Source organism: Lacticaseibacillus paracasei subsp. paracasei (assembly GCF_000829035.1).
Taxonomy (GTDB): Bacteria; Bacillota; Bacilli; order Lactobacillales; family Lactobacillaceae; genus Lacticaseibacillus; species Lacticaseibacillus paracasei.
The window spans coordinates 346,029-1,268,774 of sequence record NZ_AP012541.1 but is presented as its reverse complement, the minus strand read 5'-3'; the positions used below and the strand labels follow the sequence as shown (position 1 = coordinate 1,268,774).

The following is a 922,746-nucleotide window of genomic DNA, read 5'->3' as shown; positions in this document are numbered from 1 at the left end:
TCTGGTAAAGAATCTTGAACACGTTGAGCGATCGCTTTTTTATGCAATATAACGCTTAACATCAAATCATCATCCGACAATTTTGTGGCATTAATCACCTGCTGATCAGGCACGGTCCGCACACCCTGCACACTCACAAGCCCAACCTTGGATAGCGGACTAGCAAAATAGCCAAAAACCCCCAGCAATATCAGCAGGGGGAGCAAAATCAACGTGAGGTTTCTAACCAGCTTACGCCGCCGTAAGTTCTGTACTTTCGGCAGATCGACATTCAATTTTGGCTTCTGGCGCCGATCATGTCGCGGCGTCTGCTGCTGGCGCGCCTGGTATTGCTGCCACGGTGTCAGCGGGTCAGGTTGCGGTTTCTTTTTTCGGGGCCAAGCCAAAGTTATCACCTACGTTTCGAAAGTAGCGTCGTCATCACTGCGATCAATTGATCACTTGCATCTGGGACACCTAATTTTTTTGATGCCTTAGCCATTGCGGCACGTTTTTCGTCATCTTCCATCAAGGTCACAACCCGACGTGGAAAATGATTGTCTAATTCATCTTCTGTAATTGTGATCGCTGCCCCTTGTTTCGTTAGACTTTGGGCATTTAAAAATTGATGATGATGAGTCACATTGGGACTGGGAATCAGAACTGCCGGAATCCCAAGCGCCGTGATTTCTGCCAAAGTCGTCGCCCCTGCCCGACTGATCAATAAACCGATATCGGGTAAAATGGATGGCATATCATCGATGTACGGGACCACCTTGATTGTCGCCGGCAAATCAGGCAATTTAGCCTTAATTTGATCGTAATGCGTCCGGCCAGTAGCAAACAGCACTTGAAAATCTGCTTTCGCCCAAATTGGCAAGGCCGCCACAACCGCATCATTAATCCGTGGCGCCCCACGAGAACCACCAAAGGCTAACAAAGTACGAATATGCGGATCAAGGCCGAAATCACGGAGCCGATCGTTCGGCTTCAAACCAGCAACTTGTTGGGCCCGCGGATTCCCTGTCACCACCACTTTATTGGCTGGAAAGGCCTTAGCAACTTCAGGAAAAACGATGGCCACGCGATCAACGAAATGACTCAGAAACTTGTTCGTCACCCCAGCCACCGAATTGGATTCATGAATCACGGTTGGGATATGCAATCGTGTCGCGGCAAATAAGATGGCACCGGAAACATAGCCACCGGTACCAACCACAATATCAGGTTGAAAATCCTGTAGCAATTTTTTTGCTTCACCCAAGCTACCAAGAAATTTCCGGACTGTTGTGAAATTACTTAACGATAGACTTCGCTTGAAGCCTTGCAAATCGAGCGTCGCAAACTTAAGTCCGGTCGCTGGTACAATCCGACTTTCCAAGCCCCTTTTCGTGCCAACGTAAAGCACATCGTCAAGTTTTCCTTCCGCTTTTAAGGCTTCAATCAACGCCAGTGCCGGATAAATGTGGCCACCAGTGCCGCCTCCAGAGATCACCAGCCGCATTTACTTATCCCCACTTTCGACTGTTGCTTTTAATTGATTGACAACTTTAATGAAATTATCGCCGCGAACTTCAAAATTAGGATATTGGTCCCAACTTGCGGCCGCTGGCGAAAGTAAGATGACATCACCAGGGCGACTGACTTCATAGGCAAGTGGCACCGCAGTCATCACATTCTCAGTCGTTTGAACTGGTACCCCGGCATCTTTAGCAATCTTGCCCATCAAGGGTGCTGTTTGACCAAAAACAACCATGCTTTTAACGTGTTTCTTAACCAGTGGTGTCAGTGCATCCATTGGCAATCCGCGATCCAAACCACCTGCCAGCCAGACAATCGGTTGGTCGAATGCATTCAAGGCAACGGTGGCTGCCTCAACGTTAGTCGCTTTTGAATCGTTGTAGACCCGGCGGCCATCAATGGTTTCTAGATATTGAATCCGATGTTTAACCCCGGAGAATGTTCGCAGCACTTCGCGAATAGCATCGTCGCCGACCCCTTCGAGTTTCACGGCAGCGATGGCAGCTAACGCATTTTCGATATTATGTAAGCCGGGGATCTGCATCTCGCTGGCCTTCATAATCCGATCGCCATCAAACGTCAGCCAACCATCGATTAACTGAGCTCGAGCGCCTTCCGCGTTCTTTCTTGAGAACGGGACGATTTGTGCCTTGCTCTGTTTCGCCAACTCATGCATTTCTGGCAAATCCCAGTTCATGATGAAATAGTCGTCTGGCGTTTGATTCATGGTAATTCGCATTTTGGCCGCAACATAATTTGCCCGGTTACCATGCCAATCCAGATGAGCTTCATAAATATTCGTTAGAACGGCAATATGTGGATGCAATGTTTTGATGCCGCACAGTTGAAAACTCGACAACTCAGCCACAATCGTATCGTCTTTGCCGACTTTTTGAGCGACTTGACTAACGGGAATGCCAATATTGCCCGCATCAAATGCATGATGTGGCCGCTGCTGATTCAACATCAAGCCAATCAGCGTGGTTGTGGTCGTTTTACCGTTTGTCCCAGTAATCCCGATCCATTGAGCTTCCGAAACCTGATAAGCCAACTCGGGTTCAGTGATAATTGGCATATGTAACGCCTCAGCCCGCTTAACCATCGGATTACTGTATGGAATGCCAGGATTTTTGACCATCAACTCGAAATGCTCGTCTAAGAGCTCAACCGGATGCCTGCCGGTAATGACCCGCATACCGTCTGCAAGCAGTTCCTGAGCGTCTTTGTTGTCGTCAAATTGTTGTTTGTCATTGACTGTCACTAAAGCGCCCAACTTATGTAATAGGCGTGCCGCATTCACGCCACTTTTCGCTAATCCCAAAACAAGCACTTTTTTATTGCGATAATCCGAAATATTCTTCACGATTTATCCTTCTTGCTTATGCCTTAATTTTAAAGAAAAAATGCTAAATAGATACCACTGCCAATTAGCCCGACCAACCAGAACATCAGATCAATTTGCCACTCAGACCAGCCCTTCATTTCAAAATGATGATGAATAGGTGACATGAGAAAGATTCTTTTGCCGGTTAACTTAAAAGAACCCACCTGCAAAATCACGCTGGCTGTTTCGGTGACATAAATAATCCCAATCAACAACAATGACCATTCGCGGTGCAGCAAGATAGCAACCACTGCCAACATGCCACCCAGCGCTAATGATCCAAGATCACCCATAAAAATCTGAGCAGGTTTGTGATTGAACATCAAGAAACCAAGCATGGCACCGATCGTCACCAAACAAACGATCAAAACATCAGTCCGACCGTCATGTGCCGCGATAATCGCGTAAGTGCCAAATGAAATTGTTGTTTGACCGGCAACCAAGCCATCCAAGCCGTCCGTCAAATTAACAGCATTACTGAAGCCTACCAACCAAACAATGACAAAAAGAACGTAGAACCAAGTGGCACTGACATTGCCGATAATTGGCACCCATAGCGTGTGATCAAAGCCTTCATGGAAATAAGCGATTAGGAAAATAATCGCACCCAGAATCTGACCGGCTAGCTTTTGCCATGCCTTAAGTCCTTCATTGCGATGATGAACCAGTTTCTCAAAATCGTCATAGAAGCCAAGCAGTCCATAGAGCACCAAAATAAACAAGGAGACCCAGACACTGAGCGTCAGTTGATGCTGCCAAATACCGACCCAAATGGCCGACACAATGATAGCAGCAATAAAAATCAAACCACCCATAGTCGGTGTTCCTGACTTTTTCTCGTGCCAGCTTGGACCCTCTTCGCGAATCACCTGACCTTCTTTTTTGTAACGCATGTAGCCGATGAACAATGGCATGAACATAATGGTAATTGCAAATGCCGAAACCATCGGGATGAGCATCTGAGCAAGTTGCATGACTATCCCCAATTCTATTGTTGTTTAAATTTAATGGTCCCGCTAGTATCGCCTAACAATGTGCCTGCAGCGATACTTTGCTGGGTCACAAAACCATCACCGACAAGTTTGAATTTCTTACCGGTCAGTTGTACAAATTTTAACACATCAGATTTTGACCAACCAGTTAAGTCAGGCATGGTCATGGCCCCGTTCGTCAAAAGTAAAACTCGGGAACCGTGCAGTGCCTTGGTACCGCTTGTTGGTAATTGTTGCACAACTTTATTACCTGTACCCACAGTTGCCACGTCGAAATTGGCTTGCTTCAAGCTATCTTGAGCCGTTGTCAATGCCGCGTTAGTGACCGCTGGAATGGTGGCCGTATTAGTATCATCAGTAACCGCACCATTAGCAGTTGTATCCAGTGCCCGCTGCATCATCGGTTTAAAAATGCTAGCCAAAATGGATTCGGCCGGTTCCGTCATTTTTTGCGGTTGTTTCATGGCCAGATAAAGGACGTACTGTGGATCAGAAGCCGGCGCAACCCCGGCAACACTGAAGGTATAGTTTGAATCACCTGTCAGATAGCCACCTTGTGGACTGGCAATTTGCCCCGTCCCGGTTTTCACAGCCAGATCAACACCGGGCATCTTGTATGCGACACCGGTGCCGTCTTCATCGTTAACAACATGCCGCATTGCATCGATGACTTGGGCCGCAGTTTCCTTTGAAATGGGTTGCCCAACGACTTCCGGTTTATAAACTTTGGTTTTGCCGTTCTGAGAGATGACTTTAGAAACAATCTGCGGTTTCAACATTTTGCCGCCATTGGAAACGGCACTGATCGCCTGCAGCATCTGCATCACATTGACCTCAATGCCTTGACCAAATGAGGTGATTGCTTGGTCAAGGGGCCGTTCAAAACTAATGTGCCCGCTAGTTTCACCCGGCAAGGTGATGCCAGTTTTCTGGCCGAAACGGAATTTATCCAAATACTGCTTCCAGATGCCAGCCCCCATTGCCTGTTCAATCTTAACCATCCCCACGTTACTCGACAGAGGGAAGGCTTTGCTTAAAGGAATGGATCCCCAGCCGCCGGTTCGCCAGTCATTAACAGTACCACCATCCAATTTGATAGATCCGGATTGATAATAATCATTTGGGTGATACTTGCCACTTTGAATCGCAGCAGCCAGCGTCACAATTTTCATGACCGAGCCTGGTTCATAATTATCTTCAACAAGCGAGTCACGCCACATGTCGCCTAAGCCTTCACCCGTTGAGGCATCAAACGTTGGTCGTTGAGTCGCTGCCAAAATCTGTCCAGTTTTGGCACTCATCAACACGGCCGTCATGCCTTTTGGTTCGTATTTATTTTGCACGTCGGTCATCAGCGTCTCTAAATAGGCCTGCAAACCACTATCGAGCGTTGTGTAGACGGTACCGCCATTAACAGGCGTTTTCAGATTCGTCTTTGCGTTAGGCAGCTTATAGCCATATGCATCGGTCTGGCTGCGACGATAACCATTCGTACCGGCTAAAACCGTATTGAATTGCTTTTCAAGCCCCATGACGCCTGTCAAGCTGGTACTTTTGCCTTGTGCCTGAGCCAGACCAATCACGTGACTCGCAAAGACGCCATTTGGATACAGTCGCGACGGTGTTTCACGAAAATGGATGCCCGGCAGTTTTTCAGCATCAATTTGTTTCTTGATCGCCAAACTCAATTTGGTGCCAGATGTGCCAAATTCAACCTGATACATATTTTTGCCTGGCGTTAGTCGCGCCAAAATTTTTGCTTCTGACATCGCCAAATAACGGCTCAGAATCTTCGCCGTTTTTGCTTTATCAACCACATAATCAGGTTTATTGTTGCTGTCTTTGCTTTGCTTGTCCAAAATCGCAAAAATGGTATAAGTATTGGAATCTTCTGCGATCACATTGCCAGTTTTATCGAGAATGGCGCCGCGCTTAGCCTGCAAGACAGTATCAGTCTGATATTGTTTTTGTCGCTGCTTCGCCAGATTGTTAGAATCAACCTCGCCAACAGTCGCCACAAAAGAAAAACGAAGAACGAACCCACCAAGGATCAGGAGTGTGACCCCGATCATCCAGATGCCGAAAATTTTACGGTTTCGGGCAGGATGTGCATTCGTTGATCGTTTTGATTTGAAAATTTTCATTTATTATCAACACGCTTTATGTTGCCGTTGATAACCTTAAAACCGTGTGCTTTGGCAAAGGCATCAAGGCGTTCTGAATTTGAAAGTTCACCAATCTCCTGCTTGAGATTCGCAGTCGTCTGGGACTGTTTGGCAATCTGCGTCTGCAAATCTTCATACTGACGCTGTGTATTGCTCAACCGATTTTGCATAAACAAACAGACTACACAAACCACGGTCGCTAAAACACCACATGCAAACATCAATGTCCTTTCAAACCCGCTAAATGCAATATGTGTGTTGGGCGCAGGTGTGGTGACAGGTTTATGTATTGGCGGTGTTTCCGGCTGCTGCACTAATGGTCTTGCTGTACTCTCAAGCATAGATTGTACCCCCTAATCGTGAATTTTTTCAATGACTCTCAATTTGGCACTATGAGCGCGGTGATTCACCGTAAGCTCCTCTTCACTTGGTAAAATCGGTTTTCGATTTACTAGGCGATAATTCGGTTGTGCAGAGGCCGGAATGACCGGCAAACCACGCGGCACATCCTGAACTGAAGAAACTTCTTTAAACATCGTTTTGACGAGTCGATCTTCTAAAGATTGGAACGTGATAACGCTGATGCGTCCCCCGACGTTGATCAACTTCAACGCTTGTTCTAAGGACGACTCAAGCGCTGATAGCTCATCATTAACCGCGATCCGAATTGCCTGAAAAACTTTTTTAGCTGGATGACCGCCTGTTCGCCGAGCCTTTGCTGGAATGCCTGCTTTAATCAACTCAACCAATTGGAAGGTCGTTGTAATCGGCTGGACTGTTCGTGCTTGCTCAATGCGCCGAGCGATTTGTTTAGAAAAATGTTCCTCGCCATATCGGGAAAAGATGCGAACCAAATCGGCATAAGGCCATTCATTGACAATTGTTTTTGCATCGAGCGTTTGACGCTGGTCCATGCGCATATCGAGTGGCGCGTCAAAGCGATAGGAAAAGCCGCGCTTTGAATCATCAAATTGTGGTGACGAAACGCCGAGATCGTATAAAATGCCATCAACTTCAGTTATTCCCAGCGTCGTTAATGCATCGGTCAAATCTCGAAAATTTCTATGTACCAAAGTGAGTTGTTTTGGCAATGTTCCAAAATCGGCTGTGACCGTTGCAATGGCCGCCTCATCTTGATCAAACGCAATTAATCGACCAGTTGTCAGCTGATTGAGAATCTGTCGAGTATGGCCGCCGCGGCCTAACGTTGCATCAACGTAAGTACCAGCAGGTTTAACCGCCAATGCCGCCGTCGCTTCTTTTAATAGAACTGTTTCATGTTTAAATTCTGTCATCGCTATAACCCAAAGTCCGTTAGATTTTCAGAAATATCATCAAAGTTTTCTTCAGCGGTTTCAGCAAACTGTTCCCACCGTTCGGCATCCCAAACTTCGATACGCGTGTTCACGCCGACTAGTACGCAATCTTTCTGCAAACCAGCATGTTTGAACAACGGTTTTGGGATGTTGATTCGTCCCTGCTTGTCGATATCACATTCCGTTGCGGCAGAAAAAAGAAATCGGGTAAAGGTTCGAGCATCTTTTTTTGTTAATGGTAAAGTTGCAAGTTTGGTCTGGAGTTTGTCCCATTCAGCAATCGGATAACCGAAAAGGCAGCCATCCATCCCACGGGTGAGCACAAAAGAGGCGCCCAGCTGATCGCGAAACTTAGCTGGAATAATTAAACGCCCTTTTGCATCAATACTGCGTTCAAATTCACCCATGAGCATGGTTGACACCTCCCTACTTTTTTCAGTCTACCACAATGACCCACTCTTCTCCACATGTAACCACTTATGAATGAAAATTGGGTTATTTAATAAGCTAATCATTTTGAAGAGCACAAAAAAGCCCGTGATCACAAGGATCACGGGCGATAATGAGTTGTGGGAGAAAAGTGGGGAATTAACCCAGAAAAAAGATTAAAACACCCGCCATCCACCAACATGTGGTGGCTAAGGCTAAAACACGGGTCAACATGCGCCAATATCGACGAACGATTAGGTCATATTCACGTACCACCTGCCAAATGACCAAAATCAAGGCAATCACCATCGTGGTAAACAAAATGACCCAAATAAAATTTGGTGTCTTGGTAAAGGTAAGTTTAAAAATAGCCCAAAAATTAACGATTGCGAGTAAACAAAACCACGAACCGCCATGAAAATCGAATTGAACGACAGCCGCAACGACGACCAGCCATACCAGAATGGGCAAACCCATCGCAAGCAACACCATGATGATTCCCTCCAAAAGCAGCAACCGTCTTCGGTGCCGCGTATTGATACATCTCTCAATTAACCCTAACCAAAGCTCCGTGGAGCGTCAAGCTTTGCAAAATAATTGCGTGGTAAAGTTGCCTGCTTTTTTGAAAAAATTTAACAAAAAATTGAATAACACCCTGTTGCTCGTCTATTAGGCTTTTAAAGAATGAAGCCCCCGATATTGCCGCAGTACTTGACCACAACTAATACTGCCTCGCCGACCTAGTCGCTAGAAAAGACCACAAAAAGCAGCGATTATCTTGCCGATACCGGCAAAAACCAGTACAATGATAGCCAGCAGAACAACAAAGGTGGTGTTTTCGGTGCAGAAAAAGAAAAAAAGCAAGTTCCAGAAGATGACCATCATCAGCGCCTGGGTCATGATCATCATTACCGTTTTAGGCGTTGTTCTGGGTGCCCTAGCAAGTTTACAATTGATCTAAACCGATCTCACCTTATACTTAAAGCCGCTGTGTGCCAGCGGCTTTTTATCTGCTCTTTTTCAACTCAGCTTCATGGCGCGGCGATTACAGAATTGGTGCTAGTAAGCGGGAGAGTTCTTCACTGAGTTGCTTAGGCCGCGTTTTTGCTTTGATCACTTTTTGCGTGTAAGGCATTGCCCGTTCCATGTCCGCTAAGAACAGCTTTTGGAAAGTCTTCCCAATCCGATGGTCGTAAATAAACGCCGCAATTTCAAAGTTCAGTTTAAACGAACGGATATCGAAGTTGGCAGTGCCAGTTGAAACGTATTTGCCGTCAACCACAATCGTTTTAGCATGTAAAAAACCTTCTTCATATAAAAATGCCTGTCCACCATTTGCCACAACCTGATTAAGATAAAATAGCGAAGCCTTGGCCATCAAGATCTGATTGGCTTTTTTGGGAATCATCACTCGAACATCCACGCCGGCATTCGCCGCAATGGTTAGCGCATCCAGCAAACTGTCATCTGGGACGAAATATGGCGATTCGATCCAAATACTTCTTTTTGCCTGATTAATGAGGCCAAGATAGCCTAGTTTGATTGCTTCAACCTGCTGCTCTGGTCCGCCAGAGACAATTTGCATCGTCGTGTTCCCAGTGACAACCGGTTCTCTAAACAGGACATCAACATTTTTTACTTTTTGTTGCTTGCTCGTTCCGTTCCAGTCCATCAAAAAGCGCGCCTGAGCCACGGCGACCGCCTTGCCCTGAATTCGTAACTGAGTATCGCGCAACATTGGCAATCCGTGGTGTTCCTTGCCGAGGTTAAAACCGCCCAGATAGGCAAGCTGTCCGTCAATAATGATCAGCTTACGATGATTACGGAAGTTGATTCGCGGATTCCAACGCCCCAGTTTCGTAGCGACAAACCGCTCAACCTGACCGCCAGCTGCCGTTAATTTTTTCCAAAAATTGTTTGGTAGGTCGTGGGAGCCAAATGTATCGTAAAGCACGCGTACGGTGACACCGGCGTGGGCTTTTTCAATTAACAAATCGCGCAACTGGTGGCCAATTGCATCAGGCCGAATAGTATAAGCTTCGATGTGAATATGTTCCGTTGCCACAGCAATATCTTCGAACAATTGCTTAAAAAAGGCTTCACGCAATGCTAAGACTTGCACATCATTGTGGGTGGTTACTAGCGCGTCATCAGCACGCAATAAGGTGCGGACCAGTTCGGATACACCGCCACTGCCAGGCGTTCCAATCAACGGTTGGCCAGCTGCCAAGGCTTGCTGCTGCTGATCAACTAAATCGTCGATGCCCAGCAAACGCTGCGTCATCAGATCTTGCATGCGATTAGCCCGTAACTTGCGGCCAAAAACAAAATAGATCAAGAAGCCGACCACCGGCAACAGTAAAAGCACCAGTAGCCATGCCCAAACTGCAGAAATATCACGATGCGAACGAAAGACCGTGATGATCGCTGTCAGTGCGTTGATGATGTAAAGAAACCCAAGGACCAACCAGATCCACATAACATTTCCTCCCCGTAACTGCCAGCAAATTTTGAGCCTACAAGTGGTTTCATTGGCGAAGGTTACTTAAGTATCATAACCTAATTAGCCCAGCTATGCCTTTAAAAAATACATTTCCATACTCACCCAAGTGGTCCCGAAGTTCCCTTTTTAGGTGCCTCTTGACGAAAAAAGGTCATGCCCTGACAATTGCCAGCGGCACAACCTCATTTTTTCTTCGCAAATACGCTGATTATTCCTCGACTTTGCCAAACCATTTTTTCTGCAACTTTGCTACGGTGCCGTCAGCTTTAAGTGCTTTCAAACCGGCATTAATCTTGCTGCGTAAGACATTGTCTGACTTGCGCATGCCAACCGCAAAGTTTTCAGGTGGAAAGTCGTCGCTGGCAATGCGATAGCTGGACGGGTCCGGTTTGTGGGCAATGTAATAGCGAGCGTAGACTTCATCCATTAAAATTCCTTGAATGCGTCCTGCATCGAGATCAATGAAAGCATCGTTAAAGGTGTCATACAGAATTGGTGTTTTGTTTGCAATGAAATTCTTCAGCAATTTTGGCTGGGCATCGAGATCAAAGGCGCCACTTGACCCAGTTTGGACACCCAAGGTTTTCCCAGCCATATCTTTGATCGTTTTGATATTACTTTTGGTCTTGGTGACTAAAATTTGGTGATTAATCAAATAATTATCAGAGAAAGCCACCTTCTCTTTTCGTTCCGGTGTCACCGAATAACCATTCCAGATCAAATCAATTGTTTGATTTTTCAGTTCGGTTTCCTTCATTGACCAATCAATCGTTTGAAAATCGACATTGATCCCATAGCGTTTGAATAACGCTTTTGCCAGATCAATGTCATAGCCAGCCAGTTGACCGTTCTTTTGACGGAATCCCATTGGAACAAAGGTGTCATCCAAACCGATGACGACTTTTTTGGTTCGTTCGATCCGTGGCCAGGAATTGCCGACGGTTTCGCGCGCACATCCACTAATGACGGTGCCTAGCAATGTGACGAGTAACATGAGTGCCAGTACGATTCGGCGTTTCATTGACCGTCACCGCCTTTGCCAACGTGATAAGTCGTGTCAGCCACGCTTTCGGCAAAGTCCATGTCATGCGTGACGACAACCTGCGTCATGCCAGAAGCTTTGAATTGGTTAACCAAGGCAGCCACATTTTCCCGCAAAAGTGGATCAAGCGCACTGGTGGGTTCATCGTAAAGCAAGATCTGCGGATTCAGTGCCAACGCCCGAGCAATAGCTACCCGCTGCTTTTGACCGCCTGACAATGAATACGGATAGGCATTTTCCTGAGCGACTAATTCAAGCCGATCTAGCAACTTCTTGGCCGTTTCATCAGCTTTCTTCTGATCAACGCCTTGCAAGGTTGGTGCAAGCGTGATGTTGCGCATAACGGATAAGTTCGGAAAAAGTTCGAAGTTTTGGAATACAACGCCAATGACGCCTTCTTTGCGTAATGCTTGCGCTGTCGTTGGCTGACCGTTCCAGATCATCGTCCCGGAATCTGCAGTTTCTAGTCCACTAATGATTCGCAACAATGTTGTCTTCCCAGCACCGCTTGGCCCAACAATGGCTAACGTTTTGCCATCTTCAATCGTCACATTGATATCCACCAGGACTGGCTGGCCATTAAATGATTTATTAATTTGTTTGAGTTCTAACATAGGTTGCCCCTCCTAGCGATAATATGAAAATGCACTTTCGATCCGTTTTTGTAAAAATGTCAGGATCAGTGTCAACAACAGATAAATGATCCCCACAAGTACCAGTGGCACCAAGGTAACATCACGAGCACTGGCGATATTACCTGCTCGCAGCAAGTCGCCCAAGCCAATGACGTACACTAGGCTGGAATCCTTCACCAAGTTGATGACTTCATTACCAATTGACGGTAAAACAATTTTGACCACTTGAGGAATCACAACGTACCGCAGCGCCTGCCAACGCGTCATGTTCAAGACGGTGCTGGCTTCGAATTGGCCTTCATCAATTGCCCCGAAGCCGCCACGGAAAATTTCGGCAAAATAGGCGGCATAATTTAAAATGAAGGCAACCAGTGCGGCGGAGAATCGATCAAATACCAATCCAATAATCGGGAGTCCGTAAAAGATAAACATTAACTGCAGCAGTAATGGCGTGCCGCGGAAAACCCACACATAACCTTCAAGCAGTCCTTTCCCTGCTTTACCCAGTATCGATTTTGGCTTTGGAATCAACCCAACCGATAGAATCAAGCCTAACGGAATGGACCCAATCAGTGTGATAGCAAAAATACCCAACGTCATTTTCACACCAGATAATAATGCCGGTAAAATCTGAAAAATATAGCTCATGGTGTTTCCTCCTCTAAATGCGTTCACTGGTGCAAAACCCCTGCTGATAAGGACCTTGGTCGCTTACGCTCGGGTTTCTAATCACACCAGTTCACGCCCTTTTCGTATTCAAGCCTAATGATATTCGTTTCAGCGCTGTGTCAGTGTGACTGATGGCGTTCGCATAGCTGGGACTGTTCGCGCCAACTCGTCAAAAAAGCGCCCCCTTGCATGCTGCTGCAAGAGGACGCTTTTGCGTGGTACCACCTCAGTTTGCTGATTGTTCACACAATCAGCCTCACGTGGTTGAAAAATCATGTCCAGGAAAGATGTCCGGTAAACAAAAAGCCGTCCTCCTACAGCAAATTGCTGTAAGAGGACGGCTTTTACCGCGGTTCCACCTCAGATTTGTTAACTGCTCACACAGCTAACCTCATGTAGTTATCTCAACCACGGCGATAACGAGCCCAACCGAGACGACCTACTTCGTTCAATCGTCCACTCGTGGATGTGTGATCAATGGATGTCTATCCGGTTCCCATCATCCCGGACTCGCTTCAAGACACGACCATTCATCGATTCCACTCAACGCTTTAATGAATTGTCACTAAATTACACCGAATCTTAATCAATGTCAACTAGTTTCTGAAAAGTTTCACCGATTTGCTGTCACGCCAGCACGTATTTCAGTCGTGACGATGGAACAGTTTTGACCAAAAGCCCTGCTTTTTTATCCGAATATCCATCAATGGAACGCTGTCGCCTAACAGCCGGCGAGCAATGTTACGATAACCCTTGCTGGCAAGATCGTCTGGATTCATCACAATCGCCTCACCCTTATTCGAGCTTGCGATCACACCATCATCGTCCACGATAATCCCGAGCAGATCGAGTCCCAGATGACTCGTAATTTCATCAATATCCATGGAACGCCCATCGGCTAACATGTTTTGGCGAATGCGATTAATGACCAAGCGCGGTTTTATTGGCATTTCACGTTGTTCAAGCAGACCAACAACACGATCTGCATCACTGACGGCAGAAATTTCTGGTGTCGTCACCACAATCGCACCATCAGCAGCCCCAGTTGCATTTCTAAACCCTTGTTCAATACCGGCTGGTGAATCAAGAATGATAAAGTCAAAATCAGGCCGTAATTGCTCAACGATTTCAACAACCTGTTCTGGCTCCAAAGCATCTTTTTCCGCGTTTTGCGCAGCCGGCAGTAAGTACAACAAGTCATCAAACCGTTTGTCCTTGATCAAAGCCTGATGTAGTTTAGCGCGACCGGTTGCCACATCGACAATGTCATAGATGATTCGGTTTGACAAACCCATCACGACGTCCAGATTTCGCAAACCAATATCAAGGTCCAACAAAACGACCCTTTTCCCTTGCAGAGCCAAAGCTGTCCCGATATTAGCAGACGATGTCGTTTTGCCGACGCCGCCTTTTCCTGATGTGACAACTAACGCAGTACCCATCTACATTGCCTCCATTTGCTTGAATAATCGCGGTCGAATGCTGGCCAGATCCGCTAATCCCGCATGTGTCATCGTATGTAACTCATTCAGATAAGCCACTGGTCGGTCAGGATCGTAATGATCTGCCACAATCTCCACGACATCAGCAATTCGAATCTGCCCCGCACCTTTCAAATCACCGACAACAACGGCACGAGCGTCGCCTTGACTGCCGGCTTGAACCACGCCGCCAACCTGACCCATCACAAAGATATTACCAGAAGCACACAAGGTAGCACCAGAATGAAGGTCGCCGAGAAAAAGCACGTCGCCCATCAAATCGATGGTTTGACCAGAACGAATAACGCCGCCGATGCGATGGGTTGTTTTGGCTGCAATCATTTCGTTAACAACCGTTTTGTCGATCACCGCACTGACAACCCCATTAATTGAAAAACGCGGAAAATCAGCAAAAATCTTTTGAATATCGGCTAATTGCTCCTCGGTCAGCAAACGGTTTCCGGTTTCAAGTCGGTAACTGACATCACCAGTTGGCGTTTCTTCGTAAAGTTTGCCTAGTAATGTTTTCAGTGTGCGCATGATCTGCTCAAAATCTGCTGTATCTTGAAGCTGCAGCGCCAGACCATCGTTACGACCTTTTAAGACGACACTGTCCACATCATCACCCCAACTATTCTTCAGCTAAATTGTCTAACAAACGGTGCAACGGCCCATATACAATGACAAACAACGCCAAGTTGACTGTCAGACCAGGGCCGAGGTGGTTTGCAATAAGCATCACGACATTTCCAGTACCGAAACCGATGAACCGATTCATGATGTAGTTCGCAATGCCATACAGTAATAACCCAATAATATAAACCATACCGACAAACACCGGTGTTCGCGGAATATACGGCCGAATCTGTCGAATGGTATAAATAACTAATGGAAACAGCAGTGCATTGACCCCTAAAATGCCAGTATAAAACGTATCAAACAAGAGTCCAATGATCGCAGCAATCCAAGTAATATACTTTTCCTCAGGGACAAATAACGTGATCATGATGAGTCCAAGTAATGTCAGCTGCGGCGTGCCCATAAAATTTGGGCGCATGATCCATTGGGCTAATACCGATGCCAGACTGCCATCAATCAACATCAGCAACAACAACAGGAGAACAACCCACCAATGACCAGTAAAGTGTTTTTCATTCAGCATCTTAGTCACCTGCAATCGTGCGCAAAATGACGGTCACCACAGTAACATCATTCAGACTGGCGGCAGGCGTTAGGTAAACACTGTTGGCCAAACCATAGTCATCTTTTTTGACGCTGGCAACTTTCCCGATGAGTAAGCCTTTCGGGGTCATACCGCCTAACCCGCTGGTGACAACATCGTCGCCTTTTTTAATATCAGTATCAGTATTCAGCTCACCCAAAATGAGATCGCCGGACTTCTCGTCGTAACCAGTAATGATCCCGTTCACTTCTTTATCGCCTTTAGTTTCAACAGCGGCAGCGATGCGATCACTAGACTTGTTAGCCGTCGACAACATCTCAACCTTGGCGTTCGTCCGATTGACTTCAACAACTCGACCAATCAGTCCCGAACCGGCCATAACCGGCATACCTTTCTTGACACCAGCAGCGCTGCCTTGATTAATCACAACCATGTTGCGCCAGTCACTTGGTGTCCGTAAAATCACCGCGGCACTAATTTGAGAATAATCGGTCAAGGTGCCGTTTAACTTCAACTGAGTTTTCAGCTGCTTGTTTTCCCGCTTAAGTGTCTGCACCTGAACCTTCGTCTGAGCTAAATTATCCAGCTGACTTTTTAGCCGTTGATTCTCCTGAAAGGTATCCAAAAGATTGTTGATGTCATCCAAGCCATTCCGAGCAAAGTCCCCAGGAATGGCAACCAAGCGGCCGCCAATGCCCACGACATCGTTGGCAATCCGTTGAATAAATGGCGGGGTGTTACGATTATTACTCGCATACATCGACCCTGCGATCAAACCAAGACTGACCAGCAACGCGATCATGAGGGCGATCAATTTTTTATTGGAAAAGAATTTCTGCATTGGTTCCTCCGTCATACTCGCGAAAAAAGGCCAGGATCAAATCATCCCAGCCTCTTGCCACACACGAACCATCTTCATTTATGGGCTGTTAACGCTTCTTTAGGACATCAATATTCTTCAATGACTCGCCAGTACCGATGGCAACACAATCCAATGGATCTTGGGCAATGAAGACCGGTACCTTGGTTTCATCCGAAATGACATCCGGCAAGTGCTTCAATAAGGCACCGCCACCTGTTAAAACAATCCCATGATCAATGACATCGGCAGCAATTTCTGGAGAAGTTTCTTCAAGCGTCTCTTTAATTGCTGTAATGATATCAAGAACATTTTCATGAATGGCACTGGCAATGTCAGTCGCTGAAATTTCGATTGTCTTCGGTAAACCACTCAACAAATCACGACCGCGAACCGTCATGCCGTCAATATCTTTTGCTTTTTCAACAGATGCTGAGCCAATCTGAATCTTCATGGCTTCAGCTGTTCGCTCACCGATTAACAGGTTGAAATTCTGCCGTAAGTGATTGATGATCGCTTCATCAAACTTGTCACCGGCCACTCGAATAGAACGACTGGACACGATACCGCCAAGTGAGATGGTCGCCACGTCAGTCGTGCCGCCGCCAATATCAACAACCATGCTGCCGGTAGGATCCATAACTGGCAAGCCAGCACCGATCGCAGCAGCATAAGGTTCCTCAATGACGAATGCATCGCGTGCACCAGCAACTTTAGCCGCATCAATCACGGCGCGTTTTTCAACTTCGGTCACACCGCTAGGCACACAAATCATGACCTGCGGATGGCTACCGTTGCCGAGCGCCTTTTGCATGAAGTATTTCAACATGGCTGCCGTTGTATCGTAGTCAGCGATGACCCCATCTTTCATTGGGCGGATCGCCACGATATTGGTCGGGGTACGACCGATCATGTCGCGAGCTTCTTCACCAACCGCAATGACTTCTTCCGTTTGGGTATTCTTCGCGACAACGGAAGGTTCGTTTAAAACGATGCCTTTACCGTCAACGTAAACCAAGGTATTTGCAGTGCCAAGATCGATCCCGATATTTTTTGATCCAAATCCAAACAAGACGTTCTCCCCTTATGCTGACTCATTTCGTATAACTCCATGCATTATAGCATATTTATTTCTGTGACAAAATGTGAAACTACCCGATTTTCATGCCAGATGGGCAATTTGAGAAAAGCTTACAACTTTGTTCCCCTGCCTAATTGAACTCCGGATCATCGCGCGCGAATGAATAATAGCGTTCCCCACCAACAATGAGATGGTCAATCAAATGCATGCCAAGCAACGCGGCGGCCAACTGAAACCGAGTCGTGGTGTCCCGATCCGCCTGACTTGGTGAGGGATCACCACTGGGATGATTGTGTACCATAATCAGGTTTGTGGCGCTCAACTTTAACGCTTCTCTAAAAACAATACGCGGATCTGCCATAGCTGAATCTACTGTACCAATTGCAGCAATCTGTTCAGTAATAATCTGATTCTTAACATCTAAAAATAAAATCAACATGGATTCCTGATTCACACCAGCAAACCGAGAAATCATCGTTTTGCCTAACTGTTCGCTATTTTTGATTTGCCCGTAGCGAACCGTCTGCCGTTGCATAGCCCGCCGCCCCAACTCCACCCCAGCTAAAATACTAGCTCGTTTGGCAGCGCCCAGTCCCCGAATATGCTCAAGCAAGCCTTGATCCCCTTCTGCCAAGCCCTGAAGTTTCGGATAAGTCGCCAAAACTTCACTCACGATCTGCTTAACCGGATAATGTTGATTCCCTGCTCGCACCACCAGCTGCAAAAGCTCAGCATCCGTCAAAGCCTGCGGACCATGCGCTAATAACCGTTCACGTGGCAATTCTGCTGCATCTGCCATGAAAATTCCCCCTGTTGGCATTTTCTCACTTCACCGATCAGTTATCGGTGTCATTAGAAAATTACGCAAACGCAGGCTGATTTTTCAACCAAGCTGGTAATTCGCTGATTGATGACAGAATCGCGGTCGCTTTTGAATCGGGTTTTTGCGCAATACCAGGAATCATGACCACTGGCAGGCCAGCCCCAACAGCCGCTTCAACACCAACATGGGTATCTTCAACGACAACAGCTGGCACATTTCCCAGCTTGACTTTCATTGCTTCGTACATCTCAGGATCAGGCTTATGCGCCTGTACATCGCTGCCAGTCAAAATCGGGTGAAACTGCCGCTGCCAGCCGGTTGCTGCCAAGACAACATCCACATAATGCCGCGGACTACTCGTCGCCAGCGCCAATGGATAACCTGTCGTTGTCAATGCCGCTAAAGTTGGCTGTACATTTGGCAAAACAAAATCTGCGCCGCCTTGAATTTGATCAAGAACATCCGCCGTCGAAAACTTTTGAAACCAAGCAGCATGTTCGGCGCCAATCATGTCGGCAATCACTTTGGCCTCGCTGGGGCCGGCTGCACCCACTAACGGCCGAAAATCAGCCTCAGTGCGATGCAATCCCAGTTGAGCGGCAGCTTTGACATTGCTTTTGAGATAAAGTGCCTCGGTGTTCACCAAGGTGCCATCAAGATCAAAAATAATGGTAGTCGTCATGGTCTCCTCCTTAAAGTCGCTCGTGACACAAAAAAACTGCTCACGCGCTGTTCTAATTGAGCTGGTCTCGGCTCTTCTGAAACGCGTTTGCAGGCGCAGAAACCTGCACATAAGGACCTTGAAGTCTAAATGGCCAAGGATCAGCCATTTAGACTTCAAGGCCGCTTATGCTCCGGTTTCTAACCGCGCCTACTCACGCTCTAAACGCGTTCGCCAGCCCCAAAACCTGCGTGTAAGGACCCTGAACGCAATGGCCAAAGCCCTGCCATCACGTTCAGGTCCGCTTACACTCCGGTTTCTACCCGGGTTGGCTCACGCTCTTAAAGTTTGTCGAACATCAGCGGCCAGATAAAGCGAGCCGGTTAAGATGATTGGCTGATCCGGATCGTCAGCAAGGCTCGCGGCCATTGCTTCTTGCCAGGAATCCTTTAATTGGCCTTCATGCAAGGCTGCATACCCAGCCTCAGGCAAAGCCCGGGCATTGCCTGGTACCGGTACGAGATACACGGTATGAAATGCCTTCGTTAGTGCATCGGCCATGGTGTGATAATCCTTGTCAGCCAAAATGCCAGCAATCACTGTCACCGGTTGCTTAAAGAGCTGGTGCAATGCGGCAATTAATCCCTTGATGCCGTCCGGATTATGGGCGCCGTCAATCACAATCAGTGGTTCGTCACTTAACTTCTCTAATCGCGCCGGCCATCGACTGGCCGCTAGCCCTTGGCGAATTTCCTGCGACTTCAACGGCCAATTCGTTGCAGAGGCATAGACTTTTGCCGTCTGAATCGCAATTGCCATATTTCGCTGTTGGTAATCACCAACCAGCGGTATATCCATGTATGTCAGCTCGCCATCCTTGTCGGCATAAGTCAATCGCTGACCCCAGCCATGCAAGCGCGCTTTGGGAACGGAAAAGTCGCGGTCAAATCGCAACCACGTGCTAGCTGTTGCTGCAACCTTTGCCGCCACAACAGCATCAGCATCTGGTACCAAATTGCCAGTCACAACCGGGACGTGCGGTTTAATGATGCCAGCTTTATGCGTGGCAATCGCAGTAATCGTATCGCCAAGCAGTTTTTGATGGTCTAAAGCTACCTCAGTCAGCACACTTACAACCGGCGTGATCACATTGGTGGAATCTGTGTCGCCACCAATTCCCACCTCAATCACTGCCAAATCCACCTGTTTTTGATCAAAATACCAAAAGGCCAGAGCCGTGATAAATTCGAATTCCGTGACCCCGAAATCTGGTGTCGCTTGCCGCAGCTGGGTCAAGGCCTGTTGTCCGACAGCGACCGCTTTAACAAGCTCAGCATCAGGAATGGGCTGATGATCAATCATCATGCGCTCATTAAACCGCATAATGAACGGTGATGTATACAAACCGACGCTCAAACCGCTTGCTTCAAGGATATGGGCAATGGCATTGGCGGCTGAGCCTTTACCATTTGTCCCAGTGACATGAATATAATGGCCTCGTTTTTGCGGGTCACCCAAGGCATGCAACAAGGTGAGAATGCGCTGATGGTCGCCAGTTTTGGCCAAGCGCGGAAACGAATGAATATACGCGACACTTTCGGTGTAGTCCATGGTTAACTTCTTTCCTCAGGGCATGAACGCGCCCGGTTTCTATGCCAGCGTGCAAGTGCTAGCTTCATAAGTTTCATGATACCAGAAATTCTGGAGAAGTTATGATGTTTACCCAGTGATTTTTGAATGATAACTAGACGCAACCTTGTGCCAAAAGCGTTTAAACGGTCAGCCGTCTATAGGCAAACAAAAAGGACTGGCCATGTTACCATGGTCAGTCCCCTTTTCAATCAATCTATTAACCAAAAGCAAACCAACGTCAATCTGATCGTTACTTTAAAGCGAAACTTGATTAAGCCTGCTGCAACTGTGCCAACCGCTGCTGTGTGCTGTTCAGCTGATCGGCAAAATTGCTGCGCTTGGTCCGTTGTTCTTCAACAACTGCCTCAGGTGCCTTGGCGAGGAAGCCTTGATTGTTCAGCTTTTTATCGATGCGATCGATTTCTTGCTGAAGCTTCTTAGCGTCCTTTGTCAACTTAGCCCGCTCTTCATCAAGATCCACCAGTTCATTTAACGGTACGAAGATTGTTGCTCCCGTGATCACGGTGCTGCCAGCCATTTTAGGCTCGGCAACATCGGTTCCTACTGTGAAAGCTTTGCTGTTAACAAACCGATCAATAAAGTCAAAGTTGTCCTCAAAAATTGGCTTCAAAGCCGGGTCAGTTAATTTGACAATAATGTCAACTTTCGTCTTGAGTGGCGCACCTGCATCCTTACGAATGCTACGGACGCCGCGAATCAAAGCGATGATTGAATCCATGGCATCAACAGCGGCCGAATTTTCAAAAGCATCATTAGCAACTGGATAACTGGCTGTTACAATTGACTGTCCTGCGTGTGGCAAAGCAAGCCATAACTTTTCAGTCACAAATGGCATGACTGGGTGCAACAGGCGCAGAATCTGGTCAAGCGCATAAGCAAGATTAACTCGCTTAGCTGCCTTCGCTTTTTCGTCATCGCCATAAAGCACTTCTTTACTCATTTCAACATACCAGTCAGCAAAAACGTTCCAAGTAAAGTTATAAAGAGTCCGACCCATTTCGCCGAATTCGAAGCGTTCAGATAGATCAGTGACCTGCTTAATCGTTTCGTTCAATTGGGCAAATAACCACTTATCAGATAAATCGAAGGTGCTTGGATCTGGTTGTTGCGGCTTCTCCAAGTCCCCGAGATTCATCATCACGAATCGGGAGATGTTCCAGATTTTGTTAATGAAGTTCCAAGCGGCTTCAACTTGTTTGTAACTAAAGCGAGTATCCTGACCAGGCTTATTCCCTGTAATCAAGAACCAGCGCAAAGCATCGGCCCCGTATTTTTCGATCACATCCATCGGGTCAATCCCATTGCCCAAGGATTTACTCATCTTGCGGCCTTGTTCGTCTCGCATCAGGCCATGGATCAAGGTGTACTTGAACGGACGCTCGCCAGTGAAATGCAACCCTTGGAAAATCATTCGAGCCACCCAAAATGGAATAATATCGTAGCCGGTAACCAATGTGTCCGTTGGATAGTAGCGTTTGTAATCCGGTGAATCGGTATCCGGCCAGCCCATCGTTGAAAATGGCCACAGAGCACTTGAGAACCAAGTATCCAAAACATCTGGATCTTGCTGCCAATTTTCAATGTCTTTTGGTGCTTCCATGCCCACATAGGTCTCGCCAGTCTGCTTGTTGTACCAAGCCGGAATTTGATGACCCCACCAAAGTTGCCGAGAAATAACCCAATCGTGAATATTTTCCATCCATTGCAAATAGGTGTGCTCAAACCGATCTGGCACGAAGGTCACCTTTTTATCAGCTTCCTGTTGTGCTTTGATGGCAGCGTCCGCTAACGGCTTCATTTTCACAAACCATTGAGTTGACAGCCGAGCTTCGACCTGAACACCGGTGCGTTCACTATGACCAACACTATGCACAATTGGCTCAACTTTCAGTAGCAGACCTTCCTTATCCAGATCCGCCACCATGGCCTTCCGAGCTTCAAAGCGATCCATGCCATTGTACTTGCCAGCATTTTCGTTCATCGTGCCATCTTCATTCATCGTGTTGATCCGCTTCAAGTCATGGCGATTTCCTACCTGAAAGTCATTAGGGTCATGTGCCGGCGTGATTTTAACCGCCCCTGTCCCAAATGCTGGATCAACATACGCATCCTCGATGATTGGAATCTTGCGATTAGCCAGCGGCAAAATCAGCTCTTTGCCAACTAAGTCCTGATAGCGTTTGTCACCAGGATGGACAGCAACGGCGGTATCGCCCATCATCGTTTCGGGACGGGTTGTGGCGATCTCAATATAACCGCTCCCGTCTGCGAACGGATATTTCACATGGTAGAAGGCGCCTTTATCATCTTCATGAATGACTTCGATATCCGACAACGCCGTACGGGCCTGTGGATCCCAGTTGACGATATATTCGCCCCGATAAATCAGGCCTTGCTTATACAACTCAACGAAGACCTTACGAACAGCCTCGTTAAGTCCCGTATCCAAGGTGAAACGCTCGCGGCTGTAATCAAGTGACAACCCCATCTTCGCCCACTGACTGTGAATCGTCTTGGCAAATTCGTCTTTCCATTCCCAAACTTTTTGAACAAATTTATCGCGCCCTAGGTCATAGCGGCTGATGCCCTCTTTACGCAACTTAGCTTCAACTTTGGCTTGGGTCGCGATTCCGGCATGATCCATTCCGGGCAGCCACAACGTATCAAAACCTTGCATCCGCTTTTCGCGAATCACAATATCCTGCAGCGTTGTGTCCCAGGCATGGCCCATGTGCAACTTACCCGTCACATTTGGCGGCGGGATGACAATCGAGTATGGCTTGGCTTTTTGATCACCGCTCGGTTTGAAAACATCCTCATCTAGCCATTCTTGATACCGGCCAGCTTCAACGGCCTTATGATCGTACTTAGGTGCTAATTCTTGCTCTTTCATTGGCTCCACCTCACATTTTTTTCTGTTCCTGCAGTAACGCGGCCCGCAAGCTGACTTACGAGAATAAAAAAAACCGCCCTAATTAAAAAAATTAGGACGAGTCAGCTCGCGGTACCACCTAAATTGGGAAACAATCCCCCACTTGGTTCAGGATAACGGCTGTCACCGGCCGCTCCCTACTCACTTCAGGACGGCAGCTCACAAGCTACAACCATAGCCTTTTTCAAGGTTTGCACCAACCACCTTGTCGCTGGAAAAAAAGACCATGGCCCTCTTGATCATTGCATTAGCTGAATTATAACTCGTTGATTTTGACGGGTCAATCGCTAGCGCTATCCTTTTCGGAAACATAGCCTGCTACGGCTCAGTTGTGCTACCCTTGCGACACTCGTTTAACCTGCTTTTGATGATCGACAAACAATAAGGCTTGCAGTTCACTGGTGAGATCAATGTAGCGAATCGTGGTTGTCGGTTTGGCAGGAACCGGTTTGGGAGCAAAGGTCAAAATGGCAGTGACGTTTTGCGCTTCTAATTGGCGCACCACTGCAGCTTGGGCCGAGCTTGGGACGCAGACAATAGCGGTGTGCATACTCGGACGCAATTTTTCAGATAAAGCGGCCAAATCATAAATCGGCACGCCGGCAATCGTTGTCCCGATTAATTGCGGATCGGTGTCAAAGCCCATCGTGATAGAAAGATCAGGGTTGCGGCGAAAATTATTCGTCAGCAAGGCACGGCCCAAATTACCACAACCCACCAACGCCATCTGTTCTTCTGAGTGGACTTCAAGCAACTCGCCAAAAACCTGTGCAAGCAAGTCAACCGAATAGCCATAGCCACTTCGGCCTAAATCGCCAAAATTAGAAAAATCACGTCGAATCGTTGCTGGGGCAATGTGCACCAATTTACTTAATCGATCAGACCGCACCCGTTTCTCGCCGGTCTGCTGCAAGTCTTTAACCGTTCGATAATACACGGGAATCCGTTTAATTGTTGCCTGTGATAACGCCTGCTTGCTGACTACCACTTTGAACACCTCCGCACGCTTTTGTTACTCTTTTCACATATTAGCTTACCAGAATTCGGCTTGCTTGGCTATCTTTTTTCAAAAGTAATGACTGGCATGAATCGTTAGGATTGTACTGATGTTATCATATCATCTGTCAGCGACCGGGCAGTTTGGTCTGTGCTTCTGACTTTATCACCACAGATAACCATAAGATGAAAACCGTCAAAAGTCTCAGCTTTTGTGAAATGTTTCCTTTATTAAATAAAAACGCCCGTTGTTTGCCATGACCACTATCATCAATAGGCAAACAACAGGCATTCTTTTTAAAGCAATTCAGCAATAACATCTTGATCTTGATTCATAAATTGATCCGATGACTTGATCTCCTGAATCTTCACGCCAGCCAGTGCGCGATCCATCAAGCCGGCGACATCAATTTTGCTTTCATAGTAACGCGCGCGATCCGTCTTTGGCTTAGTTTTCGGTGAAGGCGGCGCAAAAATCGTGCAGCAATCTTCAAATGGCATGATCGACAAATCATAAGTGTCAATTTTCTCGGCTTCGGCAATAATTTCATTCTTATCCATCGTTGCCACCGGTCGAATAATCGGCATCGTTGTCACATCATTGATTGCCGCCATCGACTCCAATGTTTGCGAGGCAACTTGACCGACCGATTCGCCATTGAAAATCGCGAGATCGCCACGCTGCTGAGCAATGGCTTCCGTTAGCCGCAACATCAATCGCCGTTGAACGGTCATGAGATAACCTTCTGGCACTTTCGCCTTGATTTCCTCTTGAATTTCCGTAAATGGCACTTCGATAAAGTAAATCCGGCCGACATATGGCGTCAACTTCGCGGTCAGTTGCTTAGCTTTGTTGAGTGCCTGCTGGCTGGTGTACGGCGGACTGAAAAAGTGAACCATCTCAATGTCCACACCCCGCTTTAACGCATAATAGCCAGCCACTGGCGAATCAATGCCGCCACTTAGCATCAAAGCTGCTTTGCCGGCAGTCCCGACTGGCAACCCACCTGCCCCTTGAATGGTCTTCGTGGACAAATAAATCGCCTCGCGCCGGACTTCAACCCGCAGAATCATGTCGGGCTGATGCATTTTAACAACCAAATCAGACCGCTTATCTGTCAGATAGTCACCCAGATCCAAATTCATGGCGTTTGTATCTAAGGCAAAATCGTGGTCACTGCGGCGCGTGTTGACCTTGTAGCTAATGCCCTTTGGCGCGGTTTCGTTCATTAATTGCAAGGCAACTGCATGTACCTTATCCATATCTTTTTCAACCGCAATACTTGGTGAAAAATTTTGAATGCCAAAAACTTGTGATAACCGAGCCATCACCTGATCACTCGGCTCCCCATTCAATTCGATATGCATCCGATCACGCTTAGGACGAATCGTAAGATTGGGAAATTCGTGCAAGGCACGGGTGACATTGCCGTTTAACCGGCCGATAAAGGCTTGACGGTTCTTGCCTTTTGTCGAAAGTTCGCCATAACGAACCATAATTTCTGAATATTGCATACTATAATCCTTTCAGTTAAACGGTCGCCTTATCAAGTTTAGCAAACTTCGCATAAATCGTATCAAATGCCTTGTTAAAAGCATCTGCCTCAGCCAAAGTATTCGCTTCATCTAAGCTAACACGAATCGCTGACGTTGCAATCCGGGAATCGGTATGCATTGCCGCGAGTGTACTGCTTTCCGTTCCTTTTTTACTGGAGCAGGCACTAGTTGTCGAAATGTAAATAGCTTGCGCCTCGAAAGCGTGGACGATTGTTTCGCCACGGACACCGGCAATCGCGAAACACAACACATGCGGGGCAAAATCAGGGGTCAATTGGCTGAACATCGTCACCTTTGGCTTTTGACTGACATGATCGTAAATTCGTTTGCGAACAGCTTGCTGACGAGCCACGTTATCCGCTTCATTGGCCAAAAGGAGCCGTAGTGACTTCGCCATTGCGGCAATCGCTGGCACATTTTCCGTGCCTGAGCGCCAGTCATTTTCCTGGCCACCGCCTGTCAGCAATGGCGCGATCATCCGGCCTTCCTTGGCATAGATGAACCCTGTGCCACGCGGAGCATGGAACTTATGCCCCGAAAAGCTCATAAAATCAATCCGTGGATCTTGCAAGGCAGCATCCAGCCCCTTGCCGACTGCCTGCACAGCATCAACGTGAAAGTGAATATTGGGATAGGCATCCAGCACGCGTGCTGCTTCAACAATCGGCTGCATACTGCCAATTTCATTGTTGACCGCCATAATCGAGACCAAAATCGTATCTTTGCGAATCGCTGCTTTGAGATCATCAATGTTGATAAACCCGCGATGATCGACCGGCAGATAGGTCACGTCAAAGCCCAATTTTTCTAGTTGCTTCATCGTATTAATGACCGCAGGATGCTCAATGCTGGTTGTAATCAGGTGCCGGCCGAATTCACGCTTCGCCATCGCCGTTCCCTTGATCACCCAATTATCGCTTTCGGTACCACCACTGGTGAAGTAAATTTCGTTTGGTTTCGCACCGATCAGCTGAGCAATCTGCGCCCGTGAACTTTGCAGAACCTCATTCGCCCGCGTACCTAATGCATGCAAGCTACTCGGATTACCAAAAAAATCCGTGCTGACTTTATTATAAGTAGCCAATGCCTCCGGCGAAATCTTCGTCGTCGCACTATTATCAAAATAAATCATCTGCCGGCCCCTTCCGTTATTGTGACTGCGTTGAATTATAGACAAAAAGTTAGTAAGTTTCAAGAGTACGAGCCAGTCCGGCAGAAACCGGAGTGTAAGTGGCCTTGGGCGTGATGGTCGCACTTTGACCATTGCGACCAAGGTCCTTACACGCAGGTTTCTGGACTGGCGAGCGCGTTTATCGGAGCCTAGATCACATCAGAAAGTTCGTACAACAAGTCCTACGAAAATTACCCACAAATTCGCACAACAACAACCTCCAAACAAAAAACCAGCCACCACCGGCTGGTTTTCCCAAATCCGAATCACTAATATAATGAAGCTTTCTTCCGCGCAAGGTACGCATCCTCAACCTTCTTATAGCTTCCGGCTTCGGTTTGCTCCAATGCCGTCGCTAAGGTATCCGCGGCTTGCTTATAATCAAATTGCATATACGACTCAGTAGCCTGATGCACTGCTTCGGCGACTGGCTTCACTGTTGTTTTATAGCGGTTGGCATACTGCATCAATTCTTCTGTCAAACCCGCAGCGTCAATCAAAGCGCTGGTAGCTTTTTTCAACGCATCAATATCACTGGCAATTTTAATCAGAAACTTCGCAATCGCATCCATGTTAATTTTCACTTGATCAAGATCATGGTTTAATTGCTCGATCTCGGCAGTGACGTGCTTGACCTGGCTCACATAATCTTGTGGCAAACCAGGTAGGTGATGCCGTAAAATTTCGTGTTTGATGTTACGCATATCCAGTTCAAAATTCTCTGCCTGCTTGTTGGCGACAATCTCGCCTTTCTTTAAGCCTGCGACCGCTTGATTAATTTGAACCTGCTGCTTCTCAATCGCTGTCAACTCATCTTTGGTGGCATCAAACCGCTCAATCACATCAGAATACACGGCCTTACCAGCTTCAATCGCATCCGTATCCTTAATATAGTTGGCATCGATCGAATCAAGCTGCGTCTTTAAATCCTTGGCAATTTTGATTTCATTGTGATTCAACGTGTAGCTCTGATTCAAATGATCCAGTTCTGTCTGCAACTCGCGATTTTGACGCAAGGCGTGATCAATAAATTGGCGCAGGTCTGGCGCAGCAGCATCGACGCGCTTTCTAGCCTGCATTTCCTTTTCCATAATTGCGTACATCTTATCAATCTCAGCTTCAATTTCGCTGTTAGCCGCTTCTGTGGCGTCCACATCAAGCGACTTAAGCGCGGTGTTAGCGTCAGCCATCTTTTCGTTAACATCCTCGACCATGCCCGGAATATCATCAGTGAAAACATAATGAGCCGTTGTCAACTGCCGATAGCCATGCTCGATTTCATTAATCTGCGCCGGGAATTCGTTCACCTGTTCATTGACAAGCGGTGGCAATTCTTTAACTTGACGCCGCAATGCCGCCATCTCTTCACTTAACTGCTTTATCTCGCTCTTGGCAGCTTGATGATCGCCATCATTATTAATCTGGTCAATTTTTTGAAAAAGTTCAGCAAGTTGTTGCAACTGTTGCTCCAAAGCCGGCTGGGCATCCCCGAAGACAAAACTTTTGGCGAGGATCGTTTTACGCGACACTTGATAATCATCACGTAACTGCAACATCTTGCTGCGATTATCCGCCTCATCATGCCGAATGTCTTGTAAGGCTTGGCTGATCAAGTCATATTGTTGGCGGGCTGTGTCAATTTTTGCTTCCAGCACCTTAGCAATTTTCTGGGCATGATCAAAGCGAAAACGCTTGGCCTGGTCCTCCAGATCAAGCAGAATCTTCTGTAGGTCAGCCAAGTCGTCATCATTCAACTGATCAAAGGCCCGTTCCCACTTGCTGAACGTTGCCAGACTATCGCCAGTTAACTTTAACTGCTCGATGCTGCGAATCTGACTCGACAGCGCACCAACGTCGATCGCTTCGACTTGCGCGTCCAAGTTCTTGATTCGAGTCTGAAAATAATGCTGCAGCCACCAGACACCGCCGGCAGCGACAACTATGATCACTACGATAACAAAGAACCAGATCATCCCTACACCCTCTGCTTTACCTATTATCATTTCAATTGCATTTTGACAGCTTCGCGGCTAAAATGCCGTTAAGCATCAAAATGTGAGAATATCCTAAGTACAAGTATCGCAAAAAAAGGCTTCAGTTAAAAGGCCTACACATCGCTTTTCATAAATTCTCTAAAAGGACTGATTAAATGACGACCCTTGATCCCATCATTGTTGACCAATTAGACGGCTTGCTAACCGGCGAAACTAACCCAATTACAGTACTTGCCAATGCCAGCGCTTTGTTAAACGACTTGATGACTGACCTCAACTGGGCAGGTTTCTACCTTTATAATGATAAAACTGGCCAGCTTGACCTCGGGCCATTCCAAGGTAAAGTCGCCTGCATGCACATTCAGCCAGGCAACGGTGTCGTTGGCACCAGCTACGCCCAAAACGCTGTGCTGCGTGTGCCAAACGTTCACGAATTTGCTGGCCACATCGCTTGCGACTCTGCCAGCAACGCTGAGATCGTTGTTCCCATCACAGTTGACAATCGGGTGGTCGCCATCATGGACATCGACTCGCCAACACTGGATCGGTTTAGTGAAAATGACGAAGCCATCCTCACTAAGTTTGGTGAGACGTTGGCGGCGCACCTTGACACTGCTGCGCTAAACACGGTATACTAGCACGCGTGTAAAATAATGCAGCAGTGGCCGGCATGGTCGGCTCCAGTCCTGCCTCGGCGTTAAGCCGGTGACAGTAGTAACCGCGGCTGCAAAGGTGAACCTTTGCAGGACTGCCCGTGTGCTAAAGCCGCAATTCGTTATTTTACTCCAAATAAAATCTTGGAGGAATATCTATATGTCTCGTTATACTGGTCCTCGCTGGAAGCAGAGCCGTCGTCTTGGCCTCTCCCTTTCCGGCACTGGTAAAGAATTAGCTCGTCGTCCTTATGCACCTGGTGATCATGGTGCCAACAACCGTCGTAAGATCTCTGAATACGGCCAACAATTGCGTGAAAAGCAAAAGTTACGTTGGATGTACGGCTTAAACGAACGCCAATTCCAGAACTTGTTCCTGCGCGCCGGCAAGATCAAAGAAGGTACCCATGGTGATAACTTCATGATCCTGCTCGAAACCCGTTTGGACAATCTGGTTTTCCGATTGGGTCTGGCTTCCAGCCGTCCGCAAGCACGCCAACTTGTTAACCACGGTCACATCACCGTTGATGGCAAGCGCGTCGATATCCCTTCTTATGAAGTAGAGCCTGGCCAAGTGATCGCTCTTCGCGAACGTTCACAAAACCTTGCTATCGTCAATGAAGCCATCGAGAACACCGTTTCCCGTCCGGCCTACGTTACCTTTGACGACACTAAGAAGACCGGTTCCCTCGTTCGTTTACCAGAACGTGGCGAACTCGAACCAGAAGTTGACGAATCACTGGTTGTTGAATACTATAACCAGAAACTTTAATACTTTTGGGCACAAATGCTGTTACACCGGCGTTTGCAGCGATCTATCTCGTGCAGTTTCGTGCACTCAGTTCAATAGGTCAAACAATTGTCGAACACGTCCATCTTGGGCGTGTTTTTTTCGATCATCAGCAAGATGTAATAGTCTTGTGAGATAATCAAACCCGAAATCTGTGTTCGCAGGCCTTGCTGTTAGAACTTCTTTCAACGTCTTCACTCCTTGTTCACCCCAGTCGTCAAAAGCTAACCGGTCCCGCCGCACCCTGAGAGCTGCGGTTGCCGAATTTTTAGCCTTGTGCTTTACTCTCACTCTTTCATTATTATCCCCTATTAAGTATCGGGGGCGTTGGCGGCGAATGAGATATCCCCAGACGAATCGGTATTTTAGTGTTCTTTGATGAATACTAAAATGCTTGTTCTCACTATAGCTAGCCAGAAACAGAATCAGGCCTATTATGCTGGACGACAAACACTAAAAATGTTTCAATGGGTTTCAACCAGACTAGTGGCTTTACGCAAAGAGTTGCTGAGGTTGTTACAAGTTTAAGACCAATTGAAATGAGGGCCAATATGAACAAAGAAAAAATAGTTGAGAGCAAAATTGGCTTGCATATCAAACAGTTGAGAAAAGCTCAGAGAATAACTCAAAAAGACCTTGCTGCTGAGATCGGTACGATCGAACAGACCATCTCTAAGATAGAACGCGGAGTGTTTACACTATCCGTAGAAACGATTATGCAATTTTGCAACGCACTTAACGTGACTCCCAATGAGTTAAGGATTGACAACCCGAGATGCAAAAATGGCATTCTAATAGACTCGAGCATCAAGAATATTCACTCAATGGTCTGGTTGACCGGATTACACTTGTACAGAACATCTTTGCAAAGGCGGAACTCGTTCATGATGACGGTGATGATCAGAAAGAACGCGCTTATCTGGATGATATTATTCAAATGTATGCTTGGCAGACAAATGATACATTGGCCATTGCTCAATAGCTCCACCGACGATACATCAACCTCTATTTGGATGAGATGCAGAGAGAAGTTCAAATGTCGATAATCCATAACTCGAAGACACCTGGATAACAGAACTAGCTAAAGGATAGAAAAATGAAAAGAGAAAAATTGCGTCCTCTTCGTATATTTATTAGCTCTGCAATGAAAAATCCCGGCAACCCAGAGAGGCGAAGAATTCTTGAATTGAGAACTTCTCTAAACGAACGATTAGCTAAATACTCGTTCATCGAGCCGTTTATTCTAGAACATGATAGTTCCTCAATTTTGGACTTAAAGACTGAATATCTAACTCAACTTGCGGACTCCAACCTTGTGATTGTACTCTTAGATTCTGAGTACCCGATACCCACTGGTGTGCAGATAGAGATTACGGCAGCTAGAAATCGCCAAATTCCAAGACTCTTTTGTATTCTACCAGCCAAGAATGACAAAGGATCAGAAATGAAACAACAGCCACTGGCTCAGGGCGAGAGCAGTTGGGTGCAGGAGCTCCCAAAAAGCGATGATTACCTAGACGAGATTGAGAACATCCTCTTCAATCAAATGGTTACCATTTATAAGGCCTTTTTCGACAAGAACTCTCCCGTCCTTGACAATGATCAATCCACTACAACTACTTTTGACGAACCGCTTGCTCTGGACTCTTCATCTCTTTTTGAAAAAGCAATGTTCAACCAGATAGGCCTTTCTAAAGAAATGATTCGAACTCTAGTTTTTCACGATAGTCGTGAAAAGAAACGAGATGCTCCAGCCTCCGCTATTGATGAAAGTGTTAGCAATCTAATCTTACGAATTTTCTTTAACAAGCGATTACCTTTTGATTGGGACAAATTAATGCTTTCTGGAATCCAGTCTGCAAACTCTAAAGTAATTTTGACTGAGGCCTTGAAGAAGGTGCTTACTGCCAGATTAAAAGCAGTTTACTTATTCTTCTCATCCAAACCAGAGGAAGCTTTAAAGACGCTCAAGGAATTGCAAAGACTGTAGAGATCAATGAAGTTCCCACATGGATGTTTCAAGACACCCTTATCGACCTCCGCAACTTACTAAATATCGAAGGCGAAGCAAAAAATCAATGGCACAGTGAAAATCCATATCAAAAACAACTTGACGAATTCCCTCAACCTTTCTATTACCCTGGAATTGACCACTCACTTGAGCGTGTCTATTCTTGGGTAAGGAAAGAAGAGAACAAGACTTTGACTGCTTCTTCTACGCAGGAAAGTTCATATGGTCCGGGGATTGCATTATATCCCGATTCACTCACTGACGCATTTGTATTAGCTGCATGCAACGGATCAATTGCACAGATCCGGCAACTGCCAAAGAATCTTAATATTATTTCTGAAATGTTATTGAAGAAATACCAAAATGTAGAGTATCTACGAGACGTGTTACAAAATCAGCTGCTTATGGGAGATTCCCATGAGAGAATGGCCCTATGGATCAAGCACTACAACTACTTAGTGGGACAGTTTTCTGAAGAGGACGCGCTTTCCCTTCTCCAATCATCCCAGTCATACCCTGTAGACACCGAAAAATTAGGTGTAGAAGCAAGTACGCTTCGCCTCGTCGGTGACTATCTGTCAGACAAAAGCTTTGATGATACATGGACAGTTCTTTACGCAAAAATAAAAGCATGGGCAACCACACCAGTCCTCATTGTGCAACCTACCATTGATATTCTGGGTCTCTTCCGAAACAGCTTTAGAATTCCACAAAATGATATTATTGCTATTTTGGAGGTTCTAACTCCTTCATCAAAGCGCTACTATGAGGAGTTAGCGGACATCATAGTTGGCGCGATAGATTATACAGCTGTTCAAATTGATCAACGCCATCGTGTCATCGCCGTTCTCTTCGCTATTGTGAAAAACTCGGATCAAACACGCTTCATGGGCAAAATCCGACTCGCAATCCTATCTGTTTTGTCTGCTTGGCCAACCGAATCAACGGAGCTAAAAAGATGCCTCATAAAAAACTATGGGACATTTTTCAACAGAGACATATTTCCTTTCATTTGGAACAACCAGAAGGAGATCGGCTGTAATGATTTTTTGAAAGAACAACTTTCCGAAATGAAATCACAAAACGAAAAGCAACATGGTAAAGTAATTGTCGGGTTCGCAAATGACCCCTTTGCCACATTAAATATATCAATAAAAAAACACGCGGGATTGAACTCCCAAATTACTGGACAGGTCTTCGAACAAATTGTCGACACACTTAACAATCCTCACCAGATTATTAGTACAAAACAGTCTGCGACTGAGCTGCTTATGACTTTGCTCTCACAGTCGAATGGTAGTCATGAAGACTTTGAGATGATAATTAAAAAAATTCAAACCAGTAAAATTACCGCCGAGCCTTCAGGTTTCTTTGAGATCAGCACGCCCACTTCTTTAATTGATGCCATCCGCTCATTTACCGATATAGCAGTTTCAGGCCTCGACACAGGAAAATTACACTTGACACTTACCCTTGACACCAGCCCGCGATACCTTCGCTTTGTTTCTGAGCTGTTGGTCGATTTTATTCCTTTGGCCCTTTACAGATCAAAACTCAGCAGCACATTACCCCCAATTTTGCAATTTCTGATTACCCATAACTCAAGGGAGAGCGAAAATGAGTTACTGATGAACATTTTTCAGTCATTAGTGTGCCTATCCAGTGATTCACAATACTCCGAAATTGCTCTTGGCCAACTCCAAAGACTGGTCTCTGACACAAATAACGTGGTAAAAAGAAATCTTGTTGTTCAAATTCATGAATCTTCCACTGTTGCTCAGAAGGCTTTGAGTTCAATCAAAGCTCAATTAATGAGTAGCTCAAATTATTCAGTTAGAGATTTGGCCATGCGTGACTTTTCATAAAGACCGGATAAAGAGGGCTTAAAACCCTCAGTGTTAAAACCAGTCAACATCCAAAATTTTAAATCGCGTCAGAATCTCATTTTCTAGGCATATGAACGCTTCTGAAGTGACTTCAAACAAGTAATCAGTTACACTATCATCAAGAAAACGCATTAAGGAGATGATGACATGAAACGCATCCACGACCTTTGAGTACCCTGAAAGGAGTGCTCATAATGAGTCGAAGCTTTAAAAAGAATCCCGTTGTTAAAGACTGGAACCAAGGCATGAAACAGGTAGCAAATCGCAATCTTCGCGCAAAAATGAAGCGTGGAGAACTTGACGATTTGCTGAGTGGCAAGAGCAATCGTTATCGGCGAGTTTACGAATCTTGGGATATTTCTGATTATGCTTTCAGAAGTGATCTTCAAGATGCCGCTCAGCCTTGGACGTTGGTGTGGGTGTACGAACGTGTTCATCTACTTGACGATTTACTACTGTGGCCGAAGAAACCAGTCAATGCTAAACCAGTTTACGAATGGGTACAGCGCGAAGTACCTGTCCGGAAAACATTTTATGATGTACCACCTCATTCGCCATTACGCCATACAGATGGGCGCGCACCATTCGCAGCGGACTTGTATGACTGGCGAAAAATATTCTTCCAAAAGTAGCGATAGCATAAAACTTTTCCCAACCTTTTGACCTATAACTACCATCGCTCAGACTTTGGGCAAAATTAAACGGACCGCTATTTCTAAGATTGCTTTTTTACCAGCAATAGAAATAGCGGTCCGTTTATTCGAGTATCATTAGCCATTACTATTTAGGATCAAATTGGCTTCTGGTTAACCCATCGCCGGATCCACCATCGTCAACTGAATCCGTTCCCGCGCCAAATCAACCGACTCAATCCAAACCTCGACAATGTCACCAATGGCAACCACGGTCTTTGGATCACGCACAAATTTGCGCGCCATCTTGGAGATATGGACGAGGCCATCGTGTTTCACACCGATGTCAACGAATGCGCCGAAGTCAACGACATTGCGGACGGTGCCTTCTAGCTTCATCCCCACTTTTAAGTCTTCCATTGTCAAGACGTCTTGTCGCAGAATAGGCGCGGCCATGTTGTCACGCAGGTCTCGGCCCGGATTTTGCAGGCTGGTGATGATATCTTTCGCAGTTTCAGCACCAACCCCTTCACTTACCAATGGCGCAATGGGTACCTCGCGAATTTTAGCGACTGCTGCTGCATCGCCTAAATCAGCGGCGGTCACACCTGCTGCCGCCAGAACTTTTTTAGCGACTGGATAACTTTCAGGATGGATGTCGGTGTTGTCTAACGGATTTTTGCCGCCGATAATGCGTAGGAATCCTACTGATTGCTCAAATGCTTTCGGTCCTAAACGTGGCACCTTTTTCAACTCTGCACGGCTGTTGTAGCGGCCGTTTTCATCGCGGTAGTGCACGATATTAGTTGCGATGGTTTTAGATAGGCCGGAAATGTGCGTCAGCAGTTGGTAACTGGCTGTGTTCAAGTTCACGCCGACCTGGTTCACAGCGCGTTCGACCACGACATCGACTTCATTGGACAGATCTTTGCTTGGCAAGTCGTGTTGATACTGACCAACACCGACCGACTCTGGATCAATTTTGACGAGTTCGGCGAGCGGATCTTGTAGGCGGCGCGCAATGCTGATGGCGCTGCGTTGTTCCACATGCAAGTCGGGAAATTCATCACGCGCTTCTTGGCTCGCAGAGTAAACTGACGCCCCTGCTTCATTCACGATCACGTAAAAAACATCACGCTTGATCTGCTTCAACGTTTCGGCGACAAATTGCTCGGATTCCCGACTAGCCGTGCCATTACCGATCGCAATCATCGTCACTTGATACTTTTCAAGCAGCGCAATGAGTTCTGGTGCGGCTTCCTGACGCTTTTTTTCTGGTGCTGGTTTATGCGGATAAATCACAGCCTTGGCCAAGAACTTACCATTTTCATCAACGATGGCCAATTTACAGCCAGTGCGGTATGCCGGGTCAAAACCTAACACAACCTTGCCTTTGATTGGTGCTTGCATCAGCAAGTTGTACAGATTTTGGCCGAAAACCTTGATGGATTTCTCTTCGGCATCAGTTGTTAATGCATTCCGTACTTCCCGCTCAATCGCTGGCCCAACAAATCGCTTGTATGCATCTTCGTAAGCGTCCTCAATAAACGCCGTTGCTTCCGTACTGGGCCGATTGTCGATAATTTTAAAATGGAAGTAATGCAGGACAGCATCAGTGTCGACTTTGACTTTAACCGTCAGAATTTTCTCTTTTTCCCCACGATTGATCGCCAACGTACGCGTTGAGGACATCTTCTTGACGGGTTCCTCGAAGTCGTAGTATTGCTGATAAACGCCTTTTTCGTCTAGTTCTTTGCCCTTCGTTTTGACTGTCGCGCTAATGGTTCCTGTGCGCATGGTAAAATTGCGCACCCAGTTACGAATCGGAGCCATTTCGCTAAAAGTCTCCGCCAAAATTTCGTGGGCACCATCTAAAACATCCTGGACGGTGGCAATTTCTTTGGCTGGATCAACGTACTTCTGGGCTTCCTGCTCAAGAGATCCGTTTGGAAAAGCAAGCAACCATTTGGCGAATGGTTCAAGGCCGCGCGACTTAGCCACCATCGCCTTGGTCTGGCGCTTCTGCTTGTATGGTAGATAGATATCTTCCACATCTTGCAGTTTGGTACTGGCTTGAATCTGCTGTTCCAGCTTGGCAGTCAGTGCTCCTTGCTCAGCGATGCTTTTAATGACGGCCGCTTTACGATCTTGCAAAGCAGTCGCACGTTTATAAGCTTCCTCAATTGCCTGAATCTGTACTTCATCAAGGCTGCCTGTCATTTCTTTACGATAACGCGCGATAAATGGTACCGTGTTGCCTTCTTGCATCAAATTCAAAACGGTATTAATCTGTCGATCGGTGATGTCGGTTAAACTTTGTTGGACTAATTGAACAGTTTGTTCTTCAATCAAGTTGTTGTTCCTCACGATTTCTAGTCAAGATAATTAGTTATTCAGCAGTCACCATTATAACAACCAGTTGCCTGATATAAAACCTCATGCCATCAGTGACCACTCTGGCTCGGTGATTCGATCACGAAAAATTCCAAAAGGCCAGTCGCTTATGACAATGATCGTCAGGTAGCGTTACGCACTCACAATGCGTGGCTAATCGACTATTTTGGCAAGAAGTCGAAAGTAAGCCGCCTCATGAAATTTCGATTCGCCAAACACGAACGACCTGCGAAGTCAGTCGTGTTGTTACCTCGCCTTCCCCCAAAGGTTCTAAAACAAGATAGCCCGATCGATCCGGGATAATTTCCATATAGATGATCTCGATAGCGACGCCGTCCTGACGCATAGCGGCTGTGGCATTTTTTCGGATCAGTTGCCGATTCTTCCCATGAATGGCAACTTGATAACGACTTCCTGAATACGTTTCAAATTCATAATATCCATCTGGAGTGGCCATGTTTAAGCCATCTTCAGGATCAAATTCAGTCCGAGACGCGTCATCGTCAAACTGTGCTGCCTTGGCGCGCAACTCTTCCAGACCTTTTTGACGTTCAAGTTTAGTCGAAAGTCGCTGCTTGATCCAAGCTTCCGGAATATGTTTGACAAGTGTTGGTTTCCCATTCAGCACACTTCTAATGTCATAAGAATGTTGCTCTCCCAACATTTCCAATGAGCCGCCAAAATCAGCAATGATATTTTCGCCTACATGTTTCTCGGTGCCGTCTGACCAGTTAACGATATCGCCAACCTTGTAAAGCATTGGTCCAAGTTTGCCGTTCACTGCAACCACCCCTAGCAATTTTTTTGCAAATTCAAGTGCCGTTTTGAAACTGCTTTGCTCTAGAAAGCCGTCTAGTCCTGTGACTGAAAACTTTCTAATAGTCATCCACGAACATCTTAAGCTTAACCTACGCTCATCTCAAAACTAAAGCCATAAAATCAGCGTTTTACCCAGCAAAATGGTTTTCGTGCGAATTTGATAGACGGCCATCGGCAACCCTTACTATTTTCCAACAGAAGCTTCCTGTTCCAACCAGTGCTCATACTGTTTGACATACCATTCATCAAAGCCGCGGTCATTCGCCAAATAAGTCGCCTTATTTGCCTTCATGATGAACCCAATCAACGCATTTCTTCTGTCAGGCAAAGGTGGCAGCTTCACTCTATTAGTCACCAAAGAATTGATAATCGATATTTTAGTTGGCCGTTGTAACCCATAGTCCACCTTTTTAAGTGATGAACCGTGTCACCATTGGGTTAAATTTTCGTTCCAACCCTGCATGATAAAGATTGGCATCTTATTGATGCTCACTTCCCCAGATCACCCAACCCATCTGGATAACTGAACATTTTTACTGGGCCGACGAGTTCGCGATTTCTAATCGCTGATTGAGGATTGGCGTTAAGTCACGTGTATATTGACGAATGAATCTGCTGGTTGACCACAACACAAAAGCCGCCCTTTTTGGACGGCCTTTCGTAATTCTATTTACCCAGAAGGTTATGATGAGATCCGGTTCTAACTAGGGTTAAAATAAGATCTTGCTGCTTAATTTTATAGATTAGCAACCAGCCGCCACGAGGGCCGTCAACATGTAGTTCACGATATCCTTTCCACTCGCTGCTTGAAGACAAGGCATGATCTGCATACTTTTTGCTTAATAGTTCAGCATTTGTACCAGCAGCTAGGAGATTAACAGCCGTCTTTAGTTCGTCCATCGGCCAATGCTTCTTGGAGAGTCGTTTTAGATCGCGCTTAAATGTAGGCGTCGGAACCAGACTATACATTCAAGTCTCTCCACATGTCATCAGGTGTGCTGTATTTTTTGAGCAGCTCTGGGTGCTTTGCTTCTTTCAGCGCCTGTAAGGTTTCAACTGGTAGACTTGTTGGGGTAAACGGGAGGGCGTGATCCTTCACCATTTTCGTCATGAACATCGTAACAGCTGCGGTCAAGTCGATGCCCATATCATTTGCTACGATTTGAGCAGCACTTTTTAATTCAGGATCAATACGAATATTCAAGCGAGTTTCTTTCTTTGTGGCTGCCATTGCTAACCACTCCTTCCTATCTAACAACTTAATTATATCACGAATTATCCCAATGTAAACACAGTGGGATAACATCATGTGAGATGAATTCAACCGAATTTCTGGCTTTTTCTTCGCACAAAAGGAAGCGTAACTGCCATCATACGTTATGAATTATTCAACAACCACTATTGTGAAACCGGTTCTGCAAGATATTTTGTACCTGGCTAGGTCAACAGCCGCTAAATAAGTAAAATTCAACCGGTCCTCAAAGATCGATCACTACGGATTGGTCATTTTATTGATCAAACTTTTAACGAAAAAACATGAACTTAATTTTTGCAGTAAACAAGGTTTGTTGAATCATTTATCAATTCATAAAGATGGATCTTGCTTAGACTGCCAATGTATACACATGCTCGGTCACAATTTCACTAATACTCGTAAGCTCTTTGAAGTTTCTGACCTTACCGACATAGTATGTTTCCATATCTTGCCCATATGGGACTTCATTACCGTGTTCATCATAAACAGTAACTTCTCCATCTTTTGTCACCTGAAAATCAGTCCATTGCGGCACGTGATTGTGGGGACTGTGGCCATGAACAATTGAGGCTTTATAACAAAGTTTGGCGCCAATTGTCTTGTATAATCCATTTGCCGCCTCATCATCTAGCGTATAAATTAGCAAAACGCCTCCTCGTGACTCTAGCTGCTTCTTTAAATGTGTCAGCAATGCTTTGGCAATCCCGACATGCTGATAATCAGGATGCACCGCCAGCGTATCAAGTGTTGTAAGCACAGTGTTTGGAGGCAAACCATATGACTCAGCCTTTGCCTCACCATGATCTAAAAAAATCGCCTCGGCAATGCCAATTACCTGCTGATCCTTGACGGCAACTAATGAGATGCCATTGTCAGCCGAAACATGCTCTTTTTCAGCCGTGATTTCGTCTTGAAACGAACTTCGCATATAGGCCAAGGCGCGACAACGAAGCCAACTTTCCAGCATTTCTGGATGATAGTTTTTGATTGTGTAAGTAACCATAGTTTCTCCTAATGTGTATAGGGCCTTTATCAAATAGCTTTTCATCAAACTTCTGTCGCTTCAAGCCACTCAGCAATCCGTTCCTCATAAACCCCCATCAACTGTTCCTGCTCAATAAACTTCCCAAAAAGTGCAATCGTCGTCATCTCTGCTTGATAGACCGGCGAGACGACCTTGCGTTGCTTGGTGCGGCGAACGTCTATTTTGCCAAGATCAGCTAACCAAAGTCGAACATCGGTTGGTTGTTGCAACGCCGCCACTTCTTCGGCTGATGTTTGCTTCAACAGCCTTGCAAACTGATCGGCCATTTGAATGCCGGCGCTGTCGAGATCACCGAGGTAGACGTAGCGCATCCCCCGCGCCTCAGGTCGTTGGATGAGTTGGACATAAACCTCGTTAAAGTCGTTGCCAGACTGTAAGATTAACGGCCAGTCGGGATGTTCTTGGTGTAGTAAAGCAAAGACGCCGTTGTTTTCGATGACAACGGCTTGTTTGTTTTTCAGTGGAAAGTCGAGCATAGGTGTGAGCTGCCAGGGATTGAGGGTCAGCGGTTGGGGCAAGTCGGTGTCAAAAATATTAGCCGAGGTAAAGGCCATACCGATGAGTCGGGCAGTCAGTTCGTTGACCTGACCCGATTTAAAGCAGTGGGTCATGACCCAGCGATAATAGGCAAAAAGTGCTGGGTCTTCCCGTGCGTCATTAAGCGTGTGCGCAGTTAATCCCATCGCAACGGCTTGCTGCCCGCGTGGCGGCAACGTTTTCCCTTGTCTGATTTGATTGAAAAGTTGATCGAGTTTGCCAGCTTCCGGCGGTGCCGGCTGCCCGGTGACCTTTTCAAAGGCGTCAATATATGAGCTCACTTCTACTACCCCACGATTCTCTGATTAGTCGTCCTTTTTCCAAATAAAGTTTTGTTGGACGCGATTAAGGTGGAATTTCCCGTCACCTTGTTGCGGGGAACCCATCACATCCCAAACGATGTTATCAACCCCATCTGCCAAGAGTTTGTTTTGCGCGCCGCTTGGCATGGTGGCGATAAAACTGAAGCCAAAATTGACAATCGTTTTCGCAAACGACTTCGCAGTTTCTGGATCCAGTTTGTCCGCAAACTCGTCAAACATCACCAAATGCGGGGCATCAGCGCGATTGGAGCGTTGTAGGACCATTTTTGGCACTATGAGCAATGGCAAGACCATGGCCTGCGCCTTTTCAGCGCCGGACCCACCGGATTGAACGAATTTGTCATCAACCACTTCAAAATCATCGTCAGCACTTTGGCGGCGGCGAATCAAGACCTTGAAGTCAGACCACTCGCGGGTATCAAGTAGTTCCTCCGCCGTCGTAAAAAAGGCTTCGTCGTCATTGGAAATTTCCGTGTTGTTCGCCAATTGATCAAGGCGCTGTTTCACTAAGGCTTCGAGATGGGGGCGTTGTTGCAGTTGGGCGTCGCAGGCTTCTTGAATTGCTTCTGGGGCAATGCCGTTGATCGGCGTCAGTTCAACTTTCAGCTTAATGTGCTGGTGACCGGCGCCTTCTGCCAAAATTTGATTGTAGGTCTCGATAACTTGATACTGCGCACTAATCGCTGCCACGTCTGCCTGAACAAAGGTCGTGTAGGCCATGTCATTGCCGCTTTTTTCTTCAGCAAGCGCCTTTTCGACAGCGGCGTGATCATCATATAGCAATTTCAGCGCTTCATTGATATCAAAAGCAACAATCGTCAAGCCGTTTTCTGAAACAGAACGTTGTTGCCGCATGGCGCTGGCTTCAGCCGGGAAACCGCGGTCAGCAAACAAAACATCCAAGGCATTCAAATCTTCACCGTGCCCATCCGATCTATGAATGAGGCGGCTAATTTGATTGGTAATGTCCGAAAAGTTGCTGCTGCGGATCCGGCTGCGATTGCTGTGGGCAAATGCCAATAGCTCGTCAACTTTCGCTAAATGCACATCGTCAGGAAGATACGGACTTAAAGTTTTCAACTTCGACACAATGTCAGTGGCGAGCAGGTGCAACTGTGCTGAGTCGGTTTCGATTGTGACGGTTAGTGTTTGGATGATCCCTTGCCGCCGATTAATTTCCGATTCAACGGCCTGAAGCTGCTGCGTGAATTTCTTTTGCTTGGCGATTGCCGCTGCCAAACGCTGTGGTAACTCAGGGTCAATTTTCAGAGCGGCGCGATCTGCCTTTAGTTTGGCAATGGTATTAGCAAGTTTAACTGCATCGAAATCAGGATCAATTGTGCCTTTTAGTTCCGCGATTCTGTCTCGCAGCGATGCTTGGGTTCGTTCGTTGCCAGCAATTTCCGTCAGCAAGTTTCTCAAGGTCGCCACTAATGGTTTGAGTTGCTTCCGGATTGCTTCCGGATTGCTTTCAACTGCGGCAAAATTGTCGCATCTTGCAACATAACTTTCAGATCAGGATGTTTGGCCAAAATGGCGGCCTGTTGATCACGTAACGGTTGGTATTGCGTATTCATTTGCGCCGCACCAGCCTCGTGAATGCTGGTGTTATCCTTTTGCAATCCTTCACGAACCCGATTACTGCCGAAACCTTGGACGCGGTCATCAATCGCAGTGCCCATTTTAGTCTGCATCTGTTTAGTAATGCCGACATCGGCGCTCAGGCGATTGATCGTTTCCTCAATACCATCATACTGAACCTTCGCGGCAGTTAACTGATGCATGTAATGACTCAATTGGTCTTCAATCACCGACCAATCGTCATCAGCCATAACGCTGGAAAAGTCATTGAGCACGCTCGTCCGCGCTAAAAGCCGTACTTTAAGCGGCGTCAGATTGTTCTGTACATGGGCATCTCGTTGGTGCGCCAACTTCGCCTGGGCTGCTGTTAAGTCAGTCAGTTGTTTCTCCAAAGTCGTTATTTTGATCTCAGTGCCGCGATATTGATCGAGTTGAGCCTGACTATTCTTAATCTGCTGATCATACTGTTCACGGCGCTTCACCAGTTGGTCCTGTTCAGCTTTGGCCTCGCGCAATACTTCTAAACTTGCCGCAATCTCGTCTGCAGCCTTTTTAAGGTCGGCCAGTTGCGCTGTATATGCAACAACCTCTTGCTTAGTATGGGTCAACTTTTCCTGATTCGTTGCATTACGGGCAAATCGTTGACTGTAAGGATCAAGTTGGATTTCTTGAATATGCCTAGATTGCATAATTAAAGTTACCACCCAGAAAATGTGAAAAAAGACCTGTCCGTTCTTGCTAAAATGGTGTTTGCATAACATACCATCTAGAGAGAAGGACAGGTCCCATGGCCATTATAACCTTAATTGAACGATCTCAGATAGAACTGATGCAACACCACACGATTCAATACATCGCCGCGACCTTAGGCCGCTCTCGTATTTCTATTAGGCATGAGCTTCACCGTTGCCCTGAAGGTGATTACTGCGCCATTATAGCTCAGGATCATGCCGATACTTGTCGGCATCGTTGTGGTCGGCACTCGATTTTAACGCCTAAGTTGAAGCGGATGGTAACTGAGAAGCTAAACCTAGGTTGGTCCCCTGAAATGGTCGGTTATGCCGTTCACTGTGCGCCACACACGATTTACCACTGGATTTATCAAAGACAAGTCGATTTTCAGCCAAGCCAACTCTTTGATCACGGTAAACGTCATAAAAGAAGACAAGACCTTCGGTCGCGCTATAACCAAGCAGTAGGCACCTCAATTGAGATTCGCAGTGAGTCAGCTAATCGGCGAACCGAAAAAGGACATTTAGAGATGGATACAGTTCGCGGTGGTCGCGGGTCAAAGGCTGCTGTTTTGACCATTGTCGATCGGGTGACACGTTTAATGGCGACAACTAAGCTTGAAAACTTATCACAAAATGCTGTTCTCAAGGGATTTGCAAGACTGATGGTGGACTTTCCGGGTCCGGTTCGATCAGTGACGGTTGATCACGGTAAAGAGTTTTCCTGCGATCAGGCGCTTACAAAGCGCTATCGGATACCGGTTTACTTTTGCCACGCCTATCACCCGAATGAACGGGGCACAAATGAACGGTTCAATCGAGAACTTCGCTACTATTTCCCGAAGGGAACACAGTTTGATCAGGTTTCAGAGACCGATATTCAACAAGCCACAGCGCTTATCAATAACAAACCTAGAAAATGTCTCCGTTGGCAAACCCCAGTTCAAGCAGTGAGCAAGCCTCTTTCTAGGTGGTAACTTTATTATTGCAATCTAGGGTGGTCACCGACTTCTAAGATAAACCGGCCGCCTTGGCGCCATTGGTCAGCGATCTCCTCTTTATGAGCAACGAGCAATGGCCAAGTTTGCGGGTTGGTTTTCGGACTCATAAACTGCTCGGCCAGCAGCACTCGACTCACCTGTTGCAGCTCATTCAAGTCGTTTGCGGGCGCGGATTGGCCCAAATGATTCACTAAGTTTTGGGCAAACTCGTTAAAGTCCGGACTGACCTCCCAATAATCGTCAATTTCCGCTGGGGTGTTCTCCTGGTCTTCCTCTAACCGATCCGGCGTGAACAAGCCAAACCGCTTCACAAACAAGCTGTCGATTAACCGCAAGATTTCGCGTTCGTCCAGCTCCGTCACTTCACTGTGCACCTGCCGCACAATTTTTTGCGTTGCAACTGCGCGATCCTCATCTTTGCCTTGCAATTCAGGCTCATTGATCACCGTTTTTACCGTTGCCAAAAGTACGTGCACCTGCGCTGAATTCAGCTTAGCGGTGCCCGCCAACAACAATAAGTTCTCCTGAAAATTGTCCGGTGCAAGACCGAGCAGATTTTTAAAATAATTGCCGATCCGTTGCTGCACAGACGGCTTTTTAAGCTCAGCGATGGCAGCACGGCTTTGTTGGGTCGCGGCTGCCAACGGCGTCGTTGTGAATACCCCGTGATCGAGCAATTCATTGATGATCAATCGATCAAGATTCGTCATGTTAGCCATAAAATCCCCCTAGGCAAACGAAAAACTGAAATCGCACGGCAACATCACGCGTAATCTTCACCGGCGACCCGCAACTGCAATGGTGGTGTGTTCGTTATTGATTGCACTGTCTGAGCATCCCGACCAAACGGGGCAAATCCAGTCAAGTCATCGTGGTAGGTCACGGCAAACAATTTGACGATCTCATCACGGGCGCTAACTGTTTTCAGGGTCAGATCATGATCAACTCGTCCGTGATTGTCATCAATCATCAACTGTTGCCGGAACTCACGCAACCCTGCTAATTGTGCCTGTTCACTCGGCGCGTCATCCGTCACTGTCGGATTGTCCGCTTCGCTCGCCGGCTTTTTAACCGCGGCATTGGCTAAATAACGGACAGGTCCCATGGTCGAGGCATCTAGCAAGTCGCTGGCATCTTCAACCTCGCGATCAACTGGCAAATGACGCGGCACGCGGGCGGGAATCTCCAGCTGCTGGTAATGAGATAACAAGGTATCTAGTTGGCGCGACAACGCCTTGATATCAATTGCTTGGCGCTTTGCATGTTCCAGTTCCTGACTCAATAAATGCACGATGCCTAGCAACGTATTAAACACAAGATAGATTGAATCCAAACTGCTATCAATGGCCGAGGAAGTCGGGCTCATACTCAAGGCAAGTCGGGTTAACTGCGCGGCCGCCCATTTTTTCGTTCGTTGTAATCGGGCAACTAAAACATCCTGCTGACCAACAGCGTGCGCCGCATCGAGATCATCGCTACCTTGCTGAGAATGAGCAATCTGGTCGGGAAAAGTCGGATCATTCGCCAATCCTTGAATCCGCGCTGCCTGTTGCAACATCAGCTGATAAGCAGGAATTGCCTTGTCGCGCAGCATCTTTTGCAAATGTCCTGCTTCCTGACTGCCGTGGTTAAAGGCAATATCATTTGCCAGCTCGTCAAGGTCGTCTTCAAGTTTGTGAATGCCCTTCATCACATCATCGTAGGCATCAAGCATATTTTTAAAATCATTATAGAGTTGCGTATCGGCGCCCGAACGAACTGGCACGCTAAGCTTTTCAACTAAAGCAACGTACTCCTGAATCCGGTTCGTGTTAGCAGAGATAGTACTTTCTGCATCAATCACGGCAAGAATGTCAATGGTCCGGACAAAAATTGTACGGTTCTGCCGAATGCGTATGGTTGTCACTTAAATTCACGCATTATCAGATCTTTTATCAGCGTTTAATCTTGTTTAACGTGCCATAGGTACGACAAACAAGCCCTGACATCTGGTGCTTTCCCCAGGGCTGTGCGCCTATTGAACGGTTACTTATGCAGCTGCTGACTTTCTTTTGCAAGCACCGCGACCGTTGGTCTCGCGATCATGATTGTAGAAGGTGTTGTAACGAGCAATGGATTCAGTGACGTCTAAAATTGATTCATAGTTGATCTGCTCCAACCGGACCCATTCTCGTTTCAATAGCGAATGGTAGGCCTCAATCCGCCCGTTATCAGCCGGTTTGCCTTTGCGCGAATATGAGTGACGCAGGTGCGCATCTGTCAATGTTGTCTCAAACAAACGACTGGTATATTGACTACCCATATCGCTATGAACCATCTTAAAAGTATAACCTTGGTGAATTAACGCTTGAATCGGTGCGACCGCGAGGTCTTGTGTCATCTGTTGACCCACTTGCCAAGCTAAGACTTTTCTCGCTTTTGGATCATACGCTGTTGCAAGGTAAACCCAGTTTTGGTTGATCAGTTGAATATAGGTGATATCGGTGGTCACGACCTCAGACAAGTCAGCTAGGTGTCGCATTAAATTAGGTTTTTGGGGCATGTCAGTGGTTGTGGTAGGCTTTTTAGAGCGTTTACGATACATTGTCGATTGAATCCCCAATTCACGCATGACTTTCCAAATCGTGCGGTCACTTAAGCGGCATTTAAGTAATTTACGAATACGTTTAGCAATCCGCACGTATCCGTAAAACTTTCGACGTTGCCAAAGAACCTGAACCAGCTCTTTAAGCTTAATTCGGCGGCGATTTCGTGACTTAGGATGCCACCTTAACCAGTCATAGTAGGTACTCGAAGGGATCCGTAACGCTCGGAGAATAACTGTGATGCGGTGCCCCCGGCTCAATTGATCTTGAATCATAAAAAGAGCGGCCTTTCGGCCGCTATGAATCAACGCTTTGCCAGCAACACCGCCGCTCGTTTTAAAATATCGAGTTCTTCCCTCAAACGGCGATTTTCTTTTTGAAGTTGCTTGAACTGTTCGTTGGTCACAGCAGTACCTTGATGATCAATGGCAATGACAGTGGCCGCCTGAACCCATTTGCGAATAGTGTCTAAGGAAGGACCGTATTCTTCATGTAGTTCTTTGAATGAGTGTCCTTTTTCATGAAGATCAATCAAGGTTTGCTTAAATTCGGGGGTGTAGCGAATAGCTGTATTGGTCATAAAATATTCCTCATCTGTCAATTATCGCACAAACTATTTTTGTCCGTAATTACAGCATAGGAGCCCACCTTCTGCATCATTTTCAGATATTCGCTACCGCTGCTCGTAATATGATACACGTAGGATTGGCGAATATGATACTGACCGCTGCGCATTCGGGCACGGACCTTACGCGGATTAACCTCGACCAACCCAGCTTGGGCCACAAGGACATCCAACACTTTTTTCAAAACATCGTCAGCGATCGGGTCTTCATCAGTGGCCGCATCCAGATATTCGTTGTTATACGTTCGAGCCAAGTAACTCAAAGTAATTGGCTCACTGCTACTACGAGCATCATGATAAAGAATCGTCAGCACAAACCAGCCGGCCAACGGATGGTGCACGCTTAAGCCGAGCTGACTAGCTAACAATAGATTACGCAAAGGACCAGTTAATGGTGCTGCCATGATGAGTCGTTCCCTTCTTGTTACCTGGTTGACTAACTTGCATTCATTATACAAGAAGAGTGACCTGCACAGTAGCAATACAGGTCGTGAATGATGAAGTCATAAATGGTAAGTTTTGAGCTCTGCAATACAAAGCGTTTCACCCACAGGTATGCACGCGTTAAGACAAAATACTTACTGCCAGTTAAATTAAATCAACTCACGGTATTAGATGCTCAATCAAAGTATCTATCAATGCTATGCCGCCATAAATCAATGCGGCTTTATGTGTTGTTAGCAAATACGTTGCCAACGACGTTCCCCCAAATATGAGTATTTCCGTTATCACCCGGCCAATTGTTGGCAACCTGTGAAGCGACATTGGGGCCATGAACCGACCCCAAAAAAGAATGCCGAGCACCGGCGCTATCACACCCACAGTTAGTTTAACCACAAGATCGTTACTATTGAACCCAGCGATGATCAATAACACAACTGTTGCAATTTCTAACAGAAAACGAATCCCATCTGCAATTGTTTTAATCATTAAGTGCCCCTATCTTTTTAAATAATGTCATCATTGCATCATCCCACGCCTGCATTTTAATGGCAGTGGTCATATCAAACGCTATGTTGCTAAGGGCAAGATCCAGCTTCGCCCGGCGTTTAAAGACTTCGCGATAACTTTGCAAAATGGCCAAGGTATCTTCGCGACAAGCCTTTGTCACTGGCGCATCGTACATTCGCAATATCATGCTGATTTCATTTAAAGACAACCCAACCGCTTTTAAATTTCGCGTGATCTGCAACTTAACCACATCATCTGGGGTATAATCGCGATAATGATTTTCACCCCTTGATGGCACAATCAAGCCAATCTTTTCATAAAACCTCAACGTATCTTTGCTAACACCGGATTGATGCGCACATGTCCTAATATTCATAAGAAAATCCCCTTTTTTCGTGTCATCAGAATAACATTGGAGTATACATCAAGGTCAAGGACTAGAAAATGATCGACAAGCTATTCCTAGATCTAATTATCATGATGTCTGTCAACAACTTTTTTAATCGTTACACCGCATCTGTAAAAACAGTGATCGCCATCTGCTTAAGCCGCTATGCAGCAAAGGAGAACCCCATGATTTTCTATTTTATTCTCAGTCTTTTTATGATTGCCGTCTTAGTAGTGATCGCGTTACAACATCTCAACACCAACCGAATCGTGGATATTCAGCTTGAGCAGCACAAGATGATGTTTCCTAGCCAAGTCCGCGGTGCCCGAATTGTCTATGTGCGCGGTATCTACCGATCTCATCCTAGCAAACGCAACTGGCGACTCGTTGCCATTGTTCTGGATATACTCGCGGCAATTGGCCTCGTAACAGCAATTGTCATGCATTACCAAGACGCATTTTCCGCTGACCTGATGACGTCACCATTCGGACTTCGACTAGCCGAAATGCTCGCGGCCTCAAACAACGAGATTCAAAACATCTTTCTTTTTGGTGGTATGGCCTTAGCGTTGATCAGTCGCATGATCTGGTTTTACCTGACGCAGTGGTTATTTCAGCTACTTGAAAAAGCGGATCAAGACCATGATAGCGATGCAACGGACCTTTATTGGACGCCGAAGCATTTATTGAAACGACAATATCAACTCCGGATCAGTCTCCAGGGAATTTTGATGGTCGGTGCCATTTTTCTGGCTTTAACTGGTGCCTTTAACTGGTTGCCAGTCGCGTCAGAGATGGCTTCACAAACGCGCCTACCAAGGACGGTATCTAGCAGCAGTGCCTCCGCCGCAAGTGCCTCGTCCGAAATCACCAATGAATCGGCCACTTCAAGTTCATGGACGCAAAATATCGACACCACCTACCCGATTGATGCTATGAAAACAGCACCACTTGCACCTGCCAGTGAGCTAGCGGGTCTGACAGACGCTGACCGGGCGGCCTTGTTCTTCACGGCTTACTGGACCCTCAACGGCTTACAACAATCCGAAGTCGCTGACTACGCAAACAGTACTAGTGAAACCTACAGTTATCATCTCGTCCCGGGATCTAGCAGCAAACTCATCGTGTTCTCTGAGTTTATCCCTTCGGTCAATCAGACAGACTATATGTTTTATGCCCTGATTGATGGTGAGCAGGTTGCCTTCTACAATATGTATCAGTCCAAAACGCCTATTACCAGTCTTGCTAGTCAATACAGCCTCACGGTTTCCGGTACCACTTTGCGGCCTAGCATGCCTGAAATACGTGACAGTGACATGAACATGCGGCAGCTCATTGGGGCCTTTAAGTCCGATAAAAGTTTCGATCAGACTAAGAAAGGCTTGCATCAAGGGGCGGATATACCGCTATAGTGCGCTACAACTAAAGCGACTACCTGCGAAGCCTCACTAAGCTTTCAGATAGCCGCTTTTTATTGATCATGCTTGGTTAAATTCAAAGATAGGCTCTTTTTCATAGGGATCATGACATTTGTCACATGCCATTCATGACATTCGCGACTACTGGCTAGCCCACCCACCGCGTAGTATCAATGATGGAGGTGGACGAAATGACCACAGTAATTCAAGCAGAACATTTAAAATTTAGCTACGGTGACAAAACAGTCCTAAAAGACATTAATTTGACGGTTCAGCCAGGTGAAATTGTCGGCTTAATTGGGGCCAATGGTGCTGGTAAAACCACATTTCTGAATATTTTACTCGGTCTTTTAGCAGGTACTGGGGAAGTCAGCGTTTTTGGTCAGCGCCCAGGTGCGCCTGATAGTAAAGTTCGTCTTGGTTCAATGCTCCAAGGTGACATGGTGATTGCAGGCACAACCGTCGGGGACCTGATGCAGCTTGCCGCGGCGCAATCACCTCGTGCACTTGACCCGGATGCTTTGTTGAATGAGTTTCATTTAAGCGATTTGAAACCACAACGGCTAGGCAGTCTTTCCGGCGGTCAGTTGCGGCGAATCACGTTCGCTGTTGCGCTCGTTGGCAATCCTGATTTGCTGTTTTTAGACGAGCCAACCGTTGGCATGGATGCGCAATCTCGCAAAGCTTTTTGGACTCAAATTGAACAACTACGGCAGCAAGGTAAAACGATGGTGATTACCAGTCACTATCTTGAAGAGATTCAGCAAGTTGCTGATCGGCTGTTGATTCTGCAAAACGGTCGCTTTGTCTTTAATGGCTCCCTCCAAGCGCTTCAAAAGCAGCATCTTGGGGCCACCATTACCTGCGAAACCGATTTGCAGCCAGCGATTTTCAATGGATTGCCAGCAGTGGATAGCATCCAACCTGTTACCCCCAAACTAATCATCCATAGCACAGATGGTGATCAAACACTCCGAGCCTTGGCACCCATGTTGGATCGGCTTCATCAAGTCAGCGTGACCCGGGAATCGCTGGAGGATATCTTTTTACAATTGACTGGGAAGGACGACGAAAAATGAAAACTTTTAAAACGCAACTCGCCTTTGATGGCAAACGATTAATTTTACGTAACTTTTCCTATATCTTCTTTTCGCTGTTAATGCCGGCTGGCTTCTATTTGCTCTTCACAAAAGTCATGGCCAGCGGCTCTTCAGCACAAATGAAGCCGTTCTATATAAGTTATATGGATAGCATGATCGTTTATAGTGTTCTGATTAGTGCCCTCTTCGGAATTGCCGCGATTCTGAAACGAGACCGTGACCAAGGGCTTGTTACTTTCTTGAGCTTATCTGCTCACGGTACCTTTCCCTACTATCTTTCAGTCGCTTTCTGGATGTTAATGATGAGTCTGTTCTCAGTTGCTGTGATGGGTAGTTTAGCTGTTGGCATTAACGGTGTTAGTCTTCATTTCGATCAATGGCTCTCGCTATTTGGTGTCGTTTTGATCGGACAATTGCCCATTATGTTGATCGGCATCGGCTTATCGTACATTCGCAGATATGAAACGCTCAGTCTTGCCAGCAACCTCATCACTTTCCCCATGGCGATTGTTAGCGGCTTGTGGTGGCCCATCAACATGTTACCTAAGTGGTTACAATCAATTGGCGAACTCACGCCCACTTATTTTGTGAATCAGCTATTAAATCAACTCACTTCCCGTGCTAAAGTAGACTTAACGAATTTGCTGGGCATTGCTGCTTGGTTTGTGGTGACTGGTTTACTGGTGGTCGTGCTCTCAAAGCATGAACAGCGAAAGGGCGTGGCCTTGGGTGAGGCGTAAGTTAATCACACGCATTAAAAATCTAGAATGGACCAGCTATATTTGGCTGGTCTATTTGCCTGCGATCATGGCTGAGTTCATCCCCGTTAAATCAGAAGCTGATTGGTTTTGGCTGGGCTTGTCTGTCCTATTTCTCATTGTCTACATACTCGTCAATGAAATTGATCGATGGCTCCCTGTCACGATACCGCTTGAATTAGGCATTACAGGGCTATTTTCGATTTTTGCTTTCAACAACTACATGCTGATCTTCCCGGGATGGCAGGTTTCTTTTATGTTGGGCTGGTATCCGCGAAAATATTTTCGGTGGTTTGCTTCAGCATACTATGTCATCATCGGTATTGGCCTGTGGCGTGCTAATTTAGCGCAACCAGGCATCTTTCAGTCATCATTTGGCGAAATCTCAGGACTCATTTTCCCGATTGCGTCGCCAATGCTGGCGTATACTTTTTCCCGATCAGTCATCCATCAGCGGCAACTCCGGCAAACGAACCGCCGGCTGCAAGTGGTCATTCAACGTGGCGAACGAGAACGGATCGCGCGGGATTTGCACGATACGCTCGGTCAGAGTTTTTCGATGATCACCTTAAAAACCGAATTGGCGAAAAAGTTACTTGTCAAAGCTCCGGAGCGAGTGGCACAGGAACTGGATGATATCGCGCAAACAAGTCGTAATGATTTGCAACTCGTACGAGCAATTGTGAATGATCTTCACCAGCAGTCCCTCAGTGAAATGTTGTTGTCCCAAGGAAACAATCTCGCTGAAGCTGATGTCATTTTGCTCACTAGCGGGGAAAACGAGGCGACTGAATGGCCAACTAAGGTTCAAAGTCAGTTTAGTGCCGTCATGACAGAAGCCATCACGAATGTCATTCGCCATGCACAAGCCCATCAAGTTGAAATCACTTTTTTTCAGACAGCCAACACCTATTCCGTAACTGTTCAAGATGACGGCAAAGCCAAAAATTATGTTCGGGCTGGTTCCAATGGTATTAGCGGCATGCGCAGTCACATGCACGAAGCTGATGGCACGTTTAGCATTGACCATAATCGCCAAGGCACCCTCGTTTCATTAACACTACCAAAGGAGGTGCGATTCTAATATGATTACCTTATATCTCGCAGAAGATCAAAGCATGTTAAACTCCGCCCTCACCCAGCTACTAGACTTGGAAGATGATTTACACGTACTAGGCAGTGCTGGTGATGGCGCAAAAGCATGGCAGGACATTCAACAACTCAAACCGGACGTTGCCGTTCTGGATATCGAGATGCCCAAGTTAACCGGACTGGACGTTGCCGATAAGATTCACGGGAGCGAGTTAGAAACAAAAGTCATTATTTTAACGACCTTCGCGCAAAAAGCCTACTTTGAACGCGCCATTGCTGCCCAAGTAAATGGTTATCTACTCAAAGACAGCCCCAGTGATGATTTGATTGACGTTATTCGAAAAGTGATGACGGGCCAAACGGTTTACGCCCCGGAATTAGTCACGAATATGGTGACGGCTGAAAGCAATCCCCTCACCGACCGCGAACTCGCTGTTTTGGCAGCAGTCGCCAGCGGCTTATCGTCAAAACAAATTGCTGCCTCGCTATTTCTCTCAGAAGGAACCGTTCGTAACTATTTGTCCGCTATTTTCAGTAAGCTCGGTGTTCATAATCGAATTGAGGCCGTGCAGATGGCTAAGAAGAATAAGTGGTTGGAATGACTGTTTTATCAAATCAAAATTGCCCGTTTCTCAACAAATTGAGAAACGGGCAATTTTGATCTGCTTTTCGTTTTAGGTAAAGCTTGAGAGGCGTGACTTATTTTTGTAACACCTTAATACGACTGAACTGTCGCCCCAATCAGTCCCGGTCCTGTATGAACCCCCAATGACGGCGAGATCTCACCAATAAAATCAACCGGTCGACCAGTCACTTCGCGCAATTTTTCTGCCAACTTTTTAACCAAAGCTGGATTTTGACCATGGGCAACTCCTAGACGATAATGAGCGCTATTTAAGCAATCTGTTTTGACTTGTTCAACCAATTTCCGAATCGCTTTATCTTCAGATCGCGCCTTAAAAAGAGGGTAGTAGACACCTTCTGGATCACATGAGATCACCGGTTTAATGTGCAAAACCGAACCGACAAGACCTGCCACTCGGCCGATTCGACCGCCGGCACTGAGGTACTTCAAGGTTGGCACGTAGAAATAAATCCGACTTTTGACGATTGAGGCACGAACTTTTGCAATCACGTCCTGAAAGGATTCCCCTGCATTGATCAATGATGCGGCATAGGCTGCTTGGATGCCACTGCCAATGCCGATGCTTTTTGTGTCAAGAATGGTTACGGTGTCAGCGGGAAAATCTTGCGCGGCCAATTGAAAGACGTTGTTCGTCACAGACAACGCGCTCGAAATTGTGATACCGAGGATTTGCTGATAACCAGCCGCGAACAGCCTATCCATCGCCTCTTTGGCAGCTTGCGGTGACGGACTTGAAGTCTGCGGCAATGTTTCTGCCGTTGCTAGCGCCGAATAAAATTCATCCGGTGTGATATCAACTGCATCAAGGTAATTATGCCCATTCATAGTAATATTCAGCGGTACGACTGCAATATTTTTATTTTCATCAAGAACACTTTGAGGGACATCAGAACCCGAATCAACGACAATTGCAATTTTTTTGGTCATGTTCTGCCTCCTTGCGGCTTTAATATCCATATTATATGGTTTCTAAGACTAGATGTAAATAGGTTCACCACATATATCTTTTTTCGTTCATGTGAATATTCAGCCATTTTGCCAACAAAAGTCGCTTCCACAGCAAAAAGAGAGTCAACCAGTCACGGTCAACTCCCTTTTGTCCTATTTCCGACGAAGTTTTGTGGTTACATCGCAATATCCCCATTCTTAGAAACTTTCATGAAGATTAGCAAGGAAATCACTGTCAACGCGGTCAAAATCGTTGATAGTGCAGCGGCAACGCCGTAATTTCCGCGAATAACTTCGGTATAAATGGCTACTGTCATTGTTCGAGTCTTGACGTTGTACAACAGAATGGATGTGGATAATTCTGAGATCATCGTGACCCATGAAAGAATGGCACCAGACACAATGCCTGACATCATCATTGGCACCGTAATCTTGAAGAAGGTATTCAGCCGACTTGATCCCAAACTTTCGGCTGCTTCTTCAATGGAGGGCGAGATCTGCTGCAGACTCGCAACTGAGGAGCGAATCGTATAAGGCAATCGCCGAACGGATAGTGACACTACCATGATGAACGCTGTTCCCGTGATAGCAAGGAAACCACTGCCGCCAACACCCGTATTAAATGATGTGATGAAGGCAATTCCAAGCACAGTGCCTGGCACAATGTAAGGGATCATACTCATACTGTCGATAAGCGATGTGAAGAAATTACGTTTACGAACAACCAGATACGAGATGAAAATGGCAAAAATGATCACAATGATCAGCGCCATCATCGGAATTCGAATCGTGTTGAAAATGGCTGACCCCATTCGATCAAAGGCGTTCGTGTAACTTCCCAGTGAGTACCCTGGTACAAAGACCATCCCCGATGTTTTCAAGAATGAGGTATAAATCAAGTAACCCTGCGGCAAGATAGCTAGTAGCACGATACCATAAACAAGAATGTAGATGAGTACCGTTCGTAACGGCCCGACTTTTTTTGCTTCAACCGGATGCAACGAGTTCATGCTGTAACTAAATCGATGCGAGACAAATTTTTGGATTAGGAAAATCGTCAGTGCAATGATAATCGCAATAATTGCCAACGCAGAAGCAAAGGCCGCATTGCCGCCCACTTCGCTGATGAACTGAGTATAAATCAGAACCGGAAATGTTCGATACCCTTCCCCGATCAACATGGGCGTCCCAAAATCAGAGAACGCCCGCATGAACACAAGTAAGGCAGCGGCCAATAGTGTTGGAATTAACAGTGGCATAATGACTTTTCGAAACCGATTGAACCCCCGACTCCCCATGCTCTCCGCGGCTTCCAAGACAGAATTGTCGATGCTCTTGAATGCGCCATTCGCATATAAGAACACAAGCGGGAACAGCTGCAATGTGAATACTAAAACAATTCCGAAAAAGCCATAGACATCAAAGTTAGGAAAGCCAAGTGTGTTGACCAGAAATTTTGTGATCACGCCATTTCGACCCAGCAGCAAGATCCACGAGTAAGCCCCGATGAATGGTGCCGACATGGAAGCGATGATAATCAATATCTGCAGAAACTTTTTCCCCTTGAATTGAAACATCGCAAAAAAGTAGGCGAGCAATGTGCCTAATAAAACTGCTGATACGGTGGCGGTTAACGACACCTTGAAACTATTGGCTAATGTCGAAAAATAATAGCTTCGTGAAAAGAAGGTCGTGAAGTTGGCTAACGAGAACTTGCCTTGCGTGAACAACGCCTGACCAAGAATCATCACAATCGGATAAACCAGAAAAAGCAGATACGTGATGAAGATGATGAACGATGAGCCTGTCCAAATATTAAACTTTTTCCGATTGGTGTTCATTTAATCCACCCCCAGCAGGTTTTGCGACCCGTCGGCGGTAAAGACGTTGATCTTTTGGGCATTGATCTTGAGCTTAATATGATCGCCTTCACCGAGATCTTCGGTCAGACTGGATTCTTCACTGACATGAATCTTCTTAGCGAACGGCAAGTCAACAAAGTATTCAGTATCCATACCGAGATAAACACTATCTGTTATCTGAGCATCGATGTCGCCATCTGCCGTTCGAATCAGTTCTTCAGGCCGGATGCTGACGTGCACTGGTTGGTCAGCAACGTTATTCAAAATCGGCAGCGGCATCCGATAACCAGTCGAAAATTCTAGTAAAGCAGTGGCCCCATCATGTTTCAAATTCGCCTGAATGATATTGGTTCGCCCAATAAATGACGCCACAAATTCATTTTTAGGCCGATGGTACAATTCTTTCGGCCGACCGACTTGCTGAATCCGGCCTTGATTCATGACGGCAATTGAATCCGAAATCGCCATGGCCTCTTCCTGATCGTGCGTGACATAAACCGTTGTGATGCCGACTTCACGCTGAATTTCTCGAATTGCCTGCCGCATATCGACGCGCAACTTGGCATCCAAGTTACTCAGCGGTTCGTCCATCAGCAGCACATCTGGATTCACTGCCAACGCACGCGCCAAGGCAACCCGTTGCTGCTGACCACCAGACAGTTGATCAGGTTTGCGATCCCGATACTCGTCTATTTGCATTAACTTCAAATATTTATCGGTTTCCGCCACAACTTTTTCTTTGGTTGCTTTCTTCTGTTTTAGGCCAAACGCAACGTTATCCCGAACTGTTAAATGTGGGAAAATTGCATAGTTTTGGAAAACCATCCCAATGTTGCGTTTGCTGGGTTCCATGTTATTAATGCGATTATCACCGAAGTAGAAATCCCCACCTTCGATCGAGTTAAAACCTGCGATCATGCGCAGCAACGTGGTCTTGCCACACCCAGATGGGCCTAACAGTGTGAAAAGTGCCCCGTCCGGCACAGTCAGGCTGAGATTTTCGATGACGGTGACATCACCATAAACCTTCTTAGCACCCTCAATACGAATTTCACTCATCTGGTTTCACCTCTACTTAGATTGAGTTTCAACAAAAATTTCGTTATATTTTTTCACAATGTCATCTTTATGCTTAATCACATAGTCGTAGTCTTCGGTAATTTTCTTGATGTCCTTATATGGCTTCATATTGCTAGACGTTTTTGCTCCAATGCGCACTGGGCGGTTCGTGGTCGTAGTGCCTAACGTATCTTGCACATTCTTGGAAACAAGGAAGTCAATGAACTTCTTGGCATTGTCCATATTCTTTGCTTTTTTGACGATAGCGGCACTTGCTGGCAAGAAGACGGTTCCTTCCTCAGGGTAAACAATCTTGACTTTAGCGCCATCGTTTAATAATTGAACGGTTGGATCTTCGTAAGAAAGTCCGACCGCCATTTCACCATCGGAAACTGTTTTGTAGACGTTGGATGAGCTTGAACTGATCTTGCCGTCTACCAAGGTGAATAAGTCTTTCACGTAATTCCATGACTTCTTACTGGTATAACCACCTTCTGCCGCTAACATATTCGTCAGTTGGGCAAACGCGGATGATGAGTTGGCTGGATCGGCTGTGGCAATCTTACCCTTTAAATCTTTATTCAAAAGATCGCCATAACCTTTAATATTCATGCCTTTGGTCAAAGTCGGATTAACGACAATGACACTGCCATCAAGGGTATATGGAGTTGAATAACCGGTCGTATTTCGATAAGCTTTTTCAACTTTATTGTTGTCCTTGGCCGTATATTTTTGGAATAAATCACCACTGGTTGCATATTGCGTGTATGAGCCGCCAAAAATAACATCAGCAACTGGTGCACCCTTTTCTGATTCAAGCTTTTTGAATAATTCACCAGTGCCCGCCTGAATCAAGTCAACTTTGACGCCATATTTTTCTTCAAATGCTGGAATCGTTGCATTGATCAAGCCTTCTGAGTTGGGTGAATACACAACAAGCTTGTCAGTCTTTTTCGCAGTCTTGCTTGTGGTTGGACTGCTATCACTCGTTTTCTTTGTGCTATTGCTACAAGCCGCCAGTCCCAATGCGGCGATGCCTAAAACCGCTAGCCCTGCCCAAACTTTCTTCATGATCTTTTTCCTCCCGTTCTTGACTAAGCGCGAACCAGCGCGAGTTTCAGCACTGGGAGCGCGTTATCGTTGACTTTCATTGCCAACTATAAGATTAGCCCATTTAAAGCGCTTTCAAAATGGGACAATTCTATCCAAAACGTAGAAAATCCTCCATCACTGGAGGACCTTCGCTTTGAAATCGGTTGTTGTCATACCGAGATACTTTTTGAAGACTTGATTGAAGTACTTATAGTCCGAGAAACCGGAGGCATCGGCGGTTTCATAAATGAGCATGCTGGGATCTTCAATCAGCTGATTGATCGCCATGCGAATACGGTAACGATTGAGATAATCGTTTAAGGTCACGCCAAGGTGATCTTTGATTTTCTTATAAATGTAGCTTTCGCTGTAACCAAGGTCGCTCGCCATCTCGGCAATCGTAAATTTGCAGGCATAGTGTTCACTAATCCACGTCAGCACTTGGGTCACAACATGGTCGCGGGAGTAGCGGACATCTTTTAGCAAATCAATTGCAATGCCATCTGTATCAGCTAATTGACCGCGTTGCAGTTGAATCTGGGTGGTGACATCGACCATACAGTTGCGCAATTCTTCCAGATCAATTGGCTTAACCAGAAAATCTCGAGCACCACTGCGAATCGCCTTTTTTGCATTTGCAAAATCATTGTAGCCAGAGAGAATCACTTTTTGATAATCTTGGGCTTTAGTGGCTTCAAACATCTGGAAAGCATCCATGATTGGCATACTAATATCGGTCAAAACAATGTCAGGCTGCAAATCCTGAATCATGGCGGTACCTTCTTGCCCATTTTCAGCATCGCCCACCACCGTAATATTGAGTTCTTGATAATCTAAAGCATCAGTTAAATATCGGCGAATTAAGTGCTCGTCTTCAACGATCAAAAGTTTGTACATATTTTTCATCTCCTTAACCACAGTCACAACGGCAGAATTGGTTTCTAACCGCTCTAGCTGAAACGCGTACACAGCCGCAGAAACCTACACATAAGGACCTCAAGTACAATGATCAAAGTGCGATCATCGCACTTGAGGCCGCTTATACTCCGGTTTCTGACCGCGGCTGTTCACGCTCTGGCAACATGAAGCGTCACTTTAGCGCCGCCGTCATCTGTGTTACTAAGCTGTATATTCGCTGTCGGATACAACATTTGTAATCGCCGAAAACTATTCGCTAGGCCATGATGCGTCTCACCTTCTACTGGCGGCATATCACTAATTAGCTTTTCTGATGAAAAACCGCCACCATTATCGATCACTGTGAACGTCACTGCGTTCTCTAACTGCTCACAGGTCACCACAATCATCAAATCGGACCGGGTTTTCATGCCGTACTTCAAGGCATTTTCAATAAGGGGCAATAGAAATAACCGCGGAACCGGCATATTTGCTAGCGATGGATCCATAGCGATCTGGTACCGCAATTTATCAAACCGGACTTGGTTAACCATCAAAAAATCTTCAAGGACATCAAGATCTGCCTCTAAAGTTGTTGGCTCACCGCTATGATCAATGCTGTAACGTAACACGCGGTTAAGCGAAAGAATCAGCTTTTCCGCCAAAGCCGGATCAAGTTTGATGGTGATTCGAATATTTTCCAACGTGTTATAGAGAAAATGTGGGTTAAACTGTGCCTCCAACATCTTCAGCTCATATTGATTCGTTTGCTTCTGAAGCTGCAACTGCTGCGTTGTCATTGCTTCTTGGCGTTCAACCATGGCATTGATACTATCTGCTAAATACTGAAACTCATCGTTGGTGGTGATTTGAATGCGCTTTTGTTTACCTTCGCGAATTTCACTCGTTTCATCAACTAATTCTGTAATGGCGGCATTAGTTTTGTCGCCAATCGCATTAGCTGCACGATTAGCCTGCCAGATTAGAAAACCCAATAGTGCTGCCACACTTAACAGACCAAATAAAATGAGCATCATCAAAGGAAACGATCGTAGAAAGGTATACAAAAAAATGTTTTCTCCGAGCTGTTGTCGGCGCATCAAGAAAATATCGTCCTGATTCACATAAAAATGGCGCTCAAACTTTTCACTATCCATTTTGCCAAAACCTGGCAGAATAAAACTCGTCGAATTAGTCGCAAAGACATTGTCATAGTTGTCAGCAATCGTAAAACTGCTACCGTATTTGATGCTCTCACCACTAAAGGCGGCACCATTTAAAACAAGCACACTGTACTGATTTCCTGCGGTTGCTGGTACTCGGGCGAAGAACAACAGAAAATGCTGATCATTTTCGCCTTTTGTCACTTTCATAAAGGCATTCGCTGGTCGATTGCGTTTAATCACTGTCTGAACGTAATTGAGTGAAATACGATTCAGAATTAGATCACTTTGAAAGATTGGCTGGGTTTGCGCATTAAGGATCAATAAAGAAGGCTGCACGCTGAGCCGGGCACTTTGTTCATAGAATTGCTGATACAAAACCCGCTCGTTATCGCGGCTTTCGAGGTAATTCGGAACCGCCCGTTTATTTAAATTACTCAACACTTGCTGTGATCGACTGGCGAGTAAATTAAAATCGCGACTCACGGTGCGCATGTCCGCGGTCACTTGATAACTTTGAATGAAAAAGACTAATCCTGACAAAACGCCCACTAAGAGAAGCGCAAGCAAAACAGCCAACGCCGAAAATCGACGCCGGATCTCTTTCACCAACTCACTCCTGAATGAATGCCCCATACTAATCCCTCGTTTTGAATGCGCTTACGCATATCAAGTTTACACGAGCCGATCTGTTCTGTCAGGCATGGCGATTTTTATTGACTTTGTTCTGGGCGATTTGGCCGCTTATTAAAGCTTCTTGACCAACACCAAACACGGATTCCAAGCATCCCATAATGTCGGGAAAACTTCCAATCGTTCAAATCCCACTGACTCGTAAAAACGGATGGTTTGATCATATTCAGGATAATGACCTTCATCAACCGTTTTTACCTGCAGGTAGTGGGCATGTTGTCTAGCGTCGGCTTCTAATGCCTCTACCAGCTGATGGCCAATCCCTTGATGATGAAAGTGTTTCTTAATGCCCATACAACTGATTTCGCCGCTTGCCTTGCTGGTTTGGCGATAATCGATAAACCCAATCGCCTGACCTTCATAGCAAGCAACCCATAAAGACAGTTTTGCAGCCTCTTCAACATAAGCGTTAGTTGCATCTGGCAAGCCAAACCATTCGGGCAAATCGGCCAAAACAGCCCGCACAATCGCTTGCTTTAGATCTGGATCTTCTTCGCGAGCGACTGTGATACCTTTATTTGTTGGCATTTATTGTCCTTTCTCCAACTGAAACTAAGTGTTTGACGAAAAAAAGCTCTGCTGCGTCAATTTCCGGGTAGGTCAGCTGGCCAAATTGCTCAAAACCAAGTGCCTTATAAAACGCCGCCCCTCGAGACGACATGGTATCGAGGTGAACAATCGGACAGCCAAAATCTTTTAAGGCATTTAATAAAGCATCAACGAGAGCCGTGCCAACACCTGCATGTCTGTTCGTTTCAGCTACCCATAGACTTTCAATATAGCCGATTTTATACATGGTGCTGTAACCGAAAATGCCGCCAATACATTGGCCATTTTCTTCCGCTAAAAAAGTAAAAGTCACACCCATTTTTTCTTGCAGTAGTGGTTTCATTTTCACATTGTAGGCGTGAAGCTTATTCTCAATGGCTTCCATCGCTAGGTCTTCAGCTACTTCAATTGAAAAATCCGGTGGTATGTCGTAGCCGATTGGCAGCGATAACGTTTTGATGAAGAAATATTCAATCACACCGGCATAGTCGTAATTAAGTTTGGCAAATTCGTGATAGCCGTTTTCACGATAAAATGCTGGTGCTTGATAATCAAAAGTTTCTAATCGCACCCGTTTGCGACCAGCAGCTTGCAAGTTTTGTTCGACAGTCGCTAACAAGACACGTCCTAGCCCCTGTCGCCGAAAGGTTTCATCTACCCAGAGCAACTCGATATAACCAATCGCATTGTCATCCGAACTCGCCGCGACACCGCCAACCACTTGGTCACCTTTTTTGATGACGTACGCAAATGACTCGTCGGCACCTGCTCCGTTGAAGGGATGCTGATGCCGATTAAATTCGTCCAGTTTTTCTTCTAAAGCCCATCCTTGATCGGCCGTCCCTGCTTTAATTTGCATTCCTTCCTCCAAAATCCCCCAAATGCCATTCCCTGCAGTAATTTTACCAAGTCGCCAAAAAAATCATAAGAAGATTCGTTTACTTATGGTTACGATTATGATTATACAGAAAACAACTGGCGAATTGAACAAATAATATAAGTCATCATTCTCTTCTAAGACATGGGCTTTGTCAGATTCCGAATAATAATTACCCATAAGAAGCAGGCCAACATTGCCGCTGTATATGGCATTGTTGGCCTGTTTGAGGGCTGTGGATGATTGCTCAATGTTTCATTGATCAATCTCTGAAGAGGTCTGAACGTAACCGGCAATAGCCTCATGATAAGCCTGCAACAAGCTATGGACGTATTGCTTGGGTGCGGTTGATTGCTTGACCTGTTGCCAAAGAATCGCGGCAACCTTTAGGCGCGGTCGAAATTGCCTAGTCGCCGGATCAGCAAAAAAGTCATGAACGAAACGATTCCATTCATATGTTTTTTCTTCGGCATTTTCCGCGAGAAATTGTTGACGAGCTTTTGAATTGCGAGTTGCCTGATAAACGTCAATTAAATCAGCGACCGTTAATGCTAATTGGGGTTGCGCTTCCGCTTGACGTTTGAGAACGGCCATAGGTTTTGTGAATGCGAACTTGCTGACATGAAAGTACGCAGCAAAAAATTGTCGCGCCTCAGCATTGAAGGAAAATCCAGAGTTGGCGAGGGGCGTCGTTACCGATAATTCCTTAACAGGTTTAGCCAGTCGTTTAACCTTGCTCGTTGGTGTGTCAAGCCGCTGCCCTGCCACCAATGCTTGCAAACGCTGATTTAATGCCGCCTTTGTACCACCAGCAGGTAACCGATGCTGTCGGCAAATTGCCATCAACTCTGTTTTGTAATGATAATGTTTGAAAAAGTCTTCATTTAAATCCAACAGTTTACTCCTTATTGTGATCGCAAAATAGGTTACTATCAGCAAAATTGATGGCTCTGTCTCACTCATTTTGAACATCAATGATCTGTAAAAGTACCGACAAGTTTACTTGAAGCATGAGTCTCGTTCAAGCAGACCTTGTCAATAGTGTCGTTCGGACACAAGAAAGACACAAGCGTCACTGCTTCACCCGCATTAACCATCAGTAACGCTGTGCGGCTTCCCTTCCACCCGCAGAACTTCCTGCACACTTGGCCGTTGTCGCATTCGCTCGTCAAAGGCCTTTAATTTTGGCAAATGATCAAATGAAAAATCAAGCCGGTGCATCCAATTTGTCATGACAAACAGATAAGGATCCGTCATTGAAAAATGCTGCCCCATTAGCCATGGTCCCTGAAACCGTGCTTCAACATAAGCTAGTCGCGGGGCAACTCGCTGCCACACCAACCGTTTGCTATCATCCGTATTAGGTAGCCAATTACCCTTCCGAAAAGGCGAAATAAAGTTTTTGTGGAGTTCTGTGGCAATATAGTTGAGCCACACCCGCTCCTGCCAGTATTCATCTGTGGCATAATTGCTACTATCATTTTGTCGGGCTTGAAAGTCAATGTACTCTAAAATCACAGCACATTCTGTTAAGTATTGTTCTGGCGCTATTTGCAAGGTCGGCACATAAGACTTGGCGTTGATTTGATCGTAATCGCCACCGCGCCAAGTTTTTTGATCTAAGTTCACCTTTTCCAACTCAAAATTAAGTCCCGCGTCAGTCAGTAGAATATGCGGCGCCATTGCACTGGTTCCTGAAGCATAAAATAATTTAAGCATGTGGTACATCTCCTTTATTCGATGAATATCGAACAAGCAAGCCAAAAATTACAGGGTCGCTAAAAACCCCGGTAAAAACCGATCAAAAACTGCCGTATTGATAGACAGATACTTGATTTGTGCTACTTGGCGCGTATTCGTCAAGCCCGCTAACCGCATAGCTCGAAAATGATATGACACTGTCGATTTACTCAAATTTAACTGGGCACTGACTTCTGAGCACGTCAATTCTCGACCAGCATGATAAAGGATACGCAAAATCTCAATTCGATGCGGTTCACCTAGAACTTTAAAAATATTCGCCATTGTTTGATCTGCTTGTTCGATATTCATAGAACAAGCGTAATTCTTTTGATCCTGAATGACAACCCCAGTGCTCTAATCAGCTAGCATCAAGGTAGCATCTCAAAAAACCACCGATCAATTCTAATTTGCGAATTGATCGGTGGTTCAGATGAATCATGCAACTTTAATAAAACGATGGTTTGTCCCACTCAGTCCCCGGTTCAACAACGCCAATATTTGCGTATTGGTATAAACTGGGCTGTCTCACGATGGCAGTCACCAACTTCGCTACCGCCTGACGCGTCACCTGAGTTCCGCGCAACGGCTGGCCTTCTGGCACGATTTCATACTTTTCGTTGCCGTTTTCGTCGTATAACCATGTCATGCGAAGATAAGTGGTATTCAAGCCGCTGTCTAAAATCACCTTTGCGGCCTGTTTGTATGGTGTGTAATCTCCCATCATCCGCGCATTCCAGTTGCCAAACTTGCCGGCAACTTCATCGTCAATCCCAAGGCCGCCTGCGACAATCAACCGTTGGACATCGGTATGTTTCATCGCTGTGACAACATTTTAATTACCAACGAGACTGGAACTTGCCAGAAAAACGATGTCTTGATTCGGCATAACCTGTTCAATATCGGCTTCTTGATTCCAGTCGCCGTCAACCAACGTCACACGCGACTCACCTGCATATTGCCCTAACCGTTGCGGTGCTCGGCGGGCAAATAGCGTCAGGTTCACAGTTTTATCTGCCAACAAATCTGGAATTAAAAAGCGTGAAATCTGACTGGCAGCACCAAGTATGAGGACGTTTATCATTCGCCATACACTTCTTTCGCCAGATTAAACGCAGACCACGCCTTTGGCCAGCCGGCGTAAAAAGCGAGATGAGTGATTTCAGCAACGACTTCCTCTTTCGTCAGGCCGTGTTCTTTTCCTAATTGTAAATGGGCTTTGAGTTGTGGAAAATCGCCACTGGTCATAAGGCAAGCAATCGTGATCATGCTGCGATCATGGGCAGACAGTTCATTCTCTTTTGCCCAAACTTCCCCAAACAAAACATCGTCATTCAATGCAGCAAACTGTGGGGCAAATTTTTCCAACTGTTTGCGTCCTGCTGTTTGTTTTGCCATCTTATTGTGCCTCCGTTAGCTGCGAATAAGCTTGATCCGAAACAGGTTCCAACCATTCACTAGTACCTTTGGTGATCGCCACATGACTAAACCAGCTGTCTTTGGTTGCGCCGTGCCAGTGCTTCACGCCTTCATGAATCGTGACCACATCACCGGGATGCAGCAATTGTGCTGGCTTACCGGCTTCCTGGTACCAGCCCTCACCGCTTGTGACCAGTAAAATCTGAAAACCATTGTGATGAATATGCCAATTGTTCCGGCAACCAGGTTCGAATGTCACGTTGGCAACAGTCACATCGATCTCATCTGCCGCGGCGACCAAACCATTCAGATAACTGTTGCCCGTAAAATACTGTTGGTAAGCGGTATTAGCTTCACCTAAGCCGAAAAGTCCGGCGTTTTGATTCTTGTCATTCATGACGAATGCCTTCTTTCAATGTTTAAGGTTATTATCGGTCCGATGACTTAAAATGTATAATGCTTATATAACATATAGTATTATGATATTTCCTTATGTATCGGAGGCCTTTTCATGGAATTACGAACATTGCGCTATCTCGTGGCGATTGCCGACGCCGGTACGATTACGGCCGCTGCCAATGCCATCCATATTTCGCAACCTGCTTTGTCGCGGCAAATGCAGGAGTTGGAAACAGAACTCGGTACAAAGCTGTTTAACCGAAAAAGTCGGGCAATAAGCTTAACCGCTAATGGGACGTATTTGGTGAATCGCGCCAGACAAATTCTCACGTTGACAGACGCTGCGGTTGCAGACATTGTCGATGACCATGCCGTCAGCGGTACGCTGGCAATTGGTCTTGGCGAGTCACGACTTAATCAGATTGTGTTAAAGGCAGCGCAACAATTGATCGCTGCTTTTCCTGATGTGACACTGCAGCTATACAGCGGCAATGCCGATGATATTAAGGAGCGGTTAGACCATGGTTTACTCGACTTTGGCGTCGTGATTGATCCGGCCGACACGTATAAATATGCCTATCGCCGTATCCCAGGTGAAAATCGCTGGGGCCTTCTCATCCCCATTTCCGATCCGCTAGCGGCGCAAACCGCTATTTCACCAGAAACGATTCGGGGTCAGGCGTTGATCGTTTCGGAACGCGAACCAGTTGTCAAAATGCTCACTGATTGGGCCGGCCACGCCTTTAACCCTAATCAAGTCGTGGCTCGCTACAACTTGATTTACAATGCTGGTCTGCTTGCTCAACTCGGTTCCGGGTATATTGTCGGTCTCAGCCATTTAATCGGCCATGATGAAATGCAGCTAGAATTCGTTCCCTTTTCGCCGACACTAACCACCAAGATGGCCTTAATCTGGACGAAAAACGTCCCAATGTCTGGCGCCGCCCAGAAATTTTTGGAAATTTTCAACCAATTAATCGAGACTGTTTAACAGGCAACTAAAAAGCGATCCGCACAAGGCCAACTAGCCAAAATGCGGATCGTTTTTAAATCTTAAAAGGTCAGTTACAGTTCCTTGTTTCGCAACATTAACGCTGATGAGCCAATCATCACAACTAATAGCGCTAAACTGACAGCGATATACGGGGGCAACGCACTAACCTTCATGCCACCGACGCCGATATTTTGGGCGACGCCGAAGAAGTCGATATATTTAATCCAGTCCCACTCACCGAGTACATGGAGCACGCCAATGATGAGGGGAAAGACCACCACCACGATCGCCGGTATCAAAATCGATCCAGTTAACACCAGCAGGAAAACACCTATACTGAAAATCACACTCACAAAGAAGGTCGCAGCCACGAAACTCAGGCTGAAGGTTCCAAACAATGTTCCCCAGCTCCCGCCTAATGGCCGTCCAGCAACAAGTCCGGCCATCAGTACGGTTAGGAAATTGACAGCGAATAGTAGCAGTAAGTCCAGTAACATCACCAAATACTTGGCTAGGACAAACGCTAACCGCGAGATACCCGAGATTAAGGTGTTTTTGTAAACCTTTTGACTGAACTCATACCCGAAAACAATGACAAAAACGCCGATAAAAACGTAAAGCAGCATCGTTTCACCCATATTCGCCACTTTAATGCCAGTCAAAACTGACCACGATTTACCCCCAACTTGGGCAAATTGACCACTGTCGCCACGCACTGTCACGCCGCCAACACTCTGTCCTAAGGTTGTCGTGGCCGCATAGATAATCGTCAGCACAAGCATGATGTACATGCCCGTTGTATGGATTTGACGATAGAAGTCGGCCCGAATTTGATTAATCATGCTTGCCCCTCCTGCTTCTCTGTTTGCCCCAGTAACTGCATGTAAAATTGTTCCAGTGACCCGGCTTGATGACTAATATCCTGAACACCCACGCCACTGGTCACAAGCAATTGGTTCACCGCCGCTGCATTAACTTCCGGTTGTCTCAACAAAAGATGATGATCGTCAATGATGTCAAAATCTTGATACCCATGTTGATCCAAGACCTGTGCTGCCAGTGCCGTATCATCAACGGTAGCCGCTAAGCCTGATTGATTGGCTTTATCCAGCTCAGCCTTGGTCAGTTGTTTGATCATCCGTCCATGATGAATAATGCCAAATCGGGTGGACACTTGATACAACTCACTTAAAATATGGCTGGAGATTAGAATGGTTGTCTGCTGCTCCTCGTTCAAGCGTTTCAATAATTGGCGAAATTCCATAATACCCGAAGGATCAAGGCCGTTAATCGGTTCATCAAGAATCAGAAAATCCGGACGCGGTAAAATCGCTAACGCCAAACCTAGTCGTTGTTTCTGTCCTAAAGAAAGATGTTTGACTTTGGTGGTTTGCTTCGCTTTGAGTCCCACAAAATCAATCGCTTCCGTGATGGCCTGTTTATCTTGAATGCCATGTTGAATTGCGCACAACCGCAAATTTTGGTAAACGGTCAACTTCTCAAACGCTGCTGGGCTTTCAATCACAGCTCCAATTCGATTAAGTGCATGTTGATAGTGACCAGCTTGCTCACCTAGTAATGTGACGGTTCCGTGCTGCATCGGTGACAAGCCGGTAATCAACCGCATTAAAGTAGTCTTACCCGCCCCGTTTTCGCCAATTAAGCCATAAATATCCCCTTTTTCAACTGTGAAACTGACCTGATCTAATGCCTGAAAACGCCCAAACTGTTTGCTAACATGTTCAATCGTTAACACTGATTGTGTCATAGCAATCTCCCTCCACCATTTTGTCACCGCTTTTTGCTTACAAAATCAGCTTAACTGGCCTTTCTTAACTGGCTATATAATGAATCCTTAATTAAACCTAAATTGTGAAAAACTGCTCTTATAGCTTACACTATTAGGAGAGAGCGTGAGCAGCCGCGGTTAGAAACCGGAGCATAAGCGGCCTCAAGTGCGATGGTCGCACTTTGACCATTGTACTTGAGGTCCTTATGTGCAGGTTTCTGCGGCTGCGAACGCGTTTAGGAGGTGTGACAGCATGGCCAAAATCTTAATTGTCGAAGATCATCAAGATATTCAAGCCTTGTTAAGAGATGTATTATCACCCTACTACGCTGTGATCCAAGCTTATGACGGTATCAGTGCCTTAGCACAATTTCATCAGGAAGCACCTGACTTGATTATTCTTGACTTAATGCTGCCAAACGTCACCGGTGAAAGTGTTTTGACGACCATTCGCAAAACGTCTAGCGTGCCAGTTTTGGTCCTTACCGCCATTCAAGACAAGCAAAAAACTGTCGCGCTTCTGCAACAAGGCGCCAATGATTATTTAACCAAACCGTTTGACATTGACGAGTTATTGGCTCGGGTTCAGGTGCAGTTGCGTCAAACGTTGCCTGCACCATCGGCTAAAACACAAGATCACTTACAGGTTGGTGAAATCACGCTGAATCTCAAACGTCATGCGGTTACTGTCAACAATCAACCGCTGACCCTGCCGAAAAAAGAGTATGCGATGCTGGCGTTGATGATGCGCGATCCCCATCAAGTTTTCGACAAACAACAATTATATGAGCAGGTGTGGGGCGAGCCGTTCATGAACGCAGATAATACGCTGAACGTGCACATTAGCAATTTACGCACCAAAATCAATGATCTGGCAAAAGATCCGAAGTATATTGTATCAATCTGGGGCATCGGCGTTCGGTTGATATAGCTAGTTAGCTACGGATCATTTTTAAGGATAACTGCTAGCAATCGAAAAATGTTTTTCAAAGGAGAAGGCTATGCTTGGTATCATCATCGGACTCAGCGTCATTTGTCTTGTATTGGCGATCACTCTTTTGTTGATCATCATCGATATCCGCCGTATCAATCGCGAACTCACCTATATTAATCACATCGAGACTAACGCTGGGGTGACAACCAATACCAATTTTCCTTTGGTTCGTAAACTCGCAGCTGGGATTAATGACAATCTGAATGCCACCCGCCAGTTGCGGCTTGAGCAAATTGCGCAAGAAAAAAAGATTCATCAGATGTTGCTGAATTTGACGCATGATATTAAAACCCCGCTGACCGTCGCAACTGGCTACGTTCAACTTCTAAATCGCGATCCGCACGCCGACGCCAAACAATCGCTGGCCCGCGTGGCACACAATTTGCGATCTGTTAATTACTACTTACATTACCTGATGGACTTCAATCTCATTCAGGAGAAATCCACGGCGTTAAAGCAAAAACCTATCAACTTATCAAAATTACTCGAAACTGAATTATTTGATTATTTTGACCAATTGACGGCCAATGGTATGCAGGTAACCCCAAAAATCGCACCCAATCTTCTTTTAACAACCGATGAGACGATGATGCGCCGAGTTTTCCAAAATCTTATTGGTAACTGGCTAAAATATGCCAAGAATCAGGCTAGTGTCACGCTCGTTCGCCAAGATGAGCAGCACTTGACCATCACCTTCACCAACAACACCGACAAACCGCTTGCGAATGCTGACCAGCTCGTTGACAGGTTCTACACAACCGATTCGGCTCGGACAACCCAAAGCGTTGGCTTGGGTCTGAGCATTGTGCAATCACTCACCACCACGCTTGGCGGGAAAATGACGCTGCAAGCAGACAGGCAACAATTTGCTGTCACGCTCACCTTTCGCGACCACAACGTCTAAGATCACGCCTTTGCCTAGTCCATTCGTGAACTGGGTTTTTAAGCTGTCATTCAAAAAGCATCAGTTCATACAAAACACTTGCTTTTTGTAAGGAGATTGCTATTCTAGTAACAGCTTACAAATTGGAGGGGCATGATTTGAAAACACAACAAAAATGGCTTGTGGTTGCTGCTGCAGCACTCACTTTTGTACTGACTGCATGCGGTACCCAATCGAGCAAGGACAGTTCTAGTTCCAGCAAGCAACAGGTCTGGCACCGAATGGAAGCCGATGTGTTGCAAACGCTTGATCCAAGTAAAGCATCTGAAGGTGTCTCTGGACAGGCTATCATTGATACCATGAACGGGTTATATAAATACTACGGTCACGACCTGCAACCAGCGATGGCGACCAAAATCGTGAAGCCGACAAATAATGGCCTCACCTACACCTTTACGTTACGCAATGCCAAGTGGAGTGACGGCACCCCGGTTACAGCCCAAGATTTCGTTTTTGCTTGGCAGCGAACCGTTGATCCAGCTACCAAGTCCACTCAGGCCAACATGTACTCTGGCATCAAGAATGCGGACGACATTCGTGCAGGCAAAAAGCCGGCAACAGATCTGGGCATCAAGGCTATTAATGATAAAACTATAGAAGTCACGCTTGAACACCCGATTCCTTACTTCAATAGCTTGTTAAATAACGTTGCGTTTTTCCCGCAACCTGCTAAGAAGGTTAAGGCATGGGGCGCCAAGTACGGTACCAAGTCGCAATATACTTTGTCGAACGGCGCTTTTAAATCCAAAGGCTGGACCGGCACTGGCGATAAATGGACAGAAGTTAAAAATACCAACTATTGGAACAAAAAGAATGTTCATTTGACGCAAATTGACGTTCAGGTAGTTAAGGATACCAATACGGCACTTGACCTATATCGCACTGGTAAACTTGACGATGCCAATTTAACCGGCCAGCTCGCTGCCCAACAAAAGGGCAAGACTGGTTATGTTGCCACTAAACGGGCCCGGACTTACTTCCTTGAATTAAATGAAAACAAGGTCCCGGCATTCAAGAATACCAAGATTCGCCAGGCCATCTCCATGGCGATCAATCGCGACTCTTTTGTTAAAAATGTGTTAGCTGACGGTTCTATTGTCGCCCGTGGCATTACCCCGGCTGATCTCAGTCAGTTGCCGGACAGCAGCACCGATTATGCGACAGCGGTCGCCAAGAACACGAAGGCCATCACAACCTACAATAAGAAGAAAGCTCAAACATTGTGGGCAGAAGGCCTGAAAGAAGTTGGCACCAAAACAGTTGATGTTGAGCTGCTAGGTGATGATGTTGATGCAGTCAAGGCAACTCAAGAATATCTTCAAGGTGCTTTGCAAGAGAATTTGCCAGGCCTCAAAATCAGTATCGCCAGTGTGCCAGCTAAGAACCGTCAGCAGCGCGCTGCCACCCACGATTTTGACATGGTCCTCAGTACTTGGGGGGCGGATTATCCAGATCCCAACACCTATCTCGATTTGTTCACGAGTAACAGTGAATACAACCATGGCCAGTGGCAAAATGCTGACTATGATAAGCTCATGGCTAAGAGTAACGGTGCGGATGCTAACAACCCGACTGCCCGCTTCAAGGACATGACTGAAGCTGAACAGTTGCTGGTCAATCAAGCCGGTGCCATCCCGCTGTATCAACTCGTTGCAGCACGCATGGTTAATCCGAAGATCCATGATCTGAAGACGAGCCCGGGCAACAGTTTCAACTTTGTTTACGCCTATCTGAAATAAGCGCTTCTTGGCGTTACGTAGCAAAACAGGCTTTCCTATAATGCGCGACTGACAAATAAAAGCGAACAACCTTCCCAAAATTTTTGGGAAAATTGTTCGCTTTTTATTTCGTCTAAACAAATCACTGCGACTTAAAGACGTCAGTGCCAAGGCGGATCAATCATAGGTCAGATGGGGCTCGGCCGAATTAATAAGCATTATCAGCATCAATCACTGGCGGCTCAATCGGTACCATTGTCCGCTGATGTTGACGATACGTGGCGATTTCTTTTACCCCGTGACGTTTAAGCATCGCTAGCGCATCAGCAAAGTTTGCCTCGTATTGCGGTCCTTCATGCGCATCACTGCCAATAGTAAACAAGTGACCACCCGCTGCTTGATACCAAGCAATCGCCTGATCATACAGTGGTGCATTGCCCCAGCGATACATTGACTTCGTATTCAACTCCAACGCCAAGTCATTTTCGACGGCAATGGTAAAAATTTGATCCAACAACGGCTTGCCCCAAGCTTCTAGCTGGTCCGGTGTGATGTCAAATCGGCGCAAGGCATAGTCAAAGTGTGCCAAGACGTCGGCATCATGAAATCGTTTGAGGCCAGCGAGCATCCGTTCAAAGTAATCTTCAAGCTGCTGTTTAGCTGGCATGGTGATCAATTGCTCATCCAGATAATCGTAATGACCATCATGATGAAAACTCAAAAGTGTCAAATCAAAGTCATGGTTGTCCAAGTACTGTCGGAATCGAGCATCGGCAGGAGCAAAATAGCCAGCTTCGATCCCAAGCAAGAATTCGTTCGGAAATTTTTCGGCCAGAGCCGCCTGCGTTGCCTTCATCCTAGCATAATCAGGCAGATTATCCCGGCCGCCATCATCAGGATTATCAAACTCTAAATGTTCTGTTGTCACGACAGGCGCCTTTGTCTGCGTTAAGTAATCACGGAGTTGGGCTTCGGAATCAAATGAATACAAGGTATGCATGTGCTGATCATAAATTGTCACGAATGAGTTCCTCCTTCTAGTGGGGTCAGTGTCCTTTACCCTACTGACAACCAATGCTAGTTAGGGTTTCGAACCATGACTTCTTATACCATAAGCATATCATAGACTGAACTTGCAATCGAAAACAGATGGCATCGCGTGAATCGACCGAGTTGCTGTGTTTGTGAACATGTTTTATGAAACAAATCAAAAACGACCTGTGTTATCCCCTAAAAATGAGGATGACACAGGTCGTTGTTTCTAACAATTTAACTGGAAATCATGCAAACTTAGAAATCGGCCCATCTGCATGTTGCGCTTGCAACGCATCAAATGCTTGCGGAGATAATTTGCCGAGATCAACAAGCTTGGTTTCAATTTGATCCAACACACTGGCACGGTCAGCTGCTGAGTGCATAAAGTCATAACGATCACGATCAATTGTAATCATAGACGAGCGCGTATAACCCTTTGCCCAATCACGATAAGCTGTGTTGACACGCCGATAGTAATCGACCAACTCCGGCTTTTCGCGAATATCTTCCATATCGCGACCACGACTTTGAATTTCGTCAATTTCGTGATCTGGATCAATTTTCAGATAAACTGCTAGATCAGGAAAACCGTTCCAAGGACTGCCATTGACATTACTTTGCATCTCTTGAGACAGTGTCACATAAACGTTGAAATCAACATCATCAATTTCACCGTGTTTATGCAACTGCGAGGCCATCACGAAGTCTGATTCAAGCGAAGAATCCATGATCGCGTTTTCTTGGGTCACAGCCTTCTTCAATTGCTGGTAACGGAACGTGAGAAATGCAATCTGCAACATCGCGCCGGTTCGCTTACGACTCTCAACGCCTGCACCATAAAATTTTTGCAACATATTGGCGATCATGCCATTACCTTCAACATCTTCATAATATGCCGGTGCCTGCATATCTTCTGACAAAACTTTTGTCAGCGACGTTTTTCCTGCACCAATACTGCCTAAAATGTAGATCACAGATCTCGCTCCTCAATTATGTTTATTATGTTGCGCCAACAACAAACATTACCACAAACACAGCTAAAGCACCACTTAGATCGTTTTTAGACCCAGCTGCTTGCGGCCCCGATTGAACCATGGACTAACCGTGAAGGCCAAAATATCATTAATGACGTAAATGCTGGCATTAATCGCCATCGCTAAACTGGCATCCCCTTGCGCAAAAGTAATGGCCCATAAAACGAGCTGAGCCACGCCACTGAACAACCACCAGAAGTATTGATTGTTGTATCGCAGGAAGCAAACAATCCCACCAGTCAATGAAATCGCAAAAGCCATACCATCAAAAATCGGCCGCGGATCATTGGTAAACTGGCCGATCAAATAGGCGCTTACCGCCCACACAATCAACGTAAAGCCAATTGACAGCATCCATTTCTGGGCATTGAATGTCTTCAAGTTGTTCTTAGTATCATCATTCCAAGTCCGAACGCTAATCAAAACTGGCAAATCAAGTGTCACCACATAGGCTAGCTGTTCAAACATTGATAGATAATTGCGGGCGATAAAGCCGACATAGATAAAACATGCGGCACTCAAAAGACCTAACCACCCATTGACTGCTTTAGTGGCATTAATGGCCAAGACGCAAAGCACACCCAAAGTTGTCCCAATAAAAGTAATGATAGTCACGGGGGTTATCTTAGCATCTACAAGGGTCATCAACTGACACCCAAAAGCAAACCAGAACAAATAATAGTTTTGCTGCGGCCACCCCTTCAACTGATGCATCAACCAACTAAAATAATTCCCAGATGTTTGCACAAACAAGACTCCCTTAAACTTTCGTTTTCGTTGCATTGACAACGACTATGCTCTATTATGCAACAAATTTTTTTAAATGTAAGTCTTGAATATACAATATATTGGTGTTAGCGAGTGTGCTCACCACTATATGTACCATTTTAGGTGAACCGCTTACACAACGCTAATCACAGCAAAAATAGCATGGGATCAGCAGAAATGATGCTTTTGGGGCATTAGCAAAGTCGCTTCTTAGAAAATCTAACGTGCCCAAAATGGCAATCATACGCCAGTTACATTGCGTGAAGCCCGATATAAACGATCAAGCAACTTCTGATCGTGTAATTCGGGCCGCTGATTCCAAGCCCATAATGCCGGGTAACCTCGCAAACCACGCCATGCATGTGGTGCATAAATCACGCCGCCTTGCGCATTGGGATCAGTTGCGGCGTACAGTGCTGGCAATGCCGCCTGATCTGGCGACTGCCGGAGAAACGGCAGCAAGCGAAAACTCAACGCACCCATTCGCATCAACCACGCAGTTTTCCTTGAGCTGATTGTTTTCAAACTTGTTGCGGCTAATCCCGGACTTGAGCCAGTCACGGTCACCGACTGTCCTGCCTCTGTCAATAGCTGATTGAGCTTAACCACCATCATCGCTTGCGCCAGCTTGGTAGTCGTATAAATCGTCCAAGGGCGATAGTCATGGCCATCAAACTGATTAAAGGTCAAATGTGGTCGACCCATGGCGATTGAGGCAACGTTAACCACACGGGCATGATCCGATCGCAATAGTAGCGGCATCAGTTCGATTGTTAAGATAAATCCGGCAAAATAATTCACTGCCCACATCAGCTCGAGACCGTCACGGGTCAAGGTACGCTTAGCGGGCATCATCACACCGGCATTATTGATTAAAATATCCAGCTTCGGAAGCATCCTCAGCAGGCGGTTGGCTAATTGTTTAGTGGCTGCTTGATCCGCCAGATCAGCGCCCATAAACGTGACATTTTGTTGACCGGTTTGCGCCCTTAACTTGGCTGCAGCAGTGACGCCTTTTGATGCCTGTTTGCCAACAATGATCACCGTTGCCCCGTGCCGCAACAAAGCAGCACTCATTGCAAACCCAACTCCGCTGGTACCACCTGTTACGACCGCATAGCTGCCGTGAAGATCAGGCATATTCTTTTGCGTCCAATGTCGTATCGGTTCCCGCATAGGCCACTACCTCCGTTTCAACAACAACTGCCATTTGACTGCAAGAATTTATGCCTTTTTACGCCGTTTCAACATCACCCGCAGGTTGCCTTGTGCACGCTGAAATTGAAGAAACTGGCGGCGCGTCCGTTCAACCATCTGGTAGCGCTTCGGATTCTTTTTATAAAAGTCTTGATGATAGTTCTCGGCTGGCCAAAAAGTCGCAACAGGTTCAATTGCAGTGATGATTGGCCGCAAATAACGCCCAGAAGCAGCCAATTCAGCCTTAGCCGCTTCCGCTATCTGGCGTTGCATATCGTCTTTGGCAAAAATCACAGGACGATATTGACTGCCGCGATCTTGAAATTGCCCCAGTGCATCAGTCGGATCAGTTAACTGAAAATAAAGCGCCACTAATGCCGCGTAGCTCATTTTGCGGGTATCAAAAATAATTTCAACGGCTTCAACATGCCCGGTATAGCCGCCGATCACTTGTTCATAAGTGGGATGTGCGCTATGCCCGCCAGTGTACCCCGAAGTGACTGCGGTGATACCAGGCAAATCGACGAATGGTTCAACCATACACCAGAAACAACCGCCAGCAAAAATGGCCCGCTCCTGAAACGGCATGTCGCGATCAAAATGAGCACTCAAATCTGTCTGCACTGCCCCTGCTGGATCACCGGTCTCTGCCCGATAAAAATCAGACACATCCGGGGTCAGGTTATCACGCATCGCCAATGGCCGCAAAGATGATTCAAGTTGGGCCCAGCCTTCCGCCACTGGTCGCCCGGCCTCTACCAAATGTTTGGCCTGGCGCAATTGTTCGCGCTCAAATGCACGCGTTCCCGGTGCAAGCATCAAGTTAGTCACCTTAGCTAAAAATACATCTTGCTCCATGTCACCAGCTCCTTTTAAATGTGCTTATCAACTTAACGACGATGAATAAGCTTGCCTATTTTTACTAAGTTATCACGGTCACAAAAACTGTGATGGCCCATATCTTAAGGACAAGTATACGCGCGAATGGCGAATTTCGATAGCGCACAACCTTTTTACTCTGATGAACCTAACCGAGCCACCTAAAATATAGACAAGTGCCATCACTAAAAACAATCTAAGATTAATTCTCAGCCAGACAAAAAGGAACAATTTCAATTAGAAAAATTGTTCCTTTTTGGTGCAATATTTATTGCGATTTTAAAGGCAGTAGTGCCAAGGCGAAGCAATCGTAGGCCAGATGGGGCTCAGCCGTGGAAACAACACAGCGACCGGGCTTTGTCGCTGATGTTGTTAGGCGACTTTGAGACCGCGCACTTTGCGAGCTCAAAGCACCGTCTCTGCTCTAGCTTCGCGTCGCAAGCCCCAGCTGGCCGGAGATTGCGGAGTTTGGCACGGCAAGGAAGTTATAGCCTAGCATCTTCCTGTGATTATTCGGAATTTAATGAATCACAAGCCCGATGAGAGCATTATGTCTCACCTACTTTTCCAATATTTTTACGATAATTCTTCTTTTAATCCCTGATCACGAAACTCAGTGTTGTCCATCCAGTCAACTTTAAATCGCCCGTTGTCATAGGTAACCTTGCTAACACTGGCATTCGTGAGTTCGGTCCGATTTGGCAAATCGCCACCATGCGCTCGTAACCACAGGAGACTGGCCGTGCCATGGCTGACGACCAACACATTGGTCTCATTCGCAGCTTCTGCGGCTGTCACAATTCGGCGCATGGCAAAATCATACCGAGAAACCACTTGTTGCGTATTCTCAGCTTGATTAGTTGCATCAGCTGCGTGTATCCCATCAGGAATCGCTTCCAGCGGCATTTTACCGCTGCGCACAAGAATGTGATAATCCGGAACACCAAAAACCTCCTGTGAAACATCTTTTAACGATCGTCCTTCAAAAACGCCATCATTTTCTTCACGCAGTCCTTTGTCGGTTTCAATTGCCAGCTTTACCTGCATGCCCAGTAAAATTTGTTGCGCAGTTTCCTGTGCTCGAAGCAGATCACTGGCAACGACTCGGTCGATCATCAAACCGCTTGCCCGCAACCCGCGGCCCAAAGCCAATGCCTGTTTACGGCCACGCGCATTGAGTTGCGAATTGGTGATACCTTGAATTAACTGGCTGACATTACCGGCTGTTTCCCCATGACGAACAATATAGAAATGAATCACGAGCTCCTCCTGTGTTTCCGTTTAAACTGCAACTGACGCTAACACCCAGCTTGGGGCATCTCCACAAATATCACGTCCTGAAATAGCCAAGACTGACAATGATTATTTACCGAAAATTTCCTCTTTCAAACGCAATCCGGTTGGTGTCGTTGCTAAGCCGCCTTCGCCTGTTTCCCGTAAGGTCGCTGGTAATTGCATCCCGACACGATTCACAGCCTCAATCACTTCATCAGCCGGAATAACACTGATGCAACCAGCCAACGCCATGTCAGCAGAAATCATCGCCTGACTGGCGCCCAGCGCGTTGCGTTTTACACACGGCACCTCAACTAACCCAGCGACTGGATCACAGACTAACCCGAGCATGTTCTGTAAGGTAATGGCAACTGCAGTCGCTGCTTGCTCCACCGTACCGCCATTAGCCGTTACCAACGCAGCTGCCGCCATTGCACTCGCAGAACCGACTTCCTCTTGGCAGCCGCCTTCTGCACCTGCAATTCCCGCATTATTGGCAATCACTAGGCCAAACGCACCAGCGGTAAAAAGAAAATCCAACTGTTGATCATGACTTAGATGCAACCGATCACGCATAGCAAGCAGAACACCAGCTAAAACGCCAGCTGATCCTGCAGTGGGTGTGGCACAAATCAAGCCCATTTTGGCATTAACCTCGTTAACAGCAACCGCATTGCGAACAGCCTCCATGATCGGCTTGCCGCTCATGAACTGACCACTGGTGACATAAGCGTCTAATTTCTTCGCCTCGCCGCCAGTCAAACCGGTAACACTTTTGACGCCAGCGATGCCTTCTTTGACGGATCGTTCCATGACTTCCAGATTGCGGCTCATAAGATGGCGAACTTGTGCCTCCGTCCGTGTCGAGTTTTCAACCTCGGTATGCACCATTAACGCAGCAACAGATGGAAACGCGTGACTTTGCTCAATCAATTCTTTGACGGTATAAAACATAGGCGACTCCTTTATCAAAACATCAGGGACAACAATTAAAAACGACTATCATTCGAAGTAAGTGACATTCACCATATGCGGCAATTGTTTCAACTTAGCCAAAATATCATCTTGATAGTCGTCTGTTTCAATAATCATGATCGCCTGCTCGCCTTTTGATTCGCGAGTCACAGTCATGGTACCGATGTTAATACCAGCATCGGAAAAGATTTTCGTCACCTGCGCGATCATCCCGGGAACGTCTTCATGAATTGTAATATAAGTTGGCTGCCCCATACTCAGAGAAATCTTAAAGCCATTGATTTCAGTAATCTGAATATTACCGCCGCCAATCGATACCCCAGTCACGGCTAGCCGGTGGTCGCCTTTTTGCAGCACGATATGCGCTGTGTTTGGATGATCAACTTTGTCGCTTTTCGGTACAAAGCTAACCTTAATGCCTTGATCATAGGCAAGCTTCATTGATTCAGGTAGATGCGGATCATCCGGCGCCATGCCTAATAATCCTGCGACCAAAGCCACATCTGTCCCGTGGCCGCGGTAAGTCTTGGCAAACGATTCATACAAGTAAATCGTGATCGTTTCTGGTGCTTCACCAAAAATATCGCGAACCACTTTTCCAATTCGGGCGGCACCTGCTGTATGGGAACTACTTGGGCCGACCATCACTGGACCGATAATATCAAACACACTATGAAATCGTACATCTGGCATGGCTTTTCTCCTTTAACATGATGCAGTTTGCTAGCTAATCCAAGTGGTGAACTAGGCAAAATAGGCGTTCGCCAAAACTTTACCAACACGCGCAGGCGAGCAACACCACAGTGTGATTCTACCACCCTAAACATGGCGGCGGACAGGTTTCGCTGAATTCTCATACAAAGCATTCAAAATGATCCATTTGCAGGCGATCACCCCGACATTAGACGTTTTGAACCAACTGATCAAACATTGGTTTAAGGGCGACAACCCGCTGTTGTATGTCCTGCCAAAGCCGCACGGGATCTGCCCAAATCGGATCATCTGCCAAATAAACTTTTCCTAGAAGGAACTCCGCCTTTTTAATCGTCTGAAATCGAGCCCCAACTGTCGCTAAATTGGCTGAAGTCAGTGGTAACATCGCCTTATCTGTATGCTCCCCTGCCACTTGCCATTTTCCCGGTAAGGTTGTTGCCATCGCGGTGATCCCCGTCAATACCCGCGACGCCGGCTTACTTTCACGTAAAACTGACAGCCACAAGAAGAGCCGATCATCCCAAAAGCCCAGCGCCAGATGCGGCACCATTTTGTAACCGCGTGAACTGGTTGAAAACGCGACCCAGGTATTCGGCGGCGGATTGCGATAGCGACGTTGATGCTTCGCAATGTGCGAATAGATCGCCTGCTGATCTGTTTGCAGCAGCGGCACAATCACCGTGGCGGCCTCAGCAAACTTGGGATCCAATTGTTCGCGAATCAAATGCATTCGTGTCGCCAGCGTTGTCGCCTTAAAAACGGCGAAATCTTCAAGTGTAAACAGAACCACAACCTCTTTTCCAAGATAAGAACATGTTACAATGAGGGCATATGAATGCGTTTAAAAGGAGGCACCATTAATGTCAGACGATAATATGCAGGAACATCTGAACAGTGCGATTTACGGTCCCCCGCAGACCAAACCCGATGAACGTCGAGCCTATATGGGCTCTTTGCGAGAACGTGTTGCTCTACAGGTCACCAATCAAGCATTGGCCGACCCCAAACGACAAGCGCAAGTGCAGCCTTTACTCAAAGACTTTCACGCTCATGGTTATAAAGCGTTGCTAAACGGGAAACTCGATAATGCCATCACAGGCCCCTATATGAAAATGCTCACGGATGCGAATGTGCCATTCACGCTGGTGGCTAATGAAACCGCGCAAACAGCCGACAAGGCCGCTGGATTGCTGATTGTTGCCGACACGGCGATTAATCAATCGAATGTTGATCTGCCACCACTTGAGCAAGATCCTGAAAAGCCGAAAAAACGTGGCTTTGATTTTTTTAAAAAGTTATAACCAACATCTGCCGAACATGACGGCAGATGTTTTATTTTTCGCTAAACAGATACGTGAGTAAAGCAGGTGCAATTGAATGCGCCGCGCCCATATCTGGTTGTTGTGGCAACGTTAAGTCGGGAATCGGATCGACACTGATGATGATAGCTTGGCCTTCAGGCTCAGCAGCATAGGCGTCATAAAGATTATCAATCACGATATCAACGGCGGCAATCGGCAATTCAAGCGCATCAGCAGCGGCAACCGCAAGTTGGTTGTAGCTTGGATCGATTTCGGTTGTAACATCATAAATATCGCCACCTGTTTGCGGGTGCGCCGCAGAAGCAAGGAAAATCTGCTGACCGCGCCGCAAGACAGTATTCATCGTAACCGATTGTAACTTCAACTGCCGATTTGCTGTTTCGTCAAGTTTGAGCTGCCGTGCATTCGGCCGCTTACCATTTTTCAACGCAATCAATTCTTTGATTGATTTACGACCATCGCCAACCACATTGGCAGCGGCATTTTCCAACACACTTACCACACGGCGACCTATAACAGTAAAATGATACGTTGTTCCCCGCCCCATCATCTCGACCAATACGCCGTGATCTTGGTTAGCAGCGTGAAAGGCTTGGGCGAATTGTTTGGCAGTCGGCGGCACCGCAAATTGCTCAACAGCAAGCCCATGACTACGCTGTTCAGGTTTCACGACGATACTTTTACGGGCAAAGCTTTGCTCAAAAGCAGCTTTAGCTTCAGGCCAACGTGTGAACTTGGCCCCTCTGGCAACAGGTAACCCAGCCGCCGCTAACACCTTTTTGGCGGCATGGCGATGTTCTGCTACCACCATGGCACTAGCAGGTGTGCGACTAGTCAACGCACCGTCAATCAACACATGGCGCTGAGTATCACTGGCAATCTGCAGAATGTTCTGTTCCCGATCCAGCAAGGTCCACTGATACCCGCCATCAATCACTGCCTGAAGCAAGGCTTGACTGTTGCCTGACAAGTTACTGAAGCCCGGCAAATCTTCTTCCATTGACAAATCTGCGTGGGCTTGCGTTGCTAACGGTGTTTGAGCTGCTGAAATATCATGATAAGCCGCCGCCGCCACCTGACCCGCAATCGTCGTTTCTGGCTTCAGGACTCGGCTTTGCATCAACTCAAAAGCTTGTTTGCGTTGCGGTGTGAGGCCGACCTGATTCAGCCAGACCGCCATGGCATCAATCGGTGCTGTCAAACTCGCGACCGGTGCCGTGGGATCGCCAGCAGCAATCTTCTGTGCTTCTGCCAAACTATGCCGGCGCACCTCAGCCGCCGCGGGCAATGGAATCGCTGGTTGACTCAAAGCAAACCAGCAACTGTCGATTAAAAAGTTCAACATTTGTTCCGTAACACCGCTCGCCGCATAAGGATCAAGTTCCACTGCAACATCCAAAGCCAATGTTCGCGCTAAGTGATCAGGGTCACTGACCTTTTGAACCAGTTGCCGTTCCTGATCCGGCGCAGGCCAAAATGCCCGGCCGTTTTTGGCCGGTGAAGCGGCAAAGAGATAAGTCAGTAACGGCAATTGTGTGATCAACCCATCAGCGACCAAATCATAAATTTGATTCCGGTACGTTACATAATCAGGGCCATTCCCTTGAAAATTTTCCGCCGTATAAAGCCGCTCAAACAACACTTCCGGCAAAACAATGCGAATGCGCTGATTATTTTCCAATCCGGTGGTGAAAACCGGCAGCTTGCCGTTTTCTGGCAGCGCTGCCCAGACGCGGCTGAGTCCCGCACGCAAATACGCCACAACTTCGCTGGGATCGTCTAAAAGCGGTGTCGTCAACTGTAACATTGTAGCCGACACCTGCTGCACCAACGCATGCCGACTCGCATTCGCCCACACTGGCAGCTGCTCGCCTTCCGCCAACACCGGCTTCACCGTCCGAATCACCCCAATCCGAGTGTCGTCCCGTAAGCCAAACAAGTTATTTTTCTGGATCAGTTGCCAATAATGATTCAACATGTGTCATTCCTTTATTTGATGATCTAGAATTAGATTAACACGCAGACAACAAGAGCGCGAGCTGGCGCGATCAGAAACCGGAGCGTAAGCATCCCCGTGCAACAACAACCGCCTATTTTCAAGTCACATCTCTATGCTAAACTAAGTCAATCATCTTAAAAGTACTTCCTATAGTTAATGTCTATTTTTAAACTGCCACACACAAGGAGGGTTCGCCTTGCAACAACCGCTTGCCTACCGCATGCGTCCACAAAATTTAGATGAAGTTGTCGGTCAACAAGACCTTGTTGGCCCAGATCGCATCATTCGTCGCATGGTCAGCGCTCATCGATTAAGCTCGATGATCCTCTATGGCCCGCCCGGTACCGGTAAAACCAGTATTGCCAGTGCCATTGCTGGCAGCACCAAGTATGCCTTCCGTATTTTAAATGCCGCTACCGATACTAAAAAGGATCTTCAAATCGTGGCTGAAGAGGCCAAAATGAGCGGAACCGTTATCTTGCTGCTAGACGAAATTCATCGGCTGGATAAAACCAAGCAAGACTTTTTACTGCCATTGTTGGAAAGTGGCCGCATCGTTTTAATTGGGGCAACCACCGAAAACCCTTATATGAACATTCAGCCAGCCATTCGCAGCCGAACTCAAATCTTTCAGGTTAAGCCACTGACGCCAGATGATATTGCAAGCGCCATCAAACGGGCTTTAGCCGATCACAAACGCGGACTTGGTGACTATCAGGTTGACTTACAGCCTGACGCACTTGATTATCTCACCCATGCAACCAATGGCGATTTACGATCAGCGTTGAACGGGCTTGAATTAGCGGTATTATCAACCCCAGCAAGCGATGACGGCACGATCACAATTGATCTAACTACCATTCAGCAAAGTCTGCAAAAGCCCGCTTTGGCTGGCGATACAAACGGCGACGCGCATTACGACATTATTTCGGCCTTTCAAAAATCCATTCGCGGCTCCGATGCTGATGCAGCTTTACATTACCTCGCTCGGCTAATCGCCATTGGTGACCTCAACAGCATTACCCGCCGACTGCTGGTCATTGCCTATGAAGACATTGGCCTTGCCAATCCAACCACTGCCAGTCGCACCTTGACCGCCATTCAAAGTGCTGAACGTCTCGGATTGCCGGAAGGTCGCATTCCGCTGGCTGATGCTGTCATTGATCTTTGCCTCGCACCTAAAAGCAACTCCGGTATCAAGGCTATTGACGAAGCTCTCGCCGATGTTGAAAACGGCAATGCCGGCCAAATCCCAGATGATTTACGCGATGCCCATTATCGCGGTGCCAAACAACTAGGCCATGGTATCGACTACAAACTGCCGCATAACTATCCCAACGGCTGGGTTGCACAGCAATATCTGCCTGACAACCTTAAAAATAAACACTACTATCAGCCTAAAGCCACCGGCAGATACGAAGCGGCACTGGCTCAGCGACTACAACAACTTAAAGACTGGCAGCGTGATGCGCAAAAGTCTAAGAAAAGGTAACGTAAGCGTTTACGCTTGCAACTACTTGCCTTCCCGTGCTACTATAACTATGAAAGTTCTAAGGTGTTCGCGCTTCCTTAACTATCAGTTGACCGAACAGTATCGAGACCTTGGGACCGGAAGAGTCTTGGACGGTGCTGCTATTTCACTTAGCGGCTAATGTCTCTGGCGTCTGGGCCCACATAGCTAGTAGCGGGTTTCAACGACCCGGGAAGAAAACGGCACCAATTAGCCTTTCACAAAAACCAAACCTGTTTTTGGCCGGCCCAGTGCCGGCTTTTTTTGTGGAAGCGTGAGCTAGCCCGGTTAGAAACCGGAGCATAAGTGGCCTCAGCCATAAATGGCTGGGTTTTGCCATTTATGGCTGAGGTCCTTATGTGCAGGTTTCTGGGCTGGCGAACGCGTTATAGAAAGCTAGCCCAGCGTCAGTTATAGCCTTCCGCAAAAGCAGCCTCAAGCGTGAGCCAGAGCGTTTAGAAGTTGGCATATAAGTGGCCCTAGGCGTGATGGTTGCACTTTGGCCAGCGCGTCCAAGGTCCTTACAGGTAGACCGAACCCGTTAATGTAAAGTGGGAACACGAGCGTCTAAAAGTCACTCAATTTTCAGAAAAATCCCCCCGCCATTCCCTGCCAGCTATGGCATAATAAAGAAAACAGATAGGAGGACTCTCGTGACTCTCTTGTTAATGGGCATTTACGCCGTAGTAACGTTTGCCTTAGCAGCCTATACATGGTCGCATCGTGAACAAAACTTTTTGATTATTAAGAAACCAACACCGGGATTAACCCGTTTTCTTAAACTATTTGCTTGCCTGTTTGTCCTTGTTGGCATTGCTGCTATCATTGGTGGTCTTTTCTTTCCGCTCTGGGCAAATCTCGTGATTTTGGTCGTTGGTGCCTTCTTAGCCATGATTTTCGTGCTAATTAGTCTGACCCAAATGAAGTTGTGAAACGCTTTTCATTTAATTCCATGATTAAATCAAGTACAATGAAGGTAGAGGTGATGAGGAATGTTACAACAATATCAACATATTTTGGTTGCGATCGATGGCTCATACGAAGCTGAGTTGGCATTCAAGAAAGCGGTTGCCGTTGCAAAACGGAATGACGCAGAATTGATTCTCATTCATATTGTCGACACCCGCGCGTTCCAGAACGTTTCCAGTTTTGACTCAGCGATGGTTGAACAAGTCACAGAAAACGCGAAGAGTACCATGGAAGGCTATGTGGATCAAGCCAAGAAGGCAGGATTGGACAAGGTCAGTTTCAGTATTGAGTATGGCGCTCCGAAGACGATCATCGCCCGTGATATCCCAAAGGCTAAGAATATCGACCTTATTATGATCGGCGCCACCGGTTTGAACGCTGTTGAACGCTTACTGATTGGGTCCGTCACTGAATATGTGACACGAAACGCACTTTGCGATGTCTTGGTTGTCCGGACCGATTTGGCCAACAAACCGGCACTGGCAAGCACTAAAAAGCCAACTGACAACAGTGATAAATAATCATTATAATTTTAATATTCAAGTAAGATAGGTCATTAAAACCTGCTTAAAAAATAAAAAAATACCTGAGACATCTGGCTCTTAAATCAGCCGATGTTTTCAGGTATTTTTTTCGTCATAGACGGCAGCATCTATGAGGATTTTTCAAGCTGTCTCAATATTTGGTTTTTGCGAGACCATTTCTGCGACTAAGCTCGTTTCCAAAGGCGTTGAGCCTGTCACTCGGGCAAATGCGATCGCAATTTGATAACTTTTAGAGGCATCGGGGTCACCCAAAAGCTTGAGCGCCCTTGCTTGTAATGCAAACAATTCATCTAGAAGGAAAAGTTTATCGTGCTTGACTGCCTCTCGAACACCCAGATCAGTGTATTTGAGGACGGCCTTAAAGTCACTGAGTTCATAATAAATTCGGGCAATGTGCCAATAAATTGTCAACTCAACATCCAGATATTTACTGTCAGACAGTGGCACGTGTTTCAACATGCGTAACGCTTGATCAATATAGACTCGAGATCGGTCAAACGTATGCTTGGCAGCATAGGCCAATCCTAACCCCAGCGTTGCTAGAATACCAAAAAGGTCACGTTCGGAGTTAACTAACGGGCTCAGGACTCGGCCAAAGAAATAAATCGCCTCATCCGGTGCATTGTTTTTGAATAGTTCGATAATTCCTTGATAATAATAGTAGCGCTTTTGGTCATCATCATTCTTGATCTTATCCAACCGAATCTTACTCAAATTCTCCGCAGCAAGTGCATATTGGTGGTGCTGAATCTGAAAATCAATACCGGTCAACAGTTGCTGAACCCGATCATGATGCTCGACAACAATGTCATCCAGCTGAATTCCTAAACGACCAATTAATCGCATCAAAATATTCATGCTTGGCACTTTATTACGCTTCTCAATCAAGCTAATTGTAGCTTGCGTGCAAATATTTGCCGCCAGCTCGGCCTGCGATAGACCCTTCAACTTGCGATAATAACGGACCTTATCCCCCAAGATCCGCAGTGTTTGCTGCTCCTTTCGCATACTTATCACTCCCCAGTGTTTCAGTTAAGTGCATCAACATAGAATTTTGGCAAGGCTTAACCCTTAACCTAGAGTCAATTATACGGATAAGTGGTTTTAAAAGCTAATAATAACAACTGATATTTATTCAATTTTTAAAAAATATCTTTTTAGATTTTGATCTTTTGTATCTAAAAGCCACGAGATATAAATTTTATAATATAAATGCAAAATAAAAATGCTTATTGATTATAAGCATTTTTATCATCAACTATTCCCATAATATCGGTTAGTTTCTTAATCCGTTGATCTGCTGCTTGCTGATTTTGAGTGAACCGGGGATCACGTAGCGGGACTGCTAAGGTATATAGACCAGCAGCTTTTGCGGCGGCAATACCAAGCGTTGAATCTTCCACCGCGATCGCTTCCTCAGCAGCCACGTCCAGCACCTGCAGCGCTGCCAAGTAGACATCAGGTGCCGGTTTAGTGCGTGTGAAGTCGGCGCCGCTAAGCAATTGATCAAAATACTGACGCAAGCCTGTCTCTGTACACATCTTTTCGATAAAGGTCAGATCTGAGGCTGATGCAATGGCAGTTTTGATATCATGCTGCTTCAACCATTGTAAAGTTGGCCGTGCACCCGGCATTACAATCTTTGCATACGGAATCGGATGGGCCTGTTTGTAGGCCACATAACCTGCTTGAAGTTGCAGAGCATCTTTCGAAGGCGCAATGATGCGCCAAACATCGGCCATATTGCGCCCTAATAACCCAGCCAACTTGCGATCATCGGCTTCAATCCCCACCTGACGTAAATAGGCCAGGCGATTTTCTAAGGCACACGGCTCTGAGTCGACAATCACGCCATCCATATCAAAAATAATAGCCTTAATCAAAGCCGTGCTCCCTTCTATTGACCATCTGAACTAAAAAAGATCCACAATTTGCTGAATATAATCGGCAATTGGCTGTGGCAAATCAGCTCGCAGGGCCAATGCTTGCAACAATCGATTGCGGTTGTACCACCGAACCCAAAAACTGTAGGATTCTTGCGGACGAACATTCACCAAGGCGTGCTGCCAATTCTTGAGACACATCAATAAAGTTTCACTGTAAAACTTATTGACGTTGGTCAGGCTGCTCAGATACAAAGCCATGCGATGATCTTCCCCAAAAACAAGCGGTGTTTCAACGCGCCGCCAAGCTTCCACAACTGCGGCCATGAGCAAAACTTTCTCAGCTCGCGGTAAGACCCCAACTTGACTCAATTCTTCCAGCATGTTGCCAATATGTGTATAGGCATGTGCCCAGCCCTTCTTCTCAACATAACCACGGCCATCTTTTTCTAACAGAATATAAACGGCGATATTCTGAACAGTCGCCAAATAATCGGCTTTAGTCAACACGTGGTAACGATTCTGATCAGCATAGATCATGCCGCTTAGAATCATCAGCGAAAAACTGCGCAAAAAGATACCATTGTTTTGCGGTTCAAAAATATGATTGAACAAAATATCCGGTGCTTGCAGCCGCTTGAAAAGCGTTTTAATTTGCTCATTGGTGAAGGCTTCCGCCTGAAACAAATCATTGAACAGGAAGAAAACGCCTTTATCCCGAACTGCAGGGTTGGTACTTGCCAAATGTGCTACCAAAAAGTCAATCTCATCATCAGTCACGCTGGGATCACTTGTTTGCTTGATCCGCTTCTGGATAGCTCTGATTTTGACAATGGCCGTCTTGTCGTCTCTAGGTATTTTAATCGGGGTAGCAGGTTCAACTGCCACGCTCTCAATCACTTTGCCCAACATATTCGGTAATGCTGTAAAAATTTCGCCTTTATTCAGCAAATCGCGTAGTTGTTGTACTGTTCGCTGAATCGTATCAAGTTGCGTCAAAATGGACCTCCTGTAAATACGTGATTGTCGTCAGAAACTAATCGCACTTTTTGCAATGTTCAACTGGCAAACGGCTTCACAACCGGCGTGCGTCGCCAACTTATAAAAGGATGGGTTGGGCTATTTTCTGAGTCGGGTGCGCCAATACCCAGCCAAAATCGGTTTGCAAAACGCGCTTAGTCACGCGCATCCCCGGTTGATTCATAATGGTGAAAGGATAGTTGTGGGCTAGGGCCTGCATCATGTATTGATTGACCAGATTTTCGCCCATTCGGCCATTAAGAAAAATTCGATAACCAGGATAACGGGTCAACACCGCATCAAGCATGGTGGTGATTCGTGCATCGCGTAACTGCTTAATCGTAATGGCCATCGCAACTCGTTCACGAAAATTACCGAGAAAAGCTCGCTTTTCGTCTGGTTTAATCGTTGGAATCCCCAGCGCCATTGTCTTGATAAAATGTTCAAGATCCTCAGCCATGGTATACCTCCTCGCGATCATGGCACACGCAATAGCATGCAAAAAATTGAGATTCAGTTTGCAAATCAGTAATTTAATTGTAGCACCCATGACGTGTGATCGCTATCAGGCTCACGACTTGTTTTGTGGGCTCATAGCTTTTATCCTGACGCTTCTTGCAATTTGGCCAAATTAACAAGCCCCTTATTCTAGCGATTTCAATACCGCTTATTTCGATACAAACTGGCAATCTTCTTTACATAGGCCTCTGGTGCCTTTTCAATGCCTTCGTGACGATCACGATAATGCCAAATCTGCCCGATACTGATACCGGTCTGCTGAGCTATTTTTGACAATGCCGTTGATTGCAAAACCTTTCTTGCTTTATCATAGTTATCCATTTGCGGCCTCCTAGATTAGTGTGGTTTTGTTGCCGCTTCTATCATAAAACAAAAAGTTAGGCTTGCCTAATATTTTATGTCGAATAAAAAAAGCTGGCTAAACGTCTATCCGCAACCTCCAGATTGCAGATAACAATTTAGCCAGCTTTTCTTCAAAAATCGACATTAGAATAAGAAGTCGATTTCAGCCTACAGACCCATCCATTTCCATACCAATCAGACGATTCAATTCAACCGCATATTCCATCGGCAGTTCTTTAGTAAATGGCTCAACAAAACCCATGATAATCATTTCAGTGGCCTTGGCTTCAGAAATACCGCGGCTCATCAAGTAGTACAACTGTTCTTCGGAAACCTTTGATACCTTCGCTTCATGTTCCATTGACACTGTGGCATTATGGATTTCATTATAAGGAATTGTATCACTTGAACTTTTTTCATCCATCAAGATCGTGTCACATTCTACGTGGCAAAAGGCATTGTCTGCCTTTTTAGTGAAGCGAACTGTGCCGCGATAATCAACCGCGCCGCCATCTTTGGCAATCGACTTGGAGACAATCGAACTGCTGGTATTCGGCGCATTATGAATCATTCGTGCGCCATTATCCTGATCAACGCCTTCACCTGCGACCGCGATACTTAACATCGTACCGTGCGCGCCTTTACCGTCAAGATACACGCTAGGATACTTCATCGTAGTTTTACTGCCAAGGTTGCCATCAACCCACTCCATAGTGGCGTTGTCGAGTGCCTGTGCGCGTTTGGTTTCAAGTGAGAAGACATTCTTGCTCCAGTTCTGAATCGTCGTATAGCGGCAGTAAGCGTCATTTTTGACGAAAACTTCAACAACCGCCGCGTGCAAACTGTCGCTGGAATAGTTAGGAGCCGTACATCCTTCCACGTAGTTAACATGCGCGCCAGGCTCAACGATGATCAGCGTCCGCTCGAATTGACCGGTGTTCTCGGCATTAATTCGGAAGTAACTTTGAATTGGCACATCTGTCTGCACGCCTTTAGGCACATAGATAAAACTGCCGCCAGACCACACAGCACCGTTCAAAGCAGCAAATTTATTGTCGCTAGGTTTAACCAGTTTGCCAAAATAATCATGCACGAGTTCCGGATACTCTTTCAAAGCTGAGTCCATGTCCATGAAAATAATGCCGAGTTTTTCGAATTCATCCCGCATGTTATGGTAAACCACTTCAGACTCGTATTGGGCGCTGGCGCCGGCCAAATATTTACGTTCAGCCTGCGGAACGCCTAACCGATCAAACGTATTTTTAATGGCGTCAGGCACGTCATCCCAGTCGCGATAGGTTCGATCCGTCGCCTTTTGAAAATAAAGCATGTTGTCCAAGTCAAGATCGGAAAGATCCGGGCCAAAATTCGGCATTGCCAGCCTTTTGTACGTTGCATAAGCACGCAACCGATAATCGAGCATCCAGTCAGGCTCATGCTTCTCCGCAGAAATAGCGCGAACCGTTTCCTCGGTTAAGCCCCGACCTGTAGAATACACCGGCTTGATATCATCCTTAAAATCTGCTGGATTGTCTTCTGGCAAAAAGTCGATATATGCCGCGACAGTTTCATTGTTTTTAGTGTTTTTTGTCTCAGTCATGGTCTTCACCTTTCTGCGTCAAAACTTGCGCCGCTGCTTTCCATGCCAAAGTGGCACATTTGATCCGTGCAGGAAATTGGTGGACGCCCTTTAAAACCGCTGCATCGCCTAAAATATCAGCGTTTGGCACATCCCCGTTAATGATCAAATCAGAAAACGTTTCGACCATTTGTTCAATGTCTGCTGGCGTTTTGCCAATGATCTGTTCCGTCATCAGGCTAGCACTGGCTTGAGAAATCGTACAGCCACTGCCAGAGAAGGCCACGTCCGTTACCCGACCGGCATCCTCTTTGATTTGAAGATGCAAGACATCACCGCAACTTGGATTGCGAACCGTAATTTCATGGTCAAAAGCTGGCAAAACCCCGTGATGTCGCGGGTGTTGTGCTTCATCCAAAATGACCGCCCGATACATCTGGTCCAGCTTAGTCAATGCCATGGAAATACCTCCTTGCCGCCTGAACTGCCTGAATCAATCGTTCAACATCGTCAGCATTGTTGTAAACGCCGAAACTAGCACGAACCGTGGCTGGCACCCCTAGTCGCGCCATCAGCGGTTGTGCACAATGATGCCCCGCACGAACCGCAATTTGCTGCTCATCTAAGAAAGTCGCAAGATCATGCGGGTGAATCCCAGTTAAGTTAAACGACACAGTCGCCAAACTTGCTTGATTACCATACACGGTCACATCTGGAATCGCTGCCAGGCCAGCGCGTAACTGATCTGCCAATTGATGTTCGTTGTCAAATGCTGCTGCATTCACAGACTGATCAAACCACGTTAAAGCAGCGCCTAATCCGATCACGCCAGCAATGTGCGGCGTGCCAGCCTCGTACTTAATTGGGCCGTCTGCCCAAGTACTGACATCATCGCGGACTTCTGAAATCATTTCACCGCCAAACTGAATCGGCGGCATGTGCTGCAATAAATCAGCGCGGCCATAGAGGACGCCAATGCCAGTTGGGCCATAAATTTTATGCCCAGAAAATGCATAGAAATCCGCCCCCATAGCTTGAACATCAACTGCCAGATGGGCTACCGCCTGCGCGCCATCAACAACGACAACAGCACCAACTGCATGGGCTTTGGCCGCAATTTTGGCAATCGGTAACGTATCACCTGCAACATTCGTCACTTGCGCCACCGCAACCACCTTCGTCTGAGGCGTGATGGCCGCTATTAAGGCAGCAATATCCACCGTGCCATCCGGCTTTACCGGCGTCACTGTGAACGTAGCCTGCTGGCGCTTGGCTAATTGCTGCCAAGGAATGAAATTACTGTGATGCTCTGCACCTGTCACAACAATTTGTGACCCAGCCGTGACGACTTGCGGCCCATAAGCACTAGCAACCAAGTTCAAGCTATCAGTGGTCCCGCGAGTAAAAATAATCTCGTCAGCACTCGCCGCACCTAAAAAGCCGGCCACTTGTTGGCGTACGTTTTCATAAGCCTCGGTGGTGTCATAAGCCAATTTATACAAGCCACGATGAACATTGGCATTATCATTGACATAGTAATTTTGAATAGCATCTAGTAAAGCTTGCGGTTTCTGAGAAGTCGCCGCCGTATCTAGATAGACCAGCTCGGGATGAGCTTTAAAAAATGGAAATTGTTCACGCATCTTCAGCCACCAGCGTTCGATCAATCGTTGCGAAGAGTTCCTTCTTCAGTCGGACATCATCAATTTCAGCCAAGCCGCCTTCAAGGAAACCGCGAATGACCAACCGTTTCGCCAATGTCGCAGATAAACCACGGCTCATGAGATAGTAAAGCTGATCAGCATTCACACGCGTCACTGAAGCCGCATGTCCTGCGGTGACGTCATTTTCGTCAATTAACAGAATCGGATTGGCATCACCTTCCGCATGTGGCGACAACATCAAGACTCGATTTTCTTGTTGGGCATCACTGCCACGTGCACCTTTGATGATGTGACCAATCCCATTGAATAATAAATGGGCACTGCCAGTAATGACGCCACGTTGGTTAATATGCCCTACTGTGTGTTGCGCTTCATTGGTTACCGAGGTCGTGTAACTGACATGTTGACTTCCTGCCGCAAGCACACCCACGTTGACGGTTGCCTCGGCGTTTTGGCCCAATAAGCGGACATCCACCCGGTTAAGGCCGGAGTTTCGCGAAAACCCTGCCAAGGTCCAATTCAATTTAGCATTGGCACCAAGCGTGGCGGTACGGTTTGCAATCACGGTCTCAGCTGTAAAACTGTCATAACTCAGCCAGCTGACTTCGGCATCGGCATCAATAACCAACACAAGCCAAACGCCTAAAACATTGCCGCCGCTCGCCCATTTTTCCTGAATCGTGACTTTAGCGCCTTTGCCGACATGAACATAAAGCAGTCCACCCGCTTGCTTAGGACCAGTCAAGACAATCGGCTCATCACCGCTTACAAAATGGGCCGGAATATCAATCGTGGTCGCGCCTTGGGGGTGTGCAAGTAACCAAGCATCCAATGACGTGACTGGGGTGAACCGTTGAACCTCACTGGAGCCTGCTGCATAGGCAACCGATTGCGGTGCGTGTAGAATCACACGATCTAGGACGGCATCAGGCTGAAGTTTTAAATACCGAGCTAAAGGAAACTTGGGCAAGTTAGGTGCCGGTAAAGTCACTGCTTCAGCCATTTTGATCACCTACTTTAAGGTGTTCGTAGCCAGTCTTCTCCAATTCTTTAGCAAGTTCTGGGCCGCCACTTTCAATAATTCGGCCACCTTTCATCACATGCACAACATCGGGAATGATGTAATCCAATAGCCGTTGATAATGCGTAATAATCATGCTGCCAAAATCTGGTCCACGCAATAAGTTGACCCCTTTGGCAACAATCCGCAGTGCATCAATATCCAAGCCGGAATCAATTTCATCCAACAAACCAAAGTGCGGGTGAATCATCATCAACTGTAGAATTTCATTGCGTTTCTTTTCACCACCGGAAAAGCCTTGGTTCAAATAACGATCCGCCATGGATTCCGGCATTTCGAGGGTCGCCATTGTGTCGTCCAATTGCTTTAAAAAGTCGGTGATGCGAATCTGATCATCTTCTGGCCGGCGTGCATTGATCGCCGCCCGAATAAACTCGGCATTGGTAACACCTGCAATTTCTTGCGGGTACTGCATCCCTAGAAAAAGCCCGGCTCGCGCGCGTTCATCAACTGCCATGTCTAAAATAGACTGACCATCAATTAAGACATCGCCTTGAGTCACTTCATAAGCAGGATTGCCCATGATCGTCTCGGCTAATGTTGATTTTCCTGTCCCGTTCGGACCCATAATGGCATGAATCTCACCAGTCGCTAACTTTAAATTAACGCCGGTCAAAATCTCCGGATGCTCAGGTTCTGCTTTAATTTTGACATGTAAATCCTTAATCTCAAGTGTGTGCACAATGATACCCCCGACTGGAATTTGACTTTTAGTTATATCGCCATTCTACGTCATAAAAAGAACAGCGGCAAACGCGTTCAAAAAAAAGCAGAACGCTATCACGAGTTCTGCCTACAAAACGAGTTTTAAATTTAATGATGGGTTTTTCGTGCGAAGAAGTCACCGATAAATTGTACCAAGAAAACGATCGCCAGAATAAAGATTAAGGAAACGATGATGACATCGTATTGGTAACGTTGGTAACCGACCGCGATCGCCAGATTCCCAAGGCCGCCGCCCCCAACTGCACCTGCCATAGCGGTTAAGCCGATGACAGAGATGATCGTCAGGACTGAAACTCGGATGAGTTCTGACAAACCTTCGCGCAGGTAAACCCGCAACACAATGCCAAGCGGCGAAACACCCATTGCTTCAGCTGCCTCGATGACGCCAGGATCAACTGTCAATAAGGCATTTTGAACCTGCCGTGCATAAAACGGTGTGGTCCCTGCAATTAAAGGAACCAAGGCTGCAGTTGGGCCGATCCCCGTCCCGACAATGGCTCGCGTCACAGGGGTCATGATTGCCAGCAAGATGATGAATGGCACCGCCCGAAAAATGTTAACCAGTTTATCGAGGATAAAATAAAACGGTTGGTTGGCTAGTAAACCATCTTCATCGGTTAGAACCAGCAGAATCCCAATGACAATCCCGAGAATGCCGGCAACAACTGCTGTCAACACGGTCATATACAACGTTTCGTTGATTGCCTGAGTCACCCCGCCGTCACCCGACCAGATAGGCACCACGTTAGGAAAATATTTTGTAAAGAACTGTCCCATCTGTCTAGGCCTCCTTCTTTAGAATGTCTTCAATCTTGACATCCTGCTGTTTCAAATACGCGATTCCGGCTTCAACTTCATCATGGTCACCGGAAAGAACCACAATTAAGTTGCCAAACGGCGTATCCTGTAAAATCTGAATGTCACCAAACAGAATGTTCGCCGTGACATGATAGCTACTAAACAGCTTAGCCACCAGCGGTTGATCGGCTGAATCACCGACGTAGGTTAATCGTAAAAGACGATCATCCGGCCCCAGATTTTTCACGGTCGGCTGCTGCATGACAGCATCAATCGCCTGATCCAGTTGCAAAGTAGTATCAATGAAGTCTTTGGTTAACTGTTGCTGAGGATTGGAAAAGACCTGCAACAAGTCACCGCGTTCAATGATTGCCCCATCATCCATGACCGCCACACGATTACAGATCTGCTTCACAGCTTCCATCTGGTGGGTAATCAGTACAATGGTCAGGCCCAGTCGTTGATTCAGCGACTGGAGCAACTCCAGAATAGAACTGGTCGTCTTTGGATCAAGTGCACTCGTTGCTTCATCCGAAATGAGAATTTCAGGATCTGACGCTAGCGCGCGGGCAATCCCGACGCGTTGCTTTTGTCCACCTGATAATTGAGCAGGATAGGAATTAGCGCGATCAGTGAGTCCAACCAGATCGAGCAACTCCGCAACTTTCTTTTGGATCGCTTGCTTCGATTTGATTCCTTTTAATGGAAAAGCAACATTGTCAGCAATAGTTCGACTGTTCATCAGATTAAAATGCTGAAAAATCATGCCGATACGTTTGCGTTCCTTGCGCAGCTGCGCCGGCGACAAGGCCAACATATCCTGGCCTAGGACGTTGACGCTGCCGCCAGTTGGGCGCTGCAGCAAGTTGATGGTCCGAACAAGTGTGGATTTGCCGGCACCAGAGTATCCGACAATGCCATAAATATCACCGCGGTTGACCGTTAAGTCCACATGATCAACGGCATGCACCGAGCGGGTTTTGCCGTGGAACTCAACGTCCACATCTTTTAAAGTCACAACTGCTTGATCTGACATGATTGTCCCCGTTTCTAACTAAAACTTATAGTTCCAAGCCGGCAAGGTTGAACCTTTGTAAACTTTCTTCAAAAGATCAGCTGTCCGCTGTGTCTGATAGGCTTTCACGATCTTCTTATAGGTCGCATTGTCCTTGTCCTTGGCTGACTTGGCAGCAATGAAGTTCACCCAAGGCTTGGACGCCTTAGTAATCTTTTCAACTGCGATTGCGTTAGCTGGCTTCAGATTAGCGGCAGCAGCAATATCATTGTTGACAACAGCAACTGCGACATCATTCAAAGAACGGGCTGTTTGAGCGGCATCCAATTCAGTAAACTTCAGATTCAGCTTATTTTCAGTGATATCGCGAATAGTCGGTGAAGCTACACCCTTTTTCAACGTCAGCAAGCCATTTTGTGCCAACAACTGTAAAGCACGGCCTTCATTGGAAGGATCGTTTGGTACCGAGATCTGATCGCCGTTCTTAACGTCCTTCAACGACTTGATCTTGTTGGAGTAAGCGCGCATCGGGCCGATGTAGGTTGCGCCGATATCAACAATCTTGGTGTTGTGTTTCTTGTTCCAGTTATCCAAGAAATTGTGATGCTGGAAGGCGTTGAGTTGAATATCGCCATCTTCCAGTGCTTGGTTAGGCTGATTATAGTCAGTGAACTGAACAAGTTTGATCGTCACACCCTGCTTCTTCAAACGTGATTGAATATCAGTCCAAATTTCTTTATCCGTGCTCATGATGCCAACTTTAACCGTGGTATTCTTCGTTGAACTAGCCGACTTGCCACAAGCTGCTAAAACAAATACTGGTAAAATCAGTGCAAACGTGAAAATTGCCTTTTTCCAAAATTTCATGAACTTTCTCCTCCTCGTTCAGGTAAACAAATGATGTGTGCAAGCGATGAAAGCATTCAAAAAGGCTCGCCTCTAAAAACAAGTTTTAGAAGCGAGCCTAGCTCGCGGTACCATTCTAATTCGACGCCATCGCGTCCTCAATAACAGGCAATCACCTGTGTGCGGATTAAAGGCCGCCAGCCATCATCGCTTAACCACTGCTCAGCGATGCCGATCAATGAGCCATCTTCGATCCAATTAACTACCCTGCTCTCAGCTACCCAGGTTTTCTGTACAGTCTGATTAGATCTACTCACTCACGTCATTCGTTTCCCGAAATGAATTAAATCGATTTTAGACGATGATTAGGTAAAATGTCAAGATAAAGTACTCAGAGCGTGAACCAGCCCGGTTAGAAACCGGAGTATAAGTGGCCACAAGTGTGATGGCCGGGGCTTTGACCATTGCACTTGTGGTCCTTATACGCAGGTTTCTGGGCTGGTGAACGCGTTTAAATCAGAGCGTTAGCAGCCGCGTTCAGAAACCGGAGCATAAGTGGCCTCAAGCCTAAATGGCTGGGCCTTGGCCATTTAGGCTTGAGGTCCTTATGTGCAGGTTTCTGCGGCTGCGAACGCGTTTTCGCAATGCGACTGATACTTTTTCTTCAGTTTTATTCCAGTAAAGCATCTCCCGTAGTCCGAGCTGGCTACGCGGCGAGGAGGGCTGGCGACCGCGAAGCTAGAGCTGTGGGCACAGCTTTGAACTCACGCAAAGCCCGCGCGATTTCAAAGTCTGGCCTTGTTGTAGGCGGTAAACCGCCAACAACAATTTCACGGCTGAGCCCCCTCTCCGCTCCGCCAACTCTCTGCTTTCTATCCTAGAATTCAACTCGGATTACCCTCAACATTGCTTACTTATATACCAACTTTCTCAACTCACCATTAAAATTTCTGCGTCCAAGCTGGAACTTCACTGCCATGATAAAGTTTCTCAATCAAGTCAGCGATGTCTTTTGTTCGGTATGCTTTGACGATCTTCTTGTAAGTAGCATTATTTTTATCTTTCTTGTTTGCAACGAAAACGTTAATCCATGGTTGGCTTTGCTTGTCGACTTTTTCAGTATAAACAGCCTTCTTGGGATCCAGTTTGGCATCGTGTGCAACGCCAGAGTTGACGACGGAAGCGGCCACGTCTGGTAAGGAACTTGCTGTCTGGGCAGCATCAACGGCCTTCAACTGAAGATCCAATTTGTTTTCGGTCACGTCTCGCGTGGTTGGCAAGGCAACCTTTTTGTTCAGTTTGATTAAACCAGCAGTTTCAAGTAACTGTAATGCGCGGCCTTCGTTAGTCGGATCGTTAGGAAGTGCGATGGTGTCACCTTTCTTGATCTGGCTAATTTTAGTGATTTTTTTGGAATAGATCGCTAGTGGTGCAATGATGGTCTGCCCGATGCTGACTAGATCAGCCTTGTGGGTTTTGTTCCAGTTATTCAGGAAATACTGATGCTGAAACAGGTTCAAATCAATATCATGATCGCGCAAGGCGGTGTTAGGCTGATTGTAATCCGAGAACTGTACGATCTTGATCGTAATGCCCTCTTTTTTAACCTTTTTAGCAACTGCTTGCAAGACGCGATTATCCGCACCAACGACCCCGATCTTCACCGTCGTTTGCTTTTGACTACTGGACGAACTGCTGCTACTTTTACCGCACCCAACCAAGACTAATCCTAAAACAAAAATGGTTGTCAAAATTTTCCAAAACCGTTTCATGTCTTCTCCTCCTAAATACGTTCGCCAACCCATCAATCTACGCATAAGTTTCCTAGTGGCCAAAATACGGCTATCACGTCCCCGCCTATTGATGCTTCGGTTTCTTACCGAGCTGACTCGCGCTCTCTAAAATAAGTGCGTCGGCCTGCAGTCCGAGGCGCATAAACTTGCCATTGATACAAGAAGACCGAAAAAAAACTCACTTCTAACAAATTATCAATCTTTGTTAGAAGTGAGCTCTGGCCCACGGTACCATTCTAATTGACCACACAAAACGTGATCCACTCAGCGGACGAATTCATCCGGGTGCAGGATAATGGGTGTCAACCATCACAGCCTCGCAATTTGCTCGGTGTGCCGCGTGTGCCAAGCCATCTTCATTTCCGCTAGCGACCCTGCTCTCAGCTCATCAGGTTTTCTGTACTGCCTCGCGGTAACTACTCACTCAGTCCGTTTACAATCAATTTCAAGTTTGTACAAGTGAGCTTATCACAATTTTTTAACTTGTCAATCATTGAATTTTAAATCAAAAAGAGTGTAAGCTGTGCTCAACAAAACTCGCGCACAAAGTCTGCAACAGCTGACTGTCGCGACAAAGGATGGTGCAATCATGACAGAACCAATTGCCCTGCTCCAAAAGCTGATTCAAATCAATTCTGTAAATGGCAACGAGCTCGCCGTCGCCAAATTGCTGCAAGCCGAACTTGAGGCTGCCGATATTCCTACCAAGCTGATCCCCTACACAGAAGACCGCGTGAATTTAATTGCCGAATTAAACCATGGTGATCGCGTTCTCGGTTTCACTGGCCACGAAGACGTTGTGAGTCCTGGAGACGAGTCAGCCTGGACGTATCCACCTTTTTCCGGCAAAATCGTTAACAATGTCATGTATGGTCGTGGCACCGATGATATGAAAAGCGGTCTGGCCGCCATGGTGCTGGCCCTGATCGCCCTCAAACAATCCGGGTTCACTCATCCGATTCGCTTGATTGCAACGGTAGGCGAAGAATACGGTGCGATGGGCGCACGTTTGCTGACAGAGCAAGGCTATGCCGATGATCTCGCTGGCTTAGTTGTTGGTGAACCCACCACTAAAATCTTAAAATACGCACATGCTGGCACCGTGAATTACGAGATTGACAGTGAAGGCGTCTCTGTCCATAGTTCTAGGCCTGAAAAAGGCGTCAATGCCATCGATGGTCTAACAACTTTTGCCGCACTGGAACACCACACCTTTGACAAGGCGCCTGCTGACCCGGATCTCGGCCCATTTCGACATTCAATCACGGTCATCAATGGCGGCGACCAAGTCAACACCATTCCAGCCCACGCTTTCCTTCGTGGCAATCTTCGCCCGACCCCATCGGCCAATATTGAGCTGGTTGTGAAAATGCTTGAAGACTTAGTGGCACATGTCAACGCCACGACCAATGCGAAACTCACGTTGAAAGTATTGCACCGTTTTCTGCCGGTTCACTCCGATAAAACAGGCCACTTGGTAACTTCGGCAAATGCTGCCATCGCGGCGGTAACTGGTAAACCAGCTGAATTAGCCGTTGCGTTTGGAGGAACCGATGCTTCCGAGTTCATCAAATCAACTAACCATTTTGATGTGATTGTCTATGGCCCCGGTGATAACCACTTCAGTCATCAAGTGAATGAACACATCGACCTGAACAGTTACACAACGGCGATCAAAATTTATCAAGAAATTGCCAAGCGCTTCTTCGAATAAGCCGCGCTAAATCACAATGTGCCATGCAAAAAGGGGTCTACACTTTCTGGTGTTGAGAAATAATCAACACTGAACGTGTAGGCCCTTTTTGGATAACGCAAAAAGACACCTACTCAGTGTCCATGCTATGCTTGTTAGCGTCGAAACCAAAAGCAAGCGAGGTTATGAGTAAATGTCCCAATACGATCCTACACTGTCCGTCCTTGGAATACCAGACCATAATATCAAAGTTGCCTTTGTTCGTCATGAATATCGCGGCAACGGGGTACGTCGCCGCCAGTATCATGTGATTGATGCCGAGCTGACTTACCGGTTAACCCGGTGCCCACTGTGTGGCTTTGAGGCCTTGCACCCTAACGGGTTTTATACGGCCCACGTGCGCGTCCTCAATGGGGTTGAAATGCCGACAGTCATTGACTTGCACAAGCAACGATGGCGCTGTCATAACTGTTACCACACAGTCAGTGCCAAGACGCCACTCGTGCAACCCAACCACACGATCGCCACTCACATGACAGAGCGAATCATGAAGTTAGCGCATGAACGGTTGCCAGTCAAAACCATCGCCCGTATTATCGGAATCTCAGCTTCCTCGGTTCAACGGATCATTGACCAAAATCTCAAACTCCGACCGGCTCGCCGGCTACCCACGCGACTCTGCTTTGATGAGTTCCGTTCCACTCATGGCATGATGTCGTTTATCTGTCTTGATGCCGATTCACATCGTCTAATTGCCTTGCTTGGTGATCGATTCAACCGCACGATTAAAAACTTTTTCATCGCTCATTATTCACTCGCTGAACGCACTCGGGTCCAGACGGTCACCATGGACATGAACGCAGCTTATCAGACGATTATTCATGAGGTTTTCCCCAAGGCCCAAGTCGTCATTGATCGGTTCCATATCATTCAACTTGCGGCTCGTGCCCTTGATCAGGTACGCGTCCAAGCGCTCAAACAGCTTGATGACAAACACAGCCGTCCTTATAAGATCATGAAGACAAACTGGCGGCTTTTTCATCAAACTGCGCCTGACGCTAAACACAAACAGTTCCTGTTTGGTTTGAATGAATACGTCACGCAACAGGAGGCCATCGATATCGCACTTGATACTGAGCCCAAGCTCAAGCAAACCTACGAGACCTACTTAGCGCTTCATGATGCTTTGATGGTGAAGAAACATCCCGCGGAACTGGCAAACCTGTTAGCTACTTACGAGCCAAACGGTACGGCAATGGACATGACGATCGCGACGCTTAAGCGACACAAAGTCGCTGTTCTCGCCGCTGTCACCAGCCCTTATTCCAACGGTCCGATCGAAGGGGTTAACCGCCTCATCAAGTCACTCAAACGATCCTGTTTTGGCTTCAAGAATCAGCTGAACTTCTTCAAACGAATCTACCAAATCACGGCATAACATGACAAAGACGGCTCCCCAAATGGAGAACCGCCTCAAATGATAAATTTATTCTTCAACACCAGTTGACGTAGAGCCGCAAAAAGCCGACCGTCATTTTAAAAATGCGGGTCGGCTTTTTGATTAGCTATTTGGTTGAAACTGTCACAACCCAGTTTTGGTTATGATCGGTTTCGTCTAACAAAGCTGGTTTATCACTCAATTCCTGATGCACGTCCACAATTGTTCCTGCTAACGGTGCCTCAAGATCTAACACGGCTTTTTCGGCTTCAACACTTAAAAAAGGTTTGCCGGTGGTAAGGCTCGCGCCAATTGTTGGCAAATCAACATACTTGATTTTGCCTAACGTTTCTTGAGCCTCTTGGGTCAAGCCGAGACGAATTTGCCCGGAAGCCAGTTCATCTTGCCAAAAATAAGTTGTTGCCATTTTGCTCTCCCCTATTCAAAATCTTCTGTGTCGCGACTGAACATGTAGCTCGTATGATGGTAGCGCATCGACAAGACCATCCCGACTGATAACATATTAGCCAACAAGAATGAACCACCTTGTGAAATAAATGGTAGCGGAATCCCCGTCAATGGTAGTAACCCGATGTTCATGCCGATGTTTTCAAATACATGGAATAGGATCATCATGATGACACCAGTCGAGATGTAAGCATAAAACTCATTTTTTGTGTCAAACGTGACCCTAATCATTTGGTAGATCAACATAAAGTATAACAGAATCAAAACCGCAGCACCTACAAAACCGAAAGCTTCGCCAATCACGGAAAAGATCATATCCGATTCTCGGACTGGGACAGGCACTGCAATGTGCATTGGCCCTTTCCCAGTCAATTGACCAGAACCGATAGCCTTCATCGATTGCCACAGCTGGTAACTGTCGCCAGTTGTACTACCAGAAGGGTTTAACCACGAATCAATTCGGGCAAATTGATATGTTTTAAAGCCGATACTACCAAGAATAGATCGACCCCATGTCTGCGTCACTAACAGAATGCCAACTGTCCCGATAATGCCAGCCACAAGTGCAATCGGCACGAGAATGCGCCAATTAATCCCGGCAACCAAGGTAACACCAGCGAAAATCGCCAGAAAAACAAGTGTCGTCCCAAAGTCATTTTGAAATTTCATGAGGACTGCTATCGGTAATGTCCACAAAACCATCCGGCCAATTAACTGCCAATCGTGTTGAATGGTATGTGAAAAAGCAGCATTGTGTTGGGTCACAACGCGACTCAACATCAAAATATAGGCAGGTTTCATCACTTCTGACGGCTGAAAACTGATCGGGCCAAGGGCAAACCAGCTTTTCGCACCTGTACTGGCTTCTGTGTTGCGGTCATAAAAAATCAATACCGCAATCATCAGAAAAATGCCAATCCCGTATAAATAAGGGGCAATGCGCCAAAGCTGCTCCGCATCAAATCGCATAACGAAGAAGATGCCGATACCGCCAATCACATACCACGCCGCCTGCATAACCGTGGCACGAACAGGATTCTGTAGCGTAGAAGTATCATGAGCGGTGGCCAGATAGATGGACACAAGCCCGATCAAAGCCAGTAACATGACTGACAGGATGATGCCATAATCAATCCGATCACCCTCTGAGTTTGATTTGATTTCGTGTGACTCCACGGGCTGCCCTCCTTTAAACACGTTCACTGACGCAGAAACGTGCACATAACAGCCTTGAAACTAAAGGGTCAAAACCCAACAGGTCGTCTCAAGGTCGCCTATGTCCCGGTTTCTGAACGTGCCAGTTCACGCTCTTGCCTAAGCGCGTTGGTTCACGTTTCGTTCTTAAAATGCCTTCGATTTTCGCAAAAGCATATTCTTTACTAGCTAAACGTTGATGATAAAACCGTTCAAATACCGATTTACCTCTAAAATCACGGAGCACTGGATGTTGCGATGCGCGCTGCCAGAGTTGTTTCAGCCTTGATGTAAATGGTATTCGGCAATCAACGCATTAACTGCGGCATCCAGTGTTTTGAACCGGTTAGGCTTAGTCGAGCCAGCTACAAATGCTGAAAATCGCGTGCCGTCCGGTTCAATAAAGCCAATCTCCCGGTCACCGATTTTTAAAACCGAAACTGTATGACCATTTCGAGTTTCATCTGCCTGTGTGACCTTGATATTTCTTTCCTTAGCCATGACGGCCTCCTAGCTTATGATTGAGATTTTGAATGTCACTAAGATCCAAGTCATTTTCGGGATGCGGATTACGCCGCAAAGTGAAAAAAGCTGGCACTGGATCAAGCCCGCCTTTAACAAAGGGGTTGCACCGTAAAATCCGGGCAATCCCCATTAAGGAACCTTTGATGGCGCCATGTTTCTGCAACGCCTGAATCATGTAGGTTGAGCATGTCGGATAATATCGGCAGCTCGGCGGCAGCAACGGGGAAATGAAGCGCTGGTAGCCCCGCACTAACCATGTCAGAACCTGTTTCATGAAACGCTCCTAACGCAGAAACTTAAAGAAGTGCACCCATGTTGATGGTAGGAACAACTTAAGCGGATTACCTTCCCCAAGAGCAAAGCCAATCAATAAGCCCAATATCAGTGCGATTAAGGCTATCATCAGCCAAATTTTAATGATGTGGAAGATGCGTTTAGGATATTGTGAGTCCATAGCTCGCTCCTAGTACTGGCGATGGTGTTCAATATTATCGAGTAAAACACCGGTCCCAAGTGCAACTGCATCTAAAGGATCGTCCGCCAACAACACTGGCACTTTCAACTCTGCAGCAAAAAGTTGTGAAATACCTTTAAGCAAGGCGCCGCCGCCTGTCAGCATAATCCCACGATCAATGATATCCGCAGACAATTCCGGTGGGGTCTTTTCAAGCACACCTTTTGCGCCTTCAATGATCGCCATCATCGTCTCATGTAAAGCTTCAGCAACTTCAACAGATGTCACCGAAACTTCGCGTGGCAAACCAGTCGCAATATCACGGCCACGGACTTCAATCGTTTCTTTCTCATCGGCTTCGTAAACGGCACCAATCTTGATTTTGATCTGTTCCGCGGTATGCTCACCAATAATTAACTTATGCTTGTTCTTCACGTAGGCAGCAATGGAGGCATCCATTTTGTCACCTGCCAAGCGCAGTGAACGACTCGTGACGATTTCGCCTAAGGATAAGACAGCAATATCACTCGTCCCACCGCCAATATCAATAACCATATTGCCTTGTGGTTGGAAAATATCCAATCCCGCTCCAACAGCCGCTACTTTTGGCTCGAACTCCAAGTAAACATGGCGGCCGCCAGACTTTTCAGCTGCCTGAATAATCGCTTTCTGTTCAATATCCGTAATATTGGTTGGTGCACAAATCAGAATATTAGGCTTTGAAAAAACACCTTTTACATTTAGTTTATTGATAAAATATTCAAGCATTGCTTCGGTAATGTCAAAGTCAGCGATGACGCCATCCTTTAACGGCCGGATCGACCGAATATTACCCGGTGTCCGTCCAACCATTTTATAGGCTTCTGTCCCCACCGCCAGCACTTTGCCGGTATGGGTATCAATGGCGACAACGGAGGGCTCATTTAAGACGATGCCTTTGCCTTTTACATTGATCAGCACATTGGCCGTCCCTAAGTCGATCCCAATATCTTTTGCCATGGGTATATATCTCTCCTCGTAAATTGACTAACTATCGCATTATACCATAGTTAAGACGAGGTTTTTACAGGAAAAGTTTAGGTAAGTTTAAAGCTGCTTGTAAGAGTGATAGAAAGAACGAACTGACTAAGAATCCTAGCGCAACCGCAATGAAGAGTAACAAGACCTGTTCCTCACGAACATGGTTGGCTTTGATGAACTGTTCAAAGCGCAAGGCATTGAGTGCACGGAACGCGAGCATGATGAAAACAAAATGCGACACGATTGTAATCGCGCCGTTTAAACCGATTGTCTGAAACATATGATCACCTCATGACGTATCTTCCCGCAGAACACGATAAGACGCAAGCAGAGCGTGAACAGGCGCGGTTAGAAACCGGAGCATAAGGGCCTTGAATCTAAATGGCTGGGCTCTGGCCATTTAGGTTCAAGGCCCTTATGTGTAGGTTTCTGCGCCTGTGAACGCGTTTCAGCAAGAGCGTGAACCAGCCCGGTTAGAAACCGGAAAATAAGCGGTCTTGATTGCAGGTTTTGCTAGCTTTCATCAAGCAGCAAACAAGCAAAAAGCAGTCCTCTCCAAGTTGGGAGAGAACTGCTTTTCATGTTTAATGACTGGTCTTGACGTTAATTCGGTTGATGGCCCGTCGCAGTGCGACTTGTGCCCGCCGAAGATCGTCTTGATTATGATCATTCTTTGCTTGAGCAATGCGCTTTTGAGCACGATCGCGCGCAGCTTGCGCACGACTGAGATCAATATCACGCTCACGCTCGGCAGAATCGGCGACGATGGAAGCAACATTTTCTGATACTTCCATAAAACCGCCGTTAACCGCAATTGAATCGTTGTGATCACTGGCGTCAACACGTTGCACGTCAACCTCACCGATCTCAAGTGGTGTCACGATTGGTTCGTGATTAGCCATAATACCCAATTCGCCTGCGACAGAATGAACAACTAACATCCTGGCGTGATGATCGTATACTAACCCATCAGGCGTCACGATGTTGACCCGAAGAACGTTGCTCGTTTCAGCCAAAACGCGTCGCCTCCTTAGTTAGCTGCAGCTTGTGCAGCCGGCTTTTCGTCAGCATCCGTATTCTGATCGTCAGGAGCAAAGCCCATCTTCTTAGCCTTTTCGACAACTTCTTCGATGCGACCGACCGAACGGAAGGCATCTTCAGGGTAATCGTCGTATTTGCCATCCAAGATAGCTTTAAAGCCTTTAACCGTTTCTTCAACCGGCACATATGAACCTGGCTGGCCAGTGAACCGTTCCGCAACGTTAAAGTTTTGTGACAAGAAGAACTGAATCCGGCGAGCACGGGCCACAACGACCTTTTCTTCGTCAGACAATTCATCCATCCCCAAAATAGAGATGATATCTTGTAACTCACGATACCGCTGCAAAACTTGTTGCACTTCGGTAGCGACTTTATAATGTTCATCACCGACAATTTCCGGCGTCAATGCACTAGAAGATGATTCCAGCGGATCAACGGCGGGATAAATCCCTTGCTCAGTCAGACGCCGTTCCAAGTTGGTCGTTGCATCCAAATGCGCAAAAGTCGTTGCCGGTGCAGGGTCAGTGTAGTCATCAGCAGGCACATAAATTGCCTGAATCGATGTAACTGAACCTTTTTTAGTCGATGTAATCCGTTCCTGCAACTGACCCATTTCTGTTGCCAGCGTTGGCTGATAACCAACAGCTGATGGAATCCGGCCAAGTAAAGCAGAAACTTCGGAACCGGCCTGAGTGAACCGGAAAATGTTGTCGATAAACAGCAGGACATCCTGACCTTCAACATCACGGAAGTATTCCGCGATCGTCAATCCGGTCAAGGCAACCCGCATCCGGGCACCAGGCGGCTCGTTCATCTGACCAAAGACCATGGCTGTATTCTCCAGAACGCCACTTTCCTTCATTTCGAAGTAAAGGTCGTTCCCTTCACGGGTTCGTTCGCCGACCCCAGTGAAAACGGAGATGCCGCCGTGTTCCTCGGCAATATTATGAATCAGTTCCTGAATCAAAACGGTTTTGCCGACACCAGCACCGCCGAAGAGTCCGACCTTCCCACCACGCAGGTAAGGTTCGAGCAAATCGATGACTTTGATGCCAGTTTCCAAGATTTCTGAACTGGTATTCAAATCTTCGAATTTTGGCGCATCACGATGGATGCTGTCGCGCCGATGATCCGGTCCAAAGGCTTCACCGCCATCGATGGAGTCGCCCAACACATTGAACACCCGACCCAGTGTGTCTTTTCCGACAGGGACTGAGATCGGACCGCCAGTATCTTGAACCGCCATGTTGCGTTGCAGACCATCGGTGGAATCCATCGCAATAGTCCGCATCACGCCATCACCAAGTTCCAATGCAACTTCCAGCACAAGCTGGGAGCCATCCTTCTTGGCAACGGTCAAGGCGTTATTGATTTCTGGCAGATCGCCATTGATTGGGAAGGCTACGTCGACAACAGGACCGATCACTTGCGCGATTTTACCAGTTGAATTTGGCATTTTCGTCCTCCTGTTGTAAATTGAGCGCGAGCTGGTGCGTTTAAGAACCAACACCAGCGGGCGCGTGATTATTCTAGTGCTGCCGCACCACCGACGATCTCAGTGATCTCTGTGGTGATCGCAGCTTGTCGGGCCCGGTTATATTGGGTCGACAGATGTGAGATCAGGTCATTGGCATTATCAGTTGCGCTACGCATAGCAGTGGTCGAAGCGGCATGTTCAGCCGTTTTGGCATCCATAATCGCGCCGAAAATCAGACTTTCCGCATATTGCGGCAAAACTGATTCCAAAACCGAGTCAAGATCTGGTTCAATCAGATACTCAACATTGGTATCGGCCACTTCACTGACATCCAAATCACTGATCGGCAACATTTTCTCTGCACGGAAAGCAGAGGTCAAAGTGTTGACGTGATGGTTGTAACAAACGTAAAGTTCATCAAACACACCATTGTCAAACATCGTCACAGCTGTTTTTACGATTTCCCGAACTTCATTAAAAGTCGGAATGTCAGAAACACCGCGATATTCATAAGCCAGATTCAGGCCGCGTGCTTTGAAGAAATCAGCACCGACACCACCGATGGCCATCATGACGTAATCGTCAGGACTTTCATGGTCATCTTTGATCATCTGCATCATGGCTTTTAAAACCGTGCTGTTGTAACTGCCAACCAGCCCGCGATCACTTGTGATCACGAGATAGCCGGTTTTCTTCACCGGCCGCTTCTGAAGCAGGCTAGCAACGGAGATGACCTGACTCTTGTCGCCCGAATCGGTATCACTTTCTGTAGCGTTGGCTAACTCAAGAAGCTGCCCAGCAGCCAAATGGGTCACAATCTGGCGAACCTTATCAGAATAAATCTGATACTTTTTAGCCCGCTTTTCGATCTGACTTAACTTGGCCCCAGAAACCATCTGCATGGCTTGCGTGATCTGACCGGTTTTCTTGGTCGATGCGATCTTGCGCTTAATGTCCATTAATGATTCAGCCATGCGGCACCTCCTTAGTCTTTCGCTGCAGCAAGTTGTTTACTCGTTTGGAATCCGCCGGCAAAAGCCTTGATTTGTGCATCAAGTTTATCGGTATCCGGTAAATTACCGGTGTCACGAATCTGCTTGAGCAAGTCAGCTGCATTGCTATCGAAGAAATCAAACAGTTCATCTTGGAAGCGAGTAATGTCTTCAATCGGAATTGGATCAAGGAAGCCATGGGTTAATGCGTAAAGAATGATAACCTGCTTTTCAACCGGTAACGGTTTGTGAACAGGCTGCTTCAGCACTTCAACCGTTCGGCGACCACGATTCAACTTAGCTTGCGTTGCTGCATCCAAATCAGAACCAAATTGCGTGAAGGCTTCCAGTTCACGGAAGGATGCCAGATCCAACCGCAATGTCCCGGCAACTTTCTTCATCGCCTTGACCTGCGCATCACCACCAACACGGGAAACAGAAGCACCAGCATCAATGGCTGGACGTGTACCCGCATAGAACAGATCGCTTTGTAAGAAGATCTGACCATCCGTGATAGAAATAACGTTAGTCGGGATGTACGCGGAAATATCGCCTGCCTGAGTTTCAATAACCGGCAACGCCGTCATAGAACCGCCGCCGAGTTTATCACTCAATTTAGCAGCACGTTCCAACAAGCGACTGTGGGTATAGAAAATATCCCCAGGATAGGCTTCACGACCAGGCGGACGACGGAGCAGCAAGGACAGCTCACGATATGAGGTTGCCTGTTTGCTCAAATCATCATACACGATCAAGACGTGCTTGCCGTTATACATGAACTCTTCACCCATCGCTGCACCGGCATAAGGCGCGATATACAGCATTGGTGCAGGTTCAGATGGGCCAGCAGTCAGCACGATGGTATAATCCATCGCACCATATTTTTTCAACGTTTCAACTTGAGCTCGAACCGTACTGTCCTTTTGCCCAATCGCAACGTACACACAGATCATGTTTTGATCTTTTTGGTTCAAAATGGTATCAATCGCAATTGATGTTTTCCCGGTTTTCCGGTCACCAATGATCAACTCACGCTGACCACGGCCAATCGGTACCAGCGCGTCAATCGCTTTCAAACCGGTTTGTAACGGTTCTGATACGGATTTGCGTTGCATAACACCTGGCGCCTTAAACTCGATCGGACGGGTTTTATCCGTCTTAATCGCGCCTAAACCGTCGACCGGCTGACCCAAAGAATTGACAACTCGCCCGATCATGGCATCCCCGACAGGAACTTCCATGATTCGGCCAGTGCGTTTCACTTGGTCGCCTTCGCGAATCTCATCGAAGTCACCTAAGATAATGATCCCGACATCGTTCGTTTCAAGGTTTAACGCCATCCCGTATGAGCCGTTGCTAAATTGGAGCAATTCGTTGGCCATGGCATTTTCCAGCCCAGTCGCACGTGCGATCCCATCACCGATGTAAGTCACAGTGCCGACTTCTTCGGCCGCCAAATCGTCCTGATATCCTTCAAGTTGTTTTTTGATCAGAGAACTGATTTCCTCAGTCTTGATGCTCATCCGGTTCACCTCTTTTACTTACTCATTAGTCTGCCAGCAGTGCAGCTTTCATCTTATCGAAACGGTGCTTGACCGTACCATCGATAACCGAACCGCGTGCTTGAATTCGCACACCGCCGATGACGCTTGGATCAACGACTTGATCCAGTTGGGTCGATTTCATGCCAAAACGCGCAGCAATGGTACTGCGCAAAGCATCAGCTTGATCTGCTGACAAAGCAACTGCAGTCGTCACAGTCGCCGCAATAATCCCGGCTTCCTCATCGTACGCTTGGTTAAACGCGCTGATGATGGCTGGTAATGCTCCGAATCGCCCATATTGCTGGGTTAACTTCAACAAGTTAGCGACCAGCGGGCTAGCATCCTTGGTTAAGGTTGTCATCAAGGCGTCCTTATCAGCTGCCGTGATTCGAGCGTTATCAAAAATAGTCAAGATCGTTGGGTTGTCGTTAAAGACAGACTGTAGCGCTTGTAACTCTTCATGGACCGTCTCCACCTGATTTTGATCTTGTGCCGCTTCCAATAAAGCTTTGGCATAGCGGGGTGCGACCATCTGATTAGTGACTGCCATTTGCATCACCTAACCGTTTAATATAGTCATCGATCAAACCTTTTTGATCGTCTGCATTGAGTTCCTTACCGATCAGTTTTTGCGCGATGGTCAAACTTAGGTCTGCCACATCATTTTTGGCACTGGCCAAAGCATCTTTACGTGCTTGATCAATGTCGGTTTGCGCATTCTTCTTCATCGTGGTGACTTCTGCGTTGGCAGCGTCGACCAATGATTGCCGCTGTTTCTCGCCATTTTCCTTGGCTTGATTCACGATCTTAACGGCATCGGCTTGGGCGTGTTGCAGTTCTTCTTGACGTTTAGCTGCTAAAGCATCTGCGTCTTTGCGTGACTTTTCAGCATAATCCAGATCTCCGGAAATTTTCTGCTGACGATCCGCCATCATTTTCGAAACTGGCTTCCAGGCCACTTTCCCGACGGCTAGCATCAGAACCAGAAATGTGACTAGTGTGAAGAGTGTGTCACCTAAAGTCATTTGTTGCCACTCCCTTCTTTATTGATGAACCAGATTAACGACTCATCAACATGAAGGCAACAACGACAGACAAGATCGGAACGGCTTCAATCAAGCCAACACCGATGAACATAGTCCCACGAAGTGTCCCAGCCATTTCCGGCTGACGAGCCATACCTTCGAGGGTTTTGCTGATAACCATCCCGTTACCGATTGAAGCACCGAAGGCAGCGATGCCGGCGGCGATTGATGCAGCGATGAATTGCATAAGAAATTTCCTCCTAATTTAGTTACTCGAACACAATTTTGTGTGATGTGTAAACCATCCCAAGCGTGACAAAAACGTACGCTTGAATACTACCAATGAAGACTGAGAACCCTTGCCACAGAACCTCAAGCAAGAATCCGGAGACGAAGCTGACGGCCCCGCCTGAGAAAGCAAACTGCCTGATGAGCAGGACTAAGACTTCGCCGGCGAAAATATTCCCATACAGCCGCATGGAGAGTGTAATGAAATTTGTAAACTCTTCAAGCAGGTTGATCGGAAGCAGGATTGCGACCGGTGACGCATACCCCTTGAGATATCCTTTGAAACCCTTGAAGACAACCCCGAAGTAATGCGAGAGGACCAGTACCATCATGGCCAACGTCATCGTGATGACAGGCGACGCGGTCGCAGAACGGAACCAAGTGTCTTTGCCGATATCGACTTCAATGAATAACCCAATTTGGTTACTAATGAAAATAAATAAGAAGAGCGTAAACGCAAATAAATTAAAAGTATAACGCTCCGAACCAGGCATGGTACCTTTGACGATACCGTTCGTAAAGTCCATGATCCATTCCAGCACATTCTGCTTGCCGCCTGGCCGCATCTTAAGGTTGCGAGACAGCCAGAATACCAGTAAGAATACCAGAACTGCCGAAACCAAAACGCCGATGTCATTCGTCAGGTTAAAGCTTAAGCCAAAAAGCTTGATCGAGGGATATTGTTCGTTCACAGAATTCACCTCCTTACTGAAGTGACGTCATATCATTTGTATCATCAAAATGATGATGCACGATTGCGGAGACTTCGATAATCGTTGTTTACTAGGGCAGACCCCTGAAACACAATCATTACTCTAACACCATTTCACCTAAAAGACAAAGCACTGAAAGCAGAAACTTTTGCCGCCATAGCGGCTTTTTCATCAGTGTTTTCATGGCTTTGGGCGGCTTTTGACCACCTATTTTTGCGGCTATGAAAATTCTTTTGAAGAAATATGAAAAAGGCACGTGCTTTTACACATGCCAAAGAATGTCATTTTGTCCCAAAAAGTCTGTCGCCTGCATCTCCAAGACCCGGCACAATATAGCCGTTTTCGTTCAAATGATCATCTAACGCTGCCGCATAGATATCGACATCTGGATTGGCCGCCTGGACGGCTTTAACACCCTCCGGCGCTGCCACCAAGACAACTAGCCGCATTGATGTGGCACCGCGCTTCTTGAGTGCCTCAATGGCCATGTTAGCTGATCCGCCAGTTGCCAGCATTGGATCGACAATGATCAAATCCCGTTGTTCAATATCCGGCGGCATTTTAACAAAGTATTCATGCGGTTTAAGGGTCTTCTCATCGCGATACATGCCAATGTGACCGACTTTTGCGGCTGGAATCAGGCGCAAAACACCATCAACCATCCCTAAACCTGCGCGCAAAATTGGGACAACCGCAAGCTTCTTGCCAGCAAGCTGTTTTTGGATAGTTTTACCCATCGGTGTCTCAATTTCGATACTTTCAAGCGGCAGATCCCGTGTGATTTCATACACCATTAATTCCGCGATTTCATTGGCGATTTCGCGGAACTCCTTGGTTCCAGCATGCTTGTCCCGAATCAGGGTCAGCTTATGCTGAATCAACGGGTGATTCAAAACTGTAAATTTGCCCATTTGGCGCCTCCTAAACGCATTCTTCATCCTAGAAACCGCTATATAAAAGTCTTAGCCGCCATGTGCTACCGTGAACATCACGTCCTAAGCCCTCTGATAGACCGGTTTCAAAAGAAGTCAATCACGTTTTCTTTGATAATCATTTGTTTGCAAACCCTAACTATGATAAAGGATGACGGGCTGTCAGTGCAAGCACTTCTTGATGAATCTGGTCCAAAGCTGGCTGATCATCACGCTGGGCAATCGCGGCACTGATCAATTCGCCAACTCGTTTGCTCTCATCTGCTGTAAAGCCGCGAGTGGTAATGGCAGCCGTACCTACTCGGATACCGCTGGTTTTAAACGGGCCATTCTGCTCTCCTGGAATTTGATTTTTGTTAGTCGTGATACCAACTTCATCCAGCAGATCTTGAACTTGGCGACCATTTACGCCATAACCCGTTACATCAATCAAGACCATGTGGTTATCAGAACCACCAGAAATCAACCGCAAATGCGGATCTTCTTCAAAACCACTCACCATCGCCTGCATGTTATCCAGAATATGCTGAGCATATGTTTTAAAAGATGGCTGCAACGCTTCGCCTAATGCAACGGCTTTTGCTGCAACCACGTGATCAAGCGGCCCGCCTTGAATACCGGGGAAAAGTGCTGAATTAATGGCCTTGCCGTATTGCGCCATAGCAAGGATCAAGCCGCCACGGGGGCCGCGCAGCGTTTTATGCGTCGTTGTTGTGACCACATCGGCGTAAGGTACCGGATTCATATGCAAACCTGCGGCAACCAACCCGGCAATATGCGCCATGTCGACCATCAAAAAGGCCCCAACATGATCGGCAATTTCGCGGAATTTTTTGAAATCAATCTCGCGGCTATAAGCCGAAGCCCCCGCCACAATCATTCGCGGTTGCACCTGTTCAGCCTGCTCACGAATCTTGGCGTAATTTAGCCGTTCTGTCTTCGGATCCAAACCATAATGGTAGAAATGATATTCCTGACCACTAAAACTAACTGGGCTGCCGTGAGTCAGATGGCCGCCATCGGTTAGATCCATTGCCAGCACTTTATCGCCATCTTCTAAAAAGGCGCGATACGTGGCCATATTTGCCTGTGAACCGGAATGCGGCTGTACATTTGCAAATTCGGCCCCAAACAATTTTTTAGCGCGATCAATGGCGAGATTCTCAACCACATCAATGTATTGATTACCACCATAATAACGATGGCCAGGATAACCTTCAGAATACTTATTCGTCAGCACTGACCCTTGTGCCGCCCGAACCGCTGGGGAAACAATGTTTTCTGAAGCGATAAGTTCAATGTTATGTTCTTGTCGTTCCTCTTCGTTATGAATTGCACCGAAAACTTCTGGATCTTGTGCCATGAAATCCATGCAAGTTCCTCCTTTAAAATGCGCCACCAAAACACCCGTTGCATTTGCTTTTATTAAAAAAACCAACTCACAAAGGCTCTGTCAGTTGGTCTCATTATAGCAAATCATCGTGCGTCTGCTAGAATATCTACTTATTTGTAGCTGAATGTTGGCGTTCTGTTTCGTTTAAACAGCTGCCATCATCCAAGATAACGATTCAGCACGACGACTAAACTTGAGTCCTCGATAGTCCAGCACTCATAAACGGTTAGCGCTATGATCCGCCGCGACTATCCTTGAAAATGCATATCGCCAGCCGATTTCAACAGCCGATTCATGTAAGCAGCACTTAATTCAGTTTTTGAAAAGGCTTGTGCTAAGACCAGCGTGACATCGGGATGTAAATCAAACCACCGTAACCCGGCAAATAAAGCGTGGGCAGCGCTTTGAACATCCTTCCCAAGTGAATAGCTTGGTATCGTCGGATACTGAGCCAAAATTGCATCAGTTGCCAACAGGCCAAACACTTGACCAGTTTGTTTAGCCCAAGCGACCGCTGCCGAAAATTGGGCTGGATCATCGACAACAACTACCTGCGCAGCTGGTGCATAATGCTTGTATTTCATTCCTGGAGCCTTAGGTGCTTCGTTTTGGCCAACATGATGTGCTGCCGTATCAACGTGTCCGATTAACGGTTCAAGTTCATCGGGTCCAATGGCTCCCGGCCGCAAAATAGCTGGTGGCGTGACCGTGAGATCAATGATTGCTGATTCAACACCGACTTGAGTTGGCCCGTCATCGAGTACACCGGCAATTTTGCCGTCAAGATCATGCAACACATGGTCAGCGGTTGTTGGACTCGGCTTGCCCGAAGTATTGGCTGATGGACCGACAATGGGTACGCCGGCTGTCGCAATCAATTTGCGCGTTAACGCGTTATCGGGGTTTCGGAAGGCAGCTGTCTGCAAGCCACCAGTCACCTTCATGGACAGCCGACCTGGCAAAATATTCAGAATAATTGTCAGTGGCCCCGGCCAAAAAGCCTCCATTAGCTTTGCTGCAAGCGGGGTAATCGTGGCATATTGTCCGACCATATCGGCGTCGGCAACCGTTACGATTAAGGGATTATCAGACGGTCGCCCTTTAGCAGCATAAACTTTTCCAACGGCCGTCACATTGGTCGCATCCGCCCCGAGACCATAAACAGTCTCGGTGGGAAAGGCCACCAACTCACCACGCTTCAGCGCAGCCGCAGCTTCCGGAATATCAGATTCGTGATAACGTTTTGACAAGATGTTGCCTCCAAATCATGTTCTTTTTAAAATAGCTCAAACTTAGTAGAAAAATTGTAGCAGATCGGTTCAAGGGTCACACCATGCGTTTTAACCTTCAGAATTGCAGCTTGGCCATACGAGGATGATCTGCCATATCGCGTCGAAAAGTCACCTGCGCCTGTGGCAGTTGCTTAGCAAAAAGTTCGCGCAATGCCGGCTCTTGGCGATAACCGAATTCTAAGTATGCCGCCCCGCCAGCTGTTAAGTGCTGAGGCAACGCTGCAACAAACTGCTCAAAAACGGCGAGGCCATGATGCCCTGCAAATAATGCTAACTTAGGTTCATAACGCAGCGTGCTTTGATCCATCACAGGCGTCTCTTCTGGGGCGATATAAGGCAAATTTGTCACAACAAAGTCATACCGTGCTGGTAGGGCTGTAAACAAGTCACTCACCGTAAACTGAACTGCCACCTGCTGTTCCTTAGCATTTTGCTTAGCGACCGCAAGTGCTTCTGGTGAAACATCGCTCAATGTCATCGTTGTTTGCGGCAACTTGCGGGCTAAGGTTAAGCCAATCGCCCCGCTGCCAGTACCAAGATCCAAGCCAGTTTGTGCTGTCCGTTGCTCTTCAGCGACCCAAGCCACAAGCTCCTCAGTTTCAAATCGCGGAATTAAAACTGCTGGCGTGACCTTAAACAACTCACCAAAAAAAGGGGCTACCCCGACAATGTATTGGGCCGGCTCAAACTGACGCAAGCGTTCGACATCCTGTTGAAATTGCTGCCAACGTGTTTCAGGCATTAGATCTTGACGATGCAAAATCAACTGACTTGGGGTGAAGTCCGCACGTGTCATCAAGACATACCGCGCACCGTCAGGATCAATTCCGTCCTTGGTCAACAACAAAGACGCCCACTTGAGCGCCTCGGCATACGTTTTAGACATTGAGCGATTCCATCTTTTGCGCCTGATCATGAACGATCAACGCATCGATAATTTCGTCGAGTTCGCCATTCATGATACGATCCAACTTATTGAGCGTTAACCCAATTCGATGATCAGTAACCCGGTTTTGCGGGTAATTGTAAGTTCTGATTCGTTCCGACCGATCACCAGTCCCAATCGCATTCTTCCGATTCTGATCATATTTTTCCTGATTCTGGGTTTCATAATAATCGTAAACACGCGAACGCAGAATCTGCATTGCGCGAGCCCGGTTTTCCTGCTGACTACGTTCATCTTGCATTGAGACCACAATGCCACTCGGAATATGGGTCATCCGCACGGCCGAACTGGTTTTGTTGACGTGCTGACCACCGGCGCCTGATGACCGATAGACATCTGTCCGAATATCTTTTGGATCAATTTTTAGATCAACTTCATCGTACTCTGGCATCACACCAACCGTTGCAGTGCTGGTATGCACGCGGCCAGCACTTTCAGTCACTGGAACGCGCTGCACACGATGCGCCCCATTTTCATACTTAAGCTTGGAGTAGACGTTGTCCCCAGTAATCATGACCACGACCTCTTTGTACCCGCCGACTTCAGTAGGAGTTGCGTCAATGATCTCGGTCTTCCAGCCTTGGCGCTCAGCGTAATGCATATACATATTCAACAAATCGCCAGCAAAAAGACTGGCTTCGTCGCCACCTGCTGCACCACGAATTTCCATAATGATATTTTTATCGTCGTTAGGATCCTTAGGCAGCATCAGTACCTTGATTTGATCTTCAAGGTCAGCCTTTTGCTTCTGCAAGTCTTCGAGGTCTTCTTTGGCCAAAGCTTCCATGTCGTCGTCTTTGCTTTCCCGCAGAACTTCTTCACTTTCTTTAATATCTGAAAGCACTTGCTTGTATTTCTTGTAAGCGGCGACCACATCCCGCATGCCGCCTTCTTCTTTGGACAAGGCAAGATAACGCTTTGTATCGCTAATCACTTCAGGGTCTGACATCAGCTCCTGAAGTTCTTCATAACGGTCCAGCAGACCATCCAACTGTTCAAAAATCTTATCCATGTTTCCTCCTAAAAATGCATTTACCGGCGTCACAATCGACACGCCTAGTCGCTAAACGCGCCAGTGCGGGCACTTATCGTCAAGCGCCATTTAAAATTTAATCGGTGGGGTCAATCTGCTTCAATGGCGGATGAAAATAATGATGTCGGCAAACTGGATAATACGACTCATTCCCACCAATCAGTACTTGTTTGCCTTCGTAGACTGGCTGGCCATCATGAATTCGTAAATTCATGATCGCTTTTTTGGCACAAAACCAGCAGATCGTTTTCATTTCTTCAATTTTGTCCGCATAGAGTAATAAATATTTTGAACCTTCAAACAGCTCATTGCGGAAATCATTTTTCAAACCGAACGCCATGACTGGAATATGTAATTCATCAACCACACGTGCTGCTTCAAAAATGTGATGTTTCTGCAGGAACTGCGCCTCATCGATCAACACACAGGCTGCCTTAGGATCAGTTGCCTTGATGATGTCGTAAAGGTTGGTTTCGTGTGTAATCGGAATTGCCGTGCGTTCTAAGCCGATTCGACTGGCAATCATACCGACGCCGGCACGATCATCCACGGCACTTGTCATCAAAATTACGCGTTTATTTTGTTCTTCATAGTTATGCGCAACCTTCAGGATTTCAATACTTTTCCCGGAGTTCATCGCACCGTAACGAAAGAAAAGCTGGGCCATATGCCGCCTCCATCTCAAATATCACAGCTCACAGTATAACGGATTTTTTGTGCAAAGAACACCACGCCCGCCGGTTTGCTTGCAACTTATGCTAAAATAGTCCCATTAAGTTGAGAGGAAGAACGCCGTGGCATTTTCTGCAAAAGCTAGCCTGGCAACTGCCATTGGTCGCAGCAGTTACTGGTTCTTACACACATTTCTAAAAGGCGGGTCGAGCCTACCAGGCCAGCTCGCCAACCGAATTGATCCCCAAGTCTTGCGGACGCTCGGTCAAAACTACGATGTTATTGTGGTGACTGGAACAAATGGCAAGACGTTGACCACCAGCCTGATTGTTAAGGTGCTTAAAAAGAAATATAAAGAAGTCTTAACGAACCCCACTGGCTCCAACATGTTGCAAGGTATCACAACGGCTTTTTTGGCCCAGCCGAAGCGCGGTCATGGCCGCGGTATCGCTGTGCTCGAAGTCGATGAGGCCAATGTTGCACCAGTTGCCGCTCAGTTAAAACCCAAGGCCTTTGTTCTCACCAATATTTTCCGCGACCAGATGGACCGTTATGGGGAATTTTATACCACCTATCAGAAAATTTTAGACGGTGTGACACGCGATCCTGAAGCGATGGTCATTGCTAATGGCGACGCTCCGATTTTCAGCTCCCGAAAGCTGCCTAATCCAGTCACCTACTATGGCTTTGAACTCACGGCAAATGGCGATCATAAAGCCCCGCCGAATACGGACGGTGTCTTGTGTCCGGTATGTCAGCACATTCTGCACTACCATGCACAAACTTACGCCAATTTGGGCAATTATTTTTGTCCGCATTGCGGCTTCAAACGCCCCGCTTTAACCCATCAAATCACCGAGGTCACCCAAATTACCCCACAAAGCAGCGACTTCATGATTGATGATCAACCATGCCACATCGACATCGGTGGCATGTATAACATCTACAACGCGCTCGCCGCCTTTGCTGTTGGCCGGGCGTTCGGTGTTACCCCGACTGAAATCAGCCAAGCTTTTGCTTATGACGAGAAGGTCTTCGGTCGTCAAGAAGTCATTCAACTTGGCAAGAAAAAATTAACCTTGATTTTGGTTAAAAACCCAGTCGGCCTCAACCAGGTCCTCAGCATGATCGAAACCGCCAAGCAGCCGTTTGGTTTTGCAATGCTGCTTAATGCCAATTATGCAGATGGCATTGATACTAGTTGGATTTGGGACGGCAATTTTGAAGAACTCGTTGCCAGTCAAAAGGCCGCCAGCTATTTGGTCGGCGGCGAACGCTACAAGGACATCGGTTTACGCCTTACAGTCGCAGGTGTGCCCGAAAAAGCGCTTGTCAGCAAGCCAGCTCTTGATGATGTCATCAGCACCTTAAAACGCTCCCCGCAAGATCAACTTTACGTTCTGGCCACCTATACAGCAATGTTGCAACTACGCAAGAAATTAAGCGATGGCGGGTACATCAAAGCAGGCTTTTAGGCCGCGTATGCTTTCTACGACAGTGTGGGAAGGAATGCTAGGCAAAGAATCCTTTGCCGTGCTAAACGCCGCAATCTCCGGCCAGATGGGGTGGCGACGCGTAGCTAGAGCAGTGACGGCGCTTCGAGCCCAAAAACCGGTTTCGAAGTCGCCTAACTAGATCAGTCGCTGTGTTGTTTGCACAGCTGGGCCCCCTCTGGCCTACGATTGCTCCGCCTTGGCACTGGGATCTTTAAATTCAACAGCAGATTGTCTATAACAAAATGAAAGACGAACGGTTTTCCGTACTCCAAATACTACGGACAATCGCTCGTCTTTTTTTGCAACTATAAATCATGTCCCAAAACTTTATCAGTTATACAGCAGGCATTGTTTTGAAATCACTTAAAAATCGGGCTATCAAAGCATCCCGCTTTGCCAAAAAAGCCGGATTTGGTTGGGGGTGAACCCGATTGGTCAAGACAACCAATGCCAATTGATCATCAGGTTGAATCAGCCAAAAAGTGCCCGTATAGCCAGTATGATAAAGCCATAGTCGGCCTTGACCATCGCGCCGCAAGTCCCATCCGAGACTTCGGCCTAAGTGATGCTTTGTCCAATCCTGTGTGAGATCAGCCGCATGCGCGGGCCAGCTTGCTGATTGGCGGTTGCCAAAAAAGTATTCGGTGAAAGTTACTAGGTCGGCCAACGAAGCAAATAAGCCAGCTGCACCGCTATGCTTACCAAGAATGGCGCTCTTGGGATCATGGACAACGCCTTGCCGCAACCCGACTGCCGGACTATACGTTGTTGGAACGCATTGTTGTGAATTAGGTTGAAAAGTAGCTTGCGGTAAGGCTAGTGGCTGTATCACTTGCCGCGTGATGAGTGTTTGAATTGGCTGATGATATACCTGTTCCAAAGCCCAGCCAACCAGCAACAAATTCACGTCGCGATAAACCACTTGACGATCCACTTCTTCGGTAACAGTCAGTTGCGTCATCAACGCCTGTTTCAGCGCCGGGGCTGGCAAGGCATTACGGTGCGGAATATAGCCTTCCAGTCCTGAAGTATGCGTGAGTGCCTGTCGAAAAGTGGTTGTGTGTGGGAAATCTGGCAAGAATCGGTGTAGCGGCATATCCGGCGAAACCAAGCCTTGGTCCCATGCTTGCAAGAACACCGTGGTAGTTCCTATCACCTTCGTCAAAGATGCCACGTCGTACAGCATATGCGGCTGCAAAGGCGCAGGTTGCGGGAACCACTGTGCTTCGCCACTGACCGCCGTCTGCACCGTTTTACCCGTCAATAATGCCACACTAAAACCCGGCATTACCCGGGCTTTTGTCCATGTCTTCAGTTCATCCGTCACTGCTTGAAAATCCATGCTGGCCTTCTCTCTGATGTACTGACCATTATCACGAATCACGCCACCCGAAACCACAGCGTTAGGCGATTAGGACCAGCAATCATCAAAAATTGATTGTCTTTATTATAATCGTAATCCGTTAAACCTGCCGCATCAAGGTTCATCAAAATGTTTTCCATAGCGTGCTGATCTGGCAAGATAAAACTCACATAATCCAAACCATACATATCCGGCGTCGGCAACGCCAACTTAGCATCCAGTCTTAAGTTAATGCCAATGTGGTGCCGATAATCCCCTGCCGCTAAAAAAACCTCATTTGGATCATGGCTAGTCTTTTCGCGAAAACCCAATCCCTGTTCAAGATAATGACTTGTCGCTGGTAAATCGGACACCCGAAATTGGACATAACCAATCGTCGTACCAGATGGCAATCGATCATATTTCCGAGCGGCATGTTCGCCAATGGTTGCCGGGTCAATCGACTGAAGCGTTTCGTCTTCCCAGTTATATTGTCGTTCTTCTTGATACTGTTCAATCGCGCGATCAATGGTGAAAGCGACCCCGTTGCCTTCAGGATCATGGGCAATGAAGCCTTCCCGATAACCTGTCTGAAAGGCGGTCGTTACAGTTTGATCCTTAGCCACAATGCGATAAGCCGCACCTAAGGCACCTGGATTCGGTAACAAAATGGCAAAATGATCCAAGCCAGTCACCGGTTGTTGTGCCTGCAGCCCTGTAATTTGATGCAATACCACTAAAACCTGTTGATTAAGCCGAGTGCCTAAATAAATCGTTGACCCATTTTGCCGTAGCAGATCTAACCGCGCAACCTGCTGATACCATTGACTCACCAACGTCAAATTCGCCACTTTAAGCGCGACAAAATCCACTCGAGTCTCTTCTGGCAATATGATTCCTGTCATTTTAATCTGCTCCTTCTTGAACACGCAAACAGCGTTAATCTCCCGCTGTTTACATAACTGAGAACAGCATAATGATTCGGTTCAATTTTTGCCAACAAAACGCTTGATTTGGTGATTCAATTCGCAAATCAACTCAAAAAGTGCTGGCCATCGCGAAAGTCGGCTTCTTCAACAAAACTAAGTTGCGAAATTCACAAATGTTTTTTAGAGTTAAGTGTGACGTCATGTAAAAACATGACATAGAAAGGCGCAAGTATTTGATGAAAATTTTGGGGATATACGGTGGTCAGGATGCTAATGGCCTCACCGCCAGCTTAGTCAAAGAAGTGCTGGCCGGCGTTGCAGCGCCCGCCACAACTGAGTTTGTCGATTTGAATCAATATCAAATTCATCCTGACAAACCTGAGACCACAAATCCAACGCTGGATAAACTCGAGGCCAAATTAAAAGCTGCTGATGTTTGGGTATTAGGTACACCAACCTATTTTGGCACTGTCGCTGGTCAATTTAAGCAACTGCTGGACTGTATGCGCCATCGCATGACGCGAATGACTCATAAAGGTGACACCTTGCCTGGGCAATTCAAGGACAAGCATTATGTCAGTGTCACCAGTTGTTTTGCCACGGGCTTGGACAATACATTCACGCACCAAACTGATGCGACCTTGGTTGCGATTGATAAAGCCATGGCAGCAGCAGGTGTCCATAAAATAACCGAACTGGTTTTACCGCATACTTGGGGGATGGCCTCACTGCCACTGGCAAAGGTCAATCAAGCCCACCAACTCGGCGAAAAATTAGGCACATTTAAGAAAAAGGATGATGAAACCGTGAAACGATACTTCTTATTATTCGGCATGATTGCTGTGATGGCGCTGGCGACGATGGGCATTCAGTTACTTTTACCTGGCATCGCCACCAACTTCTGGTGGCGCTATGTCAGCTTCGTGGTAATCTTCTTTGTTCTGTTAGCCTGCCTACTGCACTACGCCACCTTCATGCGCCACAAGCGGCGCTGAAAAGTTAAGATGTTTCAACGTTCACCATTGCCAAACAAAAGACGACTGATTTTCAATTGCGGAAAATCAGTCGTCTTTGTTTTTCATAGATAGTCAGGAAAAATTTAAAAATCCTAGTGCCAAGGCGGAGCAATCGTAGGCCAGATGGGGCTCAGCCGTGGAAACAACACAGCGACGGTCCTTGGAGCTGATGTTGTTAGGCGACTTTGAGATCGCGCTGCTTTTTGCGAGCTCAAAACGCCGTCACTGCTCTAGCTACGCGTCGCCACCCCGTCTGGCCGGAGATTGCGGCGTTTGGCACGGCAAGGAACTTTTAGCCTAGCACCCGCCTACGATTATTCGGAATTTAACGAATCACAAGTCCTACAAGGAAATTATGGCTCACGCTCGTCCCTACAAATCAGCCTTAAATAGCAACATTACCGCTAAATTGACTGTTATACAGATCAGCGTAGAAGCCGTTTTTGGCCATGAGTTCATCATGGTTGCCGGTTTCAACAATCGAACCATGATCCATCACGATGATGTTGTCAGCGTCGCGAATCGTGGAAAGTCGATGTGCAACAACAAAACTGGTGCGATTCGTCAACAGTCGGTTCATGGCATGCTGAATATGAATTTCAGTTCGGGTATCAACTGAACTGGTTGCTTCATCAAGAATCAGAATCTCAGGATCGGCGACAAACGCACGCGCAATCGTCAGCAATTGCCGTTGCCCTTGAGAAATATTTGAAGCCTCTTCATTCAGAATCGTGTTATAGCCATCTGGCAACTGCCGGACAAAGTTATCAACGTGCGCCGCCTTGGCAGCCGCAAGCACTTCATCGTCTGTCGCATCTTCTCGACCATACTTCAAATTATCCCAAATGGTACCGGTAAACAGCCACGTATCCTGAAGCACCATAGCAAAATGCGAGCGAACTGCCTCTCGCTTCATATCACGCGTGTCTGTCCCGTTCAAGCGAATCGAACCGCCACTGATGTCGTAGAAACGTTCCAGCAAGTTGATGATCGTGGTTTTGCCGGCCCCAGTTGGTCCAACAATGGCCACCATTTGCCCTGGTTTCACTTGTAAATTGTAATCCTTCAACAGCAGCATATCCGGTGTATACCCAAATTGTACGTGATCCATCACTAATTTGTTCGGATCATTTGCGACTGCTGGCACACCAGACGGCTCGTCTTGCATGTCCTGTTCGTCCAGAACAGCAAAGATTCGTTCGGCACTGGCAATCGTTGACTGAATCGTGTTAGCCAAGTTGGCCAATTGTGAAATCGGCTGAGAGAACTGTTGCATGTATTGCAGGAAAGCTTGCACATTCCCCAGTGTAATGGCACCGTTGGCAACTTCGATACCACCCATGATTGCTACAAAAACATAACCGATGTTGTTCAGGAAGATCATGAGCGGCATGATGATCCCAGAAACAAACTGGGCCTTCCAAGCCGCATTATAAAATGCTTGGTTCTGACCTTCAAAATCGCGGACTTCATCGTCTTCACGGTTGAAACTCTTGATGATGACTTGGCCGCCATAAGTTTCTTCAACTTGGTTATTCAGCAACCCTAAGGCTTTCTGCTGAGCAGCGAAGAACCTTTGTGACTTAGGCGCAACGATCCCGACCACAATCAGGCCAAGCGGAATCGTCACCAAAGCAATCAGCGTGAGTTTCCAAGAGATCGTCAACATCATCCAGATCGTCCCGACAAACATCACAGCACTTGTCACCATTTGTGTCAGACTTTGCTGCAAAGTTGAGGCGATATTGTCCATATCATTAATCGCCCGCGACATGATATCACCGTTGCTGTGCGTGTCGTAATACTTAATCGGCACAGTTTTCATCTTGTACTTCAAATCTTTTCGCAGTTGATAAACCGTGTTCTGCGAAATTCGGGTCATAATGAACTGCTGCAGGAAACTGAACAGTGCACTGCCCAAATACAAGACTAGGACGATTAAGATAATCTGTTTGATCTTGTCAAAATCAACTGGATAAGTGCCAACTGACATGCCAGCTTTTTGTTCAGCTTGCCCCTTCATGACGCCTTTAAAAATTTCAGTTGTGGCTTCCCCTAAAATTTTCGGCGTGCGAATCTGAAAGACGGTTGAGGCAATCGCCAAAACCAGTACGGCAATGATCCCAATCAGCCGATTGCGCATGTAACCAAACAAACGCGCCGTCGTGCCCCAGAAATTCTTCGGCTTTTCAACGAGACCGGCACGGCCGCCTGGACCCATCCGAGGGCCGGACGGCTGCTTCGTGGTTTCAGACTTTTTTTGATCTGCCATTATTGCTCGTCTCCTTCCCGAATCTGTGACTTGATAATCTCCTGATAAGTCGTGTTGGTGGCCTTCAACTCAGCATGTGTCCCCTTGCCGACCATCTTACCTTCATCCAACACGACAATCGTGTCCGCATCGGCGACGGTTGATACTCGCTGACCAACAATGACAACGACTTTTGTCTGGATTTTAGCATCGGCCTTTAAAGCGGCCCGCAAATTAGCATCGGTTTTAAAGTCTAGCGCAGAGAATGAATCATCAAAGACATAAACAGATGCATCCTTGACCAAAGCACGCGCAATGGCTAACCGTTGACGTTGCCCGCCAGAGAAATTACCGCCGCCTTGTTCAACTTGATAGTCCAGGCCTTCTGGATTGGCCGCGATGAAATCTTTAGCTTGGGCAATTTCAAGGGCATGCCAGATTTGATCATCGGTTGCCTCATCATTCCCATATTTCATGTTATCGCGCACCGTTCCGGTGAAAAGATTGGCTTTCTGCGGTACGAAAGCCACAGCTTCATGCAGCTTCTTCAAATCAACGGCTTTCACGTCCTCGCCGTCAACTCGAACATGCCCTTTTTCTGCATCGTAGAACCGAGGAATCAGATTGACCATCGTCGTTTTCCCACTCCCGGTTCCGCCAATAATCGCCAGCGTCTCACCACCAGTGACCTGCACATCAATATCACTCAAGGCTGGCTCTTCCGCATGGTGATAACGGAATTGGACGTGATCAAACTGCAGTGCAGGATGGGTAGTGTCTAACGACTTTGGTGAGGTTGGCGTCGTAATCCGACTATGTTGATCCAAAACTTCATTCAAACGAACCGCAGAAGCCTGCGCCCGCGGAATGAACACAAAGATCATAGAAAGCATCATGAAACTCATTAAAATCTGCATTGCATACGTCATGAACGCAATCAGATTCCCAGTTTCAAGTGCTTGTTGCGCGATCAAATGGCCGCCCCACCAAGTAATGCCAATGTTCGTGCCACTCATAATCAACGTCATCACTGGGAAAACCGCAGCGATGATTGAAAAGACCTTCACGGCATTGTGCGTGTAATCTTGGTTAACCGTTTCAAACCGATTTTGTTCAAAATCATCTTGACGGAAGGCACGAATGACCCGAACGCCAGTCAAACCTTCCCGGAAAACTAAGTTAATGTTATCGGTCTTCTTCTGCATAGCCTTAAACAACGGCACAGCAAAATACATAATAATCAATAGGAAAAAGGCTAATAATGGCAGACTAATCAAGAAAACCATGGTCAGGGTATGACTCTTTTGATAAGCCAAAAAGCTTGCCCCGATGAGCATGATTGGTGCCATGATCATCATTCGCAAGATCATCATCCAAACGTTTTGAATTTGGGTGACGTCGTTCGTTGTCCGGGTGATCAAAGAGCTTGTGCCGACCTTGTCCATCTCATCGTGAGAATAGTTAATGACCTTGCGATAGACGTCGGAACGTAATTTTTGTCCCAGTTTTTGCGATGTCTGCGACGCAAGAAAAACATTTCCCACGCTCGCAAGAATACTGAGCAAGGCAAACAGGATCATTTTCATCCCGGTTGCCCAAATGTAATCAATATCGCCTTTGGCAACCCCATTGTTAACAATATCGGCTGTCAAGTTTGGTAAGTACAGGTTGCTCATCACCTGAACAATCATGAACAGGACGGCGCCGATGACGGCCCAGCCAGACATGCGTTTTTTTGCAAGCTTAAGCATAATTTCCTCCTAACACGTGCATTAGATCGCAATTGCGGTCGACCGTCTTGCACAATTTAATGACGTTCCCCTTCACTGGCAACGCCGTACTGCAACCAGTCCAGAATTTGATTGGTGCGTTGCTTCAACTCAGCAACGGTCACCTCTTTACCTTTAGTCTGGCGTGAATAAAAATAGCCGATTGTCTGCATGAACATCCCGACAATCTGACGAATGAGCAAACTGACATCATCGTCGCTTTTGATTCGTAACTGACGACGATCAATATTTGCCAGCAAATACTGATGTATCTCATGATGCCCACGGGGCCGCTCAGCTAAAGGTGATCCGGCCATTTTTGAGGCACTGTGGAAATCCATATGCAAAAAGACATTGCGATAAAGTGCTGCATGCGGACCTTGAACCAGCGCATCAATCGTCAGCCCAAAAAATTCTGACATAGCGGCAAAAAGATCCCCGTGATGTTTGGCCATCACCTGTTGCAAAGCAGCAACTGCGCGATGCCGCACTTGTTCCAATAAATAAAAATAAAGATCGGCTTTGTCATCAAAATATTGATAATAACTACCGCGCGGAATCCCTGCATCCTTTATAATATGACTAATACTAGCATCATTAAATGGTGCGCGGGCAAACTCTTTATTAGCGGCATCCATTAGACGTTTTTGCTTTGCTTCCGGTAACCGAAAAAACGTTGGTTTCGGCATGACGGCCTCCTTTCACGGATATGACAATTTGTCATGTGACAAGCTGTCATTATAGTCGCGGTTGTTTTAAAATGCAATCAAAAAACGACAAATTCAGTCGAAGGTCTGAGGTTGTCGTTTTAACAAAATTCTTATTATTGGAACATGACTGGTTGCTGTTAAATAACCATTCAGTCCAAGAAATCACTTTGGCGACTGATCCGAGGCAGCATCGGGTGCCGTTGATGTTGCGGAGCCGCGAAGTGCCAAAATGTCGCGTTCACGAGTTAAATTAACGCCGCGCACCTGCCACTGCTTCTCTGTGATGTCAACCCGCGTCACACTGGTATTCTTCAACAGCATAAACGGCAAGTCCTCTGGCGCCAGCTGATAAATCAACGCACTCAGTAACATACCGTGCGAAACAACTAGAAGGTCACTGTTATCCGGGCTTTGGGCGATCACTTGGGTAAAAGCCTGATGGACACGAGCAATCAAATCCGGTAAGTCCTCTGCCTGATGGGTCGGATCTGCTTCTCGAATTGACCGCACGAGTCCAGCAAAACGCTCCGACCCGCGCCAAGCCCGAAAAGCGGCAGCCACCCCAAATTGACGAATCGTGCGGGTGATGACGGCGTTACCAGAATCACCTTCTAAGCCGCCAAAATAATATTCACGTAAGGCGGACAATTGAATCAGTGGCGGTTGCGGCTGATGACCAGCAATAATCCGATGAGCGGTTTCAATTGTCCTGCCGCGATCACTGGTAAAGACTTTTGCAAAAGGCACTGGCCGTAGCAACTCGCCTAATCGGTCGGCAGCGGCGCGTCCCTTAGCCGTCAACGCCGCATCTGTGATGCCTTGCAATTGTCGTGCCGCGTTCATAGGCGTTTCGCCATGTCTAACCAAATATAGCCTTATCGTCATGTCTATCACTCCTTCAGTCCGTGCACCTATGCCATCTCATCATCATTGTCGCATCGTGACTGTCCAGTGCGCATTCTCGCTTAACGCACACACTTCTCCTTTCCATGGTATCATGAAACCCGTAAGCATTTCTGAATGGAGGCCTTTTTTGTGATCAACGCAGCCATCATGATACTGGCATATGCCCATGCCCATCCGCAAAGTTATCAGGTTCGCACGGTACCTTATCAAAATGTCGCCAGTATTCTTTTAGACGACCGTGTGTTGTTTCCTGAACAATCACTCTTTTTCCCACCAAATCGGTTACGGGTTATCCGTTTGCCAGAACATTTTGCATTCAATAATCCTGAGTTAGGTGCATGGTTATTAAGCCTGCTGCCTGAATTGAGTGAAGACGCTGAGCAGGCTTCAACTAATAATATGTGGTTAACCACGAGCCACCTGACCAAGGCACGGCGCCTGCTCATTGAGGTGTCATTTGAATAATGCTGTCAAAGCCGTCTTCACCCGTGGCCTGCGCGCGGTGCTGATGGCTTTCTTCCTTTTCATCGCACGCGCTTTTTTAACTTGGCCATGGCTGTCCTTCATCATCGGCGCTTTTCTGCTTTATGGCTGTCTTTGTTTTGGCTACGCTGCCTTTTTAGCTTGGACCCAGCGCTCATAACCGGGATTAAAATGATTTAGACGAAAAAAAGATGCTGTGAACAAACAAGTATGTCTGTTCACAGCATCTTTTAATATCGCGCTTGGGTAGATAGGGATCGAACCTATGATTATGGATTCAGAGTCCACTGCGTTACCACTTCGCTACTACCCAATAACTTAACAACGAGTAATATCTTAAAAAATTTTTGCGCACTTGTCAACGTCTTTTTTTATGAAGGTGCAAAATACCTGATTCTGGCGTAAACTATTACCAATACTTAAGAAGTGAGGCGCAAGAATGAAAATTGAATCTGCATGCACCTCGATTCTGGTCGGTAAGAAGGCCAGCATCGATGGTTCAACGATGATCGCACGTAACGACGACACCTTCAGTCCCCTAACACCACAACGTTTCTATATGCACGCGGGCTGGAAAGGCGAGAAATCGCTGCACGTTAAATCACCTTTGAACGGTTTCGAAGCAGACTTGCCGGAGAACGGCTATCGCTATAATGCTGTCCCAAATGTTGAGAACGATAAACTCGGTGATTACGAGGAAAGCGGGATCAACGAACGCAATGTCGCGATGTCAGCCACCGAAAGTACTTACGGCAATGAACGGGCGTTGGGGTTTGATCCGTTGGTTAAAGATGGGCTTGATGAAGACTTGATCGTCAACATGGTGCTGCCATTCATCGAATCTGCTCGTCATGGGGTTGAGTATCTGGGTCAACTCATCAAGCAATACGGCTCTCCTGCTGGCAACTCGGTGTTGTTTTCCGACAAAGATAATGTCTGGTATATGGAAATCGTGACTGGCCATCATTGGGTTGCACAGCGCATTCCTGATGATGCCTACGCGATTGCTGCTAATCAGGTTGCTATCCAGCAAGTTGACTTTGATGATACCGACAATTTTGTCTGGAGTGAAGGTATTCAAGAATTCGTCGATGCGCATCACCTGAACACCGACAAAGAAGGTTGGAACTTCCGCCACATTTTCGGCACGATGAATGAAAAGGATCGTCACTACAACACGCCGCGTGTGTGGTATGGTCACAAAATTCTGAATCCAGAAATCGAAGCTGATCCCGAATCGGCCGAATTGCCATTCATCATGCATACCGATCACCTGATCAACCGTGAAGACATTGCCCAAATCCTCGGCAGCCATTACAACGAGACGCCATTTGATCCTTATGGTCATGGTAGTGATGCCGATCGTTTCCGTTACCGGCCAATCGGCTTGAACCGTACGCAAAATTCACACATTTTGCAGCTACGCCGTGATGTCAATGAAGGACTTGCTGCCATTATGTGGCTAGCGATTGGCATGCCGACTTTCAGCCCGTATGTACCGTTTTATTGCAACGCCAACGATACCGATCCAAGCTACTCTAAAACGCCGAAAACATTCGATATTGATGCCGATTCAGCTTACTGGCTGCATCGCCTCTTGGATGTGTTAGTCGAAGCGCATTACACCCAGTTTATTCAAGCAGATCGCGATTATTTAACTGCCCTGAATCGTGACTATCGTGAAATGATCCAAGCCACCGACGACGGTGCCAAGGATCTTGGAGATAAAGAGTTGACGCAGTATTTAACTGAAGCCAATTACAAGTTAGTTGATCACACCAAGCAAGCTACTAAAGCTTTGATTAACAACTATGTCATGGAAAGTTTAAAACTGTCGAAGTTAACGTTTAATATGGATAAAAATCTTTAAGTTATAAGCGAATGACATCAAGCGGTCCGAATCTTGCGGCCGCTTTTTTGCTGACAACTTCTTACAACCGATCCGGCATACCTCACCCAAATGGCAATCAAAAGGAGGCATTGATCGCTATGTCAAAATCTCGTATCGAAGCGTTTAGCGATGGCGTGTTTGCCATTTTAATCACTATTTTGGTGCTTGAATTTCATCCCGTTGCTGGCCGACCAGGGACGCTGTTGCACCAAGTAACCGGACAAATGCCATTATTAATCACTTACCTCACCTCTTATTTTTACGTCGGTACCTTGTGGCTTTTCCACCACGACTACTTTACTCATGTTAAGAGAACCACCACGGCGCTGAATATTTTGAATCTCATCCTGTTATTCACCGCAACGTTAATCAACTACAGCATGTCACTGGTTGCAATGGCGTTACGAACCTTGAATCATGCTGACATGCAGGTAGCGTTTATTGTCTACGACATTGTCGGTCTCTTAATTTCGCTTTCTTATTGGTTGATTTATCATTACCTAAGCACCCATCCACAACTCACCGATCATGGCATCACCAGTCCTACACAACGTATCGATCCGTTAATCAGTGGCTTAATTTATGGTAGTTCCATTTTGGTCAGTTGGCTGAACGTTTGGATCGCTGGCGTCTTGCTACTACTTGGTATCGTCTTCCATTTCATCGCTTATTTACGCATGCGCCTGCCTGCTATGCATTAAGGTTTTGGGACATGTTGCCAAGTCTCTATTCTTTTCCTTTTCTGACCCACAAAATGTGTCTGCGTTTATTTTCAATCATGAAAGCATCCCCCAAAATAGGTTTGACCGCCCGATCACACTTGACGTAACATGGCATTATTGTCTTAAACACAGGCAGCAAGCGGCTCCGTGCCTTGCAATTATTTTAAAAAGGGGGCGTTACCCTTGGTGCGCGAAATTCAGTTACGCTGGTTACTGACAGGTGCCTTACTTAGTAGCATTGGCATGAGTTTCATCTGGCCTTTAACCAGCATTTATTTGCATAATCGCCTAGACATTTCGCTAACTGTCATCGGTGTCGTTTTACTGCTAAATTCGCTTGGGAGCGTCGTCGGCAGTATCATTGGCGGACGTCTGTACGACCAAGGCGACCCCTACCGCCTTGCTTTGTTTGGGGTGGGGCTCACCGGCTTGGTCTTGATCGGTTTGACCTTGTGGCACGGCTGGCCAGCCTACAGCATTTGGCTGACCTTACTGGGCATTGGCTCAGGGTGGAACATTACGATGGTGAATTCACTCGGCACAAGCATCCGATCAAAAGACGGCCGCTATGTCTTCACGATGCTCTACTTTGCGCAAAATGTCGGTGTTGTGGTTGGCACTGCGTTGGTTGGGTTTGTTTATGATATCAGCATTACCCTACTTTTTTTGATTGCGGTTGTGTTATATGGCATTTTCTTTGGGATCGTCCTAATCAAATTCCGACCGGCGGCAAAAACAGCGCAACCGACACGAAAAGAAACGACGACCGAAACACCAAAGCCGAGTTTGCCTGGTGCAAACAAGCTGATGTTGACCACTTTCTTTTTTGCCTTGCTCATCTTTTGGCTCATGTATCAACAATGGTCATCCAATTTGTCCGTCTACATGACTGGACTAGGCATTCCGTTACGCAATTACAGTTTCCTGTGGACCTTGAATGCCGCTTTAATCGTCGTCATTCAACTCTTTTTAAACTGGTTCAACGAACACGTCAACGGCATTCAGATTATCTATCAAATTCTTTTTGGTCTCGTGATGGTTGCCATCTCATTTCTCATTCTGATCACCGCGCACACATATGCGCTTTTCATGATCGCAATGATTGCTTTGACAACTGGCGAAGCGACCGCATCCCCTGCTATTCCTGCACTCGTTAACGATCTGACTCCGCGTGAAATCAAAGGCCGCTACCAAGGTTTCGTCAATTCTTGGGGTTCCGTTGGTCGCGCACTCGGGCCATTATTCGGCGGTCTAATCATCGACTGGCTCAGCTATCGCAGTTTGTTCATCATTGCCGCAGTCGGTGTGTTTGTGCTAGTCGCTGTGCTTATCGTTGTTTGGATCCGAACTCGGCGGCGATTGGTGCGATATCAGTAATCCGAATCGAACTACTTGGAAACGCAGGCTTAAATCCATTTATCGAAAAGCTACGGCGTTGTCTGACGAATTGAATTGGGAATGCACTAGAAAATGCCTTACCACGAACCTTTTAGGAAAATAAGCGCCACTAAAAAATCAGGTCGTGGGTTCTCGCAAGTGCGAAAGTCCACGACCTGATTTTATGCAGCTTTGTTGTCTGTTGAATCCTTCAAGTTCTTAATAGCCTCTTCAACCGTCCGACCAGTTCCAAAATGGTTCTGATCATGTGCGTCAATTGCTACAAACAACTGGTTTTTAGTGTCTAATTGTAATCGATATTGCATCATGATGATCGCCTCGCTTAATCAAACTTCTGGCCTGCCAAAGCCTTCAAGCAGGCTCTACCCTTATCATAGAACTTATGTCAAGGCAGTTTCTGGATCAGTAACCGCCTTTGACAATCAATGATTGACGCACCTTATCAAATGCGTGATATTAACACAATTAATAATGAGCATGCTAAACTCAAAAAAGGAGGTAATTGCTTATGCAAATAAAAAGAAATATCAACTGGTTTCATCTCATTTTGAGCATCGTCGTCGTTGAACTTATTGGGTCCCTTTCCGGTCTACTCGCAGGTAATATCAAGGGCATCTATACATCCTTAAAGTTGCCGCCACTTTCACCACCAGCCGCTGTCTTTGGACCAGTATGGATCATCCTCTACTTATTAATTGGCGTCGCTGGTTACTTAGTCATCAAAGACACGACATCGCGTACCCAAAAAACCATCAATCTCAGTCTTTTTGGCAGTCAACTGCTTCTAAACTTCATTTGGAGCATCGTGTTTTTCGGCGGCAATAGCTATTGGCTCGGACTGATCATCATTATAGTGCTTGATTTGGTTGTCCTTGCCTGCACACTCGCCTTTCGCAATGTGAATAAACTGGCAGCCTACCTGTTTGTGCCATACTTTGTTTGGATTTTATTTGCAACCTATTTGACGTTAGGAGTGGCGATGATGAATTAGTGGCTTGCTGACCAATATTTTAAAATAACTACGCAACCAAGATACTAAAAGAAGCTAGCCACGAGGGTTAGCTTCTACACCAGTCTTCCAGACCGTGTCGAGGTCATCGGGGTACCCTCCCGATGGCCTCTTTTCAATATTTATAATGTATCAACAGTGACTTTTTTTGTCAACTTTAAGGTTAAATTTGTGTGATCTACGCTGGTTACTCTGACTGGTATATTGCGAAGCGTCTTGGTTACAGCAGTTTAAAGGAACTTCACCGCATGTACGGCCATGTCTTCACGCAAATGCAGGCCGAAGCTGACACCTAGTTGCGGGTGTCAATCGGTCAAGAGTATCTTGGAAAAAAAGGACAAAGTAGTAAAAATGCCTTCAAAAGACTGAAAACATCATCGGTCGCTACATTCCGTGCTGGACGCTAGATTCAGCGATCATTAGGGGACTTCTAAAAACTCAATGCATTTATCACCGCCCAAAACCCTTGAGGCACAATAGTTTCCACGTTTCAGGGGGATTTGCCTTTTTCCACGAATACTTGTTCGTGAAAGTCCCCGATCAATGCCCCCTAAGTTATCCCTTTTAGTCCTTTCTCCCCAAAACAAAAACCCCCGAAACACCATTCTAAAGGCATTTCGAGGATTTCATTTGTTCTTATTTGTTCTATTTCTCACCCGTACGGGATTCGAACCCGTGTTTCCGCGCTGAGAACGCGGCGTCTTAACCCCTTGACCAACGGGCAATGAGTGGCGCTTAATATCGTACCTAAATTATTCTACAGGAAAGTGCGAAAATGTCAAATACATTTTGACAGCACTTGGTGACAACTGATGCGGGTTTTCGCTTTTCCCTGTCAGTCATTTTGGCTAATGATAGATGATGCCACTCGTGTTGCTAATAAAGTTTCTTTTGAGCCGATTGATAGTCTTTGAATGCCCCGATCGTCAACTCGCGATCATGTTGGGTCAGAGCAAGCATGTCGCCTTTCAAGCCGGCATTGATGAAATCATAGATAGCGGCATCGCGAAAGCCAATTGCCGCAGCATCGTCTGCTGTGTTGCCATAGTATACCTGCTTAATGTTGGCCCAGATAATGGCGCTGAGACACATGGGACATGGCATGGCAGATGTGTAGAGTTCACAGCCGGTTAAGTCATGTGTGCCAAGTGCCTGGCCAGCTTTTCGAATCGCCGTGATCTCGCCATGGGCGGTTGGGTCGTGATCGACCAGCACTTGATTATGCGCGCGGCTGACAACTTTACCATCTTTGATGATCACACAACCAAACGGACCGCCATCGCTACCATTGACGTTTGCCTTGGCTTCTTCATTGGCCATTGCCATAAATTCTTTTCGATACATAAGCGATTCCCTCCAAAAAGACAGCACTCACCATGCCAAAAATTCACTAGCGAGCATTTTCTTGATGGCATCCGAATGATTAGATGCCTTATATCCCAAAATCCACGACAACTTAAGCCTTGATCTGATTAACCAAATCCGCAACAACTGCGTGCGCCAATTGACTAGTAGCTGGTGACACCGGGTTTTTCCCTTCTGGATCCGCCACAGCCTGAACAAAGGCCTGAACCATTGGCTGAAAACCGCGCGTTGTTAACATCGGCTGCCAATCAGGCGCGAATGTCTGCGTTGCCCCGCCACGTCCGTAAACGACGAGTTGATCAAGATTCTGCACACGCTGAACGCCACTTGGAGCCGCAACCTGAGCTTCTTCAAGATTGGTACCTGCTTGTAAGTCAATCCCGGCTTCACCGCGGATGCCCGGTGCGGTGAAAATCACACTAGCTTGCTGCAGTTTACCATCATCGCCGGTATGCAATGAATATCGGGTATTTGGTTTTTCTGGATAGCCTGCCAACATTAAGGCCGTATCTACCGGATGAATAAAGAGATCCCAGAGTGCATGTTCTGGATCGTCAGGGGCATCAATCCGATTTTTGTCAACGCGAACGCCGGTTTTATCATCGACTTCAGCCAAGTCCTGAATCATAGGCGCAAATCGTCGATTGAATCCAACCGTTAGCAGCACGTGCTGGGTATCGGCTAAATCATATAATTCATTGATTTGGCCCATATCTGTGGCAAGTGGTTTATCAACAAAAACGTTGACGCCTTTTTCCAGAAAATGTTTCACATACTGATAATGGGTTTCCGTTGGCGTGTGGATCATGACGGCATCGAGCGGTTGCGCATCCAAATCCTCTAAAGTCGTGCCCGCAATCGCGAGTCCGTCTTGTGTTGCCAATTGTTGCAATTTATCGTCGTTGCGGGTGCTCAGTACCCAGTGCACTTGATTCTGCATTTGTGTGTAAACTGGCAGATATGCTTTCTGCGCAATCGTACCAAGTCCCATGACACCAATCGTTAACATCGTTTCACCTGTTCTTTCATGACAAAATAATTTACTTTCACACTAGCACAGGCCCCTGTCAGGGTAAAGATAAGCATTCGTAATGATCCGCCTGCCTAGTCAAATGCCACTATTATTAACACAGTATACCACTGGTCCTGTCCTTCTATTTTACGCCTCTCCGTTCTTAACAACCATTCAGCGACAACTTGAAAACTTTCAAAAAGAAGTTTACGGTTATTATGTAAACTAAAATAAAGTAGCCGCTTTTGTACGCTGCTTGAGCCTACACGGATCGTCACACCAAACGCGAGATGACAATTGGTCCGCTCTTCTTTTTTCTACTCAAATTTAAGCAACGCCTAAAGCGACACAAAGTACCATTAATCATACAAGGAGGACTCGTTGTGAAACCTGCAAAAACTAAGTTTAGTGATGCCCCTGATGGCAGTATTCATCAATATGATCAGATTTTGAAATATTTTAATGATCAACCAGCCGATCAAACGAAACCGCGTGGTAATCGGATCACATTTGTCACAACCGGCATTATCGGTTTTGATGGCGGTCAAACAACGATGCTGCATCTAGGTACGCTGCTGGCCAACGCCGGTTACGATGTCTACTATTTAAGCTATGTCCCACAAAGCCAAGACGAAATGATTCAGAATGCTGAATTTAATTATCCCGGTTACAAAGGAACCTGTCTGCCAATGGGCGAACTTGAGTCCCATCGTTCCGATATTTGGGTCGCCACGTTATGGGAATCCGTTTATGTGATCAAGAACAAACCGGGGTACAAAATGTATTTTGTTCAAGATTACGAACCGTATTTCTATCCATATGGCGATCGCTATCAGATGGCGCGACGAACTTACAGTCTAGGCCTGCACATGGTATCGCTTGGTCCATGGTGTGCCCACATGATCACCATGCATTGCAAGGTTCACAGTCCTATTGATGTGATTAACTTTCCTGTCGATGTCGCACGGTATCCATTCAAGGAACGCGACATGGGACCTTATCAACAAAAGAAGCAAATCAAGCTTGCTGTCTATACCAAGTGGAGCAGCCCGCGGCGCGCACCCATCAACATTCAGATTGTCCTCGAAAATTGCCGCCAGTTACTGAGCGCCAAAGGAATCGATCTCAAAATTCAATACTTCGGTACCGGCCGCAGCAAACGATTCATCAATGGTGAAAGCCTTGGTAAGCTGACTCCCCCGGAATTAAATCGACTTTACCAAAGTGCTGATTTCGGGATCGCGCCATCTATGACCAATTTTTCGCTTGTCCCTTATGAAATGATGAGCACTGGCCTGCCACTCATTGATTTTAAGGAAGGCACAGGAAGCTACTTCTTGAAAGACGGGACCTATTTTGCCAGTCACCTTGATGAACGAGATCTGGCCAAAACGCTTGCAAATGCTTGTGCCAACCCTGACACGATCAGCAACCAAGTCCAAAATGGTCAAGCCTTTCTTAAAACGATCGGCTGGGACCGGACTGAAAAAGACATGCTGGCGATCATTGCAAACTTGTATGCTAATGTCGATGTGGTCAAATCCTAAAAAAACTGACTGTGAAGCTAGCTCGGCGCTTGTCGCCGGGCTTTTTTTCTGGGAAAATAAACCTTGGTAATGATCAACATTATTTTTTTCTACTCAGAATAGTTAATGTTGGTATTAAAAACTTTGGAGGGAACATTATGTCAACACTGGGAAATATTTTTGTGTTGCTCGGATTAGTTGGTTCCGTATGGGGCATCATTCGGCTACTTCGACAGCGCAAACATCCCCTGACCAAACGCTTGAATTTGATCATGCTGATTGGCGGCATCATTTTAGTGATTGTCGGCAGTCCGATGGCAAACACCAAGGCAGCATCCGGATCACCGCATCAATCGTCGTCAGTCAGCAAAACGAAGGCGCTGACTGCCAAACAACAAAGCCGCCTCGACGCGGAAAAGGCGCATGGCAAAATTCTGCTAGCAGTAAAAGCCAAGAAAGTAGCCGAACTAAAGGCACTTAAGAAGGAAGAAGCTAGCTTAGAATCTGAAGCAAGTTCACAGGCAGCGGCTTCCAGTGTTGCTGCCGCATCATCATCCAGAGCAGCTTCTGAGGCGGCTTCCAAGGAGGCATCGGCGAGCCAAGTTGCCGCGTCTGAACAAGCCGCCGCAGCATCATCGCAAGCAGCTGCCGCAACACAAGCAGCCAAACAAGCCGAGGAGGCACAAAAGTCAGCCGCTAACCAACAAGCCACTCAGCCACAACAACAGGCCCCCGCTAAAAGCGGAGATTTGTATACAGGTAACCAAGGCACCATCATCGGAAACAGCCGCAGCAAAATTTACCATGTGCCTGGTCAAGCTGGCTATCACATGAATTCAGCCAACGCGGTTTACTTCAATTCAGAAGCTGATGCACAAGCAGCTGGTTATCGAAAGGCCTTACGATGAGAAAAAATAAATTACTTCAACTTTTCATGCCGCTGGCCGTTGTTGTTCTTCTTCTCGGCGGTTGCAGTACAACTAATAGTCGTTCAGTAAAGTCAGCTGGCGATCCAGTTGCCAGCCAAACCAAGGCTAACAAAAAGACGCAGTCAGCTATCAGCAGCCTTGATTCAGAACTGACGGAAAAACGCAAAGAGATTACCGATCTCAAAGCCAAGTTAGCGAAAACACAACCTGCTGCAAGTGAATCATCAACAAGTGCTGCTGCCACGACAGCGTCCGATCTCGCCAATCTTGACTATACTGGCCAACAAGAAATCATTGTCAACAAAAATAATCCTGCATTCACTGATGCTGATCTATCTACTGCCAAAGGTGCTTGGGCAACTTATTCTGATCTCGATGGTCAAAATCGCGTGACAGATGCAAATGCGCTTTTAAATAAATCACTCATGCCAACAGCCAAGCGTGAACCACTCACATGGAACCCAACTGGCTGGCACAACAAGAAAACCGCGCATGGTTGGCTGTACAATCGCAGCCATCTTATTGGTTATCAATTAACCGGCGAAAACAACAACCCCAAGAACCTTATGACCGGCACGCAAACCCTTAATACACCACTCATGCTGGCTCATGAGATGGATATCGCTTATTACCTCAAACAAAGTACCAGCCATTATGTCCGCTACGAAGTCAAACCAATTTTCCGTGGCAATGAATTAGTGGCTCGTGGTGTTCAGATGCGTGCGCAAAGTATTGGTGACAATCAAGTCTATTTTAATGTTTACATTTTTAATATTGAACCTGGTTATACAATCAACTATGCTGATGGGACAAGCACTAAGAATTAAAATCTATCAGCGTCACTTAAAGCCGTTAGACGTCATAACAGTCGAAACGGCTTTTTTGATTCAGTTTTTGGAGGTCCCTGATGACAAATCAAATCTTTTTTGACGGTATCCTGCTTCTTTTAACAATCGGTGCCATCACAGAAATAACTGGTGTCGTTAAAGTCATAAAAGCAAAACGTCCGACAAAAGGTGCCAATTCTTATCAAGTTGTCATGTTATCGGCAAAAATGTTGAAAACATTTCCTGAAGAAATGAAACGGGCCCAAAAAGTCGCTTTGCTGCTTCGCCTTAACTTATTCAGTCTGAGTGCCTGCATCGGTTTACTGATTGCTGGCATCTACCAACTTAATGTCTACGCTGACCCAACCGTTTGCCGTGTAAGCGCTTGGCTAACGGTAATTGTCACCATCACTTTGATTTATCTAAGCTGTCAGTCATACACAATCTCACGTCACATGATGGAGAAGTATTTCGAAATATCACCGTCGAGCAAAGAAGACATCCTCCCCTTCTCACTTGAACAAGGTCACCGCAGTTTTATCGGTAGGATCACGGCCCTATTTGGCTTGTTAATCATGGACGCAGCATTTGTGCTGATGGTGATTTTTTAGACTTAAACACATCATTGACACCGCCCATGTACGCTGCTTTTTAAAATTGATACAATCTGAATCACTCCGTATAATAGGCACCAAGTACTGATGCAAAAAGAAGCTAGCCATGGATCGAAAACGTTTCTTGGCGACCCAGCTTCCATTATCATATGACATACACAAAAAATGGAGGATTTAAAATGAAAATCATTAATGTCAAACTTGTCGTCAAACCAGATCGTGATGCAGCATATCGGCAATTCATCGCCGCTTTGGTCCAAGGTTCACGTGCGGAACAAGGGAACCTTAGCTACGATCACTATCAAAGTCTCACCACTCCGAATGAATATGAAATTATCGAACATTGGCGAGATGCTGAAGCGGTTGAAAGTCATAATGGGACGGCGCATTTTCAAAAGTTTTTGGCTGGAATCAATGAATTTCTGACTGAGGATTTAGAAATATTGCGCATGAATGACCGTGCTTAATTTTTCAATCAAACACCATAAACGATTGTTTGGACAATGTCATCGTTAAATCCTTAACCGTGCAAAGGCTGTCTTCGTACAGAACAAGAAAGAGGCAAATCATGGACATGCCAACAATTGAAGCCTTAAAAAGGGCTCGCATTAAGTGGTTAGATGTATCGTTTTCTTATAAGGACAAGAACCACTTCATTGAGATTCGCACGCCGTTTCCAGACATGTTTCATGATAATATTTCTCTGGTTTTATACAAAGACGCTGATGGCAATTTGATGCTGAGTGATGATGGTTATACCATGGACGAACTTGGAACCTTAGGATTTGACACGAACACATCAGTTAAAAGAAAGAAGTATTTCAATGACACTCTCCTTTCCTTCGGCGTTCAATATGCCCAACTGGTGAGCTAGCTATCAAAATACCTCTCCTCTCCAAATATGCACAGGCAGAATTACAGCTTATTCAATGCATCACGCAGGTTGGCGATATGCTCGCAACTTCAAGAGATAGAACCAAAGACTTATTTCTAGAAGACGTTGTCAACTTCTTAATTAACAGCGATATTTCGGTCAATACAAATGTTAAATACACAGGTCAAAGTGGCAATAACATCAACTTTGAGATTCTGATTGGTCGAACGAAAACAACCTCCGCTAAGGCATTAAAACTAGTGAATAATCCAACTGGAAATGCCTACAAAGAACCAATCTTTTCAATTACAGATGTACGTTCATTTAATGATGAAATTAAGTTCTACTTGCTCGCAAACGATCTGGAACGTAATATTTCGCCAAGCTTTCAGTCGGCAGCAGAGGGTTACAATATCACGCTGTTGCCATGGTCTCAAAAAGCCAGTTGGATTGGTCAGTTGAGGCTGGCTTGAAGTAGCATTGCCAAAACACTTTTCTAAGACCTAATAGCACTAACGGACACGAACTAGTTCGCAACAAGCGTTCTCAACCGCTGATATTAATATGCCAACTAGATATTGGGTCAATATATGGATATAGGCTTGATTTCGCGATGTCGTTTATCACCCGCTGAAATCACACCGTGTTTTTAGTCTATACACCAAAAGAAAGCCAGTACTGGCAATCCCGCGGACACAAAAAGAGCCTCAAAATTGGTACATAAATGTTTTGACCCTTTTGGCTATTCAGTCAAAATTCAGTCACGAACATTTACAACACAATTTTGAGGCTCTCATTTTTTCCTATCCAAACGACCTCAAACCCACGCTATTAAAGCCGTGCGTTCAATTCCTTGGTCATATCCTCATAACCCGGACGGCCGAGCAATGCGAACATGTTCTTCTTGTAGGCTTCAACACCTGGCTGGTTGAATGGGTTGATCCCGTTCAGGTAGCCGGAGATTGAAACGGCAGCTTCGAAGAAATAGATCAGATAGCCTAAGGTGTAGGCATCCTGCTTTGGAATGGAGACGGTCATAACTGGCACGCCGCCATCGGTGTGGGCGAGAACAACCCCTTCATAGGCCTTGCGGTTAACGAAGGACATCTTCTTGCCAGCCAAGTAGCCAAGGCCGTCAAGGTTGTTAGCATCTTCAGGAATGGTTAGGTCGCGGTTTGGTTCTTCAACCCAGACAACGGTTTCCATCAGGTTGCGCAGACCTTCCTGAATGTATTGGCCAAGACTGTGCAGGTCAGTACTGAAGTTGGCACTTGAAGGATAGATCCCCTTCTGGTCCTTACCTTCAGATTCACCCATCAATTGCTTCCACCATTCACCAAGGTATTGCAACGTTGGTTCGTAGTTTTCCAGCAATTCAGTGGTATAGCCCTTGCGATACAAAATGTTCCGCAATGCGGCGTACTGATAAGCTTCGTTTTCCTTCAAATCAGCTGAAGCGTATGCCTTACGACCATCACCGAGACCACGCATCATTTCGTCAATGTCACCGCCTGCAACAGCGATTGGCAACAGACCAACAGCGGACATCACAGAGAACCGACCGCCGACATCATCAGGAACAACGAATTCTTCGTAGCCTTCTGCGTCTGCTTCTTGCTTCAAAGCACCCTTGGCACGATCAGTTGTCGCATAAATCCGTTCCTTTGCGCCATCTTTGCCATACTTTTCGATCAACTTTGCCTTCAGAACACGGAATGCAATTGAAGGTTCAGTCGTGGTACCAGACTTACTGATCACGTTGATCGAGAAATCACGGTCGCCAATAATGTCAAGCAAGTCCGCCAGATAAGTACCAGAGATTGAGTTACCAGCAAAATAAACTTCTGGGAACTTCAGATCAGGGTCAAGGTTACGGAAAGTCTGGGAAAGAAAATCAACCGCCATCCGTGCGCCTAAATAAGAACCGCCAATCCCAATCGCAACAAAGACTTGAGAATTGCCTTGAACTTTCTTGGCTGCTGCCTTAATCCGGGCAAATTCGTCCTTGTCATAGTTGACTGGCAAATCGATAAAGCCGCGGAAATCCTTACCAGCACCTGTTCCTTCACGCAATTCCTTGTCAGCTGCAGTCACTAACGGCTGCATCTGTTCAAGTTCATTGGCATGAACGAACTTGTCCAGCTTAGATGAATCAAATTTGATGTACGACATCGTGTGCTTCCTCCTCTAAATACATAAGTAACTGTCAAAAGTCGATATGAGAGTGGTTTCATAAAAAACGTCAATTCAATTATTAATTCGAAATAACTCATCAAGTAAACTTTTAAATTCAGTTACCCATGCTTTGTTCAAATTCACACTCTAACAAGTTAACTTTAAAATTGAATTTGTAAAAAAGCAAGCAATCGAGCAACTTCTCATCGATTACTTTGCTTTCATGATGCCAAGGACGACACCACCGAGAATCACCAGTGCCGACCCGCAGCTAACCCAGATCATTTCCTTGCGTGTTTTATGCTCGCCAAGCAGATAAATCGAGCCGAAAGTCGAAATGACAATTCCCATCTGTGACAATGAATAAGAAACCGCTAAACCAACATTGGCCATCGATAACAACATGAACACATTCCCTGTTCCCCAAAGCAGGCCTGTCAAAATATTTTTGGCAGTTGCCTTAGCAAATGGCTGATGGCCAATGCCCATTAATAACGCACCAATAATCATGCCGATGGATTGCGGCATCACAACGGCCAAAGCGCCAAGATGCCCAGCGTTGACGATAATCGTGTAACCTGCATACCCAACTGTCGATATCAGTAAGGTTCGCAGCCCCTTTGCAACGCCACTTTGTGTTGTGAAGTCGTCTGTTTGTTCGCGCCTTGATGTCAACGTTGCACCCACAATCAGCAATACCAGCGCAAGAATGCCCAAGGTCACATCACGACCATTACGCCATTCGTGGAACAACAGCGCACCGGCCAGTGTTGTCGCGACAAGCTGCATCCCTGTCGAAATGGGCATCGTCATTGAGACACCCATATATTTCATGGACTGAAACTGTTGGCCTTGTCCTAATGCCCAGAAAAGCCCAGAAACAATCCCAAGTAACCAAATTTTAGTATCTAAGACCGGACGCATGACAATCAACGTGCCGATCCCGAAAACCAGCGCGCCAAACGTCATCCCCAAAGTTTGCTGATAAGCATTGCCACCTAGTTTGCCACTGACCAAGCCAATGGAGCCCCATGCAATTGCTGGAATCAGCGCAAGTAAAAATCCCATTACGCGCCTCTTTCTATTTCAATGATTGATTTAAAAAAATTGAACACAAAAAAATATTCTAGCGGTTTTCCCACGGCAAGACAAGCACAACCTGATCTAAAGCATTTCCAAGAGACAGCTCACCTTCATGATACACAGAAAACTCATGATGAATACTAAAACGACTCATGCTTATTTACGATGATGAAACAAGCGATATAGGCTATAGCCGAAAATCGCACCGATCACATTGAAAATAACATCATCAATGTCCGCTACCCCACTGATTAGCAGAAATTGTAAGGTTTCAATACTTAACGACGTCAGCAGGCCAAACATAACCGTGCCCGCGAGACGCCGTCGATGTTTGCTCACCCAAGGAATACCAAAGCCAAGCGGCATAAACCAAGCAATATTCCCTAGTGATTGATACCAGAGATCGAAGTGACTGGCAGCATGTTGCAATTTAAGCGTTTCAACAAGTGGTCGGATATTAATCACAGATAATGGCCGATTCCAATGAAAGTGCAGTTGCCACGGATAATACACATCGCGAAAAACTGTCAAAGCAAATGAAAGCATTAAATAACCGACAAAAATGCCTAGTTTTAATTCCCGCCCAAAAGTGGTTCTTCGCTTCGTCACCAACAGCCAAAGGCAGCGCAAGGCTGCAAAGATCAATAGGTATAGAATAGTTTTGTCCAAACTAAAAACAATCAATCGAATCAAAGGAAAATGGTTGACGCGACTGAGCGAGGTTGTATTAATCCAGTTGTAAAATGGCCCCAAAAACAGCATTGTGCTACCTCCAGTTGTCATTGTAGCAAAGTGACTGAAGGATACCCACAATGTGTTACAACTTTTAAAGACTCTGTAAGAATGATGAGCATCACCCTCTGCCATTAGGAAAATGAGGTACGCTAATCATTGCATGATTTGCCATGATACCAGCGACGGAATCACGATTTAATATCATTTCATCAATATGTCGGGAGGCCGGCGCGGGACATCAAAAAGCACTAAAATAGCGTTCTCGCGTCATTGTCCCAAAGCAGCGAAGAAACCAACACATAAGGGTCTAAGCAAAATGGTAATCAGGCCTTTTGCAGTTGCTTCAGAAACACGCTCGCAAGCACAGCTCATTTTTCAGATATTGAGACACGCTTGCCACCCCCAAAACCAGGTTGGTTCAGACCCTGCTTTTGTGCTTCCTCCTTTTTGCGGGTACAATGACAAAGAACAAAGTGGAAAGGAGTTGCCGCTTTGAAACGGTTACGACTAAATCGCCTCGCACAGTGGATAAGATCAACCCGGATTGGCTTTTTAGCCTGTCTGCTTTTTTTGGTATGGGCTAAGACCATCTTTGGTTACTTTGTGGACTTTTCACTTGGCTTAAATGATCCGCTACAATACACCTTGCTATTATTAAATCCCTTAGGAACTGGGATCATTTCCCTATCGCTTGGCTTGTATCCCAAGCATGCGCGCCGCGGTTACCTCATCGGCGTCATTGTTTACATACTCAGCACTTTGCTATTACTCGCAAATGTTCTGTATTATCGTGAGTTTTCAGATTTTCTGACCATCAACACGGTCCTTGGCGTCTCTAAAGTGAGTCAGGGTCTTGGAGCTAGCTCGCTTAGCATGGTTAAACCACACGATATCATTTATGTAATTGATATTGTGCTCGTGGCCTTGGCTTATTTTAGTTACAGTATTTGGAATATCTGGCGCTATATCCACAACGAGCCTTTGCGCTGGCCGCATTTCGGTCTGACGTTGGATACCCGCCAACTTCCCTTTCACTTTCCGCAAGCGGTCACCGTCTTTGGGATCGCGCTGTTTGGGTTGATCATGGCGGTTAGTGAAATGAATCGGCCGCAACTTTTGACGCGGACTTTTGATCGGAATTATATCGTTAAGTATCTCGGCTTGGCGCCATTCACCGTTTACGATGCTGCCAAAACAGCCCAGAACAATCAGGTCCGCGCCCAAGCCGACAGTTCGAATCTTGACCCAGTATTGCAATATACGCGGTCGCATTATGCCGCTCCCAACGCCAGTTATTTTGGGACGGCCAAAGGCAAAAATGTCATTATTATTCATTTGGAAAGCTTCCAACAATTCTTGATTGGCCAAAAAATTGACGGTCAAGAAGTCACGCCTTTCCTGAATTCACTCATTAAAGAAAAAGACACACTCAGCTTTAGCAACTTCTTTCATCAAGTTGGTCTTGGTAAAACCAGTGACGCCGAAAACATGCTAGAAACCAGCACGTTTGGGATTGCCAATGGCTCTTTATTCAGCAGTCTCGGCACTGAAAATACGTTTGAAGGAGCGCCGGCCATTCTCAATCAACGAGCCGGTTATACCAGTGCTGTTTTTCATGGCGGCTCTGCTAGCTTCTGGAACCGCGACAATGTATACAAGAGTCTTGGTTATAACGACTACTTTTCCGGCAACTTTTATAATCATGACGAAAAAGCAGCGACTGAATATGGCATTAAAGATAAGTTGATGATGGCCGAGACACCAAAGTATCTGGAGCATCTGCAACAGCCTTTCTATGCCAAAATCATCACGACGAGCAACCATAATCCTTTTTATATCACCCAAGCTGATTCCGATTTTCCTGACGCCGGTACTGATGACGCCACGATCAACGGTTATTTTCGCACGGCTCATTATCTTGATGAAGCGCTCAAGGAATTCTTCAACTATTTGAAAGCAAGCGGTTTGGAAAAGAATTCGCTAGTGATGCTTTATGGGGATCATTTCGGTATTAGTAATGATCGCAATACCACTCTGGCACCGTTGCTTGGCAAGGATCCTAGCACTTGGAATGCGTTCGATGATGCTCAGTTGCAACGCGTCCCGCTGATTTTCCACATGCCTGGTCTTAAAGGCGGCGTTAATAGCACTCACGGCGGCGAGATCGACGTCTTGCCGACCTTACTTCACTTACTAGGCATTGATAGCTCGCGTTATGTCCAATTTGGCACCGATCTGCTGTCCAGTCAGCACGACAGCGTTGTTGCCTTCCGTAATCACAATTTTGTCACCTCTAAATACACCGTACTTGGCAGTAAAGTCTACGATAATACAACCGGTAAACTGCTGACATTGACGCCTGCGCTTGAAGCAACCATCGCCAAGGATCAGAAGTCAGTGGACACAAGACTCAGCCTTTCAGACGATGTCGCTAACCGCAATCTCTTACGCTTCTACGTGCCACTTGGCTTTAAACCCGTCAACCCTAACCAATATGACTACAATCAGAGTCTCAGCAATGTCTTATCAATCGAACGCAATCTAGGCAGCAAGAGCACCAGTCTCTATAGCGAAAATAATGACCAATCAACAACTGGACTTTACCAAACTGATGCTCCTGAATTAGCCGACGACACTGATCCCATCACCACCTTCCCAGATAAAGTTCAGGATCAAACTGTAGCCTCCAGCAGCAGCGAATCTAGCAGTTCGTCTGATGTGAATGTCACAACCCAACCATCTAAATAAATTCAAATAACATAGTAAATGCTCGGCTTATGTTCACACTTTGTTCAAATTCATTGCTTATACTGCTTGTGAGGTGAACGGGTAGATGCATTTCTTTGAGCGAACGTTTTCAGGATTTCGTTATCATCGCCGTTATTATATTGTGATGATGCTGTTATCAGTGGCGTTCTGCTTGATCAGCATCATGCTGATGACAAGTGAAATGATTGACCAATCTGCTCAGGCAGCTTTTTTGCAACGCTTGAACTCATTTGGGACACAAAATAGGCAGACGATTTTGCTCAGTACGCAGGTCGGACAAGCCCACATTCAAATGGTGCAGGCTGCTCAGTCGATGCTGACCAAAGTTGTTTTTGCTGACGGTCTTTTGTGGCTTGCAGGGACTGCTTGGCTATGGCGGCGTCGACGGTCTGAAACTGATGCTTTGTATTTAGTCGGAAAAAGCAGTATGTCGATCGGCTTACAATACGCCTTTGAAGCAATTTTCAGCTTTTTAATTAGCTTCATTGTTAGTATTTTTCTTGTGGTTTTATTAAATGATCAATTGATTTATTTCTTAACGACCACAAATCGTTCGGTATTTGCCCATCTGCTACAACAAAAGTATGACAGCATCGAAATGAACCACGCATTTGAGCAACTCTTTGCCCGTCACCTGACTGGTTTTACCCGTGAAACCCTCTTTTATTACGGTAGCAAAACTGATGATATGACACAGCCAACCGGTTTCCTGTCAGCACTGGGAAATGGTCTCGCCGTGATTTTCATCACCAACATAGGTTTGGTCACACCACTTTCCATGCTTCGGAAAAGGCGTGCCTTACCGCGTTAGGAGACAGCCATGTTATTTCGATCAAAACTACTTGATATCTATCGCGAAAATTTTGCCAAACTTTTTACCCCAACAACGATTCAGTATCTCTATGCCTCAAACGAGAATGACCTGATTGCCTTGCATGATCAGTACGTGCGCGATTTTATTAATGGTGGCGTCATCAAGCAAGTCGGCTTCATTAATAGCCGGCATACAGGTATCCTTGACTATCTCAGCGTGCGAAACAACCTTTGCATCAATGGGCGCTGCAAGGATTCTGATTTCTTGCCTGAATGGTTATCCACGAATTCACCGATCTTAGACCAGCCAGCTGCGACATTGAACACCATGCAACGCATTTATTTGCAATTTTATCGTGGCTTGATGGGTAAAAAACGTTACCTGCTGCTAACCAGCTCTCCTGCGATCTTTGATCCTTATGTTACCCGTGACTTCCTCACTGAAGCCAATCATGCATTGCAACAAACCAATAGTTGCTTGCTAGTTTTAACAACAGATCAATCCTTGTTAAATGCGAATCCTAACCATGCTTGGCAGGAACCGCCTGTATTGACGCTGAGTGCCCTGACAAAATGAGTCTTGTTCTCGTTGCTATCACAACTTGAACAGGACTTTTTCTATGGTCAACAGGTGGCACAAAATGCGGCCAAACAAAAACGACGAGTCTGCACTCGCCGTTTTTGTTTGATTTATTTGCTTATGCTAAACCAACTCGTTTGAAAATCTCATCAACATGCTTGAGGTGATAGTGGTAGTCGAAAGCATCGTCTAAATCGGCCTGACTTAACCGATCAGTAATTTTCGGATCAGCTTCAAGCAACGGACGGAAGGCGCGATGCTCATCCCATGCCACCGCTGTCTTGGGTTGAACCAAGTCATAGGCTTGTTCTCGGCTCAAGCCAGCTTCGATCAGCTTCAGCATCACCCGCTGGCTGTAAATCAGGCCATGCGTCAGATTCATATTGGCTTTCATTCGGTCTGGAAAAACATCCAAATTGTCCAAAATACTGGTGAATCGATGGAGAATGTAATCAAGCAGCCCGGTAGCATCTGGCAACATGATCCGTTCGGCACTGGAATGCGAGATATCGCGTTCATGCCACAACAGCACATCTTCTAAGGCTGGCGTCTCGTATCCACGAATGACGCGCGCCAAGCCAGAAACATTTTCCGAACCGATTGGATTGCGCTTGTGTGGCATAGCACTCGAGCCCTTTTGACCTTTGTTGAAATGCTCTTCGACTTCATGAACTTCGGTACGCTGCATATGCCGAATCTGCAAAGCAAATCGTTCCACCGAAGTCGCAATCAGGCCAAGTGTCTGAATGTAATGCGCATGCAGATCACGCGGCAGAATCTGAGTCGAGATTTCTTGAGCGCGAATACCCAACTGCTCTGTGACGTACGCCTCAACAGCAGGCGGTGTATTGGCAAAGGTACCGACTGCACCGCTAATCTTGCCTGCTTCAACATCACTAGCCGCGTCTTCAAATCGACGGATGTCTCGCTTCAATTCAGAATACCACGTGGCAACAACCAACCCAAAAGTAGTTGGTTCAGCGTGCACGCCATGCGTCCGCCCCATCATCACGGTATCCTTATGGGCCTTCGCCAACTTTGCTAAACTAGCCTTCAAGGCGGCCAAATCTGCACGCAGAATCTCGTTAGCCTGCTTCAACAGGTAGCCCTGTGCCGTGTCGACAACATCGGTACTGGTTAAGCCAAAATGAACCCATTTCTTCTCAGCGCCGAGGCTTTCAGAAACATCCCGCGTGAATGCCACCACGTCATGATGCGTGACCGCTTCAATCTCATGAATCCGATCAACATCAAACTTAGCATGCGCACGCAATGCTTGGACATCAGCAGCGGGAATTTCCCCTAGTTTGGACCAGGCTTCGGCAGCTAAGATTTCAACTTCCAGCCATGCAGCATAACGGTTCTTCTCTGACCAGATTGCGGCCATTTCGGGACGACTATAACGCGGAATCACAGGCTTTTTCCTCCTTCAAGTGGACAAAACAACAACAGGTATCCTTGGTTTGCGACTGCGAGCACGCGATCATTGAATGACAAAGTGGCCAGTCGCATTCACACTGGCTTTGATTGCTTTCAAATCACCCACGATCTGAATCTCGCCGGTTAGCTCGCCACCAGTCGGATAAAACGTAAATCGCCAATCAGGTTTAATTTGAATCTGAGTCAAAACCGCGTCCATATCTTCTGAACGCAGCGGAATGCCAACGCCGTCTTCGGCCAATTGCAACTCCGGCAATGGCCATCCTAGAATCGCGCGCAGATGCAGCTCATATTCAGAAATATCACTCGTATTCAGCATCAGATGTCCATATAATTTCGGCCCTGGATAAACTCGCTTCACATAAAGCGTCCCATTGCTGGCTAAGAAAAATTCAAGACTAAAGATGCCCGTATAGGCTAACTTCTCTGAAATTTTAGCAGCGATACGCCGGATCTCAACGATCACTGCTGGATCAACATCGGCGCGCACAGATGAAGCCTTCAGTTGATGACGATCAAAATAATTCTGGATGACCGGGCCGATGCGCACTTCTGATCCCGCCTTCGCAACGATCACAGCGACTTCTTTGATGTCTTGTAAGTAAGCCTCAAGAATATATGGTCGCTGTTGCAACAACTGCTGTGCCCGCGCGACGTCATCTGCCGTGGACAGCAGCAACTGCTGGTCAACGCCCATCCCCTTCTGAATCGGTTTCAGCAAGGCTGGATAACCGATTGTGTCAACAGCCTCTTTAATATCATTCGGCGTAATGACTTGGGTATAAGGCAAAATGTTCATATTCAGATCGTCCAAAAAGACTTTTTCCAAATAGCGGTCTTGGGTGACAGTCAAAATGTCGACCCCGGAAGGCAATTGGTTGGCAGTGGCTAATTCCGCCAGCAGCGAACCATCGACATTCTCATCTGTAAAAGTCATCACTGTGCTTAATTGCGTGAGTTCTTTCAGCGCTGTCCGATCAGTGGCATCGCCCACCAACGGAATATCCGCCTTTTCAAAAGCAATATCCGTTTGTGTCGGCGCCAAAACGACCGTGCGCATGCCCATCGAATTGGCCGTATTCGCCATTTGAAAAGCAGTTACACCGCCGCCGATAATGCCAATCGTTGCACCTGGACTAATAAATTGCGTCACATCTGTTCCTCGCTTTGACTTTATTTATCTGAATCGCGTTCGTTCAAGCCTTCATCAACCGACATTTCTTGCGTCCGACGTGGCGAATTGAACAGCCAGTTCAGCAAAACCGCACTCAAGCTGGTCATTAAAATGCCTGACCCAAACAGCAATTGAATTGTTTTTGGCAAAAACTGAACGATATGTGGCTGAACTGTCACGCCAAGTCCCAGACCGATCGAAATGGCAGCGACAAGCAAATTCTTATCATTGTCAAAATCAACCTGTTGCAACATCCGAATGCCTTGCACAGCCACCATGCCGAACATCACCAGCATGGCCCCGCCAAGCACCGGTGCTGGAATAATCGTGGCTAAAGCGCCAATTTTTGGCAGTAAACCAAGAATCACTAAGAAAATCGCGGAAAAAATGACTGGCTTGCGGGTCTTAATCCCTGACAATTGAACCAACCCAACGTTTTGCGAGAAAGTGGTGTATGGGAAGGTATTGAACAACCCGCCAAGCATCACGGCTAACCCTTCGGCGCGATAGCCGCGCTTCAGGTCGTCTGCTTCAATTTTACGGCCGACAATGTCCCCTAACGCGAAGAAAACGCCAGTACTTTCAACCATGGATGTCATCGAAATTAAAATCATCGTGACAATCGAGCTCCACTCAAACTGCGGTACCCCAAAGTAAAATGGCGTCGGTACGTGGAACCAGCTTGCCTCAATCACCGGCTGAAAACTAACCAACCCAAGAAAACCGCCAAGCACCGTACCAGCAATCAAGCCAACCAAAATCGCGATTGAATGCAGGAAACCTTTGCCCCAGACATTGATCGCTAAGATCAGAAGTACCGTGAAGGCCCCGACCATCAGATTGGTCATGTTACCAAAATCCTTGGCCGTTGTTGAGCCACCGCCAAGATTTTGAAAAGCAACCGGAATCAACGACAAGCCAATGACCGTGATCAACGAACCGGTCACCAACGGCGGGAACAAGAAACGCAACTTTGAAAAAGCACCGCCGATTAGGAAAACGAACAACCCAGCAACAATGATGGCCCCGTACATCGTTTGAAAATTAAACTTCTGGCCAATCATGATCAAAGGCGCCACCGCTTGGACGGCACAGCCCAAAACGACTGGCAGCTTAATCCCAAAATACTTGTTGCCAAATACTTGCAAAGCCGTTGCGATACCACACATGAAGATATCAATCGACACCAGATACGTCATCTGCTCAGACGTAAAATGCAACGAAGCACCAATCAGAATTGGTACTAACACCGAACCGGAATACATCGCCAGCAAATGCTGCAGTCCCAATGCGGCTGCTTTAGGATTCGAAATCGCTTTATTCTTCATCGTGGGCTAATCCTCCGGCGCAAAGATGACCTGACCATTTTCAAATGCATTGATGCGCGCCAATGATTCGACGCGAACGTGCTTTTCATCAAGCAACTTGCGGCCTTTTTGGAAAGTCTTCTCGATCACAATCCCCACACCGCTCAGTGTCGCACCAGCCTGTGCAATGATATCCATCAAACCTTCGACCGCCTGACCGTTGGCAAGAAAATCATCAATGATCAAAACATTGTCATCGGCTGAAAGGAACTTGCGAGAGATAGCGATCTCATTGGAGGTCTTTTTAGTGAACGAATAGACCGTAGCTGTGTAAAGATGATCTTTTAAAGTCAAGCTCTTATGCTTACGAGCAAAAACCAACGGCTTGTGAAACTCCATTGCCGTTGCAATCGCCGGCGCAATGCCAGAACTTTCAACCGTCAGAATTTTGGTGATCGGCTCATTGCTGAAGCGCCGGTAGAATTCATGACCGAGATCTGCCATTAAATCAGGATCGACCTGATGATTCAAAAAGTTATCCACCTTCAAGACATCTGTTCCTATTACTTGGCCATCCTTTTTGATCCGGTCTTCCAGTAATTTCACCACAAGCACTCCTTTTAATTGTAAATTTTCAACAAGCTTACCATAAAAATCAGTGTGGAACAACACAATCACGCTAATTCCCGAACAAACACGCGAAGCCGCTTTCATCAAAAGAATAAGTAAAATCCCCGTGATTCGGCTTTAAAAAGTCAAAATAACGAGGATTGCCGCATCACTAAAACACGAACGTTCAACTATCATATTGGGTTAGATTCCAAGTTTCAATCAAATGAATCAATTTTTGTGGATAATCAGGATCAGTAGCATAGCCATCCGTCTTCAAAGCAGCTGCCGCTGTTTTATAGTCCTTAGCGGCACGAACTGTGGCATATTGTTGTGGATTCCAATCAGTCCCATTAACGAATAACAGCGCATGATCGCGGATCGATTCACTGTCGTTGTCATACACCCGAAAACGGCCATCGACCGTGATCCATTTGTCATTGACATATTCCTGCGTGCGCAACACTTTGGTCGTGGCTGGATCGGTACCTTTGATGCCAAACAGGTTATGGTAGTCCTTCGCCAATGCACTGGTACCCCAGTTGGATTCCAAAATGGCCTGCGCTAAGGTGATGCTTGTCAAAACACCATATTGCTTTTGCATGGCCTGTGCTGTCGGCACCAAGCGCTTAATAAAGGCAACTTTTTTTGCGCGTACTGCCGCCTTTTCATCCGCAACTTCTTGTTTTTGCGTCACTTCTGTTTGTTGTTGGGCCCAGTATGAACCAACCACAAGCGTCACACCGATCGCAAAGAAACCGATGACTAGCCAAGCAGCAAGCGGAATTATTTTTAACGTAAAATGTCGGCGCCTTTTGGCCAAAAGCATTACTCCTTTGTTTTATCAGAACTTGTCAATAACAACCGTCGTCGTAACACAACCATGTCCTGCAACTGCATCCCTTCTGCATACAGCGGATGGGCATACTGATCGAAGAAATGCTTACGGATCGCGTCAAACCGGAATCCCTGGCGCATGTAAAAACGCAGATTCTCGAAATCCACATCACCAGTACCAACTAGCATATCCTGATACTCAGGCGCATACACCAGTCCGACGTGCCGTAACAAGCTCGCACCGATACCTTGACGACGGCGGGCAGGCAGTACCGCAAGATTCTTCAGTTCAATGGTGGTAGCATCCACAGGCACTACCATGGCCACGCCAACCGGCACAGTCTCGTCAATCGCTGCAAATAACGTGCCAGCGTCCAAATACCGCCGCAACATATTCGGATCCTCATCCCCAATCAATAAAAGATCCAAATAATGCAACCGAGCTTCCGGCGCAACTTTCACAAATCTTAACATGCAGCCCTTCCCCACCTTCCAAAAAATGTTTCAATTAACATGCTATGAACTAGTTTAACATGCACTTACACGCATTGAGCACCTGCCAAATGAGTTTTAGAAAAAGTCAGACAATCCGCCACTTTTATTTGATGCCGGTACGCAACATCGCTACTCACCCATTTTACCTGTATCTGTCCTCGTGCACACGCGAAAATAAAAAGCCGGTTGCATCTCTGCAACCAGCTCTGAAACTTTCATATTAGTCTTTGTTAACGTTAACCGCTTGTGGACCGCGATCGCTGTCTTCAACTTCAAAAGTGACTGCTTGGCCTTCTTCGAGGGTCTTGTAGCCGTCGCCTTGGATAGCTGAGAAGTGAACGAAAACATCGCTACCATCTTCGCGAGTGATAAAACCGTAACCCTTTTCAGCATTGAACCATTTAACTGTGCCGTGTTCCATGAGAACATTCCTCCTTGCGTCTGCTGACGCATGATAATATCGTGTATTTCTGTTTGGTACAAGTGGAAGAAAGTTCTGAAACCATGCAACCACGACCATTCAAAAAGTACATATTTAGTCTACCATCACGCCAAACGGCAAGCAAGTATAGAGCGTGAGCAGGCGCGATTAGAAACCTGCGAACGCGTTTTTGCAATGCAAACGACGTTTCTCTTCAGTTCTATTCCAGTCAAGTATCTCCCCTAGTCCGAGCTGGCTACGCGGCGAGGAGGGCTGGCGACCGCGAAGCTAGAGCTGTGGGCACAGCTTTGAACTCGCGCAAACCCCGCGCGATTTCAAAGTCTGGCCTTGTTGTAGGCGGTAAACCGCCAACAACAATTTCACGGCTGAGCCCCCTCGCCGCTCCGCCAGCTCTTGCTTTCTATCTTAGAATACCGATGACGCAACTACTCTGTTGTACTCATGATTGCTCAAATGATCAGAGAATGCCATTATTGAATTTTCGTCACTTTGAGAGACAGAATCAACTGGAATATCGTTACCTTGCTTGCGGCGATGGGACATCAGCGAAAATTGTGCTCAATATCAGCCCACTCTTCGGGTTGATAAAGTGAAAGAGATTTAGCCTCAGCATATGGGTTGTTAATTTTTGGCACTAATGAGGTACCGAGTTTTATGACTTTGACATCCATCAGATTAAACGCCCCTTTTTATTTTCCAACTTAAATGACTTAGGACATGTAGGAAACCGCAAATCAATTCTGTGATGAAATAATATTGTTAAAATTCCGCTTTAACTGCAACAAGCGGGAAAAGTCTTCTAGGAAATAGAACAAACGCGCGCGGCTTTCGAAGCTTGCGCGGTCTGTTGGCAGCGCTGATTTAGCAAAATCGCGTTGAATTTTTTTGACCATGGTGACCAATTGTGTGGCGGGGTTGTCTTCGGTCAGAACACTGGCCGTCATCGCCAAGGCATCGCTGATGACGGCTGCTTGTTCCACAGGAGTTTCGATACGGTCAAGGCTGTCTTGCATTTGCCGGAGCAACTCATATTGATTGTCGCGCATTTCAAAATAGGCTTGAAAATAATCATTGTCGGCCAGCAACTGATTGTCACTATGGCGATTAGCCCAAGCAACAGCGGCATCTAAGGTCATTTTCAAATCTGACAGATTCGCCCAATTGTCCGCACTTTTAATGTGATCCGGACCCAATTGCTGGCTCATATGATCGAGAATCTCGCGCATCTCGGCTTCGACTTGTGCCTGAAACTCAGTGATTTTGGCTTCCAGACTTGGCATGAACAAATTGGCAATCAATGCCACACCAGCGCCCACTGCGAGCAATAATAGTTCATTTTTAATCCAGAACCAGCTGCAGCTTTTCGCCATCATAAAATGAGTGACTAGCACCGCGGTCATGACGATACCGCTCTGCACCGCAAACACGTTGGTCAAAGGAATGAAAATGAGTAAGAAAAGCCCGAAAGCCAGTGCATTGTACCCCAGCACCAAAAATGCACCGATCGCAATCACAAAACCTAACACGGTCGCCAATAAGCGATACGCGACTAGCCGAAATGATGCCTTGGTCGTATTCTGGACTGATAAAATCGTAATAATCCCAGCGGCCGTCCAATATTCAAGATGCAACTCGTAAGCAATCAGCATTGCCGCTGCCGTCCCCACTGCCGTTTTAACCGTTCGCATACCTATGTGCATGGCCATCACCCTCCAGAGTCAGTTTAGCATAGAACATTCCATTTAATGAATAGTCAACACATGTACTCGTCACGCCCCGCTAGTATTTAATCGGGCTTTACGCTACCATATAAACAGAGGAGCTGCTATGAAAAAATTACTCATTTTGTTAGCCAGTCTGGCAGTCTTGATTGTTGGATGCTCGGCGACTTTAAATCCTAAAAGCCAGTTAAAAACCACAACCGCCACCGTTCAAACGCAGGTGCAGCAAGAACAAGATGCGTTAAAGACGATTGGATCAACGGTAAACGCCTTTCCTTCTGCTTTTGAAAAGGCTTACCAGGAAAATCCGCAAACTGATTTAAAAAAAGAAAATGGCCCTGTCAAAAAACTTTTGGATAGGCGTGCCGCGGCGTTTAAATCACTAGAAGCCGCCAACAGCGCTTTGGTTGGGGCAAATAATACGTTGACAAAGCTCAACAATCAGCCATCTGAGGATACACCGCAAACACAGTTGAATAACGTTCTCACAAGTCTGAAACTTGCCAAGTTAGATCACAAAACACTGGTCAGTTATTACCGCGAAATGTTAACGGCTGAGGATACCTTCTTCTCCACCACCGCAGATAGTGACACCTCACAAGATGACTTAGAAAGCCAAATTTCTCAGCTGAATCAATATTACAGTTCACTCAATCAACAAATCGATGTCATGACGGCCAATCTCACAACCGTCACCAGTCAAACAACTAAGCTAGCAAAAGCGATTAAGTCTATGCGAGATTAGCTCTGTTATAGCGGCACCGTGCGAGTTGGCACGCCAAAGTATTTTTTCAGCCATCATCAAATTAGCGCAAAACAGGAGGCTTTCCCATGCCGCAAAGTGTGGCAATTATCATTCCATGTCATAACGAGTCAGAAAATGTTCCGCTGATCTATCAGGAACTTGTTAAAACATTCCGCGACGACTTAACCGCGTTACAAGCCCAAATTTGGTTTGTCAACGACGGTTCAAGTGACGATACCCTTCAGCAGATCAAACAGTTACAAGCAAAAGACGATCAGGTTCACTTCATTGATCTTTCTCGCTCGTTTGGTAAGGAGGCGGCCATGTATGCTGGTCTCTCCACCGCAAAAGCAGACTACTATGCCGTTATGGATGCTGATCTGCAAGACCCGCCAGCGATGCTTCCTGATATGTATGCCGCCTTGCAAGACGGCTATGATATGGCTGGTGCTCAACGCATTGACCGCTCAGGCGAAGCTCGGATGCGTTCATTTTTCTCGGATTTATTCTATAAATTCATTAATAAAGTCTCGCAAACTCAAATTGTGCCAGGGGCACGGGATTTCCGCCTGATGACGAGACAGGTTGTCGAAGCTGTCATTCAAATGACCGAGCGCAACCGCTTCTCTAAAGGGCTATTCAGCTGGGTTGGGTTCAAAACAAAGTATCTGCCTTATCGCAACATCGAGCGTCAACATGGGGAGACGAGCTGGTCCTTCATGGGGCTCTTGCGATACGCGCTTGATGGCATCATCGACTTCTCTGAAGCACCGCTAACTTTCGTCTCCATCCTAGGGATTGTCAGTTTCGTTGGCTCGTTTTTAGCCTTAATCTTCATTGTTGTTCGCGCAGCTATTTACGGTGATCCGACCGCTGGCTGGCCGTCAATGGTCTCTATCTTTCTGATGATCGGCGGCCTCCAGTTGTTCGCCCTCGGCATCGTTGGCCGCTACATCGGCCGCATTTACTTAGAAACCAAACGACGCCCGATTTTTATCGCACGTGAGATCAAGTAACTGTATGTCACATAGTCAAAAGTAATTTAAAAATGATTGAGCTGGGACATAGGACATAATCCAGTGCTACTAAAGAAAAGCAAACAACTCCTTATTGCGGAAAATTGTTTGCTTTTTTTCACGGATATTTTTATTAGAATTTAAAGATACTATTGGCAAGGCGGAGCAGTCGTAGGTCAGATGGGGCTCAGCCGGGCAAACAACACAGCGACCGGGCTTTGTCGCTGATGTTGTTAGGCGACTTCGAGACCGCGGGTTTTGCGGGCTCAAAGCGCCGTCACCGCTCTAGCTCCGCGTCGCCAGCCCCATCTGGTCGGAGATTGCGGAGTTTGGCACGGCAAGAATCTCTTTTGTTTCATTATTCAGACCCAGCCGTTATCCGCTCATCCGTTGCCCGTTGCCTACGTGTTTCACGCAACAACCACCAGCCGCCAAAGCCAAACGCAGCCACTAAGGAAAGCCAGCCGGTCACATGTTGCAGCGTCGTGCCTGTATAGACAACTCGAACACGATGCGTGCCTGCTTGTGCCGTTATCGTGATCTGAGCATTTTTGCCACTTGGCCAGTAGTCAACTGTCTTACCGCTGATGGTCACATGATAACCGACGTAGCCAAATTTTGGCAGCTTCAGGGTCACCGGCTTGCTGCTGGTATAGGTAAAACGCATATCATTGTAAGTTTGGGTTGGCATCGTTAGCCGGGTCAATTGATGAGAAGCCGTTACCGAATAAGTTGTCTTTTTAAAAAAAGTCGTTGAATCAAAATCTTCTGGTGCATACTCACTCCCGCCGCCAGTTGCATCTTCATAATAAGCCGTTGCATTCTCATCGGTGATGCGATAAATGTTGGCATTAAGCATCGTCGCATTGATATTCACGGCATAACTGAAACCGACAATGCAGGTTGCCAGCACCAGCCCCCAAGCAACATGTGATGAGGCTGGACGATCCGCCACGATCAACCCAATTGCCAGACTAAGAAATAAAGTCGTCAGCTCCAAGTATCGCCAAGGAAATTGGATGACACCGAAGATCGTTTTGCTAAACAACGACCACGGGAACAAATTGGTGCTTAGAAAGATCGTCAACAGCCCTAGGCCAGCAACTACCTTAACCGCTTGATTCAATTTCCGCCAACGAATCACCAGCACAATGGCTGTCATTAACATGAAAATGCCCATGCCAGGTCGAAAGGCTTGGCCGACATTCTGCATATTACTGGTTGAGGCATACATACTCAGGGAGTTCTCAAAAAGATCACCCAAACTATAGAGGATGAAGTTCGGCCAGATCGTCGCAGACTCGCTTAACTTCAACGCAATATGATTGGACATCTCAATCATCGGCAAGTAGCTGCCCAGTCCCATCAGCAGTGTACTGAGCGCTGCCAGTATCGTGTACTTGACCATTCGCCAAGTCACGCGCCGCATGCCAACCAACACGAGAAAGCCGCCAACCAAAAATTCCAGCACCATAACCAGCGACAACATATGCGCATACATCAGACCGGTCACACCAAACGCCAGTAAAAACCAGTTATCGGTTCGTTTGACGTAAAGCTCATACATGCCCGCGGCGATGATCGGCAGGAAAATGAAGGCCAGATTTTCACCCAAGGCCCCCCGCACAAAGGCGTCTAAGGCCCGGTAGACCGCAGTCGTATACACCATGCTGAAAACAAACGCCGCCAGCGGTTTTCGCCGAATTTTCAAGAAACTAGCGTAGGCAGCCAATACTGTGGCGATGAGAATGAGGGCCTGATAACCATCATACGCACCGACCACCCCCATCCCCATCAGCCGTAGCCACACATATGGCAACAACATTAATGAAGGATAGTACGCGTCAAAAGCATAGCCAAAGTTGCGGACTGCCTCAGGAAAAACCTTGGGAAAATACTGGCCGTGCCGCACACTGGTCACATAGCTTTCCAACCGCCGCAGCTGTGGCATCGTATCGTCTTGATGAAAGATATAGGGTAGATGCAGCTGCGGCCACTGTACGAGCAAAACCAAGACCATCGCCAAAATCGGCAACAGCCAGACAGCATTTTGTGTCATAAATGTCTTCAGCTTTGCTGATGATGTCTGTGAGTGCATAAACCGTCCTCCCAAAATAACTTTCATTCTATTGTACCGTTCCCCGATGCTGTTTGTCTTACCGGAAAAGATTATTTTCATCCCGTTGACCACACCACCCGATGTCACAAGTATCACCAATTGCTACGTTTTTTTTAAAATAGCAGCCACAGCGCTTTCATTGCGCTTCCGGTCACTTTTCAGTTCAAAGACGCGTTATGATTAAGTTAATATTCAAGACTTGCTTATTTTTAAGTCAGTCATTTTTTCTGCTATCATATTGTTTATTAACTTTTGACCCTACCGAATTTTCGAAGGAGTCCCTCTCTATATGTCGCGATTTAAAAAGCATCGAACATGGCCATTATTGCTCATCAGTTTCAGCATGACCTTCACCATCAGTCTGATCGTTTTCGCCGCGTTAAAAATGGCGCCTTTTGGCTCGTCATCTATTTTGGCAAACGATTCAGCCGTTCAATATGTTGATTTCTTTACTTATCTGAAACACGCCTTAATGGGCACAGCTGGCAAAGCTTATTCTTTCTCCAACAGTCTTGGCGGCGGCATGTATGCAAATTGGACCTATTACCTGTTAAGTCCTTTCAACTTGATCTTCGTGCTTGTATCGCGCCAAGCCATTCCCGTGGCCATGTTGTTTGTGACCGCGCTTAAGTACAGCACCGCGGCACTTGCTGCGCAGGTATTGGCCAGCCATCGCTATGGCAAAAACTGGTACACCTTGGTCTTCAGCGTCAGTTACGGCCTTTCCGGCTTCCTGATTGCCAACTTTCTGAATATCATGTGGATGGACGGCGTGATTTTATTGCCGCTCGTGATTTTAGGCATTGACCGCCTCTTTGAAGAACACCGACTCATCCCCTATGTTGTGCCATTAAGCCTAAGCTTCATCACGAACTATTATATTGGTTTCATGGTCGCCATTTTCTCGGCGCTGTATTTCTGCTGGCAATGGGCGAGTCACCATCAGCCTCAACTGCTGCGCAAAATCGCGCTTTTCGTCGGCGGGTCGTTACTGAGCGGTATGATCGGCGCCATCGTCTTGATCCCCACTTATCTGGCCTTAAGTGCCTCACGTCTTTCCAGTGCTGGTGCGGATTTCACCATCAAACCACTTTTCTCGCTGATCGATCTGCCGTCAAAATTGATTCCTGGCAGTTTCAACTTTGCGCAGTTATCAAATGGCCTGCCCAATTTATACATGGGCATGATCGCCCTCTTAGGCGCTGTCTTTTACTTCTTAGCTCCAGCAATCTCGGTTCGCGAGCGTTTGATTTCCGGCGTGATGACTGTGATTCTGATGCTGTCCATTTGGCTCAACCCGCTTGTCATCATGTGGCAAGGTTTTCGCGCGCCGGTTTGGTACCTTTATCGGCATTCTTTTATTGTCATTTTTTGGTTGTTATTGCTCGGTTTACGCGGTCTCGCCAACCTGCCGTCAGTCTCACGTCTACGAATGATTATCGCCAGCGTGGTTGTCGGCGGGGTCGTCTTCATCCCAACGGCTTGGCGCATGGGCAGTCACAAGTATGTCACCTTGACCAACCTCGTCCTCGGCGGCGTCTTACTCTTAGTAGCGGCCATCTTACTGTATAGTTGGGCGCATCACCTGTTCCCACAAAAATGGGTGGTTGGCGGTCTCCTAACCTTGCTGGTGCTAGATATGGGCGCCAATGCATACGCGAGTCTCAAAGCCATCAGTTTCATCTCAAAAGCAGACTTCACCGTTACAAGCAAGGCGCTTAACGCGGCTTACACCGAAGCGAAAACACTGGCGCCAAATACTTTTTACCGGGTAAACAGTGATACCCAGCGGTCCATGGACGATCCTTATCAGTACAATTTTAACGGTATTAGCACCTTCTCATCCGTCCTCAACACTAGCACGATCAATGCGTTAACCAATGTCGGTGCCATTGGCTCAGCCGGCCGCGTGAAAAACAACGATCTGACTTGGCCGCTCGAAAGCCTGCTCGGTGTCCGGCAACTGTTGCTGGTCAATACGCAAAGCACGAAAACGACAACGCCTGAATACCAGCAGATTTCTTCTCGAATCATTGACAACCCCCGTTATGATTTACCGGCATACAAGTTGATCGGTCATAACGATTATTTCAATATTTACCAAAATCCTGATGCGCTCCCTGTGGCCACCCAGATTTATCGAAAAGTACCGACACAGGTGCAAGCTAATCCCGTACTTCAACAAAATGCCTACTTCAGCACCTTCACACCGGAAACCATCGGCGCAATTTTCACAACCACCGATTTCTCCGGCATCACCGTTGACAACGTGAAGCCGTTGACCACTTTGACAAATGCCATTGCCACCAAAAAGGATAAAAAGCTCGGCGCGACGATTACCTTAAACGTCAACCCGAGTACCGAGCAGCGTTACTTGGTCATGGGTGAAAATATGCGCAAAAACATGGCCATCAGCATCAATAATGTGCCGCTCAAAAACGATCCTGACAATGGCAGCAAAACGGTCTCATTACCTATTGACGCGGAAAAACCGACAACTGTCACCTTAACGTTCAACCGCAACATTGATCAGATTGATCTCGATCATTTTGCTTTATATACCCTCAATCGCCAACCATTCGAACAGGCGGTTGCCGCGGCAAAGCAACACGCGCCTAAGCAAGTCGTCAAAAACGGCAGCGTCACTTTAACCACCCGTCAAAACAACAGCGGCTACATCATGTTAACCATCCCCTATGAAAAAGGCTGGCAAGTTGATAACAAGCAAGTGAAAATCCAAAACTATCGCGGCTTCATCGGACTCAAAGTCCCTTCAGCAAGCCTGAAATTCACCTTGAGTTATCACACCCCTGGGATCAAAGCTGGCTGGACCGTGACAAGCCTTGGGTTAATCGGCTTAATTGCCCTCGCTTTCCTTGAATACTGGCCGCGAAACGGGAAACATGCCGTTTTGGTTAACTGGCCCGCTCGCTTTCGGAAAATGTGGCAATAACAAACTGTGCTAATCAATTCAATGCCGTGCCAAACTCCGCCATCTCCGGCCAGCTGGGGTAGCGACGCGTAGCTAGAGCGGAGACGGCGCTTTTAGCTCGCAAAAACCGCGATCTCGAAGTCGCCTAACAACATCAGCGCCAAAGCCCGTCGCTGTGCTGTTTGCACGGCTGAGCCCCATCTGGCCTACGATTGCTCCGCCTTGGCACTGGGATCTTAAATTCCGACTGCTGACAAAAAAGCTCAATTTTTCAAAGGGTAACGATTTTGTTCGAAAGCGTTCTTAAGCGATCATTCAGCCCCAAACGTGCTGAACCAGTCTTTAATATAATCACATTCATATTTATAATCTTTCCTGAATCAAAATATTAATGATTATCAGATAAAATAATAAAAATATGTGCTTTCATTCATCGAAATGGTTGCGTTTTCTATAGTCATCATGCTAAAATACATTGACCAGATAACGCATCACAAGCGCATGTTACTGCTTATGCAGGCAAGACTTGGATTATCGTTTCATCGCAAACGATTTTCTTCAGTCTGCCTGCTTTTTTGTGCCACCAAACACGCGCTTCGCAACAACTGGCACGCGTCCTTTGCAAAACTTGCGGTCAGTGGCGGCCCGCAAGTATCACACGAACGACTTATGAAAGGGGTGTCCGATGTTTCGCATCAAAAAAGTGCTCAATGTCAATGTCGTCCTCGCTGAACAGGACGGCCACGAGTATATCGCGTTTGGCAAGGGCATTGGCTATCGTCAAAAAGTGAACGCCTGTCTTCCCGACAACGCGATCTTCAAAAAATTCATGCCGCTGGATGACAGTCGCAAAAGCGAAATGATCCAATCGCTCAATAACATACCACCTGTTTACATCAGCATTACCTCACAGATTGTGACGTATGCTGAGCAGCAACTGCAGCTGTCCCTTCTTCCCAGTATCTACTACGCCTTAACAGATCATCTGGCTTTTTCAGTTCAGCGCTATCACAGCAAGCAATCACTGGGTAATCGGATTTATTGGGAAATGAAAACCTACTACCCCGAAATGTTTGCCATTGGCGAATATGGGCTGACGGTTGTCGAAGCGACCTTGCAATTGGCACTCCCACGGGAAGAAGCGGCTAACATTGCCTTCCACATCATCAATGCAACACCAGCCGCGGCCGGTAAAGCGAATATTTTGGAAGTGACCCAGCTTGTTGACAACGTCTTGCAGGCGGTGCGTGCGCTGACTGGTGGCACGATTGACACGACGAGTTTGAATTACGAACGCTTTGTCACCCATATGAAATTCTTTGCTGAGCGTTACCTTGGTGATACCATGCTCGCTGATGATGGCCAACTACTCACAAGTGTCTACACTGTGTATCCTGAAGCGGCCAAAATCGCACTTAAAGTTCAAAAAGCCATTATTGCTATCTATGACAAAGAACCGACTAAGGAAGAGTTGGCTTATCTCATTATTCATATCCACCGAGTTTTAACTAACTAGTCATCTCATGCCTTACCCCAACCATAACGCGCCCCAAGCGCAGCAACCGCGCTGGCTCGCGCTCACTATCCGAGGAGGAACACAACATGTCTGACCATCAAAAAATCACCGATCGTATCATGGCAGCGGTGGGTGGTACCAAAAATGTCAAAACACTCAATCATTGTGCGACGCGATTGCGGTTCACGCTGGCTGATAAAACCCAGTTCGATATTCAGCGACTTGAGCAAATGCCTGAAGTGCTGAGTGCCGTGAACTCAGGCGACGAATCACAGGTCGTCATCGGTGCCAATGTGACTAAATATTATGCCGAAATTACCAAAAACTATCACATCCGCGAAGCTGGTGATGGCACCAAACCCAGCGCTGATTATGAAAAGAACATTTTAAAACGGGTCCTGAATGCCATTGTCAGCATCATGGCACCAATTATCACTGTCTTGATCGCAGGCGGCATGTTCAAAGTCGTGATCGCGATTCTCGCCTTGTTCGGCCTTGATCCTAAAGGTGTTCCCTACTTAACCTTGAGCTTCATGGCCGACGCGGCCTTTTACTTTCTGCCATTCATGCTCGCCGTCAGTGCCGCCAAAAAATTCAACACCAATACTTACTTAGCCATGATGATGGCCGGCGTCCTGCTACACCCGAACTTCACCGCGATGGTCGCAGCCGGCAAACCCATCGCCTTGTTTGGCGCACCAATCCGCCTCGCTTCATACGGTGGCAGCGTCATCCCCATCATTCTGATCGTCTGGTTCATGAGCTATGTCGAACGATTCGCCGAAAAAATCGCACCGACCATTATCAAAACCATGCTCAAACCATTATTAGTCGCGCTGATAACGGCCCCCGTCGCCTTAATTGTCATTGGCCCGATCGGTAGCTTGCTAGGAGATGGCCTCTACACTGCTGTCACCTTCATTAACCAACACACCCCATGGCTGGTACCAACCGTTGTCGGTGCCTTCACCCCGCTGCTCGTGATGGTCGGGATGCACGTTTCCTTGTTGCCGCTAGCAACGCTGTCAATCACCAGGTTCGGCAGCGAAACCATCATGGGCCCCGGGATGCTCGCCAGCAATATTGCCCAAGCCGGTGCTGCAGCCGCCATCGCCTTCCGTGAAAAGCAGGCACGTGGCCGCCAGATCGCGCTTTCTGCCAGTGTGACCGCCTTGTCAGGCATCACCGAACCGGCGCTTTATGGGGTCACCTTGAAATACAAACGGGCTTTAACCTGCGTCATGGTCTCAGGCGGCTTGGCTGGCCTTTTCGCTGGACTCACTGGTCTCGTGCGCTACTCGTTTGGCTCACCCGGCATTTTCACCTTGCCAGTTTTCATCGGCAATAATCCCGCCAACTTCCGCAACGCGCTTTTCACTGTTGCCATTGCGTTCGGTCTAACCTTTGTCTCAACCTATCTCTTTGCCATTGTCGAGAAAAAGACCCCTGCCGACACGAACGAGCCAGCCATCAAGTGCCAAAGCCTGAAAAGTGTGGTTACTGGAAAACTGATTCCCCTCAAAGATGTCAATGATGATGTTTTTGCTTCCGGCTCCCTCGGCCATGGCGTTGCAATTGCTCCGGAAGACGACCTCATCGTGGCCCCAGTAGATGCTGTCGTGACCATGACCTATCCCACCGGCCACGCCATCGGCCTCACCACAGCCACCGGTCAAGAAATTTTGATTCATGTTGGGATCAACACCGTTAAAATGAACGGCCGCGGCTTTAAAACGCTGGTCAACACAGATCAACACGTCACTGCTGGCGAACCGCTTATTCAAATTGATCTGAAACTGATCGAACAGGAAGGCTTCGATCCAACGGTTATGGTGTTGTTGCTAAATACGCCAGCTGACCGGATTACCATTCAAGAAAAAGCGACTGTGACGACTGACGACCACTTGTTAAGCGTCACCCAAGCCGTTTCAGAAGCGTAAGACAGAGCGTGAACAGCCGCGGTCAGAAGCCACCTTATGTGCAGGCTTCTGAGCCAGTGAACGCGTTAAGGAGAAAAATTATGACAAACCAACAATTCCCCGAAAATTTCCTCTGGGGCGGCGCTACTGCCGCTAATCAACTTGAAGGCGCCTACCAAACTGACGGCAAAGGGCTCTCAACTAGCGACCTGCTACTAGGCGGCGATGTCAACACCCCGCGTAAAACGACCCGTGAGTTAGTCCCTGATGCCTTTTACCCAAGTCATGAAGCCATTGATCATTTTCACCGCTTCAAAGAAGACATCGCCTTGTTTGCCGAAATGGGCTTCAAGCTCTATCGGTTCTCCATTGCCTGGACGCGTATTTTCCCAACCGGATTAGAAACCGAGCCAAATGAGGCCGGTTTGGCGTTCTACGATCAAATCATTGCGGAACTCAAACGCTACAACATCGAACCTTTGATTACGATTTCCCACTTCGAATCGCCAATCGGCTTAACAAAGGCCTTCAATGGCTGGGCGGCTCGCGATATGATTGCCGCTTACGTCCGGTTTGCCAAAGTCATCATCAACCGCTATCACCAAGACGTCAAATACTGGCTAACCTTCAACGAAATTAACATGCTCACTCGTCCCATGGGTGCCTATCTGGCAGGCGGTATGTATGTGGACGATTCTGATCGCTTCATCAGTCCAGATGTCGACTCCGAACAGCTGCGCCTGCAAGCACTACACCACCAATTCGTCGCCAGTGCCTTAGTGACCAAGTTTGCCCACGAGCTCGATGCAAGCTTGAAAATTGGCTGCATGCTGGCTTATCGCATGTTGTACCCATTAACCAGCAAACCGACTGACATTGCGCTCGTCCAAACCGCGACAGAATTTAATAACTTCTACTGTGGCGACGTACAGGTAAAAGGCCGCTACGCCTACTTTGCCAAGCGCTATTGGCGTGATCACGACATCCAGCTAGATATCAGCGCTGACGATGAGACGATTCTTGCGGCTGGCACCGTTGATTTCTACACCTTCTCCTACTACCAATCCAGCACCATGACCACCACGGGTGAAGGCAAGCAAGCAGGCGGCAACTTCTTCAGCGGCGTCAAAAACCCCTATCTTGATCGTAGCGACTGGGGCTGGGAAATCGATCCACGTGGCCTGCGCACAGCACTCAATCAAATTTATGATCGCTACCATGTACCATTAATGGTCGTCGAAAACGGCTTCGGGACGCGTGACGACCTGATCGAAAAAGACGGCAGTAAAACCGTCGAAGACACCGAACGTATCAACTACTTGCAAGCCCACATAGCCGCCATGGCAGACGCGATTCAAGATGGCGTTGATCTTATCGGCTATACCTCGTGGGCACCCATTGATCTCGTCTCTGCCAGCACAGGTGAAATGGCGAAACGATATGGGTATATCTTCGTTGATAAACATGATGATGGTAGTGGTACTTTGGCGCGCTATCGAAAGCAGTCGTTTTATTGGTATCAGCAGGTTATTCAGCAAAACGGTTTGTAATAGCAACTGTTTTTAATGCAACCTTGCTTATTCTCGATTTTCCGGGACGAACAACAAAATGCAAACAGCCGCTCATTCTCTGACTTGATGCCAGAAGATAAGCGGCTGTTTTTATTGATATCCCATCATCAAAAGTGTCTTTAAAGACAACCGTTTTGTTTCAAACCATTGTGTCACTCAATGGCAACCGGCTTTTATCAAGGTGCTTTGACAAGTGTCCAAGTAGCAGTTGATTGGTAAGTACCGGGTTGAATCGATGCGGTTTGAGGAATCTTCAAAGAAGTGTCGGTTGACGTTGTTGTCGTCACATTCTGAGTTGCGCCATTGTAAAGCGTCACCGGCTGACTATCATCCTTTGCTGCCATCGTGGTTCCATCCGCAAAATGCAAGGAAAACGCAGCAGTCCCACCAGACGATCCACCAAGATTGCGTTGCGTTGTCATATTTTTAAACGGCGAAAATTGAACGTTCAAACGCCATTGACTACCACCACTAGTAATCGCCAGCACACCGGCATTATTGCCATCCCAATTTACGGAATTCACCATCTTGCTTGGCGCATATTGCATCATCACCCCACTTGCCTTGTAAAAATCGGCAATAGTTGGGTTTGTGCCTGAACTTAAAGCAAATTGCAAGTTGGGAACTGCGTGCAGTTCGGGATTTTTAGCTGTGATGGTTAGTGGCGCAATGTTTGTGTACCAAGAAAATGCACTACTTGTCCCTTTATTGAAGGTAACAACCAGCTGGTAATACAATTTTCCCTGTGGTGCCTGAACATTCTGCCATTGTAAGGTATCTGTATTTTGAACTAAATGCTCACTTGTCGATGGCGTGTATTCAGTCGTCCCTGTCTGATCCTTATAAATAAACCATCTAAAATCCGGGTTTGAAGGATATTGAACACCGTTCAATGCATCTGGTTTGACATTAAAGTTTTCTCCCCGTTGCACTGTTATTGGATAAACGCCGCCAAGGGTTGCAGATGCTGTTCCCTCAACTGTAGAGTGATCGGAATTTGTTGCTGTCGCTGTCAAGTTAATCGGTGTGCCAGAATCATTTTGCAGGACTGCATCTCTTTCATTAGCTGGTGCCTTTGTCGTAAAACTGGTTTTCTGGCCGCTTGTACTCGAAAAAACACCAAACTTAGGATCAGATGGATTCGCACGCCAGCCTATAGTTGCCGTGCTATTCGTTGGCATTGGCTGCGCGTTTAAACCAATTTGCTGGCCCCACAAAACACTTTTTTGATTTGCGGTAACCACTAAGCCTGTCGCATCAATCGGTTTAGGCACAACAGTAATCGCGAAAACATCACTATACACTGTTTTGGGACTACCGTTATTATAGGTAAGCTTCAGCTGATAATAGTAAGTCCCAGATGTTGTTGGCACTGATAACTTTGCAGTTGCATTTGTTGACGGTTGATTTGATCCAACACTCAGATTGCCACTACCTACATCTGTAAAACGATTCGGCCACCCGTTGGAATTATTGTACTGTTGGATGTAAGCTGATTCCTGAGACAACTTTTAAGAGAGGGTATAATGAATAAATCGTCTCTCAAAAGGAAGGAATTTTTACATGCCAACTCGTTACGACAAAGAATTCAAACAAAACATTATCAACCTATATAAGCAAGGCGAATCAGCTGCTCAACTGGCCAGAGAATATGGCATTGGCTATTCAACAGTTCATAAGTGGATCCAGGGCCAGGCCAAAACTCAATCCGGTAAATCGCCAGACGAAATCAAAGCGATGGAAAAGCGACTGGCTTCGCTGTCTGAGGAGAACGAAATCCTAAAAAAAGCCCTGGGCTTCCTTGCGCAGAAGTAACCAATATCTTTGATTACATTCACCAAGAAAGCCATCACCACCAGGTAACCAAGATGTGCCGAATCCTCGGTGTTTCCAGAGCTCAGTATTATCGTTATCGATCCCCCAAAACTTCAAAACGCCGGGCCGAAGATGCGGACTTGAAACAACGGATTCTGCGGATCTTTGCGGAATTTAAGCAGCGATACGGTGTTATGAAGATCCACCATGAATTGAATCTGGAACTTCAACCACTGCAGCTTCGGTGCAGTCCACGACGGATTTCCCGGCTCATGAAGGAACTGGATATCCACTCCGTTACCGTCAATAAGTGGAAAGCGGCTTCGGCTTCCAAAACCAAGGTTGAACAGCGTCCCAACTTGCTTAAGCAGGATTTCTCGACCACTGGTTTAAATCAAAAATGGACCGCTGATATGACCTATATTCAAACGAAGCGTAATGGCTGGTGTTACTTATCAACCATCATGGACCTGCACTCACGACGGATTATCGGCTATTCGTTCTCAAAAAAGATGGATACTGATTTAGTCTTAAAGACCCTTGAAAGCGCGGTTAAAAATCGAACCATTACTGGGGACCTGATTATCCATACGGATTTAGGATCACAGTATACCAGCGATAATTACAATCAACGTTTAACTGAACTACATATCCGCCACTCATACAGCCGTAAGGGTTGTCCGTATGATAATGCGCCAATGGAATCCTTTCACGCTTCCCTCAAAAAGGAATGTGTTTATCCAGTGCCGGTCTTTGAAGATTATGAAACTGCCGCTGCCGTCCTTTTTGAATATGTGCATGCTTTCTACAATAGGAAGAGAATTCATAGTTCACTGGGCTACCAGACCCCCTTACAAGTTGAAATTGCAACACTTACGAGCCAAATGGCCGCCTGATTTAATGCTTTCCAGGGTTCAAATAAGTTATTAATCGCGATTAATGATTTATTTGAGCTGTGGAAGGTAAACGCGGTCCTGAATGTCTCTTAAAATCTGTCTCAAATATTGACTTCAATCCAACCTTAGTAAAGTCACTCCAAATGATAAAGTATCTGTCACCAACATGAATTTGATAAGCATGTCCCTCACCAGCATTTGTGATAGTTGTCAGAGCTTGCTGCTTTGGACCAATCAAATCTGTACTTAGGACGTCCGGAGTGTTGACATTATCGCGATACACATCACCAGTAATAATGACGCGACTATCGCCTCAATAATGTAGTACTGATTATCCACTTTGATCTAATAATACCTCGTCAATAAAAAGCAACAGCCCGGCTTAATTTACTACTTTGGTAAAATCACTTGAAATAATCAAGTATCTGTCACCTACATGTATTTGATAAACATGAAAGCCATTTACCTTCACATAAGTGGTTAAGACTTCTTGTTGAGTGCCTGTCAACAAAAGTGCGTTCGTTGTACTGATACGTCCAACACCCACTTGGTAAACATCTTCATTACCTGTAATTTCAATTGTTTTATGAGTAAGATCCCGTGATACTAAACGAGAATCATCCTTGAATAGTTTACTGATTAAGTCGGTATCTAGGACATCCGTCGTGGTGCCGTTATCGCGATACGCATCTCCAGTAATGATGACGCGACTACCGCCGCCAATAATGTAATATTGACTGCCAACTTTGATCTGATAATACCTTTGGGAACCAGCACTCATGTAGCCAGTTACAATTGGCTGCTTCGTTTTAGTCAAATTGAATGAGTTCGTGGTGCCAACTTGGCCTCGCCCGACTTGATAGACATTTTCGTTGCTGAGAATTTCTACGGTGCCACCATTAAAGTTACGTGTCGCCAAGTGATCAACACCTAGTACTAGTTGTGCAACTCGGTCAGTGGGCAATATTTCCTCAGTTGTGCCAGCATCGCGATAAGCACTGCCATCGGTCATGTTCGGAATCGTGATCGGCTTCGATCCTGGGTATAACTGATCCAAGTCTTTCAAGATCGCGCCAACGGCATTCACATTATAGTCAGGAATGGCCGGTAAAATGCCATTTGCCAGTTCAGCCGCACCACTCGTTCCCATCAGTGCGCCCGGATCATGATTGAGACCTAATGCATGTCCCATTTCGTGACTGGTCGTTGAAACAGCTTGAACAAAACCTTTTTGTGAACTAGCAGCATCTAACGTGGTGTTAGCGATTTTGATGATATTCTGCCAAGTTTCATATACATAGCCGTCGTAGCCTGTTACCCCACCAATACCCGCCGGTAAATCTGCAGGTTCAATGACGACATCCGCATCGGCTTTAGCAACATGCGCCTCTTGATAACTCATAATCAAGTTAATCCCGACTGCCTTATTCCAATGCGCAGCAGCAGCCGCGATCACATCTTTTTGCTTCACAGCATCTGCATCATAAATCATGGTGCCATTTTTATTGATTGTCGTAATAGTCGATAGCACACTTGGTTTAGCATTTTCTGGCTCATTCTTGTAAAAATCGGCGTTTCTTGTGAACTTAACCCTTGCATCCACTTGATTGGCTGTACTAAATGCACCAAAACTTATTGCGATAATCAGTGCTGATAACAAAGTCTTCCAGAACTTTTTCATGATCCTCGCCTCCTATATGTTATTTTAACGCTATAGAAAACGGTTTCCAATATTGAACTGTTTATAATATCGATTTAATTGTCATTGCTTTACTAAATACTTGAAACCATTTTATAGCATTATTCCTGTGTCCTAAGCGCAAACAAACAGAGCTGTCTGATCGAACACTCATCTGTGTATCGTCAAACAGCTCTGTTATTGACAGTTGAACTTTTATGTTATGAATTTACTTCTTATTTGCCGGCTTCCCCACAGGCTTATTTGCCTGCAGTTTTGACGCCAAGTCAAGAATATAAGCACGCAGCTCATCCTTCACTTCTGGGTGGGTCAAGCCGTATTCGATGTTGGTCTTCACATAGCCAAACTTATTCCCAACGTCATAACGATCGCCGGTGAATTCATGGGCGAAGACACGCTGGGTTTGGTTCAAGGTGTCGATGGCATCGGTGAGTTGAATTTCGTTACCCTTACCAGGTTTTTGATTTTCGAGAATATCAAAGATCTCTGGTGTCAACAAGTAACGACCAATGATGGCCAAGTCACTTGGTGCATCGGCAACCGCTGGCTTTTCAACAAATTTCTTGACGTTGAAGAGTCCCTTTGAAACTTCTCTTTCAGGGTCAATAACGCCATAAGCTGAAACTTCGTCATGTGGCACTTTTTTAACGGCAAGGATGGATGCGTGGGTCTTATCGTATTCGTTAATCAGCTGCTTGGTCAATGGTACCTTGTCATGCATCAGGTCATCGCCGAGCATGACAACAAATGGTTCGTCGCCAACAAATGACTTCGCCAAACGAACGGCATCCCCAAGACCGCGCGGATATGGCTGGCGAACGAAGAAGAGATTAACGCCGATGTCAGTGGTGGAGTGAACCAACTCCAACAAGGCATCTTTATGTTTTTCTTTCAAATTCTGTTCCAATTCAGGAGCAGAATCGAAATGGTCCTCAATAGAACGTTTTTGTTTACCCTCAACGATCAGAATGTCTTCAATCCCGCTGGCCTTAGCCTCTTCAACGATGAACTGAATGGTTGGTTTATCAACGATTGGTAACATCTCTTTGGCTAAAGCTTTAGTTGCTGGCAGAAAGCGGGTCCCAAGCCCGGCTGCCGGAATGACTGCTTTACGAACTTTCACGTGTACACAAGTCCCTTCTCTTACTAATTTGACTACCTACTACACTATACTAGAAACCGCTTGCGAAAAGTATTGGAAATCCTGAATTCTAACAAAGAATTCACATTTTCATCGCTGAAAATAAAAAACTCGATCACCATTAGCAATCGAGTTGTCTTTAATCATTAATTTCATGCACATTAAATTTCAGAGGCTCGATATGATGGTCGCGCCAAGCCGCAAGTAGCGGTTTGATGGCTTGATGAGAATCAATCAAGACGATCCCGCAATCACCGCCACCGGCACCTGAAGATTTTGCCGCGCCGCCTGCTTGTTCAGCTAGTTCAACAAGTTGACGTAATGCTGGTGTTTGGATCGCAACCCCCGAGAAATGAGCTAATTCATCCAACAACTCACGGTTGCGGCGAATACCAGCTTGAATACTGCTCAACGAACGGTTGCGGAACCCATCAATTAATTTTTCTAAGGTTTCACGGCTAGCAGTCAAGAAGTCACGGTAAAGTTGTGGCTTCTTCGCTTTGGCCAGCGTAATTTTGTCGACCAACTGAGAAGTTGAAGCTGGTGAACCTGTCCAGCCAACCAGCAACTGCATGTCAGCCGGAGCTGTCAGCAATTCAATCGACAACTCTGGCCAATCAGTGTTAATCAGGTCGGCTAGTGACATCTGGTTTCGTGCTGCCGCCAACCACGCTTTATCAAACGAACGGTAGGCAATCCATCCCCCATAGACAGATGCTGCAATGTCACCTAAAGAGCCATTGCCCTGTACGTCTAGATGGGCAATGGCAGCCAGCTTGTAGATCTGATCCTTCGACATTTTCAAGTCGTAAAACTTGGCTAATGCCTTAATCGTGGCAACAGTCACCGCTGCTGAACTGCCTAGGCCATACTTCTTCCCATCCTTGGCGTCCAGCTGCGAATCAATATAGAGCTTATATAACGCGAGCGGTTTGTCTAACTCTCGAGCGTATTGTTCAGTCAATTTGATTGCCGAGAGAATGTAATGAAACGGATTATCCCGATTATCAAAGACCATCTCGTCGCCTTGACGCTGCCAATACAGCGAGTTTTCCTGATACTGCTCGGACACGATACTGCCGAAATGCTTCGTTGCCTCAACCGTGACGGTGACGAATTGATCTAACGCCACAATGATTGCGGGGAAGCCAGTTTCAACCACCGCGTATTCACCGGCAACATAAAGCTTGCCTGGCGCCTGCGCTGTTATCACACAATCAGAACCCTTCAATTTTTCATTTATATAGGACCCCAGAGGGAATCCGACTGTAAGTATAGCTGACCTTACGTCACAGTGACGTAAACCAACAAAAACCTTACTATTTCTAAAGAATCACCTTAATTATTTTAGCAGAGATTCAACTTTGTGCAATGGTTTCCGAATTTTCGATCATTTAGGGTTGTCAAATCGAAGGGTTCACCGATTTGTATAAGTGTAAGGCAAAAAAATGTCTTACGATGCCATGGCACCTTTTGATCCACCTAGTTGTATTTTAAATACCGCGTGACCTGACTTTGGCCAAGTCTAGTCACACAGTTGCAATTGACGATGAAAAGCGCACGCAAGCGCTGAAAACAAGGAGGAAGCAACATGCCACGAACAATCAAAGCACAAGCCATTGTCTATACGATGATCGACCCAGAGAAGGAGGATTACAAACAAGTCCGGCGCATGAACAACGTCGCGCTTGAAGCTGACGATGGTCAATTACTCGCGATCGGCAGTGCCTTCGCTAGTTTGTACCCGGGTACTCAACTGCACAGCACGGTCTTGCAACAGCAAACCGAACTGAACGCCTAAACGGAGGGCTAACTTATGAAAACACTTTCTTTCAGTTTCAAATCTTCACTTGGTAAGACCACCAGTATTCGTTTAAACAAGTACGAAGCTGACGTAACGGCGGACCAGGCCAAACAATTCGCGCAGGTTGTCGCTGATGCTAAGGCCTTCGTCAAGGATGGCGTCAACCTGTACGCGACCCCGACAGGCGCCAAGATGACCGAGACACAGGTTACTGAAATCTACCATGTTGATGAGAAGAAGGAACCACAACCTGCAGAACCACAGGCATAACTGAATAACCGCCACCTGCTGAAACCCCCATCAGCACTTTTTCGATGATCGCTAGGAAGCCGCCACTCGCAAAACACGTGAGTGGCGGCTTTTTTTGTGCGAGTCGCTTAGAAACAAAAGCGTAAGTTGCCTCAGCGCTTAGCGACTGTGTCTTAGTCATTGAACGCTGAGGTCACTCATGCGAAATATTGCTGCGGCTGTGAGTGCGTTTGTCCCTCACTAAGATTCTCTTTTCACATCTTCTGGATCATCATCCGCCTTAGCAAGCTTATTCAAGTCATCGAAGGTCGGCAAGCCCAACAGCTGCGACCATGCGCGCAATCTGCCTGTCAGGCTCGTTTTGTTGGGCTTGTCTGGATTTTCTGTCGCTAAATCGTTGACATCGCCTGCCGAGATGACATCTTGAAACTCGCGGGTATATTGCCCCAGTACCATCCCCAGCTGACGGACATAACCCCAATTTTTAACAAGCTGACGTGGTGACATTTTTGATAACACAAATAGACTCAGGGCCGCATAACGGCGCACTGCCAGCGAGGTCAATTCCGGTTTTTCGCGGGCAAGGGTCAAGAAAACAGCGCCTAGTTGATGGATCGCCTCTAGGTCGCGTTTTTGAAACTTGGCATGCACACTGCTGGTCGCATTGAACCGGTAATAATACCGAGGTTCGTCAATGAAGCCGATTTGATCAATTCGCGGCAAAAGATGGCCGATAAAGTAAGCATCCTCTAACAAATTGAAATTCGCGACAGGCACCGGCTGTTCGAATAACTCGGCACGGAATAATTTATTCCACAAATAACCGCGCAAATCCCGATCCTCTAGCCAATAGCGATACTTGTCATCGCCTTCGATTTTAAATGTCGATTCACGAAACGCGCGTGCCTTCATCTTCGTACTGCCAATGTAGTTGTAATAATTGACGACCACCATATCGACCCGTGGTGCCTTCATCCCGTCTGCCATGGTGGATAGCCACTGCGGATGAACAAGATCATCGCTATCCATAAACGTGATCAAGTCCCCGCTGGCATGATCAATCCCAATTTGCCGAGCCCGTGCTTGACCGCCATTTTGAACCCGCACAACGTGAATTCGGGGATTTTCTCGCATATAAGCCGCCAAGATAACTTTACTGGTATCCATGGACCCATCGTCTACACAAATAATCTCATAATTCGGATAATCCTGTGCCAATAAACTGTCCAAGGCCTCTGCGAGATACTTCTCTGCATTGTAGACTGGCATGATAACCGAGATCAGCGCTTCAGGATCTGCCATATACTCCCTCTTTTCGTCCTTTCCTTTAGTATAACGTGAACTGGTTTGATTAAGTACCATTCGTTTGTAAGTTGCGATAACGCGCGAATCAGCCCAGAAACCTGCGTGTAAGGACCTTGATCGCAATGGTCAAAGCCCGACCATCACGATCAAGGCCACTTACACTCCGGTTTCTAACCGGGCTGATTCGCGCTCACATACAAAACGGGGTGAGCAATCGTCATCGCCACCCCGTTTTTTCGTGCCCTATTGTTTCTGAATGATCGCGTTGGCCGCTCTTATTCAGGAAGTGTTTTAAGATCGGCCTTGGTTAACTTGTACTTCTCGTCAATGGCATCGCCTTGAGAAGTCAAAATCTTCGGGCCGTTATCTGTGATGACCAGCGTGTGCTCGTACTGGGCACACTTGCTGCCGTCAGCAGTGACGTAGTATTCCCAAGTATCGCCTGGGACTTGTTTACCCTTGATCTTCCAAGTACCTTCAGTGATCATCGGCTCGATCGTAATGGTCATGCCGGCTTTTAGTCGTAAACCATGACCTGGCACGCCATAATGCGGCACATTAGGACTTTCGTGCATGGTTGGCTGAATGCCGTGGCCAATAAGCTCACGGACATCGCCGTAGCCGTTATCATCTTCGGTGTAAGTCTGAATAGCAGCGCCAATGTCACCGATCCGATTGCCAACAACTGCTTCATCAATCCCTAAGTACAGGGACTTTTTGGTAACGTCCATCAGCTTCTGGTCAGCTTCTGACACCTTGCCAACGCCGTACGTCCAGCAAGAATCGCTGAAGTAGCCATTCCAGCTGACAACCGTGTCAACACTGACAACATCGCCATCTTTGAGTTTCAGGCCCTTACGCGGAACCGCATGCGCAACTTCATCGTTGATGCTGACACAAGTCACATACTTATAACCTTCAAAACCGACTTGTTCGGCCTTGGCGCCATGAGATTCAAAGAATTCTTTGGCGAACTTTTCAATTTCCCAGCTTGAGATGCCTGGTTTGATAATATCGCGCAGGCCAAGGTGCATACCTGCCAAAATGGCACCGGACTTTGCCATGCCTTTAATTTCTCGTGCTGATTTGATCGTGATCAAGCTTTTCTGCCTCCAATACAAGTTTAGCTCGCAATTAGTGTAGCATTAATCAGGGATAAACAACAGAAGTCTGAGAATGGTTGGTTAAACAGTGTCGGTGTCGGCTATGACATCAGGGATCTTTGGCCTTTTCGATTCACATCCCCAGAGTCGTGTCCCCTATGCTATAATCAGGCAAATGAACAAGAAAAGGCAGCCTCGCCGACGTGTAAGCCCCCGAGCGCTGTGTTTTAGGAGGAATAAGAGAAAAATGGCAAGCGCAAGGATTGTATATGCCAGTTTGACCGGCAACAACGAGGATATCGCTGGTATTATTGAAGAAGCTTTTGAGGACTTAGGGGTGGACGTGACGACAACGGAAGTTTCTCAAGCGCTGGCCAGCGATTTTGAAGATGTCGATATTTGTGTCACCGCGACTTACACCTATTCAGATGTCGGTGATGGCGAGTTGCCTGATGAAGCCGTTGACTTCTATGAAGAGTTGCAAGAACTCGATCTTAAAGGTAAGGTCTACGGTTGCTGCGGCAGCGGTGATCGCTTCTATGATGACTTTGCCACTTCAGTAGACGACTTTGACAAGGCTTTTGCCAAGACCGGAGCCACGAAGGGTGCAGAAGACGTTAAGATCGATCTCGCCCCTGAAGAAGACGATATTAAGCACCTAGAGGCCTTTACCAAACAACTTGTTGAAAAGTATCAGGCATTGCAATAAAACCGTTTAAAGCAAAAGGACTTGCGCTCTCAGATGAACGCAAGTCCTTTTTTGCTGCTCTCAGCCATGGTTGCTCACTCAATGACTAGCTTTTCGCTTCTTTTTCTTCGTGTGGTGTCCGCACGCGACGTTTGACGAAATCATGCACTTTGCCTTTACTGCCATGCAGTCGGCCAATGAAATACTCAGCGGTGAGTGCATTGATGACGGCGCCCCACAACAGCACCAGTGCGGAGAAGTTAAGCCATAACATGATCGCGATGAAGGTGCCTATCGTGCCATAGGACAGATAGCGTGTCCCAAAATATTTCATGTATAAGGAAAACGCCTGGGCAATTAACAGCCAACCGGCGACCGTAAAGGCGGTGCCTGGTAAGACTGTCCACATCCGGATTTTGACGTTCGGCAGAAAATAATTTAAAAACATAATAATGACAAAAAGCGCCGTAATCGTCACTGGCCAACGTAGGGTATTAAATGTTCGCAGCCAGTCATCGTTGAGACGAAGCAGTGGGATCAGCCATTCCAGAAACTGGCGGCCAAATGCGAAAACAATCAGAATGGCGCCCATCACAATGATGAGTGTGAAGGTCATGAGCATCGATAATAAGCGTTGAATAATAAAATTTTGCGATGACTCGACGCCGTAAATTTGATTGAAGCCCATTTTCAAACCATTCACGCCTAAACTGGCCGCCCACAAAGTCGCAACCGCCCCAATTCCCAGCAAACCGCCACTGCTGGAATCCAACAGATTGGCGATCACTGGGTCCAACCAATTCATGACATTGGATGGGATTGCCTGTGTCAAATAGGCAGCAAGGCCTTTGTATGTTAAGCCAAAATAAGGCAATGCATTGGCGACAAACAAAATCAATGGGAATAAGGACAGCAAGGTATAGTACGCCAAGGCAGCAGCACTTTGGCCGATGTTCGATTCGGTGATCCGATTGATGGCAAGTTTAACAAACACCCGCATTTTGGTGCGGCGTGGCAACGCCAAATCTGCCAATGCTGCACGCCCGGATTGAATCGCGACTTCTTGTTCGGCGGAAAGCAGCGGCGGCTTTTTTTGATGTTGTTTGCGAGCCATAATCACTTGCATCCTTTCTGTGACGCCCTGCTCTTCAGGCATGTCATTAAGTTAGGTGATTAGCGTCTTAACTTTATTTTGCCAGAGTGAGCGTCATCAGGACAAGAAAAATCTGATCTGTCAATCAGTTCCAAGATGGCTCAGGCCAGCATGTGCGTCTGAACTGCCCGCATAAAGGCTGAATAATCCGCTTTTACCTGATTCAGATACCATTTGCTCCAACGCTGAACGGCGCTGTCAAAACTTTTATCGAGATAGCCGGTAACCACTGCAGCCTGAGGCGTCTGAGCGTGTGCCATTGCCAATAGATACGTGGTGATCTGGGTGTAGTACTGAAACTCGGGGAAAGTCAGTTCCTCAAGATCCACAGACCCCTTCATATCACGGAACTGGCGGACATAATAGCTTTTATCGCCTACGTTAAACCAGCCGAGGAATGGATCAGAGGCTTTCTGCAAAATCATCTGGGATGCGATGATCCGCTGTCCCTGACTGACTTCTTGTTGTAACGTGATGCGTTCCGTATTTGGAATTAATTCAGGTCGCGGCGGCAAGGCTTCTTTGACTTGCAGCACAAGATGGCTGCCACCTAATCCGCTTAGCAAAACGAGATAGCAATTCGTGCCAAAGCTGCCGATACCCACGCTGTGATGAATGATGTCCGTAATCCGATATTCGCTCAGTAGCACCAAAATATCCGGCCGCGTGGACTTACGATACTGGGTAAAGCCGTCAAAGATCGCCTGATAAGTCGTTTTATCCAACCTGACGGAGCTTGGCGGATCGTCTTTAAACCGCATGTTACCATCGATAGTTGTGGTGTATTTTTTGATTACCGAGTCATTATTACGCTTCGTCGCCTTTTTCACAAATTTCGACAGCAACGCCGAATCTTCAGCGCCGGGGATCGCCTGCACAAGATGGTTGACTTCGGTGGACTGATAAAAACGATCCAATGCACCAACCTTGAAAAGATCCCGTAAGGTTTTACGATAAATCGATGCATCAGTCTGTACCAATTCATCTAATTTATTTGCATCAAAGCCTTGTTGGTCGCCTAACAAATAAACACTTGTCAGCAAACGCTTGATGTCAAACTCAAAGCTGTTGATCTGCGCTTCATCGAAGTCGTTGAGGTCAAAAAGCAGGTTGCGTTCTGGCGATGCGTAGAAACCGAAATTCTGTAAGTGAGCGTCACCATCAATTAACAGATTGATGCCAGACTTCTCCCCTTGCTGCAAGTCATAGGCCATCAACTCAGCAGTGCCGCGAAAAAAAGCTGCCTGCGAAGCGCCCATGCGACTATGACGCATAGGCAACAGTGATTTGGTTAAGTTTTGTTCGACACTATTAATGAACTGGACGGGGTCCCGATCAATCTTACTGACGGCAGCCAGACTTTCAATTGGTGCGGTTTTACGAATCTTTTTCCCGGTATCTTTTAAATCGTCAATGGTATATTTAGCGGCGATTCGTTCGCGTAATAGGTCTTTTAGGTCTGATGAACTTCCCATAATAAGCTCCCTTGTGGTTTTCTGTGTTGTCTTGTGAGACGGTAGACAACATCGTTAGTTTTAAAGTAGCGCATTGTGAGATGGTTTTCCAGTGATTCGGTGAAGTGGAAACTATGTAAAAGGCGGCAGCAGTGTTTGGCCCAAGGTCAGGGTTTGCACTGTTGCCGTCTTTGTTAACCGGTGGGACTCATTGTCGTTGAAAAAGCATTCGCCTTTAAACGCGTTCGCTGGCCCAGAAACCTACACATAAGGACCTCAAGGCTAAATGGCCAAAACCCAGCCATTTAGCCTTGAGGCCACTTATGTTCCGGTTTCTACCCGGGCCAGCTCACGCTCTAAAAAAACCGCTCCACATCGGAACGGTTATCCCCAATTTGCTATTAATGATCGTTAGTATCCCTGAGCGATCTTGGCGTCTTGAAACCAAGAGATGCGCGGGTCGTCTGAGAAGCGGCCGTTAACAATGAAGTCTTGCGTCACAGCCGTTAGAATATCAACCATTTGATCTCGTGTAATATCAATGAAGCCTGGTGCCATTAAATTGGCGATCCCCGTTGCAACGATCCATACCCCGCAGATCGTGTTGCGCAACTGCGCTTCGTTCAAGTGCTGTGCTGGTTCGTAAGAATCGAATACGCGCATTGCGGTGCTCATCGCATATTCGCGCATTTCATCAACACCGAAGTGATCTTCCACAAAAACGGCGCGATACAATGGCCGATTTTCAAGTGCAAAATTGATATAAGCAAGCCCCAAATCAACGACTGGATCGTTGGTAAAATGCTTTGCCATTTTCAGTGAAAGTAGTTCTTTAATTCGATCCATGACAGCCTGTTTCAGCTCAGCCATGTTTTTGAATTCTAAATAAATTGGCTGTGTTGAGCAGTTCATCTTTTTGGCGATATTCCGCGCTGTGAAACTCTTGAAGCCTTGTTCCACAACAAGGTCATACGCCGCATTGAGAATCTGATCATGCGTAATTGTTTTCTTTCGTGCCATAATGTTCCCCTTGCTTTCTTTAGTTATTTAAAACTAGCTTGCACACAACTCATTTACAAACATCTTTGGATACGCCTCCACTCCAAAAGGCAATCTAGATGTTATGCTGTTATTTTACCAGACCTCATACCAGAAAGAAACACTATTTGCAAACAAATTGACGGTTTTCTTAATTTTTTTCGAAGTATTTTTTAAAGAGAACGCCATGCTTTGTGGTGTCATTTATTTGAACATAAAGCCCGGACGTTTTTTAGAACTGTTGAGCACCTGATGATGACTGCTATGGTAGACTATTGCCAACGACGGATTTGGAGGGAACGAAAGATGACATTACCTAACTTTGACAAAAGCCTCAAACAATATGCAGAGCTCGCGGTTGATATTGGCGTCGCCGTGAAACCCGGTGACACGGTTTATTTGCAGATTGCCGTGGATCAGGCCAAACTTGCGCAGTTGATTGTGGCTGCGGCTTATGACCGTGGTGCCGCTGAAGTGCAAGTTCAGTGGCACGATGATCTGATCAAGCGGTTGGACATGGCCCACATGGCAACATCCCGCCTGTACAACATCCCCGATTTCATTAAGGGTCAGTTTGATTACTGGGTCGATCACAATGCCAAACGGATTACTGTGATCTCTGCCGATCCTGACAACCTTGCAGGACTGGATCCACAACGCATCGCTAACTATCAAAATGCCTTCAATCAAGCCTACGCCCGCCTAATGGACGCAATCAGCTCAATGAAGATTAGCTGGACCATCATCGGCGCTGCAAGTCCAAAATGGGCCGAAAAAGTTTTTCCTGATGCCGAGACCCCGGAAGAAGCGACTGATAAACTCTGGACGGCCATTTTCAAAACCACCCGAATTGATCAGCCTGATCCGGAAGCTGCTTGGAAAGCCCATGATCAACAATTGCGAACAAAAGCGGACTGGCTGAATGCTGAGCAGTTCGATCGGCTTCATTATGTCGCGCCGGGTACTGATTTGGTTGTCGGTCTGCCCAAGCACCATATTTGGAAAGGCGCTGGTGCCTATAATCCGCGCGGTGAGGAATTCATGGCCAACATGCCGACTGAGGAAGTCTTCACGGCGCCGGATTTCCGCCGCATTGATGGTACAGTTGCCTCCACTAAACCGCTAAGTTACTCCGGGAATATCCTTGAGGGGATGCATTTTACCTTTAAAAACGGTCAAGTCGTCGATGCCCATGCTGATCGTGGAGATGCGGTATTACAAAACCTGCTAAAGATCCCCGGCGCCCGCTCGCTTGGTGAAGTGTCGCTGGTCCCTGATCCATCCCCGATTTCCCAATCCGGCTTGATTTTCTTCAACACGTTATATGACGAGAACGCCTCTGATCACATGGCGCTCGGACAAGCTTATCCATTCTCCGTCAAAGACGGCGTTGCCAAGACCACCGACCAACGCACCGCGGCTGGCCTCAACCAAAGTAACACGCACGTTGATTTCATGATGGGCTCAGCTGACATGAATATTGACGGCATCAAGGCCGATGGCACCGTCGTTCCGATTTTCCGCAATGGTGACTGGGCTTAGGTATTTTTCTCCGCCGTAAATTGTCTTTTCTCCGCCAAATAAACCAAAGTGGCGGAGAAAACCTGGTAAAAAGCTAAAAAGGCCGTGACCGCATCCCCCCGCTTCAAAACGGGAAAGACGCGATCACGACCTTTTTTGATCGACACTAGCCATTCAAGCCTTGGCCTTAATCGCCTGCAGGACATCCAAAAAGATTTGGCCATACTTATCCAACTTCGCCTGCCCGACGCCTTTGACTGCCATCAACTCATCAAGACTTTGCGGCATGGCGCTGCCAATTGCCTTCAACGTCTTATCAGAGAAAATCATATAAGGCGGTAAATGCTGCTGCTCCGCCAGTTGTCGCCGAGTACTGCGCAGTTCCTGAAAGACAGTGTCGTCGACTTCGAGATGCTGCTCGGCTTTTTGCGCCGTCTTCTGGAATACTTGCGCTTGTCCGCGAAGAACCTCAGCACCTTTGGCCGTTAAGCCCAGAGTTGGGTACTGACCACCGCGGGTTTCTAAATAACCGCCAGCTGTCAGAAAATCTATGAACGTTGTAATGTCGCGTTGACGACGACTGCTCATCAGCCCATAAGTTGACAATTGATCTAAATGAAACGACAATACCCGCTGATTGTGGGCCCCCGCCAGCACTTGTGCCACAACGCCTTTGCCAAAACGTTCATGCAAGCGAACCACACAAGATAAGACCTTCTGCGCATCAACCGTAACATCCACTGATTCCCGGTCATCCAAACAATTCGAACACCGACCACATGGTTTTGTCCCGTTTTGACCGAAATAGTTCAAAATAAACTGTTGTAAACACTGATCTGTGTTCGCATACCGTTCCATCATTTTCAGCTTCTCATATTGCCGCTGTTTGTGCTCGTCATCGCCTTCGGATTGATCGATGAAGAACCGCTGAACCTGGAGATCTTGCGGCTTAAACAGCAAAATTGCCTCACTCGGCAAGCCATCACGACCAGCTCGACCGGCTTCTTGATAATACGATTCGACATCTTTGGGAATCTGGGCGTGAATGACAAACCGCACGTTGCTTTTATCAATACCCATGCCGAACGCATTCGTTGCAATCATAATTGGTTTGCGATCAAACAAAAAATCTTCCTGATTAGCAGCACGCTGCGCTTCACTCATGCCCGCGTGATATTTGGCCACAGGCAACTTCTTATGTGCCAAAAAGGTATACAAACGGTCAACTTCTTTACGGGTGCTGGCATAGATGATGCCTGCCTGATCGACATTCAGTTTCAGGTAATCTAGTAGATACCGATCTTCATCCTGATCGCGTACGACCTTGAAGCTCAGATTACTTCGCTCAAAACCAGTATTAATCATCCCGTCAGCAGGAATCGCCAGTCGCTGGCAAATATCCTGCGCAACTCGCGGTGTAGCCGTTGCGGTCAAGGCAATGACCGGTGGCTGTGAAGGCAATTGAGCCGCCACATTCGCCAGATTCAAATAACTCGGACGAAAATCGTGACCCCATTGAGAAATACAATGGGCTTCATCAATTGCAAATAACGAAATATCGGTGCTGCCAAGCCGTTGCACAAACCAATCCGTGTCAAACCGTTCTGGGGCAACATATAACAATTTAATCCGACCACTTCTTGCTTGGTCAAGGCGATCAGCAATCTCTTGATAATCAAGGGTACTATTAATGAAAGCCGCCGGAATCCCGTTATCGTTCAGCGCATCCACCTGATCCTTCATCAACGCGATGAGCGGCGACACCACGAGCGTCAATCCCGACAACAACATCGCTGGAATCTGATAACACAACGATTTCCCGCCGCCTGTTGGCATCACAACCAGCGTGCTTTCACCAGCCAAAACGCGACTGATGGCCTGATTTTGACCAGCACGAAAATGATCATAGCCAAATTTTTCCTTTAAAATTGTCTCCGCTTGCGGCGCAATCATCGTCTTCCCCCTACTAAAGAACAAAAGGCTTCACTTATAGATTATGACATCGGGCACATTTGCCCTCTCACTTGTCAACATTCATTCACAAAATGCTTGCCAGTAACCAAATCAAGATACTGAAAAGCAGCATAATCGCATCTAACAATAACACATTCAAGTTCAACAGCGACCACCAAGCAAATCCAGCTGGCCAAAACGTCAAAAAAACATAAAAAATCACGATTGTCAGCAAGAACACGATCGGGGCACTCCGCCACATGTTGCGCAGATCCTGAGCTGAAAGCGCAATGCCTGGCGTCAGCACCAAGGCAGTGACGATAAAAGCCACAAACCAAACCCAGTTGATCTGAATCAAGCCGCGCATCGCGAGCCATTTTTCATTCAGACTCGTGGCAGCAGTTAAGACTGGCCAAAGCCGGCCATCTGTCGGAAAAAAGGCCCATCGCCCCATGACCAGCAACACGGTACTGATGCCCCAGACAGGTGCACTGCTGGACAGAAATAATCCCAGTTGTGCCCAAGGCGAGCGCCGATTGTACCGCAGACTGACATGTGCTGCGCTGCCGCTAACCACATCAGCTCGCATGGAAAAGTTAGTCACTTGTAATCCGAAGAGCCGCGCAACAACCGCGTGCAACAGCTCGTGCACAAAAATACCCGGTTTCATATACCAGAGCTGCGTATTCGAACGCCCGGCCCGATTCACCATGGCTTGCACCGTCGCTGCATTCACACTGCTAATGATCAACATACCGCCAATGAAAATCAACCAGCCCGGCAAATAAACGGCTGTGAAGGCTTGCATCGCGTAATCTCCTTTTAGACAAATCCAGCTACCGCAAAAATGCGATTGCACTCATTTTTAATCTTTAAGACTTTTTAGAATGTGCAATGTGATTTCCAAAAAAGCACAGCCATCAAGACTGTGCTTCGTACTGTGCCCTATCGGAATCGAACCGATGACCTACTGCTTAGGAGGCAGTCGCTCTATCCTGCTGAGCTAAGGGCACCAGACAAAGTCAATTATGCCAAAAGCCACAGGGCAATTCAAATTCATTTGCAAATATTGACTATAAAGTGTTCAGCATGCAGCGAACAACGCCTAAGCCGTCATATACGACCGCTCAATCGAATCTAACATCCGGCCGTAATTACGGCGGCGTTTGTTGCCGACCAATAATTCGGTCACCATTTGCTTCAATTGCGCCGCCCAGTTAACCGGCTGCACGGTTTCACTGACGCGGACTTGGCTGGCATTGGCATTTAACGGCGTGATCAGGTACCGGACCTTGAACCGCGAGAAACGGGTGATAGTCAACATCGCAAATTCACGATCAATCACATTCTTAGTAACCTTAACTTTGGCCCACTCGCCATCTGGAAATTGCTTGCGATAAGCATAACCACCGAGTTCTGCCGCCGCAACCTGTTGATTGTTAGCCGCCGCAATATCAGCTTGTACGGGCGCAATAATCTTGCTATATAAAAAAGCTGCTGGTGTCTGTAATGTTTTTTCGATTTTCATGGGGATTACCTCTCTTGATTGCGAGCGCGTTATTGCCGCGGTTGCAGGCACGTCAACCGCGCTGTGCCAGCCGTTATTTACGCGCCTGCACTTGCTGATAAAGATCAATAATCTCATCGGCAAGCCGGCGAATGGTCATCGCACTCATTAGATGATCCTGACTGTGCACCATCAATAATGTCACGTCAACTTTTTCGCCTCGTGCTTCATACGTCAGCATCTGGGTCTGAGCTTGATGAGCTTGCTTCAACTTGGCATCTGCCTGCTTCAACAGCTTACGGCTGCGCTCAGCATGGCCGGCCTTGGCTTCGTCAATCGCCGTCATGGTTGCATTTTCCGCATCACCGGCAGCGCTCATCAATGTCATCATGGCAGCCATTTGTTCTGCCTTCATACTCACCATGACTGCCCCCTTATCTTCATCATACATCTGATGCTGCATTATGCGTTATCCTTGTGCTTGCCTTTATTCCGCTGATCTCGCAGGCGATGTTTCTTATGCTTGCGGCGCGGACGAACAGCTGGTTCTTGCGCCACTTCTGGCTTAACTGGCTGCTGCTTGGCGACTGGCGATGCAGGCTTTTCAACCGTCGTTGGTGCCGACGCCTCGGACACTTTTTTAGCTGGCGGCGTGTCCACAAGCTTGCCCTCAGACATATAGCCGCGATGAATATGATACTGCGGTACCAGCTTGCTGAGGTCGCGGCGATCATGATCATCCCCCAAGGTCACAACCAGACCTGCTTCACCCATCCGGCCAGTCCGCCCAGCCCGATGAATGTAAACTTCCGCGCGCTTCGGTGGTTCAAAGTTTACCACAGCCGGCAACTTAGGAATATCCAATCCGCGCCCTGCCATATCGGTCACCAGCAAGAGCGTGATTCGTCCGCGCCGAAAATCAGTCAATGCCTTCTGTCGAACCGTTTGCCGGCCTTCGCGTGACAAGACTGCAAAGCGAACCGCCTGATGACGCAAGATCCCCGCCACGCGTTCCAAGGACGAATTTTGATTGAAGAAGACCAAGGCTTTGAAGCCATCGGTATGGGCTAAGGTGCGTAACCAATCAACCTGATGCGCCCGATCCGTCTGCAAAAACAGATGCCTGACTTCGCCACGGGTTCGATCAATTGCCCGAACATCAATGATGTCTGGTGTTTTACCAAACCACTTATGCAGCTCCTTAAAATAAGGACTTGGCGTGGCCGAGAAAAAGGCCAATTGTGCTTCCGCGGGTGCTGCTGCCGCAATCTCTCGAACCTGATCAAATCCTGGATCACGCAACATTTCATCAGCTTCATCAACGACCAGCGTTTGCAACCCATCAAGTTTCAACTTACGCGACTGAATCAGTTCCAATAAGCGACCCGCCGTTGCAACAACGACTTCTGGCTTTTCTTTTAGCCTATCAAGCTGACGTTTGACATTCGCCGAGCCAATAACGCCTTGCACGGTGATACCAATATCTTTGGCGTAAGGTGTGAGCACATCACGGGTTTGAATCGCCAACTCTTGTGATGGTGCCAAAATTAAGAGTTGTAAGCCATCGCCTGGTACCATTTTTTCAAGTAGTGGTAAGCCAAAAGCTAATGTTTTCCCTGAGCCTGTTGGAGCAAGCCCAACAACATCTTCATCGGCTTTCAGCGGTTGATACACGGCGGTTTGAATCGGCGTCTGTTCAGTATAGCCGGCTGCTTGCCAGCGTTTTTGGAACGGGGTTGCAATTGTCACAATATTGTCCTCACTAAAAATCCAGATTTGCGGAGGTCCGCAGAATTGACATGACCTGATGAACCTCTTTGGCGAGCTGCCATGCCTTGTCAAAAGCGTTGCGGTCCTTGCCGACAATTGCTTTTGCAAAATAGGCTGCCTCAGCTTCCATCGGATTAGCCAACTTTTCTGTGCTCAGCACTTGATCACCGAGCTTAACGGTCTCCAGCTCAGCAGCGTTGTCCATCATCAATGTTTGCTTGCCAGAATAAATTTCTGACGGCAACTCGCTATTAGTCGTTTTACCCGTGATCAATGTCACCGCAAACTTACCATAGTCGAGACGAGCAACGCCATCGCCGTCAATCCCGCTTTTGAGAAAATGCGGCAAATAAACGGCATTCTCCGGTACACCAAACCATGCAATCGCATCATATACAAGGTAAATACCGAGGTCCATTAAAGCGCCGCCGGCAAATTCAGGATTAAACACATTCGGCAACTTGCCAGCTAAAAAGGCATCGTATTTTGACGAATACTTCATATACGTTAAGGTGGCCCCATCAACCGGTTGACTGTGGGTGAATTCATTGACGACTTCAAAGTTATGTTCATACACGTGACGCGCTGCCTCAAACAGATATAAAGAAGGTTTCTTCCGCAACGCTTCGTCCAACTTTTCAAACTCCATGGTCGTGGCAACCAATGGTTTCTCCACGATCACATGCTTATCGGCGTCTAACGCTGCCAACGCTTGAGACGCATGCAAACTATTTGGACTGGCAATGTAAACAACATCGATATCACTGCCAAGAAAAGCATCCATCGTCGTATAAGCAGTAGCTGGTGCCGTGCTGTCAATAAATGATTGCGCGCTTTCCTGATGTCGCGAATAAACAGCGGTGAGCTTATAAGCTTTCGTCGCCATCGCTGCCGCCACGAATTGCTTGGTGATCCAACCTGTTCCAATCACACCGAGTTTTAACATGGCAAATCCCCCTTTTCAGACACGCCATTCAGCTCAGAAACTGGCTGAATCGTGCTCTGTTTTTTAACGTACTGATGCACATGCCAGACACCGCGAAACCGCCTAAGCCGTGGCCTTCATAAACTGGCGGCCTTCAATTCACACGGTCAATCATCAAGCGTCATCACGCACGCTTATCCCGATTCAGTGCCGTCATTCTTTTCAAAACAAAGTATTTTTGACAAGTCTCTGAACCGCTTACCATTATTGTAACAGCCCAGTAACAGAAAAACAGCATCACTGTAATCACTAAAGGAAAAAGTCATGGTAGACTTAATGTAATGAAAAAATGGGAGGTCGAATAACATGGCGAGTTTTTTACGCGGGCTGAAACATGCACTCGCGCATCGGGGTCATCATCAGGAGTCGCAAACCAAGGCAGCCAATCCTGCATTGGCATTGGCGAAGAATTTTACGGGGAATTTTGCATTTCTCGATGAGCAAACCAACAAGACCCACTCGCTGGCGATCTCGCCACAACTGCAGATCGCAATCGACAACAAAGTGCTTCCCGGTCAAGTCGTCGGCATCACCATCCATGAGCTGACTTTTCTCGACCATTACGGCTATAAGTTGGTCATCACGGCCGACGATAATGGTCCGCAAACGATCTACGACGAGGCTGAAGATGCCACTTATGCGATTATTGTTCCGAGTGTTTAAAGTCATCAGAAGTTGATCAACAGATTTTTGCCGTGCCAAACGCTGTAATCTTTGGCTAGATGTGGCTCAATCTTGGCACTGTCATCTGTAAATTCTGCTGGGTTATCTACGAGCGATCAAAAAACGGCTGATTTTCCAATACGGAAAATCAGCCGTTTTTATTTAGTTGAATTAACCTTCACGTCTATGAAACGTTTTGGCACCTTATTGACTAGTCCAACTTTGCCAGCGCCGCTTTTGGCACCTCTGCTCGCGGGACACGCTGCCAATCAGTGACGCCTTTTTTATCATTGTATATCACTTTCAAATAAGCATTCATTTTAAGTGGTCGGTCTTGATTAGCATTGAACTTCAGCTGCTGCAAACTGCCTTTTTCATCATAGCCAGGCAAGTCGTAGGCGTAGATGGTGTATTTATTACCATCTTGATCATGGTCAGTGGCCTGTTGACCAGCGTTTGTGATCTTCGTGTAATAAGTCGTGCCACCATAATTTGTGATTTCAAAAATTTTCAAGCCGCCAAATACCAGCACAATCAGCACAACAAGGCCGATCAAAACTTTCTTCATCCAGTTTCACCTCGCAACTATTATGCCGCATTGGTGTCAAGGTTGACATGGCTTTTCGCGAACAATCAACGAACACTTTTGTCATATACAGCCACAAAAATTATGATTAGCTGACAATTCCCGTGTTTGACGTTAATTGACTATCTGCTGAGACAGTTTTAAAAAGGCCGCCCGATCCCCCATAAATACGGCAGCGCGGTAATCTGCGTGCGGTCCATTCGGCAACCGGGCGCCAGACGTATATTGCCAGAAACCGCTGCTCGTTGTCGGCTTCTTGTCGCTTACAACCCAGCGTGGTGCTTGCGGGTCGACTTTTTGGACAGCTTTTAAAATACTTGGGCTACCCATCAGCAACACTTGGCGATGATAATGTTGCTGCACCAATGTGACAAAAGTTTGTAACTGAATTGTCAGCCATTGTGTGCTTGGCTTCTTTTCAGTGTAATAGCTTAAGTAAATGCCAATCGGTAAATCACCGATATTTTGGCCGACTTGGCGCGTGAATTGGGCAGCTTGGGCTTGGGGTGTCGTTTCAAAGCTGAACCCATGGTAAATGCCGATGCTCAGTCGACTGCCAGCTGCCTGATTAAAATTCGTATTAAAATTATCATCAAAATAGCTGCTGCCTTCAGTCGCTTTGAGATAGACAAAACTGACTTTGCTGCTGCGCAAACTGTCAAAATCCTGCACCCCATCGGTTTGGTCAAGACGCACGCCCAACACGGGATAGGTCTGCGGATCAGGGCGGGGGTTGCGCTGATGCCACCAAACAAACAGTGCGCCCAAAGCGATGATTAAAACGGCCAGCAAAAATAAGCGTCTTTGATGACGTTTGCGATAGGTATCAGCATAAATGACCCGACTGCGCACAGTGTCCCCTCCTCGTATAAACGCCTTCACTGGCGCATCATCCTCCACATAAGAACCTTGGCAGCAACGACCAAGCCGCTTATGCTCCGGTTGCTACCCGCGCCAGCTCACGCTCTTTTTAAACGCGATCGCGGACCCAGAAATCTACGTGTAAGGACCTCAAGCGCAATGGCCCCAAGTGCGGCCATCATGCTTGACGCCGCTTACACGCCGGTTTCTAATCGGGTCAGCTCACGCTCTTTTTTTCCATTGTAGCAAAGTCGATCATTTTCGCGAAATTTGGTTTTATCAACGTCACAGTCTGTTAAGTAAAGGCCAATAAGAATAGAAGCGAGCAAAAACAAGAGTAATTTTATCCAACATAAGCAAATAACTTGCTTTTTGAAGTCGTCATCGTTGTCTTTCCCTCACCCGTGCTTTAGAATTAGCGTGTGATAGCGATTGCTTTGCAAAGCTGATGAGGCTTCCACCAAACGCAATCGCGGAACTGGGAAGGAGACGGATAAATGCTTGATGAACGGCTCTTAGGAACGATTTTTACGTTGCCAACTTCGGCCGCGAGTGGCGAAATCACCCTTTATGGCATTCATTATCATTATCGAGTCCAAGATGATGCAGCCGCTGGCGACAAGGTCGTTGTCAACGCTATTTCGCCGTTGTATCTCAGCGTGGTAAAACCGGAACATGCTTTGCATTATTAAGCCACGCCAAGTTCCTAATACATGTCACCCGTATCAGTAGAAATTCATAGACATCTGGTTAGATGTTTTGAAGGAGTGATTTTTATGAATAGCATTATTTTGATCTCGTTAATTGTTGTTGTCCTAGTCATTGTCGTTGCCATTCTTTTCTCCAGCGTTGCCATCATCCATACTGGTGAAGTCGGCATTGTGGAACGGTTGGGTAAATATGTGGCGACCCTAGAGCCTGGTTTTCACATGGTGCCACCGCTAATTTATCGGATTACCGAAATTGTCAACATGAAGCAAATTCCGTTGAAGGTTGACGAACAGGAAGTCATTACCAAAGATAATGTTGTCGTCCGCATTTCCGAAACATTGAAATATCATATTACCAACGTTAATGCTTATGTTTACCAAAACAAGGATTCCGTTCTTTCTATGGTGCAAGATACCCGCGCTAACTTGCGTGGTATTATCGGCAATATGGATTTAAACGATGTCTTGAACGGAACCGAAACGATTAACCAAACGCTGTTCCAGCAAATTGCTGAAACGACTGCTGGTTACGGCCTGAATGTTGATCGGGTGAACATCGATTCCATCCAAGTTGACGCCACGATTCAGGATTCCATGAACAAACTGTTGCGTGCTTCTCGTGAAAAGGAAGCCAACATCATGGAAGCTGAAGGCCACAAACAGGCTGCCATTGCCAAAGCTGAAGGTGAAAAACAATCGGCTATTCTTGAAGCCGAAGCCAACAAACAAACTCAGATTTTGCAGGCGCAAGGTCATGCTGAAAGTCAGCGACTCATTGCCGATGCCGTCAAAGATCAGATCAATTCGATTAATGCCGGCCTGATTGATAACGGCAATCTGTACTTGCAATACAAGAATGTCGAAGCACTTGAAGCGCTGGCAAAGGGCACCGCTAACACAGTTGTGCTGCCAAGCACTGCCATTGATTCTCTCGGTAGCATCCCAGCAGTCGGTACCTTATTTAACCAAAAGAAGACTACCGACAATAACTGATCCGGTCACAGCCGAATAGCACGATGACTGCTATTCGGCTTTTTTGGGCAAAAAGTCAGCTTTTTCCTTCTGCTAGACAAAATGCCGTCTTAACAGGCCGTTGTTGGCCAATGATTTGCAACTAGCTCTTGTTTTTAGGCGTTAAAAAACACTCGCTATGTTTGAAAAGCCGTGCGGCACTTTCAGAAATAGATAAAACAGCGTAACATTGATGGAAATACCCCGTGGCTAACCACGGGCAACGAGAGGTGAACCTAATGTACCAGCTTTTAACCGATTCTTGCTGCGACTTACCCTATCAAACATTACACGATCATCATGTGGATTTTGTCTCAATGCATTTTACAATTGATGGTCAGGAATACGAAGACGATCTTGGCGAAGATAAATACGATATCAATGCCTTTTACCAGCAGCTTAAGCAAAATGTGATGCCAACAACGACACAGGTCAACGTTGGCCAATTTGTGGATTTCTTCACACCTTATGTTGAAGCCAAAACACCGATTCTATACATTGGTTTCTCCAGTGGTTTAAGCGGTACGTTTGATTCTGCAACACAGGCTAAAGCGATGTTGTTAGAAAAGCATCCTGATGCCCAAATTTATTTAATCGACACATTAGCCGCTTGCGCGGGGGAAGGCCAATTTGTGTTGGACGCGATTGATAAACGCGATGCTGGCATGCCGATTGCTGAGTTAGCGCAATGGCTGACAGATCATCGGTTGCATTATCGGATGTGGTTCACCGTTGATAAGCTAGATTTTCTGTATCATGGCGGCCGCGTTTCGCGGACATCAGCAGCCCTTGGAACGATGCTGAATATTAAGCCGGTTATGGACGTCGATACTGCTGGGAAACTTCGCGTTGTGCGCAAAGTCCGCGCCCGAAAACGGTCACTGATCGACTTAACTGATGAAACACTGAAGGCTGTTAAAGCCAACCCGACGCACCGGGTCATCATTTCAACGTCAGGCGATTATGACGCCGCCAACTTCGTGAAAGACCGATTGCATGCCGCCTCACCTGAAACACCGCTGCAAGTCGGCAACATCGGCCCCACCATCGCCAGCCACACCGGCTTTGGTTGTGTCGCGGTCTTCTCGATGGCTACTGACGATCGGCAATGACTGTCTCTCAGGCTGAACGATAACTTCTGAAACCTACAATTTGTCAGAGCCCAAATAATCATAGGAAGTGCTAGGCTAAAACTTCCTTGCCATGCCAAATGCTGCAATCTTTAAATTCCAACAGACTATTTATGAGAGCGAAGAATGATTTGCCTATATATGGCAAATCATTCTTTTTTTAGTCTGTCTGGTAGCTATTCAGAATGTCCAAAAGCCAGTCAATCAAGCATGAAAAGGTGCTAATTAGGCGTACTTCAAGGTAAAATAGGACAAGATTATGGCCAAGGAGGTTTTTCCAATGTCCATTCGCCCTGCCATCACCAACGACATCTCGCCTTTATTATCACTCGTTCAAGGTTATTATCATGACAGCCCTGTCCCACTTACGATTGATGAAAGTGCCATGGCTGCTCATCTGAATCAGCTACGGACTGATGCCACATTAGGGGCTTTGCTTGTGGCTGAGTTGGACCAGCAACTGGTCGGCTTTGCGATTCTTTATCGTAGTTTTGACACCCGCACGCTCAAGCCGTTGTTGATCATCAACGATGTTTATGTCGCCCCTAAGTTTCGCCGCCACGGTTTGGCCCGACAATTGATGCAGGCTGCCTTTCAACTGGCTGATGAGCGCGGTTATGCAGGCTGCAGTTGGCAAACACGGATCAGCAATCATGGCGCCCAGCATCTGTATGATCAGCTTGGCGTCCGCGAAACTGGCTGGATTCATTATTATCGTGCTGGCAAAGATTAATCTGAAAAAAGAGACAAGTTTTCGGCTATTTACCATGCGTTTTCGCTTGATAATCGGTCGCAGCACTTGTCTCTTTTTTTAATTTTCAACTTAACGACTGTTTACGCTCGTGCAGCCGATGCAGGTTCAACCAGCCTAACAGCAGCACAGCTAGCAATAAGAGTAGCAGAGCAAAATCATAGCTGCGGTGCATGCCATAGATAAACCACTGGGGATGGCCATGCGGATAATCATGAATGTACCGACCAGCCTGCGTACTCATATTCAGGTACAACAAGCTTGTCACCAAGGCAACACCGATTGTCATCCCCAAATTACGGCCAAGTGCGGCCATGGACCCCGCCAGTCCTTGAAACTTCGGCGCGACATTGTCCATCATCATCGGATTGTTTTGAAAAGCGCCATTGGCCAATCCTGACCACGCGAGGCCAAACACGATCCAACCCAACGGCCAGTTCGGGGTTGCCGCGGCAAACAACCCCATCGGCACACACCAGAGAAACAGCGCGAAGAAAGACACCCGTTCTGCTCCAAAATGATCGCCCAGATTCCCGCCAATTGGCGCACTGATAACATTGGCCGCCGGAATTGCCATCATACAAAAGCCCGCCGTTAACGCACTCAAGCCTAATGTTTCTTCCAGATAAAACGGCATGATCACGCTATTAAAATAGCCGAGCATATAGACGATCATCGCAGTCAGAATACCAATCGTGAAACCCGGATTTTTGAAAATGGCAAACGGAATCAGCGGGTCAGATGCATATCGCTCAATCTGCACAAAAGCCACAAGAGCGACGAACGCAAGCATCCCTGGTAACAGCGTCACCCACGACAGTCCGGCTGTTTGTGCCCAGAACACCGTGATGAAAAAGCCCAAAATGATTACCGAATAACTGCCATATCCCGGCCAATCCATGTGGGCACCCGCCAAGGACGGCCGCTGCCTTGGAAAAACCAGCACGCCAATTAAAAACGCCACCAGCGCAACCGGAACATTAATCAAAAAGATCCAATGCCAGCTTAAAACAGCCAACACCCCGCCGCCAATACCGGGACCAGCGATATTGCCCAGTTGCAACAAGGCACTGTTGACCCCGAGCGCGCGACCATGCTGATTCATCGGAAAAATGGCGGTGATAATGCCAAAATTAGTCGCCATCGTCATCGCGGCACCTGTGGCTTGAATCAATCGGGCCGTTAATAACCATGGTAAGGTCATGGATAGTCCGCAAAAAAGCGAGCCTAGTGCAAACAAAATGGTCCCCAACTGAAACAACCAGATCCGACCCACGCTGTCAGACAACTTCCCCCAGAAAATAAGCAGGACACAAATCGCAATCATATAAACTGATGTGACAAGTTCGACGGTGCTCATCGGCACCTTCAGCTCCCGGGCAATGTAGGGCAAAGCAATATTGACGATGCTGGCATCCAATGTAGCCATAAAGGACACAATTGAAGTTGCAATCAAAATCAACCAACGACGGCTGGCGCTCATGGTGATCATCTCAGTTTCATTTTAGATTTAAAGACAACTAATAACTGACACACAGCGTTATGAGGCGATTTCAGGGACAAGATAGGCCTACTAATATCTGTTTCATTTAAAACAAATGTGTTTAAATGCTACCGACGCCAAATCGTGACGCGCTTTGCGGGCAGTCGATACATACCATCGGTCGGCTGTACATCGAAAGCTTGATACCACGCCTCAAAGTTTTGCACAGGGACATTAACCCGCAAGGTCGCCGGGGCATGGACATCTTGCCGCAACACCGTTTTAGCGCGCTCTGGCCGCATTTTGGTCGCCCAGGAACGAGTATAGGCAATAAAGAAGTCTTGCAGCACTTTCGGGTCAGCCGAATCCCCTAACAAGTCCAACGCCACCGCCATGCCGGCATTATCGGCGATGTTTTCGCTAACCGTCAGTCGGCCATTCACTTTGACGCCTTCATACAATAAACCGTCAAACTGATCCGCAATAGCTGTCACTAACTTGTCGAAGGCTTGTTTGTCCTCAACCGTCCACCAATTATTTAACGTGCCGTACTCATCATACAAGGCGCCATTATTATCGAACGAATGTGAAATCTCGTGACCGATGGTAGCACCGGTACCGCCAAGATTTTGCGCTCGGGTCCAGTTCAGTGAGTAGTATGGCGGCTGTAAAATTCCGGCTGGGAAGGTGATGTCATTTTTCATCGGATCGTAGCAGGCATTCACAAGGTGCCCCGGCATCCCCCAAACATTGCGATCCACTGGCTGACCCACCTGCTGAAGCCAAAAGTCTTGCGTCTGCTGGCTCAATTGCAAAATGGTCGGCAGTAAATCAGCCTCTGGCTCGACATGCAGGGTCGCGTAAAGCGGGAAAAGTTGATCTGGATAACCCATTTTAATTTTCATAGTCGCTAATTTGCGGATAGCCTTCTGCTTGGTCGCTGGGCTTAACCAAGTATTGTGTTCAAGTTGAACCTGATATTGTTGCAAAATTTCCTTGACCATCGCGGTAATATCCGCTTTCGCATCCGCGCCAAAATAAGTCTGGCCATAGTACTGACCAATTGCATCATCAAAATAGTCGTTGGCAACTCCAAAAGCATGCTTTTCCCAAGCTTCGGGCTCAGGCTGTCCAGCCAAAAAACGGTCATATTGACCAGCAAGTTGGCGGCTATCATCGCTTAAATAATCAGCACAAGCCAATAGTTCGCTAATCAGCATCCATGCTTGCCATTCTGGATAGTTTGCTTCGGTGATTAATGTCGACAGATGCGGCAGATAAGCAGGCACCACGGCGTTGACCTTCGTCGGTGTCTGCGGCATTTTAGCAGCCAAAGCTTCGGGAATGCCTAAGAAACCAGCATCTTCTACAAATTCAGTCCAGGTTAGCGGATTGTCAAAGGTGCTATCAACGGCAAAATCGACATTTGCCGGAATGAACGCAGCCAATCGGCGATCAAAGCTTTTAGCCGCCGCCACATAGTGCGCTTGTGCTGTCTGGTCAAAACCGGCCTCACCCAAAAGCGTCGCGACCATTTTCGACCATGCAGCTAAATCTGCCGCATTCTCTGCATCATCGGTTTGATACATGGCAGCGTCAGGTAAAATCGTGGCCGGACCACCAAGATTCAAAATATTGTGAGCCGCATCGTGCATATCAGCATCAACGTACGGGCTTACTGGCAACACATATTGCTCCGCTAGTAGTTTTGGCAGTGCTGCACGAAACTGGGCCAGCGTTTTAAGCCCAGCAATTTTATCCAGCCGTGCACGAACCGGTGTCATGCCGAGTTGGTTGCGTCGAACTTTATCATTAGCCTTAGCAAATAGTCGTGCGGCATTTTGCAGTGGTGAATCGGCGGCTTGTGGTGCCGCGTTTATTTTCTTCAAATCGGCTACCAACTTGATTCGAATGCTATCAGTTAGATCACTGTCAGCACTCACGACGCTTTTGTCAGGCGGGATCACCGTGGTCTGCTGCCAAGTCCCGTTGACCGCCATATATAAATCATCTTGAATACGTGGTAATGACATCAAAATTCCTCCTTTTAAGCGCATTCGTCGAACCAAAATCCGATGCTGCTCCTGCGGTTTTTAAATGCGATAATGCAAGCATAGTTTGACTAAGCAAGCGCGTCAATTGCTTGCACAATGTCCTTGAAACTTCTATCTTAAAAGCAATAAGACAGAGAGGGTGATGAGATGGCATTAGAACAATATCGGTTTGACGGTAAAGGCAAGTTTGATATGAAAGGCTTCACGACCACACCGCCAGATAGTTTTAAAAATAAAAAAGATCAAATTAAAGCAGATATTGAGAATAACATCAAAACATTATCAAAAGTGCAGCAACATTTAGCCGCGCAAAAACAGTACAGTGTTTTGATCATTTTCCAAGGCATGGATGCTGCCGGAAAAGACAGTATGATCGAGCATGTGATGTCTGGGGTTAATCCACAAGGCACTTCTGTTGTCTCGTTCAAAGTGCCGACTGAGCTGGAGCTAGATCATGATTTTTTGTGGCGAATTCACAAGGCCTTCCCCGCTGGCGGCGAATTAACAGTTTTCAACCGCTCGCAATATGAGGAAGTCCTCGTTGACCGCGTCCATCCCGAATTGTTACTCAAGGAAAACCTGCCTAGTATCGACAGTGTTCAGGACGTTTCCGATAGTCTTTGGGCTGAACGGTTCAATGATATTAAAGCTTTGGAAGCTTACGCACGGCGCAACGGGATTTTAATTTTGAAATTTTTCCTGCACCTTTCCAAGGCGGAACAAAAGAATCGATTCCTTAAGCGTATCGAGGTTCCGGAAAAGAATTGGAAGTTTTCACTGGCTGATATTAAGGAACGCCGCTACTGGGATGATTATCAAAAAGCCTATCAAGAGGCTATTCAGAACACGGCAACTAAAGCCAATCCTTGGTTCATCATTCCATCTGACGATAAATGGTATTCACGGCTGATTGTTTCGCAGATTATCAATCAAGAAGTCACCGCTTTGCCGCTAAAATATCCGGAGATTTCCGATGCTCAAAAGCAGCAGCTTGAACATGCTGTTGAGGCTTTGAAAGACTAAATAGATTCGTTTAAAACTATTTTATACAGAATAAAAAGACGCCTCGACAAAATTGAATCCTGTCAAGGCGCCTTTTTGATTATGCTTTGGCCATCGCATATTTTCTGATGGCGACTGCTGCACCATCATGATCGTTGTCAGGGACAACAGTTTTAATTGCATCTAATACCACAGGCAACCCATTGGCCAAGGTCACCCCAAGTGCAGCAGTTTTTAACATTGGCAAATCATTTTCACCATCGCCCAACGCCATCGTCTCAGTCATGGGGATGGCAAACAAGTCACTGAGTTGGCGAAGAGCGGCTTCTTTTGACACGCCTTGCCGCACAATTTCTAGATAGGTTCGTTTCGAACGGCTAGCGACCAATTGCCACTCTGGATGGGCAAGAATGATGGCTTCCGCGCGATCAACCACAGCAGGCTCACCCATGCACAGCATTTTATGCACTGGCAATCCTTCCGCCAGCATTTGTTCCATAGGCGCAGTTTCTGCGCCAAAGCCTGTGATTGCGGCTTCTTGTTGGACCCACGCATCCACCACGTTCACATACCAATGCGCGCCACTGAAAATATTCAGACTGAGTGCCAGTTTAGCTAACGCTTCGTATGCTTGGCTACCAATGCCAGCGGCCCAAGGCGTTGCGGACAGGATTTTTAAATCGCCATGTTGCGGTTTGCAAATGACGGCGCCGTTGAGACTGGCAAGTGGCACGTCGAGACCCATCTGATGTGCCAAAGCGGTCATGGCCAAAGGCGGCCGCGCAGAAGCCAGCACAAAGGTTCCGCCAGCAGCCGCGTATTCCTTGATGGCCGTTTTAACTTCATCGGTCAACTGGTGATTTGAATTCAGCAGCGTCCCGTCAATGTCACTTAAAATCAGTCGATAACGCAAATCAAAAGCCCCTCTCTTTTTCATAATCCCCTCGAACGATTCTTTTCAGCCTTCACGACTGCTGGTGGGTAACTGGGTGCAATGGATCGTTCAGGGCCGGAATACTCTGGCGAACACTGAAGGCAAAACCCAAAGCCGCCAACAAAATTAAGCCTGTGGCACCGACAAACAACAACTGATAGCTGCCGGTGCCCTCAATCACCATTGCTCCTAACAACGGACCCAATGCGCGACCAGCTGAAGCAAATCCTTGAATCAATCCCTGATAACGCCCTTGCTGTGCCAATGGCGTAAACAAGGTGACATAAGTCGAGACTGCTGGTAAGGCCAAGACTTCACCCATGGTTAAAACAATCATCGCCACGATGAACGTTATATACTGTCCTGAACCGTTCAACAAAAGCAAAAATGATCCGGCAAACAAGACAAATCCGCCAATCAAACGCAAGCGTATGTGTTGTAATAACCAGCGATCAAAAGCCGTCAAAATTGGCTGGAATAGCACAATCAGTAAGGCATTAATCGTCCACAAGAAACTATAATCCTTAATCGTCAAACCTTCGCCTAACATGAAAGCAGAAATATTACTCTGCCATTGCTCATACATTAGCCAGGTCACAAATAAGGTCACCATCAACATGACTAACCGCGGCTTGGCTGGGTTGCGCTCGCTGCTAACAGTTTGCGTGGTCGCAGTCGCAATCGCCACTTTATCAATTCGATAATGCAACAAAGCAACCACTAAAAATAAGGCAAATAAGCCAGTTGCCAAAGCGAAAACAACGCCAATACCATAAGGCAGCACAAATCCGACAATTAAAGTGCCGATAACCAACCCTAGATTCGATGTAAAGTAGAGAATATTGAACACGACACTCGGTCGTTTATTCTGAATCCGAGTCGCATAGGAATTAATCGCCGTCGTTGTGATACCGCTGCCAAGACCGGACACAACTAGCAGCAGTGGATAAGCCGGCCATCCATGGAAGAAAATCAGCATACCGGTCGCAAAAAGATTCAGGCCAATACCAGCAAGAACTGTCCCATATGGCTGCCAATGATCAAATAACCACCCACCGAAACTGTTACCGATCACCATAAACATGGAATTAGCAAAAAGAACAATCCCTGCAACCGTTAGTGGTTCACCTAAATATTCATCCTCAATTTTCAAGGCAAGTGCAACGATGATAACGAATTCTTGATAGTGGTCTAGGCTGTTACGCCATGCATCGGTAGTAATCGCATGGGCGAAGATAGTTCAGAATACGTCTGGGACGATGGTTCAGTGCGGATTGGACTGCTTGAATTTCAACCAGGGTAACTGCTCTGAGAGACTTCCCTTTCGGGAAGAATTCCCTAAGCAGTCCATTGGCGTTCTCGTTTGTGCCACGCTCCCAAGGCGAGTACGGATGTGCGAAGTAAATCTGGGTTCCAACAATCTCTGATAACTTGGCAAACTCGGAACCATTGTCAAAAGTGATACTCTCAAATTCCTTGGCCCCGTAGTCGTCGATCGTGTCCTGCAAGGCTTTAAGGCAGGTGCCCGCATGATAGTCAGGAATCTTGACGATGATCTCAGTCCGGCTGTACCGTTCTGTGAGCGTCATTAATGCTGGCTCATCAGCTAAGCGAATACCCTTGACCAAGTCGCCTTCCCAATGTCCCACGCCTGTGCGGTCATTCACGGCCGCAGGACGCAACTCGATTGAGTCGCCGTATATCTTCTTATTCTTGCGCTTGTGGGCGTTCTTATAGCCTTTGATGCGGCGTCGGAGCTTCTTGGGAAGTGTCATGTTGTCTAGCTCAAGCAGCCCGGCGTCGATGTAGCGATACACAGTTGTCGTTGAAGGGCAAGCCTTGCCCTGGTCGCGATAGAAGTGTACGAAGCTATCAACGCTGTGTACGCGCGGCTTACGAGTAAGCTCCCTGGAGAGAGCCTTGAAGAACGCACGGCCGGTCTTAAGAAAGGCGTAGTGACCGGTTCTATCGCGTTTACGGTCGTGCATGGCTTGGGCAGTTTCCGCAAGATAGACTTGACGCGAGTGACGCTTCGAGTCGAGCTGAGTTACAGATCCACGCGTGATTTCTCGTGAGATTGTCGCTTTACTGCGATGAAGCTTCTGTGCAATCACGGTCGCGGTGTCACCAGCAGCCTGAAGGGCCTGAATTGTAGCACGGTCGCTAAAACTGAGTTGTTGGTAATGCTTGTGAGTGTTAGTCTGAGAGTGGGTCATGAAGATTCCTGCTTTCTTGTTTAGCTAGCACTAACAAGAATAGGTCTTCATGGCCTTTATGGTCTAGTCGTCAGGGTGTTGCACTTGAATTGTAAACTGGGGACCTAAATATTCATGCATATAAATCGTTGTTAACGGCCAGATCAGGCTGATCCCGGTATTCGTAATCAACGAACCCAGAAATAACCATTTCATTGCTAAAGTCTTTTGCTGCACCATACTCCCCCATTTCTTGTCACTGCTACTGATCATAAGGGAAATGGCCCTATTATAGCAACTTGAATGAGCAAATATTTAGGGTGTTATCATGATTTGCCCAAAATAAAAGCCTAGTGTAAAAGTTCGAGCTGGTTCCGCGGCAATTCAGGGGTGCCGACTGCGAAGCTTGAGTGGTGGACACAACTGCAAACTCACAAAGAATCAAGATCTTGTCGTTCAGTCAGTGCTTGTGCCAAATACGAGCCTCAATCAACAATAAGATCGACATGCTGATCGTGTTCTAAAATAGAATCATGAGAGCTGGCGGAGCGGCGATGGGCTCAGTGGTGAGATTGGTCTTAGTGGAGTGGTTTTCTCCGCTTAGACCAAGGCCGAGCTTCAAGACCGCGGGCTTTGCGGGCTTGAAGTCGTGCCCACCACGTTCCAGCCCAATCGCCGCGGAGCCAGCTCGGACTAAGGCGAAATCTCAACTGAAATAGAACTGATACTGAATCAACAGATATTCATACCTGCTACAGTCAAAAAGAGGCACCCGCAGCAATCAATTGATGTGCGGGTGCCTCTTTGAGTTGCGCCATGATAGTTGTGCAGTCTTACTTCGCCAACGTCAACGCCGTAATACTCTCAATATGCTGCGTCTGCGGGAACATGTCCACTGGCTGGGTTTCCTTTGCTGTGTAGCCAAAGGCGGCTAGCAGCTGCAAATCCCGCGCCAAAGTCGCGGGGTTGCAGGACACATAGACGATCTTTGGCGGCTTCATATAACCGACAGCGTCGATGAAACTTTTATCCAGTCCTTTGCGCGGCGGATCGACCATGAGCACATCCACTGGCAGTTCGTTGTCTTTCCAGCGTTGGATGACCTCCTCCGCCTTGCCGACTTCAAAGGTGACATTATCGATGTGATTGCGCACCGCGTTTGCCCGTGCATCGCGCACAGCAGGTTCAACCACTTCGACGCCGTAAACATGTTTGGCATGACGTGCCATCGTCAAGGAAATCGTCCCGATACCTGAATAAGCATCGATCACATTTTCCTTACCAGTCAGACCAGCAGCCTCAATGGCCTTTTTGTAAAGCACCTCAGTCTGAACCGGATTAACCTGATAAAAACTGACTGGCGAGATCTGGAATTCACTGCCTAGCAACTTATCCAGCAAATAGTCCTCGCCGTAAATGGTTCGTGACTTGCGGCCTAGAATGACGTTGGTTCGTTTGTCATTCAAGTTCACAACCACACTCGTTACTTCTGGTAATGCTAAGGTGATCTCTTCGACAATATCTTTGAGATGCGGCACTTGCCAAGTTTGTGACACCAAGACAATCATCATCTGCTTCGTATAATGGCCCCGGCGCACCATGATGTTACGAATAACGCCTTTATTAGCGCGTTCATCATAAGCTGGCACATGGTATTTTCGTAAAAGATCACGCACCACCACAATGGCTTGGTCAATTTTCGGATCTTGAATCAGAAAGTCTTCAATTGGTACGAGGTCGTGGCTGTGTTTTTTATAAAAGCCAGTTTGCAGTTCGCCATTCACGGTACGAACCGGTACTTGCGCCTTGTTGCGATAGCCTAAAGGATTCGTCATCCCGATGGTCGGCAGCACCGCAATATCAAGATGCGCTTTTTTATAAAGTTCTTGAATTTGTTTCTGCTTAAATTGCAATTGTGCCGGATATGCCAAGATCGACAGTGGCGCAATCCCCGTACGGATATAAGTGCTATCTGCACCGGGAACACGATCCGGTGAGTCGCTCAATCGTTTGACAACTTTGGCAAAGCCATATTGCTTCTGCGTTTTGAGGACATGCACCTGCATTTTTTCGCCAGGCAGGGCATCTTCAATGAAAAGCGGAAAGCCGTCAACCTTGGCAACGCCCATCCCTTCATAAGTGAGATCTTGAATGGTAACTTCCAGATCTTGGTTCTTGGTTACAGCTGGTTGGGCCAAATTAGTCATCCTTTTCGTCTTGTGAGCCGATCTGTCCATCACCATCAATATCTTGATGAGAAATGGATTCGACTTCGGCCATGTAGTCCTTCTGCTTCTGCGCGTCCGTACCAAGATTCTTGGTCGGGATCTCGTCTAGATTAGCATACATGGCAATATGTTGCTTCAAATTAATAAACGTCATCGGCGCATCGCCGCCGTATTCACCATCAAGGTTAATTTTCAACGGATCGTCTCCGCCGGCCTTCACCCGCAACTTTTTAGTCTTTGTATAGATAATATTGGGATCATCCACGTGGCGACCACCATTGAAGACAAGCGCCATTAGCTTCAGCAAATTCGCCATGTTCGCTGTTTTAACAATAATTAAGGAGAACTTGCCATCACCAAGTGCAGCATCCGGCACGATCTGCTCAAAACCGCCCACAGAATTGGTAAGGCCGAGGAAAAACATGCTGGCGGGTCCATCATAAACCCCGCCATCATATTCCAGCTTCATCGGCACCGTCCGCACCGCTGGTAACATCTCGGCGCCTTTAATCACATAGGCAAAATAGCCAAAAATAGATTTAACTTCAGACGGCACAGAATAAGTGAGTTCGCTCAACAAACCACCAGCCGCGATGTTCATAAAATAATGATGATTGGCTTGGCCAATATCCATCGCAAGGGTTTGGCCTTTGAGAATCACTTGGGCCGCCTCAACCGGATCATCCCGCGAAATCCGCAAAGCACGCGCGTAGTCATTGGTCGTCCCTGCTGGAATAATCGCCATTTTGGGGCGTTTTTTAGCTGGTGCGATCCCATTAACCACTTCATTAATCGTACCATCGCCACCAGCAGCGACAATTAAGTCGAAACCCGCTTCAGTGGCACGCTTTGCTTCTTCACGTGCAGAAAAAGGCTTCGGGGTTGTTTGAAAGGTTGAACTTTCATATCCTGCCTGTTCCATGATATCCAAAATGTCGGGGACGAAGCGCTTTAAACCTTCGTTGCCGGATGTAGGGTTGTATATCAAACGCGCCCGTTTTCTCATCGGTCAATGCTCCTTAAACGTTTTAACAATACTGGACTGCAGGCCCGTTGCTGGCGGAAACAGTCTTTCTCATAATCGTGAATCGTCAATGTCTTGCTCAAAAGCTTCATTCATGAGCAACTTTTGAGCCTATTCTTCTTGGTACTTCCCATCTGCTGCCACAATAGCAAGACTAGCAATTTGCGCAATAGCCTCGGCATGTAAACAACAAAGAACATTGTCTACATGTCGAGGCTATTATCCGAACTGAATTGCTAGATAGTCAGTATCACTTATCGTTGCTTAATCTCAGCCATCAAAATCTGGTTGACCACTTTAGGGTTTGCCTGACCATGTGTTTGTTTCATGATCTGACCAACTAGGAAGCCAATTGCCCGGTCCTTACCAGCTTTGAAGTCATCGATACTTTGCTGGTTATTATCGAGAATTTCGTCAATAATCGGGGTCAATTTAGCCGGATCGGAAAGTTGGATCAGACCTTTTTCATGGACCCACTTATCCGGATCAGTATCATGTTGAATGATTTCCTTAAAGACCTTTTTGGCCATTTTACTGGAAATCGTGCCATCACCAATAAGCTTGATCATGCCTGCCAAATGCGCTGGCGTCAAGGCAACTTGCCCCAGTTCAACGTGTTGGGCATTCAAGAAACCGGAAACCTCACCCATCAGCCAGTTAGACGCTTGCTTGGCATCAGCGCCTTGCGCCACAGTTGCTTCGAAGAAATCTGACATTTCCTTCGTCTGCGTCAAGACACCGGCATCATAAGCTGGGATTCCCCAGTCTTCGATGTAACGCTGCCGCCGCTCTGCTGGCGGTTGCGGTAACGAGGCCTGAATGTCGTCAATCCATTTCTGGGAAACAGCCACTGGTGGCAGGTCTGGTTCAGGGAAGTAACGATAATCATCGGCGCCTTCCTTAACCCGCATCAGAAGCGTTTCTTTAGCATCTGGATCCCAGCGCCGGGTTTCCTGACGCACTTCACCGCCACTCAAAAGTACAGCCTGCTGCCGTTTTTCTTCAAATGCGAGGCCATCGCGAACATGCACGAAGGAGTTCAGGTTCTTGATTTCGGTCTTGGTACCAAAATGTTCCTGTCCAATTGGTCGCACTGACAAATTGGTATCAACCCGCATAGAGCCTTCTTCCATCTTAACGTCCGAAGCCCCTGTGAACTGAACGATTTGGCGCAAGGTTTCCAGATAAGCATAAGCTTCTTCTGGACTGGTGATATCCGGTTTGGAAACAATTTCGACCAGCGGTGTGCCTTGACGGTTCAAATCAACATAGGAATAACCATCGTCTTCGTGCTGGTTCTTCCCGGCATCTTCTTCAACATGCAGTTCTGCGATACCAATCTTCTTCTTCTTACCGTCAACTTCAATTTCCACCCAGCCATTGGTGCCCAAAGGCTTCTCACTTTGGGTGATTTGATAAGCTTTAGGGTTGTCAGGATAGAAATAGTTTTTCCGATCAAAATGAGTCAAACGCGTGATGTCAGCATGCAATGCCAGCCCCACCATGATGCCAAGTTGATAGGCTCCGCGATTGATGCTCGGCAAAACGCCTGGGAATCCCCAGTCAATCACGTTTGTCTGGGTGTTGGGTTCCTGACCATAAGTGACAGGTGATGGTGAGAACATTTTCGATTTGGTTTTCAACTCAACGTGGACTTCAAGCCCGATTGTTGTTTCAAAGTTCATCTTACTTGCCCCCCGGGATCTGTGCTAAGTAGTCGTTTTGTGCTTCAAAAGCCGCAGCAACTTGGAAGATCGTGCTTTCGTCAAAATGTTTGCCGATCAGCTGTAAGCCGACTGGCATGCCATCAACGAAACCAGCTGGCACGGATGCCGCCGGTAAGCCGGCAAGATTGACCGGAATTGTCAAAATGTCGTTCATGTACATGGTAACTGGATCGGTGACTTTTTCGCCAATTTTGAACGCAACGGTTGGGGTTGTCGGTCCAATAATCAGATCATAATCTTTGAAGACATCTTCAAAGTCACGGGTAATCAAAGTTCGAACCTGCCCTGCCTTTTTGAAGTATGCATCATAAAAACCGGCTGACAAACTGAAGGTGCCCAGCATGATACGTCGCTTGACTTCTGGGCCAAAACCTTCGGATCGAGAACGAACATAAACATCCTCAATATTTTTGACATCCTTGGCGCGGAAACCATAACGAATGCCATCAAAGCGCTGCAGATTGGAGCTGGCTTCGGAGCTGGCGATGATGTAGTAAGATGGCACCGCATATTGCGTATGTGGCAGTGACACTTCTGTCACCGTCGCGCCCATGTCTTCGAACTGCTTGGCAGCTGCTTTAATCTTGTCCGCAACCGCTGGGTCAACCCCTTTGCCTAAGTATTCCTTTGGCAAAGCGATCTTCATCCCCTTGATATCCTGACCGATTTTGGCGGTAAAGTCCGGTACGGGTGTGTCCGCTGTGGTGCTATCACGTTCATCATGACCAGCAATCACATTCAGCAACTGCGCAGCGTCTTTAACATGTCGAGTCAGCGTTCCGATCTGATCAAGGCTGGAACTAAAGGCAATCAAACCCCAGCGAGAAACGCGGCCGTATGTCGGTTTGACCCCGACGATGCCGTTAAAAGCAGCAGGCTGACGAATGGAACCGCCTGTATCACTGCCCAGTGCGGCAATCACTTCACCAGCTGCGACAGCTGCCGCGGAGCCGCCTGACGACCCACCGGGAACGCGCGTGTGATCCCAAGCATTTTTAGTCGTTTTAAAAGCGGAGTTTTCTGTTGACGAGCCCATTGCGAATTCGTCCATGTTGGTTTTACCAACATTGATCGCACCGGCTGCATCAAGCTTTTGCATAACGGTCGCATCATAAATCGGATTGAAGTTGGCAAGCATCTTGGACGCTGCCGTCGTGACAACGCCTTTGGTGACAATGTTGTCTTTGATAGCAATTGGCACACCGGCTAGTGGTTGATCGTCAGCAATACCGGCTGCATCTACTGCAGCAGCCTTTTCCTTGGCGCCATCAGCATTCAGCGCTAAGAAGGCATCTACTTCAGCATCCAACTGGTTGATGCCGGCCAATGTCTCGTCAACCAATTGACTGCTGGTCACCTTGCCGGAGCGTAACTGCTCATGCAATTGATCGATACTGGTTTTAAAGTAATCCACGCGCTAGTCCTCCTCTTTATCGATGATCGCTGGAACTTGGATCAAAGTGCCCTTCTTGGTTGGCACATTTTTCAACAAGTCCGCTACCGGTTCGCCTGGCTTAGCGACATCCGCTCGCATCACATTTTCCAGATGAATACTCTGAGTAGTTACCGGCACATCTTGCGTCGGAACACTTTCTAGTTGTTCAACCATATCGAGAATCTCGGAGAGCTGGCTGGTGTATTTCTCCAGTTCCGTTTCAGAAAATTGCAACTTGGCCAATCCTGCCACATGCGCAACACTGTCTTTAGAAATCATGCTATCCCCGCTTTCAGTTTCATTATCATTCGTAGTTTACCATAGATTCGGCTAATAACTCCCGAATACATGGGTATAAAAGCCTTTGTCGCCAGAACTTCGCGATACAAAGGCCTGCATGCCTTGCGTGCTCTGAATCGTGATCTCAATCGGCACGCCAGAAGGTAAATACTTGCTAGCCGCCGTTGAAATATATTGCGTAAAGCTCTGAATTTCGGTCAACCCATAAAACTGTGTGTTAACCGTAATGTTAATGCCGGCTAGATTACCACCTTCATAATGAGCCTGTGCCGTAATCCCAGCTAAAGTCGGGAAGAAGCCCTTCACTTGGTTCGTAAAATTCGAAAAGTCATTGGCCACGGTACTGTTAATCGCCTTATGATCGCTCACCACTGGCAGCACTTCATTCTGTTGATCAAGCTTCTTCCAATCGCCTAAATTGGTGCCGGTTTTACTGGTTGTCTGCTCGGTATAAACACCGCCAACGAGGCTATCTTGTTCAGCATTCTTGTAGATACCGACAATGATCGGAATATTATTCGGCACTTTACTCATGGCGCGTAAACGAGCGACGACCTTGGCAGCGATTGCTTCACCTTGTTTCTTGATCGCCTCATCGGAAATTTCGGTTTGATACTGGGCACCGTATTCCGTCTTTGTATAGTAATCAACCTTATTCATCCCAAGCGCAATTGCGATTCCGCCCAGCTTCATACTATTACCGTCTTGCACCATAAAATCCTGCTCTAAAATCTGCTGCAAATAAATCGGATTGCGGGTATCAGGATCAGTTTTGCCATTATCAACCGGATTAAGTCCGTCTTTGTTGTCCTTGGCTTCACGTTTCAGCCAACTTTTAGCGGTTGCCGTACTTAACAACTGACCTTCTTCAAAACTATATTTGTCAGTTGGAAACTGTGCTTTGGCTAGGTTTTCGAGACCACTTTCCATACTTTTAATATTGAAGTTGTTCTCGCCTTGATCATTCTGCTGCAGCGTCAAACCACGGGCGCTGCTCGTCTGATAACGTCCGTTTTTGATAACGCCTTGATACATACTATTATCAACCGTGCCGGTGGTTTGGTAACTACCGGTTTTTGTGCCACTAGTACTGCTGCTGCCACTGTCAAAATTCAACTTGCCACAGGCTGCTAACAACACCGCAGCCCCAGCCAGCAAAGTTAACGTTAAAAATTTCTTCATTGATGTTCCTCAATCCTTCAAATTCGCCAGCAATTCCGTCTCATTCATGATTGGGACATTCAAGCTTTGTGCCTTTGCCAACTTACTGCCAGCCGCGTCGCCAGCGATCAGGAGGTCCGTTTTCTTTGAAACTGAACCTGTGACCTTGGCTCCTAATCCTTCTAGCTGCTTCGTGAGTGCTGGCCGCGAAAACTCGGCAAACTTACCGGTAATCACAACGGTTTTACCTGCAACAAAACTATCTTTGACCACTGGTTTGGTCGGTCCGGTGTAACGCAGGTTAACATCAGCTTCGCGCAACTGAGTGATCAACTTTTGAACCGTTGCGGCTTTAAAATACGTCACGATCGCTTCCGCAATGGTCGGCCCGATGTTTGGCACATCTGCGATCGCCTCTTGACTGGCGGTCATCAGATGATCCAAATCGCCGAAATGTTCGGCCAGAATTCGGGCGGCTTTACCGCCAACGTGCCGAATGCCCAACCCAAAGATTAAGCGTTCTACCGAGTTTTGCCGACTGTTGTTGATCGCACTTAACAAATTATTAATTGATTTTTCTTTAAACTTATCTAATTTCGCCAGATCCGCAGCTGTGAGGTGATACAAATCAGCGACATCTTTTACCAGATGTTTGGCCTGCAACTGTGCCACAATCTTCGGGCCTAAGCCATCGATATTCATCGCGTTGCGAGACGCAAAATGGGTGAGCTGCTCTTGGACCTGTGCCGGACACATCGGGTTGATGCAACGCAAAGCTACTTCATCGTCGAGATGGACCAGTTTTTGGCCACATGACGGGCAGGCCTCTGGAATCGGCGCCGGTGGCGTATCCGCTGGACGTTTAGCAACCAGTACCCGCGAAACTTCAGGAATAATGTCGCCTGCTTTGTGCAACATGACGGTGTCGCCGATGCGAATATCTTTATCACGAATCATATCCGCGTTGTGCAACGTGGCCCGTGCCACTGTGGTTCCAGCAAGCTGAACCGGGTCCATCACGGCAGTCGGCGTGACCACACCGGTTCGACCAACTGTCCAGACAATGTCATGAATGACGGTCTCTGCTTCTTCAGGTGGGAATTTGTAGGCAATTTCCCAGCGTGGCACTTTAACGGTGTTACCTAGTTGCGCTTGCAGCGCCAAATCGTTCACTTTCAAAACGATCCCATCAATTCCATAAGGCAACGCATCACGGTCGGTGGTGTACTTCTTAATGTAGGTGTCAATCGCCTGCATGTCACCAGCCACTTCTGAACTTGGATTTGTTGTAAATCCAAGTGCCTGCATAAACGCAATCGCCTCATGCTGCGTGGTCACGTTAAACTGCTCTGGTTCAATTAACGTATAAATGAAGGTATCCAGCTCTCGAGCAGCGGTGACTTTGGCATCTAACTGTCGGAGTGATCCAGCTGCCGCGTTACGTGGATTGGCAAAAGGCGTGCCGCCCTCAGTTTCCTGCCGCGCATTCAGCTTGGCAAACGCCGCCTTAGGCATATAACATTCACCCCGTACCTCGAGTGAAAGTGGCTGCTTTAACTGCTTGGGAACTGACGCAATGGTCAACACATTTCTGGTCACATCTTCACCGACATTACCATCACCACGTGTTGAGCCTTGAACGAGTTTGCCGTTTTCATAAATCAGAGATAAAGCCAACCCGTCGATTTTCAACTCAACATTGTAATCCACCGGATGGCCGACATTGCTTTGCATGCGAGCATCCCATTCACTCAGCTCTTCGAACGAAAAAACATCGCCCATCGACAACATCGGAATTGGGTGTTGCACCTTGGCAAAGTCCGAATTAATGACATCGCCGACTTCTTGAGTTGGCGAATCAGGCGTGACTAGCTTGGGATAAGCCGCCTCGAGTGCCTGTAAATCGCGATAATGATCGTCATAGACGTTATCGGTCACAGTTGGCGCATCTTTGGTGTAATACTCAAGACGCCATTGATTCAGTTGCTTCCGAAGCTTTTCGACTTCCGCCTGAGCTTCTTCAAGTGTGAATTGTGCAGCTGGTTTTGCTAACACAGCGAGCCTCCTCTAAAAATATGCATCCCGACATTTCTGAGTCAAACTGCGAACGCTTATGATGCCACTTTGACAATCGGAGCAAAGGCAGCTAGCAGTCGTTTGATGCCGTTGTCTTTAAAAGCAATATCGAGTTCTTGATCATCGCCGGTACCGGTGACTTTCACCACGGTACCAGTCCCCCACTTGCGATGCTTCACCTTGTCGCCAGCTTCCCAACTGGTTTTGCCTGCACCTGTTGTTGGCGCGGCTTGCACAGTAACGGGTGTTGCTGTTTTTTGATCAGCGTGCCGGCTATACGGGGAGCTGAATGCGCGGTCAGTACGATTAATAAATGGAATGTCACTTTTTGGCTGGGTAGTGCCAATGACTTCCAACAAGTCAGGATTAATTTCTTCAATGAAACGGCTAGCAGGATTGTTTTGCCGTTGACCATACAGCATCCGGCCATAGGCATTGGACAGATACAGCTTCTGTTTGGCGCGGGTAATGCCGACATAAGCTAAGCGCCGTTCCTCTTCGAGCTCGCTTTCATCCATGGAAGCCCGACTCAATGGAAAGAGTCCTTCTTCCATCCCCACTAAAAAGACAACCGGAAATTCCAGTCCTTTAGCAGCGTGCAAGGTCATCAAGGTAACTTCTTGTGCATCTTCTTCAACGTCATCCTGATCCGATAACAGCGCCAATTCAGCCAGAAAATCAACGAAAATGTCGCTGTCTTCATTTTCCGGCTGATACCGGGAATCGAATCCTTGGGTCACCGAAAGCAATTCTTCTAAGTTTTCGATGCGGGTATCGGCTTCCAGATTGTGGGCCGCTCGCAGTGTTGATAAATAGCCACTATCCTCAAGAATTGCCTGCATCATCTCGGTCACGTTTAGATCTTTTCGCCGTGTACCCAGCTGCTGGATCATTTTACCGAACTTAGCTAACTGTCCGCGAGCTTTACCAGCAATCGGACTGAGTTCAGCATTCGCCGCTGCTTCCAGCAAGGACCAGTCATGCTCATTGGCAATGGCCTCTAACTTTTCAACGCTTGTGTTGCCAATACCGCGTTTTGGTTCATTGACAATTCGATTAAAACTCATATCGTCTTCCGGATTGACCACTAACCGGAAATACGCTAGCGCATCGCGAATTTCCTTGCGATCATAGAACTTATGCCCGCCAACCATTTTATATGGAATATTGGACTTCACAAACGCTTCTTCAATCGCCCGCGACTGGGCATTGGTTCGGTACAGAATCGCAAAATCACTATATTTGCGATGATTATCAGCGATCTCTGCTTCAATTCGGCGAATGACAAAAATAGCTTCATCAGTTTCGCTTTGAGCGCGGTAATAGGTAATCTTGTCGCCTTCGCGATTTTCCGTCCATAACGTTTTGGCTTGGCGATTCTGGTTGTTCTGAATCACATCATTGGCCGCACTCAAAATAGTTTTAGTTGACCGATAATTCTGCTCAAGCAAAACGACTTGCGCCTTTGGATAGTCTTTTTTGAAATCCAAAATATTCTGCATATTGGCACCACGCCAGCCATAAATACTCTGGTCGGCATCACCAACCACACATAAATTATGGTAGCCTTCTGCCAACATATGCACGAGCTGGTATTGTGCTTCGTTAGTGTCCTGATATTCGTCAACATGAATGTAGCGGAACTTACGCTGGTAGAATGCCAGTGTTTCTTTGTCTTTTTCAAAAAGCACGATGGTCTGCATGATGAGATCATCAAAGTCCAATGCCTGATCACTGCGCAGACGCTTTTGATATTCCGCATAAACCTGCGCCACAACTTTGGTGAAAGGACTGTTAGCCTGCTCATTGGCATAAGTTTGTGGATCCACGAGTTCATTTTTAGCGCTCGAAATAGCACCTAAAATGGATTTAGGATCGTAGCGCTTTGGATCAAGATTGAAATCAGCCAAAATATGCTTCACTAGCGTCAGTTGCTCAGCAGGATCAGCAATCGTAAAGGCACGGTTATAGCCCAGCTTGTCAATGTCGCGTCGTAAAATTCGGACACAGAGCGCATGGAACGTTGATACCCAAATATCGCGCGCAATCTCAGCATCAACCAACTTGCCGACCCGCTCGCGCATCTCACGGGCGGCCTTATTTGTAAACGTGATGGCAAGGATGTTCCATGGATTGACGTGCTTTTCTTCAACTAAATAAGCAATCCGATGAGTCAATACCCGTGTCTTGCCTGAACCGGCACCAGCCATAATCAGCACTGGCCCTTCAGTCGCCAACACCGCCTCAGATTGCTTATCATTCATACCCTTTAATGCGGCATCCATTACCATTTAACGAATCGTCCTTTCAGAAAAACCAAGTGAAAAATTCCTTGACCTATTGTACCAAATTTTGGGAGGGAGCGTGAGCGAGTGGTCAATCATGACCTCTTTAAAATCAGATGTACAAGGTTTCTCGTCCTATCTGACGTGAGTCTTCACCTGTGGTCCGAGCTGGCTCCGCGGCGATTGGGCTGGAACGTGGTGGGCACAGCTTTGAACCCGCAAAGTGCGCGGTTTCAAAGTCTGGCCTTGTTCTAAAACGGGAAGCCCACCCGTTTAAGAACAATGTCACCACTGAGCCCATCGCCGCTCCGCCAGCTCTCTCTTTCTATTCAAATGGCAGTAAAACGCATTGCCACCGGTCTCTGTTGTGGCTGTAGGCAATAAATCAAAGGCTACAATTCAAGCATCCTCCTCCACCCTGCCTATCAGTTCTGCTACACTAGAGAAAACAAGTTGGAGGCAGCAACGATTATGGAGACGAAATATGGGCGGCACTCTTTTTTTGATGGTGGCTTGTTGGCTTATGTCGGCTGGACGATTCTTGGCACTTTGATCACGATTTTTACACTAGGCATTTGTTATCCATGGTCTTTGACCATGCTATATGGTTGGAAAATCAATCATACCGTGATTGAGGGTCATCGGATGCACTTTTTTGGGTCGGCCGTGAGCTTGTTCGGCAATTGGATTAAATGGTTGTTGCTGACAATTATCACGTTGGGGATCTATGGCTTCTGGGTTTTTATTAAATTAGAAGACTGGAAAGCTAAGAACACGCGGTTTGTTAGCTGACGCATCGTGATTGCATTGGAGAAGGCATGTTATGAAAAAGTTTTGGTTGGGTTTTGGTCTTTTATTGCTCATTTTAGCAGCTGGCTGCGGGGTACAACATAAAGTGGCTAAATCGAGCAGTTCAGCGGCTTCGCTTCGCAGCCGCAAGTCGCCTAGTTCGCGATCCTCAGCTGCGATTAAGCAGACAAGCATGCTCGCCCGGCTGAAGGCAAAATCACAAACGACGCTCGTGTATGCACCGTTTGGCGACAGCCTCTCTGTTGGTTTGTTTGCGGATAGTAAAACAAGCCGGTTTACCACCCTTTTTGCTGACCAATTACACCGTTTGACTGACAAGACGGTGACAGAGGAAGGGATTGCAGAGGTGGGAAAAACCGCGACTAATCTTGGTGTCCCTGCTCTGCCAGCGTTGATTGCCCAGCATCCTGATTTGATTACCATCGAGTTTGGGACGAACGATGCGGTTGGCGGCGCCACACCAACGGCGCTGGCTGATTACCGCCAGGCGTTGACAACCATCGTGGCAACCTTGCAGAAGCAAACAACAGCCGAGTTGATCCTTATGACGACCTGGTCGCCAAACCATGGTCCTTATGCCGCCGCCGATTTGCAATTTGATGCTGTGGTCAAACAAATCGGTCAAACTTATCACGTTCCAGTTGCCGATCTGGCGACCATCTGGCAAAACCATGATGACGTCACAGGCCCTGCCGGTACAGCCATCACCGACTTCGCTGGTAACGGTCCGCGCGATACTTTTCACCCCAACCAGCGCGGTCATGATCAGATTGCTGCCTTACTCAAGAAAACTTTGGAGGAATAACTTATGCAAGATGTTTTAAAATTTTGTCCCAACTGCGGTCAACCAATTAAACCAACTGACGACTTTTGTCCTAACTGCGGGTTTGATTTGCGGAAAGCCCGACTTGAAGCCCAATCAACCCAAGAACCAGCATCGACGTCTCCTGCCGAGGCACCAAAAGCAACTCAGTCTGCGACAGTTGCTGCTTCAACCCAGCCAGCGCAGCAACAAGTACATAAACGCCGGCGCTGGCCATGGATCGTTGTTGGTGCGGTTGTCGTTCTTTTAGGTGCGGCTTATCTCGGCGGATCAATGTACTATGGTCAAAATCGACAAGTCGCTGAGTTGGCTGATGAAATGACTAGTGGAGATGCCGATGACATGGCTGAAGTTGCCATTGCAAACGATGGCACACCATTGACTGAAAGTGATCTTAAGCCGCTCGCCCGTTTGACTAAGAATCGGCTTTATCGCAGCACCTTGCGAACCATGATCATGGACAAGCAAACCAATGGCATGGTTCAGGTCGTCAAACAAGGCAGTTACCTGCTACTTTTCCCGAAATACAAGGTTAAGCTTGGTACCGCCAACGTCACAGTCAAAACCAACCTTGACGCCGCTGCTTTCACCATGGATGGCAATCAAATTCAACCTGAAAATCGTTCTGGCAGTTATACCATCGCCAGTCAATTACCTGGTCTGTACGCCCTCAAGCTGAGCGGTACGCACGAAGGAAGTACGAAAGACTTCAATCGTGAAGTCATCGTCCCGCTTAAAGGGCAACCGGAAGCACTGACCTTGGATGCCGCAACCGCTGCTAAGACAGTTACACCAACGCATGACGCCACAAGCGGTTCTTCAACATCTGAATCTCATGATGATGACGACGATGATGATTATGATGACAATGGTGTGACCAAAACGAACCGCCAGTATCCTTCTGATGCTTCAAAGCGCAATGATAATCATTCAACGGATGGCGTCGTCGGTCGCTGGGAATCAGGCGACACTGCCACTTTCAACTTCAACAGTGACGGTACTTATACAGCGACCAGCAATGGCACGCCAACAAATGGTAAGTGGGAAGTTGTTTATCGCGATGGCAACATCTTGAATATCAAGTTCACCAAAGATGATGGCAGCAGTGTCGTCGAACCTTTCGCATTGGACGATGGTGATTTGATTGAAACTAATCTGAAGATTAAGTGGGATCGAGACTAATGCTTGACTGAGGTGAACACCCCTTTGTTCAGAAATAAGACTGGTGCGTGCCGCCTTATTTTCTCCCAATTCCGTTATCTAATGGTGTTATACTACATGCTGTCATGTGTTTTTAATTGTTAGGGGGTCGTTGCTATGTTACATTCTGAAAAATGGCGGCCATTGATGGTCACCTTGATCGTGATCGCGGCAATTTTTGCAGCCTTCTTTGTCCTAGAGGCCTTCAGTGGCATGGGAATGGGCTTCTTCCACAGCAATATGATGTCCAACGTCTCTTCATGGGGCAGTCATATCGGCGGTTGCATGCGCTAACCGAAACAATTGCTTAACGTCGATTCAATCAAACCGTTGCGTTTTTTGACGCAGCGGTTTTTTTCTGGGCTGAAATCACGTTATGCTTGCTTATGCAAACGTATGTTCGTATAATAATTGCAGAGGTGATTTTGATGGCCTACGATTATTCCCACGAACCGCATCGAACGGTTTTCCTGATTGACAATAAATCCTTTTACGCTTCAGTTGAAAGCATTGAACGCGGGCTGAACCCTTTAAGAACCCTTCTCGTGGTCATGTCCGAACAAGAGAATACAAATGGCGGCCTCATCTTGGCAACTTCGCCAATGGCCAAAAAAATATATGGCCTTAAAAGTAACGTTAGCCGTCAACGGGACTTGCCTGTGGATAAGCATCTGATCGTGGTACCGCCACGCATGAATCTTTACATCAAAAAGAATCTAGCCATCAATGATATTTTTCGTGAGTTTGTTGCCAATGAAGACTTGTGGCCTTATTCCATTGATGAATCCATTCTCGATTTAACGCACACATGGCGACTCTTTGGCAAAACACCACGTGCAGTTGCGCAATTAATTCAACATACTATTCGGCATCGACTTGGTCTCTACACAACAGTCGGGATCGGTGACAATCCGCTTCAAGCCAAAATTGCGCTGGATGTTTATGCAAAACATGATCCTAATTTGATTGGTCAAATCTCCTATCAAACTGTACCAGATACCATTTGGCAGATCACCAATATGACAGACGTTTGGAGTATCGGTCAACGAACAGCAGCGCATCTCGCACGTATGGGCATCACGACAATGAAACAACTTGCTCACGCAAATCCGTATGCCTTAAAGCAAGAACTGGGCATCATTGGCACGCAGTTATTTGCGCTAGCATGGGGCATTGACCGCACAAAAATCAGCGAACGCGTCATCACCCGCGAACCAAGCATTGGCAACTCACAGGTTCTGCCGCGCGATTATAGCAATCAAGTTGAAATCGAAATCGTTATTAAAGAAATCGGCGAACAGGTTGCCGCACGGTTGCGGCATCATCACAAACGAGCTGGTGAAATTTCCCTAGGTATCGGCTTTTCCTATGCTGAAAGTGAAAAAGACGGGCGTGGCGGGTTTCACCAAACTAAACGAATTTTACCGACGAATCGGGACGGCGATCTTGTTGCCACACTGCAACTGATTTTTCGGCAAAACTGGCATGGTGAGGTCATTCGTAACGTTGCCGTTTATACCGGCCGCTTAGCCCCAGATACCGGCGAACAACTCAATTTCTTTGAGCCGGTTGATCAACAAATTAAAGCAACTAATTTAGAACGCACGCTAGATACTATTCGCGATCGTTTTGGCTTTAAGGGCTTGATCTACGCTAAAAGTGCAATGCATGGCGGAACGGCGATTCAACGGGCATCACTAGTAGGAGGACATAATGGCGGCAATAGCTATGACTAAAGATTTGAAGCTAATGATGGCGCGATTAACCCCCCTTTTCAAACGACGCCGTCAAACACGTTACTGGCTATCACTGGTCAATCAAACCTATACACCGGGATACAATTTTTTCATGAACGTTCAACCTAAGGATCAGCGCCAACGTTCCATTCCCTTACACAGCCTGATCAACTATGATCTGGCAGACTTAGAAACCTTCATTGGCCTGCTTCGTCAGCACACGCAACTCACGATTGAATATGTCGGCTTTGAAGAGATGCGCTGGCCTGAATCAAATCGGGTGATTCAATGGCGGCCGCGGCGTGATGAATAAACGCGTCAATTTCAAAAAGTAGCCAAGAAAAAAGAGCGCTGGCACAGCACTCTTGCGGATGGTATTTTAAATTCGTTTTGTTAATACGCAATTGAGTAGGAATGCCGCTCATCAACCACAAAGGACTCCGCCATTTCAGGGCCGTGCTGAGCAAGAATCTGATCAGCAAGATACGCCTGCAAGTCTTCGTGGAAGTAAGTCTCAAACCCAAACCCCCAGGCTGATAAAAGATGCCGCCCGCGCCGTCGACCCGCACGGAAATTTTCATAAATCGCGTGGTAAATCGTCCGTCCCGTCAACTTGACCGTCACCGGCAATACCACCCGTTCACCATGATGTTGAAAACGAACATTCACTGTTCGGAAAGTCATAAAGCGAATCACCAGCAATAAGCATGGAATCATGATACTGAGACCCACCAAGGCCACAAAAATGATACCGAGTACCAGCCCAACAGCGCTAATTGCCATGGCACCAGAAACGACCACGCTCAACCCAATGACAAACAAAATCAACAGTAGCGCGGGAAATAAAATCACACCGGTCACTAAGACCCAGAGTAATAGTTTAAATGCTATTTTCATACAGCCTCCAAATAATCATGGCGCTCATTCAACAGAAACCAGATGCACATCACTGACACCGCGAATGTCGCCAAGTTTGGTTACAAGATCATCTAACGTTCCCTGCAGTGCCGAAATATCAAATGACATCACAACACTAGCCCAATTATGGATCGGAATATTTTGGTTGATGGTCACGATACTAGCTTGCGCTTGCGACATGGTTGTCAGAACTTCTGATAAAATGCCGCGATCGTGATGCAACATCAACGAGATGACCGCTTTACGCGATGCCATTTCTGGGTCGGGTAAAAAAACATAATCTTTGTATTTATAATAGGTTCCACGGGAAATGCCGACCTGTTTGACGGCCTCGCTCACCTGCTTAACCTCGCCATTTTGGAGAAGTGCGCGCGCCGCTATGACTTTACCGACGACTTCCGGAAGCATCGAACTGTCAACAATATAAAACTGCTTCACGCTAAAACCTCCAAAACGATTGACTAAAACTAAATGTCCTTGAATAATAGACATTCGTTCAGATATGTTCATATTGTAACAGTGATTGTCATTTCTGCAAACCCACTGTCAACTTGTAAAAGGTTTGCAATAAAAAAAGTCAAGCAAAAAGACCGTTTTTACGGTCTTTTAAAAAAATAGCAGCGTTTTTGACCAGATGGATGATGACATTTTGATGAGCCTGAAAGCGTTTAAGTGAAGTGCCTTTAATCTTGATCGTTTTTGCGGTAGGCTAGGACTGTCATTGCGGGGAGTATTAGTTAATTCATACAAAGCGTGCGCGGACACGTTTAGAAACCTGAACATCCGTGACTTGAAGCTTAAATGAATGGGTCTTTGACCAGTTGGGTTTCAAATGTTTATGGACAGGTTTCTGCGCCTGCGAACGCATTTATAAGGGGGCCTTCACATGAAGGTACAGCATACATATCATCCACATCATTTCTCGTGGCATTTTGTGGTAGTCGCGGTCATCGTTGGCTTTGTCGTCTTCATTGAATGCTGGCCGCATGTTAGCGACAATACACTCATGGGAAGTGCTTTAGTCACTGGCGGTCTGTGTATTGGGTCAATCCGCATGGCTCATCATCACGACAAGGATCAGGAAAAACAAAAATAATTAAAAAAGGAGTCGCGTTTTGAACAACGCGACTCCTTTTTTTAATGTGGTGGTCTCAATGATTAATTCGCTACCTGAGTCAAAAAAGGTGCTGGATAATTGACCTTGCCGCGAACACTTGCCAAAACACCAGGCACAAGTTCCTTAATCAAATGGTCTTCAGTGACGACTGGGAAAGGCGGATCGAGTTTGTACTTGGCTGCTTTTTGAAAGCCAAGTCGGCCAAAGAATTGTCGATCGCCGACAACACTGACAAAATCACGCCGCAAATCAGTTGCTCGCATGTCGAGTTCAGTCACAATCGCGACCCCAATGCCACCGCCTTGATATTCAGGGGCAACTGCTAACGGTGCCAGCGCCACCCCTTGCATATGGGCATCTGGCGTAATGCTGGCCGCGGTCATTAGCCCGTAGCCGACCAAATGACCGTCCATCATCGCCACAACTTCAAGGGCTGAATCATAATTAGGATCACGCCGCAGTCCGGCAACTAGCTCTGCCTCACCGTTATAACCGCGATTGCTGGCATTGAATGCTGCATGTAACAAGGCATCTACATCAGCAAAATCATTTTGTTGTATTCGTCGAATGGTCATATGCGTCTCCTTTTAGTTTATTAATTCTATTATACACGTTTCCATGCAAAGCCGTCGTTGTGAGGATTTGGACGCAACCCAGTAGCTAAATTTGTTATATAATTTTGGCTAAGCAGCTAATGCATTGTAAAAGCCCTGCCAGCCATCACACGCGACAAAACTTTTGCTTAACAAAATCAGGCAATTCACGTGAGCGTGATGATCATTTCGAACGGTCCTAATGGCCTTTTTCTGGTGTATCTTGACGCTGCTTGAACTTGTCTCTTCTTCATGATGAGGTCTGCTGATCGGCTCCTGGCTGCTTTTGCTTAGGCGCTGTCGCTTCATCTGGGAAGGTCAACGTAAAGGTTGTACCTTTGCCTAGGGTCGAGTCAACATGAATGGTGCCACCGTGTTGTCCCATTAACTGATGCACAATCGCCATGCCCAAACCGGACTCACCATATTTGGTGTTTTTACGTGATGGATCGGCCTTGTAATACCGCTCCCAAATATTCTTCATCTGATCCTTGGACATACCAATACCAGTATCGCTAATGGCAAATTCAGTCTGATGATACCCCACTTTTGCTTTTATAGTGATTTGACCATTTTTAGTGAATTGGACCGCATTTTGAACAATGTTGAAAAGAATCTGAACGAACCGATCATGATCAGCATATGTCGGCAGATCTGCTGGGGCATCAATTGTGATCTTATCACCAGCCTCTTCGGATTTCTGCGCCAGCTGTTCCGCGATGTTATCAAGATCCGTGCGCGCGTTAAACGTCTGTTTGCTGAGCAAAATTTGATTTGTCCGAATTTTTTCATAATCAAGGTTCTCGTTGACAAGCCGAATCAAGCGGTTCGTTTCGTTCCGCATTAATTCGATACTCTTTCCCTTACTTTCTTCAGGGATGGCATCATAGGCCAAGCCTTCAAGTAAGCCATTGATTGTTGTCAGCGGGGTCCGCATTTCATGAGCCGCATCAGCCATAAACTGCCGGCGCCGATCTTCCTGCCGTTGAATTTCTTGCTGACTAGCTTTTAGTGAGGTCACCATGTCGCGAAAATCATCGGCCAGTTCCGCAACTTCATCATGACTGCGGCTTTTAATTTTTACTTCAACATCATAATTGCCTTCTGCCACTTGATGCGTTGCGCGCCGTAATTGATTAATCCGCCGCACCTGATAGGACGCAATGAAATAACTGATGATGAACGCCGCAAGCGTTGACAGTACGAACGCGATAAGCAAATTATGCTCAGTTTTGCTAATTGAACTTTGAATTTGCTCAACTGGCGCAAAGGCGGCAATCACAAAGAGTAATTTTTCACTCAGAAAAACCGGTTGATAATAGATCGTCATGCTTTGTGCATGGCCGCTGATTGGATTCGTCATCATCTCCGGGACGGCAACAGCCGCCCCTTGCTTTAGCTTTTTCCAATAGCTTGCCTTGATCGCTGGCATCTGACCTTTTTGGGACACAGGATATTTAGCAACGTTATTGGCATCATAAATAACAAAATGCACGTGTTGATCGCTTAAAATCTCTTCAGCATTTTGAATAAATCTGGCATTGATGACGTAAGTATTTTCATCAACCGCATTATTTTTTAAAACATCCGTGTATTGCTCTAACTGTTTAAAGCCATTTTCCCAAACCGTGTTCGTGGTAGACCGAATAAACAGAATCGAGACAATCACTAAGGTCACCATAATGACTGAGAAAAAGCCAATCAGCTGCTGGTAGAGCATTTTCATCGATCAAGCCCCGAATCATCAAACTTGTAGCCGACGCCCCAAACAGTTTGAATAATTTGCGGACCGACTTTTTCGACTTTTTGGCGTAGTTTTTTAATATGGGCATCTACAGTTCGTTCATCACCGTAATACTCATAATCCCAAACCAATTGCAGTAATTGTTCACGTGAGAAAACCTGCTTCGGACTTTTCGACAAGGTATGCAGTAAATCAAATTCCTTTGGTGTTAAGCCTTCAATTTGCTTACCATCCAAATAAGCTTCACGTGTTTTGGTACTGAGCTTGAAGTGATCGGTTTCAACATCAAAACCGTCAGGCGGCTCGCTTGTTGTCTGCTCAGCACCCACTTCGGCGCCTACCTCAGCCCGACGATGTAGGGCCTTAATACGTGCAATCAACGTAATCGGTGAAAATGGCTTGGTAACATAGTCGTCGGCACCGAGTTCCAGTCCCAACACCTGATCACTTTCAGTATCGCGCGCTGTGAGCATAATCAACGGCACAGTTTGACTGATTTTACGAATTTCTTTTGCGACCTGCATGCCGTCCATCTTTGGCAGATTGAGGTCAAGCGTAATAATATCAAAGCTGTCCGGCGCTTCCTTAAACTTAGCAAGACCTTCTTCACCATCATAGGCGTTGACGACTTCCCATTTCTCTTTTTGAAAGAACATCGCCATCATTTCGGCGACACTCGTGTTATCTTCGATCATTAATAATTTCATGATGTACCCCTCATTTCACAGATCTTTAAAGCCTTTTTTGCGTTGCGGTTTCGGTGCATCGTCTGGTGACACGTAGTCATAAGGCAGTGCATCATGGGCTTGCAAATAATGCTTTAACCGCGTCTCGGTATAGACAAATCCTGGCAGAAACAACATGACGGCCAAAAAAAGCCAAACAATAAAGAAATTGTCCCATGCCAGAAAATGGATCAACCAGCCCGCACCGGCTTCAAGTGCGCCTGTGATGATCAATGCTTGGCAAAACCAACGTTGTGCCAAGCGAAAACTTTCGGCATTCACCCCGGCAAGATAGGACGTGTAGCCCCAAAAACCAGATTGATGACGTGGTCGAAAAACAGCAAGAAGGATGCCCATCAGTAATTGCATGCATCCGGCAATAAGTAGAATCATAGACATGCCTCCATAAAAATAGCTTAAATCCGAATTTGATGCCAGTCTAAAACCAAACATTTTGACAAGCTTAATTATACCGTGGTATCATAATGTTTGCACCTTAATCGGGGGTGTAATGGTCTCGACATTGCTTTTCGCACATGCAGTGCACCTCGGAGGCTCGGCTCCGTCATCAACGGAACAGTTAATATAACTGCAAAGAACGAAAATTCTTACGCTTTAGCTGCTTAATAACCAGCTAGCGTGATCCTTCCGACTTCGCTCAAGGGTCGGGTCTGGGTCTCAAATGATTGAGCTACGGTTAATGTTGCCACCTGAGGCATTAACAAGAGACTAGTAGGTTAGCCGCCTTGTGTTAGCCTTGCTGGCTGGCGCGACATCGCGGCGAATTTTAAATAAGTCAGCTATAGGTGTAGAGCTGCATGTAGCAGGGGTGATGGACAGGAGTTCGATTCTCCTCACCTCCATTATGACATTTTCCCTTACTTCTAGTTAGTCCTAAAATGCTGGTACATCAGCGTTTTGGGGCTTTTTATTTTGGGTTGTTTGGAAAATGTGTCCTTGTCGTCACCTAGCAGACAAAAGCTTACCTTCCGTAAGTAAATATTTGCTACAATAGTGCCGTGAGTCTGAAAATGACAAGTAGGAGGAAAATCATGAACGACAAAGTAAAAGCACTTCTCAGCATTTTAGAATCTGCTGGGTTTTCGCACGACGATCTAGCAGGTACTGTTGCCGAACTGAATGACGCCGTTAACGATGGCAAATCAACGTCCATTCAATTGGTCAGTCCCGGCGCAGCTGCGCGTTACATTAAACGGATTAATGACGAAAATGTTTTTACTGCGCGCTTTCGTCATAGCGATGAACCAGATTTATTGAACAATGAATCGAACGATGAACGGATTGAGAATCCTAATCAAGATTCATGCATTGTTGTTAGTTACGATCCTGCCAAACAATAGAAAGGTGTTAATCTCTTGAGCAAAATTTTTTCTCGATCTGTTGGTGTTGTGACACTTGTCGCTGGTGCTGTTGGCATCGTTGCCGGTACCATGAGCTTGGTTACTGGTATTTTGCTGGTAAGCAAGCATCGTGACTAAAAAGGGACAAACAAGTCCGATAGATGAGCTGCAAGTCAAGAACTGATACTTGCAACTCGTTTATCGGGCTTTTTTTACTCATATTCCTGATCTGAACAGCCATTGTCAAACCAAAGCTGTTTGGCAGCACATTTAATAGGCAACTGTTTGCTTGTCGGCATCGGTCTGCTGGCTTTCACTGTGATCCAAACTTGCCACACTATCAAAGGTCAACAGTGCCGATTGATAGTCACCGATTAACTGAGCCTGTGCGCGATTGGCACCATTGAATTGGACTGGTAAGCGCACACCAACGCGCTGGAGGACATCCCCCGAAATTGGGCCTGTGTGCTGATTGACCCAATACGGTGTGTCAGATTTTGCCAATGGTACCTTCATATACTGCACGGTGCGACTGTCTGCATCAGCCAAGACTCGGAAAAAGCCAAGAACAAGGTGCTTGCGATCATGAGCGCTGAGCAACCACGCCACCTGATTCTGACCATTGGACTGTCGCGGTAACAATAGGCTAAAGTCGCCTTTCAGTACTAGCGGTTGTAAAGCGTGGTAATAGGCAATTTGAGCCTTGATCGTAGCCAATGTTCGCGCATCAAGTTTGGTCAGATCCAGTTCATAACCAAGAATCCCAAAGGCCGCCACCCGAAACCGCGTGACCAGCGGCGTTGATCGACCAACCTGTTCATTCGGCACGGCTGTCACATGATTGCTCATGCAGCTCAGTGGATAGGCCAAAGCCGTGCCTGATTGAATGGCGAGGCGTTCGATCGCATCGGAATCATCACTAGTCCAAATTTGCGGGCTGTAGAACAGAATGCCCAGATCAAAGCGGCCACCACCGCCGGCACACCCTTCAATCAATAAATGCGGGAATGCCGTTAGCAGCTTCTGATAGAGCGTGTAAACGCCTTGTACGTAACGATGGAAGAACTCGCCTTGCGGATGACCGATCTTTTCGAGATACGGTGAAAAGGCCTCTGTAATGCTGCGATTAAGATCCCACTTCACATAATCCAAGTTGGTTTCAGTGATGACCTTCTGCATCTGTTCAAAAATATTATTGACGACAGCGGGGTTGCTGAAGTCTAACACATATTGATTACGCGTAATCGAGATACGACCCTTTTTTGGTCGAACGACCCAATTCGGATGGGCTTGGAAGAATTGAGATCGCGGTGAAACCATCTCGGGTTCAAACCAAAGGCCAAACTGCAGGCCCATCGCGTGAATTTCCTGAGCAAAATGGCCGAGACCGTCGGGAAATTTATGCTTATTAGTAAACCAATCACCCAAGGAACTCAAATCATTGTCGCGCGTTCCGAACCAGCCATCATCCAGCACAAAGCAGTCCACACCGACCTGCTTGCCGAGTGCCGCTAACTTGAGCAACTTCTTCTCGTTCAAATCAAAGTAAGTCGCTTCCCAGCTGTTTAAGACGACCGGACGCTGCTTTTGACGCCATTGCGGATCAATAATATGGCGAGCAACAAAACGTTGATTGGCCTGAGCTAAGCCGGCAAGACCACCAGAGCTATAACTAAACACGGTTTCTGGCGTGGTAAAACTGGTTTTTGGATCCAACCGCCAACTAAACGATGCGGGATGAATGCCAGTTAGCAATCGAGTCTGATCCCATTCGTTGACCTCGGTGCTGTCCAGAAAGTTGCCCGAATAAATCAAGTTCGCCCCATAGGTATCGCCTGCTGCAAACGGCTGTCCCGCTGCATGTAAGGCCACAAAAGGATTCTGTTCATGACTGGAGGCACCACGTAGCGATTCAACTGAAAATGTTCCCTGAGTTAACGGTTGCGTTTGAATATGACGCTCCTTCGCCCAATTACCAGATAAATGAACAACGTCATACCGTCCTTGCGGCAAGTTCAAAACGCCACTCAGCATGCGTTGAATCATCACTGGTGCTGCCCCTTGATTGGTTAGTGTGGCGGAACGAACAATTGCCGCACTGTCGGCAAAAATCGTATATTGCAACGTTAACAACAATTGGGCCGTTTTATCTTCAAGATGAATCGTCAGCACATCGGTCAATGCCGGATTGCCGAAACTCGTCGGATGGTGCAAGTCCCGCGTTTTCGTATGCGTCAATTGATCATCTTTAAAAACAAAGTTCGGATAAATTGGCATATCATCTTGGGTCACACTCAGGCTGCCTTGGCGAAAATCACCAGTTCCGTAAACAGGATACTCTTGCTGAGCATCACCCAAGGCAAATTCCTGATCGTCCGAAAAATTGGCCATCCACGCAAACGGACTTGGGCCTTGAGACAAATAGGCTAAGTCGTTCTTAGTTAATGACAAGCGCGGACCAAAATAAAGATGCCCGAGCTGACCATTCGGCAGCAAAGCGTAAATATAACTGATTTGATCGTTGTGAAGATGAAAAGCTTGATTATTTATAACATCTATCAAAGCGTAGCCTCCTTCAAATATAACCTCTTACTTCCGTTATAGCATAACAAGCAAGTTGGTGAAGGACCTGCGCGCCACTGTCAATTGATCACTATGAAGGTTACGGTTGGCATTCACCGCAGCATACCAAGTGGCACTGAGACATTTACTGTCACTTTGGCCTCGGTTATTTAGTCGATCCGTTCATGCTCAAAAAAATCGGCACTTGGCGGACAGATTGTCCAACAAGTGCCGAGCACATTTTCTTTTTAAATGAAATAAAAATTTTTTTGCTAGTTACTGCGGGTCCCAACCAGCTATATCCTGGTCGCTGAATGCATAAGTCAGCGGCTTGCCATAAGCAGCTTCATAAGCCTGCCGCTTTTGAGCATAGTCGCGTTGCATCATTTGAAAACTGTTGTCTCTGACGGATAAGTTGCGATCCGGGTAGATCGGATCAAGTACATGCAGGACATAACTGACCTCGCGTAATTGATCATTCTCACGCGCCTTCAAATCACGAATCTCAGTGAAACACGAGATAATGGGCACCCCGGCCTCAGCCGCATAAAAATATGATCCGCGCTTGGGTGGACGAGGCTTGCGATAATTGAACCACATTTCTTGTTCTGGGTAAATTAACACCCAATGATGCCCAGAAAAGGCCTTCGTTAGCATTTGCATAAATGGTCCGTTAAGAAAACTTGGACGACCGGATAGTGGAATCGTATCGTCATAATTCATGACAAATCCCAGCAACCCTTTCATGGCCAAGTTGGTGTCTTGACTCACGATATACATCCGGTGGCGGCCAGCTAAACGGACAGCTTTGCGAATCGCCATATTTTCAAACGGACTAAAGTGGTTGCTCGTGATGACACCACCGCTTTTAATCGCCCGAATCTTTTCAACCCCAACAACTTCAACATCGCTGGTGACCCTCACTGCATAGGCATTCACCAGCAATCGGCAAATCAAAGTTTTCACTCGGAATGTCCAGCGTTGCCGCTGATGTAAATAATGATCAATAATAGCTGTTTCTTGTGCTTCCGAGAAAGTCGGGTCGTGTTCTTCCACCTTAACGTTGAATGCCTTAGCCGCCACCGCGCGACGAATATTTTCGATCACCGCGGCTCGGTCTGGTCCAACAAACTTGCCGGATTTCATAGCGCCACCTGTTCGCCATGCTTGATTGCGTTCAAGATCGTGTTATCAGTATGGCAAACTTGAACGGCGGTTTTTAGCATCGCCGCCATGCTGTCCCGATCCGATTGTTGATCAGCCGGCGTAAACGCCGCCAACTGCTGCTTCAAATCCGTTTCAAAACCAGATGCTGGCGCATAATGCCAAAAGTTTGCCGCTAACTTAGCATCGCGGTAATGCCATGGCTTGCCAAAAAGATTGTAGTGAATTAACTTGCCGCCTGATTCAGCAGCAGTCGGGACACCTGTTTGCATATTCCAAGTTTTTGGCAGGTACTTGATTCGATGCTGTGCGATCACATTGATGTAATCTTGATCCGCGGCAATCATTGTAAAATGATACGTTTTTAGCAAATGCAGAAACCGGTCGGAGAAATGTTCCTGCCGCATCTGGGCGAGATTCAAAATCAATACCCCGGAATTGATGTATTCACCTGGTTGAACACCAAAATCACGCTGAATGTATTCAATGGTTTCCGGGTATGTCATCATCACCGGATCTGCAACACCAGCGACTAAATTATCGCCTAGGTCAGTCGTAAACAATTCTGCCAAATCACCATCGGCAACCGTATCGGCATCAATATAAATTGCTTTATCATATTGCGGGAACATGTCAGCAATGAATAGCCGGAAATAAATCGTCAACGTCACATAATCGCCGCGCAGTTTATTTGTGTCGCCACTAATCTGCTGCGTGACCGCGTCCATGTCGATAAAATTAATCGTAAAATGCGGCGCTGCTAAAGCCGCAAGCCGCGTCTGATTCTTTTGAAGTAAACCACTGTTAAGAATGTTGATAACGAAATCAGTTTGCGGATCTTTATTCGTTCGAATAGATGTCAAAGCAACAGCCAGACACGGTACGTAACCGTCATCGACAGAAAAGAAAATGGGAACCGTAGTTTGTTGAGGCATTTAAGACACTTCTTTCAATTTTGGGGCCAACTGACGATAATCGTTTAATAGATCATCATATTCATGAAGGCCAAGTTGATGATGAACAGCACTGATTTGCCATGGCTTGACCGTCACAATACGAAACCGCGGCCAGAAACGGAATGAGGTGGTGAAATGTTGGAAGACAGTATCCGTTTCGACTTTATGTTGTTCATTATACTTCCGCGGCAAAATCTGCTTTGACTTTGCAATGATGTTCAGTGCACTTTGGTCTGGCATAAACAGCCAACGATGGCGGATCAGGCGCCGACAGCGAACCAGCAAGCCATCTTGCCGAATGCTAGCAAGGTTCATCAGCAAAACCCCGGAATTAATATAATCAAACCAGGTTAATTTATGATGGAACCACCATTTGCCATAATGATCCAATACACCAGCAATATCGACGTCTTTCATTGGTTCTTGATACAGGTTGCTAAACGATCGACGGCACACAATATCAGTATCAAGATACAACACACGATCTGGCAACTCAGGAATCAAATCAGCATACAAACGCAACATGCAATAAGGGGTAAACATCGTGGTCATGTTTGCTTGCGGCGGATTAGCCATAAATAAATCAGTGATGTCAATCCGCGTCAAGCGGTGCTGCGGATTCTCCTGCCGCATCAAGTCAGCCATGCGCTCAGCCGTCACCGCAGAGAATGGCTGGTAAGCATGGCCATTGACTTTTAGCTTGGCGGTTAACACATAAATATGCAATGGTTGATCGGTATGCCGCATCAATGACAAGGTAGCAATCAAAACGCCATCCGTCATCTTCTCATCACCGCAAAACATGATGTTCATCGTCATGAATCCGCCTCCTCTCGCTGCTGATAGTGAATATACGTTGCCGTACTCAAGGCGGCGCGAGTAGTCATCGCCGTTCGAACTTGCGCCTCTAACTGCTGCTGACGCGCTTTGAGCGGTAACTGTTCATCTGGCCAAAAAGGGCCATCGACATACAAGATCCAGCGTGGCTTTTGCCGCCACCGCCGGGCTTGATAAGTCATTGTGGTTGCAAATACTGGTGCGTTAGTTGTCACCGGATAATGAAAAGCACCATTTTCAAACGGCCGAATGCCGGTATAGTAAGGCCAGACATGGGCTTCAGGATAAATCATGACCACATGTCGTTGTTTGATAACGCGCCGAATGGCTTGAGCAAACGGGCGCAATTGATGTAACTTGCTTGGCACCAGCAAACCGCCACCATAAGGCACGATTCGTCCTAGAATTGGCACGCTTAGATTAGCCGGTGATGCCAACGTAAAAACCCGGCGCGACTGATTCACGCGCATGGGTGTGAAAACATCCCCAAAAGGCTGAGTGTGATTACCATAAACAAAATAACCGCGCCCGGCAGCCTGGCGAAAGGCCTTGCGATTGCGAACATGTAAGACGCTGCGGCAATACCCTTGGGCAAAAAGCCAAGAACCCGCATAAACCAAATTTGCTTTGATCCGGAACCGCCATGAAGGCTCCCAGCGATAATTATCCGGGATCTCGGTTTCTTGATCAGGTGCAGCAACAACATCGTCTGTCAAGTGGCGATATGTCACGACTTTTGCCATTGTCGGCCCCTCTCTCTATAAACCGCCATCATGATGACGGATGCGTGTTGATCTACGAACCATCAATAGCATAACGCGTTGCTAAAGTTAGTCAACCCTAAAATAAATAATTTTGAGTGAACACTCAAAATTATTTTCACTTTTATATGAGTCCTCAAGTATCTTTTCCGTTATTGAAGCGAGTGCTCACTCAATCAGATTAAATACCGTCTTTTGTTTTGTCTTCGTGAGCTTTATGATCAGCGTGCAATCGGCGCAAGGTGAATAACGTCGCAATCCAGATAACCGCAAAGATCAATGCGGACAGCATTGCCCGATCGAAAATCATAATCACAGCAGTCAGCCCTAAAAACGCCAAAATAAGATAATTCGAATAAGGATAAAATGGCATTGGAAAATCCGTTCCGCGCGGATGTTGTTTCTTATAGCGCAAGTGAGCGAGGACAATCATGCCCCAAACAAATAAAAAGCTGATTGTAGCAACACTTGAAACCAGTGCGAAAACAGACTCCGGTAAAAAAAGGTTCAAAATGACAGCCACAGCAATGGCTCCTGTTGAAATCATAATGGCCCGCGCTGGCACTTGTCGCCGAGACAGTTTAGCAGTCCAACGTGCGGACTTGCTTTTACCAGTTAATGTCAGTGAGAAGAGTAATCTGCCAGTGCTGAAAATAGATGAATTGCAGGCAGATGCTGCCGCTGTCAACACAACAAAATTAATAATGTCGGCGGCGGCTGGAATCCCGACATTACGAAAAACCTCGACAAAAGGACTATTAACGGGTGACACATCGCGCCATGGGTAGATGCACATAATGACAAACAATGCGCCAATGTAAAACAGTAAAATCCGCATCGGAATCTCATTGATCGCTTCTGGAATCACTTTATGCGGATCTTTGGTTTCACTAGCAGTCAACCCGACCATTTCGATCCCGACGAAACTAAACACCACCATTTGCAGCGACATTAGAAAACCGCTCATTCCTTTTGGAAAAAAGCCGCCGTCATTAACGAGGTTGCTTAGGCTGGCATAGCCAACAGGCGTTTTATAGTGCACAAACAGCATAAAGACGCCGAGCGCAATTAACCCAATAATGGCCACGATCTTAATCAAGGCAAACCAGAACTCCGCCTCACCAAACAGCCCAACACTAACCAGATTCATTAGCAGCAACACTGCCAGTGCAATCAGGCCCGGCAGCCATTGAGGAACTCCTGGCAACCAGAATCGAATGTAGAGACCGATTGCTGTCACTTCGGCCATGGCGACCGCCACCCAACAAATCCAGTAGGTCCAGCCAGTCACCCAACCAGCATCTTTTCCCATATATTTGCTAATAAAATCAATAAACGTATGTGAATTCACATCGGACATTAGCAATTCACCCAATGCCCGCATAATTAGAAAACAAATCCCACCTGTGATGAGATAAGCTAGTAAGATGGAAGGCCCAGCGGTGTGGATGGATTGGCCAGATCCTAGAAAAAGGCCTGTCCCAATCGTTCCGCCAATCGCAATCAGTTGCACGTGTCGGCTTTTCAAGTGACGCGCTAGTTCGGGCTTGTCATCTTTCTTGGCTTGCATGCTCATCCTCCTATAAACGTGTTAACCCGAAAAAAATCAGGTCATAACAGGTTCTGTCTTTGCAAATGCAGAAATATCCCAGCTCTTTGAATCGTATCAGAAAAAATTATACACCATTTTCAGAAAACGCCCAACTGATCACCCTGTCACGATTTGAATCTGTTCTGGTGGCATTTTATCGACCAAAAAGCTTTGTAGATCTGTTGGCGACTGGCGAAACTGCAGTTTTAAAACCATCACTTGACCGGCTTGCGCCAATAGCAGCGTCCCCCCAGCATTTGCCTGTAAAACAACGCCAGAAAGATTCTGATACAATCGAATGCTACCAAGCCCGCCAATCATCGCAGCATCAGCAAGACCCTTCTGCCAGCAGGCAAAACAGATAAACATAACGACAATAAAGGCGCCGCTGACAAGATCGTCAAAATGTTGACTTTGCTGCAAGGTCAACACCAGAGAAAAGGCTGCCACCGCAAGATACAAAAGAATACGCCAGACTTTTGGTTGCGCATGTATCCGAATTTGAATGATATCAAAGATGGTCACACCAACTGAAATAATTGCAATCAGCAGGTAGGCCACGCTTAATAATGACATATTAATTCTCCTTAAGTTTGATAACCCATTCTAACCGATTCCAGTTTAAAAAGGCAGTGGCGACCGGATCAGTAAAGTCTATTCTAACGTCCTAAATCCTGTGACAGCAGCCATACCGCCTTGCTATCACAAGATGAAAAGTGTTTTGAAATGACAAAAAAAGCTGACAAGACAAGCGTTTGTCAGCTCTCCTTTTTGGTTACTTAAAAATCAATCAATCACGCAATATTAGCAGCTGCCCAATCCTTCACTTTGTCAATAAACGCGGCAAAAGCATCGCGGTCATTTAGATCCGGAAATTGGCCTAACAAGATCTGCTTAGCACGCTTGACATCCGGACTCGGTTTCTGTAAAACCAGCAGGCTCTTCTCCGCCTTTTGGTCAGCAAAGAAATCTTCCGGCAAATTCAATAACCCTTGGAAGTAGGTCGACTTCGCCAGCCAAGCTGTCAGCCCCGCCGCTTCTTCAGAACGGAAAACCTGACTCGGCACATAAAATAAACCCAATCCTCCTGGCTTCAAGACCCGCATACTTTGCTCGATTAACAAATGATGCGCATAAGAATGTCCCTTGGCCGCCGCGGTCTCAAATTGCTTGGCGCGTTCGTCAACCAGGTAGTAACCAACTGGCAAATCAGAAACAACAACATCGATGTCTTTAAACAAAAGATTATCTAAGGCATCCTGATGAAAAAGATCAACATCTAATTGTTGCAACGTACTGCTCATGCCTGCAACTGCTAATAAGGTTTCGTCATTATCAATGCCGTAGCCTTTGACTGCCACCTGACGCGCATTGTGGAGCTGATTCATCACAGCAAATAAAAGATTCCCCGTCCCAACGGCCAGATCGGCGACTTGCATCTTTTTTGGCAGATGTTGCGCAAAAACCGTCACCATAAATGTCGCAAGACTGGCCATGGCATCAGGCGTGACTTGCTTATTGGGTTCAATGCCATCTACCTTGATTGCCTTAACAAGCACTAATTGAATGGCTTGACGAATCTCTTCCGGCTCATAGGTGGCGAGTTTGATCTGATCAAACAACGCTGTTAGCTTCTTTTTAGCTTCATCGTTGGGAACACCGTCTTCTTGCATGACGTTGCCCGACGCAAGATCCTCTCCCGCCTCAATAACAGCAGCAATAAAAGATGTTTTCAATTGTTGATGCAAAATTGTCGTGCTTTCATCCAAAACATTGTACAGCTTCTCTAGATGTTCGTGGGCCAAGATGCTTCCCCCTATCAATACGGTTTCAGGCCTAAAAAACGATGCGTGCAGGCGCTGGTCATCGCCGACACTCCGCTTACCAGTGTACCGATTGAGAAAAGCTTATTCAAGCGCGTGAATCCCTGATCTAGTTGCCTCAAGCTGTTCCTTAGTCGCTTCTTTGGTCTCACCAATCGCTGGCGGCGCTGATCGAATAGCTGATGTATCAGATTCCTTGCCAGCTGAAGTCGAGGAATCAGCCTCGCTTTTCGATTTATCAGATATCTGTTCTCGCCAATGGTTGTATGCCTCCGTAAATTGGCGCTTTTCTACCTGTTCAAGCACCTGATAACTTTCCTGCCAATCACGAAAACGTTGCATCGCGCCAACAGTCAGCATTAGAAGTAAAGCAAACAGTATCAGTGTGTTGATCAAAACACTACCGCGTATCTTCATCGATTTGCACCCCACCGTCAATCTTCTGCGAAGTCGTCAAATACAGACGATAGCGAAAGCCTTGAGCTACCTTGCTAAAATTGACCCCGGTTAGATGCGTAAATAATGGCATATGCCCATTTTCAGATCCCATCACACGAACCATACCGCGAAAATGTTTGGCCTGATAAAAATTGATCGTGTAAGCTTTCTCGGGACTTCTCACCCTTACCGACATTAAGGCCACAGACCGCAACTTGTTATCTCGTACAAACATTTGCAAGTCATGCTCTGCTTGCAATGACGTGATTAGCACATGGTCTTGAAGCGTGAACCGCGTGACATGCAATAAAACCGGTCGCCATAACAGCATGACCGCCGCAAGTAAAATCAGGCTGACCACCACTTCAATTAAAGTAAAGCCTTTAAGGCGTGAACGTATATGTTGATCGACCCTTTTGGGCATGCGCCTTTACCTCCTGCGTATTGACGGTTACTTGCCACACATCAGGTCCGACTTGAACAGTCGTCTCTCCGCCTGGTACTGGCAAATGAACAAGCGCCACCCGTGCCGCATAATAGGCCGTCGTTCGCTGTCTGGATTCAACCACAACTCGGTCATATAACCGCACTAACACCATTAACCAACCAACCGCCAGCAAGAGCACCCCCAGAGCTGCAAGATGTTCAATTAACAAAGAACCTGTTAATGTTTTGGTACTTTTTGGAATAAGAACCGCCCCCATTCAAACTGTAGGGTTATATGCCAGTAATAGCCGTCTTGACTGAGAAAATTTACGCTGCGGTTGCCTTTCAATTTACCTGATGGTTCTCTCGTCGTTTTTGTAGGAATTTTATCGTCATATTTCAAGGATGGCGGAAATGGCAAAATTCGTTTTGAACCATTAAAAAGACTAAATGTCACCTGACGTGCCTCATCATTGACAGACATGGTGCCAATTTTATGCGTGGCATATGCCTTCATCCCTAATAATCCCCATTGTTCCCGCATGGTTTCGAGAAATTTGGTTTCCTGATTTCGGCGAATCACGCTTTGCCCTAAGGGAACGGCCGCCAGTGTCAATCCTGCCAGCACAACCACAACAGCCACCACTTCAAGCATCACAAAGCCACGCAGCCGTTTCATGGAACTTTAAATTTCGGCGGATTGTCACCGCTCATCGTTGCCTTGCCTTTTTCCAAGTCCTTCGCCTGCGCATCGGTAATCACGCCTTCTCTGACTAAATCAGGAATTGTTTTAAGTGATTTCTTGTCAGCATCCGGCTCGTTATAAGCCATTTCAATTTGTGAATTCACAGTTGCCACCGTAGCTTTTAGATTCTGACCTTCAACACGTTTCATTTGCCCTTGAATTGTCAAAACCAAAGCTAACGTCAATAAAATAATGACCCCAAGTGCTGCAATCACTTCAATCAATGTAAAAGCCCGTAATCGTTTGCGTCGCATGGTCATCCTCCGAAAGATTGATAGAGTGGTAAGAGAATTTGCAAATAAACCAGTAAAATTTCGCCACCAATAAGCAAAAACAGCAATGGCTGCACCAAGTTCACCAGTCGTTCTAAACGTTGCTGCAACTGTAAAAATAGTTCCCCAGTTTACAATTCAAGTGCAACACCCTGACGACTAGACCATAAAGGCCATGAAGACCTATTCTTGTTAGTGCTAGCTAAACAAGAAAGCAGGAATCTTCATGACCCACTCTCAGACTAACACTCACAAGCATTACCAACAACTCAGTTTTAGCGACCGTGCTACAATTCAGGCCCTTCAGGCTGCTGGTGACACCGCGACCGTGATTGCACAGAAGCTTCATCGCAGTAAAGCGACAATCTCACGAGAAATCACGCGTGGATCTGTAACTCAGCTCGACTCGAAGCGTCACTCGCATCAAGTCTATCTTGCGGAAACTGCCCAAGCCATGCACGACCGTAAACGCGATAGAACCGGTCACTACGCCTTTCTTAAGACCGGCCGTGCGTTCTTCAAGGCTCTCTCCAGGGAGCTTACTCGTAAGCCGCGCGTACACAGCGTTGATAGCTTCGTACACTTCTATCGCGACCAGGGCAAGGCTTGCCCTTCAACGACAACTGTGTATCGCTACATCGACGCCGGGCTGCTTGAGCTAGACAACATGACACTTCCCAAGAAGCTCCGACGCCGCATCAAAGGCTATAAGAACGCCCACAAGCGCAAGAATAAGAAGATATACGGCGACTCAATCGAGTTGCGTCCTGCGGCCGTGAATGACCGCACAGGCGTGGGACATTGGGAAGGCGACTTGGTCAAGGGTATTCGCTTAGCTGATGAGCCAGCATTAATGACGCTCACAGAACGGTACAGCCGGACTGAGATCATCGTCAAGATTCCTGACTATCATGCGGGCACCTGCCTTAAAGCCTTGCAGGACACGATCGACGACTACGGGGCCAAGGAATTTGAGAGTATCACTTTTGACAATGGTTCCGAGTTTGCCAAGTTATCAGAGATTGTTGGAACCCAGATTTACTTCGCACATCCGTACTCGCCTTGGGAGCGTGGCACAAACGAGAACGCCAATGGACTGCTTAGGGAATTCTTCCCGAAAGGGAAGTCTCTCAGAGCAGTTACCCTGGTTGAAATTCAAGCAGTCCAATCCGCACTGAACCATCGTCCCAGACGTATTCTGAACTATCTTCGCCCATGCGATTACTACCGATGCATGGCGTAACAGCCTAGACCACTATCAAGAATTCGTTATCATCGTTGCACTTGCCTTGAAAATTGAGGCTGTAAAAATAGTTGTTCACCAAAAAGTTTTAAGCCGGTCGCCACTAAGTGATGTGTCTGGCCCATTGTCAATAAACGGGCAACTTCAGGTGGCACAAAGGCTTCGTGTAACGCATCGGCCAACTCAGCCCCTTGTTGAATCTTTTGTTGAATGCGTGCTCCTAAATCACCCAACGGACCGCCAACGGTTATCAAGTGTCGGCAAAAGTCGGCAATCTCAGCACCTGCCAGTAAGAAGTGGGCGGCTCCGGCTGTGAACTGAAACTGATAGTACACTTGCATGACGCCACGGACACCAGGCAATCGTTGTAAGAGTTGCAAGCGTTGAGCCAACGTCAGTCGATGCCACCCGAGCCATATTAGCAACCCGGCGGCTAAGCCCCCACCCATGGTCATTAACTGCGTATGCACTAAATGCGATTGTGGTAACGCCAAGGCTGGCAACACGCCAAACACAACGACCACTTGCAAGGTAACAAGCATGCCCAGTAACACAAGTGGGTAAATTAATAGTTGACCAATCCGTTGACGATTCCGCACTCGCAAGCCTAAGTAATCACCAGCCACGGCCAATGCTTTTGCCAAATCCCCGTGAACCTGTGCTAGTTGCAGTTGTTGAAAGAGGATGGGAGCTAATGCCTGATGGCCAACTGCTTCTGGCAATCCGATGCCAGAAGCCAAATCCGTTTCGATTCGTTCCCAAATTGGCCGGTATTTCGGTAAACTCACACGCAAATAAGCAAACACATCCGGCAAACTAAAACCAGCAGCAATTAACGCAGCGCTTTGACGGCAAAACCGTTCCTGAATCACCAGCGGCATGCTCACGAAACCACCTCCTGATCAGCTTGTCCTACTTGCTTGAAAACCACGACTTCCGCCACTGGGTGAATCATTGGCCGATACTGCAAACTGATCGCCGCACTCGCCGTCAATGCCGCCGCTACTAACTCATCCGGCAAGCCAAAACTGCTCAACCTTAAGGGTGTATCCGCCGCTGATCGGGCATGCACGGTCGCTAGGACAATGTGACCGCTAATCGCCGCTTCGCAAGCACTTTGCGCTGTTTGTCGATCACGAATTTCTCCAATCAGCAAGACGTCTGGTCGATGGCGCAGCGCCGCCTTCAGTAATTGCGGATAGGTCATGTCTGCCTCCGGATTGACTTGCAACTGTAAGAATTGCGGCTGATTGATCTCAACTGGATCCTCGATCGACAAGACCATTCGTGATTCCGCCAAACGCGTCGCTAACTGATAGAGTAATGTCGTTTTTCCTGACCCAGTCGGCCCAGCTAGGGTCAGCATGCCGCGTTTCTGCAGTAAAATACCCAACAGACGATCTAACAGATGACGTGCGCCTGCAGCATCTGGAATGCCTTTGATTATGCGAACTACCAGTGATTCACCACCGCGAAAGTCAGCCACTGAACTTAACCGTAAAAAAGCTGCTGATTCCCTTTGATAAAAGGCTCCCAATTGAACGCGGCGATGTTCGGCAACATTCATGCCCGCCATAAATTTCAAGTAATTAATTTCTTGCTGCCCACGTTTGCTGTCTCGCTCGGCGATTGTTACCAAGCCCGTCGGTACCCGTAGGCGAATCAAATAACCTTGCGGACTAGGCAAATAGTAAATATCGCTAGCACCCTTTTCCAGCGCAATTGTCAAAAGCTTATTCACCGATTGCATCGTTTTTCCCCCTGTATTAAAAGAGTTCGCGAGCGTCAGATATCACCCCGTCCTCTTGACTATTTTGGGCAGAAAAAAAGACGAGGATTTTCCCTCGTCTTGATCACAAGTTATCAATCGATGCATTAATCGTCTGGCCAGTCGCCAGCTGTGTAAACTTCCTGCACATCATCGTCGTCTTCCAATTGATCAATCATAGCTTGGAATTGTTCAACTTTATCTTCTGGAATCGGGGTCAGGTTTTGCGGAACCATTGTCAGTTCGTTTTGGACAAACTTGTACCCTTTTTCCTCAAGCGCGTCGCGAACCTGAGCAAATTCTTTAGGATCGGTGTAGATTTCGAATGCCTCATCTGAAGTCTGCATATCTTCTGCACCGGCTTCAAGCGCATCTTCTAGCATCTGATCTTCGTCAACATCAAGGTCATCACGGCTAATCACCAGATAACCTTTTCGATCAAACATGTATGAAACCGCACCAGCAGCTGCCATGTTCCCACCGTGTCGGGTGATCGCCACTCGTACGGTACTGGAAGTCCGGTTGCGATTATCGGTCAAAGCTTCAACCAAAATCGCCACACCACCTGGCCCATAGCCTTCATAGGTCACTTCGTCATAGTTGGCCGCATCACGATCACTTGCTTTATCTAAAGCACGCTTAATATTGTCTTTTGGCATATTGGCAGCTTTAGCTTTATCCATGACTAAACGAAGGGAAGGATTACCACTGGGGTCAGGACCACCTTGCTTTGCTGCCATGTATAATTCACGTGATAATTTCTGGAAAATTTTACCACGTTTCGAATCCTGAGCATTTTTACGGCCCTGAATGTTATGCCATTTGGAATGTCCTGACATGATAAACCCTCTTTTCGTAAGTTTAGGAGCATATGAATCGCTAAAATTATAGCAAAGATCGGCACTTTATTCAATGACGCTTCTGCCGCCATAACCATAACCACATTAAGGTCACGGCCACAGCCGCAGCAGCAGTATCGAGCATCACATCTTGGAAAAGCGGTGTCCGCCCGCCTGTCAGCATTTGATGAAACTCGTCAAATGCCGCAACACCGGTACAACTTAAGACCATCAGCGGCCAATGCAGCCAACGATTTTTCTGATACATAAACGTGCCTTGTGTCAGACCAAGACCTAATAGGAAAAAGATGCTGACATGCGCACCTTTGCGAATGAAAAATTCAACAAATTTAAAATAGCCTACCTCAGCAATTGATTGCTGTTCACCCGCATAATTAAAATGAATACCACTTAAGGCTTGCTTAAACGGTTCATTGTGTAACAAGCGTTCCAATAACGGCACCGTTGTTTGCTCTTTGTAAGTCATACTGGAACTAAAGAACAAGACAAACAAAAGGACTGCCGCCAGCCACAACCCCCAATGTTTTTTAAAAGACGTCACAAACTTCTACCTGCTTTCACTCAGACTTTTCTCATCTACGGTATAATAAAGCTATTTCGAAAGGAAGTGCCAATATGTCTTATCCAATTAACTGGAACCTCGATTCGATTTTCCCCGGTGGTATTGACTCACCGCAACTTGCCGACCGAATTAGCGATGTGACGGCCAAATTGCCTCAACTGGAGTCAAAAGTAGCCGCTTGGATCCCTGACCACGATGCTCCTGAGTTTACCGATTTCATCACACTTTGGCAACTGCTGGAAGACATTGGCAAAGGCCTAGCTACTACTAGCAGCTTCGTCGAGATGATTGCCAGCGCTGATACAGCTAATCTGAAAACCGGACCTGTTCAAGGTCAGCTCACGACACTTTATACCCGTTTTCAAAACATTAACAACCCGCTGGCCAAAAAACTCGCAGCCATGTCACAAGCAGCTTTCGATCAGCTAACGACCACGTCAGCTTTAAGCGCTAGTCGTTTTGGCTTGCAAGAGATGCGCGACCAGGCAAAGGAACTGTTAGATGATCAAACCGAAACGATGATTAACGATCTGGCAGTCGATGGTTTTACTGGCTGGAGCGATCATTACACCACCTTGAGTGGCAGTCTTAAGTTTCCAATCACACAAGATGGCAAAACCACAGAGCTTAGTGCTGGCCAAACCCAGAATAAATTCGAAGGCGATCCTGACACTAAAACGCGTGAACAAGTCTTTAACGTTTGGGAACAAACGTGGGACGATCATGCCAGTCTGTTTGGTGAGACCCTGAATCACATTGCCGGCTTCCGGCTTACGAATTATCGGTTGCATCATTATCCGGATTATCTTTTCAAACCGTTGCAATACAATCGCATGCAACGTGCCACGCTGGATCAAATGTGGCACACCATCAGCGCCAACAAACAGCCTTTTGCTGCTTACCTCACGCGCAAGGCCGAATTAACTGGTAAGCCAACAATGCCATGGTATGACCAATGGGCGCCAGTCATCGTGGGCGATTTTCAGCCAAAGACCTATACCTTCGATGAGGCCGCCGAATTTATTGTGAACAACTTTGCCAAGTTCTCACCTAAAATGGCTGCCTTTGCCAAACAGGCATTTGAAAATGGCTGGATCGAAGCTGAAGATCGGCCAGGCAAGCGCGCTGGCGGTTACATGACCAGCGTCCCAGATGTCAAAGAAAGTCGTATTTTCATGACCTTCGATGGTTCAGCATCTGGTGTTTCCACCATTGCCCACGAATTGGGCCATGCTTTCCACAGCAGTATTTTGAAAGATATGCCGCTATTGCGTCAAGATTATGCAATGAATGTTGCCGAAACTGCATCAACTTTTGCAGAATTAATCGTTGCAGATGCCACAGTCAAAGCAGCAACCTCACCGGCTGAGAAACTTAATTTGTTAGACGCTAAAATGGCCAATCCATTGGCGATGCTGTTAAATATCCATGCTCGCTTCCTGTTTGAAGACAGTTTCTATCAGGAACGGGAAAAAGGAATTGTCAGTGTGCCACGACTGAAAGAACTCATGACGACTGCACAACAACAAGCCTATGCAGGTGGTCTAAGTTCTTTTGATCCCATGTATTGGGCAGACAAACTGCATTTCTACTTCGACAACCCACCGTTCTACAACTTCCCTTACACTTTTGGTTATCTGTTCTCTAGCGGTATTTACGCAAAGGCCCAAGCATCTGATAATTTTGAAGATGATTACATTGCTTTGTTGCGGGATACGGCGAATATGACAACAGAAGCACTAGCGAAAAAACATCTCGGGGTTGACTTAACGCAACCGGATTTCTGGCAGCAAGGCATTGATTTAGCCGCCAAAGATGCGCAACAGTTTATGACTTTGAGTGAAGGTTACTTGAAATAAAGTTCTTCCCGATTTGCAGCGTGTCACTTAGCGCACAAATACTTAATTTGTGCTTATTAAAAAAGTGTTGCATCACGAGGATACCCGTGATGCAACACTTTTTTATATACATGGATCACGATCCGCTACGACGTCAGACACCAAGCTGGGGATTGAATCCACATCTTGACATGAATGACACCGATCACCAAATGAAATTCTTAGCGATTATTCAACGGTCACTGACTTAGCCAGATTACGCGGACGGTCAACATCGTAACCACGATCCGCACTAGTAAAGTAAGCCAAGAGCTGTGCCGGGATAATCGTCAAAAGCGGTGCAAGTAATGGATTGATTTCATCGACAACGATTTGGTCACCATCTTGGGCTTGACTAGCCATTGCGATATGAAGCACCTTGGCACCGCGAGCTTGCACCTCGTCCGCATTGCTGCGAGTGCGCGCTGCTGTAACCGGATCAGAAATGATTGCAACCACTGGCGTATTCTTTTCAATCAAAGCAATCGTACCATGCTTCAATTCACCAGCCGCAAAGCCTTCTGCCTGAACATAACTGATTTCCTTGAGTTTCAATGCTGCTTCCATGCTGGCATAGTAATCATCGCCACGGCCAATGTAGAAAGCATTGCGCGTGGTCTTGAACATGTCAGTTGCTAGTTCATGGATGCGATCCTTTTGGTCAATCAAAGCCTGCTGACCAGTTGCTGCCAACCCAAGTTCATGGATCACATCGAAGTCCTTAGCAGCCTGCAATCCTTTAGCCTCGCCGACTGCTTTCGATACAAGCGCTTCAACGGCGATTTGTGCCGTGTAAGCTTTGGTAGAAGCAACCGCAATTTCTGGGCCGCCATGCAACTGCAACATAAAGGTTGCTTCACGAGCAAGCGTTGAGCTGGCAACGTTTGTGATCGTTAATGTCTGATAACCGCGTTCCTTGACTGAAACAAGGACCTGACGGATATCAGCAGTTTCCCCACTTTGGGTTAGGAAAATGAACAGTGGGTGCTTGGACAACAGTGGTTGATGATAGGCAAACTCAGAAGCAACATGCACTTCTGTCGGAATACCTGCCAATTGTTCGAACAAAGGTGCACCGACTAAACCGGCATGATAACTGGTACCAGCCGCAACGATATACAAACGATCAGCTTGCTGTAAAGCTTTCAGCAAATCTTCTGGCAAAACGATGTTGCCATGATCATCGGTATACTTTTCGACCAAACGCCGCATCACGATTGGCTGTTCGTCGATTTCTTTAAGCATGAAGAATGGGTACGTACCTTTAGAAACTTCACCATCATCAACTTTAACGGTGAATGGCTTACGTTCCTCAACTTTACCGTCAATCGTTTCAATGTGGATGGCATCAGCCGTCAAGGTCACGATTTCCTGATCCTTCAGTTCAACAAACTGATCGGTTTCACTAAGCATTGCCAAGGCATCAGAAGCCACCACATTAAAGCCTTTACCACGGCCAATCAGTAATGGACTCTTGTTTTTAGCAACATACAGCACTGTTGGGTCAAGGCGATCAACCATCGAGAAAGCATAAGAACCTTGGATCATTTTCAAGGTTTTGCGCAGTGCTTCCTTAGCAGACAGACCTTCGCGGGCAAACAAGGCAATCAGCTGAACAACAACTTCGGTATCCGTATCACTCTGTAATTCAATGTCTTGCAAGTACTTCTGCTTCAGTTCGTTAGCATTGGTCACAACGCCGTTATGCACCAGATAAAACCGTTCGTCATTGGAAACATGCGGATGGGCGTTGGCTTCGGTAGGGCCGCCATTGGTTGCCCAGCGCGTATGGCCAATCCCCATAACGCCTTGAACATCAGGCGTAACCGCTTCTTCAAGATTGGAAATGTGGCCGACGCGCTTAATTAAATGATCATGGCCGGCTTGGTCATTCACGTAAATGCCGGCTGAATCATAGCCGCGGTATTCCAACTTCTCTAATCCCTTAAGCAAGATCTGCGTTGCATTCTTTTTACCGATAACGCCAACGATTCCACACATAGTCAACATCCTTTTCATTTTTGTCTAAAAATTGGTTTAGACAGATTTTTTATTGGTATTGTTGAAAGCAAAGCTAACTATAGTTTTTAAAAGGCTATATGTCAACACCATTTTTTCACTGGTATACTTGAAACATATATATTGGTCTATATTAATTTACCCAATTCTTATGCACACTGGTTTTGGAATTTTATGAACGCGCTTTCAAAACGTGCCAATTGCGAATGCTATCACCAGACAAAAAAACCGAGTTGTCGATGAGACCCGTGACAACTCGGTTAAAATAAAGTTTAAATTTTTGATAAAGACAGCAGTTAATCTTCCTTGCTGCCCATTTCTTGCTTCACCACATCCACGATTTGATCCACATAACGGGAAACCAAATCTTCGGTTTTGGCTTCGGCCATGACCCGCAACAAAGGTTCAGTGCCTGAAGGGCGAACCAGAACACGGCCATCACCGGCCATTTCTTTTTCGACGGTATCAATGGCACTTTGGATTTCTGGATAAGCTTGCCAGTTTTCCTTGTCCGCAACTTTCACATTAACCAGTTTCTGCGGATAGTCTTGAACAGGTGCGGCTAATTCAGACAACTTCTTGCCGGTTTTCTTCATGACATTTAACAAGTGAATGCCTGTCAGCATGCCATCCCCGGTATTGTGATAATCAAACAAAATGACGTGGCCAGACTGTTCGCCGCCAATATTATAGCCATCTTTGCGCATGGCTTCGACAACGTGGCGATCACCGACAGCCGTTTGCACGGACTTCATGCCATTCGCTTCTAATGCCTTATATAACCCAAGATTACTCATAACAGTGGTGACGACAGTATCCTGCTTCAGCCGGCCTTGTGACTTCATATAACTACCAAGAATGAACATAATCTTGTCGCCATCAACAATATTGCCTTGTTCATCAACTGCGATACAGCGATCACCGTCACCGTCAAACGCGAGGCCAACATCAGCACCTTTTTCGACGACAAATTTCGATAACGCCTGAGGATGCGTTGAACCAACGTTAGCATTGATATTAAGCCCATCTGGACTGATTGCCATTGTATCAAAATCGGTCTCAAGATCAGCAAAAATTCGACTAACTAACCCACTCGTTGCACCATTTGCGCCATCCAAGCACACATAAATGCCACTCAGATCATCTGCCAAGGTTTGCTCAAGAAATTGGGTGTACTTGAGTGCGCCTTCAGGATAATCGTCTACTGTACCTAATCCTTCAGCAGCCGGCCGTGGAAGTTTGTCTTCTGGCGCATCCAGTAAGGCTTCAATTTCTTCTTCAGTATCGTCAGACAATTTGTAGCCGTCCGCTCCAAAGAACTTGATGCCATTATCGGCAACCGGATTATGCGACGCCGAAATCTGGATACCAGCATCGGCGCCTTGAATCTTGATTAAATAAGCAACAGCAGGCGTTGTGATCACGCCTAAATCCAGCACTTCAATCCCAACAGAAAGCAAGCCAGCAATTAAAGCATCAGCCAACATCTGCCCTGAGATTCGTGTATCGCGAGCAACCAAAACCAATGGGCGTCGACTCGCATCTTCTTTGTGCTGCGTCAAAACATAGCCGCCTGTCCGCCCTAGCCGGAAAGCCATTTCCGGACTTAGTTCCTTGTTTGCAATACCACGAACGCCATCAGTACCAAAATACTTTGTCATCTTAATTCTTCCTCATTTCTTTCAGCCATTATTGTCGCTTGTTGATGTACTTGAGTCTGATTCACTGGCACTCGAGGTGCTTGCGGCACTCGAACTCGAAGTACTGGTGCTCGCTGTTGAACCGCCATTGTTGTTATTATCATCATTACCAGTGTTGCCAACACTAACCGTCACTTTAAGTGATTTCGGACTAGCAGCAGAAATACCATCATTCAAATCAGTTACGTTGTAAGTCCGAGTTGTCGTCGTGCTAATACCGCTGACATCGACGTCCACGGTTAATTTACTCAGCTTGTCCAAACTACTTTGGTCTCCGTATACGGTAACCTGTTTTGTGTCAGAGGACAAGACATACGTGCGTCCTGACACGGCAGTCCCAGTTTGTTTTAGCTCCACGGTAAGTTTCTTGCTAGGTTGAGAAATCGGTAAGGTTACATGAACAGTCTGCGGTGCCAACACAACATTCATCGTATTGCCGTTCTCATCAAGCGCCTGTAACAGCACCTCTTGGTCAACCGTACTCCGGGTATTGTGCGACAGCGAGACATTTGCCACAACTTGTGCGATCGAGTCAATCACGGATCGTGCGCCAGTGACATCCACTGTTCGCGTCGACAGCTTTGGCTCACCAGCTGCATACCCGGATGCGATACTGGCTTTATTATAGCGAACCTGAATCGGCATCGTCTTATTGTCCCGAACCTGAATGTCAACGGTCACGGATTTAGGCGAAATCGAATAACTCAAATCCTTGTTCAAACCTTCTGCCTTCAACCGAACACGATGCTTGCCAACACCGAGTTTGGTAAGATCAGCAATGATCCGAAAATTTTGGGTGTTGGCGGTCATCGTGACTAATGAAGCCGTTCCTGTCAATGCAACTGAAACTTTTGACGGATAACCGGTAATAAAATACTTGTCCGTGTTGGCATTTACCTGTAACGGCACTTTCACGGTCTGGGTTTTGTTGGCAACCAAGGTTGTATCATCATTTGCACTTTGTCTGGTATTGTTGATGCTTTCAACGTTGACATAAGCAAAAAGCCCAATCGCGAGAAGCAGAGCCAACAACCGATTAACCCATGGATTATCCCATAAGCGATTCATTGCTTGCCCTCCTTCTTTTTACGTGACTTAAACCGGCGCGAAAAGAAACTGACAACTGGGTTCGGATTCGGCGCCTCTTCTTTTGGCACTAATTGCGCCGTCAGAAACTTCATATAGTCATCACGCGTCAAATTACGAATCAGGTTGTTGTTATTTGTGATCGTCACTTCCCCAGTTTCTTCAGAGACAACGATCGTCAACGCATCCGTCACTTCACTGATCCCGACAGCAGCACGATGGCGCGTACCAAGTTCTTTAGGAATGAGATTGCTGTCAGATAAAGGTAAGTATGCAGCCGCAACCGCAATTCGATTGTCCCGAATGATCACCGCCCCATCATGCAACGGCGTATTCGGTATGAAAATGTTGATCAGCAGCTCTCCACTAATATCAGCATCCAAGGGAATACCTGTCTCAATGTAATCCTCCAGCCCGGTACTCTTCTGGATCGTCATTAAGGCCCCGATCCGGCGCTTGCTCATATATTGAATAGCCTTATCAAGTTCTTTGACCATCCGTACTTCGACTTCGTGCTGGTTATTATTCGACCGAAAAATCAAGGAACCGCGACCTAGGTGCTCAAGGCCACGCCGAATTTCCGGCTGAAAAATAATAACCAGTGCTGGCACACTCCAAGTAATAACCAAATCAGTTAAATAACCGACCGTCTTCAACTGAAGGAACCAAGAAATAATCTTGATCGCAGCAATGACAAAAACGCCTTTCAGAAGCTGAACCGCTTTTGTACCGCGAACAAGCATGATCAAACGATAAATGACATACCAGACGACGAGGATGTCAACCAGATTGATCAAGGTGGACCAAGTTAATAAATTTGTCAGATAGGTGCGCATCCGCGTTCCTCCATTGTGGTTTAGAATCAAACTTCTGAATAATTATACCACGAGGTGTGCACAGGCGCGGCCAGAAACGGGAGCATAAGCGGTTTCAGTCGCTATAACACAGCTTGAAGCAGCTTTTAGATGCCATCCTTTTGACAACAATCTGATTGATTTGGCTGATGACTTTTAAACTTTTAGTTGCTTTTACCCCAAAATTGGCGATAATGGCAAGTGAGTGAGCACTCACTATATTATTGAGAAAGTGACGCGATAATATGCAAACAAATCAAGCTGTTCAGGTCAGCGCCCTCACCCAAGGCTATGGTAAACAGATCGTGCTTAAGGACATCAACTTGACCTTAAATCATGGTCAAATTCTTGCTTTAATCGGTCCTAGCGGTGCTGGCAAAACCACTTTAGTCAGTACCATTATGGGTATGTTGCGCCCACGCACCGGACAAGTCAGCGTTTTAGGGCAAGCCGTGCCGAATCGTCCCCTACTCGCGAAAATCGGCTTCATGGCTCAGACTGATGCTTTATATGAAAGTTTAACCGGTGCCGAGAACCTGACATTTTTTGCCAAAATGCAAGGCGTCCCACACGCGCAGATTACCAAACAAATGGCTTATGCTGCTAATGTCGTCAATCTGCAACCGGCCTTAAAGCAACCAGTTAAGGATTATTCAGGCGGGATGAAGCGCCGATTATCGCTCGCCATCGCCCTCATCAGTCAACCGCAGTTGTTGATTTTAGATGAACCGACCGTTGGCATTGACCCTGAGCTGCGCCAACAGATTTGGCATGAATTGCATCGTCTGGCGGATCAGGGTGTCGCCATTATTTTAACGACCCACGTCATGGCTGATGCCGAAGAAGCGGACACGTTATTGATGATTCGCAACGGGACTGCCATTGCCCAAGGGACACCGGCACAATTAAAGGCAGATTATCAAACGGACTCGATTGAAGCGGTCTTTTTAGCCGCAGGGAGGCAGCAAGATGCGCATTGAAGCGTTGATTAATCGGATTTTAAAAGAAATGTTCCGTGATAAACGCACGTTAGCCCTGATGTTTATCGCGCCTTTATTTATCATGACGTTGATCTTTTTTCTTTTTCAATCCAATACGGACACCAAGGCTGATTTAGCAGTTCATGCTGTTGATTCGGCACTAACAAAGGCGATCGATACCAAACACGTTCGATTGCATCAGGTCAAAAATGACCAACCCATCGCATTAATCAAGGCTCATGATTATGCCGGTGTACTCACGCAGGATGGCGATAAGCTGACCCTGACGTTGGCCAACGCTGATCAAGGAAAAAGCGCGATTCTGAAACAAACCTTGCAAGCCGCTTCTATCAAACTAAAAATGCAAGCCGCTGCCACAGCGCTTAAGATCCAAGCAACCACCTTACAAAAGCTTGCGACAGCTCTCAAACAGGCCACGCACGGCGCAGCCCAAATTCCAGAACCCCATCAGCCAAAAACACCGAGTTACACGTTAACAACCCATTACCGATATGGCTCTGCCGACTCAACTTACTTTGACACCCTGTTGCCGATTTTAATGGGATTCATTGTCTTCTTCTTTGTCTTTTTGATTTCGGGCATCGCTTTGTTGCGCGAGCGGACCACTGGCACCTTATACCGTTTACTGGCAACGCCGGTTCGCCGCGGTGAAATCATTAGCGGTTACCTACTAGGTTATGGTATTTTCGCCATTATTCAGACATTGCTAATCGTTGGTTATTCCTTGATCGTATTCAAAATTCAAATTCTTGGCAGCATCCCCGCCATCTTTTTGATCAATTTACTATTAGCGTTCACTGCCTTGGCACTGGGCTTGTTGATTTCAACCTTTGCTGACACTGAATTTCAGATGCTGCAATTCATTCCAATTGTGGTTATTCCCCAAATTTTCTTTACGGGATTAATTCCAATTGATCACATGCTTGGGTGGCTGCAACCCATCGCTCACATCATGCCTTTATACTATGGTGCTAATGCCTTAACCGGTATTATCGCCAAAGGTCAGTCGCTTGCCGTCTTCTATCCAGATGTGGTTGCCTTGTTAGGATTCTTCCTATTATTTCTTGGATTAAATTTACTCACGATGCGGAAATACCGGCAAGTGTAAAGTCGAGCAATTTTTATTGAAGGGAAGCGATCTCGCGATGCACACACGTAATATTACCGATTTGTTTTCCGCTTCACTCGCCAAAAGCAATCTATCCGCTAAACAGCAAGCCGTTTTAAAGGCCAGTTTAGCGTTATTTGCTAGTCAAGGCTTTGATCGCACTAGCACTAAAGAAATTGCTGAAACGGCACAGGTCAGCGAAGGCACAGTTTACAAGCAGTTCAAGACGAAAGATGGGATTCTTCAGGCGCTACTAGCCCCTATGATTCGCCAAGTAATGCCAAACGTATTAACCGAGTTTGTTAATGAAGTCGGTGAACAAGATTTGCCCGACTTACACACTTTTTTAACGTTCATTGTTCATGATCGTATGCAGTTTGCCATTGCTAATCAAGCCCAGCTACGGGTTTTAGCAGCCACTGTTCTTCGTGACGCTGCCTTAGGACAAGAGCTCGCTGAGCAATTCAACCGCGAGTTATCGGGAAAAGCCGCGCGCCTTTATGCAACTTATCAGGCTAACGGACAATTGGTTGATTGGCCATTTAATCGAGTCCTACGAGCCATTTTTGGAACCGTGCTTAGTTACCTATTACCACTCATTATCGGTGAACAATCCGCTTTTGATCTCGAAACTGCCGTTCACGAAGCGGTTGAATTCTTAGAACGCGGTCTCCGCGCCTAAGCCGAAAAGTTTAATTGCTTAAAAACAGCACTTTGGGTGTTTTCCTCCGCTCAGAACGTTAGAATGAAGCTAAACATCTTTATGAAGGAGACATGCTTAAGTCATGAAAAATGAAAAGGAGACGCGGCGCAAGTTTGCAACGGATCCCGTCCCGGATCTGATGACGGATTTGCATACAACGTCAACTGGATTAACGCGGAAGGAGGCCGCCGACCGCCTAGAAAAGTATGGGGAAAACGTGATTACTAGGGAAAAGCAACAATCACAATTACTCATTTTCCTCAAAAATTTCACAAGCGTGATGGCCATTCTGTTGTGGGTCAGCGGCTTTGTCGCCATCCTGTCAGGCACCCTCGAATTAGGGATTGCCATTTGGCTGGTCAATATTATCAACGGTGTTTTCAGCTATTGGCAAGAACATGAAGCTCAAAAAGCAACTGACTCGTTAATGAAAATGCTACCGGCTTATACGCAAGTTTATCGCGATGGCAAACTGCAGCAAATTAATGCAACCAAAATGGTACCTGGGGATGTTTTCAATCTTCAGGCAGGCAATGCGGTTCCGGTTGATGCGCGCTTGATTAAGGCCACTTCGGTTCAAGTCGATCAAAGTGCCCTAACTGGTGAATCGGTACCTGAATCAAAAAAAGTTGCCTTTGATGCTGGTCAAGGTGAGTTCGCGGAATCAAACCTTGTTTATGCTGGCACTACTGTTGGCGCTGGCACGGCAACTGCTGTGGCATTTGCCACGGGGATGAATACCGAGTTTGGTCGAATTGCGGCGTTAACGCAACAACAAAAACCAAGTCTGAGTCCCTTACAATTAGAGCTAAATCGTTTAACCAAACAGATTTCACTGATTGCCATCGGTCTTGGTCTGGTATTCTTCGTTTCGGCAATCTTCTTTGTCCACTACCCTGTGGCTCAAAGTTTCATTTTCGCCTTGGGTATGATCGTAGCCTTCATCCCTGAAGGCTTGTTGCCAACAGTCACATTGTCCTTGGCTCAAGGCGTTCAACGCATGGCCAAAAAGCATGCGTTGTTAAAAGATCTGAATAGTGTTGAAACCTTAGGCGAAACCACGGTGATCTGTTCAGATAAAACCGGCACCTTAACCCAAAATCAGATGACCGTGGATCACATCTGGACACCTGCTCATTCCTTCACCGTTACTGGCCAAGGCTTCGTGAATAATGGCCAGATTCAACTGGACGGGAAACCCATTAAATATGGCACCGATGCCGATCTGGATTTGCTGATCCGCTTAGTTGCCTTCAATAATGATACTGAAGTTGAGCCGTCAAAAGGCAGTGCTCGGCCGAAAATCCTAGGTACCCCGACTGAAGCCTCACTGGTCATTTTGGCCCAAAAGTCCGGCATTGATACCAAGGCATACAGCATTAAGTATCCACGCCTGAAAGAGCTGCCGTTTGATTCAGATCGGAAGCGTATGACCACCATTCATCAACATGACGATCACACCTTATCAATTTGCACCAAAGGCTCGCTGAGCGATTTGCTGCCGCATTGTGACACTATCCAAGAAAATGGCAAAGTTCGGCCACTGACTGAAGACGATAAAAAAGCGATTGACGATGCCAACCGCAAATATGCTTCCCTCGGCCTGCGTTCCATTGCCACCGCTTATCGTGAGGTGCCTCAAGAAACAGATAAAGAAAAACAACTTGACGGCCTCACAATCGACACGGCCGAAACCAATTTGACCTTTGTTGGCTTAGCAATCATGTCCGATCCGCCACGTCCGGAAATTTACGAAGCCATCAAGAAATGTCACCGTGCCAGCATCAAAATTATTATGGTTACCGGCGACTCTTCCTTAACAGCTAAGTCCGTCGCGGTCAAAATCGGCCTCACTTCTGACAAAGCGCGGGTTGTCACCGGTGGCGAACTCGATTCAATGAGTAAAGAAGATTTAAAAAAGGCACTTGCTGGCGAAATCATTTTCGCACGGGTCGCCCCAGAGCAGAAATACAAAATCGTCTCAACCTTGCAAGAAATTGGCGAGATCGTTGCTTCTACCGGCGATGGTGTCAATGATGCCCCAGCCTTGAAAAAAGCCGACATTGGTGTTGCCATGGGCGTTACCGGCACCGATGTCGCCAAGGATGCCGCTGATATGATCCTAACCGATGACAACTTTGCCTCAATTGTTGCCGCCATTGAAGAAGGTCGAACCGTTTACAGTAACATTCAGAAATTCCTGATCTACATCTTGAATTCTAACTTGCCTGAAGCGGTACCTTCAGCCTTATTCCTGTTCTCACGTGGTGCGATTCCGCTCCCGTTGACTGTCATGCAAATTTTGACCGTCGATCTTGGCACCGACATGATGCCAGCCTTAGGTCTTGGCTCTGAGAAAGCGGAACCTGGCATCATGGACAAGCCACCGCGAGCACGCGATGCCCACCTCATGAGTAAAACCGTTCTCTGGAAGGCGTTTGCTTGGTATGGCCTGATTGCCTCAATCATTTCAAGCGGTGCCTACTTCTTCGTCAACCATCTCAATGGTTGGCCGTTGAAGGGTCTGGCAACCAGTGGCAACACTTACGTCATGGCGACTACCATGACCTTGGCCGCCATCATCTTCTGTCAGATTGCCGCAGCGATGAACTGCCGAACCGAAAATGCTTCTGTTTTCAAAGCCGGTCTTTTTGCCAACAAACTCGTTTGGTTCGGGATCGTCTTTGAAATTTTCCTATTGGCACTACTCAGCTATACCCCATTCTTACAGGAACTCTTTCACACCGGCCCACTCGCCCCAACGGATTGGATCTTCTTGGCTATTATTCCAATTCCGCTCTTCCTCATCGAAGAAGGACGCAAGTGGCTCAATCGACGCCGATTGGCTGCTAAGAAAGTCGATGTTGTTGATTAGGCAATAGTGGTTAATATGAACAAAAAGCGATCCGTCCAAAAATAGGCGGATCGCTTTTTATTGTGTGCGAAGTGGCGTGCATTAAATCGCCATAAAGCTGAAAGATCACTGCCCCTATGTTAAAAAATGTAACCAACATTTTCAGTTTCATGTTATCCTTGCTATAAGATAGAAGGCATTCTCATTGGCAGCTTAAACTATTACTGGAGGTTAAATTGATGCAAACAAATAAAGTTGTTGGTCTAAGTTTTGTTGGAGGATGGTGCGTGATGTTTGTCAGTGCAGTTGTATGGTTTGCCATTCGGAATGGTTTTATCGCTTCCATATTGCTCGATGCTTTAGGAATTGCAACACTTGGAACTGTATTTTTCGTAGTCGGTTATTGGTTGATTAGTCACAAAAATAATCACTGAAAAGACACAGCTAATACTGGCCCATTTTACCGTGACGCGTGATAGCATTAAACAATCTTATCATCCGCCTCAGCGCTTTTTCCTAACCAACGTCACCGTTTCGCCAATGGCGCAGGCCGTTAATGACAGCATAATAATGAAGAATGGACGATTGACATCCAGTACCGTAGCGGCTGCCATCAAACTAAAAGATGCCAACCAAAGGCTAAGGCAACAAACAACGTCTACCCAGCGCTCTTCATTTTTGTAAGTTCTCTTTCCCAAGCTGCCCACCTCTTAGTGATCGTATCTGAAACAAGTATCCAAGACGACTGCAAAACCGTTTATCCCTTTGTCGGTTAATGACGCTGGAGCACAATCAGATGTTTTTCATTGCAATAAGCGTACCAGATTTTGCTAGTGTGATGTGCATTTTAGAAAACGTTCTCATCTTTAAAGCCATTTTCCCTCATCGCTCTTTGTTATCAAGGCTTATTTTTTGCGAGATCATCAGTTAAATCCTTGTCGTTTAAGACTACCGAAGCAATCGAAAAAGTGACCCAAAAAAAGCCCGCAAATTAGCATTTTTAGCTAATCATAGCGGACTGTAAGCGATGAGCCTTCTCATCGGCGATACATTTTGAATTCCAAGAAAAGATCATTATAAAGCCCAACCTTAGCTGGTGGCAGATCAGAATAAATCTCCAAATGTTTCATTGTTTCATCATCTGGATAAAATTGGCGATCATTTTGCACACTCTTTGGTAGGAGCTTCTTGGCGGCTGCATTTGGTGTTGCATAACCGACATATTCGGCATTTTGAGCCGCGTTTTTGGGTTCCATCATGAAGTTTAGAAAGGCATAGATGGCCTTAAAATGCTTAGCCGTCTTAGGGATGACCAAGTTGTCAAACCAGAGATTGCTGCCTTCGCGCGGGACAACATAGTGCAGATGTTTATTGTTGGCCAACATCTCACTGGCTTCACCTGACCAGTCAACGGCAATCTTAGCCTCGTTCTCGGCCATGTACATTTTGATTTCATCAGCAACAACAGCTTTCACATTAGGCGACAGCTGATCAAGTTTTGCCTTGGCGAGCGCTAAGGTTTGCGGGTTGGTTTCATTAACCGACTTGCCCATCGAAATGAGCGCTGGTGCAAACACGTCGCGGGCCGAATCAATCAACATGATTGAATCTTTGAATTTCGGGTTCCATAGTTGATCCCAGTGTTGAACTTCACTGGCTTTGACAAACTTATCGTTGTAAATAATCCCCAGCGTTCCCCAGAAATACGGAATGCTGTATTTATTGTTGCGATCAAAATCTTTATCGATTAAACGCGGGTCCATGTTTTGCATCCCGCGTAATTTACTTTTATCGAGTGGTAGCAACAGATTGGCCTTTTTCATTTTTTCGATCATGTAGTCAGATGGTACTGTCAAATCGTAGCTTGTACCACCTTGTTGAATCTTGGTGAACATGGCTTCATTTGAATCAAAGGTTTCTTGATTAACATGATAGCCAGTTTGTTTTTCAAACTTGCTGATCAGCGCCGGATCGATGTAATCGCCCCAGTTGAAAAGGTTTAACGTGTTTTCACCCGTATCACCTTGCGATTTTTGTAATCCTTCACTCCAAACTGCTAATCCGAGACAAACAGCTAAGATGGCAATCGCAATACTAATGAGTCGTTTCATTGATCAACGCCTCGCTTTCTCGCTTGTGTTTTTGTTTGGCTCGCCGATTTTGACCTGCTTGTTGAATGAAGTAGTAACCGACTACCAGCAGTAAAGCAAAGATAAACATGACGCCTGACAACGCATTGATCTCCAAACTGATGCCTTGTCGTGCGCGAGCGTATATTTCGACTGCCAGTGTTTCAAAACCATTACCAGTGACAAAGAAGGTCACGGCAAAATCATCTAGTGAATACGTAAAGGCCATGAAAAAGCCGGAAAAAATACCCGGCGTAATATAAGGCACGATCACGCGCGTTAAAACTTGATAGTTGGACGCGCCTAAATCACGAGCAGCATCTAGTAAAGAATGGCTCATTTCCTGAAGCCGCGGTAGGATCATCAACACGACAATCGGGATAGAAAAGGCAATATGGCTCATCAAGACGGACCAGAAACCCAATGGCACTTTCAACGCGGTATAGAAGATCAGAAAACTAGCACCGATAATGACATCTGGACTCACCATAAGAATGTTGTTGAGGGATAAGACCGTGTTTTTAACAACAGGTCGACTAGTACGATCAATTGCTAATGCTCCTAACGCACCGATAATCGTAGCGATCAAACTGGATAATAGCGCGACTAGCAACGTATCCAGAACAATTTGAATCATCCGGGTGTCAGCAAACAGCTCAGCATAATGTTTCCATGTGAAGCCGCTGTAATTGCTCATGCGATCTCCCGTTGAAAACGAGTAGATAACCAAATAAAAGATCGGCACATACAAACAGATGAAGACGAAGATCAGATAAAGGTTGGACCATTTGAATTTACGCTTCATGACGCCGCGCCCCCTTCTTCTTACGTTCGCCGGTCAGGAACATGATGATGAACATGGCGACGATCAGGACAACCCCGATCGTCGAACCCATGCCCCAGTTCATCGTTGTCAGAAAATGCTCTTCAATGGCTGTCCCCAAAGTAATGACCCGGTTCCCGCCGATCAGACGCGTCAACATGAATAAACTTAAACTAGGAATGAAAACAGCTTGAACCCCGGATTTCACGCCGGAAATTGTTAACGGCCAGATCACCTTGGTGAAGGTCTGCCAGCTTTTGGCCCCTAAATCTTGGGCAGCATTGACAAGGTTTTCCGGTAATTCTTCGATTGCATTGAAAATCGGCAAGATCATGAACGGGATTTCAATATAAGCAGCAACAAAAATGAAACTAAAATCCGTGAACAGGAATTGCTGGGGCGCGATGCCAAACATTCCCAAGAAACTATTAACCCCGCCATCCTGACTGAAGATCCCGATGAAGGCGTATGCTTTCAGCAGCAAGTTAATCCAAGTCGGTAGAATAATCAGCAACAACCATAACTGTTTATGCTTGGCATAATGCAGCAAATATGCTGTTGGATAGCTGATTAACAAAGTTGCTAACGTGATCAGGAACGCATACCAGACGGAATTGATCGTCATCATAATATAAGTGCCTGATTGAAAATAGGTCTGATAATTGGCAAGGGTAAAGTGACCGCTGATGTTAAAGAAACTTTGATAAACGATTAAAACCATCGGTGCGATCACAAATAATGCCAGCCACATCACATAAGGTGTGTAGAATGCGGCGTTTGTGGTGGATTTTTTCACGATGACCCTCCTCAGTTCGAAAATCGATCAGCGCCGACCAGTGTCTATCTAATCGTCAAAACGCTTCGATGACACTGCCCCAACTGATCCTTACTGACGTTATTCCCCTTCGTAGGTTTCCAGCCGAGCGTCGAAATCTTCTTCAGATTCGTTAAGCCGCATGACATGGATGTCCTCAGGATCAAACGTCAAGCCAACCGTTTCGCCGTCTTTGGCGGGGTTGGTTGAGTGAATCAACCATTCATTCTTGAGATCGTCGTAACCCACAATTTCGTAGTAGTCACCGCGGAACAGTTGGGTGTCTACTTCAACATTGACCTTGCCTGAATTTGCTGGGGTAATGTCCAAATCTTCTGGGCGCAAAACAACTTCAACTGGTTCATTTGGACGCATTCCGGCATCGGCACATTCAAACCGTTTGCCATTGAACTCAACTAAGAAGTCCTTAATCATGTGCCCTTGAATGATGTTACTTTCACCAATGAAATCCGCCACAAAATGATTGACCGGCTCATCATAAATATCAACTGGCGTACCACTTTGTTGCACTTCACCATCGTTCATGACAAAAATTTCGTCCGACAAGGCCAACGCTTCTTCTTGGTCGTGTGTCACAAATAGGAAAGTGATCCCCAACCGTTCCTGCAATTCGCGCAATTCATATTGCATATCCTTACGCAATTTAGCGTCAAGTGCTGATAACGGTTCGTCTAGCAGCAATACTTGCGGCTCGAGGACAATCGCTCGAGCAATGGCAACTCGCTGTTGTTGACCACCGGATAATTCAGAAATTTCCCGATCAGCATAACCTTGTAATCGAACCATTTTTAAGGCATCTTCGACCTTTGTCTGAATGTCCTGCTTGCTCATCCGATGCAACCGCAACCCGAATGCAACATTGTCAAAAACGTTTAGGTGCGGGAAGAGGGCATAGTCTTGGAAAACCGTATTTACCTTGCGCTGGTTGGCAGGCACATCATTGATCCGCTTGCCATCAAACAGCACTTCACCTTCTGAGACATCCAAAAACCCCGCAATTGCACGCAAAATCGTTGTTTTACCCGATCCGGATGGCCCCAACAACGTGTAAAACTTGCCTTGTTCGATCTCAATGTTGATATCCTTCAGCACCTGCGTGTCGCCGTACCGCTTACCGACATGCTTCAGTTCAACGATAATGTTGCTCAATGACCCCAACTCCTTATAAATAAGATGCCGTCGCGACTAGCAAGCACTTACTACGACCCGTCGCGGCGTTGACCAATTGATGTTGCTTGGTTGCGTGAAAGTAAATTGTCTCGCCTTTCTTTGCAACATAAGTTTGTTCACCCAGCAGTAATTTGACACGACCACTAACAACGTAAACAAAGGTTTCTGCCGGTGAAGGCTCGAACGTTTTAAAAATGCCGTGCGCGGCAAAATCGATCATGACCGGTTCCATTTCATTTTCATTGCTTTCAGGCACCAGCCATTTCAAACGGTACCCTTTTTCTTCATCCAAATATGTGACTTGATCATCCTCGTGATAAACCAAGGAATCTTTTGGTTCCTCACGAAAAAAATCAGCCGGAGATTCACCCAAAACACTCAAAATATCAAAAAAAGTCTCAAGTGACGGTGAACTCTGGTCATGCTCCACCTGCGAAATATAGCCCTTTGTGAGATCCGTTCGCTCGCCTAACTCTTCTTGGGTCAAGTTTTTCCGGATTCGTAAGTCTCGAATTCGACTGCCAATCTCCATAAGACACCGCCTTTGTGGGTTTCGTTAAACTAAACTTTAAGTTTACTAACTCTGCCTATTATACGAGTGCCAACCAACAACGCAAGTATTTGATTTGTAATTCGTCAAAAAAGTTTCGCCGAATCCTCACAAACCGCCGACAAATACCTATGTCATGGACATCAAAAAAAACGGTACCGGCCCAGTCTCAATCGAGACAAGGACGATACCGTTGTCAATTAACGTCTGTTTTAAAAAGCAAAAACCAACTGATTTGACCCAACCAAACGCTCTTTTAGAACAGGCATGACTTGTCCGCAGCGGCCCTTAAACCTCTTCAAGTGACGTTAAGGTAGCCGCATTTTCAGTGAAATTAACATTTTGATTCAGTTTTTGCGCCATCGTCATCGTGATATACCCTTTTTCTGTCAGATCGTGGATAGCGGCCCGTTCAGCCGCAAACGCAATAGCTCGCAAGCGCCCGAGTTCCTGCTCATATTGAGTTGATTTGTGCGTGTTCAAAGCCTTCACCGAAGCAATTCGATTTCGATATTGGACAATCAAAGCATAAATAACTTGGCGGTTATAATTGTGGGCTTTGTTCTCCTTTTGTCGTAAAAACTGCGATAAATATTTAAGTCCGCCTTTTGCGGTTTCTTTTTCAATAAATAAGCGCTCGTTGAAGAATCGGTGCGAACGATTTTGCTCGCTGGCCACGGTGTACCACCAATGCGATAAGCGCAAGGCGGAACGTTCGAACAACATGCGGAAAGTTGGTCGGCCGGAGCGTTTGGCCATTGAGTCCAGATCATTCAGGCGGTGTTGCAATTGTTTGCGGGCTTTAGCGTAACTTTTGGACATAATTTTGTTGTCGCGCCATAGATCGTCTAAAGCATATAGCTCGCCTTGAACCCCGACTTTTCGCAGATCCAGTTCATCCTGAATGAGCGGTGGAATGGCAGCACCGGTATCTTCAGCGAGTTCTAACCGGCGAATCAGGTACTGATATTCCGCAATCAAGTCCAAAGCGGCTTTTTGATTCGTCTCACGGCGCTCCGACTCAACTCGGCGAACCGCCATTTGAAAGACAAAGGTTTGTGCCTGACTCAGCGAAATGATACGAATATCGTTGCTGTCATCATCATCTTGATCGCCACTGTCGTCAGTTACAATCGTGGATCCACGCGTTTGCAGTGGTGCCACTGAACGGGTAACTAACGGCAAAGCGATAATGGCGACGATTAAACTTAGCACCACCACACCAGCCGCGATGAACAACATTAAACTACGCTCCGGAAATGCATCACCGTTGCTCAAAGCTGCTGGGACGGCAAGCACCCCGACTAATGTAATCGCGCCGCGCACGCCAGAAATACCACTCAAAAGAGCTGCTCGCCATGAAGCTTTGCCTTCTTTGGAACGTTTTGCCAGCAGCATGTAACCGTAAATCCATAGCGTTCGAACAATTAAAATGCCCAGGTAAACGACAACCACAAAGCCGAGCGCCTGAAACGTGCTGACCTCATGATCAGCAATCGTGTCGGTCATCGCAACCGGCAATTCAATGCCGAGAATGAGAAAAATAATCCCGTTAAGTGTATAGACAATAATGTCCCAAGTACGTTCCGAAACAATTCTAAGTTCTGGCAAGGCAGCAATGTAACGGTTGTAGCGAGTATTACTAAGCAACCCCGCCACAACGACTGCAATGACACCCGACGCATGCATGAACTCGTCCACCACGAGATAGATGAAGAAAGGTGTTAGCACCTGCAAGATAGTATGCAAAATGACATCGTTAATCCCTTGCTGCAGCAGCCATTTGCGACTTAGGTTGATTAAACTGATTAACACCAGTCCAGCCAAGGCACCGACAATTGCCACATAAAAGAAATCCCGAACGGCGTTGCCAAGGACAAATGTACCTGTCATGGTCGCCGCAATGCCATATTTAAAACCGATCAGCCCGCTGGCATCGTTGATCAAGCTCTCGCCGCTCACCAAATGCAGCACACCTTTTGGTAGATGAACTCGCTTAGCTAGACTCTGCACCGCGATCGGATCAGTCGGGCTGAGAATCGCTGCCAAGGCAAAACTTGCGGGCAACGGCATCGGCGGAATCAAAAAGTGAATCAGATACCCACCGACCAGCATCGTGACAAACACCAGAAAAATTGCGTTTCCGATAATCGGGCCACGCAGTTCCCATAACTCGCGCCGCGGAAAATTACGCCCGTCATAAAATAGCAGCGGAGCAATGAACAACAGCATGAACCAGTCTGTCGCTAAATTGATCTCCAAATGAAAAAACAAAGCCGCGCCTAATCCCAGCGCGACTTGAATCAAGGAGACCGGGACAGCCACAATGTAGTGACTGAGCACGTTTGAGACGATGACAAGTGCCATCAAGAACAAAACGGCTTCGACTAAATGCATTGTGTCGCCCCTTTCTAAGGTCTATTTTGGTTGACTAGGTTCACCGATAATTCGAACCTCGGTTTCCAGATCAACATCAAATTTAGCTTTCACTGTTTTTTGTATAAGATGAATCATGTCTAGGTAATCCGTTGCGGTTGCATCGCCGAGGTTGATGATGAAGCCAGCATGTTTCTTTGACACCTGTGCCCCACCGATAATATGACCTTGCAGACCAGCTTTTTGGATCATTGGGCCAACAAAATGCCCCTTTGGCCGTTTAAAGACCGACCCGCAAGAAGGATATTCAAGTGGTTGTTTAGCCGCCCGACGCGCATTCAACTCATCCATTTTTGCTCGAATGACTGGTTTGTCACCCGCTTTGAGCGTAAAGGTAGCGCTTAAGACGACATCACCTGTATCCTGAACAACACTGTGCCGATAACGGAATTTCAGTTCACGGTGATCATACGTCTTTAATTCGCCTTCTCGCGTCAAAACGTCAACACTGCTGATGACGTTGCAGACTTCACCATCGTAAGCGCCTGCGTTCATGAAAACAGCGCCGCCAACACTGCCAGGAATGCCAGCAGCAAACTCAAGACCAGTCAAACCTGCTCGGTAAGCTGCTTCGGTTGTATCAATCAACCGCGCCCCCGCCTCAGCTGTCACTTGATTGCCACTGGCCGTGATGGTTTTCATTTCGGTTAAAATCAACACCAGTCCGCGAATGCCACCATCCCGGACAATTAAATTGCTGGCATTTCCAATCACCGTCAAAGGCAAGCCTTGGTCACGAGCGTCATCAACTAATGCCCGCACTTCGGCCACATTTTTGGGAAACGCCAATAAATCAGCCGGTCCCCCGGTTTTCGTAAACGTATAATGACTCAAAGGTTCATCATGCATCATGGTAATTCCTTCAAGCGTACGCGGCGCATCCACCACAACATCAGGTCCTTTCACAAATACTACTAAGCTATTTTAGCAGATAATTGCTGTTATGAACACGGGAAGGCTGTGAAGAGCTTTCCCTAGATCTTTACTGTCAGTCTTAGAAATTGAATTGAATGATACTTCTGTGTTTTGACTTCTCGTAGAAAACGCGCTCTCAGGCGCAGAAGCCTGTTCGCGCTCTGCATATCGCAATCATCTGTCAAATCTAGTAGAATGGAACCGCAATGCATCGTTAGGAGTGAATCATTTGATGAAATTAATTTCTTGGAACGTGAATGGCTTACGAGCTGTTTTAAAAAAAGACTTTATGACTATTTTTAATGAATTAGACGCCGACTGGTTCTGTTTGCAGGAAACCAAAATGCAGGCAGGCCAAGTTGAACTTGATCTGCCTGGCTATCATCAATACTTTAACTACGCTGAACGCAAAGGCTATTCTGGTACGGCCATTTTCACCAAACATGAACCGCTCAATGTCACGTATGGGATGGGCGTTCCTGAACATGATACTGAAGGCCGGATCATTACCTTAGAGTATCCAAACTTCTATTTGATGACGGTTTATACGCCGAACTCTGGTGGTGAACTGAAGCGGCTGGATTACCGCCAGCAATGGGACAAAGATTTTCTTGCCTACACGAACCAACTCGCGGCCAAAAAGCCGCTCGTTTACTGCGGCGATTTAAATGTCGCGCACCAAGAAATCGACCTTAAAAATGACAAGACCAATCACCACAACGCCGGCTTTACCGATGAAGAACGGGCTGACTTTACAAAACAGTTAGATAGCGGCTTTATCGATACATTCCGGAACTTGTATCCAGATACCGTCACTTACTCATGGTGGAGTTATCGATTCCATGCCCGCGCTAATAACGCTGGTTGGCGTATTGACTACTTTGTCAGCAGCCGTGACTTCAAACCATATATTCAGGATGCAAAAATTCTGACCGACATTATGGGCAGTGACCACTGTCCAGTTGAACTTGTCACAAAAGACTTGATTTAGGAGAAAATACGATGGACTTTATCGCCATGGATTTCGAAACCGCCAATCGCAAGCGAGCCTCAGCGTGTTCATTGGCGCTCGTGGTCGTCCAGCAAAATAAGGTGGTTGACAGTTTTTACACCCTTATTAATCCGCAGATGCAGTTTGATGCCCAAAACATTCACATTCATGGCATCACCCCTGAAATGGTTCAAGATCAGCCAACATTTGATCAAGTTTGGCCGCATATTCAAATGTTCTATACGCCAGGTCGGATCGTGACCGCTCACAATGCACCGTTTGATGTTTCGGTTATGCGACTGACACTGGATCGTTACGGCATTGCGGCGCCGCGCTATCAAGTGATTGACACGGTTAAAACCTCGCGACAATTTTTGCCGAAGTTGCCGAATCATCGGTTAGATACTGTCAGTGCCGCCTTACACATTCCGCTTGAGCATCACCACAATGCCTTAGCGGATAGTTATGCCTGTGCACGGATTTTGATCGCCGAAAATGAGCACTTTGGCGAAGCGCGGATTAAAAGCATGATGAAACTTTCAAAAGCGGGTTGATTCAGGTACGACTGGCAACCGCTCAACGTTTGACCCGACTGCGCGCTCATTAACTGCTGAATACAGCTGCCATGCAAAAAGGCGACTCCGCTGAGGAATCGCCTTTTTATTTTGCCTATTTTGCCTAATTATATTTATTTTTTAGCCACACCGCGTTCCGCCTTCCAAATGCTAAAGGAGGTCTTCATTGATTGCCACAAGCCCGAACCGGAATAGACCAAGACGTTATTCCGATAAACCGCGACCGTAAAGAAAGTAAACAAGGCGAGAAAGACGACACTAATACCGACACTGACCCATGCCTGACCCATACTTGCTCGGCCTAGCGACATCTGCGTTGGCATAACAAAAACATTCAAGAAAGGCACGTAGCTTGTTACTTGTGCCAGCGTCGAATCATTGGCTTGGGCGGCGATTGTAATGAAGTAGCCGATCATCCCCAGCATGGTAATTGGCATAACAGCTTGCTGGACTTGTTCCTGATTAGAAACAAGCGAGCCGGTTAATGCAGCCAAGACCGAATAAGTGAGTGTGCCGATGATAAAGAAAAGCGCAATCATGGCGGTTGTCCCAGAAGCTAGTATCGAAAGATCCACTTGCTTTAACAAGCCGGCAACCATTGTTTGATTTTTCAAAAATTGCCAGCCGATAACACCGGCAATCACGTAAATAACCAGTTGTGTCAGCAACAAGGCGAAAATACCCGCCAACTTGCCAAAGAATTGCGTCGTGGCACTGACAGAGGACAAAAGGATCTCCATGATTCGCGAGCCTTTTTCAGTTGCAATTTCCTGTGCCAGAATAGAACCATACACCATGGTGACCATCAGAATCAAAACCATTGAAACGAGCGCAAGGCCATGATTCATAAGTTGTGCCGTATTGGATTTGGCTACCTGCTTGCCATCCTCAATGGCAACCGTTTTCGATGTCACTGTCGGCGGTGCCGTTAAAGCCTTAACCTGAGCTGGTGTCAGCTTCATGGCTGCGGCCGTGCTGCTCAATTTCAATCCGCTCAGCGCTGCCACCAGCGTTGAAGTCTCAACTGTCTGACCGTTATCGCGAGCAACATAATGCGACTTGAAGTCATCTTTGGCATTCACCGTTAAAATGCCATCAAGATCTTCTTTGTTCAGTGCATCATTGGCTTTTTTAGCAGAAGTATACGGCTTAAAGCGTAAATCACTGGTACTTTGTTTACTCAATGCTTGGCGCACAACGCCAACGTCACTGACAACTGCGACCTGAGCAGGTGCTTGCGTTTTGGAAATATAAAAAACAATTCCAAAAGCAATCGCAAGGAAAAATAGCGGTGACAATACTAGAAAAATCCATGAACCACTTCTGGCATTTTTCTTATAGACCTGACTCATAACCACCCAAAACTTATGCATCAGCTTCACCTGCTTTCAAACGGAAGATTTCATCAAGTGTCGGTGGTTGTTGACGGAACTCTGGTATGTAGCCATTTTCCGTTGCTTTAGCAAAAATCTGGTGACCAACTGCCGGATCGGCTAAGGTCAACTCAAATTCTTGACCATGCTGCTTGATTTTCGTTACCCCGTCAAATTCACGCAAGTCATCGGCAGTCAACCCTGACTCAATGAATAGTTTGGTCCGACCAAAACTTTCGCGAATCTCACCAACCGCTCCGTTTAAGACCATCCGTCCCTGTTTCAGCATCACCAGATGATCGGAAACAGCCTCAACGTTAGCCATATCATGGCTGGAATAGATAATCGCAGCGCCATTATCTTTCAGCATCTGAATGCCAGCCATCAACAGGCTTGAGTTAACCGGATCAAGTCCCGAAAAAGGCTCATCTAGAATAACCAGCTTTGGCATATGAATCATTGTGGCAATGACCTGAACTTTTTGCTGATTCCCCTTACTTAAGTCTTTGATTTTATCGGTAGGCTTGCCTTTAACCTGAAATCGGTCCATCCATTCTGGAATCTTGGCTTTAATTTCTGACGTGCGCATACCACGCAAGCGCGCAAAATAAATAATTTGATCTTGAACCCGCATCTTTGGATATAAACCGCGCTCTTCTGGTAAATATCCAATGGTGTCATAATCTTTAGCTGTTAACGGATGACCATTCCAAGTGATGGCACCAGAGTCTGGTGTCAAAAAATTCAAAATCATCCGAAATGTTGTCGTCTTCCCCGCCCCGTTTTGGCCGATCAACCCCATGATTTCACCTGGTTTAACGGTGAAGCTCTCCTGATCAACCGCCGTCATCGTGCCGAAGGTCTTCACAAGATCCTTGACTTCTAGCATGGCCACTACTCCTTTACTTAAAACGCGCTCACAGATGCTCAAGCCTCTATGGTAAGAGCCTCAGAAGCAATGACAAACAACTGGTCATCACGCCTAAGACCAATATCTCAGCTTGCCAACGTGCCTGTTCACGTTATGAATTAGCTCACTTTCTCACGTTGTCAATAGTCTACCATGCATACTTTGGTTATCAAAGTATAACGTGTTATCAAAAGTAGATTTATTGTCCTAGTGAAAGTAGCCAGACCAAATTCTGTGACCCTCATGCACGCCATTGTCTTCGAAAAGTGTGGATAACTGCCCAGATTGTGACTTCGCCAACGAAAAGCCCAACAAACAAAGCGGCCAACTGTTCGCCAAATTTCATAACGCACCGCCTTTTCTTTGTTCTGCACCACTTTACCAAACCAAATCAAAAAAGCACGCAAATGTTCTTTGCGTGCTTGCTATCATAGGCTTTCGAGTAAATTCTCATAGTGTTGGCCAAACGGCACAAATTCGAGATGCCGCGTTGTATCTTCATTGTCATCTTTTTGAAAATGAATCATCAGATAGGTCTCTGGTTCACTTAATCCCAAAAAATCCGGCCATTCCACGACAGACACCCCATCACCTTCGAAGTACTCTTCAAGACCGAGATCCTCGGCCCCACCGTCTTCTAAGCGATACAGATCCATATGATACAGCGGTAATCGGCCATGACGATACTCGCGAACAATTGTAAATGTTGGACTTTTGACGTAATCGGTGATGCCTAAGCCCTTTGCCAAGCCCTTGGTGAAACTAGTTTTACCAGCACCCAAGTCACCATCCAGCAGCAAAACGTCTCCCGCTTGCAACTGCGGTCCCAGTGAAGCCGCAAAGGATTGCAGGGCTGCCTCACTAGTGAAGTCTTTTTTCAAACTTGTCATAGCAAGGTCTGGGCCGCTGTAATAATGGCCAACTTATAGACATCCTCTTCATTTGCCCCACGACTCAAATCAGAAACTGGCTGATTCAAACCTTGCAAAATTGGGCCAATGGCTTCAAACCCGCCGAATCGTTGCGCAATCTTATAACCAATATTACCGGATTGTAATTCAGGGAAAATGAAAACATTCGCTTCCCCAGCCACTTTGGAATCAGGGGCTTTTTGCTTGGCAACGCTTGGGACAAAAGCAGCATCAAATTGTAACTCACCATCTAAGGCCAAATCAGGTGCCAGTTCATGAGCTTTCTTAGTGGCTTCAACTACCTTATCTACTTGCAGTCCCTTAGCACTGCCTTTGGTTGAGAATGACAGCAAGGCGACGCGCGGTGGTTCGATATCAAACAAGGCAGCGGTTTTAGCTGACTCAACCGCAATTTCAGCCAGCTGATCAGCATCTGGATCAATGTTGATGGCGTTATCCGCGAATAAGTAGCGTTCGTCACGGCCACGCTGCATAATGAACGCACCACTGACCAAATGCACGCCAGGACGCGTCTTGATAATTTGCAAAGCAGGCCGGACTGTGTCAGCCGTTGAATGAACTGCGCCTGAAACCATACCGTCTGCTTCCTTCATGTAAACCAGCATCGTACCAAAATAATTGGCATCCTGAACAATTTTTTCGGCCTGTTCTGGGGTTGCCTTGCCTTTGCGACGCTCAACGAAGGCCGCAACCATTTTAGCGTGAATGTCATCGTTGGCTGGATCGTGAACTGTCAACTTGCTGAGATCCCAGCTTTTAGCAGCTGCCAATGTCTGAATCTTATCAGGATTACCTAGCACGATGGCCTGTATCAACCCGTCAGCTGCGAGCCGAACTGCTGCGCCCAAAACGCGCGGATCTTCGCCCTCCGGAAATACAATCCGTAAATTTTTGCCATTAATCTTGTCTTTTAAACTTTCAAATAGGTCCAAATCTTATCCCTCCATAAAAGCGCTTTATTCTTGTTCATCATACCGTTTTTATCGGGTCGTGACTAGTCGAAGACAATGGAAAAACAGTGTGTCTGAGCCACTTAAGGCTAGTCAATTCAGGTTAATCCGCCTTCACCGTTTCTGGTAACTGCCAATTAATCGGGGCCTCGCCCATTTTTTCTAGTGCCGCATTGGTGCGCGAAAACGGGCGACTGCCAAAGAAGCCACGAGATGCAGATAACGGGCTTGGGTGCGCTGATGCAATAATCGCGTTCTTGCTCGTATCAATCACGGCCGCCTTTTTTTTGGCCGCGTTCCCCCACAGGATGAACACAACGCCGCCGCGTGCAGACAAGGCAGCAATGGCAGCATCTGTCAACTCTTCCCAGCCATGATTCTGATGGGAATAGGCTTCGCCGGCTTGTACCGTCAAAACGGCATTCAACAATAGAACGCCTTGGTCCGCCCACGCCTTCAAATAACCATGATGGACCGGTGGATAGCCTAAATCGCTTTGCAACTCTTTATAAATGTTTTGCAGAGACGGCGGCAAAGCGACACCGGGTGCCACCGCAAAGCTCGCACCAACCGCCTGCCGCGGATTGTGGTAAGGGTCCTGGCCTAGAATGACCACCTTCACATCATGGAAAGGTGTCCATTCGAATGCCTGAAAAATATGGTGCATTTCAGGGTAAATCGTTTTTGTCGCGTATTCTTCTTTTAAGAACGCATGCAGTTGAGCATACTCAGGACTTTCAAATACCGGTTCCAGCACCGTCTGCCAGTCATTATGTATTAATGTTTTCAAGACGTGCACCTCCGCAAATAGTGTACAAGAATCACCGCGGGTTTGCTACCGGGAAACGCTTTTTCATGCTAGAATTGGAGGCGTAACCGCACCATGACAAACCGGAGGGAACAGTAAATATGATCAAACTTATCGCATCAGACATGGATGGCACACTTTTAAACGACAAAATGGAAGTTTCGGACGAAAACGCCCAAGCCATTCGTGACGCGCAAGCCGCTGGTATCGAATTTATGGTCGCAACTGGCCGCGGCGTCACCAAAGCTACACCGTTACTTGCCGCCCAAGATCTCAAACCAGCATTCATTACACTCAACGGCGCCATGGTTTTTGATGAGGCTGGCGAATTGGTGGTCACGATTCCAATTGCTAGTGACCTAAGCGATTTCATTGTCGAGACCTTGCAAAAGGACGACATCTATTTTGAAATCATCACCAACAAAGGCGTCTTTTCGGACAGCCGCGTCAAACGTATTCAAAATGTTGCCGATCTATTGGTTGATCTCAACCCAGATACAACCTACAAACTGGCGGTTGCGCTCGCAGCTGCACGGCTGGAAATCATGAACATCAATTACGTTAGTGACTATAAAGAACTGCTAGCCGACCCTACTATCCAAGTGATGAAAATCATTGCGTTTACTGGCGAGCAACGCGATATTTTGAAAGCACCAGCGAAGGTTTTTGATGCCACCGGTAAATTAAGTGTCACCTCAAGCTCCGCGAATAACATTGAGGTCAACAACATCAAAGCGCAAAAAGGTTATGCTGTTGAAGCTTTCGCTAAGCAACGCGGTATTACCATGGATGAGGTCATGACAATCGGCGATAACTTGAATGACGCCAGCATGATCAAAATGGCCAAATATGGCATGGCGATGGGAAACGCCATCCCCGAAATCACCAAGCTCGCATGGGGCAGTACTGCCACTAATAGCGAAAACGGCGTTGCTCAGGCAATTCGCAAAGCCATTCGCATTAATAAGGCGGAAAAATCAAACGCTCAATTCTAATAATCATTGGCGCAGCGATAGTTTGCTGATTTTAATTTTTTAAACACGAGCGCCGCGCCGGTTCACGCTCACCATAACGCGCTCACTGACGCAGAAACCTGCTCATAAGGGCCTTAAGCACAATGGGCAAAACCCGCCCATCGCACTTGAGCCCGCTTATGCTCCGGTTTCTAACCGCGCCAGTTCACGCTCACCATAAGGGAGGTTGGCCGATGGCGTTATATCTTGATATCAATGCTTTAAGCACGAGTAGTTTAAGTGTGGTCAAAACCGATAACGGCAAGCCGGCCTACATTCTAACTGGTCGGCACGGACTGATTAATGGTGGCTTCGATCTGAATACATTAAGCGGCGAACCGCTTGGATCCATTCGACAAAAAACGGTCAGCGTTTTCCCGCGCTATGATCTTTATATCGCCAATCGCAAGGTTGCCAGCGTCAAAAAAATGTTTGGGGTCTGGCATCAGTTCATCTTTATCTCAGATCTCAACTGGGTCGCCATGGGTAATCTTTTGAATAACCATTATCAAGTGTTTCATGGGGTCAAAACGATCTTCAGTGCTGAAGAAATTGCACCAGCAATCGTTAAGTTGACCATTCCCAATAACCGCGACATTCCAGCGGCCATTTTGTTAGCTGCTATCCTCGACCGCTTTCGCCATGTGGGTGTGGCCGATCCATTGAAGCGTTATGAATATGGGCTGGATTTCCCAGATTAAACGAAAAGAAAAGCTAAGACCATCATTCCTAGCTATGAAATAAAGACGACTGATTTTCCTCCATGGAATACCAGTCGTCTTTATTTCTCATTGCTATTTAGAGATCCTAGTGCCAAGGCGGAGCAATCGTAGACCAGATGGCGTTCAGCCGTACAACCTGACCTTGGAGCCGATGTGATTAGGCAACTTCGAGACCGGTTTTGGGACTCGAAGTGCCGTCTCCACTCTGGCTGTGCGTCGCAAACCCCATCTGGTCGGAGATTGCGGCGTTCGGCGGGCTAAGGGCTTTAGGCTAACCTATTGACTAACATTAAACTTCCTCGCCTACAACCGGCCGCAGCATATGATCATATCGATGACTGCCAATCATCAACTCGCCGTGTTTAAGAAAACCATTGCGCTCATATAACTTTTTAGCCCGCGGATTCTGCTGATCCACGTTCAGACTAACCACTTTAGCGTGCCGAGCCCGGGCAACCGTATCGACTGCGTTTAATAATTTGGTTCCGATCCCATGTCCCTGCGCTGTCTCGGCGACTGCTAGCGTATCTAAATACCACTCGCCGGCATAAGTTTCGGTGTCTGAAAAAAGCGATGAATTTGGGGTCAATCCCAGCTTAGGCAACAACGGTTTTAAAGCATCGTCGATATGGGCTTCCTGCTCATGCAAATAGCCAACAGCAATCCCTTCAATCTGACCGTCCTGATCAGCCACCAACATTTGCGGGTAACCGTACCGGTAAGTTGGCAGTAAAAAGGCTTGTTCCAAAACCGAATACAGGGTCTTCTTAGGAACCTTCATTAACTGAGGAATTTCCATCTCCGTAAACACAATATCGATCAACGGTGCTACTTGCGGCGCATCGTCCGGTTTGCTTGGACGTATTATCAAAAAAATCGCTCCTCTTTTATTGGCGCTGAATGAACCGCCAATTTGCTGACACTCATCAGCAGCGAAAGCAGTTGGTTCAAGTTGCGCCTTTTGCATGCTTTCTATTATAGCAAAAAAGGCGAACATTCGCGTTGTGATGGCAATTAAACATAATCAAAATGTTTTTGGGCGAATGAGTCCATTTTTCAGTGAATCTGGGTTAAAATGTGAGAAGAGTTGTGTTTGCCTTCTCTAGATGTAGCTAATCATGGTGAAGCAACCACAATATCTTGTTCCAAATTTTCTCTTTGCGCGTTCTTACAGCCTTTGTTGCTGGAGACCGACGAACGGAGGTGAGGAGCAGAAAACTATTTGAAGGAGCGTACTGGGTTGAAAGTTACTTTCAAGGACGTCACGATGTCCTACGATGGCAAGACAGATACCCTGAAGGATCTGAACTTTACCATTCCCGATGGCACGCTGGTTTCCCTGCTGGGTCCTTCCGGCGGCGGTAAAACCACGACCCTAAATCTCATTTCCGGATTGTTGTCCCCAACCGCTGGGCAAATCTTTTTTGGTGATACAGATGTGACTAAAAAAGATGCCTTAGCGCGTAAAGTTGGGATGGTATTTCAGAACTACAGTCTGTATCCGCATTTGTCAGTGTTGGACAATATCGCCTTTCCACTGAAAATGGCCAAGGTCAGCAAGGCTGAACGGCACGCCAAAGCCAAGGATCTTGCCAAACTGGTTCATGTTGAGGATCAGCTTGATAAGAAACCAGGGGCACTTTCTGGCGGCCAGCAACAGCGTGTCGCTATCGCACGTGCCTTAGCCAAGTCCCCTAGCCTATTGTTGCTAGATGAACCGTTGTCAAACCTTGACGCCCGGCTTCGAATTGAGATGCGCGAAGAAATTCGCCGAATTCAACGCGAAACCGGTGTTACCACGATTTTCGTGACCCATGACCAAGATGAAGCATTGCACATTTCTGATAACATCATGGTTTTGGCAAATGGTTCGATACAACAGTTCAGTTCCCCCCAAAAACTATACGAGCGACCGAACAATTTGTTCGTTGCTAAGTTTATCGGTGAGCCTGTGATCAACACCTTGCCAGCACAAGCGTTGACAACTGATCTAGCTAGCGCTGTGTCAGAAGATATTTTGAAGCAGGCAGTCACCGCAGGGATCCGTAGTGAAGCCATCATCCCTTATGATGCCGGCGACAATGTCCTAGCCAAGCTTCATGGCAAGATCACGCAAAGTTCTAAATATGGGCGGGAAGCTACAGCCGATATTACTTATAACGGCGAGCACCTGTTGTCAACAGAAATGGCTGGTGTCGCAGCTAATCAACCAGATCTGGATTTCTATCTCACCAAGTCGGGTTTCTTTCTTTTTGACCAATCCGGCGCCTTGATTTTTGGTGGTGAAAGTCATGCTGAATGAAAAAGCAAGCCTAAAATCGACCGCCAAAGCAGCGCTGTATTTGCTGCCAATGCTGGTGATTACCATCACCTTCAATATCTGGCCGATTATTAACTCATTTCTGATGAGTTTGTACACGAAGTATGATTTTTATACTGATAAGGTCAGTGCTTGGGGCTTTGATAACTTTGTTTATCTTTGGAATGATCCTGATTTTCACTTGGCTGTGCGGAATACGCTGGTTTTTGTTGTCGGCGTGGTTCCGATCACTGTCATTTTATCCTTGATCATTGCCTTATTGCTAAACCAGGTGAAGATCATCTCCGGTTTCTTCAGAACCGTCTATTTCCTTCCGTTTGTCACCAGTACTGTGGCGATTGCGATGGTTTGGAATTGGATGTTCCACAGTAACTATGGGCTGATCAACTACTTTATGGGCTGGTTTGGTATCCATCCCATTAACTGGCTGACTGATCCGCATTATGCACTGCTGGCGCTGATCATTATGAGTATTTGGAAAAGTCTGGGCTTCAACATCATTCTTTTCTTGGTCGGTCTCAACAACATTGACCACGGGTATTACGAAGCCGCTGAAATCGATGGCGCCAACGCGCGTCAGCGATTTTGGAACATCACGATCCCGATGCTATCACCAATCACTTTCTTGGTTTCAGTTAACGGGATCATCGGCAGCTTCAAGGTGTTCGATGAAATCTTCGCCTTGTTCCAAGGCACGCCCGGACCAGGTAAAGCTGATTTGACAATTGTTTACTATCTGTACCAGAAATTTTATACCGAGTACAAGTATCCAATTGCTGCTGCGTCTGGGGTTGTGCTTTTCTTCCTCATCCTGCTAGTGACACTCGTGCAGTTGTGGTATTCCCGCAAGCACGTTCATTACTAAGGAGGAGGCAAAAACATGGCTAAAAAAATCAGTAAAATTCTGCTTTACCTGATTGTCATTTTAGGCGCGATCACCATGCTGATCCCCTTCTTATGGATGATCTCCACATCACTTAAAACGGCACCGGAAACGATTGCCGTTCCACCGATCTGGATCCCTAAGGTTCTACAATGGGGTAACTACGTCAAGGCGTGGAACGAAGCACCGTTTGGACAGTATTTCATTAATAGCACGATCGTCACTGTTATCACAACGGTCGGGCAGCTCTTTACCAGTATTCTTGCCGCTTTTGCTTTCGCTCGATTGAAGTTTTACGGCAAGAACCTCTTGTTCATTATTTTCCTCGGAACCATGATGATTCCAGGTGAAATGTTAATCATCCCTAACTTCGTGACCTTGTCACACTTAGGGCAAATTGACCATTACGGCGCTTTGATTCTGCCGTGGTTGGCCAGCTTCTTCACCGTTTTTACCTTGCGTCAGACTTTCCAATCAACACCGAATCAGATCTACTACGCTGCTAAAATCGACGGTGCGTCCGATTGGAAATATTTGTGGCAAGTGCTTGTCCCAATGAGCAAGTCAACGATTACCGCGGTCACCGTTCTTCAGGTGATTGGCTCATGGAATGCCTTCATGTGGCCATTGATCGTTACGAACTCTGACAAGATGCGTACCTTGCCAGTCGGCTTGCAGGCCTTCACGACCGATGCCGGCACGCAATATCAACTTCTGATGGCCGCTTCCACATTCGTCATCATTCCAATGGTTGTTTTGTATATCTTCTTGCAGAAGTACATTATTGCTGGGATTTCTAAAGCTGGATTGAAAGGATAATCTACCAAAATGAAAAAGCAAACTTGGGTAAAAGCATTACTTGCAATGTTCACCGTCGTTCTTGTCGCTGTTTTGACGGCTTGCGGCAGTAACAGCAGCAGCAAATCGAGTTCAAGCACCAAGAGTGATTCGGGCAAACGGGTGACGATCACTTTTTGGCACGGCATGAACGGTCCTTACCAAAAGGCTCTTGATCAAATCATCAATGATTTCAATAAGAGTCAGAAACAGTATAAAGTTGTCGGCACCGCGCAAGGTAACTACACCGCCTTGCAACAAAAGATCATGGCTGCAGCAAAATCTCGCAACCTGCCAACCATTGCCCAAACAACTTACACCACTGTTCCTGACTACGTGAAAAATGGTTTTATTTCCCCGCTTGATCAATACATGCTCAAAGGCGACGACAAGATGAGCAGCAGCGACTTGAAGGACATCTACCCAGCCTTCTTGTCCAGCTCCAAGTATCAAGGCAAGTATTACAGCGTGCCATTCTCCAAGTCCACACGTATTCTTTTCTACAATGAAGCACTGATGAAGAAATACAATATTGCCAAGCCAACCAGCTGGGAAGACATCAAAAAAGATGCCGATAAACTGAAGGCAGACGGTATTGCCGCTATTGGTTTCGATAAGAGTTTTGATATGGAATTTGAAGGTCTGGCACGTCAGGCTGGCAATCCGTTAGTTTCAGCTGACCCGCTGAAAGCTAACTTGGATAGCAAGAAAACCTTAACTGCTGCTAACTTCATTATGGACATGGTTAACAGCGGCGAAGCCAAGACTGCCGGCGAAGACATTTACGGCGATAAGAACTTCACCGCTGGTAAAACACTCTTTTATGCCGGTTCAAGTGCTGGGATCACCAACATGAAGCAAAATGCACCGAAAGACTTCAAGTGGGGCACAATGCCGCTACCAAGCTACAAAGGCAAAAAGGCAACCGAACTTGCCGGTAATGATATCGTCCTCTTCAAGTCCGCATCTAGCGATAAGCAAAAAGGCGCTTGGGCATTCATGAAGTACCTGCTTTCTGAGAAGGAAACTTCCAAGTGGGCCCAATTGACTGGTTATGTGCCACTGCGTAAGTCCGCTGTTAAATCTGCTGACTTTAAGAAATATCTGAGTGCTAACCCAACTAGCCAAGCTGCAGTTGATTCTTTGGGCTTTGGCTTCCAGTCCACCGCTTTCATCGGCTTCTCAGAATATCGTAACGATCTTCTTAATGCGGTTGATGCGATGCTGACTAAGCATGAAAAACCAGATCAGGCTTTGAAGACACTTCAGGGTCAAACTGAAACCATCATCAAGACAAACAAGTAATTGTTTGCTCCGCCTTGATCTTTGCCGAATCAGCTATGTGCTGATTCGGTTTTTGTTTGCTTTTCGGTAGCCGGCGGGGTACGCTTTAGTGTTCTCAAAATGATATTGAAACAATTGGAGGTAACACTGTGACAACAATTCGCTTTTTAAATGGGTTAAACACCATCGGCGGCAACATCGTCGAATTCGCAACTAAAACCAGCCGCGTTATCATGGACTTCGGCGTGGCTGCTGATCTCAGCAACGAAACAGTCAGCTCTGCCATCGATAATGGTAAATTGCCGCATGTGCCGGAACTATTTTTTGATCAACCAGACGTTTACACACATGAGGCCATCTTTATCTCACATCTGCACATTGACCACATGGGTGCATTGCAATATTTAAAGAAACCGATTCCGATTTATCTTTCGGAACCATCCTATAAGCTCTATCAACTGTTAATCAAACTAGGCATCGAAAAGCCAGTTGCAAATCTGCATCCCCTTGCCTATGAACAGCCCATAACCATTGGTGACCTCACCGTAACAGGCTTCCACAGTGATCACGACGAGCCGGGCGTCATGGCGCTCCTAGTCGATGACGGCTCACGACGCTATGCCCATTCCGGTGATGTCCGGTTAAATGGCCCGCATGCTGAACGGGTTCATGCCTGGGCCAAGCGATTTAACCAAGAAAAGCTAAGCTTGTTTATGTTGGAAGGCACCAGCTTCTCTTTTGACACAGCTGCCCCTGTTGAAGATCAGGATCACCCCAGCATCCCATTGACCGAAATGAGCCTGCAGAAGCAATTTCAGACAGTGCTGGCGGAAAGCCCGACGCTTGTCGTCATCAATCCTTACATCCGCAATTACGAGCGTCTGGCGGGTTTTCAGGCCAGTGCACACACTGCCGGCCGTCAATTGGTGTGGGAACCTGATGACGCGGCTGTGCTGACCACCATGACCGATCAAAAACCCGATGCTATTCTTGGTCAAACAATCAGTCTGACGGACATTGCCCGTGATCCCCAACACTATGTCCTGCAAAATAGTTTTGACCATCTGGAACGACTGACTGACATGCCCATCACGACCTACATCCACAGTAACGGCGAGCCACTAGGCGATTACGACCCGCGGTTTGCGCAACTCAAAGACTGGCTAGAAGCGCATCACATCCCCTTGCAGTTCATGAATGCCTCGGGTCATGCTAGCCGTGAGGATTTAATTACTTTGGCGAAAGAAGTCAATCCTCGAACCATTGTGCCATGGCATAGCTTCCATCCGGAACGCGAAGCCGAAGCCTTGGATACCCAAACAAATGCCGCTGTGGTGCTTCCTGAAAGAGATTTGTACTATGATTTTGATGAGTTAAATGAAGAGGAGTAATCGTCAGCAGTAGTTGCTTCTTCAGTTTCTATCTAGAACTTATGATTTGTTAGATGCGGGATGATTTGGCACAAGCGTCAGACAAAAACGACTCCTGCCGTGCCAAACTCCGCAATCTCCGGCCAGATGGGGCTGGAACGCGGTGACGGCGCTTCGAGCCCAAAAACCGGTCTCGAAGTCGCCTAACAACATCAGCTCAAAAGCCCTTCGCTGTGTTGTTTGCACGGCTGAGCCCCATCTGGCCTCCGATTGCTCCGCCTTGGCACTGGAATCTTTAAACTATGACCTTTGATCTACAGTAAAACGAAAGAAGAGTGACTTTTCCGCCGCATACATGCGGTGATCGGAAAAAGTCACTCTTCTTTTTGTAGCCTTAAATAATTTTCAGCTTCTCTAATGTTGAAACAGTTGATCCACAGTCGTCTCCAAGCGTTCTGCAAGTGCGAAGGCTAAGGAGAGTGTTGGGTCGTATTTATTATTCTCGATGGCATTAATCGTTTGCCGGGTTACATTCACTGCGTCAGCCAGTTCTTGCTGGGTTAATTGTTGGCGCATTCTGAGTACGTGGATATTATTTTCCATGGAACATCAATCCAATCATGCCTAAGGTTAGCACAACAGCAACAATGACAATCGTGCCAATTAACACCCTTCCCGGTTCTTTATCAGTCTTATCTGCTCGATGTTTAAGCCACAAAAAACTAGCAATCTGGACACCCACTGCAACGTTTACCACAACAGAAATAAAATCAAATTTTCCATAATGCATCACGTGGAAAAATTCGTAAATGAATAATGTGAAAATCATGAAAGCCCAAGAGTATCTAATCGATTGATCTCTGAATTTAAGCTCCATCTCATCCATTTTCTTCATGATAATCGCCCCTTTAATGTCAAACTCTTTTGACACCTTCAGTATAATACCAACTCTTTAAGTGTCAAAACATTTTGACTTTTCAAGACACAAAAAGAGATTTCAGAGGCATTTATATTTACAAAATAAAGAGAAATGATTTTTAACAAAACTTGAAAACCATTTCTCTTTCATTTCTTATACTTAACCTGATATCACTTAAAGATCATAGTGCCGAGCCGGAGCAATTGTACGCCAGATTGGAAAGCGCTCATCAATTAGAAAAGTCGGTGCATCTCTGACCATAGCTCGCCCTAATGCCACCCGTTACCGCTGGCTGTCAGACAAGTCTGCTGGTTTATGGGCCAAAAACTCTGTCAGGCCAAGAATATCAGCCGCAGCCAGACAGCCCGACAAAGACAATGAACTCCTTATTCTTAATGTGCAGATCGAAATCTTTGACAGAATCTTGTGCGGCATTCGGGTACTTCTTATAAAGATGGTTCAAATCAATCTCAACCATGACATCATCCATCTCCTTTCTTATTCAACGCGTTTTGCCATTTTGTGAAGGCTGTCGTGATTGATTTGAGTCGCAATAAGCCTGTGTTTGCCACGAAATAATCAGCAGCTGCGAGCGCCTTGGCATCGCCGATGCCCACCGAAAACTGACCAGCAGCATTAATTGCTGCAATACCAGCAGATGCATCTTCAAAACTCACCACTTCATCTGCTTGCAATTGCAACAAGTTCTGCGCTTTGATGAAAATTTCAGGATCTGGCTTCCCGCGATGCAGACTAGCTGGATCAACAATCGCATCAAATTGATCAAATAACTTCAATTGACGCAAAATAGTCGGTGCATTTTTTGAAGCAGATGCGATTGCCAATTTTAAATGCCTTGCCTTGGCGTCCGATAAAAGTTGACTGATACCCGGCAGAATATCGGCTGGCGTCATATTGGCAATCAATTGAAGATAACGTCGATTTTTTTCATCTGCTAAGTTTTCTTTCTCAACTTCGGTATATTGCTTCTGTTGATCACCGTAATCGAGGATGATCGCTAACGAGTCCATTCGGGAACGGCCACGTAAAGCCTCATTTGCCGTAGCTGGCAGGGTAATCCCTAATTGTTTTGCCAACTCCCCCCAGGCGGCTAAATGATACTTAGCTGAATCGGTGACCACCCCGTCAAGATCAAAAATGAAGCCTTTAAGCATGGTCATCCCCCTTTTCCAAGTGCTTCAGCTCACCATTCACTTCAATATCAATTGACGGGCCGGCTAACAAGATCACGTTGACCTCCTCACTCACGTCCACTGCCAGCAAACGGCCACGATAATTGATTTTAAAGCTGAAGCGGTGCCATTCTTTTGGCAAAAATGGCTTGAATCGTAACCGGTCGTGATCATAGCGCATCCCCGCAAAGCCTTGGACGATTGATAACCAACTGCCGCTCATGGACGTAATGTGAAGCCCGTCATCAGTGTCGTTATTATAATTGTCCAGATCTAGACGCGCAGTTCGCGCATATAACGCCACGGCCTTTTCCGTTTTCCCTAATTCAGCTGCTAGGATGGCATGGATGGACGCACTTAATGAACTCTCGTGAACCGTCATCGGCTCATAGAAATCAAAATTGCGTTCTTTTTGTGCTTGGGTGAAGCGGTCATTGAGAAAATAAATGCCCTGCAAGACGTCAGCCTGTTTGATAAAAGGCGACCTTAAGATCCGATCCCATGACCAATGTTGGTTAATCGGCCGCTGGTCAGCAGGAATCGAACTGGCGGGTCGCAAATCTTTATCAAGAAAGGTATCGTGTTGAACAAAGATCCCTAATTCATCGTCAACGGGATAGTACATCCGATCAATAATATCTTGCCACTTAGCTTTTTCTTCTGCAGTCACCGCAAGTTTAGCGACCACGTCAGCATTCGCCTTGGACAGGCGCGCTAACGTGTAACTTAACGTCCACGATGCCATGGTGTTGGTATACCAGTTGTTGTTAACATTGTTTTCATATTCATTAGGACCGGTTACCCCGTGAATCATATACTGATTGGCACGTTTGCTAAAATGCACCCGGTCAGCCCAGAAACGGGCAATCCCCACCAAGACCTCAATACCATCACGGTTGACATAACTTTCATCGCCGGTATAAGACGTGTATTGATAAATCGCGAACGCAACTGCACCATTACGATGGATTTCTTCAAATGTGATCTCCCACTCGTTGTGACACTCGATGCCATTAAAGGTCACCATTGGGAACAAAGCACCGGCCAGTCCTTGCTGCTGTGCATTATGATACGCACCAGGTAATTGATCGTGGCGATATTGAAGAAGTGCTCGCGTCACATCTGGCGGCGTCACTGCCAGATACATTGGTACAATATAGGCTTCAGTATCCCAGTAAGTGGCACCGCCGTATTTTTCACCTGTAAAACCCTTAGGCCCAATGTTAAGGCGCTTATCTTCGCCATAGTACGTCATAAACAATTGCGCAATATTAAACCGAATGCCTTGTTGTGCGGCCGGATCGCCTTCAATGACCACATCACTTTGCTCCCAGCGTTGCGCCCAAAGCTGCGTATGGGCAGCCAGTTGTTCGGAAAAACTGTGTGTTTGTAATGTGGTCATCAAAGCTGCGGCTGTTTGCTGCTGATCAGAAGGCGCAACATCGCGGCTAGTAACCACAATGACATCCTTTTCCAGTTGATAAGTTTCGCCAGCTGCCAAATCAGCCACAATTTGTTCGTTTAGCCAGCCGTTGCCGGTCGTGACAACGCCTGTGACCGGTTGATGATTGACACGCAACTGTTGCTTCAATAGAACGGTGAATTGCGGTACATCGTAAGGATTTGGTTTAGTTTGCAATTGAATGGTTTTTTGAGTGGGATCCTCAGCTTGCGGTTCCCAAAACCGCTCATCATAGTTGCTATCTTCATTAGCGACACGACCTTCAAGTCCAGCATCAAATGTGATCGTTGCCTTACCGCTAAGCACAGTTGCTTTCACGTTAATCAAGGCTGCTTCCTTCACCACATTGCTCAAAAATCGTTGAAACTCAAACCGAACCTCAACCTGATCCCCTTCATAGATAAACTGCCGAGTTAACAATCCCTGATGTAAATCAAGTGCCAAATAGAAATCCCGAAAACTGTTTTTGGCCAAATCAACCGGTTGTTCATTCACTTTGATGCGAATTGGCAAAAAGCTGGGTGCATTGATTGCTTTGCCAAAGTACGCAGGATAGCCATTTTTCCACCAACCAACGCGGGTTTTATCCGGAAACCAAACACCACCGAGATAAGTTCCCGAAAGCTGATCCCCCGAGTACTGTTCCTCAAAATTCCCGCGCATGCCCATGTAGCCGTTACCAATTGCCGTCAAACTTTCTTGAAGCCGCTTGTCCTCTGGATGAAACTGATGGGTTGCAATCATCCACGGATCGACGGCAAATGTTCTTTTCATGTTCTTTTCATCTTCTCCACTTCTCCCTTGTGACCATTTTCTTTACGATAGTCATGGCAACAACCACTTAAAGGACACACTTTATTATAGATGAATGAAAGCGCTATACAATCGCAAAATGAATGTTACCGCTATCATAATTAGTTTACTACTACAACAAATCCTTTTGGAGCTAACTCATTTTGAGCAAACCTTTGATGCAAAACAGGTGCCGCCGTCAAAGGAACCGATGACGCTGTGGTATTGAAATATGCCGTCAGCGTTTCACGGCCGTGGCGCACAACCTTAATTAATCCAGAAGGTGTCACTTCTAATTTGGTCATACCACGCCCAAGGGTAGCCGCATGTTCACGACGAAAGCCGATGAGCTTCGCCACCCGTTGCCAAATTGGCTGACCTAATTTTGTCCAATCCATTGGTTTTCGATCATCAGGATCATTTTCCCCATCCATGCCCATCTCAGTTCCATAATAAAGACATGGCGTACCTGTCTGAAGAAAAGCAAAGGTCAATGCTTGCAACGCTAGATCAATGTCATCACCTGCTACCGTTAACAACCGCGGTGTATCGTGCGAATCTAACATATTTAACATCACTTGATTTGTCTGATCGCGGTAAAGCATCAATTGGTCCGTTAACAAAGCGGTCATCCCCGCAGCTGTCTGCTTACCGGTCAAAAAGTGGTCCTCTATTTGCTGCGTGAAGGCATAATTCATAACACCGGAAAATTCATCGCCATTTAACCAAGGTTGACTGCTATGCCAAACCTCGCCCAAAATATAAAAATCCGGTTTAATGGCGGTGACAGCGCTGTAAAATCTTTTCCAAAAATGATGATCAACTTCGTTCGCCACATCTAAACGCCAGGCATCAATATCAAATGCTTGAATCCAGTAAGTTGCCACTTGCAGTAGATAATCCTGAACCGCTGGATTGGCCGTATCTAACTTTGGCATTCGCGACTCAAACGCAAATGTATCGTATTGTGGCGCTCCCTCGCCTTTCAGGGGATTATGAAATGGCGTCAATGGATAATCATGAATGTGGAACCACGAAGCAAAGCGTGATTTTTTGCCATTTGCTAAGACATCCTGCCACTGCATGCTAGCAAAGCCCATGTGGTTAAACACGGCATCCAGCATGACGCGCATCCCGCGTTTATGGGCTTCATTAACCAACTTGGCAAACAGTGTCTTATCACCGAAATCCGGATCAATCGTTAAATAATCAATGGTGTCATATTTATGGTTTGAACTCGCGGTAAAGATAGGACAAAAGTACAGACCATTGACACCCAATGCTTGCAAATCATCTAAGTGATCCAAGACCCCCTGTAAATCACCACCATAGTAATCATCACGTCCAGGATGATCAGACGGTCGCCAAGGTTTCGTGCCAACAGGATCATTTGTGCTATCACCGTTGGCAAATCTTTCCGGAAAAATTTGGTACCAAACGGTTTCTTTCACCCAATCAGGCGTTTTCACCCGATCAATCTCGTGAAAATACGGCACACGAAAATAATTGCCGGTATCAATTCGCGCGGACTCTGTGTCTTTTCGCAATCCCCGATCACCAAATAACCATTTGCTACCGTCCTGTCCGGTCACTTCAAACAGGTACTGCAGACGTTGATAAGGCGCCTCCAAGGTCACTCCCCAATGATCAGCAACTTGACCTGTCCCTAGCTGACTCATCGGTTTGCGCTGATAACTCAACCGATATTGTTGATGCTGATCAAGCTCTTGCCAGTAAGGATCACCATACAAAACAACCACCTTGGCGACATCGTTTTGTGCCGTATGGAACCGCAAACGTAGCTTTTTATTGGTATATAAGAAACAATCTTCACTTTCTGGTCGATGAGACATAGCTGCTAAATTCATGGCTTAGCACGCTCCTTTTCCTGAATGAATACTGCTGCTGAATCGGCTGATAGTGTCAGTGTTTCTTCGCTCAGTGTCGCGTCACCGACGATTAGCACCGCTTGATAGTCACCGGCTGGCAATCTAAGGTTGACTGTTTTATCACTCAAAGCAACCGCCACAACGGCAATCGCCTTGTCTGTCTGGCGAAGATACACATAGCTGTCTGGCCCCGTGCTCAACAGTCGAAAACTGCCTGTTTGAAAGACTGACCGTTTCTTTAAAGCAATCAATTGCTTGTAAAATGCAAGGCTGCTGTGCGGATCATGTTGTTGTTCGGCAACATGCGTGCAGCTGCTGCGCTTGCCAACCAACCAAGGCGTGCCGCTCGTAAAGCCACTATTGGTTGTCGCATCCCACGTCATCGGCCCTCTCGCTGGCAACTTATGGGTCGCATTGACCATCGCTAACGCCGCCTCCTGGGTATACCCTGCATCCACAGCTGCTGCAATGAAACGCGGGACGCTTGGATCGGAAAAAGCTTTCGCATCAGGCAACGTGAGATTTTCAAGTCCTAGCTCTTCACCGTAATAGATGATTGGAATACCGCGTTGTAAATACATCAACACTGCCAGACTTCTCGCCTGAATCGCTGAATGGGCAACGCGCGTAGCCAGACGAGCCATATCATGATTGCCCCAATAAAGCGTCGGCAACGACACACCAGCAAGTGTTTGCTGCCAAACAACCTGTGTCTGTTTAAACTTTGCAAAATCCAAAGGTTTCGGCTGATACTGCGCTGGGATGCTGGTGTCAAGTTGCGTTGTATCTTCGGTAAAATATCGGAAAGTAATCACACTATCCATCAATTTGTTATGCTGGCTCGTGTAGTCAACAGCAAGATTGACATTTGCACTTGCCGCTTCCCCACGTATAAAGGTATTTGGAAAATCTGCCTTGATCTGAGCACAGAAGGGCCGCAACCACCGCTGAACATTGGGCAGATTAGCAAAAAACGGTTCTGCAATCACAGGCTCTTGTTGGCTTTCCGACGTTGGATAGTTTTGCGCCAGATCAACTTTGGCAATATGAATAAACGCGTCAAGCCGCAACCCATCAATTCCCTTGTTTAGCCAAAATTCAGCAACATCCCCCATCGCACGCCGAACCTCGGCATTGGCCCAATTCAAATCCGGCATGTGCTGATCAAATAAATGGAAATAGGATTGACCGGTACCGGCTGGATCAGGCGACCAAACCGAGCCGCCGAAGAAGCTTCCCCAATTATTTGGTCTTTTATGATGATGTCCAGAAAAAATATAATAATCACGATAAATACTTTTCCCCAGTTTACAATTCAAGTGCAACACCCTGACGACTAGACCATAAAGGCCATGAAGACCTATTCTTGTTAGTGCTAGCTAAACAAGAAAGCAGGAATCTTCATGACCCACTCTCAGACTAACACCCACAAGCATTACCAACAACTCAGTTTTAGCGACCGTGCTACAATTCAGGCCCTTCAGGCTGCTGGTGACACCGCGACCGTGATTGCACAGAAGCTTCATCGCAGTAAAGCGACAATCTCACGAGAAATCACGCGTGGATCTGTAACTCAGCTCGACTCGAAGCGTCACTCGCATCAAGTCTATCTTGCGGAAACTGCCCAAGCCATGCACGACCGTAAACGCGATAGAACCGGTCACTACGCCTTTCTTAAGACCGGCCGTGCGTTCTTCAAGGCTCTCGCCAGGGAGCTTACTCGTAAGCCGCGCGTACACAGCGTTGATAGCTTCGTACACTTCTATCGCGACCAGGGCAAGGCTTGCCCTTCAACGACAACTGTCTATCGCTACATCGACGCCGGGCTGCTTGAGCTAGACAACATGACACTTCCCAAGAAGCTCCGACGCCGCATCAAAGGCTATAAGAACGCCCACAAGCGCAAGAATAAGAAGATATACGGCGACTCAATCGAGTTGCGTCCTGCGGCCGTGAATGACCGCACAGGCGTGGGACATTGGGAAGGCGACTTGGTCAAAGGTATTCGCTTAGCTGATGAGCCAGCATTAATGACGCTCACAGAACGGTACAGCCGGACTGAGATCATCGTCAAGATTCCTGACTATCATGCGGGCACCTGCCTTAAAGCCTTGCAGGACACGATCGACGACTACGGGGCCAAGGAATTTGAGAGTATCACTTTTGACAATGGTTCCGAGTTTGCCAAGTTATCAGAGATTGTTGGAACCCAGATTTACTTCGCACATCCGTACTCGCCTTGGGAGCGTGGCACAAACGAGAACGCCAATGGACTGCTTAGGGAATTCTTCCCGAAAGGGAAGTCTCTCAGAGCAATTACCCTGGTTGAAATTCAAGCAGTCCAATCCGCACTGAACCATCGTCCCAGACGTATTCTGAACTATCTTCGCCCATGCGATTACTACCGATGCATGGCGTAACAGCCTAGACCACTATCAAGAATTCGTTATCATCGTTGCACTTGACTTGAAAATTGAGGCGATAAATACTTTTTACATTCCGGCTTGCATCTTGAAACCACGGGTGCTGATCTGATGTGTGGTTCAAAACAAAATCCAGGATGATACGGATACCCGCTTCATGAAGTTCATGAATCAAAGCCTGCATATCGGCCATCGTTCCCATTCGCTCATCAATCGCGTAATAGTTGGCGACATCATACCCATTATCGACTTGCGGTGATACAAACACAGGATTCAGCCAAACGGCGTTGATGCCTAAGTCCTGCAGATACGGTATGCGTTGCCGAATGCCGTTAAGATCCCCAATACCGTCGCCATCACTGTCCTGAAATGACTTCGGATAAATTTGATAAATAATCGCCTGATCATACCAAGTGCTCATGTGACCCGCCCCCTTTTCCAACTAGCATAGTGAAAGCGCACGCATGATACAAGTTAACTGCGTTTGTTACCGTTATCAAAATGAAGTGAAGAAAAGCCAACAATTTCCCAGCGGAAAATTGTTGGCCTGTTTGATAACTGTGAATGTTACCCCGACCTATCAGTAGACAAACTCATTTTGCCAGATCGGAATTCTATAATCACCTAAGTGCGTATCGTCCCGCGCAGCACTAATTTTGGCGGCACCAGTAGTTCACCTTGTTGTGCGCCTGACTGGGCGATTTTTTGCAAGAGCATCCGTGCTAATAGTTCACCAAGTTGCACCACCGGTTGTTTCACGGTGGTTAATTTTGGATTTGAAACTTGATCCAGAAAAACGCCATCAAATCCGATGACGCCAAAGTCGGTTGGAATTCGCCCACCATTTTGTTGAATCGCTCTGACCGCACCTAACGCGAGGCGATCACTTGCACAGATGAAAACAGTATTTCGCGCGAACTTTCGCCAATTTTCACTGATAAAATGTTGCGATTCGTGACTATGATTACCCATTCGATGAATCTGCGGTACTTTTTGATGTCTCTGCAAAGTATTGATATACCCTGCTTCACGCGAATATTCAAACGGTTCTCTCACATCAATACCAAGAAAAATAATCGATTGATAATTCTTGGCCAGCGCATATTCGGTTGCTTGCTGTTCGCCTAATTTATTGTCCGTATCAATAAAATCATAACCATGACGATTTTCCCCAAATAAAACAACCGGTTTCGCTAACTGATCAATCCATTGACAATCAGTCGACCGCGCACCCGTAATAATGTACCCATCGGCGTGATCCAAATCAAGATGCTCGCAATCTGTCACTAATTGCAAAGCATACTGCTGACGATCAAGTCCTCGGGCAATGCCGAATAGCAACGTCATGTAATAAGGTTCGGTCGTATCCACATCTTCAAGAATCAAAAACTTGATAACGTTAGTCCGATTATTGGCCAAAGCCTTCGCTGCAGAGTTAGGTCGATAATGCAAAATCGCCATTGCTTGTTCGACGAGTTGTTTTAACTCAGGCGTCACTTGCTCAGGATGATTGATGACACGGGACACGGTCATTTTTGAAACATTGGCTTCTTTCGCGACATCAGACAGTGTGACCACAAATGCTATCCTCCCTCCTCAACTGAAGTTCGTCGACAAAGGCATTGACCAACGACAGTCTCCTTGCCCTATTTTATATTAGTTCTTACTTAAGTAAAACCTTAGAAGGAAAAATCGCCATTTTATATAAATAAATAAGCAAAACAATGAAAAAGAAATCATTAGTCAATCAATAGTGTAATTATTTATATAACATCAACACTTTAGCTTGTTTAGAAATAAATGATAGCAAAACAAAAAGAGCATCGGGTTTCTCCCGATGCTCTTTACTGATAAAACTCAGTTGGCATAACGTCACCTAACCTGCACATCAGCGACATCATGATATTGCTGATGGACAAGCTAGAAGATCGATTTTTGATGCTCAGATCAGCATTAGCTTAATGCCACTGGGCGTTTAATACCGTGCCTTCAAAGCGCGCTGAACCTCGCGTTCCTGATCCTTGCGCTTTAAGGTTTCACGTTTGTCGTAGTTATGCTTCCCTTCAGCCACACCAATCAGAACCTTGGCATAGCCGTGTTTTAGATACATCCGCAACGGCACAAGCGTGACACCTTGGCGCGCTGTCATTTGACCTAACTTGCGAATTTCTCGTTTGTGCAAGAGCAGCTTGCGATTACGCATTGGGTCAACGTTGAATAAATTGCCCTCTTTATACGGACTAATGTGGACGTTTTCTAACCACGCCTCATTATTCCGAATTCGGGCAAAACCGTCACGTAAATTAAGTTTGCCATCACGCACGGATTTGATTTCGGTACCTGTCAGCGCAATACCGGCTTCGTAGGTATCAAGAATGTTGTAATCATGACCGGCCTTTTTATTCTGGGCGAGCAGGTTGTCAGGTTTTTGTCGATGTTTCTTCGCCATTGAACCATCCCCCTTTCAAAAGTTCCCAGCGTTATTTAGTGCCGCGCTTGGCATTATAGTGCTTGCCTTGATGTGGCGCACCAGCTGGTTTGCGTGGTCGATTGTTGTGTTGATTACGATTTGGCCCACCATGGTTATTATTGCCAAAACCAGGCTTGTTGCCATTTGGCCGACGTTCACGCCGGTCTTCTTTTTTGACGAACTTGCCCAGATCACTTGTTGGCGTATTTTCATCAGGAATCAATGAAAAGTCTACCTGTCGTTGATCAATATCAACATTATCAAGTTTAACTCGCAAAGACTGGCCAATTCGGTACGTGCGCTTGGTGCGTTCGCCAACTAAAGCCATCTGACTATCGATGAATGAATAATAATCATCGGTCATCCGCGTGATATGAACAAGCCCTTCTACGGTGTTCGGCAAAGCCACAAACATCCCAAAGCTCGTCACGCCGCTAACAACAGCATCAAATTCTTCGCCGACCTTATCAGCCATAAATTCAGCTTTCTTAAGATCGTCAACTGCACGCTCAGCGTCAATGCTCCGCCGTTCCGCCATGGATGCCTGAGCTGCAATATCTGGTAATTTCTTATTCCAGCTTGCCTTGATATCGTCGCCAGTGCCTTCAACCGCATAATCACGAATCAAGCGATGAGCGACCAAGTCAGGATAACGCCGAATTGGACTGGTAAAGTGGCAGTAATACTTTGCTGCCAAGCCAAAATGTCCAAGTGGATCTGGTGAATACCGAGCCTGTTTTAAACTCCGCAGCATTTTAACGCTCACCATTGCTTCTTCAGGCGTGCCGGTGACATCTGTCACAACATCCTGAAGTTGCTTTGGGGTGATTTCTTTGCCTTTTTTCATCGGCACGGTGATACCAAAACTAGCAATGAATTCCATGAATTCTTTAATGCGGTCGGCATCTGGTGTTTCGTGAACCCGGTATAAGAATGGTAAATGTTGCTTGTTGTAATGTTCAGCGACGGTTTCGTTAGCGGCCAGCATGAAGGATTCAATCATTCGTTCTGACACACCACGCTCACGCAGAACAATGTCTGTTGGGTGACCCATATCATCAACAATGATCTTGGCTTCGTTTTCTTCGAAGTCAATGGCACCTCGAGCATGCCGCATCTTGTAAAGAATTTGATGCAGTTGAACCATGTCTTCAAACATCGGCACAAGTTCCTGATACTCGGCCATCACTTCTGGGTCATGGTCGGTCACAATCTTGTTGACGTTGTTATAAGTCATCCGCGCATGGCTCTTGATGATGCTTTGATAAATCTCGTGATTAACCACGTGACCATCTTGATCAATTTCCATATCACAAGACATCGCCAAGCGATCAACGCCAGGATTCAACGAACAAATGCCATTAGACAGCCGGAATGGCAGCATCGGAATGACACGGTCGACCAGATACGTACTAGTCCCGCGATCAAACGCTTCTTTGTCCAACGCTGAGCCTTCTGTAACATAGTGCGACACGTCTGCAATATGCACACCAAGATGGAAGTTTCCGTTTGGCAATTTCCAAACGACAACGGCATCATCGAAGTCTTTACTGTCGTCGCCGTCAATCGTCACAACGGCTTGATCGGTGATATCTTTACGGTTCACCCGTTCTTCTGGGGTGACATGATCCGGGATATCATTAGTTTGAGTCATTACCTCATCAGGAAACTCAGTCTTGATATGGTTTTGCATCACTAATGACATAATATCCACACCGGGATCATTCTTATTTCCCAATGTTTCAACCACCATGCCATACATCAGCTTCGGATGGTGTTCATTAGGAAATTCCGTAATCTCGGTAACCGTCATGTCGCCTAATTGCGGCATGGTACCAGTGTCTTTGACATAAACCGGAAAATTCTTCAGTTTCTTCTCGTGGCTGACAACCATACCAATAAAACCAGACTTGGCCCGATCTTTGTCGGAAAATGGTTTGAATTCGCCTACAAGTGTCGTTAGGCTGCGTTCAACAACCTTAGTGATTTCGCCTTCTGGTCCACGCGTATCGTTTGGGCGTGCTTCACGGACGGTACGGACTTCAACGGTATCACCGTCCAAAGCAAAATCAGTGCTCGTTGACGGCACATAAACATCATTGTCCTGATCTTCAATCGCAACGAAACCAAACCCTTTTTCATTGCCATGGAAAATACCTGTCAACACTTTAGGCGTGCCGCCCCAAGCATAACGGCCTTCACTAATGGGATGGATTAAATTGTCATTTTCCATACCAGTTAAGGCTTGAACCAGCGTTTTAAAATCAGTGCCTTCGTTTAATTTCAAGGCACGACTCAGCGTCTGGACCGAATAATCAATCTTCGGATTTTTACGAAATGTTGCTAAAAGTTCATTACGAATATGGCCAACTGTGGTCATGCTATCCCTCGTTTTCTTGTTGCATAAATGCGATAACGTCTTGTTGTAGTGCGTGATGCGCCGAATTCACGGTGATCACATGTTTGGCATTGTCATACCAATGGAAATCTACTTGCGGTGCATTGATGAGTGCATCCCGTAGCTGATAGGCCAGCTGCCCATCAACTAATTCATCAGCACCGGCTTGGCCGATAAAGATCGGCTTATTAACTAAATACAGATCGGCGGCAACCCCAGTGGCGAAATTGTCAATCGCCGCCAGCTGGCCTGGTAAGTAAGCCAAAATCTGAGTACTTTCGTCCGGTACACCTGCCAAACGATTCATATATTGTGCGTATCTCAGAAACCCTGGCACGAGATGATGCTTGCCCGGTAAGATCGGCGATGAAAAAACGCCGCCAGCTGTGACACCGGGTAATATTTCCAAAGCTTTCATGGCGAAAATACCGCCGAGTGATAATCCAAAAACAAAAACACGGTCATACTTTGCTGTCATATGCGAAACAGCCGCGCTGGCCTCTGCCCACCAAATATCTGGGTTGCCCTTAGTCACAATATCCATTGGCTCAATGGTACCATGTCCCGTGAACAACGGCGCATACACGCCATACCCAGCCCGCTGCAAGGCCCGCCCCATGAAGTTCATGTCGTTTGGGCTGCCAGTATAGGCATGCAGCAAAACAACACCGGTATCAGTGCCCTCGTATTCGAATGGTTGCGGTTCACGAAAGATCATGATGGGTTTCATCCTTTGTGGCAAGTGGCTGGGTGGACAAGTGGAACTTCAATCTCTTGGTGAAAAGGCTCGATATTGCGGTGAAAAAACGGTTGTAGGTCTTGTCTATTGGCGGATAAAGTCAGCCTTGTCATATGGTTAGCTATTCCACCGCAGTTGCTGTCGAAACGCGTTTCCTGGCCCAGAAACCGGGCCAATGAACGCTCTGCAAAAAAAGTCTCCTGAGTACCAGGAGACTTTCGTTAATGGGCTTCCAGATATACCAGCGCGATTGCGAGGCCGAAGAAAATAACACCTAGTACAACGGTGACTTTCTCCATGAAAGCTTCGAAGCCGCGGGATTTCGTCTTCCCGAAAAGATCTGTTGCCCCACCGGACAATGCGCTTAACGCATCTTGTTGTTTGCTTGGTTGCATTAATGTTGCGATCACGATCAAAATCGAATCGATCACAAGAAATGTGGTCAATAAACTTTGCAAGTTGTTGCCTCCCTTGCGAAAAATCTCACCCTAGTAGTTTAGCATAAAAGCAACATAAAGGCGAACGCATTCTACCTAAAAGAGGCATCTTTGCTGAAATCCACCTTTTTAGCTACTTGAACCGTCTCACAGCAAGTAAAATAACTCACAATAAAAGCACGTCAACGTCCTGACAGATAACTTGCTCATGAGTTTTGGTGCGTTTTCCCCAACGCCGCCGATAGCGCATCAATCCGCCGCTTGACCCGAGCACGTTGGGTCGCATCCGTTAACAGCACCAACGTATCACCTTCACGGATCAAGGAATCACCATGTGGAATCACTTCCTGTTCGCCACGCCGGATTCCGATTAGTAATGCTTCTTTAGGCCATGGCATATCGCGGACCATTTTGCCATTCAAGGGACTGCCGAAGAAAACCGGTATTTCCAGTCGGTCGGGTCGATGAAGCTGTTGAACTGTTTTCGGCATTGTCATTTGCTCGAGTAACGCTTCATAGATCGGCGCACCGCCAAGCAAATCAACCACGAGATAAGCAGTTAACGATAGAACCGCTAACGGCATCAAATGCGTCAAATTACCAACCATCTCCGTTACCAATAGAATCGCAGTAAACGGTGCTTTTCCAATGCCAGCAAAGTAACCGGCCATTGAAAAAATGATTAAGTTCATGATATAGACGTGCGGCAATAAGCCGAGTTGATTCATGAAGACGCCATAAATGGCACCGATCACGGCACCCAAAGAAAGAATCGGCAGAAAAATGCCACCTGGTAATCCAGAACCATATGAAATCATTGAAAAAACGAAACGTACAACAAAAATTGCGATCAATACAAGCAAAGATGGCACATACTGGCCAAAACCGACAATCAAACCATTGCCACCACCAAGTAAGTTTGGTGCAAAATAGCCAACCAGAATCACCAGCAGAAACGGTACAATGCCTTGTAATGGCCGCGGTAAATGTGTCAAGTTGCGATACCACCGCGGCATCACCAACAAGATTCGCTGGTATAAGTACCCAAACAAGCCCAAAAGAATGCCTAGCAAAATTAAATGCCAATAACTCGATACAGGTAAACTACGCGAATAGCTTAAATGCAGCACCGGAACAAGTCCGAAAACATTCAGTGAAACAAAATCCGATCCAATTGCCCCAGCCAATGCCGTTAACCAAACAAGCGGTGAGAAATTATGATAAACCTCTTCTAAGACAAACAAGGTCCCAGCAATGGGTGCATTAAACGCCGCCGCCAAGCCAGCAGCGGAACCGGATGCAATTAACAATCGCCGATCAGTTCCTGATAGCTTGAACCCAGCAGCTAAACCTTGCCCGACTGAAGCGCCTAACTGAATCGACGGTCCTTCCCGTCCGAGAAACAACCCAGGCCCCAGCGCCAGAACACCGCCGACAAATTTTCGCCAGAGGATCGACCACCAGTGCATCTCCAATTCACCAGCCAATTGGCCTTCAACTTGCGGAATCCCAGAGCCAGAAATATAGGGCTCTTTCTTGAGAAGCCACGCCACGATTAACGCCAAACCAAGATTGACACCGATCAACAACGCCCATTGCCACCAGACAAACGGCGCTATTCGCAAGTGCCCATATACCAGCCGACTATAGCGCAGCCCTACTTCAATACAATAGCGAAACGCGCTGACAACAGTGCCGCTCATTAAACCAACGAGTAGTCCGAGTAGCACAAATCGCAGGCGAGTAACGTCAAATTTTTCTTTTACAGGTCGTGCCAAGTAATTCCCCTCCAGTACAACATGATCTCAGTATATACCTCTGGCTGGGAATCAAAAACGACTCAGTCACCCGAGTCAGCAAAACCAATTATTGTTTTTCTTGCCGAGCCACCCAAACCAACATTACACCGATTAACAAAGTGATAAGCGGAAATGGATATGTGGCCCATGTTTGGATCATGACGCTGGGAAAGGTCCAGGCTAACACGTTGTACAGCAAAGTTAGCACCAGTGTCAGCACATACCAGTAACGGTGCGTAGGATCCATGAACCAGCCAATCAACGCATAAATGATCAACCCGTATAAAAGCACAATCCCGATTAAAACAACTAAGGCGCCAAAAATCTGGCCAGATGCTCGCAAGCCGACATCCCACGTCATCCATAACATCGTCAATCCTAAAACAACTTCTAGCCGAGCAAACACGGTGAAAAATTTTTTCATACGATCTATCCCCTTTTAGTCAAATCTGATGACCCATCTGCTTGCAACTGGCGGTCATATTCACGGGTGATCTTCAAGCCGAACATAACGCCAGCGGCCAGTAACACGCCGATCCCTGCAACTACAAATAAAGTTGCGACACCAAAGCGATCGGCGATGGGACCAGCAAAGATCAAGCCGACCGGCCCTGGCAGACTCATTAGCGCATTCAAAATCCCCATAACCCGTCCGAGCGTCTCAGGAGCATAGCTTTGCTGATACATCGCGATCAGAGGCGTGTTGAAAAACGGCCAAGCTAAGCCAGCAACGCCATTCAAGATAAGAAACCATAAAAAGCCATTTTCAGTTCGTGGCAAAACACCACTTAATCCAAACGTCACGCCAATGACCACCATCCCCCAGACAATCGGATGAATACGATCACGAAAATGGCCAAAGACGCTAATGAGCAGGCCGCCAAGTAACGAGCCAGCAAAATAAACAACTTCAATCAACCCAGCTTGACCGACAGTGCCATGAAAATAACGCATGGTCATTAAAGGATACATACTAGCGGCTGGCATGAAGGCAAACGTCGTCAACATGCCAATTAAAGTCATATACCACAGGCCACGATTGCCTCGCAACAATTGCCACCCGACCTTGGCATCCTGCGCAACATGGACGGTTGTCCCGACCAAGCGATTTTCTGGAATACTAACGAACAACAGCAAGCTGACTCCTAGAATCGCACCTAAAACATCTAACAAAATCAAAAGCGGCATCGGCATCAGGCCAAAAAGGACAGCTCCCAGTGCCGGCGCAATAATCATGTTCGCCGAATTCACTACACCGAGTTGACCGTTCACGCGCGTCAACTGATCACCAGGGACCATGGTTGGCAAAATAGCCTGAATCGTCGGCATCTGGAATGTTTGTGCCAACGCCCGCACCAGCAACGACACAAAGATCAGCCAAACAGGAAAAAAGCCACCGAACTCGCCAACGGCACTCAAAATAAGTGCCACCATAGCGGCGACAATATCCGGTACAATCAACAACATTTTCTTGTTCAAGCGATCAATATAAGGCCCGACAAAAGGACTCAGCAAAATCGTCGGCAACATACCTAATAAAGTAGCAATGCTGAGAATCGTTGCAGAACCAGTTTTAGCCGTTAAGTGCCAAATGATCGCATACTGAACCGTCATACTGGTAATGCCAGAAAGAAATTGACCAAGCAAAAAGATAGCAATGTTTCGTTGCCAATGAGGTGGCGTCGTTTGCATAGAAAACTGTCCTTTCATTTGTGCTTATCCCTAGTATACAGAAAGGTGCACCCGACAACCGCGATTCAGTCTCACCGATTAAAAAATCCTGATTCTTTCAACCCAAGCGACCTCGCTAAAACCACGCCATTTGGTCGAAGCCACTTATGTTCCGGCTTCTAAGCGCTCCTGTTCGCGCACAATTAAACGCGCTCGCTGGCGCAGAAACCTGCATGTAAGGACCTTGAACTTACAAACTCTGGTTTCTAACCGCGCCAGCTCACGCTCCACAAAAAAAGCACGCTCCTTAACGGAAACGTGCTTTCCAAGCTGCCAACTAATTAAGCAAATTAGTCGATTGCTTTCACATTGTAGAAGGACTTGCGGCCCTTGTACAAGGATTGTGCACCCAGTTGATCTTCGATCCGCATTAACTGGTTGTACTTAGCGATACGATCTGTCCGGCTCATTGAACCAGTCTTGATCTGGCCAGCGTTGGTTGCAACAACCAAGTCAGCAATCGTTGTATCTTCAGTTTCACCGGAACGATGTGAAACAACAGCTGTGTAACCAGCTTCTTTAGCCATTTCGATGGCTTCGAAGGTTTCGGTCAATGTACCGATCTGGTTCAGCTTGATCAGGATGGAGTTAGCAACACCCATATCGATACCCTTCTTCAGGTAGTCGGTGTTGGTAACAAACAGATCATCACCAACGATTTGGACTTTGTCGCCCATCTTCTTGGTGAATGTCTGCCAGCCTTCCCAGTCGTTTTCGTCGATAGGATCTTCAACAGAAACAATTGGGTACTTGTTAATGTAACCATCAATCATGTCGGTCCATTCTTCAGTGGTGTACTTCTTGTCAGGGTTAGACCACTTGGTTGTGTATGTCTTGCTCTCGGCATCGTACATTTCTGAAGCAGCAACGTCAAAGGCCAAAGCAATGTCGTCGCCTGGCTTGTAGCCAGCCTTCTTGATTGCTTCAACAAGAAGTTCGAAGGCTTCTTCGTTATCCTTCAAGTTCGGGGCAAAGCCGCCTTCATCACCAACAGCGGTGATGTCGCCTTTACTCTTCAACAGTGCCTGTAAAGCATGGAAGGTTTCTGAACCCATCCGAACAGCTTCACGAACGCTCTTAGCGCCAACAGGCATGATCATGAATTCCTGGAAGTCAACGGTGTTGGTTGAGTGTGCACCACCATTGAGGACGTTCATCATTGGCGTTGGCAGAACGTGGGCATTCGGGCCGCCAAGATATTGATACAATGGCAGGCCAACTTCATCAGCAGCAGCACGGGCTGCAGCCAAGGAAACACCCAAGATAGCATTGGCGCCAAACTTGCCCTTGTTCGGGGTACCGTCAAGGTCAATCATGGTTTGGTCAATCAGGCGTTGTTCAGTCACGTCAAGGCCAATAACCGCCTTAGCGATTTCGTTGTTCACATGACCAACGGCCTTCAAAACACCCTTGCCGCCAAAACGATCCTTGTCACCATCACGAAGTTCAACGGCTTCGTGTTCACCGGTTGAAGCACCTGATGGTACCAACGCACGGCCAAAGCCGCCGTCTTCAGTGTACAATTCAACTTCAACAGTAGGGTTGCCACGGGAGTCTAAGACTTCGCGTGCCAATACATCAGTAATGATAGACATAAATTCTTCTCCTTTTTGCCAGAAGGCTGTTTAATAGTAGAACCCAGATTAATCTTGGTAGTTAGCCAAGGCGATGAAACTTTCAGGATCCATCGAAGCGCCACCGACTAAACCGCCATCGATATCAGGCTTAGCCATTAATTCCTTGACGTTCGCTGGTTTAACAGAGCCGCCGTAAAGAATACGAACAGCATCTGCCGTATCTTTATTATACAACTTCTCAACCGTTGCACGAATATGTGCGACAACTTCTTGTGCCTGATCGGCAGTTGCCGTCTTACCTGTCCCGATAGCCCAGATTGGTTCATAGGCTAAGACTGAAACTTTGACTTGGTCAGCACTTAAACCGGCCAAAGCAGCTTCAATCTGTGAAGCAACCCAGTCTTCGGTTTGGCCAGCTTCGCGCTGAGCCAAACTTTCGCCGCAGCAAATGATTGGCAAAAGATTGTTCTTAAAGATGGCCTTAGCCTTCTTATTGATATCTTCATCGGTTTCGTGGAAATAGCCGCGACGTTCGCTGTGACCGATAATGACGTAATCAACGTTCATTTCTTTCAAAGCTTTCGGGCTGGTTTCACCAGTGAAGGCACCTTCGTCTTCAAAGTAGCAGTTTTCAGCCGCCGTCTTCAAAGGTGTGCCTTCAGCGCCAGCAACTAAGGTGGTCAAATCAATGGCAGGTGCGCCAATGACAGTCTCAACCTTGCTTGCATCAGGCAACTTGCCTTTAACGCCGTCTAAGAATTCTTGCGTTTCCTTAGGATTTTTGTTCATTTTCCAGTTACCAGCAATGAATGGTGTACGCATGGCATATCTTCCTTTCATATGTACCGACAGACACCGTCTGCCGGTAGTGACTGTTAGATCAGCATGCCTGACAATTACTTGTCAGAAATAGCTGCGATACCTGGCAAGGTCTTGCCTTCAAGATATTCAAGGCTAGCGCCACCGCCAGTGGAAATATGGGTAATCTTAGGTGCAATACCCAATTGCTTAGCAGCAGCTGTTGAATCGCCGCCGCCGATAATTGTAGTAGCATCCTTCAAGTCGCCAAGGGCACGGCCGACTTCAAGGGTCCCTTCAGCATAGTTGCTCATTTCGAAGACACCCATTGGGCCATTCCAAACAACGGTCTTGGCACCTTGCAAAGCATCTTTGAATTCTTTGATTGTCTTCGGGCCGATATCCAAGGCCATATAGCCATCAGGAATGTCGCCGTCAACAACTTTATGTGGGGCATCGTTAGAGAATTCAGTTGCAACAACGGAATCAACCGGCAAAAGCAGCTTGTCGCCAGCCTGATCCATGATCTTCTTGGCAAGTTCGATCTTGTCTTTTTCAACCAAAGACTTACCGATGCTCATACCCTTAGCAGCATAGAAAGTATAGGTCATGCCGCCGCCGATAAGAATCTTATCAGCCTTAGGTACCAAGTTTTCGATCACGCCGATCTTATCGGAAACCTTTGCACCACCCAAGATAGCAATGAATGGGTGTTTCGGGTTGTCAACGGCATCGCCTAAGAACTTGATTTCCTTTTCCATCAAGAAGCCGGCAGCAGTTTGCTTCATGTTGGAAGCAATGCCGACGTTTGAAGCATGGCTGCGGTGTGCAGTCCCAAAGGCATCGTTAACGAATAAGTCGCCAAGACTTGCCCAGTACTTGCCAAGTTCAGGATCGTTGCCGGATTCTTTCTTGCCGTCAAGATCTTCAAACCGGGTGTTTTCCATAACAAGAACGTCGCCATCATTCATCTTGTTGATAGCATCTTCAAGTTCCTTGCCGCGAGTTGCCGGGACAAATGTCACTGGCTTCTTCAGCAATTCACTCAAACGTTCTGCAACTGGCTTCAAGGTCAGCTTAGCCTTGTCTTCTTCGGTCTTGACACGGCCGAGATGTGACAAAAGGATTGCCTTGCCACCATGATCAATAACATACTGGATGGTTGGCAATGCTGCCACGATCCGGTTATCATCACCGATAACACCATCTTTGATCGGCACGTTGAAGTCAACGCGGATCAGAACTTTTTTGTCCTTAACATCTAAGTCTGAAACAATTAATTTAGCCAAGAGAAATGACCTCCTATTTTTCCTAAAGATGACTTAACTTCAAGTAACGACCGCTTAACACCAGAAATAAGCGCTCGTTTTCAGCAGGATGCTAAAACATCCTGAGAATTGATCGCCTATTTCCAAAAAAAAGCGGAGGGAGTAAGCTCCCTCCGCTTCGGATGTTGCGGCTAGAAAAGCGTTACTCCGGATTAGAGAGTAGCAAATTTCAGCAAGGTACGGATCATCTGGCAAGTAAAGCCATATTCGTTATCGTACCAAGCAACCGTCTTAACTAATTGATAGTCACCAGCAGTTGTAACTTCGGTCTGTGTAGGATCAAAGATTGAACCTTGTGTCGTACCGATAACATCGGAAGATACGATTTCGTCTTCGTTCCAGCCAAAGCTAGGGTTGTTTTCGGTGTGCTTCTTGATAGCTTCGTTAACTTGGTCAGCAGTAACGTTCTTGGTCTTCAAGATGGAAACCAATTCGGTCAAAGAACCGTCAACAACAGAAACACGCTGTGCGTGACCCTGCAACTTGCCGTTCAATTCTGGGATAACCAAACCGATAGCCTTAGCAGCACCTGTGCTGTGAGGAATCGTGTTAGCAGCAGCGGAACGTGCAGCGCGCAGGTTGCCACCGCGAACTGGGCCGTCAAGCAACATCTGAGTTGAGGTGTAAGCATGAACGGTGGTCATGGTACCAACTTCGATGCCGAATTCCTTGTTCAGGAAGTAAGCCATTGGTGCCAAGCAGTTGGTTGTGCAAGAACCAGCAGAAACAATCTTGTCGTCTGCATTCAGAGTGTCATCGTTGACGTTGTAAACGATGGTCTTCATCTTGCCGGCTGGGGCAGAAATCAGAACACGCTTTGCGCCTGCGTCCAAATGAGCTTGTGACTTTTCAGCAGAGGTGTAGAAGCCTGTGCATTCAAGAACATAGTCAACGCCATCGTTCTTAACCCAAGGAATATTCTGGGCTTGCGGTTCTGCGTAGACACGGTATTCTTTACCGTCAACGACGATACCGTTATCGGTTGCACTAACTTCACCAGGGAAAGTACCGTGGGTTGAATCATACTTCAGCAAGTGAGCCAGCATGGTTGGGCTGGTCAGATCGTTAATTGCAACAACCTGGATGTCATTGCTCTTTGCACCCAATTCGTAAATACGACGGAATGCCAAACGACCGATACGGCCAAAACCATTAATACCAATCTTAACAGTCATGCTAAAATTTCCTCCTTTAGGAAATAAGGTTTTATTCTAACGGGTTGCCCCAGTTAAAATCGAATTAGTTGCACCGACGTCTGTTAACAGCCACGTCCGACTCGGTGCGTGTTGCATATATGCCGCAATTGCTTTGGACTTACTTTTGCCAGCAGCAACAGCGAATACATACGGTATATGATCAAGATCCGCGAGCTGTAAACCAATCTGCGGTATCTTGTAAACGACCTTGCCGCTCGCATCGTAGAAAACACCGAATGCTTCGGCAACGGCATGTTTGGCTTTCAACATGCTGATCGTGTCAGATGACATGCCACGGCGACGAGCCATGACTAAAGCGTCACCCACACTATGAATCACGACCTGAGCCTTATCAATCAGCCCTAAAACCTCTTTAACAGAAGGCTCTTTAATCAATGATTCGTAGGATTCCGAGCTAAGATTTTCCGGTACATACAACGCTCGGTAGTTGCTGTCGGTTGCTTCCGCCATCGCAGCAGCAATCGAGTTGGCCTGAATCGTCACCGCTTCGCCTAAGCCACCGCGAGCAGGGACAAACGTCAATTCACGTCCTGCAGACAACTGAAATGTCAGCTGCCTTGCAAGATGTGCCATTGTCGTTCCACCCATCACGGCAACCGTCAAGCGACCCGGCGGCAGCAGTAATTGTAAGGTCGAATTCAACGTCTTCCCCAGCTCATCAAGCACCCGACCACTTTGATCGGCATCGCCAGATACGACCAAACAATGATCGATTTGAAGCTGGGCAGCAAGTCGTTTTTCATCATCCTTAATTCCTAACAGCTGATTCATAAGATGATCAAGGCCATGAAATGTCTCTAACCCTTTTGCTGTTAGCACCATGCCAGATTTTGAGCTTTCCAACAAACCTTGACTACGCAGAAAATCCGTTTCTGTGCGCAAAGCACGTTCTGAGATCTTCATCTGTTCGGCCAACGTTCGCCGGCCAACTGGTGCCATCCAGTTAATAAATTGAAGGACCTGATAGCGTTTAGTGACAACGCCCATCAGATCAGGCGCGATCGCTTTGAGCCACGCAAGTTCAGTATGCATAAGGCACGTCCTTCTTTAATGGGTCATTTCACGTCCCTCCGAGTCGTTCGCCGACCCAGCAAGCTGAAAAAAATTAGGAACCCAACAAATGCTGTTTTCCTTTACCAACAAGACCAATTGTAGCAGGGGTTCCGCTTTATCGCAAGTCTGCGGCCCTAATCGTCCAGAAACAATCACATATTCGGCAAACTTGGAACATCTATTTTATTGATGTGAAGATTATTCGGATTTTACTAAAATCTGGTCCCCTCTTGCAGCCTTTTTTGAAAGCGAGTTTCGGGTTGTTTCTAATGGAATTTTCATGCGAGGGAAAGTGGCTCATTTCGTGTATAAAGTCACTAATAGCATACATCGTTTTTTCACTAGTGCATTTTGTTGAGTTCAATTTTCAGGCACGTAAACTCACCTTTCATAAAGGGAAAGTTGTTCATTCAAAATTTAACAATTCACGATTGGATCACGATTTCCCCTAAATAAGCATTGAGATTTGCTAAATTTAGCAATTTTGCATATGATAATTGAAAGCGGTTTCTTTGTGAGCGGAAAGGATGTTAACCGCAAAGTGACAACATTACTTGAGAAAGGGAGGCTTAGTTCTAGCTACAGCTAATTTTTGATTTCACTGCACCTTTTTAAGAAATCTTCATGGGGGAGTTCAAAATGAAGAAAAAGAAACCAATTTACAAGCGAATCTGGTTTTGGATCATTGTGGTTTTATTCATCATTGTTGGCGTGAATATGACGGGAAGTAAAACAAACAACTCAAATACCGCTGCGGAGAGTTCATCCTCTTCAGCGGCTGACAAAAGCGACCAGCAATCAAGTGTGGCGTCAGAGGCTACAAGCGAAAGTAAGACAGCAAATGTTCCGGCAGAATATCAATCTGCTTTGAATAAGGGAACTACCTACGCATCTGCAATGAACATGTCAAAAGCAGGCGTTTACGATCAATTAGTTTCGCAAAGTGGCGAAAAGTTTTCGGCCGAAGCGGCTCAATATGCAATTGATCACCTTAAAGCTGATTGGAATAAAAACGCGTTGAACAAAGCTAAGAGTTATGCCGATTCAATGCATATGTCAAAGGCAGGCATCTATGATCAACTGACCTCTCAAAGCGGTGAAAAGTTTACGGCAGAAGAAGCGAACTATGCCATTGAAAATGTCAAAGCCGATTGGAATAAAAATGCACTTGCCAAAGCAAAAACATACCAAAAGGATATGGATATGTCCCCTGATGCGGTTCGTGAGCAATTAACCTCTGAAAATGGTGAAAAATTCACCGCTGATGAAGCTAACTATGCCATTCAGAATTTAAATAAATAATTCGATTTCTTTATTGTTGCGAATTATTGACACAAAAGTTCTGCAAAAAACATGTAAGGCCATGGCTGCATCTTTTTCAAACCAAAACAAAAACCCCGATTTCTCGGGGTTTTTGCTGTCCTACCTTTTCCCATTTAACCGGGTTTCTGCGCAGCCCGGGAGTCGAACCCGGATTTCGAGAACCGGAATCTCACGTGCGATCCATTACACTAACCGCGCAAGTACCTAATTATATTACTCAATATGCCCTCGCTTTGCAAGTCTTTTCGGGGAAACAAAAGCGCGTTGCCACGATACGGCAACGCGCTTTTCTTTTTACAGCTTATTTTTGCGTATTTTTGTTGACCAAGATATCATCGATTAAGCCGTAATCCTTGGCTTCCTGAGCGCTCATATAATGATCACGCTCGGTGTCCTTCTTGATTTGCTCAATCGTTTGCCCAGTTGCGTCAGCCAAAATTTGGTTCATCTTGCGACGTGTCTTCAAGATTTCTTCAGCAGCGATTTCAATTTCGGTCTGCTGACCTTGGGCACCGCCTGAAGGTTGATGGATCAGGATGGTTGAGTTCGGCAATGCGAACCGCTTCCCCTTCGTCCCACCAGCCAGCAAAACGGACGCCATTGAGGCAGCCATCCCGATGGCGATAGTCTGCACATCTGACTTGATGAAGTTCATCGTATCCAGCATCGCCAACCCACTGGTGATAACACCACCAGGACTGTTGATGTAGAGATAGATATCCTTTTCAGAGTCTTGCGCGTCCAAGAAAAGCAGTTGCGCGATGACAGAATTGGCCATTTGATCATTGACTTCACCGGATAACATAATGATTCGGTCTTTTAATAGACGTGAGTAAATGTCGTAAGCACGTTCGCCACGACTAGTTTGTTCAACGACGGTAGGTACTAGCATGTCCTAACCTCCTGATAATCGTTATTAGCACTCTTAAAAGTACAGTGCTAAGTATACAACTAAAGTCAAATAAGGTCAAAGATTTAGATAAAAATCTTTGACCTTATTTTTTGATGTTAAGCTTCGGGAAAAGCGCCGTCGGGAATGGCACTTAAATGCTCATCAACCCGACTGACTTCTGACTTAATATGATCATACTCAGGCTTAGGAAGGTTCATTAATTCCATGCAGGAGCCAACGTGTTCAAAAATCTGATCACGGGCGTCCAGCGCCTTTTGGGTCAGGCTGACGTCAACTCGCCGCTCGTCTTCAGTGGAACGCTTGCGACTGATCCAACCATCTTTTTCAAGCCGTTTCATTAACGGCGTCAAGGTACCGCTATCCAGTTCAAGTGTTTGTCCGACTTGCTTAACCGACATTGTGCCATGTTCATATAGCGACAATAACGTGATGTACTGCGGATAGGTTAACTTGAACGGGGCTAGCGCTTGTGAATAGAAATGATTGTATTGTTTTTGTGCTTTGTAAATCGCAAAACAAAGCTGTTCGTTCAAAGTAATCGGTTTAACCATGCTGCTTCCTCCTAAAACTTACCTCTAAACGCGCGAACAGCTCGCAAAAGCCGTCCACACTGTGAAAAATGCGCTCATCTATCAATTATTAGCCACCATCAACACCGACGGGGCTCACGTCATTGCTTCAAGACAGTCATCTCAAAAAAGCAATGGCGCTTCTCTCTGGTTGCCAAGATCATCACGGCTCCTTCAAACAAGTCGTCGCCAAAGGGATACATCCAAGCTAAAAGACATCGACATGCGTCCAAAACAGTCAATCTTCAGCAAAAAAATAACTTGATGTCGGTTACATTGTACACGATTAGCTTGAGGAAACAAAGGGATTGATTTGTTGATTGTCAACACCCGATTATGATGAACGCAACCCACTTCGCATTAGTGCTCAAGCTTCTTCTGGTTGTTGATACCCTTCAGCAATCTGATTCAATTTCCGCAACCGGTGATTGACCCCAGACTTTGAAATTTGGCCGCTCGGCATCATCGCTCCAAGCTCTTGAAGCGAGACGTCAGGATGTGCTAAACGTAAAACTGCAATTTCCCGCAATTTGGCCGGTAAGTTATCTAGCCCAACATGGTTCTTTAAATAGTTAATATTCTCAATCTGCTTCTGTGCAGCGTCAATCGTTTTATTCATATTCGCATTTTCACAGTTAACTAATCGATTCACTGAATTCCGCATATCCCGCATGATCCGAACATCTTCAAACTTCAGCATGGCATTCGTGGCCCCAATAACCTGCAAGAAATCGGCAATCTTTTCTGCTTCCTTGAGATAAACAATGTAGCCGCTTCGCCGTTCTACGGTGCGAGCGTTCAGATTAAAATGATTCATCATTTTCAAAATACCAGCATTGTGATTATCGTATAAAGAATAGATTTCCAGATGATAACGCGAGGTTTCCGGGTTATTCACTGAACCACTGGCCAAAAAGGCACCGCGTAAATAAGAACGCATCCGCTGCGGTTCCTTCAACACCGAAGCTGGAACGGTTGTTGAAATCGCCATGGTATCCGGATCTAAAATTGATAGATCCGACAAGATGTCATTGACGCCTTCTGTTAGCCGCACAATGTATTGATAATTCTTCTTGAGCTTCATCTTACGGTGAACAACCAGATTAGCTTCGTGATGATAGACTTGGCGAATCAAGCTATAAATCCGACGTGCAATAGCCGGATTTTCGGTTTGAATATTTAACACAAAACGATGAGCCATCAGTGTCAGGCTGCCGTTCATACGAATCAAAGCAGACAGTTCAGCCTTAGCATGTTCTGGATGTACCTCGAGCTGTGTCAGTTCTTTTTTCACCAGACTGGCAAAACTTGCCATACCCTCACCTCCGGGTTTTGCCGCTGACCTGAAAAGCCAAGTTTAAAATCTCCTTGGCGACTTTATCACCATCATGAAAGACACCATGATCGCGCAACTTTAAAAAGTCTTCGGAAATCACGCGGCAGCCCATGTCTCGCAAGCCTTGATAGTTATGCTTAACCGGCGTGAGAATTTCGTTGTACTTTTGATGATCCAGATAATTATCGGGGACTGGTTCAATATTAACCAAAACCGTATCCACAAAGTTCTCGCCCATTTGTTCATTCAGAACCCGGACATGATCGGCATCGGTAAAATGCTGGGTTTCGCCTTTTTGGGTCATGATATTGACAATGTAAATCACTTCGGCTTGCGTCTTCTTCACCGCATCCCCCAGATTTTCAATCATCAAGTTAGGCAAAATGCTAGTGAAAAGACTGCCTGGGCCTAAAACAACAACATCAGCGTCCATAATCGCATCGATAACTTCTTTGACCGCCTCTGGTTTGCCATTGGCAGGATCTGTTTCTGAAACCGAAATATGCTTGATGTTTTTCCCAGCCGCTGTAATCTCAGCTTCACCAGACAGCTTTGTACCATCGGTGAATTCAGCATTTAAGGTTAACGGCGTGTTGCTGGCCGGATAAACGTGACCATCAACTTGCATCATTTCGCTTAGTTGCTGAACCGCTGGGAAAATGCCGCCTTTCATTTCAGACAGCGCGGCAATAATCAGATTGCCAATCGCATGCCCAGCGAAAAAAGCATCAGTTGTATTGAACCGATATTGAAAAATATCCAAATACAAACTCGGCAACTCCGATAAAGCCACTAGCACATTGCGAATATCACCAGGCGGCACTACGTTGATATAGTTGCGGATTGTCCCTGATGAACCGCCGTCATCGGCAACAGTCACAATTGCAGTCACATCTGCATCTTGCTCATGCAAACTATGCAGAATGACCGGCAAGCCTGTTCCACCGCCAATGACAACCACCTTTGGACGCCGACCGCGGATGACCCGAATAAATTTAGTTTCACGACTCATGAGCGATTCACCGTCTCCTTATGCTTCTTAATGTCTCGATGCGTGATATCAACGGCATATGCATCTGAAAACGCCTTACCAATCCGCTCGGCAAAAGCCACACTCCGATGCTGGCCGCCTGTGCAGCCAATCGCAATCGTTACGCTGGTTTTGCCTTCTGCCTTGTACTTTGGCATGATTTCAGACAATAGATCATAAAACTTGTTATAGAAACTTTCGGCATCTTCATTATCCATCACGTAATTGTAAACTTCCGGATCAAGCCCAGTCTTGGGCCGATAATCCTTAATGTAAAAAGGATTAGGCAGGAAACGGACATCCATGACAATATCAGCGTCTATTGGTAATCCGTATTTAAACCCGAATGACATGACTTCAATATGAAATGCTGGTTGACTACCGCTTTCCTTAAAGTTAAGGAAAATCTTTTCCCGTAACTGACGTGGACTTAAGGTCGTGGTATCAATCACAACCTGCGCGCGATTGCGTAATTCTGTGAGTAATGCACGTTCTTTTTTAATGCCGTCCATCAATCGGCCTTCCATGGCCAACGGATGAGAGCGACGGGTTTCCTTGTACCGAGAAACCAGCTCTTCATCAGTTGCATCCAAGAATAAGATGCGAGAATGAACATAGGCATTGTTGTCCAAATTAGCGAGCATATCGATAATCTGATCGTAAAAAGCACGACTGCGCAGATCGACAACAAGCGCGACCTTCGTGATCTTTCCGGATTCTTTTACCAATTCCCAAAACTTCGGCAACAAAGCTGGAGGCATATTATCGACGCAAAAATATCCCAGGTCTTCGAATGCCTGCATGGCAACGGTTTTACCGGCACCGGACATACCGGTGATAATGACAAGATCCAAACTTTCAGTCATAAAAGGCTCCTTTTTGATCATATTTATTCAAGTATAACATGCCGGGCGTGTCATTCCTATCGATCCCCGGTTTCTTTTCACCGCATCATCAAGCGTTGTTATTAAAAAACCTGATGCAGCGCAATGAATCAGCTGCATCAGGTTAAATAAAAGCGATGTTCATTAAATATTGCGTCGTGCAAAGGCAAGGACAATACATTCGATGCCGAATAGGACGAAAAACATCGACAATAATGTGACCAACGTGATGGCCGCAACCACTGGCTGCATGAACAGCATCAAAGACACAATCACTGCCAGAATATCCAAAACGAGGTAAAGGACAAACCAGCCAGTACCTGCAATCCGCAAATGGCCCACGTTGAATAGTGAACCAACTGAATCAACTAAGAACCAGATTGCAAACATCATGGTAATCGTTGCAACACCAAAATTACTGTTGACCAGGAAAATGACACCAATAACAAGGTCAAAAATCCCCATCAAGAGCGATACCCAAGCTAGTTTACCAGTGAGCTGGCGAAGCGTTGAATACCCTGCTAAAATCGCAATCCCACGAATAATGGCAACAACAGCAAAGATAAAGGTCACCGTTTTCAATGTTGCCAGCGGATAGCGCATGACGACAAATGCGGCGATCAGGAACAGGATACCAGTGATAAACTGCCCCCAGTCAAAACCAAAACTTTTTCGATTTAACATCTATTTCCCTACTTTCTTAATCCTATTCATCATAATATTAAGCACGAGAATGAGCAAATCAGAGTGTGAAACAAGTCGGTTTCTGGGCTGGCGACGCGTTGCTAGACCGGAGACAACGCTCCAAGCCCGCAAAGCTCGCGGTCTCGAAGTCGCCTAACAACATCAGTAACAAAACGCGGTCGCCGTGCTTTTTGTACTGCTGATCCCCATCCGGTCTACGATTGCTCCGCCTTGGTACTAGTGTCTCGAAAATTCTAATAAATTTCCCATATCAAAAAGGCAAACAATTTTTGGTGTCATTGTTTGCCCTTATTAACCGCCGTGAATGATGGTCCAACCTGGTCAGTCAATCTACTTCTTGCTTACTGCCTGCGCTTCATTCTTAGTTGATGTTTGCGCAGCTTCCTTAGTCCGTTGAGTGTCGCGAACGAGGATTGGTTTCAAGTATTGGCCAGTATAACTATCGGCCACATTGGCCACCTGTTCAGGTGTGCCGGTGGCGATGATCTGACCGCCGCCGTCTCCGCCTTCAGGGCCAAGATCAATGACCCAGTCAGCTGTTTTGACGACATCTAGATTATGCTCGATAACCAGTACGGTATTGCCTTCATCGACTAGCCGTTCCAACACTTCCAGCAGCCGCTTGATATCATCCGTATGCAGACCAGTGGTGGGTTCGTCAAGAATATAAAAATTCTTGCCGGTTGAAAGCTTCTGCAGTTCGCTTGCAAGCTTCATCCGTTGAGCCTCGCCACCAGACAAGGTGGTAGCGCTTTGTCCCAGCTTAACGTAACCAAGGCCAACATCCACGATGGTTTGCAACTTGCGCCGAATCTTTGGAATATTCTTGAAGAAGTCAGTGGCTTCTTCGACAGTCATATCAATCACTTCAGCAATATTCTTGCCCTTATACGTTACTTCGAGGGTTTCAGAGTTATACCGTTTGCCATGGCAAACTTCGCAAGGCACGTAAACATCAGGTAAAAAGTTCATTTCAATCTTGATGATCCCGTCGCCTTTACAGTTCTCACAGCGACCACCCTTAATGTTGAAACTAAAGCGGCCTTTTTTGTAACCACGTAATTTAGCTTCGTTGGTTTCGGCAAATAGCCCGCGGATGTCATCGAAAACACTCGTATAGGTAGCCGGATTGCTCCGCGGTGTGCGGCCAATTGGACTTTGGTCAATATTGATCAGCTTTTCAATATTTTTATAGCCAAGAATCTTTTTGTATGGACCCGGTTTCTCAGAATTATGATTTAACTTTTGAGCCAATGCACGCCGAAGAATCGAGTTAACCAAAGTAGATTTACCTGACCCAGAAACACCAGAAACCACGATGAATTTACCTAATGGAAAATCAACGTCGATGTTTTTTAAGTTGTGGTCAGTGGCGCCTTCCAAACGAATCACTTTGCCACTACCTTGTCGCCGTTTTAGTGGTACCGGAATAAACTTGCGCCCTGATAAATATTGGCCAGTGATTGATTTGCGCACACGTGCAACTTGTTTAGGGGTACCGGATGCCATGATGCGGCCACCGTGTTCGCCAGCCCCCGGTCCGACATCAATCAGATAATCGGCGGCGCGCATCGTATCTTCATCATGTTCGACCACAATCAACGTGTTGCCAAGATCGCGCATTTTTTTCAAGGAGGCAATCAGGCGATCGTTGTCGCGTTGATGCAAGCCGATAGATGGTTCATCAAGCACATACATGACGCCGCTCAGATTCGAACCGATTTGGGTAGCTAGGCGAATTCGCTGAGCCTCGCCGCCGGATAGTGTACCAGCACTACGACTCAATGTGAGATAACCAAGACCAACGTTGACCAAGAATGTCAAGCGGTCAACGACTTCTTTCACGATTGGTTGGGCAATGACGCTTTCGGCTTCACTAAGATGCACGGTTTTGAAAAATGGTAGGGCATCCTTGATGGCAAGATCAGAAACTTCTGCAATATCGCGACCTTCAATTTTAACAGCCAAAGCCTGCCGATTCAGCCGTTTGCCGTGACAAACCGGGCACGGCAATGCTGTCATATAACTGCGCATCTGCTGGCGAGTAAAATCACTATTCGTTTCTGCATATCGGCGGGAAATGTTATTCAGCACCCCTTCAAAAGGCACATCAACATCGCGTACACCGCCAAAGTCATTTTCATAATGAAAATGGAATAACTTGCCGTCGCTCCCATTAAGCACCACATTCCGCTCACGGTGGGTCAGCTTGTTAAAGGGTACGTCCATTCGTACTTTGAAGGTTTTCGCCGCCTGAGCCAGCAGTTCCGGATAGTACTGGGAACTGATTGGATTCCATGGCGCGATTGCCCCTTCTGCCAAAGTCATACTCGGTTCTGGCAGCACCAAATCCATGTCAACTGTCAGCTTAACACCCAACCCGTCACATTCTGGGCAAGCGCCAAAAGGAGCGTTGAATGAAAATAGTCGTGGTTCCATTTCGCCAATCGTAAAGCCACAAATCGGGCAGGCAAAATGTTCGGAAAAGCGCAGTGGTTCACCGCCAATCACGTCCACGTTGGCATACCCTTCTGACAACCGCAGAGCTGCTTCAAATGAGTCGAAAAGCCGACTGCGCGCCTCAGGCTTAACCACAATTCGGTCAATCACAATATCAATGTCATGCGACTTATTTTTATCCAGTTCATAATCAGCCGTTGCATCAACAACTTCACCATCAACACGCATCCGGACATAACCTTCACGCATGATTTTGGCGAAGACTTTTTTATGACTGCCTTTCTTGCGACGCACCACTGGTGACAGAATTTGAATCCGGGTCTTATCAGGTAAGGCTAAAACGCGATCCACCATCTGTTCAACACTTTGACTGGTAATCGGTGTACCATCATTTGGACAAATCGGATGCCCGACACGTGCCCACAGCAAGCGCAAGTAATCGTTGATTTCAGTGACTGTTCCCACAGTTGATCGGGGATTTTTTGAAGTGGTTTTCTGATCAATCGAAATCGCCGGACTTAAGCCGTCAATCGAATCGACATCCGGTTTTTCCATCTGTCCCAGAAACTGTCTGGCATATGCTGAGAGACTTTCCACGTAACGACGCTGACCTTCGGCGTAAAGCGTATCAAAAGCCAGACTGGACTTACCTGAACCAGATAGGCCGGTCATCACGACCAGTTTATTGCGGGGTATCGTCACATCAATATTCTTTAAATTGTGGGCACGAGCCCCATGGATCACAATTTTATCGTTTGCCATTCACAAAAGATCTCCTCATTTTTAGCAAGCAGTATTGGCGAAAATCACATTGCCACAACAGCTTATACGCCGACTTCTGACCGCTCACCTTAACGCGCTCGCCAGCCCAAAAACCTGCACATAAGGACCTTGAACGCAATGGCCAAAGACCGGCCATCACGTTCAAGGCCACTTATGCTCCGGTTTCTAACCGGGCTGGTTCGCGCTCACCGGATCTGTTCAAAGCAATCTTGGCTGACTTGGTACCATCGTGCAAGTGCGATCTGATTAAGACATATCAGCCTGCAATTCAAGAATTGTGTCGCGTAATGACGCTGCCTGCTCGAAATCAAGCTTCTTAGCTGCCGCCTGCATTTGTGAGCGCAGGTTTGCTACTAACTCCTTCTTATCAGCCTTGCTCATATCCTCATAATCAACTTCAGCAAAAGTCTTCTTGGCCTCGGCTTTATCATCATCTGATTGTTCATAGCTGGAAATAGCTGCCCGAATCGGTTTGATAATGGTCTTTGGCGTGATGTGATGTTCTTCGTTGAACTTCTCCTGAATCGTCCGTCGACGTTGGGTTTCATCAATGGCAGCCTTCATGGAATCTGTCACCTTATCAGCATACATGATGACTTTGCCATGCTCGTTACGTGAAGCCCGCCCAATGGTTTGAATCAAGGAACGTTCGGCACGCAAAAAGCCTTCCTTGTCAGCATCCAAGATTGCAATCAACGAAACTTCAGGGACATCGATCCCTTCACGCAAAAGGTTAATCCCAATCAGCACATCAAACTTGCCAAGTCGCAGATCACGAATAATCTGCGTCCGTTCAAGTGTCTTGATGTCACTATGCAAGTAGCGAACCTTGATGCCCATGTCTTTCAGGTAGTCAGTCAGATCTTCAGCCATTTTCTTGGTCAAGGTGGTGATGAAAACACGTTCGTGAGCATCAACCCGTTTGTTAATTTCACCAACAAGATCATCAATTTGACCCATGACCGGTCGAACCTCGATCTTCGGATCCAACAACCCGGTTGGCCGAATGATCTGCTCAGCAATATCGTCTTTAGGAACCCGATCCAGTTCATAAGGACCAGGAGTAGCACTCACATATAAAATACGATGGACATGTTGTTCAAATTCATTGATTTTCAATGGCCGGTTGTCCAAAGCACTTGGTAAACGGAAGCCGTAGTTGACCAGCATTTGCTTCCGCGCTCGATCGCCATTGTACATCCCGCGAATTTGCGGCATGGTGACATGACTTTCATCCACCATAATGTTGAAGTCTTTCGGGAAAAAGTCCAGCAGTGTATACGGTGGTTCACCAGGCTTACGGCCATCCATATGGCGTGAATAGTTTTCAATGCCGCTGGTGAAACCCATTTCCCGCATCATTTCGATATCATAGTTCGTCCGCTGCTCTAACCGTTGCGCCTCCAACAGTTTGTTTTCACTGCGCAGGACTTTCAATTGTGCCTCTAACTCAGCAGCAATGCTCTTAATCGCTCGCTGCATCTGTTCATCGCTGGTCATGAAATGCGTTGCCGGGAAAATTGCCACATGATCACGTGTCCCGATGACTTCGCCGGTCAATGCGTCGACTTCGGTAATCCGATCAATTTCGTCACCGAAAAACTCGACTCGAATCGCATGGTCATCACGACTGGCCGGGAAAATTTCAACGACATCGCCGCGAACTCGAAAGCGACCACGTTGAAAATCAATGTCGTTTCGATCAAATTGAATATCTACAAGTTGGCGTAACAGTGTATTACGATCAATCGTCATGCCAGTTCGCAATGACAGCACATGATTCTTGTATTCATGCGGATCACCTAAACCAAAGATTGACGACACTGAGGCCACCACGATGACATCATTTCGTTCCAACAACGCACTGGTGGCGCTGTGCCGCAGTTTATCAATTTCGTCGTTAATCGCACTGTCTTTTTCAATATACGTGTCGGTACTCGGGACATAGGCTTCAGGTTGATAATAATCATAGTAGGAAACAAAATACTCAACCGCGTTATGCGGGAAGAATTCCTTGAATTCACCATAAAGCTGCCCGGCCAATGTTTTGTTGTGAGACAAAATCAAGGTCGGCTTGTTCAAGTTGGCGATGATGTTGCTCATCGTAAAGGTCTTCCCAGTCCCAGTTGCACCCAACAAGATCTGTTCTTTCTTACCCTCTTCAAAGCCCTTTGTCAACTTGGCAATGGCCTGTGGCTGATCACCAGCTGGTTGGTAAGGTGAAACCAGATCAAATTTACGATCGGCTATTCGTTCGATCATCGACATGCCTCCTATAAAACAATCACATGGGCATCATTCATTCCGAATACAAGGTGAACACGTGTCAATCCGTGCAGGAAAAAGGCCCCAGTGAACGCATTTTTACATTATCCAAACAAAATTTCGTCATCAAAAAAGTTGGAATCGACATGATGCGCATTCCAACTTTTGTCTTGCTTATTATAACATAGCGAACATACTTTCGCTACTTGTTTGGTTCATGTTCTGCCATGGTTTCTTTAGTCAGTTTAGCAAGCTGATCGCGGCTGGCAAATTTTTCATCAAGCATGTCCGGCAACACTTCCTCCAAGAAGTAGCGCACGCTAGGACGATTCCGAAATTGCAGGATCGTGCTTAAGCTTTCGGAGTAGATATCCAGAAAAACCTGTTCAGGATTGCCTTTCTCGATTTCGCCAAAACCTTCGTATAGCAGATCAATTTTATCAGCAACACTCAAGATCTGCCCTTCAAGCGTTGCATCCTTGCCTTCAGAAAGACGACGACGATAGCGATCCTGAAAGTCACGGGGAATTTCATTTTTGATAAAGTTCTCCGTCATGGTCGCTTCAACATCAGCCAGCATGTGGCGCAGTGTCGGGGTAGCATACTTAACCGGCGTTTTGATGTCGCCGATAAAACGTTCAGTATAATCGTGATTCAGAGATTTCTCATAGAGCATCTGCCAATTAACCTTGTTACCAGCTAACTCCTCGACATCGCCTAGCATTTGCGCGATTTCGGCAACTTTGAAACTATGTGCCGCCACTGAATGTTCCTGATACTTAAAGAATCCCGGTGCCCGACGCAGTGTCTCTAAGTTGCTTAGTCCTTGGATAAATTGGTGCATGCCCATGATTAAATGACCTCCTGATATTCGTGGCGTGATAGTGATGGCAGTAAATTAAATTGTTAAAAGACTACCACCTTGTGAAGCCCATTGCAAGCGCAGAGCGTGATCAGGCGCGGTTAGAAACCGGAGCATAAGTGGCCTCGGACACAAATGGCTGGGCTTTGGCCATTTATGTCCGAGGTCCTTATGTGCAGGTTTCTGCGCCTGAGAACGCGTTTCAGCAAGAGCGTGAACCAGCCCGGTTAGAAACCGGAGCATAAGTGGCCTCGGACACAAATGGCTGGGCTTTGGCCATTTATGTCCGAGGTCCTTATGTGCAGGTTTCTGGGGTGGCGAACGCGTTTCAGCAAGAGCGTGAACCACCCCGGTTAGAAACCGAAGCATCAGTGCCATCAATCATTTCACTTTTGTCTTAACCCACCCGAATCAATTGATCAATATCCTGATGTCGCATAATCTGAAAACTAATCCCTGCAAAAATACTCCAGATAGCCAGTAATGCAAGTCCGGCCATCCCCATCTCTAACCAAGGAACCTGAAAAGCCATCGTAATACCGGTGTTGACAGCTTGATGCAGAATCCAGCCAAGCAGTGTCCCCAGCAAAGACCCAATCACCATACTTGTCCCAAACAGAAACCCATTCTCAAGTGCCAACATCCGAACAATTTGACCAGGTGTCGTACCGACACTTTGCAGCATGGCGAGACTTCGCCGCCGTTGCAACAGATTAGCAAAAATATGATTCACAATGTTCGCCAGACTCACAAGGGTCAGCAGGGTTAAAAAGCCATAGACCATGACTTGAATAGCAAGCTGAAAGCTGCTGCCACGCGCATCATTTTCAATTTGATCAAAAAGTGCTGCATGTGGCACTTCATGCCGTAAAGCACTGGCCACCGTCTCATGAAAATTTGGTTTAATTAGTAAGACTTGAATGGCATACGTAATGTCATCATTTTTAATTTGGAGTGCTTGGCTGATTTGACGGAACCGGCTAGCAGAAAGCACCAAACCACTTTGGTCACTGACAAGCCAATCGGTCATTTCCGCAGCAGTCTTGGTGACGACCTTCATCGGCTGCGTTAAAGTCTTTTGGCTACTTTGCTCGTTAGCAAGCTCCAAGGTTCCTGCAAAATCTTTTGGCGTGTCCCATTGCTGCTGGTGCTGCCTGTTTTTGAGTTCGTCACTAACCGACTGCCTGTGATAATCGTCGGCCGATCTTTAAAAACAGTGCCGAACGTTTGGTCACTCACCACGATCACATTCAGCCGATCATGAAATGCTTGAGGAGCGTTTTTCAAACCGACTTGAGTTGTGCCAGTCACCGTTCCGCGTTTCACCCCTGGCAGTCGCCTCGGATTAAAAGAGAAATTCGCTGATGCCAGCGATTGTGTCTTGGTGATCGTCACATCTGCCTGGCGACTAATCGTTTCATCGCTAAAAGTTAACATGCCGCGAAAGAAACTGGTAAAGCCGATAAAGATCATGAGTGACAAGGCCAGCGTTGTCATCATCGTGACTTTTGACCAGCCCAAACGCCGATAATGTTTATAAGCCAATTTAGCAATCGGCGTCGGCAAAAATCGTCCCAGCATCCCTTGCCGTAACATACGCTGACTCACCTTCCGACTTGCTGACTGCGCGCGAACTGCGGCAATCGGACTCACTTGTGCGGCGCGTTTGGCTGGTCGTCGTGCTGCTAGTAACGTGACAAGCAACATGAAAAATCCGCTGACTAAAATCGGCCACCAACTGATCGTGAGTAAGAGCTGAAAGGTGTTACCACTCGCCTTAAAAATTCGATTCAATTCATGAAAAGCGAGTGACAACCCACCTATTCCTGCAAGCAAACCCAGTAAAATCGCTGGCAATGCCAAAGTCAGTGCTTGCAGATACACCGATTGCCGGATTTGTCTCGGCGTTGCACCAATTGAGCGCAATAAGCCATAACGCTGCGTTTGTGCTTGTACACTCAGATTGATGCTGGTATAAATCAACGCCAATGACACCAAACCAATCACACTTAGCACCACGATGACAAGTAATACGAACATGGCACGGACCTTGACATCTCGCGACTCACCGGCCCGTTTCAAAGCTAATTCGTTCACTCTCTGCTGGTCGGATCCGACATGATACTGCGCTGTGAGTTTCTTCAACTTCGCGTAAAAATTGCCATAGTTGCCAAAAGCCGCTGCGACAGCATAGTTCTTCGTGCCGTCAAAATGGCCGGTGGTGACAGCGCCATCACTTGCCATGAGGCCAGCATAGCCACGGTAACTACCGACGATCTTAAGAACGACGCGCTGACCATTGCGCTGTGCCGCCACGGTTTTGCCCACTGCATAAACATCAGAAATCAAATCTTGGGCTAACATGACTTCTTGCTCATTTTGGGGTAGCCGTCCTTCCAAAAGAATGGGTTGGATTAATCGCTGCAGCGCCGGTTTCGGCAACATTAACAAAGGCGAATCTGGTTGGTTAGGTACCTGATCAGCAAAGCTGATTTGTCCTTGTCGCTGATAGCGGACACTTTCGGAAATATCGGCTTTTTTCTGAATAGCCAGTGCGGTTTCTTGGTTAACCTTCGATAAAACAAACTGTAGGCCGCCCGTATTTTGAATATTATCTTGATACATTGAATGCCGAGCCGAATTAATGCCAATCAAGGTGGCCACAGTTAAGGTCGCAGCAACTGCCATCGCCAGAATGGTTGTGAACGTGCGCGCCTTCTCCTTAATCAGTTGACGCCAAACTAAATGGGTCATCGTCCCCATGACGCTCACCGCCCTTCACGCAGCACACCGTCATTGATGGTTACAACGCGATCTGCTTGCTTAGCAATATCGGGATCATGCGTAATCACAATTAAAGTCTGACCTTGCTTGATATTCGCCTGTCGCAATAAAGTCATGATGTCTTGTGAATTGCGGCGATCCAAGTTGCCCGTTGGTTCGTCGGCTAAAATAATGGCCGGATGATTCATCAGTGCCCGGCCAATCGCCACGCGCTGCTGTTGGCCGCCTGACAGTTGATTTGGCAAAGCATCTTGCTTTTCCGTCAGGCCCAAAGTAGCCAGTAATTCTGTCAACTCAGATGTCGCGACGGTTCGACCGTCCAAGTCAGCGGGCAGCGTCATGTTCTCGACCACTGTCAAATCGGGAATCAGATTATAGAATTGATAAATCAACCCGACTTGTCGCCGCCGAAAAATCGCCAATTGGGTCTGATCCAAAGCATAAATATCTGTATCGTATAGCTGTACCCGACCACTGGTTGGTTGATCAATACCGCCCAGCAGATGTAGCAAGGTTGACTTACCCGAACCACTCGGCCCAACGATTGCCACAAATTCACCTTTTTCAATACTAAAATCAGCGTGATCTAACGCTGGTCGACTTTCCCCTGCATATTGCTTCGTCAGTTGTCGTGCTGTCAAAATGGCCACTAGTACCCCTCCTCGCGCCTGACACATCAATCTGTGTTGGCTTTCTTATGATACTCTCAGCCTATCAATGGTAAGTGACAAGTAAGTGACAAAACACGCTCAACGAAAAAATTCAAACGTGAATTGTACGCCTTCCGCGGTATTTTCAGCAGATAAGCGGCCATCGTTTTCACGCGTAATGCCAGCAGCGATCGCTAACCCAATGCCCACGTTATTGGCAGTGGCATATTGACCACGGAAAAAACGCTCAAATAAATGAGGCATATCTGCTTCAGCAATTGGCAAGCCTGTATTGATAATCTTCAGGCGGACGCGAATAGGATCAGCAATCCCAATAATCTGAATTTGACCGCCAAAAGCAGTATGTTCAACCGCATTTTTCAAGACATTGACCAACGCTTCTTTGACCAATGCCGGGTTCACATGAAGCATTAGGTCTGGTGATACCTGCCAATCAATCGTCAACTGCTTATCAGCAACCATTCGCAGCAGTGGCTTCAATGCCTCTTTCCCCAGCGCCGCTACACTCACATCTTGTCTAGTTTGGCTCAGCGTATGTGTATCCACCTTAGCTAATAAAATGAGCTGCTCAACTAACTCTGCTTGACGCGTGTGCTGCGCTAAAAGCTCCTGACGGGTGACCTCCCAATTAGCTGCGGTCATCATTTCAAGCAAATTATTATTCGCCGCTAAAGGTGTTCGCAACTGATGCGCAATATCGGTAATAGCAACACTCAGCTGATCGCGATCACGCTTCACTGCCGTGCGTTCAGCCTGCATTTGGCGGGCATATTGATAAAGTCGATTATTGAGATCGGAAAACAGTCCTTCATCATTCCGATCAATCGCATAGTTGCTTGCACCTGCCTTTGTCAGATCTAGTTGTCGCAGCGCCAAATCAAAGCGTCGACTAAACCTGACTGCCCAACGCCACACGATCCAACTGCTGATCAACGTGCCACCGACACCCATGGCAGCCAACCAAATACGAGTTTCTGGGACAAACACCATCACCATCAGTAAAACAGTCCACAGGATAGCCAGTAGCCACACTGTTAGTTTCAACACACTTTTTGTTTCCGGCAAAGCCCAATAATCATGCTTAACCATCAATAAAATACCCCATTCCCCGCACAGTCCGAATTAAGGTCGGATGTGCCGGATCATCCTCAAGCTTTTCTCGCAGGCGTTTGATGGTCACGGTTAAAGTATTATCCGCCACAAACTGCTCACGCGTGTCCCACAAGGCTGCTAGCAACTGATCTCTTGCCAAAATTTGATTGGGGTTGGCAAAAAAATAGGCCAGCAAACGATACTCGGCCGCGGTTAGCACAACCGCTGTCTCATTTTTCGTCACTTGACCAGTGGCTAAATTCAGGCTAACCGCCCCAAATTGTTGCACTGTCATCGGCAGCTGTTTAGCAATGCGAGCCTTTAAAACACGTAAACTAACCGGTTTTACCACGTAATCATCAGCAAGTCGGAGTCCTTTTAGCATCGTTAGCTCCTCGTCATTAGCCGTCAAAACAATTACCTTAGCAGTCAAATGCTTCCGCCATTGCGCTAACCAAGTCAAGCCGTCACCATCGGGCATGCTCAGATCTAAAATGATGACATCGGGCGAAATCTGCGCGACTCGTTCATTGGCTCGCGCTAACGAGGTCGCTAGCACGGCTTGACCGTCTTTGGCCAAATAGGCGCGCAGTGTCTCGCCTAATGCCGGTTCATCTTCAACGATTAAATAGTTCATCATCATGCCACCCCCGTATCATTACCTTGATTAAAGTATACCGGAGAAACATGGCTGTGGGCATGACAACGTTTTTTAAAGGACCTTGAACAATCGCTTTTAGAAACCGAAAAAGTCCGGATAGTCCCTACAGAAAACGGCGAACGCCTTGTCCCAAATTTGGGACAATACGTTCGCCGCTATCTTGCTTCACCTGCTTAATCGTCAGGATTCACACATTGATTCGTTTAAAACAAACTAAGCTTCTTCACGAAAATCATTGAGCGCCTTTTCGAAGGCATCCAATTTTTCTTGGGCGTTAGCTTCTGTGTCTGCTTTGGTACCGACATAGAACTTAACTTTCGGTTCGGTGCCGGATGGCCGGATAGCAATCCAAGTACCGTCTGCCAAAATGTACTTCAGAACGTTGCTTGATGGCATGGTCAGTTTTTCGACAGTGCCATCAGCAGATTTAGCTTCCTGACTCAGGAAGTCTTCAACCTTCGTAATCTTGACACCCGCAAAATCAGCAGGCTGTTCTTCGCGGAACTTGGTCATCAAGTTAGCCATTTGCCTCTGACCGTCAACCCCTTCAAAGTCAACACCAACGGTCTTTTCAGCATAGTAACCATACTTCTTGTACAGTTCCTGAACGCCGTCCCAAAGCGTTTTGCCTTGTGACTGATAGTAGGCGGCAACTTCAGCCAGCAGCACTGTTGACTGAATCGCATCCTTGTCGCGCACGAATGGCTTGATCAGATAGCCGTAACTTTCCTCAAAGCCAAACAGAAATTCGTGCTCGCCAGTAGCTTGAAAATGCTTGATCTGATCACCGATAAACTTGAAACCAGTCAGCACATTGATCATGTCCACGCCATAATCCTTCGCAATGGCGGTTGCCAATTCCGTCGACACGATTGACTTCACAACCGCGCCATTCTTCGGCAGTGTGCCAGCTTGCTTGCGCGCTTCCAGAATATAATGCAATAAGACCGAAGCGATTTGGTTACCCGTCAACAACTGATAATGGTCGCCGACTTTAACTGCTGTGCCCAGCCGATCAGCATCGGGATCAGTCGCGATTAAGACATCAGCGCCGATTTTTTTACCTAATGCAATTGGCAAGTCAAAGACTTGAGCGAACTCTGGGTTCGGGAATGGGGTAGTTGCAAATTCTGGATCAGCAATACTTTGCTCAGGTACCAACCGGAAGTTTTCGAAACCAGCATTACGCAAAACCATTTGCGCTGGAATCCGTCCAGTCCCGTGCAGTGGGCTATAAACCAACGACATGTTCTTGCCGACTTTGTTAATCAAATCATGGTTGATGGTGACCGTGGCCACTTCAGCATAGTAAGCTTCATCAACATCTTCACCAATCGGTTGCATCAACTTTTTGGCGCGTAGCACATGGACGTTCAGAGACTTGATAGCAAAAAGATCCGCTGCTGAACGAGCATATTTGGTGATTTTGTCGGATTCTTCCGGTGGCATCTGCCCGCCATCTGGACCGTAAATCTTATACCCATTGTACTGCTTAGGGTTATGACTAGCAGTGATCATAATGCCTGCATAGGTCTTTAAATGACGCACCGCAAAACTTAATTCCGGTGTTGGCCGCAACTGATCAAAAACATAACTCTTAATACCATGAGCACCCAAGACCCCGGCACTTTCATAAGCAAACTCTTGACTCATGTAACGGGAGTCGTAACTAATCGCAACCCCCCGGGCCTTAGTTTCATCCGACAGTGTGTCCATAAACCGGGCCAAACCTTCAGTGGCTTGCCGAACCGTGTAAATATTCATCCGACCAATCCCGGCACCAAGAACACCACGCATGCCTGCCGTGCCAAACGCCATAGGAGCAGCAAATGCCTCTTCCTTAGTCGTCTCATCATCAGCCATATTCTTAAGATCAGCTTTCAGCTCCGGATCAAGGGTCGGTTCGTCGACCCATTGTTGATACGTATCACGATAACTCACGTGATCAGCTCCCATCTGTCTATAATTAATAATTTCGGGCAATACCCTTCCCGTCCCAATCATACTATAAGTGGACGAGTGCTGGGTTGAAAACGCGCTCAAATAAGAAAATTCTTTTATTACCGATGATGCGTGCTAGCTAAAACAAGTTTCCAAGACTGCTTGTTTCTAAGTGTTTCTGCTCGCATCCACAAAAAAGAGGCCGAGCCATAATTTCCTCGTCGGACTTGTGAATCATTAAATTCCGAATAATCGTAGGACAGTGCTAGGCTAATACTTTCTTGCCGTGCCAAACTCCGCAATCTCCGGCCAGACGGGGCTGGCGACGCGGAGCTAGAGCGGAGACGGCGCTTCGAGCCCAAAAACCGGTCTCGAAGTCGCCTAACAACATCAGCTCCAGAGACCGTCGCTGTGTTGTTTGCACGGCTGAGCCCCATCTGGCCTACGATTGCTACGCCTTGGCACTAGTATCTTTAAATCCAACAAAAAATTATCCACGAAAAAAGCCAACAATTTTCCAGGGTAGAGGGAAATCGTCGGCCTTTACTTGTTGGGTATGAGTAATATCTCAACCTGTTTTCAAATCAAGCTTTAATCTCAATATTCGTATCATTCAAACTCTGGATATAGTTGAAGACGCCTTGTCCAGCTGTACCACCTTCACCAACAGCTGTGGTAATCTGCCGCAGGTCCTTGGCGCGAACATCGCCGATCGCGAAAACGCCTGGAACCTTTGTCCGCATATGCTCGTCGGTTGGAATCCAACCATGTTCATCCAGAACACCTAAATCTTGAAAGGCTTCAGTCATCGGCATAATGCCAACATAAATGAAAACCCCGGCGACTGGCAAAACATGTTCCTCGCCAGTTTCCTTATCACGGTACTTCACGCCGGTGACTTTCATATCGTCACCTTGGATTTCCTGAACCTGAGCATTCCAGACGAAATGCATCTTATCATTGGCAAATGCTCGCTTCTGGATAATCTGCTGAGCACGCAATTGATCACGGCGATGAATAACTGTGACCTTCTTGGCCATTTGTGTCAGGTAAAGGCCTTCTTCAATCGCGGAATCGCCACCACCAATAACGGCCAACTCGCGATCCTTAAAGAAGGCGCCATCGCAGACAGCACAGTATGAAACGCCACGGCCACTGTAGGCTTCTTCGCCCGGTACGCCCAACTTCTTATGCTCTGCGCCTGTCGCAATGACAATCGCTTTAGCCTCGTACTCATCCTCGTCAGTTTTCACTAGCTTGACGGCACCGCGGTTTTGAACGCTAACGACATTGCCATAGGCATACTCAGCACCAAATTGGGTGGCACCATCATACATTTTCTGACCAAGATCTGGCCCGAGGATTGACTTGAAACCCGGATAGTTTTCAACTTCAGCGGTGTTGTTCATCTGCCCGCCATAGACGCCGCGATCCAGCATCAGCACAGATAAATTGGCACGCGATGCATAAAGTGCAGCCGTCATACCACCTGGGCCGGCACCGATCACGATTACATCATATTTTTTTGCCATGGGCAGTCTCTCCTTTTGCCATATTGCTTACAATTAGTAAGCTATACTGTTTAATATACATGGTTTTATGGTTTTTGTAAACTCGCATTGTCAAAATCGAATTCCGGCTTACCAGAACGCTTCATCAAGTCAGTAATGACAGTACGAATCGGCGCGTTTTCGTAGAGCACTTGATAAATCGCGTCTGTGATTGGCATGTCAACGTCAAGTTCACGGGCCATTTGATGGGCAACTTTGGTCGTTGAGACACCTTCAACCACCATCCCCATGTTTTTCAACACATCCGGCAACTTTTCACCTTGTCCAAGTGCGTTGCCGGCTCGCCAGTTACGACTGTGGACCGAGGTACAGGTCACAATCAGATCACCGACACCAGATAAGCCGATGAAAGTCAACGGTTCGGCACCTAGCTTCACGCCGACCCGACTGATTTCAGCTAAACCGCGAGTCATCAAGGCCGCTTTGGTGTTGTCGCCATAGCCGAGACCGTGCAAGGCACCAGCGCCAATGGCAATCACGTTTTTCAGAGCGGCACCAATTTCAACGCCAATGACGTCTGTGTTGGTATACAACCGAAAATAATCATTCATGAACAGCTTCTGCACTTTTTCTGCCAACTTCAAATCATCGGAAGCGGCGGTTAACGTTGTGATATCGTGAGTGGCGACATCTTCGGCGTGACTCGGGCCGGAAATCACAACAATACCTTGAATCAATTCCTTCGGCAAGACTTCTGCGAGCACTTGCGAGATGCGCAACTCACTGCCACGTTCAAGTCCTTTAGCAGCATGAACAATAATCGGTTGTTCACCGCGCCCTTTATGAGCTTGCAGAATTGGTTTAACTTGCTCGGCCACGCTGCGAATCGCATTGGTTGGAACAACAAACAAAATGACCGCCGCTTGATCCAAGGCTTGGCCAAGGTCAGCAGTCACATGCAAAGCCGGCTGTAATGTAAACTCAGCACCAAGATAGTGTTCATTTTGATGCGTCCGCTTCATCAAGGCTACCTGATCCGGATTGTGACTCCACAAATCAACTTCATGACCATTTTCAGTTAATAAATTGGCTAGCACGGTGCCCCAAGAACCAGCACCTAACACTGCTATTTTCGTTGGCACAAAATCACTCCTATTCCACCGCTTTAAGCGGATTGCCGTCTAAATACCATGCCACATTTCCTTGCCGCCGCCGATACCAAACTAAGCCAGCCGCTGCAACAAATAAGATGATCGACAACAATTGTGAAACACGCAGCCCGGGCATGACATACAATGAGTCGGTCCGCATACCTTCAACAAAGAAACGGCCAAAGCTGTACCACATCACATAACTCAACACCACTTCGCCTTGCTTAAACCAGTGCTCATGGTGACGCACCGTCATGAGCAAAGCAAAGCCGACTAGATTCCACATGCTTTCATACAGAAAAGTCGGTTGACGATATGCCCCACCGATGTTCATCTGCTGAATGATAAATTCTGGCAAATGCAAGCCGCGTAAATAGGCTAACGTGGTCACAGCACCATGGGCTTCTTGATTCATGAAGTTGCCCCAGCGACCAATTGCCTGCGCCAACATCACAGTTGGTGCAGCAATATCGAGGACAAGCCAAACTGGCAACCATTGGACCCGACAATAAATGGCAAAAACGATGACACTGGCAATTAATGCACCGTAAATCGCAATCCCGCCATGCCAAATAGCAATGATTTCGCCGGGATGAGCGGCATAGTAAGGCCATTCAAACGCCACATAGTAAAGCCGTGCGCCGATCAAGGCAAACGGCAACGCCCACAAGATAAGATTCAAAATGTGGTCTTCCTTAATCCCGCGTTTGGGTGCTTCGCGCATCGCTAGATAAACCGCAATTAGAACGGCACTGGCAATAATGATACCGTACCAATGAACTTCCAGACCGCCTAATTGAAAAGCGATCGGATTAAGTGCTAATAACAAGTTATTTGTCCCCCGAACTGTTCTGGTCGGTTTCTTCATTATGCTCGATCAGATGATTAAGATTTTTTTCAAATGTCTTGGTGGCGTCATAGCCCATTGACTTGGCGCGGAAGTTCATGGCCGCGACTTCAATGATGATGGCCAAGTTACGCCCGACCTTGACTGGCACTGTGATTTTTGGCACTGGCACGTCAAAAATTAATTGTGTCTGTTCCCCAGAACCAAGCCGATCAAAGGTTTTGTCTGGTGTCCAATTCTCGAGATGGACGATTAATGAAATAGTAGTATCTTCACGAACAGCGCCAGCACCGAAAAGATTCATGACATCGATAATGCCCAAGCCACGAATTTCCAGCAGATGCGAAAGAATCGGCGGTGCAGCCCCGACAATGGTTTGTTCATCCTGTTGATAAACATCAACCCGATCATCGGCAATCAAGCGATGCCCACGCTGAACCAATTCCAACGCTGTTTCGGATTTGCCGACACCAGAATCGCCGGTAATCAGCACGCCGAGCCCATAAATATCGACTAGCACCCCATGCATACTGCGCCTCTCCGCCAGCTGACTATCCAAATACTCGGTAATCAGACTCGACAAACGCGTCGTCGGCAAACGCGATCCCAAAACAGGAATATGAGCCGCTGTCGCTGCGGTGATCATTTCTGCCGGCGCCTCCAACCCCCTCGATACCAAAAATGCTGGGGTATCTTCAGTTGCCATGCGCTTTAAAATCAATAAACGTTCTTCGGATGACATGTTTCGCGCAAATGAAATTTCCGTTCGACCGAACAATTGAATCCGTTCATGTGGATAGTAATTAAAATAGCCAGTCAGTTCCAAGCCGGGACGCGAAATATCACTCAAAACGACTTGCCGCTGATCAAGATACTCCTCGCCGCTGTATACCTCGAGCTTGGTTGCCTTAACCAACTGCCGCACTGTCACGCTGTCTGCCATGAAGTCCACCTTTCTTTCGCCATATTTGCTCTATTTTACCATAAGTCGATTCCCCTTATGGTCAGCAGGTTGAAACATTCGCAAAAGGTCATTCACATTGTGCGCTTCGTTGGAAGGTAACGATAAGCCTTTAGTTCATTCAAGTCACGCAAAAATGGCCTGCAGATCGCAAGCCATTTTCAATCGTCACTTTAATTTTTGCCGACAAACATCATATTCAACACGGAAATAATGACCGCCAGCAACATCGTAGCGCCGAAACCGCTGAACACAATGCCTGGTACGAACCAAGTCATCATGCTTAGCATCAAACCATTCAGCACGATCAGGAACAAACCTAGTGTCAGAATCGTGATTGGTATCGACAGAATCACTAGAATTGGTCGCAACAGACCATTCAAGACGCCGAGCACCAATGCACCGACTACCGCAACACCAAATCCTGCCACATAAAGCTGAGCCGGAAACAGTTGCGCGTAAATCAGGAAAACTGCCGTCGTTATGATGGTGCGTTTGACGAAGTTCATTAGAAATCGCTCCAGTCATCGTCATGCGACTCGGTCACATGCGTTGCATTTTTTCGGGGCCGAGATGAGTCGCGATCACGATAAGGGTGACGCGGACGCCGACGATCATAACGGTCAGACCGATCGTGCCGCGAGAAGAGCCACACAGCTAAGATGATGAGTAAGGCCGGTACAATGAGAAGTTTCAACAGGAATATCCCGATGGCAAAAACCGCCACGATGATCAAGCCAATGATAAAGAACATTAATGGAATTAATAGAAAAGGCATAAGCAATCCCCTCAGTCATTTGAATCTTTTAATTGAATGTTACCACTGGTTGTATTGAGTTTCATTTCACTACTGCCAGTCCCGGGACGCGTCAGTTCCAGACGCTTAATCCCCTTAGCTGGTTCGGCAACCTCACTCAAGCGGCTCTTGATGCTGCCAAAATGCGTCCGAACCTCGCCGTTAAGCGCAATGGAGGACGGCACGGCGACTTTAACATTGCCGTTCATCGAAGTGCCTTCAAGCGTCGTGAAGTCCGTGTGATAGGTAGCTCGCACAGTCCCGTTAACTGTCTTTAAGGCGGCCGTTGCCGGATCGGCATCAACACTGACATCGCCATTCACTGTTGTGAGCAACAAGTCATGGGTATGACCACCTTGAACCTTGATTGAGCCGTTGACACCTTCACTCTCGATCATGACACCATCAACATGAGTGAAGTTCATCTGACCATTTGTACTCTTAACATAGAAATCTTTACCGGTAATGCCAGTTAAGTCTGCACTGCCATTTAATAACCGGACAGCAACATGATCATAACTGCGCTTTGGCAATGAGATGACCAAATCAGCTTGAACCCGCTTGTTTGGCACTTGGAAGCTAAAATGATCGTCCGTGACATCAATGCGGCTCCGGTCTTTGAACGCATCCAGCGGCGATGCGGCATCCATTTTGCCGTACAACTTGATCGCAGCAGCAACTTGAATGCCTGGCTGATCCCAAGTCTTGAACTTCACGTCACCATTAGCAACTTTCACATCAAGAATCGTTGCCTGACTATCTGGAAAATCGAAAACATGGTCAAATTTTTCAGTTGCTAAACCGGGTACTGTAATGGTGACATTCTTCCAGTCAACGTTATCCAAAACATTGTTGACAGTATCCTTCACGAACCCACCCAGTTGCGTGGTTGCATCACCTAAGTTTTTGCCAAACTCAGAAAAAGCATCGCGAGCATCTTTTTGCCAATCGTCATTTAAAATCTTGTCGCCAAGCTTCTTACGCTCTAAATCATGCTTTTGGTGACGTAAGCCGGCAAGGTTCGCTTTCAGAGACTCAATTTGGCCTTTTAGTTCGGCCAACTGATCAGTCAGTTTCTGATTCTCCTGTTTCAAATCCCCGCGCTTTTGGTATTTTTCCGGGGAAAGGGCTTCGAGATCTTCCATCGTGTCCAGCACGATGATCTGTTCGTTGTTCGCATCGATTTGTTTACCAATAGTTGTAACCTGTGCGGTAGCAGCATCTAAGGCACCTGCTGCTTCAGCAATCTCAGTGTTGAGTTCTGTCAGCGCTTCATTGCGATCCGTGTCACTGGTTGCATGCTCATCATCCGTATTCGGCGTTTCCGAAGTTTCTTCGGGAGCTGTGTTATCGGCCGGGCTAGCGGCCTGCTGGGAACCTTGACGTTTCGCCAGGTTTTCCAAAAGTACCAGCGCCTCTTCGCTTGAAATAACGCCTTTTTTAACTAGGTCTAAAATTCTTTCGCGTTCATTCATGGGTTATCCCTCCAGGATTTGATTACATGATTAGTATGCACGGATTCGCGCCGGGGCGCATAGGTCCAAAGGTTGATTTTTGAACGGGTCGGAAGACGGACGCTTGAAAGTAATGCATCTATTCATCTGGTTATTGACATGAGACACATCATCAGCGCGTTCATCAAAAAGGAATCTATCCACAGTCACCAGCCAGATGGGGCTGGCAACGCTGAGCTGATGATGTTTGCACGGCTGAACCCCATCTAGCCTATGATTGCTCCGCCTTGGCACCGGGATCTTTAGATATTAGTAAGTCATCCATGAGAGATCAAAAGAGGGATGATTTTCACAAAAGTAAAAATCATCCCTCTTTCAAAATAACAATCAATGTCAATCTTTTTCAGTCACCCTTGCAAGCCAGCAAGAGCGTCATTTTCTCAGAACTTATCCTCAATAGCGTTTGAGTTCAATTCAGTAATCTTCCCTGTTTTGAGATAAACAATCCATTCACAGATATTGGTGACATAATCGCCAATTCGTTCAAGATAGGAAGAAACCAGCATGTAATCCATGGATCCGATCACCGTTTCTGGATTATCCTGCATCTGCCGAATACATTCCTTGTAGATTCGTGATGAAAAGTCATTGATCCCATGGTCTTCAAGCGCAATCTTGCGGGCGCGAGCAGAATCTTCCTTCACATACGCATCCAGAACCTGTTCTACCATCTCTTTAACCGCTTCAGCCATGCCAGCGATATCTTCCTCGATTTGAGGAACCCGGGTCTCACCCTTGACCCGAATGGTAGATTTAGCAATTGATACCGCATGATCACCCATCCGTTCCAAATCAGAGCTGGCCTTCATGACCGTCACAATCACCCGCAAATCAGTCGTAACCGGCTGCTGCAGTGCAATCAATTCGAAGCTGCGTTTTTCCAAATCTACTTCACGTTCATTGATATGCTTATCTTCATGAATCACTTCGCGGGCCAGGGCCTTGTCGTGATTGATGAATGCTTTCACGGACTTATAGATGGCCTCGTTGACCATCATCCCCATTTCCGAAAAGCGCACATGAAGATCGTTCAATTCATCAACAAAAAGTCGTCGCATACTACCCCTCCTATCCGAAGCGTCCAGTAATGTAATCTTCGGTTTCCTTTTCCTTTGGATTTAAAAACATTTGTTTTGTGTCAGCAAATTCAATCAGATTACCCGTCAAGAAGAAAGCCGTTTTATCTGAAATCCGCGAGGCCTGGTGCATACTGTGAGTTACCAGAATAATCGTATACTGATCACGCAATTCCAGCAGCATATTTTCGATCTGCGTGCTCGAAATCGGATCAAGCGCGCTTGTTGGTTCGTCTAACAAAATCACATCCGGTTTAACGGCCAACACCCGAGCGATGCAGACCCGCTGCTGCTGACCACCTGACAATGATAAGGCACTTTCATGCAAGTGATCCTTAACCTCGTCCCAAATTGCTGCCTGCTTCAAACTGGTTTCAACGGCTTCATCTAAAACGGCTTTATCCTTAATGCCTGCCAGCCGCAAACCATAGATGACATTTTCATAAATCGAAAAAGGAAATGGATTAGGTTGTTGAAAAACCATGCCGACTTGTTTTCGCAATTGAACGACATCTTCATTGGGCGAATAAATGTTATTGCCCCGCAAACTGACATTGCCAGTGATGGTGACACCCGGAATGAGATCATTCATCCGATTCAGGGTTCGCAAATACGTTGACTTACCACAGCCAGATGGCCCAATTAACGCCGTAATTTCATTCTGATTGAAGTCTAGGTCGATGCCTTTTAAAGCCTCAAATTTGCCATAAAAAAGATGAACATTTGAACTGGTAATGATTTTTTTTGCTTCAGCCATGTGTTCCTCCTAGCCGAAATGTCCGGAGACATAGTCGTTCGTCGCTTTGATCTTAGGCCGGGTAAAGATTTTGCGGGTTTCGTCATATTCGATCGCCGTTCCGCTGTAGAAGAACGCCGTGTAATCACTGATTCGGGCGGCCTGCTGCATGTTGTGTGTGACGATGATAATCGTATACTTATCCTTCAATGACATCAAGGTATCCTCAACCGCCGAAGTTGAGATCGGATCCAGCGCACTGGCTGGTTCGTCTAACAGCAAAATATCAGGCTTCATCGCAATCGCGCGGGCAATACACAAACGCTGCGCCTGCCCCCCTGAAAGTGACATGCCACTTTGATTCAAGTCATCTTTGACTTGGTCCCAAAGCGCCGCCTGCTTCAAACTGGTTTCAACTATCTCGTCGAGTTTTTGCTTGTCTTTTAATCCAAATCGACGTAAGGCAAAGGCAATGTTGTCGTAAATAGATTTGGCAAATGGATTAGGCCGCTGAAAGACCATACCAATATGCTTACGCATTTCGTAGACATCCACCGCGTCACTATTGATATCAAGGTTGCGATACATGATCTTGCCGGTGACACGTGCACCTTCAATATTATCATTCATGCGATTCAACGAGCGCAAGTAAGTCGACTTCCCTGAACCGCTGGCGCCGATTAATGCCGTAATCTTATACCGCTCAAACGGTAAAGAGACATTATGAATGGCTTCATTCTCACCATAAAAAACGCGTAGATTCTCTGTTTCGATCGCAATTTCCTGCTTGTCGCGATCGAATGGACGAATATAAGTGTCATCTAATGAATATTTTTCAAGTTCTTGCATCGTGAGCCTCCAAGCGTTTTGTCGCCAACTTTATGACCACCATCACCAACTTCACTGCAATGGCATGTGCGTATTCACATTAGGATGCGGTCATTTTTTTGAACAGGCGATTGCCAAAGTAGCGCGCACCGAGATTAAACAGCAGAACAGCTAGAACCAAGACCGCACTTGCACCGGCCGAGACGGCAACGGCATCTGGCTGAATGCCTTCCGAGTTGATCTTCCAAATATGCACGGCTAATGTTTCGGCCGGACGGAAAGGATTAAGCGGACTTGCGATGTTAGCAGGATTCCAGTCGGTAAAATCCAACGCTGGCGCACTTTGTCCAGCTGTATAAATCAGGGCCGCAGCTTCACCGAAGACACGCCCTGCGCCGAGAATCATCCCAGTAATGATACCTGGCAATGCTTCAGGAATGACAACATGCAGGACAGTTTCCCAACGTGACAAGCCAAGCGCCAGACCGGCTTCGCGCTGCTCATACTCAACTCCACGCAACGAGTCTTCCACGTTACGCGTTAACAACGGCAGGTTGAAAACCGTCAGCGCCAAGGCACCGGATAAAATTGAAAAGCCAAACTTGAACTGCAACACGAAAATCAAGAAGCCGAATAAACCAACCACCACGGAAGGTAGCGAGCTTAAGATTTCGATGGACGTCCGAATGACATCGGTCAGCCAGTTTTTCTTAGCATATTCGCTCAAGTAAATCCCTGCACCCAATGAAATTGGCGTGGAAATCAACATTGCGAGCAGCAGGAGATAAAAGGAGTTAAACAACTGGATACCGATCCCGCCGCCAGCCTCAAAGCTTTGAGCCGGACTTGTCAGAAAATGCCAGGAGATGTGAGGTAAGCCTTGAAATAGAATGTATCCAAGAAGGCTAGCCAAGATGATAATGATGATACCTGAGACGATATACAAAACCGTCGTTGCGATTTTATCAGCAACTTTTGGATTCATTTGTTCAACTCCCCTTTCTTCCCGATCCAGCGAATCAGCAGATTAAAGGCTAGCGACATGAGGAGCAGCAACAATGCCAGAGACCACAAAGCATTGTTATCTAGCGACCCCATAACTGTGTTGCCAATACCACTCGTCAAGACAGAGGTCAGTGTCGAAGCTGGAGAAACCAAATTTTTCGGTAAAAGCGCTGCGTTCCCAATCACCATCTGAACCGCCAGTGCTTCACCAAAGGCACGTGCCATCCCAAACACAATCCCAGTCAGAATTCCCGGAATCGCAGCACGTAGAACCACGCGATACGTGGTTTGCCAGCGTGTTGCACCTAATGCTAATGACGCTTCACGATAATGTCGTGGAACAGCTTTTAACGCGTCCACGGTCATGGATGTCACAGTGGGTAAAATCATGACGAACAAAACAAAAGTACCAGCTAAAATCCCGAACCCAGTACCACCAAAAATGTGGCGAATAAAAGGCACGATGACGGAGAGACCGATGAACCCATAAACAACCGATGGAATCCCAACCAGCAATTCAATCACCGGTTGCAAAATCTTCTGTCCCCATTTACGGGAAATCTCAGTCATAAAAATGCCTGCGCCAACCGCAAACGGCGTCGCAATAATTGCTGACAGGAATGTCACACCAAACGAACCGACGATCATTGGCAAGGCGCCAACTTCGGGATTGCCGTGCGCATCTTTGATTGACGGATTCCAAACACTTTTGCTTAGAAACGACCAAAGATTAATCTTGTTTTGAAAGAAGGTAGCTAGTCCTTTCGATGCCACAAAGAAGAAAATTGCCACCACCACAATCACAATTAAACTGATACAAAGCAAACTGATCAGTTTACCACGCTGCTCTAACTTAGCTGAACGCGATTTTTTGAGCATTGCTTCCCGAATTGGATCCATCTTGACCTCCTAAACGCGCTTTCTAACTAAAACCTTCCCGGCGAAGACCACAACATCGGTTTCTATCCGGATTAGATCACGCTTCTGTCCGACACCTGACACAGCCAACGGATCTGACCGTGTCTTGATAACATCACAGGTTACTGCTTGCTCACTTTGCCATTCGCGTCCCGAACCACTTTCATTTGTGTCATCGGGACGTAACCCATTTTCAAAACAAGCTTCTTCTGAATAGCTGGTGACATCACATAAGCCAAAAATTTCTTAGTGAGTCCTTTTGGCTGCCCTTTCGTATACATATGTTCGTACGACCAAATGCGCCATTGATTGGTCGTGACATTTGCATCCGTGGGTGCGACGCCATCAACTGAGAGCCCCTGAACTGTTTTATCAATGTACGAAAACGCCACATAAGAAATGGCACCTGGCGTACTGCCGACAATTTGTCGAACCATCCCGGTAGAATCCTGCTCCTGAGCGGCCATTGGCTGTTTGCCTTGCATCACCCATTTTTCAAAAGTCGCGCGTGTGCCTGAGCCTTGCGCTCGATTGACTAGAACAATCGGCACATTTTTGCCGCCCAACTGCTGCCAGTTGGTAATTTCACCAAGAAAGATTTTTTGCAGCTGTGCCATCGAGACGTTTTTAACGCCAACCTTCGGATTCACAATCGGGGCGATCCCGACAACTGCTACCTTATGATCAACCAATGCTTTGGCCTTGATACCAGCTTTTTCTTCAGCAAAAAGATCCGAATTACCAATGTCCACAGCACCTTGTTGGATCTGGCTTAAACCTGTGCCACTCCCGCCGCCTTGGACGTTGATAAAGACCCCCAAATGTTCCGTCTGATATTGTTCACCCGCCGCTTCAACCAAGGGCTGTAAGGCACTTGATCCAACTGCGGTGATCGATTCTCCCGACTGTTGACTGCTGCTGTTGCAAGCACTGATTAACAGTGGCAAAAACAGCAGGCTCAACAGGGTCACAATTTTTTTCACACGAAATCCTCCATTTCAAGCTCCAATTATTTTATCAGTTACATGTAAATGTTCATGTCATTGAATGTAAAGATTGTGTAAAGGCATGATGGCTGCAGTTTTTCATCCTCTGTGCGGGCCCTCACCCACAGGCAAAGTGACCGTAAACGTTGACCCAACCCCTACTTGGCTGTGAACCGCAACATGACCATCCATACTCTTAACCAGTTCGGCCACAATCGCTAAACCGAGACCGGTACCGCCATTGTGACGACTGCGAGCCTTATCTACTCGGTAAAAGCGTTCGAAGATCCGGGCCTGTTCCGTCTCAGAAATCCCGATCCCAGTGTCGGCAACTGCCAGTGACAGCTGATGATCGACAACCTGGGCGCTGATCGTGACATGACCAGCCAAGCGATTGTAGAAGACTGCGTTGTTCAATAAGTTGCGCACGATTTGGGTCAATTTGCGCTCGTCAGTCACGACCAATAGATCCGGGGTAATTGCCACTTCAACGCGAATTTGCTTGTCTTGAATCACTTTGGCCAAATTATGCAATGCATCATCGACCAATTTTTTCAAAGCAACCGATGCAGCCACATTTTGGTTGGAATCCGGTCGACTCAAGGTCAAAATGTCATTAATTAATTGTGTTAATCGCTTGCTCTCGTCATAAATAATCCCTAAGAACCTGTCCAAGGTCGCCGGATCATTCTTCGCACCGCCAAGCAAAGTCTCTGCAAATCCAGAAATAGCTGTGACTGGGGTCTTCAATTCATGGCTGACATTCCCGACAAAGTCCAGTTGCATTTTTTCAACCTGTCGCAAGTAAGTGACATCATATAGAATCACCAGCACCTGCAACCGACTGATGCCTTGATTCAAAGGAATAACCGAAGCATCAACGGATTTTTGCGTGGTCAAAATTGTCAGTTCCTGATGATGCGCTTTTTCATGGCGAAAAGTGTGTTCGATCATGCGCGCCAAGGCATAAGTTTTAACATCATCAAGGTAGCTGTGTCGGGGCTGCGGGATTTGATGACCTAGCAGCTGCGACATGGCGTGATTATGCAAGATGACATCTTTATCGGTGTCAATCAGCATGACTCCCAATGGCAAGTTATCAATCAACCGATCAAAACTTGATTGACGCACCGCCACTTTTTCACGGAGATGGGCTTGTTCAGCGGCCAATGCATTGATGCGGCGAGCAACTGGTACAAAAGGTGAATCAGGCGGTAAAATCACCGGATCTGGGTCTTTCTTTCGACGGATGCGATCTAGATTATGGCTCATGACTTCAATCGCTTCTTGATAACGATGTTCAGATCGAAAAAGCCAAATGAGAATGGCAGCGAGCAATGCCGCAAAGGCAAGCGTTAGGAGCCAGAATTGCTCTGGTGCAGTTGTCCAGACACTTGACTTAAAGCGGCTGACTGCCACCCACTGCCCTTTATTTTGGAATAAATACGCTTGCTCTGTTCGACCATTCACGTTGACGGTTGTTACAAACGCTGCATCCCGATTACCACGCAAGGCATCAGCCATCACTTTTTGACGCGTGGTCCGCGGATTATTGGGAATGACCGTGATGAAGGCTGCCTCTGACTCTGCCAATGCTTGCCGATTGACCCCATCATGACTCGAGGCCGCATACGTCCGGCCGACCCGCCGAAGATCACGCGCTTGTTGATGGACAATTTGTTGATTCACCGTTGTCACGAGCACAAAAAAGCCTGCCAATGATAGCAGACTAATGATGAGTGCACGCCGAATGATTCGTTTATTCATGGGGTGCCTCCATTTGGTATCCGAAACCGCGAACTGTCTTTAAATAGTCCGGATGTTTCGGATCCGTTTCAATTTTATCGCGTAAATGGCTGACCTGAATATCCACCATTCGCGTCTCTGCGGGATAATCGAATCCCCAAACCCCGTTCAATAAAGCATCTCGAGACAAGGTCTTGCCAACACGTTGAGCAAAGTAAACCAGTAGCTCAAATTCTTTTGGCGTCAACTGCAGACGTTTGCCACCCTTGCTGGCCTTATAATTTTCTGGATCAATCGCGATCTGGCCAACTGTGATCTGATCACTGTTGCCCGGTTTTTGACTGGTTTGCGGCTGACTCTGACTCCGTCGTTCAATCGCCTTGATCCGAGCAATGATCTCCCGCGGCGAAAACGGCTTAGTCACATAGTCATCTGCTCCGAGTTCTAGGCCAACAATTTTATCGGTTTCATTGTCTTTGGCAGTCAAGATCATAATCGGCGTCTGAATTTTATCTTCACGAATTTTGCGGGTAACATCCAAGCCGCTCAGACTCGGCAGCATTAAATCGAGGATGATAAAGTCAAATGGCTCGTTGCGTACTTTATCCAAAGCCTCCTGACCATCTGTCGCTGTTTCGACCTGATAGTGTTCAGCTTCCAAATTATATTGCAGCAACGTCAAAATCGCAGGTTCGTCATCAACAATCAAGATCTTCTTCATGCTGTCTCCTCCGGAAATAAAATCATACCAAGTTCGTGTGGGGCACCGGCAAAAATGGCCGTCTCAGCTAATCGCAGCTCACCATCTGCCTGTCGAAGCCGCAAGCGGCAATAGGTTGGTTCTTTTTGAATGGCATCGTAAAGCTCACGAGAATTGTTCACGGAATGGTGATTGCAGGCCAATACACGATCACCGGGTTGTAAGCCCATCTCTGCAGCCGGTGTATGCGGCACGACACCAATCAACACCACACCTTGATCGGCTAAAGTCACCGTCAGATGCACCTGCCGTCCCTGCCAAATGAAGCCGCCAACCAATACTAAACTCACCACTGCTGGAAAGACAAGACTAACCAGCAAAGGCAAGGTCATGGTGCGGGCAACAATGCCATAAACGATAAGCACGCCACCTGCGCCGCCATACCACGGCCAACTTCGCCGCCAAGCCGTCTGAGCGCGATCTCGCGGAGTCATGAAGGTCGCACCTAAAAGCAACGGCAAGCCCACAAAAGTCAAAGACTGCACTGTAACCGCCAGCAGTGGGAGGTTGCTGACGTTTTCAACAGCAACAGGTAAGATTAACGGCACCCAGAACAGTTGCCGCAACTCAAACGCCGCACTTTGCCGCTGGCGGCGGTCTTGTTGAATCACAGGCGACTCGATCTCATCGCCGCGGTTGAATCTCGCAAGTCCAGCTTGTGTTAGCCATAATAGGCCGACCAAAATAGCTAAATTAGCTGCATGCTGTTCAGCTAGCAAACCAGACTGACCAACTGCCGCCAGACTGGCAAGACCTAGCCACCAAGGGCTAAATCGCCATTTAGAAAATAGCAATGCTACTAACGTCAAGCCGCTTAATGCAAGCAAAGCAGCTAAACTGATCTGCAGTCGTCCAATAACCATTACCAGCGAGACTAGCGCACCTACGACAAGTCCGATCCAGAAGAACCGACCAATTTCTGGATGTTTGGGATGAATTGCGCGCAGATACCGGCGGCGCTCGCGATCAGTGCGATTGACAGCAAACCAAATCGTTAAACCTAGCGCTAGCCAAAACACCAAACCAACCGGATTGATAAGTAAGGCAACTACAACTGCCATCGGTAACCCTCCAATATTCACTGTGACCAGTATAGCAGAAATCGCCGGAGGCTCCCACAACGTCATAAAAATCAAAATGTGAGTAGGCACGCATAGCCGAGTATGATAGCAAAAAACTCATCCCCGTCATTAGCGAGGATGAGTTCACAAATTGCACGATTAAATTTTGAGGAAACGCCGCATTGAAATGACTGCGCCTAATGCACCGATGATGATACCAATGCCCGCCAGCATCAAATCAAGCCAAAGCAGAAATGGCATCGTGCCATATAGCGAATAACCGTTAGAGCCGCTTGATAAGCTGAAGCTGCGGTAAACAACGGCATAACCGATGTCAACAATCACAATTGGGAGCACAGCCCCGAACAATCCAGTCCAAGCGCCTTCAAGAATAAATGGCCAACGAATGTATGAATTTGTTGCCCCAACCAGGCGCATAATTCTGATTTCGTCAGAACGCGACAGAATCGTAATCCGAATGGTATTACTTATCAGGAAAACCGCCACGAACAGCAGAAGGACAGTAAAACCAAGTCCCCACTTTTGTGCTGAATCAACTGAGTTGAACAGTTTTTTCGCAGTCCGGCCGCCATAACTTGCGTCCACCACATGGTTTAGTTTTTGAGCTTGTTTGGAGACCTTGATCGTCGCCTTAGGGTTGCTTGTCTTAACCATGAAGACATCACTCAATGGGTTCTGATCGCCAGAGAACATTTTCCATTGCGAACCATACCCGCCGACAATGGTGTTCAATTCCTGCTGACGTGACCGGTAAGTCACTTTCTTGACATTATCAAGCTTTTCTAGCTGAGTCTTTAATGCATCACGTTGTTTCGTCGTAGTTTTCTTCTCGATGTAAACACGCACTTGAACGTCATTTTCAACTTGCTCTGATACATGATGCAAGTTGAAAATAAGTGCCATGAAAATACCGACCAATAGTAAGGTAACTGTAACGGCACTGACAGCGGCAACTGACATCCAGCCATTTCGCTTCAGACTGCGCAGCGAATCCTTTACATGCCGGAAAAAGATCTTAGTCTTCATTACCGTAAGTGCCTCCTTCTTCGTCACGAACCAAACGGCCGCCAGCAATTTCAAGTAAGCGATGCTGACGCTCATTTACGATGTCCTTGTTATGCGTCGCCATAATAACAGTTGTCCCGCTGGCATTGATCCGCTCAAGAATATCAACAATTTCATCTGATGTTTGTGGATCCAAATTGCCTGTCGGTTCGTCGGCGATCAATACCTTAGGCTTGTTGACGATGGCACGAGCAACTGACACACGTTGTTGTTCCCCACCGGATAATTCATCAGGAAAACGGCGCAGTTTTTGTTCGAGACCTACCAGGCCCAGTACTTCGAGGACTCGGTCCTTGATTTTTTCGTCAGGTGCTTCGATCACTTGCATCGCGTAAGCAATGTTTTCGTACACTGTTAACCGCGGTAAAAGTTTAAAATCTTGAAAGACGATACCAATATGACGTCGCAAAAATGGTACCCGGCTCGGTTTCATTGTTGCAAAATCAAAATCATCAATTTTAATCGTACCGCTGGTTGGCATTAGTTCATGGTAAAGCATTTTGACGAAAGTCGATTTCCCGGCACCGCTGGGACCGATCACATAGACGAACTCGCCATCATGAATCTCAAGATTGAGATTTTTAATGGCAGTCACGCCGTTAGCATACTGCTTCGTCACGTTCTCCATTTGAATCATGCAAATTGCTCCTTTTTCTAAGCTAGCATCAGTATAACAGGCGATTAAGTCAGCAAGGTTTCAGGCAGATTACAGTTTAATCAGGATTCTTTTGCGCAAGTTCCCATTGTAGATACGCATTGATGAATGGATTCAAATCCCCGTCCATAACCGCATTGCCATTGCCGGTTTCATAATTCGTCCGATGATCTTTCACCATCGTGTATGGGTGAAAGACGTAAGAGCGAATTTGTGAACCAAATGCGACATCTTTTTGTTCGCCTTGAATGGCCTTGGCCTTAGCACGCTTAGCTTCTTCTTCGCGCTGATACAATTTAGCCTTTAACATCGCCATCGCAGTCGCTTTGTTCTGAAACTGTGACCGTTGCGCCTGACTTGAGGTGACGATTCCGGTTGGTAGATGAATCAAGCGAACCGCACTGGAGGTTTTGTTGATATGCTGACCGCCAGCGCCGCTTGAGCGGAAAACCTCCATTTTGATGTCTTCCGGCCGCAGATCAACTTCGATTGAGTTGTCGAGTTCCGGCATCACGTCCACCGAGGCAAAGCTAGTGTGTCGCCGTCCAGCGGAATCAAATGGCGAAATCCGCACAAGTCGATGGACGCCTTTTTCACTTTTCAGCAAGCCATAAGCATTCTCGCCATTGATCAGCAGCGTTACGCTCTTGATGCCAGCTTCATCCCCAGGCTGATAATCCGCCACTTCTACTTTGAATCCGTTCTGATCGGCCCAACGCTGATACATCCGCATCAGCATTGATCCCCAATCCTGAGATTCCGTGCCGCCTGCACCAGGGTGAATTTCCAAAATGGCATTGTTGTGATCGTATGGGCCGTTCAGCAAAAGCTGCATCTCATACTTATCCAGCTTTTCCTGTAAATCTTTGATCTTTGCTTCTTCTTCTTGCTGCAAGTCCTTATCAGGCTCGTCTTGTAATAACTCAAAACCAGCCTCAAGATCTTCCAACTCATTTTCTAGTGCATAAAATCGATCATGCTTTTCTTTGAGCGCATTGTTGTTGTCAATAACCTTTTGAGCAGCCTCCGAGTCATCCCAAAAGCCGGGTTCAGCCATTCGGCCTTCATTTTCAGTAATGCGTTCGTTCAGCGCATCGAGGTCAAAGTGACCCCCTAAATTGATTAATTTTGGTCCGCATGGCGGCCAAGGTGTTGCGCATAACACTCAGTTCCATCGTGTAATCTCCCTTTTTTTAAACATAGTTGCGTTATTGTAGCGTGACCATGTGCGTCGGCGACTGCTTCAAAACACCCCAGTACCGCAAGCTGTAGCCGCGGTACCGGGGCGCTAAGCCGTTATTAACGGCGAATATTTTGTCGGATTTCAGCTTTCATGAACAGCCGAGTCACATCATCATCAATTGATGCAATCATTTCTTCAAACATCCGGTAGCCTTCTTCTTGATATTCGACTAGCGGATTCATTTGACCATAACCGCGCAATCCGATCGACTGCCGCAACTGATCCATCGCATCAATATGATCGGTCCAAGCAGAATCAACCACGCGCAAAACAACAACTTTTTCGAATTCAAGCATCTGCGCGTCATCGCCCAGCTGCTTATTCTTTTGCTGGAAGTTGGTCTCCGCCATCTCGGCCAGTAACCCGATCAACTCGTCTTGCGACTTGCCATCTAACTGGCTGCGTTTGAATTTCTCAGGATCAATCATGTTAGCAGTGACCCAAGCGTACAAGGCATCAAGGTTCCAGTCCTTCTGATCTCCTTGGGTATGAGTCTGAACAATCCGTGTAATCGTTCGATTGATCATAGCCATCAAGACAGGCTTCAACGTTTCCTGTTCATTGATGACTTGCTGCCGCTGCTTGTAAATGACCTCGCGTTGTTCACGCATCACATCATCATATTGCAGCGTATTCTTCCGCGTGTCGTAGTTATTCCCTTCGACCCGTTTCTGGGCTGACTCCACCTGCCGTGAAATCATCCGACTTTGAATCACCTGATCATCATCCGCCACCTTAAAGCGATCCAACATAGCTTTAATTCGATCAGAACCAAAGCGTTTCATCAGATCATCTTCAAGGCTCAGGTAAAACTGTGTAGAACCTGGATCGCCTTGACGCCCTGAACGGCCTCGCAACTGATTATCAATTCGACGACTTTCATGGCGTTCCGTCCCGATAACTGCCAAACCGCCAAGTTCGGTGACACCAGGTCCAAGTTTGATATCCGTACCACGCCCAGCCATGTTCGTCGCAATCGTCACAGCGCCGCGTTGGCCAGCATTCATAATGATTTCTGCTTCTTTAAAGTGATTCTTCGCGTTCAAAACGGTATGTGGAATCTTAGCTTCATCAAGTTGCTTACTAAGCCGTTCACTCGATTCAATCGCAACCGTCCCAATCAGCATCGGCTGGCCTTTTTCATGACGCGCTTTGATGTCTTCAACAACCGCGTTGAACTTAGCATCTAACGTCGGGTACAGCACGTCAGGGGAGTCAACCCGGATAACTGGCTTGTTGGTCGGAACAGAGATGACTTCCATGTTATAAATTTCTCGGAATTCTTCTTGCTCGGTCTTTGCGGTCCCAGTCATCCCGGCCAACTTTGTGTACATCCGGAAGAAGTTTTGATAAGTGATGTTAGCCATCGTCTTATTTTCGTCCTGAATTTGGACGCCTTCTTTGGCTTCAATCGCCTGATGCAAGCCGTCAGAATATCGGCGACCTTCCATTGCTCGGCCAGTAAACTGATCAACAATGAGGACTTCACCATCGGAAACCATGTAATCGATATCCTTGAGCATGATGTAATTAGCCCGCAAGGCCTGATCAATATGATGCGTTAAGGCCGTATTTTCGGTGTCATACAGATTATCCAGTCCGAAATTCTTTTCAGCCTTCCGGATGCCGCTTTCAGTTAACGAGATTGTCTTCGTTGGCCAGTCGATCTTGTAATCGGTCTCCGCTTTTAGCGTCTTGACAAACCGATCGGCACGAATGTAGAGACCGGTTGTTTTTTCTGCGCCGCCAGAAATGATCAATGGGGTTCGCGCCTCATCAATCAAAATAGAGTCAACTTCATCGACGATTGCAAAATTCAGTGGCCGCTGAACCATCTGCTCTTTGTAAACAACCATGTTGTCACGCAGATAGTCAAACCCGAGTTCACTGTTCGTGGAATAGGTAATGTCGCAATTATAAGCTTCTCGTTTTTCATCACTGTTCTTGGAATTGAGGTTTAACCCTACGCTCAAGCCAAGCCAGTTGTATAGCTCGCCCATTTCCGTGGCATCACGGGTTGACAGGTACTCATTGACCGTGACAACATGAACACCTTTACCAGTGAGTGCGTTCAAATAAACAGGCATGGTTGCGGTTAAAGTTTTCCCTTCACCGGTCTTCATCTCCGCAATGTTGCCTTCATGCAACACAATCCCGCCAATAATTTGGACTCGGAACGGGAATAGACCTAAAACACGCTTGGCACCTTCCCGCGCAGTCGCAAAGGCTTCTGGCAGAATGTCATCAAGGGTAGCACCAGCTGCGAGACGATCTTTTAATTTTGGTGTGTTTGCTTTTAATTGTTCATCAGATAATGCTGCATACTCATCTTCATATTGCTGAACCTTATCAGCAATTTTGCCTAGGCGCGCGATTTCTCGCTTATCGCTTTCGACCCATTTTCTAAGAATATTGGCCATGAATGGATTCCTCTCTGTCGAAACTTCGTTAAACTGACAGTATATCTATAGTATCTTAACATTTTCATTGGGTATTGAAAACCGAGCAGTACAAAGATCTTGCATCATCCACATCGACGAGCGCACGCCGATGCCGTTCACAATAACAACTGAATACCAGCACGATAGCGCCTCAATCTTCACTGCCTGCAAGTTCATATACCAGGCCCCAATTTGTATATTGTCATTAAACTTTAATAAAAACTTACCAGCAATAAGTCCATATGGCAAACTTTCCCAACAAAAAACAAGATCACCTTTTGCGGCGATCTTGTTTTTTGTTTTAAGAACTGCTTATTCATCGGTTTCGATCAAGCCATAACGCCCGTCACGCCGCTTATAAACAATGCTTGTGCCATTGGTGTCAGCATCTTCAAAGATAAAGAAGTTGTGCCCCAACATATCCATCTGTAGAATGGCTTCTTGCGAATCCATCGGCTTCAACGACACTCGCTTAGTACGAACAACCGTCAGATTATCATCATCTTCGGCTGGTTTCGGTTCAGCTGGTGCAGTCGCATCAATGTCGATTTGGCCAAAGCCTTTTTCACGTGACTTGCGATTGATCTTTGTCTTGAACTTGCGTACCTGCCGTTCCAGCTTGTCGGTCACGAGATCGATGCTGGCATAAAGATCCGGGCTGGTTTCTTCAGCACGCAGGGTCAAGAAAGACAACGGGATGGTCACTTCAACTTTTGCAGTTTTATCGGAATAAACCTTCAAATTGACGTGTGCCGTTGCAGTAACCGAACCTCCGAAGAACTTGTTCAGTTTGCTAATCCGCTTCTCCACGTAACTTCTGATGGCCTCGGTGACTTCGATGTTTTCGCCACGAACATTGTATGTGAGCATAAAACTTCTCCCCTTTCCTACGTGTAATAAACACTTACACGTCGATTGGTTGGGATAAAACCCTTCCAATCTTCAATTTCATTATACCCGAATGTTGTCGCCAGACACAACAAAAGCCACATTTCAGCGAATTAAAGTAAATGCGGTCACCGTGCCCTGAAATCCCGCGGCCACAAGCGCATCGCGAGCATGATACAATGTCCGTCCTGTGGTATATAAATCGTCAACCAATGTAATTTGTTTGGTTTGATTCAACTTTGCTGCTGGCACAAGTACGGTAAAGCTTTGCGGCGTTTGTAATCGTTCGCGACGATTTTTCTGCGCCTGCGGTTTGGCCGTTGGTGATTTACGTAGCCATGGCTGCAGCTGCAAACCGCCAAAAAGTCCCTGAATTGGATCAAATCCCCGCACATCATAATGTTTGGATTCGCTAGGAATGGCGATCAGTGTCCTAGCATTTTGCAATTGTGCAGCAATGAGATCTTGAAACGCATCGTGTAAGCGATAATCGCCAAGACCCTTGTACTGGTAAATCCATTGTTTCATAGCTGCGTCATAAACAAATAAAGCCCGATTATGTAACAACCGCCCTTGCTGCTCCCATTGGCGGCAATCCGCGCATATTCGTGCATCACCCGACCGGCCGCAGCCTGGACAAGTCGCTCCAGTAATCATCTTAAAGCGGGCTAAACAACTACTGCACAATCGGGGTGCTATCAACTTGCTGCCAGCTAACAACGCCTTCAACGTCGGACTACGATCAACATGGCGATCACACCCGCAACAACGCATCACCATCACCGTCCATTCATCATGACAATCTGACGTTTGGCCGCTAACAATGCTAACGTATAGCGATCCGTGAAAAAGACAACCGGATCGTCGGCACTATCGGCTGCCCGCCCGGCTCGACCAGCGATCTGTACTAGCGCCGAGGCCGTGAATGCCCGATCGGCTGCAGCCACGACCCCAACCGCACACTTGGGCACCGTTACGCCGCGTTCCAAAATTGTCGTCGTGACTAAAACCTGAATTTGCCGCTGACGAAAAGCCGTTATTTTCTCTGCCCGTAGACGGTCCGTGCTAGCAACGCCAGCTACCCTTAGCCCGTTACGTTGAACAAGCGCAGCAATTTGAGGCGCCCAGCTGATCTTAGGAACAAACAGCAAACATGACCGCCCTGTCGCCACGACATCACGCACCCACTTCACGATGGCAGGTGGCAACTGGGACGGTAATTTTTTAAAATTCATCAACCGAATCGCTGGAACTGGCAAAGGGTGCCCGTGAAATCGACGAAACAATCGACTGACCATCAACCCTTTACGCATCGCCGCCTTCAATGGCCGATCCGGCGTTGCCGTTAAATAAACAACCGGTCCACGCCGGGCACCTTGAACAGCCCGATGGAGCATGGGTGTTCCCGCCATCGGAAACGCATCGACCTCATCAACGACAATCAGATCAAAAGCCCGATGAAATCGTAATAATTGATGCACGGTGGCCAGCAACAAATCACTGTCAGTTTGATCAAAATGACCGCCATATCGAACGGCGATGGGGGTGGTTGCAAAGGCAGTTCGCAGTCGCGGCGCAAGCTCCCGAATAACATCAATTCTCGGCGAAACAATAGCCACGCGCTTGCCTTGTTGTACCATCTGTGAAATGGTCGGAAAAAGCATCTCGGTTTTGCCAGCACCTGTCACTGCCCAAATCAAATGATCAGCCCCTGCTGTAACACTCGTTTGTAAAGCTGTTGACGCTTTTTGCTGGGCAGGCGTCAATGTCCCGTGCCACGTTAATAAGCCGTCGCCAACAGGCCGGTGCGGCTGTTCAAAGCGGTAAAGCAAATCACGATTTGTTAAGCGGCCTAAACTCACGCAAGCTGAACAATAAAACCGCCCATCAGGCAATTGAACTGGCTTTCGATCACCGCAACGTTGGCAACACCAGCGCCCGTGTTCTTGAATCAACGCTGGCAGTGATGTGGCCTGTGCTATATTAGAAACGGTTAAGCGCATCAGTTCATTTTCTGTCAATTGTGCCCCAGCAAGATTCATCATGATCACCTCATAAGGAGATTACGCATGTCAGAGCAATATCTTACCATCCAACAAACCGGCAACTACACAAATACCATTAAAAAATCGCGTTTCATCACCCATCTTGCGCGTATCAAGGATGAAGACGATGCCAAGGCCGTCATTGCGCAAGTATCAAAGGAAAACGCCAAAGCTACCCACAATGTTTTTGCTTATGTTCTTGGCGATACCAATCAAATTCAACGCGCAAGCGATAATGGCGAGCCTTCTGGAACTGCCGGTGCCCCAACACTGGAGGCTTTGTTGCAGCATGACTTGCGTGATGTGGTAGCCGTCACGACTCGTTACTTTGGCGGCATTAAACTTGGTGCTGGCGGACTCATCCGGGCGTATGCAGGCAATGCCAACACGGCGATCGAAACCATCGGCATTGTGGCGCGCATCAAACAAAAAGCTGTAACTTTTACCATTCCTTACGCTGACTTTGATCCAATTCAGCATTTTTTGACAACCAATCATTTGTCAATTGCGAACACTGATTACGGGACTGCTGTTACCATCACCCTGTATCTAGATGATGAGCATTTGCAGGCGACGCTCGCGGCCCTAAATGATTTCTTGAATGGACAGTTTTCGCCTACCATTGGCGCCAGTCAATACCGCGAAGTCCCTTTACCAAGAAAGCCTAAGCTCTAAGAGGACATCTAACTGTCTAACAATAATGTCCGAACTAAAACAGCATAAAAAATACAGTACCCACCAACTTTGTGCTGGTGGGTACTGTGTTTTTTACTTGGCGTATTCCACAGTCCTTGTCTCCCGAATCACGGTGACTTTGATATGGCCTGGATACTCCAGTTCTTTTTCAATTTCATTGCGAATATCACGAGCCAAGATGACGCTCTGATCATCAGAGAGCTTTTCCGGTTGGACGATGACCCGGACTTCTCGACCTGCTTGAATAGCGAAACTATGATCCACGCCAGCATGACTGTTGGCGATTACTTCTAGTTTCTCCAAACGATGAAGATAGTTCTCAAGCGATTCCGACCGCGCGCCTGGGCGGGCAGCTGAAATCGCATCTGCTGCGGCAACCAGTACCGAAATGACACTGGTTGGTTCAACGTCACCATGATGCGATGCAATGGCGTTGATGACCGTCTTTGGTTCCTTGTACTTCGTTGCCAGCTCAACCCCGATTTCAACGTGAGATCCGTCAACTTCATGGTCAAGCGCCTTGCCTATATCATGTAATAACCCCGCGCGTTTCGCTAAGGTGACATCTTCTCCTAATTCAGCAGCCATCACACCAGTCAGTTTGGCGACCTGAATCGAATGATCCAGAACGTTCTGACCGTAACTCGTACGGAAGTGCAATCGGCCCAAAATCTTAATCAGATCGGGATGCATATTATGGATACCGACGTCGAAAATGGCTTGTTCACCAATTTCACGAATCCGGTCGTCCATTTCTTTGCGCGCCTTATCAACCATTTCCTCAATTCGTGCTGGATGGATCCGACCATCTTGAATGAGTTTTTCCAAAGCAATTCGCGCGATTTCCCGGCGAATTGGGTCAAAGCCGCTCAAAACAACGGCTTGTGGGGTATCATCAATAATCAAATCGATACCTGTCAAAGTCTCAAGTGTCCGAATATTTCGACCTTCACGGCCGATGATTCGGCCTTTCATGTCGTCATTTGGCAAGTTCACCACGGTCACTGTCGTTTCGGCAACGATGTCAGAAGCGCTGCGCTGAATCGCATCGGCGATCAACACTTTAGCTTTCTTATCCGCGGCTTCCTTAGCTTCATCTTCGCTTTCTTTGATCATCACGGCGCGTTCATGCGTCAGTTCTGATTGTGTCTGGTCAAGAATCTGCTGCCGAGCCTGTTCATGAGTCAACTCGGCGATCCGTTCAAGTTCTGTGTGCTGTTTACTGATTTCTGAAGAGATATCTTGTTCACGTTCATCTAGCTGTTGCTGCCGCTTGTTCAAATTTGCTTCCCGGTCAGCAAGACTTTGTTCCTTGCGATCTAGCGTATCGTCCCGCCGATCCAAAGTATCCTCTCGCTGATTCAGTCGATGTTCCGACTTCTGGACTTCTGTCCGCCGATCTTTCAATTCATCTTCAAGTTGGGTTCGATAGCGATGATTCTCGTCTTTTGCTTCCAGCAGTTTTTCTTTTTTTAAAGTCGCTGCTTCTTTTTTAGCGGCCTCAATAATGCCTTCTGCTGTCTGCGTCGCTCGATCCAAATTGTTCTGGTGGAGCTTCTTTTGAAGTGCAAATCCGATCAATAAACCGACCGCTAAAGCGATGACTGCTGCGAGGGTTATTGAGACCAGTGTTACTGAACTCATCATTTCACCTCCGCATCATCTAAGCGATTCAATCAAATTTTGATCAAAATCTTTGATGCTTTTTTAAATTATTACACCTCTATTAGTTTACGTGCTAGGGTGCAAGGTGTCAACCGAAGCGGGAGGCGCACAGCGGCGCCTAAAAACCAGCATTAAAGCAGTCTTAAGTCTGGGTGATGCTTTTTACGAACTGAGAAAAATAAAACATATATCAAATCTCCTTAAGACCGCTCAGATAAAAAAACTTGCGCCATCGGACTCATCACATCCGACAACAGCAAGTTGACTCATGACTCATGATTCATACTTCAGCCTGTTGATGTATTTCGGGTTGATCTTCACTGACCGAAGCCGTCTCCCGACCAGGTGCGGCTGCCATACCATAAGCCACGCGAACCTGTTGTTTAATCGTCTGCTGAAGATCAGCGTGGTTATCAAGATATGTCTTAGCGTTTTCGCGACCTTGGCCGATGCGTTCACCTTGATACGCGTACCATGACCCTGCTTTTTCAACAATATCTCTCTCAACGGCCATGTCGACAAGTTCGCCAGTTTGCGAAATGCCTTGGCCATACATGATATCCACAATTGCTGTTCGAAAAGGCGGTGCCACCTTATTCTTGACCACTTTGATTTTAGTGCGATTGCCGACGACATCTGCGCCTGTCTTGATCTGTTCCGACCGCCGGATTTCTAACCGAACAGTCGCATAAAACTTCAATGCACGACCACCTGGTGTCGTTTCCGGACTCCCAAAAATGATCCCGACTTTCTCACGAATCTGATTAATGAATAAAGCAATCGTTTTTGTCTTATTGATGGAACCGGATAACTTACGTAACGCCTGTGACATTAATCGGGCTTGCAAGCCAACATGGGCATCCCCCATATCGCCCTCAATCTCAGCCCGCGGCACCAAAGCAGCAACTGAATCAATCACCACAATATCAATGGCACCAGACGCGACTAGTTCATCAGCAATCTCCAGCCCTTGTTCGCCTGTGTCTGGCTGGGAGAGCAATAATTCGTCAATATTGACGCCCAAAGCAGTTGCGTACTTGGGATCCATCGCATTCTCGGCATCAATATAGGCGGCAGTACCGCCTTGCTTCTGCACTTCAGCAACAGCATGCAGCGCGACGGTTGTTTTGCCGGAACTTTCCGGTCCATAAATTTCGACAATTCGTCCGCGCGGAAAGCTCCCAACACCAAGTGCATCATCAACGGCAAGTGAGCCGCTAGAGACAACGGAAACGCGCGTGTCCGCCTTAGCACCCATTCGCATAATCGCGCCTTTACCAAAATTTTTTTCAATCTTTTTCAGTGCAACATCCAATGCTTTCTGGCGTTCGTCTCCTGCCATCTTGCCGCCTCCTCTTGCGTAAACCTGACGTATTAACGTGTTAAAGAATGATTCTGTTAGGCCTGCAGCGCCCTTAATGCAAGCATCATACCAGTCATCACAGCACGCTGCCGAACATCATTGCGACCGCCAGGAAAATGGTAAACATGTGCTTCAGGCAGTTGGCCGCGCCGCGCTAAACCGATCCAAACCGTACCAGCAGGCTGTCCTTCCAGCGTGTCTGGACCGGCAACGCCGGTAAAGCTGACACTTATATCCGCCGCTGCCTTACGCCGAGCATGTTCAGCCATCGCCTTGGCTGTAAATGCGCTGACAACTCCGTGTGCCGCTAATTCGCGAGCATCAATTGCCAAAAAAGCGGCCTTTGTTGCAAGTGAGTAAGTGACAAAACCGCCCTTAAAATAAGTGGATACCCCCGGCACATCGCCTAACGCTGCTTGAAATGCGCCAGCAGTCAAACTCTCAGCTGCAGTAATTTGCATATCATTTGCCGCAAGCGTCTTCACAACCTCTTTTGCCAAACTATTGTCGTCACCGTAGCCGTAAAAATATTGACCATCACGATCCATGATGGCACCGATCATTGGTTCTAACTTTGCATCAGCGTCTTTTTCGGTAGCGCCACTGGCAGTGACGCGCACCGTCACCTCATGATCCTTGATATAAGTTGCAATGGTCGGATCGGTTTGGTTGGCAATCAAGTCGTCCAGATCTGTCACTAGTTGCGATTCGCCAATGCCAAAGAAACGTAAGACCCGGCTGACCATAATTTCCGCGTGGCCGCTCCATTTTGCTAGCCGCGGCAGCAGTTCATGATCAACCATCGGAACGAATTCCTTCGGTGGTCCCGGCAATAAGACATAGGTGTGCTGCCCATTGACGATCCACGCGCCAACCGCTAAGCCAACCCGATTGACCAAAATATCGGCGCCTTCCGGATACATGGCCTGTAATTGATTATTAGGCGTCATTGGCCGCTGCTGTTGCTTGACGCGCGCCTGTAATTTAGCCATAGCGTCAGGATCTTCAACCAATTTGCGGTTCAAGTGCGCTGCCAATGTTTGCTTGGTCAGATCATCTGGTGTCGGTCCTAACCCGCCAATCAAAATAACTAAATTACTGCGACTTTCCGCCAACTTAATGGCCTCCCCAAGTCGCGGCCCGTTGTCTCCCACCACCTGTTGATGGTAGCTATCAATACCCAGTGCTGTCAGTTGCTTAGCCATATAGGCACCATTTGTGTTAGTAATCTGTCCCATCAGGATCTCTGTCCCGACAGCAATAATCTCTGCTTGCATACTTTTCCCACCTAACAATAGAATTCGTTTTTTAAGGTACTTGACCTGACATTTTTAAAAAAAGTTGCAACTAAATAGCTGTATGGTGCTTAGATACTTCTTCACTAAGGTAAGCGTGCATTTTTTGTTGGCTGATTCATGCTTTGCTCGCAACCGGGCCTGCTGGTCCAAAAGCTTGCACATAGGGATCTCCGTATTTGCTGGTGGGGGTTCCCCACCCAGCTTAGGTTAGTGGCGACTTCACGCTGCGCTCGCAAACGCGCTCGCAGTCGCAGAAACCTACGTTCAAGGCCACTTACACTCCGGTTTCTAATCGCTCCTGCTCGCGCTCTACAAAAATACCCAAGCACCTGCCTGGGTATTGGAATAACTTATTATTGATGACTTGAACCGAATGAGTCCTTGAACACACCACGGTTTTTGTAGAAGTATTCGACACCTGAGTAAATCGTGAAGAAAACGGCGACATAGAACAGGATCAGTGCAAACGGCACATTGATATTGTTAAACCATGCGTTGTTTAGCATCAAGAAAATAATGGCAAACATTTGCGCGTTTGTTTTGATTTTTCCCGGCCAAGCCGCTGCTAAGACTTCACCTTCGTTTGAAAGCAATAAGCGTAATCCGGTTACGGCTAATTCACGCCACAGGATAATCGCGGTTCCCCATGCTGGAATCTGACCATTGGCCGTCAGAAAGATGAAGGCAGTCATAACCAGCAGTTTGTCAGCCAGTGGATCGGCAAATTTACCGAAATTAGTGACCAAATGCTTGCGTCGGGCAATTTGACCGTCAGCAAAGTCGGTTAAAGAGGCCACAATAAAAATAATCAGCGCGATAAACCAGCTCAAGGCGACCTTAGTTCCTGCAAGTGTCAGATACCCAGCCGGCCAATCAAGTGCCAGCAGGATCGTGAAAACAGGAATCAGAAAAATTCGGATGAGCGTTAATTTATTCGGAAGATTCATTCTTGCGAACCCTCGCTTTCTGTTGCATCAGCCGTGAAGGTGATGGTCCGTACGATGCTGGTTCCCTTTGAGATATCAACACTCTGACCATTGAGCTTGATGGTGGTCGCAGTTGCATTGCCTGACCGCACTTGGAATGTCGTGACGTTGTCTGGCAATGTCACTTCTTGCGAATTACCTGATGTCAATGAACCTTGCCACGTCGTTGAGCCGTTCACAATTACTGAAATCCAAGCAGTGGCGCCGGTTGCACCAAGCGTTAACTTGTTACCCGTCTTCGGCAGATTCTTTAAAGTAACTGCCTGAGTAGCACCATTGGCATCCGCTACAGAAATGTCCAATTTCGAACTCTTTTTAGTACTCTTCTTGGACGACTTCTCCGCAGTCTTCGAAGAACTAGAAGCCGCTGATGTCTTGCTTGTTTTCGAAGATGTCGACGATTTCGAAGTCTTGGATGTACTACGCTTCGATGAGACCGCAACACTTTCTGAATCTGTCGGGATCGTTTGCTTGGGTCCTGATTGGTAAACCAACATGATGACATAGATCACAATGACTGCCACGACAACAATTGCAGCAATCGCAATTTGCGGTAAATAACGCCGCAAACGGTTAACCGGACTCGCTTCTTCGGCGCGGGTTGCCCGAGTCTTATTTTCAACTGATTGTGCTGCATACTCTTGGGGTTGAGGTTCCGGGATGTCCTGCTGGAATTGCGTCAGCAACGCATCCCCATCAAGGCCGACAGTGTCAGCATATTGTTTAATAAAGGCACGCACATAAAAGTCGCCTGGCAGCGCATCAAAATTACCTTCTTCGATCGCGATCAGGTAGCGTTTTTGAATCTTGGTGATCTGTTGAAGATCATCAATCGTATAGCCTTTTTGAATCCGGGCGTCCCGTAATTTTTGCCCAATTTCATCCATAAGTTTTATTCACCCGCTATTTTTTATTGACCATTTTCAGTATATCATGAAAAACCAACTGCAAGCCTTAAGAAATCCTTTGTTTCCTAGATTCGCCAGCCACCTGTAACATATAAAGTTTGTCCTGTTAGATAAGCAGCATCTTTTGCAACTAGCATAGTCACATAGTAACTAATATCTTGTGGGGTCGCAAATCGTGCAGCAGGAATTTCCTCTCGAACCTTGGTCAAGGTCGCTTGATCAAACATTTTAGTGTTCATTTTTGTTGTCACTGCACCTGGCGCGACCACATTGACCGTGATGCCCAGACTGGCCACTTCCTGAGCATAGGCTTTTGCAAAGGCACTTTGCGCGCCTTTGACAGTACTATAGGCCACTTCCATCGCTGAACCTGCGCCACCATAGACAGACCCGATAAAGACAACGCGGCCATGACCGGACTGTGCTAATTTGTGCTCGATCTTCGTTAAAAGAGCCATCGGCGTCAATAGATGCACGCGCATCAAAGTTGTTAATTCAGAAACGGTTGTATCTTTAAATAAATGATAATACGTCATCCCTGCCGCAAAAATGACCGCGTCCAAGCTAAAAAGCTGGGCCGTCAAATCATCCAAATGACGATCATCAGTTAAATCATACTGTAACGGAATAAAATCCTGATTCGGATACGCCGCTTGAAAAGTCGCAATTTGGCTGGTAACCACTTGTTCGTGTTCAAAATAGTGCAGGTACAATGACCAGCCATCGTGGGCCAACTTTTTAGCCACCGCTTGGCCAATGTCACCCGACGCACCAACAATCAAAGCTGCTCGCATCAATCTGCCTCCGGAATCATATCTAAAACGGTCAATGCTTTCGCCTGAAAAACCTGATCAATCATAGCTTGTAAATCCGCTAGCGTGATGCTGCTCAAAATCTCGGGGAAATCAAACAAACTCGCCTGGCCAAAACTCAACGCACTTAGCTGATTGGCCACACCATTCAGTCCGTTAAGGCCAGCGTAGTATTTACCCAGTGACGCCCGCTTAATTAGAGCAACCCGGTCGCGGGTCAAATCCGGCTGTGTCGCTGCGTTTAGCAACACATGTTTGATCGCATCACTTAATGCGTGCGGATCATCGGTATCACCACCGACCAAGCCATAACTAAAGCTGCGCTGGTTCGTAAAATCAAAATCAAATGAGTCATCAATCAATCCTCGGTCATACCAATCTTGATATAACTGGGAAGAATCGCCAAACAGAACTTCTAACAAGAGCCGAATGGTTAATTGGTACCGCCAGCCCTCAGCCGTTGTAGGAATCGCAACCTGCCCTTTGATGCCGACCAGCGTCTTTGGGCGACTAATTGGCATCTCCAACTGGCGATATGGCACGATATCATCCGTCTGCAAATCCGCGTGAACGCCACGCACAATCGCCTGTGGCGCCGGAAACTGTTTGGCTGCTTGATTAGCCGCAACAAAAGCCATAATGGCATCAGCATCAATATTTCCCACAACAATCAATGTCATGTTGCTTGGTTGATAGAAAACCCGATGAATCGTATACAACATTTCCGGCGTGATTTGGGCAATACTTGCCACTGTGCCAGCCACATCAACATGCGCCGGATGGTTTGGAAAAAGGTTTTCTAACAAACCGGCATAACCGCGCCACCCTGGATCATCCTGATACATTTGAATTTCTGACCCGATAATGCCTTGCTCCTTAGCAACTGATGCCTTAGAAAAAAATGGCGTTTGCACAAAATCCAGTAAAATCTGTAAGTTCTTCGTCAGCTGCGTTGTTGTAGAGAATAAAAAACTCGTTTTGGTCGCACTCGTGAATGCATTTGCTGATGCCCCAGTTTCACCAAAAAGATCAAAGGCATCATGATCTTCCTTTTCAAATAGCTTGTGCTCAAGAAAGTGGGCAATTCCGGCCGGATAAGTCACCATCTGTTTGCCATTTGGTGCAAATTGCGTATCAATCGAACCATAATCGGTTGTCATGATCGCATAGCTTTTGTGATACGCGGGGCGAGGCACAACTTGCAATCGCAGCCCGTTCGATAGCGTGGTCGTGATCACCGTTTCATCGACATCACTAAAATACTGTGTCTTCATTCGCTATCCTCCCCAGTCAAGAAATAGGTGGCCTGCAATTTCATATCTGCGGCGGCCTGTTGAACCGCTTGGCGATCAACCGCCTTAATCCGCTGAGCAAACTCATCAAAATTCTGTGGCGCATCTGGTACTAACAACTGATACAACGCCTGATTTGTCAAAAACCGTGGGCTGTCATAGGCGGCACGCTGATGATCCAAAATGCCGTCCTTCACGGCCTTCAATAGGGCGTCAGAAAAATCGCCATTGACCACTGCCGCCAACTGATCACGAATAAGATCAGCAACTTGCTGACGATCTTTTCCTTCAATCCCGGTTTGAACCAGCATCAAGCCGCGAAAATCATCGAACATGGAGCTCGCATAATAAGCCAAACTAGCCTTCTCGCGGACATTGGTGAATAGAAGTGACAAGCTCGAGCCGCCAAATAATTCCTCTGCCACTAATGTTGCTGCATATTTGGGTCCCATCAAATCAGTTTCAACATGATAAGCCAAATCAAACTTGGCCTGTTGCGCCTTCACCTTGGTTGTTTGGGTCAGCACATCTGGATGCGTCGGCAAATCAAACGCCACTGCTGGTACGGTTTGTGACCGAGCATCAAGTGGCCAATCAGCAAATAATGCTGCCACTTGCTTAGGATCAACATCCCCTAACACCGTGATGACGACCTGATCATGCTGCATCATTTCTTGATAGTAAGCAGCCAAACTGGACGCCGTCAGCGATGCAAGATCTTCCCGCGTCCCAAAACTCGGAATAGCCTGATCCTGATCGGCTCCAAAATATAGTTGCTGCACTCCCAGCGCCGCTTGGGTTTGGCGATCATCATCTAGACTGGCTAAATAATGATCCAAATTCTCCTTTTCCCGCGCAAAAGTGGCTTCGTCAAAACGACCCGCCTGCATGTTGGGTTCAAACAAGATGGTGCGTAAGAAGGCCGCTGCTTGAGGCAATAAAGGCGTATCGGTAAACCGATCATCCACGGTACTCATCGTCACGCCAATTCGATGCAACTTGCCTTCACGGGCCACGCCAATACTGAAATTAGCGCCATAGAGCGACTCGAGATGCGCTGACAAAGCTGCTTGCGTCGGATAGACAGCGCTATTCGTTTCTAACAGGCTTGTTAATAATGTTCGTTTAGTCACTGTTGCCCGTTGCAACGGTGCTAAAAATTGCACATTGATGCGGGTGGTTTTAAATTGCGTTGTCGGCAAGACAATCAACCAAACACCCGGTTTCATTTCTTTTCGCATAAAACTCCTTATGATGGCGTACCATTCGTTACTTGTTCTGGCGTCACAAAGACTTTGCGCGGTTTGCTGCCTTCACTTGGCCCAACAATTTGATTGGCTTCAAGATCATCAATCAAGCGCGCCGCTCGATTGTAACCAATTCGGAAGCGTCTTTGCAGCATTGACGTCGAGGCACTCTGCTGTGAAATGACAAACGCCTTCGCATCATCATATAGCTCATCCTCTGAATCACCGGGTTTCTCAGCCTCCGTATTTTCCGTTGGCGTCATGCTCTCCACATATGCAGGTGAAACTTGGTCAGTAATTGCCTTAACAACTCGCTCAACGTCCACAGATGGTATGAAGGCGCCTTGAATTCGCATCGGTTTAGATGCCCCAATTGGTGAAAAGAGCATGTCGCCGCGACCTAGAAGTTTTTCGGCACCGTTACTGTCTAAAATAGTTCGTGAATCGATGCCACTAGACGTTGCAAAAGCAATCCGCGAGGGAATATTCGCTTTCATTAGCCCAGTGATGACATCCACAGACGGCCGTTGTGTCGCAATGATGACGTGAATACCAGCCGCTCGTGCCATTTGAGCCAAGCGGACGATGGCAGTTTCAATTTCGTTACCTGCCACCATCATCAAATCACTCAACTCATCTATGATCACGACAATATACGGCATCTTTTGTTGGCCGCTTGTCGGATCAGCCGCCACCTTTTGATTAAATTCGGTCATATTCCGCACGCCAGCCGCAGCAAAACGTTGATACCGCTCATCCATGGCCGTTAAAATCTTGTTCAGCGCACTTGGCGCCCGTTTAGCTTCTGTCACAACCGGCGTTAATAGATGCGGCACGCCGTTGTATACCGACAATTCAACCCGTTTAGGATCTATCAACATTAAGCGAACATCACTTGGCTTCGTTCGCATTAAAATGCTAGTTAAAATGACGTTGATCATGACTGATTTACCAGAACCGGTGGCGCCGGCAATCAGCAAGTGCGGCATTTTTGTCAAATCAAAAGTCACGACTTTGCCGTTCACATCGCGACCCAATGGTAAGACTAATGGGCGATCAGGCGACTTCGGCGTTTCTGCCATGACTTGTTTGAAGCCGACCGTTGCAATGTGTTGATTTGGCACTTCAATCCCAATCAATGATTTACCAGGAATCGGTGCTTCGATTCGGATATCCTTTGCTGCCAAAGCTAAGGCCAGATCGTCCGAAAGATTGACAATCTTTGAAACCTTAACGCCGACCGCTGGCTGAATCTCGTATTGGGTAATCGATGGTCCAAGTGTGGCACTTTTAACCGCAACATGAACCCCAAAACTTTCAAAGGTTTCTTTTAGTTTAACCCGATTTGTTTTGATCGCCTTGTATTCAGCACTTTGATCAACTGGCGGAATCGTTGTCAGCATGTCAAGATCAGGCAACTGATAATTCGTGGAAGGATCGTCTGCATCAAGTCCAGATGCCGCTTCACTAGTCTCAGGTTGTGGCGCAGTCGTAGCTGACTGCGGCTTAGGTTCTGTGCGTGGCAAGGGAACCGGTTGCGTCGATTCGTGAACCGGTGCCGGCCCGTTAATCGTGAAATCATCCTGGTGATCAGGTGTTTCACTGGGTGCTTCGTTTTCGGTAACCGGCGTAGTTGTCTGTGGCTTCGCAGAAACGGTTTTTTTCTGCTGGGCAGCCGCTTTTTGCACGCGTTCTTTTTTCATAGCCGCCACGGCTGCTTGTACCTGCATCACGCCATGTTTACAAGCTTGCCCACACCGCTGCAACCAATTAAAAACCTGATTCGCACCCACACCTAGAAAAGCTAATGTGCCAACAACGATGCCTAGCCATGCAAGAATCGTTGCACCGATGCTGCTTAGTAAAGGGGCAAGTAACGCATACAAACCCGCCCCGATCAATCCCCCGCCAACACTAGAGGCCGTCGTCATTAAGCCGAAATCATTTTGAAGTAGGCGCCAGGTCGCCAACAAATAATGACTGTGCACATTCAATGTGGTCATGGTGCCTGCGCTTAACAGTACCAAGGCACAAATTAAGATAATTGCGAGGCCAACCCACACATGCCGTGCCAATTTCGGCAATCGATCTGCGAAGAGAAACCAAATCCCCATCAGGATCATCCCTGCACTGACAACTAGAAAGCTATCACCAACAACCAATCGGAAAACATTAGCAAACACGGTTCCGACAATGCCTAACCGGAAAAATGCCAAGCTGGCGAACACCACAAATAACGCACCGACCCAACTAAGGGTGTGCTGTTGTTGTTTGGTAGGTCGTTTTCTGCGCGGGCTTTTGCGTCCGCTGCGTTTCTGTGCCATCGTGATGCTCCTTTCATACCCGCCTATTATACACGAGCTGAACTCGCAAATAAAAAGCCATGATGATTCAGCGATCATTGAGCTAAAAGACAACGCCTGTCGTCAGAATGCATTCGCGCTCATCAAAAAAGCGGCTGATAACGGCCGCCTTTCATCATGACTCAACTTTGTCTTATTTTGTTTGGCCCGGTTGTTCATCACTGGCACCAAACTGAAGGTTAACCCCTTGATCCAAGGCAACTGCGGTCACTTGGTAAGTCAACGTTTCAATGGTTTCAACCAATGGCCGGCTTAGTTTGCCAAGTTCGGCTTGCGGCAATTCATTTGCCTCACCAAAATAATCCAAAACCTGCACAATCTGGGTAATTTTGCCAGAAATCTCAAAACCGGCATCGTCAGGGACAACGTCAAATGGAATCATCATCTGAAAAAGATTGCCTTTTTTCAACTCATCTTGTTTAGCAGGATCTGACCATTCAATCTGGCGCATGGCAACTTGCAAGTCGTTCTTAACCGGTGTTCCTTGCTTAACCAAATCATAGTGAAAAGATTCAACCGCGATAGGGTAACGTTTTGTTTCCATAAATACAGCCTCCTAAACGCGCTTGCCAACCGAGAAACCTTCTTGTAAGCGTCCTTTTCCATAACGGTCAAAGCCATTCACATGCCAGTTTCTACTCGAGCCAGCTCGCACACTTCTATTGTTGGGTTACTTTAATTTGTCGTGCTCGTACGTATGTGATGTTTCAAGTCCTGCAAAATGCTGCTGGCGTAAAGCTTCATAAATGACCAATGCTGCGCAATTTGACAAGTTCAACGCGCGGACGTTGTCAGTCATGGGAATACGTAAGCACTGATCGGCATGATCGCGCATGAAGCCTTCCGGTAGTCCCGTCGTCTCTTTGCCAAAAAGGAAATAATGATCCTGATCAATGTCGGCATAATCTCGGTCTGAGTATGTCTGATCAGCAAACTTAGTAATAAGGTAAAGGTGTTGGGGTTCCTTAACGGTTGCCATGAAGTCATCCAGACTATCATGATAGATGATCCGGACGCGTTGCCAATAATCCAGACCTGCACGACGCAGATGCTTATCATCTGTCTCAAATCCCAGTGGCTTGATGAGATGCAAATAGCTATTCGTTGCTGCACAGGTTCTGGCAATGTTCCCGGTATTTGCCGGAATCAGCGGTTCAAATAAAACAATATGATTCGCCATGTTATCTTCCCTTCAACGCAAGTGGTTTAAGTTTAGCACATTTAACTTGCACGAACAGGCCTTGTGGACAGGTCAATTTGTAAAAATAAGCAAGAAAAAAACGCATTGCTTCGGAGCGCACTCAGCGAAGCGATACGTTAGTGAAGTAATTTATCGCAAACTTTTATCAATTACCCAAAAGCTAGCCCTGATAAAAGTTAAAAATAAATAGCTTAAAGGAATATTAACACCAGCCATCGATGTTTACAACCCTTTTACTTGACAAGATGCGACACAGTGAGCAAATCAACATCAATATGGATACTAATCGGCGGTGCAGCAAGCATTTGGTCGCGTTGATCGGCGGGCGCCTGCCACGTTAACGGGGTCATGGCCATTAAATCGCCAAATTGAGTTGGCGCTAACGGAAAATCGTAGGTGATTGTCTCCTGACTCGCATCAGGGAAAGCTGCTAAGAACCTTTTCAAGACAGGCTCATTGTTATACACAGCCTTAGCCGTCCCGGAGTATAAGCCTTCCCGGATTTCTCGAAGATAACCCGCCCGCGGAATAATTTTCAATAGCTGACCATCAGGACGCAGCACACGTCTGAATTCACGATAATTACCTGGCGAAAAGATGTCGGTCACGGTATCAAATGCATCGTTAACGAAAGGCAGGTGGGCCAGATCCGCAACCGCAAACAGAACTGGTGCCGCTAAGCCGCCTGCTAGATTGATCGCCGGTGATGAGATATCAAAACCCACGGCAGTTTGTTGACCCGCCTCGGCCAAATACGCAGTCGGCGTGCCTTCCCCGCAGCCGACATCTAACAGTCGTTGATGTTTCGGAAGTTTGGCTGCCATAGCTGCCAAAAATGGGGTGAACAAACCAGCGTTCAACATTCGCCGTCGTGCGGCTAACATCGGCGTCGTGTATTCGGTGGCTACTTGCTGATTCAGGAAGTTCAGCGTCCCTTTGTGGCTGAAATCGCGTACATGTCCGTTGACACAAACCAACGATCCCGCTGTCACCTGTAATGGTTGTCCACAGACTGGACAAGCAAAAAGCGGTGCTTGTGCTGCTGCCAAATGAATTTTTGTTTCACGCTTACGCATGTGTTTCCCTCCTGCATCCTGCTGTTGCTTGTTGTAAACTAAAAGAAAAAGCCAAGGAGCCCGCTATGCTTGCAATTTATCGATTTGATGACAAAACCGGTCAACTGAACCAGCAATCCCGCATCAGTCCAGGGGTCTGGATCAATGTGGTTGATCCTACTCCTGCAGAACGTCAGCAACTACAGGACAAAGCTAAGCTCTCAGAAGCTTTCCTTTTGTACGGCCTTGATCCCGATGAAGGTGCCCGTTACGAATACGACGAAGATAATGATAGCCATCTGTTTATTTTCGACATGCCCATCGTCACACGGGACGCACGTAAAAAGGTGGTGTACGAAACGGCTCCGCTAGCGATCATCATCACTAATACTGCGGTGATCACCATCAACGGCGAGCCGATTCCACTCCTCAGTCTTTTTGCAGAAGGTAAAGTCAGTAACTTCGACCCTCGCCGACAAAATCGGTCCGTGCTGCAGTTCCTTTACCAGATTTCAATCAGTTACCTAACCTACCTACGTGATCTAAACAAGGCACGCGAAGCCAATGAAAATAAACTGCAACGCAGCCTCCGCAACGAAGAACTCTACGGCTTGATGGGCATTCAACGGTCACTGGTTTATTTTATGATGAGTTTGCGGACCGACCGCAACGTCCTCGAACAATTAAAACGCAGCAATCCTCTTGGTTTGGATGAAGACGACCAAGACTTTCTGGAAGACACCATCATCGAAAATCAACAAGCCATCGAAATGGCACAAATTAGCAATTCTATTATTAACGAAACGGCGGACACCTACTCGTCAATTATTAACAATAACATGAACGGCGTCATGAAGTTCCTAACTTCTTATTCAATTTTGTTAACCATTCCCACTTTGGTCTTCTCGTTTTACGGGATGAATGTTCATCTCCCTTTGGCTGATATGAAGGTGAGCTGGATTATCACCATTGCCATTTCCGTTGCCATTGCGGTAGTACTTGCCTTTCAATTTTGGCGCAACAAGTTTTTCTGAGCCTTCTGTGACGTGTTACATCCTCGTTTGCCGCATCAATTACCACTGTCGTTTTTCTAAGCCGGGCAACCGGCTTTTCTTTTCATTTATCAAAACACGAACATTAAAAAAGAATGTATGTACTTTTGATTGACTTTTACAAAACTTTCGCGTATCTTAGCACTTGGTGTTTTGAATAACACCAATAATGCTTAACAATGTTCGGCTTTTGCGAAAGGATGAATCCGATGAACAACGGCATGCAGATTTTTGATTACGAAGACATTCAAATGATTCCTAACAAGTGTGTGGTGCAATCACGTAAAGAGGTTGATACCAGCGTGAAATTTGGCCCGCATACTTTCAAGATTCCAGTCGTTCCCGCTAATATGCAAACCATCATCGATGAACCTTTGGCGATCTGGTTGGCAGAGCACGATTACTTCTATATTATGCATCGCTTCCAGCCGGAACGCCGGATGGATTTTGTTCGCGATATGAAAAAGCGCGGCTTAATCGCTTCAATCAGTGTCGGCGTCAAGGATGACGAGTTCGATTTTATCGAAGCACTGGCTGCTAATGAGCTGACTCCTGACTATATCACCATTGATGTTGCGCACGGTTATGCTCAGGTGGTCATTGACATGATTCAACATATCAAACATTATTTGCCAAATGCCTTTGTGATTGCTGGTAATGTCGGCACCCCAGAAGCTGTCCGGGAACTTGAAAACGCTGGTGCCGATGCTACCAAAGTCGGCATCGGTCCTGGCAAGGTCTGCATCACCAAATTAAAAACCGGTTTTGGTACGGGCGGCTGGCAATTAGCTGCTGTTCGTTGGTGCGCCAAAGCAGCCCGTAAACCCATCATTGCTGATGGCGGCATTCGCAATAATGGTGACATCGCCAAGTCAATCCGTTTTGGCGCCACCATGTGCATGATTGGTTCCCTTTTTGCTGGCCATGAAGAAACACCTGGCAAACACGTCAACATTGACGGCAAGGAATATCAGGAATATTACGGTTCAGCGTCCGAGTATCAAAAGGGCACCCACCACAACGTTGAAGGCAAAAAAATCTTGTTACCTGTCAAAGGCAAGATTGGTGACACGTTAAAGGAAATGCAAGAAGACTTGCAGTCAGCTGTCTCCTACGCCGGTGGCCGCGATCTCGAGTCCTTGACCAAGGTCGATTATGTCATTGTTAAAAATTCGATTTTCAATGGCGATCAATATTAAACGCTTATTTTTTGTAAGTGTTGCGAGCGGCTTAAGGCTGTGCTATGCTATGTGGGTTGAACTGTTCGAACAGACACGTCGTTAAAAAACGTTAAATACAAACCACAAATAAGGAGTGATTGCATACATGGCTAAAAAGTCAAAGATTGCCAAGGAAAAGAAGATCGAAGCAACGATTGCTAAATATGCCCCGTTGCGTGCCAAGTACAAGGCTGAGCATAATTACGCTGCCTTGCAAGCTTTACCGCGGAATGCCTCACCCGTTCGCGCGCACAGTCGCGATGAACTTGATGGTCGGCCGCATGCGTACATGCGCAAATTCAAAATGTCTCGTTTGAATTTCCGTGATCTAGCGCATAAGGGTCAAATTCCAGGTGTTCGTAAGGCATCATGGTAAAAAAAGAAGATTTCAGGCTGATAGATCGCCTGAAATCTTCTTTTTTTTGTTGACCGTAAGCAGAAGCGGTTAGAAACTGGCGCATAACTGATCCAAGAACTCGTTGTCACACTTAGTTGGCTTGCGTGATGTAAGTTAGTGTCGTCCCAACCTTAAATGTTGGTCGATGGGTCGATTTTAAATAAATTGCGTTTTGCATCGGCTTGTCTGCTGGTACAGCTTGGAACAACAGGGTAACGTGCCCAATCGCCTTCAGGTTACTGTTAGCAAGTTGACCGACATAAGTCATCTCAAACGTCTCATCATCGATTGTTAATTGGTCGCCCGCCTTGATAACCAGTTTTTCCAAAGCTGACTTGTCAGCGAACTGCTGGATCACCGCGACGTCGCGTAGTGCGTCTGTTGCTTGCGGTCCAAAGAGAATAATCATCGGATCCTTGGAACTCAATGCATCCTTACCAATAGCTGTTACTGTTGCTGTCAATTGCATGGTCGTGCCTCCGTTTGCCTGTCATTTTTAATATCATAAGTGTTTGTTATCTGAGCTTCGCTGCCAACATAAATGCGATCTCGTTAAGGCCCATGATGGCGCTGAGTTATGGGCTGTGGCAAATCGTTTGATTAAAGGTCTGAAAATTCCTTTAATGATAGCTTTATTGGCCAGCTATTTTCATTAAACGTTGACTCACGCTTTATATCATAGCATAAGCATCAGCCAAACATGCTATACTCAAATCAAATTCGAAAGGAGCAACTTGAACATGAAGCAAAGACTCTTGTTAGGCGGTTATACGCGTCACGGCGGTGCAGGCGTTTATGCCGGTACATTTGATAATGACGAAGCGCATTTGCCGACCCCTGCCCCATTCATTACTGATTTGGGTTCACCAACCTACTTAGCCGTATCTGATGACAATATTTTATATGCGGTAGACGCAGAAGGTGATCAAGGCGGTGTCGCGGCTTATGCCCTAAATGTTGATCCACCGCGCTTGATCAACAAGGTACTGCAGGCAGGTTCATCCCCGGCGCATATCTCGATTGATGCGAATCGTCAGCTGGTTTATGCCAGCAATTACCACGAAGGCCGAATCAATGTCTATCGCATTAAAAATGATCATGGTTTGGCTTTAACGGATGAAGTGAAGCATACCGGTAACGGTCCGCGACCGGAACAAGATAGTGCCCATGTTCATTTTGCTGCTGTCACCCCTGACTTTCAGCGACTAGCGGTCGTTGATCTGGGTAATGATACCTTAACAACCTATGCTGTCAGCGATGCCGGCAAACTCAGCGATCCGGTTATTTTTCACACCGAACCTGGCTTTGGCCCTCGCCATTTGGCTTTTAACCACAACAACCCGATTGCCTATTTACTAGGTGAGCTTTCAAGTCAGGTTAGCATCCTAAATTATGATGCGGCAACTGGTCAATTCAAACTCATTGCAACGTTGCCGACCATTCCGGAAGATTACACCGATCACAATGGTGCTGCTGCGATTCGACTGAGCAGTGATCAACGCTTCCTTTATGTATCCAACCGCGGTCATAATAGCATCACCGTTTTTGCCGTCAGTCCGGATGGCCGAAATCTGTCAGAATTGCAACAAATCAGTACGGCAGGCGATTTTCCTCGTGATTTCAATTTCGATCTCACTGAACACTTTATTCTCGTGGTCAACCAAAACAGTAGTAATGGCACACTCTATAGTCGCGATGCCAAAACGGGACTCTTGACCGAAATTCAACGTGATATTCCGACGCCAGAAGCCGTTAATGTTTTATTTTTATCGGCCAAGTAAGTTAAACCGTCTGTCTTATGTTTAACCATCGATACAACTTTTTATTGGCTCAGCCCCAAGACCTGTTTTGCTTGGTGGTTGGGCTTTTTTTACCTCCCAAAAAAGTTGCTGAATTACGTAAGATGACTATAAATTCCGAGTTGAACGTGGCAAGCCTTGCAAAACCTTGTATACTGTTAACATTGAGAATTGGAGGGTTATTATGTTTGACATTATCAAGGCCGTGATCATCGGTATCGTTGAAGGGTTAACGGAGTTTCTGCCGATTAGTTCAACCGGCCATATTGATCTGGTAAACCATGTCATTAAATTATCGCAGAGTCAGGATTTCATTAATATGTTCGAGTACGTGATTCAGTTTGGCGCTATTCTCGCCGTCATATTGCTTTATTTCAATAAGCTGAATCCCTTTTCCAAGCCGACAGCCAAAGCCCGCAACGCAACTTGGCAACTGTGGGCAAAAGTTATCATTGCAGTTCTGCCGTCAGTCGTTGTTGGCCTCCCGCTTAACAACTGGATGGATGAACATTTACATACACCACTCGTAGTCGCAACAACCCTGATCATTTATGGGGTGCTGTTCATCATTCTAGAAAACTACCTCAAGAATAAAAACGCGCATATCACCACTCTGGCAGACATCACTTATCAAACCGCCTTACTGATTGGTCTTTTCCAAGTCTTGTCTATCGTCCCTGGTACATCACGATCTGGCGCCACAATTCTAGGCGCCCTACTAATCGGGACTTCTCGCTACGTTGCCACCGAATTTTCCTTCTTTCTGGCAATACCGACCATGGTTGGCGTGTCGATTCTTAAAATCGGCAAATACCTGTGGCAAGGCAACGGCTTCTCTGGTGAACAATGGGCTGTTTTGATGACAGGTTCCATTGTTTCTTTCCTCGTCGCCATCGTTGCCATCAAGTGGCTGTTGAAATTTGTTCAAACGCATGACTTCAAACCGTTTGGCTGGTACCGAATCGCTTTAGGTGCGATTGTCTTATTGGTCATGTTTATCTAAGCTAGTAAATGGAGGTCCGTCATGTTAAAAGAAATTGCAGTTGAAAATTATACATCGATTCCTAAAGCAATCGCGGCCGGGGCTGATCGGATTGAGCTCAATGACAATTTAGCGGTTGGTGGCACAACTGTGTCTAAGGGCGTTATGGCAGAGAGTACAAAATATGTTCATGAACATGGCCGTAGCCTCATCACCATGATTCGTCCACGTGGCGGTAACTTTGTTTATAACGATGTTGAATTAAAAATCATGGAAGCTGATCTTTTTGAGGCACAGGCGCTTGGCGTGGATGGCGTTGCCTTTGGTGCTTTGACACCAGATGGCGCAATTGATGAAGACGCGATGACCAGCCTCATTGCTGCCAGTGCTGGCATGACCGTTGTTTTCCATATGGCTTTCGATGCCATTCCAGAAACCAAGCAGTTTGCCGCAATTGATTGGTTGGCCGATCACGATGTCGAGCGTATCTTGACCCACGGCGGTCCTTTGACCACCCCCATCACCGACACTTTGCCACGCCTGCAAGCCATCATCAACTATGCAGGTGATAAAATCAGCATCTTGCCAGGCGGCGGGATCACCAGTCAAAACGCTGCTTCAATTGGTGAGACATTAGGTGTGAAAGCTTTACATGGTACAAAACTAATCGCGTTCTAATGAACCACGCCACGGAAAGGCTAGTTATGCGGGCAACCGCCTGGATAACTAGCCTTTTTTGCTGCCATACGTTTGACGAGCGACAACCAGGGCTTTCTTTTTCCATAACGCGCGGTATGATATTCAAAGGGAAAGATGAAATGAGGGTTATGTAACATGCGAAAATTCGTCATCGGTTTACTTGCTTTTATTGGTTTTCTAACTTTGTCCGGCTGTCAAAAAACAGCCAGTCCAACTTACTTGAAAACCCCATACACACAAAATGAATTTGTCATGGGCACCACTTGTACTTTGACAATTTATGATAAAGGTAAAAAATCCGCCTTAAAAGACGGATTTGCCATGATTCATCACGTCGACGCCGAGGCAACTTTAACCCGCGGCGGTTCGGTTTTGGATAAGATCAACGATAATGCCGGAATCAAGCCGGTCAAAGTGCCTAAAGATTTTATGCCCTTACTTGAAAAAGCCTACTACTTTTCAAAAAACTCCAATGGCAGTTTCGACATGGCCATTGGAGCCGTCACCAATCTGTGGCAAATTGGCCTGCCTGGCGCGCGCGTCCCGGCACAAAGTGAGATCGACAAGGCCTTGCCACTGGTCAACTGGCGCGATGTCAAACTCGATACCAAAAATAATACCGCCTATCTGACCAAAAAGGGGATGCGGCTTGATTTTGGCGGGATTGCCAAGGGCTGGGTTGCTGACAAAGTGAAGGCCGTGCTCGCCAAAGATGGCGTCACAGCAGCGATTATTGATCTTGGCGGTAATGTCGTTGTCATGGGTCACTCACCGCTTGGTACCAATCGCGATTGGCATGTTGGGATTCAAGACCCGACCGCGCCGCGTGGCACTGCAGTGGGTACGATTCCTGAAAGCAACGAATCCATTGTGACAGCTGGCACCTATGAGCAATACCTAATCTCCAATGGCCATAAATACATTTATCTTTTCGATCCTCAGACTGGCTATCCCTATGACAACAACTTGGCCTCAGTCACGATTGTCTCGAAAAATAGTGTTGATGGCGATGCCTTATCCAATGCTGCCTTTGATAAGGGATTAAAAGGCGGTCTGCAATACATGAATGCCAAAAACAGCGATCATATTCAAGCAATTTTCATTACCAATGACAAGAAGATCTATTTAACCAATGGCCTCAAAAAGCAATTCAAGTTTGATGCCGATTCAGGTTATCACAAGGGCAACTTCTAGTTCGCTTGGAGCCGCTAATTATGTTCCTGAATCATAGTATGTTAAAAGCCAGTTCCTAATTTTCGGGAACTGGCTTTTGTCATACCTTGTTTAAATTTGTGCGGCGGCTCAATCTTGCTGCGATAATTTCAACTTCGCCGCTAACGTTGCCATATCAGCCGGAAGTGGAGCATGTAAATCAATCAGTTTATGCTTCAACGGCTGCCAGAAACGCAAATGGGCACAATGAAGTGCTTGTCTATTAAAGCCGTGCGTATCAGGACTGTATAAGCCATCACCATACAACGCATGACCAATCGCGGCAAAATGAACCCGAATTTGATGAGTCCGCCCGGTATGCAACGTGACAAGCATCATGGCCCCAGCCGTATTTTGGTCAAGTGTTCGATACTCCGTGACAGAAGCTTTGCCAGTATCGGTTACAACACGACGCATATAAAAGCCGTCACTGACGCCAATGGGCAATACGATCCAACCATGAGTTGCTAAAGGTGTTTGTGCGGTCACAATTGCCACATACTGTTTGACAAAGTCTTGACTGTGCAATTGCTGATCCAACAAGCTGTGCGCCAACCCATGCTTGGCAAAGACCATCAACCCGCTGGTGTCGCGATCCAACCGTGTCACCACATGAACGGCCTGACTTTCAGCCTTGGTTTTAATTAAATAAGCCTTGACCATATTCGCCATGCTATTATTTTGGCGCCCAACCGCTGGAATAGATGCCACCCCGGCCGGTTTATTCACTATCAGATAATCGTCATCCTCGTAACTGATGGCCAAATCATGCGAATAAGGCACCACACTGTCTGCCGCGTGCTCAGGTGCTGTCTGTACCAAAATTCTGTCCCCCGAGCGCACCGGATAAGCGGTATGCCGTTGCCGTTTGTTGACAAAAACAAATCCGCCTTGATAACGAAGTTTCTTAAGCTGTGCACGGGAAAAACCCTGTTGTTTTAAAAAAGCCGCCAATTTCAGCGGCGGTCCCTCATACTGCCATTCAAATCGCATCAGTGTTTGGCTCCGATAAAGGCGTCTTCAACACGATCCCAAAAATGCATATGCCGGTAGCGTGCAAAATGAATCCGTTCTTTCGCAATTTTATACCGAATTTGTTTGATTGTTGGTGGATTGATGACGAACTGATCCACAGTCATGACGTAATCATCGCGACCTGTCGGCTCCAATGTCACCCACTCGTCTGGTGCCGTGATAATCGGCGAACTGAGGGTACGAAAAACCCGATTATTAATGGACGCAATTTCGGTCATTTGCAACGCATCCAATCGCGGATGAATCACAGCACCGCCGTTAGACTTACTGTAAGCTGTGGATCCAGTTGGCGTCGACACACACAAGCCATCCCCGCGGAAGCTCTCAAAGAAATCGCCTTTGATATAGACTTCCGTCCGCATAGTACCGTTTAAACGCTTCAAGGTTGACTCATTCAATGCTAGATAATGAGCACTGGTCGCGTCAGCATAAGTCGCCTGAACATCCAAAAGTGGGTAGCTAACGCTTTGTCCAGAGTCTTCTTTTAAGGCGATAACTAAATCTTCAATTTCAAAATCCCGCCAGTCTGTGTAAAAACCCAAATGGCCTGTATGCACACCGATGAAGCGAATTGAGTTTAACTGATCCGCATAGCGATGAAAGGCCGAAAGGAGCGTACCATCACCGCCGATGGTAACGACCACCTCGGGATGCCGCTCATCAAGCTCAAAGTGACCGCTCTTCAAAAGCTTCGTCAGCTTTTGCGCAGCCGTGATTGAGGCAGGTATGCTATTATGGAAAACTGTCACACGCATCTTACTCATCCTTTTTATCGTCATGGTGATCCTTTGTTTTCGAATGTGGCTGTTGCCCTTTACCATAAACAAACAGATGCTGGGCTTCTTGAATTTCTTCACGAATATCTGACATCTCTTTATCCAACATAAAGGAAGCCTCCGCTGCCCGCTTGAGCCGCGCCTTCAAAGTATCCGGAAATTCGCCATTATATTTGTAATTCAGGCTGTGCTCAATCGTTGCCCAGAAGTTCATGGACATGGTTCGAATCTGGACTTCCGCCAAAATCTTTTTTTCACCATGGATGAGTTGCACTGGATATTCAATCACCACATGATAACTGCGGTAACCAGAAGGCTTCACGTTGGTCACGTAATCGCGTTCTTCCACGATGTTCATGTCTGTGCGTTGACGAAGGAGTGCCACGACTTGATAAATGTCTTCAACAAACTGACACATGATTCGCAGACCAGCAATGTCCTGCATATCCTGTTCCAAAAGTTCGTCACTGATAAAACGCCGACTTTGTTTTTCAATAATCGAACTGACCGGTTTAACCCGCCCCGTCACAAATTCGATGGGTGTGTGTTCATTGGCCTGTTGAAATTGTTTACGCATACCGCGAAATTTAATTTTCAATTCCCCGACTGCTTGTTCATACGGCATTAAGAAACTATCCCAGTCCCTTTGCATTGCTGGCCCTCCCATACTAAACTACTGATGATACGTTGCGTGAGGCTTGGCCGACAAACGACGGCTATATTCCAGCCAGACTGGTTAAGAAGTACGGCAACCCGTAGCTTTCTTGCCAGCCAAGTCACTCACGACCACCATTCTATCATATTTTTGTCTCGTCACCGTTGCCCTTTGTCTTTGGAGGCAGTTCATGTCAATTTCTCGCGAACAGGAATTTAAAACAACTTTAACAAAGACTGATTTTCTAGCGATTCTCAATCAGTTTGATTTTGAGCCGGGCTTCAGTCAAATGAATACCTATTACGATACACCGACTGGCGCCGTCAAAAAGGCAGGCCTAGGCTTGCGCATTCGTCAGTTTAAAGATCGTGCGGAACAAACCTTAAAAGTTCCTAATAAGAATCAACATCGTGATTTGGAAGAAATTACCGATCCGCTGACTTCAGTTGAAGCCCGCTCCTTGATTGATCAAGGTCAACTTAAAACCGGTCAAGTCACAACGGCACTAGCAGCCCGTGAAATTGACCCCGCAGCGGTTCATCCGCAAACCCAAGCAAAAACGACCCGCCGTGTAGCGCATCTTAAAGCAGGTTTGTTGACACTCGATCAGACTTTTTACATGGACAACACCTCTGATTTTGAGTTGGAAATGGAGTACCATGACCTGCCACAAGCTCAAGTTTTCTACGATACTTTGTTGCACCAATTCAACATTGAAAAACGGCCGGTTATCAACAAAGTTCAGCGCGCATTCATGCATGTGCACGATTCACAAGCTGATTAATTGTACCCTGCTCATTTTCTGATAAAGTAAATGTAAGAATTTGTTGTTGGCGAATTGGAGGCCGTTAACGTGATAGAAATTTTTCTTTTTTTCAATCCAATCGGGAGCGTCTGTCTGGGCACTGAACAGAAATTACTCAGACAATTGGATAAATTCCAGCAGGAAGTGCGCGTCCACTTCGTTCCCGTTCTTAATTTAGATATCATGGAACAATTTATGAAACGTGAGCAACTGAGCGTAGGTAATCTTGCTAAACGCAACCAGCTGCTCCGTGCAGCTTACAACCTTGCGTTGGATTATAAGGCTGCACAATATCAAGGCAACAAAAAAGCACGGATGCTCTTGTTGCGGCTACAACAACACGCACCTCTGGTTCAATACCAATATGATGCGGCCTTTGTGGCAAAGATGCTCGACAAATGTAAGCTGGATCAAGAAATGTTTTATGAAGATCGTCAGCGTTCCGAAGTTAAAATGGGCTTTGACTCCGATCAACGAACTGCTAACCAAATGGGTATCACTCAAACGCCTTCCCTTGTCATTGTTGACACCGATCGCAAAGTAGATGACGGCCATGCTGTTTTGATCGAACAAATCGGTGACCCAGCACTCATCCCACATCTTTGCGATCTCATCCGAACAGATCCCGCCGGTTTCTTCACCGAACGGCCCGAAAACATGGGGAGCAACTTTAGAATTTTTTAGAGCGTGAACAGACTCGGCTAGAAACCGGCCTATCAGTGGTCTGAAGTGATGACCGGTCTTCAGGCATTGTGTTCAGCGTCCTTACATGCCGGTTTCTGGGTCTACAAACACGTTTCCATAAGCGCACAAACCGTCCCATTTTCCCACCTTGCGAATCGTGATAAGCAATCAGCCTCATCAGACTTTGCCTTAAGCAAAGTCTTTTTTCATGGCCAATTTTCGCTCAAGATCGGCAAACCAAACAGGCAAACGCTGCCACTGATAACGACAACCATCTTCCTGAACAACGAAGCCTTCTGCCAGCAACACTTGCAGCCAGTGGGCACCCATCATTTTCCCGAGCGTGCCAGCTGGCAACAAAGGCGTCCAGATATTCGGCAGGGCCGCTTGCCAAAATTGACGGTTGGCAGTCGCGGTAAAAGGCTGTCCTTCAAAGATCAACAGCCATTTGAGTCGCAGTTGTAGTTCTGGAACACCAAAATGCCGTAACACATGGGCCGACTGTGAACGAACCATGGAGAGCCATTCAAATTGCGGCCCTGTTGATAAGCAGCTGCTTGCAGCGTCATCCACGGTTGCACCCGCTTTTGTAAACTGATGGCAATCTGCCGAATTTGTCGTTGCGGATAAGTCGATTCTGCCTGCCAAGTTTGAGTTGGCGGATCATCATGCTGAAAGCGCGTTAGCCAACGGCCTTCATTTCCAAACTGAATCCGTACCAACTCACCAACCGTTGTCTGTAAATGCCACAAAGTTAGCCGATGATCTTCGATGCTCAAAAACTTTCGTGCTTGTATCTTGCCTTCAGGATGCCAGTATCGATGACCCAATACCCATGTCACTTGCCAACCACGCGCATGATACATCATTGTCCGTTTTTGCAGATCTGGCACGCTTAGCGGGCTTGCTTGAAATTCCAATACCCTCGGCGGTTTACTTGCAACCAAAAGATCTGCGCGCTGGCGAATGGTTGCATCATAGTATTCCAACGTTGCCTGTTCGCCATGCTGTTTGAGCCAAGACGCCAACCACCATTTGCCAGTTAGGTGCTCTATACTCTCTGGTTCACCCTCACCCATTGGTTGACTTCGGTGAGCAAAATGGGCAGGCATTACGGTTCCGTTTTTGATGCGAACGACCTGCTTGCAAATAGGACAGTGAAAGGTTTGGTGTGTTAAATTGGCCGCCTGGGCATGACCTGTCAATGTGACACGTTGATTGTTTTTATCTAGGGCTACAAACATACGATTCACCTCATCAAAACATTACGCACCGCAACCAAAAAGCCCTGCTGCTACTGGCAATTACCAGCAACAACAAGGCCTAAGTCGGATCGTTTAAAAATGAGACGCGTTAGTTCTTAAAGCTATGGATCGGGGCTGGGATACGGCCACCACGATTAATAAACTGCTGCGCATCGCCATCGTTAATTGCCATGATCGGCGCAGTACCGAAAATACCGCCGAATTCAACGGTGTCGCCCACCTGCTTACCAGGAACTGGAATCACTCTGACTGCCGTCGTCTTGTTGTTAATCATCCCGATAGCAGCCTCGTCGGCAATCATGCCGCTAATCGTGGCGTCAGGAGTGTCGCCAGGCACCGCAACCATATCCAAGCCAACTGAACAAACCGCCGTCATCGCTTCTAGTTTTTCCAGACTGATTTGACCCTTGGCCGCTGCGGTGATCATATTAGCATCCTCAGAAACCGGAATGAAGGCACCTGATAATCCGCCGACACGTTCAGCCGCCATGATGCCGCCTTTTTTGACTGCATCGTTTAGCAACGCCAACGCTGCCGTTGTGCCTGGTGTGCCAACATGACTGAGTCCCATTGTTTCCAGAATTTGCGCCACTGAGTCACCTTTTGCCGGTGTTGGTGCCAAACTGAGGTCAACAATGTTAAACGGTACATCAAGGCGATCCGCAGCAACTTTACCGACAAATTGGCCCATCCGTGACACTTTAAAGGCGGTTTGTTTAATCGTTTCACAGATCTCTTCAAAACTTGCCGCCGGTTTGGCCGCGATCGCCCGTTCTACAACACCGGGACCGGAAACACCTGTGTTGATGGCAACATCACCTTCTGAAATCCCCCAAAAAGCACCTGCCATAAACGGATTGTCTTCAACAGCATTGCAGAATACCACCAGTTTCATCGCATTCTGCGGCTTGCGCATGGCAACCTCTTTGACGACCGTGCCCATCAACTTAACAGCGTCCATGTTCAAACCGCTGCGTGTACTGCCGATGTTCACGGACGCACAAACGCGTTCCGTGGTGTCTAACACCTCCGGCAAACTCTTCATCAATGCAGTTTCTGCTGGCGTACTACCGTTTTGAACGAGAGCGGTATAGCCCCCAATTAAATCCACACCTAAATCTTTTGCAGCTCGATCCATCGCTTGGGCAATCGGGCGAAAATCGAGGTTTTGATCCGCGCCAGCTAGCAAGCTGACCGGGGTCACGCTAATACGTTTGTTGACAATTGGAATTCCGTATTCGTCGCTAATGGCGTCAGCTACCGGCACCAGATTGGCAGCTTTTGCCATAATTTTGGCATATACTTTGTCGGCTGTGGTTTGCAGGTCACCAGTTACACAATCCAACAAGGAAATCCCCATGGTAATCGTTCGGATATCCAGATTCTCTTCACTGATCATTTCAATGGTTTCTTTAATTTGTTGAGTTTCCATCACTGGCTCCTTTAGCTCTGATAAGTACGATTGCCGATCCAACGCATATTAAAGCCGATGCATGGCATCAAAAATCTCTTGACGGGCTACTTTGATCTCAACGCCAATTTGATCACCCAAGGTCGCCAATTGACTTTTTACCGTATTGAAATTGCCATTATCTGGAATTTTAGCTAGCAGCATCATCGTAAATGCACCTTGCATGATAGTCTGTGAAACATCCAAAATATTAACATCTAAATCTGCTAAAGCAGTGGTTACTTGTGCGATGATCCCAACTTTGTCGGTACCGATAACCGTTACGATTACTTGCATAGGTGTATATGTCCTCTCTCTAAACGCTATCGTGGTCAAATGTGGCTTTATTTTACCATAATCCCGCTCTCGGTCAGTAACGTTTTTAAGTCACCAACAAGTTAATTATCAAAAAAATTTTTTGACACCACTCAAAATGACCTGCTGGTGTTACCTTGATCAATGGTAAACTAGGTACGGAGGCAGAAAATGAAAGCAGTCAAATATGTAGCAGCGTTATTTTTAATGCTGATCTTTGCAATCGTCTTGGGGCAAATTCACCCTGATCGTGATCGCCCACTCACCAATAGTTCACAGGCAACCATTTGGGTGCTCAGCGATACCCACTTTATTGCCCCAAGTCTACATGATGAAAAGACTGCTTATACCCAAATCAAACGTTCTGCAGCAGGAAAAGATATGGACTATCAGCCCGTTGCTATCAATGCTTTGGTTCAAAACGCCTTAAAAGCCCGCCCGACAGCCCTCGTCATCACCGGTGATGTCACGTTCAACGGCGAAAAAGCCAGTGCCGAAAGTATCATGCGCCGCCTACAACCACTTGTTGCCAATGGTACGAAGGTGTTGATCATCCCTGGCAATCATGATATTTACGATGGTTGGGCACGAGCCAACAAGGGCAAACGACAACTACTGACAGAACAAATCAGCCCTAGCGATTGGCGCAATATTTTTCATACCAGTTATGAGCAGGCAGTTGCGCAGGATCCGAATAGTTTGAGCTATCGCGTCAACCTTAACCGCAATTATCAATTGCTGATGCTGGACAGCAATATTTATACGATCGAACCTTCCAATCGCCCCCCGAACACTGGTGGTAAGCTCACACCGCAGACCATGAAATGGGTTCGCCAGCAATTAGCTGCTGGTCAAAAGGCCCATCGCAAGTCGATTGTTTTCATGCACCACAATCTATATGCCCACAATGAAGCGGTGAATCAAGGATTTGTTTTGGACAACAGCGATCAACTCAAAACGTTGCTGAAAGCTTACCATGTTCCGTTGCTTTTTTCCGGACACATCCATGCGCAAGACATCAGCCGCGATCCGGACGGGCAATGTCCAACGATTGAAGTTGTCAGCGGCGCATTTTCGATCAGCCCTGCCAGTTATGGGGTGGTGACGTTCACGCCTAACCGAATCACCTATCAAAAGCATGCGACTGATCCCACACCTTACTTAACCGCCAAGCAACGAAAAAATCCTGATCTGCTACATTATCAACGGTATCTGAAGCAACTCTTTCTCCAAGATGGCGAAGGTCTTGCATATGGGGATCTCATGGATAATGGCGTGACGAATCAGCATGATTTGGATGCTGCCGCAAAACTGATGGGCGTCTTGAACTGGCGCTTTTTCACAGGCGATGATCATCCCGATAAAGCTGAACTCAAGCGATTAAAAGCCGATCCGGGTTGGGCCGTTTTGGAACGCTCACCAATGCTGCGGCGATATCTTAAAGAAATCGTACAGGATCATAATATGAATGATAATCATTTAATCATCAATCACCCTTAGTGACTGTTAACTAAGACTACTCACACAAAAACACCCTGCCATCAGCAAGCGTCGCTGTCTCAGCACCAAACCTTGTATGTTTGGTAATGAGTCAACATGCCTTGCGTTAACAGGGTGTTTTGTTTTGTTTCAATTAAAGTTGCGGCTGAGCCAAGTGCTCAGTTAAACGCTGAATCGCCTCGGCAACAAGTTTGGGGTCGGTGGCTAAGTTCAAGCGAATATACGTAGCTGTTTTGGGGGAGAACCATGCGCCGTAATCAACTGCCAGTCCGCAAACATCTTCAACAAATGATTTAATTTTGGCTGGCGCAACATAGGCACCAATATCCACATAGGCAAGATAGGTGCCCTGCAAGTCCGCAACTGTAGCCTTCGGAGCGCTCTGCTTCAGACCGGTTAGCAACTGTTGGTAGTTATATCGGACAACTTGAAGCACCTTGTCTAACCACGCGCCACCGTGACGATAGGCTGCCTCACCGGCGACCTGTCCCAAAAGGCTGGTATCTACTGGATGCAACTGTTTGATGAAATCATCATAAGCCGTGCGCAACTTTTCATCCGGAATAATAATATGCGAATTCAGTAAAGCCGCAAGATTAAAGGTCTTCGACGGTGCATTCAGGACGACAAGCCGACTGCGTGCCGGACCCTCAGCTACTTGCAAAGCAGAGGTGAATTTTGGCCCACTAACTTCCAAATCGCCGTGAATCTCATCAGATACCACCGTGACATCATGGTGACTCGTGATCGCAAAAAGCCGTTCCAGTTCTTCACGGGTCCAAACTCGACCGACCGGATTATGTGGCGAGCAAAAAATCATGGCTTTAATGTTTTGCGTCGCAAGCGTTTTATCCAATTGATCAAAATCTATCCGCCAGCCATCAGCAGTTAATTGAAGATCAACCGAGACCACTTTGCGACCAAGATCCTTAATCGCATTCATGAAGGGATAATAGACAGGCTGCATGATTAAAACTGGATCGCCGGGTTCGGTCAGCCAATTGACCATGGCATACAGCGATTTAACCACACCGACACCAAAACGCATCCATTCCGGCTGCACCGTCACGCCATGGCGAGTCTTTTCCCAATCAATGAAGGCATCATAGTAGGATTGTGGCCGAATGGAATAGCCAAAAGTTCCTTCTTGAATGCGAGCGGTTAAGGCGTCAATCACCGCCTGAGGTGCTTTAAATTCGGTATCGGCAATCCACATCGGCAGGAGATCCGTGCGGCCAAATTCACCTGCCAAACCATCCCACTTCACGGCGTTACTATTGCGCCGATCAACCAAATGTGTTTCAACAAAAGCCGCTACATCAGCTGGCAATTCTTCCATCAATCATCCCTGCTTTCTTACTTTTGATGTCATTGTACGCATCACATGCATGAGTGTCCAGAGCGTGAGCAGGCCCGGTTAGAAACCTGCACATAAGTGGCCTCGGACATAAATGGCTGGACTTTGGCCATTTATGTCCGAGGTCCTTATGTGCAGGTTTCTGGGCCTGCGAACGCGTTTAGAACAGAGCGTGAACCAGACCGGGAGAGACCGGAGTGTAAGCGGCCTTGGGTGTGATGGCCGGGCTTTGGTCATTGCACCCAAGGTCCTTACACGCAGGTCTCTGGGCTGGCAAACGCGTTTAAAACAGAGCGTGAACCAGCCCCACGTGCAATTGACAAAAGTTAGCCAAGAAGCTTCTCCACTGCTGGTTCAATCGCTTCTGGTTTTGTTTTTGGTGCAAAGCGGGCGACAACTTGACCATCACGATCAACCAAAAACTTCGTAAAGTTCCATTTGATGGACTTGCCTAGTTCACCAGGGGCTTGGGTTTTAAGGTATTGAAATAGTGGAGCTGCTTCTTTGCCGTTCACCTTAATCAAATCATGCATTGGAAAACTCACACCGTATTTCAACCGGCAAGCCTCGGCCGCTGCATGACCATCAGCCAGTTCCTGTTTAAATTGATCAGAAGGAAAACCTAGCACTACCAAACCTTGATCCTTGAACTTGTCATACAATTTCTCCAAACCATCAAACTGAGGCGCGAAGCCGCATTTTGTGGCAGTGTTCACGATCAACATTGGTCGACCCTTGTATTTGCTCAAAGCATATTGCGAGCCATCTTCTAATGTGACCTCATAATCATAAATTGACATTGGTTAGCCTCCATTTCTTGGTAAAAGCTTACGCCTCATCCTACCATTTTTTGAACAGTTGTCAGTAAAAACGCCACTCATTGCCATGACCGGTGCCTAATCAACATGCTCAAAGGCCGCCAGCCTTGTCTTTTTCTTTGCCGCAAACGCCATGAGTTTCTGCCACTGAACAAATGTGCTCGTATCAGTGAATCGCAAAGCATTGTCATAGGCAGCCGCGCTAAACTGGGCCAGCTTAGTTGAATCATTCAATAACCCAATGATCGCATTTGCTAAACCATCAATGTCACCATTTTGCGTCAAAAGCCCGCTTTTACCGTTGGCCAAAATATCGGCTGGCCCATAGTGAATGTCATTTGCGATCATCGGTAATCCGTGTGCCTGTGCTTCAATCAAGGTTAGCGGAAATCCTTCGGCACTGGAAGGCAACAGTCCTAACTGTGCACGATTGTAGACGGCCGCTATGTCGCGAGTATAACCCTTAAAGAAAACGTGATCCGCGAGATGCAGCTTTTCAACCAGAGCATGTAGTTTTGGCGCCATATCACCATTGGCATAACCCCAGAGTTCAAGTTTAGCATCCGGAATGGCCTTCACAACTTGGGCAAATGCCCGAATTGAACTTGCCTGCTGTTTTTCCGGTGCCAATCGCGCAACATGCACCACCAGATGTTGTTCGCGTTGTGAAAACGGGAGGCGATTAGCCGCTACATCTGCCGCCTTAACAAAAGCAACTCGAATCGTGAAAATCGGCGTGGCCGTGCCAAACCGGGCGGCCATATCCTGCGCCTGCTGCGGTGTCGGCACAATCACAGCGTCCCAGCGATTCAAATGGGTCAAGGCACTAGCATAAAAATTATTCAGCTTCGCATGCAGCACGTCCTCATTCCCGGCAACATGGTTATTGTGCAGATGCAAAACTTTGAGCGCCGGTGTCGTCATGTGCAACAAGCCCCAGCCAGTTTCCGTCGTCCGATCGCACACGAAGACATTATAGCCGCCATCTACCTGATTCAGTTGATCATAGAAGAACCTTGTCAAATCATGAAGCCCATCAAATAAATAATCCACACCATGAAAATCAACCAATTTCCACGAAAATTTTTCTTGCTGGCTATGATTTAAATAATGCAGTTTTTCAAGCCGCGTGCGACCATGACGATCCAAATAGTGTTCTTGGAAAATTTTGCCGCCTTGATCAAAATACTGATCCAAACAATGGTTGCCTCGCGTGTCCCACCAACTCATTTTGATCGTTCGGCCGGTCACATCAAAGTATTGAACATTGCTAACCTCTTGCTCACGCCCCGCCTTTTCGCGCAAATAAACAATTCGAATGACTCGGGAACCGCGGCTGAAGATCACCTGGCGTCCTTCACGCCGGCGGGTCACGCCCGCAGTCGGCTGGCAAACGTCTGCAACCGTTACCTGCTGCCACGGTGTGCTCAGCAGGTCGCAAAAGTAATCAAACAGATTGATAAAATCAGTATCGTCAATGCCCGCATCTTTCAAAACATCGTGTAGATCTAAAGCAAATTGCCGGGTAACAATCTTTGCTGGCGTCTGGTTCGCTTTGAAAAGCTGCAACCGCTGAATTTCCGCGCCTTCAATACCAGACTTGGCATAGGCCATTTGATCATTTAAAAAATAATACATCCTGAACCTCCTTACCGTTTTGTCGGGTTAACTCTCCAGTCCAAGAAATGCTTGCCAGCGGGCGTAGACTTTTTCAGGCGCTAGCTGCTTTTGCGCCAGTGCTCTGGCATGATCGCCGAATTGTTGTGACTGCTCTGGCCGCTTTAGCAGTCTCACAATCGCTTCAGCAAGGTCATTGACGCGTCCTTGCTTGATAAGATAACCGGTTTCCTGATCAATCACACAGGCACTAGGTCCATAGGAAAAGCGATAACTCACCACTGGCAGTCCATGGGTTTGTGCTTCAACCAACGCCAACGGACCACCATCTGTCAAATTCGTATTGACCAACAAGGCATATTGCGGGTACTGATCAGCCAGAGATGACTGGTAACCCTTAAATGTCACTTGACTGCCAATCTCTAAACGATCCGCAAGCTGCCTCATCGCGGTTTGATATTGTTCATCACCGTAACCAAACAAATCAAGCGTCACGCCAGACACCTGCCGACTCGCCAAAGCGACTGCCCGAAGTAGCTGATCAAGTTGCTTATCAGGCGACAGTCGACCCACAAACAGGATTTTCTTGCTTGCAGCGGCGGCCGCCGAACGCGCTGTCAAAGCCGGATCAAATGTCACCGCTGGAATCGCCGCCACCCGAACTTTCGGAAAACGATCATGAAGATCATGTTGCTGCTGCGGCGTTTGTACAATTAAGCCATCTACTTTTTGGGGATGCTGCAGCACAGGTTGAATAAAACCATCAAGTTCGCCTTGCCGCGGTTTGTCAGGTGTTAAAACATGATTAATGGGTATGTAAACAAACTTCTTTGCGGCTGCATGCATTGCTAGTAGCGGTTGAACGCCAATCCCCGGACGATCACTGATAAAAATCGTTGTTTCTGAATCTTCAGTCGCAAGTTGATCAAGAAAATAGCTAAACAACTCTCCCAATGTATCAAACTCATGATCTTCTTTAAGGGTTTGGCCTTTTAAAACAATCCGGCTGATCTGAATCTGACCAGCATGATCACCAGCATAATAAATGTCCAGCACTGGTACACCTCGAAGATCATAGTAGCGTTCAAAGGCTAACAAGCCATCCTGTCCAAAATACTGAGTGGCCGATTTAAACCCTCGGGCGTCCCAAAGATCGCATTCCACAAGATTGCCTTGATCGTCCAAAAAGTTTTGATAATAAACATGGCCGACGGTTCCTGGAATATAACCGACCTGCCGTCGCAGCCGGTCGCCGTTCGTGACCTGACTTTGGTTAGCATCGACTGAAACTTCATCCATTGTCGGCAAATTGATCTCATCATTATGCACAGCTTTTTCCGGTCGGTCGGCGGGCACATGCTGAAAATAGTCGAACATGTTGCGCACATCCGTCTGAGCAACGCCAAGCTTGCGCAAGGTTTGGACACTCAAACGATCGTAATCACGCGTCAGAATCTTAACTGGTTGCTTAAATTGTTTGAACAAAGCCAGTCGTTTCAACGCAGCATGTTCAACACTTGAGTTCTTTGCAAGTAAGTATTCATCAAGAAAATAAATCATCCAGCGATCATCCCTTTCAACTATTGATCGTGCTTCATTTCAGGCCACATCATGTTTATACTCTTCATTCACCTTGCCGCTTGCTCAGTCGCCTCATGACGAATATAACACAGCTTCCAGACCTGATGACTTGCATCAAGGCATAAGTCATTGCTTGTTCACATTTTGCACACAAAAATAGCCCCCCTAACATCAATTAGGAAGGCTAAAACGTTGTTACACGGGCATTTCGATTTTTAACCGCCGTTAAAAATCACGAGAATGCCGCGAACAGGAATCGAACCTGCACGGGATAAATCCCACAGCGACCTGAACACTGCGCGTCTGCCAGTTCCGCCATCGCGGCAACAACATAAATGATTATAACGGAAGCAGGTAAGGCACGCAAGCAAAATCACGAACTATTTTTACAATTTGTTCCCCCTGCAGCAGCGTGCTACCCTTGATCAATGGAGGTGGCCTGATGACACATAAAACTCATCGCGCATTTGGTTGTTACGGGATTGCAACGATTGACGACAAGCTTGTCGTGATTAAGAAAAATGGGGGTCCTTATCGTCATCGCTTCGACCTTCCCGGGGGTAGCCTTGATGGCCCTGAACCGCTTGAACATGACGTCTTGCGGGAATTCACCGAAGAAACCGGATTGACAGCCACGATTGATCAACAACTAGGGGCAACCAGTTTTATCTATCCTTGGAAGTACCAACACTGGACCATCAACCAGCACATCTGCGTTTTCTATGCGCTATCCATTAACGGCGGTAAACTAGAAACAAGCGTTGCCCAATTTATGGGCCAGGATTCGCTCGGTGCCTGCGCCTTGCCACTTGATACTTTGACGTGGGCCAATGCATCGCCGCTTGTCATGTTTGCGAAAGCATTCTTAACGACCGGCCAGCCTGAATTGACGACCAAAACTTTTTCTAATTGGGAAGTTTTAAAGGAGGCGGCAAATCCGTCATGAAACAATTGACAGAGCAATTTGCACAAAGTGTGGTCCGGCCACGGGCCCGTGATACGTATAAAGGCAGTTTCGGCAAAATTCTGATTGTTGGCGGTAATGCCCACTTTGGCGGTGCTGCGATCATGAGTGCCAGTGCTGCTGTTTACGCTGGCGCCGGGTTGGTCAGTGTTGCGACTGACCCAGTTAACCGTCATGCGTTGCACGCCCGATTACCTGAGGCAATGATCCTCGATGCTACCGCGCCGGAACTTGAGACGGCTGTGCGGCAAGCAACGGTCATTGTTGTTGGTCCTGGGCTGGGCACTGATGGTACAGCCCTTACCATTTTGAAAACAGTTTTTGCTGCCGTCAATGCCAAGCAGGTCATGATCATTGATGGATCAGCGATCACTCTCGTTGCCTCTCATCACCTAGATTACCCGCAAGCCCAACTAGTTTGGACCCCTCACCAGATTGAATGGCAGCGGTTATCTGGCTTACCCCTGGCTGCCCAAACCATTGAAGCCAGCCAAAAAGCGGCCGCAAAAATACCGGGTATCATCGTCGCGAAAAGTTCCCAGACACATGTTTTCGTTGATGAAGATGTCTATGAAAACACAGCCGGTGGGCCGGCAATGGCCACAGGCGGCTCTGGTGACACGCTGACAGGCATTATTGCTGCCTTTGCGGGCCAGTTCCAGCCATTGGACAAAGCCGCTCTCGCAGCCGTTTTTGTCCATTCCCGTGTAGCTGATATTGTAGCTATGAATAGTTATGTTGCCTTACCGACTATGGTCATTCGCGAACTGCCCACCTACTTAAAGCAGCTTTCAGAATGACGAACCAATTTGTGAACAAGCAGCAAACAAAAACAGGTGATCCCTTTCCGCCACAACGACGGCTGAAGGGTCACCTGCTTTTTTGAAATCATTCTTAACCTGAACTTACGCCTTCTCAGCCGCCATTCAAAAGGAAGTCGAGAATGTTCATGCCAGAACTGGTTTCACTGCGATAAAGTTCTGTGTACCCGCATCTGGCACAAGAAATAGTCACGAATTTTTTATTTTGAACATCGAAGATTTTTGAAAAATTACCACCAGTTGCTTGAAATTGGTCGGCAACATAAGCCGTGTTTTGGCATTTGGGGCAGACGTACTGTTGTTGATCCATGACACGCACCCTTTCTAATCATGTTTGTCAAAGTAGCCATCTTGGTTCGCCTAATCAAGGCCGCTCTCTTAAACTCCTGTAACAAACAAAATCTCTCGCTTAGACAAAGCCAAACAATCACCACAGCAAAGTGCTCGGTTGCTCAACGAGTGATATTATCCAAATCGGTCCGTTCGTCATCGGTTAAAGCCTGATACTCCCCAGCAGCTAAATCGGCTGGCAATGACAATGGTCCCATAGCAATTCGCGTCAAGGCCGTCACCTCATTATCAACTGCCAACAGCATGCGCTTGACTTGATGAAACTTACCTTCCGTGATTGTAATCTGGATGCGTTTGCCATCGGTATCCGGCAAAACAACGACTTGTGCCGGGGCGGTTGTGAAGTCCTTTAAATCAATGCCGGTTTCGAGTCGCTGCTTCATGTCAGCAGTTAATGTCTTAGCCAAAGTTGCAGCATAGGTTTTGGCAATATGACGATTAGGCGAAAGCAGTGCATGACCTAAATTGCCATCGGTCGTAAGTAACAACAGACCAGTAGTGTCTTTATCCAGACGACCTACGGGATATAAACCCGGTCGGTAATCATGTGGTCGGATCAGATCCAGCACCGTTGATTGCGTTGGATCTTCTGTTGCGGTAATCACCCCGGCCGGTTTGTTCATCAAATAATCGACCTCAAGCGGCCCATCCGCTTGGGCATCGTTCACCTCGACCGCGATCCCCGGCAACACATTGTAACCAGGATCAGTGATTAAATCACCGGCCACACGTACCCGCTTGTCGCGAATAAGTGCCTTAACTTCTTTTCGACTACCAAATTGTAAATGACTCAAATATTTATCTAATCGCATAAGCTCACCGAATGTGTAAAATATCGCGAAGTCGACTAATTCGCTCACCAATGATTAAATCAGCCAAACGCGTTTTCAAAATCAAATAAACGTAAATCAAAACGCCCACCCCAACTGCAATCAGCAAGACGAACGCTGCCCCGAACTGACTCCGCGGATTGATCACCAAGGTTGATGCATTCACAATCAGGTAACAAACGGCGCACATGATCAGGGAAAAGGCCAGAATACCGACGCCGCGGCGAATGGTTTGGCGTACATGAATATTGTACATCCGATTCGTTGAATAGAGCATTAGGAGACTCGAGACCGTCATGCCTAACATTGTGGACAAAACCGGACCGTAAACATTGAAGAAGAAAATCATTGGCCACTGTACAATCACTTTAACTGCCAAGCCAATCAGCATCTCTTGAATAGCAAGACGGTTATTGAACAATCCCTGAAGAATTGCTGCCAAAACCGTAAACAAGCCCAGCATAATCGCTAAAAGTGATGAAATCTGCAACAAGCGAATGCCCAACCAGTCCATATCCCGATAGAACAAAACATACAGTGGGCGCGCGACTGCCACCATCCCCAACGCCGAAGGTATCATGACGATAAAAAACAACTGCAGTGTATTCGTGATTTGCCGGGCCAATCCCTCAACATCACCGCGCGTTTTCGCACCTGCCAATAATGGTACTACGGTAATGGCCATAGCAACTGCCAGACTAACAACGATCATAATCAGTTTATTAGCGTTTCCGGCAAACAGCGCATAAAAACGGTCAAGCTGATCTTCGCTAACGAGATAAAAAGCCTTCATCATTGGATTAAATGTGTACTGGTCAACGATGTAGTAAATATTAATCGTTGAATCCATGATGATAAATGGAATCGCCTGCCGTGCCACATCTAGAAGAATCTCATTGACACTGATCTGCAGGGAATTAGCACTTTGGGCAACCAACGCATCCAACCGTGGTTTTTGCCGGAGGAAATAAACAACTAACAGTCCAAGTCCGAAAACGGCCCCGATGAACGCGGCGAAGGTGGAGTGAATCACCGCACTCAGATAGCTGTGGTTACCCGCCACCATAATCGCGTAAGTCATCACTAACATATAAAGAATTCGCGCCACTTGTTCAATAAACTGACTGATGGCACTCGGCGCCATCTCGTTATAACCTTGGAAAAACCCGCGAATCAAACTAAGCGACGGAATTAGCAGCAACGGCCATGCCAGTGACCGAAAAACCGGTATCATGCGCGCGTCACCCGCTGCTAAAAGCGGCGAGAGCAGCCACATGGCACCACACGAGACAATCCCCATCAGCACCATGGCAAAAGTGCCGTGGTAAAAAAGACGCATCCCGGTTTTATATTCGCCCATAGCATTGTACCGGGCAACCTGTTTGGAAACAGCACCAGGAACACCAGCAGTCGAAATAATCAGAAAAAGGCTGTAAATTTGATAACCTTTTGTAAACAAAGCGTTGGCAGTTAGAAACGCTGCTCCAAGCCAAATACGCCATGGAATGACATAAATGGCCCCTAAAATCCGCGAAAAAACACTGCCGGCAGTCATCCACGCCGAGCCGCGGATCATTTTTTCCTTATCTGAACGTTGCGGTTGATTACCGCTGCCCAGCGAATTCTCCATGATAAACTCCTGTCGTGTTGCATAATCCTTTATATTTTAGGCAATCCCAGCGCGACTTGCAATCTTTCCCGGGCTTCTTTCGGGAATCAAAAGAAAACTTTGACAATTACCAGCCGCCACGTAGCAAGTAATCTCACAATCGAAACGCCAAAAATACAAAACTTTTCATACAGCTGAATCGCTAAAAAAATGGTCAACGCCCGCTTCCTTCAGGAACCATTCGTTGACCATTTTTTCTTTCAGTTAATTGGTGAAGCCAGTGCGGTTATTTTGCGACAATATTCACGATTTTTCGCGGTACGACAATAATTTTCTTAATGTCTTTGCCCGCCGTAAATTTCTGAACATTATCATTTGCCAAAGCCGCTTGTTTGATCTCATCATCTGATTCGTTGACATCCGCCGTAATCGAACCGCGCAGCTTGCCATTGACTTGGATCATCATATCGTAAGTGTCGGTTTTGATTTTGCTTTCATCATAACTTGGCCATGGCGCATAAGTCAGACTATGATCGTGACCTAGCCGTGACCAAATTTCTTCCATTAGATGCGGGGCAATCGGCGCAAGCATTTTCACGAATCCTTCAACATATTCTAGTGGCAGGTCATCATCTTTACGCGCTGAGTTGATGAAGACCATCATCTGTGAAATTGCCGTGTTGAAATGCAAAGCATCGTAGTCCTCGGTAACCTTCTTGACCGTCTCATTGTAAACCTTATCAAGTCGACCGTCATTGATCGTCGTAATCCGATCACGCAGTTTGCCTTCATCATCAATGAAAGCACTCCAGACGCGATCCAAGAACTTGCGGGCACCAGCTAACCCTTTTGTTGACCAAGCAATACCAGCATCCAGCGGCCCCATAAACATTTCGTACAGCCGCAAGGTATCGGCACCATACTCATCAACCACATCGTCTGGATTAACCACATTGCCCTTGGACTTACTCATCTTTTCATGATTATCGCCCAGAATCATCCCTTGGTTAAATAGCCGTTGGAACGGTTCTTTGTTCGGGATCGCCCCGATGTCATAAAGGAACAGATTCCAGAAACGGGCATACAGCAGGTGCAGCACAGCATGTTCAGCCCCTCCAATGTACAGATCAACTGGCATCCATGCCTTAAGTTTGTCGTAATCCGCAAGAGCTTCCTTGTTGTGAGGATCAACAAACCGCAGGAAGTACCATGAAGACCCTGCCCATTGCGGCATTGTATTGGTCTCACGCTTACCTTTCCGCCCGTTCTTGTCGACCACATTAACCCAGTCAGTCAGATTTGCCAGTGGACTCTCGCCAGTACCGCTTGGCTTGATATCAGCCTCTTCAGGTAATGTGAGGGGCAGTTCGTCTTCTGGCACCAACGTGGTTTCGCCATCTTCCCAGTGAATGACAGGAATCGGTTCACCCCAATAACGCTGGCGTGAAAAGACCCAATCACGCAGTTTGTAATTGATTTTGGCACTGCCGATACCTTTATCTTCAAGCCATTTGATCATTCGATCAATCGCGTCATGTTCATTCAAACCATCAAGGAACCCGGAGTTGATGTGCACGCCATCGCCAGTATAAGCTGCTTCATCGACATTGCCGCCTTCAATAACAGGCTTGATTTCAATACCAAACTTTTTGGCAAAAGCGTAATCACGATCATCATGCGCAGGCACGGACATGATTGCGCCAGTCCCATAAGAGGCTAAAACGTAGTCTGAAATCCAAATCGGCAGTTTTTCGCCGTTAACCGGATTAGTCGCGTAGGCCCCGGTCCAAACACCAGTCTTTTCCTTATCTAAAGCGGTACGATCAAGATCTGACTTATGGGCGGCTTCGTCAATGTACGCATCAACGACGGCCTGTTGTGCTGGGGTGGTAATTTTCTGAACTAATTCATGTTCTGGTGCCATCACGACATACGTTGCACCAAACAGCGTATCTGGACGAGTGGTAAAGACATCAAACGGCTCATGACTGTCAGTTACCCGGAAGGTGATCTGTGCCCCAGTTGATTTGCCAATCCAGTTGCGTTGCATCTGCTTAATTGATTCCGGCCAGTCAAGATCGTCCAGATCCGTCAACAGCTTTTCAGCATAGGCTGTGATTTTCAGCATCCACTGACGCATCGGCTTCCGAACAACTGGGAACCCGCCACGCTCCGTTTTGCCATCAATCACTTCTTCGTTTGCAACAACCGTCCCTAGATTCGGACTCCAGTTAACCGGTACCTCAGCTTCATATGCCAGACCATGTTTATAAAGTTGTTCAAAAATCCACTGGGTCCACTTGTAGTAATTCGGATCCGTTGTGTTGATTTCACGATTCCAGTCATATGAAAAGCCAAGGCTGTTGATTTGACGCTTAAAGGTCTCAATATTTTGTTTGGTAAAGGTCTTCGGATTGTGACCCGTGTTCAAGGCATATTGCTCAGCTGGCAAGCCGAATGCATCCCAGCCCATAGGATGAAGAACATTGAACCCTTGCATCCGTTTCATGCGTGCAACAATATCAGTTGCCGTATACCCTTCCGGATGCCCAACATGCAGGCCTTGGCCTGACGGATAAGGAAACATGTCCAACGCATAATAATTCGGCTTCTTAGGATCGGTTGTGGTATTAAATTCGTTATGCTCGGCCCAATAACGCTGCCACTTCTTATCGATCTCATGATGATCGTATGCCATTTTGTTACCTCCCACTTAATTTCAAACAAAAAGCCGCCCTATCTACATTAGGACGGCTCAGCCGCGGTACCACCTAAGTTCTGCTTTCACAGCGCTCAAAGGAGATAACGGTCCGGCCGGCTGTGGCTACTAATTTCACCCCAGCAACTTCAAAGGTCAGTTCGGTCTTTGCTTCGTCAGACTCGCACCACCGCCTGCTCTCTGTCACCCGCGCTAACTTACTACTCCTTTGTTCGTTTGATGATTGCGTCAATCATAGCAAAAACATTGCCAAGGTTCAATGGTGTTTGTGCTATTCTTATAACATTAGTCGATTTCAGAGCGTGAGCGGGCACGTTTAGAAACCGGAACATAAGTGGACTCAGACAGAAATGGCTGGACTTTGGTCATTTCTGTCTGAGGTCCTTATGTGGAGGTTTCTGCGACTGCGAACGTTTTGTAGAGGAGGCAACAAGTGCTAAAACGCCGACCCGAACCATTGTATCTTGCAGCAATTGCTTTATTTATTTTCATCACGTTATTGACGGGTATTCTAAATAACGCTGGATGGATTCATACCATTGATCAACAGGTAATTGCTGCTGTCACCCAGTTCCATCCTGTCACTTTTAAACCCTTACTCATCTTAATCACCAGTCTCGGCAATCCAGCATCCTTAGTCTTTTTAACCATGGCTTTCGCCGTGGTGTTACTGCTCAAGCGTTATCGTTACGCTGCACTTTTTGCAGCCAGCATGGGGGCCTTGATGAGCCTCGTTAACGTCGGAATCAAATATTGGGTTCGGCGACCACGACCTTTTATTGCAGATCCTCAGATTCGGGCATTGGTACATGCTGGCGGTTTTAGTTTTCCTAGCGGGCATTCTAGTGGCACGATGATCTTTTACGGTACCATGATCCTTTTGGCTTGGGCACTGCTCAAACGTCAATCCGCCAAATGGCTCATCACCTGCCTTGCCAGTGGCATGATTCTTTTAACCGGTTATTCTCGGATCTTCGTGCGCGTTCACTATCCCACAGACGTCTTTGCTGGATTTTCACTTGGCTTTGCCTTGCTGATGGTGAGTTGGTGGTATTTTAGTCCTTATCTGACAAACCGAGTTGCCAAACAATCAAAAAAGCAGACCGTTAAAAAATAGCGGACTGCTTTTTTTAATTTAGAAGGCTGACAAAAGCCATTCGTCAAGATAATGTTACGAAAAATGTTTGCCCTAGTACCACGTTATGGGCGGCATCAGACTATTTTTGTGCTTGCACTTCACGAACAGCTTGCTGAATCATTGCTTGTTCAACCGCAGCCTTAGCCTGCTTCGCTAAAGCTGTCGGATCTGCTGCTAGTTTTGGATCAGCCTTGGCCAGCGCAGCAGCTTTAGCCTTGACTGCGGCTGCCAGTGACGCTTTTTGTTCTGCAGTTGGTTGCTGCAAGGCGGCCAACTTTTTACCAAGCTGCTTGGCCTGAGCCGTTGTCAGCACTGACCAGCTTGTTGGGATGACCAATTGATTGTGCTGAGCAACCAATTGACCAGCCCCTTCATGATTGAACAACGCACCATAAAAACCGTTTTGATATTGCCACCGAGTTGTTTTGCTCGTCAACGAAGCTGTGGCATTCGCTGTCGTTGTCACCCGATTAGTTACAACAATATCAGCCTTGGTATGAACCGCTTTTTTCTTCGGATCGGTCTTATAAATGTAGACAACATGCTTGCCATCCGTGCCAATGTTTTGTTTTAGCAACATTGGCAGTTGTGCATTCGGTGAGGCGGTGTAGATGGTCTGCTCATCAGTTGTTGTTCGTTTGACCATGCCAAAATGCGCATTATCATTCAACGTAATCAGCAATAGACTACCCACCACACCAATCCCGAAGACCGCAATTAACGTGCTACGCAAACTGGAGCGTTTCATCATAATAAAGCTGAGATAAAGGCCGATCACTGTCAGGCCCAAAAACCATAGAATCATGCCTTCACCTTCTTTTCATTTTTGATCGTCACTTCTTGCGACATCGCGTGGGTATTCAAGAAGAAAGCCAAGATCCAGCCAATTAAACTGAACCCTGCTGCCAACAGAAAGGCTGCGTGGTAGCCACTAAGTGTTGCCCCAAAAAAGTCTTGCTTATACTGCAGCGGATTGGTTTTCAACAAACTGGCCGCCGGTTTGGCTAGATTGGTGACGTTTGACAGAACTGAAATCATGACAGCAGTTGTCATGGAAGTTGCCACCTGACGGACAGTGTTGTTAACCGCTGTCCCATGTCGAATCATATCAGGTGACAAGGCGTTCATCCCATTCGTCGTCAAAGGCATCATGACCATTGAAATCCCAAACATCCGCACAGCATAAATCACCGTAATAAAAATGGAAGGCGTGCTTTCTGTCAGGAAAAAGTATGGCAATGTTGCAATCGTCAGCAAGAACAAGCCTAACTGTGCAAGCCGCTTAGCCCCGATGCGATCAAACACTTGACCAGTGACCGGGCTCATTAAAGCAATCAAAATCGCCCCAGGCAACAATGTCAAACCTGACTCCAACGCACTCTTGCCGTGAATGATTTGCAAATACATTGGCAAAATCATTTCTACCCCGACCATCGCCATGTTGGCGATGGTACCTAAGACTGTGGATAAGGCAAAGATTTTGCTCTTAAACACTCGCAATTCAACAAATGGTTCTTTTAAGTGCAATTGACGGTAACCAAAGATGAAGATAAACACAATGCCGAGTGCGATTGTGCCTAAAACAATCGGATCACCCCAACCATCATTACCGACTTCAGAAAAGCCATACAGCAAGGAGCCAAACCCAATTGATGATTCAATCAAGGAAGGAATATCTAACTTAGGATCAGACAACGGTAAGACATTTTTGAAGAAAAACAATGTTGCCAAAATAACGAGACCTGCAATTGGCAGAATCATACCGAATAAGAAACGCCAGCCGAAATTGTCGATGACATAACCGGAAAGCGTTGGCCCGATGGCAGGCGCCACCCCAATCGCAATTCCAGCCATCCCCATAGCAGCGCCGCGCCGGTTCGGGGGAAAAATCGACATCATGATGTTCTGCAACAACGGCATCGTGATCCCAACGCCAAGTGCCTGAATCAATCGACCAATTAGCAAAACGCCAAAACTATTTGCAATGAAGGCAACCAATGTGCCAACAAAAAAAGTACTCATTGCACTCATGTATAACCATTTTGATGGCACCTTCGCACTCAGATATGCGGATACTGGAATCATAATCCCGTTTACCAGCATGAAGCCTGTCGACAACCACTGCACTGTCGCAGTTGAAATGTTGAAGGCCTTCATCAGCGTTGGAAACGCGGTAGATAGAATGGTCTGATTCAAAATCGTAATAAACGTCCCAACGATCAAGGTCGTGACCATCATTGGTACATTGACGTGTTTCCCGTTGATATCTTTAACGTCCATAAATTCGCCTAGTTTCTTTATAAGATTTCATGTTTTCTATATCACATAATGTAATATTGACAATAGAAAATATTACATTTAAACTTAATAAATGTCAAGGTAATAGCGTGAACAGGCGCGTTGAGAAACCAGATCATAAGTGGGCTTGGCCGTGATGGCCGGAAAATCGGTCATCACAATCATGGTCCTTATGCATCGGTTTTTGGCGCCAGTGAGCGCATTTTCAAGAGAGGATGCTATGTCATGGGACCGTTTAATGCACGTTTACGTTCACTCGATATTTCACTCGGCATAGGCGAAACCAGCCGCGTCACCGGAGCCACCCCAACGCAAATTCGATACTGGGAAAAGAAGCAGCTCATTCATTCTCGCAGGCATGACGCTAATGGCAATAAACGATACTCCTTGGCAAACATCACCTTAATCGTCATGATCAAGACAATGCTTGATGAAGGGTATACTTTAGCCAAAGCCAGTGAAGAAATCGAACGATCACATCAAAAAGCAGATATGCTACATGTCCTTATCAGCACTAGATTGCAAGATATCAAGCGCGAAGCAACGCAGACAGTGTTCAATTTTGGCCCGTTAGAAAATGACCCAGACTACGATGTCATTGCGCAAGTCACCGATAAAACAGCGAAATTGTACAAACAACCTGTCAGAAAAACCGCCACCGAAGATCATACCGATCGAGTGGTCAGTCCGTTTTAACTTCAGCTATTTATCGGCAAACGAGAGCGATATCAGCGTACAAAAAACCGGATTCTTAAATAGAATCCGGTTTTTTGTATGATATTTCAGTTGATTCAGCTTTCTTCATTCGACTCCTGAATTGTTTCTTTTGTCAGCACCCTTTTTGCTTCAAAATGATTGGCTAGAATCGCCAACGCCACGATGATAATCGAGAAAAAGTAAATGTTGTGCAGACCTTCATACAAAATTTGCCGAAGCGTTGGCAACACTGCTGCGGGTAAATTTTTGGCGGTATGTGGATTAATCAGTTCGTTGAGCATATTGCTATTCAGCCGGCTATCTGCCGCGATACCTTGAGTCAGACGCAGATTCAAAACAATCCCATAAACCGAGACCATCAGTGTTTGCCCCAACGTTCGAGACAAGGTATTGAAACTCGTTGCCACGCCAACCTGATCAGGCACCACAACGGCCTGGGCTGTTACCGTAGTAATCGTAATCACCAAACCAAAACCGAATCCTAAGGCGCCGGCAACTAGCAGAAAGACAAAATACGGTGTCGATTGCGGCACTAATGCCAGCACAAGACTGCCGCCAAGCAGCCAAATCATGGCCCCTGTCAGAATCGGCTTAGGTTGGAACCGGCCCAATAACTTGCCAGCAACAAAAGAGCCAACGACCCACATCAAAGAACTAGGGGTCACTGCAAAGCCGCCAAGGGAAGCATCCATGCCGCGAATTCCTTGAATCCACATAGGCATGTAGACTTCAAATCCAATCACGAACCCCGAAATCAAAGCGGCGATCAAATTATGAATCACAAAAGTACGATTTTCAAATAGTTTCAAGTCAATGATCGGATCGACTGCACGCCGTTCTGCCTGCCAAAAACGCCAGAAGCCCAGCGTAGCCACAATTGCCATGGCAACTAACTGCCAGATGCCGTTGGGCTCAGCTAATGTCTGAAAGCCATACATCATCGCCAACAAGGCCACCAGCAGCCAAACCGTCCCGCGCATGTCAAGCGGCTGCCGGACACTGCGCCGATCTTCCTGCAAAAAGAACCACACAAGGCCAAACGTGAAAATACCCAACGGTACGTTAATAAAGAAAATCCAGTGCCAACTTAACTGATCAACGATAAAACCGCCCAATAACGGCGCAATTACCGAAGCGATTCCCCACATCGAGCCATTAAAACCGAGCATTTTTGCTCGTTTTTCGAATGGATAAATATCGGCGATAATCGTAAATGTCACTGGCATAATAGCCCCAGCACCAATCCCTTGAATTGCGCGGAAAATAATTAGCATTTCCATGGATTGTGACAAACCGGATAGCAACGAACCAATGACAAATATCGTTAGTCCAATGAGAAAAACTGGTTTGCGACCAATTTTGTCACTCAGTTTGCCGTAAATCGGCGTCGCCATCGCATTAGTCAACAGAAAAATGGAAAAGACCCAGTTCATTAAATGAACCCCATGTAAACTGCCGATAATGGTTGGCATAGCCGTTGACACAATCGTGCCTTCAATCGCCGTCATAAATGTGCCAATAAAAATTGCCGCCGTTACGAGTGCGACATTGGTTTTCCTTTGCTTCATAAATATCCCTTCTGAGTTGCCAGGCGATGTTGTTAGTCTTGAGAAGCCCCTCATAAGCACGAAAAAACGACCCAGCCGAGAATAATTCTCGACTAAGGCCGCCTCTTTTCTCGCTAATCTCGGTACTTGAGCAAAGCCTGCACCTTATCCAAGTGCTCCCAAGGAAGATCAACATCTGTACGTCCAAAATGACCATATGCTGCCGTCTGTTCATAAATCGGCCGCTTCAGGTCTAACATTTTAATAATGCCAGCAGGCCGCAAGTCAAAGTTCTCACGGATTGCCTGTTCAATCACATCTTCTGATACTGCGCTTGTGCCAAATGTATTCACCGACACGGAAACCGGTTTGGCAACACCGATTGCGTATGCCAATTGTACTTCAACCCGTTTCGCCAAACCCGCTGCTACCACATTTTTGGCAATATAACGTGCTGCATAACTGGCCGAACGATCAACCTTCGTCGCGTCCTTACCAGAAAAGGCACCACCACCATGTCGGGCAAAACCGCCATATGTGTCAACGATAATTTTGCGTCCGGTCAAACCAGAATCGGCTTGCGGACCGCCCAGTACAAAGCGGCCAGTCGGATTGACATAAATTTTCGTGTCATCATCCATTAAAGCTTCAGGAATCACAGTGCGAATAATCTTGGCCTCGACATCGCGGCGAATTTCTTCAAGCGTGACATCCGGATCATGTTGCACGGAGACAACAACGGAATCAACCCGAATTGGATTGTCATCATCATCATATTCCACCGTGACCTGCGCCTTAGCATCTGGACGCAGATAACTAATTTCACCCTTGTGCCGTAATGAATCAGTTTTGCGCATTAACGCGTGGGCCAATGAAATCGGTAACGGCATATAGTTTTCGGTTTCGTCAATGGCAAAACCGAACATCATGCCTTGATCGCCAGCACCGATCTTGTCAAGCGGATCAGTATCAGACTCACGGGCTTCAAGACTTTCGTCAACCCCTTGAGCGATATCTGGACTCTGCTCATCCAAAGCGACCAGCACCCCGACACTATCAGGATCAAAACCTGATTCCTTGGTATAGCCGATCTTTTTAATCGTCCCGCGAACCACTGATTGAATATCAACGTAAGCCTTTGTTGATATCTCACCGACAACCAGCACCAAACCGGTTGTCACCGTCGTTTCGCAAGCAACTCGTGAATCGGGGTCCTGTTCAAGCATGGCATCCAAGATAGCATCACTGATCTGATCAGCAATTTTATCCGGATGCCCCTCCGAAACAGACTCCGACGTAAATAAATGGCGTTCCTGCATGTTTTGTTTCCCCCTTATTATTTTAGGTTACAAGGCATGTTCGTCATAGCTTTGACGAACCCCATCGGGAATGTTTTGCAACTCTAGTAGCATAACATAAAAGATGTAAAATTTCCGAAAATCTTTGTTTACCGTCTCAGGGTTTTGTAAAATGGAAGCATCATAGAAAGGATAATCAATTTGAAAAATATCAATCAAGGTGCTGGTGCAGCGGCCTTTATCGGACAAATACTCGCCTATCCGTTTCTGATCGCGCTAAGTTTGCAAATTACATGGCATTTTCAAATCATCGCGCTTTTACTCATGGGCGTTTGCTTAGCGGCTGCAATGGTCGTTAAACGTTACCCATTAGTTCTAATCATTGCCGCTATTACCGGTATCATTGGTGCCATCAATCAATGGATCTTGTTACCATTAGTTGCTGTTCAGCTCCTGTTGACATTTTTGTTGCGCACACAAAAAGTTACCAAGCAATGGGTTGGTACCATTGCTTTTGGCCAAGCAATTTTATTCCAAATCTTACTTATTTACGCGGGTTTGCATTTTCTCAGTCAGGATATGTTGCTCGACTTGGCATTACTATATGTGCCAGCACTAATCGGGTTATGGGCCAACCATTTTCCCAAGTGGACAGATATGGTCTTGTTGGCAATCACCGTCGTTATCGGTTACTGGTTACAACGACTCAACTTAATAGCTATCGGCGGTATCATCATCCTTGTCACGCTCATCAACAGCCGTCGACCATTTAAAGTACCCAGCTACCTTTACCAATTTAGCCCAGTCATTGCGACGCTGTTACTCTATCTAGCGCGCATGCACGGCTAATCAACCGTCACCACAATCAGTAGTGGCGTTTTTATTGTCAGAATCAGCCCCCTCTAATAGCTATTTAAACTAAGTCAAATCTCATGCGTTGGACGCCCCGTCCAACTTCAAAAAGGTAAAAGAAAAACACCTGCCGCAGTGGTAGGTGTTTTCATTATGGAGGATACAGGGCTCGAACCTGTGACCCTCTGCTTGTAAGGCAGACGCTCTCCCAACTGAGCTAATCCTCCATGTGTGGTGTCTATTGCTCTATTTATACTAGCGGAAGCTATTAAAAATTACAAGCTTTTCGTAAAAAATAGTCACTAAAGTCGGTTAACGATTTTGTGATGGTCAGATGTCTTAACCATCCTTTAAATCCCCACTCATGCTACTAATCATATCAGGCACAGTCAAATTTTATTTGATGTTCAAAAAAACCTCAAAACACCGAATTAACAGCGTTTTGAGGCTTCTTATGTAGCTACATCCGAATGCAAGACAACGGAGAGTAAGTGCGAAAACAAACGTATATACAATAGTGGAAAACCACATTTTGTGCATATTTTGTGCACAAAAATAAGCCTCCCTGAGCAAAGGAGGCAGAACGACAAGGTATTACAGGCTGACTAAAATATTTAGTTGCTTACGTATCTTATTTTACAGCATTATGCCCGTGCTTCAAAGCAACAAAAAGCCCTCCACCCGCGTTAGCGAGCAGAGGACTTTTTTGTTACCTGATATATCAGTATTCTTCTCCGTCCCAGCCACGTAGACCAGGAGGACCGCAAACGGCTGATTTATGCTCCAAGGCCATTGTCACAGACTGAACGGAGGCAACAGCATCTATAAGTTCATCAGTTGAATGCTTGTCTGAAGCGGAATCCAGCAACTCTGAAACGGCTCTCATTAAATCACGTCTCACATAACTTTGCTCAATAACTCGTGCTTGATCAACTTTTTCGGCCATATGCACTCACCTTATTTATATTTTTTAACTTCAGCGGCAAGCCATTACCTGATGTACAGGCTTTCGCCTGGGTAAATCAGGCTGTAGATTGATTTCCCGTTGTTAGCGGCCAGTGTGTACATACTGATGCCATACTTTCTGGAAATACTCCAGAAGCTATCACCATATTGGACTGTGTAGTACGTGTGGCTTGATACACTCGAATAGCTTGTGCCAGATACTCGGAGAACGTCTCCTGGGTGAATGACAGCGTTGATGGTCATGCCGTTGTTAGAAGCCAAAGTATACATGCTCATGCCGTACTTGTAAGCAATTAACCACCAACTGTCACCAGACTGAACCGTGTAGGTAGAGCCATAGCTTACTGATGGCACGCTGGTCGTTGTCAGCAGCTCAACATTGCTTCGGTTGATCCAGCTCATGATGCCACCAAGCAATACGTTAGATCCAGATACTTGCTGCACAGTGTACGTCTTGCCCTGAACCCAGCTAGGCATTGAGACACCGTTCGCCCAACGGGTTGTGCCGAAGTTTACCTTAACACTATCGCCAGCTTTTATCTGGCTAAGTGTGGTGTTGTTAGCTTGCTGACCGGCGTTGGTTGCCGGTGTATTGGTTGATGGGTTGACGTAGGTCTTACCGCTGTCAGTTGTCGTGCTACCGTTGTAGCCTGAATCAGTGATGCCGGTTAGATCAACGTTGCCATCAAGGCCGCCAGCGCGATAAGTTGAAGTGAACTGGAAGATGCCTACATTATCAAAGCTCGGGAAGTAGCCATAGTTCGGAACAGTGGTGACGTTGTAGTCTGGATATTCCGCAAGCCATAGCTGATAGTGGCTAGCAATCTGTGACAAGTCAATATGGCTCATCAAGAAACTCTTATAGCCGTATAGCATTGGTGTGTAACCAGCATCGCGGATATAGTCGAGTGCCCACAGCAAAGTTGACGTGTTGGTCGACCCAGCTTCGTAATCAAGCGCAACAATCGACCCTTTTGGCGTCTGAATCTCTGGCAAGAAATGATCTAGCACCTGCTTGGCCAAATTGGTGTTGTCGATATTCTGCCACCAAATATAGGTGTGTGCCCGCTTACCAGCCGCAATCAACGATGCAACCTGCGTCTTATACGTGGTTTGCTCGTACGTGCCGTAGCCGCTATAGCCACCGATTTGAGAGATCCCGAACTTGTCAGTGGAATAACCAAAGACACCGTTATCTCCTTGGTACCGGCTCCAGTCGACACCTTGATCTCCCTTGGCCGCATTCACCTGCGATGGCAGGGCAAAAGAAATAGCCGCCAAGAAGGCGACTACCAAGGTAATTAGTTTAGTTTTAAATTTCATGGTGCCCTCCTTATTGCTGTGGAGCAACAGATGCCGGTGCCAGTTGAGCCTTAACTGCGTCTGCGGCAGCTTGAGCTGCGGCCGCTACTTTGTCTTGATTAGATGCTTCCTGATCAACTGTTTTTTGTGGATAGGTTTCTGCTAGGCTGTCTTTCAAATTCGCATAAGATTGTTCAACTGCATTGGCAATTGTCTGCTCGTATGTGCTGGTGAAGCCAAGCGATTTTAAGCCGTCTTTCACAGCTTGAATGGCAGTCGATTTCTTGACCGCACCATCAATCGCCTGTGTCACACCGAGCTGTTCTGCTGCTGTTACCGCTGCGTTTGCCAATGGGCCTAATACCTTTACTAAGGTGAGTGCCTGTTTGTTAGCCAGCAACTGTTTTGAAATCCAAGCCCCAATGATTGGGACTGCCGCTACTGCAAGTGATACCAAAAGTTCTGTCCAATTATTCATGATTATTTTCCTTTCTGAGACGCTCATTCTCACGTCTCAAACGGTCATTATCTGCGCGTAATCTGTCATTCATATCCTCAAGCTCATCATGCCTGTTCTTCCGTTTACCCTCGCGGTAGGTCATGAAGGCAATAACGGCCGATGCTATACCGGCAAGATACGGGGCAAAATCAACTATTGCTTTGGTTATCGCTGCTGTCACGGCTGTCACTCCTTCGTGCCAGAATCAGCACGAAGGCTGTTATGATCGCATTGCTGATCCAACTTGTGTAGATTCCAGTTGAGATTGAGGTCAGTAATTGCAGTATTGTCAAGAACGACATTAAAAAGCTGGTAGTCGTAAGCAACAGACGATTGATTACTGCTAACTGTGTTTCCCATAGCACCCAACCCCCAATTACGAGTCCATCAATGACAAACAAAAACCCCACAATGTCATCATTTAACCAGTCAGTGTAATGTGGGGGCCAGATGAAATAATGGTCATTGATGATTAAAAACAAGCCAATGGCAACTATGCCAATGGCGAGTACTGTGTGCATCGGGTGATCTCTGATTTTATTTAACATTGTCATCACTTCCTTCCACAAAAATAGCCGCTAGCTTTTGCTGGCGACATAGTCACTGCCTGTAATTTGCTTGTATTGATCTGGGGTGATCATTACCGGTACATAAGGTGTTAAATCAATCCCCCAACTGTAAAACAGTACACACTGATCATAATAAGTCACTTGATTTCACCGCCTTCATCTGCGCTACGTCAAGAGCAAGCGCAGCAAGCATTTGCTGTTCTGGTGACGCCTCAGGTTTAGGTATGTCAGCATCTGGGTCATAGCCAGCATCTGGAACAACCTTGCCATCAACAATACTTGCATGGTTCTCATACAAGCCAACAGCATCGTCAACTTCAATAACCTCAAATCCTTCATCGGTCGGCCCTACTGGTCTGTTTTCATCAGCATTTGCCCAGTTAAGCAGCCGATTATTGCTATCCGTCCACACTTTGATTTTCATAATTGCCTCCTAGCCAAAAAATGAATCACCCGTCGGATAATCGTCCTGAGTTAGATACGACACCGAGCCACCATAACTACCAGAAGCTTTGGAAATGTTGCTATACCAGCCGACCGTTCCTCCGCTTGGCGTGCTTGAATACATAGCTGTAGATTGTCCGGGATCTGAAAAGCTCAAGCAGCTTGCAACAATATTGTTTGTCAATAAAGGTTTGTAACCGGGTCTAATATCTGCGAGTCTCAAATAATTGTACTGATTAGCTATTGTGTGAATTTGAAAGTTGACGGTCACCAAATTTCCACGTCGCGTGTAGTAAATATATGCGTAATCAATATCAATATTTCTTAGCGCGGTTGTATTGACGTAGAAAAATGTCACGTTGTCTTTTGAAGTGAATTCAGACTGAATATATTTTTTTGTAGCGGCACTGGGGTCACTGATCAGCGTTTGTAACTGAAGTGCACCACGTTGGAGTGCAACTGACGATATGTTTCCCTTTTGGTCAGGTGTCGTGATGTAGTTGAACATACCGTTAGGGCTCAAAAGAGATTTGTAGTATTGACCATTGGGATTGCCATTATTGTCTTCAATGTTGCCCAATATACTTAGGTTCGCATCTTTTAGTTCAAGATTGCCAGAACTCTTGGCACCGTCAATCTGAACATGGCTGAAAGGCGAATTAATGTCAGGAGAATTAAAGGTTGAGCTGTCAACCTCAATCGATTGCAGTTTTTTGATGCTAAGCACTGCTTGCTGAATACTTTGATCAATCCAAGTTGACCCATCGTAGTATTGCAATGCTGTGGCATCGTTAAGTGTTGTCCCATGCCACCATAGGTCGCCTTTCTTGGGACTAGCGGGCGTGCCCAACTGAATGTATGTGTATGGCACATCCTTGCTTCCGGGAACACCTTGAACACCTTGAGGGCCCTGTGGCCCTTGAGGGCCTTGCGGACCTTGAGGACCAGTATCACCCTTCTGTCCAGTTTGACCCGTCTCACCAATCTTGCCCACTGAGTATCCTGCTTCTGTAGTGCCGTCGGTGTACGTCCATGTGTACTTAGTCCAAACATAATAGCCGGGGGAAGCTGCAGGAATCGTTGTTGTCCAGCCAGTTGTTGGAGCTACTGTACCGCTGGTATTTGATGCGTATTGGATAAGCGTTGATTTGATGCCTACGCCATCCTTACCCGGTAGGCCATCTGCACCACTGTCACCTTTTGGACCTTGTGGCCCTTGCACTAGTTGCCAACTATAAACATCCGGATTCGTGCTGTCAGCCTGTGTGAAGTCTGTATAACTACCGATGTACTTGCGAGAACCGGGAGTATCGAGCGAAAAGTTCGTTGTACCATCACCGCTATCGGCATAGGCAATATGAAAGTACGGTGTTTTGCCATCGGCACCGGCTTTACCGGGCACCCCATCTTTACCATCAGCACCGTCCGCACCCTTAATCAGTGACCAGCTATAGTCACTTGGATTAGTGCTGTCTCCAGATGTGAAGTCGCTATAGAAGCCAATGTACTTGCGGTTAGAATCAGTGGTTGAGAAGTCGGTCTTGCCATCTTGGCTGTTTGCGTAAGCAAAGTGGGCATAGGCAGTACGACCATCGGCACCCTTAGCACCGGGTAAACCTTGATCACCTTTTGGCCCTTGATCACCGTCTTCACCTTTAAAAAGCGCCCAATTGTAATCAGCCGGATTGGTGCTATCAGCAAGTATGAAATCGCTGTACGTACCCATATACTTTTTGCCATCGCCACCGGATACCGTGAACCCACTTTGGCCGCTTACATCATTCGCCCAAGCGGTGTGAAAATAGCTTGTACGGCCATCTGCACCCTTTGCACCCGGAACACCGTCAGCACCATCTTTGCCCTGAATCAATGCCCACTTGCCGGCGTAATCAGCCGGATTGTCGCTTGGGACGGATGTCTTATTTGACCAAACGATTGCCATATACTTCTTACCACTTGGGAAGGCACTCATATTTGTTCCTTGATCATCATCGGCATAGCGGAGCCAAGGATAGTATTGAACGGTTTTTGAGATATTCGACATCTGGTTGGCAAGCTCACTGAGCCGTTCGTCAAAACTGACAGTCTCGTGTGCAAACTCACCCAGAGTCAACTGGACTGAATGGTTAGCACGGCTCCGCTGAATGCTCAACACCTTGGCAGACAGGAATAGTTGTTGATTTTCATCAGCAATGTGGACGGTTTGATTCAGTGGTACGTATGGTGAGTTAACCAAATCAATATCATAGGTTTCATTCGGATGGTTATACTTTTTCAAGTCTGCCAAAGCCGCTTGCAAAAGTGCCGCCTGCGATTTTGAATCAAACGTTTTAACCCGATTCCAGTCAGACTGTGTTGGGTTAGGGTTGCTGTTGCTTAACAAACGTGAATATTTCTGCACAGCAATGGTATCGTGCAAGAACCCGTACTGATCAAGCACAAACTGTCCCGTTGGATCAGTCCAGTTGTAACCGATCAAGTTAATTGGATCCTTATTAGTTGATCCATCCGTACTTTCTGGCACCGCTCCATAAGCCTTAATCGATGTTTCCATGTCATAGGTATCGCGGTGCGTGACGATGTTGTTGATGTCCTTATTCATTTCAAAAGAGATCAAACTATCGCCGGCCGTTTCATGCCGAATGTTAATGACACGCTTAACCAAGTTGGTTCCAACAAACTCAAAGCCAAAGCTAAGCACTGCGTCAAAGTCTTTTGCCACGGCAATAATGCGAGCCAACGATGATTCTTCACTAGTCCACTCGAGTGTTCGAACATTGTCAGGAAATTCGTTGATGCCAATCTCCCAGCCAGAATCATTTGTGAACCTTGTAATGTATTCAGCAATCGTATATGGTTTGTCGGCCTTGAAGGCGCCAACGGTTTCGTTAATTAAATCATTACCAGCATCGCTAGCAACAATTGAGTGAATATGGCCTAGTGAATCATGCTCAACCGATTCGATCACCATTTGGTGACCGTTGCCTTCTTCATCCTGATAAAGAATGAAGTTGGTTTCTTTGGCCATCTCATTGACTGCTTGTTCCTGATCAGTCGTAAATTTAATATCAAGAGAAAGCTCGACCGCAGGACGATTGTCAACACTTTGTGTTTCTATATCGTTGTCAATTCGCCATTCGCCTTTGCCATCAGTCGACCCAACACCCAAAATGTTTGATTTTCGATCTGCAAAGTAATACTCCATTTATAGCCAGGCCTCCCTTATCTCGACTTCACATGCAAATGGTTGTGCCCAGCTCGAGGGCGTGATAGTAATCTCAGTATCACCGGGTGGCAGTTCAAATCGTTCCCACTGATTGCCGATCGTGTGCATAGTCGGGTCAAGAGAACCATTCAAGTACGTCTTAGCGTTCGCCACATCAATCTTGAGAACATCACCATCGCTAAAGCGATTCTTGATATTCGTATACCAGCTAACGTTTTGCCATTTGACGGTGGACGCAATCAGATACATGGTCGATTCGCCCCACGTCTTGTCACGCATGAACCACGTTGAGAATTGCTTGGTCTCAACATCGGCAGCGTCCGCAAAGGTAAACTGGCGGGTAATAGTCGTCTCTCGTCCTTGATTGCCAACCCATGGTGACACTCGGAAAACAACTGAATTACCAAATTTCTGTAATTCCAACTGAATGAACTTGTCGTTAGTGAAAATACTACGATCAAGCTGTTCATTGACGACTAGTTGGCCTTTGTAGTAGCACATCCACCAAAGCTGATCGGACAATGCGCTATTATCCTTCAGTATCATCTGAAAAATTGGCTTACCGTCACTCTCTAACGTTGTTTCGAGCGCACCTACCTGCGCTACCCCAGTTTGGAAGCGTGTCATAACGTCCCATGTGAGATTGCTCTTGAAGTTACCGTTATGTGTCTGAGCAAGGTTGTGTTTGATTGAAGGACCGTTCCAATACTTGTGGTCGCCAGTAATACTGGGCCAATTAGGCTCAACCTTCCAGCCATCATAATCGTCATGAGTCCAAATCGCATTGCCAATCTGTTCATTAGGCATACTAGGATCACCACCCCAATAGGGATTGTTTGTGGCGGCTTGATTATCCATATGTGAGCCTTGCACGGCTGCCAAATCAAGTGCTACTTCGCTTTCTTCGGTGGTGAAACCATCAATTTCTTGCGTGCCAAATTGGAGAATACCGGGGCGATCATTAACAATCCCAACCATGCCGTTATCAGCGTGCATAGTTGCCGTAATAACTGGCTCAACAGGATAAGTGCCACCATTGTGAACTGTGATGGTGTCGGTATAGTATTCAGGATCAGCCGGGTTAGGTGACCATGGAGAAGCTGTGGTGCCTAGCTCAAGCTTCTCTTGCCGCCAAGTAATATCATGCGCAGCAGTTTGTTGAACAACAAATCTTTTTGGGAAAAACATGATTGTGTCAAGCGATATATTTGGCACAGTAAATGTTACTGAAGAGTAGCCTGATGTTCCAGCTTTGATTGTATTACCATAGTATTCTCCCTTACCTGTATTTTGATAGCGTAGAGCTACAAGTATTGACAAGTCACAGTCTGTTGCTGTCAGAAATGCCGAGTAGGTATAAGTCTTCCCAATCATAGCTAACACGTCATTACCAGTGAATGCACCATTTGTGGCTCCAACAGTATTACCCCAGCCTGTCTGTGATTGGGTTTTATCTGAATTACTTGTTCCTGTCAACAAGTTCAATGGTGAACCGTTCCATTTAGGATCCTTGTTGTCAAACGTCTTCGTGGCTACCGAGTGGGCGATGCCATCGGGAACCAGAAAATTAATAGTACCAGTGCCAAGAAAATAAGCTCGGTCCATGTCGATCTTGCCGTCAACTTTTGCATACCAAAATTCATCAGGGCGATCATCAATGATTAGCTTCTGAACATCCGTGCTATAAAGTAGTGGCGCTAACTGCCGTTCAAATTCACGACGAGATAGCGCCACAAAATCATAAGTTACTGGAATGATTCTAGACTTAAGACGACTATTGATAAGCATCTCACCATCGCTAATTCCAACAGACTTGGAAGTGTTTTCAATCTCTGATGTAATTCCCCTAGCAGCACTAAACTGCAGAACAGAACTACCAATCTTATGTCCTCCAAATATCAAGTTCGCCAATTAATAAACACCCCTTCCATGTCTTTCTCTGATTGTGTTTTGCTTATCCAGCTCATTAATTGTTGGGTACAACCATTTGCCAATTTCGCGGTTATTTTCTAGCACTACTTTGCCTTCAGTACGTTGTGTATGATTAATCTTATAAGTTGTTAATTCGATCAGTCTTGCTAGCAAATCCTCAACACGACTATTGCTACCACTAGAAATGCTGGTAACAAAGGTTTGCGGATTCAATTGGTTTATTCTATTAGCAGCGCCTCCGAAGTCTGTGGTGCCACCAGCAAAACGTGGAATCGAGTAGTTTCTTGCGGACTGCATGGCAGTTTCAATTTTCGTATGCCGAGGAAGTGGTAAGGTAACGTCTCGCCCATATGCCACAAATTTTGCTCCATTTGGTAGCGTGACGACCTCTTGATAACGAGTGCCAGATGCGTCGTTAATAGTTGCTAATCCACCGGTAAAGTTTTGAGTGCCTCGTGCAAACTTGCCACTGTTCAAAAGTCGTTGTACAGCGGGATCAACATCTGCACTAATCCTGAATGTTTTTGTGATGGTAGCATCGCCACCGAATGCAGCAACTGCATTGACGCCAATTTGTGACGCTTCTGATACTCCACTTGCATCCCCGTTAAATAATCTCATTAATGGATCTTTGCTATTGAACAGCAGAATGCTGCTTTGCCCTTTTGATGACTCGCTATTAACGCTCGACGAATCGCCTTTAAATGGCTTCAGCACTGGGTTAGTTCCATTAAATAAAATGATACTGCTTTGACCAGAATTAGACGCACCATTAACAGACGATGAATTACCATTGAAAAGCTTTAGACCCGGCAATACCTCGTTATACTTAACAATGCTTGATTGCCCAGAAGAAGACTCTGTCTTAACGCCACTGGAATTCCCATTAAAAAGCTTTAAGCCAGGTAGAACTTCGTTGTATTTCTGAATGCCCCCTTTGGCTTCTTCTGTTTTTACAAGCACATCAGTATTATTTGCTTTTAGCCCTTTTTCGTTGGGGTTCTTAAACAAATTGTATTGATCAATTGCAACTCCAGCTTTTTCTAATTTAGTACGAGCATCGGAATCGTTCATCAACAGGCTTTTAGTAGAGTTTGGAAGGCTGTTCCAAAGACCGTATTTAACAACCATATCGGCTAAGTCGGATTTGCCTTTGGTCTGCATAATAGCAGTTTTTTCTTCTATTGATAGGCCATTCCACTCTCCGGTTTTAATCATGGCCTGGACTAAGCCTGCAGAAGCTTTATCTTTAACGATTGCTTCTAGCTGGCCAAGAGTTAATCGATTCCAGTCATTTGCTTTATCAATAGCAGCCACCAAAGAGCTGGTATCGCCCTTTGCTACAGCCTGGATTTCTTTTGGTGTAAGTGTATTCCACAAATTTAGCTGATCGATAATATCAGCGATGTCTTGCTTACCAAAAGAAACTAGGGTTGCGTATTTCTGCGTATTTGGAAGCTTGTTCCAAACTCCCATGTCAAAAAGGATGTCTTCAAGATCTTTCTTGCCTTTAGCATTGACAATCGCTTCTTGAACTTTTAAGTCGAGCTTCTGCCACTCGCCGGTTTGCTGAAGTGAAGATACTAATGGCGCTGTTGCTTTATCTTTAACGATTGCTTCTTGCTGTTTCAAGGTGAGATTGTTCCAGTCTCCACTCTTGACTAAAGCATTTACTAAAGGCGTGTAATCGCCCTTCACAATTGCTTGCTGATCCTTAAGCGACAGACTATTCCAGGAAACAAACTTATCCATAATATCAGCAAGCTGTTCACGCCCCTGAGTACGGATAATTGCATTCTTTTCGGGAACGCTCAATTTCTGCCATTGTTTAGAAGAAGCAAGTGCTTCAACAATCATTTGCTTGGCATTAGAGGTGATCTTGGCATTCTTTAAATCGAATTTAAGTTGCTGCCAACCTTTTTTAGTGCTGGCCGTATCTTTCAACACTTCAGGAAGATTTGTCTTCACCTTCCCAGTCTTGGGATCAAAAACAAGACTATTCCAGTGATCACCGGCCTCTTGAGCAGCTTTACCAAATCCTTCAGTCGCGGCAGCAAAATCTCGGTTACTCTTAACCCCTTTGGCCATAGACTTCTCATAACTATTCATAGCAGATTCGGCTTGTGAGCTTGTCAGATGGAAGTCAGTTTGAAGTTCCGCTAGCATTTCCGAGCGCGATGTTCCTTGTGCTTTCATGGCTTGAATTGCGCCAGCATAGATGACTTTCATTTTGCTCTGGTGATCTTTTTCTAAGCCTTCAAGTGCCGTGTTACGCATGGCAGCATCATTCTTGTACTCGGTGTTGATCTTGTCCTGTGCCGCCTTATAGGCACTGTTTTCTTTGTTAGAGGCGTTCCACATATCTTGATACTGCTCTAGGGCAGCACTCTTAGACATTCTAGTTCTCTCACCAAGAACAGCCTTGAGCACATTATTCTGTTGCGATCCAGAAATCTGTAGCGTCTTGACAGCCAGTGCGGCATTTTTACGACGGTAGTTATCCAACAGTTGATACTGGTCAGCCGTCATCTGTGCTCCGCTCTTGTTAAACGATGCAGTAATGGCTTGGGCCTTTTCGTTGTTGCTTTCCATCTCTTTGATTCGCTTAGCGTTAGCGGCTTTTTCCTTAGCGGCCTGCTTTTCAATGTTTTCTGCGGCTTCACCGCCGAGGCTCTTAGCCAATTTCTTCGCTGCTGTCTCAGACTGATCAGCGGCTTCTTTTGCAGCTTTTGTTAAATCGTCGAACCCTTTAGAGATCGTCTTAGCATTCTGGGTGACTGTGTGGTTTGTATCATCAAAAGCACCAGAAATTGCCCCAGAGGCATCTTTCATTTTGGAAGCAGATCGGTCGGCATCGGTGCCAATATCAGTGCCCCATCGTGAAGTTCTGTCAGCAGACTCAAGAGCCTTTTTGCCCCACAATTCCCAGATGGCTACACCGGCACCGACGACTGCTGTCACACCTAAAACAACTGGGACGATTGGCCCCAATGCCGCTAGCAATCCTGTTCCGCTCGCTGCGGCTCCGCCCATGGCTGCTCCCATTCCAGAAGTGCCTTCTGCCGCCGCTGCTGCGGCTGGTGCAACCTTCAATGCTTCAAAGGCTGTCTTACTAAAGCCAGACTTGAGCACGTCCATTGCAGTTCCGCCGAGCTTTGCGGCTGCAGATGCTCGCCCAATGACTCCCGCAATTCCAGATATTCCTTTGCTCAAAGCAGTAACAGGCTTAAGAGCCCCACCAATCAGAGAACTCACTGGCCCTACAACTGCCGCAAACGCTGCAAATTTGATAATGGTTTGTTGCGTGCCACTGTCCATTTTTGTAAAGGCATTGACAACATCGGTTGCTGTTTTGATAAGAGGAGTCAGCGTCGGTAGAAGTTTTTGACCTACTTCAATCCCTAAAACATGAATCGACTCTTGAAATCTCTTCAATTTGGCGGCATCCGTATTGTTTAACTGGTTAGCAATTTTGGCAGTTGTTCCGCTAGCATGCTCAGCTTCACTGGTATATTTGCGTAGCTCACCGCCACCTGCACCAATTAAGGCATTCATGCCGGCTTGCGCTTCAGTGCCAAAAGCCAACGCTACTGCAGAAGCACGTTGCTGGTCCGTCCACCCCTTAGTGTTATTCTTGATTTTGTCAAGAATCTCTGGAAGAGTTAAAGTTCCTTTTTTGAAATCAGCAACAGATATGCCTAATTCATTAAAGCCTTGAAGATTTTGCTTAGAGGGCTTCAACAGTCTTGTTAAAGCACCACGTAACGCTGTGCCAGCAACTGAGCCTTCAATCCCTTTGTTGCTCATAATACCAATAGCAGCCGCTGTTTCTTCGAGTGAAATACCAGCAGCATGAGCAGAAGGCCCGACATACGTCATTGCCTCGCCCATATCTTGGAACCCTGCTGCAGTAGCATTAGCAACATAGGTAAGAGTATCTGTAACGCGAGAAGTGTTTTTAAGCATGCCCGTTGTTGATTCTGTCTTTAGACCAAATTGCTCCAAAACGGATGTAGAAACATGCATAACATCGTTGAAGTCATCGCCAGACGCTTTTGCCGCATTGAGAACTGCAGGCATTGCGCCTAATGTTTGCGCAGCGGTATAGCCACGTTTGATCATTTCTGACATGCCGTCGTTAATTGCAGCCGTGGAAACGCCATATTCAACCGACCACTTTTTAGATGCTGATGCTAGTTGATCAAGTTGCGCACGATACTTGGCAGTAATCGCACCCCCATTTGTTAGCAAGGGCCCCATTGCTTGAATTTGGCTGTTGAAATCAATAGCAGATTTAGCTGCTGCTACAAATCCAATGGCAATTGGAGCAGTTACTGCCTTGGTCATCGTTGATCCGAAACTAGTTAGCTTAGAGCTTGCCTTTTCAGTGACAGACGCAAACTTTGATGCACCGCTTGATACTTTAGTCCAGCCGTCACTTTGCAGCGCAATCTCTTTGCGTAAGGCCGCCATTCGGTTCTCGTTTTGTGCAGCCGCGGCAGCAGTCCGATTATACTGTGATGCAGCATTAGCTTGCAGCTTTGTAGCACGATTAATTTCTTCCTGCGATGCAGTCTCACTTTTATTAAGTTTTTCAACCGCTTTCGAATTTTCATCATACTGTTCTCGCTGTTTCTGAAGCTGAGCTTGGTAGTTCTTTGACTGGCGGCTCAATGTGTCATAGGTTGAGCGCATGTTGTTGATAGACTTTTCAGAGCCCTTAAACGCAGCATCTTGAGCACGCAACTCAGCAGCAGTTGCTTTAATTGAAGAATTCAAAACTCGCTGGCTTACTTGAAACGGATCAATGTTCAAACTAACAGTAGCCGCAATTTGTCCGAGATTTCCTAACATGTTTTACCTCCTTTCATAGAACTAGAAAAGGAACGGAAAGGCCTTGTCAATCGTGGTCTCCCGTTCCTCGTAAATCTGGTTAAGTTTTTCAATATCGCGGAGCGTCATAGCATCAACGTCAGCTAATCGGTAGCCTTCAGAGAGCCTTGCTTTGTAGAAGTCGTCAAGGTTGCTAATGGCTTCTTTGACGTCCGCTTCGGTGATTTTTTTGCTGTGTCCTTCTTATCCTCTTCACCGTCGCTTAGAGAATCACCAATGGCATCATTGATTGAATCCAACGATTTCAAAGAAATAGAGGAGCCATCAATAACATCATCGGTAGTAAACTGGTTTTTCCAGAAATCAACCGCAAATTTGGCTAAGTTTTTCTCGTTCTCGTCGTAATCATCGTTTGAAGGGCCATCTTTACGGTTTAGCATGCGCAGCTGTTGTTGCTGCACTTTTAAGGCGTTCGTAGTATCACGTAATGTTGGCTCTCCATTTCGTGTGAACACGCACGTTTCGCCTTTGATATTTAGTTTAATTTGATATGCCATGCTTAATCTCCTTAGGTATAAGCCGCCCGCTGTTCGCGTATTGTGCATTTACAAGGCGACGAGTTCATTGCTAAGCCACAGTTACAGTTGCGGTGGCAGTTTTACCACCATCGTCAGTTGTTACTGTTACGGTTGCAGACCCTGCCTTTACACCAGCCACAGTTCCATCACTGGAAACGGTGGCAACTGTGGGATCTGACGTTTTGAAAGTAACTTGTTTATTTGCGGCATCAGCCGGATTAATTTGCACTTTTAGCACTGTAGATGCGCCAACCGCAAGGTTAATCGAACTGTTTTCAAAGCTGACACCGACTACGCTTTTGGGGCAATAGTCGCATCTTCAGCAGTCTTAGGGAAAACATATCCATGGAACTTATCAAAATCGAATCCATCGTTGTCTTCACGACCAATCAACACAACATTGCCAGTGTCTTGGTCACCACGAGGAATAAATGAGCCTTCGATGCTGTCAGCGCTCGGATCTGGTGTGCCGTCAACAGTCTTGGTATCAACGCCCGGAAGTGAGAACATTCCCTTGAGCATACCAACCCAAACGTACTTGCCATTTGAAAGCTTCGTGCGGAACAAAGTTGCGGCGTAATTAGGGCTAAGGTTCTTTGGATATACTTCAACCCCATTAACAACCTTAATGCCAAATAAATCAGACTTCATAACGGAATCAACATCGTACATTTCGATTGTTTCGGTTGCTTCTGTGATACCACCAGAAAGAATCAAGTACGGGCCATCATCAGCGGACAGCGTCTTTTGCTCTGTTTTAATATCCAATTTCACACTAGATAAGCCTTGCATCTTTCGTGTGCTTAGTACAAAGTCGTCATCACCGACAACCCCGTATTCAAAGGCCGAAGCCCCAAATTTTGCTAACTTCTTATTAGTTGTTACAGCAGTATCTGCCATATTTAAAATCCTCCTTTAGGAAAATAAAAAGGACTAGCCAATCGGCAGTCCTTGAAACTGAAAGTATCCTGTTGTCATGCGAAGGGCTGGGGTATCACCATCAACGTAGGAGTTGCGATAATACCTTTCCCAGCCAGCCGCATGTAGTGCTTGATATATCTGTGTTTCAATTTTTTCTTGTTGATCCCAGTCCGTTATACCCACCCAAAAATCTACTTGTACTTTCGGATACTCTAGAATCCTAGAATCGTCAGCATAGTCAGCAGCATCACCTGGTAAAGAAGTGATTCTTACCCATGGAGCTAGACTCTCGGGAGTTTCACTAGTCTGGTTATTGAAGTCTGGAGTGCCTATATTCACCTTGTCAGCAATATCCAAAGTGTGTGACAGGATGTCATAAACACGTTTTTCAGGTGCCATTACATCCCGCCTTTCTTCAAGTGGCTTAGGAAGGCAGCGATAACAACTGGCCGCATGACTTCTTGGGTTTCTTCAATGAAATGTTGCGGGTCCTGCATTGAGGTCCCCGAGTTTGGAAAGTGAGCACGCCAGCCGGTATCTTTACCATATCCAACGTCTACTTCTGTTAAACCGCTCGTTTCACGGACACTTGAAAGCTTGATGTCATCTTTCAGATGTCCGCTCATATCAGTTTCACCGGTCCACTCAGGCGTTTTGCTTTTTAGCCTGTCGGCAAACTTTTGTGCGCCATCTCGGACAGCCGCTCGAGCTTCTTTTGCAACCCCAAATTGAAGTTTGTTAAGATTAGCGAGTAGTTCAGCATCCCCTGTGACTTTTACGCCCATCAGCTCACCGCCTTTGCCGTAATCGTTGTCAGATCGCGCCTCTCGTAATCAGGATCAAGCCCTGTGATTTGATATTCATTACCACGCCATTGAATTCTCCAAGTTGGTTGGATTTCCTCTGTGGTTAAAAACCGCACTAAAAAAGTCGGGCTGTCTTTGCGGGTGCCCAACTTCGTCTGTGGATCATTTGCTTCTCTGATTGGTACCTTAGGAACTTCCGCCCAAACCGTCATATGCTTAACGAGCACGCCATCAACCGGAACTCCGTTAACCTTTTTTGACTCATAGCTGACGAACGCAATTCTCTCAGTCATTCGATTAGTTCGCATCAGAATCACCATCCTCTTCCGGCAATTCTGAACGAAGCTGATTGATGATATTTGTGGTTGATGTTTGCAACGGAAAGCGCATGACTTCAGCACCCATACCTCGGTAGTCATAGTCTTCCTTCACTTGCTTCATGAGCGCTGTGAAGAAACGATCCCGAGTTTCTGGATTGCTTAGAAATTGTTCCGGATTTGATCCAAAACTAATAGCCGAACTGATTTCACCACAAGCGTCATGCACCAATTGCATAATCATTGGGTCTTCGATTGTCTGATCAACTTTCAAGTACATTTTCAGAACCTGAAACTGTTCATCGGTCAGTGGGCTTTTGTCAAGCGTAGTATCTGCCAAGAGTAATCACCTACCCAGCGTTAACAGTAACGGCAAGTGTTGAGCTGATGCCATTAGTGCTAAATGTGATTGTCGCTGCACCCGCTGCCAGATTGGTAATGGTGTAAATACCATCGGCCTTCTTAACAACCGTAGCGACTCTTTCATCGCTCGACACAGCTTCGACTGCTTGAGGAGCGCCATCAGGAGTGACTGTCACCGTGATATCTTTTGTGGCACCGACACCACCCGTGAACGTTTTCTGGCTCAAAGTCACTCCGTCAGGCGTTACGCTTTTGGGGTATATGTGAGGAAGTACCCTGCTTTTTCGTCAGCAACAGATACACCAAAGCGCATTCCTGCTTGCAAGAACTGGCCGTGAATCTGGTCATCCGTCCAACGCACCATGAAGTCTGCGCGGTTAGCAAACAGAATTGCCCGCTTGATGTCACCCAAAAAGGCGTGTGCTTCGCCTGCTGCCCCAAACGTGTCGTCAGATACAACAGCAATCGGCATACCAAGAACGCTCTTGCCAGACGGGGTCAAGATGCTGTCTTGCAGCAAGTAGCGGCCATTGCCATCTTTAACTGTGTCCAAGAAGTTGTAAAAGCTCTGGGATGCGATGATTGCACGAGAGTACGCAGGGTCCAAATCCACGTTGTTGATATGCTTCAAATCATCAATGCTAGAGATCGTCTTGGCAGTGAAGCCTTTCAGCAGAGTTGCAACGGCACTGTTGGTCGTGTTGACCTTAATTTGTTGTGCGTTCTGGGCAATCAACCCAACCAAATCAATTGCGGAGTCGTCAATAGATTCCTGTGAAACCGGAAGAGCCTGACGATACGTTTCAACAGACCAGTCGATCGATTTGAAGTCCGGTTTTGCCATTGCTGGGTTCTTTTCCAACTCGGCGACAGTGACCATCTTGGTTGTGGCATTTGCAACTGTTGGGTAAGTACCCTTTTGTGTGGAGGCTTGGAATACGTTCGTGAAAGGCTTCAGGTCAACAATAGTCTGCAATTCACGCTGTGGTGTATTGCTAATAGTTTCTGGAATGGTCAAGGCAGCATCTGCAGCCTTGACACCGGCATTTACAGCATCACTGGCATCGGTAGGAGCGGCACGAAAAATTGCAAATTCACCAGCTTCTGTCTTTTCAAAATTGACGCCATCAGTATTACGACCACGAGTATGCAAATAAGCATTCAGTGCATCGCGATAGCTATGCTCTTCCGGATGATTGGGCTTCTTCCCACTCGGCTGTTCATTGCCTTTCAACGCAGCCTCGTATAAGTCACGTTTTTCTTCAAGATCTTTGATCTCTTTGTCAGCTTTATCATACTTGGCACGAACGCCTTCTGCCTTCTTCAGGTTTTCCTCGGAATCTTCACCTTCAAGTAAAGAACGAAGTTCTGTCTTCATAGCTGGCAACGCTGAACGCTTTTCATCAAGTTGCTTTTTAACAGCAGCTAATTTTTCATCTAAAGTCATCTAGTGACCCTCCTTATTTTTTGTATAAAAATAGGCACCGATTATTCGATGCCTTTGAGCAAGTTCTCTTTATTCAATTGATAAAGCATCTTACGCCGCTTAAGCTCCCATTCTGGCGGCTGATCTAGCGCTTTTATCTGTTCCAACGATCGTGCTCCGACCTTTACCTCAGTATCCGGATATGCTGGCGTGGTTACTGGAGAGACATCGAACAAATGATCAATATTGTTGATAGTGCGGTCATACTTCACACCACGTTCATTAGATTTTTGCCACTTCTGTGCATCTTTGTCTGGTGCAATCGTGAATGCAAAACTTGATTGGCTGATAATTCCCCGACGAACATTTTCTAGCAAATCACGCCCAAGCTGTGTATCTGGAGGTGTCAACGTATATTTGAGCCCCGTTTCATCAACCGTCAGCTCTAAATTGACACCCGTGCGGCCTAACACTTGGTTCTGGTCATGATTAAATAGCGCAACAACGTTACTCATGTCCGCATTGTCCAGTGCGTGTGGGTCAATGTGTTCGCGGAAACTCAGCTCACCACTTCCCATAATCTCGGATTGTCTGTCGAACTTAAGGGCATAGCCCTCAATAACGGCAGGATGATCATCATCACCATCACGAATTTGCATTGGTGCCGCTGCCATTCTGATTTCCTTTGGCATTAGTATCACCTCCCTTCAATTCTGCTGCATGCTCAGCTTGATAAGCTTCCTTTTGATCAAGGAACACTGTGTTAAGTGTCGACTGAATACGATCCATGTTCGGGTCTTTTAACGGTTTCTTTCCAAGCTCCGCACGTCCCTCGTTTCCAGTCCACAGTCCGCCATTAACTGCTGTATTTACGTCAGCAATCGGCAATCCGTTTACTGATTTTGTGTCGAATCCTATGCAATATTGGTGCCGTTGCGCGTCATCAAGCAGCTTTAGTTCAAACTCACTTGTAATCGGTTCAAAGTAAAATGGAAGATCATTGCGAATATAGTCATCAGCAAGCTGTTTAACTGACTGATTGGGACTATTTTGGGCTAATCGATACGCTGGCACCCGCAAAGCCTTCGCAATCTGCGCTGTTGAATAGTTATTGCTGTTAATCAGATTAAGAACGTTGGTATCAACTTCCAACGGCTGATAATCCATCGTTGCGTCAACTATAATTGGTGATCCAGCATCAGCGCCTGCCTGTGCTCTTTCAAAATCTTCACGAATCTTCTGACGTGCTTCGGCGGACAGGCGACTCTCCTTTGCTTTGATAATTGAGCCTTTCAAGCCGCTCTTGAAGAACTTCTGTAACGTTGAAACGCCTGACTCCTGCAGTCCAATTTCATCACCAAGCGACAACAGCGGTGAGCGCCCCATGATTGTGTCGTATGAGAAAAACTTCCAGTGAATGACGTCCTCAAATCCACATATTTTTTGCATGCTAGAATTGTAAGGCGTGAAACGGTAGATGATGTTATCAGGGTCGCTTGTGTCCACCTGCGTCTGTGATGGAGCATAGAACTCAAACATAGCTGGTTCTTTGGTTATCGGATCGCGCACAATACGCGAATAAGCGTTGCCAGTCAAAATTGCATTGACCATCATGGAAAATTTCCACTGATAAGCCGACAGCCGCTTGTTTACCTTTGTATTCATCAAGTATTCAATATTGGCTAGGTCAACAACCTCATCGGTTGAGCTGTCCGTGATTACTAGCGGAAAACGACTAACATCACCCGAAACAATCGATACAGCCGTAAGCACGTCAGAGTTCCGTAAGGCAGAAATGCCAAGATACCCGCCTCGAAATGATGGAATTACCCCAGAATCAAGCAAATGATCTGCCCAGTGAGGGTCCACTTCGGTTGCTAATCCTCGAAATAGCTTCATTAATCTCACCTCCCTTCGTTATCAGGAAGCAGCAGAATAAAGGCGAGAACAAACAGCAAGCCGCCGCAAACCATGAATCCAGTAGGCCTATTGATCAAAAAAGCCCCATATCCAGCTAAAATGAAACCCAAAACAGTGGCAATTCCAGCCATATTTGCGCCAAGAATTCTGAAAAAGTTAGCTAGTTTTCCATTCACATTCTCACCTCCTAAAAGCCAAAGTCGTCACTAAACACGCGGTCGTCGTCCAAATAGTTGTCCAAGTCTTCCTTGAAAGCGATGGCATAAGCATCAAGCGTGGCATCAATCATGTCTATTTTGTTAGCATACTTATTCTTATTAATACGGACGCCGTTGTTGTCAGACATTATAACCGCGTTCATTGCGGCGGCCTGCATAATGCGATTATCTGAATGCTTTATGCGACCACTGATAACATCATCGCGGAACTGCTTAGTTGGCATTGACAGTGTCAGCGTTCCTTGTCGCACCTGTACCATCGGCCACTCAGGATGATTCTTCTCAATTGCCGTTAGCATTGGTCCAAATTGATAAGGGTCGTACATGATACCTTGAACATCTAAGTCATTACGTTCAATGAAGTCTTCGAGCCATTCATATACCCGATCGTTGTCAATGATACCTGACTCTAAGCTGCTGATCTCGCCTTCGCCGTGTTGTTCAGCAGCCAAGTAGTCAATCCGATCTGTCTTGATTTTGTTATCGATGCCACCTTTTGAAGCAACAAATGCATAACCGTCAAGCCACCACCAGCCATCCTGGGGAATTAGCCAAGAAATGGCGAATAGATCGCTTGTACGACCGACATCAATTCCAATCCATGCTCTTTGCCCGCGAATATCGGGCTTGTCGGTCAGCTCTGCCGCTTTCCAAGCATCGAAATCTAGATAACTGTCTTCTGTAGCCTGTCGCCAAATATTAAAGTTTTTGACTAATTTAGCGTTTAGACTGCCATCAGCACGAGCTTGAGCTAACTTAGTCGTCAGATAATCACTGATTTGGCCGTTTAAGGTATCAACGTCAAGTAGCGGATTCGATTTGATCCAAGAATTGGGGTCATCAACCTCTTGTACGTTGTCTTGTTCAGCAATAAATGCAAAATAGCGTTCTGCCTTTTCTTCACCGGACAACACCTTTTTGGCATACGGATAATTTTGTTGAAACATCGGCACGTTCATGTCGAATCCAGCCGTTGAAATGATGAACGTCAGATAACTAGGCAGTAACACCTGCCCTGAGGCAAGGGTTTCAATCATATCTGTTGTTTTAGCGTTGGCATATTCGTCAACCACCGCAACGTGGGGTTCATAGCCATCGACAAGTCCTGTATCACGAGAGAATGAACGAATTGTTGATCCGTCGTCTAAATTGACAAGTTCGTCTCGCGTAATCTTAACCATTCGTTTGATACCAGGGTCTTTCCGCATGAGTGCACGTAGTCGGTCTTTGACCATTCCGAATACAATGCCGGCCTGCTTGCGATCATTAGCAGCGGTATATAATTGCCGTTTGTTGGCTGGATTCTTTCCGAACAGAAACTCATACAGAATGACGCCAGAAATCAAAAGCGACTTACCGTTTTTTCGTGCCATCGAAATGAACACATCGGTAAATCGCCTTATATTTGAATCATCTTTATCAACCCAGCCATATATACTGCCAATAATGAATTTCTGAAACGGTGCTAATGGTTGTGGTTTCCCACTTTTTGGTTCTGGCAGAATTTCCATAAATTTAACAGCCTTTCCCGCTAGATTTGGATCATAACGCCATCGCCAATCTGTTCGTTTCAAGTCTTCTTGATGGCGTTTCACCGCGAGATTAACTGCCTTAGAAGTAATAAGACGACCGTCCAGCACACGCTTTATGAAATTAGGCATTGGATCCTTAAATTTTGACAACCAACATCACCTCCATCACAGTCAGCCAAAAGTATCAATGATTGAATCATTTTTCTGTGCTTCGGTCTTAGGCATGCTCATCTGCATCCGGCTGTTGACATTAAGACCAAGATCACTGGCTAGACTTTTAATATTTGCCGTTGCTTTATTCAATATGCCAACGTATGCATAATACTCATCTTGATCTCCATTCTTTAAAGCCAGCTTCATGTTGACCGAAGTGTTTTTATAAACGGAATACCATGTGCAATAGTTTTCCAACTCGGCGCGATCGAGATTTCTAAGTGGTAAGGTCCCCAAAGATTCGATGATTCGCTTGTATTCTTGTTTTGCGACTGGGTCAAGATGATTAGGCGGTGTTACCTGAAGCTTTGGAATGCCATCTTTGGCCATCAATTCCGCATGTAACTTGGCTTCCTGCCGTTCTTTGGTCAAATCACCCTTCGACATTTGCAATACTTTGTATTTTCCAGCCATTTCCCACTTCACCTCCTAATATCTATATAAAATGGGTCTTATTGACCTCCTACCCCCTAAAAATCGTTACAATTTGGGGTGCAAAAAAGAGGCCGACCGTTCTTCCGTTCCAAAAAATGTAACCCCCGATAAAAATGGAAGGGGGGTCTAGCCGTTTCCAGCCCGTGAAGTCGCCCGATAAATTATCGAAAATTTGTTTTTTAACTTTTTATTTCTTTGAATTTTTTAAATTTGTTTTGTGATTTCAATTCATCAAGTTTGTTCATTGCTTTGATGAGTTGACTAACATCTCGACCTTGCTTAGACAGTCTCTGCATGCATGTGTCTCGGTCAGTGTCGATGAGTATGTGTTCGACCTCTCGACTAGCAAGCAACGTGTCTAGCTTCTCATCTGGATATGTCATGACTAACCATACATGGTCAAAGGTCTGCTCTGCTTTAAGCTTCCGTAGTATCAGCTCATAGATTAGTTGCACATAATCATTGGCGTCTATATTGCCCTGATGTAATGGCAGGCCTGTTAACGCCGTCATGAGATGGTCGTAATTATAGACGAGGTCATGCTGTCCTTGATGTCGCTTGACGTACGTTGACTTGCCACTTGCTGGATAGCCAACGATTACTGTAGTCTTCATGGCTCGATGCTGTCCCTTCTTACGCTTGGTTGTCTCACGTCTCGTCTTCCAATAGTGGCAGTCCCTGCATAAAGCCTGCAGATTATCCGCGTTCGTGCGGTCTTCCCAGTCATCTTCGCTTGGAACAATATGATCAACTAATGAGGCTTGCAGGCCACAGCGTTGGCATAAACTGTTGTCTCTAATCAATATCTGCTCACGCAGCTGCTTCCATTCATTACTGTGATAGAACTTAAGGTAGTCCGACTGCTGCTCATTCCGCACACGGTTGTACTGCCTATCCGCCTCCGATCTAACACGAGCATTGGCATCAACCAATTGTGGTCTGCCATTTATAAAGGCAAGCTTCTTACTTGGCATGGATATCATTCTTAAAGAGATCAGGTCCCATCGCAGACCCCTGAGCGATTCCTTCGCGGTGATCCCCCTTTAAATATTCGATTTTATAAGCACGGATAACATGATCTGTTGCCGCTAGATCTTTTGTATGCCAGTCAAGTGAAACGCTCACGAGCCCTGTATCTGATCTATCAATCCGTTTGCCATCAATCCAAACATGTGGCACATCATTAATATCATCGAATTCGATGCGAACATGCGGAGTGCTTGCACACTGCGACGACTGTTCCTGCTTTTGCTGAAAGTCGTTCAGTGCTTTGTCTAGCTCTGCAATGAATGGCTCACTGAATCCTGCATGATCTGGTAGCTCAACGCTTTCGATCTCAGGCAACTTAGCATCACATAGACCATACGCAGTTAAGGTTGGCGAAACTTCCGGTGTTGCGTCAGCCTTGATGTTTTCGACCGCGTTCTTGATCTTGTCAAGTTTGGCCATAAGTATATTCGTGTTTGCATCAATCGTAACGTTTATCTTGTCGGTTCTTTTTTTACCTGAGAAGTGTTCTTTCAGTCGCTTAACTACTTTAAGCATGTGTAATTCCTCCTAAGACACTATGATTGTCGAATAGGAACCGTTACCGTCAATATTTAGACTAGTAACATCCCATCCTGATTTCGTTAGCAAACTGATTACTTCATTAACGACTGCTGGATTGTACTTGGCAACGCTAATTGAGATTGGGGATGTAGTATTAATTCCTTGATTAATGGCATCGTTCACATCAGCAATCAGACTGTCTTTGTATTTCTTAGTTGCATTGGCACGAGTTGGCAGTGATCCTTCCATTTTTGGTAGCACTGGTGCTGGTGGAGGCAACTGACGGTGAGACAATTGCCTACTTTGGCCTTTAATATTATTTGAGAGCATATGTTTCCCTCCGTGTATTGTTTCCCTTGATAGCTCTTCAATGATTTTTTGCTCGGTGCGGCTAACGTAGCCATAGCTAACACGTTTCATACCTGACATGACTTACACCGCCAACTCGAAGGAAAAACCTCCGTGATATTTGCGCTTGCCACGAAGACACTTAGATACAGCGCTTCGGTCTAGTCCAAGAAGTTCCGCGGCTTTTCTGGCACTTTCAAAGAAATAGCGATGTCCCGATCCACTTACCGCATAGATTGGACGCTCGTTTGCCTTTGCCGCGCGTTCGGTGCGAGTACCGTAATTGGTATTATATAACGCTGTACACCACTCAAGATTTTCAACTAAGTTGTTGCCTTTGTCCTCGTCTATGTGATTGACTTCTGGCAAGTTGTCGGGATTGTCTAAAAATGCTGCGGCTACCAAGCGATGAATGAACACTTGCTTTATGCTTCTGTCCCAATATAAATTGACCTTGAGGTACCCATTTCTATTTGGAAAGCTGGCGATCACCTTCCCTTTTAAGCGGCGTCCTTGCAAATCTACGCGGTCAAGGCTTCTCACCCTGCCTAAGTTGCTTATCTGATATAGCCCCTCATAGTTCTTAATGTCTTTCCAGATTTCCTTTTCGCTCATGATAATCACCTCTCAAACGTAATATATGGCTGTCGTGTTGTGATCCGAATATTCGACCAGCTCAAACGTTTTGTGGGCAACAACCCCGAGGTCATCAGTCCAGCGGTCATTAGGTTTTCTCGTCGATACTTGACGCTGAACGAATCCGCCTAGGTCTTTGCTCATTTCTGAATGGAGATGCCCCGTAAATAGCTCGCGGTTCTGTGCTGTGCCTAACATGAAGCCGAACTCATCAAGATACTTCGCAAGGTAGTTGTTCTTGCCCTTGTCTCCGTGAGTGGCACCAATGAAGTTGCGGCCTAGCATTGCGCCTTTGTAATGCTTCAGTGATATATCCCAAGTGATGTTCGGCTGGTTGCTGTAGGCACGTTTCAATAGACGTGCGAACATGTATCCAACTGACGGATCGTGATTTCCGGCACAATACATGACCTCACACTCATTGGCGTTCTTAATGATTGCTTCAATCAGTGTCTCGAAGTATTGCTCCATTTCGTTCACAGTCTCGCCTAGGTCAGTTGTTTCGAGCTGTGTGCCCTTTGCTGTGGTTGAGTTGATATTGTCCACGTGAGCTAGATCACCGCCCAGAATGAGCAATATCTTTGCGTAGTGGCCGCGTTCAATGATCTCTAGCTGACACTTCAATGATTCGGCATAGACATCAAACGTGTGACCATTGAAATGTGTATCAAATGCAGGAATGACTAGATAGCGATCTGATTCCACAAAAATAGGAGCCTTTGCTTGATACGGCTCCTTGTGTGTGATGATGTCATTCATCAATGATTCGTATTGTTCAGCCTCAACTAGCGGCCTAATTTGTATCTTGCTCTGGAAGAGCGTTGCTTCAGGCTTCTGCTTCCAGTAATTGCTTGTAGCACGTACAAGCTCCCACTTGGCGTAATCATACCCGTGAGCTTCCAAAACCTCTCTAGGCGTCATTTTGTGACCCCTGACTACTTTCAGGATAGTCTCGCTGGATTGTGTTCCGTCTGAATCGTATTCATTCTTTAGTGGCGTTTGGAATTCGATGCCAAGCCGTCTTGCTTTGCCTTGAAGAGCATCATAGCTAATCCCGAGCTTATCTGCCGCCTCGCGTCTGGTAAAGCCTTCAGAGGCGAGCTTCCTAATGTCACCGATCTGTTCATCTGTCCATTGCATCTACTCGCCTCCTGAAATATAATAATTGTGAGCCACATGCAATCATGTGCTGCTCTTTTCATTTTTATTCCTCAGGCTCTCGGACTCGTCCCCGAGAGCTTTTTTATGTGCCTATTATAAGTATTGTGTTACAATGACTTAGTGAGTTCATTCTCACACTTCAAAAGTGATTGGCCTTCGTTTTCCCAGAGCGAGGGCTTTTTTTGTTGCACAAAAATAGCACCTCACCGTTTGGCGGAGTGCTAGAAACGCAAGTGACATCACGATACTAATTCGCTAAGCAAAAAATTGCCGGTTTCTGTTAATTCTTCCATCATAATTTCTTTATTGTGGTCATGTCCTGGAGTCGCATCGTTACCGTAAATTAGTTTTGCTAGTCCATTAAACTCCATATCAACTATCGCTGCTTGAATTGAGGAAATTGAAATGCCCGAAAACACATTGACCTTAGCAAATTCTGAAGCTACTTCAGCGACACTAACTCCTTGAACTATTCCAGACACCGCCGCAAAGCTTCTGTTGCTTGGAATAACGGGCCAAAATTGCCTGTTCTTAATAAGAATCAATGCCTGAGGAGAGCACTTTGAAATTATGTTAAGAACAGTTTTTGACCGGGAAAAAGTTTTCCTTATATCTTCGCTGTCTGTTACTTTTGCCAAATATGCAGAAAGAATTTGAAGCAAATCTTCATCTGCTGAGGAGCTATCTAGAATAGATGATATCTTTGAATAGATTGCAACCCCATACGGACTAGTCACCAAGTCAGAAAGCTTTTCTAACGCAAGCTGTTGATCATCTGACTTCTGCAAATATTCCGCAAAAAGTTTGACTTTTTTTGCATCATTTAGTTTTTCTTTGAGCTTATTTCCTGTATCAACAATATCAAGCACTAGGCTTCCCCACTTACCGTCAAAAAAATCAGTAGTAAGGTTTTTGCCTTTTTCCTTAGCTGTTTTTGCCACAGCATCTTTCACCTCTTCGGTTCCCAAGCGTTGGGCTTCTATCCTGTCTGAAAGAGATTTTCTCTCGGCCATAAACGCTTTTTCAGGATTTGCTATTAATTCTTTTAATTCTTCACCATTTATCATCCTATATCACCTCAAAAAAATAGTACTCCAGCACGAACTGGAATACTACATTGAGGTGATATCTGTGTTTCATATGTCTGCTGCTCGCTCTCCCAGTGTCAGATGGGGTCATCGCAAGCTGTGTCCGGTCGCTAAACTGGACAATGTGGCATGCGGGAATCGAACCCGCCTGACTATCACGGTCAGTCCTCATTGCCACGCCTTGCCACAGCTTTATCATCACTATGGCTCGGAGGAAAAACGCGGTGTCTCAGGTTTCTCACCTTTGGCACAATACAATCATATGACGGAAAAACAGTTGAAATGTCTCACAAAGGTCTCATCTCGATTTCAACCAATGGACAAATCTCAGCGAATGCGATTAGCGCTTCTCGTTTTGTTCGATAATACTGGGCTTTTGATAAAAACAGCTTGTCCATTATTTGCTGGTCAGTATATCGTTTGGTTAAGTAAGAACTTGTTAGTATAAACCGATGAGTCGCTGAGTTCAGAGATTCAATAGCACCTTCACAGCACGCTATATAGTACAGCTCGTCAGCATGCGATACGAGCTTTTCCTCGGCTTTGTTGCCATAGCTAGGTGACTTGGGCATGCCGTCCATCACGGGGCTTCTGAGCGCTATTTTGGTGCGTTGAGCGAGCCGCTTGTGATGCCAGTAGTTCCCCAAGACCTCTTTGGCGTTTTCAATTGTTTTGTCATGATCAATTGGGCTAAAATATCTCGTTGCTCGCACCACTGCGTCCACTCCTTATGGTATAATTGATTTTGTAAAAGTTTGGGGGATAAGCGTGCCGTGATGGTGCGCTTTTGTTATACTGTCTTCGGAGGCCTACTCCTTTTAAATGATTCCATTTGCTGTCAATCACGTGTACGTTTGGCCTCCGGCGCGTCCCTAATCAGGCGCGCTTTTTTATTTGCTTTCAGGAGGCCGAATGAGCTCCCACGGATCAATCCCAGCTCCATATGCGATTTTGTCCAAAGTGTTGAGTGAAACACTGCCCTTCCCAGAGATTGCATATTGAAGCGTGGTGATGGGTATTCCGATCTCTTTTGCATATTCAGACTGTGTCTTGCCAAGCTCATATATATTGTCCCTAATGTTTTTGGCCAATGCTTGTTTGCTATCCAAATTATTCGCCTCCGTCCTCATTTTCGGTGTACCAGTCGTCACTGCTTAATAGCCAATAGCTTATTTCCCTGGCTTGCTTGTAGATTGGGTCAACACGTGTAGTCATCGCGTCAGTCGTCCATTTAGACCAGGCAATGTCGTGTAGTAGCTTAGTTGCAAGCTCGGCCTTGGCACACAGCTCGCCTTGAAGATAAGCGTCAACGTCCTTACTTTTACTCATGTTGTGCCTCCAGCAGCTCCGGATTCTCCCTGAACTTAATCTCTCGGTTCATTTCTCCGCCTCCAATTTCACGATTTCTCCATGTTCCACATTGCTAAATACATCCTGGCTTTCCTTCCGCAGCGACGCTTGGTGTATGTCTTCATGGTGATGTACTCCTACTCAAATTCGATTGCTGGTGTGTTCAGGTGCTCAATCAAGCCAAGGCGTTCCAACCGCTCATGGTTGAGGCGCTCGCAGTATAAATCTGCTTCGTACTGAGACCTGAATTCCTTGATTTTGGTTTCGCCATTGCGGCCCACAATCTTGAATTTCATTTTTTTATCAATCCTCTCCAGTTGGCTCATTTCTTCAAAATGTTTACTCATTTCTCTGCCTCCAATTTCACGATTTCGCCGGTTTCCTCAACGCGCCAGACACCTAGCATCCATGCACGGGCGAATGTATCTTCATTTTCAGGATCTTGGGCCATCCACCAGTCAGAAAGCATATTAATCGAGCTGGCAGCGAACATATATCGCAAGCTAGACCTATCCGCTTTAGCTTGTTTCAAACGATCTGATACTTCTTCCGGAATCACCGGCATATCATCTGGCAAGGCGGCGTCATATTCTGAAAGATATTGATACCTTTTCAAGTCGTAGTTAATGCTTTGTTCAATTCCACGCATCACGAAAAAATCAAGAGCCTTTTTTAGCACGTCCCGCTTCGTCTCATTGCTCATAGTCAGTCACCTCATGGCCATTAATTAATGGTGAAAATGCCATGGCGCCATAATCTATTCCACCTTCATGATAAATAGTCGGCTCAAGTTTCCCAGATTCACCTAAAGTAAGCATAATCTTTGGCTTCATCGCCTTTAGAATAAGGCCACGATCGTTTTCACTGATAGGGACGTCTGGAGCGTTAACAAACCTGATGAAGCCGTCATGCTCATTAATCATCCACAATCGTTCAATATAATCAGTGTTTACATAGTCACCGCTGTCTAGCTTAATCATCATCGTCAGTCACCTCTTCTTTCTCGCAGTCCTGCAAGCCGTAATGCTCGATCTCTGATTCAGTGAACGTGCCACGAAGTTCTTTATCCGCTGGGAAAATCGTCAACAAATCTGTATCGCCGGACTTGTAATACCAAACCTCTTTGGTATGTGGCACCTTGACGTTGTATTTCTTCTCTTTTGCCATGGTGTAGCCGTTGACGTAAGCATTAATAAGCAGCCTTTCCTCGCCGTTATAAGCATCAGTATGGCCAGAAATATGGGTTGCCGGGATGCCACTTACACGCGCTTCCTCAACGATTCCGGCTTGCTCTTTGGTTATGACTACCTTTTCAGGCTCCTCAACCAAAGTGACAACGTGACCACCCTGCTCATCAGCCACTTGTTCAGCCTGATCCTTGCTAGGCGTTATAGGGGAATCTGAGATATCTAATGCCCAGAAACCGGAATTATCAAAAAATTCCCAGTATTTGCCTTCATCGTTCTTTACCGCGTACAGTTTTTCTTCGCTCATTTTTCGTCCTCTCTCCCGTAAATATTCTTAACAAGTGCCACAGCTTTCAGATTGGCATATTCGTTTACGTTACCGTCCACATAATCGCCCATAGAAAGCAGCTTTTCTGCACGTTTTAGTGCTTCTTCGTAATTCATCTTTTTTTGCTTTGGTTCTACGGGAACTAGCTTGTAGTCCACATCTTCGTACATGACACCTACAACCTTGCCAGTCTTTTTGCTGATGTAGATGTCATCGAACGTGTCGTCTCCTGTTTTCATTGGTCGGCCTCCTCACAGCCACATAGCAGCCCCTATGACTCATTTCGCACTGACTGACTTCACAGCCTGATCTGAATAGTCCTTGATGCTCTGTGCGTCTTTGATGGCCTGTGATAAGTCATTGTTTGCCTGTTTGGCGGCTTCTAACTGTGATGTAAGGTCATTGATGGTCTGCTGTTTAGCATCGACCTCAGGCTGCTGCTGGCGTGGTTCAGGCTGATATACAGAAACATCTAGGCCTCTGACAGGAACTAACCACTTCATTTCAACCTCTACAGGGTCATTCGCCTCAGCTTTGAAGTGGATCTTTTCAACCTGTCCAACCTCAATGCCATTCACAAAAACTTTGCCGTTTTGAATTCGTATGCTATTCATCATGATTTTTCTCCTTAATCGATTTCTTCGACTTCAACTCTCGGGTTAGCTTTGTCAATAAAGAACCGATCTCGCAGTTCTACAATGTGATCCCAATTATCGTTTTCTAAAAATTCAGCCTTTTGCATGCCGTCGAAGATAAACTTATGCTGAAACGCGATGTTGTCCGGGTCTGTTCGCTTGTCATACCAGTACCAGTCGAAGCTTAGAGGTTTCCCCCATTGAAATTTCACGCCCTGATTCATCGCTTTTCTCACAGCCAACATTACCGTTTCCGTTGCTTGTTTCTTGACTTTTGCTCCGCCGAACATGTTCCCTCGTTCAATCTTGATGTACTGGTTAAGAGTCATGAGGGGCAAAGGAATAATGATCCTGTTCATGCTGGCTTCACGTCCTTCAGATAGTATTGACGTTGCTTGCCATCAACCATCTCAACCGTTGTGATTAGCTCTTTGGGTGCGTTGCCATCAAAAGCAACTGGCTTGTTGATGTCTTGACTTGCACCTCTGGCGTTGTATCGCTCGATTCTGATGATTCGTGCCACACCGCCAAGATCACGCACGCCCATGAATATCCGATCAGGCACCGCAACCAGATCACCGACCATCATTTTTGTTTTAATTGCTTGCATTTGAAGATTCCTCCTGTAGTTCCTTGTATTCTTCCTTGCTAATTGGCTGTTTTAGCTTTTCTGGCGATATCCCCATGGCTTTAGCTATCTTTGTAAGTGTGATCATCATTACCTCTTTGCCACTAAGAAAACTAGCAACTGTGATGCGACTCACGCCAGCAATAAAAGCAAAACGGTATATTGGCAAACTGGGATGATCGTCAAGAAAGTTGCGAAGTCGTTCACGTGCCCAATCTTGGCCTGCATTGTTAGTTTCGTCCTAATGCTCAATCATGCTTTTGCCTCCTCAAAATTTTTGCTTCGGTAAGTTCACATTTAGCTTCTTCAGATATCCTCGCCAAATATCGTATGTGTTTTGACAATAAGCTCGCGTTACTGGATCAGTTTCTTTTGTTGGTAAATATTCACTAGTTTCTCCATAATATTCTGACTCAGCCGTCTCTAAGGCATCTGTCAAGGTAACGTACGCCCATTGGTACCAAAACTTCTTCATATCAGCATCGGCTTGTTGCGCCTTTTTTAGATATTCCATGGCTTCATCAAGCTGCAGAATGATGAACAGCGAGTATTGATAATGTCCCTCCTGCATGTACTCATTGAACTCTTTAAGGGTCATGGTTGGATAAGTCATTTCAATACGCCACCTTAAACTGCAACTTTGGTGCGAAAAAACGAAAATCAATGTTGCCAAGTGCTCCTTCACGATTTTTGGCAATTGTTAAAGTCACAGTACGGATATCTGATCTTTCGTTCTGCCGATCACTGTTCCAAAGGAATCCAACCGCATTGCTATCTTGTTCAATTGATCCCGACTCTCTTAAATCTGAGAGTACCGGTTGCTTGTCCTGACGATTCTCAATACCTCGTGACAATTGACTAAGCAAAACAATCGGGATACCAAGCTCGTTGGTCAGCACTTTGAATTGACGGGTGATCTCTTCGATTTGCAGACGGCGATCGGCTTGGCTACGAACACCAATCAACCCGAGATAGTCAACGATCGCAAGGTATCCTTTATCTGCATCAGCGGCTCGCTGCCGCATTGTTTTGACGATCTGCGGTAATTCCACCTGCTTGTCGTAAAGCTGCAAGTGATAGTCTTTAAGGAAGTTTCCCGCCTTTTCAACCTCAACCTTCTCAGCATCGCTTAGACTTTTCTGCGGGTTGATGAATTTACCAGCACTAATGCCAGTCTTGCAGGCCAACAAGCGGTTATAGTTTTCTGAATTTGACATTTCAAGTGAAAACATATCAACCGTCAATTCCGGTTGCTGTTTCAAAGCCTCAATGATGAGATTGACCGCGAATGCTGATTTACCGACACCAGGGCGCGCACCAATCGTCAACAAACGTCCCGGCATCAAACCACCACCCAGAATATTGTTAAGAGTGAAGTACGTTTTAATCCCATTGTCAGTAGCACCGTGTATCATTTTGTCTTCCATGGCCGCTGCCAAATCTGCAATGCTACTTTCAGTTACCGTCTGACTGGCAGCAGTAGCATTCTGTGAGGCAACCATCATCGCGGTAAGATTGTCCTCGCTTGGTTCTTCCGAGTATGCTTGTGCTGTTTGAATGAGCTGACTACGGAAATAATTCCGTTTTAGCTTGCCTACCCACCAGTCAAAACGTGAGGTGCCAAAATCGCTGGTCATAATGTATTGCCAATCTGCTACTGACATCACGCCAGGATGAGCTGTATCAAAACCATCCTGTAATTCCAGCGTGTCCACATCGCCTGGCAGCTTGTTCATGTAGGCAACTACTGCAGCGTATTGCTGGCTATTAAACCATTTAGGATCAATCCATTCAGACTTGATTAGTTCCGGCTTCGTATATAAGCCATACATGACATGCGGTTCAGGATTGCTAGGGTCATAAAGCTTTTTCGTCAAGCTTGTTGCCTCCCTTCATCGTATTCAGCAATGTAACGTTTAGCATCTTCTGGATTGATCGGAATACCCTGCGCTTTGATTTCTTCAAGCACTCGGTCAGGACTGTTGTAGTCGATATACATTGCAATAGCAGTTTTCTTGGGATCGAACTTAGGCTTTCTAGCTTCCTGCTCATCTCGTTCTTCCTTTACGACCTCAAGGTAATCGTTCCATGCCTCTTGGTTGAAGAAAGTACTACCGTCTTTGACAAACCGCTTCTCTGTGCCTTTGCTCTTGATTAGCTGTCGATAAGCCACAATGCATCCTGAATTTGTCTGTTGGTAGCAGGGTTCTTCTTTCTACTCATTACCCGTTTGTACGCAGCTAGTGCCGGCTTCTTGCCGATCTTCTTTGGATACAGTTTCCAGAGCTTTTCAAAGTCACTCTCTAACGTGCTGGATGCACGTATGTTTTTATTAATACTTGTATTATTCTCTTGCCCGTTTTTGGGCATAGGGTATACCCGTTTTTGGCTATAGGTATTACCATTTTTGGGCATAGGGTCTGTACGAATTTTGATATACCTTTTTTCAATTTCTTTGGTACCGTCTTTGTATTTGACATGACGTTCAATATATCCGCTGTCTTCTAAAGCACGTAGCCATCTTTGTATAGTGGTTTGACCTACCTCGTACAAAGTCATAAAGTATTGATCGCTCGCCCAACAAGAGCCGCTCTTACTGCTGAGTGCCGTGATCTCGCCATACAAGATCTTGGCTCCTTGTGGTAGCTGTTTGTCATAGCGCACACCTGCTGGAATGATGGCATAGTAACTGGGGCTTTCATTCATGATCGTCACCACCTTCATGGAAGCATTGATCGGCAATGTTTTGGCGAACATCCATTAAGTCTGCTTCGAATTTGATCATATCGAGTGATGTTTGACCCAAGATATCCATGTATTTTTTAAAGTTGTCTTTTAGGAACAGCCGGTCTTGAATCTTCTCACCATCGGTCATGTGAGGATCATCATCCCTGAACAGATCGCACTTGGTTTCTGCCCATTCTCTCAAATAATCCAAAAGGTACTGATCAGTTTTTACTTTGTATGCAAGTGATTCAAGACGGTCAAGTTGCTTGCCAATTTCTCTGGCCATTGTTTTACCTCATTTCTTTCTGTGATATAATGAGGTCACTCAATGTGAAACCTCATTTTTGGCCGTTAAGTGTTCTAGCGCTTAGCGGTTTTTGTTTTGCCCATTATTTCGTTGATTAAGCTGATGGCGGTTTGCAAGCCGTCTTCTCGTCCCATGGCATAAGCTCGCGTCTGATCCGTTCCTTGACGGTAATTATGGCCAACCAGACGTGCGTTCTCAGCCTGGATAGACAAGTAGGAGATAAGTGGACCTAGCTTAGCTATAGCTGCTTCATTCAATCCACTGCCTCCAATTTCCGCTGTGGCCTAAGCAGTGACCAACGATCACGCCGAAGCCACCAGCAATTAGTAAATAGCCAATCATTGTTTTTCCTTCTCTCTAAGTGACCTTGAAATCTCTGGGAACCATTTATCTAAGAAGTCGAGCCATGGTTTCGGATGAAACAGATACCCCTTTTTGCCAGGCGGTGGATATGAAACCACGGTATCTTGCAAGAACTTGTGGAAGCGTGGGACGTTCAAGATATTGTTAACTACCCACGTGTTGTTATGTCCTTCGACATAGCTTGTTGCGGTGGTGAGCGTCCACATGCCTCGTGCTGCTAGCTTGCGTTTTAGCTCTTGGTTCTCCTTAATCATCTCTGCCAGTTCTTCTTCATCTACCGCTAAATACTTTTTGCTTGAAATCTGATCATCTTCAACAACATGCAACAGTGGCATGGCATTTCCTCCTTTCCTGTGATCGCCTCCTGACGGATAATGGAACCCGAAAGGAGATGATTTTTGATGATAACTAAACTCGCTTTACAACTTGTCATACCAAATTGGACTGTTTGGTCTCCCATTGCTATATCACTGGTATCCCTAGTTTTTGCTATTGCGTCGTTTGGCTTAGCCTTTAAAGGTTATCAACGTGGAAAGCCAAAAATTAAAGTGAGTCAAACAATAAAAAAGGGATCGTCTATGCTAATTGAGCCTTCTTGGTCTGGTGACGATGACCCGGATATTTACACAGATCGCCGCTATCGAGTACTTATGGAAGTATCAATTCGCAATCAAAGCTCTAACCCCATTGCAATAAGCACGTTTACGTTGAACAATCACTTTACATACGGTCCATATGCGTTGCCGGGATCAAGATACGAAGTTGAAGAAAGAGCCGCGAAGCATTCATATGGATCCTTAATTACGTACGGTGGAAATTCAAAAATATTTGGATGGACAGTCGGCAATCAATGGATAAGACCGGTTGTCCACCTGAAACCTTTTGATATTGTTAAGGGATATATTTTTTGGCCTGTTTATGAAGATGACCTTAAATTCATTCATTTGAACGGGAAGAACACGTTAACTATAGAAACGACATTCAAAAACTTTGATATTAACGTAGAAATACCTGAATTTATACAACGAGATTCTGAACTTTCTCCACGGAACACGTGGAGAAAAGAAGGACCTTTCAATTAGCTTTTTACAGCCATAATTATTTCCGCAATCAGCATCACTAGTTGTGCTCCCAGGCAAACTGCATAAAAAACGATTAGAGCGATCACACTACCCGTGATGGCAAAAATAGTTAGAGATACAATTACTGTTGCAAGCACAGCCACAATCCCGATGACAACTAATGCAATGAGCATTTTTTCTGACATTTAGACAGCCTCCTTAGATTTTTACAGCCATAACTATTCCTGCTTCTTAATGCTGATAGACATCCGCTAAAGAAATCTTTTGTCATAAACCACACTGCTGTAAGAGCAGAGACAGCATTGCAAGAAATATAGCGACGACTGCAAGGATACGGTTCAAGTCTTCCTCATTCACTTGTGTTTTCTTCTTTCTTTTTTCTCTATCGGGACCGATAATGTTGGTGGAAAGGAGGTGACTAAAATGGCATATGAAATTGTTAAAGTTCACACAGAGCCGTATAACAGTGAGCACGAATCAGATATCACCAAGGTCAAATTGGCTAATTACGAGGAGCTTTCCGTTGCAGATGTTGTCGACAACATCGATGAGGGATCTGCATACTACTTCACCGCAAAGAATGGCCGCAAACCAGAAGTCGAGTCCGTCCACCCGACTGGACGTGATCCGTACATTCGTACCAAAGCTAATGATGTTACTAGCGATAACCTTCTAAGCCTTGATCGTTTCTAGTTCCAAACCCCTTCTCACTTTGAAGGGGTGTTTTTAATTACAGCAAATGTAAATTCTGAAACTTCTAGCTTTCCAGATGTGAAACCGTCAGTATCAAGTTCGTGGTTGCTGTTTCGAGTTTCTACTACCTGGAATTTTCCAGAAAGAACGCCCTGTACTAAATCTGCTAATTGTTTGTTCATGTTAATATCCTCCTTGTAATCTTTGCTTAATGTCGTTTTTGGTGCTTCAAAGTTCGATGTTGCTTGGTTGGGTTTCATGTTGTTTCCTTCTTTCTTTTGGCCTCCCCTTGGCAGATAATCAAGTTATCTGGTGATGGAAGGAGGTGATATAAATGGACTTGCCATACAAAAAAGCATTTGCTCCTACCAGTGGCAATATTGGCGCGGTGTTTTCTTCGAAAGATGTAGCAATTAAAAGTGCCTACTCATTCAAAGATGGAAATGAATTCTTTATGATTCGTAATCTTATTGTTGATGGTAAAGAAGAGGTCCTCGTTGAAAGAGCGTCCAACGTTCTTACCGTATGGAGCACTCTTCCTTTAGGAGACGAAAGCAAAGGTTCCTACAGTGTGGGTTAATTCTTCGTCCTCAATAACGATTGTCACCAGGTCTCCCGGTTTTACTGCTGGGGGAAATGGATAACTAGTGCGCCAAGTGTAAAGAGTTACCCCCGTGCTGCCCATATCAGTGCGGGGCTTTTTGTTTTCTTCGTTCATACCGTCATCCCCTTTTGCAGAAGCTTGTTGATAAAATACTGCTGGCCTTTGCCGGTCACCTTTGGGGTCTTCTGAACTGTTACATGGCCGTCCGAGTGACTGATCGCAGTCTCCTTGACCTCAAACAGGCCTAGCTCCATCGCACGCTGTGTCGGCGAGTTATAGTCGGCACCAATCCGTTTGATCAGATAGCCTTGCTCACGCAGCCATGCGAACAACCGCTTCGCACCAATGTCAACGCCGTTCTGTTTGATCACCTTGGCAAGATCACCGACCAAGATGGTTGTGTGACTTGTGGCCACCGCGTCTGCAAACAACGCTTTAGGCTTCATTGTTTCGTTATCAGCCGTAAGTGCCGCTGTTTTGGCTTGTTCGTCCTTTAGCTGCGTTGCCAGATTGATAATGAAGTCTGGATTATAGATGGCCTTCTCAATCGTTTCAGGCGTCATGTACGCACCATGCTTGCGGATTGATGGGAGGACTTCATGCGTTACCCAACGGTTAAAACGTTTGGCCGCTGGTTTTCGACTAGCACCAATCAGTTTGTATAGCCCCGGTTCGCTGATGAAATTTGTCTCGCCTGATAAGCCTCCTAAGTTAAACTTAGTCACCTCATCGCCGTCTAATGATTTCAACGCTACCGTTGTGTTTGTTAGTTTCAGCGCATTCGTAACATCCGGTGCTGAAAACCAGATAATGCCGTTGGAGCTGACAGTCCGAATTTGGTTATCTTCGAACTGAAATAGTTGTAGTTCGTTCATACCGTCATCCCCTTAGGTCGCGTTATTGCGACTTTTTTCTTTAAAAAAATATCAATTGCTTCCTGATCGCTAAGAGGGATGAATTGCATCATTTTGAATATTTCTTGTGCCGTGAAGTCTTTTCCACCCCGCTGCATTTTCCGAAATAATGTGCTTCTTGCGATCCCTAATGCTAAAGCTAGAGAATCTTGAGTGACGTGTCGTTCTGTCATAAGTCCCTTTAAACGATCCAAATTCACATTAACCATATATGATTCTCCTTTCTGTCGCATTCCTGCGACTTGATGAACTAAGCATAAATCGCTTATAAGCAAGTGTCAATATAAAAATCGCAAATATGCGACTTTTGTTGTTGCAAATTTGCGACGTCGGTTTATAATTGTAGCCATACAGGAGGTGCCACATATGAACGTTGGAGAACGAATGAAAACTATTCGTAAACAAAAAGGCATTAGCGCAGATTCTCTTGCCGCCAAAATTGGCGTCTCTAGATCAACGGTTTTTCGATATGAAAAAGGAGACATCGAAAAGGTTCCAATTGAAGTAGTTGCAAAGGTAGCGAATGCCCTCGATATTAAACCAGAAGTTTTAATGGGTCTGAAAGCTGACACCGTTGTGGATAAGATTCATGACACGGTGGTTCAACTCCACCCCGAACGTCAGCAGAAAGTTTACACGTACGCGGAAAAGCAGCTCAATGAGCAGCAGAATCCAGACAACGTTGTCAGCTTAGATGAAGCGCTTGTAGAACGTAATCTCGATGAACCAGAGTTCAATGTTGAGGTTGATGGTATTGTGGCCGCTGGATATGGTGCCTTTAATGATGATCGCGATGAACCAATGGACACAGTTAAGATCCCGGATAGTGCCATTCCGTCTCACTACGATTACTGCTTCAAAGTTGTCGGCGACAGTATGCATCCTACCTATGATGATGGTGAGTTTGTCTTTGTTCAAAAAACACAAGATGTTACTAACGGCATGATCGCGGTAGTTGATATTGATGACATGACATTCATCAAAAAACTGATATTCGAGCAAGATCGTCTGTGCCTTCGGTCATTGAACGATGACGTAGATGAAGAAACTGGCGAACGTATCTACCCGGACTTCTACGCTGACGACACAGACAATATTGAAGTGATTGGTAAAGTTGTCGGATCATACGCATTCAAATAATCTTACGTCCAAACCCTGATCGACGTTAAAAGCTGAATTTTTTGGAGGGAGAAATATGGCTTACACTTGCGGTGTGGATGGCATTAAAATTGGGTCTTTTACTGGGAAGGTTGAGCTAAGCGATGGTATTTGGGTATGCGTACCACACTGGAAACAAGCGGGCTTTAGTACTCTAGAAGCAACTAAATATGGACAACAGCTCACAATTGATAGATTCAAAGAGATTTTAGAAAGTGGCCGTTCAGGGAAAGAATATTTAACAAGCGAAAACAAAACGTCATTTCAACTATCAACCAACGCTTTAATTCAACCAAATGAAATTGGCAAGTTGCAGATAGCCATAGCTCGCGACTGGGAATCTAACGAGGAGGTACTTATAGCTCTTAAAGGCGCATTCAAAGAATATTTGATTGTGACAAGGTCATATCTTTACATTTTTAAGTCAGGCTTTATGACCGGTCATTTTGTCGGCCAGAACCGATTTAAAATGCCGATTGCAAACATCACAAACGTCGAAGTTGATACTCATTTATTGACTGGATACTTTGAAGTAGCAGCAGGAGGAGTTCAAAATCTACCACGAAATTATTGGTCTACTGACTCAAAAACTGATCCTGCTAAATCTCCAAACACAATATCTTTAAACAGCAATTTATTCGATGACTTTAGAAAAGCATCAGACCTGATAAACGAATTGATTATGGACATCAAGTTATCCCCCTCAACAAGCGTTCAATCATTTTCAAAGTTGGATACTCCAGATGAACTTAGAAAATATAAGTCTCTTTTAGATGATGGCATTATTAATGAACAAGAATTCAACGCTAAGAAGAAACAGCTTCTGGGACTGTAGTTTTTTCCTCAACACAAGCTGAACCATATGGCAATCTTACGTCCAAACCCTGATCGACGTTAAAAGCTGAATTTTTTGGAGGGATTCATTATGAAAAAGAAATTGTCAGTACAACATTTTTTGCTGGTGCTGGGCACAGTTTTGGTAGCTGCAATCGCCATATTCATCACTCCTCCGACTCTGGCACAAGCTAAAGCCGCTGAGGCAACATTGATTCCTGGCACATATACCGTTGGAGAGGAGCTCAAGTCTGGGCGATACACGGTCAGTTCTACTTCAGGCACGGGTAACTTTCTCAACCAGCCGAAGAAATCAAACGGACAAGACGTCAATGAGATTTTGGGATCAGATGAGTCTGCAACCACATCTGCCGTAACAGCCACCTTTAAAAAAGGCGACCAGGTTGAGATTTCCGGCATGACATCAGCACACTTTGTGCCCGTAACATCGCGTAATAAGAAAAATACCAGCAGCCTCGGCACGGGATATTGGACTGTTGGTAAGGATATCAAGAAAGGCAAATATACGGTGTCCCCAGCAGCAGGCGCATCCGGTAACTTCTTTGTTCAACCTAAGAATCTATTTGGCACAGACATCAATGAAGTTTTAGGATCCGATTCATCCGCTGGTCAGGTGCCAAAGGTAAACGTCAATTTGAAAAAGGGTGACACCGTGATTATCGGAGGAATGCCATCCGTCTCATTCACAAAACGATAAGAAACTACAATCATGATAATTGATAATACACAAAGTAGTTACTTCCCCCACGCAAGCGGCGTCCCCGTGCAAGCCGGAGAGTGGGGCTGGATACAAAATAAAAAGCGCCTACCCCACCGACCAAAGTGAATGGGTAGACGCCTAACAGAACGTGACTGCATGATTAGGTGCAATAGCACCCGGCTGTATTGTAGCACAAGGAGGTGTAAATGATGGCCAGCATTAGTAAACGTGGCAAAAAATGGCAATATCGTGTCTCTTACAAGGATAATGATGGAACACGCAAGTATGTCAACAAGGGTGGCTTCCCCTCAAAAAAGGCTGCTGATATAGCGGCAATCGAAGTCGAACGTCAGCATAATCGCGGTGCAAATTTGGATCTTAACAAGATAACGTTAATCGACTACTGGGACAAATGGATTGAGCTGTACAAATCTGGTAAGCATTCTCGTATCACCGAAGCCCGGTATAAAACAATTCGTAAACAGTTATTAGCCTATTGGGGCGAAAGCCGTGAACTAAAATCAATTTCAAAATCAGACTGGCAGGGATTTATCAATGAGTTTGGCAAAAAAAGGGCTAAAGATACAGTCAGCAAATTGAATGGCTATGTTCGCTCAATGGCTGATTCTGCCGTCGATGACCAAATAATATATACTAACTTCACTCATAACGTTGTCCTCACTGGTAATGAAGGCCAAGCAGGAATCATCAAATATTTGCAAGTAAAGGATTTGCGCAAGCTCGTCAATTACTGCCTAGAATTTGCAGACTACGAGCATATTGCTTACTACATCATCGCAACCGGGGCACTGACCGGAGCTAGGTATTCTGAAGTTCTCGGGCTCACGTGGGATCATGTTGATCTTAAAAAGCGCGTTGTACACATTACCAGAACGTGGGATCACAGATATGGGAGCGGCTTTGCTGCTACTAAGAACAAATCAAGTGTACGTGACATCGACATCACGAGAGAACTTGCAGACTTGCTTTTACGTCTCAAGAAAGAACAGCAAGAGGTCTACCTTGCTCAGGGATATCGTGATAGCAAACAACTATTATTTCGTAGCATACGGCATAACATGCTATCGAGCACGGCAATTAATAAGGATCTAAGGACGATCGAGAAGAATCTCGACATTTACCCCGCGATTACTTTCCATGGGCTTAGACACACTCACGTTTCCTATTTGATTGCCAATCACGTTGACATTAACTATATTTCAAAAAGACTTGGGCATGCCAATACAATGATCACTCAAAAAGTCTACGCTCATCTTCTTGAAGATCAAAGAAAAGAGCAGGTATCCCAGACGCTACAAGCACTTTCGATACTTTAGCTTGTGCACATTTTGTGCACCGGAGGAAAAAAACAACCGAAAATAAAAGGAAACAAAAATCCCGGAATGCCTTTATAACAGCATTCCGGGAAGCTATAGAAAGCATCTAGAAGCATAAAAACGGAGAGTAAGGGATTCGAACCCTTGATACAGGTAAAACCCGTATACATGGTTTCCAACCATGCTCCTTCAGCCTCTCGGACAACTCTCCATAAAAAACTCCGGTTGTCAGGCTCGAACTGACGACAACCTGATTAACAGTCAGGTGCTCTACCAACTGAGCTAAACCGGAATAAAAAAAGCGTGGCAGCTTCCTACCCTCGCAGGCAGTTTCCCACCAACTACTCTCGGCGTGAAGAAGCTTAACTTCTGTGTTCGGCATGGGAACAGGTGTATCCTTCTTGCTATCGCCACCACACTTATGAGAACTTTGCGCTCTCAAAACTGGCTATCATTGTTTAATTGCTGCCTTGAACTTAACGTACTTGTCATCGAAACGTGTTCGCAGTCGCAGAAACCTGCACATAAGGACCCTGACCGCAATGGCCAAAGCCCGGCCATCACGCTCAGGCCCGCTTATGCTCCGGTTTCTAACCGCTCCTGCTCACACTCTTACTTGGTTAAGTCCTCGACCGATTAGTACTGGTCCGCTCCATGCATCGCTGCACTTCCACTTCCAGCCTATCTACCTGATCATCTCTCAGGGGTCTTACTTCCATATAGGAATGGGAAATCTCATCTCGAGGGGGGCTTCACACTTAGATGCTTTCAGCGTTTATCCCTGCCGTTCATAGCTACCCAGCGATGCGCCTGGCGGCACAACTGGTACACCAGCGGAACGTCCATCCCGGTCCTCTCGTACTAAGGACAGCTCCTCTCAAATTTCCTGCGCCCGCGACGGATAGGGACCGAACTGTCTCACGACGTTCTGAACCCAGCTCGCGTACCGCTTTAATGGGCGAACAGCCCAACCCTTGGGACCGACTACAGCCCCAGGATGCGATGAGCCGACATCGAGGTGCCAAACCTCCCCGTCGATGTGGACTCTTGGGGGAGATAAGCCTGTTATCCCCAGGGTAGCTTTTATCCGTTGAGCGATGGCCCTTCCATACGGAACCACCGGATCACTAAGCCCGACTTTCGTCCCTGCTCGACTTGTCAGTCTCGCAGTCAAGCTCCCTTATACCTTTACACTCTGCGAATGATTTCCAACCATTCTGAGGGAACCTTTGGGCGCCTCCGTTACATTTTAGGAGGCGACCGCCCCAGTCAAACTGCCTACCTGACACTGTCTCCCGCCACGATTAGTGGCGCGGGTTAGAGTGTTCATACAGCTAGGGTAGTATCCCACCAACGCCTCCATCGAAACTAGCGTTCCGATCTCTACGGCTCCTACCTATCCTGTACAAGCGGTACAAACACTCAATATCAAGCTACAGTAAAGCTCCATGGGGTCTTTCCGTCCTGTCGCGGGTAACCCGCATCTTCACGGGTACTATAATTTCACCGAGTCTCTCGTTGAGACAGTGCCCAAATCATTACGCCTTTCGTGCGGGTCGGAACTTACCCGACAAGGAATTTCGCTACCTTAGGACCGTTATAGTTACGGCCGCCGTTTACTGGGGCTTCAATTCTGGGCTTCGCTTGCGCTAACTCATCCTCTTAACCTTCCAGCACCGGGCAGGCGTCAGCCCCTATACATCATCTTACGATTTAGCAGAGACCTGTGTTTTTGATAAACAGTTGTTTGGGCCTATTCACTGCGGCTGACCTTGCGGTCAGCACCCCTTCTTCCGAAGTTACGGGGTCATTTTGCCGAGTTCCTTAACGAGAGTTCGCTCGCTCACCTGAGGATACTCTCCTCGACTACCTGTGTCGGTTTGCGGTACGGGTAGTTTATTTCTCACTAGAAGCTTTTCTTGGCAGTGTGACATCAGGAACTTCGCTACTATAATTTCGCTCCCCATCACAGCTTGTCCTTAAGACTGCAAGCATTTCACTCGCTGTCAGACTTGCTGCTTGGGCGCACATTTCCAGTCGTGCGCTTTCCTTAGCCTCCTGCGTCCCTCCATCGCTTAAACAAAATAAACTAGTGCAGGAATCTCAACCTGCTTGTCATCGACTACGCCTCTCGGCCTCGCCTTAGATCCCGACTAACCCTGGGAGGACGAGCCTTCCCCAGGAAACCTTAGTCATACGGTGGATCAGATTCTCACTGATCTTTCGCTACTCATGCCGGCATTCTCACTTCTAAGCGCTCCAGCCGTCCTCACGATCGACCTTCAACGCCCTTAGAACGCTCTCCTACCGCGCACCCTTACGGGTGCACCCACAGTTTCGGTATTATGCTTAGCCCCGGTATATTTTCGGCGCAGTGCCACTCGACTAGTGAGCTATTACGCACTCTTTAAATGGTGGCTGCTTCTGAGCCAACATCCTAGTTGTCTGTGCAACGCCACATCCTTTTCCACTTAGCATAAATTTAGGGACCTTAACTGGTGATCTGGGCTGTTCCCCTTTCGACAATGGACCTTATCGCTCACTGTCTGACTCCCGGAGTAAGATCGATGGTATTCGGAGTTTATCTGAATTCAGTAACCCTTGATGGGCCCCTAGTTCAAACAGTGCTCTACCTCCATGATCCATCCTCCGAGGCTAACCCTAAAGCTATTTCGGAGAGAACCAGCTATCTCCAAGTTCGTTTGGAATTTCACCGCTACCCACAACTCATCCCAGCATTTTTCAACATACATGGGTTCGGTCCTCCAGTGTGTTTCACCACACCTTCAACCTGGTCATGGGTAGGTCACTTGGTTTCGGGTCTACATCTGCTTACTCATTCGCCCTGTTCAGACTCGCTTTCGCTACGGCTCCGACTTTTCATCTTAACCTCGCAAGCAAACGTAACTCGCCGGTTCATTCTACAAAAGGCACGCCATTACCCATTAACGGGCTTTGACTAATTGTAGGCACACGGTTTCAGGAACTGTTTCACTCCCCTTCCGGGGTGCTTTTCACCTTTCCCTCACGGTACTGGTTCACTATCGGTCACTAGGGAGTATTTAGCCTTGGGAGATGGTCCTCCCGGATTCCGACGGAATTTCACGTGTTCCGCCGTACTCAGGATCCTGGACGGAGGGTTCGACGTTTCGCTTACAGGGCTTTCACCTTCTGTGGCGCAGCTTTCCAGCTGACTTCGACTACGTCGGACTTTGGTAACTCCAATGTCCAGTCCTACAACCCCGAGAAGCAAGCTTCTCGGTTTGGGCTCTTCCCACTTCGCTCGCCGCTACTATGGGAATCGAGTTTTCTTTCTCTTCCTGCGGGTACTGAGATGTTTCAGTTCCCCGCGTCTGCCGCCGGCCAGCTATGTATTCACTGACAAGCAATACACTGATGTGTACTGGGTTCCCCCATTCGGAAATCTCCGGATCAAAGCTTACTTATAGCTCCCCGAAGCATATCGGTATTAGTTCCGTCCTTCATCGGCTCCTAGTGCCAAGGCATCCACCGTGCGCCCTTTGTAACTTAACCTGTACTGACTTGCGTCAGCGGTTATGCGATGCGAATTTCTTTTTCAGAAACTCATACAAATACGCTGTGTTCTCGGCAATTTAAAACAATTAATACAATGATATCCAGTTTTCAAAGAACAAAGTAGCCGACTTTCGTCGGTCATTGGCCTTTCGGCCAATGGAGGATAACGGGATCGAACCGATGACCTCCTGCTTGCAAAGCAGGCGCTCTCCCAGCTGAGCTAATCCCCCATAAGGGTTGTTCAATTAACAAGCGTACGCTTGATGGGCCTAGATGGACTTGAACCATCGACCTCACGCTTATCAAGCGTGCGCTCTAACCAACTGAGCTATAGGCCCGATAGGCGTGAAGAGGTTATCCTCTCAAAACTAAACAAAGTTTCGTGTGTGCAGGTTTCCGTCAGACTTTCAGTCTGTTTCCTTAGAAAGGAGGTGATCCAGCCGCAGGTTCTCCTACGGCTACCTTGTTACGACTTCACCCTAATCATTTGTCCCACCTTAGACGGCTCGCTCCCTAAAAGGGTTACGCCACCGGCTTCGGGTGTTACAAACTCTCATGGTGTGACGGGCGGTGTGTACAAGGCCCGGGAACGTATTCACCGCGGCGTGCTGATCCGCGATTACTAGCGATTCCGACTTCGTGTAGGCGAGTTGCAGCCTACAGTCCGAACTGAGAATGGCTTTAAGAGATTAGCTTGACCTCGCGGTCTCGCAACTCGTTGTACCATCCATTGTAGCACGTGTGTAGCCCAGGTCATAAGGGGCATGATGATTTGACGTCATCCCCACCTTCCTCCGGTTTGTCACCGGCAGTCTTACTAGAGTGCCCAACTAAATGCTGGCAACTAGTCATAAGGGTTGCGCTCGTTGCGGGACTTAACCCAACATCTCACGACACGAGCTGACGACAACCATGCACCACCTGTCATTTTGCCCCCGAAGGGGAAACCTGATCTCTCAGGTGATCAAAAGATGTCAAGACCTGGTAAGGTTCTTCGCGTTGCTTCGAATTAAACCACATGCTCCACCGCTTGTGCGGGCCCCCGTCAATTCCTTTGAGTTTCAACCTTGCGGTCGTACTCCCCAGGCGGAATGCTTAATGCGTTAGCTGCGGCACTGAAGGGCGGAAACCCTCCAACACCTAGCATTCATCGTTTACGGCATGGACTACCAGGGTATCTAATCCTGTTCGCTACCCATGCTTTCGAGCCTCAGCGTCAGTTACAGACCAGACAGCCGCCTTCGCCACTGGTGTTCTTCCATATATCTACGCATTTCACCGCTACACATGGAGTTCCACTGTCCTCTTCTGCACTCAAGTTTCCCAGTTTCCGATGCGCTTCCTCGGTTAAGCCGAGGGCTTTCACATCAGACTTAAAAAACCGCCTGCGCTCGCTTTACGCCCAATAAATCCGGATAACGCTTGCCACCTACGTATTACCGCGGCTGCTGGCACGTAGTTAGCCGTGGCTTTCTGGTTGGATACCGTCACGCCGACAACAGTTACTCTGCCGACCATTCTTCTCCAACAACAGAGTTTTACGACCCGAAAGCCTTCTTCACTCACGCGGCGTTGCTCCATCAGACTTGCGTCCATTGTGGAAGATTCCCTACTGCTGCCTCCCGTAGGAGTTTGGGCCGTGTCTCAGTCCCAATGTGGCCGATCAACCTCTCAGTTCGGCTACGTATCATCGCCTTGGTGAGCCATTACCTCACCAACTAGCTAATACGCCGCGGGTCCATCCAAAAGCGATAGCTTACGCCATCTTTCAGCCAAGAACCATGCGGTTCTTGGATCTATGCGGTATTAGCATCTGTTTCCAAATGTTATCCCCCACTTAAGGGCAGGTTACCCACGTGTTACTCACCCGTCCGCCACTCGTTCCATGTTGAATCTCGGTGCAAGCACCGATCATCAACGAGAACTCGTTCGACTTGCATGTATTAGGCACGCCGCCAGCGTTCATCCTGAGCCAGGATCAAACTCTCATATAAATATGAGCTGTTCGAATAGCTCGATTTGTTGTTCTAGCGAATTGACTTCGCAAATGTTACTTTTTGCCTCGGTACCAAAGTACCAAGGACCCTGCACATTTAAACGAAACTTTGTTCAGTTTTCAAAGGACGACCTTGTCAAAAGACAACTTTGATAGATTATCATGACCAGCGTTACATGTCAACATTTTTATTAAATATCCTGTTAAATGGAAGATGCAAGCGCTTCTACCTTACCCTTTTTAGAAAAGGAATTGCTTTTTGACAGCAATAATATAATACCAGCAACTCAGACGGTGTGCAAGTATTTTTTTGAGTTTCCAGCAAAACCACGCGATGCTCCTGTCCATACGGCCTAATTGATTGTTGCGTGATATTGCTTAACCTACCCAACAAAAAGCGGTACATACGACTTAATCGCCGTAATGCACCGCCTTATTGGACTCAATTACTTCATACCTAATTTCACTTGGCAATCAGGGCAAATACCGTAAACTTCGAGGTGATGGCCACTCACTTTAAAGCCGGTTTTCTTAGCCGCCACTGCTTCAACATCTGTAACGCCTGGATAACTGAAATCAAAGATTCTGCCGCAGTTTGTACAAATGGCGTGATAATGTGGCTCAATGGGAAAATCAAAATGAGTGGCCGCATCATTAGACGACATTTCTTCAACTAGATTAAGATCAACCAAAAGCCGTAGATTATTATATACGGTTGCAACACTCATATGCGGAAACTGCGGCGACAGTTTCGCATAAATCATTTCCGCAGTCGGATGTGCCGTACTGTCAATCATGTACGAAATAATCGCTTCACGCTGCGGGGTGACCCGAATCTGCTTCGCTTTGAGCAAGTTAATTGTTTTGTTGTAAACCGCCTGATTCATAGCCAGCCTCCTATTTGTAACTATTATCATCTAGTAAAATTGTACGCTCTTTTCTAATCTAGCACAACTGTTTACTTACAAAAGTTCAGAATGAGCAGCTTCAGGTCAGTAATCCCATTCGCTACAGCACATTTTGTGGACACAGAAAAAGCAGCGCTCGCCGCTGAACGCTGCTTTCAATGAATTCGATTGCTACTTTGACTCGCTACTGCTGCTATCGCTATCGTCTTTAAGTTCGGGTGCATCGGTCTTATACTCATCGGCAACTGACTTACCTTTGTTTTCCGCTTTTAGACTCGTGCCCTTCTTTTGCGCGGCTTTCAACTTTTTCTTTGTATCTGTCAGCTTATATGAAAAGTCACTTCGATCAACCTTCTTAAAGCCGGCCGGTGTATAGAATCGCAACAAATCGCCGTTAATGACGCGATCAGACAGAGAAAGTTCGGTGGTCACTCGATTAGTGGACGCATCAACACTTTCCTTCTGGCTTTCTGATAACTTGTCGATTTTCTTACCAGTCGTGGTATTGAAATATTGACTACCAACCTTTGTAAAGTCTGGCGTGACAAAGTCGCCGTTTCGGAAGGCCACGGTTTGCGGATGATCCGCGGATAACAAGTCGGACCCAAATTGAACTGTATCGTTATCTTTCACACCTAACAGGTTCAATATTGTTGGCAGTGCGTCAATCTCACCACCGTACGTATGATTAATACCACCTTTTAAGCCTGGCATGTGAATCATAAATGGTACTCGCTGGTACATGGCGTTGTTATAATCATTGAAACCAGAAATGTTCGTAAGCTTAGCCATGGCTTTTTTATGGTTATTCGAAATACCATAGTGATCACCGTAAAGAACAATCATTGATTTGTCATACAGACCAGTTTCCTTCAACCAATTGAAAAACTCACCCAGTGCTTCATCAAGATAACGGGCAGTTTGAACATAGCCATCAACGGTATCGTCGCCAGTATCCGTCTTCTCGATGGTTTGATTGGCTTTATCCAAAGTATACGGATAGTGATTTGTGACCGTGATCATTTTGGCATAGAACGGTTGTGGTAATTGCTCAATGTACTGAGCTGAGTCTTTGAGGAAAATCTTATCCTTTAGCCCATAGCCGACATCGTAGTTCTTCCCACTTGAAAAATAATTTTTCGAGAAGAAGTAGTCATAGCCCCAAGACTTATAGGTGTTGTCTCGGTTCCAAAAACTCGGCACATCGCCGTGGAATGATGCTGTTGTGTAACCTTGCTGATCCAAAATTGCTGGCGCTGCCTGGAAAGTATTGGTTGTGCCATCGGTAACCATGGCTGCCCCTTCAGGTAAACCAAACAGTGAGTTTTCCATCATCATCTCAGCATCGGCAGTTTTCCCTTGGCCAACTTGATTAAAGAAATTGTCAAAGGATAACGTATCAGATTCATGATAGAGCTTATTTAGATTAGGCGTCACTTCCTGCCCATCCCATTTGAAGTCAATCATAAACTGCTGAAGGCTTTCCAAATGGATCACAAAAACGTTCTTCCCTTTGGCAACACCAGTATATTGCGCATTAGGTGTGACTCTGTTCTTATTAAGATAATTCAAAACAGATTTCACATCGCTTGAATCAGCGTTTGCTTTCGTGGCACTGTTTTGTGCTGTTTTGACCCCATCAACAACTGTATAGGCATTAAGGCCTAAATACTTAACAATATAGTTATTGTCAAAGGTACGCGTCAGTAAGCCTGAACGGTCACTATAAGCCACACTGAGATTAGCTGCGAACATCGCGACAGCTAAAACCGAAACCCCGAGCGCAAAGCGTTTCTTAATCGGCCGAATGTCCATCCGAATGACTTTAAAAACAAGCAACAGAATCAAAATGAGGACGTCAGCGAAAACAATAAAATCTGTTGGTTGCACAATACCCATGATGCCTTTATTGAGGTTATTGGACACGGCGCCTGACCCTTTGATCAATGCAAATGTCAGAAAGTCCGAAAATTCTCGATAGTAAAGGACATTGGCAAAAAGCCACACCGATGTAAGTGCATCAATAATCAGCATCGTAATGTACGATTTACGCCCTGACATGTATAGTGCGATGCCAAAAAGGAACAGTGTGGTTGGAATCGGGTTGATCGCCAAGATCAGATGTTGAAAGCTGCCGGTGACGCCCAGATTGAATTTTGATTGATATGCCCAGTATGTCTTCGCCCAAAAAAGGACGATGGCAAGCACAAAAAACCCGAGCCGGGTATTAAAAAATCCCCTGAGTTTACTGCCAAGCTGGTTCATGTGGAGCCTCCAAGTCATTGTTTAATGTCAAAAGTATAGCACATTCGCTAGGATAACCGCTTGTTTTGAAAAAGACAAACTTTCTGGACCTATTTGGGCCAATCCATGGTGATTTTAAAGAAGCCTTTAAATTCGGATCAGGTTTTGACGGCTACTGAATACCATTTCCAAGCGCTTCTGATCATGTGCTACACAAAAAGCGAACCTTGTCAGTTCGCTTTTGTCGTTGATCAAGCTGGTGCTTGATCGCTGGTGCTGTCACTTGTGCCATCGTCTTCATCAAAATCCATCAAATCATAGATTTCCATGGCTGCAAGATCGATATTATCAAACTGAAAGGTTTGGTGAGTGCCTAATTCTTCAAGTTCATAAGTTTCGGTCTTGGGATCGTATGTCACGAGGCCCTTTTCATCACCATTTTTTTCGAAGCGGCGCGACTGGGTCTCGCCATCGCCTGCCTGCATGGCTTCTAGGCGCTTGATGATGGCCACGAGCTGTGATTGTTTCATAAAATGGCCTCCTATAAACGCGATCACCACCTTGCGAGCCAACATGCCAATTATTGGCACTGACACATCGAATCTCATCTGGGCGGGATCACGCGCTGTTTATTTTTCCTATTTCAAGAAATAGCTTAGCATAAACCACGGCCTCTGTGGGAGAAATCTCTCTTTGAATTGCAGTTTTATTGCATTGCAACTATGAGGGAAAATGGACTATGCTATTTGCAACCTACATACTAAGGAGATCGCCCATGAAGTTGCAACCATTAAATAAACAATTAGCCGACATCGACGTTAGTGAAATCCGGCAATTTGACGAAAGCGTCAGCAAGATTCCCGGTATTTTGAAGTTAACGTTAGGTGAACCCGATTTCAATACGCCTGAGCACGTTAAACAGGCTGGCATTGAAGCTATTCAGGAAAATTATTCTCATTATACCGGAATGGTGGGTGATCCAGAACTGCGGGAAGCTGCGCAACACTTTTTCAAAACAAAATATGATACTGATTACGCTGCTGAAGATGAAATCCTTGTCACCGTGGGCGCTACCGAGGCTTTGGCAACTGCCATTACAACCATCAGCGATCCAGGTGATGCCATGCTGGTGCCGTCACCGATTTATCCGGGGTACATCCCTTTGCTTACGTTGAATCATGTGACACCGATCTATATGGACACTAGCAAAACCAACTTTGTCTTGACCCCAGCGCTGATCGAAGCAACGATTGCTGCTCATCCTGATGCCAAAATAAAAGGCATCATTTTAAACTATCCAAGCAATCCGACTGGCGTCACTTATCGTGCGTCTGAGGTTAAAGCGATTGCCGCAACTGCTGCTGAACATGATCTTTATATTATTTGCGATGAGATCTATTCCGAACTAACTTATGGTGACTCACATGTTTCCATGGGCAGTTATGCTTACGACCGAACTTTTGTCGTGAATGGTCTGTCAAAATCACATGCCATGACCGGCTGGCGAATCGGTTTTTTGATGGGTCCGCGAGTTTTGATCGCAGAGGCGAAAAAAGTGCACCAGTATCTCGTCACCGCGGCAACCACCATTGCACAACGCGCTGGCATTGAAGCTTTGACGAACGGACAAGATGATGCACAGGTTATGAAAGCCGCCTATGCCAAGCGCCGCGATTTTGTCTATCAGGCGCTTCTGGACATGGGCTTCGATGTTGCTCGGCCGGATGGCGCCTTCTATCTTTTTGCCAAAATCCCGATCGAACTGGGGCTTGATTCGCGACAATTCACGCAATCGCTTGCCACAGAGCAGAAACTTGCGCTGATCTCAGGTACCGCGTTTGGCCCTGGTGGCGAAGGTTATATTCGCATCAGCTATGCGGCTTCCATGGCTGACCTCAAGGAGGCAGTCAAACGTTTACAAGCATTCATAGCTGCGCATAAAGCCGCCTAGTTTTGAAGACAATAGATAAAAGCGCTTGGTTATCAGATCAAAATTGGTCTGATTACCAAGCGCTTTTTATTTATCGACATGTAGCTTACGGATAAAGTATCGCCATCACAGCAGCAACGTCTGCCGATGTAAATGCGACCTTACCGGCTTCTGCCAGCCATGTTAAAAAAATATTCACCCACGAAGCATATCGTGCCAAAATTCGCTGCTCCTGTTTTGGGGTGGCCCAGCTAGTCTCCAAAGCAGGTCTCAGGGCAACAGCAATTTCGTTGATTTGCCACGCCTTAATGTGATGCTGATTTTGAGCCATCACCAATTCAACGATGCCGGTCAAGATATGCTTAATCTCGGCGTCTCTGATCCCTAACAAAGGCGCATAACGTTTGCTTTGTCTAAAGGCAGGCCAATACTGGTTCAGTTCTTCGCTTGCTGACGACATTTCGCCCTCCCTGAGCTTTGACTTTTCTCAGTCGCTCACGTACGTTTGCTTTTTGGCGGGAATGCCATGGCAATGATGCCGCAGATCATCCCCAGGTAATAGGTCAAGAACCGCCATAACAGCATCCCTAGAATCAATTTTGAAGGCGACGCAACATAAGTCGCAAACAAGGTTTTAAAGCTATACTCGGCCCCGCCAGCACCGCCTGGAATCGGAAACAGGCTGACAATCATCACAATCATCACGTGCAACACGATGACCTCAACGATACTAACATGACTTACGCCAAGCGACAGGAGCACAAAGTACGGCACCGCATAGTAAAGCAGCAATTGCACAAGTGTCAACAAGCAAGCCTTGATGACCCGCTTCTTTTCGCGTTTCAAGTGCAAACTCTCTGCGTAAAAAGTGTCAATTTTATGATCAAGGTTGCTTTGCATGGCAAGTTTTTTCTCAGGTTTGACAAACCAGCCAATCGGTATCATCACCAAATTCACTAATTTTTTTGTGAACTTATAGTAATACATCACCATGAGCAAGCCTACGATGACAACCACATGAATCACAAAACCAAAAACGATGAACAAAGCAAGCGCCCCAAAATGTTTGGACACCTGATCAAACCCGATGAATAGTGTCAGGACAAAGTTAATCAGGACCATGAATTGATACACGACAAACTTCATCAACAACACGGAACTTGCCCGGCCAGCTTCAACGCCACTTTGCATCAAAGCAAATAATTGGGCTGGCTGACCACCAGAAGCCATCGGCGTAATTGCATTAAACAATTGTTCAACCAACGGCACACGCAAAGCGGTTTTAAAGTCTAAATCATCAGCTTCACTTCGAATAAAGATCTGAACCACAAAGGTTTCAATGATCCACGACCCAAACATGAGCAAAAAAGCCACCAGCAGCCACTTGAGATCAAGCGTCAATAGTTCGTGGATTAATTGTGCGCCGTTCAGATCACGAGCTTCATAAATAAAAATACCGGCGCCAATCAAAATCATGATTAAGACAGCCAGTTTGTTCTTCCGTGTCATATAACTCCTCGGCTAGTGCTTCCCCCGTGCAGCTTGATGAAGATAGAAATCGTGCCAGACTTTTTCAAGTCGGCTTTCATCGTAAACTTCAGCAGCTTGTCGACTCTTAGTTGCATAAGTTGCCAAAAGATCATGATCATCCGCAAGTGCCCGCAATCGAGACTGCATATCGTCAACATCAACAGCCGTGATGGCATAAGGTGTGATGATTTGGTGATACAGCTCAAGATCCCGCACCATCACTGGCGTTCCCGTTGCAAAAGCCTCAAGGACGGACATTGGGAACAGCTCTTCATAAGAAGGCAATAAGAAAACATCGGCCATATTGTAATAGTCAATCATTGTCTCCCGTGGCATAATCCCGGTAAAATCCAAGTTTGCCGGGGCTTCTGCTACGGCCTTCTTCAAATGGTCGTAGCCTTCAGTAATGCGGCCAAAAGAGAAACCACCTGCCCAAACAAAACGAAATTCAGGATTATGTTTTGCTAATTTGATAAAGTCGCTGACACCCTTACGATCCTGCACCTGACCCGCGCCAAAAATGACAAAATCATCAGGTTTAAAGCCATTGGCATGTCGCAAAGCCTGCCGCTTTTCAGTGGATACTGGATGAAACGTTCGTTGCGATACGAAATTAGGAATATAAGTCACTTTGTCGCGACTGATCCCATAAGCTTCTAACTTAGGAATAAAATTCGGGTTCACCACCACTAACTGATCCATTCGCTTATAAAAAGCCAACGTATACTTATCAAGCGTCCACCGCGCCACTCGCGGCAACTTCAGACTCGCATCCAGTGTACTCGGCACAAAGTGGACAAAGCCAATCTTGCGACCCCGTTTTTTGGAGAAAGTAGATAAATAAAATTTAGGATCAATCGTATGATAATGGCTGATGTCACTACGCGTATAACGATTGACGTTAACTTCAAATTCATTTGAAAAATCGTGTTTCAGCAAGCCCATCAGTTCTGTGTAGACTGCGCCAACTCCTTGTCCTGCAACCTTATTGGCAGAGGAAAACATATTAATAACAATCATATTTAACCTTTCATGGTCCGTTTACTGGAATCTTCATCGGTCCATGGTGCAGCTTCATCGGCCTCATTAGGCGAATAGTGTGACAAAATGTCTTGATAGAAATCCAAAACCCGATCGCCAAATCGATCTGCAGAAATTGCCGCTAACTTTTCTTGACGCGGCTTAGCATCATCGTAAGCATTTGGATGTTTCAAGTAATTCACGACCTGATGCACCATTTCAGTCTCAGTTGAAAATGTTGTCCCTAACGCCGGATCATCCAAAAGTTGATCCGTATAATCCCCTGTCAAGGCAACCACTTTGCGATCCGCCGCCATCGCTTCGATATAAGTTAACCCCTGTGACTCGGAGTCACTTGCCGATACAAACACATCGCCAACCCGGTAATAGTCACCAACATCATCATGGTCAATTTCACCGGTGAATCGGACATGCTCCTTGAGACCCAGCTCAGCGACTTGCGCCTCTAAGTCTTCACGCGCAGGCCCATCGCCAACAATTAACAGCACCGCTTGGGGCACCTGTTCCAGAATTTTAGGCATGGCACTGATCACCTTATCAATTCGCTTTTCATACGCGACCCGACTGAGTGAGACCAAAACCGGGACATGCGCCAACCCGAGCTTGTCACGTAAATGCGGATCTTTTTGCTGGGCAAACTGAGTCAAATCAACCCCAGTTGGAATGATTTTGATCTCAGTTTTGACGCCATATCGCCGCAGCGTATCATAAACGCGTTCAGAAGGCGCAACAACGCCACTGACATGATAAAGAAACGCCCGCGTAAACTGCTTCACATGATAAGGCTTCAGCAAATGACCATTCAGGACATAATGCAGATAATCCTCATACATAGTGTGATAAGTATGGATTGTCGGAATTTTCAACTGCTTGGCGACAAATTTGCCGATATACCCCATCGAAAATTCAGTTTGTGTATGAACAATGTCCAAGTTCAATTCCTTCGCCACTGCGTAAGCATGAAAAAGCCCACGAACCGCAATTCGCCGATCCGTGAATGAGACAAACGGTACACTGGTAAATCGGAATAAATTAGGTTCAACGGCGTCGTCCGGCACATGCGGATCAGTCGTTGTAAAAATATAAACCTGATGGCCCTTACGCTCCAGATCGTCCTTCAAGGTCTTGATGGACGTCGCGACGCCACTGACTTGTGGAAAGTAGCTATCTGTAAAAATCCCGATATTCACCTAATCCCCTCCAGACGTCATTTGTTTAGTATAAGTATAAAGATAGGCATAGCTAAATGCAATTTTCCCTCAAACCTTTAAAATTATCTTACCTTGTCGCCATCACACCATCATCAGGCAAAAGTCGTAAGTTATGCCATCTAGCATTTTATCAAACGAGCCTTCACCACCGGCGGCTCAAAGCATCTGCGGCAATGGTCAAGAATCAGAATGTCTTCCATCATACCAAAAAACACGTCGATGATCATGTTTCTGACCAGAGACGTGTTTTTTCTAATACTAGTTGCTACTGCCGCGGCATTTTAACTTTGTCATTCACCCTTGCAGCGCGTCGGAAATATTTAGAGAAAATGTGACTATTAATTCCCCAAGCATAAAAGCCCAAAGCACCAACGATAATGACAACAAAATCTAAAGGATAGTGAATCCAATTCAAACCATTAAACTCACTGCTGCCAATAAGTGAGATGAGTGACAGGAATAGCAAATATACCAGCATCCAAGCTGCCGCCTTCAATTGCTTAAGCGTGCTTGCCCAGCCTGATCGCCATTCATAGAACAAATAGAAAGGAATACCCAAGAAAATAACGCCGATCACTTCAACCGTTGTCGGCCATTTTGCCCAGTAAGCCGCTAATGAGGTTAGCACAAATGACAATGGTGCCATCACCCGCAAGAGGCTCGACTTCACTGGCCGCTTAAAATCTGGGGCCATGTCACGCAAGGAGATGACCGTAATAGGACCTGTCAGGTAAGCAATCAACGTTGCCGTGGAGATGACGCTAGTTAACGTACCCCAAGATGGAAAAATCGAAACCATAACCATGCTAAGCAACGCATTCACCACCATCGCCACTCGTGGTGTACCATACTTTTCATCAAGTTTCCCAAGAAATTTGGGAATATGGTTGTTGCTGACCATCGCCTGCAACGCCCGCCCAGATGAAGCAACAAATGAAACGCCAGTCCCAAACGGGGAAACAAAGGCATCCATATATAACAAAACTGATAACCAGTGAATGCCCAGCAGAATCGCCAAGTCAGCAAATGGGGAGTTGAGATTCAACCCTTGCCAACCATGTGCTGCTAATAGCTTCGGCGAAATTGTCGTGATAAAAACGCTTTGCAATAAAATGTAAATGACCGCACTAATCAGTAACGAAATTGCAATTCCGCGCCCAATATTTTTTTGCGGTTTCTTAACATCGCTTCCCATGTTGATGACGGTTTGAAACGCGTTAAAGGAAAAAATAATCCCAGAAACTGAAGTGGCCGCAAAGATAGGTGCGCTCCCATAAGGCATGAAGGTCGCTAAAGAATGCCCATAATTGCCGGGATGGAAGCTTGAAAGTGCCAACAGCGTGATCGTCAGCAAAGGCACCCCAATTTTGAAGATCGAGATGAAGCTCGTGAATCGTGTCAGTAATGAGACTGACCAATAGTTAAGTAACGTAAAAATAATGATGAAAGCAAACACCACCAGCAACCCCTGCGATGTGATACGCCCATCAGCCAAAAAACCGTGCGTAAAGCTAGCCCACTGCCACGGCCATGATGCCATATATTGCACGGCAGCCACTGCTTCAATCGGCAGCAACGTCACTAGCGAGATCCAGTTGGCCCAAGAGGCGATAAAGCCAACTAAAGAACCGTGCGAGTACTGAGCATATTTGCTCATTCCGCCTGATTCAGGAAACATGGTCCCAAGCTCAATGTAATTATAAGCAATGATGCCAATAATCAAGCCGCCAATCACCCAAGACAGAATCGCCGCCGGACCAGCTACTGCTGCTGCTTCCCAAGAACCAAAGAGCCAGCCTGAACCAATCAAGGAACCCAAAGCTAGCATAACTAACTGAAATAGACCAATTTTATTATTTTCTCTATTTGAAGAAATTATCGAATACCTCCCTAAAAAAGTGACTTGTTTAATATAACGCATGTCATGATCAATGTAAGATTGATTATTCTTTATAAATTCGCTATTTTCCCGATGGTATCGCATATGAAGGCGCCAACATTATTTTTTAAAAATTGCCGTTCTAAGATATCTAAAGCTGCCTTCACGCCATTAAAATATCATCATTTTTTGTCATACCATTTTTCAAATCATGCTTGTAATAACACGCTCTCCGACCACCGAATCACCAATTAACAATAGGTCATTCTACTGGCCCCTTTCTATTCCTTTAAAGATGTCGTGACTCTTAAAAAAATCGTGAAAAAAATACTAAAATAATGTTGTCAATATTGCCCCAACATATGCCTTTGGTTGTAAGCATTCTGTTCCCCTAAAAAATATTCATGAACGATTGTTCGCTATTCAATTGGAAACGCTTTATTGTAGAATGAAAAAGCTAGTAAGTCGGGGGAGGAGGAGATATGAAAGCCACAGAGTTAACATTAATCAATGAAGCAATCACAAACTCAACTGCATTCAGCCAATTGTTTAAGCAATATCGACCGCTAGTCCTAACGGTGTTAAGACCGTACCATCTCAGGGATTTTTCACATGAAGACTGGTTACAAGAGGCCAGGATTGCGATGCTCAAAGCAATTACTCGATATGATGGCTCTAGCGGATCCCAATTTGGTCCCTACTATCGAATGGTATTGCAGTCACACCTGCGTTCAGTCTTGCGGAAACACTTTGCGCATAAACGCCGCATCGACGCGACCGCAATCCCAGTTGAAGACAGCGCACTTGAATCTCTTCAAGAACGTCTGGCTCTCAGATCGTATGAAGATGGTCTACTCATGCGAATCGAGTTTGCACAGTTTCTGGCACGGTTGTCACCTTTGGAATATGAGGCCTTCGAGGCAGCTGTCATCAGTCAGACAGACAGTTCTGAAGATCCTTTGCTGCAGCGTCATCGTCGCGCATTGGAACGGTCTCGGATCAAGATATTGAAGTTCTCTCGCGAAGAATAGCAAGTCAACTGGCAGCAATCGTCAAAAAGGACAGTATCAGATAACGAAAAAAGACTCAGGAGCATCTTACTTTTACGTAGGATGAAGAAACGCTGGGTCTTTTTTTCGTGTGTCAGAAATCATACAATTTTCATGCAAAAACAGCGGCTCCATGATTTGTGCCAAATTGTACACTTTTTTAAATCGGGTGTGATCAAAAATGTATTGGGAACATCTTTGTTTGTGGCACAGATTTTCAAGGCAAAAAAAAAACCTTCCTAGGAAGGTTTGTGATACCGGTGATCGGGGTCGAACCGATACTCCATCGCTGGAACGGGATTTTGAATCCCGCGCGTCTGCCAATTCCGCCACACCGGCATAATATTAAATGATAATACACTCTCTTGGCGATTGCCGCAAGATAAGGCGGTGATCGGAATCGAACCGACGATCAAGGTTTTGCAGACCCATGCCTTACCGCTTGGCTACACCGCCATATTTCAATTAAGTGCCTTTCCCCTATGGCAGTTGGAGAAATTGGGGTAGCTGGATTCGAACCAGCGCATGACGGAGTCAAAGTCCGTTGCCTTACCACTTGGCTATACCCCAGTAAAAAGGGCGGTATGTGGGGATCGAACCCACGTATGCCGGTGCCACAAACCGGTGTGTTAACCGCTTCACCAATACCGCCATTATAAAAGCAGGGATAGTAGGAGTTGAACCCACACTGACGGTTTTGGAGACCGTAGTTCTACCATTAAACTATATCCCTATAAAATGGAGGAGATAGGATTCGAACCTATGAACCCGAAGGAGCGGATTTACAGTCCGCCGCGTTTAGCCTCTTCGCTACTCCTCCATAATGGCGCGGGACGGAATCGAACCGCCGACACATGCAGCTTCAATGCATTGCTCTACCGACTGAGCTACCGAGCCATTTGGAACTAAACTTTTGTATTTTTCTCTCAATTGAGAGAGACGGTTCCAACGGGACTCGAACCCGTGATCTCCTGCGTGACAGGCAGGCGTCCTAACCAACTAGACCATGGAACCATATAAATTGCGGGAGCAGGATTTGAACCTGCGACCTTCGGGTTATGAGCCCGACGAGCTACCGAACTGCTCCATCCCGCGATAATTATAAAGGAGAATGAGGGATTCGAACCCTCGCGTGGACTTACGCCCACCTGACGGTTTTCAAGACCGTTCCCTTCAGCCAGACTTGGGTAATTCTCCATCTAAACATGACCCGTACGGGATTTGAACCCATGTTACCGCCGTGAAAGGGCGGTGTCTTAACCACTTGACCAACGGGCCACAACGGAGAAGGAGGGATTTGAACCCTCGCACCAGTTTCCCGGTCTACACCCTTAGCAGGGGCGCCTCTTCAGCCACTTGAGTACTTCTCCATGTGTATATGAAACTATAAATGGAACAATGGGCCTAGGTGGACTTGAACCACCGACCTCACGCTTATCAAGCGTGCGCTCTAACCAACTGAGCTATAGGCCCATGATCATAACCGCAGCGGGTGACGAGAATCGAACTCGCGACAACAGCTTGGAAGGCTGTGGTTTTACCACTAAACTACACCCGCATAAAAATGATTATGAATATGGCGCGGGACAGAATCGAACTGCCGACACATGCAGCTTCAATGCATTGCTCTACCGACTGAGCTACCGAGCCGCAAACGGTCCCAACGGGACTCGAACCCGTGATCTCCTGCGTGACAGGCAGGCGTCCTAACCAACTAGACCATGGAACCATATAAATTGCGGGAGCAGGATTTGAACCTGCGACCTTCGGGTTATGAGCCCGACGAGCTACCGAACTGCTCCATCCCGCGATAACAATAACATATCGATTATACCGAACAGCGACCACCCTGTAAAGATGGACCTTGTAGGGCTCGAACCTACGACCGGACGGTTATGAGCCGTCTGCTCTAACCAACTGAGCTAAAGGTCCAAGCTCAATCGCGGCGGGGGGGATCGAACCCTCGACCTCCCGGGTATGAACCGGACGCTCTAGCCAGCTGAGCTACACCGCGAAAAACTAAGGGACAAAAATGTCCAATCGGGAAAACAGGATTCGAACCTGCGACCCCCTGGTCCCAAACCAGGTGCTCTACCAAGCTGAGCTATTTCCCGATAATGCACCCAGTAGGAGTCGAACCTACAACCTTCTGATTCGTAGTCAGACACTCTATCCAATTGCGCTATGGGTGCAAATCATGATAATGCCGAGGATAGGTTTGACCAAGCACACCCTCGGCACTGTGCTTGGAAAGCGGAAGACGGGATTCGAACCCGCGACCCCCACCATGGCAAGGTGATGTTCTACCACTGAACTACTTCCGCATGAAACATGGTGCTATCAAATTATTGGTACCATGCCGACTAAAGGATTCGAACCTTCGACCCCCTGTTTACAAGACAGATGCTCTACCAACTGAGCTAAGTCGGCGAAAAATCGACTTGAGCCGCCATTTAAAACCAATAATTCTCTGAGCCGTGACAGGCTCGAACTGTCGACCCACTGATTAAAAGTCAGTTGCTCTACCAACTGAGCTAACGGCTCAATGGAGGATACAGGGCTCGAACCTGTGACCCTCTGCTTGTAAGGCAGACGCTCTCCCAACTGAGCTAATCCTCCATATGTAAGCGTGGCAGCTTCCTACCCTCGCAGGCAGTTTCCCACCAACTACTCTCGGCGTGAAGAAGCTTAACTTCTGTGTTCGGCATGGGAACAGGTGTATCCTTCTTGCTATCGCCACCACACTTATGAGAACTTTGCGCTCTCAAAACTGGCTATCATTGTTTAATTGCTGCCTTGAACTTAACGTACTTGTCATCGAAATGTGTTCGCAGTCGCAGAAACCTGCGCCTGCTTGCACGCTTACTTGGTTAAGTCCTCGACCGATTAGTACTGGTCCGCTCCATGCATCGCTGCACTTCCACTTCCAGCCTATCTACCTGATCATCTCTCAGGGGTCTTACTTCCATATAGGAATGGGAAATCTCATCTCGAGGGGGGCTTCACACTTAGATGCTTTCAGCGTTTATCCCTGCCGTTCATAGCTACCCAGCGATGCGCCTGGCGGCACAACTGGTACACCAGCGGAACGTCCATCCCGGTCCTCTCGTACTAAGGACAGCTCCTCTCAAATTTCCTGCGCCCGCGACGGATAGGGACCGAACTGTCTCACGACGTTCTGAACCCAGCTCGCGTACCGCTTTAATGGGCGAACAGCCCAACCCTTGGGACCGACTACAGCCCCAGGATGCGATGAGCCGACATCGAGGTGCCAAACCTCCCCGTCGATGTGGACTCTTGGGGGAGATAAGCCTGTTATCCCCAGGGTAGCTTTTATCCGTTGAGCGATGGCCCTTCCATACGGAACCACCGGATCACTAAGCCCGACTTTCGTCCCTGCTCGACTTGTCAGTCTCGCAGTCAAGCTCCCTTATACCTTTACACTCTGCGAATGATTTCCAACCATTCTGAGGGAACCTTTGGGCGCCTCCGTTACATTTTAGGAGGCGACCGCCCCAGTCAAACTGCCTACCTGACACTGTCTCCCGCCACGATTAGTGGCGCGGGTTAGAGTGTTCATACAGCTAGGGTAGTATCCCACCAACGCCTCCATCGAAACTAGCGTTCCGATCTCTACGGCTCCTACCTATCCTGTACAAGCGGTACAAACACTCAATATCAAGCTACAGTAAAGCTCCATGGGGTCTTTCCGTCCTGTCGCGGGTAACCCGCATCTTCACGGGTACTATAATTTCACCGAGTCTCTCGTTGAGACAGTGCCCAAATCATTACGCCTTTCGTGCGGGTCGGAACTTACCCGACAAGGAATTTCGCTACCTTAGGACCGTTATAGTTACGGCCGCCGTTTACTGGGGCTTCAATTCTGGGCTTCGCTTGCGCTAACTCATCCTCTTAACCTTCCAGCACCGGGCAGGCGTCAGCCCCTATACATCATCTTACGATTTAGCAGAGACCTGTGTTTTTGATAAACAGTTGTTTGGGCCTATTCACTGCGGCTGACCTTGCGGTCAGCACCCCTTCTTCCGAAGTTACGGGGTCATTTTGCCGAGTTCCTTAACGAGAGTTCGCTCGCTCACCTGAGGATACTCTCCTCGACTACCTGTGTCGGTTTGCGGTACGGGTAGTTTATTTCTCACTAGAAGCTTTTCTTGGCAGTGTGACATCAGGAACTTCGCTACTATAATTTCGCTCCCCATCACAGCTTGTCCTTAAGACTGCAAGCATTTCACTCGCTGTCAGACTTGCTGCTTGGGCGCACATTTCCAGTCGTGCGCTTTCCTTAGCCTCCTGCGTCCCTCCATCGCTTAAACAAAATAAACTAGTGCAGGAATCTCAACCTGCTTGTCATCGACTACGCCTCTCGGCCTCGCCTTAGATCCCGACTAACCCTGGGAGGACGAGCCTTCCCCAGGAAACCTTAGTCATACGGTGGATCAGATTCTCACTGATCTTTCGCTACTCATGCCGGCATTCTCACTTCTAAGCGCTCCAGCCGTCCTCACGATCGACCTTCAACGCCCTTAGAACGCTCTCCTACCGCGCACCCTTACGGGTGCACCCACAGTTTCGGTATTATGCTTAGCCCCGGTATATTTTCGGCGCAGTGCCACTCGACTAGTGAGCTATTACGCACTCTTTAAATGGTGGCTGCTTCTGAGCCAACATCCTAGTTGTCTGTGCAACGCCACATCCTTTTCCACTTAGCATAAATTTAGGGACCTTAACTGGTGATCTGGGCTGTTCCCCTTTCGACAATGGACCTTATCGCTCACTGTCTGACTCCCGGAGTAAGATCGATGGTATTCGGAGTTTATCTGAATTCAGTAACCCTTGATGGGCCCCTAGTTCAAACAGTGCTCTACCTCCATGATCCATCCTCCGAGGCTAACCCTAAAGCTATTTCGGAGAGAACCAGCTATCTCCAAGTTCGTTTGGAATTTCACCGCTACCCACAACTCATCCCAGCATTTTTCAACATACATGGGTTCGGTCCTCCAGTGTGTTTCACCACACCTTCAACCTGGTCATGGGTAGGTCACTTGGTTTCGGGTCTACATCTGCTTACTCATTCGCCCTGTTCAGACTCGCTTTCGCTACGGCTCCGACTTTTCATCTTAACCTCGCAAGCAAACGTAACTCGCCGGTTCATTCTACAAAAGGCACGCCATTACCCATTAACGGGCTTTGACTAATTGTAGGCACACGGTTTCAGGAACTGTTTCACTCCCCTTCCGGGGTGCTTTTCACCTTTCCCTCACGGTACTGGTTCACTATCGGTCACTAGGGAGTATTTAGCCTTGGGAGATGGTCCTCCCGGATTCCGACGGAATTTCACGTGTTCCGCCGTACTCAGGATCCTGGACGGAGGGTTCGACGTTTCGCTTACAGGGCTTTCACCTTCTGTGGCGCAGCTTTCCAGCTGACTTCGACTACGTCGGACTTTGGTAACTCCAATGTCCAGTCCTACAACCCCGAGAAGCAAGCTTCTCGGTTTGGGCTCTTCCCACTTCGCTCGCCGCTACTATGGGAATCGAGTTTTCTTTCTCTTCCTGCGGGTACTGAGATGTTTCAGTTCCCCGCGTCTGCCGCCGGCCAGCTATGTATTCACTGACAAGCAATACACTGATGTGTACTGGGTTCCCCCATTCGGAAATCTCCGGATCAAAGCTTACTTATAGCTCCCCGAAGCATATCGGTATTAGTTCCGTCCTTCATCGGCTCCTAGTGCCAAGGCATCCACCGTGCGCCCTTTGTAACTTAACCTGTACTGACTTGCGTCAGCGGTTATGCGATGCGAATTTCTTTTTCAGAAACTCATACAAATACGCTGTGTTCTCGGCAATTTAAAACAATTAATACAATGATATCCAGTTTTCAAAGAACAAAGTCGCACCCGTTAGGGTGCTTGAGGGTGATCCCCTCAAAACTAAACAAAGTTTCGTGTGTGCAGGTTTCCGTCAGACTTTCAGTCTGTTTCCTTAGAAAGGAGGTGATCCAGCCGCAGGTTCTCCTACGGCTACCTTGTTACGACTTCACCCTAATCATTTGTCCCACCTTAGACGGCTCGCTCCCTAAAAGGGTTACGCCACCGGCTTCGGGTGTTACAAACTCTCATGGTGTGACGGGCGGTGTGTACAAGGCCCGGGAACGTATTCACCGCGGCGTGCTGATCCGCGATTACTAGCGATTCCGACTTCGTGTAGGCGAGTTGCAGCCTACAGTCCGAACTGAGAATGGCTTTAAGAGATTAGCTTGACCTCGCGGTCTCGCAACTCGTTGTACCATCCATTGTAGCACGTGTGTAGCCCAGGTCATAAGGGGCATGATGATTTGACGTCATCCCCACCTTCCTCCGGTTTGTCACCGGCAGTCTTACTAGAGTGCCCAACTAAATGCTGGCAACTAGTCATAAGGGTTGCGCTCGTTGCGGGACTTAACCCAACATCTCACGACACGAGCTGACGACAACCATGCACCACCTGTCATTTTGCCCCCGAAGGGGAAACCTGATCTCTCAGGTGATCAAAAGATGTCAAGACCTGGTAAGGTTCTTCGCGTTGCTTCGAATTAAACCACATGCTCCACCGCTTGTGCGGGCCCCCGTCAATTCCTTTGAGTTTCAACCTTGCGGTCGTACTCCCCAGGCGGAATGCTTAATGCGTTAGCTGCGGCACTGAAGGGCGGAAACCCTCCAACACCTAGCATTCATCGTTTACGGCATGGACTACCAGGGTATCTAATCCTGTTCGCTACCCATGCTTTCGAGCCTCAGCGTCAGTTACAGACCAGACAGCCGCCTTCGCCACTGGTGTTCTTCCATATATCTACGCATTTCACCGCTACACATGGAGTTCCACTGTCCTCTTCTGCACTCAAGTTTCCCAGTTTCCGATGCGCTTCCTCGGTTAAGCCGAGGGCTTTCACATCAGACTTAAAAAACCGCCTGCGCTCGCTTTACGCCCAATAAATCCGGATAACGCTTGCCACCTACGTATTACCGCGGCTGCTGGCACGTAGTTAGCCGTGGCTTTCTGGTTGGATACCGTCACGCCGGCAACAGTTACTCTGCCGACCATTCTTCTCCAACAACAGAGTTTTACGACCCGAAAGCCTTCTTCACTCACGCGGCGTTGCTCCATCAGACTTGCGTCCATTGTGGAAGATTCCCTACTGCTGCCTCCCGTAGGAGTTTGGGCCGTGTCTCAGTCCCAATGTGGCCGATCAACCTCTCAGTTCGGCTACGTATCATCGCCTTGGTGAGCCGTTACCTCACCAACTAGCTAATACGCCGCGGGTCCATCCAAAAGCGATAGCTTACGCCATCTTTCAGCCAAGAACCATGCGGTTCTTGGATCTATGCGGTATTAGCATCTGTTTCCAAATGTTATCCCCCACTTAAGGGCAGGTTACCCACGTGTTACTCACCCGTCCGCCACTCGTTCCATGTTGAATCTCGGTGCAAGCACCGATCATCAACGAGAACTCGTTCGACTTGCATGTATTAGGCACGCCGCCAGCGTTCATCCTGAGCCAGGATCAAACTCTCATATAAATATGAGCTGTTCGAATAGCTCGATTTGTTGTTCTAGCGAATTGACTTCGCAAATGTTACTTTTTGCCTCGGTACCAAAGTACCAAGGACCCTGCACATTTAAACGAAACTTTGTTCAGTTTTCAAAGGACGACCTTGTCAAAAGACAACTTTGATAGATTATCATGACCAGCGTTACATGTCAACGTCTTTTTAAACATTGAATATTTATTCATCTGTTCTCGACGTCGCACATTGCGCAAGCCATCAACTTGATCTAATTAAGTATATCCGCTAAAGATCAGCGCCTTTTGTTTTGACAACAACAAGTATCATACCAGCACTTTAACGATGTAGTCAATAAAAAATTCATGCAAATTGAAACATTTTAAAATACCGAAAGATCGCGAACGTTTTCTCCAGAATTGCATAAAAATTCAGCATTTCTGCGAACATTATTCTATTCATCGTGACAAAAGTTCAGAAAAAAGAACCGGCTCATTTGTGAGCCGGTTCTTCGTCTAAATGATCAAGTGCTTCAGCGACCCACCCGTCTAACCGAGCGGCAATCGGTGCAAAGCCTGTGTGAAATTTACGACTGGTCCAATAATGCTTGCGGCGACGCTTTTTACTCATTCTAGGCGACGCTTGTAAGGCACGTAAGGATAAACTGATTTTTTGGGTATATTCGTCGATGTCCAAAATCACAACTTCAACTCGCTGGCCGACGGTAAAAATATCGCTGGTGTCCTTGACATAACCATGCTGGCATTCTGAGATGTGCACTAAACCTTGCGTGTGCTCATCAAGCATGACAAACGCGCCATAAGGTTGAACGCCTGTCACTTTGCCAGTCAAGATATCTCCTATGCGATATTCCATTCTGACACTTCATTTCATTGGATTTCTCTTTGAGTATACCCTAAAAATCATTGCCGACCAATATTAGTCTTCAATCGTAACCTGATCAATCGTGACCGGTTCAACCGGCTTATCATTAGCACCTGTTTTGACTTTACTAATCTTCTCAACCACGGACAGGCCACTTAGGACTTGGCCAAAGACTGTGTGGCGATGATCGAGCCACGGTGTACCGCCTTGTTTATACGCTTCAATGATGGGTTCTGGGAATCCAGCCTCACTTAGTTGCGCCTGCATGCTCGGGTCTAAATGCGCATTAGTCACAATGAAGAATTGGCTGCCATTCGTATTTGGACCAGCATTGGCCATTGAAAGTGCACCTTTCAAATTGAATAGCTGATTTGAAAATTCATCATTAAAGGGCTTCCCCCAGAGACTTTCACCGCCCATGCCGGTACCGGTGGGGTCGCCGCCTTGAATCATGAAATCATCAATAATCCGGTGAAAGATCAAACCGTCGTAATAATGTTTTTTGGCAAGGCCTACAAAGTTTTCAACTGTCTTTGGCGCCTGTTCAGGGAAAAGTGCGATTTCAAAGCGACCTTCGCTTGTTTCAAAAATCGCTTTTGGTCCCTTAAAGTCTTTGAGTTCTAATTGTGGGTAATCCATGATCAATCTCCTTTACAAGTTAACGTTCTTGTACTAGGCGTAGTATACCAGCCCAGCCCCTGAGCGCAAACTACACAGGCTTGCTGATGCAACGATCGTCTATTAAAAAGGCTGCTTACGGGCTAATCACACTTGACAGACCGGTGTTCAGCCTATTTTGGTACTTATCGTGAAAATATGGTAGTGTATGGACGTCATACTATATAGAAACGGAGCATTGCAAATGTCAGTGCAGCATGTATATGAAATCACGGTAATCGGCGGCGGCCCGGTTGGGATGTTCGCCGCTTTTTATGCGGGTTTGCGCCAGGCAGACGTTTTGTTATTGGAGAGTCTTGACGAGCTTGGCGGCCAAACAGGCAACTTATACCCTGCCAAAATTCTCTATGATATTGGCGGATTCCCGCATGTTAGTGGCAAAGACCTTGTCACGCAGCTCAAAACTCAGCTCGTGCATTTTCATCCTGAAGTCAAGACCGCTACGGAAGTACAGACGATCGATCAAGATCCAGATGGCTTTTTCACATTGCATACAAGTCAAGGCGATTTCCGCAGTAAAACTGTGATCGTGGCAACCGGTGGTGGTGCTTTTACGCCGCGCAAGTTAGCTGTTGACTATGATCCGGCATTGGAAGGCAAAAAACTGTTCTACTTCGTGCAGGATTTGGAAACTTTTCGGGATCAGGAAGTGGCCGTGGCTGGTGGTGGTGATTCTGCAATTGATTGGGCACTGGCACTTGAACCGGTTGCCAAACATGTCAGTCTGATTCACCGTCGTGCCAAATTTCGCGGCTTGGAAGCCAGTGTTGCTGCACTTGAAAAAAGCAGTGTGACAATCCAGACGCCTTACCTGATCGAATCAGTCACCCCTCAAGATGATCAGTTAGCGATTCAATTGAAGGAAGTTCGCGGCGAGGCACAGCCAACGCTCACCGTCGACAAGCTGTTGATCAATTATGGATTTGTCACCGACAAACACCACCTACAGGCTTGGCAACTTGACACGGATCGTAATGGTATACTGGTGGACACACAAATGCAGACGAGTCGTCCCGGCATTTTTGCAATTGGCGATGCTGTCAGCTATGCTGGCAAGTTGCCGTTGATTGCCAGCGGTTTTGGAGAAGCGCCAACCGCTATCAATGAGGCCTTAAGCCGCTTATATCCAGATCGACGTCAGGCCTTGCACAGTACTCAGTTGTATCATTAACGCTCATCTGCGCAATTTACCCATCAAGGAGCAAAAACATGACGAATGAAGAAAAATTGTATGACCGCACGATTCAACTGTTACATGAACGCGGGGTTCGGATATCCGATATTGGCGAACTTGTAATGTTCCTGCAAGAACGCTTCATCCCCAAGCTGACACTCGAAGAAGCCACACAAAATGTGCGCATTGTTCTACGCAAACGTGAAGTTCAAAATGCTGTGATGACTGGTATTGCTTTGGACAAGGCAGCAGAAGCTAACAGTTTGGAAGAACCGTTGCAAAAAATCATCGCTGAAGATGAAGGTTTATATGGCGTTGACGAGGTGCTTGCCTTCTCGATTGTCAATGTATATGGTTCGATTGGTTTTACCAATTACGGTTATATTGATCGCATCAAGCCAGGGATCTTAGCTAAGCTGAACGCCCATGAGCCTGGCATTATCCACACCTTTTTAGATGATATCGTGGGAGCCACTGCTGCTGCTGCAGCAAGTCGACTTGCTCATTCACATCCAGAAATTGAAGACGACATTTATTGATGTTTTGGTAAAATTCTGTCAGGATTCATGAAATTTTCACATCAATCCGTATAATAAGCTGTAATTCATTAAAGGAGTTCACAAGATGACCCAACTGTTCGACTTCATCATGCATATTGATGAGCATCTGATTACCATCGTTAATAGCTTCGGCCCTTGGACCTACGCCATCCTTTTTGCGATGGTCTTCATCGAAACAGGTGTCGTTATTTTCCCCTTCCTGCCTGGTGATTCATTGCTATTTGCTGCAAGCGCGTTGGCTGCAAATGCCGCGTATAACCTGAATGTGTGGATTCTCTTCGCCGTCTTTCTGGCTGCTGCGGTTATTGGCGACACCGTCAATTATGAAATTGGCAAGCGCGTTGGTTCGGCAGCATCCACTGGCAATGGCTGGTTTGGACGGCTGATCAATCGCGACAAACTGAAGCAGGCGGAGGCTTTCTTCGACAAGCACGGCGGTAAGACGATTGCCATCGCCCGCTTTATGCCGCTGATTCGGACATTTGCGCCGTTTGTTTCCGGCGGCTCCCGAATGCATTACGGCAAGTTTATCCATTACAATCTGTTAGGCGGTTTCCTCTGGGTCACCATGTGCGTTTTCGGCGGTTTCTACTTCGGCAATGTCACCTTCGTGAAAGAACACTTTTCGTTGGTTGCCATCGGTATCGTGATCATTTCCCTTCTACCGATGGTCATTGCTGCCATTAAAACCCGGACAGCTAAAGCTACTGAACGCTGAGCAAAATGATTTGCATCAAAAAAACGCATCGCCTGTCACGTGGTAAATTCCACGTGACAAGCGATGCGTTTTTGCTTGCGCTGCCAATCATGCCACCTTCGCATCTTGACGCCCGCGCCAAATGCCCCAGATCATGACAGCTTCAAACAAAGCAAATGCTGTCAGAAAACACAACATGAAGAATCCTTCAGGCAAAACGTTGATGATCGGATCAGTCGCCGGGTCAAACAGCCAGTCGCTATTGCGAAAAAGGACTTCATGAAACGTGATGAAAAATTGGTCGAAGTTTACCGCTAATATAGCCGTCAACACAACAGGTACCACGGCCCCAATCATAAACGGACGAACCAACAAATATCTTTTTCTGGCAATGCGAAGTTGATGCAACCAGCGTACCGCAAATGGGACCGTGACCACAGCAACCCCTATATCGAAGAGAAAGAGGTGGCGAACGTCCGCAAAATGAATGGCGCCATGTACGCTTGTGGGGAAATCATTCATATGCAGAGTACCAACCCACGGTAAATTTAAGTAAGCCATCAGCTGCAAATAATTCTGATAAAGCCGGCCAAGGGACATCACGGCAATCTGCGGTAGATCATCCATGTGTGCATAAACTGGAAAAGTGATCAGCGTACTTAAAATCGTCATGAACACAAGGACACTAATGATGGCTAGCCACAACGCCACCCATTGAGCAATACGCTTCATGGAGGTTAAACCTCCCAATCCGTCAAGGCATCAATCTGATGTGTGGGCTGATGGACTTGCTTGGAAACATAATCACGGGTAGAAACGCCGGTATACACTAAAATCGTATCAATACCAGCATTCAGCCCTGCCTTAATGTCCGTGTTGTAATTATCGCCAACCATGGCAACCGCTTCTTTAGGTAAGCCCATTTTTTTCAAGGCTTTCTCCATAATCGTTGGTTCGGGTTTGCCAATGTAAAAAGCCCGCTGCTGTGTGCTGCGCTCCACTAGCGCGATCAATGAGCCCGCGCCTGGAACCAAACCGCGCTCATTCGGGAGATTGGTGTCAGCATTCGTCCCAATAAACTTTGCCCCGCGTTTAATCGCCAGTGTTGCCAGTTCAAACTTATGATAAGTCACATCATAGTCAAGGCCGACGACCACATAATCCGGATCAACTTCATTTAATCGTAATCCAGTATCCAGCAACGCCTGCTTGAGGCCTAACTCGCCAATGATATAAATAGACTTACCCGTCACATCGCCATGATTAAGGTCGGTCAGATACGCTGCAGTTGCTAGTGCCGGGGTGTATACCTGCGCCGGTTGGACATGAATATCATGATTCTCTGCTAAGTTTTTGACCACATCTTCTGGACTTTTGGTCGTGTTGTTAGTTAAAAATAAAAACGGGATTTGTGCCGCCTGTAGTCGTTCAACGAAATCCTTTGCAGCGGGAATCCGCTCCTTACCGCGATAGATAGTGCCATCAAGATCGATCATATAGCCTTTATACTTCAAGTTCGTCCCTACTTCTTATTAGTCTCACGCCGCCGAATCGTAAAATGTCGCTTGCGTGGTTGTGTCTGATTGATAGTTTTAGCCTGATCGCCGCGAATTTTGGTTGGTCGGGTTGTTTTTTCCGTATACGGTTTTTCCGCTTTTGCTGACCGTGGCTTATGCTTATTGTTTTGGCTGTTGCGCCGATTTGTTGGGGGTGTCTGGCGATGCACTGGTTTGATCGTTTCTGATCTCTGCCCCGCCTCACGATGTCCCTGACGACGATGCGGCTGCCCTTTTGTCACTGACTTGTCTAAACACGCCAAAACAAAGTAAGCACAGCCAAAATTACAATATTCATACAAATAATCTTCAAGTGTGCCGATGAGCTGGTCTTTGCTGACACCGCGTCGATCATCTTTATAGAATCCGCGTAAACGCAGCTGATCATAGCCCCAATCACCAACGATATAATCATACTTATCAAGAATTTCGTTGTAGCGTTCGTTCAAACGCGCAACATCAAAAGCATTTCGGTGATCCTTAACAAGGCGATAGCGGCGACCATCAATCGTTAGTAAATCACCGTTAACAATGACCACCCGCGAATCTTTATCAGCTTCTGGGGTCAATGCGGCATCGATTTGTTGCATAAGCGGTTCATGTTCGCCCATGTGCTCACCTCCTTATGTGTGCTGATGCTTCGCAAAGTATATCACGAAATCATAATGGATATTTTTGAGCTAAGTACTCGCCCACCACATTCCGTAATAGCTTAGGAAAAAGCAATTCATTGCTGCCCATAATCTCAATGGTTGGAAAGAATGGAATGAACAGAAAATTGTCCACCGTCACAAACGTATATTGTTGTTCTGGCACCAACGGTTTCCCATGCCATAGAACAACCCGTTTTTCACGATTAACGCTAATCCCCCGGTAACCAATGTCACCAAAAATCTTTCCACGAAAACTCATGCCGATCATATGAAAATGTCGCAGGAACATTCGATTCTTTTCCATTTCCATGATTAAGCGCCACAGTTCCTTACCACTCAGCGTTACTTTTAACAGATGCATGGGATGCGGCAAACAGGTTAATAAATCCGCTTGGGTTACAACACCCGGACCCAGCGGCATAAGGAAAAGTCCGGCATTTAAAATCGCCGCGTCCACCTGAGCGCCATCAGCCAATGCTTCTAAACCTAAATCCAGTAATGGTGAAGGCCCATCATATTTGATCGATAGCTGTTTGGGCAACCGCGCCACCTGATGCTGCTTGAGCAAAGCAATTCCTTTGCTCTCATAGCCCTGTATCTCACGCGGGTCAGCAGCTGCCGCTTGCATGAGCTCAGTTTTAAATGTCTCGGCCTGACGGGTGATAATTTGATGCTGATCATCCAGCGTCAGCGTCACTTTGCCGACATAATGGCCATACTTTTCTGCAGCTGTTAATAAGGTGGTGCCATGTAACTCACCGTCTGCCAATAAATGATGCGTATGGCCTCCGATCACGACATCAATCTCTGGATACTGTTTTGCTAAGTGCCGATCAGCCTCAATTCCTAAATGTGACAGCACAATTAACACGTCATAGGTACCTGATAATTGCTTCAAAATATCCGGAAATACATCCGCCACGGTTTTAACTTGCCAGCCATTTGGTCGATATGTCAGAAAAAATGGCGCCGTGAATCCGACAATCGCAATGCGTGTACCAGCACGCGTTTGCGTTCGCACAAACGGTTTAGCCCATGTCGGTCGGCTGCCGTCAACCTCGAATAAATTAGCCAGTGCCACTGGAAAGTTCGCATGATCGTATAAATGTTCCAGCACATCATGCGGGTTACCGACACCTTCATTATTGCCGATGGTTGCTGCATCGTAACCAATTTCATTCAGCAATTGCACATTGATCTGACCTTGCGTAGCTTCCGTTAAGGGCGCTGAGCGATCCATCGCATCCCCGTCATCAAATGCCAACACACTCGCGCCTTCTGCTTGTTCTGCAGCGCGTGTTCCCAACATAAACCGCCGAATCTTCGGCCAATTTTCAAAATGAGAATGCAGATCATTGGTATGCAGGATCACTAACTTTTCCACGAGAAACCTCCCTGTGCCGGCAAAAATAAATACTCTAACTGGTGAATCACCGGCGCGCTTTCTTATTTTTATCCTATGCTCTGATAAGCGGGCGGTCAAACAAACGGTTGTTCATCGATTTTGGGCTAACGCCTGGGCCTTAAGCCGATAAATTTCATGCACTTCAGCAGCGGACAGCGGTGTCCCAAATGGCAGGTGTGGCATCAACAAATCGCGTTCCGGTGCATCTACCCCGACATTAATATTCTCAGCGAGATTGACGCTGTTGTGATGAATATGGCCATGTAAATTCAGTGTTTGTTTGACAATCCCCATCATCAACGGGTAGTGCGTCATAATGAATTGTGTATGGTCGTCCTTAATAATGGTGCCAACATCATGAAACGTGAATTTTGGCTGTCCATTCACACCAGGATCATTTCGATGAAGAAACTTGAACAGTGACTCATAATCATGGTTCCCTTTAATGAAGACAATTCGACCGTTCAGCTGTTTTAATATACCAAGCACTTCTGGTGGTTGCGGAAAATGCTCAGGATTCATCGCGATATCGCCTAAATGATAGACAATATCCCGATCCCCCACGCGAGCATTCCAAGCATTGATCATTGCCGTGTCCATAGCCTCAACAGAGGGGAAAAGTCGCGGTGCAAAATCGTTTTGGCCTAATAGATCGGCGTGAAAAAAATGAGTGTCTGCAATGAAATACTGCATATTATTCCTTTCTGCGATGCGCATGACGAGTTGTCACAACCCAAGTTGTCATCGGTACCGTCAAAACAACGGCAATGACCGAAATCAAGACTTGCAACAACTCCCCAACAAAGATTTTATTATTGATGATTTGGCTGAACGGATAGCGCAAAGATGCAAACCAAATGAACAATGATGAAAACCCGCCAAAAAAACCAAAGAACAATGTATTTAACGCCGTGCCAATAATCTCATGCCCCATCTGTTTGATGCCGGCATCACTTGCTTGATCCTTGATTTCATCCATCCCCGCCGCTACGGCAATGGCCGCCTCCGCGATGGCTCCCAGCGTGCCTAATAAGGTTGTTGCAATCAAAATATGCGGAAAACTAACCCCGATGTAAACAGAGAAGCCTTCAAGACTTTCTGAATCTTCTGGTCCAAAGCCAGCTGTCTGACTGAGCGTCATAGTCAAAATAATGAGCCCCACAAGCAACGTCATGATTAGCAACGCGGAAACAAACGCTGGACCCGCAACCGCTACATGACTCGTGCTCAAGAAAATGGTGCTGGCTAAAATAATCAATCCGAATACCACAGCGAGAATAATTGGATTGAACCCGCTCGCCATCAAAATCACGACTAAAATCATAAGCAAAGCATTGACCGTCAGCGCAAAGAAATTGGCTAGGCCTTGTTTGCCCCCAATCAAGAGCATCATGACTAGTAGCAATAGTGCCAAGGCAAGAATTGCATTCATGCTGCCACCTTCTTTATTTTAGCCATAAACGCGGCTAAACCGCTCGTCATTGGCACCGCTAGGACAATTCCGAAGGCACTAATTAAACTTTGGGCAAACCCAAGCCCCATCACCCAAATGACTGTTTGTGCAATCGAGTTATTATTACGAATCCATAGCACTGATTCCACAAAAGTATCAGCAATAAAGATCATAAAGAGCACTGAAATTAGCGGTCCCATGACATTCCGGCCGATTGCCATACCTGCCTGAAACCGTTCTTTGGCGCTGTCATGCAACTGAAAAATCGCCACTGAAATGTCACTTGCTTCATCAAGAACAGCGCCTAATGAACCAATAACAATCTGAGCGAAGAACAGCAATTGCGGCATTTGCGTCGCATATTTCACTTCTTCCAGATGCACACCGTTATAATTTGTCAACGTCAGTACACCATAGCCTAGCGCCACAGCAAGGCCAGTTGCCAGTAACGATCCCAGTGAAATCGTGACGGCAATCGGCTTAAAACCAACAATGAAAACCGCAGTCAGAATTGTAAATACGACTGCTAGACCAACAAACAACCACCACGCCTGCCATTGCTTACTGCCAATTTCCCACGTTACCGCGATAAAAAAGATCACCGTGTTCAAAAGAATACTAATACTTGTTAACCAAGCGCGACGCCCCATAACCAAAAAAATTAGGCCAAATGTCAAAACAAGCAACGCCGCAAGGATGGCATCGCGTTTGATGTTGTTGAGCGTATAGACGCCCTTATCGACATCTAAAAAGATTTGTTCACCTGGCCGCAACTGATTGTCTAAACCGCCGCTGAACGAGTACGTATTATGAATGGTGACGCTTTGCCCGCGTTTTGCTGTGTTCAGTAAACGCACTTTAACCTGTTGCTTGGTTAGCCGATCATGATTCTGATCCTCATCATCATGACTGGTCGTTTTAATGACTTGAACTGATTCGACACGACCGACTGGTTTGGCGTAAAGACTGCTATCAAACTGCATGCCAATAAAAACCGCAATTGCCGCAACGAACGGAATAAGCCATTTACCAAAATACTTCACGCTGACGCCTCCTCACATTCACGCGGCCAAAATCAACCTAGTGAATGCCCTACTTTCATATGCCCTACATTATATAAGTGGCGTCAACGTGACGCAAAATGCGGCGTGTATCAAACTAACCGAAAATCAAGCCAACTACCTGACGATTCGCGATGGTGCTCACCTAGTTAGCGCAGTAGGTGAGACTAAAGCCACCGCACCGCTGCTAGCATCACCCAAGCCAACGTTACCAGTGTGAATGCCAGTGTTTGTTAGGTTTTGTTTAAATTGTTACTGTCGCTGACGATCCAGCGATATCACCACTCATCCAACATGGTTCTGCTTCAGAATCTCGTGGTAAGCCTGGCGTACCGGCCCTTCTGGTTTGTCCCACTCTTCCCAGCTCGTCAAATCAGCTGACGGGAATTCATAATGATCGTTGATGTACTGTTCGTAAGCTGTCACAGCAGTTGAATGAGGAATGTTTAGTTGAACGATCCGCACACGTTTAATAAGCCCCTTCATAGCCGCCTTTTCCGCCCGACCGTTCATCATGACGTTACCTAGTTCAAAATAGCGACTACCGTCATTCCGTGTGATTTCTTGAATTAAATCGAAAACTTGAAATTTATCAGCCATGTTCTTCGTACTCCTTTATCAATTTAGCCACTGCTTGTCGTGTTCTAAAAATTGTCCCGGCTACTTTGTGGTGCTATGTTTATGGTATGATGTTTTTTTCTGGAAAGGAGCAGCCTGTATGGGCAAGCGACTCACGCTGGCAGTGCTATTGCTGCCTTTATTCCTTCTGCTTTCGGGTTTCACGCTGATCGGCCATCGCGGCGATCCGTTGAATTATCCGGAAGAGACTTACCAAAGTTTTGACAGTGCTTTTAATAATGGCGCCGACTATGTCGAACTGGATGTGCATGAAAGTGCTGACGGTGTCGTGGCGATTCAACACGACTCAACGATTCAACGAATGACCGGCGCTAATTTGGCAATTGCCACAACGAACTTTGCTCAACTTCAGCAATATCATACCAAAAATGGCGAGCCGATTCACAGCTTGGAAGATCTCTTCATTCATGAGCAACAAACCAACCATAAATTTCTAATTGAGACCAAAATCGTAAAGGGAGAACCTCATCCCCATCTCGAAGACAAAATAGCGGCATTAATCCAAAAGTATCACATGGAAAATCGTGTGATGTTTCACTCATTTTCCGCTGCAAGCTTAAAAAGGCTTCAAGCCGTTTTGCCCAATGTGCCCCGTATCCTTATTGTTGGCTCACTTAAACGAATCAATTTTGATGTCTTAACCTACGTAGATGGTATCAACCTGAGTTCGGACTTAGTGACACCGCAACTTGTGACCCAACTTCACGATCTTGGCAAAAAAGTCTACATCTGGGACGAGATGAACGAAAATCGCTCATTATGGACTTGGCTGGTGAATCTCAACATTGACGGTATCGTCACCAACTATACGGCTCTAGGGCATGAATTTCAGGCATTGAAGGCCGCTGCAGTGACAACCGATATTAACGATCTTGGTGCCAACTCCAGTACCACGCCCTTACCCATTTACGAAAATCCATATCAGCCGACGTTGCGCCATGAACAATTAGCGCCTGAAACCCCTGTGATGATTTCCAGCATGATCACGATTGCTGGCAACACCTATTATCAAATTGGCGACAATGCTTTCGTTCCAGCGACAACTGTCAATCTTGCGCCGCAAGCCGGATGGGCTAGCCTCTTCATTAATCAAAATGCTGTTGTCACCGGAAAAAAATTTCGCGTGCCAGTATACGCTGATCCGTTGCATCAACAAGATGTCATTGCTCACATCGCTAACCATACGCGTCATCACATCACAGCGGCACGGTATGAAGGCAATCACCTCTATGTAAAGATCAAAACCGGTTGGCTAAACGCCCAAGATTTGCAACTGTTGCCAGATGCTGAAAATATGACTACCTGGATGAGTCAATATCGCAGTATTCCTGCTGCACAAAAGCCACTTGTCCACTGGGCATTAGGCGACACGGCCTTTGACACACCACTGTTGAATGCTAGCGTCGTTGGCATCGGTTAATCGCCGAACCACGCTCAATCATAAGCCGTTCATCAATTGTGACTATCAACCCTCACAATTTGATGAACGGCTTATTAGTTTCCCATGATTAAACATGCTATCCTAAAGACAATGACAGTAAGAAAGTAGGTTAACCTCATGACGATTAATTGGCAGCAAGAAGCAGAGAAGTTAGAACCGCAACTCCTTTCAGACTTGACAACCCTTTTGAAAATCAACTCTGAGCGCGATACGGACCATCAAACAAAGGCGTACCCACTTGGCCCGGGACCGGCCAAAGCACTGGAAGCCTTTTTGACAATTGCCGAACGCGATGGTTTCAAAACACTTAATGTTGATAACGTTGCCGGTCGCATTGAGCTTGGCAGCGGTGACGAGATCTTTGGTTTGTTTGGCCATGTGGATGTTGTGCCAGCAGGTCCAGGTTGGCAAACTGATCCATTCGTACCCGTTATCAAGGACGGTAAAATTTATGGGCGTGGCACTAGCGATGATAAAGGACCAAGCATCGCAGCTTATTATGCCTTAAAGTTGATTCGTGATCTTGGCCTGCCAATCAATAAAAAGATCCACTTTATCATCGGCACCGATGAAGAATCCGAATGGGTCGGGATTCATCGCTATCTGGAAACCCAGCCGGCACCGGATTTTGGCTTCTCACCAGATGCTGAATTTCCAATCATCAACGGTGAAAAAGGCATTGCCAGTTTCAAAATCGATCAAAAGCCAATTGCCGCTGCACCAGCTGAGTTAACGCTCACCAACTTCTCGGCCGGGATTCGGCCAAACATGGTGCCGCAAGTCGCAACTGCGACCATCACCGGCGATTTACCAGAAACTTTTGCCACACAAGCAACCGCTTGGGCGGATGAGGCTGGCGTCAAACTTACCCTTACTTTGGGTAATCCAACAACCATTGAAGTTGTCGGCAAAGGTGCACATGCACAGGAGCCAAAAGATGGCAAAAATGCTGGCACTTACTTGGCCAATCTACTGGCAGACTTGCCATTTGATCCAGCCGGTAAAGCTTATCTCCTGATGGTCGCTAAATACTTGCACAACGACTCACGAGGCAAGCTGTTAGGCATCAATTATACCGACAAGCTGATGGGCGAATTGACCGCCAGCCCAGACATCTTCACCTTTACTCAAGATGGCGAACAAAGTGTGCTTGTGAATGTCCGTTATCCGCAAGGGACAGATGCTGACACCATTCGTGATCAGATTGAGACGACATTAGGCGCCGACAAGGTCACCGTAAGCATCAGTGGTCATGCCCAAGGCCCTCACTATGTGCCAGGGGATGATCCATTGGTGAAAACACTTCTCCAAACATTCACTGATCACACCGGGATCCCAGGACATGAGCAAGTGATCGGAGGCGGAACTTATGGTCGTATCATTAAGCGCGGCGTTGCATTCGGTGCCCAAATGCCAGGTCAAGAAAATGTGATGCATCAAGCTAACGAATACATGCCGATTAAGGATATCATCACGGCTGTTGCCATTTATGCCGATGCCATCAGTCGCCTGGTCAAGTAATCTCTGGGCGTCATTTTATCGACATTCAGTTCATGCAAGGCCGTCTTAGTTTTAAACTAGGTCGGCCTTGTTGGCGTTAACCGTTATCAAAACGTCTGAAAGGAAGCAATTTATGTTTGAACCTGATGCTTTAAACCCATGGTTAGATGATCCCCGTTTGCGTGCCGCTGTCACCACAGCAGGTACCGTCACATCCACAAATGTCATTTTAAAAAAGTCCGTTCAAAACGGCGGCCCCTTGCCACAGATTTTAATTGCCGACCAGCAAACCGCTGGCGTTGGACGGCATGGTAAACATTTTGCAAGCCCAGCTGATGCTGGACTTTACATCAGCTATGCGTTTCATCCACAAATTAACCGTGCCCTAATCACACCTGCTGCTGGTGTTGCGCTTCAACAAGCAATCGCCGATCAGTTTGGCATCAGCACTCAGATTAAGTGGGTAAACGATCTACAGAAAGCTGGTAAGAAAGTCGCGGGTATTTTAGCCGAAGCGTTGTTGGAACAAAATGCTGTCATTTTGGGAACCGGCGTCGATCTTTTCCCTGCTGCCAGCGGTCCTTTGCCAAATGATCAGCCGATGACAACCATTTTGCGCGAGGTCCCTGCAAATGATCCGCGTCCCGAGCTTGCTGGTCGTTATTTGACCCACTTGATGCGGCTTTTTGCCAATCCCGAGACCATCATGCCAGCGTACCGCAAACGAGCAGCATGGGTTGGTCGCCGCATCACGGTCAGCGGCACACAAAATCCGCTGACCGGGACGATCAGCGGATTCGATGATAACGGCGCTTTACTATTAAAAACAGATCTTGGCACATTGGTGGTCTCAAGCGGCACCATCCGACTCGTTGAAACAGTCTAAGTCACCTCAGTTAAGCGCCAATAGCTTCGTCAAATCGCTAAATTCGTTGAGTTGATAAGTCGGTGTGATGTGATCGCGATTTGGCTGAAAATGTGGATTAAACCAAATCGAATCAATTTTGCCATTGATCCCACCTTGAATGTCTGAGGTCAGCGAGTCGCCCATGATCAATGTCTCACGCCGGTCAAACCGCGGGATGCGTTTGGCAACATAGTCAAAAAAGGCCACGGTCGGCTTCGGGCTGCCCACGCTATCAGAAACAAAAATATCTTCAAAGTAATCAATCAGACCGCTCGATGCCAAGCGTTCACGTTGCACAGGCTCGATACCGTTGCTGACAATAAACAGCCGATAATCCTGCAACGCATCCAAGGTGTCCAGAACTCGCGGCAGCAAAATGGCCTCTTGATCCAAAAAATGATGATAGGTGCGTTCTGCCAAATGCGGATCAGCCTCAATGTGATGATGGCGAAAGAGTTTGGCAAACCGCACATCAAATAATTCTGGCCGCGTGATGCGCCCCGCTTCGTAGTCACGCCATAGACTGGCATTAATTTTCAGATAACTTGCCTCAATCCGCGGCGAGTAAGTCAAATTGAGTCTGGCAAACATCTTTGCCAGACTTTTTAGTTCACCTGCTTTAAAATCCAGTAACGTGTCATCAACATCAAACAAAATTATCCGATACATACTAAGCTCCTATTCTCGTCTTAAAGCTACATGCTATCAGTTTTACACACCTGATGAGACGTGACAAGCTGTTTGCGAAGTCAGCGCTTAGGCTTCGCCACTGCGTCAAAGATGTGCTCACTAGCCTTGGAATCTGCAGACAACGACCCCGTCAAAAACCGGTCATCACGCCTCAAGCAGCTTACACCCCGGTTTTAGGCTAGGTCGGTTCACACGCCTCAACAAATCCCCGGTTAGAATCCGCTTAATATTTAAGGTATACTAAGGCGTACTAGACCATAATTTAAGGTGGGACAAGCATTTGAAGAAGTTCTTTGATCGAGTCAAAACGCTCGGGACTCGATTTCGCCACTGGTTCACTGCGTTTGTGACCCGGCGTCCTGATTCCGAAGCAGAGACAACAAACTTAACTGGCAAGGAGGCCGTTGTCTTTTACGGCAACGTCACCTTACAAAGTATTAAAACCATTGTTTATTACTTACTCGGCGTGCTCGGTATTGCGACTGTCTTTGGCCTCGGTTTATTCGGCGGCTATTTCGTTTCAATTATCGATGCCACCCCGATTCCGACCGAAGCTGCCATGAAGGCCACCCTTTCCAATACAAGCCGCACTTCCAGCATGTATTTTGCTCACAATGTCAAACTCAGCAATGTTAAAAGCGATTTGGTCTCAACCAAGGTTGATTTGAATGAAATGTCGCCTTGGCTGACAAAAGCCATTGTCGCCACTGAAGATGAAGACTTCTATCGGCATGATGGCGTTGTACCCAAAGCGGTCATTCGTGCTTTTTTCTCTGATTTAACTGGCATGGGCAATCAAACCGGTGGCTCAACATTGACACAACAAGTGGTCAAAATGATGTTTCTAAGCTCAGAAACGACCTTTAAACGTAAAGCGGCAGAAATTATGCTCGCCCGACGTTTAAATAATCATTTTAGCAAGGATCAAATTCTAGCCACGTATTTGAATGTGGCCACACTTGGTCGTAACAATAAAGGTCAAAACATAGCTGGGGTTGAGGCAGCTGCCCAAGGCCTATTCGGCGTCTCGGCGAAGGACATCAACCTGCCAGAAGCAGCGTTTATTGCCGGCCTGCCACAAAGTCCGTTTATTTACACCCCGTATACCGCTTCTGGCGCCCTTAAAAGCAATCTCAAAGATGGTGTGGATCGTCAGCAGACCGTTCTATTCCGGATGTATCGAGCTGGGGTCATTAGTCATAAACAATATGTCGACGCCAAGGCATTTGATATCAAAGGTGCTTTTCTCCAGCATGAGAATGCTGAAGAAGACGACAATCAATATGGCTACGTGTACAACATGGTGTTAAGCGAAGCCGAATCATTACTTGCTGAGCAGTTGGCTAAAAACGATGGCCATTCCGCCGCCGAATTGGCGAAAGACAACGCCTTAAACAACGACTATCTGCGGCAAGCTGCTAATCTTTTTTCATCGAAAAATTATCAGATTAAAAGCACGATTAACAAAGATGTTTACGACCGGATGCAATTTGTGATGAAGGCAACACGCAGCACATTTGGTCAGACTTATACCAGCACACAAATTAATCCGAAGACTGGCGAAACCGAAACCATTAAACATCCAGTCCAAAATGGTTCGGTCGTCTTGGACAATCAAACCGGGGCTGTTTTAGGCTTCGTTGGCGGAGTCTCTGGTGAACTCAATCACATCTATACATTGCGTTCGCCAGGATCAACGATTAAGCCTTTGCTAGTTTACGCGCCGGCCGTTGACCAAAAAATCATCGGCTCGCAAACAGCGTTGGCTGATTTTAAAACCGATCTCGGCAACAATTACAGCGTGACAGACTACGGCGGTCAGATTCAGAATCGCTTTATTCCTGCCACCGAAGCGCTTGCCCAATCCTACAACATCCCAGCAGTCAACTTATATAAACACATCAAGCCGACCGTTAATGTTAAGGACTATATGGATAAAATGGGCATCGATACCCTCACCAAAAATGACTATAGTCAGCTTGGACTCGCTTTGGGCGGGACTGATTACGGGGTTGATGTCAAAGAACAAGCCAGCGCATTTTCAACCTTTGCCAACCAAGGTGAGCACGTACCAGCCTACGTGATTTCGGAGATTGTCGATCCGTCTGGTCATCCAATCTATCAACATAAGGTTAAGAAAACTAAAGTCTTCTCTAAGGGCACGACCTACATCATGAATCAAATGTTGAAAAACGTGATTGATTCCGGAACTGCGGAAAGCCTCAATTATCAACTCCACTTCAACACTGATAACCTGATCGGGAAAACAGGGACGAGCAATGATTTCCGGGACATCTGGTTTATTGGCTCGACACCTGGGGTAACAATCGCCAGTTGGATGGGCTATGACAATAATGATGGCACAACTTATTCACTAGATGAGACTGGCTCCATGACCAATGAAGCCTATTGGGCTAAATTAACCAACGCAGTTTACCAGACGATTCCTAAACAATTTAAGGTTAATCAGAAACTGGCACGCCCGGATACGGTTAAATCAGTGACTGTCGATAAACAAACTGGGCAACCCGCTGGCACCTTGACTTTTGACGGAAACACCTACCGAACTGGCGGCTCAACCGTCACCAGCCTTTACAATGATTGGCAGCCAACCACGAAAAATGATTTTGCCATCGGTGGCAGTAAAGCTAATTATCAGTTGTTCTTCGACCATCTTGATGGCAAACAAAATGGCTATGGTCAGGTTTCCGATGCCAACGGCAATTCAACTGAAGCCAAAAAAGAACATCAAGAAACCCCGATCACGCCAACTGAAGATACTCAGACGACACCTAGCAGTGCTCCTAGCGTGACAGTGCCATCAAGTCAGCAAAACCAACAAGGGACATCTGAAAACCAGCCAAGCGAACCACAAACCACCGGGACTGGCGGCACGAATGGCGCCACCGGCACTGGTGGGACTGGCGGTACTGGGACGACCACAGAAACTGGCACGACAACCGGCACAGGTACAACGACTGGTGGCGGTACGAATACTGGTGGCACTAATAATACCAATCAACAACAGACCCCACCTGCAACAACGACTGGCGGCGGTCAGTAACAACACGATCACGAGTTTTCGTTTCAACGCAAGAAAAAAGGCCTCCAAGTAATTTGCTTGGAGGCCTTTTTCTTTGTCCTAACGACTTTACATGTCAGCTAAACAGCTCACAAAAGCTGGCATTATTTCGTTGAGCCACGCTTCAAAATATCGAAGCCAAGCATAACGGTCTTTTCCTCGATCTCTTCTTTATTCATCATCTTGGTCAGCAAGCGCATAGCAACCGCACCAATATCATACAATGGCTGATCAATCGAAGTAAGTTGTGGCCGAGTCATTTCCGTCAGTTTGGTGTTATTGCTGGTGATAATTTCAAAGTCGTCCGGCACCTTAACGCCCTTATCAATTGCGTCATCCAAAAGGCCAACTGCTAACTCGTCATCACCTGCAATAACCGCCGTTGCCCCAACTTTCTGCAACTTATCAAACAAGGCCAAACCAGCTTGGTAGCTTGGCTCATTTTCAAAAATCAGGCTTTCGTCATAAGCAACACCGGCCTTTTCCAGAGCCTGTTTGTAACCCTTGAGCCGGAACTGCCCATTGATCGGATGCGTCAATGAACCGGTCGCCAGAGCAACCCGCTTGTTGCCACTTTCCAATAACTGACGCGTGGCTTCTTCGACAGCAGCCACGTAATCGATGTTGACACTGCCAACCTGTTCGTCAGGATCGATTGAGCCAGCAAGCACAACAGGGGTCTTACTGCGTGAGAATTCAGCACGAATTGAGTCAGTCAATTCATGGCCCATGAAAATCAAACCATCCACTTGTTTAGCCAACAATGTGTTTAACACCGTGACTTCTTTTTGATTGTTTTCATCAGAGTTCGCCAAGATGATATTGTACTTGTACATCGTGGCAACATCATCAATCCCACGTGCCAAGCTTGAGAAGAACATGTTCGTGACATCTGGGATAATTACCCCGACAGTTGTCGTCTTCTTGCTTGCCAGACCACGAGCAACTGCATTCGGCCGATAATCAAGCCGTTCGATCACTTCCAAAACCTTCTTGCGAGTAGCTGGTTTCACATTTGGGTTACCATTAACGACTCGAGACACTGTCGCCATTGAGACATTAGCCTCGCGTGCGACATCATAAATTGTAATTGTTTGCTTTTCCAATTGATTTTCTCCTTAGTCGTGAAAAGATGAAATCACGAAGTTCTATTTACATTCCAAAGTAACAGAATAGAAATAGCAATGCAAGCGTTTTACTGAATTTTACATGAAATTTTCACAACCGCCTTTTTCAGAAAGCCCATCAAGCTAGTCACGTGATATACTAAAAGTTAAAGTTTTAAGTTGTGCTATTTTACCACGATGCTTGATTGGCGCACGACTTTTAAGCCAGATCGCGAGCTAATCCGGTTAAAAAGTGCACCGCGTCTGCATGGTACTGCGCCAGTGAACACGTTGAGGAGGAAAAAATATGAATGAACATTTAGCTGCTTTGCAAGCTTGGGTTGCAAAAGAAGGGTTGGACCTGGCCTATATTAGCGACCCAATCAATATCAACTACTACACAGGCTTTTTTCAAGATCCTGAGGAACGCATCACAGCGTTGATTGTCACCCCTGACAACGATCCTTTCCTATTCACCCCTCAGCTGACGATTGAAGAGGTCAAAAAAGCTGGCTGGCCGTACCAAGTCTTCGGTTATCTTGATCACGAAGATCCATTTGCCATCATGGCTAATCACATCAAAGCGGTGACAGCGAACCCGACAAAATGGGCAATTGAAAAAGATAATCTAGCTGTCTTCAAATTTGAAGCTCTCATGAAACAATTTCCGGATGCTACCTTCCCAGTTGACGCATCCCGGTTCATTGAGAACCAGCGACTCATTAAGACACCGTCAGAAATCAAACAGATGGAAGCAGCTGGTGCTCAGGCAGATCGCGCCTTTCAGGCCGGCTTTAACGCGATCAAAGCTGGCGCGACAGAACAAGAAGTGGCAGCTGAAATCGATTATGCCATGATGAAGGAAGGCGTCATGCACATGAGCTTTGGTACCATTGTGCAGGCCGGCGTCGACGCTGCCAATCCGCATGGTGAACCAATGGGCACCAAGCTTCAACCAAACGAGTTGGTTTTGTTCGACCTTGGGACTGACAACCATGGCTATATGTCAGATGCCACCCGTACTGTTGCATTTGGTCAGGTCACCGGCAAGCCGCGGGAAATTTTCGATGTCTGTTTAGAGGCCAATTTAACCGCAATGGCGGCTGTCAAGCCTGGTTTGAAAGCATCCGAGCTCGATAAGATTGCCCGCGACATCATTACTAAGGCTGGTTATGGCGATTACTTTAACCATCGGCTTGGTCATGGGATTGGCATGTCGACACATGAATTTCCATCAATCATGGAAGGAAACGATATGCTGTTGCAGCCAGGAATGTGTTTCTCAATCGAACCGGGCATCTATGTACCTGGTGTTGCTGGCGTTCGGATTGAGGACTGTGTCCACGTCACCGAAACCGGCTGCGAACCATTTACCCACACCTCAAAGGAATTCACGGTCATTAACGGCTAGGACAGGTCTAAAAAACTGCACTATAGTCGTATTCATATGCCACAAAAAAAGCTGCCCGGAAAGATTCCGGACGGCTTTTTTAGCGGCATCAGACTACCTCTGCTCCACTTGTTCATATAGCATCCCCGCCTGCCGCAAAGCTGCTTTGATTTTGGGCATATCGCGCTCATTTTTAACGCTAATCGTATGCAAATGAATGCCACCGGTCAATTCTGACAACAGTCGGCCATGATAGCGCGACAACCGACTCATAAACAGTTTCATGTCAGCCACTGTCCGGATGTTTAACTGGCCGCGCAATTGTCCATAAAGCGGATGCTCAACCAAAACATCCTCGATCCATCCGCCATTTTCAAGAATCAACTGTAACTCTTCGGCAGTTTGTGCCGGCGTATGTTTGCAAGGCAACAAAAACTCATGGGCGGCCGGTCGAGAAAACATATACCCTCGTGGCGTTGCAATAATCGGCTCACCTTGTGCGCGCAACAACGCAATGTCGCCAACAATTGTCTGGCGGCTCACGGCAAACTGCCGGGCAAAACTTGAGGCACTAAGCGGCTCAGCGGCTGTACTTAAAGCAGCCTTGATCTGCGCTTGACGTTCACTATTCAGCATATTCTCTCCTTTAAAAAAGATCTATAGACGGTGCTGCGACCTTGGCAACCAAGTCGTCGTTTGGTTGCTGCAAAAGGCCCCAACCTGCCTGATCTATGAAGTACCACCGATTATGGCAAATTGACAATAACTGATGCGAAAAGCGACAAACGTCTTGCTCCAATCATAGGAACAATCCGTTTGTCGCCTTTTTTTCATCAATTGTGACTAAGTGATGCATGTCTGTTACTTATCATTTGTCGCAGATGCTTGCGGTTCATCAGGTGCGACACTGCTAGCCGGTGCGGTATCAGTTGACGCTGGTGCAACTGCTTCTGGTTCTACTGGTTCTGGCACTTCATCGGTGCGAGTGTCACTGCCCTCGTCATCATCTTTAGCTTGCGCAAAAGCACTTTTACCGTCAAGAACAATGTCATCAAAGTCTGCTGATGAGTCCACATCTGTTGCCGTATTCAGTTGATCACGCAATTGCTCGGTGGCAGCATCATAGTTTGCCAATGCTTTAGAACCATCAGCATCGTCGCCTTTACGCTTCAATTCATCAACAAAATCTGTGGCACTTTGTTTCCAGTCAGCGCTAGCTTCTTTGGCATAATCGAAATAATCAACTGCCCGATCTGCCAAGTCTTCAGAAGCATGCTTCACACGCCGCTTCAATTCATCGCTTGTTTGTGGTGTTAATAAATAAGTGGTGGCTAAGGCACTAGCGGCACCGAATACAAATCCAAGCAAAAAATGTCCTTTTTTAGCCATGATTCTTCCCCCTGCTATTGATCGTTATGTTTTTTCTTCGTCAACATTGAAAACGCCTTGGCACTCATACGAGCCGCAACGGTCGCCTTGGCTCCGTTCTTGGCACCATGCGCAACACGCTCAGTTAAATTGCGCGTTGATTGATTCAAATCGGAGACACTCTCACCAAGTTCGCCGATCGCAGTAAAGACGGGGTCAATTGCCGCCACCTTACCGTTCACGTCCTCAAGCAGGGTGTTGCTCTTAGCCAAAAGACCTTCAACTTCCTTCGTCAAAATGCCAAGCTCTCCGTTGATCGTGTTCAACGTCTTATTCGTCTCGGCAACCGTGCCCTTAACTTCTTTCGTCACACCAGAAACACGAACCGCAATAATCGCAATTGCAAGTGCAATAATCAGAAACGCAATAGCCGCGATAATCCAAGCAATCTCTCCACCTGACATCCAACACCCTCCTATTTCAAACCAGTTGATTAAAACAATCATAACATCGTGACAAGAACGGTGCAAAAAAATTAAGAGCGCAAACCGGCGCGCTTAGAAACTGGAACGTAAGTGGCCTTGGGCGTGATGACCGGTTTGGGGTCATTGCGTCCAAGGTTCTTACGTGGAAGTTTCTGCGCCGGTTTGCGCGTTTTGGCGAGCAGCCCCGTTCAGAAACCGGAGTGTAAGTGGCCTTGGGCGTGATGACCGGTTTGGGGTCATTGCGTCCAAGGTTCTTACGTGGAAGTTTCTGCGCCGGTTTGCGCGTTTTGGAAAACCTTACCGCCCACTCAAACCAAATCTCCCAGCACACACCCACCGATTCTGGTAAAATAGTGCCAATGTAAAGGAGGCAGTCACGTGATACACATGATCGTCACAGCAACAACCGTCAACGAGCAAACCAACGTTTGGCTGAAATATTTTACAACCATCGATTGGGATAAAATCGTAGGCACTTTTATCGACAAAGTGCTGTCGTTGCTGTTTTTCACCGTCTTATTTTTAATTTTGTACCGGCTCGGCCGCTTTGCGCTCAATCGCACCTTTAAAAGCTATCAACGACGGGCACATCTGACAGGCACCCGGGTCAAAACAATTCATGCGTTATCGGTGAATGTTTTTTTCTATCTGGTACTCTTCTTCTACCTTTACGCCATCTTATCGATTCTCGGCGTACCAGTGGGGACACTGTTAGCCGGTGCTGGGGTTGTGGGTTTGGCAGTTGGTTTTGGGGCACAGGGATTTGTAAACGACGTCGTGACCGGCTTCTTCATCCTTTTAGAAGCACAATTTGATGTCGGGGATGTCGTCAAACTCGGCACCATCTCCGGTACCGTGACCAATGTCGGTTTGCGGACGACGGTGGTGAAGAGTTCCGATGGGACTGTCAATTTCATTCCCAATCGCAACATCACCATCGTCAGCAACCTTTCGCGAAGCAATATGCAGGTGCTGATTAAATTGCCGCTTGCCCCAAGTGCTGATCTCGATCTAGTTCGGAAAACCATTGAACGTGTGAATCAAGATTTGGTACCGAAATTTACAACCATTACCGAGGAGCCTGACATTCTTGGGCTAACTGAAGAAAAGAATGGTGCTTTCACCTATCAGGTTCTTTTTTACGCCGAAAATGGCGAACAAGTGAGCCTGCAACGCACTTTCTTAGGCGCCTACGTTGCTGCCTTGAATTCTGCAGGCATAAAAGTTGTCACACCGCCGTTAAACTTGCAAAGTGGTTCATGAACCACCGTGCCATTGTCACGTTATCATCAAGCGGCTTAACCCAATTCAAAAGGAGATGTTATGCTAAATTTCGTTAAAGGTGCCATTATTGGCATCGCACTTGTCATTCCAGGACTTTCTGGCAGTATTTTTGCTGTGGTCGTTGGCCTCTATGACCGATTGTTAAATGCGGTCAACCATTTTCGCGATGATCCAAAAAAAAATATGCGGTTTTTGACACCGATCGGGTTGGGTGCTGTGATCGGTATCCTGCTTTCCACTAAGGCGGTTCTGGTCGTCACCACCCGCTGGCCGCTGCCAAGCTATGGCTTCTTTATTGGTTTAGTGCTGGGTATCGGTCCGTTCATTTACCGTAAACTGACAACCAAAAAGTTTTCATGGTGGTACTTACTACTAGTGGTCTTTGGCTTCGTTGCCATATACGGGCTGGCTAAGCTTGGTGGTACTGACCCTGAGAATCTGATTGCCATTAAACGTTTGACAAGTTTCAGCAATGCTGGCGTCATGGCTTTTGCCGGTGTTTTTGCAGTTTCACTGATGGCAATTCCCGGTATTTCTGGTTCAGTCATGTTGATGGTGATTGATCAATACGGTACGGTTTACAATGCTGTGGGTCAGTTGGGTGATGCTGCTCGTGCTGCTGCATCCGGCAACTGGCCCGCGTTTCATACGGCGATGGGATCAGTTGCCTTGTTGCTCCCGTTCATGATTGGGGCTGCAGCAGGTCTGATAGCAGTAGCTAAATTGATGGCCTACTTATTGGCCCATTTTGAAGCACAAGTCTACTACGCAGTTTGCGGCATTGTCTTGGCAGCAGTCGTAATTCTTATCGAAGCTGGTATCGCCCCTTATTGGCCAGCCACCGATCACTTCGGCGCCATCGCCATGGTTGTCATTAGCCTCGTCATCGGCGTGCTCGCCACCATTTTCTTAGACAAACCAGATGCTGACGAGAAAAAATAAGTTTGGCATCACGACTGTCACTGAATGTGCTCGCTGATATAAAAAAGCGTCGCCCTGCTTTTAGCAATGCGACGTTTTTTCTAAGTTAAGATTCTTTAGGTACCGTAACTGTTAAGGGTTCTAATTGAAAATTCTTATCTATGTTGTGACCAATATTATTGATCCCCTTCATAACTTCACGACGGGTGACGATGCCAGTAAAGTAACCATCTTGGACAACCGGAATGAATGGGTTATCGACGAGCAAATGTAGGACATTTTCCAAGTCGTAGGGATCATCAATGGTCGCGACCTCTGTCTGCATCACATCTTTGACTGTCATTGTATCTAGTGAATTAAAACTCATGTGATCAAGGCCAAGCATGGTCTCGGTAATCATTGGCAGTGAGATGAGCCCTTTGAATTTTGAATCATGATCGAGGACGGGAATTTTCGCATACCGCACCTTGGTCAATACCAAAAAGGCATGACTCAAAGGATTGTTTTCAGACACAGTTGCAACCATGTCGGCTGAAATCATGAAGTGATGCCGATTTTCGATCAGCATATTGGCAATGACTGGATTTAACATATGAGCAACTCCTTTATTGACAGTCCTATTTTACCTGAGTACGCCTAAAAATTCAGCTTCAGGCAACTTCTTTATTTCATCTTAACGCTTACGTTACTCGCTGCCATCCGTCAAAAGACGGACAATTGGTTAATTGATTCAACCATCTTTCGAGCGAATTCGTCCGATAATGCGCAAAGCAGCGCATTCGCAGGCACAGAAACCTGCCCACGCTTACTAGTCGTTTAAATGGACGGTTCCCCAAAAAGTTGGTACACTATTTTCAGCTATATTTATACTTTCATAAGCTTTTGGGTATTATTTTAACTACTTGGAGGAAACAAATGACATACGATCTAGGCGTGCGTTTAGCCGCCGAATTTATTGGCACCGCGATTATGGTGCTACTGGGAAATGGCTCTGTAGCCAACGTTGATTTAAAAGGGACAAAAGGTAACGGCTCTGACTGGTTGCTCATTGCCGTGGGCTACGGTGCTGGGGTGATGATTCCTGCGATGATGTTTGGCGCGATTTCAGGCAATCACATCAATCCCGCCTTTACCCTTGGACTCGCTGCATCTGGCATGTTCCCATGGTCAGAAGTCTTGCCATATATTGCGGTACAGATGGCTGGTGCCATGTTCGGTCAGTTATTGGTGGTTGCGGCCTACAAACCGCATTATGATCTCACAACCAATACACAGCATGTTTTAGGCACCTTCAGCACGATCAGCGCCACCAAGAGCAAGCTTAACGGTTTCGTCAACGAGTTCATCGGGTCCTATATTCTTTTTATCGGTGCCCTCGGAATTACCAAGGCTCCTTTTTTCCAAAATAATCTGGGTACTGCCCACATGGGACTGGGTTTTCTGGTCGCGACCTTGGTTGCCTCGCTAGGTGGACCAACTGGGCCAGCCTTGAACCCGGCCCGTGACCTCGGTCCCCGCATTCTCCATGCACTGCTGCCGCTTAAACATAAAGGTAGCTCCGACTGGGGATACTCATGGGTACCGGTTGTTGCTCCGATTTTAGCAGCCATCCTAGCCGTCTTTACCTACAAAGTTCTATTCATCAAAGGCTAGCCAAAAAGATCTCACCTGCAGATCACTGTCAATTGACAGCGTCCTGCTAGTGAGATCTTTTTTTAATCGTGCTTCCTTGAAAAATCACGACTTAATTCTGGCACGATTGCCCCATCACGCTTCAAAAAATCAACATGAACGTTATCCGCAGTAAATTCAACAGTGGCATAAGTTCCGCCAAGGTTGGCAAACTGGCCACGCGGCTGGCTGATAGAACCGGGATTAAGAATCACAATCCCCGCATGTTCCTCCACACCCAACTGATGGGTATGCCCGAAAATGATCAGATCAGCATGAACCCCTTCGCCCGCAGCGATGAGTTTATCTAGGCCAAAATTAACCCCAAAACGATGTCCATGGGCCATGAAGACTGTCACACCTTGAATGGTGGTCGTGATTTGCATGGGAAAATTAGGATCATAGTCCATGTTGCCTTCAACTGCCTCGTACTGCTGAAAAAGGCCATCATCAGCGGCTAATTCTGAGTCACCGGCATAGAAATAGCCATCAAGATGCGGCTGTTGTTTCAACAAAGCTGTGAGAATCTCTCGATCACCGTGGGTATCGCTAACTGCTAAAATTTTCATCCGTTTGCCTCCAACCATGTTTGCCAAACATCTTCAAGTGCCCTCATTGCGTTCCCGCGATGACTAATTTGATTTTTTTCTTCAGCGGTCATTTCCGCCATTGTCTTCCCTAACGCTGGAACAAAAAAGAATGGATCATAGCCAAAACCATCTGTGCCACGTGGGATCGCAGTGATTAGTCCGCTCACATCACCATGTACCACCAAGTCTGCTTCCGGATGATCCGGTTTAGCAAGCACCAAGGTAGTATGAAAAGTCGCTGTTCGATCATCTTCCGGGACATCTGCCAAGGCTGCCAATAGTTTGGCATTGTTAGCTGCATCGTTGTGACCATCGCCTGCATAACGGGCTGAGCGAATACCAGGTTGCCCGTCTAAAGCATCGACCATCAACCCAGAATCATCTGCAATCACCGGCAACTGCAAATCTTTGGCATACTGATCGGCTTTTTGTCGGGCGTTCTCCTCAAATGTTGTGCCAGTTTCGTCAACTGTTGGCACGCTTGGAAAGTCGGCTAGACTCTTCACCGTGATGCCAGCAGGTTCAAACATTGTTTTAAATTCTTTAATCTTTCCTTGATTTTTGCTGGCAACGACAATCGTTTTACCCTTTGCTTCAGGCACTGTATCCATAGCGTGGTCTGCCTCAGCCTCAATGTTGACATGTTTGGCGTGCATCGGCGCCGTCAGTTCAAGCCAAGCTTCGCCAAGTTCGTCAAACATTGATGGTGCCCCGGTTGTGTAATATTCGTGAGTTGGGGTGTCGCCGCTGTTGTTTGCTAGATCAAAATAATCAAGTAGCATGGAAACATCATTCACAGTCTCGGCGCCGGAATCAATTAAGGTCACTTGATCACCCATCACATTTTGAATCAACGGGCGCAGAATCGGGTAATGTGTACAACCTAAAATTAACGTGTCAATGTCTTCATGCAGCAATGGTTGCAAGGTGTCAGCCACCACCCGTTTAGCAATGGGTGAGTGGGCTTCGTTACTTTCCACCAATGAGACAAATTTAGGGGCCGCCAGACTAGTTAGTCGAATCTTCGGCGCCTTTGCGCGTAAAGCCTTCACATAAGCACCGCTTTTAACGGTGCCTTCTGTGGCGATAATCCCGATGTGACCAGTTTGCGTCGCCTTCAGTGCCGCCCGACTGCCGGGTTTGATCACACCGATGACTGGTATGTCTAAGTTAGCCTTAATTAAGGGTAATGCCGCTGCGGTGGCAGTATTGCAGGCAATGACGAGCATTTTAATATGCTTTTTAAGCAAGAAATTGACCATCTGCCAAGTAAACGCCTGTACTTGTTCGGCAGGTCGCGGGCCATATGGCAAACGAGCCTGATCGCCCAGATAAACACTGCTTTCAGCTGGCAGCTGATGCAACGCCTCTTTAACGACTGTCAGCCCGCCGACACCAGAATCAATAAAGCCGATTGGTTGCTTGTTCATGAAATATTCTCCTTTTGAAACAGGTTTGCAGGGATGGCAAGCAAAGTAGTTCATGTTGCCAAAATGTCTGCATAGGATTCTCTTTAAAATGTTCTGCCTCACGGGCTTTGGGTGAAGCTGTAGAGGTGTGAGACAGATCGTTTTTAGCCGCATTTCTAGGTCCGAGAGTTTGCGTGTAAGGACCTTGGTCGCAAAATGGCCCTCGGGGATCCGCTAAAACGCGTTCGCAGGCGCAGGAACCTGCACATAAGGACCTTGAAGCTAAATGGCCGCTTATGCTCCGGTTTCTAACCGCGCCTGCTCACGCTCTCTGAAACTTTATTGTGAGTTTTCTTGTTAAAAATTGCAAGCGTTGAGAAAATCATGTTTTGCTTTGAATTTTCCGCTATACTAGACGAATAGAAACAGGAGGCACAACATGGCAAAATCTGACTATACCACCCTGCTGAACCTTCCAGGCTCGGTTTCGTTCTTTGCGTTGACAGCGATGCGTGATCTCATGCTGCCGAATATGCTTGGCGAGGAACAGCACAACATCCTTTATTGGGCTGGGCGCGATTTGGCTGCTAAGTTGCCTGTCGATGAGACAGCCATTCCGCAACTGTTCACGCAGGTTGGCTTTGGCGCGCTCACCCCGCTCAAACAAAAGCGGCAGGAACGGCAATATTTACTCGCTGGTGACGTTGTGTCAACGCGAATTCGTACATATGAAGATCCTGATTTTCAATTAGAAGCAGGGTTCTTGGCGCAAACACTGCAACAAGTTTTAGGTTTTGCAGTCGAAGGCGGTAGTGCGATTCAACGTCGCGAGCAAAACGTTGTTCTGACCGTTGTGATGGATAATCAAGATACCCAACCGCGAGCTGAACATCTGATTGACTTGGAAACTGATCACCAACCAACCAAAAAATAGGCTAAAAGACTCGTATCATAATTGACTGTCCTATTTTTGGGTTTGCATGCTTACTGCTCAATCAAAAGGAGTCTAAACGCAAGCAGTTGCTTACGTTTAGACTCCTTTTTGAGTATGATGCTTTTTGAATCTCGACAAGTTTTAGTTCAAGCCATTAGCACTACGCTGCTGCCACCGCGTTGTGTAAAAGTCATCATTCAGCTTGTAGTGCACGGGTGCAGCCTTGGTGGTTTTGAGAAATGGCCGGACAGTTTGATCCATCTTCAGCCAGCCACGCCAGCCAATGTGAATCGTGTCTTCCATGAAGTATGGCTGAGCACCATCTTGACTCAAATCAAGAACGTGATTAAAACCTTGGGACTTCAGTTGATACTTTAACTTGGTAACCGTGTTTTGAATCATCCCGAGATCCAGACCAGTATAAGCGGCCCACTTGGCATTGATCGGCGGAATGACGAACAGTACCTCCATGTGCTTTTTTGCATACGTGTTCAATACCAACTGTAGATCTGAATACTCAGGTGATTTCACATAGCTCCATGTTGCCTGAGAGCCTTTTAATTTAGGCAAATTACGCTTAACCCGTTTGGTGTAGAAATCATTTTTCAACTCAAACGCGTTGTTCGTCGTTTCGTTCATCCCATCCTGTGTTGCCAGACCATCCAATACATCAGCATCGTAAGTACCTGGTAGCGTCTTGGCTGCTTTGGTTAACTTAGGTTGATTATTATCCAAGAACAGCTGAGAGAATAAAATATCCTGATGGTCAGACATGGGTTCCTTGATTTGTTTCAAATACCAGTACTGACTGTCAGATAACTTCTGCCCTGCCGCAATATTCTTCAAAGCATCATTGGCGATGCGATCAGAGTCAGCGGATGGAAATTGTAACAATCGACTAGCAGCATAACGATCAGCCTCTGAGTTAGGATTCGCTGATAACAAGAAGGTTGTCATTTGTGCAGGCGAAAAGAAGTAATCAAACTGCGCCTTGCGAACCCCGCCAGGAACGAACCATTGCGGTGACAACACCATGACTGCCTTTTTCCCATTCACATGTTGTAACGCATTGATCGACAAGAAGTGCGTGAGATCCTGCGTGCCAGCCATCCCCATCAAGAATGGCCGATAGTTGCGATGATACTTTTGTGCCAGGACAGAAGGATGAAATGCATCCATCCGCGACAGCTCGGATGACCCGATAAACGGAACATAGTTTTCGGCCATGGCTTCATTTTTGATATTCTCGCCTTTAAGCACGTTGGCCGACATAGAGCTGGCCGCTTGTCTAATCGTTGCTTGGCTGCTGCGGCCAAACTTAAATGGCACGAGCATCAACGCAGCGACCAGGATCACAGCGATCAGCAGCGGGCCAAGTCCGCGCCAAAGGATCTTCCCGATCGGTTTTTTCATTGTGCTTGTTCGACCTTTGCGATGATTTTGTTAGGGGTATCCCATTGACTACGATCAAATTCAGAAACAGGTGCTTCTACGCCGAACTGGCTTTGCAGTGCCAACAACAGTTGTACCGTCCCCATTGAATCTAACAAGCCGGTTTCAAACAGATTCAGATCCAAATTTGTCTTCACATCATCAGAACCGGTTAAATCTGCCAAAATATCTAAAACACCATTTTTAATTGCTTCGTCAGCCATTATTAAGTACCTCTTTCTTTTTAATCCGCGACTTGTCGTCACAGCGACAAGCCTGTACCAACGTTACCTTAATGGAACCAGAGTGTGTCTAGGAATCCTGAGAAAATCAGGAATGAGAAGCAGACAGCATTAGCGGTCATGAAGATCGCAAAGTAATGCGTTGCTTTGTTGTGCGGGAAGAAGTCTTTGTGCTTCTTCTTGAACCGCAGCCAAGCGTCTGTCAAGTTGATCAACATCGCATGGAATAGTCCATACGTGATGTAATACCAAGTTTCCCCATGCCAGATACCCATAATCAGGAACAACACCAGATAGCCGACAAAGGCTGTCCAGATCCGTGATTTAATCAACTTATGCTTCATCATAAAGAAGACAAAACGCATGTAGATATAATCCCGGAACCAGAAACTTAGGCTCATATGCCAACGATTCCAAAAATCCTTAATGTTGTATGACATCCACGGTTTATTGAAGTTCATTGGCGTTTCGATCCCCATCAAATACGAGATCGCAACGGCGAATAAACTATAACCAGCAAAGTCAAAGAACAGATAGAAAGAGTAAGCATACATCACACCTACGACCGGCCAGCTTAAGCCTAGAAATGCGCCGGTACGACTGACCATGGCCATATGTTCAACCGATGGGAGCCATAAAGTTCCAAAAATGTACCCAAGAATGAACTTGTACAAAAATCCAAGCATCAAATAATGCATTGCCTTAGTAACTAACTGGGCATAATGCTCTGGATCAGGGACACGATCATAGTCTTTGATAAACCGGCGATACCGGTCAATTGGACCACTGGAAATTGTTGGGAAGAACAGTAGAAACTGAATGAATTTCCACATGTTCAAATCTTTGATTGACCCATCCCGAATTTCCATGATGGTACCGACAACCCGAAATGTCAGATAACTGATGCCCAAAAATCCAAGAATGGAACCATGATGTTGGAACAACGGTGTAAATTTGACAACGACTAATTGGGCAATGCCCAAAATGACGCTGAGATAAAAGACTGCCGTTGAGTTTTTTGATCCTTCTCGCGTACGATACTTGAAGTAGGCATAGACCAAGAGCAGATTGAAAACAACATATCCCAACAGTGCTTTACCTTGCGGCCACTTATCGGCATCAAAGATCATCACCAGAAAAACGATTGAGAAAAGACTCTCGTACCAGTGCATCCGGAAACCCTTGAACATGCCAATGATAACTGGCAGTAAAGCAATGATGAGATAAACAAAGTATTGCGGATTCTCATATGGTTGTAAGTTCAGCATTAATGATTTACCTCTGCAATCAGCGCTTTCCGATCGACTTTGCCGTTGGCTGTCAGCGGTAATTTGTCACGATAGATAATGCGCTGCGGGATCATATATTCCATCACCATTTTGCCTAGCTCAGCTTTTACTGCCTGAGTGAGCTTCATATCGCTTTCGAAGTCATTGGGCTTCGCCACTGCAAAAGCAATCAGTTGAGCAACCTTATGATCCTTGTTGTAGCGCGGTACCGTTGAAGCTTGTTTGATGTAGGAAACCTGATTCAAGTTATGATCAACATCTTCAAGCTCGATTCGATAGCCATGCAGCTTAACCTGAAAGTCAGTTCGGCCACGATAGAAAATCATGCCATCCTCAGTCATCGTGGCTAAATCGCCTGACCGATAGCCGCGTTGACTGCCAACATTGAAGAAAGCTTTGGCCGTTTTCTCAGGATTGTTAAGATACCCCTTTGAAACACTTGGTCCAACAATCATCAATTCGCCTTCGGTACCCGCTGACACTTGATTGCCTTGCTCATCGACAACGAAAATTTCCGTATCCGGTTTAGCAAAACCAATTGGCAAACGCGGATATTGATCCACAATGTCCTGCGTAATTGCCATTCCTGTGACCGCCACAGTCGTTTCGGTTGGGCCATATGTGTTATACACGGTTGCCTTTGGAAAACGGGTGATCAACTCCTGCGCCGTTTTATTGACCAATTCTTCACCACAGAACAGGAAATGTGTCAAATCAGGGTAATTATCTTGATTGAAATTAGGATCAAGCAAAGCAATTTCGGCAAACGACGGGGTTGATACCCACTCATTCAAACCTAGCTTAGGTAAGGTTGCGAACAACGTTTTGAAATTGTCCGTTACTTCCTTTGGCAATGCCTTAAGCGTACCGCCCAAAACCAATGTCGGGTACAAATCCATGACACTCAAGTCAAAAGAATAGGGTGGCTGTGACATGGCCACAACGCCTTCCTTGAGACCAAAATCGGAAATGTTCCAGTTCACGTAACTCAACAAGTTATCATGACTGATCTGAACACCTTTAGGTTTGCCGGTTGTGCCGCTTGTGAAAATAATATAATAATTGTCATCGCCAACGACCGCATGTTGCAATGAACTAATGGGTGCATGCGTCTTCTCAGCTTCATGCAACTCTGGTGCGCGAATAATCTGAACATCCGGAACTGCAATCGGCAAAGGCGCTACTTCGATGATAGCCGGTGTATGGGCGACATCCTGCACCTGCGTGATCCGCTCATTGGGGCTATGGGTATCAATCGGAATGTATGCATGCCCAGACTTGGAAAGGCCCAAGAAAACCTCGACCATATCGAAAGTCTGACCGCCGTAAACAATGATCGGCTCATGCTCAGGCAAGGTTTCAGCAAAAAAGCCTGCCAAGCGATCGCTACCTTCTTTTAATTGTGCGTAAGTGTACTGTGTGCCTTCATAATCGTAAGCAACGCGCGTTGGATGTTCCGCGGCGACCCGATCGATCGCAGTAATCACATTATCGATCATATTGGCTCTCCTCCTCTTTAGACGCGTTCACTGGCGCTCCGGTTTCTAGTCGCGCCAGTTCACGCTTTTAGAACTCGTTATAAATGAATTTACTGTTATTAATCCCGCTGTAGCCGTAGAGATAAATCAAGACCAACAGGATAAGAAAATACGTAATGGTCCAAAAAATAAATCGAAAAGTGGGATTCTCCCACATAGCTTTTAATTTTGCGAACATGATGCCACCCCACGTTTTTATTTACACATTCATTATAGGTTTTCAGAAAAAATGGCGCCAACGAATTGCGTAACAATGAGCTAACAGTTTCGTAATATGAGAAGCGTGAGCCACCGCGGTTAGAAACCGAAGCATAAGCGGCCTTGGGCGTGATGGCCGGTCTTGGGCCATTGCGTCCAAGGTCCTTATGCGTAGGTTTCTGCGGTGGCGAACGCGTTATGGAGCCTAAGCTATCCCTTTTTGAAACTGGTATGTAAAGCAATTATGCTGCCACCGTCCCAAATACCCACACAATGACTTAGAAAAATTTTAACATAACTATTGATATCCTAGTTATTTTTAGACCAATTCATCAGCATCAAGAAAATCTTCAATATTTTAAGTTTTGAAATTAACGCCTGTCAGCTTCATCTTAAGCGACATCCCATTCAACATGTTTTAGTGCAAAAAAACACGCATCGACCAGTAGCGTCGATGCGTGTCTGTTCACTTATTCATTAAGCCGTATATTTGTTCAAGGTTGACTCCAACTGATCCTTGGTTTGATAGCCAACAAGCTTCTCAACAACCTCGCCATCTTTTTTGATGACCAAGGTTGGAATGGCCATAATGCCAAAAGACTTTGGTGTCTCTGGATTGGCGTCGACGTCCATTTTCACGAATTTAACGTCATCGCGACTTTCTGCCAATTTGTCGATGACCGGACTCTGCATCCGGCAAGGGCCGCACCAAGTCGCCCAAAAATCTGTTAGGGTGACGCCAGTGTCGGTCTCCGTCTTGTAGTTTGAATCTGTTACTGCTTGAACCATGAACGGATCCCTCCTCTTACTTTTTGTAACTAAATCATAGCACAATGAAGTGTAAAAAACTACCTGCTACTTAAAGTTTACGATGGTAGCTCCTGAACCACCGGCATTTTGTGGTGCAAAGCCATACGTTTTAACCTGCCGATTGCGTTTAAGATACTGGGTCACCCCGTTGCGAATCGCGCCAGTGCCCAGTCCGTGAATAATCGTCACAGATGGATAACCGGCCAATAAGGCGGCATCAATGTATTGATCCAAATCCGCCATCGCCTGATCATACCGCTCGCCGCGCAAATCCAGCGTGGTCGATGGGCCGCTCATCCCGCCGCCACTTACTTTGACAACCGGCCGTTGCGCCGCTGATTGCTTACTTGGCTTGATTTTTTCCAGCTCATCAGTTGGTACCTTCATTTTTAAAATGCCTAGTTGAACCTGCCAATGCTTCTTATCGAATTGCTCCAGCAAGGTACCAGTTTGATCGTAACTTGCCACTTTAACCTCATCCCCAACATGCAATGCCTGTTTCTCACGTTCCCGGCGCAAGATGCGATTTTTCTGAAGCGGCTCGTCTTGATGCAATTGTTTAAGCGCCGTTTTGGCAGCAATCAATTGATTCTCTTTCACGGTTCCCGGATTCGTCAATTGCATTTGGCGCAGTTGCTTGATGATTTTATCGGCCTTCGTTTGGGTCTTGTCAACCAACGTGTTGGCCTTGTCCTTAGCCTGCTGCAACTGGGCATCGCGTTCCGTTGTGAACTTCTTGTAGGCTGCCGCTAGCTCGTCATGGACAGACTGTGCATCGGCAAGTTGACGACGAGCGGCTTCATAAGCGGTTTCCGCTGCCTTTCGCTGTTTTTCCAAGTCGCTGATCATATTATTCAGCTCATGGCTGTCCGAGCTGATCATTGACTTAGCACGCTCAACGATGACGCTCGGCAGCCCCAAACGTGCAGAAATATCAAACGCATTTGAGCGCCCAGGTACCCCGACCAAAAGGCGATAAGTCGGCTGCAGCGTTTTGCTGTCAAATTCCATCGATGCGTTAATCGTCTTTGCTGTATTGTACCCATATAACTTCAATTCCGGATAATGGGTCGTGGCAACTACATACGCGCCAACTTCACCCACTGCGTCCAAGATCGCGATTGCCAGCGCCGCACCTTCTTGCGGATCAGTGCCGGCGCCAAGTTCATCAAACAGCACTAAACTATTCTGTGACAATTGTTTGAGAATATGAACAATATTGTCCATATGTGCAGAAAAAGTCGACAAATTTTGCTCAATGGATTGTTCATCGCCAATATCTGCAAAGACTTCATCGAAAATGCCGATACGACTTTCATCATCAGCTGGAATAAACAATCCGGACTGCCCCATCAACTGCAACAGTCCTAATGTTTTGAGGGTGATTGTTTTCCCACCGGTATTCGGGCCGGTGATAACCATAGCTTGGTACTTGTCGCCCAACGGAATATCGTTGCCAACCACCTTATGCGGATCGATCAAGGGGTGCCGAGCATCACGCAACAATACGTCATTATCAGCCGACACTAACGGCTCTGTCGCTTTTTCCGCCTTGGCTAATCTCGCCTTCGCATTGATGAAGTCAAAATGCCCAAGAACCGCCGCATTCGCCTTGATTTGACCGGTATAAGGCGCTAATTCATTAGACAATTCGGCTAAGATGCGGTTAATCTCAGCTACCTCGGCCAGTTGTGCCTCACGCAGTCGATTATTCAAGGCGACAATTGCTTGCGGTTCAATAAACAAGGTTTGGCCGGTCGCACTTTGATCATGGACAACACCGCCAAATTTGGCGCGATACTCAGCCTTAACCGGAATCACGTACCGATCATCCCGAATCGTCACAATCGGGTCACTTAAATACTTTGATTGGGCGCCGCGAGTATAATTTGTCATTTTACCGCGGATCTCGCCTTCAATACTTTTGATCTGTTCACGAACACCATGCAGCTGAGGACTAGCCTCATCGGTCAATGTCCCATCAGGATCAACGGCTGTCTTCAAGCGCCGTGATAATTGCGGTAACACGGTTAACGATTCTTGAAGTGTGTAAAGCTGGCGAAAATCAATCTGATCCTGTAAATCAGTCAAAAATTTATCAATGGCACTCACCGTTTGCAAGACACGGCTGATGCTGGCTAGTTCTTGACCATTCAAAACGGCCCCAATGTCGACTCGTTTAAGCGCCGGATCAATATTCTCGAGTTGCGGCACCGGAATACCGCCTTTTAATCGCAACGCCGATGCGCCGTCTGCGGTTTCATCTAGTGCCTGTTGTACGGCGACTGGATCGGTCAGCGGCTGCATGGCCTGCACCAGCCGGCGGCCATTTGCTGTCACGACCTGACCCAACAATGCTTGCTGAATCTTGTCGTATTCAAGGGTTTTTAAAATCTTTTCATTCATAAATAATTGCTCCTATAACCAAGAAGCGCTCAAAGACGTGATAAATCGTCCCTGAGCGTCGTCAACATTCATAGCCATAAAGCATTCACAAATTGTGTTAGCCCTGGCGAATATTTGATCATGACCTTGGCAACGATGGCATGGTCTAAGCCATGTTGAATACCGGCAATCGGAATCAATGCCAGCAAGGCTAAAATCAAAAACAGAAAAATGTAACCAATCACTAAATTAGCACAGCCGCCAATAATGGCACTGCGTCGATGACCCATTGCGGCATATGTCAAGTCGTGAAACCACAATGCCCCTACTCGAGTTAATAACCAGCCAAACGTCAGCACGACTAAAAAAGCAAAGCCGCGATAAAATGCGGTATCAAGCGTCAAGCCGACTTTATCTGAATAAAATGCAAACTGACCGGCATTCGTAGCAGACGGGTAAGGCACTACCAAAGTAAAATGCGCCCCCAGTGGCCGAGCAAGTGCAGTTGCAGCAAGAAAGCTCAACCCATAACCGGCCACATGCAACCACTGCAACGCCGCACCACGACGCGCGCCGCTATAATAGAAATAAGCCAAAATTAAAATAATCGATAATGAAATCAACACGGTCCCCCACTACTCTTCCTGCTCATGATCATCCTGTTGCGCCGCCAACAGTTTGACCTGATCGGAAACAGAATTGAAGGCAACTAAAATGGCTTGTTCCTCGGCCGATAGATCTGGCGCAAGTGTTTTAACTTGCGCCAGCCGTTCATTCAGCAACTTCGTGACCGTTATAAAATGTTGTTCGGACCCTGGTCCGATAATCGTGTACGTTTTATCACCGATCACGGCTTTAAAACGACGCTTTTCTTCGCTCATTGCGTGAATGCCTCCACTCTCTCAAAGTGTATTCTACCATAGCCGGCAAGTAGGGTAAGGGGTTGATTGCGACACAGCTCAATTTATCTGTTTTGCCAGCGAATATTAAGTGGGGTTCATATGCTCGCCAGTTCAAAACCGGGCCGGCTTTAACTCCCTTTTTAGGCTGCTGGCAATTTACGCTTCGCTCGTAAACGCGCTCGCCAGCCCATAAACCTGCGTGTAAGGACCCTGAGCGCAATGGCCAAAGCCCGGCCATCACGTTCAGGTCCGCTTACACTCCGGTTTCTAACCGGTCTGGCTCGCACTCTACAAAAAGACCACCAATATTCTGGTGGTCTTACATGCCGTGAGTTAAGACTTAATCTTTCAGATTCGAATCGTCGTCGGCCAAGAAAGTGTTCAAAACTTCCTCAACCATATCCCATTCAGCATCGTCTTCAATCGGGAAAAGATCGCCCGAGCTGGCATCACCATTTTCGTCGGGGGTAAATGAGAAAGCCTGAATTTCGACTTCCTGATCGTCACTTTCACTCGCCGGATACAGCAATACGTAACTCTTGCCATAATCTTCCGAATCAAATGTGAACAAGACCTGATACAATTCTTCATTGCCTTTTTCGTCAATCAGCGTAATCTGCTGATCGTCTTCGCCGGGCGTTACATGTTCATTATTTGCCATCTTGTTTCTCCTTCAACACGGGCGGAGGTCATGCCATCACTTGCCCTGATTATTGCTTGGTCAAGGGACCTTTTGCATCCAGATAATTCTGGAGAATCATCTGAGCAGCTAATTTATCGATCACCTGCTTTTGCCGTTTGCGACTGGCATCAGCTTCTTCAATCAACATGCGGGAAGCCTCAACTGTTGTGAGTCGCTCGTCAATGAAATCAACTGGCAACCCAAACGTTGTTTTCAACAGTTCACCGTAAGCTTGTGACTTTTCCGCACGCGGTCCAATCGAGTTGTTCATGTTTTTAGGCAACCCCAATACAAACGCCGTTACCTCATATTGCTTCACAAGCTCCTTGAGGCGGGCGATGCCGAACTGCTCCTTGTCTTCGTTGATCCGAATAATTTCCAAACCTTGAGCTGTCCAGCCCAAAGGATCACTGACCGCGACCCCAACGGTTCGGGAACCGACGTCCAACCCCATCAAGCGCATTAAGCTTGCTCCTTGCCAAGATAGTTTCGAACAAGCTCTTCAATGATCTCATCGCGCTCATGTTTCCGGATTAGATTACGCGCATCATTGTACCGTGGAATATAGGCCGGGTCCCCAGAAATCAGATACCCCACAATCTGGTTGATCGGATTATACCCCTTTTCTTCAAGAGCCTTGTAAACTGTCTCCAGCGTTTCGTGAACATTCTTCGGATTGTTATCTCGAAAATCAAAATGAACGGTTTGATCTAATGTGCTCATTCTTACACCTCTATTCTATCCGCTTCACAGACCATTTTACTTGAAATACAAGCAAATGTACAATTCCTGAGCAATAGTAAGTGAATAAATGCTATTTTTTGTTCTGCGCGGCTACCAATCGTCGTTATCGACTAATTTAATGGCCTATTTGATTTTGTGCAATGGTCCGTAAAAAAATAGGTGTTGAAACACGCGGATCAACTGAATATATGATTTTGATGCCATCATGTTGTTCGGCAACCAGATAGTGTTCATTTGGTCCAAAAAAGCCAGTCAACGACAACCGCAACCTATTCATACTCCCCGCCTCGATGAAATCGTTTTCTTAAGTTTAACATGACCGCTCAACTTTGCGTGATTGACTTCACCAATCTCAGAAAAAAGGTCAAGTAAAAGCGGCAAGTTTTCGAAATTTCCAAAAACTTGCCGCTTCATTATCGATGGTGACCATCTGGCCTAATCAGCTAAGCCTTTTGGCTAATCACTGTCTTTGCTTCAGACAACGCCGCAGGAATGCCAGCTGGGTTCTTGCCGCCAGCCTGCGCCATGTCTGGACGACCACCGCCACCGCCGCCAACTTTTGGTGCAATGGCCTTGATCAAATCGCCCGCTTTAAAGCCTGCTTGGTTAGCCGTGTCATTGACAGCAACCAACAAGTTGGCCTTGCCGCTAACTTCGGTACCCAGTACCAAAATGTCAGATGCCTGCTTGGCTTTCCATTTATCCGCCAACTGTCGGAGTTCATTCATTCCTGCCACCTGAACCTGTTTGGCAATCAGTTTCAAACCGCCGACTTCCTCAGGATGATCAAAAATACCTGCCGCCGCTTGGGCTGCCAACTTGGCCTGTAAGCCAGCCACTGTCTTTTGTTCGGCTTTTAAATCCGCCTGTAATTGGGTCACTTTGCTTGGAACATTTTTGACTTGGTCAATCTTTAGATTCTCAGCAGTTTCGCTCAACCAATCCTGTTGCTGGGTCAAATATTCGTAAGCTTCTTTTGACGTGACCGCTTCGACCCGACGAATCCCGGCGCCAATCCCAGACTCACTTGTAATCTTGAATAAGCCGAGTGCATTGGAGTTGGTTGGATGAGTCCCGCCATCGAATTCGGTGTTGTAATCGCCAATCTTGACAATCCGCACGACAGAACCATATTTGTCGCCAAACATCGCAATCGCACCAAGTTTTTTGGCCTCTTCAATTGGCATTTCTTTCCAAGTAATCGGTAAAGCGTCCCAAATTTTCTGGTTCACAATCGTTTCAACTTGGCGTAGTTGCTTAGGCGTTACTTGACCAAAATTCGTAAAGTCGAAACGCAAGTAATCCGGTTCAACCAAAGAGCCAGCCTGATGTGTGTGCTCACCCAGAACATCACGCAAAGCTTGGTCCAGCAAGTGAGTTGCCGTGTGATTGAGTGATACTTTCTTACGGCGCAACGGATCAACACTTAGCCAGTATTGCTGGCCTCTTTCCAGTTTGCCCTTCACCGTAACGGTGTGCAGATTTTGGCCATTTGGCGCATGCTGCACATCGCTCACGTCAGCTAACACCGTGCCGTCTTGGGCCTTGATTTCGCCGTGGTCCGCCACTTGGCCACCCATTTCAGCATAGAATGGGGTCTCGTCAAAAATCAGTTGGGCGGTACCTTCACTGACACTATCTTGCAGTTGATCATTCACCACAATAATCTGCAAGGAGGCGTGCTTATGATCCAATTCGGTCCAGCCAGTAAATTTGCTTGGCGTAGTGATGCTCATCAGCACTTTATCTTGACTGCCCATGGACTGTCGATCACCGCGCGCTTTGCGGGCCCGATCACGCTGCGCAGCCATGTTTTTCTTGAAGCCAGCCATGTCGACTTGCAAACCTTCATCTTGAGCATATTCGTTGGTCATTTCAACTGGGAAGCCATAGGTGTCAAAGAGTTTAAACGCATCTGCTCCAGGAATTTCTTTCTTACCGTCTTGTTTCAAGTCAGCAATGATCTGATTGAGCAAGGTCACGCCGGCGTCCAAAGTCTGGCGGAAGCGTGCTTCTTCAGATTCAATGACCTTTTGAATAAACTGCTGGTTGGCCAGAATCTGTGGGTAATAACTCTTCATGATCTCACCAACAACCGGCACTAATTGATATAGAAAATCATGATCAATGCCCAGCTTTTTACCATTCAGAACCGCCCGACGAATTAATCGACGTAAAACATAGCCGCGGCCTTCATTGCTTGGTAAGGCGCCATCGCCGATCGCAAAGGTCACTGTTCGCGCATGGTCGGCAATGATTTTAAAAGAGACATCATCCTGCGCACTGACACCATAGCGCTTGCCAGCACTCATTTTCTCGGTTGCTTTGATGATTGGCATGAACAAATCGGTTTCAAAAATCGTGGGTGTGCCTTGAATAACCGCCACCAGTCGCTCCAAACCCATGCCAGTATCAATGTTCTTATGCGGTTGTTCCACAAATCGGCCATCTGGCAAATGATTCAACTCAGAAAAGACGATGTTCCAGATTTCGACATAACGCGAATTTTCGCCACCAGGATAATTTTCTGGATCATCTTCAGCCACATTATTGAATTGTTGGCCACGATCATAGAAAATTTCGGAATCGGGACCAGAAGGACCTTCACCGATATCCCAGAAATTGTCTTCCGCCTCCACAATATGATCGTCAGGCACCCCAGTTTTCTGCCAAAGTTCTTTCGTGACCTTATCTTTTGGATAGACGGTGACGTATAACCGTTTAGGATCAAATCCAAACCATTTTGGACTCGTGAGCAGTTCCCACGCCCAAGGAATGACTTCTTTTTTGAAGTAGTCGCCAACAGAAAAGTTGCCAAGCATTTCAAAGAACGTCAAATGACGAGCAGTTTTGCCGACATTTTCAATATCGTTCGTCCGAATTGATTTTTGGGCATTGGTGATCCGGGGATTGTCAGGCACTACTGATCCGTCAAAATATTTTTTCAGGGTTGCCACGCCGGAATTAATCCAAAGCAGAGTTGGATCATCAACGGGAATAAGTGATGCACTCGGTTCGACTGCATGGCCCTTGCTCTTAAAGAAATCCAGAAACATTTGGCGAATTTCACCACTGGACATTTTTTTCATCAAAAAGTTCCTCCTTGTTTGGTGTCCGTTATAACGCGCTCGCCGTCGCAGAAGCCTGCACATAAGGACCTTGACCCCAAATGGCCAGGCCCAGGCCATTTGGGGTCAAGCCCGCTTATGCTCCGGCTTCTAAACGCTCCTGCTCGCGCTCACAAAATAAAAAGCACCATTGCTGCCAAGGGCGCTTGCACGCGGTACCACCTTGGTTGCAATGATGCGAGTCATTACCACTTCATTAATTGTCGTTTAACTAATATCAGGGAGCACATCTTAGCCTGACGCGACCGTTCTCAGCTGTGCGGTCGTTTCTGTCTCGTGCAGGGTTCAACGCATGTCCTAACGAAAACTCATTATAGCTTTTCTGAAAAAAAGGGTCAACTTGTTGTTGATTATTGTCTCATCCTGATTGTTTAGCGCGCATTCAAACGCCAACGAGTACAGATTCTCAATCCATCGTAATTGTCGCCACGCGCCGATATAAAGCCGTGCCCATGTTCCCTTCGCCTGCCAACTGATAAAACGGCGACAGTGCCAAAGCTTCTTTTGCGGTTGGTTGCGCGGATAGTGGTGTGCTTTTTTGCATCGCTTCTTGGATTAGCTCACTGCCGGATCGCGTAACCGGAACAGTTAGGCCGAAGCGATTGGGAAGGTAGCGTGGCATGTCGGCTGGCAGGGTATTGCCGAATGAAAATAGGCTGGTGACACCCCCGCCTTGCAAGTATTCATATTGATCTTGGGTTGGCAGGCGGAAGCCGAAGTAACTAAGTGCTTTTTGCAGCTCAGATTTTTGCCAGTTTTTGCTGATGCTGACCTGATAATGGTGCGCACTGGCAAGTCGCAGGATCACCGATCCGCTAGTCAAAGTTGCTGGCCAGCCGGATTGAGAAAACGGATCAAGACTGCCATGGCGGTCCAGCAAGGCCAGCACTTGAGCACGAACAGCCGCGTAGGCCATATGATTGCCCTTAAAAATACGTGTCGTTAAACTGACTCGGCCTAAAATCTCTTCGCTCGCTGGCATTGCTCTCGTTGCCACGAGCATCGCTGGTATATCAACTTGTCGTTCAGGCGAAAGCTGATGGCTCAGGTCTTGCATGGTTAGTCCGCTTTGCCCCAAATAATCAGCTAACTGCCCTTGTTGATCAGCCGCAAAACCTAAGCTAACATTAGGCATCCCCGGGACCAACCGTAACCATTCCCCGCCAATCATTGCCTCGAACGTATGCAAAGTTTGGCCAAAAAAAGTCACCGTCAACGGCCGAATATCGTCAACGGACAATAACGGACTTAGAAAGTATCGTGTGAGTTGCTGAAAAATAAACTTCTGCCGCGCTTCATCCAGCGTGTTCCAGGTCGGCAGGGTCAGGTCGTTGACTGCCATATGCTCACCCTCGTTTGCGGTTCTTGCGTTTTTCTGCTAACAGCGCTTGGCGCCGAGCAATTTTGGTATTTCGTTTGCGTTCTAATAACACCGCAGTTCGAATCTTTTTACGATAATTCGGCATGTGCTTTTGCTTTGCCTTTTTCACCAAACCGCGAATGGCAAGACTGGTGTCTTCTTGCTTCGGTTTGCGGTGAACTCGACGATTGCGGTCATAAGTGTCGACAAGCTCACCGTTTTTGATCATTTTCGGCGCAAACTTAATGCCCATATGCTCTAATTCGGCAATTTGATCTTCCTGTCCCGGTTCGTACAGTGTCACCGCTGTACCAGCCATGCCATTCCGACCGGTTCGGCCCACTCGGTGAATAAAGAACTCGTTGTCGCGCGGAATCTCGGCATTGATGACCATTGAGACCCCCTTGATATCGATACCCCGAGCAGCAAGATCAGTGGCGACCACATACTGATATTTGAGGTCGGCAACATCCTTCATCACGCGCCGACGTTCTCGCGGCTGAATGCCACCATGAATCTTAGCCACCTTCAAACCTTGATGCTTCAAGAAGTCATGGATAGCATCCACGCTGGTTTTGGTGTTAGCAAAAATCAGCACTAAAAAGGGATGCCCCATCGTGACAAGCTGATAGATTAACTCATTTTTATCGCGCCCTTTTGCCGCAATCAAAATGTTTTCAACCGTGTCAGCAATCACCGACTGCGGTTTCAATTCAATCGTCGTTGGATTGTCCATGTACTTGCGCAAGAATGGTTCCAGTTTTTGCGGAATAGTCGCCGAAAAAACAGCCATTTGCAGATGATCTGGAAAACTCGAGGCAATCGCATCAACCGTTTCGAGGAAGCCCATATCCAGCGTCATGTCAGCTTCGTCGACTACAAAATGACGGACAGACGATGGCACTAAATCATAGCCTTTGATCATGTCCAAGATTCGACCTGGCGTTCCGATAGCCACATGTGGTTGATGATTTTGCAACTTGTCGATCTGCTTTTGCTTGTCCATTCCCCCGACTAAACGGTTAATCCGAATCGCGGGCTCAGTTTGTATGAGTTGCTGGGCAACCGCATAAATTTGATTGGCTAACTCACGTGAAGGGGCAGTGATCACGACCTGAGTCGCATCTTCGGTAGGATCTACCATACTGAGTAAGGGTACCAAAAAGGCGTGAGTTTTCCCGCTACCGGTCTGGCTTTGTCCAACAATGTTTTCACCACGCAAAAGCGCCGGAATAACTTTTTGTTGAATGGGTGTCGGGGCGGTGATGGCCATTGCATTGAGACCATCGATAACAAAAGGTTTTAGTTGAAATTGTTTGAATTGATTCTCCATAATGCCTACTTTCCTGAGGTCGAATATTCTTTGACCAGTTGATCGAGTTGCGTCTCGATTTGAATCAGTTCGTCAAAATTAGCTGCCTTAGCGCCGCTTGCTAATGGATGACCACCGCCATTGTGTGCTTTGGCAAGTGTGTTGATGATGGGACCTTTTGAACGCAGATGAACGCGGTAACCGCCTTCTGCCTGTTCAATAAATTCTGCCCAAGCAATGACGGTATCCAGTCGGCCGGGTGTGCCGACAACAGCGCTTACCTGATCATCAGCCAGTTTCAGCTCGTTGATCGCGGTCCGTGGTACCGTCACACTGGCGGCACCTGCTGGGGTAATTTTCAGATGATCGACAACATAGCCTTGCAACCGTGCTTGTGCCAACGTCACCGTGTTCATCCGATTATTAATGGCTGTTGGATCAAAATCCTTTTTAATCAACTCAGCCGCGACCTGCAACGTATGCGGGGTCGTATTGTTAAATAAAAATCGGCCGGTGTCGCCAACAATCCCAGCGTACATTAGGCGAGCAGCCTTATCGCTGAGTTTCAAAACACCGTTGCTGGCGGCGATTAAATCGTAAATCAGTTCAGAGGCAGAGCTAGCGTTGTTATCGACCCAAACAAGATCGCCATACGCATCATCGTTCGGATGATGATCGATTTTGATCAGCATTTTCCCCTTGTTGAAGCGCTCATCAGAAACTCGCGGCGTATCGGCAGTATCGGTCACAATCACGAGAGCATCCTTGTAAACGTCATCAGTAATGGTTTGTTCCTGTGCCAACCAGCTCAAATTGCCAGTGTCACTACCAACCTGATACACTTTCTTATCCGGAAAACTAGCGCGAATGGTTTCTGCTAAGCCAACTTGGGAACCCAACGCATCTGGATCTGGGTTCACATGACGATGGATAATGATTGGATCGTTTGCCTTGATGGCGTTAATAATATCGGTTTGAATCATCAAAAATCAATTCCTTTCTAATAGCTGGCAGGTCACAATCGCTTTAGCAACCTGAACCCCGTCGCTTAAGACATCAACATCCAGCGTCGCATCATGCCTAGTCATCTCAAGTTCACGTAACAAGACGGTGACCACACTTTCTAACTGGATGGGTCGAAATGTTGTTAAATTCAGTCCTTCGACCAACACGTTTCGCCGCCCCGTGTCATGCAAATAACGGGTAGTGCAACCGTTAATGGCTTCAGCCAGCACCCCAAAACTCATAGTGCCAAGCGAATTGGTCATGGCCGGCACGGTTTTCAACTCGTAACCGCCAACGTAAGGCGGTTGCGGTGTGATGGCGGTCAGTTGAGCGCTGACCTGATCGGCAATGGTATTGGATAGTTCGCGACTGTGGGCAATGCCTGTGAGACTTGAAAAAACCGCGTTGCGGGTCACAATTCCCAACAGATTCCAGCTATCATCCACCACCGGCATGGCCGTTAAACCGGTATCCTGCATGGTATGCCCCACAGCAGTCACACTAAGGTAAGGTTTGACAGTTTGCGGATCCTTCTGCATCAACCGTTCAATCGGCACCGTCGGCTTCTTACCGCCAACCAGCGATGGCCGCATGACGCCAACCAATCGCCCATTGCGCGTCACGACCGGCAATGGATATCGCGGATCGGGCAACAGCAAATAATCACCGACCGTCGCCTCAACACCAATGGTTTGAATTTGGGCCAACGGCGTATAAATGGCAGCTACTGTCAAAATATCCTGTTTGATCGCCTGATCTGACAAAGCTCGATTGATCATGGTTGCAACTGTAAAGGTATCATAAGCAGTTTGCAACACAGGCAACTGCTGATCATCCGCCAAGGCGATAATCGCCGCACTAGTTTCGAATCCCCCGGTGATCAACACCGCAGCACCATCTTCTAGTGCCAGCCGTTGTGCATCTTCACGGTTTCCGACAATCATCAACGAGTTACGCGTGATGTAAGGCCGCATGGCAGCTGGTGTCATCGCCCCGATCACGAATTTGTCCAATTTCTTGTCCATACCGGCCTGCCCGCCTAAAACTTTGGCGTCAATCAAATCAACCAGTGTTTTGAATGTCACAGATTCAATTGGATTTAACGGTTTTTGTTCAATCCGAATCGTGCCGACACGCGCAATTGTCGAGACAAAGCCGGTATTCTCGGCTTCCTTAATAGCTCGATAAGCGGTTCCTTCGCTGACTTTCAAATGCTTCGCGATTGACCGAACGGAAATCTTCTTGCCAACCGCCAAGTTTGCGATATAATCCAAAATCTGCTCATGCTTTGTCGCCATACCATCACCCCACTGCAATCTATCGTTAGTATACCATAGGTTACGGCTGTACTATGACAGACGAAGCGCGAGCCAACCCGGTTTCTGGGTTGGCGAGCGCGTTATGGGAAAAACGTGCGCTAAACCGCATTAATTAGCTCAAGTAGCGCATGCCGCTACTTGAGCCCCTACAGCAAGCACCCCTTCGCTGTCTGTCTTCACAACGGTAAGTCCAAATTCTCATACTGCTTCGGATCCAACCCGGTCACGGTAATCCCAAGTAACCGGATGGCCAAGTTCGACATGGCAACACTGCCCCAGAGCTGCCACGCTGCATCGAAAATGGCTTGTTCGCCTTCGAAGTAGTGATCTTGGGTTAGCCGCTTTGTTTGCGTGATGAAGTCCACATCGCGCACCTTAAGCACCACGGTTTTGCCGTGCATAGCTTTTTGATTCAACGATGTCACGACCATCCCTGCCAGATTGTGTAACTGTGTCTGAACCGCCTCGGCGTCAGTTAGAGGCGTGCCATAGGTTCGTTCTTTGCCAATTGACTTCGCCGTCCGAACAGCAACAGGACGATTGTCAAGGCCACGAGCATGTTGATAAAGCACAAATCCCATTTTGCCAAACATCCGGATCAAATCATCTTGCGATAAGGCCCGTAAAGACTTGCCATCAGTGACACCTAAGTCGGTTAACTTCGGCAACGTTTTCTTACCAACCCCGCGAAACTGCTTGATCGGCAGCCGATCCAAAAATAATAAGGCTTGTTCTGGCAAAACCAGTGTACGACCAACCGGTTTATTGTAATCAGAGGCTTGCTTGGCGATAAATTTATTGTAGGAAATGCCAATGGAACTTGTGAGCTGCGTTGCCTGACTAATTTGATCTTGCAGCCACAATGCCAAGGCGATCGTACTCGGGAACATCTTGTTGGCCGTGACATCAAGATAAGCTTCATCGAACGCCACTGGTTCAATTAGATCGGTCACTTGATGAAACAAGGCGTGAATTTGCGCGGACACTGCTTTATATTTTGGAAAATCCGGCGTCTTAAACACCAGTTTTGAACGAGGCACAAGTTGCAAGGCTTCGTTGGCCGGCATTGCCGAATGAACGCCATAACGTCTGGCGACATAGTTGGCCGTTGTCACAACACCTTTGCCGCCAGTTGTACGCGGATCCCGGGCAATTACCAAGGCTTTACTACGCAATTGCGGATTATCGCGCATCTCAATTGAAGCATAAAAGGCGTCCATATCCAGATGAATGATTTTCCGGGAAGTATCGTTTTGTAATGGTAATTCAAATAACGCCATGAGCTTCCCCTTCCTCGTATCAACTGTTCTGTTATTCTTTCTGTCGCGCTAGTTCACGTTCAGCTTTAACGATCAAGACCGATTCTACTCGGACCACCTATAACGCGCTCGTCAGCCCAGAAACCCGGGCTGACTCGCGTTCACTAAAAAAAGGACCCTGACCGCCTTTTCGGGTCACAGTCCCTTTTGTTTATCTGTGAAAGCCTAGTCCGCCAGTTTAATTCGGCGTGGTTGCCAGAACCATTGGCGGCCATCACGAGCTAACAAATCAAACGCTGCTTGCGGACCCATCGTGGCAGCCGGATATGTCGGCATTTCTGTTTCCTGTGACCAAGCTGCTTGAATCGCATCGATGAACCGCCAAGATGCCGATAACTCTGACCAATGAGTAAAGTTTGTCTGATCGCCTTCAAGCACATTATTGATTAATCGTTCATATGCTTCTGGAGCAGCAGCGGCGGCTTCCGGATCATGACGATACCGCAACTCATCGGGTTCAATATTAAAGCCTGTGCCAAGGGCCTTACCATTCAATTGCAACGAATAGCCTTCACTTGGCTCGATATAAATGGTCAAGCTGTCTGGTTGACTTCCGGTTTCTCGGTTGAATAACGGACTTGCGACCGGTTTAAATGTCAGTGTCAGCTGGGTTGACTTCCGAGTTAACCGTTTACCAGTGCGAATATAAACCGGCACACCCTCCCATTGCGGCATATCTAACATAATTTTGCCTGCGACAAAAGTGGCTGTTTGTGAATTTGCTGCCACGCCTTCTTCTTGCCGATAACCCAGCACTTGGTCGCCATCTACTTCGGCGCTTGCATATTGCGCACGCACAAAATTTTCTTTAGCAGTTGCAAGATCATAAGGCTTCAAAGCGGCAAACACTTGATCCTTGGCCGTCAAAATGTCGTTAGCCGTAAAAGTCTTTGGTTTTGGCATTGTCAGATAAGACAGCACCTGCATCACATGGTTTTGCACCATATCACGCAACGCGCCGGCCTTTTCATAATAACCAGCGCGTTCCTCAACCCCGACCGCCTCGGAAAGTGTGATTTGAATATTGTCGATGTAATCCTTGTTCCAGACTCCTTCAAAAATGGCATTATCAAACCGAAAAGCCAACAGATTCTGAATCATTTCTTTGCCAAGATAATGGTCAATTCGGAAAATCTGATCATCATCGAAGGTTGCAGTTAACGAATCGTTTAGTTCTTTAGCACTGGCATAATCATGACCAAACGGTTTTTCGATAATTAATCGGTTGAAACCGCGCTCCGTCAGCAAATGTTCCGATTTCAGATGGCTCGCAATTGTTTCGAAGAAATCTGGTGCCATGGCCATGTAAAAGATGCGATTGCCACCAGTCACATACTGATCGTCCAATTTTGCAGCAAGATTTTTCAAGGTAATGTAATGATCTGCATCGGTTACATCATGACTCTGATAAAAGAAATGCTGGGCAAAGGCTTTTGCTTGGTCACGATCCACATCATCGCCAGCGACGGCGTTTTCAACAACCTCGTGATAATGATCATCAGTCCACGGACGCCGCGCTGTGCCGATCACCGCAAAATGCTCAGCGAGGACACCACGACGGTAAAGATTAAACAGTGCGGGATACAACTTGCGTGAGGCTAGATCTCCTGAACCTCCAAAAATAATAATCACAGCACGTGACTCTTCTGGCATGTATACGACCCTGCTTTCTCTAGACTTAATTACAATTCGACAAAAATGTGATCAGCACGATCTGCATCGACCGCCAATTCTTTTCCGGTACGGGCTAACTTGATGATCACGGCATCTAAGGTTTTCGCAGTCACCGTGAATTCATCATCCAGCCTCAGGTCAATTTTAACCGTGTAATCAATCAACGAAACTTCATCAATCACGCGTTCAATATGCCCACTTTGCCCAACATCTAACGTGCCTAATGTCACCCGACTTTGTTGGAGATAGTGGCCATTGGCATCCGGAATAACACCGCCGTGCGGACAATAGCGAGGTTCGCCCAACATGGCTGACAACCGTTTGGCCATTTCCGGCGTTAAGGCATGTTCCAGTTTTTCTGCTTCTTGATGGACCGCATCAGCTGGATATTTAAGGCACTGAACCAGAAACACTTCCCAGAGCCGATGATTACGCACCAAAATGGCCGCCTTTTTCCGGCCAGCTGATGTCAGCTGGATACCTTGATAAGGCGTGTGCGCAACCAGTTTTTCTTCGCCCAGTTTGTTGATCATCTCACTGACCGAAGCAGCAGAAACATGCATACCGGCAACGATTTGTTTATTAGAGACCAGCTGTGTATCGCCGCCAATCTCAAAAATCAATTTAAGATAATCCTCTTTATTCGGTGTCATTTTACATCCTTACTTTTAATTTGCAGTCACTGTACTCCATTATGCCATGAGTCACACAAAAAAACACGCCAATTTACTGACGTGTTTTTCGTGATCGGCTCAAATAATGTCGCCATTGAATTCTCTGCGCCGATCATTGTGAAATGATTAGCAGCAAACATCTTAGAAAGTGGATTCGGTGCCTTCATATTCATCAAGGATGATATGCTTCAAGTCGCCGATTAACGGTTCCTGCGGGTTGGTAACGGTGCAGTTATCTTCATAAGCCAGTTCGGCAAGACGATCAACTTGCTTGTCGAGATCAGCCTTTTTAACGCCTTGTTCCTTCAAACTGAGCTTGACGCCAACACTGTGAGCCAGCTTGATGAAGGCCTGAACATAGCTTTCAACCAATTCATCAGTTGTCTTGCCAGGAAGGCCGAGGTAGCGAGCGATTTCTGCGTAGTCTTCGTTAGCGCGGAAGTAGCTATACTTCGCCCAGATAGCGCGCTTCTTCGGTTGACTCGCATTGAAGCGAATAACATGTGGCATCGTGATCGCGATGCAACGACCGTGAGGCAGATGGAACGCTTGCCCAATCTTATGCGCAATGCTGTGGTTAATGCCCAACAGTGCGTTGGCAAAGGCCATCCCAGCAATGGTTGAAGCGTCATGCATCTTTGACTTTGCTTCGACGTCGCCATGATAACTCTTTTCCAGATTTTCGAAGACCAACTTGATTGCTTCCAAACTCAGGCCCTTAGTGTAATGAGTGGCCATGGTTGAAACATAACTTTCGGTTGCGTGGCAGAGCACATCCAAACCGGAATCAGCGACAACCACTGGCGGTACGGATTCGATGAACTGACTGTCCACAATCGCGATGTCTGGCGTCAATGCATAGTCAGCTAACGGATACTTGATGCCAGCCTTGGAATCGGTGATAACCGCAAAAGGTGTTACTTCTGAACCAGTCCCAGAAGTTGTTGGAATGCAGACAAGCTTTGTCTTATTCAGATTCGGGAAGGTGTAAGTCCGCTTCCGGATATCCAAGAATTTCTGCTTAGCGCCGAAGAAATCAGCATCCCCGGCATCGTTGAACAAGCACATCCCTTTGGCAGCATCCATAACAGACCCGCCGCCGATAGCAATGACGGTATCCGGTCCAAATGAGCGCATGATATCGGTCCCCTTGAAGACCGTGTCAGTTGATGGATCAGGTTCAACATCGACAAAAGTCTGAACTTGAACAGGATTTTCACGCCGAGCCAGAACATCTTCAACGATCTTGACGAAGCCTAACTTTTCCATGCTTCGATCAGCAACGATGAAGGCCCGTTTGATGCCTTCCATGTGTTCGAGGTAACGAACAGAATTCTTTTCAAAATAGATCTTTGGTGGCAATTTCATCCACTGCATGTTATTGCGGCGTTTTGCCATTGTCTTGATGTTAAGCAAGTCGACCGTCCCCACGTTATGCGAAATTGAGTTACCACCGTATGAGCCGCAGCCCAGTGTCAAACTTGGAATCATTTCGTTGTAAAGATCGCCAATCCCGCCGACAGAAGATGGTGTGTTGATCAAAATCCGGCAAGCTTGCATAGCATCGGCATACTTCAAAGCTAACTCATCATCAGCCGTGTGAATGACTGCCGTATGACCCAAACCGCCGATATCAAGCATGGTTTCACATTTCTTGAAGGCATCTTCATGACCATCTGCTTTGACCATGGCCAGTACTGGACTTAGTTTTTCACGAGACAGTGGATACTTTTCGCCAACACCTTTCAATTCAGCAATCAGAATCGTGGTGTTATCAGGAATCGTGATCCCCGCCCATTCAGCAATCTGCTTAGGACTTTGACCAACGATTCGCGGATTGACACTTTGCTTTTCAAGATTAATGACGGTACTTTCGAACTTCTTCATGTCCTTCTGTTTAACGAAGTAAGCACCTTGGGCTTCAAATTCCTTCTTCACATCATCGTAAATGCTGGAATCAATAATCACGCCTTGTTCGGAAGCACAGATCATGCCATTATCAAAACTCTTTGAAAGTACTAAGTCATTGACAGCTTGTTTGATGTTAGCGCTGGCTTCAATGTAAGCTGGCGCATTCCCGGCCCCAACACCCAGTGCTGGCTTGCCTGATGAATAGGCGGACTTAACCATGCCAGGACCGCCCGTTGCCAAAATCGTGGCGATACCAGGGTGATCCATCAAAGCTTTAGTCGCATCCATACTTGGTACAGGGATATATTGCAAAGCACCCTTTGGTAAGCCTGCTTTTTCGGCTTCATCACGGATGACCTCCAACGCACGCGCTGAAGACTTTTGGGCACCCGGATGGAAGGCGAAAATGATTGGATTACGGGTTTTAATGGCAATTTCGGATTTGAACATGGTCGTTGAAGTTGGGTTCGTCACTGGGGTCACACCAGCGATAACACCAATTGGTTCAGCAATCGATACCAAGCCGCGTTGCTTGTCTTCATTGATCACACCAACGGTCTTGTTGTTCTTGATTGAATGCCAAATTTCTTCAGTGGCGAACATGTTCTTGATCGCTTTATCTTCCCACACGCCTCGGCCCGTCTCGTCAACAGCGAGTTTTGCCAATTCCATATGATGATCCAAACCAGCGATTGCCATCCGATGAACGATGTGATCGATCTTTTCTTGATCGAAAGTTTTCATGATCTTCAAAGCGGCATGCGCATTCGCAACCAATTCGTCAACCATACTCTTAACATCAACTTCGGTAGCAGTCTTCGCAGTATTCTTTAACATGAGCTTACCTCCAAGTGTTTTGCGGAATTTTTTGTTAACCATTTCACAAGAACATCATAACCGGTCTTTGTGATTTTGTAAACAATTTTGGTGAATTTTTTCACGAAAAATCGACTTGCTCACTGATATTGTTGTGTTCATTGACTTTAATTGCTTATTTCACTTTGTATTTTTTTGAACTATTAAGGCAAATTTGCAGTTTTTTTCTGACTTAGAGGTCTTTTAAAGTCATTTATCAAAAAAGAACGCGGTGTTTTGACATCTCCCCGTGATAGGCGCCAATCCGCTCTTAAAACGCAAAAAAAGAGAAGGCTAAACACCTTCCCTTACGTCACCTATATTGAATTCTCTATCAGATGACGAATCTATTTGTCGTCTTCTGCCTTGCTATCACTTTTGGCATCGGTTTGATCGTCAGCCTTTGGTGCAGCCTCTTCAACTGGTTTAGCTTCGCGTTGTTCATCAGTATTATGTGCTTCTTCAGCCTTTGTCACGGTAGCGGCTGGTGCAGGCGCTGCAGGACGAGTTGCTGTGCCGCGAACAGCACTCAAGTTAAAGGTCAAATAGATGCCGTCAGAATCAATGACAACCGTCCCAGCTTGCTGGTCGATTGAATCAATGACACCGTGCAACCCACCGATCGTGATGATGGGGTCGCCTTTTTTAAGCTGATTCAACATTTCTTGACGCTTTTGCTGTTGTTTCTTTTGCGGACGAACCATGCCAAAATACATGAAGCCCACGAAAATCAGCAGCATAATGATCATTGTCATATTACCATTCAATTTAGGCACCTCTTATTTTTATTTTGTCAACAAACAGTGTAACAGAATTAGGCGGTCTACTCCAAATAATCTAAAAATTCTTTGCTTTTTCCTTGTTGTATCCGTAAGCTTCAAAGAAATCTTCACGGAAAGCCAGCAAATCATCATTGGCAATCGCTTCACGCACTTGCTGCATCAAGTGCAGTAAGAAGTAGAGATTATGGTAGGTCGTCAACCGAATACCGAAAGCTTCACCAACATGGATCAGATGGCGAATATAGGCGCGGCTATAGTTACGACACGTGTAGCAATCGCAATTAGGATCCAACGGTCCAAAGTCATGCGCATATTTCGCATTTTTAATGACGAGCCGGCCACGGCTGGTCATGCAAGTACCATTTCGGGCAATCCGAGTTGGTAAGACGCAGTCAAACATATCAATGCCACGCAAGGCGCCATCAATCAGCGCATCCGCAGAGCCGACACCCATCAAATAGCGCGGTTTGTTTTCCGGCAGCAGCGGGGTAGTGAAATCAAGGACATGGTTCATCTCATCTTTTGATTCACCAACAGACAAGCCACCAATCGAATAACCAGGAAAATCCATGCTAACAAGATCCTTAGCACTTTGCTCGCGCAAGTCTTTGAATCCGGCACCTTGCACAATACCAAAAAGCGCCTGCCAATCAGGATTCTTGTGAGCCTGCAAGCCACGTTCAGCCCAACGACTGGTTCGAGCAACACTCTTTTTAACATAATCATAGCTTTCAAAAAACGGCGGACATTCATCCAAACTCATCATGATGTCAGGTCCCAACGCGTTTTCAATTGCGATCGCCTTTTCTGGGGACAGGAACATCTTGGCACCATTCAAATGATTTTTGAAAGTGACACCTTCTTCAGTAATATGTCTAGTGTCGGCTAGCGAAAAGACTTGAAAGCCACCTGAGTCAGTCAGGATACCTTTGTGCCAGTTCATAAACTTGTGCAAACCGCCCGCTTCTTCAATCAGTTCTGGCCCCGGCCGTAACCACAGATGATACGTGTTCGCCAAGATAACAGTGGCCCCCATCGTATCCAATTCTTCAGGCGCCATTGTTTTCACGCTCGCCTGTGTGCCAACAGGCATAAACATTGGGGTTGGAAATGTGCCGTGCGGCGTGATCAATTCACCCAACCGCGCACCGCTATGCTTGTCCTGATGAATCAGACGATACTTAACTGCTGGTTCCATACATTCTCCTCATTCATGGCAATGCCCTCGCAGCACCGCCGCTTGATTTTCTCGTGACGTCAGTTTAACAGAGTTACTTGTTATTTAAAAGTAAGTGCATGCATATCATGATTGACTTAACCTTCAAGAAAGTCCGAGCTTTCCGCTTTTCTCATACCATCTTCCCTGTTAGAATGAAGTTAAGGACGGGATCACCGTTACCGTAGTTTTCGCACTTCCCGGGTTTTGACCCGGCCATTGTGATCGCCTATGAATACGTTGTTCCACGCAGCGATGCGTTAAAAGAAAAATCGAGACATGTCTGTTGGTATGTGTTGATGTGATCCCGTCCGTTAAAAAATCGGCTTGCTTAAATGCAAGCCGATTTTTTAGTGAGCGCGAATAAGTTGCTGCGTCGGTAAACACGCTAAAGTGAGCAGAAACTAGCTTCGTGATTAGTAAATGAACATCGCATCGCCAAAGCTGAAGAAGCGATATTTTTCGTCGATCGCATGCTTATACGCATTTAAAATTGTATCGCGCCCGGTGAACGCTGCCACGAGCATAACTAACGTTGACTTTGGCAAATGGAAGTTGGTGATAAACGCATCAACAACCTTCCACTGATACCCTGGCTTGATAAAAATGTCAGTCCAACCCGAATCTGCCTTGATGGCACCATCAAATTTGGTACCGATGGCCTCGAGGGTGCGAATGGATGTCGTACCGGTAGCAATAATTCGACCGCCATTGTCGCGAACATCATTCAAAGTTGCTGCTGCTTCTGGAGTCAACCGATAAAATTCACTGTGCATTGTATGTGCTTCGATGTTTTCCTCAACTACTGGCCGGAAAGTACCCAAGCCAACATGCAACGTCAAGTAAACCAACTTGACGCCCTTTTCTTGCACTTTTTTCAGCAAGTCTTTGGTCCAGTGAAGACCGGCTGTTGGTGCCGCTGCAGAGCCTAGCTCTTTAGAATAAACAGTTTGATACATTTCTGGATCTTCAAGCTTTTCCTTGATGTAAGGCGGCAATGGCGTCTCGCCTAACTTATCGAGGATTTCCATAAAGATGCCGTCATAGTCAAAGTGAATCATTCGACCGCCATGTTCGAGTTCCTTGGTAACTCTGGCCTTTAGTAAGCCATCGCCAAAATCAATCACCGTGCCAACCGGAGCCTTGCGCGCAGGCTTCATCAAGGTTTCCCAATCATCACCAGACGTGTTGTTAAGCAATAACACTTCCATATGGGCACCAGTCTCTGGCTTAACCCCATACAATCGCGCTGGCATCACCCGCGTATCATTCATGACCAACGCATCACCTGGCTTGAAATAATCAAGAATGTCGTAAAAATGCTTATCTTGCATCTCACCAGTTTCAGAATTTAATACCAACAGCCGACTGGCATCACGTTCCTTCAAAGGTGTCTGCGCAATCAATTCATGCGGCAGGTCATAATCGAAATCCGATAGCTGATAATGTTTGTCTTCTACTTTGTGATAACGTTTGTTCTCTTGCACCATATTCGCTTCCATTCATTTTAATCAGTGAGCGCGAGCCAGCGCGGTTAGCAACCGGAATGTAAGCGGCCTTGGACGTGATGGTCGCTTTTTGACCATTGCGACCAAGGTCCTTACATGCAGGTTGCTGCGCTGGGGAGCGCGTTATAGTTGAGCGCGAGCCAGCGCGGTTAGCATGTTGCCTAATGTTGCTCAGCCGACATCCCCATATGTGCAAATCCGGCTGGCGTCACCATGCGGCCACGCGGCGTTCGTTTCAAATACCCGATCTGTAACAGATAAGGCTCATACATTTCCTCAATCGTTGCCATTTCCTCGCCGATGTTAGCGGCAATCGTTGAGAGTCCAACGGGGCCGCCTTCGTAATCACGAATCATGAACATCAACAGTTTGCGATCAATTTGGTCTAAGCCTTGCTGATCGACTTGCAGCTGGTCAAGCGCATGGTCAACCATTTGTATATCAACTGGACTCTGCCCCGCAACTTCGGCAAAATCACGGATACGTTTGAGCAGCCGATTAGCAACCCGCGGTGTTCCCCGCGACCGTCGGGCAATTTCATGAGCACCTTCAGCATCAATCGCCATATCGAAAATTGTTGCTGATCGTTTGACGATCTCACTGAGGTCATCAGCAGAATAATACGCCATATGTTCACTGATGCCAAATCGATCACGTAACGGAGCGGAAAGCATGCCAGCGCGCGTTGTCGCCCCAATTAAGGTGAAGGGAGGAAGCGGGAAATGCACAGGGTGGGCGGTTGGCCCTTGACCAACCACAATATCAATATAAAAATCTTCCATCGCTGAATAAAGCATTTCTTCGACAATTTTTGGTAGACGGTGAATTTCATCAATGAACAAGACATCACCGGGATGCAATTCATTCAGCAGTGCCACTAAATCACCCGGTTTTTCGATAGCAGGCCCTGATGTCGTGCGAATATTGACGCCCAGTTCATTGGCAATCACCAAAGCCAACGTCGTTTTTCCCAAACCAGGCGGTCCATAGAGCAGAACATGATCCAATGACTCTTCGCGCTGTTTGGCAGCCGTGATATAGACTTCCAACTGATGTTTGACGCGATCCTGACCAATATACTGCGCGAGCATCCGGGGACGTAAACTTTTTTCGATCTGTGCTTCATTCGAATCGTCAACGTCGCCAGAAACCAAGCGATCCTTGTCTGCGTCTGCCAAAAGCCCACTTCCTCTCTAGTTAACATGCTATTAAAAGCACGGGAAAAATTTTATCGTGATTCAAAAGCCGCTTCCGTTGTCGTCAACGGTCAGCTTCAGTATAATCAAGCCTAAGCCTTGCCGCTTAATAGCCGCAAGCCTTCGCGTAAATAGGCATCAGTTGTCTTGGCACTGAATGCCTTCAGTGTGTCAGTGAGACCATCAACGGTGCGTTGCGGGTAGCCCAATGCCACGAGTGCCGCTAACGCATCTGCAAGTTCCGAATCAACGTCACTGGCAACTGGTGCAATCGCTGCTGCCGCTGGTTGTCCATCTGTTGTGATTTTACCTTTGAGATCAAGGATAATCTGGGCAGCTGTTTTCTTACCGATCCCAGGAAACTTAGTCAAAAACTTCACATCATCTTGAGCAATCGCAGTCGCCAAGCCGCCGCTAGACACGTTCGCCAAAATGGCCAACGCTGACTTCGGGCCAATGCCTGTGACCGTCAATAGCTGGTTAAAGGTACGCTTATCCGCAGCACCTTCGAATCCATAAAGTGTCTGGTCGTTGTCGCGAATGATCAGCTGCACATAAACACGTTTTTGCTCGCCAGCTTCAAAATGATAAGGATTGGCTACCAGCAGACGGAACCCGATGCCATGCACATCGATGACGATGTAAGCCGGGGTCACCGCCTGAATAATGCCTTCAAAATACTCGTACATAAGCTCTCCATTCAGTACGTATGTTTGGTATGCTTGATTCATTGTAGCATAGATGTTTTCCTGATGATGAACTGTTCTGAGGCCAAAAATAGATGAATCCAAAAAATGTGCGTCGTCTGATTAATTTTGCCACCATCGTTGTTGTTATCTTATTAGCAGCAGTAGCCATTTACTGGTATGACTTAGGTATTCTTTCAAACATCAATGCTCTGCAGGCTTACATTGCTCGCCTCGGAATAGCCGGCGCTTTATTTTTTATGCTCATTCAAGTCATTCAGGTTGTCATCCCGATCATTCCTGGCGGTGTCAGTACGGCGGCTGGCGTGATTTTGTTTGGCCCATGGACAGGCTTTTTTTACAACTACATCGGTATTGCAATTGGCTCGTTTATCAATTTCCATCTTGCTCGGCGATTTGGTAAGCCGCTGCTTACTTATCTGATCTCTGAAAAAACCTATAACAAATACATCGGCTATACCAAAAATCAGCAACGCTTTGATCGCTTTTTCACGCTTGCTATCATTTTACCGGTTGCTCCTGACGACGTTTTGTGTCTGCTTGCCGGGTTAACTAAAATGACCTTTAAAAAGTTTTTTTGGATCATTATTTTAGGCAAACCTATCACGATCCTCGCCTACAGTATGAGTTTGATTTATGGCGGGCAATGGCTAATCCACTTATTTCAATAATCCTTCGAACATGAAAATGGCACTGTCAAACTCATTTAGCGAGTTGTAGCAGTGCCATTTTTATGCGGCAATTTTGAGCTGGTGGGATTGAAACCAAGCCTCAGACAACCTGACGCGTGTACGGGTCATTTGAAATGCCGCGGCTCAAAATTAACTTCGCCCACTCCTTTGCTGAAAACAGGCTGTGATCCTTGTAATTGCCACAACTCTTGATGTCAACACCAGGGACGTCATCCCAAGTAATGTCATTGGCAATGGCCTCTAAGCTTGACTTCAAAGCCTTGGCCACTTCGGTTGTGCTGTGCTCACCCCAAGTAATCAAGTGGAAACCGGTGCGGCAGCCGAATGGTGAACAATCAATAACGCCGTCCATCCGATCGCGCAATAACGATGCCAGCAAGTGTTCAATCGTGTGCAAGCCAGCCGTATCAATGGCTGCTGTGTTTGGTTGTACCAACCGCAAATCATAGTTTGAAATTACATCACCCTTTGCACCATGCTCTGTCGTAATCAACCGAACATAAGGTGCTTTAACAGCTGTGTGATCCAAGGTGAAACTTTCAACTTTTGCCATAATATAGAAATCTCCCTTTTAGTTTTGATGACACATTTATCATATAACACAACAGTGGTATCTGTTAAAAAAATCTGAGCGCGAGCAGGAGCGCTCAGAAGCCGAAACATAAGTGAAAAAACAATCTAAGCATCCGCCCAAACTCGCTTGGCAATTTTTTGAACCAGAGCCAGTTTCGCCCACTGGTCATCTTCAGTAACCTTGTTACCTTCTTCGGTTGAAGCAAAACCGCATTGAGTGGACAACGCCAGATTCGTCAGCGGTACGTACTCAGTCGCAGCGTTAATTCTCTTGATAACGGCATCCTCATCTTCCAATTCAGGAAACTTCGAAGTAATCAGGCCTAGGACAATGCGCTTATTAGTATCGCCGTGCCACAACTTTGTTAACGGTTCAAAAGACCCCGAACGCTGATTATCATACTCTAGGAATAAGCCGTCATACGGCAAATCACCGATGTAATCTGCCACATATTGATACCCGCCGGAAAACAGGAATGTCGACTGGAAATTGCCGCGACAGATATGCGACGTCACGGTCAAGTCTTCTGGCAGTTTCACCAAAACCGCCTTGATCACGCGGTGTGCCAATTTAGCGAGGTCAATAAACCGCTGATGCGCCTTGGGATCATTTTCAGTATCTTTTAGATTCTGAATCAAGTAGGCCCAGTTAGTATCGTCAATTTGAAGATAGCGGGCACCTAAATCATAGAAATGTTGAATCGTATCCACATAGGCTTGGACAACGTCAGCCAAATAATCATCAAATCTGTCATAATATTTTGCCCAGTTATCGCTGCGATGGTCACGAAAGAGCAATGCAGGACTCGGGATGGTCTGTTTGGGGAGAACCCCTTCTGGCACAATGCTCTGCAAATACTTAAAGGCGGCAAAAAATGGGTGATCAGGATTGAAGCTGACTTTCCCAGCAAGATGCACATTAGCTGCTGCGTTAATGCCGCCTTTGAAGTCGTGTTCATACTGCCAACTATCATCTTTTTCAAAACCGTTCAAGCCCCATAAAAAGTCTAGATGCCAATAACGGCGGGAGAACTCACCATCCGTCACAGCTTTGAAACCAAGTTCAACTTGTCGTTTGACAATACGCTCAATGGCTGCGTGTTGAATGTTGAGTTCCTGATCTTGTTTAATTTCACCGATCGCAAGTTGTTGATGCGCCGCTTTTAAGCGTTCAGGCCGAAGCAAGCTGCCGACTAAATCGGCCCGGAAAGGAGCTTTTATTTGAACTTTTTCTGTCATGATGGTGGTCCTCCTTATTTTTCGTCGACAGACGCAGTGATGGCTTTTGCGGAAAGAATGTTGGGAGGGGGCGGTGCTTACGATGGCTTGGAAAGTGGGTTTGGGCTGGCTCGCGCTCACAAAAAAAAGCCGCCCCTTGACCATTTCTGATCAAGGGGCGACTTTGCGCGTTACCACCCTTATTCGCACTGGTTTTGATGCCAATGCCTCAACGGTACCAATTTTGATACCCGGCATGGTAACGGGTGCGCCCGTTTCAGTGGCGTGAACCGCTGAAAAGCTGTTTGGAGCTCATCTTCCCTGATTAACTGATCGCCTGCTTTCACTGTTCAGGCTCGCTTGTGATCTGCGCTTCAGGTACTCTTCTCCGCAAAGCAATCTGTCTGTCTAAGTTGGCATTATCATAACACCGCCAATCAAACTGTCAAGAATAACTTCTGTCATGTTCTGTTTCTGGTATGCTTTTGGTAGTTACTTTTTTGGAGGTGTCTCATGGGAACAACTTTTTATGCTTACAGCGTCTTAACTCGCCAAACTACTTGGCAAAGTACCTTCCGTTACATCATCATCATGGCAGGAGCTGTTGTGATTGTCGCCTATCTCATCTATTTTTTGCGCCACAAACACACAAACAAATATCGCGATCTATTGATTTTAGTTGCGTTGATTGAACTATTAACCATCGGCATTCAAATTCGTGATCTGCAAGCGAGCCGCACCGCAACCGCTGATTCACAGGCAGTCGCGACACTGTTGCGCAGTGTTGCCAAGCAAAAACAGGTGGGTGTGCAACAAGTCTATGCTAACAGCAACACAGTTCACACTGGCATGCTCGTCACCATCGGTAAGTCAACGAAAACCATGTTTACGGTGACGATCAATGCGGACAACAATAGCTACCAGCTCGATAAAACCACCTTGATTGTGCCTCAAGCAAACTTTGTGACTAAGTAGGAGGCTGTCATGCAACTTTTTAGAGATCCATATTTCATCACGGCAATGAAACTCTTGCTAGGCTTTATTGTGTTCGTTGCCCAAATCAAGCTCACCGGCAAAGGTAACCTTGCCCCAGCAACGATTGTTGATCAAATGCAGAATTACGTCCTTGGCGGTATTATCGGCGGGGTGATTTACAATACTGATATCGGCTTGCTCCAATTTGTAAACGTACTGCTGATTTGGACACTCATTGTTTTCAGTTCGAAATACTTAACTAACCATAACCGTTGGATCAAGCGTCTGATTGACGGCGAGCCTTTATTGGTCGTGCAGCATGGCAAAATTCGTGTAGAGACGGCGACTCAAGTCGGTCTTTCGGCAAATGATTTGGCTTACAAATTACGAACTGCTGGCGTAAACGATCTTCGCGATGTTCGGCAAGCCTATCTAGAACAAAATGGTCAGCTTAATGTCATCCTCAAAGGCGATGAAACCATCAAATACCCGTTGATTCTAGATGGCCAGATTGATCCCGCCGCACTTGATGCCATTGATCATGATGAAGACTGGCTGAAAGCACAGCTACAGGAGCAAGGCTATGAAACTGGCGACGTTTACATGGCCAACTATCTTAGTGGCAAAGTCGTTGTCACGCCGTACGACCCTAACAAAAACTAGCGCATGCCCTCACCAAATAAAATTATCAACCGCCTTAGCCACCTGCGGATTTTCATGAAGCGCACTATGCTGCGCTTTTTTGCCAACAAATTCTTTTTCTTGATAACTGGCGGTGCGCCCTTCAACTAAGTACTGCAATGAGCGCGATGAATTGTTTGCGACACGACCGTCTGAGTCTGAACCATCATCCACATCGCCATAAATATTCAAAACCTTTACATTTTTTGGAAAACGATCGCGCATTCTGGCTAACGTGGCATAATTCTCATCCGGCGGCGTCGGATAACCGTTTGGAGCAAGTTTAATACGATGAGGCTCATCGCCCATGCCGATAATACCGTCAAAATGGCCAGCAATCGCCACGTAAGCCCGCATTTTTGGCAATTTAGGGTGATCTGAGTTTTGAGTTGCATAGAACATCACTGCCATATTGCCCATCGAATGGGCCACAAAGTTGACCTGGCGAACGCCGTAACGTTGATAAAGTTCGCGATTAATGGTCGTCAACCAACCCGCTAGCTTGGCGTAATCCGGATTGACATTATCCTGAAAAATCACCTGAACAATCGGCTTGCTGACATGCCGTGCATTTCCTTGCCAGCTAACTTTACCATTTTTAGCGACAGTGGCCGTGAGCACCTTAGTTGCGCCAGACTGCTCAGCATGTCGAATCAAGGTATTAGTCGAGCCAGCACCCCCTGAATAGCCATGCAAGTATAGCGTTGCGGTTTGACCAATCGTCGTTTTCTCTGTCGTCGGTGTATCGGTGGGTTGTTCCTGATACCAGTACCAACCCGCTCCAGCGATAACCACAACCGCCGCAAATACGATAACAACCCAGCGTTTTATTTTCATAAAGCACTCCTTTCAGCCGTTAATAAGTCATCGTCCTCAGCCTGAGCGCGCGGGAAAAAGTGGCTCACACCCGCAACAAGCAAACCGATGATAATCGTCCATCCTGCGACGCGCTGCCATAATGGCGAGTAAGCCAGAATCAGATCACGTGTCAGTTGTTGATTAATCGCAATGCGTGATACGACAGCACCTAAGAAAGGATTCGCGGTGACAAACATGGCCATGAATCCGCCAATATATCCCATGACATAGGTCGAACGACCAGTTACTGCTAAGAAACGCCGCCATGAATGAGCGGTTTTGATCATAATGAGCAAAACAAAGGCCATCAGGATCGCCGCGACAATCACAGCTGTTTGCGTCATCAAAACCAGCAATGGATAAACTAATCCCCAGCCTTGTGCCATCACGTGTAAATTAATTTCGCGCTCAAGCGTTGTTTTCAAGCTGGCGAGTACTTTTTTTTGATCAAAATTTTGATGCTGCACAGTCGCTGCCGTTTGTAAGCGACTTGTGACACTCTCTTCAATGGTCGTCAACGAAACATGTGGCTGATGTAGTGAACTGGCCGCCACCATATTCTTAGCCAGTCTCTGGGTATCATCTGTAGTGACGAGCACTGTTCTTTTATCCAATGATGCCCCACTTTTCGCTGCAGCTGTTAACAACTGCTGATTCAACGTTTGCGTCAATTGATCTAGGCCTTTACTCTTGACGATAACCGCCTCGGTCCGCACTGGTGAGCCAATTGTGAGCATCATCCCTGTACTAAAAGCTTCGACAAATAATAATACCCAAAAAATCATCGTGAATAGTGCAAACCAGCTTCGTGAAACGGCTCGCCATTGTTGTGTTTTCGTGATAATCCCCTCTTTGTAAACGCGTAAAACTCCTACCAGCACAGAAACTAGACTGGTTTGCGCGCTATCTTTTGGCTTTATTATACACGAAGGTTTGTCGATGCTTGTATGCATGACTAGGTTTGGACTACACTATATATAGTGTTGTGCAGCTTAAAAAAGCGGACGCAGCGACGTATAGGAACTGTTGAACTGATGAATTTGGTTTCTTAACTGATTGGTCCGAGCACTTATTCAATCCCATCAGCTAGTCATCTGTGTCTTGTTTGACTATGAGCACATCTTAAAGGAGGTTCACAAGAATGAATTACACCTTAAACGACGGCAACGTCCTACCAGCAATCGGTTTTGGCACCTACAAACTTAATGGTGCTACTGGCGTTCGAGCAATGGTGGGAGCCGTCAATGTCGGCTATCGCATGTTGGATGCCGCTTTTAACTACGAAAATGAAGGTGCCGTTGGTGAGGCCGTTCGCCAAAGCGGCATTCCGCGCAGTCAGTTAACGATTGCTTCAAAACTGCCAGGTCGTCATCATCGTTATCAAGAAGCCATCGATACCATCGAAGAAAGTCTTTATCGTGCTGGTTTGGATTATTACGATCTCTATTTAATTCACTGGCCAAATCCTAAAGAGGATCTTTACGTGGAAGCTTGGCAGGCCTTGATTCAGGCACAACGGTTTGGATTGGTTCGCTCAATTGGCGTTTCAAACTTTTTGCCTGAGCATATTGATCGGCTAATTAAAGAAACCGACGTGACGCCAGCTGTTAATCAAATTGAGTTGCATCCTTACTTCAACCAACAAGCGCAACGTGAGTATGACGCAGAGCACAATATCCAAACAGTTGCTTGGAGTCCATTGGGTCGCGGCGCGGTTTTACAGGAACCAAGCATCAAAAAGATTGCTGCGGCACACGGTAAAAATGTCGGTCAGGTTATCTTACGCTGGGATCTGCAACATCAGATCTTACCGATTCCAAAGTCCGCACACCTTGCCCGTCAACGCACCAATCTTGATGTGTTTGACTTTACACTAACGAACGAAGAAATGGCCGCCATTGACAGTCTGACAAAACCGGATGGTCGGCTCAAGGATCAAGATCCGGCAGTTTATCAAGAATTCTAACGCCGCAAAAAAGAGCCGTGGTGCAAGCACTTGGCTGCTGTACCGCGACTCTTTTTAGCTGTTCTTCGTTTGGCATATCGGCAAAAAGCAAGCGACTGCAAAGGCTTGTGCCATGCTCACAATCATGAAAAGAGGCCATCACAATGACTGAACCTATCCACGTTTTATTTATTTCTATTTCTGGCAATACTCGGGCTTTTGCCCATCGCTTGGCAGCCTATGCACAAACGCAACATGATCAGGATGCTGCTAATCCAACAATTGTGCTGAAAGAAATTTCTGATGCCACACAAAGTGACGGTGAAACCAAACCATTTTTTGTCATGGTGCCGACTTATCTTGACGGCGGTAATGGTATTGATAACGGCGTCAAGGAGTTGATGACCACTGCCATGGGTGACTATCTGGCAGAAGGCGAAAACGCTGATCAATGCATTGGCATCATTGGTTCCGGCAATCGTAACTTTAACGAACAATACTGTCTCACGGCTAAACGCTATGCCAAAGAATTCGATGCGCCCTTCTTGGCCGATTACGAATTACGCGGAACCCCAAGTGATGCTGAGAAAATCTACGCGATTTTAAAGCGGGTTGCTGCCACCAATGCCGCCCAGTAACGTTGCGCTTCACCAGTTTGCGTTAAACCAGCCAACAACTCGCTTGCTGTAGGCTTGCTGATGATCAGGAAAACTCTTCGCGTGCCCTGCCCCTTTAACGACCCACAAGGCCTTCTTCGATTTTGTGGCTGCTCGGTAGTTTTGATACACCATGCTGGTTGGTACAAACTTATCCTTGCTGCCGTGAATAAACAAAATGGGGCGGGTATTTTTGTGCAACGCGGTGATGGCACTGGCATCAAATACGTTATAACCGGCTTTGATCGTGGCTGTCAGTGCCACTGACGGAATCAGCGGCCATTTAGGCAGATTGAACATTGCTTTGGCTTGATAAGTCAGTTCATCAATAATACTGGTATAGCCACAATCTTCGACAATACTTTTGACTTGGGATGGCAATTTTTCGCCACTCAGATACATCACTGTTGCGCCGCCCATGGAGACGCCATACAACGCGATTTGACTTTGCTGGCCCTGTTTCTTGATGATTTGATTGATCCACTTCAAATAATCCAGCCGATCTGGCCAGCCGTACCCGATGTAGTTCCCTTGCGATTGTCCATGGCCGCGATCATCTGGGGCCAAAACATTAAACCCTGCATCATGAAACATTTTGATTTGCGGCGCCATGAATTCTTTGGTGTTCATGTACCCGTGAGCGACCACCACCGTTTTGTTCGTTGGTTTCGCCGCTGGCACATAGTCGGCAACCAGGTTCAAATCGGCACCAGCCGCCTTTTCGGTCCACGTTTCCTTATGAACGCTTTTAAGCCACGCCTTACCGTCCTTGACAATTCGACTTTCGCCACCACTCAAAAAAGATTTTTTTGATGGCACAAATGCATATTGGTAGAAATACAGACTGGCGCCAACTAATCCCATAAGCAGAACACCGAAGATTGATAACAGCCCAATCAGCCAAGCTTTTTTATGTTTTCGCACACTAATAGCCTCCATAAGTAGTTAAAGCCCTTTACATAACTAAAAAGTGTACCGCAACTTTTAATAATTTCAAGTTACAGTTGCGGTATGATTTGTTAAGATAAACTTTGGAGGAAGAAAGATGACTGATGAATCTTTGCTACAGGCATATGTGGATGCCTATTTTTCAACATTCAAAAGTATTAATGAGCTAATCTCGGCACCGATGGCAAAATACCATCTTAGTTTTGAACAATTTCGGATTCTATCTGATATTGCCCATGATCCCGATATTAGCCTGACTGCCATTGTCGCCAAACGAGGCGTCACGAAACCGGCCGTGGCCCGCCAACTGCGCGTACTGCGCAATCTCAATTACGTGACCCAGACCAAGTTTGCAGCTGACCGTCGGCGTAACACTCTACGATTAACGCCGCTTGGAAAACAAGTTGAGGCGGAGATCACTAAAACTGCTACTGATCGCTTCGATCAGTGGGTTACTGCACTTGGCGAGGACAAAGCCAAACAGTTTGTTGACTTGCTCAATGAAATTGGTGAGAAACTGATTCATCCCCAACAAACTTCTGAGGACAATCAATAATTCGGTATCTCGTGCCAGACAAAAAAGACGTGCCATTTACAGGCACGTCTTTTTTGTCTGGTTCCTTAATCAAGCTTGATTAGGGCACTATTTTGCGTTGATCTTTGCTAGCTTCGCCAGTCCTGCAGGAATATCTGCAGGTTGATCAACTAAGACTTTGGCACCGGCTTCTTTTAGTTCTTTAGCAGAACCAAAGCCGTACGTCACACCCAGCAATTGAACATGATTGGCCTTGCCACCAATCATATCATTGGCCCGATCACCAATCATGACACTTTGATCGAGCGCAACTTGACTGTCTTTTAGCGCATAGGTCAAAATATCGGTTTTCGTGACCCGGGTTTCCTCATCGTCACTTGCACCGTACGCACCAGCAAAATATTGGTCCAACGAAAAGTGCTTTACAAGGCGATGCAGCATTGTTTCTGGCTTAGCAGAGGCAATGTAAAGTTGGTTGTCTTGTTGCTTGAGCTTTGCCATCGTGTCCAGAAAATTAGGATACAATTCAACCTGATAAAGGCCTTCCTCTTCGTAATAATGATGGAAAGCATCAATGGCCCGCTTAACTTCAATGTCATCAAGTTCTGGCCAAACCTTGGGAAGCATATCAATCAGCGCTGGTCCGATAAATTGCGTGTAGGCCGAATTGTCCAGCGGCCGCAATCCGCGATCCTGAACCATATATTTTAATCCTGCAACGATACCGACTTCCGAATCAGCAACGGTGCCATCAAAGTCAAAAAACAAATTAGCCATTTGAATCCCCCTCATAAACGCGGCCGCCAGTCCCGCAATGATTGCCCAGTCAACACATTTTTAAGAACTCGCACGCACGCTCGGCTTTATGTCGCGTTAAATAGACGCGCATCTTTATTATACAGGTTCCTGTTCACGCCGTAGCGCATCTTTCAAGATAATTGGGGCAATCAATGTCGTCAGGACAATCACAACAATAACCGCCGAGTAATATTCAGCGTCCATGAGTTTGGCCTCGAACCCAATTTGGGCGACAATCAATGCCATCTCGCCACGAGAAACCATGCCGGCACCCACGACATTACTCTGTAGCCAACTCGCACCGGCCAAACGATCACCAACCCCACAGCCGACCCATTTTGTGACTAAGGCTAATAAGGTCAAAATCGCAATAAACCCTAGATCGCGGCCAAAGGTATCAAACCGCATATTCAAGCCGACACTGACAAAGAACACCGGAATAAACACGGCATACCCAATCGCACTCAAACTACCATCCACTTCATGGCGATGACGTGTCTGGCCTACTGCCACGCCAGCGAAGAAAGCGCCGATAACGGCGGACATTCCTACAAGATCAGCCAGATAGGCCATACCGAGGCAAATGAGCAGAGACATAATGGTCACAGCCGACGACGGAAACATTTTTTCTGCCAAACCCATTAAGTATGGCGCAGCCCACCTGACAACCAAATAAATGCCGACAAAGTAGAGCAACTGTTCAATGATTTGCACCCAGAAAGGCAAACTCGCGGTCTTTTGCTCACCAAGGACTGCTACCGTGAAACTTAAAATGAGGACAGTGAGAATATCATCAACCACCGCCGCACCGAGAATGGTCGCACCATTTCGGCCTTCTAGGGCATGTAGCTCTTTTAAAACCTCAACAGAGATCGAAACAGAAGTAGCGGCAAAGGTAATGCCTAAGAATAGACTGCTTGTCATGTTGAAGCCCCAACTGCGTCCAAAAACGAACACAACAGCCACCGGTACAATGACGCCGATCATGGCGACCAACATGCCTGGTTTGAAGTATTTTTTTAATAAATCAAGGTCACTTTCCAAGCCAGCAAGAAACATCAAAATAATGACACCAATCTCCGCAAATAATGAAATCGTGTGACTTGGTGCCAACCAGCCCAATAACGCCGGTCCAATCAAAATACCAGCCAATAATTCCCCAATGACAGCGGGCATATTCAACAATCGGCTTAAATGCGCTAAAACAAGCGTTGTGACTAAGATCAGTGCCAAGTTGCCAATGTCCTGCATGTCGATCTCCTCCATTTCGTGTCTTTCTGTTAGTGTGCCAAACGAACCTCATAAGCATTGCGTTCAGGAACCGGTTCATCCATGTAAACAATGCCGCGATATTCGAAGCCCATTCCGGTGATGGCATGCTGCATGATCACATTTTGGGCATGCGTATCCACGCGCAGGTCATAGACACCGCGTCGATAGGCTTCACTCATAATATTACTAAAGAAAACTTTACTTAATTGATGACCACGAATGCTGCCATCAAGCGCAAATCGATGAACTGCCAAATAGGGCACATCGGCCAACCAACCAGCACCATCAATTTTGAGATAATGCGGATCAGGCCCTTCCACCAAAGCGGCTATGCCGGCAACCTGCCCATCAACGACCAAAACTCGCCCGATGCCTGTCGCTACATCTTGTTCAACCGCAGCCTGATCGGGATAGGTTCCTTGCCATTGTGAAATACCTTGTTCGCCTAAAAATTGCCGAGCAGAAGCAATAATCTTCATCATCGCGGGAATATCTTCTCGGGTAGCAGTACGCATCAACATAACTGGCATCAACATCATCTCCTAAATTATCGTGCACCCATTGTCCCGCATCTTGTCGCCCGTTTCAATGACGGCGCATAAAAGTGCGCGGCAGTTTTTGTGGTTAGTAATATGTAAAAAAATGGGCAAAAAATTTTTTTACATACGGCTCTGGACACGGCGATAAACATGTTCACAGGTGAAAAATCAACACGTAAAGCTGCGCATACTTAAGCAAAAAAGCCTGAGCAATAGATAATTGCTCAGGCTTTTGGTCTATTCATGTATCAAATCAACCTAATGCCGACGATGGGCGTGACGATTTTTACCAGCCGGTTTCTCCAAATATTCTGGAGCAAAAACATCCTGCTCGCCGCGATGTTCTGGCGCCAGCCGCCAATTACGCCGACCATGATGATGTTTATGCATCTCCAGCTTCAAGCTCAACTGCTTCGTGCGCTCTTTTTCGGCACGCAGTTTCTGGTGACCCCGAATGATAGCAATCCCGCCACCAAGTGTCAGAGCAATTGGAATCAAGTGAACAACTGCCAATGGAATGATTAAATCCGGCTGTTGTTCCAATGCCCGATCAAACGCTCGTACAGGTTCGAACAAGCTTGTTTTTAATTCATCATATTCAGACATGCAAGCACCTCCATATTTTGAAAAACTTACCTTACCATTCTTATTATAACGTTATTTAGAATGAAAAGCCGTCTTCGTGTCGGTTTTGACCAGCCAATCACCTAAATGACTGAAATAGTCAGTGGGGTTATCCAGCATTTGTCCATGACCAGCATTCGGCGTGACATGTAAGGTAGCGTCTGGGATTGTCTTCGCCATGCGTTCCGCGGCTGCCAGCGGCATCGTTTCATGACCGCCGAACGTCAGGTAGGTGGGTACGGCGATACGGTGGATATCTGCACGCCGATCCCAATCTTTAAGCGCACCCACCATCACAAATTCATTGTCGCCTTGAAAATAATTGTAAACTGGCGTGGCCAGCGTACTGATTAAGTGACGCGGCTGGGGATCTTTTGCATGATGCAAGTAGTGTTCGCCTAGCTCACTTACAAGCGCCTGATATTTTGCATCATCGAACGCGTGCTGCTGTTCAATTTGCTGCATGTAAGCGACATCTTCTTTTGAAAACATAGTTTCCCGAATCCGATTGATGTTCACAATATATTCGTCAAGATTGTCAATCATCGAACTCAGAATGACTCCGTTAAGATGCTCTGGATATTTCAATGCATATTCAATTGCCAGCACACCGCCCCACGATTGACCAAGCAGATAAAAGTGGTCAATCCCAAGCTGCTGTCGAACCTGCTCCACTTCGCTCAGATAGTAATCAATGTTCAGAAACTGCTGACGATTTGCCGGATCGGAGAAATCCGGCTGGTCGGAGTAAAATGACCCCAACTGATCATAACGGGTCACGCGCACACCATAAGGCGCTAGCCGCTCAGCAAAATTTTCAAAGACTTCATTGGTGCCGCCTGGGCCACCATGCAAGGTCATGAGATGGATATCACCTTTCCCTTGCGTCTGTGTCCACAAATGGTACCCACTCGATAACGTGATGAATTGCGTCCCGTCTGGATTAAGTTTTGGCATACAACCGCTTCTTTCTTGTCGTTTGTCTTCCATTATGCGAGTTTCGTGGTTGATGAACAACATTAAGCCACTTCGCAATCTTATAAGACTCTTCAAAGTTTAATAAAAACAGGTCGCTTATTCGTCATCTACCGGGATTGATTGGTAAAATGAATGAAAAGTATTGGAGGGCATGCGATGGCTGAGCAGAACATTTTGCCGGATCAGGGATTATCAACAAAGCAAGTTGAAGAGCGGTTTGCCGCGGGTCAACATAACTTGCCGTTAAAACCATTAACGCGATCAATTAGCCAAATTATCAAAGTAAATACGTTCACCTTATTTAACTTGGTGAACGTGGTTTTAGGTGCTTTGATTGTGACAACGGGCAGTTATAAGAACTTACTCTTTCTCGGTGTCGCGATCATCAACACAGCGATCGGGACCATTCAAGAAATTCAGGCGAAGCACCAGATTGATAAAATGTCAATTTTGGCAGCTGCTCGAGCCATCGTCATTCGTGATGGCAAAACACAAAAAATCGAGCTTGAACAATTGGTTATGGATGACATGGTGCACCTGAAACGCGGTGATCAGATTCCTGTCGATGGTGTGGTTGTCGCAACGAATGGTCTCGAAAGTGACGAGAGTCCTTTAACTGGTGAGTCTCGACCCATCACTAAAAAAGTGGGCGACAAGCTGCTTTCTGGCGCATTTATCGTTTCCGGTCAGGCAACCATGCAGGTCACCGCAGTTGGCGCCGCAACTTTTGCGGCAAAGCTTGCTTTGGCAGCCAAAGCCGAAAAAGGTAGCAAAAGTCAACTGTTGGCAACGATCAATCGCATCATTCGCGTGTTAACTTATGTGCTTATCCCGATTGGCGCAATTCTTTTCACCGTCTCGATGATCCGCCGAGGCAACTATAATCGGGCTATTTTAACAACCAGTGCCGCCATGATCGGCATGATTCCTGAAGGTCTGGTTTTGCTAACAAATGTGGCACTAGCCGTATCCGCCCGCAATCTTGCCGTTAAACGAGTTCTCGTTCGCGCCTTGCCGGCCATTGAAGCACTCGCACGAGTTGATACTATCTGTCTTGACAAAACCGGTACTATCACGAGTGGCAAACTTAAAGTCGCCGAAACATTGCCGATGATTGGGCAAACTGAAGCGACAGTCACCAAAGCCGCCGCCGCTATTGTTTATGCTCTAAATGACGACAACGAAACAGCAATGGCCATCAAAGCCGCCTTCCAAAACGATACCAATCAGCAAGTCACGCAGACAATGCCCTTCTCCTCTGCGCGTAAGTGGTCGGGTGCCGTTGTTGATGGTCAAGTATTGTTTATGGGCGCCCCGCAGTTCACATTCGGCGATCAATTACCAACACCGATTGCAAATCAAATTAAGGATGCAGCTGCTAAGGGCTACCGGGTTTTAGCCATTGGCACAGCAACCAAATTAGTGCATCCGTTGGTTAATCCCCAACTGCTCGGTCTGATTTTGATCACGGATGAATTGCGGCCAACTGCCATTAATACGTTCGACTTCTTCAAAACGCAAGGGGTGGCTTTAAAAGTCATCTCAGGTGATGATCCGATCACGGTCGCCAACATTGCCAAGCAAGCTCGCCTTGAAGGAGCTGATCAAAGTGTGGACATGAGCACCATTGCAGACAACGCAACCGCCAAAGATTATCAAACACTTGTGAAACGCTATAACGTTTTTGGCCGGGTCACACCTGAACAGAAGAAATCTTTAATCATGGCCTATCAAGCTTTGGGGCACACCGTTGCCATGACTGGTGACGGTGTGAATGACGTCTTGGCATTGCGTCAAAGCGACTGCAGTATCGCAATGGCATCTGGTGCCGATGCTGCCAGCTCTATTGCGGATTTCGTTTTGTTAGATTCAAACTTCGATGCCATGACCGGCGTTCTAAACGAAGGCCGCCGAGTCATCAACAACATTGAACGCGTGGCATCCATGTATTTGGTCAAAACGATGTATTCAGTCATCCTAGCCACTATTTTTGTCTTCTTGCCACTTGATTATCCGATTGTACCGATTAACCTCACACCGGTTTCTGCTATCGGGGTTGCCATTCCTTCCTTCTTCCTGACTTTGGAACCAAACTTCGAACGCGTGACTGGTCAATTTATGCAGAAGGTCATGACCATTGCCGCACCTGCTGCCATTAGTGTCGTCATCTACACATTACTGCTGACATGGATGGAGTCTTTCTTCCACTTGAGTTTTGAGTCTACTTCATCAATGGTAGCCATGTTGATTGGCACTATTTCATTGAATGTTCTGCTCGTCGTTGCCCGACCTTTCAACCGACTCAAGGTTGGCCTACTGGGTGGTCTCAGCATTGCCCTGTTTCTTGTCTTCTTCGTCTTCAGCTCAATTTTTTCACTTGTCAATCTCTGGCAGTGGCAGCTCGCGTTAATTTATTTGCCACTCATGATCTCAACTGTTCCGTTTTACTTGTTAATTCAAGAATTTCTTGGTCGCCGTGTTTTGTCAAAAATCAATTGGCGATGAAAACGATGAAAATGCCCAACGACCTTTTTTGTTCGACGGTGACTCGTGTATACTGAGATTGCAGGAATTTTCTGAAAATAGTTAAGGAAACGAGGCACACACACATGGCAGAAGAACAAACTTTAGTCTTGGTCAAACCGGATGGTGTTGCAAACGGACATATTGGGGATGTGATCACGCGGATTGAACACCGCGGCTTCACAATTGATGCACTGAAAGTCACACATGCAACGGCAGATCAGTTACATCAGCATTACGCAGCACTTGTTGGTGAGCCTTTCTTTCCAAGAATCGAACGCTTCATGACGGGCGGTCCGATGGTGGCAATGATCGTGAGCGGCTTCAATGTGATCGAAGCGGTGCGTAAAATGACAGGCGCCACGAATCCCGCCGAAGCAGCGCCCGGCACGATTCGTGGAGATTTTGGCCGTGAATGGGCCGACAAAACTATTCGCAACGTCATTCACAGTTCCGATAGTGAGACAAGTGCCCGACGTGAAATTCCAATCTGGTTCCCTGATCGTCAATACGCCCCTCATCAGCCAGAAAAATAGGGTCAATAATTGAAAGAAGTGAGGATCATGGTTAAACGACAGACGTTAACTTTGATCACCGGTGCCGATAAAGGGATAGGCTTTGAAACCGCAATGGCGCTTGGTAAACGCGGTCAGCATTTGCTTGTCGGTGCGCGCAATCAGGCACGCGGTGAACAGGCTATTAACAAGTTGCACACAGCTGGCGTATCGGCAGAATTGGTCATCTTAGATGTGACCCAAGCCGGCACCATTGCGACGGCCGCGAAACAAATTGAAGCCTCACATGGCTATCTCAATGTTCTGATCAATAATGCTGGTATTGCCCTAGATGCCCATCAACCACCTTCACAATTGCCTGTGATGACAATGCGTCAAGACTTTGAGGTCAACTTTTTCGGCTTAGTCAGTGTCACACAGGCGATGATCCCGTTGTTAAAAAAGGGTGCTCCCGCTAAAATTATCAACGTTAGCAGCAACATGGGTTCACTCGGTTTGGCTAGCGATCCTGACAGTCGCTTCTTTCAGGTGAATTCACTTGGATATCAAGCCTCAAAAGCAGCGGTGAACTTCGCCACCATTGATTTTGCCAAAGAGTTACAGCCAGATCACATTAGTGTCAACTCAGTCAATCCTGGGTGGACTCGCACAGATTTTGGTGGTAATCGCAGCGGCGAACAAACGGTTGCAGAAGGTGCTGCCCAAATCGTCAAACTCGCCGCTGACGATAGCCCTGATTTGAATATGACATTTACAGAAACCGCGGGTAAATTGCCATGGTAATGTAAAAAGAGTCCCTTGCCGTGCTAAATTCCGCAATTTCCGGTTAGATCCGGCTTGCAACACATAGCTAGAACGGAGACGGTGCTTCGAGCCCCATCTGGCCTACGATTGTTCAGCGTTGGCACTGGCATCTTTAGATCCTAACAAGTTATCCATATGACGCAGTAAAAGAGGCATGATTTCCCCAAGTCAGAAAATCATGCCTCTTTTTCGGCTCTACGCCAACTGGTGTTGAAGAATAAATTTATCATTTGAGGCGGTTCTCCATTTGGGGAGCCGTCTTTGTCATGTTATGCCGTGATTTGGTAGATTCGTTTGAAGAAGTTCAGCTGATTCTTGAAGCCAAAACAGGATCGTTTGAGTGACTTGATGAGGCGGTTAACCCCTTCGATCGGACCGTTGGAATAAGGGCTGGTGACAGCGGCGAGAACAGCGACTTTGTGTCGCTTAAGCGTCGCGATCGTCATGTCCATTGCCGTACCGTTTGGCTCGTAAGTAGCTAACAGGTTTGCCAGTTCCGTGGGATGTTTCTTCACCATCAAGGCATCATGAAGCGCTAAGTAGGTCTCGTAGGTTTGCTTGAGCTTGGGCTCAGTATCAAGTGCGATATCGATGGCCTCCTGTTGCGTGACGTATTCATTCAAACCAAACAGGAACTGTTTGTGTTTAGCGTCAGGCGCAGTTTGATGAAAAAGCCGCCAGTTTGTCTTCATGATCTTATAAGGACGGCTGTGTTTGTCATCAAGCTGTTTGAGCGCTTGGACGCGTACCTGATCAAGGGCACGAGCCGCAAGTTGAATGATATGGAACCGATCAATGACGACTTGGGCCTTGGGGAAAACCTCATGAATAATCGTCTGATAAGCTGCATTCATGTCCATGGTGACCGTCTGGACCCGAGTGCGTTCAGCGAGTGAATAATGAGCGATGAAGAAGTTTTTAATCGTGCGGTTGAATCGATCACCAAGCAAGGCAATCAGACGATGTGAATCGGCATCAAGACAGATAAACGACATCATGCCATGAGTAGAACGGAACTCATCAAAGCAGAGTCGCGTGGGCAGCCGGCGAGCCGGTCGGAGTTTGAGATTTTGGTCAATGATCCGTTGAACCGAGGAGGCTGAGATTCCGATAATACGGGCGATGGTTTTGACTGGCAACCGTTCATGCGCTAACTTCATGATTCGCTCTGTCATGTGAGCGGCGATCGTGTGGTTGGGTTGCACGAGTGGCGTCTTGGCACTGACTGTGTGGTAACAGTTATGACAGCGCCATCGTTGCTTGTGCAAGTCAATGACTGTCGGCATTTCAACCCCATTGAGGACGCGCACGTGGGCCGTATAAAACCCGTTAGGGTGCAAGGCCTCAAAGCCACACAGTGGGCACCGGGTTAACCGGTAAGTCAGCTCGGCATCAATCACATGATACTGGCGGCGACGTACCCCGTTGCCGCGATATTCATGACGAACAAAGGCAACTTTGATATTATGGTCTGGTATTCCAAGGACGGACAGTGTAGGATCGTATTGGGACATTTACTCATAACCTCGCTTGCTTTTGGTTTCGACGCTAACAAGCATAGCATGGACACTGAGTAGGTGTCTTTTTGCGTTATCCAAAAAGGGCCTACACGTTCAGTGTTGATTATTTCTCAACACCAGAAAGTGTAGACCCTCTTTTTCGTTACTATGAATGATGTCTCAACTTCTCGTTTGATGATCAATCAGGCTTAATAATAAGTCCGCCGATTACCGAAATTCAATTTAGCGATGATGGTGTTCGGTTCGGTTTGATCAGGTGATTGCAGCCACAAGCCGCGAGAAGAGAGTTCTTTGAATAAATAGTTAGTTGCCGCAATTTCTTCAGCCGCTGGATCGTCAATCTTGGCGCCGGCTTGGTGCGCCTTAGCGATGGCCACATCTAATGACAGCGTCACCGTATCTGCGAAAGTATCATTCAACGTTGTATACAGTTCATTAATCTGATCATCCAAATAGGCTTCTAACGCCTTGAAGAATGCTGCATGATCAGCTTTGCGATCAAAATAGCGCGCCACGAGCTGATTATTGTCGATTCCCATATATATATAACACATCCTTTTTAATGATTTTACCACGAGTCGCTTTTTGTGGATATGCGTTTCCATCTACCCCATGCGATTCCACAGAACAAAATCATGCAGACCAATGCTATACTTTACCCATTAAGCGAAGGAGGTTTTTTCGATGAGTGAAACCGCACTGCCAAAACGTCAAGAGGTTGATCCAAAACTGACTTGGGATTTAACGCCGATTTTTGCTGATGAGTTTGCTTACACCGAAGCCATTAAGCAAGTACGCGCTTTGACCAAGGATTTTGTCCATCTATATCAAGGAAAGTTGACCGAACCGGCCATCATTGTTGATGCCCTGGGCGACTATGGCTCGATTATCGAACTTGATAGTAAAATTGGACACTGGGCATTTATGCCGTATTCGACAGATACCACTGATCCTAAACTCCGTGATCGCCAAATCAAAGCCACGGCTTTAGATGGTGAAATTGGTGGTCAATTGAGCTTCTTTCAAGCAGAACTAACCCAGTTACCTGAAGAGGTCCTTGATGCCGTTGTTGCCAAGGCACCTGACTATGCTGGCTTTTTCCGCCAAATCAAAATTGCTAAAAAAGGCGCTTTGGCTCCTGCTGCTGAGAAGGTCTTAGCCGAGTTATCACCTGTTTTCCAAGCGCCTAGCAATATTCGCGACCAAACGATTTTCGGCGATATGGATTTTGGCACCTTCACGGCTCACGGTAAAACCTATCCGCTGTCATTCGTGATGTATGAAGAAAATTATCAGAAGCATCCTGATACCGAAGTGCGGCGTGCAGCCTATGCAATGTTCAACCAGACATTGCGTCGGTATCAAAACACGATGGCGGCTGGTTATCTAGCACAAGTCACTCGTGAAAAAATCACTGCCACCATGCGCGGCTATGATTCCGTCATCGATTATTTGCTGGCCGATCAGGAAGTCAGTCGGGCCATGTTCGACCGCCAAATCGACGTGATTATGCACGATCTGGCACCGATCATGCGCAAATATATCACCCACGTAAAGGAATTGTGGGGACTTGATCATATCGGTTATACCGACCTTCAGATCGATATCGATCCTGCCTATTCTCCAACGATTACGCTTGATCAGGCCAAGCAAGACATCGAACAGGCGACCGCCATCATGGGCCATGATTATCAAGCGCAAATGATGCAGGCGTTCACCGATCACTGGATTGATTTCCCTGCCAATCAAGGCAAGGACTCCGGTGCTTACACCGCGGGTCCCTATGGCGTTCACCCTTATGTTGAAATGACGTGGAGTAATTCCCTGCCTGCGGTTTACACCTTAATTCATGAACTTGGGCACACGGCACAAATGGTTCGCTCTGAAAAAGCACACAATATTCTCGATGCTGATTTCAATGACTATTTAGTGGAGAGCCCTTCGACCTTCAATGAGCTCCTATTAACCCACTATCTTGATCAAACGGCTAAAGATCCGCAGATGAAACGCTTCGCCTTGTCCCGCCTACTCAACGACACCTACTTCCATAACTTTGTCACCCACTTACTTGAAGCTGCGTTCCAGCGCAAAGTTTACCAACGCATTGACGCCGGCGACAGTTTCGATGCAGCGGCGTTGAATGCCATCAAACGTCAAGTGCTCACTGATTTCTGGGGACCGGCTGTTGAACTAGAAGAAGGCGCCGAGCTCACATGGATGCGACAAAGCCATTACTATATGGGATTGTATTCCTACTCGTACTCCGCTGGTCTCATGGTTGCTACTCAGGCATTCCAAGCCATCGAACAACAAGGCCAACCTGCCGTTGACCGCTGGTTGCATTACTTAAGCTTAGGCGACTCACTCAATCCAGTCGCTGCTGCTCGGGTAGCCGGTGTCGATGTCACCACAGATGCCGCCTTGAAGCAAACCATTGCCTTCCTCGGTAGAACAGTGGATGAGATTATTTCACTGAGTCATGAAATCAATGGCTAATGACAAAAACTGCATCACACATTTAGCACCACAATTTCTAAGTAGCCCCTCATCATGAAAGGCTGGGAAAAGCCATCACCGCTAAATTGTGCCATTCCGGCGCAATGAACGGTTGATCGCTAATTTCCAGTCTTTTTCTTCGTTGTAAACGGTTTCGCGTTTATTGCTGACTAGCAAGCTCGTCAAGTCGAATCACCTGATCATATTGTTTTTGCCATGTCTCGCTAATATGATGTGCGACCTCAATGAGCGTCCCAGGACTTTTCAAAAGATGAGCATGTAATTGATCGCTTAAATGCTCATCCAAGGCTGATGTCGCTTCGTCTGCCAATAGAATTGGCCGGTGACGTAACAGGGCGCGGGCAATCTCTAATCGTTGCGCCTGTCCACCTGACAGATTGTGGCCTTCATCGCCAACTTGATAGTCCCACCCTTTCTCTGCGATGAGTGGTGTCAAACCGGAGTCAGTAGCTGCCTGATCCAAAGCCTCTTGCGAAAAACGTTCACCAAGCGTCAGATTAAAGCGAATCGTGTCATCAAACATAAACGGTGTTTGCTTAATGAGGCCAAACAATTGCCGCAATTGATGCGTATTTTTTGCGGTCACTAGGGTCTTACCGATCCAATACTGACCGGCTGCTACTGGCAACTCCCCAGCGAGCAGCCGGAGCAGCGTTGACTTGCCATATCCGGAGGGAGCCATCACTAAAATTTTTTGACCTGGTGTGATCGTCAAATTGAGTCCGTTTAGAATCTTGTGGCCGTCAATCGCCACCTCTGCGTGCTTAAGCATCATCGCCCCAGTCCTGATCAGCAATGAGGATTCAACTGTTGGTGCATGATTCGCCGCATTTATTTTTGCGATAAGCGGCTGTGCTGTCTGCCACTTGTTCACAGCACCAATCATCACAACGAGCGGATTTCGCATGTCATTTGAGAGCTGCACGATACCCATAAACAATGCTAATCTTGACGCGCCGCTAATGACGCGATAAATACCAACTCCAAATGGCAGTAAAACGCCGAAACAAAGTGCTAATAACATCCCCAACGAATCCATGCTACTAGTCAAAATATTTAACAACCGCAGACTGTTTTCAAGCTGATCGGCTAGTTGATGGATGCGACCTTTAACAACCCCTTCTGCTTGATAAACGCTGATTGTATCGCGCCCGCTCAAATAATTTTTAAGCCCTGACGTCCAGTTACCATTAGCCTCAGACCAATCTGACGCTGCTGTGCGCAAGCGTCCTTGGGCGACTTTTGAAGCAACTAACGGCACCAGATTCCCTAGGAAAAAGATCAATGCCGTCAACCAGTCAAACGCAAACGCGCCAATCATTGCCCCAACAAACGTGATAAGTTGCCCGACCACTGTCAGTTCACTGGTCACGCCATTGGTTTCGATCATTTTAAGGTCATTGGTCATAAACGACAGATCTGAGCCTTGCGAACTTGATAAATCCGGATGATCAATCAATTGCCGTGTCATCACTTTCTTGATAGTCAAGTTCACTTGGCGAATAATGGCGGCCTGTAGCAACATTGTGGCCCATGTCGCCACAGCAGCTCCGGAAAAGACCAATAAACTTGGCAGCAATGTTTGTAATAATAACGTTGCGGATTTCGCCGTCGCCGCTTGGATCATAGCTGTTAAGCTTGCTGCAACCCCCACATTCATCGCACTCATCAAAACACTCGTCCCAACAAATAGAATCAATTGCCATTTGCGCCCATATCGCCATGTCATCATCTTACATTTCCCCCTTTGGCCTAACCTTGGCGACTTGGTGTTGACCAATAAGTCGCTTTAGTACTTGCTGTTCAATATAGTCAGGTATAGGCTGAGAGAAACAATAAATGTCATATATGAAAGGCAACCTGTCATGAAGATTGGTCAATTGCTTCGTACCATTCGCACCAACAAAAGTATGAGTCTTGCACAAGTCGCCGATGCACAAATCAGCAGTTCCTATCTTTCTAAGATAGAACGCGACCAAAGTGACATTACAGTCACAAAGTTAGCTCACTTGCTCGAACGACTTAGCACCACGCCGGAAGAGTTTCTATTTTTGGTAACTGCTGGGAGAGAGCACGACTATGCCACCCGAGACAGATTACTGGGAACTTATTTTGGCCAGACTTTGGAACTGTCCGCCGACCCAAAAGACTTCCCTAAAGCGATTCAAGTAATGAAGGAGGAAATTAGCCGTGCTCAAGCCGCTTTAGACCGACACCCTAATCTTAAGCAACAATTGGCAGTCAATGCGCGCGTCGTCATTCTTGCAACTTTTCAATCACTCGTCGTTGATAAAGCCCATCAGTTGCCCATCAGACCTGATTTAACCCATGCCACCGAGCAATACTTGCAACGTATTGAGAATTGGGGTGAATTCGACATTTATCTCTTCATCATCTTTAGCATTGCCATGCCGCCTGTAACGCAACGGCGATTATTGACGCTCGCCTTAAAAAGAAGCCGCCACTACAGTCACTACCGCAGTGCCCCAAAGTTGATATTCCATTTACTAGACAATCAGATAACGCTTGAATTCCTGCGCCAAAATTATGACATGGTCGCGACTTATTTAAACCAGTTAAAGGTCGAACTGGTTGAGCAGCAAGATGCAGAATTCGCCTTACGTGCCAAATTTCGCACTGGGGAATTACAGGTTCGTTATGGTCAGCGGAATACAGGAGCAGCAATGTTAAACGAAGCCGTGCAAATTGCCAATACACTCAAGTTGTCAAAGCTTGCTGACTATTTTAATTACGCTCGACGAATCATCTTAAATGAGTCGGCTACATCTGCTTACAAATACTTTGGCATCTATATCGATTAAGTACCCCAGCCAAAAAAAGCCGCTCAAGTGACGGCTTTTTTTTACGATTTTATCGATCATAAATTTGCCTGATCCAACAAGCGCACCACTGCCCTCAAAAGAGGTTGAATGGTTTCATGAATTGCCGGGCAATGACTGGCGCCTAATTGTTTTAAAGCAAGGCTCGTCTGGATACGCCGAAAAAGGTTCATTTGACTTAGCTTGGGTTGGCCTTGTAAGTAATAAAAATCGATAGGCATGACGCAGCGGTTCTGATACTGTAGCTTGATTTGCTTAATTGCCACTTGTTCCCGTCGGATAATCCCGCTACCAAAGACTATCAACTGATCAGGTAAAGACTGGTGAAATTCGCGGTAGAAGGCCTTTAGACCCAAGACTTTTTCACCTACGAGATGGCCGCCATAGATGATAATTTTGCGTTTTTGCAGGTCTGCAGTGGTGACAAATTGCACGTCAATTAATTCACAATGCAGTGCCTGGGCAATGCCAAGGGCAAACCGTTGCGTGAACCCTGTCTCCGAAGCGTAAACAACCAATGCTTGTTCCATTCGACCACCTCCTTCTCGCACCTGAAGTGCCGGTTATTTGCTCGCTAACATTTCCGATTACGTCAATTGTAAAAATCTGGCATGATTTTGCTTATTGTTAATGTACATAAATAATTATATTCGCGTCAATATATATGCTAATGAATTTTAGCAAATTTAATTGTTTGAATTTCGTTTCATCCAAATGCATGCTACACTGATGGCATTCAGAATCGTGGTACACTGATACTGAACTTGAACGATTCCACATTAACGATATAAGGAGTGAGCCCTTTGGAAATAACCCGTCATGGCGAAGCATTAACAACGAATGGTACACCAATCGAACTCGGCGAGCAGTTGCCGACGTTCACCGTTACTAATGCACAGGCAAAACCCGTTACTACGCAGGATTTAAGCAAGCGATTAACGTTAATCAGCGTTGTCCCAGACATCAACACACGCGTTTGCAGTATCTCAACCAAACATTTCAATGAAGATATGGATGCGTTTGATCATACTGACTTCTATACAATTTCAACCAATACCCCACAAGAACAACAGTCGTGGTGTGCCGCTGAAGGCGTGAAAAAAATGCAGTTGTTGTCTGATCAAAATGGCGACTTTGGCAAGGCTATGGGCTTGTTTGTGGCCGATAATCACACCGATGCTCGCAGCGTTTGGATCGTGGACGGCACCGGCACTGTCAAATATCGTGAACTAATCACCGAACAGACACATGAGCCTGATTACACAAGCGCTTTAGCCTATCTAGAAGCTCATCAACATTAATCGCACAAAAAAAGAAGCCATGATCGGCTTCTTTTTTCGTACGTTTAAGCTAAGCCCTGAACGAGCATCATCAAAATTGGCACGACAACCACAAACAAGACGGTAGATGTTGTGACCACGTTTGTCGCATACTCAACATCGGCATGCGCCTCAGTAGCAAGAATTGGCAATACAGCCAATCCAGGCGCAGCAGCTTGAATGATCAAAGTTTGCGCTTCAAGACCTGGTACGTTGAACCCAGCATGCATCCCCAGCAGAATCAAACCAGCGATTAATGCAGGCGCAATGACAAAACGACCAATCAAAGCCACGATGGTATCGCGGTCAAAGCGGATCGCTTTCAGACCGGCATCGGCCAAAATAATCCCGATGTAAATCAACGACAACGGTGTGACCAAACTGCCCACATAATCAAGGGCATTCACTGCAAAGCTTAACCAACCGACGTGAATAAACGGAATCTTCAACAACAGGAAAACCAGAGCGACTAAGAATCCGACTAACGGTGCTGGCAACAACTTTTTCCAGTTGAAGCCAGTACTGCTTTTTTCTGATTTCTTCTGGGTTGGATCGTCCCACGCCATGATGAAGGCCCCGACAGTCCATGTCGACACGGTGTTCACCACATAATACATGAGAAAATAAGGAACGGCCTTATCGCCAAACAAGGCGAGGTTAAGTGGCAGACCAATGAAAATGGTGTTCGCGTTCACAAACATGTTGATGAACGTCCCGCGCCGACCCGGGCGCACTTTTAATAACCAAACCAGTAAGAAAGCGATCAGGTAGCCTAAAATGACGGCACCAAAGCCATAAACAAGGCCTGATGATAGACTCACCAACTTATCCAACGTTAGGCGTTGCAAGACCGAGATGAAAATCGATGCTGGCAAGGCGATTTTCATTAACAAATCAGAAATTGTTTTACCAAATTGATCATCAAAGCGTCCTTGCCGCCGCAACACATAACCTACGACGATCAGCAAAACAATCGTCAGAACACTTTGAATGGATGTACTTAATGCAGTCAACGTTTATTCCCCCAAGTCCATTTCGAGTGAATCCGGCAGTGGCCGGTATTCTGGTTGCCATGTCATATTTGCAACCGCTTGTTTAGCATCTTTGATCGGCTTTTGGTTCAGGCCATGCTTCACCGCATCTTCAGCAACCGCAATTGCCACAGTCTGACTGAACTGATCCAGCTTGGAAACTGGCGGCAATACCGCTGCACCAGGTTCATCAGGGTCAACAATACCGCCTAAGCTGTGCGCTGCTGCTGAGATCATGGAATCTGTCAAAAATTTGGCTGTTGAAGCAATGGTGCCTAAGCCAAGGCCCGGATAAACCAAAGCATTATTTGCTTGACCAATCGCATAGCTGACACCTTGATAGTCAACTTTAGCCGCTGGTACACCAGTTGCGATCAGACCACGGCCATCTGTCCACTTGATCAAATCGTCAGCCTTGGCTTCCGCAAGCTTGGTCGGATTGGACAACGGGAAAATAATCGGACGTTCCGTATGCGCAGCCATTTCTTTAACAATGCTTTCAGTAAAGGTTCCAGGCACGGTTGATGTCCCAACTAGGACAGTTGGATGGACAGCCTTGACAACGGCTTCAAGATTCGTCAACGCATCGGCATTTGCAAATTCGCTGCGTTTGCGAGCAAATGGCTTCTGTTCTGGTGTCAAGTCAGACATGTCATCAAAAAGTAAGCCTTGTTTATCAACCAAGTAAAAATGCTTTTTGGCTTCTTCAGGACTTAAGCCTTCTTCGATAAAGGCTTCATATACCCGCGAGGTAATGCCGGCACCGGCTGTTCCGGCACCAAAGCTCAGATAAACTTGATCGGTCAGCTTCTGTTTAGAAATATTCATCGCACCAAGCAAACCAGCCAACACAATGATCCCTGTTCCTTGGATATCGTCGTTAAACGTGGTGATCTGGTCTTTGTATTCATTTAAAATATCGGCAGCATTACTGCGACCAAAGTCTTCAAAATGCAGATACAAATTAGGGAATAGCTTCTCTGCCGTGGTGACAAATTGATCAACAAAGCTACGATACTTCGGGCCATATACCCGCTTATGCCGATTGCCCAAGTAAAGATCATCATTCAATAGTGCTTCATTATTGGTGCCAACATCCAGCACAACCGGGAGAACTTGACTCGGATCAATGCCAGCAGCAGCGGTATAAACCATAAGCTTGCCGACAGAAATATCTACGCCTTGGGTGCCCCAGTCGCCGATTTCCAAGATGCCTTCAGCATCACTAACGACTAACAAGCGAATATCACGGCCATTGGCACTATGCTTCAGCGCGCTTTCGATATGATCAGGATCGTCAATCGACAGATAAGTGGCGTTTTGCGGATTGACAAACAGCGCACTGTAATTTTCGATCGTATCGGCAATCGTTGGATCGTACACGATCGGCATGAATTCATTGATATGCTCGGAAAAAAGCTTATAGAACAGCACATGGTTCTCATTAAAAAGCGTCATCAAGAACTGACGCTTAGCCAGATCAGTCGGCTTGGTCGTTAACTGAGCATAAGCTTGCTTAACTTGTTGGTCCAAGGTCTGGACAGCTGGTGGCAACAAACCATTCAAGCCATACTGATTCCGTTCTGCTTGAGTAAAGGCGGTACCCTTATTTAAAAACGGATCGTTAATAATTTGCTCTGGTGTATATTTCAAAATCAACACTCCTTCTAAGTGAGCGCGAGCAAGAGCGCTTAGAAGCTGGAGCATAAGTGGGCTTGAGTCAAAATGGCTCGATCTTGGCCATTTTGACTCAAGGTCCATATGCACAAGCTTCTGCGACTGCGAGCGCGTTATAGTTGAGCGCGAGCAGAAGCGCTTAGAAACCGGAACATAAGTGGGCTTGAACCCAAATGGCCCGATCTTGGCCATTTTGACTCAAGGTCCTTATGCGCAGCTTCTGCGACTGCGAGCGCGTTATAGTTGAGCGCGAGCCAGCGCGGTTAGCAACCAGCCATTGCTCGGGCTTTCTTCTTTACAGCAGGTCACATTACACGCCGACAAATCTTATAGTCAAACCCAGCAGGAGTGATAAAATATTTTTATATGCTTTAATCAAAGAATTGGTCTTCTATTCCCCATCAACCGTTTCATGGAGGTAACACTTTGAACACACGCGATTTTGAATATTTTCTGGCGCTAACGCAGACCCGCAACTTTTCACAAACAGCAGAGCAGTTTGCCGTCAGTCAACCAACGATTACGACCGCCATCAAGCGCCTCGAAGACAGTTTTCAAGCGCAACTCATTATTCGTGATCGGCGTCATCACGACATTGGTGTCACGTCAGCTGGCAAACAGTTAGCAGCACACGCCCAAGTGATCCTTCAGCAGTTGACCTTGGCGCAGCAGGAAATTGCGTGGGATCAGACCAACAAAATTCGATTTGGCTTGCCACCAATTATTGGTAACTACTTCTTTCCAAAAATTGCACCGCAGCTTATTGCCGCCGGCTTAATGCCACAATTGCAAACAGTTGAAGCAGGATCCGCCGCCTTACTAAACCAAATCAAACAAGGCGATCTTGATTTTGCCTTACTTGGCGCCAGTGGACCATTACAGGAGCCAGATTTGACGATCAGCCAAATCGGCACGGCGCCATTTGTCATTATTACCCCTGAATCAGATCCGTTGGCCCAAAAAGACAAGGTTCGATTCGCGGAACTGGCGATGCAAAAATTCGTGACGCTCAGTGAAGCCTTCGTCCACACTCGCGCCTTCACATGGTTTCAACAACAGTCGGCATTCATCCCCAACGTGGTCTATCAAACCGGTGATGTGCAACTTCTTAAGCAAATGGTGGCGCAAAATGTCGGTATCGGTTTTTTGACAAATCTCGCCATCAATCCTGATGACCATCTTGCGGCTGTCAAACTCACTGATCCAAAACAGCCGGTTTTCACCATTTCCATTGTCCGCCGCAAAGACCGCGTTTTGACACCGGCAATGCAGCGCTTTAATCAAATCCTTGCGGCAAACTAACGCTGTCATGTCAGTCGTGAAAACGGACTAATTCGTCTGCAACATCGTGCCTCACCAACCCAGAAAGCTCCGCATAAGGATCTAGTTCGCAAGGATTAAGGCCGGCCATCACGTTCCTCGTACTTGCGCCGGTTTCTACTCAGGCTGACGGACGCACACAAAATCCCCGTGACGATAGCGATACGTCACGGGGATTTGTACACCCACTTTCAAAGTACCTAATGCTAAAAGTAATCCTGACGCCACAACCACCATGCCGCCAAGCCGCACAAGATGGCTGTGCCGCCGATTAACCACCAAAAAGCCCAGTAAGCGTTGGCAAACGGTAAGCGAACGTTCATGCCATATATACCACCCACAATGGTTGGAATCGTCAAAATAATTGTGATGCTAGTTAACACCTTCATAATCAAGTTTAAATTATTCGAAACAATGGCACTCACGGCAGTTGAATACTGCGTCAGCAACTTCTCGGTGATCCGAACCATCGTTTGAGCCTCGACCACTTCAACTTCAACATCATGCAACCGCCGTAAGTACCCATTCGTATTAAAAAAGCGCTCGCCGTCGCGTAAGGCTTTAAGCAGCGTACCAGAATGATCCAAGGCCGCATCAAAGAACACCAGCCCTTTTTGCATGGCCATCAACTGATAAAGTTGCGTGTTTTTGGCCGCCTTACCTAAGCTGCGCTCAATTTGCTTGGTTTCATCATTCAGCTTGTCCATTGCAATCACGAATTGATGCAGCACCAACCACAGGACTTCCAGTGCAAACTCTTCAGGCTTAGGAGAAAGTTTTTGTTGAGCCAAATCATCGAAAGCTTGTAAGGGATCGTGGGTAATCGTGATCACACGATCATTCAGTAGAATCATGGTCATAGGTACCGTATTGTATTGATCAAACCCCGTTTCACTGGTCGTTTCAACTGGGTAACGCAAAACAATCAACCCTGGTACCTGATCTGCCGGATTTAAGCCCTCCACTCGTGCATTTTCATGTTGATCGGTTGCTGCCGCCAGATAGGTTGCTGGCAGCCCGTATGTCGTCGCCAGCGTCTGTAGTTCTTGAGGCAACGGCGCCGAAACTCGAATCCAGTTGGCCTGATCGTCTGTGGTTACCTGCATATTTCCTCGTGGCTGGATCTGATAACGCGTAATCATTTCAACACCTCTTGGCCGTATTAAAGCGCGTTTACTGGCGCAGAGGCCGTTCTGTATGCACCCTTGTCCGCGATGCCAATCCCGTACAAAATGCTCACACGCGGATTGCTACACGCGCCAGTTCACGTTCTCTTTTATTATAACGTATCTATCCTCCCATTCGGCCACTAGTTGCCAAGGCTGGTAGAATAGTCAGTGAGGTGATGATTTTGAAAGTAACACTTGAACGCATCTACCAAAAACCGCAAGCATCCGGATTCCGTGTCCTTGTTGACCGAGTTTGGCCACGGGGCATCAGCAAAGTTAACGCTGCTTTGGATTTATGGGCCAAAACCATTGCGCCGTCCACTGAGTTGCGGAAGTGGTTTGGTCACGACCCTGAAAAGTACCCTGAATTCAAGAAGCGGTACTTAGCTGAGTTAGCAGCTAATCCTGACCTGCCAGACTTCATCAAAACATTGAAGCAACATGAACAAGAGCCAGTCATTATGCTCTATGGTGCCAAGGACGAAACGCATAACCAAGCCGTTGTTCTAAGCGAACTACTCAAAACAAAGTGAGGTCACTATGCCAAGCAAAGCCGAATTCCGCCCGCTTCAGTTAAAACGTCTGAAAGCCGTCCAGAAAGCGACTCAGGCTGCCAGTGCAGCGCTTTTGGCCGCACTAGTTCAAACACCTATGTGGCAACGTGCTCACAGCATCGGTGTTACCGTAAGCGGACCGTTTGAAGTCCCAACCGAGCCAATTATTCAGGCGGCCCACGACGCCAATAAAGCCGTCTACTTACCACGGGTCATGCCCAAGCGGCAAATGGTTTTCCTACCTGATCCTGGCAAAAACAAGCTGATCACCAGTGCTTTTGGTATCCCGGAGCCGCCTTATCAAGCCGATCAGATTCATGCCGCCCCTGATCTCATTTTGGTGCCTGGCATTGGCTTTTCGCTGGCTGACAAGTACCGCATCGGTTTCGGTGGCGGCTATTATGATCGCTTTCTGACAACTTATCGCGGCAACACGATCACACTGGTACCACCCGTGATGGCGTTTCCGCAAGTGGCTTGGCCTGTGGAGCCGTTTGATGTTCCAATTCAAACCTTGATTCTTGCTAATGGGGATGTCATTGTGTAACGGTTAGGTTAAGCATTTGGTAAAAGATTGCCTTTCTACTGGACATTCCTTATATTAAAATAAACCTTTTTCATCTTATTTCAGGAGGCACAATATGCGACGTGAACGTATTCGCAAGAATCGTCGAACGCTTTATCTCACGCTCACCGGTATTGGTGCCGCGGTTATTTTTGTAGCTGTTTTTATGTGGCTCGTTCTTCGCGGTGCTAAAGTTCAAGGACCGGTGACATCTTCCAGCAGCAGTGTTTCACCTTCAGTCACCGTCACACACCCATTTAACAGCGGTACTTATAAGGCTTCGGGCACGGTCATCGATCTAGACCGTGATCAACATGACTTAACCGTCTATGTTAAGCTGACAGATGACCAAACCTACACTCGCCTGCTCATTCTCGATCCTCATGGGCATCCATTTGTCGTCAACGACACCGGCAGTTTTAAGCGTAAAAATGGCAAACTAACATTGACATCCGAACACGCTAATGTTTATGAATATGCAAGTGCGACGACGTACAAGAACAATAAGCCGACTGCCGTTCGCCAGTATTCAGTCGATGGCGCGACCGGCACTGTTCGAAGCTACACCAAGACGCTCACATTCGAGTTGAACAACACGATTACGCTGAAAAACAAAACACCGCACAGTTATCGCTATGTTGAGACCAATTTGCCACTAAGCAAATCGAAGAAAAAGCTAACCAGTCTGGCTAAATTCAAAACCACGCAAGAAACAGCCAACGCACAGTCAAGCACTGTCAGCAGTGCACCGGTCATCGTTAGCCAACCAAGCGAGCCACCATCATCAGCGGCGCCAGCGCCTTCTGTTCAGCCGAGTGTGGAAAGTCAACAGAGCACGGTTGATAATAGCGGTAGCAATCATAATGGAAATAACAATAACGGTCAAAACGAGTCCCAAACTGACGGCAATTCGAACGCATCTAGTGAACAACCATCCCCGTCACCAGACAGCAGCTCGTCAGCTTCAAACAGTAATCCCAGTTAATTGATTCCCTTAAAAAATCTTACTGACACCCGATTTTTCAGGTGTCAGTTTTTATATGATCAATGACATCCTTGTGATGACTTTAAAAAACATGCCATGACTGACATCAATGATGCCAAATGATGGTTCCACTTTGACGCCGCCAACTGCCTGCGCTAAACTTGCAACCATAGTGGGAAAAATCAAGTTGATGACCACACCCAAATGCGACCCACTCAATTTAACGCACCTGCCGCGTTACCAACTTTCTGGAGGACCACGATGTTCAACCTTGCTGCCGCCGACTTATCCGCGCGTGATCAATATAAATTGCTGGCTGGCAGTATGATCCCGCGGCCAATCGCTTGGATTACCACGCAAAACACGACTGGCCTCATTAACCTAGCGCCTTTTTCATTTACGACCGGGATTTCAAACCAACTGCCACTGTTGTCAGTAGCAGTTTTACGTGATCGGGGTCAGGCAAAAGATACCGCTGCAAATCTATTGGCGCGCCACGAGGCCGTTGTTCACATCGTGAGTGCAGATCTCACGAAGGCCATGAATCAAACAGCTGCCCGCTTAGCACCTGATCAAAGCGAGTTGTCGTTGATTGACCTGCCGTTAGTTGCAAGTACGGACATTCAGGTGCCGGGGTTGCAGGCAGCGCGTGTTCGATTTGAAACCAAGCTTTATCAATACGTGCCGATTCGTAACGCTGATGGTGACATTTTGACTGATCTTTTCATTTTAGAAGTGCACCGATTCCATTTTGCCGATACGGTTCTTGATCCGACAACGCTTCACATTGATCCCACCGCTTTGGCGCCGATTGCCCGCCTCGCCGGGCCGACATACGCCGAGCTTGGACGCACCTTTACACTGCGGCGGCCAAAATAATTTTATAAAGGAGTGTCAGTATTTGACCGCATTTATTTCCAGTGTTTTTGGTGTTCTTGAAATTTTGATTCTAATCGCAATCGGCTATTTTCTGACAGCACGCGGGTGGTTTAATGACCATTCAAGTAAAATCATTGCCAAAGTTGTCACCCAAGTTGCTTTGCCAGCCTACATGATTGTCACGATCGCTTCAAAATTCACGGCGCCAATGTTGCTGCGACTCTTGCCAGATTTGTTTTTCCCAGTCCTTTCCATGATGATCCTATTTGCCCTATCATTTCTGGTTTGCTACTTATTGAAGGTGCCACATGCACGTAAGGGTACCTTTAAGTCAATGTTTTTTAACTCCAACACAGTTTTTATCGGCTTGCCTGTCAACTTAGCCTTATTTGGGCCAAGTAGTCTGCCATATGTGTTGGTCTACTACATGGCCAACACCACCATTTTTTGGACCATCGGCGTTTACCTTATTCAAGGTGACGGCCCGCGCCCAGCTAAATTTGATTTGAAAAAGGTACTTGGGAAAGTGTTCTCACCGCCGTTGCTCGGTTTTATGTTAGGGATTGTGCTTGTGCTTTTAAAAATCAAATTGCCGACTTTCTTGATGGCCGATCTGACTTATATCGGTGCCTTAACTGTTCCTGGCTCCATGTTCTTCATTGGCATCGCTTTGCATCAAGCAGGCTGGGGTAAATTAAGAATCAGCAAAGAAGCTTTGGGTATTTTCAGTGGCCGCTTCCTCTTTGCACCGTTACTCATGACGGCGCTTGTCGCCTTCGCCCCTGTCCCAACTTTGATGAAACAAATCTTTATTTTGCAATCTTGCATGCCGGTCATGACCAATGCGCCTGTTGTTGCCAAACTGTACGATGCGGATTCCGATTACGCTGCTATCATGGTCACCGAAACAACGCTGCTTTCGATGATCGTGATCCCAATCGTGATGACTTGCATCCAGTTCATTCACTAGGAGTTGCTGTCGAATGAAAAAGCGCTATCTGCTACTAGCAGCAATCTTGATCTTATCAGGCTGCTCACAAACTACCTCAACCCCCAAAAAGACAACATCATCATCGAGCGCAACATCACAATCGCACACGGTCAAAAAAACTGTTCCGAAAGCGACCTTAGGTACATTGGTTGGCCATGCGTTCGTCCAAACAAAAGATGCGACCAAAGCAATTCGAGTCACCTCATCCACCAGCGGCTACTATCTTGAAACATTAGCCAATCGAGATGGTGTCTTTGAAAGTACTGATAGTGGTATTTTTGCTGCTGATTTGACCCTCAAAGGCCGAATCTTCACCTTCACTGGTAAAGCGCAGCCGCAAGCCTCTGCTAATACGATACAATTTCAATTAACAAAAACCGGTAACTTAAAGCAGTTGCCCGATGGTCCCGTTTATAAAAAGGTGCCACAAGACGATCTCGATCGCCTCGCCCAACAAAACCAATAAAGTGTCTGAGCAAAAAGACATCAGCCGTGATCCTATATTTTGTGGGATCACAGCTGATGTCTCTTTTGTTGATGGTACATTTTAATTGGATTTAAGTTGCCAGCCTAGTCATTCACGACTTCAAATGGTTAAACTAATGCAGGCCGATATAAACTCACAACGATGCCAAGAATCGTTACATCCGGGAAGAACATATCATCCATACTGTCATTTTCAGGATGTAACCGAATGCCGTTCTTTTCTTTATAAAATCGCTTGACAGTGGCTTCATCTTCCTCAGTCATTGCAACAACAATCTGCCCATTCTCGGCGTCATTCTGCTTCTTGACAATAATCTGGTCACCATCTAAAATGCCGATTTTGATCATTGAATTACCTTGAACTCGCAACATGAATAATTCGTCAGCGGCATACGGAAGATCGTCTGGTACCGGAAAATAATCATCGATATTTTCGATGGCCGTAATCGGGACCCCTGCAGCAACTGTGCCGACGATCGGAATACCGTGATCCTGAACGCCAATGAAGTCACGTCCGGCTGAGGTCACTTCAAGCGTCCGCGGCTTCGCTGGATCCTTAGCAATAAGTCCCGCCGCCAACAATTTCTCCAAGTACGCTGCCACCGTGCTTGACGAACTTAGACCGACTGATTTGCCGATTTCGCGAACCGTGGGCGGGTACCCATGATCCTCGATTGCATCATAGATTGATTGTAAAATTTGTTTCCAACGTTTCTGACTTGCTTGTGTTGGCATCCGCTCACCGCCTCAGTTCTAATTGATTACACAAAGCATACCAAAGCGAACGAACGTTTGCAATGATTTTATGCCTAAATAGCAAAAAAGTCCACAGATAAAAAGCATCTGTGGACCTCATCCTTAAATTAATTATGCAATAATGGCATCTTATGCATCTGACGCCGATCACATCTGCTTTTGATGACCGCGTAGAAGAAACTCAAGAAAATATCAAGCGCGATTAACAAAATGCCGGCTGTCGCAAAGTTGCTGAATAACAGCAAGGTTGCCACGAGGGTCAGAGTAATTAATGTCCATTTTGCGCCCCGTAGGATTGTCATGTGGGGTCACTCCTCTCCGTATCGGATAAACCGACATATACTCACCGTTTTGGTTGTGACTCTAATCATACCCAATTTTTGAGTTTTGTAAAGCCTTTGTATACATAAAATTTACATTTGATGCCTTTATTTAGGGTTTTTAAAGATTTGTAACGATTATTCCATGTTGTTTGTAAATTTTATGTAATCTTTTTTAACATCAAATCAATCCGCTTTTAACACGGCTATCCTCGAAATATGACCATGAGTCGAGTATCATTAATGGTACAGAGCGTGAACAGGCACGTTTAGAAATCGGAGCATAAGTGGCCTCCAACCTAAATGGCCGGGCTTGGGTCATTTAGGTTGGAGGTTCCTTATGTGCAGGTTTCTGTGCCTGTGAACGCGTTTTAATGAGCGTAAACAGGCCCTGCCGCAAATCTGGCTAGTCGCTCTCATCGTTTGTTATTGTCATGAAGCTTATACATCCAACAGGTATCACAATTGTAGAGGAGGGTACCCCCTTGAAACATACCGACTCGTGGCTCTATCGCCGCTTTCTTAATAGCAAGTTTATGATCCTGCTAGTTGACTTGTTACTGGCATTGCTCGTGATTTTCGTTTTCACTAAAATTGCGTGGGTTTTCCAGCCAGTACTGGATTTTCTCGGGATTATCGCGCCACCGTTTATCTTTGCCGGCATTCTCTTCTACCTTACTGTCCCGATTATTAATCGATTAGAAAAATTCGGACTTCATCGTGGCTGGGCAATTGGCCTGTTATTCATTGTGCTGATCGGTTTGTTGGCGTGGGGATTGTTGCGTTTCATTCCGGCAGTAAGCAATCAAATTACCAGTATTGTCCATTCAGCGCCGCAAATCTTTGATGAAATTGGCAAATGGTTGGATAATCTGAATGACCAGCAGAATATTCTCTCACAGCATGATCTCAATGAGATTGCAGCAGAAGTGCAAAGTTTCTTCACTGGTAAACAAGGTGCCTTCGTAACCGGCACAATTTCTCAACTGCAGAACTTAATTGGCATTGTTGGTAATGTCGTCATCACCATTTCAACAGCGCCAATCATTCTTTTCTTCATGTTAAAAGACGGCGACAAATTTACGCCGATGGTACTTCATATCGTGCCAACTAAACTTCGCCGGTCAGTCAAGCAAATGTTGCATGAGATGAATGAAAAGGTCGGTTCTTATGTCCAAGGTCAAATCACCGTTGCCTTATGCGTTGCAGTGATGTTCATGGTCGGCTATTCAGTGATCGGTTTACGTTATGGCCTTATCTTCGGCTTATTGGCATGCCCACTGAATTTGATCCCATACTTTGGCTCAGCCTTGGCGATGATTCCGCCGCTCATCATGGGTGCCCTAACCTCCCCGCGAATGATTTTAGCTGTCATCATCGTCTTTTTCATTGAATGGCTCATCGAAACACAAGTCATCTCACCGCTTGTGATGGGGAGTAAACTTGAATTACATCCCATCACCATTGTCGTCGTGTTGTTAACAGCAGGTAATCTATTCGGCTTAGTCGGCGTTATTCTTGGCATTCCAGGATTCGCCGTGTTGAAGATCGTGGTCACCCGCTTCTTCAGTTGGTATCAACAGGTTTCCGGGCTCTATGAAGCCGAGCATGCCACAGATGACACGAAGCAAAAAGGAGTTCCTCATGAATAATTTTAATGTTTTTCTGATCGGCCTTGACGTCATCCTGATGGCGCTTGCCGGTTACTATCTTTATTGGCAAAGTAAAATTCAAGTTGCTTCACGTTACGCTGTCACCCAGCTGATGTGGGCAGTTTTCCTAGGCTTTTGGTTTATGACCACTCGGGTCAACAATTTGCCTTACATTGTCTTCATCTCAATCTTTTTGGTTTTGTCGATCATGGCTGGTACCGGTGGATTGGCGCCAACGCGCTTAATCGCGAATGGTATTCTGGCGCGCGTTATTCCTTACGCGAACATGTCCAGCATCACGTTGACGCCGGTTAGTTTGCCTAATGGTCAGGAATGGGTTGTTGCCGTTTTCGCTCTTAGCAAACGGCGCATGGTTCGCCTGACTTTCCAAGCAAGTCTTCAAAACTTTATGACGGAACTCACGAAAGTTTTGCCAAAAACAGTGCCTGTGACTGTCCAACGCATGAACTAGCGGCGCAATAACAAATAGCGTTTGCCACAAGTTGTTACCATCAGCAAGTATCGACAAAAAACTCCCTGAAAATTTTCAGGGAGTTTTCATTTACTTTCACTAGGCTTATACCCTATTCATCTGACTCTTTTAGCAACTTACTCATCGATTTTTCTAATGGCCAGCAATGCGACAATCGCCAGAGCGACCCCTGCTCCTGCCACCAACATCTGCCATGGTGCCGTGGTATCTAAGAAGAAATAATCAATCAGGGTCAACATCAATGCCGCAAAAAGTAGATCGACCCAGAATCGGCGCCAGCGCGTGGTCGCTGCCGTGTCTAAAATCAGGACAATGCCAATCAATGCTGACAAAACAAGTCCAAAAGAAATCGTGGCAATCGTGCCAATGGTATCTGTTGGCCGCATCGTATACCAGGCAAAGAGCGCAAATCCTACTGCTGCCAACAGCAAGACAATGACAACACCGATCAATTCGCGCTTAGTACCAAGTTTTTTCACTATGCAGCCTCCTTAAATGTGATCTTCGACTTAGAAACACTGCCGCGTCACACGCTGTCTTCATCATGGTAACCGGTAGTATGACAATCAATGGTTCATAACCTGCAGATTCATCAACCGCCAACTGTGCCAACACCATACTGTTCCTTGCAATATCTTGCACATTTTACCAAAAAAAAACCGGAACTTCCAACTATTCGTGGAAAAAGGTTACAATCACAGTAGGTCTTTATTTACAGAAAGGGCGATTTCGATGACACAAAATCTTGCAATTGGCTTTACAGAAGGGTTGCCAATCACGGCACCCAACAGTCTTCAACAGTTCACGCTGCCAATGCCGCAGCCCCAGTCAGGCGAAGTGATCGTGGCTGTTGCCGGGGTCTCCGTCAATCCTGTTGATACGAAACGCCGACAAGTTGCTGGAAAGCATCAAACACCGCAAATTCAAGGCTATGATGCAGTCGGGACGATTACACAGATCGGTGCCAATGTCACCGGCTTCAAGCCTGGTGATCGCGTCATCTATGCTGGAACAACACACCGTCCCGGCAGTAATCAGCAATATCAGGCAGTTGATGCCCGCTTACTCGCTGCCGCGCCAGCTGATGCCCCAGATGCCGATCTTGCTGCGCTGCCACTTGTCGGTTTAACCGCATGGGAATTACTCTTCGAAAAAATGGGCTTTATCCCCGAATTCAACGCTAATAAAGGACAACACTTGTTAGTCATCAACGGTGCTGGCGGCGTTGGCTCCATGCTTTGTCAATTAGCTCGTTGGAGCGGTTTAACCGTCCTAGCAACTAGCAGTCCAAAAAATCATCCTTGGCTGCTTGATCACGGCGTTGCAACACCACTGGATTACCATCAGGATTTGATTGCCCAAGTCCAACATGCCGGCTTGCAAACAGTCGACGGTATCGCGTTGCTTTATCAACCAGAACCTTACTTGGCAGCAGCCAGTCAACTGATTCGTGCCTTTGGCCACATAGGCTGTATTGTTGGCCCACAAACTGGTTTGGATTTGGCCGTTGTTAAAGATAAGGCTGCCAGTTTTGATTATGAGTACATGTTTGCCAAAACCGACTTTGATTATCATGTGGCTTCTCAAGGTGCTATTCTGAGCCGTCTAGTCTCACTCTATCAGGACCATCAAATCAAGGCATCAGTGACCAAGCATTTTGACACCATCTCGGTTGACACCCTTAAGACTGCGACCGCTCTAGTTGAAGGTGGCCATGAAGTGGGCAAGGTTGTTTTGACTGGCCCGTTTGCTTAATACCACTCACGACCATCAAACAAAGCTAAACTGCCGATAACCATCACAAGCAGTTTAGCTTTATTTGCGGAAACCTAAGGCGTGCTGTAAGGCGATCTTGGCACCTTCAGAGTTCAGCTGACCCGGATCATAAATGATCGTGCCGTTACCCATGTAATAGTGAAATTGCTGTAACACGGTACGATTGGTCACCGTGCGCAAGCGCAACTCATCATTAACAGCATCAAGAAGTTGTTCGCTCCATGTTTTGCTCATCATTTCCGGAATATCCCGCTCAGTGACGTAACCCTTATCCATAATCGCATCCGCACCTTCTTGCTTTTGAGTTCGCGTCACGGTGTTCTCCGATTGTTCTGCCATCGTAATCCTCCTTAATCTGCTTGTTTTCAGAAAATTTTTAGAGCCGCTTATCCGCGGTCTGTCGCCTTCTTGATTCTATCACACCCAGACACATGCCTTGGGTTTAGACTAATTTAGTGTTATGGTTATTTTTATCCAAAAAGGAGGCGTTATGAATGCGCGTTGACACCGGAAAGTATCCTGAAGGGGTTGACCCCGTTCGAGTGAAACGACTCAAGTTATTGAGTAAAGTCGCGACATTCACCTGTATTTTAATGTATGTTTCTTATATTCCCGAAATCATCGCCAACTTCTCCGGGAATCCGGTTAATCCGATTCAACCACTGGTTGCGATGATCAATGCCACTTTGTGGACCTTCTATGGTTGGACTAAAACATACAAAGACTGGCCGATTATCATCTCAAATATGCCCGGTATTCTGTTCGGGCTGGTGACTTTCATCACAGTTTTCATCCACTAATAAGCCGCTATTCGACAACACCTTCATCTTAGATGAGGGTGTTTTTTACTTTACCTGATAGAGTAATCGTGCTAGTATTACTTCAACAGATGCAGTACTGATGTAAAGCACTCTGAAATGTGCTTTGCATCAGTCCATAACGATAGAGGGAGGTCATGCTGTGATTAGCAGTGACGCCATGCGTGGGTATAATGATGCGCTCATTCTTGCGATTTTACAGCAAGGCGATTCCTACGGCTATAAAATTGGCAAAGAAATTCGTGAGCGCACAGATGGTCAATACCTCATTCGAGAAACAACCCTTTACGCCGTCTTTAACCGACTTAGCAAAAATGGCTACATCGATGATTACCCAGGGGATGTCACCAATGGCAAGCCCCGCACTTATTATCGCATTACCCCAAGCGGCCGTAATTTTCTTGCTGTTAAAGCAGCCGAATGGGAACGTGTCAAAACCGTTGTCGATCCATTCTTAAAACAGCCGCTAACGAATCTTTAACCTTGGAGGAATCGCCCATGGATACCATCACCACCTACCTAGATAGTCTTTTTGCTTCCTTACCTGATAATGACAAAACCCGACAAGCCAAAGCCGATATGCTCGCTAACATGCGTGATTATTACCGTGATTTGTTGCGCGAAGGTAAAAGCGAAGAAGCCGCTATTGGTGCTGTCATCAGCGCATTTGGCTCAATTGACGAGCTACGGGCTGATCTGGGAATGCCAGCACAAGCAACGGCGACAACAACACAGGCGGACCCCACCGATGCTGAGGAAGAAGCCGATGAAGATGCGATTACTGAAACCGAACTTCGCAGCTTCTGGCACATGGCTGATCAGTTTGCCACCCAAATTGCCCTTGGTGTTTTGCTTTGCGCCGTCAGTATCGCCTTGCCTGCCTACACAGGCGGGGGCCGCTGGGAAGGATTCGGTGGGATTGGCATGTTTCTGCTTGCTGCACTTGCAGTTGGTCTGTTCATCTGGGGCGGCACCGTCTTCAGCCAGCAAAAAAAGCAGCTTAATGACCGGCCGATCACAGCCAGTGCCAAACAGCTAGTCAACAAGACCACCGGGGAATACACCCGGCAATTTGCCGCTGGGTTGATTGCCGGTATTATGATCTGCATCGGCTCTCTCATCCCACCCATCATTTCTGCCTACATTCCTGGTTTTATCAGTGAAAATGCTGGCGGAGCGCTATTTCTAGCAATTGCTGGCCTAGGCAGCTACCTGATCATTTATGTCTCCATCAATTATTCTCAGCTAAAACGTTATGCTTACGCGACAACTGCGGCAAACTCAACTGCTTGGTACCATGGTACTGATGACGATGCCGCTAATTATTGGGAACAGCCACACAAGCATCATCAGAACACCCGAGCACGCCAAGATATAGCACTTTTTCACCAAGTCTATTGGCCGACCGTGCTTATCATCTATCTTCTTGTCAGCTTTCTACTCCACGGATGGGCATACTCTTGGCTCATTTTCATCATTGGCGGTGTCATGCAAAACATCATTACTGCCGTCATCGCACGCCGGGACTATTCAGAATAAAGCGTTTCGATTCATTGTGCAAGTCCGTCACGGCAGCTTTTCTTCTCTGATATTCACAAGCATGCCTCTTTACAGCAGACCGGAAGTTCAGTACAATGAATCTTGTGTTTTGGGTCCATAGCTCAGTTGGGAGAGCGCCTGCTTCGCATGTAGGAGGTCGACGGTTCAAGTCCGTTTGGATCCATTTTATATCAGCTTTCATGGCAGGTCTTTAGCTCAGTTGGGAGAGCGCCTGCATGGCATGCAGGAGATCGACGGTTCAAGTCTGTTAAGCTAACTCTATGAAATTCACTGAAGTTCATACCAGCCTTCGAACGCTGATATATCAACCTTTTAAACTTTAACAACTCCATAGAGAATCACCAAAGCGAATAGAAAATGTACCAAAAATGCACCACTTTTACAAGACAGAGTGCGGGCGGGGTGCCACTTCATTATGAGGTGGCTTTTTTGATTCTTTTAGTAGTGATGTATACTTGCACAAAAAGAGGGGCATTTGAAATGGATGATACTTTGTTTGTACTAGGGAATGGATTTGATATACATTCTTGTTTACCAACCCGTTTTTGCCAATTTCGAAAATTTGTTTGTGAGAGAGCGGACATTAATCCGGGAAGGGTTTATAACGACATGGATAAACTTTTTCCAGAAAGCATGAATTTCCAACAAGATCCTAAAGGTGGGCTAAATGGTCCCTATATGAAGATTTGGATATACTTGTTAGATAGCGCCTCTAAGGAATGTTCAGCTTATGATCCCGATAAATATTGCCCCAGTTTACAATTCAAGTGCAACACCCTGACGACTAGACCATAAAGGCCATGAAGACCTATTCTTGTTAGTGCTAGCTAAACAAGAAAGCAGGAATCTTCATGACCCACTCTCAGACTAACACCCACAAGCATTACCAACAACTCAGTTTTAGCGACCGTGCTACAATTCAGGCCCTTCAGGCTGCTGGTGACACCGCGACCGTGATTGCACAGAAGCTTCATCGCAGTAAAGCGACAATCTCACGAGAAATCACGCGTGGATCTGTAACTCAGCTCGACTCGAAGCGTCACTCGCATCAAGTCTATCTTGCGGAAACTGCCCAAGCCATGCACGACCGTAAACGCGATAGAACCGGTCACTACGCCTTTCTTAAGACCGGCCGTGCGTTCTTCAAGGCTCTCGCCAGGGAGCTTACTCGTAAGCCGCGCGTACACAGCGTTGATAGCTTCGTACACTTCTATCGCGACCAGGGCAAGGCTTGCCCTTCAACGACAACTGTCTATCGCTACATCGACGCCGGGCTGCTTGAGCTAGACAACATGACACTTCCCAAGAAGCTCCGACGCCGCATCAAAGGCTATAAGAACGCCCACAAGCGCAAGAATAAGAAGATATACGGCGACTCAATCGAGTTGCGTCCTGCGGCCGTGAATGACCGCACAGGCGTGGGACATTGGGAAGGCGACTTGGTCAAAGGTATTCGCTTAGCTGATGAGCCAGCATTAATGACGCTCACAGAACGGTACAGCCGGACTGAGATCATCGTCAAGATTCCTGACTATCATGCGGGCACCTGCCTTAAAGCCTTGCAGGACACGATCGACGACTACGGGGCCAAGGAATTTGAGAGTATCACTTTTGACAATGGTTCCGAGTTTGCCAAGTTATCAGAGATTGTTGGAACCCAGATTTACTTCGCACATCCGTACTCGCCTTGGGAGCGTGGCACAAACGAGAACGCCAATGGACTGCTTAGGGAATTCTTCCCGAAAGGGAAGTCTCTCAGAGCAATTACCCTGGTTGAAATTCAAGCAGTCCAATCCGCACTGAACCATCGTCCCAGACGTATTCTGAACTATCTTCGCCCATGCGATTACTACCGATGCATGGCGTAACAGCCTAGACCACTATCAAGAATTCGTTATCATCGTTGCACTTGACTTGAAAATTGAGGCCCGATAAATATTGGGCTGATTTTGAAGAAGACTTAGGTGGGTTGCCATACGAAGACGTGCTGGATCAGCCAGAAATCCAATTCGATAGCGAAGGGGATGAAGATCCTTTCCAAACTGGGGAGGCAAGTCAATCAATGGAGCAATACATATCCGTAAATATGTTGACCAAAGAGTTACGAGAATGGATTGAGAACGTTGAAGAAACTAGTCCTGAGATTGATAAAAATCTAGCTGAAAGATTTAAAGGCCATAATAATATGTTTCTTTCATTTAATTATACTAACACATTAGAAAAATGGTATGAAATAGATTATACACAGGTTACGCATATCCATGGATTTGTTGACAATGAAACACAGGTTCCTGATACTATTATTTTTGGACATAAAGATAACGATAGTTATAATATGCCTGCTCCGAGTGAAGAGTATATGTCAGACATTGACCAAGAAACCTTGAAACCTGTTCTTGATATCATTAGTAAACACGAATATTTCTATAAAAAGATCATGGCAAGCAATCTTAAGAGCCTGTTCTTTTATGGATTTAGTTTTTCAGAAGTAGATAGTCCTTATATTGAAAAAATACTTAAATCAATTACTACATCAAAACCAATTATATAGTGGCTGTTCAAAAACGCGTAGTGACTGATACTAGTGATTTTAAGACGTTACTGTCTTATAATAAATACATACAAAATGTCGGTTTTCGGACATTTCCCATGCATTTATGAAATTCACTCGGAGGTTTTATCCATGGTTTATCGTCAAAGTCCCCACCAACTCTCTTTTGAATCCTTTGGTTGCGGTCTGAGTACACCGCTCAGTCCAAATAATGAGTGGGTGCGCTTAGCCGATATTTTTCCGTGGAAAGAACTCGATGAGGCATACCAATTGGAGTTTTCCAAGAAAAGTACTGGGCGCGCGGCTAAACCATTTCGGATGCTTTATGGCGCTGGACTGATTCAGAATCGAATGAAACTAACCGATCGCGGTGTGGTCGACGCAATTCGAGATACGCCGGCTTATCAGTATTTCATCGGGCTCTCGGAATATCGTGCAGAGAAGCCCTTCGCATACACCAGCTTGTGTACCTTCCGTAAACGGATTGCGGATATCTCTGAACTGGTCAGAAACATTATCAATGATTGGCTTCGTGCCAAGATCGAAGCCTTGGTGCCATTCAAGGTTGACGTGATGATCACGGATGCCACAGCGATTCCGGTGAAGATCCGCTATCCCCAAGATACCTCGCTGCTCAATCAAGCCCGCAAGAATCTTGAAGACATGGCCATTGACATGGCGCATCAACTGAATGTCCCTAATCCACGCATGTATAAGCGTGAAGCCAAACAAGTTTGGACGGCTTTCTCACGCCATCCAAAGAGCCAAAAGCAATCCGTTCACAAGCAAGTTAAAGCGCAACTTCAATACGTCCGTCGCGACTTGCGCTACATCAATGAATTCATTGATGCAGGGGCAATCTTAACCGCCAAACAAGCAGTACGCTTGGGTGTCATCCGAATCTTGTTTGACCAACAATGGTATATGTTTGAACACAAGATTCACCATGTCGCAGACCGGATTGTTAGTCTCCAACAGCCTTATATTCGACCGATCCAGCGTGGTAAGGCGAAAGCCAAAGTTGAGTTTGGGGCCAAGATTGACGCATCGTTAAGTGAGGGCATCGTTGATATTGAGCGTTTCGAATTCAGGGCTTTCAATGAGAGTAAAGACTTTGAAGCGACCTTGGATCATTACTTCGACTTGCATGGCCATTACCCAGATGAGGTGTTGGCAGACACGCTTTATCGCAACCGCGACAATCGAAAGTTGTGTAAGGACCTAGGCATCACCCTGTGCGGACCTAAACTTGGCGCAAAGCCCAAACACATTGATGCCAAGAAACGCCGCCAGGATACGGACGCAGAGAATCGACGCGGGGCCATTGAACGCCGATTCGCCTTTCTCAAAGGGTCAGTAGGCTTGGACTTAGTCAATACCCGAACAGCTGAGTCATTGGCCGTTAAAATCGATCAGGCAATGGTATTAAGCAATGCGCTGACATTCTTGAGAGTGTTTGCTATACCAATTTTAATTTTAACCACGAACGAAGGGCAAACCTATCGTTTCCGGTACAAATTTACTACTAGCATTGAGAATATGGTGGCCTAGTTGAACAGCCACTATATATATAAACAAAATGTCATTCGAAGCAGGAATATATTATTTAAAGCATGTGTGTGCTAAATTAGGATTAAATGCAGTGTTCTACAAAATTTCGGATTAAAGAACATGTTATGGCTAAGAATTTTGGCCTTTGAGTAGTTCTCATTACTATACATTGACAGTATAAGGATCTCAAGCGACTAAATGTTTCTCGCTTCTATTTCAAGCAAGTAGCAATTTGATATCTGGTCAACAAGGCCCGAAATTCGGACTCTGTTAGCTATTTAGATATTGTCGAAACAGTCATTGAACTACGGAGGGAGTCGCGAATCACGACCCCCTTTTTACATGATTATCACAGTTCGCGACAACCGTTCCTCAAGGTAACACTTTTAGTTTGGTGATCCAGTGTGCACCAGAATCCGTCTCTCAGCACACAAAAAACGGGCATCTCTGCCCGCCAATTGAAAACGACAAGTCACGTAGTCAGCTTCTCAAGCAGAACGATCTGCTAAACAAGAAACTGGCTATTTTTATGACCAAAGAGGTTAGTGTAATGATGATACTGTACTGCCTGGATTTCAGCGAGGCAAAAAGTAACCTGGTCTATAAAATGCGCCACCGGTTAGCTATGCCGTGCGTCGGTTAAAACGGATCTACCCGCTTATCGCCGAGGACTATCTTAATTAGATCATAACCTGTTGGTTATCGATACTATACGTCTGCTGCAAACAGCCCTCTTAACTGCTGGATCATGCTAACCACTAAATACGGTGGCTCTTGACTTGCTGTGGTAACTGCTCCACGATTCTGATACCAGAATTCGGTCAACATGGCCACAGCAATGTCAAATTGTGAGTACGCTTGTAACGCATCAATTGCCGCTGTGCTGTCAACGGCATTGTGAACATAGTCTTGCGCCGCTGTCAGGTAGTTGCTGATCAAACTATCGTCAGTATCAGTCTGCACACGCAGGCTATTTTTAATGTCATCAGTAGTGACAGTCATGTGCTCATCTCCTATATAAAAATAGGGGCGTACCCTGAGGCACACCCCCACTAAATTATGCGCTTAGGCCTTTACCGGTGTGATGTCAACAATTCGAACAGCGTCTGGATCAACCACTTCATAGTCGTTGCGGATGACAACCGCCAAACCTTGACTATAACTGTCGAACCGTTCGAACTGGGTGTTGACTTCGTTCTTTTGGGCTAAGAAAATCGCTTGGGAAAAGTCCCCGATGATGATCCGATAGGTGCCCGCCTTATCAGTCGGCAATACTTTGTTAGCAATCACGATCACTGGTGCCCCAAACAGTTGCTTGCCTGATGGTGCAGTGATTGAAGGTTGTAACAAGTATCGGCCCTCGCTGTCTTTCAGTGTATCAAGGTAGTTGAAAGCATCCTGATTGACGATAACAGACAAGGACAGTGCTGGATCTAACTCAACATTGAAGGTTTGCTTGATGTCATCGAGACCAGTACCCGTGATGTGCTTGAAGTTATCGTTGGTGCCCGTCTTGCCAGTCAGAACACTGATAATGTTGCTATTGTCCGTGTTTTGTACCAGCTTCTTGAGTTGATTCTTAACCTCGGCAACAATATCAACTTCACTGTCTTCTACCAGTTCATTAGACAGATAGATCTTGCCAGCACGGGTAGCAACCTTGTAGTCAACACCACGGAATAGGGTTGCATCGATCTCTGGCACGTCTGCGAGTTCTTCCTTGGTGGCTAAGACACCATTGTTAGTGAGGGCAATTGGGTAGGTGCCAACCGGGGTCCCGACCTGCTTCACAGTGACGTATTTAGCCAGATCATAATCGGATTCCTTTAGATTCCAGACATCTTCGATGACTTCTTTAGGAACGACTGTACCAGCAGTGGTTGTCGTTAAACCGTCACGTTGCTCACCCATGCTGCGGATGTAATCTTCATACGCGCGGGACTCAGTGTGTTCTTTGTTGTCGATAATTGTTTTTTCGGTCATGGTTTTATCTCCCTTTTCTGGTTGTTCAGTATTAGTTTTTAGCCACTCAGTGTAGCTGCGTTTGTCCACTTGGACGTTGGTATCGTCATATGCTGGAATAGCCACCAGTGAGACGTCGAACAGACTCTTCACTTGCTTGATGGTACGAATGACTTGTCCGCTGTCGTCTTTAGTGAACGTGTCACCGTCTGGCGCAGCATTGAAAGTAAAACTCATGGCTGACAGATTACCAGCTTGGACGTTGTTATAAGCATCATTGGCTGTGGTCGTATCGGGCAAAGTTGCTTCAAATTGCAAGCCTTTATCATCCACGTTTAAGGTCAAGGTGCCAGCCTTAGTACTGGCTAAGACTTGGCTAAAATCATGGTTTGAAATCATATAGACGTCTGATAGATCCATATTGTCGAATGCGTGCGGATCAACGACTTCTTTAAAACCACCAAGATCCTTACTTGGACTATTGAAAACTACTGCATAACCACTTAGTTTCTTTGACCCGCTAGTGGTGTCGTCCTGTTGCTGTGTGTCTGGATCGTCTTGGTCTTGACTGTCGTCTGCTGTGGCAGGATCAGCGGTAGTTAGATCAGCGTCAGGATTCAGGCGTTTTTCTACGTCATCTTGATTCATTAGACGCACTTCCTTTCTGTTTATCTTGATAAGTGACAAGGTTGCTTAGTGGCGTGTAGTTCAGACTGGCCATAATCTCATCTCCACCGGGAATTGATGGCAGGTTTAACTTGGCTCGTGCTTCATTAGTGGTCAGAACACCGCCTTGCAGCCCCTTAACTGCTAGTTCTTGCATCGTGGCTGGGTCTGCACTGAACAGCTTGTCAGTGTTGAAACTGAATCGATTATCGCCAGTCGAAAGCTTAGCGTCCATCTCACTAGTGAAGCAGGTAAAATACTGAATCACGTGTTTTGCAGATAGATCAAATTCGACTGTACGGCATTAGAGTGCTCGCTTTCGATACCCAGCCGATCCAGTGGTAACCCGAACGCTTTGGCAATCTGTTTCGTTGTCCAATCGCTAAAATTGACTAGATTCAGCACGTCAGTATTAACTTCGAGTTGCTTGTAATCCATATCATTATCTAAAATGATGGTCTTGAGGGCATTATCACCACTGTTGGCAGCTTCAAATTTATTACGGATGTTTTCTTTGGCCTTGGTGTCTAGCTGGATCTTGTTGACTTTAAGAATGCCTGTCCCTTGGACACCGGTGTTAAAGAATCCCTTCAGTAACGCATGTCCAGACTTTTGTACCCCAACCTCATCACGGAGGCTATACAGTGGTGATAGTCCTTTGTAACCGTCTTGTGTGAAGTGTAAGACCTCACTGGCATTTAAACGCTGTGAACGACCGCTGTCAGGCGTGTATTCGTAACTGATAATGCCGGTCGTATCATCTTGTTTAACCACCATTTGACTGTTGGTGACTAACTCGAAGCCAGTGACTTGTCCGCTAGGATTTTTAGTAACCCGTGCAAAGCTGTTACCATTCAGCAGCATGTTAGCAGCTAGGGCAAACTTGAACCCCCACGCGGTCATGTGGTCATTGGGTGCTTTGTTAAGGAGCACGCTGATGCGCTTGTCACTGTATTCAATCGGATTGGTTGCAAGATCACTGGCAATCACGCGCACCGCCGTAAACACATCCGAATTACGTAAAGCACCAATCCCCACATATAAGCCGCTGTCATTGCTGGTCATGCTGACAAGCGCAGCTAGGAACGGTTCGCTTAAGAAACGCTGTTGGCTGGTCAAAAAGTGAGACGGCCAGACGTATTGGTGTTATCGTTGGAACTTATTCAAACTGGGAATATGGGAACCGATTCCCAGCTCAAGAGAATATTAAAAAAATTTTTAAGACATATGGTATTTCTCCTACTTTGTTAATATTTGGAGATCCTTATAGCAATGATGATTATTATTTTGTAGCCAAGGGACGTATTTTAAAGTTTAGTGAGGATGCTCCTGACGAAGATCTATATACTGCTCAAGATGGGGAAGAAATAAAGATCGGCAATAGTAACAGAGATCTTTTTGTCGGCATTCAAAGGGGGTCTGAAGATGCTGCTCTTTACGACACGAAGCAGGGTATAAGAAATACTAGAATGGATTATAAAAGTCACCACGCGTTTTCAGATATTATTTCAAATGCTCGACTTCTGACAATTCCTTACATTCCTATTGATGAAAAAAGGAAGTATAAAGAAAACATCGTCAAAGCCGTTGATATACTTTTGCACCAATCTAATTAAACAGCTACTCTACTGCTTCCTTACATACCCCGCCCGCAAGCTGGTACGGAGGGAAAAAAATGGCAACAATCAAACGTTACAAAAATAGCAGCGGAGATACACGATATGAAATCTTTGTCTCTGCTGGTACTGATGAACTAACTGGAAAGAAGCGCCGAATTCATAAACGAGGCTTCAGAGACAAAAAAGAAGCCGCCCTAGCAGCATCCAGATTTACCTTAGACGCTGATGCAGGCAGTTTATCGACTATTAGAAGCATGACGTTCAAAGCTGTTTATCTTGAGTGGGACGCAGCATATAAGAATACCGTTCGAGAAAGCACGTACGAGCGCACCTATATACAAGTTAAGAAACACGTTTTACCGCTTTTTGGTAATAAACCGATTAATAAGATCACCACAGCGCAGCTACAGCAAGCCGTTAACCAATGGTCAAAACAAGTCACTAGGAACTACCGAAGATGGCTTACAACTACCAGTCGTATTCTTCGCTTTGCCTTACGCCGTGGTTACATTAATAAAAACCCGGCTGACCTTGTCATCATTCCAAAAGAGAAGGAACAAATTGGTGATGTTGCTGCGAACTTTTGGGATAAGCAAGCCTAGATTGCATAATTAAAGTTACCACCCAGAAAATGTGAAAAAAGACCTGTCCGTTCTTGCTAAAATGGTGTTTGCATAACATACCATCTAGAGAGAAGGACAGGTCCCATGGCCATTATAACCTTAATTGAACGATCTCAGATAGAACTGATGCAACACCACACGATTCAATACATCGCCGCGACCTTAGGCCGCTCTCGTATTTCTATTAGGCATGAGCTTCACCGTTGCCCTGAAGGTGATTACTGCGCCATTATAGCTCAGGATCATGCCGATACTTGTCGGCATCGTTGTGGTCGGCACTCGATTTTAACGCCTAAGTTGAAGCGGATGGTAACTGAGAAGCTAAACCTAGGTTGGTCCCCTGAAATGGTCGGTTATGCCGTTCACTGTGCGCCACACACGATTTACCACTGGATTTATCAAAGACAAGTCGATTTTCAGCCAAGCCAACTCTTTGATCACGGTAAACGTCATAAAAGAAGACAAGACCTTCGGTCGCGCTATAACCAAGCAGTAGGCACCTCAATTGAGATTCGCAGTGAGTCAGCTAATCGGCGAACCGAAAAAGGACATTTAGAGATGGATACAGTTCGCGGTGGTCGCGGGTCAAAGGCTGCTGTTTTGACCATTGTCGATCGGGTGACACGTTTAATGGCGACAACTAAGCTTGAAAACTTATCACAAAATGCTGTTCTCAAGGGATTTGCAAGACTGATGGTGGACTTTCCGGGTCCGGTTCGATCAGTGACGGTTGATCACGGTAAAGAGTTTTCCTGCGATCAGGCGCTTACAAAGCGCTATCGGATACCGGTTTACTTTTGCCACGCCTATCACCCGAATGAACGGGGCACAAATGAACGGTTCAATCGAGAACTTCGCTACTATTTCCCGAAGGGAACACAGTTTGATCAGGTTTCAGAGACCGATATTCAACAAGCCACAGCGCTTATCAATAACAAACCTAGAAAATGTCTCCGTTGGCAAACCCCAGTTCAAGCAGTGAGCAAGCCTCTTTCTAGGTGGTAACTTTATTATTGCAATCTAGGCAAGAGTTAACAAGGTTCTTTAGTTATATTGATGCAAAGCAAGAACCACAGAAGACTTCGCTTTTCAGAATACTAGCCTTTGGTGGCCTTCGACGTGGTGAATGTCTAGCACTGACTTGGAAAGATATTAGCTTTACCGACAGCACAATAACAGTTAACAAGACACTATCGCAAGGCATGAACGGCCGTCAGCTTGTTCAGCCACCGAAGACACGGAAAAGCAGACGTACTATAACCATGGATAGCAAAACAATGTCTGCATTGAAGCACTGGCGACTTGTTCAGCTACAAAAGTATATGGCTTTAGGATTTAACACCAATAAACCCGATCAACTAGTATTTTCAAACCGCAAGAATAAGCACCTGCTGTTACACAAACCTGCTGATTGGCTTAAATCGATTGAGGATGCTCACAAGATTAAACACCGCATTACAATTCATGGCTTCAGGCATTCACACGCAAGCGCCCTGTTTTCTGCCGGGGCCACTGTCAAAGAGGTTCAGGAAAGGCTAGGCCACTCGGATGTTAAAACCACTCTCAATATCTACACTCATGTAACAAAGAGTCAGAATAAAGAGGCAGTTAACAAGCTAGTCGCATATCTCAATTTTTGACCAAAGTGCACCAAAAAGTGCACCACGCAAGTTTTAATGGCAGCCCAAAGCCGCACTATCGCTGATATAACGGACTCATACCAGGAAGGGGGTTCAATCCCGTTAAGATCCATGAGTGATTTTCTTCTGGCAATTAGCTTCACCGAACATCAAACTTGCGCTCATAGCCTAAAAGGAATAGTCAACATTTCTTGCTGGGCAGGCAGTGTTGATTTCGAAAAACGCCAGCGACAGTTAGACAATTTAGTCTACTGTCGCTGGCATTTTTTGTTGTTAGCATTTACCAAAACAATAATCATCTTTTCCCTGAAACAAAAAAATGCCCAACCCTTATCAGGTGGACATTTTCTCTGATTATGCAAAAGTAGTTTTAATCTGCATCTGCTTGACATCAGCCATCGTTTGACAACCGGTTAGTTGCATAGCGATGTTGATTTCCATCTTCATGTGATCGGCTACCGCCTTGACACCTTCCCAGCCGCCGAGGGCTAAGCCATAACTGAATGGCCGGCCGATGCCGACAAGATCGGCGCCGAGGGCCAAGGCCTTCAGGACATGGGTGCCGCGTTGAACGCCACCATCAAAGATAATTGGTACGCGATGATCAACTGCAGCCGCAATTGCTGGTAAGGCTTCAATCGCACCTGGCGCACCATCTAGTTGGCGGCCACCGTGGTTGGAAACATAGATGCCAGCTGCACCAGCTGTGATCGCCGCAACCGCATCATCAGGATGCTGAATGCCTTTGACAATAATTGGCAGCCCTGAATAAGAGGCCAACTTATCGATGGTTGCAAGATCCAGTTTCTGCATGGATTCTTTAAACAAACCGCCAGCGCCAACTCCCTGCTGCCCAGTATTGTAACCTTCAAGATTAGCTAAGCGGCCTTTGAGATGACAATGATTCATCACGTCTTTTTCCCGATAGCCGCCAAGTGTCGAATCGGCTGTCAGAATGATCGCCAATGCGCCTGCTTGTTTTGCCTGATCTAACAGATATTGGCAATACGACCAATCTTTTGGCATGTAAAGTTGGAACATATAAGAGCCTGTTTAGTGTCTTTTGAGCATGAAGCGAAGAAAGGCTAACGTTATCATCATTGTACTAGTGTGAAGCTTGCGTTCGCAGTTTTTCCAGAGGCGACGGCATTTTTCTAGCCAGCCAAAGCTTCGCTCAATCACCCAACGTTGTGGGGTTACATGGCCATGCTTTAAATCACTTTGCTTGGCAATGATGACATCTGCACCGATGCTATTGCCAACTAAGCTGGCAAACTTATCTCCCGTATAGCCGCCGTCAACCATGATTCGCTGGACAAGGTCAAATTGATCTGCATGTAACATCAATAGCGAACTAGCAGCGTCACGATCAGATACGTCACCAGTGGTGACGTGAATTCCTTGGGGCAATCCTTGATTATCAACAGCTAATGTCCGTTTGATACCTTTAATCTTTTTGCCGCCATCATAACCTGAATTCTCTGCTGTGTCCGTGTTTTTAACACTTTGAGCATCCAGTATCAGGAACGAAGTTCTAGTTGACCGGCCTTGGCTAAATCGTAGGAAAGCGACAGTTTTTTTAAAACCCTGGTTAATAGGGCCATCTCGATTGGGTTCTCTTGTTTTGTCCAAAGCACCCAGTAATAATAAACAGTTTGCCACTTTGGAAAATCACTCGGGAGATCACGCCAAGTACACCCATTTTTCATGGTATACAGCATTGCACAAAAGACATCGTACAAATCAATTTGTCTTGGTGCAGTATGTTTCCGTGCATCTTCAAGATCAGCTCGAATGAGGTTAAATTGGTCACGCGTAATATCGCTACCATATCGATGGGTAAAAGTTCGCATAGTTAGCTCCAGTTTTTGTGCAAAGCATACCTGAAATTTAGCTATTCCGTAAAGACACTAAACAGGCTCTAAGGGGCACCGTCGCTGACTGCAGCAGTTTCCGCAATTGTCTTGGAAGCAAAGGTGCTTTGCGACATCATAATACCGGCCTCTTTTGCGCCTTTTGCTAAGCCCAATTCACCGCTTGGATGTGCTAGCGTGTTCCCGGCGATCGGCGCAGTTAACAGCGGTGACGCCAGTTTTGCTCCCATAAAGGTCGTACTTTGATCCGGCTTCTCCACTCCTTGGAGCACGCGCGGGAGCATTTGTACATCTGTAAAAGCGGTGGTGTTGCGGCGCATGGTGTAACCATCGTCAGAGCCTTCGCTGATATAGCCAAATTCGCCACGGCCAAGAATTTTCTCCGCACGCGCCTCCAAACTGGCTAAATCCAACACATCAATCGCATCAACTTTGCCGAATGGATCGGTCTCTACTGCATCGACCATCGTAAACTTCCTCTCTATTTCTAAAAAATTAAACGTGCCCACTCATCTCGGACAGTTTGTGCCGTCATATTAGTCCAAATAGTCAATCAGCTGCTTCACATCATAGCGATCAGTATGAATCGGCTTCTCAGCTGCCTTACCAATAGCCACTGCCATAACTGGCACAAAGCGTTTTGGATCAAGCCCCAATGTTGGAATAATCGTCTTGAAGTCGTAACCGGACCACGGATTGGCATCAAAGCCATGTGCCCGCGCCGTCAGCAGCAGTTGCATGCCAACCATGGCGCCATCGATGGTGGCATCTAATGTCAGAAATTCAGGTGAAGCATTTTCATATAATGGCAGGAAGGTATTGAAAATCTGGTCCAACTTTTCCTTGCTGATTTTGCCGTCTTCATAAACCTTGGTCCAAACATCACGATAAACTTCATGAGACTGCGTATCGCCGGCGATGAAGATGATGGCAGAACTGGAATCGATCTGCGGATAGTTGAATTTCATGGCAGTCTTTTTCAATTTTTCTTTGCCTTCTGGTGTATCAATAATGACAAAGTGCCACGACTGCAAGTTGCAGGCAGATGGCGCGGTGGTAGCTTCTTTAATCATTTCCTGAAGCTCGTCGCGACTGATTTTAACTGATGGATCGAACACCCGAACTGAATGACGATCAAACATCACGTCTGCGAAGTCATTATTAGTTAATTTTTTTGTTGCTACTGTTTCTGTCATTTTTATTTGCCTCATTTCTTAATATCAATATTAACCGTTTTCAATCAAATAATATAGGTTGTTGCCAGCGGATTCATCATGCTGCGATCGTAGCGACCGGTGATCAAATAAGGGGCGGTTTTATCGGCATCGACTTGTTCCAGATGCAAAGTGTTGAACATGGTCGAAGTCGCAAAATGATACCACATCGCACCAAGCGGCTTGAGCACTGGCAATTCACCGAATGGATCATCTTCAGTTGATGCAAGTTGAATCGACAGTTTCCCTGGCTCAACTCGATCAGCCAACGACTTCATCTGCGTGGCGACCAGCTCAACATTTTCAAAGTGGTTCGCACCTTGTTTATCCTGTACAAGATCATGGGTGAAGAAAAAACTGTTCATTTCGGATTCTTTGTTTAAGGCAAATTGGCTGCCAAATGTTTGCAAAATGGAAGGATCATTGACATCCCCAGCTTCCCAATCAACCGAAAGCAGCGTCTTGCCGTGACGTTCCACCGTGGCACTGGCACTGTTGTCATTGCGCCGCAGTTCGATGTGATCGGCGAGCTTCTTAGGAATACCTGCACCTTCACGACCTGCCACCAAGCCGGCTTCAGCACCAGGGCCATGCAGGAGCAAGGTTAGTGGATAGGAACCCATCATTTTGTCTTTGTAGCTAACAAGGGCAAATAGCGTTTGTTCCAGATAAGGTCCGCCAAACGACGGCTTACCCATGTGGACGACGTAGCCGCACACAACTGGTGCAACCAACTTCAACGGTGCCGGAATCAATTTGGCCAAGGCGTCTGGATCCGTGGCATAGGCAAAACTGATCCCTTCTTGATCATTCATACTTGGTAAATTCAGAAAGTTCTTCACGTCTTCTTGACTCACAACATAACTCGACATTTTTGACACTCCTTCTCTGTGAACGCTCGCCAGCGCGGTTGAGGCACTGATTCGCGTGTTATCGAAAGTAACTAACTACATAATCCCATCCATCACATGGACATCTGGTGCACCATTTTTGACGATCCGATTGACCCGATCCAAAATCAATGGGTTGAACTGTGGGTGGGTCAAAATGTAGAACTGATCTTCTTCAAGTGCTTTGAAAACCGTCGCCGCAATCGTATCAAGTGGCATACCGTTGGTGATCACATATTTGGCAAACTGTTGACCTTTCAGGAAAGCCTCGCTTTGATAGTAAGGATCACTTGGATCGCTGTATTGCTTTGGCCGATGTTCTTCAGTGTGATAAAGATCCGTCTGAACAAAACCTGGGCACATCACATGCATTTCAATATCAGCACCGGCCCGCTGCAGGTCATAAGCAGTTGCTTCACTCATACCGACGCTAGCAAACTTGCTGGCGTGATATGCAGGCATGCCTGGGGTATCGACCAAGCCAGCGATCGAAGCGACGTTTAAAATCGCCCCATGCGTTTTTTGCGCCATCATAATTGGAATAATCCGCTTCATCGCATAAACCTGACTCATCACATTGACGTGCATGATCCATTCCCAATCACGGGTTGGTAATTCCCACATACGTCCTGGCAAAGCAATCCCTGCATCATTGATCAGCAGATCGATTTGCTTAAATGTTTGAAGTGTCTGATCAATAGCTGCGTTGACTTCGTCTTCTTTGGTAACATCAGTCGGAATCATCACAGCATCCGCCCCTGTTGCCACAACGATTTGATAAGTTTCATTCAAAGCCGGCTTGTCGATATCGACTAAGGCGAGCTTCATCCCCCGTTTTGCCCCTTCTTCAGCAATGACCCGACCAAATCCGTGGGCGGCCCCGGTGATGAACATGACCTTGTCCTTAAAATCCTTCATAATTGCTTGCCTCCTATGTGGCGTGAATCCACACACGCAGTCATTCATGTGTGTGCTTATTCACAATTTCGAATACGCCTTTACGATAGCGCTTTCAAAACGTATGATGAAGGTACAGTTTGCACATGAATGAACAAATAAATTTGTATGTTTTTGCTAATTGACACGTGCCACCTTCACGTCACCTTCGAGGATAAATAATGAAATTAAATACTTTGCTCCAACGACTTGACCAAACAGTCCCATTAGCCTTTGATACCAGTCTCCAAAACCCCGAAATAACAAGTCTGCAATTTGACGATGATATGACTCTTTCGCCACATCCGACCTCACTGTATCTTGCTGTATCTGCTGATCAAACGATTACTTTGACAGGATCTGTTGGCAAGACTGCACAACTGTCCCTGTGTGCTCAAACGCAGCTAAAAAACGAGTCGCAACTTGCTCAACTATTCGATCGGGCTGGTTGTCTTTTGACGTCCGAAACAAGTTTACAAGCACAGGTTAATCAGCTTGCTATTAAAGCGATCACAGAGGACTTCGACACGATTCTTAATCAAGCCGCTCGGACATTAGGTAATCCCTTGATTGTTCTTGATCTTGTCGGGCAACCTGTGGCGCAATCCACGCAAGCGCCGGCCATTAGTGACTTGACAGCGCCAGCTATTACCTCTGTCCAGGTCCAACAGGCATTGAAAAAATTCAGACCCGCTAAAGACTTGATCCCGCAAGTTATTCTCATTCAGCAATCCCAGCTGCCCTTGCTGCTTTTATGTCTGCCATTGGCATATCGCAACAATGCCCTAGGCTACCTCGTCATGCCGGCCTGCGTCAGACCGCTCACCGCTGAACAAACTGCCTTCTTCAAAGCCGAAGCCAAAATTATCACCAGCTCCTTGATCAAAAACCGGATGATGCCGACCGCCGCCTCAAAACGCGATCAACTGCTCACCATGCTGCTTACCGAACAACAAAGTGGTACCTTTGCCGCTCAGTTTGCGAAAGAACATGCAACATTGCCAACAAGCATGGTTTTGATTAAAGGTGAGCCGCGTGCTGGACAATCTTTGGCAGCGTTGAAAGAGCGACTAAAGTATTTATTAACCCCGCTTTTCTCACAAACTTTGATCACACTTTATCATCATCAATGTCTAGCCTTAGTTTCTGTCGCTTGCCAACTTACAACAACCCTGAATTTAAAGCTGATTTAGCGACCATTGCCGATCGTGCCAACTGTCGTTTGATCGTTTCGAATCAATATACGCGGCCTGAAGATACCATCGCTGCCTATGCCGTCTGCAGTCGTACTGCGAAGCTTAAATCTCAACCAACTCACGTCACCATGTGTGAGGATGCCTTCTTTGACTTAATGCTGGCACAGGTCGATCATGCCGAAATTTTGCCATTTTTCATCAATCCGGCGGTTAAGGCATTGATGGATCATGATGCTGAGAATAAAACTGAGTTGTTGCCGACAATGGACGCTTATCTTGAATCTGGTGAAAACCTCACCCACACTGCCAGGCAACTTTTCATTCACTTAAACACGTTGCGCTACCGGCTCAAGCACATCAGTGACATTACTGGAATTGATTTAAAAGATGCTGAAACTTGTTTCAAACTTGGCGCGAGTTTTAAGGTGCGTCGATATTTGAATCACAATAAACTCACTTTCACCCGATAATTTGGTGGCTTTAACGTCATTTTCCCTGCGAGACAAATCAGTTGCTTTTAACGCCAAATCAGCCTATGTTAACGGCGAAAGGAGCTGATCCTATGCAAATTCATTTTGATGAAGGTGCCACTGAAAAAATCCAACCGCATCTGGGCGATGACAAAAAGTTGCTGCTTACGTTTGAAGATGGGGTGGGTCCTTATTCGCAGCATGCGATGATCCATATGCAGGTCCAGTTCTCACTTAACGTCGTAAAAGCTAGCGATCCGGCAACGGATTATGACACTGAAATTGACAGTAACCTTGGGCCAATTCTGATCAAGGGTTATTCGCAAGAAGATTTGAATGCCCACATGAATGTCCACTTTAACAAAACGCTGAATACCTTAGTTTTGAGTGGTGACGGCGGTGATATTGATACCAATATGGGCTTTATTGACTTCACCGAAGCCAATGGTGTTCGAAATAACCCTGCTCGCTAACTGCTATTTTCAAGAAACGTAATCTCGGTGCATTCTTAACAACTCGTAACAGAAAAGCCGCGTCAAAAATCAATTGTGATTTTTGACGCGGCTTTTTCTATGTTCTTTGGTTTGATCAACGCATACGCGGCTTATTTGGGAAGGTCGCGATGAAAAGTGCGCCATGAGGATGGACATCCTTGACTTCAATATGCCCGTGATGCATGGTCACAATCCACCGAGCAATTGCTAAACCAAGTCCACTACCACCTGTTTGGCGACTACGCGAGGCATCTTCTCGATAAAAACGTTCAAAAACGCGAGCTTTATCAGCATCCGCAATACTCGGCCCAGAATTGCCAACCTGCAACTGCCAATCACGTGGTGTCTGTGTCACTTCAACCCAGATAGAATCACCCGCCTGTGTATATTTAAAGGCATTGTCCAGTAAAATCACTAACAGTTGTTTCATCCTCGCCGTGTCAAACAGTGCACGACCGGCCTTGGGTAACGTTGTTGTGAAGGACTTCTGCTGACTGACAGCAATATCTTGATAAGAAGACAGCTGTGGTTCAAAGGCCTTTTCAAAAGGTTGATCAACCAATTCAATTTCGATGGTGTTGCTATCGGCTTTGGCAATTGTTAGCAGATCATCGGTCAGCTGACGCAAGCGTTTCGTCTCACCTAACGAAGTCGCAATTGCCTCACTTTCGTCAATGATGGTCGCTTGTGGTTTCGTCAGCAGGGCTTCCTGTTTGCTTTGAATCACGGCAAGTGGCGCCCGCAACTCGTGTGCTGCGTCGGCAACGAAATCCTGCTGTCGCTGCCATGACCGGACAATTGGCCGCATAGCACGTGTGGACAACCAGTATGACAAGCCGAGTGCCAATGCCCAAAAAAGAATAATGGTGACAATCAGAACCTGCCGAAATGATCGAATCGCTGCTTCCTGTGCATCGGTATTTTGCAAAATTAACACATAGTGACCGGCATACTGAGGATCTGCGCTGTATTTAGGTGCTTTGATTAATAGCGTCCGGAATGTTCCAGTTGATGTGGTCAATGTCTGTAACTTGTTTTGCGCTGATCGATCCAGTTTTAAATTTTTAAAGTAAGCATAAAACCGCTCACCAAGCATGGCTTGATTAATGATGCGGCCTTTTTGATTAAAGACCACCATGTTGGTCCGGAAAGGTGCTGGGTGAGTGACTCTCGTACCGGGTTGCTGCGGACCAAGCTTTGTCGTTTCTTCGTTTGGATTAAGAATCATTGCTTGTTGCTGCTCTAAGGTGTGATCAATGTCTTGATAAATTGAGCGCTCATATAAGAAAAAAACAATGATACCTAATACCACAAACAAGCCCGCAAAGCTCAACAGTTGCCCGATGAATAAGCGACGTTGCTGATGTTTAATACCTTTTTCTGCGTTCATTCACTGCCCTCCGGCTCCTGAAAAATATAGCCAACGTTGCGAATCGTTTTGATCCAATGCTCAACTTTTAGCGGTTTTAATTTTTTGCGCAGGTTGGACATGTAAACCTCCACCACGCTGACAGCTGTTTCAGAATCAAATCCCCACAAACGATCAAAAATCTGATCTTTGGTGATGATTGTTTTCTGATTTTGTAATAGATAAACCAACAGATCGAATTCTTTACCGTTCAAGGCCACTGGTTGATCGTTGATGAGCACCTCATGACTCGTCACATGTACCACAAAAGGACCAGCAGTTAAGCCGTCATCGTCAAAGAAGTGACCAATTCGCTTTAACAACGCCTTCAAACGCATAATGAGTTCTTCACGATGAAACGGCTTCGTCAGATAATCATCTCCGCCAAGTTCAAACCCGTGCAATTTATCGGTCAGCGCATCTTTGGCTGTCAAAATCAATACAGGTGTTTTAATTTGCTTTGCCCGCAACTTCTTGAGTACGTCAAAACCATTTAATTCTGGCAACATAATGTCCAAAATAATGGCATCAAAAATACCTTCCTCGGCCAAATACAGACCATCAGCACCGTTTAAGGCGGCTTCTGGGTCGGCAAATGCGCGGATAAAATCAGTAATACTCTCGTTTAAATCCGGATCGTCTTCGATCACAAGAATTCTCGGTTTAACTGTCATGTTCTGCCCCACTTATTTGTTGGTAACCTTATATCTGCTGGTCTGACCATATCATGATAACCATAAAGCCATCTTAAGAAATAGAATGCCCGACTTTAAGGTTAATTTATGCTGTAACTCTCATAATGATCCCATTCACCAAGAAGGGAGCGGTTTGATGCGTCAAAAGCTGAAACAATTCATCGGCTTCGGCTTGGTCGGTGGGGTCAACACCATTTTAACTTATCTCATTTACTTGACATTATATCAGCTGATCAACCCGACAGCCGCCATGGGGGTTGGCTACGGGCTGACATCCATTTTTGGCCTATTTCTTAATGACACATGGGTGTTCAAGGCAAAGGATCGACGCCAACTCAAAACGGTGGCACCGCGTTATTATCTCTCCTATGGCCTGACCTTCATTCTAAGTTTAGTTTTGACAAGTTTTTGGAATGATTTCTTACGACTGCCCAAGCCGCTTGCACCTATGTTCGCATTGATGATCACTGTCCCAACGAACTTCCTTTTAAGCAAGTTCTGGGTATTTCGAGAAAAGGGAGTTGCTGCACATGAAAAAAATTAAACAGTGGACCGTTGATTGGTGGTTTATTGGCATTCTGATCCTAGCCGCCTTTCTATATGCTTGGAATATTTGGGAAGCCGGTAACGCTAACGACTACTACACCGCCGCTATTACCAGTATGATTCAAAGCTGGCATAACTTCTGGTATGGTGCCTTCGATCCCGCCGGCTTCATCACCGTTGATAAACCGCCAGTTGCCTTGTGGTTCATGGCTATTTCGGCAAAAATTTTTGGCGTACATGGTTGGTCCGTTGTTTTGCCATCCATTCTTTTCGGGATTGGCAGCGTCGCCTTGATCTACAACATGATCAAACCGCGCTTTAACATTTGGGCAGCACGGCTTGCTGCGTTGGCGTTAACGCTGACACCGATCGTTGTTGCTGATTCACGAACGAATAATATGGATGCAACCCTTCAGTTCTTCCTCTTACTCGCCAGTTGGTGCCTCATGAAGGCCATTAGCAATCGCAAACCATGGCTCGTTGTTGTGAGTTTCGCGCTGATCGGCGTCTCTTTTAACATCAAGATGCTACAGGCATTTATGATTTTGCCGGCTTTGCTCTTATTCTTCTGGCTGGCTTCCAATCAGAAACTTTGGCGGCGCCTAGGCACCTTGGCTATTGCCTTGGTTGCTATGGCCGTCACCACCCTCGCTTGGCCAATACAGGTGGATTCAACCGCCACTAGTCAACGGCCTTACGTTGGCAGTTCGGAAACTAACTCTGAATTGGAGCTGGCTTTTGGCTACAACGGCACTGAACGATTACTCGGACAAACCACAGGAACTGGTGCTGCCTTCCCTGGTATGGGTACCAAATCCAAGACCGGCTCCACTGGCACTGCTGGCACCCCGCCAACCGGTGCTAAAGGCACGGCGCCGGGTGGCACGACTGCTAGGAAACCAACTGGAACGCCTGGTGCCGGCAACACAGGCAAAACACCACCTGCCGGAACAAAAATGCCCGGCACTAAGACTGGCGCGGCTGGGAAGCAACCCGCTGTGACGACCGAAAGAGGCGCTGGTACAGGTCGCAAAATGCCTGCCAACTTCAAAAAAGGGACGTTTAAGGGCGGTACACGTGGTCGTCAAGGCAGTCAACGTGGCGGTGCTGGTGGTGCTTTCTCCATCGGGACAGTCGGTCCATTACGCCTATTGCAATCTGATTTAGGTCCACAAATCAGTTGGCTTCTGCCAGCTGCAATCATTGGCTTCATCAGTGCCTTTGCCTACTATTTGGACCGCAAACGGAAATGGTACCAGACAACCATTCAACAAAATCACTTGCTCTTTTGGCTTGGTTGGCTCATCCCCGTTGCTGGCTTCTTCTCCATCGCCAGCTTCTTCCATCCTTATTACATGATCATGTTGGCACCACCAATTGCCGCCTTATTCGGCATCGGAACTGTCACTATGTTCAAACAATTCAAAACCGATCTGAAACATTGGCAAGCATGGCTTTTGCCAATCGCAATCGTGGTCACCACAGGCTTGCAGGCTTGGTATGTCAGTCTCTATTATCAATGGCAGCCATTCTTAGTCATCGCTGGCGGCCTGCTCGGTTTGATACTTCTGTTCATCGGCCGCACTAAAGCATGGTGTAAAACAGCGTTAGGCGTTGCCATCGCAGCAATCATGGCCGCACCAGCATTCTGGTCCTTAACGCCAACAATAGCTGGTTCCTCGGCTGGTATTCCTTCTGCCGGTCCATCACTGCTCTCCTCTAGCGGTAACGGTGGACTCGGCAACGGCACAGCAGATTCTGGCTTGTTAAAGTATGTTGAAAAACATCAAGGCAATGCCAAATACCTGTTTGCAACCAGCAACGCCAGCACTGCAGCCCCGTATATCATCAAATCTGGCAAAGCGGTCATGGCCATTGGCGGCTTTAACGGGACTGATCCAGCTATTACCTTGAAACAGTTCAAAGCGCTTGTTAAAAAGGGCGATATGAAGTATTACCTTTCCTCTGGCCGCTCAGGCAATTCGAAGATTGAAGCTTGGGTCACCAAAGTCGGCAAAAAGGTTGCCGCAAGTCAATATGGCGGCACTTCATCGTCCAGCACGCAAGGCTTTGGCAGCCGAGGCGGCATGGGCGGTGGCACCTTGTATGAACTCGATGCCAGCATGGTGAAATAAAGCGTCTTGATCTCTCTATGAAAGAAGTCCCCGATATGCGACAAGAAAAGAATCCATTCATTTCGATTGTGTTGCCGGTTTATAACGAAAGTGCTGGCATCGGCGAAACTTTAACGGTTTTGGCAAATTACGTTCGTGCACGGCCGGAACGATACGAGTTAATTTTCGTCAATGACGGCTCAACAGACGACAGTGCTGATCAAATCAGGGCCGCCATGGCCAAAAATCCGGCGATTCGGTTAGTCGATTTCTCCCGCAACTTCGGCCATCAGCTAGCAATCACTGCCGGCATTCGCTATGCCAGCGGCGATGCAGTGGTGGTCATGGACGCCGATCTGCAAGACCCGCCGCGTGTTATCCCAGAAATGTTAGCCCGCTGGCGTGAAGGCTATGACGTCGTTTACGGTAAGCGGCGCAAACGCAGTGGTGAAACGTGGTTTAAGAAGTTGACTGCCGAAATGTTTTATCGCTTACTCAAGGCTGTCACTAGCATCAACATTCCTGTCGATACCGGCGACTTCCGTTTGATGGATCGGCGTGTTGTCAATGTTCTCAAGCAGATGAATGAACAGGACCCATATGTACGCGGGATGGTCACTTGGGTCGGCTACAAACAAATTGCCGTTGAGTACGATCGTCAAGAACGGGAAGCCGGTGAAACGCACTATCCACTGAGAAAAATGCTGCACTTAGCTATGGATGGGATCACTAGTTTTTCCACAGTACCGTTAACTTTAGCTAGCTGGCTAAGCGGCTTCTTCTTGATCATCGCGGTTGCGCTCTTTGGGCTTAGTTTGGCACTAGGCCACCTCACTAGCTTAACCTGGGTCATGATCATCACCTTGCTAGTTGGCGCTGGTATTACCTTCACCATTGGCATGCTCGGCACCTACATCGCGAGGATGTTCGCTGAAAGCCGCCATCGACCGCTCTATATCGTTGCCGACACATACGGCTTCAAAACCCAAACGACGCAACATACAAGTTATCCTTATCACGCATTACAAAACTAGCCACAAGCGCCACTATTTAAAATCAAGAAAGCCGCTAACCTGTTGTTTGAATGACGACATCAGGCTAGCGGCTTTTTTGAGCACAAAAGAATAAGCTAAATGCCATAAATATGTTTGAACTAGCTGATGGTGCTCATGTCTAAACTCATTTTAAATTTTACAACACTAATATTTTTATGTTACGGTTATTATAAGTAAGTAATGATCGTGTCTCTGACAAATTGAAAGGAATGAACTCATGACAACAACGACCAAGCACTTGACGCGCTTAACGCCAAGCGATCTGGCCGCTGAATTAACGACGAACACCAAAACCGGCCTGACTGCTAAAGAAGCAGCTGCACGTTTGCAGCAAAATGGCCGCAATCAGCTCACCGCGGCTAAAAAGCCTAGCTTGTTCCGGCAAATCGGCCATCACCTCAGCGATATCACCTCACTAATTTTGCTTTTTGCCGTTGGTCTCTCTGCCTATCTGGCCTTGACGACTGACAGTGACTGGACCAAAACCATTGTTATTGGCGCCATCGTCATTCTCAATGTTGTGATCGCTTTGTACCAAGAACACAGCGCTGAAAAAGCACTCGCTGCCTTGAAAGCCATGACGATTCAAACCGTCACCGTTGTTCGTGAAGGCAAGACGCAAACCATTCAGGCCGCCGAGCTTGTTCCAGGCGATTTGATTCTCCTCAAGGCCGGCGATGCGGTTCCTGCAGACGCCAGAATCATTCAAAGCCAAGAACTTGAAGCGGATGAAGCAATTTTAACTGGCGAAAGTCTGGGCGTGACCAAAACGTCAGAAGCCTTGGCCACTGCTCCTGATGATCTTGGGGATGCTGCCAATTATATTTTCTCTGGCACAGCCATTACCAGCGGCAAGGCAACTGCGATTGTGACGGCTACCGGCATGGACACCGAACTGGGAAAAATTGCTGCACTGCTCAATCAGACAAAAAAGCAGACGACGCCACTGGCCAAACGGTTAAACACCCTTGGCAAGCGGCTATCCTTCGTTGCTATCTTGGGCGGTATCATCACCATTTTGCTAGCAACCTTGCTTCATCAGGAGGGCTTTACAGATAGCTTGATGCTTGGTGTCAGCCTCGCCATTGCTGCAGTTCCAGAAACCTTGCCCGTCATCGTCACCCTCAGTTTGGCTCATGGCGTTCAGAAGATGGCCAAGCGCCACGCGATTATTCGCCAAGTCACCGCTGTTGAAACCATTGGGAACGTGAACGTGATTGCCTCAGACAAAACTGGGACCCTCACGCAGAATCGCATGACAGTTACCCATTTCTGGCCTTATGGCAAAGAAATTCATAAAGTCGCCAACACAAAGTTGTCAGCCAATGACACCCGCTTTTTCAAGTATCTCGGTCTTGCAACCAACGCACACTTAACTGCTGATGATGAACCAGATATCGGCGATGCGACTGAACTGGCAATTGTTCGGCTACTTGATCATTACGATCTGAGTCGGACCGAGGCTGAGCAAACCTATCCGCGTGTGGCTGAAGCGCCGTTTTCATCTGACAAGAAAACCATGGCGACTTTGCATCGCACGCCGGATGGCCACTATCTAGCGATTATTAAAGGAGCAATTGACCGAATTAACTTTGCGCCTGAAAACTGGGAGCAAACTGCCACCGCAATCCATGACCAAATGACGGCACAAGCATTGCGGGTACTGGCGGCTGGCTATCAACAATTTGAAACCGATCCTGGGGAAAACTGGGAAACACAGCTAACCGCCGTACAACCGTTGGGATTGATTGGTATCATTGATCCGCCGCGCCCTGAAGTGCCCGCTGCCATTCGCGCTGCTAAACAGGCCGGCATTACAACGGTTATGATCACTGGGGATCATCTCGGTACGGCCAAAGCCATTGCTAAAGACATTGGCATCCTTGAAAGCGGCCAACAAGCGATCACCGGCCATGACCTCAGCCAAATGAGCGACGAGGATCTGGCGGCCAATATTGCTGATATCCGCGTGTTCGCGCGGACTACCCCGAGTGATAAAATTCGAATCGTCAAAGCTTGGCAAAAACAAGATGCGGTGGTCGCCATGACCGGTGACGGCGTCAATGATGCGCCAGCGCTCAAAGCTGCCGACGTCGGCATTGCCATGGGCATCACTGGGACAGATGTGGCCAAAAATGCTGCCGATATGGTTTTGACCGACGATAACTTTGCTACGATTATCGATGCTGTCGCACAAGGTCGAACCGTCTATCAAAATATTTTAAAAGCCGTTGAATTTCTGATTTCGGTTAATTTTGCCCAAATTTTCACGATGCTACTGGCCGTCCTCGTTGGCTGGGGTGCTGTGATGACACCTGAGCAGCTACTCATCGTCAACGTCCTTGCTGATGGTATTCCCGGCTTCTTCCTTAGCCGAGAGTTGGCTGAACCTGGCATGATGCACTTGAAACCCATTCCAAAAGCAGCCAGTATTTTCAGCAATGGCCTCGGCAAACGTGTGGCCGTGCGGACGACCACCTATGTTGGCTTGATTCTTGGCATCTACTTCGTTGGCCGTTTCGTGGTCAGCCCCGATGTGCCAGGTATCGGCATGACCATGCTATTTCTGACATTAGCCATCGGTTCGATGCTGGACATTTTTCCCATCAAAACCCGTGGTCGGCTTAACTGGTCAGCGATGACTGTCAATCCGATCCTGACTGGTAGCCTTTTACTGACGATGACAGTCATCGTTGCCTTAGCAACCATTGCGCCATTGCAACAAATTTTTCAGCTAGCGCCACTAACAGCCGGACAATGGTCCATCGTCCTCGGTGCCATCTGGCTGCCAATGTTGGTTGTTGAAACTTACAAGCGCCGTCAACATCGGCACGAATTAGCGCCATGGCGTCAGGCCACCTTATCAGATTCGGCAGAATAACGTTGGTTTTGCGATATCATCGTTATCTGATATGCTTTAGTTAACTAATGAGCATGGCAATTCAACACCATCAATAGGTGGAAGAATACCATCCAAGGAGGCTTGTTCTATGCAAACATTTCAAGCATTGGTTCACGATGGGCAAAAGGCAACTTTTCAAACCCTGCACGAAGATGACTTACCAGCAGGCTATTTATTGATCAAGGTCGCTTATTCAGATATTAACTACAAAGATGCGCTTGCCTATCAACCGCAGAATCAAATTATTCGAGATTATCCACAGATTCTCGGGATTGATTTAAGTGGGACTGTGGTAGCCAGTCAAGATGCCAATTTTAAAGTAGGCGATCAAGTGTTGGCCACCGGTCATGGTCTAGGGGTCAGTCAAGGCGGTGGTTACGCTGAATATGCCCGCATTCCGGCTTCTTGGGCAATCACGCTGCCATCAGCCATGACACTTGCTAGCGCCATGAGTTTTGGCACGGCGGGTTTGACCGCTGCCTTATGTGTCGCTGCTTTGACCGCGCACGGCATGACGCCTGAGCATGCACCGCAGATTCTTGTTGGTGGCGTAACGGGCGGTGTCGGCAGTGTTGCCATGCGCTTATTAGAGCAAGCAGGCTTCACGAATCGAATCGGTATTGTGCGGACACCAGATCAGCAAAAACAGGTGATGTCACTTGGCGCCACGGCAACATTAGCACTTGACGAGCTGCCCAAGGGAAAGGCTTTGAGTAAGCAACGCTTTGACTTTGCCATTGATCCGCTCGGTGGATCGTTCACAACCAGTTTGCTGCCAAGTATGCGTTATGGCGGCGCAATCGCGTTATGTGGCAATGCTGCAGGAACTGCCTTGCCGCTGACCGTCTTCCCCTTCATTTTGCGCAATGTCAGCTTGCTCGGTGTGGATTCCGTCAATGCCCCTGCTGCGGCCCGAGCAGCCGCATGGGAGACATTGGACAAATTGGCGCCAATGCCTGTCGATACGGTCAAACTAGCTGACTTGCCACAAACCTTGACGAAACACTTTAACCACCACACAACCCGGACGATTGTGGACATGGGCTAATGGAAAAGTGCCAGCTGCTGAGTATCTGTATTTGCTGGCAGCAGTTATGAATTAACCACTAATTTCGGACATGCTTGATTTTTTAACCATCAAAGTTGCGCTTCAACCAAACACGGTTGAAAGACAACTGATAGCCACCAAAAGACGACTGATTTTCCAATGGCGGAAATCAGTCGTCTTTTGTTTTCTCATAGAGGATCTATTCATTAACTTCTTTTAGGCCAGCTTTAACTCAACAAAACAGCATCATCGGCAAACTCTTGTCCACTGCGTTCTTTAAACATCGTCAATAAGTCTTCGACGGTCAGGTGCTGTTTTTCCTCGCCACGGACATCAACAGCAATTTCACCATGATCCAGCATGATTAGGCGATCACCATATTTCAGTGCACTGGCCATGTTGTGTGTGATCATCAAAGTTGTCGTATGTTGCGCGCGAACCATTTTATCAGTCAAAGCCATGACGGTAGCGCTTGTCTGCGGATCGAGCGCTGCTGTGTGTTCGTCAAGCAATAACAACGCCGGTTCTTTTAAAGTAGCCATCAGCAAGGTTACTGCCTGTCGTTGACCGCCAGAAAGCAAGCCCATTTCGGCACCCAGGCGATTCTCAAGGCCCAATCCAAGGGTCGCCAATTTTTCCTTAAAATGTTGGCGATCACTCCGTTTGACCCCACTGGCCCAAAAGTTACGCCAAGAGCCGCGTTTTTCGGCCAATGCCAAATTCTGTTCGATTGTCAGCAACGAGGCGGTGCCGGAACGCGGATCCTGAAAGACTCGAGCAATTACCTTCGCCCGCTTAGCAACATTTTGATAGGTCACGTCCTTACCGTTAATCAAAATCTGCCCCTGACTAACCGGGAGCGTACCAGCGATACTGTTCAGCAACGTTGATTTACCTGCGCCGTTGCCACCAATAATCGCGACGAACTCCCCGCGTTCAAGACTGAGATCAATGCCTTTCAGCGCGTGATTCTCGTTCACGGTTCCTTGTTCAAAATACTGATGAAGTCCATGCACTTCAAGTACGGCCATGGCTAAACCTCCTTTTGCTGATCACCAGCATGTGTGCTCATCGAATCGGTTTTTGCTGCTTGCATCTGTGCCTGAACGATGCGAGCTTGACGCCGATTACCGTGACGAATTGTCATGAGTTGCAATTTCTTTTTCAGTAACGGCAATGACAGGAAGATCGTTAACATCAAGGCGTAGAAGAAACGCAGGTAGTTCGGGTCGACACCAAGATCCAGCACAACCGCAATAATCAGGCGGTAGATCACAGCGCCGACAATGATCATCAACAACCGCGCCCATAACGGCACGCCGCGCAATAGGATTTCCGAAATAATGATGGCTGCCAAAGCAATGACGATGGTCCCAATCCCCATCGACAAATCCGCATAGCCATTGGTTTGCGCCATGAGACTGCCTGATAAAGCAATAAGGCCATTGCTCAGCATGTAGATGATAATTTTCATCGCATCATTGTTGATCCCGTTGGCCGCCGCCATGTTCTGGTTGTTGCCGACTGCCGCAGCAGCTAAGCCCATCTCGGTATGGAAAAAGAAAACCAGAATACCAATCACGATGGCGACCACAATGGCACCGATGATGATGCCAGTGGTCGTGGCATCACCACTGTCAACCAGATTGAAAACCGTCTTAACAGTCCCAATCAAACTGATATTAGCCTTGCCCATGATGAAGAGGTTCACCGAATACAACCCGGTCATGGTCAAAATACCAGTGAGCAAGTCTGGAATATGCAACTTGGTGGTTAAAAAGCCTGAAACTGCACCAGCTGCAGCGCCTCCGGCAAAACCCATGAGCGTCGCCGCAATCGGCCCCACCCCCGTGACAATTGCATGAGCAGTAATCGCAGCGCCCAAGGGAAAACTGCCTTCAGCCGTCATGTCAGCAATGTCTAATATTCGAAAAGTCAGGTACACGCCAATCGCCATGACCGACCATAGTAATCCTTGGGCAATACTTGATGTCACGATGTCCATAATGAAAAGCTCCTTTGTTAAGTGAGCGCGAGCCAGCCCGGGTAGAAAGCGGAGTGTAAGCGGCCTTGGGCGTGATGGTCGCTCTTTGACCATTGCGACCGAGGTCCTTACACGCAGGCTTCTGGGCTGGTGAGCGCGTTATGGTAGAAGCGCGAGTCAGCCCGGGTGCTGCGACTGCCAGCGCGTTATGACACGAAATCGATTATTCAGCTTGCTTCAAGGCAGCCTCTGTCAAACCAAATTGTTTCATCCGGGTCGGATCAGTGACCAATCGAGTTTTAGCCGGTTTTTCAACAGGCAGATCGCTGACTTTCTTCCCCTTCAAAATTTGAACAGCCAGTTTGCCAGTCTGCCGGCCTAGATCTTCGTAATTAATCCCTACTGTCGCCACCCCGGCTAATTTCACCATCGTCGCATCAGCAGTGACGACCGGAATGTTTTCTTTCGTGCTGATTTTGCCAATGGTCGGCATTGAGGCCGCCATCGTGTTATCGGTTGGAATGTACACAACATCACTTTGTTTCATCAGTGCAGTGGCACTTTGTTCAACATCGTTGGTGGTCGCGGCGGTTTTTTCAACGGCGGTTAACCCCAGTTTCTTGATTGCTGCCTTCGCAAGCTTGATCTGAACTTGAGAGTTTTCTTCGGCGGCGTTGAATAATAAGCCAACTTTTTTGGCCTTAGGAAAGGCTTTGTGTAAAAAGTTGATCTGACCAGCGACATCTACCATGTCCGTAACGCCTGTAGCGTTTTTGTCCGGCTTGGCTGTTGTGGTCACAAGACCAGCCGCTTTTGGATCCGTGATCGCCGTGAACAACAATGGGGTCTTGCTGTCTGCCTTCTGCAGGGCTTGGGCAGCCGGTGTAGCGATCGCCAAGTTGAGATCGTTTTTATCACGTTGCAAGCGCTGGCTCATCGTCTGAAGATTAGATTGATCGCCTTGGGCATTCACGTAGTCCAACTTGATCTTCTTGCCTTTGTAACCGGCTTTGGCCAGTTCTTCAGTGAAGCCTTTGCGGGCCGCGGTCAACGCTTGCTGGTCAATCAACTGTAAAATGCCGATTTTAACCTGACTCTTGTCAGCCGCTGCACTGGTTGATTTTCCACAACCGGCTAAAACCATGATAGTGAGTGCTGCTGCCGCAATAGCGGCCATTCGTTTGATCTTCATTTTTCTTCCTCCTGGGATGTACGGGTTAAGGTGATGGTGCTTCACACTTTGTGCAAACGCGCTCACTGGCGCAGAAACCTACATGTAAGGACCTTGGTCGCAGTGGTCAAAATACGACTATCACGACCAAGGCCGCTTACACTCCGGTTTCTACCCGAGCTGACTCGCGCTCTTACAAAAATAGCCAGCCACTGGATTTTTCGTCCATGTGGCTGGCCATTGTTTTTTCCCGGAAAAAGAAAAGGCCACATGGATGAATTCGTCCATGTGGCGGTTAATTGCAAGTTAAACACTTACGGCCATCATGGATACAAACCTGATTGGCTTGTATCCATGAGATACAAACCATTATCCGAAATAGCCGTAATAATAAGAATGATTAAGTTGTGTTGTTTTGACTCGATCCATGATCAACACTCCTTCATGCAGAGATGTTCTCTCTGACTTGTCTCAAAGCGTATACTCATATTCTCATCTTGTCAACACAAACAAAAAACTTACATTCGGCTATTTCAGTTTTTGTATGGGGAAGAATGTCAAAGAACGTTACTATAGCAGTTATTCTGGTAATTTAACCGTTTGTTTGACGGCTTTTAACATGGCTTCATTGCGAACCGTTTCGACTTTTGCCGGTTTCTCAACAGGTAATGTTTTAACTGTTTTACCTTTAAGCAGTTTAATAGCCATTTTGGCCGTCTGCTTACCAAGGTCGCGGTAGTTGATGCCTTTGGTGATCGTGCCGCCGTCTTGAACCATGGTCGAAGCGGCTGGGACGACTGGTATTTGCTGAGCCTTGGCAACTTTGCCAATGGTCGGCATAGCGGCAGCCATAACGTTATCGGCCGGTAAATAAAGGGCATTGACGCTTTTGGCTAAACTCTCGGCGGCCTGTTGCACATCGTTAGTTGTCGCCGCTGTACGAACTTGGTAACGCAAACCGAGTTGTTTCAGCCGAGCTTTGGCTTGTTTGATCTGATAAACCGAATTTGGTTCGCCAGCGTTATACATGAGGCCGACAGTTTTTGCTTCTGGGAAAGTTTGATGAAGCAGGTCAATTTGTTTGGCTACCGCAACTAAATCTGTCACGCCGGTTGCATTTTTATCTGGTTTTGCGGGATTGGTGACCAATCCGGCTGACTTAGGATCCGTGATGGCGGTGAATAACATCGGTGTCTTTTTGTCAGCTTGTTGGAGTGCTTGTGCTGCAGGGGTCGCAATCGCAAGATTCACATCATTCTTATCACTTGCCAAACGATCACTCATCGTTTTCAGATTAGCTTGGTCGCCTTGGGCATTGACGTAATCAATTTTGACGCGATCACCACTGTACCCGGCTTTGGCCAACTCGGCCACAAAGCCTTTCCTAGCCTCAGTCAAGGCACTTTGATCAATCAACTGCAAAATACCGATCTTAACGGTTTTGGAACTGGCGGCGTTACTTTTCTTGCCGCAGCCGATCAACGTTAAGCCAACCAGTGCTGCAGTGGCAATAACAAGTAGTCGATGCTTTTTCATAAAAATTCCTCCTGTGAGCGCGAGCCAGCGCGGTTGCTGCGCTGGCGAGCGCGTTATCGATAAGTGACGAGTGACAATTCAGCCATCCGGAACGGTCAACATAGTCGTATGATGCAAAAAAGACCAGCCGCTGGTTTTCACCATGCGACTGGCCCCGAGATTTTTCGGTATAGAAAAGCCGCATGGATAATTGTTCATCCATGCGGCGTTGTGTGCACATTTAATGTGACGGCCTTATGGATGCAAACCACTGCTTGCGCGGTTTGCATCTCACTGCAAACCGCTATCCGAAAAAGCCGCCGAAAAAGTTATTAAGTTGTGTTTGCCGTACTAAGTTCATGGTCAACACTCCTTTAAACACGCGTTCGCAGTCGCAGAAATCACGTCTGCTGACACGCTATCTGTTTGGTACGAGAATCAGCATACCGAATCCAATCGTCATTCGTCAAGAAAAATTTTTAATGATTTTACAATACATCTGTTATCTAAAAATCATTTTCACATACTGATGATTGGCCGCAGCTACGAGTCGATCAACCATGCTTAACTTTAATGCACCGCTGGCCTGTTGCGCCAAGCGAATGAGTGGCGTGTCCAATACGATTGCCTGCTGGAACTTCGCCTCGGGTCCTTGCTTGTCGATATAATCTTTAGTTCGAATTTTGACCGTGATCCACGCCACTATCCGCAGCAACAATGAGTGTTTCTTCATTTCTCGCGGTGTATTGAGTCGAGTGAATTCGCCTGGTACAAATTCATGTGGTGCCGGTACTTTCTGGTCTGTCAACTGTTCAAAATCTTGAACACTAGGTTTCCCGGAAAGCGTTGTATACCAATTTGGAATCGTTGCAAAGTTATTAAAAGTTTCCCCTGTGAAGCTAACTGGTAAGACAGCATCAATATTAGTGACACTGGTACCAACAGCAATCGCCTTTTGAGCTTCAGGCAAGACCCATGTTTGTGTCTGTTCACGCCACTCCTTAAAGGCTTGTGCCTTCAGCTCGAGAGCAACATTAACGGTTTGTCCAGCTTTGACAAAAACCTTTTTGAATGCCTTTAATGATTTTTCCGGTCGTAATGGTCGTGGTTGTTGTTCTTGAACATAGACCTGGACCACTTCCGCACCATCAACCTTTCCAGTGTTGGTCACTTGCAGGCTAATGGTCAGTGGCTGATCATCGGTTACGTGATCACTTGAGAGCTGAATGTTTTTCAAGGCAAACGATGTGTAGCTCAAACCAAAACCAAATGGAAAGGCGACTGGCACTTTTGCTTTGTCGTAATAACGGTAGCCAACATATGTGCTTTCAACATACGGCACCGACCGAGGGTTTTTATCATAGACATCCTCTGAGGGCACGTCTTGGTATTTTAGCGGATAACTTTCAGCTAGCTTGCCGCTTGGATTGACAGCACCTGTCAAAACGTTGGCAGCTGCGGCCCCGATACGTTCACCGCCAAGTGACAGGTTAACGACAGCTTTGACTTGATCCACCCACGGAAGCTCAACCGGTGCACCGGCAACTAACAGGACAATCACGTTTGGATTAACTGCGGTCACTGCCTGCAATAAATCGTTTTGAACTTTTGGTAAAGCCATATTTTGGCGATCAAAGCCCTCCGACTCATAATTGTCGGGTAGCCCAGCAACAAAAACGACTTTGTCATGGTTGCGTGCCAAGGCTAATGCCTCGGCAGTCGCCTGCGAATCATCCTGATCGTCAAGTCGATAGCCAGCCGCATAATCAAATGACACCTTTTTTTGCTTAAGGCCATCCAAAACTGAAACGATCTCGGAAGCATTAATATGCGAAGACCCTGCCCCTTGGAAGCGTGTAGCTTTAGCCAGCTCACCAATGACCGCGACTGTATCAGTAGCCTGTAATGGTAACAAGGCGGCCTCATTTTTCAGCAGAACAATCGCACTTTCCGCAATTTTTTGCGCCAATTGTCCATTTGCTTGCAGTAATTGCTCTCGCGATCCCTGAAATTTGGGCCGTTGTTTGCGGGCAATTTCGGCAATCTTAGTCACCGCTCGATCTAAGCTGGCCAATTTCAGTGTGCCTTGTTGATAAGCCTGCAGCGCCTCACCATCAAATAAATGATCGTCGCCTGGCATTTCTAAATCCGTACCGGCATTAAGCGCCGCAACCTTATCATTCAACGCTCCCCAATCCGTGATCACTGCCCCGCCAAACCCAAATTGTTGCCGCAACACTTGGGTCATCAAATACAGATTATCACTTGCATAGGTGCCATTAATTTTGTTGTAGGAACACATGACCGCTTCTGGGTGGCTTTCTGTGACAGCAATACGAAAAGCCTCAAGATAGATTTCATGCAAGGCGGTCGGATCCACCAGCGAATCAGATGAAAGCCGGTCATTTTCCTGATTATTCGCTGCAAAATGTTTGAGACATGCAGCAATTCCTTGCGACTGGATACCATTAATCCACGCAGCGCCAAGTTTTCCGGCCAAGAATGGATCTTCACTAAAATACTCAAAGTTCCGACCGCAAAGTGGATTGCGTTTCATATTAACGCCGGGACCAAGTACCATATCGACGCCTAAACTTTGCGCTTCTAATCCAATCGCCTTACCCATTGCTTGAATGAGATCAGGATCCCACGCAGCTGCGCTAGCACTAGCTGTTGGAAAACTGGTACTAGGAACACTATCATTGATTCCGAGATGATCCGCTGCCAGTGCCTGATACCGCAGCCCATGGGGACCATCACTCATCCGAAAACTTGGTATACCTTTATCGGCAAGATGCTCAGAGGTCCAGAAATCTTTTCCAGAAGTTAGTTTCACTTTTTCTTCAGCTGTGATCTTCGCCAGATGAAAGTTAGATACTACCACCCCCATCAAAATTACCTCTTTTCCGGCAAAATTTTTGCCATGTTTTTTGGAACACTTATTATACCTTAAGATAACGATATTAACGCTTAAAACGGTCGCAATTCATTCATTTAAGTTTCGCCCGAGAAATCAAGGCTTCAATCACAACAGCTTTTGTCAATTTATATAAACATATTTTCAACTAATTGACATTTTGACCATTTAAAATTCAATAACATTTGCTCACAATATCAAAAAGTAGCAAAGAACATTAAAAAACCACATTCAAAATTTTTCTTCCAGAACGTCATAAAAAATTCACAATTACAGATTATTCTTTTCTATGTAGCAAGGAAGTTTACCCCCTTCTTACTACTACCCCAACCCAACTTTTTTTCATTTTTACTCCTCCAAAGTAAAAAGAAGTCGGCACCACCCCCAATGGTGTTGACAGGAAACCCCGCGTACCCCCAATACGCGGGTTTTTTTTGTGTAGCGCGAAAGCAGGTTTCTGCGACTGCGAACGCGTTTGCGAGGACCTGCAAAATTGGCGGAGTTTTGGTTGTTTAGGTTCAATGTCCTTATGTGCAGATTTCTGGGCTAATTTACCCGTTTCAGCGAAAGCAGGCTCGCTTACCGTCTTTAATAGTCCACCAAGCAAAAATGGCAAAAGGCAACTTTGACCTTCCTAACATCGCCTCGGGAAGTTGCAAAGTTGCCTTTTTTAATCGCTGCACAAGCATCTAATCCGCATCGCGGACAACGATTCGATCTCGAATTGCTGTTGGATGTTCCAACTGATCCAGAATTGCCAAGGCCATGTTGCCGGTCGTAATGTGGCTTTGTCCATCTTCGCCCACCAGCAATGTATCCTTGCCGGCAACATAACTCGTTGCTGGTCCACTTGGAAAGGCTTCGCTTGGTGAAATGCCAATCCAGTTCACATTCGCGTTCATTTGTAAAAACTGATATTCGTAATATTGGTAAAGGGCGCCATCATACCATGGTTGACTTGCGGCACTTTCTGGAAAGTCAAGAATCATGGGGTGATCCGCACCCGGCATCGCCAAGCTAGCACTTCCCAAAATAAAGACAGCCAGTGTATCGCTGTTGCGCAAGAGACTAACTAAGTGCGTGGCAAAGTCCAGATGTAAATAACCACGGCCCGAACCCCACGGCACACTCAAAGCATCTACCACTGCATCAACGCTTTCCAAGTCGGCTTCAGTCAATACCAACGGTTCCTTCACCAACGTGGCAACCGTTGCACCAAGCCGATCAGCGGCCTTCTGCGGATCACGCACAACTGCCAGCACCTCATGTCCGCGTCGCCGAGCTTCAGCGACAATGGCACTGCCCGCGCGACCAGTAGCACCCAAAACAGCAATTTTCATTTTGCCTACCTCATTTCATATTGAGCGCAGGTCAATCCGCCTACATGCAACTTGCTGGATTGACGAGCGCGTTTTATAGGAAGCAACGACCTCTCGTCCATATTCTAGCATGTATCCAGCATTTACGGCTGAATCTGCCTTCTGGGCTTGAAAAAGACAAGAAAACTTCCTTATATTGCCAGTTATGCGGTACACTTAAATCATTAGTATAGAATGTGAGAGGATATTAAATGTCAATTGAAGCTAGCCTTACTTATCAAAAGAAATTCTTCAACGATTTTACCGATGCTTGGCATAAAAAGTCACGTTATCGCCTTTATCAGGGACTGGATGCAACCGCTGAAAATCTGCGGCTAGACATCGAAGAAACGCCTGGTTATATTTTGGCTTATGACAAAAACGCACAGGCGGAACTGCATGATTTTCTGCAGATCGGTCTTATTGATTTTCTGCGCCAGCACATCCCCTTTTTTGAAGTTAATGATCAAGGAACCGTCTACTTTGGTAATTGGTACCACCGACGCGAGTTTGGCCATATTAACGTCATCTTGCGAGCAATCACGCAGTCAGCTGACGAACAGCGCCGAATCCTACCACAACTCGAAGCTTTTTCTGACGATCCCGACCATTATCTAGACCGCCAGTTGGATGCGATGCGCAAAGAGGTTTACCGTGACGTCGATTCATTGCACACCCAAATCGACAACTTGGAAGCCGAAAACGCCCCAGAGCGCGGCCAAGCAACCCAAGGCAACAGCGGTTTCCGCGGCTTGTTGAAAAACTTTATTGATCCGAGTGATGATGACCAAGCATCGCCTTCACAACCTTCAGGAGATGCCTCGCGACTGAAAGCACAGTTCGACAAGGAAAAGCTTACCGCCGATGATATTTTCGACAAGCGCAAACGCGAACTCGAAGTTTCCGCAGCCATCACGCGCTATGAATTCCAAGCAGTGATGGGGACTTACAGCTCAGTCGCTGAATTTGAAAATATCTTAGCTAACTTGAAGGATGATTTCATGCAGTCATTAAAGCTTGAAGGAGGGCGCACGCATGCTTAATCTTAATGATGCACATTTGGCTGCCCTGATTACAAAACCACTCACTGTTGCTCAGGCACGCCAACAAATTGGCACAGCATATCAGCAAGAAGCCGATCGTTTAGCAAACTCGCCATTGTGGGAATCAAATGATGAGGCATTGACCGCCTTATTGGCAAGCTACACGAATCTCTTGGGCAATAAATTATATCAGGCATTGCAAAACTTGACGTCAATCCCTACCCCATTTTTGCAGACATTGTGGCTGCAGGATACAACGGCAGATGCTCACCACAGCGAAATTGCGGTGATTCAGACGACGCAGGACGACAACAACACATTGTTAACGATTGTGGATCCCTTGAGTGACGATGCCAAATTAAAAGCGGTCAACCTACCGACACTTTTGCAGATCACCGCTGCTGACAGCAATGCCATGACCTACGATGCCGAAACCGTTAAGGCACTGTCTGCCTTAGCCAAGGCGCTCAATCAAGGCGGCTATCGCTTCACCACTGTTGATGAAACTGTCTTGCAACCCGTTAACGGACTAAGTTTCAAGACACGGTTTGATAACCTCAAACCACTCGTTGCAAAAAAGGCAGTCATCAAAGCCGGCGACTTTAGCATTGGTACGTCATTAGATCAGGATGCAAAAGTACTTGGGTATCAAGTCCTAGACGAAGATGGCCACGACTGGCAAGATCTTGGCTCTGAAGAAGTCAAAAATGACCGCTTTGAGTGGGCATCAACCACTGTGCCGCAAGAATTGGTCAATCACCGTCTCAAGCTCATTATTCGTGTTTCGGCAGGCAGTAATTCACCAGCATTGGATGAATTATTCGTCATTGCATCCAACAACGCTATCCTCATGCGACAAGGTGCCAAAGCTGGCGTTTACGAGTTGCCACTACCAAATCAAAAGATCTTTACAGTGATGATCAATCCGGCTAATAATATGGTTTATCTGAAGTATCCTGATCCAGAAACGCAGATCATCGAACTTAACCATCAGTATCCATTTATCGGCGAATGGCTTAAAGCTGTCTTGCCGCAAAAACGGGCGTTTAATTAGTAACAGTATTGGCGAGTCATGACAGTCTTTTATCAGGAAGAGCGTAAACTGATGCGGTTAGAATCCGGAGCATAAGCGACCTCAAGCGCATTGACTGAGCTTTGGCCAGTGTGCTTCAGATCCTGATGTGCCGGCTTCTGCACCAGTGAACACGTTTACGAGGAGGGAATCACGTGGCTAATGAGTTTCCACAAGTGATGACAATCGGCGGTACGGACAGTGACGGCAGTGCCGGTGTCCAAGCCGATTTGCATAGTTTCTTCATGCGCGGCGTTTATGGTGCTACTATTTTAACCGCGGCTGTTGCAGGCAATTCTTACGGGATTCAGGATAGTATGGTCATGCCATTACCGTTCATTGATGCCCAGTTCAAGTCACTCGCTGCTGATTTGCATATTCGCGCTGCTAAAACGGGCATGCTTGCCGATCGCGCACTGGTGCAAAATATTATCAAAAACTGGCAGCAATATGATTTCGGTGCCTTAGTTGTCGATCCCGTTATTATCACTAAACACGGCGCGATGTTGCTAGAACAAGACGCTTATGATGCTGTCAAAAATGAACTGATCCCCCTAGCAACGGTGGTCACCCCCAATCATTACGAGGCCGAGCATCTGACCGGTATGAAACTCGACACCGACGCTCAGACTGAAGCGGCCGCACATCAACTACAAGACTCCGGTGCCAAGAACATTGTTTTAAAAGGTGCCCATGATGATCCTACGCAACCAACTGTGCGTGATTTTGTTTTGCTGGAAAGCGGCAAGTCATTCTGGTTAAGCGAACCTTATCATGCAACCGACCGGGTTAACGGTACAGGTGACACGCTTTCCGCCGTCATCACCGCAGAAATTGGCAAAGGCAACTCAGTTGAGGAAGCCATTCGCATTGCTAAGCGTTTCACCAATCAAGCCATTGGTCATCCAATTGCAGTCGGTCATCAGTACGGCCCGATCAATCACTGGGCCAATAAGATTGTCTACCCACAATTCTAATTAAGACAACAAAAGCGATCAGCTCATTTTAAAAAGAGCTGATCGCTTTTTCATGGCGCCATCGATTCAGATTAATTATATGCAACCTGCTCATCGCCAACTTCACCGAAGTTTTCGTCAAGCGGCACCCGGTAAAGTACCGGTACTTCTCCTTGATAGCCTTCCAAATAAACCTCGCGATGCCGATCATCAAATTTCGGAACGAGATGGTCGCGATTGATCACTGTTTGAATACGCGCAATCGCAGGTGCTTCATCCGTCAGTGGTGTTGAATTAAAGCTTTGAATTTCAAACCCTTCTGCCAACTGTTCTAAGTGAAGCTGCTGGGCAATGGCTGGTTCAAAATGCAGCTGTGTCAGTGCAGCCTCAAACTGGTCTTCATGAATAAACAACGGTTGCTTCAACCACAGTCGAAAAATGTGGCGCTTACTGATTTTATCGCCCCCTGACCAAACCGCCTGCAATGGATAGGGATGGTAAGCTTTAAAGTTCGGAATATCAATGCCAGCATCTGGTCCTTCGCTGATCCGCTCAGCAATTTGGGTGACCGCTGCTGCCAATGACGTGAAGGCTTGATCCGTCACCCGATCTGGTGCCACCCCCATCGCTGTGATATAGCTGCGCGTTGTCAACTTCACAAAACTAGGTTCCTCAGACCGCGAATACTCGTCACGTTCAACTTCCCGCCAATCAAACTTGTGCATCATTTTTTCCTCCTTCAACGTGTTCTCCAGCCCAGAAAGGCGACGACTTCAGCCTTAAATCGCGTATAGGCCAGTTTCTAAGCACGCATGTTAAGCGTTGTCAGATCCTTTTGCACAGAGTGTAGCCATCTACTCGGTGGAATACAATTATTCTGCCTATCAGCCAGCAAAAGATCTAGGCAAAGAAAAAAAGCATTCCCCACCTTTTAGATGTCGAATGCTTTTTTAGTGATTAGGCACGTGGTCGCGTAAAGAGTTGCAAAATGCCCATGACAACGAGTAAGCCACCAAAGAATGAGAAGACCATCATGACAGTTCTGAACGGATTCAAGGCCATAATGAAGCCCATGATGAGCAACACCACACCATAAATGACGGTCGGCCAAACCGAGACGTTCACAAATTGTTGTCGATTTCGAGCACTTAAAATTTTATTGACGCCATAAATCATCAAGACAATGCCCAGCAGCAATGGCCCGAGACTCATCAGTGGCCGAACGATGACCGGCACCATCAGCGCCAATAACAGGTAAAAGCCCCCTGTAAAAAGAGATGTACCGTAAGTGCCTGATGCTTTGCGGGCTGAAAAGCCGTCAATCAGCTTTGGAATTGCCGCAATAATCAAGACTGCAGCTACGATCCAGAGAAAACTGCGATAGACTTGGCGCGGTGCGATTAAAATCCAGGCACCGATTAAAATCATCAGCAAACCGCGCAGCCATGACCAACGTTGAAGACGATCAAACATTGTTTGCATTTTTTAGGCTCCTTTGTTTTGCTAACTTAACCATAGCATACGGTGAGTTATTTCCCCTCCGTCGTCAGACTGAACTTTCACCATTGTTCGTGATTCCAACTGCGGCCATCGATTTCACCTTCAAGACTTTCACGGCGTTTTGCCTGCTGGGTGACGAATGCCTGTAGTGCCTTAAAAAAGGCGGCATTTTCATAAGATGTTGCCTGTTTTTCCTGCACTGCAGCAGCGTTCACTAGCCATTGTTCATCTGTTGTCATTCCGACTCGCCTGCCTTTAATTCGTGTAATGTCAAACGTAAGCGATCAATGTCATCCGTCTGCGCTGCTAATTGATCCGCCAACAATTGTGTATCAGCGTTGCCACTCAATCGATCAATAAACCACTGTGCTTGTTCATCTGGTCGGTCAGGATGGTCAAGCGTCAAATATTGCTGATAACGCACCAATAATTGTTGATGCTCAAGATCTGTTTGATTGGCAAATTGGGCAATTGTCAAAGGCGGCAATAACGTCAAGCCGGTTTTAGCCGCCAAGGCCGCGTATGGTGTCAAAAATTGGCTGATGCTAAAACCAACGCTACCGCCAAGCTGATAGGCGGTCGCCGGTTGACTGAATGTCACGACAAAACCAAGTGATTTGCCGTGTAGCAATCCACCTCGCGCATCATAAACAAACTGTTTCAGCCAAACATCTGTCAGCCACTGATGTAAGCTTGCCGGCGCCATATACCAATAAAGCGGAAACTGAAAAATAAGGCGATCAGCAGACGTGATTGCTTGCTGCTCCGCCGTCACATCAAAGGGTAGCCGACTATCTAAATGATGCCACACGACTTGTGACAAAGAAGCGGCACTCGCCTTTAGAAACTGCTGAGTGTCGCTTTTTTCAATTTCAGGATGACTCACAACGACTAATGTTTCCACGATTATCCTTTCAACAAATACTGCGCAAAGAACGCAACGGTACCCTGCCACGCTTCATCAAGATAGCCTTCAGCATGCTGACCGCCCGGAATCGACTGCAAGGTTACAGGTAAGCCAAGCTTTTCAGCGGCATGTGCCAATTGATAGATGCCGCTAATCGGAATAATCTCTTCCTGCGAATTAGCCAGATACAAAGGTCCAGCCTGAGCGGTCAAACGGTCAAACGGTTCAACTTCAGGGAACTTTGTTTCATCTGAATCAACATAATTCAAAATGAACCATTTGTAAAATGGATCATTACGACCACCTTGGTCAATTTTCGCACTTGCCGTTTTCACAAAATCGGTTTTCGTATCCGGCTGGGCAACGACTGCTGGATGATCTGCGAACCACTGACGAATGTCGAAGATGCCCGACCAAGAAACTGTCGGTACCCCTTCGGCTAACCCAACGTCAACTGACAGCGAACCACCTGCACTGGACCCAAAAACGCCAAGTTGCAACCCTTTAGTATGCTCCCGCAACCATGAAAAGGCTGCTAAAACGTCATCACGAGCTGCTGGGAAGAAGGCTTCAGGTGCAAGCCGGTAATTTGGAACCGCCACCGTATAACCAAGTGCGGCAAACCGTTCAGCCATCTCGCCTTCTTTATTCTTCTCACCGCGAAACCAACCGCCACCGTGAATGTCGAGGATCGCCGCCCCATTTGACTTCTCTGGTTCATAAAAATCAAGCTTCTGTAATGCTGCGTCACCGTAAGCGATATCTCTTGTTACATTAACTGTCAAAACGCTCACCTCTCCAATCAAATTTGCACTCAGTATAACCCGCTCAACGGCGAAATGTAAGCAATTGACTCAGGGCGTGAAGCGGAGTGGTTAGCTCGGCATAGCCGAGCTGCGCCTGTTCGCACGTTTCAGCCAGCGGGTGAGACGGCCCAGTTTCTGAGCTGATGAACATGTTTCAAAATCACTAAGCCACTCACTCAATACCAATTTCTAATTCATCCCCAGCGCTGCATTCAACTTCTTCTGCACCGTCGGCAACGCCAGCTCACTAAAATGATCCGCTTTCACCCACCGTGCTGGTAAAAAGCTGAGATCGCTCGCCGCAGTCTCGACCCCAATCAACGTCAATTGCCATTGCTGATGCGTAAAAGTATGCTTAACCGTTTTCGCGCCAAGATCCGCAAACGTCAGCTGCATCCCTGACGATGCCGCAAACAACGTGCTGACCTCATCTAACTGCGCACTCATCATGGTACTTTCAAGATCTGCCATGTCAACGAGCGGAAACATCCACAAATCAGCCAGCAAGCCAGTACTTGGCCGCTGTTCAAGTAAATAGCCTTTCTCCGAGCAAATGACTAACGCAAAGTAACGATGCAACACCGGTCGTGGCTTTTTCGTTTTAACCGGATAAGCCGAAACCACCCCATCTCGATAACTGGCATCAAAATCTCGCACAGGAGAATGTGCAGGGTCTGGGTGATTCGCCGACATGTAACTTGAGCCAAGATCCATGACGGCCTGATTAAAATCACCAGGTCGATCTTTTGGCATCAGTGGCTGAATCAAGTCAAAAAAGAGCTGACGCGTTTGTGGCCGGGCAATATCCGCATCCACTTTAAACAACCGAGCGAAAACTCGAAAAGCGTTACCGTCAATGGCAGGTACAGGTTCCCCGAAACTAATTGACGCAATCGCTCCGGCTGTGTAAGGCCCGATGCCAGACAATGTCTGCAGTGTTTCTGAGGTCTGCGGCCAAACGCCGCCATAATCGGCAACAATCTGCTTGGCTGCCTGTTGCAGACGGCGTGCGCGGGAATAATAACCCAAGCCCTCCCACGCCTTCAGAACCTCTGCTTCTGGCGCCTTCGCTAAGGCTCCCACGGTCGGGAATTGATTCATAAACCGTTCATAATAAGGAATCACCGTCTGCACTTGCGTTTGCTGCAGCATGAGCTCACTAACCATGACATGATAAGGATCATGATCCTCGCGCCACGGCAATTGACGCGCATGTTGATCATACCAATTCAATAAGGCCTTTTGAAAAGCCGCCACTTTTTCCGGCGGCCAGTTCATTAATTTGTTTGTCATCATAACCACTAGCTTACCATGGACTTGAAAAACGGGAAATATTGAACTGCTTTAGTTGGTGAGTGGGAATCCTTGTTGCAAGCTGAAACGCGCGAGCAAGGTCGAGAAGCCTGTGCATAAGGACCTCGAACCTAAACGACCAAAGCCCTGTCGTTTAGGTTCGAGGCCACTTATGTTCCGGTTTCTAATCGCGCCTTTTCGCGCTCTACAAAAAAATCACCCCAACGACCATACGTATCGCTGGGATGACTTTAACGACTCAATGATCACTGCAACTGCGGCAATTCTCATCGATTTTTGTTTGCTTACTCATGGGTTCTGCCCACTAACGGCAGAAGTGCCGCTTCTATTCATGCTTGCAATGCAGTCCGTAAATCTTGGGTCAGCTGATGACGAACATTATTGAATTTCAATGTTGTGACCAGACTCCTTAGATTCAGTCAGCTTAGGCATGGTGATATTGAGGACACCATCCTGATAGGCTGCCTTGATGTTGCTTGCATCAACGTTTGGTAGTTGATAGCTCCGACTCATTGTGCCGTAGTTACGTTCAGACATCATGACGTTGCCGTTCTTATCAGCGTGGTCGGTGATATCGTCCTTATGAACGTTAATACTCAAAACACCATCGTGGTAGTTCATCTTGATGTTGTTCTTATCAATCCCAGGTACATCCACATGAACTTCGTAAGCGTCCTTGGTCTCCTTAACATCAGTTAGTAATCCGTTGACGGCCGTGCTGGTGATGGCAGGTGTTGCCCAATCCATCCAGTCAGATACCGGGCCGAAGAACCGGCGTGCTAAGTTGTCAAAGAACGGATCATTCACATTGTTCATCAACTCATTATTACGACGATTCAAAACTTCATTAGCCATAACAGATAGCTTCCTTTCAATATAGAGACTTTGGCGATTCGGGAGAAACACATTTGCTCTGAAGCTCTTGTTCCTTCTCCCTCGCTCCACCTATAGTTATACCACAAACTAGCACTTGTGAACGCTAAGTGCTAATATTTTTTGAAAAAAGCTGATTAATCGGCTTCTTTGCATACTCTCACATGCGTTATAGCTTTTAATTTCTTTGTAGACCATTATTAAAAAAGTCTTAGTATTGCGGCAACTGCTCAATGGACACGACTAGTATGCGGCGTCATGGGTAAAAGCGCTAGCTTAATGGCGATAAATACCGTTCTTGCCATCATAGACAGTTACTGTCACTGGGGCGCAAAAGTTGCAGATCCGGCTGTCTCTAAAATGAATATTGGGCTATAGGTCTTTGAAAACGCGCAAACCGATCCAGAAACCTACGCATAAGGACTTCGAACCTAAACGACCAAAGCCCTGCCTGATATTGCTGAACTCCGAAACGCGCAAACCGGCCCAGAAACCTACGCATAAGGACCCCGAACCTAAACGACCAAAGCCCTGTCGTTTAGGTTCGGGGCCACTTATGTTTTGGTTTCTGGGCCGGTTTGCGCTCTGCAAAAAAAAGCCCTGAACAGTTAACTGTTCAGGACCAGCGACTCAACTAACATTAATTTTCGCTTTCAAGGCGTTCTGCTTCTTCGTCAATCGTTTCGAAGCCAGACTTCTTTGACTTCTTTTCGGGATGGTCTTGGCGCTCCTTTTCAACTTTAGCGATCAAAGCTTTTTTCTGTTCTTTGCTCAATGATGCCATGTGATGTCGCCTCTTTTTGGTGTGAGTTCGTAGGATTGACCCTTACAATCTCTGTTATACCACTTTCACGTAGACTTGGCACACTCAATTTAAAAGTGCTAAGCCGAGTGAAGGATCTTTAAGCGACTGCGGCCCGTACCTGCTGGCTCAACTTGCAACTGATCGGGAATATTATCCCGCAGCTCGGTCACATGTGAAATGATGCCAATTAGCCGCGATTCGCCTTCTAATGATTCTAACGCATTCATCGCCACATCAAGACTATTGGCATCAAGGCTGCCGAAGCCTTCATCAACAAACAATGCATCAATATTAATCCCGCCGCTTTCCTGCTGAATCACTTCACCTAAAGCCAGCGCCAAGCTAAGGGCAGCGATGAAGCTTTCACCGCCTGATAGCGTCTGCACAGCTCGTTTCTCACCAACCTGATCATCGTAAACATCAATTTCCAACCCAGAGTGGATCTTCTGCGTCCCCAAGCTGGTATGCAAAACAAATTGATACCGGTTATTGGACAAAACCTGCAGACGGCTATTGGCCACATTCAGAATTTCTTGCAAATAAGCCTGCAAAACGTATCGCTCCAGACTGAGTTTCTTGGGACCATTGCCATTCATCACAGTGGCCAGTGTTTGTAAATCCGCATAGGCTGCAAGCGCCGTTTGATTGGCCGTAAAGATAGTGGCCGCTTGTTTGGCCAATTTTTCAGCAGCATCATGCGTCTGACTAATCTTAATCAAAGCCGTTTGGTCGTTTGTTGCTGTCGTTTCCGCTGCTGTTGCTTCGGCCTCAAGCTGATCAAGCTGTGGCTGTGCTTGGGTACCAATAGTTTTATTGGCGGCATCTAATAACGTTTGTTGCTTGAGCTGTGTATGCTCATAAGTCTGAACCTGTTCGTTCAATAGCGGTAATTGTGATACCCGCAGTTGCAACTCGGCGAACCGTTGCTTGCCATCAGCACCAAAATACTGCGTGACTGCTATCGTAAAGGTTGCTTTTGCTTCCGCCTGTTCCTTGGTCAAAGCAGTCACTTGTGCCGCGGCGTGTTTCTCGTCTGCTTGCAACCCGGCTAATTGCCGATCCAAAGCATTGACCCTTGCCTGCGCCTCCTGAAGTTGAGCCTGATACGTTGTAATGGTTGTCTGCAGGGTTGTAGCTTGAGCAGCGACCGTCGCCAAATCCGTCGCTTCCGCGGGCAGGTTCTTTTGCATGGTCTTCAACGCACTTTGCGCTTCAGCCGCATCAATTCTAGCCGTGTTCAAACTAGCTTCGCATTGCTGAACTTTTGTCGTACCGGTAGTGATGGCCTTGTCACTCTTTTTTAGCGCAACTTGCAAAGCAGCGTGCTCCGTTTGCGCTTCCGTTAACTGGTGCTCGTTAGTTGCCGCCAGTGTTTTCAACGCCGTTAATTGTTGTAAAATACCAGTTTTATCCGCAACGCCTGCAATCAGTTTGGCCTGTTCTTGCCAATGCTCAGTAAAAGCCTGCATTGCCTGTGTGGTTTTGGCCTTCGCAGTTTTCAGTTGGGTTTCAAGATTCGCCAATTGTGTCTCGACCATAGTTTTTCTTGCGGCAGCCTTTTGCCGTTCCTGATCGGCTTGTTTCAACGCTGCTTCGCTCACCAATGGTTCGTCAACCACAAGCGCCGGGTGCGGATGGCTAGTACTGCCGCAAACAGGACATGGACTGTCAGGCTCGAGCTTAGCAGCCAAATGTGCAATTTGTTGGCGAATCTGAGTCTGCTGAAGCTTGTTCAAATGCGAGGCTGTGGCTGCTACCTGCGTTTCGGCTTGTTCCAGCGTAACTTTGGTTTTTTTGATGGCCATAGACAACTGTGCAACATCAGCTTGGGCTTCCTGATAATTAGCAGCCTGTGGCACTAAGGCAGCCAATAAGTTGCGCTGAGTATTGACCGTGGTTATCAGCTCATCCAAGCGCAAGTTATCCAGACTTGTTTGCTGCTGTGTTTTAACGGTTTGGGCGTCTGTCAACTGCTGTTGTGCGTGCGCCAACGCAAGCTCAGCCTCATTAACAATCGCTGCTTGTTTAATCACCTGTTTATTTTGTTCGGCGATGGCTGTCAACTGTTGCTGAACAGCCTGTAAACTATTCAGTTGTTTCTTTTGGGCCTCAATCTGGTCTGATTTGGCCTGCAAGCGTGCTAAAGCTTGCTTGTCCAGAGAAAATTTCTGTTCGGTCGTCGTTACAGCTGCTTGCGTTTGTTCAGACTGCACAATTGCCGCTTTAAGATCTTGTCCAGCCTTTTGAACACGTTGAGCAGCATTTTCATGTTGCTGTACCCATGTCAATTGTTCAATTTGTTTTAATTGCTTCTGATGGGTTTGTTTTTGCTCCGCCAGTTTTGCTAAAGCTGTGGCGGCTTGTTCTCGCTCTGTAAAAGCCTGCGCCAATTGTTGCCCCTGTTGCAGTGCCGTTTGTGCTTCCTGATATCGTTGGTGACTTTGCGCCGCGGTCGCTTGTCTTGCTGTCACAACTTTCGCTTGACTCGCCACCGTTGCTCTCATCAATGACAGCTTATCCGCCATCGTAGCATGCTCGTCAGGAGCCGTCTCGAAGTCAAACTGCGACATCAAAACGTCTAACATCCGCTCTTGGTCCTGAATGGCTGCTCCCTTGGCCTTCATCTGCGCCAACATAGCGGTTTGCCAACGTTGAATCAACTGAGTACCGAACAAGTCACGCAGTAGATCTTCTTTCGCATTGCTATCAGCATCTAAGAACCGGCGAAAATCGCCTTGTGGCAACAAAACAATCTGTCGAAACTGCGAAGCATCAAGGTGTAAAACGGCGTCTAGCTGTTCCTGAACTTGATTTTTCTTACGGTACTCAGCCACCTGTTTTTCATCTGAAGAGATAGCTAGCAACACCTTAGCTTTGACTTCGGTTAGTCCATCGCCGCGTTTTTTACTTTGCAATTGCGGCGGTTGGCGCTCGATTAAATAATGTTTGCCATCATGATCAAAGGTGAGTGTCACCTTTGTTAAATCGCTGTTACCTGCAAAATTTGAGCGCATTTGCTCACCGTCACGCTCACCTGACGTTTCACCATACAAGGCATAAATCAAAGCATCAAAAATCGTGGTTTTACCACTGCCGGTCGGCCCGCTGATCAAGAATAAGGGACTGGTGCGAAAATCGTCAAAATCAACGACTGCATCTGCATACGGACCAAAAAATTGCATGTGTAATTGTTTAAGTTGCATTATGCCTGCTCCTTTTTAGCCGTCGTCAACCCTGCCTTCGCCCACTTAATCTGGGCGGCCGACAAATCATCTTGTGTCATATCTTTAAAAAAAGTCTGCAGCAAACTCATCGGATCCAAATCACGCTGCCGCTCTTGCAAAGGCTTGACGGCATTCACGCCGTTCTCACGGCGCAGGCTAATAATCCGCGGATAAATCTGGCGTAATTGCGCCATGACATTCGGAATTACTTGCGTATCGGTCAAATCAATCCCAATATAGGCGTCTCGATCCTGCTGCTGATAGTATGCTGGAGCCGTCAAGTCGGCATAACTAGCTTTTAACTCGATTAAATCGTGCTTAGGCTTCAACGGCACAAACTCACGATCCATGGTCTCAGTATCGACAATATAGACCCCTTTTTCTTGATGGGCCTCGCTGACCGCGTATTTTAACAAAGCACCGCTATATTGAATCTTTGGTTCACCATGCAAAGCATGATGGTTGTGCAGATGCCCTAGTGCCACATAATCAAATGCTGCCAAATCATCCAGCGGTACCGCGTCCAATCCACCAACATTAACTTTCGTTTCCGAAGCACTATGGTCACTTCCAGCAGCGAAAAAATGACTAACCAGAATATGACGCATATTTGGCTTAAATAAAGTCTTCATTTTCACGACAATCGGGCGAATTGCCTGAGCCACATTCGTGATTGTCTTATCTTGAAAATAGTCACGAACAGCAAAGGGTTCAAAATACGGCAGCAAAAAGAATTGGACGCCATCCAACTCAATGGGTGCAAAAGCTTCGGCTACTTGGGTATTAACAAACATTTTAGTAGCTGCATACCATGCTCGACCTGTGCGCAGGCGTACCGCCGAGTCATGGTTGCCTGAAATGACCAACAACGGATAGCCGTGGTCACGATTCAACTTAATCAACATGTTATCCAGAACGGAAACAGCAGCTTCGCTTGGCAAGGCGCGGTCATAGAGATCCCCCGCAATGACAATGGCATCAACTTTATGCTGCTCAGCCGTTTCCACCAGCTGCTCAAACACAGCTTGTTGATCCTCAAGCAAATCAAAATCATTTAGTTTTTTGCCAATATGCCAATCGGCTGTGTGTAAGAATCTCATCGTTACGCCTTTCCTTGTTATCGCTTACTTGCTACAATTATCTTTATTGGGAGGAATATCATGAACACTTTTATCTTCGACATCGATGGTACGCTGCTCGACAATGTAGAGGCGTATTTGTATGGCTTACAAAAAACATTACGCCGCCATGGCCGAGAGGTCCCCATTCATGAATTAACCTGGACCAATGGGCGTGCGGGCGTTGACAGCCTCGCGGAACTCGGATTCAGTGCCGCAGAAATTCCTGAAGTCCATGAGCAATGGCGAGAAGATTCGAAGGAATTCCTCACCGACATTGCTTGGTTTCCCGGTATGCAGCATGCGCTCAATCAGCTCAAACAAACCTACAAGCTTGGCCTAGTGACGTCAAAAGACAAGACGCAGTTCATTGAAGAAGACAAAAAGTTTCATTTTAGTCCTTACTTCGACGCGATCGTGGTTGCTGGCGAGGCCAAACGCAACAAACCCTTTGGCGATCCCATCACCCTCGCACGTGAACGTTTGGGCAGTGAGCCAGCATCAACGATCTACATTGGTGATACACCGACTGATGCACAGGCAGCTGCCGACGCCAAGGTTGCTTTTGCACTTGCAGGTTGGACCACGCCGCCAAGTAATGAAGTAATGCCTCGGGTTGCGGTGCTACAACAGGCAAGTGATTTGCTGACTTTGCCAACCTTAGCTTGACGTGTTGTTCCTATTATATACTACGTTAAAATGACGTTTATCCACAATTTCCAACCAAAAACCGCCAAAGGGTGCGTGCGCACATGCAACTATTGGCGGTTTTTTTAAACTTATTTTTTGAATTTATGCCATGAATTTCTCATCTATACCAGCTAAAAAGCCATCCGACACAGGTCACCCAGCATAAGCATTTTTGTGAAACCGTTCGTGAAAACAGATTTCTGTGTGTGTATGTTGTTTTCTGTTTGGTTAAATGTCGCATTATATTTGTTTGTTCATTGTAAACCGTTTTCTTGTGATCTCTATCAATTATCATCAAGGCAAATGAAATCTTAATAGACATCGTATTTATAGGCTTGACGAATATTGAACTCGGTGGTAACTTGAACAATGTAATAAGAAACAAAATCAAACAACAATGAACACACGTGCGAGGTGAGGATATGTTAAAAGACGAGCGCTTACTGACAATACGTAATTTAGTTGACCGCAAGGGTATTGTAACTGTCAACGAAATCGGGGAAAGCCTTGGTGTTTCAACGATGACGGTGCGACGGGATTTGGAAGAGCTTGCCGACCAAAAAGAGTTAGTCCGCATTCATGGCGGCGCCCAAAGTACCAACTTTAAACCGCTGACTGAATTATCCCGAAATGAAAAGCGATCAATTCATGTGAATGAAAAGCGAAAAATCGCCGCAACAATTGCCGCACTGATCATACCAGGTGACACGATCTATATCGGCCCTGGGACCACGAACGAAATGATTGCACAATATCTCAAAAAACCCGATGTGCGCATCATCACCAATAGTCTCCCTGTTTTTCAAAGTTTTCAGGATCGCGCGGATTTCTTTTCACTGCAACTAATTGGCGGACGGCTTCGGGCTCGATCTGGCGCATTTATCGGCAGCTTAGCAAACGAAATGCTAGCACATCTCACCACCACGAAAGCATTTATCAGTGTCAACGGTATTGCGGACAATCATATCAGCAATGCTAGCCCCGAAGAAGGCCAGACACAACGTATTGCCTTAGACAATGCGGGCATGAAACTTGTGGTCGCAGATCATTTCAAGTTGAATCGGCAAGACTTCTATAGCTTCTATGATCTTGATCAGACAGATGGCTTGATTACCGATCCGGGCATCAGTCGCGATGATCTTCAACATTACAACACGTTCACACATGTCATCACAGATAAAACAAATAAAGGAGAATAAGAACATGGATGTCATTATTGGCGCAGACAAAGATGGATTCGCAATGAAGGAACAAGTTAAAAAGTATTTAGAGGATCATCAGTATCGGGTTAAGGATATGACCCCAGAACCTGCTGAAGATTTTGTTGATTCATCTTTGGCTGTTACAAAGGAACTGTTGAGCGGCGATGCACATAAAGCCATCATGTTTGACCGTTACGGCGTTGGCTCAGCAATGGCTTCAAACAAGGTTAAGGGCATGGTCACCGCGGTTGTCGAAGAAGAAAACACCGCCCATATGACCGCCGAACACAATGGCGCCAAGGCAATTGCTATTGGCACTGGCATCACAGGTTATGATCGTGCACTTGTGATCATCCAACGTTATCTGGACACCGAATATGCAGGCGGCCGTCACCAAATCCGCCTCGACATGCTTGAAAAAATGATTTAGTCCCCTTGCCCTCAGCCTAAAAGAAGAAAGGAAGCTTCACACTTATGATTATTGCTATTGGTAACGATCACATCGTCACGATGCAGAAAATTGAAATTTCGAACATGTTAAAAGATATGGGCTATACCGTCATTGATGAAGGTACCTATGACACCCATCGTACCCACTATCCTATTTACGGTAAGAAAGTTGCCGAAGATGTTGCTGACGGCCGCGCTGACTTAGGCATCGTGATGTGCGGTACTGGTATCGGTATTTCAACCGCCGCTGACAAAAACGAGGGCATCCGGGCAGCTATGTGTGATGACGTGACCTCGGCTGTTTATGCACGTGATCAATTAAATGCCAATGTATTGGGCATCGGTGGTGCCACAGTTGGTATCCATATGATCCAAGATATTGTCAAAGCTTATCTGGATGCCACCTATAAAGAAACCCCTGAGAACAAGAAAATCATCGATAAAATTGATAACATTGCTAAGCCAAATCCAGAACAAAAAGACAATCCACACTTCTTCGATACTGAACTCGAAAAGTGGGCTGAAGGCGTCTACCACGACTAATTATCACTTCGACACTATTTCTTAGGAGGAATTTCTACATGACTGTCACCCTTACTGCTGGCCAATACAAACATTTGCAACAATTGTCCGATGACAACAACGTCATCTCTGCTCTGGCCATTGATCAACGCGGTTCCTTGAAAAAGATGCTTGCAGCAGCGGCTAACAAGCCAGCGGATGAAACCACCATTGTTGATTTCAAAAAGGCTGTTTCCGAAGAATTAACCAAGTATGCCAGCTCCATTCTGCTTGACCCGGAATATGGTCTGCCGGCTGCCAAAGTTCGTGCCCCTCAAGCTGGCCTGCTGCTTTCATATGAAAAGACCGGTTATGATGCTACCGAACCTGGCCGTTTTCCAGATCTGATTGATGATCAAAGTGCGTTGCGCATTAAGAATGAAGGCGGCGATGCCGTTAAATTCTTGCTTTATATCGATCCAGACGAACCTGACGCCATCAATGATCGCAAGTATGCTTTCGTTGAACGCGTTGGTGCCGAAGCAAAGGCTAACGATTTGCCATTGTTCTTGGAACTGGTTTCCTACGATGGCACCCTCAATGAAACTGGGACGGCTGCATGGGCAAAGGTGAAGCCAGATAAGGTGATCAAGATCACCAAGGAATTCAGCAAACCACAGTACAATGTCTCTGTTCTAAAAGTCGAGGTTCCAGTTGATCAGAAGTTTGTCGAAGGCTTCACAGATGAAGGCATGACCCCGGTTTACACCAAGGAGGAGGCTGCCAAGTATTATAAAGCCCAATCCGACGCCACCGACCTGCCATTCATTTTCCTGTCTGCCGGCGTTTCAAACGAATTGTTCCTCGAAGAACTGAAATTTGCAAAGCAAGCAGGTTCAACCTTCAACGGTGTTCTCTGCGGCCGGGCAACTTGGAAACCAGGCGTGAAACCATTTGCTGCTGAAGGCGAAGCTGCTGGTAAAGCATGGCTGCAAACTGAAGGCAAAGCAAACATCGATCGCTTAAACAAGGTCTTAGCTGAAACGGCAACTCCTTGGACGGACAAGGTCGAACACGCCTAATTCGCGTGAAGACGATAAAAGCCGACTCCTCAGGGAATCGGCTTTTATAACGTCTTCCGTGATTAGGTTTGTATCCGACCCAGCTCATCATCACATTTTTGGAGGAAAATACTTATGATTTTAACAGTGACTTTAAACCCATCCGTTGACGTCTCCTACCCGCTCGAACATCTCAAAATCGACACCGTCAATCGGGTGAAAACGGTACGGAAAACTGCTGGCGGTAAGGGATTGAATGTATCTCGCGTCATTCATATGTTAAATCACGAGATTACAGCAACCGGCTTTATTGGCGGCTATTTTGGCAAGTGGTTGGAAAATCAGCTTGATCGCGACGGCATTGACCATGACTTCTTCCCGATTGATGCCGAAACCCGCAGTTCGATTGCTATGTTACATGATGGCGGCGAACAGACTGAAATTCTGGAAGCCGGACCAACAATTGCTGCCGAAGATGCCGAGAAATTTCTCAGCCATTTTGACAGCCTGTTAGACAAAAGTGATTTGATCACCATCTCCGGTTCCATGCCGCAAGGATTACCGGCTGATTATTACACCCAGATGATTGCCCATGCAGGTCAAAAAAACGTCAAAGTGCTTCTGGATACATCAGGTGCCACTTTAAAATCCGCTTTAGAAGCACCTGTGAAACCGTTGCTGATTAAGCCAAACGAAGAAGAACTTGGCGGCCTGCTCAACCGTGATGTCGACAAAACCGACTACACGGCCTTGAAACACGATCTGATGGACCCGATTTTTGATGGTGTCGATTGGATCGTCGTGTCCCTAGGTGCGGCTGGTGCCTTCGTAAAACATTTGGATAAGTTCTATCACGCTGCCATTCCAAAGATTAAGGTTGTCAATCCTGTGGGCTCCGGCGACTCAACATTGGCTGGCTTAGCCATGGGCATTCATGATGGCAAATCGGATGAAGACATCATGAAAACGGCGATGACAACCGGGATGTTGAACACCATGGAAGCAGAAACCGGCTTCGTCAATCCAGCTAAGTTTGACGAGTATTTTGCCAAAGTCACAATTGAATCCTATTAACATTCAGAAAGAAGTCCATCTATGTCAACCATTGATCAGCTCAGAACCCTGAATCCAGATAAAACCATCCACAGCTTAGATGAGGCTGCATTTGCCGACTATGGCGTCACTTACGCACAGTATGACGTCAGTGAGCTCAAAACCTTCATGGATCAGCACGTCACCATCCCCGCCCCTAGCGAAGCCAATCTCTATATCCCGTCAAATCCCGACATGGAAAGGATTCCCGTCGTCCAGCAAATTGGGCGCGATGTCTACGCTGGCCTGCCAATTGAAGCAGGCGAATGTGCCGGCCACGCCGACGCTTTGACTGCGGTTGAATTTCATCAAGGCAGTGAAGTGAACGTTTTCTTCACCGATGTTGTCATGGTGATCGGCAAACGCGGTCAGATGCATGATGGCCAATTCAATGCCGAAAAAGACGCGAAGCTTTTTTTCGTACCGGCTGGAACCGTTGTGGAATTCTTCAGCGACACGCTTCACTACAGCCCTTGCGAAGCGCATGCCAGCGGCTTCAAGTTTATCGTGATGCTCGTGCGCGGCAGCAACCAACCATTGCCAGCCGACTATCACACTGATAACAAGCTAATCGTTAAGCAAAATAAGTTTCAAGTCGTCCATGCAAGTCGGACAGACAAGATCAAGCAAGGTATTCAAGTTGGCGTCACCGGCGAACTCGTTCAGGTGAAGCATTTAGACTAAGTTACAGTGGCCGAATGCGCCTATGTTAACAACTCAGACAGCATCCAAAATGTGCCCTGTCACTTTAACGTGTCCACCAGCCCACGTTGACATCGCACTCACGCCCTTCATCGAAAGAACGTGGTTAGTCCCCCATTGAGAATGGAGCAAGACTGTAATTCGATTTATTAGACTGTAACAGCTTTATATTTTTCAAGTAAACAGAAGCCCCGATTGCGTTTTGTGGATGCAGTGGGAGCTTTTTTATTTTTCTTTGCTTTTAGTTCTCCATGCTTTACCACTTCAATGCAAGTGATGCCTATTAACCCGCAACCTTATTTAGCCTCAATAATACGAGCTGTGTTGCCTGTTCGATATTGTTAATTTTAGTTCTTTTTTGACTAGTGTTAGCGCTTTAGCTGCGGTATAATAGAGTTATTCAAAAGCCAATGGAGGTAATCTGATGACGGCACGTAGAAAAACTTACTTACTGTGGTTGGCCCTTGTGACATTCGTAGCAATCATAAACGGTATTTTTAAAAACTCATTGACACAAGTATTAGTGATGGTCACCGCCTGCTATGCCCTCTATCAGCTACTCAAAATGGACCATGTCTTTGATCGTAAAAAGCGTCGTGAGAATCGGGCAAGCCGGTAAATCAATTCAGCCATTTTTATTCAATCATCACGTAAAGTTGCGAAGGCCATCGCGACTTTTTTTGTGCCTCTTTAAAATGTCCTTCTACTTGTTTCTCAAAAAGTAATAACGTCTATTTACCATTGATGAAACAAAAAGAGCCCCATCAAAAACGATGGAGGCTCTTTATGCATCTCATGATGAAGCTGTAAGTTAAAAGATTTAAGAATTTTAGTCCACGGATCCTGCAGCACCGTGTGTTGCAACGAACTTAACGTCGTCAGCAACTTCTTTACCTTCATCAGAGTACTTCTGATTCCGCTTCATCATTTCATGACGATACCAGAAGAATAATGCGGTGTATGCAATCAGTGCTAGGGCAGCGTAAAGCACCATCATCATTTCGCCTTTAGAAGCTTTACCAACAAGCACAGCGATGAATTGTTCGATTGGACCTTCCTTAGTTGAGGAAGAGAAGAGCCCTGTTGCCGGAATACCAGGTGCGTGCAATGCACGCGCTGTGTGTGTGATAAATGGTGCCGAGAGAGTGCCTGCCCAAAGGAAGAGCGGCAGTTCAATCGCACCGATAACGATCATCCGAATAATCTTACCGCGAGTCACAACCAGCAGGGCTGGGGTAACACCCATGGCAATGATCCCACCTAAAGGCAGAATACGGTTGCCAGGCAATATCAATGCTTCAAGTAACATGATTGGTGCCAAAACGTTAGCAGCAGCCCAGATTTCAGCGCGGCCCGCCAAGAATGGCCAGTCAAGTCCGATATTCAACATACGTCCGCCAAGACGCTTATTGGCAAAATCAGTAACACCTTGTGACAGCGGTTCAACAGCAGCGATGAACCAAGAACCGATAATACTAAACAGCTCCAAGCAGGTAGCAGCCATAAAGGCCAGTGTCGCAATTGACTTAACGCTCTGGTGGGAGATCAAACCAATAAAGATCCCAAGATAAATCCCAATGGCAAAACGACTGCCCCAGAAACCAATCTTTTCGTTCAATTTAGCAGCATCAAAATCATATTTATCTAACCATGGGAACAGTTTGTCAAACAACTTATCAAACACCATGATGACTGGATTCATCATGTAGTTTAAATGCGTGGTTGTCATTGGATTTTCCCAATCGTCCAGTAAGTCGTTGAAAGTTGGTTTCATGAGATCAGAATTGATGATCTTCAAAATACCGATAAAGATAACCAAAATGGTAGCAATAAAGAGGTTAGCCCCGAAATAAATAGCCAGTAAACCAGTAAATGATAAGTGCCAGATATCAAAAATATCAACATCCAACGTATTTGTCCGATTCAAGAATAACAAAATCAAGTTGACGATGACCAGAATTGCCAAGAAGAATAATGTATACGGCGAACCCCAAGTAATTGTTGCGAGTGGCGCCCAACCTAAGTCAGTAATTGAAAGATTGATCCCTGTAGACTTAACGAAAGCATTTAACGCCGGCTGGTAGGTGGTTGTCAATAAACCGATAACACTCCCGATCGCGGTAATCGCAATCGCAAGTTTGATGCCGCCTTCCAACGCATGAAAGAAGTTAACACCAACCGCCCAAGCAATTAAGGTCAGCACGATCAGCATAATCGGTGCTGCCCCTAAATCAATAACTGGCTTGAAGACCGCATTGGCCAAATCAATAATGGTTTGCATGAATTTTCTCACTCCTTATATGTATCTGACGGTTCATCGCCATCAGACCATGAGACTATTTCAGATTTTCCTTCTTGATAACGCCTTCAATTTTGTCGTAAACAGGTTTCGCCATTGCTGGCATCCGATACAAGATTGGACCTGCGTTAATAACTGGAATTGCCGGTGTAAAGCCTAAATCGGTCTTTGCAATTGGAGTGAAAATGTCATAATTCTTCATCATGTCTTCATTAACATCCTTGACCATCACGGCATCTGCCTGAACGCTATAGCCGCGCTTCTTAAATTCCTTTTCAATTGCATCTTTGATCTGGTGACTAGAATTAACACCCGCACCACAAGCTGCCAAAATCTTGACTGTCATAACAAACTTCCTCCTTATTTTTTAAAACTGGTTGCCAAAACGTTGTAAATTGTTGCCGCATCGTCTGCTCCGAATAATTTAGCTAATGTTTCAGCAGAAGATGTTGTCAGAAAATCCATGATCTGTGCCAAGACGTTGGCCTGGCCCTCGGGATCATTATTCAAAATCATGAACAGAAAGCTAACTTTGAGTTTTTGATCTGGCGCAATCATATTGGCAAATTCGATCGGGTTTTTGAGGCGGATCGGAACAATTTTTCTAACATTGACGAATTCGCCTTCTGTATGCGGAATCGCTACATTCGGATATTCAGCGTTCACAACGCTCATATCGATGCCTGTCGGATAGTTCTTTTCCCGTTCGCTTAGATGTTCATAAAAGTCCGGTTTAACGGCACCGGCTACTAGTAATTGATCGGAAACTTGCTTAAAGACTGTATCCTGATCATCACCATCCTCGACAAATGCTAACGCTGCATCAAAAAGGTCATTCTCAACCGTCTTAGCCATTCTCTCAGCTCCTGTTAATTAATGTTTGTTTCTGTTCACTATTTATTATATTCAAACGCTTTCAGTAGTCAAGAAAATCTTTGAAAGGTTGGCAAATTAATTTATAAGACATCAGCCTCCTCCTCATCCTCGTTGCTACAAACTTTTAGACCAGCAACATGACTTTGCAAAGTCGAAATCGCTATCAATAATATTTCTCTTGGATATAACATAAAAGAACAAATCTAAACAAATAGCCAGCAATTAGATTGCCGGCTATTTGTTTTGGAACCTATTTATTTATATATATTGCAATTTTTATCGACTACATTGTTTTTTCGGGGTACTGAATGTTGATTGCTTTTTTTCTGATAATTAACAAGCTTAAGGAAACAAGCGCCATGCCAATCAGCCAACTTGGCCAAAAAGGTACGACCCAAGCGTCTTGGCTGAGACCACCGAACAAGAACGTATTTTTTAAAATGGGCGCTCCTTGAACGGTGAACTGTAGATGCCATATGACATAGAATGACGCGCAAAGAAGTGTAAACCAGCAAATTATTCTGAAAACTTTTCCTTGTCTCGAACTGTAACGTAAAATCTCACCATACAACCGAAATGCACCCACAAATAGAACTGTGAAAACTAGTAACCCCAGTGTTACTAAGGATCGTTCAACAACCGACAAGCCGTTTAGCCCAATTATCGGCGTCCAGAAAGTTGCGATAAAGACGATTGTAATTGCAAATACCCATATTGGTACGACCGCTCGCAGCACCGGTTGAAGCGTATGAGTTTGGTCATTTAGTCTGACAACCCGATAGATCGCGTACCACGTGAGAAAAAGAATGAACCAGAAAATGAACTGTAACCAGTCAGCTGTTACAACACCATCTACTCGAAACATCTGCGGTACAAGTGGTGGAAAGGGGATTGGTACTTCATTTTTTGCAGTCGGAGTGTTATACAGCATGAATGCTATAGCAAGCAAAAACCAGATGGCGCCTAGAACGATGCCTTGTAGTGCAATTGGTAGGCGTTGCAATTTCATTTTCATGAGAAAGTCTCCTTCCCTAATTGCCGCCCAATTAACATTTTTACGCGTTCAATATTAGTTACGTAAACGGTTCATAGCGCTATCTAAATTATAGATGAAAGCGTTTATTTTCACAAAAAGCGTGTTTTTTTAAGGCTTGATTGTTCATCTTGGATAGTTGGTTCGCCCGACTAGGTTGTACGCTTGTCAGCAGTTAGACCCCCTCAATCTTTTTGCTGAGTTGTGTGAGCACGGCCGGTCTCTCTATTTTAGTGAGAATCATCCGTCATTCGAAGTCGACGAAAAGTGTGCCACCAAATAACCGCCGTTAATAGTAAACCTAAAAACCAGCTTGGCCAAAATGGCAGTGTTAACCATGTACGTCGTCCTAGATCGTCCAAGCTAAAGGAGCTGCTGGCAAACGTAAATTGAAAGTGGCTCATAATAAATCCAGCTCCAAGGAAAAGCACTGCCCAAAATAGAACCTTAATGACATTATGTACCCGGCCAACCGGCACCCAGAAGTTTAACCAAAGCATGTAAGAACTAAATAAAGTAATATCAAGAAACAGTATTGCAATCGTGAGTACTTGTCGATCAAAACTCGAAAAACGAGTCATCCCTGTTTGTGGTAGCCAAAGATTTAATAAGAAAAATACTACGATTGTCACCAACCAGATGGGCCACAAATTCTGAAGTACATAAAGGCCTTCTTTAGTGTCACAGTTTCTACTTTTAATATGCTTGACGACATAAAGACTCACACCGGCCGTCACTGCACACGCAAACGGGAACCATTGAGCGGTCACCTCACCTTGCATATGAATCAAATTCGGTGCAAGCCAATAGGCGGTTGTTTGAAAATCCTGATCGCTTGTTGGCCAGCGATATAGCATCACGCCAATCCCGACCATTAGCCAAATCAACGTTAAGAAAAGTCCTTGTTGATAGACCGGCAACTTAAGAAACTTTGTCTTCATGCTATCGACTCCTTTTGTCACATTGCATGTCTTTTGACCGCGTAACCATTTATGTATTAACTTGAAACTATTTGTTCACAATGCTAACCAAAAAAGCAGCTTAACACAAGAACTTCTAAACTTTTCTCGTTGCGTCAAAAAAGCCTTCCAATGATTTGGAAGGCTTCTTTCTTTATAAAGATTAGGTTCGTTCAGAACATCCCGAGGCATTAAAAAGTTAAGCTGCCTATTCAAACGCCCAACTATTCACCAACGTAAATGGTTCGCCCGGCAATAATGTGATCGCCGAAAGATCATCGCCGCTGACCGGAGCAAATTGGCATTCAAGAGCCACGCCATCAAATTGATCAATGTTGTGAGGAATACCGGTACCGTCAAAGTGGTTGGCGGTGTACACGACGACGGACGGCGCAGTGGTTGCCATGGTCATAGTATGTTTGTCAGTCTGGAGTTTGGCCGCGAGGGTTTGACCGTGTTTCAGTAGGAATGGGTGATTAATGCCCCGTTCTGCAGTGATTTGCGCTGCTCGAGTGTGAATGACATCGCCAAGCTTTTGCCCTTGCCGAAAATCAAAGACCGTTCCGGCAACTGGCTGCCAGCCTTGATCTGGCAGATGGTCTGCATCAAGCGGTTTGTAATCGTCGGCTGGAATCGTCAGCGTGGTGGCATCAATTTTGTTTGGCTGGTCAATCGCAAAATAGGTATGGTTAGTTGGATTGAAGAGCGTTTCTTCATCACTAACTGCATCCAGACGATAGTGCAAGGTATTCGTATTCTCCAAGGTATAAGTCACTTGCAGCTTGACGTTGCCCGGATAGCCATTATGCCCTGCTGGATCAACAAAGGTAAAACTAGCACTAGCTGTGGTAGCTGTCTGGTCAATACGGAAGTTATAAACTTGCCGATCCAGACCGTCATCCCCGCCGTGAATGTGATTCTTACCTTCGTTCATTGGCAGATCAATTTTCACATCCCCATGCTGCCAAACATGACCACGAATCCGGCCGACCACTCGACCGACCGTACCGCCGAGAAAATTGCGCTCTTTTGCGTAATCTTCCCGACTTGGCAGCGACAGAATCATGTTGTGCAAGCCATCAGCTTCTGGTAACAACACTTTTTCCAAGGTTGCACCATAATTCAACAACTTCACAACCATGCCTTGATCATTGGTCAAGGTCAGCTCATACAAATTATGGCCTTGATACTGACCGCATGGTTCAACTGAAACGTCCATCTTGTCCTCCTTTATAAACGAGCGTAAGCCAGCGCGGTTAGAAACCAAAGCATCAGCCGATCTCAAGTATGATGACCCGCTTTTGGTCATTGCACTTGAGGTCATTATGGACAGGTTTCTTCGCGGGGGAACACGTTATGATACCGTTCCTACAAGCTGCTGGCTCGCATAATAAGCTCACTTTTGAAGTTAACCTGACGTGGTACGCGTTTCGGATCTTTGATGCGTGCCTGCAATAGTTCGACCGCGGTTTGGCCCATTTGGTCAGTGGCAGCATGCACCGTAGAAAGTGGCGGGGTCGTGAACTTGGCGACCGCCACATCGTTGAAGCTGATCACAGAGACGCGTTGCGGCACCTCGATCTTAGCCTCGTTCAAAGCGCGCAACGCACCGACTGCCATCGTGTCGTTGGCCACAATGAAACCGTGCGGTAAGGTGTCACCGAGTTTGGTGATCGCTTGTTTCATCAGTTCGTAACCTGAATCAGGCGTGAACGCGCCAATAAAACGAAACGCTGGCTGCATCAAATTCTCTGCGTACATCACCCGATCAAACGCGGCTGTCCGCACGTCCTGAAACTGCTCGCGTCCGCTGCGACTCGTTTCAACGCCACCGAGAAACCCGATGTCGTTGATCCCTACCGATTGAAAATGATGAATAATTTGCTCGATAGGACCAGCATAATCGCTGGTGACCGAGTCGCAGTCAAATGCCAACATATTTTGATCCACGAAAACAACTGGTTGCGCCAAGGCTTTGATCGTTGCCACTTCGCCAGCGTCGTACTTACCCAACGCAATCACACCTTGGACGTTTTGTGTCGTCTCAGCTGCCAACTGCTCCAAATGCAAGCTCTGCAAATGATAGCCAGCTGAGGCCGCCCGAGCCTCAATAGCATATTGAATCTGTAAATAATACAGATCATTCAACTCTTCTTGCTCGCTGCGCCATTGAATCAAGGCAACGGTGGTTTGCGGGGACACACGTTTACGTCGACGTGGTTTGTACGCCAGCTTTTCGGCTGTTTTCAACACGCGTTGGCGCGTTTCGGGCGTGACAGCCAACGTCGTATCATAATTTAAAATACGCGAGACAGTCGCAATTGAAACCCCTGCCGCCTTCGCAATATCTGTAATCGTGGTCATCGTTTTCTCCGTTTCCATTGACTCCTTGCCGGCTTCAGCAACGTAGCCTGTTGCTACAGTTCCCGACAGAAGCGAGCAAATGCTTTTTGACCAACTTCATCGCGTTTGAACACACCAGCATCTTCTAAGACCCGGGCAAATACACGACCAACCGCTGCCTGCATTTGTATCTCTGCATTTGCTGGCGTCCAATCATATTTTGCTTTCAGTTGGTCGGCCCATGCTTGATGCATTGGTTTCATCGTGTTGGCTTCACCCAAAAGATATTTCTGGACTTCAGCTAACTCCGACTTCAATCGTGCCGGTAAAATGGCACGTCCCATCACTTCGATCAAGCCAATGTTTTCCTTCTTGATATGTTGCACGTCCTGATGCGGATGGAAAATACCATCCGGATGCTCTGCACTAGTTTGATTGTCGCGCAGCACTAAATCCAGCTGGAATTCCGAACCAACACGCCGAGCAATTGGGGTCACCGTATGATGCGGTTTGCCATCAACAAATGCGCGGACGTCAACTGTTTCATCGGTATACTGATTCCAAACCTGCCGAACATGTTCGGCTGCATTTATCAACTCGTCCGAATCAGCACTCACTAAGCGAATAACACTCATCGGCCACTTGACGATGCCAGCGAAAACATGCGGATGCCCGCTAATTTCAACCTGCGTCTCAATTGGTGCTTTGGCCATTGGAAATGTATGGCGACCGCCTTGGTAATGTTCATGCGTCAGCATCGAACCGCCGACAATTGGCAAGTCAGCATTTGAGCCAACAAAATAAGTTGGAAACATTGAAACGATGGACAACAAGTTGCTGAAGGTACTTTGGTCTATCACCATGGGTTCATGGATAGCATCCAGAAAAATCGCGTGCTCGTTGAAGTAAGCATATGGCGAATATTGGAATCCCCATGTTTTACCGCCAAGCAAAAAGCGAATAATGCGATGATTGGTTCGCGCCGCAAAGTCAGTTCGACCGGCATACCCTTCCGTTTGTAAACACAAGGCACACGCCGGATAGCCAGACTGGGCGGCATGTGCCGCAGCAGCAATGTCTTTCGGATCTTTTTCCGGTTTAGACAGGTTGATGGTGATTTCGAGGTCGCCATATTCAGTTTTAGCTGGAAAAACAACGTTCTTAGCAATCGCTCGCGTTTGAATATAATTATTCGCGCGACTCAAAGCAAAGAACCAGTCTGTTGCAACCCGTGGTCCCGCCTGATACTTATCCCAAAACAGTTGATTGATCCGACTTGGTGTCGGGGTAGCAAGGTCCATCAGCTGCGCTTCCAAAATCTGACGTGCTGCCTGTGAATCTGGAATTTTACCATTCTCCTGCGCAGCTTTCACCATCAGATCAAGGTTCGTCAATGGATCAGCATCACCAGACAGGTCAAGGGCAGCATCTCCGATCAAGTTCAACAATTTGTTGGTCAGATAGACTGCATCCATCTGGGTGTAATCGGGATTGAGTTTCACAATGGTACCAACGTGATTGCTAATCGCGGTCAATTCCGGTCACCAAATCCTTCTGGGTGATTTTCGTGCCAGTTCCATGCGGTTTCGATAATCTTGTCAATATCGTCATAGTTTGGCTTCCAGCCTAAAATGTCACGAGCCTTTTCTGAGCTAGCAATCAAAGTGCTTGGATCACCGGCACGCCGCGGGCCCATCGTGGCTGGAATCTCTTGGCCAGTCACCTTACGCGCTGCATTTAGAATTTCAAGGTTGGAGAAACCATGCGCAGAACCAATGTTGAACGCGGATGACTTATTGCCGGCATCCAGATACTTCAAGGCCAAAATGTGGGCATCAGCAAGATCGACCACATGAACATAGTCACGCACATTGGTACCATCCTTGGTTGGATAGTCGTCACCATAAATTTGCAAACCAGTTCGCGTACCTGCTGCAACCTGCAAGATAATTGGCACAATATGCGTTTCTGGATGATGGTCTTCACCGATGGAACCGTCTGGCATTGCACCCGCAACATTGAAGTAACGCAAAGCCACGAACTTCAGTCCATAAGCCACATCAGCCCAATGCATGATCTTTTCCATGGCCAACTTGCTTTCACCGTATGGATTGGTCGGTACTTGCGGATCAGTTTCTTTAATTGGGACCTGCTTAGGTTCGCCATAAGTTGCTGCCGTTGATGAGAAGACAATTTTCTTGATGCCGAATTGATTCATGGCTTCAAGCAAGGTGATCATGCCGCCAGTGTTGTTATCAAAATACTTCAACGGATCTTTCATGGATTCCGGCACAATTGAGAACGCCGCAAAATGGACAATCCCGTCAATCTTTTCCTGACTGAACACTTGGCTCAGAAAATGATAGTCGCGGATATCGCCTTGATAAAAACGGGCGCGTGGATCAACCGCCTTACGATGCCCAGTAATCAAGTTATCCAAAACCACAACATCCTCGCCGGCAGCGAGTAATTGTTTTACCGTATGTGAACCGATGTAACCAGCGCCGCCTAAAACTGCAATTGTCATAATAAAATATCTCCCTTTTTTAAAACGTGTTCGTCAGACTAGAAATCGGTCTGGCTCACGCTCTACTTTATAACACTTTTTCTATTTTAGCAGAGTTAGTTCAGTTGCTTAGCACCATCGGCAATATCGGCCACATAGAAATGGGCGTCATAGCCAATCTTTTCTCGATAGGCCTTACCAACGTTGTCAATAAAGTCTTCAACATCAGCACTGTTGACAATCGCAATGGCGCAACCGCCAAAGCCAGCACCGGTCATGCGAGCACCGAGCACACCCCGTTGCTTCAAGGCATTGGTCACAAGGGTATCAAGCTCGATGCCAGTGACTTCGTAGTCAAAAGCCAACGAAACTCCAGAAGCAGAGACTAGTTTGCCAAAGGTCTTCAAATCGCCATCTTGCAGTGCTTTCGAAGCCTTCAATGTCCGCTGATTTTCAAAGACGGCGTGGCGCGCGCGTTTGATCAGGATTGGATCGTAAATGAGATAAGTATTCTCGTCGAATTCGTCTTCACTCAGTTGGCCCAGACTTTTAACTTCAATACCTTTTTGTAGCATTGCCAGTGCTTTTTCGCATTCACTGCGGCGTTCGTTGTACTTGGAATCAGCCAACTCACGACGCTTGTTGGTATTCATGATGACAATCACGTTATCGCCCATCTCAACTGGCAGGTACTCGTATTTCATCGTGTTTGTATCCAACAGCGTTGCTTGATTTGCGCGACCCATTTCAATCGCGAACTGATCCATCACACCGGAGTTCACGCCGATATAGTCGTTTTCGACTTTAACGCCGAACTGAACCAGCTCCAACGGTTCAAAGCCGCCATCAAAAAGATTGTTCAGAATCGTTCCGACCAGCATTTCCAGAGAAGCAGAACTTGATAACCCAGCGCCATCAGGTAAGTTGCCGTTGATGTAAACATTGAGGCCATGCGTGAAGTTCGCACCCGCCGTCTTCATCACCCGCGCCATACCTTGGAAGTAATCTGTCCACAAGCCGCGCTTATCTTGGAAAAGATCCGAGAATGGGATGTCAATAATGCCAACCTTTGGGAAGTTGGCCGAGTATAACCGAAAAGCGTTGTCCTCATTGGTGCCAACCGCTGCATAAGTGCCCAGCGAAATGGCACACGGGAAAACGTGGCCACCATTGTAATCGGTATGTTCACCAATTAAATTAATGCGTCCTGGTGCGAAGAAGGTGTGCTCCGTCTGCTTACCAAATTGTTCCGTAAAACCTTTCGTGACATCTGTACTATTCACCGTCAATACCTCCTAATTGAAGTTAAGCTTATTTATCCGCTGCTGATTTTTGTAACCGTTTTTATTTTACTAAAAATAATGACGGATTGGAAGCGCTATAGCCAAATTTTTTTGTTTTGTTTTATCGATCCTCTAACAACTGTCGAATTCAAAGCTTTTTTCTTTTACTAAAACATTTGAGCGTTTTGCATTCCGCTTTGCTATCCCGCTCAGTACTTAACGGACACTAAGCCAAACTGGTCATCAATTGTCGCCGAAACCAGAAATAGAAAAACTAGGCGCTGTATGTGCCACGCGCCTAGTTTTTGGGTTACTTCTGTTCAATTATTGAGGACGCGCTAACAGCAAAGTTCGTCATTTGGAGGAAATGCTGATCGATTCGACTATCATTTTATCGAGAAATGATGATGACTCATTTACTGCTTGTTCTCAAGTTCTTTGATCCGCTTAAACATGCGAATCATGTAGCGTGTTTCATCAATGAGCAACATGGTTGTCATCAACGTATCTTGACCATGAACCATGATAAAGGTGACATCCATTTCAGCACCGCCAGCTTCTTGACTTAGAAGCTGGGTCTGTTGGTTGTGGGCTTCATTGATATCCTGTTGGGCCTTCTCAACCAATTCGTTTGCCTTATCGAAATCGCCTGCTTCAGCGGCATCAAGTGCATGCACAGCAGCCGTTCGAGCATCGCCTGCATACGCCACAAGTGCAAAACCAACCATTGAAATTTCTTCTTTAGTAGCCATCATTTTCCCTCCGATTCAATCCTTGCTGTCTAAATAGCCAAAAACTTTTTAATCCGGAATGATGTGGGTCTCACTCACAGACTTAAACCACTCGGCACTTTGTTTGATATAACGATTTTGTGTTGGAAAATCAACGAAGAACAGACCATATCGTTTACTGTAACCGTTTGTCCAAGAAAACTGATCTTGAAGTGACCAGATGAAGTAACCTTTGACATTTGCGCCATCATGGATAGCATCAGCCATTGCGGACAGATATTTCTTTACATAATCAATCCGTTTTGGATCTTCAATCACGGTGTCAGGGGTCGCATTTTCTGGCAAGCTTTCTTTAAGACCAATACCATTTTCTGTCACGTAGGTCACTGGCACCAACGGATAGTCATTATGAATCCGCATCAGTATGTCATACATTCCTCGTGGATAAATCGACCAATCCCAATCTGTCGTCTCAATGCCATCTGGGAGTTTTTCCTCGCCAACGCCTTGCAGCCGCGCGACCGAAGAGCCTTTGGTGCCGTCGCCATTATGAATGGTCTCTGATTTGCCATGATAGGCACGCAACCACTTGCTGAAATAATTATTGACCCCAACAAAGTCTAACTGATGGGCCGCTTCATCAATAGCCTTCATTTCCTGCGGTGTCGATTGAAACATCGGTTGATGATTGGCATCCAGAATTTCCTTCACGAGCGCCAAAGTTTCTTGGTGATATTCGCCAGCTAATGTGCCATCCAGATACAATCGATTTTCCAAAGCGTCCTGCAACTCGGCGGCATGGTGATCCACAGCGCTATCACTGTAGGGATAAACAGTTTGCAACGCATGAACAATTCCAATTTGGCCACCTAATTGCATTGACTTATATAGATTAACGATACGGGCATGCGCCACCATTTGATTGTGTTCAGCTTGGAACGTCTTATCAAAACGTCCAGACTCGGCAGGCGGGAATGTCCCGCTTGTATATTGTTGAACGGCCATTGAGGTCGGTTCATTAATGGTGATCCAATACTTCACTTCGGAAAATTCTTCAAAGCAAAACTTCGCATAAGCCACAAAGTCGTCCAACATCTCTTGACTCAACCAATCACCGGCTTCGTGCAAGCGTTCGGGCGTATCAAAATGATGTAGCGTAACAAACGGTTCGATATGATGGGCGGCACAATCCGCGAAGAGCTTGTGGTAAAAAGCAACCCCGCGTGGCTCAACTTCCCCGGCACCATCCGGAAAAATTCGCGACCAGGCAATTGACACCCGAATCACTTGATGGCCGTATTTTTCCGCTAATGCCAAATCTTCATCATAACGATGATAAAAATCCGCTGCCGGGTCGGGCTTGAACCGCCCCTGTTTATCCAGAAAATCGTCCCAAAGCACGCGACCTTTACCGTCTTCCTTGGTGGCTCCTTCGACTTGATAGGCGGCGGTTGCCCCGCCCATTACAAAATCTTGAGGTAGCTGTTTACTCATTGCTTAATAACCTCCTGTTAAGTGTCTCAAAGATTGGATTCAACAAAATCAAGTGCCTTGTCACCATTGTTGGTTAATTCAATGTATTGCCGACCAGTTGTTGTGACCAGCTTGACGCCATACTTATCGGTGATCTTTTTTAAATTACCTTTCATGCTTTCCATTTGCGGCGCAAGGATGACCATGTTCATATCTTTGATCAAATCCATATCCTGTCCATAAGCGCGGGCGGCGGCCGAGAGCTTTAAACCGCGTTCCTTAGACAGTTTGTTTAGCGCGTTGGCAAGAATACCGCTTGTTCCACCACCAGCACACAACACTAAAACATTAACTTCATTTTGTTTGAAATAGGCTTCGCCGTGGGCAGATGGGGCTGTTTCAGGCAACACATGGGTCGCATCGTCGTCTGTGGCAGTCGCAACAGTCAAACCAGTCGGGATAGAAGGTGACACTGTGTCACTCGCCTGAACAGCCATGCCGTCGTCTTCAATGACCTCTTCCTTAGCTTTTTCTTCAGCTAAGAGTGTGCTGTCATAAACGCGAATGAATGGGAAGTATATCGCAACGTCCAGAACCAACGTCAGTAGAACAAAGGCGAAAGCCAACGGGGCAAACCCAGTCGAAATCAAAATCCCAATCGGTCCCGGAACTGTCCATGGCATGGTGTACATCATACTGTTCATGCCAAGTACACTCACAAAGAATTTGAATAAGCAAACGTTCACGATCGGGGTTGCTAAGAACGGAATGAAGAAAATGGGATTCATGATAATCGGCATTCCAAACAAAACAGGTTCATTGACCCCGAAAGTGCATGGCACAAAGGAAACCTTACCAACGGCTTTTAATTGCGCTGATCGGGCCGCAAACAGCATGATGAAAGGTACCACCAATGTTGCTCCGGTTCCACCAAAATTCATGACGTAGTCCATCGTGTTCATGGCCAAAACGTGCGAGACATGTTGCCCTGCCTGATATTGCTGCAAGTTAGCTGCTGTATTCGCAATCATAATCGGGACAACAGCCGGCTGAACAATTGATGGGCCTTGGACACCACAGAACCAGAAGAAAGCCATCGCGCCAGCAATCAGGGCTAAGCCTAGATAAGAATCGCTGGCTTGGAAAAGCGGCGAAAGTACTTGAATGATCCAGCGTGGCAATACAGTACCCGTTGCCGCTTTGAAGCCAACACCGAAAAGCCAGAAGGCTGTCACAGAAAGGCCCATCGGGATAAGGTCTTTAAATGACTGGGCGATATTACCTGGTACCTGCTCTGGTAATTTAATCGTGACATTGTTCTTAATACAGACGTAGTAAATATTTGGCACGATCAACCCAACGATATAAGCGCAGATCAATCCCTGAGTCCCCATGTAAGTCAGGTCAACACCGGTTTTAAGCGGCAAGATCGACAAAATGACAAAAGAAATTTCAGACGCCACAATGACGGCCACTGGATTAATTTGATTTGTTTTCGGTAATTCAAGGTTCTTGCTGTCAGTCAAGTTTTTAGCAGTCGTTCCCGCCACAAACAGTGCCAGCAAGCCCATGGAATAGTTATAAGCAACCATCAACGTATTCGTTACGTTGTCTGGCCAGTAAAACCCCCAAGCGTTCGGAACATAAGCAACCATCATAAAGATACTTGAGAAGATGATGATCGGCATACATGCGATAAAGCCATCACGAATCGCGGAAATATATTTGTTAGCAGCGATGGCTTCAAAAACCGGTTTTAATTTATCAAAAACCTTATTCATGAGTCTTTTCCTCCTGAGCGCTTGGAAGCCAAAGCATAAGCGTGCTTCCTAGATTGCATAATTAAAGTTACCACCCAGAAAATGTGAAAAAAGACCTGTCCGTTCTTGCTAAAATGGTGTTTGCATAACATACCATCTAGAGAGAAGGACAGGTCCCATGGCCATTATAACCTTAATTGAACGATCTCAGATAGAACTGATGCAACACCACACGATTCAATACATCGCCGCGACCTTAGGCCGCTCTCGTATTTCTATTAGGCATGAGCTTCACCGTTGCCCTGAAGGTGATTACTGCGCCATTATAGCTCAGGATCATGCCGATACTTGTCGGCATCGTTGTGGTCGGCACTCGATTTTAACGCCTAAGTTGAAGCGGATGGTAACTGAGAAGCTAAACCTAGGTTGGTCCCCTGAAATGGTCGGTTATGCCGTTCACTGTGCGCCACACACGATTTACCACTGGATTTATCAAAGACAAGTCGATTTTCAGCCAAGCCAACTCTTTGATCACGGTAAACGTCATAAAAGAAGACAAGACCTTCGGTCGCGCTATAACCAAGCAGTAGGCACCTCAATTGAGATTCGCAGTGAGTCAGCTAATCGGCGAACCGAAAAAGGACATTTAGAGATGGATACAGTTCGCGGTGGTCGCGGGTCAAAGGCTGCTGTTTTGACCATTGTCGATCGGGTGACACGTTTAATGGCGACAACTAAGCTTGAAAACTTATCACAAAATGCTGTTCTCAAGGGATTTGCAAGACTGATGGTGGACTTTCCGGGTCCGGTTCGATCAGTGACGGTTGATCACGGTAAAGAGTTTTCCTGCGATCAGGCGCTTACAAAGCGCTATCGGATACCGGTTTACTTTTGCCACGCCTATCACCCGAATGAACGGGGCACAAATGAACGGTTCAATCGAGAACTTCGCTACTATTTCCCGAAGGGAACACAGTTTGATCAGGTTTCAGAGACCGATATTCAACAAGCCACAGCGCTTATCAATAACAAACCTAGAAAATGTCTCCGTTGGCAAACCCCAGTTCAAGCAGTGAGCAAGCCTCTTTCTAGGTGGTAACTTTATTATTGCAATCTAGGGCTTGAAGCATACTGGCCCAATCTTTGGTAGATTGCTTCAAAGCCCTTATGTGTAGGCTTCTACGACTGCGAGCGCGTTATAATGAATCGTTTTGTGAATGATTCTGGGCTGGTGCTTCGTTTATCAATCGCTGAATGTGGATGATGAAGTAAAGTCGTTCGTCCTCACTCATACTGCGATAGAGTTGATCCTTAATTTCATCGAAAATTTCTGAGGCAATCTTGTAAGACTGCGGATAGTTTTGCTTAAGTTCAGTGGCAACCTCAGGGACAATGGTAACGGCATATGTATCAACACGCTGCAGTCGGTCGATGAGATACTGGAGATGAATCATAAATCGGTCATAGTAGTTGCCATTTGAATGAGAGCGAGTAATGTGATGACGCTTCAACACTTCTTGTACAAGTTGACTAAGTGAGGCTTCATTGCTTTTACCAAAAACCTGCTCGCCATCGTCTTCGCCGGAAGCGTTGATAAAGTGCAACGCCAGATTTTTTATTTCCGACTGTGGAAACTGAACGCCAAGGTTCGTGGCAATGATTTGCAGTGCCTGTTTAGCCACCGCATATTCGGCCGGATATTGAATATGAAAATCTGGTACCATTGTTTCTTGATAAGTCCCTGCCTGATAGCGTTTATATGCCTCGTAAATATGATCACTCAAGGTAATGTAGATATAATCAAGCACTTTCAGTCGATATTGTTTCTGGGCAACATCAATAATTTCATAGGTAGTCGTCACCACGTCAATCGGAATATTTTTTAAGAGAAAGTACAAATTTTGTCGGGAAGTCTCGTTCGCTAGATAAAAGATCTTCTCTATCTGCTTTGTCGGAATAACATCTCCTCGCCTCTTCTGAAAAGCGATGCCACGTCCCCTTACAACGGCTTGGCCGCGGTTGTCTAGATCAACCAAGGCCACGTTGTTGTTAAAAATCTGAGCTATTTTTGGCAAGTTGTCATCACCTCCCAGTGCAAAGAAAAAACCACAAATCACGCGCTGCGATCAGCACTGCGATTTGTGGTCTCGCCTAATTAAATAGTCACAATCCACATTGAATATTCCTATCAACAAACAAAGTGTACCATATCTGAACAGAATGTAAACGTTTTATTTTATTTTTGTAGCATCTTTAGTTTTGCTGTTCTTTTTTCTTTTTCAACAGTGTCCATCCAGCAAGCCATCGTCAGTTTTTTAGGACAATTATCTGTGTTGCCTTTTGTTCTTTAATGATCAGTGCTAGTCATGTCTCTACAAACGAATCACTTTATTTGACGCCTCCGTTAATTTGACGATAATGATCAAAACGAGCTTCAAGGAGGCAATTACGTCGAACTTAGATTTAACCATCGTTGTGCCAACTTACAATTTAGGTCATTATCTGCCTGAGACATTAAAAAGTATCCAGCAACAAACAATTGATTTTGAAATTTGGCTCATCGACGATGCCTCTACTGATGGTACCGCTCAGACAGTGGCTGATTTTGTTAAAGGTATCCCTAATTTTCACGCGACCGGTTTTAATGACCATCGTGGCATCGGTGCTGCGCGAAACTTTGGCATTGATCATGCCACTGGTCAAGCTGTGGCGTTTGTCGACGGTGACGATTTAATCGCGCCGACCTTTGCCGAAACGTTATCACACGGGTTCACATCGGGTGTTGTGGCCACTGCGGTTGGTTATGATTGGTGGCATCGCAGCCGCGGCGGGCCCAATCGCTTTCAATTGTTGTCACAGCGTGAAATGTTTGATCAAGTCTCACGCCACGGCTCCGAAGTGGGCGGTTATATTTGGAACAAGGCTTTCTCTCGTGATGCTTTAACTGCCGGTAATATTCGCTATGATGAACAATTACGCATTGCTGAGGACTATTACTTCACGGCGGATTTTGTCGCGCATACGCCTGGCAAATATGCTTATAATCCAACCATTTTGTACACGAAGGTTAATCGCCCGAATAGCACGATGCACAATTTTTCTTGGGCTGATCGCCGTCAGGAAGACCAGATTTTTGAGCGGATCCATCGCATGCGCCAGCTCATCCAATAGCAGGTCAGATGATCCTAAGCAAAATACGCGCGGCTGATGAAAACGTTCATCGGCCACGCGTTTTTTTATTCAAGATATCTCATTTGCAGCACAACCTCCATTTCCATCTCATTTACAGAATTTTGATCGGTTTTTTAACTTTTTAAAATAACTAATGATACACATAAGTTTAAAGTTGGCAGAATGGCACGAGGTACGGTATAACTGTTTCTGGAAACGTTTTCATTGTGTACAATATTATTTCACAGGGGGTAGTTATTTGTGACAAGTGATCAGAAGTACATTCTGGCGATTGATGAGGGTACCACGAGTACACGGACCATCATCATCGATCACAATGGTCAAAAAGTTGTTGATGCACAGCGGGAATTTCCGCAGTATTTTCCGCATCCGGGATGGGTCGAGCATAATGCCAATGAAATTTGGAATGCCGCTTTGTCGACCATCGCGACGGCGTTTATTGAATCACAGATTCAGCCACGCCAAATTGTCGGAATCGGGATTACCAATCAACGGGAAACCACGGTTGTATGGGACAAACAGACCGGGTTGCCAATCTACAACGCCATCGTCTGGCAGTCGCGGCAAACTAGCGAGATCGCTGACAAACTTAAGGCAGATGGCCACAGCGATATGATTCATGATTCAACCGGTTTGCTAATTGATTCGTATTTCTCAGCGACTAAGATTCGCTGGATTTTGGATCATGTGCCTGGCGCGCAAGAACGGGCGGAAAAAGGCGAACTGCTTTTCGGCACCATCGATACTTGGCTTTCTTGGAAGCTGTCCGGCGGCGCCATTCATGTCACCGACTATACCAACGCCTCACGAACCATGTTGTTCAACATCCATAAACTAGCCTGGGATGACGAGATTCTCCAATTGTTGAATATTCCTAAGCAAATGCTACCGGAAGTTCGCAGCAATTCAGAAATTTACGGCAATGCAGCAGCCTACCATTTCTTCGGCAGTACCGTGCCGATTGCCGGCATGGTTGGTGACCAACAAGCAGCACTTTTTGGTCAGCTGGCGCTTGAGCCGGGTATGGTGAAAAACACCTATGGCACAGGTGCATTCATTGTGATGAATACCGGCGAAAAACCGACCTTGTCCAACAACAACCTGCTCACCACCATCGGCTATGGACTTGATGGCAAGGTGACCTATGCACTTGAAGGTTCCGTTTTCGTTGCCGGCAGTGCGATTCAATGGTTGCGGGACGCCATGAAGTTGGTCGAGCGTTCAAGCGACTCCGAAGCCGCCGCACGAGCTTCTAAGAGTCAAAATGAAGTTTATGTTGTCCCAGCCTTCACAGGCTTAGGTGCGCCTTATTGGGATTCTGATGCTCGCGGTGCTATTTTTGGCATCACTCGTGGCACGACTCGCGAAGATTTCATCAAAGCAACCTTGCAATCTCTTGCTTATCAGTCACGTGATGTCGTGGATACCATGAATAAAGACACTGGTATCCCGATCCAAGCTTTGCGCGTTGACGGCGGCGCAGCTAACAACGATTACCTGATGCAATTCCAAGCAGATATTTTAGGCATTCCGATTGAACGAGCAGCCAATTTGGAAACGACGGCGATGGGCGCTGCCTTCCTCGCTGGTTTGGCGACTGGCTTCTGGAACAATACCGATGAACTGCAAAGTATCGTGAAGCTTGGCAAACGTTTTGAACCAACAATGGGCGCGCTTGATCGCGACCACCTTTATGAAGGCTGGCAGCAAGCTGTTGCTGCAACCCAAATGTATAAGCACAAGGCGAAGAAAGCCTGATCTGTCAACCAAAAAATGATCGAGACTGACTCGATCCGTAATGAAGGAGAACAAAATGGTATTTTCCAACGAAACGCGCAAACAAACGATTCATCAGTTAAAGCATACCGAGCTCGACTTGCTCATCGTCGGTGGCGGCATTACCGGCGCTGGGGTGGCGATTCAAGCAGCTGCCAGCGGGATCAAAACCGGTTTGATTGAGATGCAGGACTTTGCGGAAGGCACCAGTTCGCGTTCGACCAAATTGGTACACGGCGGTATTCGCTATCTTAAATCTTTTGATGTTGGCGTTGTCGCTGACACTGTTAAGGAACGCGCCGTCGTGCAAGGGATCGCGCCGCATATCCCGCGGCCATTCCCAATGCTGTTGCCAATTTATCAAGAATCCGGCAGTACGTTTGACATGTTCAGCGTCAAAATTGCCATGGATCTCTATGATCGATTGGCTGGTGTTGAAGGTTCTCAGTACGCCAATTATACCGTGACAAAAGATGAAGTCCTTCAACGTGAACCACAATTGTCCGCTGATAACCTGCAAGGCGGTGGCGTTTATCTCGATTTCGTCAACAACGATGCGCGCCTTGTGATCGAAAACATCAAAGAAGCTGACGAACTTGGCTGCTTGATGGCCAGTCATGTTAAAGCGGTCGGCATGCTGCACAATGACGCTGGTCAAGTGGTTGGGCTGCATGTTAAAGACTTGTTGGACGACACTGAATTCGATATCCATGCCAAACTGGTCATCAACACAACCGGTCCATGGGCTCCATGGGCTGATAAGTTCAATGCACTTGACGATCACGAAAAACACGCGCCAACTTTGCGGCCAACCAAAGGTGTTCATCTAGTCGTTGACGGTTCTCGCTTGCCAGTTCCGCAACCAACTTACATGGATACTGGCTTAAACGATGGTCGGATGTTCTTCGTGGTTCCGCGAGAAGGCAAAACGTATTTTGGTACCACTGATACAGATTATACCGGCGATTATGAACATCCCCGCGTTGAGCAAGAAGATGTCGATTATCTGCTGAAAGTCGTCAATAAACGCTTCCCCGAAAGCCATATGACGATCGACGATATTGAAGCTAGTTGGGCTGGGTTGCGACCACTGATCAACGACAACGGCAGTTCCGATTATAACGGCGGCGGTGCTAACAGCGGCAAGGTTTCAGACGATTCATTTGCGGCCTTGATCGAGGTTGTGAACGCTTATGAAGACGATCAGGCGACCCGCGCCGATGTTGAACGTGCTATTTCCAAACTGGAAACAGCACACGCCGAAGCCGGATTAAGCCCATCCCAAGTTTCTCGCGGCAGTTCGCTTGACCAGGCGACAGACGGGCTCATCACCCTTTCCGGCGGTAAAATTACGGACTATCGGAAAATGGCCGCTGGTGCCCTCGCACTGATTCGCCGTATTCTGGTCGACCGTTTCAACGTTGACGCGCCAGCAGTCGATTCCAAAAAGCTGCAAGTTTCCGGCGGACATTTTGATCCGACCAATGTTGAAGAAACCATGGCCTTCTACATTCGGATTGGCGTTGATGCTGGTTTATCGGAAAAAGAAGCCCAAGATCTGGCTAACCGCTTCGGTTCCAATACCAGCCGAGTGCTCACTTACGCTGTCGATGGCCCTGCGCCAGGATTAAGTCTGAAGGAAACCATGAGTCTGCGTTATTCACTCAATGAAGAAATGACGCTCACACCGGTTGATTATCTCTTGCGCCGAACCAATGCCCTACTTTTCCACGCTGAAACACTGGCTGAGTTGAAACAGCCGGTTGTTGACGAAATGGCGCAAACACTGGGATGGGACGACTCGGTGAAAGCCCAACAACTGGCCGCCTTGAATGCTGCCATTGCCGACAGTCAACTGGCCTATCTAAAAACGGCACCAGCACCGGTTCATCCTGAATAGAAAGAGGAATCAACATGTGGACACAAACATTAGGTGAATTTATCGGCACCTTCATCCTGATTCTCCTTGGTGACGGCGTGGTGGCTGGCGTGTCACTCAACCAATCAAAAGCAAAGGATGCTGGCTGGGTTGCCATCACCCTTGGTTGGGGACTGGCTGTCACCATGGGCGTTTATACCGCCGCTTTCCTTGGCCCGGCCCATCTCAATCCGGCGGTGACCATTGCTTTTGCCGCCATCGGTCAATTTTCTTGGTCATGGGTGCTGCCGTTTGTCGCTGCCCAAATGCTTGGTGCTTTCTTAGGAGCCGCCGTTGTCTGGCTGCATTACTATCCACATTGGACGAAGACCAATGACCAAGCAACCATCTTAGGCGTTTTTGCGACTGGCCCAGCCATTCGCAACTATACCGCTAACTTCTTGTCTGAATTCATCGGCACTGCTGTCTTGATTTTTGGCCTATTAGCTTTTGCGCAAGGCAAATGGACAGCAGGTTTAGCTCCGATGGGCGTTGGTATCTTGATCACTGCAATCGGATTGTCACTTGGGGGGACAACCGGTTACGCAATTAACCCGGCGCGGGATCTCGGCCCACGCTTGGCGCACGCCATCCTGCCGATTGCACATAAAGGCGGCTCTGATTGGGGTTACTCGTGGGTACCTGTTCTCGGTCCTTTAGCTGGCGGCGTTGTTGGCGCACTCATTTTCGTGACATTACCATAAGTTCAATCACTCATTAAATTATTCAAGCAAACGGCTACTTAAAAAGCTGAGATCGCGGCGGAGCGTTTCCGCGATCTCAGCCTTTTTGTGACTACACAGTAGCACCTGAAAATCAAAACGTAAGTGATCTTATGATTTGTCAAATCCTAAATAATCCAGAAAAGAGCTGGGCTAACAAATCCCCGCCGTGCCAAACTCCGCAATCTCCGGCCAGCTGGGGCTGGAACGCTGTGACGGCGCTTCGAGCCCAAAAACGGGTCTCGAAGTCGCCTAACAACATCAGCGACAAAACCCGGTCGCTGTGTTGTTTGCACGGCTGAGCCCCATCTGGCCTCCGATTGCTCCGCCTTCATCCTTATATCCGGATAAGTTATGCACGAGATCTAGGACGACAAAAACCTTTTGCGATAATCTGTTCGCATTTATTTGAGGGCTGTGAATGATGGCCTGACTTTTTCAAGGTCGGTATGTGTAGACTCCTGCGAGCGCGTCACATTAATTCATTCTACTTCATCAAGTCTGCAACCTGCGCCTGTAATGCCGGCACCACATCGGTCATAAACCATGGATTACGGTTAACCCACCCATAGTTTAGAGGCGAAGGATGGACGATCGGAAAATAGTCAGGCAAATACGCCCGGAAATTTTTGACAGTGGCAGTCAGCGTTTTTTCGCGATGCTTTCCTAAATAATATTTTTGGGCGTAGGCGCCAATCACAATTGTAAGTTGAATCTTTGGCATTAAGGCTAACAAAGAAGGATGCCACTTGGCCGCGAAATCTTTACGCGGTGGCAAGTCACCTGACTTACCTTTGCCGGGATAATAAAAATCTAAGGGCAAAACTGCAATTTTACCGCTGTGATAAAACTGATCCTTGGTGACGCCCATCCAAGTTCGCAAGCGGTCACCACTCGGATCATTCCAGTATGTTTTTGTCGTTTGTGCTTTTCGTCCTGGTGCCTGACTGGCGATGAGGATCGTTGCTTCAGGTTCAATATGATATAGCGGATCCCATCCTTGGGCGGTAAAGTCAGCGTTATCGGGATTCTGACGAATAGCCTCAAATATTTTATCTGCATCTGTCACGCTTGAATCCCTCCTTTAACAAACTTAGGCCATGCTTTGCTACGTTCAAAATCCGCAGCCAACTGCCGCGCATCGTGAATTAAGGACGTTGGATAGTCCATGGTTGCCAACAGTGCTATGGCATTATGCGAAGTGGCCGGGCCTTGATAGAGCAAATAGTCAAAGACAACGCCATACTCCTTCGTCACTTTCTCTTGAAAATGCCAGTTGACGCATTGATCGCCCATAATGTCCGTCAATTCGTTATCGTGTGTCGCAACCACGACCAGACTCGGATATTGCTTTAGCCAATTAATGACACTCGCTGAAGCGGCAATTCGTTCGACGGTGTTCGTCCCTTTTAAAATTTCGTCGATAAAACCATAGACGCGCTTCTTTTTAGCAACGGCATTGAGCAGCCGCCGAATTGCTTTAATTTCTGCAACAAAATAGCTATCGCCTTCACTCAGATCATCACGCACCGCCATAGCCGTGATGACCTCTCCCGGCTCCATCGTGAAACTTGTCGCTGTCACGGTATTGATCGTTTGTGCCAAAATGGCATTGATCGCAATACTTTTGACGTAGGTCGACTTACCGGAAGCATTGGCGCCGGTGATCAACGCATTTTTCTGCCAGTCAACTGGGTTGGCAACGGGATGTTTCAACAAGGGATGGGCTAAGTCAGTAGCGGTCATGCCGCCTTTAGCAAAAACTGGCTGCGTTGTAGTCGCTTCCGCCGCGCGAAAATTAGCAATGGCAATGGCCAACTCTAAATCGCCCAGCCGTTGCCACAGGGCTAGCGCCTCAGCATGGTGGCTGCTTAAGCGATCGAGCACTGTGTTGTAGGCAATAAAGCTCAGCATGAACATAATGCTAAGATACTCAGTTAAAATGTCGCCCATGCTGCCGGTCTTGGTCCGGAAGACAAACGCAAATCGCGTGATGCCGCGCATTGGTTTAACTGCTTGTCGCAATGCTGCTTGAGTCGGTTGGCTAATTTTGGCGAGACGTTCTGCTGTGATAATCGTCCGGACAAGGCGTAATTTCGGCATCAAGGCCTTCACGTTTCAAAATGTAGTAGAACACGTTGACCAGCAAACTGACCACCATCAAGGTCACCCCAATTGCCGGCCACAATAGCGTCAACAAGACACCGATAAATGGAAAACCGCCCATTACTTTGAATCGCCATGCATTCGGCAAGGCTTTTTTGGTGGTTGTCCGTAGATAAAGTTGGCTATTGTTCGCCGGCTCGATGCCCAGTCCGGCAAACGCCATTTGCACTTTCAATCGGCTGTCAGGATGATCTTGAAAAAAGGCAATCAACGCCTCGTCAACAGCTGGTTTACCTAAATCATAAGCCCGCAATTGTGCATAGACCCGTTCAGCGCCAACACTACTTTGGGTGACGTTCAGCTGTTCAAACACGTCTAACATATCAAGATCCTGCCAAGTCAGGTCGTCAACTTGGCAATCGTGATTAACTTGGGCTTCATGATCAAGATAGGCGGCTTTTAAATAGCGCTCACCTTTTGGCCGTTTTTCAGGGAAAGTGCCCCAGTCAGCTAGCAATTGGCGCTTGAGTTTTTGCTGTCGCTGCCAGGTTAACAAACCATTGAGGACAATCATCGCAACAATAAAGCCGGTGACGCTGAGAAGAATCGTAATGGGTTGTGACATATTGATCACTGCTTTCTTAGCTGATGTGACCAGATTGGTGAGACTTTCAATAACAACTTGCGCGGGTCACACACACTTATCTTGTCGGTTACTTATGCTGATATTATCTATCAGATGGGTTTGAAAAACAAAATTGAAGTAGAGATGAGCAAGAATTCTAAAATTCAAACAATTATGATGTGCTAGATTCCAAACAATGCAGAAAAGCTCTATGCAAGAGTCCCCTACCGTGCAAACACCGGAATCTCCGGCCAGCTGGGCTGGCGATGCGCAGCTAGAGCGGAGACGGCGCTTCGACCCCATCTGGCCTACGATTGCTCTGCCTTGGCACTGGGATTTTTATAAATTCCAATAAGTTATCCATGAGCAAACAAACAGGCGAACAATTTCCCTGACTGCGGAAAATTGTTCGCCTGTACAGTAACTGCGTATGATGTCACAAGCTGTAACGCTCAAGGTGATATCGGCAATTACGCCTTTGACTTCTTTTTATCAGCCGGATAAATATCGGCTACCTGGGCCTGAGCGGTTTCGTGTTGCGTGAATTCATCATAGCTTGTGTCCGCACGGTCAACAACACCGAGTGGCCCAACCTCGATAATATGATCAGCAATGGTTTGAATGAACTGATGGTCATGACTGGTGAAGATTAATGAGCCTTTGAAGTCGATCAAGGCATCGTTCAAACTGGTGATGCTTTCCAGATCAAGATGGTTGGTTGGATCATCCATGATGAGGACGTTTGCCTTGCTTAGCATCATTTTAGCCAAGTACGAACGGACCTTTTCGCCACCAGACAAGACATTCAGTTGCTTGAGCACTTCATCCCCAGAAAAGAGCATCCGACCGAGGAAGCCACGCAAGAACGTGTTATCTTGTTCGTCTTGTGGCGCAAACTGCCGCAACCAATCGAGAATGTTCAGATCATCATGATCAAATTCAGGATTCAAGTCTTTTGGCATAGCGGCACGGCTGGTGGTGACACCCCATGTGATGGTGCCGGTGTCAGGTTTAAGCTCACCTGCCAGCAGCTGCATCAGCACAGTGGCAGTCACGTCATTGCGGCTGATGATCCCTGTTTTGTCACCTGGCCGCAAAATGAAGCTGACATTTTTCAGTACTTCATGACCATCAATTGTCTTGGAAACATGCTCGACCCGTAACAAATCGTTACCGATTTCGCGTTCTGGTTCGAACTTGATGTACGGATATTTCCGTGTGCTAGGCCGAATATCATCTAACGTAATTTTTTCAAGCTGCTTTTTACGTGAAGTGGCTTGCTTTGACTTTGAAGCGTTGGCGGAAAAACGCGCCACGAATTCCTGAAGCTGCTTGATCTGCTCTTCTTTTTTAGCATTCGCCTGACTTTGCAGTTGCAAGGCCAGTTCAGAACTCTGCTTCCAGAAATCGTAGTTGCCGACATAAAGTTCGATCTTACCGAAGTCAACATCACACATCATGGTGCAGACCGCATTCAGGAAATGCCGGTCATGAGAGACAACCAAAACGGTGTGTTCATAGTCAGCTAAAAAGTTCTCAAGCCAGTTAATCGCTTGCGGATCAAGCCCGTTGGTTGGTTCGTCGAGCAGCAGAACGTCGGGTTTGCCAAACAACGCTTGAGCGAGCAACACCTTGACCTTCTCCCCTTCAGGCAGATCAGCCATGAGTTTCTGGTGCTCACTTTCCGCAATGCCCAGTGACCGCAACAGCTGAGACGCGTCGCTTTCAGCGTTCCAGCCGTCCATTTCGGCAAACTCGCCTTCCAGCTCGGCTGCCTTATTCCCGTCAGCTTCAGAGAAGTCTGGCTTAGCATACAAAGCATCTTTTTCCGTCATCACCTGATAAAGTCGTTCCCAACCTTGCAAAACAGTGTTCATCACCGTTTGATTGTCGAACGCAAAGTGATCCTGACGCAGACTGCTCATCCGCTCATTCGGCGACAAACTAACCGTCCCGGTCGTTGGGGTCAGTTCACCTTGGATGATTTTAAGAAAAGTCGATTTTCCCGCGCCGTTTGCGCCAATAATGCCATAGCAATTACCGGGCGTGAATTTCAAATTAACGTCTTCGTATAGCTTACGGTCGGAGAACGTCATCGATACATTGTTTACTGTGAGCAATTTTATACCTCGCTTAAAAGATTTCTACATATATTAGCAGATATTTGGGGGTTTCACAAATGCATTATTCGGCTTTTGGAATTCTTAACATGGTCAGTCACTTGGCGAAGGACATTATGGGCCAACGATAATTGATAAAAATAAGGAATCGGTTCAGCATCGGCGTATTTTGTTATTAAGCGAACTGAAAGACGCCAGCTCACATGGTGGAAGAATATGCTATCCTCAGACTATTCAGAACAATTTACCCGCGTTATCCGATCCCAGTTTCCGGTTGATATGGAACTAATCTATTTGGAGGCAACATGAATAACCTCATCACATTCAGTCTCATTCTCGCTGGCATGCTGCTGCTTTTGCTGCGAAAAGGCACAAAGCGGCAACGGCGGGCGAATCGGCGGTTGGCGACGACATTGCTGTTGTTTGGCTTAGCCAGCGGCGGTTATACCTACACGCAGCAACACACTTCACTGCTGGGGACACCGCCGCAATCAAGTTCAGTTAGCAACAGTGTGCCGGCAACGGATGGCACCTCGCGCCAGCCGGTCACGCAACTGGCGCAGCTCAATTACAACAACACTGCCGAGATTACCGTCAACAATAACGAGCCTGGTTTTACGAAAGCAGAACTTGCCACTGATGAAGGCCCGTGGACAACATTTAGCAATCTCGATAGTCTCAACCGTGCTGGTACTGCCAATGCTTTACTGAATCAAGCTATCATGCCAACTGCCAAGCGCGAGCCGCTGACTTGGAATCCAACTGGGTGGCACAACAAGAAAGTGCATGGCGAATGGCTGTACAACCGCAGCCATTTAATTGGTTTTCAGCTTTCCGGTGAAAATAATAATCCGAAAAATTTGATGACTGGGACGCGGCAGTTAAATTCGCCGTTGATGCAGGCCCATGAAGATGATATGGCACATTATTTGAAACAGTCACGCCAGCATTTTATTCGTTATGAAGTGACCCCGATCTTTCGCGGTGATGAACTGTTACCACGCGGTGTGGCGATGCGTGCGCAAAGTATCGGCGACAACACGATTCATTTTAATGTCTACATCTTCAACGTTCAGCCTGGTGTGACCCTCAACTATGCAGACGGTACTAGCCAACTTAATTAGCGATTGCCTAGAATTCAATCGAAATAATATTCGGATTGTCGGCATAAAACGTCAGCAGGCGCCGCATGTCTTCATTGGCTTTACTCTCCACATGCAGGTTCATTTTAACTTCGTCGCCTTCATGTTTAATGGACACATTCAGGACCTTGATATGGTACTTGCCTAATGTTTCGCGTAAATGTACCATGTCAAAGCCTTCGCTGCGGACCCGAATTGTCAAAATGCCGTTATCACCGCTGGGCAGCCAGCGATAGTGATGATGGAGCAGGACTTGAATGCAGAGCACTAGGACAGTTGCGGCCAAGCCGATGAGGTACAGCTTCGCCCCAATTGCCATCCCCACAGCCGCTGTCGTCCAAACCCCGGCAGCTGTCGTTAAACCATTCACGTTATTGTGGCGAACCAAAATGGCGCCAGCGCCTAAAAAGCTGACGCCACTAACAATCTGAGCCGCGACACGTGAAGGATCCAATGCCATATTTTTCAAATCTAAAATATCAAAAAAGCCGTATTTTGAAACAATCATAATCAAGGCCGCACCCAACGCCACAATCATATGTGTGCGGATACCGGCATTTTTGAAGCGATTCTTGCGTTCATAGCCAATGGCAAAGCCGCAAAGTGCAGCCACCACCAGTCGAATGACAAGTTCGGCTTGATCTGCTACTGAAATTATCAAACAATCACAACCTTTGTTCTTACTTTACCACCGAATGCCTAGGTTAAAAACATCGCGAAATCGTTGCAATCAGCCACCGCTATGGTAGACTATAGTAGGTTAGAATGATTCTAATTTGGAGGCGTAACGATGACCATAAATTTACGTGATGTACAGGATGTCTATAAGGATGCCGGGTCTGACATTATTTTTGCTACGCTTGACCTTAAGCGCGAAGATGCCGCAGCCGACAAAGCCATGATTGCCGACTTAGCAGAGCACTTACCAGCATTCATCAATAGCATGAACATTCGCTACCCAGATGCAAAATTGGCGGTTGCATTTGGCTTGTCGCGAAAAGCTTGGGATTATCTTTTCCCAGCAGCACCGGTGCCTAAAGAGTTGGAGGAATTCCAACCAGTTGTCGGGCCAAAATATACCGCAGTGGCAACCCCAGCTGATCTGTTCTTCCACATTCGCTCGCAGAATTCAGCCGTTCCGTTCGAACTCATGTCAGAGATCATGACCATCATTGACGATCAGACTGTGACACTCGATGATACCCATGGCTTCCGCTATTTCGAAGGCCGAGCGATCATTGGCTTTGTCGACGGCACGGAAAATCCAAGCGCACTCGACACGCCAGAGTATGCGGTGATCGGCGATGAAGATCCCACATTTGAAAACGGCTCCTATGCTTTTGCGCAAAAATACCAACACAATATGAAAGCATGGAACGATTTGACGACGGAGGACCAGGAAAAAGCCATCGGTCGAAAGAAATTCAACGATATTGAGTTAGCTGACGAAAAGAAGCTGCCAAATGCCCACAATGTGGTTTCTCAGGATAATGACGGCGGCGTTGAACATAAAATTGTGCGCATGAATGTCCCGTTCAGTAATCCGGCCAAAAACGAAAACGGAACCTACTTCATTGGCTATGCCCGTCATTGGACGGTCACCAAGCGTATGTTGCAAGGCATGTTTGACAATTCTGATCGGCTGCTTGATTTTTCGACGCCAGAAACTGGCGAATTGTTCTTCATTCCGTCCAAATCTGTGCTCGGTCAAATCGCAGACGGCGAACTTTAATGAACGTGTTTGTTTAGGAACACAGGGAAAACTGCTACACTGAGCGCTACCAAACACCACCATCTTGGGTTTGGCATGGTCGCAATCAGTAGCCGCTTTTCCCTGTGTTTTTGCATGGCGCCTGCGCCAGTTTCCAAACATTGCCTTCACTTATATTCATTTAAAAACCAATTTTTTCGCATAGACCAATGGCATATTTTTCTGTTTGCCATAAAATCGTCAAGTTTTCATGTCACATAAGCTAACGCGTCTTCAGTTTTTTTACCGCTTCGAAAATCCTTTGATAGCAGTCTTTCTCCTTTCAGCACCAGATTTGCTCTAGGCCAATAGATCGACCGAATCGCTAAGTTATTAAAAATGCCATGCTACAATACCGCCATCAATGGTAATGAGGTGGAAGAGATGAATTTAGCTGATACTGGGTTTGTAATTATTGCGAGTACATTAGTCTGGTTTATGACGCCAGGACTGGCTTTTTTCTATGGTGGACTGGTTTCCAAACGCAACGTGATTAATACGATGCTGTCGGTTTTCTACATCACCGGGATTGCGATCCTACTTTGGGTCGCTGTCGGCTATGAGCTCAGTTTTAATGGCGATCTTTTCGGTGTCATCGGTCAGGTTCATCATTTCTTTTTGAGTGATCTTTCGCTTGGCGCGGTGACCACGGCGAAAATTCCAACCGGTGTGTATGTGCTGTTCCAAATGATGTTTGCCATCATCACGCCGGCCTTGTTTGTTGGCGCTGTCGTTGGTCGGATGCATTTTAGGTTTCTGACTTGTTTTATCGTCTTGTGGTCATTGCTGGTTTATTACCCGCTTGTCCACTTGATCTGGAGTCCGCACGGTTTATTGGCCGGTCTGGGTGTGCTTGATTTTGCAGGCGGCACAGTGATCCACATCAATGCTGGCATTACCGCCTTGACGCTATCCGCCTTTCTAGGCCGCCGCACGGATGAACATATCACACCTTATAATCGGCCTTGGGTGCTTCTAGGCACGGCCATTTTATGGATCGGCTGGTATGGATTCAACGCCGGCTCTGCACTCGGTGTTAATCAAGCGGCGATGACGGCAGCATTAACGACTTCGGTTGGCGCCGCCGCGGCGTTGGTCACATGGATGTGTCTGGACATCTGGCAAACCGGCCATCCAACGCTGATCGGAACTTGTACCGGTGCCTTGTGTGGGCTTGTCGGGATCACCCCGGCCACTGGCTATGTCACGAGTTTTGGGGCAGCATGCATTGGCGTTGCGGCAACGTTGACAAGCTACTGGTTTATCAGCAAAATCAAGCCACGGCTAGGCATTGATGATACTTTAGACGCCTTTGGCTGCCATGGGGTCGCTGGGATTGTCGGCAGTATTTTGACTGGTGTGTTCGCCAGCAAACAGGTCGCCCCCGACATTGCGCACGCTGGCTTGGCTTATGGCGGTGGATGGCAGCTGCTCCTAATCCAGCTTGTCGGCACCGCCATCGTGATCGTCTTAGTTGGTGCTATGGTCAGTCTAATCACTGTAGTTCTCAAACAATTCGTCAGCATTCGGGTCTCCCCTGCTGCTGAAAAAATGGGGCTGGATTACAGCGAACACGATGAACCAGTTGATGAAACTGTCGCTGCCAGTTGGGCCCGCGGTACTTATGTCAGTCAAAATCCTGATGAATTTAAAGGCCAGTTACATGGTTTTGATCCCCAGCCGCGAAGAGAAAATCGGTAATCTACTGATGGCCGGTTCGTTCATTTCCACCATGTGTCACCTTCATAGCGACCTAGCTGCGTAAGAGGTTTCCACCCCTAAGCGGCTAGGTCGTTTTAATTGTTTTTTCTTTCTTATCATGGGTAAAATGCCGATATATAGAGGCTTAACGTGAACCAACGCAGAAGAAACCGGCGTGTAAGCTGCCTCAGGTGCAGGCAACTGCGCTGGTGAGCACGTTAATGAGGAGGGAACAAGATGCTTGGATATGGTTTTAGTCATGCTGGCGGACCGGAAGTGATCGATGCCATCGATTTGGCCACACCAGCGCCGGGACCACGGGAAATTCAAATCAAGTCCCAAGCGATCGGTCTGAATAATCGTGATCGCATTGCTCGTCAAATGGGTGGCAGTGGCTTAACCGTGCCGGGATATGATGTTGCTGGCATTGTCAGTGCTGTCGGCGATCAGGTAACGCAATTTGCACTTGGTGATCGCGTCGTTGCGCGCACCACCAGTGCTTACGCAGAAATTGTGACGGCCGCAGCTGACATGAGTGTGTTACTGCCTGAGTCCATCACGCCTGAAAACGGTGTGGCTCTGATCACCCCCGGCGTGACCGGTTATCGAATGGTCGAACTAGGTCATGTTAACGATGGCGACACCGTCATCGTGAAAGGCGCCTCTGGCGGTGTCGGTTCCGCGGCGATCCAATTAGCCGTTGCCCGCGGTGCTTCGGTGATTGGTATCGCCGCCAGCCGCCATGAAGTTGATGTGAATCAACTCGGGGTTAAACATTTTGTCGCTTATGACCGCGGGAATCCTGTCAAGGAACTTGCCAAAACCGCCGACGTCGTGATTAATGCCGCCATGGACGGGATCGGTGGTGATGATGATGTCGCCATGGCCAAGGACAATGGGCTGATCGTATCTGTCAGTCATCACGAACCGCTCCTCAACCGCGGCATCCGTTTCATTCATACCCGACCGCTTGGCGGCTCCGAAGTCGGCCAAGCACTCAAAGTCTTGATTAATCTTATGTCTCAAGGCAAATTAACCGTCAAAGTCGGCTATGTATTGCCTTTTACCCGCGAAGGCTTTGTGAAAGGCCACCAATTGCTGGATGAGCCGCATGAAGGCCGAATTGTGATTCAAGTAACGCCCTGATCGCGTCTGTTTTCTAGCACGAGCAGCTAACGGGAAAAACTTCTTTAAGAGGCAAACTAGTGCTCAGGTTTTTTCTAAAAATGTTGACCTGATGACACTAGCTAACGGTTTTGTCACGCTAAGCGTTTTAGCTTGTTGTCACCATAAGCCGGTGGTAGTCTGATAAGCAGCAAGATAGCTCGCCACTGATTTGTTACGTCAACTTTTATGAAGGAGATTCTCTCATGGCACAAGAAATCTTAATCACAACCACCGAAAACATTCCCGGCAAAAAATATGAAGTGATCGGCGAAGTTTTCGGCTTAACAACACAGTCAAAGAATGTTATCAGCAACATTGGTGCAGGCTTGAAGAACATTGTCGGCGGTGAAATCAAAGCCTACAGTGATATGCTCCATGAGTCACGGGAAAAAGCGATCGAGCGGTTACGCGACGAAGCCCAAAAAGCTGGTGGCGATGCAGTTGTCATGATGCGGTTTGACTCCGGATCAATTGGCGGTGACATGCAAAGTGTTGTGGCATATGGCACGGCTGTGAAATTTCTCAACTAAAAAGCATCCCTTCTTCAGCCGAATAACTGCCCATCATGTGCGCCAGAAGTCAGTAGGATTTGCTGAGCAAAATTGGCTCTAGAGAAAAGTTCATCTCTAGTTTTGATTTTCTTAGTCTCTGTCTGCTAAATGACTTCTGGTGCATTTCGTTTTTAACAGCAGAAGTTTCGACTGCCCACCGCCAATTCATTTTTTGAAAGGATTGTCACGATGTCAATTTTGAATTATGCCAAGCAGTCTTCGTGGCCAAATAGTTTCGGCTTCCAGCAATCACCGATTGATCTTCGTCAAGCGACAACCACTGCCGACACCGACATGACGATTCTCACACCATGGATGACCGATCAAGAAATTGATGACCAGGTCACCATTCGGCTCGCTGGCCAAGGAACGACTCGGATTAATGAAACCACTTGGACTTTTGTGCAGGCCCATTTTCACGTGCCAGCGGAGCATATCGTTGCTGAGAAAACGGTGGCGGAGCTCCATTTTGTCCATCAATCGGCCATTGGTGCGCTTTGTGTCGTGGCGGTTTTAGTGCCAGTTGGTCAAGCTAACCCGATCATGGCCGATGTGCTCGATCATTTTCAACCACATGTCACGCAGCCAATCAACTTTGACCTGACTCGCTTACTGCCAAAACAAGGCACGGTTTTTCACTACCTCGGCTCACTCACCACCCCGCCGTTAACCGAAGGCGTGACTTGGTATGTCATTGAGCAAACCGAGATCACAATGAGTTCGAATCAGGTCGCCCGCTATCAGCAGTTTTTTGAACCGAATAATCGCCATGTGCAAGCGATCAATCGGCGACCAATTTTCCGAGGCGTTTTCAAGCAACTGAAGCGTCCAGCAGGAGATGACCCTCTTCATGGCTAAATCAGCAAAACGCTGGCGGCGAGTAAGCATATCGATACTGGTAACTTTGCTTCTCGCTAGCGGCGGCTATTGGCTTTGGTGGCAACTGGGCAGCCGCGCAATTCACCAGCAAGCCTATCGTCATACGGGTATCGTCACAGTTTTTGTCCCTGGTTATGGCAGTAACAGCCTCACCTTCGGGCCAATGGTTCAACGCTTCAAGCAGGATAAGGCATCCGATCAAGTCACTACGATTCATGTCAGTGCTGACGGCAAACGCACGATCACTGGAGCCGACCGCTACAATGGCAAAAATCCGCTCATCAACGTTGTTTTTGCCGATGCTAAGTCACCACAAAAGGAAGTCCGGCAACTCACCGACTTGCTGCACTGGCTTCGCGTCCAGCGTCATGTGACTCGTGTGAATCTGGTAGGTCATTCAATGGGCAGCAATCTGAGCTTTAATTACATGACGACACCGCATGCCAATCTTCAGCCGCAAGTGATCAATTATGTCTCGTTTGCGAGCGAGTTCTATCGTGATCCAACGACCCAGATTCGGGCGTTACCGAAAACATTGCATATCTTAGTGATTGGCGGACAGGTCTTCGGGGCAAAAGGTGACTGGGCCGTCAGCCTTGCTGGTGTCAAACGTTTAGCCGCCAAATTTAAGGCGGCTGGCTTATCCACCACCCTCTTTGTTTATACTGGCACACCAGTTGGCGCTTATCACTCGACGCTGCACCAAAATCCTTATGTGGATGCTGAAATCTTGCGCTTTTTATTTACCTGAGTAGCTAAAAACTATCTGCAGCTTGTGGCTTGATTCTCACAAGCTGTTTTTTGTTGCCTCGATAAAATCGCATTCCCAACTCATTCGTAAATTGCCAAGAAAAAATTCTATTTTTCATTTGCTATTTTCAACCACTTGCCAAGCATTTTGCACCACTTACCGCCTTTCTCAAGACACTTGGCACAATCGTCGTTATGCTAAGGCCAACAAATCGAAAGCAGGTGACATCAATGGCCATTCTTGAAGCAAAGGGTCTGACCAAAACATTTGGTCCGAAAGTAGCAGTGAACGGCATTAATTTGACGGTTGACCGTGGGCAATTCGTGGCCTTCTTAGGTCCTAACGGGGCAGGTAAATCGACGACAATCGGCATGCTGACAGGCTTGATTCAACCGACCAGTGGCACCATTACCGTCGCCGATCACACACCTGGGCAAGTGGCCTATCGTCAACAGATTGGGGTTGTCTTTCAGGATAGTGTCCTTGATCGCCAACTAACAGTTAATGAAAATCTACGATTGCGGGCGCGCATGTATCAACACCCAGATACTGCTTGGTTCGATCAACTGATTAAGCAATTTGACCTGGCACCTATTTTGAATCAGACATATGGGACATTGTCAGGTGGTCAGCGACGCCGAACCGATATTGCCCGCGCCCTTTTGAATCATCCCCAAATTTTATTTTTAGACGAACCGTCAACTGGATTAGATATTCAGACGCGCCAAACGATTTGGTCAGCGCTGGCTGCTTTACGCGTCCAAACGCAATTGACCGTCATTTTAACAACCCATTATTTGGAGGAAACGGAAAATGCTGACTTCGTTTACGTCATTGATCGTGGCGAAATCATTGCAGCAGATACCGTTGTTGACCTGAAAAATCGCTATGCTGCTCATCAACTGACAATTCAAACAACAGCTGCCGATCGCGTCAAAACAGTCGCCAATCAAGCCGGATTGCGGGCCAATATCGTTGCAAACGAGGTGCACGTCAATATCCATCATCCGCAACAGGCTATTGCCTTACTGACGGAACTCACCGATACGATCACCGACTTTGAGTTCCATCCAGCTGATATGAATACGATCTTCGTCACATTAACCGGAAAGGAGATTCGCTAATGCTAGCTTTTATTAAACGTAATCTATTGTTGTTTTTTCGCAATCGCGCCGGCGTTTTTTTCTCAGTTTTGGGCGCACTGATTGCCTTCGTTCTCTATTTGGTTTTTCTCAAAAAGAATATGACCGGACTGTGGCCTATCAGTCATCCTGAAAAGCTGCTTGATCCCTGGCTAATCGGCGGCACGCTTACCATCACGGCAGTTACGACCACGCAAGATGGCTTAGCAAGAATGATTGTTGATCGTGAGAATGGTAATTTAAGCGACTACCTGTTGACCGAAGCTTCTTATCTGCGCATTCAATTTGGCTATCTGGCCAGTGCCGTCATCATCGGCACCATCATGCAGCTGCTCATGTTCGGCGCCATGTCAGGCGCCTTCGCCCTGCTTGATCATGTCGTTATTCCATGGCAACTAACTGGCAAAATCATTGCTCTCGCATTGTTCAGCAGTGTGGTTTGGACAAGTTTTAATTTACTTATTTTGAGCTTTGTTTCCCGCGTGACCACCATGAGCGGCATTGCAACCATTGTCGGTACTGCAGCAGGCTTCTTCGCTGGGGTTTACATGCCAATCGGGGCAGTTCCCAGCGGCGCACAAGCCTTGATGAAAATGACCCCCTTCCCATACAACGCCGCTGCTTATCGCCAGATTCTGTTGCAACAGCCGTTAGCCACGACCTTCACTGGCAAGCAAGAGGCTGCAAGGTCCAGTTTTGAAAAAATGTTGGGTGTTCGCATTGACGTCAACGGCTTGCTTTCTAGCAGCCACACTTACCTGATTCTGATTGGTTTTACGCTTGGTGTGAGCATCCTTATTTTCCTTCTTGCCAGATTCAGTCGAAAGGCCGCCCTCGCCCGCGTATAATGAAACGTAATCGTGCGATACGCTGGCGTCATGCGGAAGGAGACTGAGCCTATGAAAGTTTCATTTGATCAAGATCCTGACTTGAATCCGGATGATATTGAGGTGCTCATCAAGGCTGCGCGGCTTTCACCGGCTGTGTTGCAGCTCTTGCAACAAATTCAACAATTATCAGACAATCGACCAACCCTTCCGCTAACTGTTGGTGACCGCGTTGTGGTACTGGCCGTTAATGACATCGTGGCAATCGAAGTCTACGGTGACGAGCTCACGGTCCACACGATGACCAAGGTCTATACTTCGCGTGGCCAGCTAAAAGCCATTCGCGCTAAGCTTGATCCTCAGCTTTTTATTCAGGTAGCCAAAAGTACCATTCTGAATATCAATTATTTGACATCACTGGAAGCTTCTTTTTCCGGTAATATGACCGCCTTCATGAGTAATCAGCAAAAATTGACGGTCAGTCGTAAATTTCTTCCTGACTTGAAACGTTTATTAGGATTGTGAGGTGGCCCTTATGAGAATCGCAAAGCAGTTATTGACCGAGGCCGTCATTGGCATCATGATCGGCGCAACCGTTTATCTGACCACTTTGATGTTGCATTTAGACACGATTAATCCAACACCGCGCTCTATCGCTGGACTGTTCATCATGAGTGCCGTCATTGGCATCCTATCTTCGATTTTCGATCTTGACTGGCTCAGTTTACCAGTTGCATATGGCACCCATTTCATCAGCACCTTTTTGATCGTCCTTGCAACGAACTACCTGATGGGCTGGCAATTCTTGATTGGCTCTGCCTTAACCAGCTTCATCATTTCGTTCATCGTCATCTACACCTTCATTTGGATCGCCCTATACCTCTCTTGGCGCGTGACGGCTAGAAAAATGACCCGCATTTTAAAAAAGCGATTGAAGAAGTGAGTTGTCGTTGTGTCACTAACGCATAATCTGTTTAAAGTGTCGGTTATTCTATTCTGGTTAGGTTGTTCCCGGTAGTTCCGCGGTCGCCACCCCCGAATCACCGCGTAGCCAGCTCAGGCTATCGGAACCAACATCATTAGCATAGCAATAAAGATGCTCAACCCAATGAAAAAGAATACTTACAAGCCATCCTTATTGTCAGCATACCCGCCGTTGTAGAAAACGCGCTCACAGTCGCAGAAACTTCCGTGTAAGGACCTTGAAGCAAAAGGACCAAAAACCGGCCCTTTCACTTCAAGGCCACTTACACTACAGTTTCTAAGCGCTCCTGCTCGCGCTCTCAGACCAATGAGCGGTTATTTTTTTGCATTGGTGCTAAAATAGAAAGGTCAAATAAGGTCAATCAAGGAAGTGATCATTTTTGAACCAGGTTGTTATCTTTGGCATCATGTTGGCAATCGTCATTTTAGGCAACATCTTGGCACGGCACGTTCCTAAGATCCCGTTGCCATTCTTCTTGATCGGCCTTGGGGCGGCATTAGCCGTTATGCCTTCTCTTCGTAATTTCACACTTGATCCATCGGTCTTCTCCTTTGCGATCATTGCCCCGCTGTTGTTTAACGAAGGTCAAAATGCTTCACGTATTCAAATTGGCCGCTCTTTAACCAATATCGTGTCGTTGGCAGTTGGCCTCGTGCTGGTTTCGGTCATTATCTTAGGCTTTGGCGTTCATGCGTTGTTCCCAATTATTCCGTTAAGTTTGGCCTTCGCACTCATTGCCATCGTCACGCCAACAGATGCATCAGCGGTCAGCGCCGTTGCCCAAACCAATCCTTTGAGCGACAGCCAAATGCAACTATTGTCCAATGAAAGTCTGTTCAACGATGCAGCCGGCATTGTCGCATTCGATCTGGCACTGACTGCCTATGTTTCCGGACAATTTTCACCAACAGACGCCTTGCTCGATTTTCTCTTCGTCTTCTTCGGCGGTATCCTGGTCGGGGCAGTCTTAGGTATGCTGATCGTGAATTTGCGGGCCTGGCTGATTCATATCGGCGACGATGAGCCGTTGATCATGGTCGGTATTCAGTTACTGACGCCATTGTTGGTTTATTTTCTAGCCGAAGAACTTGGCCTGTCTGGGATTCTGGCGGTTGTTGCTTCTGGGATTGCGCAAGGTGTAGAGCGCGATCGTTTGCGACTAACCAGTGCCCGCATGCAAATCGTCAGCGCCAATGTCTGGGAAATGGTAGCGGCCATTCTTTCCGGACTCGTCTTCGTTTTGCTCGGCCTCTCGCTGCCCAATGTCATCGTTAGCGCCTTGCGCGGACAAGCTGGCTTGTTCAGTTTGCTTGTGGGTATTGGCATTTTCATTTACGCAGCCAAGTCACTGGTTCGCCTACTATGGAGTCGAACCTTGCTGCGAACTGGTAAAAAACACCGCTGGCGCAACGCCGTCATTATGATGCTGGGTGGTGCGAATGGGACCATCACCTTATCTTTGGCGTTTTCAATGCCACAAATTGTTAATGGTCACAGTTTTCCGCTCCGGCAAGGCTTGATTCTGATCGCGGCAACTGTCATTTTACTCAGTCTGATTGTGCCGGTACTGGTTCTACCATTCTGCGTGCCTAAGCAGCCAAAACGCAATCGCCAATATGTTTGGTTGCGCCGAATGTTATCAGCTGGCATTGATGCCATGCGGGATGAATCCGTTCATCATAGCGAAGCCCAAATCGTTGCAGACGCGTTGTCTCAGGAAATGATTCTGAACGATAAACCTTCGCGAAGAATGCAACGGGATATCTTTGATACCACCATAAAAGTTGAGAAAAGAACCATTGAAGCTTTACGGGTCAATGGGACCATCACGCATGACGAAGCGCACTATTACAATCGCTTTATTGATTTAAATGATTTCACAGCAGATCAGCGAACGTGGAAAAATCTTTTTCTCCGCTTACGGTTCACCTTTAATATGGGACGTATGTATAAAGGTCTAGACGAAGCGCAAAATGCTTTTTTAACCACACTGCTTAACCTTGAGCCGATTTTTTGGAAACGGCAATTTACTGAGCACGGTGAAGATCTATTACCTATCGAGCAGGCCGGCTATGATGCGGTGATGAAGTACTTGGCAAGTGCCGAAAATAGTCAAAATCGTAGTGCCATCAACATCGTTCGCCGCTTCTATCGTGATCGGCATCGCCGGGTTCATACGGATTCTTTCGATGGTGATGTGCTATATGCCATGTTCCTAAAGGCATTCCATGCTGAATTTGAGTTCATTCAAGGTGCTTTTGCTGAAGGCAAACTCAACCGGGAGATCATGCAACGGTTGCAGACACGCATTACTTTTGACGAAATTACGTACCTACAAAACCAGAATAGTTTCATTGCTTAAAAAGATCACACTAAGTAACAACACTTGATAATCTAAAAAAGGGTACTGCAACGGTTAAATTGCAGTACCCTTTTTGTCATTTAAAACCCAATTAATGCTTGGCTTTATCGTCAGAATCAAGTGCCATTTCCAGTTCGTCAGCGGCAGTCTTCGTCACGCTTTCGATCTTTGCAAGCACCCGGCCATATGGTTTTGGATCCTTGTTGATATACCGTAATAGTCCTGCCATCCGCGCTGTCATGTCATACCAGCTTTGGTTTGGCATACCGGAGATTTGACCGACCCGGGCATTTGGCAAAACATCGATGAGTTGCTCGACCGCATTTTTGACAACCGGCAACGCACCGCGTACCTGATCGGAATCGGCGTAAGTGGCATCAAAGATCAGTTGCATGAAGCGATCAGGTTGTGAATGTTTTGATGGTGTTGCAGCTCGTTCGGCGCGCACACCCATCACAACCTGTTGCAAGCCAAGTAACGTCAATCGGACTAATTGATCGTGTTGCGAAACGCCCAACTCAGGCATTGGCGAGATCCCAATGAGGCTCAGTTCGTCATTACTAAGCCGCAGAGCAGCATTGGCAACAAAGTCTGACAGTTGCAAGCCGAGATGCTCGCGAGAATCTGCAAACTCAAACCGAACCTTGATTGGTCGTTCCAAGGAAAGCGTCAAGTAGCGACTCACAATATCAGCGCCCATCACCAGCTGATTACCTTCCAATTCATTCCGATGATCGATCATGATCACAATACTATCAAAAGTAGTGTCAACATCACGCAACACGTGAATCGTGGCGCCGATGTATGGATACAGATATTCCATTGACGGGGCGAAATCAGGATACGTCGTTTTCTGTGAAAAGACGGTATACATCCCCATGTTTTCATGGTCGGCTGCTTTGATCAGCTGTGTTAAGGCATCAACCTGTTTACCGCGGGCTTTAACTTCATCCCCTGGTTCCCAGCCATAGGGATAGAGCGCATTACGGAAACCAATGAGACTGTCGTCGTCGCCTTCTGGGAAAATAGCCGCGATCCCCATGTGCATGGTACGCGGATCTGGACGGTGCTCTTCAAAACTTTCATCAATAAAGAGTTGCAACTGTTTGCCAGCTACCAACGGTGCTTCATCATGAGTACCATAATTAGTATGCATGTTGGTACTGTTCGTTGCCTGTTGACTGGTCGTATCGCTGGTACTGCTGCTTGCAGTATTAGCTGAATTGTATTTGCCGTTACGGTCATTTGAGGTTGATCGAATCACACTTGGTGTATGCGTTTCAACGTGATTAACCACTGCTGGCACATGGCGATTGTTGGTCGACGCTTTGGCTGTCATTGACTGTGAGGCACTTGATGCCGCCGGCTGAGTCATTGGCTGCCAGTTTTGAGGATCAGCGTTGGCTGCGAATCGATTTTGGCGCGTGCGGTTAGGCTGGCGATTACCATTTGGCTTATTGCGATTGTTGCGCGTATAGCCATTATCACGCCGGGCAGGTTCGTGATCGGTTCTATTCACATTGCGCCGTGGGGCCGTTACTGTCCGCTTCTTGATGTGACGCTCTGTCTGATTGTCGTGACGCTGCTCAGTCGATTGCTGACTTGAAGATGAGCTAGCCGATACAGATGACCGATTAGCTTCAGTCTGACGTTTCTTAGCCTCAGCTTCTGCTTCCTGTGTCGCAACATCCGGCTGCTGGCGAATCGTGAAGCGATGCTGCCGCGTCGGATTTTTTTTCTGAACAGGCGTCTGTTTCGGTGTTTGCTCGTTGTTGTTGTGCTCTTGCTGATTGTTGGGGCGCTGGTTTTGCCGTGACGTGACAGTTGAACGCGTCACCCGTTTGGCAGTGCGCCGTGCCGGTTTTGAACTTGCTGCTGCTTCAGTTTGTGGTGCAGTCGGCGTTTGGCTAGTTGCTTGCGACTGCTGATTGGCTGCCCGCTTAGTTTGAACACGCGAGGCTTTTGGTGTTGTCGCTGATTTACTTGCTGACACTTGTTCAGCCGATTTAGTTTGTTTGGCTTTTGCAGCTGGCTGCTTCGCTGTCGCGGCTGGTTTAACCTGTTTACTTGCAGCTGGTTTCTTAGGTGCCGTCTTCTTAGCTGGTGCCTTCGTAGCGGTTTTGTGAGCTTCTGCTGGCACCTTGCCAGACTTAATGATGCTTTCAATCTTAGCCGCGGTCTTGCGGCTCACGCTTTGGCCGCGCAGTGCTTTACGCAAAGTCGGCACGGAAACACCCATCGCTGCGGATGTCGCATTGGTGTTCAACTTGTGTTTTGCCATATAGGCATTTAATGATGCAGTGAATTTGTTTTTGTTATCCAAAATATTTCCTCATATCCTACTTTATTGAATGATCCGTCACTAGTTTACCGCAAAAGCCGATAACGGACATAGTGACTTGAATGTCAAGAAGCGTGTTAACGGTGATGCCTATTTCATGTCTACGTTTCATAGCCACCTGTTTGCGCCGGTTAGACTTTTCTTGTATAGTCATTACTTGTATTTCTCAAGACGAAAGAAGCGAAAATAACCATGCAACGAAAACTCAGCAGCCGTCACATGCAAATGATTGCGCTTGGCGGTACCATCGGCGTTGGCCTTTTCATGGGAGCAGGCGCCACGATTAAATGGACAGGGCCATCTGTTCTGATCGCCTACATCATTGCCGGCTTATTCCTTTACATGATCATGCGTGCATTGGTCGAGATGCTTTATATTGATCCGGCAACTGGTTCATTTGCCAAGTTTGCCAGTGAATACATGCATCCGATTTTTGGCTATCTCACTGCTTGGAGCAACATTTTCCAATTTGTTGTTGTTGGTATGTCCGAAATGATCGCAATTGGCGAATATTTCAAATTCTGGTGGCCCGGGTTGCCGGGTTGGCTGCCGGGGTTAGTGGCCATCACCTTCCTTGTACTAGCAAATCTAATTTCGGTGCGAATGTTTGGCGAATTGGAATTCTGGTTTGCCTTGATTAAAGTCGTGACGATCGTTTTGATGATCATTGCCGGCCTTGGCGTCATTTTATTTGGGATTGGTAATGGCGGCCATCCGGTTGGTATCAGCAATCTCTGGACCCACGGCGGGTTTTTCACCGGCGGGTTTAAAGGCTTCTGTTTTGCCTTGTCAATCGTCCTCGGCTCCTACCAAGGCGTTGAGCTGCTTGGTATCACAGCAGGTGAAGCTGAGAATCCGCGACCGACCATCGTTAAAGCAGTGAAAGACACGATTGGTCGAATTCTGATTTTCTACGTTGGTGCGATTTTCGTGATCGTCGCCATTTACCCTTGGAATCAGCTCAGCACGTTAGGGTCGCCGTTTGTTCAGACATTTGCCAAAATCGGCATCACATTTGCCGCTTCACTCATTAATTTTGTGGTGATTACCGCTGCCTTATCTGGCTCCAATTCTGGCATTTACTCAGCCAGCCGAATGTTATACACCTTAGCTGATGCCAAACAACTGCCACGAATTTTCACCAAACTAAATCGTCATGGGGTACCTTTTTATCCGGTCATCGCCGTGGGCGGCGGGATTTTACTGGGCGTCATTTTGAATGCCTTACTGCCTTACATTGCACCAGCCGCGAAAAATGTTTTCGTGCTAGTTTATAGTTCCAGCGTCTTGCCTGGTATGGTGCCGTGGATCGTCATCTTAGTCAGCGAAATTCGCTTTCGCAAAGTCCACGCTGATCAGATGGCCAACCATCCTTTCAAAATGCCATTCGCGCCTTATAGCAATTATCTCACACTTATTTTCCTCGCGTTCACTTTATTTTTCATGCTACTAAACCCAGAAACAAGTGTTTCATTATTAGTAGGTGTCGTCTTTCTTGGTTTGGTCGTGCTGCATTACTTGTTGTATCAACGTCGAAAGCCTGCGACGCAACCTGTTAAAGCTAATCGGCAATAGCAAATTTCAGCAACTAATTGATATGGAGAAGCGTGAAAACTGTCTCGTGACCTGCAAAAAAATGCACGTTCATGCGTAGGTAACACGCTTTTTTTATCTTCTTTCACAGGCTCTATTTAAAGCGGTCATTTTTTTCACAACTTGTATAATAGATGTGTTGAAAGAAAGGAGTCGGATCATGAAAACAATCAAGATTGGTGGCGTCAATGTCCCGATCATGGGTATGGGTACTTGGTACTTAGGCGAAGGCAATGCGGCACAAAGTGAACAGGAAGCTGCTGCCTTAAAGTATGGACTGAATCATGGTTTGACCGTGATTGATACCGCGGAGATGTATGGCAACGGGGCGGCTGAGTCACTGATTGGCAGTTTTCTTGGTGATTATGATCGCGCTAACATCTATCTGATCTCAAAGTTCTATCCGTCACACGCAGACAAGCGACAGATGCGAACAGCCCTAAAAAATAGTCTTAAACGATTGCGAACTGATTATCTCGACCTATATCTGCTTCACTGGCGCGGGTCAACCCCGTTAGCAGAAACTCTCGAAGGCCTGCAGGATTTGCAAAAAGAAGGTTTAATTAAGCAATATGGTGTGTCGAACTTTGACGTTGATGACATGGATCAATTAACGCTGGAACCGGGCGGCGACCAAATTGCGGCTAATGAAGTGCTTTATAACTTACAATCGCGCGGTATTGAATATGATCTGCTGCCACAGCAAAAGCAGGCCAACATTACCACGATTGGTTACTCGCCATTTGGGTCAGGCAGTGGCAAGTCAATTAAACTGCCACCGGAACTAAGAACTTTGGCCACAGAGAAAAACATTTCAACCCATCAACTGATGCTTGCATGGGTGCTGCGTCATGGCGATGTGCTCACGATCCCTCGTTCAGGTGAAGCAAGCCACATGGCGGAAAATATCGCCGCGGCAGATGTTACTTTTTCACCAGACGAATTGGCGTTGTTCGATCAAACTTTCCCGGCACCGCGGCATCATATCCCGCTTCAAATGATTTAACGATGGCAACAGCGCGGTTGATGCAAGCAGCCGCGTTTTTTTATGGCCGCAGACAGAACTGCTTTAAATCCCTGATGCATGGGTTTCTGCGACTGTAACCGGGTTATTCTAGAAACTCACCGCACTAAACTTTTTAGCATTCCTGCCTGCAACGGCTTTCTTGCTGTCATAAAAAACGTTATACTAATAGCAATCATTTTCCATGAAAGGATATTTGTTTTGAAAATTTTTGTTGTCGGTGCCCACGGCCAAATCGGCCAGTTGCTGGTCCACAAACTGCTTGATCGTGGTGATACAGTTACAGGCGGTTATCGTGATCCAATCGCTCAGACACCTGATCCCGAGAAAAACTTTCGCGCCGTGGAACTCGATCTTTCATGGCCGGTTGATCGCTTAGCTGACCTTTATGCTGGTCATGACGCAATTGTCTTCGCAGCAGGCTCCCGCGGTCAAGATCTTCTCGGCGTTGATCTAGATGGTGCTGTCAAAACGATGAAAGCTGCTGAACGCGCTGATATTAGTCGATTCATCATGCTCAGCGCCCTTGATGCTGAAGATCCGGACAAATGGCCAGACCAGTTGCACGATTATTACATCGCCAAGTACTACGCTGACGAATGGCTCATTCACAACACGGATCTGGATTACGTCATCGTCCAGCCAACCGCGCTCACCAACGATCCTGCAAAAGGCAGTATCACCTTGCAGCCGCAACGACCATCAACTATTTCGCGCGCAGATGTCGCGGACGTCCTAGTGGCAGCCTTAGACAGCAATCGCCATCGAGACACAGTGAAGATTGCAAGCGGTAATGAAGCGATTGTGAAAGCATTACATGTTTGACGACAGTAGCTTCACGTGGTAATTTAAAGCCAAGTTAAATTCGAAAGTGAGGTTTCGTCCATTGAAGTAAGCCAATTGTTGAAAATGTCCAAGTCCTGTCATCATCAACGGGATTAGTACGGACTTTTTGACAATTGGGCTTGATCAAGGACGGCACCCCCGTTTATTTTGGTCAGTCCCAAAGTGTTATTGGACTGGCTTTTTTGTTGCATACAAGCCAACGCAGTTATGCTGCCAAATAACCCAATAGCAAGGCTGATGCCGCTAACTTTCAACACTTTTCAGCCATAAAAAGTCATACCGATTCACGTTCTGATCACGCAGGCACATCCCCGAAAGGACGTGGCTGTATGTCTACGATTCAAATTAAACAGCTCAATTTTGCTTATGACGGTCAAGCACCGCTTTTTACGAACACAACCTTTGACCTTGATACCAACTGGCATCTCGGATTGGTCGGTCGCAACGGTCGAGGCAAAACCACTTTGTTGCGAATTTTACAACAAGCACTCCCCTACAGTGGCACGGTGACTGTTCCCTTGCAGTTGCAATATTTCCCTCAAACGCTGGATGAAACCCAACTGACGCTGACTGCCGCACAAGCCATCACCGATGTTGCGCAATGGCAACTCGAACGTGAACTAAATCTGCTCCAAGCTGATCCTAACATTCTCTGGCGCCCATTTGTCGATTTATCTGGTGGTGAGCAAACAAATGTGCGTCTCGCCTTACTGTTCATTCAAGACAATGGTTTCGCGCTCATTGACGAGCCAACCAATGACCTCGACCTGCGCAGCCGCCGACAAGTCGCCGCCTATCTCCAACAAAAAACCGGCTTTATTGTCGTCAGCCATGATCGTGATTTTTTGGACAGCATCACCGACCACACGCTAGCAATCCAGCGGCAGCAAATTACCCTCTATCAAGGCAATTTCTCCACCTTCATGACCGAAAAAGAGCGGCAAGATCAAACTGAACTGGCCAAAAATGGTCAACTTAAAACTGAAATTACCCGACTTAAACGAACGGCTCATGATAAAAAAGTTTGGGCGGAAAATAAAGAAAAGAGTATCTATGGTAATCCGCACATCAAGGACAGCGGTCATAATGCTGGTCGCGGGTTTATTAGCGCTCGAGCTGCACGGACGATGAAAAAAAGTAAAAATCTCGAACACCGGATGACTAAAGAAATCGATGAGAAGGAAAGTCTTCTGAAGAACCTAGAAAAGGTTGATCCACTCACCATGCTGCCGGTATCGACCCATCACCATCAACTTGTGGTCGCTGAAAAGGTCCAAGTCGGATTCGATCAACCCCTTTTCCAGCCGATCTCTTTTACTTTGACCCGCGGCGATCGGATTGCCATTGTTGGTGACAATGGCAGCGGCAAGTCGACCTTGATCCGCGCCTTGCTGCAGCAGTTCACCGGCATGCAGTCAGGGCACCTCACCTTGGCCCCCGTCAGTCTTAGTCTTGTTCGCCAACAATACACCGATAACCGCGGTACATTAGTCGACTTTGCCAAACAGCACCAGCTTAGCCGTGAAACCTTGCTTAACAACTTGCGCAAACTCGGCATGCCGCGAGCCGACTTTAACACGCCGATTGAGCATCTGAGCATGGGCCAACAGAAAAAAGTCGAACTAGCGCGATCACTAGCCACCCCGGGAGCTTTGTACATTTGGGACGAGCCGCTCAATTATTTGGACACTTACAACCAAGACCAGCTGGTCGCCGCCATCAAGCATTATCAACCGACGATGCTTTTTGTCGAGCACGATGAGCATTTTATCGAGCAAGTTGCGACAAAAATCATTCGCCTGCAACCATGACTGACTGAACTTTTATGGCGACACTAGCGATAACTGCTTAGTTTTTTTGACAAAACAAAACCCATTGAAAATGTTTGTTATCCGTTCCAAAACGCCTTGGTACGTAGCGATTCAGGCGTTGCAAACGAGACTCAATGCCCCCATGTAAAGCGGTTCCATGTTATACTCACGGTGATAGCTATAAGAAAGGATGAATAGCATGGCAGAACGTTCTTTGTATCATACCTATGTCCGCAACGAAAATGGTTTAGTCGGTGAAAGTTATGTTGAAGGTAATCAAGGCTTAGCGTTGGGTGTTTCTAGCTCCTTGATTGATGCCCCTGGGACCAACCCGGAGCAGTTCATTGCTTTTGCCTTGTCTACCTGTTTTAATGCGACCATCCGCATCGTGCAGCATCGCGAAGGCACTGCTGAAGATTCCCAGCTCCGTACTCGTGTGGACATCACCCGTGACAAGATTGGCTACAAATTCATCGTAGACGCACAAATCTTGATGCCGAGCCACACCCGCGAAGAAGCACAAAAGATTGTCACCCAGGCACTGGACGAATGCCCAGTTGCCAAACTTTTGAAAGAAAATGAAAATGTCAGCTTCCGCATCGTTGATGATTTCACAGACGAGCCGACACTAGGCGAGTAAGTCATCAGCGCCACAACTTTTTCTCAAAGATAATAAAGAAGGTACCGGCGTTTAGGCTGATACCTTTTTTGTTTTTTCGTCAAGAAGCGCGGTCACTCGACTATTGAATGCAACAATGCGCTAGCGTATGGACTAATTGGAGGTTATTAAAATGTCAAAATCATCTTTGTGGGTCCGCAAACATCATCTTGTTTTGGCACTTAGCCTGCTACTGGGCAGTGTGGTTTTCCTTGCTATCGGTTTATGGGCAACGATTTTACTGCTGTTAACCGTCCAACCAACTGTTTCATTAATTCTCGTCCTGCTTGGCGGCTGGCTTGTACTTGGCGGGATCGCCGCCAGCGCCATCACCTTGTGGCAAATCATCCGTTCACCGCAGCAGGTCACCAACGGCGTTCGTTGCTTGCAATGGCTCCTAGGCGGCATAACCATCATCATTGCGATCATCAGCTTAACCTTCAGCTACCTATGGGCTGAAAGCGGCGATGCACCAGGATTAATCTTCATAGGCTTGTTTGTCGCTGCGATGCCGTTTGCTTGTTGGATGCTTGTTAGTGTGTGGCAATTAACCTTGAAGCAGCAAGCGTGAGAGCCTGCCTAGAATGAAATCAGGTGGCTTGGACTACTACAAGGACCAGCGCCGCAATAATGCTGTCGCAGTCGCAAAAGCCTGAATATAGGCGATCCTGTTTGCGCTCATAAAAAAAGACCCAATCGGTTTCCCGATTGGATCTCCTTTAACGAACCAAGAATTAAAGCTTGGTAACGTTAGCAGCCTGAGGGCCACGATCAGATTGTTCTACATCGTAGGAAACAGCCTGACCTTCGTCAAGACTCTTGTAGCCTTCGCCATTGATGGCGCTGAAATGTACAAAGACGTCTTGGCCGTCTTCACCAGTGATGAAGCCGTAACCCTTATCAGCGTTGAACCATTTAACTGTACCTTTTTGCATGAAAATGAATCTCCTTTTCAAAACTAACAACAACAGACAACCGTAATCCTAAAAAGGAAATTCACGTAACATGATGTTTCCCGTTCAAGTATTACCATGTACAGAGTATAACACGTTCGGAAAAAAACACCTAATTATTTCGTGTTTTTTTCTAATTAATGTCTAAATATACCTACATGCCTTGATAATACATCGCGTCAGCCACTTTCAGAAAGCCGGCAATATTGGCGCCGGCCTCATAATCACCGGCCATACCATATTCAGCGGCAGCATCCGCGCTAGCTTTAAAAATATGCTGCATGATGTCATGCAGTTGGCCATCGACTTTTTCAAAACTGTCACTGAGGCGCCGCGAATTTTGACTCATCTCGAGTGCGGAAACGGCTACCCCGCCAGCATTGGCCGCTTTTGCCGGGCCGTACAAAATACCGGCATCGGTGTAGGCAGCAATCGCCTCTGGGTCGCTTGGCATATTTGCACCTTCTGCCACCGCGATGACGCCAGCAGCCTTAAAACGCGCAGCCTGAGTGCCATCAATCTCATTTTGGGTAGCGCAAGGCAGAGCTAAATCATACTGAAGATCCGCGTCCCAAACCGAGCCTTCATAATAATGGGAGTCAGCAACCCGATCTGCGTAAGCTTTTATGCGCCCACGTTCCACTTCCTTAATCTGCTTAACGACCGCGACATCAATACCATTTTCGTCTACGATATAGCCGTTTGAATCAGAAACCGTGATCACCTTGACCCCAAGCTCCTCAGCTTTCTGCGTGGCGTAAATGGCGACATTCCCGGCGCCTGAAATCACCGCCCGCTTGCCAGCCAAAGATTCACCGTTGGCCTTCAATAACTCGTCTGTATAGTAAATCAAGCCATAGCCGGTCGCCTCTGTCCGCGCCAGCGATCCGCCATAACTCAACCCCTTGCCAGTCAGAACGCCGCGTTGTGCGCCTTTAAGCCGCTTGTACTGACCATAAAGATAACCGATCTCGCGCGCACCCACGCCAATATCGCCCGCCGGCACATCTAAGTCCGGTCCGATATACTTACTGAGTTCCGTCATAAAGCTTTGGCAAAAACGCATCACTTCAGCATCTGACTTACCTTTCGGATCAAAATCGGCGCCGCCTTTCGCCCCACCGATCGGCAATGTCGTCAGACTGTTTTTAAAGATTTGTTCAAAGCCCAAGAACTTGACGATGCTCAAATTCACGGAAGGATGCAGGCGCAAACCGCCTTTGTATGGTCCGATTGCCGAATTAAATTGGACGCGGAAGCCGCGATTGATCTGGATTTGGCCTTTATCGTCCTGCCACGGTATGGCAAATTGAATCGCTCGTTCTGGTTCAACGATGCGTCCGAGAATATTAGCTTTCATATATTCAGGATGTTTTTCGAGAACCGGTGTGATGGTTTTTAAAAAAGCTGATGCTGCTTCAAAAAATTCTGGTTGGTTCGGATCGCGTTGTTTGAGGGTTATGAGAATGGACTGTACGTAAGATGCTGCTGACATGAGGGACCACCTTTCTGGAAGAAAATGTAACAAGCGTTGTTTCAAGACTAACAGAAAGATGGCAGCTTGATAAGAAAGTTATCTTGATATTAAAAATATTCCCAGTCGTTTATCAAGCCCTGCATGCAGACCTCTGTTACAATGAAATCGGATACATGCAACAGCTTTGGCGGCAATCGATTTTATGGCGCGTCGTAATCGGCTTCATAACTGCTCACTCATAGTCGTTTGTCGCAGTTTTGGGTACCTGTCGTCAAGATCTTCATGAGGAGGAATTTGAGATGCGGAACAACGGCAATATTATTTTAATTGGTGATGGCGCGATTGGATCAAGTTATGCGTTCAACTGTCTCACCACCGGCGTCGGCCAGAGTCTTGGTATTATTGATGTTAACGAAAAACGCGTGCAAGGTGACGTCGAAGACCTTTCTGATGCCCTACCTTACACGTCACAGAAGAATATTTATGCGGCCAGCTATGAAGATTGCAAATATGCCGATATTATCGTCATCACAGCCGGAATTGCCCAAAAGCCAGGTCAGACACGCCTACAACTTTTGGCGATCAACGCAAAGATCATGAAAGAAATCACACATAACATTATGGCAAGCGGGTTCAATGGGTTTATTCTAGTCGCATCCAATCCAGTCGATGTCCTTGCCGAATTAGTCTTGCAAGAATCCGGCTTGCCACGTAATCAGGTGCTGGGATCAGGGACGGCGCTTGATTCAGCTCGCTTACGGTCTGAGATCGGCCTGCGTTATAACGTGGACGCCCGGATTGTGCACGGCTACATCATGGGTGAACACGGCGATTCTGAATTTCCAGTTTGGGACTACACCAACATTGGCGGCAAACCGATTCTTGATTGGATTCCTAAGGATCGCCAGGATAAAGATCTGCCTGATATTAGCGAGCGCGTCAAAACGGCTGCTTATGGCATCATTGAGAAAAAAGGTGCCACTTTCTACGGCATTGCTGCCTCATTAACCCGTTTAACCAGCGCCTTCTTGAATGATGATCGCGCAGCATTCGCAATGTCCGTCCATTTGGAAGGCGAATACGGCTTGTCAGGTGTTTCCATCGGTGTACCGGTAATCCTCGGCGCTAATGGCTTGGAACGCATCATTGAGCTGGATTTGAACCCAGAAGATCATAAGCGGTTAGCAGATTCTGCAGCTATTTTGAAAGAAAATCTGAAGAAGGCTCAAGAAGCTTAAGCTCGTCAGGTTAAGCGCTCAGCTTAACGGTGTCTCTCCAGACGAGTATCACTAAGCCACCGTACCAAAAAACCGCTGTCCGAGACCGCCCGTCACAACGCGGGCAATCTCAGGCAGCGGCTTTTTTAATCTTTTTCTTGTCCTAACGCAGCAGTTTCTTGCTCAACCGCTGATCCCTTTGTCAGAGCCGAGTGACGCATGCCGTACAGGAAATAAATGGCACAGCCGATCAGGAACCAGACACCGGAATACAGTTTGGCTTGAATGTCGAGCCCAAGGAAAACGATAAGTGATCCCAGAAAGGCAACTGCTGGCAAAACTGGATACAGTGGCATCCGGAAGCGCGGTTTGGCGATATCTTGGCCTTCACGCGGACGCAATCGATAGATTCCCAGTGTCACGAACATAAAGGCTATCAAGGTGCCAGCCGAAATCAGTTGGGCCAAAAAGGCAAACGGAAAGAAAGCGCCGATCAAAACGCCGATGGTAATCAAAACAGCCAAGGCATGATTAGGCAGCTTACGACTGTTCAGCTTACCCAGTTTTTGCGGCAGCATGCCATCACGGCCAAAACTGTAAAGCAAGCGCGACCCAGCCATGGACATCCCGATCAAAGCCGTGAACATTCCTAAGACCGCAATGCTTTCAACCACAACGGCAACGACTGCATGGCCAGAATGACGCAATGCCCAGCCAACGGGCTCCGCGTTATTGGCATAATCCTGATATGGGAACATACCTAACAACACAAGACCAACCGAAACGAACAAGAACACTGCAATCAGTAACGAACCTAGAATACCGCGTGGCATCGTTTTCTCTGGGTCAATGGCTTCCGCAGAATTAGCAGCGATGGAATCAAAGCCAATATAAGCAAGGAAAATCATTGAAACTCCGGCATAGATCCCCTGCCAACCACCAAATGGTGTGCCGTCAGCATTGAGATGATAAGCAGGAAAGAATGGATGGAAGTTTTCAGGGTGAATCGCAGTCAAGCCGACCACCAAGAAAAGCAGGATTGCCAGCACCTTCATGACAACCAAGATGTTTTCAACGCGCGCAGCACTTGATACCCCCCGCGACAGTAACAAGCCGACCAGCACCATGACGACCACTGCAACGAGATCGACCATGCCACCATCGGTCCCAACCGGATTTGCCAAGGCTTTAGGAAAATTCACGCCAATGATTGCCAGCAGCCCGCGGAAATTAGCTGAAAGTCCTGACGCCACAAACGCCACTGCGATAAAATATTCCGCCAATAAAGCCCAGCCGGCAATCCAGCCAAAAAATTCGCCGAAAACAACATTGATCCAAGAATAAGCCGAACCGGCAAATGGCATCGCCGCTGACATTTCCGCGTAGGCAAACGCAACCAGCCCTGCGACTATCGCGGCTACTAAGAAAGAAATCGACACAGCGGGACCAGCATGTTTTGCCGCCACCACCCCTGGTAATGTAAAAATCGAAGCCGACACAATCGTCCCGACCCCTAACGCAAGAAAATCGCGGACGCGTAAAACGCGCGGTAAATGTGAATCCTTATCTTCATAAACACTTGGATCTTCTTTTCTAATCAATCGTTGCCAAACTTGCCCCATCGGTAACCTCCATGGCACTGCTCATCAAGCAGTCAGTCTCTCACATATTTAAAAAACGTATGAGAAATAGGTTAGCACATTTCAGCTTGGCTGGAAAGCGCTGTGAGTTTAAAGACATTCGTTATTGTCCAATGTGAGTTTAAAGACACTCGTTATCATTTTGTCTGAAATTAGCCGGACATAAAAAGAATCGCGAAAAAATCGCGATTCTTTTTATCAAACTAAACTTGTTCACTTTCTTCAGCTTCATTGGCCTTTTCAGGTGTGACAACTTCTGCCGTTCCCTTGCCTGCCGCTTTGACCTTAGCTCGAATATCAACCGGATGTCCTTCACGGCGATCGTCGGCATACTCGGCAGTCGCGGTGAACAGCAAGTCAGACGCGGAGTTAACAGCCGTTTCAACTGAATCTTGAACCACGCCGATGATAAAACCGATACCGACAACCTGCATGGCAATATCATTTGAAATGCCAAACAATGAAGCCGCCATTGGAATTAACAACAGTGAGCCACCTGCGATCCCGGAAACCCCGGTAGCCGAGATGGCAGACAAGAAACATAGCAGCAAGGCCAGGAAAATGCTGACATGTACACCCATGGTATTGGCGGTTGCCAATGTCATGATCGACACCGTAATCGCTGCACCACCAGAATTTGCCGAGCCACCAAGCGGAATTGAGATCGCATAACTTTCTTCATTTAATCCGAGATCTTTTGATGCCTTCAAGTTGATGGGAATATTGACAGCGCCGCTTCTTGTAAAGAATGCCGGAATGCCACTGACTTTCAGCGTCCAAAAAGTCAACGGATACGGATTTTGCCGGGTCATCAACCAAACCATGAATGGGTACACGACTAAGTAAACAAATACCATCGTGGCAACCAGCAGCATGAGCAGCTGACCATATGCCATGACCCCTTTGACACCAGTTTTGCTCAAGGACTCATGTAACAACCCGACAATCCCAAACGGTGCGAACTGAATGACATTTTGAGCGACAGCGCTGACAGTATCGGCCAATTCCGTGACCACCTTTTTGGTCACAGCACTGGTCAATCGTAAACCGGAACCGATCAGTAAGGACCAGAAAAGAATAGCTAGGTAATTACCTTCAACCAATGCAGAGATTGGATTGGCAACGGCATTGGTTAGTAAGCTCGTCACAACAGTCCCCAGATCTTTCGGTGCACTTTCGGCGATCTTCATCGCACCGGGCAACACCAATTTGATCGGAAAAAGATACGAGACCGCCACGGCAGCAATTGATGAAAACAACGTGGCACTGAGATAAAGCACAATAACGGTGCCAAAGTGGTTCTTCGCACCTGAGCGATACTTAGAGATCGCCGACATAATTAATAGAAAGACCAGTAGTGGTGCAATCGCTTTTAAAGCGCCAACGAATAATTTACCGAGAACATCAATAAAGGACCAGGAGGGCACCATTACCCCTAACACTGCCCCAACAATGATCCCAATGACAATTTTTAAGATCAACGAAACATCTTTGTAACGTTTATACATCTTGGCCCCTCCTTCATCTAAAATTAACTTTTCATGAGAGCACCTCTTAGTTTGCCTTATTTTTACAACAACTGCAAGCAATTTAATTCAAATAGGATCACTTTTTAAAGCAAGAACAGGAAAATTGAATAACGCGCTTAATTAAAAGCGCTTATCCACCATTGCCATGATTTGCTCATTTTTAACTAAGCGTTAGTACCATGTATCGTCATACGAGCACCTTGCTCTTCGGCATGCCTTGAAATCGAAAAAAGCACAATGTCCGCTGACATCGTGCTTTTTTAATCAATTGTTGCCGCTCACGCACACATGGAAACCGTAAGTGTTGGTGAACACGCCATTATTCAACTGTTTTGCCTAAACGCTTTTTCTTTGGCGCCGTTTTTGCTTGATTGGCGTCAGCATCTTTATAACCAAAGAAGTAAACCAGTAGGAAGGCAGCCACAAGCGTCACAATGGAAGCAATCCAGAAATTCCATAGGTTGTTCGGATTGTTTGCCCAACCCGGAGCAGCAAAAGAAGGGAATCCTAAGAAACTGCCAGTAAAGCCATACATATTAACCCCAAGAAGTCCATTAACGAGACCGCCGATTGCTGCACCAATGCTTGCAAAAATGAAGACTCGACCATACTTCAAGTTAACCCCGTACATAGCAGGTTCGGTAATCCCACAGCAAGCGCTAATAAATGCCGAAAGCGATAACCCTTTGAGGGCCGGGTTATGTTTTGTCTTCACCCAAACAGCCAACGCACCTGCACCTTGCGCGATCATAGAAATGGAAACAATTCCGTTTAGTACAGACTCAGGATGTGCTGAGGATAATTGTGCTGTAATGATCGGAATAACCGCCCAATGCAGGCCGAAAATAACTAGCACTTGATAGAAACCAGCAATAATGGCGTCCGAAATCATTGGTGTCAAACTCAGCAAAGCCTGAATGCCAGCCGTAATCGCCCCTGACGCCACGGTAATTAGCGGACCAACAACAAGCACAACGGTCATCCCGACTAAAAAGATCTCAACCAAAGGGCTGAAAATCATTCTAAGTACAAGTGGCATCCAGCTCTTGATCCATGGCTCAAGCTTTGCTGCCATCCATGCAGCAAAAATCATTGGGAAAATGGAATAGGTGTAATTGGCAATGTGTACTGGTAATCCGAAGAAGTTGGCGTTGATACCCATGCCCAGCAAAGTGCCGCTAACTTTACCTGTAGTTGCAATTTGCGCAATCGAGGGATAAATCAGGAATGCCCCGATAATGCCGACAATAACCGGATCTGACCCAAGTTTCTGTGCCGCTGTGAATCCAACGATAACTGGAAGAAAGTAGAAAGTGGCATCTCCCATCGCATTAATAATCTCATAAGTCGGGTTTTTAACTGATAAACCGCCCCAAGTGGTCAAAATATTCAAAATACCTTTTAGCATACCACTGGCCGCTAACAGTCCAATAACTGGAATCATGGACCCAGTGATTGTACCAATCAACGCTTGTAGTCCATGCTTAACCCTGCCCCATCCGCTAGTATCTTGAGCTTCCAGCTGGGTTTCTTGGATTGCTTGCGCAGTACCTTCAGCATTTGAGTAGCCGGGTCCCAATTGTTTAATCACTTCATCATACACATCAGTAACCGCTTGCCCAATGACCACCTGATACTGGCCATTTGCACGCGCAACATCAATTACGCCGGGAATATTCTTAACGGTGTCAACATCCGGTAACTGTTCATCCTTCAGATAAAAACGTAACCGCGTAATGCAATGAATCAGGCTATTCACATTCTGCGAACCACCAACATCGGCAATAATCTGCCGAGCGGTTGCGGCATATTTGCTTTCGTTCTTTGGCGCAGCAGCGGCTGTTGCGGCCATTGGCTTTGGCGTCATCACGGCAACTTCTTCACCGCGGTTCACTTCACCAGCATTGACGTCGAGATGATCGAGGACTTCTTTGCTGTTGGTAATCGCAACAATGACGGTTGTCTTTTTCCCAGCTTTCTTAATCGCATCCAAATCCATCGATCCGATGAGATCACCTGCTTTGACACGGGCGTCCATAGCCGTATCAATTTCGAATGGTGCGCCTTTAAGCTCGACTGTGTCGATTCCCAAATGAACCAATAATTCTGCGCCGTTATCGGCTTTGATGCCAATCGCATGTTTGGTGTCCGCGATCATCATAATCCGACCGTCAACTGGTGCGGCAATCTGACCATCAGTCGGATCGATGCCAAAACCGTCACCCATCATTTTCTGTGAAAAAACCGGATCAGAAACATCGGTAATTGCCATGGCCAAGCCGGAGACCGGTGCCATGAGCTGCAACTTTTTCGTATCTGCCATTTCTTGTTCCCCCTTTTATCAACACGCTTGCTGGCACGAAAACCCAGCTGCGCTTTGTCTTAAGTGCCTTCTTCTAGCGAACCAGCCAAATCACGCTTTCTGCAATAACCCAATCGTCGCGTATGGCGGCAATGTCATGGTTGCGGTTGGCGTCAATGTAGCTTCGTTCGTGATTAATACTTTTGCAGTTTGAAACTTTTCGGGTAGCGGTACGGTCATTGTCTTGTCGCTGAAATTATTCAGCACCAGCAATTGTTGTGTGCCATATGTTCTTATATAGGCATACAACCGATCAATTTCAGTTCCAAACGGCGTGTAGCTACCGTCACTGATCACTGGATACTGTTTACGCAATGCGATCAGCTGCTGATAAAATTTAAAAATTTCACCATGTGCAAGCTCAGCCTGCACATTAATTGCAGCTTGATTTGTTGGTCGCAACCAAGGCGTGCCAGTGGTAAAGCCTGCATGGTCCGAGGCATCCCATTGCATTGGCGTTCGGCTATTATCTCGGGCTTTCGCCAAAATAATGCCGAATGCTTCTTTTTCAGACATGCCTTTTCCCAGCAGTGCTGCATAAGCATTCTTAGCTTCCACATCCACATAATCTGCCATGCTGGTGTAATCAGGATCAGTCATCCCAATCTCCTCGCCCATATAGATATAAGGTGTGCCGCGGCTCAAATGAATCGCCGCTGCCAGCAATTCCGCGCTTTTAACCCGATATTGCCCGACATCGCCAAATCGATTGATGGCCCGCGGTTGATCGTGGTTGTTCCAAAACAGTGCCTGCCAACCACCACCTTGATCAAGTCCCTGACCCCAAGTGTGGAGAATATCGCGCAAGGCGTTGAAATCATATGGCACCTTGCTCCACTTTTCACCGTTCTTGTAGTCTGTTTTAAGATGATGGAATTGAAAAACCATTGAAAGTTCATGGTTGTCCGGTTTGGTATAAGCAATCGAATTGGCAATTGTGGTGGAACTCATTTCGCCAACCGTCACACGATTATCATCTTGACCGAAGCTGTTTGCTGCCAGCTCCTTCAAATAGTCCTGAACAATCGGTGTATCGGTATACAACGTTTTGCTGGCCACACTTGGCGGTGCATCAACAAGCTTATCGGCTTTACCAATAACATTGAGAACATCGAACCGAAAACCATGGACACCTTTTGCTCGCCAAAAATTGATAATGGCAGCAGCTTCTTGTCGAACCGCTGGATTGTGCCAATTCAAATCTGCTTGGCGTCGTTCATATAAATGCAAATAATAATTGCCTGTATCGCCAAACGGTGCCCAAGCTGGGCCGCCAAACTTGCTTTCCCAATTTGTTGGCAAACTGCCATCCGGCTTTGGTGGTCGAATGTAATAGTATGCCTGATAATGTTTGTCACCTGCTAAAGCCTTTTGAAACCAAGCATGCTCTGTGCTGGTATGGTTCAGCACCATGTCCAGCATGATGTCGATACCTGCCGCCTTAAGTTTTTTGGCCAATTCGTCAAAATCGGCCATGGTCCCAAAGCGTGGATCAATTTGACGATAATCTGCAACGTCATAACCATTGTCATACTGCGGTGAAACAAAAAATGGATTAAACCAAATCATGTCGACATGTAATGACTTGAGGTAATCGATCTTGTCGATAATGCCGCGCAGATCGCCAACCCCATCGCCATTGCTGTCATAAAAAGACTTGGGGTATAGCTGATAAATGACTTTATTATGAAATCCCATGGTGACTCCCTTTCCTGAAAAGCGTTTGCTGAGCTTGAGACCTAAACACAAAGGCTTTCAAAACCACTTAAATTTTGAGTCTCAACATATCAGATCACGCTATGCTTGAAACGCGTTCGCAGGCGCAGAAACCTGCATGTAAGGACCTTGAACGCAATAGCCAAACCCAGGCCATCACGTTCAAGGCCGCTTACATTCCGGTTTCTAAACGCGCCTGCTCACGCTCTATGGTCGTGCGCGCCGGGCGAAGTCGTGGAACTTGAAGCGATCTGCCCGGTGCCGTGACTCTGTGTATTGAAATTTTCTAGTGTCTGCCAAACTACTGCAACTGCGAACAACTACAACCATGGCACCTTCAGGAAGATTTAGATAACGACGATCTTCTTCAGTTGCCGTTTCAACCGTGATCTCTTTTGTGGCATAAGCAATTTCCAAGCCAATTTGTCCTTCGAGATACGCATACAACGAATCCCTTGCCACCGACTCCGGAATCGGCGGCACGACTCTTGGATCCAAATAATCGATATCAATGATATCCGGCTCTTTTTCCAAGTAACGCACTCGCTTCAGCAAACGCATCTGCTTGACTTCAACATCCGGATCAACATCTTTAAAGGACTTGGCCGGAAGTGCGGCAAAATGATTGGCCAACACCACGGTTCTTGTCTGCAAGTGAAGCTGCTTAGCCAATTCGGCATAACTGACGACACCTGACACCGGGAAGACATATTCTTGGCGATTGATCACGATTGATCCTCTGCCTTTCTGCGATTGAATGAAGCCATCATCTTTGAGCAGCCGCAAAGCTTTACGTACCGTGTCGCGCGATGCCTGATACATATCCTGCAGCGTATTCTCGCTCGGCAATAATGAACCAGTCGTATAAATTTCGGCCTCGATCTTATCTTTCAAATCCTGATAGATCACATCATACTTCCGCATGCCTTCTCCTCCAGAAATCGCTTTCACTTGCAAACTTTATTTTACCTGTACGTACAGGTATGTCAACTAATAATGTTTAAACGTTTTTAAATACTTCGCGTTATGAATCATTAATGTTGATATACCGGGATTTTAGCGTGCAAAAAAAATCCATACATCTGTATGGATTTTTCCAGAGCTTATTCATTTATAAACTTCATTGTTATAGACCAATACAACCGTCAATTTCCCCAATCATTCGTTGATCACGAGCAGCCTTTTTCGAGGCTGTCACAGTATTAGCCAATCAATGTTCCCTTTCGAGTGAATCCGTCACCTTTTCATCACGAGCCACAACGCTGAACTGCCGGCGAATGCGAATCGAGAGAATAAAAGCAACCAATTCAAGCGCAACGAAGAAAATCAAACTGTAAGTATAGCTGTGGAAGTATTGATCGCTAAGGCTAAGCAGGGTCGGTCCAACAACTCCAGCAACTGCCCACGCCGTCAAGACATAGCCGTGAATAGCGCCTAACTGTTTCGTACCAAAAACATCGCCAAGGTAGGCTGGAATGACAGAGAACCCTGCACCGTAGCAGGACATGATCAGGCATAAGGCGATCCCGAAGAGCAATGGTGAGCTGAATACCAGAATGCCAGCCAACATAGCGACATCCACCGTAAAAATCAGTGTGTACGTCAGCGGACGGCCAATCAGATCCGAGAGTGTTGCCCAAGCCAGTCGACCAAAACCGTTAAACAAACCTACGACCCCGACCATCATCGCTGCCGTAGCCGCAGACATGCCGGTTTGCTGTTGCGCCATCGGTGACGCAACAGCAACCAGTCCGATCCCACAGGTAATGTTGATGAAAAACATCAGCCACAGGTAGCGGAATGAACGCGTTTTGACTGCCTGATTGGCTGTCATGGCAGTACCGGTCAAACTGACACTTTTAGCAATATCAGCAGCCGGAACCTCACCCGGACGTGGCTTCCGGATAACCTGCGCTGCTGTGAGCATAATAAGTAAATATGCGGTGCCGAGCACATACATCGTTGGCACCAGTCCAATCCCAGCAATCAAGTTCTGAGCAATCGGACCGGTCAGCATCGCAGCAAAACCGAAGCCCATAATGGCCATGCCGGTTGCGAGCCCGCGCTTGTCTGGAAACCAAGCAATGATGGTTGAAACCGGGGTCACGTAACCCGCACCTAATCCCAAACCACCAACAACACCATACCCAATGTAAAGTAACGGCAAAGACTCAAGTTGCACCGCCAGTCCTGTCAACAGAATGCCGGAGCCATATAGCAACGCCGCAACTGTCCCTGTCAGTCGCGGACCAAATCGCTCAACCAGCCGACCCATAAAGGCAGCGCTCATCCCCAAGAAGAAGATCGCGATACTAAACGCAACTGTCACCGATGACAACGCCCAACCGGTTTGTTTGGCAATCGGTCCCGTGAAAACACTCCATGCATACACGGAACCAATCATCAGGTGAAGCAAAATGCCGGCGATAGCGACCAGATATCTACGCTTACTCATTCGTTACCTCCATCATCCCAATATTTATCAGAACCGTCCTACCCATCGTTCTGATATAAAAAGGATAACATATATTATTGAGGCTAGGAAGCCATTGCAACCGTTTCACAAACGAATAAAAATAAAAAAGACTCCGATTTTATTCGGAATCTTTTTACAAGTTATTCAAACACCATTTGATTGTGGTAAAGCTCGGCATAGAAGCCATTTTGCGCGAGTAATTGCTCATGACTCCCTTCCTCAATGATGTTGCCATCACGCAAGACAACGATTTTGTCGGCATTCAAAATGGTCTTTAACCGATGGGCAATGACAAAACTCGTTCGCCCTTGAATGACGTTATCCATTGCCGCTTGAATTTTGGCTTCCGTAACGGTATCAACATTACTTGTCGCCTCATCGAGAATTAACAACCGCGGATTGGTCAAAATAGTTCGCGCAATCGACATCAACTGCTTTTGTCCTGCCGAGAAAACACTTTGTTCATCTGAAACAAAGGTATCGTAGCCTTCTGGCAAGCTCACAATGAAATCGTGGATGTTAGCCTGTTTAGCCGCTGCTTCCACCCGCGCTTGATCAGCATCGGGATCGCCGAAGCGAATATTATCGCGAATTGTGCCGGAAAAGAGTTGCGGGTCTTGCAAGACAATACCGACATTTTGTCGTAATGAGGCGAGCTTGAATTCGCGAACGTCGACGCCGTCAAATGTAATCGCCCCTGAGTCAACATCATAGAAGCGATTCAGCAAATTCATAACCGTTGTTTTACCGCTACCGGTTGGGCCAACCAAGGCAACCATTTCGCCCTTATCCACCTTGATGGTCACGCCATGCAAAATTTCTTTGCCAGGGATATAGCTAAAATGAACATTGTCGATCAGTAACTCATGCTTGAGTCCGTCAAGCGTTTTCCCTTCTGGCGGATCCACTTCATCAGGTTGCTCCCGCACTTCAGTAATCCGTCGGGCGCCAGTGATGGCGAGCTGAATCATGTTGAATAGACTGGTCAACTGGACAATTGGCTGATAATACTGCTGCGCATAATTGACGAACACAACTACCAAGGCCAGCGCCGCGCCTTGACTCAAAGAACCATTCAGTGCCAACCAAGAACCAGCAAAAATGACAATCGCGGTGTTCAACAATGACAAGCCCATCAACAATGGATTTAAAATACCGCTCCAGATCTGGCCGCGCAGGTTGGACTTACGCACCGCCGCATTATACGGCTGGAAACCGGCGACACTTTCCTGTTGCAAGCCATTAGTGATCAACATTTTTTGGCCTGTAATCTGCTCGTTGATATAACCGTTTAGGCGGCCAATATCATCTTGTTGGCGATCAACTGAGACACTCGCTTGATGCATGACGAAGGCCGACAGCCCAACTGCAACGGGTGTTGATGCCATTGTGATCCAGGCCAACGTCGCATTTTGGGTGAACATCATCCAGATAATCCCGATAAACTGGGCACCGCTTAAGAAGATTTCAATCAACGCCTGATTCATGGCGTTGAAAATATTATCCAGATCACTTGTAAACCGCGATAAAATATCGCCGTCACTGTGACTGTCGAAATAATTCACTTTCATCCGTTGCATTTTTCGGAATAATCCGACCCGCATGGTACCAGTCGAGTAGCCACTGATTTTAGACAACAATAGGCTTGAGATAAGGATGCTAGTGGCATCAATGATGTAAAGCAAGACGAAAATCGCCAAGGTATGGTTAAATGTCGTAAATGTTGCTTGTGCCCTAGTTGCTGGGTTCATCCACTGCTGAACATAGGTTGCCAGTTCTTCGATCGCTCGTCCCATGTAAGTCGGTGCGACCACAATTGCCCAGGTCGAGATGCCAACCAAAATCGTCGTGATCAAAAACTCAATCCAATAAGGTTTCAGATAATGCGCATAAAATTTACCTGCATTTTTCAAGTCTTTCATTTAATCACACCCCCTCTTCCAATGCCTTTTGGGTGGCATAGATCTCGCCGTAAACATCGTTATGTTGAACTAAATCATGATGTGTGCCACTGCCGACTAAACGGCCTTCATCAAGCACTAAGATACGATCTGCCTTGATGATAGAACTGATCTTTTCGGCAATGATAATCGTCGTCGTATCACCCAGCTCGTGTGCCAGTGCCTCTTGAACCAATTTCTCTGAATGGGCATCTAAAGCCGAGGTCGCATCATCCAAAATCAAAATTTTCGGCTGGCCGATCACGCCACGGGTAATTGACAGACGCTGCTTTTGACCACCGGAAAAGTTAGAGGATCGCTCCTCAACTTCGGCGTTGTAAGTGCGTGGCAAGCGTTCAATAAATTCAGCCGACTGAGCGATTCTTGCCGCCCAGCGCATCGCATCTAGATTGACGTTAGGATTCCCCTGCTGCAAGTTTTCCGCAATTGTACCGGAAAAAAGCGTTGATCGCTGCAAGACGAAGCCAACCGTTTTCCGCAAATCGGCTTCGGTGACAGCACGGACATCGTGACCGCCAACCTTGACAATCCCGGTATCTGGATCAAACAGTCTGGGAATTAACTGTGCTAATGTGGTTTTACCACTCCCAGTTGCGCCAACAATACCGATCATTTCACCAGATTTCACCTTGAAACTGATGTCAGAAATGGTTGGCTTTTCATCACCAGGATAGGTGAACGTCACGTCATCAAATTCAACCGCGCCATCTAAGTCACGGTGCGGGCCAGAGACGAATGTCATACTCGGCTTTGTGTCCATGACTTCTTGAATACGTTTGAGTGAAACCAACGCACGTGAAGCAAATGTCAACATGAAGCCACCATTGATAATGGCAAACAGAATCTGCATCAAATAGTTAATAAAGCTTGTAATTGCCGCCAGATTGCTAGGATGACTAGTAATGTCCTGTCCGATCAGCCAAATACTACCAGCCATGGCTAAATTAGCCACAAGGAAGAACGCCGGCATTAGCAGGGCGAACAAGTTCCCGATCTTGACGCTGACATCCCGCATTTCATCACTGGACTCAGCAAATGTCTTGATCTGATTCGCGCCTTGAACAAACGACTTCACCACGCGCATGCCCATCAGATTTTCTCGGGCTAACGTGTTGACGCGCTCAATTAATTGTTGCATCCGGCCAAAGTATTTGCCCATATGACTGAACGAGAAAAAGCTGACGCCAAAAACTAAAATCATCATCACCGCAATAACCCACCACAATTCGGGCAGTGTCATAATCGCGAGAATGACCGCGCCAACGAATAAAATCGGGATTCGCGTGACTTGTTGAAAGAAGCCCATGATGATTTGCTGAACTTGGTTGATATCGTTGGTCATTCGAACAACCAAGTTCGATGGCGAAAACTTTTCAACATCCGCGTACGCCAAACTCTGAATCTTAGCATATTCGTCTGCACGCAAATCCGTTGCCACGCCCAGCGCAACCCGCGCCGCGTAAATCGTGTTGACGATCCCGCCAATAATCCCGATGATCGCCAGTCCGATCAAATACAGACCATTAATCCAGACTGTCTGCTTATCATTTTTCATGATGGCATTCATGATTACCTGCAACAAATGCGGCTGCCACAACGTTGCAAAGGCCACAATCAAGATCGCCAAAACCGACCAGATCACGTCCCACCGATATTTTTTGATGTACGGAAACAATACCCTCATGATGTCTTTCTCCTTCTATAACTTGTTTTAATAGCTTACCGCAATTTGGAAAACAAGTCAGTGAAAAAGTTTAAGAGCGTGAGCAGGCGCGTTTAGAAACCGGAGCATAAGCGGCCTCAAGTGCAATGACCGCACTTTGGTCATTGTGCTTGAGGTCCTTATGTGCAGGTTTCTGCGCCTGTGATCGCGTTTCGAAGCAGAGCGTGAGCCACCCCGGTTAGAAACCGGAGCATAGGGCAACATAAAGCCTACATTTAGCTTTCTATGCCGAGCTGGCTACGCGGCGATTGGGCTGGAACGCACTGGGCACGACTTCAAGCCCGCAAAACCCGCGGTCTTGAAGCTCGGCCTTTGTCTAGGCGGAGAAAACCACTCCGCCAAGACAAATTTCAGTGCTGAGCCCATCGCCGCTCCGCCAGCTCTCTTCTTTTAGTTCAAGCGTTTAAATCGTCTGCTATTGCCGCGAAAAAAGGGTTCGCAGTCGCACTTCGCTACGCCGAACTAACCGCTACTTCTCACGCTCTTCGAACAAAGTTCTTGACAATAACAAGCTTCGTCAGTAAACTAGCTTCAACATTGAAATGCGGAAAGATGAGTAGTTGTTAGTTTCTTGCTTAGAGAGTGTCCATTTGGTGAAAGGACATCAAGAAACGGCAGCGAATATGGTCTTGGTGATGCAGGAACGCTGAGCGATTGCGAGGCGGTCATGGGGACGCCCATTATTGCGTTAGGTCTCACAGCTATTTGCTGTCGGACTGATTGAGGAAAGTCGTGTGAACGGCTTTCAAACCAAGGTGGTACCACGGTAAGCCGTCCTTGGCGCAGACAATTTGTCTGCGCTGAGGGCGGCTTTTTTGACATTCACGATTTTCTCGCTAAACAACCTTTCGTGAACCCAAACAAGCACCGCACCTTTCCGCAACTAAATTTCCGCTATAACGCGTTCGTCAGACCAGCAACCGGTCTGGCTCGCGCTCACTAACTGAGGAGGATTTCTTTTATGACAACAACAATCATCGGCTACCCACGCATTGGCGAACATCGCGAGCTTAAATTTGCGACCCAGAAGTATTTCAAACATCAAATCACAGCACAGGAATTACAGGAACAAGTGAAAGCCCTGCGGCAGCATAATTGGGAAACTGTTCAAGCGGCCGGCATTAACCAGATTCCGACTGGCGATTTTTCCTTCTTCGATAACACCTTGGATGTTGCCAACTTGTTGAATATCGTGCCAAAGCGATATCAAGCGCTGGGTCTGTCGCCGCTGGACACCTATTTTGCCCAGGCGCGCGGTTATCAAGGCGAGGCTGGTGATGTCAAAGCTTTGGCAATGAAAAAATGGTTCAACACCAACTATCATTATCTGGTTCCTGAATTCGATCAGGACACACAAATTAAAGTGACAGACTGGCAACTATTTGACCAGTTTGAAGAAGCAAAAGCATTAGGTATCAATGCGCGCCCGACCTTGGTTGGTCCATACACGTTACTAAAGCTATCACGGTTCATTGATGTCACCCCAGATGATTTTGTAACAGATTTAATTGCTGCATACACCGACATTATCGGACGCTTGCATGCTGCTGGTGCTGAGTGGATTCAGGTGGACGAGCCGGCCTTGGTCTATGACCAGACGGACGCTGACCTCGCCTTGTTCGAACGGCTGTACACCCCACTTCTGGCTCAAAAGCAAAGCGCCAAAGTGTTAGTCCAAACGTATTTTGGCGATTTGACCGACTCATTTGATCGCATCAGAAAGTTGCCATTTGACGGTTTTGGGCTTGATTTTGTTGAAGGCCATGCCAACCTTGATCTTCTGAAAACGCAAGGCTTCCCTGCAGATGCAACTCTTTTTGCCGGTATCATTAATGGCAAGAACATCTGGCGCACACATTATGCCGATGCCTTAGCAACCATTAAAACGCTGGCAAAGATCACAGATAAGCTGGTGTTAAGCACCTCAACCTCCTTGTTGCATGTGCCATACACCTTACGCAATGAAACTCATTTAAAGCCTGAGGAAAAACAATACCTCGCATTTGCTGAAGAAAAGCTCAGTGAACTGCACGAATTGGATGCTATCTTCGAAACCGGTGCTGATCACAAAGCCTATCAAGCCAACGTCGCTTTGTTCAGCAAGCCCCGGTACGCAGAAAATAAGGCATTGAATGAAAAGATTGCTGCCTTAACTCCGGCCGACTACACGCGGACGCCGGAACGGAAAACCCGGTTGGCGATTCAAGCTAAGGCGTTCAAGCTGCCGCTATTGCCAACAACAACGATCGGCTCGTTCCCGCAAACCGCTGAAGTACGACGCAATCGGGCAAAACTTCGCCGGCATGAAATCACTGAAGAACAATACACCGCCTTCAATCACAAAGAAGAAATCGAATGGATCAGATTCCAAGAGGAAATCGGCCTTGATGTTCTTGTTCATGGTGAATTTGAACGAAATGACATGGTTGAATATTTTGGTGAAAACTTTGGCGGCTTCCGCTTCACGGACAACGGCTGGGTGCAAAGTTATGGTACGCGCGGTGTGAAACCACCCATTATCTGGGGTGATGTTTATCGCACCAAGCCGATCACCGTTGCTGAAACTGTGTTTGCCCAAAGTCAAACCGACCACCTCGTTAAGGGGATGCTCACCGGTCCAGTCACCATCTACAACTGGTCCTTCCCGCGTGAAGATCTGAGCCAAAAGACGAGCGTTGAACAAATTGCATTGGCTTTGGAAGATGAAGTACTTGATCTTGAAAAGCATGGCATCAAGATTATCCAAATTGACGAACCGGCTTTGCGAGAAAACTTGCCGTTGCGCAAGAAAGATTGGTACCCGAAGTATCTCGATTGGGCAGTACCAGCTTTTCGATTAGTCGGCAGCAAGGTCAAGCCTGAAACACAGATTCACACCCATATGTGCTATTCGCAGTTCGGTGATATCATCAAGGCGATTGACGACCTCGATGCCGATGTCATCTCGTTTGAAGCGGCCCGTTCCGACTTCAGTCTCTTGGACATCCTTAAGGCAACCCATTTTCAGACTCATGTTGGTCCTGGTGTTTATGACATCCATTCCCCACGGATTCCTTCAAAGGACGAAATTGTGCACATCATCCACGAAATTCTGAAACGTCTGCCTGCCGATCATGTTTGGATCAATCCTGACTGTGGCCTCAAGACTCGTGATGTCCCAGAAACCAAGGCCAGCCTCATCAACATGGTGGCAGCGGCTAAACAAGTACGTAAGGAACTCACTCATGAAAATCAACCAGTGCTTTAAAGATCATCAAGTCATCTCATTTGAAGTTTTCCCCCCGCGCAAAAATGCGAGCAATATTGCTTTGACTCCGATTCTCAACACCCTCGATGCGGTCAAAGAAGCCGATCCTGACTTCGTTTCCGTAACCTTCGGCGCCAATGGCAACAAGCCTCACATGGGGACACTCGAAGTTGCCAAACTGATTAAAGATGAGTTTGATATGGAACCCGTGGCCCATCTGCCAGCCGCTCAACTCACCCGAGAACAGGTAGATGCAGAACTGCGCGGTTTTCAAGATGCTGGCATTGACAACATCCTTGCTTTACGCGGTGATATACCCAAAAGCGGCCGCGTTAGTAACGATTTTCCCTATGCCTGTGATCTGATCGAACACATTCACCAAGTTGGCGACTTCAACGTAGTAGCAGCCTGCTATCCAGAAAAACATCCTGAATCTCCTGATGTGGTCAGTGATATTCACCATCTCAAAGAAAAAGTCGACTCCGGTGCAAGCCAACTGATCAGTCAACTTTTCTTCGACAATCAGGTTTTTTATCGATTTCGCGAACGAGCACAATTAGCCGGGATCAACGTGCCTATCGAAGCCGGCATTATGCCAGTGATCAATGAACACCAGATCGAACGGATGGCCACCATGGCCGGTGTCAACTTGCCACCAAAATTTGTCGCAATGATGCAGCATTTTTCTGGCAATAAAGAAGCGATGCGTGATGCTGGTATTGCCTACGCGATTGATCAAATTGTCGATTTGCTGGTGCATGGCGTTGATGGGATTCATATCTACACGATGGACAATCCAACCGTCGTCAAGCGCATTGCTGCTGCGACTCAGACGATTCGGAATGCTTAATTCAGCTTGATTCTTTCTATTAAATGGTCACGGCACGATGCCGGGGCCATTTTGTTTTATGGAAGCGACTGCTTTTGGGTTCGTGTTTAAAGGAGGGCGTGATGGGTCTCATAACGCCTTGGTCAGACCAGAAACCTACGTATAAGGACCTCAATCCTAAGTGGCCAAAGATCGGTCTACTTGTGCGACTCCGAAACGCGTTCGCCAGACCAGAAACCTACGTGTAAGGACCCTGAACGCAATGACCCCTAGATTGCATAATTAAAGTTACCACCCAGAAAATGTGAAAAAAGACCTGTCCGTTCTTGCTAAAATGGTGTTTGCATAACATACCATCTAGAGAGAAGGACAGGTCCCATGGCCATTATAACCTTAATTGAACGATCTCAGATAGAACTGATGCAACACCACACGATTCAATACATCGCCGCGACCTTAGGCCGCTCTCGTATTTCTATTAGGCATGAGCTTCACCGTTGCCCTGAAGGTGATTACTGCGCCATTATAGCTCAGGATCATGCCGATACTTGTCGGCATCGTTGTGGTCGGCACTCGATTTTAACGCCTAAGTTGAAGCGGATGGTAACTGAGAAGCTAAACCTAGGTTGGTCCCCTGAAATGGTCGGTTATGCCGTTCACTGTGCGCCACACACGATTTACCACTGGATTTATCAAAGACAAGTCGATTTTCAGCCAAGCCAACTCTTTGATCACGGTAAACGTCATAAAAGAAGACAAGACCTTCGGTCGCGCTATAACCAAGCAGTAGGCACCTCAATTGAGATTCGCAGTGAGTCAGCTAATCGGCGAACCGAAAAAGGACATTTAGAGATGGATACAGTTCGCGGTGGGCGCGGGTCAAAGGCTGCTGTTTTGACCATTGTCGATCGGGTCACACGTTTAATGGCGACAACTAAGCTTGAAAACTTATCACAAAATGCTGTTCTCAAGGGATTTGCAAGACTTATGGTGGACTTTCCGGGTCCGGTTCGATCAGTGACGGTTGATCACGGTAAAGAGTTTTCCTGCGATCAGGCGCTTACAAAGCGCTATCGGATACCGGTTTACTTTTGCCACGCCTATCACCCGAATGAACGGGGCACAAATGAACGGTTCAATCGAGAACTTCGCTACTATTTCCCGAAGGAAACACAGTTTGATCAGGTTTCAGAGACCGATATTCAACAAGCCACAGCGCTTATCAATAACAAACCTAGAAAATGTCTCCGTTGGCAAACCCCAGTTCAAGCAGTGAGCAAGCCTCTTTCTAGGTGGTAACTTTATTATTGCAATCTAGGGACCAAAAACCGGTCATCACGTTCAGGCCCACTTACACTCCGGTTTCTAACCGGTCTGGCTCACGCTCTTGTTGACAAGACACCTAAAATTGCGCATTCTCATTATTAACAACTATCTTTTCAGAAAGGATTCGTGCTGTGAACACAAAAAGTCTGATCATCAGTCAAGATCTTTGTGGTGTGGGTCAAGTCTCGATGAGCGTGGCGCTGCCGTTAGCGGCTGGGCTGGGGTTGACGCCGTATGTTTTGCCTACCGCACTGCTGTCTAGTCACACTGGCGGACTAGGCGCCAATACTTATCTTGATCTTAGCTCCGAAATGCCGGGGATTCTCAAGCACTGGCAACAACTGCAACTGCAGCCTGATGGCATTTACCTTGGTTATCTTGGTCAAAAGGCGGCCGACCAATGGGATCGTTGGCTGCCTAAATTTCATGCCCCGCTCGTGTTGATCGATCCCGTCATGGCCGATAACGGCAAACTTTACAAGGGATTTGATGCTGCTTATGTGGCGACCATGCAACAGTTGGCGCACCGGGCAACTGTCTTGACGCCCAACATCACCGAAGCTCAGCTGCTTTTGGATGAAAAGCCGACAACGCTCACCGATCCTTCTGCCGTCACGGCTTTGGCGAAACGCCTGCATGCCCAATTTGACAGCGCCGTTCTCATCACCGGCGTGCCTTTTCACAAACAAATTGCGGTGGTCGGCATCGATGCATCCGGTACCACGCTGGCCTTGGCTCAGCCAAAAGAAACGGGCCATTGTTTTGGCACTGGCGATCTTTTTGCTGCTGCCTTGGCAACGGGTTTGTTAAAAGGTCAAAACTTGCGGCAAGCGGCCGCAACTGGCATGGTTGCCGCCCGGCTTGCGATCAAGGCCACACTTGCCACTGATGCCGATCCAAAGTACGGCCTGAATCTGGCTGGCGTTATTCCTGCGCTAAGCAAACAACTGCCATAAACTGCCACATACCATGCATTACTATCAATATTTTGGAGGCGATTACGATGCAAACATCCCATAATACGTTAAAGAATATTATTTTCACCGGTCTATTTGCTGCCATTATCTTTATTGGCATTTCACTCTTACGGATTCCAATTCCGGCAATGGTTGGTCGGCCATTCATCCACTTTGGTAATCCTTTAATGGTGCTTGCCATTCTTTTCCTAGGTGGCCGCTTAGGTGGTTTGGCCGCTGTCATCGGCTTGGGCGGGTTTGATCTGCTGAACGGCTATGCGGCTACCTCATGGTTGACTGCCCTTGAAGCCATTGTGATGGCCATCGTTGTCAGCGCTTTGGTCAAAGCCTTTAAGCATAACGATCAACCGCGCAATATCATCATAATTGGTATTCTCGCAGGCCTGACAAAAATCGTCACTTCTTATCTTACCGGGGTTGTTGAGGCGCTTATGGTCGGTAGCGTTTTCAAGGCAGCCGTGGTCGGTGCCTTCCTGAGTTTGCCTGCCACCGTGATCAATTCAATTGCAACGGCTATTATCGTGCCAGTATTATATTTTATTCTTCGGCCACTCTTTCGTCAGTTCACAAACTGACCGATTTTTCGTTTTTTATTTGGCTCTCGTTTGGCCTAGTCCATTAAATTAGCGAACCTCTTAACATCGCGTTGTCTCTCGTGATGTTTTTTATTGTCGCCAAAAAGCGTTATTCAAAAGTTGTTTCTCTATACAACAATAATCTTTTCTGTCATAATCGGCCCAAAGAAGTATGCAGACAAGCGCGTTTCATTTCTTGCTGGCACCTTTTTTAGACGCGTACCTACTCAACCCTACAAGAGGAGGCCTATCATGGCAGAACCAATCGTAACACTCAGCCACATCCAGAAAAGTTTCGGATCCAAGGATGTTTTAAAAGATCTCAACTTTACGATTACTCCAGGAAGCATTGTTGGTTACATCGGTCCTAATGGTGCAGGGAAAAGCACGACAGTTAAAATGATGCTCGGTTTGATGCAACCAGACGGCGGCACCATTGAGCTGTTTGGTCAGCCAATCAAACCCAACGACCCAAGTTATAAACGGCGGATTGGCTATGTACCTGAAAGTGCTGACGTGTTTGACGCCTTGACTGCTCGTGAATATTTAAGCTTGATTGGCCAACTTTACGGACTCAGCGCTGCCGATGCTGAACAAAAGGCCTTTGCACTGGCGGATCTTGTGAATTTGCGGGAGGCTTTTGATCGGCGCATTTCATCATATTCAAAGGGGATGCGCCAACTGATTTTGATTATCGCCAGCCTGCTACACAATCCCGACATTCTTTTTTGGGACGAGCCGTTAAACGGCTTGGATGCCAACACCGTGCTTGTCATTGAAGAAGTGCTACAGGATTTGCGGGATCGTGGTAAAACTATTTTTTATTCCAGCCATATTCTCGATGTTGTTCAGAAGTTGTCAGACCGTATCATCGTGCTGAATGACGGTATGGTCGTTGCTGACGGCCCCTTCAAGTCCATTGCCAAGGAAGCCGACACCAACCTGCAACAGCTCTTCAACGATCTAACCGGCTTTGCCGAACACGGTCAAAAGGCACAAAGTTTCGTGGATATCGTGACTGGCGGTGAATCCCATGAAACTATTTAAAAAGACGTCCCTAGACACCGCTGATCCAACTGATACAGCCGCGTTGCCTTTGCCGAAAGCATTTGCATGGATCGCGCGCTTTAGGCCCTTATTGGAAAAACGTGGTATTCAGTTTGATCAATTGCGGCTAATCCTTGCGACTAAGGGTCTCTTGGCCGCTCGTGAATCTAGCGGCTTAGGCAGTATGTTCAATAAACGCAAACGTGGCCAAGACGCAAGCATCAAAACCGCCTTTTTATGGAATCTCTTCTTTGGCCTGATTTTAGGGCTGCTTATGTTTCTCCCGACCTCAATTCTCACGACCTTTACCCTTTTCATGACGATTCAACTACTCACGAGTTTTCTCGCTATTTTGACCACTTACTCAAGCCTGATTCTTGATCCCCGCGACCGAAGTGTTTTTGCCTCCCGAGGCGTCAATGATCAAACATTAAGTTTTGCGCGGTTGATCAATATTTGCTTCTATCTGGGCATGACGTTGCTGGCAATGGGCGGGCCTGGACTCGTCATGGCCGGTATCCATTATGGCCCAATCGTGGCACTTGGCGGTCTCATCGGTTTGCTGCTGAGCGGCGTGTTAAGTCTGGTCATGGCGCTTTTTGTTTACTTGCTAGTCTTGCGCTTTTTTGATGGCGAACGATTGCGCAACATGCTAAATTTAGTGCAGATCTTACTGATGATTGGTATCTACGTTGGTGGTCAGCTGCCTAACTTGCTGCCGCGTTCCATGTCGCTTTTCGGCATGTCCATCAGCGGTCAGTTTAATTGGCTTTTCTTACCAGCTGTCCCCGCTTGGTTCGTTGGTCTGCCCATGTTGTTTGCAGGACAGGTAACGGTATTAAGTCTGACGCTCACCGCGTTAAGTGTCGTCGTCCCAATCGCCTTGACCCTTATCTTTCTACATTTTTCTGGTGTGTTTGAAGCCTATCTAGAAAAATTGAACCAAGGCGATGCCCGCACGCGTAAACTTGGTTGGTGGTTCCGCGGCGTGAGTGCTCTGCTGACTCGTCCTGGTGAAGAACGGACATACTTCACTTTAGGGTGGCGTGTGCTAGGCAGCGAACGCGATTATAAACTGCGGGTCTATCCGCAGTTAGCTTATGGCATTATTCTACCGCTGATCTTTGTTGGCGGTGGACTGCGCGACATGCCATTTAGCTCGGCGAAGCATTTTATTGCCTACGCTGGCATCGGCGTCATTGTGGCGTTGGCTCCCGCTTTGGTTAATCTGCGGTTTTCGAGTCAACCTCAAGCCATGGCAATTTTCCAGTATGTGCCTTTTACGACCCACGGCTTGTTACTGCGCGGGGTAGTCAAGGCCATGTTCGCCCGACTATTCTTACCACCGCTATTGTTCATTACCATTTTGACTACTGCGCTTGGCGGCTTTGATGCCTTGTTGGCCAGCATTGCCGTGATCATTTTCACCTATGGCATGACGTTAATGATGGGATGGCCGCTGGTTGGCAGTCAATTTCCATTTGCTAGTGTGTATTCAGCTAATGCCAACTTCAGCGGTGGCGCGCTTGGCTTTGCCAGTATCTTTTTTGGCGTCATCATCGCCATGATTGTGATCGGCATCGGCGGGTTCCTCGGTGGTTGGCTTTTCCCGCTCGGTCTCATTGTCTTAGGATTAACGCTAGGCATGCTGCTTGGGCATTTCTATCGAACCAACCTGCGCTACGAATTAAAAATTAAGACGACTCAGGAATGAGTCAAAGAGGCAGTCATTCTTCAATGAATGGCTGCCTCTTTTTAGGCACTTGCATCGCAACTTCAAGACACGCCATCAGGAAGCTTGATCGATATTGCACGAACTAGCCAACCCTAGTTTTTTTGCGTAGAATGGCTTGGACAGTCTTACTTCGAAAGGATCCCGCCATGCCACGCACTGAAGCTCATCTCGCTCGCCATACCAACCAAAAACTAAAAGGTGTTTCTTTCGCCGTTATTGGGGCTATTTTTTGGGGTGCCAGCGGTATTTTCACTCAAACACTATTTACCGATGCGGGAGTAAAGCCGCTGTGGCTGGTTGGCATTCGCTTGTTTTTCGCTGGTCTCCTACTTTTGCTTTGGAGCGGCGTGCAAGAACCGCGGATGTTCCTTGCAATTTGGAAAAACCGCCACGATGCTATACTAATGATCGTGTTCGCCTTTTTGGGCATGGTACCGTCACAACTAACCTACTTTTTAGCGATTAATGCAGGTAATGCTGCAACAGCAACGATTTTGCAGTTCCTGGGGCCGGTTTTCATCTTGCTTTATGTGGCTTTTGCAACTCACCAAATGCCGCGGCGAATTGACTTTGTCAGTATCACTTTGGCGCTAATTGGCACCTATTTGCTGGTTACCCGCGGTCATCTGACAGGGTTAAGTCTTGCGCCGGCCGCTGTTTTCTGGGGCATTATGGCAGGTGTCAGTCAGGCGCTATACACGTTGCTTCCGCGCACGTTACTGGCCAAATATGACGCTCGAGCGGTCACCGGTTGGTCTATGCTCTTGGGGAGCTTGCCATTTTTACCGCAATACGTGCTGCATCCCAATCCGCTACTAACTTTACCTGATTTTGGTGCCATTGCCTTCGTGATCGTATTCGGCACGATGTTCGCTTACTTGCTGGTGTTGGGCAGCCTCAACTACATCCCGCCAGTCGCCACGGGCATGTTGAGTGCCTTCGAACCCTTGACTGCCACCACTCTAGCCGTCACCCGCTTGCACATCGCGTTCGGACCGGCCGAGTGGCTAGGCGGCATCTTAATCATTTTGAACACACTCCTTCAAGCATTGCCGTTTAACAAAATTCACCACGTTCAGCAACGATTAACTCGGCAATTTTCACAGAAAACTAAATCATAGCCAATAAAAAATGGTTCCGAAACATAAGTCAGTCTTATGTTTCAGAACCATTTTTGTTGTTTCTCAAGCAACTTACTATTTCGGCGCATTCGTCAACAGCCAAGTAGCCGTGGCCTGATATTGGCCAGCCTTAGCAGTCGCTGTTGGTTCAATGCCTAAGTAGGCCGCTACATTACCGGTTTGAGTGCCTAGCGACCAATCTGTCCCACCAGCCGCCATATTTTTCACCGGTGTCGCGTTGTTATTATCCTTGATAGCCGCAATTTGCGTTGCCTGATCAGTCAGAACCAACCTTGCCTTGCCGCCTAATTTGTTCCCATTATCGCCTAGCACATAGCTATTATCAGTTAATGTAAAAGGCGATAGTTGCATCGTCAAATGCCAGCCTTGCTTGGTTGGCCGCGTATCTTTCACGCTCAACACCTTGCCTGTCGAATTGGTCGGTTCGCGGCCTTGCTGATTCGTCAGCCACTGATCTGCATTCGCCTGATCCCAATTAGTGGCCGTTGGCATTGGCAGTCCCTTTACCATCTCCATCACGGTCGGATTACGATAACCGGTTTGACCATTCTTCAATTCGAAGACAAAACTCGGCACTTTCTCTAACACGAGTTCACCTGTTTCGGGATCAAGAATATAAGCGAGAAAATCTTTGCCCGCAGGTGTCTTCAGATCATAAGTCTGGCCATCCCCTGTGATGGTCCCAATTGGTTTGTCCTGAACCGGTGTCGTTTCCAGCAGGCCATGATGTTTGACTTTGGCCGGCAGTGAAAACTTCACCGTTGCCGTTGCTCCTTTTGGAATCTGGGGCATATTGGTGACAGCAATCTGATTGCCATCTGGTTGACCCTTTCCTTGGGCCTGATAATCCGAATTACCTATCGTGACTTTGATGGGCAACGTATCGCCCGGTTTGGCGGGCGTCCCATCAGCCTTCAGATAGTCAAAATATTTTCCTTTTGGCACGTTCATCGTTGCTGTTCCGCTTTCCGGCCAGGTTGCCTGACTGGTTGCCTTCACGTTCACGGTGTAATCATAGTGCAGCACATCGTCCACTTTTAGATGAGTTGTTGCCTCTACCGTTTCGGCTCCGCGCATCAAGGCGACTGTGCCATTTACGGTCGCGGCTTCAGGCATGGCACCGATTGCGACGACATGCGGTTCAAAAACGTTACTTGTCGTGCCGGTAAAACCTAGATACAACTTTCTCGGCGCGGGATCGGTTGAACCTTGTGAAAAGTATTTTTGAATATCATTTTTGGTCCACTTAATCACCTCTGTGGCATAGTCTGGATCTTTTGTGCGAGTGATCGTCATTTTTGCGGTTAATGTGCCGCCACCGAGGTTATCTTTTTTCCAATCGAGTTGCAGTTTATGCCATTTACCATTGGCAGGCGTTTCATACAAATTCTTCTGTGTTCCCAGTCCAAAGCGGTATTGTTCAGATGGATTGTCGATCTTAAAATACAGCCAAGTCATCCAATAAGGATAGTCAATTCGGTACATATTTGCTTGTCCTGGATAACCAGTACCAAAGTAATAAGACTTAAAATCACTCAGTTGTTCATAACCGCCGGGATCCCCTGTCCCATTTTTTTGTGTATCCACCACCATGGCAAAACTATTGGGTAACGCTGTATCGGCGACTTCTTGCGGCTTACTATTAGGCGGAAGATGGTCAACCCCCCAAACGCCTAACGACCCAGTATCAACCTTTGTGGGGGCCGCTGGTTTCGCAGCAAGCACAAAGGCCATGCCTTCTCCACTTTTTGGCTTGTTGCCCATATAAAAGTACATCGTATACGAACTATCTTTATCCAAATCAAACATCGGCGCCTTACTCCAAATTGCTCCCGACCGATTTGCTTGATCCTTGTTAATCTCAAGCCCGACTGCATGTCCGCTGGTCGGATCCGTCAATAAACTTGAGTCACCCATCGTTGGTGAAAAGAGGCCGTCCACGTCACCAAATGACGGCGGTGCTGGATAGCCTGAAGTCGTCGGCCACGTGACGGCCGCGCCAACACTCGTCACAGGCGCCAGCAGGGTACACAACAGCATGCCGAGACAAGCTAGCAGATGGCATCGTTTTTTCATCAGAACGCCTCCTTTCGCAAGTAGTCCGGTTGCAGGTGCCATCGCACTTGAAGTTCAATTGCACCGTATTTTTTTGCTACAGACCTCAGCAAGCAACCATGTCCACCCATCTCACTTCTGGCTCCTCCAAAAGTTAATCCTTACCATGGCCTAACCTTTTGGTGCATTGCTCAGTGTCCAAGTAATAGCGCCTTGATACCTGCCTTTGGCAATAGTGACGTTGGTGTTCGTTGCAACTAACGTCAATGCCGTTCCGGTACCAATTGTGGTCTGGTTATTGCCTTGTCCTTGTCCTGACTTAGTACCCGCCTCAGCATCGGCCTGCCAAACAACAGTTGAACTCACAGAGGTGTTGTCTTTGGCAAAATTCAGCCGCGGCACATTGCTGCCGGCAGGATTAATCGGGTTGATATCGGGATTGCTCGCGGTAAGCTGTGACCCAACCAAATCAACATACCCCGCTAAGAAATGCCCTTTGCCATCCGTCAGCGCGTCCATTTTTGCTTCAAGCCGCCACCCAGCCCCGGTGCCCCGATAATCGGCAATTTGTAATAGTCCAGTCGCATTGCCGTCATTGGCATTCGTTGCCGTCTTAATCGGTCCCGGATTCACCAGATTGCTTTTCAACGGATGCCGCTGAAAGGAGCCACTCACGATTTCATGAACAGAAATACCGCCAAAATTCAAATCCGGCACCTGCTGAATCATGATATTGCCAGCATCAACCGTCAATTGAGCACTGGACTTTTTTGGGCCTAGATCATCTGCGGCCATAACCGACTGGTGCGGTCCGACGAAACCTGCAAGCATCAGGGTGACAAAAGCGATGGCGAAATTAGTCACGATTTTCATCATCGTCCCCCCTGTCTTTTCGTTTAAGCCGCAGTTGAAGACGCAAACTGCTCATCATCAGGAGTGCAAAACCGATCAGCGGATACCAGGTTTGTCCGCCTTCGCTGGTCTGTGGCAAACGATCAACCTGTTGGCGTGGCGGTACCGAAGGCTCTTCCTTTGGTTTTGATACTTCTGTTCCTGGTGCATTATGATCCTTGTCGGGTTTTGGCCGATCGTCAATCACGACGACTTCACCGATGGAGGTCGCCGCTCGCACTTGGTGAGCGGCCATGATCCCTTCACCGAGGACGCCGAACACAATGATCAAACTGATCAAAAAGCGCCATATACTTCGTGTCATCGGTCTCCCCCTTTTCCCTACATTTGCCATTCCGAAAACTTCATCTGATCAACCCAGTAGCAGCGCAGCACCCGTAGTCGATTCAAAGCGCGTTTCTTCAAAAAGGGGTCAGCGTGCGATCGCTGCCCCCTTTCTGGTGATATGCGATCCATTAAGACGGTGCGTTGGTCAGCGTCCAAGTGATAGCCGTTTGATACTTGCCACCGTATGCAGCCGTGTTTTGAGATAGTTTCAACACGGTATCTGCCGAAGTAAAGACACCTGTGTTGCGGCCTTGGCCTTGACCACTTGCGGCATTCCATACCTGCACCCCGCTGCCTTCCAAGACCAACTCAGCCTGACTAATAGCAGTTGGATTATTATCAGTCTCGTCGGTTTTCGCAACCCCAGCTAGCAAAAGACTACCAGCCAGTTTTTGTCCAGCCGCATTCTTGAGTTCGCCCGCCTGAGCTTCCAACTTCCAACCGGCACCGGTGCCGCGATAATCAGTGATATTTAACAAACCTTGATTATTCCCATCGCTGGCATTTCCTGCTGGTTCGTTCTTAACCGGTTTGTCAGTAACTGTGTTGCTTGTGAGCGGCAATGTTTGCTGCCCAGTTGCCAGTTGCTCAACACTGACACTCTTGAACTTCAGATCTGGCACCTTGACCAATGACAAAATATCCTTAGACCCATCAGGATTGTCCGGATTGTTAGGATCAGGATTATCTGGATCAACCCCAACTCGAACTTCACCAACAGAGGTTTTCTTGATTGGTTCGTCTGCGGCAAAGACACTTGTGATTGGCAGCATGACCCCTGCAAGTGTCATTGCTATTAAACCAGCAGACATGTAGTTAACTCTTTTCATTATTTTATCCTCCTGTTTTTTAAATATGTTTTAAGGCCTTATTACAATACTAATAGTATACGAATATTTTTTATATATCAACTATACAGTCCACATATAACCATAATTATCTATTAAGTAAACGTATTCAACGTTATTTTTCTCGTTTCCGTTTCATTAGATATGCTATGCGTTCCAACATAACAGATGATCCAAATTAATAATTACTCGTTATTTACACAGTGATAATAAATTTTCAAACGGTGGCTCCATCTCAAAAATGGCCATTTATTAAACTTATAAATCACGATTGCAAGTCCCGTATTATCAGCCTTTAATCAATAATTCGAATTAATAATATGATTTTTTGACCTCATGGGCGTTTTAGGATAGTATGCTACTTTTTTACAGTTTTTCAGGCTTATAAAACTTCTAGTTTGCACTGAAACATTTGATCTAGTCACGAAAGATTGACCATGGCAAGCAATTTCCCTTTGCTTTGCTACTTGGACGATCTTCACACTCGCAACTTTATTCTGGGCAAATCAAAAAGCCGCTTCTCCGAAAAGAAGCGACTTCCTTATATAGCTCATTAAACAGTCAGCTGACACCTGTTAATGGCATTAGCCTAATCTGCTGAATCCGGCGATCAAAACATGAATTGGCATCTCGGAAATCACGGCCAAAACCGCTACCGCCATGGTGATGAGTGTGTGCGAAACCATCCGATTCTTCTTCATCCTAAGACCCCTTTGTCTGTGCTCATGACTGACTTGCCTTTAATCTAAGAGATAAGCACATCATATTCTCATGAGTGTTTCATTTCAAGGAGATCTTGAATTTTTTGACTTATTTCGCTATTACTGCGGGGCGTTTGCTAACGTCCATGTTGCAGTGGAACTGTACTTGCCCGCATGTACAGAAGGCGTTCTCTGTACAGACAGCAGTGCTTGCGTACTGGATGCGGCATCACCAAGTGACCAATTTGGTTCGGTCGTCCCTGCCTGCATTACCTTCACAACACTATCTTGGTTATTATCCTTAATCCTAGTCACTTCGAAATCTGTTTGGCTATTGACATCAAACAGCACCATCTCAGCTTTCCCACCGCCCTTATCGCCATTATCGCCAAGAACATAATCATCAGCATGTGTGAATGGTGACAGTTTCATCGACAAACGCCAGCCTGGTTTATCTGGACGTGTGTCTTTGACTTCAAGGTACTTGCCAGGTGCAGAGACATTCTGTGAGTTATTGATGAGCCATTTATCGGGTGCTATTTCTGAGCTAGAATTCAGTTTGCCTTGACCAGGAATCCCTGCAATAACATCTGCTACTTCCGGATCAACTGGCTCCGGTTCCCCCACTTTAAGTTTTTGAAAATAAAAGTTTGGCACAACCAGTAAGGACAGTTCGCCTGGATCAAAGGCGGCAATACTATATTTAACGCTGTCGGAATTATCAACCGTGTTTGTTAATTTGTAACTATTACTTGGTGCACCACCTGTTAGATTACCTGCAGCATGAGTCACATACTTAATGGTGGTAGCGTTATGCTTTTGCACCTGCACAGGCAGGCTAAATTTAACAAGCGATTCTGTGTTGTTAGGAAATTCAGGCATATCGGTAATAACGGCCGAGAGATTGTCGCTTTGAACAATCGCATGTGCTGTCTTCGTCTCAGAACCGATCGTCACATTAACTGCCAAATTATCGCCGGGTTTTGCTGGAGCTCCGCCTGAATTCAAGTAATCGAGATATTCTCCTTTTGGCAAGACGATATTTGTAGCCTTCCACGGACGACCATCAATATTATTCACATCAAGCGCGTACTCATACATCAACTTATCGCCGATGTTTAAGGGTTTATCAAAAGTGACAGGATCATTACCTTGTTTCAAGGTAACCGTTCCGCTAACTGTATTGAAGTCAGCTAAGCTCTTGATGCCAACAACGTGGGGCTCTGATGCGGCCCCCGTCGCGCTCGTGAAACCCAAGAAAAGTTTCGTGCTGCCGAAGATTGACTGGATTTGTGCATTCGTCCAAGGAATCGAGTAACTGATATTTGTACCTTTTAACTGATACGTCAAGGTGCCACCATTAGCAGATTTTGCCCAGCTAACAACTAAGTTAGACCAGCTTCCATTAGTGACCCGATTGCTCAGGTAATCAGCGCGGTTTTTAAGTCCTGTTCCGGAATCCGTAAAAACCAACTCTGTCCGCCAAAACGGACCACCAATCTTATACATACCCGCCTGACCAGGATAACCAGAACCGATATACTGATCAGTTGACCCAAAGATTGGATAATTGATGGCCTTGTCCATCCCGCTTCTCAATGAGTCAAAGGTTTTTTTTGTGTCAACAACAACGGCAAAACTGTTTTGGGTTCCTGTTGCGGCTACAGAAGCGGAACTAGCACCGCTTGACATTTCTGGCAAACCCCAAATCCCCAATGATGCACCACCATTTCCTGATTTTGTGGGTTTGGTACCGGCCAACGCAAAAGCAAGCCCGTCTGCACCACCAGTTTTATTACCTAAATAAATTTGCATGTCCAATGTGAATTTATCTTTGCTTAGATCAACAAAAGGCGTCTTGCTCCAAACAGAACCGACCTGCTTGCTTGATCCGCATTCAGTTCAAAGCCGACTTCATCTGTGCCGCTTTTAATTGGGCTCGAATCTGTCGACACCCGATCAAAAAGACCATTCAATCGGGTAAAACTTCCTGTTGCTGGAGCGGGATACGTGCCACTCGGCCAAGTTGCCTCCGCTGCAGCCACTGACTGCAGCGGACCAAGCACCATGCCGAAGATCACCGTGAGGCAAATCATGATAAAGGTTTTCTTTTTCATTTTTTACCTCCCTGCCGTGATCGGCCGCGTAGTAACACGATGCCTAAAATGACAATAATCAGAAGTTCAACCCCAATGACCACGTACCAAAGTTGAACAGCATTGCCGGTTTGCGGCAGATAGCCTGTATGGGTTAGCGGCGTGGCTTGACCATGCTGATCAGTGGTTTGATGATAAACCGGTTCTGGCTTTGGTGTCGGATCAGGGGTTGGCGTTGGGTTAGGATCAGGGTTCGTTGACGGAAGTTCACCAACAAGTTCAACTTGTGCAACAGAAGTGTCTGCCTGAACTTGCTGCGCCTTCGCGCCAACGCCGACCATGAGACTCATTGTCATGAGCAGCATGATCCAAAAACTAGGCTTGTTTCGTCTCATCGGTCTCCCTCCTTTTGCGTCGTTGGCGCCAAATTAACCACAGCAGGATCAAGATCACAAGCGCCAGTATGATCGCAATGATAATCCATAGCCAAGGGGTTTGTGGGGCACGTCCCAGTTTTTCTTCAATGACATCCGCCTGCTGCTGCGTAATCGTAAAGTTCCGGCGCCAATGCCAAGTTTTGTCAGCACCTTTGACTGTTAAATCAAGCGTATAGGTGCCCGGTGCCAGTGCCTCTTTGGAGAAAATGGCGTAGTCAAAATGCGAGTTTGGGGCAAATGACCACCCTTTTTCCGAACGTGTCAGGTAAGGGTCTTTTGAGCCTTGCCGATAAACTTTGCCATCAAGTGTTATCTCGCCAAATAAACGAGGTTTGATATTCTGAATGGTGGCTAAGACGCTGGCCTGATTATCCTGAGTGCCCGGTTTGACATCCATCAGCTTCAATTCTGGTGCCACCTTGGCCTCCGAAGTCTGCAAAACAACTCCGACAAGCATGGCGAACTTGTTGTTAATCGCCATGCCACTGCCGCCGCTTTTATGCACCGTGGGATCTTCAACGTATAAACTGCCGAGAATTTGACCGGTGAAACCCTTTTCAGGAATCTTCACATCAAACGTGACTGGCACTTGTGCCTCAGCACCAACATCAATTGTTTTAGGTGCTTCGGTCAGCCCGGAAAAAGTGTACTCAGCGGACTTGTCTGTGTGTTTATTTGGGTAATAGCCTAACGTACCATTACTTTGAGTGAACGCACTGACCGCACTGACCTTCAACTTTTTAGCACTTTTTGTTGTGTTCTTAACATAAATCAACAGCCGCTGGGTCTCGCCGGGTTTTACCAGCAAATTAAAATAGGTTGATTGATCAATTTGATTTTGCGGCAACGCCGGGCTGATAGTAAAGCCAGCGCCTTCAGCTGCCTGAACCTGATGGGCACCGCCGAACCACAACAAGCTCAGAATTGCCAACAGGCTGAAAATGATTTTCTTTTTCATGGTTCCGCCCCCACAGTCATGAAAAGGGCAGCGAATGACCGCTGCCCCTTAGTTTAGGTGCCATAGATTACTTAGGTGCGTCGGCTAAAGTCCAGGTGATGGCCGCTTGGTATTGTCCTGCTGTTGGTGTCAAATTCTGTTTCAGTTTAAGGGTCGTGCCACCCGCATTTTTGATGACAGCAGTGTTTTTCCCCTGTCCCTGACCATCGTCTGTGCCAGTGGCAGCATTAGCTTTCCAGACAGACACTGCAGCGCCGCCAATGACTAATTCTGGAAGAGCGGCGCCTGGGTTAATCGCATTAAGGCTTACATTATCAGTCTTAATATCGGTCCCTTTAAGGATCATTGAACCCGCCAATGCCTTACCACCTGCATTTTTCATATCGCCAAGTTGCGCTGTCAGCTCCCAACCAACGTTCGTACCGCGGTTATCGGTGACGCTTAAATCACCGGTTGCATTACCGTCCTTGGGATCAGCGGCAGTTTTAACGGGACCAACTGGAACGGTATTATCAACAAGCGGTTGGCTAACCTCACCAGCAATTAACTTATCAATCTCAATAGTTCCAAAGTTTAGATCTGGCACTTGATCTAAGGTAATTGGTCCACCCTGAATGTTAACTTCAGCTACAGATGCTTTGTTAATATCAGCAGCGAAAACTTGGCCAGTTGGCAACAGGAGTCCAGCAATTGTTAATGCGGAAATTCCGGCTGCAATATAGTTAACTTTTTTCATCACTTTTTGCCTCCATATCGTTATTGAAATTCATTTATCTCTCTCTATGCTACTCATAATACAGGATTGAGCGAGAAGAATCAATGAATTAGAGCTGGCGCAGATCCCTTTAATATCGGGTTTTGTATATGACTTGGCTTCAATTTTCTCCTACTGATAGTATTATGGCATATAAATAGCTCTTTATGCACCACATTAGCACTTGTGATTTACTTAGTTATTTATATAGTGGTTGTTAGCGGTTTCACATTTTTGCTTTAATCACTCTGCGCTTTCCATTCAAGTCATATTTAAAATTAAAAAATCATTTTTCTTAAAAACTCGTTAACTGACCCAATAATGATCAATATAATTAACTCGATAGGCTTGCAGGTTTCAGCTAATATTGATTTATCAAATAAGTTTATTTATTCAATCAGCTTCAACATTGTGAAGAAAACTTCTTGTGCCATTTTTACGCAAATCGGACAAAAGCATTTTTTGATTAAATTTCAATTAGTTATTGACAAGAAAACAATCCATGCTAAACTGAAAATCAAATATAAATGCAACGCGAAAGACAAGTACCCGTGTCTGTGAATACAGCGAGCTTCGGTTGGTGTGAGGAAGCATTCATGATATGGCGAATATCCCTTTCAAGCAGGACACCGAACTTCAGTAACGTGTCATGGGGGCACCCATTACAGTGCTAGCATATCGTCATTGGACCGTATGCGATGAAGACCAAGGCGCAGCTGGCTTTGGTGAATTAAGGTGGTACCGCGCAAAGTCGCCCTTAGAAAAATCTAAGGGCGACTTTTTTGTGTGAGCATGAGTCAACCCGGTTAGAAATCGGAGTGTAAGCGGCCTTGGGCGTGATGGTCGGACTTTGACCATTGCGACCAAGGTCCTTACACGCAGGTTTCTGGGCTGACGAACGCGTTATAGCGGAGCGCGAGCAGAAGCGCTTCCTCAAGCTTGAATTTTCGCCTAGCAAACATGTAACTCAAACCATTGAAGGGTGTGATGCAATTGGAATCTGACATTAGCCACATTAGCTGCCAAATTAATGAATCAATGATACATCTAAAAACACTGGAGGAACTCAAATGGAATTATCTGAAAAGAAGCTCAAAACCCGCGATTATGTCGTCATTGTATCACTTTTGTTCGGTCTCTTCTTCGGCGCTGGCAATTTAATTTTTCCACTGCACCTCGGTCAACTCGCTGGTGCCAACTGGTTTCCAGCAATGCTTGGCTTCTTAGTCACAGCGGTTGCATTGCCGCTGCTCGGTGTGTTGGCGATTGCCGCTACGCATGCAGAAGGTGTGTATGATATTGGTCGTCCACTTGGCCGCTTTTTCGCTCTTGCTTTCATGGTTTTAATTCACGCTACCATTGGCCCGATGTTCGGTACACCGCGGACCGCAACCGTGTCCTTTACAACCGGCGTCTTGCCGATGCTGCCAAAAGAGTGGGCGCAGGTTGGTCTGCTGGTCTTCTCGGCCTTATTCTTTGCCGCCGCCTTTTTCCTATCCTACAAGGAACGCAAAATCACAACGGCTGTTGGCAAAATTCTCAATCCAGTTTTCCTTGTCTTGCTATTCTTCGTCTTCTTTATTGGTTTCTCCCATCCAATGGGAAATCCAGCAACCCAAACTGTCACAGCAGCTTATAAAAATGCTAGCTTCATGAATGGTTTCCTACAAGGGTACAACACGATGGATGCTTTGGCTGCCTTAGCCTTTGGCGTTACCGTGGTCACAGCAGTTCGCGGTCTCGGCTTAAAAAATGATGACGATGTGGCCAAGTCGACTGCAAAAGCCGGCGTGATGGCAACTAGCTGGATTGGTCTGATCTATGTTGCCTTAATCCTGCTCGGCAGCATGTCATTGGCTCACTTCAAACTTAGCCCTGAAGGTGGGACTGCTTTTAACCAAGTTGTAACCTATTACTTCGGTGCTGCTGGTCATGCGGTTCTGGCAACATTGTTGACGTTGACCTGTCTCACCACTGCAGTTGGCTTGGTTGCTGCGTTTGCGCAAGATTTCCACCGTCATTTTCCAAAGGTCAGTTATCGTGTCTGGTTGGCACTGACCAGTTTTCTATCCTTCTTAACGGCGAACTTTGGTTTGGAGCAAATCATCGCTTGGTCTGTCCCGATGCTGATGTTCCTCTATCCTTTCTCAATGGTATTGATTCTCCTTTCCGTTTTCGGCAAGGCATTCCATCATGATCCACTGGTGTATCGGTTCGTTGTCGGCTTCACCGCAGTCCCAGCCGTTCTCGACATGTTTGCTGCCTTTCCAGCCTTTGTCAGTCAAAGTGCGCTTGGTCTGGCATTGCACAGTTTCCAATTACATTTCCTGCCGTTTGCTGGCATGGGCCTTGGCTGGTTAGTTCCGGCTGGTGTTGGTCTGGCTGTCGGCCTCGTGGCGCACGCGGTCAAAGTTCGAAAAGCCGTTGCTGTCGCCAGATTAGGTGCCGAAGAAAATTAAAAGTGACCAAAACAATAGCCGATCAACCCAAAAGCCGGAAATGCCTGACAATCGCGCATACCGCTTGATCAGCTGTTATTTCTGAAAAGTCTATGCCTCTTCGTGTTTGTAACGAATACTGAAGAGATAGGCTTTTTTTACGGTCATCAAGTTTTGGGGCCATTCAAAAAACGTGTCAGTGCCATCAAAAAACGGGCTCCCCTCTGACTAAGAAGAACCCGTTGACAAATTTAGTCGCCTTTCATTCACCATCACGGAACTATTTAAGTAAGTTAATCTGGGAAAACAAGATGTGTCAACAACACTTGATCGATCAAGTTGATCATCTTGCCAAAAACCTGATTGAACGGCGACAGGCTATCTAGTTGAAGGGACTTCCCAAAAACAGGCGAAGAAAACGTCTTGCTGAGTTCCCTTTTCGTTGCGATAAATGTCGATTGCACAACGTCAAAATTCGGCTGCGGCATCCCCAGCACTAAATTTTGAATCAGATTTGTTGGGCATTGCTGTCGCATCTGAACAGTCTCAATCAACGCCTGCCAAATAATCTCAAAAGCATTCTGCGGCTGCTTATGGGCTGAACCGATAAAAGAAGTCACACTCTCCGGGACCACAGATATTGTGCGGCCTGATTTCACATTATCATGTGTTGCCGCTTGCGCTGCAGCAACAATTGCCTGTTCATCCCGCTCTTTACTCGTCGGTGCTTTAGACGAGCTTGCTTCTGTCGCATTAACTTCTTGTGCCGTTTTAATCATTGGTTCAGAAACTGACGGGTGTGCATCACGATCATCTTGCTGCGCGGTTGCTGACGATGTAACATTCCCGTTTGTGACAGGTGCTTGACTGCCCACAGTTTCCGCACCTGTGTCCGATGTTGCTGCCCCATTTTGCTGACTCGATGAAACCGATGAACTATCCGCACTGCTGGTATTGCCCGCCTTTTGATCATCATCGCTTGAAACCGTGACAATTGGTACTTCAACCTTGTTGTCAGCAAGCGGTGGTACGATCGCTGATTTTGATGCTCCATGATCCGGCGCAGAATCAGTGTCGCATTTCGATGTCGCTGATTGAATCACAATCGGCACTGTTGCTGCGGAAGCTGATGCCTGATTAGCAATCACCGCTGATACACCCAAGCCAAGCATGGCAGCTAACCCGTAAACCCATGCTTTTTTCATATTGCCCTCCTTGAAGCCTTAAAGCGTTTCAATTATTCACTCTGCGTTAAATATACCGCACTTATTTTGGAAAGTCACTGGACTTTAGGCGGAGAGCGTAAGCAGGCGCGGTTAGAAACCGGAGCATAAGTGGCCTCAAGTGCGATGACCGTACTTTGTCATTGTGCTTGAGGTCCTTATGTGCAGGTTTCTGCGCCTGTGCACGCGTTTAAAAGAGCGTAAGCAGCCGCGGTTAGAAACCGGAGCATAAGTGGCCTCAAGTGCGATGACCGTACTTTATCATTGTGCTTGAGGTCCTTATGTGCAGGTTTCTGCGCCTGTGCACGCGTTTAAAAGAGCGTAAACAGCCGCGGTTAGAAACCTTCTACACTCACTATTGACAACAATCGTTTTTTAGCCTAATGTGATGTCAATATCACACAGACGAAAAGATGAGTAACCAGTCGAAGGTCCGCAGCGAGTTGTCATTTGGTGAAAGACAATGATCGGGCACTGGCGAAGATGGTCTTTTGAAGCATTCAGTTGCGAACACATCTTGCAAGCAACTGACGGGCACTCCCGTTACTGAGTCAGGGTATAACGCAAACTTGCGAAGTACTTAGAGAGAATCGATTTCGATCGGTTAATCAAGGTGGTAACGCGGAAAATCCGTCCTTGTCTATTGTCACAATAGACTTGGGCGGATTTTTTTGTAGAGCGATCACAGGCACGTTTATGGGCAGGTTTCTACGCCTGTGATCGCATTTCTGAGCACGATCAGGGACGCGCGCAACCCACTTCAATCAACCTATCACGCCTGTGTGAGTCGATTCAAGGAGGAAAAAGTATGTGGAAAATTGTTGCCGATGCCGTTCCACAAATGGCGGCGGCGGGAATCAAATACACGATCCCTATCGCGCTAGTTTCATTCGCGATTGGCCTCATCATTGCATTGATCACGGCACTGACGCGCATCTCGGTACGAAAAGGCTTTTGGATCACCTTTGCAAAAGGCTTCGCTTCATTTTATGTTTGGCTTTTCCGTTCAACCCCGTTGCTGGTGCAGTTGTTCATTGTCTTCTTTGGGCTACCAAGTCTGATCATTCCGGGCATTTTTCCTCACGGTATCAAACTCGATCCAGTGGTTGCCGGTATCATCACCTTTTCGTTGAACACGGGGGCTTATTGTGCTGAAACAATTCGAGCGGCGCTGCTGTCGATTGATCACGGTCAATGGGAGGCTGCCTACTCAGTCGGCTTGCCGCGGCGCTTGGTTCTGCGTGAAATTATCATTCCGCAAGCACTACGCACGGCCGTCCCGCCACTATCAAACAGTTTTATCAGTCTCGTCAAGGACACCTCACTGGCGGCTTCGATCACTATCGTCGAAATGTTTCAGGTGAGTCAGCAGATCGCTGCTGAGAACTATCAGCCATTATTGATGTATTCACTGGTCGCTTTGCTTTATGCCGTTGTCTGCACCGTCTTAACTTGGGGACAGCGCTATCTTGAAAAAGTCACGTCACGCTATACCAGCAATGTGCAGACAACGCAGCTGTAACTAAAAACACCATTATGGAAGGAAGATTCTAATGTTAAAGAAAAAGTTGTGGGTCTTATTACCAATTGTTGCCCTTTCCGCGTTCGTTTTGGCAGCTTGCTCTAGCAGTAAAGCTGACAGCAGTAAAACAAGCACGGTCACGAGCGAACTTATCAATAAAAATGAGTTGACCATCGGCCTCGAAGGCACTTATGCGCCCTTCTCTTATCGCAAAGATGGCAAGCTGCAAGGCTTCGAAGTCGATCTTGGCAAGGCTCTAGCCAAGAAAGTCGGCGTCAAAGCCAAGTTTGTTCCTACCCAATGGGATTCCCTGATCGCTGGCCTTGGAAGTCAAAAGTTCGACCTCGTGCTCAATAACATCAGTGAAACACCCCAGCGTAAGATAGTTTACAACTTCACCACACCGTACATGTACTCCCGATATGCTTTGATCACTCGCAGCGATGAAACCCCGATTAAGGGTTTGAACGACATCAAAGGCAAGACTTTTGTTGAAGGCACTGGCACCCCAAATGCTGCCCTAGCTAAAAAATACGGTGCCAACATTACACCTTCTGGCGACTTCACTGTTTCGCTCAATCTGGTTAAGGAAAATCGCGCAGATGGCACCATCAACGCCACCGCCGCCTGGTATGCCTACGCTAAGAGCAATTCCACAACCGGTTTAAAGAGCCAGACACTTAAAGATAGCGATGTGAAGCCTGACGAAGTGGCTGGAATGATCAGTAAGAAATCGCCTAACTTGCAGAAAGCCTTATCCAAAGGCATTCAGGAACTTAGAAGCGATGGCACTTTAAAGAAATTGTCTGAGAAATACTTTGGCGCTGATTTAACCACTAAATAATCGCTTTGCGTTACCTATTAACTATTGGCTAAAAGTCGCGACTATATGTAGGCCGTGACGCGACATAAGTTGTCAACCAATCATATGAGGAGGTCGGGCATATGACCCAATTCAATACCAAACTAGTTCATGGTCCACAATTGCAAACAGATAAAGCTGGTGCAATCGTACCGCCAGTTTATCAAAGCGCCATGTACCGCTTTGCGCCTGATGGTGGCACTAGCGATTGGGACTATGCCCGCAGCAGCAATCCAACCCGCGACTATCTTGAACGTCAAATCGCTACTCTCGAGAATGGCGATGCAGGGTTTGCCTTTTCCAGCGGGGTTGCAGCGATTGCGACGGTTCTCGCGATTTTCCCGGATGGCAGCCACTTTATTATCGGTGATTCACTATACAGCGGAACAGATCGGTTGCTCAATCAGTATTTTGCTCAACATGGCCTGACCTTCACACCGGTTGACCCGCGCGATCTAACGGCAGTTGAAGCAGCCGTTCGGCCTGAGACCAAAGCGATTTTCTTCGAGACGTTCTCCAATCCATTGCTCAAAGTCAGCAGCGTTAAAGCTATTAGCGCTCTTGCCAAAGCCCACAACCTGCTCACGATTGTCGATAACACGTTCCTCACCCCTTATTATCAACGGCCACTTGATCTCGGTGCCGACATCGTCCTGCATAGCGCCACGAAATACATCGGCGGCCACGGCGACCTCATCGCTGGCTTAGTGGTCTCAGCCAGTCCGGAAATCAGTGAAAAGATTGGCTTCTTGCAAAATACCATCGGCGCGATTCTTGCACCGCTCGACTGTAGTCTTGTCTGTCGCGGCATCGCCACGCTCGCTGTCCGGCTGGATCGCGAAACCAGCAATGCCCAGGCGGTTGCTGAATTTCTTGAACAACATCCCGACGTCGCGCATGTTTATTACCCCGGTCTCAAAAGCGACCCCGGCTATGCCTTAGCCCAACAAGAAACCACCGGTGCCAGCGGCCTCCTATCCATCAAACTGGCCGACAACATTGACCCCATCAAGTTCGTCAACAGCACCAAGGTCTTCGACTTCGCCGACTCCCTCGGCACCGTCTCCAGTTTAGTCAAATTACCATGGTTCAAACTGCCCGAAGAAAAACGGTCCACCTCAGGCCTGACACCGCAACATGTCCGAATTGCGATTGGGTTGGAAGATCAGCAGGATTTGATTGATGATCTGGCGCAGGCATTGACGGCTGCGGAGAAATAATGAGACACCAAAAAATCGTTGCAAGCATCATCGCTGCAACGATTTTTTGTGTCAGGACGTTCTTTAAAGAATGCCTCCACCGGGCATAACTGATAGCTATGTATCAACATTTGAGGTATCCTTGTCCCCTTTTTGTCCCCTTTGACTGACAAATCTAGAAGCATCCAGAAGCAAGTTATTAAATCGTGTTTCAACGGCCTTGCTGTGGCTGATAATTTAGCGCACAAAAGCAATCAAAACGCAAACCCCATCCATATAGGATGGGGCGGAGTTGGCAAGGAATTGCTTTTATCTGGAAGACCCGCCGAGGGGGGCAGGTTCCTAACAGTATGCAGTCCGTATGCGCGATTATTCTTGGGGTGGGTAGCAGCTTAGCTTGCCAACTCCTAAGGAGCTTTTTACTCCTAGCTATTGGAGTTTTGCTCCTTCACCGTCAGTATCGCATGGCTATGCTGGGTATGCAAACAATTTGCTCATAGTAAGTTACCTAATCCGGCATATGTAAACCTTTTGCCTTTTTGAGTCGATTCTGTCAACTCTGTGCACAAAAATAAGCCTCCCTGAGCAAGGGAGGCAGAACGACAAGGTATTACAGGCTGACTAAAATATTTAGTTGCTTACGTATTGGATGTAAGCTGATTCCTGAGACAACTTTTAAGAGAGGGTATAATGAATAAATCATCTCTCAAAAGGAAGGAATTTTTACATGCCAACTCGTTACGACAAAGAATTCAAACAAAACATTATCAACCTATATAAGCAAGGCGAATCAGCTGCCCAACTGGCCAGAGAATATGGCATTGGCTATTCAACAGTTCATAAATGGATCCAGGGCCAGGCCAAAACTCAATCCGGTAAATCGCCAGACGAAATCAAAGCGATGGAAAAGCGACTGGCTTCGCTGTCCGAGGAGAACGAAATCCTAAAAAAAGCCCTGGGCTTCCTTGCGCAGAAGTAACCAATATCTTTGATTACATTCACCAAGAAAGCCATCACCACCAGGTAACCAAGATGTGCCGAATCCTCGGTGTTTCCAGAGCTCAGTATTATCGTTATCGATCCCCAAACCTTCAAAACGCCGGGCCGAAGATGCGGACTTGAAACAACGGATTCTGCGGATCTTTGCGGAATTTAAGCAGCGATACGGTGTTATGAAGATCCACCATGAATTGAATCTGGAACTTCAACCACTGCAGCTTCGGTGCAGTCCACGACGGATTTCCCGGCTCATGAAGGAACTGGATATCCACTCCGTTACCGTCAATAAGTGGAAAGCGGCTTCGGCTTCCAAAACCAAGGTTGAACAGCGTCCCAACTTGCTTAAGCAGGATTTCTCGACCACTGGTTTAAATCAAAAATGGACCGCTGATATGACCTATATTCAAACGAAGCGTAATCGCTGGTGTTACTTATCAACCATCATGGACCTGCACTCACGACGGATTATCGGCTATTCGTTCTCAAAAAAGATGGATACTGATTTAGTCTTAAAGACCCTTGAAAGCGCGGTTAAAAATCGAACCATTACTGGGGACCTGATTATCCATACGGATTTAGGATCACAGTATACCAGCGATGATTACAATCAACGTTTAACTGAACTACATATCCGCCACTCATACAGCCGTAAGGGTTGTCCGTATGATAATGCGCCAATGGAATCCTTTCACGCTTCCCTCAAAAAGGAATGTGTTTATCCAGTGCCGGTCTTTGAAGATTATGAAACTGCCGCTGCCGTCCTTTTTGAATATGTGCACGCTTTCTACAATAGGAAGAGAATTCATAGTTCACTGGGCTACCAGACCCCCTTACAAGTTGAAATTGCAACACTTACGAGCCAAATGGCCGCCTGACTTAATGCTTTCCAGGGTTCAAATAAGTTATTAATCGCAATTAATGATTTATTTGAGCTGTGGAAGGTAAACGCGGTTCTGAATGTCTCTTAAAATCTGTCTCAAATATTGACTTCAATCCAAAATATTTTACACAAACTGATACTACAAGATGAGGAAAAAGGAGAGCGCCTAATGGGTACCGTTTTTCGCCGTACCATCAGCGACAAAATTTTTATTACTGCTTTAGTTTGCGCAGGACTGAGTTTTTTGATTGGGACGCCACAATTTACCGATATTAACTGGAACACGATTGGAACGCTCTTATCACTTATGATTGGAGTTCAGTTATTACGAACCATGCATATTTTAGATGCATTAAGTGACTGGCTTTTAGTCAAATCACAACATACTCGACAGATGACGCAATTTTTTATTTTACTGGCATTCGGTGGATCAATGATTTTGACCAATGACATTGCTATTCTAACTTTAGTTCCCACTTTTATGACATTAAATCGTCATCAGAAGGGAGCAATTGCTTACCCATTGACTCTAATCGTGATGGCGGCAAATCTTGGAAGTTCATTTACACCTATTGGGAATCCTCAAAATTTGTTCCTTGTGACATCTTATCACATTGATATATTAACCTTTTTCAAATTATCGGCTCCTCTGATGATTGCCAGTCTGATTCTTCTGGTAGCGTTAAGCTTGTGGGTACCACGAAAGTCCTTAACGATGGTTCCCGCAAAATCAACTACCATTCATGTTAGTCAAATTGGTATTGCAACTTCCCTGATTGGGTTTATTATGCTCGGAATTTTTAACTTGATACCAATTTCATTAGTTATTATTGTTACTATTATTGTTGGTTTGAGAATTGATTGGCACGTCTTTCAACATGTTGATTACGCTTTGCTCTTAACATTCGTCTGCTTTTTCCTTTTTGTTAGTGCTATTAGTCACAACTCCTATATTACTCTCTGGTTAAATCAGCTAATGCAAACACCGCAGAGCGTTTATATTGCTAGCCTAATGACTAGCCAAGCGATTAGTAACGTTCCAGCCGCTATCTTACTGGCCAATTTTACAAAGTACTTACCAGCCTTATTCCTAGGTGTTAACATAGGTGGATTGGGATCAATTGTGGCCTCCCTTGCAAATTTGCTTGCAGTAAAACAATTATTGCTGTTTAGCGAAGAACAGTCATTGTGGCATTTCCTTAAAGTGTTCACTGTGTTAAATCTGATTGGTTTATTAATTTTGGGTGTTTTTGGATGGCTTTACTTGTTAATGTGAGCACGGTAGCCACCATAAACAATTAAAGTTTCTTGAAAGGTGCTCTTTCAATCTGAAGTTGAAGTCTCTTAACCAAGCAAACTAGACACAAAACTCATGAAGGTCCATTCACGAGTTTAGCGTAAGCTTTTCAATCTACTTCAGTAGAACGCTCTGATGCTTTACGTATAATGACATAAAATGGAGGTAAAATATGAATTGGCAAAAAGTTTGGGCAGTCAACAAATATTGGGTAATGCCTCAATTTTCAAGTCAAGTGCAACGATGATAACGAATTCTTGATAGTGGTCTAGGCTGTTACGCCATGCATCGGTAGTAATCGCATGGGCGAAGATAGTTCAGAATACGTCTGGGACGATGGTTCAGTGCGGATTGGACTGCTTGAATTTCAACCAGGGTAACTGCTCTGAGAGACTTCCCTTTCGGGAAGAATTCCCTAAGCAGTCCATTGGCGTTCTCGTTTGTGCCACGCTCCCAAGGCGAGTACGGATGTGCGAAGTAAATCTGGGTTCCAACAATCTCTGATAACTTGGCAAACTCGGAACCATTGTCAAAAGTGATACTCTCAAATTCCTTGGCCCCGTAGTCGTCGATCGTGTCCTGCAAGGCTTTAAGGCAGGTGCCCGCATGATAGTCAGGAATCTTGACGATGATCTCAGTCCGGCTGTACCGTTCTGTGAGCGTCATTAATGCTGGCTCATCGGCTAAGCGAATACCTTTGACCAAGTCGCCTTCCCATTGTCCCACGCCTGTGCGGTCATTCACGGCCGCAGGACGCAACTCGATTGAGTCGCCGTATATCTTCTTATTCTTGCGCTTGTGGGCGTTCTTATAGCCTTTGATGCGGCGTCGGAGCTTCTTGGGAAGTGTCATGTTGTCTAGCTCAAGCAGCCCGGCGTCGATGTAGCGATACACAGTTGTCGTTGAAGGGCAAGCCTTGCCCTGGTCGCGATAGAAGTGTACGAAGCTATCAACGCTGTGTACGCGCGGCTTACGAGTAAGCTCCCTGGCGAGAGCCTTGAAGAACGCACGGCCGGTCTTAAGAAAGGCGTAGTGACCGGTTCTATCGCGTTTACGGTCGTGCATGGCTTGGGCAGTTTCCGCAAGATAGACTTGATGCGAGTGACGCTTCGAGTCGAGCTGAGTTACAGATCAACGCGTGATTTCTCGTGAGATTGTCGCTTTACTGCGATGAAGCTTCTGTGCAATCACGGTCGCGGTGTCACCAGCAGCCTGAAGGGCCTGAATTGTAACACGGTCGCTAAAACTGAGTTGTTGGTAATGCTTGTGGGTGTTAATCTGAGAGTGGGTCATGAAGATTCCTGCTTTCTTGTTTAGCTAGCACTAACAAGAATAGGTCTTCATGGCCTTTATGGTCTAGTCGTCAGGGTGTTGCACTTGAATTGTAAACTGGGGAATATTGGGTAATGTCTAAATCACAGCAACAATATGATTACATTCGTTTACTGGCGAAGAATAATCAATGGACGCCACAAAAGACACAAGAACTAGGGAACATCATTGACTCACTTGAATCGGTTTCGCCAACAAAACAAACATTAACAACAACGTATCAACATATTTGGGGATATTTCAAAAAAAATGTACCGATGAAGAGTTACATCAGTATTTAAGATTATTAGATAATTTGCAACCGAACAATGATAAACTAGGACCTTTTTTGGCCCAATTAACTAACAAGTACCAAATTGATTACCTTCAAAAGTCTAGAATTGAGAGCGTAAAATATCTTGTGTAAATGCATAAAAGATTTCTGAATTGTATAGAAATAGGGAATGCCTTCCCTTATGATATTTAGTAACCACAGAAAACATCACAGGAGGCATTCCCCATGAATGAACTTACCACAGAAATTATCGCTGCACTAGCCCAAAAGCAAGATTTGGACGAAGTTTTTCGTCACCACCTCGAAATTGCGATTAACCAGCTGCTTCAAACCGAATTGGCAGAGTTTTTGGGTTACGAACGCTACTCATACGCTGGGATTAACACTGGTAATAACCGCAACGGCAGTTATGAGCGCTCGTTTGATACGAAGTACGGCCAACTTAACTTAACCATTCCTCGAGATCGCAATGGCCGGTTTGAAAATCATACCTTGCCAGCCTACGGTCGGCACAGTGATAATTTAGAAACAACGGTCATTCAGTTGTATACCAAGGGAATTACCACTGCTGAAATTGCCGAACTCATTGAGAAAATGTACGGTGCTCACTACTCCAAAGCCACGGTTTCCAACATGACTAAAGCCGTCAATGAACAGGTTCAAGCTTTCCAGCAACGTCGACTGGCTTCACAATATGCGGCCATCTTCTTAGATGCCACTTACTTGCCGTTAAAGCGGGATACCGTTCAAAAAGAAGCCGTTCATATTGCAATTGGCATTCGTCCAGATGGTACGAAAGAAGTGCTGAACTACCAAGTGGCGCCAACGGAATCGACTGGAATCTGGACTGAACTGCTGGGAACCTTGATCAAGCAGGGCGTTAAAGATGTGCTGTTGTTTGTGGCCGATGGGTTAGTTGGTTTGGATGAAGGCTTGAATCGGCATTTCCCTAAAGCCAAACGACAACGTTGCCTGGTTCATGTTGGGCGGAATCTGATGAACAAAGTTCGCGTAAAAGACCGCAAGGCCGTGATCAGTGACTTTAAACAAGTTCATCGGGCCGCCAACCGTGAAGCAGCCGAACTGAAACTGAATGAGTTCGCCAACAACTGGCATCAGACCTATCCCAAATTAATCAAAGATCTGCTTAAAATGCCGAATTTACTCACTTTCATGGACTTTCCACCAGCTATCCGGCAATCACTATACTCCACTAACCTGATTGAGAACTTTAATAAGCATCTCAAGCGCACCACCCACCACAAAGAACAATTTCCAACGGAAGATTCACTGGATCGCTTCCTGGTTTCTCAGTTTAATGTTTATAACGAGAAGTCTCTGAAGCGGATCCACCGAGGGTTCCAAGGACTCCAGGACACCTTGGAAGCATCATTTATTTAAGTTAGATACATATTATATGTACGAAGGCATTTCATTTACACAAACTTCTTGACACTCCCCTAGAATTATAATTGAGCTTAACGAAAGAAAAGACTAGTCTGTTTTTACAAAGTAAATTTTAAATTCTCCCAAAATTACAGACTCATTATATAATACAGGACAACAGATGAAATTTAAGGCTTAGCGTAAAGTTTAAGTGGGTAAATTATCAGAAACAAAAAGGGAGCGATCCCTACTCATGCTAGAATGTTAATGACAAATCAACCAGCTAGCAATTAGGAGGAATCACTCTTGAACTCTATCTTACAACAAATCATCACAGAAATGATGACATCATTTGGAAACTCTGCCTTTGATTTACTGACAGGAAAGTTAGACTTTGCCAATCTAGTCATCGAAACTCAAAAAAGTTTTGGAAAGACTCTTTGTCAATTACTTGGTGTCATGCTGGAACAACAAGATCAGGTTTTGGCGGATTCTTCCTACCGGAAGCAGTTTTTTAAAATCAAGGATATGCGTGAACGCCATGTCGATACCAGCATTGGCACTGTATCTTTTCGCCGTCGGTACTATGAAGATGTTCGTACCAATGAACGCATCTTTTTGCTTGATGAGCAGATCGGCCTTGAAAAAAGTAGTCGGCTCGGTCTCGACCTCAAGGCCAAGTTATTAGAACCTGTCTAGTATCTGCTGAATCTGGTAGAATTGTGGAAAACCGACTGAGGAGTTTGTCATGCCAGATTATCCAAGCAATATTTCTCGAGCGCAATTTGCGTTAATACAACCTGATTTAGAAAACTTCCGTAAGCATACAAGACCGCGTCGTTATGATCTTTATGACGTATTCAATGCCATCCTTTACTCGCTTACTACAGGGTGTCAATGGCGTGAATTACCGCACGATTTCCCGGAATGGCATACCGTCTACCGCTATTACGATATGTGGCGAGATAAACCAGACCCGACAGCTAATTCGCTATTAGAAAGGCTTTTAAAAAAACTGTCGCTTCCTATCGTTTTGCACAGGGCCGATCGGCCCGAACGTCGTTTGTGATTGTTGATGCTCAAAGTGTTAAAACCACTGATTTAACGAAAAATAGTGGCTACGATGGCGGCAAAAAGATTTCAGGGATTAAGCGTCATATGGCGGTTGATATTAATCGTTTACCACAAGCCATTCTCGTGACACGAGCTAATGTATCAGATCGTTCAGGTGCATTAGCTATGCTTAGTTTGGCTAGCCAAAATTTAGAGCTGGTTCAGCATGTCATGGTTGATGGTGGCTACACTGGCAATGACTTTGCGGATCAGGTGAAGCTCATTTTGAATGCTAAGACGACGGTAGCTAGACGCAACGAGTTGCATATGTTCACGGTGTTACCGCAACGATGGATCGTTGAACGTTCATGGAGTTGGCTAGACAAATGTCGGCGACTTTGGAAAAACTGTGAACGTGCCCTTAACAGCAGTCTTCAAATGGTTGTATTGGCCTTCCTGAAGATAGTTCTTAAAAGATACTAGACAGGTTCTCAGAACTGCTCATTGCTGCACTTGTCTGTTTCTTGTCAGACTCAATTGTGTCTTGGCTAATTGCCGCTTGTCCGCTCGCATCGTTCTGGTGTGAGGATGGATCGGATTTTGGCGCCGCACGGTCATGTTCGGTGATGTTTGTCTCACCGTTGTCGGCTACAGGGACAACGGCGCTTCCGACCTGGGTCAGCATCAACATCGCCAACATGACGATATGGATCAACTTCTTAGGCATCTGTGCGCCTCCTTCCATTGTTTCCGGCGTCTCTCTTCTTCCAACACCAGCTTAACAAGTTGACCCCGCGCAAAGGAATGATAATGTTCGTTATTTAACAATATATTTTTAACGGTGCATACTTATTGACATTATAGGTATTAATCTGTACATATAATGTAAAAAGCTCTATTTATAGGTAAATAAGGTCTTCAAACCCAAAAATAGCCTTGAAACAGCAGGCGTATTGCCAGTAAGTTTCAAGACTACTTATAGGTTATTTATTCAACTAATTAGTTTAAGCTTTGATGATTTTTCCAACTGCAATTGGTAAAGTAACGTGGGCATCGTAGTTCATGACAGTTCCTTGAACAGTAGCCGGTAGCTTCAAGGTATCCGGCACACCATGAATATAAATGACCCTTTTATCAAGCTGCAAATCGTCACTGCCAAAAGCGGCTTTAAACGCTGTCTGCAATTCCTTTAGATCAACGAGTTTGTCATAAGCATAGTGACCTTCTGCATCAGCCACTGGGTAACTGTCATTTGGCACATGCATCTTGGCCGGTTCAGCGTCAAATGGCACCATCGTTGTACCGGAAACCGGTTCTGTTTCTGGCAGATCAACGAAACCGTCACCATTAGCATCTTGTGCCGCTGTGGCGATTTCTGCTGGCTTACCATCCGGGAATCCGTGGAAATGTTCCCAATGCTGCACATTAGCAGGTGTATCAAACATATCGATATGAATCTTCATTTGCGCACCATCAATCGTGAACGTCGCGGCACCGTGCGGCGCGGTGCCAATCTTCTCAGCGTTCAATGGCACGATTTCTGCTGTATACTTTTCAGCCATGCAAACCACTCCTTTTAGATTTAGACTCAGTTTCAGTATAGTGCTAACTGGAACGACTCACAATCTATTGCATTTCAAAAGTGAGGTTGCAAGATTATTTGGCCAATTGCAATAACCGTTGGCGCAAAAAGGTAATAATATCACACCGCACCGGTGTTAGTTAGCAAATCAAAAACTATTATTTAGAATATAATTCGGACTTATTTTCTTGCTTCTATTGCTCGTTCAATCCGCCCCTCATCATAAAGCCGCAATACAAAATACATCCCCACATAAATAACCAACGGAATCCAAACATAATTCAAATTAATCATGGTGAGAGTTGCGGCATTCTGGGTTCGATTGGCAACGTAACCCGAAAAGTGAAACAAACCAGCTGTAATCAAGCCGCCAACACCAAGGCCGACGTTAACGCCAAAGTCATCCGTTGAAGCCAGAATTCCCTCGGCTTGGATCCCCATGCTGGCACCATAACGGATTGTGTCAGCAATCATGATTGAGACGAGGCCGATAATGATCCCATTGCCAATCGAGTTAATCAAGACACCGCCAAACAAGAACCACAGTATTTTGGTATAAACCCCAACCGCAATCACGGCTTGACCAACCAGCGCCATTAGAATACCGCGAAGCATCGTTTGCTTCTTACTGCGAACCTCGGTAATTCGAATGATCAGCAATACCCCGATTAACGCTGCCAGGGTAAAACTGTTAGCTAGTGGTACCAGGTTTTCGTTTCCCACCGTATATTTAAAATAGTAAATGGTTGTCTGATTCTTAATTGCCGTCACCAGCCAGTACATGAGAATCACGATTGACATAACGATCCATGGCTGATTATGTTTCAACATTTTTAGGACAGTTGTTAACGGTTGATGGGCAATTTCAGGATTCGCGAACCGTTCGCGAACATGGACAAACGTGTTGATAATCAAAAGAAATGAAATCAGGCTAAACACGAAGATTGTACCCAAGAACCCTTTTTGCTGATTACCGTGGCCGAAGAACGCAACCAAGGGTAATGTGAATACAGCCACCACAATTTGAACCGAACTGCCAAAGAATTGACGAATGACACCCAACAACGTCAACTCACGAGTATTCTGCGACATCGTTGGTAAGATTGACGTGATTGGCAGATTAACAGCCGTATACAGAAATCCAAGGCCTAAATACGTCACATATGCCCAGATTAATTTACCATTATACGAAAAGTTAGGCGTCACAAAGGTGAGAACCGCAAAAATAACGTAAGGTAACGAATACCAGAGGAAGAACGGTCGGCTCTTGCCAAACCGTGAATGTGTGTGATCAATCATGATCCCGATGACAAAACTTTCAACAACGTCAGCTACCCGCGCCACGACAAATAAAATGGCCACCGCGCTTGGTGTCAGTCCATAAACATCCGTGTAAAAGAATAGCAAATAGGTCGTCATCATTTGAAAGACTAAATTATCGGCGGCATCACTTAAGCCGTAACTAATTCGTTCGGGCCACCGTGTTACCCATTTCGTCGTGCTTTTCATCCCATCATCGCCTTTAGCGAAATTGTTAATCAACTTTATCGTACTCTAAAATTAGTTCTCATGATATAGATTGTACACAATTTGGATGTAAGCTGATTCCTGAGACAACTTTTAAGTAGTGGCTGGTGAAAGCAGCATAACTGCAAGCTTTATTGGCATTAAAGAATAGTAAAGATTATAATTAGTGCAAAGTAAACATGGGATAACGCCTGTTTTCCTTGCACTTTTTATTTTTCCTGGAGGAAACCATCATGGCTTAGCGACATCGTGCTACCCAATTGTCATTTCAATCCTTTAACAACGGCCTTGGTGTGCCACTTTCTTCCGACAATGAGTGGGTTCAATTAGCCGACATGCTCCCGTGGCAACAGCTCGATGAAGCCTATCAACTTCTTTTTACTGAGATGGGTGGGCGCGCTGCTAAACCCTTTCGTCTGCTTTACGGTGCCAGTTTGATCAAGCAAGCAGAACATCTAACCGACCGTTCGGTCGTAACCGCTATTCGTGATACCCCGGCTCACCAGTACTTTATCGGGCTAGACACCTACACAACCGACCTGCCGTTCAACCACTCAACCTTGGTTTATTTTAGACGACGCATGGGTCAAATAACGGAACTAGTGCGAAATATCATCAGTGATACCTTGCGCGAACAAATCCAAAGCTTATTGCCAGATGATGAGCTCCCTGTCTTGATCACAGACGCTACTGCGGTGCCAATTGAAATTCGTTTTCCACAAGATACTTCGCTGCTAAATCAAGCTCGGCTCAATCTAGAAGAAATGTTATTAGACATGGCTCATCAGTTGCAAATCAAGCCTCCACGAACCTACAAACGTGAAGCAAAAGCTAAGTGGACCGCTTTTGCTAGAAAACCGCGGCGTTGGGCTAAGGAAACACGCAAGCAGATCAAAGTACAGCTCCAGTATGTCCGACGTGATCTACGTTATATCGATGTGCTGTTGGCCCACGGTGCCTCTCTTAACGAAAGGCAAACCAAACGATTGGCTGTGATTCGTGAACTTTTTGACCAGCAAATGTTCATGTATGAAAATCGGACCCATCGGGTCCCAGGACGGATTGTTAGCTTGGCACAACCGTGGATTCGTCCGATTAACCGTGGTAAAGCCAAACAACGAACCGAATTGGTCCCAAGATTGATGCCTCAATTGCCGATGGCATGATCGATATCGAACGATTTGATTTTAAGGCGTTCAATGAAAGCCAAGATTTAGCAACAACCATCGATCATTATTTCGACGTGCATGGTTATTATCCCGATGAAATCTTAGCTGACACACTTTATCGTACCCGCGAGAATCGTCAGCTCTGTCAACGACTAGGCATTAGGTTGTCGGGACCACGTTTAGGACGTAAGCCTAAAAAGATGGATGCTAAGCAGCGGCAAGTTGATCGTGACGCAGAGAAGCGGCGCGGGAAAATTGAACGCGGTTTTGCCTTCATGAAAGGCCCTTTGGGCCTTTCATTGGTGCGGACTAAAACGGTAGCCAGCATCGCAGTGACGATTGATATTGCGATCAATCTAGCCAATCTAAAGATGCTACTAAGGCTTTTTAATGGACCAATTTTGATTTTTGTAAAATATAAGCAGGAATCCATCTTAATTCACTATCAAATTCACGTTTCAGGTAGCCGGAATGTTGCCTAATTCACCAGCCACTAAGTAAAGAAAATAGGGACCCTTTCAGTTAACATGTGCTAACCAAAAGGGGGCCCTATTTTCTTTTAATACCGTATTTCACACGGTATCGAATAAAGGTCGTCCGTTTAATACCTGTATTTCGGGACACATCAATGTCACTCATGCCAGCTCGATAAAGCTTAAAAGCATGTTGCAAACGGGGATCATCTTTGGCATATTGGGGTTTGCGCCCATGATATTTACCCTGCTGCTTAGCTAAGGCAATCCCTTGTTGCTGGCGCTCAATGATTCGCTTACGTTCACTTTCGGCCTGATACTTATAGAGTTCAATAATCAAGTTGGTCATCAGTTGACGTAAATTTGGGTCAGCAATCCCTGTCATGGACGGTAAATTCAACACATCTAGGGTGGCACCCTTATTTTGAATGGAGTTCATGATCTTAGTCAAATCATGGTTGTTTCTGCCTAAGCGATCTAATTCAGTGACCATTACAATATCACCCTCACGAATATAGGCCAGCATTTTTTGCAGTTCTGGCCGATTAGTGTTAGCCCCACTTAATTTATCCGTAAATAATTTATCAACGTCTTTTAAAGGCGCTAACTGTCGATCTAAATGTTGCTCCTTGGAACTCACACGCGCATAACCGATTTTAGCCATTTCCAATTCTCCTTTTGGACAGTTCTAATGAACACTTGTAATTCCTAGTATAGCACAGAAATAAAAAAGGCCACTAGGGTATACCCTAGTGGCTAAAAGCAAATAAACTTGGCATTATGAAAGAAGGTCCCCTATGCAACCCACAATCGGTAGTATCCTCAAACAGCAACGGCAGTCGCAAAAGTTGTCGCAAGTCCAGCCAACGTTTGATCAACTCAATGATAACCCCGACCACCACAGGGCCGACAACGACTGTGAATAGATTCTTCAACAAAGACAACACCCCCTTTGGAGGCAGCTGCCTAGAGATGATTGTCGCATGACACTTGACAAGACACAAATTAAAATTAAAAGATGAATCGATTTATTATCCTGTTATTTCAAACAGAACCCTTGTTGATGCAAGGCATCGAGTAGTTCGCTGCGCTTTTTCGGCGTATGGGCGGCACCGTTAGCTAACAAATGGGAGAAGGTTTCTTCGCGCTGATTGGTATCGCGGGTCGCATAGTAATGCTGAATCACGTGGTCGTAATCTGTTAGTTGCGTTTTCCAGTCGTCAGGTAAGTGATAAGTATTGTCGAAGCTCATTAAGCTTTGCGGCATGCGCGGCTTGAAGTTTGGTTTTTGATCGGGATAGCCGACAATCACGCCACAAATCGGGAAGGTGAGGTTCGGTAGGTGAAGCAGGGAGATCAATTGTTTTGGATCATTGAGGATACTGCCTAAAATCACGGTTCCTAACCCTTGATTTTCAGCGGCATCGACGAGGTTTTCTGCCGCCAATAAAGTATCCGATGCGGCTTGGATAAATTTATCCGTTGAGCTGAGTTGGTTAGGGTGGTCGGCGCATAGGTCTGCGCGGTATTGATCCGCCACGAAAATCAATAATTCACCATTGCCATTGCCATCGACATAAGTTTGGTGGCTGATGGCGGCGATTTGTGAACGCAGTGCGGAATCGGTGATATGAATAATGCTAAAAGACTGCAAGAAATGTGAGGTTGCAGTATGTTGGGCCACAGTGATCAGGCGGTTCAAGCATTGCGGGTCAACTTGTTGCGTGGAAAATTTGCGAATGGTTCGATGATCTAAAAACATGTAATCGCCTCCAAAATAATTATAGTCGAAGTTTTAGCTAATGTAAGGAAAGAATTCGTGGTCTTGCAATACCGTCGTCAGCAAGGTAAGCTCAAGGCAAATTTAAGGAGGCCCAATGCCATGGCGATCACCATCACTCGTGTTACTGAGGCAAATGCTGAAGATTTATTATCCCAAATTGCAAGAACAAGTTAGCCGGGGTGTTGAGACACTCCCAAGAACAGCCTGTTATCTTATGAGTGGTTCATTGTTTAGCTTACGTGTTGTGCTGAACGCCGAGTCCGGCGCACTTCGGTCTCAAAACACTCCTGGGGGCTACGGTAGTCTAGCTTTCTCCGGGGAAGCCCGTTAAGACGGTCTTGGGTAGCCAGCACCTGGCTGGGACTAACATCATCCAGCGACTCGCCTTTTGGGTAGTCACGTCTAATCATGCGATTGTGGGCCTCGTTGGAGCCGCGATCGCATGAGGTGTATGAATGCGCGTAGAAGATGTCTGTATCTGTGTCCTCAAAGGCCTTATTCAGAGTCGAGAACTCCGGGCCATTGTCTGCGGTAATCGTGCGCAGACAGTCACCCCACTCAAGCTTGATTTCTCGTAACGCAAACTCCACAGAGTCCGAGTCTCGGCCGTCGATCAGTCGGAGAAGTTGGCAACGAGTCTTCCGCTCAATCAGGCTAAGGATGACGCTCTCACGGCCATTGCGTTTCCCGACAACGGTATCCATCTCCCAATGTCCGAACTGCTTGCGGCGTTCGACAGCCTTAGGACGCTCCTCAATACTGCGGCCGGCTAGGCGCTTATGCTTAGTGCTCTTGTGTTGCTTGGTCCGCCGATTTGCGTTCTCCACGAGATCGATGTTCCGAATTTCTAAGCGTTGATCATCGATGTAGCGATATAAAGTGGTTGTGCACACCATCTCCTCAGGGGTGAATAGCTTGGCTCGCCGTGCGGCGCCAACGGCTGCATCAGGCGACCAGTGTTCAGTCTTGGCCTGATTAGCATACCAGGCCAGGAAGTGGCTTGTAGCGGCGAATTTATCCGGCCTATGACAATTCAGACGTGCGGTCTCATAGCGCGTCTGAGCAGCTTCAGGACTATATTCCGTATGATAGATCAGTTTGCCATTAATGCGCTTAGCCCGCTTGACAGTCCCTCGGTCAATCTCATTATTGATGGTTTGATGGCAGACGCCAATTTTGGCAGCAATTTCGCGTTTGGAGGTGCCGGGGGCGTAAAGTTCTGCAATTCTACCGCGTTCCATTTGAGACAAATGATGACCTGGTTGACGACGTGTGATATCCTGTTCATGCATCAGGACAATACCTCTTTCATTGTTTGTGTTGGAACTTCAATGATACAGGATATCTGTTCTTGATGTTTTTTATTGTCCCAAATTTGTAATAAAAGTGGCTAACTTGATTTTAAAACGCGCGGATGAAAATTTTTGAAAGCTCACAATAAATTTCCTTTATGTAATGATCGGCAAGAATATATAAGTTAATACCTAGGGCTAGGGGTGAAATCTCACGGTCATAATAGGGGCTGCGAACATATAATGCCTTCAGAACGGTCATCACGCAGTGTCCGCGGCACAGGTGCACCTGAACAACAAATGGCCTTTCGGCCACTACGAATCAACATCTGGTCAACACCACTGCTCGTTTTAAAATACCATTCTCCTGGAGAAAACAATGGTCTTTATGAAGTTGCTTAAGCTGATCATTAGCCATAGCACCTACTATTGACGTATGAACCCATTTGCAAATGGAAGGCCTGTTTTGAGTTGAACAACTCGCACAAACTCCACTCTGAAGGGAAGGGGCTGACTAAAGGATCCTTTTTGCAATGTCAAAATATGCATAAATCCACACGGTCGATGAGCCTTCGTCCTCAGTATGAGTAAGACATAAGTTAAAGGCGCCATCTGCATTCTTTTGCTCAATCAAGTTACGAATATCCTTAATTACTTTTTGCAATGCTTTTTCATAGGCTCCACCCATTGTGAGAATAGCTAGTCCGCTTTCCGTGACATAATCGTTTTCTATAAATTGGAAACCCAAGGGAATGTCCCCGGAAGACAATGGCTTTATCTTATTTTTAGGATATTTGAGCTGACTAAGCGTTATCAGTGCAATTGCTGTTTCGTTATTTTCTAGGTTTAGTGTCTCAATAAGCGCTTTGTTCTGGTTCTCCAGTGCATGGTTATTCGTACTTTCTTGCGGTTCACTGATTGGTATTGGTTCAGGTTTGGCTAGCATAACTCTTTCTTTATTCAAAAAACGATTTATTTCATTTGTGAAAGTGGTTTCCAGAAAGCTTTTGTCCTCTTTCGAGTCAAAGTATAGTTTTAAATTTGCTTTTGGTTGAAAGGACAAAAACTGTTTGCCACTAAACAATCCTTCCGTCTTAAATTTAGGGGATTCTATGACGATGAGCCGCACATAACTGAGACTATCCTCTATTATTTGCTCTCCTAAAATTACTTTCCATATATGATGTGCCGTTAAAAGAAAAATAGTATTAACTTGGTCAGACACCGTTTGAAAAAAGGCCACTGTAGCTACTTCATTAAATGAAAAATCATCTGGTATGGAGTTAACGTTTTGTTTAACCATATGATGATAGTCATCCATTTCCCGTGAAAACTTGTTCAGATTATTTATACGATCCACAATGTTTTGAAGATGAGATAGTCGTCCATTAGCCTTGATATCAGGTGATAGCGTTAATCGTATAGACATTTATAAACATCCTTTCTTATCAATCCGTAATACTGAAATTAGTGATTAATTTGGTTCTGGTACAAATTCTTTCATTTGCTTCGCGTATACTAAACTAGTGAATAGATTAAAATTGGCGGGGAAGGACTATTTTTATGTTGGAGCTGTCGTTTGAAAAAGAAGTCGTTAAAACCTTAACAACCGGGAACAATCAATGGGTGGAGCGAAAAGATCTATATGGTGCCACTCCTGATCAATTATGGGCTAATTTTCGAGATAAGTTAAACAACAATAATTATGCTAAATTGCAAGGGCAGCCATTAACTGATACTGAATTTAATCAAGTTAAACGTGCTATTGAAGTACGGACGCCTTACGAAGCGGCTAAATTACTAGCTGCCGAAAACGGCATTGGTAAAGTTGAAATCGAACGTGATGATGCCAAATTGGGGACCGTCACCCTGGAATTGTTTTGGAAAGCGGACGTCGCTGGTGGTAAATCTAGTTATGAAGTGGTCCGACAAGCAGTACGACCACGGTTAGCTGGTACTCAAGATGTCGATCCTGATCGCCGGTTTGACGTAACCCTATTGATTAATGGGTTACCCTTAATTCAATTGGAACTAAAAAAAGCCACGGTTGAACTTAACCAGGCTTTTAATCAAATTGAAAAATACGCGCAAGAAGGTAAATATACGGGGATTTACTCGCTGCTGCAAATGTTTGTGATTATGACGCCGGATAGTACGGCGTATTTTGCGAATGCCGAACCGGATCATTTCAATAAAGCCTTTTTGTTCAATTGGCGAACGCGGGATAATCACCCCGTGGAAAACGGCTTAGCGTTTACGCGCCAAGTCCTTAATATTCCCATGGCCCACAAAATGGTCAGTGAATATACGGTCATCGACCAAGAACGTCAGAGCTTAATTCTCTTACGGCCTTATCAGATTTATGCGATTGAAGCCGTGATGCACCGGATTCATGACCATCAAGATGGCTTTGTTTGGCATACCACGGGTTCTGGTAAAACACTCACCTCATATAAAACCGCTAAATTAGCGGCGCAAGATCCCGGTGTCGATAAGGTCATCTTCTTAGTTGACCGGCGGGATTTAGACGAACAGACAACCAGCAACTTTAGTGCCTATGCCGCCAATGACGATATTGCCATTAACGAAGCCCAAAATACCGGTGATTTAATGCGTAAATTGCAACAAAATGACGGTAAGGTCTTGGTCACCTCGATTCAAAAACTTCATCGGGCGGTCAAAAAAACGCAAGCCCAGCTGGCAACCGGTAAGCAATCCCGCTTTAGTAAGACTTTAAAGCAACGGGTAATCTTCTTTGTTGACGAAGCCCACCGGTCGCAGTTTGGTAAGATGCAAAAGGAAATCCGAGCAGCGTTTATCAATAGTAACTGGTATGGTTACACCGGCACCCCCATCTTTAATGAAAATAAAAAACAGCTCAAGGGTGATCTAGCGGTCACGACTGAGGAGCTATTTGGTAAAGTCTGTCACGTTTATAACTTGCGAGATGCCTTAGAGGACCAAGCCGTGTTACCGTTTAACGTGGAACACGTAACGACGATTGGGAAAGACACGTTAATAATCCGGGCCCTCGAAAAAGAAACTCAGCGCGTCAAAGCACGTCGCGATAAGCAAGGCCGCCTGCTGAGTACAGCTGATGAAGCAAAAATTCAAGCCAAGATTCAAGCGATGTCAGTCAAGGACTTGGAAGAAACGTATTTAACTCCGGCTGACTTTGAGACTGATGAACATATCCAACAAGTTGTTCAATATATTTTACAAAAAGGCCCACGTAAAACCAGCTTGGGGCATGGCAACTACAATGCGATTTTAACCACCAGCTCCATTGAAATGGCGCAACGCTATTATCAAGCCTTTAAAGCCGCGAAAAAGACTACTCACAATCAGCTAGATCCTGATTGGCCCCGAATTGCGATTACTTATTCATTAAGTGAAAACGAAGATCAGAGTGCGCAAAAACATGACCAAATGGCCACCATTTTAAAAGATTATAATCGGCAGTATCACACTAATTTTGATTTAGCCGATTTGAATCTCTACAACGAAGATGTCGCAAAACGGGCCGCCCGGCGTGAGGCGGTCTTTGCTCATTTGCAACCCGATCAGGAAATTAATTTAGTGATTGTGGTGCGACGGTTATTAACGGGTTTTGATGCCCCTCGGCTAAACACGCTCTTTGTTGACCGCACCTTAGCTTATCAAGAACTCATTCAAGCCTACTCACGCACCAACCGGCTCCAAAACCGGGAATTAAAACAAGAAGGCCAAATTGTGACCTTTCGGGTGCCGGCAATCATGGAAGCGAATGAACGTGAAGCTTATAAGTTATATAGTGGCGAAGGCTCTTTTAATGTCATCATTCGTCCCACTTATCAGCAGGCCGTCTTAAAATTTCAAAAGGCTGTGGTGGATTTAAAAGCCATTGCTCCAACGCCGACGGCTGCCGATGACCTTAAAGGAACTACTGCCAAGGTACAGTTTGTGAAAGCCTTTCGCCAAGTGAATCAACAATTGAATTCCTTATCCATGTACAACGATTTCACTTGGGAGAACAGCGAAAAGACTTTTGGTATTGCTCAGCCCGAAGTAGAATCCTATACGGGTAAATATCTGCGGATTAAAGCGGCGGTTACTAACCAAGAGCCTGAGAAAGTCCCCGAAGAGTTGGCCGCTTTAGACTTTTCCTTAGCCGTTGGTTCAGTCGTCTTGGTGGATTATGATTATTTGACGCAATTAATTCAAGATTGGATTGATGAACAGCAACAGTACACGACACCTGATCAAGCCCAAGCCCATATGACCGATTACCTGCAAAATAGTGCCAAAGTACAGGCTAGTTTGAATAAATTAGCGGAAACGCAACCGCAACAGGCTCAATTAATTCGCGAAGCCATGCCTTATATTGAGCAACAAATGCAACAGTCTCAGCAACAGAGTGACCAAAATCAAGCGCCAGTAGCGTTGAATGCTCGGGAGTTGGTGGCCGCTTATGCCCAGAAACAATTGGTCCAAAAAACGACGGCTTTTGCCCACACGTGGGGCCTAGATCAAGCAACCCTATTACGGGTGGCACGTGAACACACCGTGGGTACTGATGAATGGCATCATGAACAAGAATTAACGCAGTCAGCGAATTTAGCAGCGGCCTTACAAGCTCAAACAGCCGCTGGGCCGAAGATTCCAGCTATTTTGCCACTATACCGGATTAAGTCCCAGGCCGCTTGGCGGCAGTTTATTGAACACGATTTAGCAATTTATCTACAAAAATAAGTGAGGTTAAACAATGTCAGAAAAAACAACTCAAGCTAGTCAACTTGAAAGCGCCCTATGGAATGCGGCCGATGTCTTACGCGGGAAAATGGACGCTTCTGAATATAAAAATTATTTATTGGGGTTAATTTTTTATCGGTTTCTATCCGAGAAAACCTTAACGACTTTTAGTGATTGGGCAGGCGAAACCGAAAATGTCACTCAGAAATATGCTCAGTATATGGATCCTCAGTTCGAGTTGGAAGGCGTCTCGGTGCAGCCCAGTTTAGTGGAGTATTTGCAAAACACGCTCGGCTATTTAATTCAACCACAAGCGTTGTACACCACCCTGATTGGCAAGATTCAAGCCCATACTTTTGCGTTAGACGATTTATCTCAAGCACTTCATGATCTGGAACAGTCGACGCAAAATCTGTCTTCAGCGCAAGACTTTTCGGGCTTGTTTGCCGATGTGGATTTAAGTAGTAATAAATTAGGCAGTTCTTTACAACAACGTAACCAAACTATTAGTGATACTATGTTGGCTTTAAATGCAATTGATCTTGTCCACCATCAAGGCGACGTCCTAGGTGACGCCTATGAATACTTAATCGCGCAATTTGCCAGTGATTCCGGTAAAAAAGCGGGTGAATTTTATACCCCACGGCAGGTGTCCGACATTATTGCCCAGATTGTGACTTATCAGCGCAATGCAGGTGACAAACAAGTTCGAACTATTTATGATCCAGCGGTTGGTTCCGGTTCACTGCTATTAAATGTCGGACAGCACGTGCAAGACCCCAATTTAGTGAGTTATCACGGCCAAGAATTGAACACCACGACCTATAACCTGGCCCGTATGAACCTCATGTTACATGGGGTCTCGTATGACGATATGCATTTACGCAATGGCGACACGTTAAGTAAAGATTGGCCGGTTGACGAACCTTACTTATTTGATGCGGTCGTTATGAACCCGCCCTACTCGGCGCACTGGGATAATAGTGACAAACGTTTGTCTGATCCCCGCTTCCGCGACTATGGCGTCTTACCGCCTAAATCTAAAGCCGACTTTGCCTTTCTGCTACACGGCTTTTATCATTTGCAGGAGCACGGAACTATGGGCATTGTCTTACCCCATGGCGTGCTATTTCGGGGGGCTAAGGAAGGTAAGATTCGCCAAAAACTCCTGCTGGATAACCGGATTGATGCCATTATTGGACTACCCGCCAATATTTTTCATTCCACCAGTATTCCAACGTTGATCATGATTTTAAAGAAACACAAAACCACTGACGACGTCTTATTTATTGATGCGTCCCGGGAATTTGAAAAGGACAAGAATCAAAATAAGCTAACGGCAGTGAATATTCAAAAAATTGTGACCACTTATCAAAACCGGCAGGATGTCGATAAATATGCCCATGTGGCCTCACCGGCAGAAATCAAAGCGAATGATTATAATTTAAATATTCCGCGCTACGTTGATACGTTTGAGCCGGAACCCGAGATTGATCTGAACCAAGTCAAAGCTGATCTAAAGCAACTGGACGAGGAAATCAGTCAGAATGAACAAATCTTTAATGAATTAGCTAGCCAGTTAGTGACCACCCAGGTTAATGACCAGTCAAAACCGGAGGCCCACAAATGAAAGATCAACAAGCTAGTTACCCGCAGTTAAGATTTAAAGGGTTTACTGATCCTTGGGAAGAGCGTAAGTTATCTAGCATCTCAGAGCGTGTTACTAGAAAAAACAAAAATAATGAGTCGACTCTTCCGCTAACAATATCTGCACAAGATGGTTTGGTAGATCAAAATGATTTTTTCAATAAGCAAGTAGCGAGTCGTGATGTTACTGGATATTTTTTAGTTAAAAATGGTGAGTTTGCATATAATAAAAGTTATTCAAATGGATATCCATGGGGCGCTATTAAGCGTTTAGATAAGTATGATATGGGCGTTCTATCGACACTTTATATAGTCTTTAGACCTACGAAAATCAATTCTCAGTTTCTAGTTTCATATTACGATACCACTAGATGGTACCGGGAGGTTTCTAAGAATGCGGCAGAAGGGGCTCGTAATCATGGGTTACTAAATATTGCACCTACTGATTTTTTTAATACTCTACTAGTTGTTCCTAAGATAGTAGATGAACAACAAAAAATCGGCTCATTTTTCAAACAGTTAGACGACACTATCACTCTTCATCAGCGTAAGTTAGCTAAGCTTAAGGAACTTAAACAGGGCTATTTGCAGAAATTGTTCCCCAGAAATGGTAGCAAGTTCCCGCAATTAAGATTTGCAGGGTTTGCTGACGCTTGGGAACAGCGTAAGCTTTCTGACATTGCAACCTTAAATGCTCGGATTGGGTGGCAGAATTTGCGTACATCAGAGTTTCTCGAGTCCGGAGATTATATGTTAATCACAGGAACAAATTTTCACGACGGTACGGTTGATTATTCGACGGTCCACTATGTAGAAAAAAATCGGTATGAGCAAGATACAAAGATACAAGTCGAAAATGGCAGTATCCTTATAACAAAGGATGGGACCTTGGGCAAAGTAGCCCTTGTTCAAGGCCTCAACATGCCAGCAACATTAAATGCAGGAGTCTTCAATGTCAAGATAAAGGATCCAGAGACAATTGACGTTGATTATGTTTATCAATACTTGGCAGCCCCGTTTCTAATGAAGTATGCCAATGCCAAGTCGACCGGTGGAACAATCAAGCACCTCAATCAGAACATCTTGATTGATTTTCCTGTTCTGCTCCCAAGAAAGAGAGAACAAGTTAAGCTCGCTGAGCTTCTGAATGGATTGGACAACACTATCACTCTTCATCAGCGTAAGCTTGAAAAACTCCAGGAACTAAAAAAAGGGTATCTACAAAAGATGTTTTGCTGAGCTTAATTTGATCAAATTTAGGATCCTATGAAACCCCATGACTTAATTTTTATTGTGCTTGGTCAACACTTAATTCACCTGTATAATGGATTACGCAGGAAGTTTTAAGGGCGGTGGCTGTCTTTTCCCTTGCGAGGTGAGGCCCATGGGAACATGGAATAATCTTCAGGAAGGTTTCACAGTCAATGAGCGTCTTCCAGACACTCTCGTTGATGTTGCTATTTGCAATGTTTATTTTAGCGTTGCTAACGTACATCGACAAAAGGAACAAATAAAAAAGCCACCCTGCGTAACTTTGGCCAGTTACAGGGTAGCTTAATGCTGTCTTATTAACTTCGCCACCGCCTTTGAAGCGGCTTGCATGGGAAGTCCTGTTCTAGCGGGGCTTCCCTTTTTCTGTCTACATTATAGCATGACTATAATGGATTTTCGACTATTTTTAATCAGCTTTCTAGCAGTTTTTAGGGAACACACGTTTGCCCTCTGTGCTACAATACAGGTAAAAGCTAACGGAAGTGATGAAATTGTTTACTCATGATGAACCGCATGGCGTGTTCTTCTTAATTGATAACAAGTCCTTTTATGCTAGTTGCGAAGCCGTTTCCCGGGGGCTAAATCCCTTAAAAGTCCCATTAGTGGTCCTTAGTGAAGCTGAAAATACCAATGGCGGACTCATTTTAGCCACGTCACCCGAAGCTAAGCACTTATTTCATCTTAAAGCCAACGTCTCCCGTAAACGTGACTTACCCAATGACCCCAGGTTGTGGGTCGTGCCACCGCGCATGAACCTTTATATTCAACGTAATTTGCAGATCAATCAGATCTTTCATCAATTTACTACTGAAAAAGAGGTTTGGCCGTATTCAATTGATGAAAGCATTCTTGATATGACCCATACTTGGCGGCTGTTTGGCAATTCCGTTCGCGAAGTGGCACGCTTGATTCAAAAGACAGTTCGGCAAAAGCTAGGCTTGTATACCACCGTGGGAATTGGTGACAATCCGGTGCAAGCTAAATTAGCCTTAGACCTTTACGCTAAACATAATCATGAATTGATCGGTGAAATCCATTACGAAACTGTGCCGGATAAAATTTGGTCAATTACTGAATTAACGGACGTTTGGGGGATTGGTCCCCGTATGGCGAAACGTTTGAACCGCCTTCACATTCACAATATGTATGAGCTAGCCCATACCAACCCTTATTTACTCAAACAGCAGCTTGGCGTCATTGGTAGCCAGTTATTTGCTACGGCCTGGGGAATTGATCGCGCGCAAGTTACGGAACCAACTAAGGTTAAAGAAGCTAGCCTGGGTAATTCGCAAGTATTGCCACGAGATTATTTTAACCAAGTCGAAATTGAAACCGTCATTAAAGAAATTGGGGAACAGGTGGCGGCGCGGCTTCGGCACCACCATAAACTGGCGGGGTGTCTATCGCTAAGCATTGGGTTTTCCTATGCCGCAGCTGAAGCAGATGGTCGCGGTGGCTTTCACCAAGCTTTAAAAATTGACCCGACTAACGACAATCAAGTTTTGACGCAACAATTATTGTGGTTATTCCGTCAGAATTGGGACGGTCAAGCTGTCCGGAATATTGGCGTTTATAGCAGTAAACTAAGTGCCAACTCCGGCCAACAACTTAATTTATTTGAAACACCGCGCAACCAAATTCGCCGTAGCCGGTTAAACCAGGTGATTGATGAAATTCACCGGCAATTTGGGTTCACCAAACTAGTTTACGCGACCAGTTTATTAAAGGGGGGCACCGCTATCAAGCGGGCTTCACTAGTGGGCGGACATAATGGAGGTAATAGCTATGAATAGCGATATAGAGATTATTAAGGGGCGATTAACCCTATTGTTTAAGCGGTGTCCCCAAACCCGCTATTGGTTAATGTTGACTAATGATACCTACGATCAGACCTATAATCTGTTTTTTAACAGTCAACGGGCTAACGAGCGCTTGCAATCCGTTCCCTTACATAAATTAGCACACTATGATTTAGCTGATTTAGAAAAGCTGTTAAAAGCATTACGACAAGATATAAAGCTAACGATCGAATTTGTCGGCTTTACAGGAGAACGGTGGCCGGCAAGTCAAAAGCTGATTCAACGAAAGCGGGTGCCCCTTGAATAACCAAGACTTTGATTTAGGCACGGTTAAGCATTTTTTTGAACACGATTATCATGACCGGGGCATGATGAAATGGCAGGGGTTCTATTTATCTGATCATACTGCCGCTTTAAACCAACAGAACCAGCAGTTGAATGCAGTATACGTTCCAAGACCGCAACAATCCTTAGCAGTAATTACCGAGGTATTGGCGGACGCATATCAGCGTCAGCAACCAGTGACCATTCAATTAAAAACGGTTGACCAAAACAACCGTCATTTGCCAGATATCACCACCTTGATCCGTGGCTACAATGCCAATGATATTGTGATTGACGCTGATCGGTTTATCCCACTACAAGAAATTCGCAATGTGGCCTTTAAAAATACGGAGAAGCTATAAAATTCTAGCTCTCCGTATTTTTCTTAACACTTTATTTGCTGGCTCTGTTTTTTCTAATTGCTTTATTTTAGACAGTTTTACTTCAATGTAGGCAAAAGAATTCACAGACCATTGCCATTAATTGATAACGTTTTTCAGATCTCCTGATAAATATGCTTTTATATTATCAACAGTCATATGCAACAACCGTTCTCTTGTCTCATATGGTGCCCAAGCAATATGTGGGGTAATATAACAATTTTTGGCCTGTAATAATGGGCTATCACTAGCAATGGGCTCCCCTTTAACAACATCAGTGGCGTAGGCATAAATTTTGCCTTCATTCAAGGCATTCTTGATGTCCGCTTCATTAGCCAATTTGCCTCGGGCCGTATTCAATATAATAACCCCAGTTTTCATTTTGGCAATCGTATCATTATTAATTAAATCAATTGTTTCTGGTGTTTGGATCACATGCAGACTAAGCACATCAGATTGCCTTAATAGTTCATCAAATGAAACCTGCTGAATCCATGATTCAGGAACCTTTTTAGGACGATGATTATAGAAAATAACTTTCATAGAAAAAGCGTGTCCTATTTTAGCAACTTTTTGCGCAATATGGCCATAACCGATTATTCCTAAAGTTTTCCCTTTTAATTCTAATAGCGGTTTTTCCCAAAAAGTAAAATCACGAGCCTGTGCCCACCGGTTTTCATGAACAAGCTGATTATGCAATCCAACTTGGCTAGTCACTTCTAATAATAACGAGAAAGTAAATTGTGCCACTGCATCACTTGCATATGTGGGAATGTTAGTCACCACAACCTTGTTCTGGTGTGCGCTCTCAATATCAACGACATCATAACCGGTTCCCATGATTCCGATATACTTCAATCGTGATGTTTTGCTAATCACTTCATGATCTAGGGGTGTTTTGTGTGTAATGACGATATCAGCATATTTAATTCGTTTTATGATTTCAGCGTTATCGTTAACTGGGGTACGATCATATAAAGTGCAGTCGCCTAATTCTTGCAAGCTTTTCCAATTTAAATCTTTGTTTAGTTCATATCCATCTAAAAGAACAATTTTCATAGTGTTAAATCCCCCTATCTTTTCAATGTTTTAGCTACATTATGTTCTGGTTGTTTAATTGCCGGGTTTTGTTCAGAAAATGCTTTCAGTTGTTTTTGCGTTCGATTACTGATTTCATGGTGTACATCATTTAATTTATTTTGTAGTTCTGATTTTTGTTGTGGATTAGTTGCTTGCTGAACTTGTTGTTGCAAGCCTTGATAGGACTTATTAAGATCATGGGCTGATAGCTTTTTTAGATCATGCGCAGGCTCTTTTGGGGCTTCTTGTAAGCCTAATTGTTTGGTTAAGCCATCGCTAAGCTCAATCACTTTGTTGCTCACTTGCTGGATCTCACTTAAAGCGCTATGGATTACGGCTTTATCTTTGGCCCAGGTGGCCACGTAACCGAGTGAGTAGTTGCTGGTATCAACGCCAATATTTTGCATGGCAACATATGCGACCGCTTCGGCTTGCGTTTCTTGATAGGCTCGCGGGCGATCTTTAAAGGCTGATTTTAACCCATATAACTGACTATGCGCATATTCATGATATAACGTCTTCAATTTTAAAGCATTATCGGGCTCATCGCCACCAATGACGATTTCATTAGAACCTGTCTAGTATCTTTTAAGAACTATCTTCAGGAAGGCCAATACAACCATTTGAAGACTGCTGTTAAGGGCACGTTCACAGTTTTTCCAAAGTCGCCGACATTTATCTAGCCAACTCCATGAACGTTCAACGATCCATCGTTTCGGTAACACCGTGAACATATGCAACTCGTTGCGTTTAGCTACCGTCGTCTTAGCATTCAAAATGAGCTTCACCTGATCCGCAAAGTCATTGCCAGTGTAGCCACCATCAACCATGACATGCTGAACCAGCTCTAAATTTTGGCTAGCCAAACTAAACATAGCCAATGCACCTGAACGATCTGATACATTAGCTCGTGTCACGAGAATGGCTTGTGGTAAACCATTAATATCAACCGCCATATGACGCTTAATCCCTGAAATCTTTTTGCCGCCATCGTAGCCACTATTTTTCGTTAAATCAGTGGTTTTAACACTTTGAGCATCAACAATCACAAACGACGTTCGGGCCGATCGGCCCTGTGCAAAGCGATAGGAAGCAACAGTTTTTTTAAAAGCCTTTCTAATAGCGAATCAGCTGTCGGGTCTGGTTTATCTCGCCACATATCGTAATAGCGGTAGACAGTGTGCCATTCCGGGAAATCGTGCGGTAATTCACGCCATTGACACCCTGTAGTAAGCGAGTAAAGGATGGCATTGAATACGTCATAAAGATCATAACGACGCGGTCTTGTATGCTTGCGGAAGTTTTCTAAATCAGGTTGTATTAACGCAAATTGCGCTCGAGAAATATTGCTTGGATAATCTGGCATGACAAACTCCTCAGTCGGTTTTCCACAATTCTACCAGATTCAGCAGATACTAGACAGGTTCTTAGTATCAACGCCGATATGATGTTTAATGTCAGCCTTCTTTTTGTCACCATCGTAGCCTTTGCACTCGGCTGGATGAATATTGCGAGTACTTTGGGCTTCAATGATTAAAAATGACGTTCTAGCTGAACACTCTTGATCAGTCGATGTTACGCAACAGTTTTCTTGAAACTCGATTGAACTTAGTGAGTTCATCAAGGCTGGCAGGCTCTTTCTACGCCAACAAGTAATAGTAAACGGTTTGCCATTTAGGAAGATCAGATGGTAAGTAACGCCAAATACAGCTATTTTTCAGGGTATAAAGTATGGCACAGAAAACATCGTAAAGGTCTATTTGACGATATTTGGTGCGTTTTCGGGTATTTCCATAATCTGAACGTATCAGCTTGAACTGTTGACAGTTAATGTCACTGCTGTAGGAGGCTAAATGTTTGCATTGGCGATAACTCTCCGTTTTTTAAACTAGACTACCTGAAATTGTAGACCCCAAAAATCAACTGCTCTTTGCTGTATAATTTAGTAAAGTTTAAAATGTAAAGATATCATAAATTGATAGTGTAATATTGTGCTATTAAATACCAAGGACGGCGGCTATGAACACATTTTTTGAGCAGATTGCGAGGCATTACGAAACTCTAAGTAGCAACGAACAACTGGTCATCGATTTTGTAATGAGAGATCACAACATCGATCGATTAAAGATTAAGACGATTACGGATGCACTTTTTGTCTCAAGTGCAACCGTGATGCGTGCCGCACGAAAGTTAGGATACAGCAACTTTTCTCAACTGAAATACTCGGCCGCGATGACGCAAGACGAACAGGCAGCCCCACTACCTTCTGAAGATTTTGATACGATTACGGGAAGAATCACGAGTGAGTTTGATAAGACGCTGCAGATGTTGAGCGAAGAGAATGTCGCAGAGTTCGTCGAGCACCTCAATCATGCGCGGCGAATCTTTTGCGTCGGGAGCGGATCTTCCGTCAGCGTCGTGGGTGATTTTACACGCAAGTTGAAGCTGCTTGATTATTGGATCAATGACTTTAATGAACTTTATTCGATCCGAGATATTGCAGGTTTGGCCGAAGCTGACGATGTAATTGTGATCCTTTCACTTGGTGGAGGGAACCATCTTGTGAACCAGTTTTTGGTTCGGGCTAAGGCAACTGGAGCAAAAATTATTTCAATTACTGGAATTGGCGCAGATTCAGTGGCGAAGTTCTCCGATTGCAACATCCTTGTCTACCAAGAAGCGGTGCCGCGTAAGAGAATGCGATCGCGATTAATGCTTAATGTGGCTATCGATATTATCTTTGAGTATATACTGTCTCATCCGCATGGACATAAATAACTCACATAGTCAAAAAAAACTGTTGAGGGCGCTTTTGTGAAAGCGCCTTCTTTTTTAATGCTTAATGCTACGATAACTGTGAAATCGTGTTATACATGAATAATAGGGGGCTATACTATGGCACCATCAAAAGCGCGTAGAAATTGGACTAAAGGATTTGAGATGTTTGGGCGATCGTTCCTTTTACCTGTCTCGGTTCTTCCAGCTGCGGGGATTCTTCAAGGATTAGGTTCTGCATTTACAAATGCCGATACTATCAAGATGTATCCCTGGATGCAAAATCAAGTATTCCAGTTCGTGATGGGCTTTCTTAGTAAGATGGGTTCTGCTGCCTTTAACAACCTACCATTGATTTTTGCGGTTGGCGTGGCAGTTGGTTTGGCAAAACACGAAAAAGGTTCAGCCGCAGTTTCAGGTTTACTGGGCTTTTTAACACTCCATACGATATTAAATTTCCTTCTTTCTACAACCGGCCAATTGGTTAACACAGCAGGGCTGACGGACACGGTTGCTAAGCTGGCCTTAGCCGATAAGATGCAAACCACAGTTTTAGGCATCCAAACGATGGACTTAAACGTCTTTGGCGGTATCATCACTGGGGTCATTGTCTACTTTGTCCATAAGCGGGCAATCAAAATGCACGTTCCGAAGGTCTTAGACTTCTTTTCCGGACCACGACTAGTGCCTATTCTCATCATGCCAGTAATGTCTATAGCTGCGGTTGCTTTCTTCTTCGTTTGGCCGACAGTTCAGGCAGGAATTGCCGCACTATCAGTATTGATTCTTAAATCCGGATCGATTGGGACCTTCTTGTATGGGGTCGTGGAACGATTACTCTTACCCTTCGGTTTACACCACGGATTGAACTGGCCGGTTCGAACCACTGAGCTCGGAGGTATCTTTTATATTGGTGGACAAGAGTACCAGGGAACAATTGCTGCATACATGGCTGCACTTGCTCATGGTGGTGCAATCAATCCAATGATTACCAGATTTTCCAGTGGCAAGTTTGTTTACAATATGTTTGGGCTCACTGGGGCGGCTTTAGCTATGTATACCTGCGCGAAGCCAGAAAACAAGAAAAAAGTTGGTTCCTTGCTGTTTGCAGCTGCTGCGACGGCCTTTCTGACAGGGGTAACTGAACCAATCGAATTCACATTCCTGTTTGTTGCCCCGGCACTGTATGGCATTCATGCGGTACTGGCAGGAACGACCATGGCAGTTACTTCAGCCTTGGGCGCACGGTTCCTGACACCAACGGGGCACGGTTTGATCAACTACATTATTTATGGTGTGCTTCAGGGACCGCGGACGCACTGGTGGATCATGCCAATAGTCGGAGTTTTCTGCTTTGTCATGTACTACTTTGTCTTTCGGTTCGCAATTATCAAATTTGACTTTAAAACGCCGGGACGTGAAGACGATGGTAGCGAGATTGTTCTTCATGGTAAGGATGAGACCCGTAAGAAAATGGGCGTGCACACGCTAAAAGATAATCAACCAGCCGTATCGGTTGCATCTGCTAAAAGTGGCAAAATGACAGATCACGACCAAGCAGTGGCGCTGATTAGGGCGCACGGTGGTCCTGATAACATTGAAGCGGTTGATGCCTGCATCACACGACTAAGAATCAACGTTAAGGACAAGAGTCTCGTCGATTCGAAGACAATTGTTAATGATCTTGGGGCGATGGGGTTCAATCAGTCTGGTATGCAGAACCAGTCGATTTATGGCGGTCACGCGAACGTTTTGAAGATGGAGATACAGGATATCCTTGGTATGACAGAATAGGAATGATTAGCAATGGATAAAAATGCGATCGTAATAACTGACCTAGATGGAACCTTTGTCTATGATTCACATACAATCAGACCAATCGACAGGATAGCGTTCCACAAGTTACAAGAACGCTTCTACGTTGGCATCGCTACAGGTCGATCACCGAAAGAGATTGCCTTTGTTGAACGTGTCGGGAACCTACATGCAGACTATAAGATCTGTTTTAATGGGGCAATCGTCGAGGATGGTAATGGAAAGAGAATAGTGGATCGACCAATTCCTCAGACTGCATTGCGAGCGGTGATGCAATATCTCAAAGCAACAGCGCTGACGTTCGATGCCCTTGATGGAGAGCGAAGAATTGGTAATTATACAACTAACGATAAGGGAAGATTGTGGGGAATGAATTTGATCTGCTTAGCAGAGCCGCATGAAGCTGTAGCTGCGGAGCGTATCTATAAAATCAATGTAAGGCCAGGAAGTGTACACTTTTATCAGGTGCTTTCTGAGATGCAAGAACACTTTCCAGAGCTTGGTCTCTATGAAAGCGATGGGAAACGGATCGAAGTAACGGCTAAGAACACTAATAAAGGCGAAGCAATCAAAACACTAAAGATGGGATTTTCTGGAAACGTCGTTGGTGTGGGAGATTCTGGCAACGATGTCCCTATGTTTGAAGCAGCTGACCAAGCGTATTGCATTAATCAGGCACCACAAGCAGTTAAGAGTCACGCAGATGTGGTGTTGAACCACTTCGCAGATTTACTCGATTACCAAGACGCAATCAATGCATGACAGGAGGTGTAATGATGTTTAATTTATTTGGAAAGAAAAGGGTACCCTTGGCGCTTGCAGCCACTGCCAATGGAAGAGTCAAGCCTCTTTCTGAAGTGACCGATCCGGTTTTTGCTAGCGGCATCATGGGAGCAGGTTATGGGATCGACCCCGCCAGTGATCGTATCGTCTCACCAGTTTCAGGTAAGGTGACGATGATAGCGAACACGTTGCATGGTATTGGGATCCATACTGAAGAAGGTTTGGATGTCCTGATTCACATGGGGATCGACACAGTTGAATTAAAAGGTGTGCCCTTCACCATCTCTGTGAAAGTGGGCGAGCGTGTTCAGTCTGGACAGGATCTTGCAACGATGCAGCGATCGATCGTCGAGGCTTCGGGAAAAAGTACAACGATTATTGTTGTGGTGACCAACAGTAAAGATTTAGAACTGGCGGTCGAAGTGAATGATGGCGCGATTGAGGCAGGTGAAGTGGCAGCGGTTATTGAACTGCTGTAATAGAACGCACTTTTTAAATATTGGTTCCAGGCCAGGGCTATCCACTACTAGTTCTGGCCATTTTTATGTACTGTAGGTTAAGAACCTGTCTAGTATCTGCTGAATCTGGTAGAATTGTGGAAAACCGACTGAGGAGTTTGTCATGCCAGATTATCCAAGCAATATTTCTCGAGCGCAATTTGCGTTAATACAACCTGATTTAGAAAACTTCCGCAAGCATACAAGACCGCGTCGTTATGATCTTTATGACGTATTCAATGCCATCCTTTACTCGCTTACTACAGGGTGTCAATGGCGTGAATTACCGCACGATTTCCCGGAATGGCACACTGTCTACCGCTATTACGATATGTGGCGAGATAAACCAGACCCGACAGCTGATTCGCTATTAGAAAGGCTTTTAAAAAAACTGTTGCTTCCTATCGCTTTGCACAGGGCCGATCGGCCCGAACGTCGTTTGTGATTGTTGATGCTCAAAGTGTTAAAACCACTGATTTAACGAAAAATAGTGGCTACGATGGCGGCAAAAAGATTTCAGGGATTAAGCGTCATATGGCGGTTGATATTAATGGTTTACCACAAGCCATTCTCGTGACACGAGCTAATGTATCAGATCGTTCAGGTGCATTGGCTATGTTTAGTTTGGCTAGCCAAAATTTAGAGCTGGTTCAGCATGTCATGGTTGATGGTGGCTACACTGGCAATGACTTTGCGGATCAGGTGAAGCTCATTTTGAATGCTAAGACGACGGTAGCTAAACGCAACGAGTTGCATATGTTCACGGTGTTACCGAAACGATGGATCGTTGAACGTTCATGGAGTTGGCTAGATAAATGTCGGCGACTTTGGAAAAACTGTGAACGTGCCCTTAACAGCAGTCTTCAAATGGTTGTATTGGCCTTCCTGAAGATAGTTCTTAAAAGATACTAGACAGGTTCTCAGCATCGGACAAACAGGCACCTCCCTTCACTTAGATTTTGGACGTCTTTCATAGGCGACCACCTCTTTGTGATTGGATTTGCCAACCGTCATTAACTTTTCTGCTAATAATATTATAGCACATAAACGGCTATATTCCTAGAGCCACAAGGGATATGGCCGTTTTGGTGTCCGCGGGTCTGCGAGCTTTTTGGCTTAACGTTAGTCGGCCAAGGCCGAGGAGCGTGGGGCGCCTGCCCCGCCCACGCGCTCTAGGCAACGTACTACGTCGTCTCATATAGCCAATCAAGTTTCTGTTAGGTAACGGACGAGGGAAACCACCTCGTCTTGTTACGTCGAGACAAGGGACGCCAAAAAGCTCGCAGACCCGATAATAGAAAACTATCGCTCCAGCGCTTGATCATAATGCTTGGGTGCAATTCTAAGATTGGCCGTCACTGCCCTTTCTTTTGCTGCTGCTATTTTTTGATCCAAGGTCAAACCTTTGCTCTTTGAACGCTCATGGATTTGTAGTCGATCATTCCAATCCTTTGGAACGTCCTGAACCACCTGAAAATCTCCGTTTTGGTATTGCCGCGCAACTCCTTTGATTCGGCCGACTAGGTTGTTACGAGCCGTTGATGCTAAATCAGGGGCATGTTGCTTAAAGTAGGCTTGCCAATCGATACCGTTCGATTGTAGATACGGCTTGAGCTGTGTGGCAATTTCAGGTAAGTCTGCAAAAGAGCCTTTGGTAAGGGCATCCTGATAATGATAGCCGTTTGCTATACCGTGACCGGGCTGTAAATTGACGGCGACTTTCAGATACGCCATCAAAGCGACGGTAGGAATGGCTGCCTGCTTTGCAGCACTGACAACTGGTGCTAGACACTCGTGTGGAATTGCTTGGTCAGCTGGGATTAGACTCGTATACGGCACACTCGCTAAAGCATGTTCAGCCCGCATCTGGTCATAAAAGACATGACCACTCGGGTCATTGTCGACCCCAAAAGCAATCTCTGACGGCCCATGACCAGTTTTCTCGCAGAAATAAATCAGCCCTTGTTTGACCGTATTTGGCTTCAAGCCGTCCATCGACATCAACGTGACGTGATTCAAGCCACGATGCAGTGACCAATAACTCAGGGCATCAATCGGCGCCTCAAACATTAAAAGCCGTTCAGGCTTGCCTAGTGACAAATTGAAGCCAAAGTTTTCTTGTGAGTTTTTGGCAATTTGCTTGAAGGTACCCCGTTTACCCAAATGCTCATGGTCAATTCTCGTGCCTTGTACCGTTGCCCCTACGATTTTGTCATTCCTTGACCAGACAAAGATGGCATTGCCATGCTCGTCTTGTTGGATAAAGCCTTTGCGATGCAGTAAGTCCACAATTTGTGGATCAAGTTTCCGAACCGTCGTTAGATACTTAGTGGCCTGCTCAAAGTTAGGACTATTTTTAAAGTTGTATTGAAACGGCTCACGAACCTTATGCGTGATAGTTTCAGCTCGCTCTAAAGCTGCATGATTCAGATACGCAACTGCCTCGCGAAAACTGCTGATGCCTAAATAATGCTGCACAAAATCTAATGCACCGCCACCAACATCGCGACTATTCCAACGGAAGAGATTCTTCTTGTCATTAATGACTAATGAGTCATGTTCGACCCCACGCCAATAGCCATTGGACTGTTGCACTAGGGCAATGCCATTCGCTTCGGCAATCGCCACAATGGCAACGTGATTCGCGTGGTCAATCGTTGCTTTACTGAGTCGTTTCTGTTTGTTTGTGACCATCTCGGTTAACTCCTTTCTGCATCAAAAAAGGACGCCTAGGCGTCCTATCGTTCAATATCATGATGATGTTGCTGTTCTTGCCCTTCCTGGGACGGTTCACCTTGTAAATTGTTCATTAATTCAGCAATGTCCTCCCACTTGTTGACCATGATGGTTTGCTGCTTGAGACTTTGTTCTAATGACCGTAGGGTTTTTTCTTGGTCTGTGATGACACTCGCCATTTCTTCGTTAATCAGTAGTGGGTTAAAGTCTTGGTTTTGCAAATGTAGCACGGCGGTTTGATACATATTTATTTCATGTTGGTACTTCCTAGTGAGCCGGTGTTGCTCATTTGGTGAAACGTCCTCTAATTTGTCAATAATTGGTTGATATTGGTTGCGGGTAAAGATGAACTTTGCTAAGTCGTTGTAGGTGGTAATCTTATCGTGAAGCATTTCAATTTTCTGCTGCACGTCATGGAGCTGCGCTTTGACCGTTGTTACCTGCCGGCCTAATGACTGACGGTCAGTGATATGGTTGGCTCTCAATTCACCAAGCGTGGTTGACAAGCGCTTCACGTCAGCTTGCTGAGCTTGCATATATTGACGTTGCCGATTGGCTATTAACCAACGTCCTAACACCGGCTGCGTTGACTTTAATGCAGGTTTCAACGCGGCTCCTGTCAAACTAACTGATTTTGGTTCTGGATCGTTCAACGTAGCAAAGGGCGTTGCATTGTAGTGCCAGCGATTGCCAATTTGCACGGTGTACTGGTGATGCAACCGGTCATAATTTACGGCGTCATTAGGGATAAAGACCCGTTCATAACCGGCATCAGGTAGCGTAATCGTTAGTCCCTTGTCAGAGTGACCAAAGACAGCTTGAGGAGGAACTTTTACCAGTTCAGGATTCAATCCTTGATCAAGATCAATCGCGTGTATCAATGCCTCACCACGGATTGAAACAGCGCGTGGCCGTTTTCCTGATTGATCCGTTAATGTGTAGTAATAATTGGCTTGTAGCGCAACTTGCAAATGATCAGAATCACCGCGCAATTCGTAACGATTCAAGTGAACTGTTAGCTGTCCTTCATTAGGCACTTCTAGTTGAACCAAAGCCCCCTTTTCATCAACACTTAGCACCTGATCCTCAGACAAGTCCATTAAGGTTTCGGTGTTGGTCATCTTCGACTTGGTTTGTTCCTGATACTCGGCTAAAACATCAGGAGCTGCCACCTTTGTTTTGAGAGCATTGGGGTCATGCCAATGCTCATTCATATAGTTTAGTTGGTAGGCAGGGGGTAGAAGTTCCGCGGGCATTTTAGTACCATCATGAAATGTGAATTGATAGCTACCATTGCGCTGCCGTTTGAGGGTAACATCATGTTCCTGTTGCAGCATGAAAGTTAAATCATCAAGGCTGTCACACATACCATAGACATCATCAATTAAGGCCATCAATCGTAGTTGATTGTCAGCATTCTCAGCAGTGGTTGTTTTAATACCTTCCGACGTGTATGAACCAATATCAGATAGACTTTTGTCGCGAATATTGCGCTGCTGGTCAGGCAACCGATACCCCCTATCTTGACCACGCTTCGTTGTCGTGATTTCTAGCTGTTCACATAGCTGGTCAAACATTTCCGGTGATGTTGCACGAGACGCAACAAATCGCAGTCGGCGACGCAACTCCGCACGGAATGATTGGTGAACATCCTTATCGTGAACAAAGCCATTTTTATCGAGTTGTTCATCACGTCTTAAGGACACGGACAACCCATGCTCAGCGGTCAAACGATTACTGATTTCCTTGATCCGATTAGCCGTGATGTAAGGTTGACTCCGGAACTTCTTTAAGGTTGTCATCGAGTATGCGTTAAAGATGATGTGATTGTGAATATGATCTTTGTCAACGTGAGTCGCAATGACAAACTGGTAATCGTTGCCAAGCAGTTCGCGCATGAGTTGTAAACCGATCTCGTGAGCCTCCTCCGGAGTGACGTGATCGTCTGGCGAGAAAGACTGAATCAAGTGGTAGCTTTTGGCTGCTTGATGTAGACGCTGACCACCAACGTGACGACCACCAACGCGCTCGTAGTTACCGTTGTATTCGTGCGACATATTAGCTAACATTTCAAACTCAAACGCAGCAAATGGAGGAGCACAATGGACGCCTTCGACCAACTCACCATCACGAGTTTTGAGTGGGTCACTGATGTACTTGATTGCATCCTTGGTTGAACGGTTAATCGGGTGTATTTTCGTGATTGCCATTTAAGACCACCCGTTCATAACGTTGGACAAGATCAAGACGATGCAACAAGTTGTCATTGATGACTGTAAAGAGGTCGTAGACTTCATTTTTAACCTCGGCCATATCTTCTCCTGTCACCTTTTCAGTTTCGTTTGCACGATGAGCAATTTGATTTAAGTTATTACCGATTCTCGATAACTGCTCGAGCATCTTTTTCGTGTTCGTGAACTCAACATGAACCATCTTGCTAGTTAGCAACGAGTTGCGTGCAAAAGTTGTAAAGGGCGGGTTGCCTGACTTGGTAATTCGGAGAGTTAAGAAGTTGAGTTCATCGTGTGACAATGTCACATACTTACGTTCTGGACGTGATCTGTTACCTGCATAGTTTCCCATTTTCGATTCACTCCTTGGTTGTCATTTATCAGTGACGCAGCTTCGAAATTGAAGGTTAAAAAAGAGCACAATCTGTGAATTCCAGATTTTGCTTTTTTGATGTTTTTCTACTGTCGCGAGATTTGCAAGTGTACGTACACTTGCGATAAATTGACTCATCATCAGCTCCGCTGATAGTCAATTTTGTTTTGGGGGCACGCCCCCAATCCCCCGTTATTTTGAAGGGGTCTGCGACACCCTCCAAAATCAAAGTTCAAACCCTTCTAAGTTCTTATTTTGGCCTAGCCATTTCTGATATTCTTCGACCGAAAGGTCGCTTAATTTTCGGATCGTTTCGTCGTAACATTCGAGGGTAAATTCTTTCTCAATTGGATCTGTGATACCCGTCAGGTCATTAGAAATATCATCACGTACTGTTTTAACCTTTTGTAGAATTGCCGGTGGTGTATCTTCGCTCACAGACTTGCGATGAAGCAAGATAATGTCACGATCAAATTCGTTCATTTCATCAATGGTTTTCATGTTGGTAATTCCTTTCTTGGGTGATCAAGGGCTGGAGAAAAGCAAGGGCTGGAGTGTCCTCTTGAGTGAGAGTATTCAACAAATGGGTTAGCGTGTTTTCTCCTGCGTTGCTTGCACCAGCCCTTGCTCTTTTTTTGCGATGTTTTCCGTTGTCGCAATGGTTTTAGCGCGTTCTATTTTTTGATCAAGCGTCAACGGTTTCTCACGAATCTTTTCAAGGTTTTGATCGACGGTTTTATTGAATTTTTCGGCGGTGGATTGGATACGCGTTAAGCTTTTGGAGAGCTGGGAAAATCCTTATCTTTCGACCAAACAGCAAGGTAAGGGAACGTGTAATCACTCGTGTCAATTCCCAAATGTTGACAAACGATAAACGCGGTACTTTCAGCTTCCAATTCCATGGTTGAACGATCCAATTTTAACTTGGGATCACAATGTAATTCACTGTGCGCGAGTTCATGAATCAGCGTCTTAATGGTTTGCTTCTCGCTCATACCGGAACGCAATTGGATTTCTTTTTTGCGTGGGCGAGTAACACCCTTGGTTTCGCTGCTTGGCATCTCATGGCTAAAGCCCACATGAAAGTCAGTTGCTTGAACAAGTTTGCTATAAATAGTGGCATAATTTGGTACTTCACCAGTCAGCTCATGTGTGAACATTTTGATAGGCTCACCGCTGGTCTGAGAGTAATCAAAGACAGCCGCCGGTCGGCAGAATACCCTGGTCTCTTTTATGCGTTTGATGGTGCCATCAGGTTGCCGAATTCTCTTTTCGTACTTGTGTTCACCACCCGCCAATATCCTGATACCTTTTTCGTGTTGATTAACTTGTCGATGGTACTGATTTTTCCATGTGTGATACCCCGCAACAAAAGTGGCATGTGGGTTCTGTAAATAGATGAGTAACTGGTTTCTGACACTGTATTGATGAAACCCGCTGATGAACTTTAAATACTCTCGATACTCGTCAGTAGAGAAGACTTTTTTGGCGCCATCTTGCGCCAACGCCAGTAACTCTTTGGTACTCTTTGGTGGTTGTTTTTCTTGGCTTGATGTTGGCATCTTTATCACGCTTTCCTTTACGAATTTGGGTTGTTACTTTCTCCTAATGTGTTCAGAGCATGTTCAAACGTTTTAACGGTTTGCTTAGCTTGCTGACGCTTGTCTGCAGGTTGTTTCGGATCGCTTGCAATCTTGTTAAAAGCATCAATACCAGCCGCATACTTTTTCCCGACTTCAATCGCTTGGCTAATGGTTGAGTCCTTTAGTTTGTCGTTGATTTTTTGAGCTTTGTCGAAGTCCTTTTGCCGCACATACCCCAGCGCAATCACCTCTGATAGTGTTTTGCTCTTGAGCTGCTCGTTAATCAGCTCAGCGGCATCGAATTGCTTAGTGTGAACATAGGCAATGGCGAGTTTGGCTTGGCGCTCCTGAGATAGCGTCACACGATTACTCATCGCGATGACCTTTGAATAATCGTGTTGCAGGTAAGCAAGATCAAACAGTGTCTCAGCTTTTGGGTAGATACGTTGAAACTTAGCGAGTTGCTTCACGTTACTTTGATCTGTGAGGGTTTTACGCACATCGTCCCGTCGATTTGGATACAACTTGCCGGCTTGAAGATAATCCCCCTTCTTAATCAGGGAGGTGTAGCTTGGGGGGGCGTTGTACGCATCAACGACTAGTTTTGTTCCAAACAAAAAACCGCCTGCTATTATCAGCAAAACGGCAATGGTTATCAGGTGTTTGAGAAACGATCGGCTAACCCTTGTTAATGAAATTGAAGGTAATTTGATGGCATTTTGTTTCGGTTTTTTGGCAACGGTTCTATGTGATTGGTTACGTGTCCTTTTTGGGGTTGTATCAGCCGCTAACGAGTCGGTAGAAACAGGTTCAGATGCAGAATCCGGTTCAGTTTCATTCGCTACTGAAACGTCTGTTGCTGGTGGTGAAGTTACCTCTTGCCGCTGAGAAATTAAGTCTGTGATCAGATCTTCAATTTTCCCTTCAATCGGTAGCTTAATCTTGACGGAAAAGGCAACTTGGTCACGGTGATAGGCCGTGATTTGGCAGCTACCATGTTGCGCTAAATCAAACAGGTGATCACTAGCCGCTTGTAACTGTGCTAGCCCATCATCAAACGGTTGCGGGTCGGTAGCTAACGCGATCCCCTCTTGATTGGTAATCTTGATGGTGTCAGTCTCTTTATCTTTTTTCCGACCCACATCAGTCCCTCCCTTCCATGCCTCTTGTACGATCATTAATGAAACCTAGGGGCTTCATCATGGGTTTCTTTTTTAAGTAGCTTCGCAATGTCTTCATAAGTTAGATGGCTCTCAGATAACAACGCGTCAACCTTATCGGCTTTTAAGACTTTGAGATCACGCCTTGCGGCCGTCAATTGTTGCTGCACCTTTTTTTGCTGCTCTTCTAGTTCTTTGATCCGGTTCTCTTTACTCTTGATTCGCTTTTCCAGACTCGTACTTGCCATTATTGATCGCTCCTTTATTAGTCATGACTTGCCTGTGATTGATTGAGACGATATAGCGTGCACCCAATTATCTTTTGCTGCTTCATCGGCAAGCGCAGCACTAAATCGTTTTTTATTCTGTTGCCGTCGCTGGTGATAGTGTATGCTACCCGTGCCATTGCAATTGTTTCGGAACCTGCTTGTGTATAAGTGACCTCGCGATGCTGGTACGTAACCTTATAAGACAGATCCGGACCAACACCCGCTTTACCAATATTAGCCGGTGGTACGATTTGATCTGCTATTGCTTTGGTCGATAGCTTCTCAATTTGATCGTGTCGTTTTTGTTGATCCGCACGATATCCAACAACTAAATCCGCAAAAACAAGGACTCTTTTATCTACCTTTTTTGATTCACCGCCTGTTATTGCGTTCAAATGCGTTTTTGTTTCTTGTAAGACGCTTTGACTGTCCGACCAACGATACCAGCCTAAGACCATCAAAGCCGTCATTAGCACGGCATACAGTGGTAATAGCCAGTGACGCCATTTGTGTCCTTCCATCGTCTTCCTCCTTTTACCGTGGGTGAATATAGGTGTAAGCTCCCACGTTTCCTAACGTTTGCAAATTTGGCCCTGGTTGCTGCTTGAAGCCCGTTCCTCCCTGAGAGATGGTAATTGTCCCTTTATCCGAATCAACTGATTCTACATACGCCACATGCCCGTATACCGGGTCTGCCTGCCAATTACCAACCATTTGGCCTGCGGCAAAACTGACCAATGCCCCTTGTTGAGGGGTATGATCGACGCTGAATCCTGCGGCGGCTGCTGAGCTACCCCAGTCAGCACCATTGCCCCAGTTATTAGCAGCCCATCCGGATCTGGCTTTTGCCCACCACGTACACTGACCTACAGGATAAGAATTACCACCATTATGCAGCGTGATATTACCGATTGAGTCACCACTCTTGAATCCAAAAATGGCTAAAAGTTTGTTGACGTTGGGTACCCAGTTAAGATTCAGATTGTTAGGGTCATTAATGGCGCCAATAGGTGCATAGGCGGCGCCTAACTTCTGGACAGTATTCAAACCACGGGTAACAACTAAGTTATGCAACGTGTTCCGGGTGGCATCAATACCAGCTTCTAGCGATGGATAGGCAATGATCGTACCACCACTCATTTGACCACTAGGATTATTTGCACCACGAACCGCAGCACTTGTTCCCCATGAGGATTCTGTCCCCATAATTGCGGCAATAAGCGCCGGATTAACGCCAGCCTTTTTAGCTGCGTCGATTGAGTAACTTTCCTTGTCGACCAAAACACCGTTAGAAAAATACTTAACCCACGCGGCATGAAACTTGTTGGCGTCAAAGTCTTGACCCGTTAAATTGCCACCACTGGTCACCAAGCCATAAGTCGTGGCATACGTGTATTTCACATTTGGTAAAGCAAAGGCAGGATTTAATTCTTCCTCAATAGGTGGCAAAGGTGCTGAACTTACCACAACGGTTGAACTGGAAGCGGAGGAAGAGTTCTTTGAAGATAAACCTGGTGCCTGAGAGACGCTTTCTAAGGTGCTCGACGATGATGGTGTTGATGAAGACTCGTCTGGAGCGCTCTGCTGCGTGATTTTGATAAGCTGAAGAGTGATGTTCTTTTCGCTAGTTCCGATTTGATCTCCTTTCTTGATTTCCTGGTTTGGTTTAACCGTCACGGTTTTGAGCCCACCGGTCACGGTTCGTTTACCATCAGTTGCGATCGTCACACTTCCATTTGAACAGGCAGTCACTGTGCCGGACATCACGGCCACAATCTTTTTTCCAGTCTCGCTTGAAATCCGAATGTGATTAGACATGTTCTTTTGTCCGCCACGCATTCGCCAGGCGTACCGGTCGTTGACCATGATCGTTGCATTCTGATCTTCAAAGGGCGATCCTAGAATCTCTTGCGTTCGATATTGACCCACTTGACCCATTGCATCTAGCCGATCTTTATCATCTTGTGAGAGTGCTTTAGGATGGTTCTTCTCCCACTCATCAAAGCTAGACAAATTGACGGTCACAGTTTTTGAATCAACTGTGACCGACATCATTTGATCATGTAATTTTTTTATCTTTTGTTTGAACGCATCGTCGACTGTAAAGTCATCATATTTAATCGACAAGTAGGCCAACTCACGGTCAAAGTCCGAGATTAGTTCAATCCCATCTGTTGTTGCTTCCTGACCATTGATAATCAGTGAACGTCCGTTTCCGTCCGTGTTAGCCATACTGTCAATGACCTTCTTAGTGGCATCAGTGTCCAACTCCGTAATGTAACTGTAGGCGTCAGTTAAGGGCTTAGAATCGGCTGTCGTCGACATCGTAGGCACCAACCAGCCAAACATGGAACTCATCAAGGCGATCAGACCAAACACAAGTCCCACTAATAGGAGAATAGCCATCGACTTGATCACGACTGGTAGCATCAGAATGGCCTTTAACAGATGCCTGATTGAACTAATAGGATGACGCCACGAGAAGGTAGCACCCTTTAAAGCACGCTGCTTCATCATTTTTCTGACGGATTTACGGCTGTATGAAGTTTGAACTGGCTTACCTAACTTTTTTGCTAGTCGCTTGCCTTTACGATTCCTATGGCGCTTCAACCGGGCTTTTAAGCGGCTCCCTCCTTGCGTTGTCTTTGACAACGTTTGGTAGGTTGGATCGTTTTGCTCTTCATTTTGCTGACCATTGGTAGCTGCCAGTACGGTACTCTTCTTAGCCGTTTCAATCGCGCCATGTTGAAGCGCTTCTCTACTACGGTGCCGAAAGCGTTTGACCCAACTAGTCTGTTTCTTTTTATGCTTAGCGTTTTGTGCTAAAAGGCCACGCCTAAACTGCCCTTTTTTTCGGACAAAACGTTTGCCACCAAAGCCGCCAACGCTTTGTATGCGATATTTGTTACCGCGCAAGGCTTTCTTAAACCGGCTCGGATCACTACTGACTAAAGCGTCTTTAGGGTCATGATGCTGCTTATTAAGCAGCATGTCTTTCCAATTATTCGCCACTCACCTCGCCCCCATCCTCATGCAGTTTCTTGCGGGAAATATATTGCTCCATGTCCTCTGGTTTCGTGGACATAATCTTATAAAGCTTGGTCTTTTTCGGAAAGTCATTCTCAAATGGAATGACGGCGTCACCCGCAATCATCAAGCCATGGCCGGAGTCGGCATTGGTGATATAGCCTTCCTCCTGTTCAGACAGATGCAGCATTTCTGTGAGCTGATCACGGTCATTGGCAGCTTGGTCAAGCAAAAGCACAAATTCACTGTTAGACAACATGCGGCGGGCATTATCACTCAGTAGCAAGGTTTCAACGTTTTGCGTAATCCCAGTAGGCAACGCGCCCCATTTACGGGCACGCGACCACAGTTCAAAGAAGTAGTTAGATGCAAATTCATTGCTCAAGAGCAGCTGCATTTCATCAACGTAAATCCACGTCCGTTTGCCTGAGTTCCGGTTCTTTGTAATCCGGTTCCAGATTTGGTCAAGCACAATCAACATACCCATTGACCGCAGGTTCTTACCTAAATCCTTGACGTCATAGACAACCACTGAATTGTCGTTGTCTACGTTCGTTTGATGCGCAAAAACAGACAACGACCCTTCAATATATGGCTCAAGCTCAAGCGCAATTTGCTTTCCCTCTTCTTCGGGCTGTTGTTTAAGGGTATTTGATAGATCAACCATCGTTGGCATCGCTGTATGCTGCTCAAAATAGCGTTGATATGGGCTCCTATGCTGTAATTACGGACAAAAATAGTTTGTGCGATAATTGACAGATGAGGAATATTTTATGACCAATACAGCTATTCGCTACACCCCCGAATTTAAGCAAACCTTGATTGATCTTCATGAAAAAGGACACTCATTCAAAGAACTACATGAAGAATACGGTCCTTCCTTAGACACTATTCGCAAATGGGTTCAGGCGGCCACTGTCATTGCCATTGATCATCAAGGTACTGCTGTGACCAACGAACAGTTCAAGCAACTTCAAAAAGAAAATCGCCGTTTGAGGGAAGAACTCGATATTTTAAAACGAGCGGCGGTGTTGCTGGCAAAGCGTTGATTCATAGCGGCCGAAAGGCCGCTCTTTTTATGATTCAAGATCAATTGAGCCGGGGGCACCGCATCACAGTTATTCTCCGAGCGTTACGGATCCCTTCGAGTACCTACTATGACTGGTTAAGGTGGCATCCTAAGTCACGAAATCGCCGCCGAATTAAGCTTAAAGAGCTGGTTCAGGTTCTTTGGCAACGTCGAAAGTTTTACGGATACGTGCGGATTGCTAAACGTATTCGTAAATTACTTAAATGCCGCTTAAGTGACCGCACGATTTGGAAAGTCATGCGTGAATTGGGGATTCAATCGACAATGTATCGTAAACGCTCTAAAAAGCCTACCACAACCACTGACATGCCCCAAAAACCTAATTTAATGCGACACCTAGCTGACTTGTCTGAGGTCGTGACCACCGATATCACCTATATTCAACTGATCAACCAAAACTGGGTTTACCTTGCAACAGCGTATGATCCAAAAGCGAGAAAAGTCTTAGCTTGGCAAGTGGGTCAACAGATGACACAAGACCTCGCGGTCGCACCGATTCAAGCGTTAATTCACCAAGGTTATACTTTTAAGATGGTTCATAGCGATATGGGTAGTCAATATACCAGTCGTTTGTTTGAGACAACATTGACAGATGCGCACCTGCGTCACTCATATTCGCGCAAAGGCAAACCGGCTGATAACGGGCGGATTGAGGCCTACCATTCGCTATTGAAACGAGAATGGGTCCGGTTGGAGCAGATCAACTATGAATCAATTTTAGACGTCACTGAATCCATTGCTCGTTACAACACCTTCTACAATCATGATCGCGAGACCAACGGTCGCGGTGCTTGCAAAAGAAAGTCAGCAGCTGCATAAGTAACCGTTCAATAGGCGCACAGCCCTGGGGAAAGCACCAGATGTCAGGGCTTGTTTGTCGTACCTATGGCACGTTAAACAAGATTAAACGCTGATAAAAGATCTGATAATGCGTGAATTTAAGTGACAACCATACGCATTCGGCAGAACCGTACAATTTTTGTCCGGACCATTGACATTCTTGCCAGTCTTTTCTATTTGACTAGTTTGTTGCACTTGAATTGTAAATCCGTCGCATAAAAATAGCACCTCACCGTTTGGCGGAGTGCTCGTGTAAATAAAAAGACGCCGAAGCGTCAAAGCCAAATAATATCAACTTTCCCACCCGAAATCTCTGGGCATTGATCCCCGGCCGAGTCTAAAAACTCGGGTAGTTTAATTACCAGAGGACCATTCTTTAAATCTTCCGTTGATTCCGTCTATCCTCGCCCCCATCTTATGTGTATTAACTGATTTTCCCGAATCGATTTCTGCCACATAATCTTGCAATTTGCTTTGAACTATAACTATGTCACTATATGTTCTAATCTCGATTTTGTTGGTAATCGAGATGAACTCCTTAGTGACGGCATCTGGATTCACACCTGGAGGAGTCATAGTAAAGAACTTTTGCTCATTTTCCTCAGGCAAGTACTCACGTTGAATATAACCTGCGTCAGTTTGTCCAAATGCCAAAGCCATGATTTTGTTACCATTAACTCCGCAAATAACAACAATTTGATTTACGCAATTTCCATCTATGTCTTTTGCCTCCTTTAACGTTTCCTTAACAAACTGTTGGATCACATTTACGTAAAGTTGCCAGTTTAACTGAGCTCCGTTGCTTTGAACATGTAATCGCTTTATGAAGTCCTTTATTATGTCAGCAACTTGAGCGTTTCCTGTAGTTGCAATCAAAATGTTTGATTCGGCTAACATAAATTTTTTATAGTTTTCCCCAACCGTTTTTGCTCCTTGAGACATTCTTCCATCTGCCACAATTGAGCAAAAGTCTTTAGTCAAAAATCCAGAAATAAAGCTCATTTCTAATCACCTCAAAAAAATAGTACCCCAGCGTGAACTGGAATACTACATTGTGGTGATATCTGTGCTTCATATGTCTGCTGCTCGCTCTCCCAGTGTCAGATGGGGTCATCGCAAGCTGTGTCCGGTCGCTAAACTGGACAATGAGGCCGGTGGGATTTGGTCCCACAACATCTCGTTTCTTCGGCCTCGTTCTATGCCAAGCCGCTAGACATAGACGACAAATGCCATATCACACATTTGGGTATCCTAGCATTAGTCTTTTAACGCACCTCCTGATATTTTAAGCGGCACTTCTTTATCAGGTCGGGTTGCCAAAGTTCAGATTTTACGCCTTAGAGCCTGTTTAGTGTCTTTTGAGCATGAAGCGAAGAAAGGCTAACGTTATCATCATTGTACTAGTGTGAAGCTTGCGTTCGCAGTTTTTCCAGAGGCGACGGCATTTTTCTAGCCAGCCAAAGCTTCGCTCAATCACCCAACGTTGTGGGGTTACATGGCCATGCTTTAAATCACTTTGCTTGGCAATGATGACATCTGCACCGATGCTATTGCCAACTAAGCTGGCAAACTTATCTCCCGTATAGCCGCCGTCAACCATGATTCGCTGGACAAGGTCAAATTGATCTGCATGTAACATCAATAGCGAACTAGCAGCGTCACGATCAGATACGTCACCAGTGGTGACGTGAATTCCTTGGGGCAATCCTTGATTATCAACAGCTAATGTCCGTTTGATACCTTTAATCTTTTTGCCGCCATCATAACCTGAATTCTCTGCTGTGTCCGTGTTTTTAACACTTTGAGCATCCAGTATCAGGAACGAAGTTCTAGTTGACCGGCCTTGGCTAAATCGTAGGAAAGCGACAGTTTTTTTAAAACCCTGGTTAATAGGGCCATCTCGATTGGGTTCTCTTGTTTTGTCCAAAGCACCCAGTAATAATAAACAGTTTGCCACTTTGGAAAATCACTCGGGAGATCACGCCAAGTACACCCATTTTTCATGGTATACAGCATTGCACAAAAGACATCGTACAAATCAATTTGTCTTGGTGCAGTATGTTTCCGTGCATCTTCAAGATCAGCTCGAATGAGGTTAAATTGGTCACGCGTAATATCGCTACCATATCGATGGGTAAAAGTTCGCATAGTTAGCTCCAGTTTTTGTGCAAAGCATACCTGAAATTTAGCTATTCCGTAAAGACACTAAACAGGCTCTTAGTTTGGCAATGTGGCATGCGGGAATCGAAACCGCCTGACTATCTCAGCCAGTCCATTTGCCACGCCTTGCCACAGCTTTATCATCACTGAGGCTCGGAGGAAAAACGCGGTGTCTCAGGTTTCTCACCTTTGGCACAATAACATAATAAGGCAGAAAAGCGTGTTTTTTGTTGCATCATTGTTGCACGGATGTTGCATCTAGTTTCACTAGCGGACATATTTCAGCAAAAGCATAGAGAGCTTCTTGTGTTTGTCGCCAAAGGGTCGTTCGGTCAACATGCAAGTGAGCGGCTAACTGAAGGCTGGATTTACGTGTCGTCTTTGGAGTCAGATAGCTCTCAACTAAAATGATCCGGTAGTCTTCATTCTCTATAGATTCAATAGCGCCTTCACAGCACGCTATATAGTACAGCTCGTCAGCGTGCGATACGAGCTTGTCCTCGGCTTTATTTCCATAGCTAGGTGACTTAGGCATGCCGTCCATCACGGGACTTCTGAGCGCTATTTTGGTGCGTTGAGCGAGCCGCTTGTGATGCCAGTAGTTCCCCAAGACCTCTTTGGCGTTTTCAATTGTTTTATCATGATCAATTGGGCTAAAATATCTCGTTGCTCGCACCACTGCGTCCACTCCTTATGGTATGATTTGGTTGGGTTTGTAGGATAAGCGTGCCTTCGTGGTGCGCTTTTGTTTTTTGTGATATACCTGCTGTTCAAATAATTCGATTTGTTAGACTGAGTCGTCCTGTTAATCCAGGGCGACTTTTGCTATACTACCTTTGGAGATGCTTTCTTATGCGTGTTAACCTTATAAGTTGGGGGAACAATCTGATTCAAGCACCTCCCGCGCGTTGCTTATGTGACGCGCTTTTTGGTATACTGCATACGGAGGCCAACTCCTTTTAAATGATTCCATTTGCTATCAATCACGTGTACGTTTGGCCTCCAGAGCGCGTCAACACCCGGCGCGCTTTTTTGATGCTTTTAAATGTACTTTCAACATGTGCGTTTGCTATACTGTCATTGGAGGCCAACTCCTAATCTTTGATTTCATTTACTCTCAATCGTACGTCTGGCCTCCAGCGCGTCCCTCATCAGGCGCGCTTTTTATTTACATTGAATCAGGATTATTCCTGCTAATATTTAAGTTCGTTTGGATCGTCAATGTTGATTGGCAAGGTTAATACAATCCCGCCAGAAACTTCTGCAGCAGCTTCAGCGTCATGCCTTAGCACAAATAGTTTAGATGAATCAATTTCGATTGATGTATTAAATTCCTTGCTACATTTGCTGAAGTAAGATACATATTGCTTTTTGCCAATTCTGACGATGAAGACCGTGCTGCCAATTTGAACCGTCTTGCTGCGCCTATTGCTAACAAAATGATCAAAAAGCAGCCAAAAGAAGTATGCACATATGACTACAGTAATAACCGCGCAAATAAGTAGCTTTATTAATAACGAATTCATTTCATTTTCCTCTTTCCCAGTTAGCCCACGCCCATATTGAAGCAACTGCGATGAGCAAGATGACGGCAATCATTGCTTTGCTTCCAGCCTACGTCCGCACATCGGACAATAATTGATTGCAATCGGTTCATCAACCTCAGCATTATCAAATCCGACTGCGGTGCAGGTGTGTATTGCCGCATCATTTATTTTTTCAGGATGAACTCCGTCCCAACAGTTCCCACCAGACATACCTATTCGCAGAAAACTACCATCTTCTGCTTCAATAGGTTTATGCGGCTCTTGGCAATACTGACAGCTTTTCTGTTTCTTGGTTAAGGGGGTCGAATTCGACTCCCTTTCCACTTTATTAGCCATGTTATGTCTCCTTACGCAAGTACTGTCACGTGCTTGCTAAATTTTACAAGCTTCTCACTAAGGTATTCGGCAACAAGATCAATTGCTGTGTTCCGCCACGCATCACCGTCAGCACTAAAGAGCGCCAATTTTGGACCTTCATGCATCCGAAAGACAAAATCACTTTCCTGTTGCTCAACTTCCAGAAATGTACGATATGGCCGTAGTGAGATTGGATTCGGGACACCACCTTGCCAACGGATGCCACACCACTGCGTGCGGTTGCAACTTGGCTTACACCGTCATCAACCATCGTCTGTGCAGATTCGTCTTTAAGATTACCAACAAATTTAAGCAACACTTTGCCATCCTCAGTGGTCATGAACTGTGCCTGCAGTGCGATGATGAATGATTCCGAATCCAGCCATTGACCGTATGGGTAGCAGGGATGCATTGCCTTGGCCTTGATCAAGACTTCCCGGTTGCCAAAATCATCGAGCTCTCCTAATACGAATACGCTGTTCTCATCGACTACTTGCACAATTAAGGGACTGGCAGAACGTTCGCTGACCTTCCCGATATAATCGACAACTGCAGTCAATGTGTGAACTTGTAACGCTTCGTTTGCTCCATCATTTGGTCTAAATTCCCTTATATCACCGTTACCATTAATCAAAAATTGACGATTTTTTGTTTCGATAATTCGTTTACCATTTGCAGTAACTGCCTGTTCTGCTGTGAATTTAAGTGCATCTGCTTCTGTTGTCATATTAGTTGGCCTCCTTGGCGTTCTTGATTTTTCGGAAATCAATCGGTGCGTCTGTTACCTTATCGTCTTTAATTGGGATACCTTTGTCGTCTTTTAGCGTACTATCATCTGGGTCGAAGTATTCCTGCCCTCGTGTACCTGACTTTAACTCGTTCATTTCCATATATCCGTCCTCGCCACGTCCAAGCAATACATTGGTGGTGACACTGATGTCTGGTACTAGCGTTGTTTTGACATCGGTTGTAAGCTTAACGACTCCGCTATCGTCAGGCTTAAAGTTAAGCGCAATGGTAACTTTTCGTGCTTTGCTCTGATCAGTATTAGGATCAAGAATGTTATTGGTAACCTGGGCCAATGCCTTTGTCAACTTTTCTTTAATGGCCCCATCAGCCAGTTCGTTCAGATTCAAATTTAATTTATCCATAGTATTTCCTCCTACTTTTTCTTTGCTAAATTCAAGCTTGTTCTCCTCAAAATAGCTTTCCGTCTCGTGACTCCAATGCCTTGATAACTCCAAATGTCCTTAAACAGTCATCTAGCGCGTTGTGAGTACGGTTTACTGGTATGCCTAGAACATTCGCCAGTCCTTGCAGCGGAGGCGTAGCATTAAAGCTATACCGCTTTTCAACGATGTCTGCGATGTCGATAAACTTCCAGTTCTTGGGGATGCCATGTGACCCCTTTTTAAATGTTTCTCTGATGCGGCCCGCATCGCCTTCAATCGACCAGCCCACAATGTCAATCGTAGTTCTCATCCAGGCCACGTAGTCACGCACTGTTTGCTGCAGGCTTGGTAAAGCTAAATAGTCGCTGTATCGCATGTTACTTGTCCTAATGATGTGAAGCTGATCAAATTTATCTGGTGATGGAATGAATCGGTTGAACTGATCTGCAATGTGCAGACCGTCTCGAATTCTGACTGCTGATATTTGAATTGCTCGATTACTGGTTGAGTTAAACTCCGTGTCCATAATCACGTATTCTTTCATCAAGGCAACGCCTCTTTTCGCTGATCTAGGATTCCTTTAACGCCAAAGCTATTTCCTTGGCCGTGCTTGGCCATACGGGACATAGTTCGCTCGCCGTACCTCTTATTCAGATCTTGTCCGTGCAAATTGGTTGTCACGATAGTTGCTTTGTCTTCCCGCATTCTGAAAACATCATCAGCCGTCTGGCGTTCAAAATCACTACCACGCTCGGAGCCTAGATCATCGATCACAACCACATCAGCCTTGCCAATCTCATGCATAATTTTCTCGTTCTTCATTCGCACATCTTGTGCATTAGCACTCATGCCAGACTTGAGTCTCTGCATTAAAGCGTTCCAGTCAATAAAAAGGCATGTTTTGCGATAACCGGTCTTGGCCTGAGTATCAATTAATATGCCGTTAGCAATATGTGACTTGCCAACTCCTGTGTCACCGATAATCAATGCGTGTACAACCTCGTTACGGCATATTTTGTTAGACAAACCGACAGCGAAGAGTTTCAACTGCTGCTGTCCAAGGCTGCCATCTGTATGGAAGTTGTTGAAATCCTTTGCAATAATCGCGTCTGTACTAAATACCGAATAAGCTAGGTAGTATCCAACGGTGCGGTTCTTGCGGGCCTCTTTTTCCATATCTGGCGTGACGTTTTTAGGCTCCGTGGGTGGCTGTTTATAGCCACAATTCATGCACACTCCGGCCATTTTTTTACCGGTTACTTTGCTCAATCCCTTCGGGCGATACAAGAGGCTGCCACAATCGGGACAACGTTCAGCAAATGTTTCGATCGCTGCTAAACGTCCTTGATTAGTTTCAAGATTGCTCATCACACGCCTCTTCTCTACCAAGGTAAGTCTTCATCTTGGACATCCCCTTGGTTTTGATAAACGTCTGTAGATGCTTGCCGTGAAGTTGATTTTGACTTTTGGCGTTGTGTTCGTTGGGCTTCATAGGCCGTCACTGCCTCTAAACTAGTAAGCCTTAAGGATTCCCAATTTTTTAAAATGGCATTGACATAGCTATAACGACGCACGTTATTGTCAATTGCGTTGCTCATGGCCTGTTTGACTACCTGAACTGCCTGCTCGTCAGTTGAGCCAATCTTCTTGAAATCATCTACCCAGTACATGAGGTCTTCACGGTTCTTTGGGCTGATAAAACCAAAACCGTTTTTCTCCCAAAAATTAATGAGCTCCGGTTCCCCTAATGTTGTTGTATTATTAATACTTGTATTATTTTCTGGACAGTTTTCTGACCGGGGGTGGGTCAATTTTCTGACCGAGGGGGGTAAGTTTTCTGACCGAGGGGCTAAACTAATAAATCTTTGTTCAACCTCCTTACTTCCACTTTTATATTTGATGACTCTGCGGATATATGAATTGTCTTCGAGACACTTTAGCCAACTTTTGATAGTGCCGATGCTAACCGAATAGAGCTTTGCGAAATAGTCATTCGATGCCCAGCAGTAACCGTTCTTATTGGTGAGTGCCGTGATCTCGCCATACAAGAGCTTGGCTCCTTGTGGCAGCTGTTTGTCATAGCGCACACCTGCTGGGATGATTGCATAGTAACCAGGCTTCTCATTCATGATCGACACCGCCTTCATGAAAGCATTGATCGGCAATGTTTTGGCGAACATCCATTAAGTCTGCTTCGAATTTGATCATATCGAGTGATGTTTGACCCAAGATATCCATGTATTTTTTAAAGTTGTCTTTTAGGAACAGCCGGTCTTGAATCTTCTCACCATCGGTCATGTGAGGATCATCATCCCTGAATAGATCGCACTTGGTTTCTGCCCATTCTCTCAAATAATCCAAAAGGTACTGATCAGTTCTTACTTTGTATGCAAGTGATTCAAGACGGTCAAGTTGCTTGCCAATTTCTCTGGCCATTGTTTTACCTCATTTCTTTCTGTGATATAATGAGGTCAATCAATGTGAAACCTCATTTTTGGCCGTTAAGTGTGCTAGCGCTTAGCGGTTTTTGTTTTGCCAATTATTTCGTTGATTAAGCTGTGAATAGAGCATATTGTTTGCTCCCTTTTGTGCGATAATCACGAAGAGGTGATTAGAATGAATAAATACGAACTCTTTTCCAGCGTCGTACAAGCTCTGACTTCGATAGTGGCTGTTGTTCTATCAACAATTGCTTTAATACGAAGTTCTAAATCAGAACGTGATGCAAACAAGCCGTACATCGTTTCTTTTCTTAAAGTTGTCAGATCTTCGCAAACTACAATAATTTACCTAATGATCAAGAACTTTGGCCGAACAGGAGCAACAATCTTATCAGTCAAGGCTGATCCGGCTATTGACAGTGGGCAACTAAAGTTTGAAAACAACCCTTTTGAATTATTTTCTAATCAGCTGATAGCACCCGACCAGACCTATGCAGCCGTTATTTCAGTCAAAAACTCAGAAATTGAGTTAAAAACCAGAAAGTTTTCTTTGTCCATAACTTATTCAGATGAGTTTGGTAAAAAAGAAACAAAAGACTTTTTGCTTAACGCTGATGTGGCCACGTCCTTCGACCACATCACGCCGGTACCAACAAAAACAGATGAAGTAGCGAAATCCATTTACATAACGAGCGCGGAAAGACTATTTAATCAGTTTTAATTCAGCGTATTGATCAAGATCTATCAAGTCTAAAATTGCTTTTGCTTCCGCAAGATTGCTCGTATGCCTACTCAAAGTCGCCACAATACCATCAACTGCCATTTGAACATCATTGGCCGAAACACTAATACCATCGCCAAATATTGGAGAATATTTTTTGTTCAATTTGGTCTCCGGGCTATTCAATCCACTTCCTCCAATTTCCGCTGTGGCCTAAGCAGTGGCCAACGATCACGCCGAAGCCACCAGCAATTAGTAAATAACCAATCATTATTTACCCTTCTCTCTAAGCGACCTTGAAATCTCTGGGAACCATTTGTCTAAGAAGTCGAGCCATGGTTTCGGATGAAACAGATACCCCTTTTTGCCAGGCGGTGGATATGAAACCACGGTATCTTGCAAGAACTTGTGGAAGCGTGGGACGTTCAAGATATTGTTAACTACCCACGTGTTGTTATGTCCTTCGACATAGCTTGTTGCGGTGGTGAGCGTCCACATGCCTCGTGCTGCTAGCTTGCGTTTTAACTCTTGGTTCTCCTCAATCATCTTTGCCAGTTCTTCTTCTTCAACCGCTAAATACTTTTTGCTTGAAATCTGATCATCTTCAACAACCTGCAACAACGGCATGGCATTTTCTCCTTTCCTGTGATCGCCTCCTGACGGATAATGAAACCGAAAGGAGGTGAATCTTCATGGTGCAAGTCCCTTATTATGACAATCCGGGCGGAGCTCTAGCTGTTACAGTCGAACTTCCGCACGCTGCGAACGTTTACTTGGTGGATCAAGCAAACTTCAACGCTCACCAACGTGGTGACCACTTTACATATTTCGGAGGTCACTATGATGAGTCCCCAGTTACAATTCGGGTTTCTGGAGCTGGCCGTTGGTATCTGATTGCCGAAAATGGGTCAGGCGAACAATACCGTTACACCTGGTCTAAATAGTTGCGTTGTTCTGATAGTGAGACTTCACACGTGCTACAACTGATTCAAAGTTGGCAAATGTGAAGCCTTTTTGTTTGAGAAGATCAATGACCATTCCAGTTACTTGGTCTTCAACATCTTTGTCCTGTACTTTAACGACATTGGTTAACTTTTCCTTTGGGCGTTCATTCATTTAGATAGCCTCCTGTTGTTGGTCCTCCAATAATGAAATCTCGCGTGCTTTCATGAGAGTTGCTGTTGATGGCGTCCAATTCTGGATAAAGTCATCAGCCTTATCGAAGTCTTTCTTACGTAACTGTGTACGTGTCTTGATTCCGATGTAGTCATTTAGTCCGTGGTTAATATCTCGATAAAAGAGGCTGCGCTGTTTTGCGTTGAGTTTGCAGTGATGTACGTCCAGATAATTTGCAACAGCTCGATTGACTTGTTTGCTGATGTAGTTATATTCACCTGGTGCCAGCAAAGCCTTCTCTTCCAGATCAGTTACACGACCATCAAGCTTTTCAATCCGTTTTACAGTTCGAGTAGCAACTTCCGTGGTTAAAGCAAGCTTTTCTTCTGGCGTCTGTGGAAGCCGTGTTTTCGGATTAAAGTAGTTCTCCTCCAGACTGTCGAACATATCCCAAGCCTGCTCTGCACCAAGCATTTTTGAGTGACGTGCGGCGCCGCGGCGAGTCCAGAGATATAGAGCACTTGCATTTTTCCCAACGAACCCACAATTTGTCGGTTCGTTCTTGAATGCCCGAAGTTGCTCCCCTTTCAGCTTGAAGAAGTGCTTTCCTTCAATGAACTTATTCGAGTTTCGTTTAAAGTTCATTTGAACGACTCCAACAGTCGTTCCGTACAATTCTGCAAGTTGTTCGGTGGTCAGTACACGCTGGCCGTTTTGTTCAATTGGTTGTGGTTCATTCAATGCGTTTCCTTCTTTCATGAATTTTCATAGTTTGCTGCCCTCCGTCAGTGGGATAATAGTTCATAAGGAGCGAATGTAATGTCCAAACCAATTGATGCCGTAGCTGTTGAAAATATATCTAAAATCTTGGGAGAATATACGACTGGGCCCAAAATCACCAAAATGTTTTCTTTGCTTGGATTTTTCGATTATGATCTTCAAAGACAAACTGACAATCAATGGTTCAAAGCGTCTACCAAATGGCGTCGTTTAGACGAAACAATTAGGCACGAGTGTAATGCTTCACACAATAGTCGCCCCTTTTTTAGAGCCATCCAGTACATTGCTCGACCTCAAGACTTTATTTCAAAGCCAGAAGAATGGGGCCGCCTACGATATGAGATAAATGAATGCCTTATTTTTTATGGTTATTGTTTGGATGACAGTGGAAGAATCGCATCAGCAAAAACCGCGACTACGTTTTCTGAAGCCCAGCTACGCTTAAAAACTCTTAGCGCTCGACTTACAGAACTCAATGTTCACCCTCTAGTGATGAAATTCTGCAACGAACAATTTCTTCAAGGCGACTACTTTCACGCCATCTTCGAAGCAAGCAAGGGTGTCGTTAATCGAATTCAGCAACTTTCAGGCATACAAAAAGATGGCAATAGTTTGGTAAGCACCGTGTTTTCGGACAAGCAACCAATACTCGTTATTAAGGGCAACATGCTTGCAACGGAAACCGACAGAGACATATATTCCGGATTACGTAACCTTCTTAGAACCGTAATATTTCTTTATCGAAATCCCAAAGCCCACACCCCTAAGATTTACGATCCCTCCAGTGTCGATGATGCTGTCCAAGCGTTTGTTATCATGTCCGCAGCACAGACAATGCTTGATTCAGTTGTTAATGTCAGAGACTTCCTCTAGCCTTGTTGCCACCAGAAGGCCCAATACCGCCATCCCAAGGATGCTAACTTGGAATGTGGCTTTTGGGTTTCTTTTTTGTAGTTCTTGACTAACAGCAGACTCAAATAGATCTAACGTTTTGGACGTAACCACTGGAAGCTCATTGCGAATTGCATCAATCGGCTTGATCATTTATCTTCCTCCCTATTCCACATGAAGTTTGATTAGCCCGTTCATACCGTCATCTTCTTTTGCTGTGACTGCTTATATTTGACATATTCAATAGCTCGCTTCCAACGGTCTTTGTCGATCTGATTAGCAGTTAATCCCTGACCGTCAGTCATCTTTTTAACCAGAATTGCCATTACCTGATCACTGATACCGAGAAATTTCGCAATGTCGAGCTGTGACAAATTCAAATGTAATAAGTAGCCTTTCCAGTCATTACGATTAGCAGTCCAATTGAGCTGAACGTTTACCATGTACTCACCTCCCTTACATTTAAAGAATCAATCAAGTTGTTGCATTAATTTATCACGAGTGGTAAATTAATGGCATAGCAAATAAGACAGATGATCTACTTATCCACCGTTATCGCCAAAGACATGGATGGATTAGCTTGTTGATGTTTGCTTAATTACTTGATGAATTCATAGTAAACCACACGTGATAAATTGTAAACCACTTGTGATAAATAATTCGTCATGACCGGGAGAACTCGTCTCATGAGTACTTACGACAGAATAAAAACACTAGCTTCAAATCGAGGGTGGTCACTCCAAAAATTAGCTCTGAAAGCAGGTATAGGCATTAACAGCATCTATCGATGGAAAAAGATGACCCCATCTACCGAGAATGTTCAGAAAGTTGCTGATGTTCTTCAAGTTTCTGTGGATTATTTACTTGGCAATACGGATAACCCCAATCCTGACAATGAAGGTTCTAAACCTGTTGATCTGTCAGGAACAAACATCTTTACCTATCAAGGACAGCCTGTTCGCCAAGACGATTGGGAAATCATTCAAGCTATTTTGGAACGACGCAATAATAGCAGCAAAAAGCGTGATCGTCATGAATGATCATATAGAGGACTTGTTGAATCAGGTGATTGACTATGCTTGGGATCACAATATAGGCTGCTCGACTATCCCCTTACACGAGGACCAAGGCCCTTTGGTTGATACAGAAGCTCGCCTAATTATTCTTAACAACAAATGGCCGAATGCAAATGAGTTGCCATTTCAAGCAGCTCATGAATGTGCACATATTCTCAACGGGGATAACGGTAAGCTTCGATACACAAATCAATACACTAAAAGCCGTACAGAGAATGGAGCCAACCAACGTGCGCTATCAATTATCGTTCCAATGTATTTCGCAGACATTCCAGAAGAATCAGCAAACATTGACCAATTCATGAATGATTTAGCGATACCGCAATGGTTAGAGGATTCTGCCGTTCAATGCATTGAACGGTTTTATGAAAACTACTGACTGTTCATTGTTGAATTAGCTTGCAACCAACTGGTAAAAGCAGATGATATCAGTATAATCGGAAAAGTCATTAATTAATTGTAGAAAGATGTTGATGTTGGATTATGACAAAAATATGCACATTATTAGATACTCAAGACTCTCAGATTTCTGAATGAATGAATCTGTTACCGGAAGACCAGGTTGATGCAGGGCAAGCATATGATGGTCTCGGCAACTCCGAAATTATTGATACTGCTTTTGAAAATAAGATATGGCAACTAAGTAAGTTTGCTGCCTTAAATCAACCAGTTTCAGTCGATATTGATGGGAAAGTATATGCCGAAATTAGGCAAACTAAGTACTTCATTGGAAAGATACCGAACGACAAAGTCAAAACATTCTCAGCCTTGTATCTAAATGACAAAGTGGAACTGTGGGTATCTATACACGGGGGGACATATAAACAAACAAGTACACGAATCGATGGTTCTATTACTGTCAAAACTTATAGAGACCCAGTAACTTTAAAACTTATCGCCGAAGATCAGCAACCAGCTAAGACGCTCAACAATAATTCCGGTGAAGAATGGTCTGAAGTCGGCAAAAAAATGTACGCAGCAAAAAGAAAGCCTTATTGCCTGAATTGTAAACATCAGCTTAAAGGCGAGCGCTTTTGCCCCAACTGCGGGGCTAAAATAATTTATCCAGGTGAACATCAGAACGGTATGCCAATCAATTCATGGGAAAAAGTTGCCAATGGTGCTGATAAGTTTTCACAATCAGTTGACAAAACCGGGAAATTTTTTAGCGACTTCGGTTGTGCGATGACTTTAGGATGCACAATACCAATTATTATAATAATTATACTGTTCGGTCTTATTTAGTCCCTTCCCCAACGCAAGCGGCGTCTCCGTGCAAGCCGGAGAGTGGGGCTTGTGCCACATACCAAGTAAAGGATGTGAGTCATCATGCTAAAAAAGATAGTTGCCATCTTACTCATTGTTTTGTTGGCTGGCGCAACAACCGCTTGCGCTAGTGATCAAGACGATGATCAAAATGTCGAGCAGTTTAACTGAGTGTTGGCTGGATACAAAAAACCCCCGGCCGCTGTGGTCGAGGAGCAATTAGATTATGTGGAGGAAAAGAAATTGCAAAAAGACAACTCAGATAAAGCTAAAAGTTTGCCAGATAAAAAATCCGGCCTCTTTTTTGACAGAAATGTACAAAATCGTTCAATCAAATTAGTTCACAAAGACCCTGTTCCCCCCAAACCAAAGATGCCGGATTCGGCATCTTCTAAGAATAAGGATTGATTCCGATAATATAAATTTTCAATTGTCGGTCGAAGTCAATGATTTGTTCACTGTTTTGTGGAGACTCATCATATTTTTTCTGTGCCAATTTCACGGTCCAATCCTGTCCATATGTCATCAACCCGATTTGTTGAGTTGGGTCGTCGCTTCCAGGTAGGCGATTGGCGTAACCACTAGAGATAAGCTTGTCGTTAAAGTCGAAAATGATGACAAGCTTTTCCTCACTGTATTCTTTATTTTTTAATGCCTCAACTAGCGGCGACCCTGGCAATACGGTGGCAACGTGAAATTGTTCTTGTATCCATATCAGGCATGAATTTCCTAGCTTAATTAAGAAATAGTAAGTGAAGGCTAATGGAACAGACAAAATCAGCGTAACTACGAAAAGGCCAAATTCACTCCAGAAGCTGTGACCAACTGTTCCCCAGATTTGCTGGTAAATTGCGAGGCCACCAGCAGCATTCAGCATAGATATCAGAATCAAAGCGATAGTACGATCTGCCTGTCTTGCTGGCAAATCGAAATGAATAGCATCTAGCTTATCGAGCCATATGAAAGTCAAGAACCCAGGGATACCCGCTAAGATTAGTTGTTGCATTTCCATGATTTATACTCACCTAATTTCTTTTTGCATGAATTTCATTCACTTAATTATATCACGAAAAGCCACACAGATTGTAGGGGGTAAAGCCTATGAAACCAATTACAGTAATCTCTTATAAGTTTGGCGAAAAAACTTGGAAAAATTTTGAAGGAGAACCGATCAAAAAATATGAGCACTCAGTTCTCCTAGACATTTCAGACACCGAAGTCTTCACTGATAAAGAAAAAACAGAACTAAACGACAAGATCGTTGTCCCCTTTTCTAGAATTAGAGAAAAACGATTCATCAAAGATATTCCGCTCAGTAACGTAAACGAGGCACTTAACAAGAAAAAAGCAGGCAGGAAATAGCGCAAAAAGCGCCTACCCCACCGACCAAAGTGAACGGGTAGACGCCTAACAAATACTCGGAGTCATAAGGCTCTTTGTATACTCGATTTTACCAGAAAAGGAGGCAATTCGCATGGCAACATTTAGGAAACGCGGCAAATATTGGGAATACCGGGTTAAGTATACGGACTCCGCCGGTAAACAGCTGGTTGCTTCACACGGCGGGTATCGGCTTAAATCATCTGCGCAAGATGCTGCGGAAGCTGTAGAAGATGACCTCAAACGTGGTGGCGATCCATCAAAACAAGACGTTCTGTTACTTGATTATTGGGATCAATGGGCTGAAGCATACCGAATCAATGGCAAGTCAATCAACACTGTATACCGTTACAAACTTTTCAGAAAGCACCTAAAGAGCCGATTTGATGGCCGAAAGCTTAATTCTATTCGACCTATCGAATGGCAGAAATTTATTAACGATTTTGCTGCTGGCAAAGATCGCAAGGAGAAAACCACACGAAAGCGGCCACGTGAGCGTTCGAAAGATATCGTTACCAAGATGAACAGCTATGTTCGTGGGATGGTAAAAGCGGCAATCAATGAACGCATTCTATTTTCTGATTTTACCTTTGGAACGAAGACATCAGGCGTGCGCTCTAGTGGGAAAGTAAAGGTGCTAGACAGCCGTGATTTCGCTAAGGTTAAAGCAATTGCTATTGAACGGGCTTCGTACCGCAATATCGGGGCGCTTGCTGTTTATATTGGCTCGATGACTGGCATGCGAATATCTGAAGTGTTGGCTTTAACTTGGCCTGACATCGATACTAAGCTCTGCGTCATTCACGTTACGCGTTCTTGGGATCATTTGTATGGAACAGGATTCAAACCAACTAAAACTGATTCGTCAGTTCGCGACATTGAGATATCGCCCAGCGTCATTGAGCTTCTTAATAAGATCCATCAGGAACAAGCAGCATCTTATCTTCGTACTGGATATCGTGACGAAGACCAGATGATTATGCGTGATCCACGTCACAACGTGATTACAGACAGCGCATGTAACAAAGCCCTGCACGTCATTCAGAACAAAGCTGGGATCCCTGAAGATAAGCAGATCACCTTTCACGGGTTGCGTCATAGCCACGTCAGCTACTTGATCAGCAAAGGCGTCGACATCTATTATATTTCAAAGCGGTTGGGTCATTCAGACGTGACTATTACGATGAAAGTCTATGGTCATTTGTTAGACTCACAGAGAAAACAAGAAGCACATAAGGCCGTGTTATTCATGGATCAGCTATGATTGTGTTTGTCCCCTTTTTGTCCCCCGAAAAATAAAAACAAAGTAACTCTAAAGATACCTAAATTGCTGTAAATGCTGATACATAAGCTTTTTAAAAAGCTAAAATAACCTAAAGAAAGCTAAATAATGCCTCCACCGGGATTCGAACCCGGATCTGTGGTTTCGAGGACCATTATGCTATCCGTTGCACCATGGAGACTTATAACTCCCATTATAGCCATTCTCGAATAATTTGCATCGTCCTATTGCTTCGAAATTTTCAAAGCAGTAAACTTTGAAAATTAAGTTCTACCTTTATAATCCTGAATAAGAGGCCCCCTATGTCACAAATAATACTACTCATTGCTGCATTGTTTTTCTTCACTCGTCATGTCTTTCGTTTCGAAAGAATCTCACGGTTAACATTAGTTATCATACCCGCTTATACCTTAGTGACCGGTATATTATTAGTTTCTCACAAGCGGCCTACCTTTTTGGCACTTGGGGTAACCATCTTGATTGGTGCCATTCTGGGCTGGTTTCAAACAACTGGTCTAAAAATCCACGTTTCTCAAAAACATGATGTCAATGGCCTTCCTATCATTGAAATTCGCCACGGATGGCAATATTTGGTAGGCTGGATCGTGATCTTTATTTATGGTCTTGGGTTTGCGTTGCTATCAGGATGGCATGTGGATGTTTTATCGGAACTTAGTGAGGAGATTGAAAAAGATCTTTTCGTATGGAAGAACTTTTCCTCAAGCACATGGAACATCATGATCATGTCAGCCACAGCTAGTCTGGTCTATACATGGCGACTGTTGCAGAAAGAGCCAAAAATTCAAGCCGTCATTTTCAAAGGAACCCGTCTTGATCATCATGACTAAAGTAAAGAAAGAATCACGGACTGATGCCCATGATCATCAGTTGATGCATACTTGCATTTAATTAGTTTATCAAATGGTCCATATAATTTTTATCCATATAAAAGTGGCCCGATAGCTGACCTTTGTCAGATACCGAGCCACTTTCATTTCATGTTCTATTTCATCAATGCCAGCTGCAAAATTGTACCTTTAATCTTCGAACTTAAACAAGTCCGTTGACAAGTATCGTTCACCATTATCCGGCGCGACTGTTACCACGCTCTTGCCTTTGCCAAGTTTCTTAGCAATTTCAATGGCACCGAAAATATTGGCGCCGGCAGAGATACCTGGCAGGAAGCCTTCTTCATGGCTAACGTGACGAGCCATGTCGATGGCTTGGTCGCTGGTGACTTCAATAATGTCTTGGTATAGGTTGGTATCCAAAACGTCTGGGATGAAGCCAGCGGAGATACCTTGGATCTTATGCTTGCCGCCGTGCCCTTCTTTGAGCATTGGTGACTCAGCTGCTTCAAGTGCATAAATTTGCACCTGCGGGTTGATTTTCCGCAACGCCCGGCCAACTCCGGTCAACGTGCCACCTGTGCCGACGCCAGCAACGAAGGCGTCTGGGGTGCCGCCATCAAAAGAACGGATGATTTCTTGACCGGTGGTGCGCTCGTGCACATCCGGATTAGCCGGATTTTGGAACTGCATCGGCAAGAAGTAACCATTTTCCTTGCTGAGTGCCTGAGCTTTTTTAATCGCACCCGGCATGCCATCCGCCCCTGGTGTCAGAATCAATTCGGCGCCATAGCCCCGCATTAACGCACGACGTTCAACACTCATCGTTTCTGGCATCGTGATGATCAGGTGGTAGCCTTTAGCCGCGGCGACCAAGGCCAAGCCGATGCCAGTGTTGCCAGATGTTGGTTCAACAATGGTGCCGCCTGGCTTCAAAACGCCCTTGTATTCGGCATCTTCAATCATGGCCAAGGCAATTCGGTCTTTGACAGAACCGCCGGGATTAAAGAATTCAAGCTTCACATAAACATCTCCTGCATCTTCTGGGACGACACGATTTAGCTTAAGCAAAGGGGTGTTGCCAATCAAACCGGTAATATTATCTGCTGCTGTCACCATATTAAAAGCCTCCATATTAGTTGATTGATTTTCCTAATGATTGTCATTGCGATGATCCGCGACATGTTGAATCCAATTGTCAAAAATCGTTCGTTGCGTTTTCTTCCAATTGAACTTGGGATGATCGTAATCATTTTTGTGATGATAATAATGTTTAGCGCGAACATAGTCGATCTCTGGATGAGCAGCGACTTCACGCTTGTATTCTGAATCCAATCCCCATCGATCGTATTCGATGTGTGAAAAGACGAAAGTTTGCGTATCAGTCGGTTCAGTCACCATGAAGAGTTTGCCCTTCGTCGTCGTCGCGTTAATCGTGAGCCGCGGGTCGGCATGAATACCGCGGACATCCATTTCGGCATAGCGTGCATGCGGCGACTTGAAGTCATTTTTGAGTCCCTTCAAAAGTGGGTGCGGCTCAAGAATGGTTTGCGGATAAACGCCAAAAAGTTTATGCGGCAAGATTAGCTTGCTGATGCCAAAAAAGTAATTCAATGCCACCATCCCACCCCAGCAAAGATAGAGCTGATTAGGGACATGCTGACTTAACGTTTTCAACAAGGTTCGAACTTCGGCGATGTAATGCACTTGATCAAATTCCAAGGTTTCAATCGGCGAACCGGTGATGATGAACCCATCCATCGTCGCCACCTCATGAATGTCCAGCGGATCGAGGATTGAACTGACCGCTTCCGGCACCGTCCGTCCGGCGTAATGGGTCATGGGGTAGTAAAAATGCAAATCGACCGGTATGTCAGTGTGCGTCAAAACATGCTGTAGCCGAGTTTTGGTGTCAGCCTTATCATGCATGACGTTCAAAATACCGATCTTGAGTGGCGATTTTTCCAAGGTTCACCTCCTATTCCCTCATAATGACTAATTAACCTTAAAAGAAACTTTGCGTGTGACCGTGGGTAAGAAACCCCACATGTGGTCATTTGCCCGGACACATCAGGTGGATACCCTGACCGTTCGACTGGTGCCAACATCGTTTGAATTCAATGAGGTATTTCATAGTATCCTCCCTTTCAGTACTTATATACTAACTAAATGTAAGGCCAATAACAACCTTTGACGTTGATATATTCGCGAATACTTTTTATTCAATTAGCAGGTGACCGCATGCCCACTCAGTCAGCTTAGAAAACGCTGGCACATGGCCACGGAATGCAAAAAGCCCTGATGCCAGTGGCACACTGACATCGGGGCTTTTTTACAAGATTATCTTTTTTTTTGATTTGTCGAAATGACGATTTTAAGCGCGTGGCTGACTGCTTGAATTCGTCTTCTTGTTTACGAGTGCGCGACTGCCGCCGGTTCACCAAACACCGTCTCGCGAATATAATCAACTGGCATTTGTAGGCCTGTCCACAGATGGAAGGCGGCGGCGCCTTGATTGATCAGCATGTTAATGCCGTTATACACGTGGTTCACACCGGCTTCTTTAGCGAGCTGCATAAGTTTGGTTTCGCGCGGTGCATAGACCGTATCAAACACGATCGTCTCTGGCGTAAACCAATCGCCATCAGGCACATTACTAATAGTTTCTAGCGGCTTCATCCCCGCGGGTGTCGCATCAACATAGATCACTGAATCCGAAATGCTAGCCTTTAACGCCGGTTGATCATCGAGTGCAAACAATGTCGCATGGCCTTGCGTTTGGTCATTAATGATGGCCACATTACGTTCGGCATTTTGCCACGAAGCATCACGACGATTAAAAATATTGATTTCCCGGACACCGTCCAAAGCTGCTTGAATCGCAATCGCTGTCCCCGCACCGCCAGCTCCTGCCAGTGTCATTTTCTCGCCGCGAATATCCAAGCCATCGTTGCTCAGTGCTTGCATGAAGCCTGTGCCATCGGTGATATGGCCGGTCAGCACCCCGTGGTCATTGACAATGGTATTTACGGCACCGATCAATTTTGCGGCCGGCGATAGTTTGTCCAACAACGGTATGGCCTTTTGCTTATTCGGCATCGACAAATTACCACCCAGAAAATGCAGGCTGCGCATAGCTTGCAAGGCGTGTGCCAATTCAGGTGCATCAACATCAAAGGACAGGTAAGCATCATTTAACCCAAGTTTTTCAAATGTTGCGTTATACATTGCCGGCGACATCGAGTGGCCAGCAGGATGCGCCAGTAAGCCAGCTAAAACGGTGTGACCGTCAATTTCATCTTTTAATGACATGTTCCGAACTCCTTTTTGCTAATGGACTTGTGAAACTGCTAGGACGTGCTTTTCCTGCGTCTTCACGACCAGTGCTAAACCGATGCCGACAATCGTGATGACAATATTCAAAAGAATGATCATCCGTGGTGCCGCATCGCCAAAGGCCTTGGTCAACCCGGCAGCGGCGGATAACACCGCATAGTTGGCAATACTTGAGGCAATCATGACCAGCGAAGTCGCTGTGCCTTTATGACTGGGGAAGAAACTGATAGTCGTTGAGGTGGCAAGTTGCAACACACCGCCAGCCGCGGCATAACCAATCACAAAACTACCAATGTAAAGAATGACCGGCGTCTGCACAAAGTAGCACAAGGCTAACATGACCACCGCAATCGTCGGATACAGGATCAAAACGGTGCTTTCTTTTAAACCGGCTTTGATCAGACGAGCCGTCAGCAACACCGCAATCCCAGCACCAACGGCGTATAACGATTGCAGCGTTGCTGGATTTTTAACCCCGTAAGCCGCCCCTAGTTCCTGGTTGCAATTCAACCAAACCATGAAGGTGGTCGAACTGGTGAAACCAATTAAAATAGCCGCCACAGACCCAATTGAAAAATGCATTTTTTCAGGCGTGCCAGCTGCATTCAGCTCTGGTTTTTCCCGCTTAGGAAATGGGAAAACGATAATGGCAATGGCATCCGCAGCCAGCGCCACGCCGCAGATGATGAAGATCGTCCGAAATGACAGGCCAGCCGCCGCAACGCCGCCAATGAAGAACGGCAAGATAAACTGCGCGGTGACCACAGCGAATTTTGTCAGAAGATTGGCAATCGACGCCGATTCCGGAAACATTTCCATGAGACTCGGGGAAACACAGGTGTCCAAAAATGAGTTCGCCATCCCATTAAGAATACCGATGAGATAAGCCGCCCAGAAACTATTGACCGTGATGATGCCGATGAAGAAGATCACATACAACCCGATCCCAATCGTCCCAGAAACCTTCCGGCCAAAATGATCCGACACTGGCCCGGCAAACGGATAGGCAATCAAGCGACCTAACCCGAACTCCGCAATCACTGACACGACCATGCTGACGTCAACGGTGCCATTGCTCAGTTGTTGCGCACCCCAATTCGAAGCAAACTGCGCCTTATACTGACTTAGAATGGAAGATGCAATCCCCAGCATCGCATAGGAAAAATACAGTGCCAGTGCACCCGGCAAAAAATGATTACGTTTGGTTTTCATCGTTCAAGTTGCCTCCGTTTTTAAACGTGTTCCCTACACCAGAGACCGGTCTGGTTCACGCTCTTTTTTAAACGCGTTCTCTGGCGCAGAAACCTGCACATAAGGAACTCAAGCCTAAATGGCCAAAATGGCCAAAGACCAGCCATTTAGGCTTGAGGCCGCTTATGCTCCAGTTTCTGTGCGCGCCAGTTCACGCTCTTCCTAAACGCGTTCTCCAGACCAGAAACCTGCGTGTAAGGACCCTGAACGTAATGCCCAAAACCCGGCCATCACGTTCAGGCCCGCTTACACTCCGGTTTCTAACCGGTCTGGTTCACGCTCTTCTTCAAATGCCTGATATGCCTTCACCGGCATGTCCTGACCAGTCCACAATTGATATCCGGCTGCGCCTTGCCAAAGTAGCATGCCTTTACCCGGTGCTGTTTTTGCGCCAACTTTTTCAGCATCTTCAATCAACTTTGTCTTCAAAGGATTGTATACCGTGTCAGCCACCACCAAATCTGCGCGTAGGAAACTCGGATCAACAAGGGAAACCCCATCGTCTGGTTTCATGCCGACAGTAGTTGCGTTGACAAGAATATCGGCGTCCGCAATCGCCGCTTTGAGCCTGTCAGTATTTTCCAACTGAACCACATCTACTTTGACAGCAGGTGCTGCCTCGGCCAACTTTTTGGCGGTCGATTCAGCACGTGAATAGAATTCATCCTGCCGATTAAAGATGGTAATCTGTTTTGCACCATCTAGCGCCGCTTGGACTTGAATGGCAGTCGCGGCGCCACCAGCACCTAATACCACCAAATGCTTGCCTTTGATATCAATCTCGTGTTCCTGCAAATTCCGAACAAATCCGATGCCATCCGTGATGTGACCGATCAATTTGCCATCATCATTCACAACGACATTCACCGCACCAATGATCTTGGCAGCTGGCGATAACTCGTCCATCAAAGTTGCTGCTACATTTTTACACGGCATCGTGACGTTGCCGCCGCACATTTTGAAAAGGCGCATGGCATTCAATGCTTCTGGCATCTGCTCCTTGGTCACGTCAAACGCCACATAAGCTGCATCAATTTTTTGTTTTTGAAAACTGAAGTTATACATTGCTGGCGAGCCAGAATGGCCAACCGGACTGCCCAGCAAGCACAACAAACCAGTCGCTCCAGAAATCCACGTCTCCATGTTCAGTGCCTCCATTAAGTTCATATTTTCACGAGCATTTTGAAAAGAAGAACCTGACCCAAGGTGCGATCAAGTTGCTTCTATCAATATTGCAAATTACTTGGCAGCTTGGTGCGCTTTAATTGCGTATTCACGCCGACCACCCGGCTTCGGAATCATATCTTGCATCATGATGCCCAGCCCGCCATCAACTCGCAGTTCATCACCGTTTGTGTAATCGGAACGGTCACTGCTCAAGTAAAGGACAGCATTGGCGATGTCATCCAAGTTGCCAATCCGGCGACTGGCAACTAAGTGCTCACGGCCGTCCAACACGTTAGGATCCTTGTAAAAATCAGCCGACATCGGGGTCTTCACCAAACATGGCATGACACAGTTGCTGCGAATCCCGAACTGGCCCCATTCAGCGGCCATTTGTTTCGATAACATATTAACCGCGGCTTTGGTTGTGCTGTAAGCCCCGCTGTATGTCTCTGGAAAATCAGCCGCAACCGTTGAAATATGCACCATCGTCCCATGATGTTGGGCAATCATTTGCCGACCAAATCGTTGTGACATCAAGAAATAACCAGTCAAATTAATATTCACAGCCGTCTTCCACTCATCCAAACGCAAATCCTCAAACGGTGAAAAACGCAAGATAGCGGCCGTGTTCACGAGAATGTCCACTTTGCCAAACTCAGCCACAACCGCTTGCACCGCAGCATCGACTTCATCTTCATCTGTGGTGTCAGTTGCCACTGCTAATGTTTGCACGCCATATTGATCAGCTAATTTTTTAGCTGCTGTCTGAATCGCATCTTTCTTAATATCAACCAAGACAAGCTTCGCCCCAGGCAAGAATGTCAATGGTCCGGACAAAAATTGTACGGTTCTGCCGAATGCGTATGGTTGTCACTTAAATTCACGCATTATCAGATCTTTTATCAGCGTTTAATCTTGTTTAACGTGCCATAGGTACGACAAACAAGCCCTGACATCTGGTGCTTTCCCCAGGGCTGTGCGCCTATTGAACGGTTACTTATGCAGCTGCTGACTTTCTTTTGCAAGCACCGCGACCGTTGGTCTCGCGATCATGATTGTAGAAGGTGTTGTAACGAGCAATGGATTCAGTGACGTCTAAAATTGATTCATAGTTGATCTGCTCCAACCGGACCCATTCTCGTTTCAATAGCGAATGGTAGGCCTCAATCCGCCCGTTATCAGCCGGTTTGCCTTTGCGCGAATATGAGTGACGCAGGTGCGCATCTGTCAATGTTGTCTCAAACAAACGACTGGTATATTGACTACCCATATCGCTATGAACCATCTTAAAAGTATAACCTTGGTGAATTAACGCTTGAATCGGTGCGACCGCGAGGTCTTGTGTCATCTGTTGACCCACTTGCCAAGCTAAGACTTTTCTCGCTTTTGGATCATACGCTGTTGCAAGGTAAACCCAGTTTTGGTTGATCAGTTGAATATAGGTGATATCGGTGGTCACGACCTCAGACAAGTCAGCTAGGTGTCGCATTAAATTAGGTTTTTGGGGCATGTCAGTGGTTGTGGTAGGCTTTTTAGAGCGTTTACGATACATTGTCGATTGAATCCCCAATTCACGCATGACTTTCCAAATCGTGCGGTCACTTAAGCGGCATTTAAGTAATTTACGAATACGTTTAGCAATCCGCACGTATCCGTAAAACTTTCGACGTTGCCAAAGAACCTGAACCAGCTCTTTAAGCTTAATTCGGCGGCGATTTCGTGACTTAGGATGCCACCTTAACCAGTCATAGTAGGTACTCGAAGGGATCCGTAACGCTCGGAGAATAACTGTGATGCGGTGCCCCCGGCTCAATTGATCTTGAATCATAAAAAGAGCGGCCTTTCGGCCGCTATGAATCAACGCTTTGCCAGCAACACCGCCGCTCGTTTTAAAATATCGAGTTCTTCCCTCAAACGGCGATTTTCTTTTTGAAGTTGCTTGAACTGTTCGTTGGTCACAGCAGTACCTTGATGATCAATGGCAATGACAGTGGCCGCCTGAACCCATTTGCGAATAGTGTCTAAGGAAGGACCGTATTCTTCATGTAGTTCTTTGAATGAGTGTCCTTTTTCATGAAGATCAATCAAGGTTTGCTTAAATTCGGGGGTGTAGCGAATAGCTGTATTGGTCATAAAATATTCCTCATCTGTCAATTATCGCACAAACTATTTTTGTCCGTAATTACAGCATAGGAGCCCCATGCTCTGCAAAGGCTTCGCAAAAATGAGTGCCCATCCCGCCAACAGCACCAGTGACAACGACAACTTTGTCTTTCAAACCTAACCAATCAGCCATAAAAATTACGCTCCTTTTAGTGTGTCGCAACAGTTTCCTTCAAAATTTCCGGCCATGCCGCCTGCAAGGTTTTCACCGTGGTGTCGTAAGTATATTTGGCAACCCAGTCAATCCCTTTGGCCATGTAGTGATCAGAAATAACTTCAACGCCAATCACTTTTGGATCCACGCCAGCCTCTTTAATCATCTTGATAAACTTTTCAGTCCGATCTTCAAACCCAGTTCCCGGTGCTAAGCGATCGTGCATCGACTCGTCACGCAAAATGGACTTTGCATATGGCCGCTTGTAAGCATCATCAAGTTGAATTGAGATAACGCGCTTAGCTTGTTCCTTCGTCAGCAAGTCGAACGGCTGGTCTGCTCGAACCCAGTGCCACATGTCTAACAACATCATCACATTCGGAGCACCGGCGCCTTGGAGAATCGCCCAAGTCTTTTTCAAATCTGGCATGCCGCTATATGGCATCGGTTCGAGGGCAATGATGAGATTACCAGCCAAAGCTGCGCGATGTGCCAGTTCCTGCAACTTCTTGGCCGTGAAGTCAACTGGATAGCTTTCCATCAAACCGGTGTTGATATGTTCAACGTCAAACAAGTGACACATATGGAAACAGGTTTGCTCCTTATATTTTTGCTCGTATGTCCGCGGTTCTTCACACCATTGCACGATGTATTCAACCTCGGTGCACTTGATATGATACTGATCAAGAATGTCGAGAATCCCTTGATCTGTTAAACCTTCATTCAGCGCATCGACGTAGGTTTCGGCGCGTAAGCCGATGCCATCGTACCCAGCTTTTGCGGCTGCTTTAACGCGATCTTCGAATTTGCATTGGTCGCCTAATGTCCATGAACTAACGGTAATTGGATGAGTAAGTGTCATGATAGTGCCTCCCAAAATGATTTGTGATTAATTTTTCAATCTTGTTTACAAATTGAATTGTATACGGTTGCACAAGCGACTTCTAATTCATTATAATGAGGGTGCTTATAGCTGGAGGCTATCGTTCCGGTTAAGCCTTCATAGGAGGACCAAAATGAACCTTTTTCATCTGCGATATTTTGTTACATTAGCCAAATCACAGAACTATACCCGTGCTGCCCGCCAGTTAAACATCACCCAGCCCAGCCTGAGCAATGCCATTCATGGTCTTGAAGCCGAACTGGGTCTTGCCTTGTTTGTTCGACAAGGACGCAACGTTGTTTTAACTTCGGAAGGCCGCGAGTTCAGTCGCATTGTGGATCACTCGCTAACCATCCTCGATAGCGGCATTGAACAGTTGCAACACCAAAACAACGAGCAAACGGTGATTAAACTGGCCGCCTTACGTACCCTCAGCACACGCTGGGTCCCTGGCATGGTACGCGAATTCTTACAAAACAGCCAGCAAGATGTCCGTTTTGAATTCACGAACGAAAACGGGCTATCACCACAAATTATTCAAGGTTTACGCGCTAAACATTATGATATTTGCTTTTGCTCAAAAGTTGACGAGCAAGAGGATATTGCCTATTTTCCAATTGCTTCTCAGGCACTCGTCGTGATCACTCCGACTGATCATCCCTTGGCTACTCGCAACCAGATTGAGCTTAGTGAAACCTTGGCTTTCGATCAAGTCACCTTCTCCAAAAGAAGCGGCCTCGCGCCCATCATCCGCCAGCTTTTTGCCGAATGCGGCGGCCAACCACACAGTGTGTACGCCATTGAAGAGGATGAAGCCGTCGCGGGTCTCGTTGCAAACGGCTTCGGCATCGCCGTTGTCCCCAATATGCCACTTCTTAAAACGCTACCCGTTAAAATCATTCCGCTTAGTTTTCCAACTTGGCAGCGTATTTTTTATATGGCAACTTTAAAAGATCACTACCAATCCCCAGCCGCCAAAGACTTCATTGACTTTGTTCATACCCATCATGCGGACATTCGCCAGTAAAGTGTGCCTGATGCATCAGGTCAATAGTCTGGCGCTATTAATCGTTAAAGGCTGCGGTGCACTAATCAAGTTCGCGCCATTTTAGCTGAAAGCCAAAACTAACAAGATCAGACCATGCTAAATGCCTGTCGCTGTTCTAAAATGGAAGTGTTCAAGACATTTTCAAGGAGGTCATTGCATGCGTACACAAACAAAAACATCTGTCATGAAGCTTGCCGCGGTTGGCGCCGTTGCCGGTTTAGTATCAGGACTTGTCAAATTAGGCTGGGAAAATATTTTGCCGCCGCGGACACCTGAACGTGACGCGACCAATCCGCCGCAAACATTCCTGCAGCAACACGGTCTCACCGCAGCACAAACCCATGCAACTTACACTTATTCAGACCATCAGATTCCCTGGGTCAGCCTCCTCATACACTTCGGCTTCTCATCAAGCCTTGGTACGCTTTATGCTGTTGCCGGCCATTACGTACCGCTTTTTAAACTTGGCTATGGCAGTATGTGGGGCCTGGGCGTTTGGGCAGGTGCCCATTTGTGGGCAATGCCGGCACTAAAGATTGTGCCCGCCGCTAAAGATCAACCGGTTGAGGAACACTTATCCGAAGCAGTCGGTCACATGGTTTGGAACACGGTCAATCAGATCGTCATCAGTGACATGTTGCGCGAAAAAAGCGGCAATTAAGTGATGCATTCAGCTTCAAAGTAAAAGCGTTAACTAAAAAGTCTATGCTGACAACCGAATCTTCGGCATGCCAACACAGACTTTTTTACTATGATCAATTTTTATTTACTAAAGTAACCGGGCTTCATCCCGTCGCGCAATGAACGGCAAAATAAGTCCCAATGCCAGGAAAATAACTGGCGTAATGATGTTTAAGCCCATCTGGAACCACCAAGTCCCTGGATCGTTGAGATAATTGATTTTCGGCAACATTCCCAACAAGCAGGCCAAAGCGGTAAAAAGAAAACACCATCCGCCAATAATCATGCCCACATGTTTGTTTTTAACAAACATGTACTCTGCTTGGAATTTTTCCAAATGCTTATTAAGCAAATAATAGGCAAGGAAAACCCACAAGTAGCGTAACGGCATCACGACTGAGTTTAGATTTAACAACCACTTATACAGCTCGTTCATATTGCCGATACCAAGCGCTGGCACAATGATCAGCAAACTGACTAAAATCCCGGTCAGCCAGTAACCATTGATCGGCGTGCCTTTTTTATTCAGATGACTCAGCTTCTTTGGAATAAAATGCGGATCAGCATCACTTAGCAGCATTTTCAGCGGCGCGTCAATCGAAAAAGCTAAGGCTGAAATGGAAGCGAGCGCGTTGGCGATGGCATAGAGAATGACGAAAATATTGCCAACATGATAATAACTGCCCAGCATCGCGAAGGCGGTATACGGTCCATTGGCCATCAAATCAGTCGGAATGTGGTTGCTGTTAAACAACATGCCCATGCCAAATGACCCGAGCAAGGCACAAAAGGCAACCATCCCGGCAAGCACCAGCATCCCTGTTGGAAATTCCTTGGCCGCATGTTTCGTGTTATTGACGTACGGAGAAATTTTTTCCGCGCCGCCAACCGCAAAGACCAGCATCGAAATGGTGGTGAAGTAATTCAGATCAAACTTTGGCAAGTACGTGTGAATATCGCCCATATCCGGTGTGGCCACATGCACGCCTTTGACCATGAGCGGTGCAGTGACAGCCAAAATGATAAACAAAATCGACATCAAGAACATCGCCGTACCGGCCATACTGCCAATGCGATTCAAAGTGGTTAACCCACGTGATGACAGCCATAAAAATAGCAAGAAGAGTGCTAAACAAATTAAGGATACGGTCATTGAAGAGACGGTATTCACGAAATTGCCGTTGCCTTTAAACAACCAGCTCAACGCAATCAGAATGGCTTGCGGCTTTTGAGCTAAGTATGGAATATGAACAACCCAATAGGTCCAAGCAGCATAATAGGCCAACCTGACCGTACCGGTTTCTTTGATCCACGAGCTAACCCCACCGGCTTGATCCTTAAAGGTGGAGCCGAGTTGACCAACAATCAAAGCATATGGCACAAAGTAAATCGCCATGATCAAAATCCAGCTTGTTACGACGGAAAGGCCCTGCTGAGCGTAGTTGTTGAACACATTGCCTAAGCCCCAGACTGAGACGAATGCAATTAACGCCACGTTATACCAGCGCAGTTTTTTCTTTGTATCTGCCACTAAAAATCCCTCCAAACAGCCGCCTGTCCATCAATCAACAGCGACTCATTTTTCAGTGTACCGGTTTAACCCGTTTTCTTTCCCGTGAAATTGTATAGATGAGGATTAGATTTTTCTTAAATCAGCGTTGTGAAATAGCCATCTTAAGCTGTGAAAAATGTGAAATGAGGGTTAGGCTTTATCCTTATTGCCCATAATCGCAGGAAGATCACTGGGCGAAAGATTCCGTGTCGTGCCAAACTCCGCAATCTACGGCCAGATGGGGCTGGAACGCTGTGACGGCGCTTCGAGCCCCATCTGGCCTACGACTGCTCCGCCTTGGCACTGGTGTCTTCATACCCCATCAAATTATTCATGAAACAGAAAATTCAAACAACTTATGATATTTTTCGCAATACTACCCAATACGGATAGTTATTCGCCCTTATTCGTCAGTTATAAGTTATGTTCCTGCATGTCACACAGAAAAACCGTCACCTATTTTCAAAGTGACGGTTTGCAGATATTGGATTAAAAATCTTTACTTAACAGCTTCTGCCACAGCAGCTTGCACAGCCTGCTGCTCAGCTTGAATCAGGCTGACGCGACTGGCAATCACACTGGTGTCCATGGTGATCTCCCGCGTCAGACCCGGTGTTTGCAGCTTTGGTTCAAAGAAGGCCTTGAACTCCGTCAATCGTTCCGGTGTGCGGAAAACGCCGGCGATCACAGTGATGTAGGTCGTGAATTCCATATCGCCGCCAACGGTTTTTTCAAGCCACTGCCACTCATTACGGAGCCAATCCCAAGCAGCTTGCTCGCCAGCATGGTTATTCAGAACCCCGCGGAACCATGAACGCAGATCCTGTGGCTTAATCGTGTCGGCATCCTCAAACTTATCAACCAATTTGGCAATTTGCGTTGGATCAGTTGTACTGGTCAACGCTGCCAGAATATCAGCTTTATAACTGGAATCTGTCGTTTGCGTGTAGGCTTTGAGCAGCTGATCAAATAAGTCTGCATTGCCAAAATGCTTCACTTCATTTTCCAAAACGAACATCCGGATGTCAGCTGGCAAAGCAACCAATTGTGCTTGATTAGCTGTAAACAACTCATGTCCTTGCGCAATCGCGTCTGGATTCTTAGCATATAACGCCATGCTCAGGATGTATGGACGGGTCAACTGATCATCAATGCTTTCATCAGCTTTCGGCGTCCATCCAAGGCGATCAAGCTGACCAGCACTGAGCTTGTCAAAGAATGCCTGTAACTGCTTTTCAGCGTCTGAATCAGGTGCTACAAACTTCTTCAAGTCGCCAGCTACGCGGAACAAAGCATCCATGACAATCGCGCTGTGGCTCGCAGCAAACCGCGGCAGCAATGGCACAATATTGCCGTATGAATTCTTACGACCCTCAGCTAGCAGCCGCAGGTCTTGGATAATCTGCCGCTGGTCAATCGCATTCAGCTGATCCACATTGGCTAGAATATCGGTCATCAATTGTTCATCGTACTGAACAATGAAATGCGAGTTGTTGCCAACATTGACGCGGAATGGTTTGCCATTTTCCTTGCGTAATTGCGCATAGTCGCCAAGCGTAACCTTTTTCTCGGCAAAGATTTGGGGTGCCACAGCATAGTTGCTATTCAGCGGGATCTGCCACTGGCGGCCGACATCTTTGCCAGCACCAATGAAGAATTGCTGTTGCGACAAGGTCAGCTTGCCGTCCACCACAGCTGCAGTGACAACTGGATAGCCCGGTTGCTCCAACCATGACTGCATAATTTTGCCAACGTCCAGATGCGACGCCTTACCTAATGCCGTCCATAAATCAGCACCGGCTGCGTTGCCAAACTTGTGAGCTTCAAAGTAAGCTTTTAAGCCAGCCCGAAGCGCATCGTCGCCAATCAGAGCTCGCACCATGACAAGCATCCGCGCACCTTTTGCATAAACAATGGCGCTGTCAAACAAGGAATCGATTTCGGCGGGATCTTCCACCTGCACGTGAACCGATTGCACGCCATCTGTTGCATCACGTTGCAAGGCCATTGGTGCTTCAAGGGTTTGGAAAGCTTCCCAAATATGCCAATCAGGCTGCAAGGCATCCACTGCGACATATTCCATCATGTTGGCGAAACTTTCATTCAACCACAAATCATCCCACCACTTCATGGTTACCAAATCGCCAAACCATTGATGGGCCAATTCGTGCGCAATCACCGTTGCCACACGTTGCTTGGTTTCGAGGGAGGTATTGTCCGGATCAATCGTCAGCAACGCTTCACGATAGGTGACCAATCCCCAGTTTTCCATCGCGCCAGCCGAAAAGTCCGGTAGTGCCAACTGCCAAGAATGCGGCAATGGGTATGGGGTTTGATAAAAGTCTTCATAGAATTCAATCGACCGTTTGGCAATGTCCAAAGCAAAGTCTAACTCGTTTGGTTTGTGAGCCTTGGTAGCAAAAACGCCAATCTTCACACCACTCTTAGTCGTGGTTTGTTTATTTTGCAGATCGCCAAAAGCAAACGCGATCAGATAAGTCGACATCCGCACGGTGGTGTCAAAGTAATGCACACCATTTTCTTCGCGAATTTCCGGCATATTGCTGATGATCGTCTCACCCGGCTGTTCGTCGAATTTGATAGCCAAATCAAATGTCGCCTTGGCCTCAGGTTCATCAACGCTTGGAAAAGCCTGACGGGCAGCGGTTGTCTCAAATTGTGTCCCAATAATCTGCTTTTTGACTCCATCAACTTCGTAATAAGACGGATAGATCCCCATCATGGTATCCGTCAATGGTGCCGTGTAGTCAATCGTCAGCGTCACCTTTCCGGATTGGGGCAAAGTGATGCGAATCGCTTCTGCAGGATCATCAATCGTAAACGGTACATCCTGACCATCGGCCTGAAGGGCACTCACCTTCAGATACTTTTGATGAAGGGCGATCGTGGTTTGCTTCGCCTCACCAGTAATCGTTGTTTTCCCGGTAATCGTTTTGTTTGCCCGGTTAATAGCCAAGTAAAGCTCATAATGTGCCGGTTGAAATGCCTGATAAAAATGCGTTGCTTCAGTCATAATTTCCTCCTCGAATTGTAAGATTACGCTCATTATACGCCAAGCCAGACGGTTACGGGGTTGCCAAGTATCGAAAAGCTCACGGTGTTGGTTGAAATCGGCAGACTTATTTCTTTTCGCCAAAAATCGGTTCAGCGACTTAAAAAAATTACATGCGTGAAAATACGGTTATTGAACTTGCGTGTCAGGCCATTTCTCAACTGATCGTGTCCGCAGATATTAACGATAATTCAATTTTTAAATGCTGCTAAATAACCTTTAAGTTCCTCAGTTATTTAGAAATTCAATTGTCGATTAAAAGTCAATTAATATAATGCGAATTGTTTATTTTAACAACTAGCTAACATACTAAAACCAATTTATTTTATTTTTCTAATGGTTGACATTAGTTTTATCTCAGGATAAATTACAGACATGAGAGAAAATGAGCAAGACACTCGCTTCTCTAGAGCTGCTACAACGCACTTTTCAAGATTTTGTTTTAATGACTACCGGAGGAAATAACGTGTACAAGCTGAATCCCTTTTCACAGGAAAAACGCCGCTATAAGATGTATAAGGCGGGACGGCATTGGATTTATAGTGCCATTGCTGTTTTAGGCGGAGCTGGCATTCTGATGTTTCAGCCAACGCAAACCGTTTTTGCTGATGAAGCATCACCGACCGCCAGCGCGACGACGCTTGCCAAACCGCATACCGAAATCAAAGACAAACAGCCCGTTACCGCATCACTGACTCCTACTGATAACCCCCAGCCCAGCGTTGACAAGCCAGCAGTCCCCGCAATTGAAACTCAGCCAACATCAGCGGCCAATCAAGTCGAAGCGCCTTCAACAAAACCGGCTGACCATTCGAAGGCAGCGTCTGACAGCCATGCCGCATCGATCGTATCAGCAACACCAACCCCTACGCCAAAAACTGCACCTGTTGTAACCGATAAAGTTAAAGTTACTGTACCTGTTGAAACACCAGCGTCACCAGTCATGGCGCCAACCGCTTCTCCGCGATCTGCGGTCCAAACAAAGCCAACACCTGCGCCAGCCAAACCACCGATTAATCAGGCCGTTTTAACCAAAGGGAATGTGCAACCGCTTTGGGATGAAAATATTAAAGGACAAGGCATGGTTGCCGCCGTCATTGATAGCGCCATTGAACCGCATGATATGTTGCGACTAAACGACAACACGACGGCCAAGATTTCAAAAGAAACCATTGCCGACTTTGCTGCTAGTCACGGCTATGGTACCTATCTCAATGACAAGCTGCCTTTTTTCTATGACTACACCACCAATAGCAATACTAATCTGCATTTAGATAATCATATTCAAGGTGAACAAGTAGCCGGCATTATCGCCGGGAATGGACAAGAAAGACCAGATGGCCGCTATATCCTCGGGGTCGCGCCGGAAGCACAGATCCTAAGCATGAAGGTTTTGGGCCAAGCAAAATCACTGACCACAAATAACGTTGCCCGTGCAGTGTATGACGCGGTCTCGCTAGGTGCAGATGTGATTTATCTATCGCTGGCCAAGATTGTCGATGTTGAAGATCCCACTGCTGAAGATCAAGCGGCGATTCAATTTGCTACCGATCATGGCGTCCTTGTCATCAAAACCACAAGTAACAACGGTAATGCCATGGCGATTCACGGCACCTCCGTCCCCGGCGGCACTACGGCTGGTTATATCACGACAAATGATAGCACGCTTTCGCTGACAGGTGGCGGCCTTAGTGCCCTCACTGTTGCTTCGGAAAATTCAGCACTGGGAACTAAATCCGCCATGGCGTATAACTCGTCTTGGGGACCAACTACTGACTATAAACTTAAACCAGATCTCACGACACCTGGTGAAAAATCCGTCTCGATTGGCAAAAACAACACGCTAGCGACCAAGAGCGGCACCGCGGCTGCCAGTGCTTATGCAGCAGGTGCTGGCTTACTCGTTATGCAGCATCTCAAGCAAACAACTAAGCTAACTGGTGTTGAACTCGTCAAAGCTGTCAAATTAGCGCTCATGAATGCTGCTACCCCTATGATGGATCATGACTATCCGGGCAACTTTGTCTCACCACGACGTCAAGGGGCTGGTCAAATTGATGTCGCCAAAGCCAGCGGTTTAACGGTGACGGCAGAAGGTACTGATCAAACCGGTTCCGTTTCCTTGCAACAATTCGAGGCAGCACCAACGTTTACTATCACGTTGACCAACCACGGCACAACCGATCAAACTTATACGGTTGTGCCCGGCCATCCCCTCACGCAAACCTTTGACACCGCCCACACTAATGGCATTTATGCTGTTGCCTTGCCAGGTGCGACGCTAACAACCGCAACGCCAACTTTCACTTTGAAAGCAGGCGCGTCACAAACTGTGGCCTTCACGTTGACCCTAGATCAAACTGTCCGGCTGCATCAAGTCATTGAAGGCTTCATCTCCTTCAAAGCTGCGGACGACAATCAATCCATTTCCATGCCTTACATGGGTTTTTATGGCTCAACCAATGCAGAAGTCGTCTTTGATAATGCTGCTAATGAAGGTCGAAGTACTTTTAAAGGCAGCTATTTGCTTGATGAAAATAATTACCCACTGGGCATTGCCGATCCGCTCACCTTAAGCGACATTGTTAACAGCGGTAGTTATAGCGTTAATTGGGAAACCGTTGCCGCCTCTGCAAAAGACAATAAAGTGGCATTTTCTCCCAATAACGATGGGGTTTCAGATGCCGTCATCCCGCGTATTTTTGTTAAACAAAATCTTCAACAGGTCGCCGCCCAAATTCTAGACACAGACGGTCATCTTGTCCGGGTCATTGATCTTGAAAATGACACCGCTAAGTCACATTACGTGCAAGATACTAACTATAATACGGATTTGACCCTGTCTGATAGCATGCGGCGCCATCCTGATGGTTTCAAATGGGACGGTAAAGTTTATGATCGAGCAACAGGCAAGTTGGTGACTGCCGAAGATGGTCGCTATGTTTACCAGTTTGTTGGCACCACCTACACTGCTGGGATAAGAAATCGGCAAGGTATTAATCTCCCAGTTGCGATTGATACCGTCAAACCGACGATCACGGACTTCACTTATGACAATGGCGACATCACCTTCAATTACGAAGATCAAGGTGTCGGCTTCACCCAATATAGCGCCGCAGTATTGGCCATCGGATTGCGAACCTATGAAGTCCCTCTTGGCAATGATGGAACTAAAAACACCGGTACCGTGACCTATCAGCTAAGCGACGATCAACTTGACGCGCTGGAAGCAGGCGATGGCAAACTGACGCTGACAATCACCGATTTGGCCGGCAACAGCAGCCGTCAGACGATTCAAGCAGTTGCCGGCGAGTATCTGCCAGAAGTGGACACCACGCCGACGCCACAAGTTCGCTGGTCAATTCCGATTGTTCATGGTAACGGACTCAGAATGGATGCCAATTATGAAATCAGAACCAAAGATGACAAGTACACGGTTCAAGTGATGGTGCCTAAAGATGGTGATTATCTTGTCGTTTTAAAAGATAGTGTCACCGGCAATGTCTATGTTGAAAGAAGCAACCAAACCACCGGCATCGCTACTTTCGATGTTGAAAACCCCAACTTCTATGCCAACCTAGACGTTTATGCGCTTTATGAGCCACAATTCGGAACCTTCATCAAATCACCGGCTATTCCTTCGCTGTTGGTTTTCCACGATCCTGACGCTGGCGCTTATAGCAATGACAACACCAAAACTGAAAGCTTTGATGACGAAGCAACGGCCAAAAACGCTGCAACGCGATTAAGCAGTGCCGAACCATTGCCGGGGCGGAAATTCTCGGACAACTTGCTAAGCGCCATGCCAACAAGCGGTTTGATGTTTACCGATCTGAACGACAACAGCTTGACTTTAGTAGGTGTCGACAAAGCCAGTCATTGCTATGATGCCGAGCATCAACTGCTTCACATCAGAGGAAAAATTAAAGATCCTTCGCATACCGACTTGCAGATTTTTGCCACGCCGAATCCGAGTGACCCGCAAAATCGGGCAATCCTCGCAGCAGATGGTTCGTTTGACGTCACAATTCCTTTCAAATCAACTGAAGAAAAGAACGTCGGTTATGCCTTAACGACCATTAACGCAACTGGTCAGAAAGTGACCACTGACGGCTTCCTTCAAATCATTTTAGATACAACACCACCAACATTGACCGTGAGTGACACAGATGGCATGACCGTTGACGCAAACGGGGTTTACACCGCCGAAACCAGTGCCGATATTTTTACCCTTGAAGGCACCATTGACGATAACGTTGATGGCTATCGGCTTTACAGTAACGGCAGCAATGTCCTCACCCAGCATGCTCGTGCTGGCTTCAACATCCATCAACCGGCGGCAACAGCTGAGGCAGGCGCAAACAGAACGAACCCATATGACCCGGTGCCGTTTAAGCGCGGATATATTTTGCCCGTTGGTACGAGCATTGTCAGGTTGGAAGCCGTCGATCAAGTCGGCAACCGCACCGTCAAAGTGTTCAAGATCAAGAAAGTTGCTGTAACGGAAAATTCTGAACCGACTGAGTCTGATCTCGAAGATCAAACGGTGACGGATAGTCCTGAAATTTCAAGCACGGAATCGGCTAATGACGACGACGGCGCGACTGATGCTAGTGCTGAAATGGCTTCTGATGATACGCGGGATCCTCAAAGTGAAGATCGTGAAGTCAAAGATTCCGCGGGGGATGCCTTTGTAGAACATGTCGTTGACGAAGATTTAGTTGAAAAAGCTAAAGATGACTTAGTCCCGGATGGCGGCAACGACCGTGAAGAAACCTCTTTCTCGGAAGCGGTCCTTAGTGATGCCAAAATGTCTAAAGACAACGTGACTTCAAACGAGGACAACGATGCTACAAGTGATATTTCTTCGCAGGAAACCCTTAGCGAAACCAAAGCATCTAAAGGTGAAGTGGTCCCCAATGATGATAAGGCAATTGAAGACACCAATGATGTGAAACCAGCTGTTGACAGTATCGAAGACGCTCAAGGTAATGTCTCTTTTGATGACGCTACCACCCCTAAAAATGATTCATCTTCAGTAGTGACTGACACTGAAGTCAAAGATACCCTCGTGAAAACAGCGGTTCTCAATGACAAAGCACCTCAAGATAGCAGCGATATCAACGAAGAAAAAGCTGCTAAACCTGAGACTTCTTCGCAAGCGGTCATTCATGAAGCTCATGATTCAGTAGCCGACACAGACTCAAGCGACAAAGTTAACGCCAGTCATACCGTTCTAACGGCAACCGCAAACGAGAAGATCGACATTGGAGTTGCCTTCGCTTTTGTTTTAACAGAAAATGGGAAGAAAAAAATGCCTAGTAAAGAGGGCATTAAATCGGCAATTACAGAACTGACCACTGACCCAAAAGCTAAGATAGCATTTAAAGACGACAAAAATAATGAAAAGGAAGTCAGTGCGCACGCTGCCATCAAAACCGAGCGAAAGGATTCCTTTGAATCAACCGCTAATGGTGGCGACAAGGATGCTCCAAAGATCACTGTACCAAATGCTACCACTGACAATGACCTAGCCACCAAAATCAACGCAGCCCCAACACCTGCCATGAGTACCAGAAACGACGCTCAATCCGGTGTCAGCTCCAAGTTGCCACAAATGGCGAATTCGCATCGTAATGCCTTGCAAATTCTAGGGGTCATCATCAGCCTGATGACAACGCTAGGGATAGTTGTCACTGATAAGAAGAAACGCGAGAAAAACAAGGTCAATTCTTAAACAAGGGAAAGCCGTTCACAAAAACTATTGTGTTCAGTATTCCTTCAACCTCAGCCAAGAGAAAATGCTAATTGCTGGAAACAGCACTTAGCATTTTTTCGTAACAGTGAACCTGATATTGAACCCAATTTTTGATTGAAGGCATTGATTTTTATTCTGTCTGATTGAAAGTTTTTAAAGTTCGCGCAACGCCTGTAATAAAGCAAGCGTCTGTTCATCGTGATACGCATATGGTATCCATCTATATCACACAAATAATTTAGTTGATTCGTTTATTTTATGATTATCCATCGTTAAATAAATCTAGCCATTTCGTTAAACACCCATCTGAATATTTTTATAATTGTTTAATTATTCACCTCCTACAGTAATAACTAAATAAAACGTTAAACCGGGTTAATTTTCTACGCCTTATGATTGACATTAGTTTTATAACGGGTTAAATTACAAACAAGGATTCAATGGATCACTTATTGACACACATATCGCTGATGGCGCCGGTTACAAACGACTGCTTTAAATACCATTGGAGGAAATAAAAATGAACAGAGTCAAGCCATTTTCACAGGAAAAGCGCCGCTACAAAATGTATAAGTCAGGGCGACACTGGGTCTACAGTGCCATCGTGACTTTTGGTGCAGCGAGTTTTCTGATGATGCAACCTGCTCAAGGTGTTTCTGCTGATGCCACTACCCCACCAACGACAACCCAAACAAAATCTAATCAAGCAGCGCCAGACGCGGCATCGGCTGACTCACCCGTCAGCAAGCCAGCATCCACGACCACTGGACAAGTAACGTCCTCAGCCGACACCCCAACAACAACAGATGCAAGTTCCGCGCCTACAGCCACTGCGAAACCTGCTACACCAGCACCAGTAGCGTCACAGGCTAAACCAGAAGCATCAGCTAAGGCAAAACAACCTACTCAAACGACATCGGTCACCCCCTCCACCCCGACAACAACCAATACCAAAACTGCTCAAAAAACAGTTAGCCAGCCCGCACAAAAGGCGCCAGCAGCCCCAGCAAAACCAGCTCCAATTGCAAAACCAGCCCCAACATCCAACCCAGAAAACAAAGCCAGTCTAACTAAAGGCAATGTTCAACCGCTCTGGGATCAAAATATCAAGGGTCAAGGCATGGTGGCAGCCGTTATTGATCAAGGTGTTGAGCCACATCCAGACTTTCGACTCAGCGATGCCAAAACGGCTGCACTTTCAGAGGATCAAGTCAAAGCATTCACTGCAAGTCATGGCTATGGCGATTATGTCAATGAAAAGATCCCATTCTTTTACGATTACACCAATAACGTCAACGAAAATCTAAAATTTGACACGAGTAATCACGGTCAACATCTCGCTGGTATCATCGCTGCTAATGGTCAACCTAGTGATTCAAAGAAATATGTAACTGGAATTGCGCCGGAAGCCCAACTTCTCAGTATGAAAATACTAGGCAAGTCCAGTTCTGACTCACTCAATAATGCCGCGCGGGCCATCTATGATGCAGTGGACTTAGGTGCGAATGCCATCAATATCTCCTTTGGCATGGGCGTCGATGTTGATGATCCTACCGCTGAAGGACAGGCAGCCATTAAATTTGCAACCGATCATGGTGTTTTTGTGACAGTAGCTACCGGCAATAATGGTCACGCCGGTGGTATTTACGACAAGTCCGCTTCAAATGGAATCACAACCAGTTATCACCCTGCCAATGCTTCAACTTTGACTACACCTAGCGCAACGCCATCAGCTATGGCGGTTGCTGCCGGAAACGATGTTCTGGATCCTAAGGCCGCTTTGATATCCGCTTCTTCATGGGGACCAACAGCATCCTACAAATTAAAACCCGATATCACAGCACCTGGTGAAAAAGTTGCCTCTACCTTACTGAATGATGGACTTGGAAAAGTGAGCGGCACTTCACAGGCAAATGCCTATGTTACCGGTGCCAGCTTACTGGTGATGCAAAATCTGAAACGCAGTACAAACTTAACTGGTGCGCAACTCGTAAAGGCAGTGAAACTAGCCTTGATGAATGCCGCTAACCCAATACTCGATATCAATTACCCTGGACAAATCATCTCTCCTCGACGTCAAGGTGCAGGTCAAATCGATGTTGCGAAAGCTGCAAATTTGACGGTCAGTGCAGAAGGCACCGATGATGCCGGTTCTGTTTCATTACAACAATTCACCGGTAGCAAATCATTCGTCATTACGTTGGAAAATCGCGGTACCGATCAGCAAACGTACACGCTTGATCTTGGCCAACCTGCTACCGAAGTGATTGACACCGCCAACAACAAAACCGTTCATGATCGCACATTGCCTGGTGCCACCCTCACAACTGCTACGCCAACTTTCACGCTTGATGCCGGGGCATCCAAAAAGATCACCTTTACCCTTTCGCTTGATGACACGGTTAAATTAAATCAAGTGGTAGAAGGCTTTATCAAATTCAAAGCCGCCGATGACCGTCAATCCATTTCGGTTCCTTACATGGGATATTACGGTTCCACCAATGATGAGGCCGTGTTCGACAAGCCCGCAAACGAAGAAGGCAGTATCTTTAAAGGTGGCTACCTTGTCGATAACAACCACAATCCATTAGGCATTACCGATCCAACATCGCTGAGCGAGCTAGTCAATAACCCGACGAATGGTTTCACTTGGCAAACGATTGGGGCCAAAGTTCAGAACACCAAAGTCGCTTTTTCACCAAATGGCGATGGCATTTCTGACACCATCACCCCCTATGTCTTCACCAAGCAAAATCTTAAACAAGTGATTGCACAGATTTTAGATCAAGATGACAAAGTAATGCGGGTCATTGATCAAGAAACTGACACCACCAAGTCTTTCCTTGAGGTCGGCAGCACTACCAATGCTGATCTTGCCAAATCAATCTCAATGTTTCTGAATCCTGATAAGCTCAAATGGGACGGTCAAGTCTATGATCAAACCACCGGTAAAATGGTGCCTGCAAAGGATGGTATTTACACCTATCGTCTGATCGGTATGACCTATACACCAGGCGAAAATAACATGCAAACCATGAGCTTACCAGTGGCCGTCGATACGATTAAACCAACGCTGTCCAATTTGGCTTACTCAGACGGCAAGCTAACGGCTGACTATAGCGACCAAGGCGTGGGTTTCACCGCGTATAGTCAAGCCAAACTCACCATTGGTTCCGCAACCTATGGTGTTCCTTTAAATCACGACAATCAATCAACCTCAGGAACGGTAAGTTATCAGCTCAGCGATGAACAGCTTGTCCTTCTGAAAAAAGGAGATGGCAAGCTCATGCTGACCATCACAGACCTCGCAGGTAATCGTTCTGAAGCTTCCATTCAAGCAATCAATGGTGAAAATAAGGAAGTTGATCCGCCATTCATTTGGCCGCAAGTACGCTGGTCGCTTCCAATTGGCACTGATAACATCATCCGACCAGATGGCCTCTACCAAGCGGCAACCAAAGACAGCATCTATACGGTTCAAGCGATGGTGCCCGCGGGACAAGATTTTATCGTCACCGCGACTGACAGTAAAAGTGGACGCGATTATTTAGGAAATCTTGATAAAACGACCGGGACAGTCACTTTTAAAGTTGATGCGACTGGGTATCCTTATGCCCGCCTTAGCATCACTGCATTAGCCCGAGATGGGTTTGGTGATTTCATTCAATCACCTAGTATTGCTGAGTTCGTCATCTTCACTTCCAAAAAATACACTGGATACTCTAACGAAAAGACTAAAACCGACCCGTTTGATGACGAAGCTACCGTGATGGGCCGTGCCAAGGTGATTTCGGGTGCCGACTATTCAAAACCAATCACCACAAAGGGAAAGTTCATCAACGGCATTGCTTTCCTTGACCTGAACAACAACAAACGAACATTGGTAGGCATTGACAGCGCCAGCACTTTCTATGACGCCAAGCTTAAGACCCTCACGCTTCGTGGCAAGGTATCTGATCCGAAAAACAGTAAGTTACGCATTTTTGTCACCCCGAGACAAAATGATCCTCAAAATGAAGTGACGTTTGCAGCAGATGGTTCCTTCAGTATGACCATGCCATGCAACCCGACTGAGGAGCGGAATATTGGCTATGTCCTCACAACTCTCGATAAAGACGGTAAAGAGAAGACCAATGGCGGCTTCCTGTTGCTTTATATGGATACAACCTTGCCGACACTGGAGCTTTCAGATGCTGATTCGATGAAAATTGACGATGATGGAACCTACCTTGTCACCACGGACGCTGACACTTTTTCAATTAAGGGGAGTGTGACTGACAATATCGGCGGCTATCGTTTGTATAGCAATGGTAACAACATCTTCACGCAGCAAAATCTGGCGGGTTTTAATGCACATCAATCTTCGGCCGCGCCGAATCAACTTACAAACGGGTACAACCCATATGGTGCAGCATCGTTTGACGAAACCTATCAATTAACCGATGGCCTCAATATCATTACCCTACAGGCAGTTGATCAAGTTGGCAACACGGTAACGAAAACGTTCAACGTCACTAAGACACCAAAACTTTTCAAGGAAGAATCCTTGGATGAACTAGAAATTACTCCTGAACAAGAAGATCAAACACCCAAGAATAATGCAGGTGAAGCACCGATCACAACATCATCCAGCGATGAAAAAACTGAGGTGACGCCAAGCACCGAACCAACGATGGTCAATCCGGAAGACAGCAAGGTTGAAACAAGTAACCCCGTTGTCGAAATAGATACATCAAAGGAAGCTCAAAGTGACGGAAACGATGACACGGCAACAAACACACCAGCATCAGTAACAACAGCTGTTGATGAAAATCCAGTTGATAACAGTCCTAATGCAACCACAACGATGCCGAATCACGCTAAGGGCGTTGATTCTGACGCCGAAGCCACTGAAGCAACAAACACCAAAGACAACACACCAGGAACCACTGCCCCTACTGACACTGATCCGACGATGGACAAAGAGAGCCCCACTAAGTCGGAAGTTGATCCAACAGCGACCTCACTACCTGACAGTCAAGTAGTTGAGACCGCAACAGAAACCACAGTCAATGAGGACAAAGGCAATAAAACTGATGACGACGAACCAACTGCCACAAACCTCACGACAAGCAAAGATAGTGCTATTCAACCTAAATCCGATCCAGCCGCAAGTTTGCAAAGTAACGACAAAGCTGTTGAAGCGGCCATAGAAAACGATAAAATTGCTGAAAAAGAAGGTCATCAATCCGCCAACACCCAACCGGCTATCACTGATGTAACGACTGACAAAAATAGTGCCGTTAAGCCAGAAATCGATCCAGCTGCAAGTTCGCAAAGTAACGACAAAGCTGTTGAAGCAGCCATGGAAGATAGCAAAGCCGAAAATGATAAAGGCAGTAAATCTGATTCTGCTGAAACGAATATCGCCCCGACTATGGCCAAAAACAGTGGTGTAAAGTCCGAAATAGATTTAACAGCCATCGCGCCACGTGATAACACGGCGACATCTTCTGGGACTGCAAAGGAACATGCCGATGTCAAAGATGATAAGGGTAATAAAACCGATACTGTTGAATCAGCTGTTACCGACACAGAAGATGACAATGAAGGTACCGTTAAATCAGAAATTGAATCAGTGGCAACCGCGCCAAGCAGCAACACGGCCACAGCCACTGAAATAACAAAGGAAAACACACCAACCGAAGATGAAAAAGACAATCAAGTCAATGTGGTTGAAACAACGGTCACTCATCCGAAACCGAGTAAAGATCGTGCCACTAAGTCAGAAATTGAATCAGAGGCAGCCGCGCCAAGTAAAACCGAGGTCGGTGAAACAGTCGCGGAAGACGCCAAAGGTGAACATGATAAAAGTAACAAATCCGATGATGTCGAACCAACCGTTTCAGACCCGAAAACAGACGAGGATCGTGCCATTAAGTCAGAATCGGACACATCAGCAATCACTCCAAACGAAGACAACATCGATGAAACAACCGTGGAAGAGGCTAAAGCCGAAGACAATCGAGAGGCTGCAGCTGGTACCACTGCAACAGTTGCCGCAGACCCGAAGGCAAGCGAAGATAATTCCGTTAAGTCGGAAATGGACGCAACGACAATCGCATCAATTGATAACAAGGCCATTGAAACGGTCACGGAAACTATCGGAGTCGAAAAAGTCGAAAGCCATAAGTCCACTGATACCGAGTCGCCTGTCACTGACCCAGCAATTGACAAAGATCGTGCCGTTAATTCCAACATCACGCCAGCCACAGCCTCACCAACTGCTGACAAAGCGCCGGAAGCCACAACGGAAAGCGTCGATGTCGAAAACACCGAGAGCCATCACCCCGATATCGCGGAAACATCCGTCAGTGACTCACAGGCTGGCAAAGATTCTGCTGCTGAGTCCAAAATTGATCCAAAGGCAACCCCATCAAGTGACAACACAACCACTGGATCACCGGTCGAAACACTCACAACGGGAAGTGAGCAAAACAGCCAAATCGACACCTCGAAAACAACCGTGACACCAGCAACTGACGACAAGAAGTTTTCGTCTGAGACCATCGCACCGGCTAAAACAAGCGACGATACAGCGGAGTTCGGCACTGCAACGACAACATCTGGCCAAAACACGCTGACTAAAACTGAAGTCGAGAGCTCAAACCATGCAACCAATCACCCTAACACCACGGATTCGTCAACAGACGCAACATTGCAACCCGACGAACCTACTATTTCGATTGAAGCAACTAAACCAACGTCTTCAACCGAAGACAATCCCGTCCAACCGAACGTTGATCAAAAAGTAATCGACCAAAAGTCGGACAAAGATAACCAGGATAATCCGACTGCTATCGAGAAAAATCCGAAATCCAAAGTGACTGATGACGAGGAAACCATCAGCAAGACGCGTCAAAAAGATCCGAAATCTAATATAGTTGAAAAAGAGGATGACACAATCCTTATTGTTCAAAAAGGTCTCAAAGCAAAAACGGTTAAGGATGCGGAATCCGCCTCGCCTTTGGATCAAAAAACGTCGGCTCTCAAACAAAAAGAGTCAAAAGAAAAAACACTGGCAAAATCAGTCCATTCAACTAAAGCAGCTGCCAAAGCCCTACCACCAATGGGGATGCAAAACAGTCATTGGTTGCAAGCTCTAGGCATCGCCCTCCTTGGTATGGTCTTTGCGCTAAGCATCGGCCTGATGAGCAAAAAGAAACATAAAAAAAACTAATTGCAACTAATTAGCCAGTTAGCAGCATCAGGACAAATCACCGAATCAACAAACATTAACAAAGAGCTTCATGCCAGCAGCAACCGGCATGGAGCTCTTTGCCTGTCTATCGCACAATTTCCAATCGCCGCCTTACCACCACTAATCTCGAGCACTAAAGCACCAACTAGCTGTCAAACTTTTTCCCTGTCATCCCCGAACCGGTCGACTTTTCAAACTCAGAAAACTGATCGCTGAAAAAAGTCCAGCTAGCAGCAACTGAATCCAGTTGTCAGACACTGCCCGATGACGCATAAACGTCATGATATTCACCGCGCCTAAATAGCGATAACCGATACACAATGCAAAATACGCTGTTGGCAAGAGATACGCGACTGCCAGCGATCGCGATAAGCTGTAACTCAAAACCGTGATGCTCCCAACTAACAAAATTTTGACGACAAAGTCGAACCAAAGTATGAGCAGATTGACCCCAACATTTAAAAAAGCATAAACGCCGATCAATACTGTGGCCAGCATCGCCAGTACCACCGCATACCAAATGAATCGCAACAGATAAAGCCACCATAGTTGCGTTTGCTTGCTATTAATGACTGCGCCAATCTCGACCGTTTGTTCTGGTAAAAACAGACTGCCAAAAGCAAAAATGGTCAGCAGTGGCAGAAACAACTCGCCCGGCATGACGGCCTGCGCTAAGTTGCTTGGCGTCATCGTAAAAACAACCGGCATGAGCAGGCCACACCCAAGCACGATCAAACTAGTGCTGCACTCGTTGGCTTTGAGTTCTAACCCGACCAAGCGTTTCAAAGTTGATGGCATGAAATTTTCCTCCTCGTTGAAGATTTAACAACACCACGGCTAAGCAAATAAAACCAATGGCGAGCGCGGCATAGGTTAACCGATTAAACAGTAATTCTGGTAGATGAGCCTCATAGTAGGCAACGTTATGCAGTGAATTATGTCGCGGTATCAGCAACCAGCCATAATTGCCAGCAACTTGCCGCGCACCAATCATCATCGTGCTCAACCACCAACCAATCTGCACCACGAATCCGAGAAAATTGCCAAAAAGCGCATCACTTAAAAAACCCACTGCGCTGCTAACCATCACTGTTGGCAATAACCACAGTCCGGTCATTTTGAAGAACACGAGATAATCGATTTGATACCCTTGATAATGCAGAGCGATTTGAATGGTTAAGACGATTCCCATCAAAAAAATCGGCATCAAAAGTGTCACGAGACTTGCTAAGTATCGACTGCCTACTAGTCGCCAAGTACTGGTCATTTTCGATTGCAGACTTGTCGTTGCACGACTTCGACGATCAGCATAACAATAAGCGATGACGACAACGGTGGGTAGAATTCCCATGACAATACCGGCGTAATCGGCAAATAGTCGTGCAAAGGTACCACTGATACGGTCTTTTTTGAGAATCAGATTGTGATCTTGCCGTGCCTCGGCTTTTGTCATCGGTCGCGACGCAAACCCCTGAATGTTCTGTGAACTGTAAGCCGATTGTCCGCCAATCAACCTGTCCACCTGTCCCAGTGCTTTCACCAATGTGGCTTGTGTCTCTGCTTGGTTGGCTTGTGTCAGTAAACTACGAACGCGGGCCTGATCTGCCTTTGGTAGTGTCACTGTTTTTGCAAACCCCAAGGGATACGTGACGTAAGTATTGTGCTGATAGTCGTATCGTAACTGGCCAACGCCGTTTGTTTTGCGCGTCTGGAAGTCGGTTGCTGTGATATCGTCGTAGCTATTAGTTGATGTCGGCAACGCCGTCACGTTTCGTGCGAGCATTGGCCACATATTTAACAACACAAATGCCATCACTAATAAGGTATAAATCGTAAAAGTCCGGCCCGTTGTTTGCCGTTTGACCTCCATCCAAAATAGTTTCATAAGAAGGCCTCCTCATGCTTCATCTGCAAATATAGATAAGCCTCCTCCAACGTTGGCAGAACTTGCGCACTGGTATTGATCTGACTGGCAGCTAAAAATCTCAACTTAACCATTGTCCCATCCGTTACTTGCTCAGTAATCCGACGATGCCGTTTAAACTCGTTTAACTTTGCCACTGGCACTTCTTTTTCAAACACGTGGCCATTTGCCGCCAATAGGAGTTGATCGGTTGTGCCATTGAACAAAAGCCGGCCTTGATCAAGAATTCCGATCGTATTGGTCGTTGCCTCAATGTCTGACACGATATGCGTCGATAGAAGAACGATGCGCTCATTTGCAAAATCTGTCAGCAAATTTCGGAAGCGAATGCGTTCTTCTGGATCTAAACCAGCAGTTGGCTCATCGACGATTAAAACTTTTGGACGATTGACGAGCGCCTGTGCAATCCCCAAACGTTGCAACATGCCGCCAGACAAAGCTTTTATTTTAGTGCGGGCCTTGTCTGCTAAATGAACCTCTTCGAGCAGATGTTGAATTCGCTGAGATTGATCCCGTGCTGGGACATTGGCTAATACCGCAAGATAAGTCATGGCATCGACGACTCGCATGTTGGTGTAAAAGCCGAATCTTTGCGGCAAATAGCCGATTTGTTGACGAATCGCTTTTGCCGCTTTGATCGGCACCCCGCAGACTTCAACCGTACCTGCTGTCGGCTGCTCCAGCGTGGTCAGAATTTTCATCAAGGTTGATTTACCAGCACCATTTTTGCCTAACAGCCCGTACATCCCCGTCTCAATTTCTAGCGATACTTGATCAAGCGCCGGCGCCGCCTTGCCGCGATAGCGTTTGGTGAGCCCTTCGATGTTAATCTTTTCCATGAAAAAAGCCTCCTTTAGCTTACAAGGAGACCTTAACAAGCAATTCACAAGATTTTGACAACAATGCTTTTTTTCAGCATTTGTCTGACGTCGTTGGTAACATTAGCTTTTGGCGCTGCCGTCAAAATAGCCGAAAACCGCTGTCGTACAGACACCCGCCGCATGTTCACGGTTTTGAATTTTAAAGTAACCGCGATGTGCTGCACATAGTTGATTGCAGATATACATGCCCACGCCAAGGTGATGCGCTGCTTTATCATTTGAAAAATAAGGCAATTTGACCTTGCGTTGCTCAGTTGCCGTTAATGGCTGGCCATCGTTGCAAACCTGCAAGGTGATTTGCTGGTCATTGAAGGTGAGATGAATCCCCACCTTTGTCTTAGCGAACCGGAGGGCATTATTGATCTGGTTATCAAACACCTCAAGGATAGCGTCTGGCGAAACCGATAACTTGTTGTCTGTCAACCGTGTGCTATCAACTTGCCAGTCAATCGTCTTAGCTGTTGGTAATTTATCCACTTCTGAACGAAGCTGTTGTTCAACCTGTGCTTCTGTGATTGCATGATGATTCAACCGAATATTTTGAATAGAGGTCACATGACTCATCGTTTTGATAAAATTGTTCATCCGATCAAGCTGTCGCTGCATCTCGTCTAGTAAATGTTGATCTGGTGGCTGGCCTTCTTCATTGAACGTTAACAATTCCAGATTTCCCTGCAAGACAGTTAGCGGCGTCCGCAGATCATGAGCAAACGCGGCGTTGACTTGTTTTTGATCATCAGCCAATTGCCATGCGGTTTCGAGCGCCTTGCGTAATGCTTGGCGCATTTCCTCAAACGCGGCTACTAATTGACCGAGTTCATCATCAGATGTCGGCTGTAGCGTGAAGTCCAGATCCTGCGCCTGGATATGAGTAACACCATATTGTAGTTGATCCAACGGCGGCCCCAATTTCACACGATAAAAAAGTCTGGCTGTGACATTCATGACTGCGTATAGCATGGCAAAACTACCAATAATTGCCCCACCAAAGTATAAGCTCATCCCGCCAATGAACCAGCGCTTGGCCAAGGCAGTTGCAATTGGCATCATCACCACATGCCAAATCAGCAAGTAGACCAACACCACCAATGCAGCGGCAATTGTGCCGATCAGAATCAGATGCAGCAAAGCTTTTTTTATTGGCAAACGCGTTAGGCGCTGCTTTAACTTGTCCATTTATAGCCCACTCCCCAAACGGTTTCGATTGGTGAGGTTACTTGATATCGATCAAAAAGAAGTCGAATGCGGCGGATATGTTCCGTAATGACTCGATCATCTCCAAGAGCGTCATAACCCCATATTTTTTCATAAAGCTGTTCACGACTAAAGACTTGCCCCGGATTCAGGCTTAACAGCTCAACTAGTTGATATTGCTTCTTTTCAAGACTTAAAACTTGATCGCCAATTGACACTTGTTTAGCGCGGTAGTCGATGAGAATCTGATCAAAAATCGCCATCCGTGCACGTTTTTGCGGTTGGCTTTCCCGTCTAAAGTGGGCCTTAATGCGGGCACCAAGTTCAGCAAGACTGAACGGTTTCGTCACATAATCATCGCCGCCTGCACCGAGTCCACGAACTTTATCCTCATCAGTCACCCGTGCGGTCAGAAAAATAATTGGTACCGATGTTATCGCCCGAATTCGTTCCGCCAACGAAAAGCCGTCAGTATCAGGTAGGTTGACATCAAGCAAAATCAAATCAGGATTATTGGTCAGCCGTTGCACCACACCGGCGCCTGACTCGGCCGTGATTAGGTTAAACGTCGGAAGGCGGGCAGCAAAATAACGATTCAACATCCTTAGAATATCGATATCATCGTCTACTGCAAGTACTGTCCCGCGAAGCCTTTCATCACTTAGCATCAGATTTGCCTCCCTGTTGACAACAATTTATTCATGGAAACTAATTAGCATTCTTTTCAAAGAATATTTCCCTTCGTTATGCCTACTGTACCCGCTGGCGGAATCGCTTGCAACACGTTCAAACAGCTGTCGGCATCAGGCTCATCAAAAGTAGCCCGTGCAAACTGGCCAAAAAACCACACAAAAATACCGATAAATCAGTTTTTCTCGACTCATCGGCATTGAAAGTACCCGCTTAGCTTTGTCCCATCAACTCAGATTGACATTGATGATAGCATCAATCTAACAGCGATGTTTAATAGCGAATACGGAATGTTTTAGGCGCCACGCGATAAATCACGATGGTGCCCGCCACCACATAGATGCATGTGATCACCCCAATGGCAAGCGCATAAGTGTAGCCGGAAAGATGGACCTGAGTGAACACCCACGCAACCCAATACATCGCCCAATATAAAATACGATATAACGGCGACACGACTTCCATATCTTCCGTAAACGGCTGTAGCAGGTAATAGATAAACAAATCATGAAAGGAAAAGAACAACACCATCCCGCAAACTTCTAACAATAAAACCAGATAGAAATTCAAGTGATCCGGCACTGGTGTCACCAATTGAAGGGCAAGTAACAGGCCATAGATTAACGCACCTGTCACGGCGTTGTACTGAACGATCCGCCAAAATCGATAGAAAAACCCGCTTAAAACAGCTTTAGGTTGTCGATAAAATGGGTAAAAGAGCATCGCCGAATCACAGTTAACGAATAGTAGCTGAACAATCGGGCCGCCCAGCGAGGCCAGATACATCACGAAGAACAAGGCGCCGTAAATTGGGGTCAAATCCCCCACGGAGTGAATCGCAAATAATTTTAAAAGAATCAAGCAGCTGATGCCAATGCCGCTAATCCATAACACGCGGGTACGCAATTTTTTCCATAACTGACTGCGGTAGCGTGCAAATAGCAATGCGTTGAGATAGTTATTGCCAAGTCGCTGGTTCACTTTGACCGAAACCGTCGTATCAAGGGTCAATTTTTTCTGCATCGCGGTACCAGTTGCCAAAAATTGTTGCTTCTGTGTTGCCGCCACCTTGTTCAAAGTTATGACAGACTGTTGAATCGATGCCATTAACAGTGGGATATCATTCGAGAAGCGGTACTGATACCACCACAACCCGAAAACCCCAATCCAGCAAATGATCAAGCCTATTGGCGAAAACAACCCAGTCACGAATGGTGTAAGCTTGCCGGTCAACACAAGCGCGATTGGCACGCCCACTAACCCGCACCAATACAGAATTTGTGCGATCATCCCCAGCCGGTGGTTCGACCAAGTCAAGCGTGGGATAAACCCGCGCCAGAACCAACTAAAAACGGATACGCCCAAACCAACGAATAAAATCCAATAATTTTGGGTGATCATCGTTAGTCCAAAAAACGGTAAGAATGGTCCAAGGACGATGCCAATCACTTGCTGTATGCGCGTCAGCCCACGAGCCAACGCAAGCCGATCGAGCACAAAATAGTCGGCTAATTTAATTGCTTTTAAATCAACTGGAATATAACGAAAGACCAGTCCCCGAAACAGTAGGCCACCCAGCGTATAGATCGTCACTGCGATCATCGCACGAAATGTGAACGTTGTCGGTAACGGATGGATAAAATCGTTGTATGCATTGGCTACTAAGAAATCCATCGCTAGTAAAAGCACTGCGATCAGTGGCTTCATCATGAACATTAAGCAGCTCATGATAATCGCAATCAAACTTTTTACGGCACCCATACGATATAACTTAGTCGGTATCTTTTTACCTAATATTGGGAGCCGCCGGATAAAATAAATCAGGCCATTCACCATAGTCGTTGCATCAACTTGCGCTTGAAACCAGTAATAACGCCACGCTTCAACCATCGGCCCGCACCTCGTCACTTAGCCGAGCAATCACGGCATCCTCAAACGCCTGACTATGGATGTCCAAGCCTGAAAGCTCTGTCAACTGTTGGTTATGCAACAGCACCACAGCGTCACAAATAGCTTGGGCTAACTGCATAATGTGGGTTGAAAAAATGACCACAGATTCCGCCTTCATCGCCACAATCAACTGTTGCATCTCATGGGCCGCCACCACGTCAACTGTTGTCAATGGTTCATCTAACAACAGTACTGGCGGTCTTAGCATGAGCGATACCACAATCTGCAACTTGTTCCGCATTCCCTCAGAATAGTCGCGTAAAAGCTTATTCGCATCAGCCTGACTCAACCCAGCCATTTCGAAAAAATCGGTCGCCTGCACAGACGAATGTGCTTGTTCAAGACGCGTTCGGTTAATGCTCATAAAGTAGTTAACAAATTCAAGCCCCGTCATAAACGCCGGTAAGTGCGGTTGCGTGTATACCATCCCCACACTTGTATCTGCGTAGTCAGTAATTAACCCACGACCATCATCGGCATCAACCGCAATCGTCCCGTGATCATGTGGCAAGTTGCGGACAATCATATTAAATAAAGTCGACTTTCCGGAGCCGTTACGGCCTAACAAGCCATATATTTTACCTTGATTAAACATGAAACTGGCATCTTTAAACAAAACTTGCTGATCAAAAGCTTTGTCCAAATGCGCGATCTCAAGTTGTTTCATAGCATTCGCCCCCTTAACGCGTTCCCCAGATCAGAACCCGATCTCGTTCATATGCTGCTATCTGGCATCACTAAAGTTTTCTTTAGTATACCAAATCATTCACAAGTTGCTGTAGCGAATGCTCTCACCGTCAAAGCCCACCATACCAAAAATAGACCAGTTGCTGAGTCATCTAATGACACAGGTACGCTCAAGATCGTTTAAGTGTGAATTTTTTATCCCGAATTTTTTTGACATAAGCCTTGTACTTAGTCCGGCCAAGTGGCGTGACAATTGCGACTCGATAATGATTACCAGGCAGGCTGATGTCAGTCACCCCAGTCTGATCTGATTTAAAAGAATGTATATGTCGACCTCGTTTCACCACGACTTGTGTGGCTTCAGCCGGTACTTCCAGCAAATAATGCTTTCGGCCAAGCATCAAACCGCGCATTACGAAACCGATCAGGCCTAAAATGATCACCGCGCCTAAAAGTGCGACTATTAGCTTTAATTTGTTCCACCAAACCGCCCAACTTGAGGCCTCGTCATCTGCCTTAACGTAAGGAATTCGGCGACCCGTTATCAACAATCGATGAGAATTGATCATATAAGGCGTGCAGGTCATTAAGGTCACAAGATCCTGTCCCGGCACAATTCTTAGCTGCCGGGTATCACTTGGCTCAATAACCTGGCGCTTAAAGATTTGGTAAGCCAATTTATGATTGCCTATGCTAATAAAAAACTTGTCGCCTTTTTTTAACGCTGGTACTCGGGTAAAAAGTTCAGCGTTTGGCACACCACGATGCGCTGAAATGACAGCATGGGTATTTTTACCACCAGTTGGATAACTTGTACCATCCAATAAACAGGCGCCAAATTGTAGAAGCCAATCGCTTGTATGATCAAAAACCGGCAGACTAAGGCCAATTTTGGGAATCGTCAACTGAGCAACTGTCTGACGAGTCAAGATTTGCTGATTGCGTTTGGCCGCTGTTTTTGCGGTTCCTTGATCATTAACGGCATGATTAAAACTGGCAACGCCGGGCACTTGCTGACTTGCTGCCAACTGTTTATTTTTTTGCTGATAGTCGTTATATTCCCGCCGCAACACCATCTGATTCTTCCGCGCTTCTTGTTGTCGATACCTGTCGATGACTTGCTGATTTTGGTAAGAAACGTAAGCATCACTTGCAAATGGATAGCATAAAACACCAAAACCCGCTAAAAGAAGGCATCCAATCACAATATCAATCAAGCCTAAAGGTCGACGTGTTCGTTTTGTCACTCTGATTACCTCGCCATATCAAAACAAGAGCGCCATCGACGCTCTTGCTTGACTCATTTATCTTATTAACTTTTTAGAAACCATTGCGGCGCTTGCGATAGGCAACTGCTCCAAATGCAATTAAGGCAACGCCCAAAATCGCAAAAATGACTGTGCCAGTACCACCAGTGTGTGGCAGAATACCGCTTGGTGCATCTAGAATGTCGCTAGACGAATTATCAGCTTTAAAGTCTGTATTGGCAGCAGCATCATAACCATCCGGCACGTTTGTTTCAACTGCCGTGTAAGTTGTGGTGTTATCAGCAAATCCATTTAAGCCAAACTTACCGCTCTTATCAGACGTGAAAACAGTAGCATCGCTTTCAGCAACCCACGTCAATCGATAGTTATTGGCCAATACATCGATAAATCCTTCGCCGATGCTGACGCTTTGACCATCTTTATCTGTCAACTTCAAAAACTTGCCATCACTATTGCTAATCTTAAAGCCGGCTCCTTCAAGCACTTCTTTAGTCTCAGCATCTTTCTTAACAAAAGTGCGCTCATAGGTGGTCTTTTGAACATTCTTTGGGTAGACATAGACATTCCCGTCGGCTGCTGCCTTGGCTGGTAAGGTTAACCAGAAATCGGCAGACGTGTTATAACCAGCTCGCGGATTGGTTTCATGGAAAAGATAGACAGCAGCACGAGTCTTACCGCTGGCATCTGTTGATTGGGTTGGCAATGCTTGGGTTAGTTGCCCCTCGTCATTAGTCGTACCGGTTGCGACAACCGAAGTACTATCAAAACTGCCTTTATAATCCTTAGGCGATGCCCAATAATTGGCTGTCACGTTGTAAATGGTGAAATCAACGCCTTGTAAAGGCTTAGCACCATCGCCGGTCCAAATTTGATCAGTCGCACGATCAATGGCAGTAACATCTTTTTCAAACCCGTATTTAGTAAGGACAACGTTTTGTGTTGTCGTATCATTCGTATCTGCTTGAACCCGAGTGCCATTAAACCCGAGAACCATCAGTAATGTCATTAGGATCGTGCTGGTTAATGTCAGCACTTTCTTGGCAATTGTCTTTTTCATTCTTTTCTCCCTAATTATCAATTTTTTGTTTTTTCATGTTAAAAGCAAGTACTGTCGCGAAAATTATCAACCCGAGCGTTGAAAGCCAAGCTGCAACTGTATCACCCGTTTGTGGCAACAATTGACGTGTTTTCTTTGGAACTTTTTTTGGGGCGTCGCTGTGACGACTTACCATTTTGTTCTTAGGAAATAAATCAATGCGTGATTGATTCCCATGTTGAAGGTTGCTTGACATGACAACCACAAGATTCTGACTGGCTTCAATATTCTTAGGTGCCGCCGTTTCTTTAAAAAGATAAACCGCAGCATGCTGCCCCTGTCGGAGTGGTAAATCGCCAAAGTACGCTTCTCCCTGACCAGCCGTCACAACCTGTGCGATAAGGCTGGAGCTAGCAGGCTGATAGCTATCTTGACTCAACGTCGTTTGTGCTGCTTCAATCGCACCGCCATTTTTGGAGACAAGCTGCCAAAAGTCAGCGGTCACGTCATAAACTGTGAACGTCACACCGTTTAACGGCACATCTGCCTGCGAAAAGTCGGGTTTTGTTGTCCCGTTATTTGCTTGTTGAGTTGGCAAGGTATCTTTAAACAACAGCTTATGCAACACAACATCAACAGTGGTCGGCACAGTTGCCGCCTGTGTCTGCTGCAACGTTGTCGTTGCCAAACTGACTAGTAGTGCCAAGCAAAAGGTCAAAATCACTAACGGACGGAAGGATTTAGTCATGTTGCTTCACCACCCGTCGCTTTATCAAAACAACCAGTAATAAAAGGAACGCTGCGTTGATCAATCCCAGTGCGATACCAAGCAATCGCTGATAGCCCTGACCACCTGTATGTGGCAAAATTGCAAGTGGCTGATTAATCGCCTGCAAAGTGATCGTGCTGCCATCAATCGCTAATGTGTATCCGTTCTTACTTTCGCCCGGCTTCAATGCCTCACCGTCAATCGTGACGGTTGCCTCTTTACCAGTCGTAGCTACCTGAATGGCAATCTTTGCAGGATTGCTTTGATAGCCATCTGGTGCTTTTGTTTCTGACATCGTATAGGTACCATCTGCAACTAATTTTGTCGCAAACGCTTGTCCCTCAGATGTCGCCGATGATGTTATCGTCTCAGCTTCGCCAGCACTTGGTTGCAGGGTGAACGCTGCACCTGCAAGATATTGGCTTTGATTATCCTGTTTGATGACCCGCAAAGTCATGGATGGCTTTGGTTCATCATATTTCGTTAGCGTCAGAATTTGCTGGTGATCCCCGGTCACCGTAAAATCATCTGACTTATCACCAACAGGATTCAAAGTCTGCTGGCCATTAATAACACTCCCTGATGTCACATTGTCCTTTGTGCCATGGTATTGCCATTGCCCATCAGACGTTAGCTGAAAAAGATACGTTGTCCCATCAAGTTGATAACCTGTAGGTGCTGCAGCTTCCTGAATACCGTAATACCCCGGCGCTAGTGCCTGCAGATCCGTTGACGTGATGGCGTTGGTTTTGGATGCCAGCTGAAAACTGTTATCGCTGTACTGGGTTAAGTTAAACTGCATGGCCTTCAACTGATCTGCTGATAAATCAGTTCCATCGGTTGTTTTTTTCTGAAATTGAAAACCATACTGCTGATTTGTCAAAGTCAACGTTGCTGTTTGCTAATCCATATTTTGAGAACTGATAAACGAACTCAAATCAATTCCCGAGGCATCTTCACTCTTAACGACATATGAAAAACTTTGACCCTGATTGTTATACGCAGGTGCCGTAAAGCTAGCTTTCCAGTTATCAGCTTTTTTAAGGACTAAGGTCTGTTGCCAATTTGGATCAAGCGAACCGTCAGCCACTTTTCGCTGCACCGTGACGTTGAGCGTATCCGGTAACGATTGATTGCTTAACTGGCGCCATTGCTTCTGCACATAAACTGTAGTTGCTGGTGCCCTGCCTGAAGGAATCCCAAAGTCAACAGCGGCAGCGCCCGCTTTTGGTGTCAACAATGTTTCACCATTCATTTGGTACCAAAAATCAGGCTTGAAGCCACCATCCTCTGTTTTGATCCGGACTTGATAATGGATTTGAACTTCCTGATCCTGACCCAAGTTCATGTGATTCACCGTCAATTGACCATCTTGGATCGCCGCACTTGGCAACTCACTTGCTGGCACAGTTTGCTTGCCGACACTCGTAACGGTCGCCTGATTGTTCGCATATTGAAATTGCGTACCAATCGGGTCTGTGATCGTGCCGTCAATGATAGTATTAAAGTTTTTGACAATGTCCTTTGCCTGATTATTCAAATAAGCCTCAACGGCATCGGCACTATCGGCATCTTCGTATAGATCCGGTGAAGTGGGAATAAGTTCCATATTTTGACGCACGTCTTCGTCTGACATGTAGCCTTCCGACCAGTAGCCGTCGTCGCCAGCCAGTTGAATGCCTAAAGCGTGCACCACATTACCGCTATCTTTTGCCTTCTTAGCCTCACCTAATGTTGCTGGCCAAGTATCATATATACGATCACCTGAACTATCGATGTACGAATTTTTAAGTTCTGCGGTATAGCCGGGTTCATCTCTGGTGGTTCCAAAGTTAGTGCCATACAATGTGCCGTTTTCCACCACTGAATTTTTTACCTTATCAGAAAAAGTCGGCACACCATCTGTTAACAAAATCATCATCTTTTTATTGCCACTGGTGTCCTCATTCAGCATGGCTGATCCTTGCCGCAAACCAATCTGCGTATACGTACCACCATTAAAAGTTGGGCTCAATGCGCTATTAATCGCTTGTTGCTGACTGGTATTTCCTGCTTTGCCTAATCCGACGTGAATATAACCCGGTCCAGTGGTTTTATTGCCGCCACCGATATAACCGGGACTAGAAAAACCAATTAAGCCAACATTGACGTAATCACCCAGACCGGCGTTTTGAATAGAAGTCAAGAAATTCTTAACGCCAGTACGAACGGCACCAGCTCGATCTGTGCCGCCATTATTTTTTGACTCCATTGACCCAGACATATCAACAACTAAGACAATATCTACAGGCTTCACATTTTGCTGTGTATTGCCTTTGACGTTCAAATAAACGTCGTACAATCCGGGGGTATTCGTCTCTTTAGCATATTTTCGAATCTGATAATCCGGATTATTGGGGTCACCAAATTTCAGGTAAGAATTCGTGGTATCAGTCGCATCACCATTCCATATTGTATTGTTATCCCACCCTGAAACTTGATCCCCGCCACGTTGATTGATTACATTTTGTTGTCCCGTGACCTGCCACGAATTTGTCGGATAGGTACCATTAGCATCGGTTTGATAGGTTGGGCGAATGTTAGCAGCGGCTGTCACAACTGAACTGCCACTTGTCACTAAGCCTGTTAACATACTCATCAAAATCAATAAGACCGCGAACAAATGCCCAGTTCTCGCCACTTTAGCTGTCATCTTCGTCACATTTTTACCCTCCTCTCAGGTGAACTTTTAGCCACTGACATTGCAATTGTTCTTGCGCTTACAACTCGACACTTAAGAGCCAGTCTTTTTGTCCACTTAATAACAAATAAGAAACAACCTCAACGATAAATACCGATAGTTATTTAATTCTAATTGTTTCCATAAAACATTTTTATGCTATAATTTTGGGAGTTCTTGCTTTCGGCTCTAATCTTTCAAGTTGTGATACAATTCGGCCTTGATGATAGGAGTGTTTTGATGAGATATGGCTATGCACGCGTCAGCACTGAAGGCCAGCGTCTTGAGTCACAAATAGAAGAACTGCGTAGAGCAGGTGTCGATGAAATTTATCAGGAAAAATACACCGGCACGACCACGGGTCGGCCGGTTTTTAAACAGTTATTATCTAAGTTGCAGTTTGGTGATATCTTGGTCGTGACAAAGTTAGATCGCTTTGCGCGAAATACGCGTGAAGCATTGGATGTCATGCAGACATTGTTTGATCATCATGTTGGGATACACATCCTGAATGTTGGTCTCATTGACGAGACACCGACCGGCAAACTGATATTCACCGTTTTCTCGGCTTTCGCCCAATTTGAACGAGACCTGATTATTAGTCCCTCAATTTTCAAGGCAAGTGCAACGATGATAACGAATTCTTGATAGTGGTCTAGGCTGTTACGCCATGCATCGGTAGTAATCGCATGGGCGAAGATAGTTCAGAATACGTCTGGGACGATGGTTCAGTGCGGATTGGACTGCTTGAATTTCAACCAGGGTAACTGCTCTGAGAGACTTCCCTTTCGGGAAGAATTCCCTAAGCAGTCCATTGGCGTTCTCGTTTGTGCCACGCTCCCAAGGCGAGTACGGATGTGCGAAGTAAATCTGGGTTCCAACAATCTCTGATAACTTGGCAAACTCGGAACCATTGTCAAAAGTGATACTCTCAAATTCCTTGGCCCCGTAGTCGTCGATCGTGTCCTGCAAGGCTTTAAGGCAGGTGCCCGCATGATAGTCAGGAATCTTGACGATGATCTCAGTCCGGCTGTACCGTTCTGTGAGCGTCATTAATGCTGGCTCATCAGCTAAGCGAATACCCTTGACCAAGTCGCCTTCCCAATGTCCCACGCCTGTGCGGTCATTCACGGCCGCAGGACGCAACTCGATTGAGTCGCCGTATATCTTCTTATTCTTGCGCTTGTGGGCGTTCTTATAGCCTTTGATGCGGCGTCGGAGCTTCTTGGGAAGTGTCATGTTGTCTAGCTCAAGCAGCCCGGCGTCGATGTAGCGATACACAGTTGTCGTTGAAGGGCAAGCCTTGCCCTGGTCGCGATAGAAGTGTACGAAGCTATCAACGCTGTGTACGCGCGGCTTACGAGTAAGCTCCCTGGAGAGAGCCTTGAAGAACGCACGGCCGGTCTTAAGAAAGGCGTAGTGACCGGTTCTATCGCGTTTACGGTCGTGCATGGCTTGGGCAGTTTCCGCAAGATAGACTTGACGCGAGTGACGCTTCGAGTCGAGCTGAGTTACAGATCCACGCGTGATTTCTCGTGAGATTGTCGCTTTACTGCGATGAAGCTTCTGTGCAATCACGGTCGCGGTGTCACCAGCAGCCTGAAGGGCCTGAATTGTAGCACGGTCGCTAAAACTGAGTTGTTGGTAATGCTTGTGAGTGTTAGTCTGAGAGTGGGTCATGAAGATTCCTGCTTTCTTGTTTAGCTAGCACTAACAAGAATAGGTCTTCATGGCCTTTATGGTCTAGTCGTCAGGGTGTTGCACTTGAATTGTAAACTGGGGCCTGATTATTAGTCGGACACAAGAAGGGAAAAAATACGCTCGAGCACATAATCCCAATTACCATGAAGGTCGCAAAAAGCTTTATAGTGACCAACAAATTAGGAAAGCTTTCGATGCACATATGCACGGTAAGACGTATCAACAAATTTCCAAAGAAACCGGCATTAGCACGGCTACCCTTAAACGCAGAATTCGAGATTTAAGTACGGAGCATTGTTCTGTGGCCGAAATGTGATTCTTAGCGCTAAAATTAAAAAGTGGTTGACCACATTAGCTTGTTGCTAATGTGGTCAACCACTTTTTAATTTAGGCTCAGTATGCTGACACATCATGTTATAAAAACTAGGGCAATAAGCCACCTCACATGTTTGTTTTGACGACATTTTTAAATTGTTCAAAATTCCTAACGCGTGCAAGCGCAGTCGCCACTTGCGGCTCACTGAACATCGTGATTAAGGCTTCATACAAACGCATAAAGCGCTGTTGATCATTTTGACTAATAGCTGCAAGAACGACAATATTGACACGTCGCTCTCCCCAACGAATTGAGTTTTTCGCTACGCCGACACTAAAAGCTGTCTGCCTTGCTTCCATGTACACAGAATGTGGCAAAGCGACTGTCCCAAAAGCAGTACCAGCCGCTTCTTCACGTTCAAAAACATGCTGTCGAAAACTTGGAGACACAATATGGCGGCGCTCTAGTTGATCACACATCAAGGTCACAACTTGATCCCGCTGCATGATTGGCTGCAATGTAAAGAAGAATTGCTCACCGAAGTAGATATCAAAATAGCGTCTTAAAAAATCCCTTTGTACGTTACGACGATGTTCCTCAATTGTCGCCATGATGGTGCTTTTCTCTTTACTCGTCATGAAAGGCGAAATTGTCACGACTCGATAAGCCATCGATGAAGCCTGAGGTACTGTCGTGATAAGCAGCGAAACATCGAGCTTATCAAGCTCAGAAGGGTCATTCACCAAGGCAACAACATTCAAATCATGCTCAAATTGCTTAGAAACATGCTGATACAGTTGCGTGTTCAAATTTATATAGTTCGGTGAAAAAATAGCTGTTCTGATTTTTTCAGAGTGTTGCTTTTGGCGATCTAATTCAGCACCAATATGCAGTGCAATATATGCTCGTTCGCCTTCTGTGATTGGAATGTGCAACAATTGACTAAGCCGAAAAGAAACAAAAACTGCCAGCTCAAAAACTACCGGAAAATCCTGCTTTAAAGATTCGGTTAGCGGACTGTTCAGACTGGATCCCTGCATGGCACGAGAAAATAATTTGTTGAGATGCAAGCTGAACGGAAAAACGAAATAATCGTTATCTAGATCAATCCCAAATATGTGTTGGACTTCTGCAAATAATGAGCTCATCGCTCGCACAATGTTGTCACCAACAGTTGTGGTTAACTTGTCACGATCACTTAGCGGTAAATGGTCAACATTAGCATGAAACAACATGTGGATCTCTTCACGCTCATGTTTATTTAAAATAAGGTTAAAAACGTTCTCAATACGTTTAATAATTTTCGTGACAATAGCCGCATCATACGTGTTTAGCCATGAACTATAGGCATCGCGGGATAGCAATGTATCGTCGTAATGTAAGGATTGAATCATAATCAATAAATGCATCATGAGATTTATCAATGCATAATCATTGAGTTTTAATGTTGATGGCGCTAATTCTTCTTTGATAATTTGCTCGATCTGTTCAACATCGGTACGATTAAAGTTTTGTGTGAGCAAGGATCGATCAACGAAATGATGAGGTGCTTCCTCCATAATGAAATGCGAAATCAGTCGGCGTTTGTCTTTTTCATTTCCGGTAACCTGAATTTTATTATCGCGAATGACTACCCTAACGCCAGATTTCGAAAACATCTGATTGATCTTTTGAATATCATTTTTTAAAGTTCCATAGCTAACAAATAAGCTTTCCTCCAAGTCAAAGACATCCAATTGCGCCTTATGAATCATGCTTTGTTTGATGATGTAAAAAGCACGATCACGAAAGGTTTGTGGGATATCACTTGCATTGTTTGTTGAAATTAATAATTGTTTAGCCTCAGTTTTTAAAGCCACGTACCCTTGTCGTGACGATAGAATCAGTGGCTCCGCCGCTAATCGATTAATCTGCGCAACATAAGTTTTGGCAGTTCGCACTGAACAACCAAGCTTCTCTGATAACTGATTAGGCGTCAGTGGTTGATTGGATTCGAATAACAGTTGCAATAGCCGTTGCTGGTTGTTATTTAGCATCTTGCTCCCTTCCGGTCTTTTTTTAACCGGTTCTCCCAAAATTCAAAAAAGCCTATTGCTTGCACGCAACCGCTAACAATTCGTCAACCATTTGCACTGTCACGGTGCATTTTTTTAGTTGAGCCGATTTCTCCTCATTCGCGATAATAAAGTCACAAGAAAGGAGTGTTTAAAATGAAAGCGGTTAATATCATGTTATGCTGCGGCGCTGGCATGTCAAGCGGATTTCTTGCTCAGCGTGCTCGCAAGGCAGCACAAAAGAAAGGGCAGGCTGTCTCCATTGAAGCAAAAAGTGAAAGTGAAATTGGTCAGTATTTTCAAGATATCGACATTTTATTACTTGGCCCGCATTACGCCTCGTTAAAAGATGAACTCGCGAAACAGGCCGAACCTTTCAATGTTGTCGTCGACGTCATTCCGCAAGACATCTACGGCAGTCTCGATGGCGCTGGCCTCATTGCTTTTGCAAATCGGCTGGCAGAGTAAAGAAAGCTGCCGGGAGGAAAATAATGAAAATATTCATGGATTGGTTGGCTAACGTTTTTGCCCCTAAAGCCAAAAAGTTCACCCAAATGCCTGCTATCGCTGCACTTTCAAGTGCGATGCAGAATCTCATTCCTTTTATTTTAACTGGATCAGTGGTCTTCTTCTACAACGTTTTTCGTTCCTATATTCCGCAGTTGCCTGACTTAACGAATATCTCCAATTATTCGTTCGGCATGATTGGTTTGGTTGCGGCTTTCATGGTTGGTCATCAATTCATGGAAAAGTTTCGACATCCACAATACGCCACCACAGCAGGAATCGTGTCAATCTGCGTTTTGATGATGACGCTTCATCCAATCGGCGAGAAACAAGGTGTCTACGATTTAGGTAGGGTTGGCCCGACAGGCATCCTGATTGGCGTTCTATTCGGCGTTGCCATTGGCGTCATCTTCCACTTCTACAGCAAGCTGAATTTTCTAAAAAATAGCTCGTTGCCAGATTTCGTGGCTAATTGGATTAACAACATCATCCCCATTTTTATCAGTCTAGCCTTGTTTGCGACCTTAATCTTCGCCTTCAAGATTGACGTCTTCCAAGTGATTTTGAATCTTTTTGAGCCAATTCAAAATTTTGGCCAATCACTTCCCGGCTTGATTCTGTTGGTTTTGATTCCTGCCTTTTTCTACTCTATGGGTATCTCAACTTGGTTATGGACAGCTTTGCAGAACCCTATCTTCATTGCAGGCATTGCGGCAAACGCTTTGGCGGTTAAAAGTGGCAGCAACGCCGTCAACATTGTCACCAACGAAACCGTTTATAGCCTTGGGCTCATCATGATGGGTGGGACTGGTGCAACTTTAACCTTGAATCTCCTGATGTGTTTCTCAAGAAGCGCCAAATTGAAAACCATCGGCAGAATCTGCCTTGGCCCATCGCTATTCAATATTAACGAGCCAATTGTCTTCAGTACCCCCGTTGTCATGAATCCTATACTGATGATCCCAATGTGGCTCAATTCAATTATCGGCAGTTGTGTCATTTGGGCGGTCATGCGAGGCGGCTTGCTGAATATTCCGGCTAGTTTGATGCAAGTTGCGCAGATTCCAGCACCAATTTCCAGTGTTATTATTTTGCAAGATTTTCGCGCCATCATCTGGTACGTACTGCTTTTTGTCGTTTATCTAGCAACATGGTATCCATTTTTCAAAGTTTACGAACGGGAAGTCCTCCAAGAAGAAAATCAGTTACAACCGGCAGTTTAATCATTCGCATATCGGACTATGACAAGGAGAAAAGTGATGACGCAAAAAGACACCAACGAGAGTCCTCTCATTCCCGTTGCCATGCAAATTATCATTTATGCAGGCAACGGTCGCAACAAAGCACTCGAAGCGGTTCAGCTTGCCAAGAACAAGCAATTAGCAGCAGCTTACCAAGCGCTGGCTTCTGCAAAGAAAGAAATAACCCTGGCCCATCAAGCACAAACAGAGATTATTCAAAACGAAGCTGCAGGACAGCACTATGAGCCATCGCTGCTATTTACGCATGCGCAAGATCATCTTATGACCATTGCCAGTGAAATCAGCATGACGCAGAATATGATTGAACTTTTTGAAGTTGTGTTGACCGATGCCGTTTCGTCGAACCAACCATCATCTATCTGATTAAAGGAGTGTGACCACATGAAACAGCGTTTTCCAGAGAATTTCCTATGGGGTGCTTCAACAAGTGCCTACCAAGTCGAAGGTGCCGCGATCACCCACGGCAAGGGCCTTTCGCAACAAGATTTTATTAACAATAACCGATCTGAAAAGTTTGGCTTTGCCGATACAAGCATCGCTAGTGACCACTATCACCACTTCAAAGAAGATATCCGCTTATTTAAAGAAATGGGTTTTACTAGCTATCGTTTTTCAATTGCTTGGTCGCGGATTTTTCCAAAAGGCGATCATCAGGTTAACGAAGAAGGTTTACAATTTTATCGCGATTTGATTGCGGAACTCAAAGCAAACGACATCGAACCCATCCCTACCTTGTATCATTACGATCTGCCTTGGGCACTAGTCGAAAAATATGAAGGCTGGCTATCTCGCGAGGTTGTCGAAGACTTTGGCTATTTTGCCAAGTTTGTGGTCAATGAGTTCAAAAATGATGTGAAGTACTGGATCACAATCAATGAACAGAGCATCATCGTCCAATATTGGACCCAGAAGTGTTATGTACCCGAAAAGTATCAAAATCAAAACCAATTGCGTTATCAGATCAATCATCATATGAACCTCGCCCAGGCATTAGCCGTGAAATATATCCACGAGGTCGGTGGTTTGGCAGGCCCAGCATTAGGCTACGCGCCAGTTTACGCTCGCACCTGCAAGCCTGAGGATCAGCTGGCGGCCTTGAATGCCAACGACCTCCGAAATTTCTATTATCTTGACGTGTATTTTAAAGGTTATTACACCGATGCTGCCTTCAATTATTTGAAGCAACATCAGTTGGCACCCGAAATCTTTGACGACGATGAAACCCTCTTTTCACAAAATATCTCCGATTTTCTTGCTGTCAACTATTATGACAGTCAGTGCGCTCACGCTTGTCCTGAAGGTGCTGATCATGCTTGGTCAGGGTATAACTTAACTGGCAAAAAAGGTGACATGTCAGGATTTGAAACGCATCCTGGTTTTTACCAAATGTGTCCTAATCCCGAACTGCGGACAACTGATTGGGACTGGGCCATTGATCCCATTGGGTTGGAGATTGTCTATCGCGATCTTTATACTCGCTACCGCATCCCGTTCATGATTACCGAAAACGGGCTAGGTGCACGCGATGAGCTCACAAGTGATGGCAAAGTGCATGATGACTATCGGATTGCTTACTTACGCGAGCATATTGCCGCCACGCAACGCGCCATGGGTCTCGGTGTGCAGGTTTTAGGCTACATGCCATGGTCGGCTTTAGATTTGCTTTCTACAAGCAATGGCTACAACAAACGTTACGGCTTGATTTATGTTGATCGAACCGATGGCGATCCTAAGACATGCCAGCGCATTAAGAAAGATTCCTTCAACTGGTACAAAAAAGTAATCGCCTCAAATGGTACTGATCTCAGTTGATGACAGCAATCAAACGACAAATCATTGCTGCCATTGGTGCCGCCATCGTCGGTCTTGGTGTGGGCACGTGTGTCACGACTGGACTTGGCGCGGATGCGTTAGGCGTTCTTTGGGAAGGCATCGCAACCAGATTAGCCATTACAGTCGGTCAAGCCTCACTCGTGGTAACCGTCGCATGCATCGGTTTGGTGGCTGGGATCAATCGTCGCCACTTAGGATTAGGAACGATTATCAATCCAATCGTTACCAGTCTTGTCACCGATCTTGTTATTCGCTATCTTTTAGTCGATAGCCATATGGGCATACGTGTCAGCATGCTAGTCTTGGGGGTTGCCTTAATCGCCATCGGCTCCGGCATCGCCGCAGCAGCCAGTACCGGTAAAGAAGGGTATATTGCTTTAAGCTTGGCCCTAGCGGAAAAATGTGCCATTGATGTTGCTAAGACACGTATGGGGATGGATCTTGTCTGTTTTTTGAGTGGCATGTTGCTTGGCGGCAAAATCATGATCGGACCGATCATCGGTATTCTCTTGATTGGCACAGTCTTCAAAAGAACGCTGGCATTTTGTGAACTTAAATTTTCACGGGTACTTAATGAATGACTAAACAAAAAAACTCGCAGTGTCTGGCTGCGAGTTTTTTGCCGTCATAAAGACTATTCTTAATTAAACTAATGCTTTTCGCCGCACTTTATATGCTTCACCCCAAGCTGCCATAGCCTGAATGACAGGTGCTAGGGTCTGGCCTAGTGCGGTTAATTGGTATTCTGTAGCCCGTCCGTCTGCATAACCAGCTTTCTTGACAATAATATTATCGGCCTCGAGTTGCGCCAACTGTAATGCCAGCATGCGCTCGGTAATAGATGGAATGGCTTTGTTGAGTGTACTGAACCGAGTCGCATCGCCTTGAAAAAGATGATAGAGAATGACGCTCTTCCATTTACCGGCAATCACGTCAACCGTATTTTGGACGGGACAGCCTGCAGCACAATCGTAAATTTCTCGTGACATCAATAGGACTTCCCTTAAAAACACATTTGCTGATGCAGAAGCTGACTTCCACATCGTTTTCACTTACAATTTGTTCACTTACTATGATAGTGCCTTCCAGTTAACATACAAGGTGAAGCTTAAGTCATTGAAAGGAAGTCTCGTCATGAAAGCAATTGGATTCACCCAGCATTTGCCGATTACTGATGAACATAGTCTTGAAAATATAACGTTACCGACACCAACACCTGAGGGCCATGATCTTTTGATTAACGTTCATGCTGTCTCAGTCAATCCTGTCGATACCGGTACGCGTGGCGCTGGTCATGGTCGCTTAGCTCATCCAAAAGTGATCGGCTGGGACGCAGTCGGAACCGTTGCCGGTATTGGTCGCGATGTTACCCGCTTTAAGATTGGTGATCGCGTCTTTTACGCTGGCAGTTACAAGCGGTCTGGCAGTGATGCTGAATATCAGCTAGTTGATGAACGCATTGTCGGGCATGCCCCGGCATCTTTAAGTGATCCGCAAGCCGCCGCAATGCCATTAACCAGTTTAACCGCTTGGGAAGCTTTATTCGAAAAGTTGCACATACCACTGCATGATCGAGCCACGAACGCTGAGCACACCATTCTAATCATCAATGGCTCCGGTGGGGTCGGTTCAGTCGCGACGCAGCTTGCACATTGGGCCGGCCTGCAGGTACTCGCCACTGCTTCACGGCCTGATTCGCAAAAATGGATCAAGGACCACGGTGCCGATTTCGTTCTCAATCATCGGCAGCCATTGCCACCACAGTTAAAAGCGGCTGGTTTCAAGAACGTCGATTATATTTTAAATCTCTCCCATCTTGATGACCATTGGAACGAGATCGCGGAGATGATTCGTCCTGATGGCTGGGTTGCAGCGATTACCGAAAATCGGCGCGGCATTGACTTGCAGAAACTCACTAAAAAACGAGCGACGTTCGCCTGGGAATGGATGTTTTCTAAGTCTTGGTATGGTTATGACCTTGCCTCACAAGGTCACATTCTCGACCAGGTGGCTAAGCTGCTTGATGACGGTACTATTCAATGCACGCTAACCAAAACCCTGCAGCCATTGAATGCCGAAAATCTGCGCCAAGCCCACGCATTGGTTGAGTCAGGACATATGATTGGTAAAGTCGTGGTTGATGGGCCTTGGGCTTAATATCGGCAATCAACTGAGCAGTTTTGATAAATCCCCCCAAGGATAGCAAAAATGAGGCGCTTTTTATCAGCACCTCATTTTGTCGTATCAATTTTCTGATATTACCAGCAGTGTGTCGGCACTAACTCAAACGATCACTGTAAACCGGGAACTTCTGAAACTGACCATAATCTGTCAAAGGCTCATCTGCTTGAGTGTGGTCATGTCAGCATCGTCAATTGAAAAATCGACATCAGCATTCGCCTTCATATGTTCTGGGTTGACCGTTTTTGGCAATGGTAGCAGGCCCAGTTGCAACAGATACCGCATACCAAGCTGAGCAACCGAAACGTGGTGCTTAGCAGCCATGGCTTGAATTGCGGTGTTTTTGAACATTTCGCCATGACCAAATGGTGAGTAAGCTTCAACCAAAATGTTGTGTGCCTTAGCATAATCAATCGTTTTGAATGGCGTCTGCGTGATGTGGGCCAAAACTTGATCCACCATTGGCGCGATTTTGGCATGCTTGATGATATTTTCCAAATCAGTCGGGGCAAAGTTAGAAACGCCGATTGCGCGGAGTTTGCCTGCTTTGTATGCCTCCTCCAAGGCGCGCCACGCTTCTAAATTGCCCTCAAAATAACGATTGGGTTCATCGTACTTAGCCCAGGGTTTCGGTGCATGAATAATCATCATGTCAATGTAGTCCAAGTTCAGCTTCTGCAATGAGTCATCAATCGCTTTTACCGCTTCATCATGGTTTTTGATTTCGGCAGCCAGTTTTGTATTCACAAAAATGTCTTTGCGATCGATCCCAGACGCACGCACACCTTCACCAACACCGACTTCATTACCATATGCCTCCGCGGTATCAATATGGCGATAACCGGCGTCAATGGCTTCATGAACAGCTTTCGCAGCATCAGCATCGGCATCAATCATCCATGTGCCAAACCCGATTTTAGGAATCTGTACGCCATTTGCTAATGTATAAGTTGCTTCTAACATAATAGTCCCTCCTCGACAAATAATGCTGCCTTGATCTTTCATCCCAGTCATCACTACCAAACGTTCGTGACCGAGTGGATTTTCCTTACGCTTGATCAAGTGCTACACTCACCCTAACCCCTAAAGTTAGCTTTAGGTCAAGCGATTATTTAAAAAATTGGAGGTCATCATATGTCCAAATCTTATTCAATTGGTGAAGTTGCCACGATGACAAAGCTATCGATCCCCACCATTCGTTACTACGACAAGGAAGGACTCATCCCTGAACTCAAAAAAGACGCTTCTGGTGCCCGTTGTTTTGATGACCAGAATCTTGGCGCTCTCGAAATGATCGAGTGTCTGAAAACAGCAGGTATGTCGATCAAGGATATCAAAACGTTCATGCAGTGGAATCTTGAAGGCGATACAACCTTAAAGAAACGCCGTGACTTTTTTGACCAGTTACACGTCACGGTGCTCGCCCAAATGGCTGACCTACAACGAACCCTCGATAAAATCGAGTACAAGCAAGGTTACTATCGCCAAGCCGTGGCTGATGGTACGGAGAAGTATTTCAAGGCCGGCATTAGACATTCGCAAGTTGTAGCGACCGACCGATAGTCGCAACCTACGTCCAATCAAAAAGCCCACCATCAAAAATGATGAGCTTTTTTGGGTCATAACTTTAAAAATCTTCTAAACTCGTTTCAACATTGCGCCGCTTGGTTGCGACCCATAGACCGATCAGGAACCAGATGATCGCAATGTATGGGAAGGTGTTCATCGGGAATGCCGGAATCGGCCAAAGACTGGTGTAAATTGGGTAAATGAGCACGAGAATGCCGATGACTGGTGCCAACACATGTTTAAACATTGATCGCCCCTTGTCTTTGCGGAAGTAAACAATGGCGCCAATGTTGACCAGCACGTAAACCGTTAGCAAGCCGAGCATGCCAATCGTTCCGAACCAGTTGTACATGTCGCTGGCGCTCACACCTAAGCCGATTGCAAAAATCGCATAAACGATTAACGCTAAGCCAGTGATGCCATCCAGCGCGTGCGTCGGGGTCTGCTTGTCACCTGATAGTCCTGCCAGCCAAGGATGCAGATAGCCACTTTTGCCTAAAGCTTCCAGCATGAAAGCGCCGGCGTTGAGCGCACCGAAGTAGCAGGCAAAATAACTAACCATCGCCGCAAAGTCCATGAAAATTGCGGCGTTCGTGCCTAGATAATGGGTCGCAAGAAAGTTCATTGGCGCGGTACTTTTCGCAAGATCGCCGATGTGGGCGGAACCAAAACCGATGACTTCGGCGTAACTGACAAGAAAATAGAAAATTGCTGCAAAGCTAACGGCACCCAGCAAAGCAATACTAATCGCTTTGCGCGGATGGGTAGCCCGTGGCGCAATCGTCGCCGAGCCTTCAAAGCCGGCAAAAGACATCAAAGCAAATACCATGCCCATCCCCAGGCCGGTCGCCATATGCGGTTGTGGAATAAACGGCTGAACTGAATTGCCGCTGCGACCACCTGAGAAAATGATCACGACAGTCAGGACACTCAGCACCAAAACCGCCAACAGCTCAAGCACCAGCGTTAGCCTTGTCGAGAATTCGATGCCTTTATGGCTAAGCCAGCCGCCAAGCAGCAGCACAATGATGTTGTACAAGTTGACTGGTAAATGAATACCAAAATGACTTAAAAACACGTCAGCGAAATTGCCGACAATGGCGCCCGAACTGAAAACAAAGGTCACGTACGTCAACACGAGCAGCCAGCCGGAAATGAAGCCCGCCTTTTCGCCAAGCGCTTTGGCATTATAAGCATAGGCTGACCCATCACCGGGAATGCGCTTGCCAAGTTCGACAAAAGAAATCGCAACGAATAACACGCCGATCCCACCAAGCAAGAAAGCAATGGGCATATTGATGCCTGCATTGGCGGCGGCACTTGCCGTGTTGAAGGACATGGCGCCAGTTGGGGCAACCATGGCTATCGAGAGACCGAATACCTCGAGTAAGGTTAATTTTTTACGTTTTTGCATGATTAGTGAAGGAACTCCTCTTTAAACGCGTTCTCCAGCCCAGAAACCTCCACATAAGGACCACAAACACAATGGCCAAAGAACGGCCATCGCACTTGTGCCCACTTATGCTCTGGTTTCTAACCGAGCTGAATCGCGCTCTCTTTTAAACGCGTTCACTTGCGCAGAAACCTCCACATAAGGACCTTAAGCCTAAATGGCCAAAACCCGGCCATTTAGGCTTAAGGCCGCTTATGCTCCGGTTTCTAAACGCGCAGTTCACGCTCTTGATGATAGAGCTTGGCACTGGTTTGCCAGCAGATGGCATTGATCCATTCCTTTTTCTGGGCGAGGTCAACGAATGGCAATTGGTTAAAATGTGCCACCAAGGCTTGCTTGAACTGCCGTGCTGCCAACCCGTACATTTCTGGGTAGGTGCTGGCGTCGGAGGCAAATAGGATGCGCGTATATGGTGCCAATTCGACAGCTTCATTGAAAACCCGACTGGCCCCACTTGGCCCTAAGTTATCCAACAGTGAAATATCAAAGTACAGATTAGGAAACACGCTGGCAAGATATCCGGCTTCGCGATGGTATGGATAACAATGTAACAGCACCACTTTCAAGCCTTTTTTGGTAAAAGCTTTCAAGTAGTCGCGCATGAGCAGCGGATTGCCAAGATACATATCGGTATCAGCATCACCGTAACCAACATGAAATTGCAACGGCATATCTTGCGCGATTATGAGCGGCGCAACGTGATACAACATGTAGTCAATCAACGGCTTGGAAGTCAGTCTCTTTTCGCCTGAATGCTTCCACGTATCGAATCCAGCTGCTGCCTCAATCACGTTGACCGGTTCAAGGTGCAGTCCAACCCGATAAGCAGCAATGGATTTGAACCCAACGAACCCGTGGGCCTTGGCCTGCTTCACATCGTTACTGAACGCCTGCCACCAAGCCGCAAAATTATCATGTTCCAGCATGAAGTCTTCGGCGTGCGTTTCAAGCCGATAGATCGCCTTCACTGGTATACCAACGAGCTCTGCCGTCTGATCAAGATCAAGAATCGGATCATCCGGCACAAACCCAGTGTCAATAAGTAGCTCCTTAAAGTGAAAATGGCCGAAAATCCGATGGTTGTAGGTCGCATAGCCGGGATCATTCATGGCCGCTAATGGATTGTTTGCGTCAAGCGCAAACTCCTTAGCCAAGGCTAAAAAGCCGTGATAAGCCAGTCGATTTTTGGTATCGGCAATCGGATAATCTTTGTCTGCTTCCGTTGATACCTGCGCGAGCCGGTCGTCACGATTCGGTACCTTGCCGTCAATCAAAAAATGGCAATGATGATCCAACAATGGGACTTGGTCGACAAACTCAGATAAGTCGTCCAAAATACTTCCTCCTTCACACGTTTGCTGGTGCAATGACAAGCTCACGCTTTCCTAGAAGTTTTAAAGCGAAGTGCCTTCATACAACGTGATCGCTGCCAGCCTTCATGACAACGATCATGTCAAAATAGTTTAATACAATTCGCGATGCAAGGCAGCAATTTTTTCCAATGCCAATTTGGCATAATACTGATCGTCCTCGCGCTTGATTTTCGCGTAGGCATCGACCAATTGCTTGCCAAATACTTGCTGGAATAGCGAATCTGCCTCAAAAGCGTCAACCGCTTGGCTCAGTGTGCGTGGCAGAAGCTGAATCCCTTTGGCATCGCGCTCAGCTTGACTGAGACTGGCTGGATCAACATCGCAATAGCCATCCGGTTGCATGTGATTTGTGATGCCGTCAAGTCCTGCCGCCAGCAAACCAGCAAAAGCCAAATAAGGATTAGCCGTCGCATCACTTGCCTTGAGTTCGATGTTCATCGAGCTGGCCGGATCACCCCAACTGGTTGACGGAATGCGAATTGCCGCCTCACGATTGTCTTGACCATATGTGGCGTATGCACTGCTCCAATGACCAGGTGCCAAGCGCTGATATGAATTAGCCGATGGACAGGTCAATGCCAGCAAACCTTGAATATGTTTCAAAACACCGCCGACAAAATACTGCCCAATCGTGGATAGTTGCATCGCTGCCTTGTCATCAAAGAAAGCATCCTCTTTATCTTGCCAAAGTGACAAGTGAATGTGTGCTCCTGACCCGGCTGAATCAACTAGCGGCTTTGGCGCGAATGAGGCATACAGGTCAAAATCCTTCGCAGTATTTTTGATGATCCGTTTGTAAATCACCTCATTGTCCGCAGCAGTCACCGGATCACTCGGCAACATGCTCAGCTCATGCTGACCAATGCCACCTTCTGGGTAATAAGCGTTCGGCATAATGCCGACTTTTTGCAGTTGATCGATCGCCTTCAGAATGAATGGATACGCAAAATCCATCGACTCGGTGGAAAAGGCGACATGTGGCATTGCCGGTTCGCGATGATCTTTATTTCCAGTATATAACTCGAATTCATTTTCATAGGCCATTTTGACCGTGAAGCCAGCATCAGCAAGCTGCTTGACGACTTTTTTCAAAATGGACCGCGGATCAGATGCGTACGGGGTTTTATCAAGATTGTAAATATCCCCCATTAAGGTGGCGACTTGCGGCATATAGGGTAGGACATGTGCCGACGCCGGATCACCAACAAGGCGCAGTTCGCCAATTGGCGTCATGTCCGCCACCGGCAAAATCGTATCACGTTCACTGACATTCAAGGTTGCTTTGGTCAACCCAATCCCATCAGCCAGCTTGGCCTTCAAGCTGGCAAGCGGAATCACCTTACCACGCGTTAACCCGTTATAATCCACATACAGAAACTCGATCAGCTCAGTTTGCTTCTCTGTCAGCTGCTCGATGACAGCTTCATCGCCCATGTTGATTTCCTCCTCTTAGAATGCCCTCGCCAATTATTCAGATACACCCGGTTAAAAAACACCGTTACATATGTATCGTTCGGCCCTAATGTTACATGATTTTAAATAAAAGGAAAGATTGTCTAAAAATTGTTGCGGGGGAATTTGCAAATAGCGTCACTAATTTGGCAGGTTTTACAGCAGCTACCATGTCCTTGTCCCGAAAAACTATCGACAATCATGAAGCACCAAGGCCTTCATCGAAATAAAACAAGCACCCGACCAATCTCAAAGAATTTTTGAGCTGATCAGGTGCTTGTTCTGTTATTCGAGCTAATCGTAACATCCTTATTTTTGATGTGTAGCAATCCGATCTAAAAAGTCTTGAAAAACCACTAATTGTTGCGGATCTTCTTGTTGCCACATGTTTTCTGGATGCCATTGCACCCCGAGAAAAAGATCATTGTCAATTGACTCCATCCCCTCAACAACGCTATCAGGAGCCACCGCTGTCACCCGCATGCCCTTGCCGACAGTTTTAACTGCCTGATGATGCCGCGAGTTCACTTTAATCGTGGTCTTCCCATACAAAGCAGCCAATCGGCTATCAGGTGTCAAATCAACATGGTGGGTCGCAAATTGGCCCAGTGTGGCTTGGGGATGCTGAATTTTCAAATCAGGGTATTGACTTTCCAAATCCTGATACAACGTACCGCCCATCGCCACATTCATGATCTGAATGCCACGGCAGATACCAAAGATCGGTTTATTTGCCGCCAGTGCCGCTTTGATCAATGCAATTTCGAAAAGATCTTTCTGATAAAGCGTCATGCCAATCTTGGGATGCGGTTCTTCTCCATAGAATGTGGGATCAACATCCGGACCACCAGGCAACATGAGACCATCAATCAGCTGCACATAATCTTGCGCAAGCTGCTCAGTCTGGCTGACATCATCAGGAAACGCAATGATCAGCGGCAAAGCATCAAGTTTAATAAAAGCCTCTTTCAAATCATGCGGCGCATAGGCAGGATGGTTGTTTGGCATCACTGGGTTAACTTCGATCAGTTCATCTGTGGGAATCCCAATTTTTGGCTTCACGATTTATTTCCTTCTATTCTATTTAGGATTTATTTTTCATGAGTATACGCCGTTTTGGTAGTCGCCACAATGAGCATCATCGGCCGTCGCAATTCATCTGCCATCCCCGGAATGGTTTTAACCATTTCATCTGTCGGTGTCGGCTCAATCACGCGATTCAACCGTAACTGATGATCAAGCACGGTATTGAGATAAGTCGTCAAAGTACGATGGTATTTTTTAATCTGGTGCCCCAGAAAATCAGTCTTCCGCTGGCTTTCATCGAAATAGCGATCAACTGGCCAGTAAAGGTTGTGACCTTGATCATCCGTGACCCACTCTTCTTTGCCTTGGGCTGTAAAAATTGGATGTTCAACCGACATGACAAAATGACCGCCAACTGGCAGCTTATCACTGATTTTTTTCACAAGCTGGGCGTAATCCTCAATGTAGTGAATGGCCAGCGAGCTCAAGATAATGTCAAACTGATCCGGCAATTGATCAATCGCCTGCATGTCCATCCGGCGATAAGTGATCCGCTGGTCGGTCGTCTTTGCTGCTGCCTCAGCCAACATTTTAGCGGAGGTATCAATGCCGAGGACACTTTTGGCGCCATGCTCAGCAGCATAGCGGCAATGCCAACCATAGCCACAGCCTAAATCCAATACCCGTTTACCAGAAAAATCTGGCAGAACTGTTTTTAATTCATGCCACTCACCGGCACCTGCTAGTCCCTTTTTGGACCGATCCATCTGGCTGTATGCTTTAAAAAATGCGGGATCATCGTATATATCTGACATGACATAACGCTCCTTCTAAGAATATAAGTCCATCATCGCAGTCACCGCTAGCATGTGCAACCATTGTGCATATGACGCAAAACAAACAGATTGGCAAAATGAGATTTTGATTTGAATTCGGTGGCAAGCGATGCTACAGTTGCTTCATACTTTTTGAATCTTGTCTGTCAGGTTCAGGTACAGACACCACGTCTAAAATGAAGGAGTAAGCGATGGAAATCACAGCAATCACGGCGTTCCCTCGGCAGGTAAAACTTAAAACGCCTTTTAAGTTAGCCTTGGGCGAGTTGCGGGACATCACCACACTGATCATCAAAATCGAGACTGATGATGGCGTCACCGGCTATGGTGAAGCCTCGCCTTACGCACCGGTAAATGGCGAAACCAATGAAACCGAACAAGCTGCTCTGCCAGTTTTCGTCAATGCTTTAACTGGCTGCGATCCGCGCAATCTTGAACAGGTGCATGCACGCATGGATGTCGTGATGGCTGGTCATACAGCATTAAAATGTGGGATTGACACCGCCTGTAGCGACATTTTAGGTAAAGCAGCCAGCTTGCCGCTATGGCAACTGCTTGGTGGTCATAGCCATATCGTCACCACGGATATCACGATTCCGATTGGCACTCCGGCTCAAATGGTGGCTTCAGCGCGGACATATGTGGCCGCTGGTTTCACGGCATTAAAGTTAAAAGCTGGGGACAACGAAGCTGCCGATATCGCCGCCATTAACGCGGTGTGTGCTGCAGTCGGCCCCACCATCTCGGTAAAAGTGGATGCTAATCAAGCTTGGACTGTATCGCAAACGTTAAGAATTGCAGCCCAACTCAGGGCCCCCAATTTAATTGCCATAGAACAGCCGGTGCCTGATTGGCAGTTGCTGTCTCTACCTTTGTTACGCGCACAGTCACCCGTTGCCTTGATGCTTGATGAAAGTATCCACAACGCCCATGATGCTGCCGATGCTATTCGCCTGAACGCCGCCGATTTGATCAACATCAAGTTGGCTAAATCGGGCGGGCTGTTCGGCGCCGCGGCGATTGACGCGACTGCCGCAGCTGCCGGCGTACCTTGCATGGTCGGTTGCAATGCCGAAACTCGCCTAGGAACAGCCGCATCCGCTCACTTCATCGCCGCACACGAGAATGTGCACTACGGCGATATCGACAGTTTCATGTTGCTGGCAGAAACTGACTGGCTTAGCGGCGGCTTCACCGCAGACGGTCCGACCTTAACCTTATCAGATCGACCAGGCCTCGGCGTTGACGTCCGACTTTAAGAGAGCGTTCACCAGCCCAGAAACCGGGCTGGTGAACGCGTTTAAGAGCCTGAGCTGGCGCGGTTAGGAGGAAATCAATTGACTGATTGGCAAGGCTATCAAAAGATTAATGAAAAGTACCATCTCAATGGGGCGACCATCATCGTGAATCCGACTGAAATACTTTCAAGTTGGCAAAATGGTGCCGCCGATTTTTCAATGAAACGGCCGTTTACCCTTCAAACAACTAGTGGCTTAGGTTCGCTAAGTAAACAATTCACCGCTGATAGCGTGTTACTCCTGAACGCGGCTGACAAGCTCGACATAGAGGCATCCTTAGTAGATTATGTGCCGAACTATCGCTATGCCGATCAAGTCACCTTGCGTCAGATGTTGAATATGGCCAGTGGCATTCCTGATTACACCGAGCTTTTACTAACTGATTATGCCAAACGCATGCCTGGTGCCAGTGAATCCCATCTTAGCTACCCTATTTTGGAAGATCTTGGTCATGGCGATGAGATTACCGAGGTCATTTCGTTGCTAAATCAACATCCACTGGATTTTACACCGGGTGAAAAAGGCGTTTACTCCAACAGTAATTACTTATTGCTTGGTTTCATCATCTCAAAAATTACTGGCGATTCGTTAGCACGCTTTTTTGAGGAACATTTCTTTGAACCGCTGGCGATGACTCAGACACGACTTGGGACACAATATGCTGAGGCCAACAGTTATGATGACCTAGACGTTACGGCTGGTAAACCTGTCGTGCTTGGCCGAGGTGCCTACCAAGGTGGGGACGGGGGCCGTTGTCAGCTCCTTAATCGATCTTGCCAAATGGGCGCAGGCCGTGTTGCGCCACGATATTCTGTCTGAAAAAGATTGGCACGAGGCACTGACCCTCACCCACGACTTCTACGGTATGGGGTGGATGCATTCGAAAACGCCAAATTGGTTCAGCCATGCCGGTCACGTTTTCGGCTATTGGACCTATTTCGATGTTTCGTTCGACAAGCAGCTGGCGCAAGTGACACTTAACAACATGTCCCCTGGCGATGAGGCTCGCAAGACATGGCAAACAGAGATGGCGGCTTGGCGGGAGACCCTCTAAGTAAAAAAAATCCTCACTTCGGACATGACTCGGAGTGAGAATTTTTTATTGAAGCCATTTATTTTTGATACAAGCTAATCGAAAATCAGAAGAATTGCCGCATAATATCCTTCAATGGCGGCATGGACGGAATCTTCCAATAATTCTCAAGATATTCGGAACCGTACTTCATGTAACCCTTTGCTTCATCACCAACGATTTTGCCTGGAAGCGGTGCATCGTCTTGGACGTAGGTATTGATCAGAACCGGTTTATCGGTCTCTTTGTATGCCTTGGCTAATGCATTTTTGAATTCGTCATTGCTGCGAGCGGTGTAGCCAATACCGCCTGCTGCTTCAGCAATTTTGGCATAGTCCATATCAGCCAAATCAATTTCATAGTTCAGCTGACCGGCACTTTGCTGCTCATATTCAATAAATGCCAACTTCTGATTATTCATGACAACCATGATGATCGGAAACTTGTACTTGACTGCTGTGACAAAGTCTTGCATGACCATCGCGAAGGCACCATCCCCTGCGACACTGATATTTTGCCGCTTTGGAAAAGCCTCAGCACCCGCAATCGCGCCTGGCAAGCCACAGCCCATGGTTCCCAGCCATGCGGAAATTGTATACTTTTGCGTTGGCTGAACGTTCAAGAAACGGGCACCCCATGATGTGGACGTACCGACATCAATCGAGTAAATCGCATCTTTTGGCGCGGTTTGATCAATCGTCGCGAAGACTGCTTCAGGCGATGCCGGATTAGTAGCCAGCAAGCGCTTTTCGCTCATCCACTTATTCCAGCTCTCCATATTCTTCTGGCAAGCTTTCAGAAAACGATCATCATCACGCAAGGAGCCCTTCGCATTCAGTTCGGTGAAAAAGGTGCCAACATCGCCGTCAACAGCAACATCAACTGAATAACGTTTGCCCAAGTTTTCTGGGCGCGTGTCGATTTGAACGCACTTAGCTTGACCTTCGGCTGGCAAATAAGGCGTATATGGATAATTCGTCCCGATCATGAAGAGGAGATCAGTCGCTTTCATCGCCTCATATGCCGGCTTCGTACCTAGTTTACCGACATTGCCCAAACTATTGGGATGATCATCGGCGATAGTGCCTTTTGCTGGCATCGTTTGAATAAACGGTATGTGATTGGCCTCGACAAACTTTTGAACCAACGCACCTGCATGCTCAGCACCGCGACCGATCAACGCAAGTGGTTTTTGTGCCTGTTGCAGCATCGAAGCAACGTCCTCTAACTGTTTAGGATCAACTTTCGGCACATTCAAGGCAAAAGCAGCAGCGCTGTCCTGATAACTAGCAGTTTCTTTTTGAGCTGGCAAATCATCTGGAATGGTTAAAACTGCCACACCTTTTTCTGTAAAGGCTGTGCGAATCGCCGTATCGACAATTTGTCCTAAGTTATCCGATGCCATGACAGTTTTGTTATAAACCGCCACATCGTCAAAAAGCTTCGGTGTATTCACTTCTTGGAAAAAGCCTTCATTCATGTTGCTCGTCGTCACCTGACCGAGCAGGGCCAGAACCGGGACATGATCCATTTTGGCATCATACAAACCATTTAATAGATGAATGGCGCCAGGGCCGCCAATGGAGAGACAAACACCCAAACCGCCTGTTAACTTAGCAGTTGCCGCTGCGGACAAAGCGGCGACTTCCTCATGCCGCACCTGCACAAACTTGATCTTATCCTGATGTCGACGTAAGGCATCAACTGTGGTATCGATTGAATCACCAGGCAATCCAAAAACGTGTTTAACTTGCCAATCCATCAAAACACTGACTAACTGATCTGCTGCTTTTGTTGCCATATCAAAATCTCCTTTATTGCATTTCGTCATGCAAACAACTCAATTGTTATCAATTTATTGACAACTCCACCTTAGTTCTTTCAACGGCATGGTCAACTGCTCTTAGTGTGATCTCATTTATCAAAGAGATCAGACTTTGTGAATTCAGATTTTTTCAAACCATACAACAACTAACCCAATTTAAGAAATACCCACTTATTGCGATTTGCTTTTCTATTAGTTAGCATTTTAAATTGTGAAATGTGCCACTTATAAACAAATTTCCGCCTTCTTTTTATGAGAGTAATCTCATTTAATCTTGACTAAATATCCGATTGCGGTCACACAACTACCAGTTTCAAACAAATTTCAATTTGATGGTCATTTTTTATTTTGTCGGCAAAAAGTGAGCAAATCAGTAGCATTTTCCCTGATTACGGGGTACATTCAAAGTGACTTTGCGTACACACAGACATATGTATGACGGGTGTTATAAAAAGCCGTCACGCCGGTCGAGTAGCTCTCATCATTTTCTCGCCCTTTTCTCCCGCAACATATGATAAAATACAACGGTTGTGAATTGTTTATTTCCTAGGAGGATATCTACATGCCATTAGTTAACGCTGCAGAGCTTGTAAAAGCTGCACATAAAGGTCACTACTGTATCGGTGCCTTCAACACCAATAACTTGGAATGGACACGCGCCATCCTTGCCGGTGCGCAAGAATTGAACGTTCCGGTTATCATCCAGACATCCATGGGTGCTGCTAAGTACATGGGCGGCTATGAATTCTGCCAGACCATGATCGAAGCAACGGTTAAGGCCATGGGCATCACCGTTCCTGTTGTGATTCATTTGGATCACGGTAACTACGAAGCTGCCAAGGAAGCTATTGCTGCCGGCTACAACTCCGTTATGTTCGACGGCCACGACCTCGACTTTGAAGATAACTTGGAAAAGACCAAGGAAATCGTTAAGTTGGCTCACGCCAAGGGCATTTCTGTTGAAGCCGAAGTTGGTTCTATCGGCGGTGAAGAAGACGGTGTTGTCGGCGAAGGCGAATTAGCTGACGTTGAAGAAGCCAAGACATTAGCCGCTACCGGGATCGACTTCCTGGCTGCTGGTATCGGCAATATCCACGGTCAATATCCAGACAACTGGAAGGGCCTGCACTTCGATCGTCTGCAAGAATTGAACGACGCTGTTAAGATGCCGCTCGTTCTTCACGGCGGTTCTGGTATCCCTCAAGAACAAGTTCAAAAGGCAATCACCATGGGTATTTCCAAGTTGAACATCAACACCGAATGCCAGCTTGCCTTTGCTAAGGCAACGCGTGAATACATCGAAGCTGGTAAGGATCAGCAAGGCAAGGGCTTCGACCCTCGCAAGCTGCTCAAGCCAGGCACCGATGCTATCACCGATACCTTCAAAGAAATCACCGGCTGGATTGGCAACAAACCAGTTAAGATGGTTCCAGAAGCACTTTAATTTTTTCATTAAGTGCTATTCAAAAGCCCACTCGCAAATTTCAGCGAGTGGGCTTTTTCATACATATTTCGTTACTCATCAAGTATTTGATTAACAAAACAGTCGGCTTCATGATCATTGACCAACCCTGCAGCCTGCATAAATGAGTAGATAACGACGGGACCAGTAAATGCAAAGCCATCTGCCTTCATTTGCTTGCTCATGTGCTTGGCCAAGTCGGTTGTGTTAGGTACCTGATCATGACTGGTAATATGATGCCGAATCGGCTGATTGTTGACAAAGGCCCACACGTAATGATCAAAGTCCTCGCCTTTGGCAGCTAACTGTGCGATCACGCGCGCATTGTTAATGATCGCCGTCACTTTCAGCCGATTCCGAATAATTTGCGTATTTTCTAAGAGCACCGGAATCTTCGGTGCCATCTGCTGCACCTGCCGATAGTCAAAGTTAACAAAAGCCTGTTTGAAAGCAGCACGTTTATTCAAAACAGTTTGCCAGCTCAAACCTGCTTGCATGATTTCAAGCGACAAAAGCTCAAATAAGTGGCGACTGTCATGGCTGGGCCGCCCCCATTCTTCATCATGATACTCGCGCATCAAGTCATTACTGGTTTGTCCCCATGCGCAACGGTGTTTTTCAGCCAGCATATCGTACCTCCAGCGGTTGTATCTTAATCGGCTGGGTCACTTGCACGCGTCGATTCTGCGTCAAAGCAAGTTGATGCTCAGCGACAAGTTTAGCCATGACATCATTGCCTAGCTTGCCAGCCAAATGAACCCGGCGTTCCGAAAAAACAATGCAAGTCTGAATGTTCAGCTGATGCACTGGACGCCCGAAGAATTGCGCAAATGCGTGGCGGCCTTTTTCAGTAAGCTGATACACATTTGGTGCCGTCAGCACAAGCATCTTTTTGGCTAACAGCTGGTCAAATAAGGCAACACCAGCTTTCCCAGCCAAATGGTGGTAGCAAGTTCGCCTACTCCAAGCGCATGGGCTGCCTGTCGTTGATCTAAGTAATCATCTGCAACTGCACTTAATTTGCTGGTCGCCTGTTGCGGCTGAGTGGTCTGAAAATAATCGCGCCCTGCAAAGTGACGTCGGTTCATTTTCTGTAATCGTACTAAGTGTAATAAAGTTTCCTCAACCGGCTTCTCTGGCATCTTCAATAACTTAGCTATTTCCTTAAGTGTCAAGAACCGGCCACTGTCTAACAAGTCTAAGATCTTCTGAGATAAATTTTCTTGCATGCTGGTACCTTCTTCCCAAATAGCAAACATACGTTCTCATCTCGAGTATACCTTTCTCATTCTTCAAGAACAATAGTGTCTTCGTTGTAAATGGCTTGGATGCTGTGGGGCGGCCACATAACTGAATTAGCAAAAAAATTCAGCCTTCCAGTACTAGCTTCATTGAGCCGTACTGTATGTGTTTAACGACTCGTCTGCAATTGCTTAAAATATCCCTGCTGGGCATATAACAACATCGCCAAGCTTGCGCCAATCGCTGTAAAAACGGCAATCCCCGAGAAGCCAGTAAACTGTTTAATCAAGATACCGCCGATTACACCACCGATGGCCTCACCTAAGTACATGACGGCATTAGCCAACGCTGAAATTGTGCTGCGGGCTGACCCCGCGTGTTCTTGCAAGGTACTCATAAACAATGGCAGCAGTGCGCCACCTATTGTATAGATAAATGCCAGAATGACCGTTGCCGTCAGTGGCGAATTGGTGAAAGGCAAAACCAGATACCCAGCAATGAAAAGTAAGAACTCAAGCAGAAACGCATGCGGCTGACCCAACCAAGTGACTAATCGGTTGCCTAGCAAACTGCCAACAAACTGACCAACGCCGATTAAAAGAATGAAGCTGCCAATGGCACCAACTGATAAATGGAAGCTTTTCGCAAACCAAGTGCCGATAAAGGCGAAACCGCAAAAATTTGCAGTTTGAAACAATAAGTATGCCCCTAGCAGTTTAAGCACGGTTTTGTTCTGAAAAAGTTTGCGATAGATACCAGTTGCAAGACGTGAAGTTATCGCCTCGTTAAGACTGGGCATGAAACGCACGACCAACATCGTCAACATCAAGGCAATGACGCCAACGAAGAAGAACGGAAATCGCCATGACCATACCGCTAAGTAACTCCCCAATGGTACCCCAACGATTTGAGCAACCGCCAGACCAGCTGTGGCATAACCCATCACTTTGACAACTTGCGTCTCTGGAAACAATACCGGGATAGCCGCCCAGATTTGCGGTCCGGCCGTGGCCGCCGCGACACCAGCGACGAATCTGGTGACAAGCATCATCGCAAACGTATTCGCCAGCCCGCACCCGGCAGTCGCCAACGTGAAAACCATTAACCCGATGATCAAAATACGTTTGCGGTCGTGCCGGTCAGAAATCGGACCAATCAATAATGCCGATATCATGTAGCCCACTGCATAAGCGCTGACAATAAAACCAGATAGACTAGTCGAAATGCCATAGTATTGCGTCAATGTCGGTAACAACGGTGAAACCAAAAAGGTATCGGTGCCAATCACAAACATCACTAAGAAGAATAGAAACGAAAGTCTACGTTCTTTCATCAGAAAGTCTCCAATCAGTTTTACGGTTTTAAAATTATCAAACAATCAGTGCTAAAAAATAAGCAACCATGTGCTTATTTATAGCTTCTCAAGTAAACCCGGGAAAACCGATTCAATTTTCCCTGTATTCAGCGTAACAAATTTTTGTCGTCCTTGGGTACGCGTGGTAATCATGCTAATTTCCCGAAGCGTTCGCAAATGATATGACATCGTTGATTTGTCAATCTCCACGTGCTGGTTCAGCTCGTTGCAGCCCATCTCATGACCGACGTGGTAAAGCATGCGGACAATCGTATAACGACCCGGTTCAGACAAAGCAAAGAAAATTCGTTGTTTGAAGGCAGTTGCGTCTGTTGATTGTTTGATATCCATACAACAGTTATGCCACAAACTTAATCTGTAAGCAAACTTTCTTTGAAAAAATAAGCTTTTCAATTCTCCATAGACGGTTCATGTTTTGGGTAAATAAGTTTTTAACCCACATTCATGGGTAAAGGCCCCTTTTACCTGCTAGTCTCGAATAATCATGGCAAAAATGTGAAATCTCGTGTCCACTTGGTATACTATTCCTGTGTTCAAAATTTCACTCAAAGGAGGTGTCACCATGGCTCGTACAACTGATCGGCAAAGAAATACACGCTCACCGCGGCAGGCTCGCCGACAATTGAATAAATTGTTGCGTGACCCCATCGTAAAACCCCACAATGCCGCCGCAGTTCGCATTCGCTTAGATGAGATGATGGCGATTCTCCAACATCGCGAGTACCGTCCAGAGCAGCCAAGTTCAACCAATCAAGTCAATACACATGGGCAGGTTCAGTTTGACCTCGCGCGCTGGTATCCTGAAGGCGGTCGCCTACGCTATACCTTACGACCGCGTGGCGCCTTACTCCCAATCGCATTCACTGTTCAAGACTTTGGTAATCATCGCAAAAGTCTGACGCGCGGCCTCGCTCTAGCTGTCGCTGGGGCGGCTCACCAGTTAGATCAAATGAAAGCCGCCAACAAATTGCCGTTGATCATGCAACCTTTTAGCGACTGGGTGCACCTCCTTGCAATTGGCTTACAAAATTGGCTTGAAAATGGTCAGGTCGTTTTCTCTTTAGCCGATCTTAACGGCGCCTATGTTTTGACCAGCATGCCAACTGCTCCTGCGACTTGGCTGGCCAGACTCTTCGGCATTTCGTTAGGCAATCCAGACCAGTCTTTAGCTGATCTGCGTCGTCAACGGCAAGAGCAGGCCGACCGTTTGACAACGCGACTTGCGGCCAAGTTTGCCATTGAAGAAGCGCCGTTGGTCCAAGCAGCTAATGATCGCGCTGCTAAGTCAATTCAACTTGATGCAGCCACCATGGCCATGTTAGCTTCAGATCAAGCCCCAATGCGGTCGCAAAAGGATGTTGTTGATCGGCTGGCTCGCGGTGATTACATTGTCATCGATACTGAGTTCGTCGCCGATCGCAACCAACTTGATCTGACAGAAATCAGTTTACTCCGGGTACGCCATCACCAAGTTGATGGGGCCTTCGATATTTTTACCCAATTACCTGAGGACCACCACGTCATGCCATTTTCAGTCAAAATCACAGGCATCACCGATGATCTGTTGTCCCAATATGGTCAGCCGTTGCCACTTGCCAAAGCTGCCGTTGAACAATTGTTGAAGCATGAACTCGTTGTGGGTTTTGCCTTAAGTAACGACCTGCGTGCGCTACGAGCGGGACTGAATGTCGATATCACCCCACTGCAAGCCTTCGATGTTGCTGCCTTGGCACGTAAAACATTCGGTATTGGCAAAAAGCACACCCCGTCGTTGCAACATTACAAAGAGGCGCTTGGGGTTGATTTGCCTTCCCACACCGCCTTGAGTGATGCGCAAACCACAATGGCGTTGTTGGAACATCTCATCTGGGAAGGCAGTCCACTCATCACTAAAGACATTGGCTTTGAACAACGGCCACCTGAGCACGCCAATGACCCGGAACCTTATCAGAAACCTGATCCAAGTACCAGCTAACTGTTCCACCATTCAATTATCGAGCCATTATCTAGAGGATGGGTCATAATTCTCGCAGTGAACTGGTGATTCATTAGGTTCCGAATAGTCAGAGAAGGATCTAGGCTTAAGAATTCCTTGCCATGCCAAACTCCGCAATCTCCGGCCAGATGGAATGGCAATGCGAAGCTAGAGCGGAGACGGCGCTTCGAGCCCCATCTGGCCAACGATTGCTCCGCCTTGGCACTGAGATCTTTAAAATTGCAATAAATCACCCATATGAAAAGGCAAACAGTTTCCGTCTTTGTAGCGGAAACTGTTTGCCTTTTCTTGGTGACTGTGAATGATGGTCAAATCTCATTTCAAAATAGTTTTTGGGTTAATTTTCAAAGATTTGATCCAATCAATATTTTTCTCAAAAAGTACATCATCAATCAGCTTCGTTGCCTCTAAAAATGTTCTCAATTCGTTTGCGTTTTTTACGTCTAAGGGATTCAACTTAAATTGAATGATGAGTTTCAAAAAAGTCACGTGATGCCGCATATAGAGAACATGATGATCCAATTTTTTCAAATCAAGAAAACTTAAAAATTGAATGGCCGAAGAAGGATCATCTTGCTCAAGAAAAGAAATTGATAAATTGTATAGAGCATTCACTATCAATTCATCGTAACTAGGTAAATGAAATTGCTGATAAGCATGAAACATCTTCTTGGAAATTCTCAAATTGATCTTGGCTGGCATTGAGAATGCAAGATTGGCAAAAACGATGTACTCAAAACTAAACCACCGTCCCGGTCTGAGAAGATAGTCTTGCACGAAATCACAATCCTCTTTCGAAAATAAAGTTTCATGTTGAGATAGTTCATCAATACAACTTTGAATCATCAAAATAACCATTTTATTTGGCGTTGTCAGAATGTTTTGCTCTTTATAAGACGCTAGCAAGTCGTATAAACCCGCCAAGTCAGTCGAATCATAATAATGAGCAATCTGTTTAAAAATTGCAGTTGATGTTTCACTTCCGTTGTCTATCAGACGGCAAAACTCTTCAGCAGACATAAAAATCGGGCGAAGTATCTTTACCATAGTGCGTAGCGTCATATCACTTTGATCATGCTCAAGGTGAGAAATCGTGGATTGATGTAAATCACCCTTAACTTCCTTGATTCGCAAGTCCCGTCGCCGACGCACCTCGTGGTAAATAGCCCCTGCCGAATAATCCAACACATGAACACCTCGTTTGATTTTTTGCCAAAATATGAATGATTTCATATTAACATGAACGCCAAGAATAGAAGCGTAAGCTAAAAAAAGCAGCATCTGAAGTTGCCTCATATAGTTTGGCATCTGCCACAGCATGGTCGTCGTGTCATTTTTCGCACTCAATCATTGAACAATAAAAATCGTGTAAATCTAATAGTGAGGTATAAACTACAGCAAAAATTGTGGCTTCTTGATCTGGCAACGTTCATTATCGCCTTAATCGTAGGAATCCTCTATGAGCGTATCGGCGCAGAAATTCTTTTGCTGACCTCAATAGCTTCTGGGTTGAGCAGCTTTTTCATTCTGATCGTGATCGCTTATAAAATGATTTCTAATATTTTTAAATCATGAACATCGAAAAATTCGTGCCATGAAAAATTAACTGTTTGCGAAGATCATGTAAGCGCTTATACTGAATAGAGTTATCAACTTAGGCAAAAGTCTGTTCAATTTCAATAGCTTCAAGAAAAACTCGGTTTAACATCCACGCACCAAAACTTGAATTACCGCAATGACCTATATGAGGAGGCGTCACCATGCAAGATGAACGCTGGAACCACCCGCTATACACAACGACGGCTATTAATGACGAAGGGCTGGAGGGCCACGCTTATATTCCCGGCGGACTTAAAGTGCAAACCAGCAATCCGATGAATGATCATCCCGGAACCAACCCAGAGCAACTTTTGGGGCTATCATTAAGCACATGTCTAGAAGCCACGCTGGAAGCGGTTGAAAAGGAGCACGGTTTGCCGCATACAGGAGCGGTGCGGGTGAAGGTCGCTTTCATTGGCACCCGTGCTGAATATCAATTTTTGGTGCACGCTCAGGTCATGGTCAAAGGCGTTGATTTCGATACTGCTAAGACTTTCACCAACGAAATCGAAAATCGCTGTCCCGTTTCGAAGTTGCTCAAAAATAGTGGCAATTATACGATCGAAACAGTGACTGATTTTAAAGACTAAACTGCCCGAGGCCAATGATCGAAGCCTGATTCCTTTAGATGCGTCTTCTGCCAGGCGCGTACGCAACAAAGTCAAATTTGTTGTGTCTTTTTGTGTAAGCGATTGCAAAGATTTTAGACTTACTTTATGATTAAGATAAGTTGATCAACCATGCACCCTTAAAAGTTTTTCCCACCCGCTTGCCGACTGCTATCAGCAAAACGGGTTTTGTTATGCGTCCTTCTGCAGCAAAGCATTGCCATCTATTTGATTTTGCTGGATACCCACCCACCTCAGCATGACTTGCACCATCACCGTTTTTAAGGCAATCTGAACATCAATATCTGCTAGAAAATCACTGTATTTTAGCATTGTTAGGGTTACACTGATAACTAGAAGGGAGTTGCAAATATGAAGAAAATCATCAATGCACCGGGCGATATTGTCCCGGAAATGATTGCTGGACTCGCTGCCAGCTATCCGCAATATTTGAAACAGATTCCTGATACAACGGCGGTCGTCAGAAATGATGCCGCGTTCAAACAACATAAGAAGGTCGGCGTCATCTCTGGTGGCGGTTCCGGTCATGAACCGCTGCATGCCGGCTATGTCGGTCAAGGCATGCTTGATGCTGCGGTGGCGGGCCAAGTCTTCACATCCCCGACCCCGGATCAAATTTACGCTGCTATTAAAGAAGTTGACCAAGGTGCGGGCGTTTTGATGATCGTCAAGAACTATTCAGGCGATGTGATGAACTTCGACATGGCCAAAGACCTTGCCAGTGTTGACGATATCACCGTCGAATCCGTAGTCGTTGATGACGATGTTGCTGTCAAAGATTCACTGTACACGCAAGGACGGCGCGGTGTCGCTGGTACTATTTTTGCCGAAAAAATTATCGGTGCGGCTGCTGAAGCTGGTTTAAGTCTAGATGACCTGAAGAAGTTAGGCGATGCCGTCGTTAAGAACACCAAGTCCTTTGCCGTAGCATTGCACGCTGCAACGGTTCCTGAAGTCGGCAAACCCGGGTTTGATTTAAAACCTGATGAAATTGAATTCGGTGTTGGCATTCATAACGAACCTGGCACCGGTCAGGAAAAACTGCCGACCTCTAAACAATTGGCTAAGCAACTGATTAGCAAGTTGACGGCGGAGTTCAAAGATCCACAAGCCCACAAGTATGCCGTCTTGGTTAACGGCATGGGTGCTACCCCGTTGTCTGAACAATACATTTTCATGGGCGATGTGCTGAATGAACTGAAGACTGAAAAGTTACCTGTCAGCTTCACCAAAGCTGGCAACTATGTCACATCACTCGACATGGCTGGCATCTCATTGACCATGTTGGCTTTAGACGATCCGCAATGGCTGACCTACCTGAATGCGTCAGCCCACACTGTTGGTTGGGGGGATACCGATGTTAAACGCTGATACATTAACCAAATGGATGACGAATTTTGAAACCCGCATTACCAAGGAAAAAGACCATCTCACCGAACTTGATCGCGTGATTGGCGATTCTGACCACGGCAACAACATGGAGCGCGGCGTCGAAGCGATCAAAGCAGCCTTCGAAAAAACCCCACCGACTACCGATCTGGCTCAAGACTTCAAGACAATTGCGATGGCCATGCTGAGCAAAGTCGGCGGTGCCAGCGGTCCTTTATATGGTACAGCCTTTCTCGAAATGGCTAAGCTTGCCAAAACCGACACCGATTTTGGCGACCTCGTCAATGCTGCGGCAAAGGGTATTGCTAAGCGCGGCCAGGCAAAAACCGGTGATAAAACAATGCTCGATGTCTGGGCACCTGCAGCTGATTTAATTAAACAAGGCAAGCTCGATGACGCCGCCATTGACAAGTTGGTTGCTTCCACCGAGCCAATGATCGCTAAACGCGGCCGGGCGTCTTATCTTGGTGAGAAGAGTGTCGGCCACATTGATCCCGGCGCCGCTTCAACTGGCGAATTGCTGAAAGCCTATTTAGATGCGACCGCTTGATCGACAACCGACAAACTATGAAGGCAAATACTTGTAAAGGAGTGATCCTATGGCACTAGGCATTTTACTTGTTTCACACGTTCCGGCGATCGCCAATGGTGTTGAAACTTTAATCAAACAAGTCGCTAAAGATGTTCCCATCACCACAGCTGGCGGTACTAGCGACGGCAAAATCGGCACGGATCTCGACCATATTCAAAAAGCAATTGGCGATAATCCAGCTTCTGAACTGCTTGTTTTCTACGACCTCGGCAGTGCGAAAATGAATTTGGACATTGCCGAAGAAGTCAGCGATAAACAGATGCATGTTTATGATGTCGCGTTTGTTGAAGGGGCTTATGCAGCCGCAGCATTGCTAGAAGCCAACGTCACCCTCGACAAAATCGAAGCGCAATTGAAACCACTCAAAGTAAAGTAAGTCATCGCCGCTTGTCGGCTTGAACAACTGACAAGCGGTTTTTCATGCCAAAAATGTTGACCATGGCTACAGGAGAGATTGCATATGTCCACATCTGATCAAACTAAGGCGCATCTTGCCAAGGTTCTCAAAGTACAAATGCAGCACAAACCATTAGATCGCATCACGATTGCCGAGTTAAGCGCAGCTGCACATGTCAACCGCAACACGTTTTATTACCATTTTGATGACATCTATGCCTTACTGAAATGGACCTTAGAGGCTGACATTGGCCGTAAAGTGATGCAGGACTTAGGCGCAGCCACATGGGAAACAAAGTATCAGCTGGTGCTTGACTATATCGTGGCTAATCAGATCTTTTGTCTGAATGCGTTTCATTCAGTTGGCCGTGACATGCTGGAAGAATTCTTATTTCAGTCAGCCACCGACATGGTGAAACCAGTCGTTTTGGACATTGACCCAGCAACACCAGCCCAAACCGTTGCCGATATCTGCAACTTTTATGGTGCAGCCATCGTCGGGCAAGTGCTGCTGTGGTTAGCGCAGTCCTTGAAAGAACCGGAACGCAATCTGATCAAGCGGGCTGATTTGATGTTAAACGGGTCGATTGCTTTCATTGTCCGCAAGCGGTCACTTGGCCCACAATAAAAGTTAATTTTCGAACAAACATCACAATTTGACTAAAGACGCTTCTTTTACTTGTGCCTATAATATAGGTGACATTAGAAAGGAAGCGTTTTTAGATGAAGAAATTCTTATTGACAGCGCTAGGCGTTGCGCTGGTTGCTGGCGGCACCGCATGCTACTTCGCAAACAAAATGGAGCTGTTTAAAGATGACGCTGACGCATACAACAAGTTCGAAAGTCGCTAGGAGGCGGGAAAATGATCAAGCATAAGGCGATCATGATCGGTGCAGGGCTGGCCAATATGGCTGCAGCTGTTTATCTCATTCAGGAAGCTCATTGGCAAGGTGATCAAATCACCTTCTATTCACTGGATGACCATGGTTCAAATGATGGTGCCCCAACAGTCGATACTGTGGATGAATATTGGAACAAAAATCATCCCATGGAAAACACGAAGGGCTATGTTGCTCGGGGCGGTCGGATGTTGAATTACCGGACGTATGTCGATTTGATGGATTTGCTTAGTCGGATTCCATCGGCAACGGAACCGGGACTAACAGCTGAAGAAGACACGCGCCAATTCGATGCCCAACATCGGACGTTTGATAAAGCTCGGTTGATGGAAGGCGGTATTGGCATCATCCAAGCAGGACACTTGGGCCTGAATAACACGGATCGCCTTTTGCTGACGAAGTTAATCATGATGCCTGATTCCGAAGAAGAAAAGCTCGACAATGTTAGCATCGCCGACTACTTCAAGGATGATCCGCACATGTTCCAAACCAATTTCTGGTATATGTGGGAAACCACCTTTGCCTTCCGCACACAAAGTTCTGCGCAGGAATTGCGGCGGTACATGCACATGATGATTTATGAATTTACTCAAATTGAGCATTTAGTCGGGGTTAACCGGACCCGCTATAATCAATTTGAAAGCATTATGCTGCCACTGATTAATTACCTGAAGGAGCAAGGCTGCAAGATCATTTTGAACCGGCGTGTCACCGCGTTTGAATTTAAAGACACGGCCATGACCGATGAAATTACAGTTACGGGCCTCACCATTCTGAACACAGAGACTGATGACGAAGAACATGTTACCGTTGATGATGATACCGCCGTTTTCTTCACGAATGGATCGATCACCGACTCCGCAACTCAAGGTGACTTTGATCATGCAGCAGTCGAAAACATGGACTACGGTGCTGCCGCTAGTCTGTGGAAACAAGCGACTGAGCATTTTTATAACCTTGGTAATCCTGATAAGTTCTTTGCGGATCGGTCAGCCAGCGAGTGGGTCAGCTTCACCTTGACGACCAAAGATCATTTGTTGCTTAACGAAATCGAACGTATTACAACGCAAGTCCCTGGTAACGCCCTGAATTCGTTCATGTCAACCCAACCAATCACGGTACTTGGGCAAAAAGATGTCATGATGTCAATCGTGGTACATCATCAGCCGCACTTTACCACCCAGAAACCAAACGAGACCGTCTTGTGGGGCTACTTCCTTTATCCACGGCGCTACGGTGAATTTGTCAACAAGCCGTATATCGAAATGACGGGTAAAGAGATGGCCCTTGAATTGATTGGTCAGCTTGCTAAAGTTGATCCCGGTCCTGGTAATATTCGTGATCATCAAGATGAGATTATGGCAAGCATCATCAACAACATCCCTGTTTATATGCCATATGCTTCGGCACTCTTCAACAATCGCGCCAAGGTTGATCGGCCAGACGTGATTCCAGCACATTCAACAAACCTTGCCTTTACCGGTGAATTCGCTGAACAACCATTCCAAATGGTCTTCACTGAGCAAAGTGCTGTTCGTTCAGGTGAGATTGCCGCTTATCATTTCACCGGCATTCCAATGAGTCATTTAGTTAAAACACCGCGGTATGATAAAGACATCAAGACATTGATGCGTGCCACGAAAAAAATGTTTGAATAATAACGTTCAATATCAAAAGCGTTGTCCGTGCATGGGCAACGCTTTTCCTTTTTGTGCACTAAAAATAATGCTAACAGCTATCAGCTCAAGCTTGTTACTGTTAAACTGTTCTTAGTGAATCCAACCAATTTTAATGGAGGCAGATCATGGACTACGAATTAAAACTGCGACGCCATGCCAGTCGCGAAATCGATAAATACTGGGAAAATTTCCAGAAAAGCACAAGTTATCAACACCTGCTGACAGTTCCCGGCTTTAGCCAGGTGCCACCAGATGAAATTCGATTAATCCTCGTCACCTTTTTCGTGCATGCCTTTGATAACCTTCGTTCAACCATTCAAGCACTTGATACTGAACACGTTGCAGCTGGTTTGCAGGAGACCTTACAGACTTATCATGATGATGCATTGGATCGCAGCGAGTCGTTAGCGATCGCGGCGGAACTGTTAAAAACATTTATGATCTGGTTGATTGCAACAAATGAGATTAAATTGACTATCCTTGAATTTGTTGATGCCTTAATGAACGTGTTCGTCACTGCCACCTATCTGCTCGGTTTGACGGAAGAGGAGGCCCTCACATCACCATTCGGCAATGATGATTTTGATCTTCCTGGTGTTGATGATGCCTTCAGTGACCCCGATAATGACGTTGACTTTGATTCCGAAAATATGGCTGAGTTATTTCAATTGACGATGACCTTTTTAGAATCCAAAACGTGGCTGCAGGTTCCTAAGCCAGTTCAGAATCAGGAACTCTTTGGTGCCACCACGTTGTTCCTTGCCCACACGATTCAGAGTTTGTTCGGCCACGATCCAAAGAATTGGACCGCTCAGGACATTAAGGCTGCCATGTCCATGCTACTATATGACAAAAAAACCATTGGTCCTGATCAGCGCGCAGTCATTGGACAAATGGTCGCTATTTTCATTCGATCTACAACAACCTCCCACCTGTGGACACCAACCCAGCGACAGGCACTTGCTACAGCTGCCGAAAGTCGCGTTCAAGAACTTGTTGCCGCCAAACCAGCACCCCAACAACCTACTAGTAACCCAACAGAAACGACAACGAATAATCGAGTTGTTCCGATCGCTGGGTGGCAAAAGCACAAACACGACAAATAACGATACCAAGTCACCACTCCGGCTCGTTAGATGACAAATCAAAAAGACAACACTGAACCCCAAAACCAATGATTGGTCTCTCGTTCAGTGTTGGCTTTTTTCATATCAATGATGTCAGTCTACAGTTGATTGAACTGTTCAGTTTTAGCCAAATCTTCATAAGTGACGTCAGTAATAGTCGGATCAAGTGTTTTCGTTGTCATTGTCAAAGTGTCTGAATCTTGCACGAAAATCGTCTTTTTCGTCAGGTCATAGCCAGACCAGTACTGCGTGTAATCCGTTAAAACCTGATGTTGTGGGTCGCGACCTAGCCCCTGCGGAATCAAGACAGTCTTTAAAGCATTGTATAACACGCGAATGCCGTCTTTGCTGTTGAAGGGATCAAGATTACGCGAAACAAACATTGCCCGCAGGAACCGCGATGGTGATGTGTAATCGCCTGGCAAACCGAACATCCCGTAGCCTGTGCCTAACTCAATCGGCTCAATATGGTAGTCGCCTAATTCGGACCCCTTAGGATAGTTATTGTCATTCAGACTGACATAATTGCGCAAATTGGTTTCATGCCACCCGTATTCAGGACTATTCGTCATAGCGCCGATACTATCATACAGCTTAAAGGCGCCGTGATCGGTTGGTTCGACAACAATCCCTTTACCTGATGGATCAACAAATGTGTAATGTAATGGGATTTTCACTCCTTGGCCGCCAAACTCATAAGGTTCATCCAGCAGGCCATACTCACCCGCCAAAGCGCGTACTTCGTCAACATTTTTGCATGTCGTCAAGGCCAAGGTCACAAACTCCTCGCCTTTAATAGCTTTCAGCCCACGCTGTTTCAAAGAATCCGCACTCGCCCAGCTGCACTCTACCAAAACCTGCAAGTCGCCAGCCAAGCCTTCGCTATTGACGCCGTCGAAAAGTGCCGTACTTTGATCAATACCGACGCCAACCGCTGCATACTTTGTGGTCCATTTGGCACTTTGTGTTGGTAATGCCTTGTTTCCTGGCAAACTGACAATTTTACCAGGAACCCCGCCGACTGGTGATTCATGAAAGAAACTGGTGTTGTAATCCATGGTCCGGCCCCAGAAAATATCACCTTGTAGCGATTTAATTGTCATTGAAGAACACATAGCAACGACCCCTTTCGAAAATAAATGTCAGTGTTTAAAGCTTAATTCTTACGATTACTGTCATTATAACCCGAATTGCTTAATGGCTCGATCCCCTTCAACAAAAAGCTGCTCTACAGCCCCATAAGTACTGGTTTCACAGCGATCTCGTTATTATTATTTTTGTTGGAGATAACTGATCGGCTTATTCACATCAAGTTTCGTGCCAGAAAAAGTCTTTTTAATCCAACTCTGAATCGTAGGGTCATGGTAAAGCGGCACTAACTTTTTAAATTCTTCCTTTTTTTCATTTTTCACTGCGGTCACTACTATATTGACGTTGGCGCGCGTCGTTTGGTTCAACTTCTCATGCACCAATGAATCTTTCAAAACATTCAGCCCACCATCAAGTGCCCGCGTATTCGAAATCAGTTCTGCGTCCAAATCGGGCAGCATTTGCACCGATGGGTCGACCTCTTTAAACTTTAAGTGCTTCGGATTGGCTTGAATGTCCTTCACGGTACTTAAAGCATTGAAGTCAGACTTAAGGGTGACAAGCTTGGCCGTTGCTAGCAAAAGTAACCCTCGTGTCGCATTAGCAGGATCGTTTGAGATGCCAATCGTTGCACCATCTGGAATCTCTCGCAGCTGTTTATATTTTTTAGAATACAGTCCCATTGGTTCCAGGTAGGTTGTGCCTAATGCTGCTAATTTTTCGCTCGGATTTAATTTGTTATATTGCTGAAAGTAAGCATATGACTGGAATGCATTAACATCCAATTGTCCCTCGGCAGTAGCTGAGTTAGTGACGTTGCCATCTGAAACTTGCTTGACTTTGATCCTCAGACCAGCCTTCTTGGCCTGCGGTGATCTAGCAATATGTTGCCAAATTTGATAATCCGAGCCACTACTGCCGATGATGATTGACTCACTTTTTGAACTAGTATGACTGCTATTGCTACTAGCTGCTTTGCCACACGCTGTTAGTGTTAATAATGAAACCAATGCAATCCCTGTGAAGATAGCTTTTTCCCAACGACTCATAAGAGATCCTCCTCCAAACATTTCCACCAGCAAACTATCAAGACCATCTCGTTAAACAACTTTGATTTATTTTAGATAACCTTGCGCTGCCACAAAAAAACGCCCCTTAACTACTTTTGTTGTAGTCAAGGGGCGACAGTGTCGCGTTACCACCCTTATTCACGATGTTGATACATCGTCTCCAGTACCTGTTGATACCTGACAGCATAACGGCCGTAACCGACTCGTGAGCGTTAACCGCACGAATAACTATTCGAAGCTCATCTTCACCTTCTTGCAGATGACCCTTTTCCATCAACCGGGCTTTCTACAGCGTCTGCGCCAAGGTTACTCTTCTTCTCAAAGTGTTGTTTTTATAAATGTCATTCAGCTCGCTTTGAAAGTTGTGCTGAGTAACACTAAAGTCTTGTTGGAAGGACTATACGGCCCGTGCTTGTGAATGTCAAGACAAAGGTTTGAAAAGATGATTGGGGAACAGTTTAGGCATTAAAAAACTTTTCAATATTCGCATGTTATAATCTACAAATACAAATTTGAAAATCACTGGAGGAGCACAATGCGAAACATAGGAAAATTAGTTGCACTGGACTGGAAGCGAATTGTTAAAAGCCCATTCGCTTTCTTACTCATTTTGGCGCTGGTTGTGATCCCCAGTCTCTATTGTTGGTTCAATGTCTGGGCGCTATGGGATCCTTACAGCAATACCCAAGATCTTACTGTTGCCGTGTATTCAGCGGATAAATCAACCGAATTCCGTGACAAAAAAATTGCCATTGGCGATGAGCTGGTCACCCAACTAAAGCATAACAAGCAACTCGGCTGGCGTTTTGTGGACTCCAAAAAGGCGGTTCAGGAAGGGGTCAAAAGCGGCAAATATTACGCAGGTGTCATTGTTCCCAAAGATTTCTCAACGGACTTGCTTAGTTTTGTCGATGGTAAGATTCGCAAACCAAAGCTAGATTATTACGTGAATGAAAAAATTAATGCCATCGCCCCTAAAATTACTGCAAGCGGGGCGTCCACGCTGCAAAACACCATTTCAGACGAATTTGTGTCAACCGTTGCCAAAACCTTGGTGACCGTCTTCAATCAGGCAGGCATTAAGCTGGATGACAATCTGCCGATGATTCGGCGCTTTGCAAGTCTGGTAACCAATACAAACGATCAATTACCGACAATTGAAAAATACATCGCGGAAGTCGGGGTTTTGCAGAGTAAAATGCCGGCCATCCGAGAAAAACTGGCGGCCGCCAACGAAATGGCCACCTATTTGCCTGAAGTCAATCAAATGGCCCAAAAATTAACGGCAGCCAACGGGTATTTACCAATGGTATCCGATGCCGGTCAGTTGGCGGTCGATGTTCGCAGCAAGTTGCCTGAAGTGCAACAAGCCGGTGCGCAGCTTAATACAGTGACCACCAACTTTGGCCAACTAGAATCAGCGGTTACGAAGGCCGTGGGGGTCACCAGTCAGGGCATTACCGTCGTCAATCAAGTTGACGGCACTTTGCCTGCTCTGACCGACTTTGGCAAAAACGCCCAAGCAGCGATTGGCACGACCAAAGATGAAGTCCTGCCAAAAGTCAGCACAGCACTTGATGTGGTTCAAAATGCGGTCGATGCTGGTCTGACATTGATAGCCGCCGCGAATACTAGTTTGAGTGCTGACTTAACTACCTTGCAAAATCAGTTGCAGCAGTTGGACACTAGCAGTGATACCGCCGCTATCAAACAGGCAATGGTGGCCCGATTAACCGCTTTAGCTGATCGCCAAGGCAAAGTGGCAGCCAATGCCACCAGTCTGGCCGATACATTAACCCGCCTGCAAACCAGTCTTAACAAGCTGACCGGTAAGGACGATCAACCGTTGGCCGGTGCCATTACGCGACTGCGTGATGTTGCGACTACCGCTACTGCTGTTCAGACGGCCGCCAGCGATCTCGCCAAAGACGTGCCAAATTTAAGTACCAATGAGTTACAAAGTCGTTTGGCGACACTCAATGATGTCGCTCAGAAATTTGCAAGTGATGCCAATACACTCAAGGATCTGGATCTCGGCACGAGTGTGAAGCAAGTACTGAACGCTTTCAAGACTGCGCTTGCAGATGCTGCCACAACGCTGACTAAAATCAACGATCAAGTATTGCCGGAACTGCCGAGTTTACTCAGCGGAACAAAGGACTTACTGACACAAGCCAACACTTTTTTGGTTAAAACCCAAAAACAGTTACCAGCCTTGAAGCAGGAACTCACTGATGCCAATACGCTGCTGAACGGTCATATGAATTTGATCACCAGTGGTATCACGACAGTCGCTGACTTATATCAAAATGACTTCCCAAGTCTTAAAACGAAATTGACCAAGGCAACAAATTTTATCAATCAAGATCTACCCGGTGTGGAAAGCGACCTGACATCAACGCTCGCTTTAGCCAACGAAAAAATGCCGCAACTACAAAGCGGGCTGGATGATGCACAAACCTTAATCAAAGATGACTGGCCAACATTGAAAGATGCCATTCAAAAAGGCGCAACGGCAATCAAAAAAGGCGAGAAATCCGTTGATCTGTCGCAGTTGATCAAACTGCTGAGACGTGATGCCACGAAAGAAGCCGGTTTTCTGGCTAAGCCGGTAGAGCTCAAGCAAACGAGTTTCTATCATATCCCAACCTATGGCTCGCAAAGTGCGCCATTTTATCTAGCCTTATGTATTTGGGTCGGTGCCTTGCTGCTCGGCGCCATTCTCATTACCGAATATCAGCTGCCGGAATCGTTGGCTCATGCGACCGTCAAACAGATGTACACCGCTCGCTGGTTAACGTTTGCAGGACTGGGGATGCTACAAGGCCTCATCGCCGCACTCGGTAATCTCTTCCTAATCGGGACGTACGTTGTCGACAAGCCGCTGTATTTGCTGTTTGCGATGTTGCTAAGCCTAGTCTTCGTCTCAATTCTATACATGTTGATTTCCCTGTTCGGCAATATCGGTAAGGGCCTGGGAATCATTATTTTAGTCCTATCCATCTCCGGCGCAGGTGGCAACTTCCCCGTTGTACTCTCAGGTAAGTTCTTCCAAGCCATTAACCCATGGCTGCCATTCACCTATGCCGTCAACTTGCTGCGCGAAACCGTTGGCGGGATCTACTGGCCAAATCTGTGGCAAGATCTCATCATCCTCGTGGCATTCGGCGTCGCGTTCTTCCTTCTGGGGCTTTTCCTAAAAGAACCAATTCGCCCGTGGATCGAGAAAATGCACCATATCACGCGGAAGTCTAAGATTATTGAATAACGTAGAAAGCTGCGTCAGTTGAGCTGTAACAATCTGCTTACACCTTGTATTTGGGCAACTGTTGATAATCTTTTATCCATGATTAGGGACTGTTTCAAGCCACCACGCCTTTATCAATCAAGTGTAAGAAAATCTTTTTGCAAAACATGGTGTTGACAGATTGTTACAAAGGCCTTGTCATGGTTTAATATATATGTAACGAAAAAGAGCCGCTGGCGGGAACCAGCGACTCCATGATTCAACAATGCTGCTTAACCGGTGGCCTATAGTAAAATTAAGCCGTCACGATAAGCCTACCCAGCTAGCTCGTGACGGCTTTTTGGTATCACCGATCATTCAGCTTCAGAACCAAGGTAATCAGTCCGAGAATAAACAACCCGAACATGATCATAAGGCTCAAAGCTTCATAGATCGACATCGTGCTCCTCCTTTCAAAGAATTTTGTGATCTCTACAGTTCTAAAACCATAGCCACCACCTCCTTCTTAAGAAAGAGCCACCGTCGCGTAGCATTGTCGTTTCCAGTCTATCAGTTGCTATTAGCTCACGCCATATATACCATTTGTTATATATTAAAAAGAGACACTCATATGAAACATACTAATCCGTTGATTCATATCAGCAAGACATGATAGCATTTGAGCGTACCAAAAGCGTTGCTGGTGGGAGCAAGCGCTATGGCTCAACAATGCTACTTAACGGCAGCTCGTTTATTGAACTAAGTCGTCACGAGCCGAGCAAGCAGCAACCCAGTTTAAAGATAAGCCGTCACGGAGCTGTACAAGCTTTCCGTGGCGGCTTATTTATGTCTATCTACCTACATCAACCTCCAACTTCTCTGGAAACTTCTTCATCTTCAAAAAGCACCGAAGCATCGTTTGTCTACCCGTTCAACAAGCTGATCACATGCATCTTTTTCAATCCAGCCGTAGAATGAGCTCAATAACCAAAACGGAGGCAACTGACATGCTGAAAATTTTGTTCGACCATATGCACGGCTGGGCACGGGTAAGTTTTTTTCTCGCGCCGCTAGCGATCATGGGCGAAGCATTGCTTGACCTGCAACAACCGACCTTGATGGCTAGCATCGTGGACGTGGGATTGGCTAAGAAAGATATGACTTATGTTTGGCATACCGCTATTCTCATGGCAGTGATTGCTATTGCTGCGTTCGCTTTAGGTGCTATCTGTAACGCCTTCTCCTCCTATGCAGCCTTGAAAATGGGCCAAAACCTGCGGACTCATCTGCTGGCTATTTCACTGGCCGATCGCGATCCCCAAGCACTCAAACCCGAAACACTCATCACCCGCATCACAAACGATGTTACGCAAATGCAGACGCTGGTAAGCATGCTGACGCGCGGACTCGTCCGCTCGCCTATGCTGCTATTTGGCGGCATTGTTATGTCGATTATTGTGTCGCCGCGGCTGTCATGGATCATTTTGATTGCCTTGCCTATTCTTGCCATCTACATCTACGTCATCGTGCGCCGGTCGCTGCCACTTTACACGGCGATGCAAGGACAAGTTGACGTCATGAACCGGATTATGAGTGAAAACTTGACTGGCGCCAAAACGATCAAGGCGTACGTACTGGAAGACCACCAACTGACTCAATTCAACACTGAAAATCGCAACCTGCAAACGATTAGTCAGCGTGCCGTCTTGGCAACAGTCACTTTGGCGCCACTGATCATGCTGGTACTTAATCTGGCAGTCGTTGCCGCGCTAGCTTATGGCGGTAATCTAGCCATCAGCCGCACCATCACCACTGGCGAAATCATGGCGTTCGTCAATTACATGATTCAAATTACGACGGCGATGACCAATACCGTTAACCTCATCACGACCTTTTCGCGGGCGATCACTTCTAGTGCACGCGTCAACGCCGTTTTGGCCGAAGAAGCAGGCACTGAGGCCAGTGGGACATTACCTGCCCCAGCTGATAGTACCATCCAGTTTGAGCACGTGAACTTTGGGTTTTCGCAAAGTCGGCCAATCCTTGACGATATCAATCTGACCGTGCCAAGTGGGCAGTGGTTGGGCATTATCGGTTCTACTGGTTCCGGCAAAACCACGCTGATCGCCTTATTAACCCGACTTTATGAGCATTATCAAGGGAAAATCACGGTCGGTGGCACCGATATCCAACAAATTACCTTACCGGCTTTACACAAAAAGATCACGGTCGCCTTACAGGACTCACTGCTTTTTTCTGGAACTGTCGCGCATAATCTGAGTTATGGCGCGCCGCAAGCCACGCCGACACAATTAGCCAGCGGCGTTGCTATCGCTGAGGCAACTGAGTTTGTCGGGACTAATTATGATGCCCCCGTCGAAGAAGCTGGGAAAAACTTTTCTGGCGGTCAACGGCAACGTCTGAATCTTGCCCGCGCCATCATCCCCGATCCTGATATTCTGGTCATGGATGACGCTACCAGTGCTGTGGATCAGGAAACCAACACTGAGATTCAAGATGCCTTGGTTAAGGCCCGCCGCAACCGTACAACCATCATCATTTCGCAACGCGTCCCGAACATCATGGACTGTGATCAAATCATCGTCATGCAAAACGGGCAAATTACGGCTCGCGGAACGCATACCGAGTTGGTCAAAAGTTCGCCATTTTACGCGCAACTGGTTCAAACCCAACTGGGAGGTGACTACATTGATTAATCTCAACGGCAGACGCGGGCCACGTAATTTGCACCCCGAAAAAGTCACCTTAGTTGATTGGAAACAAACCGTGCGAAGGATTTGGGGCTATCTCGATACAGATCGCCGCAAGTTGCTTATCGTTTTTGGCCTCACATTATTCACAACGTTGGCCACCATTGTTGGCAACCGGGTCAATGGGATCGTGGTCGACCAGTTTATCACCAAAGGCCGTCTGCGCGAATTGTTCATTGTCAGCGGTTTGTTGGCTGGGATGTATTTTCTGAGCAGTATCTTCACGTATTTTCAAACAAGTATCACTACCAAAGTCGCACAACGCACTAGTGCTGCGATTCGTCACGACCTGTTTGCCAAAATGCAGCGTTTACCGATGCGGTATTTTGATACGCATGATAACGGCGATATCATGAGCCGATTGACCAACGATGTCGACAACATCAACACCGCACTGATGCAAACTTTTGTACAGCTTTATACCGGCATTATCAGTGTTGTCGGTATGGGTATTGCCATGTTACTACTCAGTCCGCTACTAACCGGTATTGTCGTTCTGGCGTCTGTCGCGACTTTCTTTTACTCGCGAACCGCAGCACGCATCACCCAAAAAGCCTTCACGATTCAGCAACAAGAATTGGGCAGCTTGAACACCCAAATTGAAGAAAATGTTTCTGGTAAACAGTTGGTCCAGCTTTTCGATCATCAACAAGATACCATTGATCGCTTCAATGAAACCAATGCCCGCTATACCGCTGCGGCTTATCGCGCGCAACTCTTCTCCGGGGTCATCGGTCCCTTCAATAACATGACCAATAACTTCGCCTACTTGCTGATCACGTTTGCCGGTGCAGTTGCCATTCTTCGCGGTGGCACCAGCATCACAGTCGGCGTCATTTTCACCTTCCTGATCTATCTGCGCAACTTTACTGGGCCGATCAACAATATTTTGAACCTTATCAACACCTTGCAACTTTCCTTAGCCTCGGCCGAACGCGTTTTCCAAGTCGTCGATGCTGACCCTGAAAAAGATGCCCCGAATGCCGTCGAGTTAGATCACACAGCGGGCAATGTTAAGTTCGATCACGTCTCCTTCGCCTATGACGGTAAAACCGAGGTGCTACACGATATTAGTTTCACTGCTCATCAAGGGGAAGTCGTCGCCATTGTCGGTCCGACTGGTGCAGGGAAAACAACCATTATGAACCTGCTCACCGATCTATACCCACTCACCAGCGGCAGCATTACCCTTGATGATCACGATGTCACCCAAATTACCTTTGCTAGTTTGCGGCGGCTCGTCACAGTTGTTCAGCAAGAATCGTTCCTTTTTACCGCAACCATTCGCGAAAATATTCGCATGGGTCGGCCAGACGCCACTGACGCCGAAGTCGAAACGGCCGCCAAAGCCGCAAATGCTGACGGCTTCATTAACCAACTGCCAGGCGGGTACGATACCATGCTCAGCGAAAACGCTAGCCGCCTCTCGCAAGGCCAGCGGCAGCTCCTCAGCATTGCCCGCGCCTTTGCAGCCCAAGCACCCGTTCTCGTTCTTGATGAAGCGACCGCCTCCATCGACTCCAACACCGAAACTGATGTCCAGCATGCCATGAACCGCCTCATGCAACAGCGCACCAGCTTCGTGATCGCGCACCGCCTATCCACGATTCGCAATGCAAGCAAAATCCTCGTTATTGACCAAGGCAAACTCATCGAATCTGGTACCCATGAGCAACTGCTGGCGGCTGGTGGGTTCTATGCTAAGTTGTACAATAGTCCGCTGGCGGATATGGATAAGATGAAACGATAAACAAGCTTGCGTTCTAGAACTTAATGCTGCTTCAATAAAACAGCTTAAGTCAAAAACACTCCAGTAACAAAATCTATTGATGGAAATTTTCTGGCAAAGACACGATATAACACAAAAATGCTCATCCTCTAAGCCAAACTAGAAGATGAGCATTTTTCGTGAATTCGAACTCACTCGTATTACTATTGAAGCTTGTACACCACTGCGCCAAATGGTGGTAATGTCAGTGTTTTCTCTAGTGAATCGGAAATTTCACTATTCCGAATCAACACATCCACATCCTTAGCTTGCAAGTCATCCGGCACTGACCATGTGCGTTCCTCACTTGAGAAGTTACCTGCCACCAGCAAGGTCTCATGTTCCCCCTTGCGCAGGTAAATAAACAAGTTCGGATCATCAGGAGCAAGTAGCTCAAATACACCAGTGGTAATCAATGGCTCTTCATGTCGTAATTTAATCAGGTGTTGATAATAGTGGTAAACACCGTCACTATCTGCCAGATCCTTAGCCGCATTAATCTGCTTGTGATCTGGATTCAGCCCCAGCCATGGTTGCCCGGTGGTAAAGCCACCTTTTTCACTGCCGTCCCAAGGCATCGGCGTGCGAGCATTATCGCGCGAATGCAGATAAATGGCCTTCATGGCCGCTTCAGGACTTTCATGATACTGTTGGGTGAGTTCTTTGAAAATGTTCTTGGTCTCAAGATCGTTATAATCGCTTAATTGATCAAAATGAACATTCTTCAGACCGAGTTCTTCTCCCTCAAAAATATAAGGTGTTCCCTGCAACATGTGCAGCACAGTCCCCAGCATTTTGGCTGATCGAATTCGATACTGGCCTTCATCTCCAAATCGTGTCACAGGCCGTGGCTGATCGTGGTTGCTCCAGTAGAGGCTGTTCCAGCCATCGACTTGCGCTAATGTGTTCTCCCAACGTGCCAAGACTTCTTTGAGATCAACTAATTTAAATCGATTTGTCGAGAACTTGCCATATTGGCCATAGTCAAGATGCATATGGTCAAAATGAAAAACCATATCCAACTCGTGACGATCTGCCGCCGTGTATAATTGCGCCTGCTGTGCCGTTGTATGGGGCGTCTCGCCAACCGTCATGATATTGTAGTGCGACAACACTTGCTCGTGCATTTCCTGCAGGTAATCATGAACCTTTGGGCCATTTGCCGCTCCGGCATAATAACTACCGTATGCCTTGCCTTGAATGAGCGGGCCATCTGGATAAGCCGGATCTTTAGAAATCAGTGATATGACATCCATCCGGAAGCCATCAACTCCCTTATCTAGCCAAAAGCGCATGAGATCATAAACTTCTTGGCGTACCTTAGGATTTTCCCAGTTGAGATCCGGTTGTTGCTTGGCAAAAAGATGCAGGTAATACTCGCCCAGATCTTTTTTGTATTCCCAAGCTGAACCGCCAAAGCTTGAGCCCCAATTATTAGGCTCATGATCGTCAACTGGCTTCTTCCAGATGTAGTAATCGTGATGCGGATCGCTCACTGATGATTTGGCGGCTTTGAACCACGGATGTTGATCAGACGTGTGATTCACAACCAAGTCCAAAATAATCTTTAGATGTCGATCATGTGCTGCCTGCAACAAGCGTTCAAAATCGGCCATTGTCCCTAATTGTGGTTCAACATCGCGATAATTCGAAATATCGTAGCCGTTATCAACCTGTGGTGATCGGTAAATCGGATTCAGCCAGAGCACATCTACGCCCAAATCGGCTAAATAATCCAATTTTTCAGTGATACCATTTAAGTCTCCAATGCCATCACCGTTACTATCATTGAAGCTTTTCGGATAAACCTGATAGACAACGCTCTTTTTCCACCATGGTATTTCATTCATCATCGTCATCTTCCTCAACTTGAATCTTGTTGACATTGACGATTGCATCTTTGGCCTCTTGAATCAGCGCATCAATTCGAGCATCGCTAATATACTGATCGGCCGGTTCCATCGCAACGCCAAGTGCAAGTGGCAGATTCATGCCGCTGATGATATGTGTATGCGGACGTGTGCGATATTTGAAGAACTTTTGATTAACGCTCCCTGCCGTCATATCCGTCAATACCACAACATCACGATCAGCTGGGAAAGCAGTCATAACCTCATCGACTTGCTTTTCAACCGGCTGATTGTCCAAATACGCTGCCAGCGTCACGATGTCTTGACCGCCGCCACTAATGAAATCCAATGTGTCTTTCAACCCTTCAGCGAGCCGATGATGTGACGCCAATACGATTGTGCGTTTCATGAATCTTCCTCCTCTAACCACGTTTACCAGACCAGAAACCTGCACCTAATGACCTTATCCGCAATGACCAAAGGACGGTCATTTCAGGCCTAATCATTCAAAAGTATCTCCAAAAGTGCATCGCTCAGTGTTGCTGGTGCGAGACTGGCAACAGTTAATGCTGCTCTACTTGCTGGCATATCGTTAACGCTTTGCCACAACTGCTTTTTCAGATCAAACGCAACTTTAGCATGTTGCAGAATTGCAAAGATATGCTGCAGTTTAATTGCCTGTTGATCTTCGGCTTCTAAATCAAGTGTCAGTCGCTGATCAAATCGTCCCGAGAATGGTTTCATTGTGGTTTTAACGCCCACAATTTGTAATTGATAGGTCCGCTTCTCGGGTATGATGTGATTAGGATCAGTAACGGTCATCCCAAATGTACCGGCCACGGGATCCCAAGAAAATTTGGTTTGCGCTTTCCCAGCCGCTGTCTGTTCATGTAATACATAGGCATGTTGCTTGCCAGGGAAAAGCGTAACGGTCATAGCTTCGGGCAGATCATCAATGGCCGCCATAGCGTCATCAGCTAATGGCACGATGCCGCCTGAGCGCACAAGAACCGGATACTGAAACTTGTTGCGATAGAACTTAACAACTGCCGGACCAGTATATTGCTGATGGGTAAATAAATCGGTCCAGGTACCGGCTGGCACATAACCTTCTGCACTGGCTAAGCCCGTTGTGTCATCACTAGGCGCTGTGATCGGTACGACCAGCATTTCTGACCCGAAGAAGTACTCATTTTTGAACTGATAAGCTTCTTTTACTTCTGGATATCGATAATAAACAGGTTCAATCAATGGCATGCCTTGCTGATGTGTCAACACATCCGCCGTCGCCAGATAAGGGACAAGCTGAGCGCGCAATCGCACGAAACGTGTCATGCTCTTATCCGTTTCCAGATCATATTGCCATGGTTCCTTGCCCATAAACGGATTGTCCGAACTGTGCAACCGCATAATCGGACTGAAAACACCGAACTGCAGCCAGCGTAGTGACAATTCAGGATCATAGCTGCCGTGCATATGCCCGCCAATATCATGACTCCACCAAGTGTAGCCAATATTCGTGGCCGTTGCTGTGAAGTACGGTTGGAAAGTTAATGATCGCCAACTGGCAACGGAATCACCAGAAAACCCAATCGGATACCGGTGACTGCCAGGTCCAGCATAGCGTGACAAGATCAGCGCTTGATCCTTCTTTTCTTTCACCTGATCCAGAAAATGCAGCACGTTAAGCGACCATAATGGATCAATCTGCGCACGTGATCGTGCAGCGCCCTGCTGCCAATCAAGCCACCAGAAATCAATCCCCTGTTTTTCAAGCGGATGATGAACCAAGTTAAAGTAGGCTTGAACAAATTTTCGATTGTTTAAATCAAACAACACTGGCTGCTTAGAGGCTGGATCAATGCCGACAGCCTTAGCAACTTCTGGATATTGCACTTCAGAAGGGCGGATACCAGCAGCTGGGTGCACATTGAGCGTGACATGTTTGCCTTGTGCGTGTAAGGTTGCCAATAATTTTTCTGGTTCCGGGAACAGCTTTTTATTCCAAGTATATCCAGTCCAACCGCTGCCATACGTTGTCGGAATATCTGTGACATGCCAGTTCATATCCAAGACAGCGACCGCTATTGGAATACCGGCTTTTTGGAAACGATCCATGAGCGCAAGGTAACTTTCTTGCGTATAAGGATAGAAGCGACTCCACCAATTACCTAACGCAAACCGTGGTACCATCGGCGGAAATCCAGTGAGCTGATAATAATCATACAAAGCCTTGCGATAGTCGTGACCGTATGCAAAGCCATAAAGATCAATTTCCTCAACAGGCCGATTCCTGATCGATGTGCCGGCTTGCAGCATACTGTTTGAGTCATCCAAAATAGTAAAACCGTCTTTGGACATAATCCCTGAATCCAGCGATACAGCACCATCTGCGCCATCTAACGTTCGGGCCGTTCCAAGCAAGTTCTTGACATCGGGATCACCGTAATGCCAACGCGGATAGTGCGTCTGAAAATTGTATTTTGTATCAATGAACAAGTTGGCCCCGTTGAATTCACCACCGCGATAATAGAGGTGAAATGAATCTGTCTCGATTTGGACAGCAAAACCTTCTTGATCACGGGTCACCTGAAAATCCGGCTTGCCAAAATCGCGATTAACCACTGTTTGCGTCGTTGCATCTTCAAACTGACCGGCAGATTGATATTCCATGCGGATCATCTTATTTGTAATGACGGTAAACCGATAATGATCCCCGCTGACTTGATTTTTCTGATTCAAAATATCAACCTCTCAATCTTTCATCATGATTACTTTGTTGGTTCAATCCCGAGAATACCAAAGAAGGAACCTGCGAGTGCAATGGCTAAAATCAGGACAATGACACGATTAGGCGTCCATTTTTTCGAACCGAGCAATTTGTAAACCATCCAGGCAACCAAGGCAGGCAGCAAGGCAGGCATGATTTTGTCAAGAATACCTGTCTGCATCGCTAACTTAACTTTGCCAAACTGGAATTGTAGTGGTGTGTAAACTTTAACAACCGTTGCAATCAATGTACCGACAACGGTAATCCCCATCACGGAAGCAGCTTCTGTGAAAGCACTCAATTGGTTAGCCATGGTCGTAACCAGCTTAACCCCAGAATCATAACCGATATCAAACAGCTTAATTCGAACCCAGAACAGCAAAATATCAACGAGAATCCAGATAATTGCACCTAGTGGATTGCCTTGGAGGGCCATATAACCGGCAATAGAACCCATGATCGTCGGTAACAGAATCCAGATGATCGTGTCACCAACGCCGGCAAATGGGCCCATCAGCGATGTCTTCAACGCCTGAACCGCATCTTTGGACTTAATGCCATCACGTTCTTCCATGGCCAGCGTTGCCCCTAAGATCATGCCAGCCATTGCAGTGGTCGTATTGAAGTATTTAAAATGATTGTCCAAAGCAGCGACATACTCATCATCATCGGGATAAATTTTCCGCAGAACCTTTGAAAATGCCCAAACAACGGATGGCCCCTGCTGCGTTTCGTAGTTAAAATTGTTGACGCCCATGGCCATGTAACGAAGGATGGCACTGTGTCGTTCTTTTTTAGTCAGCTTAGGTTGTGTCGCACTCGGCTGGTTGGTTGTTTGCTGTACATCACTCATCGTAATCGTCTCCTTCGTCATCATCATCTGAAGCATCAGCACCATTAGCTGTCGCCGCTTCCTTCTTCTTAGAAGCACTGATCAGGTTCTGATAGGTGTAAATTGCTAGTGCCAAACCAATGATCGCAACGCCAAGAATCGGCACTTTCAGATAAGCTGACATAACGAAACCGATCATAAGAACCCAGATATACTTCTTCAAAGGCATGTAATGCATCAGCATCCCAATACCAACAACTGGCAACATGCTACCTGCGATTGTCAAGCCATTTGTAAGCCACTTAGGAATGATCTTGAGCAAGGCACTGATGGCAGAAGGTCCAACTGTGACAATCAAGATCATGGGAATAAAGTTCTTGAGGGCGAAGAACAACGGTCCAAGCCAGTTAATCATCCGCATTTTATTAAATTCTTTGGCATGCGCATATGCTTGTGCCTTGTGAGCAATGAAGTTGTTGACGATTTTAATTAAAACATCCAGTTGAATCGTCAACAGCCCGACTGGCAGTCCAACGGCAACCGCGGCTCCCAATCCTGCGCCTGTCCGTGCTGACAAATAGATCCCAACGATGGTAGCTAAGCCGTAGTCAGGCACAGATGCGCCACCTAGGCCGGCAACCCCTAAACTCATTAATTGGAAAGTCCCGGCAATGGTCATGGCTGTCGGTAAATCACCCATAATCAATCCGGCAAAAAGTCCGACCGTCACCGGCCAGTAGTTCATAATCGTGATACCTTGATTATCAAGCGTTGCGTATGATGCCAAGAAAATGATCAGGATATCTTGCAAAATATGTGGCATGATGTTTCCTCCTCGCGCGTTCTTCAGCCAAGAACTCGCTGATTATTTAATGTCTTTGCCTGCAATGGCCTTATCAAATGGTTCGGGTGAATCAGCGGGTACATAACGAATGTTCACAGGGACGCCGCGTTTTTCGAGTTCTTTAAAATCAGCAACTTCTTGTTGATTAACGGAAACAAATTTGCTGATCTGTGTCCGTCCGTCTTCTGCAAAAATGATACCGATATCGACACGCGGAATTTCGATGCCAGCGTCCAACAATTTCAACATGGTGCTGGGCTCCTTTGCGATAACGAATACCCGTTGGGCGTCATACTTACCAGCTTTAAAATTCGTCAAAGCTTTTTCAGTGTCGATGATGGACATCCCTGTGCCGGCTGGTTTGCTCAACCGCATGCTAGCTTTCACGTCTTCATCCTGACTAACAGCATCATCAATGACCATATAGCGCTTCGGCTGCACCTCAGCAGCCCATTGATTGACAACGATGCCATGAACTAAACGTTGATCTACTCGTGCTAATACGACTGTCATATTAATTTCCTCCATATTTTTGGTATTGATACCAATTTTGCTCAAAAAAGATTAAACCGACTGACGAACAACAACAGAAAGCGGTAAAACGACTTGTCTGGCTTCAACCGTTTTTTCTTCCAAGTCATCAGCGACCATATTAGCAATACGATCACCGATCTCATGTACTGGTTGATGAATGGTTGTTAACGGCCGCGCAACCACCTGACTCAGCGGTTGATCATCAAAGCCAAGAACAGCAAGCTCTTCAGGCACCTTCAATTGCATGGTCTGCGCTTCAGCAATCATGCCAGCGGCTGCTTGATCCGAGCCGGCGATCACAGCATCAGGACGATGCTTCATGACCATGATGCGCTGAAGAACATCTTGACCATCAGCAATGGTTCCAACATCTGTAAATTGCCATTCCACCGCTGGCTCCAAGTCGAATTCACGCAATGCCCGAAGATAGCCACGATAACGATCACTATTCAAATCTTCAAGTTTGTCATTGTATCGAATAGCTTGCTGCCCGGTGCAAAATGCTAGCTTGCGATAACCACGATTCAAGAGATATTTAGTACCCGCATACATACCGCCTTCCTGATCGGCACGCACCATCAAAACCTCAGGATCGGCAACGTATTCATTACAAATACCAATCAAACCGTATTGCCGATACTGCTTAATCAAATCCCAGTCATTCTCAATTGCGCACATAATCACAGCATCAACCTCGTTCGTCTTGAGAAATTCCAAGGCATTCAGTTCGTGACTTTTCTGACCGAATGTTTGCACAATGACTGTCTTATAGGATCGCTCATCAGCAGTGCGTTCAATCGCTGCAACGAGTTCTGAAAAAAACGGGTTCGTAATGTAAGGAACCGTCACGGCAATCGTCTGCGAGCCAGAACCGCGCATTTGTCGAGCAGCTTGAAGCGGTGTGTAACCCAACTTCGCCATGGCATCGGCAACCAGGGCCGCTTTGCGCGGTGAAACATGTGGTTTGTGGTTAATGATCCGTGATACCGTTGAAACCGAAACCCCGGCTAACTTTGCCACTTCTGAAATCGTTGCCATTTTTCACCGCTCCTCCGCATCTCCTTGATTACATGAATAATATAGCGCTTTCAGATTTCTTGTCAACGCTTTTTTGGTATCGATTTCAAAAACAAGCGAAATCAATTTTGTGAATTTCTTTTTAAAAGTGTGACATGACGTTAACCAATCCTTCACAAGTCACCACTGTCTTCGATAAAAATATTTTTCCATTGTTGTTCATTGCGGTACGCTTAAGAAAACAAGAAAGGCAGGTCCATCATGCCCCACTACCAACTCACACAACAATCACGCTTCAAAAAGCACCTCAAGCAACTCCTCCAAGCTGGACGCTTTACTCAGAACGACTTTGAACAAGTCACCAACTACTTGAAAACCGGCGACCCGCTGCCGGAAAAATACGACGATCATGTCATCAAAAGTCGCAAACCTGATCGCGCTTTGTTCATTAAAGGCAGCTGGTTGCTGATCTATCGGGTAGAAGATTTGACGGTACGGTTGCTGGATGTGGGGCGTCATGGGGACATTTAACGTTATTTTGGTCTACTGTCGACCAAAGTTAAGGCGCCTTCTTTTGACAACCAACAACAATTGGCAAGACGACAATCTTTCATGTTACTATGTGCTTGGAGTAAAGCACAAAATATCATTCGATGATCACTGCGGAGTGGTCATCCGCGTTATTGAAGGTCATTCGAACGGAAGCGACTTCCTTTGTTCAGGAAGTCGTTTTTATGTCCGGCCATTACCAGCAGCGTTTATTGGCCATTTCTCACCGTTTATTTCCCACATTGTCCCCTCCCACCCCGCTGTGCTAAGCTGGCATGAGAAAGGGGTGTGACTGCCATGTACCGTTTGATTGCGGTTGATTTGGATGACACATTATTAAATTCACATAAGCAGCTGTCACCCGCTACAATTAGCGGTTTGAAGACTGCCATTGCTGCCGGTATCAAGGTTGTGCCGTGTACCGGACGACCTTTGCCCGGCGTTCATGCCACATTAGAGGCTTTGGGGCTAGAAGGCGACGATCAATATGTCATTGTTCAAGGTGGCGGCGTAGTGCAAAGTGCTAGCGGCAAAATCATTGCTGAAAAGTTTCTGAATCATCAGGATTATCAAGACTTTTCGACTTTTGCGGCTTCGGTCGCTAGCAACGGCATTGACAGCAACGTCTTGACGCCAGCCGGAGAGGTTTATACGGCAGATCGCAATATCAGTCGTTACACCGTTTTACAAGCATGGGAAAATACGGCCGGTATTAAGGTCCGCGAACCGCAAGAAATGCCAGAAGACTTCGTGATTGCAAAGGGCATGTTACTGGGCGAACCAGATAAGCTTGCCGCGATTCAACCCCAAGCCGAAACTGAATTTGGCAATCGTTTTACCGTCATTCGCAGTATGCCATTTATGCTGGAAATCATGCCTCATGGCGTCGATAAGGGCTGGGGCCTAGCGCAACTCACCCAACACCTCGGATTTTCAGCAGACGATGTCATTGCGTTTGGCGATGAACATAACAACCTCGATATGTTCGATTTCGCCGGGACAAGTGTTGCTATGGCTAACGGCCAGGACATTGTCAAAAAACGTGCTGATTTTATTACAGCAAGCAATGATGAAGATGGCGTGGTGAAGGCACTTAAGCACTTCGCGATTATCTAACTGTCAGGACGCCATGAGATTTCAATAAGCAAATGAATGGTCGCTGCAACTGAGATATTGAATCTTAGTGCAGCGGCTTTTTTCATGTTTTTGTGAACCATCAACGAGATTGCTTTTGACTGGGTAAAAATGTTCTACAAAAAAACATACGCGATGCCACCTTTTTGAACATGATAGTTGCCACGATCTCTGTTAGGCAGCGTCGTGGCCAAAGCTCATCTGCATAAAGTTAGCCGTCTCTAAAAATAAATTGTTCAATAATTAATTGTCGTCTATCATTGACTATAGATTGGAACTATTCTAATATAGAGATAGAGCCGATGACGAAAAGTCGCGGTTACTACATAATTAGGAGGAATTTTTGTGGACAAGCCAAAGATCATTGTTGTAGGGGCATCACACGGCGGTCACCAAAGCGTCTTAGAACTGTTGCATCGTTATCCCGATGCAGACATTACGATGTTTGAAGCAGGTGATTTTGTTTCGTTCATGTCCTGCGGGATGGAACTATTCTTAGAAAATCAAGTTACCGATGTGAATGATGTTCGGAATTTTCGTCCAGACGATTTGATCAAGCGCGGCGCACATGTGTTAAACAACCATGAAGTGACGGCAATCAATGCTGATGTGAAATCCGTCACCGTTCGCGACACGAAGAACGGCACGACGCAGGACTATCCTTATGACAAATTAATTCTGAGTTCAGGCGTTCGCCCGAATTCCTTACCAGTGCCAGGCAACGATTTGAAGAATGTCTTCTTGATGCGTGGCTACGATTGGGCCACCAACATCAAGGCCAAGTTAGAAGACCCGGCGGTTAAGCACGTCACCATCATCGGTGCCGGTTATATCGGGATTGAAGCGGCTGAAGCCAGTCGTAAAGCTGGTAAACAAGTAACGTTGTTGGATATGATTGATCGCCCACTGGGTACCTATCTGGATCCAGAAATGACCGACATTCTGGCCAAGGAACTCACTGATAAAGGTGTTGAGCTCAAGCTTGGTGTCAAGATCGAAGCCTTCACAGGCGATGAAGCTGTTAGCGCCGTCAAAACGGATGCCGGTGACGTTAAAACCGATCTCGTGATTCAAGCAGCGGGTATCAAGCCAGCAACGGAATGGCTCAAGGGCACCGTTAACCTTGATAAACGCGGCTTCATCAACACCGATCCTTATCTGCGGACCAATTTGCCAGACGTTTATGCTATCGGTGATGCCACTTTGGTTTACTCAATTCCAGCACAACAAAAGGTGCCGATTGCCTTGGCAACCGTTGCGCGACGTGAAGCCCGTTACCTTGCCGAAAACATTTTTGCAGAAAATCCAGCACGGCCATTCAAGGGCGTCGTTGGTTCCAGTGCGTTGAGCGTTTTCGACTACCATTTTGCAGCTAGCGGCCTGAACACCTTCACAGCTAAACGGGCTGACGTTAACGTGCATACCGCTTTCTACACCGATTCACTGCGGCCAGACTATGTGCCAGAAGCTAACGGCAATCCACAGGTTTGCGTCAACTTAGTCTTTGACCCGCAAACTCATCGACTGTTAGGCGGTGCAGTATTGTCCACTTACGACGTGACTGCACAAGGCAACGTCTTGGCACTCGCCGTTCAACAACAATTAAGCCTTGAAGACTTGGCCGAAGCCGACTTCTTCTTCCAGCCAGGTTTTGATCGTCAATGGAGCTTGCTGAACTTGGCTGCGCAACACGCTTTAGGCGAACCGCGATTCTAATTACTTTTAAAAAGACATTAGGCAAATGATGTCTTCATTTCAATCAGCCAGATAAACGATTAAGCTTCAAAAAGAGCCCTCTTGTGTCAGAATTCTGACACAAGAGGGCTCTTTAAGCATCTACCACGTTAATCATCCCGAAGCAAACGGTTGTTTTTTCACTATGCTGCGTTGGAAGTGTCACCTTCGCTTAACTGACCATCCAACAAAGTAAACGTGCGATCCGCAAACTTTTCTAAGCGAACATCATGGGTGACAACAACAATTGCCTTATCACGCTTATGTGCCAGATCAGCTAGCAGCTGTCCGACAACTGCCACACGCGGACTATCCAATGCGGCGGTTGGTTCGTCGGCCAACACGATGGCTGGATCGGGATACAAGGCTCGTGCAATTGCTACCCGTTGTGTTTGGCCGCCGGATAAGGAAGCCGGATATTGATTAACTAGGTCACCAATACCGAGATCATCCAGCAATTGATCAAGTTCCTCATGACTGAGGTTGTTTTTTGGCTTAATCTTGTCGACTAAAGTGAACTGCTCGCCAACCGTCAAATATGGGACGAGGTTGTATGACTGAAGAACAAATCCGATCTTATCCAACCGCAATGCATCACGCGCCTTGCCGGATAACTTATCAAGCTCCTGTCCAGCGGTTGTCACGACCCCTGATGTTGGGGTTTGAATGCCACCTGCAATGGTCAAAAACGTACTTTTCCCTGAACCAGACGGCCCAAGCACTAGCGAAAGACTGCCGGGTTCGGCACTGAAGCTAACATCTTTGAGGACTTCGACATCGCTGGTTGGCGTTTTAAAATTTTTAATGATGTGTTGTAATTCGATAGCTGACATACAATCAACCTCCAATGGCTGTGACAGGATCAACTTTAAGAATCGTCCGGACTGGGACAATTGCACCGAGTAAGCCGGTGAGCAAAATGCCAATAACAACTGCGATGCTTAAACCGGCGGAGAAAATCATCGGCACACCCAGAGGCATGAACCGCGCTGTAACTGCCGTCAGCACCCCACCGAGGATCAGACCGAATGACACAAGCATGAGTGCTTGCGCAATGGTCGTTTTAACGAGGGTCCGCGCCGGTACACCTTGTGCCCGTAAAACGGCGTAGTTAGGAATCTTCTGCATGGTCAAAATGTACAGGAAGACCGCGATGACAATCAGCGAAATCACAAATAGAAAACCAATCATGAACGCAAACGTGCTATTTTGGGCTGAATAACCCGGCAGCTTCTGGATAAATGTATCCGCTGTATAGGTTTTCAGATCGCTGTTGTTAACTTTAAAATCAGCCGACTTGGAAATAATGCCGCTAGCCGTAAAAGTATCCGGCAAGTTGTGCAGTTTTCGCCATGTCGCCATGGTGCCGTAGACAACCGGGGCGACACTCATTTTGGCATTTTCCGTGAAACCGACGATGGTATACTGCTGGCCGTTTGTGGTTAGCCGCACCTTGTCGCCAAGCTTGTAGCCTTCATTTTTAAATTGTGTATCCACGACAATTTGATTGTCACTTTGCACGCGATGACCGCTCACCAGCTGCATGTCCTTGCCGATGTACTGATTCCAATCAAGCCCGACCATCGTCGAACGAATTTCCGAGTGCTTGCTGCTGGTCGCAACCGCGCCGATTGTACCGACATAGGCTTGCGACTTGCCTAGCTTAATCGCTTTTGTCTGCTCCGACGTCAGCAGCGACTGGCTCAAATTGATATCCGAGTCCTTTGCCAACACCACCCGCGATGTGTCCCAGGACTCGATTGCTTGCGTATTCTGCTGGGCAAGCCCATTAGCCAACGCACTGAGAATAAATACAAGGTAAGTCACCAGCAAAATCATACCGATGATCAAGCCATAGCGTAATTTTTCATGCCAGATTTCTTTTAATGAAAGATACATTGTTTCACTCCTTAACTTGCAGCTGAGAAAGTGCTGCCTTCAAATGTGCCAAAATCAAGGTCGCGTCAGCCGGATCAGCCAGTACCTCAGAAATCGCACTGTGGCATAACGACGCGACAGCCCAGTCGGTTGCATCTGCGGGAACTTGTGGCCGGGCCACATTCACCAGCCCGCTATTTTTAGTGAAATGCAAGCGGATGAAATCCCGGTCACGACTCTCACTAGCCTCATGCAGAAAATCAGCTGTTGCCGTATATGGATCTTGCCGCATGGTCGGACCCGTGATACCCGCATGCAACCGCCCGATCACCTGTCCAAAGGCATAGCGATAGGCGTCATCTAGATCCGTGAAGTACTTATAAAAAGCACCGCGGGCAATATCAGCCTGCTTCACGATGCGCGCCACCTGCGCCTGCGCTAACGGATATTGAGAAAATTCTGTGATGAGTGCAGCTAAGACCCGTTGTTGTTTAGCTGCATCTAGATGTTGAAAAGTAGTAGATGCCATGATTGCCCCCTGTGGTGACACGGTGTCACTAATTGATAATTCGTAGTTTATACGGAAAGTGACACCGTGTCAACATGTTTTACGCAATCTTTTTGTGATTTTTTATTGAATTTGTTATTTTCATCTTTTAAAACAACTTGATATCCTAGAAAAAAAGCTGTCTGTTCGGTCTTCTTGACCAGTCAACAGCTTTCTTTGAACACGGGGATATCAATTCACCCGTAACTGATCCCCAGGGTGAATCACACTCAAAATCGTCTTGCCATTCAATGCAGCCAGCTTCTTGTCCATGTCATGTCCGTACTGGTGCGCAATCGCCCACCAGCTCTCCCCTGGCTGCACGGTATGAAACCGAATCGTTGGCACGCGCGCGACACCATCGTTGAGTGTGCCAGTGAGACGCGTTGTATAGTGGCCAAAAAAGTCGTAACTCATATCAACACCTAGCCCTTGAAAGTTATTCGTGAACTGCCATGTGCCAACATTATCAACGCCCGGTTGATTCACGCCGTAACTGGCAAGCCACAGATTTTTCGGGATCAAGGCGACCCGATCAAAGCGCCGCGTGGTCAGCCAACTAGTCATGGTATACAGATCCGTGTGGGGATAGCCAATCGCTTTGACCGTCTGAAGGAAAACATTGGTCAAGCCCGTCAACTCGCCGGTTAAACTTGGGTCCTCCACATCCGCCACCATGACCGATTCCGTGGGTATCCCCAAAGCCTTGGCCGTAGTTCCGAAAAACCGTCCTTCCGCCACGGCATCAGCACTGTTGTGATAATGCGCGTAATGATAACCATGCACCTGCATCCCCATTCGCCGACCGGCTGCCAATTGTGCCGCAGCTTTGGGATTGCGGTAGGTGGTGCCTTCTGTCAACTTAACCACCACTGCCTTTACACCAACATCCGCCAGTTGACGAAACCAACTGTCCGATTCCGGCTGCCAGCTACTCACATCTGCCATTAATATCACCATCTCGGCCTCCTACAACTTGTCCTTTGCATCCAACTTTGTCATGAATTTCTCAATACTCGTAATCAGGATATCCAACCGCCGCTCGATCCGCGTCAGTAAAAACACGGCAATCACAACGCCAACCGCCTGATCTAAGACATACGTCAATAATTCCTTATCCATCTCTTATTCCTCTTTTCGTTACGCCAAAAATGTTCAAGTGAGCATGAACCGATCCAATAGAAACCATCCTGCCATCAGCCGACAATCTGCCGATACTTGGCCTGCAACTGCTTACGTATCTTCAAAACTCGTTGCCGACTAATCTGTAATCGACCTGCGATGCCAGCATCAGACAAGTCAGCCAATCGCAAGCCCAAAACTGTTCGCTCCATAGGCGTCAAAATAGCCGCGAGTCGTTGCAGCTGACCATCCCATTCCAGCGATGTCTGCACATTCAAAACAGTGCTGGCAAAAGTCGTTTTCTGCAATAAAGTGATATTGCTTGGCAACCGCTCAATCACGCTTCGCTGCCGGTTTTTCTGCATTCGCTGCATCAACGTCAGATAAACAAAATGCCATGCCAGCTTATTAAACTTGCGAATGGCAGCCTCATCCGTCAATGGATCGCGATATCGGTTGAAGTAGTTGAGGTACACCAACATCCCATCATCACGCCAATCCTGAAAATCACTTCGATCACGCCGAATCCCCAACTGCGCCAAAGCTGCATACACCACCCCTTGATGTGCGAGATACAATGCAAATCCTGCCTCCTCCTGTGCCATCTCCTAATCCCATCCGGCGCCTAGTGTCTTTCGATATCGATGGGTTTAGTTTATGCGGGCAGCGAGTTAGTTGTCGTGATCGCAATCAAGTAACCAAAACGCTGACCAATCAAAGCGATATGTCTGCACTAGCGCAGAATCCCCAAAAGATCGCTTAACCATTAGCGCGCGACACGATAATTGCGGAGGAAAAAAACATCAAAAAACGCGATCGGCCAAAATCGTCCTATCGCGCATCCACCAGTATCGTATTGATCGTCAAGTCAGCCTGAAAACCACGAAATTTCACAGTTGTTAATTAATGTTACACAAGAGATAGATAAACATTTGAAAAAAGCGTACATTTTTTCCATTAGTAAAAATAGCTTGTCCGGCAACTTCACATCATAGGGGGATTGACCATGCAGCCTTCGCGCAAGATCGCATCCAATATTTTTAAAGGATCGCTCGGCAATATGATTGAGTGGTACGACTGGTACGTTTACGCCGCGTTTGCTGTCTACTTCAGCCCCTCGTTTTTTCCAAGTCATGATCCAACGAGTGAACTGTTGGATGCTGCGGCAGTATTCGCACTTGGATTTCTGATGCGGCCGATTGGTAGCCTTGTGATGGGCCGGTATGCTGATCGCCACGGGCGCCGGGCCGGGTTGACCTTATCCATCCTAATCATGGCCAGCGGGTCGCTGTTAATTGCCTTATTGCCAAATTATCAGACAGTTGGTATTTGGGCACCTGTTTTGTTAGTGGTCATTCGGCTGTTTCAAGGCCTGTCGCTTGGCGGTGAATACGGGACAAGCGCTACTTACCTGTCAGAAATGGCCGAGCCTTCACGCCGCGGCTTTTATTCAAGTTTTCAATACGTCACCTTAGTCAGCGGCCAATTGATCGCACTTGGGGTTCAGATTATCCTGCAGATGTACTTGACTGAAACAGAACTCAGCTCCTGAGGTTGGCGCATCCCATTTGCCATCGGTGCAGCCGGTGCTCTACTCGTTCTCTGGCTGCGACTATCGATGGACGAGTCAAACCAGTTTCAGCACATGTCCACCAGTCAACGCCAATCAGCTGGCACGATACGCGCCTTACTTAAGTATCCCAAGCAAATCCTGACCGTGGTTGGCCTGACGCTCGGCGGCACTATCTGCTTCTATACTTACACAACTTACATGCAAAAATTCATGATCAATTCGGTTGGCTTGCCCAAAGGAACCGTGGCGTTAATCAACTTCGCCGCCCTCTTCATCTTCATGTGCCTTCAACCTTTGGCGGGTTACATATCCGATCACATCGGCCGACGCCCCTTGCTCTTCTTTTTCGGGATCAGCAGCACGGTCTTGACGGTCCCACTATTTTGGCTGATGCAAACCACCAAAACCCCACTGATGGCATTCCTGCTAATGTTAGTCGGTCTCATCCTTGTCACTGGCTATACCTCCATCCTAGATTGCAATAATAAAGTTACCACCTAGAAAGAGGCTTGCTCACTGCTTGAACTGGGGTTTGCCAACGGAGACATTTTCTAGGTTTGTTATTGATAAGCGCTGTGGCTTGTTGAATATCGGTCTCTGAAACCTGATCAAACTGTGTTCCCTTCGGGAAATAGTAGCGAAGTTCTCGATTGAACCGTTCATTTGTGCCCCGTTCATTCGGGTGATAGGCGTGGCAAAAGTAAACCGGTATCCGATAGCGCTTTGTAAGCGCCTGATCGCAGGAAAACTCTTTACCGTGATCAACCGTCACTGATCGAACCGGACCCGGAAAGTCCACCATCAGTCTTGCAAATCCCTTGAGAACAGCATTTTGTGATAAGTTTTCAAGCTTAGTTGTCGCCATTAAACGTGTCACCCGATCGACAATGGTCAAAACAGCAGCCTTTGACCCGCGACCACCGCGAACTGTATCCATCTCTAAATGTCCTTTTTCGGTTCGCCGGTTAGCTGACTCACTGCGAATCTCAATTGAGGTGCCTACTGCTTGGTTATAGCGCGACCGAAGGTCTTGTCTTCTTTTATGACGTTTACCGTGATCAAAGAGTTGGCTTGGCTGAAAATCGACTTGTCTTTGATAAATCCAGTGGTAAATCGTGTGTGGCGCACAGTGAACGGCATAACCGACCATTTCAGGGGACCAACCTAGGTTTAGCTTCTCAGTTACCATCCGCTTCAACTTAGGCGTTAAAATCGAGTGCCGACCACAACGATGCCGACAAGTATCGGCATGATCCTGAGCTATAATGGCGCAGTAATCACCTTCAGGGCAACGGTGAAGCTCATGCCTAATAGAAATACGAGAGCGGCCTAAGGTCGCGGCGATGTATTGAATCGTGTGGTGTTGCATCAGTTCTATCTGAGATCGTTCAATTAAGGTTATAATGGCCATGGGACCTGTCCTTCTCTCTAGATGGTATGTTATGCAAACACCATTTTAGCAAGAACGGACAGGTCTTTTTTCACATTTTCTGGGTGGTAACTTTAATTATGCAATCTAGGCATCAATGCGATTGTGAAAGCGGAGTTATTTCCAACCGAAATTCGTGCACTCGGTGTTGGTTTTCCGTACGGCCTGACCGTGGCCTTGTTTGGCGGAACAACTGAGTACATCGCACTATGGTTCAAGCAAGCACATCACGAAAGTTACTTCTTCATTTATGTTTCGCTATGTGCGCTTATTAGTCTGATTGTTTATTGGCGAATGACTGAGACGATGCATGCTGAGTGGGATTAACCGCCAAAAAAGGACGACTTTTTCAATGATAATAAGATCTTCCGCAATCAAAAATAAATATTGCTCATACTAATCCATTGACTTTCTAATCGACACACCATATACTCATTGTCAACTAATCAAAACATCATATTGACTTATGCGTTGAAGAGAAGAGTAAGCGTGAATCCGTTTAAAGAGACTACCCGGTGGTGTGAGGGTGGAACGGTGAAGCACTGAAGATGAGCTCTGAGCATCGGCAACCGTGAAAGCGGGCGCCGCGTCAGGACTCGATACCGTCCCAGACATCGTTTTGACGGTGTTGTTGAGTTGGCGGGAGCAATCCCAGCCAAGAATTAGGGTGGTACCACGAAGGTCTTCGTCCCTGTATTAAACATACAGGGGCGAAGATCTTTTTTTGATTAAACAGGCAAAGGAGTTGGTAGCGGTGGGGTTTGCAACATTGTTCGAAGTTTTGCAGCATTTAGCACCATACTTAGGCATCACATTTTGGATCATTGGCGCATCAGCACTTTTCGTACTTGTATTCGGCTCATTAATCTCGTTGGTCCATTTCAGCCATTCGCGCGTTCTGGAATTGCTTTATAACGGGTTCGTCAGTCTCATGCGGGCAACACCAGTTTTATTGCTATTAATGCTGGTATTCTACGGCATGCCTCTTCTATTCCAGTTAGTCGGCATTGACATTTCGTGGTGGGCCAAAACCAGTTTCGCCATTCTTGCTATCGGATTGGAAAACAGTGCGTACTTCTCTGAAAACCTGCGTAGTGCTTATGCCTCGATTCCACAGTCACAATATGATGCCTGTACATCGTTGCATTTCAGTCGCATCGCAGCCATTCGCAGAATTTTAGGTCCGCAGGTTTTTGCGGCCGCACTGCCAAATATCGGGAATACGCTTATCACAATTGTCAAAAACTCAGCCTACGTCTATGTCATCGGCATCACCGACCTATATGAGCAAGCCCAAATTATCGCCCAAGCATCATTTGGCAAACAGCAAGTGGTCGTTTTCATTGTCTTGTCACTCATCTACTGGGCAATATGTGCAGCTATCCAAGCATTTTTCACCCAACTTGAACGCCGCCGGTCTTGGTCAGGAGGTGCAAAATGACGATTTTCTGGCAAGATTGGCAACAAATCATCCCAAGTGTTTGGACAAGCATTTACATCGCACTGTTGGCAATTCTTTTTGGGATCCCGATTGGTTGCCTCATCGCTTGGATCCGTGTCAAACGTCCGCCAATCCTCAATCAATTAGTCGGCATCTATCTCTCGTTTGCTCGCAGTGTGCCGATGATCGTTGTCCTTTATATTCTGTACTTTGCGTTGCCGAACCTCACGACTGTGCTAAATGGCGGTAAGGGACTGCATATTCCCGCCACTGTGGTTGCTGTCGCTGCTCTCGCACTATTCTCCAGCGCCTACTTTGGTGAAACTTTCCGCGCGGCCTATCAAGCACTCGACCCGGCGCAACTGGAAGCAGCACTCGCCTCAGGACTGAGTAAGCGCACGGCGATGAAACGCATTGTCCTACCACAAGCGGCCGCGCTTGCCCTGCCAAATGTTTTCAATAGTGTCATGGACATTGTCAAAGGTACGGCCATTATTTACAACATCGGCCTGCTGGAGATCACTGGCACTAGCATCCTTGTTGGCTCCAAAACGTACCAATTCATTCCAGCCTACCTAGCAGCTTGGACAATTTACCTAGTTCTTTATTGGCTCGTCAGCGCTATCTTTCATCTCATCAAGCGTCAAGTCACATACTTACACTAAAAGGAGTTCTTATCATGAAAAAATCTCGTCTTGCACTCATTGCTGGCACCGCCGTTCTCGCATTGTTTCTCGCCTCCTGTGGCAAATCCGGCACCGCCAGTTCGACCAGCAGTTCAAAAGTTAAGACAGTTCAAATCGTTGGCCCGTCAGCATCTCAACCCTACCAAATTTATAAGAGTAAAGATAAAATGTCAGGCTATAATGGCGATATTCTTGCCGCTATTCAAAAAGACCTCAAAAACAAATATAAGTTCCAGTATCAAGTCACTGAAGCAAACTCCGTCTTTGTGGGCTTACAATCTGGTAAATACGATCTGGCAGTGGGCAATTACTACTACTCGACTGAACGTGCTAAAACCTACGACTACTCACGCAACCCTACCCTACTGAGTGACTTGCGCTTGGTTGTACGAAAAGATGATAACAAAATCACTGACCTTGCATCGCTGGCGAAAACAAATGGTAAGTTGGAACCGATTGATGTGGCTGATCCGCGGTATGGTATCGTTGAAAACTGGAATAAGCAGCATCCCGAACAGAAAGTAACACTCAAATCATCCGGTTTCGTTGATACAGCTAACCAGTTCAAAGATATTGTGAACAAACAATATGATGCCATTCTTTACCCACGGACAAATTTTGATACTGCACAGAAGAAGCTCAACGAACCACTCAAGCTTTCTAAGTCAATCGCAGTCTTCCCAGTGGTCTATTACTATCACAAGAGTTCAACCAGCACACAACTACGTAAGGATATTGACAAAGAACTCCTCAAACTGCGGAAAAATGGCACCTTGGCCAAATTGTCCCAAAAGTGGCTTGGTAGTGATCCCTTTACTGCAAAAAATGATCGTGTGACTGACGTGACCAAGTCTTACGCTCAAGAAAAGTAGGTGATTTTGATGGGCTTGTTAGAAGTTAAAAATCTCACCAAAACATTCAAAGGGAAGACAATTCTCGCCAACCTTAATCTGACCGTTAATGCCGGTGAAACCTTAGTCATTATAGGCAAAAGTGGCGCGGGCAAAACAACCCTTCTACGATGCCTGAACCTGCTAGAACGGCCGACCAGCGGCAATCTCACACTGGGAGGCAACACTTACGATTACAGTCGGCTCACAGCAGGCGATATCCGGACAATCCGTGATCAACTCGCTATGGTTTTTCAAAACTACGCCTTATTCAACAACAAAACCGCTTTGGAAAATATCACCGAGCCTTTAATCTACGGCCAGCATCAAACAAAAGCCGAAGCGCAAAAGACCGCTCAAACCTTGCTTGAGCAATTAGAACTAACTGACAAAGCAAACTTATATCCTGCAGAATTATCTGGTGGTCAACAGCAACGCATTGGCATTGCCCGAGCAGAGGCCTTACGACCATCAATCATTCTTTTCGATGAACCCACTAGTTCACTAGATCCGGCCTTGGTCGGTACGATCAGTCGTGACATTCTTTCGTTGCGCGAAAAAGGCCAGACGATGATTGTTGTAACGCATCAACTGGATTTTGCCCAACGGATCGCAACGCAATGCGCTTTTCTAAATGAAGGCCATCTGGTCGAAGTCGCGCCTGCCGACCAATTCTTTACACACCCAGCCCAACCGGAAACAGTTGCGTTCCTGAATGCTGCAAAGGAGGCGGAGGCATGAAAGCAACGATTATTGGTGCCGGCAATACCGGTTTTGCTTGTGCAGCAGATCTTGCTCGCCATCATATCACGACAACGGTTTACTCACGCGATCCTGCCAAAGCCGCCAAGCTAACTGAAAACCCCTTCGCCATCACAGGCCGCTTCACAACTACCCAGCCTTTAAACGTCAGCTCTGACCTAGCCGCCAGCATTCAATCAGCCGACGTCATCATCGTTGCCACTTGGGCCAACGTACACACCACCGTTATTGATGCCTTGCGACCGCTCATTCATCGAGGTCAAGCCATTATTTTTCTCAATGGTAATTGGGGTCTGCTTCAAGCTGTTGCGGCCTTCAAACCAGCATGGCTCGCCGAAAAAAGGGGCAGTATTTTGGAAACATCAGGCATGCCTTACGTTGCTCAATGGCAGGACCATTCATTGCACATCAGCGAAATCAAGGCTAAAGTAACGGTTTCGACTTATGGCGCCAAAGAAGCCAGCATCAAAGGCATTAATTTGCTCAAGCAGTTATATGCGCAAGTGATCGAGTCGCCTAACATTCTGCAGGCAAGTCTAAGTGCGCTTAACCCAATCATTCACGTACCCGTCTCCCTCTTCAATCTTTCTCGCATCGAACACGCCGCGTCTTTTCACATCCTCACAGACGGTTTAAGTTCCGCCGCAAGAGCTTACATCATGCACATTGACGACGAACGCAAACACCTAGCAAGTGCCTTGCACATACCATACAGCAGCATTGTGCATCAACTTGCCACACAATGGGGAACAGACTTTGACACGCTACGAGAGGTGTTTCATGGACTACCTACCTACCGCGACCTGCCCGCTCCAGACAGCTTGCAATCACGGTTCATCGTCGAGGATTTACCATTTGGCATCGATCCACTGGTTAAGTTAGGTGAAGTCCTCGATGTTTCACTGCCTTACAGCGAGAAACTAGCAGCGTTTGCACATGCTGTTTTTGATCAGGTGCCGGAACCGGATCTCGGGTTTATTAATGCTGAGACAATTGCTGCAGTTCAGGGAACTGGGTCAGCATAAATAAAGTTTCAAGTTTCACAAAAAAGTTTTCGGCTAATTCGTTGTTGTTTGATGTATTGTTGCTGTGCATATCCTTAGTCTTTACAAACAGTATTAAGTATATGTTCGAAATTCAATCCTAATATCTTGGGATCAAATCCAGACACCATATAAAAATGCCTCCAACAGAGAATCCTCTATTGCAGGCATTTTTAAGTTGTCGGTCTTCATTAACAAGTTGTGAATCAAAGAAATCCTATTTGGCATTGCCAACATTGGCAGGCAACTTCGCCTTCGCTTCCCAATACGCCTTCAGCAACTTCTCAAACATTGCACTATTCGGTTGAATCTTCGTATATTGAGCAATGGCCTTTTCAATTCCATGCGTTTGGATAAACTGCTGCATTTTGACCGCTTGCTTATCATCAGGATTATGGAAAAGCAAGGCACACGCAGCACCGCGTAATAAATATTGATTATCTAAGCCAAAAGACTCGCATTCATTCGCAGGACCAATGATCCGGTCATTGGGAGAAAGCTTGCGGATCGGTTCTCGGCCAACACGCGTCACCGGATCAGATAAGCCAGGTGTCGTCATCCGCTTAACGAACATCGTCTCAATATAATCTTGCAGTGACTGTTTCGAAAAATGATACTTCGCCTCAAGGGCTGCTGCCGATTCTGCCATAGCCGCCTTCACTTGGTGCAATAGTCTCTCGTTGTGTAAGACTTCTTGAACCGTGTGATAGCCGTGAACTTGACCCAGATAAGCACTGATCGCATGACCACAGTTAATGATATAAATCTTACGTTGCAGGTACATTCCCAAATTATCAACGTATTCTGCGCCTTTAATTGGTTCGCTATTAGGATCTAACAGCTTTTCTCTTTCGATCGCCAGTTCATACGCGTCACCCACTTCAATACCATCTTGCCCCTGATGATGACCATCAAATACAACGCGATCAACAGCCGTATTTGGATAAACCGCTGCTTGTTCAAGCTGCTCACTGGTCATCTCGCCTGAATCAAGCATCGCCTTTTTTAGAATATCTGTGCCCATAATGGCATTCTCACAAGCCATAACCGTCATTTTAGGCAGATGTTTTTCTAACCGCGCCTTCAAACCCTTCGCGATAAGTGGCGCAACTTTTGGTAAGTTACTTGCCATGACGGATGTGGTCACTATGTCAGCATGTGTTATCGCCTCAACGACACCAGTAGGATCTTGAATGGAAGAAACAGCATCCACATTGTCGATTATCCGTTCTTGATAATCGTGATCAATTAGAAAAAGTCGATACTGTTTCTCTTTCCTCAACTGTGCCACTGTCTTCTCAACAACATCTGCAAAGACAATGTGATAGCCGCTTTGATGAAGCAAATCTCCAATGAACCCTAACCCTATTTTTCCTGCGCCAAAATGGACTGCGGTTGCCATAATCTCCATCCTCTCAAAAGATAACTTGTTAGTGCTCACTAAGTTTCAAAATGCTGAGGACCGTTTGCTTGTCCTTGGCCTCTCGAAGTTTTTGGATATTGTTATCCTCCGTCAATGCCTGCGCGATTTGACCAAGGAGCTGAACATGTTCCTCTCCCTTGCCGGCGACGCCAACTAGAAGGTATGCCGTGTTGCCATCGAAGTCAACACCATCTGGAACCTGCACAAAACAGATTCCTGAATGCAAAATGGAATCCGACTGGGTTAACCCATGTGGCATAGCAACTCCATCGCCAAGATAAACTGATAAATCTTCCTCACGAGCAAACATCTCCTGCTTGTAAAACGGCTTCACATAGCCACCTTCGATCAGGATATCAGCACACGCTGAAATGGCCGCATTCTTATCTTGGAAACTTGCCCCTAAAACAATGTTTTCAACTGGAAACAGTGGTTTTTCAAGCACTTGCTCGGCAACTTGTAGCGTTATTGCCGTTTCTTCGGCTGCTTGTTTTTGCGTTACATGATCGTCAGTGTCACCCACCATCGTTCTTATCTGATCAATGATGCGCTGATATTCTGTTCGATCCATAAAATTTTTAACCGTTAAAATTGGCAGACTGCCTTTACTCATCATTTCTGCCCGCGGCTCTATACTTTCATTAGTAACAATCAGATCTGCTCTACTGGTTTCATCGCCAATATCTGCAACCGCCATATGGTCCACTTCTGGTGACAGGCCGACCTTCTTGAGTTCGGCACTTAATATTGAAGCCCCCATTGCTGATGAACCCATACCAGCATCACAAGCAAAAATAATCCGATTTAGGTGGCGCAACTGATTCTTGGGTGCTACCGCAATGCCATCATCTTTTTCAGCTGTTTGAAGTTCCTCAGAAACAGCTGGCGCGGCAGGGCCTGCAGTAGCTACAGCAGCCGTGTCAAAGCTTGAAAGCATCTTACTAGCATTTGGCTGCCGAACAAACTTGAGGATTAGTCCCGTCACTGCAAACGAAACCGCCAATGCGCCAAAGTAAGCAATGGAATTAACTAGAAGGCTGCTCTTAGGCGTCATCATGTAAAAGGCGAATACCGATCCCGGAGATGGTGGCCCAACTGTGCCACCACCAAAGAGTGAAAGGACGGTTAGTGAAAAGATATTACCAGCCATCGGGCCAAGAATAGTCAGCGGCATCATTAGGCAATAAGGAAAAACAACTTCAGCAATACCACCAAAGAACATGATAACCGCTGCCCCAGGAGCCGTTTTCTTCGCAATACCTGTCCCAAACTTTGCAAATGCTAAGGCTGTCCCAACCCAAATTGCGCCATTAGCTTCAACTAGGAACAAGATTGACTTACCCGCTTCGGCTGCTTGTTGCAGTCCAAGTGGCACCATGATGCCATGATTAATCGCATTATTTAAGAATAAAATCTGCGCTGGCTGCACAAACAAACTGGTTAAAGGAATCAAATCACGTTTGGTCATGAAATTAACGCCAGCAGACAAGAAGTTCTGAATACCCGTAATAATAGGGGCAATTGCCAAGAAACCTAAAATGACCAGAATAAAGCCAAGAATACCTAGCGAGAAGTTATCCACCAACATTTCCATGCCAGGTTTAACTTTGCCTTTAACCAGCTTATCAAACTTTTTCAATAAGATTGCACCGATTGGACCCATAATCATGCCGCCAACCAGCATCGTGACACTCGAGCCAACAATGACGCCAAGGGTTGCAAAAGCTCCAATGACCCCGCCTCGACGTCCATAAATGTTGGCCCCCGCCGTGTAACCAATCAGTGCAGGAAGCAAGTAAGTCAGAATGGGGCCGACCAATTCATTCAACTGCTTATTCGGCGTCCAACCTGTTGGAATAAATAGTGCAGTTAATAATCCCCAGCCAATGAAAACACCAATATTTGGCATAACCATTGCGCTAAGTGTTGCCCCAAATTTCTGGACTTTCGCTTGCGCTACCTTTAGGTCCATAATGATCCCTCTTTCTTAACGCTCCGTTTGCGCTTTTATCATCATGATGATGGTGGCCTATTCCAAATTAGCATGACGAGGAAACATCGTGTCAGTCGTCTCGCCGGTCAATTTCATTAATTCCAAAATAATGGCGTCATAAGTTAACCAACTGAGCTGTTCAAACAAGGTCCCCATTGGTTGCACCGAATGAGCAGTGTCGGCTGCCCCTGTTTCGTTTTTAGGCGTTTCGCCAGGAATCGCAATGATCGCATCGGCCAGACTGCCGATTTCGGCTGTTGGATAAATCGTCACCGTTGCCAATTTAGCGCCCACCGCTTTTGCCTTCTTAGCATCAACCACCAGGCTACCCGTCGATCCGGAACCAGAGCCGATCACAAGTAGGTCGCCTTCCCCAATTGATGGGGTCGTGGTTTCCCCGACAAAATAGGCGTGCAATCCCAAATGCATGAGTCGCATAGCAAAACCGCGACCTGCAAAACCAGAGCGACCTGCACCGCCGACAAAAATCCGATTTGCTTGAAAAGCCATCTTGGCAACAGTTTCGACTTGGGTGTCATCAATCATTGGCGCATATTGATCCAGTTCGCTGATAATTGTCTTCAAACTTTTTGCTTCCATGATCATTTCTCCTTATTAAGCGCTTACATTTTCATGCGAATGAATTTTGTCGGCCAAAGCCTTCGCTGTTGCGACAGGATCGTCGGCATGATTCACCCCGCCGCCAACAATAATGATATCTGCGCCAAGGGCCTGATACTGGTCAACCGTGCTGACTTTAATGCCGCCTGCGACTGACAGCTGTGAGTGCTTACTCAGTTGTTTAACTTGCTTCAATGCATTCAAAGGTGTTTGCCCCACTGCTTGCTCATCAACGCCAACATGAACACTGATGCTATCAACCCCAACATCCTCAAGTTCCTTGATGCGGGTGTTCAAGTCAGGCACACAGATCGTATCAACAAAGACTTGCTTGCCATATTTCTTTGCCGCAGCAAGACAAGCTTTGATCGTCAAGATGTCCGTCACACCGAGAACTGTGCAGTAGTCCGCACCAGCTTTAAAGGTAAGCTCAGCTTCATACTCGCCTGCATCCATAATCTTGGTATCGGCCAGGATCTTTTTTTCCGGAAAATAACGCCGAAATTCGCGAACGGCGCGCATCCCTTCTTGGATGATAAACGGGGAGCCAATTTCAAAAATGTCGACATAGTCTCGAACTTTTTCGGCCAGAACCAACGCATCTACAAGCGAGATATCGTCTAATGCAAGTTGCAACTTCATAAGAATTCTCCTCCTCAAGGCTGATATTCCTTTTGACAAGTTCAGTATAGCCGGCTAATGTGTACCTTGCAATACAAAATGTTTAAATTGCCACATTTTATGTTTGATAATCAACAAATCGTGGCGTTGTTGCGTTGTATTTGCTACAATCGAAAGCGAGAAGGTGATTAGCCATGGCAAAATTAAGTGCCATTGACAGACAAAAACAGCTCGTTGATCTGATCTCACATCAAGGAACCATGAAGATCACCGAGTTAGCCACTTATTTCAACGTATCTCGCGAAACAATTCGGCGCGATCTGCAGGAACTCGACAATTCTGGTGCCGTCAAGAAATGGTACGGTGCAGTGATGCCCGTTCAGGATTTCAATATTCCGCCAGTTGAACAAAGAATGGCCAGTTTTCACGAACAAAAACTGGCCATCTGCAAAAAAGCGCTGTCCTATGTTTCCCAGCGCTCAACTATTTTTATTGATGCCGGCAGCACGGCGCTGACCTTTGCAAGTCTGTTAAAAGAAACGGCTGGCCATACGATCATCACAAACTCCATGCCTGTTGTGAATGAACTCGTGACCAGTCAAAATCATCTCATCAGTGTTGGCGGCTCGGTCGATCCTTTGACGTTTGCGACAATGGGCACACAAACACTCGGCTTCATCGAAAAAATCAGGATGGACATGGCATTCTTAGGCACATCCGGCTTCGCTGAGCACAATGGTCCAAGTTCAAACAGTCTTGACGATGTCGAAATTAAACACAAGATCATTCAAAACAGTCGCCTGAACTTCGTCTTAGCGGACAGTTCAAAAGCTAGTTCCTCATCACTTTCCCAGTATGCAAATTGGCATGATATTGATTACTTAATCACTGACAACAGCTTACCTGCCAAAATTAAAGATCAGCTGACGGCGCAAACAGAAGTTGTCACGGTCTGATTAGGTTAAGTTCAGCTAAAAAGGAGGTCGTTGATCTGTGCGATGTATTCTCTTTGACATGGATGGGACGCTGATTAACTCTGAAGCCAAATACTATGCCATCTGGGACCAGTTACTAGCCGATAATGGCTATCATCTTACGGTTGATTTTTATCGTCACATTCTTGGCATGCCCATGAGCGGTATTCAGCAAACTTTCACGGAACACTATGGGACAGGCTTTCCGTTTGATACACTCTTTTCGGCCTTTTTGAAACAGCGAACAGCGCTGGTTCAGCACGGCAATTTTGAACTCATCCCAGGTACTCGTGCCTTCCTTAAAGCTTGCGGCCACCACCAAATCAGTTGTGGCTTGGTCACTTCCTCTTATCGAAACGAAACCCAGGCGATTTTAGAAAAGCTCGATTTAGCTAGCTATTTTCAATTCGCCTTGTTCGGCGACGAGACGCAACATGGCAAGCCTGATCCCGAAATCTATCTGCAGGCCATCGCCAAATCCGGTTTTCCACCGGATGAAGTTGTCGCTTTTGAAGATTCTAAGAACGGCATTTTATCCGCTAAAAACGCAGGCTTAGCGGTTTATCGCATTGAAAATCCAATCCCGATAGATGCTGATATTCTCGACTTGGTCACGGTATCTTTTAGCAACTATGATGAAGCCCTTGAATTTTTTCACTTAAATCAAGAACAGTTGCAATAATCGGGTAACGGTAGCCCTTTCAATCAGGTTGCCGCTCCCACGCCGCCTAGCTGCTTCCTCTGTCAGGCGCAATCAAAAACGACGATCCGCAAAGGTCGTCGTTTTGGGCTTGCAAAATTTATTGGGTCTACACTTTCTGGTGTTGAGAAATAATCAACACTGAACGTGTAGGCCCTTTTTGGATAACGCAAAAAGACACCTACTCAGTGTCCATGCTATGCTTGTTAGCGTCGAAACCAAAAGCAAGCGAGGTTATGAGTAAATGTCCCAATACGATCCTACACTGTCCGTCCTTGGAATACCAGACCATAATATCAAAGTTGCCTTTGTTCGTCATGAATATCGCGGCAACGGGGTACGTCGCCGCCAGTATCATGTGATTGATGCCGAGCTGACTTACCGGTTAACCCGGTGCCCACTGTGTGGCTTTGAGGCCTTGCACCCTAACGGGTTTTATACGGCCCACGTGCGCGTCCTCAATGGGGTTGAAATGCCGACAGTCATTGACTTGCACAAGCAACGATGGCGCTGTCATAACTGTTACCACACAGTCAGTGCCAAGACGCCACTCGTGCAACCCAACCACACGATCGCCACTCACATGACAGAGCGAATCATGAAGTTAGCGCATGAACGGTTGCCAGTCAAAACCATCGCCCGTATTATCGGAATCTCAGCTTCCTCGGTTCAACGGATCATTGACCAAAATCTCAAACTCCGACCGGCTCGCCGGCTGCCCACGCGACTCTGCTTTGATGAGTTCCGTTCTACTCATGGCATGATGTCGTTTATCTGTCTTGATGCCGATTCACATCGTCTGATTGCCTTGCTTGGTGATCGATTCAACCGCACGATTAAAAACTTCTTCATCGCTCATTATTCACTCGCTGAACGCACTCGGGTCCAGACGGTCACCATGGACATGAATGCAGCTTATCAGACGATTATTCATGAGGTTTTCCCCAAGGCCCAAGTCGTCATTGATCGGTTCCATATCATTCAACTTGCGGCTCGTGCCCTTGATCAGGTACGCGTCCAAGCGCTCAAACAGCTTGATGACAAGCACAGCCGTCCTTATAAGATCATGAAGACAAACTGGCGGCTTTTTCATCAAACTGCGCCTGACGCTAAACACAAACAGTTCCTGTTTGGTTTGAATGAATACGTCACGCAACAGGAGGCCATCGATATCGCACTTGATACTGAGCCCAAGCTCAAGCAAACCTACGAGACCTACTTAGCGCTTCATGATGCCTTGATGGTGAAGAAACATCCCACGGAACTGGCAAACCTGTTAGCTACTTACGAGCCAAACGGTACGGCAATGGACATGACGATCGCGACGCTTAAGCGACACAAAGTCGCTGTTCTCGCCGCTGTCACCAGCCCTTATTCCAACGGTCCGATCGAAGGGGTTAACCGCCTCATCAAGTCACTCAAACGATCCTGTTTTGGCTTCAAGAATCAGCTGAACTTCTTCAAACGAATCTACCAAATCACGGCATAACATGACAAAGACGGCTCCCCAAATGGAGAACCGCCTCAAATGATAAATTTATTCTTCAACACCAGTTGACGTAGAGCCAATTTATTTTGGCTGCTTGTATTAACGTTTATCAAATTTCATAGAGAAAAATAATCCGCCAAAAGGTTATCAATATTAAAACGTATATGCACAGTAACTGAGCGTTTCTAAATAAAATTGAAAATCAAGATATAACACCCGTTGTCCTATGTAAGGTCGTCACGCTGCAGGCGACCCTGATAAACTGAAGCCAGCAGAGAAGGATAATGAGCGGTGGTGCCTGATTCGGAAAGTAGGTGGTGCCTATGGGACTAGTTCCTATAACCCACACTTTTAAAAGAAAGGTGTCATGTTTTGCTGGTGATCGCTATCATCACAACGATCACAGCCTGTGTAGGTTCATTGGTAGTGCTGATCATCGTGTTCACACGATTGATCAAAGCAACGACCATGCTGCTTCTAGCAGTTCACGAACTTATGCAGGCGCTCGAAGCATTTCGAGAAAAATAGGCAAACTAAAAGCCGCGCCAACCTTCACCGGAATGTCGCGACTTTTGGTTGCCTAATTCTGTGTGCCACCGTTTGTTTGATGGCTCTGCAAGGACATTTGTCCGGCCGTTGTGTTCGAGCACAACGGCTTTTGCTATCTTTAGTATAGCATGCTCTTCTGGAAAATGGCTAGTTGTATCTTTCAGTTTTTATCCTACCTAATGACGGATAAACCTCTGAATTGTCAGCAACGACCAAGCTGCTTCTAGCAGTTCACGAACTCATACAGGCGCTCGAAGCATTTCGAGAAAAGTAGGTAAACTAAAAGCCGCGCTTCCTTCACCAGGGTCTCGCGGCTTTTAGTTGCCTAATCCTATGTGCCACTGTTTATTAGCTGGCTCTGCAAGGGCATTTGCCCAGCCTTTGTGTTAGCGCACAACGACTTTTTGCTGTCTTTAGTATAGCATTCGCTTTTGCAAAATGGCCAGCTATGTCTCTTAGTTGATAGCGTCAACTTTTAGTGGGTTAACATGTGTGACTCTGCTAGACGATAAGATTTTAACCTGCATCACGTTTTCAGTTGATTGCCATTCATCTTTTCATTTGACACTGGGGTAGCCCCACGGATCTCCATGACCGCGCATTAATGCCCGTTGCCACATCCTTCCTTGGCCGCGTTTTAGCGCTACGAACGCTCCGTTTACTGCCGAAGCATATTTTTCTTGGTCAGCTTTGAACAGTACACTAATACGATCATCAACTCGAATTTTCCGCTTGGTCTTTTGAATTTTTTGATTTACCATGTTTAATTTCTCAAGCACATGACCATTTTGCATCACAAAGACCCGAGTTTGCGATAAGCTATCAGTTCCAGCCTGAGACCAACCCATTGGGCGCGAACTGAAGCGTTCAGAAAGCACGTGACTGATGTGGCCTTCGGCCGAACACCCGTGAAAAGACGAGTCTGTATTCGCCTTAATTGATGACCAATTTGAGCGAATGCGTGTGCGCGCTTGCTGAATAGTCTTTCGTTCCGTCATGCGCAACTGTGGGTCGCTCAGCCGTACTTGAAAGTAATCTTCAAGGTATTTCCGCTCTCCTTGCAAACACCCTTGCATTAATATGAGACCGATATTACCTGGAATTCCGACTGCCGCTTGTTGACAGGTCTTCTTTAAATGAAACTTGTCATAAACCAAGGTACAGTTCGGCAAGAAATCTGCCCCAGCCTTAATCCAGTTAGCCCCATCACCTGCGAGAAAGAACTGGTTTGGTTCACCTTGATATTTAGCGTCAATTAAATCTTTAACTGTCCGCCAAAGCTCTTCTGTCCCTATTGGTCCTGGATACTCTCCTGTCACATAAACTGGTTCTTTAATACTAAACCTACCAGGACAACGTTGATCATAGCCCTCGTGAACATAGACCATTTTGAGAAAGTGGCTTGTGCCATCTTGATGAGCAACGTGATCTTCATCAGCTTCAACGAAAAGTACCATTGGTGCCTGGCGTTTTTCGTGATTTAATTGATCGAGAGCGGTAATGAGTTTTCCTTTTTCATGCACAACGTGCATGACGGTGCTTGAGCTTTGTCTAGCAGGACCGCCGTGTTGCGCTGAGCGATGATAAGACATGTGAGTCGCGTTTTCTAATAACTTGGCCTTGAGGTCGAGACTGAGCCGACTACTTTTTTCAAGGCCGATCTGCTCATCAAGCAAAAAGATGCGTTCATTGGTACGAACATCTTCATAGTACCGACGGCGAAAAGATACAGTGCCAATGCTGGTATCGACATGGCGTTCACGCATATCTTTGATTTTAAAAAACTGCTTCCGGTAGGAAGAATCCGCCAAAACCTGATCTTGTTGTTCCAGCATGACACCAAGTAATTGACAAAGAGTCTTTCCAAAACTTTTTTGAGTTTCGATGACTAGATTGGCAAAGTCTAACTTTCCTGTCAGTAAATCAAAGGCAGAGTTTCCAAATGATGTCATCATTTCTGTGATGATTTGTTGTAAGATAGAGTTCAAGAGTGATTCCTCCTAATTGCTAGCTGGTTGATTTGTCATTAACATTCTAGCATGAGTAGGGATCGCTCCCTTTTTGTTTCTGATAATTTACCCACTTAAACTTTACGCTAAGCTCTTAGTTTATCCTGTCAGTGCCAGATAAATCCTTGAGTTTTTAGATCTACAAGCGATCTGACCGTATCAGATAATCACTTGATTATTTTAGACTCGCTTCACCCGCCTCTTTAACCATAAAATACCTCCTACGCAAATTGCTAAGATCATTTGTCCAAGAACAATCGCTAACTCATTGACGTGATTCCCAGCTTGTGGCAATGTCTCGGTTTTCTTTTTGGTCATTGTTGTCTTTGCGTTTTGATGTATGTCGTCTCCGCCTTTGCCAGTAATCGAAGCAGGGGGATTCTCGCGATCGTTAGAAATGCTGGATCCGGTATTGTCTTCAATGTTTGTCTCTTTTTCTGTTAAAACCGTCACTGTGGCTTCTTTGCTGATCTTGTTACCAGCAACATCCGTATAAGTGTACGTAACGGTATAAGTTCCCGGCGTCTTTGAATCTACTGTTCCATTGATCATTAAATCGGAAACAGTCAAAGCATTGCCATCTGCGTCTGTTGCGCTAACTAAATTATTGGCCGCGTTCCAAGCGGCTGATGGACCTGCAACCATTGTTGTATCTTTAGTCACAATATCAGCCTTGGACGCGATGACTGTCACTGTGGCTTCCTTACTAATTTTGTTGCCTGCTGCATCGGTGTAACTATACGTTACCGTATAAGTTCCCGGCGTCTTTGAATCTACTGATCCGGTGACGGTTAAATTAGAAAGGGCCAGAGCATTGCCCTTTGCATCTGTAGCGATAACTAAATTATCGACCGCGTTCCATGTTGCTGATGGACCCGCGACCATTGTCGTATCTTTGGTCACAATATCAGCCTTGGACGCGATGACTGTCACGGTGGCTTCCTTACTAATTTTGTTGCCTGCTGCATCGGTGTAACGATACGTTACCGTATAAGTTCCCGGCGTCTTTGAATCTACTGTTCCATTGATCATTAAATCGGAAACAGTCAAAGCATTGCCATCTGCGCCTGTAGCCTCAACAAGGTTATCGACCGCGTTCCATGTTGCTGATGGACCCGCGACCATTGTTGTATCTTTAGTCACAATATCAGCCTTGGACGCGATGACTGTCACGGTGGCTTCCTTACTAATTTTGTTGCCTGCTGCATCGGTGTAACGATACGTTACCGTATAAGTTCCCGGCGTCTTTGAATCTACTGTTCCATTGATCATTAAATCGGAAACAGTCAAAGCATTGCCATCTGCGTTCTTAGCCTCCACAAAATTATCAGCCGCGTTCCAAATAGTCGATGCTCCTGCGACCATTGTTGTATCTTTAGTCACAATATCAGCCTTGGACGCGATGACTGTCACGGTGGCTTCCTTACTAATTTTGTTGCCTGTCGCATCGGTGTAACTATACGTTACCGTATAGGTTCCCGGTGTCTTTGGATCTACTGCACCGGTGACAGTTAAATCAGACACAGCCAAAGCATTGCCGTCTGCGTCTGTAGCGCCTACTAAATTATCGGCCGCGTTCCAAGCGGCTGAAGGGCCTGCTACTAACGTTGTATCCTTGGTTACAACAGACGCTTGAGACGCACGATAGGTATAAGTAATCGTTTGATTCTGGGTCGTATACAACTGGTTGCTATTAATATGGTCAGTATTTTCTTTTACAAAAACATAGCCCGGAATCGTTACTGACTCAGAAGTGTAGCTTTGTCCTACACGACCGGTCTGAATTTTATCACTGGCTATAGTGTTTCCATTTTCATCTACAAATTTTTCAGTTAGTCGACCAGTACTGTTCCAAATTGAAGTAATTGGATTGATAGTTAAGTCGCTGATCTTTGTCGTGCCATCATTCGAGTACACATAGACGCCTGTTGTGGCTTGGTCCCCAATATTTTCTGGCCGCATAAAGAAATTTTGGGTAATTGACTTTTCCCCATCATTCGCAAAGGCTTCGATACTTGTTTCGTCAACATAAACCGTAATTGTAATTGATCCATCCGCATTCACTGTTGCGTTCATTTTGTCTCGGGGTGCTCCCATGTTGGGTTCACCGGTATTGAGTCTCTGAACGTACAATAATCCCGTAGTTAAATCATACCCAACGATCATGTCATATTTTTGATCATCAGATACTCGCAACTTAAAGCCAACTGATTTCGGTTTGTCAGCTTCGTCCCAAGAAAAAGTTGCACTTATCTTATATTGTTTGCCTTCGTACTGGACTTGCTCATCGGAACGCGAAACCGTAAAGTTACTTTCAGCCTTGTTAATAACATTGGCCTCTTCGTTATTAGCAATTTCTTTGACCACAGTATTCGTCAGCAAGTACCCGTCCGTTGTATCAGCATTCTTTTTGAGGCTCAGCTCACGAGGAAGGGTCATATTGCCAGACCAAGGTGAAGTTTTGGCCTCGTCCACATAACTCCAATTCGACTGCCAAGCCAACATAACCGTTCGACCATCAGGCATGTTGGAGAAAGGAATACCCGCATAAAAATCCTCTCCTGAATCCATCGTCATTGGATTTTGCAACGTTTTTGAACCTCAATTTTCAAGTCAAGTGCAACGATGATAACGAATTCTTGATAGTGGTCTAGGCTGTTACGCCATGCATCGGTAGTAATCGCATGGGCGAAGATAGTTCAGAATACGTCTGGGACGATGGTTCAGTGCGGATTGGACTGCTTGAATTTCAACCAGGGTAATTGCTCTGAGAGACTTCCCTTTCGGGAAGAATTCCCTAAGCAGTCCATTGGCGTTCTCGTTTGTGCCACGCTCCCAAGGCGAGTACGGATGTGCGAAGTAAATCTGGGTTCCAACAATCTCTGATAACTTGGCAAACTCGGAACCATTGTCAAAAGTGATACTCTCAAATTCCTTGGCCCCGTAGTCGTCGATCGTGTCCTGCAAGGCTTTAAGGCAGGTGCCCGCATGATAGTCAGGAATCTTGACGATGATCTCAGTCCGGCTGTACCGTTCTGTGAGCGTCATTAATGCTGGCTCATCAGCTAAGCGAATACCTTTGACCAAGTCGCCTTCCCAATGTCCCACGCCTGTGCGGTCATTCACGGCCGCAGGACGCAACTCGATTGAGTCGCCGTATATCTTCTTATTCTTGCGCTTGTGGGCGTTCTTATAGCCTTTGATGCGGCGTCGGAGCTTCTTGGGAAGTGTCATGTTGTCTAGCTCAAGCAGCCCGGCGTCGATGTAGCGATAGACAGTTGTCGTTGAAGGGCAAGCCTTGCCCTGGTCGCGATAGAAGTGTACGAAGCTATCAACGCTGTGTACGCGCGGCTTACGAGTAAGCTCCCTGGCGAGAGCCTTGAAGAACGCACGGCCGGTCTTAAGAAAGGCGTAGTGACCGGTTCTATCGCGTTTACGGTCGTGCATGGCTTGGGCAGTTTCCGCAAGATAGACTTGATGCGAGTGACGCTTCGAGTCGAGCTGAGTTACAGATCCACGCGTGATTTCTCGTGAGATTGTCGCTTTACTGCGATGAAGCTTCTGTGCAATCACGGTCGCGGTGTCACCAGCAGCCTGAAGGGCCTGAATTGTAGCACGGTCGCTAAAACTGAGTTGTTGGTAATGCTTGTGGGTGTTAGTCTGAGAGTGGGTCATGAAGATTCCTGCTTTCTTGTTTAGCTAGCACTAACAAGAATAGGTCTTCATGGCCTTTATGGTCTAGTCGTCAGGGTGTTGCACTTGAATTGTAAACTGGGGGCAACGTTTTTGAACTCTCAGGTACCCAAGTTCCGTCGGCTGTCATATTACCAACATAATATTGCATCCCAGATCCTGTGGCATGTGCGCCTTGTTGGACACTGATGCAAAAGACCCACTTTGTTTCATTTGTTCCAGCTACCTTCATCGGTACCAGTGATGGGCATTCCCATACGCCATTACCAACATCATTTTCACGTTCAATCTTAGAAGCATATGTCCAGTCCAACAGATTGCTAGATTTATAAATGAGGGCTTGCTGACCAGACACAACTGTCAAATAGTATTGTTTGTTAACCGCATCGTAGACCACGCTTGGATCGCGGAAGTTGGCGGCATCTCCTCCTTGGTTCATACTGGTTGGAATGATTGCCTGGGGATTAGCTGCATTACCATCCTTCGAATATTGAATAAACGTTTTGCCACCATCGAGGCTGTAAGCCAAATGTTGCTCCTGAATTTCTGTTAAACCAATCCACGTCCCCCATCCGTCTTCAGCCCTAGATTGCAATAATAAAGTTACCACCTAGAAAGAGGCTTGCTCACTGCTTGAACTGGGGTTTGCCAACGGAGACATTTTCTAGGTTTGTTATTGATAAGCGCTGTGGCTTGTTGAATATCGGTCTCTGAAACCTGATCAAACTGTGTTCCCTTCGGGAAATAGTAGCGAAGTTCTCGATTGAACCGTTCATTTGTGCCCCGTTCATTCGGGTGATAGGCGTGGCAAAAGTAAACCGGTATCCGATAGCGCTTTGTAAGCGCCTGATCGCAGGAAAACTCTTTACCGTGATCAACCGTCACTGATCGAACCGGACCCGGAAAGTCCACCATCAGTCTTGCAAATCCCTTGAGAACAGCATTTTGTGATAAGTTTTCAAGCTTAGTTGTCGCCATTAAACGTGTCACCCGATCGACAATGGTCAAAACAGCAGCCTTTGACCCGCGACCACCGCGAACTGTATCCATCTCTAAATGTCCTTTTTCGGTTCGCCGATTAGCTGACTCACTGCGAATCTCAATTGAGGTGCCTACTGCTTGGTTATAGCGCGACCGAAGGTCTTGTCTTCTTTTATGACGTTTACCGTGATCAAAGAGTTGGCTTGGCTGAAAATCGACTTGTCTTTGATAAATCCAGTGGTAAATCGTGTGTGGCGCACAGTGAACGGCATAACCGACCATTTCAGGGGACCAACCTAGGTTTAGCTTCTCAGTTACCATCCGCTTCAACTTAGGCGTTAAAATCGAGTGCCGACCACAACGATGCCGACAAGTATCGGCATGATCCTGAGCTATAATGGCGCAGTAATCACCTTCAGGGCAACGGTGAAGCTCATGCCTAATAGAAATACGAGAGCGGCCTAAGGTCGCGGCGATGTATTGAATCGTGTGGTGTTGCATCAGTTCTATCTGAGATCGTTCAATTAAGGTTATAATGGCCATGGGACCTGTCCTTCTCTCTAGATGGTATGTTATGCAAACACCATTTTAGCAAGAACGGACAGGTCTTTTTTCACATTTTCTGGGTGGTAACTTTAATTATGCAATCTAGGCAGCACCATCATTTTTTCTAGTCGCGATCTGATAATCGGCAGTGTAGAAAGCCAGAATGGCGTCTTTTCCTAAGCCACTGACATTGTTAGTGTCAACAACAATCGAGCCACTGAAAATAGCCTTTTTGCCGTCAGCGTCACCCCAATTTGTTGTTGGTACACCAACATATCTAACTTCGCCTTTATCTTTTAGCGAACCAGTTGTGTTGGTATACGTAAAGTCTTCCCACCCCTGATTCTGTAGCATTGGAATGGCAACGTCCTCTTGTGTCCAATTAATTAAGTCCTTGCTGACGGCGTGGCCCCAAGACATATTGCCCCACTGATTACCTTCCGGATTGTACTGATAATACAGATTGTAAAGCCCCGTCTTGCTATCATAATAAAGACCATTAGGATCATTGATCCAATTCTGGCTACTTGAGTAGTGATACTGGTTTCGGTATGGTTCATTATACTGATCGTTTTGACTGACGTCAGAGGTGACTGCATTGGTTGCAATTGTTGCGGACGATGCTGGTTGGTCAGTTTGAGATTGTCCCACACTACTTTGTACTTGTTCATTACTTGTCGGCAACGTGGTTTTCGAAGTGGGGAGCGCTTTGTCTGAATCACTCGTTGTTACAGATTTTGTCAAATCATTGTCAGCAGTATCGCTTTTGGAAGTCTCTTTTTTATCAACAGTTGGTTGACTGATTGTACTACCAATTGATGACTTGCTGTCGCTCGAACTCGGCAAATCAGCCACACTTGATGATGATGCAGTTGCCGTACTATTGACTGAAGACTGAGCCGTCTCACCTGTCGTTTCATTATTAGGCTGACTACCAGTGTTTGTTTGACTAATTTGGGTAGACGAAGCACTTGTCGCAGCGCTTACATTTTGCCCGTCATTAAAAAATGAAACGATAAGACATGTTGATAAGCAGGCAAATACCCATACACTCTTGCTTTTATACATCTTGTAATGTTTCTTTTCATCCATTTCCAACTTTATTCATCCTCCTATTTGTTTGACGCATTTCATATACATGAAATCTTCTGGTTGCCGCTGTCCATTTACCACATTTTGCTAAGTAGCCTTACGACAAAAAAAGTCGATGAGAACTGAATCTCACCGACTTCTCAGTCCTGCCATAGTTGCACTTATCACTGATAAATGAAGTATCTACAATTAAAGTCACCTACAACAGGAGCTATTTGGCTTTGGGCGTAATGCCCGTCTGCTGACGAACCTTCTTTTGAAAATATTTGATTTTCTTGTCATAGTCGTCAACAACCGCGCGAACATTCTGCTGCCCTTTCCAACCTGAATATCCGAACATCAACATCCCCAGTGCACCCAGGACTATGAGCACAATGCCAACGATGTTTAACCACAAGGTCTTGCCATGGAAGAAGTAGATCAGAACAATGCCAACGCCACTGAGAATGGTGCAAAGTTGAAACCAGTAGCCTAGGTTTTTCAACATATGCTTCTGATAAGCAACTTCTTTTTCGTATCCCTTAGTCATTTCGTCAATTGTCATTTTGATTTTCCTTCTTCCATACACGTTCGTAGTTTAGTAAGACAGGCCAGGGTTGAAGAAACCAACTAGAACACCGACGAGCGAAACAACAACGAGTAGCAGCATGGTCCAGATAGCTGAAACATGCTTCTTCGCCATCAACCACCAGCAGAATAATGTTACAAGTACTGTCAGCAAACCAGGATAGATGCTGTTCAGCTTGTCTTGCAGATTCAGGAAGACTTTGCCATCAGCACCACGTAATTTGAGTGATGTTGTGACGTTAACCCATGATGCCAGAACACCACCAACAACCATACTGCCGACAATCCCGATAGCGTGACGAACAGCCGCGCCTTGTTTACCAACTAAGAAACTAACCGCTTGATCACCGAAGCGATAACCACGGAAATAAAGGAAACGTTGGCCAAAGTATGCCATCAATACCCAGGCAACAATGTAGAAAATCGCCCCGACTGGTGAACCGCCAGTCGACATACCAAGGGAAATCCCTAAGAGAATGGGAATCAAGGTCCCATCAATCAATGAATCACCAATACCAGCGATTGGGCCCATCAGGCCAGCACGCATATCGTTAATGGTCTCGCCGTCAATTTCTTTACCGTTCGCACGCGCCTGTTCCATGCTGGCCGTAATCCCGACAATCACGGTCCCAAGCATTGGATTGGTGTTGAAGAACGCGGTGTATGCGTGAATGGCTTTTACCTGATCATCATGTTTCGGATACAGTTTTCTGAGAATTGGCAGCATTGAAGCCATATACCCAAAAGTCTGCATATGTTCTTGTGAGAAGCAGGTCAACGCACCCCAGAACCAACGATGAAAAGATTTTGTCAGTGTTTTGTGATCAAGCTTTTTCATATCATTTGTCGTTTCCATGATCAAATATCCTCCTCATCATCGTCATCATCACTTGGTCCATCTGCTGGTGCTGCACTACCTTTTGAAGGTGTGTTGTTAGAACCAGACATCTCAATTTCATAAATAATAACCGCAAACAGTAACGATACAACTGTGACTGAGACTAAGTTCAAGTGTAGTGAAGCAGCAAGTGTGAACCCAACTAAGAACGGAATGAAATCAGCTGCTTTACCAACAATTTGCCGAAGCAGAATCGCAATCCCGACACATGGCAGCATGCCGCCGACCGTGAACAGTGTCTTCATGGCAATGCCGTCCATTGGTAAGGCACTACGCAAAGCTGTAACCGCCGTAGCACCATAGTATGTGAGTAACATTGTTGGTAAAAATGAGAACAATGCATGTGAGATCCAAGGCCAGCCAAAGTTAACAGCTGTTAATTTATCAAGCTTGCCATTATGAACGTCTTTCCAACCAAAGGACTGCCAAACTAGGTTCATTGTTGCAACAGCGTAGTACAAAACCGTCCCGACAGTTCCGACTAATGTCCCAACTGACTTAGCCAAGTTAGCAGCACCGCCACCCAGCGGATTCAATCCTTGCGAAGAAATTGCAACCATTGCTAGAGGAATCCCAATATAAGAAATAGCACGAACATCGGCAGAAACAGTACCACCTGGGGTAACCAATGCGATATAAACCAACTGCATCGCAACCCCGCAGGCAATCCCTAACTGAAGATTACCTAGAATAATGCCACAGACAAGACCCCCAACCAATGGACGGCCAATGGTATAATTACCAACCGCTTGACCAGCCATACATGAGTTGGAACATAAGCAAGCGAAAACACCTAAAATAGCTGCTTGAAACCAACTAATTGTCATTTTTCTTACCTTCCTTTTTTGTGAGCGTGAGCAGGAGCGCTTAGAAACCGGAGCATAAGTGGCCTTGGACGTGATGACTGCTCTTTGGTCATTGCGACCAAGGTCCTTATGTGCAGGTTTCTGCGACTGCGAGCGCGTTATTGTTCAACCATTAATACCCAAAGCGTGACTTGAATTTGTCCCAACTACCAATCCGCTGATCTGGCAACAGCGCAAACTCAACTTTATAACCAGCCTTCTCAATCGCTTCAAAGGCATCGCCTTCCTCTTGGGTAAAGGACTGATTGTCTCCGAGTTTGACCGCGTTGTCGCGATCATTACCTGGACCGACAACAACTGTTTTAATGTCGCCCGGCTTGAAGTTCATATCGACCAAGATCTTTTTCATATCTTGAGGACTCTTGGTGATGAGAAAATACTTGGTTGCTGAGTTCAACACCTTATCCTTAACCTTGTCAAAATGATCTAACGTCCAAACGAAGGTCTTCTTGTCAGACGCTGCCATATAGGCTTCCTTCAAAATCGGATTGTTTGCCGCTTTGTCGTTTACCGCAATAATCCCATCCATCGGGTATTCCTTGCCCCAACGAACCGTGATCAAGCCATGAATCATGCGATCATCAATACGTACAAACGAAATTGCCATTTTGCTCACTCCTTAAATATCGTCATCGTCAGAAGCTTCTGATGAGGTCGTCTGAAATTCTTTGATGGCCGCGGTTGCTTCTGAAAATGCTTTTTCTTTTAACGCTGAGTTATCTAAACTGTCTTTCGACATCAATGTGGTTAACGCCATTGGGAAGTTCATCCCGCCAAGAACAAGCGTATCTTGCAGCTTGCCATGGTCGTTCAAAATGTTGCAAACCGTTGTGAGTGGACTACCGCCGACAATATCTGCCAGAACAACAAAGCTTGCATCCTCTGGCAGGGTGTTTAGCAATGCCTCAAACCGTGTTCCAAATGTTGAAGCTGCTTCATCGGGTTTTAAACCAACCGCAATGACAGAACCAATCGCATCATCGCCCGCAAACATACCCAAGGTTTGCTTTAAGCCACTGGAGAAATCACCGTGACTGACAAGAAGCAAATATTTCATCTAAATCATCCCTTTATCAAGACTATGAAAATATGGATTTACCGCAAAAGGCGACAATCAACCGAAGTACAACTGAAAGTGATCCATTATTGTTCGGACAGTATTGCGGTTGTCCCCGCGAGGAACGCCCTCCCTTCTGCAATCGTTATGTAAGTCGTTTTCTCTCTATATCTGGACGTCAACAAGGTTAACGCTTACAATGATTATGTTAAGCACATTACTAATAAAAGTCACGAAGACGTTGTGCTTAATTTGCGGGAATAGTGCTTAAGGGGTGGTTTCTTTGAACGCAGTAGAAAAACTTTATGCGACAATTGTGCAACACTTTCCAACTGAACGAATCACAACTAATCAGGCTGCCGATGCAGTGGGGCTAACACGCGGCGTGACCAGTAGTTATTTATCTAAGCTCGAAAAGCAAGGCAAACTGCTCAAGACCGGCAGTAGACCAGTTTACTGGCAAGTCAAGCGGGACCATTCCGCTTTTGACGACTTAATCGGTTTCCACGGTAGTTTAAGCACTAACATTCAGCTGGCAATCGAAGCAATCGTCTATCCAACACATGGATTGCCGATCTTCATCACTGGTCCAGCCGGTAGTGGCAAGTTGCCATTTGCTCAGGCAATTTATCACGAAGCCATTCGTCGTGAAGTGCTTAAGAAAACAGCTGTGTTTAAAATCATTGATTGTGCCAACTATAAGGATCATCCAGGGACACTCAAAAAGAAGTTGCAAAGTGAGAACAATGCAACGACGGCAGATGGCACCGCCGAAAGTGGCTACTTGTATATTAAAAATGTGCAGATGCTAGGCTCATCAGATCAACACTATCTTTTCACGCACACCAACCAGCAACAAACCACTGCTTTTCGTTACATCTATTCAGGAACAACTGAAATTTTTAAAGCAGCGCGTGTCTGGTTCAAAAGTGCAGCGGTTCAGATTAAACTAAGCGCTTTTAGCGATCGACCTTTAAACGAGCGCATTACGTTTGCGGCGATGTACCTTCAACAACAGGCTGATCAAATCAATAAAGAGATCTTGATCGCACCAAACGAGTTGATCAAACTGGCAAATTTTGATCACGTCAATAACATCACGGCATTGAATAACCGTGTTCAGTTGCTTTGCGCTGGCGCCTATGCCAAAGCGCCTGACCACACGCAGCTACGGCTTGGTCAAACCGATACAAGTGCGATTCTGGTAACGCCTAAACAACAGACCTTGCAAGCAAGAATCACATCTTTGATCACCAGCGCGTTGCAGCTTGGCCCAACAACTGATACGCTTTTTAAGAAACTTTCTGACTCGCTAAACAATGGCGAGTCCATCACTGAACAGAATTTTCTTCTGGCGAAAGTGCTCAATCAAGTCGATACCATTGCTAGTGAAAAACTTCTGTCTGTATTTGCTCAAGCCATTCAAAAAGACGCCAAAACGTATATCACGCATGTATATGGTGTAACGTTTCCAAGCGACAATATTTTCTGGCAAAATGTGGCACTTGCCTTCGCATTCGCGGGTCTTTGTCGCGACAACTTGCCAGACACACAATCAGCACTGAAAATTCAGAAAGCAATCAAGCACCGTTATCCTCGAAGTTACTACCTTTTCAAGCACTTTTTGACTAAGTTAAAAGCGCAGTATGTTCAAAGCCCTTACTATTATTTGCCATTCTTCATGATGATGATTCATTGCGAAAGTAAAATCGAATCAGTGCAATACAATGCCATCCTGCTTGCTCACGGCGAACACACCGCATCGAGCATCCAGCAAGTGGTGAATTCGCTTTGCGGTAATTACTTTTTTGAGGCATTTGATATGCCCATTGATGTGACACTTGATCAAATCAACGGTTACGTTCAGGAATACCTAACCGATCAAAGTCCATCTGCTAAGGGTAATATTGTCTTATTCGATATGGGTTCTTTGCGCCAGATGTTCAGAGAAATTAAAAAGGTATCTGATCAAGAACTGATTGTGGTCAACAACGTAACTACTGCTATGGCGCTCGATATTGGCCTGCGCGTTCAGCGTAATGATGCCTTCCAGTCCATCGCTGAAGCCAGCGAGCAATATGGTGCAACAACTGAAGCCCAATATTACGAAGGCTTATCAAACAAGAAGAACATTATCGTCTCTTGCATGTCTGGCGTCGGTCTGTCTGAAGAAGTCAAAAAGCTAATTGATGCGACCCTTTCGCCAGCACTTGAAGTCATTGCTGTTGACTACAAAGAACTCCATACCCTGCTCACCAATCATGATCGAAAATTTTTCTCCAATACCCAGTTAATCTTAACCACCACCGATGTTGCTGGCGATATCGGGGCCGATATCGGCATTGATATCGTGAATGTCTATAATGTTTTCGATAAGGCTTCCTCACAAAAAATGCAAACTGTCCTACGCAATTGTGGTGAAAGCCCCCAGTCCATTAATGAACTCATTGATCGATTGGTTCGCTTCTTGTCGATAGAAGGTATCCGCGGCCGCTTGCAGATCCTGAATCCCGATATTGTCATTCAAGAAAGTCAACGCATTGTCTCCCACTACGAAGATTTCTACAACGTCAAATTCGGATCCAGACTAAAGCTCAATCTCTTCATGCACTTGTCCTTAATGATTGAACGCATGATGACCAGCAAACGCAGCACTACTTCAATTGATCGCGCAACCTTAACCCCCCCTGAGCAAGAATTCTTCTCCCTTTCCAGCGGCATTTTTCAGCCAGTTGAGCAAAAATTCAATATCAAGGTACAGGACTACGAAATTGCTTTGCTTTATCAACTGCTCAAGGACTTTATTTTTGTGGCGTGATCACATGACAAAAAGGCACGAAGGTGAACCATAATTTCCTCTTAGGACTTGTGATTCATTAAATTCCAAATAATCCACGAGAAGCAAAGGCCCCCACTGTCTGCAGCACAGCGGGGGCCTTTGCTTACTTGAGCCTAACAAGTACCTGTAAGTCCATCAAAACTACCACTTAAAAGTATTCTCTGAACAACGCAACTCATCATGAGCAGCTTCATATATTTGACAAGGGATTCAAGCTATATCTGCGACATTTCACGCGCTAATTGACGATGTTTTTCATAGAAAATCAAGTCACTAAAAAAGGAACCAGTCTGCTGCTGTTTGAAATTTATTTTCAACATCTTGAGCTTTACCTTCTATGTCAAAAAGGAGAGTACGCTGCTCCAGCGTAAGGTGATAGTTATGCTCGGTCATTTCATCTCTGATAAAACGACTGATTGGACGCACTTGTGTTGAAATATCGATAGCTGCCGTTCCCTAGATTGCATAATTAAAGTTACCACCCAGAAAATGTGAAAAAAGACCTGTCCGTTCTTGCTAAAATGGTGTTTGCATAACATACCATCTAGAGAGAAGGACAGGTCCCATGGCCATTATAACCTTAATTGAACGATCTCAGATAGAACTGATGCAACACCACACGATTCAATACATCGCCGCGACCTTAGGCCGCTCTCGTATTTCTATTAGGCATGAGCTTCACCGTTGCCCTGAAGGTGATTACTGCGCCATTATAGCTCAGGATCATGCCGATACTTGTCGGCATCGTTGTGGTCGGCACTCGATTTTAACGCCTAAGTTGAAGCGGATGGTAACTGAGAAGCTAAACCTAGGTTGGTCCCCTGAAATGGTCGGTTATGCCGTTCACTGTGCGCCACACACGATTTACCACTGGATTTATCAAAGACAAGTCGATTTTCAGCCAAGCCAACTCTTTGATCACGGTAAACGTCATAAAAGAAGACAAGACCTTCGGTCGCGCTATAACCAAGCAGTAGGCACCTCAATTGAGATTCGCAGTGAGTCAGCTAATCGGCGAACCGAAAAAGGACATTTAGAGATGGATACAGTTCGCGGTGGTCGCGGGTCAAAGGCTGCTGTTTTGACCATTGTCGATCGGGTGACACGTTTAATGGCGACAACTAAGCTTGAAAACTTATCACAAAATGCTGTTCTCAAGGGATTTGCAAGACTGATGGTGGACTTTCCGGGTCCGGTTCGATCAGTGACGGTTGATCACGGTAAAGAGTTTTCCTGCGATCAGGCGCTTACAAAGCGCTATCGGATACCGGTTTACTTTTGCCACGCCTATCACCCGAATGAACGGGGCACAAATGAACGGTTCAATCGAGAACTTCGCTACTATTTCCCGAAGGGAACACAGTTTGATCAGGTTTCAGAGACCGATATTCAACAAGCCACAGCGCTTATCAATAACAAACCTAGAAAATGTCTCCGTTGGCAAACCCCAGTTCAAGCAGTGAGCAAGCCTCTTTCTAGGTGGTAACTTTATTATTGCAATCTAGGGTTCAGGATCCACAATTCATCATCTCCCCTCAGAAATGAAAGTATCAAAATGGTAGCTACCAACAGTAACTACTATAAGTGAATTTATTCACTAGTCAAGATTATTTTTAAATAAAGTTGAGCCTTTTTTTCCAAAACTCTTGATAAACAGCTTTCTATTTAAACAAGTCTAGCATTCTCTTTTGTGCACTTCGTTACAATTACAAAAATCCCCACAAAAATAACCTTGTTTCCAAAGCTCGGGACAAGGTTATTTGAAAGCTATTATTAAAAATCGCAAGTCTTGATAACTGATTTCACTATCGGGTTAAGAATTCAACGCCTCTAATCGCTTCTCTCAACGCCTCCACCAACCCCCGATAATCCACTGTCCCATAATCATTCACATCCACTCGAATCAACTGACCTAGCTGAAACGTCTGGTAGCCTCGATCTTGCACGCGATTGCTAAACACTTCAAATGTCGGCATGCCATCAGGCGTTTCGCTGATGTTTTCGAGTGTATCACCGCGATGATAGTGATTCATGAGATGACCAAGATGACGGGGATCGGATAGGTCGCGTTTTCGCTGGCGATCGTAGAGTACCTTGATGTCTGCTTCTAATCTGATGGTGATAACCGCATAGTGATGTTTGGCTGCCAATTTTTCGAGCGCTGGTTTTTGCAATCGGCTGAAGGGATAGTCGCCCAGAATCATTTTGTGTTCCTGCATCAGCATGCCAATGCCGCGGTAGTATCGTGCTCTCGCTTCTGCATCGAGGAGTTGCTTTTCCTCAAGGTTATCAAAGCCTAACTCATCGTAAAGATGTTCTTTAAAAAGATCGAGCGGCAGGGAGACGAATCCGCTGATTGCTTGCATGATCTTATTTGCAGTATACGTTTTCCCCGTGCCTGGCGCACCTGCTAGCAGGACCAAGATCTGCTTTTGATCGCTCATCATGTCATCCTCTCCTCTAGACGGGCTCCCTAGCTCGGAAGTCTTCATCTAAGGACCTTGATCGCAATTCATCACAGTCACACGTCGACTTCTAGCCGGGTTACGCTCTTCCCCACTTACGCGTTAATTGGCACTTCGGCATCTTTATTTAAGAACAAACCACTCTTGTGCTTGACGATATCGTAGACAACTTGGTTGCATGGTTCGATGTTGTTCCGCAGCGAGTTGTTGACCTCGGTCTGACCGAACATTTCTTTGGCTTTCCGGGTCCAACCAACTAATAATTCGGTCCCAACATTGAACTTGCGGAAGCCGTTTTCGGTCAAACGATGATAATCAGCTTCGTTCACGCCGGTACCGCCGTGAATGACCATTGGTTTGCTGATTTCTTTGTGCAATTCTTCAATCAAAGGCCAGTTCAATTCGGTCTTTGATTTGAATTGGCCGTGGTGAGTACCAACGCCGACAGCTAGTGCTTCGACATCGACGTTATTCAAGAAGGCAATGGCTTGTTGCGGGTCAGTATACCGGCCTTCCTTGACGGTCACACCTTCTTCAGTCCCACCGATTGTGCCGATTTCGCACTCGACTGAAACACCATGTTCATGTGCATAGTCGGCTACCCGGCGTGCCCGTTCCATGTTTTCCTTATTCGGCAGCGCTGAACCGTCAAACATCACAGAGGAATAGCCAGCATCAATGGCTTCTTTAATGGCATCAAATGACTTAGCGTGATCTAGATGCAGATCAACATCGACTAACAGATCTTGCGCCATGGATTTGCAAACCGCAACAAAGTTCTTCATGCCAACGTATTCAGCCGTCGCAACACTTGTTTGAATGATAATTGGCGATCCTGCATCCTTTGCAGCCGTGATCATTGATGGCACCATTTCCAAGTTGTGCGCATTAAAAGCGCCAACTGTATAATCAAGTGCTTGCGCTTCATCCATCAATTGCTTTAAGTTCTTGTACATAGTAGATTGCCTCCCAGCAGATTAATAACCAAAACCTGACCGCATAACCCGTTTGGACATATCGAGCAATGCATCCGTTTTTGTGACCCATTTTTGAATGTCGTCATCATTTTTCGCTTTTGCCGCTTGTTTTCGCTGCGTCTCGTATAGGTTCAGCAAGGCATTGTATGCATCCCCAAACTCTTCTTTATCTTTGACACTCGCTTCATAAGCTGCGATTGCCTCTAAGTCGTTGCCTAATTTAACCTGAGTAGCGCCTAATTGGTTGTATAGCAGGTGGCGTTTGTCTTTATCATCGGTTATCTGTTCAATTTGAGTCGTCAATGCCGCCACTTTTTTGGTTAGAGCAGCAGCTTCGGTTGTCGAAAGTGATTGATTGCCTTCTTTTGGCACCGCGGATGGGTGTCTCTGCGTGTCTTTCTTTTTAAATAAACTGCCAAACATAGTCGTGCCCCTTTCTTTAAACTGCTTTAAGAATCGGCGTTAGGATCCAGGCATACATCAGCATGGCCACGATCGTATCGGAGTCAGTTGCCGAAGCATTCACGAAGCCAAACGAGGTCAAGGCCGTGACTAGCAGCGCTGGCAACAAGGTGATGAACAGGCCGTGGATAATGCCGCCAATGATGGCCCCGCGGCGGCCGCCGACAACGTTTCCGAAGATCCCTGCAGTCCCGCCAGCGAAGAAGTTAGTTAACATCCCCGGCAGAATGACCGCGAGTCCGAAAACAGGCATCAAGAACATGCCAATGACGGTCCCAATAGTTGTCGTAATGAAGCCTAAGATGACCGCGTTTGGTGAGAATGGGAACAAGACTGGACAGTCAAGTGCTGGTTTCGCATTTGGTACCAGTTTCATCGCAATACCACGGAAAGCCGGAACGATTTCACCAAGTAAGAGCCGAACGCCCGCAAGCAGGACATAGACCCCGACAACGAACTGAATGCCCATCATGAAGGCATTCATGATATAGTTCAGACTCGTGCCGTTACCGGCGTACTTAGGACCTGCAAAAGCCGCGGTGATCATAAACAATGGCACCATCACAACAGCAACAGAGAGATACGTGTCTTGCAAGAATTCCATGTACTTTGGTAACTTGATGTCTTCAATCGAGTGTTTCTTTTCGCCACGTTCACCGAAGATCCAAGCGGCGCCTGCTTCTACCATGTAGCCGATCGTACAAAAGTGTCCTAAAGCAATGGCATCGCCCTTGGTAATCTTACGAACAAAAGGCTGAGCAATGGCTGGCATGGCCACCGCGAAAATCCCACCGATGACACTACCGACAGCAATGGTCACAACTGAATTAAAGCCAGCTATCTTGCCGCCGACAACCGTCATGGTCGACATCCACAACAGCGCCTGTCCGGTTAGAAAAATATATTTCCATGGCGAGAACCGCGCAATGATAATGTTGACAATGAAGATGCCCAAAAAGGTTAAGGCAATTTCATTTCCCAACCCCAGCGTATTCATGGCTTGACCATTGATCGCCTCAATGCTGGGTACAACCCCTTTTAGGTGAAAACCATGTTGAAAAATCTTTCCGAAATACGTCAGTGCTGTGACAATAATGGCGGA

At 46.5% G+C, this 922,746-nt stretch carries 834 protein-coding genes, 38 tRNA genes, 6 rRNA genes, 1 other RNA gene, 48 pseudogenes, 1 riboswitch and 2 other annotated features (2 of these 930 running past the window's edge); of the genes and pseudogenes, 292 read left to right on the top strand and 635 right to left on the bottom strand.

What is annotated here, in order from left to right:
• The 9 genes from LBPC_RS06330 to LBPC_RS06290 all read right to left on the bottom strand — a co-directional run.
• Positions 1-386 carry the 5' portion of a cell division protein FtsQ/DivIB gene (locus tag LBPC_RS06330; protein WP_003565163.1) on the bottom strand. 469 nt of this gene lie to the left of the window's left edge, so 386 of the gene's 855 nt are visible here — the first part of the coding sequence; it begins with the start codon at positions 384-386; the stop codon falls past the left edge of the window.
• 5 nt (positions 387-391) lie between these two features.
• On the bottom strand, positions 392-1,483 hold the full coding sequence (gene murG, locus LBPC_RS06325; RefSeq protein WP_003570121.1) for an undecaprenyldiphospho-muramoylpentapeptide beta-N-acetylglucosaminyltransferase: 1,092 nt from the start codon (positions 1,481-1,483) through the stop codon (positions 392-394).
• Positions 1,484-2,863, bottom strand: a complete 1,380-nt coding sequence (gene murD / locus LBPC_RS06320; protein WP_003661039.1) for a UDP-N-acetylmuramoyl-L-alanine--D-glutamate ligase — start codon at positions 2,861-2,863, stop codon at positions 1,484-1,486.
• A gap of 29 nt (positions 2,864-2,892) precedes the next feature.
• Positions 2,893-3,858: a phospho-N-acetylmuramoyl-pentapeptide-transferase gene (gene mraY / locus LBPC_RS06315; protein ID WP_003661041.1), complete on the bottom strand. Its 966-nt coding sequence runs from the start codon at positions 3,856-3,858 to the stop codon at positions 2,893-2,895.
• 14 nt (positions 3,859-3,872) lie between these two features.
• Positions 3,873-6,020, bottom strand: coding sequence for a penicillin-binding transpeptidase domain-containing protein (locus tag LBPC_RS06310; RefSeq protein WP_003661043.1), 2,148 nt, complete (start codon positions 6,018-6,020; stop codon positions 3,873-3,875).
• The gene (ftsL, locus tag LBPC_RS06305) at positions 6,017-6,382 is read right to left on the bottom strand and encodes a cell division protein FtsL (RefSeq protein WP_003565154.1); all 366 of its coding nucleotides are present in this window, start codon (positions 6,380-6,382) and stop codon (positions 6,017-6,019) included. The genes LBPC_RS06310 and ftsL overlap by 4 nt, the downstream gene beginning before the upstream one ends.
• A gap of 12 nt (positions 6,383-6,394) precedes the next feature.
• Positions 6,395-7,336, bottom strand: a complete 942-nt coding sequence (rsmH, locus tag LBPC_RS06300; RefSeq protein ID WP_003661045.1) for a 16S rRNA (cytosine(1402)-N(4))-methyltransferase RsmH — start codon at positions 7,334-7,336, stop codon at positions 6,395-6,397.
• A gap of 2 nt (positions 7,337-7,338) precedes the next feature.
• The gene (gene mraZ, locus LBPC_RS06295; RefSeq protein ID WP_003661047.1) at positions 7,339-7,770 is read right to left on the bottom strand and encodes a division/cell wall cluster transcriptional repressor MraZ; all 432 of its coding nucleotides are present in this window, start codon (positions 7,768-7,770) and stop codon (positions 7,339-7,341) included.
• 175 nt (positions 7,771-7,945) lie between these two features.
• Positions 7,946-8,278 (bottom strand): hypothetical protein, encoded by a 333-nt coding sequence (locus LBPC_RS06290; RefSeq protein WP_003565147.1) that lies wholly within the window; start codon positions 8,276-8,278, stop codon positions 7,946-7,948.
• A gap of 349 nt (positions 8,279-8,627) precedes the next feature.
• Here LBPC_RS06290 and LBPC_RS14830 point away from each other — a divergent pair, with 349 nt between their 5' ends.
• A complete protein-coding gene (locus LBPC_RS14830) occupies positions 8,628-8,747 on the top strand; it encodes a DUF4044 domain-containing protein (protein ID WP_003565145.1) in 120 nt (39 codons plus the stop codon).
• 84 nt (positions 8,748-8,831) lie between these two features.
• Here LBPC_RS14830 and cls read toward each other — a convergent pair whose 3' ends face one another.
• The 17 genes from cls to ezrA all read right to left on the bottom strand — a co-directional run bounded on the left by cls (position 8,832) and on the right by ezrA (position 29,005).
• On the bottom strand, positions 8,832-10,265 hold the full coding sequence (gene cls / locus LBPC_RS06285; protein WP_003584308.1) for a cardiolipin synthase: 1,434 nt from the start codon (positions 10,263-10,265) through the stop codon (positions 8,832-8,834).
• Positions 10,266-10,497: 232 nt separating this feature from the next.
• On the bottom strand, positions 10,498-11,310 hold the full coding sequence (locus tag LBPC_RS06280) for an amino acid ABC transporter substrate-binding protein (protein WP_003661049.1): 813 nt from the start codon (positions 11,308-11,310) through the stop codon (positions 10,498-10,500).
• Positions 11,307-11,945 (bottom strand): amino acid ABC transporter ATP-binding protein, encoded by a 639-nt coding sequence (locus LBPC_RS06275; RefSeq protein WP_003565139.1) that lies wholly within the window; start codon positions 11,943-11,945, stop codon positions 11,307-11,309. Before LBPC_RS06275 ends, LBPC_RS06280 begins: the two co-directional genes overlap by 4 nt.
• A 12-nt stretch (positions 11,946-11,957) precedes the next feature.
• Positions 11,958-12,614, bottom strand: a complete 657-nt coding sequence (locus tag LBPC_RS06270; protein ID WP_003565136.1) for an amino acid ABC transporter permease — start codon at positions 12,612-12,614, stop codon at positions 11,958-11,960.
• Positions 12,615-13,279: 665 nt separating this feature from the next.
• Positions 13,280-14,077: a septum site-determining protein MinD gene (gene minD, locus LBPC_RS06265; protein ID WP_003565134.1), complete on the bottom strand. Its 798-nt coding sequence runs from the start codon at positions 14,075-14,077 to the stop codon at positions 13,280-13,282.
• A complete protein-coding gene (locus LBPC_RS06260; protein ID WP_003565132.1) occupies positions 14,078-14,734 on the bottom strand; it encodes a septum site-determining protein MinC in 657 nt (218 codons plus the stop codon).
• A gap of 13 nt (positions 14,735-14,747) precedes the next feature.
• Positions 14,748-15,278: a rod shape-determining protein MreD gene (gene mreD / locus LBPC_RS06255; protein WP_003574845.1), complete on the bottom strand. Its 531-nt coding sequence runs from the start codon at positions 15,276-15,278 to the stop codon at positions 14,748-14,750.
• 1 nt (position 15,279) lies between these two features.
• Positions 15,280-16,140, bottom strand: coding sequence for a rod shape-determining protein MreC (gene mreC, locus LBPC_RS06250; RefSeq protein WP_016365752.1), 861 nt, complete (start codon positions 16,138-16,140; stop codon positions 15,280-15,282).
• Between the two features lie 88 nt (positions 16,141-16,228).
• On the bottom strand, positions 16,229-17,230 hold the full coding sequence (locus LBPC_RS06245) for a rod shape-determining protein (protein WP_003565127.1): 1,002 nt from the start codon (positions 17,228-17,230) through the stop codon (positions 16,229-16,231).
• A gap of 139 nt (positions 17,231-17,369) precedes the next feature.
• Positions 17,370-18,038: a RadC family protein gene (gene radC, locus LBPC_RS06240; RefSeq protein ID WP_003565124.1), complete on the bottom strand. Its 669-nt coding sequence runs from the start codon at positions 18,036-18,038 to the stop codon at positions 17,370-17,372.
• Between the two features lie 61 nt (positions 18,039-18,099).
• Positions 18,100-18,744 (bottom strand): HAD family hydrolase, encoded by a 645-nt coding sequence (locus tag LBPC_RS06235; RefSeq protein WP_016376191.1) that lies wholly within the window; start codon positions 18,742-18,744, stop codon positions 18,100-18,102.
• 312 nt (positions 18,745-19,056) lie between these two features.
• Complete coding sequence (locus tag LBPC_RS06230) at positions 19,057-20,334, bottom strand: bifunctional folylpolyglutamate synthase/dihydrofolate synthase (RefSeq protein ID WP_003661063.1); 1,278 nt, start codon at positions 20,332-20,334, stop codon at positions 19,057-19,059.
• Positions 20,335-20,626: 292 nt separating this feature from the next.
• A complete protein-coding gene (locus LBPC_RS06225; RefSeq protein ID WP_003661065.1) occupies positions 20,627-23,269 on the bottom strand; it encodes a valine--tRNA ligase in 2,643 nt (880 codons plus the stop codon).
• An 89-nt stretch (positions 23,270-23,358) separates the two neighbouring features.
• Positions 23,359-23,560: a binding site (T-box leader), on the bottom strand.
• Between the two features lie 82 nt (positions 23,561-23,642).
• The gene (locus tag LBPC_RS06220; protein WP_003570094.1) at positions 23,643-24,296 is read right to left on the bottom strand and encodes a redox-sensing transcriptional repressor Rex; all 654 of its coding nucleotides are present in this window, start codon (positions 24,294-24,296) and stop codon (positions 23,643-23,645) included.
• A gap of 305 nt (positions 24,297-24,601) precedes the next feature.
• Positions 24,602-25,819, bottom strand: coding sequence for a tRNA uracil 4-sulfurtransferase ThiI (gene thiI, locus LBPC_RS06215; protein ID WP_003661070.1), 1,218 nt, complete (start codon positions 25,817-25,819; stop codon positions 24,602-24,604).
• A gap of 16 nt (positions 25,820-25,835) precedes the next feature.
• Positions 25,836-26,993, bottom strand: coding sequence for a cysteine desulfurase family protein (locus tag LBPC_RS06210; protein ID WP_003574834.1), 1,158 nt, complete (start codon positions 26,991-26,993; stop codon positions 25,836-25,838).
• 308 nt (positions 26,994-27,301) lie between these two features.
• On the bottom strand, positions 27,302-29,005 hold the full coding sequence (ezrA, locus tag LBPC_RS06205) for a septation ring formation regulator EzrA (protein ID WP_016376546.1): 1,704 nt from the start codon (positions 29,003-29,005) through the stop codon (positions 27,302-27,304).
• 176 nt (positions 29,006-29,181) lie between these two features.
• Here ezrA and LBPC_RS06200 point away from each other — a divergent pair, with 176 nt between their 5' ends.
• The 7 genes and pseudogenes from LBPC_RS06200 to LBPC_RS06170 all read left to right on the top strand — a co-directional run bounded on the left by LBPC_RS06200 (position 29,182) and on the right by LBPC_RS06170 (position 34,998).
• Positions 29,182-29,664: a GAF domain-containing protein gene (locus LBPC_RS06200; RefSeq protein WP_003565108.1), complete on the top strand. Its 483-nt coding sequence runs from the start codon at positions 29,182-29,184 to the stop codon at positions 29,662-29,664.
• Positions 29,665-29,839: 175 nt separating this feature from the next.
• Positions 29,840-30,451 (top strand): 30S ribosomal protein S4, encoded by a 612-nt coding sequence (gene rpsD, locus LBPC_RS06195; protein ID WP_003565106.1) that lies wholly within the window; start codon positions 29,840-29,842, stop codon positions 30,449-30,451.
• 485 nt (positions 30,452-30,936) lie between these two features.
• Positions 30,937-31,224, top strand: a pseudogene (locus tag LBPC_RS17510) (helix-turn-helix domain-containing protein); the annotation flags it as partial.
• 20 nt (positions 31,225-31,244) lie between these two features.
• Positions 31,245-31,451 (top strand): hypothetical protein, encoded by a 207-nt coding sequence (locus LBPC_RS17240; protein WP_225441067.1) that lies wholly within the window; start codon positions 31,245-31,247, stop codon positions 31,449-31,451.
• A 114-nt stretch (positions 31,452-31,565) separates the two neighbouring features.
• Positions 31,566-32,459, top strand: a complete 894-nt coding sequence (locus LBPC_RS06180) for a hypothetical protein (protein ID WP_003661079.1) — start codon at positions 31,566-31,568, stop codon at positions 32,457-32,459.
• 23 nt (positions 32,460-32,482) lie between these two features.
• Positions 32,483-34,345: a hypothetical protein gene (locus LBPC_RS06175; RefSeq protein WP_003661081.1), complete on the top strand. Its 1,863-nt coding sequence runs from the start codon at positions 32,483-32,485 to the stop codon at positions 34,343-34,345.
• 215 nt (positions 34,346-34,560) lie between these two features.
• On the top strand, positions 34,561-34,998 hold the full coding sequence (locus tag LBPC_RS06170; protein WP_003661085.1) for a hypothetical protein: 438 nt from the start codon (positions 34,561-34,563) through the stop codon (positions 34,996-34,998).
• A 174-nt stretch (positions 34,999-35,172) separates the two neighbouring features.
• On the opposite strand, the gene LBPC_RS06165 is transcribed toward LBPC_RS06170, so the two are convergent.
• From LBPC_RS06165 to LBPC_RS17445, 8 genes and pseudogenes are all read right to left on the bottom strand, one after another.
• Positions 35,173-37,350: a Tex family protein gene (locus tag LBPC_RS06165; protein WP_016383421.1), complete on the bottom strand. Its 2,178-nt coding sequence runs from the start codon at positions 37,348-37,350 to the stop codon at positions 35,173-35,175.
• Between the two features lie 235 nt (positions 37,351-37,585).
• Positions 37,586-38,278: a hypothetical protein gene (locus tag LBPC_RS06160; RefSeq protein ID WP_003661089.1), complete on the bottom strand. Its 693-nt coding sequence runs from the start codon at positions 38,276-38,278 to the stop codon at positions 37,586-37,588.
• 117 nt (positions 38,279-38,395) lie between these two features.
• Positions 38,396-38,518, bottom strand: coding sequence for a hypothetical protein (locus LBPC_RS17385; RefSeq protein ID WP_003570053.1), 123 nt, complete (start codon positions 38,516-38,518; stop codon positions 38,396-38,398).
• 359 nt (positions 38,519-38,877) lie between these two features.
• A complete protein-coding gene (locus tag LBPC_RS06155; RefSeq protein ID WP_003661092.1) occupies positions 38,878-39,180 on the bottom strand; it encodes a type II toxin-antitoxin system YafQ family toxin in 303 nt (100 codons plus the stop codon).
• Positions 39,173-39,442 (bottom strand): type II toxin-antitoxin system RelB/DinJ family antitoxin, encoded by a 270-nt coding sequence (locus LBPC_RS06150; protein WP_016365698.1) that lies wholly within the window; start codon positions 39,440-39,442, stop codon positions 39,173-39,175. The genes LBPC_RS06155 and LBPC_RS06150 overlap by 8 nt, the downstream gene beginning before the upstream one ends.
• A 373-nt stretch (positions 39,443-39,815) precedes the next feature.
• Positions 39,816-40,469, bottom strand: coding sequence for a GNAT family N-acetyltransferase (locus tag LBPC_RS06145; protein WP_003570049.1), 654 nt, complete (start codon positions 40,467-40,469; stop codon positions 39,816-39,818).
• Between the two features lie 44 nt (positions 40,470-40,513).
• On the bottom strand, positions 40,514-41,329 hold the full coding sequence (locus LBPC_RS06140; RefSeq protein WP_003661098.1) for a DUF2399 domain-containing protein: 816 nt from the start codon (positions 41,327-41,329) through the stop codon (positions 40,514-40,516).
• A 24-nt stretch (positions 41,330-41,353) separates the two neighbouring features.
• A pseudogene (locus LBPC_RS17445) lies at positions 41,354-43,632 on the bottom strand (SbcC/MukB-like Walker B domain-containing protein); the annotation flags it as partial.
• 107 nt (positions 43,633-43,739) lie between these two features.
• Here LBPC_RS17445 and LBPC_RS06130 point away from each other — a divergent pair.
• The gene (locus LBPC_RS06130; protein WP_003574021.1) at positions 43,740-44,660 is read left to right on the top strand and encodes an IS30 family transposase; all 921 of its coding nucleotides are present in this window, start codon (positions 43,740-43,742) and stop codon (positions 44,658-44,660) included.
• 20 nt (positions 44,661-44,680) lie between these two features.
• On the opposite strand, the pseudogene LBPC_RS06125 reads toward LBPC_RS06130, so the two are convergent.
• From LBPC_RS06125 to LBPC_RS06095, 7 genes and pseudogenes are all read right to left on the bottom strand, one after another.
• Positions 44,681-45,403, bottom strand: a pseudogene (locus tag LBPC_RS06125) (hypothetical protein); the annotation flags it as partial.
• 9 nt (positions 45,404-45,412) lie between these two features.
• Positions 45,413-46,527, bottom strand: a pseudogene (locus LBPC_RS06120) (hypothetical protein); the annotation flags it as partial.
• A 186-nt stretch (positions 46,528-46,713) separates the two neighbouring features.
• The gene (locus tag LBPC_RS06115) at positions 46,714-47,577 is read right to left on the bottom strand and encodes an IS3 family transposase (RefSeq protein WP_003663214.1); all 864 of its coding nucleotides are present in this window, start codon (positions 47,575-47,577) and stop codon (positions 46,714-46,716) included.
• Positions 47,574-47,849 (bottom strand): transposase, encoded by a 276-nt coding sequence (locus tag LBPC_RS06110; RefSeq protein WP_003566536.1) that lies wholly within the window; start codon positions 47,847-47,849, stop codon positions 47,574-47,576. The genes LBPC_RS06115 and LBPC_RS06110 overlap by 4 nt, the downstream gene beginning before the upstream one ends.
• A gap of 65 nt (positions 47,850-47,914) precedes the next feature.
• A pseudogene (locus LBPC_RS06105) lies at positions 47,915-48,298 on the bottom strand (hypothetical protein); the annotation flags it as partial.
• 199 nt (positions 48,299-48,497) lie between these two features.
• Positions 48,498-48,824, bottom strand: coding sequence for a YrdB family protein (locus LBPC_RS06100; protein WP_003661108.1), 327 nt, complete (start codon positions 48,822-48,824; stop codon positions 48,498-48,500).
• A complete protein-coding gene (locus LBPC_RS06095) occupies positions 48,817-49,221 on the bottom strand; it encodes a MerR family transcriptional regulator (protein WP_003661110.1) in 405 nt (134 codons plus the stop codon). Before LBPC_RS06095 ends, LBPC_RS06100 begins: the two co-directional genes overlap by 8 nt.
• Before the next feature lie 197 nt (positions 49,222-49,418).
• Between LBPC_RS06095 and LBPC_RS06090 the strand changes: the two genes are divergently transcribed.
• The 5 genes from LBPC_RS06090 (at position 49,419) to LBPC_RS06070 (ending at position 54,203) form a co-directional block, all read left to right on the top strand.
• On the top strand, positions 49,419-50,645 hold the full coding sequence (locus tag LBPC_RS06090; protein ID WP_016365992.1) for a hypothetical protein: 1,227 nt from the start codon (positions 49,419-49,421) through the stop codon (positions 50,643-50,645).
• A 197-nt stretch (positions 50,646-50,842) separates the two neighbouring features.
• On the top strand, positions 50,843-51,730 hold the full coding sequence (locus LBPC_RS06085; RefSeq protein WP_016365991.1) for an ABC transporter ATP-binding protein: 888 nt from the start codon (positions 50,843-50,845) through the stop codon (positions 51,728-51,730).
• Entirely contained in the window at positions 51,727-52,491 is a 765-nt protein-coding gene (locus tag LBPC_RS06080) for an ABC transporter permease (RefSeq protein WP_003661116.1), read from the top strand. Before LBPC_RS06085 ends, LBPC_RS06080 begins: the two co-directional genes overlap by 4 nt.
• Positions 52,492-52,558: 67 nt before the next feature.
• On the top strand, positions 52,559-53,593 hold the full coding sequence (locus LBPC_RS06075) for a sensor histidine kinase (protein WP_032780994.1): 1,035 nt from the start codon (positions 52,559-52,561) through the stop codon (positions 53,591-53,593).
• A 1-nt stretch (position 53,594) separates the two neighbouring features.
• Positions 53,595-54,203, top strand: a complete 609-nt coding sequence (locus LBPC_RS06070; RefSeq protein ID WP_003574758.1) for a response regulator transcription factor — start codon at positions 53,595-53,597, stop codon at positions 54,201-54,203.
• Positions 54,204-54,316: 113 nt separating this feature from the next.
• On the opposite strand, the gene LBPC_RS06065 is transcribed toward LBPC_RS06070, so the two are convergent.
• From LBPC_RS06065 to LBPC_RS06000, 14 genes and pseudogenes are all read right to left on the bottom strand, one after another.
• Positions 54,317-55,174 (bottom strand): DegV family protein, encoded by an 858-nt coding sequence (locus LBPC_RS06065; protein ID WP_003574756.1) that lies wholly within the window; start codon positions 55,172-55,174, stop codon positions 54,317-54,319.
• 197 nt (positions 55,175-55,371) lie between these two features.
• On the bottom strand, positions 55,372-57,036 hold the full coding sequence (locus tag LBPC_RS06060; RefSeq protein WP_003574754.1) for an ABC transporter permease: 1,665 nt from the start codon (positions 57,034-57,036) through the stop codon (positions 55,372-55,374).
• The gene (locus LBPC_RS06055; RefSeq protein WP_003574752.1) at positions 57,037-58,116 is read right to left on the bottom strand and encodes an ABC transporter ATP-binding protein; all 1,080 of its coding nucleotides are present in this window, start codon (positions 58,114-58,116) and stop codon (positions 57,037-57,039) included.
• A gap of 12 nt (positions 58,117-58,128) precedes the next feature.
• The gene (locus LBPC_RS06050; RefSeq protein WP_003574751.1) at positions 58,129-59,187 is read right to left on the bottom strand and encodes an extracellular solute-binding protein; all 1,059 of its coding nucleotides are present in this window, start codon (positions 59,185-59,187) and stop codon (positions 58,129-58,131) included.
• A 156-nt stretch (positions 59,188-59,343) separates the two neighbouring features.
• The gene (locus LBPC_RS06045; protein ID WP_016383557.1) at positions 59,344-60,105 is read right to left on the bottom strand and encodes a response regulator transcription factor; all 762 of its coding nucleotides are present in this window, start codon (positions 60,103-60,105) and stop codon (positions 59,344-59,346) included.
• 170 nt (positions 60,106-60,275) lie between these two features.
• A complete protein-coding gene (locus LBPC_RS06040) occupies positions 60,276-61,877 on the bottom strand; it encodes a sensor histidine kinase (RefSeq protein ID WP_016366056.1) in 1,602 nt (533 codons plus the stop codon).
• Positions 61,878-62,015: 138 nt separating this feature from the next.
• Entirely contained in the window at positions 62,016-62,489 is a 474-nt protein-coding gene (locus tag LBPC_RS06035; protein ID WP_003598450.1) for a GNAT family N-acetyltransferase, read from the bottom strand.
• Positions 62,476-63,369 carry a GNAT family N-acetyltransferase gene (locus LBPC_RS06030; protein ID WP_003661126.1) on the bottom strand — a complete coding sequence of 298 codons (894 nt, stop codon included), beginning with the start codon at positions 63,367-63,369 and terminating at the stop codon, positions 62,476-62,478. Before LBPC_RS06030 ends, LBPC_RS06035 begins: the two co-directional genes overlap by 14 nt.
• A 273-nt stretch (positions 63,370-63,642) precedes the next feature.
• Positions 63,643-64,281: an SAP domain-containing protein gene (locus LBPC_RS06025; RefSeq protein ID WP_016365790.1), complete on the bottom strand. Its 639-nt coding sequence runs from the start codon at positions 64,279-64,281 to the stop codon at positions 63,643-63,645.
• A gap of 195 nt (positions 64,282-64,476) precedes the next feature.
• On the bottom strand, positions 64,477-65,106 hold the full coding sequence (locus LBPC_RS06020; protein ID WP_003570028.1) for a glutathione S-transferase family protein: 630 nt from the start codon (positions 65,104-65,106) through the stop codon (positions 64,477-64,479).
• 48 nt (positions 65,107-65,154) lie between these two features.
• A complete protein-coding gene (locus LBPC_RS06015) occupies positions 65,155-65,439 on the bottom strand; it encodes an ArsR/SmtB family transcription factor (protein ID WP_003661133.1) in 285 nt (94 codons plus the stop codon).
• Between the two features lie 136 nt (positions 65,440-65,575).
• Positions 65,576-66,211: pseudogene (locus LBPC_RS06010) on the bottom strand (NAD(P)H-binding protein).
• On the bottom strand, positions 66,208-66,525 hold the full coding sequence (locus tag LBPC_RS06005; protein ID WP_003661135.1) for a carboxymuconolactone decarboxylase family protein: 318 nt from the start codon (positions 66,523-66,525) through the stop codon (positions 66,208-66,210). Before LBPC_RS06005 ends, LBPC_RS06010 begins: the two are co-directional and overlap by 4 nt.
• Before the next feature lies 1 nt (position 66,526).
• A complete protein-coding gene (locus LBPC_RS06000; RefSeq protein ID WP_003661136.1) occupies positions 66,527-66,943 on the bottom strand; it encodes a cupin domain-containing protein in 417 nt (138 codons plus the stop codon).
• Positions 66,944-67,057: 114 nt separating this feature from the next.
• Between LBPC_RS06000 and LBPC_RS05995 the strand changes: the two genes are divergently transcribed.
• The gene (locus tag LBPC_RS05995) at positions 67,058-67,936 is read left to right on the top strand and encodes a LysR family transcriptional regulator (RefSeq protein WP_003661137.1); all 879 of its coding nucleotides are present in this window, start codon (positions 67,058-67,060) and stop codon (positions 67,934-67,936) included.
• A gap of 74 nt (positions 67,937-68,010) precedes the next feature.
• Here LBPC_RS05995 and LBPC_RS05990 read toward each other — a convergent pair whose 3' ends face one another.
• Together LBPC_RS05990 and LBPC_RS05985 are read right to left on the bottom strand one after the other, a co-directional pair.
• Positions 68,011-68,781: an ABC transporter permease gene (locus LBPC_RS05990; RefSeq protein WP_003661138.1), complete on the bottom strand. Its 771-nt coding sequence runs from the start codon at positions 68,779-68,781 to the stop codon at positions 68,011-68,013.
• On the bottom strand, positions 68,778-69,707 hold the full coding sequence (locus LBPC_RS05985; protein WP_016365792.1) for an ABC transporter ATP-binding protein: 930 nt from the start codon (positions 69,705-69,707) through the stop codon (positions 68,778-68,780). Before LBPC_RS05985 ends, LBPC_RS05990 begins: the two co-directional genes overlap by 4 nt.
• A 274-nt stretch (positions 69,708-69,981) precedes the next feature.
• On the opposite strand from LBPC_RS05985, the gene LBPC_RS05980 reads away from it, so the two are divergent.
• The 3 genes from LBPC_RS05980 to LBPC_RS05970 all read left to right on the top strand — a co-directional run bounded on the left by LBPC_RS05980 (position 69,982) and on the right by LBPC_RS05970 (position 73,404).
• Complete coding sequence (locus LBPC_RS05980; RefSeq protein WP_003574725.1) at positions 69,982-70,659, top strand: response regulator transcription factor; 678 nt, start codon at positions 69,982-69,984, stop codon at positions 70,657-70,659.
• Between the two features lie 70 nt (positions 70,660-70,729).
• The gene (locus tag LBPC_RS05975; RefSeq protein WP_003661141.1) at positions 70,730-71,626 is read left to right on the top strand and encodes a sensor histidine kinase; all 897 of its coding nucleotides are present in this window, start codon (positions 70,730-70,732) and stop codon (positions 71,624-71,626) included.
• A 137-nt stretch (positions 71,627-71,763) separates the two neighbouring features.
• Complete coding sequence (locus LBPC_RS05970; protein ID WP_011674419.1) at positions 71,764-73,404, top strand: peptide ABC transporter substrate-binding protein; 1,641 nt, start codon at positions 71,764-71,766, stop codon at positions 73,402-73,404.
• A gap of 187 nt (positions 73,405-73,591) precedes the next feature.
• Here the strand turns inward: LBPC_RS05970 and LBPC_RS05965 are convergent, their stop codons facing one another.
• From LBPC_RS05965 to LBPC_RS16750, 9 genes are all read right to left on the bottom strand, one after another.
• Positions 73,592-74,404, bottom strand: a complete 813-nt coding sequence (locus LBPC_RS05965; protein ID WP_003570005.1) for a PHP domain-containing protein — start codon at positions 74,402-74,404, stop codon at positions 73,592-73,594.
• Positions 74,405-74,663: 259 nt separating this feature from the next.
• Positions 74,664-75,392, bottom strand: a complete 729-nt coding sequence (locus tag LBPC_RS05960; RefSeq protein WP_003565046.1) for a deoxynucleoside kinase — start codon at positions 75,390-75,392, stop codon at positions 74,664-74,666.
• Between the two features lie 75 nt (positions 75,393-75,467).
• On the bottom strand, positions 75,468-76,199 hold the full coding sequence (pnuC, locus tag LBPC_RS05955; protein WP_003565044.1) for a nicotinamide riboside transporter PnuC: 732 nt from the start codon (positions 76,197-76,199) through the stop codon (positions 75,468-75,470).
• 261 nt (positions 76,200-76,460) lie between these two features.
• Positions 76,461-77,396 carry an SDR family NAD(P)-dependent oxidoreductase gene (locus tag LBPC_RS05950; protein ID WP_003661144.1) on the bottom strand — a complete coding sequence of 312 codons (936 nt, stop codon included), beginning with the start codon at positions 77,394-77,396 and terminating at the stop codon, positions 76,461-76,463.
• Positions 77,397-77,444: 48 nt separating this feature from the next.
• Positions 77,445-78,275 (bottom strand): peptide-methionine (S)-S-oxide reductase MsrA, encoded by an 831-nt coding sequence (gene msrA, locus LBPC_RS05945; RefSeq protein ID WP_003661145.1) that lies wholly within the window; start codon positions 78,273-78,275, stop codon positions 77,445-77,447.
• A 597-nt stretch (positions 78,276-78,872) separates the two neighbouring features.
• The gene (locus LBPC_RS05940; protein ID WP_003565038.1) at positions 78,873-79,556 is read right to left on the bottom strand and encodes a histidine phosphatase family protein; all 684 of its coding nucleotides are present in this window, start codon (positions 79,554-79,556) and stop codon (positions 78,873-78,875) included.
• Positions 79,557-79,658: 102 nt separating this feature from the next.
• On the bottom strand, positions 79,659-80,525 hold the full coding sequence (gene sdaAA, locus LBPC_RS05935; protein ID WP_003569998.1) for an L-serine ammonia-lyase, iron-sulfur-dependent, subunit alpha: 867 nt from the start codon (positions 80,523-80,525) through the stop codon (positions 79,659-79,661).
• 48 nt (positions 80,526-80,573) lie between these two features.
• Positions 80,574-81,239, bottom strand: a complete 666-nt coding sequence (sdaAB, locus tag LBPC_RS05930) for an L-serine ammonia-lyase, iron-sulfur-dependent subunit beta (RefSeq protein ID WP_003565035.1) — start codon at positions 81,237-81,239, stop codon at positions 80,574-80,576.
• 208 nt (positions 81,240-81,447) lie between these two features.
• Positions 81,448-82,050, bottom strand: a complete 603-nt coding sequence (locus tag LBPC_RS16750) for a DUF1054 family protein (protein ID WP_003569996.1) — start codon at positions 82,048-82,050, stop codon at positions 81,448-81,450.
• A 70-nt stretch (positions 82,051-82,120) separates the two neighbouring features.
• Between LBPC_RS16750 and LBPC_RS05920 the strand changes: the two genes are divergently transcribed.
• Positions 82,121-82,561, top strand: coding sequence for a YueI family protein (locus LBPC_RS05920; protein WP_003603449.1), 441 nt, complete (start codon positions 82,121-82,123; stop codon positions 82,559-82,561).
• Between the two features lie 31 nt (positions 82,562-82,592).
• Here the strand turns inward: LBPC_RS05920 and LBPC_RS05915 are convergent, their stop codons facing one another.
• A complete protein-coding gene (locus LBPC_RS05915) occupies positions 82,593-84,560 on the bottom strand; it encodes a hypothetical protein (RefSeq protein ID WP_003661147.1) in 1,968 nt (655 codons plus the stop codon).
• A 217-nt stretch (positions 84,561-84,777) separates the two neighbouring features.
• Here LBPC_RS05915 and LBPC_RS05910 point away from each other — a divergent pair, with 217 nt between their 5' ends.
• From LBPC_RS05910 to LBPC_RS05900, 3 genes are all read left to right on the top strand, one after another.
• Positions 84,778-86,073, top strand: coding sequence for a replication-associated recombination protein A (locus LBPC_RS05910; RefSeq protein WP_003574701.1), 1,296 nt, complete (start codon positions 84,778-84,780; stop codon positions 86,071-86,073).
• 671 nt (positions 86,074-86,744) lie between these two features.
• Complete coding sequence (locus LBPC_RS05905; RefSeq protein ID WP_003569988.1) at positions 86,745-87,023, top strand: hypothetical protein; 279 nt, start codon at positions 86,745-86,747, stop codon at positions 87,021-87,023.
• A gap of 60 nt (positions 87,024-87,083) precedes the next feature.
• Positions 87,084-87,581 carry a universal stress protein gene (locus tag LBPC_RS05900; protein ID WP_003565021.1) on the top strand — a complete coding sequence of 166 codons (498 nt, stop codon included), beginning with the start codon at positions 87,084-87,086 and terminating at the stop codon, positions 87,579-87,581.
• A 144-nt stretch (positions 87,582-87,725) separates the two neighbouring features.
• On the opposite strand, the gene LBPC_RS05895 is transcribed toward LBPC_RS05900, so the two are convergent.
• The 14 genes from LBPC_RS05895 to LBPC_RS05830 form a co-directional block, all read right to left on the bottom strand.
• Positions 87,726-88,613, bottom strand: coding sequence for a helix-turn-helix domain-containing protein (locus tag LBPC_RS05895; protein ID WP_003565019.1), 888 nt, complete (start codon positions 88,611-88,613; stop codon positions 87,726-87,728).
• A gap of 221 nt (positions 88,614-88,834) precedes the next feature.
• The gene (locus LBPC_RS05890) at positions 88,835-89,488 is read right to left on the bottom strand and encodes an HAD family hydrolase (RefSeq protein WP_003565017.1); all 654 of its coding nucleotides are present in this window, start codon (positions 89,486-89,488) and stop codon (positions 88,835-88,837) included.
• A gap of 30 nt (positions 89,489-89,518) precedes the next feature.
• Complete coding sequence (locus LBPC_RS05885; RefSeq protein ID WP_003569984.1) at positions 89,519-90,487, bottom strand: DUF2785 domain-containing protein; 969 nt, start codon at positions 90,485-90,487, stop codon at positions 89,519-89,521.
• Between the two features lie 100 nt (positions 90,488-90,587).
• Positions 90,588-90,968: a DUF1694 domain-containing protein gene (locus tag LBPC_RS05880; protein ID WP_016376293.1), complete on the bottom strand. Its 381-nt coding sequence runs from the start codon at positions 90,966-90,968 to the stop codon at positions 90,588-90,590.
• 197 nt (positions 90,969-91,165) lie between these two features.
• On the bottom strand, positions 91,166-91,348 hold the full coding sequence (locus tag LBPC_RS05875) for a hypothetical protein (RefSeq protein WP_003565012.1): 183 nt from the start codon (positions 91,346-91,348) through the stop codon (positions 91,166-91,168).
• Positions 91,349-91,532: 184 nt separating this feature from the next.
• A complete protein-coding gene (sufB, locus tag LBPC_RS05870; RefSeq protein WP_003661154.1) occupies positions 91,533-92,969 on the bottom strand; it encodes a Fe-S cluster assembly protein SufB in 1,437 nt (478 codons plus the stop codon).
• Complete coding sequence (sufU, locus tag LBPC_RS05865; RefSeq protein ID WP_003569981.1) at positions 92,962-93,408, bottom strand: Fe-S cluster assembly sulfur transfer protein SufU; 447 nt, start codon at positions 93,406-93,408, stop codon at positions 92,962-92,964. The genes sufB and sufU overlap by 8 nt, the downstream gene beginning before the upstream one ends.
• Positions 93,395-94,591 carry an aminotransferase class V-fold PLP-dependent enzyme gene (locus tag LBPC_RS05860; protein ID WP_003661156.1) on the bottom strand — a complete coding sequence of 399 codons (1,197 nt, stop codon included), beginning with the start codon at positions 94,589-94,591 and terminating at the stop codon, positions 93,395-93,397. Before LBPC_RS05860 ends, sufU begins: the two co-directional genes overlap by 14 nt.
• Entirely contained in the window at positions 94,584-95,615 is a 1,032-nt protein-coding gene (locus tag LBPC_RS05855; protein ID WP_003565004.1) for a SufD family Fe-S cluster assembly protein, read from the bottom strand. Before LBPC_RS05855 ends, LBPC_RS05860 begins: the two co-directional genes overlap by 8 nt.
• Positions 95,608-96,375, bottom strand: a complete 768-nt coding sequence (sufC, locus tag LBPC_RS05850) for a Fe-S cluster assembly ATPase SufC (protein WP_003565002.1) — start codon at positions 96,373-96,375, stop codon at positions 95,608-95,610. Before sufC ends, LBPC_RS05855 begins: the two co-directional genes overlap by 8 nt.
• Before the next feature lie 131 nt (positions 96,376-96,506).
• Positions 96,507-97,196: a methionine ABC transporter permease gene (locus tag LBPC_RS05845; protein WP_003565000.1), complete on the bottom strand. Its 690-nt coding sequence runs from the start codon at positions 97,194-97,196 to the stop codon at positions 96,507-96,509.
• Positions 97,197-97,200: 4 nt separating this feature from the next.
• The gene (locus LBPC_RS05840) at positions 97,201-98,253 is read right to left on the bottom strand and encodes a methionine ABC transporter ATP-binding protein (RefSeq protein WP_003564998.1); all 1,053 of its coding nucleotides are present in this window, start codon (positions 98,251-98,253) and stop codon (positions 97,201-97,203) included.
• Between the two features lie 18 nt (positions 98,254-98,271).
• Positions 98,272-99,099, bottom strand: a complete 828-nt coding sequence (locus tag LBPC_RS05835; RefSeq protein ID WP_003661158.1) for a MetQ/NlpA family ABC transporter substrate-binding protein — start codon at positions 99,097-99,099, stop codon at positions 98,272-98,274.
• 920 nt (positions 99,100-100,019) lie between these two features.
• Positions 100,020-100,850 carry a MetQ/NlpA family ABC transporter substrate-binding protein gene (locus tag LBPC_RS05830; RefSeq protein WP_003578776.1) on the bottom strand — a complete coding sequence of 277 codons (831 nt, stop codon included), beginning with the start codon at positions 100,848-100,850 and terminating at the stop codon, positions 100,020-100,022.
• A gap of 610 nt (positions 100,851-101,460) precedes the next feature.
• On the opposite strand from LBPC_RS05830, the gene LBPC_RS05825 reads away from it, so the two are divergent.
• Entirely contained in the window at positions 101,461-102,585 is a 1,125-nt protein-coding gene (locus LBPC_RS05825) for an ArgE/DapE family deacylase (RefSeq protein WP_032780996.1), read from the top strand.
• A 172-nt stretch (positions 102,586-102,757) separates the two neighbouring features.
• Positions 102,758-104,002 (top strand): ISL3 family transposase, encoded by a 1,245-nt coding sequence (locus LBPC_RS05820; RefSeq protein ID WP_041091475.1) that lies wholly within the window; start codon positions 102,758-102,760, stop codon positions 104,000-104,002.
• 127 nt (positions 104,003-104,129) lie between these two features.
• On the opposite strand, the gene LBPC_RS05815 is transcribed toward LBPC_RS05820, so the two are convergent.
• The 21 genes from LBPC_RS05815 to LBPC_RS05715 form a co-directional block, all read right to left on the bottom strand.
• Positions 104,130-104,429, bottom strand: coding sequence for a glycine cleavage system H family protein (locus LBPC_RS05815; protein WP_003661165.1), 300 nt, complete (start codon positions 104,427-104,429; stop codon positions 104,130-104,132).
• Between the two features lie 11 nt (positions 104,430-104,440).
• Positions 104,441-105,646, bottom strand: a complete 1,206-nt coding sequence (locus tag LBPC_RS05810) for an FtsW/RodA/SpoVE family cell cycle protein (RefSeq protein ID WP_003564988.1) — start codon at positions 105,644-105,646, stop codon at positions 104,441-104,443.
• 297 nt (positions 105,647-105,943) lie between these two features.
• A complete protein-coding gene (locus LBPC_RS05805) occupies positions 105,944-106,165 on the bottom strand; it encodes a DUF2969 domain-containing protein (RefSeq protein WP_003564985.1) in 222 nt (73 codons plus the stop codon).
• A complete protein-coding gene (yidD, locus tag LBPC_RS05800) occupies positions 106,158-106,463 on the bottom strand; it encodes a membrane protein insertion efficiency factor YidD (protein WP_003564982.1) in 306 nt (101 codons plus the stop codon). The genes LBPC_RS05805 and yidD overlap by 8 nt, the downstream gene beginning before the upstream one ends.
• 9 nt (positions 106,464-106,472) lie before the next feature.
• Complete coding sequence (locus tag LBPC_RS05795) at positions 106,473-106,643, bottom strand: DNA-directed RNA polymerase subunit beta (protein ID WP_003564979.1); 171 nt, start codon at positions 106,641-106,643, stop codon at positions 106,473-106,475.
• A 9-nt stretch (positions 106,644-106,652) separates the two neighbouring features.
• Positions 106,653-107,642, bottom strand: a complete 990-nt coding sequence (gene mreB / locus LBPC_RS05790) for a rod shape-determining protein (protein WP_003564976.1) — start codon at positions 107,640-107,642, stop codon at positions 106,653-106,655.
• A 64-nt stretch (positions 107,643-107,706) separates the two neighbouring features.
• Positions 107,707-107,943, bottom strand: coding sequence for a DUF1146 family protein (locus LBPC_RS05785; protein ID WP_003661172.1), 237 nt, complete (start codon positions 107,941-107,943; stop codon positions 107,707-107,709).
• Positions 107,944-108,247: 304 nt separating this feature from the next.
• On the bottom strand, positions 108,248-108,679 hold the full coding sequence (locus tag LBPC_RS05780) for a F0F1 ATP synthase subunit epsilon (RefSeq protein WP_003564973.1): 432 nt from the start codon (positions 108,677-108,679) through the stop codon (positions 108,248-108,250).
• Positions 108,680-108,693: 14 nt separating this feature from the next.
• Complete coding sequence (atpD, locus tag LBPC_RS05775) at positions 108,694-110,160, bottom strand: F0F1 ATP synthase subunit beta (protein WP_003661174.1); 1,467 nt, start codon at positions 110,158-110,160, stop codon at positions 108,694-108,696.
• A gap of 68 nt (positions 110,161-110,228) precedes the next feature.
• Complete coding sequence (locus LBPC_RS05770) at positions 110,229-111,155, bottom strand: F0F1 ATP synthase subunit gamma (RefSeq protein ID WP_003661175.1); 927 nt, start codon at positions 111,153-111,155, stop codon at positions 110,229-110,231.
• An 11-nt stretch (positions 111,156-111,166) separates the two neighbouring features.
• The gene (atpA, locus tag LBPC_RS05765) at positions 111,167-112,696 is read right to left on the bottom strand and encodes a F0F1 ATP synthase subunit alpha (RefSeq protein WP_003564962.1); all 1,530 of its coding nucleotides are present in this window, start codon (positions 112,694-112,696) and stop codon (positions 111,167-111,169) included.
• A 25-nt stretch (positions 112,697-112,721) separates the two neighbouring features.
• A complete protein-coding gene (gene atpH / locus LBPC_RS05760; protein ID WP_003574676.1) occupies positions 112,722-113,267 on the bottom strand; it encodes an ATP synthase F1 subunit delta in 546 nt (181 codons plus the stop codon).
• Complete coding sequence (gene atpF / locus LBPC_RS05755; RefSeq protein WP_003661179.1) at positions 113,254-113,742, bottom strand: F0F1 ATP synthase subunit B; 489 nt, start codon at positions 113,740-113,742, stop codon at positions 113,254-113,256. The genes atpH and atpF overlap by 14 nt, the downstream gene beginning before the upstream one ends.
• A 34-nt stretch (positions 113,743-113,776) precedes the next feature.
• Positions 113,777-113,989: a F0F1 ATP synthase subunit C gene (gene atpE, locus LBPC_RS05750; RefSeq protein ID WP_003564959.1), complete on the bottom strand. Its 213-nt coding sequence runs from the start codon at positions 113,987-113,989 to the stop codon at positions 113,777-113,779.
• A gap of 22 nt (positions 113,990-114,011) precedes the next feature.
• Entirely contained in the window at positions 114,012-114,722 is a 711-nt protein-coding gene (gene atpB / locus LBPC_RS05745) for a F0F1 ATP synthase subunit A (protein ID WP_003661181.1), read from the bottom strand.
• 302 nt (positions 114,723-115,024) lie between these two features.
• On the bottom strand, positions 115,025-115,654 hold the full coding sequence (gene upp / locus LBPC_RS05740; protein ID WP_003564957.1) for a uracil phosphoribosyltransferase: 630 nt from the start codon (positions 115,652-115,654) through the stop codon (positions 115,025-115,027).
• A gap of 160 nt (positions 115,655-115,814) precedes the next feature.
• A complete protein-coding gene (gene glyA, locus LBPC_RS05735) occupies positions 115,815-117,047 on the bottom strand; it encodes a serine hydroxymethyltransferase (protein WP_003661185.1) in 1,233 nt (410 codons plus the stop codon).
• 269 nt (positions 117,048-117,316) lie between these two features.
• The gene (locus LBPC_RS05730; RefSeq protein WP_003661187.1) at positions 117,317-118,318 is read right to left on the bottom strand and encodes an L-threonylcarbamoyladenylate synthase; all 1,002 of its coding nucleotides are present in this window, start codon (positions 118,316-118,318) and stop codon (positions 117,317-117,319) included.
• A gap of 97 nt (positions 118,319-118,415) precedes the next feature.
• Positions 118,416-119,246 (bottom strand): peptide chain release factor N(5)-glutamine methyltransferase, encoded by an 831-nt coding sequence (prmC, locus tag LBPC_RS05725; protein WP_003661188.1) that lies wholly within the window; start codon positions 119,244-119,246, stop codon positions 118,416-118,418.
• The gene (prfA, locus tag LBPC_RS05720) at positions 119,239-120,318 is read right to left on the bottom strand and encodes a peptide chain release factor 1 (protein ID WP_003564946.1); all 1,080 of its coding nucleotides are present in this window, start codon (positions 120,316-120,318) and stop codon (positions 119,239-119,241) included. Before prfA ends, prmC begins: the two co-directional genes overlap by 8 nt.
• Before the next feature lie 97 nt (positions 120,319-120,415).
• Positions 120,416-121,006, bottom strand: coding sequence for a thymidine kinase (locus LBPC_RS05715; protein ID WP_003564944.1), 591 nt, complete (start codon positions 121,004-121,006; stop codon positions 120,416-120,418).
• 127 nt (positions 121,007-121,133) lie between these two features.
• Between LBPC_RS05715 and LBPC_RS05710 the strand changes: the two genes are divergently transcribed.
• Entirely contained in the window at positions 121,134-122,486 is a 1,353-nt protein-coding gene (locus tag LBPC_RS05710; RefSeq protein WP_003661189.1) for a Mur ligase family protein, read from the top strand.
• A gap of 355 nt (positions 122,487-122,841) precedes the next feature.
• Here LBPC_RS05710 and LBPC_RS05705 read toward each other — a convergent pair whose 3' ends face one another.
• Both LBPC_RS05705 and LBPC_RS05700 read right to left on the bottom strand, forming a co-directional pair.
• Positions 122,842-123,849: a serine hydrolase domain-containing protein gene (locus tag LBPC_RS05705; protein ID WP_016376864.1), complete on the bottom strand. Its 1,008-nt coding sequence runs from the start codon at positions 123,847-123,849 to the stop codon at positions 122,842-122,844.
• 38 nt (positions 123,850-123,887) lie between these two features.
• Complete coding sequence (locus LBPC_RS05700) at positions 123,888-124,754, bottom strand: VOC family protein (RefSeq protein ID WP_032780943.1); 867 nt, start codon at positions 124,752-124,754, stop codon at positions 123,888-123,890.
• 260 nt (positions 124,755-125,014) lie between these two features.
• Between LBPC_RS05700 and LBPC_RS05695 the strand changes: the two genes are divergently transcribed.
• The gene (locus LBPC_RS05695; RefSeq protein WP_003661192.1) at positions 125,015-125,773 is read left to right on the top strand and encodes a flavodoxin family protein; all 759 of its coding nucleotides are present in this window, start codon (positions 125,015-125,017) and stop codon (positions 125,771-125,773) included.
• 406 nt (positions 125,774-126,179) lie between these two features.
• On the opposite strand, the gene LBPC_RS05690 is transcribed toward LBPC_RS05695, so the two are convergent.
• The 4 genes from LBPC_RS05690 to LBPC_RS05675 all read right to left on the bottom strand — a co-directional run bounded on the left by LBPC_RS05690 (position 126,180) and on the right by LBPC_RS05675 (position 131,409).
• The gene (locus LBPC_RS05690; RefSeq protein ID WP_003564926.1) at positions 126,180-128,066 is read right to left on the bottom strand and encodes an ABC transporter ATP-binding protein; all 1,887 of its coding nucleotides are present in this window, start codon (positions 128,064-128,066) and stop codon (positions 126,180-126,182) included.
• The gene (locus LBPC_RS05685) at positions 128,066-129,796 is read right to left on the bottom strand and encodes an ABC transporter ATP-binding protein (protein WP_003569941.1); all 1,731 of its coding nucleotides are present in this window, start codon (positions 129,794-129,796) and stop codon (positions 128,066-128,068) included. The genes LBPC_RS05690 and LBPC_RS05685 overlap by 1 nt, the downstream gene beginning before the upstream one ends.
• Positions 129,797-129,852: 56 nt before the next feature.
• Positions 129,853-130,503: a TetR/AcrR family transcriptional regulator gene (locus LBPC_RS05680; protein WP_003569939.1), complete on the bottom strand. Its 651-nt coding sequence runs from the start codon at positions 130,501-130,503 to the stop codon at positions 129,853-129,855.
• Positions 130,504-130,686: 183 nt separating this feature from the next.
• Entirely contained in the window at positions 130,687-131,409 is a 723-nt protein-coding gene (locus LBPC_RS05675; RefSeq protein WP_003661194.1) for a histidine phosphatase family protein, read from the bottom strand.
• A 150-nt stretch (positions 131,410-131,559) separates the two neighbouring features.
• Here LBPC_RS05675 and LBPC_RS05670 point away from each other — a divergent pair, with 150 nt between their 5' ends.
• Both LBPC_RS05670 and LBPC_RS05665 read left to right on the top strand, forming a co-directional pair.
• Complete coding sequence (locus tag LBPC_RS05670; RefSeq protein ID WP_003569937.1) at positions 131,560-131,895, top strand: hypothetical protein; 336 nt, start codon at positions 131,560-131,562, stop codon at positions 131,893-131,895.
• A complete protein-coding gene (locus LBPC_RS05665; RefSeq protein WP_003564917.1) occupies positions 131,888-132,073 on the top strand; it encodes a hypothetical protein in 186 nt (61 codons plus the stop codon). The genes LBPC_RS05670 and LBPC_RS05665 overlap by 8 nt, the downstream gene beginning before the upstream one ends.
• 82 nt (positions 132,074-132,155) lie before the next feature.
• On the opposite strand, the gene LBPC_RS05660 is transcribed toward LBPC_RS05665, so the two are convergent.
• Positions 132,156-132,226 (bottom strand) — tRNA-Gln (locus LBPC_RS05660).
• 126 nt (positions 132,227-132,352) lie between these two features.
• On the opposite strand from LBPC_RS05660, the gene LBPC_RS05655 reads away from it, so the two are divergent.
• The 3 genes from LBPC_RS05655 (at position 132,353) to LBPC_RS05645 (ending at position 135,903) form a co-directional block, all read left to right on the top strand.
• Positions 132,353-133,783: a C69 family dipeptidase gene (locus LBPC_RS05655; protein WP_003564915.1), complete on the top strand. Its 1,431-nt coding sequence runs from the start codon at positions 132,353-132,355 to the stop codon at positions 133,781-133,783.
• Positions 133,784-133,902: 119 nt separating this feature from the next.
• Positions 133,903-134,505 carry a TMEM175 family protein gene (locus LBPC_RS05650; RefSeq protein ID WP_025376173.1) on the top strand — a complete coding sequence of 201 codons (603 nt, stop codon included), beginning with the start codon at positions 133,903-133,905 and terminating at the stop codon, positions 134,503-134,505.
• A gap of 204 nt (positions 134,506-134,709) precedes the next feature.
• Positions 134,710-135,903, top strand: a complete 1,194-nt coding sequence (locus LBPC_RS05645) for an MDR family MFS transporter (RefSeq protein WP_016383663.1) — start codon at positions 134,710-134,712, stop codon at positions 135,901-135,903.
• A 182-nt stretch (positions 135,904-136,085) separates the two neighbouring features.
• On the opposite strand, the gene LBPC_RS16970 is transcribed toward LBPC_RS05645, so the two are convergent.
• Positions 136,086-136,232: a hypothetical protein gene (locus LBPC_RS16970; RefSeq protein WP_003564909.1), complete on the bottom strand. Its 147-nt coding sequence runs from the start codon at positions 136,230-136,232 to the stop codon at positions 136,086-136,088.
• Positions 136,233-136,432: 200 nt separating this feature from the next.
• On the opposite strand from LBPC_RS16970, the gene LBPC_RS05635 reads away from it, so the two are divergent.
• Entirely contained in the window at positions 136,433-136,915 is a 483-nt protein-coding gene (locus tag LBPC_RS05635; protein WP_003661199.1) for a TspO/MBR family protein, read from the top strand.
• A 670-nt stretch (positions 136,916-137,585) separates the two neighbouring features.
• On the opposite strand, the gene LBPC_RS05625 is transcribed toward LBPC_RS05635, so the two are convergent.
• From LBPC_RS05625 to LBPC_RS05615, 3 genes are all read right to left on the bottom strand, one after another.
• Positions 137,586-137,657, bottom strand: a tRNA-Glu gene (locus tag LBPC_RS05625).
• A gap of 152 nt (positions 137,658-137,809) precedes the next feature.
• The gene (locus tag LBPC_RS05620; RefSeq protein ID WP_003569926.1) at positions 137,810-138,277 is read right to left on the bottom strand and encodes a nucleoside deaminase; all 468 of its coding nucleotides are present in this window, start codon (positions 138,275-138,277) and stop codon (positions 137,810-137,812) included.
• A 112-nt stretch (positions 138,278-138,389) separates the two neighbouring features.
• The gene (locus LBPC_RS05615) at positions 138,390-139,307 is read right to left on the bottom strand and encodes a Gfo/Idh/MocA family protein (protein WP_003661200.1); all 918 of its coding nucleotides are present in this window, start codon (positions 139,305-139,307) and stop codon (positions 138,390-138,392) included.
• A gap of 386 nt (positions 139,308-139,693) precedes the next feature.
• Between LBPC_RS05615 and LBPC_RS05610 the strand changes: the two genes are divergently transcribed.
• The 6 genes and pseudogenes from LBPC_RS05610 (at position 139,694) to LBPC_RS17165 (ending at position 144,553) form a co-directional block, all read left to right on the top strand.
• Positions 139,694-140,857: a glycosyltransferase gene (locus tag LBPC_RS05610; protein WP_016376791.1), complete on the top strand. Its 1,164-nt coding sequence runs from the start codon at positions 139,694-139,696 to the stop codon at positions 140,855-140,857.
• 137 nt (positions 140,858-140,994) lie between these two features.
• Entirely contained in the window at positions 140,995-141,744 is a 750-nt protein-coding gene (locus tag LBPC_RS05605; RefSeq protein WP_003564898.1) for a sunset domain-containing protein, read from the top strand.
• Entirely contained in the window at positions 141,741-142,592 is an 852-nt protein-coding gene (locus LBPC_RS05600; RefSeq protein ID WP_003587710.1) for a DNA/RNA non-specific endonuclease, read from the top strand. Before LBPC_RS05605 ends, LBPC_RS05600 begins: the two co-directional genes overlap by 4 nt.
• Before the next feature lie 80 nt (positions 142,593-142,672).
• Positions 142,673-143,203 carry a hypothetical protein gene (locus LBPC_RS05595; protein WP_003594215.1) on the top strand — a complete coding sequence of 177 codons (531 nt, stop codon included), beginning with the start codon at positions 142,673-142,675 and terminating at the stop codon, positions 143,201-143,203.
• Between the two features lie 182 nt (positions 143,204-143,385).
• Entirely contained in the window at positions 143,386-143,673 is a 288-nt protein-coding gene (locus tag LBPC_RS05590; RefSeq protein ID WP_016365291.1) for a putative quinol monooxygenase, read from the top strand.
• A 101-nt stretch (positions 143,674-143,774) separates the two neighbouring features.
• Positions 143,775-144,553, top strand: a pseudogene (locus LBPC_RS17165) (DUF1828 domain-containing protein).
• Between the two features lie 358 nt (positions 144,554-144,911).
• On the opposite strand, the gene LBPC_RS05575 reads toward LBPC_RS17165, so the two are convergent.
• The 3 genes from LBPC_RS05575 to LBPC_RS05565 all read right to left on the bottom strand — a co-directional run bounded on the left by LBPC_RS05575 (position 144,912) and on the right by LBPC_RS05565 (position 148,100).
• Positions 144,912-146,252, bottom strand: a complete 1,341-nt coding sequence (locus LBPC_RS05575; RefSeq protein ID WP_003566494.1) for a glucose-6-phosphate isomerase — start codon at positions 146,250-146,252, stop codon at positions 144,912-144,914.
• Positions 146,253-146,465: 213 nt separating this feature from the next.
• Positions 146,466-147,323 (bottom strand): GRP family sugar transporter, encoded by an 858-nt coding sequence (locus tag LBPC_RS05570; RefSeq protein ID WP_003566496.1) that lies wholly within the window; start codon positions 147,321-147,323, stop codon positions 146,466-146,468.
• Positions 147,324-147,494: 171 nt separating this feature from the next.
• Entirely contained in the window at positions 147,495-148,100 is a 606-nt protein-coding gene (locus LBPC_RS05565; RefSeq protein WP_032780945.1) for a VanZ family protein, read from the bottom strand.
• 465 nt (positions 148,101-148,565) lie between these two features.
• Between LBPC_RS05565 and LBPC_RS05560 the strand changes: the two genes are divergently transcribed.
• The 3 genes from LBPC_RS05560 to LBPC_RS05550 all read left to right on the top strand — a co-directional run bounded on the left by LBPC_RS05560 (position 148,566) and on the right by LBPC_RS05550 (position 152,232).
• The gene (locus LBPC_RS05560) at positions 148,566-150,821 is read left to right on the top strand and encodes an LTA synthase family protein (protein WP_032780947.1); all 2,256 of its coding nucleotides are present in this window, start codon (positions 148,566-148,568) and stop codon (positions 150,819-150,821) included.
• Between the two features lie 85 nt (positions 150,822-150,906).
• Positions 150,907-151,653 (top strand): hypothetical protein, encoded by a 747-nt coding sequence (locus LBPC_RS05555; RefSeq protein ID WP_003566502.1) that lies wholly within the window; start codon positions 150,907-150,909, stop codon positions 151,651-151,653.
• Between the two features lie 9 nt (positions 151,654-151,662).
• Positions 151,663-152,232 (top strand): branched-chain amino acid ABC transporter ATP-binding protein, encoded by a 570-nt coding sequence (locus LBPC_RS05550; protein WP_003566504.1) that lies wholly within the window; start codon positions 151,663-151,665, stop codon positions 152,230-152,232.
• A 121-nt stretch (positions 152,233-152,353) separates the two neighbouring features.
• On the opposite strand, the gene purB is transcribed toward LBPC_RS05550, so the two are convergent.
• From purB to LBPC_RS05510, 9 genes are all read right to left on the bottom strand, one after another.
• Positions 152,354-153,649, bottom strand: a complete 1,296-nt coding sequence (gene purB, locus LBPC_RS05545; protein WP_003566506.1) for an adenylosuccinate lyase — start codon at positions 153,647-153,649, stop codon at positions 152,354-152,356.
• Positions 153,650-153,718: 69 nt separating this feature from the next.
• Positions 153,719-154,828, bottom strand: coding sequence for an ATP-grasp domain-containing protein (locus tag LBPC_RS05540; RefSeq protein WP_003574507.1), 1,110 nt, complete (start codon positions 154,826-154,828; stop codon positions 153,719-153,721).
• Between the two features lie 20 nt (positions 154,829-154,848).
• Complete coding sequence (locus tag LBPC_RS05535; RefSeq protein WP_003566511.1) at positions 154,849-156,177, bottom strand: nucleobase:cation symporter-2 family protein; 1,329 nt, start codon at positions 156,175-156,177, stop codon at positions 154,849-154,851.
• Between the two features lie 6 nt (positions 156,178-156,183).
• On the bottom strand, positions 156,184-156,762 hold the full coding sequence (locus LBPC_RS05530) for a xanthine phosphoribosyltransferase (protein ID WP_003566514.1): 579 nt from the start codon (positions 156,760-156,762) through the stop codon (positions 156,184-156,186).
• A gap of 190 nt (positions 156,763-156,952) precedes the next feature.
• Positions 156,953-157,594, bottom strand: coding sequence for a glycoside hydrolase family 73 protein (locus LBPC_RS05525; RefSeq protein WP_003661214.1), 642 nt, complete (start codon positions 157,592-157,594; stop codon positions 156,953-156,955).
• Positions 157,594-158,076, bottom strand: a complete 483-nt coding sequence (locus LBPC_RS05520) for a GNAT family N-acetyltransferase (RefSeq protein ID WP_003566519.1) — start codon at positions 158,074-158,076, stop codon at positions 157,594-157,596. The genes LBPC_RS05525 and LBPC_RS05520 overlap by 1 nt, the downstream gene beginning before the upstream one ends.
• A gap of 241 nt (positions 158,077-158,317) precedes the next feature.
• Positions 158,318-158,518 carry a cold-shock protein gene (locus LBPC_RS05515; protein WP_003566521.1) on the bottom strand — a complete coding sequence of 67 codons (201 nt, stop codon included), beginning with the start codon at positions 158,516-158,518 and terminating at the stop codon, positions 158,318-158,320.
• 563 nt (positions 158,519-159,081) lie between these two features.
• Complete coding sequence (locus LBPC_RS17505; RefSeq protein ID WP_003594150.1) at positions 159,082-159,210, bottom strand: hypothetical protein; 129 nt, start codon at positions 159,208-159,210, stop codon at positions 159,082-159,084.
• A gap of 63 nt (positions 159,211-159,273) precedes the next feature.
• Complete coding sequence (locus LBPC_RS05510) at positions 159,274-160,239, bottom strand: aromatic acid exporter family protein (RefSeq protein WP_003566523.1); 966 nt, start codon at positions 160,237-160,239, stop codon at positions 159,274-159,276.
• Between the two features lie 127 nt (positions 160,240-160,366).
• Here LBPC_RS05510 and LBPC_RS05505 point away from each other — a divergent pair, with 127 nt between their 5' ends.
• Positions 160,367-161,005 (top strand): YkyA family protein, encoded by a 639-nt coding sequence (locus LBPC_RS05505; protein WP_003590400.1) that lies wholly within the window; start codon positions 160,367-160,369, stop codon positions 161,003-161,005.
• An 86-nt stretch (positions 161,006-161,091) separates the two neighbouring features.
• Positions 161,092-162,021 carry a glycosyltransferase family 2 protein gene (locus tag LBPC_RS05500; protein WP_003590398.1) on the top strand — a complete coding sequence of 310 codons (930 nt, stop codon included), beginning with the start codon at positions 161,092-161,094 and terminating at the stop codon, positions 162,019-162,021.
• Between the two features lie 358 nt (positions 162,022-162,379).
• Here the strand turns inward: LBPC_RS05500 and LBPC_RS05495 are convergent, their stop codons facing one another.
• Positions 162,380-164,119, bottom strand: a complete 1,740-nt coding sequence (locus LBPC_RS05495) for a glycosyltransferase family protein (protein WP_003594134.1) — start codon at positions 164,117-164,119, stop codon at positions 162,380-162,382.
• Positions 164,120-164,429: 310 nt separating this feature from the next.
• On the opposite strand from LBPC_RS05495, the gene LBPC_RS05490 reads away from it, so the two are divergent.
• The 4 genes from LBPC_RS05490 (at position 164,430) to LBPC_RS05475 (ending at position 172,057) form a co-directional block, all read left to right on the top strand.
• On the top strand, positions 164,430-167,093 hold the full coding sequence (locus tag LBPC_RS05490; RefSeq protein WP_003594131.1) for a YfhO family protein: 2,664 nt from the start codon (positions 164,430-164,432) through the stop codon (positions 167,091-167,093).
• 664 nt (positions 167,094-167,757) lie between these two features.
• Complete coding sequence (locus tag LBPC_RS05485; RefSeq protein ID WP_003658404.1) at positions 167,758-168,588, top strand: PRD domain-containing protein; 831 nt, start codon at positions 167,758-167,760, stop codon at positions 168,586-168,588.
• 86 nt (positions 168,589-168,674) lie between these two features.
• Positions 168,675-170,528 (top strand): beta-glucoside-specific PTS transporter subunit IIABC, encoded by a 1,854-nt coding sequence (locus LBPC_RS05480; RefSeq protein ID WP_003594127.1) that lies wholly within the window; start codon positions 168,675-168,677, stop codon positions 170,526-170,528.
• A gap of 80 nt (positions 170,529-170,608) precedes the next feature.
• Complete coding sequence (locus tag LBPC_RS05475; protein ID WP_032780949.1) at positions 170,609-172,057, top strand: glycoside hydrolase family 1 protein; 1,449 nt, start codon at positions 170,609-170,611, stop codon at positions 172,055-172,057.
• Between the two features lie 197 nt (positions 172,058-172,254).
• Here LBPC_RS05475 and LBPC_RS17230 read toward each other — a convergent pair.
• A pseudogene (locus LBPC_RS17230) lies at positions 172,255-173,562 on the bottom strand (protein export cytoplasm protein SecA2 ATPase RNA helicase); the annotation flags it as partial.
• A gap of 79 nt (positions 173,563-173,641) precedes the next feature.
• On the opposite strand from LBPC_RS17230, the gene LBPC_RS05465 reads away from it, so the two are divergent.
• Together LBPC_RS05465 and LBPC_RS05460 are read left to right on the top strand one after the other, a co-directional pair.
• Complete coding sequence (locus LBPC_RS05465) at positions 173,642-173,893, top strand: IS3 family transposase (protein ID WP_002816285.1); 252 nt, start codon at positions 173,642-173,644, stop codon at positions 173,891-173,893.
• A gap of 5 nt (positions 173,894-173,898) precedes the next feature.
• Positions 173,899-174,789, top strand: a complete 891-nt coding sequence (locus LBPC_RS05460; RefSeq protein WP_121497147.1) for an IS3 family transposase — start codon at positions 173,899-173,901, stop codon at positions 174,787-174,789.
• 382 nt (positions 174,790-175,171) lie between these two features.
• Here the strand turns inward: LBPC_RS05460 and LBPC_RS16815 are convergent, their stop codons facing one another.
• The 3 genes from LBPC_RS16815 to LBPC_RS05445 all read right to left on the bottom strand — a co-directional run bounded on the left by LBPC_RS16815 (position 175,172) and on the right by LBPC_RS05445 (position 178,842).
• Positions 175,172-176,470 (bottom strand): zinc metalloprotease, encoded by a 1,299-nt coding sequence (locus tag LBPC_RS16815; RefSeq protein WP_003661224.1) that lies wholly within the window; start codon positions 176,468-176,470, stop codon positions 175,172-175,174.
• Between the two features lie 226 nt (positions 176,471-176,696).
• Positions 176,697-177,611, bottom strand: a complete 915-nt coding sequence (gene galU, locus LBPC_RS05450; RefSeq protein ID WP_003574465.1) for a UTP--glucose-1-phosphate uridylyltransferase GalU — start codon at positions 177,609-177,611, stop codon at positions 176,697-176,699.
• Positions 177,612-177,768: 157 nt separating this feature from the next.
• Positions 177,769-178,842, bottom strand: a complete 1,074-nt coding sequence (locus LBPC_RS05445; protein WP_003564536.1) for a phosphomevalonate kinase — start codon at positions 178,840-178,842, stop codon at positions 177,769-177,771.
• Between the two features lie 378 nt (positions 178,843-179,220).
• On the opposite strand from LBPC_RS05445, the gene LBPC_RS05440 reads away from it, so the two are divergent.
• Both LBPC_RS05440 and LBPC_RS05435 read left to right on the top strand, forming a co-directional pair.
• Positions 179,221-179,430 carry a DUF1659 domain-containing protein gene (locus tag LBPC_RS05440; protein WP_003564534.1) on the top strand — a complete coding sequence of 70 codons (210 nt, stop codon included), beginning with the start codon at positions 179,221-179,223 and terminating at the stop codon, positions 179,428-179,430.
• A 15-nt stretch (positions 179,431-179,445) separates the two neighbouring features.
• The gene (locus LBPC_RS05435; protein ID WP_003594103.1) at positions 179,446-179,703 is read left to right on the top strand and encodes a DUF2922 domain-containing protein; all 258 of its coding nucleotides are present in this window, start codon (positions 179,446-179,448) and stop codon (positions 179,701-179,703) included.
• 219 nt (positions 179,704-179,922) lie between these two features.
• Here LBPC_RS05435 and LBPC_RS05430 read toward each other — a convergent pair whose 3' ends face one another.
• Positions 179,923-180,984, bottom strand: coding sequence for a glycosyltransferase family 2 protein (locus tag LBPC_RS05430; protein ID WP_016365742.1), 1,062 nt, complete (start codon positions 180,982-180,984; stop codon positions 179,923-179,925).
• 278 nt (positions 180,985-181,262) lie between these two features.
• Positions 181,263-182,087, bottom strand: a complete 825-nt coding sequence (gene map / locus LBPC_RS05425; RefSeq protein WP_003661229.1) for a type I methionyl aminopeptidase — start codon at positions 182,085-182,087, stop codon at positions 181,263-181,265.
• Positions 182,088-182,337: 250 nt separating this feature from the next.
• Here map and LBPC_RS05420 point away from each other — a divergent pair, with 250 nt between their 5' ends.
• Positions 182,338-182,799, top strand: a complete 462-nt coding sequence (locus tag LBPC_RS05420; RefSeq protein WP_003564526.1) for a flavodoxin — start codon at positions 182,338-182,340, stop codon at positions 182,797-182,799.
• 85 nt (positions 182,800-182,884) lie between these two features.
• On the opposite strand, the gene LBPC_RS05415 is transcribed toward LBPC_RS05420, so the two are convergent.
• The 3 genes from LBPC_RS05415 to LBPC_RS05405 all read right to left on the bottom strand — a co-directional run bounded on the left by LBPC_RS05415 (position 182,885) and on the right by LBPC_RS05405 (position 186,405).
• Positions 182,885-183,892 carry a YihY/virulence factor BrkB family protein gene (locus LBPC_RS05415; RefSeq protein ID WP_003569796.1) on the bottom strand — a complete coding sequence of 336 codons (1,008 nt, stop codon included), beginning with the start codon at positions 183,890-183,892 and terminating at the stop codon, positions 182,885-182,887.
• Between the two features lie 140 nt (positions 183,893-184,032).
• Positions 184,033-185,406 (bottom strand): DUF2252 domain-containing protein, encoded by a 1,374-nt coding sequence (locus LBPC_RS05410; protein ID WP_003594098.1) that lies wholly within the window; start codon positions 185,404-185,406, stop codon positions 184,033-184,035.
• A gap of 390 nt (positions 185,407-185,796) precedes the next feature.
• Positions 185,797-186,405, bottom strand: coding sequence for a TetR/AcrR family transcriptional regulator (locus tag LBPC_RS05405; protein WP_003564519.1), 609 nt, complete (start codon positions 186,403-186,405; stop codon positions 185,797-185,799).
• 324 nt (positions 186,406-186,729) lie between these two features.
• On the opposite strand from LBPC_RS05405, the gene LBPC_RS05400 reads away from it, so the two are divergent.
• The gene (locus tag LBPC_RS05400) at positions 186,730-187,965 is read left to right on the top strand and encodes an aminopeptidase (protein WP_003594095.1); all 1,236 of its coding nucleotides are present in this window, start codon (positions 186,730-186,732) and stop codon (positions 187,963-187,965) included.
• A gap of 153 nt (positions 187,966-188,118) precedes the next feature.
• Here the strand turns inward: LBPC_RS05400 and recQ are convergent, their stop codons facing one another.
• The 7 genes from recQ to LBPC_RS05365 form a co-directional block, all read right to left on the bottom strand.
• On the bottom strand, positions 188,119-189,897 hold the full coding sequence (recQ, locus tag LBPC_RS05395; RefSeq protein WP_003594093.1) for a DNA helicase RecQ: 1,779 nt from the start codon (positions 189,895-189,897) through the stop codon (positions 188,119-188,121).
• Between the two features lie 85 nt (positions 189,898-189,982).
• Complete coding sequence (locus LBPC_RS05390; RefSeq protein ID WP_003594090.1) at positions 189,983-190,705, bottom strand: hypothetical protein; 723 nt, start codon at positions 190,703-190,705, stop codon at positions 189,983-189,985.
• 131 nt (positions 190,706-190,836) lie between these two features.
• A tRNA-Arg gene (locus LBPC_RS05385) sits at positions 190,837-190,910 on the bottom strand.
• A 92-nt stretch (positions 190,911-191,002) separates the two neighbouring features.
• Positions 191,003-191,425 (bottom strand): DUF3284 domain-containing protein, encoded by a 423-nt coding sequence (locus LBPC_RS05380; protein ID WP_003594088.1) that lies wholly within the window; start codon positions 191,423-191,425, stop codon positions 191,003-191,005.
• 73 nt (positions 191,426-191,498) lie between these two features.
• Positions 191,499-191,867, bottom strand: a complete 369-nt coding sequence (locus LBPC_RS05375) for a PTS lactose/cellobiose transporter subunit IIA (protein ID WP_003578579.1) — start codon at positions 191,865-191,867, stop codon at positions 191,499-191,501.
• Positions 191,867-193,153, bottom strand: a complete 1,287-nt coding sequence (locus LBPC_RS05370; RefSeq protein ID WP_003578577.1) for a DEAD/DEAH box helicase — start codon at positions 193,151-193,153, stop codon at positions 191,867-191,869. Before LBPC_RS05370 ends, LBPC_RS05375 begins: the two co-directional genes overlap by 1 nt.
• A 13-nt stretch (positions 193,154-193,166) precedes the next feature.
• Entirely contained in the window at positions 193,167-194,120 is a 954-nt protein-coding gene (locus LBPC_RS05365; protein WP_003661234.1) for a Gfo/Idh/MocA family protein, read from the bottom strand.
• Positions 194,121-194,465: 345 nt separating this feature from the next.
• Here LBPC_RS05365 and LBPC_RS05360 point away from each other — a divergent pair, with 345 nt between their 5' ends.
• A complete protein-coding gene (locus LBPC_RS05360) occupies positions 194,466-194,822 on the top strand; it encodes a DUF4828 domain-containing protein (protein WP_003564504.1) in 357 nt (118 codons plus the stop codon).
• A 211-nt stretch (positions 194,823-195,033) separates the two neighbouring features.
• Here LBPC_RS05360 and LBPC_RS05355 read toward each other — a convergent pair whose 3' ends face one another.
• Together LBPC_RS05355 and LBPC_RS05350 are read right to left on the bottom strand one after the other, a co-directional pair.
• Positions 195,034-195,390: a YxeA family protein gene (locus tag LBPC_RS05355; protein WP_003564501.1), complete on the bottom strand. Its 357-nt coding sequence runs from the start codon at positions 195,388-195,390 to the stop codon at positions 195,034-195,036.
• Positions 195,391-195,522: 132 nt separating this feature from the next.
• Positions 195,523-196,260, bottom strand: a complete 738-nt coding sequence (locus LBPC_RS05350; protein WP_003594083.1) for a GH25 family lysozyme — start codon at positions 196,258-196,260, stop codon at positions 195,523-195,525.
• A gap of 506 nt (positions 196,261-196,766) precedes the next feature.
• Here LBPC_RS05350 and LBPC_RS05345 point away from each other — a divergent pair.
• The 4 genes from LBPC_RS05345 to LBPC_RS05330 all read left to right on the top strand — a co-directional run bounded on the left by LBPC_RS05345 (position 196,767) and on the right by LBPC_RS05330 (position 199,853).
• On the top strand, positions 196,767-196,961 hold the full coding sequence (locus tag LBPC_RS05345; protein ID WP_003564497.1) for a hypothetical protein: 195 nt from the start codon (positions 196,767-196,769) through the stop codon (positions 196,959-196,961).
• An 84-nt stretch (positions 196,962-197,045) separates the two neighbouring features.
• Complete coding sequence (locus LBPC_RS05340; protein ID WP_003578571.1) at positions 197,046-197,972, top strand: SPFH domain-containing protein; 927 nt, start codon at positions 197,046-197,048, stop codon at positions 197,970-197,972.
• A 257-nt stretch (positions 197,973-198,229) separates the two neighbouring features.
• Positions 198,230-199,102 (top strand): DegV family protein, encoded by an 873-nt coding sequence (locus tag LBPC_RS05335; RefSeq protein ID WP_003569778.1) that lies wholly within the window; start codon positions 198,230-198,232, stop codon positions 199,100-199,102.
• A gap of 298 nt (positions 199,103-199,400) precedes the next feature.
• Positions 199,401-199,853: a GNAT family N-acetyltransferase gene (locus LBPC_RS05330; RefSeq protein WP_003594081.1), complete on the top strand. Its 453-nt coding sequence runs from the start codon at positions 199,401-199,403 to the stop codon at positions 199,851-199,853.
• Positions 199,854-199,938: 85 nt separating this feature from the next.
• Here the strand turns inward: LBPC_RS05330 and LBPC_RS05325 are convergent, their stop codons facing one another.
• Complete coding sequence (locus LBPC_RS05325; RefSeq protein WP_003564488.1) at positions 199,939-201,363, bottom strand: MFS transporter; 1,425 nt, start codon at positions 201,361-201,363, stop codon at positions 199,939-199,941.
• 119 nt (positions 201,364-201,482) lie between these two features.
• A complete protein-coding gene (locus tag LBPC_RS05320) occupies positions 201,483-203,387 on the bottom strand; it encodes a M13 family metallopeptidase (RefSeq protein WP_016377110.1) in 1,905 nt (634 codons plus the stop codon).
• Between the two features lie 168 nt (positions 203,388-203,555).
• Between LBPC_RS05320 and LBPC_RS05315 the strand changes: the two genes are divergently transcribed.
• Positions 203,556-204,431: a PPK2 family polyphosphate kinase gene (locus LBPC_RS05315; protein WP_003658440.1), complete on the top strand. Its 876-nt coding sequence runs from the start codon at positions 203,556-203,558 to the stop codon at positions 204,429-204,431.
• 79 nt (positions 204,432-204,510) lie between these two features.
• Here LBPC_RS05315 and LBPC_RS05310 read toward each other — a convergent pair whose 3' ends face one another.
• The 12 genes and pseudogenes from LBPC_RS05310 to pcrA form a co-directional block, all read right to left on the bottom strand.
• Complete coding sequence (locus LBPC_RS05310; protein ID WP_003661241.1) at positions 204,511-205,347, bottom strand: Cof-type HAD-IIB family hydrolase; 837 nt, start codon at positions 205,345-205,347, stop codon at positions 204,511-204,513.
• A gap of 28 nt (positions 205,348-205,375) precedes the next feature.
• The gene (locus tag LBPC_RS05305; RefSeq protein WP_275451468.1) at positions 205,376-206,566 is read right to left on the bottom strand and encodes an MFS transporter; all 1,191 of its coding nucleotides are present in this window, start codon (positions 206,564-206,566) and stop codon (positions 205,376-205,378) included.
• Positions 206,544-207,560, bottom strand: coding sequence for an IS30 family transposase (locus tag LBPC_RS05300; RefSeq protein WP_041091378.1), 1,017 nt, complete (start codon positions 207,558-207,560; stop codon positions 206,544-206,546). Before LBPC_RS05300 ends, LBPC_RS05305 begins: the two co-directional genes overlap by 23 nt.
• A gap of 87 nt (positions 207,561-207,647) precedes the next feature.
• Positions 207,648-207,779: pseudogene (locus LBPC_RS17500) on the bottom strand (MFS transporter); the annotation flags it as partial.
• A 593-nt stretch (positions 207,780-208,372) separates the two neighbouring features.
• Positions 208,373-209,746, bottom strand: a complete 1,374-nt coding sequence (gene rlmD, locus LBPC_RS05295; protein WP_003661244.1) for a 23S rRNA (uracil(1939)-C(5))-methyltransferase RlmD — start codon at positions 209,744-209,746, stop codon at positions 208,373-208,375.
• On the bottom strand, positions 209,739-210,773 hold the full coding sequence (locus LBPC_RS05290) for a diacylglycerol kinase (protein WP_003564476.1): 1,035 nt from the start codon (positions 210,771-210,773) through the stop codon (positions 209,739-209,741). The genes rlmD and LBPC_RS05290 overlap by 8 nt, the downstream gene beginning before the upstream one ends.
• A 272-nt stretch (positions 210,774-211,045) precedes the next feature.
• On the bottom strand, positions 211,046-212,476 hold the full coding sequence (gene gatB, locus LBPC_RS05285) for an Asp-tRNA(Asn)/Glu-tRNA(Gln) amidotransferase subunit GatB (RefSeq protein ID WP_003578560.1): 1,431 nt from the start codon (positions 212,474-212,476) through the stop codon (positions 211,046-211,048).
• A gap of 1 nt (position 212,477) precedes the next feature.
• The gene (gatA, locus tag LBPC_RS05280) at positions 212,478-213,932 is read right to left on the bottom strand and encodes an Asp-tRNA(Asn)/Glu-tRNA(Gln) amidotransferase subunit GatA (RefSeq protein ID WP_003569751.1); all 1,455 of its coding nucleotides are present in this window, start codon (positions 213,930-213,932) and stop codon (positions 212,478-212,480) included.
• Between the two features lie 3 nt (positions 213,933-213,935).
• Positions 213,936-214,232, bottom strand: a complete 297-nt coding sequence (gene gatC, locus LBPC_RS05275) for an Asp-tRNA(Asn)/Glu-tRNA(Gln) amidotransferase subunit GatC (RefSeq protein ID WP_003564470.1) — start codon at positions 214,230-214,232, stop codon at positions 213,936-213,938.
• A 51-nt stretch (positions 214,233-214,283) separates the two neighbouring features.
• Positions 214,284-215,435, bottom strand: a complete 1,152-nt coding sequence (locus LBPC_RS05270; protein ID WP_003661245.1) for a CamS family sex pheromone protein — start codon at positions 215,433-215,435, stop codon at positions 214,284-214,286.
• A 9-nt stretch (positions 215,436-215,444) separates the two neighbouring features.
• Positions 215,445-217,469, bottom strand: a complete 2,025-nt coding sequence (gene ligA, locus LBPC_RS05265) for an NAD-dependent DNA ligase LigA (protein ID WP_003661248.1) — start codon at positions 217,467-217,469, stop codon at positions 215,445-215,447.
• A 56-nt stretch (positions 217,470-217,525) separates the two neighbouring features.
• Positions 217,526-219,781, bottom strand: coding sequence for a DNA helicase PcrA (gene pcrA / locus LBPC_RS05260; protein ID WP_003661249.1), 2,256 nt, complete (start codon positions 219,779-219,781; stop codon positions 217,526-217,528).
• A gap of 465 nt (positions 219,782-220,246) precedes the next feature.
• Here pcrA and LBPC_RS05255 point away from each other — a divergent pair, with 465 nt between their 5' ends.
• From LBPC_RS05255 to LBPC_RS05230, 6 genes are all read left to right on the top strand, one after another.
• Positions 220,247-220,567, top strand: coding sequence for a DUF898 family protein (locus tag LBPC_RS05255; protein WP_003594064.1), 321 nt, complete (start codon positions 220,247-220,249; stop codon positions 220,565-220,567).
• A 31-nt stretch (positions 220,568-220,598) separates the two neighbouring features.
• Positions 220,599-221,390 (top strand): SGNH/GDSL hydrolase family protein, encoded by a 792-nt coding sequence (locus LBPC_RS05250; RefSeq protein ID WP_003594062.1) that lies wholly within the window; start codon positions 220,599-220,601, stop codon positions 221,388-221,390.
• A gap of 3 nt (positions 221,391-221,393) precedes the next feature.
• Positions 221,394-222,590 carry a zinc-ribbon domain-containing protein gene (locus tag LBPC_RS05245; protein WP_003578549.1) on the top strand — a complete coding sequence of 399 codons (1,197 nt, stop codon included), beginning with the start codon at positions 221,394-221,396 and terminating at the stop codon, positions 222,588-222,590.
• A 135-nt stretch (positions 222,591-222,725) separates the two neighbouring features.
• The gene (locus tag LBPC_RS16955) at positions 222,726-222,902 is read left to right on the top strand and encodes a hypothetical protein (protein ID WP_003564455.1); all 177 of its coding nucleotides are present in this window, start codon (positions 222,726-222,728) and stop codon (positions 222,900-222,902) included.
• A gap of 134 nt (positions 222,903-223,036) precedes the next feature.
• On the top strand, positions 223,037-224,344 hold the full coding sequence (locus LBPC_RS05235) for a Y-family DNA polymerase (protein ID WP_003564452.1): 1,308 nt from the start codon (positions 223,037-223,039) through the stop codon (positions 224,342-224,344).
• Positions 224,337-224,657 carry a hypothetical protein gene (locus LBPC_RS05230; RefSeq protein WP_003594059.1) on the top strand — a complete coding sequence of 107 codons (321 nt, stop codon included), beginning with the start codon at positions 224,337-224,339 and terminating at the stop codon, positions 224,655-224,657. Before LBPC_RS05235 ends, LBPC_RS05230 begins: the two co-directional genes overlap by 8 nt.
• Positions 224,658-224,737: 80 nt before the next feature.
• On the opposite strand, the gene LBPC_RS05225 is transcribed toward LBPC_RS05230, so the two are convergent.
• Entirely contained in the window at positions 224,738-225,241 is a 504-nt protein-coding gene (locus LBPC_RS05225; protein WP_003564448.1) for a hypothetical protein, read from the bottom strand.
• Positions 225,242-225,265: 24 nt separating this feature from the next.
• Complete coding sequence (locus LBPC_RS05220; RefSeq protein WP_003564445.1) at positions 225,266-225,700, bottom strand: ACT domain-containing protein; 435 nt, start codon at positions 225,698-225,700, stop codon at positions 225,266-225,268.
• A 448-nt stretch (positions 225,701-226,148) separates the two neighbouring features.
• On the opposite strand from LBPC_RS05220, the gene LBPC_RS05215 reads away from it, so the two are divergent.
• Positions 226,149-226,358, top strand: a complete 210-nt coding sequence (locus LBPC_RS05215; protein WP_003578542.1) for a hypothetical protein — start codon at positions 226,149-226,151, stop codon at positions 226,356-226,358.
• Positions 226,359-226,420: 62 nt separating this feature from the next.
• Here the strand turns inward: LBPC_RS05215 and LBPC_RS05210 are convergent, their stop codons facing one another.
• The 4 genes from LBPC_RS05210 to LBPC_RS05195 form a co-directional block, all read right to left on the bottom strand.
• Positions 226,421-226,954 carry a GNAT family N-acetyltransferase gene (locus LBPC_RS05210; RefSeq protein WP_003578540.1) on the bottom strand — a complete coding sequence of 178 codons (534 nt, stop codon included), beginning with the start codon at positions 226,952-226,954 and terminating at the stop codon, positions 226,421-226,423.
• Between the two features lie 268 nt (positions 226,955-227,222).
• A complete protein-coding gene (locus tag LBPC_RS05205) occupies positions 227,223-228,698 on the bottom strand; it encodes a sensor histidine kinase (RefSeq protein ID WP_003564439.1) in 1,476 nt (491 codons plus the stop codon).
• Positions 228,695-229,423: a response regulator transcription factor gene (locus tag LBPC_RS05200; protein WP_003564436.1), complete on the bottom strand. Its 729-nt coding sequence runs from the start codon at positions 229,421-229,423 to the stop codon at positions 228,695-228,697. The genes LBPC_RS05205 and LBPC_RS05200 overlap by 4 nt, the downstream gene beginning before the upstream one ends.
• Positions 229,424-229,438: 15 nt before the next feature.
• The gene (locus LBPC_RS05195; RefSeq protein ID WP_003584155.1) at positions 229,439-229,834 is read right to left on the bottom strand and encodes an SdpI family protein; all 396 of its coding nucleotides are present in this window, start codon (positions 229,832-229,834) and stop codon (positions 229,439-229,441) included.
• Positions 229,835-229,943: 109 nt separating this feature from the next.
• On the opposite strand from LBPC_RS05195, the gene ssrA reads away from it, so the two are divergent.
• The 3 genes from ssrA (at position 229,944) to LBPC_RS17380 (ending at position 230,940) form a co-directional block, all read left to right on the top strand.
• Positions 229,944-230,307: a transfer-messenger RNA gene (gene ssrA, locus LBPC_RS14825) on the top strand.
• A 186-nt stretch (positions 230,308-230,493) separates the two neighbouring features.
• Positions 230,494-230,802, top strand: coding sequence for a hypothetical protein (locus LBPC_RS05190; protein WP_016365474.1), 309 nt, complete (start codon positions 230,494-230,496; stop codon positions 230,800-230,802).
• Positions 230,803-230,817: 15 nt separating this feature from the next.
• Positions 230,818-230,940, top strand: coding sequence for a hypothetical protein (locus LBPC_RS17380; RefSeq protein ID WP_003564429.1), 123 nt, complete (start codon positions 230,818-230,820; stop codon positions 230,938-230,940).
• A gap of 132 nt (positions 230,941-231,072) precedes the next feature.
• Here LBPC_RS17380 and LBPC_RS05180 read toward each other — a convergent pair whose 3' ends face one another.
• From LBPC_RS05180 to LBPC_RS05125, 13 genes are all read right to left on the bottom strand, one after another.
• Positions 231,073-233,364 (bottom strand): alpha-galactosidase, encoded by a 2,292-nt coding sequence (locus LBPC_RS05180; protein ID WP_003661263.1) that lies wholly within the window; start codon positions 233,362-233,364, stop codon positions 231,073-231,075.
• Between the two features lie 276 nt (positions 233,365-233,640).
• Entirely contained in the window at positions 233,641-234,510 is an 870-nt protein-coding gene (locus tag LBPC_RS05175; protein ID WP_003564424.1) for a lysophospholipid acyltransferase family protein, read from the bottom strand.
• A complete protein-coding gene (locus tag LBPC_RS05170; protein WP_003594030.1) occupies positions 234,507-235,463 on the bottom strand; it encodes a glycosyltransferase family 8 protein in 957 nt (318 codons plus the stop codon). Before LBPC_RS05170 ends, LBPC_RS05175 begins: the two co-directional genes overlap by 4 nt.
• Positions 235,464-236,303: a glycosyltransferase family 8 protein gene (locus LBPC_RS05165; RefSeq protein ID WP_003594027.1), complete on the bottom strand. Its 840-nt coding sequence runs from the start codon at positions 236,301-236,303 to the stop codon at positions 235,464-235,466. It abuts the gene before it with no gap.
• Positions 236,300-237,064: a lysophospholipid acyltransferase family protein gene (locus tag LBPC_RS05160; RefSeq protein ID WP_003661265.1), complete on the bottom strand. Its 765-nt coding sequence runs from the start codon at positions 237,062-237,064 to the stop codon at positions 236,300-236,302. Before LBPC_RS05160 ends, LBPC_RS05165 begins: the two co-directional genes overlap by 4 nt.
• A 199-nt stretch (positions 237,065-237,263) precedes the next feature.
• Positions 237,264-238,652 carry an amino acid permease gene (locus LBPC_RS05155; protein ID WP_003564416.1) on the bottom strand — a complete coding sequence of 463 codons (1,389 nt, stop codon included), beginning with the start codon at positions 238,650-238,652 and terminating at the stop codon, positions 237,264-237,266.
• A 138-nt stretch (positions 238,653-238,790) separates the two neighbouring features.
• Positions 238,791-239,249 carry a hypothetical protein gene (locus tag LBPC_RS05150; protein ID WP_003594024.1) on the bottom strand — a complete coding sequence of 153 codons (459 nt, stop codon included), beginning with the start codon at positions 239,247-239,249 and terminating at the stop codon, positions 238,791-238,793.
• A gap of 218 nt (positions 239,250-239,467) precedes the next feature.
• Positions 239,468-240,478, bottom strand: coding sequence for a class I SAM-dependent methyltransferase (locus LBPC_RS05145; RefSeq protein ID WP_016365476.1), 1,011 nt, complete (start codon positions 240,476-240,478; stop codon positions 239,468-239,470).
• 102 nt (positions 240,479-240,580) lie between these two features.
• Positions 240,581-240,913, bottom strand: coding sequence for a hypothetical protein (locus LBPC_RS05140; RefSeq protein WP_003661268.1), 333 nt, complete (start codon positions 240,911-240,913; stop codon positions 240,581-240,583).
• Positions 240,897-241,358, bottom strand: a complete 462-nt coding sequence (locus LBPC_RS05135; RefSeq protein WP_003661269.1) for a type II secretion system protein — start codon at positions 241,356-241,358, stop codon at positions 240,897-240,899. Before LBPC_RS05135 ends, LBPC_RS05140 begins: the two co-directional genes overlap by 17 nt.
• Positions 241,318-241,554, bottom strand: a complete 237-nt coding sequence (locus tag LBPC_RS15325; RefSeq protein WP_003594020.1) for a hypothetical protein — start codon at positions 241,552-241,554, stop codon at positions 241,318-241,320. Before LBPC_RS15325 ends, LBPC_RS05135 begins: the two co-directional genes overlap by 41 nt.
• Before the next feature lie 44 nt (positions 241,555-241,598).
• Positions 241,599-242,039, bottom strand: coding sequence for a hypothetical protein (locus LBPC_RS05130; protein ID WP_003594019.1), 441 nt, complete (start codon positions 242,037-242,039; stop codon positions 241,599-241,601).
• Positions 242,036-242,359, bottom strand: coding sequence for a type II secretion system protein (locus tag LBPC_RS05125; RefSeq protein WP_016365478.1), 324 nt, complete (start codon positions 242,357-242,359; stop codon positions 242,036-242,038). Before LBPC_RS05125 ends, LBPC_RS05130 begins: the two co-directional genes overlap by 4 nt.
• A gap of 244 nt (positions 242,360-242,603) precedes the next feature.
• Between LBPC_RS05125 and LBPC_RS05120 the strand changes: the two genes are divergently transcribed.
• Positions 242,604-243,620 (top strand): IS30 family transposase, encoded by a 1,017-nt coding sequence (locus LBPC_RS05120; RefSeq protein ID WP_011674977.1) that lies wholly within the window; start codon positions 242,604-242,606, stop codon positions 243,618-243,620.
• A gap of 29 nt (positions 243,621-243,649) precedes the next feature.
• Here the strand turns inward: LBPC_RS05120 and LBPC_RS05115 are convergent, their stop codons facing one another.
• The 4 genes from LBPC_RS05115 to LBPC_RS05100 form a co-directional block, all read right to left on the bottom strand.
• On the bottom strand, positions 243,650-244,507 hold the full coding sequence (locus LBPC_RS05115) for a type II secretion system F family protein (RefSeq protein WP_025376185.1): 858 nt from the start codon (positions 244,505-244,507) through the stop codon (positions 243,650-243,652).
• Positions 244,504-245,370 carry an ATPase, T2SS/T4P/T4SS family gene (locus tag LBPC_RS05110; protein ID WP_003661275.1) on the bottom strand — a complete coding sequence of 289 codons (867 nt, stop codon included), beginning with the start codon at positions 245,368-245,370 and terminating at the stop codon, positions 244,504-244,506. The genes LBPC_RS05115 and LBPC_RS05110 overlap by 4 nt, the downstream gene beginning before the upstream one ends.
• A gap of 125 nt (positions 245,371-245,495) precedes the next feature.
• Positions 245,496-246,227: a YebC/PmpR family DNA-binding transcriptional regulator gene (locus tag LBPC_RS05105; protein ID WP_003564397.1), complete on the bottom strand. Its 732-nt coding sequence runs from the start codon at positions 246,225-246,227 to the stop codon at positions 245,496-245,498.
• A gap of 70 nt (positions 246,228-246,297) precedes the next feature.
• The gene (locus tag LBPC_RS05100) at positions 246,298-246,789 is read right to left on the bottom strand and encodes a VanZ family protein (RefSeq protein ID WP_003564394.1); all 492 of its coding nucleotides are present in this window, start codon (positions 246,787-246,789) and stop codon (positions 246,298-246,300) included.
• A 74-nt stretch (positions 246,790-246,863) separates the two neighbouring features.
• Here LBPC_RS05100 and LBPC_RS05095 point away from each other — a divergent pair, with 74 nt between their 5' ends.
• Together LBPC_RS05095 and LBPC_RS16950 are read left to right on the top strand one after the other, a co-directional pair.
• The gene (locus LBPC_RS05095) at positions 246,864-248,669 is read left to right on the top strand and encodes a M3 family oligoendopeptidase (protein ID WP_003593994.1); all 1,806 of its coding nucleotides are present in this window, start codon (positions 246,864-246,866) and stop codon (positions 248,667-248,669) included.
• A gap of 89 nt (positions 248,670-248,758) precedes the next feature.
• Positions 248,759-248,899 carry a hypothetical protein gene (locus LBPC_RS16950; RefSeq protein ID WP_016383593.1) on the top strand — a complete coding sequence of 47 codons (141 nt, stop codon included), beginning with the start codon at positions 248,759-248,761 and terminating at the stop codon, positions 248,897-248,899.
• On the opposite strand, the gene glmS is transcribed toward LBPC_RS16950, so the two are convergent.
• From glmS to cdaA, 4 genes are all read right to left on the bottom strand, one after another.
• Complete coding sequence (glmS, locus tag LBPC_RS05090) at positions 248,877-250,688, bottom strand: glutamine--fructose-6-phosphate transaminase (isomerizing) (protein WP_016365785.1); 1,812 nt, start codon at positions 250,686-250,688, stop codon at positions 248,877-248,879. The genes LBPC_RS16950 and glmS overlap by 23 nt on opposite strands.
• A 314-nt stretch (positions 250,689-251,002) precedes the next feature.
• Entirely contained in the window at positions 251,003-252,367 is a 1,365-nt protein-coding gene (gene glmM / locus LBPC_RS05085) for a phosphoglucosamine mutase (RefSeq protein ID WP_003661280.1), read from the bottom strand.
• Positions 252,368-252,388: 21 nt separating this feature from the next.
• Positions 252,389-253,474: a CdaR family protein gene (locus LBPC_RS05080; RefSeq protein WP_003593991.1), complete on the bottom strand. Its 1,086-nt coding sequence runs from the start codon at positions 253,472-253,474 to the stop codon at positions 252,389-252,391.
• A complete protein-coding gene (gene cdaA / locus LBPC_RS05075; RefSeq protein WP_003564381.1) occupies positions 253,471-254,328 on the bottom strand; it encodes a diadenylate cyclase CdaA in 858 nt (285 codons plus the stop codon). The genes LBPC_RS05080 and cdaA overlap by 4 nt, the downstream gene beginning before the upstream one ends.
• Before the next feature lie 263 nt (positions 254,329-254,591).
• Here cdaA and LBPC_RS05070 point away from each other — a divergent pair, with 263 nt between their 5' ends.
• From LBPC_RS05070 to LBPC_RS05050, 5 genes are all read left to right on the top strand, one after another.
• Positions 254,592-255,326: an ABC transporter ATP-binding protein gene (locus tag LBPC_RS05070; protein WP_003593988.1), complete on the top strand. Its 735-nt coding sequence runs from the start codon at positions 254,592-254,594 to the stop codon at positions 255,324-255,326.
• The gene (locus LBPC_RS05065; protein WP_003593986.1) at positions 255,316-256,455 is read left to right on the top strand and encodes an ABC transporter permease; all 1,140 of its coding nucleotides are present in this window, start codon (positions 255,316-255,318) and stop codon (positions 256,453-256,455) included. Before LBPC_RS05070 ends, LBPC_RS05065 begins: the two co-directional genes overlap by 11 nt.
• 37 nt (positions 256,456-256,492) lie before the next feature.
• Positions 256,493-257,137, top strand: coding sequence for a TetR/AcrR family transcriptional regulator (locus LBPC_RS05060; RefSeq protein ID WP_003574317.1), 645 nt, complete (start codon positions 256,493-256,495; stop codon positions 257,135-257,137).
• Positions 257,138-257,240: 103 nt separating this feature from the next.
• A complete protein-coding gene (locus tag LBPC_RS05055; RefSeq protein WP_003661282.1) occupies positions 257,241-260,033 on the top strand; it encodes a cation-translocating P-type ATPase in 2,793 nt (930 codons plus the stop codon).
• A gap of 218 nt (positions 260,034-260,251) precedes the next feature.
• Positions 260,252-260,446, top strand: a complete 195-nt coding sequence (locus LBPC_RS05050) for a hypothetical protein (RefSeq protein WP_003564370.1) — start codon at positions 260,252-260,254, stop codon at positions 260,444-260,446.
• Between the two features lie 69 nt (positions 260,447-260,515).
• On the opposite strand, the gene LBPC_RS05045 is transcribed toward LBPC_RS05050, so the two are convergent.
• The 8 genes from LBPC_RS05045 to murB all read right to left on the bottom strand — a co-directional run bounded on the left by LBPC_RS05045 (position 260,516) and on the right by murB (position 268,843).
• Positions 260,516-260,710, bottom strand: a complete 195-nt coding sequence (locus LBPC_RS05045; protein ID WP_003564368.1) for a hypothetical protein — start codon at positions 260,708-260,710, stop codon at positions 260,516-260,518.
• 339 nt (positions 260,711-261,049) lie between these two features.
• On the bottom strand, positions 261,050-262,123 hold the full coding sequence (locus tag LBPC_RS05040) for an ABC transporter substrate-binding protein (RefSeq protein WP_003569694.1): 1,074 nt from the start codon (positions 262,121-262,123) through the stop codon (positions 261,050-261,052).
• Positions 262,107-262,946, bottom strand: coding sequence for an ABC transporter permease (locus LBPC_RS05035; protein ID WP_003564363.1), 840 nt, complete (start codon positions 262,944-262,946; stop codon positions 262,107-262,109). The genes LBPC_RS05040 and LBPC_RS05035 overlap by 17 nt, the downstream gene beginning before the upstream one ends.
• Positions 262,936-263,760, bottom strand: coding sequence for an ABC transporter permease (locus tag LBPC_RS05030; RefSeq protein ID WP_003564360.1), 825 nt, complete (start codon positions 263,758-263,760; stop codon positions 262,936-262,938). Before LBPC_RS05030 ends, LBPC_RS05035 begins: the two co-directional genes overlap by 11 nt.
• A gap of 99 nt (positions 263,761-263,859) precedes the next feature.
• A complete protein-coding gene (locus LBPC_RS05025; protein ID WP_003564358.1) occupies positions 263,860-264,948 on the bottom strand; it encodes an ABC transporter ATP-binding protein in 1,089 nt (362 codons plus the stop codon).
• 13 nt (positions 264,949-264,961) lie between these two features.
• The gene (locus LBPC_RS05020; RefSeq protein WP_003564356.1) at positions 264,962-265,501 is read right to left on the bottom strand and encodes a helix-turn-helix domain-containing protein; all 540 of its coding nucleotides are present in this window, start codon (positions 265,499-265,501) and stop codon (positions 264,962-264,964) included.
• Positions 265,502-265,807: 306 nt separating this feature from the next.
• On the bottom strand, positions 265,808-267,916 hold the full coding sequence (locus LBPC_RS05015; protein ID WP_003564354.1) for a cation:proton antiporter: 2,109 nt from the start codon (positions 267,914-267,916) through the stop codon (positions 265,808-265,810).
• Between the two features lie 21 nt (positions 267,917-267,937).
• Positions 267,938-268,843 carry a UDP-N-acetylmuramate dehydrogenase gene (gene murB, locus LBPC_RS05010; RefSeq protein WP_003593962.1) on the bottom strand — a complete coding sequence of 302 codons (906 nt, stop codon included), beginning with the start codon at positions 268,841-268,843 and terminating at the stop codon, positions 267,938-267,940.
• 259 nt (positions 268,844-269,102) lie between these two features.
• Between murB and LBPC_RS05005 the strand changes: the two genes are divergently transcribed.
• Together LBPC_RS05005 and LBPC_RS05000 are read left to right on the top strand one after the other, a co-directional pair.
• Positions 269,103-269,861: an exodeoxyribonuclease III gene (locus tag LBPC_RS05005; RefSeq protein WP_003569685.1), complete on the top strand. Its 759-nt coding sequence runs from the start codon at positions 269,103-269,105 to the stop codon at positions 269,859-269,861.
• A gap of 11 nt (positions 269,862-269,872) precedes the next feature.
• Positions 269,873-270,415: a 3'-5' exonuclease gene (locus LBPC_RS05000; RefSeq protein WP_003564348.1), complete on the top strand. Its 543-nt coding sequence runs from the start codon at positions 269,873-269,875 to the stop codon at positions 270,413-270,415.
• A 134-nt stretch (positions 270,416-270,549) separates the two neighbouring features.
• Here LBPC_RS05000 and LBPC_RS04995 read toward each other — a convergent pair whose 3' ends face one another.
• The 5 genes from LBPC_RS04995 to LBPC_RS04975 all read right to left on the bottom strand — a co-directional run bounded on the left by LBPC_RS04995 (position 270,550) and on the right by LBPC_RS04975 (position 275,391).
• A complete protein-coding gene (locus LBPC_RS04995; protein ID WP_003574312.1) occupies positions 270,550-271,809 on the bottom strand; it encodes an ABC transporter permease in 1,260 nt (419 codons plus the stop codon).
• Positions 271,802-272,698 carry an ABC transporter ATP-binding protein gene (locus tag LBPC_RS04990; RefSeq protein WP_003569679.1) on the bottom strand — a complete coding sequence of 299 codons (897 nt, stop codon included), beginning with the start codon at positions 272,696-272,698 and terminating at the stop codon, positions 271,802-271,804. The genes LBPC_RS04995 and LBPC_RS04990 overlap by 8 nt, the downstream gene beginning before the upstream one ends.
• Before the next feature lie 449 nt (positions 272,699-273,147).
• Positions 273,148-273,609, bottom strand: a complete 462-nt coding sequence (tsaE, locus tag LBPC_RS04985) for a tRNA (adenosine(37)-N6)-threonylcarbamoyltransferase complex ATPase subunit type 1 TsaE (RefSeq protein ID WP_003569677.1) — start codon at positions 273,607-273,609, stop codon at positions 273,148-273,150.
• A complete protein-coding gene (gene pta, locus LBPC_RS04980; RefSeq protein ID WP_003661286.1) occupies positions 273,606-274,583 on the bottom strand; it encodes a phosphate acetyltransferase in 978 nt (325 codons plus the stop codon). The genes tsaE and pta overlap by 4 nt, the downstream gene beginning before the upstream one ends.
• Positions 274,584-274,704: 121 nt before the next feature.
• The gene (locus LBPC_RS04975) at positions 274,705-275,391 is read right to left on the bottom strand and encodes a uracil-DNA glycosylase (RefSeq protein ID WP_003564334.1); all 687 of its coding nucleotides are present in this window, start codon (positions 275,389-275,391) and stop codon (positions 274,705-274,707) included.
• 119 nt (positions 275,392-275,510) lie between these two features.
• Between LBPC_RS04975 and LBPC_RS04970 the strand changes: the two genes are divergently transcribed.
• Together LBPC_RS04970 and LBPC_RS04965 are read left to right on the top strand one after the other, a co-directional pair.
• On the top strand, positions 275,511-276,404 hold the full coding sequence (locus LBPC_RS04970) for a Cof-type HAD-IIB family hydrolase (protein ID WP_003661288.1): 894 nt from the start codon (positions 275,511-275,513) through the stop codon (positions 276,402-276,404).
• 212 nt (positions 276,405-276,616) lie between these two features.
• Positions 276,617-277,123, top strand: coding sequence for an LURP-one-related family protein (locus LBPC_RS04965; protein ID WP_003569673.1), 507 nt, complete (start codon positions 276,617-276,619; stop codon positions 277,121-277,123).
• Between the two features lie 310 nt (positions 277,124-277,433).
• Here the strand turns inward: LBPC_RS04965 and LBPC_RS04960 are convergent, their stop codons facing one another.
• Positions 277,434-278,015 carry a GNAT family N-acetyltransferase gene (locus LBPC_RS04960; RefSeq protein WP_003569672.1) on the bottom strand — a complete coding sequence of 194 codons (582 nt, stop codon included), beginning with the start codon at positions 278,013-278,015 and terminating at the stop codon, positions 277,434-277,436.
• A 369-nt stretch (positions 278,016-278,384) separates the two neighbouring features.
• On the opposite strand from LBPC_RS04960, the gene LBPC_RS04955 reads away from it, so the two are divergent.
• The 5 genes from LBPC_RS04955 to LBPC_RS04935 all read left to right on the top strand — a co-directional run bounded on the left by LBPC_RS04955 (position 278,385) and on the right by LBPC_RS04935 (position 283,859).
• Positions 278,385-279,446: an ABC transporter ATP-binding protein gene (locus LBPC_RS04955; RefSeq protein WP_003593952.1), complete on the top strand. Its 1,062-nt coding sequence runs from the start codon at positions 278,385-278,387 to the stop codon at positions 279,444-279,446.
• Complete coding sequence (locus LBPC_RS04950) at positions 279,436-280,329, top strand: carbohydrate ABC transporter permease (protein WP_003564323.1); 894 nt, start codon at positions 279,436-279,438, stop codon at positions 280,327-280,329. The genes LBPC_RS04955 and LBPC_RS04950 overlap by 11 nt, the downstream gene beginning before the upstream one ends.
• 15 nt (positions 280,330-280,344) lie before the next feature.
• Positions 280,345-281,166 (top strand): carbohydrate ABC transporter permease, encoded by an 822-nt coding sequence (locus tag LBPC_RS04945; RefSeq protein ID WP_003569669.1) that lies wholly within the window; start codon positions 280,345-280,347, stop codon positions 281,164-281,166.
• 9 nt (positions 281,167-281,175) lie between these two features.
• Positions 281,176-282,489, top strand: a complete 1,314-nt coding sequence (locus tag LBPC_RS04940) for an ABC transporter substrate-binding protein (protein ID WP_003564318.1) — start codon at positions 281,176-281,178, stop codon at positions 282,487-282,489.
• Between the two features lie 128 nt (positions 282,490-282,617).
• Positions 282,618-283,859 (top strand): MBL fold metallo-hydrolase, encoded by a 1,242-nt coding sequence (locus LBPC_RS04935; RefSeq protein WP_003661292.1) that lies wholly within the window; start codon positions 282,618-282,620, stop codon positions 283,857-283,859.
• A gap of 393 nt (positions 283,860-284,252) precedes the next feature.
• Here the strand turns inward: LBPC_RS04935 and LBPC_RS04930 are convergent, their stop codons facing one another.
• From LBPC_RS04930 to LBPC_RS04905, 7 genes and pseudogenes are all read right to left on the bottom strand, one after another.
• On the bottom strand, positions 284,253-284,441 hold the full coding sequence (locus LBPC_RS04930) for a helix-turn-helix transcriptional regulator (RefSeq protein ID WP_003584032.1): 189 nt from the start codon (positions 284,439-284,441) through the stop codon (positions 284,253-284,255).
• On the bottom strand, positions 284,431-284,733 hold the full coding sequence (locus LBPC_RS04925; RefSeq protein WP_003593947.1) for a hypothetical protein: 303 nt from the start codon (positions 284,731-284,733) through the stop codon (positions 284,431-284,433). Before LBPC_RS04925 ends, LBPC_RS04930 begins: the two co-directional genes overlap by 11 nt.
• A 309-nt stretch (positions 284,734-285,042) precedes the next feature.
• Positions 285,043-285,235: pseudogene (locus tag LBPC_RS16390) on the bottom strand (hypothetical protein); the annotation flags it as partial.
• Positions 285,236-285,239: 4 nt separating this feature from the next.
• A complete protein-coding gene (pgmB, locus tag LBPC_RS04920; protein ID WP_016365854.1) occupies positions 285,240-285,932 on the bottom strand; it encodes a beta-phosphoglucomutase in 693 nt (230 codons plus the stop codon).
• On the bottom strand, positions 285,925-288,186 hold the full coding sequence (locus LBPC_RS04915) for a glycoside hydrolase family 65 protein (RefSeq protein WP_003661298.1): 2,262 nt from the start codon (positions 288,184-288,186) through the stop codon (positions 285,925-285,927). The genes pgmB and LBPC_RS04915 overlap by 8 nt, the downstream gene beginning before the upstream one ends.
• A 140-nt stretch (positions 288,187-288,326) precedes the next feature.
• Entirely contained in the window at positions 288,327-290,072 is a 1,746-nt protein-coding gene (locus tag LBPC_RS04910; RefSeq protein WP_003661300.1) for a glycoside hydrolase family 13 protein, read from the bottom strand.
• A pseudogene (locus tag LBPC_RS04905) lies at positions 290,069-291,394 on the bottom strand (alpha-amylase family glycosyl hydrolase); the annotation flags it as partial. The pseudogene LBPC_RS04905 and the gene LBPC_RS04910, both read right to left, overlap by 4 nt.
• Before the next feature lie 102 nt (positions 291,395-291,496).
• On the opposite strand from LBPC_RS04905, the gene LBPC_RS04900 reads away from it, so the two are divergent.
• The gene (locus LBPC_RS04900; protein ID WP_003596308.1) at positions 291,497-292,513 is read left to right on the top strand and encodes an IS30 family transposase; all 1,017 of its coding nucleotides are present in this window, start codon (positions 291,497-291,499) and stop codon (positions 292,511-292,513) included.
• Positions 292,514-292,571: 58 nt separating this feature from the next.
• On the opposite strand, the pseudogene LBPC_RS04895 reads toward LBPC_RS04900, so the two are convergent.
• The 14 genes and pseudogenes from LBPC_RS04895 to LBPC_RS04830 form a co-directional block, all read right to left on the bottom strand.
• Positions 292,572-292,937: pseudogene (locus LBPC_RS04895) on the bottom strand (alpha-amylase family glycosyl hydrolase); the annotation flags it as partial.
• A 203-nt stretch (positions 292,938-293,140) separates the two neighbouring features.
• Positions 293,141-294,094, bottom strand: a complete 954-nt coding sequence (locus LBPC_RS04890; protein WP_003593921.1) for a LacI family DNA-binding transcriptional regulator — start codon at positions 294,092-294,094, stop codon at positions 293,141-293,143.
• 397 nt (positions 294,095-294,491) lie between these two features.
• Positions 294,492-294,965, bottom strand: coding sequence for an SsrA-binding protein SmpB (smpB, locus tag LBPC_RS04885; protein WP_003564285.1), 474 nt, complete (start codon positions 294,963-294,965; stop codon positions 294,492-294,494).
• 31 nt (positions 294,966-294,996) lie between these two features.
• Complete coding sequence (rnr, locus tag LBPC_RS04880; RefSeq protein WP_003661305.1) at positions 294,997-297,366, bottom strand: ribonuclease R; 2,370 nt, start codon at positions 297,364-297,366, stop codon at positions 294,997-294,999.
• Position 297,367: 1 nt separating this feature from the next.
• Positions 297,368-298,102: an alpha/beta hydrolase gene (locus LBPC_RS04875; RefSeq protein WP_016365966.1), complete on the bottom strand. Its 735-nt coding sequence runs from the start codon at positions 298,100-298,102 to the stop codon at positions 297,368-297,370.
• 242 nt (positions 298,103-298,344) lie between these two features.
• Entirely contained in the window at positions 298,345-298,581 is a 237-nt protein-coding gene (gene secG / locus LBPC_RS04870; protein ID WP_003564279.1) for a preprotein translocase subunit SecG, read from the bottom strand.
• A 185-nt stretch (positions 298,582-298,766) separates the two neighbouring features.
• On the bottom strand, positions 298,767-300,338 hold the full coding sequence (locus LBPC_RS04865) for a ClC family H(+)/Cl(-) exchange transporter (RefSeq protein ID WP_003564276.1): 1,572 nt from the start codon (positions 300,336-300,338) through the stop codon (positions 298,767-298,769).
• A gap of 88 nt (positions 300,339-300,426) precedes the next feature.
• Entirely contained in the window at positions 300,427-300,783 is a 357-nt protein-coding gene (locus tag LBPC_RS04860; protein WP_003593913.1) for a hypothetical protein, read from the bottom strand.
• A 5-nt stretch (positions 300,784-300,788) separates the two neighbouring features.
• Positions 300,789-302,051 carry an MFS transporter gene (locus tag LBPC_RS04855; protein WP_016376990.1) on the bottom strand — a complete coding sequence of 421 codons (1,263 nt, stop codon included), beginning with the start codon at positions 302,049-302,051 and terminating at the stop codon, positions 300,789-300,791.
• Positions 302,052-302,380: 329 nt separating this feature from the next.
• Positions 302,381-303,685, bottom strand: a complete 1,305-nt coding sequence (gene eno / locus LBPC_RS04850; RefSeq protein ID WP_003564271.1) for a phosphopyruvate hydratase — start codon at positions 303,683-303,685, stop codon at positions 302,381-302,383.
• Between the two features lie 48 nt (positions 303,686-303,733).
• Positions 303,734-304,489 carry a triose-phosphate isomerase gene (tpiA, locus tag LBPC_RS04845; protein ID WP_003564269.1) on the bottom strand — a complete coding sequence of 252 codons (756 nt, stop codon included), beginning with the start codon at positions 304,487-304,489 and terminating at the stop codon, positions 303,734-303,736.
• Positions 304,490-304,563: 74 nt separating this feature from the next.
• Complete coding sequence (locus tag LBPC_RS04840; RefSeq protein WP_003564267.1) at positions 304,564-305,754, bottom strand: phosphoglycerate kinase; 1,191 nt, start codon at positions 305,752-305,754, stop codon at positions 304,564-304,566.
• A 191-nt stretch (positions 305,755-305,945) separates the two neighbouring features.
• Entirely contained in the window at positions 305,946-306,968 is a 1,023-nt protein-coding gene (gene gap, locus LBPC_RS04835) for a type I glyceraldehyde-3-phosphate dehydrogenase (protein WP_003564265.1), read from the bottom strand.
• 36 nt (positions 306,969-307,004) lie between these two features.
• Entirely contained in the window at positions 307,005-308,042 is a 1,038-nt protein-coding gene (locus LBPC_RS04830; RefSeq protein ID WP_003564263.1) for a sugar-binding transcriptional regulator, read from the bottom strand.
• A 660-nt stretch (positions 308,043-308,702) separates the two neighbouring features.
• Here LBPC_RS04830 and LBPC_RS04825 point away from each other — a divergent pair.
• Positions 308,703-309,365 carry an Ltp family lipoprotein gene (locus LBPC_RS04825; protein WP_003593905.1) on the top strand — a complete coding sequence of 221 codons (663 nt, stop codon included), beginning with the start codon at positions 308,703-308,705 and terminating at the stop codon, positions 309,363-309,365.
• Between the two features lie 147 nt (positions 309,366-309,512).
• On the opposite strand, the gene LBPC_RS04820 is transcribed toward LBPC_RS04825, so the two are convergent.
• From LBPC_RS04820 to LBPC_RS04635, 38 genes and pseudogenes are all read right to left on the bottom strand, one after another.
• Positions 309,513-309,584, bottom strand: a tRNA-Arg gene (locus LBPC_RS04820).
• A 103-nt stretch (positions 309,585-309,687) separates the two neighbouring features.
• Positions 309,688-310,278, bottom strand: a complete 591-nt coding sequence (clpP, locus tag LBPC_RS04815) for an ATP-dependent Clp endopeptidase proteolytic subunit ClpP (RefSeq protein WP_003564255.1) — start codon at positions 310,276-310,278, stop codon at positions 309,688-309,690.
• 116 nt (positions 310,279-310,394) lie between these two features.
• Entirely contained in the window at positions 310,395-310,850 is a 456-nt protein-coding gene (locus LBPC_RS04810) for a MarR family winged helix-turn-helix transcriptional regulator (protein ID WP_003569571.1), read from the bottom strand.
• Positions 310,851-311,235: 385 nt separating this feature from the next.
• Positions 311,236-312,183 carry a DNA-binding protein WhiA gene (whiA, locus tag LBPC_RS04805; protein ID WP_003593901.1) on the bottom strand — a complete coding sequence of 316 codons (948 nt, stop codon included), beginning with the start codon at positions 312,181-312,183 and terminating at the stop codon, positions 311,236-311,238.
• A 4-nt stretch (positions 312,184-312,187) separates the two neighbouring features.
• Positions 312,188-313,216, bottom strand: coding sequence for a gluconeogenesis factor YvcK family protein (locus LBPC_RS04800; RefSeq protein WP_003564250.1), 1,029 nt, complete (start codon positions 313,214-313,216; stop codon positions 312,188-312,190).
• Positions 313,213-314,100, bottom strand: coding sequence for an RNase adapter RapZ (rapZ, locus tag LBPC_RS04795; protein WP_003564248.1), 888 nt, complete (start codon positions 314,098-314,100; stop codon positions 313,213-313,215). Before rapZ ends, LBPC_RS04800 begins: the two co-directional genes overlap by 4 nt.
• Positions 314,101-314,262: 162 nt before the next feature.
• Positions 314,263-314,802: an HdeD family acid-resistance protein gene (locus tag LBPC_RS04790; RefSeq protein WP_003564246.1), complete on the bottom strand. Its 540-nt coding sequence runs from the start codon at positions 314,800-314,802 to the stop codon at positions 314,263-314,265.
• Positions 314,803-315,153: 351 nt separating this feature from the next.
• A complete protein-coding gene (gene uvrA / locus LBPC_RS04785) occupies positions 315,154-318,045 on the bottom strand; it encodes an excinuclease ABC subunit UvrA (RefSeq protein ID WP_003661316.1) in 2,892 nt (963 codons plus the stop codon).
• 267 nt (positions 318,046-318,312) lie between these two features.
• On the bottom strand, positions 318,313-320,328 hold the full coding sequence (gene uvrB, locus LBPC_RS04780; RefSeq protein ID WP_003578292.1) for an excinuclease ABC subunit UvrB: 2,016 nt from the start codon (positions 320,326-320,328) through the stop codon (positions 318,313-318,315).
• Positions 320,329-320,533: 205 nt separating this feature from the next.
• A complete protein-coding gene (locus LBPC_RS04775; protein ID WP_003661323.1) occupies positions 320,534-321,181 on the bottom strand; it encodes a YfbR-like 5'-deoxynucleotidase in 648 nt (215 codons plus the stop codon).
• A gap of 409 nt (positions 321,182-321,590) precedes the next feature.
• A pseudogene (locus LBPC_RS04770) lies at positions 321,591-323,956 on the bottom strand (ABC transporter permease).
• Positions 323,957-323,961: 5 nt separating this feature from the next.
• Entirely contained in the window at positions 323,962-324,627 is a 666-nt protein-coding gene (locus LBPC_RS04765) for an ABC transporter ATP-binding protein (RefSeq protein WP_003593893.1), read from the bottom strand.
• A gap of 99 nt (positions 324,628-324,726) precedes the next feature.
• Positions 324,727-325,737, bottom strand: a complete 1,011-nt coding sequence (locus LBPC_RS04760; protein ID WP_003661328.1) for a sensor histidine kinase — start codon at positions 325,735-325,737, stop codon at positions 324,727-324,729.
• Positions 325,730-326,377 carry a response regulator transcription factor gene (locus LBPC_RS04755; RefSeq protein WP_016365262.1) on the bottom strand — a complete coding sequence of 216 codons (648 nt, stop codon included), beginning with the start codon at positions 326,375-326,377 and terminating at the stop codon, positions 325,730-325,732. Before LBPC_RS04755 ends, LBPC_RS04760 begins: the two co-directional genes overlap by 8 nt.
• Before the next feature lie 237 nt (positions 326,378-326,614).
• A complete protein-coding gene (locus tag LBPC_RS04750; protein ID WP_016365261.1) occupies positions 326,615-328,342 on the bottom strand; it encodes a phospho-sugar mutase in 1,728 nt (575 codons plus the stop codon).
• A 584-nt stretch (positions 328,343-328,926) separates the two neighbouring features.
• On the bottom strand, positions 328,927-329,874 hold the full coding sequence (gene trxB / locus LBPC_RS04745) for a thioredoxin-disulfide reductase (RefSeq protein WP_003564228.1): 948 nt from the start codon (positions 329,872-329,874) through the stop codon (positions 328,927-328,929).
• Between the two features lie 65 nt (positions 329,875-329,939).
• A complete protein-coding gene (locus LBPC_RS04740; protein ID WP_003583985.1) occupies positions 329,940-330,995 on the bottom strand; it encodes an NAD(P)H-dependent glycerol-3-phosphate dehydrogenase in 1,056 nt (351 codons plus the stop codon).
• A 10-nt stretch (positions 330,996-331,005) separates the two neighbouring features.
• The gene (gene lgt, locus LBPC_RS04735; RefSeq protein WP_003578277.1) at positions 331,006-331,833 is read right to left on the bottom strand and encodes a prolipoprotein diacylglyceryl transferase; all 828 of its coding nucleotides are present in this window, start codon (positions 331,831-331,833) and stop codon (positions 331,006-331,008) included.
• A gap of 1 nt (position 331,834) precedes the next feature.
• The gene (gene hprK / locus LBPC_RS04730) at positions 331,835-332,794 is read right to left on the bottom strand and encodes an HPr(Ser) kinase/phosphatase (RefSeq protein WP_003564222.1); all 960 of its coding nucleotides are present in this window, start codon (positions 332,792-332,794) and stop codon (positions 331,835-331,837) included.
• A gap of 191 nt (positions 332,795-332,985) precedes the next feature.
• The gene (locus LBPC_RS04725) at positions 332,986-333,321 is read right to left on the bottom strand and encodes a phage holin family protein (protein ID WP_003564220.1); all 336 of its coding nucleotides are present in this window, start codon (positions 333,319-333,321) and stop codon (positions 332,986-332,988) included.
• Positions 333,321-333,590: a hypothetical protein gene (locus LBPC_RS04720; protein WP_003564219.1), complete on the bottom strand. Its 270-nt coding sequence runs from the start codon at positions 333,588-333,590 to the stop codon at positions 333,321-333,323. The genes LBPC_RS04725 and LBPC_RS04720 overlap by 1 nt, the downstream gene beginning before the upstream one ends.
• An 11-nt stretch (positions 333,591-333,601) precedes the next feature.
• Positions 333,602-335,083, bottom strand: a complete 1,482-nt coding sequence (gene liaX / locus LBPC_RS04715) for a daptomycin-sensing surface protein LiaX (RefSeq protein WP_003564216.1) — start codon at positions 335,081-335,083, stop codon at positions 333,602-333,604.
• Positions 335,084-335,502: 419 nt separating this feature from the next.
• Positions 335,503-336,180, bottom strand: coding sequence for a phosphate signaling complex protein PhoU (gene phoU, locus LBPC_RS04710; RefSeq protein WP_003569545.1), 678 nt, complete (start codon positions 336,178-336,180; stop codon positions 335,503-335,505).
• Between the two features lie 10 nt (positions 336,181-336,190).
• On the bottom strand, positions 336,191-336,955 hold the full coding sequence (pstB, locus tag LBPC_RS04705) for a phosphate ABC transporter ATP-binding protein PstB (RefSeq protein ID WP_003578265.1): 765 nt from the start codon (positions 336,953-336,955) through the stop codon (positions 336,191-336,193).
• Between the two features lie 9 nt (positions 336,956-336,964).
• A complete protein-coding gene (gene pstB / locus LBPC_RS04700; RefSeq protein ID WP_003569543.1) occupies positions 336,965-337,783 on the bottom strand; it encodes a phosphate ABC transporter ATP-binding protein PstB in 819 nt (272 codons plus the stop codon).
• 79 nt (positions 337,784-337,862) lie between these two features.
• Complete coding sequence (gene pstA, locus LBPC_RS04695; RefSeq protein WP_003564208.1) at positions 337,863-338,747, bottom strand: phosphate ABC transporter permease PstA; 885 nt, start codon at positions 338,745-338,747, stop codon at positions 337,863-337,865.
• A complete protein-coding gene (pstC, locus tag LBPC_RS04690; protein ID WP_003564205.1) occupies positions 338,744-339,667 on the bottom strand; it encodes a phosphate ABC transporter permease subunit PstC in 924 nt (307 codons plus the stop codon). Before pstC ends, pstA begins: the two co-directional genes overlap by 4 nt.
• Before the next feature lie 140 nt (positions 339,668-339,807).
• Positions 339,808-340,668 (bottom strand): phosphate ABC transporter substrate-binding protein PstS family protein, encoded by an 861-nt coding sequence (locus LBPC_RS04685; protein ID WP_003569539.1) that lies wholly within the window; start codon positions 340,666-340,668, stop codon positions 339,808-339,810.
• Between the two features lie 102 nt (positions 340,669-340,770).
• Positions 340,771-342,438: a two-component system histidine kinase PnpS gene (gene pnpS / locus LBPC_RS04680; RefSeq protein ID WP_003661336.1), complete on the bottom strand. Its 1,668-nt coding sequence runs from the start codon at positions 342,436-342,438 to the stop codon at positions 340,771-340,773.
• On the bottom strand, positions 342,431-343,138 hold the full coding sequence (locus LBPC_RS04675; RefSeq protein ID WP_003564199.1) for a response regulator transcription factor: 708 nt from the start codon (positions 343,136-343,138) through the stop codon (positions 342,431-342,433). The genes pnpS and LBPC_RS04675 overlap by 8 nt, the downstream gene beginning before the upstream one ends.
• A complete protein-coding gene (locus tag LBPC_RS04670) occupies positions 343,135-344,238 on the bottom strand; it encodes a PDZ domain-containing protein (protein ID WP_003564197.1) in 1,104 nt (367 codons plus the stop codon). The genes LBPC_RS04675 and LBPC_RS04670 overlap by 4 nt, the downstream gene beginning before the upstream one ends.
• A 159-nt stretch (positions 344,239-344,397) precedes the next feature.
• On the bottom strand, positions 344,398-345,285 hold the full coding sequence (gene ftsX, locus LBPC_RS04665; protein WP_003564193.1) for a permease-like cell division protein FtsX: 888 nt from the start codon (positions 345,283-345,285) through the stop codon (positions 344,398-344,400).
• Complete coding sequence (ftsE, locus tag LBPC_RS04660) at positions 345,275-345,961, bottom strand: cell division ATP-binding protein FtsE (protein WP_003564191.1); 687 nt, start codon at positions 345,959-345,961, stop codon at positions 345,275-345,277. The genes ftsX and ftsE overlap by 11 nt, the downstream gene beginning before the upstream one ends.
• A 76-nt stretch (positions 345,962-346,037) precedes the next feature.
• Positions 346,038-347,154, bottom strand: a protein-coding gene (gene prfB, locus LBPC_RS04655) for a peptide chain release factor 2 (RefSeq protein ID WP_096772597.1) whose coding sequence is annotated in 2 segments (ribosomal slippage) — positions 346,038-347,081 and positions 347,083-347,154 — 1,116 coding nt in all. Because the reading frame shifts where the segments join, the coding sequence is not laid out codon by codon here.
• A 124-nt stretch (positions 347,155-347,278) separates the two neighbouring features.
• Complete coding sequence (gene secA / locus LBPC_RS04650) at positions 347,279-349,642, bottom strand: preprotein translocase subunit SecA (protein ID WP_003593872.1); 2,364 nt, start codon at positions 349,640-349,642, stop codon at positions 347,279-347,281.
• 333 nt (positions 349,643-349,975) lie between these two features.
• Entirely contained in the window at positions 349,976-350,533 is a 558-nt protein-coding gene (gene hpf / locus LBPC_RS04645) for a ribosome hibernation-promoting factor, HPF/YfiA family (RefSeq protein WP_003569531.1), read from the bottom strand.
• Positions 350,534-350,656: 123 nt separating this feature from the next.
• A complete protein-coding gene (locus tag LBPC_RS04640) occupies positions 350,657-351,118 on the bottom strand; it encodes a ComF family protein (RefSeq protein ID WP_003583965.1) in 462 nt (153 codons plus the stop codon).
• 212 nt (positions 351,119-351,330) lie between these two features.
• Positions 351,331-352,593, bottom strand: a complete 1,263-nt coding sequence (locus LBPC_RS04635; RefSeq protein ID WP_016365283.1) for a helicase-related protein — start codon at positions 352,591-352,593, stop codon at positions 351,331-351,333.
• Between the two features lie 27 nt (positions 352,594-352,620).
• Here LBPC_RS04635 and LBPC_RS04630 point away from each other — a divergent pair, with 27 nt between their 5' ends.
• Complete coding sequence (locus tag LBPC_RS04630; RefSeq protein ID WP_003593868.1) at positions 352,621-353,271, top strand: YigZ family protein; 651 nt, start codon at positions 352,621-352,623, stop codon at positions 353,269-353,271.
• 93 nt (positions 353,272-353,364) lie between these two features.
• Here LBPC_RS04630 and rny read toward each other — a convergent pair whose 3' ends face one another.
• The 12 genes from rny to LBPC_RS04570 all read right to left on the bottom strand — a co-directional run bounded on the left by rny (position 353,365) and on the right by LBPC_RS04570 (position 367,503).
• On the bottom strand, positions 353,365-354,936 hold the full coding sequence (gene rny / locus LBPC_RS04625) for a ribonuclease Y (protein WP_032780956.1): 1,572 nt from the start codon (positions 354,934-354,936) through the stop codon (positions 353,365-353,367).
• 301 nt (positions 354,937-355,237) lie between these two features.
• Positions 355,238-356,299 (bottom strand): recombinase RecA, encoded by a 1,062-nt coding sequence (gene recA / locus LBPC_RS04620; protein WP_003661345.1) that lies wholly within the window; start codon positions 356,297-356,299, stop codon positions 355,238-355,240.
• A 56-nt stretch (positions 356,300-356,355) separates the two neighbouring features.
• Positions 356,356-357,597, bottom strand: coding sequence for a competence/damage-inducible protein A (locus LBPC_RS04615; RefSeq protein ID WP_003661346.1), 1,242 nt, complete (start codon positions 357,595-357,597; stop codon positions 356,356-356,358).
• 374 nt (positions 357,598-357,971) lie between these two features.
• Positions 357,972-358,565: a CDP-diacylglycerol--glycerol-3-phosphate 3-phosphatidyltransferase gene (gene pgsA, locus LBPC_RS04610; RefSeq protein WP_003564171.1), complete on the bottom strand. Its 594-nt coding sequence runs from the start codon at positions 358,563-358,565 to the stop codon at positions 357,972-357,974.
• The gene (locus LBPC_RS04605; RefSeq protein ID WP_003593861.1) at positions 358,562-359,491 is read right to left on the bottom strand and encodes a helix-turn-helix domain-containing protein; all 930 of its coding nucleotides are present in this window, start codon (positions 359,489-359,491) and stop codon (positions 358,562-358,564) included. The genes pgsA and LBPC_RS04605 overlap by 4 nt, the downstream gene beginning before the upstream one ends.
• Before the next feature lie 86 nt (positions 359,492-359,577).
• On the bottom strand, positions 359,578-360,306 hold the full coding sequence (gene ymfI, locus LBPC_RS04600; protein WP_003569514.1) for an elongation factor P 5-aminopentanone reductase: 729 nt from the start codon (positions 360,304-360,306) through the stop codon (positions 359,578-359,580).
• Positions 360,306-361,598 carry an EF-P 5-aminopentanol modification-associated protein YfmH gene (yfmH, locus tag LBPC_RS04595; protein ID WP_003661348.1) on the bottom strand — a complete coding sequence of 431 codons (1,293 nt, stop codon included), beginning with the start codon at positions 361,596-361,598 and terminating at the stop codon, positions 360,306-360,308. The genes ymfI and yfmH overlap by 1 nt, the downstream gene beginning before the upstream one ends.
• Complete coding sequence (yfmF, locus tag LBPC_RS04590) at positions 361,595-362,857, bottom strand: EF-P 5-aminopentanol modification-associated protein YfmF (protein WP_003593857.1); 1,263 nt, start codon at positions 362,855-362,857, stop codon at positions 361,595-361,597. The genes yfmH and yfmF overlap by 4 nt, the downstream gene beginning before the upstream one ends.
• Positions 362,858-362,865: 8 nt before the next feature.
• Positions 362,866-365,187 carry a DNA translocase FtsK gene (locus LBPC_RS04585; protein WP_016365284.1) on the bottom strand — a complete coding sequence of 774 codons (2,322 nt, stop codon included), beginning with the start codon at positions 365,185-365,187 and terminating at the stop codon, positions 362,866-362,868.
• A 172-nt stretch (positions 365,188-365,359) separates the two neighbouring features.
• Positions 365,360-365,770, bottom strand: a complete 411-nt coding sequence (locus LBPC_RS04580; protein ID WP_003564159.1) for a DUF1149 family protein — start codon at positions 365,768-365,770, stop codon at positions 365,360-365,362.
• 126 nt (positions 365,771-365,896) lie between these two features.
• On the bottom strand, positions 365,897-366,406 hold the full coding sequence (gene trmL / locus LBPC_RS04575) for a tRNA (uridine(34)/cytosine(34)/5-carboxymethylaminomethyluridine(34)-2'-O)-methyltransferase TrmL (RefSeq protein WP_003564157.1): 510 nt from the start codon (positions 366,404-366,406) through the stop codon (positions 365,897-365,899).
• A gap of 254 nt (positions 366,407-366,660) precedes the next feature.
• Positions 366,661-367,503, bottom strand: a complete 843-nt coding sequence (locus tag LBPC_RS04570) for a methyltransferase domain-containing protein (RefSeq protein ID WP_003569501.1) — start codon at positions 367,501-367,503, stop codon at positions 366,661-366,663.
• Between the two features lie 65 nt (positions 367,504-367,568).
• Here LBPC_RS04570 and LBPC_RS04565 point away from each other — a divergent pair, with 65 nt between their 5' ends.
• The 3 genes from LBPC_RS04565 (at position 367,569) to rpsN (ending at position 370,130) form a co-directional block, all read left to right on the top strand.
• Positions 367,569-368,516, top strand: a complete 948-nt coding sequence (locus tag LBPC_RS04565) for a magnesium transporter CorA family protein (RefSeq protein WP_003564155.1) — start codon at positions 367,569-367,571, stop codon at positions 368,514-368,516.
• A 239-nt stretch (positions 368,517-368,755) separates the two neighbouring features.
• A complete protein-coding gene (locus LBPC_RS04560) occupies positions 368,756-369,733 on the top strand; it encodes a GMP reductase (RefSeq protein WP_032775136.1) in 978 nt (325 codons plus the stop codon).
• A 127-nt stretch (positions 369,734-369,860) separates the two neighbouring features.
• Complete coding sequence (rpsN, locus tag LBPC_RS04555) at positions 369,861-370,130, top strand: 30S ribosomal protein S14 (RefSeq protein ID WP_003564153.1); 270 nt, start codon at positions 369,861-369,863, stop codon at positions 370,128-370,130.
• A 112-nt stretch (positions 370,131-370,242) separates the two neighbouring features.
• On the opposite strand, the gene LBPC_RS04550 is transcribed toward rpsN, so the two are convergent.
• Complete coding sequence (locus tag LBPC_RS04550; RefSeq protein WP_003593849.1) at positions 370,243-370,620, bottom strand: PTS glucitol/sorbitol transporter subunit IIA; 378 nt, start codon at positions 370,618-370,620, stop codon at positions 370,243-370,245.
• A 271-nt stretch (positions 370,621-370,891) separates the two neighbouring features.
• Here LBPC_RS04550 and LBPC_RS04545 point away from each other — a divergent pair, with 271 nt between their 5' ends.
• From LBPC_RS04545 to LBPC_RS04530, 4 genes are all read left to right on the top strand, one after another.
• Positions 370,892-371,932, top strand: coding sequence for a lactonase family protein (locus LBPC_RS04545; protein ID WP_003661358.1), 1,041 nt, complete (start codon positions 370,892-370,894; stop codon positions 371,930-371,932).
• 202 nt (positions 371,933-372,134) lie between these two features.
• The gene (locus LBPC_RS04540; protein ID WP_003564150.1) at positions 372,135-372,953 is read left to right on the top strand and encodes an undecaprenyl-diphosphate phosphatase; all 819 of its coding nucleotides are present in this window, start codon (positions 372,135-372,137) and stop codon (positions 372,951-372,953) included.
• 21 nt (positions 372,954-372,974) lie between these two features.
• A complete protein-coding gene (locus LBPC_RS04535) occupies positions 372,975-373,610 on the top strand; it encodes a copper homeostasis protein CutC (RefSeq protein ID WP_003569480.1) in 636 nt (211 codons plus the stop codon).
• Positions 373,611-373,766: 156 nt separating this feature from the next.
• A complete protein-coding gene (locus LBPC_RS04530; protein ID WP_003569478.1) occupies positions 373,767-374,825 on the top strand; it encodes an FAD:protein FMN transferase in 1,059 nt (352 codons plus the stop codon).
• 108 nt (positions 374,826-374,933) lie between these two features.
• Here the strand turns inward: LBPC_RS04530 and LBPC_RS04525 are convergent, their stop codons facing one another.
• The 3 genes from LBPC_RS04525 to yjbM are packed head-to-tail and all read right to left on the bottom strand — an operon-like array spanning position 374,934 to position 377,306.
• A complete protein-coding gene (locus LBPC_RS04525) occupies positions 374,934-375,836 on the bottom strand; it encodes an RluA family pseudouridine synthase (RefSeq protein WP_003564147.1) in 903 nt (300 codons plus the stop codon).
• Positions 375,836-376,633: an NAD kinase gene (locus LBPC_RS04520; RefSeq protein ID WP_003564146.1), complete on the bottom strand. Its 798-nt coding sequence runs from the start codon at positions 376,631-376,633 to the stop codon at positions 375,836-375,838. Before LBPC_RS04520 ends, LBPC_RS04525 begins: the two co-directional genes overlap by 1 nt.
• Before the next feature lies 1 nt (position 376,634).
• Positions 376,635-377,306, bottom strand: coding sequence for a GTP diphosphokinase (gene yjbM, locus LBPC_RS04515; RefSeq protein ID WP_003564145.1), 672 nt, complete (start codon positions 377,304-377,306; stop codon positions 376,635-376,637).
• 193 nt (positions 377,307-377,499) lie between these two features.
• Here yjbM and LBPC_RS04510 point away from each other — a divergent pair, with 193 nt between their 5' ends.
• A complete protein-coding gene (locus LBPC_RS04510; protein ID WP_003564144.1) occupies positions 377,500-378,093 on the top strand; it encodes a CYTH domain-containing protein in 594 nt (197 codons plus the stop codon).
• Between the two features lie 69 nt (positions 378,094-378,162).
• Positions 378,163-378,798 (top strand): DsbA family protein, encoded by a 636-nt coding sequence (locus tag LBPC_RS04505; protein WP_003564143.1) that lies wholly within the window; start codon positions 378,163-378,165, stop codon positions 378,796-378,798.
• 189 nt (positions 378,799-378,987) lie between these two features.
• Here LBPC_RS04505 and LBPC_RS04495 read toward each other — a convergent pair.
• The 3 genes and pseudogenes from LBPC_RS04495 to LBPC_RS04485 form a co-directional block, all read right to left on the bottom strand.
• A pseudogene (locus LBPC_RS04495) lies at positions 378,988-380,042 on the bottom strand (competence protein CoiA).
• Between the two features lie 109 nt (positions 380,043-380,151).
• The gene (locus LBPC_RS04490; RefSeq protein ID WP_003574245.1) at positions 380,152-381,495 is read right to left on the bottom strand and encodes a PFL family protein; all 1,344 of its coding nucleotides are present in this window, start codon (positions 381,493-381,495) and stop codon (positions 380,152-380,154) included.
• Positions 381,496-381,543: 48 nt separating this feature from the next.
• Entirely contained in the window at positions 381,544-381,810 is a 267-nt protein-coding gene (locus LBPC_RS04485) for an ACT domain-containing protein (protein ID WP_003564140.1), read from the bottom strand.
• A 189-nt stretch (positions 381,811-381,999) separates the two neighbouring features.
• Here LBPC_RS04485 and LBPC_RS04480 point away from each other — a divergent pair, with 189 nt between their 5' ends.
• Complete coding sequence (locus LBPC_RS04480) at positions 382,000-383,328, top strand: metallophosphoesterase (RefSeq protein ID WP_003661363.1); 1,329 nt, start codon at positions 382,000-382,002, stop codon at positions 383,326-383,328.
• 133 nt (positions 383,329-383,461) lie between these two features.
• Here LBPC_RS04480 and LBPC_RS04475 read toward each other — a convergent pair whose 3' ends face one another.
• The 5 genes from LBPC_RS04475 to LBPC_RS04455 form a co-directional block, all read right to left on the bottom strand.
• Positions 383,462-384,667: a MalY/PatB family protein gene (locus tag LBPC_RS04475; RefSeq protein WP_003583932.1), complete on the bottom strand. Its 1,206-nt coding sequence runs from the start codon at positions 384,665-384,667 to the stop codon at positions 383,462-383,464.
• A 344-nt stretch (positions 384,668-385,011) separates the two neighbouring features.
• Positions 385,012-385,485, bottom strand: a complete 474-nt coding sequence (locus LBPC_RS04470; protein ID WP_003564137.1) for a glutathione peroxidase — start codon at positions 385,483-385,485, stop codon at positions 385,012-385,014.
• Between the two features lie 96 nt (positions 385,486-385,581).
• Entirely contained in the window at positions 385,582-387,141 is a 1,560-nt protein-coding gene (locus tag LBPC_RS04465; protein ID WP_003593829.1) for a glycosyltransferase, read from the bottom strand.
• 27 nt (positions 387,142-387,168) lie between these two features.
• On the bottom strand, positions 387,169-388,680 hold the full coding sequence (locus LBPC_RS04460) for a glycosyltransferase family 4 protein (protein ID WP_003593827.1): 1,512 nt from the start codon (positions 388,678-388,680) through the stop codon (positions 387,169-387,171).
• A gap of 262 nt (positions 388,681-388,942) precedes the next feature.
• Positions 388,943-389,026 (bottom strand) — tRNA-Leu (locus LBPC_RS04455).
• 117 nt (positions 389,027-389,143) lie between these two features.
• On the opposite strand from LBPC_RS04455, the gene LBPC_RS04450 reads away from it, so the two are divergent.
• Positions 389,144-389,647 (top strand): NUDIX hydrolase, encoded by a 504-nt coding sequence (locus LBPC_RS04450; protein ID WP_003564134.1) that lies wholly within the window; start codon positions 389,144-389,146, stop codon positions 389,645-389,647.
• On the top strand, positions 389,644-390,465 hold the full coding sequence (locus LBPC_RS04445) for an NAD(P)H-hydrate dehydratase (RefSeq protein ID WP_003569460.1): 822 nt from the start codon (positions 389,644-389,646) through the stop codon (positions 390,463-390,465). Before LBPC_RS04450 ends, LBPC_RS04445 begins: the two co-directional genes overlap by 4 nt.
• 115 nt (positions 390,466-390,580) lie before the next feature.
• On the opposite strand, the gene LBPC_RS04440 is transcribed toward LBPC_RS04445, so the two are convergent.
• The 4 genes from LBPC_RS04440 to leuS form a co-directional block, all read right to left on the bottom strand.
• Positions 390,581-390,796 carry a zinc ribbon domain-containing protein gene (locus LBPC_RS04440; protein WP_003569458.1) on the bottom strand — a complete coding sequence of 72 codons (216 nt, stop codon included), beginning with the start codon at positions 390,794-390,796 and terminating at the stop codon, positions 390,581-390,583.
• Between the two features lie 142 nt (positions 390,797-390,938).
• On the bottom strand, positions 390,939-391,649 hold the full coding sequence (locus tag LBPC_RS04435) for a pseudouridine synthase (protein WP_003593811.1): 711 nt from the start codon (positions 391,647-391,649) through the stop codon (positions 390,939-390,941).
• A 4-nt stretch (positions 391,650-391,653) separates the two neighbouring features.
• Positions 391,654-393,297, bottom strand: a complete 1,644-nt coding sequence (locus LBPC_RS04430; RefSeq protein ID WP_003564130.1) for a putative polysaccharide biosynthesis protein — start codon at positions 393,295-393,297, stop codon at positions 391,654-391,656.
• A 265-nt stretch (positions 393,298-393,562) separates the two neighbouring features.
• Positions 393,563-395,974 carry a leucine--tRNA ligase gene (leuS, locus tag LBPC_RS04425; RefSeq protein ID WP_003661368.1) on the bottom strand — a complete coding sequence of 804 codons (2,412 nt, stop codon included), beginning with the start codon at positions 395,972-395,974 and terminating at the stop codon, positions 393,563-393,565.
• A 454-nt stretch (positions 395,975-396,428) separates the two neighbouring features.
• Between leuS and LBPC_RS04420 the strand changes: the two genes are divergently transcribed.
• Positions 396,429-397,112, top strand: coding sequence for a phosphatase PAP2 family protein (locus tag LBPC_RS04420; protein WP_003661370.1), 684 nt, complete (start codon positions 396,429-396,431; stop codon positions 397,110-397,112).
• 100 nt (positions 397,113-397,212) lie between these two features.
• Here the strand turns inward: LBPC_RS04420 and LBPC_RS04415 are convergent, their stop codons facing one another.
• Both LBPC_RS04415 and LBPC_RS04410 read right to left on the bottom strand, forming a co-directional pair.
• Positions 397,213-397,938, bottom strand: coding sequence for a DUF4811 domain-containing protein (locus LBPC_RS04415; protein WP_003578170.1), 726 nt, complete (start codon positions 397,936-397,938; stop codon positions 397,213-397,215).
• Positions 397,935-399,413, bottom strand: coding sequence for an MDR family MFS transporter (locus LBPC_RS04410; protein WP_003569431.1), 1,479 nt, complete (start codon positions 399,411-399,413; stop codon positions 397,935-397,937). Before LBPC_RS04410 ends, LBPC_RS04415 begins: the two co-directional genes overlap by 4 nt.
• 243 nt (positions 399,414-399,656) lie before the next feature.
• On the opposite strand from LBPC_RS04410, the gene LBPC_RS04405 reads away from it, so the two are divergent.
• Complete coding sequence (locus LBPC_RS04405) at positions 399,657-400,127, top strand: MerR family transcriptional regulator (RefSeq protein ID WP_003564124.1); 471 nt, start codon at positions 399,657-399,659, stop codon at positions 400,125-400,127.
• 95 nt (positions 400,128-400,222) lie between these two features.
• Here LBPC_RS04405 and LBPC_RS04400 read toward each other — a convergent pair whose 3' ends face one another.
• Positions 400,223-401,716 carry an MDR family MFS transporter gene (locus LBPC_RS04400; RefSeq protein WP_003661371.1) on the bottom strand — a complete coding sequence of 498 codons (1,494 nt, stop codon included), beginning with the start codon at positions 401,714-401,716 and terminating at the stop codon, positions 400,223-400,225.
• Between the two features lie 113 nt (positions 401,717-401,829).
• A complete protein-coding gene (metK, locus tag LBPC_RS04395) occupies positions 401,830-403,014 on the bottom strand; it encodes a methionine adenosyltransferase (protein ID WP_003564111.1) in 1,185 nt (394 codons plus the stop codon).
• Positions 403,012-403,100: riboswitch (SMK box riboswitch) on the bottom strand. Its footprint overlaps the gene before it by 3 nt.
• Positions 403,101-403,194: 94 nt before the next feature.
• On the opposite strand from metK, the gene LBPC_RS04390 reads away from it, so the two are divergent.
• Positions 403,195-403,842 carry a hypothetical protein gene (locus LBPC_RS04390; protein ID WP_003594455.1) on the top strand — a complete coding sequence of 216 codons (648 nt, stop codon included), beginning with the start codon at positions 403,195-403,197 and terminating at the stop codon, positions 403,840-403,842.
• A 157-nt stretch (positions 403,843-403,999) separates the two neighbouring features.
• Here the strand turns inward: LBPC_RS04390 and LBPC_RS04385 are convergent.
• The 50 genes and pseudogenes from LBPC_RS04385 to LBPC_RS04140 all read right to left on the bottom strand — a co-directional run bounded on the left by LBPC_RS04385 (position 404,000) and on the right by LBPC_RS04140 (position 438,989).
• Positions 404,000-404,072 (bottom strand) — tRNA-Val (locus tag LBPC_RS04385).
• Between the two features lie 494 nt (positions 404,073-404,566).
• Positions 404,567-404,791 (bottom strand): hypothetical protein, encoded by a 225-nt coding sequence (locus LBPC_RS04380; protein ID WP_003661373.1) that lies wholly within the window; start codon positions 404,789-404,791, stop codon positions 404,567-404,569.
• A 44-nt stretch (positions 404,792-404,835) separates the two neighbouring features.
• Positions 404,836-406,134, bottom strand: a complete 1,299-nt coding sequence (locus tag LBPC_RS04375) for a LysM peptidoglycan-binding domain-containing protein (RefSeq protein WP_003661374.1) — start codon at positions 406,132-406,134, stop codon at positions 404,836-404,838.
• 10 nt (positions 406,135-406,144) lie between these two features.
• A complete protein-coding gene (locus tag LBPC_RS04370; protein WP_032780962.1) occupies positions 406,145-406,591 on the bottom strand; it encodes a phage holin in 447 nt (148 codons plus the stop codon).
• A complete protein-coding gene (locus LBPC_RS04365) occupies positions 406,584-406,793 on the bottom strand; it encodes a hypothetical protein (RefSeq protein WP_016376687.1) in 210 nt (69 codons plus the stop codon). The genes LBPC_RS04370 and LBPC_RS04365 overlap by 8 nt, the downstream gene beginning before the upstream one ends.
• The gene (locus LBPC_RS04360; RefSeq protein ID WP_032780964.1) at positions 406,762-407,160 is read right to left on the bottom strand and encodes a hypothetical protein; all 399 of its coding nucleotides are present in this window, start codon (positions 407,158-407,160) and stop codon (positions 406,762-406,764) included. Before LBPC_RS04360 ends, LBPC_RS04365 begins: the two co-directional genes overlap by 32 nt.
• Before the next feature lie 30 nt (positions 407,161-407,190).
• On the bottom strand, positions 407,191-407,322 hold the full coding sequence (locus LBPC_RS15255; protein WP_003605834.1) for an XkdX family protein: 132 nt from the start codon (positions 407,320-407,322) through the stop codon (positions 407,191-407,193).
• Positions 407,309-407,605 (bottom strand): hypothetical protein, encoded by a 297-nt coding sequence (locus LBPC_RS04355; protein WP_003661377.1) that lies wholly within the window; start codon positions 407,603-407,605, stop codon positions 407,309-407,311. The genes LBPC_RS15255 and LBPC_RS04355 overlap by 14 nt, the downstream gene beginning before the upstream one ends.
• A gap of 9 nt (positions 407,606-407,614) precedes the next feature.
• A complete protein-coding gene (locus tag LBPC_RS04350) occupies positions 407,615-410,830 on the bottom strand; it encodes a phage tail protein (protein WP_041091447.1) in 3,216 nt (1,071 codons plus the stop codon).
• The gene (locus LBPC_RS04345; RefSeq protein WP_003661380.1) at positions 410,831-412,762 is read right to left on the bottom strand and encodes a distal tail protein Dit; all 1,932 of its coding nucleotides are present in this window, start codon (positions 412,760-412,762) and stop codon (positions 410,831-410,833) included.
• The gene (locus LBPC_RS04340; protein ID WP_003661381.1) at positions 412,763-417,637 is read right to left on the bottom strand and encodes a phage tail tape measure protein; all 4,875 of its coding nucleotides are present in this window, start codon (positions 417,635-417,637) and stop codon (positions 412,763-412,765) included.
• 122 nt (positions 417,638-417,759) lie between these two features.
• Positions 417,760-418,173 carry a phage tail assembly chaperone G gene (gene gpG, locus LBPC_RS04335; protein ID WP_003661382.1) on the bottom strand — a complete coding sequence of 138 codons (414 nt, stop codon included), beginning with the start codon at positions 418,171-418,173 and terminating at the stop codon, positions 417,760-417,762.
• A 70-nt stretch (positions 418,174-418,243) separates the two neighbouring features.
• The gene (locus tag LBPC_RS04330; protein ID WP_003661383.1) at positions 418,244-418,432 is read right to left on the bottom strand and encodes an Ig-like domain-containing protein; all 189 of its coding nucleotides are present in this window, start codon (positions 418,430-418,432) and stop codon (positions 418,244-418,246) included.
• A gap of 53 nt (positions 418,433-418,485) precedes the next feature.
• Positions 418,486-419,094 (bottom strand): major tail protein, encoded by a 609-nt coding sequence (locus LBPC_RS04325; protein WP_003661384.1) that lies wholly within the window; start codon positions 419,092-419,094, stop codon positions 418,486-418,488.
• 33 nt (positions 419,095-419,127) lie between these two features.
• Positions 419,128-419,514, bottom strand: coding sequence for a hypothetical protein (locus LBPC_RS04320; RefSeq protein ID WP_003661385.1), 387 nt, complete (start codon positions 419,512-419,514; stop codon positions 419,128-419,130).
• Positions 419,514-419,900 (bottom strand): HK97-gp10 family putative phage morphogenesis protein, encoded by a 387-nt coding sequence (locus tag LBPC_RS04315; protein ID WP_003661386.1) that lies wholly within the window; start codon positions 419,898-419,900, stop codon positions 419,514-419,516. The genes LBPC_RS04320 and LBPC_RS04315 overlap by 1 nt, the downstream gene beginning before the upstream one ends.
• Positions 419,900-420,229: a head-tail adaptor protein gene (locus tag LBPC_RS04310; protein WP_003661388.1), complete on the bottom strand. Its 330-nt coding sequence runs from the start codon at positions 420,227-420,229 to the stop codon at positions 419,900-419,902. The genes LBPC_RS04315 and LBPC_RS04310 overlap by 1 nt, the downstream gene beginning before the upstream one ends.
• Entirely contained in the window at positions 420,219-420,578 is a 360-nt protein-coding gene (locus LBPC_RS04305) for a head-tail connector protein (protein ID WP_003564855.1), read from the bottom strand. Before LBPC_RS04305 ends, LBPC_RS04310 begins: the two co-directional genes overlap by 11 nt.
• Positions 420,579-420,588: 10 nt before the next feature.
• Positions 420,589-420,828, bottom strand: a complete 240-nt coding sequence (locus tag LBPC_RS04300; RefSeq protein ID WP_016364528.1) for an Ig-like domain-containing protein — start codon at positions 420,826-420,828, stop codon at positions 420,589-420,591.
• Positions 420,829-420,845: 17 nt separating this feature from the next.
• On the bottom strand, positions 420,846-422,048 hold the full coding sequence (locus tag LBPC_RS04295) for a phage major capsid protein (RefSeq protein ID WP_003661392.1): 1,203 nt from the start codon (positions 422,046-422,048) through the stop codon (positions 420,846-420,848).
• A gap of 41 nt (positions 422,049-422,089) precedes the next feature.
• Positions 422,090-422,719 carry an HK97 family phage prohead protease gene (locus tag LBPC_RS04290; RefSeq protein ID WP_003661395.1) on the bottom strand — a complete coding sequence of 210 codons (630 nt, stop codon included), beginning with the start codon at positions 422,717-422,719 and terminating at the stop codon, positions 422,090-422,092.
• The gene (locus tag LBPC_RS04285) at positions 422,673-423,926 is read right to left on the bottom strand and encodes a phage portal protein (RefSeq protein ID WP_003661397.1); all 1,254 of its coding nucleotides are present in this window, start codon (positions 423,924-423,926) and stop codon (positions 422,673-422,675) included. Before LBPC_RS04285 ends, LBPC_RS04290 begins: the two co-directional genes overlap by 47 nt.
• Before the next feature lie 5 nt (positions 423,927-423,931).
• Positions 423,932-424,123: a hypothetical protein gene (locus LBPC_RS04280; protein ID WP_003661399.1), complete on the bottom strand. Its 192-nt coding sequence runs from the start codon at positions 424,121-424,123 to the stop codon at positions 423,932-423,934.
• 11 nt (positions 424,124-424,134) lie between these two features.
• Entirely contained in the window at positions 424,135-425,847 is a 1,713-nt protein-coding gene (locus LBPC_RS04275; RefSeq protein WP_003661400.1) for a terminase large subunit, read from the bottom strand.
• A gap of 21 nt (positions 425,848-425,868) precedes the next feature.
• Positions 425,869-426,324 carry a P27 family phage terminase small subunit gene (locus LBPC_RS04270; RefSeq protein ID WP_003661401.1) on the bottom strand — a complete coding sequence of 152 codons (456 nt, stop codon included), beginning with the start codon at positions 426,322-426,324 and terminating at the stop codon, positions 425,869-425,871.
• Positions 426,325-426,524: 200 nt separating this feature from the next.
• Positions 426,525-427,319, bottom strand: a complete 795-nt coding sequence (locus LBPC_RS04265) for an HNH endonuclease (RefSeq protein WP_003661403.1) — start codon at positions 427,317-427,319, stop codon at positions 426,525-426,527.
• Positions 427,309-427,890 carry a hypothetical protein gene (locus tag LBPC_RS04260; RefSeq protein WP_003661404.1) on the bottom strand — a complete coding sequence of 194 codons (582 nt, stop codon included), beginning with the start codon at positions 427,888-427,890 and terminating at the stop codon, positions 427,309-427,311. Before LBPC_RS04260 ends, LBPC_RS04265 begins: the two co-directional genes overlap by 11 nt.
• 12 nt (positions 427,891-427,902) lie before the next feature.
• Positions 427,903-428,226: a hypothetical protein gene (locus tag LBPC_RS04255; RefSeq protein WP_041091443.1), complete on the bottom strand. Its 324-nt coding sequence runs from the start codon at positions 428,224-428,226 to the stop codon at positions 427,903-427,905.
• A 12-nt stretch (positions 428,227-428,238) separates the two neighbouring features.
• A pseudogene (locus tag LBPC_RS17225) lies at positions 428,239-428,325 on the bottom strand (ribonucleoside-diphosphate reductase); the annotation flags it as partial.
• A gap of 3 nt (positions 428,326-428,328) precedes the next feature.
• Positions 428,329-428,859 (bottom strand): NUMOD4 domain-containing protein, encoded by a 531-nt coding sequence (locus tag LBPC_RS04250; protein ID WP_041091441.1) that lies wholly within the window; start codon positions 428,857-428,859, stop codon positions 428,329-428,331.
• Between the two features lie 12 nt (positions 428,860-428,871).
• The gene (locus tag LBPC_RS04245) at positions 428,872-430,020 is read right to left on the bottom strand and encodes a hypothetical protein (RefSeq protein WP_003661407.1); all 1,149 of its coding nucleotides are present in this window, start codon (positions 430,018-430,020) and stop codon (positions 428,872-428,874) included.
• A gap of 260 nt (positions 430,021-430,280) precedes the next feature.
• On the bottom strand, positions 430,281-431,108 hold the full coding sequence (locus LBPC_RS04240) for a hypothetical protein (RefSeq protein ID WP_003661408.1): 828 nt from the start codon (positions 431,106-431,108) through the stop codon (positions 430,281-430,283).
• A 308-nt stretch (positions 431,109-431,416) separates the two neighbouring features.
• Positions 431,417-431,845 carry an ArpU family phage packaging/lysis transcriptional regulator gene (locus LBPC_RS04230; RefSeq protein WP_032780971.1) on the bottom strand — a complete coding sequence of 143 codons (429 nt, stop codon included), beginning with the start codon at positions 431,843-431,845 and terminating at the stop codon, positions 431,417-431,419.
• A gap of 174 nt (positions 431,846-432,019) precedes the next feature.
• Positions 432,020-432,238: a helix-turn-helix domain-containing protein gene (locus LBPC_RS04225; RefSeq protein ID WP_032780973.1), complete on the bottom strand. Its 219-nt coding sequence runs from the start codon at positions 432,236-432,238 to the stop codon at positions 432,020-432,022.
• A gap of 1 nt (position 432,239) precedes the next feature.
• A complete protein-coding gene (locus tag LBPC_RS04220; RefSeq protein ID WP_003661412.1) occupies positions 432,240-432,458 on the bottom strand; it encodes a hypothetical protein in 219 nt (72 codons plus the stop codon).
• A 158-nt stretch (positions 432,459-432,616) separates the two neighbouring features.
• Positions 432,617-432,826 carry a hypothetical protein gene (locus LBPC_RS04215; protein WP_003595405.1) on the bottom strand — a complete coding sequence of 70 codons (210 nt, stop codon included), beginning with the start codon at positions 432,824-432,826 and terminating at the stop codon, positions 432,617-432,619.
• Positions 432,823-433,182: a hypothetical protein gene (locus tag LBPC_RS04210; protein ID WP_003661413.1), complete on the bottom strand. Its 360-nt coding sequence runs from the start codon at positions 433,180-433,182 to the stop codon at positions 432,823-432,825. Before LBPC_RS04210 ends, LBPC_RS04215 begins: the two co-directional genes overlap by 4 nt.
• A complete protein-coding gene (locus LBPC_RS04205) occupies positions 433,172-433,462 on the bottom strand; it encodes a hypothetical protein (RefSeq protein WP_003661414.1) in 291 nt (96 codons plus the stop codon). Before LBPC_RS04205 ends, LBPC_RS04210 begins: the two co-directional genes overlap by 11 nt.
• On the bottom strand, positions 433,452-433,973 hold the full coding sequence (locus LBPC_RS04200; RefSeq protein WP_003661415.1) for a DUF1642 domain-containing protein: 522 nt from the start codon (positions 433,971-433,973) through the stop codon (positions 433,452-433,454). Before LBPC_RS04200 ends, LBPC_RS04205 begins: the two co-directional genes overlap by 11 nt.
• A complete protein-coding gene (locus LBPC_RS04195; RefSeq protein WP_003661416.1) occupies positions 433,970-434,233 on the bottom strand; it encodes a hypothetical protein in 264 nt (87 codons plus the stop codon). Before LBPC_RS04195 ends, LBPC_RS04200 begins: the two co-directional genes overlap by 4 nt.
• A gap of 39 nt (positions 434,234-434,272) precedes the next feature.
• Positions 434,273-434,434 (bottom strand): annotated as a pseudogene (locus tag LBPC_RS17495) (endonuclease); the annotation flags it as partial.
• 188 nt (positions 434,435-434,622) lie between these two features.
• Positions 434,623-434,988 carry a RusA family crossover junction endodeoxyribonuclease gene (locus LBPC_RS04185; RefSeq protein WP_003661419.1) on the bottom strand — a complete coding sequence of 122 codons (366 nt, stop codon included), beginning with the start codon at positions 434,986-434,988 and terminating at the stop codon, positions 434,623-434,625.
• Positions 434,985-435,239 (bottom strand): hypothetical protein, encoded by a 255-nt coding sequence (locus LBPC_RS04180; RefSeq protein ID WP_003661420.1) that lies wholly within the window; start codon positions 435,237-435,239, stop codon positions 434,985-434,987. Before LBPC_RS04180 ends, LBPC_RS04185 begins: the two co-directional genes overlap by 4 nt.
• Positions 435,226-435,513: pseudogene (locus LBPC_RS17215) on the bottom strand (XRE family transcriptional regulator). Before LBPC_RS17215 ends, LBPC_RS04180 begins: the two are co-directional and overlap by 14 nt.
• A 12-nt stretch (positions 435,514-435,525) precedes the next feature.
• Complete coding sequence (locus LBPC_RS04170) at positions 435,526-435,870, bottom strand: hypothetical protein (RefSeq protein WP_003661422.1); 345 nt, start codon at positions 435,868-435,870, stop codon at positions 435,526-435,528.
• Between the two features lies 1 nt (position 435,871).
• The gene (locus LBPC_RS04165; protein ID WP_003661423.1) at positions 435,872-437,134 is read right to left on the bottom strand and encodes a DnaB-like helicase C-terminal domain-containing protein; all 1,263 of its coding nucleotides are present in this window, start codon (positions 437,132-437,134) and stop codon (positions 435,872-435,874) included.
• Positions 437,131-437,963 (bottom strand): annotated as a pseudogene (locus LBPC_RS14810) (helix-turn-helix domain-containing protein). The gene LBPC_RS04165 and the pseudogene LBPC_RS14810 overlap by 4 nt, the downstream one beginning before the upstream one ends.
• A complete protein-coding gene (locus LBPC_RS04150) occupies positions 437,956-438,270 on the bottom strand; it encodes a hypothetical protein (RefSeq protein WP_003661426.1) in 315 nt (104 codons plus the stop codon). Before LBPC_RS04150 ends, LBPC_RS14810 begins: the two are co-directional and overlap by 8 nt.
• A gap of 74 nt (positions 438,271-438,344) precedes the next feature.
• The gene (locus LBPC_RS04145) at positions 438,345-438,548 is read right to left on the bottom strand and encodes a hypothetical protein (RefSeq protein ID WP_003661427.1); all 204 of its coding nucleotides are present in this window, start codon (positions 438,546-438,548) and stop codon (positions 438,345-438,347) included.
• Between the two features lie 81 nt (positions 438,549-438,629).
• On the bottom strand, positions 438,630-438,989 hold the full coding sequence (locus LBPC_RS04140; RefSeq protein ID WP_003661428.1) for a DUF771 domain-containing protein: 360 nt from the start codon (positions 438,987-438,989) through the stop codon (positions 438,630-438,632).
• Between the two features lie 66 nt (positions 438,990-439,055).
• Here LBPC_RS04140 and LBPC_RS04135 point away from each other — a divergent pair, with 66 nt between their 5' ends.
• Positions 439,056-439,736, top strand: coding sequence for a hypothetical protein (locus LBPC_RS04135; RefSeq protein WP_003661429.1), 681 nt, complete (start codon positions 439,056-439,058; stop codon positions 439,734-439,736).
• Here the strand turns inward: LBPC_RS04135 and LBPC_RS04130 are convergent.
• Positions 439,733-439,921 (bottom strand): hypothetical protein, encoded by a 189-nt coding sequence (locus tag LBPC_RS04130; protein ID WP_003661430.1) that lies wholly within the window; start codon positions 439,919-439,921, stop codon positions 439,733-439,735. The genes LBPC_RS04135 and LBPC_RS04130 overlap by 4 nt on opposite strands.
• A gap of 238 nt (positions 439,922-440,159) precedes the next feature.
• On the opposite strand from LBPC_RS04130, the gene LBPC_RS04125 reads away from it, so the two are divergent.
• Positions 440,160-440,429 (top strand): DUF3892 domain-containing protein, encoded by a 270-nt coding sequence (locus LBPC_RS04125; RefSeq protein ID WP_032780976.1) that lies wholly within the window; start codon positions 440,160-440,162, stop codon positions 440,427-440,429.
• Between the two features lie 14 nt (positions 440,430-440,443).
• Here the strand turns inward: LBPC_RS04125 and LBPC_RS04120 are convergent, their stop codons facing one another.
• Complete coding sequence (locus LBPC_RS04120) at positions 440,444-440,689, bottom strand: hypothetical protein (protein ID WP_003661433.1); 246 nt, start codon at positions 440,687-440,689, stop codon at positions 440,444-440,446.
• Positions 440,690-440,763: 74 nt separating this feature from the next.
• Here LBPC_RS04120 and LBPC_RS04115 point away from each other — a divergent pair, with 74 nt between their 5' ends.
• Complete coding sequence (locus LBPC_RS04115; RefSeq protein ID WP_003661434.1) at positions 440,764-441,009, top strand: hypothetical protein; 246 nt, start codon at positions 440,764-440,766, stop codon at positions 441,007-441,009.
• Between the two features lie 134 nt (positions 441,010-441,143).
• On the opposite strand, the gene LBPC_RS04110 is transcribed toward LBPC_RS04115, so the two are convergent.
• Together LBPC_RS04110 and LBPC_RS04105 are read right to left on the bottom strand one after the other, a co-directional pair.
• A complete protein-coding gene (locus LBPC_RS04110) occupies positions 441,144-441,908 on the bottom strand; it encodes a phage repressor protein/antirepressor Ant (RefSeq protein WP_003661435.1) in 765 nt (254 codons plus the stop codon).
• Positions 441,905-442,156, bottom strand: coding sequence for a helix-turn-helix domain-containing protein (locus LBPC_RS04105; protein WP_016366000.1), 252 nt, complete (start codon positions 442,154-442,156; stop codon positions 441,905-441,907). The genes LBPC_RS04110 and LBPC_RS04105 overlap by 4 nt, the downstream gene beginning before the upstream one ends.
• Before the next feature lie 157 nt (positions 442,157-442,313).
• On the opposite strand from LBPC_RS04105, the gene LBPC_RS04100 reads away from it, so the two are divergent.
• From LBPC_RS04100 to LBPC_RS04085, 4 genes are all read left to right on the top strand, one after another.
• Entirely contained in the window at positions 442,314-443,087 is a 774-nt protein-coding gene (locus LBPC_RS04100; RefSeq protein ID WP_003661437.1) for an XRE family transcriptional regulator, read from the top strand.
• A 55-nt stretch (positions 443,088-443,142) separates the two neighbouring features.
• Positions 443,143-443,940, top strand: a complete 798-nt coding sequence (locus tag LBPC_RS04095) for an SHOCT domain-containing protein (protein WP_003661438.1) — start codon at positions 443,143-443,145, stop codon at positions 443,938-443,940.
• Positions 443,941-444,030: 90 nt separating this feature from the next.
• Entirely contained in the window at positions 444,031-444,657 is a 627-nt protein-coding gene (locus tag LBPC_RS04090) for a hypothetical protein (protein WP_003661439.1), read from the top strand.
• A gap of 212 nt (positions 444,658-444,869) precedes the next feature.
• Positions 444,870-445,997 (top strand): site-specific integrase, encoded by a 1,128-nt coding sequence (locus LBPC_RS04085; RefSeq protein WP_032780979.1) that lies wholly within the window; start codon positions 444,870-444,872, stop codon positions 445,995-445,997.
• A gap of 121 nt (positions 445,998-446,118) precedes the next feature.
• Here LBPC_RS04085 and LBPC_RS04080 read toward each other — a convergent pair.
• From LBPC_RS04080 to LBPC_RS04035, 10 genes are all read right to left on the bottom strand, one after another.
• A tRNA-Ser gene (locus LBPC_RS04080) sits at positions 446,119-446,208 on the bottom strand.
• Positions 446,209-446,216: 8 nt separating this feature from the next.
• A tRNA-Asn gene (locus LBPC_RS04075) sits at positions 446,217-446,289 on the bottom strand.
• A gap of 9 nt (positions 446,290-446,298) precedes the next feature.
• Positions 446,299-446,415: ribosomal RNA gene (gene rrf, locus LBPC_RS04070) — 5S ribosomal RNA — on the bottom strand.
• A 198-nt stretch (positions 446,416-446,613) separates the two neighbouring features.
• A 23S ribosomal RNA gene (locus tag LBPC_RS04065) occupies positions 446,614-449,531 on the bottom strand.
• 160 nt (positions 449,532-449,691) lie between these two features.
• Positions 449,692-449,764 (bottom strand) — tRNA-Ala (locus tag LBPC_RS04060).
• A 34-nt stretch (positions 449,765-449,798) separates the two neighbouring features.
• Positions 449,799-449,872: transfer RNA gene (locus tag LBPC_RS04055), tRNA-Ile, on the bottom strand.
• An 86-nt stretch (positions 449,873-449,958) separates the two neighbouring features.
• Positions 449,959-451,528, bottom strand: a 16S ribosomal RNA gene (locus LBPC_RS04050).
• The 16S, 23S and 5S rRNA genes sit together here with 4 tRNA genes alongside, the layout of an rRNA operon.
• Before the next feature lie 448 nt (positions 451,529-451,976).
• Positions 451,977-452,417 (bottom strand): Fur family transcriptional regulator, encoded by a 441-nt coding sequence (locus LBPC_RS04045; RefSeq protein WP_003564091.1) that lies wholly within the window; start codon positions 452,415-452,417, stop codon positions 451,977-451,979.
• 192 nt (positions 452,418-452,609) lie between these two features.
• Positions 452,610-454,703, bottom strand: coding sequence for an LTA synthase family protein (locus tag LBPC_RS04040; RefSeq protein ID WP_016383819.1), 2,094 nt, complete (start codon positions 454,701-454,703; stop codon positions 452,610-452,612).
• Between the two features lie 230 nt (positions 454,704-454,933).
• The gene (locus LBPC_RS04035) at positions 454,934-455,212 is read right to left on the bottom strand and encodes a YkuJ family protein (protein ID WP_003564087.1); all 279 of its coding nucleotides are present in this window, start codon (positions 455,210-455,212) and stop codon (positions 454,934-454,936) included.
• 245 nt (positions 455,213-455,457) lie between these two features.
• On the opposite strand from LBPC_RS04035, the gene LBPC_RS04030 reads away from it, so the two are divergent.
• A complete protein-coding gene (locus tag LBPC_RS04030) occupies positions 455,458-456,633 on the top strand; it encodes a pyridoxal phosphate-dependent aminotransferase (RefSeq protein WP_003593795.1) in 1,176 nt (391 codons plus the stop codon).
• 85 nt (positions 456,634-456,718) lie between these two features.
• On the opposite strand, the gene LBPC_RS04025 is transcribed toward LBPC_RS04030, so the two are convergent.
• The 5 genes from LBPC_RS04025 to LBPC_RS04005 form a co-directional block, all read right to left on the bottom strand.
• Complete coding sequence (locus LBPC_RS04025; RefSeq protein WP_004562175.1) at positions 456,719-457,072, bottom strand: hypothetical protein; 354 nt, start codon at positions 457,070-457,072, stop codon at positions 456,719-456,721.
• 35 nt (positions 457,073-457,107) lie between these two features.
• Complete coding sequence (locus LBPC_RS04020) at positions 457,108-458,121, bottom strand: lysylphosphatidylglycerol synthase transmembrane domain-containing protein (RefSeq protein WP_003564081.1); 1,014 nt, start codon at positions 458,119-458,121, stop codon at positions 457,108-457,110.
• A 12-nt stretch (positions 458,122-458,133) separates the two neighbouring features.
• Positions 458,134-459,162: a glycosyltransferase family 4 protein gene (locus tag LBPC_RS04015; RefSeq protein ID WP_004562174.1), complete on the bottom strand. Its 1,029-nt coding sequence runs from the start codon at positions 459,160-459,162 to the stop codon at positions 458,134-458,136.
• Between the two features lie 2 nt (positions 459,163-459,164).
• Entirely contained in the window at positions 459,165-460,373 is a 1,209-nt protein-coding gene (locus LBPC_RS04010) for a glycosyltransferase family 4 protein (RefSeq protein ID WP_003569394.1), read from the bottom strand.
• A 286-nt stretch (positions 460,374-460,659) separates the two neighbouring features.
• On the bottom strand, positions 460,660-462,222 hold the full coding sequence (locus tag LBPC_RS04005) for an APC family permease (protein WP_032781298.1): 1,563 nt from the start codon (positions 462,220-462,222) through the stop codon (positions 460,660-460,662).
• A 533-nt stretch (positions 462,223-462,755) separates the two neighbouring features.
• On the opposite strand from LBPC_RS04005, the gene LBPC_RS04000 reads away from it, so the two are divergent.
• Positions 462,756-463,304, top strand: coding sequence for a sigma-70 family RNA polymerase sigma factor (locus LBPC_RS04000; protein ID WP_003564071.1), 549 nt, complete (start codon positions 462,756-462,758; stop codon positions 463,302-463,304).
• Positions 463,305-463,577: 273 nt separating this feature from the next.
• Here the strand turns inward: LBPC_RS04000 and LBPC_RS03995 are convergent.
• From LBPC_RS03995 to LBPC_RS03850, 30 genes are all read right to left on the bottom strand, one after another.
• Positions 463,578-463,661, bottom strand: a tRNA-Leu gene (locus LBPC_RS03995).
• 46 nt (positions 463,662-463,707) lie between these two features.
• Positions 463,708-463,778: transfer RNA gene (locus tag LBPC_RS03990), tRNA-Cys, on the bottom strand.
• Positions 463,779-463,820: 42 nt separating this feature from the next.
• Positions 463,821-463,892 (bottom strand) — tRNA-Gln (locus LBPC_RS03985).
• Between the two features lie 8 nt (positions 463,893-463,900).
• Positions 463,901-463,973, bottom strand: a tRNA-His gene (locus LBPC_RS03980).
• Between the two features lie 11 nt (positions 463,974-463,984).
• Positions 463,985-464,055: transfer RNA gene (locus tag LBPC_RS03975), tRNA-Trp, on the bottom strand.
• Between the two features lie 6 nt (positions 464,056-464,061).
• Positions 464,062-464,142: transfer RNA gene (locus LBPC_RS03970), tRNA-Tyr, on the bottom strand.
• 4 nt (positions 464,143-464,146) lie between these two features.
• Positions 464,147-464,219 (bottom strand) — tRNA-Phe (locus LBPC_RS03965).
• A gap of 43 nt (positions 464,220-464,262) precedes the next feature.
• A tRNA-Asp gene (locus LBPC_RS03960) sits at positions 464,263-464,336 on the bottom strand.
• 7 nt (positions 464,337-464,343) lie between these two features.
• Positions 464,344-464,417, bottom strand: a tRNA-Met gene (locus tag LBPC_RS03955).
• A gap of 10 nt (positions 464,418-464,427) precedes the next feature.
• Positions 464,428-464,519 (bottom strand) — tRNA-Ser (locus tag LBPC_RS03950).
• 9 nt (positions 464,520-464,528) lie between these two features.
• A tRNA-Glu gene (locus LBPC_RS03945) sits at positions 464,529-464,600 on the bottom strand.
• A 4-nt stretch (positions 464,601-464,604) separates the two neighbouring features.
• Positions 464,605-464,692: transfer RNA gene (locus LBPC_RS03940), tRNA-Ser, on the bottom strand.
• Positions 464,693-464,721: 29 nt separating this feature from the next.
• Positions 464,722-464,795 (bottom strand) — tRNA-Ile (locus LBPC_RS03935).
• A gap of 14 nt (positions 464,796-464,809) precedes the next feature.
• Positions 464,810-464,880 (bottom strand) — tRNA-Gly (locus LBPC_RS03930).
• A 19-nt stretch (positions 464,881-464,899) separates the two neighbouring features.
• Positions 464,900-464,972: transfer RNA gene (locus LBPC_RS03925), tRNA-Phe, on the bottom strand.
• A gap of 5 nt (positions 464,973-464,977) precedes the next feature.
• A tRNA-Asp gene (locus LBPC_RS03920) sits at positions 464,978-465,051 on the bottom strand.
• Between the two features lie 7 nt (positions 465,052-465,058).
• Positions 465,059-465,132 (bottom strand) — tRNA-Met (locus tag LBPC_RS03915).
• A gap of 48 nt (positions 465,133-465,180) precedes the next feature.
• Positions 465,181-465,254, bottom strand: a tRNA-Ile gene (locus LBPC_RS03910).
• Positions 465,255-465,262: 8 nt separating this feature from the next.
• Positions 465,263-465,336 (bottom strand) — tRNA-Met (locus tag LBPC_RS03905).
• 26 nt (positions 465,337-465,362) lie between these two features.
• Positions 465,363-465,436 (bottom strand) — tRNA-Pro (locus tag LBPC_RS03900).
• 4 nt (positions 465,437-465,440) lie between these two features.
• A tRNA-Arg gene (locus LBPC_RS03895) sits at positions 465,441-465,514 on the bottom strand.
• Positions 465,515-465,574: 60 nt separating this feature from the next.
• Positions 465,575-465,646: transfer RNA gene (locus LBPC_RS03890), tRNA-Gly, on the bottom strand.
• 33 nt (positions 465,647-465,679) lie between these two features.
• Positions 465,680-465,752: transfer RNA gene (locus LBPC_RS03885), tRNA-Thr, on the bottom strand.
• A 41-nt stretch (positions 465,753-465,793) separates the two neighbouring features.
• A tRNA-Lys gene (locus tag LBPC_RS03880) sits at positions 465,794-465,866 on the bottom strand.
• A 2-nt stretch (positions 465,867-465,868) separates the two neighbouring features.
• Positions 465,869-465,941, bottom strand: a tRNA-Val gene (locus tag LBPC_RS03875).
• An 8-nt stretch (positions 465,942-465,949) separates the two neighbouring features.
• A 5S ribosomal RNA gene (gene rrf / locus LBPC_RS03870) occupies positions 465,950-466,066 on the bottom strand.
• Between the two features lie 122 nt (positions 466,067-466,188).
• Positions 466,189-469,106 (bottom strand): 23S ribosomal RNA (locus tag LBPC_RS03865).
• A 219-nt stretch (positions 469,107-469,325) separates the two neighbouring features.
• Positions 469,326-470,895: ribosomal RNA gene (locus LBPC_RS03860) — 16S ribosomal RNA — on the bottom strand.
• A 477-nt stretch (positions 470,896-471,372) separates the two neighbouring features.
• Positions 471,373-471,756, bottom strand: coding sequence for a CvfD/Ygs/GSP13 family RNA-binding post-transcriptional regulator (locus LBPC_RS03855; protein WP_003566816.1), 384 nt, complete (start codon positions 471,754-471,756; stop codon positions 471,373-471,375).
• 63 nt (positions 471,757-471,819) lie between these two features.
• Positions 471,820-472,404 carry a peptidylprolyl isomerase gene (locus tag LBPC_RS03850; protein WP_003566814.1) on the bottom strand — a complete coding sequence of 195 codons (585 nt, stop codon included), beginning with the start codon at positions 472,402-472,404 and terminating at the stop codon, positions 471,820-471,822.
• A 223-nt stretch (positions 472,405-472,627) separates the two neighbouring features.
• Between LBPC_RS03850 and LBPC_RS03845 the strand changes: the two genes are divergently transcribed.
• The 3 genes from LBPC_RS03845 (at position 472,628) to LBPC_RS03835 (ending at position 474,895) form a co-directional block, all read left to right on the top strand.
• On the top strand, positions 472,628-473,614 hold the full coding sequence (locus tag LBPC_RS03845; RefSeq protein WP_003566813.1) for an NAD(P)/FAD-dependent oxidoreductase: 987 nt from the start codon (positions 472,628-472,630) through the stop codon (positions 473,612-473,614).
• 38 nt (positions 473,615-473,652) lie between these two features.
• A complete protein-coding gene (locus LBPC_RS03840) occupies positions 473,653-474,156 on the top strand; it encodes a phosphatidylglycerophosphatase A family protein (RefSeq protein WP_003566812.1) in 504 nt (167 codons plus the stop codon).
• Positions 474,157-474,241: 85 nt separating this feature from the next.
• A complete protein-coding gene (locus LBPC_RS03835) occupies positions 474,242-474,895 on the top strand; it encodes a VTT domain-containing protein (protein WP_003566811.1) in 654 nt (217 codons plus the stop codon).
• Positions 474,896-474,982: 87 nt separating this feature from the next.
• Here LBPC_RS03835 and LBPC_RS03830 read toward each other — a convergent pair whose 3' ends face one another.
• From LBPC_RS03830 to LBPC_RS03800, 7 genes are all read right to left on the bottom strand, one after another.
• A complete protein-coding gene (locus tag LBPC_RS03830) occupies positions 474,983-475,606 on the bottom strand; it encodes a TIGR01906 family membrane protein (protein WP_003566809.1) in 624 nt (207 codons plus the stop codon).
• 5 nt (positions 475,607-475,611) lie between these two features.
• Positions 475,612-476,388 (bottom strand): TIGR01457 family HAD-type hydrolase, encoded by a 777-nt coding sequence (locus LBPC_RS03825; protein ID WP_003566807.1) that lies wholly within the window; start codon positions 476,386-476,388, stop codon positions 475,612-475,614.
• 8 nt (positions 476,389-476,396) lie between these two features.
• Entirely contained in the window at positions 476,397-477,041 is a 645-nt protein-coding gene (locus LBPC_RS03820; protein WP_003566806.1) for a YutD family protein, read from the bottom strand.
• Positions 477,042-477,090: 49 nt separating this feature from the next.
• On the bottom strand, positions 477,091-478,467 hold the full coding sequence (locus LBPC_RS03815) for a bifunctional metallophosphatase/5'-nucleotidase (RefSeq protein ID WP_003574158.1): 1,377 nt from the start codon (positions 478,465-478,467) through the stop codon (positions 477,091-477,093).
• A gap of 111 nt (positions 478,468-478,578) precedes the next feature.
• Positions 478,579-479,181, bottom strand: coding sequence for a metallophosphoesterase (locus LBPC_RS03810; protein ID WP_003569369.1), 603 nt, complete (start codon positions 479,179-479,181; stop codon positions 478,579-478,581).
• Position 479,182: 1 nt separating this feature from the next.
• Positions 479,183-479,920 carry a YibE/F family protein gene (locus LBPC_RS03805; RefSeq protein WP_003569367.1) on the bottom strand — a complete coding sequence of 246 codons (738 nt, stop codon included), beginning with the start codon at positions 479,918-479,920 and terminating at the stop codon, positions 479,183-479,185.
• The gene (locus tag LBPC_RS03800) at positions 479,917-480,984 is read right to left on the bottom strand and encodes a YibE/F family protein (RefSeq protein WP_003593697.1); all 1,068 of its coding nucleotides are present in this window, start codon (positions 480,982-480,984) and stop codon (positions 479,917-479,919) included. The genes LBPC_RS03805 and LBPC_RS03800 overlap by 4 nt, the downstream gene beginning before the upstream one ends.
• 88 nt (positions 480,985-481,072) lie before the next feature.
• Here LBPC_RS03800 and LBPC_RS16940 point away from each other — a divergent pair, with 88 nt between their 5' ends.
• Entirely contained in the window at positions 481,073-481,222 is a 150-nt protein-coding gene (locus tag LBPC_RS16940; RefSeq protein WP_016363517.1) for a hypothetical protein, read from the top strand.
• Between the two features lie 65 nt (positions 481,223-481,287).
• On the opposite strand, the gene LBPC_RS03795 is transcribed toward LBPC_RS16940, so the two are convergent.
• Entirely contained in the window at positions 481,288-481,602 is a 315-nt protein-coding gene (locus tag LBPC_RS03795; protein ID WP_003566802.1) for a hypothetical protein, read from the bottom strand.
• Between the two features lie 118 nt (positions 481,603-481,720).
• On the opposite strand from LBPC_RS03795, the gene LBPC_RS03790 reads away from it, so the two are divergent.
• The 3 genes from LBPC_RS03790 (at position 481,721) to LBPC_RS03780 (ending at position 485,468) form a co-directional block, all read left to right on the top strand.
• Positions 481,721-483,061, top strand: coding sequence for a glycerophosphodiester phosphodiesterase (locus tag LBPC_RS03790; RefSeq protein ID WP_003662961.1), 1,341 nt, complete (start codon positions 481,721-481,723; stop codon positions 483,059-483,061).
• Between the two features lie 138 nt (positions 483,062-483,199).
• Positions 483,200-484,603, top strand: coding sequence for a dipeptidase PepV (gene pepV, locus LBPC_RS03785; protein ID WP_003569363.1), 1,404 nt, complete (start codon positions 483,200-483,202; stop codon positions 484,601-484,603).
• 112 nt (positions 484,604-484,715) lie between these two features.
• On the top strand, positions 484,716-485,468 hold the full coding sequence (locus LBPC_RS03780; RefSeq protein ID WP_003566799.1) for a biotin--[acetyl-CoA-carboxylase] ligase: 753 nt from the start codon (positions 484,716-484,718) through the stop codon (positions 485,466-485,468).
• Positions 485,469-485,474: 6 nt separating this feature from the next.
• On the opposite strand, the gene LBPC_RS03775 is transcribed toward LBPC_RS03780, so the two are convergent.
• The gene (locus tag LBPC_RS03775) at positions 485,475-486,158 is read right to left on the bottom strand and encodes a YjjG family noncanonical pyrimidine nucleotidase (RefSeq protein WP_003566798.1); all 684 of its coding nucleotides are present in this window, start codon (positions 486,156-486,158) and stop codon (positions 485,475-485,477) included.
• Positions 486,159-486,459: 301 nt separating this feature from the next.
• Here LBPC_RS03775 and LBPC_RS03770 point away from each other — a divergent pair, with 301 nt between their 5' ends.
• Positions 486,460-489,243: a transglycosylase domain-containing protein gene (locus LBPC_RS03770; RefSeq protein WP_003564052.1), complete on the top strand. Its 2,784-nt coding sequence runs from the start codon at positions 486,460-486,462 to the stop codon at positions 489,241-489,243.
• A gap of 122 nt (positions 489,244-489,365) precedes the next feature.
• Here the strand turns inward: LBPC_RS03770 and ccpA are convergent, their stop codons facing one another.
• Positions 489,366-490,367 (bottom strand): catabolite control protein A, encoded by a 1,002-nt coding sequence (gene ccpA, locus LBPC_RS03765; protein ID WP_003662959.1) that lies wholly within the window; start codon positions 490,365-490,367, stop codon positions 489,366-489,368.
• Positions 490,368-490,674: 307 nt separating this feature from the next.
• Here ccpA and LBPC_RS03760 point away from each other — a divergent pair, with 307 nt between their 5' ends.
• Positions 490,675-491,778 carry a M24 family metallopeptidase gene (locus LBPC_RS03760; RefSeq protein ID WP_003578090.1) on the top strand — a complete coding sequence of 368 codons (1,104 nt, stop codon included), beginning with the start codon at positions 490,675-490,677 and terminating at the stop codon, positions 491,776-491,778.
• 93 nt (positions 491,779-491,871) lie between these two features.
• Here LBPC_RS03760 and LBPC_RS03755 read toward each other — a convergent pair whose 3' ends face one another.
• From LBPC_RS03755 to LBPC_RS03745, 3 genes are all read right to left on the bottom strand, one after another.
• Positions 491,872-492,393, bottom strand: a complete 522-nt coding sequence (locus LBPC_RS03755) for a transcription repressor NadR (RefSeq protein ID WP_003564045.1) — start codon at positions 492,391-492,393, stop codon at positions 491,872-491,874.
• A gap of 225 nt (positions 492,394-492,618) precedes the next feature.
• Positions 492,619-493,146: a YtxH domain-containing protein gene (locus LBPC_RS03750; protein WP_003593690.1), complete on the bottom strand. Its 528-nt coding sequence runs from the start codon at positions 493,144-493,146 to the stop codon at positions 492,619-492,621.
• A 14-nt stretch (positions 493,147-493,160) separates the two neighbouring features.
• Entirely contained in the window at positions 493,161-493,589 is a 429-nt protein-coding gene (locus LBPC_RS03745) for a DUF948 domain-containing protein (protein ID WP_003564040.1), read from the bottom strand.
• 408 nt (positions 493,590-493,997) lie between these two features.
• Here LBPC_RS03745 and LBPC_RS03740 point away from each other — a divergent pair, with 408 nt between their 5' ends.
• Both LBPC_RS03740 and LBPC_RS03735 read left to right on the top strand, forming a co-directional pair.
• Positions 493,998-494,873, top strand: coding sequence for a mechanosensitive ion channel family protein (locus tag LBPC_RS03740; protein ID WP_011674287.1), 876 nt, complete (start codon positions 493,998-494,000; stop codon positions 494,871-494,873).
• A 60-nt stretch (positions 494,874-494,933) separates the two neighbouring features.
• Positions 494,934-495,836 carry a DUF368 domain-containing protein gene (locus LBPC_RS03735; RefSeq protein ID WP_016383701.1) on the top strand — a complete coding sequence of 301 codons (903 nt, stop codon included), beginning with the start codon at positions 494,934-494,936 and terminating at the stop codon, positions 495,834-495,836.
• 85 nt (positions 495,837-495,921) lie between these two features.
• Here the strand turns inward: LBPC_RS03735 and cbpB are convergent, their stop codons facing one another.
• A complete protein-coding gene (gene cbpB / locus LBPC_RS03730; protein WP_003564036.1) occupies positions 495,922-496,407 on the bottom strand; it encodes a cyclic-di-AMP-binding protein CbpB in 486 nt (161 codons plus the stop codon).
• A 323-nt stretch (positions 496,408-496,730) separates the two neighbouring features.
• Here cbpB and LBPC_RS03725 point away from each other — a divergent pair, with 323 nt between their 5' ends.
• On the top strand, positions 496,731-497,468 hold the full coding sequence (locus tag LBPC_RS03725; RefSeq protein WP_003564035.1) for an MIP/aquaporin family protein: 738 nt from the start codon (positions 496,731-496,733) through the stop codon (positions 497,466-497,468).
• Positions 497,469-497,530: 62 nt separating this feature from the next.
• Here the strand turns inward: LBPC_RS03725 and LBPC_RS03720 are convergent, their stop codons facing one another.
• Positions 497,531-498,055, bottom strand: a complete 525-nt coding sequence (locus LBPC_RS03720; RefSeq protein ID WP_003574139.1) for a YfcE family phosphodiesterase — start codon at positions 498,053-498,055, stop codon at positions 497,531-497,533.
• Positions 498,052-499,506 (bottom strand): glutamate racemase, encoded by a 1,455-nt coding sequence (gene racE, locus LBPC_RS03715; RefSeq protein ID WP_003593686.1) that lies wholly within the window; start codon positions 499,504-499,506, stop codon positions 498,052-498,054. The genes LBPC_RS03720 and racE overlap by 4 nt, the downstream gene beginning before the upstream one ends.
• 418 nt (positions 499,507-499,924) lie before the next feature.
• Here racE and LBPC_RS03710 point away from each other — a divergent pair, with 418 nt between their 5' ends.
• Positions 499,925-500,419, top strand: coding sequence for a DUF2507 domain-containing protein (locus tag LBPC_RS03710; protein ID WP_003662955.1), 495 nt, complete (start codon positions 499,925-499,927; stop codon positions 500,417-500,419).
• A 141-nt stretch (positions 500,420-500,560) separates the two neighbouring features.
• On the opposite strand, the gene dltD is transcribed toward LBPC_RS03710, so the two are convergent.
• The 26 genes from dltD to ruvA all read right to left on the bottom strand — a co-directional run bounded on the left by dltD (position 500,561) and on the right by ruvA (position 530,588).
• The gene (gene dltD, locus LBPC_RS03705; protein ID WP_003593683.1) at positions 500,561-501,832 is read right to left on the bottom strand and encodes a D-alanyl-lipoteichoic acid biosynthesis protein DltD; all 1,272 of its coding nucleotides are present in this window, start codon (positions 501,830-501,832) and stop codon (positions 500,561-500,563) included.
• Positions 501,829-502,074 carry a D-alanine--poly(phosphoribitol) ligase subunit 2 gene (dltC, locus tag LBPC_RS03700; RefSeq protein WP_003662954.1) on the bottom strand — a complete coding sequence of 82 codons (246 nt, stop codon included), beginning with the start codon at positions 502,072-502,074 and terminating at the stop codon, positions 501,829-501,831. The genes dltD and dltC overlap by 4 nt, the downstream gene beginning before the upstream one ends.
• Before the next feature lie 68 nt (positions 502,075-502,142).
• A complete protein-coding gene (gene dltB / locus LBPC_RS03695) occupies positions 502,143-503,360 on the bottom strand; it encodes a D-alanyl-lipoteichoic acid biosynthesis protein DltB (RefSeq protein ID WP_003564026.1) in 1,218 nt (405 codons plus the stop codon).
• A complete protein-coding gene (dltA, locus tag LBPC_RS03690) occupies positions 503,360-504,880 on the bottom strand; it encodes a D-alanine--poly(phosphoribitol) ligase subunit DltA (RefSeq protein WP_003574134.1) in 1,521 nt (506 codons plus the stop codon). The genes dltB and dltA overlap by 1 nt, the downstream gene beginning before the upstream one ends.
• A 67-nt stretch (positions 504,881-504,947) precedes the next feature.
• Entirely contained in the window at positions 504,948-505,097 is a 150-nt protein-coding gene (locus LBPC_RS03685; RefSeq protein WP_003564021.1) for a teichoic acid D-Ala incorporation-associated protein DltX, read from the bottom strand.
• A 497-nt stretch (positions 505,098-505,594) separates the two neighbouring features.
• Positions 505,595-505,906, bottom strand: coding sequence for a thioredoxin (trxA, locus tag LBPC_RS03680; RefSeq protein WP_003564019.1), 312 nt, complete (start codon positions 505,904-505,906; stop codon positions 505,595-505,597).
• Between the two features lie 66 nt (positions 505,907-505,972).
• Entirely contained in the window at positions 505,973-508,333 is a 2,361-nt protein-coding gene (locus tag LBPC_RS03675) for an endonuclease MutS2 (protein ID WP_003662953.1), read from the bottom strand.
• Between the two features lie 68 nt (positions 508,334-508,401).
• Positions 508,402-508,935, bottom strand: a complete 534-nt coding sequence (locus tag LBPC_RS03670) for a CvpA family protein (protein WP_003564014.1) — start codon at positions 508,933-508,935, stop codon at positions 508,402-508,404.
• Between the two features lie 12 nt (positions 508,936-508,947).
• Complete coding sequence (locus LBPC_RS03665) at positions 508,948-509,193, bottom strand: cell division protein ZapA (RefSeq protein ID WP_003569330.1); 246 nt, start codon at positions 509,191-509,193, stop codon at positions 508,948-508,950.
• A gap of 361 nt (positions 509,194-509,554) precedes the next feature.
• Positions 509,555-509,875: a DUF1292 domain-containing protein gene (locus LBPC_RS03660; protein WP_003564011.1), complete on the bottom strand. Its 321-nt coding sequence runs from the start codon at positions 509,873-509,875 to the stop codon at positions 509,555-509,557.
• A 49-nt stretch (positions 509,876-509,924) separates the two neighbouring features.
• A complete protein-coding gene (gene ruvX, locus LBPC_RS03655) occupies positions 509,925-510,359 on the bottom strand; it encodes a Holliday junction resolvase RuvX (RefSeq protein WP_003564009.1) in 435 nt (144 codons plus the stop codon).
• On the bottom strand, positions 510,359-510,619 hold the full coding sequence (locus tag LBPC_RS03650; RefSeq protein WP_003564007.1) for an IreB family regulatory phosphoprotein: 261 nt from the start codon (positions 510,617-510,619) through the stop codon (positions 510,359-510,361). Before LBPC_RS03650 ends, ruvX begins: the two co-directional genes overlap by 1 nt.
• Before the next feature lie 464 nt (positions 510,620-511,083).
• The gene (gene alaS / locus LBPC_RS03640) at positions 511,084-513,729 is read right to left on the bottom strand and encodes an alanine--tRNA ligase (RefSeq protein WP_032781247.1); all 2,646 of its coding nucleotides are present in this window, start codon (positions 513,727-513,729) and stop codon (positions 511,084-511,086) included.
• Positions 513,730-514,174: 445 nt separating this feature from the next.
• Positions 514,175-515,110, bottom strand: a complete 936-nt coding sequence (locus LBPC_RS03635) for a hypothetical protein (protein WP_003563995.1) — start codon at positions 515,108-515,110, stop codon at positions 514,175-514,177.
• A 4-nt stretch (positions 515,111-515,114) separates the two neighbouring features.
• Complete coding sequence (locus LBPC_RS03630; RefSeq protein WP_003569318.1) at positions 515,115-516,461, bottom strand: DEAD/DEAH box helicase; 1,347 nt, start codon at positions 516,459-516,461, stop codon at positions 515,115-515,117.
• A 5-nt stretch (positions 516,462-516,466) separates the two neighbouring features.
• Positions 516,467-517,423 carry a DHH family phosphoesterase gene (locus LBPC_RS03625; RefSeq protein WP_003563990.1) on the bottom strand — a complete coding sequence of 319 codons (957 nt, stop codon included), beginning with the start codon at positions 517,421-517,423 and terminating at the stop codon, positions 516,467-516,469.
• 6 nt (positions 517,424-517,429) lie between these two features.
• A complete protein-coding gene (locus tag LBPC_RS03620) occupies positions 517,430-518,743 on the bottom strand; it encodes a DRTGG domain-containing protein (protein WP_003662944.1) in 1,314 nt (437 codons plus the stop codon).
• A 197-nt stretch (positions 518,744-518,940) separates the two neighbouring features.
• A complete protein-coding gene (gene dinB / locus LBPC_RS03615) occupies positions 518,941-520,044 on the bottom strand; it encodes a DNA polymerase IV (RefSeq protein WP_003662943.1) in 1,104 nt (367 codons plus the stop codon).
• 204 nt (positions 520,045-520,248) lie between these two features.
• A complete protein-coding gene (gene zwf / locus LBPC_RS03610) occupies positions 520,249-521,736 on the bottom strand; it encodes a glucose-6-phosphate dehydrogenase (RefSeq protein WP_003563983.1) in 1,488 nt (495 codons plus the stop codon).
• 29 nt (positions 521,737-521,765) lie between these two features.
• The gene (locus LBPC_RS03605) at positions 521,766-522,410 is read right to left on the bottom strand and encodes a metal-dependent transcriptional regulator (protein ID WP_003563980.1); all 645 of its coding nucleotides are present in this window, start codon (positions 522,408-522,410) and stop codon (positions 521,766-521,768) included.
• 162 nt (positions 522,411-522,572) lie between these two features.
• Positions 522,573-525,179 (bottom strand): bifunctional acetaldehyde-CoA/alcohol dehydrogenase, encoded by a 2,607-nt coding sequence (adhE, locus tag LBPC_RS03600; RefSeq protein ID WP_003569311.1) that lies wholly within the window; start codon positions 525,177-525,179, stop codon positions 522,573-522,575.
• 365 nt (positions 525,180-525,544) lie between these two features.
• Positions 525,545-525,964, bottom strand: coding sequence for a preprotein translocase subunit YajC (yajC, locus tag LBPC_RS03595; RefSeq protein WP_003593663.1), 420 nt, complete (start codon positions 525,962-525,964; stop codon positions 525,545-525,547).
• 70 nt (positions 525,965-526,034) lie between these two features.
• The gene (gene tgt / locus LBPC_RS03590; RefSeq protein ID WP_003569308.1) at positions 526,035-527,177 is read right to left on the bottom strand and encodes a tRNA guanosine(34) transglycosylase Tgt; all 1,143 of its coding nucleotides are present in this window, start codon (positions 527,175-527,177) and stop codon (positions 526,035-526,037) included.
• Positions 527,178-527,611: 434 nt separating this feature from the next.
• Positions 527,612-528,685 carry a tRNA preQ1(34) S-adenosylmethionine ribosyltransferase-isomerase QueA gene (gene queA, locus LBPC_RS03585; RefSeq protein ID WP_041091430.1) on the bottom strand — a complete coding sequence of 358 codons (1,074 nt, stop codon included), beginning with the start codon at positions 528,683-528,685 and terminating at the stop codon, positions 527,612-527,614.
• A gap of 179 nt (positions 528,686-528,864) precedes the next feature.
• Complete coding sequence (ruvB, locus tag LBPC_RS03580; protein WP_003583784.1) at positions 528,865-529,881, bottom strand: Holliday junction branch migration DNA helicase RuvB; 1,017 nt, start codon at positions 529,879-529,881, stop codon at positions 528,865-528,867.
• A 110-nt stretch (positions 529,882-529,991) separates the two neighbouring features.
• Complete coding sequence (gene ruvA / locus LBPC_RS03575) at positions 529,992-530,588, bottom strand: Holliday junction branch migration protein RuvA (protein ID WP_003563967.1); 597 nt, start codon at positions 530,586-530,588, stop codon at positions 529,992-529,994.
• A gap of 92 nt (positions 530,589-530,680) precedes the next feature.
• Between ruvA and LBPC_RS03570 the strand changes: the two genes are divergently transcribed.
• Positions 530,681-531,277 carry a TVP38/TMEM64 family protein gene (locus LBPC_RS03570; RefSeq protein ID WP_003563965.1) on the top strand — a complete coding sequence of 199 codons (597 nt, stop codon included), beginning with the start codon at positions 530,681-530,683 and terminating at the stop codon, positions 531,275-531,277.
• A gap of 100 nt (positions 531,278-531,377) precedes the next feature.
• Here LBPC_RS03570 and LBPC_RS03565 read toward each other — a convergent pair whose 3' ends face one another.
• Together LBPC_RS03565 and LBPC_RS03560 are read right to left on the bottom strand one after the other, a co-directional pair.
• Entirely contained in the window at positions 531,378-531,851 is a 474-nt protein-coding gene (locus LBPC_RS03565; RefSeq protein ID WP_003563944.1) for an S-ribosylhomocysteine lyase, read from the bottom strand.
• Between the two features lie 125 nt (positions 531,852-531,976).
• Positions 531,977-533,110 (bottom strand): vitamin B12 independent methionine synthase, encoded by a 1,134-nt coding sequence (locus LBPC_RS03560; protein ID WP_003569302.1) that lies wholly within the window; start codon positions 533,108-533,110, stop codon positions 531,977-531,979.
• 82 nt (positions 533,111-533,192) lie between these two features.
• Between LBPC_RS03560 and LBPC_RS03555 the strand changes: the two genes are divergently transcribed.
• The 3 genes from LBPC_RS03555 to LBPC_RS03545 all read left to right on the top strand — a co-directional run bounded on the left by LBPC_RS03555 (position 533,193) and on the right by LBPC_RS03545 (position 534,727).
• On the top strand, positions 533,193-533,378 hold the full coding sequence (locus LBPC_RS03555) for a hypothetical protein (protein WP_003662934.1): 186 nt from the start codon (positions 533,193-533,195) through the stop codon (positions 533,376-533,378).
• A gap of 224 nt (positions 533,379-533,602) precedes the next feature.
• Positions 533,603-534,064 (top strand): DUF3290 family protein, encoded by a 462-nt coding sequence (locus LBPC_RS03550; protein WP_003563939.1) that lies wholly within the window; start codon positions 533,603-533,605, stop codon positions 534,062-534,064.
• Between the two features lie 9 nt (positions 534,065-534,073).
• Positions 534,074-534,727: a DUF421 domain-containing protein gene (locus LBPC_RS03545; RefSeq protein ID WP_003563937.1), complete on the top strand. Its 654-nt coding sequence runs from the start codon at positions 534,074-534,076 to the stop codon at positions 534,725-534,727.
• Positions 534,728-534,736: 9 nt separating this feature from the next.
• On the opposite strand, the gene LBPC_RS03540 is transcribed toward LBPC_RS03545, so the two are convergent.
• Together LBPC_RS03540 and LBPC_RS03535 are read right to left on the bottom strand one after the other, a co-directional pair.
• Positions 534,737-535,582 (bottom strand): alpha/beta hydrolase, encoded by an 846-nt coding sequence (locus tag LBPC_RS03540; protein WP_003662932.1) that lies wholly within the window; start codon positions 535,580-535,582, stop codon positions 534,737-534,739.
• A complete protein-coding gene (locus LBPC_RS03535) occupies positions 535,579-536,484 on the bottom strand; it encodes a hypothetical protein (RefSeq protein WP_016387054.1) in 906 nt (301 codons plus the stop codon). The genes LBPC_RS03540 and LBPC_RS03535 overlap by 4 nt, the downstream gene beginning before the upstream one ends.
• A 260-nt stretch (positions 536,485-536,744) precedes the next feature.
• On the opposite strand from LBPC_RS03535, the gene LBPC_RS03530 reads away from it, so the two are divergent.
• Positions 536,745-537,569, top strand: a complete 825-nt coding sequence (locus LBPC_RS03530) for an aldo/keto reductase (RefSeq protein ID WP_003662927.1) — start codon at positions 536,745-536,747, stop codon at positions 537,567-537,569.
• Positions 537,570-537,712: 143 nt separating this feature from the next.
• The gene (gene nrdI / locus LBPC_RS03525; RefSeq protein WP_003583770.1) at positions 537,713-538,186 is read left to right on the top strand and encodes a class Ib ribonucleoside-diphosphate reductase assembly flavoprotein NrdI; all 474 of its coding nucleotides are present in this window, start codon (positions 537,713-537,715) and stop codon (positions 538,184-538,186) included.
• 9 nt (positions 538,187-538,195) lie between these two features.
• Here nrdI and LBPC_RS03520 read toward each other — a convergent pair whose 3' ends face one another.
• On the bottom strand, positions 538,196-539,128 hold the full coding sequence (locus LBPC_RS03520; protein ID WP_003593634.1) for an alpha/beta hydrolase: 933 nt from the start codon (positions 539,126-539,128) through the stop codon (positions 538,196-538,198).
• A 121-nt stretch (positions 539,129-539,249) separates the two neighbouring features.
• Here LBPC_RS03520 and LBPC_RS03515 point away from each other — a divergent pair, with 121 nt between their 5' ends.
• A complete protein-coding gene (locus tag LBPC_RS03515; protein WP_003593632.1) occupies positions 539,250-539,708 on the top strand; it encodes a MarR family winged helix-turn-helix transcriptional regulator in 459 nt (152 codons plus the stop codon).
• Between the two features lie 87 nt (positions 539,709-539,795).
• Here LBPC_RS03515 and LBPC_RS03510 read toward each other — a convergent pair whose 3' ends face one another.
• The 5 genes from LBPC_RS03510 to LBPC_RS03490 all read right to left on the bottom strand — a co-directional run bounded on the left by LBPC_RS03510 (position 539,796) and on the right by LBPC_RS03490 (position 543,877).
• Complete coding sequence (locus LBPC_RS03510; protein WP_003563923.1) at positions 539,796-540,464, bottom strand: HAD family hydrolase; 669 nt, start codon at positions 540,462-540,464, stop codon at positions 539,796-539,798.
• A 117-nt stretch (positions 540,465-540,581) separates the two neighbouring features.
• On the bottom strand, positions 540,582-541,736 hold the full coding sequence (locus LBPC_RS03505; protein WP_003563921.1) for a cation:proton antiporter: 1,155 nt from the start codon (positions 541,734-541,736) through the stop codon (positions 540,582-540,584).
• A gap of 29 nt (positions 541,737-541,765) precedes the next feature.
• The gene (locus LBPC_RS03500) at positions 541,766-542,287 is read right to left on the bottom strand and encodes a GNAT family N-acetyltransferase (RefSeq protein ID WP_003583765.1); all 522 of its coding nucleotides are present in this window, start codon (positions 542,285-542,287) and stop codon (positions 541,766-541,768) included.
• A 267-nt stretch (positions 542,288-542,554) separates the two neighbouring features.
• On the bottom strand, positions 542,555-542,902 hold the full coding sequence (locus LBPC_RS03495) for a hypothetical protein (RefSeq protein WP_003563917.1): 348 nt from the start codon (positions 542,900-542,902) through the stop codon (positions 542,555-542,557).
• Between the two features lie 51 nt (positions 542,903-542,953).
• The gene (locus tag LBPC_RS03490) at positions 542,954-543,877 is read right to left on the bottom strand and encodes a proline iminopeptidase-family hydrolase (protein ID WP_003574094.1); all 924 of its coding nucleotides are present in this window, start codon (positions 543,875-543,877) and stop codon (positions 542,954-542,956) included.
• Between the two features lie 177 nt (positions 543,878-544,054).
• On the opposite strand from LBPC_RS03490, the gene LBPC_RS03485 reads away from it, so the two are divergent.
• The 3 genes from LBPC_RS03485 to LBPC_RS03475 all read left to right on the top strand — a co-directional run bounded on the left by LBPC_RS03485 (position 544,055) and on the right by LBPC_RS03475 (position 547,719).
• Positions 544,055-546,403, top strand: a complete 2,349-nt coding sequence (locus tag LBPC_RS03485; protein ID WP_016365333.1) for a cation-translocating P-type ATPase — start codon at positions 544,055-544,057, stop codon at positions 546,401-546,403.
• 104 nt (positions 546,404-546,507) lie between these two features.
• Positions 546,508-546,957: a nucleoside-diphosphate kinase gene (gene ndk, locus LBPC_RS03480; RefSeq protein WP_003563911.1), complete on the top strand. Its 450-nt coding sequence runs from the start codon at positions 546,508-546,510 to the stop codon at positions 546,955-546,957.
• 27 nt (positions 546,958-546,984) lie between these two features.
• Positions 546,985-547,719, top strand: a complete 735-nt coding sequence (locus LBPC_RS03475; protein ID WP_003595697.1) for an SDR family NAD(P)-dependent oxidoreductase — start codon at positions 546,985-546,987, stop codon at positions 547,717-547,719.
• Between the two features lie 290 nt (positions 547,720-548,009).
• On the opposite strand, the gene LBPC_RS03470 is transcribed toward LBPC_RS03475, so the two are convergent.
• Both LBPC_RS03470 and LBPC_RS03465 read right to left on the bottom strand, forming a co-directional pair.
• Positions 548,010-549,254 (bottom strand): ISL3 family transposase, encoded by a 1,245-nt coding sequence (locus LBPC_RS03470; RefSeq protein ID WP_041091424.1) that lies wholly within the window; start codon positions 549,252-549,254, stop codon positions 548,010-548,012.
• Positions 549,255-549,448: 194 nt separating this feature from the next.
• Positions 549,449-549,799, bottom strand: coding sequence for a hypothetical protein (locus LBPC_RS03465; protein WP_003563904.1), 351 nt, complete (start codon positions 549,797-549,799; stop codon positions 549,449-549,451).
• A 145-nt stretch (positions 549,800-549,944) separates the two neighbouring features.
• On the opposite strand from LBPC_RS03465, the gene pepF reads away from it, so the two are divergent.
• Positions 549,945-551,756: an oligoendopeptidase F gene (gene pepF / locus LBPC_RS03460; protein WP_003662918.1), complete on the top strand. Its 1,812-nt coding sequence runs from the start codon at positions 549,945-549,947 to the stop codon at positions 551,754-551,756.
• Between the two features lie 160 nt (positions 551,757-551,916).
• Here pepF and LBPC_RS03455 read toward each other — a convergent pair whose 3' ends face one another.
• The gene (locus tag LBPC_RS03455) at positions 551,917-553,509 is read right to left on the bottom strand and encodes an ATP-binding cassette domain-containing protein (protein WP_003662917.1); all 1,593 of its coding nucleotides are present in this window, start codon (positions 553,507-553,509) and stop codon (positions 551,917-551,919) included.
• A gap of 133 nt (positions 553,510-553,642) precedes the next feature.
• Between LBPC_RS03455 and LBPC_RS03450 the strand changes: the two genes are divergently transcribed.
• Positions 553,643-554,599: a helix-turn-helix domain-containing protein gene (locus tag LBPC_RS03450; protein ID WP_003662915.1), complete on the top strand. Its 957-nt coding sequence runs from the start codon at positions 553,643-553,645 to the stop codon at positions 554,597-554,599.
• Positions 554,600-554,655: 56 nt separating this feature from the next.
• Here LBPC_RS03450 and LBPC_RS03445 read toward each other — a convergent pair whose 3' ends face one another.
• Positions 554,656-555,147 (bottom strand): flavodoxin domain-containing protein, encoded by a 492-nt coding sequence (locus tag LBPC_RS03445; protein WP_003662913.1) that lies wholly within the window; start codon positions 555,145-555,147, stop codon positions 554,656-554,658.
• A 273-nt stretch (positions 555,148-555,420) separates the two neighbouring features.
• Between LBPC_RS03445 and tpx the strand changes: the two genes are divergently transcribed.
• Positions 555,421-555,918, top strand: a complete 498-nt coding sequence (tpx, locus tag LBPC_RS03440) for a thiol peroxidase (RefSeq protein WP_003563894.1) — start codon at positions 555,421-555,423, stop codon at positions 555,916-555,918.
• Between the two features lie 44 nt (positions 555,919-555,962).
• On the opposite strand, the gene LBPC_RS03435 is transcribed toward tpx, so the two are convergent.
• A complete protein-coding gene (locus LBPC_RS03435) occupies positions 555,963-556,949 on the bottom strand; it encodes an AEC family transporter (RefSeq protein ID WP_003563892.1) in 987 nt (328 codons plus the stop codon).
• Between the two features lie 3 nt (positions 556,950-556,952).
• A complete protein-coding gene (locus tag LBPC_RS03430) occupies positions 556,953-558,620 on the bottom strand; it encodes a malolactic enzyme (protein ID WP_032781245.1) in 1,668 nt (555 codons plus the stop codon).
• A 450-nt stretch (positions 558,621-559,070) separates the two neighbouring features.
• On the opposite strand from LBPC_RS03430, the gene LBPC_RS03425 reads away from it, so the two are divergent.
• The gene (locus tag LBPC_RS03425) at positions 559,071-559,946 is read left to right on the top strand and encodes a LysR substrate-binding domain-containing protein (RefSeq protein WP_003593587.1); all 876 of its coding nucleotides are present in this window, start codon (positions 559,071-559,073) and stop codon (positions 559,944-559,946) included.
• A 224-nt stretch (positions 559,947-560,170) separates the two neighbouring features.
• Here the strand turns inward: LBPC_RS03425 and LBPC_RS03420 are convergent, their stop codons facing one another.
• A complete protein-coding gene (locus LBPC_RS03420) occupies positions 560,171-561,106 on the bottom strand; it encodes a magnesium transporter CorA family protein (protein WP_003569257.1) in 936 nt (311 codons plus the stop codon).
• Positions 561,107-561,309: 203 nt separating this feature from the next.
• Between LBPC_RS03420 and LBPC_RS03415 the strand changes: the two genes are divergently transcribed.
• The 6 genes from LBPC_RS03415 (at position 561,310) to LBPC_RS03385 (ending at position 565,573) form a co-directional block, all read left to right on the top strand.
• A complete protein-coding gene (locus LBPC_RS03415; RefSeq protein WP_003563881.1) occupies positions 561,310-561,666 on the top strand; it encodes a DUF488 domain-containing protein in 357 nt (118 codons plus the stop codon).
• Between the two features lie 7 nt (positions 561,667-561,673).
• Positions 561,674-562,234, top strand: coding sequence for a 5-formyltetrahydrofolate cyclo-ligase (locus tag LBPC_RS03410; protein ID WP_003593584.1), 561 nt, complete (start codon positions 561,674-561,676; stop codon positions 562,232-562,234).
• 94 nt (positions 562,235-562,328) lie between these two features.
• Positions 562,329-563,237 carry a hypothetical protein gene (locus tag LBPC_RS03405; RefSeq protein WP_003662907.1) on the top strand — a complete coding sequence of 303 codons (909 nt, stop codon included), beginning with the start codon at positions 562,329-562,331 and terminating at the stop codon, positions 563,235-563,237.
• 261 nt (positions 563,238-563,498) lie between these two features.
• Entirely contained in the window at positions 563,499-564,116 is a 618-nt protein-coding gene (locus tag LBPC_RS03395; protein WP_003593579.1) for a flavin reductase family protein, read from the top strand.
• A gap of 22 nt (positions 564,117-564,138) precedes the next feature.
• Positions 564,139-565,086, top strand: coding sequence for an AEC family transporter (locus LBPC_RS03390; protein ID WP_003662902.1), 948 nt, complete (start codon positions 564,139-564,141; stop codon positions 565,084-565,086).
• Between the two features lie 13 nt (positions 565,087-565,099).
• A complete protein-coding gene (locus tag LBPC_RS03385) occupies positions 565,100-565,573 on the top strand; it encodes a hypothetical protein (protein WP_003593577.1) in 474 nt (157 codons plus the stop codon).
• Between the two features lie 128 nt (positions 565,574-565,701).
• Here LBPC_RS03385 and lexA read toward each other — a convergent pair whose 3' ends face one another.
• Together lexA and LBPC_RS03375 are read right to left on the bottom strand one after the other, a co-directional pair.
• Positions 565,702-566,328, bottom strand: a complete 627-nt coding sequence (gene lexA, locus LBPC_RS03380) for a transcriptional repressor LexA (RefSeq protein WP_003563873.1) — start codon at positions 566,326-566,328, stop codon at positions 565,702-565,704.
• A gap of 128 nt (positions 566,329-566,456) precedes the next feature.
• A complete protein-coding gene (locus LBPC_RS03375; RefSeq protein WP_003563872.1) occupies positions 566,457-566,651 on the bottom strand; it encodes a hypothetical protein in 195 nt (64 codons plus the stop codon).
• 503 nt (positions 566,652-567,154) lie between these two features.
• Here LBPC_RS03375 and LBPC_RS03370 point away from each other — a divergent pair.
• Positions 567,155-568,321: an AI-2E family transporter gene (locus LBPC_RS03370; protein WP_003563871.1), complete on the top strand. Its 1,167-nt coding sequence runs from the start codon at positions 567,155-567,157 to the stop codon at positions 568,319-568,321.
• On the top strand, positions 568,314-568,793 hold the full coding sequence (locus LBPC_RS03365; protein WP_003593574.1) for a hypothetical protein: 480 nt from the start codon (positions 568,314-568,316) through the stop codon (positions 568,791-568,793). Before LBPC_RS03370 ends, LBPC_RS03365 begins: the two co-directional genes overlap by 8 nt.
• 137 nt (positions 568,794-568,930) lie before the next feature.
• Here LBPC_RS03365 and LBPC_RS03360 read toward each other — a convergent pair whose 3' ends face one another.
• Positions 568,931-569,293, bottom strand: coding sequence for a hypothetical protein (locus LBPC_RS03360; protein WP_003563857.1), 363 nt, complete (start codon positions 569,291-569,293; stop codon positions 568,931-568,933).
• A 253-nt stretch (positions 569,294-569,546) separates the two neighbouring features.
• Between LBPC_RS03360 and LBPC_RS03355 the strand changes: the two genes are divergently transcribed.
• Complete coding sequence (locus LBPC_RS03355) at positions 569,547-570,569, top strand: alcohol dehydrogenase catalytic domain-containing protein (protein WP_003593573.1); 1,023 nt, start codon at positions 569,547-569,549, stop codon at positions 570,567-570,569.
• Between the two features lie 60 nt (positions 570,570-570,629).
• Here LBPC_RS03355 and LBPC_RS03350 read toward each other — a convergent pair whose 3' ends face one another.
• Positions 570,630-570,929: a hypothetical protein gene (locus LBPC_RS03350; RefSeq protein WP_003563851.1), complete on the bottom strand. Its 300-nt coding sequence runs from the start codon at positions 570,927-570,929 to the stop codon at positions 570,630-570,632.
• A 155-nt stretch (positions 570,930-571,084) separates the two neighbouring features.
• Here LBPC_RS03350 and LBPC_RS03345 point away from each other — a divergent pair, with 155 nt between their 5' ends.
• The 8 genes from LBPC_RS03345 (at position 571,085) to LBPC_RS03305 (ending at position 577,070) form a co-directional block, all read left to right on the top strand.
• The gene (locus tag LBPC_RS03345; protein ID WP_003563849.1) at positions 571,085-571,390 is read left to right on the top strand and encodes a SemiSWEET family transporter; all 306 of its coding nucleotides are present in this window, start codon (positions 571,085-571,087) and stop codon (positions 571,388-571,390) included.
• 160 nt (positions 571,391-571,550) lie between these two features.
• Positions 571,551-571,889 (top strand): PadR family transcriptional regulator, encoded by a 339-nt coding sequence (locus LBPC_RS03340; RefSeq protein ID WP_003563847.1) that lies wholly within the window; start codon positions 571,551-571,553, stop codon positions 571,887-571,889.
• Between the two features lie 17 nt (positions 571,890-571,906).
• A complete protein-coding gene (locus tag LBPC_RS03335) occupies positions 571,907-572,947 on the top strand; it encodes a permease prefix domain 1-containing protein (protein ID WP_003662896.1) in 1,041 nt (346 codons plus the stop codon).
• Positions 572,948-573,058: 111 nt separating this feature from the next.
• Positions 573,059-573,131, top strand: a tRNA-Ala gene (locus LBPC_RS03330).
• A 21-nt stretch (positions 573,132-573,152) separates the two neighbouring features.
• Positions 573,153-573,223, top strand: a tRNA-Ala gene (locus tag LBPC_RS03325).
• Positions 573,224-573,819: 596 nt separating this feature from the next.
• Positions 573,820-574,836, top strand: a complete 1,017-nt coding sequence (locus LBPC_RS03315; RefSeq protein ID WP_003596308.1) for an IS30 family transposase — start codon at positions 573,820-573,822, stop codon at positions 574,834-574,836.
• A 53-nt stretch (positions 574,837-574,889) separates the two neighbouring features.
• A complete protein-coding gene (locus LBPC_RS03310; protein WP_060473865.1) occupies positions 574,890-575,519 on the top strand; it encodes an AbiH family protein in 630 nt (209 codons plus the stop codon).
• Positions 575,520-575,651: 132 nt separating this feature from the next.
• A complete protein-coding gene (locus tag LBPC_RS03305) occupies positions 575,652-577,070 on the top strand; it encodes an IS5 family transposase (protein ID WP_003662893.1) in 1,419 nt (472 codons plus the stop codon).
• A 708-nt stretch (positions 577,071-577,778) separates the two neighbouring features.
• Here LBPC_RS03305 and LBPC_RS03300 read toward each other — a convergent pair.
• The 3 genes and pseudogenes from LBPC_RS03300 to LBPC_RS03290 form a co-directional block, all read right to left on the bottom strand.
• Complete coding sequence (locus tag LBPC_RS03300) at positions 577,779-578,072, bottom strand: head-tail connector protein (protein WP_003593566.1); 294 nt, start codon at positions 578,070-578,072, stop codon at positions 577,779-577,781.
• Positions 578,073-578,135: 63 nt separating this feature from the next.
• Positions 578,136-579,680 (bottom strand): phage major capsid protein, encoded by a 1,545-nt coding sequence (locus LBPC_RS03295; RefSeq protein ID WP_003662889.1) that lies wholly within the window; start codon positions 579,678-579,680, stop codon positions 578,136-578,138.
• Positions 579,667-580,817 (bottom strand): annotated as a pseudogene (locus LBPC_RS03290) (phage portal protein). The gene LBPC_RS03295 and the pseudogene LBPC_RS03290 overlap by 14 nt, the downstream one beginning before the upstream one ends.
• A gap of 20 nt (positions 580,818-580,837) precedes the next feature.
• Between LBPC_RS03290 and LBPC_RS17490 the strand changes: the two are divergent.
• From LBPC_RS17490 to LBPC_RS03270, 5 genes and pseudogenes are all read left to right on the top strand, one after another.
• Positions 580,838-580,888: pseudogene (locus LBPC_RS17490) on the top strand (hypothetical protein); the annotation flags it as partial.
• Between the two features lie 54 nt (positions 580,889-580,942).
• Positions 580,943-581,314 carry a hypothetical protein gene (locus LBPC_RS03285; RefSeq protein ID WP_003662884.1) on the top strand — a complete coding sequence of 124 codons (372 nt, stop codon included), beginning with the start codon at positions 580,943-580,945 and terminating at the stop codon, positions 581,312-581,314.
• A 59-nt stretch (positions 581,315-581,373) separates the two neighbouring features.
• Positions 581,374-581,919, top strand: coding sequence for a tyrosine-type recombinase/integrase (locus LBPC_RS03280; RefSeq protein WP_186806672.1), 546 nt, complete (start codon positions 581,374-581,376; stop codon positions 581,917-581,919).
• Between the two features lie 105 nt (positions 581,920-582,024).
• Positions 582,025-582,945, top strand: a complete 921-nt coding sequence (locus tag LBPC_RS03275) for an IS30 family transposase (RefSeq protein ID WP_003574021.1) — start codon at positions 582,025-582,027, stop codon at positions 582,943-582,945.
• Positions 582,946-582,962: 17 nt separating this feature from the next.
• Positions 582,963-583,580 (top strand): annotated as a pseudogene (locus LBPC_RS03270) (site-specific integrase); the annotation flags it as partial.
• 354 nt (positions 583,581-583,934) lie between these two features.
• Here LBPC_RS03270 and LBPC_RS03260 read toward each other — a convergent pair.
• The 6 genes and pseudogenes from LBPC_RS03260 to LBPC_RS03235 all read right to left on the bottom strand — a co-directional run.
• Positions 583,935-584,624 (bottom strand): annotated as a pseudogene (locus tag LBPC_RS03260) (alpha-hydroxy-acid oxidizing protein); the annotation flags it as partial.
• A 9-nt stretch (positions 584,625-584,633) separates the two neighbouring features.
• Positions 584,634-585,433 (bottom strand): IS5 family transposase gene (locus LBPC_RS03255; RefSeq protein ID WP_371859054.1). Its coding sequence is split into 2 segments (ribosomal slippage): positions 584,634-585,154 and positions 585,154-585,433, totalling 801 coding nucleotides; the frame shifts between segments, so codons are not numbered across the junction.
• Positions 585,434-585,504: 71 nt separating this feature from the next.
• Positions 585,505-585,921, bottom strand: a pseudogene (locus LBPC_RS03250) (alpha-hydroxy-acid oxidizing protein); the annotation flags it as partial.
• Positions 585,922-585,990: 69 nt separating this feature from the next.
• Positions 585,991-586,650 carry a nitroreductase family protein gene (locus LBPC_RS03245; protein WP_032781233.1) on the bottom strand — a complete coding sequence of 220 codons (660 nt, stop codon included), beginning with the start codon at positions 586,648-586,650 and terminating at the stop codon, positions 585,991-585,993.
• A 44-nt stretch (positions 586,651-586,694) separates the two neighbouring features.
• The gene (locus LBPC_RS03240; RefSeq protein WP_003583729.1) at positions 586,695-587,540 is read right to left on the bottom strand and encodes an acetoacetate decarboxylase family protein; all 846 of its coding nucleotides are present in this window, start codon (positions 587,538-587,540) and stop codon (positions 586,695-586,697) included.
• A 75-nt stretch (positions 587,541-587,615) separates the two neighbouring features.
• On the bottom strand, positions 587,616-588,476 hold the full coding sequence (locus LBPC_RS03235) for an SDR family NAD(P)-dependent oxidoreductase (protein ID WP_003563824.1): 861 nt from the start codon (positions 588,474-588,476) through the stop codon (positions 587,616-587,618).
• Between the two features lie 200 nt (positions 588,477-588,676).
• On the opposite strand from LBPC_RS03235, the pseudogene LBPC_RS03230 reads away from it, so the two are divergent.
• Positions 588,677-590,160: pseudogene (locus LBPC_RS03230) on the top strand (PucR family transcriptional regulator).
• A gap of 92 nt (positions 590,161-590,252) precedes the next feature.
• Positions 590,253-590,633 (top strand): iron-sulfur cluster biosynthesis family protein, encoded by a 381-nt coding sequence (locus tag LBPC_RS03225; RefSeq protein ID WP_003563820.1) that lies wholly within the window; start codon positions 590,253-590,255, stop codon positions 590,631-590,633.
• Positions 590,634-590,748: 115 nt separating this feature from the next.
• Here LBPC_RS03225 and LBPC_RS03220 read toward each other — a convergent pair whose 3' ends face one another.
• Positions 590,749-592,044 (bottom strand): sensor histidine kinase, encoded by a 1,296-nt coding sequence (locus LBPC_RS03220; RefSeq protein ID WP_003604553.1) that lies wholly within the window; start codon positions 592,042-592,044, stop codon positions 590,749-590,751.
• On the bottom strand, positions 592,041-592,736 hold the full coding sequence (locus tag LBPC_RS03215; RefSeq protein WP_003662870.1) for a response regulator transcription factor: 696 nt from the start codon (positions 592,734-592,736) through the stop codon (positions 592,041-592,043). Before LBPC_RS03215 ends, LBPC_RS03220 begins: the two co-directional genes overlap by 4 nt.
• A 157-nt stretch (positions 592,737-592,893) precedes the next feature.
• Between LBPC_RS03215 and LBPC_RS03210 the strand changes: the two genes are divergently transcribed.
• From LBPC_RS03210 to LBPC_RS03190, 5 genes are all read left to right on the top strand, one after another.
• The gene (locus LBPC_RS03210; RefSeq protein ID WP_003563810.1) at positions 592,894-593,301 is read left to right on the top strand and encodes a GtrA family protein; all 408 of its coding nucleotides are present in this window, start codon (positions 592,894-592,896) and stop codon (positions 593,299-593,301) included.
• Positions 593,288-595,438 carry a mannosyltransferase YkcB-related protein gene (locus LBPC_RS03205; RefSeq protein WP_003593505.1) on the top strand — a complete coding sequence of 717 codons (2,151 nt, stop codon included), beginning with the start codon at positions 593,288-593,290 and terminating at the stop codon, positions 595,436-595,438. Before LBPC_RS03210 ends, LBPC_RS03205 begins: the two co-directional genes overlap by 14 nt.
• Before the next feature lie 35 nt (positions 595,439-595,473).
• A complete protein-coding gene (locus LBPC_RS03200; protein WP_032781231.1) occupies positions 595,474-596,451 on the top strand; it encodes a glycosyltransferase family 2 protein in 978 nt (325 codons plus the stop codon).
• A gap of 238 nt (positions 596,452-596,689) precedes the next feature.
• Positions 596,690-599,353, top strand: coding sequence for a cation-translocating P-type ATPase (locus tag LBPC_RS03195; RefSeq protein WP_003662867.1), 2,664 nt, complete (start codon positions 596,690-596,692; stop codon positions 599,351-599,353).
• A gap of 109 nt (positions 599,354-599,462) precedes the next feature.
• Complete coding sequence (locus LBPC_RS03190) at positions 599,463-600,422, top strand: acrylyl-CoA reductase family protein (protein ID WP_003662865.1); 960 nt, start codon at positions 599,463-599,465, stop codon at positions 600,420-600,422.
• Between the two features lie 227 nt (positions 600,423-600,649).
• On the opposite strand, the gene LBPC_RS03185 is transcribed toward LBPC_RS03190, so the two are convergent.
• The 6 genes from LBPC_RS03185 to LBPC_RS03155 form a co-directional block, all read right to left on the bottom strand.
• Entirely contained in the window at positions 600,650-601,453 is an 804-nt protein-coding gene (locus tag LBPC_RS03185; RefSeq protein ID WP_003563800.1) for an ABC transporter ATP-binding protein, read from the bottom strand.
• A gap of 2 nt (positions 601,454-601,455) precedes the next feature.
• Positions 601,456-602,427, bottom strand: coding sequence for an ABC transporter permease (locus LBPC_RS03180; protein WP_003574026.1), 972 nt, complete (start codon positions 602,425-602,427; stop codon positions 601,456-601,458).
• A gap of 202 nt (positions 602,428-602,629) precedes the next feature.
• Entirely contained in the window at positions 602,630-603,598 is a 969-nt protein-coding gene (locus LBPC_RS03175) for an ABC transporter substrate-binding protein (RefSeq protein ID WP_003574024.1), read from the bottom strand.
• A 558-nt stretch (positions 603,599-604,156) separates the two neighbouring features.
• Positions 604,157-605,113, bottom strand: a complete 957-nt coding sequence (locus LBPC_RS03170) for an ABC transporter substrate-binding protein (RefSeq protein WP_003662862.1) — start codon at positions 605,111-605,113, stop codon at positions 604,157-604,159.
• A 481-nt stretch (positions 605,114-605,594) separates the two neighbouring features.
• On the bottom strand, positions 605,595-607,982 hold the full coding sequence (locus LBPC_RS03165) for a beta-glucosidase family protein (RefSeq protein WP_003662860.1): 2,388 nt from the start codon (positions 607,980-607,982) through the stop codon (positions 605,595-605,597).
• 716 nt (positions 607,983-608,698) lie between these two features.
• On the bottom strand, positions 608,699-609,349 hold the full coding sequence (locus tag LBPC_RS03155; RefSeq protein ID WP_003662858.1) for an SDR family oxidoreductase: 651 nt from the start codon (positions 609,347-609,349) through the stop codon (positions 608,699-608,701).
• A 230-nt stretch (positions 609,350-609,579) separates the two neighbouring features.
• Between LBPC_RS03155 and LBPC_RS03150 the strand changes: the two genes are divergently transcribed.
• From LBPC_RS03150 to thiD, 3 genes are all read left to right on the top strand, one after another.
• A complete protein-coding gene (locus LBPC_RS03150; protein ID WP_003569200.1) occupies positions 609,580-610,410 on the top strand; it encodes a hypothetical protein in 831 nt (276 codons plus the stop codon).
• Complete coding sequence (locus LBPC_RS03145; RefSeq protein ID WP_003563792.1) at positions 610,403-611,464, top strand: hypothetical protein; 1,062 nt, start codon at positions 610,403-610,405, stop codon at positions 611,462-611,464. The genes LBPC_RS03150 and LBPC_RS03145 overlap by 8 nt, the downstream gene beginning before the upstream one ends.
• A 173-nt stretch (positions 611,465-611,637) precedes the next feature.
• Positions 611,638-612,459, top strand: coding sequence for a bifunctional hydroxymethylpyrimidine kinase/phosphomethylpyrimidine kinase (thiD, locus tag LBPC_RS03140; RefSeq protein ID WP_003563790.1), 822 nt, complete (start codon positions 611,638-611,640; stop codon positions 612,457-612,459).
• Positions 612,460-612,530: 71 nt separating this feature from the next.
• Here the strand turns inward: thiD and LBPC_RS03135 are convergent, their stop codons facing one another.
• The 6 genes from LBPC_RS03135 to mutY all read right to left on the bottom strand — a co-directional run bounded on the left by LBPC_RS03135 (position 612,531) and on the right by mutY (position 616,944).
• Entirely contained in the window at positions 612,531-613,163 is a 633-nt protein-coding gene (locus LBPC_RS03135; RefSeq protein ID WP_011674244.1) for a hypothetical protein, read from the bottom strand.
• A gap of 232 nt (positions 613,164-613,395) precedes the next feature.
• Positions 613,396-613,920, bottom strand: coding sequence for an HdeD family acid-resistance protein (locus LBPC_RS03130; protein ID WP_003573971.1), 525 nt, complete (start codon positions 613,918-613,920; stop codon positions 613,396-613,398).
• A 77-nt stretch (positions 613,921-613,997) separates the two neighbouring features.
• Positions 613,998-614,177: a hypothetical protein gene (locus LBPC_RS03125; protein ID WP_003583702.1), complete on the bottom strand. Its 180-nt coding sequence runs from the start codon at positions 614,175-614,177 to the stop codon at positions 613,998-614,000.
• Positions 614,174-614,842, bottom strand: a complete 669-nt coding sequence (locus tag LBPC_RS03120) for an NAD(P)H-dependent oxidoreductase (protein ID WP_003563776.1) — start codon at positions 614,840-614,842, stop codon at positions 614,174-614,176. The genes LBPC_RS03125 and LBPC_RS03120 overlap by 4 nt, the downstream gene beginning before the upstream one ends.
• A gap of 2 nt (positions 614,843-614,844) precedes the next feature.
• Positions 614,845-615,630 (bottom strand): alpha/beta hydrolase, encoded by a 786-nt coding sequence (locus LBPC_RS03115; protein WP_003569189.1) that lies wholly within the window; start codon positions 615,628-615,630, stop codon positions 614,845-614,847.
• A gap of 210 nt (positions 615,631-615,840) precedes the next feature.
• On the bottom strand, positions 615,841-616,944 hold the full coding sequence (mutY, locus tag LBPC_RS03110) for an A/G-specific adenine glycosylase (protein ID WP_003592500.1): 1,104 nt from the start codon (positions 616,942-616,944) through the stop codon (positions 615,841-615,843).
• A 172-nt stretch (positions 616,945-617,116) separates the two neighbouring features.
• Here mutY and LBPC_RS03105 point away from each other — a divergent pair, with 172 nt between their 5' ends.
• A complete protein-coding gene (locus tag LBPC_RS03105) occupies positions 617,117-617,350 on the top strand; it encodes a hypothetical protein (RefSeq protein WP_003659920.1) in 234 nt (77 codons plus the stop codon).
• On the opposite strand, the gene LBPC_RS03100 is transcribed toward LBPC_RS03105, so the two are convergent.
• From LBPC_RS03100 to LBPC_RS03085, 4 genes are all read right to left on the bottom strand, one after another.
• Complete coding sequence (locus LBPC_RS03100; protein WP_003573966.1) at positions 617,344-617,820, bottom strand: Hsp20/alpha crystallin family protein; 477 nt, start codon at positions 617,818-617,820, stop codon at positions 617,344-617,346. The genes LBPC_RS03105 and LBPC_RS03100 overlap by 7 nt on opposite strands.
• A gap of 658 nt (positions 617,821-618,478) precedes the next feature.
• Entirely contained in the window at positions 618,479-618,622 is a 144-nt protein-coding gene (locus LBPC_RS16915; protein ID WP_003563758.1) for a hypothetical protein, read from the bottom strand.
• 98 nt (positions 618,623-618,720) lie between these two features.
• Positions 618,721-621,846, bottom strand: a complete 3,126-nt coding sequence (locus tag LBPC_RS03090) for an AAA family ATPase (protein WP_003662849.1) — start codon at positions 621,844-621,846, stop codon at positions 618,721-618,723.
• On the bottom strand, positions 621,846-622,967 hold the full coding sequence (locus tag LBPC_RS03085) for an exonuclease SbcCD subunit D (RefSeq protein ID WP_003592493.1): 1,122 nt from the start codon (positions 622,965-622,967) through the stop codon (positions 621,846-621,848). Before LBPC_RS03085 ends, LBPC_RS03090 begins: the two co-directional genes overlap by 1 nt.
• Positions 622,968-623,027: 60 nt before the next feature.
• On the opposite strand from LBPC_RS03085, the gene LBPC_RS03080 reads away from it, so the two are divergent.
• From LBPC_RS03080 to LBPC_RS03045, 8 genes are all read left to right on the top strand, one after another.
• On the top strand, positions 623,028-623,654 hold the full coding sequence (locus LBPC_RS03080) for an HAD family hydrolase (RefSeq protein ID WP_003563745.1): 627 nt from the start codon (positions 623,028-623,030) through the stop codon (positions 623,652-623,654).
• Between the two features lie 443 nt (positions 623,655-624,097).
• Positions 624,098-624,874, top strand: a complete 777-nt coding sequence (locus LBPC_RS03075; RefSeq protein WP_003563743.1) for a DeoR/GlpR family DNA-binding transcription regulator — start codon at positions 624,098-624,100, stop codon at positions 624,872-624,874.
• Positions 624,875-624,878: 4 nt separating this feature from the next.
• Positions 624,879-625,307 carry a galactose-6-phosphate isomerase subunit LacA gene (lacA, locus tag LBPC_RS03070; RefSeq protein ID WP_003573960.1) on the top strand — a complete coding sequence of 143 codons (429 nt, stop codon included), beginning with the start codon at positions 624,879-624,881 and terminating at the stop codon, positions 625,305-625,307.
• Positions 625,308-625,351: 44 nt separating this feature from the next.
• Positions 625,352-625,870 (top strand): galactose-6-phosphate isomerase subunit LacB, encoded by a 519-nt coding sequence (lacB, locus tag LBPC_RS03065; RefSeq protein ID WP_003662847.1) that lies wholly within the window; start codon positions 625,352-625,354, stop codon positions 625,868-625,870.
• 38 nt (positions 625,871-625,908) lie between these two features.
• Positions 625,909-626,910 carry a tagatose-bisphosphate aldolase gene (locus tag LBPC_RS03060; protein WP_003662846.1) on the top strand — a complete coding sequence of 334 codons (1,002 nt, stop codon included), beginning with the start codon at positions 625,909-625,911 and terminating at the stop codon, positions 626,908-626,910.
• A 114-nt stretch (positions 626,911-627,024) separates the two neighbouring features.
• Positions 627,025-627,963 carry a tagatose-6-phosphate kinase gene (gene lacC / locus LBPC_RS03055; RefSeq protein ID WP_003662845.1) on the top strand — a complete coding sequence of 313 codons (939 nt, stop codon included), beginning with the start codon at positions 627,025-627,027 and terminating at the stop codon, positions 627,961-627,963.
• A 21-nt stretch (positions 627,964-627,984) separates the two neighbouring features.
• Positions 627,985-628,665 carry a DUF4867 family protein gene (locus LBPC_RS03050; RefSeq protein ID WP_003662844.1) on the top strand — a complete coding sequence of 227 codons (681 nt, stop codon included), beginning with the start codon at positions 627,985-627,987 and terminating at the stop codon, positions 628,663-628,665.
• Between the two features lie 442 nt (positions 628,666-629,107).
• Positions 629,108-629,302 (top strand): hypothetical protein, encoded by a 195-nt coding sequence (locus LBPC_RS03045; protein WP_003569166.1) that lies wholly within the window; start codon positions 629,108-629,110, stop codon positions 629,300-629,302.
• Between the two features lie 210 nt (positions 629,303-629,512).
• Here LBPC_RS03045 and LBPC_RS03040 read toward each other — a convergent pair whose 3' ends face one another.
• The 13 genes from LBPC_RS03040 to LBPC_RS02980 all read right to left on the bottom strand — a co-directional run bounded on the left by LBPC_RS03040 (position 629,513) and on the right by LBPC_RS02980 (position 643,967).
• A complete protein-coding gene (locus LBPC_RS03040; RefSeq protein WP_003662843.1) occupies positions 629,513-630,964 on the bottom strand; it encodes a PTS galactitol transporter subunit IIC in 1,452 nt (483 codons plus the stop codon).
• A gap of 55 nt (positions 630,965-631,019) precedes the next feature.
• On the bottom strand, positions 631,020-631,328 hold the full coding sequence (locus LBPC_RS03035; RefSeq protein WP_003563727.1) for a PTS sugar transporter subunit IIB: 309 nt from the start codon (positions 631,326-631,328) through the stop codon (positions 631,020-631,022).
• A gap of 14 nt (positions 631,329-631,342) precedes the next feature.
• Positions 631,343-631,837 carry a PTS sugar transporter subunit IIA gene (locus tag LBPC_RS03030; RefSeq protein WP_003563725.1) on the bottom strand — a complete coding sequence of 165 codons (495 nt, stop codon included), beginning with the start codon at positions 631,835-631,837 and terminating at the stop codon, positions 631,343-631,345.
• A 304-nt stretch (positions 631,838-632,141) separates the two neighbouring features.
• Positions 632,142-632,873 (bottom strand): hypothetical protein, encoded by a 732-nt coding sequence (locus LBPC_RS03025; RefSeq protein WP_003662841.1) that lies wholly within the window; start codon positions 632,871-632,873, stop codon positions 632,142-632,144.
• Positions 632,874-633,121: 248 nt separating this feature from the next.
• Positions 633,122-633,832, bottom strand: a complete 711-nt coding sequence (locus tag LBPC_RS03020) for a hypothetical protein (RefSeq protein ID WP_003573945.1) — start codon at positions 633,830-633,832, stop codon at positions 633,122-633,124.
• 226 nt (positions 633,833-634,058) lie between these two features.
• Entirely contained in the window at positions 634,059-635,069 is a 1,011-nt protein-coding gene (locus LBPC_RS03015; RefSeq protein WP_032781228.1) for an aldose epimerase family protein, read from the bottom strand.
• A 149-nt stretch (positions 635,070-635,218) separates the two neighbouring features.
• Positions 635,219-636,232 carry a LacI family DNA-binding transcriptional regulator gene (locus LBPC_RS03010; protein ID WP_003662838.1) on the bottom strand — a complete coding sequence of 338 codons (1,014 nt, stop codon included), beginning with the start codon at positions 636,230-636,232 and terminating at the stop codon, positions 635,219-635,221.
• Positions 636,233-636,267: 35 nt separating this feature from the next.
• Entirely contained in the window at positions 636,268-637,728 is a 1,461-nt protein-coding gene (locus tag LBPC_RS03005) for a UDP-glucose--hexose-1-phosphate uridylyltransferase (protein WP_003662837.1), read from the bottom strand.
• Positions 637,725-638,720 carry a UDP-glucose 4-epimerase GalE gene (gene galE / locus LBPC_RS03000; protein WP_003563715.1) on the bottom strand — a complete coding sequence of 332 codons (996 nt, stop codon included), beginning with the start codon at positions 638,718-638,720 and terminating at the stop codon, positions 637,725-637,727. The genes LBPC_RS03005 and galE overlap by 4 nt, the downstream gene beginning before the upstream one ends.
• 95 nt (positions 638,721-638,815) lie before the next feature.
• On the bottom strand, positions 638,816-639,982 hold the full coding sequence (locus tag LBPC_RS02995) for a galactokinase (protein ID WP_003662836.1): 1,167 nt from the start codon (positions 639,980-639,982) through the stop codon (positions 638,816-638,818).
• A 416-nt stretch (positions 639,983-640,398) separates the two neighbouring features.
• The gene (locus tag LBPC_RS02990; protein ID WP_003589792.1) at positions 640,399-640,734 is read right to left on the bottom strand and encodes a PTS lactose/cellobiose transporter subunit IIA; all 336 of its coding nucleotides are present in this window, start codon (positions 640,732-640,734) and stop codon (positions 640,399-640,401) included.
• 48 nt (positions 640,735-640,782) lie between these two features.
• Positions 640,783-642,207: a 6-phospho-beta-galactosidase gene (gene lacG / locus LBPC_RS02985; RefSeq protein WP_003589794.1), complete on the bottom strand. Its 1,425-nt coding sequence runs from the start codon at positions 642,205-642,207 to the stop codon at positions 640,783-640,785.
• Between the two features lie 26 nt (positions 642,208-642,233).
• The gene (locus LBPC_RS02980; RefSeq protein WP_003606766.1) at positions 642,234-643,967 is read right to left on the bottom strand and encodes a lactose-specific PTS transporter subunit EIIC; all 1,734 of its coding nucleotides are present in this window, start codon (positions 643,965-643,967) and stop codon (positions 642,234-642,236) included.
• A gap of 157 nt (positions 643,968-644,124) precedes the next feature.
• Here LBPC_RS02980 and LBPC_RS02975 point away from each other — a divergent pair, with 157 nt between their 5' ends.
• Positions 644,125-645,045, top strand: a complete 921-nt coding sequence (locus LBPC_RS02975) for an IS30 family transposase (RefSeq protein ID WP_003574021.1) — start codon at positions 644,125-644,127, stop codon at positions 645,043-645,045.
• A 97-nt stretch (positions 645,046-645,142) separates the two neighbouring features.
• On the opposite strand, the gene lacT is transcribed toward LBPC_RS02975, so the two are convergent.
• The gene (gene lacT, locus LBPC_RS02970; protein ID WP_003589800.1) at positions 645,143-646,021 is read right to left on the bottom strand and encodes a transcription antiterminator LacT; all 879 of its coding nucleotides are present in this window, start codon (positions 646,019-646,021) and stop codon (positions 645,143-645,145) included.
• Between the two features lie 343 nt (positions 646,022-646,364).
• On the opposite strand from lacT, the gene LBPC_RS02965 reads away from it, so the two are divergent.
• From LBPC_RS02965 to LBPC_RS02950, 4 genes are all read left to right on the top strand, one after another.
• Positions 646,365-647,117: a glycosyltransferase family 2 protein gene (locus LBPC_RS02965; RefSeq protein ID WP_003662831.1), complete on the top strand. Its 753-nt coding sequence runs from the start codon at positions 646,365-646,367 to the stop codon at positions 647,115-647,117.
• A gap of 261 nt (positions 647,118-647,378) precedes the next feature.
• Positions 647,379-648,896, top strand: coding sequence for a glycerol kinase GlpK (glpK, locus tag LBPC_RS02960; protein ID WP_003662830.1), 1,518 nt, complete (start codon positions 647,379-647,381; stop codon positions 648,894-648,896).
• A 55-nt stretch (positions 648,897-648,951) separates the two neighbouring features.
• Positions 648,952-650,814: a type 1 glycerol-3-phosphate oxidase gene (gene glpO, locus LBPC_RS02955; protein WP_032781226.1), complete on the top strand. Its 1,863-nt coding sequence runs from the start codon at positions 648,952-648,954 to the stop codon at positions 650,812-650,814.
• A 14-nt stretch (positions 650,815-650,828) separates the two neighbouring features.
• A complete protein-coding gene (locus LBPC_RS02950; protein ID WP_003573922.1) occupies positions 650,829-651,536 on the top strand; it encodes an MIP/aquaporin family protein in 708 nt (235 codons plus the stop codon).
• A gap of 505 nt (positions 651,537-652,041) precedes the next feature.
• Here LBPC_RS02950 and LBPC_RS02945 read toward each other — a convergent pair.
• The 3 genes and pseudogenes from LBPC_RS02945 to LBPC_RS02935 form a co-directional block, all read right to left on the bottom strand.
• On the bottom strand, positions 652,042-652,623 hold the full coding sequence (locus LBPC_RS02945; protein ID WP_003662827.1) for a uracil-DNA glycosylase family protein: 582 nt from the start codon (positions 652,621-652,623) through the stop codon (positions 652,042-652,044).
• Positions 652,620-654,285 (bottom strand): annotated as a pseudogene (locus LBPC_RS02940) (MutS-related protein). Before LBPC_RS02940 ends, LBPC_RS02945 begins: the two are co-directional and overlap by 4 nt.
• Before the next feature lie 470 nt (positions 654,286-654,755).
• Positions 654,756-656,405 carry an ABC-F family ATP-binding cassette domain-containing protein gene (locus tag LBPC_RS02935; protein ID WP_025375994.1) on the bottom strand — a complete coding sequence of 550 codons (1,650 nt, stop codon included), beginning with the start codon at positions 656,403-656,405 and terminating at the stop codon, positions 654,756-654,758.
• A 305-nt stretch (positions 656,406-656,710) separates the two neighbouring features.
• Here LBPC_RS02935 and LBPC_RS02930 point away from each other — a divergent pair, with 305 nt between their 5' ends.
• Complete coding sequence (locus LBPC_RS02930; protein WP_003662822.1) at positions 656,711-657,529, top strand: DNA/RNA non-specific endonuclease; 819 nt, start codon at positions 656,711-656,713, stop codon at positions 657,527-657,529.
• A gap of 7 nt (positions 657,530-657,536) precedes the next feature.
• Here the strand turns inward: LBPC_RS02930 and LBPC_RS02925 are convergent, their stop codons facing one another.
• Complete coding sequence (locus LBPC_RS02925; RefSeq protein WP_003563659.1) at positions 657,537-658,208, bottom strand: MgtC/SapB family protein; 672 nt, start codon at positions 658,206-658,208, stop codon at positions 657,537-657,539.
• Positions 658,209-658,337: 129 nt separating this feature from the next.
• On the opposite strand from LBPC_RS02925, the gene LBPC_RS02920 reads away from it, so the two are divergent.
• The 11 genes from LBPC_RS02920 (at position 658,338) to LBPC_RS02870 (ending at position 669,662) form a co-directional block, all read left to right on the top strand.
• Complete coding sequence (locus LBPC_RS02920) at positions 658,338-659,279, top strand: Dyp-type peroxidase (RefSeq protein ID WP_041091411.1); 942 nt, start codon at positions 658,338-658,340, stop codon at positions 659,277-659,279.
• 402 nt (positions 659,280-659,681) lie between these two features.
• On the top strand, positions 659,682-660,998 hold the full coding sequence (locus tag LBPC_RS02915) for an ammonium transporter (protein ID WP_016383474.1): 1,317 nt from the start codon (positions 659,682-659,684) through the stop codon (positions 660,996-660,998).
• 237 nt (positions 660,999-661,235) lie between these two features.
• The gene (locus LBPC_RS02910) at positions 661,236-662,144 is read left to right on the top strand and encodes a quinone oxidoreductase family protein (protein ID WP_003662819.1); all 909 of its coding nucleotides are present in this window, start codon (positions 661,236-661,238) and stop codon (positions 662,142-662,144) included.
• 224 nt (positions 662,145-662,368) lie between these two features.
• On the top strand, positions 662,369-662,695 hold the full coding sequence (locus tag LBPC_RS02905) for a heavy metal-binding domain-containing protein (RefSeq protein ID WP_003563651.1): 327 nt from the start codon (positions 662,369-662,371) through the stop codon (positions 662,693-662,695).
• A gap of 210 nt (positions 662,696-662,905) precedes the next feature.
• Positions 662,906-663,574: a carbonic anhydrase family protein gene (locus LBPC_RS02900; protein WP_003662818.1), complete on the top strand. Its 669-nt coding sequence runs from the start codon at positions 662,906-662,908 to the stop codon at positions 663,572-663,574.
• Positions 663,567-664,346, top strand: a complete 780-nt coding sequence (locus tag LBPC_RS02895; protein ID WP_003662817.1) for an alpha/beta hydrolase — start codon at positions 663,567-663,569, stop codon at positions 664,344-664,346. Before LBPC_RS02900 ends, LBPC_RS02895 begins: the two co-directional genes overlap by 8 nt.
• A gap of 230 nt (positions 664,347-664,576) precedes the next feature.
• The gene (locus tag LBPC_RS02890) at positions 664,577-665,470 is read left to right on the top strand and encodes an ABC transporter ATP-binding protein (protein ID WP_003583633.1); all 894 of its coding nucleotides are present in this window, start codon (positions 664,577-664,579) and stop codon (positions 665,468-665,470) included.
• Complete coding sequence (locus LBPC_RS02885; RefSeq protein ID WP_003662816.1) at positions 665,470-666,336, top strand: ABC transporter permease; 867 nt, start codon at positions 665,470-665,472, stop codon at positions 666,334-666,336. Before LBPC_RS02890 ends, LBPC_RS02885 begins: the two co-directional genes overlap by 1 nt.
• 51 nt (positions 666,337-666,387) lie before the next feature.
• Positions 666,388-666,840 carry a LytTR family DNA-binding domain-containing protein gene (locus tag LBPC_RS02880; protein WP_003563640.1) on the top strand — a complete coding sequence of 151 codons (453 nt, stop codon included), beginning with the start codon at positions 666,388-666,390 and terminating at the stop codon, positions 666,838-666,840.
• Between the two features lie 10 nt (positions 666,841-666,850).
• Positions 666,851-667,258, top strand: coding sequence for a DUF3021 domain-containing protein (locus LBPC_RS02875; RefSeq protein ID WP_003662813.1), 408 nt, complete (start codon positions 666,851-666,853; stop codon positions 667,256-667,258).
• A gap of 421 nt (positions 667,259-667,679) precedes the next feature.
• The gene (locus LBPC_RS02870) at positions 667,680-669,662 is read left to right on the top strand and encodes a cation:proton antiporter (RefSeq protein ID WP_003662812.1); all 1,983 of its coding nucleotides are present in this window, start codon (positions 667,680-667,682) and stop codon (positions 669,660-669,662) included.
• Between the two features lie 91 nt (positions 669,663-669,753).
• Here LBPC_RS02870 and LBPC_RS02865 read toward each other — a convergent pair whose 3' ends face one another.
• A complete protein-coding gene (locus tag LBPC_RS02865) occupies positions 669,754-671,985 on the bottom strand; it encodes a DUF3800 domain-containing protein (protein WP_016383473.1) in 2,232 nt (743 codons plus the stop codon).
• Between the two features lie 210 nt (positions 671,986-672,195).
• Here LBPC_RS02865 and LBPC_RS02860 point away from each other — a divergent pair, with 210 nt between their 5' ends.
• The 6 genes from LBPC_RS02860 (at position 672,196) to LBPC_RS02835 (ending at position 678,506) form a co-directional block, all read left to right on the top strand.
• Complete coding sequence (locus tag LBPC_RS02860) at positions 672,196-673,578, top strand: amino acid permease (protein ID WP_016365819.1); 1,383 nt, start codon at positions 672,196-672,198, stop codon at positions 673,576-673,578.
• Positions 673,579-673,756: 178 nt separating this feature from the next.
• Positions 673,757-674,602: an aldo/keto reductase gene (locus LBPC_RS02855; RefSeq protein ID WP_003662808.1), complete on the top strand. Its 846-nt coding sequence runs from the start codon at positions 673,757-673,759 to the stop codon at positions 674,600-674,602.
• Positions 674,603-674,821: 219 nt separating this feature from the next.
• Positions 674,822-675,445, top strand: a complete 624-nt coding sequence (locus tag LBPC_RS02850; protein WP_003604498.1) for an SDR family oxidoreductase — start codon at positions 674,822-674,824, stop codon at positions 675,443-675,445.
• A 350-nt stretch (positions 675,446-675,795) separates the two neighbouring features.
• Complete coding sequence (abc-f, locus tag LBPC_RS02845; protein WP_003662806.1) at positions 675,796-677,277, top strand: ribosomal protection-like ABC-F family protein; 1,482 nt, start codon at positions 675,796-675,798, stop codon at positions 677,275-677,277.
• 199 nt (positions 677,278-677,476) lie between these two features.
• Entirely contained in the window at positions 677,477-677,917 is a 441-nt protein-coding gene (locus LBPC_RS02840; RefSeq protein WP_003563625.1) for an OsmC family protein, read from the top strand.
• A 151-nt stretch (positions 677,918-678,068) separates the two neighbouring features.
• Positions 678,069-678,506 carry a hypothetical protein gene (locus LBPC_RS02835; protein WP_003662804.1) on the top strand — a complete coding sequence of 146 codons (438 nt, stop codon included), beginning with the start codon at positions 678,069-678,071 and terminating at the stop codon, positions 678,504-678,506.
• Positions 678,507-678,669: 163 nt separating this feature from the next.
• Here LBPC_RS02835 and LBPC_RS02830 read toward each other — a convergent pair whose 3' ends face one another.
• Both LBPC_RS02830 and gdhA read right to left on the bottom strand, forming a co-directional pair.
• Positions 678,670-678,870, bottom strand: coding sequence for a cold-shock protein (locus LBPC_RS02830; RefSeq protein ID WP_003563620.1), 201 nt, complete (start codon positions 678,868-678,870; stop codon positions 678,670-678,672).
• Between the two features lie 172 nt (positions 678,871-679,042).
• Positions 679,043-680,383, bottom strand: a complete 1,341-nt coding sequence (gdhA, locus tag LBPC_RS02825) for an NADP-specific glutamate dehydrogenase (RefSeq protein WP_003662801.1) — start codon at positions 680,381-680,383, stop codon at positions 679,043-679,045.
• 281 nt (positions 680,384-680,664) lie between these two features.
• On the opposite strand from gdhA, the gene LBPC_RS02820 reads away from it, so the two are divergent.
• A complete protein-coding gene (locus tag LBPC_RS02820) occupies positions 680,665-681,603 on the top strand; it encodes an L-lactate dehydrogenase (RefSeq protein ID WP_003563599.1) in 939 nt (312 codons plus the stop codon).
• A gap of 125 nt (positions 681,604-681,728) precedes the next feature.
• Here the strand turns inward: LBPC_RS02820 and LBPC_RS02815 are convergent, their stop codons facing one another.
• From LBPC_RS02815 to LBPC_RS02780, 8 genes are all read right to left on the bottom strand, one after another.
• Positions 681,729-683,204 (bottom strand): APC family permease, encoded by a 1,476-nt coding sequence (locus tag LBPC_RS02815; RefSeq protein ID WP_003662800.1) that lies wholly within the window; start codon positions 683,202-683,204, stop codon positions 681,729-681,731.
• Positions 683,205-683,425: 221 nt separating this feature from the next.
• Positions 683,426-684,730: a serine/threonine transporter SstT gene (sstT, locus tag LBPC_RS02810; RefSeq protein WP_003563595.1), complete on the bottom strand. Its 1,305-nt coding sequence runs from the start codon at positions 684,728-684,730 to the stop codon at positions 683,426-683,428.
• 340 nt (positions 684,731-685,070) lie between these two features.
• A complete protein-coding gene (locus tag LBPC_RS02805) occupies positions 685,071-687,074 on the bottom strand; it encodes a PTS sugar transporter subunit IIABC (protein ID WP_003662798.1) in 2,004 nt (667 codons plus the stop codon).
• Between the two features lie 90 nt (positions 687,075-687,164).
• The gene (gene treC, locus LBPC_RS02800; protein WP_003573845.1) at positions 687,165-688,811 is read right to left on the bottom strand and encodes an alpha,alpha-phosphotrehalase; all 1,647 of its coding nucleotides are present in this window, start codon (positions 688,809-688,811) and stop codon (positions 687,165-687,167) included.
• A 225-nt stretch (positions 688,812-689,036) separates the two neighbouring features.
• The gene (treR, locus tag LBPC_RS02795) at positions 689,037-689,753 is read right to left on the bottom strand and encodes a trehalose operon repressor (RefSeq protein WP_003563589.1); all 717 of its coding nucleotides are present in this window, start codon (positions 689,751-689,753) and stop codon (positions 689,037-689,039) included.
• A 286-nt stretch (positions 689,754-690,039) separates the two neighbouring features.
• The gene (locus LBPC_RS02790) at positions 690,040-691,284 is read right to left on the bottom strand and encodes an L-lactate MFS transporter (protein ID WP_003662795.1); all 1,245 of its coding nucleotides are present in this window, start codon (positions 691,282-691,284) and stop codon (positions 690,040-690,042) included.
• 161 nt (positions 691,285-691,445) lie between these two features.
• Entirely contained in the window at positions 691,446-693,227 is a 1,782-nt protein-coding gene (locus LBPC_RS02785; protein WP_003662794.1) for an ABC transporter ATP-binding protein, read from the bottom strand.
• 4 nt (positions 693,228-693,231) lie between these two features.
• The gene (locus LBPC_RS02780) at positions 693,232-694,950 is read right to left on the bottom strand and encodes an ABC transporter ATP-binding protein (RefSeq protein WP_003662791.1); all 1,719 of its coding nucleotides are present in this window, start codon (positions 694,948-694,950) and stop codon (positions 693,232-693,234) included.
• A gap of 1,000 nt (positions 694,951-695,950) precedes the next feature.
• On the opposite strand from LBPC_RS02780, the gene metE reads away from it, so the two are divergent.
• From metE to LBPC_RS02740, 8 genes are all read left to right on the top strand, one after another.
• Positions 695,951-698,236 (top strand): 5-methyltetrahydropteroyltriglutamate--homocysteine S-methyltransferase, encoded by a 2,286-nt coding sequence (metE, locus tag LBPC_RS02775; RefSeq protein WP_003662789.1) that lies wholly within the window; start codon positions 695,951-695,953, stop codon positions 698,234-698,236.
• The gene (gene metF / locus LBPC_RS02770; RefSeq protein WP_003563579.1) at positions 698,214-699,086 is read left to right on the top strand and encodes a methylenetetrahydrofolate reductase [NAD(P)H]; all 873 of its coding nucleotides are present in this window, start codon (positions 698,214-698,216) and stop codon (positions 699,084-699,086) included. The genes metE and metF overlap by 23 nt, the downstream gene beginning before the upstream one ends.
• A 357-nt stretch (positions 699,087-699,443) precedes the next feature.
• On the top strand, positions 699,444-700,364 hold the full coding sequence (locus tag LBPC_RS02765; protein WP_123837385.1) for an IS30 family transposase: 921 nt from the start codon (positions 699,444-699,446) through the stop codon (positions 700,362-700,364).
• 158 nt (positions 700,365-700,522) lie between these two features.
• Complete coding sequence (locus tag LBPC_RS02760; protein WP_003662788.1) at positions 700,523-701,347, top strand: PfkB family carbohydrate kinase; 825 nt, start codon at positions 700,523-700,525, stop codon at positions 701,345-701,347.
• Positions 701,348-701,394: 47 nt separating this feature from the next.
• The gene (locus LBPC_RS02755; protein ID WP_003662787.1) at positions 701,395-701,943 is read left to right on the top strand and encodes an ECF transporter S component; all 549 of its coding nucleotides are present in this window, start codon (positions 701,395-701,397) and stop codon (positions 701,941-701,943) included.
• 252 nt (positions 701,944-702,195) lie between these two features.
• Entirely contained in the window at positions 702,196-702,990 is a 795-nt protein-coding gene (locus LBPC_RS02750) for an ABC transporter ATP-binding protein (RefSeq protein ID WP_016365907.1), read from the top strand.
• Positions 702,977-704,704 carry a hypothetical protein gene (locus LBPC_RS02745; protein WP_003662785.1) on the top strand — a complete coding sequence of 576 codons (1,728 nt, stop codon included), beginning with the start codon at positions 702,977-702,979 and terminating at the stop codon, positions 704,702-704,704. The genes LBPC_RS02750 and LBPC_RS02745 overlap by 14 nt, the downstream gene beginning before the upstream one ends.
• A 167-nt stretch (positions 704,705-704,871) precedes the next feature.
• Positions 704,872-705,846, top strand: a complete 975-nt coding sequence (locus LBPC_RS02740; protein WP_016365906.1) for a DMT family transporter — start codon at positions 704,872-704,874, stop codon at positions 705,844-705,846.
• A gap of 75 nt (positions 705,847-705,921) precedes the next feature.
• On the opposite strand, the gene LBPC_RS02735 is transcribed toward LBPC_RS02740, so the two are convergent.
• From LBPC_RS02735 to LBPC_RS02690, 8 genes and pseudogenes are all read right to left on the bottom strand, one after another.
• The gene (locus LBPC_RS02735) at positions 705,922-707,943 is read right to left on the bottom strand and encodes a WxL domain-containing protein (RefSeq protein WP_016383865.1); all 2,022 of its coding nucleotides are present in this window, start codon (positions 707,941-707,943) and stop codon (positions 705,922-705,924) included.
• 150 nt (positions 707,944-708,093) lie between these two features.
• The gene (locus LBPC_RS02730; protein WP_016365554.1) at positions 708,094-708,795 is read right to left on the bottom strand and encodes a WxL domain-containing protein; all 702 of its coding nucleotides are present in this window, start codon (positions 708,793-708,795) and stop codon (positions 708,094-708,096) included.
• Complete coding sequence (locus LBPC_RS02725; protein ID WP_016365555.1) at positions 708,779-709,138, bottom strand: LPXTG cell wall anchor domain-containing protein; 360 nt, start codon at positions 709,136-709,138, stop codon at positions 708,779-708,781. Before LBPC_RS02725 ends, LBPC_RS02730 begins: the two co-directional genes overlap by 17 nt.
• A gap of 151 nt (positions 709,139-709,289) precedes the next feature.
• Positions 709,290-709,991, bottom strand: coding sequence for a WxL domain-containing protein (locus tag LBPC_RS02720; protein WP_003563543.1), 702 nt, complete (start codon positions 709,989-709,991; stop codon positions 709,290-709,292).
• A gap of 839 nt (positions 709,992-710,830) precedes the next feature.
• Positions 710,831-712,827 (bottom strand): annotated as a pseudogene (locus LBPC_RS02710) (WxL domain-containing protein).
• Positions 712,824-713,201 carry an LPXTG cell wall anchor domain-containing protein gene (locus LBPC_RS02700; RefSeq protein ID WP_003662776.1) on the bottom strand — a complete coding sequence of 126 codons (378 nt, stop codon included), beginning with the start codon at positions 713,199-713,201 and terminating at the stop codon, positions 712,824-712,826. Before LBPC_RS02700 ends, LBPC_RS02710 begins: the two are co-directional and overlap by 4 nt.
• Entirely contained in the window at positions 713,182-714,201 is a 1,020-nt protein-coding gene (locus LBPC_RS02695) for a WxLIP family cell surface protein (RefSeq protein WP_003563532.1), read from the bottom strand. The genes LBPC_RS02700 and LBPC_RS02695 overlap by 20 nt, the downstream gene beginning before the upstream one ends.
• Positions 714,202-714,268: 67 nt before the next feature.
• Positions 714,269-714,937, bottom strand: a complete 669-nt coding sequence (locus LBPC_RS02690) for a WxL domain-containing protein (protein WP_003662775.1) — start codon at positions 714,935-714,937, stop codon at positions 714,269-714,271.
• 1,088 nt (positions 714,938-716,025) lie between these two features.
• On the opposite strand from LBPC_RS02690, the gene brnQ reads away from it, so the two are divergent.
• Entirely contained in the window at positions 716,026-717,414 is a 1,389-nt protein-coding gene (gene brnQ, locus LBPC_RS02680) for a branched-chain amino acid transport system II carrier protein (RefSeq protein WP_003662772.1), read from the top strand.
• A gap of 272 nt (positions 717,415-717,686) precedes the next feature.
• Here the strand turns inward: brnQ and LBPC_RS02675 are convergent, their stop codons facing one another.
• A complete protein-coding gene (locus LBPC_RS02675; protein WP_003662771.1) occupies positions 717,687-718,598 on the bottom strand; it encodes a hypothetical protein in 912 nt (303 codons plus the stop codon).
• 414 nt (positions 718,599-719,012) lie between these two features.
• Positions 719,013-719,257 (top strand) — a binding site (T-box leader).
• A gap of 167 nt (positions 719,258-719,424) precedes the next feature.
• Between LBPC_RS02675 and LBPC_RS02670 the strand changes: the two genes are divergently transcribed.
• The 6 genes from LBPC_RS02670 to LBPC_RS02645 all read left to right on the top strand — a co-directional run bounded on the left by LBPC_RS02670 (position 719,425) and on the right by LBPC_RS02645 (position 725,354).
• The gene (locus LBPC_RS02670; RefSeq protein WP_003597676.1) at positions 719,425-720,138 is read left to right on the top strand and encodes an amino acid ABC transporter permease; all 714 of its coding nucleotides are present in this window, start codon (positions 719,425-719,427) and stop codon (positions 720,136-720,138) included.
• Between the two features lie 31 nt (positions 720,139-720,169).
• The gene (locus LBPC_RS02665) at positions 720,170-720,982 is read left to right on the top strand and encodes a transporter substrate-binding domain-containing protein (RefSeq protein WP_003662770.1); all 813 of its coding nucleotides are present in this window, start codon (positions 720,170-720,172) and stop codon (positions 720,980-720,982) included.
• Between the two features lie 101 nt (positions 720,983-721,083).
• Entirely contained in the window at positions 721,084-722,220 is a 1,137-nt protein-coding gene (locus LBPC_RS02660; protein WP_003662769.1) for a trans-sulfuration enzyme family protein, read from the top strand.
• 706 nt (positions 722,221-722,926) lie between these two features.
• Positions 722,927-723,178, top strand: coding sequence for an IS3 family transposase (locus LBPC_RS02655; RefSeq protein WP_002816285.1), 252 nt, complete (start codon positions 722,927-722,929; stop codon positions 723,176-723,178).
• Positions 723,179-723,233: 55 nt separating this feature from the next.
• A complete protein-coding gene (locus LBPC_RS02650; RefSeq protein ID WP_263853050.1) occupies positions 723,234-724,073 on the top strand; it encodes an IS3 family transposase in 840 nt (279 codons plus the stop codon).
• Positions 724,074-724,247: 174 nt separating this feature from the next.
• Positions 724,248-725,354, top strand: coding sequence for an SLC13 family permease (locus LBPC_RS02645; RefSeq protein ID WP_003587178.1), 1,107 nt, complete (start codon positions 724,248-724,250; stop codon positions 725,352-725,354).
• 297 nt (positions 725,355-725,651) lie between these two features.
• Here LBPC_RS02645 and LBPC_RS16345 read toward each other — a convergent pair.
• Positions 725,652-726,668: pseudogene (locus LBPC_RS16345) on the bottom strand (IS30 family transposase).
• 113 nt (positions 726,669-726,781) lie between these two features.
• On the opposite strand from LBPC_RS16345, the pseudogene LBPC_RS17435 reads away from it, so the two are divergent.
• From LBPC_RS17435 to LBPC_RS15145, 4 genes and pseudogenes are all read left to right on the top strand, one after another.
• Positions 726,782-727,113: pseudogene (locus LBPC_RS17435) on the top strand (DUF1722 domain-containing protein).
• 93 nt (positions 727,114-727,206) lie between these two features.
• Positions 727,207-728,382, top strand: coding sequence for an IS256 family transposase (locus LBPC_RS02630; RefSeq protein WP_001748085.1), 1,176 nt, complete (start codon positions 727,207-727,209; stop codon positions 728,380-728,382).
• Between the two features lie 291 nt (positions 728,383-728,673).
• Entirely contained in the window at positions 728,674-729,066 is a 393-nt protein-coding gene (locus LBPC_RS02625) for a UPF0236 family transposase-like protein (RefSeq protein ID WP_003587174.1), read from the top strand.
• A 49-nt stretch (positions 729,067-729,115) separates the two neighbouring features.
• Positions 729,116-729,903 (top strand): IS5 family transposase gene (locus LBPC_RS15145; protein ID WP_144340477.1). Its coding sequence is split into 2 segments (ribosomal slippage): positions 729,116-729,383 and positions 729,383-729,903, totalling 789 coding nucleotides; the frame shifts between segments, so codons are not numbered across the junction.
• Between the two features lie 4 nt (positions 729,904-729,907).
• Here LBPC_RS15145 and LBPC_RS02615 read toward each other — a convergent pair.
• The 3 genes and pseudogenes from LBPC_RS02615 to LBPC_RS02605 form a co-directional block, all read right to left on the bottom strand.
• A pseudogene (locus tag LBPC_RS02615) lies at positions 729,908-730,147 on the bottom strand (hypothetical protein); the annotation flags it as partial.
• A 277-nt stretch (positions 730,148-730,424) separates the two neighbouring features.
• Positions 730,425-730,982 (bottom strand): hypothetical protein, encoded by a 558-nt coding sequence (locus LBPC_RS02610; RefSeq protein WP_003567312.1) that lies wholly within the window; start codon positions 730,980-730,982, stop codon positions 730,425-730,427.
• Between the two features lie 200 nt (positions 730,983-731,182).
• Entirely contained in the window at positions 731,183-732,511 is a 1,329-nt protein-coding gene (locus tag LBPC_RS02605; RefSeq protein ID WP_016388654.1) for a glycoside-pentoside-hexuronide (GPH):cation symporter, read from the bottom strand.
• Between the two features lie 278 nt (positions 732,512-732,789).
• Between LBPC_RS02605 and LBPC_RS15140 the strand changes: the two are divergent.
• Positions 732,790-734,180: pseudogene (locus LBPC_RS15140) on the top strand (IS5-like element ISLrh3 family transposase).
• Positions 734,181-734,247: 67 nt separating this feature from the next.
• Here LBPC_RS15140 and LBPC_RS02590 read toward each other — a convergent pair.
• The 5 genes from LBPC_RS02590 to LBPC_RS02575 all read right to left on the bottom strand — a co-directional run bounded on the left by LBPC_RS02590 (position 734,248) and on the right by LBPC_RS02575 (position 738,675).
• Positions 734,248-734,835, bottom strand: coding sequence for a recombinase family protein (locus LBPC_RS02590; protein WP_003661676.1), 588 nt, complete (start codon positions 734,833-734,835; stop codon positions 734,248-734,250).
• A gap of 85 nt (positions 734,836-734,920) precedes the next feature.
• Complete coding sequence (locus LBPC_RS15135) at positions 734,921-735,070, bottom strand: hypothetical protein (protein WP_228772279.1); 150 nt, start codon at positions 735,068-735,070, stop codon at positions 734,921-734,923.
• A 140-nt stretch (positions 735,071-735,210) separates the two neighbouring features.
• Entirely contained in the window at positions 735,211-735,933 is a 723-nt protein-coding gene (locus LBPC_RS02585) for a nitroreductase family protein (RefSeq protein WP_003587133.1), read from the bottom strand.
• Between the two features lie 251 nt (positions 735,934-736,184).
• Positions 736,185-737,246 carry an IS30 family transposase gene (locus LBPC_RS02580; RefSeq protein WP_032781070.1) on the bottom strand — a complete coding sequence of 354 codons (1,062 nt, stop codon included), beginning with the start codon at positions 737,244-737,246 and terminating at the stop codon, positions 736,185-736,187.
• Positions 737,247-737,760: 514 nt separating this feature from the next.
• Positions 737,761-738,675 carry a hypothetical protein gene (locus LBPC_RS02575; RefSeq protein ID WP_003587138.1) on the bottom strand — a complete coding sequence of 305 codons (915 nt, stop codon included), beginning with the start codon at positions 738,673-738,675 and terminating at the stop codon, positions 737,761-737,763.
• 134 nt (positions 738,676-738,809) lie between these two features.
• On the opposite strand from LBPC_RS02575, the gene LBPC_RS02570 reads away from it, so the two are divergent.
• The 7 genes from LBPC_RS02570 (at position 738,810) to LBPC_RS02545 (ending at position 747,381) form a co-directional block, all read left to right on the top strand.
• Positions 738,810-741,977, top strand: a complete 3,168-nt coding sequence (locus LBPC_RS02570) for a type I restriction endonuclease subunit R (RefSeq protein ID WP_003606687.1) — start codon at positions 738,810-738,812, stop codon at positions 741,975-741,977.
• 13 nt (positions 741,978-741,990) lie between these two features.
• Positions 741,991-743,607, top strand: coding sequence for a type I restriction-modification system subunit M (locus LBPC_RS02565; protein ID WP_003661670.1), 1,617 nt, complete (start codon positions 741,991-741,993; stop codon positions 743,605-743,607).
• Positions 743,604-744,863, top strand: coding sequence for a restriction endonuclease subunit S (locus LBPC_RS02560; RefSeq protein ID WP_003606688.1), 1,260 nt, complete (start codon positions 743,604-743,606; stop codon positions 744,861-744,863). Before LBPC_RS02565 ends, LBPC_RS02560 begins: the two co-directional genes overlap by 4 nt.
• 185 nt (positions 744,864-745,048) lie before the next feature.
• Entirely contained in the window at positions 745,049-745,138 is a 90-nt protein-coding gene (locus tag LBPC_RS17430) for a putative holin-like toxin (protein WP_072672334.1), read from the top strand.
• Positions 745,139-745,381: 243 nt separating this feature from the next.
• Positions 745,382-746,689, top strand: coding sequence for a Y-family DNA polymerase (locus LBPC_RS02555; RefSeq protein WP_003587146.1), 1,308 nt, complete (start codon positions 745,382-745,384; stop codon positions 746,687-746,689).
• Positions 746,682-747,002: a hypothetical protein gene (locus LBPC_RS02550; RefSeq protein WP_016363695.1), complete on the top strand. Its 321-nt coding sequence runs from the start codon at positions 746,682-746,684 to the stop codon at positions 747,000-747,002. Before LBPC_RS02555 ends, LBPC_RS02550 begins: the two co-directional genes overlap by 8 nt.
• Complete coding sequence (locus LBPC_RS02545) at positions 746,995-747,381, top strand: hypothetical protein (protein ID WP_003587151.1); 387 nt, start codon at positions 746,995-746,997, stop codon at positions 747,379-747,381. Before LBPC_RS02550 ends, LBPC_RS02545 begins: the two co-directional genes overlap by 8 nt.
• 117 nt (positions 747,382-747,498) lie before the next feature.
• Here LBPC_RS02545 and LBPC_RS02540 read toward each other — a convergent pair whose 3' ends face one another.
• From LBPC_RS02540 to LBPC_RS17485, 4 genes and pseudogenes are all read right to left on the bottom strand, one after another.
• Positions 747,499-748,458 carry a D-2-hydroxyacid dehydrogenase gene (locus tag LBPC_RS02540; protein ID WP_003587152.1) on the bottom strand — a complete coding sequence of 320 codons (960 nt, stop codon included), beginning with the start codon at positions 748,456-748,458 and terminating at the stop codon, positions 747,499-747,501.
• Between the two features lie 14 nt (positions 748,459-748,472).
• Positions 748,473-749,051 (bottom strand): annotated as a pseudogene (locus tag LBPC_RS02535) (hypothetical protein); the annotation flags it as partial.
• A 6-nt stretch (positions 749,052-749,057) separates the two neighbouring features.
• Positions 749,058-749,845 (bottom strand): IS5 family transposase gene (locus LBPC_RS15120; RefSeq protein WP_099973804.1). Its coding sequence is split into 2 segments (ribosomal slippage): positions 749,058-749,578 and positions 749,578-749,845, totalling 789 coding nucleotides; the frame shifts between segments, so codons are not numbered across the junction.
• Between the two features lie 274 nt (positions 749,846-750,119).
• Positions 750,120-750,287 (bottom strand): transposase, encoded by a 168-nt coding sequence (locus LBPC_RS17485; RefSeq protein ID WP_225358532.1) that lies wholly within the window; start codon positions 750,285-750,287, stop codon positions 750,120-750,122.
• A gap of 211 nt (positions 750,288-750,498) precedes the next feature.
• Here LBPC_RS17485 and LBPC_RS02525 point away from each other — a divergent pair, with 211 nt between their 5' ends.
• The 5 genes from LBPC_RS02525 (at position 750,499) to LBPC_RS15100 (ending at position 755,261) form a co-directional block, all read left to right on the top strand.
• A complete protein-coding gene (locus tag LBPC_RS02525; protein WP_003587165.1) occupies positions 750,499-751,257 on the top strand; it encodes a MurR/RpiR family transcriptional regulator in 759 nt (252 codons plus the stop codon).
• 117 nt (positions 751,258-751,374) lie between these two features.
• Positions 751,375-753,048 carry a PTS transporter subunit EIIC gene (locus LBPC_RS02520; protein WP_003661665.1) on the top strand — a complete coding sequence of 558 codons (1,674 nt, stop codon included), beginning with the start codon at positions 751,375-751,377 and terminating at the stop codon, positions 753,046-753,048.
• A 12-nt stretch (positions 753,049-753,060) separates the two neighbouring features.
• Positions 753,061-753,831 carry an HAD-IIB family hydrolase gene (locus LBPC_RS02515; RefSeq protein ID WP_003587161.1) on the top strand — a complete coding sequence of 257 codons (771 nt, stop codon included), beginning with the start codon at positions 753,061-753,063 and terminating at the stop codon, positions 753,829-753,831.
• Between the two features lie 14 nt (positions 753,832-753,845).
• The gene (locus tag LBPC_RS02510) at positions 753,846-754,331 is read left to right on the top strand and encodes a PTS sugar transporter subunit IIA (RefSeq protein ID WP_016364952.1); all 486 of its coding nucleotides are present in this window, start codon (positions 753,846-753,848) and stop codon (positions 754,329-754,331) included.
• Positions 754,332-754,473: 142 nt separating this feature from the next.
• A protein-coding gene (locus LBPC_RS15100) for an IS5 family transposase (protein WP_099973804.1) occupies positions 754,474-755,261 on the top strand; the annotation gives its coding sequence in 2 pieces (ribosomal slippage) (positions 754,474-754,741 and positions 754,741-755,261; 789 coding nt in all).
• Between the two features lie 390 nt (positions 755,262-755,651).
• On the opposite strand, the gene LBPC_RS02495 is transcribed toward LBPC_RS15100, so the two are convergent.
• The 10 genes and pseudogenes from LBPC_RS02495 to LBPC_RS02445 form a co-directional block, all read right to left on the bottom strand.
• The gene (locus tag LBPC_RS02495; protein ID WP_003589449.1) at positions 755,652-757,043 is read right to left on the bottom strand and encodes a DUF3991 domain-containing protein; all 1,392 of its coding nucleotides are present in this window, start codon (positions 757,041-757,043) and stop codon (positions 755,652-755,654) included.
• 44 nt (positions 757,044-757,087) lie between these two features.
• Positions 757,088-759,295: a relaxase/mobilization nuclease domain-containing protein gene (locus tag LBPC_RS02490; protein ID WP_003661663.1), complete on the bottom strand. Its 2,208-nt coding sequence runs from the start codon at positions 759,293-759,295 to the stop codon at positions 757,088-757,090.
• Positions 759,267-759,668: a MobC family plasmid mobilization relaxosome protein gene (locus LBPC_RS02485; protein WP_016363316.1), complete on the bottom strand. Its 402-nt coding sequence runs from the start codon at positions 759,666-759,668 to the stop codon at positions 759,267-759,269. The genes LBPC_RS02490 and LBPC_RS02485 overlap by 29 nt, the downstream gene beginning before the upstream one ends.
• Before the next feature lie 246 nt (positions 759,669-759,914).
• Positions 759,915-760,190: a hypothetical protein gene (locus LBPC_RS02475; protein WP_003589454.1), complete on the bottom strand. Its 276-nt coding sequence runs from the start codon at positions 760,188-760,190 to the stop codon at positions 759,915-759,917.
• An 87-nt stretch (positions 760,191-760,277) separates the two neighbouring features.
• Positions 760,278-761,251 (bottom strand): annotated as a pseudogene (locus LBPC_RS02470) (ArdC-like ssDNA-binding domain-containing protein).
• 17 nt (positions 761,252-761,268) lie between these two features.
• Positions 761,269-762,414 (bottom strand): hypothetical protein, encoded by a 1,146-nt coding sequence (locus LBPC_RS02465; protein ID WP_032781066.1) that lies wholly within the window; start codon positions 762,412-762,414, stop codon positions 761,269-761,271.
• A 35-nt stretch (positions 762,415-762,449) separates the two neighbouring features.
• Complete coding sequence (locus LBPC_RS02460) at positions 762,450-762,680, bottom strand: hypothetical protein (protein WP_003661658.1); 231 nt, start codon at positions 762,678-762,680, stop codon at positions 762,450-762,452.
• Positions 762,681-762,697: 17 nt separating this feature from the next.
• On the bottom strand, positions 762,698-763,222 hold the full coding sequence (locus tag LBPC_RS02455; protein ID WP_003661657.1) for a hypothetical protein: 525 nt from the start codon (positions 763,220-763,222) through the stop codon (positions 762,698-762,700).
• Between the two features lie 13 nt (positions 763,223-763,235).
• Positions 763,236-765,713, bottom strand: coding sequence for a CHAP domain-containing protein (locus LBPC_RS02450; protein ID WP_003661656.1), 2,478 nt, complete (start codon positions 765,711-765,713; stop codon positions 763,236-763,238).
• Positions 765,703-766,443: pseudogene (locus tag LBPC_RS02445) on the bottom strand (VirB4-like conjugal transfer ATPase, CD1110 family); the annotation flags it as partial. The gene LBPC_RS02450 and the pseudogene LBPC_RS02445, both read right to left, overlap by 11 nt.
• Positions 766,444-766,501: 58 nt before the next feature.
• On the opposite strand from LBPC_RS02445, the gene LBPC_RS02440 reads away from it, so the two are divergent.
• Both LBPC_RS02440 and LBPC_RS02435 read left to right on the top strand, forming a co-directional pair.
• Entirely contained in the window at positions 766,502-766,777 is a 276-nt protein-coding gene (locus tag LBPC_RS02440) for a transposase (RefSeq protein WP_003566536.1), read from the top strand.
• Positions 766,774-767,637: an IS3 family transposase gene (locus LBPC_RS02435; protein WP_003663214.1), complete on the top strand. Its 864-nt coding sequence runs from the start codon at positions 766,774-766,776 to the stop codon at positions 767,635-767,637. The genes LBPC_RS02440 and LBPC_RS02435 overlap by 4 nt, the downstream gene beginning before the upstream one ends.
• A gap of 375 nt (positions 767,638-768,012) precedes the next feature.
• Here LBPC_RS02435 and LBPC_RS02430 read toward each other — a convergent pair whose 3' ends face one another.
• From LBPC_RS02430 to LBPC_RS02375, 11 genes and pseudogenes are all read right to left on the bottom strand, one after another.
• A complete protein-coding gene (locus tag LBPC_RS02430; RefSeq protein WP_003661653.1) occupies positions 768,013-768,660 on the bottom strand; it encodes an Ntn hydrolase family protein in 648 nt (215 codons plus the stop codon).
• 346 nt (positions 768,661-769,006) lie between these two features.
• Positions 769,007-769,806 (bottom strand): IS5 family transposase gene (locus LBPC_RS02420; protein WP_371859054.1). Its coding sequence is split into 2 segments (ribosomal slippage): positions 769,007-769,527 and positions 769,527-769,806, totalling 801 coding nucleotides; the frame shifts between segments, so codons are not numbered across the junction.
• Positions 769,807-770,053: 247 nt separating this feature from the next.
• The gene (locus LBPC_RS02415) at positions 770,054-770,497 is read right to left on the bottom strand and encodes an ArpU family phage packaging/lysis transcriptional regulator (protein WP_010493154.1); all 444 of its coding nucleotides are present in this window, start codon (positions 770,495-770,497) and stop codon (positions 770,054-770,056) included.
• 514 nt (positions 770,498-771,011) lie between these two features.
• Entirely contained in the window at positions 771,012-771,344 is a 333-nt protein-coding gene (locus tag LBPC_RS02410) for a hypothetical protein (RefSeq protein ID WP_016383959.1), read from the bottom strand.
• Between the two features lie 69 nt (positions 771,345-771,413).
• Positions 771,414-771,701 (bottom strand): hypothetical protein, encoded by a 288-nt coding sequence (locus tag LBPC_RS02405; protein WP_003661650.1) that lies wholly within the window; start codon positions 771,699-771,701, stop codon positions 771,414-771,416.
• Between the two features lie 11 nt (positions 771,702-771,712).
• Positions 771,713-772,449, bottom strand: a pseudogene (locus LBPC_RS02400) (hypothetical protein).
• 1 nt (position 772,450) lies between these two features.
• A complete protein-coding gene (locus LBPC_RS02395) occupies positions 772,451-772,873 on the bottom strand; it encodes a hypothetical protein (protein WP_003597560.1) in 423 nt (140 codons plus the stop codon).
• A 46-nt stretch (positions 772,874-772,919) separates the two neighbouring features.
• Positions 772,920-773,438 carry a 3'-5' exonuclease gene (locus LBPC_RS02390; protein WP_003574016.1) on the bottom strand — a complete coding sequence of 173 codons (519 nt, stop codon included), beginning with the start codon at positions 773,436-773,438 and terminating at the stop codon, positions 772,920-772,922.
• Positions 773,438-774,262 carry an ATP-binding protein gene (locus LBPC_RS02385; RefSeq protein WP_003589925.1) on the bottom strand — a complete coding sequence of 275 codons (825 nt, stop codon included), beginning with the start codon at positions 774,260-774,262 and terminating at the stop codon, positions 773,438-773,440. The genes LBPC_RS02390 and LBPC_RS02385 overlap by 1 nt, the downstream gene beginning before the upstream one ends.
• Before the next feature lie 14 nt (positions 774,263-774,276).
• Complete coding sequence (locus tag LBPC_RS02380; RefSeq protein WP_003589923.1) at positions 774,277-775,023, bottom strand: DnaD domain protein; 747 nt, start codon at positions 775,021-775,023, stop codon at positions 774,277-774,279.
• On the bottom strand, positions 775,016-775,330 hold the full coding sequence (locus LBPC_RS02375; RefSeq protein WP_003661649.1) for a hypothetical protein: 315 nt from the start codon (positions 775,328-775,330) through the stop codon (positions 775,016-775,018). Before LBPC_RS02375 ends, LBPC_RS02380 begins: the two co-directional genes overlap by 8 nt.
• Before the next feature lie 180 nt (positions 775,331-775,510).
• On the opposite strand from LBPC_RS02375, the gene LBPC_RS02370 reads away from it, so the two are divergent.
• Entirely contained in the window at positions 775,511-776,056 is a 546-nt protein-coding gene (locus tag LBPC_RS02370; RefSeq protein ID WP_003586921.1) for a hypothetical protein, read from the top strand.
• Here the strand turns inward: LBPC_RS02370 and LBPC_RS02365 are convergent.
• Positions 776,039-776,242 (bottom strand): hypothetical protein, encoded by a 204-nt coding sequence (locus LBPC_RS02365; RefSeq protein WP_003572201.1) that lies wholly within the window; start codon positions 776,240-776,242, stop codon positions 776,039-776,041. The genes LBPC_RS02370 and LBPC_RS02365 overlap by 18 nt on opposite strands.
• 84 nt (positions 776,243-776,326) lie before the next feature.
• Positions 776,327-776,683, bottom strand: a complete 357-nt coding sequence (locus tag LBPC_RS02360; protein WP_003572199.1) for a DUF771 domain-containing protein — start codon at positions 776,681-776,683, stop codon at positions 776,327-776,329.
• A 65-nt stretch (positions 776,684-776,748) separates the two neighbouring features.
• Between LBPC_RS02360 and LBPC_RS02355 the strand changes: the two genes are divergently transcribed.
• Positions 776,749-777,000 carry a DUF1883 domain-containing protein gene (locus tag LBPC_RS02355; protein ID WP_003572196.1) on the top strand — a complete coding sequence of 84 codons (252 nt, stop codon included), beginning with the start codon at positions 776,749-776,751 and terminating at the stop codon, positions 776,998-777,000.
• Here LBPC_RS02355 and LBPC_RS02350 read toward each other — a convergent pair.
• Complete coding sequence (locus LBPC_RS02350; RefSeq protein ID WP_003572193.1) at positions 776,993-777,172, bottom strand: hypothetical protein; 180 nt, start codon at positions 777,170-777,172, stop codon at positions 776,993-776,995. The two genes, LBPC_RS02355 and LBPC_RS02350, sit on opposite strands and share 8 nt — an antisense overlap.
• Positions 777,173-777,931 (bottom strand): ORF6N domain-containing protein, encoded by a 759-nt coding sequence (locus LBPC_RS02345; protein ID WP_003661647.1) that lies wholly within the window; start codon positions 777,929-777,931, stop codon positions 777,173-777,175. It abuts the gene before it with no gap.
• 60 nt (positions 777,932-777,991) lie between these two features.
• Between LBPC_RS02345 and LBPC_RS02340 the strand changes: the two genes are divergently transcribed.
• Positions 777,992-778,825, top strand: coding sequence for a TIGR02391 family protein (locus tag LBPC_RS02340; RefSeq protein ID WP_003572188.1), 834 nt, complete (start codon positions 777,992-777,994; stop codon positions 778,823-778,825).
• On the opposite strand, the gene LBPC_RS02335 is transcribed toward LBPC_RS02340, so the two are convergent.
• Positions 778,796-778,996 (bottom strand): hypothetical protein, encoded by a 201-nt coding sequence (locus tag LBPC_RS02335; RefSeq protein WP_003572187.1) that lies wholly within the window; start codon positions 778,994-778,996, stop codon positions 778,796-778,798. The two genes, LBPC_RS02340 and LBPC_RS02335, sit on opposite strands and share 30 nt — an antisense overlap.
• Before the next feature lie 41 nt (positions 778,997-779,037).
• Positions 779,038-779,286: a hypothetical protein gene (locus LBPC_RS02330; protein ID WP_003574003.1), complete on the bottom strand. Its 249-nt coding sequence runs from the start codon at positions 779,284-779,286 to the stop codon at positions 779,038-779,040.
• Positions 779,287-779,529: 243 nt separating this feature from the next.
• On the opposite strand from LBPC_RS02330, the gene LBPC_RS15075 reads away from it, so the two are divergent.
• From LBPC_RS15075 to LBPC_RS02310, 4 genes are all read left to right on the top strand, one after another.
• Positions 779,530-779,883 (top strand): helix-turn-helix domain-containing protein, encoded by a 354-nt coding sequence (locus tag LBPC_RS15075; RefSeq protein ID WP_003572184.1) that lies wholly within the window; start codon positions 779,530-779,532, stop codon positions 779,881-779,883.
• Positions 779,876-780,298 (top strand): ImmA/IrrE family metallo-endopeptidase, encoded by a 423-nt coding sequence (locus LBPC_RS02320; protein WP_003572182.1) that lies wholly within the window; start codon positions 779,876-779,878, stop codon positions 780,296-780,298. The genes LBPC_RS15075 and LBPC_RS02320 overlap by 8 nt, the downstream gene beginning before the upstream one ends.
• 158 nt (positions 780,299-780,456) lie before the next feature.
• A complete protein-coding gene (locus tag LBPC_RS02315) occupies positions 780,457-781,164 on the top strand; it encodes a putative zinc ribbon protein (RefSeq protein ID WP_003661644.1) in 708 nt (235 codons plus the stop codon).
• A 192-nt stretch (positions 781,165-781,356) separates the two neighbouring features.
• Entirely contained in the window at positions 781,357-781,593 is a 237-nt protein-coding gene (locus tag LBPC_RS02310) for a hypothetical protein (protein ID WP_003572177.1), read from the top strand.
• Here LBPC_RS02310 and LBPC_RS02305 read toward each other — a convergent pair.
• Positions 781,577-782,197 (bottom strand): hypothetical protein, encoded by a 621-nt coding sequence (locus LBPC_RS02305; RefSeq protein ID WP_003586911.1) that lies wholly within the window; start codon positions 782,195-782,197, stop codon positions 781,577-781,579. The two genes, LBPC_RS02310 and LBPC_RS02305, sit on opposite strands and share 17 nt — an antisense overlap.
• An 89-nt stretch (positions 782,198-782,286) precedes the next feature.
• Here LBPC_RS02305 and LBPC_RS02300 point away from each other — a divergent pair, with 89 nt between their 5' ends.
• Together LBPC_RS02300 and LBPC_RS02295 are read left to right on the top strand one after the other, a co-directional pair.
• Entirely contained in the window at positions 782,287-782,547 is a 261-nt protein-coding gene (locus LBPC_RS02300; RefSeq protein WP_003573997.1) for a hypothetical protein, read from the top strand.
• Between the two features lie 112 nt (positions 782,548-782,659).
• A complete protein-coding gene (locus tag LBPC_RS02295; protein ID WP_003569067.1) occupies positions 782,660-783,829 on the top strand; it encodes a site-specific integrase in 1,170 nt (389 codons plus the stop codon).
• A gap of 127 nt (positions 783,830-783,956) precedes the next feature.
• Here the strand turns inward: LBPC_RS02295 and LBPC_RS02290 are convergent.
• Positions 783,957-784,028 (bottom strand) — tRNA-Arg (locus tag LBPC_RS02290).
• Between the two features lie 121 nt (positions 784,029-784,149).
• On the opposite strand from LBPC_RS02290, the gene LBPC_RS02285 reads away from it, so the two are divergent.
• The gene (locus tag LBPC_RS02285; protein WP_003661641.1) at positions 784,150-784,695 is read left to right on the top strand and encodes a hypothetical protein; all 546 of its coding nucleotides are present in this window, start codon (positions 784,150-784,152) and stop codon (positions 784,693-784,695) included.
• Positions 784,696-784,884: 189 nt separating this feature from the next.
• Here LBPC_RS02285 and cysK read toward each other — a convergent pair whose 3' ends face one another.
• The 10 genes and pseudogenes from cysK to LBPC_RS02240 form a co-directional block, all read right to left on the bottom strand.
• Positions 784,885-785,814 carry a cysteine synthase A gene (gene cysK / locus LBPC_RS02280; protein ID WP_016365576.1) on the bottom strand — a complete coding sequence of 310 codons (930 nt, stop codon included), beginning with the start codon at positions 785,812-785,814 and terminating at the stop codon, positions 784,885-784,887.
• Between the two features lie 33 nt (positions 785,815-785,847).
• On the bottom strand, positions 785,848-786,663 hold the full coding sequence (locus LBPC_RS02275; protein WP_003573694.1) for a homoserine O-succinyltransferase: 816 nt from the start codon (positions 786,661-786,663) through the stop codon (positions 785,848-785,850).
• A 444-nt stretch (positions 786,664-787,107) separates the two neighbouring features.
• Positions 787,108-788,007, bottom strand: coding sequence for a shikimate dehydrogenase (locus LBPC_RS02270; protein ID WP_003573692.1), 900 nt, complete (start codon positions 788,005-788,007; stop codon positions 787,108-787,110).
• A gap of 18 nt (positions 788,008-788,025) precedes the next feature.
• A complete protein-coding gene (locus LBPC_RS02265) occupies positions 788,026-789,243 on the bottom strand; it encodes an MFS transporter (protein ID WP_003661639.1) in 1,218 nt (405 codons plus the stop codon).
• Positions 789,244-789,528: 285 nt separating this feature from the next.
• Positions 789,529-790,425 carry a shikimate dehydrogenase gene (aroE, locus tag LBPC_RS02260; RefSeq protein ID WP_032781064.1) on the bottom strand — a complete coding sequence of 299 codons (897 nt, stop codon included), beginning with the start codon at positions 790,423-790,425 and terminating at the stop codon, positions 789,529-789,531.
• Positions 790,426-790,521: 96 nt separating this feature from the next.
• Positions 790,522-791,259, bottom strand: a pseudogene (locus LBPC_RS02255) (SDR family NAD(P)-dependent oxidoreductase); the annotation flags it as partial.
• Positions 791,260-791,446: 187 nt separating this feature from the next.
• Positions 791,447-792,310, bottom strand: a complete 864-nt coding sequence (locus LBPC_RS02250) for an IS3 family transposase (protein WP_003663214.1) — start codon at positions 792,308-792,310, stop codon at positions 791,447-791,449.
• Positions 792,307-792,582: a transposase gene (locus LBPC_RS02245; RefSeq protein ID WP_003566536.1), complete on the bottom strand. Its 276-nt coding sequence runs from the start codon at positions 792,580-792,582 to the stop codon at positions 792,307-792,309. Before LBPC_RS02245 ends, LBPC_RS02250 begins: the two co-directional genes overlap by 4 nt.
• Positions 792,583-792,634: 52 nt before the next feature.
• Positions 792,635-792,745 (bottom strand): annotated as a pseudogene (locus LBPC_RS15060) (2-deoxy-D-gluconate 3-dehydrogenase); the annotation flags it as partial.
• Positions 792,746-792,761: 16 nt separating this feature from the next.
• Entirely contained in the window at positions 792,762-793,628 is an 867-nt protein-coding gene (locus tag LBPC_RS02240; RefSeq protein ID WP_003661635.1) for a sugar phosphate isomerase/epimerase family protein, read from the bottom strand.
• Between the two features lie 154 nt (positions 793,629-793,782).
• On the opposite strand from LBPC_RS02240, the gene LBPC_RS02235 reads away from it, so the two are divergent.
• Together LBPC_RS02235 and LBPC_RS02230 are read left to right on the top strand one after the other, a co-directional pair.
• The gene (locus LBPC_RS02235; protein ID WP_003661634.1) at positions 793,783-794,676 is read left to right on the top strand and encodes a LysR family transcriptional regulator; all 894 of its coding nucleotides are present in this window, start codon (positions 793,783-793,785) and stop codon (positions 794,674-794,676) included.
• 178 nt (positions 794,677-794,854) lie between these two features.
• On the top strand, positions 794,855-795,358 hold the full coding sequence (locus LBPC_RS02230) for a DUF1440 domain-containing protein (protein ID WP_003661633.1): 504 nt from the start codon (positions 794,855-794,857) through the stop codon (positions 795,356-795,358).
• Between the two features lie 108 nt (positions 795,359-795,466).
• On the opposite strand, the gene LBPC_RS02225 is transcribed toward LBPC_RS02230, so the two are convergent.
• Together LBPC_RS02225 and LBPC_RS02220 are read right to left on the bottom strand one after the other, a co-directional pair.
• Entirely contained in the window at positions 795,467-796,909 is a 1,443-nt protein-coding gene (locus LBPC_RS02225; RefSeq protein WP_016383681.1) for an amino acid permease, read from the bottom strand.
• 520 nt (positions 796,910-797,429) lie between these two features.
• On the bottom strand, positions 797,430-799,964 hold the full coding sequence (locus LBPC_RS02220) for a M1 family metallopeptidase (RefSeq protein ID WP_032781062.1): 2,535 nt from the start codon (positions 799,962-799,964) through the stop codon (positions 797,430-797,432).
• A gap of 505 nt (positions 799,965-800,469) precedes the next feature.
• Between LBPC_RS02220 and LBPC_RS02215 the strand changes: the two genes are divergently transcribed.
• Positions 800,470-805,740 carry an Fn3-like domain-containing protein gene (locus LBPC_RS02215; RefSeq protein ID WP_025375959.1) on the top strand — a complete coding sequence of 1,757 codons (5,271 nt, stop codon included), beginning with the start codon at positions 800,470-800,472 and terminating at the stop codon, positions 805,738-805,740.
• A 541-nt stretch (positions 805,741-806,281) separates the two neighbouring features.
• On the top strand, positions 806,282-812,980 hold the full coding sequence (locus LBPC_RS02210) for a S8 family serine peptidase (RefSeq protein ID WP_003661628.1): 6,699 nt from the start codon (positions 806,282-806,284) through the stop codon (positions 812,978-812,980).
• Positions 812,981-813,169: 189 nt separating this feature from the next.
• Here LBPC_RS02210 and LBPC_RS02205 read toward each other — a convergent pair whose 3' ends face one another.
• The 11 genes and pseudogenes from LBPC_RS02205 to LBPC_RS02155 form a co-directional block, all read right to left on the bottom strand.
• Entirely contained in the window at positions 813,170-813,709 is a 540-nt protein-coding gene (locus LBPC_RS02205; RefSeq protein ID WP_003661627.1) for a hypothetical protein, read from the bottom strand.
• 28 nt (positions 813,710-813,737) lie between these two features.
• Complete coding sequence (locus LBPC_RS02200) at positions 813,738-814,886, bottom strand: ABC transporter permease (protein ID WP_003661625.1); 1,149 nt, start codon at positions 814,884-814,886, stop codon at positions 813,738-813,740.
• Positions 814,883-815,764 carry an ABC transporter ATP-binding protein gene (locus LBPC_RS02195; RefSeq protein WP_003661624.1) on the bottom strand — a complete coding sequence of 294 codons (882 nt, stop codon included), beginning with the start codon at positions 815,762-815,764 and terminating at the stop codon, positions 814,883-814,885. The genes LBPC_RS02200 and LBPC_RS02195 overlap by 4 nt, the downstream gene beginning before the upstream one ends.
• Positions 815,765-815,866: 102 nt before the next feature.
• Positions 815,867-816,982, bottom strand: a complete 1,116-nt coding sequence (locus tag LBPC_RS02190) for a HAMP domain-containing sensor histidine kinase (RefSeq protein WP_003661623.1) — start codon at positions 816,980-816,982, stop codon at positions 815,867-815,869.
• On the bottom strand, positions 816,970-817,668 hold the full coding sequence (locus tag LBPC_RS02185) for a response regulator transcription factor (protein WP_003661621.1): 699 nt from the start codon (positions 817,666-817,668) through the stop codon (positions 816,970-816,972). The genes LBPC_RS02190 and LBPC_RS02185 overlap by 13 nt, the downstream gene beginning before the upstream one ends.
• 295 nt (positions 817,669-817,963) lie before the next feature.
• Complete coding sequence (locus LBPC_RS02180) at positions 817,964-819,580, bottom strand: hypothetical protein (protein ID WP_003661619.1); 1,617 nt, start codon at positions 819,578-819,580, stop codon at positions 817,964-817,966.
• On the bottom strand, positions 819,573-820,307 hold the full coding sequence (locus tag LBPC_RS02175) for an ABC transporter ATP-binding protein (RefSeq protein WP_003573657.1): 735 nt from the start codon (positions 820,305-820,307) through the stop codon (positions 819,573-819,575). The genes LBPC_RS02180 and LBPC_RS02175 overlap by 8 nt, the downstream gene beginning before the upstream one ends.
• A gap of 190 nt (positions 820,308-820,497) precedes the next feature.
• Positions 820,498-821,574, bottom strand: coding sequence for a class C sortase (locus LBPC_RS02170; protein WP_016365381.1), 1,077 nt, complete (start codon positions 821,572-821,574; stop codon positions 820,498-820,500).
• Between the two features lie 73 nt (positions 821,575-821,647).
• Positions 821,648-822,652, bottom strand: coding sequence for a SpaA isopeptide-forming pilin-related protein (locus LBPC_RS02165; protein WP_003661615.1), 1,005 nt, complete (start codon positions 822,650-822,652; stop codon positions 821,648-821,650).
• A 10-nt stretch (positions 822,653-822,662) separates the two neighbouring features.
• Complete coding sequence (locus tag LBPC_RS02160; protein ID WP_003661614.1) at positions 822,663-823,379, bottom strand: pilin N-terminal domain-containing protein; 717 nt, start codon at positions 823,377-823,379, stop codon at positions 822,663-822,665.
• Positions 823,372-826,101, bottom strand: a pseudogene (locus tag LBPC_RS02155) (SpaA isopeptide-forming pilin-related protein). The gene LBPC_RS02160 and the pseudogene LBPC_RS02155 overlap by 8 nt, the downstream one beginning before the upstream one ends.
• A 258-nt stretch (positions 826,102-826,359) precedes the next feature.
• Between LBPC_RS02155 and LBPC_RS02150 the strand changes: the two are divergent.
• A pseudogene (locus tag LBPC_RS02150) lies at positions 826,360-826,722 on the top strand (recombinase family protein); the annotation flags it as partial.
• Between the two features lie 60 nt (positions 826,723-826,782).
• On the opposite strand, the gene LBPC_RS02145 reads toward LBPC_RS02150, so the two are convergent.
• Complete coding sequence (locus LBPC_RS02145; RefSeq protein WP_041091378.1) at positions 826,783-827,799, bottom strand: IS30 family transposase; 1,017 nt, start codon at positions 827,797-827,799, stop codon at positions 826,783-826,785.
• Positions 827,800-827,902: 103 nt separating this feature from the next.
• Here LBPC_RS02145 and LBPC_RS02140 point away from each other — a divergent pair.
• A pseudogene (locus LBPC_RS02140) lies at positions 827,903-828,136 on the top strand (helix-turn-helix domain-containing protein); the annotation flags it as partial.
• 125 nt (positions 828,137-828,261) lie between these two features.
• Here the strand turns inward: LBPC_RS02140 and LBPC_RS02135 are convergent.
• A complete protein-coding gene (locus LBPC_RS02135) occupies positions 828,262-830,172 on the bottom strand; it encodes a BglG family transcription antiterminator (RefSeq protein ID WP_003661608.1) in 1,911 nt (636 codons plus the stop codon).
• A gap of 174 nt (positions 830,173-830,346) precedes the next feature.
• Here LBPC_RS02135 and LBPC_RS02130 point away from each other — a divergent pair, with 174 nt between their 5' ends.
• Genes LBPC_RS02130 through LBPC_RS02110 form a run of 5 tightly spaced genes read left to right on the top strand, consistent with a single transcriptional unit; the run spans position 830,347 to position 834,373 of the window.
• A complete protein-coding gene (locus LBPC_RS02130; RefSeq protein WP_003563473.1) occupies positions 830,347-830,658 on the top strand; it encodes a PTS sugar transporter subunit IIB in 312 nt (103 codons plus the stop codon).
• 23 nt (positions 830,659-830,681) lie between these two features.
• Positions 830,682-831,920 carry a PTS sugar transporter subunit IIC gene (locus tag LBPC_RS02125; protein WP_003661606.1) on the top strand — a complete coding sequence of 413 codons (1,239 nt, stop codon included), beginning with the start codon at positions 830,682-830,684 and terminating at the stop codon, positions 831,918-831,920.
• A gap of 36 nt (positions 831,921-831,956) precedes the next feature.
• Positions 831,957-832,322 (top strand): PTS sugar transporter subunit IIA, encoded by a 366-nt coding sequence (locus tag LBPC_RS02120; protein WP_016377178.1) that lies wholly within the window; start codon positions 831,957-831,959, stop codon positions 832,320-832,322.
• A gap of 18 nt (positions 832,323-832,340) precedes the next feature.
• On the top strand, positions 832,341-833,771 hold the full coding sequence (locus LBPC_RS02115; protein WP_003661603.1) for a glycoside hydrolase family 1 protein: 1,431 nt from the start codon (positions 832,341-832,343) through the stop codon (positions 833,769-833,771).
• Positions 833,771-834,373: a DUF6198 family protein gene (locus LBPC_RS02110; RefSeq protein ID WP_003583336.1), complete on the top strand. Its 603-nt coding sequence runs from the start codon at positions 833,771-833,773 to the stop codon at positions 834,371-834,373. Before LBPC_RS02115 ends, LBPC_RS02110 begins: the two co-directional genes overlap by 1 nt.
• Before the next feature lie 63 nt (positions 834,374-834,436).
• Here LBPC_RS02110 and LBPC_RS02105 read toward each other — a convergent pair whose 3' ends face one another.
• Positions 834,437-834,781: a winged helix-turn-helix transcriptional regulator gene (locus LBPC_RS02105; protein WP_003563463.1), complete on the bottom strand. Its 345-nt coding sequence runs from the start codon at positions 834,779-834,781 to the stop codon at positions 834,437-834,439.
• Positions 834,782-834,926: 145 nt separating this feature from the next.
• Between LBPC_RS02105 and LBPC_RS02100 the strand changes: the two genes are divergently transcribed.
• Positions 834,927-835,949 (top strand): zinc-binding alcohol dehydrogenase family protein, encoded by a 1,023-nt coding sequence (locus LBPC_RS02100; RefSeq protein WP_016377176.1) that lies wholly within the window; start codon positions 834,927-834,929, stop codon positions 835,947-835,949.
• Between the two features lie 121 nt (positions 835,950-836,070).
• Here the strand turns inward: LBPC_RS02100 and LBPC_RS02095 are convergent.
• A pseudogene (locus LBPC_RS02095) lies at positions 836,071-836,936 on the bottom strand (aldo/keto reductase).
• A gap of 171 nt (positions 836,937-837,107) precedes the next feature.
• Between LBPC_RS02095 and LBPC_RS02090 the strand changes: the two are divergent.
• Positions 837,108-837,536: a MerR family transcriptional regulator gene (locus LBPC_RS02090; RefSeq protein ID WP_003661597.1), complete on the top strand. Its 429-nt coding sequence runs from the start codon at positions 837,108-837,110 to the stop codon at positions 837,534-837,536.
• Between the two features lie 64 nt (positions 837,537-837,600).
• Here the strand turns inward: LBPC_RS02090 and LBPC_RS02085 are convergent, their stop codons facing one another.
• The 5 genes from LBPC_RS02085 to LBPC_RS02065 form a co-directional block, all read right to left on the bottom strand.
• A complete protein-coding gene (locus LBPC_RS02085; RefSeq protein WP_003661596.1) occupies positions 837,601-838,956 on the bottom strand; it encodes an APC family permease in 1,356 nt (451 codons plus the stop codon).
• A 245-nt stretch (positions 838,957-839,201) separates the two neighbouring features.
• Entirely contained in the window at positions 839,202-840,329 is a 1,128-nt protein-coding gene (locus LBPC_RS02080; RefSeq protein ID WP_016383548.1) for an amidohydrolase family protein, read from the bottom strand.
• Positions 840,330-840,458: 129 nt separating this feature from the next.
• Positions 840,459-841,802, bottom strand: a complete 1,344-nt coding sequence (locus LBPC_RS02075) for a glutamine synthetase family protein (RefSeq protein ID WP_003661594.1) — start codon at positions 841,800-841,802, stop codon at positions 840,459-840,461.
• Positions 841,803-842,129: 327 nt separating this feature from the next.
• Positions 842,130-842,882: a gamma-glutamyl-gamma-aminobutyrate hydrolase family protein gene (locus tag LBPC_RS02070; RefSeq protein WP_003661593.1), complete on the bottom strand. Its 753-nt coding sequence runs from the start codon at positions 842,880-842,882 to the stop codon at positions 842,130-842,132.
• A 29-nt stretch (positions 842,883-842,911) separates the two neighbouring features.
• Positions 842,912-843,661 carry a class I SAM-dependent methyltransferase gene (locus LBPC_RS02065; protein WP_003661592.1) on the bottom strand — a complete coding sequence of 250 codons (750 nt, stop codon included), beginning with the start codon at positions 843,659-843,661 and terminating at the stop codon, positions 842,912-842,914.
• A 212-nt stretch (positions 843,662-843,873) separates the two neighbouring features.
• Between LBPC_RS02065 and LBPC_RS02060 the strand changes: the two genes are divergently transcribed.
• Together LBPC_RS02060 and LBPC_RS02055 are read left to right on the top strand one after the other, a co-directional pair.
• Complete coding sequence (locus LBPC_RS02060; RefSeq protein WP_003569022.1) at positions 843,874-844,941, top strand: mandelate racemase/muconate lactonizing enzyme family protein; 1,068 nt, start codon at positions 843,874-843,876, stop codon at positions 844,939-844,941.
• Between the two features lie 78 nt (positions 844,942-845,019).
• A pseudogene (locus LBPC_RS02055) lies at positions 845,020-846,034 on the top strand (serine hydrolase domain-containing protein).
• An 85-nt stretch (positions 846,035-846,119) separates the two neighbouring features.
• Here LBPC_RS02055 and LBPC_RS02050 read toward each other — a convergent pair.
• Positions 846,120-847,853: a pyruvate oxidase gene (locus LBPC_RS02050; protein ID WP_016383546.1), complete on the bottom strand. Its 1,734-nt coding sequence runs from the start codon at positions 847,851-847,853 to the stop codon at positions 846,120-846,122.
• Between the two features lie 586 nt (positions 847,854-848,439).
• Here LBPC_RS02050 and fba point away from each other — a divergent pair.
• Positions 848,440-849,321, top strand: coding sequence for a class II fructose-1,6-bisphosphate aldolase (gene fba, locus LBPC_RS02045; RefSeq protein ID WP_003563442.1), 882 nt, complete (start codon positions 848,440-848,442; stop codon positions 849,319-849,321).
• Positions 849,322-849,392: 71 nt separating this feature from the next.
• Here fba and LBPC_RS02040 read toward each other — a convergent pair whose 3' ends face one another.
• The 4 genes and pseudogenes from LBPC_RS02040 to LBPC_RS02025 form a co-directional block, all read right to left on the bottom strand.
• Positions 849,393-849,968, bottom strand: a complete 576-nt coding sequence (locus tag LBPC_RS02040; protein WP_003661586.1) for a DNA-3-methyladenine glycosylase I — start codon at positions 849,966-849,968, stop codon at positions 849,393-849,395.
• Positions 849,958-850,568, bottom strand: a pseudogene (locus tag LBPC_RS02035) (transcriptional regulator). The gene LBPC_RS02040 and the pseudogene LBPC_RS02035 overlap by 11 nt, the downstream one beginning before the upstream one ends.
• Before the next feature lie 182 nt (positions 850,569-850,750).
• Positions 850,751-851,914 (bottom strand): MFS transporter, encoded by a 1,164-nt coding sequence (locus tag LBPC_RS02030; protein ID WP_016383544.1) that lies wholly within the window; start codon positions 851,912-851,914, stop codon positions 850,751-850,753.
• 78 nt (positions 851,915-851,992) lie between these two features.
• A complete protein-coding gene (locus LBPC_RS02025; protein ID WP_003661580.1) occupies positions 851,993-852,286 on the bottom strand; it encodes an ArsR/SmtB family transcription factor in 294 nt (97 codons plus the stop codon).
• Between the two features lie 232 nt (positions 852,287-852,518).
• Here LBPC_RS02025 and LBPC_RS02020 point away from each other — a divergent pair, with 232 nt between their 5' ends.
• The gene (locus LBPC_RS02020; protein ID WP_003661579.1) at positions 852,519-853,931 is read left to right on the top strand and encodes an exonuclease domain-containing protein; all 1,413 of its coding nucleotides are present in this window, start codon (positions 852,519-852,521) and stop codon (positions 853,929-853,931) included.
• 336 nt (positions 853,932-854,267) lie between these two features.
• Here LBPC_RS02020 and LBPC_RS02015 read toward each other — a convergent pair whose 3' ends face one another.
• Complete coding sequence (locus LBPC_RS02015) at positions 854,268-855,140, bottom strand: Rgg/GadR/MutR family transcriptional regulator (protein WP_032775006.1); 873 nt, start codon at positions 855,138-855,140, stop codon at positions 854,268-854,270.
• Positions 855,141-855,712: 572 nt separating this feature from the next.
• Here LBPC_RS02015 and LBPC_RS02005 point away from each other — a divergent pair.
• The 8 genes from LBPC_RS02005 (at position 855,713) to LBPC_RS01965 (ending at position 862,242) form a co-directional block, all read left to right on the top strand.
• Positions 855,713-856,141 carry an OsmC family protein gene (locus LBPC_RS02005; RefSeq protein ID WP_003661576.1) on the top strand — a complete coding sequence of 143 codons (429 nt, stop codon included), beginning with the start codon at positions 855,713-855,715 and terminating at the stop codon, positions 856,139-856,141.
• Between the two features lie 390 nt (positions 856,142-856,531).
• Positions 856,532-857,551, top strand: coding sequence for a dihydroxyacetone kinase subunit DhaK (dhaK, locus tag LBPC_RS01995; protein ID WP_003563420.1), 1,020 nt, complete (start codon positions 856,532-856,534; stop codon positions 857,549-857,551).
• Complete coding sequence (dhaL, locus tag LBPC_RS01990) at positions 857,538-858,119, top strand: dihydroxyacetone kinase subunit DhaL (protein ID WP_003661574.1); 582 nt, start codon at positions 857,538-857,540, stop codon at positions 858,117-858,119. Before dhaK ends, dhaL begins: the two co-directional genes overlap by 14 nt.
• A gap of 49 nt (positions 858,120-858,168) precedes the next feature.
• A complete protein-coding gene (gene dhaM / locus LBPC_RS01985; protein WP_003563416.1) occupies positions 858,169-858,537 on the top strand; it encodes a dihydroxyacetone kinase phosphoryl donor subunit DhaM in 369 nt (122 codons plus the stop codon).
• A gap of 84 nt (positions 858,538-858,621) precedes the next feature.
• On the top strand, positions 858,622-859,185 hold the full coding sequence (locus LBPC_RS01980) for a TetR/AcrR family transcriptional regulator C-terminal domain-containing protein (protein WP_003577796.1): 564 nt from the start codon (positions 858,622-858,624) through the stop codon (positions 859,183-859,185).
• A gap of 95 nt (positions 859,186-859,280) precedes the next feature.
• A complete protein-coding gene (locus LBPC_RS17375; protein WP_003563412.1) occupies positions 859,281-859,409 on the top strand; it encodes a hypothetical protein in 129 nt (42 codons plus the stop codon).
• 11 nt (positions 859,410-859,420) lie between these two features.
• Positions 859,421-861,115: an oleate hydratase gene (locus LBPC_RS01970; RefSeq protein ID WP_003661572.1), complete on the top strand. Its 1,695-nt coding sequence runs from the start codon at positions 859,421-859,423 to the stop codon at positions 861,113-861,115.
• Positions 861,116-861,261: 146 nt separating this feature from the next.
• Entirely contained in the window at positions 861,262-862,242 is a 981-nt protein-coding gene (locus tag LBPC_RS01965; RefSeq protein ID WP_003563408.1) for a hypothetical protein, read from the top strand.
• Positions 862,243-862,361: 119 nt separating this feature from the next.
• On the opposite strand, the gene LBPC_RS01960 is transcribed toward LBPC_RS01965, so the two are convergent.
• From LBPC_RS01960 to LBPC_RS01950, 3 genes are all read right to left on the bottom strand, one after another.
• The gene (locus tag LBPC_RS01960) at positions 862,362-863,378 is read right to left on the bottom strand and encodes a linear amide C-N hydrolase (protein ID WP_016383542.1); all 1,017 of its coding nucleotides are present in this window, start codon (positions 863,376-863,378) and stop codon (positions 862,362-862,364) included.
• A gap of 156 nt (positions 863,379-863,534) precedes the next feature.
• Positions 863,535-864,401: a MetQ/NlpA family ABC transporter substrate-binding protein gene (locus LBPC_RS01955; RefSeq protein WP_016376911.1), complete on the bottom strand. Its 867-nt coding sequence runs from the start codon at positions 864,399-864,401 to the stop codon at positions 863,535-863,537.
• A gap of 106 nt (positions 864,402-864,507) precedes the next feature.
• Positions 864,508-864,696: a hypothetical protein gene (locus LBPC_RS01950; RefSeq protein WP_003659803.1), complete on the bottom strand. Its 189-nt coding sequence runs from the start codon at positions 864,694-864,696 to the stop codon at positions 864,508-864,510.
• A 261-nt stretch (positions 864,697-864,957) separates the two neighbouring features.
• Here LBPC_RS01950 and LBPC_RS01945 point away from each other — a divergent pair, with 261 nt between their 5' ends.
• Entirely contained in the window at positions 864,958-867,690 is a 2,733-nt protein-coding gene (locus LBPC_RS01945) for a YhgE/Pip domain-containing protein (protein WP_003661569.1), read from the top strand.
• A gap of 325 nt (positions 867,691-868,015) precedes the next feature.
• Here the strand turns inward: LBPC_RS01945 and LBPC_RS01940 are convergent, their stop codons facing one another.
• Positions 868,016-868,108, bottom strand: a complete 93-nt coding sequence (locus LBPC_RS01940; RefSeq protein ID WP_011674107.1) for a putative holin-like toxin — start codon at positions 868,106-868,108, stop codon at positions 868,016-868,018.
• A 547-nt stretch (positions 868,109-868,655) separates the two neighbouring features.
• Here LBPC_RS01940 and LBPC_RS01935 point away from each other — a divergent pair.
• Positions 868,656-870,365 (top strand): ABC transporter ATP-binding protein, encoded by a 1,710-nt coding sequence (locus tag LBPC_RS01935; protein WP_003593027.1) that lies wholly within the window; start codon positions 868,656-868,658, stop codon positions 870,363-870,365.
• Positions 870,358-872,169, top strand: coding sequence for an ABC transporter ATP-binding protein (locus LBPC_RS01930; RefSeq protein WP_003661564.1), 1,812 nt, complete (start codon positions 870,358-870,360; stop codon positions 872,167-872,169). The genes LBPC_RS01935 and LBPC_RS01930 overlap by 8 nt, the downstream gene beginning before the upstream one ends.
• A gap of 182 nt (positions 872,170-872,351) precedes the next feature.
• On the opposite strand, the gene LBPC_RS01925 is transcribed toward LBPC_RS01930, so the two are convergent.
• The 7 genes from LBPC_RS01925 to LBPC_RS01895 all read right to left on the bottom strand — a co-directional run bounded on the left by LBPC_RS01925 (position 872,352) and on the right by LBPC_RS01895 (position 880,055).
• On the bottom strand, positions 872,352-874,037 hold the full coding sequence (locus LBPC_RS01925) for a glycoside hydrolase family 13 protein (protein ID WP_080543849.1): 1,686 nt from the start codon (positions 874,035-874,037) through the stop codon (positions 872,352-872,354).
• Positions 874,030-874,446 carry a PTS sugar transporter subunit IIA gene (locus LBPC_RS01920; protein WP_003661560.1) on the bottom strand — a complete coding sequence of 139 codons (417 nt, stop codon included), beginning with the start codon at positions 874,444-874,446 and terminating at the stop codon, positions 874,030-874,032. The genes LBPC_RS01925 and LBPC_RS01920 overlap by 8 nt, the downstream gene beginning before the upstream one ends.
• Positions 874,447-874,535: 89 nt before the next feature.
• On the bottom strand, positions 874,536-876,779 hold the full coding sequence (locus LBPC_RS01915; protein WP_016383539.1) for a glycoside hydrolase family 31 protein: 2,244 nt from the start codon (positions 876,777-876,779) through the stop codon (positions 874,536-874,538).
• 29 nt (positions 876,780-876,808) lie between these two features.
• Positions 876,809-877,660, bottom strand: coding sequence for a PTS system mannose/fructose/sorbose family transporter subunit IID (locus tag LBPC_RS01910; RefSeq protein WP_016383538.1), 852 nt, complete (start codon positions 877,658-877,660; stop codon positions 876,809-876,811).
• A complete protein-coding gene (locus LBPC_RS01905; protein ID WP_003563386.1) occupies positions 877,653-878,462 on the bottom strand; it encodes a PTS mannose/fructose/sorbose/N-acetylgalactosamine transporter subunit IIC in 810 nt (269 codons plus the stop codon). Before LBPC_RS01905 ends, LBPC_RS01910 begins: the two co-directional genes overlap by 8 nt.
• Positions 878,463-878,504: 42 nt before the next feature.
• Complete coding sequence (locus LBPC_RS01900) at positions 878,505-878,996, bottom strand: PTS sugar transporter subunit IIB (protein WP_003563385.1); 492 nt, start codon at positions 878,994-878,996, stop codon at positions 878,505-878,507.
• Between the two features lie 51 nt (positions 878,997-879,047).
• Positions 879,048-880,055: a LacI family DNA-binding transcriptional regulator gene (locus LBPC_RS01895; protein WP_003661556.1), complete on the bottom strand. Its 1,008-nt coding sequence runs from the start codon at positions 880,053-880,055 to the stop codon at positions 879,048-879,050.
• Between the two features lie 240 nt (positions 880,056-880,295).
• Here LBPC_RS01895 and LBPC_RS01890 point away from each other — a divergent pair, with 240 nt between their 5' ends.
• The 3 genes from LBPC_RS01890 to LBPC_RS01880 all read left to right on the top strand — a co-directional run bounded on the left by LBPC_RS01890 (position 880,296) and on the right by LBPC_RS01880 (position 883,433).
• Positions 880,296-880,565, top strand: a complete 270-nt coding sequence (locus LBPC_RS01890; RefSeq protein WP_003563382.1) for a type II toxin-antitoxin system RelE/ParE family toxin — start codon at positions 880,296-880,298, stop codon at positions 880,563-880,565.
• 315 nt (positions 880,566-880,880) lie between these two features.
• Positions 880,881-881,699, top strand: a complete 819-nt coding sequence (locus LBPC_RS01885) for a Cof-type HAD-IIB family hydrolase (protein WP_016376163.1) — start codon at positions 880,881-880,883, stop codon at positions 881,697-881,699.
• Positions 881,700-882,062: 363 nt separating this feature from the next.
• A complete protein-coding gene (locus tag LBPC_RS01880; protein ID WP_003573580.1) occupies positions 882,063-883,433 on the top strand; it encodes an FAD-dependent oxidoreductase in 1,371 nt (456 codons plus the stop codon).
• A gap of 161 nt (positions 883,434-883,594) precedes the next feature.
• Here LBPC_RS01880 and LBPC_RS01875 read toward each other — a convergent pair whose 3' ends face one another.
• The 6 genes from LBPC_RS01875 to LBPC_RS01850 form a co-directional block, all read right to left on the bottom strand.
• Complete coding sequence (locus LBPC_RS01875; RefSeq protein ID WP_003563376.1) at positions 883,595-884,284, bottom strand: ABC transporter ATP-binding protein; 690 nt, start codon at positions 884,282-884,284, stop codon at positions 883,595-883,597.
• Between the two features lie 4 nt (positions 884,285-884,288).
• Positions 884,289-885,350, bottom strand: a complete 1,062-nt coding sequence (locus LBPC_RS01870; protein WP_003661554.1) for an ABC transporter permease — start codon at positions 885,348-885,350, stop codon at positions 884,289-884,291.
• Between the two features lie 4 nt (positions 885,351-885,354).
• Complete coding sequence (locus LBPC_RS01865; RefSeq protein ID WP_003583259.1) at positions 885,355-885,858, bottom strand: TetR/AcrR family transcriptional regulator; 504 nt, start codon at positions 885,856-885,858, stop codon at positions 885,355-885,357.
• A 210-nt stretch (positions 885,859-886,068) separates the two neighbouring features.
• Positions 886,069-886,836 carry a GH25 family lysozyme gene (locus tag LBPC_RS01860; RefSeq protein WP_003661553.1) on the bottom strand — a complete coding sequence of 256 codons (768 nt, stop codon included), beginning with the start codon at positions 886,834-886,836 and terminating at the stop codon, positions 886,069-886,071.
• Positions 886,837-886,845: 9 nt separating this feature from the next.
• Positions 886,846-886,998, bottom strand: a complete 153-nt coding sequence (locus tag LBPC_RS01855; RefSeq protein ID WP_003661552.1) for a YvrJ family protein — start codon at positions 886,996-886,998, stop codon at positions 886,846-886,848.
• Between the two features lie 74 nt (positions 886,999-887,072).
• On the bottom strand, positions 887,073-887,603 hold the full coding sequence (locus LBPC_RS01850; RefSeq protein WP_003573566.1) for a DNA-directed RNA polymerase subunit sigma-24: 531 nt from the start codon (positions 887,601-887,603) through the stop codon (positions 887,073-887,075).
• Between the two features lie 401 nt (positions 887,604-888,004).
• On the opposite strand from LBPC_RS01850, the pseudogene LBPC_RS16305 reads away from it, so the two are divergent.
• A pseudogene (locus LBPC_RS16305) lies at positions 888,005-889,042 on the top strand (MFS transporter); the annotation flags it as partial.
• Positions 889,043-889,061: 19 nt separating this feature from the next.
• On the opposite strand, the gene LBPC_RS01840 reads toward LBPC_RS16305, so the two are convergent.
• Entirely contained in the window at positions 889,062-889,982 is a 921-nt protein-coding gene (locus tag LBPC_RS01840) for an IS30 family transposase (RefSeq protein WP_003574021.1), read from the bottom strand.
• A gap of 111 nt (positions 889,983-890,093) precedes the next feature.
• On the opposite strand from LBPC_RS01840, the pseudogene LBPC_RS01835 reads away from it, so the two are divergent.
• The 6 genes and pseudogenes from LBPC_RS01835 to LBPC_RS01810 all read left to right on the top strand — a co-directional run.
• A pseudogene (locus LBPC_RS01835) lies at positions 890,094-890,327 on the top strand (MFS transporter); the annotation flags it as partial.
• A 427-nt stretch (positions 890,328-890,754) separates the two neighbouring features.
• Complete coding sequence (locus LBPC_RS01830; protein ID WP_003604355.1) at positions 890,755-891,441, top strand: amino acid ABC transporter permease; 687 nt, start codon at positions 890,755-890,757, stop codon at positions 891,439-891,441.
• On the top strand, positions 891,438-892,106 hold the full coding sequence (locus tag LBPC_RS01825) for an amino acid ABC transporter permease (protein ID WP_003563355.1): 669 nt from the start codon (positions 891,438-891,440) through the stop codon (positions 892,104-892,106). The genes LBPC_RS01830 and LBPC_RS01825 overlap by 4 nt, the downstream gene beginning before the upstream one ends.
• Before the next feature lie 14 nt (positions 892,107-892,120).
• Complete coding sequence (locus LBPC_RS01820) at positions 892,121-892,999, top strand: transporter substrate-binding domain-containing protein (RefSeq protein WP_003661546.1); 879 nt, start codon at positions 892,121-892,123, stop codon at positions 892,997-892,999.
• Between the two features lie 9 nt (positions 893,000-893,008).
• The gene (locus tag LBPC_RS01815; protein ID WP_016377399.1) at positions 893,009-893,758 is read left to right on the top strand and encodes an amino acid ABC transporter ATP-binding protein; all 750 of its coding nucleotides are present in this window, start codon (positions 893,009-893,011) and stop codon (positions 893,756-893,758) included.
• On the top strand, positions 893,755-894,804 hold the full coding sequence (locus LBPC_RS01810) for an NAD/NADP octopine/nopaline dehydrogenase family protein (RefSeq protein ID WP_003661544.1): 1,050 nt from the start codon (positions 893,755-893,757) through the stop codon (positions 894,802-894,804). The genes LBPC_RS01815 and LBPC_RS01810 overlap by 4 nt, the downstream gene beginning before the upstream one ends.
• A gap of 235 nt (positions 894,805-895,039) precedes the next feature.
• Here the strand turns inward: LBPC_RS01810 and LBPC_RS01805 are convergent, their stop codons facing one another.
• From LBPC_RS01805 to hxlA, 4 genes are read right to left on the bottom strand one after another with little or no spacing between them, the layout of a single operon-like run.
• Entirely contained in the window at positions 895,040-896,224 is a 1,185-nt protein-coding gene (locus tag LBPC_RS01805; protein ID WP_032781056.1) for a mannitol-1-phosphate 5-dehydrogenase, read from the bottom strand.
• A gap of 28 nt (positions 896,225-896,252) precedes the next feature.
• Complete coding sequence (locus tag LBPC_RS01800; RefSeq protein WP_003661542.1) at positions 896,253-898,217, bottom strand: PTS mannitol transporter subunit IICBA; 1,965 nt, start codon at positions 898,215-898,217, stop codon at positions 896,253-896,255.
• Between the two features lie 57 nt (positions 898,218-898,274).
• A complete protein-coding gene (gene hxlB / locus LBPC_RS01795) occupies positions 898,275-898,838 on the bottom strand; it encodes a 6-phospho-3-hexuloisomerase (protein ID WP_003583219.1) in 564 nt (187 codons plus the stop codon).
• 15 nt (positions 898,839-898,853) lie between these two features.
• Positions 898,854-899,501, bottom strand: coding sequence for a 3-hexulose-6-phosphate synthase (gene hxlA / locus LBPC_RS01790; protein WP_003563340.1), 648 nt, complete (start codon positions 899,499-899,501; stop codon positions 898,854-898,856).
• A gap of 173 nt (positions 899,502-899,674) precedes the next feature.
• Between hxlA and LBPC_RS01785 the strand changes: the two genes are divergently transcribed.
• From LBPC_RS01785 to LBPC_RS01775, 3 genes are all read left to right on the top strand, one after another.
• The gene (locus tag LBPC_RS01785) at positions 899,675-900,436 is read left to right on the top strand and encodes a DeoR/GlpR family DNA-binding transcription regulator (protein ID WP_003604345.1); all 762 of its coding nucleotides are present in this window, start codon (positions 899,675-899,677) and stop codon (positions 900,434-900,436) included.
• Positions 900,437-900,473: 37 nt separating this feature from the next.
• On the top strand, positions 900,474-901,136 hold the full coding sequence (locus tag LBPC_RS01780) for an HAD family hydrolase (RefSeq protein ID WP_003661539.1): 663 nt from the start codon (positions 900,474-900,476) through the stop codon (positions 901,134-901,136).
• Between the two features lie 262 nt (positions 901,137-901,398).
• On the top strand, positions 901,399-902,643 hold the full coding sequence (locus LBPC_RS01775; protein ID WP_003577841.1) for an ISL3 family transposase: 1,245 nt from the start codon (positions 901,399-901,401) through the stop codon (positions 902,641-902,643).
• Between the two features lie 1,106 nt (positions 902,644-903,749).
• Here LBPC_RS01775 and LBPC_RS01770 read toward each other — a convergent pair.
• From LBPC_RS01770 to LBPC_RS01720, 11 genes and pseudogenes are all read right to left on the bottom strand, one after another.
• Positions 903,750-905,180, bottom strand: a complete 1,431-nt coding sequence (locus tag LBPC_RS01770) for an ISLre2 family transposase (RefSeq protein ID WP_041091367.1) — start codon at positions 905,178-905,180, stop codon at positions 903,750-903,752.
• A 201-nt stretch (positions 905,181-905,381) separates the two neighbouring features.
• A pseudogene (locus LBPC_RS01765) lies at positions 905,382-907,799 on the bottom strand (bacterial Ig-like domain-containing protein); the annotation flags it as partial.
• Between the two features lie 60 nt (positions 907,800-907,859).
• Positions 907,860-908,876 (bottom strand): IS30 family transposase, encoded by a 1,017-nt coding sequence (locus LBPC_RS01760; RefSeq protein WP_003596308.1) that lies wholly within the window; start codon positions 908,874-908,876, stop codon positions 907,860-907,862.
• Positions 908,877-908,979: 103 nt separating this feature from the next.
• Positions 908,980-909,477, bottom strand: a pseudogene (locus LBPC_RS01755) (glycoside hydrolase family protein); the annotation flags it as partial.
• Positions 909,478-909,497: 20 nt separating this feature from the next.
• A complete protein-coding gene (locus LBPC_RS01750; RefSeq protein WP_003574021.1) occupies positions 909,498-910,418 on the bottom strand; it encodes an IS30 family transposase in 921 nt (306 codons plus the stop codon).
• Positions 910,419-910,529: 111 nt separating this feature from the next.
• Positions 910,530-911,519 (bottom strand): annotated as a pseudogene (locus LBPC_RS01745) (KxYKxGKxW signal peptide domain-containing protein); the annotation flags it as partial.
• 205 nt (positions 911,520-911,724) lie between these two features.
• On the bottom strand, positions 911,725-912,057 hold the full coding sequence (locus LBPC_RS01740; protein WP_003661535.1) for a PTS sugar transporter: 333 nt from the start codon (positions 912,055-912,057) through the stop codon (positions 911,725-911,727).
• Between the two features lie 33 nt (positions 912,058-912,090).
• Positions 912,091-912,936 (bottom strand): PTS system mannose/fructose/sorbose family transporter subunit IID, encoded by an 846-nt coding sequence (locus LBPC_RS01735; protein ID WP_003563328.1) that lies wholly within the window; start codon positions 912,934-912,936, stop codon positions 912,091-912,093.
• 2 nt (positions 912,937-912,938) lie between these two features.
• Positions 912,939-913,805, bottom strand: coding sequence for a PTS mannose/fructose/sorbose/N-acetylgalactosamine transporter subunit IIC (locus LBPC_RS01730; RefSeq protein ID WP_011674177.1), 867 nt, complete (start codon positions 913,803-913,805; stop codon positions 912,939-912,941).
• Between the two features lie 151 nt (positions 913,806-913,956).
• A complete protein-coding gene (locus tag LBPC_RS01725; protein WP_003563323.1) occupies positions 913,957-914,451 on the bottom strand; it encodes a PTS sugar transporter subunit IIB in 495 nt (164 codons plus the stop codon).
• A 12-nt stretch (positions 914,452-914,463) separates the two neighbouring features.
• The gene (locus LBPC_RS01720; protein WP_003661531.1) at positions 914,464-914,901 is read right to left on the bottom strand and encodes a PTS sugar transporter subunit IIA; all 438 of its coding nucleotides are present in this window, start codon (positions 914,899-914,901) and stop codon (positions 914,464-914,466) included.
• A 283-nt stretch (positions 914,902-915,184) separates the two neighbouring features.
• On the opposite strand from LBPC_RS01720, the gene LBPC_RS01715 reads away from it, so the two are divergent.
• On the top strand, positions 915,185-917,719 hold the full coding sequence (locus tag LBPC_RS01715; RefSeq protein WP_032781052.1) for a PRD domain-containing protein: 2,535 nt from the start codon (positions 915,185-915,187) through the stop codon (positions 917,717-917,719).
• 294 nt (positions 917,720-918,013) lie between these two features.
• Here the strand turns inward: LBPC_RS01715 and LBPC_RS17210 are convergent.
• Positions 918,014-918,193 (bottom strand): annotated as a pseudogene (locus LBPC_RS17210) (hypothetical protein); the annotation flags it as partial.
• 112 nt (positions 918,194-918,305) lie between these two features.
• Here LBPC_RS17210 and LBPC_RS01705 point away from each other — a divergent pair.
• A complete protein-coding gene (locus LBPC_RS01705; RefSeq protein ID WP_003574021.1) occupies positions 918,306-919,226 on the top strand; it encodes an IS30 family transposase in 921 nt (306 codons plus the stop codon).
• A gap of 319 nt (positions 919,227-919,545) precedes the next feature.
• Here LBPC_RS01705 and LBPC_RS01700 read toward each other — a convergent pair whose 3' ends face one another.
• From LBPC_RS01700 to LBPC_RS01685, 4 genes are all read right to left on the bottom strand, one after another.
• Positions 919,546-920,187, bottom strand: coding sequence for a P-loop nucleotide/nucleoside kinase family protein (locus tag LBPC_RS01700; RefSeq protein ID WP_011674056.1), 642 nt, complete (start codon positions 920,185-920,187; stop codon positions 919,546-919,548).
• A 113-nt stretch (positions 920,188-920,300) separates the two neighbouring features.
• Complete coding sequence (locus tag LBPC_RS01695) at positions 920,301-921,161, bottom strand: class II fructose-bisphosphate aldolase (protein ID WP_003563251.1); 861 nt, start codon at positions 921,159-921,161, stop codon at positions 920,301-920,303.
• 21 nt (positions 921,162-921,182) lie between these two features.
• Entirely contained in the window at positions 921,183-921,605 is a 423-nt protein-coding gene (locus LBPC_RS01690; RefSeq protein WP_003604285.1) for a hypothetical protein, read from the bottom strand.
• A gap of 16 nt (positions 921,606-921,621) precedes the next feature.
• Positions 921,622-922,746, bottom strand: the 3' portion of a protein-coding gene (locus LBPC_RS01685) for a PTS sugar transporter subunit IIC (protein ID WP_003661526.1). It continues 162 nt past the right edge of the window; only the last 1,125 of its 1,287 coding nucleotides appear in the window; its start codon lies off the right edge, out of view; it ends in the stop codon at positions 921,622-921,624.

Excerpts from the sequence above, each read along its gene's own strand:
- LBPC_RS02965 (WP_003662831.1), top strand. The coding sequence starts at position 646,365 with ATGATCAAAACGAGCTTCAAGGAGGCAATTACGTCGAACTTAGATTTA.
- LBPC_RS05675 (WP_003661194.1), bottom strand. The coding sequence starts at position 131,409 with ATGACGATAAGGCTATATTTGGTTAGACATGGCGAAACGCCTATGAAC.
- LBPC_RS02405 (WP_003661650.1), bottom strand. The coding sequence starts at position 771,701 with ATGGCTAATAAAGTGGAAAGGGAGTCGAATTCGACCCCCTTAACCAAG.
- LBPC_RS03170 (WP_003662862.1), bottom strand. The coding sequence starts at position 605,113 with ATGAAAAAGCATCGACTACTTGTTATTGCCACTGCAGCACTGGTTGGC.
- LBPC_RS01810 (WP_003661544.1), top strand. The coding sequence starts at position 893,755 with ATGAAAGCAACGATTATTGGTGCCGGCAATACCGGTTTTGCTTGTGCA.
- LBPC_RS04170 (WP_003661422.1), bottom strand. The coding sequence starts at position 435,870 with ATGACTTATCCAACCATGACCCTTAAAGAGTTCAATGAGTACATGCAG.
- LBPC_RS05535 (WP_003566511.1), bottom strand. The coding sequence starts at position 156,177 with ATGAAGAATAAAGCGATTTCGAATCCTAAAGCAGCCGCATTGGGACTG.
- LBPC_RS03105 (WP_003659920.1), top strand. The coding sequence starts at position 617,117 with ATGTTCCGGTTTCTAATCGCGCCTTTTCGCGCTCTACAAAAAAATCAC.
- LBPC_RS04255 (WP_041091443.1), bottom strand. The coding sequence starts at position 428,226 with ATGCTCTCAAATAATATTAAAGGCCAAAGTAGGCAATTGTCTCACCGT.
- LBPC_RS02900 (WP_003662818.1), top strand. The coding sequence starts at position 662,906 with ATGTCAATTTTGAATTATGCCAAGCAGTCTTCGTGGCCAAATAGTTTC.
- LBPC_RS04580 (WP_003564159.1), bottom strand. The coding sequence starts at position 365,770 with ATGGAAACAAAACGTTACCCTATCGCGGTTGAATCTTTTCACTATGAT.
- LBPC_RS05770 (WP_003661175.1), bottom strand. The coding sequence starts at position 111,155 with ATGGCTGAATCATTAATGGACATTAAGCGCAAGATCGCATCGACCAAG.
- LBPC_RS05225 (WP_003564448.1), bottom strand. The coding sequence starts at position 225,241 with ATGAAAATAGCATTTAAACTATTACTCTGGGTCTTAGTGACCGGTGTG.
- LBPC_RS05635 (WP_003661199.1), top strand. The coding sequence starts at position 136,433 with ATGCAAATAAAAAGAAATATCAACTGGTTTCATCTCATTTTGAGCATC.
- zwf (WP_003563983.1), bottom strand. The coding sequence starts at position 521,736 with ATGCCAGAAGAGTCACGTGCTGTGATTATTATTTTTGGAGGTTCAGGA.
- LBPC_RS05600 (WP_003587710.1), top strand. The coding sequence starts at position 141,741 with ATGAGAAAAAATAAATTACTTCAACTTTTCATGCCGCTGGCCGTTGTT.
- mutY (WP_003592500.1), bottom strand. The coding sequence starts at position 616,944 with ATGACAAACAAATTAATGAACTGGCCGCCGGAAAAAGTGGCGGCTTTT.
- LBPC_RS06015 (WP_003661133.1), bottom strand. The coding sequence starts at position 65,439 with ATGAATATCGAACAAGCAGATCAAACAATGGCGAATATTTTTAAAGTT.
- nrdI (WP_003583770.1), top strand. The coding sequence starts at position 537,713 with ATGACTGAACCTATCCACGTTTTATTTATTTCTATTTCTGGCAATACT.
- LBPC_RS04085 (WP_032780979.1), top strand. The coding sequence starts at position 444,870 with ATGGCCAGCATTAGTAAACGTGGCAAAAAATGGCAATATCGTGTCTCT.
- dhaK (WP_003563420.1), top strand. The coding sequence starts at position 856,532 with ATGAAGAAAATCATCAATGCACCGGGCGATATTGTCCCGGAAATGATT.
- mreC (WP_016365752.1), bottom strand. The coding sequence starts at position 16,140 with ATGCAGAAATTCTTTTCCAATAAAAAATTGATCGCCCTCATGATCGCG.
- gap (WP_003564265.1), bottom strand. The coding sequence starts at position 306,968 with ATGACTGTTAAGATTGGTATTAATGGTTTTGGCCGTATCGGTCGTTTG.
- mraZ (WP_003661047.1), bottom strand. The coding sequence starts at position 7,770 with ATGCTCATGGGTGAATTTGAACGCAGTATTGATGCAAAAGGGCGTTTA.
- LBPC_RS06000 (WP_003661136.1), bottom strand. The coding sequence starts at position 66,943 with ATGAATGACAAGAATCAAAACGCCGGACTTTTCGGCTTAGGTGAAGCT.
- LBPC_RS02295 (WP_003569067.1), top strand. The coding sequence starts at position 782,660 with ATGGCAACATTTAGGAAACGCGGCAAATATTGGGAATACCGGGTTAAG.
- LBPC_RS04205 (WP_003661414.1), bottom strand. The coding sequence starts at position 433,462 with ATGATGATTAAGCTAGACAGCGGTGACTATGTAAACACTGATTATATT.
- LBPC_RS04445 (WP_003569460.1), top strand. The coding sequence starts at position 389,644 with ATGAAACAATTGACAGAGCAATTTGCACAAAGTGTGGTCCGGCCACGG.
- LBPC_RS04195 (WP_003661416.1), bottom strand. The coding sequence starts at position 434,233 with ATGAAAACAGGAGACGACACGTTCGATGACATCTACATCAGCAAAAAG.
- prmC (WP_003661188.1), bottom strand. The coding sequence starts at position 119,246 with ATGTCTAAAACGTATGCCGAGGCGCTCAAGTGGGCGTCTTTGTTGTTG.
- gpG (WP_003661382.1), bottom strand. The coding sequence starts at position 418,173 with ATGGCATATCAAATTAAACTAAATATCAAAGGCGAAACGTGCGTGTTC.
- LBPC_RS04315 (WP_003661386.1), bottom strand. The coding sequence starts at position 419,900 with ATGGGCGTAAAAGTCACAGGGGATGCTGAACTACTCGCTAATCTTAAC.
- LBPC_RS05815 (WP_003661165.1), bottom strand. The coding sequence starts at position 104,429 with ATGGCAACAACTTATTTTTGGCAAGATGAACTGGCTTCCGGGCAAATT.
- LBPC_RS02350 (WP_003572193.1), bottom strand. The coding sequence starts at position 777,172 with ATGAATGAACGCCCAAAGGAAAAGTTAACCAATGTCGTTAAAGTACAG.
- trxB (WP_003564228.1), bottom strand. The coding sequence starts at position 329,874 with ATGGCAAAAAAATATGATGTAATCGTGATCGGTGCCGGCCCAGGTGGT.
- LBPC_RS04830 (WP_003564263.1), bottom strand. The coding sequence starts at position 308,042 with ATGCATACTGAACTTGCGTGGCTCAAAGCGATCGCGCCTGATCTGATG.
- lacA (WP_003573960.1), top strand. The coding sequence starts at position 624,879 with ATGGATGTCATTATTGGCGCAGACAAAGATGGATTCGCAATGAAGGAA.
- LBPC_RS04260 (WP_003661404.1), bottom strand. The coding sequence starts at position 427,890 with ATGCTTAAAGTAGTTAAGCGACTGAAAGAACACTTCTCAGGTAAAAAA.
- LBPC_RS05875 (WP_003565012.1), bottom strand. The coding sequence starts at position 91,348 with ATGGATAACTATGATAAAGCAAGAAAGGTTTTGCAATCAACGGCATTG.
- LBPC_RS04045 (WP_003564091.1), bottom strand. The coding sequence starts at position 452,417 with ATGAATCAGGCGGTTTACAACAAAACAATTAACTTGCTCAAAGCGAAG.
- LBPC_RS04525 (WP_003564147.1), bottom strand. The coding sequence starts at position 375,836 with ATGCGATTTGAATGGCAGTATGAGGGACCGCCGCTGAAATTGGCGGCT.
- LBPC_RS02440 (WP_003566536.1), top strand. The coding sequence starts at position 766,502 with ATGACCAATACAGCTATTCGCTACACCCCCGAATTTAAGCAAACCTTG.
- LBPC_RS02105 (WP_003563463.1), bottom strand. The coding sequence starts at position 834,781 with ATGTCACGAGAAATTTACGATTGTGCTGCAGGCTGTCCCGTCCAAAAT.
- LBPC_RS04100 (WP_003661437.1), top strand. The coding sequence starts at position 442,314 with ATGAACGTTGGAGAACGAATGAAAACTATTCGTAAACAAAAAGGCATT.
- LBPC_RS03395 (WP_003593579.1), top strand. The coding sequence starts at position 563,499 with ATGTTCAACCTTGCTGCCGCCGACTTATCCGCGCGTGATCAATATAAA.
- LBPC_RS01965 (WP_003563408.1), top strand. The coding sequence starts at position 861,262 with ATGGACTACGAATTAAAACTGCGACGCCATGCCAGTCGCGAAATCGAT.
- LBPC_RS02370 (WP_003586921.1), top strand. The coding sequence starts at position 775,511 with ATGAATAAATACGAACTCTTTTCCAGCGTCGTACAAGCTCTGACTTCG.
- gatC (WP_003564470.1), bottom strand. The coding sequence starts at position 214,232 with ATGATTTCTAAAGACAGTGTTGCGCATGTGGCAGGATTGGCCAAGTTG.
- LBPC_RS02315 (WP_003661644.1), top strand. The coding sequence starts at position 780,457 with ATGAATCTGTTACCGGAAGACCAGGTTGATGCAGGGCAAGCATATGAT.
- LBPC_RS03605 (WP_003563980.1), bottom strand. The coding sequence starts at position 522,410 with ATGACACCGAATAAAGAGGATTATCTTAAATTGATTTTTGAGATTGGC.
- LBPC_RS04810 (WP_003569571.1), bottom strand. The coding sequence starts at position 310,850 with ATGGTTAAACCGATTACTTTGAACGAACAGCTTTGTTTTGCGATTTAC.
- LBPC_RS02340 (WP_003572188.1), top strand. The coding sequence starts at position 777,992 with ATGTCCAAACCAATTGATGCCGTAGCTGTTGAAAATATATCTAAAATC.
- LBPC_RS05795 (WP_003564979.1), bottom strand. The coding sequence starts at position 106,643 with ATGGACTCACAATATCCTAAACGCATCTTCCACATCATTAAAATTTGG.
- LBPC_RS02840 (WP_003563625.1), top strand. The coding sequence starts at position 677,477 with ATGGCAGAACGTTCTTTGTATCATACCTATGTCCGCAACGAAAATGGT.
- LBPC_RS06110 (WP_003566536.1), bottom strand. The coding sequence starts at position 47,849 with ATGACCAATACAGCTATTCGCTACACCCCCGAATTTAAGCAAACCTTG.
- LBPC_RS03630 (WP_003569318.1), bottom strand. The coding sequence starts at position 516,461 with ATGGAGAATCAATTCAAACAATTTCAACTAAAACCTTTTGTTATCGAT.
- LBPC_RS16970 (WP_003564909.1), bottom strand. The coding sequence starts at position 136,232 with ATGATGCAATATCGATTACAATTAGACACTAAAAACCAGTTGTTTGTA.
- LBPC_RS02975 (WP_003574021.1), top strand. The coding sequence starts at position 644,125 with ATGGCCATTATAACCTTAATTGAACGATCTCAGATAGAACTGATGCAA.
- LBPC_RS01695 (WP_003563251.1), bottom strand. The coding sequence starts at position 921,161 with ATGTACAAGAACTTAAAGCAATTGATGGATGAAGCGCAAGCACTTGAT.
- LBPC_RS17505 (WP_003594150.1), bottom strand. The coding sequence starts at position 159,210 with ATGGATGTCAAAGTCATAAAACTCGGTACCTCATTAGTGCCAAAAATT.
- LBPC_RS03515 (WP_003593632.1), top strand. The coding sequence starts at position 539,250 with ATGACTGATGAATCTTTGCTACAGGCATATGTGGATGCCTATTTTTCA.
- pgmB (WP_016365854.1), bottom strand. The coding sequence starts at position 285,932 with ATGCTTAAAGGCTTCATTTTTGATCTTGACGGGGTGGTCACCGATTCA.
- LBPC_RS02390 (WP_003574016.1), bottom strand. The coding sequence starts at position 773,438 with ATGAAAGAATACGTGATTATGGACACGGAGTTTAACTCAACCAGTAAT.
- LBPC_RS02235 (WP_003661634.1), top strand. The coding sequence starts at position 793,783 with ATGAACCTTTTTCATCTGCGATATTTTGTTACATTAGCCAAATCACAG.
- LBPC_RS03775 (WP_003566798.1), bottom strand. The coding sequence starts at position 486,158 with ATGTATCGGATAATTTTGTTTGATGTTGATGACACGTTACTGGATTTT.
- abc-f (WP_003662806.1), top strand. The coding sequence starts at position 675,796 with ATGTCTACGATTCAAATTAAACAGCTCAATTTTGCTTATGACGGTCAA.
- LBPC_RS02805 (WP_003662798.1), bottom strand. The coding sequence starts at position 687,074 with ATGGCAGATACGAAAAAGTTGCAGCTCATGGCACCGGTCTCCGGCTTG.
- LBPC_RS03760 (WP_003578090.1), top strand. The coding sequence starts at position 490,675 with ATGAATGAACATTTAGCTGCTTTGCAAGCTTGGGTTGCAAAAGAAGGG.
- LBPC_RS01980 (WP_003577796.1), top strand. The coding sequence starts at position 858,622 with ATGTCCACATCTGATCAAACTAAGGCGCATCTTGCCAAGGTTCTCAAA.
- LBPC_RS04490 (WP_003574245.1), bottom strand. The coding sequence starts at position 381,495 with ATGGAAACTCAACAAATTAAAGAAACCATTGAAATGATCAGTGAAGAG.
- LBPC_RS17375 (WP_003563412.1), top strand. The coding sequence starts at position 859,281 with ATGAAGAAATTCTTATTGACAGCGCTAGGCGTTGCGCTGGTTGCTGGC.
- LBPC_RS03740 (WP_011674287.1), top strand. The coding sequence starts at position 493,998 with ATGATCGTCACAGCAACAACCGTCAACGAGCAAACCAACGTTTGGCTG.
- LBPC_RS05410 (WP_003594098.1), bottom strand. The coding sequence starts at position 185,406 with ATGGGAAGTTCATCAGACCTAAAAGACCTATTACGCGAACGAATCGCC.
- LBPC_RS03510 (WP_003563923.1), bottom strand. The coding sequence starts at position 540,464 with ATGGCTAATTTGTTTTTTGACTTTGATGGCACCGTTGCTGATTCGGAA.
- LBPC_RS04105 (WP_016366000.1), bottom strand. The coding sequence starts at position 442,156 with ATGGTTAATGTGAATTTGGATCGTTTAAAGGGACTTATGACAGAACGA.
- pepV (WP_003569363.1), top strand. The coding sequence starts at position 483,200 with ATGACGATTAATTGGCAGCAAGAAGCAGAGAAGTTAGAACCGCAACTC.
- LBPC_RS04755 (WP_016365262.1), bottom strand. The coding sequence starts at position 326,377 with ATGAACTATTTAATCGTTGAAGATGAACCGGCATTAGGCGAGACACTG.
- LBPC_RS02815 (WP_003662800.1), bottom strand. The coding sequence starts at position 683,204 with ATGGGGCAAGTTTGGCAACGATTGATTAGAAAAGAAGATCCAAGTGTT.
- thiI (WP_003661070.1), bottom strand. The coding sequence starts at position 25,819 with ATGCAATATTCAGAAATTATGGTTCGTTATGGCGAACTTTCGACAAAA.
- LBPC_RS05210 (WP_003578540.1), bottom strand. The coding sequence starts at position 226,954 with ATGACCATTCGACGAATACAACAAAATGATTTTGCTGATGTAGATGCC.
- LBPC_RS05615 (WP_003661200.1), bottom strand. The coding sequence starts at position 139,307 with ATGTTAACGATTGGTGTCATGGGACTTGGTACGATTGCGCAGAAAGCA.
- LBPC_RS02005 (WP_003661576.1), top strand. The coding sequence starts at position 855,713 with ATGCAAGATGAACGCTGGAACCACCCGCTATACACAACGACGGCTATT.
- LBPC_RS05130 (WP_003594019.1), bottom strand. The coding sequence starts at position 242,039 with ATGAAACGGCTGCGTGGCTTTGTGATGCTTGAAGTGGTGGCTGTTGTG.
- LBPC_RS02820 (WP_003563599.1), top strand. The coding sequence starts at position 680,665 with ATGCGGAACAACGGCAATATTATTTTAATTGGTGATGGCGCGATTGGA.
- LBPC_RS02190 (WP_003661623.1), bottom strand. The coding sequence starts at position 816,982 with ATGGACAAGTTAAAGCAGCGCCTAACGCGTTTGCCAATAAAAAAAGCT.
- LBPC_RS01690 (WP_003604285.1), bottom strand. The coding sequence starts at position 921,605 with ATGTTTGGCAGTTTATTTAAAAAGAAAGACACGCAGAGACACCCATCC.
- pgsA (WP_003564171.1), bottom strand. The coding sequence starts at position 358,565 with ATGAATCTTCCGAATAAATTAACGCTCATCCGAATTTTTCTGATTCCT.
- LBPC_RS05165 (WP_003594027.1), bottom strand. The coding sequence starts at position 236,303 with ATGACGATGAACATCATGTTTTGCGGTGATGAGAAGATGACGGATGGC.
- LBPC_RS05355 (WP_003564501.1), bottom strand. The coding sequence starts at position 195,390 with ATGAAGAAAGTTTTGATCGGCCTTGTTGTGCTGATTGTGCTGGTATTT.
- LBPC_RS16915 (WP_003563758.1), bottom strand. The coding sequence starts at position 618,622 with ATGGCATCATTGAGCAAAGAACAGAAAAAAGCTTTGATCGCTAAAGTT.
- LBPC_RS03025 (WP_003662841.1), bottom strand. The coding sequence starts at position 632,873 with ATGAAAATGAAATTGCAACGCCTACCAATTGCACTACAAGGCATCGTT.
- LBPC_RS02725 (WP_016365555.1), bottom strand. The coding sequence starts at position 709,138 with ATGACACGAAGTATATGGCGCTTTTTGATCAGTTTGATCATTGTGTTC.
- LBPC_RS03135 (WP_011674244.1), bottom strand. The coding sequence starts at position 613,163 with ATGCACAAGTTTGATTGGCGGGAAGTTGAACGTGACGAGTATTCGCGG.
- LBPC_RS01840 (WP_003574021.1), bottom strand. The coding sequence starts at position 889,982 with ATGGCCATTATAACCTTAATTGAACGATCTCAGATAGAACTGATGCAA.
- LBPC_RS02740 (WP_016365906.1), top strand. The coding sequence starts at position 704,872 with ATGCCACGCACTGAAGCTCATCTCGCTCGCCATACCAACCAAAAACTA.
- LBPC_RS04910 (WP_003661300.1), bottom strand. The coding sequence starts at position 290,072 with ATGAATTTAGCAGCTATGTCTCATCGACCAGAAAGTGAAGATTGTTTC.
- LBPC_RS02020 (WP_003661579.1), top strand. The coding sequence starts at position 852,519 with ATGGCTCGTACAACTGATCGGCAAAGAAATACACGCTCACCGCGGCAG.
- LBPC_RS03790 (WP_003662961.1), top strand. The coding sequence starts at position 481,721 with ATGGGCAAGCGACTCACGCTGGCAGTGCTATTGCTGCCTTTATTCCTT.
- LBPC_RS02745 (WP_003662785.1), top strand. The coding sequence starts at position 702,977 with ATGAAACTATTTAAAAAGACGTCCCTAGACACCGCTGATCCAACTGAT.
- LBPC_RS02135 (WP_003661608.1), bottom strand. The coding sequence starts at position 830,172 with ATGCTAAATAACAACCAGCAACGGCTATTGCAACTGTTATTCGAATCC.
- LBPC_RS02920 (WP_041091411.1), top strand. The coding sequence starts at position 658,338 with ATGACCATAAATTTACGTGATGTACAGGATGTCTATAAGGATGCCGGG.
- LBPC_RS05405 (WP_003564519.1), bottom strand. The coding sequence starts at position 186,405 with ATGGCACGAAAGAAAACAATTACGCATGATCAGATTCTCAATGCGGCG.
- LBPC_RS03725 (WP_003564035.1), top strand. The coding sequence starts at position 496,731 with ATGACATACGATCTAGGCGTGCGTTTAGCCGCCGAATTTATTGGCACC.
- LBPC_RS02205 (WP_003661627.1), bottom strand. The coding sequence starts at position 813,709 with ATGCCGGTTGTTTTTACGATGACGCCAAGCAACTTAGCGCAGGCCGTC.
- LBPC_RS02410 (WP_016383959.1), bottom strand. The coding sequence starts at position 771,344 with ATGAATTCGTTATTAATAAAGCTACTTATTTGCGCGGTTATTACTGTA.
- LBPC_RS03150 (WP_003569200.1), top strand. The coding sequence starts at position 609,580 with ATGTCAATTGAAGCTAGCCTTACTTATCAAAAGAAATTCTTCAACGAT.
- LBPC_RS03755 (WP_003564045.1), bottom strand. The coding sequence starts at position 492,393 with ATGCTGAATAGTGAACGTCAAGCGCAGATCAAGGCTGCTTTAAGTACA.
- rny (WP_032780956.1), bottom strand. The coding sequence starts at position 354,936 with ATGAGTTCAGTAACACTGGTCTCAATAACCCTCGCAGCAGTCATCGCT.
- mreB (WP_003564976.1), bottom strand. The coding sequence starts at position 107,642 with ATGGCAAAAGATATTGGGATCGACTTAGGGACGGCCAATGTGCTGATC.
- hxlA (WP_003563340.1), bottom strand. The coding sequence starts at position 899,501 with ATGAAGTTGCAACTTGCATTAGACGATATCTCGCTTGTAGATGCGTTG.
- LBPC_RS03620 (WP_003662944.1), bottom strand. The coding sequence starts at position 518,743 with ATGGCGACAAAGCATGAGCAGATTTTGGATTATATCGCAAACTTGGCG.
- atpD (WP_003661174.1), bottom strand. The coding sequence starts at position 110,160 with ATGCCAAATTCAACTGGTAAAATCGCGCAAGTGATCGGTCCTGTTGTC.
- atpF (WP_003661179.1), bottom strand. The coding sequence starts at position 113,742 with ATGACTTTAGGTGACACACTCTTCACACTAGTCACATTTCTGGTTCTG.
- LBPC_RS02575 (WP_003587138.1), bottom strand. The coding sequence starts at position 738,675 with ATGTCTATACGATTAACGCTATCACCTGATATCAAGGCTAATGGACGA.
- LBPC_RS05820 (WP_041091475.1), top strand. The coding sequence starts at position 102,758 with ATGTCCCAATACGATCCTACACTGTCCGTCCTTGGAATACCAGACCAT.
- LBPC_RS05205 (WP_003564439.1), bottom strand. The coding sequence starts at position 228,698 with ATGAAAATGCTCTACCAGCAGCTGATTGGCTTTTTCTCAGTCATTATG.
- LBPC_RS03295 (WP_003662889.1), bottom strand. The coding sequence starts at position 579,680 with ATGAATCAAGATGACGTAGAAAAACGCCTGAATCCTGACGCTGATCTA.
- LBPC_RS06060 (WP_003574754.1), bottom strand. The coding sequence starts at position 57,036 with ATGAACACCAATCGGAAAAAGTTTAATATTTGGACAGGCTCATCGTTC.
- LBPC_RS03300 (WP_003593566.1), bottom strand. The coding sequence starts at position 578,072 with ATGACTGTCACTACTGATGACATTAAAAATAGCCTGCGTGTGCAGACT.
- LBPC_RS03045 (WP_003569166.1), top strand. The coding sequence starts at position 629,108 with ATGACGGCACGTAGAAAAACTTACTTACTGTGGTTGGCCCTTGTGACA.
- LBPC_RS01760 (WP_003596308.1), bottom strand. The coding sequence starts at position 908,876 with ATGACCCACTCTCAGACTAACACCCACAAGCATTACCAACAACTCAGT.
- metF (WP_003563579.1), top strand. The coding sequence starts at position 698,214 with ATGAAAATCAACCAGTGCTTTAAAGATCATCAAGTCATCTCATTTGAA.
- LBPC_RS06130 (WP_003574021.1), top strand. The coding sequence starts at position 43,740 with ATGGCCATTATAACCTTAATTGAACGATCTCAGATAGAACTGATGCAA.
- LBPC_RS06085 (WP_016365991.1), top strand. The coding sequence starts at position 50,843 with ATGACCACAGTAATTCAAGCAGAACATTTAAAATTTAGCTACGGTGAC.
- LBPC_RS06145 (WP_003570049.1), bottom strand. The coding sequence starts at position 40,469 with ATGGTTACTTACACAATCAAAAACTATCATCCAGAAATGCTGGAAAGT.
- LBPC_RS03745 (WP_003564040.1), bottom strand. The coding sequence starts at position 493,589 with ATGTCAGGTGGAGAGATTGCTTGGATTATCGCGGCTATTGCGTTTCTG.
- LBPC_RS03015 (WP_032781228.1), bottom strand. The coding sequence starts at position 635,069 with ATGGACGTTTCAGTTGAACCATGCGGTCAGTATCAAGGCCATAATTTG.
- LBPC_RS05855 (WP_003565004.1), bottom strand. The coding sequence starts at position 95,615 with ATGGCTGAAGCAGTGACTTTACCGGCACCTAACTTGCCCAAGTTTCCT.
- brnQ (WP_003662772.1), top strand. The coding sequence starts at position 716,026 with ATGGAATTATCTGAAAAGAAGCTCAAAACCCGCGATTATGTCGTCATT.
- LBPC_RS03215 (WP_003662870.1), bottom strand. The coding sequence starts at position 592,736 with ATGACAGTTAAACCGAGAATTCTTGTGATCGAAGACGATCCGGATTTA.
- LBPC_RS04925 (WP_003593947.1), bottom strand. The coding sequence starts at position 284,733 with ATGAAGAAAATGGATGAGATGGAGCTTAAATTCAGAGATCAATCGATT.
- LBPC_RS04360 (WP_032780964.1), bottom strand. The coding sequence starts at position 407,160 with ATGTTAAATAAAATCAGAGATCACCCGATGCACACAGTACTCGCCATT.
- LBPC_RS04915 (WP_003661298.1), bottom strand. The coding sequence starts at position 288,186 with ATGAAAAGAACATTTGCCGTCGATCCGTGGATGATTGCAACCCATCAG.
- LBPC_RS02380 (WP_003589923.1), bottom strand. The coding sequence starts at position 775,023 with ATGAATGAGAAGCCTGGTTACTATGCAATCATCCCAGCAGGTGTGCGC.
- LBPC_RS05575 (WP_003566494.1), bottom strand. The coding sequence starts at position 146,252 with ATGTCGTACATCAAATTTGATTCATCTAAGCTGGACAAGTTCGTTCAT.
- LBPC_RS01905 (WP_003563386.1), bottom strand. The coding sequence starts at position 878,462 with ATGCCACATATTTTGCAAGATATCCTGATCATTTTCTTGGCATCATAC.
- LBPC_RS02690 (WP_003662775.1), bottom strand. The coding sequence starts at position 714,937 with ATGAAAAAAGTTAACTATATTGCAGCCGGAATTTCCGCATTAACAATT.
- LBPC_RS04520 (WP_003564146.1), bottom strand. The coding sequence starts at position 376,633 with ATGCGTGTGACAGTTTTCCATAATAGCATACCTGCCTCAATCACGGCT.
- LBPC_RS04560 (WP_032775136.1), top strand. The coding sequence starts at position 368,756 with ATGCAGATTTTTGATTACGAAGACATTCAAATGATTCCTAACAAGTGT.
- LBPC_RS01870 (WP_003661554.1), bottom strand. The coding sequence starts at position 885,350 with ATGTATCTTTCATTAAAAGAAATCTGGCATGAAAAATTACGCTATGGC.
- LBPC_RS03410 (WP_003593584.1), top strand. The coding sequence starts at position 561,674 with ATGCCAAGCAAAGCCGAATTCCGCCCGCTTCAGTTAAAACGTCTGAAA.
- LBPC_RS04185 (WP_003661419.1), bottom strand. The coding sequence starts at position 434,988 with ATGAACAGGATCATTATTCCTTTGCCCCTCATGACTCTTAACCAGTAC.
- LBPC_RS06095 (WP_003661110.1), bottom strand. The coding sequence starts at position 49,221 with ATGAATATTAGGACATGTGCGCATCAATCCGGTGTTAGCAAAGATACG.
- LBPC_RS02930 (WP_003662822.1), top strand. The coding sequence starts at position 656,711 with ATGAATAACCTCATCACATTCAGTCTCATTCTCGCTGGCATGCTGCTG.
- LBPC_RS05880 (WP_016376293.1), bottom strand. The coding sequence starts at position 90,968 with ATGGCTGAGGATCTTGAACATTTTATCAAGACAATGGCGCTGGGGATT.
- LBPC_RS02565 (WP_003661670.1), top strand. The coding sequence starts at position 741,991 with ATGTCAGAAAAAACAACTCAAGCTAGTCAACTTGAAAGCGCCCTATGG.
- LBPC_RS02455 (WP_003661657.1), bottom strand. The coding sequence starts at position 763,222 with ATGGAAGGACACAAATGGCGTCACTGGCTATTACCACTGTATGCCGTG.
- LBPC_RS03365 (WP_003593574.1), top strand. The coding sequence starts at position 568,314 with ATGAATAATTTTAATGTTTTTCTGATCGGCCTTGACGTCATCCTGATG.
- rnr (WP_003661305.1), bottom strand. The coding sequence starts at position 297,366 with ATGACCACAGTTGGCCATATTCGTAATGAACTTTTAGCAACATTTCGT.
- LBPC_RS02385 (WP_003589925.1), bottom strand. The coding sequence starts at position 774,262 with ATGAGCAATCTTGAAACTAATCAAGGACGTTTAGCAGCGATCGAAACA.
- lacC (WP_003662845.1), top strand. The coding sequence starts at position 627,025 with ATGATTTTAACAGTGACTTTAAACCCATCCGTTGACGTCTCCTACCCG.
- LBPC_RS03385 (WP_003593577.1), top strand. The coding sequence starts at position 565,100 with ATGAAAAAGCGCTATCTGCTACTAGCAGCAATCTTGATCTTATCAGGC.
- LBPC_RS04325 (WP_003661384.1), bottom strand. The coding sequence starts at position 419,094 with ATGGCAGATACTGCTGTAACAACTAATAAGAAGTTAGCAAAATTTGGG.
- metK (WP_003564111.1), bottom strand. The coding sequence starts at position 403,014 with ATGCAGGAACGCCATTTATTTACGTCGGAGTCTGTTTCGGAGGGGCAT.
- LBPC_RS06050 (WP_003574751.1), bottom strand. The coding sequence starts at position 59,187 with ATGAAGAAAGTTTGGGCAGGGCTAGCGGTTTTAGGCATCGCCGCATTG.
- LBPC_RS05995 (WP_003661137.1), top strand. The coding sequence starts at position 67,058 with ATGGAATTACGAACATTGCGCTATCTCGTGGCGATTGCCGACGCCGGT.
- tsaE (WP_003569677.1), bottom strand. The coding sequence starts at position 273,609 with ATGACAAGTTTGAAAAAAGACTTCACTAGTGAGGCAGCCCTGCAATCC.
- LBPC_RS02025 (WP_003661580.1), bottom strand. The coding sequence starts at position 852,286 with ATGGATATCAAACAATCAACAGACGCAACTGCCTTCAAACAACGAATT.
- LBPC_RS05060 (WP_003574317.1), top strand. The coding sequence starts at position 256,493 with ATGCACACACGTAATATTACCGATTTGTTTTCCGCTTCACTCGCCAAA.
- radC (WP_003565124.1), bottom strand. The coding sequence starts at position 18,038 with ATGGCAGATGCAGCAGAATTGCCACGTGAACGGTTATTAGCGCATGGT.
- pstB (WP_003578265.1), bottom strand. The coding sequence starts at position 336,955 with ATGGCTGAAGCAAAAAAAATCATTACCAGTTCAAATGTTCATCTTTTT.
- LBPC_RS03555 (WP_003662934.1), top strand. The coding sequence starts at position 533,193 with ATGGCTTGGAAAGTGGGTTTGGGCTGGCTCGCGCTCACAAAAAAAAGC.
- LBPC_RS04855 (WP_016376990.1), bottom strand. The coding sequence starts at position 302,051 with ATGCAAACGACGCCACCTCATTGGCAACGAAACATTGCTATCTTTTTG.
- LBPC_RS05080 (WP_003593991.1), bottom strand. The coding sequence starts at position 253,474 with ATGAATCGCTTATGGGATAATCCATGGGTTAATCGGTTGTTGGCTCTG.
- LBPC_RS04635 (WP_016365283.1), bottom strand. The coding sequence starts at position 352,593 with ATGAATCTTGCTGGGGCACAATTGACAGAAAATGAACTGATGCGCTTA.
- trxA (WP_003564019.1), bottom strand. The coding sequence starts at position 505,906 with ATGGTTCAAGCAGTAACAGATTCAAACTACAAGACGGAGACCGACACT.
- LBPC_RS02655 (WP_002816285.1), top strand. The coding sequence starts at position 722,927 with ATGCCAACTCGTTACGACAAAGAATTCAAACAAAACATTATCAACCTA.
- LBPC_RS06225 (WP_003661065.1), bottom strand. The coding sequence starts at position 23,269 with ATGAAAGAGCAAGAATTAGCACCTAAGTACGATCATAAGGCCGTTGAA.
- LBPC_RS04340 (WP_003661381.1), bottom strand. The coding sequence starts at position 417,637 with ATGTTAGGAAATCTCGGACAAATTGCGGCTACTGTTAGTTTGAACATT.
- LBPC_RS05120 (WP_011674977.1), top strand. The coding sequence starts at position 242,604 with ATGACCCACTCTCAGACTAACACTCACAAGCATTACCAACAACTCAGT.
- LBPC_RS03315 (WP_003596308.1), top strand. The coding sequence starts at position 573,820 with ATGACCCACTCTCAGACTAACACCCACAAGCATTACCAACAACTCAGT.
- LBPC_RS06045 (WP_016383557.1), bottom strand. The coding sequence starts at position 60,105 with ATGTACAAACTTTTGATCGTTGAAGACGAGCACTTAATTCGCCGATAT.
- LBPC_RS05360 (WP_003564504.1), top strand. The coding sequence starts at position 194,466 with ATGGCGAGTTTTTTACGCGGGCTGAAACATGCACTCGCGCATCGGGGT.
- LBPC_RS06270 (WP_003565136.1), bottom strand. The coding sequence starts at position 12,614 with ATGAGCTATATTTTTCAGATTTTACCGGCATTATTATCTGGTGTGAAA.
- queA (WP_041091430.1), bottom strand. The coding sequence starts at position 528,685 with ATGGTGCAAGAGAACAAACGTTATCACAAAGTAGAAGACAAACATTAT.
- recQ (WP_003594093.1), bottom strand. The coding sequence starts at position 189,897 with ATGATTGCGCCGCAAGCGGAGACAATTTTAAAGGAAAAATTTGGCTAT.
- galE (WP_003563715.1), bottom strand. The coding sequence starts at position 638,720 with ATGACAATTGCAGTTTTAGGCGGCGCTGGTTACATCGGTTCACATACG.
- LBPC_RS01900 (WP_003563385.1), bottom strand. The coding sequence starts at position 878,996 with ATGACAGTCGTATTAGCACGAGTAGATCAACGTTTAGTTCATGGCATC.
- LBPC_RS06075 (WP_032780994.1), top strand. The coding sequence starts at position 52,559 with ATGGCTGAGTTCATCCCCGTTAAATCAGAAGCTGATTGGTTTTGGCTG.
- LBPC_RS03830 (WP_003566809.1), bottom strand. The coding sequence starts at position 475,606 with ATGAAGCGTATTGCTCAATGGGTGGCGTTGTGGCTAGCCATCATTAGT.
- dltA (WP_003574134.1), bottom strand. The coding sequence starts at position 504,880 with ATGATCGATAATGTGATTACTGCGATCGATCGGGTCGCCGCGGAACAT.
- LBPC_RS03030 (WP_003563725.1), bottom strand. The coding sequence starts at position 631,837 with ATGGCTAAGACGGTTGAGAATGACCTTTTTGATGCAGCGTTAGCATTT.
- atpA (WP_003564962.1), bottom strand. The coding sequence starts at position 112,696 with ATGAGCATCAAGACTGAGGAAATCAGTTCTCTGATCAAAAAACAACTT.
- pstA (WP_003564208.1), bottom strand. The coding sequence starts at position 338,747 with ATGAATCCAAAAGTTGCTGATAAAATCGCAACGACGGTTTTGTATATC.
- LBPC_RS03735 (WP_016383701.1), top strand. The coding sequence starts at position 494,934 with ATGCTAAATTTCGTTAAAGGTGCCATTATTGGCATCGCACTTGTCATT.
- LBPC_RS01750 (WP_003574021.1), bottom strand. The coding sequence starts at position 910,418 with ATGGCCATTATAACCTTAATTGAACGATCTCAGATAGAACTGATGCAA.
- LBPC_RS01895 (WP_003661556.1), bottom strand. The coding sequence starts at position 880,055 with ATGGCAACGATTTCAGAAGTGGCAAAGTTAGCCGGGGTTTCGGTTTCA.
- minD (WP_003565134.1), bottom strand. The coding sequence starts at position 14,077 with ATGGGTACTGCGTTAGTTGTCACATCAGGAAAAGGCGGCGTCGGCAAA.
- LBPC_RS05620 (WP_003569926.1), bottom strand. The coding sequence starts at position 138,277 with ATGTATCGAAAAGAATTTATGGCAATGGCCAATGAAGAAGCCAAGGCA.
- LBPC_RS04125 (WP_032780976.1), top strand. The coding sequence starts at position 440,160 with ATGGCATATGAAATTGTTAAAGTTCACACAGAGCCGTATAACAGTGAG.
- LBPC_RS04135 (WP_003661429.1), top strand. The coding sequence starts at position 439,056 with ATGATAACTAAACTCGCTTTACAACTTGTCATACCAAATTGGACTGTT.
- LBPC_RS01875 (WP_003563376.1), bottom strand. The coding sequence starts at position 884,284 with ATGTCAGCTATCGAATTACAACACATCATTAAAAATTTTAAAACGCCA.
- LBPC_RS03035 (WP_003563727.1), bottom strand. The coding sequence starts at position 631,328 with ATGACAGTCAAGATTTTGGCAGCTTGTGGTGCGGGTGTTAATTCTAGT.
- LBPC_RS02765 (WP_123837385.1), top strand. The coding sequence starts at position 699,444 with ATGGCCATTATAACCTTAATTGAACGATCTCAGATAGAACTGATGCAA.
- LBPC_RS01775 (WP_003577841.1), top strand. The coding sequence starts at position 901,399 with ATGTCCCAATACGATCCTACACTGTCCGTCCTTGGAATACCAGACCAT.
- LBPC_RS02200 (WP_003661625.1), bottom strand. The coding sequence starts at position 814,886 with ATGAAACTATTTTGGATGGAGGTCAAACGGCAAACAACGGGCCGGACT.
- LBPC_RS02065 (WP_003661592.1), bottom strand. The coding sequence starts at position 843,661 with ATGTCAGATATATACGATGATCCCGCATTTTTTAAAGCATACAGCCAG.
- leuS (WP_003661368.1), bottom strand. The coding sequence starts at position 395,974 with ATGGCATACGATCATCATGAGATCGATAAGAAGTGGCAGCGTTATTGG.
- LBPC_RS02590 (WP_003661676.1), bottom strand. The coding sequence starts at position 734,835 with ATGGCTAAAATCGGTTATGCGCGTGTGAGTTCCAAGGAGCAACATTTA.
- LBPC_RS05065 (WP_003593986.1), top strand. The coding sequence starts at position 255,316 with ATGCGCATTGAAGCGTTGATTAATCGGATTTTAAAAGAAATGTTCCGT.
- LBPC_RS05365 (WP_003661234.1), bottom strand. The coding sequence starts at position 194,120 with ATGTTAAAACTCGGTGTGATTGGAACAGGTTGGATCACCAAGCAATTC.
- cbpB (WP_003564036.1), bottom strand. The coding sequence starts at position 496,407 with ATGTTAAATCCAGTCATTGCCAATATGCTGATCGAAAATCGGCATCAC.
- LBPC_RS02335 (WP_003572187.1), bottom strand. The coding sequence starts at position 778,996 with ATGATCAAGCCGATTGATGCAATTCGCAATGAGCTTCCAGTGGTTACG.
- LBPC_RS02360 (WP_003572199.1), bottom strand. The coding sequence starts at position 776,683 with ATGCCGTTGTTGCAGGTTGTTGAAGATGATCAGATTTCAAGCAAAAAG.
- LBPC_RS03850 (WP_003566814.1), bottom strand. The coding sequence starts at position 472,404 with ATGGATTACCCACAATTAGAACTCAAAGACTTTAAGGGACCAAAAGCG.
- LBPC_RS05415 (WP_003569796.1), bottom strand. The coding sequence starts at position 183,892 with ATGGCTCGCAAACAACATCAAAAAAAGCCGCCGCTGCTTTCCGCCGAA.
- LBPC_RS04965 (WP_003569673.1), top strand. The coding sequence starts at position 276,617 with ATGGCGTTATATCTTGATATCAATGCTTTAAGCACGAGTAGTTTAAGT.
- LBPC_RS05040 (WP_003569694.1), bottom strand. The coding sequence starts at position 262,123 with ATGAAACGACTCATTAGTATTGCGATTGCCATCTTAGCTGTTTGTCTC.
- LBPC_RS03175 (WP_003574024.1), bottom strand. The coding sequence starts at position 603,598 with ATGAAGATCAAACGAATGGCCGCTATTGCGGCAGCAGCACTCACTATC.
- LBPC_RS04945 (WP_003569669.1), top strand. The coding sequence starts at position 280,345 with ATGGCTAAAAAAATCAGTAAAATTCTGCTTTACCTGATTGTCATTTTA.
- LBPC_RS05135 (WP_003661269.1), bottom strand. The coding sequence starts at position 241,358 with ATGCCCAAAAGGGTCGATCAACATATACGTTCACGCCTTAAAGGCTTT.
- LBPC_RS04940 (WP_003564318.1), top strand. The coding sequence starts at position 281,176 with ATGAAAAAGCAAACTTGGGTAAAAGCATTACTTGCAATGTTCACCGTC.
- LBPC_RS04990 (WP_003569679.1), bottom strand. The coding sequence starts at position 272,698 with ATGCTAGAAGTCAAGGATCTTGTGAAGACCTTCGGCACGATGACGGCG.
- LBPC_RS04585 (WP_016365284.1), bottom strand. The coding sequence starts at position 365,187 with ATGGCACAGAAACGCAGCGGACGCAAAAGCCCGCGCAGAAAACGACCT.
- LBPC_RS05270 (WP_003661245.1), bottom strand. The coding sequence starts at position 215,435 with ATGAAGAAATTTTTAACGTTAACTTTGCTGGCTGGGGCTGCGGTGTTG.
- LBPC_RS02230 (WP_003661633.1), top strand. The coding sequence starts at position 794,855 with ATGCGTACACAAACAAAAACATCTGTCATGAAGCTTGCCGCGGTTGGC.
- phoU (WP_003569545.1), bottom strand. The coding sequence starts at position 336,180 with ATGCGACGACTTTTTGTTGATGAATTGAACGATCTTCATGTGCGCTTT.
- LBPC_RS05695 (WP_003661192.1), top strand. The coding sequence starts at position 125,015 with ATGAAAATTTTGGGGATATACGGTGGTCAGGATGCTAATGGCCTCACC.
- LBPC_RS03470 (WP_041091424.1), bottom strand. The coding sequence starts at position 549,254 with ATGTCCCAATACGATCCTACACTGTCCGTCCTTGGAATACCAGACCAT.
- LBPC_RS01700 (WP_011674056.1), bottom strand. The coding sequence starts at position 920,187 with ATGATGAGCGATCAAAAGCAGATCTTGGTCCTGCTAGCAGGTGCGCCA.
- rlmD (WP_003661244.1), bottom strand. The coding sequence starts at position 209,746 with ATGACTAATTTGGCCCAACCAGCTGTAACCAAGAACCAAGATCTGGAA.
- LBPC_RS01885 (WP_016376163.1), top strand. The coding sequence starts at position 880,881 with ATGTACCGTTTGATTGCGGTTGATTTGGATGACACATTATTAAATTCA.
- LBPC_RS04090 (WP_003661439.1), top strand. The coding sequence starts at position 444,031 with ATGAAAAAGAAATTGTCAGTACAACATTTTTTGCTGGTGCTGGGCACA.
- LBPC_RS03530 (WP_003662927.1), top strand. The coding sequence starts at position 536,745 with ATGAATTACACCTTAAACGACGGCAACGTCCTACCAGCAATCGGTTTT.
- LBPC_RS01740 (WP_003661535.1), bottom strand. The coding sequence starts at position 912,057 with ATGACAATTGACGAAATGACTAAGGGATACGAAAAAGAAGTTGCTTAT.
- LBPC_RS03350 (WP_003563851.1), bottom strand. The coding sequence starts at position 570,929 with ATGGCAGAACAATCGGAGAACACCGTGACGCGAACTCAAAAGCAAGAA.
- LBPC_RS02145 (WP_041091378.1), bottom strand. The coding sequence starts at position 827,799 with ATGACCCACTCTCAGACTAACACTCACAAGCATTACCAACAACTCAGT.
- LBPC_RS05570 (WP_003566496.1), bottom strand. The coding sequence starts at position 147,323 with ATGGGATTTTTACTTGCGCTGATTCCAGCAATTGCATGGGGCTCCATT.
- LBPC_RS04875 (WP_016365966.1), bottom strand. The coding sequence starts at position 298,102 with ATGATCTTTCGTGAACCGCAACCATTCGAATACGAGGGCACTGATACC.
- LBPC_RS05605 (WP_003564898.1), top strand. The coding sequence starts at position 140,995 with ATGTCAACACTGGGAAATATTTTTGTGTTGCTCGGATTAGTTGGTTCC.
- dltD (WP_003593683.1), bottom strand. The coding sequence starts at position 501,832 with ATGAAAAAACCGATCGGGAAGATCCTTTGGCGCGGACTTGGCCCGCTG.
- LBPC_RS05835 (WP_003661158.1), bottom strand. The coding sequence starts at position 99,099 with ATGAAATTTTGGAAAAAGGCAATTTTCACGTTTGCACTGATTTTACCA.
- LBPC_RS01800 (WP_003661542.1), bottom strand. The coding sequence starts at position 898,217 with ATGGACCTAAAGGTAGCGCAAGCGAAAGTCCAGAAATTTGGGGCAACA.
- LBPC_RS02660 (WP_003662769.1), top strand. The coding sequence starts at position 721,084 with ATGACCCAATTCAATACCAAACTAGTTCATGGTCCACAATTGCAAACA.
- hprK (WP_003564222.1), bottom strand. The coding sequence starts at position 332,794 with ATGGCAGACAGCGTGACAGTGCGGCAGTTGGTTAAGGCAACCAAGCTC.
- LBPC_RS05595 (WP_003594215.1), top strand. The coding sequence starts at position 142,673 with ATGACAAATCAAATCTTTTTTGACGGTATCCTGCTTCTTTTAACAATC.
- LBPC_RS05680 (WP_003569939.1), bottom strand. The coding sequence starts at position 130,503 with ATGCCGAAACCAACGTTTTTTCGGTTACCGGAAGCAAAGCAAAAACGT.
- LBPC_RS01970 (WP_003661572.1), top strand. The coding sequence starts at position 859,421 with ATGATCAAGCATAAGGCGATCATGATCGGTGCAGGGCTGGCCAATATG.
- LBPC_RS05505 (WP_003590400.1), top strand. The coding sequence starts at position 160,367 with ATGAAAAAATTACTCATTTTGTTAGCCAGTCTGGCAGTCTTGATTGTT.
- LBPC_RS02670 (WP_003597676.1), top strand. The coding sequence starts at position 719,425 with ATGTGGAAAATTGTTGCCGATGCCGTTCCACAAATGGCGGCGGCGGGA.
- LBPC_RS05150 (WP_003594024.1), bottom strand. The coding sequence starts at position 239,249 with ATGTCATTATTAAGCGTGGCCTACCTGCTGATTGCAATTATTTCAGTT.
- LBPC_RS02830 (WP_003563620.1), bottom strand. The coding sequence starts at position 678,870 with ATGCAAAAAGGTACAGTTAAATGGTTCAACGCTGATAAGGGTTACGGC.
- LBPC_RS04320 (WP_003661385.1), bottom strand. The coding sequence starts at position 419,514 with ATGGCACCTGAAAAACGTGTTTATGACATCCTGTCACACACTTTGGAT.
- pnpS (WP_003661336.1), bottom strand. The coding sequence starts at position 342,438 with ATGAATAAACGAATCATTCGGCGTGCACTCATCATTAGTCTGCTATCA.
- prfA (WP_003564946.1), bottom strand. The coding sequence starts at position 120,318 with ATGGATAAGATTTTTGAACAGTTGGATGGTCTGCTGGACCGTTATGAA.
- alaS (WP_032781247.1), bottom strand. The coding sequence starts at position 513,729 with ATGAAAAAAATGTCCAGTGGTGAAATTCGCCAAATGTTTCTGGATTTC.
- LBPC_RS04825 (WP_003593905.1), top strand. The coding sequence starts at position 308,703 with ATGAAGAAAAAGAAACCAATTTACAAGCGAATCTGGTTTTGGATCATT.
- LBPC_RS02910 (WP_003662819.1), top strand. The coding sequence starts at position 661,236 with ATGCTTGGATATGGTTTTAGTCATGCTGGCGGACCGGAAGTGATCGAT.
- LBPC_RS04725 (WP_003564220.1), bottom strand. The coding sequence starts at position 333,321 with ATGAACTTCGTCAAACGCACCATCATAACGACGGCAGTTTTCCTGATT.
- LBPC_RS02885 (WP_003662816.1), top strand. The coding sequence starts at position 665,470 with ATGCTAGCTTTTATTAAACGTAATCTATTGTTGTTTTTTCGCAATCGC.
- rsmH (WP_003661045.1), bottom strand. The coding sequence starts at position 7,336 with ATGACAGAATTTAAACATGAAACAGTTCTATTAAAAGAAGCGACGGCG.
- LBPC_RS02750 (WP_016365907.1), top strand. The coding sequence starts at position 702,196 with ATGGCAGAACCAATCGTAACACTCAGCCACATCCAGAAAAGTTTCGGA.
- LBPC_RS05840 (WP_003564998.1), bottom strand. The coding sequence starts at position 98,253 with ATGTCAGATCAAGCAGTTGTGACTTTAAAAGATGTGGACGTTGAGTTC.
- LBPC_RS03665 (WP_003569330.1), bottom strand. The coding sequence starts at position 509,193 with ATGAGCGAAGAAAAGCGTCGTTTTAAAGCCGTGATCGGTGATAAAACG.
- LBPC_RS06155 (WP_003661092.1), bottom strand. The coding sequence starts at position 39,180 with ATGTATAGTCTGGTTCCGACGCCTACATTTAAGCGCGATCTAAAACGA.
- LBPC_RS05975 (WP_003661141.1), top strand. The coding sequence starts at position 70,730 with ATGCTTGGTATCATCATCGGACTCAGCGTCATTTGTCTTGTATTGGCG.
- pstB (WP_003569543.1), bottom strand. The coding sequence starts at position 337,783 with ATGCAAGAACTTGAAAAATATTCATTAGATGACACTTATATTCGTCCA.
- LBPC_RS03020 (WP_003573945.1), bottom strand. The coding sequence starts at position 633,832 with ATGAAGACAAAGTTTCTTAAGTTGCCGGTCTATCAACAAGGACTTTTC.
- LBPC_RS04570 (WP_003569501.1), bottom strand. The coding sequence starts at position 367,503 with ATGCGTAAGCGTGAAACAAAAATTCATTTGGCAGCAGCACAAGCACCG.
- LBPC_RS05655 (WP_003564915.1), top strand. The coding sequence starts at position 132,353 with ATGAAAATTGAATCTGCATGCACCTCGATTCTGGTCGGTAAGAAGGCC.
- LBPC_RS03550 (WP_003563939.1), top strand. The coding sequence starts at position 533,603 with ATGGGAACAACTTTTTATGCTTACAGCGTCTTAACTCGCCAAACTACT.
- tgt (WP_003569308.1), bottom strand. The coding sequence starts at position 527,177 with ATGGAACCAGCAGTTAAGTATCGTCTGATTCATCAGGACAAGCATAGC.
- LBPC_RS02550 (WP_016363695.1), top strand. The coding sequence starts at position 746,682 with ATGAATAGCGATATAGAGATTATTAAGGGGCGATTAACCCTATTGTTT.
- LBPC_RS06180 (WP_003661079.1), top strand. The coding sequence starts at position 31,566 with ATGAAAAGAGAAAAATTGCGTCCTCTTCGTATATTTATTAGCTCTGCA.
- trmL (WP_003564157.1), bottom strand. The coding sequence starts at position 366,406 with ATGGCGAATCATATTGTTTTATTTGAACCGCTGATTCCGGCAAATACC.
- LBPC_RS03810 (WP_003569369.1), bottom strand. The coding sequence starts at position 479,181 with ATGCAGTATTTCATTGCAGACACTCATTTTTTTCACGCCGATCTATTA.
- LBPC_RS05440 (WP_003564534.1), top strand. The coding sequence starts at position 179,221 with ATGCCACGAACAATCAAAGCACAAGCCATTGTCTATACGATGATCGAC.
- LBPC_RS03040 (WP_003662843.1), bottom strand. The coding sequence starts at position 630,964 with ATGCAAACCATTATTGATTTGGCCAATGCGGTCTTCAAGCCAGTTATT.
- LBPC_RS02160 (WP_003661614.1), bottom strand. The coding sequence starts at position 823,379 with ATGACTAAATCCTTCCGTCCGTTAGTGATTTTGACCTTTTGCTTGGCA.
- LBPC_RS02630 (WP_001748085.1), top strand. The coding sequence starts at position 727,207 with ATGAATGAACTTACCACAGAAATTATCGCTGCACTAGCCCAAAAGCAA.
- LBPC_RS05895 (WP_003565019.1), bottom strand. The coding sequence starts at position 88,613 with ATGCGAAAGGAGCAGCAAACACTGCGGATCTTGGGGGATAAGGTCCGT.
- LBPC_RS02485 (WP_016363316.1), bottom strand. The coding sequence starts at position 759,668 with ATGGGAAACTATGCAGGTAACAGATCACGTCCAGAACGTAAGTATGTG.
- LBPC_RS04040 (WP_016383819.1), bottom strand. The coding sequence starts at position 454,703 with ATGAACCAGCTTGGCAGTAAACTCAGGGGATTTTTTAATACCCGGCTC.
- LBPC_RS02495 (WP_003589449.1), bottom strand. The coding sequence starts at position 757,043 with ATGGTCACAAACAAACAGAAACGACTCAGTAAAGCAACGATTGACCAC.
- cls (WP_003584308.1), bottom strand. The coding sequence starts at position 10,265 with ATGTGGATCTGGTTGGTCCTTGGGTTTCTTTACATCATCAACGCACTG.
- aroE (WP_032781064.1), bottom strand. The coding sequence starts at position 790,425 with ATGGAGACGTGGATTTCTGGAGCGACTGGTTTGTTGTGCTTGCTGGGC.
- LBPC_RS04720 (WP_003564219.1), bottom strand. The coding sequence starts at position 333,590 with ATGCCTTTTCTATTAATTCCATTAATGTTCTTTATCATTGGCTTGATC.
- LBPC_RS03075 (WP_003563743.1), top strand. The coding sequence starts at position 624,098 with ATGTTAAAAGACGAGCGCTTACTGACAATACGTAATTTAGTTGACCGC.
- whiA (WP_003593901.1), bottom strand. The coding sequence starts at position 312,183 with ATGGCAAGTTTTGCCAGTCTGGTGAAAAAAGAACTGACACAGCTCGAG.
- LBPC_RS06230 (WP_003661063.1), bottom strand. The coding sequence starts at position 20,334 with ATGGACTACACCGAAAGTGTCGCGTATATTCATTCGTTTCCGCGCTTG.
- LBPC_RS01890 (WP_003563382.1), top strand. The coding sequence starts at position 880,296 with ATGCCCCACTACCAACTCACACAACAATCACGCTTCAAAAAGCACCTC.
- dhaL (WP_003661574.1), top strand. The coding sequence starts at position 857,538 with ATGTTAAACGCTGATACATTAACCAAATGGATGACGAATTTTGAAACC.
- LBPC_RS03130 (WP_003573971.1), bottom strand. The coding sequence starts at position 613,920 with ATGCAAACAATGTTTGATCGTCTTCAACGTTGGTCATGGCTGCGCGGT.
- LBPC_RS05845 (WP_003565000.1), bottom strand. The coding sequence starts at position 97,196 with ATGGGACAGTTCTTTACAAAATATTTTCCTAACGTGGTGCCTATCTGG.
- LBPC_RS03420 (WP_003569257.1), bottom strand. The coding sequence starts at position 561,106 with ATGATTACGCGTTATCAGATCCAGCCACGAGGAAATATGCAGGTAACC.
- LBPC_RS03635 (WP_003563995.1), bottom strand. The coding sequence starts at position 515,110 with ATGGCAGTCAACGACCTGACCCTGCCGACCTGGAACACGCTGGATGAA.
- LBPC_RS02915 (WP_016383474.1), top strand. The coding sequence starts at position 659,682 with ATGAATTTAGCTGATACTGGGTTTGTAATTATTGCGAGTACATTAGTC.
- LBPC_RS01820 (WP_003661546.1), top strand. The coding sequence starts at position 892,121 with ATGAAAAAATCTCGTCTTGCACTCATTGCTGGCACCGCCGTTCTCGCA.
- LBPC_RS04405 (WP_003564124.1), top strand. The coding sequence starts at position 399,657 with ATGGGACCGTTTAATGCACGTTTACGTTCACTCGATATTTCACTCGGC.
- LBPC_RS04035 (WP_003564087.1), bottom strand. The coding sequence starts at position 455,212 with ATGAAACAATCACAGCTCGTGGCCATCATCAAGCGCCTAGAAGCCATG.
- LBPC_RS03560 (WP_003569302.1), bottom strand. The coding sequence starts at position 533,110 with ATGACAGAAAAAGTTCAAATAAAAGCTCCTTTCCGGGCCGATTTAGTC.
- LBPC_RS04180 (WP_003661420.1), bottom strand. The coding sequence starts at position 435,239 with ATGCAAGCAATTAAAACAAAAATGATGGTCGGTGATCTGGTTGCGGTG.
- LBPC_RS01735 (WP_003563328.1), bottom strand. The coding sequence starts at position 912,936 with ATGGAAACGACAAATGATATGAAAAAGCTTGATCACAAAACACTGACA.
- LBPC_RS05500 (WP_003590398.1), top strand. The coding sequence starts at position 161,092 with ATGCCGCAAAGTGTGGCAATTATCATTCCATGTCATAACGAGTCAGAA.
- LBPC_RS02520 (WP_003661665.1), top strand. The coding sequence starts at position 751,375 with ATGGCACCATCAAAAGCGCGTAGAAATTGGACTAAAGGATTTGAGATG.
- LBPC_RS02780 (WP_003662791.1), bottom strand. The coding sequence starts at position 694,950 with ATGAGGGTATTGTTTCCGTACATCAAAAAATATCGGTGGGACGTGATC.
- LBPC_RS02375 (WP_003661649.1), bottom strand. The coding sequence starts at position 775,330 with ATGGCCAGAGAAATTGGCAAGCAACTTGACCGTCTTGAATCACTTGCA.
- LBPC_RS03280 (WP_186806672.1), top strand. The coding sequence starts at position 581,374 with ATGGCAACAATCAAACGTTACAAAAATAGCAGCGGAGATACACGATAT.
- LBPC_RS05590 (WP_016365291.1), top strand. The coding sequence starts at position 143,386 with ATGAAAATCATTAATGTCAAACTTGTCGTCAAACCAGATCGTGATGCA.
- LBPC_RS05015 (WP_003564354.1), bottom strand. The coding sequence starts at position 267,916 with ATGCATTTAGTCGAAGCCGTTTTGTTCTTGATGGCACTTGTCATCGTC.
- LBPC_RS04790 (WP_003564246.1), bottom strand. The coding sequence starts at position 314,802 with ATGTTAAATCGAAAAAGTTTTGGTTTTGACTGGGGGCAGTTTATCACT.
- LBPC_RS05095 (WP_003593994.1), top strand. The coding sequence starts at position 246,864 with ATGTCTTATCCAATTAACTGGAACCTCGATTCGATTTTCCCCGGTGGT.
- LBPC_RS02300 (WP_003573997.1), top strand. The coding sequence starts at position 782,287 with ATGAAACCAATTACAGTAATCTCTTATAAGTTTGGCGAAAAAACTTGG.
- LBPC_RS16815 (WP_003661224.1), bottom strand. The coding sequence starts at position 176,470 with ATGAAAAAGTTCTGGAAGACTTTGTTATCAGCACTGATTATCGCAATA.
- cysK (WP_016365576.1), bottom strand. The coding sequence starts at position 785,814 with ATGGTGACAGCAGCAGATAATATTACCGGTTTGATTGGCAACACCCCT.
- LBPC_RS04355 (WP_003661377.1), bottom strand. The coding sequence starts at position 407,605 with ATGAAAATCAAAGTGTGGACGGATAGCAATAATCGGCTGCTTAACTGG.
- LBPC_RS03155 (WP_003662858.1), bottom strand. The coding sequence starts at position 609,349 with ATGAAAATTGCTGTTTTGGGTGCTACTGGTCGCGCGGGCAGTGCCATT.
- LBPC_RS02245 (WP_003566536.1), bottom strand. The coding sequence starts at position 792,582 with ATGACCAATACAGCTATTCGCTACACCCCCGAATTTAAGCAAACCTTG.
- LBPC_RS02540 (WP_003587152.1), bottom strand. The coding sequence starts at position 748,458 with ATGAAAATTGTTCTTTTAGATGGATATGAACTAAACAAAGATTTAAAT.
- LBPC_RS03345 (WP_003563849.1), top strand. The coding sequence starts at position 571,085 with ATGCGCGTTGACACCGGAAAGTATCCTGAAGGGGTTGACCCCGTTCGA.
- LBPC_RS02610 (WP_003567312.1), bottom strand. The coding sequence starts at position 730,982 with ATGGCTGAAAAGTATACAGCAGAAATCGTGCCATTGAACGCTGAGAAG.
- glpO (WP_032781226.1), top strand. The coding sequence starts at position 648,952 with ATGGTATTTTCCAACGAAACGCGCAAACAAACGATTCATCAGTTAAAG.
- LBPC_RS04435 (WP_003593811.1), bottom strand. The coding sequence starts at position 391,649 with ATGCGATTAGATAAATATTTGAGTCATTTACAATTTGGTAGTCGAAAA.
- LBPC_RS05245 (WP_003578549.1), top strand. The coding sequence starts at position 221,394 with ATGCAAGATGTTTTAAAATTTTGTCCCAACTGCGGTCAACCAATTAAA.
- LBPC_RS02395 (WP_003597560.1), bottom strand. The coding sequence starts at position 772,873 with ATGGATAAATTAAATTTGAATCTGAACGAACTGGCTGATGGGGCCATT.
- LBPC_RS02285 (WP_003661641.1), top strand. The coding sequence starts at position 784,150 with ATGTCACAAATAATACTACTCATTGCTGCATTGTTTTTCTTCACTCGT.
- LBPC_RS02320 (WP_003572182.1), top strand. The coding sequence starts at position 779,876 with ATGAATGATCATATAGAGGACTTGTTGAATCAGGTGATTGACTATGCT.
- LBPC_RS02555 (WP_003587146.1), top strand. The coding sequence starts at position 745,382 with ATGAAATTGTTTACTCATGATGAACCGCATGGCGTGTTCTTCTTAATT.
- LBPC_RS04450 (WP_003564134.1), top strand. The coding sequence starts at position 389,144 with ATGACACATAAAACTCATCGCGCATTTGGTTGTTACGGGATTGCAACG.
- LBPC_RS02305 (WP_003586911.1), bottom strand. The coding sequence starts at position 782,197 with ATGGAAATGCAACAACTAATCTTAGCGGGTATCCCTGGGTTCTTGACT.
- LBPC_RS05490 (WP_003594131.1), top strand. The coding sequence starts at position 164,430 with ATGTCGCGATTTAAAAAGCATCGAACATGGCCATTATTGCTCATCAGT.
- LBPC_RS06275 (WP_003565139.1), bottom strand. The coding sequence starts at position 11,945 with ATGTTAGAACTCAAACAAATTAATAAATCATTTAATGGCCAGCCAGTC.
- LBPC_RS03185 (WP_003563800.1), bottom strand. The coding sequence starts at position 601,453 with ATGGCCGTACTTGAAGTGCATGGACTTCATCAGTATTTTGAACAAGGA.
- LBPC_RS01960 (WP_016383542.1), bottom strand. The coding sequence starts at position 863,378 with ATGTGTTCTTCAATGACAATTAAATCGCTACAAGGTGATATTTTCTGG.
- LBPC_RS01705 (WP_003574021.1), top strand. The coding sequence starts at position 918,306 with ATGGCCATTATAACCTTAATTGAACGATCTCAGATAGAACTGATGCAA.
- ftsX (WP_003564193.1), bottom strand. The coding sequence starts at position 345,285 with ATGAAGACTAAGATCTTTTTCCGGCATGTAAAGGATTCGCTGCGCAGT.
- LBPC_RS06160 (WP_003661089.1), bottom strand. The coding sequence starts at position 38,278 with ATGACTATTAGAAAGTTTTCAGTCACAGGACTAGACGGCTTTCTAGAG.
- LBPC_RS04150 (WP_003661426.1), bottom strand. The coding sequence starts at position 438,270 with ATGGCCAGAGAAATTGGCAAGCAACTTGACCGTCTTGAATCACTTGCA.
- LBPC_RS02265 (WP_003661639.1), bottom strand. The coding sequence starts at position 789,243 with ATGAAAACCAAACGTAATCATTTTTTGCCGGGTGCACTGGCACTGTAT.
- LBPC_RS05475 (WP_032780949.1), top strand. The coding sequence starts at position 170,609 with ATGACAAACCAACAATTCCCCGAAAATTTCCTCTGGGGCGGCGCTACT.
- rapZ (WP_003564248.1), bottom strand. The coding sequence starts at position 314,100 with ATGACTGAAAGTTTGGATCTTGTCATTATCACCGGTATGTCCGGTGCC.
- LBPC_RS04130 (WP_003661430.1), bottom strand. The coding sequence starts at position 439,921 with ATGTCAGAAAAAATGCTCATTGCATTAGTTGTCATCGGGATTGTGGCT.
- LBPC_RS03675 (WP_003662953.1), bottom strand. The coding sequence starts at position 508,333 with ATGAATGAAAAGATTTTAAAAACCCTTGAATACGACAAGATTCAGCAA.
- LBPC_RS02580 (WP_032781070.1), bottom strand. The coding sequence starts at position 737,246 with ATGCATGAACAGGATATCACACGTCGTCAACCAGGTCATCATTTGTCT.
- LBPC_RS03050 (WP_003662844.1), top strand. The coding sequence starts at position 627,985 with ATGTCAACCATTGATCAGCTCAGAACCCTGAATCCAGATAAAACCATC.
- sufB (WP_003661154.1), bottom strand. The coding sequence starts at position 92,969 with ATGACTGAGACAAAAAACACTAAAAACAATGAAACTGTCGCGGCATAT.
- LBPC_RS02100 (WP_016377176.1), top strand. The coding sequence starts at position 834,927 with ATGAAAGCAATTGGATTCACCCAGCATTTGCCGATTACTGATGAACAT.
- LBPC_RS05525 (WP_003661214.1), bottom strand. The coding sequence starts at position 157,594 with ATGCTTTTGGCCAAAAGGCGCCGACATTTTACGTTAAAAATAATTCCG.
- LBPC_RS02790 (WP_003662795.1), bottom strand. The coding sequence starts at position 691,284 with ATGAGTAAGCGTAGATATCTGGTCGCTATCGCCGGCATTTTGCTTCAC.
- atpE (WP_003564959.1), bottom strand. The coding sequence starts at position 113,989 with ATGCAATTCATCGCTGCATCAATCGCCGCCGGCATCGCTGCCTTCGGT.
- LBPC_RS05155 (WP_003564416.1), bottom strand. The coding sequence starts at position 238,652 with ATGCAAGCCAAGAAAGATGACAAGCCCGAACTAGCGCGTCACTTGAAA.
- LBPC_RS05805 (WP_003564985.1), bottom strand. The coding sequence starts at position 106,165 with ATGGCTAAGGAAAGAAATATCAAGGTCACACAGGCAGATGAAACTCGA.
- LBPC_RS02605 (WP_016388654.1), bottom strand. The coding sequence starts at position 732,511 with ATGAAAAGCACGACGAAATGGGTAACACGGTGGCCCGAACGAATTAGT.
- LBPC_RS05565 (WP_032780945.1), bottom strand. The coding sequence starts at position 148,100 with ATGCTGTTTTTGGGGCCATTTTACAACTGGATTAATACAACCTCGCTC.
- recA (WP_003661345.1), bottom strand. The coding sequence starts at position 356,299 with ATGGCAGGAGACGAACGCCAGAAAGCATTGGATGTTGCACTGAAAAAG.
- LBPC_RS03335 (WP_003662896.1), top strand. The coding sequence starts at position 571,907 with ATGGATACCATCACCACCTACCTAGATAGTCTTTTTGCTTCCTTACCT.
- LBPC_RS03245 (WP_032781233.1), bottom strand. The coding sequence starts at position 586,650 with ATGACAGAAACAGTAGCAACAAAAAAATTAACTAATAATGACTTCGCA.
- LBPC_RS05195 (WP_003584155.1), bottom strand. The coding sequence starts at position 229,834 with ATGATTCTACTTATTGCCGGATGCATGCAATTACTGATGGGCATCCTT.
- LBPC_RS02475 (WP_003589454.1), bottom strand. The coding sequence starts at position 760,190 with ATGAAAACCATTGATGAAATGAACGAATTTGATCGTGACATTATCTTG.
- pepF (WP_003662918.1), top strand. The coding sequence starts at position 549,945 with ATGAGTGAAACCGCACTGCCAAAACGTCAAGAGGTTGATCCAAAACTG.
- LBPC_RS05070 (WP_003593988.1), top strand. The coding sequence starts at position 254,592 with ATGCAAACAAATCAAGCTGTTCAGGTCAGCGCCCTCACCCAAGGCTAT.
- LBPC_RS04250 (WP_041091441.1), bottom strand. The coding sequence starts at position 428,859 with ATGAGCGAAAAGGAAATCTGGAAAGACATTAAGAACTATGAGGGGCTA.
- LBPC_RS03240 (WP_003583729.1), bottom strand. The coding sequence starts at position 587,540 with ATGTCGAGTTATGTTGTGAGTCAAGAAGACGTGAAGAACTTTCTGAAT.
- LBPC_RS04140 (WP_003661428.1), bottom strand. The coding sequence starts at position 438,989 with ATGCCACTGTTGCATGTTGTTGAAGATGATCAGATTTCAAGCAAAAAG.
- LBPC_RS05310 (WP_003661241.1), bottom strand. The coding sequence starts at position 205,347 with ATGAAAAAGAGAGGGGCTTTTGATTTGCGTTATCGACTGATTTTAAGT.
- LBPC_RS03500 (WP_003583765.1), bottom strand. The coding sequence starts at position 542,287 with ATGCCAGTTATGTTGATGCGTACTGCTACCCGAGAAGATATTCCCGCG.
- LBPC_RS02950 (WP_003573922.1), top strand. The coding sequence starts at position 650,829 with ATGTGGACACAAACATTAGGTGAATTTATCGGCACCTTCATCCTGATT.
- LBPC_RS01940 (WP_011674107.1), bottom strand. The coding sequence starts at position 868,108 with ATGTCGATCTATGAAGCTTTGAGCCTTATGATCATGTTCGGGTTGTTT.
- LBPC_RS01850 (WP_003573566.1), bottom strand. The coding sequence starts at position 887,603 with ATGGCACAGGAGGAGGCAGGATTTGCATTGTATCTCGCACATCAAGGG.
- LBPC_RS03405 (WP_003662907.1), top strand. The coding sequence starts at position 562,329 with ATGCGACGTGAACGTATTCGCAAGAATCGTCGAACGCTTTATCTCACG.
- LBPC_RS04200 (WP_003661415.1), bottom strand. The coding sequence starts at position 433,973 with ATGAGCGAAGAAAAACTGTACGCGGTAAAGAACGATGAAGGCAAATAC.
- LBPC_RS02785 (WP_003662794.1), bottom strand. The coding sequence starts at position 693,227 with ATGAAAGACTTGAAAAATGCAGGTAAATTTTATGCGCATTATCTGAAA.
- LBPC_RS05110 (WP_003661275.1), bottom strand. The coding sequence starts at position 245,370 with ATGCAATCGGTGAATAAGCTTTTGACAATTGCGCTGGAAAAGGGTGCT.
- eno (WP_003564271.1), bottom strand. The coding sequence starts at position 303,685 with ATGTCTATCATTACTGATGTATTGGCACGCGAAGTCTTAGACTCCCGT.
- LBPC_RS02430 (WP_003661653.1), bottom strand. The coding sequence starts at position 768,660 with ATGAGCTTTATTTCTGGATTTTTGACTAAAGACTTTTGCTCAATTGTG.
- LBPC_RS03450 (WP_003662915.1), top strand. The coding sequence starts at position 553,643 with ATGAAGATTGGTCAATTGCTTCGTACCATTCGCACCAACAAAAGTATG.
- LBPC_RS04530 (WP_003569478.1), top strand. The coding sequence starts at position 373,767 with ATGCGAAAATTCGTCATCGGTTTACTTGCTTTTATTGGTTTTCTAACT.
- LBPC_RS03820 (WP_003566806.1), bottom strand. The coding sequence starts at position 477,041 with ATGGGCGAACATGAACCGCTTATGCAACAAATCGATGCCGCATTGACC.
- cdaA (WP_003564381.1), bottom strand. The coding sequence starts at position 254,328 with ATGCGCACCTATCTGACAAATTTATTAACTTGGTCCACCTTGATCAAT.
- LBPC_RS06235 (WP_016376191.1), bottom strand. The coding sequence starts at position 18,744 with ATGACGACTACCATTATTTTTGATCTTGATGGCACCTTGGTGAACACC.
- LBPC_RS05375 (WP_003578579.1), bottom strand. The coding sequence starts at position 191,867 with ATGCAGCATCAGATGTATGATGAAGATAAGGGGGCAGTCATGGTGAGT.
- smpB (WP_003564285.1), bottom strand. The coding sequence starts at position 294,965 with ATGGCGAAGAAACATCGACAAAAACCTGACAACCTGCTCGCCCAGAAT.
- LBPC_RS05985 (WP_016365792.1), bottom strand. The coding sequence starts at position 69,707 with ATGACACAATCAGTGTTAACGATTGAACATGTTAGCAAACAGTTTGGG.
- LBPC_RS05125 (WP_016365478.1), bottom strand. The coding sequence starts at position 242,359 with ATGCGACGCAAACGATTACGGGCTTTTACATTGATTGAAGTGATTGCA.
- LBPC_RS04540 (WP_003564150.1), top strand. The coding sequence starts at position 372,135 with ATGTTTGACATTATCAAGGCCGTGATCATCGGTATCGTTGAAGGGTTA.
- glmS (WP_016365785.1), bottom strand. The coding sequence starts at position 250,688 with ATGTGTGGAATCGTTGGCGTTATCGGTAAAAAGAATGCAACGCAGATC.
- LBPC_RS02860 (WP_016365819.1), top strand. The coding sequence starts at position 672,196 with ATGCAACGAAAACTCAGCAGCCGTCACATGCAAATGATTGCGCTTGGC.
- LBPC_RS04110 (WP_003661435.1), bottom strand. The coding sequence starts at position 441,908 with ATGAACGAACTACAACTATTTCAGTTCGAAGATAACCAAATTCGGACT.
- dltC (WP_003662954.1), bottom strand. The coding sequence starts at position 502,074 with ATGGCTGACGAAGCAATTAAAAATGGTGTTTTAGATATTTTGGCAGAT.
- LBPC_RS05050 (WP_003564370.1), top strand. The coding sequence starts at position 260,252 with ATGCAAACAAATAAAGTTGTTGGTCTAAGTTTTGTTGGAGGATGGTGC.
- LBPC_RS03225 (WP_003563820.1), top strand. The coding sequence starts at position 590,253 with ATGCAAATTCATTTTGATGAAGGTGCCACTGAAAAAATCCAACCGCAT.
- dhaM (WP_003563416.1), top strand. The coding sequence starts at position 858,169 with ATGGCACTAGGCATTTTACTTGTTTCACACGTTCCGGCGATCGCCAAT.
- glmM (WP_003661280.1), bottom strand. The coding sequence starts at position 252,367 with ATGACAAAGTATTTTGGTACTGATGGCGTTCGTGGTATTGCAAACAAG.
- LBPC_RS05650 (WP_025376173.1), top strand. The coding sequence starts at position 133,903 with ATGTCAAAATCTCGTATCGAAGCGTTTAGCGATGGCGTGTTTGCCATT.
- LBPC_RS03660 (WP_003564011.1), bottom strand. The coding sequence starts at position 509,875 with ATGGCAAATAATGAACATGTAACGCCCGGCGAAGACGATCAGCAGATT.
- LBPC_RS04095 (WP_003661438.1), top strand. The coding sequence starts at position 443,143 with ATGGCTTACACTTGCGGTGTGGATGGCATTAAAATTGGGTCTTTTACT.
- LBPC_RS02510 (WP_016364952.1), top strand. The coding sequence starts at position 753,846 with ATGTTTAATTTATTTGGAAAGAAAAGGGTACCCTTGGCGCTTGCAGCC.
- LBPC_RS06070 (WP_003574758.1), top strand. The coding sequence starts at position 53,595 with ATGATTACCTTATATCTCGCAGAAGATCAAAGCATGTTAAACTCCGCC.
- LBPC_RS05380 (WP_003594088.1), bottom strand. The coding sequence starts at position 191,425 with ATGAAAATCGAAAAAACATTACAGACACCAGCAGCTTTTTTATATAGC.
- LBPC_RS03355 (WP_003593573.1), top strand. The coding sequence starts at position 569,547 with ATGACACAAAATCTTGCAATTGGCTTTACAGAAGGGTTGCCAATCACG.
- LBPC_RS04550 (WP_003593849.1), bottom strand. The coding sequence starts at position 370,620 with ATGCAATTGACAGCAACAGTAACAGCTATTGGTAAGGATGCATTGAGT.
- LBPC_RS05700 (WP_032780943.1), bottom strand. The coding sequence starts at position 124,754 with ATGACAGGAATCATATTGCCAGAAGAGACTCGAGTGGATTTTGTCGCG.
- LBPC_RS04775 (WP_003661323.1), bottom strand. The coding sequence starts at position 321,181 with ATGGGCATGCACCAATTTATCCAAGGACTAAGCAACTTAGAGACACTG.
- LBPC_RS04310 (WP_003661388.1), bottom strand. The coding sequence starts at position 420,229 with ATGCGAACTAATCGAATGACTGAGAGAATTGCGTTCGTCAGCTATGAG.
- LBPC_RS01785 (WP_003604345.1), top strand. The coding sequence starts at position 899,675 with ATGGCAAAATTAAGTGCCATTGACAGACAAAAACAGCTCGTTGATCTG.
- LBPC_RS17430 (WP_072672334.1), top strand. The coding sequence starts at position 745,049 with ATGAGCGTCTTCCAGACACTCTCGTTGATGTTGCTATTTGCAATGTTT.
- LBPC_RS02060 (WP_003569022.1), top strand. The coding sequence starts at position 843,874 with ATGGAAATCACAGCAATCACGGCGTTCCCTCGGCAGGTAAAACTTAAA.
- LBPC_RS03200 (WP_032781231.1), top strand. The coding sequence starts at position 595,474 with ATGCGACAAGAAAAGAATCCATTCATTTCGATTGTGTTGCCGGTTTAT.
- sdaAA (WP_003569998.1), bottom strand. The coding sequence starts at position 80,525 with ATGTTTTATACCGTCAAAGAATTGATTGAGCAAAGTCACGCGTTTCCA.
- LBPC_RS03165 (WP_003662860.1), bottom strand. The coding sequence starts at position 607,982 with ATGGGGGTGGTAGTATCTAACTTTCATCTGGCGAAGATCACAGCTGAA.
- LBPC_RS03485 (WP_016365333.1), top strand. The coding sequence starts at position 544,055 with ATGGCTGAGCAGAACATTTTGCCGGATCAGGGATTATCAACAAAGCAA.
- LBPC_RS05860 (WP_003661156.1), bottom strand. The coding sequence starts at position 94,591 with ATGCGTGAACAATTTCCATTTTTTAAAGCTCATCCCGAGCTGGTCTAT.
- LBPC_RS01825 (WP_003563355.1), top strand. The coding sequence starts at position 891,438 with ATGACGATTTTCTGGCAAGATTGGCAACAAATCATCCCAAGTGTTTGG.
- LBPC_RS05915 (WP_003661147.1), bottom strand. The coding sequence starts at position 84,560 with ATGTTGAATCATTATTGGCAACTGATCCAGAAAAATAACTTGTTTGGC.
- LBPC_RS02730 (WP_016365554.1), bottom strand. The coding sequence starts at position 708,795 with ATGAAAATCGTGACTAATTTCGCCATCGCTTTTGTCACCCTGATGCTT.
- LBPC_RS03195 (WP_003662867.1), top strand. The coding sequence starts at position 596,690 with ATGACAACAACGACCAAGCACTTGACGCGCTTAACGCCAAGCGATCTG.
- clpP (WP_003564255.1), bottom strand. The coding sequence starts at position 310,278 with ATGCTAGTACCTACCGTCGTTGAACAAACTAGTCGTGGCGAACGTGCT.
- ftsE (WP_003564191.1), bottom strand. The coding sequence starts at position 345,961 with ATGATTCAAATGGAGAACGTGACGAAGCAGTATGCTAACGGCGTGACT.
- uvrA (WP_003661316.1), bottom strand. The coding sequence starts at position 318,045 with ATGGCAAACGATAAAATTGTGATCCATGGGGCTCGTGCCCACAATTTA.
- LBPC_RS03060 (WP_003662846.1), top strand. The coding sequence starts at position 625,909 with ATGACTGTCACCCTTACTGCTGGCCAATACAAACATTTGCAACAATTG.
- LBPC_RS05830 (WP_003578776.1), bottom strand. The coding sequence starts at position 100,850 with ATGAAACGGTTTTGGAAAATTTTGACAACCATTTTTGTTTTAGGATTA.
- LBPC_RS06080 (WP_003661116.1), top strand. The coding sequence starts at position 51,727 with ATGAAAACTTTTAAAACGCAACTCGCCTTTGATGGCAAACGATTAATT.
- LBPC_RS03190 (WP_003662865.1), top strand. The coding sequence starts at position 599,463 with ATGCAAACATTTCAAGCATTGGTTCACGATGGGCAAAAGGCAACTTTT.
- LBPC_RS02875 (WP_003662813.1), top strand. The coding sequence starts at position 666,851 with ATGAGAATCGCAAAGCAGTTATTGACCGAGGCCGTCATTGGCATCATG.
- LBPC_RS02040 (WP_003661586.1), bottom strand. The coding sequence starts at position 849,968 with ATGCTGGCTGAAAAACACCGTTGCGCATGGGGACAAACCAGTAATGAC.
- LBPC_RS03085 (WP_003592493.1), bottom strand. The coding sequence starts at position 622,967 with ATGAGATTCTTACACACAGCCGATTGGCATATTGGCAAAAAACTAAAT.
- fba (WP_003563442.1), top strand. The coding sequence starts at position 848,440 with ATGCCATTAGTTAACGCTGCAGAGCTTGTAAAAGCTGCACATAAAGGT.
- msrA (WP_003661145.1), bottom strand. The coding sequence starts at position 78,275 with ATGGAGCAAGATGTATTTTTAGCTAAGGTGACTAACTTGATGCTTGCA.
- LBPC_RS02125 (WP_003661606.1), top strand. The coding sequence starts at position 830,682 with ATGAAAATATTCATGGATTGGTTGGCTAACGTTTTTGCCCCTAAAGCC.
- LBPC_RS02355 (WP_003572196.1), top strand. The coding sequence starts at position 776,749 with ATGGTGCAAGTCCCTTATTATGACAATCCGGGCGGAGCTCTAGCTGTT.
- LBPC_RS05320 (WP_016377110.1), bottom strand. The coding sequence starts at position 203,387 with ATGTCATTACCACGTATTCAAGATGATTTATATATGGCGGTCAACGGG.
- metE (WP_003662789.1), top strand. The coding sequence starts at position 695,951 with ATGACAACAACAATCATCGGCTACCCACGCATTGGCGAACATCGCGAG.
- LBPC_RS04465 (WP_003593829.1), bottom strand. The coding sequence starts at position 387,141 with ATGTATTATTTTTTAAATGATCAAATGGCCTATGCCAAGTCTGGTATT.
- LBPC_RS05920 (WP_003603449.1), top strand. The coding sequence starts at position 82,121 with ATGTCAGACGATAATATGCAGGAACATCTGAACAGTGCGATTTACGGT.
- LBPC_RS04900 (WP_003596308.1), top strand. The coding sequence starts at position 291,497 with ATGACCCACTCTCAGACTAACACCCACAAGCATTACCAACAACTCAGT.
- LBPC_RS03570 (WP_003563965.1), top strand. The coding sequence starts at position 530,681 with ATGAATCCAAAAAATGTGCGTCGTCTGATTAATTTTGCCACCATCGTT.
- LBPC_RS04005 (WP_032781298.1), bottom strand. The coding sequence starts at position 462,222 with ATGCTAGCTTTGGGTTCCTTGATTGGTTCAGGCTGGCTCTTTGGTTCT.
- LBPC_RS02345 (WP_003661647.1), bottom strand. The coding sequence starts at position 777,931 with ATGAAAGAAGGAAACGCATTGAATGAACCACAACCAATTGAACAAAAC.
- LBPC_RS04545 (WP_003661358.1), top strand. The coding sequence starts at position 370,892 with ATGAAGCAAAGACTCTTGTTAGGCGGTTATACGCGTCACGGCGGTGCA.
- LBPC_RS05300 (WP_041091378.1), bottom strand. The coding sequence starts at position 207,560 with ATGACCCACTCTCAGACTAACACTCACAAGCATTACCAACAACTCAGT.
- LBPC_RS03795 (WP_003566802.1), bottom strand. The coding sequence starts at position 481,602 with ATGGCTGATAAATTTCAAGTTTTCGATTTAATTCAAGAAATCACACGG.
- LBPC_RS05785 (WP_003661172.1), bottom strand. The coding sequence starts at position 107,943 with ATGTTTCAGACAATCGGTTTAAACGGCGCGATTACAATCGTGTCGCAT.
- LBPC_RS03210 (WP_003563810.1), top strand. The coding sequence starts at position 592,894 with ATGCGTCAAAAGCTGAAACAATTCATCGGCTTCGGCTTGGTCGGTGGG.
- LBPC_RS01815 (WP_016377399.1), top strand. The coding sequence starts at position 893,009 with ATGGGCTTGTTAGAAGTTAAAAATCTCACCAAAACATTCAAAGGGAAG.
- LBPC_RS04375 (WP_003661374.1), bottom strand. The coding sequence starts at position 406,134 with ATGAAATTTAAAACTAAACTAATTACCTTGGTAGTCGCCTTCTTGGCG.
- LBPC_RS03475 (WP_003595697.1), top strand. The coding sequence starts at position 546,985 with ATGGTTAAACGACAGACGTTAACTTTGATCACCGGTGCCGATAAAGGG.
- LBPC_RS04630 (WP_003593868.1), top strand. The coding sequence starts at position 352,621 with ATGTCAGAGCAATATCTTACCATCCAACAAACCGGCAACTACACAAAT.
- LBPC_RS03465 (WP_003563904.1), bottom strand. The coding sequence starts at position 549,799 with ATGGGAATCGACAATAATCAGCTCGTGGCGCGCTATTTTGATCGCAAA.
- LBPC_RS06200 (WP_003565108.1), top strand. The coding sequence starts at position 29,182 with ATGACGACCCTTGATCCCATCATTGTTGACCAATTAGACGGCTTGCTA.
- LBPC_RS04220 (WP_003661412.1), bottom strand. The coding sequence starts at position 432,458 with ATGAGTAAAAGTAAGGACGTTGACGCTTATCTTCAAGGCGAGCTGTGT.
- LBPC_RS01730 (WP_011674177.1), bottom strand. The coding sequence starts at position 913,805 with ATGACAATTAGTTGGTTTCAAGCAGCTATTTTAGGTGTTTTCGCTTGC.
- LBPC_RS01720 (WP_003661531.1), bottom strand. The coding sequence starts at position 914,901 with ATGAAATATTTGCTTCTTGTCAGTCACGGTGATTTCTCCAGTGGCTTA.
- LBPC_RS04265 (WP_003661403.1), bottom strand. The coding sequence starts at position 427,319 with ATGCCAAGTAAGAAGCTTGCCTTTATAAATGGCAGACCACAATTGGTT.
- LBPC_RS05345 (WP_003564497.1), top strand. The coding sequence starts at position 196,767 with ATGCTTGATGAACGGCTCTTAGGAACGATTTTTACGTTGCCAACTTCG.
- pstC (WP_003564205.1), bottom strand. The coding sequence starts at position 339,667 with ATGGATCCAATTCGGGAAGCAATGCTCAAAAAATCGCGTTCAGCTAAG.
- LBPC_RS05485 (WP_003658404.1), top strand. The coding sequence starts at position 167,758 with ATGTTTCGCATCAAAAAAGTGCTCAATGTCAATGTCGTCCTCGCTGAA.
- LBPC_RS05825 (WP_032780996.1), top strand. The coding sequence starts at position 101,461 with ATGACAGAACCAATTGCCCTGCTCCAAAAGCTGATTCAAATCAATTCT.
- LBPC_RS04860 (WP_003593913.1), bottom strand. The coding sequence starts at position 300,783 with ATGAAAAAATTTTTCACCGTGTTTGCTCGGCTAGAAGTTGTTTTAGGA.
- LBPC_RS02085 (WP_003661596.1), bottom strand. The coding sequence starts at position 838,956 with ATGCAAAAACGTAAAAAATTAACCTTACTCGAGGTATTCGGTCTCTCG.
- LBPC_RS05705 (WP_016376864.1), bottom strand. The coding sequence starts at position 123,849 with ATGGATTTTCAAGCAGTGACGGATGAACTGAAGACATGGACAAAAGCC.
- adhE (WP_003569311.1), bottom strand. The coding sequence starts at position 525,179 with ATGTTAAAGAATACTGCGAAGACTGCTACCGAAGTTGATGTTAAGAGT.
- LBPC_RS01725 (WP_003563323.1), bottom strand. The coding sequence starts at position 914,451 with ATGGCAATTTCGTTTGTACGTATTGATGATCGCATGATTCATGGCTTG.
- lacB (WP_003662847.1), top strand. The coding sequence starts at position 625,352 with ATGATTATTGCTATTGGTAACGATCACATCGTCACGATGCAGAAAATT.
- LBPC_RS04215 (WP_003595405.1), bottom strand. The coding sequence starts at position 432,826 with ATGAGTAAACATTTTGAAGAAATGAGCCAACTGGAGAGGATTGATAAA.
- LBPC_RS02165 (WP_003661615.1), bottom strand. The coding sequence starts at position 822,652 with ATGAAAAAGACAATTGCCAAGAAAGTGCTGACATTAACCAGCACGATC.
- LBPC_RS05235 (WP_003564452.1), top strand. The coding sequence starts at position 223,037 with ATGGCCTACGATTATTCCCACGAACCGCATCGAACGGTTTTCCTGATT.
- LBPC_RS05200 (WP_003564436.1), bottom strand. The coding sequence starts at position 229,423 with ATGAAATTATTAATGATCGAAGATAACACGAGTGTCGCCGAAATGATG.
- LBPC_RS03565 (WP_003563944.1), bottom strand. The coding sequence starts at position 531,851 with ATGGCAAAAGTTGAAAGTTTCACCTTGGATCACACAGCTGTTAAAGCA.
- LBPC_RS03650 (WP_003564007.1), bottom strand. The coding sequence starts at position 510,619 with ATGAGCACATTAGATCAAACCGTTCATTTTGATTTTCGAGATAACAAT.
- uvrB (WP_003578292.1), bottom strand. The coding sequence starts at position 320,328 with ATGATCGAACGAATAGCCGATCGTAAATTTGATCTGGTTTCACCTTAC.
- LBPC_RS04565 (WP_003564155.1), top strand. The coding sequence starts at position 367,569 with ATGCTTGCAATTTATCGATTTGATGACAAAACCGGTCAACTGAACCAG.
- LBPC_RS02515 (WP_003587161.1), top strand. The coding sequence starts at position 753,061 with ATGGATAAAAATGCGATCGTAATAACTGACCTAGATGGAACCTTTGTC.
- LBPC_RS04350 (WP_041091447.1), bottom strand. The coding sequence starts at position 410,830 with ATGGAGTATTACTTTGCAGATCGAAAATCAAACATTTTGGGTGTTGGG.
- gdhA (WP_003662801.1), bottom strand. The coding sequence starts at position 680,383 with ATGTCAGCAGCATCTTACGTACAGTCCATTCTCATAACCCTCAAACAA.
- LBPC_RS04285 (WP_003661397.1), bottom strand. The coding sequence starts at position 423,926 with ATGAAGCTATTTCGAGGATTAGCAACCGAAGTGGACCCTCACTGGGCA.
- LBPC_RS04120 (WP_003661433.1), bottom strand. The coding sequence starts at position 440,689 with ATGAAACCCAACCAAGCAACATCGAACTTTGAAGCACCAAAAACGACA.
- LBPC_RS05255 (WP_003594064.1), top strand. The coding sequence starts at position 220,247 with ATGGAGACGAAATATGGGCGGCACTCTTTTTTTGATGGTGGCTTGTTG.
- sstT (WP_003563595.1), bottom strand. The coding sequence starts at position 684,730 with ATGTATAAACGTTACAAAGATGTTTCGTTGATCTTAAAAATTGTCATT.
- LBPC_RS05340 (WP_003578571.1), top strand. The coding sequence starts at position 197,046 with ATGAATAGCATTATTTTGATCTCGTTAATTGTTGTTGTCCTAGTCATT.
- LBPC_RS03010 (WP_003662838.1), bottom strand. The coding sequence starts at position 636,232 with ATGGAAACGGAGAAAACGATGACCACGATTACAGATATTGCGAAGGCG.
- LBPC_RS02585 (WP_003587133.1), bottom strand. The coding sequence starts at position 735,933 with ATGTTTTTAGATCATCGAACCATTCGCAAATTTTCCACGCAACAAGTT.
- LBPC_RS04675 (WP_003564199.1), bottom strand. The coding sequence starts at position 343,138 with ATGAAGAAGATCTTGATTGTTGATGACGAACCTGCGATTTTGACGTTG.
- LBPC_RS02675 (WP_003662771.1), bottom strand. The coding sequence starts at position 718,598 with ATGAAAAAAGCATGGGTTTACGGGTTAGCTGCCATGCTTGGCTTGGGT.
- LBPC_RS05435 (WP_003594103.1), top strand. The coding sequence starts at position 179,446 with ATGAAAACACTTTCTTTCAGTTTCAAATCTTCACTTGGTAAGACCACC.
- LBPC_RS17240 (WP_225441067.1), top strand. The coding sequence starts at position 31,245 with ATGCAAAAATGGCATTCTAATAGACTCGAGCATCAAGAATATTCACTC.
- tpiA (WP_003564269.1), bottom strand. The coding sequence starts at position 304,489 with ATGCGTACACCATTCATTGCTGGTAACTGGAAAATGAACAAAAATCCT.
- LBPC_RS02270 (WP_003573692.1), bottom strand. The coding sequence starts at position 788,007 with ATGTCATTAAAAGATGAAATTGACGGTCACACCGTTTTAGCTGGCTTA.
- dltB (WP_003564026.1), bottom strand. The coding sequence starts at position 503,360 with ATGCTGAACTTACAACCATATGAGAATCCGCAATACTTTGTTTATCTC.
- LBPC_RS03235 (WP_003563824.1), bottom strand. The coding sequence starts at position 588,476 with ATGAAGGATTTTAAGGACAAGGTCATGTTCATCACCGGGGCCGCCCAC.
- LBPC_RS04410 (WP_003569431.1), bottom strand. The coding sequence starts at position 399,413 with ATGGACGTTAAAGATATCAACGGGAAACACGTCAATGTACCAATGATG.
- LBPC_RS04270 (WP_003661401.1), bottom strand. The coding sequence starts at position 426,324 with ATGGCTGGAAAATACAAAGTATTGCAAATGTCGAAGGGTGATTTGACC.
- LBPC_RS03220 (WP_003604553.1), bottom strand. The coding sequence starts at position 592,044 with ATGAACGCAGAAAAAGGTATTAAACATCAGCAACGTCGCTTATTCATC.
- LBPC_RS03625 (WP_003563990.1), bottom strand. The coding sequence starts at position 517,423 with ATGATTCAAACCGATATTATTAACGCCATCAAGGCAAACGATCCAATC.
- LBPC_RS02240 (WP_003661635.1), bottom strand. The coding sequence starts at position 793,628 with ATGACACTTACTCATCCAATTACCGTTAGTTCATGGACATTAGGCGAC.
- LBPC_RS04370 (WP_032780962.1), bottom strand. The coding sequence starts at position 406,591 with ATGAATAATTGGACAGAACTTTTGGTATCACTTGCAGTAGCGGCAGTC.
- LBPC_RS02735 (WP_016383865.1), bottom strand. The coding sequence starts at position 707,943 with ATGAAAAAACGATGCCATCTGCTAGCTTGTCTCGGCATGCTGTTGTGT.
- racE (WP_003593686.1), bottom strand. The coding sequence starts at position 499,506 with ATGAACAAGCAACCAATCGGCTTTATTGATTCTGGTGTCGGCGGGCTG.
- LBPC_RS06280 (WP_003661049.1), bottom strand. The coding sequence starts at position 11,310 with ATGAAACGCCGAATCGTACTGGCACTCATGTTACTCGTCACATTGCTA.
- LBPC_RS05105 (WP_003564397.1), bottom strand. The coding sequence starts at position 246,227 with ATGTCAGGACATTCCAAATGGCATAACATTCAGGGCCGTAAAAATGCT.
- LBPC_RS02130 (WP_003563473.1), top strand. The coding sequence starts at position 830,347 with ATGAAAGCGGTTAATATCATGTTATGCTGCGGCGCTGGCATGTCAAGC.
- LBPC_RS03495 (WP_003563917.1), bottom strand. The coding sequence starts at position 542,902 with ATGTCTGAATATGATGAATTAAAAACAAGCTTGTTCGAACCTGTACGA.
- LBPC_RS01805 (WP_032781056.1), bottom strand. The coding sequence starts at position 896,224 with ATGGCAACCGCAGTCCATTTTGGCGCAGGAAAAATAGGGTTAGGGTTC.
- LBPC_RS05250 (WP_003594062.1), top strand. The coding sequence starts at position 220,599 with ATGAAAAAGTTTTGGTTGGGTTTTGGTCTTTTATTGCTCATTTTAGCA.
- LBPC_RS05175 (WP_003564424.1), bottom strand. The coding sequence starts at position 234,510 with ATGAAATCCGGCAAGTTTGTTGGACCAGACCGAGCCGCGGTGATCGAA.
- LBPC_RS05055 (WP_003661282.1), top strand. The coding sequence starts at position 257,241 with ATGAAAAATGAAAAGGAGACGCGGCGCAAGTTTGCAACGGATCCCGTC.
- LBPC_RS02720 (WP_003563543.1), bottom strand. The coding sequence starts at position 709,991 with ATGAAAAGAGTTAACTACATGTCTGCTGGTTTAATAGCAATGACACTT.
- mraY (WP_003661041.1), bottom strand. The coding sequence starts at position 3,858 with ATGCAACTTGCTCAGATGCTCATCCCGATGGTTTCGGCATTTGCAATT.
- LBPC_RS02030 (WP_016383544.1), bottom strand. The coding sequence starts at position 851,914 with ATGAAAGAACGTAGACTTTCGTTTCTATTCTTCTTAGTGATGTTTGTG.
- LBPC_RS06310 (WP_003661043.1), bottom strand. The coding sequence starts at position 6,020 with ATGAAAATTTTCAAATCAAAACGATCAACGAATGCACATCCTGCCCGA.
- LBPC_RS01935 (WP_003593027.1), top strand. The coding sequence starts at position 868,656 with ATGCTGAAAATTTTGTTCGACCATATGCACGGCTGGGCACGGGTAAGT.
- LBPC_RS02570 (WP_003606687.1), top strand. The coding sequence starts at position 738,810 with ATGTTGGAGCTGTCGTTTGAAAAAGAAGTCGTTAAAACCTTAACAACC.
- LBPC_RS01920 (WP_003661560.1), bottom strand. The coding sequence starts at position 874,446 with ATGAAACGCACAATCGTATTGGCGTCACATCATCGGCTCGCTGAAGGG.
- hpf (WP_003569531.1), bottom strand. The coding sequence starts at position 350,533 with ATGCTCACATACAATGTTCGTGGCGAAAACATCGAAGTCACCGAGGCC.
- lexA (WP_003563873.1), bottom strand. The coding sequence starts at position 566,328 with ATGCCAACACAAGCAAGTCAGAAACGTTGGAAACAAATTTTACAATCA.
- LBPC_RS05950 (WP_003661144.1), bottom strand. The coding sequence starts at position 77,396 with ATGCGGGAACCGATACGACATTGGACGCAAAAGAATATGCCTGATCTT.
- LBPC_RS05000 (WP_003564348.1), top strand. The coding sequence starts at position 269,873 with ATGGACTTTATCGCCATGGATTTCGAAACCGCCAATCGCAAGCGAGCC.
- LBPC_RS04000 (WP_003564071.1), top strand. The coding sequence starts at position 462,756 with ATGAAAGCCACAGAGTTAACATTAATCAATGAAGCAATCACAAACTCA.
- pcrA (WP_003661249.1), bottom strand. The coding sequence starts at position 219,781 with ATGGTAATGGATGCCGCATTAAAGGGTATGAATGATAAGCAATCTGAG.
- LBPC_RS06170 (WP_003661085.1), top strand. The coding sequence starts at position 34,561 with ATGAGTCGAAGCTTTAAAAAGAATCCCGTTGTTAAAGACTGGAACCAA.
- LBPC_RS02990 (WP_003589792.1), bottom strand. The coding sequence starts at position 640,734 with ATGGCTACTAAAGAAGAAATTTCAATGGTTGGTTTTGCACTTGTGGCG.
- LBPC_RS03505 (WP_003563921.1), bottom strand. The coding sequence starts at position 541,736 with ATGCAGGACATTGGCAACTTGGCACTGATCTTAGTCACAACGCTTGTT.
- LBPC_RS05160 (WP_003661265.1), bottom strand. The coding sequence starts at position 237,064 with ATGGCAAAAGTCGTGACATATCGCCACTTGACAGACGATGTTGTTGCT.
- LBPC_RS05170 (WP_003594030.1), bottom strand. The coding sequence starts at position 235,463 with ATGCCTCAACAAACTACGGTTCCCATTTTCTTTTCTGTCGATGACGGT.
- LBPC_RS03145 (WP_003563792.1), top strand. The coding sequence starts at position 610,403 with ATGCTTAATCTTAATGATGCACATTTGGCTGCCCTGATTACAAAACCA.
- rpsD (WP_003565106.1), top strand. The coding sequence starts at position 29,840 with ATGTCTCGTTATACTGGTCCTCGCTGGAAGCAGAGCCGTCGTCTTGGC.
- LBPC_RS04030 (WP_003593795.1), top strand. The coding sequence starts at position 455,458 with ATGAAGTTGCAACCATTAAATAAACAATTAGCCGACATCGACGTTAGT.
- LBPC_RS02695 (WP_003563532.1), bottom strand. The coding sequence starts at position 714,201 with ATGAAAAAGAAAATCATTTTCAGCCTGTTGGCAATTCTGAGCTTGTTG.
- LBPC_RS03090 (WP_003662849.1), bottom strand. The coding sequence starts at position 621,846 with ATGCAACTTAAACAATTACACATGCAATTTTTTGGTCCGTATGCAGAT.
- yidD (WP_003564982.1), bottom strand. The coding sequence starts at position 106,463 with ATGAAACAGGTTCTGACATGGTTAGTGCGGGGCTACCAGCGCTTCATT.
- atpH (WP_003574676.1), bottom strand. The coding sequence starts at position 113,267 with ATGGCAGTCACTAATCAGATGGTCGCACCCCGCTATGCCAAAGCTTTA.
- LBPC_RS03545 (WP_003563937.1), top strand. The coding sequence starts at position 534,074 with ATGCAACTTTTTAGAGATCCATATTTCATCACGGCAATGAAACTCTTG.
- LBPC_RS01860 (WP_003661553.1), bottom strand. The coding sequence starts at position 886,836 with ATGGTGATATTAATGGCAGATGTGAGTAGCTGGCAGCCGGAATCGGAC.
- LBPC_RS03490 (WP_003574094.1), bottom strand. The coding sequence starts at position 543,877 with ATGCCAAAACTTAATCCAGACGGGACGCAATTCATCACGTTATCGAGT.
- LBPC_RS02185 (WP_003661621.1), bottom strand. The coding sequence starts at position 817,668 with ATGCTAAGTGATGAAAGGCTTCGCGGGACAGTACTTGCAGTAGACGAT.
- LBPC_RS05510 (WP_003566523.1), bottom strand. The coding sequence starts at position 160,239 with ATGCACATAGGTATGCGAACGGTTAAAACGGCAGTGGGGACGGCAGCG.
- LBPC_RS03750 (WP_003593690.1), bottom strand. The coding sequence starts at position 493,146 with ATGGCTAAAAAAGGACATTTTTTGCTTGGATTTGTATTCGGTGCCGCT.
- LBPC_RS04240 (WP_003661408.1), bottom strand. The coding sequence starts at position 431,108 with ATGATAAATGGTGAAGAATTAAAAGAATTAATAGCAAATCCTGAAAAA.
- lacG (WP_003589794.1), bottom strand. The coding sequence starts at position 642,207 with ATGAGTAAACAGCTACCTCAAGATTTTGTAATGGGCGGGGCAACCGCC.
- LBPC_RS04430 (WP_003564130.1), bottom strand. The coding sequence starts at position 393,297 with ATGGAGAATTCGCTGGGCAGCGGTAATCAACCGCAACGTTCAGATAAG.
- LBPC_RS03415 (WP_003563881.1), top strand. The coding sequence starts at position 561,310 with ATGATTTTGAAAGTAACACTTGAACGCATCTACCAAAAACCGCAAGCA.
- LBPC_RS02645 (WP_003587178.1), top strand. The coding sequence starts at position 724,248 with ATGGGTACCGTTTTTCGCCGTACCATCAGCGACAAAATTTTTATTACT.
- murG (WP_003570121.1), bottom strand. The coding sequence starts at position 1,483 with ATGCGGCTGGTGATCTCTGGAGGCGGCACTGGTGGCCACATTTATCCG.
- sdaAB (WP_003565035.1), bottom strand. The coding sequence starts at position 81,239 with ATGCCAGATGTACGATTTCATAGTGTGTTTGATATTATCGGTCCAGTG.
- LBPC_RS02560 (WP_003606688.1), top strand. The coding sequence starts at position 743,604 with ATGAAAGATCAACAAGCTAGTTACCCGCAGTTAAGATTTAAAGGGTTT.
- LBPC_RS02755 (WP_003662787.1), top strand. The coding sequence starts at position 701,395 with ATGCAAACATCCCATAATACGTTAAAGAATATTATTTTCACCGGTCTA.
- LBPC_RS03375 (WP_003563872.1), bottom strand. The coding sequence starts at position 566,651 with ATGACAATCCTACGGGGCGCAAAATGGACATTAATTACTCTGACCCTC.
- LBPC_RS03455 (WP_003662917.1), bottom strand. The coding sequence starts at position 553,509 with ATGATGACATGGCGATATGGGCGCAAATGGCAATTGATTCTATTTGTT.
- LBPC_RS04950 (WP_003564323.1), top strand. The coding sequence starts at position 279,436 with ATGCTGAATGAAAAAGCAAGCCTAAAATCGACCGCCAAAGCAGCGCTG.
- LBPC_RS04615 (WP_003661346.1), bottom strand. The coding sequence starts at position 357,597 with ATGCAAGCAGAGATTATTGCTGTCGGGACAGAGATCCTGATGGGACAG.
- ftsL (WP_003565154.1), bottom strand. The coding sequence starts at position 6,382 with ATGCTTGAGAGTACAGCAAGACCATTAGTGCAGCAGCCGGAAACACCG.
- LBPC_RS04025 (WP_004562175.1), bottom strand. The coding sequence starts at position 457,072 with ATGTCGTCAGCAAGCGAAGAACTGAACCAGTATTGGCCTGCCTTTAGA.
- LBPC_RS06210 (WP_003574834.1), bottom strand. The coding sequence starts at position 26,993 with ATGATTTATTTTGATAATAGTGCGACGACGAAGATTTCGCCGGAGGCA.
- LBPC_RS05520 (WP_003566519.1), bottom strand. The coding sequence starts at position 158,076 with ATGTTAAGATTTGTGAAAGTTGCGCCGGAAGCTCGGTTGCATTATTTG.
- LBPC_RS01910 (WP_016383538.1), bottom strand. The coding sequence starts at position 877,660 with ATGAGTGATGTACAGCAAACAACCAACCAGCCGAGTGCGACACAACCT.
- LBPC_RS02210 (WP_003661628.1), top strand. The coding sequence starts at position 806,282 with ATGAACAGAGTCAAGCCATTTTCACAGGAAAAGCGCCGCTACAAAATG.
- liaX (WP_003564216.1), bottom strand. The coding sequence starts at position 335,083 with ATGAATGAACGCGAAAGAATTTTAGACCTAGTTAAAAAAGGCGTTATT.
- LBPC_RS04295 (WP_003661392.1), bottom strand. The coding sequence starts at position 422,048 with ATGACTTTAGATGAAAAATTAGCTGCTGTTAAAAAGCAACTTGATGAA.
- LBPC_RS04290 (WP_003661395.1), bottom strand. The coding sequence starts at position 422,719 with ATGCCAAAGGAAATCAGAATGGCAGCGGCACCAATGCAAATTCGTGAT.
- glyA (WP_003661185.1), bottom strand. The coding sequence starts at position 117,047 with ATGGATTTCATGGCACAAGATCCAGAAGTTTTCGGTGCAATTCATAAC.
- LBPC_RS02075 (WP_003661594.1), bottom strand. The coding sequence starts at position 841,802 with ATGGGCGATGAAGCTGTCATCGAGCAGCTGACAGAGAAGCAAACTGAG.
- LBPC_RS04115 (WP_003661434.1), top strand. The coding sequence starts at position 440,764 with ATGGACTTGCCATACAAAAAAGCATTTGCTCCTACCAGTGGCAATATT.
- LBPC_RS06035 (WP_003598450.1), bottom strand. The coding sequence starts at position 62,489 with ATGCCAACAAATAAAGGTATCACAGTCGCTCGCGAAGAAGATCCAGAT.
- upp (WP_003564957.1), bottom strand. The coding sequence starts at position 115,654 with ATGGGCAAATTTACAGTTTTGAATCACCCGTTGATTCAGCATAAGCTG.
- LBPC_RS03720 (WP_003574139.1), bottom strand. The coding sequence starts at position 498,055 with ATGAAAATTTTAGCAGTTAGCGATACCCACGGTGATCGAGAGATTCTC.
- LBPC_RS02460 (WP_003661658.1), bottom strand. The coding sequence starts at position 762,680 with ATGGCAAGTACGAGTCTGGAAAAGCGAATCAAGAGTAAAGAGAACCGG.
- LBPC_RS02050 (WP_016383546.1), bottom strand. The coding sequence starts at position 847,853 with ATGGCAACAAAAGCAGCAGATCAGTTAGTCAGTGTTTTGATGGATTGG.
- LBPC_RS02880 (WP_003563640.1), top strand. The coding sequence starts at position 666,388 with ATGAAAGTTTCATTTGATCAAGATCCTGACTTGAATCCGGATGATATT.
- treC (WP_003573845.1), bottom strand. The coding sequence starts at position 688,811 with ATGGGATTTCATAATAAAGTCATTTATCAGCTATACCCCAAGTCTTTT.
- gatB (WP_003578560.1), bottom strand. The coding sequence starts at position 212,476 with ATGAACTTTGAAACAACAATCGGGCTTGAAGTCCACGTTGAGTTGAAA.
- LBPC_RS04415 (WP_003578170.1), bottom strand. The coding sequence starts at position 397,938 with ATGATTCTATGGTTTTTGGGCCTGACAGTGATCGGCCTTTATCTCAGC.
- LBPC_RS03780 (WP_003566799.1), top strand. The coding sequence starts at position 484,716 with ATGTTTGAACCTGATGCTTTAAACCCATGGTTAGATGATCCCCGTTTG.
- LBPC_RS05215 (WP_003578542.1), top strand. The coding sequence starts at position 226,149 with ATGAAGGTACAGCATACATATCATCCACATCATTTCTCGTGGCATTTT.
- LBPC_RS05990 (WP_003661138.1), bottom strand. The coding sequence starts at position 68,781 with ATGATTAATCAAATTCGGGCCGACTTCTATCGTCAAATCCATACAACG.
- LBPC_RS05020 (WP_003564356.1), bottom strand. The coding sequence starts at position 265,501 with ATGGAGATTGGCAGTCGAATTCGAGACTTACGAATCCGGAAAAACTTG.
- LBPC_RS01925 (WP_080543849.1), bottom strand. The coding sequence starts at position 874,037 with ATGAATGAAATACCATGGTGGAAAAAGAGCGTTGTCTATCAGGTTTAT.
- LBPC_RS04020 (WP_003564081.1), bottom strand. The coding sequence starts at position 458,121 with ATGACACGGAAGAACAAACTGGCTGTCTTAATCATGATTTTGATTGGC.
- LBPC_RS01950 (WP_003659803.1), bottom strand. The coding sequence starts at position 864,696 with ATGGAAAAGGGTCATCTGCAAGAAGGTGAAGATGAGCTTCGAATAGTT.
- LBPC_RS02890 (WP_003583633.1), top strand. The coding sequence starts at position 664,577 with ATGGCCATTCTTGAAGCAAAGGGTCTGACCAAAACATTTGGTCCGAAA.
- treR (WP_003563589.1), bottom strand. The coding sequence starts at position 689,753 with ATGCGGAAGTATGATGTGATCTATCAGGATTTGAAAGATAAGATCGAG.
- LBPC_RS05495 (WP_003594134.1), bottom strand. The coding sequence starts at position 164,119 with ATGCACTCACAGACATCATCAGCAAAGCTGAAGACATTTATGACACAA.
- LBPC_RS06065 (WP_003574756.1), bottom strand. The coding sequence starts at position 55,174 with ATGACCAAAAAAATTGCAATTGTCGTTGATTCGGGTTCTGATGTCCCT.
- LBPC_RS04760 (WP_003661328.1), bottom strand. The coding sequence starts at position 325,737 with ATGGTTAAGCATGATTATTGGGCTTTGCCGGAAACAAAAAGTGTGTTG.
- LBPC_RS03710 (WP_003662955.1), top strand. The coding sequence starts at position 499,925 with ATGGCAAAATCTGACTATACCACCCTGCTGAACCTTCCAGGCTCGGTT.
- LBPC_RS06055 (WP_003574752.1), bottom strand. The coding sequence starts at position 58,116 with ATGAGTGAAATTCGTATTGAGGGTGCTAAGAAGGTTTATGGTGATGTC.
- LBPC_RS03805 (WP_003569367.1), bottom strand. The coding sequence starts at position 479,920 with ATGAATGCAATTCTTGCCTTGGCACTATTGCTACTAGTCATGATGCTC.
- yfmH (WP_003661348.1), bottom strand. The coding sequence starts at position 361,598 with ATGAAGACACAGTATTTTAGTGATGTCGATGAAACGGTGATCACGACC.
- LBPC_RS02195 (WP_003661624.1), bottom strand. The coding sequence starts at position 815,764 with ATGGAAAAGATTAACATCGAAGGGCTCACCAAACGCTATCGCGGCAAG.
- dinB (WP_003662943.1), bottom strand. The coding sequence starts at position 520,044 with ATGGCGTTATTTGAATTACCATTACAAAACGATACTTCCCGGAAAATC.
- LBPC_RS03100 (WP_003573966.1), bottom strand. The coding sequence starts at position 617,820 with ATGGCTAATGAAGTTTTGAATCGTCGTAATAATGAGTTGATGAACAAT.
- LBPC_RS16950 (WP_016383593.1), top strand. The coding sequence starts at position 248,759 with ATGCAACACTTTTTTATATACATGGATCACGATCCGCTACGACGTCAG.
- LBPC_RS02330 (WP_003574003.1), bottom strand. The coding sequence starts at position 779,286 with ATGGTAAACGTTCAGCTCAATTGGACTGCTAATCGTAATGACTGGAAA.
- LBPC_RS03855 (WP_003566816.1), bottom strand. The coding sequence starts at position 471,756 with ATGGAATATCGCATAGGAGATATCTTGACTGGCAAAGTGACAGGCGTT.
- LBPC_RS03180 (WP_003574026.1), bottom strand. The coding sequence starts at position 602,427 with ATGGACATCGTGACATCAAGTATTGCCCAAGGATTACTATGGTCGGTC.
- LBPC_RS04470 (WP_003564137.1), bottom strand. The coding sequence starts at position 385,485 with ATGTCAATTTATGATTATGAGGTCACATTAGAAGATGGCTCGCAATAT.
- mreD (WP_003574845.1), bottom strand. The coding sequence starts at position 15,278 with ATGCTGAATGAAAAACACTTTACTGGTCATTGGTGGGTTGTTCTCCTG.
- LBPC_RS03305 (WP_003662893.1), top strand. The coding sequence starts at position 575,652 with ATGGTTTATCGTCAAAGTCCCCACCAACTCTCTTTTGAATCCTTTGGT.
- LBPC_RS06005 (WP_003661135.1), bottom strand. The coding sequence starts at position 66,525 with ATGGCAAAACAAACAGCAGGACGCAAACAGTTGGAAAAATTTGCCCCA.
- LBPC_RS04485 (WP_003564140.1), bottom strand. The coding sequence starts at position 381,810 with ATGCAAGTAATCGTAACGGTTATCGGTACCGACAAAGTTGGGATCATC.
- LBPC_RS02905 (WP_003563651.1), top strand. The coding sequence starts at position 662,369 with ATGGCACAAGAAATCTTAATCACAACCACCGAAAACATTCCCGGCAAA.
- LBPC_RS05715 (WP_003564944.1), bottom strand. The coding sequence starts at position 121,006 with ATGGCCCAGCTTTTCTTTCGTTACGGTGCGATGAACTCCGGGAAAAGT.
- LBPC_RS01865 (WP_003583259.1), bottom strand. The coding sequence starts at position 885,858 with ATGGCATCTACTACTTTTCAACATCTAGATGCAGCTAAACAACAACGG.
- LBPC_RS05400 (WP_003594095.1), top strand. The coding sequence starts at position 186,730 with ATGACATTACCTAACTTTGACAAAAGCCTCAAACAATATGCAGAGCTC.
- LBPC_RS04245 (WP_003661407.1), bottom strand. The coding sequence starts at position 430,020 with ATGCAATGGACAGATGAACAGATCGGTGACATTAGGAAGCTCGCCTCT.
- LBPC_RS05325 (WP_003564488.1), bottom strand. The coding sequence starts at position 201,363 with ATGATCACCATGAGCGCCAGCCGTCGTTGGTTGATTTTGATTGCAACT.
- LBPC_RS04210 (WP_003661413.1), bottom strand. The coding sequence starts at position 433,182 with ATGAGCAATGAGACGAAGCGGGACGTGCTAAAAAAGGCTCTTGATTTT.
- LBPC_RS05690 (WP_003564926.1), bottom strand. The coding sequence starts at position 128,066 with ATGGCAGATCAAAAAAAGTCTGAAACCACGAAGCAGCCGTCCGGCCCT.
- LBPC_RS05480 (WP_003594127.1), top strand. The coding sequence starts at position 168,675 with ATGTCTGACCATCAAAAAATCACCGATCGTATCATGGCAGCGGTGGGT.
- LBPC_RS02855 (WP_003662808.1), top strand. The coding sequence starts at position 673,757 with ATGAAAACAATCAAGATTGGTGGCGTCAATGTCCCGATCATGGGTATG.
- LBPC_RS05315 (WP_003658440.1), top strand. The coding sequence starts at position 203,556 with ATGGCATTAGAACAATATCGGTTTGACGGTAAAGGCAAGTTTGATATG.
- LBPC_RS05420 (WP_003564526.1), top strand. The coding sequence starts at position 182,338 with ATGGCAAGCGCAAGGATTGTATATGCCAGTTTGACCGGCAACAACGAG.
- LBPC_RS05390 (WP_003594090.1), bottom strand. The coding sequence starts at position 190,705 with ATGCAAGCCTTCACAGCCGTTTATTTGCCGGGCTGGTTGATTTTCATT.
- LBPC_RS03205 (WP_003593505.1), top strand. The coding sequence starts at position 593,288 with ATGAAAAAAATTAAACAGTGGACCGTTGATTGGTGGTTTATTGGCATT.
- LBPC_RS05550 (WP_003566504.1), top strand. The coding sequence starts at position 151,663 with ATGTTATTTCGATCAAAACTACTTGATATCTATCGCGAAAATTTTGCC.
- LBPC_RS06175 (WP_003661081.1), top strand. The coding sequence starts at position 32,483 with ATGTTTCAAGACACCCTTATCGACCTCCGCAACTTACTAAATATCGAA.
- ruvA (WP_003563967.1), bottom strand. The coding sequence starts at position 530,588 with ATGTACGAGTATTTTGAAGGCATTATTCAGGCGGTGACCCCGGCTTAC.
- LBPC_RS02490 (WP_003661663.1), bottom strand. The coding sequence starts at position 759,295 with ATGGCAATCACGAAAATACACCCGATTAACCGTTCAACCAAGGATGCA.
- LBPC_RS05140 (WP_003661268.1), bottom strand. The coding sequence starts at position 240,913 with ATGAAGATACGCGGTAGTGTTTTGATCAACACACTGATACTGTTTGCT.
- LBPC_RS04510 (WP_003564144.1), top strand. The coding sequence starts at position 377,500 with ATGTCAATTTCTCGCGAACAGGAATTTAAAACAACTTTAACAAAGACT.
- LBPC_RS04995 (WP_003574312.1), bottom strand. The coding sequence starts at position 271,809 with ATGCATAAGTTTTGGGTGGTTATGAGTCAGGTCTATAAGAAAAATGCC.
- ruvX (WP_003564009.1), bottom strand. The coding sequence starts at position 510,359 with ATGCGCTTGATGGGGTTGGACGTCGGTTCCCGAACCGTTGGGGTCGCG.
- LBPC_RS05335 (WP_003569778.1), top strand. The coding sequence starts at position 198,230 with ATGTACCAGCTTTTAACCGATTCTTGCTGCGACTTACCCTATCAAACA.
- LBPC_RS04970 (WP_003661288.1), top strand. The coding sequence starts at position 275,511 with ATGATCAAACTTATCGCATCAGACATGGATGGCACACTTTTAAACGAC.
- LBPC_RS05900 (WP_003565021.1), top strand. The coding sequence starts at position 87,084 with ATGTTACAACAATATCAACATATTTTGGTTGCGATCGATGGCTCATAC.
- LBPC_RS03125 (WP_003583702.1), bottom strand. The coding sequence starts at position 614,177 with ATGACAACAGATGAACAATGGCTAGTGAACGCTGCTGCAGTGCAGGAA.
- LBPC_RS02700 (WP_003662776.1), bottom strand. The coding sequence starts at position 713,201 with ATGAGACGAAACAAGCCTAGTTTTTGGATCATGCTGCTCATGACAATG.
- LBPC_RS04475 (WP_003583932.1), bottom strand. The coding sequence starts at position 384,667 with ATGGAAGAATTGCCAGCTGATGTAGCGGCTTTTGTTGAAACACATTTG.
- LBPC_RS06100 (WP_003661108.1), bottom strand. The coding sequence starts at position 48,824 with ATGATTAAAACAATTGCAGATGGGATTCGTTTTCTGTTAGAAATTGCA.
- LBPC_RS02835 (WP_003662804.1), top strand. The coding sequence starts at position 678,069 with ATGTCAAAATCATCTTTGTGGGTCCGCAAACATCATCTTGTTTTGGCA.
- LBPC_RS05290 (WP_003564476.1), bottom strand. The coding sequence starts at position 210,773 with ATGAGAAAACGGGCGCGTTTGATATACAACCCTACATCCGGCAACGAA.
- LBPC_RS04460 (WP_003593827.1), bottom strand. The coding sequence starts at position 388,680 with ATGATTTATTTTCTTGATGAATACTTACTTGCAAAGAACTCAAGTGTT.
- LBPC_RS05515 (WP_003566521.1), bottom strand. The coding sequence starts at position 158,518 with ATGGAACACGGCACAGTTAAATGGTTCAATGCTGAAAAGGGTTACGGT.
- LBPC_RS06150 (WP_016365698.1), bottom strand. The coding sequence starts at position 39,442 with ATGGCAGCCACAAAGAAAGAAACTCGCTTGAATATTCGTATTGATCCT.
- LBPC_RS02525 (WP_003587165.1), top strand. The coding sequence starts at position 750,499 with ATGAACACATTTTTTGAGCAGATTGCGAGGCATTACGAAACTCTAAGT.
- LBPC_RS01955 (WP_016376911.1), bottom strand. The coding sequence starts at position 864,401 with ATGAGTCGTTGGGAAAAAGCTATCTTCACAGGGATTGCATTGGTTTCA.
- LBPC_RS16955 (WP_003564455.1), top strand. The coding sequence starts at position 222,726 with ATGTTACATTCTGAAAAATGGCGGCCATTGATGGTCACCTTGATCGTG.
- LBPC_RS03080 (WP_003563745.1), top strand. The coding sequence starts at position 623,028 with ATGAACACTTTTATCTTCGACATCGATGGTACGCTGCTCGACAATGTA.
- LBPC_RS05685 (WP_003569941.1), bottom strand. The coding sequence starts at position 129,796 with ATGCTTAAGCTTGCAAAAAAACGCATGTCTGGCTGGGCCGTCATCGGC.
- LBPC_RS04400 (WP_003661371.1), bottom strand. The coding sequence starts at position 401,716 with ATGAAGCAAAGGAAAACCAATGTCGCACTCGTAACGGCGGCAATTTTT.
- LBPC_RS02115 (WP_003661603.1), top strand. The coding sequence starts at position 832,341 with ATGAAACAGCGTTTTCCAGAGAATTTCCTATGGGGTGCTTCAACAAGT.
- LBPC_RS04015 (WP_004562174.1), bottom strand. The coding sequence starts at position 459,162 with ATGATTGTTATTAATATGTTTTCCTCTGCCAATAAGGTTGCAGGACAA.
- LBPC_RS03685 (WP_003564021.1), bottom strand. The coding sequence starts at position 505,097 with ATGTTCGCAAAATTAAAAGCTATGTGGGAGAATCCCACTTTTCGATTT.
- ezrA (WP_016376546.1), bottom strand. The coding sequence starts at position 29,005 with ATGATCTGGTTCTTTGTTATCGTAGTGATCATAGTTGTCGCTGCCGGC.
- LBPC_RS05190 (WP_016365474.1), top strand. The coding sequence starts at position 230,494 with ATGAACGACAAAGTAAAAGCACTTCTCAGCATTTTAGAATCTGCTGGG.
- LBPC_RS03275 (WP_003574021.1), top strand. The coding sequence starts at position 582,025 with ATGGCCATTATAACCTTAATTGAACGATCTCAGATAGAACTGATGCAA.
- sufU (WP_003569981.1), bottom strand. The coding sequence starts at position 93,408 with ATGGCATTGACTAAGCTGGACCAGATGTATCGGGCGGTCATTTTGGAT.
- LBPC_RS05230 (WP_003594059.1), top strand. The coding sequence starts at position 224,337 with ATGACTAAAGATTTGAAGCTAATGATGGCGCGATTAACCCCCCTTTTC.
- LBPC_RS04605 (WP_003593861.1), bottom strand. The coding sequence starts at position 359,491 with ATGGATGAAATTGGGCAAAAATTACGGGACGCCCGGATTCAAAAAGGC.
- LBPC_RS02180 (WP_003661619.1), bottom strand. The coding sequence starts at position 819,580 with ATGGTTGAAGCGTGGCGTTATTACTGGTTTCAAGCGCAAGTTGATGCA.
- LBPC_RS01855 (WP_003661552.1), bottom strand. The coding sequence starts at position 886,998 with ATGGATAAGGAATTATTGACGTATGTCTTAGATCAGGCGGTTGGCGTT.
- LBPC_RS04480 (WP_003661363.1), top strand. The coding sequence starts at position 382,000 with ATGAAAGCAGTCAAATATGTAGCAGCGTTATTTTTAATGCTGATCTTT.
- LBPC_RS02980 (WP_003606766.1), bottom strand. The coding sequence starts at position 643,967 with ATGAATAAGGTTTTTGATAAATTAAAACCGGTTTTTGAAGCCATCGCT.
- LBPC_RS04440 (WP_003569458.1), bottom strand. The coding sequence starts at position 390,796 with ATGGATCAACAACAGTACGTCTGCCCCAAATGCCAAAACACGGCTTAT.
- LBPC_RS05555 (WP_003566502.1), top strand. The coding sequence starts at position 150,907 with ATGCATTTCTTTGAGCGAACGTTTTCAGGATTTCGTTATCATCGCCGT.
- yjbM (WP_003564145.1), bottom strand. The coding sequence starts at position 377,306 with ATGCAAAGGGACTGGGATAGTTTCTTAATGCCGTATGAACAAGCAGTC.
- LBPC_RS02110 (WP_003583336.1), top strand. The coding sequence starts at position 833,771 with ATGACAGCAATCAAACGACAAATCATTGCTGCCATTGGTGCCGCCATC.
- LBPC_RS03840 (WP_003566812.1), top strand. The coding sequence starts at position 473,653 with ATGACGAATGAAGAAAAATTGTATGACCGCACGATTCAACTGTTACAT.
- LBPC_RS04800 (WP_003564250.1), bottom strand. The coding sequence starts at position 313,216 with ATGAGTCGTGAAACTAAATTTATTCGGGTCATCCGCGGTCGGCGTCCA.
- yfmF (WP_003593857.1), bottom strand. The coding sequence starts at position 362,857 with ATGCGAAAAGAAATGAAACCGGGTGTTTGGTTGATTGTCTTGCCGACA.
- LBPC_RS04535 (WP_003569480.1), top strand. The coding sequence starts at position 372,975 with ATGTTAAAAGAAATTGCAGTTGAAAATTATACATCGATTCCTAAAGCA.
- LBPC_RS03540 (WP_003662932.1), bottom strand. The coding sequence starts at position 535,582 with ATGAAAATAAAACGCTGGGTTGTTATCGTATTTGCGGCGGTTGTGGTT.
- LBPC_RS03845 (WP_003566813.1), top strand. The coding sequence starts at position 472,628 with ATGTCAGTGCAGCATGTATATGAAATCACGGTAATCGGCGGCGGCCCG.
- LBPC_RS05430 (WP_016365742.1), bottom strand. The coding sequence starts at position 180,984 with ATGGCAGATCCTGAAGCGCTGATCTCGGTTATCATGCCAGTCTACAAT.
- LBPC_RS02120 (WP_016377178.1), top strand. The coding sequence starts at position 831,957 with ATGACGCAAAAAGACACCAACGAGAGTCCTCTCATTCCCGTTGCCATG.
- LBPC_RS06020 (WP_003570028.1), bottom strand. The coding sequence starts at position 65,106 with ATGCTTAAATTATTTTATGCTTCAGGAACCAGTGCAATGGCGCCGCAT.
- LBPC_RS04930 (WP_003584032.1), bottom strand. The coding sequence starts at position 284,441 with ATGGAAAATAATATCCACGTACTCAGAATGCGCCAACAATTAACCCAG.
- LBPC_RS06090 (WP_016365992.1), top strand. The coding sequence starts at position 49,419 with ATGATTTTCTATTTTATTCTCAGTCTTTTTATGATTGCCGTCTTAGTA.
- LBPC_RS05465 (WP_002816285.1), top strand. The coding sequence starts at position 173,642 with ATGCCAACTCGTTACGACAAAGAATTCAAACAAAACATTATCAACCTA.
- ndk (WP_003563911.1), top strand. The coding sequence starts at position 546,508 with ATGGCAGAAGAACAAACTTTAGTCTTGGTCAAACCGGATGGTGTTGCA.
- ymfI (WP_003569514.1), bottom strand. The coding sequence starts at position 360,306 with ATGCGAGCAGCTTTGATTGTTGGTGCGTCGGGTGACATTGGCCAAGCG.
- LBPC_RS03835 (WP_003566811.1), top strand. The coding sequence starts at position 474,242 with ATGACCCAACTGTTCGACTTCATCATGCATATTGATGAGCATCTGATT.
- LBPC_RS15075 (WP_003572184.1), top strand. The coding sequence starts at position 779,530 with ATGAGTACTTACGACAGAATAAAAACACTAGCTTCAAATCGAGGGTGG.
- LBPC_RS06030 (WP_003661126.1), bottom strand. The coding sequence starts at position 63,369 with ATGCAAATTAAAGCAGGGACGGCCGATCAAGGATGGGCTTTAGAAGAA.
- LBPC_RS06290 (WP_003565147.1), bottom strand. The coding sequence starts at position 8,278 with ATGGTGTTGCTTGCGATGGGTTTGCCCATTCTGGTATGGCTGGTCGTC.
- LBPC_RS04670 (WP_003564197.1), bottom strand. The coding sequence starts at position 344,238 with ATGGCAGTTGTAGTTGCCTTACTTATCAATCCGGTTGGTTTGGTGTTT.
- LBPC_RS04380 (WP_003661373.1), bottom strand. The coding sequence starts at position 404,791 with ATGGCCGAAAAAGTTGATCAAGCACGAGTTATTGAGCAAAGTTATGTG.
- secA (WP_003593872.1), bottom strand. The coding sequence starts at position 349,642 with ATGGCCAATATTCTTAGAAAATGGGTCGAAAGCGATAAGCGAGAAATC.
- LBPC_RS02665 (WP_003662770.1), top strand. The coding sequence starts at position 720,170 with ATGTTAAAGAAAAAGTTGTGGGTCTTATTACCAATTGTTGCCCTTTCC.
- rpsN (WP_003564153.1), top strand. The coding sequence starts at position 369,861 with ATGGCTAAAAAGTCAAAGATTGCCAAGGAAAAGAAGATCGAAGCAACG.
- LBPC_RS02090 (WP_003661597.1), top strand. The coding sequence starts at position 837,108 with ATGTCCAAATCTTATTCAATTGGTGAAGTTGCCACGATGACAAAGCTA.
- LBPC_RS05005 (WP_003569685.1), top strand. The coding sequence starts at position 269,103 with ATGAAATTAATTTCTTGGAACGTGAATGGCTTACGAGCTGTTTTAAAA.
- LBPC_RS02895 (WP_003662817.1), top strand. The coding sequence starts at position 663,567 with ATGGCTAAATCAGCAAAACGCTGGCGGCGAGTAAGCATATCGATACTG.
- LBPC_RS05035 (WP_003564363.1), bottom strand. The coding sequence starts at position 262,946 with ATGAAGCGTAAATTCAAATGGTCCAACCTTTATCTGATCTTCGTCTTC.
- LBPC_RS05330 (WP_003594081.1), top strand. The coding sequence starts at position 199,401 with ATGTCCATTCGCCCTGCCATCACCAACGACATCTCGCCTTTATTATCA.
- hxlB (WP_003583219.1), bottom strand. The coding sequence starts at position 898,838 with ATGGAAGCAAAAAGTTTGAAGACAATTATCAGCGAACTGGATCAATAT.
- LBPC_RS03445 (WP_003662913.1), bottom strand. The coding sequence starts at position 555,147 with ATGGAACAAGCATTGGTTGTTTACGCTTCGGAGACAGGGTTCACGCAA.
- LBPC_RS01945 (WP_003661569.1), top strand. The coding sequence starts at position 864,958 with ATGCGAAACATAGGAAAATTAGTTGCACTGGACTGGAAGCGAATTGTT.
- LBPC_RS02175 (WP_003573657.1), bottom strand. The coding sequence starts at position 820,307 with ATGAAACAACTTGAGATCGCGCATTTGGACAAAGCTTTTGATCAGCAA.
- LBPC_RS02220 (WP_032781062.1), bottom strand. The coding sequence starts at position 799,964 with ATGACTGAAGCAACGCATTTTTATCAGGCATTTCAACCGGCACATTAT.
- LBPC_RS05980 (WP_003574725.1), top strand. The coding sequence starts at position 69,982 with ATGGCCAAAATCTTAATTGTCGAAGATCATCAAGATATTCAAGCCTTG.